Genomic DNA, 910,580 nt, shown 5'->3' on the forward strand with positions numbered 1-910,580 from the left:
TGCGGTCGTACTGCTGGATGACCTTGAACCCGACCGCATGCGGGCCGGGCGGGGCGGAGAAGGTGAAGCCGTCGGCGGCATTGGCGGCGCCGGTGGCGGCGAGGAACAGGCAGGCGATGACGAGTTTTGGAAGGCGCATGGTCGATGGTCTCGGTGGATGACAGGTGTTTGCAAACAGATATTGCAAGACCTGTGCCATGCTCCAAGTCATTGATTCCCAAGGCTTCCTGCCTGGCTCGCACAGTGTCCGCGCTGTCCGCTCGCGGTGACCACGGACAGCGCGGACAGGCCGTTCAGAAGGTCCGTACCACGCCCAGCACCAGCGCCTTGCGGCCCAGGAACTTGCCGTTCGCGGCCGAGGTGTAGGCCGCTTCGGCGGCGTTGGTGCCGGCCGCCGCCAGGGTCACCGTGGTCGGGCCCCAGGCCTTGCTGACGCCGGCCTTCCAGTCGGTGTAGCTGGCGTTCAGGCTGTGCTGCACGTGCTGGCGCCCGGCGTGCAGGATCACGGTGAAGCCGTTGCCGGCATCCAGGTTGGCGCCCAGGTCCACGTAGCTGCTGTAGCGGCTGTCGAGGAAGCCGAACAGGTTGGTCAGCGCATTCGCGTATTTAATATAGTAGGGACCATAGCCCAGCTGGCCATACACCTCGCCGGTATTGCCGTTGACGTAGCCCGGGACGTCGCCCAGGCCGTTGCCCGGATAGACGTAGCCGAGCACGCCGACGTCGTAGCTGACGCCGTTGTCGAGGGTGCCGCGCTTGCCGCCATAGACGTCGACTTCGACGTGGCCGCCGCCGCCGGCATCCCTGGCCCAAGTGATGCTGGACAGCCAGGTTCCCGCATACCAGCCGCTGGCCGGGTCGGTCCAGTCGGCGCCGCCCTGCAGGGCTGGGTGCAGGCGGGTCTGCGAGATGCCGCGGTAGCGGTAATCCGAGATCAGGCCCAGGTTCCAGGCGACCGAGGCAGGGGCCGGGGCGGCTTCGGCGGCCGGCGTGGTGCCGGCACCGGCGCCGGTCGGTGCCGGACTGGCTTCCTGCGCGAAAGCGGGGCAGGCAAGGACGAACAGGGTGGTGGCGATGAGGTGTTTCATGGTGTTTTCTCTTTCTTAGGGATGAGCCGGTCCCGCGCCTCGCGGCGCAACCGGTTTTTGACTGCTTGGGTAAATCTAGACGGGGATCGCCAGCCGGTAACCTACGCCGGTCTCGGTGATCAGGTACTTGGGCTGCGCCGGGTCGTCCTCCAGCTTGCGCCGCAGGTGGCCCATGTAGATGCGCAGGTAGTGCGGGCTGTTGACGGACTGCTGGCCCCACACCTCGCGCAGCAGCTGCGGGTTGCTGACTACGCGTCCGGCGTTGCGCGCCAATGCGGCCAGCAATTTGAATTCGGTCGGTGCCAGGCGTACGCCGTGGCCGTCGCGGGTGACGCCATGGCCCTGCAGGTCGATCGCGACCGTGCCGAAGCGCACCACGCTGCCATTGTCCTCGGGCGCCTGCGCGCGCCGCTGGCGGCGCAGGGCCGAGCGCACGCGCGCCATCAGCTCGGCCACGCCGAAGGGCTTGGTCAGGTAGTCGTCGGCGCCGGCATCGAGCGCGCGCACCTTTTCCGATTCCAGCGTGCGCGCCGACAGCACGATGACGGCGGCGCGCGACCACTGGCGCAGGTCGGCGATGAGGGCGACGCCGTCGCCGTCGGGCAGGCCGAGGTCGAGCACCACCAGGTCGGGCTGGCGGGTGCCGGCGGCCATCAGGCCCTGGCGGCAGTTGGCGGCCTCGAGCACCTGCCAGCCTTCGTCTTCCAGCGCTTCGCGCACGAAGCGGCGGATCTGTGCCTCGTCCTCGACCAGCAGGGCGACCGGCTTCTGTTGTTCATTCATGGTGCGGCTCCGCGCTGGTGTCGATGTCTGTGCCAATGTCTGCGGCATGGTCGGCGTCGAGGTCGGGCAGGGGCGGCGGCTCGCCCCGCGGCAGCGCGATCACGATGCGGGCGCCGCCGCCGGGTGCCTGTTCGGCACGGATGGCGCCGCCGTGCGCATTCACGATCGCGCGGCAGATCGCCAGTCCCAGGCCCACGCCCGGGGTGCTGGATTCGGGCTGGCCGCGCGTGAACTTGTCGAAGATCGCTTCCTCGCGCCCCGGCGGCAGGCCCGGTCCGTTGTCGGTCACGCGCAGCTGCAGCGCATCGCTGCGCAGGCGCGCGTCGACCACGACCCGGCTGCCCGGCGGCGTGTACTTGGCGGCGTTTTCCAGCACGTTGCACAGCACGCGTTCCAGCAGCGGGGCGTCGAAGCGCACCAGCGGCAGGTCGGGCGGAATGTGCGTCTCGATCGTGTGCCCGGCCAGCACGGCGCCGCTGGCGCGCAGCGCGCTGCCGACCACTTCCTCGATCGACTGCCACTCCAGGTGCAGGTGCACGCCGCCGCTCTGGATGCGCGCCATGTCGAGCAGGTTGGTGACCAGCGTGTTCATGCGCAGCGCTTCGCTCTTGAGGGTCGCGGCCAGGCCGGCCTGCTGGCTGGAGAGCGGCGGGCGCGAGGCGGCCAGCGTTTCCGACAGCCCGACCAGCAGCGTCAGCGGCGTACGCAGGTCGTGCCCGAGCGCCGCCAGCAGCGAATTGCGCAGGCGCTCGGATTCCATGTCGACCAGCGCACCCTGGGCCACCTCGATGTAGTGCACGCGCTCGAGGGCGATCGCGGTCAGCGTGGCGAAGGTGTCGAGCTGCTGGCGCTGTTCCGGCACCGCCATCCAGTCGCCCGCGGACGCCGCCGGCGGCAGCAGGGCCAGCACGCCGCGGGTGCGCATCGGGGCCACCAGCGGCAGGTAGAACAGCGGGCTGGCCGGCAGGGTGTCGGTGCCCAGGCCCGCCGGCTGCGCATGGTCGAAGGCCCATTGCGCGGTGCCGGCTTCGGGCAGGGGAGCGTCGGAGACCGCATCCGACGGTGGCTGCAGGCGGCCTTCGGCATCCGGCAGCAGCAGCGTGGCGCGCGCGCGGAAGGCCTGCGCCACGAATTCGCGGGTGGCGTCCAGCACCTGTTCCGGCTGCAGCGCGCCCGACAGCCGGCTGGCGAACTCGTACAGCGCATGCCAGCGCCGCTCGCGCTGGCGCGCCGCCTGGGCCTGGAAGCGCAGCAGCGCGGTCAGGTGGCCGGTGATCAGGCCCACCGCCAGCATCACGCCGAAGGTCACCACGTACTGGAAATCGGACACCGCGAACGAGAAGCGCGGCGCCACGAACACGAAGTCGAGCGTTGCCACGCTGATGCAGGTGGCCAGCACCGAGGGGCCGCGTCCGAAGCGGTAGGCCACGCCCAGCACCACCAGCATGAACAGCATGGCGATGTTGGCCAGGTCGAGCCAGTCGTCGAGCAGCCAGCCGAGCAGGCCGGCGGCCAGGCTGGCGCCGGCGCCGAGCAGGTAGTGCAGGGGCTGTGCCCGATCCGGCGCCGCCTCCAGGCCGGCGGGACGGGCGGCATGCCGCTCGCGCAAGGCGCGCGCCGGCACCGCGGCGGCCGCGATCTCGAGCAGGTCGGCGCCCGGCGCCAATTGCGCCAGGCGCTGCGCCAGCGCGGGACGCCAGGCCTGCCACGGCTTCCAGGCTGCGCCCGCGGCAGGGCGCCCCAGCACCAGGCGCGACAGGTTGCGGCTGCCGGCATAGCGCGCCAGCTCGGCCGCCACGTCGGTGCCGGGCAGGACCGCGGTGGCCGCGCCCAGCTTTTCGGCCAGGCGCAGGTTGTCGAGGATCTGTTGGCGGCGTGCCGCGGGCAGGCGCTGCAGCGGCGGGGTTTCCACGTACACCGCATGCCAGCGCGCCCCCAGCTGGCCGGCCAGGCGCGCGCTGCTGCGCACCACCTGTTCGGCGTCCGCACCCGGGCCGACGCAGGCCAGCAGGGCGGCGCCGGTCTTCCACAGCGTGTCGACCGACTGTTCCACGCGCCAGGCGCGCACGTCGCCCTCGACGCGGTCGGCGGTGCGGCGCAGCGCCAGCTCGCGCAGCGCGATCAGGTTCCCCTTGCGGAAGAAGTTGCCGGCGGCGCGGTCGGCCTGCGGCCCCTGGTAGACCCGGCCCGATTTCAGGCGCGCCAGCAGCTCGTCGGCCGGCAAATCGACCAGCACCACTTCGTCGGCGCGGTCGAACACCGTGTCCGGCACGGTTTCCGCCACCCGGATGCCGGTGATGCCGCCGACCACGTCGTTCAGGCTTTCCAGGTGCTGCACGTTGACCGTGGTCCAGACGTCGATGCCGGCGGCCAGCAGGTCCTCGACGTCCTGCCAGCGCTTGCGGTGGCGCGAACCGGGCACGTTGGAATGCGCCAGTTCGTCCACCAGCACCAGGGGCGCGCCGGCGGCCAGGGCAGCGTCGATGTCGAATTCGGGCAGGGTCTTGCCGCGGTAGCCGACCTGCTTGAGGGGCAGTTGCGGCAAGCCGTCGAGCAGGGCGGCGGTCTCGCGCCGGCCATGGGTCTCAATCACACCCGCCAGCACGGTCTCCGCCGCCAGCGTGCGCGCCGCCGACAGCATCGCCCAGGTCTTGCCGACCCCCGCCGAGGCGCCGAAATAGATGCGCAGGCGCCCGCGCCGCGCGCGCGCTTCCTGTTCGCGCATCCGTGCCAGCAGCTGGTCGGGGTCGGGCCTGTGTGCTTCGTTTGCCATCGTCATGTCCGCAAGTCGTTACCGTGTGCTCAGCGTACCGGGAAATAGCGGTCCAGTGCCAGGTTCAATTCCAGCACATTCACGCGCGCTTCGCCAAGGAAGCCGAGCGGCTGCCGGGTGTGGCGTCCCACCAGTTCCTGCACGGACGCCGGGGCTATGCCGCGGGCGCGCGCCACGCGCCCGAGCTGGTACAGGATGGCCGCCGGGCTGACCTCCGGATCGAGGCCGCTGGCCGACGCGGTCACCAGGTCGACCGGCACCGGGTCCTTGTTGGCCGGGTCGGCCGCATGCAGTGCTTCGATGCGGCCTTTCACTGCCTCCACCAGCGCCGGGTTCAGCGGGCCCTGGTTCGAGCCCGAGGAGCCGGCCGCATTGTAGGGCATCGGCGCGGTGGCCGACGGGCGGCCCCAGAAGTAGCGCGGGGACGAGAACGGCTGGCCGATCAGGCTGGAACCGCGCAGCTTGCCGTTTTCGGCGATCAGGCTGCCGGCCGCCTGTGCAGGGAACAAGGTCTTGCCGACGCCGGTCACCAGCAGCGGATAGACGCCGCCGCACAGCAGGGTCAGTACCAGCAGCAGCACGAGGGGGGGACGAAATGGGGATGTCATGATGCGTTCCTAAATTAAGCCATATTCATGGCGGCCAGCGCCATGTCGATCAGTTTGATGCCGGCGAACGGCAGCAGGATGCCGCCCAGGCCGTACACCAGCATGTTGCGGCGCAGGAGGGCCGCGGCGCCGATCGCGCGGTAGGCGATGCCTTTCAGGGCCAGCGGGATCAGGAACACGATGATCAGCGCATTGAAGATCACCGCCGACATGATCGCCGAGCCCGGGCTGGCGAGGTGCATCACGTCGAGCGCCTTCAGCTGCGGGTAGGTCGCGACAAAGGCGGCCGGGATGATCGCGAAGTACTTGGCGATGTCGTTGGCGATCGAGAAGGTGGTCAGGGCGCCGCGTGTCATCAGCATCTGCTTGCCGATCTCGACGATCTCGAGCAGCTTGGTCGGGTTCGAATCGAGGTCGACCATGTTGCCGGCTTCCTTGGCGGCCTGGGTGCCGCTGTTCATCGCCACCGCGACGTCGGCCTGGGCCAGCGCCGGCGCGTCGTTGGTGCCGTCGCCGGTCATCGCCACCAGGCGGCCGTCCGACTGGTACTGGCGGATCAGCTTCAGCTTGTCCTCGGGCGTGGCCTCGGCCAGGAAGTCGTCGACCCCGGCTTCGGCCGCGATCGCCGCTGCCGTCAGGCGGTTGTCGCCGGTGATCATCACGGTCTTGATGCCCATGCGCCGCAGTTCGGCGAAGCGCTCCTTGATGCCGCCCTTGACGATGTCCTTCAGTTCCACCACGCCCATCACGCGGCCGCCGTCGACCACCACCAGCGGCGTGCTGCCGCGGCGCGACACCTCGTCCACCGCATGGCCGACCGCGGCCGGGTAGTCGTAGCCGAGTCCCAGCACATACTTGCGCATGGTGTCGGCCGCGCCCTTGCGCAGCGGGCGCTCCTCGAGGTCGACGCCGCTCATGCGGGTCTGCGCGGTGAACGGCACGAATTCCGCATTCAGCTCCGCCATCTCGCGCGCACGCAGGTTGAACTTCTGCTTGGCCAGCACCACGATGCTGCGGCCTTCCGGGGTCTCGTCGGCCAGCGAGGCCAGTTGCGCCGCTTCGGCCAGTTCGCGCTCGCTGATGCCCGGCGCCGGCAGGAACGCAGAGGCCTGGCGGTTGCCGAGGGTGATCGTGCCGGTCTTGTCCAGCAGCAGCACGTCGACGTCGCCGGCGGCTTCCACCGCGCGGCCCGAGGTCGCGATCACGTTGGCGCCCATCATGCGGCTCATGCCCGCCACGCCGATGGCGGACAGCAGGCCGCCGATGGTGGTCGGGATCAGGCACACCAGCAGCGCCACCAGCACCGTCACCGTGATCGGCAGGCTGGCGACGCCGGCTGCCCTGGCGGCATCCACGGCAAACAGCGAGAATGGCAGCAGCGTCGCGGTAACCACCAGGAACACGATGGTCAGCGCCACCAGCAGGATGGTCAGCGCGATCTCGTTCGGCGTCTTTTTACGGTTGGCGCCTTCGACCATGGCGATCATGCGGTCGATGAAGGCTTCGCCCGGATTCACGGCGATCTTCAGCACCAGCCAGTCCGACAGCACGCGGGTGCCGCCGGTGACGGCCGAGAAGTCGCCGCCGGATTCGCGGATCACCGGCGCCGATTCGCCGGTGATGGCCGATTCGTCGACCGAGGCCACGCCCTGCACCACGTCGGCGTCGGCGGGGATGATGTCGCCGGCTTCGACCAGCACGAACATGCCCTTGCGCAGGTCGGTGGCCGGGCAGGGCAGCCAAGTGGTGCCGTGCTGGGGTGCGCTCAGCTTCTTGGCCATCACGGTCTGCTTCAGGGCGCGCAGCGCGGCCGCCTGAGCCTTGCTGCGGCCTTCGGCCAGGCTCTCGGCGAAGTTCGCGAACAGCACCGTAAACCACAGCCAGAGGGTAATGGCAAATATAAACCCCGCCGGCGCTTCCCCGTTGCCGCGCAGGGCGTCCAGCCACAGCAGCGTGGTGATGATGGAACCGACATACACCACGAACATGACCGGACTGCGCCACTGCTGGCGCGGGTCGAGTTTGCGGAACGAGTCGATCACGGCCGGGCCGGCCAGTTTCGGATCGAACATGCTTATTTTATTGGAATGCGACATGAGCGCAGGCTCCTGATTATTTTGCGGAGAACAGTTGCAGGTGTTCGGCCACCGGGCCAAGCGCCAGCGCCGGGACGTAGTTCAGGACGCCGACGAGGAGCACCGCACCGATCAGCAGGCCGACGAACAGCGGGCCATGGGTCGGCATGGTGCCGGCGGTGACGGCCAGGCGCGGCTTGGCGGCCAGCGAACCGGCCAGCGCCAGCACCGGCACGATCATCGCGAAGCGGCCGAACCACATGGCGATCGCCAGCATCACGTTGTAGAAGGGCGTGTTGGCCGACAGTCCCGCGAAGGCGCTGCCGTTGTTGTTGGCGGCCGAGGTGAAGGCGTACAGGATCTCCGAGAAGCCGTGCGCGCCCGGATTGGCCACGCCGGCGGTACCGGCGCTGCTGGCGACGGCAACGGCGGTGCCGCCCAGGACCAGGATCGGCGTCACCAGGATCGCGATCGACACCATCTTCATGTCGAAGGACTGGATCTTCTTGCCCAGGTATTCGGGGGTGCGGCCGATCATCAGGCCGGCGATGAACACGCCCAGCACGGCGAACACCAGCATGCCGTACAGGCCGGAGCCGACGCCGCCGAACACGACCTCGCCGAACTGCATCAGCGCCAGCGGGGCCAGGCCGCCGAGCGGCATCAAAGAGTCGTGCATGGCGTTGACGGCGCCGCAGGAGGCGGCGGTGGTGACGGCCACGAACAGGCTCGATGCGGCCATGCCGAAGCGGGTCTCCTTGCCTTCCATGTTGCCGCCGGCCTGCAGCGCGCTTGTGCCCTGGTCGACGCCGAGCGCCTGCAGCGCCGGATGCGCCTGCGGTTCGGCCCACATCACGAGCAGGGTCATGGCCGTGAACAGGATCGCCATGGCCGTGAACACGGCCCAGCCCTGGCGCATGTCGCCGACCATGCGGCCGAAGGCGAAGCACAGCGCGGCCGGGATCAGGAAGATCGCCACCATCTGCGCGAAGTTGGTCAGCGCGTCCGGGTTTTCGTAGGGGTGGGCCGAGTTGGCGTTGAAGAAGCCGCCGCCGTTCGTGCCCAGCATCTTGATCGCTTCCTGGGACGCGACCGGGCCCATGGCGATGGTCTGGGTGGTTGCGGTCAGGTTTTCCATGACGGGATTGCCGGCGCTGTCCTTGAGGGGCTGGCCCCCGGCGTCCAGCTTGGGTTGCGAATAGGCCACCGGCTCCACCAGCGCGACTTGCTGATAAGGTTCGAAGTTCTGGATCACGCCGCGGCCGACCAGGAACACGGCCAGCACCAGCGACAGCGGCAGCAGCACGTACAGCGTGACGCGCACCAGGTCGGCCCAGAAGTTGCCGACCGATGTCGACGAGCGCGCGGCCAGGCCGCGGATCAGGGCGTAGACCACGGCGATGCCGGTGGCGGCCGAGAAGAAGTTCTGGCCGGCCAGCGCCACCATCTGGGTGAGATAGCTCATGGTCTGCTCGCCGCTGTAGCCCTGCCAGTTGGTGTTGGCCACAAAACTCACGGCGGTGTTGAAGGCGGAATCGGGCGATACCGCGCCGAGACCCTGGGGGTTCAGCGGCAGCACGCCCTGCAGGCGCTGCACGGCATAGACCAGCAGGGCGCCGAAGCCGTTGAACAGCATCAGCCCGAACGCATACGATTTCCAGCCCATGCCCTGGGCCGGGTCGACCCCGGCCGCGCGGTAGCACAGGCGTTCGAGCGGCGCCAGCCAGCCGAGGCCGGGCACCTTGCCGGCAGCGCCGACCGCGGCCAGCAGGCGGCCCAGCGGCAGCGCCAGCAGCGTGACCACGGCCAGGAAGACCGCGAGCAATACGATGGCATCGGTGTTCATTTACAGCTCCTCCGCATTCAGCAGGGCCACCACGAGGTACAGCAGCACGCCGGCCGCAGCGATGCCGGCAGCCCAATAAGTCAGGTTCATTGCTTGCCCCCCAGCTTGGCGCAGGCTTGGGCCAGGCCGCACGCGAGGGCGGTCAGCACCACCGTCGCGCAGATGTACAGGACGTCCATTTTGTTATTCCAGGATGTAGTTGACGACGCAAGCAGCTTAGGAGGCGGGGGCGAAACGAGGTGTAAAAGGTGAGCTTGGCGCCGTATATGCCGTGTAAACGTACGCTAGCGAGCACTCATCGTAGTAAATTCAATCTATGTTGTTGTGCGGCAACTGTAAGTTAATAAATAGTCAGCCGTTCGGCCGTACCGATCAATAAAGTAATGTTGCGATGTGGACTTATTGTGGAGTCACAGCTATGCTCCTTTCACACTTCCGTTTCATTGCGCTGACCGATGCCTCCTTCCAAAGACAATGTCGACCATCGCTTGCAGCGCCTCGACCAGATGCGCAAGCCGCTGGTCACGCGTTCGATCGCGCTGCTGGTCGGGTTCTGCCTGTTCCTGGTCGGCCTGCACGCCTGGAGCCTGTGGACGGCGCGCAGTCACCAGCTGGAGCAGACGGCGGTCAACACCGCCAATATGGCGCGCGCGCTGGCCTCCCAGGCGGAAAGCTCGATCAAGCTGGGCGATGCGGCGCTGGTCGAGCTAGTGGAACGCTACCAGCACGACGGGCTGGAAGGGGCCGCCGGGGAACGGCTGCACGCGCGCCTGCGCCAGATCGTTGCTCATACGCCCGAGCTGCAGGAAGCCTTCGTCTACGGCGCGGACGGCGACCGGCTGGCGACCTCGCTGCCCCATCTCGTCAACGGCAATAACGCGGACCGCGAGTATTTTATTTATCACAAGACGCATACCGATCTCGGACTGCGGGTCGGTCAACCGATCCGCAGCCGCTCCAGCGGCGTGCTGGCGATCCCGCTGTCGCGCCGGATCAACCGTCCCGACGGCAGTTTCGGCGGCGTGGCGATGGCATCGCTGCGGCTCCAGTTCTTCGGCCGCTTCTACGACCGCTTCGACGTCGGCCCCACCGGTACCATCATCCTGGCCCTCGACGACGGCACGCTGCTGTACCGCCGGCCGTTCAAGGCGTCGATGGTCGGCACCGACATCGCCAACGGCCCGGTGTTCCAGCTGTACAAGCGCAACGGCCCGGTCGGCACGGCGATGTTGACGTCGAAGATCGACCGCATCGAGCGCCTGTACAGCTACCGTCACCTCGAGGGCTTCCCGCTGCTGGTGGCCAGCGCCCAGACCAAGGACGAAATCCTGGCCGGCTGGTGGACCACGGTGATCAAGACCACCCTGGTGGTGATGTTCGCGGTGGGCGTGCTGGCCTGGGGCGGGCGCCGCATGATCGTCCAGATCCGGGTGCGCGAAGCGCTGGACGGCGAGCTGCGCAACGCGCGCGCGTCGCTCGAACTGCACAACATCTCGCTGCGCGCGCTGGCCGACAGCGACGGCTTGACCGGACTGGGCAACCGCCGCCTGTTCGAGGAAGCGCTGGAACGCGAAGTCGGACGCGCGCGCCGCAGCGGATTGCCGTTCGCGCTGATCCTGACCGACGTCGATTTCTTCAAGAAGTACAACGACCGCTACGGCCACGTGGCCGGCGACGCCTGCCTGCGCCAGGTCGCGCTGGCGATCGCGTCCGGCGCGCGCCGTCCGGCCGACCTGGCTGCGCGCTACGGCGGCGAGGAATTCGCGCTGATCCTGCCGGATACCGACCTCGATGGGGCCATGGCGGTGGCCGAGCTGATCCGCGAGGCCGTGGCCGAGCTGCAGCTCGAGCATGCCGACAGCCCGAACGGCCGGGTCACGCTGAGCCTGGGCGTGGTGGCCGGCTATCCGGCCCGGGAAGCCGAACAGCCCAGCTGCGCCTGGGTGGAGGCGGCCGACACCGCGCTCTACGATGCCAAGGCGGCCGGACGCAACCGGGCCGTGGGGCGCAGCGGCACCGAGCGCGTTGCCGCCTGATTTCATAGCGGCAAGCAATCGCTCTCATATAAATCATTTGCTGCCGCTTGCTTGCAATTGAATAGTGTGCGATCTAACATGGTCGGCATGGATACCTCCGCTGCCCCCGCCGTGCCGCTGCTCGACAACCAGCTCTGCTTCGCGCTGTACTCGACCGGCCTGGCCATGAACAAGGTCTACCGCAAGCTGCTGCGCAAGCTCGATCTCACCTACCCGCAATACCTGGTGATGATGGTGCTGTGGGAGCGCGACGCGGTCACCGTTTCCGACATCGGCGCCCGCCTGTTCCTCGACTCGGCCACGCTGACGCCGCTGCTCAAGCGGCTGGAAGCGGCCGGGCTGGTGACGCGCAAGCGCGCAGCCGCCGACGAGCGCCAGGTGGTGGTGGCCCTCACCGATGGCGGCCGCGCGATGGCACGCGAGGCCGCGGCGATCCAGGAACAGGTGCTGTGCGCGACGGCATGTTCGCCGGATGAACTGGGGGCGATCAAGAAGCAGCTGGAAGGATTGCGGGCGAAGCTGGGGGGCAATGGCTAGACATACTAGCCGGCCGCATCCTTGCCCGCCTGCCTGCACCCCGGATCGGCCTGCTGCCGCGCCGCGCTCTGCGCCAGCAGCAGCTTCCTGAAATCCGCCTCCGCCATCGGCTTGCCGATCAAGAACCCCTGCAGCACGTCGCAGCCGGTCGAGCAGATCGCGCTGCGCTGGCCCTCGGTCTCGATGCCTTCGCAGATCACCGCCAGCTTGAGCGACTTGGCAAACGCGATCACGCCGTTGACGATGTCCAGGCAGCGCCGGTCCTGCTCGATTTCCTGCACGAAGGAGCGGTCGATCTTGATCGCCGTGATCGGGAACTGGCGCAGGTAGGACAGGTTCGAATAGCCGGTGCCGAAATCGTCGAGCGCGATGCGGAAGCCTTCCAGCTTGAGCATGTGCAGCACCTGCGCGGCCTTGTCGATGTCCTGCATCAGCATGCTTTCCGTGACTTCCAGCTTGATGCACTCGGGGTGCAGCCCGTAGCGTTCGACCACCTCCTTCATCATGGCCGGCAGGCTCTCGTCGGTCAGCTGGCGCGGCGACACGTTCATCGCCATCTGCAGCCGGAAGCCCAGGTCTTCCCACTCGCGCGCCTGGCGGCAGGCTTCCTCGCACACCCAGGCGCCGACCAGGTTGATGGCCGGCGAATCCTCGAGCATGGCCAGGAAGGTCTGCGGACCGAGGATGCCCAGGCGCGGATGGTTCCAGCGCAGCAGCGCCTCGGCCCCGACCACGGCGCCGTTGACCGCGTTGATCTGCGGCTGGTAGTACAGCACGAACTGGCCCAGGTCGAGCGCGTTGAAGACTTCCTGGCGCAGCTGCAGGCGCTGCTTGAGCAGGCGCGTGCCGGTTTCCGAGAACACGCTGCAGGTGTGGCGGCCGTTGGCCTTGGCTTCGTACATCGCGGCGTCGGCGTTGTTCAGCAGCTCGTCGGGCGTGACTTCGTCGCCGCTGCCGATCGCCACGCCGATGCTGGCGCCGACCATCACCTGGTGCCCGCCCACCACGATCGGCTTGGCAAGGCGCGGCAGTACGCTTTCCGCCAGCATGCGGGCGGCGCCGGCGTCGGTCGATTCGAGCACGATCACGAATTCGTCGCCGCTGATGCGGGTGACGGTGGTGCCGGCTGCGGAAAACGTCGACAGGCGGCGGCCGATTTCCTGCAAGGCCGTGTCGCCGGCCTGGTGGCCATAGGCGTCGTTGACTTCCTTGAAGCGGTCCAGGTCGATGAACAGCACACCGACCCTGGCGCCGTTGTCCACCGAGCGCGTGAGCGCGGCGTCGAGCGCGCGCATGCAGCTGAAGCGGTTGTGCAGGCCGGTCAGGCTGTCGTGCGTGGCCAGGTGGATCAGCTTGGCCTCGGCTTCCTTGCGCATCGTGATGTCGGCAAAGAACACGCTCAGGCCTTCCTGGGTCGGGTAGGCGCGCGCTTCGAGCCAGATGCCGAGCGGGGCATAGTAGCTTTCGACCGACGTGAATTCGCGCGAGGCCACCGCGCGCCGGTAAGCCAGGTGGAAGTCGCTGCCGATCGCTTCCGGAAACTCGTCCCAGATGCGCTTGCCGATCAGGTCGTGCGCACGGCGCTCCAGCCAGGCCGCGCCGCGCGCGTTGATGTAGGTGAAGCGCCATTCGCGGTCGAGCGAGAAGCAGCCGTCGGCGATGCTCTCCAGGACGGTGCTGAGACGCTGGCGCGCCTGTTCGGCGGCGCGCTGGCCTTCGATGGCGTCGGTCACGTCCTGCAGGAAGCCGGCGAAATTCATCAGCCGCCCGAGCTCGTCGTGCAGCGGGAAGATGTGCATGCGCACCCACATCATGGTGCCGTCCTTGCGGTAGTTGCGCAGGGTGGTGGTGCACGGGCGCTGGTCGGCGATGCAGGCGCGCAGCTGGTCGAGGCCGGGCTGGTTGGTATCGTCGCCCTGCAGGAAGCGGCAGTTGCGGCCGACCACTTCGTCGTAGGCGTAGCCCGAATGCGCTTCGAAGGCGGGGTTCGCGTAGACGATGGGATTGTCCGGCTGGTGCGGATCGGTGACCAGGATGCCGTTGCTGCTGGCGACAATCATTCTCTGGTAAAACCAGGCGGGGTGACTTCCCAGGGGCGCAGGAATGGGCATGATCGACCTAGTCATTGCGGGACGCTTCCAGTGTAATCCGGCACGGCCCGGCGCGTAGCACGACAGGCAGGCTGGTCAAGAGGGTGATAACGCTATCGATGGAGGCCGAGCGCCGCCATCTTCGCGGCCAGGCCGAGGCGGTCGCGATCGATCTGGTCGCCGTTGGTGCGGCTCGAGAGCGCGGCTTTTTCCTTGCGGCCGAGGAAGTAGGCGATACGCTCGGCGTTGGCGCCGGACGGATGCGGGATGCCATGCAGGATGCGCGCCTCATCGAGCACGCCCCGCGCCGCCAGCCACGACAGCGCCTGGCCGACCTTGGGCCCGAGCGGCACGTAGACCGCGTCCGGCAGCAGCGCCGCCTCGTGCGCGAAGTAATCGAGCATCTGGCCCTGCAGCAGGGGCGTGGCGATCATGTTCGGATTGGCGCCGTTGTAGTTCTTGCCGTCCACGAAGACCGCATGGCGCAGCACCGCGGTCACGTGCATCAGCCGCGCGTCTGCGTGCCACAGGGTGGCGCAGCTGGCGATGCCGAGCCAGCGCTGCAGGCCGACGTGGTCGAGCAGCGCGACCAGGTTGGGCCGGATCGCGCCGCTGAAGGCGCCGGTGTACTTGGCCGCGCGCAGCACCTCCGCCAGCGGCGCCCCCGCCATCAGCTGGCGCCGCGCTTCGCGCACCGCGTTTTTCCATTGTGCAAAACCAGGCGTGATGCCGACCACGACCACGCGTGCCTGGGCATTCACGTAATCGAAGGGCGTGTAATGGGCGGACAGCAGGTTCGTGCGCGCTACCTCGAAGGCGGCGGGAATCTGGAGCGGGTCGGCGATCGTGTCGACGTCGGTGCCAAGGATGAGATCGATGAAGTTTGTGATACATGCTGTGGCCATGATGCCTCGACGCTTGCGTGGTGAAAAGAGGAGTAAGGATTGTGTCTTGCACGGAACTATCCTACCGGTATTAGGAGCAGTCTTAAGTTGGTTAGGAATATTCTTAATTACAAGTCTGATCACAAGCGTGACGCGGCCATCGGTGCAGCCCGTGCTAGGATCATCATCAATTCATTTTTGAGGATAAGACAAACGTGCACACCGACATCACGCGGGCGCCGTTCGGGACCTTGCCCGACGGTGCGCAAGTCAGTCAATTTACGCTCACCAACGCTGCGGGCATGATCGTGAAGATCCTGGATTTTGGTGGCATCATCACCCAGATCCACGTGCCGGACCGCGCCGGCCAGTTCGCCGACGTCGCGCTCGGCTTCGACACCCTCGAACCCTACCTGAAGGACAGCCCGTATTTCGGCGCGCTGATCGGCCGCTACGGCAACCGCATCGCCAAGGGCCGCTTCACGCTGGACGGCAAGACCTATCAGCTGCCGGTCAACAACGGGGAAAACCACCTGCACGGCGGCGAACCCGGTTTCGACAAGGTGCTGTGGCAGGCCGCCGTCGAGGATGGTTCGCTGGTGCTGCGCTACCGCAGCGCCGATGGCGAACAGGGCTATCCGGGCAACCTGGAGGCGACGGTGCGCTACAGCCTGAGCGACGACAACGAGATCATCGTGCGTTTCCAGGCCACGACCGACCAGCCGACCCCGGTGAACCTGACCCAGCACAGCTATTTCAACCTGCACGGTGCTGCCGGCGCGGGTGGCGACATCCTCGACCATGTGCTGACCATCGACGCCGACCGCTTCGTGCCGATCGACACCGGCGCCATCCCGCTGGGCGAGCTGTCCCCGGTGACCGGCACCCCGTTCGACTTCCGCAAGCCGCGCGCGATCGGCGAGCGCATCGAACAGCCGGACAAGCAGCTGCGCCACGGCATCGGCTACGACCACTGCTGGGTCCTGAACCGCACCCCGGGCAGCAAGGCGCTGCAACGCGCCGCCCACGTGCTCGAACCGGCGTCGGGGCGGGTGCTGGAGCTGTGGACCCAGGAACCGGGCGTGCAGTTCTACAGCGGCAACTTCCTGGACAGTTCGCTGACGGGCAAGGGCGGCCGCCAGTACGAGTTCCGCAGCGGCCTGTGCCTGGAACCCGAGCATTTTCCCGATTCGCCCAACCAGCCGGACTACCCGAGCACAATCCTGCGGCCGGGCGAAATCTACGCGACCGAGTCGCGCTTCAGGTTCTCGGTAGAGAAGTAAAGGCGGCGTTCATGCCGCGGCGGACGAACGGCTGTCCGCGGCGAAGCGCGCCAGGATGTCCGCGGCGGGCATCGGCTTGCCCAGCAAGAAACCCTGGACGTAGTCGCAGCCGGCCGCACGCAGCCACTCGAGCTGGGCCTGGTCTTCCACGCCTTCGGCCAGCACGGTCAGGCCGAAGCCCCGTCCCAGCGAGATGATGGCCCGGGCGATGGTCTCGCCTTGCTGCGGCAGCAGCTGGACGAAGCTGCGGTCGATCTTCAGCTGGTTGATCGGAAACGATTGCAGGTAGGACAGCGACGAGTAACCGGTGCCGAAGTCGTCGATCGACAGGCGGATGCCGGCCGCACGGATTTGCTGCATGAATTCGATGGCCGCATCAACGTTTTCCATGAGCAGGCTCTCGGTCAATTCCAGTTCCAGGATTTCGGCCGGCAGGGCGCTGTCGGCCAGCGCCCGCGTCACGTCGTCGATGAAGCCCGGCTCGCGCAGCTGGCGCGCCGACACGTTGACCGCCAGGCTCAGTTCGGGCATGCCGGCGCGCAGCCAGCCCGCCACGTCGTGGCAGGCGCGCTGCAGCACCCAGCGGCCGAGCTCGACGATCATGCCGGTTTCTTCGGCAATCGGAATGAATTCGGCCGGCGACACGAAACCATGTTCCGGATGCGGCCAGCGCACCAGCGCCTCGACCCCGATGATCTGGCGGCCGCTGCAATCGAACTGCGGCTGGTAGTACACGCACAAGGCTTGCGCTTCCAGCGCCTTGCGCAGTTCGCGTTCGAGCCGTGCGCGCCGCTGGGTCGCAAACGTCATCTCGGGCCGGAAATCGACGACGCGGTTGCGTCCACCGTTCTTGGCGGCGTACAGCGCCGTGTCCGCACTGCTGAGCAGTTCGGTCGAACCGGCGACATCGTCGGGATACACGCACATGCCGATACTGGCGCTGGCGAAGACTTCGCCCTGCTCGAGCGGGAAGGGCACGCGCAGCGATGCCGCGACCGCCTCGGCCACCTCCAGCGCCGCGCCGCGCCGGGCCAGCGGCGCCAGGATGATCGCGAACTCGTCGCCGCCGATGCGGCCGACCACACCGGCGTCGCCGACCGCGTCGCGCAGCGCCGCCGCCACCTTGCGCAGCAATTCGTCGCCGGCGGAATGGCCGAGGGTGTCGTTCACGACCTTGAAGTTGTCGAGGTCGAGCAGCAGCAGCGCCAGCCGGGCGTCGGGCAGGGCCAGCTCATGCTCGAGCCGCAGATAGGTGGCGCGCCGGTTTGGCAGCGCGGTCACCGGATCGGTGTAGGCCAGGTAGTCGAGTTCGCGCTCCGCGCGCGCCACGCGCGAACGCGTGCGGCGCACGATCGGCATCACGATGGCGAGCGCGCCGGCGATCGTCAGCGCCAGGAACACGGCGTAGCGCAGCAGTCCCACGCGCAGGCTCGTCATTTTCATGGTCAGCTCGACCCTGCCGATCTTCCGGCCGCGGTAATCGACCGGGGCTTCGACCCGGATGGTCCCCGCCAGGTCCTGCACCGGCTGCGCCTGTCCGCCCGGCACATAGCTGACGAAGCGCTGGCCGGCGCTGTCGTAGACCGTGGCCGACATCAGGTCGGTCGCGAAGTGCAGCGGGCGCAGCATGTCGGCCGCGGCCTCGCGGTCGCCGAACATCAGCGATGCCGTGACGTTGTCGGCGATGATGCCGGCCTGCACCCGGGCCTCGTTGGTCGAGGCATTGCGCAGCGAGACGAACTGGTAGGCCAGCAGGACCACGCTGGCGATCACCAGGCCGGCGACGGCGGCCACGATCTGGCCGGCGCCGATGGTCGACGCGATCGATGTGCGGTCGCCCGGCCGGCTGCGCGCCGCGCCGCGGCTTCTCCTGAAGATGCTCATATGACGTTGCGGGCCAGGCGCAGCAGGCGCGAACTGAACTTGATGCCGACCCGGGCCGCCTCGCGCGTGTCGACGTCGAAGCGGATGTGCTGGGATTCCTCGACCAGGGCGACGGCGCCCGCATAGGTGGCGGACGGGGTGCCATCGACCACGTACAAGGCGTTGCCGGCCTCTTTCGGCGCGCTGCGCGGTGCGCGCGCGGCAGTGACGACGACGATGTCGCACGTCTTTGCGCTTGCGGCACCGGCATCGACCGTGGCCCAGGTGCGCCCGTTGACGTTGCGGCCGTCGAGCTGGCGCAGGCTGTCCCACAGCGAATGCTGGGGGCTGGCGCACACCGTCAATGCCCGGGCCGGGGCGGCCGGGGCCGACCAGGTCGTGAACATGGCGATATTCAGGATGTAGGCCGCCTTGAGCTGGTCGTCCTGCCCCTGTGCCAGGCAGGACGGCGCGGCAAGCAGGAGGTGCAGCACCGGCAGCGCGGCGCACAGGCGCAGATACGGAGCCATCATCTCAGAACCGGTATCCGAGCTGGCCGACCACGCTGCGGCCGTCGCGCACGATGGCTTCCTGCACGAAGGCGGGGCCGGCCGGATCGGCATACGCATGGTCGAAGGCATTGTAGAGCGCGACCGACCAGTCCCAGCCGCGGCCGGCGCCGGCCGAGCCGAGGACCAGGCTGGCGCTGCAATAGCCGCCGACCCGCGCATGCTCGGTCAGGCGCTGCGACGCGCATTGCCATTCGCCGGCGAGGCGGGCATCCAGCGCGGCCCAGGGCAGGCTGACGCCGGCCTTGAACAGCCGCTGCGGCGAATTGACCAGTGCCTGGCCCCCGTCGTCGGCGGCCTGCTGCCAGCTGGCGTTGGCACGCACGCGCACGCCGTTGGCGTAGGTATGCTCGGCCGCCAGCTCGGCGCCGTGCGCGGTCGCGCGCTGGGTATTGGTGAACTGCAGCAGCCCGGTCGACGCGTCGAGTGCCTGCGTGATCAGGCCGTGCATCTGGTAGTGGAACAGCGACAGCGACACCTTGCCATAGGCATCCGGCCGGTGCTCCCACACCAGTTCACGGGTGCGGATGTCTTCCGGGCGCAGCTGCGCATTGGCTTCCTGGCCGCCGGGCGTCGGGATCGCGTAATACTGCTCGTAGGCGTTCGGCGTCCGGAATGCGGTGCCGTAGATGAGCTTGAGCGTGTCGGACGGCGTCAGCGTCCGGATCAGCGCGAGACGCGGGCTGAACCTGGCGCCGATGTCGCTGTTGCGGTCGTAGCGCAGGCCGGCGTTGACGATCGTCCTGGGACCGATCCGCCATTCGTCCTCGACGAAGGCGGCATCGCGATTGCCGCGGCGGCGGTCGTCCAGCCACGACATGTCCGGCGCGACGTCGTAGTTGAACTGGTCGCGGCGGCGGTTGTGTTGCAATTCAATGCCGGCCAGCAGCTTGTGGCCGCGCAGCCCGCGGTAAGTCATGTGCACGTTGGTGCCGTACCACGCGCCATGGGCGCCGTCGACGTTCAGGTGCGCGCTGCCGTCGCCGTCCGGATACAGGCCGAGGCCGAGGTAGTCCGCGCGGCCCCAGAACAGGCTGGCCGCGACGCTCAGGTCGGCCGTGACGGCGGACTCGTAGGCCAGGTTGGCGTATGCCCTGGTGTCGCGGGTCGAGCCGGGCGCGTCGAAGACGGCCCCGAACGACGCCGTGGGCACGCCCTTGGTGCGTGCCACGTAGCCGGCACTGAAGGTGAAAGCGCCGCGGTGCAGCTTGGCGAACAGGTTGCGGGCGCGGTCCCAGTCCAGCCCGTGGGCGATGCCGTTGCCGGTGCCGAGCTGGTCGAATTCGGGGAAGTACAGGTCGCCGCCGCGGCGCGCATAGCTGGTGGCGGACAGCACCAGGTCGCTGCCGTCCTGGCCATGGGCACCGACACTGACGCGCGAGCGCCGCTCGCCCAGGCTGCCGAAGGACTGGGCGACACGCACGCCGCCCAGTGCGCTGCCGGACTTGGTGATCACGTTGATCACCCCGAACAGCGCATTCGAGCCATAGACCGCCGCGCCCGGTCCCGGTACGTACTCGATGCGCTCGACCAGGGCCATGTCGAGCAGGGCATCGGTACCGATCGCAGCCTGGTCGTACAGGTTGTCGTTGCTGCGCACGCCATCGATCAGCAGCAGGAAACGGCTGTCGTAGTCGCCCGGACGCAGGAAGCCGCGCGCGCCGAGGTAGGCATAATTGCGGTCGCTCGACACGTACAGGCCGGGAATCGATGCCAGCGCCTCGCCCAGCGTGCGCCAGCCGTATTCGCGGATTTCCTGCGAGGTCAGCACGGTGACCGAAGACGGCGCCTCGCTCAGCGATTGCTCGAAGCGCGAGGCCGAGGTCACGGTCTGCATTTGCATGAGTTGTTCCAGGGGCAAGTCAGCCAGGCCGGGCGCGCCTGCGGTGTCCTCGGCCGCTTGCGCCGGCGGGAACGACAGGGCAGCCGCAGTCAATATCAATGCACTCAGGGGGGAACTGCGAATTACCGGGATCATGGAAGCTGCGTAGGAAACTGGGCGGGTGTATATCAGTCAGACTTACATGTTGCATTGTCACATGTAAATTGTAATTACAGTAGGGAATGTTATTTTAGTGACGCCGGTATGCAACATTTGGTGAGCATCATGGCCATATCCGGTCAACTGGCGGGTTCCACCGTGCCTAAGTGATATAGAAAGCGGTATCGATATAGTTAAAAAATTGATTGGAAAGTTATCCCACAGATAATTAGACTCTCTCCACCGCTGAGATGGAGAAAAAATAATGTCGGAGACAAAGAGGAAGCTGCGGTCCGCAGCATGGTTCGGCACCCAGGACAAGAACGGTTTCATGTACCGCAGCTGGATGAAGAACCAGGGCATTCCCGACCATGAATTCCAGGGCAAGCCGATCATCGGCATCTGCAATACCTGGTCCGAACTCACCCCCTGCAACGCCCATTTCCGCAAGCTGGCCGAACACGTCAAGCGCGGCATCCTGGAAGCCGGCGGCTTCCCGGTCGAATTCCCGGTGTTTTCCAATGGCGAATCCAACCTGCGCCCGACCGCGATGCTGACCCGTAACCTGGCCAGCATGGACGTCGAAGAATCCATCCGCGGCAACCCGATGGATGGCGTGGTGCTGCTGGTCGGCTGCGACAAGACCACGCCCGCGCTCCTGATGGGTGCGGCCAGCGTCGACATTCCCGCCATCGTCGTCACCGGCGGACCGATGCTCAACGGTAAACTGAACGGCAAGGACATCGGCTCCGGCACCGCCGTCTGGCAGTTGCACGAGCAGGCCAAGGCGGGCCAGATCACGATGCACGACTTCCTGGCCGCCGAAGCCGGCCACTCGCGCTCGGCCGGCACCTGCAACACCATGGGCACGGCGTCCACCATGGCCTGCATGGCCGAAGCGCTCGGCACCTCGCTGCCGCACAATGCCGCGATCCCCGCGGTCGACGCGCGCCGCTACGTGCTGGCCCACATGTCCGGCATGCGCATCGTCGAGATGGTCAATGAAGACCTGCGCCTTTCAAAAATCCTGACGCGCGAGAATTTCGAGAACGCGATCCGCGTGAACGCGGCCATCGGCGGCTCGACCAACGCCGTGATCCACCTGAAGGCGATCGCCGGCCGCGTCGGCGTGCCGCTCGAACTGGAAGACTGGACCGCGATCGGCAAGGGTACCCCGACCATCGTCGACCTGCTGCCGTCGGGGCGCTTCCTGATGGAAGAGTTTTATTATGCGGGCGGCCTGCCGGGCGTGATCCGGCGCCTGGGCGAGGGCGGCCTGCTGCCGCACAAGGACGCACTCACCGTCAACGGCAGATCGCTCTGGGAGAACAACCAGGACGCGCCGATCTACAACGACGAGGTGATCCGCAAGCTGGACACGCCGCTGATCGCCGACGGCGGCATCTGCATCCTGCGCGGCAACCTGGCCCCGCGCGGCGCCGTGCTGAAACCGTCGGCCGCCTCGCCCCACCTGATGACCCACCGCGGCAAGGCCGTCGTGTTCGAGGACTTCGACCACTACAAGGCGCGCATCAACGATCCCGACCTCGACGTCGACGAGAACTCGGTGCTGCTGATGAAAAATTGCGGGCCGATGGGCTATCCAGGCATGGCGGAAGTCGGCAATATGGGGCTGCCGCCGAAACTGCTGGCGCGCGGCATCACCGACATGGTGCGCATCTCGGACGCGCGCATGAGCGGCACCGCCTACGGCACCGTGGTGCTGCACGTGGCACCGGAAGCGATGGCGGGCGGACCGCTCGGCATCGTGCGCGACGGCGACTATATCGAGCTGGATTGCGCCAACGGACGCCTGCACCTGGACGTGCCGGACGAGGAGATCCGCACGCGCCTGGCCGCTCGTCTCGAGAACCAGAAACCGGCCCCGCGCACCGGGTATGCGGGCCTGTACCTCGACCACGTGCTGCAGGCGGACGAGGGCTGCGACTTCGATTTCCTGGTCGGGTGCCGCGGGTCGGAGGTGCCGAAGCACTCCCATTGAACCAATAATAAGCAGGAGACACGAAGATGCTGCTCATCCAATATAAAACCGCCACCGGCGACCGCCGCGTCGGCATCCTGGACGGCGACACCGTCACCGCGCTCGCCGGCTACGCCACCACCTACGAGCTGGCGGCGGACGCCATCGCCGGCGGGACCGGCATCGCGCCCCTGGCCAGCGCCGCCGTCACCCGTTCCAGCGAATCCTACGCCAGCATCGCGCAGCAGGGACGCCTACTGGCGCCGCTCGACCACCCCGATCCGGCCCACTGCTACGTCACCGGCACCGGCCTGACCCACCTGGGCAGTGCCGACACCCGCGACGCCATGCACAAGAAGATCGGCGGCGACGTCGAGAACCTGTCGGACAGCATGAAGATGTTCCGCCTCGGCGTCGAAGGCGGCAAGCCGGCAGGCGACGGCCCCGGCGTGCAGCCGGAATGGTTCTATAAAGGCGACGGCTCCGTGGTGCGCGCCGGCGGCCAGGCGCTCGACATGCCCGAATTCGCGCTCGACGGCGGCGAAGAGCCGGAAATCGCCGGCCTGTACGTGATCGGTGCCGACGGCCAGCCGTATCGTCTCGGCTTCGCCCTCGGCAACGAGTTCTCGGATCACGTGACCGAGCGCCAGAACTACCTGTACCTGGCCCACTCCAAGCTGCGCAGCTGCGGCGTCGGCCCGGCACTGCGGGTAGGCGAACTGCCGGCCCACGTCGAAGGCGTGTCGCGCATCCGCGACGCGGCAGGGCAGGTGCGCTGGGAAAAGGCCTTCGTCTCGGGCGAACAGAACATGTCGCACACCATCGCCAACCTCGAACACCACCATTTCAAATATGGCCTGTTCAAGCGTCCGGGCGACGTCCATATCCACTTCTTCGGCACCGCCACGCTGAGCTTCGCCGACAATGTCAGCGTGCAGGCCGGCGAAACCTTCGAGATCGAGTCTCCGCAATTCGGCCCGGCGCTGCGCAACGCGCTGGCCGTGACCCCCGGCGGCCACGCGAAAGTGAAAGCCTTATGAGCCGCCTCGCCAGCTACCCCAGCCTGCAGGGCAGGCGGGTGTTCGTGACCGGCGGCGGCAGCGGCATCGGCGAGTCCATCGTGGCCGCCTTCGTGGCCCAGGGCGCCGCGGTCGCCTTCGTCGACATCCTGGCGGAACCCAGCGAAGCGCTGGTGGCGCGCCTGGCCGGCACCGGCGCGCACGACCCGGTGTTCCGCCACTGCGACATCACCGACATCCCGGCGCTGCAGCGGACCATGGCGGAACTGGCCGGCCTGCTCGGCGACTTCGACGTCATCGTCAACAACGCCGCCAACGACAGCCGCCACCGCATCGGCGAGGTCAGCGTCGAGTACTTCGACGAGCGCATCGCCATCAACCAGCGCCCGCTGTTCTTCACGGTGCAGGCCGCACTCGAGGGCATGAAGCGGCGCGGCGGCGGCTCGGTCATCAACTTCAGCTCGATGTCCTTCCACGCCAAGAACCCGGACTACCCGATCTACGCCGCCACCAAGGCCGCCGCCATCGGCTTCACCCGCTGCCTGGCGCGCGACCTCGGCCCGCACAACATCCGCGTGAACACCGTGACACCGGGCTGGGTGATGACCCAGCGCCAGATCGACTTGTGGCTGGACGAGGCGGGCGAGGCCGAGATCAAGCGGGCGCAATGCCTGCCCGGGAAGCTGATGTCGGAGGATATCGCAGCGATGGTGCTGTTCCTGGCGGCGGATGACAGCAAGATGTGTACGGCGCAGGATTTTGTCGTGGATGCGGGGTGGACTTGATGGGACATTTATCCATGCTTTCACCGTTACCCCCAGAACCGTCGTTCCCGCGCAGGCGGGAACCCAAGTTCGTGGCACATCGAAAAACTTGGATTCCCGCCTGCGCGGGAATGACGGTGTTGCTGGCGGCGTCTCCCGCGCTGGCCGCCCCCATCACCAGTCCCGACCGCCACCTCAGCGTCGACATCCGCATCACCCCCGCCCAGACGCTGGAATACAGCATCCAGCGCGACGGCCGCCCGGTCATCCTGCCTTCGCGCCTCGGCCTGCAGCTCGAAGGCGCCGACCTCGCCAACGGCCTGACCCTGGCCGCCACCTCGCCGGTGACGCAGGTCGCGGACGACTACGAACTGGCCACCGCCAAGAAGCGCCGCATCGGCTACCGCGCCAGCGAGCAGACCGTCACGGTGCGCAATGCCAAGGGCCAGGCGCTGGACGTGGCCTTCCGCGTGTCGGACGACGGCGTCGCCTTCCGCTACCTGGTGCGCGATGCCGGCCTGGCGGATAAAAAATTCGTCGCCGAGTCGACCAGCTTCCGCTTCGACGCCGGTGCGAAAGCCTGGCTGCAGCCGATGGCGGTCGCCCAGACCGGTTTCGCGAATACCAACCCGTCCTACGAAGAGCACTACCAGCGCGAGATCGCCGTCGGCACACCGGCACCAAACAACGCCGGCTGGGTGTTCCCGGCGCTGTTCCGCACCGGCGACACCTGGGTCGCGCTCACCGAGACCAACATGGACGGCAGCTGGCATGCCTCGCGCCTGCAGGCCGAATCGGGTGGCGGCGTGTACAAGATGGGCGTGCCGATGGCGCCGGAAGTCTTCCCCGGCGGCGGCCTGCTGGCCGAAAGCCGCGGCACCCTGACCTCGCCCTGGCGCGTGATCGCGCTCGGCAGCCTGGCGACGCTGGTCGAGTCCACCCTCGGCACCGACCTGGCCCCGCCGGCGATCCGCTTCGATGCGGCGCTGGCGCGTCCCGGCCACGCGTCCTGGAGCTGGGCGCTGCTGAAGGACGAGGCCACCGTGTTCGACGTCCAGAAGAAGTTCATCGACTACGCGGTCGACATGGGGTGGGACTACACCCTGGTCGACGCCGAATGGGACCGCAGGATCGGCTACGAGAAGATGGCGGACCTGGCGCGCTACGCCTCGTCGAAGAACATCGGGCTGCTGGCCTGGTACAACTCGTCCGGGTCCTGGAACAAGACCGAGATGACGCCCAAGAGCAAACTGCTCACCCACGAGCAGCGCGTCGCCGAATTCGCCCGCCTGGCGAAGATGGACGTGAAAGGCGTCAAGATCGACTTCTTCGGCGGCGACGGCCGCTCGATGATCCAGTACTACATCGACATCCTGAACGACGCCGCCGTCGCCGGCCTGCTGGTCAACTTCCACGGTGCGACGCTGCCGCGCGGCTGGTCGCGGATGTATCCAAACCTGATGACGATGGAAGCCGTGCGCGGCTTCGAATTCACGACCTTCGAGCAGAAGGACGAGGACGCGGTGCCGGCGCATGCCGCCATGCTGCCGTTCACGCGCAACCTGTTCGATCCGATGGACTTCACGCCGATGGCCTTCGGCGACATCCCGAAGATCCGCCGCAGCACGCGCAACGGCTTCGAGCTGGCCGAGTCGGTGCTGTTCCTGTCCGGGATCCAGCACTTCGCCGAGACGCCGGAAGGCATGGCCACCGCGCCCGGCTACGTCAAGGACTTCCTGCGCGCACTGCCGCGCAGCTGGGACGACGTGAAATTCGTCGACGGCTACCCGGGCCGCTACGCCGTCATCGCCCGCAAGAGCGGCAACGCCTGGTACCTGGCCGGCTTCAACGCCGGCGAGCAGGCGCTCGCGCTCGAACTCGACCTCGGCTTCCTGCAGGGCAGGGCGGGACAGATGATCGCGGACGGCGACGGCGAGCGCGCGTTCGCGCAGGCTACAATCCGCGGCGGCCGCCAGCGCATCACGATCAAGCCGCACGGCGGCTTCGTCGCCGTATTCAAATAAGTACTGAATAAATCGTATAAAACACAGGAGACCACATGCAGGCTTTCAAATCCACCCTCGTCGCGCTCGGCGTCATGGCCGCTTTTGCCTCGAGCCAGGCCCTGGCCCAGGTCAGCGTACGCGTCGACACGGCAAAACCGGGTGCGGTGATCAACAAGAACGTGTACGGCCAGTTCGCCGAACACCTCGGCACCGGTATCTATGAAGGCCTGTGGGTCGGTCCCGACTCCAGGATCCCGAACACGCGCGGCTGGCGCAACGACGTGGTGGGCGCGCTGAAGGCGCTGCACGTGCCGCTGGTGCGCTGGCCGGGCGGCTGCTTCGCCGACGAATACCACTGGAAGGACGGCATCGGCCCGCGCAACAAGCGCCCGGTGAGCGTCAACACCAACTGGGGCGGCGTCCCCGAAACCAATGCGGTCGGCACCCACGAATTCTTCGACCTGGCCGAGATGCTGGGCGCGGACGCCTACGTCAACGGCAACCTCGGCACCGGTACCCCGCAGGAAATGGCCGAGTGGGTCGAGTACATGACGTCGACGGGCCAGTCGACCCTGGCCCAGCTGCGCGCCAGGAACGGCCACCCACAGCCGTTCAAGGTCGCCTATTTCGCCATCGGCAACGAGGCCTGGGGCTGCGGCGGCAACATGAAGCCCGAGTACTACACCAGCCTGTACAACCACTACACCACCTTCCTGAAGGCGCCCAAGGAGCGCATGCCCAAGCTGATCGCCAGCGGCGGCACCGGCGACGACACCGCCTGGACCGACGTCCTGAGCCGCGACGCCGGCCGCGTCACCGACGGCATCAGCTTCCACTACTACACGCTGCCGACCGGCGAATGGGACAAGAAGGGCGCCGCGGTCGGCTTCCCGGAAAGCGAATGGTTCTCGACCGTGCAGCGTACGCTGCGCATGGAAGACTTCATCCGCAAGAACGTCGCCGTCCTTGACAAGAACGATCCGAAGAAAAAGATCGGCTTCTACGTCGACGAATGGGGCACCTGGTACGACGTCGAACAGGGCACCAACCCCGGCTTCCTGTTCCAGCGCAACACCCTGCGCGACGCCGTGGTCGCCGCCCTCAACTTCAACATCTTCCATGCCCACGCCGAGCGCGTGCGCATGACCAACATCGCGCAGATGGTCAACGTGCTGCAAGCCATGATCATCACCGACAAGAACAGGATGCTGCTGACGCCGACCTACTACGCCTACCAGATGTACATCCCGTTCCAGGATGCGACCTCGCTGCCGGTCACGCTCGCCAACAACACGACCTACGGCGCCAACGGCCAGGGCGTGCCCGGCATCAGCGCCTCGGCCGCGCGCGCCAAGGACGGCAAGGTCTACGTCGCCCTGGTCAACACCAACCCGCGCGAGGCGACCGACGTGACCCTCGACGTCGCCGGCCAGGCGGCAGGGACGGTGCGGGGCCAGGTCCTGACCGCCGATGCGATGGATGCCCACAACACCTTCCAGAACCCGCAGGCGATCAAGCCGGCGCCGTTCAGCGCATCGGCCAGCGGCGGCAAGCTGACCGTCAAGGTGCCGGCCAAGGCGGTGATGGTGCTGGCGGTCGAGGGCTGATCGTGCACGCGGCGATGCGTGCCTTGCGTATCGCCGCGGCCGCGCTGCCGGTCGCGGCGGCGCTGCTGTCGATGCCGGCCGCCCACGCCGCCGACCTGTTCCCGCTGCGCGACGTGCGCCTGGGCCCGAGTCCCTTCCTCGACGCCCAGACCACCGACCTGAACTACCTGATGGTGATGGAGCCGGACCGCCTGCTCGCTCCCTTCCTGCGCGAAGCCGGCCTGCAGCCCAAGCAGCCCAGCTACGGCAACTGGGAATCCTCGGGCCTGGACGGCCACATGGGCGGCCACTACCTGTCGGCACTGGCGCTGATGTTCGCATCGACCGGCGACGCCGAGGTCAAACGCCGACTGGATTACTGCATCGCCGAGCTGAAACGCGCCCAGCAGGCAAATGGCGACGGCTACCTCGGCGGCATCCCCGGCGGCCGCGCCGCCTGGCGCGACGTCGCCGCCGGCCGCTTGCGCGCCGACAGCTTCTCGGTCAACGGCAAATGGGTCCCCTGGTACAACCTGCACAAGGTCTACGCCGGCCTGCGCGACGCCTGGCGCTACGCCGGCAACGAGGATGCGAAGGCGATGCTGGTCGCGCTGTCCGACTGGGCGCTGCGCCTGACCAGCCACCTGAGCGAAGAACAGATGCAGACCATGCTCAAGAGCGAGCATGGCGGCATGAACGAAGTGCTGGCCGACGTCTACCAGATGACGGGCGAGCGCAAATATCTTGAGCTTGCGCTGAAGTTTTCGCACCAGCAGATACTGCAGCCGCTGGAAAAGGGCGAGGACAAGCTCACCGGCCTGCACGCCAACACCCAGATCCCGAAGGTGATCGGTTTCGAGCGCATCGGCGAACTCTCGGGCCGCAAGGATATGCGGGAAGCCGCCGCATTCTTCTGGCAGACTGTGGTCGAGCACCGCACCGTCGCCATCGGCGGCAACAGCGTCAAGGAACACTTCCACGATACCGCCGACTTCAGCCCGATGATTGACGAGGTCGAGGGTCCGGAGACCTGCAACACCTACAACATGCTCAAGCTGACCGAAATGCTGTTCCTCGCGGACCAGCAGGGCCGGTACGCCGACTATTACGAGCGCGCGCTGTACAACCACATCCTGGCCTCGCAGCGGCCCGGGACCGGCGGCTTTGTCTACTTCACGCCGATGCGGCCGAACCACTACCGCGTGTATTCGCAGGTAGATCAGGCGATGTGGTGCTGCGTCGGCTCCGGCATCGAGAGCCATGCCAAGTACGGCGAATTCATCTACGCGCACGAGAGGGACGAGAAAGACCGGGACGCGCTGTTCGTCAACCTGTTCATTCCTTCCACGCTGCAGTGGCGCGAGAAAGGCGTGTCGCTGACCCAGGCGAACAGTTTTCCGGACCAGGCGGGCACGCGCATCACGGTGGACGGCAATGCCCGCTTCACGCTGAAGATCCGCTACCCGGCCTGGGTCGCCGCCGGCAAGCTGGCAGTGCGTATCAATGGCCGCCCGGTCCGGATCGACGCTGCGCCTGGCAGCTACCTGAGCATCGACCGCATGTGGAAGCAGGGCGACCGCGTGGACGTCAGCCTGCCGATGAGCACGCGCCTGGAGCAGATGCCGGACAAGTCGAATTACTACGCCGTGCTGCACGGCCCGATCGTTCTGGCCGCGAAGACCAACCCGTTCCCCACGGAGCACCTGAACTTCCTGGCCGACGATTCGCGCATGGGCCATATCGCCAAGGGCCAGGTCTGCCCGCTGGAGTCGGCACCGACCTTTGTCTCGGACCGCCGCGACTTCATCCGGCGCTTCCAGCCGGTGCCGGGCAAGCCGCTGACCTTCCGCGCGCCGGCCGGGCTGGTGCAGGGCGGCGGCACCGGGGCGTCGACCGAATTCATTCCCTTCTTCCGCCTGCACGACGCGCGCTACACGATGTACTGGCCGCAGTCGACCCCAGGCGAGTATGCGCGCCTGCGTGCCGACAACGCCGCCAAGGAAGCTGAGCGGCTGGCGCTGGATGCCCGCACCATCGACCAGGTGGCGCCGGGCGAGCAGCAGCCGGAGTCGGATCACTTCTTCAAGGGGGAGGGGACGGAGTCAGGGATCACGAAAGGACGCCACTGGCGGCGGGCCAGCAAGTGGTTCAGCTACCAGTTGAACGATCCGAAGGGGGAGGCGAAGACGCTGCAGCTGACCTTTGCGCGTGCGGATGGCGGGCGGCGCTTCGAACTCCTGGTGAATGGGCAGCGGTTGGCCGAGGTCGAGTTGGCGAAGGATGACGCGCAGGAGTTCTACACGCGCGATTTTGCACTGCCGACGGGCCTGTTGCAGGCCGAAGGCAAGCTGGAAATCAAGTTCGTAGCGCAGGAGGGATCGACGGTCGGCAGCTTGTATCACCTGAGGCTGATGCGCGATGGAAACGAGGCTAGCGGGAAACCATTGTGATATCAAATAATATATTACATCCATCAAAAAAATGATTGGATGAGTATCCCACTCTGGTCTAGTATTGTGGAACAAAAATACGGAGACCACGTGATGACCTTCACCCGCAGAACCCTGCTGGGCGCCGCCATGCTCGCCGCAGCATGTGCCGGCAGCGCCCTCCCGGCCTTTGCCGCCAAACCCCTCACCATCGGTTTCTCCCAGGTCGGCGCCGAAAGCGAATGGCGCACCGCCAACACCGCCTCGATCAAGGCCGCCGCCAAGCAGTCCGGCATCAACCTGAAGTTCGCCGACGCCCAGCAGCAGCAGCAGAACCAGGTCAAGGCGATCCGCTCCTTCATCGCCCAGCGCGTCGACGTGATCGCGTTCTCGCCGGTGGTCGAAACCGGCTGGGAGACCGTGCTGCGCGAAGCCAAGAACGCCAAAATCCCGGTGATCCTGACCGACCGCGCGGTCAAGGTCAGCGATCCCTCGCTGTACGTCAGCTTCATCGGTTCCGATTTCGTGGAAGAGGGCCGCCGCGCCGGGCGCTGGCTGCAGGATTACGCCAAGAAGAACCCGAACAAGCAGCTGAACATCGTCGAGCTGCAGGGCACCACCGGCGCCGCGCCGGCCAACGACCGCAAGAAGGGGTTTGCCGAAGTCATCGCCGGCAATCCGAAGATGAAGATCATCCGCTCGCAGACCGCCGACTTCACGCGCACCAAGGGCAAGGAAGTGATGGAAGCCTTCCTGAAGTCGGAGGGCAAGAACATCAACGTGCTGTACGCGCACAACGACGACATGGCGATCGGCGCGATCCAGGCGATCGAGGAAGCCGGCCTGAAGCCGGGCAAGGACATCGTCATCGTCTCGATCGACGGCGTGCGCGGTGCCTTCGAGGCCATGATGCAGGGTAAGCTGAACGCCACCGTGGAATGCAATCCGCTGCTGGGGCCGACCCTGATGCAGACCGCGCAGGCGGTTGCCGCCGGCAAGCCGGTCGCGCAGCGCATCACGGTCACCGAGGGCGTGTTCCCGGCCGAAGTCGCGGCCAAGGAATTCCCGAACCGCAAATATTGAGCCGGCCATGACGGCCCTCAGTAGCGGCATGCAGCCGGTGCTCGACGTCACCGGCATCCACAAGCAGTTTCCCGGCGTGCGGGCGCTGTGCGACGCCGGCCTGCGCCTGTTCCCCGGCGAAGTGCACACGTTGATGGGCCAGAACGGCGCCGGCAAGTCCACGCTGATCAAGGTGCTCACCGGCGTCTACCAGCCCGACAGCGGCAGCATCCTGCTGGACGGCCGCCCGATCCGGCCGCGCTCGACCCAGGATGCGCAGGCGCTCGGCATCAGCACCGTCTACCAGGAAGTGAACCTGTGCCCGAACCTCTCGGTCGCGGAAAACATCTTCATCGGCCGCTATCCGCGCCGCTTCGGCTTCGTGGACTGGCGTTCGATGCGGCGCCAGGCGGCCGAGCTATTGAAACGGCTGCAGATCGAGGTCGACGTCGGCAAGCCCCTGGCGAGCTATCCGCTGGCGATCCAGCAGATGGTGGCGATCGCGCGCGCCCTGCATACCGATGCCAAGGTGCTGATCCTCGACGAGCCGACCTCCAGCCTCGACGAAGCCGAGGTGCAGACCCTGTTCGGCGTGCTGCGCCGCCTGCGCGCGGAAGGGATGGCGATCCTGTTCGTCACCCACTTCCTGGACCAGACCTACGCGATCTCGGACCGCATCACGGTGATGCGCAACGGCGAGCGCGAAGGCGAATACCCGTGCGCCGAGCTGTCGCGCCTGGCCCTGGTGAACAAGATGATCGGGGCGCCGGCCGACGCCGAGCAAGGCGCTGCACAAGGTGAAGAAGCACGGGAGCGCGGCGAGGTGTTCCTGGCCGCCCACGGCATCGCCCGCAAGGGCGTGCTGCAGCCGGTCGATCTCGCACTGCACCGCGGCGAACTGCTCGGCCTGGCCGGTTTGCTGGGGTCCGGCCGCACCGAGACCGCGCGCCTGCTGTTCGGCGCCGACCGCGCGGACGCCGGCAGCATCGACGTCGGCGGCAAGCGGGTCAAGCTGGCCAATCCGCGCGACGCGATCGCGCAGGGCATCGGCTACTGCTCGGAAGACCGGAAGCACGAGGGTGCGATCCTGCCGCTGTCGGTGCGGGAGAACTTAATATTGGCTTTACAGGCGCGCCAGGGCATCTGGCGCGCGATTCCGATGAAGCGCCAGCAGCAGCTGGCATCCGATTACGTCAAATGGCTGGGCATCAAGACCGCCAGCATCGAGACCCCGATCGGCTCGCTCTCCGGCGGCAACCAGCAGAAGGTGCTGCTGGCGCGCTGGCTGGCCACCGAGCCGGGGCTGATGATCCTGGACGAACCGACGCGCGGCATCGACGTGCGCGCCAAGCAGGAAATCATGGATTACGTGAGTACCTTGTGCCGCAAGGGCATGTCGATTCTTTTCATTTCGTCGGAGCTGCCGGAAGTGCTGCGCGTGTCCGACCGCATGCTGGTCATGCGCGACCGCAAGGCGTGCGGCGAGTACCGCCGCGGTGAGCTGGACGAGACCTCGGTGCTGCAGGTGATCGCGGGAGAGGGCGCATGACTACACGCGTCGATCCCGCCCTCGGCAAGCCCGAAGCGCCGGCCGCATCGCTGCGCACGGTCCTGCTCCAGCATCCGCTGCTGCGCCCGGCCGCGGCCCTGATCGTGCTGCTGGTGCTGGACGCGCTGCTGGTGCCCGGCTTCTTCCGCCTCGAGATCAAGGACGGCCACCTGTACGGCGCCCTGGTCGACATCCTGAACCGCGCGGCGCCGCTGATGCTGGCGGCGCTCGGCATGACGCTGGTGATCGCCACGCGCGGCATCGACATCTCGGTCGGCGCGGTGGTGGCGCTGTCCGGCACCGTCGCCGCGACCCTGATCGGCGGCACCATGGTGGTCAACAACGGCGTGCCCGAATACGTGGCGAACACGCCGATGGGCATGGCGCTGGCGGCCGCCGTCGGCGTCGCGCTGCTGTGCGGGCTGTGGAACGGGGTACTCGTGGCCGGCATCCGCCTGCAGCCGATCGTGGCGACGCTGATCCTGATGGTGGCCGGGCGCGGCCTGGCCCAGCTGATCACCGACGGCCAGATCGTCACCGTGTATTACAAGCCGTACTTCTTCCTCGGCAGCGGCTACCTGGCCGGGCTACCGTTCTCGCTGTTCGTGGTGGCGGCGCTGTTCGCGCTGACGCTGCTGCTGGTGAAGAAGACCGCGCTCGGCCTGTTCATCCAGACGGTCGGCATCAATCCGGTGGCGGCGCGCCTGGCGGGCCTGCGCACGGCAACCCTGATCATCTTCGTGTACGTGTTCTGCAGCGCCTGCGCCGGGCTGGCGGGGCTCCTGATCACGTCCAACATCAAGAGCGCGGACGCGAACAACGCCGGCCTGCTGCTGGAGCTGGATGCGATTTTGGCGGTCACGCTGGGTGGCACCTCGCTCGCGGGCGGCAAGTTCAGCCTGGCGGGCAGCATGATCGGCGCGCTGATCATCCAGACGCTCACGTACACGATCTATTCGCTGGGCGTGCCGCCCGAAGTGAACATGGTGGTCAAGGCGATCGTCGTGTTCATCGTCTGCATTTCGCAGTCGGGTGAGTTCCGCCAGCTGCTCAAGAAGAGGACCGCATGAGCGCACTCGCAAGCGGAGCACGCGGACTCTCTTCCGCGCCCTGGTTCACCTCGCTGGTGACGGTGATCCTGCTGGTGGCCATGCTCGGCATCGGCGGCGCCGCCTATCCGGGCTTCCTGTCGCTGCAGGTCGGCTTCAACCTGCTGATCGATAACGCCTTCCTGCTGGTCGTCGCGGTCGGCATGGGCTTCGTGATCCTGTCCGGCGGGATCGACCTGTCGGTGGGCTCGGTGCTGGCCCTGTCGACCATGATCACGGCCTGGCTGCTGCAGACGGCGCACTGGCCGCCCGGCCTGGCCATCCTGGCGGTGCTGGTGCTCGGCGCGCTGTTCGGCGGCGCGATGGGCCTGATCATCCATTTGTTCAAGCTGCAGCCCTTCATCGTCACGCTGGCCGGCATGTTCCTGGCGCGCGGCTTGTGCTACCTGATCAGCACCGAGTCTATCACCATCGACCAGCCCTTCTTCGTCGCGGTGTCGCAGACCCAGGTGCCCTTCCTCGGCGGTTTCCTGTCGCCCGGCGCCGTGATCGCCCTGGTCGTGCTGCTGCTGGCGGTCTGGCTGGCGCATTTCACGGCCTTCGGCCGCGCCGTGTATGCGGTCGGCGGCAACGAGCAGTCGGCCGCGATGATGGGCCTGAACGTCGGCCGGACCAAGGTCGGCGTGTATGCGCTGAGCGGCCTGTGCGCGGCGCTGGGCGGGGTGCTGTTCGCGTTCTACATGCTGTCCGGCTACGGGCTGCACGGACAGGGCCTGGAGCTGGATGCGATCGCGGCGGTGGTGATCGGCGGCACGCTGCTCACGGGCGGCTACGGCTACATCGCCGGCGCGCTGTCGGGCGTGCTGGTGCTGGGCGCGATCCAGACCCTGATCGCCTTCGACGGTACCCTCAGTTCGTGGTGGACCAGGATCGTGATCGGCGGGCTGCTGTTCGTGTTCTGCGTGGTGCAGAGGGTGATGGGCGGGCGCAGCTGATGGACGCGTCGAATCCCAACTGGTTCCTGAAGGCGCGCCTCAAGACGCGCCAGCTGCTGCTCTTGATCGCCCTCGACGATTACCGCAACATCCACCGCGCCGCCGACGAGCTGCACATGACCCAGCCCGCGGCGTCCAAGCAGATCAAGGACCTCGAGGAGATGCTCGAGGTGAAGCTGTTCGAGCGCCTGCCGCGCGGGATGGAGCCGACCATCTACGGCGAGACCATGATCCGCCACGCGCGCATGGCCCTGACCAGCCTGGCGCTGGCGCACGACGACATCGTCACGCTCAAGGCCGGGCTGTCGGGACAGGTCGAGGTCGGGGTGATCATGGCGCCGGCGATGGCGCTGCTGCCGCGCGCGATCGCGCGCGTGAAGGAAGACGCGCCGCTGCTGCGCATCGGCGTGCAGCTCGAGACCAGCAACGTCCTGCTGGATAAACTCCAGCACGGCACCCTCGACTTCATGATCGGCCGCATCTTCGATACCATCGACACCACGGGCCTGATCTACGAAGAGCTGACCGAGGAGCCGGCGTGCGCGGTGGTGCGGCCCGGTCACCCGCTGCTCGACAACGCCCAGCTGCAATTGAAGGACATTGCGCCGCTGCCCTGGATCCTGCCGCCGCACGGCAGCATCCTGCGCTACCGCTTCGACATGATGTTCCGCCGCGCCGGCCTGGAACCGCCGGCCAACGTGGTCGACACCACGGCCATGCTGGTGATCACGGCGCTGCTGCAGCAGACCGATTCGCTCCACGTGATGCCGCTCGAGGTGGCGCAGTACTACGCCTCGCTGAACGTGATGCGCATCCTGCCGATCGAGCTGCCGTGCAAGATGGACGCCTTCGGCATCATCCGCCAGCGCGACCATTTATTGTCGCCGGGGGCCGACCTGTTGCTGCGCGCGGTGCGCTCGGCTGCCGCCGAAATTTATTGAGCAGGCGTTATCAGTCATTTACTTCTTTGCACCAAATTGTTGCATTGCAACCGTAATATCTACAAATAATTGCCATGTGTTAATTCTTAGCCATTGAATCCGCACCATACTGAGCCGTAAATTGCTCGTGCGGTAAATACGGCAGCCACAGCGCCGCCTCGAATCGGATTCAAGCGGAGATAAGAATGAACATCGGAAATCTAAAAATTGGAACGCGGCTCGCCATCGGTTTTGGCGCGATCTGCGCAGCCCTGGTATTCATGGTCGGGCAGGGAACAGTCATGCTGGGCCGGGTCAACGATGGTACCGACGAGATCGTCAATCAGCGCATGCCGCGCATCGACTTGCCGACGCGCATGCAGACTGAAATCAGTGATATCGCCCTTGCGGTACGCAACATGATGCTGAACGACGACCCGGCCGATCGCGCCAGGCAGGTCGAGGAGATCAGTTCCTCGCGCAAGGAAATCGAAGCCATCCTGCAGAAGCTGGACAGTCTCTTGCGCGATCCGAAGGCGCGTGAGGTGCTGGCCAAGCAGCAGGAAGCCGGTACGCGCTACCTGAAAGGCCAGGAAGAGCTGGTCCGCCTGATCAACGCCGGCGACGCGCCGGGAGCGAAGGCTTACCTGATCAAGGAACTGCGTCCGGCGCTGGCCGCGCTGAAGCTGGCAGTCGCCGAGCAGATCGCGGTGCAGAAGGGGCTGGCGCAGAAGAAGGCGCTCGAGGCCGAGCAAACCTATAAACAGACGCGTACCCTGATGATCGTGCTTGGCCTGGTCATCCTGGCCGCCGCTGCCGCGCTGGCGCGCTGGATCACGGTATCGATCACGCGTCCGTTGCGCCATGCGCTCGACGTCGCCAACGCGGTCGCTGCCGGCGACCTGACCAGCAAGGTCGACGCCAAGGGCGATTGCGAAGTGGCCCAGCTGCTGAAGGCGCTGAAGGCCATGAACGAGCAGCTGGTCGCGACCGTGGGCACGGTGCGCAGCAGCACCGATGCCATCGCCACCGCGTCGTCGGAAGTCGCCGCCGGCAACCTCGACCTGTCGGCGCGCACCGAGCAGCAGGCCGGCTCGCTGGAAGAAACCGCGTCGTCGATGGAAGAGCTGACCTCGACCGTGAAGCAGAACGCCGACAATGCGCGCCAGGCCAACACGCTGGCCGACACCGCCAGCGGCGTGGCCGCACGCGGCGGCCAGGTGATCCAGGAAGTGGTGCAGACCATGGAACAGATCCACGCCGCCTCCGGCAAGATCGTCGACATCATTTCGGTCATCGACGGCATCGCTTTCCAGACCAACATCCTGGCGCTGAACGCAGCGGTGGAAGCCGCCCGTGCCGGCGAGCAGGGCCGCGGCTTCGCCGTGGTGGCGGGCGAAGTGCGCAGTCTGGCGCAGCGTTCGGCCGCGGCGGCCAAGGAAATCAAGGGCCTGATCGGCGACTCGAGCGAACGCGTCGAAGCCGGCAGCCGGCTGGTGAAGGACGCCGGCGCCACGATGGAAGAAATCGTGACCAGCGTGCGCCACGTGGCCGACATCCTCAACGAGATCAGCTCGGCCAGTCAGGAACAGAGCGCCGGCATCCAGCAGGTCAACGAGGCGGTGACCCAGATGGACGGCGTGACCCAGCAGAACGCGGCGCTGGTCGAGGAAGCCGCGGCGGCCTCGCAATCGCTGCAGGAGCAGGCGGCGCGCCTGACCGAGGCGGTGGCGGTGTTCCGCCTGGATGCGCATGCGGGTGGCATGGCCGTGCAGCGGGCGCCGGTCGCGGCACCGGCACCGGCTGCGCCGCGCCTGGCGGTTGCGAAGCCGGCGGCTGCCAAGCGTGCGCCTGCGCCTGCGGTTGCCGCGCCGGCGGCAGCCAAGCCGGCTGCAAAACCGGCAGCCAAGGCGGCAAGCAAGCCGACGGCTGCGCGCGATGTGGTGGAGAGCGATTGGGAAGAGTTCTGATCTCCGCCGGCTGAAATCGGTGTAGCCGGTACCATCGCACCATTAATCAACGTCGCCCCCGCGCAGGCGGGGGTCCAAGTTTCCATGAGCAGCCTTTAGCACGCGCTATGGGACCGCAACGAACTTGGACCCCCGCCTTCGCGGGGGCGACGTGCTTGGTGCGGGGACGGCGTGCTTCTCGATCCTCGCAAAGATGGCGATTGTGATACGCTTTCCGATGCGCCTGAGACACAGGCCCCGGACCATCGTCTTTACAAGGATCAGCATGACCGCCTTCGTCATTACCCCGCCCGCCACCCCGGCCCTCGCCGTGGCCGGTTCCGACCAGACCTTCCCCGTGCGCCGCGTGTTCTGCGTCGGCCGTAACTACGCCGCCCACGCGCGCGAAATGGGCAGCGATCCGAGCCGCGAACCGCCGTTCTTCTTCACCAAGCCGGCCGATGCCGTGGTGCCGGCCAGCGGCAGCGTGCCGTATCCGCCGTCGACGCAGGAACTGCACCACGAAGTCGAACTGGTGGTGGCCTTGAAGGGCGGCGGCACCGACATCGCGCCGCAACAGGCGCTCGACCTGGTATGGGGCTATGGCGTTGGCCTCGACCTGACCCGGCGCGATCTGCAGGCGATCGCCAAGAAGGACGGCCGGCCGTGGGACATGGCCAAGGGTTTCGATGCCTCGGCGCCGTGCAGCCCGCTGCAGCCGGTGAGCGCGGTCGGCCACCCGGACGATGCTGCCATCTGGCTCGAGGTCAACGGCCAGCGCAAGCAGGAAGGCAACCTGAACGAGATGATCTGGCCGGTGGCCGACGTCATCGCCTACCTGTCGCGCTTCGTCGCGCTGGCGCCGGGTGACCTGATCTACACCGGCACCCCGTCCGGCGTCGATGCCCTGAATCCGGGCGACCGCGTGCGCGGCGGCGTCGACGGCGTGGCCACCTTCGAACTGGAAATCGGCCAGGCCGCCGCGGGCCGATGAGCGCGCAGCCGCAGGTCGACCTGCTGCAGATCGGCGCGTTCCCGCCCGAGGTGCAGGCGCAGATCGACGCCGAATTCCGCTGCCTGTCCGTGGCCGACCTGGAACGCGACCCGGCGCTGGCGGCGGGCATCCGCGGCGTGGTCACGCGCAGCAACCTGGAGGTGCCGGCGGCGCTGGTCGAGCGCCTTCCCGGGCTGGAAATCATCGCCACCAACGGCGTCGGCTACGACCTGATCCCGCTCGGCCTGGCGGCCGGACGCGGCATCGTGGTGACCAATACGCCCGACGTGCTGAACGCCGCCGTGGCCGAGCTGTGCGTGGGCACGCTGCTGTCGCTGCTGCGCCGCCTGCCGCAGGCCGACCGCTTCGTGCGCGAAGGCCGCTGGGCCGGCGCCGCTTTTCCGCTGTCGACCAGCCTGGCCGGCAAGCACGTCGGCATCGTCGGCCTGGGCCGCATCGGCAAGGACATCGCGCGCCGCCTCGAACCCTTCGGCGTGGCGCTGGCCTACCACGGCCGCAGCGACCAGAACCTGGCCTGGCGCCACGAGCCGGACCTGGCCGCGCTGGCGCGCGACGTCGACATCCTGATCGTGGTGGCGCCGGGCGGCGCCGAGACAGCGCACCTGGTCGATGCGCGCGTGCTGGCGGCACTCGGGCCGCAGGGCTGGCTGGTGAACGTGGCGCGCGGCTCGGTGGTCGACCAGGCCGCGCTGCTGGATGCGCTGGAGCAGGGCACCATCGCCGGCGCGGCGCTGGACGTGTTCGACAACGAACCGGCCATCGACCCGCGCTTCTTCACGCTCGACAACGTGATGCTGACGCCGCACCTGGGCAGCGCCACGCGCGAGACGCGGGCGGCGATGGCGCAGCTGATGCTGGATAATTTGCGGTCGTGGTTCAGGAGTGGGCGGGCGCTGACGCCGGTCGTCCTGAAATAAGCTGGTTTAGAAACCGTCGCCCCTGCGAAGGCAGGGGCCCAAGTTCGTGGTGCAGCCGAAAACTTGGGCCCCTGCCTTCGCAGGGGCGACGTTTTAGGGCTAACGATGTTTCACATCGCAGTGAATCTCAATTCGCCATATTCCGCGCCACAATCGCATCGGTCGCCTGCTGCGCCTGTTGCAATGGCTGGTCCAGCACATTGGTCGCATAAGCCGGGCTTGGTGCCGCCACGGTCCCCAGCGCGCTGCCACCCTGCGCACTGATATCGACGTCGACGGTCGCCGACAGCCCCACACGCAGCGGATTCGCCGCCAGCTCTTTCGGGTCCAGCGAGATGCGCACCGGTACCCGCTGCACCACCTTGATCCAGTTGCCGCTGGCGTTCTGCGCCGGCAGCAGCGAGAAGGCGCTGCCGGTGCCGGCGCCCAGGCCCACCACCTTGCCGTGGTAAGTCACCTTGCTGCCGTAGATGTCGGCTTCGATGGTGGCCGGCTGGCCGACGCGGATGTCGCGCAGTTCCGATTCCTTGAAGTTGGCGTCGACCCACAGCTGGTCCAGCGGCACGATCGAGAGCAGCGGCGCACCCGGGGCGATGCGGCTGCCGACCTGCACGCTGCGCTTGGCGACGTAGCCGCTCACCGGCGCCACGATGGCGTTGCGGCGCGCCGCCAGCCAGGCCCCCAGGTACTCGGCCTTGGCGGCCAGCACGGTCGGATGCTCGGCCGGGGCCACGCCGGCCACCGACACGCGCGCGCCCGCGAGCTGGCGCTGCGCGACTTCCAGCGCCGCCTTGGCATCGTCGACGGCGCGGCGCGCGTGCGCCACGTCTTCGCCCGAGACCACGTTGTCCGCCGCCAGCGGCATGCGTCGCGCCAGGTCTTCCTGCGCCGTCTTCAGGGCCACGCGGCGCTGCTCGATCACGGCCTGGTACTGCTCGACGTTGGTGTAGCGCTCGCGCTGCTGGCGCACGGCCTGGCCCAGCCTGGCCTCGGCCTGCGCCAGGTTGACGGCGGCGTCGGCCGGGTCCAGCTTGACGATCTCGGTGCCGGCTTTCACCATCTGCGTTTCGTCGGCGCGGATCTCGACCACGCTGCCGTTCACCTGCGACGAGACGTTGACCAGGTTGCCGCCGACGTAGGCGTTGTCGGTCTCGACGCGCTTGGAGGCGACCAGCGTGTAATAGGCGCCGTAGCCGATGCCGGCGGCGATGAAGGCGGCGGTGATCGCCAGCAGGACGAGCTTGCGCTTGCCGGGTTTGGGGGGGTTGGTGTCGGTGCTCATGGTTATTCTGCCCTCGGTGGGTTCTGGACGGATGCGGTCTGGATGGCGGGTGCGCGGTAGCCGCCGCCGAGCGCCTTGACCAGCGCGACCTGGGTCTGCAGGCGGGCGTCGAGCAGTTGCAGGTCGGTGTCGCGCTGGCGCAGCAGGGTCTGTCTTGCCTGCAGCACGGCAGCGCGGTCGGCCAGGCCGCGTTGCTGGCGCGCTTCGGCATTCGCGGCCAGGCGCGCGCTGGCGTCCAGCGCCGCGGCGTGCGAGGCCGACTCGCGCTCCAGGCCCTGCAGCGTCGCGCCTTCCATCGCCACGTCACGCACCGCGTTCAGCACTGCCTCGTTGTACTCGGCTACCAGGGTGTCGCGCTCGGCGCGCGCCACACCCAGCTGGGCCTTCAGGCGGCCGCTGTCGAACAGCGGCAGGTCGAGGGTGGCGCCGACCAGCGGCGTGCGGCTCGGATAGCGCAGCAGCTTGCCGACCGAGACCGCGTCCAGGCCGATCGACCCCACCAGGTTGATGTCGGGGCGGAAGGCCAGTTCGCCGGCGGTCACGCGTCCCAGTTGCGCCTCGACGCGCCAGCGCGCGGCCTGCAGGTCGGGACGGCGCGCCAGCAGTTCCAGGCCCAGTGCGTGCGGCAGGGCGTTGGCGGCGGGCGCCGGCTGGAAGTGCGCCAGCGCCGCCAGGGCGTCGGCGTCGCCGCCCAGCAGCGCGCGCAGCGCTTCGCGTTCGCGCGCGGCATCGGTGTCGTAGCGCACCGCCTGCTCCTGCAGGTTGGCCAGGTCGAGTTGCGCGGCCTGCAGCGCGTCCTGGCTCAGCAGGCCGTGGGCCATGCGCGCCTGGCGATCCGCGATCAGGCCGCGCTGCACGGCGATCAGCGCATTCACGTTGTCCTGGCGCGCCCACAGCATCTGCAGGCGGAAGTAGCTCTGCGCCACCGAGGCCGCCAGCGTCTGCGCGGCCTGCGCGCCTTCGGCCAGGCGCGCATTGGCTTCGCCCAATGCGGCGGCGATCAGGGCGCGGTGCTTGCCCCACCAGTCGAAGTCGTAGCTGGCGCGTGCCTGCACCGAAAAGTCGTTGTACCAGGCGCCGCCCAGCGGCGGCGGGAAGAAGCCGTTGGACGAGTAGCGCTGGCGGTTGGCGCCGGTGGCCAGGCCGACCTGGGCGCCTTCATTGGCCTGTTCGGTGCCGACGACCGCGCGGGCGCCGGCCAGGCGCGCCTGCGCCGTGGCCAGGGTCGGGTTGTCGCGCAGGGCGCGGGCGACCAGTTCGTTCAGCTGCGGGTCGCCGTAGGCCTGCCACCATTGCTCGGCCGGCCACGCATCTGCAGGCAGCACGATGTCGCCGGCCAGGCGCACCCTGGCGGCGTCGGGGCCGGTGCTGCGCGTGGTGTCGGGCGGCACGCCGATGCAGCCGGCCAGCAGCGCCAGCGTGGCGGCGGCGGCGATCGGAAGAAGTGTAAGTTGTCGCACTTGGTTTGCTTTCTCGGGTTATTCCATGGCCGCGTGGTCGACCTGCACCGGGCCGCTGCTCGCCTTCGGCGGCCGGATCAGCAGCAGCATCGGGATCACGGCCAGCGTCAGCAGCATCATCAGCCAGTAGTCGTCGACGTAGGCGATCATCGAGGCCTGGCGCGTGACTTCGTTATTGATCATGGCGGCGCCGGCCTGGGTCGCCATGCTGTAGATGCTTGTCGGGTCCTGCAGCGCCGCGTTGGCGCCGTTGATGTGGGCGGCCAGCGACTCGTGCGCGGTATTCGTGTTCTGCACCAGCAGTACCTGCACCAGCGCGATGCCGATCGAGGAGCCGATGTTGCGCACCAGGCTGTACAGGGCCGTGCCTTCGGCGCGCATCTGCGGCGACAGCGTGGCGAAGGTGGCGGCCGACAGCGGCACGAACACCAGGCCCAGGCCCACGCCCTGGATCACGCCGGGCCAGACGATGTCGGATTCCGACAGCACTAGCGTGTAGCCGGTCATCTGCCACAGCGAGAAGGCGGTGATGGCGAAGCCGGCGCCCAGCAGCAGGCGGAAGTCGACCTTGCCGGTCAGGCGCCCCACCACCAGCATGGCCGCCATCGTGCCCAGGCCGGACGGCGCGGTGACCAGGCCGGCCATCATCGCCGGGTAGCCCATCAGGCCCTGCAGCATGGTCGGCATCAGCGCGCGCGTCGCGAACAGCACCATGCCGACGATGAAGATCAGCAGCAGGCCGGTAACGTAGTTCGGGTTCTTCAATAGCCGGAAATCGACGAAGGTGGTGCCGGCCGGGCGCGTCAGCGTGTGGCCGATGAAGTAGGCGAAGGCCATCGTGGTCAGGATCAGCTCGACCCAGGTCTCGATCGACGCGAACCAGTCGTTCTGTTCCCCGCGGTCGAGCAGCATCTGCAGCGCGCCGATGGCGATCGACAGGGTGACGAAGCCGAACATGTCGAAGCGCACGCGGCGTGCGCCCGCTTCGCCGTGGATGTAGCGCCAGATGCCCCAGAAGGCCATGGCGCCGATCGGCACGTTGATGAAGAACACCCAGCGCCAGCTGTAGCTGTCGGTCAGCCAGCCGCCCAGCGACGGGCCCAGGATCGGGCCGATCATCACACCCATGCCCCAGACCGCCATCGCCGAGCCGTGCTTTTCCTTCGGGTTGATGTCGAGCAGGACCGACTGCGACAGCGGCACCAGCGCGGCGCCGAACACGCCCTGCAGCATGCGCGCGACCACGATCTCGGTCAGCGTGGCCGACAGCCCGCACAGTACCGAGGCGATGGTGAAGCCGGCCACCGAGACCAGGAACACCTTCTTCAGGCCGAAGCGGTCGACCAGCCAGCCGTTCAGCGGCGTTGCGATCGCAGCCGCCACGATGAAGGAGGTCAGCACCCAGGTGATCTGGTCGGTCGATGCCGACAGCGAACCCTGCATGTGGGGCAGGGCCACGTTGGCGATGGTGCCGTCGAGCGCCTGGATGATCGTCGCCAGCATGATCGATACCGTGATCATGGTGCGGTTGATCGGCAGCCGCTCGGAGGCCGCGCTGGGGTTGTCGCTCACAGCTCGCTCTCGATGCGCGTGCGCAGGGTTTCCAGCAGGGCGGCGGCGGCGGCCAGCGCCTGCTGGTCCATACCCGCGAACAGGTTCTTGCGGAAGGCTTCCGCCTCCTTGCGCACCTCGTCGTAGACGGTGCGCCCGGCATCGGTCAGGTGCGCCAGCTTGACGCGGCGGTCATTGGGCGAGGGCGCGCGCGTGACGAAACCGTCGCGCTCGAGGCGGTCCAGCATCGACACCATCGACGGTCCTTCGACGCCGACCAGGTCGGCCAGCGCGCGCTGCGACATCGGCTGCGCCGACTTGGCGATCATCGCGATCGTCATCCAGCCGGACTGGCCGATGCCGAGGTGCTTGAGGCGCTTGTCCAGCGCCAGGCGCCACAAACGTGCGCTGCCGTGCAGGGCCGCGGAGAACCGCTCCTCGGGAGATTCAGGTAGACCACTCATCATTAGATACAGAATAGATAGGAATCTATCGATTTTATTTTATGCAATAGAACTTGGCAAGCGCGCCGTGATGGATCTTTCAGAGAGAATATGTAAATTGGGAAGCGTTACTGAAAGGACAGTTATGCCGCAAGCCGCTTTGCTCACCGTCCATGGAATGGGCGAAACCCCGCGCGACTATGCCACCAGCATTTTCGGCAACCTGCACGGCCGCCTCGGCACGCTGGCCGCCGGCGTCGATTTCCGCTCGGTGTATTACCAGGACATCCTGAAGCCGAACCAGGAAACCGTCTGGGCCAGGGTGAACAGCGCCACCAAGCTGCACTACGACGACCTCCGCCGCTTCCTGCTGTTCGGCTTCGGCGACGCTGCCGGGCTGGAAAACCGCAAGGAGATCGATGGCTCGGTCTACGAACTGGCGCAGGCGGCTATTGCCCGCCAGCTGCTGGGCGTGTACCGCAACGCCCCCGGCAGCGCGGTCGTGTTCCTGGCGCAGTCGCTCGGCTGCCAGGTGCTGTCCAGCTATATTTACGATGCGCAGAAAGCGCTGGCGGGCCTGCCGGTACTGGCCGGGATCTGGAAGGACGTCGACGCCTGGTCGATGCGCACGCTGGGCCATCGCCTGACGGCCGACGAGCGCCGCTTCCTGGCCGGCGCCAGCTGCACTGCCTTCGTCACCACCGGCTGCAACATCCCGATCTTCGTCGCTGCCCACCGCACCATGGACATCAAGCCGATCGCGCGGCCGACGCCGGGCTTCGAATGGATCAATATCTACGACCCGGACGACGCGCTCGGCTGGCCGCTGCAGCCGCTGTCGCCGGAGTACGCGGCGCTGGTGGACGACCGCGCGATCAATGCGGGGCAGGGGATGGTGAACTGGATCCTGAAGAGCTGGAATCCGATGTCGCACACGGCGTACTGGAACGATGCGCAGGTGATCGCGGTGGTGGAGCAGATGCTGCAGCGGGCGGCCGGATAAACCGTTTATATAGTTATCGTTCCTTCCGCGCCGCATCCTCCCGCTCCATGCGCGCCCGCACTCCGCCATCGACCCCGGTCCCGGCCGGCATCGGCTGGTACAGCGACCCGCTGGTCGGCGGCAGGGTCGGCGGCGCTTTTTCCATCTGCGACTTGTGCGCGATATTCGCCGAGATGCGTTCGGTCAGGTCCGGTGCCAGGTGGTGCGACCACACCGCCCCGCGCGCCTTCCACCCGGTCGGCACTTCCTCGCTCGGGTGCAGCGAGGCGTAGACGATGTAGTCGACCACCTTGTCCGCCGGGTCCATCGCCGGCATGCGCGCGGTGCGCCCGGTGTAGTTGGCGGCGTGGTCGAAGAAGGGCGTGTCGGTGGCCCAGGGCATCACGGTCGCGACGTCGATCGGGCCGCGCAGGCCGGCCAGGCGCAGCTCTTCGTTGAGGGCCCGGCCGAGCGCCAGGATCGCCGCCTTGGTCGCCGAGTAGGAGGCGTGGTAGGCCAGCGGCACCTCGCTCTCGACCGACCCGAGGTTGACCAGCACGCCGGCGCCCTGCTTGCGGAACTGCTGCAGCGCCACGTGGCTGCCGTAGATCACGCCCTTCAGGTTGACGTCGACCACGCGCGCGTGGTCCTCGACCGGGACGCTGTCGAAGGCGCCGATCGCGCCCACCGCCGCGTTGTTGATCCAGACGTCGATGCGGCCGAAGCGCTGCACGGCAGCATCCGCCAGCCGGCGCACGTCTTCGGCCTTCGACACGTCGGTGGTGACCACCAGCGCGCTGCCGCCGGCGGCCTGGGCCTGGGCCGCGACCTGGTTCAATACCTCGGTGCGGCGCGCGGCCAGCACCACGTTGGCCTTCATGCCCGCCAGCCGCAAGGCGACGCCGCGCCCGAAGCCGCTGGAAGCGCCGGTGATCACATAGGTCTTGCCGGCGACGCTTTGCTGGTCGCCCTGGCTCAGGCTGGCGCAGCCGCCGAGTGCCAGGAAAGACAGCAGGAGCAGGGCGTGCAGCATGGCACGCGCTTGTTGGGCAGTTGTCGTGTCGAACATGCGAAGCTCTCCAAAGGTGGTCGGACATGGACAACCATGCTAGCCGGGTAGCGGATGCGCTCGGTGTTCGATACCGCTCGGAACAACTGCTTTAAAGAACTTTCCAAAAACCGGGCTCTGACCCCGGTTTGATGCAGGTCAGGCCGATTGCAGGGTGAATACCGCGTGGATGTCGCCGGCGACGCTGCCGCGGGCATTCTTGATGGCCGGGTTGCGGTAGCGCTCGAGCAGGCTGCGGCGTTCGGCGTTCAGCAGGCCGAGCTGGTCCAGCACGCTGTAGACGGCCGGATGCAGCGCCCGCACGTTGCCGTCCGCGACCTTGATCGCGATGCCGATGCCGGCCGAGCGGATGCCGATCGCCTGCACGGCGTCGGCGCCGATCTTGGCGACCCAGTCGCCGCCGCCCGCGCCCATCCAGTGCAGGTCGGTGCGCTCGGTGCCCGAGACCAGGTCCGGGCGCGCGGTCATGGCGTCGAACAGGTCGCCCATGGCAGCGCCCAGGCGCGGGTCATTCGCGCCTTGCGCCAGGCGCGCGTACAGGTGCGCCAGGCGCGCCAGCGGCATCGCGAAGTTGGGCGCCGAGCAGCCGTCGAGGCCGGTCGGCAGCTGCGCCTCGTCCATCTGCACGCAGTCGGCCAGGGTGGCGCGCACGGCGCGCTGCAGCGGGTGTTCGGGCGCCACGTAGTTGTCCAGCGGCGCGCCATGCAGGCGGCACCAGGCCAAAAAGCCGCTGTGCTTGCCCGAGCAGTTGTGGTGCACCGGCGTGAAGCGGGCATCCGGCGGTACCGGCTGGCCGGTGAAATCGTAGAACAGCGGCACCGCGCAGCCGCATGCGAGATGGCTTTCGTCGACGCCGATCTTGTCCAGGATGGCGCGCACCCCGGCCACGTGCTTGTCCTCGCCCGAGTGGCTGGCGCACAGCAGGGCCAGCTCGTCGCGCGTCAGGCCGAAGCGCGCCGGACCGTCGTCGAGCACGAAGGGCAGGGCCTGGAAGGGTTTCAGCGCCGAGCGCGTAAACGTCATGAAGTCCGGGTCGCCGCTCGCGTACAGCAGGCGGCCGCCGGCGTCCACCACGGCCACCGAGCCGTAGTGGATGTTCTCGACGGCGTAGCCGGTGGCCGGGTAGCCGCGCGTGGTGGCGGCAAGGGGGGCTGGGTGCATGGCTGTCTATGTCCTTGTTGCGCTCACATGGGCGCGCCGAACTTGCCGGCCTGGTAGTCGCGGATCGCCTGGTTGATTTCCTCGCGCGTGTTCATCACGAACGGGCCGTGCGACACCACCGGTTCGCGGATCGGTTCGGCGTGGCCGAGCAGCAGCACGCTGTCGTGTTCAGCGACGATCTCGAGCTCGTCGCCTTCGGGTTCGAATTCGCACAGGTGGAAGGCGCTGACGGTGTCCGGCTGGACCTGGATCACGCCGCGCACCACGTACAGGAACACGTTGCGCTCCAAAAGATTGTTCAGGTAGAGCCGCGCGCCGGCTTTCATTTCCACGGTGCTCATGAAGACGCCGGTCAGCGATTCGATCGGACCCTTTACGCCCTGGTACTCGCCCGAGACCAGTTGCAGGCGCACCTTGCCGCCGTCGCTGTCGATCACCGGGAGCTGGTCGCGCTGCAGGCCGGTGTAGCGCGGCGCCGTCATCTTGAGGGCGGGCGGCAGGTTGACCCACAGCTGCAGGATTTCGAGCGGGCCGCCGGTCTCGAGGAATTCGCGCGGCGAGATTTCCGCGTGCACCAGTCCGCTCCCGGCCGTCATCCATTGCACGCCGCCGGGGCCGATGATGCTTTCGTGGCCGGCGCTGTCGCGGTGGGCCAGCAGGCCGTCGAGGATGAAGGTGACGGTCTCGAAGCCGCGGTGCGGGTGCGGACCGAAGGGCAGGCCGCGGTTGTGGGCCGGGTAGACCTGCGGGCCGTGGTGGTTGAGGAAGAGGAAGGGATCGATCTGGTCGAGGTGCGGTCCCGGCACCGGCCGCTGCGTGATCAGGTCGCCGATATCGTCGCGCATCGCGGGGTGCACCCGCTGGATGGATTTATAGCTCATTCTTACGTGTTCCTTATCGTTGTAGCCATCGTCATACGATACCCGATTGCGCGACGGGACGCCGCCGTGCTTCCGGCCCGCCATCCTTCCTGCTAGACTCCTTGCGCCTTAGAAATTACGGAGACGCAGGCTTTACATGAAAACATCGAGACCCCTGGCCGGCCTGCTGCTGGCCGCCGCGCTGGGCAGCGCCACGGTGGCGAGCGCCGCCCCGGCCGCGCCCGGCGAGGCCGCCCTGAACGCCGCCAAGCACGCCGCCACCGCCTACCGCACCGACGTGGTCGACCTGCTCGCCAAGCTGGTCAGCTACAACACGGTCGCCGACGACAAGGTCCCTTGCGACAAGAATCCGCGCCACGCCGAATTCAAGGCTTTCCTGAAAGGTGAAGCCGAACGCTTCGGCCTCGATGCCGCCGACCATGGCTGCGTGGTCGTGATCGGCCTCGGCCAGGGCGAAGAACGGGTCGGCCTGGTCGCGCACGGCGACGTGCAGCCGGTCGATCCCTCCAAATGGAAAAAGTCGCCGTTCGAGCTGGACCGCACCAGCGAACCCGGCAAGCTGCTGGCGCGTGGTGCCGAAGACGACAAGGGGCCGATCGCCACCGCGCTGTACGCGATGAAGTCGCTGAAGGACCTGCAGCTGCCGCTGTCCAAGCGCATCGAGCTCTATGTTTACATGGCCGAGGAATCGGACTGGGGGCCGCTCGAGCAGTTCGTCAAGACGCACCCGCTGCCGCAGGTGAACATCACGCTCGACGCCGAATACCCCGCGGTGACCGCCGAGAAGGGCTATGGCACGCTGGCCGTGACCCTGCCCAAGCCGGCGCTGCCGGCCGAGCCGGGCGGCCCCGTCATCAGCCAGTTCGGCGGCGGCTTCTTCGGCAGCCAGATCCCGGAAGATGCCCAGGCCACGATTGCCGATGCGACCCCGGCGCTGGAAGCCCAGATCCGCCAGCGCGGCGCGAAGCAGACCGGCATGCGCTACGGCTTCGAGTGGAAAGGGCAGGACCTGGTGGTGACGGCCAAGGGCGTGTCGGCCCACTCCTCGAAGCCGGAGGACGGCATCAACGCGATCAGCATGCTGGCCGATGCGCTGGCGGTGCACAGCTGGCCCGACGCCGGGGCCGGTGCCGCCGTCAATTTCCTCAACGAGATGGTCGGCACCGGCTACCTGGGCGAGAAGTTCGGCAACATCGCCTACCGCGATGCCTTCATGGGGCCGATGACCTTCGCCCCGACCGTGATCCGCCAGCATGCGGCCGCCACTGCGGCCACCAGCGGCGCGCCAGCCGGCGCCGACGCCGCGGCGGGCGGCATCGAAGTCGCCATCAACATCCGCCGCCCGCAGGGCAAGACCGCGGAACAACTGACCAACGAGATCAACGCCGCGCTGGCCCAGTGGCAGGGCGCGCATGGGGCGCCGGCCAACGTGAGCATGGAGATCGGCGATCCGTGGGTGCAGAAGGATGCGCCGCAGCTGCCGGTATTGATGAGCGTGTTTTCTTACTACACCGGCATCAAGGAGCCGAAACCGGTGGCGGTCGGCGGCGGCACCAATTCGCGCCTGTTCCCGCGCGCGGTCAGCTTCGGCCCGTCGATGCCGCGCACCGTGTACACCGGCCACTCGGAACACGAGTTCATCACGGTCAAGCAATTGCTGCTGAATCTGGAGATGTACACCGCCGTCATGGCCGAGCTGGCGAAGTAGGCGCCAGCCTTTCCAGACAGCCCGGCCCGTGCCGGGCTTTTTTTTGCACTGCAGCAGCGCCATTGGCCGGGAAGGGCGCCGCGACACGCGCTCACGATCTGGAGCACAGTCTGGGGCGTAGGAGAATGTCTCGCCAAAACCAGCGAATTGTTCTCAGAATTCTGTAGGCATCTGCCTACGGCAGGCCTGGTTTCATAGGGAAACCTGACTGCGATCACGTCCTTTCCCTAGGAGAGAAAGCAGGCGCAGCAAACTGCCGTGCGCGACGGCGGCGCACCCCAGTTGACCACCGGAAAATCGAGTGCTTCCTGCAAGAAAATGTGGCGAAAACTGCATGTTAGGATCGGTCCCTGACTTTGATTTCGCTACCGGAAGTCATGCGGAAAAATCCGCGTGACGCTCGACATGAATATGCTATGCATAGCCAAGAACTCGTAAAGCCTGACGGACGACAACTTACGCTGTACAGCAATCGGCCGATCCCGGACGGGATGGCCGCGCCGAGTCCATTTCCGGAGCCGCAACACCCCAATCCGCACCTGCGCTGGCATCCGCTGCGCGGCGAATGGGTCGCCTATGCGGCCTTCCGCCAGAACCGCACTTACCAGCCGCCGCCCCAGTACAACCCGCTGGCACCGACCGTCGACGCGCAGCACCCGACCGAGATCCCGGCCGGCGCATACGAGATCGCCGTGTTCGAGAACCGCTTCCCGTCGCTGGCATTGGATGCGCACGATCCGCCGGCGCTGACGGTGCCGAGCGCACCCGCCAACGGCCAGTGCGAGGTGGTGGTGTTCACGCAGGACCCGAAGACGCCGCTGGCACGGCTGCCGCTGTCGCGCATCGAGCTGCTGCTGAAGGTGTGGGGCGACCGCACCCGCCGGCTGCAGGGCAAGAGCCATATCCAGTACGTGCTGGCGTTCGAGAACCGCGGCGCCGAGGTCGGCGTCACGCTGCACCATCCGCACGGCCAGCTGTATGCCTATCCCTTCGTGCCGCCGGTGCCGGCGCGCATGCTGGCGCAGGAGCGCGAGTATTACCTGCAGCACGGTGCCAGCCTGCTGTGCGACATGGCGCGCGACGAAGCCGCCGACGGCAAGCGCGTGCTGTACCAGGACGACTATGCGATCGCCTTCGTGCCGGCCTGCGCGCGCTATCCGTATGAAGTGTGGGTGATGCCGATTGCGCCGTGCAAGGATTTCGCCGCGCTCACGCCGCCGCAGTCCGAGAGCCTGGCGCGCGCGCTGAAGACCGTGCTGCTGAAGTTCGACAGCCTGTGGGACCGCCCGTTTCCCTACCTGATGTGCTGGTACCAGGCGCCGCTGGATGGCGCCGACCACCCGGAAACCCAGCTGCACGCCCAGTTCTACCCGCCTTACCGCACCCGCGACCGCCTGAAACACCTGGCCGGCACCGAGCTCGGCGCCGGCATGGTCGCGATGGACGTGCTGCCCGAAACCACGGCTTACGAATTGCAGCAGGTCGAGATCAACCTGGAGGATGGCGCATGACGATCGACTCGACACCCGATGTGCGCGCTGGCGAAGTGGCGGCCAAGCTGGCGCTGCTGCGCGAGACGCTGGCCCAGAGCGGCGCGGGCGCGATCCGCCTGCGCGGCCTCGACTGGGTATCCTGGGTCACCGCCGGCGGCGACGCCTCGGTGCAGCTGGCCCTCGACAGCGGCGCCGCCGAGGTGCTGGTCACGCGCGACGACGCCGTGATCCTGACCGACGAGATCGAGGGCGAGCGCCTGCGCCAGGAGCAGGTGCCGCCCGGCTTCACATACCACATCGCGCCCTGGGCCGAGGTCGAGCTGCGCGAGACCTACGTGCTGGGCGCGGCGGCCGGCGGCGCGGTGCTGACCGACCGCCCGAACCACGTCGACCAACCGCTGCCGGCCAGCCTGCGCCTGCGCCGCATGGTGCTGGGCGACGCCGAGCAGGCACGCTATCGCGCGCTCGGGCGGGACGCGGCGGCGGCGGTGGGCGAGGTGCTGCGCGCCGCCCGGCCCGAGTGGACCGAGTTCCAGCTGGCGGGTGCCGCGGCGCAGGCCCTGTGGGCGCGCGGCATCCAGCCGGCCGCGGTGCTGGCGGCGGGCGAACGGCGGCTGCCGCTGTTCTGCCATGCGGCGCCGACGCACGAGCGCCTCGGCGGACGCGCTTCGCTGCAGGTGTGCGCGCGCCGCCACGGCCTGTACGCCAACCTGACGCGCTCGCTCAGCTTTGGGCCGGCGCCGGCCGGGCAAACCGAGCTGCTGCAGGTGGAAGCCACCGGCCTGGACGCGGTCCGCCCCGGCAACTCGCTGGCCGCGGTCTACCACGCCCTCGATGCGGCCTACCGCCACGCCAACCGGCCGGAGGCGATGCGCCTGCACCACCAGGGCGGCATCACCGGCTACGCGGCGCGCGAGATCGTCGCCACCCCCAGCACCGCGACCGGGCTGGAAACCGGCATGGCCCTGGCCTTCAATCCGGGCTTTGCCGGCATCAAGATCGAAGACACCTTCCTGCTGGGCGCAGGCGGCCTGGAAAACCTGACGCTGGATCCGCACTGGCCCAGCGCCACGGTGCAGGGCCGCGTGCGTCCGCTCTGGCTGGAGAACCCATGACATGAACAGTCCCGAGACCTTTTTCGGCGGCGCCCCCGAGGCGCTCGCAGCGGCCCCAGGCCGCGTCAACCTGCTGGGCGAGCACACCGACTACAACGACGGTTTCATGCTGCCGGTGGCGACCCCGCAGCAGACCGAGGTCGCGCTGGCGCGCAGCATCGACGACCAGCACCACCTGTATTCGGACACGCTGGACGGCAACGTCACCTTCGCCGCCAGGGGCGGCAGCGCACCGCAGGGCTTCGGCAGCTATATCGAGGGCTGCATCCGGCTGGTGGAAGCCATGGGCGTCGCCATTCCGCCGCTGCGCTTCTACGTGACCACCAACCTGGCGGTCGGCTCCGGCCTGTCGTCCTCGGCCGCGCTGGAAGTGGCGACGCTGCGCGCGCTGCGCCAGTTGCTCTGCTTCGCACTGGACGACGTCAAGCTGGCCCAGATCGCCCAGCGCGCCGAGATCGACTATGCGCGCGTGAACTGCGGGATCATGGACCAGATGGCGTCCAGCCTGTGCGACGAGCGCAACATGCTGTTCATCGACGCGCGCACGCTCGAACACCGCCTGGTCGGGCTGCCGCCGGATACCGAACTGATCGTGGTCGATTCGGGCGTGCCGCGCACGCTGGCGGCCAGCAAGTACAACGAACGGCGCGCCGAGTGCGAGGAAGCCTCGCGCAAGCTCGGCGTGCGGGCGCTGCGCGACGTCAGCGATCCCGAGGCCGTGGAGACGCTGCCCGATCCGCTGCGCCGCCGCGCGCGCCACGTGGTGCAGGAAAACCTGCGCGTGCTGGAAGCGGCAGAGGGCGTGTCGGCCGAACGTTTCGGCGCACTGATGAACGCGTCGCACGACAGCCTGCGCGACGACTACGAAGTTTCGATTCCCGAGCTCGACCAGCTGGTGGACGCACTGCGCGCCGCCCCGGGCGTGCTCGGCGCACGCCTGACGGGAGCGGGATTCGGCGGGGCCACGGTTGCACTGTGCCGCGCCGGCTCGGCCCGTGAGGCGGCACAGGCAGCACTTTCTACCTACAACAAAGCAGGAGGCCAGGGAAGCATCCTGATCCCGGTCTCGACCCAAAGAAAGGAACAACAATAATGAGTCAGTTCGAGTATCCCCGCCCCCAGCTGGTACGCGACAATTGGATCAACCTGAACGGAAAATGGCGTTTCCGCTTCGATGACGAACTGGTGTCCCGGATGCCGCAGGGCGTCGACGGCTGGACCCACGAGATCAACGTCCCGTTTGCGCCTGAAACCGAACTCAGCGGTATCCAGGACACCGGTTTCCACCGGTTCTGCTGGTACGAGCGCGACTTCGACCTGGCGCCGTCCGAGCAGCGCACGATCCTGCACTTCGGCGCGGTCGACTATTCGGCCAAGGTATGGGTCAACGGCCAGCTGGTGGCCGAGCACGAGGGCGGCCATACGCCGTTCTCGGCCGACATCACCGAAGCCCTGAAAGCCGACGGCAAGCAGACCGTGACCGTGTTCGTCGAAGACGACCCGGCCGACCTGGCCAAGCCGCGCGGCAAGCAGGACTGGCTGCTGGAACCGCACTCGATCTGGTACCCGCGCACCACCGGCATCTGGCAGACCGTGTGGATCGAGCAGGTGTCGCGCACCTTCATCCGCTCGCTGCGCTGGACTCCGATCTTCGAGACCTTCGAGATCGGCTGCGAAGTGTTCGCCGGCGGCGACATCCAGGAAGACATGGTTGTCGAAGTCAAGATCTGGCACGGCGAGACCCTGCTGGCCGACGACCTGTACAAGCTGCTGGGCGGCGAGGCCAACCGCAAGATCGCGCTGTCCGACCCCGGCATCGACGATTCGCGCAATGAACTGCTGTGGAGCCCGGAGCGTCCGACCCTGCTCGACGCCGAAGTGATCCTGCGCTGCGGCGACAAGGTGGTCGACCACATCAAGTCGTACACCGCGCTGCGTTCCTTCCACATCAACCGCGACCGCCTGCTGCTGAATGGAAGGCCGTACCCGTTGCGCCTGGTTCTGGACCAGGGCTACTGGAACGAATCCTTCATGACCGCGCCGTCCGACGAGCACCTCAAGCGCGACGTCGAACTGGCCAAGCTGATGGGCTTCAACGGCGTGCGCAAGCACCAGAAGATCGAAGATCCGCGCTACCTGTACTGGGCCGACAAGCTGGGCCTGCTGGTGTGGGAAGAGATGCCGTCCGCGTACCGCTTCTCGCCGCACGCGATCAAGCGCATCGTCAAGGAATGGACCGAAGCGATCGAGCGCGACTACAGCCACCCCTGCATCATCGTGTGGGTGCCGTTCAACGAATCCTGGGGCGTGCCGAACCTGACGCTGACCCAGGCCCACCGTAACGCGGTCGAGGCGCTGTACCACCTGACCCGTACGCTGGATTCGACCCGTCCGGTGATCGGCAACGACGGCTGGGAAGCCTCGGCCACCGACATCCTGGGTATCCACGACTACGACAGCGACCCGGAAAAGATCAAGGCGCGCTACGAAGTCACCGACCCGGTACGCACCCTGTTCGACCAGCGCCGCCCCGGCGGCCGCATCCTGACGCTGGACGGCTTCCCGCACCGCGGCCAGCCGATCGTGCTGACCGAATTCGGCGGCATCGCCTACGACCCGAACGCGACCCCGGAAGACGGGACCTGGGGCTACACGCGTTCCCAGACAGCCGAGAGTTATCACGCGCTGTACCAACGCCTGCTGAAAGTGGTCAACGAGACCTTCATGTTCAGCGGCTTCTGCTACACACAATTCGCCGATACTTTCCAGGAGGCGAACGGCCTGCTGAACGCCGATCGGACGCCCAAGCTTCCGTTCGAGGTCATCAGTGCCGCCACCCGTAACGTCCCGCTGCAGACGCGCGACGTGGAGGAGGAGGGAGACGGGCCGGCAACCGCCTGAAGCGTTCCACGGAGCTCGCCATGACGTAGTCCTGCGCCACCGGCGGCGGCCCGCCGCCGATGGCGCCTACCTGTCGCGAAGGAGTATCCGCAAGAAACGCCGGTGGTCGGCCGCAGTACTGCAATGTTTTTTCGATCAACCGACCGCCCGTAGTGGGCGAATCAAGGAGTTATCATGACCACGATCGTCGTTTTCAGCCACCTGCGCTGGGATTTCGTCTTCCAGCGGCCGCAGCACCTGCTGTCGCGGCTGGCCCAGCATTATCCGATCCTGTTTGTCGAGGAACCGGAATACGATGACGGCGCTCCGTTCATGCAACGATCCAGTCCGGCTCCCAATGTCACCGTTTGCCGCGCGCACACCCCGATCCATGGCGCCGGCTTCCACGACGAGCAGCTGCGCCTGCTGCAACCGATGGTCGCGCAGCTGGCACCACCAGGAGAGGACGTGATCGCCTGGTTCTATACGCCGATGGCGCTGCCGCTGCTGCAGGCCTTGCAGCCGTCCCTGGTGGTCTACGACTGCATGGACGAGCTGGCATCGTTCAAGAACCCGCCGAAACAGCTGCTGCAGCGCGAAAGCGCGCTGCTCAATACGGCCGACCTGGTGTTCGCCGGCGGCCCCAGCCTGTACGAAGCCAAGAAGAACCGCCACCCGAGCGTACACTGCTTCCCTAGCAGCGTCGACGTGGTCCATTTCCAGCAGGCGCTCGACCGCGAGCGCGTGCACCCGCAACAGGCGGACATTCCGCATCCGCGCCTGGGCTTCTACGGCGTGCTGGACGAACGTTTCGATCCGGAGCTGGTCGGCGAAGTGGCCGATGCCCATCCGGAATGGCAGATCGTGCTGGCCGGTCCGGTGGTCAAGATCGATCCCGAACGCCTGCCGAAGCGCGCCAACATCCATTACCTGGGCCAGCAGCCGTACACGGCGCTGCCCGACCTGCTGGCCGGCTGGGACGTGTGCCTGATGCCGTTCGCCATCAATGAAGCGACCAAGTTCATCAGCCCGACCAAGGTGCTGGAATACATGGCGGCCCAGCTGCCGATCGTGAGCACGCCGATCGCCGACGTCGCCAATCCCTACGGCCACGTGGTCGCCATCGCGTCCTCGGCCCAGGAATTCATCGCCGCCTGCGAAGCCGCGCTGGCGCAGACGCCTGAACAGCGCCGCCACATGGTCGAGGCCATGCTGGCAGTGGTCGCCGCCACATCCTGGGACAACACCGCCAAGCGGATGGCCGAGCTGCTGGAATCGGCGCCCCCACGTGCCAATGCCGCTGCGGATGCCGGCATCAACGCAGGCACGAGCGCCGGCACGGCAGGTGTGGCGCCGGCTGCCGGCGTGGTCCGGGTGGCGATGCCGGGGGCTGCCGGTGCCGCCGCTGCGTCCGGCACGGCCGCGGCCAAGGCGGCGCCGCGGCGCGCTTGAGGTCTGCAGGACCCGGCGCGCGTGCCCACATACCGGCCTGCAGTGGCTTCCACCGCAGGCCGGTATGCCGTCGACTCAGTTTGCTGGGGCTGTTTCCGACCGTTTCCGGCTTGGCCGGGCTGTGTTCGACTTGGTCTGGCGCTGCCGGCACTCAGTGCTGGATGACGCCGCCGCTCAGCGACACGCGGTCGCCGCTGCGGAAGTCCGGCGTGGACGACTGGCTGATCACCTGGGTGCTGCCGTCATCCATGTGCAGGGTCACGCGGTAGGTGCGGTCGCTGCCGGACGAGCTGGCAGTGCTGCCGCCCGAGCTGCTGCCCAGGGCCGACGAGGCGCCGGAAGTGCCTTCGGTGGTGCCGGCGCTGCCCTGGCCGGGCACGACTTCGATTGCCGCGACGGTGGCGTTCGGGCTGGCGCTGGGGGCAATGGCGGCACTGCCGCCGGTGGTGCCGGCGGCGCCCGTCATGCCGCTGCCGGTGGTGGCGCTCTGGTCGGTGCCGGTGCCGGAACCGGAGGTGCCCGAGGTGCCCGAGGTGCCGGAGCTGCCGCTGCCCGAGCTGCCGGAACTGCCGGAACTGCCCGAGGTGCCTGAACCCGACTGGTCGTAGCCGGAGCTGCTGCCGCTGCCGCCGCCGGTGCTGCCCGAACCTGCGCTGCCCGAGCTGCTGGTGCCGCCGCCCCAGCCGGCCGAGCCGCTGGTGCCGGTGCCGGCACCGGTACCGGACATGCCGCCGGCCGAGCCGCCTGCGCCGGTGCTGCCGGCGCTGCTGCTGCTACCGGTGGCGCTGCTGCTTTCGGTGCCGGTGGTGCCACTGTCGCCGCCGCGCATGGAACTGCACGCGGACAGGCCGAATGCCATTGCCAGCAAGCCCGTCAGTAACACACTCTGGTGTTTTCGCTTCATGTTCGACTCCTTTATGGAACGGTATCAGGGTAAGAGCGCGTTGCGCTCTGAGTGCGTGACGATGCCGCGTGCCACTCGGGTAAGAGGCATGTTTGGTATCCGCGTTCCAGCTGACTCGGGTTGAACATGAGCCACGTCAAAGACGCAGCCCGTCCGGGGGAGATTCCGGCAAGGCTGCGCCTAGCGTTTCGCCGCCGTCACGGTTTTCGGCAGCAGCAGGCACAGCAGGCCGGTAATGACGATGGCGGCCGTGCAGTCGACGGCCCAGTCATGGACCTTGGCGCCGCGGTAGGGGAAGAAACTCTGGATGAACTCGTCGCCGGCGCCCATGACGGCCACCGCCAGCACGGCCTTGACGGCGCGCGCAGGCATGCTGCCGCTGCTGCCTAGGAACCACAGGGCGGCGAGCACCGCGTACGCGATCGAATGCAGGACTGCGCCCGACGCATAGTGGCCAATGTCGGCGCGGGCGCCCGGCAGGTTGCCGATGACCACGATGGCCAGGTACATGAGGATGGCGCAAGCCATGAGGAGCAGGCGCAGCCTGGGGTGTTGGAGGAGGGTGGACAGGACAGCGGTCATGGCAAGCCGGAAGATAAAAGGCTTACCTTACCATGAGGCATGGTGACGTGCAGCGCAGCGGCTGCGGCAGCGGGACAGCGCGGTATCCGCCCTGCTGGTCCGGCGTGCCGTTGTGCGGACGTCGGCCGAGGGCGCAACCTGGAGGCAGTGCGGCGTCAGATCGTGAGCGCCGGGGTGCCGTTGGGATAGTGGGCGTCGAAACAGCTGGTGCAGTCCGCGCAGAACAGGTGAGCGATGCGCACCGATGACTGGCGCAGCACGAGCTTGAGGTGGCCGCTCTGGCATTTTGGGCAGAACTCCCGGACGCTGCCGAAAGTCAGTACGTGAAGGGGCTGGCCTTCATCGTCAACATGGTCGACCACCAGGCGCGGGTTGAGCTCGCTGAGGACCAGGGTGTCGTCCGGCTCGTTGCGGCGCTGGCGCAGGGTGGGTGTGACATGCTGCTGGGGTGGCGACATCGTTTCGCGTAAAGTCATTGGACTGGCTCCATGTCTGATTGTCCAAGAGCCCCGGGCTTGCCCTGAAGCCTTGTCAGGTACTCTCATTCCCCACGTGAATTGTTTAGAAAACGCGAGGCGCGAAATTAATCATAGCGGAATCCCAAGATGGTTCAAGCCCATGGAAGCTTAATGCCGCCTTTCCTAGTGGGCGCTGCAACAAGGATACGGAACACGCACGGCACAAAAAAAAGTGCCCGCCAACGGAGAGGCGGGCACAACCCAAGATCGGGCCAAGAGACGCGGAAATCGGTGCGGTGTATCGCATCGGAATGCGTTACACCTTGCTGCGATCACGCATATCGGTTGCGTGTATGCAGGTGAAGCCAGTATAGGATGGGAATGTGACTTGAACGTGACACAGCTCAAGCGAAATGCAATTGGCGGCGAACGATTGCAGTTGTGTCCGGTCGTGCGCTGAATGCAAAAAAAAAGCCCGCTTGCTTGGCGGGCTTCAAACTATTTTCTTGGAGGAGAATAGTGGAGACAGGTGCATTATGTTGCAGCGCCGAATATAAGTCTAATTCTTCTTTCGGATACCAGACATCAGGAATCCTGATAACAATCTGGCAAACCTTTTTTCACTCGGTGACCGGTACCGTGTAATTCAGCGCCATCCTGCCGCCATCCGCATACAGGGTCTGGCCGGTCATGTAAGAGGCATCGTCGCTGGCCAGGAAGGCGGCGATCGCCGCGATCTCCTCGGGTTCGCCGCAGCGGCCCAGCGGGGTGCGCGACAGGATCGTGTGGCGCGCTTCCGGGCTGCCCATCACGGCCTGGCGGGCCAGTTCGGTCAGGATGGTGCCGGGGCCGATCGCATTCACGCGGATGCCATGCTGGGCCAGGCTGATCGCCGCCACCCGCGTCAGCTGGTTGACGCCGCCCTTCGAAATCACGTATGGCACCTGGTTCGGGATCGTCAGCTCGGCGTTCACGCTCGACATGTTGATGATGCAGCCGCGGTTGCCGTCGCCGCCGCGCTTGACCATCGCGCGCGCGACCGCCTGGCTGCACAGGAACATCGATTTCAGGTTGATGCGCAGCACGCGGTCGAAGTCTTCCTCGGCCAGGTCGAGGAAGTCGGCAGCATGGGTGACGCCGGCATTGTTGACCAGGATGTCGACCTGGCCGAAGGCCTGCAGGGTCGCGGCCAGCATGGCGTCAACGTCGGATTTCTGGCTGACGTCGGCACAGAAGAAGCGGGCCGCGTCGCCGAGCGCTTCGGCCGCGGCCGCGCCTTCGGGGCGCACGTCGACCAGCATCACGCGTGCGCCGTCGCGCACCAGGCGCTGGGCGCAGGCAAGGCCGATGCCCTGGCTGGCTCCGGTGACGATGGCGACTTTCTGGGCAAGTTTCATGGCGGGTTGTCCTTGTGGGCTGCTGAAAGCCGCCATTCTATATTCATAACATGAGTGGCTGGTCGGGCAATTCGTTCGGGCGCGCGCCGCTAGAGGGGAAGTGGCGGCGCAGCAGCTCGTTGACTTGCTCGACCGCGGCCAGCGCCGCTCCATGGTAGTCGCCATGGGCGAAGCCCTGGGTCATCGTGTCGCAGACGGCCTGCCAGGTGGCGGCCTCGATCTTGCGGTCGATGCCGCGGTCGGCCACGATGTCGACCTTGCGGTCGGCCAGGTTCACGTAGATCAGCACGCCGCAGTTGTCCTCGGTGTCCCAGATGCCGTAGTCGGCGAACAGGGCGATGGCGCGCTGGCGGTTGCTGACGCCCGACCAGGCCGCCGACAGCGGCAGCGCGCGCTCGATCACCAGCCGCACTTCGCCGCGGTGCGCACGTTCGCCGGTGGCGATGGCGGCGGCGAGCGCGGTCAGGGTCGCTTGCGGAAAAGCGCGTTCGGCGGCGCTGCGGGTGCTGCGCAGGTGGCGCAGGGCGCGTTGGATATCCATTACCAGTCTCCCGAGGCGCCGCCGCCGTCGAAGCTGCCGCCACCGCCGCCCGAGAAGCCGCCGCCACCCGAAAAGCCACCGCCGCCGGAAAAGCCGCCGCCGCGGTAGCGGTCGTTGCCCATGTTGCTGAGGATGCTGCCCAGGATGAAGCCGGTGGCACCGCTGTTCCAGCCGCTGCCCGGCTGTGCCAGGCGCGCGCGGCGCGGGCGGAACATCGAGCGCAGCACCACGATGCCGATGACGATGAAGAAGATGCTGGTCAGGATGCCCGGGCCGCCGACCTCGCCGCCCTGTGCGCTGCCTTGTGCGCCGGCGCCGCGCTGTGCCTGAGGGGCCGGGAACTTCTCCTGGTTCAGCAGGGTCGAGATCGCGCCCACGCCCGCGACCAGGCCGCCGTAGTAATCGTTCTGGCGGAAGTGCGGGGCGATGGTGTCGCGCAGGATGCGGCTGGACTGGGCATCGGTCAGCACGCCCTGCACGCCGCGCCCGGCTTCGATGCGCAGGCGGCGCAGCGCACTCGGATTGTTGCGCGCGACCAGCAGCAGCACGCCGTCGTCGACGCCCTTGCGCCCGAGCTTCCAGGCTTCGACCACGCGGATGCTGTACTGCTCGATGGCTTCGGGTTCGGTGGAGGCGACCAGCAGAACGGCGATCTGGCTGCCGGTCTGGCGTTCGTAATCGGCCAGCACGCTTTCCAGGTGCTGGCGCTGGTCCGGCGTCAGCATGCCGACCTGGTCGGTGACGCGCGCCGCATACGGCGGCACCGGCTTGAACGGCTCGCCCTGCGCCAGTGCCGGCCCTGTGCCCGCGAGCAGCAAGGCCAGCAAACCGGCCCACATCAGGCGCAGCAGGGCAGGCATGGCAACCCGGTCCTTATTTGCCAAAATTCACGGTCGGCGCCGTCGAGATCGCCGCTTCGTTGGCCACCGTGAACGAGGGCTTGGCCTGGTAGCCGAAGGCCATCGCCGTCAGGTTGGTCGGGAAGCTGCGCACCGTGACGTTATAGTCCTGGACTGCCGAAATGTAGCGCTGGCGCGCCACGGTGATGCGGTTCTCGGTGCCTTCCAGCTGGGATTGCAGGTCGCGGAAACCGGCATCGGCCTTCAGCTGCGGATAATTCTCGGACACCGCCATCAGGCGCGACAGCGCGCCCGACAGCTCGCCCTGCACCTGCTGGAACTTCTGGAAGGCTTCCGGATTATTGAGGACTTCGGGCGTGATCTGGAAACTGGTGGCGGCGCTGCGCGCCTTGGTCACGGCTTCCAGCGTATCCCGCTCGTGCGACGCATACCCCTTGACCGTGTTGACCAGGTTCGGGATCAGGTCGGCACGCCGCTGGTACTGGTTGACAACTTCGCCCCAGGCGGCCTTGGTGGCTTCGTCCTTGGACTGGAACTGGTTGTAGCCGCAGCCCGACAGCAGGACGCTGCTGAAAATGGCGGCCATCAGCAGGCCGGACCAACGCGTGAACAGGGAAGGCTTCATGGTAAATCCGTAGCAAGTTGTCGAATAGCTAAAAATATACCCGAAATGGCAAATGTGCGGCGTACTGACGGCCGGCCTCGTCGGCCGCAACCTTCGGGGCCGGTCCGGCGCAGGCTACAATATGGGGTTTGCAACAAGATACGAGGCCTGCCATGAACTTCATCAACAAGCTGAATGCCGCCTGGACCGGCAACGATTCCCTGCTGTGCGTGGGCCTGGACCCCGACCTGGCGCGCCTGCCTGCGCGCCTGCGCGATCGCCCGGACGGCATCGTCGAGTTCTGCAAGGCCATCATTGACGCCACCGCCGACCTGGCCTGCGCCTTCAAGCCGCAGATCGCCTATTTCGCCGCCCTCGGCGCCGAGCGCCAGCTGGAAGCGATCTGCAGCTACCTGCGCGCCAAGTACCCCCACATCCCGCTGATCCTGGATGCCAAGCGCGGCGACATCGGCGCTACCGCCCACCAGTACGCGCGCGAAGCCTTCGACCGCTACGGCGCCGACGCCGTCACCGTCAATCCCTACATGGGCTTCGATTCGGTCGAGCCCTACATGGAATGGGAAGACCGCGGCGTGATCGTGCTGTGCCGCACCTCGAACGCGGGCGGCTCCGACCTGCAATTCCTCGACGCCGGCGGCCAGCCGCTGTACCAGCATGTGGCGCGTCTGGTGGCCGAGAAGTGGAACAAGAATGGCCAGTGCGCGCTGGTGGTGGGCGCCACCTTCCCCGAGGAACTGGCGCAGGTGCGCAAGATCATCGGCGACATGCCGCTGCTGGTGCCGGGCATCGGCGCCCAGGGCGGCGACATTGCCGCGACCGTGAACGCGGGACGCACCGCGGCCGGCACCGGCATGATGATCAATTCGTCGCGTGCGATCCTGTACGCGGCGGCACAGGACGGCGAGGATTTCGCGGCGGCGGCGCGCAGGGTGGCGCTGGAGACGCGCGATGCGATCAACCAGTATCGCCGTTAATCAATCCACTGAGCACGCCGCCAGGCACGCCCTTGGTCAGTTAGGCTCGGGCGCAATCGCTTCCGCGTAATCGTACAGCGCGCCGAGAATCGCCTCGGCGCGCTCGTCCGCCGTCTCCGAGAGCGCATCGATTTCTCCAAACAATTGATCGACCGAGCGCGCGCCGCCGTCGCCTTCGAACAGGCGTGCTGCGCGGTGCGCATCCCAGGTCTGCATTTCCTCGGCATTCAAAGTGTCGGGGAAATTGCGAGCACGATAGCGGAAGAACAGTTCTTCCAGACGCGGATCCTCGAACGAAGGCCGGCTGCCCGCCAACTGCGCCGGCGATTCCGCGCGCAGCGATTCCAGGCGGCGGCGGTCGCCGCTGGAAACAAAGCCGCCATACAGGTCTTCGTCGACGTCGGGCGCTGCCGGCGCGGCATCCTTCTGGAACACCTTGGCCCACACGGCTGCCATGTCGGGGCCGCCGGCGGCGATGCGCGCGTGGGCCAGGCAGCGCTCCAGGTCGATGTCCCATTCCACCGCCTTGGCGGCGTTCAGGGTTTTCAGGTTGCCGACCAGCATCGGCGACTTGTTCAGGTGGACGCTCTTGATCGGCAGGCGCGTCATTCCTTCCGGCATCTCGGCGCTGCGGGTGAACATGCGCTGGCGGATCACGTCCACGCTCAGCGCAAACAGTTCCGACGGGTCGTGGCGGCAATCCCAGACCAGCACCTCGTTCTTGTTGGTCGGGTGCGAGGCGATCGGCCAGACCACGGCCAGGCAGCCGCGTTCGGCCGGGAACATGCCTGACACGTGCAGGAAGGGCTGGCGCTGGGCGCGTTCCAGGTGCAGGCCCATTTCCGCGGCCACCTTGTCCTTGCGCCGCAGTTCCAGGCAAAAATCGAACAGCTTGGGCTGCTTGCCGCGGATCAGGCGCGCCAGCGCGATGGTGGCGCGCACGTCGGACAGCGCGTCGTGCGCGGCTTCATGCTGCAGGCCGTTGGCCTTGCTGAGGTCTTCGAGGCGGAAGCTGGGCTTGCCATCCTCGCGCTTCGGCCAGACGATGCCGTCCGGACGCAGCGCGTAGGTCATGCGCACCACGTCGAGCAAGTCCCAGCGGCCGCAGCCGTTCTGCCACTCGCGCGCATACGGGTCGATCAGGTTGCGCCAGAACAGGAAGCGGGTGACTTCGTCGTCGAAGCGGATCGTGTTGTAGCCGACCCCGACCGTGCCCGGTTCGCTGAAGGCGGCGCAGATGGTGGCGGCGAATTCGTGCTCGGGCACCCCGTGTTCCAGGCAGTGCTGCGGCGTGATGCCGGTGATCAGGCAAGCCTGCGGATCGGGCAGGTAGTCGGGCGCCGGCTGGCAGTACAGCATGATCGGCTCGCCGATCTCGTTGAGTTCGGCATCGGTGCGGATTGCCGCAAACTGCGCAGGGCGGTCGCGGCGCGGTTCGGCGCCGAAGGTTTCGTAGTCGTGCCAGAGGAAGGTATGGGTGCTCATGAATCCGGGAATGCGGCTTGGTTGCGCGGCAAGGAGTTGCGACACGCCATTCTAACGTGCCGCCCGGCCCGGCCCTAGCAGGCAATCAAGCCCATCCCGGGAACCGGGGCAGGCGGCAACGGTCGCGTAAATGCAGGCTCAGCTGCAGATGCGGTTGCGGCCGGCCTGCTTCGCGCGATACAGCGCCGCATCGGCAGCGGCGATCAGCGCCAGTTCGTCCTGCTCCGGACTCAGGGTGGCCAGGCCGAAGGAACCGGTGACGTGCGGCAGCGGCAGGCGCATGTCGGTGAACACGGTGGCGTCGCGCAGGCGGCTGCACAGGCGCTCGGCCACCAGCATGGCGGCCTGGGCGCCGGTGTTCGGCAGGATCGCCATCATTTCTTCGCCACCATAGCGCACGGCAAAGTCGGACGGCCGCAGCGCATCCTTGATCACGCCGGCGGCGGTGACCAGCGCGTGGTCGCCGAGGATGTGACCGTGGGTGTCGTTGAAGCGCTTGAAATGGTCGAGGTCGATCATCACCAGCGACAGCGGAGTAGTGTCCTTGCGCGCGCGCATCACCAGCTTGGGCAGCATGTCGGCCAGCCAGGCGCGGTTGTACAGGCCGGTGAGGCCGTCGTTGAGCGACAGCTGGCGGTAGAACTCGCCCAGCTTCTGGCGCCGGCGCAGCATCGCATTGGCCTTGCGGATGCCGAAGGACAGCAGGCGCAGCAGGTTGCGGGCGATGCCGTTGTGTTCATCGATCAATTGCCACAGCAAATCGGCGTCGATCACCAGCAATTCGGTGTCCTCGAGCGCGGTCATGGTGTCCAGGTTGGCGGCATCGTCCAGCACCGATTGCTCGCCCACGCTCCCGCCCGGGGCGATGCGTTCGATGGTGGCTTCGCCCATTGCGGTCTCGGCGGCCACGCCCAGCGCGCCCGACAGCACGATGTAGAGGTGGGCGCGTACGCTGTCCTGCAATTGTTCGCCTTTCGCCAGCCGCACCACCTTGCAGGGCGCGAGCGCGCGCTTGACGGCCGGGGTCACGGCATCACGGAACAGTTCCAGGTCATGGATGTCGTAGCGCGAAGCGCCGAAGCTGTCGATGAGGTCCATGTGCGTTCTTTGTTTCCCGGGATGAATGCGTGTTGACAATGCCGCATCATACCGCATTGGTTCCAATGACCGTGTCTGACACGCGCGCTAGTCTACATTAAGTGTTTCAATAGCGGCATGAACACATCCAAGGACTTTATCGACGCCATCGGCCGGCGCCACCTGCCCGCCGCCGATGCCCGCATCGTCTGCCTGGTGCCCTCGATCACCGAGCTGCTGTGCGAGCTGGGCCTGGCGGCGCAGCTGGTGGGCCGGACCGGTTTCTGCATCCATCCGCACGAGATCGTTGCCCGCATTCCCAAGGTGGGCGGCACCAAGGACGTCAACGTCGACAAGATCCGCCGGCTGGCGCCGACCCACGTCGTGGTCAACATCGACGAGAACGAAAAGCCGACCGTCGAGCGGCTGGCCGAATTCGTGCCGCACGTGGTGGTCACCCATCCGAACGTCCCGCGCGACAACCTGGCGCTGGCGCGCCTGATGGGCGGCATCTTCGGCGCCGAGGCGGCGGCGCAGCGCTGGTGCGCGGACTTCGAGGCCGAATATGCCACCCTGCGCGCATCCGCAGCCGGACCGCAACGGACTGTCCTCTACTGCATCTGGCAGGATCCGTGGATGAGCGTGTCGCAGGATACCTATATCGCGAGCATGCTGGCCGAGCTGGGCTGGCGCGTGCCGGTGCTGGACGCCGGCGTGCGCTATCCGCGTTTCACCTGGTCGGAGGAACTGGTGCACGGACTGGATGCGGTGCTGCTGTCGACCGAACCCTATCGCTTCACGGAAGCGCATGCGGATGCGCTGGAAAAGCAGATCGGCATCCCCGTGCTGCTGGTGGACGGGGAGATGATGTCGTGGTACGGCAGCCGTGCGCTGGCCGGGCTCAGGTATCTGAGCCGGCTGCGCACTATGTTGGAAGGCAACTAATCAATCGCACTCGGTGGGCAGGTCCGGTTGGCTTGCGTAAGCGAACAGCCGTTCCAGCTGGGGCAGCGTGATGCGCCCCGTGGACAGGTCCAGCCCTGCCAGCTCGCCGCGCGCCACCCAGCGCGCGTCGAGGGTTTCCGCCGTCTCGGCCTGCAGTTGGCCGTCCAGCACGCGGCACAGGATGACCGCCTTGTAGATGCTGAAGGCCTGGGGCGGATGCGGATGGCGGCGCATGTCCCACAAGGCCAGCAGGCGCTGTGCCTGCACCCGCAAACCGGTTTCTTCGCGCACTTCCTTGACCGCCACCTCGAAGGGCGTGCAGCCGACGTCGGCCCAGCCGCCCGGCAGCGACCAGCGCCCGCCGTCGCTTTTTTCGCGCACCATCAGGATCTCGTCCGCGCCGCGGAACATGACGGCGCGCACGTCGACCTTGGGCGTCGGATAGCCGCGTTCGGCGGCGACGGCCTGCTCGAAGAAGGGGATCGGCAGGCCGGTCAGGTGGCCCAGCATGCGCTGGCTGAGCGCCAGGATTTCCTGGTAGCGCTCGGCGTCGTAGACATGCGGATCGTAGGCCAGTCCGGCCTGGGCCAGTGCCTGCAGGCGCTGGGCGATACCGAGCCATTGCGTCGCCGAAGCGTCGGGCGCCGGCGCGGCCAGCCGTGGCCACAGCCAGCTGCGCAGTTCGTCGACCGTCGCCGCCAGCAGATCGGGCGCCAGCGCGCGCAGGGCGGCAAGGTCGGCCGTGCCGGCCCAGGCGGCGGACACGACCGCGACGCCAGCCGCGCGCGCCGCCGCCACGTCGCTCGGGGCATCGCCGATATACACCGCATCGCCCGGCGCCATGTCCCAGGCCGCCAGGATGGCCAGCAGGGCCTCGGTCTTGCGCGGTCCGTGCGGCGAGCCGGTCTCGACGATCTCGAATGCGTCTTCCAGGCCGAACCGGCGCAGCGACAGCACGGTACTGCGCGCGCCCTTGCCGGTGACCATGCCGAGGCGCACGCCCTGGCGGCGCAGGTCGCGCAGCAGCTCGGCGATGCCGGCAAAGGGCGCCGGACAATCCCCGTGCAGCCGTTCGTAATGGTGCAGGTAAGCCGCGAGCGCGGCATCGTAGTGCCCGGGTACCAGTGCCCGGATCGTGCCTTCCTCGGACGGACCGAAGGTGGCGACGATCTCGGCATCGCTCACCGGGCGCCCGGCGGCGGGTTCGATGGCATGGCGGAAGGCACGGATGCACAGGGGCAGGGTATCGGCCAGGGTGCCGTCGAGGTCGAACAGCACGGCGCGGAAGGGGCCGGCGGAGGGTGGGAAAGCAGGCATGAGGATGGTCGCTTATCGGCATTGGATACCGCATAATACCGCAGAAAATCGCATAATATTGCAAATATTCGATCGGTGCCGATGCTGTGATAGCCGGCACCGTTGCGTTTTCGCTGTCAACCCTGCAATATCCGCCCATGCTCAAGCACGAACGTTTCCACCACATCCTCGACCGGTTGCGCCTGGACGGCCAGGTCCAGCTGATCCCTCTCAGCCAGTTCCTGGGCGTGTCCGAGGACACGGTGCGGCGCGACATCGAGGAGCTGGCGCGGCAGGGGCTGCTGACCCGGATACGCGGCGGCGCCGTGGTGCCGTCGCCGATCCCGAATGCCTACCAGGCACGCGAGCAGCACGACGCCGCCGCCAAGCAGGACATTGCGCGCAAGGCCGCCTCCTTGATCCACGACGGCCAGATGGTGATCCTGGATGGCGGCACCACGGTCGGCTGGCTGGCGCGGCAACTGCCCGCAGTGCGCCAGCTGCGCGTGGCCACCAACAGCCTGCCGGCAGCCACCGCCTTGCTCGACCAGCCGGGCGTCGAGGTGCGCATGGCCGGCGGCCGGGTGCATGCGCCGTACCGCGTGAACCTGGGCGTGGAAGCGGTGGATTTTTTCCGGCAGCTGCGGGCGGACTGGTGTTTCCTGGGCGCTTATGGCCTGCATCCGCTGGCTGGGCTGACCGTCGCCGATGCCGACGAGGCCGCCGTCAAGCGCGCCATGGTGCGCGCGTCCAGCCACGTGGTGGCGCTGATCACCCCGGAAAAGCTCGGCACGGCCGAATCGCACGTGGTGTGCGAAGCGGGCGCGCTGCACACCCTGGTCACCGCCGGTTCGGTGCCGGAGCCGGTCCTGGCCGAGTACCGCAAGCTCGGCGTGCGTATTCTGTGACGCAATAAAAAAGCCGGCATGGATGCCGGCTTCGGTACGGATCGGGGTCCCGTTACTGGTTATCGGTCAGGCCCTTGTACGATTCCGGATCCACGTCCGCGCCCATCGGCAGCGGATCGCGCTTGTTCTTGTCGGCCAGGCGGCCCAGTGCGCTGTCCAGTGCGCGCTTGAGCTTGCCGGAGGCGCCGGAAATCGACAGGTGCAGGTTTTCGGCATGGGCATGCACGACCACCGGCTCGTAGCCGGCCACGCGCGCTTCCATCATGCAATAGTTGTCGCCGTCGGCGTGCTTCTGGCCATTCTGGTTGCTCAGGTGGACATCGACGCGGCGGACTTGCTCGAAACGGCCGATGCTGGATTCGACGGCTTCGCGGACGCGTTCGTCCAGGCCCTGGTGGCGGTCGATGGTGTTGTCGGTATTGATATTGATTTCCATAAATCGCTCCACTAATGAATATTGTTGAAACGATCTTACCCGCTTCCATGCGCGTTCTACGTTCGCTAGTGCACCGTGAACGCGCATTCGTGCTGCATATCGGAAACGCGCTTCAGGAATCAATAAAGCCGGCGGCAATATTGATCGACAGCCCGAGGATCAGCAGGTTGAAGAAGAAGGCCAGCACCGATTGCCCCAGCACCACCTTGCGCATGGTACGCGAGGCCACCGCCACGTCCGAGGTCTGGACCGCGACCGCGATCGTGAACGAGAAATACAGGAAATCCCAATAGTCGGGTTCGAAGTTTTCTTGCGGAAACCGCAGCGGCGGCTCGCTGTTGCCGTCGCGGTAGTAAACGTGGGCGTAATGGAAGCAGAACAGCACGCCGACCAGCAGCCAGGTACCGATCACGGTCAGCGCCGTGAACGCATAGCGCATGGCGGCATCGTGTGCCGGCACATGGCCCTTCTGCGTCAGTTCCGCGATGATTGCATACAGGCTTACGCCGGCGCCGGCCAGCAGCGTGGCCAGCACCAGGCCCGCGCTTTCGTCCTGCCTGCGGGCGATCTCGCGCACCCGGCCATGGTCGGCGCGTGCGACCAGCCAGGCCATGCCGAGCAGGTAGCTCCACACGCCGGCGTTCCACCCGACCAGCGCCTGCCGCATCCAGCTGCCTTGCGCCGGCCACAGCGCGGCCACCAGGCCGCCGAATCCGATCGCGAGCGCCAGGTAGGGGCGGTTGAGCACCAGGCGATGCAGCAGGCACATGTCGCCCAGGGTTTCCTTCAGCGAGGCCATGACGGGTTCAACTGTTTACGTGGTGTTCTTGGCGGCGCGGGCGGCTTCCTCGGCTGCGTGGTGCGGGAAGCGGTCCATGCGCGACAGCACCGGGAACAGCTTCATCCAGGTACCGGTGACGACCAGCGTGGCGACGCCGCCGAACAGGATCGCCGGCACCAGCCGGAACCAGCTGGCCGTCACGCCCGATTCGAACTCGCCCAGTTCGTTGGACGCGCCGATGAACACCGCATTCACGGCGCTGACGCGGCCGCGGATCTCGTCCGGCGTCTCGTACTGCACCAGCAGGTGGCGGATGTAGACGCTGATCATGTCGCCGGCGCCCATCAGGAACAGGGCGATCAGCGCGATCGGGAACATGTCGGTCAGGCCCATCACGATGGTGCCGAGGCCGAACAGGCCCACGCCGCCGAACATCCAGGGGCCGACGCGGCGCTGGATCGGCCAGAACGCCAGCGCGATCGAGCACAGCGCGGCGCCGGCGCCGGGCGCGGTGCGCAGGATGCCGAGGGCGGTGGGGCCGGCATGCAGCACGTCGTGGGCATAGGCCGGCAGCAGGGCGGTGGCGCCGCCGAACAGCACCGCGAACAGGTCGAGCGAGATGGCGCCCAGCACGATCGGGCGGCTCCACACGAAGCGCAGGCCTTCGAGCAGCGTGTTCCAGCTGACCGGAGCCTTGTTCATCGCCTGCGGCGCGCTGCGGGTGCAGGCCATCATTGCCAGCGACAGCGCCAGCAGCACGCTCGACACCAGGTAGACCACGTTGGCGCCGTAGACGTACAGCAGGCCGCCGATCACCGGGCCGGCGATCACCGCCACCTGGAAGCTCGACGAGCTGAGCGCCACCGCCTGCGAGAAGGACTCGGTCGGCACCAGGTTACGCAGCACCGCCTGCGAGGCCGGCTGGCTGAAGGCGCGCGCGCTGCCGTACAGCACCAGGATCGCGAACACCGGCCACACGACCGTGCTGCCGGACCAGGTGAACAGCTGCAGCAGCAGGCTGCACAGCAGCTGGGTGCCCATGCACAGCAGGATGATGGTGCGGCGGTTGTGGGTGTCGGCGACGTGGCCGGCCCACAGGATCAGCACCAGGAAAGGCGCGAACTGCGCCAGGCCGATCAGGCCGAGGTCGAACACATTGTGGGTGATCTGGTAGACCTGCCAGCCGACGGCGACGCTCTGCATCTGGATGGCGATGGTGTTCAGGAAGCGGGCCGACAGGTAGAACGACAGATTGCGGTTGCGCAGGACGCCGAGGCGGCCTGTGGGAGCGGTCGAAGACATAAAGTGGAATAGGGCTGGCGGGAATGCGAGCCCTATTGTGCACTATATAAGATGTATATGCAGTCAATACGGGTTACTTCACGAACCGCAGCGCGAACTTGTCGTCCGGCGCCCCTTTCATCTCGAAGAAGGGCTGCTCGCGCGGGTCCGACGGCGCGCGCAGGTAGCCGCTGCTGGTGTCGAGCTTGAAGCCGGCACGCGTGACTTCCTGGACCACGCTGTCCTCGTCGATGCGGTGCAGGGTCCTGGTGGCCGACAGGCCGCTGCCTTTCTTGGCGGCGTTGTCGATGATGACCAGTTTCCCGCCCGGCTTCAGCGCATCGTACAGGCGCTTGTTCATGGCATCGCGGTTGGCCGGGGTGTTGGCGATGTCGTGGTAGGACATGTTGATGGTGATGAGGTCGAGCGCCGGCGCGTGCGGCGGGAGCGGGTTGTCGAAGCCGGCCACGAACGAATGCAGGTTGGGCACCTTGCGCGCGTCCAGCTTGGCGTTCTCCATGGCGTTCTGCGCCCATACCTCGCCCTTGCTGCCGACCGCCGCCGCCAGCAGCGTCGCGGTGGAACCGCCGCCGGCCGAGATGTCGAGCGCCTTCATGCCCGGCTTGACCTGGGCGAACGCGAGGAATTCGGCGGGCTTGCGCTTGTCGTCCGCCTTGCGGTCGTCGTCGGTGCGCAGGGGGCTGGCGATGGCGGCCTGCCACTCCGGCGCGGTCTGGGCCTGGCCGCCGGCGTGGGCGGGCACGCCGCCGGCCAGCAGGGAAATACTCAATGCTGCAAGAAGGGGAACAACACGAAGCGAAGTTGGCATGGCGGAGCTCATTGTCGGGTTGGGATGCAAGGAAACCTTACCCCAAATCGCAATGCAACATGCAAAAAACACTACATCGTGCGCCGCTTCAGGACTGGGCCAGGTCGGCCTCGGTGGTAAACGCGTCGGCGTAGAATTCCTCGGCCGGCAGCCCGCACTGCGCCACGTAGTCCTGGCGCGCCGAATCGACCATCACCGGTGCGCCGCAGGCATATACCTGGTGGTTCGACAGGTCCGGGATGTCCTGCATCACGGCCGCGTGCACATAGCCGGTGCGGCCCGTCCAGCCGTCTTCCGGCAGCGCATCCGAGATCACCGGCACGTACTGGAAGTGCGGCAGTTCGCGCGCCCACCCTTCGCAGAGTTCCGCCATGTACAGGTCCTGCGGCCGCCGTCCGCCCCAGTACAGGCTGACCGGCCGCTCGGACTTCAGGTGGATCATGTGCTCGACCAGCGCCTTGACCGGCGCGAAGCCGGTGCCCGAGGCCAGCAGCACGATCGGCTTGTCCGAGTCTTCGCGCAGGAAGAAGGTGCCCAGCGGCGCCTCGAAGCGCAGGATGTCGCGCTCCTTCATGTTGGAGAACACGTGGTCGGTGAACACGCCGCCCGGCAGGTGGCGGATGTGCAGCTCGAGCGGGCCGCTGAACGAGGGCGCGTTGGCGATGCTGTAGGCGCGGCGCTTGCCGTCCTTGAGCAGGAATTCGATGTACTGGCCGGCGCGGTAGGCCAGCGCCTCGTTGGCCGGCAGCTGCAGCGTGACGACGGCGACGTCGGGCGCCGCGCGGCGGATCGACACCACGCGGGTCGGCATCTTGCGCAGCGGGTACTCGCTGCTGCCGCCGACTTCGCGCGCCTCGATGGTGAGGTCGCCCTCGGCCACGGCGCAGCAGAACAAGGCGTAGCCCTGCAGCTTTTCCTGTTCGGACAGGGCGCGCTGCTGGTGCGGCTTGTGGTGGATCGTGCCTTCGACGACCTTGCCCTTGCACGAACCGCAGGCGCCGTTCTTGCAGCCGTAGGGCAGGCCGATGCCGGCGCGGATCGCGGCGGCGAGCACGGTTTCGTCCTGCTCGCAGGCATATTGGTGGCCACTGGGCTGGACAGTGATCTGGAACGTCATACAATCCTCGGAATGAATACGATTAATTTCAAACGGCCGCGCCTCCTGATCGTGGGCTGCGGCGATGTCGGCATGCGCCTGCTGCCGTGGGTCACCCGGCGTTTTCGGGTGTTTGCCCTGACCAGTCAACCGGAACGCCGGGCCGCGCTGCGCGCGGCCGGGGCGGTGCCCATCGTGGCCGACCTCGACCGGCCGCACACGCTGCGCCGGCTGCGCGGCCTGGCGCAGCACGTGCTGCACCTGGCGCCGCCGCAGCAGCAGGGGGATCTGGATTTGCGCACACGCAATTTGACCGCCATTCTACCCGAGGGCGCGCGTGTGGTTTATGTCAGCACCACCGGTGTCTATGGCGACCGCGGCGGGGCGCTGACCGACGAGAGCGCGCCGCGGCAGCCGCGCAACGCCCGCGCGCGGCGCCGCGTCGACGCCGAGCAGGTGCTGCGGGCCTGGGCGCTGGCGGCCGGCGGGTCGGTGGCGATCCTGCGCGCGCCCGGCATCTATGCGGGAGACAGGCTGCCGCTCGAGCGCCTGCGCCAGGCCACGCCGGCGCTGCGGCCGGAGGACGACGTGTACACCAACCACATCCACGCCGACGACCTGGCGCAGCTGGCCTGCCTGGCGCTGTTCCGGGCCTTGCCGGGGCGCGCCTACAACGCCTCGGACGATACGCGCATGAAGATGGCCGAGTATTTCGACCTGGTCGCCGATGCCCACGGCCTGGCGCGGCCGCCGCGCCTGTCGCGTGCCGAGCTGGAGCGGACGGTGCCGCCGCTGCGGCTGTCCTTCATGTCGGAGTCGCGCCAGCTGGTGAATACGCGCATCAAGCGCGAACTGCGGGTACGCTTGCGTTACCCGCAGGTACAGGATTTTCTGAACTCATCGCGTTAGGATTCGGGTTCGCCGCGTCCTTGCCCGAGACTGTATCGTCAAGCGATATCGGCCCGTGCCGCACGCCTGATGCTGCCGTCATCGGCAGGGGCGCCGATGCGTATGCCCGGCCCCGCGCAAAACGCAGTCTTGATGCCGGGGCCCGCGCAGAAGGCAGTCTTATTGCCCGGACCCGCGCAGAACGCAGTCTCGATGCCTGGCCCCGCGCAGAACGCCGTTCCGGGCCCGGCGCAGAAAGCCTCGGCTTGTACGCTGTCAGCGGACAGCACCGGATAGGTTTCACCGAAGGTGACTTCGTACAGGGTGCGCATGCGTTCGCCGCTGTCGATGCGGAATTGCTCGTCGTCCTCGCCGCGCAGGCCGACATACGGGTAGTGATGCAGGAAGTAACCGAACACCACTTCGCAGTCGCGCGCATACTTCATGGTGTCGAGGATGTGATAGTGCCAGAAGGTGTCTACGTCTTCCAGCGGCGCCGTCGCCTCGTTGGGGTAGGTCTTCATCAGGTACAGGAAACGCCGGTATTCCTTTTCGATGGCATTCGCCTTGTCCAGGCTCCAGCCTTCGCCCGAACGTGCGTGCATCAGCTTGACCTTGATGGGATCGAGATCGAGCGCCATGATTACCTTTAATCCTTCATTTGCGTTCATGTTCATCCTCTTCGATGTGTACATTGGACTTCTCGCCATGCCATCGGAGCCGCGCCGAAACGGCACACGTTTACTCATTGAGTAGGATCAATGTAATTTAGCAAAATTTAATTAAAACCTAGTCGATCAGTGAGTTGCCGTTAGCCTGAGAGTCGGCTTCCAAAGGGCAATTGTCTATGATGGGCGGTCTTCGCGAGGGAGGCTTGAGGATGGCTGATATTAACGAAAAAAAGGTCCTACCCGTTGCAGGAAGGACCCAGTTGGTGCAGCCGAAGGAGGAGACGGCCGGACCAGGAGACACTGTCGTGATCAGGCGGCCAGTTGCGGCCTGCTCGGCGCGGTGCGTTTAGTCCCCGGGCCGGCGCACCAGGCAGTGGCGCTTGTGCCTGCGGTGCGTTTGGCGCCGGGACCGGCGCACCAGGCGATGGCGCTTGCGACTTTGGTGCGTTTGGCGCCCGGACCGGCACACCAGGCAGTGGCGCTTGCGCCTTTGGTGCGTTTGGCGCCAGGACCTGCGCACCAGGCGGTGGCGCTTGCGACTTTGGTGCGTTTGGCGCCCGGACCGGCACACCAGGCGGTCAGGGTGCCGCCGTCCATCTGGACGAAGCCGGTATGGCAATCCATCGTGGCCTGCGGGTCGTCCCATGACGCGCTCGGGTAGATTTCGCCGAAGGTGGTTTCGTACAGGGTACGCATGCGTTCGCCGCTGTCGATGCGGACCTGGGCGTCGTCGTCACCGCGCATACCGACGTAGGGGTAGTGGTGCAGGAAGTAGCCGAATGCCTGGTCGCAGTCGGCCGCGTATTTCATGGTGTCCAGGATATGGTAGTGCCAGAAGGTGTCGACGTCGACCAGTGGTGCGGTCTCTTCTTCCGGGTACAGCCTCATCAGGCAAAGGAAGCGGCGGTATTCCTTTTCCACGGCATTGGCCCGGTCGAGGCTCCAGCCTTCGCCTGATTCGACGTGCATCAGCTTGCACTTGATGGGATCGAGGTCGATTGCCATCACTGCCTTCAACAGGTCGTTCAGGTTCATGCTCATGTTCATGGTTGTCCTCATCGATATAGTAATTTTGTGAACTGCTACCCTAGTTTTGGCGGACATCATGGAATCCATGTGCCAGCATCTGGCGATCCATCTATTTCGATATCGGTCAACTCTACGTCGCAGCGGCTCTCCAACTGGACAGTAAGCCAGGCAGTGCTTGTTGACGTGAATTGCCTGTACTCAATGTAATTGAGGCATAAGCGGCGGTAGTTGCGTTTAGTCAAAAGCCGGATTGCGTTGCCGGGGCGCTACAAAATGTGGGGAAAAGGCGTAACGCGCCGAGGCGCGTCGAAAACGATGCGCCCTGCGTGGCGTGCGTCACAATTCAGATAACGGCGGAACCCGTTTCGTGCTCGCTCAGGAGCAGGGGCTGCGTGTCGGGCAGGCCGAGGACGGGCGCCGAGACCATGATGGTGGTGCCGCCGTCGTTTTCGCTGAAAACGGCGCAGGTGCCGCCAAGGATGAGGATGCGTTCTTCGATGCCGACCAGGCCAAACGAACCGTGCTTGTTGCGTCCGCCCGGCGGCATGCCACAGCCGTTGTCGCGGACGATCAGGGTCAGCCATCCGCCGTTCAGGCGTAGTTGGATGACGACCTTGCTGGCATTGGCATGGCGTACGATATTCGTGAGCGATTCCTGCAGAATGCGAAAGAATGCCGTGGCGCAGTAGTCGGGCATGGCGATTTCGCCATGGTCGTCGTCGATCTGGCACTTGATGCCGGTGCGGCGCTGGAACTGGGCGGCCTGCCACTCCACCGCGGCAGACAGGCCGAGGTCCAGTACGGTCGGACGCAGGTCGTTGATGATCTGGCGTACGCTCTTGATGGTAACGTCGATCTGCTGCAGCGTGGTGGTGGCCCGCTTGTGCAGGTGGCTGTGGGTCCTGGAGCGCGTGGCCAGCATCTCGGCTTCGATGCGCAGGGCCAGCAGATTCTGGCCGAGGTCGTCGTGGATCTCGCGGGCGATCCGCTTGCGTTCGTGTTCCTTCACCTGGTAGGCGTGGTCGGCCAGGCGACGCAGCTTCTGGTGCGACAACTGCAGCTTGCTCTGGCTCTCGCGCAGCTCGCTGGTCATTTCGCGGGCCAGTGCCAGGGCAGCGCGGCGTGAGGACATCAGGATGAACAGCAAGGCGTACAGCAGCATCGAGCCGATGAAACCGAAGGACATCATCATCTTCGGATAGGAGTCGTCGAATTCGGTGTACAGCGCAGCCTTGTTGACGCTGTAGATGATCGTCCATGGACGGCCATTGAAATCCAGCGGCAGCGAGACGCTGAAACGCTCGCGGCCGGTGTCGAGCGGTGGGCTGGGCTGGGCCGGCGTACCGCGACTGTCGAACAGCGTGAGCCGAGTGCCCGAGGTGTCCTTGCCGTTGGCATCCATGCGCCTGCCGGTGTCATAGAGGGTCATGCGCACATTGTCCACCGGAATCTCGTCGAGTACGCCCTTGAGCAGCTTGGGGACGCTGATGGCGATCCCGACCGAGCCGCGGTAGGCGGCACGTCGGCGGGCAACGGTGTCGACCGGCGCCTCTATGTGATAAACGGGCATGCGCATGCCCAGGTAGATGTTGTTCGGTTTCGACAGCAGGGGAATCGCCGTGCCGGCCGAGAACACCGTCCCGCTGTCGCGTTCCTCGGTCAGTTGGGAATAAAAGTAGGGAATGGCCTTCAGGTCCAGGCCGTAAAAGCGGGGGTGGCCCGGATCCGGTTCGATATTCCTGACGATCAGGTAGCTGGGGCGGATACCTGGTGGCGTAATGACGGGTTCGGCTTTCGGACCGAGCAGCTCCTCGACTTCCTTGCGCAGCCCACGCATGAAGTCTTCGCGATCCGCTTCCTCCACGTACGCCGCGTAATTGATGTACTCGACCGCGGGAAAGCTGTGCGGCAGTTGCAGTCCCTGTACGTAGGCGTGGAACTGGCGGTGGGTGAGCGTGTCCGTGCTCTGTATCTGGCTGGCAGCGCCGCGCAACAGGTCCGTGTACGACTTGACACGCACGCCGATGACGTTCTGGGCATAGCGGACATGATTCACGAAGCGTTCGCGGGCATCGCTTTCGATCGAGCGCTGGGTGAAGATGTACAGGCTGGTACCGATCAGCGACGACATCAGTGCGCCAGTCCAGAACGAAAGGCGGGTGACCGAAAATGCTTCTCGCAACAGGGATGCCATCGCGCGCTCCTGGTATTTATGCGTTGCAACTTACGCAAATCGCTTGGAGAGCGGACCTAGCAGGGTGGAGAGTTGTGGCGGAGAGGGGAATGGAATTGGAGGTTTATTTCGTCAGCCTGGCACCGTCCTTCCCGGCAATGCCGGGAAGGACGGGTGACAATGCCGGAAGTCTCGGGCTTGCTTGCTTCCTTACTTGCCCCAGCTATCCTTCAGCGTGGTCACGCGGTTGAACACCGGCTTGCCCGGCTGCGAGTCGACGCGGTCGGCCACGAAATAGCCGTGGCGCTCGAACTGGAAGCGCTGGTCGGGCACGGCATCCTTCAGGCCCGGTTCCAGGTAGGCGGTGACGGTTTCCAGCGCGTTCGGGTTCAGCACGCTCATGAAGTCCTTGCCGCCGCCGTCCGGCTGCGGATCGAGGAACAGGCGGTCGTACAGGCGCACTTCGGCTTCCAGGGCGTGCGAAGCGCTGACCCAGGTGATGTTGCCCTTGACCTTGTAGTTGTCGGCGCCCGGGGTGCCCGATTTCGAATCCTCGAAATAGTTCACGTGGACCGCGATCACGTTGCCGTTCTCGTCCTTGTCGGAGCCGGTGCACTCGGCTACGAAACCGTACTTCAGGCGCACGCGGGCGCCCGGCTTGTCGGCGGTCGGCGGGGTGAAGCGGTGGTAGCCCTTGCTTGGGACTTCCATGAAGTCTTCCTGCTCGATCCACAGTTCCTTCGTGAACGGGAAGGAGCGCTGGCCCATCTCGGGGTGGTGCGGGTGGACCGGCGCGTTGCACTCGACCGTCTGGCCTTCCGGGAAATTGTCGACGATCAGCTTCAGCGGACGCAGCACGGCGATCGCGCGCGGTGCCTTCGGATCCAGGTCGTCGCGCAGCGCGCCTTCCAGCGTGCTCATGTCGATCCAGCTGTCGACCTTGGTGACGCCGATGCGTTCGCAGAACAGCTGGATGGCTTCCGGGGTGTAGCCGCGGCGGCGCAGGCCGACGATGGTCGGCATGCGCGGGTCGTCCCAGCCGTTCACGACGCCGCTGTCCACCAGCTGGCGCAGCTTGCGCTTGGAGGTGACGACATACGTCAGGTTCAGGCGCGAGAATTCATACTGGCGCGGCACCGGACGCGGGAAGAAACCGCCGTCGGCCAGGGTGTCGACCAGCCAGTCGTAGAACGGGCGGTGGTCAGTGAATTCCAGCGTGCACAGCGAGTGCGTGATGTTCTCGATCGCATCCGAAATCGGGTGCGTGTAGTCGTACATCGGGTAGATGCACCAGTCGTCGCCGGTGCGGTGGTGGTGCGCATGGCGGATGCGGTACAGGGCCGGGTCGCGGTTGGTCATGATCGGCGAGGCCATCGCGTCGTCGCTCATCTTGGCGCGCAGGATGTGTTCGCCGTCCTTGTACTTGCCGGCTTTCATGTCGCGGAACAGCTGCAGCGATTCCTCGGCCGGGCGGTCGCGGAACGGCGAGTTGGTGCCCGGCGTACCGAAGTTGCCGCGGTTCTTCGCCATGTCTTCGGCGCTCTGGCTGTCGACGTAAGCCTTGCCGTTCTGGATCAGGTACTCGGCCATCGCGTACAGCTGGTCGAAGTAGTCGCTGGCGTAGTGCAGGTACTCCTGGCCGCCTTGCTCCCAGGTGAAGCCGAGCCACTTGACGCTGTCCATGATGGTGTCGACGTATTCCTGGTCTTCCTTTTCTGGATTGGTGTCGTCGAAGCGCAGGTGGCAGCGGCCCTGGTAGTCGCGCGCCAGGCCGAAGTTCAGGCAGATCGATTTGGCGTGGCCCACGTGCAGGTAGCCGTTCGGCTCCGGCGGGAAGCGGGTGATCACCGACGGCATCCCGGGACGGTCATGGGTGCCGGCGGCGATGTCGGATTCGACGATGGAGCGCACAAAATTGGGCGACGGCGCCGGCGCCGGGGAATTCTTGTCGTTGCTCATGAAAAGGTGTTTTGGATAGGTAATATTCCGGGCATTTTACCGTAGAAGGGTAGCCACTGGCCGCCTTATGTGGTTAAGCGCACGGTTCGCCCAAATCGTGCGCCTGATACTGGGAAGAATCGGGATCCATGGCCAGCCTGTCAAGCCGGCGCTTTCTATAGGATAATCCCGGTTTAACGTTTTTATCTGGGCACTGCCGGAGAGTTTCAAGTGGAAAATTTATACGCGATTCTCGGCGTCGCGCCGAACGCCACCGACGACGAGATCAAGAAGGTATACCGCTCGCTGGCGATGCGCTACCACCCGGACCGCAACCAGGCGCCGGGCGCGGAAGCGCGCTTCAAGGCCGTGACGAAGGCCTACGAAATCCTGTCCGACCGCGCCAAGCGCGACGAATACGACCAGAGCGTCAACCACCGCATCGTGCTCGACGCCGAAGGAGAAGCGTTCGAACTCTGGCGTTCCCTGTTCGCGCTGAATGGCGTGACCCTGCATTAACCAAGATTGCGAATCCAAACATGAAAAAAGTACATCCGGAATTTGCTTTCCAGTCGCGCGAACTGGAAGGCCAGATCGAAGGCACCCTGGGCGATCCGCCCAACCGCAAGAACTACGACATGATGGTCCAGGCGCTGGTGTCCGAGTATGCCGACGGCAATGGCCTGGACGACGTCAACATGATGGCCTTCGCGCTGGTCGACCGCATCCGCTTCACCGACCCCAAGGGCCTGGTGCGCGAAGCCATGGACTATGAAGGCAGCGGCGATCCGGCGCGCGTGTTCGCGATGGCCAATTGCGACGCCGACGAGGGCGAGGGCAAGGCCATGTACGAAGCCATCTGCGCGAACCACCCCGAGCTGGCGCGCCAGGCCATCGTCACCGCCTTCCTGTACAAGAACCAGGCACGCTGGGAAGACGACGACCAGTCGCTCGACCAGCTGGCCCGCGACGACGAAGGCGACGACGACGAGCTCGACGAAACCGCGGTCGGCGACGACTTCACCCAGCTCTTCGACCAGGATGGAGGCGATCGCGAATGAGCGACGACAACAAAGCCAACCTGCCGGCCCTGACCCAGCAGGTCACCGACCTGGTGCTGTCGGGATCGCTCCAGCACGCCGAGGAAGCGTTCTCGCAGGCGGCCGACGAGCACGGCGACTACGCCGTGGCCGAGGTGCTGTCGACGTTGCCGCCGCAGGTCACCGCGCTGCACCTGGCCGGCTTCGACGGCGCCAAGACCTCGCTGGCGACCATGCTGGTGCCGCCCAAGGCCTGGGCCGAGAGCCTGGCCTTCCTGGCGGCCACCTGGCCTGACGACATGATCGAGGACGACCCCGAGCGTCTCGCCGAGGGCCTGTTCAACCACATCCACGGCGTGGTGTATGCCACCGACGACGAGGACCGCCGCAACGAGCTGCTGGAAGCCGCATCGAGCACCGACCACGGCGCCACCGCGTTCGCGATCCTGTGGTCGCTGGCGCCGCGCGAGATCCTGGAAGTGGCGGGCGAGATCAACGTGCGCGGCCCGCACAGCAACATCCACACCACCTCCGACAGCGACATCGTGCCGCTGGCGATCGACCTGGCCCGCGCCAGCGAGGACGGCTGGCAGCGTTCGCTGCTCGAGCTGTTCCCGGAATACCGCAACACCCAGGACCTGGCCGATGTCGAGCTGCCGGACGATCCGGACGAGGAATCGGAATTCCAGCAGCGCGGCACCCGCGAACTGCTGTACCGCCTGCGCAAGCAGGTGCCGTCGGTACGCACCCAGCCGCGCCGCAGCCCGCGCCGCAGCATGGGCACGGACATCTTCTCGTGAGCGGAGCAGACACCTTTATGTTGCCTGCGATCGTCATCGAAAGACTGCCGCGCCTGATCCGCGCCATCAAGCTGCTCCCGAGCCGCGCCGGTAACGAAGAGGCCGCGGCCCTGGCCGACGAGCTGTCCGGCATTACGGCGATGGTGGCGGAAAAGTTCACCAACGACCGCACCGCAGAAGGCATCCAGCGCGCCCAGCTCCTGACCATCGGCGGCGTCTCGCTCGGCCTGGAGCATCTGCTCGAGGACGAGGAAGACGAAGCCGTGGGTGACCAGGCCGGACTCGGCCTGCTGCTCTCGGAAGGCGCCGAAGTCGTGTTCCAGCAGGGTTTCCGGCTGGTGCGCGAACTGTCGGCCCTGCCCGAGGACACCCTGGTCGGCGAGTACGACAAGGACCCGGTGTATTCGCAGCGGCGCCTGAAGGAACTGTTCGTCGACCTGTGCACGGCCGATCCGGGCGAGACCTGGTCCGGCTACGAGCGCTACCTCGGCCAGCTGCAGCAGCGCAAAAGCGTGCAGGCGATCGTGCGCGCCGCCGAATGGCTGCGCCGCCATCACTGGGAAGGCGCGGTCAAGGATCCGGACCTGAATGCCGAAGGCGTGATCGCGCTGGCGGTGATCTTCGGCATCGAGGGCGGCGGCCGCATCGTCGCGCGCACCGGCCAGAAGGAGTTCGAGCGCTTCGTGCAATCGGTCCGCACCGGCAAGCACGACTACGAGGCCGGCTGGGCCAGGATGCTGGAAAACATCCCGGCGCCGCACCAGCGCATCATCGCCGAGCGCATCGACAGCTACCGCAACAGCCTGCTGCTCAAGCACATCGGCGACAACACGCCGCTGAAGCAGCTGTTCGTCGAGCTGGAGAACTACGCCGGTTCGGAACTCGACGCCGAGTATCCGTAACCCTTTGATCCAAATCAATGTCGTAAAAGCTATTCCTTTTAAGGTTGTCGAGTCCGATTGACAGGCCGATAAACAGCGAGGAGGAATCAGCATGCGCAAAATGGCATTGGTGTTGCAAGGCGGCGGCGCCCTCGGCGCCTACGAATACGGGGTCGTGACCAAGCTGGTCGACATGGGCTGGGAACCGGTGGCGGTGACCGGCGTGTCGATCGGCGCGGTGAATGCGGCGGCGATCGCCGGCGCCAGGAAGGGCGACATCAAGGCCAGCCTGGACGCGATCTGGGGCGCCATCACGCTCGACACCGTGCCGTTCTGGCCGGAAAACATGCAGGGCAGTCTCTCGCTGTTCGGCAATCCGAATTTCTGGCGCTCGCGTACCGATTACTTGCAGATGCCGAGCTGGATCAACCTGTGCGACACCACGCCGATGTATGCGACGCTGGCGAAATATCTCGATTTCGACCAGATCAACAATCCTGGCCACATGCGCATCGCGGTCACCGCCACCAGCCTGCAGACCGGCGGGCCGACTACCTTCTCGAACCACCTGGAGCACAGCGCCCACCGCCATTCGCACAGCTTGCGCGCGGTGCAGCAGACCCTGACCCCGGCCCACATCATGGCCAGCGGCGCCTTGCCGCCCGGCTTCGCGCCAGTGAAGATCGACGATTGCGCCTACTGGGACGGCGGCCTGTTCAGCAACACGCCGCTCGACGCGCTGCTCAACCTGCTGCACCCTGACGAAATCGACAGCCTGCCGATCTTCACGATCGACCTGTTCGCCACCCGCAACCTGCCGCTGCCGCAAAACCTGCTCGACGTGCAGACGCGCACGCTGGCGCTGCAATACGAAAACCGCTTCTGGGCCGAGTACGGGGGCGAGGCGGGGCCGGTCGGCTTCGCGGACATGCTCAAGCAGCTCGAGCGCGAGTTGCCGACAGACAGCGGCCTGCGCCAGGACCCTGCGACGCACCCGGACAACAAGGCAGCCTCGGCCTGGCACTGGCTGCAGCGGCTGCGGGCGCTGGCCAATGTGGTCGTGATCGAAGGCGCGCCGGCCGCTGCGGGCGGTGACCACGACTTCTCGGCCTATGCGGTCAAGGCCGCCTACGAGGCCGGGCGCGCCGCGGCCGGGCGCTTCGCGCCGTCGGAAGTGCAGCAGCCGAAGCTGCGCGCCGTGGCCTGAGGCTTCAGGCCTGGCGCCTGTATGGACATGGGGGTCCTGATTGTCAGCTATGATCTGGCTGTAAAGAATCAGGATCCTCCATGTCTTCCACTCGCATCGCCGCCGGCAGCGCGGCGTTCAAACGCATCAACCGCGCCATGGTCTTCGGCGGGTTTTCCACGTTTGCCCTGCTGTATTGCGTGCAGCCGCTGATGCCGCTGCTGGCCCATGATTTCGCCCTCAGCGCGGCCCAGAGCAGCCTGGTGCTGTCGCTCGCCACCGGCGCGCTGGCGGTGTCGCTGCTGGCCTCGAGCGTGCTGTCCGAGCGCTACGGCAGGAAGCCGCTGATGGCGGCCTCGATGTTCGCCGGCGGCATCCTGACCCTCATGGCGGCGTTTACCCACAGCTACGGCCAGCTGCTGGTCCTGCGCGGGCTGCTCGGCCTGCTGCTGGGCGGGATGCCGGCGCTGGCCATGGCTTACCTGAGCGAAGAGATCGACGGGCCGTCGCTCGGCCACTCGATGGGCCTGTACATCGGCGGCAGCGCCTTCGGCGGCATGGCGGGGCGGGTGCTGTCTTCCTTCATCAGCGATTTCTGGGACTGGCGCATCGCGATCGGCACCATGGGCGTGGCCGGGCTGTACGCGGCCTGGGAATTCAACCGCAGCCTGCCGGCCTCGACCAATTGGAAGCCGGGGCAGGGCGGCTGGCGCGCGCTGGTCGGCGGCACCCGCAAGCACCTGGGCGACCAGGGTTTGCCCTGGCTGTTCACGCTGTCCTTCCTGCTGATGGGGACCTTCGTCAGCATGTACAACTACATCGGCTACCGCCTGCTGGGAGCGGACTTCGGCCTGCGCCAGAGTGCGGTCGGGGCATTGTCCGTGCTCTACCTGCTGGGTATCTTCAGTTCGGTCTGGGCCGGCAAGCTGGCCGACCGCCTGGGCCGGCGCAACGTGCTGTGGATGGTGATGCTGGCGATGCTGGCCGGCCTGCTGCTGACGCTGTCGAATGCGCTGGCCGCGATCGTGGCCGGCATGGGTCTGTTCACCTTCGGCTTCTTTGCCTCGCACTCGGTGGCCAGCAGCTGGGTCGGGCGGCGCGCGCGGCCGCCACAGGCGCTGGCTTCGGCCCTGTACCTGTTCTTCTATTACCTGGGATCGAGCGTGGTCGGCTGGCTGGCCGGCGTGGTCTGGGGCCATGCCGGCTGGGGCGGGGTGGTGGCGCTGCTGGGCGCCGTGCTGGCCGGCGCCGTGGCCGTGGCCCTGCGCCTGCGCGGGCTGGCGCCGTTGCCGGCGCCGGCACCGACTACTTGAGCTTCTTCGCCGCTTCCAGGTACTTGGCCGCGTTCGGTACCGCGCTCCAGGCCGGCGCCTTGCCGCTGTTGGCGATGTCCAGCAGGCCGAGCGCTACCATGCGGTCGATGCGCGCCATGTTCTCGTAGTCGATCTTGTCCCAGTCGTCGTCCTTGCCGTGGTAGTCCGGGAACTCGTAGGCGACCGACAGCGTGTGCGCGGGAACGCCGGCGTCGGCCAGTGACTGGTTGTCGCTCTGGGCAAAATAACGGTCGCTGTTCACCGGGTGCTTGACCAGCTTGACGCCCACCTTTTTGCCGGCGCGCTGCAGCGTGGCCGAGATGCTGGTGTAGTCGAAACCGGTCAGGTTGGCGGCATTCACGCGCGCGCCTTCGCTGTCGTCGGTACGGCCGATCTGTTCCAGGTTGATGTCGGCCACCGTGTCCTTGATCGGGAACACCGGGTGCTTGCCGTAATAGCGCGAACCGACCAGGCCCAGCTCTTCGCCGAAGAAGGTCATGAACACGATGCTGCGCCTGGGCCGCGTCTTCTGCGCCGCCAGGCTGGAAGCGATCTCGATGACCGACACGGTGCCGCTGCCGTCGTCGTTGGCGCCGTTGTAGATGTCGCCGTTGCGGATGCCGAGGTGGTCGTAGTGCGAGGTCAGCATCACGTAGGTGTCCTTCAGCTTCGGATCCGAACCGCGCAGCACGCCGACCACGTTGCGCAGCTTGACCGCGCGCTCGACCGGGCCGGGCACGTTCAGCGTCACCGTGGCGTTTCCTGCGCTGAGGGCTGCCGCGGCCGGGGCATCGTACAGTACCACGCTGCGCATGGCGTCGCGCGGACGCGGCGGGCCTTCTTCCACCAGCCAGCCGTTGGCGGCGCTGCCCTGGGTGCGGCTGCCGTCGACCAGCACCAGCAGCGCCGGCTTGCCGGTGAACTTGCGCAGGTCTTCATAGGCCGCGCGGCGGTCGGCCGGCATGCTCAAGACCAGCAGCTTGCCGTCGGCGCGCGCCGCATCCTTCATCGCCTCAAGCCAGGGCATGGTCACCACCGCAGCATCCTTGAGGCTGACCGCTTCGCGCACGCGCAGGTCGACCGCGCTGGCCGGCACGCTCAAGGTCTTGCCGCCGGCCTGCACGGTGAAGGCGAACTGGCTCATGTCGCGCTCGGCGTACTTCCAGTCCGAGACCTGGAAATAGCCGTCGTTGCCGGCCGGTTCCAGGCCGGCGCGGCGGAACTGGGCCGCGATGTACTCGGCCGCCAGGTCCTGGCCGCGCGAGGGCGTGGCGCGGCCTTCGAGCAGGTCGGAGGCGAGGAAGGACAGGTGGCCGCGCAGCGACTGGGCGCTGATGCGCGCGCTCACCGGGTCGGCGGACTGGGCGCCGGCGCCGTTGGAGGCCAGCAAGACGATGGACACTGCGGCGGCAGCGGGAAGGGAAGCGGCGCGAAAACGCATGCGTGACTTTCGTGATCGAAAAAGAAAGGCACTATTGCATGACGGGTATTCCTGGTCAATATGCAGCCTGCAAGGTGCTGATTTTGCTGTCAATTTCGGCAAATTTCGGTCAATTTACTGCAGAGTTAGCGCATCTGGGCGGCCGGAACGTGCGCCACCATCCCGCTGACCGGACTACCATATGCCCTCGCTAACTCGCACCGCACCGATGCGAATGAGTCCAACCCAACGCAAGGAGAACGTCATGTTGCAAGCAAACGAAATCCAGCAGCGATTCACTCATATTCAGCAAACCATCGGCGAAGCCGAACAGGCCTGCCAATCGTCGCAAGACGCGCCGAACGAAATCCGCGACTGCATCAAGAAGCTGTCGCAGGAAGCCCAGCAGGCCAAGAGCGTGATGCAGTCGAACGACCAGCAGCGCGTGATCGAATGCGTCGACCGCCTGGAAGACATGGGCGACGAAGCCAAGCGTATCAGCCGCAGCCTGCCGCAGATGCCGGCCCACCTGGAAGCCGCCGTCAGCCGCGTCCACGCGGAACTGTCGGACCTGAAGCACAAGCTGCACTGATCGACGCCAGCGGGCCCGCCTGCCGGTGGGCCTAATGTCCTGTGGTGAAGGACGTCCTGTAGGGATACATCATCTGGCACGGCTGCCCGCCACACACGGCCGGCTTGTACTTCAGCTTGCCGGCCGCTACCGAAATCGCCTTCCTCGCGTCGGCGTTCTCCAGGCCGATCGCCGTCACGCTGACCGGTTTGCCATCCGTCCCCACCAGCACGTACACTGAAATGACGCCCTGCACCTGCTGGCGCGTCACGCTGATGATGCGCTGTGTCGTCCGCATAAATTCCTCCGGGCCCTCGAGCGGATAAGGCGGTTCGTCGCCCGGCGCCAGCGCCGGGAACCAGCTCTTGACGGTAGCCTGTTGGTCGGCCGACAGCTTGTCGTAGGGCAGGCTGGGCGGCACCGAAATGTTGGTCACGATGTCATCCCGGAACTGGGTATGCAGGGCGTCTGTCTTGAGCGTGTAGCTGGCCTTGGCGATTGGCTCCGCCGGCTGCCCCGGCACCACGCCGTCGGTCACGGCCAGTTCACGTCCCGGGGGACCGGCGAACACCATCTTCCCTTTGCCGCTCGGCTCGTCCTTCTTCCAGCCACCCTCGTAGCGTCCGCCGACGATGTAGTGGAGCACGCCGGTGCCCTCACGTTTGCCGTCCTTCCACTCGCCCTGGTAGCGGTCGCCGTTCGGGTACTTCGCCTCGCCGGTGCCGTTGCGCTCGCCCATGCGCATGCCGCCTTCGTAAGTGGGACCGCCGGCCAGGCGCAGGTAGCCGAAGCCATCCGGCAGGCCATTCCGGAAGGTGCCGATGTAGACGCCGCCATCCGGAAAGTCCAGCTTGGCGTCGCCCGCCACCTGGCCGGCCGCCATCGTGGCTTCCAGCCTGTATGCCTTGCCGATCTCGTCGCGCCAGGCCAGCACGCCGTCGCCGTCGGCGAAGCCGGCCTTGCAGTTGCCCTTCCAGGTGGCGGCCCCCATCGGCGCAGGCTGGACCGGGGCGAAGCGGCAATCGACGGCACCGGCGAGAAGCGGCGCCTCCTGGGCCAGGGCGGGGTGGCAGGCAGCGCTGCCGGCTACAAGGGCGAGCAACAGCTTGGACAGCTTCATCGGCACTCCTCGGATGGGTGGATTTACAGGACGCCCTGCGCGCGCAGGGCAGCGATCTCTTCGCGACTCTTGCCGAGCAACCCGGCCAGCACCTCGTCGGTATGCTGTCCGAGCACGGGCGGAGCGGCGTCGCCCGTAGCCGGCGTGCCCGAGAGCTTCATCGGGCTGCGCACCAGCTTCACGCTGCCGGCCAGCGGGTGGTCCAGTTCGATGGCCATGGCGCGCGCCTGTACCTGCGGGTCGGCGAACACCTCGTCCAGGTTGTTGATCGGCCCGCAAGGCACGCCGGCCGCTTCCAGCAGGGCGATCCATTCGGCGCGCGTCCTGGTCGCCACCATGGCGTCGAGCAGCGGCACCAGCAGGTCGCGGTGCTTCACGCGCAGCGGATTGGTGGCGAAGCGCTCGTCCCGCGCCAGCTCGGGATGGCCGCCGGCCTCGACGAACTTGCGGTACTGGCCGTCGTTGCCGGCGGTGACGATGATGTGGCCGTCGCTGCAGGCAAAGGTCTGGTAGGGCACGATGTTGGCGTGGGCATTGCCCCAGCGTTGCGGACGCTGGCCGCTGTTCAGGTAATTGCTGCCGACGTTGGCCAGCATCGCGACCTGGGTGTCGAGCAGCGCCATGTCGATGTGCTGGCCTTCGCCGGTACGGTCGCGGTGGGTCAGCGCGGCCAGCACGGCGACGGTCGCGTACATACCGGTCATGATGTCGGTGAGGGCCACGCCGGCCTTTTGCGGTCCGCCGCCCGGCAGCCCGTCGCGCTCGCCGGTGATCGACATCAGTCCGCCCATGCCCTGGACCAGGAAGTCGTAGCCGGCACGGTGGGCATAGGGGCCGTCCTGGCCGAAACCGGTGATCGAGCAGTAGACCAGGTCCGGCTTGATCGCTCTCAAGCTGGCGTAATCGAGGCCGTAGCGCACCAGGTGCCCGACCTTGAAGTTTTCCAGCACCACGTCGCAGTGCAGCACCAGTTCGCGCAGCAGCGCCTGGCCGGCCGCGCTGGCGATATCGACGGTCACCGAGCGCTTGCCGCGATTCGCCGACAGATAATAGGCGGCTTCGGAGGTCGGCTTGCCGCCGGCGTCGGGCGCGTAGGGCGGGCCCCAGGCGCGGGTGTCGTCGCCGGTGCCGGGACGCTCGATCTTGATCACGTCGGCGCCGAGGTCGGCCAGGTTCTGCGCGCACCAAGGGCCGGCCAGCACGCGCGACAGGTCGAGCACGCGGATGTGGCCGAGCGCCTTGGGCGCGGCATTGTTCATGGATGGCATGCGGTCCCCGTTATCATTCGGTTATTGTCGAGAGATTATAGCCGGGCCGCCGGGCCGCCGGGCCGCCGGGGCCGCCGGGCCGCCGGGGCCTGCCGCCGCGGGCGCTAGGCGCCTTGCCGGCGGGAGCCCGGCTTGTGCGGCGTCGCCTGCAGCAACGCCGCTTCGAAGGCATCGCGCTCGTCGTCGACGATGCGGTCGACCATGCCCTCGTCGAGCCCCATCGCTTCCAGCACGAAGGCGGACAGCTGCAGGCTGGCTTCGAGCGTCTCCGGCACCACCACGCTGGCGCCGGCCTGCTTCAGGATGCGCGCATGGCGCTCGTCGCGCGAGCGCACGAACAGGCGCGCCTGCGGGAATTCGCGGCGGATCCCGCGCACCGCCTGCAGCGCCGAATTCGGATGGTCCATGGTCAGCACGATCGCCGGCGCTTCGTCCGCATGCACGCGCCGCAGCAGCTCGGGCCGGGCCGCATTGCCGAACCAGACCGGCACGCCGTCGGCATGCAGCTGCGAGACCAGCCGCGCATCGTTTTCGAAGGCGACATACGGGATGCCCTGGGCCGCCAGCAGCTTGGCCAGCTGCTGGCCGACGCGGCCGAAGCCGGCGATGATCACGCGCCCGCGCACCGAATTTTCCAACTGCGCCAGTTCGGCGTCGTCGGCCTGCGCCTGGCGGGCACGCGTGCGCGCCTCCCAGGCGTCGCCGATGCCGCGTCCCAGTTTCGCCAGCAGCGGCGTGACGAACAGCGACAGGCCCACCGCCAGCATCACGCGTGCGCCCAGCGCGCCGTCCAGCAGTCTGGCGCCGATCGCGTAGCCGATCACGATGAAGGCGAATTCGCCGCCCTGGCCGAGCAGCAGGCCGCCTTCCAGCGCGCGGCCCCAGGACAAACCGCCCAGGCGCAGCAGCGGCGCGATCACGCAGGTCTTCAGTAGCACCAGCAGCGCCACCGCGGCGCCCAGCCACAGCGGCGCCTGCACGATCTGCAGCGCATCCATGCCCATCCCGACCGTCATGAAGAACAGGCCCATGAGCAGGCCCTTGAACGGCTCGACCATCAGCTCGACCTCGTGCTTGAATTCGGTCTCGGCCAGCAGCAGGCCGGCGATCAGCGCGCCCAGCGCCATCGACAGGCCGGCCAGGAACGACAGCCCGGCGATGCCGAAGGTGGACAGCAGGATCAGCGCCATGAACACGTCCGGCTGGCGGTGGCGCGCAAAGGCGCGGAACAGCGGGTGCACGACGCGCCCGCCGATCAGGTAGATCACGGCGATGGCGAGCGCCGCCTTGGCCATCGCACCCAGCGCCACCCATAACACGCCATTGCCCGAGCCCGCAGTGCTCCTGTTATCGAGGGCACCGATCAGGATCAGGATCGGCACCACCGCCAGGTCCTGCAGCATCAGCAGCGCGAACGCGGCCTGGCCCAGCGGCGTGCCGGTGGCCTGGCGTTCGGACAGCAGCTGCATCACCACCGCGGTCGAGGACAGCGACAGCACCAGGCCCAGCACCAGCGCCGCATCGGCGTTCTGCCCGAGCAGCAGCCACACCGCGCCGCCGAGCAGGGCGCTGCACAGCACCACCTGGGCGCTGCCGATGCCGAACACCCAGCGCCGCATCGCCCACAGGCGCGCCGCCGACAGCTCGAGCCCGATCATGAACATCAGGAACAGCACGCCCAGCTCGGCCAGCATGGCGACGTTGTCGTTGTTGGGGAAGGTGAGCCAGCCCAGCCAGCCGACCTCGGCCGCCATGCGCCCCAGGCCGAAGGGACCGAACAGGGCGCCGGCAGCGAGGAAGCCGAGGACCTGGTTGATGCGCAGGCGCTGGAGCAGCGGGATCAGGATGCCGGCGAGGGCGAGGAACAGGAGGATTTCCCGCAGAAAGGGAAGGGCGTGTTGCTCTTGCACGGAGAAGCCTTGAAGAAGCGAAGTGGAAGGATGACCCAGGCCGGCGGCGGCAGCATGCCGAAGGCCTAACGTGTCGACATTATTTACAGTGCATACATGGCAATTTTCTGGAAACACTGCTATGTGTTTGTTATCTAACAAAAATTATATTTTGGCATGTTTTTTGCTCTACTTGAACAATTCCATTTTTGGCAATTTTCCGCCGGAACAAAGTCAGTTCCGAACCATAAAATTACTTACCAAAGAATGACAACCGCTTTTGATGCCTCCATCGCCAAACGCATTTCCATGCTACGCACTATCCTCATCATGCTGGTCGTGCTGCTCCACATCGGGACACCGGCACTCGGTCAGCTCGACTATGGGAACACCTATGAGCTCATCCGGTTTTTCTTCCAGGATGAGCTGGGACGGCTTTCCGTTCCGACCCTGACGGCGATTTCCGGCTACCTGCTTTTTTCAAGCAAGCTCGATCTGGCGCCGGCCAAGCTTTACAAAAAGAAACTCAGGACGATCCTGGTTCCTTTCTTCTTCTTTAACATCGTCTATTACGCTGTCCAGTATGCGATCGAATACTGCACGGGCTGGGCACCGCTCTATTTACTGGTCGGCAAGCCCGGCCTGGACAGCTTCAACTATATTTTCAGTTACAGCGGGTTCCCGCTCAACTTCGCGCTGCACTTTTTGCGTGACCTGTTCATCCTGGTATTGATGGCGCCGCTTTTCGGTTACGCCATACGGCGCCGGCCCTGGCTGGGCCTGATGCTGCTCGCGCTTGTATTCATGAGCGATGCGGACGGCCACCTGGTCAACCGCAACACCATGGCCGTGCTGTTTTATATCGGCGGCATGGCGGCGGCCGGCAACTGGAACCTGAAACGCTTCGATCGCCTGGCGATTCCTGCGCTGGGAATGCTGGTCGCCGTGTGCATCGCAACGATCTACTACCGTATCGAAGACTATGTCTACATTTATCTCACTGCGCCGATTGCAGTGTGGCCGGCGTCCTCTCTTTTGCTGAATACGCAGCCGGGCCGCTGGGCCGAGAAGTACAGCAAATACAGTTTCTTCCTGTTCCTCACCCATGTACCGCTCATCCACGTGGTCGACATGTTCTGTGCGCACAATGGGCTCGATGCGGGCGCATACACGATCCCGACCTTCCTGTTCCTGGTCGCTTTCGTGCCGTTTGCCTACCATGCGGCGCTGTACGTCATGCCGGGCACCTTCAGTTTCCTGATCGGTGGCCGTGTCAAGGCAGCCAAGCCCGCGAGTGCGCAAGAAACCGCAGGCGGGATGCTGGCGCGGGCATAAAAAAACCCGGACCAGGTCCGGGTTTTTTAACGAATGCGGGCAGGGCGCCGTTCAGTGGTGATTGGCCTGGAAGGCTTCCGGGGGCGTCTCTTCCATCTGGCGCTGGTCGCCGGCCTGCGGCTGGCGGGTTTCCATCGTGCGGATCAGTTCTTCCATTTCCGGGTCGTGCTGGTTGCGCAGCTCGAGGTAGCGTGCCAGTGCGTTGTCCAGCGCCGGCAGCAGGATGCCGCGCTCGCTGCCCAGGGCCGCGTAGGCCGGGCGCGCCGCCACGTAGCCGCAGCCGGCGGCCGGTTTCGCTTCCAGGCGGCCGGCGTCGATCCCCGCTTTGTCGGCGGCCAGCCTGGCCAGTTCGGCCCAGCTCACCGCGCCGCCGTTGGCCAGGTGCCAGATGCCGGCTTCGCCGTCGATCGCGAGGTCGAGGCAGGCATGCACCAGGTCCGGCACGTAGGTGGCCGAGACCACCAGGTCGCTCGTGGCGGTGAATGCGTCGCCGCGTTCCAGCGCCTGCAGCGCCTGCGTGACGAAGTTGTGCTTGTCCCACGGGCCGAAGAAGGCGCTGGTGCGCACCACCAGTGCGCCCGGGTGGGCGTCCAGCACGCGCCGTTCGGCTTTGGCCTTGCTGCGGCCGTAGACGCCCAGCGGCGCGGTCGGGCTGCTCTCGACGTAGGGCGTGTCCTGCGCGCCGTCGAACACCAGGTCGCTCGAGAAGGTGGTCAGGTGGATGTTGCGTCCGGCGCAGGCGGCGGCCAGGATCGCCGGCCCCTCGGCGTTCTCGCGCATGCAGCGCTCGACGTCGTTCTCGGCGTCGTCCACGCGCACGTAGCCGGCGGTGTTGATGACTGCCCAGGGCTTGTGCAGGTCGAGTGCGCGCGCCACCGAATCGGCGTCGCCGATGTCCATGTCATGGCGCGACAGCAGGCGGTAGGCGATGTTGCGCTTGCGGCAGATATGCGCGAAGGCGCGGCCCAGGGTGCCGCTGGCACCCGTGATGAGCAGCGGCGCGGCGTCGGTGCCGACCAGCGTGTGGCCGTCGGCAGTGATCGAGCCGACCGCATCGGGCGTTGCCACCGGCTGGCACAGCCAGCGGCCCGGACGGCGCCACCAGCCCTGGCCGCGCAGCACCGGATGCGACAGCTGGGCACCCGACGACAGTTCGCGCATCATGCGCGCCACCGCGGTCGGGCGCGGCGGCGTCGAACGCACGTCGAAGGCGCCTGATTCGTAGTAGCCGCGGTTCTCCGTCACCAGGCTGTTCCAGTCGAAGGCGCCGAGTAGCGACCACACGGTGACGGCGCGCAGGTCGACGCCGTTGCCACGCACTTCCTTCGCCGCTTCCCAGATTTCCAGCAGCCAGCGCAACTGGTCTTCGCGGTTGGCGTCGATGTGGGCCTCGGTGATCGCCAGCGGGATGCCATAGCGTTCCCATGCTTCGACCAGCAGCGGGGCAATGCCGGCGCTCGGCGTGGCCAGGACGCGCACGGCTTCGACGTCGGCGCTGGCGATCCCGCCCAGGATGCCGTGCGTATGCGGGGGAAAGCGTTCCGGACGGTGATCCAGCCAGCGCTCGCTGGTGACGTAGTAATTGACGCCGATGATGTCGGGAGGGCAGGGATTGTCGCGGAACCACAGGATCTCGGACTGGTCGATGCCGGTGCCGACGAGGTAGTCCCACAGCGCATGCTCGGGGCCGACCATGCCGCACAGCAGGTCCCAGCCGAGCCAGCGGCGCTCGTTGTAGAACTCGGCGGTCTGCGCCAGCTCGGGCGTGCTGTAGGTCTTGCCCAGGTCGTCGGTCTGCACCAGCTTGGCGTCCGGGTTGACGGCGCGGATCGCGCGCATGCACAGCACGGTGGCGCGGCACTGGTTCAGCAGCGCCTGGATGAAGGTGCGGTCGTCGCGCCCGTGCGGGTACCAGACGCCGTACAGGCCGGCAAAGCGGGCGGTGGTGCAGATTTCGTTGACCGGGGTGTAGTACTCGAGCCAGGGATAGCGCGCCGCCACGGCGCCGGCATACGCGGCCAGCTGTTCGGCAAATGCAGGGTCGACCAGGCTCGTATGGCGCGGGCCGCTGCCGTGGTGGATCAGGCCGGCGATCGGCGTGACGCCCTCGGCACGCAGTCCTGCCAGGCGCTCGTCCGGCCAGGTCCAGTCGGCCTTGTCGATGCCCTCGGGGGCGGTGCGCTCCCACAGCACCGGATAGCGGATCGCGCGGATGCCGGTGGCGGCGAAGCGGGCGATGTCGTCCGCCCGGTCGTCATGGCCATTGCGGCCGAGCTGCTGGTGGTAGGTGTCCTGGACGCGGTTGACCGTGCATTCGAGGCCGCCCCAGAGTTCCAGGGGGCGGTTGTGGCTGTTCGTGCTCTTCGTAGAATTCATAAATCACCAAAAGTATTAATTTTGTTGCAACAAAAAATCCGGAACCGCCCCGATCGGACAATATATCGGCGCGGGCGGGAGAGTGCTTCGTGCGGTGGCGGTTGACAGCGCTGCGTCAACCTGCAACCATGCGGTCCATGAATTTTTCGTATCCACATCCTGTTCTCCGTACCTGGTGGCGCCCTTGAGCGCGCGCGGCCAGAGAGAGATGTGATTTCGTTCAAACGCCGCCTCGATCAGGTGGCGTTCTATTTTGACGCGGCAGGATCGAGGCAAGGACATCGAAAAACCTACTGCGCGTTGCACTGTCGGTCTGCGATGCTCGCTGTACATCCGTACAGCTGCGCTTCTCAACCAACATTGCCGCCGCTCGCTACGGTTTTTCGAGGTCCTTTTTAACCAAGGAACCTCGATGAGTCTGCAAACCGCCAATCCTTCCACGTCCGTCATCCTGACCGGCGATCGTCCCACGGGCCCGCTGCACCTCGGCCACTTCGTGGGCAGCCTGCGCAATCGCGTCACGTATCAGGATCAATACCGCCAATTCATCATGCTCGCGGACGCCCAGGCGCTCACGGACAATATGGATGACATAGGTAAGGTACACCGGAACGTGGTCGAGGTGGCGCTCGATTACCTTGCCGTAGGGATCGATCCGGCCAAGTCGACCATCCTGATCCAGTCGCAGATCCCGGAACTGGCGGAGTTGACCTTTTATTACCTGAACCTGGTCACCGTGGCGCGCCTGGAGCGCAATCCGACGGTCAAGCAGGAAATCATCCTGCGCGGCTTCGAGCGCGACATCCCGGCCGGCTTCCTGACCTACCCGGCCAGCCAGGCCGCCGACATCACCGCCTTCAAGGCCGCCATCGTGCCGGTCGGCGAGGACCAGATCCCGATGATCGAGCAGGCCAACGAGATCGTGCGCAAGTTCAACCGCACCTATGGCCAGGACAAGGACATCCTGGTCGAGTGCAAGGCGATCGTGCCGGAAGTCGGCCGCCTGCCGGGCATCGACGGCAAGGCCAAGATGAGCAAATCGCTCGGCAACACCATCAACCTCGGCGCCTCCGCCGACGAGATCCGCGCCGCCGTGAAAATGGTCTACACCGACCCGCTGCACCTGAAGGTGTCCGACCCCGGCCACATCGAGGGCAACGTTGCCTTCCTGTACCTGGACGCCTTCGATCCGGACAAGGAAGGCCTGGCCGAGATGAAGGCGCACTACCAGCGCGGCGGCCTCGGCGACTCGGTGGTCAAGAAGCGCCTGGAAGGCATCCTGCAAGAGCTGATCGCCCCGATCCGCGAGCGCCGCGAGGAGCTGGCCAAGGACAAGGGCCAGGTACTGCAGATCCTGAAGGAGGGCACGTTCAAGGCGCGCGAAGTCGCGGCGCAGACCATGGACGAAGTGCGCAAGGCGCTGGGCCTGTCCTACTTCTGAGCCGGGACCGCGGGGTGTTCGGCGGGCGCATCAAGTGCATTGCTCCATGAAGTGTTGATTGCACACCACGACTGCTACCAGAAATTAATATTTCTGAGGAGTAATAGTGTAAGATCAATCTTCGTGTTGATTACTTGAGTCCGCCCGCCATGCGCTCCCTGCCGATTTTCCTTGCTCTCACGCTTGCGCTCGCAGGCTGCGCTTCCACCGCGCGGACGCCCGAATCCCAGCTGACCGGTCTCATCGAACTGCCGGTCGGGACGTCCCAGGCGATTCGCCTGCCGGCAGCGCTGCATTACACCGTCCCGGCTACCGGACGCACCGGCAACGGCAGCCAGTTCCATCTGCTTGCCGGCACCTATCGTCCGTACAAATATAACCAGTCGGGCACATTTTACCTGGGCGAGCAGCCGGCCATCGTCGAACGCAAGCCCGCGGCCGCGGGCGTCGCCGGCACGGTCCTGCGTATCGGCGGCATCTGGATCCCGTCCGATCCGGCGCTGGCGCCGAAGCTGTTCATCGTGCCGGACTACTACAAGCGGCTGGCCGACGGCGCGCCCGTTCCCGACAGGATGCGCGTCGCGGATCTGGCCGAATTCCGCCACCAGCCGGTCGTCAACAGCCAACCCGGTCTCATCTATATTCCCGCAACCATTCCGGGCACCTTGAAGGTCATCTCGCCGCTCCATGCCGGGCTCGCCGCCGCCGCGGTCACGGGTGTGCTGGTGCTGTTGAACGAACCCGGGGCGTCGCACGAACTCGCTTTCGCTGCCGGCGAGATCGCCGATCCGGAGTCGGTCAGGCAGGTCCGTACCGCCTTTCCGCTGGCCTGGAGATAAACGGCCGGCAGCGCGCGGCTTGCGTCATGCAACCATGATGCAAGCCGCTGTACTTCACGGCTACAGCGAACGCAGGAACGCCAGCAGCGCATCCCGCTCCGCTTTCGGCAGGTTGGCGAAGCGCTGGCGCGCCGCGCGGCCTTCGCCGTCATGCCACAGGATCGCCTCGGTCAGGCTGCGCGCCCGGCCGTCGTGCAGGTAGCCGGCCTGGCCGCCGTTGCCCATCACTTTCTCGGTATAGCCGATGCCCCACAGCGGCGCGGTACGCCACATGCTGCCCGTGGCCTGGCCTTCGGCGTAGTTGTCGGCCAGGCCGGTGCCCATGTCGTGCAGCAGCAGGTCGGTGTAGGGGCGGATGGTCTGGTTACGCAGTTCGGCGAACAGGTGGCCCGGACCGGTCTTCATCTCCACCGTGTGGCAGGCGGCGCAGCGCATGTCGGTGAACAGCCGTGCGCCGGCCGCGACCTGCTGCGGCTCGACCTTCAGTTCGTCCAGCGGCGCCACGCCTTTCGGAAAGCCGCTCGCCAGGCTGCGCTGGGCCGGCACCGCCAGCAGCGACAGGTAGTGCGAGATCAGCTGGAGGTCGGACTCGAGGATGCCGCGCTGGGTGCCACTCTTGGCGCAGCCGGCCGGATCGAAGTGGCAGCCGCGGTTGGGGTAGACCGGCGAGGTCACGCCCATGTCGGTCAGCAGGGCGGCCGCGGCCTGGTCGCGCAGCGTCGCCTTGGCGGCTTTCCAGCCGAAGCGGCCCAGGCGCACGGCGCCCGATTCCGGATCGAACACGAAGTTGGCCGTGCCCTTGACGCCGTCCGCGTCCGCGGCCGTGCGCACGCGTGCCAGGATGTCGGCTTCCGGCACCGCTTCCAGCAGGCCGACGCCGATCATCGGCTGGGCCGCGCGCAGCGACCAGGCCGCCGGCACCGGTCCGTCGAAGGCGAGCTTCGGCTTGCGCAGCTCGACGCTGCTGCCGTCGGCCAGCGTCACGCTGCGGCTGTCGAAGCCGGCCACGCGCACGGCCATGCCCCAGTCCTGCGGGGTGCCGTTGCTGGACGCCGCATTCATTTGCGCGGTGGTGCCGTAGACCGGGTGCACGAGCTGGCGCCCGTTGGCGTCGAAGGCCGCGGTGCGCACCGACATGCTGTCCAGGCGCTGGCCGATCGCGCCGGGGGCCGGGCTGCGGCCGTTGTTGACGTGGCAGCCGATACAGGCGGACTGGTTGAAGCGCGCGCCCTGCAGGCCGGCAATGGCCGGGTGCGGATCGTTGCCCGGCTCGTTGTGGGCGCCGCTGGTGAAATTGCTGTGCACCAGGCGGCGGCCTTCGACGAAGCGCTGCATGTTGCGCATGCCGGCGTGGGTGTGCGGCTGCTGGAACATGAACAGGGCGTTGTCCGAATAGTTGTACGACACCGAGCCGAGGCCGCCCGACAGCGTCGACTCCGGCAGCGGCTGCGTGTTCAGGCGCGGCTGCACCCCGTACCACGGGCGCAGGCCCTGGCCGACCACGTAGGCCCATTCATACGAGTAGTAGCGGATGCCGCCGCTGTCGCCGGCCGCGTTCATCGCCTCGCGGGTGCTGAACATCGAGGGCGAGACTTCGACCACGTCGCCGGCCACCAGCGCCCGGCCGGGCACGTAGCTGCCGTTCGGCAGGCCGTCGGCGCCGAGGCCGTCGTGCCCCGGGTAGTCCTTGATGCGCAACGTGCAGGCGCCGTTGATGCCGCCCGGGCTGCTCAGGTGCGGGCCGTTCGGATAGACCGCCGGCTTGCAGACGGTGACGTTGCGGTCGACCAGTTCGCCCGGCGACATCCAGCCGTAGCCGGTCACGCCGGGACGGTCGAAGCCGCGGAAGAAGGCGACGCCGCCGGGCAGGAAGTCGACCGTGGTGTACTGGTTCACGACCAGGGTCGGCTTGGTGACGCCGGCGACGCGGCTGTTGTCGATGATTTCGACGCCCCAGGTGCGGTTCTGGAAGTACTGCGGCACGAAGGTGAGGTAGTTGCCCGGTCCCTTGTCGAGGGGCAGGCCGGTGGCAGGATCGATCGTGTCGTTGGGACCGTAGCCGGCCTCGTTCCATTCCTCGCCGCGCTCGCGCCCGTGGCGTGCCAGCCCGCGCGCGCCGAAGCGGGTGACCAGGGTGCCGTCGGCCAGCGTGAACTGCAGGGTTTCGAGCGGCTGGTCGGCACCCGGCAGCGGCTGCATCGCGCTGCCGTTGGCGGGGAAGGGAAGGCTTGACGTCGCGTTGGCCGACAGGGTGTTGTCGCTGCCCGGCGACTTGAATTCGGCCTCGAACAGCGAGTAGCCGTAGGCGGTGGCGCGGGCGACGCCCTGCAGGCGCAGGTAGTGCGCCTGCACGCCGAGGTTGAAGAATTCCTCGGTGCCGCCATGGCCGTTGGTGACGTTGCGCACCTCGGTCCAGTTGCGGCCGTCGTCGGAAGACAGCAGCTTGTAGGCCTTGCCGTAGGCGCCTTCCCAGACCAGCCTGGCGTAGCCGAGCGGCGTGGGCACCCCGAAATCGAACTGGATCCAGGCGCCATCCTCGCGCGCGCTGGACCAGCGCGTGGCCGGGTTGCCGTCGATCGCCATCGGCGCCGCCATGCCCTTGTTTTCCACTGTGGAGGAGGTGGCGCCGGCCGGCTTGACGACGACGCCGGGCTGGCTCAGATCGGCCGGCAGCGGTGCCGGTGCCGGCGCCGCTGCCGGGGTGCCGGTGAAGGCCTGGATCTCGAAGACCGAGTAGCCGTACTGGGTCGAGCGCTTGATGCCCTGCAGGCGCAGGTAGCGGCCTTGCCCTTGCAGGCCGGTCCAGTCTTCGGCGCCGCCCTGGCTATTGGTCACGGACTTGATCGTGGTCCAGTTGCTGTTGTCGTCGGACACCTGCAGCGCGTACTCGGTGGCGTGGGCGCTTTCCCAATCGATATGCACGCGCGTGATCGTCTGCGGGCTGCCGAAATCGAGCACCAGCCATTGGTCGTCGCTGAAACCACTGCCCCAGCGCGTGGCGCCGTCATGGTCGATGGCGGCTTGCGGGCCGAGATCGCCGCGTTCGGATGCGCTGGCGCTGGCGGCGACAGGCGTCAGCGGCATTTCGGTGCCGGTGGTGCTGGCCGCGCTGCCGGCCAGCAGCCGGGTGCCGCTGTCCTGGGCCGGCTGGCCGGCGTCGCCGCTGCCGCAGCCGGCCAGCGCCAGTGTGAGCGCGAGCGCGAACGTCGAGGGCAGCGCTGTCTGCCAAGATGATGAAGTCATGGATGTTCCCCTGTGGAGCGCCTGAATGTGAGAACACCGTCCGTGCCTCGGACGGCGTGCAAGGTCGATCAAGTTGCTGTAAGGCAACTTAATACAAAGATAGTGAACGCTGAGGGGAATGTCAACCGTGCAAGTGAAATACACGTAAAAGACTTGCCAATACTGCATCGAGTATTGGAGAGATGGCCATGCTTGTGGTTGCTTGAACAAGGCACTGCCGGGCAGCAGGTGCCCGGCAGCTTGCCGAACGGGGGGCCGGTCGCGCCGGCCGCTGCGTCAGTCTTTGAGGTCGGCCGGCACCTTGCCGCCATTTGCCGCCAGCTTGTTCATCACCTGGCGATGCAGCCAGATGTTCATGCTGGCCGAGTCACTGGTATCGCCCGAGTAATTCAGTTCGGCTGCCAGTTCCTTGCGCGCCTGCAGGCTGGAATCCAGGCCCAGCAGTTTCAGCAGGTCGACGATCGAGCTGCGCCAGTTCAGTTGCTGGCCCGATTGTGCCTGCATGTTGGTCAGGATTTGTTCCACGTCCACTTGCTGGACGGCGGCTGGCGCGCTGGCGGCCGGGGCCGACTGCGGTGCAGCCTGCGGTGCGGCCGGTGCGGCGGCTGGCGCAGTACCTGCCGGGGCCTGGGTGGCGCCCGCGTTGGCCGGGTGACGCGAAGGGAAGATCTTGTGGAAGATATCGCCGAGAATGCCCATGTTGTTACCTCCTTGATTGGTGTTGGCGTTAGCGTTGGTGTTGGCCGGCGAGGCGGCGTCGGATCGGTTCTGGATGCCTTTTGCCATCGCGCCGAGTGCTACGGCGAGCGCAGCGCCGCCGATGGTCTTGACCAGGGTCGGGTGCTGGGCATAGAAGTCGCCCATGCGCTCGACGATGCCCGGATTCTGTTGTTCGGCCTTGGCGGCCAGCTCCTGCACTTGCTCCGGCGACAGTTGTGCCGCCTGCTCGGGCGATACTTTGGCCTGGTCGCCGCCCGCCAGGTTGCCGAACAGGCCGCCGGCGACCGAGGACAGCACGCCTGGGCTGATGTTCGACAGCAGCTGGTTCAGCATGCCGGCGCGCTGCTCGGGATTGCCGTTGCTGAACATCTGGCCGACCATCTGGCTGAACGGCGGCGTCTGGTCCGAGCGCAGTGCTTGGGTGACGCCCTGCGCTAGCGCGGCGAATGGCGAGTTCTGCGCCACGTGGTCGAAATCGTTCTCGGCCTGCGCCGGGTTGGCGTTGGCGCCACCGCCCAGGTATTGATTCAGCAGGTTGCCCAAATTAAATGACATTGGATTCTCCATTCGTGTAACAGTCGGTGTCGAGAATAAGCTGCCGGGCTGTATCGCTCCGTACGCAGACTAACGCTGCTCGTCGATTCGTCTTGCCGGCCAGACAGCTCATGGACAGCCGGGCGCTGCCCACGTAAGCTGGCGCCCATGACGCCCTATGCACCGCTGCTGCTGTTCCTGATCCTGTATGCCTGGACCACCTGGGCCTGGGGCGTGCCGGCCGTGGTCGGGCTGCTCTACCTGGCCGCCAGCGCGATCTGCTTCGCCGCCTATGCGCTCGACAAGTCGGCCGCGCGCCGCAAGGAGCGGCGCACGCCGGAACGCACGCTGTTGCTGCTGGGGCTGGCCGGCGGCTGGCCGGGCGGCCTGCTGGCCCAGCAATGGCTGCGCCACAAGACCGTCAAGCAGCCGTTCCGCCGCCTGTTCTGGATCACGGTGGCGGTGAATGCCGGCGCCTTCGTCTGGATGGCGCGCAGGCTGCTGGCGCCCATCGACTGAACGGACACGACTGGAGGCATGCGCATGTGGCCATACCCCAAGGTTCTCGCCCACCGCGGCGGCGGCACCCTGGCGCCCGAAAACACGCTGGCCGGCCTGCGCCGCGGCATGGCAGCGGGTTACCGCGCGATCGAATTCGACGTGATGCTGGCGCGCGATGCCGTGCCGGTAGTGCTGCACGATCCTTTCCTCGGCCGCACCGTGCCCGGTTCCGGCCACGTCTACGACTACGACGCGCAGGAACTGGCCGCGATGGATGCCGGCGGCTGGTTCGCGCGCGCCTACGAGGGCGAGCCGGTGCCGCTGTTCGTCGAGTTCGCCCAGTTCTGCAAGGCGCACGGCGTGTGGATGAACATCGAGATCAAGCCGGCGCCGGGCTACGAAATCGAGACCGGCGGCACGGTCGCGCGCATCGCCGCCGCGCTGTTCGCCGACGAGATCGCGGCCGGCGAATCGGCGCGGGTGCCGCTGCTGTCGTCCTTCAGCCAGCTGGCGCTGGAAGCCGCGCGCGAAGTGGCGCCGCAGCTGCCGCGTGCCTGCCTGATGAGCGAACTGGCGCCCGACTGGGAGCGCCGTGCGCGCGAGGTGGCGGCGGCGGCGATCCACACCAACCACCGCCACCTGACGCCGCGGGGGGCTGCTGACGTGAAAACGGCCGGCTTCGGCCTGTTCTGCTATACGGTCAACGAGCCGGCACGGGCGCGCGAGTTGCTGGGCTGGGGCGTGGAGGCGTTCTGCACCGACCGCATCGACCTGATCGGCCCGGATTTCGCCAGTTGATCTTCCTGCAACAGCAGTTGGCGCGGACTGCTATTGAGTGTCAATAGCTACGCTATAATCGTTTTCCTTTATATAGCATGCTGCCTTCATCCGCCCCTACGACATGAAATCCACCGAAATACGCGAAAAGTTTCTCAAGTTCTTTGAGTCCAAAGGCCACACGATCGTCCGCTCCAGCCCGCTCGTGCCGGGCAACGACCCGACGATGTTGTTGACCAACAGCGGCATGGTGCAGTTCAAGGACGTGTTCCTGGGCCTGGATACGCGTCCGTACAAGCGCGCCACCACCGTGCAGCGCTGCGTGCGCGCCGGCGGCAAGCACAACGACCTGGAAAACGTCGGCTACACCGCGCGTCACCACACCTTCTTCGAAATGCTGGGCAACTTCAGCTTCGGCGACTATTTCAAGCGCGACGCGATCCACTTTGCCTGGGAACTGCTGACCAAGGTCTACGCACTGCCGGCCGAGAAGCTGACCGTCACCGTCTACTTCGAAGACGACGAAGCCTACGACATCTGGGCCAACGAAATCGGCGTGCCGAAAGAGCGCATCATCCGCATCGGCGACAACAAGGGTGCGCGCTACGCCTCCGACAACTTCTGGCAGATGGCCGACACCGGCCCCTGCGGTCCGTGCACCGAAGTGTTCTACGACCACGGCGCCGACATCTGGGGCGGTCCTCCGGGTTCGCCGGAAGAAGACGGCGACCGCTTCATCGAGATCTGGAACCTGGTGTTCATGCAGTTCAACCGCGACGAGCAGGGCGTACTGACCCCGCTGCCGAAGCCGTCGATCGACACCGGCATGGGCCTGGAGCGTCTGGCCGCGGTGCTGCAGCACGTGCACTCGAACTATGAAATCGACCTGTTCCAGGCGCTGATCCGCGCCGCCGCCCGCGAAACCGGCACGACCGACCTCGAGTCGAAGTCGCTGCGCGTGATCGCCGACCACATCCGCGCCGCCTCCTTCCTGATCGTCGACGGCATCATCCCGAGCAGCGAAGGCCACGGCTACGTCCTGCGCCGCATCATCCGCCGCGCGCTGCGCCACGGCCACAAGCTGGGCCAGACGAAACCGTTCTTCTTCAAGCTGGTCGAGGACCTCGACATCGAGATGGGCGACGCCTATCCGGAACTGCGCGAAGCGAAACAGCGCGTGATGCAGACCCTGAAGGCCGAGGAAGAGCGTTTCGGCGAGACCCTGGAAAACGGCATGAAGATCCTGGAAGCCCAGCTGGCCAAGGATCCGCAGAACCTGGATGGCGCCACCGCCTTCACCCTGTACGATACCTACGGCTTCCCGCTCGACCTGACCGCGGACATCTGCCGCGAGCGCAACGTCACGCTGGACGAGGCCGGCTTCGCCGCCGCCATGGAGCAGCAGAAGAAGACGGCGCGCGCCGCCGGCAAGTTCAAGATGGCGGCCGGCGTCGAGTACGCGGGCGAGAAGACCAAGTTCGTCGGCTACGAGTCGCTGGTCCACAACACCCACGTACTGGCCCTGTATGCGGGCGGCGTGTCGGTGCAGGAACTGCAGGCCGGCCAGGACGGCATCGTGGTGCTGGACACCACCCCGTTCTATGCCGAGTCGGGCGGCCAGGTCGGCGACAAGGGCGTCATCAAGGCTGCGGGCGGCCTGTTCGAAGTCGAGGACACGCTGAAGATCCAGGCCGAGGTGTTCGGCCACCACGGCGTGCTGCAGTCGGGCTCGCTGAAGGTGGGCGACACGGTCGATGCCCAGGTCGATGAAGTCAAGCGCGCGCGCACCATCCGCAACCACTCGGCGACCCACCTGATGCACAAGGCGCTGCGCGAAGTGCTCGGCTCCCACGTCCAGCAGAAGGGTTCGCTGGTCGATCCGGACAAGACCCGCTTCGACTTCTCGCACAACGCCCCGCTGACCGCGGAAGAAATCGCCAGGGTCGAGCAGATCGTCAACCGCGAGATCCTGGAAAACCACGCGACGCAAGCCCAGCACATGTCGATGGACGACGCCATCAAGCACGGCGCCATGGCGCTGTTCGGCGAGAAGTACGGCGACACCGTGCGCGTGCTCGACATCGGCTCGTCGAAAGAGCTGTGCGGCGGCGTCCACGTGACCCGCACCGGCGACATCGGCCTGTTCAAGATCGTCTCGGAATCGGGCGTGGCTGCCGGCATCCGCCGCGTCGAAGCCGTGACCGGCGAAGGCGCGCTGGCGCTGGTGCAGGCGATCAACCGCAAGCTGACGGAAGCCGCCGGCGCCCTGAAGACCAGCCCGGATGAACTGCCGTCGCGCATCGCCCAGGTGCAGGACCAGGTGAAGTCGCTGGAAAAGGAAATCGCCGCGCTCAAGTCGAAGCTGGCTGCAGGGCAGGGCGACGAGCTGGTGACCCAGGCCATCGACGTCAACGGCATCAAGGTGCTGGCGGCAACGATGGAAGGCGCCGACGTGGCCGGCCTGCGCGAAACCATGGACAAGCTGAAGGACAAGCTGAAGACGGCCGCCATCGTGCTGGCTTCGGTGGCCGACGGCAAGGTCAGCCTGATCGCCGGCGTCACCGCCGACGCCACCGGCAAGGTCAAGGCGGGCGAGCTGGTCAACTTCGTCGCCAAGCAGGTCGGCGGCAAGGGCGGTGGCCGCCCAGACATGGCCCAGGCCGGCGGTACCGATCCTGCTGCGCTGCCGCAAGCGCTCGCGGGCGTGGCCGGCTGGGTGACCGAGCGCGTCGGCGCGTAAGCCGCAGCACGCCCGATGGGTAGTGGGGTAGCGTGGACGGCAGAGCCGCCCACGCTACGCCTACCACAAGCTTTCTATCCAATTCTATCCAGCCGTCAATTCTTCCCCGCTGTCAAGGTCTTGTTGTTGTTGCAACACAACACGGGTATCGTAATTTGATGCGCCGCGTCATAATCCTGCAATTGGAGTAGTATGCACAGTGCAGGGCATATGCCCGTCAACACGCAGGCAATATCGATGACTGAAACCATAATCGACCCCGGTACCATCGAGTATCGGAAGGATCTGGACGCGCGCGGCCTGAGCTGCCCGCTGCCGATCCTCAAGGCCAAGAAGGCGCTCGCCGAACTGGCAAGCGGTGAAGTGCTGCGGATCGTGGCTACCGACACCGGCTCGGTACGCGACTTCCAGGCATTCGCCAAACAGACCGGCAACGCGCTCCTGGCGCATACCAATCTCAACGGCGAATTCACGTTCTGGTTGCGTCGCAAGTAACCGAACGTCAACGCTCCTTCGACGTCCCGCAAGGCGGGGCAAGCGCCCCGTCAAGCTTCTGATCTTTCCCTGAAAAAATGACCCCAGTGTAAATTAGGGGAATTCCTCTAAGTCAAAATCGCACGATCGTGCTTTAATTCTGCTCTGAACGGAATTTGCTTTTATAATTCGGATCATTTTAGTCAGTCACTTATTCATTTTCCAAAGGCCCACTATGAAAGTCCTGGTACCCGTCAAACGCGTGGTCGACTATAACGTCAAGGTCCGCGTCAAGTCCGACGGCAGCGGTGTCGATATCGCCAACGTCAAAATGTCGATGAACCCGTTCGACGAGATCGCGCTGGAAGAAGCGACCCGCCTCAAGGAAGGCGGCAAAGTGACCGAAATCGTGGCAGTGACCTGCGGCGTGACCCAGGCCCAGGAAACCCTGCGCACCGGCATGGCGATCGGCGCCGACCGCGGCATCCTGGTCGAGACCGGCGCCGAGATCGAGCCCCTGGGCGTGGCCAAGGTCCTGAAGGCACTGGCCGACAAGGAACAGCCGCAGCTGATCATCCTCGGCAAGCAGGCGATCGACGACGATTCGAACCAGACCGGCCAGATGCTGGCCGCGCTGCTGGGCTGGCCGCAGGCGACCTTCGCCTCGAAAGTGGTGCTGGAAGACGGCAAGGTCACCGTGACCCGCGAAGTCGACGGCGGCCTGGAAACCGTGGCCCTGACCCTGCCGGCCATCGTCACCACCGACCTGCGCCTGAACGAGCCGCGCTATGTGACGCTGCCGAACATCATGAAGGCCAAGAAAAAGCCGCTCGAGACCATCAAGCCGGAAGATCTGGGCGTCGACGTGACCCCGCGCCTGAAGACCCTGAAAGTGGCCGAGCCGGCCAAGCGCTCGGCAGGCATCAAGGTGCCGGACGTGGCGACCCTGGTGGCCAAGCTGCGCACCGAAGCCAAAGTCATCTAAATAAAGAATACAAGGGAATATCATGGTCGCACTCGTAATTGCAGAACACGACAACGCCGCGCTGAAGGCGGTCACCCTGAACACCGTGACTGCGGCTGCCCAATGCGGCGGCGAGGTCCACATCCTGGTCGCCGGCTCCGGCTGCGGCGCTGTCGCCGAACAGGCCGCCAAGGTGGCCGGCGTGTCGAAAGTGCTGGTCGCCGACGCGCCGCACTTCGCCGATGGCCTGGCCGAGAACGTCGCCGAGCAGATCCTGGCGGTCGCCGGCGCGTATTCGCACATCCTGGCGCCGGCATCGGCCTTCGGCAAGAACGTGCTGCCGCGCGTTGCCGCCAAGCTGGACGTGGCCCAGATCTCGGAAATCACCAAGGTCGATGCGCCCGACACCTTCGAGCGCCCGATCTACGCCGGTAACGCGATCGCCACCGTGCAGTCGCTAGATGCCGTCAAGGTCATCACCGTGCGCGGCACCGGCTTCGACGCCGCAGCAACCGAGGGCGGCTCGGCTGCCGTCGAAACCGTGTCGTCGGTGGTCGATTCCGGCAAGTCGACCTTCGTCGGCCGCGAACTGGCCAAGTCGGACCGTCCGGAACTGACCGGCGCCAAGATCGTCGTCTCCGGCGGCCGCGGCATGGGCTCGGGCGACAACTTCAAGATCCTGGAACCGCTGGCCGACAAGCTGGGCGCCGCCATGGGTGCTTCGCGTGCCGCAGTCGACGCCGGCTACGTGCCGAACGACTGGCAGGTCGGCCAGACCGGCAAGATCGTCGCCCCGACCCTGTACATCGCCGTCGGCATCTCGGGCGCGATCCAGCACCTGGCCGGCATGAAGGATTCGAAGACCATCGTCGCCATCAACAAGGATCCGGAAGCGCCGATCTTCTCGGTGGCCGATTACGGCATCGTCGGTGACCTGTTCGAGGTGGTGCCGGCGCTCGTGAACGAGCTGGGCTGATCATTTGCCGAAGGTGGATGGCATGCATGTCCACCAAGCTATCAACGTCGTTCCTGCCTGCGCGGGAACGACGTTGTCATATGTAACGTCTAAATAGAACATTCAGGAGACCAAGGTGAGCTATAACGCCCCGCTGAAAGACATGCTGTTCGTCGTCAACGAACTGGCCAACCTGGCCGAGATCAACCAGCTGCCCGGCTGCGAGGACGCGACCCCGGATACCGTCGAAGCGGTGCTGGAAGAGAGCGCGAAATTCTGCGGCGGCGTGGTTGCCCCGCTGAACCACTCCGGCGACAAGGAACCGAGCTTCTGGCACGACGGCCAGGTCACCACCTCGAAGGGCTTCAAGGAAGCCTTCCGCGCCTTTGCCGACGCCGGCTGGCAGGGCGTGCAGCACCCGGCCGAGTTCGGCGGCCAGGGCTTGCCGAAGCTGGTCGCGACCCCGTGCATGGAGATGCTGCACGGTGCCAACCTGGCGTTCGCGCTGGTCGCCCTGCTGACCGACGGCGCCATCGAAGCGCTGCTGACCGCCGGCACCGACGAGCAGAAAGCCCGCTACATCGAGCCGCTGATCAGCGGCCGGTGGACCGGCACCATGAACCTGACCGAGCCGCAGGCCGGTTCGGACCTGGCCGCGGTGCGCACCCGCGCCGTGCCGCAGGGCGACGGCACCTACAAGATCTACGGCACCAAGATCTACATCACCTACGGCGAGCACGACATGGCCGAGAACATCATCCACCTGGTGCTGGCGCGCACCCCGGACGCGCCCCCGGGCGTAAAGGGGATCTCGCTGTTCATCGTGCCGAAGTTCCTGGTGAATGACGACGGCTCCCTGGGCGAGCGCAACGATGCGCACTGCGTGTCGATCGAGCACAAGCTCGGCATCAAGGCCAGCCCGACCGCGGTGCTGCAGTTCGGCGACGGGGGCGGCGCCATCGGCACCCTGGTCGGTGAGGAAAACCGCGGACTGGAATACATGTTCATCATGATGAACGCGGCCCGTTTCGGCGTCGGCATGCAGGGCGTCGGCCTGGCCGAGCGCGCCTACCAGCAGGCTGCCGCCTTCGCCAAGGAGCGCGTGCAGTCGCGCGCCGTCGAGGGTTCGAGCGGCCCGGTCGCCATCATCAACCACCCGGACGTGCGCCGCATGCTGATGTCGATGCGCGCCCAGACCGAGGCGGCACGCGCGCTGGCCTACGTCGGCGCCGGCCTGTCGGACCTGGCGCACAGCCATCCGGACGAAGCGACGCGCAAGGCCAACCTGGCGGTCTACGAATACCTGGTGCCGGTCATCAAGGGCTGGTCGACCGAGATGAGCGAAAACGTCGCGCGCGACGGCGTGCAGGTGCATGGCGGCATGGGCTTCATCGAAGAGACCGGCGCGGCCCAGCACTACCGCGATGCCAAGATCCTGACCATCTACGAAGGCACGACCGCGATCCAGGCCAACGACCTGGTCGGCCGCAAGACCGTGCGCGACGGCGGCGCGGTGGCGAAGGCTGTCATCGCCCAGGTACGCGCCACCGAAGCGCAGCTGGGCGAACAGCAGGGTGCCGATTTCGCTGCCATCCGTGGCCAGCTGGCGGCCGGCAGCGCGGCTTTGGCGTCCGTGGTCGACTTCGTGGTCGCGAATACCAAGTCCGATCCGCGCGCCGTGTTCGCCGGCAGCGTGACTTACCTGAAGCTGGCCGGCATCGTGCTGGGCGGCTGGCAGATGGCGCGCGCGGCGCTGGCCGCGCAGCAGAAGCTCGACGGCGGCGACGGCGACGCGGCGTTCTACCGCGCCAAGATCGCCACCGCGCGCTTCTTTGCCGATCACATCCTGTCGCAGGCGGATGGCTTGCGCCATGCGATCGTCGAGGGCAGCGCCGGCGTGCTGGCGCTGGAAGTCGACCAGTTCTGAACCGGGCGGCTTTGCAGGCGTCGAGAAGCGGCCCCATGTGGGCCGCTTTTTATTTCTAGGCCGCCAGCGCCGCCCTTGCCACGTCCGACTCGCCGCTCAACCTGAGGATATCCGTCAGCATCCGCAGCGGAATCGACTGGCCCATCGCGACCATGCCCGCGTCGTTCGGGTGCAGGTGGTCGCCCGAATCGTAGGCGGGCAGCATGCGCGCGGGGTTGGCCGGGTCGCGCACGGCCGCATCGAAGTCGATCACGCCATCCCACTCGCCGCTGCTGCGGATCCAGTTGTTGACCGCCTGCCGGATGGCCTCGCGTGCCGGCGTGAAATAGCCGGCGATCGTGGTGTCACCGAACGGCGTGATGGTGGCGCCGTAGATGTTGAGCGACTTCTCGCGCGCACGCGCGATCAGCTGCCGGTAGCCTTGGAGGAGCGCCGGCTCGCTGACTTCCTCGGACGCCGGCGAGATCGACACCGGCTGGCCGAGGTCGTTCACGCCGAGCAGGACGATGACGGCTTCCACGCCGGGCTGGGCCAGCACGTCGCGGTCGAAGCGGGCGAGGGCGGCCTGGCCGAACAGCGGACCGATCCCCTGGAAGTCGCCGATGGTCGCATTTCCCGGATTCAGCAGGCGGTTGCCGCCGATGCCGGCGTTCACCACGCCGAGGCGGAACAGGCGGTCGTACTGGCGCAGGCGCAGCGACAGGATGTCGGGCCAGCGGCGGTTCGCGTCGACGGTCGTGACCGCGCCGTCGGTGATCGAGTCGCCCAGGGTGACGATGGCCCCGGCGCGGCTCGTCCAGACGCTGACTCCGCTCAGGAAATGCCAGGATGTCGTGGTCGACGCATCGGCGAGGGTGGGGGCGCCGGCCGCATTGCCGGCCACGATGTAGTTGGTCTGGAACGCCGAGCCGTGCAGGGTGGTCGCGGTGGCCGGCTGCGGCAGGTAGATGCTGATGGCCAGGTCGACCAGCGGCGGCAGGTCGAGGTCGACCGGGTCGGAGAGCGCCGGCGCGCCTGGTGGGATCACGATCGAGGGCTGGCCCCCGAAGGTCAGCACGCGGCCGGTAGCGGGATCGATGCTGCTGCCGGCCGTACGGCGCGCGACATGGGCGGCGCCGATGGTCAGCGGCGTGGTGCCGAACTCGTTGGAAAAGCACACGCGCACCCGGTTGCCGCCGATGCTGGTATGGACGATCTGGCGCAGCGTCTGGTTGGTGAGCTCCCTGGGCGCCGGCTGCGGGGAAATCGCCGCGCCGGTAGGGGAGGCGCCCCAGGTGCCGACCCAGCGGTCCGCGGCCCACAGATCGCCGGATCGGTCTTGGGCCACGGCCGGTCCGGCGAACGGGGCTGCCGCCAGCGCCAAGGGCGCCGCCGCGCCCAGCCTGAGGAAGCTGCGTCTGCCGTTCGGCCCGGTCGTGTTGCTGGTGTTCCTGTGCTTGTCCATCTCGGTCTCCTCTGGTCGACAGGTGGTCTGCGGGATCGCTGACACGAAAGATCAGTATAGAGAGGCGGTTTGCGCGGACAGTGGAGCGCGCTAGGACAACTTCTATAGCCGCGTTCAGAAACTACCCAAAAAGGGTTCGGAAACGACCGAAAACAGCAGATGCTTGATGAGTCAGGTTGTCGAAGCAGGCACCTCAGTCGACTGGCCGGGTAAGCGCCGCCGTATAGCCACCGGACAGGCCCGACAAGCGGCCAACGTATTTCATCAAAGAATATTTAATGATGAGACATATTCTGCGTGTGAAATTTGCCTAAAGCCATGTACGGGAAGATTTAGTATGGCTCAAAGCGGACTCATCCAAAGAGGATAACTTGGAATCCAGGCCGTGCATGAGCCAACGCGGCCTACCTTCCAAGTCGGCTCATTGAGGAGAAGCATCATGGGTACCGAACAATACAAGGACGACCGCGACGACGACAAGGATTGCGGCCACGACCACGGCCACGACCACGATGACGACAAGGGCCACGAGCACGACCACCATAAATTGTGCAAGTGCAGGAAGGAGCGCGACGAGTACAAGAAAGAACGCGACGATTACAAGAAGGAGCGCGACGGCTACAAGAAGGAACGCGACGATTACAAGAAGGAGCGCGACGAGTACAAGAAGGAAGGCGACGAGTGGAAGAAGGTGGCCTGGAAGTACAAGAAGGAGCGTGACGAGTACAAGGGCTTTCTGCGGGCTGCCCTGGAGCGCCTGGGCGTCGCGGTGCGCAAGCTGGATCACCTGCTCGATGATCTCGTCGATGACAGCAAGAAGATCGGCAAGGACCACGACAAGGACGATGACAAGGGTGGCGACAAGGAGCACGGCAAGGGCGACGACTGATCGTGCACCGGCGGTCCTTGCGGGCCGCCCCGTGCCGCCGCACCTTCCGGGCGGCACGGTGTCCGATGACCGACGCGCCAGTTCTGTCCTTGTATCCGAATGCGGTCCGGCGAATTGTTGTGCCGTTCCGACCCGGAAAAGGCATTGCTGGCGCACTTGAGTTTCCTTAACCGGAATGCATGAGACGACCTCCTAGAATTCCCGACTACGCACCCCGCATACGCGTCTCCGGGTGCATGGCCAACCAAAGGAGCGTCCATGTTTTCCATGAAGCCCAGTACGCCGTTGCCGCTGTCGATTGCGTTTGCGGCGCTGTCCACGCTGGCCGCCTGTGGCGGCAGCAGCCATTCCAGCCCGGTCGCGGTCGATCCGCAACCCCCGGCCCAGCCCGCGCCGACCCCGCCCACCCAGCCGGCCCCGCCGCCGCCGGTCGATCCGGCGCCCACTCCCGGCTCTCCCGAACTCACGCTCGAACCCGGCTATACCTCGATCTCGTCCACGACCAGTTTCAGCCAGCCCAACTGGCCGGCCTGGAGCCACAGCGGCACGGCCAGCGTCGACGGCGTCGGCTGCGCCCAGAGCGAGACTTACCATACGCACGCCTTGCTGACGGTCTACCGCAACGGCGTGCGCCTGGCGCTGCCGGATTCGATCGGGCGCGGCAGCGGCTGCAACTATGAAATGCACACCCATGACGGCTCGGGCGTGCTGCACATCGAGACCGACGTGCCGCGTACCTTCACGCTGGGCCAGTTCCTGTCGCTGTGGGGGCAGGGCATCGGCGGCGGCGCGGTGCTGGGCATGCCGGGGCCGGCCCGCTACTATCTGATCAGCAACGAGAGGATCGCGCCGGTCACGACGGACCCGGCCGCGATCCCACTGGCGGCGCAGACGGAAATCGTCGTCATCCTCGGCACGCCCCCGGCCGCCTTGCCGCGCTATGACTGGGCCGGCAGCGGCCTGTAGCACACGGCAGCGATTCAGCCGTAGGCGCCGCCCGTGTACAGCAGGTCGAACAGGCGCGCGATGGTGGCGATCAGGGCGGTGGCGCCGACCAGCATGGTCAGCACCAGCAGCAGGGCCAGCGGCCAGTGCGAATGCGAGGTACGGCCGTTGCCCGGGTTGCGGCGCGCATCCCAGCGCTCGTCCGGCGTCAGGCCGATCACCAGTGCTTCGAGGAAGCCGGCGAGCCAGGACAGGATCAGCGGCAGCAGCACATAGAAGGGGTTGGGTGCGTGGCCCATGCCATAGACCAGGCCGGCCACCGGGATGCTGCACAGGTGCAGCAGGCCGATGCGGTCGACGCTGCCGTTCAGGTAGAAGCGGTGCGCGCCCACGCCGCCGAGCAGGAAGGCGAGGGCGGTGGCGAAGGTCTTGTTCTTGTGCGGCTGCATCGGCTGTGGCGACTTGTCGTTGTGGAAAGGAAAGCCGCCAGTATCGTTCAAAATTGTTCTTGAAGCACGTTGTTTCCAGCATGCCTGCAGAGGGCAATCTCGGTGGGCATCTTCAAGGGCAGGTAGCGCTCTAGCACAAAATAAGCGATAATGCTGGATTCGGCCGGGACTGCGCCCCCAGCTAATGTTACTTTTTAGATAAACGCTTGCTGTTGCACGGCGTGGCGGGCTATAATCGTCGGCTTTCTCCGTCCAGTACATTTTTTGGAAATATTATGGTCGTTATTCGTTTGGCTCGTGGTGGTGCAAAAAAGCGCCCGTTCTACAACATCGTTGCAACCGATTCGCGTAATCGTCGCGATGGCCGTTTCATCGAGCGCATCGGTTACTACAACCCGATGGCTTCGGGTCAGGAAGTTGGCCTGAACATCACCGCTGACCGTCTGGCCTACTGGCAAGGCGTTGGCGCACAACTGTCGCCGACCGTTGCTCGCCTGGTCGCTGGCCAGAAGCCGGTTGCCGCTTAATAGCGCGATTCAACTAGCAAGGTAGTACTGGTTTGACCGATTCAGCAGCAAACTCGCCACAGCCGGAAATCACGGCGGTTCCCGACGACCTGATCCAGGTCGGGCACGTGACCGGCGCCTACGGGCTGCGCGGCGCGATCCGTGTGACGCCGTATTCGCTGGATGCGGATGCGCTGCTGAACGTAAAAACCTGGTGGCTGGACAAGCCGTCGCTGCGTGCCGTCAAGGTACGGACTGCAAAGTTCCACAGCGGCGACGTCACCGCCACCTTGGTCGACTTGAGCGACCGCGATCTGGCCGAGGCGCTGAAAGGCGCTACCGTGCAAGTCTCGCGCGCCGATTTTCCGGCACTCACGGAAGACGAATATTACTGGACCGACCTGATCGGCATGGACGTGGTGAACCTGCAGGGCGAAGCCCTCGGCAAGGTCACCGACATGATGCACAACGGTGCACAGTCCATCCTGCGCATCACGCCCGCGCCTGCGGCCGATGCGCCTCTCGATGCCAAGGTGGAAGAGCGCCTGGTGCCGTTCGTGGACCAGTTCGTCAAGACCGTCGACCAGAATGCAAAACTGATTACCCTGGATTGGGGTCTGGATTATTAATCCGCTCCCGATCACGAAGCGAGGTCCCGATGCAGTTTGACGTCGTGAGCTTGTTTCCCGAAATGTTTGCGGCGTTGACGCAGTCGGGTGTGACCCGGCGCGCGCACGAGCAAGGGCTGTGGAACCTGTCGATCTGGAATCCACGCGATTTCACGCAGGACCGTCACCGCACCGTCGACGATCGCCCCTACGGCGGCGGTCCCGGCATGGTGATGCTGGCCCGCCCGCTCGAAGCGACCATCAATGCGGCAAAGCAGCGCCAGATCGACCTCGGCTTGCCCGCGCCGCGTGTGGTGTTCATGTCGCCGCAAGGCAAGCCGTTGACGCACGAACGTGTGATGGCATTGAAGGACGAGCCTGGACTGGTCGTGTTGTGCGGCCGCTACGAAGCGGTCGACCAGCGCTTGCTGGACCGGGTGGTCGATGAGGAAATCTCCCTCGGCGACTTCGTGCTGTCCGGCGGGGAAATCCCGGCGATGGCATTGATGGATGCCGTGGTGCGGCATATTCCCGGTGTGCTGGGCGACGATGCCTCGGCGGTCGAAGACAGTTTCGTCAACGGCCTGCTGGATTCGCCGCATTACACGCGTCCGGAAGTGTACGAGGGCGTGGCCGTGCCGCCGGTGCTGATGGGCGGGAACCATGCCGAGATCACCAAGTGGCGGCGCCAGCGCATGCTGGAGGCGACCGCGAAGAAACGGCCCGATCTGCTGGACAAGGCGCGCCGCGCCGGTCAGCTGAACAAGGCCGACGAGAAATTCCTGGCAGGCCTGGTCGCGGAAACGGACCAGCCTGCCAGATAAGCGATTTGCACAGGCATCAGCTTGTGCGAAAACTGCGGGCAGTTGCCCGTGTGTTCAACCCCATCCTCTACCGGGCTCATAACCTGAGTGCAAGCGCCGGCAAGATGGCTTTTGGAGTGTTAAAAATGGATCTGATCCAGCAACTCGAGCAAGAAGAAATTGCGCGCCTCGGCCGCAACATCCCTGATTTCGCACCGGGCGACACCGTTGTCGTCAGCGTCAACGTCGTCGAAGGCAACCGCAAGCGCGCCCAGGCATACGAAGGCGTCGTCATCTCGCGTCGTAACCGCGGCCTGAACTCGAACTTCATCGTTCGCAAGATCTCGTCGGGCGAAGGCGTCGAGCGTACGTTCCAGCTGTACTCGCCGCTGATCGCTTCGATCGAAGTGAAGCGTCGTGGTGACGTGCGTCGTGCGAAGCTGTACTACCTGCGCGAGCGTTCGGGCAAGTCGGCACGTATCAAAGAAAAACTGCCGAACCGCAAGGTCGCTGCGACTACCGCTCAGTAATCGCTTATGGTGTAAAGAAAAGGCATCCCCATGGATGCCTTTTTTCTTTTGAAAGAATGTTTTGGCAAAACAGCATATCGATCCCCAGCGCTTGCCGGTCGATGCGATCGCCGGCGAAGCCGCCTTGCCGGCCGAGCGCCTGGACGCCGCCTGGCTGCGCCGGCGTCTGGCGCGCCCGCTGGCCTGGGAGCCCGAGCTGCCGGAAGATATCCTCTTCCGCCTCGGCAAACTCAAGCGCGCCTCCGTTCTGATCCCGCTGGTCCAGCGTCCCGAAGGCTTGACCGTGCTGTTGACCCAGCGCACCGCCCACCTGTCCGCCCACCCCGGCCAGGTCAGTTTCCCCGGCGGCAGCGCCGAAGCCGAAGACTCGTCGCCGATCGAAACCGCGTTGCGCGAAAGCGAAGAGGAAATCGGCCTGCAGCGCCGCCACGTCGAGATCATCGGCGTGCTGCCCGACCACGCCACTGCCTCCAAGTTCCTGGTCACGCCGGTGATCGGCCTGGTCACGCCGCCATTCGACCTGCGCGCCGATCCGGGCGAGGTGGCCGAGATCTTCGAAGTGCCGCTGGCCTTCCTGATGGACGGCATGAACCACCAGCGCATGTCCTTCGACCTGCCGGATGGGGGCGGGCGCCGCAGTTTCTATGCGATGCCGTACGAGCGCTTCTTCATCTGGGGTGCGACGGCCGGGATGTTGCGGAATCTGTTTCACCTGCTGCGGGCCTGATGCCGACGGCCGGCCGGCCGTCGATTGCTTCTAACGGTCCTCTGCGCTATCGTAGCGGCAGATGAAGTCTGGCAACAAATACCAAGGACCCGTGCATGACATTTTTTTCCATCCTGTGCGCGCTGCTCATCGAGCAGCTGAAGCCCCTGCGCGCGGATAACCAGATCTACGCCGAGATCAAGCGCTTTGCCATGCGCATCGAAGGCTGGTTCAATGCCGGCCAGGTGAGCCACGGGCGACTGGGCTGGTTCCTGGTGATCGGCGGCCTGATGCTGCCGACCGTGATCGTGTACTGGGTCTTGTTGCACTATAACTGGGTGTTCGCGGCCTTTGCCTGGAACGTGCTGATCGTCTACCTGACGCTCGGCTTCCGTCACTACAGTCATTATTTCACCACGATCCAGTTCGCCCTGAACGCGGGCGACGACGCCACTGCGCGTACTCTGCTGGCCGAATGGGCACGGGTCGATACCACCGCCATGGACAGCACGGAGATCGCGCGCCTGGCCGTCGAAAAATCCCTGATCACGACGCACCGCAACGTGTTCGGCGTGTTCTTCTGGTTCCTGATGCCCCTCGGCCCGGCCTGTGCCGTCATGTACCGGGTGTCCGAATATCTGGCGCGCGCCTGGAACGAGCCCGACCATATGCGCAACGAGGCCTTCGGCGAATTCGCCGCGCGCGCGTTTTACTGGATCGACTGGATCCCGGTGCGCCTGACCGCGATCGCCTTTGCCGTGGTCGGCAACTTCGAGGACGCCATCTATGCCTGGCGCAACTTCGCCCACCGCTGGGCGGACGAGTCGCGCGGCATCATCCTGGCTGCCGGCGGCGGCGCCATGGGCGTACGCCTGGGAACGCCGCTCGAGACGGCGGCGCGCGTGGTGACGCCGGATGCGGCCACCGTCGACCTGTCCGACAGCGAGGCCGACGTGTTGCCTGGCGAAGAGCCGAACGTGCGTTCGCTCCAGAGCACGGTAGGCCTGGTCTGGCGCGCACTGTTATTATGGATGCTGCTCCTGCTGCTGCTGTCGGGTGCCGTCCTGCTGGGTTGACGAGTCAGCCGAACGCGGGCCGCTGCCCGCTTCGGCGGAGGGGACTCGTCGGCAAGTCTTCTATAAGATATAATACCGGCGTTGTTCTTATCCACGCTTCATGTTTCAGTAAGCTGCACTATGGCCGATTTACCGCAAAACGGGAAAGAACGCGCCGACGAGTTCTTCATTCTCGGCGTGACAAGCAAGGGCCGGCAGTTCCGTCCGAGTGATTGGGCCGAACGCCTGTGCGGCGTGATGTCGTGTTTTCGCCCGCCCGGCAGTGGCGGACGCAATGCCCACCTGCAATTCTCGCCTTACGTCTACCCGACCGTCGTCAACGGCGTCAAGGCCGTCGTGGTCAACAATGCCCTCAAGAGCGTCGAGCCGCTGGCTTACCACTTCGTGGTGAACTTTGCCAAGGACAACGACCTGCAGCTCGCCGAAGCCTGCTACGTACCGCCCCCCGAAGAAAAGAAAACCTGATTGTTCCCCGGACAGCTTTGATTGCCATCAAAGCTGGATACCCTTCGCGGGTTAGCCTGATAGCTTGCGCGAGGAGGGGACGGTCATGGAAGTCAGGACATTGTGCACCGCCGATGCGGTCTGTTGCGGCCGCTACGAAAGCGTGCAGGGTGCGGCGCTGCTGATGCGCAAGCACCATGTCGGCGACGTCGTCGTGGTCGACGATCCCGACGGCGAACGCACCCCGGTCGGCATCATTACCGACCGCGATATCGTGGTCTCCGTCATTGCTCTCGGCCTCGATCCGGTCGGGCTCGAAGTCGGCGACATCATGAGCGACGACCTGCTCACCGCCGGCGAACACGACGATCCCTACCTGACCATCGAACACATGCGCCTGCGCGGCATCCGCCGCGTGCCGGTGGTCACCGAGAACGGCAACCTGGCCGGCATCGTCAGCGCCGACGACCTGCTGGCCTTCCTGGCCGAGGAAATGGAAGAGCTGTCGCGCATCAGTCCCTACCAGCAGCAGCACGAGCGTAGAGCACGTCAATAAGCGTCCAGCACGGTAAGCCTGCCCTAAGTCACCGTCTGTTACCATCCTGAACGCCTGCCATGCCCGTGGCGGCGCCGGACAACTTACAGACGGAACAAAATGCGCTCGATGTTTTCTCCACGCGGCCTCGCTGCGTCACTGGCCCTGGTGGGCCTCTCTTTTGTTGCGAACGGCCCGGCCTGGGCACTCGATCTGCCGAAGGGCGTCGTCCAGGGACCCTCGGTCGAAGGCATCACCGAATACCGGCTCCCGAACGGCCTGAAAGTCCTGCTGTTCCCCGATTCCTCGCGCCCGACCGTCACCGTCAACGTGACTTACCTGGTCGGCTCGCGCCACGAGAACTATGGCGAAACCGGCATGGCCCACCTGCTCGAGCACCTGATGTTCAAGGGCAGCCCGAAGCACCCGGACATTACCGCCCAGTTCGCCGACCGCGGCATGCAGTTCAACGGCACCACCTCGCTCGACCGCACCAATTACTACGAGGTATTCCAGGCCTCGAACGACAACCTGCAGTGGGCGCTGCAGATGGAAGCCGACCGCATGACCCACTCGAACATCGCCAAGAAGGATCTCGATTCCGAGATGACGGTGGTGCGCAACGAGTACGAAAACGGCGAGAATTCCCCCGGCGCCGTGCTGATGAAGCGCATGCAGAACATCGCCTACGACTGGCACTCCTACGGCCGCTCGACCATCGGCAACAAGAGCGACATCGAAAACGTCAAGATCGCCAACCTGCAGAATTTCTACCGTACCTATTATCAGCCGGACAATGCCGTGCTGCTGGTGGCGGGCAAGTTCGATCCCGCGCAGACCCTCCTGTCGATCAACCGCCTGTTCGGCGCGATCCCGAAACCCAAGCGCACGCTGCCGGAATTCTGGACTGTCGAGCCGACCCAGGACGGCGAGCGCAGCTTCGAGGTGCGGCGCCAGGGCGACGTGCAGATGGTCGCGGTCGGCTACAAGATCCCGTCCGGCCTGCACGACGACAGCGACGTGCTGAACTTTGCCAGTACCATCCTCGGCGAGGCCCCCAGCGGCCGCCTGCACAAGCTGCTGGTCGAGAGCGGCAAGGCGAGCCAGGTGTTCGCCTTCCCGCAGACCGGCTACGCGCCGGGCCTGCAATACTTCGGCGCGGTGGTCAAGAAGGGCGAGCCGCTCGAGCCGGTGCGCCAGGCGCTGACCCAGGCGATCGAGGACTTCACCAAACATCCGCCGACGCCGGAAGAGATGGAACGCACCCGGCGCGGCTACCTGAACGAGATCGAGCGCAGCCTGAACGATCCGCAGCAGGTCGGCGTGGCGCTGTCGGAAGTGATCGCGCTGGGCGACTGGCGCCTGTTCTTCGTCGGACGCGACCGCGTGCCGACCATCACCGCCGAGCAGGTGGCGGCCGCGGCCGGACGCTACTTCAAGCGCGACAACCGCGTGACCGGCAGCTTCATCCCCGACGACAATCCGCAGCGCGCCGTGATTCCGCCGGCGCCCAGCGTCGCCAGCCTGCTCAAGGATTTCAAGCCGCAGGCGTCGACCCTGACCGCCGAGGACTTCGAGCCGACCCAGGCCAACATCATGAAGCGCACGACCCTGACTACCGCGGGCGGGGTCAAGCTGGCATTGCTGCCGAAGAAGAACCGCGGCCAGACCGTCACCGTCGACCTCAGCCAGCACTTCGGCGACGAGCAGAATTTGTTCGGCAAGGGCGCCATCCCTGGTTTGACCGCCGCCATGCTGACCCGCGGCACCACCCAGTATGACCGCGTGCAGCTGGCCGATGCCTTCGACAAGCTCAAGATCGCCGGCGGCCCGACCCATTTCCAGACCACCCGCGAGAACCTGCCGGAAGCGCTGAAGCTGGTGGCCCACGTGCTGCGCGAGCCGAGCTTCCCGGCGGCCGAGTTCGAGCAATTGCGCCGGCAGTCACTGGTGTCGCTCGACGCCAGCCGCAGCGAACCGCAGAACGTGGCCTCGCGCGCGCTGAACGAGCATTTTGACATTTATCCGAAGGGCGATATCCGCCACGAAACGACGCTCGACGAAGACGTGGCCGACATCAGGGCCGCCAAGCTGGACGACCTGAAGGCCTTCCACCGCGACTTCTACGGCACCGTGCCGGCCGAGATGGCGATCGTCGGCGATTTCGATCCGCAGACCATCACCCCGCTGGTCGATCAATTGTTCGGCGCCTGGAAAGCGCCGATGCACGTGGCGCCGGTGCTGCGCAAGCATGCCGACATCGCACCCATCCACCAGACGCTGAACACCCCGGACAAGGAAAACGGCTTCTATACGGCGCGCATGAACCTGGACCTGAACGTCGAGGATCCGGATTATCCGGCGCTGATGCTGGCCGACTATATCTTCGGCGGTGGCGGCGGGCTCAAGTCGCGCCTGATGGACCGCATCCGCCAGAAAGAGGGCTTGTCCTACGGCGGCGGCACCCAGCTGGTCGCGGGCGACCTCGACCGCGCCGGCATGTTCGCGGTCAGCGCCATCGCCGCTCCGCAGAACCTGGCCAAGGTCGACGTCGCCGTGCGCGAGGAACTGGCGCGCGCCGTCAAGGATGGCTTCACCAATGCGGAGCTGGCAGGCGCCAAGTCGGGGCTGATGCAGCAGCGTATCCAGACCCGGGCCGAAGACGGGGCACTGGCGGCCGGCTGGACCTCGTACCTGTACCGCGGCCGGACCTTCGAATGGTCGGCGGAATTCGAGCGGCGCCTGATGGCGGTCACGCTGCCGCAGCTGAACGCGGCCTTCCGCAAGGCCCTGGATCCATCGAAGCTGTCGGTAGTGATGGCAGGCGATCAATCCAAGGCCGGCGCAAAGCACTGAATAAGCCCGGCTGGGCCGTAGCTGCGCCCTGAGTGAGCCGCGATTGCAACACTCGGCCGTTCGGGAACCGCCGAAACTGACGAGATGCTTGGTCATTGCCCGATCCAGCGCTATGATGTTGCCTGTGGGAAGTATTGCACACGGGAAGCAAACATTGCACTTGGATATTGTAAAGGGAGCATCATGAAGGGCATGACCAAACAACCCCCGAGCGGGATTTCTTACGCCGGCAAGGTTGTGCTGGTAACGGGCGCCGCCAGCGGCATCGGCCGCGCGATGGCGCTGGCATTCGGGCGCGCCGGTGCCTGCGTCGTGATCGCCGATACCGCGGTCGACGGCGGCCACATGACGGCGGCACTCATCGTCGAAGCCGGCGGCAAGGCCTTGTTTGTGAAAACAAATGTAACGGCTGCAACGGAAGTCGACGCCCTGATCGACAAGGCGGTAGCGCACTACGGCCGCGTCGACGTCGCCGTCAACGGCGCCGCCATCGAAGAGGAACATCTGCCGCTGGCCGACGGCGAGGATGCCCAGTTCGACCGCATCATGAACGTCAACGTCAAGGGTGTCTGGCTGTGTATGCGCAGCGAGCTGCGCCAGATGCTGAAGCAGGAAGGCGGCGGCGTGATCCTGAACATCGCCGACGCCGGCGGCCTGGTGGCGGTCCCCAACCACGCCCTGTACGCCGCCTCCAAGCATGCGGTGATCGGCCTGACCAGGACTGCCGCCGTCGAGTACGCCAAGTCGGAGGTGCGCGTCAACAGCCTGTGCCCGGGCGCGGTCAAGACGCCGATGCTGGCGCGCATGCTCGAGCGCGAGCCGGGGCGTGACAAGAAAATCAAGGCGGCGCACCCGATGGGCCGCATCGCCGATCCGGCCGAGGTGGCGAGTGCCGCGCTGTGGCTGTGTTCGGACCAGGCGTCGTTCGTGACCGGGCACCAGCTGGCGGTCGATGGTGGTTTGACGGCGATGTAAGGCGCCTCAGCGCTCGAGTACGCCGGTGCCGCGCAGGCCGTCTAGGATCAGGCCCGCGGACGGCGCGCCCTTGCGCAGGAATACCGCCGGCCGTCCCAGCGGCGCCGCCCAGGTCGCCCATTGCCCCGCCACGCCGGCATCGGCACCGCTCCAGAGCTCGGACCACGCGCTGCCCTGCGGGAAATACACCTCCACCGACGCCGCGCCCTTGTCGAGCACCGGGGCCACCATCAGGTCGGGCCCCAGCAGGTATTGGTAACGCAGCGTCCAGGTCGTCCTGTCTTCGGGATAGTGCAGGAACAGATGGCGTGCCAGCGGGTAGCCGCGCGCCGCCGCCTCGGCCACGTGGCGCTTGCGGTAGGCCGCCAGGCCCCGGTACACCCGGGCAAAGCGCGCCATGTGCGCGAGCAGTGCCGGGCTGCCGTCGAACTGGGCCGAGATGGCGGGCACCAGCCCCTCGTGGGTGCGCAGCACGGCCGTGAACGCTGCCAGTTCGGTCCAGCGCATCTGCAGTTCCGGCGTGCGCGCAATCAGCGGGATCGCGCGGCCGGCCAGGTCCAGCTTGAAGGCGCTGTAGCCGCCGATGTCGCTGTGGACCAGGCTGGCACCGGACACGCCGCCCGACAGCATGCCCACCACCGCCGTCTTGATCCCGTCGAATTCGCTCCAGTCCTGGATCTGGTCGCCCAGCCAGAACAGGGTTGCCACGCCCGGACTGCGGGTAAAGCCGGAACGGTCGAAAAACACGATATCGTCGCCGCGTCCGGCTTCCTCGGTGGCTTCGCGCGCCACGCTCGCCCATTCCTGCGGATAGCGGTTGTGCCAGGCGGCCGGATCGGCCCCGCCATGCAGGCGGCCGTCGAAAGGCAGGGCTTCGCCGAAGTCGTGCATCCAGCCCGATGCCCCGGCCTTGCCGATCAGCTCGGTCTTCATGACGGACTTGATCCACTCGCGCGCCGCCGGGTTGCTGAGGTCGACAAGCGCTGCCGAAAAGCTGGTATTCCTGTTGAGGAAGGGGCTGCCGTCGGCATTGCGCACCAGATAACCGGCGGCCAGCGCCTCCCGGTACAGGCTGTCATGGCCGGGCTCGATCGACAGGAAAGGATTGATATACACCAGCATGCGTGCGCCCTGGCGCTGCAGGTCGGCCACCAGCTGCTGCCAGCCGGGGTAGTAGTTGTCGTCGAGCCGCCAGTTCCACCAGAGCTGGCGCCCGCTCGGGGTCACGCGCACGCCCGACCAATCCTGCAGCCAGAGCGCCGCCACGGGAATCCCGGCGCCGTTGGCCGCCTCCAGCTTGCGCCGGACCGCCTCGGTACCGCCTTGGGTGCCGATGACCAGGCCCTGGTGGATCCAGTCGGGCAGGACACGCATGCGGCCGGCGTAGTCGGTGAAGGCTTCGACCAGGTCGAGCGGCGTGCGGCCGTACAGGATGCGCCCGCGCATGGCGGCAGACCAGGCCTTGATGGCGATGCGATCCGGCTGGCGCAGGTCGAAGGTGCTGTATTCGGTGTTTTCCAGGAACAGCGAACGCAGGCGGCTCGACAGGTAATGCGGCGCCGGCGCCTCGGTCGAGAAGGGCGTGCCGCCGCCCCGGTTGGCCAGTAGGTCGACCAGTTCCGTCAGCCCGGGCTGGCCGCGTCCGACGCCATGCTCCTGCACCAGGATCGGCAGCAGATAGCCTTTCTGGTTGAAGTAGGTCAGTTGCTGGCCGAAGCCGAAGACCGCCTCGTCGGCGGCCGAGCCGACCTCCAGGCGGATCCGGTTCACTGCCGCCGCGTCGACCGTGACATCGAAGCGCAAGTGGGTGGCCGACACGGCTTCGAAGCGCAGCCGGTAGCCGATGGCGCCACCGTCCCCGGCGAGGCGCCCGCTGACCACCACCGCGGTGCCGTCGCCGGCGATGCGGTCGATGGCGGGATGGGCGAACGTGGCCGATACGCTGTCCTCGATGCTGAATGTGCCTTGCGGCGTGCCGACGTCCCGGATGCGGGCCGTGGCGACTTCGGCCGCCAGGAAATTGCCGTCCGCGACAGTCTCCCAGATGACCCGCCCGGGCGCATCGCGGTGGCTTACCTGCAGGCCGTTCGCGGTGCGGGCGAGGACGAAGTCGCCGGCCGGGTAGACGGCGGACGGCGCTTGCGCCGGCAGGCGGGGCGGCAGCGAAGCCGCGGCCAGGCCGCCCGCGCCAAGGGTGAGGAAATGGCGGCGTTGCATTGCACCCCCCTTTTGCCTTCGGACTGACATGCAGCTTGCATGTCAGTCCAAATTAGGGGAGGGTGTCAGCAGGGTGTTGAGATGAATCAGATAGCCTGCTCAGGTACGCTTTTTTCCCTTCACCCGCAGCTGCTGCTTGTGCTGCGTCTGGTTACGGTTCTGCTTGGCCTGGTACAGGGCCACCGCATCCTCCTTCGCCCGCTCCAGCGTCCGCATTTCCTCATGGTCGTCGTGCGGCGAGAAATACTCGGCTTCCTGGGCGTCCATGACCAGCTTGATGGCCGCATCGTCGTCGAGGTCGTAGAGCTCGGTGAGCAGGGTGGTGACTTCGTCGAGGTAGGCTTCGTATGTCAGGTAGTTCATTGCTTCTTCGCGATCAATAGAAAAGGGCTGCATCCTGCGCGGCATCGATGCGCGCGCGGATCCAGGCGTGGCTGCGTGCCGTGACCAGCTGCGCCATCCGCAGCGGGAAATGGATGATCCCGTGCGGCGCTTCGGGCAGCAGGTGCAGTTCGGCGCCATCGTCACCGATGGCCGCACGCCAGCGCGCCGCCATTGTAATCGTATCGTCGTGCAATGGATCGCGCTGGCAGGCAAACAGGATCGCCGGCGGCATGCCTTGCAGCGCGCCGTACAGGGGAGACAGCGGCGCCTGCTGCCTTCCAACCTCATCCAGGCCGGGCGTCAGCGCGTGCAGCGAGGGCAGCAGGCCGGGGCCGTCCAATACCAGCGTGTCGGGGCCGGCCCGGCGCACGCTCGGGGTGCCGCTGAAGTCGTAGACGCCGTAGTACAGCACCGCGCCGACGATCCGCCGCGCCAGCGCCGGCCAGGCCTGCAGGCGCAGCAGCGTCGCCGCCGCCAGGTGCCCGCCGGCCGATTCGCCGACCACGAACAGCGGCAGGCCGGCGTACTCGGGCAGGCCATCCTCGAGCAGCCAGCGGGCGGCGGCCAGGCAATCGTCCATCAGACCCTGCAGCGGCGTATCTAGGGCCAGGCGGTAATTGACCGAGACCACGGCCACGTCGCAGGCCTTGATCATCGCTGCGTTCAGCCTGTCGTTCATGCGCGCGTTGCCGAACACCCAGCCGCCGCCGTGGATGTCGAGCACCAGCGCGCGCACCTTGCCGCCGGCTGGACGCAGGATGCGCACGCGCACCCCTCCGGCCGACACGCGCCGCTCTTCGGCATGGATGCCGGCGCGCGCCAGGCGGCGATCGGCCCCGGCCTGCGACAGGCGCATCAGCAGCTGCAGCGGACGCGCCAGCGGGCGGTACTGCATGCCGAAGCGCGGCATGCGGTCCAGCTTGCGGTTGAAGCCGCGCACTTCCTCCAGGGTAGCGTCGTCGAAGGCGAGGTTGTCCATGCGCACGTTGCGTTCAGCGGATTGCCGGCGGCCTCATTTCGGCCGCGGCTTGCTCAGCTTGCGGTCCGGCTGCACCAGCTTGCCCGAGCGGATCAGCTTGACCGTGGACGCCACCGAGCGCGCCACGTTGCGCACTTCTTCCTGGAAGGCGGTGTCCTTGTCCAGCGTTTCGTGGCTGTCCGCATACGATTCGTAGTAGCCGACGTAGCGGTCGAGCAGGGCGGTCGGGCCGGCATCGATGAAGCCCATCCAGTCCAGCCAGTCCGACAGCGAACGGCGCGTCGATTCGATGCCGGCGACGTCGCCGTGCACCACCAGGCCGTAGGCGCGGCCGGCCAGGTGCTTCGGATAATCCCAGTCCTGTTCCAGCGCCTTGGCTTCCTCGGCTTCCTTGCCGTGGGTCGAACTCGGATCCGGGTTGCCGCCGTCGGCGCACACCAGGCGGTCGATCATCAGCTTCAGCACGGCCGGTGTCTGGTACCAATAGGTCGGGGTGATGATGATGACCGCGTGCGCCGATACCCAGCGCTCGTAGATCTCGTTCATCCAGTCGTTGTCCTGGTCGAGCGAGTGGTTCGGGTAGCAGCTGCATGGCCAGTGGCACAGCGGCATCGCGGTCGACACGCAAGCCTTGCATGGATGGATGCGGCGCTCGTAGTCCGAGGTCAGCAGCGACAGGTCGAGCAGGTCGGTCTCGATGTTTTCGCCGTGCAGTACGTCTTCGCACATCTTGCTCAGGCGCCAGGATTTCGAGATTTCACTCGGGCAGCTGCCGTCGTTGCGGGCGGACGCGTTGATCACCAGCACGCGGCTGCGCGTGGCCGGATCCTTTTGTCTCGCTTCGGCGGCCAGCAGGCGGTCGTGCGCTTCCTTCCATTCGACCGAGAGGTCGTAGTCGGGATCGGCGAAGCCGGGTCCGGCCTTGACCGTGACCGGCGCCTTGTGCGAGTCGATGTAATTCTTCCAGGCGATGTCTTCCACGGATGCCAGTTCCTTGCTGACGGCTTCGAAGGCCGGATCGTAGAACTTGCGCATGAAGCGCAGGTGGAATTCGTCGCGGTTCAGTTTTGCGGGCGCCTGGCCCTTGCGGACGGTGGTCATGGAGGCCTTTCGAGATCGATTCCACAAGATTATGGATTGGGAATCCTGTCCGGCCGGTACGCCACCTAACGAAGAAAGTGACAATTAAACAAAAAAGCGGTACGGGCGCGCAGCCCGTACCGCTTTTTTAGACAAACAGAAGCCTTACTGCGCCGAAGCGGTCGCGGTACCGGTGTTCGGGTGGTTCACCAGCAGGATCCAGTACTTGGCCAGGTCGGCTGCGCCGCCGTTGCCCTTGACGGTCTCGAAGGTCTTGATCGCCTGGTCTTTCTTGCCGGCGCGTGCGTAGGCCATGCCCAGGCGCAGCTTGGCTTCGTCAGGCGACTTCAGGCCGCCCTTGGCGATACCCTGCTCGATGAAGCCAATGCCCTTGTCGAACTGGTCCATGGTGACATAAGCCCAGCCCAGGTTGACCAGGCCGGCGCCGTTCTTCGACTTGGCGGCCGACGCTTCGCCGGTGGCGATGTTCTTGGCGTCGTCGGCGGCACCCTTGGTGGCGCGGTCGCGCAGCTGGCGGTGTTGGGCGGCATTCGCGCCGGTGCCCAGCACGCCGGCAGCGAAGCCGGCATCCACGACCTTCTTGGCTTCGGTCGGGAAGCCGTCCTTCAGGGCCAGTTCGGCCAGGTCGCTGTACTCGGACGCATCCATCTTCTTGACGGCGGCGAACTCGAGGCGCAGTGCGTCGGTGATGTAGCCTTCCTGGTTGAAGCCCGGGCGGCGCAGCACGCCGCGGTTGATCAGGTCGGTCCAGTAATCGTCGCTCGGGTAGTAGGCGGCCAGCTGTTCCAGGCCGTACAGGTAGGCAGCATCATCCTTGACCTTGTTGGCGGCCGAGGCGTACAGGCGCAGGTCTTCGGCCGACGGCGCCTTGCCGGCGCTGATGGCGGCGTCCAGCACCGGGCGCTGCAACTTGACCGAGGTCGCGTAGTCGCCGCTCAGGTAGTAGGAGCGCAGCAGGGCCGAGTTGACGGCGGCCGACTGGGTCGGGCTTTCCTTCTGGAAGCGGGTATACCACTCGATCGCTTTCGGGTAGTTCTTGGCGTTGTAGTAGTAGCCGCCCAGCGCCTGGATGAAGTTGGCCTGTTCGGCGCCCTGCAGCTTGCCCGACGCGATGATGGCTTCCAGCGCCTGCATGGCGGACTGGTCGTCGTTGCTGGCCGAGGCCAGCGACAGCTTCATGCGGTTCAGGACGTAGTTCTCGTACGGCGTGCGGTTCTGCACGGCTTCGGCCTGGGTGATGCGGTTCTTGACTTCGGCGTAATTCTTGGCGTCCATCAACGGCTTGATCTGGGCCGGATCGAGCAGCTTGAACAATTCCGGACGGACCGAATCCGCCGGCGGCTGCGCGGCGGCGGCCGGCGCGTTCTTGTCTTGCGCGGAGGCGCTGTGCATCAGGGCCGGGGCGGCATTCAGGCCGATGGCGGCCAGCATCAGGGCAAGACGGGCAAAACGGAACTGGGACATGAATAATCCTTCTTTAATGAACAATGGTGAATTTGCCAATTCGCACAAAGCGTGCATTGTCCCACAAAGTACAGGTCGGGGGCAGCTTGGGCACAATTGTGCAGCACCCGGGCTGGGCCGGGTGCCGTCGTTACAATGATTTACCGGCCCGCGCGGCGGCTCAGAAGCCCGGCACCGGGCAGCGGCCGGTCGCCTCGATCTCGCCGCGCAGCCAGGCATTCACCGCTTCCAGCGCCGGTGCCGCGAAGCCGTAGGTCATCAGGGCCGGCGCGTCGATGTCGAGCGCCTGGTAGGGATTCCACAGCGCCAGGTGCAGGTCCGGCTTCCAGGTCGCGCACGGGTGCGGGCCGTAGCGCCGGCGCGAGGTCGAGGCCAGCACCGTGAAGCGGCCGTCGCGCGGCAGGCTGTCCCAGTCGAAGGCGTCGGCGTTGGCAAAGGTGACCAGGTCGACGTCGTACAGGGTGGCGAGCGAGGCCGCGATGCGTTCGGCCGGCACGCCGGCTTCGGACACGCCGTCGCTGACCACGTCCTGGCGCGCCACCAGGCGCAGCCGGCTGCCCGGCGCCGGGCGCTGCGGATTGCCGCGCGCCGACAGGCCGCGGCGCCAGGCCTCGGCCATCAGCGCGCGGTCCGCTTCCTCGGTCGGGTAGGGAACGGCGCCGGCCGGGTGCAGCCCGGCCAGCCGGTCCAGGCGCGCCAGCTTGGCCTCGACCTCGGCGCGCGCCAGGCGGCCGTCGGCGATGGCTGCCGCGATCGCGTCCAGCGTCGCTTCCTGCGTCGCGCGGCTGCCGAGCGCCATCACCATGTCGGCGCCGGCCAGCAGCGCGTTCACGGCGGCGTCGCCGGCTTCGTAGCGCAGCGCGATCGCGTGCATGTCCATGCCGTCGGTGATGATCACGCCGCGGTAATCCATGCGTTCGCGCAGCAGGCCGGTGAGGATGGGACGCGACATCGTCGCCGGCAGCACCGGGTCCAGCGCCGGGTAGACGATGTGGGCGGTCATCATCGCCGGCGCGTGCGGCGCGGCACGGCGGAACGGGGCGAACTCGAAGCGCTCCAGTTCCGCCAGCGACTTGTCGACCGTCGGCAGGTCGCGGTGCGAATCGACGTGGGTGTCGCCGTGGCCGGGGAAGTGCTTGACGCAGCAGGCTACGCCCTCGGACTCGCTGCCGGCCATCCAGGCCAGCGCCAGTTCGGTGGCGCGTTCCGGGTCGGCGCCGAAGGAGCGTTCGGCGATGACCGGGTTCAGCGGATTGTTGTTCAGGTCCAGCACCGGCGCGAAGTTCCAGTTGAAACCCATCGACTTCACGGCGCGCGCCACGGCCGCGCCCACCTCGCGTGCGAGTCCGCTGTCGCCGGTGGCGCCGAGTCCCATCGCGGCCGGCGGCGGCGGTACCCACAGCGCGCGCACCACGGCGCCGCCTTCCTGGTCGAGCGCGATCAGCGCCCCGGCGCCGAAGGCCTCGCGCAGCGCGCCGGTGAAGCGCGTCAGCTGGGCACCGTCCGTCATGTTCTGGCGGAACAGGCAGGCCGCGCGGATGCGGTTGGTGCGCAGGAAGGCGCCGGTGTCGTCGTCCAGTTCGGTGCCGGACAGGCGGACCATGATCAGCCGGCCGGCGAGTTGCCTGAGTTCGTCCATTTAGCTGGTCCTGGTGACTTTGCTCAGGTGGCGCGGCCGGTCCGGATCGAGGCCGCGCGCCTTGGCGAGGTGGGCCGCCATCACGTAGAAGGCCTGGATCGCGACGATCGGGTCGAGGTCGGGGTGCGGCGCCGTAGGCAGTTCGAGGTCGCGTCCCGGCACGTCGGCCGGGGCGGCCAGCAGCACGCACGCGCCGCGCCCGCGCATCTCGTCGGCCAGCGCCACCAGCCCGGCCTGGGCCGGGCCGCGGGTGGCGAAGATCAGCAGCGGGTAGCCGTCGTCGATCAGCGCCATCGGACCGTGCTTGATCTCGGCGCCGGAAAAGGCTTCGGCCTGCAGCGCCGAGGTTTCCTTGAATTTCAGCGCGGCTTCCTGGGCGATCGGATAACCGATGCCGCGCCCGACCACCATGATGTTGCGGGCCGGGGCCAGCACCTCGATCGCGGCCGACCAGTCGGCCTGCGCGGCCTGGCGCAGGGCATCCGGCAGCGCCTGCAGGGCGGCCTGGAGTTCGCCATCCTGCTGCCACTCGGCGACCAGGCGCGCGCCCGCGGTAAGGCTGGCGATGAAGCTCTTGGTGGCGGCCACGCTGGTTTCCTTGCCGGCGCCCAGCGGCAGCGCCCATTCGGCGGCCTGGGCCAGCGGCGACTCGATCTCGTTGACCAGCGCGATGGTGGTGGCGCCGCCGGCACGGAAGTAGCGCATCGGCTCGACCACGTCCGGACTCTGGCCCGACTGCGACACCGACAGCGCCACCAGGTCCTGCGCCTGCAGCGGCGCGTTGTACAGCGTCAGCAGCGACATCGGCAGCGAGGTCACCAGCTTGCCTAGGCGCGCCATCACCAGGTAGCCGATATAGGCCGAGGCGTGGTCGGAACTGCCGCGCGCCACGGTCACCGCATTGTGGATGCGGGCTTCGCGCAGGTGGCGGCCGAGCGCGGCGTAGCGTTCGCCGTCGCCGGCCAGTTGCCGGGCCACGCAGTCGGCGGCGGAAAGGGCCTCTTGGAGCATCAGCGACCTTGGATCAGAACTCACACGCTTCTCCTTCGATGTACACGGTTTTCAGGTTGAGGTTGCGGTCGAGGACCACCAGGTCGGCAAAGCAGCCCGGTGCCAGGCGTCCGCGCCGGGTTTCGCCGAGGTAGTCGGCGGCGTTGGTGGACACGCGGCGCGAGGCGTCGGCCAGGTCGAGTCCGATCGAGACCAGGTTGCGCAGCGCCTGGTCCATGGTGAGGGTGCTGCCGGCCAGGGTGCCGTCGGCCAGGCGCACGCCGCCCATGCACTTGTGCACGACCTGGCGTCCCAGCATGTATTCGCCGTCCGGCATGCCGGCGGCGGCGGTGGAATCGGTCACGCAGTACAGGTTCGGGATGCAGCGCAGCGCCACCTGGATCGCGCCCGGGTGCACGTGCAGCAGGTCGGGGATGATCTCGGCGTACTGTGCATGCGCCAGCGCGGCGCCGGTCATGCCGGGTTCGCGGTGGTGCAGGCCCGGCATCGCGTTGAACAGGTGGGTGAAGCCGGCGGCGCCGTGTTCCAGCGCGCGCACGCCGTCCTCGTAGGAGCCGGTGGTGTGGCCGATCTGCACGCGGATGCCGGCGTCGGCGATCTGGCGCACCAGCGCCAGGTGGCCCTCGATCTCGGGCGCCACCGTGATCAGGCGCATGGGGGCCTGCTCGTTGAAGCGGTCGACTTCGGCCATCGACGCTTCGCGCGCGAACGGCGGCTGGGCACCCAGCTTGCCCGAGTTGATGTACGGGCCTTCCAGGTGCACGCCGAGGATGCGCGCCTCGCCCTTGCCGCGCGCCTTGCAGGCGCTGCCGATGGCCTGCAGCGCGCGGTCGATGTCCTCGACCGGCGCGGTCATGGTAGTCGCCAGCAGGCTGGTGGTGCCGTGGCGGGCGTGCAGGCGCGCGATGGTGTGCGGCGCGTCGCCGCCTTCCATCATGTCGCGCCCGGCGCCGCCGTGCACGTGCAGGTCGATGAAGCCGGGCAGGATGTAGTCGTCGCCGTTGGCGCCCGGGTCGGCCGCGCTGCCGCCGATCCGGGTGATGGTGTCGCCGAAGGCGATGTCGCCCTGGATCCAGCCGTCAGGGGTGAGGATGTTGCCTTGGATGGAATGCATTCAGCGCCTGGGTTCGATGGGGTGGATGTCGAGGTGCCGCGCGATCAGGCGCAGCGCGCCGGCCGCGGCATCGCCGTGCGCTACCGTGGCGCGGCTGGACAGGCCTTGCGGCAGGTAGTCGCGCAGCGCTGCGCCGAGGCCGCCGCACAAGGCCAGCGGCAGGGTGCCGTCGGGATCGAGCGCGCGCGCGATGTTGCCGGCTTCCTGGCCGGCGTCGAGCAGGATCGCGCGCGCCACCGGGTCGCCGGCGTGGTCGAGGACAAGCGGCGCCAGCGCGGCGTAGTCGGTCTCGGTGGCCTGGCCGAGCCAGATCTGGAGCGTGTCGCGGTTGCCGCCGCAGTGGGCGATCAGGGCATCGGCGAAGGCGCCGGGTTCGCGCCGTCCGTCCAGCACCTGCTGGATATGGTTGACGGCGCGCAGGCCGATCCAGGCGCCGCCGGCTTCGTCGCCGGCCGGGAAACCCCAGCCGCCGACGATGCGCCGCCTGCCGTCCGGGTACAAGGCCTTGCCGACGCTGCCGGTGGCGATGGCGACGATCGCCCCGGGGGCGCCTTCATGGGCGCCCAGCAGGCAGGCGTAGGCATCGGTTTCCAGCACCAGCGCGGCATAGCCGGGATCGGCGGCGACGAATTCGGCCGCCCAGCGTTTGTTGTGTACCCCGGCCAGGCCGAGGCCGATGGCGATGCGCGCCAGCGGCGGCTGCGCGATGCCGGCTTCGGCGAAGGCCGCGGCGACGGCAGCCTGGATGGCGTTCCAGGCATTGGCGACCCCGAGGGCCAGGCCGGACGGTCCGCCGGTGCCGCGCGCGACTTCGCCGCCGCCGGCACGGGCCGTGCGTGCAACGCGCACGCGCGTGCCGGTACCGCCGCCGTCGACGCCGATGAGATAGTCGATCATGATGAAAGTGGGCTGGAAGGTCAGGGCACTATAGGAGTGGCTGATAAGCTTGTCAACAGGTACTCAACTGGTATTGTCGAGCTCCTGTTGACCTGCCTAAAATGGCCTGATTCTACTGAGAGGGAAGGGGGAAAGCTGGTACTTAAGTGGTATTAGCAGTGGTATTTCTGGATTGTTCGCGCAGGGCGTCGGCGCGCAGCCACACGAACAGCAGCGCCATCATGAACGGCCCGACGAAGAGCCCGATCACGCCCAGCGTGGACACCCCGCCGAGCAGGCCGAACAGCACTGCCAGGAAGGGCAGGTTGACCTTGTGGCCGATCAGCTTGGGCCGGATGAACTTGTCGACCATGAACAGTTCGACCGCACCCCAGCTGAACAGGCCGAGGGCGGCGCCGGAGTGGCCCTGGCCCAGCAGCAGCAGCGACACCATCGTGAACGACAGCGGGGCGCCGCCCGGGATCAGGGCCATGTAGCCGGTGATCACGCCCAGCAGCGCCGGTGCCGGCGCCCCGGCGATGGCGTAGGCGATGCCGAGCACGATCCCTTCCAGGATCGCCACCGAACACAGCCCCAGCGCGGTGCCGCGCACCGACAGGGGAAACACGCGGCGCAGCATCGGGTAGTACTGCGGCACCAGGCGTTCGCCGGCACGGTCCATATAGTGGATGACGCCGTTGCCGTGCAGGTAGAGCATGAACAGCGTGAGCAGGGTCAGGAACAGGTAGAGGGCATTCGCCAGGATGGTCGAGCCCCAGGTGCGGGCGGCACCGCTCAGGTGCGGCAGCAGGTCGCCGACGGTGCTGCGGATCAGGGTATGGACGCCGCCCGGCGCCGCCAGGTGTTCGCGCCACCACTGCTCGGCTTGTTCGGCCACGAACGGCAGGCGCGTCACCCAGGCCGGCACCGGCACGCCGGTGTGGTTCAGGCCGGCGACCAGGCCCTGCACGCCGGCCAGTTCGGTGCCCAGGGTTTCGAACAGCAGCAGCGACGGTCCGGCAAAGCCGGCCACCAGCAGCCCGACCAGGAAGGCCGCGCTGAGGGCACGCGGCCAGCCGCGCCGCACCAGCCGCTGGTGCAGCGGCCAGGTGATCACGGCCAGCAGCCCGGCCCAGGCCAGCGATCCGAGGAAGTGGCGGAGCAGGGCCGCCAGTGCCAGCGCGAACAGAGCGGGCATCAGGTAGGGCAAGGCGCGCTGCATCCCCCCTTGCCCTTACGCGCTGCGCTGGAGGGCAGCGATCCTGTCCTCGCACGACGGGTGGCTGGCGAACAGCGACAGCACGCCGCCGCCGGTGATGCCCGATGCCGCCAGGTTCTTCGGCAGGCTGGTCTGCACGCCGGCCTGCTCGATGCCACCGAGGCGGCGCAGCGCGGCGATCATCGGACGCGGGGTGCCCAGGATCCGGGCCGAGCCGCGGTCGGCGCGGTACTCCCTCTGGCGCGAGAACCAGGCCACGATGATGCTGGCCAGCAGGCCGAACACCAGGTCGCAGATCACCGCGGTGACGGTGAAGGCGATGCCGGGGCCGCTGCTGCTTTCCTCGTCGCGGCGCAGGAACTGGTCCACGAAGTAGGCGACCACGCGCGCCAGGAAGATCACGAAGGTGTTGACCACGCCCTGGATCAGGGTCAGCGTCACCATGTCGCCGTTGGCGATGTGGGCCACTTCGTGGGCCAGCACGGCTTCGATTTCCTCGTGCGTCATCGATTCCAGCAGGCCGGTCGACACCGCCACCAGCGACGCGTTTTTCGTCGCGCCGGTGGCGAAGGCGTTCGGCTCGCCCGGGTAGATGGCCACTTCCGGCATCTTGATGCCGGCTTTCTGCGCCTGGGCGGCGATGGTGTTCATCAGCCACAGTTCGGTCGAGTTGGCCGGCTGCTCGATCACGCGCGCACCGGTCGACCATTTGGCGATCGGCTTCGACAGCCACAGGGAGATAAAGGCGCCGCCGAAGCCCATCAGGGCGGCGAAACCGAGCAGCATGCCGAGGTTGAGGCCATTTGCGGTCAGGTATCGGTTCACGCCGAGCAGGCTGGCCGAAATGCCCAACACGAGCATGATGGCAAGGTTGGTAGCGATAAAGAGAACGATCCGTTTCATGTTCCTAGTCTCGTCAAGTCAATAAAATAAATGGTCGTTTGACCGTGATGCAGGAACGAAGCATAAGACAGGGACGGGATAGGAAAAAGCGAAGTTCTTGGGAGGTTTACTTCGAAAAAACGGAACAATAAAAAACCCGGCAGAGCCTGTGACGCTGCCGGGCGGTTTCAGGCTTGTGTATTTACTTCATTGTATAACTTTGTTGCGCCGTATCGACAGCAAAATTGCGTGCCGTGTCCCAGTAGGTGAAGCTGTAGCGCACCACGTCGCCGATCTTCAGGCCGCCGGCATCGTAGGTGTTGGTGCTGCCGTTCAGGCGCATGCGCACGTTCTGCTGGGCGCCGTTGTTGACGGTGTAGTGGACGTCGGCCCAGCTGCCGGTGTTGGCCGTGAACTGCAGGGTGGTGCTGGAGGTCTGGGTGACGGAGGTGGTGCCGGTCGCCGGCGGCGGCGTGGTGGTGCCGCCGCTGCCGGAATCCCAGACGATGTCGTCGATCGCGAACTGGAAGGCCGAGGCCGGCAAGGCATTGGCGTCGCTCGAGATCATGAAGACGTCGAGCAGCGACTGCAGCGCCACCTTGGTGCCGATCAGGGTCGACACCGGCACCGTGGCCTGGGCCCAGTCGCCGTTGCGCACCAGGCCGTAGGCGGTGGTGTTGGCCGGGAAGCTGACCCAGTTCTGGTTGGTGTAGGTATCGCCGACGCCGATGTTGAACGAGACGTTGGCCGGGATCTTGATCCGGAACTTCATGGTGCCGTTGCGGAAGTTGGTCAGGTCGCGCGCCTGGCGCGACTGGATGCCGCCGCCCCACCACTGGCCGGGCGCGGTGTAGGCCCAGGCGATCACGTTGCTGCCCTCGTAGGGCGGCAGGTTGCCGGCGCCGCTGGACGCGCCGTTCCACAGGAAGATGTCGGACGTGGTGCCGGCCACCAGCTTGTTGTTGACCACGGTGTTATCGGTGAACACGCCGAACTTGCCGGTTTCCGGCAGCGTCTGGTTGCCCAGCTTGACCGTGCCCTTGCCGTCGAGCTGGTAGACGCGCACGTAGTCGACGTACATCGTGGCCGGCAGCGGCGCCGTGACCTGGGCCGCGGTCGCGGCATCGGTGAAGTTGCCGCCCACGGCCAGGTTCAGCAGTAAATAGAAGGGCGACTGCAGGGCGGTGGAGTTGACCGCCAGCGGGGCGTCGTACATGTTGCGCTCGACGCCGTTGTCGACCACGGAAAAGCGCATCTCGCTCTCCGTCCAGTACAGGCGGTAGGTGACGAAGCGGTTGGCCAGCGAGGTCGGTGCCACGTACCAGCTCTTGGTCTGCCAGGCGGTGGAAGCGGCGCAGCTTTCGTTGCCCGGCACGCAGGCGGCCTGCTGCCAGGTGATCACGTTCGAGCCGACGTAGTTGTTGATGCCGGGCGAGCCGGCCGCGGTGCGCGACGAGGCTTTATGGCCCATCTCCATGATGTCGATCTCACCGTTGCGCGGCCAGGTCTGCGGGCTGACGCCCAGCATCCAGGCGGCCGGCCACAGGCCGTTGGCCAGGTTGGGCGTGGCCATGCGGATCTCGATCATGCCGTACTGGACCTGCACCTTGCCCTTGCTGTCGATCTTCCCGGACGTGAACGCGTTGCTGCCCACGGTCTGGCGCTGGGCGCGGATCGCCAGCGCGCGGGTGCCGGGTTCGAAGGGCACGTCGGCGATCGACAGGTTGTTCGGACTGTAGTACTCCAGCTCGGCATTGCCGTAGCCGCACAGGTTGATCTGGCAGCCGTTGCCGTCGGTGGCGGTCCAGCGGCCGGCGTCGAGCGTGGCGCCGTTGAATTCCTCGGACCAGATCAATTGGCCGATGGCCGGGTTGGTGACGCTGGCGGACGCCTGGACGGTGCAGGCCAGCAGCAGGCCGGCGGCCAGGGTGCGCAGCGATTGCGATGTGTCGCGATGCAGATTCACATTGTCTCCTTTGTCGTCTTCTCGAAAGATGTGGACGGCGTGCCGTGCCACGGTAGTCCGGCTGTGTCGCCGGTTGATGAAAGCCCTGACAGGATCACTGGTATGGAAACGTTTCCAATCCAGTATGGGAAAATATATGCCGATTCTTGCGCTTCGTCAAATAGTTGACGTGCGCACGTAACATTCCAAAAGAAAGGTATTGAGCGGGATCAATGGTGCGACGAAAGTTATTGGTCCGCCCATTGGAGCGCGCGCAGATAGCCGGGCGCATCGGCAATCGTATTGTGGCCGGTACCCGGGATCACCCGCATCGACGCCACGCCCGGCGCAAAGCGCGCCAGCAGTTGCGCCGTACTGGCCGCCGGGATGATCTCGTCGGCGCCGGCAGCCACGATCAGCGTCGGCGCCGTCACCTGCGGCGCGTAGCGGCCCGATTCGTACTTGTCGCGCAGTAGCCAGCGCACCGGCATGAAGGGAAACTGCTGCGCGGCCAGCGCCTGCACGCTGTCGAAGGGCGTGACCAGCACCAGCCTGGCAACCCGGCGCCGGCTCGCCACCTGCACCGCCACGCCGCTGCCGAGGCTGCGGCCGATCAGGACGATCTCGGGGTGGCTTGCTGCGACCTTGTCGAACAGGAGCAGGGCATCGGCTACCAGCGCCGCTTCGGTCGGTTTGCCCGAACTGCCGGCATAGCCGCGGTAGTGCGGCAGGTAGAGCGCGTGTCCGGGAAAGGCATGGGCCAGCAGCGGCAGGCTGGCGGAGACGTCTTCGGCGTTGCCGCCCAGGTAGATGACTGCCTTGCGGCCGGGAAGTGGCCGTTCGGACACCAGCACCCGCGCGCCCTGCACCGCGAGGGTCGAAGTGACAGGCGCTTCTACCCGTGCCTGCGGCGGTGGAAAGTAGAGGAAGGAGCGCTGGACCAGGAACAGCCCGAGACACGCAGCCAGGTAGAGGGCGACGCCGGCGACCACGACGAGGATTGCAGCTTTCAGCATGGCCCATCTTGCCACAGGCCGGTCTGGAATGCGGTGCGGGTGTTACCAAAAATTATGCACTGTAATTGCTAGTATGTCGAAGGAATTGAAATTGGCTCAAGGAAACTGACATAACCAATTGTTTCTTTAGGAAATTTATCATAGGCATAAAAGTTGCTGAGAGTAAGCTTCCTCAAACTCAACAGGAATTTTGTGTCATGAAAAAAGCGTTTTATTCTGCAATTGCCGCGATCGCTTTCCTGTCCGCCTCCGCTGCCCAAGCGGTCACGGTTAACTATAATTACGCCGTCCCGCTGGATGGGTCCGGCAAGACCAGCGCATTCGTCGGCATCCCGAATGTATTCGTAGAAACCTTCGACCGTGCCGACGGCAGCGGCGGCATCACCTGGGCATCGAACCTGGTGACGGTTACCACGGTGTCCGGCGGCGGCCTCGGTTTTGCGCAGGGCAGCATGCCGAACGTCTACGCGGCCCCGGCCAACGACACGACCCATTTCGCCTACGGGCCTGCGCAAGGCAGCGGTGTATCGGACGCGGAAGTGAACTTCAACTATGCCGGACTGCTCGGCACCCTTGGGTCGAATGCAAGCCTGAATTATTTCGGCCTGTATTACGGCTCGATCGATACCTTCAACGACGTCACCTTCTACAACGCGCAGGGCGGCGTGATCCAGACGATCACCGGCTCCTTCCTGATCGGTCTGTTCAATGGCCAGTCCGGCGAAACGCAGTCGGACAGTTCGAATATCTACGTCAACCTGTTTTTCTCGCCGCAAGAGCAATTCACGTCCTTCAGTTTCAAGACGAGTTCGCAGGCATTCGAAGTCGACAACCTGGTCGTCGGTTACCAGGTCGTCAATCCCGTGCCCGAGCCGGCTTCCGTGGCCTTGCTGGGGCTCGGCTTCGCAGGCCTTGGTTTTGCACGTCGCCGCAACAGGAAGCAAGCCTGATCGACTTTGCTCTGATGGCGCTGCGTTCCGGTTACCTGGAACGCAGCTTTTTTATTGACTGTCGCCGCCGCTGGCTACAGCCGGCACTGCAAGGCAACGAATATGGCCTCACGACAATTAATAAGAGTCGGAAAGTAATAGTTTGTCGAAAAACTTGACGTTACCATTGAGAAATATACTTAAGGTATTGATTTTGAACGCAATTCATTACGGGTATGGTTTTTGCATTAAATAAAATTCTTTGAATAAATTTGGAGTCCAGTAACATGAAGAACGCTATCTATTCGGCAGTAGCTGCCCTGATGGTCATGTCGGCGTCCGCCGCCCAGGCCGTGACGATCACCTACGATTACGCGACGCCGAGCGATGGCTCGGGCAAGACCAGCCAGCTGGCCGGCGCCGGCAACCAGTCCACCGGCAACGTGTTCGTCGAGACCTTCGACCGTGCCGACGGCACTGGCGGCCAGACCCTGTCGTCGAGCCAGCTGACCATCACCCCGATCTCGGGCGGCGGTTTCGGCTACGCAAAAGGCAGCCTGGACGGCGTGTATGCCGCGCCGGCCGGCGATGTGACCCACTTTGCCTACGGCCCGAACCAGGGCAGCGGCTCGTCGAGCGCCGAAGTCAATTTCAACTACGCCGGCCTGCTGAGCACCCTCGGCACCAACGCCAGCCTGAACTACTTCGGCCTGTACTACGGTTCGATCGACACCTTCAATGACGTCACTTTCTACAACGCCCAGGGCGGCGTGATCCAGACCGTGACCGGCACCGACCTGATCACCCGCTTCAACGGCGTGTCCGGCGACCAGTCGGCTGACAGCTCGAACATCTACGTCAACCTGTTCTTCCGTCCTGAAGAGCAGTTCACCTCGTTCAGCTTCACCACCACCTCGCCGGCATTCGAAGTCGACAACCTGGTGGTCGGCTACCAGGTCGACGTGCCGGAACCGGCTTCGCTGGCACTGCTCGGCCTCGGCTTGGCCGGCCTGGGCCTGGCGCGCCGCCGCAACAAGAAGTAATCGCTCCGGATTCCTGATCCGATCGGGCCGGGTTCCACGTGAGTGGGGCCCGGCCTTTTTACATGTCCGCCCAGGTATCACTGCGCCCATCCAGGCGGCGGACCGGCACCGCCGCCAGTTCCGCGTCCGTCACGTCGTCCAGGCAGGCCACGCTGACCGCCACGTACGCCCCCCAGCGCGGCGAGCTGCCGTAGCCGAAGGGACGCACGCCGCAGGTCGCGCAAAACAAGTGCTGCTCGGTACGCGTATTGCAGCGGTACTCGGTCAGCGCGGTATCGCCGTGCACTAGCCGGAAGGCGGCGCGCGGCACGATCACAGCCCAGTTGCGCTGCTTGGTGCACAGCGTGCAGTTGCACTGGATCGTACCGGCGGCCAGGTCGATATCGGCTTCGAAGCGCACCGTACCGCAATGGCAGCTGCCGTGATGCAGCCGCATCGTCATCAGCGCGCCGCCGAAGCGGCAGAAGCCGCCTCCACCAGCGGCAGCTCGACGAAGCTGCTGTGATAGACGCGCTGCGTTGCCTTCTTGTAGTCCGACGGCTTGGCGTTGAAGATGTTGGGCACGAAGGTCTGCGGGTTGCGGTCGTACAGCGGGAACCAGCTCGACTGCACCTGCACCATGATGCGGTGGCCCGGCAGGAAGACGTGGTTGGCGGTCGGCAGGCCGAAACGGTAGTTCAGGGCCTTGTTCGATGCCAGCGGCTTCGCCACTTCGTAGCCTTCGCGGTAGCGGCCGCGGAAGATGTCGCCCGAGACCATCAGCTGGTAACCGCCCATGGCCGGCTGGCTGCCCACCTGGTCGGGATAGACGTCGATCAGTTTGACCACCCAGTCGGAATCGGTGCCGCTGGTCGAGGCGACCAGGTTGGCGACCGGCTCGCCGGCGATCTTGACCGGCGCGGTCAGCACATCCGAGACGAAGGTGGCGACGTCGGTGCGGCCCGAGGCTTCGCGCTGGTCGTCGGCCAGCCAGCGCGGCCAGCTCTGCCCCTTGGCTTCGTCGTAGCCGTAGGGCGGGATCGGGCGCTGGCGGAAGGGCACCGGCTTGCCCGGATCGGACACGTATTCGTCATACCCCTTGTCCGCGGCGCCGCCCAGCACCGCCTTCTGGCCTTCGACCAGGCGCAGTGCCACCGGTTTGGCGCTGGCCAGCGGCCAGGCCGACAGGTTGCGCCATTTATTCGTGCCGGTCTCGAAGGCCGTCACGGTCGGGATCGCGGGCACCGATTCGTCGCCCTTCAGGTAGCGCGCGAGGAAGGGTTTCAGCACTTCCTGGCGCCAGTGGAGGGCGGTGTCGCCGCCGAATTTCAACGCACCCAGGCTGCTGCCGTCGCCGATTGCGCCGCCGTGCGACCACGGGCCGATCGACAGGAACACTTTGTTCTCCTTGTCGTTCGGCTTGATCGCCTTGTAGACGGCGACCGGGCCGTAGATGTCTTCGGCGTCCCACAGGCTGTGCACCAGCAGGGTCGGCACCGTCACCGGCTGCTTCGCCAGGATCTTGTCCATGGCCTGCTGCTGCCAGAAGGCGTCGTAGCTCGGGTGTTCCAGCACCTTGCGCCAGAAGCCGCTTTGCTGAAGCCCGCGCTGGCGCCCGAGTTCGCCGGCCGACCCGGCGCGCATGTACATGTCGTAGTCGTCGTAGTTCGAGCTGAACCACTTCGCCGTGTTGCCGCGCGTGACCACCTGCTCCTGGATGTACGACATATTGATCTGGCGGAAGGCGCCGTGGTGGAACCAGTCGTCGCCCATCCAGCCGTCGACCATCGGGTTCATCGGTACCGACACCTTCAGTGCCGGGTGCGGGTTGACCAGCGCCATCAGGGGCAGGAAGCCGTCGTAGGAAATGCCGATGATGCCGACCCGGCCATTGGTCTCGGGGACGTTCTTGGTCAGCCACTCGATGGTGTCCCAGGTGTCGGTCGAGTGATCGACCGGGGTCGGGTTCAGCGGGCCGTGCAGGGGGCGGTTCATCACGTAGTCGCCTTCGGAACCGTACTTGCCGCGCACGTCCTGCACCACGCGGATGTAGCCGCCTTCGACGATCACGTCGGCGGCGTTGTCGTAGCCGGTGAGAATGGTTTCCAGGTCCGAGCTGTCGGCGTGGCTGGTCAGCGAAGCCGCGTCGTAGGGCGTGCGCGTCATCAGGATCGGGGCATTCCTGGCACCCTTGGGCACGATGATCACGGTGTTCAACCGGGTGCCGTCGCGCATCGGGATCATGACCGTGCGCTTGACGTAGTTGAAGCCGGACGTCGCGGCCTGGAATTCGGCCGGGGTCTCGGAGGGCAGGGCGGGGTATTGCGGGGCTGGCGGGGCGGTCTGGGCGGTCTGGGCGCTGGCCAGGCCGGCGATGCACAGCGAAACGAAGAGGGGCGCGGCGAGTGCAGGCTTGAGCGGTGACTTCATGGATGTCCTTGTGCTTGGGTGGGGCGGCCGCGCCTTCGGGTGGGCGGGTTGCCGCTTCGATACCTTAGCACAAGGACAAGCCCGTACGCCCGCCCGGGTACGCATGTCGCGGGCACAGGTGTATAGTCGAACATCATGTCCACACTGACTGTCCGCAAACTCAACGTCGACCTGTCGCACGGTTTCGCGCGCCACTGGATGGGCGGCGATATCTACCGCACGGCCTTCATGAACGCGCTGTCGATGAGCTTTCCGCTCGGCGAGCAGATGTTCATCGACAGCGTGCGCGCGGTGCCGCCGGAAACGCTGCCGGATGCCGCGCTGCGCGCCGAGGTCAAGGATTTCGTCGGCCAGGAAGCCAGCCACCGCTTCGTGCACCAGCAATACAACGACCAGCTGGCGCGCCAGGGCTACGACTACACGCTCGAGGAAAATACGCGCAAGCGGGTGGCACTGATCGCGCGGCTGCCGGTGCACGACCGCCTGGCGATCACCTGCGCGCTGGAACACTACACGGCGATGCTGGCCGACTTCGTGCTGCGCCATCCGGCCTGGCTGGCCGGCGCCGAACCGCGGCTGCGCACGCTGTGGTCCTGGCATGCGGCCGAGGAAAGCGAGCACAAGGCGGTGGCCTTCGACGTCTACCGGGCCGCCGGCGGCGGCTACTGGAAGCGCGTGCTGTGGTACCTGCACGTCAGCCTGGTATTCTGGTGGGACACCACGCGCCAGACCGCGTACAACCTGCGGCGCGACCGCGCCATGTGGTCGTGGTCCACCTGGCGCAGCGCCGGGAGCGCATGGTTCGGGCGCAGTGGCCTGGTCTGGCACCTGTTGAAACCCGGCCTGGACTACCTGTCGCCGCGTTTCCATCCATGGCAGCATGACAACCGCGCGCTGCTGCAGATGTGGCTCGAGAGCAACGACGACGCCGTGCGCGCCATCCGCAGCACGCCGGACTGAGCTCACTTGTGCCAGCGCGGATGGCCTGCCGCGGCGGGCGGTGTCATAATCGAGGGCTTAACGAGGAGAACATTGTGATTCGCTATATGGGCACGCGCAAGAATGCGGAGGGTGCCTCTGTCTACATATTCATCGTCAACGGGCTGGAAAAGGAAGTGCGCGAACACGCGCTGAAACAGCATCCCGGCTGCTACGAAGCCCTGCCGGCGTCGGTGAAGTCGAAGATCGCCGCCAACCGCGCCTGGCTGTCCAAGCTGTGACGGCGCGTGCCGGCTCGGCTGCAGCGGCACTGGCACTGGCGCTGGCCGGCGTGCCGGGCGCGTGCGCGGCCCAGGCCGGCGACAAGGCGCCGTCCACCTTCGCGCCGGTGATCGGCGGCGCGCTGCTGTGCCACGACCAGCTCGACAACCGCTATTTCTATTCCTGGCTGAAGACCGCCTTCGGCCCGCCCTACAAGCACGAGGGCGGGGCCTACTGGTTCCGCACCGGCGAAGCCTCGCTGTGGGGCGCACCCGTCACCGAGGTGATGGTCAGCGACGACACCAGCGAACTGGTGTTCCTGGCGGCGGTGGCCGAGGTGCCGCCCGACCAGCTGGAACAATCGATCCGGGCGGCCTCCGGGATCCGCCACCTGGCGGCGGATGGATCGGCCTATCCTTTGCGGGTATCGAACCCCGGCAGTACGATCGCTTACTACAATACCAAAAGCAAAATATACTGCGCGAAGTTCAAACCGCTGCCGCCGCGGCCCTAGGCCCACGTATGTACAACAATTATTTCAACCTGAAGCAAGCGCCGTTCTCGATCGCGCCCGATCCGCGCTACCTGTTCATGAGCGAACGGCACCGCGAGGCGCTGGCCCACCTGCTGTACGGGATCGGCAGCGGCGGCGGCTTCGTGCTGCTCACCGGCGAAATCGGCGCCGGCAAGACCACCGTCTGCCGCTGCTTCATCGAGCAGGTGCCGGAAAACTGCCGCCTGGCCTATATCTTCAACCCCAAGCTGACGGTCGAGGAACTGCTGCTGACGATCTGCGACGAGTTCCGCATCGCGCTGCCGCCGGCGTCCGCCGGGGCGATCGGTGTCAAGGGGTATGTGGATGCGATCAACGCCTACCTGCTGGCCAGCCATGCGCAGGGCAACAACAACGTGCTCGTCATCGACGAGGCCCAGAACCTGTCGGCCCAGGTGCTCGAACAGCTGCGCCTGCTGACCAACCTCGAAACCAGCGAGCGCAAGCTGCTGCAGATCATCCTGATCGGCCAGCCCGAGCTGCGCACGATCCTGGCGCGGCCCGAGCTCGAGCAGCTGGCCCAGCGCGTGATCGCGCGCTACCACCTCGGACCGCTGTCCGAAGCCGAAACCGGCGCCTACGTCGCCCACCGCCTGAGCGTGGCGGGGACGCATGCCGGGTCGCCCCTTATTTTCCCCATTCCGCTGTCGCTGGCGCCGCTGATCCATCGCCTGACCCAGGGCGTCCCGCGCCGCATCAACCTGCTGTGCGACCGGGCGCTGCTCGGTGCCTACGTCGAGAACAGTGCCCAGGTCACGCCCAAGATCCTGCGCCGCGCGGCCCAGGAAGTGTTTGCCGGCGAGCCGGCCGCCGCGCGCGCGCCGCTGCGCTGGCCACTGGTGGCGGGCGGGGTGCTGGCCGGGGCCGCGATCAGCGCCGCGGCCTGGCAGGCGGTGCCGCATGCGGTGGCGCCGGCACCTGTGCCGGCGCGGGCACAGGCCGTGGCAGCGGCCGCGCCGGCTGGCCATCCGGTGAAGCCGGTGGCCGTTGCGGCGCCGGCGTCGGCGCCGCACCAGCCGCTGGCGCTGGCCACCCAGGAAGAAGCGCTGCGCGAACTGGGCGCGCTGTGGGGCCAGCAGCTGCCCGCCGGCGAACCGTGCCAGGGCGCGCCCAAGCTGGGCCTGCGCTGCTACACCGGCCGCGGCGGCGTCTACGAACTGCGCCTGCTCGACCGGCCGGCGATCGTCGCGCTGCACGACGGCCAGAATCTCGGCTACGCGGTACTGAGCGCGATGGATGCCGACAGCGCCACCCTGAGTGTCAACGGTCGCCGCGAGAAGGTCAGCCTTGGCGCGCTGGCGACCCGCTTCGACGGCGAATTCACCACCTTGTGGAAGGCCGCGCGCGGCTTCCGCGACGAAGTGAAACCGGGCGACAGCGGCCCGGACGTCGACTGGATCGCCGGCCGCCTGGCGCAGCTCAACGAGAGCGCGGCACCGCCCGCGGCCCAGCCCTTCGACGCCCCGACCCGGCGCCTGCTGCGCAGCTTCCAGGCCGGACAGAACCTGAAGGCGGACGGCGTCGCCGGTCCGCGCACCTACATGCGCCTGAACCAGTTGAGCGGCGTCGACGAACCGCGCCTGCTCGCCGCCACCGCCGCCGCGCCAGGGAAGCCAAAATAATATGTCATACATTCTCGAAGCATTGAAAAAGGCGCAGGCCGAACGCCAGCTCGGCAATGCCCCGACCATCCACGCGGCGCAGCCGGTGCCGGCGCTGCAGCCGGACGCCGCAGCCAGCCGCAGGCCCCTGTTCATCGGACTCGGCGCCGGGGCGCTGGTGGTAGTGCTGGGGGCTGCTTTCGTGTGGCGTGCCGGGCCGGCGCAGGTGCCGGCGGTGCAGGTGGCGCAGGGGCAGGGCCAGTCGCCCGCGGCTGTGACGGCCGTACCGGTGACGCCTGCGCCGATGGCGGCTGCCGGGTCGCCGGCCGCCGGATCGCCGGCCACCGGATCGCCGGCCGCCGGATCGCCGGCCGTATCGAATTCGCTGGAAGTCCAGGCGCCGCCCGCGCCGCCCCCGCCGGTGCGTCCGGCGCAGCCGCGGGTGGCGGATGCCGCGGCGGCCGCTGCCGTGCCGGCGGCCGCCGCATCGCGCGCTGCCGCCACGCCGTCGGCGCCTGCCGTCCAGGTGCGCATGCCGGCGCCGGCGCCGGCCACGCCGGTCGCCGCCGTGGCGGCACGCGCCGCAGCGCCGGCCGCCGCCGCACCTGCACCCGAAGACAGCCTGCCTTTCCTGCAGCAGCTGCCGGAATCGGTCCAGGGCGGCATCCCGCGCGTCGCCTTCGGCGGCTACATGTATTCGGCCAATCCGGCCGACCGCCTGCTGCTGGTCGACAAGGCCTTGCGCCACGAAGGCGAGGAAGTCGCGCCCGGGCTGGTGCTGGAAAAGCTGCTGCCGCGTGCAGCCGTCATGAATTACCGTGGAGTGCGTTACCGTGTCGCGTATTGATGTGCCCGGAAGGGTGTTGGGGGTGATCGGCTGGTCCGGCAGCGGCAAGACCACGCTGCTGGAATTCCTGGTGGGCCGGCTGGCGGGGGAGGGCGTGCGCGTCAACGTGGTCAAGCACAGCCACCACGACATCGCGCTGGAGCCGCCGCACAAGGACAGCGCGCGCCTGCGCACGGCCGGCGCTGCCGAGGTGATGATCGCCTCGCCCTACCGCATCGCCATCATGCGCGAGCTGCGCGACGAGCAGGAGCCGCCGCTGGCCACGCTGCTGGCGCGCCTGGCGCCGGCCGACCTGACCCTGGTCGAAGGCTACAAGTGGGAACCGCTGCCCAAGCTCGAAGTGTACCGGCCCGAAGTCGGCAAGCCGGCCGTGTATCCGGACGATCCGCACATCGTCGCGGTGGCCTCCAGCATGGCCGCGCCGGCCGGGCTGGCGCCGCACGTCGCCTGGCTCGACCTGAACGATCCGGAGGCGGTCCTGGGCTGGCTGAAGGGGTATGTCGCGCTGGCCGCCTGAGGCGGCCTCATGTTTTGCGCGGCGCTGCCGTTACCGTGGGGATGGCCGGATTCTCCCGGCCCGCCACTCAGGAGATCGCCATGGACGTCACGGGTATTGCCAAGCTTGCCACCAGCATCGCCGACACCGGCACACGCCAGGATGTCGCCATCGCCGTGCTCAAGAAAGCACAGGACATCCAGTCGACCAGTGCCCTGCAGCTGCTGGATGCCGTGCAGGCCACCGCACCGGCGCAGAACCTGCCGGCCCACCTCGGCAAGCACGTCAACACGACGGCATAAAAAAATCGCGCGACGCGTCAACAGGCAGGACCGCTGGCGCGTTGTCGGGCTACGTACCCGGCTCGACGGGCTGGCTGGCATACACCGCTCCAGCCACCACCATATCGCTGCGCGCCGCACCCGCGGCGCGCAAGCACGACAATACAGCCATCCGCACAGCCACGGCGGCCGGCGTACGTATCCGGCCGAGCCGGCGGCCGCCATCGACCGCCCGGCCTGCATCCAGTAGAATTTCTCGCTCATTCATCCGTCGCAGTTCTTCACAAGTCAAGAAATCATGAACAAACGTCAAGCTCTGGTCGCCGCCGCACTGGCCGGCGTCTGCGCCGCCAATGCATCCGCAAGCGGCCAGATGGACCTGCCCAAGGGCGACCAGGAAAAGTGTTATGGCGTGGCCAAGGCCGGCCAGAACGATTGCGGTACGGCCCTGCATGGCTGCGCCGGCCAGGCGGCGGTCGACAACGATCCGGCCGAATGGACCTTCGTGGCCAAGGGCACCTGCGAAAAAGCCGGCGGCAAGGCGACGCCGCCCAAGCTGGACAAGCAAGGCCAATAAGCATGCAGGCGCTCGGCGTCGGCATCGGCCTGCGCGCGCCGCATTACGGTGAATTCCTGGCGCGCCGCCCAAGCGTAGGCTGGATCGAAGTCCACACCGAAAACTACCTGGCCCGTTCCGGACGCGACTGGCAGGTGCTGGAAACGCTGCGTCACGACTATCCGCTGAGCCTGCACGGCGTCGGCCTCGGCCTGGGCTCGGTGCAGGGCTTTTCGGATGATCACCTGGCACGCGTGCGCGACCTGGTGGGGGCGCTGCAGCCGGCGCTGGTGTCCGAGCACCTGAGCTGGAGCGCATTGCTTGGACGCCAGCTCAACGACCTGCTGCCGCTGCAGCTGGACCGCGCCGCACTCGACCTGCTGGCGGCGCGCATCGGCCGCGTGCAGGATGTGCTGGGACGGCCGATTCTGGTCGAAAACGTCTCCAGCTACGTGCGCTTCCGCGGCGACACCATGGGCGAGACCGCCTTCCTGGCCGCGCTGGCGCGCCGCACCGGCTGCGGCGTGCTGCTGGACGTGAACAACCTGTACGTCAACCAGCACAACCACGGCGAGGATGCGCTGGCGGCGCTCGCCGCGCTGGCGCCGGGCAGCGTCGGCGAGATCCACCTCGGCGGCCACCTGGCGACCGAACATGGCCTGGTCGACCACCATGGCGACCGCGTCGCCGCGGGCGTCTGGGCGCTGTACCGCGCGGCGCTGGCCCGCTTCGGCGCGGTGCCGGCGCTGGTCGAATGGGACACCGACCTGCCGGCGCTCGACGTGCTGCTGGACGAGACGCAGACCGCGCGCCGCATCGCGGCCGAGGTGGCGCCGGCACCGCCGGTCCTGATCGTGTCGACAGCAGTGCCCGCTGCCGTGGATGCGGATCCGGCCGCCGAGCTGCCCGCCGGTGTGGACGAACTGCAGCAAGCCTTCGGCGCCGCGCTGTTCGACGCCCGGCTGGATGGCGCGCTGGCGTCCCGCCTGAAAGGCGGCGGCCGTGGCCTCGGCATCTACCGCGGCAACCTGCACGCCGGCTGGCGCCGCGCACTGGCCGCCAGCCATCCGGTGCTGCGCCAGCTGGTCGGCGCCGAGTTCTTCGACGCGCTGGCGCTCGTCTACGGCCGCGCGCAACCGTCAAGCGATCCGGACCTGAACCGCTTCGGCGCCGGGCTTGCCGCTTTCCTCGAGGGCTTCGCGCCGGCGGCCACCTATCCCTGGCTGCCCGACATGGCGCGCCTCGAATGGCTGGTCCACGACAGCTTTTATGCGCCCGATGCGCCGCCGCTGCCGCATCCTGCGGCGACGCTGGCCGGCCTCGATCCGGATGCCTTCGAAGCCTGCCGCGCGCAGCTGCATCCGTCACTGCGGCTGTATCGGTCCGCGTGGGCGACGCCGGCGCTGTGGCAGGCGCACCAGCCGGAAGGGCCGGCCTTTCCCGGGGAGCTGGAACGGCCCGGCCACGCGTTGGTGTGGCGCCCGCGCTTCCAGGTCGAGGTGTGGGACGGCGGCGCCGCCGAAATGGCGGCGCTCGGCCGGCTGGCGGCGGGCGGCAGCTTCGGCGCGGCGCTGGATGCGGCGTTCGAGCTGGATGAAAATTTCGACGTGGCGGCCCACCTGAAGCGCTGGCTGGGGGAGGGCGGCCGGACCGGGATCGTGGTGGCGCTGGCCTGAACGGCTGCTGGAAGTGAACACGGCGCCCGCAGGCGCCGTGTGTTCGTGCTGCCGCCGGGCGGCAAGCACGCCATCAGTGATATTGAAAGGCACGCAGGATACGCGCTTCGCCGGTCATGTCCTGGTGCAGTTCGTTGGCCGCGGCCGTTTCTTCCATCATGCGGGCCAGCTCTTCTTCCTCGAAGCGCGCCAGTTCCTCGTTGGCGGCCGACAGTGCCGACGCCAGTTTGGCCCGCGCATTCTGGTACACGACACCGGTGTAATGGTCGGTATTCTTGAGCAGTTCTTCCGCATTTTCGATAACGAGACGCAGGTCGCCGATGAGCCGTTGCTGCGTCGGGGAGCTCGATTCTGGGGTATCCATCTTCCTCACCTTTAGCCGAATGTTACGTCTTCAATATAGAGAATGGAGATTGCTCAAGTTTGTCAGGGCGCAAACGCAACCTGTACGGCCGGGAGCGCCTCACCAGGCGATCCGGGAAGGTGCATCGGGCAAACCCATGGGGTTCAGCTGACGCTCCCTTTCCTTACTTCACATTGATCCTGACATCGCCCAGCGTCACCGTCTGGCCGGCCCGGATCTTGGCCGTCTTGCGCAATTCCTTCTTGCCGTCGACTGACACCGCGCCGCTGGCGACGACATGCTTGCCTGCACCGCCGCTGTCGACAACGCCGACGAGCTTCAGCAGCTGATTGAGTTCGATGAACTCCGATGTCAATTCGAAAATAGTTGTTTGCATTTTAATCTCGGAAAAAAAATTAGGGCGTACTGTTGAGGCTGATTCAAATATGTCGTCCCGCGAAAGCGAAAAAAGCGCCGCTGGCGCTTTTTTCCCCAAGTTCTGCTCGCGCTGACGATCCGCGTGCAACTTGGGTCCCTGCCTGCGCAGGGACGACGCTCGGAGTGACGTGGCCTTAATCGGCCGGATGCGGCCTGGTCATCTCGATCGGCACGATCCACTGGTCGAACTGCGCCTCGTCGAGGAAGCCCGACTGCAGCGCGGCCTGGCGCAGGGTCAGGCCTTCGTGCTGAGCGGTCTTGGCGATCTGCGCGGCGCGATCATACCCGATATGCGGGGCCAGTGCGGTCACCAGCATCAGCGACTGCTCCATCAGCTCGCCGATGCGCTTGCGGTCCGGCTCGATGCCGACCGCGCAGTGCTCGTCGAACGAGCGCATGCCGTCGGCCAGCAGGCGTGCGCTCTGCAGGAAGTTATGGGCGATCATCGGCTTGAACACGTTCAGCTCGAAGTTGCCCATCGAGCCGCCGACCGTGATCGCGACGTCGTTGCCGAACACCTGGCAGCACAGCATCGTCATCGCTTCGCACTGCGTCGGATTGACCTTGCCCGGCATGATCGAGCTGCCCGGTTCATTTTCCGGGATCGTGATCTCGCCCAGGCCCGAGCGCGGGCCGGACGCCATCCAGCGCACGTCGTTGGCGATCTTCATCAGCGCCGTGGCCAGGGTCTTGAAGGCGCCGTGCGCCTGCACCATGGCGTCGTGGCCGGCCAGCGCCATGAATTTGTTGGGCGCCGACTTGAACTGCAGCCCGGTGCGCGACGAGATCTCGGCCGCGATGCGGTTGGCGAATTCCGGATGCGCATTCAGGCCGGTGCCGACCGCGGTGCCGCCGGCGGCCAGCAGCAGCAGGCCGGGCAGGGCGTTCCTGATCGCGTGCTCGGCGAATTCCAGCTGGGCGACATAGCCCGAGAATTCCTGGCCCAGCGTCAGCGGGGTGGCGTCCTGCAGGTGGGTGCGGCCGATCTTGACGATGCCGGCGAAGTCGCGCGACTTGATCTCCAGCGTGCCGCGCAGCTTGGCCAGCGCCGGCAGCAGGTCCTTGGCCACGGCCAGCGCGGCGGCGACGTGCATCGCGGTCGGGAACATGTCGTTCGAGGACTGGCCCATGTTGACGTGGTCGTTCGGGTGCAGCAGGCGCGCCTCGCCGCGTTCGCCGCCGAGCAGTTCGGAGGCGCGGTTGGCCAGCACCTCGTTCATGTTCATGTTGCTCTGGGTGCCGGACCCGGTCTGCCACACCGACAGCGGGAACTCGGCCGGATGGCGGCCGTCCAGCACTTCGTCGGCGGCCTTGATGATGGCGTCGGCCTTGTCCTGCGGGAGCTTGCCGAGCGAGCGGTTGACCGCGGCCGCGGCGCGCTTGACCTGGGCCAGCGCGGCCACCAGCTCGGGTGCCATCTTCTCGCTCGAGATATGAAAATGGTGCAGCGAGCGCTGGGTCTGCGCACCCCACAACTGGCCGGCCGGGACTTCGATCGGGCCGAAGCTGTCTTTCTCGATCCTGTTTTCCATGTTGGGTCCTGTCCTTGGTGACTGTTCTATTAAAGAGTGTACCGCAACGGCCGATAACGACGCTGAGGCTACGAATTCCACTCCCTATGCTCCGCCGCTCCCGCAGTTTACTTTCCATTCTTGTATTGACTGGCGCCGCCCTGGGCGATGCCGGTGCCGCCGAGCTGGGCGACGCCAGGGTGTCGTCCCACATCGGCCAGCAGCTAGTCGCCGACATCGAACTGGTCATGCTCGACGACCCGGCGGCGCCGGTGGCGGTGCGCCTGGCCAGTCCCGAGGTTTACCGCGGCGCCGGCATTGCGCTGCCGCCGGTGCTGTCGAACCTGAACCTGACGGTGATGCGGCGCGACGGCCGCCAGTTCCTGCACGTGACCTCGCTGCGCCCGCTCGACGCCGAACACCTGCACCTGTACCTGGAACTGACCGACAAGGGCCAGCGCGCGGTGCGCCTGGCAACGCTGTGGCTGACGCCGGACCCGAACCCGGCGCCTCCGCCTTCGCCGGCACCCGTGCCGGCCCCTGCACCAGCGCCTGCAGCCGCACTCGCAGCCGTGCAGGCCGGCGTGGCGCCGACACGTGTACCTGCACCGCTGCCGGCACCAGTATCCACCATGCGGCCGGCCGCACGCCCGGCCGTCGCGTCAAGCGCCGCGCCGGCGGCCGCCGATCCTTCCGCCGCGCCGTCCGCGCCAGTCCCGGCCAAGGCCGCGCTTCAGCCGCCGGTCGAGCGCCGCAAGCCGCTGCCGGCCCTGCCCATCCACAAGCCGGCTGCCCTGCATGCGGCCGGCCAGCCCGCGGCCTGCACACCGGGCGAAGCCCAGGCCTGCAGCGCGCTCGGCGAAAAGAATGCGGCCCTGCGCGAGCAGCTGGCCACACTGGAAGACAAGGTCAAGGGCCTGCAGAAAATACTGGGCGTGACGCCGGCGGCCGCGCCTGCCGCCGCGCCGGTCGCGGAAACGCACAAGGCCGACGCGGCAAAAACCGAAGCGGCCAGGAGCGGCGAACACAAGGTCGACGAGCACAAGGCCGACGAACACAAGGCCGGGACACCGGAGGCCGGCGGCCACAAAGCCGGCGAACCGAAGGCCGAAGAACACCAGGCCGACGGCCACGAGCCGGAAACCGCGCCTGCCGAAGCCAAGCCGGCCGAGCCCAAGCCCGCCCCGCCCGCCGGCCCCAAGCCGATCAGCTCGATCAAGCCGCTGGTGCCGCACAAGCCGAAGACACCGCCGCCGGAAGAGGGCGGCGCCCCCTGGGGCTGGATCGGCGCCGGCATCGCTCTGCTGGCGGCCGGCGGTGCCGCTGCCTTCGTCCTGAAACGCCGGCCGCGTGGAGCCGCCGCCCCAGCCGCGGACGGCCTGCTCGGCAGGCTGAAGGCGCGCCTTGCCAGCCGCGGCAAGGCAGCTTCGCCCGCCGCGGGCAGCCCGGCAAAAGTGGTCGAACCGACAATGGAATAGGCGCGCACAAACTTGTCTACACAAATGTAAATGTTGAGTTATACTGGTTCGCATGTGATCTTTTCGATCACGAAAAACGGCTCAGGTCCGGCGCAGCCACCACCGATAGCGTGGCGCGGGAACCGGATGATCGCTGAAGAAGCGCCTGACCCCGGAAGCGGTTTGCGGGCCAACAGTGCGCACGTAGACGCCGGATGCAACCGGCAAGAGGCGACGCCAGGGGATGCCTGGCGATCGCTCTCCCCATACCGAGGGGTGGCAAGGCCATCCGTCCATGAAAAACCCGCGCGGACGCGAGCCGAGCGGGTTTTTTTACGGCCTCAGCCCAAGCCGTGCACGCCCATCCAGCGTGCCGCCGCGGTACCGGCTTTTGCGCGACAATGGCCCAACAGCCCGGCGCTGCGCGACGCCGGGCGTCAACCAGAAAAGCGAGGAGAAGGGATGAACGAACCGCTGTCCGATCACGTCATGCGTGGCGACGTCATGTCCGAACACTGCCCATCGCGCGAAGTGCTCAAGCACGTGACCAGCCGCTGGGGGGTATTGCTGCTGGTGGCGCTGGGCGACGGCGCCCACCGCTTCGGCGAGCTGCGGCGCAAGGTGGGCGGCATCAGCGAACGGATGCTGATCCAGACCCTGCAGTGGCTCGAGCAGGACGGCTTCGTGCAGCGTGTCGCGTATCCCGGCCAGTCGCAGCGTGTCGAATACCGCCTGACCCCGCTGGGCGAGGAGATCAGCGCCCGGCTGCAGGAAGTGGTGCACTGGGTCGAGCGCAACCTCGACGGCATCATGGCCGGCCGCAGCGTACACGCCCGGGCGCCGGCCTAGGACCGCGCCGGGCATGAAAAAACCCCGGAGCGCAGGCGCTGCGGGGTTCGATGTGCTGCCGCCGGGTGCCGGTGGCGGCCGGCAGGGATGAATCAGTGTGCCGGGCGCATTGCGCGGTCGAGCTGGCCCATCCAGGGTTCGGTGACGTCGCGTACCACGCGGTCGTTGGCCATGATCTGCTTGAGCAGGTCGATCTTGCGCTTGCGCTGGTCGCCTTCCAGCGGCGGCACGCCGGCGCGGGCAGCGCTCGAGTGCAGTGCGCATTGCGTTTCCAGGCGGGCCAGGCCATCCCAGTCTCCCTCGCGGGCGGCAACCGCCATGCGGCCAGTGATGGCAGCGATGTTTTCGTACATTGCGAGGACTTCGTTCGACGTCATGTTGTCACACTGGTAAGAGACTGGCACCGGCCGGATTGCCGGTTGTCTCCCTTTAACGGTCGTGTGTTGGAGAACTTTAGGGTTTTTGAAAGAAATTTTTAAAATAAATTTCGACAAGGGATTGTGACCACAAGTCGTTCGCCTCGGCGCACGTTTCGGTGGCATGGCTGCGGGAGGCCGCCCGGCCGTGACATTGCAGTAAACTACACGCATAATCCGTCACTAGGGGAACCCATGAAGACCAGCTGGACACCGATCCGACACACTGCCATCGTCCTCGCCCTGTGCGGCGCGTTTGCCTCAGCCGCCTTCGCGGGTGGCCAGGCGGCTGCGCCGGCCAAGCCGAATGCGTCCGCCGACAAGGGGGCAGCCACGGACACCGCGCCGGCGAACGCCACCCTGCGTCCCGGCGACGATTTCTTTACGTGGGCGAATGGTGGCTGGCTATCCAAGACCGACATCCCGGCCGACCGCAGCAGCTGGGGCGCGATGGCCAGCCTGGCCGAAGAGACCAACCAGCGCATCGTCAAGCTGATCGAGGATGCCGGCAAGGACAAGGGCGCCAACAGCGAGGCGCGCAAGGTCGGCGATTACTTTGCCGCCTACATGAACGAAGGCGCGATCGAAGCCAGGGGCATGGCGCCGCTCAAGCCGCAGCTGGACCGGATCGCCGCGATCAAGGACAAGCCGGGCCTGGTACGCGCACTCGGCGACAGCCTGCGCGCCGACGTCGACCCGCTGAACAATACCGATTTCTTCACCGAGAACGTGTTCGGCCTGTGGGTCGCGCAAGGCCTGCACGACACCGCGCGCAACATGCCCTACCTGCTGCAGGGCGGCCTGGGCATGCCCGACCGCGCCTACTACCTGGACAGCAGCGAGCGCATGGCCGGCCTGCGCACGCAGTACCAGAAGCACATCGCTACGATGCTGAAACTGGCCGGCTACAGTAAAACTGAGAACGATGCCGACGCGCGCGCCGCCAAGGTGTTCGCGCTCGAGGTCGACATCGCCAACGGCCATGCCAGCCGCGCCGACTCGGCCGACGTGCTCAAGGCCGACAATACCTGGACCCTGAAGGACTTCACGGCCAACGCGCCCGGCCTGGACTGGAATGCCTTCTTCAAGGCGGCCCAGCTGGGCGACCAGGACAAGTTCATCGTCTGGCACCCGTCGGCCATGAAGGGCACCGCTGCGCTGGTCGAGCGCATCGACCTGGCGACCTGGAAGGATTACCTGGCCTTCCACCGCATCAACCAGATGGCGGGCGTGCTGCCCAAGGCTTTTGTGGATGCCCGCTTCGACTTCTACGGCAAGGCCCTGACCGGCACCCCGCAGCAGTCGCTGCGCTGGAAGCGCGCGCTGGGCGCCACCAACGAGGCGATGGACGAGGCGGTCGGCAAGATGTACGTGGCCAAGTACTTCCCGGCCGAGAACAAGGCACGCCTGCAGCAGATGGTGGCGAATATCGTCGACGCCTTCGGCAAGCGCGTCGACAAGCTCGACTGGATGGCCCCGGCCACCCGCGCCCAGGCCAAGGAAAAGCTCAAGACGCTGTACGTCGGCGTCGGCTATCCGGACAAGTGGAAGTCGTATGCCGCCCTGAAGGTGGTGCCCAATGATGCCTTCGGCAATGCCGTGCGCGCCGAACAGTTCCACTACAAGGAAGAAATCGCCAAGCTGCACCACAAGCCTGAGCGCACCGAGTGGGCGATGCCGCCGCAGCTGGTGAATGCCGTCAACCTGCCGCTGCAGAACGCGCTGAACTTCCCGGCCGCGATCCTGCAGCCGCCGTTCTTCGACCCCAAGGCGCCGGATGCCGCCAACTACGGTTCGATCGGCGCCATCATCGGCCACGAGATCAGCCACAGCTTCGACGACCAGGGTTCGCAGTTCGACGCCCAGGGCCGCCTGCGCGACTGGTGGACGAAGGAGGACATGGAGCACTTCAAGGCGGCGTCAAGCAAGCTGGTGGCCCAGTACAACGCCTACAAACCCTTCCCGGACCTGGCCGTGAACGGCCAGCTGACGCTGTCGGAAAACCTGGCCGACCTGGCCGGGCTGGCGGCGGCCTACGACGCCTACCGCGCATCCGGCGGCAAGAACGCGAACGCTCAGGGAGACCAAGCGGGCGACCGTGCCTTCTTCATCGGCTACGCCTCGAGCTGGCGCAACAAGGCACGCGAAGCGGCCGAACGCCGCGGCATCCTGACCGACGGCCACGCGCCGCCGCAATACCGCACCGCCACCGTGCGCAACCTCGATGCCTGGTACAAGGCCTTCGACGTGCAGCCGGGCCAGGCGCTGTACCTGCCGCCGGACCAGCGTGTGCGGGTCTGGTAATTTATTAGGGGTAACGGACACTGGCGCAAGAAATGGCAGGCCTACAATGGCCTGGAGTCTATTTCTTCGCTGGTGGCCTATGCACCCGGATTTTCTCGACATCAAGCGGCCCAGGCTGCACCAGGATCCGCATATGGGACAGCATGACCCGTCCGGCATCGCCGATTACGACGATTTCCGCGACATCTCGCAGCGCACGCTGCATCACTACGACTCGGTGGCGCCGCGCTTCTTCGCCGGCACCATCGACCACGACGTCAGCCAGAACATCGCCGCACTGCTGGAGGCGATCGAGCTTGACGCGCCCTATACCTTGCTCGACCTCGGCTGCGGTCCGGGACGCGACCTGAAGACCTTCCGCGACATGGGCCACCGTGCCATCGGCCTCGACGGCAGCGCCGAGTTCGTGGCGATGGCGGCGGCCTACAGCGGCTGCGAAGTGTGGCAGCAGAACTTCCTCGACCTCGACCTGCCGGATGGCTTGTTCGACGGCATCTATGCGAATGCCTCGCTGTTCCACGTGCCGCGCAGCCTGCTGCCCAAGGTGCTGGGCGAGCTGTATGCGGCCCTGAAGCCCGGCGGCGTGCTGTTCAGCTCGAATCCGCGCGGGAACAACGAGGAGGGCTGGAACGGCCCGCGCTGGGGCAGCTTCCACGATTATGCGAGCTGGGAACGGTATGTGACCGGGGCCGGCTTCGATCCGCTGCACCACTATTACCGCCCGCCAGGGTTGCCGCGCGAACAGCAGCCCTGGCTGGCCAGCGTCTGGCGCAAGCCGCGCTGAAAATTTTAATCATTTGTTAAGTCGCGAACAGTATTGCGACCGCAATCGGCGCACTATACGTTCATGCCGCTTCACTTCGAGAAGCAGTATTTCACTGACGATAGGAGAATGATCATGAACGAAGACCAAATCAAAGGCAAAGCCAAAGACATCGGTGGCAAAATCCAAGAAGGTTTCGGTAAAGCCATCGGCAGCGAAGAGCAGGAAGCCAAGGGCCTGGCAAACCAGGTTGAAGGCAAAGTGCAAGAGAAAGCTGGCGACCTGAAGGACGTGGTCGGCAAGAACTAAGCCGCGCCAGCTTCAATGAAAACAGCCGCTTCGAGCGGCTGTTTTTGTTTTTACGCGTTGAGGAAGCTTGCGGCCAATGTATTACTTGGCGTCGGTCCCGCCCAGGTTCTTCTTGAAGAAGCCCTCGATCATGCCGTACACGTGGCGCTGGCCGGCACGCGACGAGATGCCGTGCTTGGCACCCGGATAGGTCATCAGCTCGAACTTGACGTTGCGGTTCACCAGCGCGTCGATCAGGCGCGTCGAGTTGGTGAACAGCACGTTGTCGTCGGCCATGCCGTGGATCAGCAGCAGCGGCGACTTCAGGCCGTCCAGGTGGGCGAACACGCCGCTTTGCGCATACGCCTGCGGGTTGGCCTTCGGCGTGCTGCCGACGAACTGCTCGGTGTAGTGGGTGTCGTACAGCGACCAGTCGGTCACCGGCGCCACCGACACGCCCATCGCGATCTTGTCGGAACCCGCTTCCAGCAGGCGCAGCGTCATGAAGCCGCCGTAGCTCCAGCCGAACACGCCGACGCGTTTCGGATCGACGAAGCTCTGCTTGGCCAGCCAGTCGATGCCGGTCAACTGGTCTTCGACTTCATGCTTGCCCAGCTCGCCGTAGATGACGTCGGTGAACTTGCGCTCGCGGCGCGAAGAACCGCGGTTGTCCAGCGTGAACACCACGAAGCCCTGCTGCGCCATGTATTGCTTGAACATGTTGCCCCAGCCGCGCGTCACCTGCTGCGAGTGCGGGCCGCCGTAGACCATCAGGAACACCGGATAGCGCTTGGCCGGATCGAAATTCGACGGCTTGATCATCGAGTAGTACAGGTCCTGGCCGTCGTGCGCCTTGATGCTGCCGAATTCGGTCGGCAGGTGGTTGGCCATGTACTTCGCGTACGGATGGTCGCCCTTCACCTCGTTGTGCTCGAGCCATTCGACCAACGAACCGTCGGCGCGGCGGATCGACACTTGCGGCGGGGTGGTCGGATCGGAGAAGGTGTCCACGAAAATCTTGCCGTTCTGGGCGAAGGTATCGTCGTGCATGCCGTCCTGCCTGGTGATGCGCACCGGCTTGTCGGCATTGCCGCCGTCCAGGTTGACGGCGTAGGTCTGCTTGTCGATCACCGCATCCTTGTTGGACGAGATGTAGACCTTGCCGGCGGCTTCGTCCACGGCCAGGATGCTGTCGACACCCCATTCACCCTTGGTGATCGGGTGCAGCAGCTTGCCGTTCATGTCGAACATGTACAGGTGGTTGCGGCCGCTGCGCTCGGACGCCCAGATGAAGGCGTTGCGGCTCTTCAGGAAGCGCAGGTCGGCCGGCACCGCCACCCAGGTCGTCGAGGTTTCGGTGAACAGCGGACGCTGGGCCAGCGTGGCGGCGTCGACCGCCACCAGGTCGAGGCGCTTCTGGTCGCGCGACTGGCGCTGGTAGACCAGGGTCTTGGCGTCGCCGCTCCAGTCGGCGCGCACCAGGTAGATGTCCTTCTCGGCGCCGAGATCCACTTGCTTCTGCGCGCCGGTCGCCGGATTGACGATCATCAGGTCAATCACCACGTTCGGGTCGCCGGCGGCAGGGTAGCGCTGGTCGATGACCTCGGTGCGGTCGGCGTAGATTTCGAAGCGGCGTGCAACCGGCACCTGCGCTTCGTCGAAGCGGCGGTAGGCGATCGCGGAATCGTCCGGCGCCCAGTAGTAGCCGGTTTTCTGGTCCATCTCTTCCTGCGCCACGAACTCGGCTTCGCCGTTGTGGATCGTGCCTTTGCCATCGGTGGTCAGCTGGCGTTCCTGGCCGGTCGTCAAATCGATCACGAACAGGTTCTGGTCGCGCACGAAGGAGACGTAGCGGCCCTTCGGCGAAATCTTCGGATCGCCGACATTGCCCGAGGCGACCTTGCGCGCCGCATCCGGATTCGCGACGTCGACCAGGTACAGGTCGCCGGCGATCGGCACCAGGATCTGCTTGCCGCTAGGTGCCCAGCTGTAGCTGATGATGCCGGACAGGCTGGCGGTACGCGCGCGTTCGCGCCGGGCGCGTTCTTCCAGCGACAGGTTCTCGTTCGGGACCAGCTTCTTGGAGTCGACCAGGCGGTGCGTGGTCTTGTCCTTCATGTTGTATTCCCACAGGTCCAGCTGGAACTGGTTGTCGGCGCGGCCGCGCAGGAAAGTCACGCGTTCGCCGTCGGGCGACACGCGCAAGGCGCGCACGCCAGGACCGGCCAACGCCGGGTCGGCGTGAAGTCGGTCCAGCGTCAGGCGCTCCGCGGATGCGGGAGCGGCCGACAGGGCGGCAAGGAGCAGGATGAGAGGGCGCATGGAATGGTCTCTGGGCAATTGATTAATTGTGTGCAACGGCCGAGACGATACCAGAGTCGGGGGTGAAAAGCTGTAAATATGAGGGGGTATGAGGGGGCGACGCGGGTGGAATGTGCGTAGCGACCCGCTTGACCGATGCGTCAGCGTAAAAACGTCGCCCCTGCGAAGGCAGGGGGCCAAGTTGCATGCGTTTCGACAGCGCTAGCCGAACTTGGGCCCCTGCCTGCGCAGGGGCGACGTTGATGAGCAGGAGCGGCGATATAAAGTTTGCGGCTCCTGCATTGCAGGTTACTGCTTTCCGATCACCTTGACCAGCCCCGGCAAGGACCTGGCCAGCCCGCTATCGCCGCCCGAGGCCGTCAGCTTGCCGCTGCCCTCGCTCCAGCGCAGCCGGGTGGTGGTCGACTTGCCCTTCTCGTAGTCATACGAGACGCCATCGTCGTCATACAGGCTGAACTCGCCATCCTTGCCCGGGTACACCTGGATCTCGGCGATCGCCTGCCTGGTGGCGGTCGACTGGATGTCGGCGCCGATCGGCACGATCGAGCCGGCCTTGACGAATACCGGGATCTGGTCGATCGGCGCCGCCACTTTCATCCAGCGGCCGCCGGCCAGCTTTTCTTTCGTCCAGAAGTTGTACCAGTCGCTGCCGGCCGGCAGGTAGACGTCCTTCTCGGTCTGGCCCTGTTCCGTCACCGGCGCCACCAGGAAGGCCGGGCCGAACATGTACTCGGTGCCGATGTCGGCCACGTTCGGATCTTGCGGGAAATCCATCCACAGCGGCCGCATGAAGGGGGCGCCGGTGTCGTGGGTGAACTTGGCCTGGCTGTAGATGTACGGGATCAATTGATAGCGCAAGCGGTCATAGCGCGCCATGATCGTTTCCGCCGCCTTGCCGAAGGACCAGATGTCGGCCTGCTTGCGGTCGCCGTGCAGGCGCAGCGTCGGCAGGAAGGTGCCGTACTGGAACCAGCGCGTGTGCAGTTCCGGATAGTCGTGGTTCTGGCCGACGACGTCGCGCGCGTCGGACGGGTCCAGCAGCGGCGCCTTGGTGGCGCTGGTGGTCTGCGGCAGGTATTGCCAGCCACCGATGTCGTTGCCCCACAGCGCGATGCCGGACGCGGTCATGTTCAGGCCAGTCGGGATCTGGCGCGCCAGCGCTTCCCAGGTCGGATTGATGTCGGAGGACCAGAACAGGGCGCCGGTGCGCTGCGAGCCGAGGTAGGCGGCGCGCGACAGGATCAATACGCGCTTGTTCGGTTTCCAGGCGCGCATGTTGTCGGCGAAACCTTCGACGTGCAGCAGCGGGAACAGGTTGTGGAAGCGGTCGCCCGAGCCGATCGCATACATGAAGCCGTCCGGCACCAGGTCGGGTTCGGTCTCGTCCAGCCACGGGTAATCGAAGCCGTGAGACAGGATATTGTCGCGCGACTTTTCCCAGAACCACTGGCGTGCCTTGGGATTGGTGGCGTCGATCAGGCCGCCGGTGCGGTCGGAACGGAAGGGCAGGCCGTCGACGGTCTTGCCGTCCTTGTCCTTGAGCAGGTAACCCTTGGCATCGAGCTCGTTGAAGTAGCGGCCCGAGGTCTCGTAGCGCGGCCAGATCGAGATGATCGACTGCATGCCCATGTCGTGCAGCTGCTTGTTCATGCCGTCCGGATCGGGGAATTCGGCCGGGTTGATGTCCATCTGGCCCATGCGTGTCCAGTAGAACCAGTCGACCACCATCACGTCGAGCGGGTACTGTTTCTGGCGGTAGGTATTCGCCACGCGCAGCACTTCCTGCTGGCTGTCGTAGCGAGCCTTGGACTGGATCAGGCCGAAGGCGGCTTTCGGTGGGATTGGGGTCTTGCCGGTCAGGCGGGCGTAGCCGGAATACAGTTCATCCGAAGAATTGCCGGTGATGACGAAGAAGCTGACGCGTTCGCCCACGTTCGACTGGAAGGCGGTCTTGCCGTGCACGCCGGCGACGAAACGGGTGGCGGATGGATTGTCCCAGACGATGCCGTAGCCCTTGGACGACACCATGAAGGGCACGCAAACGGTTTCGCCGGCCGGGGCGTCGTACCAGTGCTTGCAGTCGAGCACGCGGCCGCGCAGGTCGAGGCCGGACAGCGATTCCTGGTTCTGGCCCATGCCGTAGTAATGCTCGTCGCGCGGGGCCGCGAACGAGGCGCCGACCTGGTAAGTCTTTTCGCCGTTGACGGTATGCGGCGCCATTTCCCAGCCGGTCATGCTGAGGATTTGCTCGCCGCGCGCATTTTTCACCTGCAGCCCGACCGACGCCAGCGCCGGCGCGAAGTATTTTTCGCCCTGGCTCGGCACGCGCGGCGCCGGGGCCGGGTTCACGTGCAGGGTCATGCCGGAGGAGGCGAAGGTGTCGCCGTCCGCGGCGCGGCTGTGGCGGAAGGCGCCATTCTCGGCGGCTTTCGCCAGGATGCCGTAGCCCGGACCTTTCAGGACCTGGTCCTTGTCGGCGGCGATCGTCACATGCACGATGTTGGGGCCGTAGGCTTCGACCGAGACCCAGGCGCCGTTCCTGTCCAGGGTGGTCAATGGTGCGGCGAAAGCCGCGGGGGTGAATGCCAGCGCCGATGCCAGCGCGGCCAAAGTGGTGTGGGGTGTCAGCCTCATCCCGTCTCCTGTCGGTATCGAATCGATCGGGCGACCGAGCGCACGGACGGATCGGATGGATGCCGCGCTTGAAGCCTGCTGGCTGTCTCCTGGATATCGCGTTCTGTGACCGCTGGGTTCGCTTATTGTTGTGTGCGGCTATTGTGCATGTTAGCGGTCACATATGCAATTAATAACTGTCAGGCGCTAACATTCGCCGCGCGCACGCGCAGTGCCGACAGCTTGTTGAGCGACCACGCCAGCAGCACGGCCGCCACCGTCAGGCCCAGCACCAAGCCGATCCAGAAACCGGTGGCTTGCATCGGCTGGGCCGGCGACCACGGGAACCAGCTAGGGGCCAGGCCCAGGATCCAGCCGACCGGCAGTGCCACGCCCCAGAACGCGATCATCTGGATCACCATCGGCGAACGCGTGACCTGATAGCCGCGCATCGCGGAGGCGGCCGCCACCTGGGTCGAGTCGGACAACTGGAACAGCGCGGCGAACAGCAGCAGCATGGCGCAGGTGGCCTGCACCGCCGCGTCCGAGGTGTACATCGCTGCAATCTGCCAGCGGAACAGGGCGATGAAGATCGCCGACAGCACGCCGAAAGCGATGCACATGCCGGTGCCGGTCCAGGCCACGAAGCGCGCCCGCACCGCATTGCCTTCGCCCATCGCCTGGCCGACGCGGGTCAGGGCGCCGATGCCGAAGCTGAGCGGTACCATGAACACCAGCGACACGAAATTCAGCGCGATCTGGTGCGCCGACACCTGCACCACGCCGAAACGCGCCACCAGCAGGCTGACGATGCCGAAGGCGCTGACTTCCGCGAAATGGGTCACGCCGATCGGCAGGCCGAGGCGCAGCATGCTGCCGATCTCGCGCCAGTTCGGGCCTTCCCAGCGCGTGAACGGATAGGTCATGCGGTAGGCGCTGGAGACCTTGATCCAGATAACCATCGCCGCCAGCATCAGCCATACGCCGCTGGCGGTCGAGACCGCGCAGCCGAGCGCACCCAGCTTCGGCAAGCCGAACTTGCCGAACACCAGCATCCAGTTGAGCGCGATGTTGTACAGCAGCCCGCAGATGGCGATGACCATGATCGGCTTGGTCTGGTTGATGCTGGTGGTGTAGCCGTACAGCGCGCGGTAGCAGGCAAAGGCCGGCATGCCGAGGCTGATGATGTGCAGGAAGGTCTTGGCGCGCCAGGCCACGGCCGCTTCCAGGCCGATGTGGTCGAACAGCAGCGTGCAGGCATTCGCCGCCAGGCAGCCGACGATGCCGACGATCGCGCCCATCCACAGCGATTCGCGCACCGAATGCGAGATCTTGTCGAAGCGGCCGGCACCCATCTCGTGCGCGACCACGGAATTCACCGCCATCATGACGCCCATCACGGTGACCAGGATGATCGACCACACGGAGGTGCCAAGCGATACCGCCGCCAGCTCGGCCGCGCTGACGTGCCCGGTCATCGCCACGTCCGCCACCCCCATGCCGACCGTGGCCAGCTGGCCGACCAGCATCGGCCACGACAGGCGCCACAGGGTGGCGATCTCGGTGCGGACGGGAGAAGAGGCGGGGGCGGCGGATACGGTGGACGTCATGGTTCGGGGCAGCTGGCGAAACCCCGGATTGTACTGACTAATTGCTAAGGCCGGGTGACGGTACCTCCCTGCAAAAGCGGCCGGGGCAGCCGCCGCATCGACGGTGCTGCCCCGGCCGGGTACGACGCTTCAGGCACAGCGCGGATCAGTGCACCTGCTTGGCGGCGCGGCGGCGGTAGCCCAGCGCGGCCAGGCCGGCGCCGATCAGTAGCGCGCTTGCCGGTTCCGGCACCTCGCCGCCCGGGGTACCCGGATCGACCGGCGGCAGTACGGTGCCGCCTTCCACGTTGAAGGTGATGGTGCCGAAGTTCCAGCGGCCATCCGTGCCGGATAAATCGTCGAAATCTTCGTAGAACTCCAGGCGCAGGATGCCGTCGGCGCCGACGTTGAAGGACAGGCCCAGGGCTGTCAGGTCGGCCGAGTCCGAATACGTTGCCGTGCCCGGAAATTCGTCACCCGCGCCCGGATTGAAGATAACGCCCTCGAAAAAGTCGGAATCGGTGAATGCCAGGCCGATTTCCGACAGCCAGCTCGGCGTGAAAGCCGTCACGTTGACAGAATAGCTAACGGCGGTGATGGTCGCATTGGCACCGACATTGTAGGTCAGCACCGTATTGCCTGGATCGCCGAGTTCGCCATTGCTCTGGACGCCGGCGATATCAACCGTGAGGGGTGCAGCAAACAGCGACGTGCATGCAAAAAACGACAGGCTGGCAAGTGCTTTGGCAACGGAACTCAGCTTCATCAAAACCTCCCTAATTGTTTGAGTCCCTCGTGTATGCAACTACTGTGCCAAGGAAATCATATTAACTAGCTTATTGATTCCATTTGGAAAAGTTAATAAAGATTAATATTAGTTATTGATGAGTGTAAAAAATATCGGCACTTTAATTCCCAGATCGGGTAAGACGGCGATTCTTATCGCGCTTATCCAAGCCGTCTTGTTATTTCCCGATAACCAGTATTATTAAATAGAGGAATTAAATAAATCCTTACATAAACTTTAACCGTTGCCTTGAAGCTTTGTGCCACGGCATTCTTGCAAAATCGTATTTAGTTGAAAAGCAAGCTTACGAACCTCATATGACAGCTCAGTGAACCATCCAACCCGATTGAATTGATCCAGGAGCAAGCTCGTGGAATACAAGGACTACTACAAAATACTCGGCGTGGAACGCACGGCGTCCGCCGACGAGATCAAGAAGGCATACCGCAAGCTGGTGCGGCAATATCATCCCGACGTCAGCAAGCACAAGGATGCCGACGCCAAGACCAAGGAAATCAACGAAGCCTACGACGTGCTGGGCGACGCCGAGAAGCGCGCCGCCTATGACGAACTCGGCCGTGGCTACCGGCCCGGACAGGAATTCCGGCCGCCGCCCGACTGGGGTTCGCAATTCGACTTCAATGGCGCCGAAGGCAACGATTTCTTTGCCGACCTGTTTGCCCACGTCGGCCGGCGCAGCCGCGCTGCCGGTGCCGGACCAGGCGCCGGCATGGGTGGCATGGGCGGCGGCTTCCGCATGGCCGGCGAGGACATCCATGCCGCCATCGCCATCGACCTGCGCGACGCCTACCAGGGCGCCACCCGCACGGTGACCCTGCGCGTGCCCGAACAGGATGCGTCGGGCCGCACCGTCACGCGCGACAAGACCCTCAGCGTCACCATCCCGAAGGGCATCACCCCGGGCCAGCAGCTGCGCATGAAGGGGCAGGGCCACCCCGGCATCGGCGGCGGGCCGGCCGGCGACATCTACCTCGAAGTGCAGCTGAACCCGGATGCGCGTTACCGCCTCGAAGGCACCAACGTCTACGAGAACGTGCCGGTGGCGCCATGGGAAGCCGCGCTCGGCGCCAGCATCTCGGTACCGACGCCGTCCGGCCCGGTCGAGGTGACGGTGCCGCCCGGCTCCCAGAGCGGGCGCAAGCTGCGCCTGAAGGGCCGCGGCATCCCGGCGGCGCAGCCGGGCGACCTGTACCTGATCCTGGACGTGGTGCTGCCGCCCGCCAGCAGCGACCGTGCGCGCGAGCTGTACGAGGCGATGGCGCGCGACCTGGCCTTCAATCCCCGTGAACGCATAGGAGCATGAGATGGTGATTCAGCAAAGCCTGAGTGGCGTGCTGCTGGAGGACGTCGCCCTGACGCTCGAGGAACTGGCACGCGCCTGCGATGTGGAACCGGACTGGGTGGTACGCCACGTGCACGCGGGCGTGCTCGGCAGCCAGCCGGAAGTGCAGGTGACTGCCTTGCGCTTCCGCAGCATCGACCTGATGCGCGCGCGCCGCCTGCTGCGCATCGAACGCGATTTCGACGCCAACGAAGACCTGGCGGCCCTGGTGGTCGACATGGCCGACGAGATCCGCCGCCTGCGCACACGCATGCACGTGCTGGGCAATAAAACGGCTTGAAGGAGCGGGCCTGAACGGACTCATGTACATCAAGGGTTTGCGCTAGAATCGGTCGATCCGATTGCGCAAACCCCATGTTCAAGCTACCCACCACCGCCACCGCCCCGTTCTGCCCCTCCGAAGTCTCCGGTACCGTCACCGTCCCCGAGAGCGACCCGTTCTGGAAGAAAGTCATCCGCTACGCCGGCCCCGGCCTGATGGTGTCGGTCGGGTACATGGACCCGGGCAATTGGGCGACGGCCATCCAGGGCGGCTCCCAGTTCGGCTACCAGTTGCTGTTCGTGGTGGTCCTGTCGAGCCTGGCGGCGATCGTGCTGCAATGCCTGAGCATGCGGCTGGGCATCGTCACCGGCAAGGACCTGGCCGTGCATTGCCGCGAACAGTATTCGCCGCTGTCGGCCAAGGCGCTGTGGCTGTTCGCGGAACTCTCGATCATCGCCTGCGACCTGGCCGAGGTGCTCGGCTGCGCGCTCGCCTTCCATCTGCTGCTCGGGGTGTCGCTGCCGACCGGGGTGGCGCTCACCGCGCTCGACACCCTGCTGATCCTGGCGCTGAAGGGCAAGGGTTTCCGCCAGCTGGAAGCCATCATCCTGGCGCTGATCGCCACCATCGCCGTCTGCCTGTTCGCGGAACTGGCGCTGGTCTCGCCCGACTGGCATGCAGTGGCAGCCGGCCTGCTACCCTCGCTCGAAAAAATCGCCGACCGCGACGCGCTCTACCTCGCCATCGGCATCCTGGGCGCGACCGTGATGCCGCACAACCTGTACCTGCATTCGTCGGTGGTGCAGACCCGCGTCGCTTCGCTCGGCATGCAGGGACGGGAAGGGCGGCTGGCCGAAGCGATCGCGATGTCGCGCATCGACACCATCGTGTCGCTGATCCTGGCGCTGTTCATCAACGGCGCCATCCTGGTGCTGGCCGCGGCTGCTTTTCACAAGCCGGGCGGGGGCAACGTGATGGACATCGACCAGGCCTATTACCTGCTGGCGCCGGTGGCCGGCACCGCCATGGCCGCCATCCTGTTCGGCCTGGCGCTGCTGGCGTCCGGCCAGAGCTCGACCTTTACCGGCACCATCGCCGGCCAGGTGATCATGGAAGGCTTCCTCAAGATGAAGATCCCGTGCTGGCAGCGGCGCCTGATCACGCGCGCGCTGGCGCTGGCGCCGGCCATGGCCGGCGTGCTGACGCTGGGGGACCATGCGGTCGGCAAGATGCTGGTCGGCAGCCAGGTCGTGCTCAGCATGCAGCTGCCGTTTGCCATGTACCCGCTGATCCGCCTGACCGGCCGCAGCGACCTGATGGGCCGCTTCGTGAATGCCTGGTGGACGGCGATCCTGGCCTGGTGCCTGTTCGTGGTGATTTCCGCCGCCAACATGTGGATGGTGTGGCAGGCGCTGTCCGGCTGACCGGCGAACTCGCCCTGCATGCGGGCGCCGCCGCCGCGCCGCCCTCTCTACAATCGATCTCCCGATAGTCACGCTACGCAAGGAGGTCATATGCAACAAGCTTCATCCCAGGCCCTGCAGGGCAAACGCGTCGCCATCCTGATGACGGACGGCGTCGAGCAGGTCGAGTACACCGGGCCGCGCAGCTTCCTGGAAGAGCAGGGCGCGACAGTGACGCTGCTGTCGCCGAAAGCGCCCGGCGAAACCATCCAGGGCTTCGACCAGCTGACCCCGGACCAGACCTTCAAGGTCGAGCAGGACGTGCGCGGCGCCGACCATGCCGATTTCGACGCGCTGGTGTTGCCGGGCGGCGTCGCCAATCCGGATTATTTGCGCCTGTCGACCGAGTCGATCGCCTTCATCCACGCTTTCGGCATGGCCAACAAGCCGATCGCCGCCATCTGCCACGGTCCCTGGACCCTGATCGACGCCGAACTCGTCACCAACCGCCAGATGACCAGCTGGCCGACGCTGCAGGTCGACCTGGAAAACGCGGGTGCGAAATGGAGCGACCAGCAGGTGGTGGTCGACGGCAAGCTGGTCACCAGCCGCAAGCCGGACGACATCCCGGCATTCAACCAGGCGATCCTGGGACAGCTCCAGCAGTAGATGCCTGCAGGACACCGCGCGCCGTGCCGTCCGCCACGTGCCTAGAATGGTTCCATGACTATTTGACGAATCATGGAGGTTCTTATGTTGGAACAAGCTGCCGGCAAGCCGCTGGAAGGCATCCGCGTCGCGATGCTGATGACCGATGGTGTGGAACAGATCGAATACACCAGCCCGCGTTCCTTCCTCGAAGAAAACGGGGCGACCGTGGTGCTGGTATCGCCCAAGCCGGCCGGCGCAGAGGTGCAGGGCTTCAACCAGCTGCAGCCGGCCGACAAATTCAAGGTCGAGCTCAATGTCGCCGACGCCAACCCGGCCGACTTCGACGGGCTGGTGCTGCCGGGCGGCGTCGCCAACCCGGACCAACTGCGCATGAGCAAGGAAGCGATCGACTTCATCCGCGGCTTCCCGGTCGAGGAAAAGCTGGTCGCCGCGATCTGCCACGGTCCCTGGACCCTGATCGACGCCGGCATCGCCACCGCCAAGCACCTGACCAGCTGGCCGAGCCTGAAACGCGACCTGACCAATGCCGGCGCCGAGTGGACCGACGACGAGGTCGTGGTCGATGCGCGCCTGGTCACCAGCCGCAAGCCGGACGACCTGCCGGCCTTTAACGATGCGCTGCTGAAGGAACTGCTGCTGGCGCCGGGGAACGACCCCGGGCCGACGTCCTGAGCGCCGGCCTGACGCTTGACTGATTCAAGGCTCGGCCAGCCATTGGCCGAGGCTGGCCGAGCGCGCATCCGTTGCCGGCGCCTCGGTCACGGCCAAGGTGTCGCAGGCCCGTTCCAGCCAGCGCAGTTCGGCCGCAGGCAGGATCACTTCGCCGGCATAGCCTTCCATCGCGACGGCGAGTGCGGATTGGTCCCGGTTCGCAAAGACCAGCGCCGTGACGGCCGGCTCCCCGATGATGTTGTCGCGGATGTCCAGCACCCCCAGCTGGACCGGAAATTCCCGCTCGCGCTGTTCGGGCGCCAGGCCGCGCCGCGCCTTCCATTCCGCAAGCCGCGCCAGGTGGCCGCCCAGGTCGGCCGGCACGCTGCAGTGCTGCGCCTGACGCTCGTCGGCAAAGGTCGACTGCACCTGGAAGCGGGCGCCGCGGCTCGAGCGCTGGAGGGTCGTCATGCCGGTGCGCGTGGCCCAGGTCAGCGACAGGATCGCGTCCGGCGCGAAGCCGGCCAGCGTATCGCCGCGCACGACCGCTACCGGCGCCGGCGCCAGCACGCGCGGCGCCAGTGCGGCGCCGGCGATCATCCCGGCCGCGAACAGGCCGGCGCCGGCAACCAGCAAGGGTTTGCCGCGCAGGCCGGAGTTCGATGCAAGGGCATCGCGATTGAGGATCAGGCGGGGATCGATGCGTCGCATGGCCAGGCTCGGAAAAAGCGTTGGCTCTACGGTGCATCAAATTGCCGGGATTCGATTGAGGCGGCTCAGCCGCAGGCGTTTGCGTTCTTTTACTGGCGCGGCGCGTAATTCGTCGGGCGGCTGAGGTAAATGTCCAGCTGAACGAGAAGCTTGCCACCGAGGCTCTGGCCGCCGATGCGGATGCTGACGCTCGCTTTATTGTTCAATTCGAGCTGCAGGCCGGTCGCAAACGAACCTTTTTCCAGGAAGGGCATGCGCATATGCACCTGGCCGTCGACCAGCTTGGCTTTGACGTCGGATTCGCTGCTCATGCCGGGGATGTACTGGAAAGTGCTCAGGCGCAGGGTTTCGCCCGAAAACTCGGGGCCGGTGAATACGGCTTCCTCGTCGCGTTCCATGAAAAAGGATTTCGAAAAAGTCAGTTCCTTGCCGTTGATCTTCAACATCGGTTTTTCCTTGTTCTGTGCTTGCGCAGCTTGCTGCATTAACTTAATGCTAACACGGCGGGGTGGGGCGGCTGAGCACGGCTCGGTTGCACGCATCAATAAAAATGGGCAAGGCCATCCGGCCTTGCCCTCATTGCCGTACTCGTAGAATCACGGATTGGCGACGAGGCCGAAATCGTCGAACGTGAGGGTGTAGTCGTCTCCCGTCGCACCACCGGCGCCCAGTATCTGCAATTGGGCCGCAGCATTCGTTACCGGGGAGGTGAACGTGTACGTGTACGTCCCGATTGTCGGCGTCAATGCCGCTGTCACATCCAGGTAGCGCGCGTAGCTTCCGCCGTTCTCGCCTATCACGACCCCGACTGTTTTGGCAACGCTGGCAGCACCCTTGAAGACCAGGGTATAACTCTTGCCTTTCACCAGGGGTACGTTGGGCTGATTGAACTGCACATTCCAGTTATTCGCCGGATCCACATCGGTGACGACCAATTGCGCGCTGCCGTTCACCACGGAGGCGGTCAGCGAACCGGTCCCGGGATTCGACCAGGTGGTCCAGTTCGGGGCCAGGTCGGATGAAAAGTCGCCGTTCTTCAACAGGTTCACCCCAACCTCGGGTCCGGCCGGTGCGTCTGCAGCGCCAATGTCTTCGAAAAGCACGTTATCGATCCAAACCGAATTGGCGCCTGCGTTTGCAAGATTGAACACGATACGCGCGCCGTTGTTCGTGGCAGACAGCATGCTGAAGGTGCGTGTAAAACTCTGCATGTTCGTTGTCAGATCGGCCGACTGGTCGCCGCCGGAGTAGGATTCATAACTCCGGTCCTGGCCGGCGCCCACCGTGTAAGTCATGGTGCGGTTAGTGGACGCCCGTGCGTCAAAGCTGATCCGGTACTTACGCCCTGCGGTGAGCGGAACATTGTTGTGCTGTAACTGCACATTCCATCCCTGGGTGCCGGGATTGGTAACATTGATTCTGATGGCGCCGCCGTCGTTGCTCGCGCTTGCGTCACCATCCGATTTGAACAAGTTCCAGAAATATGTGTTGGTGACGCCCGCGATGGTCTCCACTTCCGGATTCTGAGTAACGACCGTATTGCTCGAGGTCCAATCAAACGACGGGTTATAGACGAAATTGCCATTGACTGCGGGACGCGCGGCCGTATTCACTGGTGTCCATGGATATTTCATTGCCGGGCGTGGGCCAGGATCGCGATTTTCGTCAGGCAAGGACGACCACCGGATGTAGTCGACGACCATCTCGCCCTTGTCGGGCGTCGTGGCCGTTGGGTTACCGTCGAAATTGCCGCCGACTGCGAGGTTGATCAACACGTAGAACGGCTTGTTGAACGGTGCAGGCCAAGGGTTGAGATCGTCATCGCTGTCCGGAGGGTTGACGTTCGAACTCCACCATTTCGTCTGCGTGGATGTGACGACGCCGTCGATCGACCATTTGATTTCGTTTGATCGCCATTCCAGCGTATAGGTGTGCCACTCGCTGACATTGCTGTTGTCCGCAATTGTAACCTCATTGCTAGTATAGATGTTCTTTGGCCACATCCCGCCATAATGAAGCGTCTGGGCGATCTTGGTCGGCTTGCTCCCGAAGCCTTCCATAATGTCGATTTCGCCGTTGGCTGCCCAGGATGCGTATGGATTGCCAACATTATCTTCCGGCAGCATCCAGACGGCCGGCCAGAACCCTTTGCCCACGGGTAGCCTGGCGCGGAATTCGATCTTGCCGTAGGTCCGGCTGAATTTTCCGGCAGAGCGGATGCGCCCGGAAGTCCAGTTGAAAGTCTGGCCCTGGTTACCGCCGGCAGCTGTGCCGACGATCGGTTCTTTTCGGGCAGTAATGATCAGGTTGCCGCCCTCGACACGCACGTTCTCGGTACGGTCCGTATAGTACTCGAGCTCGTTGTTACCCCATCCCGGGTTACCGACATTCGCGCCATTACCCAACTGGTAAGCCCACTTCGTGGCGTCGAGAGAGGTGCCGTTGAACTCGTCACTCCAGACGACCGTCGTGGTGGGCGGCGGCGGTGCCGGCGTCGGTGCAGGTGTCGGCGTCGGTGCGGGTGATGTGTCGCCGCTTCCGCCGCATGCACTTAACATCAAGGCCACGCCAGCGGTGGCGAAAAGATTTTTATACCGTAGCATCTATGTCTCCTAATTATTTGAAACTTTTATTTTTCGCTTAGGAGATTAATTCAAGCAAAAATAATGCCTCAAAAAAGATTTAACATAATCAAAGGTCTACATTACTAGGTGTAAGCTTCTAGCTGGAAGTGTAAATATTGCCGACAATCAGAAAATGTCCATTTCGTTTACTTGAACCACCGCGCCCAATTTGACTCCAACCGATCGGTAGCCCCTCGGCAATTCAAGCTCAGCTGACAAGCGCGGTCGGAAAGTTGAGACATGCAACTGGTTCGCAAAATCCTGCTTTCGATGTTGGCCGTGCTGGCAGCGGCCTGTGCCGGTTGCGGCCGCGAGGCGCCGGCGCAGCCTCCCGGCAGCGCCAAGCCGCCACTGGTCGGGGTGGCGCCGGTGACGCGCCGCATGGTCGAGGAATTCGACGAGTACAGCGCGCGGCTGGCCGCTCCCGACCAGGTCGATGTGCGCTCCCGTGTGGCCGGCACCCTCGAGCGCATTCATTTCCGCGATGGCGACCAGGTACGGCAGGGCGCGCTGCTGTTCACCATCGATCCGCGCCCGTTCGCCGCCGAGGTGGCGCGCACCGAGGCCAACGTCGCGCTGGCGCGCAGCCAGGGTGAACTGGCACGCGTCCTGGCGGCGCGCGGCGAGCGCTTGTTGCCGGCCAACGCCGTTTCCCAGCAAGAGGTGGACCAGTTGCGCGCCTCGGCCCAGAACGCCACCGCCAGCCTGCGCGCGGCCGAAGCCGCGCTCGCCGCGGCGCGCCTGAACCTCGAATTTACCCGCATCGTCGCGCCGATCGCCGGGCGCATGTCGCGCAAGGCGGTCACCGTGGGCAACCTGGTAAGCGTCAACGACCCGGTGCTCACCACCATCGTCTCGACCGACCGCGTGTACGCCTACTTCGAGCCCAGCGAGGGCGCCTACCTCAAGTACGGGCAGGCGGCGGCGAACCGGCAGGCAGCACCGAAGGTACAGATGGGCTTGTTCAACGAAGAGGGGTTCCCGCGTGCGGGGCGGATCGACTTCGTCGACAACCGGCTCAACCCGACCACCGGCAGCATCCAGTTGCGCGGCGTATTCGACAACGCCGATGGCCTGCTCACGCCGGGCCTGACGGCGCGCATCCGGATCGGCGCCGGCAAGCCCTACGAAGCGACCCTGGTGCCGGATCGCGCGATCACGGTCGATCAGACCCGCAGGCTGGTGCTGGTGGTGGGGGCGGGCCGGCGGGTCGAGGCACGCGAAGTCAAGCCTGGCGCGCTGATCGACGGCATGCGCGTGGTCAGCGGCGTCGAGCCCGGCGAGCTCATCGTCGTGGACGGCCTGCAGCGCGCCACACCCGGCGCAGCGGTGACGCCGCAGCAGGTGGCGCTGGACGAGCGCGGCCAGCCGCTCGCCGCGCCCGGCGCGGCCGGGCTTGCGCGCCAGGGGCCGTAGGCGGTCATGGCGTAGCCGACCATGGACATTGCGCGCACCTTCATCGACCGGCCGCGCTTCGCCACGGTGCTGTCGATGTTCATTTTCCTGATCGGTGGCCTGTCGATCTTCCTGCTGCCGATCTCCGAGTATCCCAGCGTGGCGCCGCCGCAGGTGGTGGTGCGCGCCCAGTTCCCCGGCGCGAATCCGCGCGTGATCGCCGAGACGGTGGCCGCCCCGCTGGAAGAACAGATCGGCGGCATCGAGCACCTGCTGTATTACGAAAGCCAGGCCACCGCCGACGGGCAGATGACCCTGACCGTCACCTTTGCCATCGGCACCGATCCCGAGGTGGCCGAGACCTCGGTCCAGAACCGCATCAACCGCGCGCTGCCGCGCTTGCCCGACATCACGCGCCAGATCGGCGTGACCACCGAGAAGCAGGCACCCAACCTGACCATGGTCGTGCATATGACCAGTCCCGACAACAGCCACGACGCGCTCTACCTGCGCAACTATGCCCGGCTGCAGCTGCGCGACGACTTGCTGCGCATCCCGGGCATGGGCAGCGTGCAGCTGTTCGGGGCGGGCGACTACGCGATGCGCATCTGGCTCAACCCCCAACAGCTGGCCGCGCGCTCGATGACCGCCACCGAGGTGGTGGTGGCGGTGCGCGAACAGAATGCGCAGGTTGCCGCCGGCGTGGTTGGCGCGCCGCCGACGCCGCGCGGCAACGACTTCCAGCTGCCGATCAATACCAAGGGCCGGCTCGTGACCGAACAGGAGTTCGCCGACATCATCGTGCGTTCCGATCCTGCCACCGGCGCGCTGGTGCGCATCAAGGACGTCGGCCGGGTCGAGCTGAGCGCCAGCACGTACGCGCTGCGCAGCCTGCTCAACAACAAGGAGGCGGCGGCGATCGCGGTGTTCCAGTCCCCCGGCAGCAACGCGCTGGCGCTGTCGAAGAACGTGCGCGCGCTGATGGCGCGCGCCAGCAAGTCGTTTCCGCCCGGCGTGAGCTACAGCATCGTGTACGACCCGACCCGCTTCGTGCAGACCTCGATCGAAAAGGTCGTGGGGACCCTGGTCGAGGCGGTGCTGCTGGTGGTGCTGGTGGTGATCCTGTTCCTGCAGACCTGGCGCGCGTCGATCATTCCGCTGGTGGCCGTGCCGGTATCGATCATCGGCACCTTCGCGGTGCTGCTCGCGCTCGGCTTCTCGATCAACACCCTGACCCTGTTCGGCATGGTGCTGGCGATCGGGATCGTGGTCGACGACGCCATCGTGGTGGTCGAGAACGTCGAGCGCAATATCGAGAACGGCTTGACGGCGCGCAGCGCCACCATCAAGGCGATGCAGGAAGTGAGCGGACCGATCATCGCGATTGCCCTGGTATTGTGCGCGGTGTTCGTGCCGCTCGCGCTGGTGCCGGGCCTGTCGGGCCAGTTCTACCGGCAGTTCGCGATCACGATCGCCATTTCCACCGTCATCTCGGCATTCAATTCGCTGACCCTGTCGCCGGCGCTGGCTGCCATCCTGCTGCGGCCGCACGATGCGCCCAAGGATCGCCTCACGCGCGTGCTCGACCGGGTACTGGGTCCGCTGTTCCGGCGTTTCAACCACCGCTTCCACCAGGCCACGGAAAAGTACCAGCGCGGCGTCACGCAGCTGTTGGGGCACAAGCTGCCTGCGCTGCTGGTGTACCTGCTGCTGCTGGCGGCCACCGCGCTGCTGTTCACGCGGGTGCCGACCGGCTTCGTGCCGGCGCCGGACAAGCAATACCTGATCGGCATTGCCCAGTTGCCGGCCGGCGCGTCGATCGACCGTACCGATGCGGTGATCCGGCGCATGAGCGACATTGCGCTCAAGGTGCCCGGCATCTCCGACGCGGTGCAGTTCCCCGGCCTGTCGATCGCCGGCTTTTCGGCCGCGCCGAACGAGGGCCTGGTCTTTTTCGGTCTCGCGCCCTTCGAGGAACGCACCAGCGCCGAGCTGAGCAAGGACGCGATCCTGGCCCGGGTCAATGGCGCGCTCCAGCAAATCAAGGAGGCGCGGATGTTCGTGGTGCCGCCGCCGGCGGTCGAAGGCGTGGGCACCTCGGGCGGCTTCAAGCTGCAGCTGGAGGACCGCAGCGGGGTGGGCGAGCAGGCGCTGTACGGCGCGGCGTGGGGCACGCTCGGCCAGATCTATGCCAACCCGGATTCGTCGATCGGCACGCCGTACTCGACCTACGACATCAACGTGCCGCAAATAATGGCCGACATCGACCGCACCAAGGCCAAGCAGATGGGCGTGGCGCTGAACGACATCTACGACGCGATGCAGATCTACCTGGGCTCGCTGTATATCAATGACTTCAGCCGTTTCGGCAAGATCTTCCAGGTGATCGTCCAGGCGGACGCGCCATACCGCGCCAACGCCGAGGCCATCGGCGCGCTCAAGATCCGCAACCAGGCGGGCGAGATGGTGCCGCTGGGCGCGCTGATCAAGGCCGGCGCGACCTTCGGGCCGACCCGCGTGCCGCGCTACAACGGCTTTCCGTCGGCCGACTTGAACGGGGCGCCGAAGCCGGGGTTTTCCAGCGGCCAGGCCGAAGCGGAAGTCGAGCGCCTGCTGGCCGCGCTGCCGCGCGGCATCAGCTACGAATGGACCGAGCTGTCGTACCAGGACCGGCTCACGCGCGACGTGGCGGTGCCCGGCCTTGATGCCAGGATCCCGACCCTGGGGGCGGTCCTGGCGCTGTCGCTGGTGCTGGTGATCCTGGTGCTGGCCGCCCAGTACGAGAGCTGGACGCTGCCGCTGGCCATTGTCGCGATCGTGCCGATGAGCATCCTGGCGGCGCTGGCCGGCGTCTGGCTGTCGCGCCAGCCCCCGTTCCTGCAGCCGGGCGACCTGAATATCTTCACCCAGGTGGCGCTGGTGGTGCTGGTCGGGCTGGCCTGCAAGAACGCGATCCTGATCGTCGAGTTCGCGAAAGACCTGGAAGAGACCGGCAAGCCTTCGCTGGCCGCGACGATCGAGGCGGCCCGCTTGCGCCTGCGCCCGATCCTGATGACCTCGATTGCGTTTTGCGCCGGCGTGGTGCCGCTCATCATCAGCAGCGGCGCCGGCAGCGAAATGCGGCGGGCGATGGGGATTGCGGTGTTCTCGGGGATGCTGGGCGTCACCTTGTTCGGTATTTTCCTGACGCCGGTGTTCTACATGCTGCTGCGCCTGAGCACGGCGCGCCGGCGCAGGCATGCGGCGCAGGTGCGGGCCGAGTGCGATGCTTCGGCGCATCCTTATCATCCTGGTGAGGAGCCTGCTGCTGACAAGGACAGGTCCTGAAGTGCACCGGCTCGGCGGGGTGTGCGGCTGGGGTGCCGCTCACAGGCTGCGCCTGTGAGGCGATCGCTGCGCGATCGTCGATGGGCGAATCGGAGAGTCCTTGCGCCTGCAGGCGCAAGGCCGCTGCGCCGGCGCGCCGCGGTGCGGCGCGAAACCCCGGCTCCGCCCCTCGTCCGTGCCGGACGAGGATCCGATTCCTTCTGTCTACGACGAGGTATTCAAAACAAAAGCCCCACCGGCTTGCGCCGGCAGGGCTTTTATTTTGAATACTGGTGGAGGCGGAGGGAATCGAACCCTCGTCCGCAAGCACTCTACAGACAGTTCTACATACTTAGCACTATCATTTAATTTAACCAGTACAACGGGGATGTGCACCCTGTGTACTAGCGAGTTACCTTAAATTTCGGAAGCAACCAAGTAACCCGGTTGAGTCCTAGCCTCTGTAAATGACTCTACTTGCCTTGCGGCCCACCCCAGAGGCGAGGTAGTGTAGAGCTAGCAGCAATTAAGCTGCGAGTGCGTACGAGTTATCGTTTGCAGTTATTGATTTCTGGATGTATTTACGAGGTAACCAGTCCTCGGTATGCCCTGCGCTGCTTTGCAACCCACGTCGAAACCAGGTCGCCCCCCAACGAAGAACTGCCATTGTACTCCAAACGGAACCGGTGTGCAGCGGGTGTACCAGGCAGAAGTGTCACCAAGTGTAAGTACAGAAGAGGCCGCCTGATTCTGCGGCTTTGAGCGCTTAACGGCTGTTGGCGATCTGGTTGCCCAGCATGCCGCCGCCGATCACGCCGGCGATGGTTGCCAGCTTGCGGCCGTTGCCGCTGCCGACCTGGTTACCGATCAGGCCGCCCACCACGGCGCCGGTACCGATCGCCACGTAGTTCGGTTGCGGTGCCTGACGCGGTGCCGGGGCATAGTAGCCGTCGTCACGCACGTACTTGGTGTGGTGCACCACGCGCGTTTTCGGTGCAGCTTGCTTTACCGGCACTTCCTTGATAACAGTTTCTTTGATCACAACTGGAGCAGGGGCGGGCGCGGCTTGCGCCACCACTGGCGCGCCCTGAACGTACTGGGCTGCAACCGGCTGGGCATAGCCGACCGGCTGGGCATAAGCGGCTTGCGAACCGACCGGGGCAGCAAACTGGGCGGCAGCCGGTGCCGGCATCGCTTGCGATCCAGCCGGTGTCAGCGTGGCTGCATAAGCCGGGTTGACCGAGGCGTTCGCCAGCGGGGTCTGCGGGGCGCTATGCGAGCTCGGCAGGAGGCCGGTGATGGCGGCCGTGCCGGCCAGGCTGACAACGATCACCGATACCGCAGCGGCGGCCATCAGCGGGTGAATACGTTGGATGGTGTTCTTGATCGTGTCCATGTTCGTCTCTCCTGATACGTCGTGTTGTTTGATGGGAGTAGATTACCCAGTTGCACGGTCGAGAAATAGACTGTTGCCTGTATCAAACGTAAAGATATGTAAGCGACATATTGCAACTAACCGACATGCGGCTTCTACACCAACGAAAAGGCGGCCATGGAGGCCGCCACGGTCGAGCAAAATCAGCGGAAAAGTCTGCAGCGGGGCAGGGAAACCCGAAGGCGGAAACCGGATCAGGCAGCCGCAACGGGCATGCCGGCAACGCCAGCCACCTCGCGCAAGCGCTCGAGCAGATCTGCCGGCGTAGCCAGCAGCATGTCCGCCCCCCAGGTCACCGGCTCGGTCGCGCCGCAATACCCCCAGGCACAGGCCACCGTCACCATGCCGGCCGCTTGACCCGCCTGGATATCGCGCAGATCGTCGCCGACATACCAGCACTCGGCCGGGTCCAGCCCGAGCCGGCGTGCGCCTTCCAGCAGCGGTGCCGGATGCGGTTTCGGATGCGGCGTGGTATCGCCGGACACCACGCAGCCCGCATGCGCCAGCCCGATCTGCGGCAGCAGCGGATCGGTAAAGCGCATCGGCTTGTTGGTGACGATGCCCCATTCCATACCGGCCGCGCGGATGCCGTCCAGCAGTTCATTGACACCATCGAACAGCGTGCTGTGGGCCGCCATGTTGGCCTGGTAGCGGTCGAACCACTGCAGTCGCAGCGCTTCGTAGCCCTCGTCGCCCGGGGCCAGGCCGAAGGCGGCACCGATCATGCCGCGGGCGCCGGCCGAGGCGGTCGGACGCAGGATCGCGTAGGGCGTCGGTGCGAGGCCGCGCTCGCTGCGCAGCCAGTTGACGGCCGCCGCGAGGTCGGGGGCGGTGTCGGCCAGGGTGCCGTCGAGATCGAACAAAACGGCGCGCGGCGCACGCGGACGGGAAGGAAAGGTCATAACACTAAATAATTACAGAGGCTTGCTGCAGGCAACCATGTAGTTGACACTGGTGTCCTGATTCAGCGAATAGATCTTGGTCAGCGGGTTGTAGCTCAGCCCTTTGAGGCCGTCGACGACCAGGCCGGCGTCGCGCGCATAGGTCGACAGCTCGGCCGGCGTGATGAACTTGGCGTAGTCGTGGGTGCCGCGCGGCAGCATGCGCAGCACGTACTCGGCGCCGATCACCGCGAACAGGTAGGACTTCGGGTTGCGGTTCAGGGTCGAGAAGAACACCTTGCCGCCCGGTTTGACCAGGGTGGCGGCGGCGCGCACGATGGCGGCCGGGTCCGGCACGTGTTCCAGCATTTCCATGCAGGTGACGACATCGAACTGGCCGGGTTCTTCGGCGGCCATGTCTTCGGCGGCGATCAGTTTATAGCGGACCTCGACGCCCGATTCCAGGCTGTGCAGGTCGGCGACCTTGAGCGCCTTTTTCGACAGGTCGATGCCGGTGACTTTCGCGCCCTTGCGCGCCATCGACTCCGACAGCACACCGCCACCGCAGCCGATGTCGATCACGTTCTTGCCGCTCAGCGGCACGCGCGCGTTGATCCACTCCAGGCGCAGCGGATTGATTTCGTGCAGCGGACGGAATTCGGACGTCGGGTCCCACCAGCGGTGGGCCAGTTCGCTGAATTTCTGGATCTCGAGCGGATCCATGTTGGTCTTGGTGGTGTTGGTCGTAGTCATAGGTCCGAATAATAGCGGAATTGTTCCAGCGCGACGGTTAGAGCGGAGAAAAATGGCATAAAAAAACCCCGCCGCAGCGGGGTCTTTCCATGCAGCGTCAGCAGCGATTACTGCTGGGTACCGCGGGTACCGACGACTTCGATTTCCACGCGACGGTTCTTGGCGCGGCCGGCGGCGGACTTGTTGTCGGCCACAGGCTGCTTCTCGCCCTTGCCTTCGGTGTAGATGCGGGTCGATTCGACGCCCTTGCCCTGCAGGTAGGACTTGACGGCTTCGGCGCGGCGCACCGACAGTTTCTGGTTGTACTCGTCGGTGCCGACCGAGTCGGTGTGGCCGACGGCGATGATGACTTCCAGGTTGATGTCTTTCAGCTTGCCGACCAGGTCATCCAGCGACGCTTTGCCGGCCGGCTTCAGCACGGCCTTGTCGAAGTCGAAGAACGCGTCGGCCGAGTAGCTGACTTTTTCCGAGGTCGGAACCGGCGCCGGTGCGGGTGCCGGGGCAGGTGCCGGAGCCGGTGCTTCAACCGGCGGCGGCGGCGGCGGGGCGACGCACTTGCCGTTTTCCAGACGCTCCGGTGCCACGCACAGCGGCGCGTCGCAACCCGGGACTGCATCCGCCGGGGTCCAGTAGCCGGTACGCCAGCACAGGCCGAAAGGATTGCGGACGATCACGCCGCGGGCATCCTGCGCGTAGGCGCTGTACGGCGTTTTCGCCTGGATGTCGGTGGTCAACGGGGCGTACGGAGGTGCGCTCTGCGCAAAAGCGCTGCCGGCCATCGCTGCCGAAGCTGCGAGCATGAGGGTTGCTATTTTTTTCATATTTTTTCTTCCTTTCGGTAAAATCTTGCCGGTGCGAAACTGCGCAAAAAAATCGCCACATGTGAGCAGAATACTAACATCCTGCACCGCCGCGTTTGTTTCGCATTGTGAAACAAGCAATTAACTTCTCGGCCATTTTGCCACATGGCCTACATCCGCACGACCGCCAGCTGCTCAATTCTGGTGCATGCGATTTGCCACGTTGTTTATGCGCAACAAGAGGTGATGAGCAGTGCGCAAGCTTGACGAACGTTTATGACAAGCATGTGTCAAAACGTCAATTGTGCCTAATTTGCCGTGGTCTGCGACTTGCTTCCAAATTGCACTGCTGATATAGCGCGCGTGGTAAAATCGTACGCTTGTACTCCCGATTATTCGCCTGAAAGCAATCGACCAGCCAATGGATCAATTCGCAAAAGAAACCGTTCCAATTTCATTGGAAGAAGAGATGCGCAAGAGCTACCTCGATTACGCGATGAGCGTGATCGTGGGGCGTGCGCTGCCGGACGTGCGTGACGGCTTGAAGCCGGTGCACCGCCGCGTGCTGTTCTCCATGCACGAAAGTAATACCGTATTCAACCGCCCGTACGTGAAGTGCGCGCGCGTGGTCGGCGATACCATGGGTAAGTATCACCCGCACGGCGACGCCTCGATCTACGATACCCTGGTGCGCATGGCCCAGGACTTCTCGCTGCGCTACACGCTGGTCGACGGGCAGGGCAACTTCGGTTCCATCGACGGCGACAGCGCCGCGGCGATGCGCTACACCGAGTGCCGCCTGGACAAGATCTCGAACGAACTGCTGGCCGACATCGACAAGGACACCGTCGATTTCCAGCCCAACTACGACGGCAAGGAAAAGGAACCGACCGTCCTGCCGACCCGTATCCCGAACCTGCTGATCAACGGTTCCTCGGGCATCGCGGTCGGCATGGCGACCAACATCCCGCCGCACAACCTGTCTGAAGTCATCAACGGCGCGCTGCACGTGCTGAGCAACCCGGACTGCACGATCGACGAGCTGATCGAGCTGATCCCGGCGCCGGACTTCCCGACCGCCGGCATCATCTATGGCGTCTCGGGCGTGCGCGACGGCTATCGCACCGGCCGCGGCCGCGTGGTGATGCGCGCCAAGACCCACTTCGAGGAATACGGCAAGGATGGCGGCCGCGTCGCCATCATCGTCGACGAGCTGCCGTACCAGGTGAACAAGAAGTCGCTGCTCGAACGTATCGCCGAGAACGTGCGCGACAAGAAGCTGGAAGGCATTTCCGACATCCGCGACGAGTCCGACAAGTCGGGCATGCGCGTGGTCATCGAGCTGAAGCGCGGTGAAGTACCGGAAGTGGTGCTGAACAACCTGTACAAGCAGACCCAGCTGCAAGACACCTTCGGCATGAACATGGTGGCGCTGGTCAATGGCCAGCCGAAGCTGCTGAACCTGAAGCAGATGCTGGAGTGCTTCCTGTCGCACCGCCGCGAAGTGGTCACCCGCCGCACCGTATTCGAGCTGCGCAAGGCGCGCGAGCGCGGGCACATGCTGGAAGGCCTGGCCGTGGCGCTGGCCAACATCGACGACTTCATCGCCATCATCAAGGCTGCGCCGACCCCGCCGGTCGCCAAGGTCGAGCTGATGCAGAAGGCATGGGATTCGTCGCTGGTGCGCGAGATGCTGACCCGTACCGAACTGGGCGCTTCCGGCGGCATCGAGGCCTTCCGCCCGGAGCACCTGCCGAAGCACTACGGCATGCAGCCGGATGGCCTGTACAAGCTGTCCGACGAGCAGGCCCAGGAAATCCTGCAGATGCGCCTGCAGCGCCTGACCGGCCTGGAACAGGACAAGATCGTCAACGAGTACAAGGACGTGATGGCGCACATCGCCGACCTGCTCGACATCCTGGCCAAGCCGGCACGCGTCACCCAGATCATCACCGACGAGATGGGCCAGATCAAGGCCGACTACACCGAAAACGGCAAGGATGCGCGCCGTTCGGCCATCGAGCACAACGCCAGCGACCTCGAAACCGAAGACCTGATCACGCCGCAGGACATGGTGGTGACCCTGTCGCACACCGGCTACATGAAGTCGCAGCCGATCTCGGAATACCGCGCCCAGAAGCGCGGCGGCCGCGGCAAGCAGGCGATGGCAACCAAGGACGAGGACTGGATCGACCAGCTGTTCATCGCCAACACCCACGACTACATGCTGTGCTTCTCGAACCGCGGCCGCATGTACTGGCTGAAGGTGTGGGAAGTGCCGCAGGGTTCGCGCAACTCGCGCGGCAAGCCGATCGTCAACATGTTCCCGCTGCAGGATGGCGAGAAGATCACCGTGATCCTGCCGCTGTCGGGCGAGAACTCGACCTTCCCGGAAGATCACTACGTGTTCATGGCGACCAGCCTGGGTACCGTCAAGAAGACACCGCTGCCGGACTTCAGCAACCCGCGCAAGGCCGGCATCATTGCGGTCGACCTCGACGACGGCGACTTCCTGATCGGCGCCGCGCTCACCGACGGCAAGCACGACGTGATGCTGTTCTCGGACGCCGGCAAGGCCGTGCGCTTCGACGAGAACGACGTGCGCCCGATGGGCCGTACCGCGCGCGGCGTGCGCGGCATGAACCTGGACGAGGGCCAGAACGTGATCGCGCTGCTGGTCGCCGAGAACGAGCAGCAGTCGGTGCTCACCGCCACCGAGAACGGCTTCGGCAAGCGCACCCCGATCGGCGAGTACACCCGCCACGGCCGCGGCACCAAGGGCATGATCGCGATCCAGACCTCCGAGCGTAACGGCAAGGTGGTGGCCGCGACCCTGGTCGATGTCACCGACGAGATCATGCTGATCACCACCGGCGGCGTCCTGATCCGCACCCGCGTGTCCGAGATCCGCGAGATGGGCCGCGCGACTCAGGGCGTGACCCTGATCGCGGTGGAGGACGGTACCAAGCTGTCCGGCCTGCAGCGCGTGGTCGAGACCGACCTGGAAGAGGTGGAGCTGGAGCAGCCGCCCGAATAAGGCCTCGCACCGAAGCAGGGAGGGCGCTGTCCCTCCCTTTTTGTTTTTATCCGTCCATCAGTATTTAGGAGTAAGCATGAACAAACGTCTGGCTGCCTTCATCGGCACCCTGGTCCTGGCCGCCGCGCCTGCCGCCGCCTTCGCTTTCGCGCCGCACGCCGCCATCGATCCAGCCGTCAACAAGGCCGTCAGGGAGCTGCTGGAAAGCATGCGCTACCGCGAGCAGACCGCAGCCACCTTCAAGCAGGGCGCGAATGCCTTGCCGCAGATGCTGCTGCGCGCCTATGCCCAGCGCATCGATGCCGATCCCAAGCTGACGCTCGACCAGAAGAAGGCCGAGCTGGCCAAGGTCTCGAAGGACATTCCGAAGCAGGTGGAAGCCGCCGAAAAGGCGCTGGCCAACCCGAAACTGGTGGACGACGCGGTGGACGCCCTGGTCCCGATCTACGCCAGCAAGTTCACGCTGGCCGAGCTGAACGAGCTGAACGCCTTCAACCGCCGTCCGGTGGCCGTCAAGCTGCGCAATACCATGCCGGAAGTGACGAAGGAAGCCAACACCGTGGTGCAGACCCTGCTGCGCGAGCGCGTGCTGTCGCTGATGCCGAAGCTGCCGCCGCCGGCACAGGCCGCGCCAGCGCCGAAGGCAAAGTGAAAACCGCCGGGTAGGGATTTTTTGCAAGATTCATGCGAAAATCGGGAGGCATCACTCCCATTCCCTCCCATGCAAGGACAACCGTGAAAACATCGCTCGCCGCCATCGCTTCCGCCATATTCTTCACCTGCGCGCCGGCTTTCAGCCAGGCAGCGGCGCCGTCGGCCGACCCGGCCGTCGTCAACGCCACCCGGCAGATGCTGGAGGCGATGAAGGTGCGCGAATCGATGCGGACGATGATGGCCACCATGGAGCAGCAGATGCCGGCCCAGATGCGCGCCTCGGCCGCCGCCGCCATCAACGCCAACGCCGGCATGACGCCGGCGCAGAAGGCCGAGCAGCTGAAGAAGCTCGACGACGCCGTGGCCACCAACACTGCGCAGATGCACGCGGTGTTTTCCGATCCGACCCTGGTGGATGAAATGGTCAACGAGACGGTGGCGCTGTATGCCGAGACCTATACGCTGGACGAGATCCGCCAGCTGACGGCCTTCTACGCGTCGCCGGTGGGCCAGAAGATGCAAGCCAACATGCCCCAGCTGATGGCGCGCAGCTTCGCGATCAGCCAGCGCGTGCTGGTGCCGCGCATGCAGAAGATCATGGCCGCCAACGGGCAGGCCGCCGGCAAGTGAGGGCGCAAGGACCGATGACTCAAGTATTCAATTTTTCCGCCGGCCCCGCCGTCCTTCCCAAGGAAGTCCTGCAGCAGGCCGCTGCCGAGATGCTCGACTGGCACGGCAGCGGCATGTCCGTCATGGAGATGAGCCACCGCGGCCCGGAATTCATTTCGATCTACGAGCAGGCCGAAGCCGACCTGCGCGAGCTGCTGGCGGTACCGGCCAACTACCGCATCCTGTTCATGCAGGGTGGGGGACTGGGCCAGAACGCGATCGTGCCGCTCAACCTGCTGGGGCGCAAACAGCAGCCGGCAACGATCGATTTCGTGCAGACCGGTTCCTGGTCGAGCAAGTCGATCAAGGAAGCGAAGCGTTACGCACAGGTGAACGTGGCCGCTTCCGGCGAGGCCGGCGGCTTCACGGGCGTGCCGCCGCAGGGCGAGTGGAAACTCAGCCCGGACGCGGCCTACCTGCACGTCTGCACCAACGAAACCATCGACGGCGTCGAATTCAACTTCGCCCCTGAAGCGGGTGAGGTGCCGGTGGTGGCCGACATGTCCTCGCACATCCTGTCGCGCGCGGTCGACGTGTCGAAGTACGGCGTGATCTTTGCCGGCGCCCAGAAGAACATCGGCCCGGCCGGCCTGACCCTGGTCATCGTGCGCGACGACCTGCTGGACAGCGCGCTGCCGATCTGCCCGGGCGTCTTCAACTGGCGCGCCGTGGCCGACGCCGATTCCATGCTGAACACGCCGCCGACCTATGCGATCTACATCGCCGGCCTGGTGTTCGCGCACCTGAAGCGCCTCGGTGGCGTGGAAGCGATGGAGCGCATCAATATCGAAAAAGCGCGCTTGCTGTATGCGGCGCTGGACGCCGACGATTTTTACCAGAATCGTGTGGCCCCGAGCGCCCGCTCGCGCATGAACGTACCGTTCTACCTGCGCGACGAATCCCTGAACGACAAATTCCTGGCCGGCGCCAAGGCGCGCGGCCTGCTGCAACTGAAGGGCCACAAGTCCGTCGGCGGTATGCGGGCATCGATCTACAACGCGATGCCGATCGAGGGCGTGCAAGCCCTGGTCGATTATTTGAACGAGTTCGCCGGGCGTTGAACTGCAAATACGTCGCCCCTGCGCAGGCAGGGGCCCAAGTTCGGCTTGCATATCGACTGCTCGAGAAACTTGGACCCCTGCCTGCGCAGGGGCGACGGTAGGCCGACGCCAACGTATTCTGCGAACCGAAACTCATGAGCAGACAATGACAGACAAACTCCAACCCCTGCGCGAAAAGATCGATGCGATCGACGCGCAAATCCTCGAACTCCTGAGCCAGCGCGGCAAGGTCGCCCAGGAAGTCGGCCACGTCAAGGCCGAAACCATGGCGCCGGTGTTCCGCCCCGAGCGCGAAGCGCAGGTGCTGCGCGGCGTGGCCGAGCGCAACCCGGGCCCGCTCGACAGCCGCGACGTGCAGACCATCTTCCGCGAGATCATGTCGTCCTGCCGCGCGCTGGAAAAGCGCGTGACGGTCGCCTTCCTCGGCCCCACCGGCACCTTCAGCGAACAGGCCGTGTTCCAGCATTTCGGCAGCGCCGTCGAAGCGCTGCCCTGCATCTCGATCGACGAAGTGTTCCGCGCCACCGAGGCCGGCACCGCCGACTATGGCGTGGTGCCGGTCGAGAATTCGTCGGAAGGGGCGATCAACCGCACCCTCGACCTGATGCTGGCCACCACCTGCATCATCAGCGGCGAAGTCTCGATCCCGGTCCACCACAGCCTGATGACCAGGACCGGCAGCATGGATGGCGTGAAGGTCGTGTGCGCGCATTCGCAGGCGCTGGCCCAGTGCCAGGTCTGGCTCAACCTGCACCACCCGGACATCGAGCGCCGCGCCGTCGCCTCCAACGCCGAGGCGGCCGTGCTGGCCAGCCAGGACCCGAGCATCGCCGCGATCGCCAGCGAGATGGCCGGCGAGCAGTACAAGCTGGGCGTGGTCCAGGCCCACATCCAGGACGACCCGCACAACCGCACCCGCTTCGCCGTGATCGGCCGCCAGGCCACCGGCCGCTCGGGCCAGGACCGCACCTCGCTGGTGCTGGCGGTGCCGAACAAGGCCGGCGCCGTCTACGGCCTGCTGGCGCCGCTGGCCACGCACGGCGTGTCCATGACGCGCTTCGAATCGCGTCCGGCGCGCATCGGCACCTGGGAGTACTACTTCTATGTCGACGTCGAAGGCCACCTGCAGGACGAAGCCGTCGGCCGCGCGCTGGCCGAGCTGAAGGACAATGCCGCCTTCTTCAAGGTTCTGGGCTCGTACCCGGTCGCACTGTAAGCATCCGCATTTTTAGAATCGAATCATCAGGAAGAAATCCATGTCGCAATTTGGTCCAGAGTACATCCGCGCCATCGCCCCTTACCAGGCCGGCAAACCCATCTCCGAAGTCGCGCGCGAGTTCGGTCTCGACGAAGCGAAAATCGTCAAGCTGGCCTCCAACGAGAACCCGTTCGGCGTGCCCGAATCGGCGAAGCAGGCGATGGCTGCCGCCGCCGCGGAACTCGGCCGCTACCCGGATGCCAACGGCTTCGAACTGAAGGCCGCGCTGGCGAAGCGCTATGATGTGCCGGCCGACTGGATCACCCTCGGCAACGGTTCCAACGACATCCTCGAGATCGCCGCCCACGCCTTCGTCAAGGCCGGCGAATCGGTGGTGTACTCGCAGTACTCGTTCGCGATCTACGCGCTGGCCGCCCAGGGCGTCGGCGCGCGCGGCATCGCCGCCCCGGCCAGGAACTACGGCCACGACCTCGATGCCATGCTGGCCGCGATCGAGGCAGACACCCGCCTGCTGTTCATCGCCAACCCGAACAACCCGACCGGCACCTTCATCCCGGCTGCCGAGATCGAAGCCTTCCTGGACAAGGTGCCGGCGCACGTCGCCGTGGTGCTCGACGAAGCCTACAACGAATACCTGGAAGCGAAAGACCAGTTCGAGTCGACCGCATGGGTGCGCAAGTACCCGAACCTGATCGTGTCGCGCACCTTCTCCAAGGCCTACGGCCTGGCCGGCCTGCGCGTCGGCTTCGCGATCGCCCAGCCGGCCGTGACCGACCTGATGAACCGCATCCGCCAGCCTTTCAACGTGAATTCGCTGGCCCAGGCGGCCGCGATCGCGGCGCTGAACGACAAGGCCTTCCTGGAAAAGGGCGCCGAGAACAACCGTGCCGGCTACCGCCAGGTGGTCGCCGCCTTCCAGGAACTCGGCCTGGAATACGTGCCGTCGTACGGCAACTTCGTGCTGCTCAAGGTCGGCAGCGACGACGGCGCCGGCGCCCGCGTCAACCTGGCGCTGCTGAAGCAGGGCGTGATCGTGCGCCCGGTCGGCGCCTACGGCCTGCCGCAGTGGCTGCGCATCTCGATCGGCCTGCCGGAAGAGAATGCGGCCTTCGTCGAAGCCCTCAAGAAGGCACTCGGTTGATGTTCGGCAAGGTCGTCATCGTCGGCGTCGGCCTGATCGGCGGCTCGTTCGCGCTGGGCTTGAAAGCGGCCGGTGCGGCCAGCCACATCGCCGGCCTGGGCCGGTCGAAGGAAGCGCTGGCGCGTGCGCTCGAGCTTGGCCTGATCGACGAAGCCTGCGACAGTCCCGAGGGGGCGCTGCGCGGCGCCGACCTGGTGCTGATCGCGGCGCCGGTGGCGCAGACCGCGCCTATCCTGGCGTCGCTGCTGCCCTGGTTGGAAGCGCACACCATCGTCACCGACGCCGGCAGCACCAAGTCGGACGTGGTGGCGGCGGCGCGCGCGGTCATGGGGGAGCGCATCGGGCAGTTCGTGCCGGGCCACCCGATCGCCGGGCGCGAATCGAACGGCCCGGATGCCGCCATCGCCGGCCTCTACCGCGGCAAGAAGACCGTCCTCACGCCGCTGCCGGAAAACGCGCAGGCCGATATCGATGCCGTCGCAGGGGCATGGAAGCTGTGCGGCGCCATCATCCACATCCTCACGCCGGGCGAGCACGACAAGGTGTTCGCGGCGGTCAGCCATTTGCCGCACCTGCTGGCGTTCGCGCTGGTCGACGACGTCGCGGCCAAGCCGCATGCCGACCTGCTGTTCCAGTACGCGGCCAGCGGCTTCCGCGATTTCACGCGCATCGCCGGCTCGTCGCCGGAAATGTGGCGCGACATCAGCCTGGCCAACCGCGATGCCCTCCTGGGCGAGCTGGATGCCTATCTGGCACAATTGACGCAGATCCGCGGCCGCCTCGTGGCGGGCGATGGCGCCGGGCTCGAAGCCGTGTACGCCAATGCCCAGCGCGCCCGCTGCGCGTGGATCGAAGCGATCGAGGCTGCGGAAAAGCCGCAGCCGGCCGATCAAGAATCAGGAAAATGAACTCATGTCGTCTACAACGCAGTCCAAGAACTACCCCCAGCACATCGACCTCGAACCCGTGATGCACGTCGAGGGCACGGTGCGCCTGCCGGGTTCGAAAAGCATTTCCAACCGCACGCTGCTGCTGGCGGCGCTGAGCGAAGGCACCACCACCATCCACGACCTGCTGGCCTCGGACGACACCCTGGTGATGCTGGGCGCGCTCCAGCAGCTCGGCATCAAATGGGAGCAGGTCGACGAGCGCACCCACATCGTGCACGGTGGCGGTGGCGTGCTGCCGAACCACGAAGCCGACCTGTTCATGGGCAACGCCGGCACCGCGATCCGCCCGCTGACCGCGGCGCTGGCCGTGATCGGCGGCGACTACAAGCTGCACGGCGTGTCGCGCATGCACGAGCGTCCGATCGGCGACCTGGTCGATGCGCTGAACGAAGTCGGCGCCCAGATCGAGTACACCGGCGAGCCGGGCTACCCGCCGCTGCGCATCCGCCGCGGCCGCATCGCCACCAGCCGCATGGCGGTGCGCGGCAACGTGTCGAGCCAGTTCCTGACCGCGCTGCTGATGGCTGCGCCGCTGATGGCCAGGGATCACGCGGTGACCATCGACGTGGTGGGCGAGCTGATTTCGAAGCCCTACATCGAGATCACGCTGAACCTGATGCGCCGCTTCGGCGTGACCGTCGAGCAGGCCGGCTGGGCTTCGTTCACGGTGCAGCCGGGCCAGCGCTACGCAAGCCCGGGCAGCATCCACGTCGAGGGCGACGCCTCGTCGGCGTCCTACTTCCTGGCGGCCGGCGCCATCGCCGGCGGTCCGGTACGCGTGGAAGGCGTGGGCAAGGACAGCATCCAGGGCGACGTGCGCTTTGCCGACGCGCTGGAACGGATGGGCGCGATCATCACGCGCGGCGACAACTGGATCGAGGCGCGCGCCAACGGCCCGCTGCAGGCCATCGACGCCGACTTCAACCACATCCCGGATGCGGCGATGACGATCGCCGTGGCCGCGCTGTACGCCGACGGCCCCAGCACGCTGCGCAACATCGCCAGCTGGCGCGTCAAGGAAACCGACCGCCTGGCGGCGATGGCGACCGAGCTGCGCAAGATCGGCGCGATCGTGGAAGAGGGCGCCGACTACCTGCGCGTGACCCCGCCCGAAGAACTGTCGCCGGCCACCATCGACACCTACGACGACCACCGGATGGCGATGTGCTTCTCGCTGGCCTCGCTCGACGGCAAGGCGCGGCGCGGGAATGCGATGCGCATCAACGATCCGAAGTGCGTGGCCAAGACTTTCCCGGATTACTTCGAGACCTTTGCCTCGATCGCGAAGAACGACTTGTTCTGATCTATAAATACATGCCAAATTCGAACATTCCCGTCATCACCATCGACGGCCCGACCGCCTCGGGTAAAGGCACCGTGGCCCACAAGGTCGCGGACCGCCTCGGCTTCCACCTGCTCGATTCCGGTGCCCTGTACCGCCTGACCGCGCTGTCGGCGCTGCGCCGCGGCATCGACCTGAACAACGAGCACGCGCTGGCCAAGGTCGCCGAACACCTGACGATCCGTTTCAACGGCGGCCACATCTACCTCGGCACGGAAGAGGTGAGCCACGCGATCCGCGCCGAGGAAGTCGGCAATACGGCATCGAAGATCGCGGCCTTGCCGGCGGTGCGCCACGCGCTGTTCGCGCTGCAGCTGGGCTTTCGCGAGACGCCGGGCCTGGTGGCCGACGGGCGCGACATGGGCACCGTGATCTTCCCCGGCGCCCAGTTGAAGGTGTTCTTGACGGCAAGCGTTGAGGCGCGTGCGCAACGCCGCTATAAGCAATTGATTGACAAAGGATTTTCTGCTAATATTGACGATCTGCTGGAAGATTTGCAGTCCCGCGATGCGCGCGATACCCAGCGCGCCGTGGCACCGCTGATGCCGGCAGAGGACGCTCACCTGCTGGATACCTCGCAAATGACCGCTGACGAAGCGGTCGAGCAGGTCCTGGCCTGGTACGCGGGAAAATAAGGAATCAAAGCTTCCTGCTTCAGGGGAGTGGCGCGACGTGCGAACGACGCGTTTCGTGGTGCCCGGGACGTCCCGGGCGTGTTTCAACCTTAACCCAGTTCAGAGGGCATCTCGCCGTTCTGCTGGCTAACCTTTCAAAAACTCATGGCTACTGCAGCAAATCAAGATACCGGCATGGAAAGCTTCGCAGCACTCTTCGAAGAGTCGCTGTCGCGTCAAGACATGCGTTCGGGCGAAGTCATTTCGGCCGAAGTCGTCCGTCTGGATCACAACTTCGTGATCGTCAACGCCGGCCTGAAATCGGAAGCCTTCATCCCGATCGAAGAATTCAAGAATGACCAGGGCGAACTGGAAGTCAACGTGGGTGACTTCGTTTCCGTGGCCATCGAATCGCTGGAAAACGGTTTCGGCGATACCATCCTGTCGCGTGACAAGGCCAAGCGCCTGGCATCGTGGCTGGCTCTGGAAAAAGCAATGGAGTCGGGCGAGATCGTCACCGGCACCGTCAACGGTAAAGTCAAAGGCGGCCTGACCGTCCTGACCAACGGCATCCGTGCCTTCCTGCCGGGTTCGCTGGTCGACACCCGTCCGGTCAAGGACACCACCCCGTTCGAAGGCAAGACCCTGGAATTCAAGGTCATCAAGCTGGACCGCAAGCGTAACAACGTCGTGCTGTCGCGTCGCGCCGTCATCGAAGCATCGATGGGCGAAGAGCGTGCGAAGCTGATGGAAACCCTGAAAGAAGGCACCGTGGTTACCGGCGTCGTCAAGAACATCACCGACTACGGTGCGTTCGTCGACCTGGGCGGCATCGACGGCCTGCTGCACATCACCGACCTGGCATGGCGTCGTGTGCGTCACCCGTCGGAAGTCCTGACCGTCGGCCAGGAAATCACCGCCAAGGTCCTGAAGTACGATCAGGAAAAGAACCGCGTCTCGCTGGGCGTCAAGCAGCTGGGCGACGATCCGTGGACCGGTCTGTCGCGTCGTTACCCGCAAGGCACCCGCCTGTTCGGTAAGGTCACCAACCTGACCGACTACGGCGCATTCGTCGAAGTCGAGCAGGGCATCGAAGGCCTGGTGCACGTGTCGGAGATGGACTGGACCAACAAGAACGTGGCCCCGAACAAAGTCGTGCAGCTGGGCGACGAAGTCGAAGTCATGGTCCTGGAAATCGACGAAGAGCGTCGCCGTATCTCGCTGGGCATGAAGCAGTGCAAGGCGAATCCGTGGGACGACTTCGGCATGACCCACAAGAAGGGCGACAAGGTCAAGGGTTCGATCAAGTCGATCACCGACTTCGGCGTGTTCATCGGCCTGCCGGGCAACATCGATGGCCTGGTGCACCTGTCCGACCTGTCGTGGACCGAGTCCGGCGAAGAAGCCGTGCGTCGCTTCAAGAAGGGCGACGAACTGGAAGCCGTGGTTCTGGCCATCGACGTCGAGCGCGAGCGTGTTTCGCTGGGCGTGAAGCAGCTGGAAGGCGACCCGTTCAACAACTTCGCTTCGCTGAACGACAAGGGCACCCTGGTCACCGGCACCGTGAAGTCGGTTGAGCCGAAAGGCGCCGTGATCGCGCTGAACGACGAAGTCGAAGGCTACCTGCGCGCTTCGGAAATCTCGCGTGACCGCGTGGAAGATGCCGGCACCCACCTGAAAGTGGGCGACAAGGTCGAAGCCCTGGTGATCAACATCGATCGCAAGGCACGCAGCATCCAGCTGTCGATCAAGGCAAAAGACAACGCCGAGACCAACGAAGCGATGCAGCGCCTGCAATCGGACAACAGCGCAGCCACCGGCACCACCAGCCTGGGCGCCCTGCTGAAGGCCAAGTTCGATAACAAGAACTAAGCAAGGGTTGATAACCTGAGAACCGGAGCGAGCAGATGACCAAGTCCGAGCTGATCAACCGCCTGGCTGAGCGTTACTCTCAGCTGGTGGCCAAGGATGCGGAATATGCAGTCAAGACCATTCTCGATGCGATGACCAACGCCCTGGCGACCGGGCAGCGCATCGAGATCCGCGGTTTCGGCAGCTTTGCGCTGAACAGCCGGCCGCCCCGCATCGGACGCAACCCGAAGTCCGGCGACAAGGTGATGGTGCCCGAAAAACGGGTACCCCACTTCAAGCCGGGCAAGCAGTTGCGCGAGCGGGTCGACGCGATGGTCGGGCAACCGATCATCGAAGACTGAAGTCGTCTGCGCGAGCGGACAAGAACGGCGTCTCCTCTGGGGATGCCGTTTTTTTTCGTCATTTTGAAAACTCATTTCAAATATGCGACACTGCGCCTTTAAAGTTATTGCCCACGGGACCTGCCGATGAAATTTGTCTCGACGATTGCCGGATGCCTGCTGTTTGTCCTGTTCTTTTTCTTCGCCCTGAAGAACACCGACCAGGTCGACCTGCATTTCTTCCTGGGCTACGAACTGCGCGGTCCGCTGGTGCTGATGCTGCTCGCGTTTTTCATCGCCGGTGCCTTCCTCGGCATCCTGGCGGTCACGCCGACCGTGTTCCGCCACCGCCGCGAGAGCTCGCAGCACAAGGACACGATCCAGGCCCTGCAGAACGCCGCCGGTACCGCCACGGCGGCCGGCATCCAGGCTCCGCAGCCGGACAGCGTCGCCCCGCGCGGCTGATGCCGGCCGGCTACCCAGTAACACACGAATAAAAACACATGGAATTTGAAATCTGGTGGCTGCTTGGCATCCCCGTCTTTTTCGCCCTCGGCTGGCTGGCCGCACGGGTTGACATCAAACAGCTCGTTTCGGAATCGCGCAGCCTGCCGCGCGGTTACTTCAAGGGCCTGAACTTCCTCCTCAACGAGCAGCCGGACAAGGCGATCGACGCCTTCATCGAGATCGTCCGGCTCGACCCCGAGACCGCCGAGATGCACTTCGCCCTCGGCAACCTGTTCCGCCGCCGCGGCGAGACCGAGCGCGCGATCCGCGTCCACCAGAACCTGCTGTCGCGCCCGGACCTGCCGATCGAACAGCAGATGCACGCCCAGTACGAGCTCGGCATGGACTACCTGAAGGCCGGCCTGCTCGACCGCGCCGAGGAAAGCTTCAATTCGCTGGTCGGCACCCAGTACAGCGTGCAGGCACGGCGTGCCTTGCTGGAAATCTTCCAGCGCGAAAAGGAATGGCGCCGCGCGATCACCGCTGCCGAGGGCCTGCAGGAATCCGGCGCCGGCGCCCACCACAAGGAGATCGCCCAGTTCTACTGCGAACTGGCCCAGGATGCCATGGTGCACCTGCAGCCGGACGACGCCAAGGCGCTGCTCGACAAGGCGCTGCAGGCCGACCGCAAGAACGTACGGGCGACCATGCTGTACGGCGACGCGCTGCTGGCCCAGGGCGACGTCGAAGGCGCGCTGAAGACCTGGCGCCGCGTCGAACAGCAGAGCGTGCCGCACGTGGCGCTGGTCGCCGGCCGCCTGATGGACGGCTACCGCCGCGTCGGCCGGCCGGAAGAGGGCGTCAGCCTGCTGCGCTCCTACCTGGAAGAAGCGTCATCCATTGATCTGATCGAGGTGGTGTTCAAGGCCGTCATCGAACTGAACGGCGTCGACGCTGCCAAACAGCTGGTAGTGGAAGAGCTGCGCCGTAATCCGACCCTGCTCGGCCTGGACAAGCTGCTCGAAGCGCGCCTGATGGATGCGCCGGCTAATGTCTGGGAAGAACTGTCGATGGTCAAGAACCTGGTGCACGGCTACACCCAGAAGCTGGCGCGCTACCAGTGCAGCCATTGCGGTTTCAAGGCGCGCCAGTACTACTGGCAGTGCCCGGGGTGCAGCAAGTGGGAAACTTACCCGCCGCGCCGTACCGAAGAATTGAATGTAATGAACTAAGGTAGTGAACAACAGATGAAAATCACGATTATCGGTACCGGCTACGTCGGCCTGGTCACGGGCGCCTGCCTGGCGGAACTCGGCAATGACGTGTTCTGCCTCGACGTCGATCCACGCAAGATCGACATGCTCAACAGCGGCGGGATCCCGATCCACGAACCGGGCCTGGAAGAAGTCGTCGCGCGCAACCGCGCTAGCGGCCGCCTGCAATTCTCGACCGACGTCGCCGCCAGCGTGGCGCACGGCCAGCTGCAGTTCATCGCCGTCGGCACGCCGCCGGACGAAGACGGTTCGGCCGACCTGCAATACGTGCTGGCCGCGGCCCGCAACATCGGCCGCCACATGGAAGGCTACAAGGTCATCGTCGACAAGTCGACGGTGCCGGTCGGGACCGCCGACCGCGTGGCCGCCGCCATCCGGGAAGAACTGGCTGCGCGCGGCAAGAATGCCGATGCGCAGGACAAGCTCGATTTTGCCGTGGTCTCGAACCCCGAGTTCCTGAAGGAAGGCGCCGCCGTCGAAGACTTCATGCGTCCCGACCGCATCGTGATCGGCACTTCGGATTCGCCCGCCGGCCTGCGCGCGCGCGACCTCATGAAACTGCTGTACGCGCCGTTCAACCGCAACCACGAGCGCGTGCACTGGATGGACGTGCGCTCGGCCGAGTTCACCAAGTACGCGGCCAACGCCATGCTGGCGACCCGCATCTCGTTCATGAACGAACTGGCCAACCTGGCCGACCAGGTCGGCGCCGACATCGAAGCCGTGCGCCACGGCATCGGTTCCGATCCGCGCATCGGCCACAGCTTCCTGTACGCCGGCGCCGGCTACGGCGGCTCCTGCTTCCCGAAGGACGTGCAGGCGCTCGAGCGCACCGCGCGCCAGTACGACCAGGACCTCTTGATCCTGCGCGCCGTGGAAGCCGTCAACGACCGCCAGAAGGGGGTGCTGGGCCGCAAGGTGGTGCAGCGCTTCGGCGAGGACCTGGCCGGCAAGCGCTTCGCGGTCTGGGGCCTGGCCTTCAAGCCGAACACCGACGACATGCGCGAAGCGCCGTCGCGCGTGCTGCTGGCCGAACTGCTGAAGCGTGGCGCCAGCGTCGCCGTGCACGATCCGGTGGCGATGGAAGAAGCCAGGCGGGTGCTGGCGCTCGACCTCGATGAGCAGGCCCTGGCCCGCGTCGAATTCAAGGCGGCGCCGATGGATGCGCTGGACGGCGCCGAGGCGCTGCTGATCGTCACCGAATGGAAGGCCTTCCGCAGCCCGGACTTCGACCAGATCAAGGCGCGCCTGAAGCAGCCGGTGATCATCGACGGCCGCAACCTGTTCGAGCCCTCGCTGATGACCGGTTTCGGGATCGAGTACCACGGCATCGGCCGTTCCGTGCTCACCGGCCATGTGGCCGGCAAGTGAGGCGCACATGAACGACATGATTCCAAGCCGCCAACTCTCGACCGACAGCTACCGCCAGGCCGACGCGCCGCAGCTCGACAGCGTGCGCCTGCTGGTGGTCGGCGACGTCATGCTCGACCGCTACTGGTTCGGCGACGTCTCGCGCATCTCGCCGGAAGCCCCGGTGCCGGTGGTGCGCATCGAAAAGCGTGAAGAGCGCCTCGGCGGCGCCGCCAACGTGGCGCGCAACGCGGCCGCGCTGGGCGCCCACTGCGGCCTGCTGGGCGTGGTCGGCAACGACGAAGCCGGCGACTCGGTCGAGCAGATCCTGCGCGAATCGAGCATCCACAGCTACCTCAAGCGCGACTCGGCCATCTCCACCATCATCAAGCTGCGCGTGATCGGACGCCAGCAGCAGATGGTGCGCATCGACTTCGAGGATACCCCGACCGAGACCGTCCTGCGCGACAAGCTCACGCAATTCAAGGCGCTGCTGCCGGACTACGACGTGATCGTCCTGTCCGACTACAACAAGGGCAGCCTGGTCAACGTGGCCGAGATGATCCAGCTTGCCCGCGCCGCCGGCAAGACGGTGATGGTCGACCCCAAGGGCGACGATTTCACGCCTTACCGCGGCGCCACCATGCTGACCCCGAACAAGTCGGAACTCAAGCGCATCGTCGGCAGCTGGAAGACCGAAGAGCAGCTGACCGAAAAGGCGCAGCGCCTGCGCGAGGATCTGGGCCTGCAGGCCCTGCTGCTGACCCGTTCGGAAGAGGGCATGAGCCTGTACACCGCGGACGAGATCGTGCACGTCCCGGCCGACGCGCGCGAGGTGTTCGACGTCTCCGGCGCGGGCGATACCGTGATCGCCACCATGGCTGCCATGCTGGGCGCCGGCGTGCCGCTGCCGGAAGCGCTGGCCACTGCCAACCGCGCCGGCGGCATCGTGGTCGGCAAGCTGGGTACGGCCACCGTCACCCGCGACGAGCTGTTCGCGCAGCGCCGCCGCAGCGACGGCGCCTGAAGCCTCCCGCCGATTCGACTTGAACGCATTGACCCGTCACAAGCGTGGCGGGTCAACCCGTCCTCAGCCTTGTTCGTTATCTCCCGAGGGCGGCATTTGCCGTCCACATCACTGCCAATTGATAAGAACGGAGAAACCAGATGATCAAGAAACTGATGCTTGCTCTCGCCACCCTGGTGGCATCGACCGGCTTTGCGTTCGCCCAGGTGGACGTCAACAAGGCCGATGCCGCGGCGCTGGACAGTGTCAAGGGCGTCGGCCCGAGCATGTCGAAGGCAATCATCGACGAGCGCAGCAAAGGGGAGTTCAAGGACTGGGCCGATTTCCAGAAGCGCGTGAAAGGCGTCGGCGAGAAGCGCGCGGCCAAGCTGTCGCAGGCCGGGCTGCAGGTGAACGGCAAGGCGATGGACGGCGCGCCGATGGCGGCGCCGGGCGATAAGACGGCCGCCAAGCCGGCCAAGGCGGTGAAGGCCAAGCCCGACGCCGCCAAGGCTGAGCCGGCGAAAGCGGCCAGCTGATCTGCGCTACGCTGAAGCATCAGGCATTCAGCGCACGTAAACGTCGCCCCTGCGCAGGCAAGGGCCCAAGTTTGGCGAATTGCCGCGAAATTGGGCCCCTGCCTTCGCAGGGGCGACGTGCTGATGAACGCAGTCCCTTTCATACGCCTTGGCGCATCTCGGATTAGAATGACGCTTTCGAGTTCGCAAGAAAGCAAAGCAATGGCATACAAGACCATCGAAGACACGATCGGCAATACCCCCCTCGTGCAACTGATGCGCATCCCCGGCGCCGACGCGGCAGCCCGCAACAACATCATCCTCGGCAAGCTCGAAGGCAACAACCCGGCGGGCTCGGTCAAGGACCGCGCCGCCATGTCGATGCTGCGCGGCGCCGAGGCGCGCGGCCAGATCAAGCAGGGCGATACCCTGATCGAAGCAACCAGCGGCAACACCGGCATCGCGCTGGCGATGGCGGCGGCGATCCGCGGCTACAAGATGGTCCTGATCATGCCGGACAACCTGTCGATCGAGCGCCGCCAGAGCATGGCTGCCTACGGCGCCCAGATCATCCTGACCCCGAAGACCGGCGGCATGGAATATGCGCGCGACCTGGCCGAGCAGATGCAGAAGGATGGCCAGGGCATCATCCTCGACCAGTTCGCCAACGAGGACAATCCGCGCGCCCACTACGAGACCACCGGTCCAGAGATCTGGCGCGATACCGACGGCCGCATTACCCACTTCGTGAGCGCGATGGGTACCACCGGCACCATCATGGGCGTGTCGCATTACCTGAAGGAACAGAACGAGGCGATCCGCATCGTCGGCGCCCAGCCGGAAGAGGGATCGTCGATCCCGGGTATCCGCAAATGGCCGGAAGCCTACCTGCCGCGCATCTTCGACAGGAGCCGTGTGGACCAGGTCGAGAGCGTGACGCAGGCGGCTGCGGAACAGATAGCGCGCCGCCTGGCGGCCGAAGAGGGGATTTTCTGCGGTATTTCCGCGGCCGGGGCCTGCGAAATCGCACTGCGCATTTCGCAAACCGTGGAGAACGCGACGATCGTGTTCATCGTCTGCGACCGCGGCGATCGTTATCTGTCGACGGGTGTGTTTCCCGCGTAATCGAATGGATGCCAGTCCTGGCATCGCAAGCCCGGCGCGACGTTCAGGCGCTGGGTGCCTCCCGCTGGGGGAAAACAATCTCCCTGTTCCCGGATAGGGCGACAAGGTCTACCGTACATCTGCTGCATGATGGACGTTGCGGCGGCACGCTATGGCGCCGCCGTCCGGTCCGGCGTTCACGATTACTCGGCGCCGACGCCTGCGTTGTCCTTGTCCTTCGGCTTGAACTGCTTGTCGCTGATACGGAACTTTGCGCGGCGGTCGCCCATGAGGTAGCGCAGGTCACGGATCGACAGGTCGCTGACTTCGTGCATGCGGATCAGCAGCGAAGCGCCGACCGGCAGGCGGTGGTGGCGGATCTTCGAGATCACCGGCGGTGCCACTTCCAGCGCGCGCGACAGCGCAGCGTCGTTTTTCAGGCGCAGGTTCTCGATCAGGGTATCGAGGAGGCGGTTGGGGTTGTACTGCAGCAGCTCATCGGATTCCGAATCGCTGTTCATATCGATGCCGACTTGGTTGGTCATGATGTTCACTATTCCTATGTCCAGGGGTTCACTTGGGGCGTTTCTGCCGAAATTCAAGTTACGTTATATAAAAACGTTTCGAAAATTTCTACTAAATTATACAAGTAATTTCTAATTTAGTACTCAAGAGCAATAAATATCAGTAGGCTCTGTTGTGTTCGTTGTCTCATCGCAACAATAGCCGCAATGCAATTCTCTCACAAAGTCACTGAAATAATAATTGTTTTTTACTTAAACTTAAGTGTAAAGCAATTATCGATGCGTGGCCGCACGCTTACACATTAGGATGGGTGAATGACAACGAAAGCGGGGGTATGCGCGATGCCTACCCTGTTTCTTAGGAGAACTGTTTAGTCTAAAACCAGATACACCCCGGGGGTATATCGTTATCAGGACGACAGCAAGTCTTTAAATAAGCTTCATTTCCGTTACAAACTGATACAAACTTTCCGGCTCAACCAAACTCAAATACCGCGCGACAGCTTGATCGCGCGGCCGAGTTCAATTACCGACATGGCATAGAAATAACTGCGATTGTACTTGGTGATTGCAAAGAAGTTAGCATTCGCCACCCAGTACTCGGTCGGATCGGCCCCATTCTGCAGGTCGACCAGCCCATACAGGCGGTCGTCGGGCAGGGTGGTGCGGGTGGCGACCCCGGCATCCTGCAGTTCGGCCGGGCGATAACGCGCGCTCAAGCCACCCAGCATCGGCTGCCAGGCCAGGCTCGGCGCGACATTGGCCTCGAACACGGACGGTCCGCCGCTGGTGCGGTCCCAGCCATGCTCGACCAGGAAGTTGGCAACGCTGCCGATCGCATCGGCGGGCGAGCCGCGCAGGTCGACAACGCCGTCGCCGTCGTAATCCACGCCATATTTCAGGATGTTGCCCGGCATGAACTGCGGCATGCCGACCGCCCCGGCAAACGAGCCCAGCAGCGAAAACGGATCGATGTTTTCCTTGCGCGCCAACAGCAGGGTGCTGGCCAGCTCGTCGCGGAAGAAGGCCATGCGTTCGCTGCGGTTTGGCGCTTCCGGGTAGGCAAAAGCGAGGGTGGCCAGCACGTCGACCACGCGGAAGCGGCCGGTGTCGCGGCCGTAGATGGTTTCCACGCCGATGATGCCGACGATGATCTCGGCCGGCACGCCGTACTGCGCCTCGGCGCGCGCCAGGGCCTCGGCGTTCTCGTTCCAGAAGCGCACGCCGGCGCCGATCCGGATCGGCTCGATGAAGCGGCCGCTGTAGGTGCGCCAGTTCTTCGGCTTGCCGGGTGGGGCCGGCTTCACCAGCTGCACTGCCGAATCGACGAAGCGGGTCTGGCGGATGGTCTCGTCGAGCGCGGCGCGGTCGAAGCCGTGGCTGGCCACCATCTCGTCCTCGAAGTCGCGTACCGCCTGCCATTCGCTGAAGTTGGCTGCTTCGCCGTCGTAGTCGATGGTCGGGCGCGCCGCGACGGCGGCCACTGCGGCCGCGGCCGCCGCCTTGCCTGCCTTGCCTTTGGACTTGGCCTGCTTGCCGGCTTTGGCGGCCTTGGCGGTCTTTGCAGTCGATTTGGACGCCGCTTTGGCAGGGTGGGTGGACGACGCGGCAAGGGCAGAGGATGCCTGGCCGGCGCCGAAGGCCAGGGCGAGCAACAGCGGAACTAAGGATTTCATCGAACTCGGGACAGCAAATCTTTCAGGATCGGTAGCAGGGCAGGCACGGCGCCGGCGTGCGGCGGCCCGTAGCGGTAGGCGCTGTAGCGGCGCAGGAATTCATCGGCGGCGGCGCTCGGCCCGGGCGCCAGGCCGCTGGCGGCGATGCGCGCCGCGTAGGCAGTCGGGCCTTCGTCCGGCGCACGCGCCAGGCCAAGCTGGCCGAGGCGTCCGCACAGGGCGGAGTATAGCGTATCGACCGGGTCGGCCCGGCGCCGGCGCCATAATATTCTGGCGCCCAGCAACACCAGGCAGCCCAGCGCCAGCAGCGCCACGCTGCGCCAGCCGAACAGGCCGCCCTGCAGGCGCTGTATCAGGTCGGTTTGGCGCTGCGGCGTGTAATTCAGCACCCACTGGTTCCAGCCGTTGTTGGCGGCGCCGAGCGCGTAGCGTACCCGCGCCAGCAGCGAATCCGGGTCCGGCTGGATCAGGCGGCCCAGCATGTCCATGCCGAACGGCGCAGGCGGCGGCAGGGCGTCCGCCATGCCGCGCTGCACGCGCAGCGGCGACACCGCGGCGGTCGGGTCGAGCCGCACCCAGCCGCGTCCTTCCAGCCAGACCTCGGCCCAGGCATGGGCATCCGACTGGCGCACCGTCAGGTAGCCGTCGATCGGATTCAGCTCGCCGCCCTGGTAGCCGGTCACCACCCGCGCCGGCACGCCGGCCGCGCGCATCAGGAACACGAAGGCGCCGGCATAGTGCTCGCAGAAGCCGGCGCGGGTGCGGTACAGGAATTCGTCGATCGAGTTTTCGCCCGGCAGCAGCGGCGGCTGCAGCGTGTACACGTAACCCTTGCCGGCGAAATCGCGCAGCACGGCCGCCGCGCGGCGTGCCGGATCGGCTTCCTGGGCGCGCAGGCGCTGGCCGGCGGCGAGGGCGCGCGGATTGGCGCCGTAGGGCAGCAGCAGCCAGTCGGCCGGATCGTCCAGGGCGGTGTCGCCCTGCAGGCGGAAATTCACGAAGGAGGCCAGGTCGTAGCGCACCCGCTCGGTCAGCGGCGCGTTCGCCTGGATCTCGAGTTCGGGGGTCAGGCTCACGCTGCGGTCGGGCAGCGCCGGCAGCGCCTGCGGCACCTCGAGCGCGAACAGCCAGCGCGCCTGCGACGCCTCCTGGGTCACCTGGTAATGCAGCGCCTTCCCGTTGACCGAGACCGACACCGCTTGCGGACGCCCCTGGCGCCGTTCCGGCGCCAGCCGGGTCCAGGTCTGGCCGTCGTAGCTGGCCAGCACCGGACCGCGCCAGTAGAGCTGGGGCTGGGACGGCACCGGGCCGTCGAAGCGCACGCGGAAGGCGATCTCCGACGATTGCGCCAGGTTCGCCATCTGGCCCGGCGACATCGTGTCGGACAGGCCGGTGCGCGCGCTGCGGCCGTCGTCCGGCATGCCCCACAGCGGCCCCTCGACGCGCGGGAACACGACGAAGGCGACCGCCGCCAGCGGCGCCGCCAGCAGCAGGATGCGCGATCCCATCAGCAGGCGCGTGCGCAGCGGCGGCACGGCGCCGGTCAGCTGGAACGACAGCTGCACCGTCAGCAGCGCCGCCAGCGACGCCAGCATCAGCAGCGCGGTGCCGATGCTCTGCGAATAAAAGAAGTTGGTCAGCACCAGGAACAGGCACAGGAAGATCACCACGAACAGGTCGCGCCGCGCGTGCATCTCCAGCATCTTGAAGGCCACCAGCAGCACCAGCATCGCGACCCCGGCATCCTTGCCGAGCAGCGTGTGATACGAATGCAGCACGCCCGCCATGGCCGCCGCGGCCACGGGCACCAGCACCAGCGTGGGCGGCATGCGCTTGCCGCGCAGCGTGATGGCGGCGCGCCAGGCCAGCGTGGCGCCGCACAGCAGCGAGACCCACGGCGGCAGGTGGGCTGCATGCGGGGCCAGCACCAGCAGGGCGCTGGCGAGCAGCAGCAGGGTGTCCTGCTTGTCGCGCGCCAGGTTCAGGAAACGCGCTTTCATGGCTTGTCCTGGCTTGGCAATCCGTACAGCGCCAGCGCGCGCAGGCAGGCCGCCTGGTGCGCCGGACCGAGCGCGGTGTCATGCTGGATGCGCCCGAGCCGGAAGGCATAGGGCAGGGTGCGCAGCTCGGCTTCCAGCACCCAGCGTGCCATGCGCGACAGCTTCAGCTCGAGGTCGAGCTGGGCCGGCAGGGCATCGAAATCGAGTACCAGCTGGTCCACCGCGCCGCCCTCGAACTGCTTGGTGACCAGGTGGCCGCCGTCGCGCGGGTCGAGGCGCGCGATTTGGCGCCAGGCCAGGTGGCGCAGCGGATCGCCCGGCTGGTAGCTGCGCACCCCGGCGAAATCGTCGCTGCCGGCACTGCCGCTGCCGTCCGGGCTGGGGCGCCCGCTCATCGGCAGCGGCGGCGCATCCTGCTCGGGCGCCGGATAGACCAGCGCGCGGCTGTCCGGCTGCCAGTAGCTCCAGGCGCGGAACAGGCCGAGCGGAAAACGGGTCGTCAGGCGCACCCGCGGCGCGGCGCGCCAGCCGCGGCGGTCGGTCGGCCCCGCCAGCACCAGCGCAACGCTGTTGCCGGCGGCTATGTCGATCGCGTGGCGCGGCTCGGGTGCATCGTCGACGTCGGCCAGCACCGCGTAGCGGTCGATCCGGGTCGGATTCGATACGTGCAGCTCGAATGGCACTTCGGTGCCGGCAAACACGTCCGGCGCGCGGCCGGCGCGCAGGCGCAGGTGGGCCAGGTTGCGGTAGGTATGAAACATGTCGACCACGGCGCAGGCCGCGGCCAGGAAGGTCAGGCCGAAGCCGAGCCCGAGGTTGTAGTTGATCGAACCGATCAGCAGCACCAGCAGCAGCACGCCGTAGCCCATGCCGGCGCCGGTGGGCAGGATGTAGACGCGGCGCTGGCCCAGTTCCACTTCGCCGGCGTCGCTGGCGGTGGCGCGCGTGCGCCAGGCCCCGCGCCGGCGCCGCAGCCAGCCGGACCACGGCGATTCCGCGCCGTCCACCTTGTGCGCCACGGTCGCCGTTTTCATGTCACACCGGGACCGATTTCTGCAACTGCAGCACCAGGTCGCGGCTGGCCATCGCGGTGCCGTGCGCGGCCTTCAGCGGGCGCAGGCGGTGGGCGCAGACCGGCACCAGCAGCGTCTGGATATCTTCCGGGATCACGTGGTCGCGCCCCTCGAGCGCGGCCCAGGCGCGTGCCGCCTGCAGCAGCGCCAGCGTGGCGCGCGGCGACAGGCCTTCGGCGAACAGCTGGCCCGAGCGCGAGGACTGGGCCAGCGCCTGCAGGTAGTCGATCAGCGAGCCGGAAGCGTGGATCGCGCGCAGCGCGCGCTGCGCCTCCATCAGCTCGCCCGGGTGCATGGTCGGGACGATGGTCTTGAGCATGGCGCGCCGGTCCTCGCCCATGAGGAGGGCGCGCTCGGCGGCGGCGTCCGGATAGCCCAGCGACAGGCACATCAGGAAGCGGTCGAGCTGGGATTCCGGCAGCGGGAAGGTGCCGACCTGATGCGCCGGGTTCTGGGTCGCGATCACGAAGAAGGGCTCGGGCAGGGCGCGCGTGACGCCGTCGGCCGTCACCTGGCGTTCTTCCATCGCTTCGAGCAGGCCGGACTGGGTCTTGGGCGTGGCGCGGTTGATCTCGTCGGCCAGCAGCACCTGGGTGAAAATCGGCCCGGGGTGGAAGGCGAAGCCGTTCTTTTCGCGCTCGTAGACCGAGATGCCGGCCACGTCCGCCGGCAGCAGGTCGCTGGTGAACTGGACGCGGTTGAATTTCAGGCCGAGCGACAGGGCCAGCGCATGCGCCAGCGTGGTCTTGCCGACGCCGGGCACGTCGTCGATCAGGAGGTGGCCGCCGGCCAGCAGGCAAGTCATGGCCAGGCGCACCTGCCGGTCCTTGCCGACCACGATCTGGCTGACCTGGCGTGCCGCGGCGTGCAGTTTGTTAAACATGGATTCCTTTCTTGATTCCGCGCGAGCCCCAGACGCATGGTAGATTAACGTCAACGGAAATCTTTTTATTCCTGCGTCAACATGCTTCCGGTTCGATTCTATGCGAGAACCGTAAATCGGGGCGACATGGATGAGCGCAGCATACCGACAACGACCATGAGTACCGCAATCTACAGCCACCCGGACTGCCTCCTGCACGACATGGGCGACTGGCATCCGGAAACGCCGGCCCGCCTGCGCGCGATCGAGGACCAACTGATCCTGGCGCGCCTGGACGGCCTGATCGAGCACTGCAGCGCCCCGCTGGCCGACGAAGCCGCCATCCTGCGCAACCACAGCCGCGGCGCGCTCGACCTGGTGCGCGACAACCTGCCGCCGGCCGGCGAGCACTATCCGCTCGACGGCGACACCCTGCTGTGCAAGGACAGCTACCGCGCCGCCCTGCGCGCCGCCGGGGCCGCCGTGGCCGCCACCGACGCGGTGCTTGCCGGTACCATCGACAACGCCTTTTGCGCGGTGCGCCCGCCGGGCCACCACGCGCGCCCGTCCGAACCGATGGGATTCTGCCTGTTCAACAACGTCGCCATCGCGGCCCGCCACGCGCTCGAGGTGCACGGGCTGGAGCGGGTGGCGATCGTCGACTTCGACGTCCACCACGGCAACGGCACCGACGAATCCTTCCGCGACGACCCGCGCGTGCTGATGGCCAGCTTTTTCCAGCACCCGTTCTATCCGTACACCGAACCCGGCCCGGTGACACCGACCAGCGTCAACATCCCGGTGCCGGCCCGCACCGACGGCAGCGCCATGCGCAAGGTGGTCGAGGAACAGTGGCTGCCGGCCCTGCATGCGCACCGGCCGCAGATGATCTTCGTGTCGGCCGGCTTCGATGCCCATCGCGAGGACGACCTCGGCGGCATGGCGCTGGTCGAAGCGGATTACGCGTGGATCACGCACCGGCTGGTCGAGGTGGCGCGCGAACACGCGCAGGGACGCATCGTCAGCTGCCTGGAGGGGGGCTACAATCTATCGGCGCTGGGACGCAGCGTCGTGGCCCACGTCAAGGCCTTGGCCGAGCTGGACTGAGAACCTATTTGAACGCGGCAGTCTCTAAACTCGACAACAACCAGGTTGGAGAGAATGATGAGACTGCTGCGTTTCTGCATCGCGCTGTGCCTGCTCGTGGTTACGGGGCTGGCGTCGGCGGCCAACTACACGCTGTGGATCAACGGCCGCACCGGCGGCGGCATCGTCGGCAATTACAACAGCTGGACCTACTGGGGCCCGTCCGGCGTCGACGCCGGCATCAACAAGAAATCCGTCAACTGGGATGGACGCAGCAGCATCGCGGCGGCCAGCCCGCGCATCCGCGACGCCCTCGACTGCTTCTGCACCGGCGATAACTGGTGCTACATCGCGACCCACAGCGCCGGCGACCTCCTGATCGGCTACACGCTGGCCAACTACGGCGGCTCGACGCGCACGGTCAGGAATGCGGTGGCCGATGGGGCCGGCGTCTGCGGCGCCGGCGGTGGCACGCAGACCGGCTGGAACATCAAATGGGTGGCTTCGGCGGCCGGCTCCGGCGGCGGTTCGGAACTGGCCACCATCGGTGCCTGGACCACCTCGGAGCCGCTGGTGCAGGACGTCCGGGTCGCCACCGCGCGCGCCATGTACAACCACAATGAAACCCGCGGCGTCGTGTTCTGGATGTATGCCGGCGCGCGCGGCACCCTGTACTCCGGCGTGCTGCCGGGCCAGGACGACGAGGTCGAGGCCTATCACAGCGCGGGCGGCGTGGCCGGCAGCGCGGGCCGGGCGCTGTGCAATCCGGGCGACTGGTTCTGCAACGACCTGACGCTCGGTACGGCGCCGAACCAGGGCGGCAGCACCAAGTGGAACAACCATTCGGTGGCCTTCCGCGACGATGGCGAAGACTACAACCACTACACGAACGGCAGCTGGGGCGGGATCGTGTCGGTGATGCGCAATGCGGTGGCGGCCAACGCGCGCTAGCGGACGCCTGGTGGGACGGCCCTGGCGGGCCATGAGCGCGGCGCGGACCTTGGCGCTGATATTGGTGTTATTGCTGGGTCTACTGGCGGCGTCGCGCCTGTTCCGTCACGATCCGCCGGCACCGCTGCCCAGCGCCGCGGCCGCCATGTCCGGCGCATCGGTCCGGTATGTTGCCGGCAAAGCGGATGGCGCCGGCCTGCCCGCGCCGGACGACCGTGCGCGCCGGCGCCGCGTGCTGATCGAACACCTGCAACTGGTCGACCACACGTATTGCAGCTACCGCGCCGGCAGCCGCTATCCGGCCGGTTCGCGCCCGATGGCCGAGCACATCGACCAGAATGCGCCGAATGCGCCGGTCACCGAGATGCATCCGCTGCGCCTCGAAGGCGGCGGCAGCGATGCCACGGTCCAGGTGCAGACGGCGCAGTCGCGCGTTTACCTGGCGGCCGGCGAAGCGGTGACCTTCTCGCTGCGCGCGGTCGACGCCGCGGGCAGGGTGCTGCCGCTGGTGGTCACGCGGGCGCTGGCGCGCGGCATCACCTACGGCGCCACGCGCGCGGCACCCCAGGTCACGCTGCCCTTCGCCGACGATGGCAACGGCGCCGATCCGGTCGCGGGCGACGGCGCCTTTGCCGGCGTCCTGGCCCCGGCCCAGACCGGCCTGGCCGGCTTCGACGGCACCATCCGCACCGAAGTCGGCTTCAATGCGGGCGGCAAGAGCGGCGCGGTGCTCTTCGACGTCATCCACACGCCCGAGCTGCCGGCCGTGTGGAGCGGCCCCGCGCGCGAGGCGGTCGAGAACGGCGCGCTGGCCTTCATCCTGAAGCTCGATGTGCGCATGCCCGGCCGCTACGTGATCAGCGGCCGCGTCGACGATGCCGCCGGCCGCCCGTTCGCGCTGCTGACCTTCAACGACATCCTCGGCCCCGGTCCGAATGACGTCAGGCTGGCCGTGTTCGGCAAGCTGGTACGCGACCGGGAAGCGGCGCTGCCGCTGACCCTGCGCGACGTCGACGGCTACCTGCTCAAGGAAAACCCCGGATCGGCCACCGACCGCGCCCTGCTGCCGCGCCTGGAAGGCAAGGTCCTCACCAGCGGGGCGCATCCGCTGTCCGGCTTTTCGGACGCCGAATGGCAGAGCGAGGAACGCTCGCGCTACCTGGCGGAGTTCGGAAAGGACGTGGCGCTGGCCCGGCAGCAGCTGGCCGCCTTCGATCCCGGCCAGCCCCTGCCGCCGAGCGAGTGTGCGCAACCAGGGCAAAACGCGCCCCTGAAAATAGGGGAAGGAGGCGCACCCAGCGTAAAATAGCGCTTTGAACGCAGATTTTTGAGAATACAAGATGTCGATACAATGGTTCCCGGGGCACATGGCCGCCGCGCGCAAGGAAGCGGCGGAGCAGATGGAAAACATCGATGTGGTCATCGAGGTCCTGGACGCCCGCCTGCCGCAGGCGAGCAGCAACCCGATGGTCGAGGAATTGCGCAAGTTCCGCCAGCGCCCCTGCCTGAAAGTGCTGAACAAGACCGACCTGGCCGATCCTCAGGCCACCGCCGCCTGGGCCGCCTGGTATGACGCCCAGGACGGCGTCACCGCCTATCCGATGACGACCAAGAAGCCGTCCGACGTCAACCGCATCCCCGAACTGTGCAAGTCGCTGGCGCCGCACCGCGGGGTGCCGACCAAGCCGCTGCGCATCATGATCATGGGCATTCCCAACGTCGGCAAGTCGACCCTGATGAACGCGCTGCTGAAAAAGCGCGTGGCCAAGGTCGGCGACGAACCGGCCGTGACCAAGACCCAGCAGCGCCTCTACCTCGACAAGTTCACGGTGCTGGTCGATACCCCCGGCATGCTGTGGCCGAAGATCGCGATGGAAAGCGATGGCATGATGCTGGCCGCCAGCCACGCGGTCGGCACCAATGCCGTGATCGAGGAGGAAGTCGCGGAATTCCTCGGCACGCTGCTGCTGGAACGCTATCCGCAGCTGCTGGCGGCGCGCTACGGCCTCAAGACCGAGGGCATGGACGGCGTCGGCGTGATCGAAGGCGTGGCGGCGCGGCGCGGTTTCCGCGTGCGCGGCGGCGACTTCGACTACGAAAAGGCAGCCCATGTGCTGCTGCAGGATTACCGCCAGGGCGCGCTGGGGCGCATCAGCCTGGAAACGCCGCAGACCCGCGCCGTGGCGCTGGAGCAGCACCGCATCGAGATGGAAGAGAAGGCGCGCATCGCTGCCGAGAAAGCGGCCCGCAAGGCAGAAGAGGCAGCCCGCGGCAAGCGCGGCACCTGAACCTTACGCCATGTTGCCGGGCGCCTGCCCGAACCGGAAGCTCGACACCGTCAAGGCGCCGAAGAACGCATCCTCGTGATACACGCAGGCGGCCGCCTCCTGCTCGGCCGCCCCCAGCGCCACCCACAGCGGCACCAGGTGATCCTCGCGCGGGTGCGCATGCCGCGCATACGGCGCCTCGCTCCACTGCAGCATCGCCTGTTCGCGGTCCGCCGGCGACAGCTCGAGCAGCACGTGCTGCAGCCAGGTGTCGAAGGCATGCGAGGCCAGCGCGCCGCCCGGCCCGAACTGGCGCAGGTTGTGGAAGGAGAGGCCGCTGCCGAGGATCAGCACGCCCTCGTCGCGCAGCGGCGCCAGCGCGCGCCCGGCGGCCAGGTGGACGGCCGGGTCGTAGCCGCGGCGGATCGACAATTGCACCACCGGCATGTCGGCGTCCGGGTACACCGATTTCAGCATCGAGAAGGTGCCGTGGTCAAAGCCGCGCTCCGCATCCAGCGTGGCCGGCTGGCCGGCGGCGTCCAGCAGCCCGGCCACGCGCTCGGCCAGTTGCGGCTGGCCCGGCGCCGGGTACTGGATCTGGTAGGTGTGCGGCGGGAAGCCGCCATAGTCGTAGATCATGCCCGGCGCCGTGCCCGACGATACCGTGAAGCCGTCGGTTTCCCAGTGGCTGCTCACCACCAGCACCGCCTTGGGACGGGCGCCGGCCTGGCGCCGGATGTCCACCAGCGAGGCTTCCAGCTTGTCGTAGGTCGGGCCGTACTGCTCCTTCATCCACGGCCAGGGACCGCCTCCGTGCGAGACGAAATACGTGGGCAGGCGGGACATGACGGCTCCTTGGAAGATCGAAAATGCCGATGGTATCCCATCCGGGCCGTTCGCGTGGCGGGTGGGCGTCAGCGCGGCGCCTGGTCGCGCGCCAGCGCCATCAGCGCAAACAGCCGCGCGCTGCGCATCCAGCCGAGCACCACCACGATCAGCTGGGCCAGCAGGATCGCGCCGACCGTGCCGCCGCCGCCCAGCGCCGGCACTTGCACGCGCGCCAGTGCCAGCAGGGCGGCGACCGTCAGGCCGATGGCGGTGATGACCACGTAGCTGCCCAGCAGCGCCAGCGGCCGGCGCAGCAGCAGCCTGACGCCGCCGAACCAGGCCGCCACCGCCGACTTGCGCTGCCGTTCGCTGCCGAGCAAGGCGCGGCCGGCGTCGACCGTCGCGTGCACGATCACGAACACCAGCAGCGCCACCAGGGTGGCAACGCGGGAGGCATGCGCGGCGTCGCTTTCCAGGAGCGCGCTGGTTGCCGTGTTGCCGGCCGCACGGAAGGCGGCGCCGGCCAGCAGCCCCGCGATCCCGAGCGGGATCACGGCCCAGATCAGCGTGCGCAGCATGCGCGGGTATTCCTGGGCGCCGCCGCTCAAGAGGGCACCCATGCCCAGGCGCCCAGGCGCGCGCGCAGCGACGATCGTCATCCCCGACAGCAGCGGCGACAGCAGCAGCGTCAGCGCCAGCGCGACCATGGCGCCGGTGCCGACGGCCGCGCTCCAGCGCTCCTGCAGGCTGGCGCCGATGTCGGCGATGGCCAGCATGTCGAGGCGCGCCGCCAGCTGGGGCGCGTGCACCGCGTAGTCGAGATTGGCGGACAGCATGCGCCACACCGGCAGCGCGGCCACGATGGCCGGCAGCACGAGCAGCAGGACCCACCACAGCAGCAGGCGCCATTGCAGCGCGGCACCGGCCGCGCGCAGCGCGCGCCTGAGTCCGAAAGGAGGGCGGCGCACGCCGCGCAGCGCATCGTTCTCGGGGGCCAGCGACGCCGATTCGAGTTGGGAATTCATCATACGGTCGCGATCAGGGTGAGAAGGGTTTGCACGATGGCGGCGATATCCAGGCTCCAGCGGCGCGCGGCGCCGGCGTCGGGGTCGATGGTGCGGCTGTCGTCCAGCTTGCTGACGTCGAGGAAGTGGCTGCGCTGCGGATCGAGTTCGGCCGATACCGCCTTGGCCGGCTTGACCCAGCTGAACTTGCGCCATGGTTCGTCGGCGTCCCAGCGCACGGTCTCGACGCTGCCGTCGGCGAACTTCACGCGCAGCAGCTGGGGTACCGGCGCGCCCTGGCGCCGCACCAGCACTTCGGTGCGCCACGGGTAGGGGCCCTGGCCCTCCCTGGCGTTCGGATGTGCCTTCTTCCAGTCGGCGCGCACGCTGTCGATGCGTTTGTCGATGTCGCCCTGCTTGTCCTCGACCCAGGCGCTGCCGGCCTGGCGCGTGCCCGGCAGCGGCACTTCCTCGTGGCTGCTGAAGGCGGCGATGCGGTCGTCGACGCGCGTGCTCTTGTAGATTTGTTGCGCGAACAGCGCTTCCACTGCGGCGCGTCGGCCGCTTGCTTCGGCCAGGGTCTCGCGCAGGTCGGCTACGCTCGGGTGGCGGAATTTCCAGCGCCGGTAGTATTCTTTGAAGGCACGCTCCGTCGCCTCCTTGCCGATCTGCGCTTCCAGGTCGCGCATCGTGATGGCAGTGCGCGAATAGACCGGACCGATGCCCTGCAGGCGGTCATAGGCGTTCTGGCCGGGCGCGTCGGCCGGGTCGTTGCGCGGCGTGCCCATGCGTTCGGCCTCGAAGGCCTTGAAGCCGGGCCCGAAGCCGAGCTTGCGGCTGAGCGGGGTGGCCAGGTGGATGTCCTGGCCGCGCTCGCGCAGCATGCGCAGCTGCCAGTACTCGTTGAGGCCTTCGTCCAGCATCGGTTCCTCGAATTCGTTCGAGGCCAGCAGGCCGTAGAAGTAGCCGTGGCCGAATTCGTGGATGGTGACGGCGTCGAGCGCGTAGCGGCTCAGCGTGTCCGGATCGGCGTTGACGTAGCCTTCGGCGGTGAAGAAGGTCGGGTATTCCATGCCGCCGGCTTCTTCCGCGTTGTAGGGCGGGATGACGACGGTCAGCGTTTTATACGGGTAGGGGCCGAGCGTGTTCGAGAAATAGGTCAGCGAATCCTTGGCTGCCTTCAGCGCCGGCGCCGCGCTGGCCACGTATTCGGGCGGATACAGCACGGTCACCGTCACCTGCGGGCTGCCGGGACCGGTCCAGGTGTCGACCATCGGCTTGGCGGTGCGGCGGTCGGCGGTCCAGGCGAAGTCGTGGACGTCGCCCTGCACGAAGCGCTGGGTCAGCATGCCGTCCTTCTCGACCGGGGTGCCGACGCGCTCGCCGGTGGCGCCGACCGTGTACTCTTTCGGTACGGTCAGCCGGACGTCGTAGCTGCCGAAGTCGGCGTAGAACTCGGAATTCAGGTGCATCTCGTGCGCATTCCAGCGCGGGGCGGTGGCGCCGCGCTCGCCCGGCAGTTCCAGCACGCCGATCTTGGGGAACCACTGGCCGACCAGGTGGAAAGTGCCGAAATAGCCGGTGCGCGCGATCACGCGCGGCAGCTGGGTATGGAAGTTGATGTCGAAGGTGGTCGAGGCGCCCGGCGCCACCGCGGTGGGCAGGTCGAAGCGCACCACGGTGTGGTCGCTGGCCGGGCCGCCGTCGGGTTGGACGAACGTCCACGGCACCTGGGCGTCGCCCTGGCTGACGCCGCGCAGCGCGATGTGGCCCCATTCGCCGTCCTTGGTATCGACGCCGGAGCGGAAGCCGCTCTCGCGCAGGCGCTTCTCGGTGAAGAAGGTGCTGCCGCTGCCCTCGAAGGCGTTCATGTACAGGTGCAGGTAGACGCTTTTCACCGGCACGGCGCTGCGGTTGCGCCAGGTGAGTTTTTCGCGTCCGGTGACGCTGTGCTTGACCGGGTCCAGCGTGGCGTCGATGTCGTAGTGGACCACGCGGTCGGACAGGGTCGGCTCGCTGCCGCTGCGCGGGCCGCCCCAGGCAGTCGGGCTGCTCGGCGTGGTGACTGCGGCGGCATGCGGGCCTGCCAGCGCGATGCCGTCGGCGCCGGGTGGCGGCGTGGATGCAGCGGCGGCCGATGCCGCAGCCGTTGTGCCGTCCTGGACGCGCAGGCCGGCCGTGACCGCGGCGCCCGCTGCCAGCAGGCTGCCGGCGACGCCCGCGGCGGCGGCGATCTTGAATACCGTGGAACTGAGTCGCATGAAAACGCACCCCATAAAGTGGATCTTGCTTTTATGCACATAACTATATGCGAGAACGCGACGGACGATCCACTCTTTATGATGACCTGTCGGTCCACGGATGGCGGTCGACTTTTATCAAAGGTATAATCGCCCGGTTCTGGTGCTCCGGCGTGCGTTCCGCGCGCCGAGTCAAACGGGAAACACGGCATGCCCGGCCTCCGGCCCGGCGTCAACGTGTGCTGCCCCCGCAACGGTAAGCAAGCGCCGCCTTTCGATAGCGGCAGGCTGCATCGCAAAACGCGATGCAGTCGGTCTTGCCAGCCCGGATACCGGCCAGGACAGGGGGAAGGAGCCCAAGGCTCTTCCATGACAAGCCGGTGTGCGGGGACGCGCGCCGGCCAAAACGAATCAAGAATAAATCCAATGAATCCTGCTGTTGTTTCCAGCGGCGCACCGGCCGTCCGGCCGCTCGCGCTGGCCTGCGCCCTTGCCCTGTCCCTGCTGAGCGGCACCGCCGCCGCCCAGGACGTTCCGTCGACCGTCGTCGTCACCGGCGCCCGCTTCCCGAGCGACACCGCGCTGCAGCCGATCGGTGCCACCGTCATCACCCAGGACGAGATCCGCCGCGCCGGCGTCAACGACGTCAACGCGGCGATCCGCAAGATCGGCGGCGTGTACGGCCGCCAGAGCCTTGATTCCTCGCCCGACTTCACGCTCGACCTGCGCGGCTTCGGCACCAACAGCGCCCAGAACATGGTGGTGCTGGTCGACGGCGTGCGCCTGAGTGAGAACGAACAGACCGCGCCGAGCCTGGCCGCGATTCCGATCGACACCGTCGAGCGCATCGAGATCACGCGCGGCGGCGGCAGCGTGCTGTACGGCGACGGCGCCATTGGCGGCGTGATCCAGATCTTCACCCGCCGCGGCGCCCGTCAGGGCATGCACGGTTCGGTGTTCGCCGAAGGCGGCGAATTCCACCAGCACGACGTGCGCGTGGCGCTGACCCAGGTGACCGGCGACATCACGGCCGACGTCGCCGTGGCGCGCCAGGGCAGCCAGAACTACCGCAAGAACGGCGCCTACGACCTGCGCAATTTCAGCGTCGGCCTGCAGACCCGCATCAACAACGGCCGCATCGGCATGCGCGTCGAAAGCGCCCAGCAGGAAACCCGGTTCCCCGGTCCGCTGACGCTGGAACAGTTCAACGAGGACCCGACCACGGCCAGCACGGCGCAGGACTTCGGCTCGCTCGACACCAACCTGGCGACCGCCTTCGCCGAGTACCGCCTGGGTGCGGTCGACCTGGCGGCCGAGCTGTCGCACCGCGAACGCAACGTGCGCGCGGCCTACCTGTCGAGCGCCTACCCGTCGACCAATGCCTACGACGGCCGCCAGGACCAGTTCTCGCCGCGCGCGCGCTGGCTGGGCAGCGTGGGTGGCATGGTCAACGAAGCCGTGGCCGGCGTCGACCTGGCGCGCTGGAAGCGCAAGACCAGTTCGCCGTACTCGAACGCCGACGCCAGCCAGACCTCGCGCGCCGTCTACCTGCGCGACGAGCTGCGCTTCGACGCCGCCCACGAAGGCCGCCTGGCGCTGGGCGCGCGCCACGAGACCTTCGACAAGGACTTCACCGACGAACTGGCCTTCGCCACCCCGGACCACGGCAAGCAATCGCAGAACGCCTGGGAAGCCCAGGTCAGCTACAAGCCGCTGGCGCCGCTCGGCGTGTACGCCAAGGCAGGGCAAAGCTACCGTGTGCCGAACGTCGACGACAACGCCTTCCGCTTCCCGGTCAACACGATGCTGAAGGTACAGACCTCGCACGACCTGGAACTGGGCGCGACGCTGGCCAACGCCGCCGGCGACAGCAAGCTGACCGCGCGCCTGTTCCGCCACAAGCTGAACAACGAGATCTTCTACGACCCGACCGTGAACGGCTTCGCCGCCAACACCAACCTCGATCCGACCCGCCGCCAGGGCATCGAGATCGACGCCGAGACCCGCATCGCCGCCGACTGGCATGCCAGCGCCCACCTGCAGCACGTGAACGCCGCGTTCACCGAAGGCCCGAACGCCGGCCGCGAACTGGTGCTGGTGCCGAAGAACGTGGTCACCGCGCGCCTGGCCTGGCTGCCGGCGGGCGCCCAGTCGGCCGACGTCGGCGTCCAGTGGGTCGACCGCCAGCGCAACGGCAACGACTTCGACAACAGCTGCGACCTGCGCATGCCCTCGTACGTGAGCCTCGACGCCCGCTACGCGGTCAAGACCGACGGCTGGGAGTTCGCCGTCAGCGGCCTCAACTTGGCAGACCGCCAGTACTACAGCTACGCCTACGGCTGCCGCTCGGGCATCTACCCGAGCAACGGCCGCCAGGTGAAAGTCTCGGCCCGTTACGACTTCTAACATAATCTAAGCCCCGGCTAAGGGCCGGGGCCCCGAAAAAGTGGTAATCTCGCGGTCGTTCGTTCCGTACAGTACCCGTAACCAGACACCAGAAGGATATCTATGCGTTCCCTGCGTTTTGCCCTGCTCGCCGCTGCCCTTGCCGCCGGCACCGCCTTCGCTTCGCCGACCGACCCGAAGAATGGCGTCGAGTACATTACGCTCCCCCAGCCGCAAGCGGTGCAGGCCGTGGGCAAGAAGGTGGAGGTGATCGAATTCTTCATGTATCACTGCCCGCACTGCAACGCGCTGGAACCGCAGTTCGAACAATGGGTCAAAAAGCAGGGTGACAACATCGTCGTGCGCCGCGTGCACATCCCGTCGCAGGGCGCCAGCGATCCGGAAGCCCACCTGTACCTGACGCTCGAAGCGCTGGGCAAGGTCGAGCAGATGCACGCCAAGGTGTTCAAGGCAATGCACGTGGACCGCGTGCGCCTGACCAAGGACGATACGATCATCGACTGGGTATCGAAGAACGGCATCGACCGCGCCACCTTCCTGAATGCGTGGAACTCGTTCGGCGTGATGACCAAGCTGCGCCAGCAGAGCAAGCTGGTCGAGGCCTACAAGGTCGAAGGCGCGCCGACCATCGTCATCGACGGCAAGTACCAGACCTCGCCGTCGATCGTCTACAATTCGGTGAAGACCACTAACGAGCCGCAGCTGTTCCAGGCCACCCTGCAGGTGATGGATGCCCTGGTCGCCAAGGCGGCGAAAACGAAGTAATCAAGAATCAAGATGAGCGACGTCGAAGGCAAGATCCTCAAGATATACGACAAGTCCAAGCCGGAAACGCAGGACTTGTTCGATTCGAGCAACTGGAACCACTTCGCGTGGTGCCTGGCGCTGGCCTTCGCGGCGCTTGCCTTCTGGCTGGGTATCGCGCTGGTGAATGCCGAAAACCAGCGCAATGCCCTGATGACGAACCAGTGCCCGGACCCGGTCTTCAAGGGATCGATCGACCAGCAATGCCTGCGCACGGTGCGCTCGCGCGACCACTGGTGGGAACACCTGTGGTACGGCGTCACCCACGTGAAGCCGGAACCGCCGCCGAAGCCGGGCCGCTGAGCGAGTCGAGTTCGCTCATCTTCAGTTTGGCTTTAAGTTTCCATTAAGTAAATATCTCCTGGAAACAATGCTACCCTTCAGGGTGTGCAATGCACTCGAGCCGGGCTTCGAGAACTGGATCCGCCAGCAAGGCGACCGCATCGTCGTGCGCCGCGTGCACTTCCCGTACACCGGCCCCAACGACCCTGAAGCCCACCTGTACCTGACCCTGGAAGCGCTGGGCAAGGTCGACCAGATGCACGCGAAGATCTTCAAGGCCGTGCACGTCGACCGCATCCGCCTGAACAAGGACGAGGCCATCATCGACTGGGTGGCGAAGAACGGCATCGACCGCGCGACTTTCCTGAATGCCTGGAATTCCTTCGGCGTCAACACCAAGCTGCGCCAGCTGGCCAGGATCACTGCCGCCTACGGCATCGATTCGGCGCCGGCGCTGGTGATCGACGGGCGCTACATGACCTCGCCGGCGGCGGTCGGTGCCAAGCTCGCGCCGCGCGATCGCGCGGCGCTGTTCGATGCGACGCTGCAGGTGGCCACGGTGCTGGTCGACAAGGCAGCCCAGTCGAAATAACTCAGGACAGCGGCAGCTCCACCACGAAACGCGCACCGCCGAGTGCGCTGCGTTCGACGTGCAGGGTGCCGCCATGCAGCAGCACCGCCTTGCGCGCAATCGACAGCCCGAGGCCGAAGCCGCCGGTGGCGCGGTCGCGGCTGCGGTCGAGCCGGTAGAAGGGTTCGAACACGCGCTCGGCTTCGTCGTCGGGAATGCCCGGGCCGTCATCCTCGACCGCGATCTCGACCCGGCCATCGAGGGGGCGCGCACTGAGCAGCACCTGGCGCGCCGCGTACTTCTCGGCATTGCGCAGCAGGTTGCCGACCGCGCGCGCCAGCAGGCGGCGGTCGCCGTCGATGCTGCTCAGGCCGGCGTCGACCTCGCAATCCAGTTGCTGCGGGCGCGGATGCATGCCGTCGGCACATTCCTGCAGCATGGCGGCGAGTTCGAAGGGCAGGCGCTGCGCGGCGCCAGCATTGTCCAGCTTGCTCATCGACAGGAGCTCGTTGACCAGTTCGTTCAGCTCGGCCAGGTCGCCGCCCATGGCGCCGATACGCTTGACCAGGGCCGCGGCATGGGCCGGACCACCGGCGCCAGGGTCCGCAGCCCGTTCCGCCAGCAGCTCCAGCCCGAACTCCAGCCGTGCGATCGGCGTCCGCAATTCGTGCGACACCGAATGCAGCAGGTTCTTCTGCGCTTCCAGCAAGCCCTGGATGCGCTCCGCCATCGCATTGATGCGCTCGGCCAGCGGGTAGACCGCATCGGCCGGCTGCAGCTGCGCCCGCGCCGACAGCCGGCCTGCACCGAACTCGTCGGCCACGTGCGACAGCGACTGCAAGGCCTTCCAGTGCGCGCGCGACCACAGCGCGATCGGCACCAGCAGCGCCAGCGCCACGATCACGTAGCGCAGCACTTCCATCGCCAGCGCCTGTTCCAGGTCGATCGGCAGGTTCCAGGCGCGGATCACCTCGTCCTCGCTGCCGACGTAGCGCTTGCCGGCGGTATCGACGCGCCGGTAGAAGGCGCGCTGGGCCGGATCGAGGACGATCTCGCCGCGCGCCAGCGCCGCATGCTGGCGCGCGGCCAGGGCGGCGCGCGCCTGCGCCAGCGGCACCAGGTCGAAGTGCGCGCTCGACACCTCGCGCACCTTGTTCAGGCGGCCCAGCCATTCGTCGGCCGCGGCCTGGTCGACGTACTGCTCGATCAGGAAGATCTGGGCCGAGGCCTGGCGCCGCGCGATGTCTTCCAGCGGATCGCCGAACAGGCGCGCAAAGACAAAGTAGATGACGAAGGTCGCCGCCGTGATCGACAGCATCACGAGCACGAAGAAGCGGAAGAACAGGCGGTTCACGCCGCGCTGCCGTTGGCGGTTGAAGGGGTCATGCGCATCCGCGAGATTGTATAGGAGTAATTGCAAAAAGTAGGCATTTACAAATTGACGACAATCGCTCGACATTTCGCGGGTGATTGCTGCACTTGCCTTGCGTACGATGCGAATGCATCAGGTTTCCGTTTGCCCACCTGAAGCGCGAGTGAGGGTGGGTTTTTTTATTCCAGCTGGATACAGCATCGAGATATGGGAGGCGGGAAAACAAGCACGTAGAATATTGTCTTTCCGAATCTCTTCATCTCGACATGAACCACCTCCTGCGCCTCGTCCTCGGCATTGCCTGCAGCGCCGCCTGTGTCCCGGGCTGGGCCCAGACGCCGGCGCGCAATCCGATGCCGGACGGCAGCCGCGACATGTACGTCGGCCTCGGCGCGCAATCGGCGCCGCGCTACGACGGCACCGGCAGCCGCAAGGTCAGGGCCTTGCCCGTGCTACAGGTCCAGTGGAGCAATGGCATCTTCGTTTCGGGCATGAGCGCAGGCATGCACCTGTCCGATTCGCCGACTTTCGAGTTCGGTCCGCTACTGGCGGTGTTGCCGGGCCGCGACGAACGCGGCAGCGGCAACGGCATCGGCAGCGTCGTCGAGACCACCAGCTTCGTGCTCGTCAATCCCATCGAAAAGCAGCTGATGCTGCGCGGCCAGCGCCTCGGCGGCATGGACGAGATCGATACCCGCCTGCAGGCCGGCGCCTTCGCCAACTATTACCTGGCGCCCGACTGGCGCCTCACCGGGTCCGCGCTGGCCGGTTCAGGCAGGGACCACGACGGCGTGCGCGTGCAGCTGGGCGTGCAGCGCCTGGCCGCCCCGGTCGCCGAACATCACACCCTGTCGCTGGCGGCCGGCCTGACCCTGGTCAACCGCAAGGACAATGCCACCTGGTTCGGGGTGACGCAGGCAGAAGCGGAGCGCAGCCGTTTTGCTTATTACCGGCCGGGCGGCGGCCTCCAGGACGTCCACGTCGGGGCGCGCTGGACCTGGGCCTGGACGCCGTCGTGGATGCTGACCTCGAACCTGCAGGTCAAGCGCCTGCTGGGCGATGCCGCCAAGAGCCCGCTCGTCGAGCGGCCCACCAATGTGACGGTCTCGGCCGCCATCGCTTACCGCTTCTGACGATGCGCACCGTACGGCTTTCCCTCGCTACCGTCGCTGCCGCCGCGCTGCCGCTGCTGCTGGCGGCCGGCCAGGCGCACGCGCAGCTGCAGGATGGCGAGTGGGCCAGCTACCGCGACGCCTACCGCGCCATGGTCGTGTTCGAGAAATATGGCGGCCCCAAGCACTTCCTGCAGAGCCAGCTGCAAGTGCTGCCGCGCGGCGCGGCCGTCCTCGGCGACGGCCTGCAGCTGACGCTGGCCGGCAAGACCACCCAGCTGCACCTGCCGCTCGATCCGCTCGGGCGCACGCCGCTGCCGCTGCAGAAAGCGGCCTACGACGACAACGCGGCGCTGGTGCTGAACCGCAAGGGGATCCCGTTCGCGCTGCGCCCCCAGGTCAGCATCGCCATCCGCGCCGACGGCGTCTACGACAGCGCCGACCTGCGCAGCGCCTGCGCCCAGGCGCTCGGCTTCGCGCGCTACGTCGACGCTTCGCAGCGCAGCCGCCAGTGCGTCGGCACGCGCTTCGTGTTCGGCAAAAAAGGCGAGGGCGGGGCGCACTGGCGGCCCGAGGGCGGGAGCGAGGACGTGCTGCCGGCGGCGCCGGGCGTGGCCGAGCAGGGCTTGCCGACCGTGATCTACCGCTTCGGGAGCGAGCGCGGGCAGGTGCTGACGGACAGCGTGCCGCTGGCGATCTTGCCGGTGTTCGAGTGAGGTCTCAGTTCCACGCCGAAGGCGAAAACAGATAACCCTCGCCCCACACCGTCTTGATCTTTTCCGACACCGTATCGTCGAACTTGCGGCGCAGCTTGGAGATGCTGTTGTCGATGCTCCGGTCCAGCCCATCGAACTCGATGCCGCGCATTTTCTTCAGCAGCTCGTCGCGCGACAGCACGCGTCCGGCGGCCTCGGCCAGCACCAGCAGCAGCTTGTATTCGGTATTGCTGAGCACACAGGGCTCGCCGCGCCAGCTGACGCTGCGGTCGGTGGTGACGATGCGCAGCGCGCCGAACTCGAGCACGCGGCTGTCGCCGGCCGCCTTGGGCTGGGAGCGGCGCAGCAGCGCGCGCAGGCGTGCCAGCAGGACGCGCGGCTGGACCGGCTTGTTGACGAAGTCGTCCGCGCCCTGTTCGAGGCCCGAGACTTCGTCATAGGTATCTTCGCGCGCGGTCAGGATCAGGATCGGCACTTCGGAGATGTCGCGGATCTGGCGGCACACGACCATCCCGTCCATGCCGGGCAACATCAGGTCGAGCACGACGATGTCGGGCTTGCCGGCCTTGAAGCTGTCGAGCGCGACGTCGCCGCGGGTCGCCAGTTCGACCGTGAATTCATAGCCGGACAAATACTCCGTCACCAGTTCCGCCAGGCGCGGATCGTCTTCCACCAGCAATACGCGATACATGATTGTCACCTCCGGCGGGTATTTTATAAGAGCAGCCAGACTCGGCGAACAATATGTGACCTGTACGACAATTCAATACATTTGGTGACAGCCTACAGCGGGTCCAGTTCGGAGCGGCCTTTGTGTTCGATCCGGATGAATGGACGGGAGCGCACCAGGTACACCAGTTGCCGGAACATCTTTCTGAGGTAATAGCCGTAATTGCTGCCGTCGGTCAGTTTTTTCTCGCGCACGCCCATGGCTTCGATGCTGGACGACTGCGCGGCCTCGGTCAGGCCCACCGGATACGGCACCAAGCATTTCACGTCAATGAAATTCTCCTGGAAATATTCCCATTTGTCGGCAACGACATAAGCCGGATAAAGCTTCTGCGCCAGAATTTCCGCAGCCGCCCGGGTAATGAAGTAACCGTGCGTGTGCACGCCGCGGTAGGCGTCGTACACGTCATGCTTCGCATCCAGCGGCACGCGGGAGTTGGCGTCGACCCGCTTCACATGGATCAGCATGACGGCGACCGGAACGTCGGCCGGGTACAGCTGCGCCAGCTTCGACAGCGTTGCCGCCAGGTCGTCTTCCAGGATCTTGGCATCGTCTTCCAGCACCAGCGCGTGCGGAAGATTCTCGGCGGCCATCTTCCGGTAGATGCTGACGTGGCTGAGCGTGCAGCCGATTTCGCCTTTCGAGAGTTCGCGGTTGAACAGGCGGACTGCCTTTTTCGGATCGTAGGCCAGCGCCAGTTCCTCGGCCGACAGGGCTTTGCCGTTGACTGCTTCCAGCACCGTGTACGGCATGTTCAGTGCATCCAGCTGCCCGCCCAGGTATTCGCGGCGGTGCTTGTCCTTGGGAAGGCTGATGATGAAAGTATGAATATTTTCCGGAGTGGTCACGATGAAAAGCGGGAGGAATGCTGGACTGGAAGACAACGTAGGCAGACGACGTTGTGCGGCGTGCTTACGCCGAAGCGCGCTTATTATAGTCAATACTCTCCCGGAAAGAAAACGGCCCGCATGAGCGGGCCGCAGGCGATCGGCATGCCAGATCAGGCTGGCATTGGCATCCGACGATTACGCCAGGTTCTGGTTCACGAAGTCCCAGTTGACGATGTTCCACCACGATTCGACGAACTTCGGACGAGCGTTGCGGTAGTCGATGTAATAGGCGTGCTCCCAGACGTCGACGGTCAGCAGGGCCTTGTTCTCGGTGGTCAGCGGGGTGGCCGCGTTCGAGGTGTTGACGATGTCGACGGTGCCGTCGGTCTTCTTCACCAGCCAGGTCCAGCCCGAACCGAAGTTGCTCACGGCCGACTTCTGGAACTCTTCCTTGAACTTGTCGAACGAACCCCATTTGGCGTTGATCGCATCGGCGACCGGACCGGTCGGCGCGCCGCCGCCGTTCGGCGACATGCAGTTCCAGAAGAAGGTGTGGTTCCACACCTGGGCCGAGTTGTTGAACACGCCGCCCTGCGATTTCTTGATGATCTCTTCCAGGGGCATGTTTTCGTACTCGGTGCCCTTGATCAGGTTGTTCAGGTTGGTGACGTAAGCCTGGTGGTGCTTGCCGTAGTGGTATTCCAGGGTTTCAGCCGACATGGTCGGCTGGAGGGCGTCCTTGGCATACGGCAGCGGCGGCAGAGTATGTTCCATGTCTTGTTCCTTTGATTAGTTAGAAACGGTAATGTTCCGAATCGGCGCTTATTCTAAACCGGATAACATATCGATGCATGTCGAGCCTGCTATTTAGTCAAGTCTTCAATCGAGCACGTCCTGCACGCCGGACACGCCGATCTCGACGCTGCCCTCGGCCAGCCGTACCCGCAACACGTCGCGCGGCTTGATCTGGCCAGGGGCGTGCAGCACCTTGCCCTTGGCATTGCTGACGATGGCATAGCCGCGTTCCAGCGTGCGCTGCGGGTTCAGCAGTTCGAGCTGGGCCGCCAGCGCCGCCATCGCCTCGCGCCGCGCACGCAGCTGGCCCGTCATGCTGGCGACCAGGTGGCGCTGTTCGGAGGCGAGCTGGGTGCGCATGGCCCGCGAATCCGGACGATGGCGCGCCCAGCGCTGCTGCAGCTGGGCCAGCATCACGCTTTGGCGGTTGAGCGGACCGCGCACCGCATGGGTCAGAGTGCTGGCCATGCCAAGAAGTTTCAGGCGCTGGTGCTCGATCTGGCTCGATGGGCTGAGCAGCCGGCGGCTGAGGTTATCCAGGTTCTGGCCGGCGTCGCCGAGGACGCGCTCCATCGCGCGGCGCAGGTCGCCGGCATCGGCCGAGAGCGAGTTCAGCCAGTCGGCGCGGGGCGTCACCGCCAGCTCGGCGGCAGCGGTCGGCGTCGCCGCGCGCAGGTCGGCGGCGAAGTCGGCGATGGTGAAATCGGTCTCGTGGCCCACGCCCGAGATCACCGGCATGCTGGCGCCGACGATCGCGCGCGCCACCACTTCTTCGTTGAAGCTCCACAAGTCTTCGATCGAGCCGCCGCCGCGGCCGACGATCAGCACGTCGACCTCGGCGCGGCGCGATGCCGTCTGGATGGCGTCGGCAATCTTCTCGGCCGCACCCTGGCCCTGCACCGGCGCCGGGTACAGCACGATGCGCACGTGCGGCGCGCGGCGCTTGAGGGCGGTCAGCACGTCGCGCAAGGCCGCCGCCTGGGGGCTGGTGACGATGCCGACGCTGCGCGCGAACAGCGGCAGCGGACGCTTGCGCTCCTGGTCGAACAGGCCTTGCGCGGTCAGCTTTTCCTTCAGGCGCAGGAAGGCTTCGTAAAGCGCGCCGACGCCGGCCCGGCGGATCGCCTCGACGTTGATCTGGTAATCGCCGCGCGCGCCGTACAGCGTGACCAGGGCGCGCACCTCGACCTTGTCGCCTTCGCGCGGCGTGAAGCCGGCGTACTGGGCACGGCCGCGGAACATCACGGCGCGCACCTGGGCCGCATCGTCCTTCAGCGTGAAGTACCAGTGGCCCGATGCGGCGCGCGTGAAATTCGAGATTTCGCCGCCGATCCAGACCAGCGGAAAGCTGCGCTCGAGCAGGCGCGCGACTTGCTGGTTGAGCGCAGTCACGCTCAGCACGGGTGGGGCGGTATAGGCGGGATCGGCGTCGTCGTTACTGAACATATGGATGAGCTATAGGAACTGTCCACAAAACCCGGCAGAAGTGTTATCGATTTTATATCTGCAGTACTACCGAAGGTAGTTTTTGTAAACGTTTGATTTTTAATGAAAAAGTCTGCTGCCTGATTTCGATGCAGAAACAAAATTTCCTTACGGATCAAAGGCTTCCGCCCACCTGCGTGGACTTGGCCACAATCTTATCCACAGAAATTGTGAGGAAGTGGATAAACCTGGCTGCCTAAAAACAAGGCTTGCAAAAGTTTTCCTTAAGCAATCAAGGACTTAGGTGCCACTTCGCATCCTTGCTCACATTGTTTTCCACAATTTATGTGCACACCTTGGCACCCACGCGGCATTGTCCGGTGTTCGCCAACATATATCCACGGCCAGCGTGGCGTGCTCAAAAAAGGCGCAGTCAGCAATTCCTGTTTAAATTCAAAGACTTTGATATTGATCAAGGTCCTTGCTCACAATCTTTTCCACAAAATTTGTGCAGAACGCGTGATGCATAGATCGTGGGCAGCAAAGGGTGGCACTATACCAGCAAGCTGTGCTCGATAGCCGATCTGCCAGGCTGGACAGGCGCCGGCCACGCGTCTGGCCGGGTTTGCCTAAAAATTGAGCTTGCATAGGTTTTTCGAATGGAATCAGGTACTTGAGCTTTGCCCCCGCCTTTTGCTCACATTGTTTTCCACAGTTTGTGTGCAAAGTCATGGTCAAGGCGCGCGGAAAGGTGCTGATTAAAAATTAGGCTTGATAACTTTTCTATTTAAAATCAATGGCTTGAATGTTGCCGTGTTCGCTTGCGCACAATTTTGTCCACAAAAAATGTGCAGAAACATCGTTTGAAGATGAGTGGTTTGACACAGCGCAAGGCTGCTTCATTTTTAATCTTTTTAATTTTCCTATAGGAATCAATAGCTTAAGCCGAAAAGGCCTTGTTCCGCACAAATTTATCCACAGAAATTGTGAGCAACTCAGCCAGGCTCAGCCGTCTTGGATTTGTCAGAAGGAAACACACTGCGCCCGTGATGACTTTTTGCGCATGAGGAAATATCCTTTAAGAATCAAAGCACTTGCATCCGGGGGGCGCCATTGCGCACACTTTTATCCACAGAAAGTGTGAAGAACTCTACTTGCCGCAAAACGAGCAACACGTTACATTGCGCAATTCCCAACGTATCCCCTGATCTGTTGTATTTTTCTTATCCCAGGAGTTCCATTTGCTCGCCATTCTCCAGGCCGCCGGCTGGCCCATCTGGTTGTTGTTGATTGCCTCGATCATTGCTCTGGCGCTCATCATCGAACGCCTGATCTACCTGCGCCGCGAAAAGATCCTGCCGCGCCAGCTGCTCGATGAAGTCATCCAGGTCTATCGCAGTGGAAAAGTCACTCCGGATATTATCGACAAGCTGCAACAGAATTCGCCGCTCGGCGCCGTGCTGGCCGCCGCCCTGCGCAACGTCGATGCGCCGCGCGACGTGATGAAGGAATCGATCGAAGAAGCGGGCAGGGGGGTGGCGCACGTGCTCGAACGTTTCCTGACCACGCTGGGCACCATCGCCTCGCTGGCGCCGCTGATGGGCCTGTTCGGCACCGTGGTCGGCATGATCGAGATCTTCGGCGCCCAGAACGCCAGCGGTACCAACCCGGCCCAGCTCGCGCACGGCATTTCGGTGGCGCTGTACAACACCGGCTTCGGCCTGGCGATCGCGATGCCGGCACTGGTCTTCTACCGCCACTTCCGCGCGCTGGTCGACAGCTTCATCATCGACATGGAGCTGCAGGCCGTGAAATTCGTCGACGTCGTCCACGGTGCACGCAAATGATGGACTTTCGCCGCGGCCGCAAACGCGAGGATCCGGAGATCAACCTGATCCCGTTCATCGACGTGCTGCTGGTGGTGCTGATCTTCCTGATGGTCACGACTACCTACAGCAAGTTCACCGAGCTGCAGATCACGCTGCCGACCGCCGATGCCGAAAAGGCGATCGAGAAGCCTTTCGAGATCAACGTCACCGTCGATGCCAAGGGCAATTACACGGTGAATAACGTGCCGGTCTCCTTCCACGGCGTGGCCGGCCTGGCCGACGACCTGAAGCGCGCCGCCGCCACCGGTCCGGATGGCCAGCCGCTGGCGACCCCGGCGCGCGATCCGGTGGTCATCGTCAATGCCGACCAGTTTGCGATGCACCAGATGGTGATCAATGTGCTGGAAGCGGCGCGCATGGCGGGGTATGACAAGCTGACGTTTGCGGCGCAGACGGGTGGGCAGAAGTAGCAACAGAAGTCGAAACGTCCGAATACCCGCGTCATTCATTGACGTCGTCCCCGCGCAGGCGGGGATCCAAGTTCTGTTTGCGCTGCCGAGACGCTTGCAAACCTGGATCCCCGCCTTCGCGGGGACGACGTTTTTGGGCAAGCGAACGTCAACAAGCTAACGCGTTTCAAGTTATTGTAATAACACCTCAGATGGCATCCTCCCTCGAATCCACGCTCACCCGCGCCTGGCTCCGGCGCGGCCCGCTGGCCCTGGCCCTGTGGCCGCTGTCCCTGCTGTTCCGCCTGCTCTCCGCCGCGCGTGCGACCCTGTTCCGCGCCGGCCTGCTGGCATCCGAAGGCTTGCCGGTCCCGGTCATCGTGGTCGGCAATATCTTTATCGGCGGAACTGGCAAGACCCCGCTGACGATCTGGCTGGCCGAACAGCTGCAGGCGGCCGGCTTCCGGCCTGGAGTGATTTCACGCGGCCATGGCAGTGCGGAAAGCGAAGCGCGCGAGGTGACGCCGGCCGCGCGCGCGGGCGAGGTCGGCGACGAGCCGCTGCTGATCGCCGCCCGCACCGGCTGCCCGGTGGTGGTCGGCCGGCGCCGCGCCACCGCCGGGAGGCGCCTGCTGGCATTGCACCCCGAGGTCGACGTCCTGATCGCCGACGACGGCCTGCAGCATTACGCGCTGCGGCGCGACGTCGAAGTCGTGCTGTTCGACGGCCGCGGCGTCGGCAACGGCTGGACCCTGCCGGCCGGGCCGCTGCGCGAGCCGCCGTCGCGCCGGCGCGATTTCACGGTGGTGAACACGCCGGACCTGACGCCGGGGCTGGCGGCGGCGGTCGGGGGCAGGGCATTCCAGATGCGCCTCGACGGCGGCGTGGCCGAAGCGCTGCGGGCGCCCGGCCGGCGCCAGCCGCTGGCGGCATTCAGGGGGCAGCGCATCCTGGCCGCGGCCGGCATCGGCAATCCGGGACGTTTCTTCGGCATGCTGCGCGCCCACGGATTGCAGATCGAGGAGATGCCATTGCCCGATCACCATGACTTCCTGGACGATCCCTTCCGCGGGGTTTCCGCCGATGTGATCCTGGTCACCGAGAAGGATGCAGTAAAATGTCGGCAACTTGAAAACATCAACAACGATCCGCGCCTGTGGGTCGTCCCGGTCACGGCGCAGATCGATGCTGCCCTGGCCGCTCAAATTGTGGAGAAATGTCGTGGACGCCCGACTGCTTGATATCCTGGTCTGCCCCCTGTGCAAGGGACCGCTCGAATATGACAAGAAAGCCCAGGAACTGACCTGCCGCCCCGACCGCCTGGCCTATCCGATCCGCGACGGCATCCCGATCATGTGGGCCGACCAGGCGCGCAAGGTCGAGCCGACCCTGTAAGCGGATGGGTTTCGTCGTCATCATCCCGGCACGCCTGGCATCGACCCGGCTGCCGAACAAGCCCCTGGCCGACCTCGGCGGCAAGCCGATGATCGTGCGCGTCGCCGAGCGCGCCCAGGCCTCCGGTGCGCAGCGCATCATCGTCGCCACCGACCATGCCGACATCGCCGCCGCCTGCGCCGCGCATGGCATCGAAGCCTGCATGACGCGCGCCGACCACCCGTCGGGCACGGACCGCATCGCCGAGGTGGCGCGCACGTTGCAGCTGGCGCCGGAGGCCGTGGTGGTCAACCTGCAGGGCGACGAGCCGCTGATCGACCCGGCGCTGCTGGCCGCCTGCGCCGCGCGCATCGGCGCCGGCGTGCCGATGGCCACCTGCGCCCATCCGCTGTCGGCGGCCGAGGACGCTTTCAACCCGAACGTGGTCAAGGTCGTGCTCGACAAGGCCGGACGGGCACTGTATTTCTCGCGGGCCACCATCCCCTGGCACCGCGACGCCTTTGCACAGGACCGCGCGGCTTTGCCGCCCGGCTACGTGCCACTGCGCCATATCGGCCTGTACGCGTACAGCAATGCCTTCCTGCAGCAATACCCGCAGCTGGAAGCGTCGCCACTGGAAGCCATCGAAGCCCTGGAGCAATTGCGCGTGCTATGGCACGGCGTCCCCATTGCGGTGCACGTGACCGCGGAAGCGCCCCATGCCGGTGTCGACACGCCGGAAGACCTGGCGCGGGTACGGTTGCATTACCAGGGCAATCACTGAACTTGATACTGCCGGTTTTGATCCTTTTGGAAACACCAATCTGACCAGTCTGCGCCAGCGCAACTGGTCGATCAATCGCCCCCTGCCAGTGGCTTTCAGTGGTGCTTTTGTGGTAAGTTCCGTGTCAAGCTAGGCAAGTATGCATCAGAATTAGCATCAAACGCGCACTCCGTGCACCATAACGGTGCCCGTTGTCGTTTATAAAACTATTAGGAAAATCCTTCATGCGTCTCATTCTCTTAGGAGCCCCCGGTGCCGGTAAAGGTACCCAGGCCAACTTCATCAAAGAAAAGTACAACATTCCCCAGATCTCCACCGGCGACATGCTGCGCGCGGCGATCAAGGCCGGCACCGAACTCGGCCTGGCGGCGAAAAAAGTGATGGACGCTGGCCAGCTGGTATCGGACGACATCATCATCGGCCTGGTCAAGGAACGCCTGAAGGAAGAAGACTGCAAGAACGGCTACCTGTTCGACGGCTTCCCGCGCACGGTCGCGCAGGCCGACGCCATGAAGGACAGCGGCGTGAACATCGACTACGTGCTGGAAATCGACGTGCCTGACGAAATGATCCTGGAACGCATGACCGGCCGCCGCAGCCACCCGGCGTCGGGCCGCGTCTACCACGTCAAGTTCAACCCGCCGAAGACCGAGGGCGTCGACGACGTCACCGGCGAGCCGCTGGTGCAGCGCGACGACGACAAGGAAGAAACCGTCGCCAAGCGCCTGGCCGTGTATCACAACCAGACCGAAGTGCTGCTGGGCTACTACAACAAGTGGGCGCAATCGGGCCTGCCCGGCGCGCCGAAGTACCGCAAGATCACGGGCGTGGGCCCGGTCGAGCAGGTGCGCGACGCCGCGTTTGCCGCGCTGTCGGAGTAAGCTCGCATAGAAAAATAAGCGCCGGATGACGTTGTGCCATCCGTCCAGGTTTTTGGATCAAAGTTTTGCAGTACGCAGGTAGGCTGGCCGGGCAGGATGCGGCCTTTCGAACGTGTGGTGTTGCTTGATCGAAGACAGGGAGGACGACAATGGCATCCACGCAGCTCATGTTCGCCGTCGCGTGCGGCGTCATCGCGGTATTGTACGGATTGTGGTCGCGCAGCTGGATCCTGCAGCAGGATGCCGGCAGCGGGCGCATGCAGGAAATCTCGCTGGCGATCCAGCAGGGGGCGTCGGCCTACCTGGCGCGCCAGTACCGCACCATCGGCATCGTCGGCATCGTGCTGCTGGTCGCCATCTTCTTCCTTCTCGGCAGTGCCACCGCATTCGGCTTCCTGGCCGGCGCCGTGCTGTCGGCCGCCTGCGGCTTCATCGGCATGAACGTCTCGGTGCGCGCCAACGTCCGCACCGCCCAGGCCGCCTCGAACGGATTGGACAAGGCACTGAACGTCGCCTTCCGCGGCGGCGCCATCACCGGCATGCTGGTGGTGGGACTGGGGTTGCTCGGGGTATCGCTGTTCTACTGGTTCCTGGTGGCGCGCGCCGACGCTGCCTTGTCGACCCATGACGCCATCCAGCCGCTGGTCGGGCTGGCCTTCGGCGCCTCGCTGATCTCGATTTTCGCGCGCCTCGGCGGCGGCATCTTCACCAAGGGTGCCGACGTCGGCGCCGACCTGGTCGGCAAGGTCGAGGCCGGCATTCCCGAGGACGATCCGCGCAATCCCGCCGTCATCGCCGACAACGTGGGCGACAACGTCGGCGACTGCGCCGGCATGGCAGCCGACCTGTTCGAAACCTATGTCGTGACCCTGGTCGCGACCATGCTGCTGGGCGCGCTGATGGTGCCCGCAGCGGGTGACACCAGCGGCGTCACCGTCGGCGGTGCCGCCATGCTGTATCCGCTGCTGCTCGGCGGCATCTCGATCCTGGCCTCCATCGTCGGCTGCTCGCTGGTGAAGAACCGGGCCGGGCACAAGATCATGTCGGCGCTGTACACCGGCCTGTGGTGGTCGGCCGGCCTGTCGCTGCTGGGGTTCGCGGCAGTCACCTGGCTGGTGTGGCCGAGCGACGCCATGCGCTGGCCGATGCTGGGCTGCGCGCTGGTCGGCATCGTGCTGACCGCGTCGATGGTCTACATTACCGAGTACTACACGGCCACCGAATTCAAGCCCGTGCGCCATATCGCCGAAGCCTCGACCACCGGCCACGGCACCAACATCATCGCCGGCCTCGGCCTGTCGATGAAGGCCACCGCCTATCCGGTGCTGGTGGTGTGCGCGGCCATCCTGGTCTCTTACCAGATGGGCGGCCTGTACGGCATCGCGATCGCCGCCACGGCGATGCTGTCGATGGCCGGCATCATCGTCGCGCTGGATGCCTACGGTCCGATCACCGACAACGCCGGCGGCATCGCCGAGATGAGCGGCATGCCGGACGACGTGCGCGCCGTCACCGATCCGCTCGACGCCGTCGGCAACACCACCAAGGCCGTCACCAAGGGCTACGCCATCGGTTCGGCCGGATTGGCGGCGCTGGTGCTGTTCGCCGACTACACGCACGCGCTGGCCTCGCGCGGCACCCACATCAGCTTCGAGCTGTCGAATCCGATGGTGATCGTCGGCCTGTTCATCGGCGGCCTGGTGCCCTATCTGTTCGGGGCGCTGGCGATGGAAGCGGTGGGACGGGCGGCCGGGGCCGTCGTGGTCGAGGTGCGGCGCCAGTTCCGCGACATCGTCGGCATCATGGCCGGCACCGGCAAGCCGGAATACGACAAGGCGGTCGACATGCTGACCGCGTCGGCGATCCGCGAGATGGTGCTGCCCTCGCTGCTGCCGGTGCTGGTGCCGGTTGCGGTCGGGATGCTGCTGGGACCGGCCGCGCTGGGCGGCCTGCTGATGGGGACCATCGTCACCGGCCTGTTCGTGGCGATCTCGATGACCACCGGCGGCGGCGCCTGGGACAACGCCAAGAAGTACATCGAGGACAACCACTACGGCGGCAAGGGGTCGGAGGCGCACAAGGCCGCCGTCACCGGCGACACGGTGGGCGACCCCTACAAGGACACGGCCGGCCCGGCGGTGAATCCGCTGATCAAGATCATCAACATCGTGGCGCTGCTGCTGGTGCCCCTGCTGCCGGCCGGTGGCTGGCTGGCCGTCACCGAACCGGCCGTGGCCCAGATCCGCAGCGTCCCGGCAGCCGCAGCGGCCACGGCACCGCCAGCGCAGCCTGCAGTCGCTGCGCGCAGGGTGGACGGCTCGAGCGCCGCCGGTGAATCGGCAGCAACGCTTGCGCCGCCCACGCGGTGATCCGCGCGTTTACTTCTGCAAGGCCTGGCGCAGGGCCGCTTCCAGCGAATCCCGGTCCGAATCGCCGGGATAGTGCCTGCCGTTGATGAAGAAGGTCGGCGTGCGGTCCGCGCCGTCGTGGCGAGCGCGCGCCAGGTCGGCCTGCACGCGTTGACGGTGGCGCCGTTCCTGCACCTCGCCGGCAAAGCGGTCGACGTCCAGGTCGACGCTCTCGCCCAGCACGGCCAGGTCCTGCGGGTCCGCGACCTGGTTCTGCTGCTCGAACAGCGCATCGTGCATTTCCCAGAACTTTCCCTGGCTGGCCGCGGCCTCGGCCGCTTCCGCCGCCAGCTCGGCCAGCGGGTGCAGGTCCGACAGCGGAAGGTGGCGGTATACCAGGCGGATGCCGCCGGCTTCGTCGCCGAGTTCATCCATCAGCTCCGTCAGCGCGAAGTGGGCCCGCGCGCAGTACGGGCACTGGAAATCGCCGTATTCGATCAGGGTCAGGGCCGCATCCTGCGGGCCGCGTACGTGTTCGTCCTTGCCGATCTCGTCGACTCGTTGCATGGTTTTTCTCCAATCCGATTCTGAATGATGAGGCAGCGCAATGCCGCGCATGCGCCGCCGGATGGGTTCATCATGGCATGCCGGCGTGGATTGCTGGCGCAGCTTTCGACTGGGAAATTACTGTCAAAAAAGCATCAATCTTGCGCCCAGGGTGGCAGAACTGCGGTAGAGTATCCCCATCAGCGGCGGCCTGCGCTCCCGTTCTCATGGTTGCTGAATCGGTCGAGCCTGTAATACGTCTGGCCCCGCGTCCTGTTACCAACCAAATGGAGATTCACCATGTCGCACTACGACGAGAACCATGGCGCCCCCGGCGTCCGCAGCCCCGGGCCCGACGATGAGCGCCTGCCCGAAGCCACCGGGTCCACGGCCGATCCCGACAGCGAACTGACCGCGCTGCGCCGCAACCTGCTGCTGTACGGCACCGCGGGCCAGCCGGCGCGCAGCCGCGTGGAGGCCCACGCGAGCTGAGCTTTAAAACACGCACATCCCGTCGGCCTGCTCGCGCAGCCATGGGCGAAAGTCGGGATGGGCGATCGCGATCAGCGCCTGCGCGCGCTGGCGTGCCGACTTGCCGCGCAACTGGGCCACGCCCCATTCGGTGACGACGTAGTTGACGTCGTTCTTGCTGGTGGTGGCATGGGTGCCGGGCGCCAGTGTCGGCACGATGCGCGAGATCGTGCCGTCCTTGGCCGTCGAGGGCAGCACGATGAAGGACTTGCCACCGCGCGAGCGGTTGGCGGCGCGCACGAAATCGACCTGGCCGCCGGTGCCGGAATAGGGCAGGTGGCCGATGCTTTCGCTGCCGCACTGGCCGAGCAAATCGACCTGCAGGCTGGCGTTGATCGTCACCAGTTTGTCGTTCTGGCCGGCGATGTACGGGTCGTTGGTGAAGTTCGACGGATGCATTTCCAGCATCGGGTTGTTGTGCATGAACTCGTACAGCTTGCGCGAGCCGAGTGCAAAGGTCGCCACCATCTTCCCCGGCAGCAGGGTCTTCCTGCTGTTGTTCACCGCCCCCGATTCCACCAGCTTCAGGATGCCGTCGCCGATCATCTCGGTGTGGATGCCGAGGTCGCGCTTGCCGGTCAGCTGCATCACCACCGCATCCGGGATGCCGCCGTAGCCGATCTGCAGCGTCGACCCATCCTCGATCTGCTCGGCGACCAGGCTCCCGATCGCTTCCTGCACCGGGCCGATCGTGGGCAGGCCGACTTCCAGGATCGCCTCTTCGCTTTCGATCAGCGCAGTCACTTGGGAAATGTGCACGTGGCATTGGCCATGGGTGAAGGGCACGTTCGGATTCACTTCCAGCACCACGGCGCGTGCCTTGGCGATGGCGGCCATCGTGTAGTCGGTGCCGAGGCTGAGCGCAAAGTAGCCATGCGGGCTCATGCTGGACGCCATCGCGAACACCACGTCGGCCGGCATCAGGCCGCGCTCGATCAGCGCCGGGATCTCGGAAAAGTAATTCGGGATGAAGTCGCACCAGCCGCCCTGGCCGCCCGCGCGCGAGGCGCCGCCGAAGAACAGCGCGGCATGGCGCACGTGGGGGCGGCAGCCGGGGTCGAAGTAGCCATACTTGCGCATGGCCAGGATTTGCGCGACCTGGACGTCGTTGAAGCGCCGGCACTGCGCCGACAGTGCGTGCAGCAGGCTTGGCGGTTCGCCGACGCCGGTTGGCACGATGATCATGTCGCCGTCGCGCACGTGGTCCAGGCCATCGTCGGCGCTACCGCGTTTGGCGCGGTACATCTCCTGCAGAGTTTGCATGCTTGTCTCCTGTGGCTTTTATTTTGATGCTGCATGTTTTGCCAGCATAGCAGGATGGCCCGGCGTAACGACACCGATTCGCGACAGCAATCCGACACGCGCGCCGGGTTCCGTGGCCGCGTCCGATAATGGCGGCAAGACATGCAGGCGGAGACGCAGGAGGCGATATGGCAACCCAACGATCGATTACGGCACCCTGGAAGGCGGCCGCCGTGCTGCTCGCGCTGTGCGCCATCTGGCAAGCGGGTCCGGCCCTTGCACGGCCGCCCGAGGCAGGGCAGGGCCAGACCCAGTCCGCCGCTTTAAGCGAGCAGAGCGCTGCCACTGGGCGCCAGGCCCGCAAGACCGAGCAGGCCAACCGCGCCGCCGCCGTCGAGGACGAAACCAGCACCGCCGCACAGGCCGCCCGCACCGCGCAGTCCGAGACGGCCCAGTTCGAGGCGCAGGCCCGCCGCAGTGGCGCCGGCAGCGGCGCAGCCGCCCCTTCGTATGGCCCGACGCTGGCGCCACGCAGCCAGGGGGCGCGCGATCCGGCGCGCAAGGACCCGGCCGAAGTCCACGACGAAACCGACAGCCTGGCCCGCCCGGCGCCGGCCAACCCGGCAGACTCGCAGCGCCGCACGACCAATCCGAACCTGCGCCGCCCCGCCTGGCAGCCGGCCGCCGAACCGATGGCGCCGCGCCCGCTGCGCTCGGCAAACGCGAACGCCAGCCCGGCCGCCGCACCCGCGGTGCCGGTACCGGCCCAGGCGGTGCCGCCAAGCCCGTCCGGACCGACGCGCAGCGTGATCGCCGGTTGCCAGGGCAATTCCTGCACCGACACCAGCGGCCGGCGCTACAACGGCATCGGCACCGGCAATGCCGGCGTCAGCAGCAGCGGACGGCTGTGCACACGGAGCGGCGTCAGCGTGCAATGCTTCTGACGGATGCGTGGTGTTCCAAGCAAAAGCTGGCTACAATCCGAGGGTGACGTTTACGTAAACGTCAAACAAACCCAATAAGAACGACGAGCTTGGAGAAGACAGCATGCAAATCCAGAACAATGTATTCATCGTGACCGGCGGCGCTTCCGGCCTCGGCGCCGCCACCGCGCGCATGATCGTGCAAGCCGGCGGCAAGGTCGTGCTGGCCGACGTGCAGCTTGACGCGGGCACGGCCCTGGCCGCCGAACTGGGTGGAGAAAACGCGCAGTTCGTCCGATGCGACGTCACCTCGGAAGCCGACGGCCAGGCCGTGGTCGCCGCGGCGCGGGCGCTGGGCCCGCTGCGCGGCCTGGTCAACTGCGCCGGTGTGGCGCCGGCCGTCAAGACCGTCGGCAAGGACGGCCCGCACCCGCTGGACGCCTTCCAGCGCGCCATCAACATCAACCTGGTCGGCACCTTCAACATGTGCCGCCTGGCGGCCGACGCGATCGGCAGACAGGATGGCCTGGAGCACGGCGAGCGCGGCGTGATCATCAATACTGCCTCGGTCGCGGCCTTCGACGGCCAGATCGGCCAGACGGCGTATGCCGCCTCCAAGGCCGGCGTGGCCGGCCTGACGCTGCCGATGGCGCGCGACCTGTCGCGCAGCGGCATCCGCGTGATGACGATCGCTCCCGGCATCTTCGAAACCCCGATGCTGATGGGCATGCCGCAGGAAGTGCGCGACTCGCTCGGCCAGATGGTGCCGTTCCCGCCGCGCCTCGGCATGCCGGCCGAGTATGCACACCTGGCGAAAGCCATCATCGAGAACGTGATGCTGAACGGCGAAACCATCCGCCTGGATGGTGCGATCCGCATGCAGCCCAAGTAAGCAGGGCAGCCGCGCAGGGCAAGCCCGCACCGTTGTCGGGCGCGACGCACCCTTATGCAGCGGAAATTGCTTGTCCTGATCGATCTGGCAATTTCGGGTAGGATGGTCTGTGGTATGGCGCGCGGCTCAGGCCGCGCGCGTCGTTTTCATGACCGGAGAATCCTTATGACCCTGAAGTTGCCCGTCCTCGCCTTGTCCCTCGGCGCTGCCTTTGCCACCCTTGCCGGTGGCGCCGCCTTTGCCCAGGACGCCGCCCAGGCCCTGCAAAAGGCCCCCGAAGCCGCCAGCGGCTGGCACGAGAAGGCCGGCTGGGCCGCGCGCAAGAACATGGTGGCGGCGGCCAATCCGCTGGCCGTCGAAGCGGGCTACGAGATGCTGAAGAAAGGCGGGACGGCGATCGACGCTGCCATCGCCACCCAGCTGGTGCTGACCCTGGTCGAGCCGCAATCGTCGGGCATCGGCGGCGGCGCCTTCCTGGTGTACTACGACGGCAAGAAGGTGCAGGCTTTCGACGGCCGCGAGACCGCGCCCTCGAAAGCCGACGAGCACCTGTTCCAGCGCCCCGACGGCACGCCGCTGTCGCGCGCCGAAGGCATCGTCGGCGGCCGCTCGACCGGCGCCCCGGGCGTGCTGCGCATGCTCGAGCTGGCGCACCGCCAGCATGGCAAGCTGGCCTGGAAGACGCTGTTCGAGCCGGCCATCCGCCTGTCCGAGAACGGCTTCAAGGTCAGCCCGCGCCTGAACAGCCTGCTGGCCGGCGACCCCTACATCGGCAAGGACCCGACCGCGCGCGCCTATTTCTTTGCGCCCGACGGCAAGCCGTGGCCGGTCGGCCACGTGCTGAAGAATCCGGAACTGGCGAAGACCCTGCGCGAGATCGCCGCGGGCGGCGCCGACGTGTTCTACAAGGGCCGCATCGCGCGCGACATCGAAGCCAAGGTCAAGGGCCACCCGACCAATCCGGGCCTGCTCACCGCGGCCGACATCGCGGCCTATCAGCCGAAGCTGCGCGAACCGGTCTGCAACGATTACCGCGCCTGGACCGTGTGCGGCATGCCGCCGCCGTCCTCGGGCGGCATCGCGGTGGCGCAGATGCTCGGCATGTTCGAGACGCGCGACATGAAGTCGCTGGCGCCGACCAACGGCATCCCCGGCACCGAAGCCGTGCACGTGTTCTCGGAAGTGGGGCGCCTGGCCTATGCCGACCGCGACCGCTACGCCGCCGATACCGATTTCGTGCCGCTGCCGGGCCGCGGCCTGCCGGCGCTGCTCGACAAGCATTACCTGAGCCGGCGCGCGGCGCTGGTCAAGGAACGCTCGATGGGCAAGGCGCCGGCCGGCAATCCGCCGGGCGTGGAAATGGCCTGGAACTGGGGCCTGGACAATTCGATCGAGGCCCATTCGACCTCGCACGTCGTGGCGGTCGACGAATACGGCGCCGGCCTGTCGATGACCACCAGCGTCGAGGATGCCTTCGGCTCGCGCCAGATGGTCGACGGCTTCATCCTGAACAACCAGCTGACCGACTTTTCCTTCGATTCGCGCGATGCCCAGGGCCCGATCGCCAACCGCGTCGAAGCCGGCAAGCGGCCGCGCAGCGCGATGAGCCCGACCATCGTGTTCGACCGCAAGACCGGGCGCTTCGTCGAAGCGGTCGGCTCGCCGGGCGGCCCGCTGATCATCAACTACGTGGCCAAGGTGCTGGTCGGCACCCTCGACTGGGGCCTGAACATGCAGGAGGCGATCGCGCTGCCGAACTTCGGCAGCCGCAACGGCCCGACCGAGCTGGAGAAGGGACGCTTCCCGGCGGCCGAGATCGCCGAACTGAAGGCGCGCGGGCACGGCATCAGCATCGGCGAGCAGACTTCCGGGCTGCAGGGCGTGCAGCGGATCGAGATCCATGGCGTGCCGCTGTGGTTCGGTGGCGCCGATCCGCGGCGCGAAGGTGTCGCAAAAGGAGACTAATTAATTAGTAAAAGGCTATTTATTCACCGCAAGCACAGCATTGTTTGCTAACCTTGCCGTGTGGATATTGCGCATAAAACCGGGCTGATCCTTAGTGGAGGCGGTGCCCGGGCGGCCTACCAGGCCGGGGTCTTGCAGGCGATTTCCCGCATCCTGGCGGAGGCGGGCTGGCCGGCCACGCGCAATCCGTTCGCGGTCGTGTGCGGCACTTCGGCCGGCGCCATCAATGCCACCGGCCTGGCCTGCCGTGCCGACGATTTCGGCGATGCCGTCGACGGCCTGTGCGCCATCTGGCACGATATCGCCGTGCACCAGGTCTACCGCGCCGATTCGATCGCGGTGCTGCGTTCCGGGGCGCGCTGGCTGTCGCTGCTGTCCTTGGGCTGGCTGCTGCGCAGCTGGCATGCGGCGCCACCCAATTCCCTGCTCGACAACACGCCGCTGGCCGGCCTGCTGCACCGCATGCTCGACCTGCCGCGCCTGGATGCCGCGCTCGAGGCCGGGCACCTGGATGCGCTGGCCGTCACCGCCTCGTCCTACAGCGGCGGCAACCACGTCACCTTTTACCAGAGCGCGCGCCCGGTCGAGCCGTGGCGGCGCCACCAGCGGGTCGCGCTGGCCGACCAGATCGGCGTCGAGCACCTGCTGGCGTCGAGCGCGCTGCCCTTCATCTTTCCGGCGGTGCCGCTGTACCTGGACGGGCGTCTCGAATACTGCGGCGACGGCTCGATGCGCCAGCTGGCGCCGATCTCGCCGGCGATCCACCTCGGCGCGACGCGGGTGCTGGTGGTCGGCGCCGGGCGCATGAGCGAATCGGAAGACCGCACCGTGGACAGCGCACGCGTGCGCTATCCCAGCCTGGCGCAGATCGCCGGGCATGCGCTGTCCTCGATCTTCCTCGACAGCCTGGCGGCCGACATCGAGCGCCTGAACCGTGTCAACCAGACCCTGGCGATGCTGCCGCGCGAGCTGCTGGCGCGCACCCCGCTGCGCCCGGTGGCGCTGCTGGTGATCGCCCCGTCCGAGCGCCTGGACGACATCGCCGCCCGCCATACCCACGACCTGCCGGGGCCGGTGCGCACGCTGCTGGCCGGGATCGGCGCCACCGAGGCGCGCGGCGCCGCGCTTGCCTCCTATCTGCTGTTCGAGCCGGGCTACACGCGCGAACTGATGGCGCTGGGGCGGGAAGACACCCACGCCCGGCGCGACGACGTCCTGGAGTTCTTCGCATGATCCGGCGCTTTCTTTTCGCCACGCTGGCATTGCTGCTGGTGCTGGCCACCCCCGGCATGGCGGCCCCGGCCCCGACCCTGCGTTTCGAGCACCTGTCGGTCGAAAACGGGCTGCTCCAGGAATCGGTGCTGGCGATCGTGCAGGATTCGGAAGGCTTCATGTGGTTCGGCACCCAGTCCGGCCTGTCGCGCTACGACGGCTACCGTTTTACCAGCTACCGCAACGTCATCGGCGACCCCAGGACGCTGATCAACAACTGGGTGCGCGTGCTCTACGTCGACCGCAAGGGCCGGCTGTGGATCGGCACCGACGGCGGCCTCGACCGCTTCGAGCCCAGCACCGGTTCGTTCACCCATTTCCAGCCGAACGAGCCGGCCAAGCGCGGCAACGGCAACCGCCACATCCGCGCCATCCTCGACGACGGCAAGGACGGCCTGTGGCTGGCCACCGCCGACGGTCTGCAGCATTTCGACATCAACAGCGGCCGCTTCACGATCTGGCACCACGTGCCGGGCGTGGCCGACAGCCTGGCATCGGACAAACTGACCTCGCTGGCGCTCGACGCCAGGGGACGCCTGTGGATCGGATCGTCGCTGGGACTGGACAGCCTGGGGCCGGACCACGCCCATTTCCGCCACCACCCGTCGCCGCAGGGCGGCGCCTACGACGTGATCCAGGCGCTGCTGGTCGACCCCGGCCAGCACCTGTGGGTCGGCAGTATGGGCGGCCTGGAGCGCCTGCCGCTGGGCCAGTCGGGCGAACTGCACCGCTTCGGCCTGGGGGAGGGCATGCCGGCCGGCGAGATCAGCGTGCTGTACCAGGACGCCGGGCGCCAGATCTGGGTCGGTTCGCACGACCGCGGCCTGTACCGCTGGCAGCCCGAGGCCGGCACCTTCGCCCACCATCCGCACCGCATCACCGACAGCTACAGCCTGGGCGACAACCAGGTCTCGGCGCTGTACGCCGACCGCGTCGGCACCTTCTGGGTCGGCACCTGGTACGGCGGCGTGTCGCGCGCCGACATGGGCAGCGGCGGCTTCGCGCGCATCGTGCGCGGCGCCGATTCGCCGATCGCGCTGGAAGACAACAAGGTGCGCGGCATCGTCGGCGACGGCGCCGGCAAGCTGTGGCTGGCCACCAACGGCGGGCTGCACCGCTTCGACCCGGCCAGCGGCGAGGACACGGCCTGGCGCCTGGCGCCCGTGACTGCCGGCCTCACCGGCGACGCCATGGCCACCGCGGTCGCGCTCGGGCCGGACGGCGCGGTCTGGGCCGGCGCCCGCAATGGCCTGGCGCGGCTCGATCCTGCCAGCGGGCGCATCGCGCGGCGCAGCCTGTCGAAGGACGTCGACGCCAACAGCGTGCGCAACCTGCTGGTCACGCGCGACGGCGTGCTGTGGATCGCCACCCGCGGCGGCCTGCACCGGCTGGACCCGCGCAGCGGCGGCATCGGGGGCGCGCTCACCACCTGGCAGCACGACCCGGCCTCCAGCACCAGCCTGGCCGACAACGTGGTGCGGCCGATGCTGGAAGACCGCCAGGGCCGGCTGTGGGTCGGCACCTTCGACGGCCTCGACCTGCTCGACCGCGCCAGCGGCAGGTTCCGCCATTTCCGCCACGACCCCAACGACGCGGCCAGCCTCAGCCACGACGAAGTGCACTACCTGCTGGAAGACCGCCACGGCACGCTGTGGGTCGGCACCGCGGTCGGCCTCAACAAGATGGTGATCGCGCCCGACGGCACCCCGCGCTTCCAGCGCTACACGCGGCGCGAGGGCATGGAAGACGACGCCGTCGCCGCGCTGCAGGAAGACCTCGACGGCTTCCTGTGGGTCAGCACCTCGAGCGGGCTGTCGCGGCTGGACCCGGTCAGCGGCATCTGGCGCAACTACAACTCGGCCGACGGCACCATCGAGGGCGCCTACTTCGACGCGTCCAGCCTGCGCGCGCCGGACGGCACCCTGTACTTCGGCGGCAACAACGGCATCACCGCCTTCAACCCGCGCGCTCTGCACGACAACTCGATCGCGCCGCGCGCCGTGATCACCGGGCTGCAGATCTTCGGCCAGCCGGTGCAGCTGGCCCATCCCGGACTGCTGCAGGGACCGATCGAGCGCGTCGGCGGGGTCACGCTGCCGGCCTCGGACTCGGTGTTCTCGCTGGAATTCTCGGCGCTGCACTTCGCCGCGCCCGGCCGCAACCGCTTCGCCTACCGCCTGTCCGGCTTCGACCAGGAATGGATCAGCGCCGACGCCGGCAAGCGCTTCGCCACCTACACCAACCTCGACCCGGGCACCTACAGTTTCGAGGTGCGCGCCGCCAACAAGGACGGCGTGTGGAGCGACGCCGCCGCCAGCATCGACATCACCATCCTGCCGCCGTACTGGAAGACCTGGTGGTTCCGCAGCCTGTGCGCGCTGCTGGTGGGCGGCATCGGCTACGGCGCCTACCGCGTGCGCCTGGATGGCCTGCGCCGCCAGAAGGACCTGCTCGAGCACCAGGTCGGCGTGCGCACCGAAAAGATCGAGCAGCAGAACCGCCTGCTGGAGCGCCAGACCGAGGAGCTGCGCGAGCAGCAGCGCCAGGTCCGGCGCCGCACCGACGAGCTGGCGCGCGCCAACAACGCGCTCAAGGAAAACGAGGAGGGCCTGTACCTGGCCAAGCAGCGCGCCGAGGATGCGACGCGCCAGAAATCCGAATTCCTGGCCAACATGAGCCACGAGATGCGCACCCCGCTGGCGGGCGTGATCGGCATGCTCGGCTTCGCGCTGCGCGACGGGCAATTGAAGGCGTCCACGCGCGAGCAGATCCTGCGCGGCCGGGCGAACGCCGAGTCGCTGCTGGCGATCATCAACGACCTGCTCGACTTTTCCAAGATCGAGGCCGGCAAGCTGACCATCGAGCACATCGACTTCGCGCTCGACGAGACCATCGGCCAGGTGGTCACGCTGTTCGAGGAGCAGGCCGGGGCCCACAGCGTCGGCTTCGCGCTGCACCTCGATCCCGACCTGCCGCGCTTCGTGGAAGGCGATCCGACCCGGCTGCGCCAGATCCTGGTAAACCTGGTCGGCAATGCCTTCAAGTTCACCCACAGCGGCCAGGTCACGGTGCGTGTCGAGCGCCGCCAGGAAGACCAGTGGGATGCGGCCGGCCGCAACATGATCCGCTTCTCGGTGGAAGACACCGGCATCGGCATCGCCGCCGATGCGCTGCCGCGCCTGTTCCAGCAGTTCGAGCAGGCCGACGCCACCACCACCCGCCGCTACGGCGGCACCGGCCTGGGCCTGGCGATCTGCCGCCAGCTGGTCGACCTGATGGGCGGCACCATCGGCGCCGTCAGCACGCCCGGCACCGGTTCCACCTTCAACGTGCTGCTGCCGCTGGCCGACGGCGTGGCGCCGCCGGTGCTGTCCAATGCCCCGCGTGAGCCGCACACGCACCGCCTGCGCGTGCTGTGCGCCGAGGATTACCCGACCAACCAGATCATCGTGCGCATGATGCTGGAAGAGCTGGGCCACCAGGTCGACGTGGTCGACAACGGCCTGCTGGCGGTGCGGGCCTGCGCGCACACGCGCTACGACATGATCCTGATGGACGGCCGCATGCCCGAGATGGACGGCGCCAGCGCCACCCGCCTGATCCGCGAGGGCGGCTCGCGCGACGCGCCGGTGATCGACCAGCACCTGATGATCGTCGCGCTCACCGCCAACGTCAGCGAGGAAGACCGCTCGCGCTACCTGGCCTGCGGCATGGACGCCTTCCTTACCAAGCCGATCGACGACACCCAGCTGCACTATTACCTGACGCGCGCGATCGAACGCCAGCTGCAGCGCGGCATTCCGCTGGCGCCGATGCCGCCGCGCGAGGCGCGTGCGCCTGCGCCTGCGGCAGGCGCCGCGCCGGTGCCCAGCACCGCCGACCTGGATGCGATGTTCGGGGTGTTCACCGGGGCGCTGCCGGAGGCACCCGCACCAGCACCGGCACCTGCGCCGACCGGCCTGCACGAGCGGATGCGCAGCGCCTTCACGGCCGACCTGCCGCGCCGCCGCGCCGAGTTGCAGGCGGCGCTCGGCGCCGGCGACCTGGATGCCGCCGGGCGCCTGCTGCACGGCATGCGCGGCAGCGCCGGCTACCTGGGCGAGGACGGCCTGCATGCACTGTGCGGCGAACTCGAACGCGAAGCCGACGGCGGCCGTCTCCACAGCGTGCGGCGGCGCCTGCCGCAGCTGCTGGCGCTGCTCGCACGCTTCGAGGCCAGCACCGTATGAGCCCGTTATAATTTGCCATGAAACAATATTTTGAAGAAGATGCCAGGCGCGTCCTGATCATCGACGACGACGTGGTGTCGCGCATGGTGCTGATGCACCTGGTCGACGGCGCCGGCGCCTTCGACGTGCTGGAAGCCGAGGATGGGGAGGAGGGCTGGACCCGGCTGCTGGACGGCGCCGCACCCGCGATCGTGTTCTGCGACCTGCGCATGCCGCGCCTGTCGGGCATGGAACTGCTGGCACGGGTCCGGGCCGACGCCCGCTTTGCCGGCTTGCCCTTCGTGCTGGTCTCGGCCGCCGGCGACGCCGCCAGCATGGAGCAGGCGCTCGGCCTCGGCGCCGACGGCTACATCGTCAAGCCCTTCGACCATGCCCGGGTCGGCGAGCACCTGGCACGCCTTGCGCCGTCCGACGCCGCCCCCGCCGCGGAAGACCCGCAGGCGACCGCGCGCCGCCTCGGCATCGACAACGCCCGCCTGCTGCTCTATCTGGGCGGCCTGCAGCGCCAGCTGGCCGGCGCCGCTGCCGACATCCCGCAGCTGCTGGCCGGCGGCCAGGGCGCAGCCCTCGCGCAGGCGCGCGCGCAGCTGGCGCGCCTGCGCGAAGGCTGCGCCACGCTCGGCCTGCATGGCGCGGCGCAAGCCCTGGCGGCACTCGAAGGCGCGGACGCGCCCGGCGTCGACAGGGCAGTACGCGCGCTCGACGCGGCCCTGGCCGCGGTGCTGCGCCAGACCGCGGCGGCCGGCGGCGCCGCGCACTGAGCCGCGCGGACGGCGCAAGACGGCGCCGTCGTCCCTACCATTGGTGCATACTGAGGCTTTACGGTCGGGGCCGTCATCATGCTATCCGTACAGTCAATTCCGCCGAACAACGTACAAGCGTGCGTCGAGTGCCGCAAGGGGCAGAAGCTCGGCTTCGAACTGCGTTTCGCGTTCCAGCCCATCGTCGACGTCGGCGCGCGCAAGGTCATCGCCCATGAAGCCCTGGTGCGCGGTCCGAACGGCGAAGGCGCGGCCGCCGTGCTGCGCCGCGTCACGCGCGACAACCTGTACCTGTTCGACCAGGCCTGCCGCGTGGGCGCGGTGCGCACTGCCGCCCGCCTGGGCATCCGCGACCGCATCTCCATCAACTTCCTGCCGAATGCCGTGTACCACCCGGCCACCTGCATCCGCTCGACACTGGCGGCAGCGCGCGAGTGCGATTTCCCGGTCGAGAACATCATCTTCGAAGTGACCGAGGGCGAACGGGTCCAGAACCGCGACCACCTGGTGCGCATCATCCGCGCCTACGACGAGATGGGCTTCTCGACCGCGATCGACGACTTCGGCGCCGGCTACGCCGGGCTGGAACTGCTGTCCGACTACCAGCCCGACATCCTCAAGCTCGACATGCACCTGGTGCGCGGCATCGATACCAGCAAGCCGCGCCAGGCGATCCTGAAAGGCGTGCAGGCGATGTGCGCCGGCATGGACATCGAGCTGCTGGCCGAAGGCATCGAGACCCCGGCCGAACGCGACTACCTCGCCGCGGCCGGCATCCGCCTGATGCAGGGCTACCTGTTCGGCAAGCCGGCGCTGGAGGCGGTCGCCGCGATCGATGCAAGTGCCTGGGCCTGAATTCGGATCCGACGCCCGGCCAGCGCGCGGGATCATGTTTTCGGCACCGATGGTGGCGGCCCTGCTGGCCGGCACCAAGACCCAGACCCGGCGCGCGCTGCGCCCGCAGCCGGCGGACGGTGCCGACCTGTCGCTGCTGCGCAATCCGTTCGGACAGCCGGGCGACCTGCTGTGGGTGCGCGAACGCTTCGCCGCCTTCGGCCACTGGCAGACCCGCCACAACGCCGCCAAGGGGCGCGCCGAGTGGTTCTTCACCGACCTCACGCGGTCGCGCGGGCTAGCCTGGCGCTATGAAGCGGATGGCGGCGGCGCCGACGCGCACGCGGTGCGAGCCGCCGGCCCGCCCGCCTGGCACAGCCGTCCGGCCCTGTTCATGCCGCGCGCAGCCAGCCGCATCCTGCTCGGGATCGTCGCCGTGCGCGTCGAGCGGCTGCAGGCGGTGAGCTTGGCCGATGCGCTGGGCGAAGGGGTGGAGCCGGGTGGGGACCCGGCGGCCGGCGATCCGGCGGCCGGCGACCCGGTGCAGGCTTACCGGGCGGTGTGGGAAGGGATCAACGGTCCGGGAAGCTGGGATGCCGATCCGCTGGTGTGGGTGGTGGAATTCCGGCGCTTGACGCCGTAGGCGATAACACCTGAACCGTCGTGCCTGGCACCGCCGGGAATCACTTCCACGCAGATGGCACCTAGGTTGAGCTTCCGGAGACAAGCTTAGAACCTGTACTCCGCTAACATGCGATAAATCCTTCCCGGATATCTGCCATGTTGACGATGTAGGAGAAAAAGCATGTGGAAGTTTCCATACATGACTACCAAACTAATAATGACCTGACGCAAGAGAACCCCGGTATCAAAGATATTGCCACTGCGGTTACGTACCATTGGTTTTCACCATTGCCGAAACTACGGTGTCCAATGAACCTCAAGGATTTAATCAAGGGATCGTCTGGCTTGACCGAGGCGAATCGTCCCATCCATTTACGGCTGTGGCAAGAACAACGCGTGCTCGACGATGTTTTGTTGGTCAAACGTGTTACCGGTAGTGAAACTTTGTGCGGTGGGCTGGAATACCGGCTTTTTTGCGTATCAACGAGAGTTGATCTGGCGTTAAAGGAGTTTATCGCATTGCCGGTCGAGCTCCAGTTTGTGACTGACCGTGGCGATCTGCGTGCCGTGTGCGGCATTGTGGCACAAGCTGCTGCAGGCCAGAGCGACGGTGGACTCGCAAGCTATGAATTGGTAGTGCGTGACGTGTTGGCGCTGATCGCGTACCGCACAAATACCCGTGTCTTCCGCAGCCAGAACGAACTGGATATTACGCAAGTCATTCTGGACGAATGGCGTCGGAACAATTCAGTGCTGGCAAAAACTTTCGAAGTGGACTGGTCGTCCGTAACCAGTAACTACCCGGCGCGGGAATTCACCATGCAGCACAACGAGTCCGATGCCGACTTCTTGCGTCGGTTATGGAAGCGGCGTGGCATTGCGTGGTTCATACGGCCCGGTCAAGCCAGCCATACACAAAGCCAGGATCTGCCCGGCCATACCTTGGTACTGTTCGATGACGCATTCACGTTGTTGCAAAATGCGGCTGGCACCATCCGCTATCACCGGGATGACGGTACCGAACACAGCGATACCATTTTCGGGTGGAGTCCTGTGCGCAAACTGGCGCCGGGCCAGATCAGCCGTTTGAGTTGGGATTACATGCAGGGCCGCCCAACGTCGGGTAATACTCCATCCTGCATCGACCAAGGTACGATGGGCAACCGGATGGCAGCTAGTCTCGATGACTACTTGGTGGATGTGCCGCATGCGGGAGCGGATGGTAACGATTATCGGGATCTCGGCGAGTTGCGCATGAAGCGGCTCGAGTACGAGTCCAAGTGCTTTCATGGCGAGGGCAGTGTACGTGCGCTGTGTGTCGGGCAGTGGATCGGTTTGAGCGGCCATCCTGAAATCGATCTACATCCTGAGAAAGAACGCGAATTCGTCGTCACGAGCCTGGAAGTCGATGCGGAAAACAATCTTCCCAAGACGCTCGATGAGCGGATACAGCGACTGTTTGCGCTCAACCGCTGGGATGATGGCGCCCCTGCAAACATATTGCGACAAGCCAGCACGGAACGTGGCATGCGTTATACGAATCGCTTCTCGTGCGTGCGTCGCGGTGTCCCGATCGTACCCGCTTTTGATCCCCGCATCGACCTGCCTCGTCCACAACTGCAGAGTGCCCTCGTGGTGGGCCCGCCTGGCGAAGAAGTGCATTGTGACGAGCATGGCCGGGTCAAGGTGCGCTTTCCCGGCACCAGGGCAGAAGACCATCGCCATGCGCAGGATGCCGGCGCCAGCGATAGCGACCGCGATTCTGCCTGGGTACGCGTGGCCAGCACATGGGCCAGCAATCAATGGGGGACCATTATGTTGCCGCGAGTCGGGGACGAAGTCATGATCGATTTTTTGGGAGGCGACCCTGACAAGCCGATCATCGTGGCCCGGGTCTATGGCGGCACGGCGCCGCCGCCTTCTTTTAGCCATACCGGGACACTCCCGGGTAACAAGTACCTAGCCGGCATCAAGAGCAAAGAAGTGCAGGGTACCCGCTACAACCAGCTGCGCCTGGACGACACACCGGGACAGATCAATGCGCAGCTGTCTTCCCAGCACGGACATAGCGAACTGAATCTCGGGTGGCTTACCCACCCACGTAACGAGGGCAGAGGAGAAGCACGCGGCGAAGGGGCGGAACTGCGCAGCGACCATGCTGTAGCAGTGCGCGGCGCGCAAGGTGTGCTCATCAGCGCTGCTGCGCGTCAGCGTGCCAGCGACAAACAGCTTGACCGCGCGGAGCTGACGGGTTTAGTCGAAGCGCTGCAAGGCGTACAACAGCAACTGGCCGAGCTGGCTTCGACACATTACGCGGGCGACACCGATGACAAGGAACTCAAACAACTGATCGGTTATTTGAAGGATTGGGAGTTCGGCAGCAATACAGAAAAGAAAGCTGCGGGTACTGGCGGCCAACCTGTGGTGGCGCTGTCTGCACCTGCGGGTGTTGCGGTCACGAGCCAGGACAACATTGCGATCGGCGCGCAAACGCATCTCGACATGGTCAGCATCGGCAATACCCAGCTCTCTGTCGGGCGGAAATTGCTGGCGCGTGCATCGGAAAATATCAGCCTGTTCGCCCATCGCCTTGGCATCAAGCTCATCGCTGCCAGCGGCAAACTGGAATTGCAGACCCATACTGACGACATCGAAGTCACTTCCTCCAAACGCATCGTCTTGACCGCCACTGACGAAATCGTGCTGCAGGCACCCAAGCTGCGCTTCGTGGCGCAAGGTGCTCAAGTGGAGATCGGTGGTGGAACCATCACACAGCAGAGCAGCGGTGAACATTCGATCAAATCGTCGAAGTTCGCACATGTCGGCCCAGGTGGTGGCAGCCCAACCGCTGCAAAGTCGCCAGTGAGCAAATTCGACCATGACCAGCAGACCGTTCTGCGTTGGGTGGGCACGGATGAGCCCATGAAGAATCAACGCTACCGTATAACTACCGAAGAAGGACGGATCTTTGAGGGCAGTACTGATGCCAACGGGTTTACCGAACGTTTTACCAGCACCATTCCTTTTGCGCGCTACAGCATCGAAGTACTTGAAGACTAACTTTAAAGGATAAATACGATGACGACCGCTGAGCACCCATTACCCGCACAACATAACAACAGCACAGCGCGAAAAGCGGAAGGGTTTGCGACACCAAAGCAGGACAAGAAACCTCAGTGCGCTAGGTTTCTACCCAAGCGGGTGCTGCCGATAATTTTTCTGCCGGGGATCATGGGATCAAATCTCCGCATTAGTGTGCAGCGGCAACAAGAAACGCGTAGGAATGACAATATCGCTTGGCGGCCCGATACCCTTGGCCCTGGGAACATCAGTAGCGCTGCGAATGAAAAACCGTCCGAACGTCAACTGCGATTAGACCCTTTACAGACCACGGTTGATATTTATGATCCGGCCGGGCCTTCCGAAATCAGCGCTGACGGTCGACACGGCAATGTGAGTCTCGACAAGAATTTTCGTTCTCCGTTACTCACCGATGACCCGCCAACCGCAAAGAATAGGCGTACTGCCGTACAAAAGGCGCGAGAGCGGGGCTGGGGCGAAGTTTTTTTCAAAAGCTACGGGGCGTTGTTGCAACATCTCGAGATGCGCCTCAATAATACTTTTTTCGAAAGCAAGATACGGCAGGAGTGGCGCGATGTCGTTGGGGTAGATCCGGTTGTCTGGGGCCTTGATCCAAAGCTGCCACAGCAGGCATTGACCGAAGATGAGCTAAAGAAGGTTGCTACCGGTTGCTGGTTTGCCGTGTATGCATTTGGCTATAACTGGCTGCAGTCCAACGGTGATAGCGCCAGAATAATAGCCGTCCGAATCAAGAAAGTAATCGATGACTTGAACCAGTCTGGCTATGAATGCAATCAGGTTATCGTCGTGACCCATTCTATGGGAGGATTGGTTGGTCGGGCTCTAATTCACCCAAAATACGGGAACTTGCAGGATAAGGTCTTAGGTATTGTCCATGGCGTAATGCCTGCTATTGGTGCCCCAGCCGCCTATAGCCGCATGAGAGCGGGGTTCGAGGATCCAGGCCTGCTTAGAAGTCCGAAAGATAGCCTTACTGCAAAGGTGGCTGGCAACCATGGCGACGAAGTGACGGCGGTCCTGGCGAATGCGCAGGGTGGAATGGAGTTATTGCCCACGGAGTCCTATGGCAACGGCTGGTTGCGCGTCATGTATAACGGCCGTGATTTGGAGTCTTGGCCAAAGCAGGGTGATCCGTATGGTGAAATCTATAAGGTGCGCGGCGCATGGTATGCACTCTTTCGTGAGGAATGGATCAATCCTTCTGGAATGCAGGCAAGAGATGGGGGCGGAACATTTAAACGAACATGCAATTATCTAAATCGTGCCCAGAGTTTCCATCAAAACATCGCCAACACATTTCATCCAAACAGCTACGCACATTATGGAGCCGACCGAAAAAGGAAAAGTTTCGGTGAGGTTATATGGGAGATTGACAAGAATTGTGCCGACCCTACTGGTTGGCAGAACTGGTCGATCTTAAGCGATACCCGACAAGGAAAACTTGGATTGGTTCGTTGGGATCCCCTCAGCCCTAATAATAAGGCGCTTCGACCGGTTAGAGATAACGATGACATGCCCGCTCCGATCCACGCCACTATTCTGCCAGCCTCATCACCAGGTGACCAAACCGTACCCGCCAGATCCGCCGACTATCAACTGAATAGTGGCATATTCAGGGGAGTGTTCCGCCAGACTGGTTACGAACATCAAGGAAGCTACCAAGATCCGCGGGCAATCGCATCGACCTTGTACAGCATCATACGGATTGCCCAGAGTGCAACGTGGAAATGATTAAGGCAAAGTTATGAATTTGTCCGTCATTAAATGCGTGTGCCTCGCCTCTATGACCTTTCCGCTGCTGCTGTTGGCGGGCTGCAAAGACAATCCAAAAGAATGGACGACGCCAAATATGACTGCACTTACACCTCGCCTGCAAGCAGTGTTCGAGAAAACCAAAACGGTCTGCTTTGGGCGGTTTATGGTCGATGTGCCTGCATCGTCGACTGTCGTGTGGGGTAATGTTGACATACCGCTGAGCGTGAAGGTTTATCCTCTGGGCGAAAATGAAGTGGATAATTTAGCTCAAAAATTCATCGATGATCTGAAAAGCGAAAAGGCCATTAACCACGATGATGTGCCTTTATTGCTATCCGTGAGCATCATGGATCAACCTGAAGGGAAAATTGTAACTGGTTATGAAGATTTTCAATCTATTGATGACCTTAGAATTAACGGATATTTTAGGTTGAAAAATGACGGAGTTGTGATAAGTAGCCGTCCCTTACGAGAAGAAAAAGACCAAACGATCGCAGATATAATCAGCATCGCGCAACGTCTCCGGCAACGTACCGAAAAGGAAGTGCCAAGCGAGCCAGGCAATTGCATTGAATACGCTTTCCTACCAGATAAGCCTGGAAGTGATGGCGAGCGATCTCAGGATCTAATTCGCATCGGCTTTCGGCTTGGCGAGTTCCCTGATACTCATCTCTCGATTTTTGTGGGGCCGTCGAATCCTTATCATACTGAAAGTAACTCGCTGGAATGGCAGCTTGAAAGGTTGGAGACAAATTTGAAGGCCGAGAACCCTAACCACCCGCAGCTAAAAACCAAATATCTGCGAAAGGGAAAACGTCAGATTCATGGCTGGATTGACGGTTTCGAAGCCCTATCACGCTCGGCAGAACAGCGAGATATACATTCGTTTCATGATTTCGGTATGGATTTTCGAGGGGTACCGTCTGATCCAATGAGACCTTATGCAGACGTACGCATGCAGACCGGAGTCGCCGACAACGTCGCCGGTGCGACCAAAGCCAGTCTGACCGACGAAGAAGCGATAGCAGCCTGGGATAAGATCACTAGCACAATTCGCCTGCGACCAACAACTGTTATGACAGTTAAGAGTTCCGGCGCCGATATGAAACCGCGCATTCCTTTAGGGGAGCTTGCTGCAACCGGTCGTGTCTGCCCTCAAACCGGCTGGTGGGAACCTGATCAATCGCATGATCGAGTATCACGCCAGCGTCAACATATCAAGGCCGGTGAACAGATGCCTCATTTGGTTACGCATGGAAAGCCATCGTTATGGCAAAAGTTTAAGGGTGAACAACCTGCTTATAGTACGGCGACAGTCTGGAAACTGGCCAGCTATGATGATTCACCTGTTTCTACCGACGCTGAGGCACGGTCAGCTGCGATTGCACATGTTTCATCGAGTGATCCTTCTACTACTAAAAACGCCCTGGATGAAACGAGTGCAGACGGTCCAAATCCAGACGCTTCTTCGCCTGAGAAAGGGTAGGCATGCCTAACGTGATTCGCCTCGGTGACGCCACGTCACACGGTGGCAAGGTCATGAGCGTAAGCGCAACCCATTTCACTGTGGACGGCATCCCAGTCGCCCGTGTCGGCGACGTATGCAGTTGTCCTATCAAGGGTCACGACAAATGCACCGTTGCCGAGGGTGATCCAACACATCTCATCGACGGCATCGCGGTTGCCTATGACGGCCATAAAACCACTTGTGGCGCCATCCTGACTGCATCCATTGGAAATTTCAGCAGTCAATAGTCCAGTTAACACTAAACCCGGCAGGCCATAGGCACTGCCGGGTTTGCCAAGACACGCCAGGTGTCTTGGTGGATTTCACGACGGATCAGGCCGCCAGATTCGCCGGATCACGGCGATAGCGGTCGAAGTCCGACGACTTGACCAGTTCGCCGAAATGCACGGTACTGGTGGCGATGTCGTGGAATGCGCCGACCAGGCCCATCTCGCCGCGCGTAATTTTCTCGCGCAGGAAGGCACTGCCCTCGATGATGTCGGCCAGCGAATTCTCGACGTTCTGGCGTGCCACCTGGTCCAGTACCTTCTTGGCGTCGGCACCCTGCGGTGCGTGCGCGCCGCAGCCGCAATCGTCGACCGCCCGGCGGATCTTGCCGGTGATGGCGCCGACGCTGTTCGCCGCTTCGTTCGCCAGCGCCAGGCCGACCGCGCCGCAGCTCGAGTGGCCCTTGACCACGATCAGCTTGGCACCCAGCTTGTGGGCGATCTCCAGGCTGCCGATGATCTCGCGGTTGATCACGTTACCGGCGATGCGGATGGTGAGCAGGTCACCCAGACCGGCGTCGAAAATGATTTCCGGCGAGGTGCGCGAGTCGATGCAGTTGACGATCACCGCCATCGGGTTCTGGCCGCCGGCCGTGGCTTCGACCTGGTCCTGATAGTACTTCGTGGTGACGTGGCCGGCGCGGAAGCGTTCGTTACCGGTGCGCAGCAGCTCCAGGATCCCGGCGGGCTGCAGGTTGTCGCGGGTTTCCTTGTCCAGGAACGGCACGAATTCCATGCTGTCGTGGTGCTGGTATTTCTCGCGCAGGCCGACCACGTTCAGGAGCACGTTGCGCTCGGCGGCGGCCACGCGGTAGTCCTGGATGGTTTCCAGCACGTCTTCGTCGATGTAGTCGGCGTTGCTGGCGTCGATCAGGACCTTCGAGTTGGCCGGGATGTCCCACAGCGCGGTCTTGATGGTGGCCTTGTTCAGGAAGGACACCTGGTTCGGCAGTTCCAGCTTGATGACTTCGCCGATGTGCAGGCGGTATTGTTCCATCGAGAACGGGGTACGGAAGTTACTGCGCATCAGGAAGAACAGGCTCGAAGCCAGGCCGATCAGCACGCCGATCAGCAGGTCGGTGAAGATGATGGCGGCGATGGTGATCACGAACGGCAGGAATTGCGACCAGCCCTTCTTGTACATGTCACGGAACAGCGCCACCTTGGCCAGCTTGTAGCCGGTGAAGATCAGGATCGCGGCCAGTGCCGACAGCGGGATCATGTTCAGGGTCGGTGCCAGCAGCACCACGCTCGCCAGCAGCAGCAGGCCATGCAGCACGGCCGAGGCCTTGGTGCGGTTGTCGTTCTGGATGTTGACCGAGCTGCGCACGATGACCGAGGTCAGCGGCAGGCCGCCGAGCAGGCCGGCGAAGATGTTGCCGACGCCCTGGGCCACCAGTTCGCGGTTGGGCGGCGTTTCACGCTTGTGCGGATCGAGCTTGTCGACGGCTTCGATGTTCAGCAGCGTTTCCAGCGAAGCGACGATGGCGATGGTCACGGCGACGGTCCAGACGTCCGGGTTGGACAGGTGGGCGAGATTCGGCAGCTGCAGGTAGGCACCCAGGTTGCCGGTATCGACGGCCGGGATGTCGACCAGGTGCGCCGGCAGGATCTGCAGGGCCGGGAAGAAGCTGTTGAACGCCATGTTCAGCAGCACGCCGAGGACGACCACGAACAGCGGTGCCGGCAGCAGCTTGATCTTCTTCATCGGGGTCTTGTCCCAGTAGATCAGGACCAGCATCGACAGCGCGGTGATGACCATGGCACCCGGCGTGATGGCATTGAACGTATTCAGCATTGCCGAGAACGTATTTTCGCCATTGGCCTGTGCAAACGAGGTGTCGCCGACATAATTGCTGTCATAGCCGAATGCGTGCGGGATCTGTTTGAGAATCAGCAGAATGCCGATTGCCGCCAGCAAGCCCTTGATCACGTTCGATGGAATGTAATTGGCAATAAAACCGGCGCGCATGACGCCCATTACCAATTGCAATACACCGGCGATCAGGACCGACACCAGCAGGATATCGAATGCACCGAGCTTGGTGATGGAAGCCAGCACCACGGCGGCCAGGCCGGCGGCCGGACCGCTGACGCTGGTGTGAGAACCGCTGATCAAGCCGACGACGATACCGCCGATGATGCCGGAAATAATACCGGCAAACATCGGCGCGCCCGAGGCCAGCGCGATACCCAGGCACAGAGGCAGTGCCACAAGGAAAACGACAATGCCTGCTGGCACGTCATGTTTTAAGGTTGTTGCATTCATAAGAATCCTGGAGAAAAAATGCAGATTGCCAAGTAATGGATTGGTGGCGCCACATTACACGGGGCTGCCTGACACTCGCATTACACGAAAATTACAATTGCATTACACTCGGGATAATCTATCGCCAGATGCTTATGGATGCTTGGGAAAACACAAATTAAAGATTAGTGCAGATTATAAATAAAAATCATAGCATATGCGCTTTTTGAATATGTGATTTTTTTGAAATGGCACATGGCGGATTGGACGGCGTGCAGCGTTGCAGCGAATGTCGATTTCAATAAAACAAGAACAGATATTATTCGTTTGAATGACGCGCTGAATAACGCGTATGCCGCGGGACGGCAGCACAAGGGGAGGCGGACGACGGCAAGATTGTGGCCACGGCGTCTGTCAGGTAGAATAGCTGACTGCGTGTGTCGCCATAGTACAATGGATAGTACAAGGTCCTCCTAAGACTTAGATGCAGGTTCGATTCCTGCTGGCGACACCAGCTCCCGTCTTCCTCCCCGCCTGTCCACGGCGCCTTCGCCGACGCTTTCCCGTTCCGGATGCCGCGCCAGTCGGTACAATGCGCGTTTCATTTACTGTTTCCGACCGCGTCCGCTGACGCCGCGGTCCCGCACACGATCATGGCTGTCATCTCTCTTAGTTCTGCACAATTGGCCTTCGGCCACGTCGCGCTGCTCGACCACGCTGACTTTTCCCTGGAGACCGGCGAACGCGTCGGCCTCATCGGCCGCAACGGCACCGGCAAGTCGTCGCTGCTGAAAGTCATTTCCGGCCGCTCCAAACTCGACGATGGCTTGCTGGTGCAGCAGCAAGGCCTCAAGATCGCCTACGTCGAGCAGGAACCGGCGTTCGATCCGGAGTCGACCGTGTTCGACGCGGTGGCCGGCGGCATGGGCGACCAGCAGGCGATGCTGGCCGAGTACGACGCGCTGACCGGCCAGTTCGGCCAGGGCAACGACGACGCGCTGATGGAGCGCATGCACGAGCTGCAGGTCAAGCTCGATGCGACCGACGCCTGGAATCTCAACAACAAGGTGGAGACCACGCTCGGCCGCCTCGGCCTGAACGGCGACGCGCAGATGAAGACGCTGTCGGGCGGGATGCAGAAGCGCGTGGCGCTGGCCGTGGCGCTGGTGTCGGGTCCGGACGTGCTGCTGCTGGACGAACCGACCAACCACCTGGATTTCCAGTCGATCCTGTGGCTCGAGGGCCTGCTGCGCGAATTCCGCGGCTCGGTGCTGTTCATCACCCACGACCGCCGCTTCCTCGACAACGTGACCACCCGCATCGTCGAGCTGGACCGCGGCAAGCTTCTGTCCTTCCCAGGCAATTTCACCAAGTACCAGGAACGCAAGGCCGAACTGCTGGCCAACGAGGAAGTCGAGAACGCCAAGTTCGACAAGGTGCTGGCCCAGGAAGAAGTCTGGATCCGCAAGGGCGTGCAGGCGCGCCGCACGCGCGACGAAGGCCGCGTGCGCCGCCTCGAGGCCTTGCGCCTGGTGCGTGCCGCGCGCCGTGAACAGCAGGGCCAGGTCAGGCTCGACGTCGGTACCGGCGAGCGCTCGGGCAAGATCGTGGCGGAACTGGAAAACGTGTCGAAGCGCTACGGCGACAAGGTCATCATCAGCGGCTTCACCGGCACCGTGCTGCGCGGCGACAAGGTCGGCCTGATCGGCCCGAACGGCGCCGGCAAGACCACCTTGCTGAAGATTATCCTGGGCGAGGAAACCGCGGACGCCGGCACCGTCAAACTCGGCACCAAGCTGAACGTGGCCTACTTCGACCAGATGCGCAGTCAGCTCAACGAAGAGGCCTCGCTGGCCGACACGATCTCGCCCGGCTCCGACTGGGTCGAGGTCAATGGCCAGCGCAAGCACGTGATGAGCTACCTGGGCGACTTCCTGTTCGCGCCGGAGCGCGCCCGTTCGCCGGTGAAATCGCTGTCCGGCGGCGAACGCAACCGCCTGCTGCTGGCGCGCCTGTTCGCCAAGCCGGCCAACTGCCTGGTGCTGGACGAACCGACCAACGACCTCGACATCGAGACCCTGGAACTGCTGGAGGAACTGCTGACCGACTATCCGGGCACCGTGTTCCTGGTCAGCCACGACCGCACCTTCCTCGACAACGTGGTGACCGAGGTGATCGTGTCCGAAGGGCAGGGCATGTGGCGCGAATACGTCGGCGGCTTCAGCGACTGGGAGCGCGTGCGCGCCGCAGCGCCGGCCCAGGGCGCCGCCGTGCAGCCGGCCAAGCCGGCCGCCGCCAAGGCCGCCGCGGCCCCCGAGCCGAGCGCACCTGTTGCAAAAAAGGTAAAGCTGAGTTACAAGGATCAGCGTGAACTGGATGAATTGCCCAAGCTGATCGCGAGCCTGGAAGACGAGCAGTCGGCGATCGCGGCCATGCTGAGCGGCCCCGACTTCTACAAGACCAATCCCGCCGACGCGCGCCGCATCAATGCGCGCAATGCCGAGATCGAGGAATTGCTGCTCGAGGCGCTGGAGCGCTGGGAAATCCTGGAGGCGCGTGCCAAGGGCGAATGATCCGCCAACCTTTCCATCAATGAGGTGAAATGACGCAGCATGACGACCGCTACGCCGCGCCCGCCGCGGCGGCCGGCCCCGCCGAGGCCACAGGCGCTACCGCGCCGGGCGTCGCTACGCCGATGCTCAACCGTGCGGCCTGGGTGCGCATCCTGCCGTTTGCGGCCTACATGCTGTTCCTCGTCATTGCCGACGTGCTCGAGCGGCTGGGCGTGGCGCCCGGGCCGCTGCGCTGGCTGTATCCGGTCAAGATCGGCGTGGTCGTCCTGCTGCTGGCGCTGTTCTGGCGCCAGTACCATGAACTGAAGCCATTGCGCCTGCGCTTGCCCGCGGCGCTCACGGCCATCGTGACCGGCATCGTCGTGCTGGTGCTGTGGGTCAGCCTCAACGCCGACTGGATGACCATCGGCGCAGCGCCCGGTTTCGATCCGCGCGATGGCGGCCGGATCGACTGGCTGCTGGTGGCGATCCGCATCGCCGGGGCGGCGCTGGTCGTGCCCGTGATGGAAGAATTGTTCTGGCGCTCTTTCCTGATGCGCTGGATCGTGCATCCCGACTTTGAGGCCGTTGAGACATCTCAACTTGGCCTCAAAAGCTTCGTCATCACCGTGCTGCTGTTCGGGTTCGAGCATAACCTTTGGCTGGCCGGTATCGTCGCCGGCGCAGCGTACAGCCTGCTGTACATGCGCCATCGCAACCTGTGGTCGCCGATCCTCGCACATGCCGTCACCAACGGCTTGCTGGGGGTCTGGGTCCTCGTGACCGGCAACTGGTCGTACTGGTAGGAACTTTCCCGGCAGCCCAGGCGCTCGGGACAGTTTCCATGGTCCCGCATCTTTCATTGAAGATGAGCCATCATGCCGAACCCACACCGTCGTTCGCTTGCTTTGCTGGCCTGCCTTGCTGCCGCCACCCCGGCCGGGGCCGGGCCCGGCGACGGCCTGCAACTGGTCGCCAGCCTCGCCTACGGCCATGACGACAACCTGCTGCGCGTACCGGACGGCAATCCGGGCTTCGACAACACACGCCCGGATTCCTGGTGGACGCGCGAAGCCGGCCTGGTGTTCGACCAGACTTACGGCCGCCAGCGCATCGCCGCCGTCGCCCGGCTGTCCAAGAGCGACTTCGACCATTTCAGGCAACTGAACTACGACGGCAAGGACTTGCAGGCCGACTGGTACTGGCAGCTCGGCAACCGCATGCAGGGCAAGGCCGGCACGTCGTACCAGCAGGTGCTGGCGCCGTACACCGACTTCCTCAGTTCCGAGCGCAACCTGCGCAAGACCCGCAGCAGCTACGTCGACGGCAGCTGGCGCTTCCACGCGGCCTGGCAGGTGCGCGCCGGCTACCGGCGCGACCGCTACGAGTACGACGCCGCCAGCCAGCGCTTCAACAACCGCACCGAGGAAGCGCCCGAGATCGAACTCGACTACCTCGCACGCAGCGACAGCACGATCGGCCTGGTGGCGCGCCGGGTCAAGGGCCGCTACCCGTTCCTGCGGCCGGTCGGTCCGTTCAACCTGAACAACGACTTCACCCAGGACGAACTGAAGGCGCGCGTGAAATGGAATGCCAGCGGCGTCACGGTCGTCGAAGCGCTGGCCGGCCACACGCGGCGCAAGCAGCCCTCGTTCGGCGAAGGCACGACCAGCGGGCTGACCGGCAAGGTCAAGGCGACCCTCCAGCCGCACGGCAAGATGACGTACACCGCCGCCATCTGGCGCGACTTCGCGCCGCTGGAGAGCACGATCGTCAGCTACACCCTGAACAAGGGCGTCAGCGCCGGCGCGCAATGGGATGCCACGGCCAAGATCCGGGTCAATGCCGACATCGTCGCCGAGCGCCGCAACTACAATGCGCGCGGCAATACCGTGCCGGGGATTCCCGGGGCTCAGTTGCATGATGCGCTGCGCGACTCGCTGCGTACCGCCACCCTGCGCGCCACCTGGGCGCCGCGGCCGACCGTGCAGGTGTCGGCCGGCTACGCGCACCAGGCACGCAGCGGCGCGGCCGCCCTCGGCACCGGCAGCTTCACGTCGAACAGCGTGACGCTGTCGGCCAGCGCCCAGTTCTGAGCGGTGCTGCCGCGCCGCATCGGGATGCATCCATGGCCGTCAACGACATCCCGCTGATTTCATTCTTCCAGCGCGTGCTCGATCCGTTGATCGTGATGGGCACGCTGTACCTGGCGGCGCTGTGGTTCCGCGCGCCGTTCTCGGGCTACCTGCTGGTGCTGATGGTGCTGGCCTTTTTCATTGCGACGGCGGTGTACCGGCACATCGATCCCTACCGCACCTGGCGCGGCGGACGCACGTGGGCGTACGCGCGCGACACCGTATTCGGCTGGTGCGTGACGATCGCCGTACTGTGGTTTCTCGGCTCGGCCAGCGGCCTGCGCTATTACTACGACGAGCGCGTGCTGCTGGCCTGGGCCGTGGCCACGCCCGCTATCCTGCTGGCCGGGCCGGTCGCCGTGCGCATGCTGTACAGCCCGGCGCGCAGCAGGGAGGTGCGCTCGGTGGCGATCGTCGGCGCCAACGACGTCGGCCTGAAGTTCGCCGCGGTCTGCGAGCGCCATCCGAACCTGTTCATGGCGGTGCGTGGCTTCTTCGACGACCGCACCGACGACCGCCACCCGCCGGCACTGCGCCACCCGATGCTGGGCAAGACGCGCGCGCTGGTGCCGTATGTGCGCGAGCACGGCATCAAGATGATCTTCATCAGCCAGCCGCTGTCGGCCCAGCCGCGCATCCGTACGCTGATCGACGAATTGCAGGACACCACGGCCTCGATCTATTTCCTGCCCGACGTGTATATCTTCGACCTGATGCAGGCGCGCTTCGACAACGTCGGCGGCATGCCGGTGATCGCGATCCGCGAAAGCCCCTTCATGGGCTTGAACAGCACGGTCAAGCGCGCCTCCGACATCGTGCTGGCCAGCCTGTTCCTGCTGCTGCTGGCGCCGCTGATGGCGGCCATCGCCGTCGCCGTCCGATTGGAGTCGCCCGGACCGGCGATCTTCCGCCAGCGCCGCTACGGCCTGTATGGAGAAGAGATCATCGTCTACAAGTTCCGCTCGATGACGGTGATGGAAAACGACCAGGCCGTGGTCCAGGCCAGCCGCCAGGATGGACGCGTGACCCGCATCGGCCGCGTGCTGCGCCGTACTTCGCTCGACGAACTGCCGCAGTTCATCAACGTGCTGCAAGGGCGCATGAGCATCGTCGGCCCGCGTCCGCATGCGGTGGCGCACAACGAGCAGTACCGCAAGCTGATCAAGGGCTACATGCTGCGCCACAAGGTGAGGCCGGGCATCACCGGCTGGGCCCAGGTGAATGGCTTGCGTGGCGAAACCGCGACGCTGGACAAGATGGAGGCACGTATCCAGTACGACCTGGATTACCTGCGCAACTGGTCGGTGTGGCTGGACCTGTGGATCATCCTGCGCACGGTGAAAGTGGTGCTGAGTCGTGAAAATGCATATTAGGATTTGTTTGCCATAAATTGATCGAAGTTAGCGTCACTTAAAGCCGACTTAAAGAAGACGCTTCAATCGGATCGACGCTTGCGACGGCGGCTGGGCTGCGTAGAATTTTTGCTGAATTTGCAATTCTTTGGGCGGGGCCTTTGCCCCTACTGTGGAGAGGCAAGCCATGAAGACGGCGTTGATCACGGGGGTGACCGGACAGGATGGCTCGTACCTGGCCGAACTGCTGCTCGCGAAGGGTTACGAAGTGCATGGGATCAAGCGGCGCGCCTCGCTGTTCAACACCGGGCGCATCGACCACATCTACCAGGACCCGCATGCCGACAACCAGAACTTCTTCCTGCACTACGGCGACCTGTCCGACACCTCGAACCTGAACCGCATCCTGTGCCAGGTGGCGCCGGACGAAGTCTACAACCTGGGGGCGATGAGCCACGTGGCGGTCTCCTTCGACACGCCGGAATACACCGCCGACGTCGACGCCCTTGGCACGCTGCGCCTGCTGGAAGCGATCCGCTTCCTCGGCCTCGACGACAAGACCCGCTTCTACCAGGCCTCGACCTCGGAACTGTACGGGCTGGTGCAGGAAACGCCGCAGCGCGAGACCACGCCTTTCTATCCGCGCAGCCCGTACGCGGTGGCCAAGCTGTACGCCTACTGGATCACCGTCAATTACCGCGAAGCCTATGGCATGTATGCCTGCAACGGCATCCTGTTCAACCACGAATCGCCGCGCCGGGGCGAGACCTTTGTCACGCGCAAGATCACGCGCGGCCTGGCCAACATCGCCCAGGGCCTGGAACCGATGCTCTACCTCGGCAACCTGAACGCACTGCGCGACTGGGGCCATGCGCGCGACTACGTCGAAGCGCAGTGGCTGATGCTGCAGCAGGACGCGCCCGAGGATTACGTGATCGCCACCGGGCGCCAGCATGCGGTGCGCGAGTTCGTCGAGCACGCGGCGCGCGCACTCGGGGTCGAGCTCGCCTGGCAGGGCGAGGGCGTGCACGAGCGCGGCATCGCGGCGGCGGTGAGCGGCGTTAATGCACCCGGCATTGTGCCAGGCCAACCGATCGTCGCGGTCGATCCCCAATACTTTCGACCGACGGAGGTCGAAACGCTATTGGGCGATCCGGGCAAGGCGCGCCGCCGCCTGGGCTGGGAACCGCGCACCAGCTTCGAAGCGATGGTGCAGGAGATGGTGGCATGCGACCTCGAGACGGCGCGCCGCCACCGGCTGCTGGCCGCCCATGGCTACAACGTTGCAATTTCTGTGGAGTGAATCTCGATGACGCAAGCTTGCATCTATGTCGCCGGTCACCAGGGCCTGGTCGGCTCGGCCATCGTGCGCGCGCTGCGCGCCGGCGGCCACACCAACATCGTCACGCGCAGCCATCGCGAACTGGAACTGACCGACCAGGCGCAGGTGCGCGAGTTCTTCCGCGGCGAACGCATCGACCAGGTTTACCTGGCCGCGGCCCGGGTCGGCGGCATCCATGCCAACAACACGTATCCGGCTGAATTTATCTACGACAATCTGATGGTGCAGGCCAACGTCGTCCACGAAGCCTGGCGCAACGGCGTGCACAAGCTGCTGTTCCTCGGCTCGTCCTGCATCTACCCGCGCCTGGCGCCGCAGCCGATCCCCGAGGAAGCGCTGATGAGCGGGGCACTAGAACCGACCAACGAAGCCTACGCGATGGCCAAGATCGCCGGCATCAAGCTGTGCGAAAGCTACAACCGCCAGTACGGCACCGATTACCGCAGCGTGATGCCGACCAACCTGTACGGCCCCGGCGACAACTACCACCCCGAGAACAGCCACGTGATCCCGGCCCTGGTGCGGCGCTTCCACGAAGCCCGCGTGAGCGACGCGCCGGAAGTGGCGATCTGGGGCAGCGGCAAGCCGATGCGCGAATTCCTGTACGTCGACGACATGGCCGCGGCCGGCATCTTCGTGATGAACCTCGACCATGCGCTGCATGCCGCCAGTACCGGGCCGCTGCATTCGCACCTGAACGTCGGCACCGGCGAAGACGTCACCATCGCCGAGCTGGCGCGGCTGGTGGCCGGGGTGGTCGGCTACCGCGGCCGCATCCGCTTCGATACCAGCAAGCCCGACGGCACGCCGCGCAAGCTGCTCGACGTGTCGCGCCTGACGCGGCTGGGCTGGCAGGCGGGCACGCCGCTGGACGAAGGCTTGCGCCGCACCTACGGCGCCTTCCTGGCTTCCGGGGCCGGTGCCGACCGCCGCGCCGCGGCCTGAGTGCACTGTATTTCACAGATAACCGAGCGGATGCCAATGATGAAGACATCTTTCATTCCGAAACTGGGCCTGGCCTGCATCGTGGTGGCGGGCCTGGGAGGCTGTAGCGACAAGGCCGCAGAAAAGAAGCCCGGCCAGGCGCTGGCCAGCGTGAACGGCGCAGAAGTCACGGTCCTGCAACTGAACGAAGAGCTGCAGCGCGCCAATGTCGCCGCCAACCAGCAGGACTCGGCCAGCAAGCAATTGCTGCAGGTCCTGATCGACCGCCAGCTGCTGCAGGAAGCCGCGGCCAGGGAAAACCTGGACCGCGATCCCAAGGTCATGCAGGCGGTCGACCGCGCGCGCTCCCTGATCGTCGCCCAGGCCTACCTGCAAAAACGCATCGGCAACGTCGCACGTCCGACGCCGCAGGAGGTCGAAGCCTATTTCAACAGGAACCCGGATTTCTTTGCCAGCCGCAAGCAGTTCAGCATGGACGAGCTGGTGATCGCCGCCGCCGACCTGACGCCCGAGGTGCGCGCCGCCGCCGACGGCGCCAGGTCGCTGGAAGAAGTCGCGGTGTGGCTGGATGCGCACAAGATCAAGTATGGCCGCACCCAGGTCACGCGCACCACTGCCGACGTGCCGCGCCAGTTGGCCGACAAGCTGCTCGGCATGCCGAAGGGGCAGTTGTTCGCGGTCAGGGAGGGGCCGCGCGCGATGTTCGTCGCCGTGACCGAGGTCAGGGAAGCGCCGGTATCGCTGCAGGTGGCGGCGCCGCAGATCGAACAGTTCTTGATGAAGCAAAAAAACCAGGAACTGGCCGCCGAGGAATTGAAGCGCCTGCGCAACGGCGCCAGCATCGTGTACCTGAACAAGACCATGATGCCGGACGCGAAGCCGGCCGGTGTGCAACCCGCGGCGGCACATGCGCCGGCCGCGGCCGCGGCCGCGGCATCGGCTTCGTCCCCGGCCCCGTCCCCGGCACCGGCCGACAGCGCCGGCGGTGCCGACAAGGCTGCGCTCGACCGCGGCGTTGCAGGCCTGAAGTGAATCGCTCGACATCGACGCACAAGAAGGAGGGAACATGAAACGGCTCATCAAGTTCATGCTCGTGTGGCTGGCCGCGGCCAGCCTGGGACTGGCGGCAGGCGGGGCGCAGGCCGCCGACGTGCTGCTCGGCCCGGGCGACGTGGTCAAGGCGACGGTCTATGGCAGCCCCGACCTGGCGGTCGAGACCCGGGTCTCGGAACGCGGCACGCTGACCTTCCCGCTGCTGGGCGAGGTGCAGGTCGGCGGCCTGAGCACGCAGCAGGCCGAGAAGAAGATCGGCGGCTTGCTGGAAAAGGGCGGCTACCTCAAAAAGGCGCAGGTGAACCTCTTGATCACCACGCTGGCCAGCCAGCAGGTGTCGGTGCTGGGTCAGGTCAACAAACCGGGCCGCTACCCGGTCGACGGGCCGCGCAAGGTGCTCGACCTGCTGGCGCTGGCCGGCGGCATCGGGCCGGAAGGCGGCGACATGGTGACCCTGGTACGCAACCGCAGCGGCCAGACCACGCGCGAGACGCTGGACGTGGTCGACATGGTGCGCAAGGGCGAACTCAACCGCGACTACGAAGTCGCCGGCGGCGACATCATCTTCGTCGAACGCGCGCCCAAGGCCTACATCACCGGCGAGGTGCAGCGTCCGGGGCCGTTCCGCATCGAGCGGGCGATGACCGTGCAGCAGGCGGTCTCGGCAGGCGGCGGGCTGACCATCCGCGGCACCCAGCGCGGCCTGCAGATCGCGCGCCGCGACCCGTCCGGCGGCCAGCGCACGATCGAGGCCAAGGCCGACGACCTGGTCCAGATCGACGACGTCATCATCGTCCCCGAGAGCTGGTTTTGATGCATCCGTTTGAAGGTCGATCATGAGTCTCCACCAATTCCTGCTGATCCTGCTTGCGCGGAAAAAAATCATCCTGGCGACCCTGGTGACGACGGTCGCGCTGGCGCTCGGCGTCAGCCTGGTGCTGTCGAAGACCTACAAGGCGACGGCATCGGTGCTGTTGAACTACAAGGGCGTCGATCCGCTGACCGGGCTGACCATGCCGGGGCAGCTGCTGCCGGGCTACATGGCGACCCAGATCGACATCATCAGCAGCAAGAACGTGGCGCTGCGCGTGGTCGATGCGCTGCGCCTGGCCAGCGTCCCGGCCGTCATCCAGCAGTTCCAGGAAGCCAACGAGGGCAGGGGATCGGTGCGCGACTGGCTGGCCGACCTGCTGCTGAGGAAGCTCGACATCGTGCCCTCGCGCGAATCGTCGGTGGTCGAGATCAGCTTCAAGGGCGCCGATCCGGCCTTTGCGGCGGCGGTCGCGAATGCCTTCGCCGACGAGTACCAGAAGATCACGGTCCAGCTCAAGACCGAGCCGGCGAAAAAGGCGTCGAGCTATTTCAACGAGCAGACGCGGCAGCTGCGCGACAACGTCGAAGCGGCCCAGGCGCGGCTCTCGAAGTACCAGCAGGAAAAAGGCATCGTCAGTTTGGATCCCAACCGCATCGACGTCGAACTGGCGCGCCTGAGCGACCTGTCGGCCCAGCTGGTGCAGGCCCAGAGCGCCGCCATGGAAGGCAATTCGCGCCAGGCCGCCGCGAATGCCTCGGCGCTCGGTTCGCCCGACGTCGCCAACAACGTGCTGATCCAGACCATGCGCGCCAACGTCGCCATGGCCGAAGGCAAGTTCGCCGACACCAGCCAGCGCTACGGCAACAACCACCCGCAATACCTGGCTGCCAAGGCCGAGCTCGACAAGGTGCGCGGCGAGCTGGCCGCAGCCATGGGCACGGTGTCGCGCAGCGTCGGCGCCAATGCCCAGGTGCTCCGCCAGCGCGAAGCCGACCTGCGCGCGGCCGTGGCCGAGCAGAAGACCCGGGTGCTGGAACTCAACCGCGCGCGCGACGAGCTCGGCGTGCTGCTGAAAGACCTCGACAGCGCCCAGCGCGCCTTCGACGCCGCCTCCCAGCGCTTTTCCCAGACCCGCATCGAGGCCTTGTCCGAGCAGTCCGACATCTCGCTGCTGAACCCGGCCGTGGCGCCGCTCGAGCCGTCCAGTCCGCGCGTGCTGCTGAATACCCTGGTCGCGGTCCTGCTCGGCACCATCCTCGGCGTCGGCCTGGCCCTGCTGCTGGAACTGCTGAACCGCCCGCTGCGCTCGAGCGGCGACCTCAAGGACATGCTGGGCATCCCGGTGCTCGGCACGGTCGAATGGCAGCCGGTGGCCGCCCGCACCGGCGGCCTGCGCAGCCTGATGCGGCCGCGCCGCCCCCTGCGCCTGAACTGATTGCCCGAGCCTGAGTCTACCGGGAGCGACCATGAATTCACCGATTCTCAACACCGTATCTGCCGGCCTTGCAGCCGACCTCGCCGACGGCGAAGCCTTCGATACCCGCATGGGCGCGCTGCTGCTCGACGCCGGCAAGCTGACGCCGGAAGACTTCGAGCGCGTGCTGCGCATGCAGAACGAAACCGGCATCCGCTTCGGCGAAGCGGCGGTGCGGCTCGGCCTGGTTGGCGAGGACGACATCCAGCAGGTGCTGGCGCGCCAGTTCGGCTATCCGTATCTGCAGAAAGGGCAGGCCGGCCTGTCGCCCAAACTGGTCGCCGCCTACCAGCCGTTTTCGCCCCAGGTCGAAGCGCTGCGCGCGATCCGCAGCCAGCTGATGCTGCGCTGGTTCGCGCGTGGGCGGCGGGCGCTCGCCATCGTCGGCGTCGATCCGGACGACGGCGCCGCGCTGTTCGCGGCCAACCTCGCCATCGTGTTCTCGCAACTGGGTGAGCAGACCCTGCTGGTGGACGCCAACCTGCGCGCGCCGCGCCAGCAGGATGCGTTCGCGCTCAAGCCGCGCCAGGGCCTGTCGGACCTGCTGGCGGGACGCGCCGGCTTCGACGCGATCGCGCGCGTGCCGGCCTTCGCCGACCTGTCCGTGCTGCCGGCCGGGACGCTGCCGCCGAATCCGCAGGAATTGCTGGCGCGCGACGGGTTCCGCAACCTGCATACCCAGCTCGAAAACCACTACGACGTGGTGCTATATGACATGGCGCCGTTCCAGGTCGGGGTCGACGCCGTGGCGGTGGCCAGCCGTGCCGGCGGTGCGCTGCTGGTCACGCGCAAGAACCACACCCGGATCGCGCACATCGGCCGCGCCGCTGACCAGCTGCGCGATGCCGGCTGCGAGGTGCTCGGCTCGGTGGTGATGGAGTTCTGATGGACACCCACGTGCGTCCGGGCGCGCGCTCCGGACCGTCTCTCGAGCCGGTGCGCCAGGCCGGCGCGCCGCCGCTGCGCATCGCCGACCTCGGCCCCATGCTGCGCGCCGCGCTGCCCGACTGGTGGCCGGTGCTGGCTGGCCTGGCGCTGCTGTTCGTGCCGACCTTCATCAGCCTGTTCAGCGGCGCCTGGATCAGCGAAGAGCAGGGCCACGGCCCGATCATCTTCGGCCTGGCGCTGTGGCTGGTCTACCGCAAATGGCCCACGGTGCTGGCCGTATCGGCACCAGCCGCCGCCGGTGCCAGGCGCGGCAGCCGCAGCGGCTGGGCCGTGCTGGCGCTCGGCCTGGCAGCCTACCTGCTGGGGCGCTCGCAGCAGATCCTGATGCTCGAGATCGGTGCCATCATCCTGGTGACGGCGGCGGTGCTGCTGGTCAAGCAGGGCGCGGCGGCGCTGCGCGTGCTGTGGTTCCCGTTCTTCTTCATGCTGTTCATGGTGCCGCTGCCGGCCGAGTTCGTGGCCATGGTCACGATGCCGATGAAGAAGGCGGTGTCCTGGGCCACCGAGCACCTGCTGTTCGCCGCCGGCTACCCGATCAGCCGCGCCGGCGTGATCCTGCAGATCGGCCAGTACCAGCTGCTGGTGGCCGATGCCTGCGCCGGCCTGCAGACCCTGCTGACGCTGGAAGCGCTCGGCCTGTTCTACCTGAACCTGATGCGCCATCCCTCGGCGATCCGCAACATCGGTCTGGCGATCTTCATCGTGCCGATCTCGTTCTCGGCCAACGTGATCCGCGTGATCGTGCTGACCCTGATCACGTATTACTTCGGCGACGCCGCCGGGCAGGGCTTCCTGCACGGCTTCGCCGGCATGGTGCTGTTCGTCACGGCGCTGCTGCTGATCCTGGCGGTCGACAGCCTGCTGCAATGGAGCCTGCGGCGGCGGGCAGGCGCGCCGCCGCCGCGCACGCGGGAGGGCGCATGACGCCCGGCTTTTTCGCCAGCCTGGTGCTGGGCGCATCGATGGCCGCCACCTCGGTGCTGACCCTGGCGCTGACGCCGACCCACAAGGTGGCCGCCAGCCGCGCGCAGTTCACGCTGGAACGGCTGGTGCCGACACGTTTCGGCAACTGGCACATCGACGACAGCGTGCTGCCCTTGAGTCCAGACCCGGGCCAGAAGGCCCAGCTCGACGCGCTGTACGACCAGACCCTGGCGCGCACCTACGTCAACGATGCCGGCCAGCGCGTGATGCTGTCGATCGCCTACGGCGGCGACCAGAGCAAGCAGCTGCAGCTGCACCTGCCCGAAGTGTGCTACGTGGCCCAGGGTTTCGCGATGCTGCAGGAACACGGCGGCCGGCTCGCGACCCGCTTCGGCACGGTGCCGGTGAAACGCCTGGTGGCGCGCCAGAACGCGCGCAACGAACCGATCACGTACTGGGTGACGATCGGCGACCGGGCGGTGATGTCCGGCGTCGACCAGAAACTCCAGCGCCTGGCATACGGCCTGAGCGGCAGGATCCCGGACGGCATGCTGGTGCGCGTCTCGACCATCGACCTTGACGCCGGCGCTGCCTGGAAGGTGCAGGACCGCTTCGTCAACGAGATGCTCGATGCGCTGCCCGCGCGCGACCGTGTCCGCCTGCTGGGCGCGGTCACCGCCGCCGCCGGACCCAACTGAGCCGGCTGAACCGCCATGCAGAACTTCCTGCTCTATTTCTATACCTCGCTGCCCTTCGTCGCCGTGGCGCTGCTGTCGGTACTGGCGGTCATCGGCATCGGCATCGGCATGGTGCGTCCGCGCTACCTGGCTTATTTGTATCTGGCGGTGTTCTTCTGGGCCAATTCGACCAGCTACGGCTCGCTCTCGCTGCTGGTCTCGGCCGGCATCTACAGCCGCGGCTCGGGCCTGCTGTTCTTCCCGCTGCTGCTGTGGTGCATGCTGGGGGCATGGCTGTGCGCGCGCGTCTCGGCCAGCTTCCGCGGCCAGCCGGCGTCGCCCTGCAACCTGCGTCCCTGGTTCATGGCATGGGCGCTGCTGCTGGGCGCCCACGTGGCGGTGGCCACGTTTTCCAGCGTGCCGCTGGCGCGCGCGCTGGCGCCCTCGGGCTTTTCCAACATCGTCTGGATGGCGCCGCTGGTGTCGCTGCTGCTGCTGTCCTTCCGCACGCCCGAGGCGGCGCTGGCGCTGTCGCGCTTCATCCTGCTGGCCGGGCTCGGCCGCGCGCTGTTCGGCCTGGTGCGCTGGGCCGCGTTCGGGGGCGACCCCAACAACGTGTATGCGAACATGAATGCGATCAAGATCAAGCTGACCTTTTTCGACATCAACGACAGCCTGCTGTGCACGCTCGCCTTTGCGATCGCCGCGGTCAACCTGTTCCAGGCCGCGCGGCGCCGGCGCGCTCCGTTCTGGACCGCGCTCGACTGGACCACGCTGGCCGCCACCGCTGCCTGCATCGTGCTGTCCTACCGGCGCAGCGCCTGGATCGGCTTCGTACTCGCCTGCATCGTGGTCATGCTGCGCTGTGCGCCGCGGCGGCGCCTGCACATCGCGCTCGTGGGGCTGCCGCTGCTGGCCCTCGGCGTGCTGGCGGCGGCGTTGCGGCGCCTGGGCCAGACCAAGGGCGCCGGCAGCGGCCTGTCGAGCCTGTTCTACGACATGGAATCGCGCCGCTTCGGCGCCGAGAGCGAACGCGTGCTCGAGCTGAAACTGGCGCTCGGCGATTTCATCTCGCACCTGTTCACCGGCATCGGCAGCTGGGGCCGCTATACGGGCTACCAGCACATTTCCTGGCAGACCGGCCAGGATGCCGGCCTGTTCCTGCACAGCGGCGTACTCCACATCGCGCTCAAGGCCGGGCTGCCGGGCCTGGTCCTGCTGGGCGGCACGATCTGGGCCTTCTGCGCCTTCGTGCGCCCCGCGCTGCGGACCCTGTCGACGCTGGCGCCCGAACTGCTGGGCCTGGCCACGGCAGGTGCCGCCGGCCTCGCCTTCATGCTGCCCGACCTCCTGATCGGCACCCCGTTCCCGCAGACGCGCACGACCCAGATGCTGGCGCTGTGCCTGGCCTTGCCCTACGTGGCGATGGCGGCCCGGCGCGCCGGGCCAGCCGCGCGTCCCGCCGGCATGCCTGCAGCGGCGCATACGCAGGTGCTGCCGCACCGCACCAGCCCGGCAGGCGTGCCGGCCCATGCGCGCAGCCCATGAAACTCGACATCGTCCGCAACGCCGCCGCCAACCTGTGCGGCGCCCTGGTCCCGGCCATCGTGGCGCTGGCCACGGTGCCGCTGGTGGTGCGCCAGCTGGGCGACGCCGGCTATGGCGTGTATTCGCTGGTGACCGCCATCGTCGGCTATTTCGCCGTGATCGACATCAACGTCACCGCGGGCTCCGTCAAATATATCGCCCAGTTCAATGCCAGGCGCGACCAGGCGCGCATCGACGAGACCGTGTTCTTCGGCTTGTCCGTGTATGCGCTGCTGGGCCTGCTCGGCGGCCTGGCGCTGTTCGGCGGCGCCGGCTTCTTCGTGACCCGCCTGTTCGCCGTGCCGGCCGCGCTGGAAGGGGAGGCGGTGGCGACGCTGCGGCTGGCCGCGCTCGGCTTCTTTCTCGGCCAGCTGCAGAGTTACCTGAACAGCATCCCGCAGGCGCTGATGCGCTACGACGTCAGCAGCCGCATCGAGATGCTGTTCGGCACCGGCGTGCCGCTGCTGACGGTGGGCGTGCTGCTGCTCGGCTACGGCCTGTTCGAAGTGATCCTGGTACGGGTGCTGGCCAGCGCCGCCAACTGCCTGATCCTGTGGCGCTGGATCCGGCGCCTGCTGCCGCGGCTGGCCTGGCGCCGTCCCGGCGCCGCGGTCCGGGGTGACCTGCTGCGCTTCTCCAGCTACGCTTTCCTCAGCCGTTTCGCAACGATGTCGTATGCCTATGCCGACAAGCTGATCATCGGGGCGCTGGTCGGCGTCACCGGGCTGGCCTATTTCACGGTGGCGTCGACGCTGGCCAACCGCGTGCTCGGCCTGACGTACCGGCTGTCCGGCGTGTTCTTCCCGGCCGCCAGCGCGCTGGCGGCGCTGGGCGAGATCGACCACCTCAAACGCCTGTACCTGAAGGCCAGCCGCTATGTCGTGTTCGTCAATGCCTCGGTGCTGCTGCTGGTCGCGGTATTCGCTTACCCCATCCTGTACTACTGGATGGAGCCGCGCTTTGCCCGCGCCGGCCACGTGATCCTCGCCGTGATGGCGCTGTCGCAATTCATCGATTCCCTGACCAGCCTGCCGTCGCTGGTGAACGACGGCATGGGCCACCCGCGCTATTCCGGCCTGTTCGCCTTGGGCCGTGCGGCGTTCGGCTTGCTGGTCGTGTATCTTGGCGTGGCGGGCTGGGGTATCGATGGCGCGGCCTGGGGGCATTTGCTTGCTTCCAGCCTGCTGACCTGCGCCTTCCTGCTGGCGGTGCATGGCAGGACGGTGCCGGCGCGCCTGGGCGAGCTGGTGCGCAGCGCCTATCTGCCGGGCATGGCCGGGGTCGCGCTGGTGGCGCTGGGCGCGCACGCCGGCCAGCGCCTGGTCAACGGCCCCCGCGATGCCGCGCTACTGGTACTGCTGACCTGCACTCTGCTGCTGGCCTACGGCGGCCTGTTCGTCATCGACAGGGGCGACCGCGAGCGGGCCTGGGGTCGTGTCAAAGGATTATTGTCGTTGAGGAAGACGGTGTGAAGATCCTGATGGTGTCGGAAGATCTGCCGGGGTCCCAGGTCGGGGGACTGGGCAAGCATGTGGTGACCTTGTCGAATGCCTTGCTGGAAGCCGGGCACGAGGTCGATATCCTGGGGCGCAGCGACCGTTTCCACGAGGACAGTGCGCGTGAGATTGGTTTCAAGGGGCGCCTGCTGCCCGGCTTCGGTTTTTCCCGGCCCGGCTGGAAGGAAACGCAGCTGGGCTTTTTCAACCCGGTCAAGCGTCCCTGGTTCGCGCGCAACATCGCGCGCGCCCTGCTGCAGCGGGCCGACCGCTACGATGTCGTGCATTACCACGGCCACCTGCCGATGGCCGGGCGCTACGTGCCGGCGCACGTGAATTTCGTGCAGACCCGCCACGACCAGGGCAGCGAGTGCGTGATCCACGTGCGCTTCAAGGAAAACCACGTGTGCACGGCGCTCGACGCGCGCGACTGCGCGGCCTGCATCCATCCGTTGCCGAACACGCTGCGGCGTTCGGTGTCCGGAATGGCGGTGCGGCGCTACCGTGCCGAAACGGCGACCTCGTTCGCGCGCCACAAGACCATCTTCGTCTCGGACTTCCTGCGCCGCGCCTTCCTGCGCGCGGTGCCGGACGCCGACCTGTCGCGCGCCAGCGTGATCCACAACTTCATCAGCTATCCCTACCTGAAGGCCAGGGCGGCAGCGGCAGGGGAGGTCCAGGCGGGCAAGGTGCTGCTGGTCGGCCGCCTCGATGCCGGCAAGGGCTTCGGCGAGTTCCTGGCCCAGGTACAGGGCTGGCTGCCGGCGCATGCACGCGTGCGCATCGTCGGCGACGGGCCGCAGCGCGCGCAGCTGGAACAGCGCTTTGCCGGGCCGCAGGTCGAATTCCTCGGGTGGCAGCCCTACGACGAGGTGATCCGCATGTCGGCGCGCAGCCACGTGCTGGTCATTCCGTCGGTGTGGGAAGAGCCTTGCGGTACCACCGTGCTGGAAGCCCTGGCCCTGGGCAAGCAGTGCCTGGCGCTGGCGCGCGGCGGCACGCCGGAACTGGCGGCCTATCAATATTACGCGGGCCAGCTGCAGCTGGCCGAAACCATGCCGCGCCTGGTCGAGCGGCTGGCCGAGGCGCTGCAGCGTCCGCCGGTGACGGTGGCGCTGCCCGCCGCCTTCCCGATGGACGTAGGCAACGCGCTGCCGCGCATCCTCGACGTCTACGAGGCATGACATGAACGCCAGGCCGGCCTTTTCCATCGTCACCTGCACCTGGAACAGCGCCGCCACCCTGGCCGACACGCTGGCGTCGGTGCAGCGCCAGACCTGGCGCGAGATCGAACACATCTTCGTCGATGGCGGCTCGAGCGACGCCACGCTCGACATGATCGCTGCCTACCCCGGCCGCAAGCGCGTGCTGCACGATGTCCGCGGCGGCATCAGCCGCGCCATGAACCGCGGCATCGAAGCCGCCAGCGGCGAGTTCGTCGCTCACCTGCATGCCGACGATTACTACCTGGGCGACGACGTGCTGGCGCTGGTGGCCGAACGCTTCGCCAGCGCGCGCGCGGAATGGGTGTTCGGCACCATCCAGGTGCTGAAGGAGGGCGCCCTGGTGCCGCCCTGGCCGCTGCGGCCGTTCAGCTTCCGTGCCCTGGCCTCGGGCCATGCCTCGGTGCCGCATCCGGCGGTGTTCATCCGCCGCCGCATGTTCGAGCGGGTCGGCATGTTCGACGAAAGCCTGCGGTACGCGATGGACATCGACCTGTGGCTGCGCCTGGGCCGGATCGCGCCGCCGGCCACCGTCGACCGGCCGCTGGCGGTGTTCCGCGAGCACGCCGGCAGCGTCTCGTCCGCCAACAAGGTCAAGGCGCGCCAGGAAGAATTCCGGGTCCGGCGCCGCTACCTGCGCCAGGCGCCGCTGGCGTTCGCCATCTACTGCCTGCGTTACCTCAAGCGCATGCGCAGGCTGCGTGCCGAAGCCGCCGCCCGATCGGCATATTGACATCGGCCGCTGTGCATACACGCATTGCATGATTGACAGCATTGCCAAATTGTCCTGTTAGTTTCCAGACTATCTTTCCAGTCAAGGAAGAGGCTTTAGCTGCCTGCAAATGGTCGCGCTAAAAGTTAACTTCCAGTATCAAAAAATGTTGCTGGGAAACTGAAAAATCGTTGATTCCTAAGGGAATTTTTCCGCAATTCAATTGATATGCGGTACGATTAATGCGTCATGCATAGCGCTTTTCACTCTTCAAAAAAGCGCGGCAACGCAATACGGTCCCGACGACATTGCCGGGCTGTCCCTGGAAGTCCTGTCACTATTTCTCGGAGCATCAACATGAAATTTCATCGGAAAGGCATCGCCTTTGCAGTTGCCATGGCCTCGCTGACCTGCTCGTTCAGCGCGCATGCCGACTGGGCGCGGTCCACCGATCCCCTCGTCGTCCAGCCGAATCCCGAAAATTCCACGGTGCAGGCGCAGAATCCGCCGAGCTTCTTCTGGTCGCGCTATCCGACCGGGCCGGCCAGCTACGATATCGAGATCACCCCGGCCGGTGGCGCACCGCTGAAGGCCACCGTCGACCGCAACTGGTACCTGCCGAGCAAGGCGCTGGCGCTCGGCAACTACAGCTGGCGCGTGCGCCCGAGCGGTTCCAGCGACTGGTCGAGCGTGCGCACCTTCTCGATCACCAGCAAGTCGACCGTGTTCGAAGTCCCGGACAACGCCACCCTGCGTGCGCGCATCCAGGCCAAGGCGCGCCCGCGTTCGCTGCCGCCGTCGTTCACCGCGTATTCGACCTGGAACACGGCCAAGAAGAACGACCTCGAACCCTACCTGAGCCGCCTCTCGAACGAGATCAAGGCGCAGATCACGGTGCTGCCCGACCTGTCGGACGCGCGCTGGCCGGTGGCGATCCTGACCCCGCTGACCGCCGCCATGGCCTCGCAGCAGACCGACGTGCGCACCCGCATCAACGAAGCCACGCGCCAGCTGGAAGCGGCCGCGCTGCTGTGGCGCGCCAGGAAGGATCCGGTATTCCTGAACGAAGCCCTCAAGCGCGGCGACCAGCTGGCGGCGCTGAATCCCGCCGGGCCGACCAGCTACGCCAGCCAGGACCAGGCCACGCGCCAGATCGCGCTGTCGCTGATCAAGGCGGTCGATTTCCTGGCCGGCGACCTCGATGCCGGCCGCAAGGCGCGCTGGCTGGAAAACGTGCGCATCCGTTCCGAAGAAATCTACGGCAACCTGGCCGGCGACAATGGCCGCCTCGACCAGTTCCCCTTCGATTCGCACGGCAACACCGCGATGGTGTTCATGGCGCTGATCTCGACCCTGGCGCTGGGCGACATCCCGGATGCCCAGCGCTGGTTCGACTTCTCGTTCCGTGCCTATGTCAACAACCCGTCCCCATGGTCGGGTCCGGAAGGCGGCTATGCCAACGGCACCGCCTACGGCGAGTACGCCGCCGGCTACATGGTGGCGTTGTGGGACCCGATGGTGCAGGTCACCGGCGTCAACATGTACCTGAAACCCTGGACCCAGGGCTTCCTCGACTTCGCCACCCAGTTCATTCCGCCGGGCGCGAAGGCCCATGCCTTCGGCGACGCTTCCGAAACCAAGCCGGATCCGCGCGTGTTCCGCGCCTTCGCCAACCGCATGCCGACGCCGCGCGCGGCCTGGTACATCGCCAACCTGGGCGGCGGCCTCGAAGATGCGCTGTCGGTGCTGGAAGCGCCGTACCCGATGCCGGTGGCCGCTGCCGCGGCCGCGAAAACCCCGCCGTCGAACTCGGCCTACTACCCGAGCATCGGCTGGGTCGCCATGCACAGCGACATCGGCAATACCGCGCGCACCTCGTTCTATTTCAAGTCCAGCCCCTACGGCTCGTTCAACCACAGCCACGGCGACCAGAACGGTTTGCTGCTGACGGTGGCCGGCCAGCCGCTGCTGGTCAAGGCCGGCTGGTACGACTGGTACGGCTCGCCGCTGTGGAACGACTGGTACCACCAGACCCGTTCGCAGAACGCCATCACCTTCGACGGCGGCAAGGGCCAGCTGGTCGACGGCTACCGCGAGCAGCTGCAGCGCAGCGGCCGCATCACCGGCTTCTCGGCCCAGTCGGGCTACGACTATGCCGAAGGCGATGCGACCCCGTCGTATGGCGGCCAGCTGACGATGGCCAAGCGCCAGATCTGGTACCTGCACAAGCAGGATGCGATGCTGGTGCGCGACAGGCTGGCGGCGGTGGTGGCGCATACCTACGAGTTCAACGTGCATGCGCCGGTGGCGATGAACGTGGAAAGCCCGTCGAGCGTGCAGATCGCGCTCAACGGCCAGTCGGTCTGCCTGCGCGACCTGAACGGCAACGCCTCCTTCGCCAAATGGAGCGGCCCGGCGCCCAAGGCCGGCGTCGTCGAAGACCATGGCGCGTTCTACCTCAAGAACGACGGCAAGTCGACCGCCGAGTTCCTGGTGCTGCTCGACGTCGGCTGCAAGCGGCCGGCGGTCAAGGTCGCCGGCTCGGGCAGCGCGCGCACGGTGACGGTGGGCAACCAGACGGTCAACCTCAACTGATTTCCCCGACGTAGCTGCAAACCGGAATCCTCCACGGGCGCATACCCGTGGAGGATTTTTTTCAAGCCCGCGCATTAAGCGCCGCGCAAGCAATGTGCATAAAGGCCAGGCTAGAATCGACGCGCCTATTGCCGATTCTGCAAGGACGCCATGCCCGGTCAGTCCATCCCGATTGCCTTTGTCGTCGCCTATATCGTGCGCGACGCGCTGCCGCCCAGCCGTGCCGACGTGCTGACCCTGTTCGGCACCGAAATGCCGCGCTACGGCGTCGCCACCGAGCTGGTGGGGCAGGGCGGCGGCCAGGCACCTGGGGCGCCGTGGCCGGCCGGCGGCATGCACGTGGTCGGCACGCTGCGCAGCCGCTTCGCCAGCGTCTGCTCGCCGCTGTGGGACCTGCTCGGCCTGCTGCGGGCGCGGCGCAGCCGGCGCCCGGACTGCATCCAGGTGCGCGACAAGATCGCCAGCGGCCTGCTGGGACGGCTGGCCGCCTGGCTGCTGCGCGTGCCGTTCCTATACTGGATGTCCTTTCCCATCGTCGAAGGCTTCGAGGCGAGGCGCGACGACATCCGGCCTGCGCGCGGCGCCGGTGCCGGGGCCTGGGCCTGGGCGGTCTGGGCTGCGCACGCCCTGCGCGCCCGTGCCTCGCGCATCGTCCTCTATCGCTGGGTGCTGCCCGGCGCCCGCCACATCTTCGTGCAGAGCGAGGCGATGGCCGACTGGCTGGCCGCCCGCGGCTTGCCGCGCGCGCGCATGACGGCGGTGCCGATGGGCGTCGACGCGCGCCTGCTCGAGCGTTCCCGCATCGCGCCGGCGGCGGATACCCGCCTGGAAGGGCGCCGGGTCGTGCTCTACCTCGGCAGCGTGGCGCGGGCGCGCCGTTCGGATTTCCTGCTCGACGTTGTCGAGGTGTTGCGGCGCGACCTGCCGCAGGTCCTGCTGGTGATCGCCGGCGACGCCGCGTCAAGCGATGAAATGGCCTGGATGCGGCAGCTCATCGGCGCGCGCGGTCTGGCACAGCACGTCCTGCTCACCGGCTGGCTACCCCGGGAGCAGGCCCTGGGCTACGCGCTGCGGGCCGAAGTCGGGCTGTCGCCGATCCCGCGCGGCACCCTGTTCGACGTGTCCTCGCCCACCAAGCTGGTGGAATACCTGGCGCTGGGGCTGCCGGGCGTGGCCAACGACATTCCTGACCAGAAACGCGTCATCGAAGAGAGTGGCGCCGGCCTGTGCGTACCGATGGAAGCAGAGGCATTTGCCGCCGCCGTGTTGTATTTACTGGGCGATCGCGGTGCAGCACAACAGTGTAGCGAACGTGGTCCAGCGTACGTAAGAAGCCATCGGACCTATGCTATTCTCGGCAGAAATGTTGCTTTAACGTACAAAAAAATCCTGGCCAGGCAAAGCTGACGATGTCGATATCGCATGCCTGCCGGTGCCGCCGCGCCCCAAACGGAAATCGGTGTTCGTCGCTGCCGCAAAGACAACAGAAACGTGAATTGTGCGCGGGCGGCGAATTTCATGATGTATGATCGAAACATTGTGCCTTTTATAAGAGCGTGTGCTTTGTTACAACGAGCCAAGTCAGAAACGCCGAGGGTACTGATGGTCGGCACCACGCCCGAAGGCAAGGGCGGGGTCGCGACGGTGGTATCGGTGCTGCGCAGCCATGGCTTGTTCGAACGTGAAGCGGTGCGCTATGTATCGACCCACGTCCAGGCCCGGCACGGCGCCAAGGCGGTGCATGCGCTGGCCGGCATGGGACGCATCCTGCTGGCCTGCGTGCGCGAGCACCCGGCCGTGGTGCACGTCCACGTGGCGTCGCGCGCCAGTTTCCTGCGCAAGTCGCTGGTACTGCTGATGGCGCGGATGAGCGGCAGCAAGACGATTTTCCACCTGCACGGCGCCGAGTTCCGCGAATTCGCCACGCAGGAAGCGGGACGGCTGCTGCGGCGCTGGATCCGCCACACGCTGGAACGCAGCTCGGTCGTGATCGCGCTGTCGGAGAGCTGGGCCCAGTTCTTGCGTGCTTTTGCGCCGGGCGCCAGGGTGGCGGTGGTGCCGAATGCGGTGCCGCTGCCGGACCAGGCCGCGCTGGCGCCCGGCGAAGCCGGCCGCGTGCTGTTCCTGGGGCGGATCGAGGCGGGCAAGGGCATCCATGAACTGCTGGCGGCGGGCGCCGCACTGGCACCCGGGTTCCCGGCGCTGCGCCTGGTGTTCGGCGGCGAAGGCGACCGCCAGGGCGTACGCCGCCGCGCGGCCGAGCTGGGCATCGCCGAACGCGTGGAGCTGCCCGGCTGGATCGATGCGCAGGCGCGCGGCGCCGAACTGGCCAGGGCCAGCGTGTTCTGCCTGCCGTCGCATGCCGAGGGCTTGCCGATGGCCCTGCTGGAAGCGATGGCGGCGCGCAAGGCGGTGGTCGCCAGCAGCGTCGGCGGCGTGCCGGAAGCGCTGCGCGACGGCGACAACGGCATGCTGGTGCCGCCGCGCGACAGCGCCGCGCTGGCCGCCGCGCTGGCCAGGGTATTGGGCGATGCCGCCCTGCGTACGCGCCTGGGCAACCGGGCGCGCGCCACCATCGAGCAGCATTACTCAACCGAGGTGATGTGCGGAAAACTGTCCGCCATCTACCGTGAACTGGCAGGGGCATGACAATGCGGGAAGCGACAGGGATGGTCTGGTGGGTCAACCGCTTGCGCTGCATGTCGGTGGCAGAGGTCGGCTACCGCATCCAGCAGGCGGCAGCCAAGGGCGTGGCGAAGCGCATGCCCAGCCGCGCCACGCCGCCGCTGCCGCGCGCGCGCAGCTTCGCCCGCAGCCTGGACATCGAGGGTGCCCCGCCGCTGTCGCAGCACGAACGCGAGGTCCTGCTGGCCGATGCCGACAGCATCTGTGCCGGCCACGTGGTGCTGTTCGCCAACCGCCGCTTCGACGTCGGCATGCCCCCGGTCTGGAACCGCGACCCGGACAGCGGCGTCCTCGGCCCGGCCATCTATGCCGGCGACATCGACATCCGCAACCGCGAACTGGTCGGCGACATCAAGCACGTGTGGGAACTGAACCGCCACCTGCACCTGGTGCGCCTGGCGCAGGCCTGGAGCGTGACCCGCGACGTGGCCTGGCTGCACGCGCTGCACCAGCAGCTGCGCAGCTGGCTCGACCAGTGCCCGGCGCGGACCGGTCCCAACTGGACCAGCTCGCTCGAACTGGGCATCCGCCTGATCAACTGGGGCCTGGTGTGGGAACTGATCGGCGGCGAGGCCAGCGGCCTGTTCGCCGGCGACGACGGCCAGCGCCTGCGCGCCGACTGGCTCGATTCGATCCACGCCCACTGCAGCAGCATCGCGCGCCACCTGTCGCGCCACTCGTCGGCCAACAACCACCTGATCGGCGAACTGGCCGGCCTGTATGTCGGCGCCTCGATCTGGCCCTGCTGGAAATCCTCGAACGACTGGCTGGAACAGGCGCGCAGCGAGCTCGAGCACGAAGCGCAGGCCCAGTTCTCGCGCGACGGCGTCAACCGCGAGCAGGCCTTCGCCTACCACATCTTTTCGTCGGAATTCCTGTTCGTGGCCGGCCTGGTCGGCCAGGCCTGCAACCACCCGTTCTCGCGCGCCTACTGGACCAGCCTGCAGCGCAGCCTGCGTTTCCTGCGCTCGGTGCGCGACGTCGGCGGCCACGTGCCGATGGTCGGCGATGCCGACGACGGCATCGTGTTCCGCCTGGACGAGGCCGGCAGCGACCGCACGGCCCAGCTGCTGGCGCTGGGCGATGCCGTGCTGCGTCCGCCCGAACCGCCCTATTTACAGCAGCAACATGCGCCGCAACAGGCGCCCCGGCATGCCGGCGTGCGCTGGCTGCTGCACGCGCTGCCCGGCAAGCTCCCCGAGTGCGATCCGCACGAATCCGATACCGGCTGGGCCTTCCCGGACGGCGGCTACCTGCTGTTCGGCTCGCATTTCGGCGAAGCCGACGAGATCAAGGGCATGGTCGATTGCGGCCCGCTCGGCTACCTCGGCATCGCCGCCCACGGCCACGCCGATGCGCTGTCCCTGAGCCTGTCAATCGGCGGCGAAGAATGCCTGGTCGACCCCGGCACCTATTCGTATGGGCAGGAGCGCAAGTGGCGCGATTATTTCCGCGGCACCTCGGCCCACAACACGGTACGCATCGACGGCGCCGACCAGTCGCTGTCGGGCGGACCTTTCATGTGGCTCAAGAAAGCGAACGCCCAGATCGAGCGCATGCCGCAGTCGCCGCACGAATTCGACTTCCGCGGTTCGCACGACGGCTACGAGCGCCTGGCCGATCCGGTGCGCCACATGCGCAGCGTGCGTTTCGACGCCGCCAGCGCGACCCTGGTGGTGCGCGACGAAATCGCGGCCAAGAAACATCACCAGGTCGAGCTGTTCTGGCATTTTGCGCCAGGCCTGAACGTGCGCCTGAACAGTTCCGGCCTGCACGTGCGCGGCAAGCGCTTCGCCCTGCAGATGCAGGCGCAGGGCGCCGACCTCAGTCTGGAATTGGTTCACGGCAATGAAAATCCACCGCTCGGCTGGGTCTCGCGCAGCTACGAATCGAAGCAGGCGTGCGACGTGCTCAAGATCAGCACCGTATCGTCCGCCGTTCCAGTCGAGTGCAGGTTTACAATAACGTTTTTTTAACAGTCGGGATCGGGAATCGTTTCAACAGGCGCAAGTGCGCATGGGGCAGGTTTTCGGGAAAGGAGGGTAGTCATGCTGATATATCTTGTCGCGGGTGCGCGCCCCAATTTCATGAAGATCGCCCCCATCGTGCGTGCGCTGCAGGCGCAGCCGCAGCAGCAGGCAGCGCCGCATTCCCCTAAAGCACTGTCGTACAAGATCGTCCATACCGGCCAGCACTACGACCGCGACATGAACGCCGTCTTCTTCGAGGAACTCGGCATCCCGGCGCCGGACGTGTCGCTGGCGGCCGGCAGCGGCAGCCATGCCCAGCAGACCGCCAGGATCATGACCGGCTTCGAGGGGTTGTGCCTGGCCGAGCGTCCCGACGCGGTGCTGGTGGTGGGCGACGTGAATTCCACGCTGGCCTGCTCGATCGTCGCCAAGAAGCTGCAGATCCCGGTGGCCCACGTCGAGGCCGGCCTGCGCTCCGGCGACATGTCGATGCCCGAGGAAATCAACCGCCTGGTCACCGACAGCATCGCCGACTGGTTCTTCGTGACCGAGCCGTCCGCCGTCGGGCACCTGCGCCGCGAAGGCAAGCCGGAGGCTGCCATCCATCACGTCGGCCACGTGATGGTCGACAACCTGCTGTACCAGGCCGACAAGCTGGCGCGCGAGGGCGGCAGCTTCGAGACCAGCGGCTGGAAGGCCGGCTGCCGCGCCGCGGGCCAACGCTACGGCGTGGTGACCCTGCACCGGCCGGGCAATGTCGATGCCGCCGCAACCTTTGCGCGCATCGCCGCTGCCCTGAACGCCATCGCGCAGGAATTGCCGCTGATCTTCCCGGTGCACCCGCGCACCGGCGCGCGCCTGCGCGAGTTCGGCATCGACCTCGGCCCCGGCGTCACCCTGGCCGGGCCGCAGCCCTACATGGCCTTCCTCGACCTGTGGAAGGATGCGGCCGTGGTCCTCACCGACAGCGGCGGCCTGCAGGAAGAAACCACGGCGCTGGGCGTGCCCTGCGTCACGCTGCGCGACAACACCGAGCGCCCGGTGACGGTAGAAGAGGGGTCCAACGTGCTGGCCGGCAGCGACCCGGACGCGATCCTGGCGCACGTGCAGGCGATCCTGCGCGGCGAGGGCAAGCGCGGGCGCCGGCCGCAGCTGTGGGACGGCCATGCGGCCGAGCGCATCGTCGCCGTGTTGGCCGATGAGCTGGCCGATGAACCGGCCGAGGCGGCGCCATGAACCCCGACCGGATCACGCTGATGGGCTGCGGCATCGACAACCTGACGATGGAAGAGACGCTGCACACGATCGAAGGCTTCATCGCCAGCGGCACGCCGCACCAGCACGTGGCGATCAACGTCGACAAGCTTGTCAAGGCCAGCCGCGATCCCGCGCTGCAGCGCATCATCAACGACTGCGCGCTGGTGAATGTCGACGGCATGCCGGTGGTGTGGGCGGCGCGCCTGCTCGGCAAGCCGCTCAAGGAACGCGTGGCCGGCGTCGACCTGTTCGAGGCGTTGATGCGGCGCGCCGCGGCCAGGGGCTGGCGCGTGTTCCTGTTCGGCGCCCGCGACGAGGTGGTGCGCGAGGTGGCAGCGACCTACCAGCACAAGTATCCGCAGCTGGTGCTGGCGGGCTGGCGCAACGGCTACTGGCAGGGCGAGGCGGAAGAAGCGCAGGCGGCGCTGCAGATCCGCGACGCCCACCCCGACCTGCTGTTCGTGGCGATCAGTTCGCCGAAAAAAGAGCAGTTCCTCGGCCGCTGGCAGGCCGAGATGAAGGTGCCGTTCGCGATGGGCGTGGGCGGCACCTTCGACGTGGCGATCGGCCGCGTCAAGCGTGCCCCGCTGTGGATGCAGAAGGCGGGGCTGGAATGGTTTTACCGGTTTTTGCAGGAACCGCGCCGGATGTTCCGCCGTTATTTCATCGATGACATGGCGTTCGTCTGGTTATTGATTAAAGAAGCCGCGCGGCGTTGATGCGCGGTGACCGAAACAGGGTTAATAACAACAATCGCCAGCCCCAAGGCATGGCGACGGCAACTTTTAAAGAAAGAAGCGTATTCATGAAAATTCTCGTTACTGGCGGCATGGGCTATATCGGTTCGCACACGGTGGTGGAACTGCAGAACGCCGGCTACGACGTGGTGGTGTTCGACAATCTCTACAACGCCGATCCGGCGGTGCAGGAACGCGTGCAGCGCATCACGGGCAAGACCTTCGATTTCGTCGAAGGCGACATCCGCGACCGCGCGGCCATGGAAGCGGTGTTCTCGGCGCACAAGATCGACGCCGTGATCCACTTTGCTGGCCTGAAGGCGGTCGGCGAATCGGTGGCGCAGCCGCTGCGCTACTACGACAACAACGTCTACGGCAGCGTGGCGCTGTTCGAGACGATGGCCAAGGCCGGCTGCAAGACGCTGGTGTTCTCCTCGTCCGCCACCGTCTACGGCGACCCGGCCTCGGTGCCGATCAAGGAAGATTTCCCGCTGTCGGCCACCAACCCGTACGGCCGCAGCAAGCTGATGATCGAAGAGATCCTGCGCGACGTCTTCAAGTCCGATCCGACCTGGCGCATCGCGCTGCTGCGCTACTTCAACCCGGTAGGCGCCCATGAAAGCGGCCTGATCGGCGAAGAGCCGAACGGCATCCCGAACAACCTGGTGCCCTACATCGCCCAGGTCGCCAACGGCCAGCGCGAAAAGCTGTCGGTGTTCGGCGGCGACTACCCGACCAAGGACGGCACCGGCGAACGCGACTACATCCACGTGGTCGACCTGGCCATCGGCCACGTCAAGACCCTCGACAAGCTGGCCCAGGGCGACGGCCTGGTCACCTACAACCTCGGCACCGGCAAGGGCAACAGCGTGCTGGAAATGATCCACGCCTTCGAGCAGGCCTGCGGCAAGCCGATCCCGTACCAGATCGTCGACCGCCGCCCCGGCGACATCGCCAAGTGCTACGCTGACCCGACCCATGCGCGCGAAGAGCTGGGCTGGACCGCCGAGCGCAATGTCGACCAGATGTGCGCCGATTCCTGGCGCTACCAGATTACCCAAAAATGAAGAGATAAGGACAGCAACATGAAAGCAATGATTCTCGCAGCAGGCAAAGGCACCCGCGTACGTCCACTGACCTACGACCTTCCGAAACCGATGATCCCGGTGCTGGGCAAGCCGGTCATGGCTTACCTGATCGAGCACCTGGCCAAGAACGGCGTGACCGAGATCATGGTCAACGTGGCCCACCTGCACGAAAAGATCGAGGATTACTTCGGCGAGGGCGAGCAGTTCGGCGTCCAGATCGGCTACTCCTTCGAAGGCTATACCAAGGAAGACGGCGAAGTGGTGGCGGTGCCGATCGGCTCGGCCGGCGGCATGAAGAAGATCCAGGAATTCGGCGGCTTCTTCGACGATACCGCGATCGTGCTGTGCGGCGACGCCCTGATCGACCTCGACCTGAAGGCGGCCCTGCTCGAGCACCGCCGCAAGGGTGCCATGGCCACCGTGATCACCAAGGAAGTGCCTTGGGACAAAGTGTCGAGCTACGGCGTGGTGGTCACCGACAAGGAAGGCCGCATCACCCAGTTCCAGGAAAAGCCGAAGCAGGAAGAGGCGCTGTCGAACTTCATCAGCACCGGCATCTACATCTTCGAGCCGGAAGTCCTGAACCTGATCCCGTCGGGCGTCGAGTTCGACATCGGCTCCCAGCTGTTCCCGCTGCTGGTCGAGAAGGGCCTGCCGTTCTATGCCCAGGGCCGCCCGTTCAACTGGCTCGACATCGGCAGCGTCAGCGATTACTGGGAAGTGCTGCAGAACGTGCTGACCGGCGAAGTCAACCACATGGACGTGCCCGGCATCCAGATCGAACCGGGATTGTGGACCGGCCTGAATACCAGCATCGACTGGGAAGGCACCACCATCAAGGGCCCGGTCTACATCGGTTCCGGCGTCAAGGTCGAAGCCGGCTCGACCATCATCGGCCCGACCTGGATCGGCCACGGCAGCCATATCTGCGAAGGGGCTGAAGTCGTCCGCAGCGTGCTTTTCGAGTACACTCGGGTACTGAATGATGTCACCTTGCATGAAATGATCGTGTTCAAGGATTACAGCATCGACCGTGCCGGCCAGATGAAGCATTCGTCCGAATACAGCTCCGACGAATGGCTGAACGCCCGCGACCGTCGCCGCAGCCGCCGCAAGGAAATCGCCGACGAGACAGACAACAACGTGGAAAAGGCCAGTGCATGAAGATTTACCCAGTCATCCTCTCCGGCGGCGCCGGTACCCGCCTCTGGCCGCTCTCGCGCGCGGTCATGCCGAAGCAGCTGCTGCCGCTGGTCACGGACAAGACCATGCTGCAGGAAACTGCCTTGCGGGTGCGCGGCTGGCCGGAAGTGATGGCGCCGCTGATCGTGTGCGGCAACGAGCACCGCTTCCTGGTGGCCGAGCAGCTGCGTGACATCGGGATCACCCCGCATGGCATCCTGCTCGAGCCGGCCGGCCGCAACACGGCCCCGGCCGTGGCGGCCGCCGCCCAGTACCTGAAGGCCCAGGATCCCGACGCCGTCATGCTGGTGCTGCCGGCCGACCACGTGATCGAGAAGAACGAAGCCTTCCGCGTGGCGGTCGAGCGCGCCTACAGGCTGGTGCAGGACGGGTCGCTGGCGACCTTCGGCATCGTGCCGGGGGCGCCGGAAACCGGCTACGGCTATATCAAGCGCGGCGAGCCGCTGGCGGGCTGCGACGATTGCTACAAGATCGAGCGCTTCGTCGAAAAGCCCGACCGCAGCACGGCCGAAGCCTTCGTCGCCGACGGCGGCTTCTACTGGAACAGCGGCATGTTCATGTTCCGTGCCGACCGCTTCCTGGACGAAATCGCCCAGCACGCGCCGCAGATCGCCGCTGCGGCCGAGGGCGCGGTGCGCGACGCCTACCGCGACCTCGACTTCTGCCGCCTCGACGAAGCCGCCTTCTCGGACAGCCCGTCGGACTCGATCGATTATGCGGTGATGGAACATACGCGCGACGGCGTCGTGGTATCGAGCGACATCGGCTGGAGCGACGTCGGTTCGTGGTCGGCGCTGGCCGACGTGCAGACCAAGGACGCCAACGGCAACGTGCAGCGCGGCGACGTCTACCTCGACAACACCAGCAACACGCTGGTGCGCGCCGAGAGCCGTATCGTCGCCGTGGTCGGCGTGCAGGACCTGGTCGTGGTGGAAACCAACGATGCCGTGCTGGTCGCGCACAAGGACCAGGTACAGCGCGTCAAGAACGTGGTCGACCACCTCAAGGTGCAGGCCCGTACCGAGCACCTGCACCACACGCGCGTCTACCGTCCGTGGGGCTACTACGAAGGCATCGATTCGGGCGACCGCTTCCAGGTCAAGCGCATCACGGTCAAGCCGGGCGAGAAGCTGTCGCTGCAGATGCACCACCACCGTGCCGAGCACTGGATCGTGGTGTCGGGTACGGCGCGCGTGACCTGCGGCGACAAGACCATCCTGCTGGCCGAGAACGAGTCGACCTACATCCCGCTGGGCACCACCCACCGCCTGGAAAACCCGGGCAAGCTGCCGCTGCACCTGATCGAGGTGCAGTCGGGCAGTTACCTGGGTGAAGACGATATCGTCCGCTTCGAGGATATCTACCAGCGCGCCTGATCCTGGCACAGGACGCGCATCCGCATGGGGGCCGGCATTTGCCGGCCTTTTTTTCGCACATTTGCCGCGCTCATTTGCCCCAGCCTACCGTGTGGATGGGCCCATGCATACGGCCTACAATGCCTCGACGAGTCTCCATCCATTCCCAGGAGGACGCCATGAAGACGATCGTTGCGGCACTCGCATTCACGCTGGCGGCCGGCAGCCCGCTGTTGAGCACCGAGGCGTCGGCCCAGACCGCCACCGCGCCGAGGCTGCTTGACGAGGGCAGGTACGGCCAGCTCGAACGCTGGCTCGGCGCCGGCGAACTGAATCTCACCAATGTGTATACCCGGCAGGCCGGCGACACCTCGGCCCAGTTCCATGCCGGCGCCGACGGCGAAGGTCCGACCTTCACCCTGCTCGAAGTCACCAACACCGCCGGCAACACCTACCTGGTGGGCGGCTACAACCCGCAAAGCTGGGCGGCGGACGAGGGCTGGCACGAAACCATCCGCGATGCGCAGCGCACGGCCTTCCTGTTCAATTTCACGGTGCCGGCCGTGTACCGGCAGATCCTGTCCGGCTACATCCTGCCCAGCCAGGGCCAGCGCCAGACCTTCAACGAAATGGAATTCGGCCCGGTGTTCGGCTCCGGCCCCGACCTGTTCGTCAACGACCGCCTCGACACCGCGCTGTCCTGGCAACTCAGCTACGGCAACCCGCTCGACGAACGCCTCAGCATCATCGACCGCAGCATGAACGGCGAGACGGTGCGCGTCGACGCGCTGGAAATCTATGCGATCGCGCCGGTGCCCGAGCCGGCGGCCTGGACGATGCTGCTGGCCGGGATCGGGGCGGCGGGCGCGCTTGTGCGCCTGGCACGCAAACGCGGGGAGGGCATGCCGGCGTAATTGCCCGATGACCATGGCGCGCATCGTCGCCGGTCTTGCCATCGCGCTCGTGGGCGCGCCGGCCGGCGCCCAGCCGGCCACCGCCCTGCAATCCGGCCAGCTGGCCATCGTCATCAACGATGCCGACCCGCACAGCGTTGCCGTCGGCGCCTACTACCGCCAGCGCCGCAACATCCCCACGGCCAACGTGGTGCACGTGCGCATCCCGGGCAAACCGCATGCGCTCGACCCGGCACGTTTCCAGCTGCTGAAGCAGCAGATCGACGCCGGGCTCGGCCCCGATGTGCAGGCGGTGCTGATGATCTGGACCGCACCCTACCGGGTCGCCTGCAACGGCATCACCGCCGCCTACACGCTCGGCTACGACGCCGCCCAGTGCGCCCGCACCTGCGCCCCCGGCCAGCCCAGCGCCTATTTCAATGCCGCGACGCGGCGCCCGTTCAGCGAGCTGAACATGCGGCTGTCGATGCTGCTGCCGACCGAATCGGTGGCGCAGGCCAGGGCGCTGATCGACCGCGGTACCGCAGCCGGGTTCCGGACGCTGCCGGCCACCGCCTATTACCTGGCGACGTCGGACAGCGCACGCAACACGCGCGCTGCCTTCTTTCCGGCGCCGGGCCGGATCGCGGCGCGCCGGCTGAACACGCGCACCCTGCGCACCGATGCGCTCGAGGGCGCGCGCGACATCCTGATCTACCAGACCGGCAAGGCCGCAGTCGACAAGCTCGACACGCTGGACTTCGTGCCCGGCGCACTGGCCGACCACCTGACCTCGTTCGGCGGCGACCTGCTCGACAGCGCAAGCCATGCCGGTCAGATGAGCAGCCTGCGCTGGCTGGAGGCCGGGGCCACCGCCAGCTACGGCACCGTCAGCGAACCCTGCAACTACTGGCAGAAGTTCCCCAATCCATCGGTGTTGTTCAAAAACTACGTCCAGGGCAACAGCGCCATCGAAGCCTACTGGAAGAGCGTGGCCTGGCCGGCCCAGGGACTTTTCATAGGGGAACCGCTGGCCGCACCCTACGCCCGGCGCTGAGCACAATCTGCAGCACATTCGATGTGCATTAGTCCGGATGGGCTAATGCGTGGTCATGATGTTGTCAATTAACGCATTTAATATCCGTACTGTAAGTTCCTTACTGACAACCTCAACAAAACCTGACCCTGACCAGGACCCTTCCATGACTCCTCGTGCATCACATTCCGTTCCCGTACGCATGACCGTACTGGCCGCCCTGCTGGCCGGCCTGTCGGCATCGGCGCTGGCCGCGCCCGGCGACGTCGTCATCAGCCAGGTGTACGGCGGCGGCGGCAATTCCGGCGCGACCCTCAAGAACGATTACATCGAGCTGTTCAACCGCAGCAGTGCCGCGGTCGACCTCAGCACCTGGAGCGTGCAGTACGCATCCAGCACCGGCAACAGCTGGGCGCTCACCCGGCTGACCGGCACGATCCAGCCAGGCCAGTATTACCTGGTGCAGGAAGCTGCCGGCAATGCCGGCAGCCAGAACCTGCCGCAGCCGGATGCGACCGGTACCCTGGCAATGGCGGGTGGCGCCGGCAAGGTGGCCCTGGTCAGCAGCCAGACGGCCCTGAGCGGCACCAACCCGACCTCGGCCACCCTGCAGGATGTGGTGGGTTATGGCAGCGGCACCAATTTCTACGAGGGCAGCGGCCCCACCGGCACCCTGAGCGCCACCCTGGCCGCGCTGCGTGCCGACGGCGGCTGCACCGACAGCAACAACAACGCGGCCGATTTCAGCACCGCAAGCCCGAGCCCGCGCAACAGCGCCAGCCCGTACAAGCTGTGCGCCGGTGGCGGCGGCACGCCGGATCCGGTCGCCCAGCCGATCGCCCTGAACTGCCCGACCAGCATCAGCGGCCGCGCCGGCACCGCCTTCTCGGGCGTGCTGCGTGCCAGCGACCCGGACAGCATCGTCAATGCCGCCAGCATCACCGGCGGCGCCCGTGCCGGCATCAGCCTGACCGGCTTCACGGCGGCCGGCGCCGATGGCGGCAGCGCCTCGGCCTCCCTGTCGGTCGACGCCAGCGTTGCCGGCGGCAACTACCCGGTCGCGGTGACCTTCACCAACGACGACGGCCAGTCGGCCAGCTGCACGGTCAACGTGCTGGTCTCGGGCGAGCAGACGATTTCGCAGCTGCAGGGCAGCGGCGCCACCAGCCCGTTCAACAACACCGTACAGACCACCACCGGCGTGATCACCAAGCTGCTCGGCAGCGGTTACTACATCCAGGATCCGGCCGGCGACAACGACCCGACCACCCCGGACGCGATCTATGTCTACACCGGCAGCGCCGCCGCCCCCGGCAAGGTCGGCGACCTGGTGCGCGTGACCGGTACCGTGACCGAATACACCCCGACCGGCGCCCCGCGTTCCTACACCGAGATCAAGGACATCACAGCCAGCGCCAACCTCGGCACCGGCCAGCCGGTCGGCATTACCAACGTCCGGCTGGGTGCGGAAGACCTGCGCCGCTACGAAGGCATGCTGGTGCGCTTCAGCGGCGCGCTGACCGTGAACGGCAACGGCTTCCTGGGCGACCGCGGCGAGCTGGTGCTGGGCAATGGCCGTCTCGAAACCCCGACCAACCGCTTCCGTCCGGGTCCCGAAGCGAATGCGCTGGCGGCCGCCAACGAACGCAACATGGTGGTGCTGGACGATAACAGCTTCACCACCCCGGCCCACATCCCCTACCTGTTCCAGGACCAGACCGTGCGTGCCGGCGATACCGTCAACGACCTGGTCGGCGTGCTCGACTTCGGCGCGATCGGCGGCGGCGGCGGCTGGTACAAGCTGCAGCCGACCGACACACCGACGTTCAGCCGCACCAACGTGCGTGAAGCGGCCCCGACCGTCGCCGCGGGCAACGTGCGCGTCGCCAGCGCCAACGTGCTGAACTTCTTCACCACCTTCACCAACGGCCGCGACGTCAACGGCGCCAGCGGCCAGGGCTGCAAGATCGGCAACTCGACCTCGGCCGGCAACTGCCGCGGCGCCGACAACATGGACGAGTTCGTGCGCCAGCGCGACAAGATCGTCAACGAACTGAAGGCGATGGACGCCGACGCCGTCGGCCTGATGGAAATCCAGAACAACGGCGACTTCGCGGTGGGCTACCTGGTCAACGCGCTGAACGCGTCGATCGGCAGCACCGTCTACGCCTACGTGCCGCAACCGCCGGCCACCGGCACCGACGCCATCCGCGTGGCGATGATCTACAAGCCGGGCAAGCTGACCCTGGTCGGCGGCGCCATGTCCGACAACGACAGCGTCAACAACCGTCCGCCGATGGCCCAGACCTTCAAGGTCAACAGCAACGGCGCCAAGTTCTCGCTGATCGTCAACCACCTGAAGTCGAAGGGCAGCTGCGGCGGCGGCACCGGCAACACCGACAGCGGCGACGGCCAGGGTTGCTGGAACCTGACCCGCGTGCAGCAGGCCACGCGCCTGGCGCAATACTTCATCCCGGCCGTGGTGGCCGCGAGCGGCGATGCGGACGTGCTGGCAGTGGGCGACTTCAACTCCTACGGCCACGAAGACCCGATCGCCTACCTGACCAGCAATGGCATGGTGAACGAACTGGAACGCTTCGTGCGCCCGAACGGCACCCCGTACTCGTACGTGTTCGACGGCATGAGCGGCTACCTCGACCACGCGCTGGCCAGCACCTCGCTCGACCCGCAGGTGACCGGCGTGACCGAATGGCACAACAACGCGGACGAACCGGAAGCGATCGACTACAACATCGGCGACACCGCCGACGACCCGTACGTCAACAACGCCTTCCGCGCTTCGGACCACGACCCGGTGGTGGTGAGCCTGAACCTGGCCGGTGCCACGACCGATGTGACCTCGAGCGTGAAGATCGTCCAGTCGGGCTTGAAGGGTAACGTCCTGACCGGCAAGGTCAGCGGCACGGTGACCATCACCAATACCACGTCCGCCCCGATCAGCGGCCCGCTGCAACTGCGCCTGGATGGCTTGCCGTCCAGCGTCACGCTCGACAACCGGACCGGCATGCAGAACGGTACGCCGTACATCACGATCAGCACCGGCACGCTCGCGCCGGGCGCCCAGGCCACCGTGACGACGTCGTTCAGCAATCCGACGAAGATCCAGTTCTCGTACACCCCGACCATCATCAGCGGTACCTTTTAAGGAAGTCCATTCATGTTCAAATTCAACTCGATCCTGAGCCGTTCGCTGCTGGCACTGGCGCTGGCTGCCGGCAGCGCAGCTGCCGTCGCCGGACCGACTTACCACGTCGACATCAACACCGCGTCCCAGGCTGGAAACAACGGCGGCCTGCTGCTGTCCTTCCTCGGCCTGGACAACAGCGACGCCGTCGCGACGATCGATCATTGGACCGGCAGCTTCCTGGGCACCGGCATGGCGGTCAACGATGCCTTCGTCAACTACGATGCGGCTTCGCTGACGATCGCCAGCGGCTACAACGCCTACGTGTTCGACGTTGCCTTCGGCGGCCACTTCGGCTTCGACGTCACCTTCGATATCGACGTCGGTCCGGTCGGCAGCAACTTCGGCGTCTCGCTGACGGACGACATGTACGGCTCCATCGCCGACGATATCGTCAGCATTGCATTCCAACAGGACCAGCCAGTGTCGGTTGCGGCCAACGCCAGCTACGCCACCGTGACCCCGGCCGCCGTCGGCGCCGACGTGCCGGAACCGGCCGACTGGGCACTGGTCATGAGCGGCCTGGGCCTGATGGGCTTCGCACTGCGCCGCCGCACTCGCTAAGCCACAGGCTGAGCTTGCTGTAAGGAAACCACCTGTCCGGCGACGGACAGGTGGTTTTTTATCGCTTGTATCCTTTTCACAACTGCCGGTGTTTGCTGCCGCGCATCTCTTGATTCACCTCAAAACCCGCTTCCCTCTAGGCGCTATGCCTATTTGCCATTTATTCGCGGAAGCTCTAAATGCTCCAAACAAATCATATTGTTCAGTTGGTCTTGCATCGTGCATATTAAAATCTGGCAGCTGCAAACATAGATCAATGTTTTAGGATAGCCGTATGTCCGCACACGTCCTCGTGGTCGACCCCGATCCCGCCATCCGCCAGTTGCTGGCGTTGAACCTGACGCGCGCCGGCCACGACGCCGCCAGTTGCCTCGATGCCGAATCGGCGCTGGTCTCGATCGACGAGCATCCGCCCGAAATGCTGCTGCTGGAATGGGACTTGCCAGGCCAGTCCGGCCAGGCGCTGATCCGGCGCCTGCGCGCCGGCGCCGCCACGCGCGAGCTGCCGATCATCATGCTGTCGGCGCGCGCCGGCGAGCACGACAAGATCCTGGCGCTGGAATCCGGCGCCGACGACTATCTCACCAAACCCTTCAATCCGCGCGAATTGTTGGCGAGGATTGGTGCCGTGTTACGGCGGCGGTCTCCGCCGACGCAACACGGCGCCGATGCGCTTCTTCAACCTCATGTGGTGCAGATGGCCGGCCTGCGCCTCGACCCCGGCACCCAGCGCGTGATGGCGGGGGCGCGCCAGGTGGCCCTGGGGCCGGTCGAGTTCCGCCTGCTGAATTTCCTGATGCATCACCCGGAGCGCGTGCATTCGCGTTCGCAGCTGCTCGACCAGGTATGGGGCCGCCATGCGGTGCTCGACGAGCGCACCGTCGACACCCACGTCGGACGGCTGCGCAATGCGCTGCAGCCGAGCGGCCACCAGCAGCGCATCGAAACCGTGCGCGGCAGCGGCTACCGCTTCGTTGCCTGGCGCGCCCAGGATGCCTTCGGCTGGGACAGCGCCGCCTGAGCACCCTGCACCGATCAATGGAACCGGTCGTCATCCTCAGCCGCCTGGAGCAGGAGTACCTGCTGCGCGCGATCGAAGCCGGGGTGCGCGTGGCCAGTCTGCATCAATTATTCCTGTGGACGCAGGGCCAGCTGCAGGCATTGCTGCCGCACGCCGTGCTGGCCTGCATGCAATTCGCGCCGGGCGGCGCGCTGCTGGGCATCGACTGCCTGCATGGCACGGTGCTGGCGCCCGCCGCCCTGGCCGCGCTGGGCGGCCGCCGCGACGGGCTGGCACTGCGCATCGCGCGCCATTGCATGGGGAGCGGCCGCCTGCCGGCACTGTTCGATGGCGGCGACAGGGAGGAAGAGGGCGCGCAGGTGCTGGAAGGCTTCCGCGCCGAACTGGGGGCGCTCGGCTTCGACAGCGTGCTGGCCCACGGCACCGGCCAGACCGCGGCCGGCGCCAGCGTGTTCGTCCTGTTCGGCCTGCCGATGCGGCCGAGCGCGCGCCACGCCTACTTCCTGGAATTGCTGGTGCCGCATTTGCACCTGGCGCTGGCACGGCTGCCGCCCCATGGCGGTTCGGCGGCGGCGCCGGCGCGCAGCCTGAGTGCGCGCGAGACCGAGATCGTCGGCTGGCTGCGCGAAGGAAAGAGCAACGACGAGATGGGACAGATCCTGGGCATCAGCGGGCTGACCGTCAAGAACCACCTGCAGCGCATCTACCGCGCGCTCGGGGTCAGCAACCGCGCCCATGCGCTCGCCCGCTGCATGGAATTGCGACTGCTGGAAGGATAAGGGCTTCCAGCAGGCGGCAGAATCAGGACTGCGAGACGTCGGCAGCGGCGCGCTGCATGGCGGCATAGCGCCAGGCTTCGGCATTGGCGTCGATGATGCGCGGGCCGTTGCAGCCGTCGGCGGCGCAGTCCGGCTGGGGCATGGTGGCCGACGCGGTCGGCACGGCGGTGCTGCCGGCGGCGGCCGAACCGGTGGCGGCGCCGGTGCTGCCGCTGCCTGCTGCAGCGGACACGTGGACGCTGGTGGTGGCAGAGCCGGTCTGGATCGAGGCGGCGCTCTGGGTCGGCAGCTCATCCTGCGGACCGCCGCAGGCAGCGAGGAGGGCGGCGAGGGAGAGGGCGGACAAGGTGCGGAGAGTCAGGAATTTCATGATGGCTGGCAATAGCTGCGATATGGATGAGCTATTGTAGCCACACTCTTTTTCCGTGCGTCAACTTTTTAACTTAACTTTGTGTAAATCGTCTCCTCACGTTTAACAATTCATGCTAGATGCACGAAGTTAAAAGATGATCTGAGGAAATATCCCTATAGAAATAAAACCTTCCGGAACGTCAACGTAGCGTCCATGCGACGTTCGGTTACGCATGCATACAGGCCAACGCACGCTTGACGTTCGTCATGACGGCACGGATGATCTAACCATGAAAAAACTTGTCCTCTTATTACTAGCCGCCTGCGCCGCCAGCGGCTGCGGCGCCCAGTCCGGGAACCAGAAGGTTCCCGTGGCGGTTGCCGCAACCAAGGCCCCACCCGATTCCAACCTGGCCGCGCCGGGCGAGATGCTGACCCGCATCCGCACCCTGGTCGGCTCGCCGACCTGCAGCAGCGACGCCCAATGCCACACGATGCCGCTGGGTGCCAAGTCCTGCGGCGGTCCGGAAGGGTATATCGCCTGGTCGTCGGCCAAGACTCAGGAAGCCGAGCTGCGCGCCCTCGGCGACAGCTACAAGGAACAGCAGCGCGCCGCGAATGCCGCCTCCGGCATGATGTCGACCTGTAACTTCGTGCCCGACCCGGGCGCGATCTGCAAGACCGGCATCTGCCAGCTCGGCAGCGGCGCCGCCGCCCAGGCACGCTGAGCCGGCCGCGTGTTCAGCGCGCCGCCGACTTGATCGCCGTGCTGGTCTGCACCACCGGCAGCAGCACCGCGCTGGCGCCGGCGGTGCCGCGCTGGATCGCCACGGTCGCCTTGCGGTAATCGGCGGGCTTGGCGAAGAAGATGTTGTCGACGTAGCTCTGCGGGTTGCGGTCGTACAGCGGGAACAGGCTCGACTGGATCTGCACCATGATGCGGTGGCCCGGCTTGAACACGTAGTTCATGGTCGGCAGGCGGAACTTGTATTCCTGGACTTCGCCGGCCGGGATCGGCGTCGGGTGCTCGAAGCTCTGGCGGTAGCGGCCGCGGAAGATGTCCATGCTCACCGGCAGCTGGTAGCCGCCCATTTCCGGCTGCTCGGCCACGGTCGCCGGGTAGACGTCGATGATCTTGACCACGAAGTCGCCGTCGGTGCCGCTGGTCTTGGCGAAGATGTCGGCGAAGGGCGCACCCTGCACGGTGACCGGGCTGGTCAGCACCGGGGTCTGCCAGGACAGCACGTCGGTGCGGGTCGACACGAAACGCTGGTCCTGCAGCAGCCAGCTGACCCAGCGGCTGCGCTCGCTGAACGACATCGGCGGCGCCAGGAAGGGCACCGGCTTGGCCGGGTCGGACACGTAGCTGTCCTCGCCCGCGGCCGCCGGCTGGAAGGCCAGGCCGTTGTCGGCCTGCAGGTAGAGCGGCGTCAGCGCCTTGGTAGCCGGCCAGTCGGCGAACTTGTCCCAGCGGTTGTCGGACGCGTTATAGATCATCACCGGCGCCAGCGGCTCGGCCGGAGCGCGGTCTTTCAGGTAGGTGTTGAAGAACGGGATCAGCACGTCGCGGCGGAAGTCGGCCGCGGTGTCGCCCTTCCACTTGAGCGGCCCCAGGGTCTCGGCCTTGCCGTTGACCTGGCTGTGCGCCCACGGCCCCATCACCAGGTGGTTGTTCGACATGCCCTTGGCGCGCAGCGCTTCCCAAGTGACGACGGCGCCGTACATGTCTTCCTGGTCCCACAGGCCCTGCAGCCACATGGTCGGCACGCTCGACGGCTTCGCGGCGACGAATTTATCCAGGGCCTGGCCCTGCCAGAAGGCGTCGTAGGCGGGGTGGCTCGACAGGCGGTTCCAGAAGCCGAGCTGCTTGAAGCCGTTGCGTTCGGCCCAGTTGCCGGCCGAACCGGCATCGAGGAAGGCCTGGTAGTCGTCGGCGCCGGTGCGCGCCACGTTCTCGCCCTTGCCGGTCTTGGTGGTCTGGCCGGTGAAGTAATCGAGGTTGACCTGGCGGAAGGCGCCGTAGTGGAACCAGTCGTCGCCCATCCAGCCGTCGATCATCGGACTCTCCGGCGCCGCCACCTTCAGTGCCGGGTGCGGGCCGAGCAGGGCCATCGTCACGGTCCAGCCGTCGTAGGACGAGCCGATCATGCCGACCTTGCCGTTGCCCTGCTTGACGTTCTTGACCAGCCAGTCGACCGTGTCCCAGGCATCGGTGGTGTCGTCGGTCTTGCTCGGATTGAGCGGGCCGACCGGGGGACGCGTCATCACGTAGTCGCCCTTGGAGCCGTATTTGCCGCGGATGTCCTGGTAGACCAGGATGTAGCCGTCGTCGACCCACTCGCGGTTGGCGGTCCACACCGCGTCGCGCAGGTGCGGCACGCTTTCCTTGCTGAAGCCGCCCGCATCGTAGGGCGTACGCTCGAGCAGCAGCGGCAGGTTGTGGGCGCCTTTCGGGATCAGGATCACGGTGTGCAGCTTGACGCCGTCGCGCATCGGGATCATGACTTCCTGGCGCGTGTAGTCGTAGTCGGCATCGGGGCGCTGCCATTTGGCCGGGATGTCGCTGCCGGTCTGGACCAGCGTGGCGTCGCGGGTGGATTGCGCCTGGGAGGGCGGGGCGGTGAGGGCGTAGGAGGCGGCAAGGACGGAGGTGGCGAAGGCGAGGGCGGTACGGCGTGACATCGACGGTTTCCTTATTCAGAACGAACGGCATGGGCGGGGGCCAGGTCGGCTGAGCAAGTATAACCAGATGGGATAGCGGAAAGCCATGCATAATGGCCGTCATGACGCCCACTTTTTTCGCTGATGCCCAGGCCTTCCGCGCCTGGCTCGACCAGCACGCCGCCAGCGCGACCGAGCTGCTGGTCGGCTTCCACAAGGTCGGCTCGGGCCAGCCATGCATGACCTGGTCCGAATCGGTCGACGAAGCCCTGTGTGTCGGCTGGATCGACGGGCGCCGCAAGCGCATCGACGACGACAGCTACGCGATCCGTTTCACGCCGCGCAAGGCATCCTCGATCTGGAGCGTGGTGAATATCGCCAAGATGGACAGGCTGCGCGCCGAGGGCAGAATGACGGCGGCGGGCGAAGCCGCGTTTGCGCTGCGCCTGGAGGCGAAGTCGGGCATCTATGCGCACGAGCGCAGCGATGTGCCCGAGCTGAGCGACGCGGAGCGCGCGCGCTTCCAGCGCGATGCGGCGGCCTGGGCCTACTTCGAGGCGGCGCCGCCCGGCTACCGGAAGGTCGTGCTGCACTGGATTACGGAGGCAAAGCGGGAAGAGACGCGCAGCAAGCGGCTGGCGCAGCTGATGCAGGCTTGTGCAGAGGGCAAGCGGCTGGCTTGACGGACCGCGAAGCCACCCGAACGAGCCTCAAAGCATCCAGCGCACGGCTTCGCGCCTGACGATGTCCTCGAGCGCGCGGGTCGCCGCGCTCTGGTAGGCGCTTTTGCGCCGCAACAGCATGACCGTGCGCGGCGGCGGTGGCGACGCCAGCGACAGGTTGCGCAGGCCGGGCGCCTGTCCTGCGATTGCCTCCGGCAGTATCGTCAACAGATTGCTGTGCCGGACGATTTCAACCAGGGCACTGATCGTATTCACTTCCACCGCCACCTTCGGTGCCACCTGGGACGCCTGCAGATAATTGTCGATGTGGACGCGGGTGACGAAATTCCTGCTGAGCAGGGCCAGCTCGCCCTCCGCGAGCGAGCGGACGTCGAGCACATCCCGCCCGGCCCACGGATGATGGTCCGCAACGACGACACGCAGGCTTTCCGTGAACAGCGGCAGGCTCTCGATATCCGCGCAACGCGCCAGTTCGAACGCGATACCGAGGTCCACTTCATCGGCTTCGATCGCGGCGGCAATCGTGTCCATCGACATTTCCAGCACATTGACCTTGATGGCCGGGAAGCGGGCGTGGAAAGCGGCCACCAAGGGCCCGATCAGATAAGCGGTAAAGGTCGGCGTCATCGCCAGCCGCACGGCGCCGCGTGACAGGTCGCCCACGTCGTGGATCGCGCGCCGGCCCGATTCCAGTTCGAACAGCGCGCGCCGCGCATGGGCGATATAGGCTTGCCCGGCCTCGGTCACCTTGACCGTGCGTCCGCTGCGGTCGAGCAGGACCGCATCCAGACGGTCTTCCATCTGCAGGATCTGCTGCGAAAGGGCGGGCTGGGACACATGCAGCGCTTCCGCCGCGCGCGTGAAATTGCCGTGCTCGGCGACTGCGATGAGATATTTTAGTGCACGCAGCTCCATAATTTAGTGCACGCAGCTCCAAAAATTGGCATTAGTTTTTCTTATCAACACCATTCTAAGCAGGTATTGGACCGCTCGATAAAAAGCCACGATGATGATTTCCATTGCAGGGTATTAAGCAATTTACTGGCCAGGCAATTCGCCCGGATTGCCGACCCATCGCACCCCGTCGATGCAATCGACCCTCCAGCCCATCCAATAAAGGAAATCATCATGCTGCAATCGGACGTCACCCAAGATGCGCGCACGGCGCTTACCGCACGTGTCATCACCAGCAAGGCGCTGAAAGACCTGAGCTGGGCCGCCCTCGCCGAAGGCACCGGCCTGCATGTCGCCTACGTCACGGCGGCCCTGCTCGGCCAGCATGCCCTGCCGGCCGCCGCCGCCGCCATCGTGGCCGAGCGCCTGGAGCTGAGCGCCGCCGACGCCAAGCAGCTGCAGTCGGTGCCGATGCGCGGCAGCATCCCGGGCGGCGTGCCGACCGACCCGACGATCTACCGCTTCTACGAGATGGTGCAGGTGTATGGCACGACGCTGAAAGCGCTGGTCCACGAGCAGTTCGGCGACGGCATCATCAGTGCGATCAACTTCCGCTGCGACATACAAAAGGTAGCGGATCCCGAGGGCGGCGAGCGTGCCGTCATCACGCTGGACGGCAAATTCCTCCCCTATAAGCCGTTCTGAGCGCGCCGGCCCGGCAGGCATTCTTCTTGCTGAGATTCAAACTACATAACGTCAACAGGCCCGCGGGCCGCGAAAGGTGAAGCTGCATGGCATATCTGGTTCCTTCGGAATTCGTCACCAAGATGGTGGACGCGGGCGAGTCGAAAATCTACATGGCGACGCGCGATGCGCTGATCCGCGCCTACATGGCGGGCGCCATCCTGGCCCTGGCTGCCGTGTTCGCAGTGAGCGTGTCGGTGGCGACGGGCGTGCCGCTGATCGGCGCACTCCTGTTCCCGGTCGGCTTCTGCATGCTGTACCTGATGGGCTTCGACCTGCTGACCGGCGTCTTCGTGCTGACGCCGCTGGCATTGATCGACAGGCGTCCCGGCGTCACCGTCGGCCGCGTGTTGCGGCATTGGGGCGTCGTCTTCATCGGCAACTTCCTCGGCGCGCTGACGGTGGCCTGCCTGATGGCCTACATGTTCACCTTCGGCTTCAACACGGATGGTGGCAAGATCGCCCAGACCGTCGCCCAGATCGGCGAGAAGCGCACCGTCGGCTACGCCGCCTACGGCGCGGCCGGCATGCTGACCCTGTTCATCCGCGGCATGCTGTGCAACTGGATGGTGTCGATGGGCGTGGTCGGCGCGATGATCTCCACCACCGTCGGCGGCAAGGTCGTGGCGATGTGGATGCCGATCATGCTGTTCTTCTTCATGGCCTTCGAGCACTCGGTGGTGAACATGTTCCTGTTCCCGTTCGGCCTGATGATGGGCGGTCACTTCACGATCATGGATTACCTGATCTGGAACGAACTCCCGACCGTGCTGGGCAACCTGGTGGGCGGCCTCGCCTTCACCGGCCTGACGCTGTACTCCACCCACGTTCGGACGGCGGCCAAGCGCTCGTTCTCCTGATCGTTCGCGGATGTCTTCCGGTCCGCATCTCTCGATCGGCCAGCATAGCGAGCGCGGCCGCAAGGCGGTCAACCAGGACTTTCACGGCAGCTGCATGCCGCAGGGCCGGCAGCTGGCCGTGAAGGGCGTCGCGCTGGCCGTTGCCGACGGCATCAGCAGCAGCGACGTCAGCCAGGTCGCCAGCGAAACGGCCGTCGCTTCCTTCCTCGAGGATTACTACTGCACCTCGGATGCGTGGTCGGTGAAGACCTCGGCGGAACGCGTGCTGGCGGCCACTAATGCCTGGCTGTATTCGCAGACCCGGCAAAGCCAGGGCCGCTACGACAAGGACCGCGGCTACGTGTGCACGCTGGCGGCGCTGGTCATCAAGTCGAACACCGCCTACCTGTTCCACGTCGGCGACACCCGCATCTACCGGGTGCAGCGCGACCGCCTGGAACAGCTGACCACCGACCACCGCGTCTCGGTCGCGCCCGGGCAGAGCTACCTGGCGCGTGCGCTCGGCGTGGATGCCCACCTGGAGATCGACCACCGCAGCGAGCCGCTCGAGCCGGGCGACCTGTTCATGCTGGCCAGCGACGGCGTCTACGAGCATGTCGATGCGGCCGACGTGCAGCGTGCGCTGGCGGAAGGCGCCGACCTGGACGACGCGGCGCGCCTGCTGGTGGCGCGCGCGCTGGACAACGGCAGCGGCGACAACCTGACGGTGCAGCTGGTCCGCATCGACCGCCTGCAGGACCATGGCGCCGACGAGCTGCTGCGCAAGATGGCGGCCTTGCCCTTTCCGCCGCAGTTCGCGCCGCGTGCCCAGTTCGACGGCTTGCGCATCCTGCGCACGCTGCACGGCAGCAGCCGCAGCCACATCTACCTGGCGCTGGATATCGACAGCGGACAAAGCGTGGTCGTCAAGGCACCGTCGATCGACCTGCAGGACGATCCGGTCTACGTCGAACGCTTTTTAATGGAAGAGTGGATCGCGCGCCGCATCGACAGCCCGCACGTCGTCAAGCCGCTGCTGCAGGAGCGCCCGCGCAGCAGCATGTACCTGGTCACCGAATACATCGACGGCACCACGCTGGCGCAGCAGCTGCGCGACCGCGGCCGTCCGGGCCTGGATGCGGTGCGCCGCATCGTCGACCAGGTGGCGAAAGGCTTGCGCGCCTTCCACCGGCTAGAGATGCTGCACCAGGACATCCGTCCCGAGAACATCATGGTCGACGCCACCGGCACCGTGAAGCTGATCGACTTCGGCTCGGCCAGCGTGGCCGGCGTGCGCGAGATGGCGACCGCGCCACCCGCCGCCACGCTGGCCGGCGCCGCGCTGTATGCGGCGCCTGAATACTTCCTGGGCGAGCCGGGCACGGTGCAGTCGGATGTGTTCTCGCTGGGCGTGCTGACCTACCATCTGCTGACCGGCCACCTGCCTTACGACGTGCGCATCCCGCAAGCGAAGAGCAGGGCGGCGCAGCGCAAGCTGGCGTACACGCCGGCGCGCGACCACGATCCCGCGATTCCCGCCTGGGTCGACGAAGCCTTGCGCAAGGCCGTGCGCATCGATCCGTACGCGCGCTACCGGGATGCCGCCGAATTCGTGTTCGACCTGCACTACCCGAACCGCGCCTTCCAGCAGCGCAGCCGCCCGCCGCTGATCGAGCGCAGCCCTGTCGCCTTCTGGAAAAGCGTGGCGTTCGTGCTGTTGGTCCTGCTGGTGCTCGACCTCGCGCTGCGGCGTTGACGGCGGCCGGGCTTGTGTCTACGCCAAAGTGCGGTTCTGCGAAATCGACCGGTTGAATTCGAGCCAGTCCCTGCCCAGCTCGGTGACCTTGTAGTCGTTGCCGATGCGCTGCAAGAACAGATTCGACTCCAGCCAGATCCGGATGTCGGCGCTCATCGGAATCGCGTCCAGGCCGCATTGAATGCTGTTGAGCGCGCGTACGCAGGCAAAATGCTTGAGTGCCTGCCGGCCTTTGGCGGTGATGACCGGCTTGCCGTCGTCGTCCAGCCGGATCATGGCAAAGCGCTGCAATTCGGCGGGGCATTCGGCGATCGTCATCCGGTGCATGCCGGTGTCCGCTTCGAAGCGGAGGCGGTGCAGGACGGCCATGCCGGCGGCGTCCAGGGTGACGGCCTCATCGTCGTCGACTGCCGGCGTTTCAGGCCGATCCACGGAGGCGGACGGGCTTTCGTCGCTGCGCCGCCGCTGGGCGCGGCGGTCTTCGGGGATGGCCAGCACGCGCTCGATCAGTTCTTCATCGAGCCCATTGCGCATGAGCAGATTCTTCGCCGCCGCGTTTCCAAAGCCACGCCGCATCGCGAACATGGTGCGCAGGATTTTTGCGGTGACGCCATCAGTACGTCGGTCTCCCAAGCGTCGATCCGGGTGAGTAGCGAGGGTCATAATGGTCGAATGGCATGTCAACCCACGAATCATAACAAAAAATCATCGAACCCGGGCCATCCGCCTTGCGCTTACAATGGGGCGGAGTGAACCCATGGACGCGCGATGCAAACAATCGAAATCGAGCAGCTGACCGGCCTGGCCCAGGCCTCCGCGGCGGTGACCGCAGCCTGCCACTGCAACGGGGAATCCCTCGCGGCCTGGCGCGCAATACCGATGAGTCTCCGCCAGGACCGCCTGGAAGAGGTGGGATTCCTGTTCGACGACCCCTACGACGAGCCGACCTTCGCCGAATACCACCCGGCCGGCACCCATTACGACAGCGACACCGCCCCGATCGCACCGCGTTTCTACCCCTACAACCGCTGCGCCGTGGTGCGCTGCCTGGATTGTGGCCGCTGTTACCTGCGCTATAACGAGGCCGGCGGTTACTTCACGGAGCTGCGCATCCGCGCCTTGCAGCCCGAACTGATCGTGGATGCCGCGCCGAAGTAAGCGCGGCCATAAAAAAAACCGCGACCCCTGAGGGCCGCGGTTCCGGCGAGCGGGGCTTTCGCCCCGCATCCATTACGCTACACCGCCAATCAAATACCGGCGTCGCGCACGGCACCTTTCAGCACCGGCTCGCCCAGCGGGATCGGATTGTTGGTCTCGACCTGCAGGGTGGTGACGGTGGCCGGGGCGCCGTTGGCGTCCAGCAGCTGGATCGCGCCGAGGTAGCGCTTGCCGGCGGCCAGGCCGGACCAGCTGGCGTTGACGGTCGCGGTGCTGCCCGAGTAGACCTTGGCCGGGGCCAGCACCTTGAGGTTGCCGCCCTTGTCGGCGGAGCTCACCACGGCCGACGACAGCGTGAAGTCGGTCGAGCGGCCATCCGCGGCCGAGTAGCCCACCACGCACAGCTGGTAGGTACCGGAGGCCGGCGAATTCACGGCGATGAACTCGTTGGCGCCGCCGTTGCCGGAGTAGGCCACCAGCGTACCGGTCGGGCTCAGCAGGGCCATGTCGAGGTCGTGGCCGCCGCCGCCCGCGGTGTCGCGGTCGAACAGTTCGAACTGGGCACGCAGGGCGCCGCTCGGGACCGTCACCGGCACCACGCGGACGCCGCTGCCGCCGGCCTTGCAGGCCGCCGCCACCATGGTCGAGTTCTCCACAGTGCCGGTCGGGGCCTGGGCCACGTTCAGGGCGGTGCGGGTGATTTCCTTGAGGCCGCCGTTGACGCTCTTCAGTGCGCCGTTGAAGCCGGTGGTCACCGACATCGACTTGCTGGCGCCGGTCTTGTCGCTCTTGATGATGTCAGGCGCGATCAGCGCCACGCCGGAGCGCGCCACGATCGGGCTGCGCACCACGTGGCTGCCGTCGGTCCAGGTCAGCGCGCCGTACTGCCACACGTTGTTGGCGGCGTTGGTGCGGGTCAGCGTCACGGTGAACGACTTGGTCTCGCCCGGCGCGATGCTCAGGGTGGCCGGGCTGACGACGGCGCTGAAGCCGTTCATCGCAGTGGTCGCACGGTAGGTCGCCGCTTCGCTGCCGACGTTGGTCACCGAACGGGTCACCTGCACGGTGCCGAGCACGTTGCCGACGGCGATCGACGGCAGGTTCAGGTTGTAGCCGGCGATCTGGCCGGTGGCGCACTCGGTGGCCACGCCGGCGCCGCACATGTATTTCTTGTAGTCGGCTTCGGTGGCGTTGTAGACCAGGCCCGGGTCGCTGGCGCCGTTCGGGTTGATGTGACCGGCGCCCTGGCCGAACGGCAGGATGCCGCGGGTGTCGCCGCTGGCGATGGCGTCCGGGTAGGTGTCGGTGCCGGTGGTCATCAGCGCCGACTTGATCATGGCCGGGGTCCAGGTCGGGTGCTCCTGGTGCAGCAGGGCGGCGACGCCGGCCACATGCGGGGCGGCCATCGAGGTGCCCTGGTAGGAGGCCCAGGCGTTGGTCGCCGGCAGGGTACCGTTGACGACGTCGGCGCGCTGGGCGGCGGTCAGTTCCGGCGTCACCGCGGCGATCACGTCCACGCCCGGTGCGGCCAGGTCCGGCTTGAGCACGTTGCCGTCGTAGCGGTTCGGGCCGCGCGACGAGAACGAAGCCACCACCGGCGCCTTGACGCTGGAGATGCCGATGACGAACTTGGTCATTTCGGCGCTGGCGTTCTGGGCCTGGGCATAGGCCTTGATGGCGGCGCCATCGGCGGCATTCACGTGCACGGTCGGCACCGAGTGCACCTCGGCCACCAGGCCGGCGCCGTTGTCGATCTCGACCATGCCGACGCCGCCGGCTTCGTACACGGCCAGGCTCTTGTCGACGCGGGCGTTGGTGCCGCGGGTGCAGGTGACGATCTTGCCTTTCACCTTGGCCGGATCCAGCACCGGCACGCCGCCGTTGCTGGCCGCGCTGTAGCACAGCGACACCAGGCTGGCGTTGGCGCCGCTGGCGGCGGCCTGTTCGGCGGTGATCATCGGGGCGCTCGGCAGCGGCGCGGTGTTCATCGAGGCGCCGGTGTATTTCTTGCCGTTGCCGAGGACGACGTCGGCCTGCAGTTCGCGGTTGTGGGTCGATGCCGCCACCGTTGCCTGCCACGGGCTGATGTGGGCCACAGTGTTGGCCGGGCCGTCATTGCCGGCCGAGGCCGAGACGAATACGCCGGCATTCGAGGCGTGCAGGAAGGCCTGCTCGACCGGGTCGGTGATCGAGGTGCCGCCGCTGATCGAGAAGTTGATCACGTTGACGCCGTCGACCACCGCTTTTTCGATCGCCGCCACGCTGTCGCCGGTGAAGCAGCTGTTCTTGCCGCCGGTGGCGTCGGTGGCGTCGTTGAAGGTCCAGCACACCTTGTACATGGCGATGCGCGCGCGCGGGGCCATGCCGGTGACCGGGCCCAGGTCGATGCCGCTGACGATGGCGTTCGGACCGGCGTTGCCGCCGGCGGTGCTCGAGGTGTGGGTGCCGTGGCCGCCGTGGCCGACGTTGCCGCCGATCGAATCGCGTGGCGAGCGGAACTCGGTCCAGTGGGTGGTGTACTGGGACAGGCTGCGGTAGGTGGCGTCGAAGTATTGGGCGCCGATCAGCTTGTTGTTGCAGTTGCCGACGGTGAAGCCTTCGCCGGTCTGGCAGTAACCCTTCCAGTTGGCGGGCGGCGCATCGTAGGCCAGGGTGCCGCTGTTGTCGAAGGTCGGCTTGCCGTTGGCGTCGACGCGGTCGGCATAGGCCGGGTTTTCCGGCCACACGCCGCCGTCGACGATACCGATGATGACGTTTTCGCCGGCCTTGCTCTTGCCGCCGAGCTTGGTCCACAGGCCGTCCGGCTTGTCCAGGCCCAGGAACGACGAGGTGTAGGTGGTGACCATCTGGCGCGGGGTGTCCGGCACCACCTGGGCGACGTCGCTGCGGGCCTGCAGGGCGCGCACTTCGTCGTCGGTCAGCATGGCGGCGAAGCCGTTCAGCACCACGCTGTAGTTGTAGGTGACCGGCGCGTTGGCGACGGTGGCGCGCACCACGGCCTGCTTCTGGCCCAGGTAGTCGCTGTACAGGTGGACTTCGGAGGCGTCGATGTCGAGGCGGTTGCCCGCTTGCGGCTGGGTGGCCGGCAGGCCGTTGATGCTGCCGTCATAGGAGGCGACCGGCTTGTCGGTCAGCTGGACGATGTAGGGGCGGCGGGTGTCGTCGGCGTGGGCGCTCAGGGCCAGGCCGGCCAGGCACAGCGCGACGGCTGCGGAAAGTGGACGCAGTTTCATGTTCGGTGTTCTCTCGTTTGTTCTTGTTGTCGAAGCGTCAGGCTTTGCGGCTGCGGCGGCGTGCGCCTGCCAGGCCCATCAGGCCGAGGCCGAGCATGGCCACGGTGCCCGGTTCCGGCACGTCGGCGGCGGCGCCGGCTTCGACCAGGCTGATGTTGTCGATGCCGAACTGGGCGCGGTCGCTGTTGAAGCCGGAGCAGCTGCCCGAGGTGTTGCAGACCAGGCCGAAGGCGAGCACTTCGACGAAGGCGCTGTCGGCAAAGGTACCGGTGGTGTCGAAGTGGCCGAAGTTGAAGCCGCCCGCAGTGGCGCCGTCCAGCGCGAAGTCCTGCAGCAGGTAGCTGCCGTCGGCCAGGAAGCCTTGCAGGCGCAGCAGGGCGGGCACGCTCGGATAGCTGCCCAGCACCGGGCTGCCGCCGATGAAGGCGGCGTCGAAGGACTTGACCGAGAAGGCGGCGACGCTGTTGGACCAGATGTCGATATAGCTGTCGTTCAGGGCGCCGTAATAGGTGCCGGCGTGGCCGACCGGGCAGGCCATGCTGCCGCTGTCGCAGGTGGAATCGTCGCCGTTGATGAACTGGCCGACCAGGGAGCCTTCGCCGCCGCCGGCGACATTGGCGTAGAAACCGATGTTGTAATTCCCTTCCGTCCAGACCTCGGTCCCGCCGACCGCGCCGGCGTAGCCTTCGAAACCGATCACTTCGGCATGGGCCGGGGCTGCCAGGGCGGCGGCGGCGACGAGTGCCGTGCCGAGGACTTGTTTGAATCCACTGCTGTTCCGAATCATTGTTTGCCTTTTGCTTATGGTTGATTTGCGTGCGGCTTGGGGCACGCTGGCTCCCTCGACTGGTTTTACCCAGTTGCAATGAAATATAGCAACGGAAACAATTTCCGTGACAAAAAAATTACACACAAATCTATGTATTTTGCATATGAATTCAGAATTAAATTTGGTTTCCCCTATGAAAAATTCCATGCGTCTAGGGTAGGAAAGTGTTCAATTTCCACCACGAACCATCACTAAAAGATGCGCAAATGCACAAGCTTGGTCATACTGGACGCCAGGCGGCTTGTGTCCGGATCGCCACTGAGGTTGCATATAAAAAAAGAAATTGTCTCAGTGACACACGGCATGGTAGCCTTGCGAATCAAAGCAGGGTTCTTCTAGGAGTTCGGATGTTTTCAGTGCAGGACCGGGGCGCCCGTCGCCCGCATGGCGCAAATGCGAAGCGTGCAGGCTTCACCCTGCTCGAACTGCTCGTGGTGATCGTGATCATCGGCCTGCTTGCGGCCTATGTCGGTCCCAAGTATTTCTCCCAGCTCGGCAAGTCCGAAGTCACCGTCGCCAAAGCCCAGATCGAAGCCTTCGAGAAGTCGCTCGATACCTACCGCCTCGACGTCGGCCGCTACCCGACCACCGAGGAAGGCCTGAACGCACTGATGGCGGCGCCGCCGACGGCGGCCGCCAAGTGGAACGGTCCTTACCTGAAGAAGGGCGTGCCGCTCGACCCCTGGGGCCACGCCTACCAGTACCGTGCGCCCGGCAGCAAGGGCGAATATGAAATTCTTTCGCTCGGCAAGGATGGCCAGCCGGGCGGCAGCGGCGAGGGCGCCGACATCAGCTCGCAGTAAGCGGCGCTTCATCGGCAGCCCGCATCATCCAGCGTCTTTCCCTCACTGATCTTTACCCGGTCCTTTCGCCATGCAGTTCGCGGTACGCACCCTCGCTCCCGACATGAGCATCGCCAGCCTGACGGTCGATGCGCAGGATGAGGCGGACGCGCGGCGCCAGGTCGAAGCGCGCGGCCTCTACGTCAGCGCGATCGCCCCGGTGCGCGCGGCCGGCTTCCAGCGCGGCCGCGGCGGCAAGCTGTCGCTGGTGCTGTTCAGCCAGGAGCTGCTGGCGCTGCTCACCGCCGGCCTCGGCATCGTCGAAGGCCTGGAAGCGCTGCTCGAGAAGGAAAGCACGCCCGCCACGCGCGGCGTGCTGGAACGGCTGCTGGCCGGCCTGCGCGAGGGCAAGCGCTTTTCCGGCGTGCTGGCCGCCCAGCCGGAGCTGTTTCCGCCGCTGTACATCGGCATCGTGCGCGCCGCCGAAGGCACCAGCGACCTGCCGCGCGCGCTGGAGCGCTACATCGAATACCAGCAGCGCATCGACACGGTACGCGCCAAGATCGTCAGCGCCTCGATCTACCCGGCGATCCTGCTGCTGGTCGGCGGCGGCGTCTCGCTGTTCCTGATGTCGTATGTGGTGCCGCGCTTCGCCGAGGTCTACCAGGGCGCCGGCCGCAACCTGCCGTTCATGTCGCGCCTGATGCTGGACTGGGGCCAGTTCGTGGCCAGCCACACGGCCGGCCTGCTGGCCGGGATCGCCGTGGTCATGGGCACCCTGGTCTGGAGCATCCGGCGCGCCCTGAGGCGCGGCGGCATCGCACGCCTGCTGGCGCGCCTGCCGGGCATCGGCGAACGCGCCCGCATCTATGAACTGTCGCGCCTGTACCTGACGCTCGGCATGCTGAGCGAAGGTGGCATCACCATCGTCGGCGCGCTCGAGACCGTGCAGGGCATGGTGTCGCCGGCGATCGGGGCCGGCCTGCGCGCCGCCCGCACCGCGATCGAATCCGGGCAGCCGCTGTCGGACGCCTTCGAGGCCAACGGCCTGACCACGCCGATCTCGCTGCGCATGCTGCGCGTCGGCGAGCGCACCGGCGAGATGGGGCCGATGCTGACCCGCTCGGCCGCCTTCTACGACGGCGAGATCGGACGCTGGATCGACCGCTTCACGCGCACCTTCGAGCCGCTGCTGATGGCGGCCATCGGGCTGGTGGTCGGCGCCATCGTGGTGCTGTTATATATGCCGATCTTCGATCTGGCGGGAGACATGTCGTGAACGCCCCGAGTTTTGCCTTCGACGCGCCGCTGCTGGCGCGCGCCCGTGCCCAGAGCCGCCAGTCGCAGCGTTCGCTGGTGGATGAACTGCACGCGCTGTCGGGCCTGGAAGCGCGCCAGATCGTGCGCCAGCTGGCCGAGCCCTTCGGCCTGACGGTGATGGAAACGGTCGAGATGTTCGGCCAGCAGCCGGCCTTCGACCTGCTGCCGCTGGCGCAAGCGCTGGCACGCCAGTGCGCGCTGCTGCGCGATGCGGGAGGCGCGCTGACCGGCGTGATCGCCGACCCCTTCGACCTCGATCTGCAGAGCTGGCTGCAGGCGCGCGCCGGCAGCACCGCCGCCAGTCCGCTGCACCTGCGCCTGGCGCTGGCCGGCGACATCCAGGCCTACCTGGGCAAGCAGGAAGAATCGGCACGCGCGGTCGATACGCTGGGCGGGGAGGGGGCCAGCGAAGGCCGCCGCGACGGCAAGAGCGCCACCGTGCTGTCGTTCGCCAGCGTATCGGAAGCGGCCAGCCCGGCGGTCAAGGTGGTCAACTCGACTTTATACGATGCGCTCAAGGCCGGCGCCTCGGACATCCACCTGGAAAGCACCGCCGGCGGCCTGGCCGTGAAATACCGGGTGGACGGCGTGCTCGATCATGCGGCGACGGTCGGCGGCATCGAGCTGGCCGAGCACATCATCTCGCGCCTGAAAGTGCTGGCCGAACTCGACATCGCCGAACGGCGCGTGCCGCAGGACGGCAGCTTCCGCGTCGAGGCGGGCGGGCGCGACATCGACCTGCGCGTCTCGATCATGCCCAGCATCCACGGCGAGGATGCGGTCATCCGTATCCTCGACAAGCGCGCCATGATCGAGGCCTACGGCGCGCTGACGCTGGAAGCGCTCGGCTTCGACGCGCCCTCGCTGGTGACCCTGCGCCAGCTGGCCCAGGAAGCCTACGGCATGCTGCTGGTGACCGGGCCGACCGGCTCGGGCAAGACCACGACCCTGTACGCGGCCCTGACCGAGATCCACAACGGGCGCGAAAAGATCATCACCATCGAAGACCCGGTCGAGTACCAGCTGCCCGGCATCCTGCAGATCCCGGTGAACGAAAAGAAGGGGCTGACCTTCGCCAAGGGCCTGCGCTCGATCCTGCGCCACGACCCGGATAAGATCATGGTCGGCGAGATCCGCGACCGCGAGACCGCGGAAATCGCGGTGCAGTCGGCGCTGACGGGCCACCTGGTGCTGACCACGGTCCACGCCAACAACGTGTTCGACGTGTTCGGCCGCTTCACCCACATGGGCATCGACCCGTATGCCTTCGTCTCGGCCCTGAACGGCATCTGGGCCCAGCGCCTGATCCGCATGAATTGCCCGCACTGCGCGACGCCGTACGAACCCGACGCGGCCGAACTGGCCAGCGCCCACCTGGAAAGGAATGAGGTCATCGATTACCTGTTCATGCGCGGCGTCGGCTGCGGCGATTGCCGCGGCACCGGCTACAAAGGCCGCCGCTCGATCGCCGAGATCCTGACCCTGAACGACGAGATCCGCGAACTGATCGTCGACAAGCAGCCGATCCGCCGCATCAAGGCCGCCGCCGCCGCCAACGGCACGCGCAGCCTGCGCCTGGCGGCGCTCGACCTGGTCAAGCGCGGCGCCACCACGATCGAGGAAATCCGCAGGGTGACGCTGCATGCTTAACAAACTCGTACCGCGGCTGGGGCGCGGCCTGCGCATCGGCGTCGCCCCCGACGGCCTGGCACTGGTGCGTACCAGCCGCTGGCGCCACGAACGCGCGCTGCTGCTCGGCACCGTGCGCGCCGGCGGCGCCGATCCGGCATCGATCGGCGTTGCACTGAGCATGCTGCTGGGCGAGCACGCGACCGCCGGTTGGCCGGTGACGATGGTGCTGTCCGACGACCTGGTGCGCCTGTGGCAGGTGACGCCGCCGCCGGGCGCCGGCCGCATGGCCGACCTCGAAGGTGCGGCCGCGCTGCGCTACCAGGCGCTGTTCGGCACTTTTGTCGGGGGCTGGAAGATCAGCGCCGACTGGAGCGCGTCGCAGCCCTTCCTGGCCGCCGCCGTGCCGCTGCCGCTGCTGGAAGTGCTGCAGGGGGCGGCGCGCAGCCACCGTTTCCACCTGGTCGAAGTGGTGCCGCAGTTCGTGGCCGCCCTCAACCAGTTCCGCAAGCTGCACCGCCCCGGCGCCTGGTTCGGCGTGGTGCACGGCGGCGTGCTGAGCGTGGCCGCCTTCGACGGCAGGCAGCTGGCCGCGGTGCGCACTTCGCCGATCCCGGCCGGGGCCGACCGCGACTGGCTGGAAAGCCACGTGGCGCGCGAGGCGCTGCGCGTCGGCCTGGGGCGGCCGGAACGGCTGCAGGTGTGCGGTCCGGCGCCCAAGGGCTGGGCCAGCAGTGCCGGCCGCCTGAAATTCGCCTGCACCCTGTTCGAGGACGAGACCGATCCGCTGTGGCCGGACAGCGCGCGCCTGGCGCTGAGCGGGAGGGCGCCATGAGGAAGGTGCGCATCGATTTTGCCCCGCCCGGCCTGCGCCGCACCCTGCACCGGGTGCCGCCGAATGCCTGGGCACTGGTGCCGGCGGCGCTGGTGCTGGTCTTCAGCGTGGTGTCGGGCGGGCTGAAATACCGCGACCAGCTGGATGCCATCGCGCGCCTGCGCGCGCAGTCGCAGGTGCAGACGGCGCAGGCGCAGGGACAGCAACGGCAGGCCGCGCCGGTACGCGCCGTGCCGGAAGCGCAGGCGAATGCGGTGAATGCCGCCGTGCAGCAGCTGAACCTGCCATGGCGCGGCCTGCACGATGCGATCCAGGCCGCCACGCCGGCCAGCGTCGCGCTGCTGGCGCTGGAGCCGGACGCGAAGAAGAACAGCGTGCGCATCACCGCCGAAGCCAAAAGCAGCGACGACATGCTCGGCTACGTCGCGCGCCTGCAGGACGTCGACTGGTTCGGCACCGTCGCGCTGGTGCGCCACGAGATCAACGACCAGGATCCGAACCGGCCGATCCGCTTCCAGATCGACGCCCAGTGGAAGGCCGCGCCATGAACGGACTCGCTTTCGCCAACCTGGTCTTGCGGCTGCGCCTGCTGGCGCTGCGCGCCGGTCCGGTCACGCTGGGCGCCATCGCCGTCGTGCTGCTGTCATTGGGCGCGGCGGCCTGGTTCCTGTTCATGCTGCCGCAGCTGGAACATGAGCGCGAGACGCTGACCGAACAGGCGCGCCAGGCCAGGCGCCAGGCATCGGCTGTACCCGCGGCGCTGCCGGCGGTGGTGCCGGTCGCCGCCGCCCCGCTCGACAACCTGGATGCCTTTTATGGCGCGCTGGGCCAGCGCCGCTACGCCGAGCAGCAGCTCAAGACCCTGTTCGGGCTGGCCGCGAAGAGCGGGCTGGTATTGAACCAGGGCGAATACAAGAGCGCCCGCGACCGCAACGCGCGCGTCAACACCTACCAGGTCAATCTGCCGGTAAAGGGCAGCTATGCGGCGATCTGGCAGTTTTCGCTGGCGGCGCTGCGCGCGATCCCGTACGCCTCGCTGGACGACATCAGCTTCCGCCGCGACAACATCGGCGACCCGACGGTCGAGGCGCGCCTGCGCTTCACGCTGTACCTGGCCGACGACGGCGCCCGGAGCGCACCATGACGGCGCTGAAGGCGATGAAGCCGCGCCACATGCTGCTGGGCGCCGCGCTGCTGGGCGCGGCGGCGCTGGTGCTGTTCGGCGACCGCGCCCCGGACGACGGGGTGGCCGAGGCGGTGGTGCGGCCGGCGGCGGCACCGACTGCTGCCGTCTCTGCCACTGCAGCGCCGCCGGCGGCGGTACTGGTGCCCACGGCCGACCCGAAACGCGCGGACACCGGCAAGCGCCAGCCGATCCTGGCGCTGGTGCCGCGCGACGTGCTGATCGCCGATAACGACAGCGGCTTCGGCCAGGTCCCGAACGGCGCCGTGTTCGGCAGCCAGAGCTGGGTGCCGCCGCCACCGCCGCCAACGGCCGCGCAGGCGGCCCCGCCGCCGCCGCCGCCGATGGCGCCGCCGCTGCCGTTCACCTTCATCGGCAAATCGGTCGGCGACGGCGTCTGGGAAGTCTACCTGGCGCGCGGCGACCGCACCTATACGGCGCGCACCAACGAGGTCATCGACGGCACCTACCGCGTGGATGCGATCGCGCCGCCGATCCTGAGACTGACTTACCTGCCGCTGAACCAGGTTCAGCAGCTCAATATTGGAGTGTTCGAGTGATCCGTCCTTTGATCCGATTGTCATCCCGGATGCTGATCCCGGCGGCCGTGGCCATGCTGCTCGCCGGCTGCGCCGCCCAGCAGGCCTACCGCGAGGGCAACGAGCTGGTGGCGCAGGACAAGGTCGAAGCCGGCCTGGTCAAGTACCAGGAAGCGCTGGCGGCCGATCCCGGCAACGTCACCTACAAGGCGGCCTGGCTGCGCGCGCGCGACAACGCCACCAACCGCCTGCTGACCCAGGCCGAGCGCGAACTGGCGGCCGGCCAGCCGGTCGTGGCGCTGCAGGACTTCCAGCGCGTGCTGGCCATCGATCCGGTCAACGACCGCGCGCGCGCCGGCCTGCGCCTGGTCGACGCCGACCGCCGCCAGGCCGCGCTGCTGGAAGAAGCCCAGGCCGCGGTCGAGCGCAAGGATTACGAGACCGCGCGCCAGCGCCTGGGCGCGATCCTGACCGAGCGTCCGACGCATGAAGCGGCGCGCCAGCTGCTGGCCGAGGTCAACGAAAAGGCCTCGCCGGCACCGGGCGAAGCCGCGCTGTCGGCCGCTTTCCGTACCCCGATCAGCCTGGAATTCCGCGACGCCCCGATCAAGCAGATCTTCGAAGTCATCGCCCGCCACTCGGGCCTGAACTTCCTGTTCGACAAGGACGTCCGCACCGACCAGCGCGCCTCGGTCTTCCTCAAGAATTCGACCGTGGAAGCGGCGGTGTACTACCTCCTGATGAGCAACCAGCTCGAGCGCCAGGTCATGGACGGCAACACCATCCTGATCTACCCGAACGTGGCGGCCAAGCAGAAGGAATACCAGGAGATGACGGTCAAGACCTTCTACCTGGCCAACGCCGACGCCAAGGCGGTCTCGAACACTCTGAAGACCATCCTCAAGTCGCGCGACATCGTGATCGACGAAAAGCTGAACCTGGTGATCCTGCGCGACAGCCCGGAAGCGATCAAGCTGGCGACCCAGCTGGTGGCGCTGCAGGACGTGGCCGAGCCCGAGGTGATGCTCGACGTCGAGGTGCTCGAAGTGCAGCGCAGCCGCCTGCTCGACCTCGGCGTCGACTGGCCGACCAGCCTGGCCTTTGCGCCGCTGACCACGTCCACCGGCGGGGCCTTGACGATCGACCAGCTGCGCAACCTCAACGGCAGCAACATCGGCGTCAGTGGCATATCGGGCGTGGTCACGGCCAAGAAGACCGACAGCGATTCCAACACGCTGGCCAACCCGCGCATCCGCGTGCGCAACAAGGAAAAGGCCAAGGTCGTGATCGGCGACAAGCTGCCGACCATCACCACCACGATCTCGTCGGGCGTGGGCGGCTTCGCCTCGGAATCGGTGAACTACGTCGACGTCGGCCTGACCCTGAACGTGGAGCCGACCGTCTACCTGAACAGCGAAGTCGGGATTCGCATCTCGCTCGAGGTCAGCAACCTGGTCGACACCATCAAGACCAGCAGCGGCACCACGGCCTACCGCATCGGCACCCGTTCGGCCTCCACCATGCTGCAGCTGAAGGATGGCGAGAACCAGGTGCTGGCGGGCCTGATCAAGGCCGAAGACCGCAGCAGCGGCAGCCACCTGCCGGGCGTCGGCGACGTGCCGCTGCTGGGCCGCCTGTTCGGCAGCAAGCAGGATTCGCGCGACAAGACCGAGGTGGTGCTGTCGATCACGCCGCACCTGATCCGCAACATCCAGCGTCCGGCGGCATCGACCTCCGAGTTCAGCGCCGGTACCGAGTCGAGCTTCCGGCGCCGCCCGGATACCGCCGTGCGGGCGGTGGCGGTGCTGCCGGGCGCGGCCGGGGCACGGCCGGCGGCCGGCCAGCCGGCAGCCTTGCCGGCGCCGCAGCCGGGCCAGGTACCGTTACAGCAAGCGGTGCAGCAGCCGGGCGCGATGGTGCCGGCGACCAGCGTCAGCGCCGGCGGTCCGCCGCCGGCCGCGGCGCCATCGGTGCCCGCGACCTCGCTGCCGCCGACGCCGGGCGTGCAGGTCAATCCGCTGCCGGCGCCGGCCATTGCGCCGCTGCCGGCTGCGCCGGCATCCGCGCCGGCAAGCGCACCCGCAGCGGCTCCCGCGATGAATCCAGCGGCGGCCGGCGCCAGATGATGTCCCGGCGCGCGCGCGGCTTCACGCTGATCGAGCTGCTGGTCACGCTGGCGATCCTGGCGCTGCTCGGCGCCATGGTGGTGCCGGTCGGCCAGACCGTGGTCCAGCGCCGCAACGAGGCGGCGCTGCGCACGGCGCTGCGCGAGATCCGCAGCGGCATCGATGCCTACAAGCGCGCCGCCGACGAAGGCCGCATCGCCAAGGCGGCCGGCGCCACCGGCTACCCGGCCAAGCTGGAATTGCTGGTGGACGGCGTGGTCGACCTGCGCAGCCCGAAAAAGGCCAAGATCTTTTTTCTGCGGCGCCTGCCGCGCGATCCGTTCAACGGCAACCCGGAATTGTCCGACGCCCAGACCTGGGGCAAGCGCAGCTACGCCAGCGAAGCCAGCGAGCCGCGCGAAGGCGACGACGTCTACGACGTGGTCTCGACCTCGGGCAAGGTCGGCCTGAACGGCATTCCCTACAGCCGGTGGTGAGCATGCATAAGAAGCGTTCTTCTCGCGGATTCACCCTGATCGAACTGCTGGTGGTGCTGGGCATCGTCGCCCTGCTGCTGACGCTGGCCGTGCCGCGCTACTTCCCGAGCGTCGACGCGGCCAAGGAAACCATCCTGGCCGACAACCTGCGCAACACGCGCGCCGTGATCGACCAGTACCACGCCGACACCGGGCGCTATCCGGACTCGCTGGAGCAGCTGGTCGAGAAAAAATACTTGCCGGCGCTGCCGGTCGACCCGATCGCCGACAGCGACAGCAAATGGGTCATCGTGCCGCCCGAGGACACCGATGCCGGCGCGGTGTACAGCATCCGCAGCAGTGCCGAAGGCAAGGGGCGCAACGGCAAGCCGTTCGCGGAGTGGTAGATGCGCCGGCGTGTATTCGCGCAGGGTGAGGGCGGCTTCACCTACGTCGGCCTGATCGTGCTGGTGGCGATCATCGGCCTGGTCGGCGCCGCCACGCTCAAGGTGGACGCGCTGCTGCGCCGTGCCGCCGCCGAGGAAGAACTGCTCGAGATCGGCGCCGCCTTCAGCCAGGCGCTGAAAAGCTATGCCGAGGCGACGCCGCGTGGCCAGCCGACCTATCCGCCGTCGCTGCAGGAATTGCTGAAGGACCCGCGCTCGCCCGCCATCCGGCGCCACCTGCGCAAGATCTTCGTCGACCCGATGACGGGCAAGGCCGAGTGGGGCATCGTCCACGCCGGCAGCGATACCGGGGTGCTGGCGGTGTACAGCCTGTCGAAGGCGAAGCCGCTGAAGGTGGCCAACTTCGATGCGCGCTTTGCCAACCTGGAGAACCGCCAGCACATCTTCGAATGGAAGTTCGCGGCGCTGGGGCAGGGTGTGGGACAGCCGGGACAGCCGGGGCAGCCGGGGCAGAATCCGGCAGGAACGCCGCAGCCGGGGATCGCGCAGGCGCCGGCGCCCGGGCAGGTGTCGCTGTTTCCGCAGAAGGGTGCGCCGCAGCCGGCACCGGTGCCGGCCGCCGCACCTGTCGATGCGCCAGCGAATGTGCCTGTGAATGCGCCTGTCACGGATGAGGCGCCGGCGGCAGAGTCGCCCGGATCGGGCGGCGACAGGGAAGACGAGTCGCGCGACGGCCAGCGCGAGCCGCGCGACGAGAACGAGCCGCCGGCGGGCGGCACCGGCTGAGCGCCCGGCGGACGCCCGGCGCCGGCTTATTTGGCGCGGCGCATGAACTGGCTCGGCCGGAACCCGAGTCCCAGCAGCACCGCGAAATACACGGCGGCGCTGGCGCCGATGATCAGGAGCAGGGCGCCCAGGCGCAGGAACGGGTGGGCGCGCAGCGCGGTCCAGTCGAGCTGGGCCTGGCTGAACCAGGCCACGGCGCCCATCACGGCCACGGCCAGTACGACCTTCAGGAAGAAGCCCAGCCAGCCGGCATGCGGCGCGTAGATGCCGCGGCGGCGCAGGCCGGTGTACAGGAACACCGCGTTGATGCAGGCACCGAGGCCGATCGACAGCGCCAGCCCGGCCACGCCCAGCACCGGCACGAAGATCGCATTCATCAGCTGGGTCGCGACCAGCACGCCGATCGCGATGCGCACCGGCGTGCGGATGTCCTGGCGCGCATAGAAGGCCGGGGCCAGGATCTTGACCAGGATGATGCCGAGCAGGCCGGCGGCGTAGGCCATCAGCGGGGCGGTGGCGGCGATCACGCTGTTGGCGTCGAAGGCGCCGTAGTTGAACAGGGTGGCGATCAATGGTTCGGACAGCGCCGCCAGGCCCACAGCCGCCGGCAGGGCCAGCAGGAAGGTCAGGCGCAGGCCCCAGTCGAGCAGGGCCGAGTATTCGGCCGTATCGCCGTCGGCGTTCGCCTTGGACAGGCTGGGCAGCAGCACGGTGCCGAGCGCCACGCCCAGCATCCCGGTCGGAAATTCCATCAGGCGGTCCGCATACTGCAGCACCGAGACCGCGCCGTGGCCCAGGCGCGAAGCGATGTTGGTGTTGATGAGCAGGCTGATCTGGGCAGCCGACACCGCGAACACGGCCGGTCCCATCTTCTTGAGGATGCGCCGCACGCCCGGATCGCCGAGGCCGGCCAGCGGGTTGAACGACAGGCGCGGCAGCATGCCGTGGCGCTTCAGCGCCGGGATCTGGATCGCCACCTGCAGCACGCCGCCGACCATCACCGCCACCGCCATCGAATAGATCGGCACGTCGAAGTACTGGACCAGGAACAGCGAGAAGAAGATCGAGGACAGATTCCACAGCACCGGCGTGAAGGCCGGGATCTTGAATTCGCGCCAGGTATTCAGCACGGCGCCGGCCAGCACCACGAAGGACATGCACAGGATGTAGGGGAACATCAGGCGCGTCATCACCACGCCGGCATCGAAGGCATCGCCTTTCAGGCCGCCGGCGATTGCCATCAGGATGTAGGGCGCGCCGAGGACGCCGATCACGCTGATCACCAGGGTCGCCCAGACCAGGGTGTTGGCGACGTGGTCGACCAGTTTCTTGGTGGCGGCGTCGCCCTGCCTGGTCTTGTATTCGGCCAGGATCGGCACGAAGGCTTGCGAGAACGCGCCTTCGCCGAACAGGCGGCGCAGCAGGTTGGGCAGGCGAAAGGCGATGTAGAAGGCGTCGGTGTAGGGCGAGGCGCCGAAGGCGCGGGCAAACAGCGAATCGCGCAACAGGCCGGTGACGCGGGACACCATCGTCATGCTCGAGATGGCTGCCAGGGTTCGAAGTAGGTTCATAGCCCGCGATTATAGCTGGGCTATTGCTCCTGGAAATCGAATTTGCGTGCGCGGAACGAACGCGGCGCCGCCGATTATCGAAATGAGAATTGCCCTCCAATGAATCCTTCGCTATAATCGAGGGCTGTATTGAATTCAGTTAGCAGACACACGTTTGGCAGGCACTGGAATGGGCCGGTTCGAGACGTGTTTGCAACGCAACTTGACCCCGAATAGGAAATTCCATGGCAAATACCGCACAAGCGCGCAAGCGCGCTCGTCAAGCAGTTAAGCAAAACGCTCAGAACTCGTCGCAGCGTTCGACCCTGCGTACCGCAATCAAGGCAGTCCGCAAGGCCATCCAGGCTGGCGACAAGGCCGCTGCTACCACCATCTTCCAGCAATCCGTGTCGACCATCGACAGCATCGCTGACAAGAAGATCATCCACAAGAACAAGGCCGCTCGCCACAAGAGCCGCCTGGCTGCCGCCATCAAGGGCCTGTCGGCTTAAATCCGGCACCGCGCGGCCTCAGCCGCGCCCTTGAAGCAGCAAAAAACCCGCCCGACCTTTGGTCCGGCGGGTTTTTGTTTTTTTACGTAAAAAAAGGCAGGCGCGCGGCCTGCCCCGGTTGGCGCGCTGCGTGCGCCGGCTTATTTGCCGGTGGTCGGTGCCGGCGTGGCCGCACTGGCATCGCTCTCTGCAGCTTTCTTGGCTTTCTTGGACTTTTTGGTCTTCTTTGCAGGCGCGGCGGCCGGGTCGGCGCTGGCCGAGGCGGTCGGGGCGGAGCCGGATGCAGGCGCAGCGGCTTGCGGGGCGGCGAACACGGAAACGGCGAACAGGGAAGCAACCAGACCAGCGATGAGTTTGGACATTTCGGGTTCCTTTTCGTGGAGAGTGATTCACGAAGGTGAATCTGGTCCCTTAACGGCGCCTCTTATTTTCCGGTTGACAGTGTTTTTACCGAAAAATTCAAACACTCCTTTTCGGGCCGCCAATGGCCGCGGCCGGTACTTCCATCCATTCACCCGGCATCAAGGGATGCGTTGCCAGCGCAAACGGCCCGATGCTTGCGCGCACCAGGCGCAGCGTCGGCAGCCCGACCGCGGCCGTCATGCGCCGCACCTGGCGGTTCTTGCCTTCTTCCAGCGTGATCGCGAGCCAGCTGGTCGGCTTGTCCTGGCGCATCCGGATCGGCGGGTTGCGCGGCCACAGCCATGCCGGTTCGGCGATCTGCACCGCGCGGCAGGGCTTGGTAACGAAATCGCCCAGGTCGAGCGGCGCCTGCAGGCGCGCCAGCGCGGCTGCGTCCGCAACGCCGTCCACCTGCACCAGGTAGGTCTTGGCTTCCTTGTGGTCCGGATGGGCGATCTGGTGCTGCAGGCGGCCGTCGTCGGTGAGCAGCATCAGGCCTTCGCTGTCGGCGTCGAGGCGGCCGGCCGGATAGATGCCGGGGATGTCCAGATAGTCGGCGAGGCATTCCCTGTCCGGCTCGCGCGAGAACTGGCAAAGCACCTGAAAGGGTTTATTGAATAAGATGAGCGGCATGTTCGGTGCTGGTGCATAATGTAAAACTGCATCTTGTGTCTAAGACAAGATATCGGCGGCAGCCGCTATTGTAATCGGAGGAGGCGATGAGCCAACATATCGAAGTCCCTGGCGACGGCCAGAAAATCACCGTCAACGCCGACGGCACCCTGAACGTGCCCGACCAGCCCATCATTCCGTTCATCGAAGGCGACGGCGTCGGCGTCGACGTGACCCCGGTGATGCGCAAGGTGGTCGATGCCGCGGTGGCCAAGGCGTATGACGGCGAACGCAGGATCCACTGGATGGAAATCTATGCCGGCGACAAGGCGACCCGCCTGTACGGTCCCGAGACCGCGCTGCCGGCGGAAACCCTGGCCGCGGTGAAGGACTACGTGGTCTCGATCAAGGGACCGCTGACCACGCCGGTCGGCGGCGGCATCCGTTCTCTCAACGTGACGCTGCGCCAGCAACTCGACCTGTACGTCTGCGAGCGCCCGGTGCGCTACTACCGTGGCGTGCCGTCGCCGCTGCGCGAGCCGGAAAAGACCGACATGGTCGTGTTCCGCGAGAATTCCGAAGACATCTACGCCGGCATCGAATGGGCGGCGGAGTCGGAAGGCGCACGCAAGATCATCGCCTTCCTGACGGACGAGATGGGCGTCAAGAAGCTGCGTTTTCCGGAGACCTCGGCGATCGGCATCAAGCCGGTGTCGCGCGAAGGGACCGAGCGCCTGGTGCGCAAGGCGATCCAGTATGCGATCGACTTCGACAAGCCCTCGGTCACCATCGTCCACAAGGGCAACATCATGAAGTACACCGAGGGTGGCTTCCGCGACTGGGCGTATGCGCTGGCGCAGAAGGAATTCGGCGCCGAACTGGTCGACGGCGGCCCGTGGTGCAAGGTGCGCAACCCGAAGACGGGGCGCGACATCATGATCAAGGATTCGATCACCGACGCTTTCCTGCAACAAGTGCTGATGCGTCCCGCCGAGTACAGCGTCATCGCTACCATGAACCTGAACGGCGACTACATCTCGGACGCGGTCGCGGCCCAGGTCGGCGGCATCGGCATTGCGCCGGGCGCCAACATGTCGGATTCGGTGGCGATGTTCGAAGCCACCCACGGTACCGCGCCGAAATACGCGGGCAAGGATTATGTGAACCCGGGATCGCTGATCCTGTCGGCCGAGATGATGCTGCGTCACATGGGCTGGAGCGAAGCGGCCGACCTGATCATCAGCTCGATGGAAGCGACGATCCTGTCCAAGCGGGTAACCTACGACTTCGCGCGTTTGATGGAAGGTGCCAAGCAGGTGTCGTGCTCGGGCTTCGGCGATGCGATGATCGACGACATGAACGGCGTGAAGGAACCGTCCTTTATTATATAGAGGGGTCGGCGGCGGGGGAGGCGCGCGGCGGCGAGGATGCCGCGCTGCCATAAAAAAACCCCGCCGCGGCGGGGCTTTTGCTTCCGAGGGGAATGATTACATGCCCTGGATGTTGGAAGCTTGCTTGCCTTTAGGGCCTTGCGTGACTTCGAATTGGACTTTTTGACCTTCTTTGAGAGTCTTAAAACCGTTCATGTTGATTGCGGAGAAGTGTGCAAACAAATCCTCGCCGCCGTCATCTGGGGTGATGAAGCCAAAACCTTTGGAATCATTGAACCACTTAACAGTACCTGTTGCCATAAAATAACTTTCGATTAAAAACAAATCACACGAGCCATAAAAGCAAGAAGCTTCTTGCCCCCTCCTCAGCCTGCTCACTTCTTATCAACAAGTACATAAGTACATGTCAATAACTGCATTGTTGGTGCAATAATCCCGCAAGTCAAGCGCTTTTGAACAGCTGTTGTAAAAATTTCTAGACGGCTCTAAAAACGAACTCTTGATTTCTGCAATCGGGTCGCCATCTGCGCATGGAACCGAAAACGCGTAAGATGGAAAGCAAATGGACACGCTCTGATTGTTAGCGTACGCACGGACACGAAAAGCACTTTAGAATACCCTTATGGCAACCAAGCACGATACAGAACAGCTGCTGGAGCGGCAGACCGTCAAGCCACCGCCCTTGTACCAGGTGGCGCTGCTCAATGACGACTACACCCCGATGGAGTTCGTAGTCGCCATTATCCAGGAGTACTTCAATAAGGATCGCGAAACGGCGACGCAGATCATGCTTTCCGTACACCGGCACGGCAAAGGGGTGTGCGGTGTGTTTTCCAAAGATATAGCGTGTACCAAAGTGGAGTTTGTATTAACGCATGCGCGCAAGGCAGGCCATCCCCTGCAGTGCGTGATGGAGGAAGTATGATTGCGCAGGAATTAGAAGTCTCTTTACACATGGCCTTTGTCGAAGCGCGGCAGGCTCGACACGAATTCATCACGGTCGAACACCTGTTGCTGGCGCTGCTCGACAATCCGTCGGCCGCTGAAGTCCTGCGTGCGTGCGCGGTCAATATCGAAGATCTGCGCAAGACCTTGACGAATTTCATCGGCGACAACACCCCGACGGTGCCCGGCACCGGCGAGGTCGACACCCAACCGACGCTCGGCTTCCAGCGCGTGATCCAGCGTGCGATCATGCACGTGCAGTCGGCGTCGAACGGCAAGAAGGAAGTAACCGGCGCGAACGTGCTGGTGGCGATCTTCGGCGAGAAGGACTCGCACGCCGTTTACTACCTGCACCAGCAGGGTGTGACCCGTCTCGACGTGGTCAATTTCATTTCGCATGGCGTGCGCAAGGACCAGCAGATCGACAGCCAGAAGGCGTCGGAAGGCGTGGAAGAAGCGCAAGTCGAAGGCCAGGCCAAGGAAAGCCCATTGGATCAGTTCACCCAGAACTTGAACAAGGCTGCTGCAGACGGTCGCATCGATCCGCTGATCGGTCGCGAGGAAGAAGTCGACCGCGTGATCCAGATCCTGTGCCGCCGCCGCAAGAACAATCCGCTGCTGGTCGGTGAAGCGGGCGTGGGTAAAACCGCGATCGCCGAAGGCCTGGCATGGCGCATCGTCCAGGAAGACGTGCCCGAGATCCTGCAGAACGCCGTCGTGTTCTCGCTCGACATGGGTGCGCTGCTGGCCGGCACCAAGTACCGCGGCGACTTCGAGCAGCGCCTGAAGGCGGTGCTCAAGCAGCTGAAGGACACGCCGAACGGCATCCTGTTCATCGACGAGATCCACACGATCATCGGCGCCGGTTCGGCATCGGGCGGTACGCTCGACGCATCGAACCTGCTGAAGCCGGCCCTGGCCAACGGCCAGCTCAAGTGCATCGGCGCGACCACGTTCACGGAATTCCGCGGCGTGTTCGAGAAGGACCACGCGCTGAGCCGCCGCTTCCAGAAGGTCGACGTCAACGAACCGTCGGTCGAGCAGACCGTGCAGATCCTGCGTGGCCTGAAGTCGCGCTTCGAAGAGCACCACGGCGTGAAGTACTCGTCGTCGGCACTCTCGACCGCGGCCGAACTGGCAGCCCGCTTCATCAACGACCGTCACCTGCCCGACAAGGCGATCGACGTGATCGACGAAGCCGGTGCGGCACAGCGCATCCTGCCGAAGTCGAAGCAGAAGAAGACCATCGGCAAGACCGAGATCGAGGACATCATCGCGAAGATCGCGCGGATTCCCCCGCAAACGGTCAACCAGGACGACCGCAGCAAGCTGCAGACCATCGACCGCGACCTGCGCAACGTCGTGTTCGGGCAAGACCCGGCGATCGAAGCGCTGTCGGCCGCGATCAAGATGGCCCGTGCAGGCCTGGGCAAGCAGGACAAGCCGATCGGCTCCTTCCTGTTCTCGGGTCCGACCGGCGTCGGCAAGACCGAAGTCGCGAAGCAGCTGGCGTTCATCCTGGGCATCGACCTGGTGCGCTTCGACATGTCGGAGTACATGGAACGCCACGCGGTGTCGCGCCTGATCGGTGCGCCGCCGGGCTACGTCGGCTTCGACCAGGGCGGTCTCCTCACCGAGGCCATCACCAAGAAGCCGCACACCGTGCTGCTGCTGGACGAGATTGAAAAAGCCCACCCGGACATTTTCAACATCCTGCTGCAGGTGATGGACCATGGCACGCTGACCGACAACAACGGCCGCAAGGCGGACTTCCGCAACGTGATCATCATCATGACCACGAACGCGGGCGCCGAAAGCCTGACCAAGCGTTCGGTGGGCTTCGTGGATTCGAAGGCGGCAGGCGACGAGATGGCCGACATCAAGCGCATGTTCACGCCGGAGTTCCGCAACCGCCTGGATGCGATCATCAGCTTCCGCGCGCTGGACGAGGACATCATCCTGCGCGTCGTGGACAAGTTCCTGATGCAGCTGGAAGAGCAGCTGCACGAGAAGAAGGTGGAAGCCGTCTTCACCGAGAAACTGCGCAAGTTCCTCGGCAAGAAAGGTTTCGATCCGCTGATGGGTGCCCGTCCGATGTCGCGCCTGATCCAGGACATGATCCGCAAGGCGCTGGCCGACGAGCTGCTGTTCGGCCGCCTGGTCAACGGCGGACGCGTCACCGTCGACCTGAATGACAAGGACGACGTGATCCTCGAGTTCTCCGAAGGCGACGTCCCGCCGCCGCCGGAACCGGTCGAGACGGTCGAGATCGAGTAATCGCTCCGGCCAAGTCGCAAGACTACGAAAGCCCGCCTCGTGCGGGCTTTTTTTCGTCCTGACGTTTCTTCATCGTTTCATGATGTTGTCATACGGCATTTTTATACTGCCGGCACACCCGGACCCCGTGCAGCGCATCATGACACTCTCCCGTATCCAGACCGGCACCAAGATCCTCGGTGCCTTCGCCGTGGTCTCCCTGGCCATCGTCATCGTTTCCATCGTCGCGCTGTGGCGCATGCAGGCGGCCGACGCCACCACCCGCGACCTGGTCGACAACAAGCTGGCGCGCCAGCAGCTGACCTCCGAACTGCTGGGCGTGGTGCGCCTGAACGGCGTGCGCGCGGTGTCGATTGCGCGCAGCGACAGCCTCGAAGTCGGCGATTATTTCCAGGCGCAATTGAATAGCGGCGAGAAGAGCGCGGCACAGATCGAAGCGCGCCTCGCCAAGCTGCCGGCCCCGGCCGACGAACGCATCCTGCTGGAGCGTGCCGGACAGCATAAGCTGGCTTACCTGAAGGTGCGCCAGCAAGTGTTCCAGGCCAAGGAATTCGGCAAGACCCAGGAAGTGGAGCAACTGACCGGCAACGAGCTGGCCCGCACCTTCGACGCCTGGAGCGGTACTCTTGAGGCACTGCTGGCGCGCCAGACGCGCGAGGCGCATGCGCTGGCCGAGGCCTCGTCCGCGGCCTTTGCCTTCAGCCGCAGCCTGCTGCTGGGGCTCGGCCTGCTGGCGTTGGCGACCGGCTGCGTCACCGGTGCACTGCTGACGCGCAGCATCGTGCGTCCGCTGCAGGCTGCGGTCGACCTGGCCGAGCGCGTGGCGGGCGGCGACCTGAGCGGCGTCATCGCGCACCGCCGCGTCGATGAAATCGGCCGTTTGTTCGATGCCCTGAACCACATGACCGACGGCGTCTCGAGCACGGTGGCGAAAGTGCTGGCCTCGGCGCGCAGCATCGACGATGCATCGGGCGAACTGGCCATCGGCAACCGCGACCTGGCGCGCCGCAGCGAGCAGCAGGCGCACAGCCTGCACCGCACCGTCGGCGCGATGGCCGAGCTGACCGAGGCAGTGCAGCGCAACCACGCCCATGCGCACGACGCCAACGCCCTGGCCCTGACGGCCTCCACCGTGGCGCGCGAAGGCGCCGGTGCGGTGGCCCAGGTGGTCGAACGCATGGACACCATCCGCGCCTCGGCCGCGCGCATCGGCGACATCACGGCCCTGATCGACGGCATCGCCTTCCAGACGAATATCCTGGCCCTGAACGCGGCGGTGGAAGCGGCCCGTGCCGGCGCCGAGGGCCGCGGCTTTGCGGTGGTGGCGGCCGAAGTGCGCAACCTGGCCCAGCACTCGGCTTCGGCAGCGCGCGAGATCAAGGCACTGGTGGGGGAGACCGTCGGCACGATCGAAGCCGGCACCGCCATCGCCGGCGCCGCCGGCAGCACCATGCAGCAGATCCTCGAACGGGTCGAGCGCGTGGCCGGGCTGCTGCAGGCGATCAATGCCGCCAGCGCAGGGCAGGCGTCCGGCATTGCCCAGGTGCGCGCCGTGATCGCCGAACTCGACGAGGCGACCGGGCAGGATGCGGCACTGGTCGGGCGCGCCGCGGCGGCGGCCGACAGCATGCGCGGCCAGGCCGGGCAGTTGACCGGCGTGGTAGCGACCTTCCGCATCCGTGATATGCAAGAAGAATCACAACGTCTTGAATCATATATTGGACAAATCACAGCAGGGACGGCAAGCTAGGCTTTTGTTTCAGTTAAGACCGATCAGGAGTTTGACCATGCCGACATACCGTTCCCGCACCACCACCCAAGGCCGCAATATGGCAGGGGCCCGCGCCCTGTGGCGCGCCACCGGCATGAAGGATGGCGACTTCGAGAAACCGATCATCGCCGTGGTGAATTCCTTCACCCAGTTCGTGCCTGGCCACGTCCACCTGAAGGACCTGGGCCAGCTGGTGGCGCGCGAGATCGAAGCGTCCGGCGGCGTCGCCAAGGAATTCAATACCATTGCCGTCGACGACGGCATCGCGATGGGCCATGGCGGCATGCTGTACTCGCTGCCGTCACGCGACCTGATTGCCGACTCGGTCGAGTACATGGTCAATGCCCACTGCGCCGACGCCATGGTCTGCATCTCGAATTGCGACAAGATCACGCCCGGCATGCTGATGGCTGCGATGCGCCTGAATATCCCGACCGTGTTCGTGTCCGGCGGGCCGATGGAGGCGGGCAAGGTGGTCAAGGTCGTCAACAACGAGCAGAAGATCATCAAGCTCGACCTGATCGACGCCATGATCAAGGCCGGCGACGCCAAGGTGTCCGATGCCGACGTGCTGGAAGCCGAGCGCTCGGCCTGTCCGACCTGCGGCTCGTGCTCGGGCATGTTCACCGCGAATTCGATGAACTGCCTGACCGAAGCGCTCGGCCTGTCGCTGCCGGGCAACGGCACCATCGTCGCCACCCATAGCGACCGCAAGGAACTGTTCCTGAAAGCGGGGCGCCTGATCGTCGACATCGCCAAGCGCCACTACGAACAAGACGACTACTCGGTCCTGCCGCGCTCGATCGCCAGCAAGGCCGCGTTCGAAAATGCGATGGCGCTGGACGTGTCGATGGGCGGCTCGACCAACACCGTGCTGCACCTGCTGGCCGCCGCGCACGAAGCACAGGTGGCGTTCACGATGGCCGACATCGACCGCATCTCGCGCCTGGTGCCCTGCCTGTGCAAGGTGGCGCCGATGACCGACAAATACCACATCGAAGACGTGCACCGCGCCGGCGGCATCATCTCGATCCTGGGCGAACTGGCACGCGCCGGCCTGCTCGACACCTCGCTGCCGACCGTGCACAGCCCGACGCTGGGCGACGCCATCGAGAAATACGATATCCGCCGTAGCGACGACCGCGCCGTGCACCAGCTGTTCCGCGCGGCGCCGGGCGGCGTGCCGACCCAGGTGGCGTTCTCGCAATCGGAACGCTACGCGTCCAACGACCTCGACCGCAGCCTGGGCTGCATCCGCGACCGCGAGCACGCCTATTCGCAGGACGGCGGCCTGGCTGTCTTGTACGGCAACATCGCCGAGAAGGGCTGCATCGTCAAGACTGCCGGCGTCGACGAGAGCATCCTGAAATTCTCCGGCCGCGCGCGCGTGTTCGAAAGCCAGGACGCGGCAGTCGATGCCATCCTGGGTGACCAGGTGGTGGCCGGCGACGTCGTCATCATCCGCTACGAAGGACCGAAGGGCGGACCGGGCATGCAGGAGATGCTGTACCCGACCTCGTACATCAAGTCGAAAGGCCTCGGCAAGGCGTGCGCGCTGTTCACCGACGGACGCTTCTCGGGCGGCTCGTCGGGCCTGGTGATCGGCCACGCGTCGCCGGAAGCGGCCGAAGGCGGCGCGATCGGCCTGGTGGAAGAGGGTGACATGATCGACATCGACATCCCGGCGCGCACCATCGGTCTGCGTGTGTCGGCCGAGGAACTGGGACACCGCCGCATGGCGATGGAAGCGCGCGGCGCGGATGCATGGCAGCCGGTCGGCCGTGAACGTGTGGTATCGCAGGCCTTGCAGGCGTATGCGGCGCTGACCACGTCGGCGGATCGTGGGGCGGTGCGCGATCTTTCGCAGCTGAAGCGTTAATACTATCTACATCCTCCCCGCCTTCGCGGGGGGTCGTTTCCGGCATTGCCGGAAACGACGTATTTTTTCTCACACCGCGGCAAGCGCCCGCACCAGATCCGCCCGCTGATCCTCCACATCCTCGATCCCCACCGACAAGCGGATCAAGCCATCCCCGATCCCCAGCGCCGCCCGCTGTTCCGGCGGTATGGTCGCATGCGTCATGATTGCCGGATGCTCGATCAGGCTCTCGACACCGCCCAGGCTCTCGGCCAGCGTGAACACTTCGCAATGCTCGAGGAAGCGGCGCGCGCCGGCCAAGTCGGTATCGAGGTCGACCGAGATGATGCCGCCGTAGCCATGCATCTGGCGCCGCGCCAGTTCGTGCTGCGGATGCGACGCCAGGCCAGGGTAGTGCACGCGTTTCACCTTCGGCTGCGATGCCAGCCACCCGGCCAGTTCCAGCGCATTGGCATTGCTGCGCTCCACCCGCAGGGCCAGGGTCTTGATGCCGCGTAGTACCAGGAAGCTGTCGAACGGCCCCTGGATCGCACCCACCGCATTCTGGATGAAGCCGAGGCGTTCGCGCAGCGGCTGGTGGCGGGCTTCGGTACCGACCACGGCCACGCCGCCGATCACGTCCGAGTGCCCGTTCATGTACTTGGTGGTCGAGTGCACCACGATGTCGATGCCCAGTTCCAGCGGCCGCTGGTTGACCGGGCTGGCGAAGGTGTTGTCGCAGACCGTGATGATGCCGCGCCCGCGGCATTCCTCGGCAATGGCATGCAGGTCGGCCAGCTTCAGCATCGGGTTGGTCGGCGTCTCGACCCAGACCATCTTCGTTTCCGGGCGCAGCGCGCCGGCCAGGGCCAGCGGGTCGGTCAGGTCGACGTAGCTGAATGCGTGGCCGGCGCTGAGGCGGCGCACCCGCTCGAACAGGCGGAAGGTGCCGCCGTACATGTCGTCGCCGGCGACGATGTGGGAGCCGGCCGGCAGCAGTTCCAGCACGGCGGCGATGGCCGCCAGGCCGGACGCGAAGGCAAAGGCGGCGCCGCCGCTTTCGATGTCGGCCACGCAGCGCTCCAGCGCCCAGCGCGTCGGGTTGTGCGAGCGGCCGTAGTCCAGGCCCTTGTGCACGCCCGGGCTTTCCTGAGCAAAGGTCGAGGTGGCATAAATCGGCGGCATCACGGCGCCGGTGGCCGGGTCGGGCGCCTGGCCGCCGTGGATCACGCGGGTGGCCAGGCGGCGCTTTTGCTTGGTGTCGTCGCTCATATCAAGTAACGCATATCAGGTCAGGGTGCGGCGCAGGTGATTGAGAAGATCGAAACGCGTGATCAGCCCATAGAAATGGTCGCCGTCGGCGATGACGGCAGTCAGGCCACGGTCGAGGATCTCGCGCAGTTCGCGCATGCGCGCCGAGGGCGCCAGCGTCTTCAGCTCGGTGGTCATCGTATCCGAGACCGGTGCGCCGAAGCGCTCGCGTTCGCTGGTGACGTGCAACAACAGGTCGGACTCGTCGATCAGGCCGACCAGCTTGCCATGCTCGACCACCGGCAGCTGGGCCAGGTCGGCGCTGCGCATGCGGTTGAAGGCGGTCAGCAGGGTGTCGGACGGCGCCACCGTCACCACTTCGCCGTCGTCGAAGCGGCGCCCGATCAGGTCGCGCAGGTCGCCCAGTTTCGGACGGTGCAGCAGGCCCTGGTCGACCATCCAGCCGTCGCTGTAGACCTTGGTGAGATAGCGGGTGCCGGTGTCGCACACGAAGGTGACGACCCGCTTCGGCGTGGTCTGGGCGCGGCAGTAGCGCAGGGCGGCGGCGAGCAGGGTGCCGGTGGAGGAACCGGCCAGGATGCCTTCCTGGCGCAGCAGTTCGCGCGCGGTATTGAAGCTGTCCTCGTCGCTGATGGAGTACGCCGTCTTCACGCGCGACAGGTCGGCGATCGCCGGGATGAAGTCTTCGCCGATGCCTTCGACCGCCCACGAGCCGGAGACATCCGACAGTTTGCCGGTCTTGATGTAGTCGGCCAGGATCGAGCCTTGCGGATCGGCCAGCACGAATTCGAGGCCTGGCTGTACCTGCGCGAAATAGCGCGACAGGCCGCTGAGGGTGCCGGACGAGCCGACGCCGACCACGATGGCGTCGATCTCGTGGCGCATCTGTTCCCAGATTTCGGGGCCGGTCGTGGTTTCGTGGGCGCGCGGATTGTCCGGGTTGTTGAACTGGTCGGCGAACCAGGCGCCGGGAATCTCCCTGGCCAGGCGCGCCGCATAATCCTGGTAGTACTCGGGATGGCCCTTGCCGACGTCGGAACGGGTCAGGTGGATCTCGGCGCCGAGCGCCTTCAGGTGCAGCACCTTTTCCGCCGCCATCTTGTCGGGCACGACCAGGACCACCCGGTAGCCCTTGATACGCGCCACCAGCGCCAGGCCGAGGCCGGTATTCCCGGCGGTGGCTTCGACCACGGTGCCGCCGGGCTGCAGGCGGCCATCCAGCTCGGCCGCCTCGATCATGGCGCGGCCGATGCGGTCCTTGATGGAGCCGCCGGGATTCTGGGATTCGAGCTTGAGGAAGAGCTGGCAGGGGCCGGTGTCGATGCGGGTGACTTCGACCAGCGGGGTATTGCCGATCAGCGAAAAAATCGCCGCTGACGAGGTATTGCTACGCGCGTCTTGCATGATGCCTCCGAACTACGCGGCACTTCATGGGCGCCGCCTGGAAAGCTGGCACGATCGGGCGCCAGGCCGTATAAAAAAGGCATCATACGACTAAATTCGGCGTCGTGGTTTGGGGGAGATTAAACCACTTGAGCTCGTATTAGGTTAGAGCGGCTCACTTTCTAAATGCTAATTTCCTTCTTTCAAACGGCGCCATAAGGTGGTGCGGCTGATGCCCAGGTGGCGTGCGGCGGCATCGCGCTGGCCGCCGAAGCGCGCCAGCACCTCGGCCGCGCTTTCCCGGACCGGGGGCGGCGGTACCTGCGCCTCCAGCGCGGCCGGGGAGGGCAGCGCAAGCCGGGCCAGCTCGGGCGCGATCGCCAGCAGGAAGCTCGGCGTCAGCGCCTGCAGGGGCTCGGCCGCCAGGAACAACGCCAGCCGTTCCATCAGGTTGCGCAGCTCGCGCACGTTCCCGGGCCAGCCATACGCCTGCAGCAGCGGCGCGCAGGCCGCGATCTCGGCCGCCAGGTTCGGATGCGGCCGCGCATCCAGCGCCGCCAGCGCATGCTTGAGCGACCACTCGGCCAGCGGCGCGATGTCTTCCGCGCGCGCGCGCAGCGGTGGCAGGGCGAGGCGCAGCACGGCCAGCCGGTAGAACAGGTCGGCACGGAAGCGGCCGTCGCGCACGCGTGCCTCCAGGTCGCAATGGGTGGCGCTGATCACGCGCACGTCGATCGGCACCGGCCGCGTGCCGCCCACCCGCATCACTTCGCGCTCCTCGAGCACGCGCAGCAGGCGCGTCTGCAGCGCGAGCGGCATTTCGCCGATCTCGTCCAGGAACAGGGTGCCGCCGTTCGCCGCTTCGAACAAGCCGGCGTGACCGCCGCGGCGCGCGCCCGTGAACGCGCCTTCCTCGTGGCCGAACAGCTCGGATTCCAGCAGCGACTCGGCGATGGCGCCGCAATTCACGGCGACGAAGGGCCGGTTGGCGCCGCGGCGCGGGCTCTCGCGGTGGATCGCCTGCGCCACCAGCTCCTTGCCGCTGCCGGTTTCGCCCTGGATCAGCACGGTCGCCGGCGAGCGCGCGTACAGCACCACGCTCTGGCGCAGGCGTTCCATCGCCGGCGACTCGCCACGCAGATCGTTGAGGCCACGCCGCGCCCGGCGGCTGTCCACGGCGGCCGGGCGCATCGGGCGGCTTTTTTCCAACTGGGTCAGGCGCGCCAGCTCCAGCGCATCGTCGAAGGCGCGCCGGATCGAGGCCGCCGAATACACGAACACCGCCTTCAGGCCCGCTTCCTCGGCCAGGTCGGTAATCAAGCCGGCGCCGACGATGACCTCGATCCCGCCGGCTTTCAATTCGTCGATGCCGGCGCGCGCATCTTCCTCGGTCACATAGGTGCGCTGCTCGATCACCAGGCCGAAGGTCGCCGCGAACTCGGCCAGTTCCGGCAGCGGCCGCTGGTACTGGATCACGCCGATCCGTGCCGACAGGCGCCGAGCCCGCGCCAGCGCCTGCATGAAGTCGAAGCCGCTGGCCTGGGCCACCACCACCGGCACCGAGATCCGGCTCTTCAGGTAAGCGCCGTTGGAGCCGGCCGCGATCACGACATCGCAATGCTCGCCCGCCATGCGCTCGCGGATATGGCGCGCTGCTTCGTCGAAGCCCAGGTGCAGCGGTTCGATCTGCGCCAGGTGATCGTATTCGAGGGTGATGTCGCGGAACAGGTCGGACAGGCGGGACACGGACACGGTCCAGATGACGGGCTTGCCGGATTCGGGGGCGCTGCGAATGGGATAACTCATGTTTCAAGTGTAGTGCATTTCATTCCACGGGGTTTCATTTGAAACGCCGGTAAATATGGTTTTCGGCTTCTGCCGTAAGAATCGGGTAAGGGGCCGCCCGTAGGATCGAAACCAGCCGGCTGTACTGGCATTAATAAAATGAATGGAGACAAAAAATGGAAGCAGACCTCGTACAACGGGTCAAGAATGACCCGAACTACCAGAAACTCGTCAGGACACGCTCCCGCTACGGCTGGATGCTGGCCCTGTCGGTCATGGTGGTCTACTACGGCTTCACCGCGCTGAACGCCTGGGACAAGGCCTTCATGGCATCGAAGATCGGCAACGGCGTCATGTCCTGGGGCGTGCCCCTGGGCCTGTTTGTGATCCTGTTCACGGTGGCCGTCACCGCCATCTACGTGCGCCGCGCGAACCGCGAGTTCGACGCGCTCACCGACGCCATCCACCAGAACGCCGGCGCGGGCACCGCCCAGCCGGCCGCCACCAACGCCCACGTGACCCAGCCGACCAAGGTACGCGCATGACCAAGACCACCCGCATCTTCTCCTACCTGGCGGCCGCCTTCGCCCTGCTGGCCCTCGCCGGCAGCGCCATGGCGGCGCCGGACCTCGGCCAGGCCACCAAGCAAGCCACCAACTGGACCGCGATCGCGATGTTCGCGGTGTTCGTGCTGCTGACCCTGTTCATCACCAAATGGGCCGCCAAGCGCACCCGCTCGGCGTCCGACTTCTACACCGCCGGCGGCGGCATCACCGGCTTCCAGAACGGCCTCGCGATCGCCGGCGACTTCATGTCGGCCGCCTCCTTCCTCGGCATCTCCGCCGCCGTGTTCCTGGACGGCTTCGACGGCCTGATCTACGCGATCGGCTTCCTGGTCGGCTGGCCGGTGCTGACCTTCCTGATGGCCGAGCGCCTGCGCAACCTGGGCCGCTTCACCTTTGCCGACGTCGCCGCCTACCGCTTCGCCCAGAAGCCGGTGCGCCTGTTCGCCGCCTCGGGGACCCTGGTCGTCGTGCTGTTCTACCTGATCGCGCAGATGGTCGGCGCCGGCCAGCTGATCAAGCTGCTGTTCGGCCTGGACTACTGGATCGCCGTGGTCCTGGTCGGCATCCTGATGATGGTCTACGTGCTGTTCGGCGGCATGACCGCCACCACCTGGGTGCAGATCATCAAGGCCGTGATGCTGCTGGCCGGTACCACCTTCATGGCATTCTCGGTGCTGTCGATGTTCAACTTCAGCCCGGAGCAGCTGTTCGCCAAGGCCGTCGAAGTGCACGCCAAGGGCGACGCCATCATGGGCCCGGGCACCTTCATCAAGGACCCGATCTCCGGCATCTCCTTCGGCATGGCGCTGATGTTCGGTACCGCCGGCCTGCCGCACATCCTGATGCGCTTCTTCACCGTCCCGAGCGCCAAGGAAGCGCGCAAGTCGGTGCTGTGGGCGACCACCTGGATCGGCTACTTCTACGTGCTGGTGTTCATCATCGGCTTCGGCGCGATCGTGCTGGTCGGTACCAACCCGGCCTTCAAGGATGCTGCCGGCAAGCTGCTGGGCGGTAACAACATGGCGGCGGTGCACCTGGCCAAGGCCGTGGGCGGCGATATCTTCCTCGGCTTCATCTCGGCCGTGGCCTTCGCGACCATCCTGGCGGTGGTGGCGGGCCTGACGCTGTCGGGTGCCTCGGCCGTGTCGCACGACCTGTACGCCACCGTCATCAAGAAGGGCCAGACCACCCCGGGCAGCGAACTGCGCGTGTCCAAGATCACCACCATCTGCCTGGGCATCATCGCCGTGCTGCTGGGTATCGTGTTCCAGAGCGTGAACGTCGCCTTCATGGTGTCGCTGGCCTTCGCCATCGCCGCCTCGGCCAACTTCCCGGTGCTGTTCATGTCGGTGCTGTGGAAGGGCTGCACCACCCGCGGCGCCACCGTCGGCGGCTTCCTCGGCCTCATCACGGCGGTCGGCCTGACCGTGGTGTCGAAGTCGGTGTGGGTCGATGTGTTCCACAACAAGGCAGCGATCTTCCCGTACACCTCGCCGGCCCTGTTCTCGATGATCGTCGGCTTCGTCGGCGTGTGGCTGTTCTCGGTCACCGACAGCGGCCCGCGCGCGGCAATCGACAAGGCCGGTTTCGAGGCGCAGGAAGTGCGTTCGGAAACCGGTATCGGTGCAGCCGGCGCTACTGCGCACTGATCGTCGCAATCAGCTGATCCGACAGCCCGGTCGATTCGTCGACCGGGCTGTTTGCTTTCCGGCGTAAGGCGATACGCGCAATTCCGTTGCTTTACGGATACTTTGTCATTGTGATTAGTGATTAGAGATATTGTTGTCAGAGTTGTTCAGTAATCGAAAGACAAGTTCAGCTTGTCGCGTTGTGATCATAAAAACGCATTTTCAGGCGGTTTTGGCGGAAACATATTATAAATAGCAATATTGTTTCTAAAATTATACTAATAGTTTCTTGTTGGAACTTTTGACGAAAATGCGTACCATGTGGCTGGTTCGATGTAACCCCAGCTCAACAATGCACCGCAACCCAACATTTTCGTCTCCCTACCTGCCCAAGCAGCGCAAGACCCAGAGCATGGCTTTGCCCAAGCGCTTCTACCTGCCGCGTTGCCTCGGGCTGAGCATGGGTTTTCTGGCGGTATTCTTCAGCTTGTCGGCGCCGCACCATGGCCGGCTGGTGCTTGGGCTATTGATCAGCTACTGCTTTTTGTGGCCGCATTTGGCTTATTTGCTCGCCAAGTCCAGCGCACGCCCCATCGATACCGAGCGCCGCAGCATGCTGGTCGACGCTTTCATGGCGGGCATGTTTGCCGCGGTCATGGGCTTCAATCCGATTCCTTCGGTGTGCATCCTTAGCATGGTCACCATGAACAACATGGCCATGGGTGGACCGCGTTTCATGGGGCGCGGCGTGATGGCAAGCCTGCTGGGGGCAGGCGTGAGCTATCTGACGCTGGGCACATCCTTTCACGACGTCTTGAGCCGTACGCAAATTGCGGCTTGCCTGCCTTTGCTGGTCTTGTACCCCTTATCGTTGGGATACGTTGCCTACCTCACGGCGGTCCAGCTCATCAAACACAAGAACCAACTGCGCGACATGAGCCGGACGGATTCCCTGACGGGCTTGACCAATCGTGCTGCGTTCAATGAAATACTCGACGACTGGGTGAGGGCGCCGGGTAACGACATCCATCGGAGCGTCGTGGCGCTGGTCGACGTCGACCAGTTCAAGGACATCAACGACAAATTCGGCCATATCGCCGGCGACCGGGCGCTGCAAAAAGTCGCCAGGATCATGTTGTCCTGCGTACAGGAACAGGATACGGTGGCGCGCTATGGCGGTGACGAGTTCTGCGTCATTCTGCGCAATACGAGCCGAGTGGAAGCCACCGGTGTCTTCGAGCGCATGTGCGCGCTTGCGCGGCCGGATGCCGCGGTCCGGGAGGGCGAGCCGATACCGACCTTGAGCATTGGGGTAGCCATGTACAGCTCGCGTGTGCGCACGAGTGCGATGTGGATCCACATGGCCGATGAAGCCATGTACGAAGCCAAGAAGGGCGGGCGTAACCAGGTGTTTTTCTTGCCCGATACCGTGTCCGCATCGACTGGTGTCTTCCAGTCGGCATAGAACGCAAGAGCGCGGATGCTCGGATGATGCGAGCCACCCTGGCAACTGACATCCCTGATGGCACCAGCGACGGTTTGACATCCATGCAAGTCAGGAATGCGGTGAGGCATTTGGCATGCACGGCACTTAGCCGTCGGGATTTACTGGGTCTTGTTCAAAGAAAAATAGCCAAGCTTTTCGCTGTACCCAGGCCCGACTATCTTGTACGCACCTGAGATCATCCGGGGGCGCAATTTGCCAGTCAAAAACCGGTAGCCATCACAGACTTGGGTCCGACCCAAGGTCAATTCCCCCCGCTCCACGTCATAAGCCAGGAGTTCGTTCAATGGAAAGAATTTTTCGTCGGCGTTGATTTTCCTCTCGACCACGACCCTTTTCCATTGACCCCCGATGCAGGATTCGGTGGCCTTTTCCTTTGTAAATCGTACTGTTGCGTCCACTTTGACTTGATGGTTCAAGTCCATGATTCGCAGTTGCCATGGCGTATCCACATCCTGAGCCTGACTTGAGGCCGTGCAGAAGGCGATGGCCATGCAGGCGATGTAATGGAAGTGAAGTTTCATCGATGAACAAGTGTGTTTTTGGAAGCTCGACGCTGTTGTTCGGAAGTTACCATGCTCAGCCCAGAGCACGTCCAGGGAGCCGAGTCGCTATCTCAGCCTCGACGCAACCTCCCAACGCCATCATCGCCGGAAAGGTGATGAGTTCCCGACCCAGCCCACCCAATGCGAGTGCGCACAGGATCGTCGATGGCGATGCCAGCCCCGTCGCGCTGGGCGACAGGAACAGCACGCCAACGATCGCGATTGCATTCAACCACATCAGACGGAACGCGAATTTCCCATCCGGAATGGACATAAACGCTGCACGTACCTGCAATGCAGACTTGGTATGAAGGAAGGCTTCAGGCGATGTCCGGACTGCACGCGCTTGATATACACCGACCGCGAACCCGATCAGCGGGAATGGAAGCAGCATCCAGACCGCCGGCGGTGGGGAAACCGCAAAGCAAGCCGTGATGACGGCGACATACCCGAGCAGGAGAATAATATTGGTGCGGAAGCCAAGGGACCAGTGCATAGAATGATGGGGTAACGATGCTGCATTTCTACCTGGTTGGCATTCGTCAGCCACCAGGCTGGTAACGGGCTTTGCACCGGCCTGCTTTCATCGGCGGATAGCACAGTAGAAAGCAGACCCGCATGCCCACGCATTCAGTCTTTCGCCGGATCCCGATAACGGAAAGGATCCGTCGCCGTAGGCTGCTTCGGCAACACATTCCTCGGCATCGGCGTATCGCTCTCCGCCGCCTGCAGCAGCACGGTCGCCATGATCACCGACGCCTGGCGCAGGTCTTCGGTGCGCAGGTGATCATAGGTATCCAGGTTCGAGTGATGTACCTGGCTGCCGTAATCCAGCGGATCCTGGATGAACTGGAACGCCGGCAAGCCCATCCCCGCCATGATTTCGTGGTCGGTCCCGCCGGTCTTTTTCGCCACCACTTTATCGGCCCCCAGACTGGCAAACGGTGCCAGCCAGTTGCGCAGCACCGGCATTGCAGCGAAATTGCCTTCGGCGTAGATGCCGCGGATCTTGCCCGAGCCGTTGTCGAGGTTGAAGTAGGCCGTCATGTCGTTGAAGCCGGCCAGCGGCGTGATCGGGTAGGTCTCCCACATGAATTCCGGCACCTTGGCTTGTGCCGCACTGGCGGGGCGGGGGCGGGTCGCGATGTGCTGCTTGATGTAGGCGAGCGAACCGAGCAGGCCTTGCTCTTCGCCAGTCCACAGGGCGAAGCGGATGGTGCGCTTCGGTTTCACGCCCAGCTGCGACAGGATACGCGCCGCTTCCATCACCACCACCGAGCCGGCGCCGTTGTCGGCGGCGCCGTCGCCGGCCACCCAGCTGTCGAGGTGGGCGCCGGCCATCACGTAGCCGGCCTGCGGATCGCTGCCCGGGATCTCGGCCAGCACGTTGTAGGCCTTGGTGTCGCGGTCGTCGAAGTGGACGTTGTTGTTCAGCTCGAGCTTGACTTCGCCGACTTTCGCCAGGCGCGCCAGGCGGCGGTAGTCTTCGGCGGCCATTTCGACGGCCGGCAGCGAGACGGTGTCGCTCTTGCCGTGGAAATAGCCTTCGCCTTGCACCAGGCCGCCGTTACGGTAGGACATCTTCACAAGGGCCTGCGCGCCCTCGGCTGCCATGAAGCGGTCGATCTCGCGCGCCAGTTCGAAGTATTTCTTGTACAGGTCGAACGACTGCTCCGGATCGAAGTGCGGCTGGTCGTAGGTCGACAGCTTGCCGAGTTCGGCTTCGTCGTAGCGCTTGAAGGGGGCGCTGGTGCCGTCCTTGGCGTCGTCCGGGTAGCTGATCAGGACGATCTTGCCGCGTACCTTGCCTTTCCATGCTGCCAGGTCGCGCACGTGGCGGATCGGGGCGACGACGATCGAAGCACTGAGCGTGCCGCGGGTCGGCGGGGTCCAGGCGACCGGGATCGCGGTCAAGCCCAGAGGGCGCGGCGTTACCATGCGGGCGCCCGCCGATTCGATCCACCAGCCGCGGCCGAACTCGTAGCCTTCGAGGTGGACGTTCTGCAAGCCCCAGCCGCTGAAGGTCTGCTGGGTCCATTTCTCAGCCTTGCGCATGGCGGGCGAGTTGGTCATGCGGCCGCCGATCTGGTCGCTCAGGTAGGCGGCGAGGGTGGCGACCTGGCCACGGTTGTAGCCTTCGTCGGCGATGCGGTTGATCGTGTTGGCGTCGACCGGCTCGGCCTGGGCGCCGCTGCAGGTGATGAGAACGGCAGCCAGCAGGCTGGCCTTGCGGATGTCGAACATGAATTCCCCTGATTAATATTGTTCAGGAAAGTCTGTTGAATTTATTGAACTATGTCAACGGCTATGCGATGTTCATGATCGGCACAGGTGTTGCGCTGTTTCCAAGCGATGTTTCACACTGAAACATCATGAAACATAAGGAGTGCAGCCGTGCTTGCCTGAATGCTGCCAAGTCTTTGAAAATCCGCTTTGCTGCCATCGAACCGTGACTGGCACGCGCCTTGCATATTGCTCGTCCATATTCATAGACCGCCAACCCGAAAGGATCACGCAATGAGCCAACAGTCCGCAGGCGCCGCATTCCGCCGCGCCGTCCAGGAAGAACATCCGCTGCAGGTGGTGGGGGCGATCAACGCCAACCACGCCCTGCTGGCCAAGCGCGCCGGCTACCGCGCGATCTACCTGTCGGGCGGCGGCGTCGCGGCCGGTTCGCTGGGCTTGCCGGACCTGGGCATCTCGGGCCTGGAAGACGTGCTGATCGACGTGCGCCGCATCAGCGACGTGTGCGACCTGCCGCTGCTGGTCGACGTCGATACCGGCTTCGGCGCGTCCGCCTTCAACGTGGCGCGCACCGTGCGCTCGCTGATCAAGGCCGGCGCCGGCGCCTGCCACATCGAGGACCAGGTCGGTGCCAAGCGCTGCGGCCATCGTCCGAACAAGGAAATTGTCAGCCAGGGCGAGATGGTCGACCGCATCAAGGCGGCCGCCGATGCGCGCACCGACGACGATTTCGTGATCATGGCGCGTACCGATGCGCTGGCCGTCGAGGGCCTCGACAAGGCAGTCGAGCGCGCCGTGGCCTGCGTCGAAGCCGGCGCCGACATGATCTTTCCGGAAGCGATTACCAGCTTGGAGATGTACAAGCAGTTCAAGCAGGCCGTCAAGGTGCCGATCCTGGCCAACATCACGGAGTTCGGCAGCACGCCGCTGTTCACGGTCGAGGAGCTGAAAGGCGCCGACGTCGACATCGTGCTGTACCCCCTGTCGGCCTTCCGCGCGATGAACAAGGCGGCCGAGAACGTCTACACGGCGATCCGCCGCGACGGCACCCAGCAGAACGTGCTCGACACCATGCAGACGCGCGCTGAACTCTACGACCGCATCGACTATCACAGCTTCGAGCAGAAACTCGATGCGCTGTTTGCACAGAACAAAGCCAAATAAATACGGAGATCCGATATGACTGAACAAGCCAAAACCGACGTGCCAACCTTCAAGCCGAAGAAATCGGTGGCCCTGTCCGGCGTCGCCGCCGGCAACACGGCGCTGTGCTCGGTGGGCCGTTCCGGCAACGATTTGCATTACCGCGGCTACGACATCCTGGACGTGGCCGATGCCTGCGAATTCGAGGAAATCGCCTACCTGCTGGTGCACGGCAAGCTGCCCAACGAGGCCGAGCTGCGCGGCTACAAGGCCAAGCTGAAGTCGCTGCGCGGCCTGCCGCAGGCGGTCAAGTCGGCACTGGAAGCGCTGCCGGCCGGCGCCCATCCGATGGACGTGATGCGTACCGGCGTGTCGACCCTCGGCTGCGTGCTGCCCGAAAAGGATGACCACAGCATCGCCGGGGCGCGCGACATCGCCGACCGCCTGATGGCCTCGTTCGGTTCGATGCTGCTGTACTGGTACCACTTCAGCCACAACGGCAAGCGGATCGAGGTTGAGCTAGATGACGATTCGATCGGTGGCCACTTCCTGCACCTGGTGCACGGCTTCAAGCCGCCGGCCGACTGGGTCAGGGCGATGCACACGTCGCTGATCCTGTATGCCGAGCACGAGTTCAACGCCTCGACCTTCACCGCGCGCGTGATCGCCGGCACCGGGTCCGACATCCACTCGGCCATCACCGGCGCCATCGGCGCGCTGCGCGGCCCGAAGCACGGCGGCGCCAACGAAGCCGCGTTCGACATCCAGAAGCGCTACGAGAATGCCGACGAAGCCGAAGCCGACATCCGCAACCGCGTCGCCAACAAGGAAGTCGTGATCGGCTTCGGCCACCCGGTGTACACGATTTCCGATCCGCGCAACAAGGTGATCAAGGAAGTCGCGCGCAACTTGTCGCAGGGCGCCGGTTCGATGAAGATGTTCGATATCGCCGAACGCCTGGAATCGGTGATGTGGGAAGTCAAGAAGATGTTCCCGAACCTGGACTGGTTCTCGGCCGTGTCGTACCACATGATGGGCGTGCCGACGGCGATGTTCACGCCGCTGTTCGTGATCGCGCGGACGTCGGGCTGGTCGGCGCACGTCATCGAGCAGCGCATCGATAACAAGATCATCCGGCCGAGCGCGAATTATGTGGGGCCGGAGGATTTGACGTTCGTGCCGCTGGCGGAGCGGAAGTAAGCTGAGGGATGGAATAGAGACGCATCAGCTTGGGCCCCTGCCTTCGCAGGGGCGACGGTTCGAGCGTTAACAATACGGTCGAGCGTTAACAAGAGAATCAATCATCATGAACAGCAACTACCGCAAACCCCTGCACGGCACCAACCTGCATTACTTCGACGCCCGCGCCGCCGTCGACGAGATCCAGCCCGGCGCCTGGGACAAGCTTCCCTACACGGCGCGCGTCCTGGCCGAAAACCTGGTGCGCCGCTGCGAGCCGCACGCCTTGGTGCCGTCGCTCAAGCAATTAATCGAGCGCAAGCGCGACCTCGACTTCCCCTGGTTCCCGGCGCGCGTGGTGTGCCACGACATCCTCGGCCAGACCGCCCTGGTCGACCTGGCCGGCCTGCGCGATGCCATCGCGCTGCAGGGCGGCGATCCGCGGCTGGTCAATCCGGTGGTGCCGACCCAGCTGGTGGTCGACCATTCGCTGGCGGTCGAGTGCGGCGGCTTCGATCCGGATGCCTTTGCCAAGAACCGCGCCATCGAGGACCGCCGCAACGAAGACCGCTTCGATTTCATCGAGTGGACCAGGAAGGCCTTCCAGAACGTCGACGTGATCCCGCCCGGGAACGGCATCCTGCACCAGATCAACCTGGAGCGCATGAGTCCCGTGGTGCAGGTGCGCGATGGCGTGGCCTTTCCGGACACGCTGGTCGGTACCGATTCGCACACGCCGATGGTCGATGCGCTGGGGGTCATTGCGATCGGCGTCGGCGGCCTGGAAGCCGAGAGTGTCATGCTGGGCCGCGCCTCGTACATGCGCCTGCCGGACATCGTCGGCGTCGAGCTGACCGGCAAGGTCCAGCCGGGCATCAGCGCGACCGACGTCGTGCTGGCCTTGACGGAGTTCCTGCGCACCTCGAAGGTCGTCTCCGCCTACCTGGAGTTCTACGGCGCAGGCGCTGCCAGCCTGACGCTGGGGGACCGTGCCACGATCTCCAACATGGCGCCGGAATACGGCGCCACCGCGGCCATGTTCTCGATCGACGAGCAGACCATCAACTACCTCAAGCTGACCGGCCGCGACGACGAGCTGGTGAAGCTGGTCGAGCTGTATGCGAAGGAGACCGGGCTGTGGTCCGACACGCTGGCGAACGTCGAGTACGAACGCGTGCTGCAGTTCGATCTGTCGACCGTGGTGCGCAACATCGCCGGCCCCTCCAACCCGCACAAGCGCGTGCCGACCTCGGAACTGGCGGCGCGCGGCATCGCCGGCGTCGTGGAAAACGAGCCGGGCCGCATGCCGGACGGCGCCGTGATCATCGCCGCCATCACCAGCTGCACCAACACCAACAACCCGCGCAACATGGTGGCCGCCGGCCTGCTGGCGCGCAACGCCAACAAGGCCGGGCTGCTGCGCAAGCCCTGGGTCAAGTCCTCGCTGGCGCCGGGGTCCAAGGCGGTGGCGCTGTACCTCGAAGAAGCGGGGCTGCTGCCGGAACTGGAACAGCTCGGCTTCGGCATCGTCGCCTTTGCCTGCACCACCTGCAATGGCATGAGCGGGGCTCTCGACCCGGTGATCCAGCAGGAGATCATCGCGCGCGACCTGTACGCGACCGCGGTCCTGTCGGGCAACCGCAACTTCGACGGCCGCATCCACCCGTACGCCAAGCAGGCCTTCCTGGCCTCGCCGGCGCTGGTGGTAGCGTATGCGATCGCCGGCACCATCCGCTTCGACATCGAGAAGGACGTGCTGGGCGTCGACCCGGACGGCACGCCGGTCACGCTGGCCTCGATCTGGCCGAGCGACGAAGAGATCGATGCCGTGGTGGCGCAGTCGGTCAAGCCGCAGCAGTTCCGCAACGTGTACGACGTGATGTTCGCGCGCCAGGAAAGCACCGAGGAAGCGGTGTCGCCGCTGTACGACTGGCGCCCGACGAGTACCTACATCCGCCGTCCGCCGTACTGGGAAGGCGCGCTGGCCGGCGTACGCACCCTGCAGGGCATGCGGCCGCTGGCGGTGCTGGGCGATAACATCACCACCGACCACCTGTCGCCATCGAACGCAATCATGATGGACAGCGCGGCCGGCGAATACCTGCACAAGATGGGCTTGCCGGAAGAAGACTTCAATTCCTACGCGACCCACCGCGGCGACCACCTGACGGCGCAGCGCGCGACCTTCGCCAATCCGACCCTGAAGAACGAGATGGTGCGCGACGACTTCGGCAACGGGCGCGCGGGCGCAGTTCGAGCTGGATCTTTGGCGCGCATCGAGCCGGAAGGCACCGTGACCCGCATGTGGGAAGCGATCGAGACCTACATGGCGCGCAAGCAGCCGCTGATCGTGATCGCCGGCGCCGACTACGGCCAGGGCTCGTCGCGCGACTGGGCGGCCAAGGGCGTGCGCCTGGCGGGGGTGGAAGCGATCGTGGCCGAGGGCTTCGAGCGCATCCACCGGACCAACCTGGTCGGCATGGGCGTGCTGCCGCTCGAATTCCAGCCGGGCGTGACGCGCCTGACGCTGGGGATCGACGGCACCGAGACCTTCGACGTGGTGGGGCAGCGCACGCCGCGCGCGATCCTGAGCCTGGTCATTCACCGCAAGAACGGCGAGACGGTCGAGGTGCCGGTGACCTGCCGCCTGGATACGGCCGAGGAAGTGTCGATCTACGAGGCGGGCGGGGTGCTGCAGCGGTTTGCGCAGGACTTCTTGGCGTCGACCAAGGTGGCTGCTTGATCTTACGTAGCGCCAGTTTGAAGCGATAACATATGAACGTCGCCCCTGCGCAGGCAGGGGTCCAAGTCTTGCGAACCGCCGATATGCGTGCAACTTGGGCCCCTGCCTTCGCAGGGGCGACGTGCGAGGGACAACACTCATGGCACACCCACCCCAAATCAAAATCCCCGCCGTCTACATGCGCGGCGGCACCAGCAAAGGCGTCTTCTTCCGCCTGCAGGACCTTCCGGAACCCGCCCAGGTCCCCGGCGAGGCGCGCGACAGCTTCCTGCTGCGCGTGATCGGCAGCCCCGACCCCTATGCCAAGCAGATCGACGGCATGGGCGGCGCCACCTCCAGCACCAGCAAGACCGTGATCGTCGCGAAGAGCACCCGCCCGGACCACGACGTCGACTACCTGTTCGGCCAGGTCTCGATCGACAAGCCTTTCGTCGACTGGAGCGGCAACTGCGGCAACCTGTCGGCGGCGATCGGTCCCTATGCCATCAGCAACGGCTTCATCGACCCGGCGCGCATCCCGCAGGACGGCATCGTCACGGTGCGCATCTGGCAGGCCAACATCAACAAGACCATCGTCGCCCACGTCCCCGTCACGGGCGGGCAGGTGCAGGAAACCGGCGACTTCGAGCTCGATGGCGTGACCTTCCCGGCGGCCGAGGTCCGCATCGAGTTCATGGACCCGGCGGCAGAGGAAGAGGGCGGCGGCGGCGCCATGTTCCCGACCGGGAACCTGGTCGACGAACTCGAGGTGCCCGGCGTCGGCACCCTGAAAGCCACGATGATCAACGCCGGCATCCCGACCATCTTCGTGAATGCCGCGGACATCGGCTACACCGGCACCGAGCTGCAGGACGCTATCAATAGCGATCCCAAGGCGCTGGCGATGTTCGAGCTGATCCGCGCCTACGGCGCCATGCGCATGGGCCTGATCGAGCATCTGGAGCAGGCCGCGCGGCGCCAGCACACGCCCAAGATCGCCTTCGTCGCGCCCGCGGCCGACTACGTGGCATCGAGCGGCAAGCAGGTCAGGGCGGAAGACGTCGACCTGCTGGTGCGCGCGCTCTCGATGGGCAAGCTGCACCACGCGATGATGGGCACGGCGGCGGTCTCGATCGCTACCGCGGCGGCGATTCCCGGCACCCTGGTCAGCCTGGCCGCGGGCGGGCGTGCGCACGAAGCCGTGCGCTTCGGCCATCCGTCCGGCACTCTGCGCGTGGGCGCCGAGGCGCGCCAGGTCGACGGCGACTGGGCCGTGACCAAGGCCGAGATGAGCCGCAGCGCGCGGGTATTGATGGAAGGCTGGGTACGGGTCCCTGGCGATACGGTTTGATAGCGTCTGCAATGCATCGTTGTCACTTTACATCGCAATGCAACATTTATTTGCTTTTTAGTAAATAATTGCCGCACAGTCGGTTATGATGCATCTCATACAAGAGGGGTTCCGACACTGGGCCTCCAGCATGGAAACCTGGGATGGATCGTGTAACGAGCAAGGCGGCCTTCGTGGCCGAGGCATTGGCGCTGATTGCCGCGCCTGCGTGCGCGTGCGACGCGCAGGGCGTGGTATGGGCCGCCAACCCGGCCATGGCGGAACTCGCCGGCGGACCGCTCGAAGGGCGCTCGCTGGGCGAATTGCTGGACATGGACGCGCTCACGGCGCCGGCCGCGATGGCGATCGCCTCCAGCCAGACCCTGGCGCGTGAAGGGCGCTGGGAAGTCGTGCTGGCCGCCGGCACCGCGCTGCCGGGCCGGGCCCTCGAGGTGCGCGCCAAGCCGCTGCCGGCGGCGTGCGGCGCCGGCGCCACCTTCGTGTTCGGTCCGCCTTCGCGCAGCGGGGCCGACGCCGCCCTGCGCGGCACGGTGCTGCGCCAGGCCACGGTGCTGGAGCATGCGCCGGTCGGCATCGTCGTCACCCTGCCGCACCTGGTCAAGTCCTGCAATCCGCGCATGGCGGCAATGCTCGGCTACAGCGCCGAGGAACTGACCGGCGTCGATCCCGTCAGCGTATTTGCCGCACCCGGCCACTACCAGGCTTTCGTCGACGCGGCGCTGGAGGTGCTGGGTGCCGGCGGCCTGTACGAGGACGAGCTCCAGCTGCGCCACCGCGACGGCGCGCTGCTGTGGTGCCGTATCCGCGCCAAGGCGGTCGACGCGCGCGCGCGCGAGGCCGGCACCGTCTGGATCGTGGAAGACGTCACGGCCGAGCGCCAGGCCCTGACCGAGGTCCAGGCGATCATGACCAATGCCACCGTCGGCATCTTCTTCACGCGCGAACGCGTGATCACCCGCTGCAACGGCTGCTTCGCGGCGATGTTCGGCTACGGCGAGTCGGAAGTGCTGGGCCGGTCGACGCGCCTGATGTACACCGACGAAGACGCCTTCCTGACCCTGGGCCGGCACGCCTACGCGGTGCTGGCGGAAGGCCGCCGGTTCGGCTGCGAGCACACGATGGTGCGCAAGGACGGCACGCCGATGTGGGTCGGCATCATCGGTTATCCGGCCAATGCCGGCGAGCTGGGGCAGGGCACCATGATCTGGATGATCGAGGACCGCAGCGGCCGCAAGCTGGCCGAAGAATCGCTGCGCAACGCGCTGATGGAAAACCAGGCCATCCTCGACAATGCAGTGCTGGGCGTGGCCGTGGTCGAGCACGGCCGTACCCTGCGCTGCAACCCCAAGATGGGCGAGCTGTTCGGCTGCGGCGACGGCGCCATCGCCGGCCAGTGGGTGAGCGAGCTGTATCCCGATGCCCAGGCCTGGGCGGCGGCGCGTGTGCGGGTCGACGCCGACTTCCGCAGCGGGCGCGTGCATACCTCCGAGCACCAGCTGGTGCGGCGCGACGGCAGCCTGTTCTGGGCGCGGCTGTCGGGCCGGCCGTTCGACCTGGCGCAGCCGCAAGGGCGCAGCGTCTGGCTGGTCGACGACGTCACCGCCCAGCACGAAGCGGCGGAGGCGCTGCGCCGCGCGCGCGACGAACTCGAGGTGCGGGTCCAGGAGCGCACCGCCGAGCTGCAGGCCGAGATCGTCGAACGGCGCCAGGCCGAGGCGCGAGTGCACCACATGGCCTACCACGACGCCCTGACCGGGCTGCCCAACCGCGCGCTGCTGGCCGAACGCCTCGACCGCGCACTGCTGGCGGCACGGCGCGACGGACGCCGGCTGGCGCTGATGTTCCTCGACCTCGACCGTTTTAAAACGATCAACGATTCCCTGGGCCACGCCACCGGCGACCATTTGCTGCGCGAAGTCGCGCAGCGCCTGTGCCGCGTGGTGCGCGCCAGCGATACCGTGGCGCGCCTCGGCGGCGACGAGTTCGTGGTGCTGGTGCCGGGCGTGCGCGCGGCCGAGGAATGCACGCTGGTCGGCGACAAGATCATCGACGTGCTGGCCGAGCCGGTGTCCTTCGAGGGCCGCAGCCTGCACATCTCGACCTCGATCGGCATCTGCCTGTATCCGGACGACGGCACCGACGTCGATAGCCTGATGCGCAAGGCCGATGCCGCGATGTACCAGGCCAAGGCGGCCGGCCGCAACAACTACCAGTTCTATTCGGGCTGCATGGATGCCGCCGAGCGCCATTTCGAACTCGAGACCGAGCTGCGCGGCGCCCTCGCGCGCGACGAGTTCGCGCTGCTGTTCCAGCCCATCGTCGCCGTCGCCGACCGTGCGCCGCAGGCGCTGGAAGTGCTGCTGCGCTGGCGCCATCCGCAGCGCGGCCTGGTCGCCCCCGGCGAATTCATCCCGATCCTCGAGGAAAACGGCGCCATCGTGGCGGTCGGCGAGTGGGTGATCCGGCGCGCCTGCGAACAGGCGGTGGCCTGGCAGCGCGCCGGCCGGCGTCCGCTGCCGCTGGCGATCAACCTGTCGGCGCGCCAGTTCATGCACCGCGGCCTGGTCGACTCGATCCGCGCCATCGTCGAGGAGACCGGGATCGACCCCGGCCTGCTCGAATTCGAGATCACCGAAACCGCGCTGATGCAGCATTGCGGCCAGACGCTGGAAACGCTGGGCCAGATCTCCCGCATCGGCATCCGCCTGTCGATCGACGATTTCGGCACCGGCTATTCGAGCCTGGCTTACCTGAAGCGCTTCCCGGTCCGCAAGATCAAGATCGACCGCGCCTTCGTGCGCGAGCTCGAGACCAGCAGCGAAGACCAGGCCATCGTCGCCGCCATCATGGCGCTGGCCGGCAGCCTGCAGATGGCGGTGGTGGCGGAAGGCGTGGAGACCGAAGGCCAGCTGGCGCTGCTGCAGGGCAGCGGCTGCCAGTATGCGCAGGGTTACCTGTTTGCGCGGCCGGCCGGCCATGCCGAGGTGGCCGCGCTGCTGGGGCCGGGAACTAAGCCAGCGTAGCGATCACCGGCGTGTGGTCGGACGGCTGTTCCCACTTGCGCGGCTCGCGGTCGATGACGCATGCCGTGCAGCGCTGCGCCAGCGGCGCCGACAGCAGGATATGGTCGATGCGCAGGCCGCGGTTGCGGCGGAACGCCATCTGGCGGTAATCCCACCAGCTGTACTGCTTGTCCGGCTGGTCGAACAGGCGGAAGGCATCGGTCAGGCCCAGGCCGTTCAGGGCCAGCAGCGCCTCGCGTTCGGCGGGCGAGCAGTGGATCTGGCCGGCCCAGGCTTCGGGGTCGTGCACGTCGCGGTCTTCCGGGGCGATGTTGTAGTCGCCCAGGATCGCGAACTGCGGGTGCGCCGCCATTTCTTCGCGCACCCACTCGCGCAGCGCGGCCAGCCATCCCATCTTGTACTCGTACTTGTCGGAGCCCACCGCCTGGCCGTTCGGCACGTAGGCGCAGATGAAGCGCACGCCCTCGATGGTGGCGGCGATCAGGCGCTGCTGCTCGTCCGCATAATGCGGGTTGTTGCGCACCACGTCGGCGATCGGGTGGCGCGACAGGATGGCGACGCCGTTATAGGTCTTCTGGCCGCTGAACACGACCTGGTAGCCGGCGGCGTTGATCTCGGCGACCGGAAATTTGTCGTCGGTGAGCTTGGTCTCCTGGATGCACAGCACATCGACAGGGGAGGTGGAAAGCCACTGCAGCAGGTGCGGCAGGCGTACCTTCAGCGAATTGACGTTCCAAGTTGCGATCTTCATATTGATAAACCTGTTATTTCACACCAGACTGTCCGGCGTAAGTTTGCGCAGTATCAATGTTTGAATCAAAACCCGCAACGGTTGCTAGCTTTCAACATGTTTCAGCACAATTGGGTTTATTTGCGCTGAGTGCAACACAAATATCGTAAAATCATTGTTCGGTAAATAAAGATTATAGACCGTACTGGCAAGCTCGGCCGAAGTGTGTCAAGATGTAACAATCGCTGTAAGGGGAGAGATGCTTACGTATCGTCTTCCCTTTGAAGAAAAAATTGCAGTACATCAACTAGCAGTGTGGTATTGTTATATTTCTTCGTAGCCAAGTATTCATGAGCGATTCATTGCTTTGAAATTGGTGCCTTGGCCGGGTGCCGAGCGGCCGAGGCAAAGTGTGTAACGATCGCGGATCCAGCAGGCATGGATTTGCACAGAGCTTTAATAAAGGACAGTAATGCGCCAAGCATTTGAAGCATGGGCCCAACGCGATGGCCACATCGTCCGGCGCCGTGAGGATAAGCCGGAAGAGTATCTGGTGTATGAAACCCAGCGCCGCTGGCTGATCTGGCAGGCCGCCCTGGCCCATGGCCAGAAGGCCGCCGAGGCTGCGCAGAAGCCTGCACAGGCCGAAGCCCAGCCGCAGAAGATGCTGGCCGACGAAGCCGCCGTGCGCAATCGCGTGCTCAACGAGGTGCTCGACGCCTTCAGCGAGCTCGACGACAACGCCGGTGTCGAAGGCATCGTCAAGGTCATCCAGAACCTCAAGAAAAAAGCGCGCGCCCAGGCCGAAGAAAAGGTCTGAGGCGGATGACGGGGCCGAACCGCTATCGCCACTACAAGGGTGGCGTGTACGAGCTGGTCAGCGAGGCCACGCTCGAGGCGGACCTCACACCCGTCATTGTCTACCGCGGCGAAGACGGCAGGACCTGGGTGCGCCCAAGTGCTGCCTTCTTCGAACAGGTCGAGGTGGACGGTGTGCGCATGCCGCGTTTTGCCGCCATCCCGCCCTGAATCGCCTTCTGCATTCCCTCATGTTCAGCCCCAACCTGCCGTAAACTGGCAGGTATTCGTCCCGGGTCGAACCATGTCCATTTTCCGTTTCCGCATTGCGTGTGCACTGGCGCTGGCGGCCGCCACGGCCGGCTGCGTGGTGGCAGGCGCCGACGCGCCGTCGCAGCAGCTCGAAGTCCATACCATCCTCGGCCACCGCGAAGTCGTCGGCGTCGGCTGCGTGCTGTCCAACAGCGCGGGGCGCTGGTTCGTGGTGGCGCCGGGCCGCGTCACCGTCGAGCGCACCCGCGATCCCCTGACCATCGATTGCGCGCGCGAGGGCGTCGGCAGCGCGCGCGAGCAGGCGGCATCGCATAACGCGGGATTGTTTGATACCGACAAGTTGATCGGCAATGTCGTGATCACGGCCGGGATGGAGGGTTACATCAACCGCCAGGCGGGGGAGGGGGTGGCGTATCCGTCGACGCTCACCATCCTCCTGCGGGCAGCCGGTGGACGGCCGGGCGATCCGGATGCGGCGCCGGTGCCGGGCGACGTGGTTTTCTAGCCTTCCCATGAACGTCGCCCCTGCAAAGGCAGGGGCCCAAGTTGCACGAGCCGTCGAAGCGCTCATAACTTGGGCCCCTGCCTGCGCAGGGGCGACGGTTTTCAGGCTGGTGGAACCAGCCTTCGCTTACACGCGGTTCAGCAGGAAGGTCGTCAGCAGCGGCACCGGACGGCCGGTCGCGCCTTTTGCCGCGCCGCTCTTCCAGGCGGTGCCCGCGATGTCCAGGTGGGCCCAGGTGTAGTTGCGGGTGAAGTTTTCCAGGAAGGCCGCTGCGGTGCAGGAGGCGCCGCCCGGGCTGCCGATGTTGGCCAGGTCGGCGAAGTTCGACTTCAGCTGCTCGTTGTAGTTCTCGCCGATCGGCAGGCGCCAGGCGGTATCGCCGGTCTGGGCGCCGGCGTCCATCAGCTCGTCTGCCAGCGCGTTGTGGATGTCGTCATGGCGGGTGAACAGGCCCGAGTTGTGGTGGCCCAGGGCGACGATGCAGGCGCCGGTCAGCGTCGCGATGTCGACCACGGCGGCCGGCTTGAAGCGCTCGGCGTAGGTCAGGGCGTCGGCCAGCACCAGGCGGCCTTCGGCGTCGGTATTCAGGATCTCGATGGTGGTGCCGTTCATCGCGGTGACGATGTCGCCCGGCTTGGTGGCGCGGCCCGACGGCATGTTCTCGCAGGCGGCCACGATGCCGATCACGTTCAGCTTGATGTTCATCTCGCCGATCGCGCGGAAGGTGCCCAGTACCGAGCCGGCGCCGCACATGTCGTACTTCATTTCATCCATGCCCGGACCCGGCTTCAGCGAGATGCCGCCGGTGTCGAAGGTGATGCCCTTGCCCACCAGGACGGTCGGCGCGTCCTTCGGCTTGCCGCCCATGTGCTTGAGGACGATGAACTTCGGCGGCTCTTCGCTGCCGCGGGTGACGGACAGGAAGCTGCCCATCTTCAGCGCTTCGAGCTGCTTGCGGTCCAGGATCTCGACGTCGAAGCCGTAGTCCTCGGCCAGCTTGCGTGCGGTGTTGGCCAGGTAGGTCGGGGTGCAGACGTTCGGCGACAGGTTGCCCAGTTCCTTGGTCAGGTTCATGCCGTTGGCGATCGCGATCGACTGCGCCAGTACGGCCTTCAGCTGCGGGGTGGCAGCCGGCACGGCCAGCGCCAGCTTGCGCACGCCGGTAATGGCCGGATCTTTTTTACTCTTTTGCGCGTCGCTGCGGAATTCGGATTCGTTGGCGACGACGACGATGCTGCGCACCGCCCAGTTCAGGTCGCGGCCTTTCACATTCTCGAACGGGAATGCGATAATGGCATCCTGTGCGCCCAGCGAGGCGAAGGCTTTCAGCATCGCGGTGACGGCGCTGCCGAAGCTCTTCTCGCTGATCGCCTCGTCGGCACCGACGCCCACCAGCAGCACGCGGCCTGCCGTCATGCCGGCCACGCCGCGCAGCAGCAGGGTCGAACCGGGCTTGCCGGAGATATCGCCCGACTTGACGGCGGCCGAGATGGCGCCGTTCAGATCGAGGGCCTTCGCTGCCTCCGACAGTTTCTTGTTCTCGAATACCGCCACGGCGATGCAGCCCGACTTGGCCGCGCCCAGCGTGTTTTTGGTGTCGAATGCTTTTATGCTAAAGTCCATTTGATTCTCCGTTTCGTATTTTCGGCCGTGCTTGCGACGGACACTGCACTGCTCAGTGACTGCTCAGTTCCAAATTAACCTGCAATTATAACCATCGAATGATTTTCCGACGCGCCCTACAGCGTGAATTGGCCAGCGTGGCCGGCGCGACCTTCACGGTCCTGTTTTCGATCCTCGTCACCTGGACCTTGATCACCATCCTGGGCCGGGCCGCGGGCGGCAAGGTCGATTCGGGCGACGTGCTGGCCCTGATCGGCCTGGCGGTGGTGAATTATCAGCCAACCATCCTGATTCTCACCAGCTTTATTTCCGTCCTGGTGGTCATCACCCGCAGCTACCGCGATTCCGAAATGGTGGTCTGGTTCGCCTCCGGCCAGTCGCTCGCGCGCTGGATCGTGCCGGTGCTCACCTTCGGCTTGCCGATCGTGGCCGTGGTGGCGGCCCTGTCCTTCGTCGTGATCCCCTGGGCCCAGCTCAAGAGCAGCGAATTCAGCCAGCGCTTTGAAAAGCGCGAAGACCTGCAGCGCGTCGCGCCCGGCCAGTTCCGCGAATCGGCCGGTGCCAACCGCGTGTTCTTCGTCGAGAGCACCGGCGGGCGCGCTTCGCCGGTGGTCCAGAACGTCTTCGTCAACACGGTCGAGAAGGGCCTGACCACCACCGTGGTCGCCAAGGAAGGCGTGATCGAGCCGGACGGCAAGGGCGGACAGTACCTGGTGCTCAAGAACGGCCGCCGCTATTCGGGCACGCCGGGCCGGGCCGACTTCCAGTCGATGGAATTCGAGCGTTACCGCATGCGCGTGGCGACCCAGGTGCCGGTGCTGGGCGACGTGAAGGTCGGCGGCCTGTCCACGCCGGCGCTGCTGGCACTGCCGCCCAACCCCTACACCCGCGCCGAACTCCAGTACCGCATGACCGCACCCATCATGTGCGTGGTGCTGATGCTGCTGGCGATTCCGCTCGGCTTCGTCAACCCGCGTGCCGGCGCCTCGACCAACCTGATCCTGGCGCTGCTGATCTTCTTTACCTACCTGAACCTGACCAAGGCTGCCGAGAAGGCCGTCGAGCAGGGCAGGCTGGCCTTCGCCACCGGCTGGTGGCCGCTGCACCTGCTGGTGGTGCTGGCGGCGGTCGTCCTGTTCGCCTGGCGCATGAACGTCAACCACCGCCTGCATCCGATGGTGGTCCTGAATGCCTTGCGCCGCCGGCGCCTGCTGCAAAGCGCGTCCGTCAAGGGAGGCGCCCAATGAAGATCCTGCAACGCTATTTTCTGGTGAATATCAGCCAGGCGGTGGCCTTCGTGCTGGTCGCCCTGCTGGCGCTGATCGCTTTCATGGACCTGACCCAGGAATTGCCCGACGTCGGCAAGGGCGGCTACATGATGCAGCATGCGCTGCTGTACGTGCTGATGCAGGTACCGGGCAACATGTACCGCGTGATGCCGGTGGCGGCCATCCTCGGCACCATCTACACGATGGCGCAGTTCGCGCAAAGCTCGGAATTCACCATCATGCGCGCATCATCGATGTCGACGCGGATGGCGGCCGCCATGCTGTTCAAGATCGGCCTGGTGTTCGTGGTCATCACCTTCATCTTCGGGGAAGTGATCACGCCGCGTACCGCGCCGCTGGCCGAGCGCATCCGCCTGTCGGCCAAGGGCGCCACCGTGTCGTCCGAATTCCGCTCCGGCATGTGGACCAAGGACACCGTCCACGCCGACGGCGCGCGCGGCCCGGTCACCGGCTCGCGCTTCTTCAACGCGCGCCAGATCCGTCCGGACGGCCAGCTGGTCGACGTGCGCCTGTACGAATTCGACAGCAGCATGCGCATGCGCGCGCTGATCACGGCGGCCAGCGCCACCTTCAGCGGCAACGGCATCTGGCGCCTGCAGGACGTCACCGAAACCCAGTTCACCAACAGCCGCACGCTGCCGGCACCGGGTTCCGCGGCGGCCAGCGGCGAGTCGATCCAGTCGCGCTTCGGCCAGGACACGGCCCGGGTCGAGACGCGCAAGCTGGCCACGCTCGACCTGGCCTCCGAGATCACGCCCAAGATCCTGTCGGTGTCGCGTTCCGACCCCGAGCGCATGTCGGCCAACGAACTGGCCGTGTACACGCGCCACCTGGCCGAAAACCGCCAGGAGACCGAGCGCTTCAAGATCGCGTTCTGGAAGAAGCTGGTCGACCCGCTGTCGATCTTCGTCCTGATGGCGCTGGCGCTGCCCTTCGGCTACCTGCAATCGCGCAGCGGCGGCGTCAGCCTCAAGATTTTCGTCGGCATCATGATCGGCGTAAGCTTCCTGTTGATTAATTCGCTGTTCTCGCACATCGGCATCCTGTCCACGTGGCCGGCATTCCTGACGGCGGTGGCACCGAGCCTGTTGTTCCTGGCGCTGGCGCTCGGCGGCCTGCGCTGGGTGGAGAGACATTGATGACACGTGCACTCGTACTGTTTGCCCACGGCGCCCGCGCCGCTTCCTGGGCTGTCCCGTTCCAGCGCCTGCGCGAACTGACAGCGCAGCAGCGCCCCGACTGCAAGGTCACGCTGGCCTTCCTGGAGCTGATGACCCCCACCTTGCCGGACGAGGTGGCGGCGCTGGTCGCGGATGGCGTGCGCGACATCGCCGTGGTGCCGGTGTTCCTGGGGCAGGGAGGCCATCTTCTGCGCGACCTGCCGCAGCTGATGGACGGCTTGCGCGCCACCTATCCGGAAGTGAGCTTCTCGACCGTGCCTGCGGTGGGCGAAGACCCGGACGTGCTGGCCGCGATGGCCGCGTATTGCGCCGCGGCGCTGCCCTGAACCCGGCGGCCTGATGGTATCCGGTTCATTATCTGTATTGTTTGCGAAGTAATTTTTTTCATTAACTCCGTTGTCGCGGAATTAATCGAACGTTGGTTTTTGGCGTAAGCGCAGGTACGAAAATAATTTCCTCATTGCATTTAGATTTGCCTTGAGGAATTATGTTGCTCATCTATCCTGTGCTTGAGTACCACACGCCATGACTACCCCCGCCACCCTCATCAACGTCCGCCCGGGCTACGCCAGCACCACCTGGAACTATGCCGGGGCCACGCCGGCCGGCGCCTCGCCGGTCGCCGCCGTCGCCTTCGACGCATCCAGCAGCCTCGGCCAGGCTGCCTCGCGCGGCGACCTGCAATTCAGCCTGGATGCCGGCAAGACCTGGAGCAACTACGCGCTGCCGGTCGACGGCAAGGGCGCCTACGTCGCGGCCAGCGGCGCCCTCGGCGCCACCCTGTGGCGCTTCCAGGACCGCCAGCCGGGCGACTCGGTCACGCCGGACAGCTTCAACGTCCATTACCGCCTGGCCGACGGCAGCATCGCCACCTTCGAAAACACGGTGGTGGTCGACAACCAGCCGGTCGGGCTGACCGGCAGCTACGACATCCTGTTCACGACCATGCAGGCCGGCGACGTGGCCGACGTGCTGCTCCCGGTCGACACCGGTGCGCTCACCGGCGGCCGCTGGGTGATCGACAGCCAGTCGCAGCCGGGCCTGTTCGCGGTCGCCTACGACCGCGCGGTCGATACCAGCGGCCGGCTGGTGATCGCCAATGCGGCGCTGCTGCCGGCCAGCGGCGGCGCGGCCTCGGCCACCCTCCATTACTACGACCGCTACCAGGTCGACGCGGGCGGCAACCCGCTGCCCAACACCGGCGTGACGCGCACGCTCACCTACACGGTCGAAGACGGCAGCACGCGCGACCTGGCCGGCTTCGCCAACGAAGCCAGACTCGGTGCCGGCAGCGATGCCCCGGGCGCCAGCCCGTCGGTGGCGACGCTGTCCACCGGCGGCTTCGTCACGGTCTGGCAGGGGCCGGACGCCGCTCTGTGGGCGCAGACGCGCGATGCCGCCGGCAATGCGCTCGGCGCCAACTTCGCTCTGACCCCGAATGGCGGTGCCGCCGAAGGGCAGCCGGCGGTGAGCGCTTTGGCGGGTGGCCGCTTCGTGGTGGCCTATACGCTGCACGATGGCGGCGCCAACAAGATCGCCTACCGCGTGGTGGAGGCGGGCGGCAGCGCCGGCGCCGAGCACGTGGTGGATGGCGGCGCGGCCGGGGATGCCTCGATGCCGGCGGTGGCGACGCTGGCGGACGGCTCGTTCGCGGTCGCCTGGCGCAGCGGCGGCACGGTGCACGTGCAGCAGGCCGCCGCCGACGGCAGCGCCATCGGCGCGGTGCACGACGCCGGCGCGCTGGGGTCGGCATACAGCCCGGACCTCGTGGCCCTGAAGGAGGGCGGCTACGTGCTGGCGTGGGGCGAGATCAACGACGGCAACGTGTACGCGTCGATCAACGGCGGTACGCCCATCGTGGCCAGCGGCGACGGCTACGCGGCCAGCATCATGACCGCGGCCCCGCTGCCGCACGTGACGGCGCTGGCCGGCGGCGGCTTCGTGGTGGCCTGGGACAGCTACATGAACGATCCGCACGGCTTTTCGATCAGCGACATCTATTTCCAGCGCTTCGACGGCGCCGGCCATGCGCTGGGCGAGCTGACCCAGGCCAACGTCGACGCCGGCGGCGGGCGCTACGACGCCGCGGTTGCCGCGCTGTCGGACGGCGGCTTCGTGGTCACCTGGCAGGGCAGCGACGATGCCGGCAACGGCATCTTCGGGCGCCGCTTCGGTGCCGACGGCAGCGCGCTCGACCCGCACGAGTTCGCGGTCAGCCAGCACCGCGCCGGCGACCAGGCAGGGGCCGACGTCAGCGCACTGGCGGGCGGCGGTTTCGTGACCGCCTGGGTCGACACCGCGGCCGGCGGCAGCGTCGGCGTCGAGATGCGCGTGCTGCAGGGGCAGGTTGCGGATGGCAGTGCCGCCCACCTCAGTACCACGCTGTCGTCGGCGGCCTTGGGCACGTCGCCGCTGCCGGCGATCGTCGGTAACACCGGCAACGATGCCATGGGCGTGCCGGCGGGCGCGGTGGTACTGGATGGCGGCGCCGGCCTCGACACCGCCGTCTACAGCGGCGCGCGCGCCAGCTTCACGGTGGCGCACGAGGGCAGCGGCTTCTCGGTCACCGACGCCAAGGGCGACCACGCGACGCTGCAGAACATCGAGCGCGTGCAGTTCGGCGACGGCATGGTCGCGCTCGACATCGACGGCACCGCCGGCCAGGCCTACCGCCTGTACCAGGCTGCCTTCGACCGCACCCCGGACAAGGTCGGCCTCGGCTTCTGGATCGACGTACTGGACCATGGTGCGCCCCTGCAGGACGCGGCGCGCGACTTCGTCGGCAGCCAGGAATTCAAGGACCTGTACGGCGCCAACCTCAGCGACGCCCAATTCGTCGACGCGCTGTACCAGAACGTGCTGCACCGGCCGGCGGAAGGGGCGGGCTTCGATTTCTGGATGTCGTCGCTGCAGATCGTGTCGCGCGCGGAGGTGCTGGTGAATTTCAGCGAGAGCGCGGAAAACCAGGCGCAGGTGGTGGGCAGTATCCAGAACGGGATCGATTACGTTCACTGGGCGGGTTGAGCGCGGTGTCGGCGCACTCTTTGCGCCGCGTCATGGTCCCCATCCCGTTTCCGGCATGGACAGGGTTGGCATCCCCGCCGACACTCCCCGGTGGCCCCTTACGCCCCGAATCTCTGCCCGCAACCCATGCCCAAACCTCTTGCGCAACTGCTTGCCACCTTCCGTAAAGCGCTGCCGCGCCCGCTGGTCGAGATCCTGTGCGCGCGCCGCCTCGACCGCATGGCGCTGCGCCTGCTACGCATGCGCGCGCGCATCGACGCCATGTCGCGCCACATGTGCAGCGGTGCCCTCGATGGACCGCTGCTGCGCATCGCCTCCGATGCCGACGGCAGCCTGCGCCGCATGCTGGCCGGCTTGCGCGACGAGGTCGCCACCATGCGGCGCGACCTGGCGATCTGGCACATGCGGGAATGCGGCGGCCGCACCGGCACGCGGCTGGCGGCGGCATTGGCGCGGCTGAACGGGATCGCGCTGGATACAGGGGCGGCGGCTTTGCGTTTGCAGCAGGAGCTGGACGAGCATGACCGCTTGCGGCGCGAGGGTGTGCGTTAGATTGTTGGCTCAGCCACCCGCCGCATCCGGCGCCTGATGCTCACGCCGCTGCAGCGCCTCGCCGATCATCACCAGCATCGGCCCGTGCGACATCTCGAGACCGTGCGCCAGCGTGGCCAGCGTCAGGCGCAGGATGCGTTCGTCGGCGCGGCTGCAGTTTTCCACCACCACCACCGGCAGGTCGGGGCGGCGGCCTTCCGCCAGCAGGCGTTCCGCCGTGGCGGCGGCTTCGCGTCCGCCCATGTATTGCACCAGGGTGTCGGTCTCGGGGAGGGCCGGGTGGTCCGGCTGGTCGGGCGCGGTGCTGGAGGTGAAGAAGGCGACGCTGCGCGCCACGCCGCGCTTGGTCAGCGGCTGTTTGGTGGCGGCGGCGGCGGCCACCGCGGTGGTGATGCCGGGGACGATCTCGACCTCGATGCCTTCCTGCTCGAGCGCACGCAATTCCTCGTCGGCACGCCCGAACAGCATCGGATCCCCGCCTTTCAGGCGCACCACGGTGCGGTAGCGCTGCGCGGATTCGACCAGTTGGCGATTGATGTCGCCCTGTGCGGCGGAGCGCTGGCCGGAACGCTTGCCGACCGAGACCAGGTCGGCCTGCCGGCACAGGTCCAGCATCTCGGGGGTGACGAGGGCGTCGTACAGCACGACCTCGGCCTGCGCCAGCAGGCGCGCCCCGCGAACGGTGATCAGGTCAGCAGCGCCGGGTCCGGCTCCGATCAAATACACTTTCCCCAGCACTGCGCTATCCGCCTTTCAGATTATTCAGCAATCCGAATCATACCGGCTGCGACAGTCTGGTGGGTAACTTCATCGATCAGGATGAAGGCACCGGTGGCGCGGATGTCGGCATAGGCGTCGGCCGCCAGCGGCTGCTGCACCGCGATCTGGATGCGCGCGATGTCGTTCAGCTTGAGACCGTCTGCAGCGTGGCGCTGCTGGGTGTTCACGTCCAGGATGTCGTCGATCGACTTCACCTTGGCCATGGTCTGGCGCGTGCCATGCTTGATCCAGTACTTGCGGCGCACGTCCAGCGGCTCGTCGGCCATCCAGCACACGTCGGCGGTCACCTGCTTGAGCAGGGTGGCCGGCTGTTCGGCATTGGCCAGCACGTCGCCGCGCGAGATGTCGACGTATTCGTTCAGCAGCAGGGTGACGGACTGGCCGGCCACCGCCTGTTGCAGCGGGCCGTCGAAGGTGATGATTTCCTTGACCGTCGCTTCATGGCCGGACGGCTGTACCACGATCTTGTCGCCGACCGCGATCTTGCCCGACTCCACGCGGCCCATGTAGCCGCGGAAGTCGTTGGCTTCGTGGCCGTTGTGGCGCGCCACCAGCTGCACCGGGAAGCGGAACGGGGCGGCGTGCGCCTCGTCGTACACGCTCAGGCCTTCGAGCAGCTCGATCAGGGTCGGGCCGTCGTACCACGCCATGTTGTCGCTCTTGTCGACCACGTTGTCGCCGGCCAGCGCCGACAGCGGGATCGCGGTGATGTCCTTCAGGCCGAGGCTTTGCGCAAATTCGGTGTAGGCACCGACGATGCGCTCGTACACGGTCTGGTCGTAGTTCACCAGGTCCATCTTGTTGACGGCGACGATCACGTGCTCGATCTGCAGCAGCTTGGCGATGGTCGAGTGGCGCTTGGTCTGGGTCAGCAGCTCCACCGAGCCGTCGTCACCGAGCTTCACCTTCGACACGTCGACCAGGATGATCACGGCGTCGGCGGTCGAGGCGCCGGTCACCATGTTGCGGGTGTACTGCTCGTGGCCGGGCGTGTCGGCGATGATGAACTTGCGCTTCGGCGTCGCGAAGTAGCGGTAGGCCACGTCGATCGTGATGCCTTGCTCGCGTTCGGCTTCCAGGCCGTCGGTCAGCAGCGACAGGTCGATCGTGTCGCCCACGGTGCGCTTGTGCTTCGAGCGCGACACGGCGGCCAGCTGGTCCGCGAAAATGCCTTTGCTGTCGAACAGCAGGCGCCCGATCAGGGTGCTCTTGCCGTCGTCGACGGAGCCGGCGGTGATGAAGCGCAGCAGGCTGGCCTGGCCGCTGGCGTCGGCTTGGTGGTTCAGTTGTTCGGTCGGGGCGTTCATCAGAAATATCCTTGCTTCTTGCGTTTTTCCATCGACGCTTCCGAGGTCTGGTCGTCCATCCGGGTCGCGCCGCGTTCGGTCACCTGGGTGATCGCGGTCTCGGCGATGATGGCGTCGACCGTCGCCGCATCCGAGGACACCGGGCAGGTGCAGGAGATGTCGCCGACGGTGCGGAAGCGGACCGTCTGCGTCTCGACCGTTTCGCCTTCGCGCGCCGGGGTCAGCGGGGTCAGCGGCACCAGCAGGCCGTTGCGCGGGATCACCTGGCGCTCGTGTGCGAAATAGATCGGCGGCAGGGCCAGCTTTTCGCGGGCGATGTACTGCCAGACGTCGAGTTCGGTCCAGTTCGAGATCGGGAACACGCGCATGTTCTCGCCCGGGTGGACGCGGGTGTTGTACAAATCCCACAGTTCGGGGCGCTGGGCCTTCGGGTCCCATTGGCCGAATTCATCGCGGAACGAGAAGATGCGTTCCTTGGCGCGCGCCTTTTCCTCGTCGCGGCGGGCGCCGCCGATGCAGGCGTCGAAGCCGTGCTCGGCGATGGTTTCCAGCAGCGTGACGGCCTGGGCCGCGTTGCGCGAATCGGTTTGCGGGTTGCGCAGGCGCACGGTGCCCTTCTTGATCGAGTCCTCGACCGAGCCCACGATCAAGCGCTCGCCCAGTTCCGCCACGCGGGCGTCGCGGAAGGCGATCACTTCGTCGAAGTTGTGGCCGGTGTCGATGTGGACCAGCGGGAAGGGGAACTTACCCGGGCGGAAGGCTTTTTCCGCCAGGCGCAGCAGCACCACGGAGTCCTTGCCGCCCGAGAACAGCAGGGCGGGGTTCGAGCACTCGGCGGCCACTTCGCGCAGGATGTGGATCGCTTCGGACTCTAATGCGTCGAGGTGGCGCGCGTTGACGTCACCAAGGGCGCCGGGGGTGTCACTGAACGTCGTCATGATATTCCTGTCGTTGCTGTGGCCAAAAATCAGGCGGCCACGGATTTGATACGAATGAGTTTGCCGTCTACCAGGTGCAGGCCGCACTCCTTGGAGTCGGCGCTTTCCCACCACCAGCGGCCGGCGCGCACGTCCTCGCCCGGCTGGATCGCGCGGGTGCAGGGTTCGCAGCCGATCGACGGGTAGTTGCGGTCGTGCAAGACATTGTAGGGCACCGTGTTGGCACGGATGTATTCCCACACGTCCGCCTCGCTCCAGTCCGCCAGCGGATTGAACTTCTGCATGCCGTGCGCCGCGTCGTCTTCCTGCACCGCCAGTTCGGAGCGCGTGGTCGACTGCGAACGGCGCTGGCCGGTCACCCAGGCCTTGTTGCCGGCCAGGGCGCGCCCCAGGGGCTCGACCTTGCGGATGCGGCAGCATTCCTTGCGCATCTCGACGCTGTCATAGAAGGCGTTCAGGCCGTTCTGCGTCACGTAGCGCTCGACCGCTTCGGGCTGCGGCTTGTACAGCTTGATTTCATGGCCATACTGGGCGCGCACCTTCTCGAGCACGTCCAGGGTTTCCTTGTGCAGGCGCCCGGTCTCCAGCGTGAAGATGGTGATCGGAAGCCCGGCGCGCAAGATCAGGTCGGTCAGGACCATGTCTTCGGCCGCCAGGCTGGAAGCGAACACGGCAGGCGAAAAATCGCGCGCAATGCGCTCCAGGATGCCGCGGGTTTCTTCCACCCGCGCGTGCAGGTCACTCATGTTATTTCCTAAATTGATTCAGATGCCGGCGCCGGTATCGACGTGCTCGGGGGGCACGCCGCGCGCCTGGCGGCGGAACAGCGGCACCGGCTGGTCGACCGATGCCTGGTAGGTTTCCGAGAAGACGCTCAGGCCCTTCAGCGCGTCATGGATGTTGCGATCCTGGCGCGTGGCGTAGGCGTCGAAGCCGCAGCGGTACATCTGGAACAGCTGGTCGCGCAGCACGTCGCCGATCGCGCGCAGTTCGCCGGTATAGCCCAGGCGCTTGCGCAGGTTGTAGGCGATCGAATAGCCGCGGCCATCGGTGAATTTCGGGAAGTCGACGGCGACCACGGCGAATTGCGCCAGGTCGTCCTTGACCGCGTCCGCCAGCTCATCCGAGGCGAACCAGATGCCGATCTCGCCACGCCCGCTCAGCTGCTCGCGCTGGGCCAGCCAGACCGGCACCGGCACGATGATCTTGCCTTGCGGGACCTCGACGCTCTCGGGCGTCTGGCCCTCGTCGAGCTTCAGTACGCTCCAGTCGTCGTTGACCACTGCGCGACCCTTGATGATCTGTGGGTGGTGATTAAGCATAGTGGTCTTCTCCAGCCAGTTCGCCCGCCGGGATCGGCGTGGCATACACATATTCCTTGAACGGCGCGATGCCCAGGCGCTGGGCGACGTCGACGAAGCGTTCGCCTTCGACGCGGTTGCGCACATACACGTCCAGCAGGCGGCCGACGACTTCCGGCATCTGCGGCGCCGAGAACGACGGGCCGATGATCTTGCCGATCGCGGCATTGTTGCCCTGGGCGCCGCCGAGCGACACCTGGTACCACTCGGAACCGTCCTTGTCCACGCCCAGGATGCCGATGTGGCCGACGTGGTGGTGGCCGCAGGCGTTGATGCAGCCCGAGATGTTCAGTTCGATGTCGCCGATGTCGTGCTGGAAGTCGAGGTTGTCGAAGCGCTCGGCAATGGCCGCCGCGATCGGGATCGACTTCGCATTCGCCAGCGAGCAGAAATCGCCGCCCGGGCAGGCAATGATGTCGGTCAGCAGGCCGATGTTCGGCGTGGCGAGACCCTTGGACTTGGCCAGCTGCCACACTTCGAACAGTTTCGACTGCTCGACGTCGGCCAGCACCAGGTTCTGCTCGTGGGTCACGCGCAGTTCGCCGAAGCTGTACTTGTCGCCGAGTTCGGCCACGAAGTCCATCTGCTCGGCGGTGGCGTCGCCCGGCGGCACGCCGGTTTTCTTCAGCGACAGCACGACCGAGGCGTAGCCCGGTACCTTGTGCGGCTTGACGTTGCGCTGCAGCCAGTTGGCGAAGGCCTTGTCGTCTGCATGTGCCGCACGGGGATCGATCGCTTCGAGCGTTTTATATGGTTTCGGATTGAACCAGACCGCGACACGCTCGAGTTCCTCGGCGGTCAGCGTTTCCGGGCCGTCCTTCAGGTCGGCGAACTCGGCCTCGACCAGGCGCGTGAATTCCTCGACGCCCAGCGCCTTGACCAGGATCTTGATGCGCGCCTTGTACTTGTTGTCGCGGCGGCCGAACTGGTTGTACACGCGCATGATCGCTTCGGTGTAGGTCAGCAGGTGCGGCCAGGCCACGAATTCGTTGATCACGCTGCCCAGGATCGGGGTGCGGCCCATGCCGCCGCCGGCCATGAACTTGAAGCCGACTTCGCCCGCTTCGTTGCGCACGGCGGTCAGGCCGATGTCGTGGATCGCGATCGCGGCGCGGTCTTCCACGGCGCCGTTGACGGCAATCTTGAACTTGCGCGGCAGGGCGATGAACTCGGGGTGGAAGGTGCTCCACTGGCGCAGGATTTCGGCGAACGGACGCGGATCGACGATCTCGTCGGCTGCGACGCCGGCAAACTGGTCGGTGGTAGTGTTGCGGATGCAATTGCCCGAGGTCTGGATCGCGTGCATCTCGACCGACGCCAGGTCGGCCAGGATGTCCGGCGTCTGCTCCAGTTCGATCCAGTTGAACTGGATGTTCTGGCGCGTCGTGAAGTGGCCGTAGCCGCGATCATATTTGCGCGCGATGTGGGCGAACATGCGCATCTGCGCGGTCGACAGCAGGCCGTAGGGCACAGCGATGCGCAGCATGTAGGCATGGCGCTGCATGTACAGGCCGTTCTGCAGGCGCAGCGGCAGGAATTCTTCTTCGGTCAGCTCATCGTTGAGGCGGCGCTGTACCTGGTCGCGGTACTGCGCGATGCGTTCGCGCACGATGAGGTGGTCGTATTGGTCGTAACGGTACATGGTCAAGATCCTGTGGATGCGGTGGGCCAGTCCTGACCCAAACTAATGGAATATTAATAAAATAGAGCTTTATTCCAAACGACTGAGATTTTATTTGCTTATATGAGCCTGAGGTATAAGCAAGCTTGTAAAATGCACGTAGGGATTGATTTTTAGAAAATGCAATGAACCTCCACCAACTACGCTTCGTACGTGAAGCGGTTCGCCAGAACTTCAACCTGACCGATGCCGCCAAGGCGCTGTTTACGTCGCAGCCGGGCGTCTCCAAGGCCATCATCGAGCTGGAAGAAGAACTCGGGGTCGATATCTTCACCCGCCACGGCAAGCGTATCCGCGGCTTGACCGAACCCGGCCGCCTGGTGCTGCAGTCGGTCGAGCTGATCATGCAGGAGATCGACAGCCTCAAACGCATCGGCAAGGAATACGCGGCCCAGGACAGCGGCAGCTTCACGATCGCCACCACCCATACCCAGGCGCGCTACATGCTGCCGAAGGTGGTGCAGGCCTTCATGCAGCGTTTCCCGAAAGTACGGCTGTCGCTGCTGCAGGGCAATCCGCGCCAGATCGCCGAGATGGTCAAGAACGACCAGGCCGACCTGGCCATCGCGACCGAGTCGATCGCCGCCGTCGACGGCCTGATCACGCTGCCGTGCTACCAGTGGGAACACGTGGTGGTGGTGCCGCACGAGCATCCGCTGACGCGCTCCAAGGCAATTTCGCTGGAAGAGATTGCGGGTTACCCGCTGATTACGTACGATTCCGCCTTTGCCGGCCGCAGCAAGATCGACCACGCCTTCGAGCTGCGCCACCTGAAGCCGGACGTGCTGCTGGAAGCGATCGACGCCGACGTCATCAAGACCTATGTGGAACTGGGCATGGGGATCGGCATCATCGCCGGCATGGCCTTCGACCCGGAACGCGACCGCAACCTGCGGGCGATCCCGGTCGGCCAGCTGTTCGGCATGAACGTGTCGCGGGTGGCGGTGAAGCAGGGCGCCTATCTGCGCAGCTATATCTATACTTTCATCGAGCTGCTGGCGCCGACGCTGAATCGCAAGATGGTGGAGTCGGCCATGCGCGGCACGAGCGACAATTACGAGCTTTAATGCGACGAGCTTTAATGCGACGAGCTTTGAGAACTAGAGAAGAATGATGGAACACAAGAACCAAGTTGCGGCCTTTTACGCGAAAACTGCTGCCGGCTACGATGCCGCCGCCAGCGGGCGCCACGAGCGCGCCAACGACCTCGGCCAGCTGCGCGAGATGGTGGCCCACCTGGTGCGCGGCCATACCATCCTGGAACTGGCCTGCGGCACCGGCTACTGGACCGAAGTCATGGCCGCCAGCGCCGAGCGCATCGTCGCCACCGACACCAGCGCCGAGATGCTGGCACTGGCCACGCGCCGCCGCCTGCCGGCCGACAAGGTGAGCTTCCGCGAAGCCGATGGCCTCGACCTGCCGGCCGACCTGGGCGACTTCACCGCGGTCTTCATCGGCTTCTGGTGGTCGCACCTGCTGCGCGAGGAACAGGAAGCCTTCCTCAAGCAGCTGCGCGCGCGCGTGGGCAAGGACGTGCTGCTGATCGTGCTGGACGACGCCTACGTCGAGGGCAGCAGCACCACCATCGCGCGTACCGATGCGCAGGGAAATACCTTCCAGCTGGTGACCACGCCGGACGGCGAGCGGGTCGAGCTGCCCAAGAGCTACCCGACCGACAGCACGCTGCGCAAGCGCCTGGCCGACGCGGTGCGCGAGATCAAGATCGTGCGCATGGAGTATTACTGGCTGCTGACCTGCCGTTTGAAATAACGCGGCGTCCACGCCATGAAAAAAGCGGCCGGGAGACCCCGGCCGCTTTCATTTTGTATCAGGTGTTCGCTCAGAACGTGTGACGCAGGCCCAGCGAGAACACGTCCGGATCGCGGTTCACGGCGGTCGGGGTCAGGGTGACCGACGACGAGGCAATGCCGAACTGGCCGGTGCTGTTGTTGTCCAGGCTGGCGTAGCTGGCGTACAGGTTGGTGCGCTTCGACAGCGAGTAGGTGTAGGCCAGTGCCCAGGTCTTGCCTTCGGCGCTGGCTTGCTTCTGCTGCTGGTAGTTGACGTAGAAGCGGTGGGCGCCGAACGGGATCGAGCCGCCGATGTTGGCCTGCTTGTAGTCGGCCACGGCCGGGCGCTCGGCCTTCATCCAGTTGGCCTTGATCTCGAAGCCGCCCAGCTGGTCGAAGCGGTAGCTGCCGCCGACTGCCATTTCCTTGTCTTCGTCGGCTGCCACGCGCTTGATCTGGTGGTAGGCGGCGCCCAGGTACAGGCCGCCCAGCGTGTATTCCACGCCGCCGCCCCACAGGTTGCCCTTTTCGAGGGAGGTGTTGACGTTGGTGGTGGTGGTCGGGGTGGTTTCGCCGGCGGCGAAGGCGGCCAGCACCCTGAAGCCTGCGAACGATGCGCTCTTGTAGTTGACCGAGTTGCCCAGGCGGCGGGTCAGGCGGTTGGTGCTGCCGGCCGGGGCTGCGGCGGCGGCGGTGTTCGGGAAGTTGGCGCCGAAGGCGGCCAGGTTCGAGCCGTAGAAGCCCTGGCCGAAAGCGTCGGAGGCGGCGGCGATCGAAGCGATCGGCGAGTATTCGCGGCCCACGGTCACGGCACCGAAGGCGCCGTCCAGGCCGACCACGGCGCGTCGGCCGAACAGGGCCGAGTCACCGGCGCCGGTGTCGATCGCGGTACCGGCTTCCAGGTTGAAGATCGCTTTCAGGCCATTGCCCAGGTCTTCGCTGCCGCGGAAACCGAAGCGGCTGCTCGACTGGTTGCCCGAGTTGACCACGGTCTGACGGCCTTCCGGACCACCGAGGTCCTGCGACGACACGGCGGCATCGAGGATACCGTACAGCTGGACGTTGGACTGGGCAGCAGCGAACAGCGGGGTGGCGGCGATCAGGGCGATGGCCAGGCGTTTGACTTGCATTCGGGTTTCTCCAATAAGGGTAAAGTCGGTCGAGAGAGGAGTTGCTTTTTATAAACTACTCTCTTGAATGACTGGCATCTTATCGAAGACGTATGTCCGTTTAATGACAAAGCGAAATGTTGTTTATTATCCACACTTGCTGGCCGGGTCCGCTGCTCATACCAGGTGCCCGGCAACCGGCAGCACGATGTCGACGCGCGTGCCGGATGGTGTTTCGGAACTGATCGAGATTTCTCCGCGCATGCCCCAGACCCGCTCGCGCATGCCGATCAGGCCCAGCGAGGCCGCCTTTTCCATGTCTTCGGGGCGGATGCCGACGCCGTCGTCGCGGATCGTCACCAGCAGGTCGCCGTTCAGGCGGAACAGGTTCATGGTCACGCTGGTCGCTTCGGCGTGGCGCGCGATGTTGGTCAGCGCTTCCTGCACGATGCGGAAGATGGCGGTGCTGGCGGCGTCGTCCAGGCGCAGTTCGGCTTCGTCGGCGAGCAGGGCGCAGGGAATGCCGTAGCGTTCGACGAAATCGTCGCGCAATCCCTGCAGGGCAAAATACAGGCCGCCTTCGTCCAGCGCGCGCGGCCGCAGGTTGGTGGCGATCCGGCGCAGCGAGGTGATCGCGGTCAGCAGGTTGGCTTCCATGCCGTGCATCAGGCGCAGGCTGTCGGTGGGCGTGCCGTCGGTCTGCTGCAGCAGGTTCAGGTCCATGCGCAGCGAGGCCAGGATCTGGCCGAGGTCGTCGTGCAGCTCGCGGGCGATGTGGGTGCGCTCTTCTTCGCGGATGGTCTGGAGCGCGGCCGACAGCTGGCGCAGCTGGTCGTGCGAACGCGACAGCTTGTCCTGCACCCGCTGGCGGTCCGAGACATCGCGCATGATCACGGTGTAGTAGGGCGTGCCGTTGCTGGCGCGCGAGATCGACCCTTCGAGCGGGAAACGGTGGCCGTCGGCGCGCAGGCCGGTGACGGTGTAGTCGGTGGCACGGCGCCCGGCGCGGCCGTCGCCGGCACCGAAGAATTCGCTGGGACCGTCCTGCGACCCGTGCGGTGCTTCGATGTAGCGTTCGAGCGGACTGCCCAGCATCTGCTCGACGCTGGTGCCGAACAGGCTGGCGGCGGCCGGGTTGGCGGTGACGATGAGGTTGCCGAGGTCGGCCGAGATGATGGCTTCGCTGGCGTGATGCACGATCTGGCGGCTGGCGGGCACGGTGTCTGCTTCCTTGTGGACGCGGCGGCCCAGCGCACGGCCGGCAGCCAGCCCGATCAGGAAACATCCCAATTGCGAGGCTGCGGGCCAGCCGGTGAAACGCAGGCGGCGCGACGGGTTCATGGTAGGCCCTCGAAAAAACGACCCGCTTGCGGGTCCGGGATCTACCTTACGCGCCGCCGGCCATGGCCGGCTTGAGGCTCGACAGTATGATGCTAGTACGGCGAGACGATGCAACGCCGCCATGGAGGTTTTTCAGGCGCTCTTACATCTGCTTGAACAGGTGGAGGAAGCTGCGGCTGACTTCGAGCTTGTCCGGACGGCCCTTGATGAGCACCAGGTGGCGGCCGCGGATGTCGCGCGTGACGCCTTCGATTGCATTGACGTTGACCAGCGTGGCGCGGTGGATCTGCCAGAACAGCGAGGGATCGAGCTCCTCGGCCAGGTCGCGCACCGGCTTGCGGATCAGGGCTTCCAGCTTGTCGGTCTGGACGCAGGTATATTTCTCATCCGAACGGAAGAACAGGATGTCCTCGACCGGGATCATGCGCAGGTCCTGGCCGATGCTGGCCTGGATCCATTGCAGGTATTTCGGCTTGGGCGCGGCGATCTTCTCCGCCAGCTGGGTCAGCATGGCGCTGACGGTGTCGCTCATGTTCACGGCCGCAGGCGCGCCCGCGCGCGGCGCCGCGCCTTCCGCCGTGCCGCTGCGTTCCTTGAGCCGCTCCTTGAGGCGCTCGACCGTGATCCGCAGGCGCTCCGGTTCCGGCGGTTTCAGCACGTAGTCGACGGCGCCGCGCTCGAAGGCTTCCACCGCATACTCGTCGTAGGCGGTCACGAACACGACCTGGCTGGCGTCGCCGATCTCGCGCGCCGCATCCATCCCGGTCTTGCCCGGCATGCGGATGTCGAGGAAGGTGAGGTCGGGCCGCAGTTCGCCGACGAGCTGCACGGCTTCGTCGCCGTTTTTCGCTTCGCCGACGATCTGCAGTTCCGGCCACGCCTGGGACAGGCGGGTGCGCAGCAGGTCGCGCATCAGTCTTTCGTCATCGGCAATGATCGCAGTAGGCATGGTCGCAGTGGCTCGTAATGGGCTGGATGAGGGAATGTCGATTATTCAACGAAACGTCGCCTGGGGCAATAGGCTGGATTCCGATTTCGATGGGGTCTATTTTGGCGCCAGCTGGTAGGGCACTTCGATGGTCGCGATCACGCCGCTGGGACTGTTGGCCGCGATGTGCAGGTGGCCGGCCTTGCCGTGCAACAGTGCCAGGCGGTCGCGGATGTTCGACAGGCCCAGGCCGGTGCCCTTGCTCGGCACGACCCCGAAGCCGACGCCGTCGTCGGCCACGGTCACGCGCAGGCGGCTGTCGAACACCTCGGCAGTCACGTCCAGGTGGCCGCCCTCGGGTTTGCATTCGAGTCCGTGCTTGATTGCATTCTCGACCATCGACTGCAGCATCATCGGCGGGAAGGCCGCGCTGCGCAGCCCGCTCGGCACCTGCACGTTGACGGTCAGGCGCTCTTCCATGCGCATTTTCAGCAGGTCGAGGTAGGCGTTGACCATGTCGACTTCGCGCCCGAGGTTGGTGACCAGGGTGTTGTCGCGCATCTGCGGCAGCACCGCGCGCAGGTATTGGATCAGGGTGCGCTGCATGGCCGAGGCACGCGGCGGGTCGGTCTCGATCAGGTGCTCGACCGAGGCCAGGGTATTGAACAGGAAATGCGGCTCGACCTGTGCCTGCATGGTCTGCATCTTGGCTTCCGACAGCTGGCGCTGCATCGACTCGCGCTCGGCCGCCGCGGTGGCGGTCTGCATCTCGGCCTCGGCGCGCTTCTTGCCGCCGACCAGCGCCTTGGTACCGAACAGGGCCAGCACCAGCAGCCAGACGAAGCTGGTGAACCAGGTCGAGGCCTGCTTGTGGTAGCTGCGCGCCTTGGCTTCGGCGGCATCGTCGACCGCGGCTTCGATCGCATCCGACAGCTCGTCGCTGATCTGCGGCGGCAGGTCGATGTGGACCTCGTCGCCGCCGCGCCCGCTCTTGGCGACGCGCGACGGCGTACCCGGCGGCGCGGGCGGTACGGGCGGCACCGGTACCGCCTGCGCGGCCTTGCCGGCGGCTGCAGTCTGGGCGGCATCCGCCGCCGCCTTGCCGGCCTTGCCGGCGGCCTTTTCGGCCTCGGCCGACGCCGCGGCTGCGGCAGCCTCGGCCTTGGCAGCTTCGGCTTCCGGATCGATGTTGACGGTGGCGCCGCTGCGCGCGCGGCCGCGCGGATTCAGGTGGATGCCGCTGTCGTCGATGGTAATGGTGGGTTCGTCGCGGCGCGCGCTGCGCTCGGTGCGCACGATGTCTTCCTCGCCGCCGGAAAACAATTCCTGTTGCACGATGGTGCCGGCCGTCAGCAGCAGCGCGGCAAACAGCAGGAACTTCCACCATGACAGCTGCGTCACCCAGGTCGCCACCGCGTCGAAGGCGCGGTACAGCGATGACAGGGCGGTCGACAAGGCCTGCTGGGTTGGACGCGATGTTGGCATGGAACTATTATTCTTGATAGAGCGCTAATGGACTGTGCCGGCGAGTGTACTGCCTGGCCGGCCTCCGGCGGCGAAATGCCGGCCGCATCCACGCCTGCTGTTGGGATGTTACAACTGTAATTTGCGGGCCGCCCCAGTGCCAGCGCTTTGCGACAGCCCGCAGGATAAGGTGCCTGGACTGCAATCCTTCACCAAAAACTGTCATTTGGAAATATTGCACGGTATGATGATTCGGTCTCCACTGCCATGAAAGGGTGTGCCGATGTCTGCCGTTCCGCAACGCTACCGCCTTGTAACCCGCAGCGACTTCGACGGCCTGGTCTGCGCCGTCCTGCTCAAGCACCTGGACCTGATCGACGACATCCTGTTCGTCCATCCGAAGGACATGCAGGACGGGAAGATCGCGATCAGTGCGCGCGACATCACGACCAACCTGCCGTACGTGGCGGGCGCGCACCTGGCCTTCGACCACCACCTGTCGGAAACCGTCCGCAACAGCGGCCGCCGCGACAACCACGTGATCGACCCCAGGGCGCCGTCGGCGGCGCGCGTGGTGTACGACCACTACGGCGGCACGCGCGCCTTCCCGGCCGCCTGGCGTGACATGATGGCGGCGGTCGACAAGGGCGACGCCGCCCGGTTTACCCAGGAAGAAGTGCTCGACCCCAAGGGCTGGAACCTGCTGAACTTCCTGATGGATGCGCGCACCGGCCTCGGCCGCTTCCACGAATTCCGCATCTCGAACTACCAGCTGATGATGGACCTGATCGATTACTGCCGCAACCACGGCATCGAGCAGATCATGGCACTGCCGGACGTGCGCGAGCGGGTGACGCTGTATGAACAGCACAACGAACTGTGCAAGCAGCAGATCCGGCGCTGCGCCAAGGTGCATGCCAACCTGGTCGTGCTCGACCTGCGCGAGGAAAAGGTGATCTATGCCGGCAACCGCTTCCTGATCTATGCGCTGTTCCCGGAAACCAATATCTCGATCCACGTGCTGTGGGGCCTGAAGAACCAGAACACCGTGTTCGCCACCGGCAAGTCGATCCTGAACCGCAGCTCCAGGACCAACATCGGCATGCTGATGCTGGAATACGGTGGCGGCGGCCACGAAAATGCGGGCACCTGCCAGGTGTCGAACGACATGGCCGAGGACGTTCTGGGGGCGCTCGTCAAGCGCATCACCAGCGAAGGCTGACAACGGAAGCGACGCCGGCCCTGTCCGTTCCGCCGCCGCTCCGGTATCATGCGGGGATGAATCAACATTCCTTTGTTCCCTTTGTGATCGGGGTCGCCGGCGGCAGCGGCAGCGGCAAGTCGACCGTGACCCAGCAGGTGCTGGCGTCCTTCGGTACCGAGATGGTGTCGGTCGTGATGCAGGACGACTACTACCGCGACCAGACCGACCTCAGCCTTGATGAACGCCGTAAGCAGAACTACGACCATCCGCAAGCCTTCGACTGGCCGCTGCTGGTGCAGCACGTCCACGCCTTGCGCAATGGCGAAGCCATCGAGATGCCGGAGTACGACTTCACGATCAGCAACCGCTCGGGCAAGACCATCCCGGTCAAGCCGGCGCCGGTGATCGTGATCGAGGGCCTGTTCGCCCTGTACGACGCCGACTTGCGCAAGATGATGTCGCTCAAGATTTTCGTCGACACCGCGCCCGACGTCCGCTTCATCCGCCGCTTGCAGCGCGATGTGGCCGAGCGCGGCCGCACGATGGAAAGCATCGTCAACCAGTACATGAACACGGTGCGCCCGATGCACAAGCAGTTCATCGAGCCGACCAAGCGCCACGCCGACGTGATCCTGCCGCACGGCGCCAACGGCCCGGCGGTCGACGTGATCACCACCAAGGTCGCGAGCGTCATCGGGCAGCTCAAACGCTCCTGACCCCGGCGCGCTAGGCCAGCTGGCGTTCCTGCAATAGCCGCTGCGCGGCCTCGGGCGGTAGCGGTTCGCTGAACCAGATCCCCTGCAGCTGGTCGCAGCCGAGCGCGGTCAGGAATTCCATCTGCGGCTGCGTTTCCACCGCTTCGCCGACCACCTGCATGTTGAGGTTGTGCCCGATGTCGACCAGGCTCTTGGCGATCGCGCCACCGGCGTCAAGCGCGGAGTGCGCGGTGCCGCGCGCCAGCTTGACCTGGGTCGCCGCCAGCTGTTCCAGGTAGCCGAGGTCGCACAGCCCGGCGCCGAAGCCATCCACCGACAAGCCGATGCCCAGTTCGCGCAACTGCTCGGCCAGTTCGCGGCCGAGCGTCGGATTGCGGATCAGGCCCTCGATGCGCAGGTCCAGCTGCAGGCTGCCCGGCGCCAGCCGGTGGCGCGCCATGCGCTCGGCCAGGCCGGCCACGAAGCCGGGCTGGCTGTATTCGCGATAGGACACATTGACCGTCACCGGCACGTTGCCGAAGCCGATGGCGGCGAGCTGGCCGGCAAAGGCGCTGGCCTGGTCGAGCACGCGCCGGCCGATCTCGACGATGGCGCCGCTTTCCTCGGCCTCAGCCAGGAAATGTCCGGGCGGCAGCACCCCATGCTCGGGATGGCGCCAGCGCAGCAGCGCCTCGAAGCCCGTCATGCGGCCAGAGTGGGTGGCCACGCGCGGCTGGTACAGCAGGAACAGTTCGTCGCGCTCGATGGCTTCGTGCAGTTCGCTCTCGATCTTGCGCTTGGCCTCGGTACTGGCCTTCATATTGCTGGAGAAGAAATTCACGTCGTTATGCCCATTACCCTTGCCGTGGTACATGGCGACGTCGGCGGCGCGTACCAGTTCCGCCGCGGTATTGCCGTCATGCGGATACAGCGACACGCCGACGCTGGCGCCGACCGGGATTTCGTGGCCGCCGAAGGCGACCGGGATCGCGAAGCTGCGGCGCAGGCGCTCGACCATGCGCAGCGTGAAGCGCAGCGACGGCTGGTTGGTCAGCACCAGCACGAATTCGTCGCCCGACATGCGCGCCACCGTGTCGCTGTCGCGCACCGAGGCCAGCAGGCGGCGCGCGACCACCTTCAGCACCACGTCGCCGGCCTCGTGGCCGAAGGTGTCGTTGATTGCCTTGAAGTCGTTGAGATCGATCAGCACGGTGGCCACCAGCGATTTCTGGCGCCCGGCCAGGTGCAGCGCCTGCTCCAGCCGGTCCCACATCAGGTTGCGGTTGGCTAGGCCGGTCAGCGCGTCGTGGTTGACTTCGTGCTCGAGGCGGGCGGTGCGCTGCTTGAGCGCGGTCACGTCGTTGATGACGCCGATGAAATGGCTGACCGCCCCATGCTCGTCCTGCACCGGCGTGATGTTCAGGTCGTTCCAGAACAGCTCGCCATTCTTGCGCAGGTTGCGCAGCACCACGTTGACGCTGGTGCGGCGGGCGATGGCGTCGCGCAGCATGGCGCGCTCGTTGTCGTCCATGCCCGGCGCCGCCATGAAGCGCGGGTCGAGGCCGATGACCTCGTCGGCCGGGTAGCCGGTGATGCGCTCGAAGGCCGGGTTGACGTAGTCGATCAGGTTGTCGGCCCCCGGCTCGCTGCTGCTGCGGGTGATGAGGATGCCGTTGCTGGCTGCGTGCAGGGCGCGCTCGCGCAGGCGCAGGTGGGTTTCGCGCGCGCGCCGCTCGGTGATGTCGATGCCGAGGCCGAACAGGTAATCCTTGCCGTCGCAGCGGATGCGGCTGCCGCGCAGCAGGAAGGGCGTTTCCTTGCCGCTCTTGGAAACGTACTCGACTTCGAGCTGGAGCTCTTCGCCGTGCTCGAACACGCGCCGCATCCCGTCCGCGAACTGGGCGCGTTGCGGCAGGTCGACCAGGTCGACCGCACGCGTGGCGGCGAGTTCGTCGGGCATGAGCGCCAGCATGCGCTCCATGTTGTGGTTCCACAGCACGAAGCGGCCGTCGCGGTTGATCGCGAAGAAGGTGCCGGGAAACAGGTCGACCACCGAGGATAGCGGCGTGCGCGCGACGCGCTCCGCTTCGGTCGCATCGTCCAGCGTGAATTGCTGTGCAAGGACCGCCACCGTGTGCCCGACCAGGCCGCCGCCGGCATCGAATTGCGGCACCAGCGCCAGGCTGGCCAGCAGGATGCGTCCATGCGCGGCGTACAGGTCGACGGCGAGCTCGCGTTCACAGGCCTGGGCACCGTGGAGGGCATCCTGCCATTCGGCCTGGCCGGCGGCGAGCAGCAGGGTGGCCGGACGGCCGAGGGCGGCACCGGACGCCAGCCCGAACAGCTGGATACAGCCGGTATTCCAGCCGGCGATGGTTCCTCTCGCGTCCACCAGGAAAGTGGCCCTTATCGGGTGCTCGAACTCGGACATGCGGCGTCTCCCGACACAAGGTCAACCACCGTTGGACAGTGGAGCGGGCAATTCGTTCCATCAGGAATGGGACGATGAAAAGAAAACGGCGCGGACATCCGCGCCGTCATCTTGCCCCCCGCTTTCGCGGAGCAAGGCGAAATCAGGCTGCTGCTTCCTGCCGCGGCGGCAGCGCGATCTGGTTGTCGACGCTGAACTGGTAATCCTTGAACACGTGCTCGGCGGACAGGATCTGGTAATTACCGTCGGCCAGCTTGTGGGTGGTGTCCTTCAGGCGGTAGGTGGTCGAACCGCAGGTCCAGCAGTTGAAGTTGCGCATGTGGGTGCACAGGCAGGTCTTGTCGAACACCTGCACGTTCTTCTGGTCCGGATTGGCCTGCACTTCGCGGTTGTATGAATTGATGTAGGCGCAATTGCCGGTCGCATCCAGCAGATAGCCGTAGGATTCGCAGCCCGGACGGATGCCGGAGCCGATCGCCGGGGTCTGCTTCAGCATGCGCATCGGGTAGCCGGTCGGCGACACGCCGTTGACGATGATGTCGTCCTCGGTGGCGCGGATGTATTCCTGCTTGACGCTGTCCGGCAGGCCGCATTCGTGGGTCATGGTGAAGCGGGTCGCCACCTGCACGCCGCCGGCGCCTTTTTCCAGGAAGCTGACGGCATCGGAACCGGTGAAGATGCCGCCGGCCGCGATCAATGGGATGTCCAGGTTTTCCGCCTTCATGTACGCGTGGATCTCGTCCATGATGGTATGCAGGTCGTATTCTTTCCAGTCCTCGATGCCGAAGCCGAGGTGGCCGCCGGCCAGCGGGCCTTCGACGATGATGTAGTCGGGATTGCGGTTCAGGCGCGACACCTTGCGCAGGAACAGCTGCAGCGCGCGCACCGAGGACACGATGATGCCCAGCTTGGCCTCGCGGAAGCGCGGGTGGTCCTTGATCAGCTCGAACGAACCGAGGTGCAGGCCGGCCGACATGGTGATGCCGTCGATGCCCGCGTCCAGCGCCGCCGACAGGCGGGTGCGCAGGGTTTCCTTCGGCGCGTTCATGGTCAGCTTTTCCATGCAGTTCACGAAGATCAGGCCATCGCCTTTTTTCGCGGCCATGGTGGCGCCGACGTGCAGGCGGGTCGCCTCGGCCAGGCGCTCGAGGTCGAACTGGACCACCGATTTGTCGGAATTGTTGATGTTGAACTTGTAGAGCTTGGTCTTTTCCTTGACGAAGCTGGTGTCGAACTTGCGGTCCGAGACATCCTGCACCATCGCATCGGAAATGTGTCCGATACCGCCGAGGCGCGCCGCTTCCAGCGCCAGCTCGGACGTCGAGATGTCCACGCCCATTCCGCCGATCATGATGGGCACATATTCCTTGTTGCCCAGACGCAGGCGGAAATCATCAACTCGTTTCATTGCTATCCTTAGACTACCAATCACTGTTTATCGCAGAGCAACGTCGCTATATGACGTATTTGCGCACCCTCCATTTTACCGCAAGGAGAGGAGGGGGCCGAGCACCATTTACCGAACGGTCGTGCGATCCGGCGTGCAAGCGTGCCACTACATCGCCCCTGCGCTGGAGGGATAGCTGCGCTATCCCTCCAGCGCAGGGGCGATGGTCGGCTTAATCCCGGAAGTTGTTGAAGGCCAGCGGCAAGTCCTTGACGTCCTTGCGCAGCAGGGCGATCGCTTCCTGCAGGATGTCGCGGTCCTTGCCGGTGACGCGCACGGTGTCGCCCTGGATCGAGGCCTGCACCTTCATCTTGCTTTCCTTGATCAGCTTGGTGATCTTTTTGCCGTCCTCGGTCTCGATGCCGTTGCGTACCTTCAGCACCTGCTTGACCTTGTCGCCGCCGATCTTCTCGATCTTGCCTTCGTCCAGGAAGCGGACGTCGACCTTGCGCTTGGTCATCTTGCTCAACAGGACGTCCTTGACCTGGGCGATCTGGAAATCCGAATCGCCGTACAGGGTGATTTCCTTGTCCTTCTGCTCGACCTTGGCCGAGGTGCCCTTGAAGTCGAAGCGGGTTTCGATTTCCTTGCTGGATTGATCGACGGCGTTCTTGACCTCGACCATGTCTGCTTCGCAGACCACGTCAAATGATGGCATTGTGTTTTCCTTTTCTTATGCTTGGGAAGAATGGCGGTATTGTAGCGGACATGACATGCGGCTTCCATCGGGCTGTGCCGCTATATAATCGGCACAAATTACTCGATCCCCGCCATGTCCGACCTGTCCCTGTCCACCGACGTTTCCCTGCAAGCCTTCAATACCTTCCGCATCGACGCGCGTGCGCGGCGCTACCTGCGCATCACCGACCCCGTGCAATTGACCCAGCTCGCCGCCGACCCGGCGCTGGCCGTGCTGCCGCGCCTGGTGCTGGGCGGCGGCAGCAACCTGCTGCTGACGCGCGACGTCGACGCGCTGGTGCTGCACATGGGCCTGCTCGGCAAGGCCATCGTCGGCCAGGACGAGGCGGTGACGCTGGTGCGGGCCCAGGCCGGCGAGAACTGGCACGGCCTGGTCGAATGGACGCTGGCGCAGGGCCTGGGCGGCCTGGAGAACCTGGCGCTGATCCCGGGCACGGTGGGCGCCTCGCCGATCCAGAACATCGGCGCCTACGGGGCCGAGATCAAGGATGTGTTCCACGCCTTGACCGTGTTCGACTTTGCCACCGGCAGCACGCGCACGATGACGGCGGCGGACTGCCGCTTCGGCTACCGCGACAGCGTGTTCAAGCACGCCGAGGGCCGCGACCTGGTGGTGCTGGACGTGACCTTCGCGCTGCCGCGCGCGTGGACCCCGAACCTGCGCTACGCCGAGCTGGCCCAGGCACTGGAAGGCAGCGCCGACCCGACCCCGCGCCAGGTCGGCGATGCCGTGATCGCGATCCGGCGCCGCAAGCTGCCCGACCCGGCGGAGATCGGCAATGCCGGCAGCTTCTTCAAGAATCCGGTGGTGTCGGGCGCACAGTGCGCGCAGCTGCTGCAGGCCTGGCCGAACCTGGTGCACCATCGCCAGCCCGACGGCAGCGAGAAGCTGGCGGCCGGCTGGCTGATCGACCAGTGCGGCTGGAAAGGGAAGAGCCTGGGCCGCGCCGGGGTCTACCCGAAGCAGGCGCTGGTGCTGGTGAATAACGGCGGCGCGAGCGGCGCGGAAGTGATGGCGCTGGCGCGGGCGATCCAGCAGGATGTGCGGGCGCGCTTCGGGGTCGAGCTGGAGCCGGAGCCGGTTACCGTTTGAAATCCACCACTGGCGGGGCCGGCTCAGGCCCCGCGCAGCGCCGCCAGCTCCGCCTTCACCTGCGCCAGTTCGGCCTGGACACCGGCCAGCTTGGTCTGGCAGGCCTCGCACTTCAAGCCCTTGATGTAGCCGCTGGAGTGGTGGCGGATGCGCGCCACCAGTTCCAGCTGGTCGGGCAGCTTGACCAGGTAGTCGTTGGCGCCGACCGCGAAGCCGTGGGCCTTGAGCTTGGGTTCGTCCTTGGTGGTAAGCACGATCACCGGCACTTCGCGCAGCACGGGGTCGGCACGGTATTCCTGGATCAGGTCGAAGCCGTCGACGCCGGGCATCACCAGGTCCTGCAGGATCACGGTCGGGCGCAGCGCCTGGGCGCCGGCCAGCGCCGCATGCGGGTCGGTGACGTAGTGGTATTCGATGTCCGGATGGCTGGCGAGCATGCGCCGGACGGCTTCGACGATGATGAGCTGGTCGTCGACCAGCAGGACACGCACTTTGTACTCGGCGCTCGTTGGTTCGGCGGGGTGCGGGCTGGCTGCGGACATGTGTGGTTCTGAACTGGAAACGGAGTGTTGATTCACGCGAAACCCGACATTCTACCCAACAACATCTGGCTGATGCTGTCGAGCGATAAAATCTTTTCGGCGGCACCCAGTTCGGCGGCAGCCTTGGGCATGCCGTACACGGCACTGCTGGCTTCGTCCTGGGCGATGGTGGTTTTGCCCGACCGGCGCAATGCCAGCAGGCCGTTGGCGCCGTCGCGGCCCATGCCGGTAAGCAGGATGCCGGTGGCGGCGCGCTCCCAGTGCAGTGCGACTGAGCCGAAGAACACGTCGATCGAAGGGCGGTAGATCTCGTCGCGCGGATGGCTATCGTAGCAGAAGCGGCCGCCTGGCGTGATGTACAGGTGGTCATTGGTGCGCGCCAGCTGGACCACGCCGGGCTCGGGCGCCTCGCCGCCGGCGATGGCGCGCACCGGCACGGGGATCTGGTCGCCCAGCCATTTCGCCATCTGGTCGGCAAACGCGGCGTCGATGTGCTGGACCACCACCACCGCGGTATCCGCCGGCGGCTGCCAGCGCGACAGCAGCCTGGCCAGCGCCATCGGGCCGCCGGTCGAGGCGCCGATCGCGACCAGGTGCTTGACGGCGTCGCCGCCGGCCGCGGCCGAAGCCGGACCGTCAGCGCCTCCGCCGATGATGGTCCGGCCGCCTCCAATTAATTTGCCGATGGTGCGGATCTTGGCCAGCAGCGCCGCTTCGCCGCCGGGCTGGCCCAGCAGCACCGGCGTCGCGGTGACGTCGAGGGCGCCGGCGCCGAGCGCACGGAACACCGCGTTGACGTTGTCCTGCGGCGCCGCCGTCACCACCAGGATCGCGCACGGCGCGCGCTGCATGATCTGGCGGGTGGCTTCGATGCCGTCGAGTTCCGGCATGTTCAGGTCCATCAGCACCAGGTCGGGCGGCAGGTCGGTGCACAGGCGCACCGCGTCCAGGCCGTTGCGGGCGATCCAGGCCACCCGGTGCGCGCTGTTCGAGCTGACCACGCGCCGCAGCGCCTCGGCCGCGGTCGGGCTGTCGTTGGCGATGCCGATTCTCATGCTGTCCCCCGATGGTAGGCCGGGCCGATCAGGTCGAGCACCGCTTCCAGCAGGGTGGCGTCGTGGAAGCTGCCCTTGGCCAGGTAATAGTCGGCGCCGGCCTCCATGCCGCGCGCGCGGTCTTCCGGCCGGTCCTTGTACGACACGATCATCACCGGCAGGCGCTGCAGGCGCGGGTCGTGGCGGATGCGCTCGAGCAGGCCGATGCCGTCCAGGCGCGGCATGTCGATGTCGGTGATCACCAGGTCGTACTCGCCGGCGCGCAGGTTGTTCCAGCCGTCGATGCCGTCCAGCGCCACCTCGACCCGGTAGCCGTGGCCGGCCAGCAGCTTGCGCTGCATCTCGCGCACCGTCAGCGAATCGTCGACCACCAGCACCCGGCGCACCGACCCCGCCTCGGCCGCGCGCGCCGGCTGCAGGCTGGCACCCTGGTCGAGCAGGCGCCCGATCGAGACCAGCAGGTCGGGCACGTCGATGATCAGCACCGGCGCGCCGTCTTCCAGCAGGGCGCCGGCGGCGATGTCGCGCAGCTTGCCGAACACCGGTTCGAGCGGCTGCACGGTCAGGCTCTGCTCGCCGACGATGTCGTCCACCACCAGCCCGTAGCGTTCGGCCCCGGCGCCGACCACGACCACCGACAGGGTGTCGTCGCGCGTGCCCGCCGCATCGTCCAGCTCCAGCACCTGGCTGGCCGCCACCAGGCCGAGGTGGACGCCGTCCAGGTCGACGTACTCGCGGCCGGACAGGGTGCGCGCCTCGCTGCGCTGCAGGCGCAGCACGTGTTCGACGCGCGTGATCGGCATCGCATACGCCTCGCCGGCCACCTCCACCACCAGCGCGCGCATCACCGACTGGGTCAGCGGCAGCGTGATCAGGGTGCGGAAACCGGCGCCGGGCGTCGACTCGGCGCGCACGGTGCCGTTCTGGCGCCGTACCGCTTCGTGCACCACGTCCATGCCGACCCCGCGCCCGGAAATGGCGTTGGGCGTCTCCTTCAGCGAAAAGCCGGGCAGGAACAGGAATTCCATCAGCTCGTCGAGGCTGAGTTCGGCCGCGATGGCCGGCGTGGCAGTGCGCCGCGCGGCGGCCTGGCGGATGCGTTCCGGATCGACGCCGCGGCCGTCGTCGCGCACTTCCATCACCAGCATGCCGCCGCGGTGGCGCGCGCTCAGGACGATGGTGCCGGTGGCCGGCTTGCCGGCGGCGCTGCGCTCGGCCGGCGTTTCCAGGCCGTGGTCGATGGCATTCCTCAATAACTGGTTCAGCGGCGCTTCCATGCGCGCCAGCACGGCGCGCTCGACCAGCGTGGCGCTGCCCTCGATCACCAGCTGCGCATCCTTGCCCAGGCTGCGCCCGAGGTCGCGCACCATGCGCGGCAAGCCGTGCACGCCGTCGCCGAAGCGGCACATGCGCAGCGCCAGCACTTCGTCGGCCAGGCGCGCCGACACGTTGGAGGCCTGGCGCTCGTAGTTCTCGGCGTCGCGGATCGAGCGCAGCAGGAACCCGGGCAGCGGCTGCACGCGGTCGCGCAACGCCAGCGCCAGTTCCAGCAGGCGCGGGTCGTTGGCGGCCACGATCGCCTCGTGCAGCTGTTCCAGCGCCCCCAGCACGCTCCTCTGCTGGCGCTTGTAGCGCTGCATGGAATCGAGCCACGGGCGCAGCTGGCCGGCGTGCACGCGGGCCTGGCTGGCCAGCGTCAGCAGTTCGTCGCTGGCAGCCACCAGCGCGGAGGCAGGGACGGGCGCGGCCTCCGCACCCGCGGACGGCTTGTCCGCCGGTGCGGCCGCTGCAGCCGGCGCTTCGGGCTGCGGCAGCGCTGCAGGACCGGGTGCCGCGGCGACAGGCGCAGGAGCGGCGGGCGCAGCGGCTGGCCGGGCCAGCAGCGCCGCCAGCGCATCGATGCGCGCCTGCACCGCCGCATCGGTGCCGGCGTCGTCGTCGGCGCCGGCCAGGCGCTGCATCAGGTCGACGCTGTCGAGCAGGGTATCGGCGGCGCCGGCGTCGACCGTCGTCCGGCCCTGCTGGGCGGCCACGAACACGTCCTCCATCGCATGCGCCAGGCCGACCACCGCCTGGCGGTCGACGATGGCGGCAGCGCCCTTGATCGAGTGGGCGGCGCGCATCATCGCTTCCAGCAGCACCGGATCGGCGGCGCCGCGCTCGAGCTGCAGCAGGCCGTCGGTCAGCACGCGCGCCTGCTCCCCGGCCTCCATGCGGAACAGGTCGAGCATCGAGAAGCTGCTCAGGTCACCGCCCATGTGGTCCAGGCTCATCGCAGCAATCCTTTCAGCGCCGTCATCAGCCGGCCGGCGTCGAGCAGGCCGGCGGCGCCGCTGCCCGCCACGCCATTGTCCCCTGCAGCGCGCACCGCATCCGCCAGCACGCCGCTGACCAGCGGCGGCGGTGCGCGCCCGACCGTGGCCGCCGGCGGCAGCAGGGCGGCGCCGGCGTAGCGCACCACCCCCTGCACCTCGTCCACCGGCAGCGCAAATGCGCCTGCGCTGCGCCCGGTGCCCCGTTGCGGGCCGGATTCGGCCAGCACCAGCAGGCGCGCAAAGGCGTGGCGTCCGGCCGGCACGGCGGCGCCGGCGTCGATCTCGAGCAGGCGCGCCAGCGACACCGCCGGCAACAGCCTGCCGCCGGCGGCGACGATGCCGAGCAGCGGCCCGCCGCCGCCCCGGTGCGGCAGGCGGTGCACCGGGGCGACCGGCGCCACCGAGGCTGCCAGTGCCAGCGGCACCGCCAGCCATTCGGCGCCTACCCGGAACACCATCGCCGCGGCATCGGTGCTGCCCGCGCCGCTGGCCGGACGCGCCAGTTCGCGCGCCCAATCCTCGCCGTAGTCCGCATCGACCGGACGCGACAGGCTGTTGCGGATGGTGCCGCTGCCGGGTTTCAGGGCGCTCATGCGGTTCCACCCCCGCGGCGTGCGTAGATGCGCGCGGCGCGCTGGCGGAAGCCGGCGCCGGTGGCGGCATCGCCCAGGCCTTCGTGCAGCAGCGCCAGGCTGCACAGGGCTTCGTAATGGTCGGGCGCGAGGTAGACGCAGCGGCGCCAGCTGGTGTCGGCCGCGTGCGGGCGCGCGGCGCTGGCCTGCACGGTCCCCAGCAGGAACCAGGCGTCGGCGCTGTCGGGCGCGATGTCGAGCAGGGCGCGGCAGGCGGCTTCGGCCTGCTGCAGGCGGCCGGCGTCGGCCAGGCTGCGCGCCTGGGCCAGCAGGTCGTCGGGCGCCGGCGGCGGCACCGGCGGCCGCGCGGGTGGCGTCAGTGGCGCCGATGGCGCCGGCGTGGCGGCCGCCGGCCGGTGCGGCGGCATGGGCAGCGGCGCGGCACGCGCACGGCGGCGCAGCGGCGGCAGGTCGGCCAGCGCCGCCATGGCGGCCGCCGGCTGGGCCGGTCCGATCCGCTTGCGCAGGACGAAACCCGTATGTGCCGGCACGAATCCGTTGGCGCAGAACGAGGGCGCCTCGGCGTGGCCGGACAGCAGCAGGCCGTCGTCGGCCAGCACATTGGCGACAGCCTGGGCGGCGCGGGTGCGCGTGGGCGCGTCGAAATAAATCAGCAGGTTGCGGCAGAACACCAGGTCGTAGGGTGGCAGGACGCCGGCCGCCGGGACGCCGGCCGCCGGGACGCCGGCCGCCGGGACGCCGGCCGCCGGGACGCCGGCCGGCAAGCCGGTGCGGTCGCCCATCGCCAGCAGGTTGCCCTGGCTGAAGCCGACGTAGGCGCGCAGCGCGTCGTCGACCAGGTAGTCGTCGCCCTGGCGCGTGAACCAGCGCTCGCGGAAGGTCAGGTCGGCGCCGCGGAAGGCATTGCGGGTAAAGCGTCCGCTGCGCGCCCGGGCGATCGCAGCCTGCGACAGGTCGACCGCGTCGATGCGGCAGCGGCTGGCGGGAATCCCGGCCTGCGCCAGCACCAGCGCCATCGAATACGGTTCTTCGCCGCCGGCGCACGGCACCGACAGGATGCGCACGGGGCGCTGCGGCCGGGCCGCCAGGCGCTGCTGCACGAAGCGCAGCGCTTCGGTGAACACGGCCGGATCGCGCAGCATCCAGGATTCCGGCACCACCAGCTGGTCGACCAGTGCCTCGAACTCGGGCGTGCCGGGGAGCGGCGCGTAATCCTCGGGCGCCGGCAGGGCACGCTGGCCGCCGGGGCCGGCGGCATCGCGCAGCGCCCGCTCCAGGTCGGCGTCGGTCGGCATCAGGCCGGTGCTGGCGTGCAGCGTGTCGCGCAGGCGGTTCATGCGGCCGCTCCCTCGCTGCCGAACAGCAGCGCCGCCACCTCGGGCGCCAGCAGCCGCGCCGGCTCGATCAGTTGCAGCATGCCGCCGGCGGCGCTGCGGGCCACGGCGCCGAGCCAGGGCGCCGCCAGCACGCCGGGGTCGAGCGGGGCCTCGAGCAGCGTTTCGACGCCGGTCACGCGCTCGGCCCGCAGCCCGAGGCGCCGGGTGGCGCCGGCGGCCGGCAGGTCGACCAGCAGGATGCGGGTGTCGTAGCGCACGGTCTCGGCCGGGCTGCCGCCCAGGCGCGACAGGTCGATCACCGGCACCGGCTCGCCGTGCAGGTCGAGCAGGCCGGCCACGTAGTCCGGTGCACCGGGCAGCGCCTTCAGGCGCGCGGCCGGCAGCACCCGCAGCACGGCGGCCAGCGGCAGCGCATAGCGTTCGGGACCGATGTGGAAGACCAGCACGTTCATGGGTGGACCGGTGCGTCGCTGCGGCGCTTACAGGTTGACCGCGAAGCTGGCCACCGACTGCTGCAGGTCGCCGGCGGCGTACTGCAGCTGGTGCACGGCTTCGCTGGTCGCCTTGAGCGAATCGACGGTCTGCTGGCTGGCGTCGGACAGCTGCGTCATGGTTTCCGTGATCTGCGACGCGCCCACCGCCTGCGACTGCATCCCCTGCAGCACCAGGTCGAAGCGCGGCGCCAGCTTGCGCACCTGGTCGGTCATGCCGGACAGCTGTTCGGCCACGCGGCGCGCCTCGCCCACGCTGCGGCGGATCTCCTCGGCAAACTTGTCCATGCCCATGACGCTGGCCGAGACCGCCGACTGCATCTCCTTCAGCATCTGCTCGATGTCCCAGGTCGAGACCGAGGTCTGGTCGGCCAGGCGCCGGATCTCGCTGGCCACGACGGCAAAGCCGCGGCCTGCCTCGCCTGCCTTTTCGGCTTCGATCGCGGCATTCAGCGACAGGATGTTGGTCTGGTCCGCCACCTTGGTGATGGTGGTCAGCACGCCATTGATGTTGCTGGCCTTTTCCGACAGGGCCGCCAGCTTGGCGCCGATCGAATCGGTGGCCGCGACCATCTGCTGCATGGTCTGGTCCATGCGCTTCAGGTTGTCCTGGGCATCGACGGTGGCATTGGTGGTGTAGTCGGCGACTTCGGTCGCTTCTTCCATCGTGCGCAGCAGTTGCGCCGTATTGGCCGAGATCTCGCGCGTGGTCGACAGCACTTCGACGCTGGTCTGGGCCTGCTCGACGCCGGTCGCTTCCTGCTGGCGCGCGGAGGCGGCGATCTGGGTGGCCGAGGTGGTGACCTGGATGCCGGCGCGCTGTACGTTGTTGATCAGGCTGCGCAGGTTGCCCAGCATCGTGGCCAGGCCTTCGCCGAGGCGGCCGATGGCGTCGCCGCCGCGGATGGCGATGTCGCCGGTGAGGTCGCCGCGCGCGGCGCGCGACACCACGTCCAGCAGCGCGTCGACCTTGGCGCGCAGCTCCTTGCTGGCCGCGAGTTCCTTGGCCTGGCTGTCCTCGATCGCCTGCGCCATGCGGTTGAATTCGAGCGCCACCTGGCCCAGCTCATCCTTCGACATCACCTCGGCACGCGAACCCTGCACGCCGGCGCCGAGCTGGCGCGCTGCCGTGCTCAGGCTGGCCAGCGGGCTCGATACCGTGCGCACCAGCAGGGTGCCGATCACGATCGCCAGCAGCACGCAGGCGACGCCGCCGCCGCCGAGCACGCGGACCATGGCTTGCTTGAGGGCCTCGGTTTCCTGCTGGCGCTGGGCCAGCAGGCGGTTTTCCTCGGCTTCAACCTGTTCCAGCAGGCGCCGTACCGTGGCCATCGCTGTGCTGCCCGCTATCACCGTGGTGTCGACCTGGCCCGCGACCGCGGTCAGTCCGGCCGCGCCGGTACGCCGCCGCGTGGCGATCTGCGGGTGCACCGAATTCGTCATCCAGTTTTCGAGGATCGGCGTGAGTTGCTGCAGGCGTCCCTGCTGGGCGTTGTTGTCGCGCGTGAGTTCGATTGCGCGCTGCAGGTGCTGGCGCGCGCGCGCGTGTTCGGCCTCGACCGTCGCCAGCAAGCCATCGTTCCCGGTCAGCAGGTAGCCGCGGACCGAGGCCTGGACCTGCAGCATCGAGGTCGCGATCTTGTCGGTTTCCAGCAAGACCTCGAGCGTATGGCGGTCCCAGTCGCGCGCTTCCTGCAAGCGGGAAAAATTGTTATAGGCGAAGCCCAACAGCAACAGAATGATGGCGACGATGGCACCGAAGCCGATGCTCAGTTTGCTCTTGAGGCTCAGGTTGGAAAGCATGCATGCTCCGTGTAGCAAGGAATCTTCGCAAATGTAACATTTTGGCGACGCGCACGGCTGCCTAACCGTTCATTAACGCAATAAAAATCTGTATTGCATGCCTAAACGGGTGTTTTCAAGGCTGCCAGGCCATGGCGGCTGCGCGCCCGGATGCATTTATCGTCGCCCGGCTGCACCTCGCGGCAGGGCTCGGGGCGCTGAAGATAGACACTGCAGGCCACCGGTCCGCCGACCGCGCCGTGCAGGGCGGCGCAGCGTGGCTGCCGGCTGTTGGTGCCGGCCATGCAGGCATGGAAGGGACCGAGCTGCTCGGTCAGCGCGGCCGGCAAGCCCCGCGCTTCCGCCTCGGCCCAGTAAAAGGAGACGCGGAAGCTCATGCAGCAGGCGCCGCAGGCCAGGCAGGGATTGCCGCCATGATCGTCGATGCCGCTCATACCGTCACGCACGCGTCCGCCCGGGAAGACCCTCATGGTAGCGCAGGGCGGGACAAGCCGCCAAGGTTTTGATCATGAACGCAAATGATAATGATTCGCGTTTACATATGGCGAAATCCTTGCTAGAGTCCGTGGCGTTCCAATAACTATTCCAAAACGACATCATCCAGACCACATGAAAACTTCCAGGCACATCACCCATCGCAAACATGCCGTTGCCGGTACCGCGTTCGCCATGCTGCTGCCGCTCGCCGCCCACGCGGACGACGCCGGCACGGCCGCTGCCGCCGCAGCCGACGGCGAGCGCCACCAGAAGGTGCACATCGTCGGCGAGCGCGACAACGCGCTGAAGGCCGACCGCGCGGCCTCGCCCAAGTACACCGAGGCGCTGGTCGACACGCCGCAGACCGTGGTCGTCATCAAGAAAGAGCTGTTCCAGCAGCAGGGCGCCACCACGCTGACCGAAGCGCTGCAGAACACGCCGGGCGTCGGCACCTTCTTCCTGGGAGAAAACGGCAATACCAACACCGGCGACGCCATCTACATGCGCGGCTTCGACAGCTCGGGAAGCATCTTCGTGGACGGCGTGCGCGACATCGGCTCGATCTCGCGCGACATCTTCAACATCGAGCAGATCGACGTGCTCAAGGGCCCGGCCGGCACCGATACCGGGCGCGGTGCGCCGACCGGCTCGGTCAACCTGAGCACCAAGCAGCCGCTGCTGCGCCGCTTCGGCAATGTCAGCGTGAATGCCGGCAGCGCCGACCGCCTGCGCGCCACGGCCGACCTGAACACGGTGCTCGACCACCGGCGCGGCATCGCCTTGCGCCTGAACGTACTCGACCAGGACAACGGCAACCCGGCCCGCGACGAAGTCAAGGCCAGGCGCTGGGGCGTGGCGCCTTCGCTCGCGTTCGGCCTGAACAGCCCGTCCCGGCTCTACCTCGACTACCTGCACGTCAAGCAGGACAACCTGCCGGACGGCGGCGTGCCGACGGTCGGCCTGCCGGGCTACACCAACCCGACCGTTCCGAGCGCCACGGCGGTCAACCCGCCGCCGGTCCGGCACGAACTGGACAAGCCGGCGCCGGTGGATCCGCAAAACTTCTATGGCAACAGGGCCGACTTCGATCGTGTCAAGGCCGACATGTTCACCGCCATCGCCGACCACGAATTCAGTCCGCGCATGCGGGTGCGGAACACCACCCGCTACGGCAAGACGAAGCAGTTCTACCTGCTGAGCGCCTTCATGAGCAGCGGCGCCAACGTCATCACCCGGGAAGCGCCGATTGCGCCGGCGACGGTCCGCTATCCGGGCGTGCGGGCGGACGATCCGTCAACATGGCTGCTGCTGCGCGGTAACCGTACCATCAAGGACCAGGAAAACACGGTGCTGGCCAACCAGACCGTGCTGACCACCGAATTCGACACCGGCCTGCTGCGCCACACGCTGGTCAGCGGTCTCGACCTGAGCAACGAGAAACAGGTCAACTACAGCTACGTCAACAACCTCGCCAATCCCGCCCTCGGCAACCTGGGCGTGCTGCCGCCGGCCAATCTCTACAACCCGGACCCCGGGATCGCGCCTGCCAGCCTGAAGCTGGTGCGCAGCGGCGCCCGCAACCAGGGCGAGGTGAGCACCGAGTCCGCCTATTTGCTGGATACGATCAGGCTGGGCGACAAGTGGCTGTTCGGGGCCTCGCTGCGCATCGACCACTTCGACGTCAGCTACGATGCGCTGCCGGCCACGGGGACCACGACTGCGGCGACCCACCTGGAGCTGAGCGACAGCGTCACCAGCGGCAAGGTCTCGCTGCTGTACAAGCCGACCGATTTCAGCAGCGTGTATGCGCTGTGGGCCAATGCCAAGCAGCCGCCGGGCTCGAACCTGACCCTGAGCGGCAACGCCAACAGCGCGGCCAACCCGATCTACGACCCACAGGTGAGCACCACCACCGAGGTCGGTACCAAGTGGGACCTGCTGCACCGCAGGCTGGGCCTGAACGCGGCACTGTTCCGCACCGTCGTCAGGAACGAGGTCGAGCAGGACCCGGTGAACCCGACCACCTATTACCAGACCGGCCGCAAGCGCGTGCAGGGCGTGGAATTGAGCGCGGTCGGCCAGCTCACGCGCGACTGGTCGCTCAGCGCCGGCTACAGCTGGATGGACACCAGCGTCGAGCAGGGCAGGGTGATCACGGCGGGCGGGGAAAATGCGCTGACCTATACGCCGAAGACGGCCTTCACCAGCTGGACCAATTACACCTTCCCGTTCGGCCTGCGCATCGGCGGCGGCGTGCGCTATTCGGGCCGCCTGCTGCGCGGTAGCGATGGGGCGGTGGGCACGCCGGCGTACACGGACGATTACTGGGTGGTCGATGCGGTGGCCGCATACAAAGTGGCGCGCTGGCTGGACCTGCAGCTGAACGTGTACAACCTGGGGGACAAGCGCTATGTGGCGGCGATCAACAAGAGCGGCTACCGGTATACGCCGGGGGCGCCGCGGTGGGCGAGTTTGACGGCGAACTTCCACTTCTAAGTCAGCCTCAAGACGGACACTAAAAAAGCCGTTGGCCATCGGTCAGCGGTTTTTGCATTCAATACCTTCCAGTCGGGTCCGCCGCGTTCATGGCAGCGAAAGTCTGCTCGTGATAATTGGCGAGTTTCAAACCATTGTTTTAAGGCAAACTACACGCACTCAAAATCTTCACCCGCTGCGGTGTGAAAAGCAGGGGGCGCTACGTCAGCACCGCCTGCTTGAATTCACACGCGCATTTGTACAGCGCGTAATTATTTCTTCGATGGTGCTTGGAGGGTCTCAATGAAGAACGTTCTCGTTTTCCTGATTCTGGCATTGAGCAGCGTGTTTCACATGGCCGCCGCAATAGAACCATCGGTCGTTGTGGTTACGACAGAGGAGGCACTTGTCTATCGGGTGAGCGCCGACCAGGTCGAGCTGAAGGAGCGACTTCCCCGTAAGGACGCTCCCGGCAAGACGCAGCAGGACCAGGCACTTGAGGAATTAGCCGATCGCAGGCGGTTGGCAGCCGCTTATGTGGCCAATTTCCTGGATTGCGGTCAAGATGTCAGCACCACAGCGTCATTGAAGGAATGGGTCCAACAGGAAACCGCGTCGACGGCCAAGGTGGATGGACGGATCCGCAATTTGGTGGCAAAGCGGGTTAGTGAGACCTACATCATGGTCTCACACCGGGGAGGAGAGGGGGCGGTAGTGCTTGACCTTGAAACTGGGCGCAGGTTGCCTGGTTCACCTTGTGGTGCTGCAGTCAAATTCGTCCGGATTTCGCCCGGCGGACACCGTCTCGCAATTGCTGCTGAAGAGTTAAAGAAAATCACATTCTACGGCGGAAAAGAGAACCTCTCTTGGGGATCGCCTGAATCGTCAGGACACTTCATACAACTTCATCAGCTTCGTGCGACAAGCAATCCCATAAGAACTTCAACGATCACGGAAACGCCGCTTGACCTTTTGTTGCCGGATGAGGGGAATTGGTGGGTTCTTGTGGCCAAGTACAGCTTCAAGTGGTGGAATCCGGCGAACTGGCTTTATGCGGCTGGCGGACACGTAACGAGAGGTGCTGAACTATCCATGTTGACTTACGCGTCTTCCGCGCAGTTGTTGGGTAGCCGTCACGTTGTCTCGGGAGTAGAGCTTGGTGCTGGACGTCTCGTTGCGTCGGAATGAGCAGTCGGCCGAGCCGCGCAAATGGCGTGCGGAGCAACGGGGATGCTACTGGCGTTGTGGTTACCATCCGAGCCGTTGGTGCGCCCGCAGTAATGATGGGCGAGTACCAAAAGAAAAGCCGCTGGCCCTTCCGGTCCAGCGGCTTTTACCGTTCAGCGCCCGGGAATTACTGCCCGCGCTTGGCCCGCGCCTTGGCCGCGATCCGCATGCGCAGCGCATTCAGCTTGATGAAGCCGCCCGCATCCGCCTGGTTGTAGGCGCCGCCGTCTTCGTCGAAGGTCGCGATGTTCATGTCGAACAGCGAATCGGTCTTCGAATCGCGCGACACCACGATCACGTTGCCCTTGTACAGCTTGATGCGGACCCAGCCATTGACAGATTTCTGGGTGTGGTCGATCAGCGTCTGCAGCGCGACACGTTCCGGTGCCCACCAGTAGCCGTTATAAATCAAGGAAGCGTAGCGCGGCATCAAATCGTCCTTCAGGTGCGCCACTTCGCGGTCCAGCGTGATCGATTCGATCGCGCGGTGGGCGCGCAGCATGATGGTGCCGCCCGGGGTTTCGTAGCAGCCGCGCGATTTCATGCCGACGTAGCGGTTTTCCACCAGGTCGAGGCGGCCGATGCCGTGCTTGCCGCCCAGGCGGTTCAGCTCGGTCAGCACCTGGGCCGGGGTCATTTTCTGGCCATTGAGGCCGACGATGTCGCCGTGTTCGTATTCGATGTCGAGGTACTCGGCCTGGTCCGGCGCCTGTTCCGGCGACACGGTCCAGCGCCACATCGATTCCTCGGCTTCCGCGCTCGGGTTTTCCAGGTGGCGGCCTTCGAAGGAGATGTGCAGCAGGTTGGCGTCCATCGAGTAGGGTGCGCCGCCATTCTTGTGCTTCATGTCGATCTCGATGCCGGCGTCTTCCGCGTACTTCAGCAGTTTTTCACGCGACAGCAGGTCCCATTCGCGCCACGGAGCGATGATCTTGACGTCGGGCTTCAGGGCGTAGGCGCCGAGTTCGAAGCGCACCTGGTCGTTGCCCTTGCCGGTGGCGCCGTGCGACACCGCGTCGGCGCCGGTTTCGTTGGCGATCTCGATCAGGCGCTTGGCGATCAGCGGACGCGCGATCGAGGTACCCAGCAGGTACTCGCCTTCGTAGACGGTATTCGCGCGGAACATCGGGAACACGAAGTCGCGCACGAATTCTTCGCGCACGTCGTCGATGTAGATGTTTTCCGGCTTGATGCCGAACTTGATCGCCTTGGCACGCGCCGGCTCCAGCTCTTCGCCCTGGCCGAGGTCGGCGGTGAAGGTGACGATTTCGCAGTTGTAGTGATCCTGCAGCCATTTGAGGATGACCGAGGTGTCGAGGCCGCCGGAGTAGGCGAGGACTACTTTTTTAATGTCGCTCATGGGGTTCCAGTGTTTTGGAGGGGGATGTGATGGTCAGCCGGCCCGTGCGGGCCGACGATCAAGCTAAAGCGTGATGATAAAACTTATTTGTCTTCGATGCGACCGAGGAGAAGATATTCGATCAGCGCCTTCTGCACGTGCAGGCGGTTCTCGGCTTCGTCCCAGACCACCGATTGCGGGCCGTCGATGACCTCGGCCGCCACTTCCTCGCCGCGGTGCGCGGGCAGGCAGTGCATGAACAGCGCGTCGGGCGTGGCGCGCGCCATCTTGGCGCCGTCGACGATGAAGCCGTCGAAGGCCTTCAGGCGCTCGGCGTTTTCCTTCTCGTAGCCCATGCTGGTCCAGACGTCGGTGGTGACCAGGTCGGCACCGGCACAGGCATCCGACGGGTTCTCGAAGACCGTGTAGTTGGTCGTCCTGACCATGGCCGGGTCGATGTCGTAGCCCTTCGGCGTCGACACGTTCAGGTGGAAGCCGAAGACTTCGGCCGCCTGCAGCCACGAGTACAGCATGTTGTTGGCGTCGCCGATCCAGGCCACCGTCTTGCCGGCGATCGAGCCGCGGTGTTCGTAATAGGTGAACACGTCGGCCAGCACCTGGCAGGGGTGGTGCTCGTTGGTGAGGCCGTTGATCACCGGGACCCGCGAGTGCGCCGCGAAGCGCTCGATGATGTCCTGGCCGAAGGTGCGCACCATGATGATGTCGCACATGCGGCTCATGACCTGGCCCGCATCCTCGACCGGCTCGCCGCGGCCCAGCTGGCTGTCGCGGGTGTTCAGGTAGATCGCGGCGCCGCCCAGCTGGTGCATGCCGGCTTCAAAACTCAGGCGCGTGCGGGTCGAGCTCTTTTCGAACACCATGACCAGCGTGCGGTCGACCAGCGGGTGGTACACCTCGTAGGCCTTGAACTTGCGCTTGATGACCTTGGCGCGTTCGATCACGTACTCGAATTCGTCGCGGGTGAAATCGGAGAACTGCAGGAAGTGCTTGATGGGAGTCTGGCCAGCCATAGTCTGTCGAAGTTGCGTGTCGGAGATGCGGTGATCTCCTGAATTATAAGCGGTATCGCTTGTGTTTCAGAAAATAAAAGTTCGGCGTGTCAGCACAGGCGCTTTCAATACAGCGTCTGCGCCGACTCATGCAGCAACTGCCCGTACAGCTCATGCCGCATCTTGCTGATCTTGCCCGCGGCCACTGCGTCCAGGATCGCGCACTGCGGCTCGGCCAGGTGGCGGCAATTGTAGTACTTGCAGCCGCCCAGGTAGGGCTTGAAGTCGACGAAGGCGCGTTCCAGCATGCCTTCGCTCAGGTGGTACAGGCCGAATTCCTGGAAGCCGGGCGAATCGATGATGGTGCCGTCGCCGCCCGGCAGCTTGTACAGGCGCGTGAAGGTGGTGGTGTGCTTGCCGGTATCCAGCGCTTCCGAGATTTCGCGCACGGCGATGTCGGCGTCCGGAATCAGGAGGTTGACGATGGTCGACTTGCCCATGCCGGACTGGCCGATCAGGATCGAGGAATGGCCTGCCAAGAGCGGCAGCAGGGTGGCCACCGTGCCTGCCGGGTCGGACTTGGCCGAGACTTCGTGCAGCGGGTAACCCATGCTAGTGTACAGCGCCGCGCGTTCGCGCGCACGTGCCAGGCCTTCCTGCACGTCGACCTTGTTCAGGATCAGGTGGGCCTCGATGCCGGCCGCCTCGCAGGCGACCAGCGCGCGCGACACCAGGTCGTCGGTGAAGCCCGGCTCGGTGGCGATGACGATGAACAGGCGCGAGATATTGGCCGCCAGCAGTTTCGATTTGTACTGGTCCGAGCGGTACAGCAGGGTGGTGCGCTCGGCGATCTTTTCGATCACGGCCTGGTCGGGCGAGGTGCGCTTCAGGTGGACGATGTCGCCGACCGCCACGTTGGTCTTCTTGCCGCGCGTGACGCATTGCAGAAACTGGTGCTGGCCGTCGGCCTTGACGTCGGCCAGGTAATGGCGGCCGTGGGCCGCGACGATGGTGCCTTGCAGGTCGCTCATGCGCTCGCCCGTTCCGTATAGATGGCGTCGGCCTTGGCCGCGCAGATGAAGTCGTTTTCGCTGATGCGGTTGCCGGCCGAGTGCGTGGTGAAGGCGACGCCGCAGTGGCGGTAGCTGACCAGCAATTGCGGATGGTGGTCCTGCCGGTGGATCATCCAGGCCAGCGCGTTCACGAAGGCGATGGTCTCGTGGTAGTCGCGGAAGGCGTAGTCGCGCTGCAGGTGGTCGTCCTCGACATGCCATGCGGGGACCTGCGGCAGCAGGGCCGAGATGGCAGCCTCGTCCAGGGCCGGTGCGCCGTGGCTGCAGTGTCTGGCGAGCAGCTTCATGCGGCCCCCGCCATCTGGTTCTGCAGATGCTGGACCCGCACCCAGGCCGTCGGATGCGAATCGTAGAAGGCCGAGTGCAGCGGGTCCGGCGTCAGCGTCGAGGCGTTGTCTTCGTACATCTTGACCAGGGCCGAGACCAGGTCGCGCGCGTCGCTGTGCTGCGCGGCGAAGGCGTCGGCTTCGAATTCGTGCTTGCGCGACGTAAACGAGCCGAGCGGGGCGAACGGGAACAGGAACACCGGCAGCACCAGCATGAACAGCAGCAGGGCCATGGCGTCGTTGGAACCGTTCAGCAGCGGCATCACGCCCAGGCCGGTATAGAACCATTCCTGGTCCTTCAGGTAGCCGAGCAGCGCGAGGAACACCAGCGACAGCGCGAACATCACGGCGATGCGCTTGACGATGTGCTTGAGCTTGAAGTGGCCCAGTTCGTGCGCCAGCACGGCCTCGACTTCCTGCGGCGCCAGGCGCTCGATCAGGGTGTCGAAGAACACGATGCGCTTGTTGGCGCCGAAGCCGGAGAAATAGGCGTTGCCGTGGCTTGACCTCTTGCTGCCGTCCATCACGAACAGGCCCTTGGAGGCGAAGCCGGTACGCGCCATCAGGCCTTCGATCCGGGCTTTCAGGCTGTCGTCGGCCAGCGGCGAGAATTTATTGAACAGCGGCGCGATGACGGTCGGGTACAGCACCATCATCAGCAGCTGGAAACCGCTCCACACCAGCCAGGCATACAACCACCACAGCGCGCCGGTTTTTTCCATCAGGGTGAGCACGACCCAGACCAGCGGCAGGCCGATGGTGGCGCCGACCAGCGCGCTCTTCACCATGTCGCTCAGCCACAGCTTGACACGCATCTTGTTGAAGCCGAAGCGCTGCTCGAGCACGAACTGGCGGTAGTAATCGAAGGGCAGGTCGAGCACGCCGGACACGACGGCAAAGGCGACGACCAGGCCGATCTGGTGCGCCATGCCGGGTCCGAACAAGTGCAGCGACAGGGTGGACAGCGCCTGCAGGCCGCCCAGCAGCGTGAAGCCGATCAGCACCAGGCCGCTCCACAGCGCGTGGAACAGGCCGAAGCGGGTGCGGGCGACCGTGTAGTCGGCGGCCTTGCGGTGGGCCTCGAGCGGGATCTTGGCGGCGAATTCGGCCGGCACGTGCTCGCGGTGACCGAGCACGTGGCGGGTATGCCGGCTGGCCAGCCAGTAGCGCAGGACCAGGGTCAGCATGAAGAAAAAGACGAACAAAACCGAAAACGCGAATGAAACCATTCTATGCCTGTGAGAAAATCCTGTTTTTAGGATTACCGATTCAAAGAGAGAATTATGTCACAACCCACCACCCCGGCAGCCAATGCCCGCCCCAACGAGTTCAACCTGGTCTGGCTCGACATGGAAATGACCGGCCTCGATCCGGACAACGACCGCATCATCGAAGTGGCCGTCGTGGTCACCGACCCGGACCTGAACGTGATCGCCGAAGGCCCGGTGTTCGCCATCCACCAGAGCGACGAGACGCTGGACAAGATGGACAACTGGAACAAGGGCACGCACGGCAAGTCGGGCCTGATCGACCGCGTCAAGGCCTCGACCGTGACCGAAGCCCAGGCCGAGCAGGAACTGATCGCCTTCCTCAAGCAATACGTGCCGGCCAACAAATCGCCGATGTGCGGCAACTCGATCTGCCAGGACCGCCGCTTCATGGCGCGCGGCATGCCGAAGCTGGAAGCCTTCTTCCACTACCGTAACCTGGACGTGTCGACGCTGAAGGAACTGTGCCGCCGCTGGAAGCCGGAACTGGCGTCGGGCTTCAAGAAGGCGCAGAAGCACACCGCGCTGGCCGACATCGTCGAGTCGATCGAAGAGCTGCGTTACTACCGCGAGCACTTCATTAAGCTGTAATAAGTAAAACTGCAAGAACATGTCGTGAAAAGTGTCAAAAGACAACACTTTTCACGACACGATGTTGCAACTGCGAATCTATGCGGGAGGTATGCGAAAATCACCTCATGGCTGATATTCTGCGTACTACCGCCGGCGTAGGCGGCGACAGCGAAGCAAGGCGCCTCCTGCGCGAACGTGACTGGAGCGCCACCCCGCTCGGGCCGGCGGACAGCTGGCCGCCCGAGCTGGCAACCGCCGTCTCGATGGTGGTCAGCTCTACCTTCCCGATGTTCCTGGCCTGGGGCTCGGGACTCACCTTCCTGTACAACGACGCCTACATCTCGGTCCTCGGCGACAAGCACCCGGCCGCCTTCGGCGCGCCCTTCCACGAAGTGTGGTGGGAAATCTGGCATGACCTCGGTCCGATCGCCGACCGCGCGCTGTCCAACAAGTCGGCCTATTTCGAGGACATGCCGCTGCTGATGGAGCGCAAGGGCTACAGCGAGCAGACCTTCTTCACGTTTTCCTATTCGCCGTTGCAGGATGGCCGCGGCCAGGTGCAGGGCATGTATTGCACCTGCATCGAAACCACCGGCCGCGTGCAGGCCGAACGGCGCGCCGCCTTCGAGCTGGCGCTGGCCGACGCGCTGCGTCCGCTGAAGACCAGCGCCGACGTGATCCGCACCGCCAGCACGCTGCTGGGCGAGACGCTGGGTGTCGACCGCGTCGTCTACGGCGAGGTCGACGCCGTCCGCGGCGCCTTCGTGGTGGAACGCGACTGGCACCAGCCCAGTCTGCCCAGCCTGGCGGGCAGCCGCTACGCGTTCGACGTCTTCGGCCCCGAGGTGGCGCGGGCCGGGCGCAGCGGCGAAGTGGTGGCGGTCGCCAACGTCGCCGTCGACAGCCGCACCGCCGCCTTCCGCGATGCCTATGCCGCGCTGGGCGCGGTCGGCTACCTGCTGGTACCGCTGGTCAAGGCCGGCCAGCTGGTGGCCTTCCTGGCGCTCGCCTGCGGACGTTCGCACCGCTGGAGCGAATGCGAGATCGCGCTGGCGCGCAGCATGGCCGAGCGCCTCTGGACCGCGGTCGACCTGGTGCGCGCCCACGCCGCACTGCGGGCCGAGCGCGACCACAGCCAGACCATCCTGGATTCGATCGCCGAGGGCTTCATCCTGATCGACCACGACTGGACCGTCCTCGAGATCAACGCCGCCGGCTCGCGCCTGGCGCGCCGCACGCCCGCGCAGGCGATCGGCCGCAACCACTGGGATGTCTGGCCCGAGAACCTGGACACCGACGCCGAGCGTCTCTACCACCGCGTGATGCGCGAGCGCGTCGCCGGCACCGCCGAATTCCTGTATGTCGCGCCGGACGGGGTGGCGACCTGGCTCGAGCTGCGCGCCTACCCGGCGCGCGACGGCGGCCTGGTCTGCTTCTTCCTCGACATCACCGAGCGCAAGTGCGCCGAAGAGAAATTGCGCGCCGCCGACCAGCGCAAGGACGAGTTCCTGGCGATGCTGGCGCACGAGCTGCGCAACCCGCTGGCGCCGATCAGCGCCGCCGCCGAGCTGCTGAAGATCGGCCGTCTCGACGAGGCGCGCGTGCGCCACAGCAGCGCCATCATCGGGCGCCAGGTCAAGCACATGACCAGCCTGGTGGACGACCTGCTGGACGTCTCGCGCGTCACGCGCGGGCTGGTCACGCTGGCACGCGCGCCGGTGGCGGCGCGCACCATCGTCGACGAGGCGATCGAGCAGGTGCGTCCGATGTTCGAGGCGCGCCGCCAGCACCTGGCGGTGGACCTGACGGACCCGGACGCCACCGTCATAGGCGACAAGGCGCGCCTGGTGCAGGTGCTGGCCAACCTGCTGAACAACGCCTCCAAATATTCCCCCGAGGGCCGCCGCATCGAGGTCGGCGCGCATGCCACCGCTACCCAGCTGCTGCTGAGCGTGCGCGACGAGGGCATCGGCATGGAGGCGGCGCTGACCGCCCACGTGTTCGACCTGTTCACCCAGGCGCAGCGCTCGTCCGACCGCTCGCAGGGCGGCCTCGGACTGGGCCTGGCGCTGGTCAAGCACCTGGTCGAGCTGCATGGCGGCACGGTCGCCTGTTCCAGCCCCGGCCCGGGGCAGGGCAGCCGCTTCGACGTCGCGCTGCCGCTGGCGGAAATGATGAAAGAGGCCGTCGCCGCCGAGCCAGAAGGCGACCCATCGACGGCCGCCCCGGCGCCGCTGCGCCTGCTGGTGGTGGACGACAACGTCGACGCCGCCGCCACGCTGGGCATGCTGCTGGAAGCCTGCGGTTATGCGGTCGAGGTGGAAAACGATTCGCGCAGCGCGCTGGCACGGGCGCTGGCCACGCCGCCGCAGGCGGCCCTGCTCGACATCGGCCTGCCCGACATGGACGGCAACGAACTGGCCCGGCGCCTGCGCGCCGACCCGGCCACGCGCGATATGGTGCTGGTGGCGGTCACCGGCTATGGACAGGAACAGGACCGCAAGGCGGCGCTGGAGGCGGGCTTCGACCATCATCTGGTGAAGCCGGTGGATATGGAGAAGCTGACGGAAGTGCTGGCGGGGATCGGGCGGTAGCGCCCGGATCGGACAACAGAATAGTTGACTTGTGCCTGTCGTCCGTGCGAAGGCAGGGACCCAAGTTTGCTTGCGCTGCCAGTGGCACATGCCAACGGCCCGCGATGAACTTGGACCCCTCCCTGCGCAGGGGCGACGAGCAAGCGTCGTAGGTACTAAAAAACGCTCGCTCAGTGCATCGGAGCGCTCAACGCATCTGCGTATAGTTCACCGGAATCCAGCGGTACCCCTTGCCCTGGCTGGCGATATGCCCCAGTCCCGGGAACTGCAGGTGCGCGCCGCCGACCAGGTAGCCGTTCCTGGCGGCGTCGTCGAACACCTTCTTGCGCGACGCGTAGGCCGCCTTTTCGTCGCTGTCGAAGCCGATCGTCACCTGAGGATTGTCGAACTGGACCGATGCAACGTGGATCAGGTCGCCGATCAGCACCAGCTTCTGGCCGCGGCTCTCGACCACGTAGGTGGTGTGGCCCGGGGTGTGGCCCGGCTCCGGCAGGGCCGAGACGCCCGGCACCAGCGGGCCGGCGGCGTCGATGGTCTTGAATTTGCCTGCCTGCACATACGGATTGATTGAGGCCATCGCGCCCTGGAAGCCGCCTTTCTTGTCGGCCGGGGCCTTGTCCATGTTGGCCTTGTTCAGCCAGTAGTCGGCGTCGCCCTTGCCGGCGCGCACGACCGCGTTCGGGAAGGTGCGCTGGCCGTTGCTGGCCAGGCCGCCGACGTGGTCGCCGTGCATGTGGGTGATGTAGATCTCGTCGATCTGCTCGGGCTGGTAGCCGGCCGCCTTCAGGTTGTTGACGAACTTGCCGAGCGTCGGGCCGAACAGGGCACCGGCGCCGCTGTCGACCAGCACCAGCTTGGTGCCGGTATTGATCAGGTAGGCGTTGTCCGAGGTTTCGGTCGGCGCCTTCATGAAATTCTTTTCCAGCGTGCCGCGCGTCAGTTCCGGCTTCTGGTGCAGCAGCTGGTCCATCGGCAGGTCGACGGTACCGTCGTTGATCGGGGTGACTTCGATGTCGCCCACCATGATGCGGTAGAAGCCGGGGGCCGGGGTCTTCACCATCGGGGCGGCGGCGTGGGCCGAACCGGCCAGCAGGGCGGCGGCGACCGCTGCGAACAAGGTGGTCTGGAATGTCTTTTTCATGTTCTTGTCCTTCATGTCGAGAGGGGAGGTGTTTACACAACCCGGCTAATCGTACATGAATGCGGCCTCGGCCGTTGGTGGACGTTCAAGAATCGTCAATCCAGCCTGGGAATCGTGAACACGCCCTGCAGGGCGCGCAGTTCGGTGCGGTGGATCTCGGCCAGGCGCACCAGGATCGCTTCGCCGGCCGGCAGCAGATGGACCTCGACCCGACGCCGGTCGCCGGCATGGCTGCGCCGTTCTACCAGGCCGGCGGCTTCACAGCGCGTCACCAGCGCCACCACCCCGTGCTGCTTGGCCTGCAGGCGTTCCGCCAGCTCACCGACCGTGGCCCACTCGCGCCCTGCGAAACCCTTGATGTGGAGCAGCAGCAGGTATTGCAGCGGCGTGATGCCGGCGGCCTGCACCGCCGTTTCCGAAAAATGCTCGTAGCGCCGCATCTGGTAGCGGAACTCGGACAAGGCTGAAAAATCGGCTTTGGACAGGGGGCGGGTCACGGCGGGCAGTGAAGCTGGGATGGCCACGAATATATCACAAAGTGATACACTTACCTTCCCGATAATCTTGCCCCTCCCTATGCTGGACAAAAGTGTGGACTGGCTGCGCACCTTCGTGCCGCAGCCGACGACGATTTCACGCGCCGAACGCGCGCGCGCGGTGGCCGGTGCCATGGTCGGCCTGTTCGTGACCTTCATCCTGAGCGAGATCGTGGGCAGCGCCGCCGGCACCATGCCGGCCGCCCTGGTGGCGCCGATGGGCGCCTCGGCGGTGCTGCTGTTCTGCGTGCCGGCCAGCCCGCTGGCCCAGCCCTGGTCGGTGATCGGTGGGAACACCATCGCGGCCCTGATCGGGGTCGCCTGCTACAAGGCGGTCGGCAACCCGGTGCTGGCGGCGCCGCTGGCCGGCGCACTGGCGATCTTCGTGATGTTCTTCCTGCGCTGCCTGCACCCGCCCAGCGGCGCGGTGGCGCTGACCGCGGTGCTGGGGGGGCCGGCGGTGCAGGCGGCCGGCTTCGGCTTCGCGCTGCTGCCGGTGTGCCTGAACTCGGCGCTGATCGTGCTGGTGGCGCTGGTCTACAACAACCTGACCGGACGCCGCTACCCGCATCCGCAGGGCACGGCGCTGCGCAACGTGCACGCCACGAAGGACCCGGTGCCGACTGCACGCCTCGGCTTCACCAGGGAAGACCTGGACGCGGCGCTGGCGCATTACGGCCAGGTGCTCGACGTCAGCCGCGACGACCTCGAGGAGATCCTGCTGGAGACCGAGATGCGCGCCTTCGAGCGCCGCTTCGGCGTCGTCACCTGCGCCGCCATCATGTCGAAGGATGCGGTGACGGTGGTGCCGGCGCTGCCGCTGGACGCCGCCTGGCACATGCTGCGCCGCCATCATCTGCATGCGCTGCCGGTGCTGGACGGCCAGCGCCATGTGGTCGGCATGATCGGCCAGGACGATTTCCTGCGCCACGTCGGCATCGACGACTACCAGACCCTGCGCGCCCGCCTGCGGGGCCTGCTCGGCCACCTGCTGGGCATCCGCGCCGACCGCCCGGCGACGGTGGCCGAGGTCATGCAGTCGCCGGCCAGGACGGTCCGCTTCGACGCGCCGATCGCGGAACTGGTGCCGGTGATGAGCAACCGCGGGCTGCATCACATCCCGGTGGTCGATGCGGACGAGGTGTTCGTGGGGATCGTCAGCCAGTCCGACCTGCTGGCGGCCGTCTATGAAAGCCGTCTGGGGAACGCTGCGTAGGAGGCGGCGCCCTTCGGTTAAACTTGCAGCCTCAGCAACAAGCAGGCAACCAGTGTGAACCGAAAACCCCTGATCGCAGCGCTCGTATTCGGCGCCGGCCTGGCCGCCGTCGCCGGCCTGTACTTCGTCTTCGACTACTGCCAGCCGCCCACGCCCGGCCGCCCGGTCTGGCTATCCGCCGAAGCCCCGACCCGGACCGCATGGACCGCGCGCGTGGCGACGCTGGCCGGCGACGGCATCGAGGGCAGCGCCGACGGTGCCGCAGCGGCCAGCCGCTTCAGCGACCCCTTCGGCACTGCGGTCGACGCCCACGGCAACGTGTATGTGGCCGACGGCAGCCGCATCCGCCGCATCGGCCCGGACGGCGTGGTGAGCACCTTCGCCGGCGGCCGTGCCGGCTTCGCCGACGGCCCGGCCGCCACGGCCGCATTCGACACGCCGTCGGCGCTGGCCATCGACCGCCTCGGCAACCTGGTCGTGGCCGACACCGGCAACAACGCGATCCGCAAGGTGGCACCCGACGGCAGCGTGAGCACGCTGGCGGGTGGCGGCGAAGCCGGCTACCTCGATGGCGTGGGCCGCGCCGCCCGCTTCGACGGCCCGGTCGGCGTGGCGGTCGGCCGCGACGGCACGGTCTGGGTGGCCGATACGTACAACGACCGCATCCGCCGTATCGGCCGCGACGGCAGCGTGACCACGGTGGCCGGCAGCGGCACACCCGCCGGTCTGGACGGCATCGGCGCCGCGGCCGCCTTCGATACCCCGACCGCGATCGCGGTGAGCAAGGACGGCGTGCTGTTCGTCGCCGATACCGGCAACGACGCCATCCGCCGCATCGACAAGGATGGCAGCGTGAGCACGCTGGCGGTGCCGCTTGAAGACGAGCAGGGCGCCAACGGCCAGCGCGCGCTGCTGCGGCGCCCGGTGGCGCTGGCCCTGACCCATGACGGCTACCTGTACATCGGCGGCGCCGGCGGACGTATCGTCCAGCGTGCCCCCGACGGCCAGTATCGCGCGCTGCCGGATGCCGACCGCCCGCCGCAGGCGAGCTACGCCAGCGACGGCAGCGTGCGCCTGTACGCCCCGCGCGGCATCGCCGTGCGGCGCGACGGTGCGCTGGTGGTGTCCGATGCACAGGCGCTGCAGGTGTTTTCGCTGGCGCCGCCACGCGCCGCGCCGGGTAGCGCCGTGGCGGCCGCGCCACTGCGGCCGGCCATGGCGCCGGCAGCCGCCGCGGCGGCCATGCCGGCCATGCCGTGGCCGGTGGGCCCGCAGGGAGAGCCGCATGAAGTCGTCGGCGTGATGGGCGAGGTGCGCGGCAATTACAGTGGCGAGAGCCGCGACCATTTTCACGCCGGGCTCGACATCCGCGCCGACATCGGCACGCGCGTGCTGGCGATCCTGCCGGCGACGGTCAGCGATCCTTACCCGAACTGGGCGTTTGGCGAGCTGGGAGAGGGCATGAGCCTGGGTCCGCTCAACTATATTCACATGCGCGTCGGACGCGACAGCGGCGGCAAGGCGCTCGACGCGCGCTTCCAGCTGCTGCGTGGCGCCGACGGCAAGCTGGATCGGGTGCGCGTGCGGCGCGGCGCCCGCTTCGCAGTCGGCGACGCCCTCGGCACCATCAATCCGATGGCGCACGTCCACATGGAGTACCACCCGGGCGGGGCGATGGTCAATCCGCTGACGCTGCCTTTTGCCGGCCTGCGCGATACGGTGGCGCCGCGTATCCAGGGCATCGCCCTGTACGACGCCGGCGGCCGCCGCCTGCCGGCGAAGAAGGGCCGCCGGCTGGTGGTGGCGCGCGCGCTCGGCCAGGTCGCGATCGTGGCCGACGTCTACGACCAGATGGACGGCAACCTGGCGCGGCGCCGGCTCGGTCTCTATAAACTGGGTTACCAGCTGCTGCAGGCGGACGGCAGTCCGGTGGCCGGCTTCGAGGCGCCGCGCATCACGCAGGTGTACGACCGCCTGCCGCGCGAGCACGAGGCGGTGAAGCTGGTGTATGCCGACAGCAGCGGCATCACGGTATACGGCAGCAAGGCGACGCGCTTTGCCTATGCCGTCAACAATACCTTGCAGGGCGGGGTGGCGCTGCCCGGCAGCTGGCAGGTGGATGCGCTGGCGCCGGGCGACTATATCCTGCGCATCTATGCCGCGGATTACGGCGGGCAGGTGGCGCTGGAGGGGCGCGACCTGGCCATCACGGTAGAGTAAGTTACCCCTCGGCCCCGCAGCACTTCTTGAACTTCTTGCCGCTGCCGCAAGGGCAGTCGTCGTTGCGGCCGACCTTCGGCTCGTCGCGCTTCACGGTCTCGACCGCGCCCTTGCGGCGCGGCAGCCAGAAGCGGTAGATGCCCGGCAGGTTGGCTTCGATCTCGAGCGCCAGCTTGTGTGCCTTGCGCGGGTTGTCGACCTCGGCCAGTTCTTCTTCCTCGATCTCGTCGGCGCCCAGCAGGTAGATCGGGCGCATCAGCGGACCGGCTTCCGAGTCCCAGACCGGTGCCCAGGCATCGGCGCGCAGTTCCAGGCCTTCCCAGAAGCCCCAGCACCAGCCTTCGGGATCGATCAGGGTCTCGCCTTCATATTCATGCTCGACGTACAGCGGCTCGAATTCCTTGGGTGAGACTTCGAAGGTGATCAGGATCTCGTTCATGAAGCGCATGATCAGGTTGACGATGCGCTGTTCTTCCTTCGGGTTCTTCCATTGCGGCGCGGTCTTGTCTTCGCCCCACACGCGCGGCAGCCATTCGGCCGGCATGATGGTTTCCGGACCCACGGCGATCGCGGTCAGGTAGCCGTGCAGCGTGTCCAGCGTCATGGCGTCGTCGGCGCAACGGTCGGACAGCAGGAAGTTGTCGAGGTCGTCGAATTCTTTTTCGGAAAGGGGTTGTTCGAGGTTCATTATTGCGTGATGTCGGTGCGTTGAATCCGCAAGTGTAACGCCTGCGCCCGCGGATGGGCATAAAAAGCGCATCCCATCCGCGGCGCGGCTGCTGGTTGATGCTGTTTAGTGCTTGGCTGCGAACGCCTTCTTCAGGGCGTCGGCTGCATACTGCTCGGCATCCTTGGCCTTCGGCTCGACCGCGCCCATGCCGAAGAATTCGTGGGTCACGCCGTCGTACAGCTTGTAGTCGACCTTGACGCCGGCCGCCTGCAGCTTGTCGGCGTAGGCCTTGCCTTCGTCACGCAGCGGGTCGATCTCGGCGGCGATGACGGTCGCCGGCGGCAGACCGTTCAGCGACGCGTTCTTCAGCGGCAGCGCGTACGGGCTCTTCGGATCGGCGCCGTAGTGCTTGAAGAACCAGGCCATCATCGGCTTGTTGAGCGGCTTGGCGTTGGCGTTCTGCTGGTACGACGGACGGTTCATGTCGTTGTCGACCACCGGATAGACCAGCAGCTGGTGCACCGGCATCTGCGCCTTCTTGTCGCGTGCCATCAGCGACACCACGGTCGCCAGGTTGCCGCCGGCCGATTCGCCGCCGACCGCCACCCGCATCGGGTCGCCGCCCCATTCCTTGGCGTGCTGCAGCGTGTAGGTGTAGGCGGCGTAGGCGTCTTCCGGCGCGGCCGGGAATTTATGCTCGGGGGCGCGGCGGTAATCCACCGAGACGATGATCGCCTTGGCCATCTTGGCCAGCGCGCGCGGCGAGGCGTCGTACACCTTGGTGTCGGCGATCACGAAGCCGCCGCCGTGGTAGTACATCATCACCGGCAGCGGACCCGCGCCGGCGCCGTCCGGCACGTAGACGTGCAGCGGGATGGTGCCGCCGCCATTGGCCGGGATGTTCAGGTCCTTGACGGTCACGCCCGGCTCCGGCGCGGTGCTTTTCTTCATGTCGGTCAGCACTTTCTTGACGCCGTCGGCCGGGGTCGGCTGCAGGCGCGCCTGCTCGGGCGACAGGGTCTCGATCGGCTTCGGTTTCAGCGATGCCTGGGCATCGAGCACTTTTTGCATTGCAGGTTCCGCCTTCGGCGGCTGGGCGGCATCCTGGGCGGCGGCGAAGTTGCAGGCGAGGGCAGCGGCGAGCGCGGTCAGTGGGAGCGCTTTGTTCATGGTTGTTCTCCTTGTGGGGTGAGTCATGCCATGAAACCGCAGACGGACTGGACAGTTCGGTGCGTCCACGCACGTTATGACTGCAATGATTGACATTTTCGTCATTAATTCCAGTGTGATCGCGCGTTAACGTGGGTAGAAGCCGCATTTTCTGCCAAGTCATTTGATTAAATTCGGCAAATCGTGCATGTCGATGCGCAGCGGCGTCACCCGCCTTACAATGTCAACATGGATATTCAGCTTGATAATCAACCGCCGGACGGCCGCGATGGCAGCCATCCGTTCTCCCGGCTCGACCCGCAGATGGTGCTGGACGCCGTCGACAGCGTCGGCCTGCGCGGCGACGGCCGCCTGCTGGCACTGAACAGTTACGAAAACCGCGTCTACCGCGTCGGCCGTGAAGAGGGCCAGCCGGTGGTGGTCAAGTTCTACCGGCCGGAGCGCTGGAGCGATGCCGCCATCCTCGAAGACCACGCCTTCGTGCAGGAACTGGCCGACGCCGAAGTGCCGGTGGTGCCGGCACGCGTGCTCGAAGGGCGCACCCTGCACCGGTTCGGCGGTTTCCGCTTCGCCGTGTTCCCGAGCCGCGGCGGGCGCGCCCCCGAGCTGTCCGACCCCAGCACGCTGGAATGGATCGGGCGCTTCATCGGACGCATCCACGCGGTCGGCGCGGCGCGCGGCTTCACGCAGCGCCCGGCGCTGAACCTGGACACCTTCGGACGCGAACCGCGCGCCTTCCTGGTCGGCCACGGCTTCATCCCGCCGGAACTGCTGACCGCCTATACCAGCGTGCTCGACCAGGCGCTGGACGGCGTTGCCCGCTGCTTCGAGCGCGCCGGCAGCATCGAGCACATCCGCCTGCACGGCGACTGTCATGCCGGCAACGTGTTGTGGACCGGCGACGGTCCCCACTTCGTCGACTTCGACGACAGCCGCATGGGGCCGGCCGTGCAGGACCTGTGGATGCTGCTGTCGGGCGACCGTGCCGAGATGGTGCGCCAGCTCGGCGACGTGCTGGCCGGCTACGAGGATTTCCGCGAATTCGACCCGCGCCAGCTGTACCTGGTGGAAGCCTTGCGCACCCTGCGCCTGATCCATTACTCGGCATGGCTGGCGATGCGCTGGGACGACCCGGCCTTCCCGGCGGCGTTTCCGTGGTTTAATACTCAACGTTACTGGCAAGACCGTATCCTGGAACTGCGCGAGCAGGTGGCGCTGATGGACGAGCCGCCGCTGTGGCCGGTGTGATCCAAACGCCGAATTGGCCGGGGTTTACAGTTCAGCTCCGCGTGACGGCAGCGGTGCGCATCCTGCATAATCGTAACAAGGCCCAGTCCGGGGCCAGAATCACAACCACGAGCCCGCCATGACCGACCGCCACGATCCACCGCATGACGCTACCGCCCAGGACGACACCGATTTCACCATCGACCTGAGACCGGCTGCACCGGTACCGCCCGCCGCGGCGCCGGCGGCGCCGGTCCAGGCCCCGGTGGTGTCTGCATCCGCGCCGGCAGCGGAGCCGGCGGCGGCCGAACCGCAGCGCGAGCAGCTGGAAAAGCGCGCAATCCAGGAAGGCATCGCGCGCGTGGAGGCCGAGGCCAAGGCGGCGGTGGCGGCCGAGAACCGTGCCCATGCCGAGGCGCGCGCCCGCAGCCTGGCCGAGGAACGGGCCGCGATCGACGCCCAGGCCGCTGCCGCGGCGCTGGCCAATGCCCAGGCATCGGAAGAGGCGATCGAAGCCAACCGCGACCGCATCGAAACCCTGCGCGCCGCTGCCAGGGCCGCGGCCGAGCGCCTCGACGCGATGCGCCAGGAAACCGCCGAGCTGCGCGCGCGCGTGCAGTCCGACACCGAGATCCGCCTGGCGGCCGAAGCGCGCCTGCGCGCCGCCGACGAAGCCCGCAAGCGTGCCGAGGAACAGGCCAGGGCGGACGCCGAGCTGGCCCTGCGTGCCGTGCGCGAAGCCGAGGAACTGGCCCAGCACACCGAACAGGCGCGCCTGCAGGCGGCCGAACGCATGGCCGCCGTGCACGCGGCGCGCGAAGAAGTGTCGTACAGCGCCAGTGCCGATGCCCGGGTGGCGATCCTGGCGCGCGAACGCGAGCGCGCCGAAAAGGCCGCGCGCCAGACCGCCGAGAAACTGGCCGCCGCCGAAGCCGAAGCGCTCGACCTGGCCCTGGCGCGCGAGCGTGCCGACCAGGTGGCGCTGGCCTCGAGTTTTGCGCGTGCCGCCGCCGAGGCGCGCGCGCTGGAAGAAGCGCGCGCGCTGGCCCATATCGAGCAGGAACGCGAGGCGATCGCGCTGGCCCAGGCGGCCTCCGAGCGCACCGCCGCCCAGTCGCTGCGCATGCGCCTGGAAACCGAAAAGGAATTGCGCGACGCCGCCATCCACCGCGAGCGGCTGGAACAGATGGCCGAGGACGGCGCCCAGGCGCGGCGCGATGCCGAAAGCCGCATCCTGGCCGCCACCGAGGCGCGCATCGAGGCCGACCGCAAGCTGCGCGAGGTGGCGCTGGAGCGCGCCCACGCGGAGGAAACCGAAGCCCAGCAGTCGCAGGCGCGCCTGGCGGCCGAACGCGAAGCCGCCGAATCGGCGCGCCTGCGCGCCATCGCCGACGAGCACGCGCGCGAAGCCGCGCTGCGCGAAGCCGAGGAGCACGAACGCGCGCGCCGCCTGGCCGAGCAGACCACGGTGCAGAGCCTGGCGCAGGCGGAAGCCCTGGCCACGGCCAACGCTGCCGGGGAAGCCGCGCTGGCCGCCGCCACTGCGGATGCGGAAGCGGCGCTGGCCGCTGCCCATGCCGGCGCGGAGCAGGCCGTCGCTGCAGCCACCGCGGCCGGGGAACAGGCGCTTGCCGAGGCACAGGCCGCCGCGGATCAGGCGCTGACGCAGGCCACCGCTGCCGCAGACGAAGCCCTGGCCACCGCCACAGCCGCCAACGAAACGGCACTGGCCGCCGCCGGCGCGCTGGCGGAAACACAGCGCCAGGCCGCCGAGGCGGCGCAGGCGCGCGCAGCCAGCGCCCAGGCGCTGCTCGACGCCGAGCGCGAGCGCCTGCGCCTGGAGCAGGAAGCGCACGACGCCCACCAGGACCGCATCGAAGCCGAACGCATGCTGGCGGCTGCGGCCCAGGCGCGCATCGCCGCCGACCAGGAGCAGGCGGCATTGGCCCGTGCCCAGTTCGAGGACGAACAGCGCGCGCTGGACATGCGCCAGGCCGCGCTCGACGCCCAGCGCGCCGCCGCTGCCCACGCTGCCGAGCGCGCCGCGCACGAGGGGGCGCTGGCCGAGGCCGAACGCGCCCAGGCCGAACGCATCGCCGCGGAAGCCCGCGCCGACGCCGAGCGCCTGGCCGAACTGACCCGCAACGAAGAAGCCCAGGCCGCCGCCCGCGTGCGTGCCCAGGCGGCGCGCGCGGCCGAGGTGGCGCGCGCCCAGTCCGAGCGCGCCGCGGCCGAGGAGCGCCAGCAGCGCATGGCCGAGGAGGTCGCCGGCGCCGAACGCGAAGCGGCCGACGCCGCGCGCGAGGCGCTGGCGCTGCTGGAGCAGAAACTGTCGGCGCAGCGCCAGCAGGCCGCGGCCGATGCCCGCGCCAGCGAAGCGGCCGCCGCGCGCATGGCGTCCGAACGCGCTGCGGTCGCCGCCGCCGAGGCGCGCGCCAAGGCGGAAGAGGAGAGGGCGGCGCTGGCCCGCGCGCGCGAACTGGCCGAGCAGGCCGCCGCCCAGGCGGCGGCGGAAAAGCGCGACGCCCAGCGCGCCCTGCTGGAACACGCCCAGCACGCCGCCGACATGCAGCGCAAATCGCTCGAAGCGACACGCGAGATGGCGGAAGCCAAGCGCCGCCTGGTCGAGCTGGAAGCCGGCCGCCAGGAAGAGCAGGTCGCCGAACTGGGCGCGCTGCGCAGCCAGATCGAGGCCCGCCAGGCCGAAGCCAAGCAGCGCGCCGAATCCGAAGACCTGGCGCGCGAGGTGATCGGCCGGTTCTCGACGCAGCCGTCGGCGGCCCAGGCGGCAGCTCGGCTGGCGGATGCGGTGGCTAGGCAGCGGAACAATAGCTGAGCAGTGGCGGGCCAAGCAATCAGCGTATGGCCCGCGCCGCAAGAACGTCGCCCCTGCGCAGGCAGGGGCCCAAGTTATATGCGCTGACGTAACGCTTGCAAACTTGGACCCCTGCCTGCGCAGGGGCGACGTTTCAAGTGACGGGGCCGACGTGAGCGTCGCTGATTATTCTGCGACCCTGCCCCGCAACGCCTTGATCTTCCCCGCCCGCACCTTGCCCTCCACCCGGCGGCGCTGCGACCCCAGGGTCGGCCGCGTCGCCTTGCGCGCCTTCGCCACGGAACTCGCCTGATCGACCAGTTCCTGCAGCCGCCGCAAGGCATCTTCCTTGTTGCGCTCCAGGCTGCGCGACTCCTGCGCCTTGATCACCACCACGCCGTCGCGCGTGATGCGGCCATCGTGCAGGGCCAGCAGCCGTTCCTTGACGGCGTCCGGCAGCGACGAGGCCTTGACGTCGAAGCGCGCATGCACCGCGCAGGAGACCTTGTTGACGTTCTGCCCGCCCGGCCCCTGTGCCCGGATCGCGATGAACTCGACTTCCAGCGGATGGATGGCGGCGCTCATGGTTTCACCGATGCCCGCTTGTCGCGGAAGAAGATCCAGGCTTCTTCGGCCAGGTCGACGTCGCGGTTCATGTTGCCGACCAGCTTGCGCAGCCACCACGGCAGGTCGTCGTTCCTGGAGGCGGGCACGTGGCCGCCGCCGTCGATGCGCAGGAATTCGACCTGTACCCGCGCCGGGTCGTGGCCCCAGACGTAGCGCACGGCGGACGTGGGATCGGCCGACTGCAGGTGCGGGATGCGGAAGGATTGCGCCGCTTCCGGAAAGCCGGCCAGGCGGCGCCAGACCGCCACCGATTCCTCGGCGCCGATGCCGGAGCCGCGTTCGCGCAGCACCCAGTTGCCGACCGTGCCGCCGCCATAGGGCATGACCGGGTCGGCGGTGCCGTGCGACACGAATACCGACACCGGCGTGATCGGTGCCTTGCAGCGGCTCTGGGCCGGCATCAGGGCGCTCTGCACGCCGATCGCGGCCAGCCGCGGCGCCAGTTCGATGGCCAGGCGGTAGGCCATGGCGCCGCCGTTGGAACTGCCGAACACGTAGATGCGCTCCGGGTCGGCGCCGAGACGCGCGATGGCAGTGTCGATCAGCTCGGCAATGAAGCCGACGTCGTCGGTGGTGGCATTGGTGGTGGCGTCGGCCCGGCAATCGTTCCAGGCGCGCTTGCCGTTGCGCGTCTTGCTGCCGTCGGGCGCGATCAGCATCACGCGCTCGCGCTCGGCGAGGCGGATCCAGTCTTCGGAGCGGTAGCCGGCGATCGAATCCATGCCGATCATCATCTCGGCGTTGGAACCGTTGCCATGCAACAGGATGACGAGCGGGCGGTTGCTGCGCGCCAGTTTATCCGGCTGCACCACGAGGTAGTGGCGCACGCCCTCGGGCCGCGTCAGGCTGAACTCGTCGATCGTCGATGCGTGCGCAGCCGGCACTGCGGCCAGCATGCAGGCTGCCAGCGCGGCTGCGCCCGCCATCCGTACGTTCATATGCCACCTTTCTTTTCTACAAGCAGCACATGGTGGCACAATGTTTCCAACTTGTCATGTTGCGCACGCGCGAACGGGCACCGGCGCTGCGGGTTACATGCCGCTCGGCGCCACCGGATTGCTGCCGCCGACAACTGCCTTGTCGACGAAATACGAGGTTTCGCCGAAGCAGCTGGTCGGGATGCCGACGTGCTGCGAATAGCTGAGCTGTACGCGCTGGCCCATGGCCGACTGCAGCTGGCGCACCACGGCGTCGTCACGCACCGTGAACGCGAAGCGCTCGGGGATGGCCCCCGGCATGCTCGACAGCAGGATCTCGCCTTCCCAGGTCTTGCACAGCCAGCCCTTCTTCGACAGCTTCTGCAGGTAGCCGGCACGTTCGCCTTCGGAATACGACCAGTTCAGCACGGTCCAGACATACAGCGCGCACAGCGCAGCTGCGATCACGAGGATGGAAGCGATGATGAGGCCGGGACGGCGCGGGCGGGTGATCGGCATGGTCGTTTTCGAATTCGATGATGGGAATAGCTGTAAGGACAACAAGGGCGCGCCCATCATTACCGATGGGCGCGCCCTTGTCAAAAGAATCAGCCGGTAAAGTGCAGCCGATTTACACGTTGACGCCGAACGAGCGCGCCAGCGGCCCCAGACCGCCGTTGTAGCCCTGGCCGACGGCGCGGAATTTCCACTCGCTGCCATAGCGGTAGAGTTCGCCGAAGATCATCGCAGTCTCGGTCGAGCTGTCCTCGGACAGGTCGTAGCGCGCGATCTCGCGTTCGCCGTCGGCGTTCAGGCAGCGGATGAAGGCGCGGCTGACCTGGCCGAAGCTCTGGCGGCGCTGGTCGGCTTCGTGGATGGTGACTGCGAACACGACTTTCTCGACGTCGGCCGGCACCCGGGTCAGGTCGATCTGCAGGCGCTCGTCGTCGCCTTCGCCCTGGCCGGTGCGGTTGTCGCCGGTGTGCTTGACCGAGCCGTCGGTCGAGGTCAGGTTGTTATAGAAGATGAAGTCGGCGTCGCCGCGCACCTTGCCGTCACCGCGCAGCAAAAAGGCGCTGCCGTCGAGGTCGAAGGTGGCGCCGTCGGTCGCGCGCGGATCCCAGCCCAGGCCGATGATGACCTTTTTCAAGTTCGGATCTTCCTTGGACAGGTTGACGTTGCCGCCTTTTTGCAAACTGATTGCCATCTCGATTCCTTTCAGGTGTTATGGGTTGCGGCTCAGGTGCCCTGCAGTGCCTCGCGCCGTTTCCAGCGCACCGACGACCACAGCGATACCAAAATGAAGGCCACGCCGGACAAGCCGGTGAACCATTCGGGGATATGGTACTCGACACTGGCGAACATGATCAGGGCCAGGATACCGATCGCATAATGGGCGCCGTGCTCGAGGAAGACGAATTGTTCCAGCGTGCCCTTGTGCACCAGGAAGACCGTCAGCGAACGCACGAACATGGCGCCGATGGCCAGGCCGAGCATGATGATGACGACGTCCTTGGTGATCGCGAAGGCGCCGATCACGCCGTCGAAGCTGAACGACGCGTCCAGCACTTCCAGATACAGGAAGCCGCCGATACTGCCCTGGGAGATGATCTTGCCCACCGATGGATCGGATTCCTCCTCTTCGAGCAGTCCGCTGAACCAGTTGACGCCGACATACACGAGCACGCCGATGACGCCGGCCATCAGCACCGCCAGCTTGCGCTCTTCGGGCATCAGGCTCATGCAGCCGAACACGGCCAGCAAGGTCAGCAGGATGGCCAGGCCTTCGCTGCCGTACTTGCCGATCTTTTCTTCGATCCAGCCCAGCCAGTGAAGTTCCTTTTCTTCATCGAACAGGAAGTTGAGGAAGACCAGCAGCAGGAAGGCGCCGCCGAAGGACGCCACTTCGGCATGCTTGGAAGTCAGGTTGCGCGCATACTCGTCGGGGCTGTTGACCGCCATGTGCCAGACGTCGACCAGCCCGAGTCCGGTCGCGATCGAGACGATCAGCAGGGGGAACAGCAGGCGCATGCCGAACACGGCGACCACGATGCCGACCGTCAGGAACAGCTTGCGCCAGAAATCGTTCCAGTTGCGCAGCACGGAGGCATTCACCACGGCGTTGTCGAAGGAGAGCGAGACTTCGAGCACACCGAGCACGGCGGCGATCCACAGCGCCTGCAGCAGCCCGGCGCTGCCCCCGTGGTCGTATCCCCACCATGCCGCCAGCGCCAGCAGGATTGCCGTGACCACGAACGACAGCTTGAAATGTTGCATCCAATAACTCCTTGTCTGAAATACCACACTGGACTGCAGTTTAACCGCAACTCCGGCCACGGCGGCGCATCGGATGTCGCCGTAGGCAAGGGCTTCTGCGATAATTCCGCCCGGAATTGCCTCTGTACTAATTAACTGGATAACACATGGACCTGACATATCTGCTGACCCCCGTGCTGACCTGGCTGGTGGTCGGCCCGATCAAATTCCTGATCAACAGCGCGCGCCAGCGCCGCTGGGCTTTCGACCTGGTCGGCAACGGCGGCTTTCCGAGCAACCACAGCGCCACCGTCACCAGCATGGCGACCCTGATCGCCCTGCGCGAAGGCATGGGCCACCCGGCCTTCGGCGTCGCCGTGACCCTCTGCTTCATCGTGATGATCGACGCCAACAACCTGCGCCGGCACGTGGGGCGCCAGGCCGCGGCGATCAACCGCCTGGCGGCCGGCCAGGCCGAACACAAGACCCTGCGCGAGCGCATGGGGCATACCCTGGTGGAGATCGGCGGCGGCATCGTGACCGGCATCCTGATGGGTAACCTGGTCTACCACCTGTTCGTCAAGTAATCCCGGCGCGGGCGTTTGTCGCGCATTTCAAACGCCCGCAGCCGCAGCTCATCCCCAAAATCCGCAGTTCATCCCACGATTTCCACGGTTTGCCTGACCGTGATTGACGCTCAAGTCGGCCTCGCCGATACTGCCCGCTGGCTTTTTGTATCCAACTATTCCAATAAATAACGAGTCCAATTCTCGGGAGATCCACCAATGCTGCGCAAAACCCTGATCGTCCTTGCCCTTGCCTCGGCGCTGTCTGCCTGCGGCAAACCCGGTGCGGACGCCGCCAAGCCCGATGCCGCCAAGCCGGTCCAGTTGCTGGTGTCCGCGGAAGACGTATTGACGGTGCAGAGCGATGCGCTCGCATCCGGCCCGGTGATCACCGGCTCGATCCAGCCGGAACGCAAGGCCGACCTGCGTGCCGAAGTCTCGGCCGTCGTGCTGCAGGTGCTGAAGGAAAACGGCGACCCGGTCAAGCGCGGCGACGTGCTGGTCAAGCTCGACGAAACCTCGATCCGCGACAGCCTGCTGTCGGCCGAGGAATCGCTGCGCGCCGCCACCCAGGCGCTCGACCAGTCGCAGCGCGCGCTGGAGCGCTCCAAGACGCTGCGGGCGTCCGGCATGACCTCGGCGCAAGCGCTGGACGATGCCGAAGTGCGCCGCAATTCGGCCCAGAGCGAAGTCTCGGCGGCGCGCGCGCGCCTGGCGACGGCACGCCAGCAGGTCGGCCGCACCGTGGTGCGCGCGCCCTTCGACGGCATCGTGTCCGACCGCAAGGTGTCGAACGGCGACACCGCCTCCATCGGCAAGGAACTCCTGAAGGTGATCGACCCGACCAGCATGCGCTTCGAAGGCCAGGTCTCGGCCGACAAGATCGCGTCGGTGAAGGTCGGCCAGCCGGTCCTGTTCCGCGTCAATGGTTACGGCGAGCAGCAGTTCAGCGGCGCCGTGCGCCGCATCGACCCGTCGGCCAACGACGTCACGCGCCAGGTCGAGGTGCTGGTCGGCTTCGCCGGCGGCAACCAGCCGCGCGTGGCCGGCCTGTACGCGGAAGGGCGCATCGATGCCGAGGTGGCGGACGCGCTGACCCTGCCGGAAAGCGCGATGGTGAGGAACGGCGACAAGACCTATGCCTGGAAGGTCAAGGGCAATGCCCTGGTCAAGGCCGACCTCGGCGTGGGCGCGCGCGACCCGCGTACCGGCAATTTCGAGATCCGCAACGGCTTGGCGGCCGGCGACACCGTGCTGCGCCATCCGGGCTCGAACCTGAAGGATGGCCAGAAGGTCGAGATGGCGGCGGCCAAAGTCGCCAGCGCCGGCAACGGCGCTGCCCAGGGTAAATAAAGGATAGCGCCGCCATGTTCCTGTCCAATTTCAGTGTCAAGAAGCCGATCGCCACGCTCGTGCTGATCATCGGCATGATGTGCATGGGCCTGATCGCGCTCAGCCACCTGCGCGTGAACCAAAACCCGGACGTCGAGATCCCGATCATCGTGGTCAACGTGCCGTATCCGGGGGCGTCGCCGGAAACCAACGAACGCGAGATCATCGAGCGTCTCGAAAAGCAGATGCAGGCGATCACCGGCGTTACCGAGGTCAATTCCTACGGTAACGAAGGCAGCACGACCATCGTCCTGCAGTTCGACTTCAAGCGCAACCTGATCGAAGCCTCGGACGACGTGCGCAACGCCATCGCCTCGGTGCGCTACAAGCTGCCGATCGAGATGCGCGAACCGATCCTGCAGCGGGTCGACCCGTCCTCGCAGCCGATCATGAACCTGTCGCTGTCGTCGAGCGGCCAGAGCCTGGCCGAGATTTCGCGCCTGGCCGAGGACCAGCTGGCCGATCGCTTCCGCGCCATCGACGGCGTCGCCAACGTGCAGGTCAACGGTTCGCTGCGGCGCGAGCTGTCGGTGCTGCTGCACGCGGCAAAATTGCGTGAGTACAATGTGTCGGTCAGCGAGGTCACCAATGCCCTGAGCCGCCAGAATACCAATGCGCCGGTGGGCAAGGTACGCAGCGAGCTGGACGAGAAGGGCATCCGCCTGGTCGGCCGCATCGAACATCCGCAGGACTTTTCCCAGATCGTGGTCAAGCGCAACGGCGACACCATCGTGCGCCTGAACCAGGTGGCCGACGTCAAGGATGGCTTCGGCGACATCAACAGCGTGTCCATGCGCAGCGGCAAGCCGAACGTCGGTATCCAGATCATCCGCTCGCGCGAAGCGTCCACGGTTTCGATCGCCAAGAAGACCCGCGAGATGGTCGCTGAGATCCAGAAGGAACTGCCTGCAGGCACCAAGCTGGAAATCACCCGCGACGGCGGCGACGAAGCCCAGCGCAGCCTGAACAACGTGATCGAATCGCTGGTGCTGGGCGCCGGCCTGACCATTTTCGTGGTCTATGCCTTCCTGAATTCCTGGCGCTCGACCCTGATCACGGCGCTGTCGCTGCCGACCTCGGTGATGGCCGCCTTCATCGCGGTCTGGCTGTGCGGCTTCACGCTCAACTTCATGACCCTGCTCGGGCTGTCGCTGGCGATCGGCGTGCTGATCGACGACGCCATCGTGGTGCGCGAAAACATCGTGCGCCACATGGAAAACGGCGCGGACCGCCGCACCGCCGCCCTCGAGGGTACCGCCGAGATCGGCATGGCGGTGGCCTCGACCACCTTCTCGATCATGGCCGTGTTCATTCCGGTGGCCTTCATGCCCGGCATTTCGGGCGAATGGTTCCGTCCGTTCGCGCTGACCGTGGCCTGCTCGGTGATCGTGTCGCTGTTCATCTCGTTCACGCTCGACCCGATGCTGTCGGCCTACTGGGGCGACCCGCCAGGCCACCACAATGCGCCGAAGAAGGGCATCGAGAAAGTGCTGGCGCGCTTCAACACCTGGTTCGACCACCAGGCCGACCGCTACGGCCGCGTGATCGCCTGGGCGCTGCACCACCGCCGCTGGATGGCCGTGATCGCCCTCGGCAGCCTGGTCGCGGCGCTGGCCCTGCACGTGAACTTCGGCGGCTCGGCCTTCCTGCCGAAGATGGACGCCGGCCAGCTGGCGATCGAGGTGCGCACCCCGGCTTCGTCCTCGGTCGGCTATGCCAAGCTGAAGATGGAAGAGGCGGCCGCGCTGGCCCGCACCCTGCCGGAAGCCAAGGAAACCAACAGCAGCATCCAGTCGAGCGGCGGCCGCATCTACGTCGACATCGGCAAGCGCGCCGAACGCAAGCGCAGCGCCGCCGAGATCGCGGTCGAGCTGCGCCAGAAGATTGCGCGCCTGGTGGGTGCCGAGTACGTGGTCATGGATGAACTCAACGGCAACGGCAAGCCGGTGCAGATCGAGTTCACGGGGCCCGACACGCGCAAGCTGATGGAACTCACCAGCGCCTACATGGACAAGCTGCGCCAGGTACCGGGCGCGGTCGACGTCACCCTGTCCCAGCAGGATCCGAAGGACGAGCTGCAGATCGAACTCGACCGCGGCCTGTCGAACATGATGGGCATTTCGGTTGGCGACGCCGCCACCGCGCTGCGCGTGGCCTTTGCCGGCATCGAGGTCGGCGACTGGGTCGACCCGACCGGCGAGACCCGCGACGTGGCGGTGCGCCTGGCGCCGGAAGACCGCGTCGGCACCGAGAACATCGAACGCCTGCCGATCGCCGTCACCGGCACCAACGCCATGGTCCCGCTCGACCAGATCGCGAAGATCACGATGGGCAAGGGGCCGTCGGCGATCGAGCACAAGGACGGCAAGCGCGTGATCACGGTCTCGGCCAACGTGCAGGGCCGCTCGAACGGCGAAGTGACGAAAGACGCCATGGAGCTGGCCAAGTCGATGGACTTCCCGCCGGGCTACGGCCTGTCGCTGGGCGGCGCCGGCAAGGACCAGGCCGAGCTGTTCCAGCAGATGACGATCGCGCTGGTATCGGGCATCGGCCTGATGTACCTGATCCTGGTGATGCAGTTCGGTTCCTTCACCGCGCCGCTGGGCGTGATGATGTCGCTGCCGCTGTCGCTGATCGGCGTGGTGGTGGCCCTGCTGCTGACCCACGGCACCCTCAACCTGATGAGCTTCATCGGCATCATCATGCTGATGGGCCTGGTGGCCAAGAACGCGATCCTGCTGCTGGATGCGGCGCGTTCGCGCGAGGCCGTGACCAAGGCGGAGCTGCTGGCGGACGAAGCCGCGCGCGAGCTCGAGAAGGCCATGGCCGTCACGCCATCGCTGGATCCGGCCGAGTTCATGAAGGAATGGGGCACGCGTGCGTTGACGCTCGAGGAGCGTAACCGGCTGCGCGAGGAAGCGCTGATGGAAGCCGGACGTGCGCGACTGCGCCCGATCCTGATGACCACGTTTGCGCTGATTGCAGGCATGTTCCCGGTGGCGCTGGCGATGGGCGATTCCGGTCAGTTCTACCAGCCGCTGGCGATCGCCATCATCGGCGGGACCATCACCTCGACCCTGCTGACCCTGCTCGTCGTGCCGACCTTCTATGACAGCATCGAGGTTGCGCGCGACCGCATGGGGGCGAAGTTCCAGCGCCGCGCGGCGCGTCTCACGCCCGCGCCGGCCTTCGTGTTGACCTTCGTCGAAGCGATCCTGACCTTGACCTTCGGGCGCCTGTTGTTCCGCCTGGTCATGCGGGCGGGCCGCTTCATTTTCCGCCGTGAGCGTCCGGCGGCCGCATGATGGAAGAGGGCAGGAAGGCGGAGCGCCGGCGCGGCGCATAGCCGGGCACATATAAAAAGGGCCTGCGTGTTGAACGCAGGCCCTTTTCTTTATGAAGCGCCGCCGAGGCGGCATGCACTAGGGCCGCATCTGCCGCGCCCAGTGCATGCAGTAAGGGCGAGGACGCAATCTGTCATGGCGCAGCACGACCGTTGCCAGCTAAACGGCTGGCAAAGCCGCTGCGGCTGGCAAAGCCGCTGCAAAGGGTCGCGATGGACCCTTTGCCGATGCGCCATGGCGATCAGCGACCGGTGCCCGAACCGCTGGTGCTGGTACCGCTGGTGCCGCCGGTCGAACCCGAGTTGGTGGTGTCGGCGCCGGTGCCGCTGCCAGCCGTGCCCGAGGTACCCGAGGTGCCCGAGCTGCCGCCGGTGGTGCCGGTGCCGGTGGTGCCGCCCGTGGTGCCGGTTGCGCCGGTGCCCGTGGTGCCGGTGCCGGTTGCGCCGGTGCCGGTATCGCCGGTGGTGCCGGTCGCGCCGGTGGTGCCGCCGGTGGTGCCGGCTGCGCCGGCGCCGGTGCTGGTGTCACCCGTGGTGCCGGTGCCGCCGGTGCCGCTGGTGCCCGACGTGGTCGACGGTGCGGTTGCCGACGTGTCGCCAGTGCCGGTGGTGCTGGTCGTGTCGTTTTTCTTGCAAGCGGCGAGGCTTGCCATCAGGGCGGCTGCGAACAGAATTTTCGATGCGTTGTTAAGCGTTTTCATTTGTTTTACTCCTCGTTCACGTCTATCTTGTGCCGCCGTCTCCAGGTGAGGCGCTGGAGGGTCGGTGGCGCCAGTTGGGTTCGCTTCCAGGCCAGACGGCATGGCTGCAGAACCTTAGGGAACCGACGCAATACGCGGCCCCGTTCGGTGCACGAATTCGACGGTGTCAATTAGACCAGCACGCTGGTTGCCGGTTCGCCGAACTGCCCACCTCTTGCTTTATCCGCGATACGACATGCGGATTAGATAAGAGCGAACTTTTAATGTTCAACCCTTAACTCCCACCGGCGTGCTGCCGGATAGTCTGTCTGCCGGGGCGGCCTTGCCGCCGGCGGCTTGTTCGAGCAGGGCAGGAATTTCTTCAGGCAATTCCCGCGCCAGATAACCCAATGTTCCCAAACGTTCGGCCAGGCGCACGCCGGCACGGGCATGCAGTGCAACGCCCCAGCTGACCGCCTGCGCCAGGTCGGCGCCGCGTGCCGCCAGACCGGCGATGATCCCGGCCAGCACGTCGCCCGACCCCGAGGTGGCCAGCCCGACGTTGCCGCCTTCGTGCTGCCAGCAGTCGCCGTTTGGCGCCGCGATCACGGTGCGCGCTCCCTTGAGCGCCACCACCGCGTTCCAGCGCTGCGCGGCTTCCAGCGCATGGCGGTCGGGATCGTCCTGGATGGCATCCTTGTCGATGCCGGTCAGGTGCGCCATCTCGCCCGCATGCGGGGTTAGCAACACTGGAACGTTGAAGCGGAAAGGTGCGTTGACAGCGGCGCCGGCTTCCTTGCCGGCAGCGGCCGCCGCGTCCGGCGGCTGCAGGATCGCGCCCATGGCTTCGGCGTCGAGCAGCACGCTGGTATTGCTGCCTTCCAGGCGCGGCAGCAGCGCATGCACCAGGCGCGCGGTGGCTGCCTCGTCCTGCATGCCCGGCCCGACCAGGATGGCGTTGATCTTGTCGGCCAGCGGATCCAGCGCAGCAACGGCCTCGACCGTAAAACCGCCGGCGTCGTTCTCGGCCAGCCCCAGCACGCGCGACTCGGGAATGGCGAGCGCGACCAGCTGGGCCACGCTGCGTCCGGTGGCGATGGTCAGCTTGCCGGCGCCGGCGCGCATGGCGGCGGTGGCGGCCAGGATCACGGCGCCCGGCATTTCGCGCGAGCCGCCGAGGATCAGCACGTGGCCGCGTACTTCCTTGTCGCCTTCCTCGGAAGGCACCGGCAGCGGCCAGCTGCGCAGCAGGTTGTCGTCGATATCGCGCGCTTTGGCGTGGGTGTGCGTCATGGTCGGTTGGCAGTAGATGGGCGGCTCAGGCCTTGGGTGCGGCAGGCATGTCCTTGCTGGCCGTGACCGGGGTGCCGGACGCTTCCAGGGGAGCGACGAAATTGATCAGCCTGACGGCCAGCTTGCCGCGCTTGCCGAGTGAGCGGTCGAATTCGTAGGAGGTGACCGAGCAGTTGGGCACGTCGCCGGCGCGGTCTTCGGCCAGGATGCGGGCCTCGTCCATGCGCTCGAGCAGGTAGCGGAAGCAGTTGACGATGACCTGGTGCGCCACGATCAGCACGCGTTCGCCGGCATACTCGCGGGTGATGGTGTCGAGCACGCTGCGCAGGCGCAGGATGACGTCGCACCAGCTTTCGCCGCCAGGCGGCCGGAAATAGAACTTGCCGACATGGTGGCGCTGTTCGTGCAGGTCGGGAAACTGTTCGGCGATGCCGCGCACGGTCAGGCGGTCGAGGATGCCGAATTCCTTTTCGCGCAGGCGTTCGTCGGCGTGGATGGCGATCATCTCTTCGCGGTCCATGCCGGCCATGACCAGGTCGGCCGTCTGGGCCGCGCGCACGTAGGGCGAATGCAGCACGACGGTCGGCTGGCGCCCGGGACCGAGGGCCGCGAACCAGCCGGACAGCGCCTGCGACTGGCGCACACCGAGCTCGGACAGGGGCACGTCGACGTCGCGCTCGGCGATATCGATGCGCAATCCGGCGGCAGCCTCGGCGGCATCGCGCGCGACGTTACCCGCACTCTGTCCGTGTCGTACCAACCAGATTTCCTGAGGCCACTTCTGTTCCATCACCCGCCCGTTTGTTTTTTTGACATGTGGGCATCATAGACGGATTCTGCGGGAGTTCAGCGCACGATTCCGGCTGAAAACGTGTAACGGATTGTCGTGTAGGAGAGGGCTAATTGTTGTGTAGGAGGGAACTTACGGCGGGCATTCAGGCCATCAAGAATGCTTTCCTGATGGCCATTATAAGAGTGGAATTCAGGCGACCAGCTGGTCGCCGTCGAGGTTGACCTCGGCGTCGCTGTTGAAGACCTGCACGTCGGTCTGGCCGAGCAGGCGGCTGGCGACGGTGCCGGCGGTGATCGAGCCGCTGACGTTGAGCGCGGTGCGGCCCATGTCGATCAGTGGTTCGATCGAGATCAGGAGCCCGGCCAGCGCCACCGGCAGGTTCAGCGCCGACAGCACGATCAGCGCGGCGAAGGTGGCGCCGCCGCCGACGCCGGCCACGCCGACCGAGCCGATGGTGACGATGCCGATCAGCGGCAGCAGGAAGTCGACGGTGAACGGGTCGATGCCGACGGTCGGGGCGATCATCACCGCCAGCATGGCCGGGTAGATGCCGGCGCAGCCGTTCTGGCCCATCATCGAGCCGAACGAGGCGGCGAAGTTGGCGATGCCTTCCGGCGTGCCGAGGCGCCCGGTCTGGGTCTGCACGCTCATCGGGATCGAGCCGGCCGAGGTGCGCGAGGTGAAGGCGAAGGCCAGCACCGGGAAGATCTTCTTCACATAGCGCACCGGATTCAGGCCGATGCCGCTGACGATCAGGAGGTGGACGCCGAACATCAGCAGCAGGGCGCTGTACGAAGCCATCACGAAGCCGATCAGGTGCAGGATGTCCTGCAGGCTGGAGCTGGCCAGCACCTTGGTGATCAGCGCGAACACGCCGAACGGGGTCAGGCGCAGCACCAGGGTCACCATGCGCATCACGATCACGTGGGCAACGTGGACGAAGTGGCTGAAGGATTCGAATACTTCCGGCTTCTTGCCGGCGATGCCGGTGGCGGAGACGCCGATGAAGATCGAGAACACGACGACGGCGATGGTCGAGGTGTTGCGGGTGCCAGTCATGTCGAGGAAGGGGTTCTCCGGAATGAAGGAGAGGATCATGTTCGGGATCGACAGCTGCTGCGCGGTCGACAGCTTGCCTTCGAGGTAGTGGCCGCGCGCGATTTCGGCGGCGCTCGAGGTCAGGCCGACCGCGCTCAGGCCGTACAGCTTGGCCATCAGGATGCCGATCGAGGCGGCGATCGCGGTCGTGACCATCAGCGTGCCGATGGTCAGCGCGCTGATCTTGCCGAGCGAAGAGGCGTCGCGCAGCTTGAGGATGGCCTGGATGATCGAGACCATGATCAGCGGCATGATCACCATTTGCAGCAGCTTCACGTAACCCTCGCCGATCACCTTCAGGTACTCATTGGTGGCGGCGATCACGGGCGCGCCGTTGCCGTAGACCGCCTGGAAGGCGGCGCCCAGCACGATACCCAGGCCGAGGCCGGTGAACACCCGCTTGGTGAAGGAAACGTGGCGCTGCTGCATGACATACAGAAGCACGCACACGGCAAGGGCAAGCGCCAGGTTCAGGATCAGTTGAATGCTCATGGAAGCCTCAAAATTCGTTCCGGACGTCGTATATGCGTCTGAGAAATATAAGAAACGCATTTTATAACCAAACCCGGGTGTTTGCATGGGTTGAGCTTTTATAGCAATAAACGTGAGCAGGACCTTGCCTGGGCGGCGGCCATCGGGGGAACACGAATTGATGGTAGAGGCAGCGGACGCGGCATGGGCACGGTCCGTTTGGAGATGCGCGGCGCCGCCGGCACGGTGCCGGCGGCGCAGCAGGGGGAGGGGATCAGCCGGCGTCGACCTTGTCGAGCAGCAGCGGCGGTTCGCTGCCCATGTCGACCAGCGGCGCCGTTGCCGTGGGCGCATGCAGGTGCGAATACAGCGGCGAGTCGGAGCGGTAGGGCACGCGGCCGGACGGCACGTGCTTGGCGGCCGGGTCGAGGTGCAGGTCCTGGTCGTCGAAGAAGATGTGGGCGCGGAAGGCTTTGACCACCTTGGTCTTCTGCACGCCGCCGAGGAAGAAGATCTCGTTGACGTACACGCCCCAGTGGCGCAGCGTATTGATCACGCGCATCTCGGCCGGGGCGCTGCGTGCGGTGACGATCGCGATGCGCACCGGCGACACGTCGGCCCCGAACGGCAGGCGCTTCTGCAGGCTGGCCAGCTTGCGCAGCAGGATGGCGTAAGGGCCATCGGCCATCGGCTCTTTCTGCTTTTCGTTCTCGGTGGTGTGGAAGCGCTCCAGGCCCTCGGTCTTGTAGACCAGTTCGCTGGCATCGTCGAACAGCACGGCGTCGCCGTCGAAGGCGATGCGCACCTGGTCGTCGGGCGGCGCGTCCCCACCCTGCGGCGGCGCCTTCAGCACTGCCGCGGCCGCCGCCTTGGCGTCGATCACGCGCTGGGCATCTTCGACGTTGGTGGTCAGGAACAGGTCCACCGCGAAGGCGTCCAGATAATCGACCACCGAATGCCCGCCGGTAAAGGCATGGCGCGAGATGGAGAGGCCGCGCGAGCGGATATTGTTGAAGACGCGCACCCCGGTCTCGGGACTGTTGCGCGACATGACGACCACCTCGACCAGCGGCTTCGATTCCGACGGCGCGTAGCGGTTCAGGCCGAGCAGGGCGCGCACCAGCGCCATGCCTGTGCCGTCGCGCAGCGGTTCGTTTTCGCGTTCCAGCATGTAGGCGCGGTATTCGTCGAGCGCATTGTTCGGGTTTTTCGCGTACTTGGCTTTATAGACGGCGTCGGCTTCGGCCAGGTCGAACAGGGCCGTGGCGGAGATGCCGACAACGAGGGTCTCTGATAGGTCGAGGGGCATGGCAGCGATGGGGTCAGGAAATCGGTCGGTGTCGGATGGTAACCGACGAGCGGGTCGGATGAATGCATGACCTCGTAAGAATATTCCTTTAGGAAAGAGACGGGGCAGGAGTTTCTTGAATTATTGAGTTGCGGCAACTATACATAGTCGACTTCACATTTAATGATAATGATTCTCATTTACATAAGAGCGGAACTGGGTTAGAGTAAAACCGTCTCCTTACCGAGGGCTGCCATGACCGCCTCCCATTCTTCCTGCAACTGCATCGTCCTGTCTGCCGGCCCGGCCGGCCAGGTGCTGGCCTGCCCCGAGTGCGGCACCATCCACCTGCACCTGTCCCAGCTCACGCTGCGCCTCGACCCCGACGGCTTCAGCGAGCTGAGCGTCATCGTCGCCAAGGCCCAGCACCTGCTGGACGAAGCCCGTACCCGGCTTGCGGCCAAGGCCGAGCGGCCGGCCCTGCATTGAGGGGCGGCCATGTGCGAACACGCCATCAAGGACAGTTGCACGGGTGAGGTCGAGCCCGTCGGATCGCGCCGCCGGCGCCTGTGGGAGCTGCCGACCAATTGCCATTGCCCGCTGATTGGGGTCTGCCTGCCGCTGGCAATGCTGCGCAGGCTCGTCAACAAGCTGCTGGTGCGGCCGCTGGAGGGAGACGACTACGACGTCCACGTCTGGGCCGTGCACGAATGCGCGAGCCGCAACCGCATGGCCGAGCTGCTGCAGCGCACCCTCGACGAACGCTTCGCCACCGTGCTGCGCCAGTTCCGCGGCCTGCGCGATGCCGCCGCCCTGCACGCGGCCTGGCGCCAGGCGGTCGAACGCGGCGACGTCGCCGGCCCGTTCTGGGCCACGCTGACCCATCCGCGCTGCGACCTGGCCATGATCGAAAACGTGGTGCGCGACATGCACATGATCCAGCACCAGGCCGGCGCCAGCACGCGGGTCGACCTGGGCCGCTTCGCCGAGCTGCAGAAGCAGAACGCGGGCATCTCCCGCGAGCTGGAGCAGACCCGGGACAAGGCTGCACGCACTGCCGACGCCAGGACGCGCGAGCTGGCCCGGCTGACCGCGGAGGGCTGTCAACTGCGCGCCGAACTGGCCCAGCGCGACAGCACGATCGAATCCTTGCGACGCGAGCTGGACACGCTGCAGGCCGCGCTGCCGGACCTGCGCGACCGCGAGCGCCTGGCGCGCCGGGTCGAGGAACTGGAAGCGCGCGAACAGGCGCTGTCGGACAAGATGGCGCAGCTGCGCCAGCGCTTTGCACGCGAACGCCAGGAGGCGGCTACGCCGCCGCCGTTGCCGCCGGTGCAGCCTGCGCCTGCTGCTGTTTCCGCGCCGGCGCTGGACCTGGCCGACAAGACCGTGCTGTGCGTCGGCGGGCGCAGCGGCAACGTGCCGAACTACCGCGACCTGCTCGAAAAGGAAGGCGCGCGCTTCATGCACCACGACGGCGGCCTCGAGCAGGCCAGCGAACTGCTCGACACCAGCCTGGCCGCAGCCGACCTGGTGATCTGCCAGACCGGCTGCATCAGCCACCAGGCTTACTGGCGCGTCAAGGATTTCTGCAAGCGCAACGGCAAGCGCTGCGTATTCGTGGATAACCCGAGCACCTCGAGTTTTTCCGTGTGCCTGCGCAAGGTGGCCATGCCGGTAGCGGACGGCGTGACCTGAGCCCTTGTCCGGTGCGGCGATCCGTGCTGCATCGGACAGATTCTTTCTTCATTTGGAGGTGTCTGCTGGATGCCACGGATTCGCCGGCTTTTTCGTTGCACGGCACGGGAAATGACGTTGCGCAATTGTTCTGCAGAACCATAAGGTAGCTTGGCAAGGTTGTCGACGACTTGCCAGGGAGCTTGCCGGGTCATGAGCACTGCGCTGAGGGATCAGATCGTGACTGCGCTGGGGGCATTTGCCAGTAGCAGCCGCTTGTATGCGCTGACGCTGGGCGATGGCGATGACGATGGCATGCTGCTGGTCGAGGCGTTCTCCTCCGACGACGCGATCGACGCCATCGGCACCCGCGACGTGATTGTGCTGTCGACCAGCGCCCACCTCGACGCCGGCACCTGGCTCGGCCAGCCGGCCGCACTCGACATCAGTCAGGCCGACGGCACCCGCACCCGCTTCGCCGGCGACATCAGCGAGGTCGAGATGCTGGGCAGCGACGGCGGCCTGGCGCGCTACCGCATCCGTATCGCCTCCTGGCTGTGGCGCCTGGCGCACGTGCGCAACAGCCGCGTGTGGCAAGAGCGCAGCGTGGTCGAGATTGTCGACAGCGTGTTCGAAGCCTATCAACCGCTGGCACGCTGGCGCTGGAGCGACGATGTCGGGTCGCGCATGGAGGGCGTCCCGCCACGCAGCTACTGCTGCCAGTACCGAGAGTCCGACCTCGGCTTCGTGCGCCGCCTGCTGGCCGAGGAGGGCCTGTGCTGGCGCATCGAACAGGACCAAGACGGGCCCGGTATCGTACTGTTCGCCGACAGCACCCGGCAAGCCGCGGTACCCGCGGACGCGACGTGCGCGGCCGAAGACGGCATCCGCTATCACGGCGCACGTTCGGTCGAGCGCCAGGACACAATACAGGCGCTGGCTGCCCGGCGCAGCCTGCACGTTTCCCTCACCACTTTACTCAGCAGCGACTACAAGGCCAAGCAGATCGTGGCCGCCAGCTCGCCGTCGCTGGTCCGTCCCGGGCGCAATCTGCCCGTGCTGGAATCCTTCGATATGCCGCGCCCGTATGCGTTCGCGACGCGCGAGCAGGCCCAGCGCCATGCCGACATGCGCATGGAAGCACAGGAAGCGCGCGGCCAGCTGTGGCATGGGCGTTCGACCGTGCGTACGCTGCGTGCCGGTACGCGGATGACGGTCACCGGTACGCCCTTGCGGTCGCTTGGCGAGGCGTCGTCGTTTACGGTAGTGCGCGTCACCAGCTTCGGCGTGAACAACCTGCCGACGGTTGCCCAGCAGGCACTGGCGCAGCTGTTCGGACCGCTCGAGGACGTGCTGCAATCGCTTGTGTCTGTGGAGCGGCCCGACGACCTCGCGCAGGCACTGGCGCAGGCACGCGAGACCGGTTACGCCAACTGCTTCGATGCGCTGCCCGCCGACATCGTCTGGCGTCCCATCGCCGACGACCAGCCGACCGCCCTCGGCAGCCAGAGCGCGATCGTGATCGGCGCCGACGGCAATGACCAGCCCAACGGCGCCGACGAACTGTATTGCGACCGCCTTGGCCGGGTGCGCATTCGTTTCCACTGGCAGGACGACGACTGCAGCTGCTGGGTCCGTGTCGCACAACGTGTGGCCGGCGCCGGCATGGGCAGCCAGTTTTTGCCGCGCATCGGCCAGGAAGTGCTGGTGCAATTTCTCGAGAACGATGTCGACCGGCCGATCATCGTCGGCGCGCTCTACAACGGCCGCGGTGAAGGCGGCATCGCGCCCACGCCCGGCGGGAGATTCGATGCTGACAGCAATCCGGCGGTCTTCGCGCCAGCCCACGATCAGGCGCGCTCGGGGCAGGGCAATCTGACTGGGGGCAATAGCCCGGTATGGCATGGCGCTTCGGCCGACAGCGACGGCCATCGCAATCCGGCAGCGCAGTGGGGTGTGCGCAGCAAGGAATTTGGTGGGGCGGGCTACAACCAGTTGCTGTTCGACGATACCGATGGGCAGGGGCGGGTGCAGCTCAGGTCTACGCATGGGGCGGCGTCGCTCGACCTGGGGCACTTGGTTCATGCGGCTGACAATTATCGCGGCAGCTTTCGCGGGCTGGGCGCTGAACTGCGGACAGATACCTATGGTGCGGCGAGGGCAGGGAAGGGCTTGCTCGTGTCGAGTTATTCGATCAATCACAGTGCCTCAATGCGTGATTCGGCTGGTGAAAATGCCGCAGGGGTTGGGCTGCTGACGCAAATGAGAAAGCTGGTAGACGTTTTTCATTCGACTTCCGTAATGCATCAAACGGGTGGACTGGCTTTCCATTCAGAAGGGGGCAAGGTGGCGGACTCGCGTGATCCGATGATCACACTGGCTTGCAAAGAAGGTCTTGGTGCGAGTGCTGGGCAAAGTTTACAGTTGGCGAACGGCGAAACCGTTGTGTTGGTGAGTGGAGAAAATGTCCAGTTCAATACGGGGAGCCAGATGCGTTTACAGGCGGGTCAAGTCATTGGCGTACTTGGCGGGGCTACCAGTGTCACCGAGGGAAAGGAAGGGTTGCAGCTGATCACTGCGAAGGATATGGTTGATATACAGGCACAGACGGGGGAACTGAAAGTGAAAGCCCGCGATGAGATCAACGTATTAAGTGCAAATGGTCATATTGACTGGGCGGCGGCGACGCGTATCTCATTGTCTACAACCGGCGGCGCAAATATCGTAATCGAAAGCGGAAATATTGAAGTACGGTGTCCAGGAAAGATCACAGTGCATGCGGGGAGGAAGAGCTGAGTGCAGCGGAACAAATCAGCTATAAATTTCCAGTTTTGCCCTTATCGGTTTGCGTCGAGTGCCTCCGAAAACGCGCGGCTCAGCGGTCCGCGTTTGTTAATAAGGGAGCATAAGATGAATATTTCGAGCCGCGATCATCATATATTTGAAGAAGTCGCCAGAGGAAATGGCTTGTTGAGATGGTATGCAATCGCCGACAGCGCTCAGCAAAAGGCCTTGCCTTTTGCGATTCAGCAGCCCGGATTTAAAGCACGTTGCTTATTTGATTCAAGTCAGCGTAGCCCAGTTGCAGCACAAACTCCACACTTGGCTGAAATCGGATCACCACTGAACAAGAACGCCGCCTGGCGCTGGATTTCGAACCATAGGCGTGTAGAAGCTTGTATCACCGTCATCGCGACTGAGCTTGACTTTAAATGTCTTTGGAATCATTTATCCATTTGCACAGAATGTACTTTACCGGACGGCGATGCGATCTTTCTAGCATTCTGGGATCCGGCAGTTCTGGGCAGTCTTATAGGGCAACCGGATGATCATACCCTTCACGTCAAAGGGCCAGTGCTGCGTTCTGCCCAAAAAAACGCGCTCTTCCGAAACCTGAAAAATTGGTGGTATTGGGATCGCCTTGGCACAACGCACTCGATCGATGTGACCGAAAATAAGGCGACGTATGAGGCGTTTCCGATCAGATTATCGCAGGATCAGGTAGACGACCTGGTCGAGGGCAGCGTTCCAGACCACATCTTGTATTATATCGAATCCAATCAGCCAACTCTTATCAGTGATTTCGCGCCCTCTCATCGTTATGAATTCATAGTTCAATCGCTCGCAAAAGCAAGAGAAATTGAATTGTCTTCAATGAAGGATCTCGTAAATTTTGTTTGTTTGAAGTTGATCTACCGGAAGCGGATACATCAGGAAAAAATTGTCATAGATGCTTTTGAAAAGTTATTCCGCCGGGAGCTTGCATTTCACGACTTAATTGATCAACTTCCGTAAAAGGTATAGCAATGGAAGGTTCGGTGACCGTTCTGCCTGAAGCAGGCTGCCAGCGCAGGCGATTTTGTGGACTTTTATTGATTCCTTTCTTCTCTGCTTGTAAGGCTCGCACAATGCGCACTCAAATAAACGTTTCTTTATTCAACTATCTGGATCGGCCTATTTTCGACGTGATGATGAACGGTGAGCATTTCATGAGTGCTGCTGCTCATGGATTTTATGGAGCAAACGCCGTGTTGGCTATGCAAGAAATAACTTTGGGTCGGCAAGTCGTGAACTGGAAGCTTGACGGCCCCGAGCAAATGTCAGGAAATGGCGATCTCATAACGGCGAGAAACGTCCCAGTCATCACCGAAATAGCAGAGCGGATGAAATGGTTGGGTCTTCATATTTATCCCGATTATACAGTCGAGATCAAGCTGAGCACCGGTACGCCTGATGAACTCCAGACCGAGCGGGGAATGATGATCATACGTACCTGGGAGGGCAGGCAGAATGGCAGCTGACCTGGCGCGATCCGCTCTGGCTGCGAATCGTGATGTGCCAGATGGCGCTCCGGGACCCTTCCAGGATTGCCGGACCGAAGTTCATGTCATGTTGTTTTTTGATGGAACAGGAAATAATAAGGACGCCGACATCGCCGAAAAGAAATGGAGTAATGTGGCGCGCCTTTACGAGTCCGCGGCATTAGCAGCGCAGAGCAATAAGAAGAAGTCTGTATTCCCGGTGTATATAAGAGGCGTAGGAACAACGAGCAATAACAAGGCCACTGATTGGCTGGAAAACGCCATCGTCTGGATGGAGGATAACCTTGGTGGAGGGGGTGCGGGTTCTGGTGGAGACAGACGTATGGATCATGGCAGAAATATGGTCAATGATCATTTGCGAGATGTCTTAATTGCGAATGCGAAATCCCTTGGAGGGCGGTTTTCGAAGTATGCGACGGAAAGCAGCAGGGAAAGTTTGGCCGATATCAATGCGGTGTTGTCAAAATTTAATCTTATCAAAGTAATTGACATTTCGATTTTCGGGTTTTCTCGCGGCGCTGCATTGGCGAGGGCATTCTCAAATCGGATACTGGGTATGTGCACAGATAAGGAAGGACAACTATTCTATCAAGGATATCCATTGCGAATAAGTTTCGTGGGGATTTTTGATACAGTTGCATCTTTCGGTGTTCCATCAATGAATGCTCGGACGCCCTTTACTGAGCGTGAGTTGATAGTTTCACCTTTTGTCGAGAGATGTGTGCACTATATTGCAGCCCACGAACTGAGGTTTTCCTTCCCTGTCGACTTGATACGCAAGAATGGGAAGCTTGCAGGGAATTGGGTGGAGCGGGCATTCCCAGGTGTGCACTCGGATGTTGGTGGTGGTTATGGACCTAGAGATCAATCTGTTGATAACAACTATGCTCGAATTCCTCTACGTGAAATGATGAGGGAGGCATTGCTGAGCGGCGTTAGAATCATTAGCTACGAAGATCTCAAGCGTTCACACAACAGTATCTTCAGAGAACGTTTTGAATGTCGTCCAGAAACAGAGGCGGCATACGCCAAGTACATCACCGAGTGTGGGCGGAACAATAGAAGTATAGAAAACCAGATAACGGCTCATATGAAACTCTACTACAGTGCACATGGTACCCTAAGTAGACGACGTGGTATCAGTCCCGGCGAGCGTATTCGGCGTTCGAGCGTGTTGAAGTCCTTGCTGGGTCCAGACAGTATGGCAACTGAAGTTGCGCTTTGGCGGTCAACCAGAGAGTTTCCTGGACTGTTACGATATGGACTACCCACGGCGGCGAGAAATGCGCAATATGTTAAGTTGCTTTCCTGGCAGCTAGCGGCATGGGATACAAACGCTTCTGATGCTGTTGTAAACTTCTTTACGCAATACATACATGATTCTAAGGTTGACTTTCTAATGAACGTCGAGCCTTTCAGTTATTTCATGCAGCGCGGAGTAGATGAGTCAAGTATCAGTATCTGGAAAGAGGGTGGGAACTGGCTGCATTGTAAAGAACAACAGATAGGCAACGCCCTTCATAAAGTCGCGGTGATAGGGGAAGAAAGCGTACGAGTCGCCTCCGATGCAGCGGGAAAGATTGGCAGAGATGCCCTAGATTCCACTGACAAGATTGCTAATAATGTAGCAGATGCTGTTCATAGTGGTTTCAATAAAGCCGCCGACTTTACAACAAGGAAAGTCAGGGAATCGGCAGAAATGGTAAATGACGCTTATGATACCGCCGCTGATACCGGAACACGAGCGGCGAAGGCTGTTGAGCGTAAGGTTAATGAATTGGAAGAGCAGGTAGAAAAAATCTACGATAGTGGAATGAAATGGTCTAGGCTAAAGATTGAGCGGCATTGAAGAGCACGGCAGCTTTCTCTAATAAAAGCACAAGATAATGCAAATGCCAAAAACAAAAAAGGCACCATGATCACTCATGATGCCTTCAATGCTGCTACTGAATTCGTGGTAGGCCGTGCGGGATTCGAACCTGCGACCAACGGATTAAAAGTCCGCTGCTCTACCAGCTGAGCTAACGACCCGAAAGAAGCAAGATTATAGAGCCGATCCGCAGGGCTGTCAAACGTTCATGAACCAGCTCAGCCTCAAAACGGATAAACCCATTACTTCAGCGCCGCCAGCCGGTCCTTGGCCGCCTGGGCCGCATTGGTGTCCGGGTATTTCTTGACCAGTTGCTGCAGGGTCTTCTTGGCGTTTTTCAGGTCCTTCAGTTCGGCGTAATTGCTGGCGATGTTCAGCATCGAATCCGGCGCCTTCGGGCTGGTGCCGTAGTTGCTCAGCACGGCTTCCTGGGCGGCGATCGCGTTCTTGTAGTCGCGCTGCATGTAGTAGGCGTTGCCGAGCCAGTACTGGGCGTTCGGGGCGTAGGCCGAGGTCGGGAAACGGCGTACGAAGTCCTGGAAGGCGCTGATGGCGCCGGCGTAGTCGGCCGAGGTGAAGCGGGCGTAGGCTGCGTCGTAGGCCTGTTTTTCGGTCGGCAGCACTTCGGCGGTCTGGCCGTCGATGGTTTCCTGGCGCGGCTCGAGCTTCTTGATGCGGGCGTCGAGGTCGGCGTACAGGTCTTTCTGGCCTTTCTGGGCCATGGCGATCTGGTTGCCCAGCACTTCGATCTGGCCGCGCAGGGCGGCGATTTCGCGCATCGTCTGTTCGTGCTGGTTCAGCATGTCGACCGTGACGTTCTTGTCGGCCTTGGCATCGATGCGGGCGTTGATGTCGCGGGACATGGCGTCGACCTTGGCGCGCAGGTCGAGGATGGCGCGGCGGGCTTCGTCGTCATCGAGAATGCCGGCGCTCGCCTGCAGCGGCATCCAGGCAGCCAGGGCGAGGGCGACGGCCGCGAGGCGGAACTGGGACAGTGTGATCATCTTCGAGTCTTTCTTGGGGAAACGGGGCGGGAAGCAGTCTGCACCGCTTCCCGCCCCGCTGTCAATCAGCCGGGGGCGCCCCAGCCGCGGAGGATAGGCCGCGAAGGATTGTCCGATTACTGATAGACGATGTCGGCACGACGGTTCTCGGCCCAGGCGGATTCGCCCGAACCGGTTGCCTTCGGCTTTTCTTCGCCCAGCGAGACGGCTTCCATCTGGCTGTCGGCCACGCCCAGGGCAGCCATCGACTTGCGCACGGCTTCGGCACGCTTCTGGCCCAGGGCCAGGTTGTACTCGGTGCCGCCGCGATCGTCGGTGTTACCTTGGATCAGGATGTGGCGCTGCTTGTTCTTGGTCAGGAACGCCGAGTGGTTTTCGACGACAGGCTTGCCGTCGTCACGGACGACGTAGCTGTCGAAGTCGAAGTACACGCTGCGGTTCGCCAGGACGCCTTTCGGGTCGTTCAGCGGATCGACGTTGCCGGTTTCGACCGGACGGATGTCACGGCTGGTGTCGGCCGGCGGGGTCGTGTTGGCGACCGGCGGCTTTTCGACAACCGGGGTTTCCTGCAGTTTCGGGGTCGACGAGCACGCCGACAGCAGGGCTGCTGCCGACGCGATGAAAGCTACACTCTTGAAGTTGCTCATGGGGTTTTTCTCCTGGTCAAAAAATATTTACTTCTTCACTTCATAAACGGGCCCCAGCTGGGTTCCCGGATATTTCCCGCCTGGGTCGTCAAGCGCTGCTTGACGCGTCCATCGACCGATACCACGGCCAATGCGACGCGACCGCCGCCCTTGGTCGCATACATGATGTACTTGCCGTTCGGCGAGAAACTCGGTTCGGAAGCCCCGTCGGCCAGGCGCAGTTCCTGGCCGCTCGCGAGGTCCATCGCATACAGGGAAAAACCCCCTTCGCGTTGTGAAATCCACGCCAGCGTCTTGCCGTCGGAGGATACACGAGGACTGATGTTGTAGCTGCCTTTGAACGTGACGCGGGTGGCCTGGCCACCGCCCACGCTCATCTTGTAGATTTGCGGTCCGCCGCTGCGGTCGCTCGTGAAGTAGATGCTCTGGCCGTCGGCCGAGAACTGCGGTTCGGTGTCGATGCCGTTGCTGTTGGACAGGCGGCGCATGCCGCTGCCGTCCGCGTTCACGATGAAGATCTGGGTATTGCCGGTCTTCGACAGTGCCAGCGCCAGCTTGGTGCCGTCGGGCGACCAGGACGGCGCCGAGTTGCTGCCGCGCTCGTTGGCGACCACGGTACGCTGGCCGGTCACCAGGTTCTGCACGTAGATCACCGGCTTGCGCAGTTCGAAGGACACGTAGGCGACCTTGGTGCCGTCCGGCGACCAGGCCGGCGAGATGATCGGCTCCTTGCCGTGCGCGGCGATCTGTTCGCCTTCGCCGTCGGCATCGGCCACCACCAGCTGGTAGTCGCGGCCGGCGCGGTTTTCCTTCACGTAGGCGATGCGCGTCGAGAAGATGCCGCGGCTGCCGGTCAACTTTTCGTAGACGTCGTCGGCAATGCGGTGCGCTTCGAGCCGGGTGTTGCGCGGGCTGACGGTATCGCCCAGCTGCGACAGCTGGCTCTTCTTGACTGTGTCGTACAGCTTGTAGCGGACTTCGAAGCGGCCGTCGGCGGTGCGCTTGACCGAGCCCACCACCAGCGCGTCGGCGCCGCTGGCCTTGAAGGCGGCCATGTCGACGCTGGCGCCGTCGGAAATGGTCTGGCGCGCGTCGATGACCTTGAATACGCCGCTGCGCTGCAGGTCGGCGCGGATGATGGCGGACACCTGTTCCGGTGCCACCGATTCATCGGCAAAAGCGGCCACCGCGACCGGGATCTGGTTCGCGCCCACGCCGGCGATTTCGACGTTCAGTTGGGCGTGTGCGGCCGCGCCCATCAGCAGGCTGGCCGAGAACAGCAGGGTATGTAGTTTCTTCATGAGTCTCTCGGATAAGTTAAGGTCGAGTCATTTCAGTTCAGGTCCTTCATGTGGAAGTTGACTGAAAGAGAGCGCTCTACCGTACCATCTTTCTTCTTCGGTAGTGGTGACGATTTGTTAATACTGCGTTCCACGGCGTCGTCGAACTCTGGAATGCCGCTGCTCTTGACCTTCCTGACCGACACCACTTCACCGGTCGGCAACTGCTCGACCTTGAAGCTGACGGTCGGATTGCCCGGCACATCGGTGTTGCCCGCGTAGTTCGCATTGCTCTTGATCTTGGCGGCGATCGCGGCCTGGTAGCCGGCGTCGAGACGCGGCGCTGTCGACTTCTCGGCGCTGCCGGTGCTGCCCGGATTGCCGCTGCCGGTGATGCGTTTCGTCTCTGCGTCACGCGACAGCTTGGCGAGCTTGGCCAGCTGGTCGGCTTCGGCTTTCTCTTTCGCAGCCTTGTCCTTGGCAGCTTTTTCCTTGGCCAGTTTCTCGGCCTTTTCCTTGTCCGCTTTTTTCTTTTCCGCTTCTTCTTTCCTGGCCTGTTCCTGTTTCGCCAGCTGTTCCTTCTTCTCGGCGGCTTCGCGTTCCTTCTGTTCGGCCAGCTTGCGCTCTTTTTCCTCGCGCTGGCGCTCCTGCTTGTCGGCCAGGGCCTTGGCTTTCTTTTCGTCGGCGCGCTTCTGTTCGGCGAGCTCGCGTTCGCGTTCCAGACGGTCTTCTTCCTCCTGCGCCTGCTTGCGCTTCAGCTCTTCCTTGCGCTTCTTTTCGCGCTCGAGGGCGATATCCGGCGTCTTCGGCGCCGGCTTGGCGACCGGCTCCGGCTTGGCAACCGGCGGCGGTGGGGGCGGCTCGGCCGCGCGCGGCGTCGGTGCCGGCGGCGTCGGCTCGGGTTCCGGTTCGGGCTCGGGTTCAGGCGCGGGCGGCGGTGGCGGCGGGGCGGCCGACTGGACCTTCATGTCCCAGACTTCGGCTTCGACCTGGATCGGCGCAGTGGTCTGCCAGCTCACGCCGATGTACAGGAAGGCCAGCAGGAGGGCGTGCACGCCCACCGCCAGGCTGATCGACGGCCAGCGTTTCGGTTCGGGCGGCACCCGGTAGGGCGAGCCGGCGGTGTCGTGCTTGGTCGTCATTTTGTCGCAAGGCCGACGCGATTGATCCCCATCTTCTTGGCTTCCGAAATCAGCTGGATCACGTCGTCGTATTTACTGTCGCGGTCGCCCGAGATCAGCACCGGATAGTCGGGATGGTCTTCGTGGGTGGCGCGCAGGCGCTCGATCAGCGCGGTGCGGTCGGCCACGTCTTCCAGGCCTTGCGGGGTCTTCCCGACGATGCCGATCGACAGCACGCCCTTTTCCTTGACGGCGATCTGGATGTAGTCGCTCGGCGGCTGGGTGGTGCGCTCGGCGCTCGGCAGGTTGATTTCGCTCGGATTCTGGGACGGCGGCACCGCCATGAAGATGATGAGCAGCACCAGCATCACGTCGATGTAGGGCACGACGTTGATTTCCGATTTGAGCTTGCGGCGGCTGCTCCGCAAGTTGCTGTTGAAGGCCATGTGAGTCCTCGACGCGGCGATCAGCGCGACTGGCGCTGCAGGATGTTCGAGAATTCCTCGACGAAGCTTTCGAAGCGGATCGCGAGGCGGTCGATGTCGTGGGTGAAGCGGTTGTACGCGACCACGGCCGGGATCGCGGCGAACAGGCCGATGGCGGTGGCGATCAGCGCTTCGGCAATGCCGGGGGCGACCGTTGCCAGCGTCGCCTGCTGCACGCTGGCCAGGCCGCGGAAGGCGTTCATGATGCCCCAGACCGTGCCCAGCAGGCCGATGTAGGGAGAGACCGAACCGACCGAGGCCAGGAAGTTCAGGTGGGTGTCGAGCGAATCGAGTTCGCGGTGGAAGGCGGCGCGCATTGCGCGGCGGGCGCCGTCCAGCACGGCATTGACGTCGAGCGAGTCGCGCGCGGCCTGCTTGCCCTTGATGAATTCGCCCATGCCGGCTTCGAAGATGCGCGCCAGCGGGCCGCTCTGGTCGCGCTGGCTGCTGGCGCTCTGGTGCAGGGTATGCAAATTGCCGCCGGCCCAGAAGCTGCGCTCGAACTGCTCGGTCTGGCGACGCGCGGCGCGCAGTGCGAATACCTTGCGGAAGATGTAGGTCCAGCTGAACAGCGACACGGCAAACAGCAGGGCCATGATCAGCTTGACGAGGATGTGGGCGTGGCTGATCAGGTCAACGAAGGAAAGGTCGGGGACTGCGTTCATCGGTGTGCGGTCTCTTTATGCAAAAGGAATTGTTCAGGCGGCCCGCATTTTATCAGCGGCGATGTCAGGAATGGAACGGGGACGCAGCGTGGCGGCGTCGACGCAGCCGACTTTTACGTTGGCGCTGGCCAGCAGGGTGTCGCCGCGCCAGGCTTGCTGGGCAAACTGGACCGAGGCACGGCCGAGTTTTTCGATGCTCAAGCGCAGGGTCAATTCGTCGTCCAGGCGCGCCGCACCGAGATACTCGACACTGGCGCTGCGCACGACGAAGGCAGCCCCTTCGGTGCTGAGCAGATCTTGCTGGTGAATGCCGAGCGAACGCAGCCATTCGGTGCGCGCCCGTTCGAAGAACTTCAGGTAGTTGGCGTAATAAACGATCCCGCCGGCATCGGTGTCTTCGTAATAGACCCTTACCGTCCAGGTAAAAACTGAAGGCATTTCAGCTGCCATAAATAAAAATGGGAAACATTTTACGCCATGTGGTTATCTATATGTACTCTAGGGTACATAGCTATCAGCGTGAAATGTGCGTAGTAAACTTGACATCTGGATGTCAAGCCAACAACTGTAACACTTTCTCACAACACGCGCCGCCGCAGAAACAAACCCGCAATTCGCGGTCAGAGTACATTCAACATCAATATTCTGACAAAAACATCTCAGGGGCGTCGCCGCGCAGCGCGAGCCTGATGCGCACTGCAGAGGCTGACCATAAAAAGGGTTCTGACCCCGAATTTGTCCGTGAACGTGCTCCGATCCCGAATTCGGGGATCAGCTGCGCTTGACGTTGAACGGCGCGAAGCCCTGGCAGGTCGGCATCATTTCGATGGAATTGATGTTGACGTGCGGCGGCAGGGTGGCGATCCAGTAGGCGGTCGCGGCGATGTCGTCGGCGGTCAGCGGCTGGGTGCCTTCGTAGACCTTGGCGGCGGCCGCATCGTCGCCCTTCAGGCGCACGTTCGAGAATTCGGTGCCGCCGCACAGGCCCGGCGCGATGTTGGTGGCGCGCACGCCGGTGCCGACCAGGTCGGCGCGCAGGTTCAGCGTGAACTGCTCGACGAAGGCCTTGGTGGCGCCATACACGTTGCCGCCCGGGTAAGGGTAGTGGCCGGCGACCGAGCCCAGGTTGATCACCAGGCCGCTGCCGCGCTCGACCATCGACGGCAGCAGCGCGTGGGTCATGGTCACCAGGCCCTTGACGTTGGTGTCGATCATGGTCTCCCAGTCGGCCAGCGGCACTTCGTGCGCCGGCTTGGTGTTCAGGGCCAGGCCGGCATTGTTGATCAGCACGTCGATCTGGCGCCAGGATTGCGGCAGCATCGACAGCGCTTCCTCGATCGACGCCTTGTCGGTCACATCCATCTCGACCGGCAGCGCCGATTCGCCCAGTTCGGCGGCAAGCGCTTCCAGGCGCGCCTTGCGCCGTGCCGCCAATACCACCTGGTGGCCGTTCTTGACGAAGGTGCGCGCCATCGCGGCGCCGAAGCCGGCCGATGCGCCGGTGATGAAAACGATCATGGTTGGAGTCCCGGGTGGGTAAGCGGTGAATGGATAATCATCGGATTGTAGCCGAAATGGCCATGCAAATGAGTCTTGCCAGGCCGTCATGACCGTTCCTTGCTTCCCAACCGTCACATCACTTACAATCGGCAGCTCTGTCACTTCTCACGTAACTGGCGAAAACCGTGCGATCGCGCGGCGAAGGTGGGCGTCCACCGGGGAACGTGAGATGCCGTCTTGCCGTTCGCCTGGGCAGCCATCAATGGTCGCACCGACTGTCCGTCGCGTGTCCGCTGTCCGTTCGCGGCCTCTGCCTCGATCGGGCGCGCCCATTGCCTGGACCTCTTATCGATTGGAGTTTTTTTCATGTTTGCAAAAGATCACACGCTCGCCAAGGTTGACCCGGATCTGTGGAATGCCATCCAGAATGAAAATCGCCGCCAGCAAGACCACATCGAGCTGATCGCTTCCGAGAATTACACTTCCCCGGCCGTGATGCAGGCACAGGGCTCCCAGCTGACCAACAAGTACGCCGAAGGCTACCCGGGCAAGCGCTACTACGGCGGCTGCGAATACGTCGACGTCGTCGAGCAGCTGGCGATCGACCGGCTGAAGGAACTGTTCGGCGCCGAAGCCGCCAACGTCCAGCCGAATTCGGGCTCGCAGGCCAACCAGGGCGTATTCTTCGCCATGCTGAAGCCGGGCGACACCATCATGGGCATGTCGCTGGCCGAAGGCGGCCACCTGACCCACGGCATGGCGCTGAACATGTCGGGCAAATGGTTCAACGTCATCTCCTACGGCCTGACCGAGCAGGAAGACATCGACTACGAAGGCATGGAGCGCCTGGCGCGCGAGCACAAGCCGAAGATGATCATCGCCGGCGCCTCGGCTTTCGCGCTGCGCATCGACTTCGAGCGCTTCGCCCGCATCGCCAAGGAAGTCGGCGCCTACTTCATGGTCGACATGGCCCACTACGCCGGCCTGATCGCCGCCGGCGAGTACCCGAACCCGGTGCCGTACGCCGACTTCGTGACCTCGACCACCCACAAGTCCCTGCGCGGTCCGCGCGGCGGCGTCATCCTGATGAAGGCCGAGCACGAAAAGGCCATCAACTCGGCGATCTTCCCGGGCATCCAGGGCGGTCCGCTGGTGCACGTGATCGCCGGTAAAGCGGTCGCCTTCAAGGAAGCGCTGTCGCCGGAATTCAAGGCCTACCAGCAGCAGGTGGTCAAGAACGCCAAGGTCCTGGCCGACACCCTGACCGAGCGCGGCCTGCGCATCGTCTCGGGCCGTACCGAATCGCACGTGATGCTGGTCGACCTGCGCGCGAAAGGCCTCACCGGCAAGGAAGCGGAAGCCATCCTGGGCCAGGCCCACATGACCTGCAACAAGAACGGCATCCCGAACGACCCGCAGAAGCCGTTCGTCACCTCGGGCATCCGCCTGGGCAGCCCGGCCTTCACCACCCGCGGCTTCAAGGAAGAAGACGCGGCCAAGGTCGGCCACCTGATCGCCGACGTGCTGGACAACCCGCACGACGCCGCGACCATCGAGCGCGTGAAAGCCGAAGTCAAGCAGCTGACCGACAAGTACCCGGTCTACGAAGCCTAAGCTTCGCGTTCCACAGGCGCCTTCGGGCGCCGTTTTTACAGCAGTATCCAGTCAAGTTGCGGCGCCCATGAAATGTCCGTTCTGTCAGCATGAAGACACCCAGGTCCTCGATACCCGCGTATCCGAGGTGGGCGATGCCATCCGGCGCCGGCGCCGCTGCGCCCAATGCGACAAGCGGTTCACGACCTACGAACGCATCGAACTGTCGATGCCGATCATCGTCAAGAAGGACGGCAGCCGCACCGAGTACGAGTCGGACAAGCTGCGCGGCAGCCTGCGCCTGGCCTTGCGCAAGCGCCCGGTCTCGGCCGAGGCGATCGACGCCGCCTGCGCCTCGATCGAAGAAAAACTGCTGACCAGCGGCCGCCGCGAAGTCGATACCGGCCACGTCGGCGAGCTGGTGATGCAGGAACTCAAGCGCCTCGACAAGATCGCCTACATCCGCTTTGCCTCGGTCTACAAGAACTTCGAAGACCTGGCCGAGTTCCAGGAAGCGATCGCCGAAGTCGGCCAGCCCAAGAAGTAGCGCCCGCTCGTCAACGCCCGATGGCGGCGTTGCAGCCTCTCGCCGCTCATTGGCCAACCCGGCGTACTGTCTTCGAGGCTGCGCCTTGCCCTGGGGCGTTTGCGAGCCCCGCTGGCCGCTGGCACGCCCGCTGACCTTTCTCCCTTCTTTTTAGTTCCGTCCGTACGGTTGAGGCGCCCCACCGCCGGCCCGGGCTCGACTGTATATCGTCGCATCTCCTGTTCGTGAACGTGGAGGTGATCGATGCATGCCGCTGTCCGTGCAAGCCGGGCCGAGGCCGGCTTTACGCTGGCCGAAGTGCTGGTGGCCCTGTTCGTCGTCGCGCTCGGCATTGCCGGGGCGGCCGGCGTGCAGGCCATGGCGCTGCGCAGCAGCCGCGCGGCGGCGCGCATGGCAGACGGTGTCCAGCTGGCCGCCGCGCTGGCCGAGCGCATGCGCGCCAACCCGGCGGCGCTGGCGCTGGCGGACGCCGATAATCCCTACCTCCAGCTCGACTACGCCACCGATGCCGGGGCGCCACCGTCCGGCCCTGCCTGCTATGGCGCCAGCGCCTGCGATACCGGCGAGCTGGCCCGCTTCGACCTGGCCGAGGCAGCGCGCGAGCTGGCGGTGCGCTTTGCCGGCGCACGCATCCTGGCTTGCCGCGACGCTTCGGCGCCGGGCGCGTCGGGGGAGCCGTCGTGGTCCTGCAGCGGCGAGGCCGGCGCGCCGCTCGTGATCAAGCTCGGATGGCGCGAGGCGGACGACACGGCGGCATTGCCGCGGGTTGTGCTGGCGGTCGCGGGAGGCGATGCGTGAGCGCGCGGCGCCTGCGGACCATCGCGCCTGTGCGGCGCTCCCGCATCCACGAGTGCGGCCTGACGCTGGCCGAGATGCTGGTCGCGCTGACGGTGAGCCTGGCCGTGGTGCTGGGCGCCGGCCGCCTGCTCGCGCTGGCGGGCGAGGCTTACGCGGCGCAGACCGAAGCGTCCGCCATCGACGACGGCGGACGCTATGCGCTCGAGCTGATTGCGCGGGCGGTGCGCCAAGCGGCCTGGTTTGATCCGGCGCAGGCGGGCGGCGATCCCGCCGTGCTGCCGGCGCACCTGGCCGGGCTCGACGCCTGCTCGCTGGCCAAGACCACGTTCGGCATCGACACGCCCCAGCCCGATGCCGGGAATGGCAGCGACGTGCTGGCGGTGCGCTTTCCCGGCGCCGGGGCCGCCCCCGGCGGCGACGGCAGCGTGCTCGATTGCGCGGGTTTCGCCCATCCGGAAGGCGAGGAGGGCTGGAGCATTTTCTACGTGGCCAGGAATGCCGACGGCGAGGCCGAGCTGCGCTGCAAATACCGCGGCACGTCCAATTGGGGCGCCGATGCGCTCGTCAGCGGCGTCGACGGTTTCCAGGTGCTGTACGGCGTCGATACCGACGAGCCGCGCGACCATGTCGCCAACCGCTACCTGAATGCCGCCGCCATCGCCGGCCTCGACGCCGCGCTCGGCCTGGGTGCCGACGTTGAAGCGCTGCACCGGCAGACTTACTGGAAGCGCGTGGTCAGCGTGCGCATCGGCCTGTTGCTGCACGGCGCGCGGCCGACGCGGCGCGAGGGCGGGGCGCTCGGCTACGCACTGCTGGGCTCGGGGTATGCGCCGTCCGGCGCGGTGGACGCGGATCCCGGCAGTGTGCTGCACGAAGCCGATATGCCGGCCATGCTGCGTGCGCGCGAGCGGCGGCTGTTCACTGCGACCGTGGTAGTGCCGGCGGCGATGCCATGAAGCGCGTTCGTTCCTCCCCTTGTTGTTGCCGGAGGCAGCCCCGGCCACGCCTGCAGGGGCACGCACGGCTTGATGGGGATCGGCGCCGTCATCCGCGAATGTACCCACGCGAGCACGGCCTGGCCCTGGTCTGCGCGCTGGTCCTGATGCTGGGTGCGCTGATCCTCGGCGCCTCCATTGCGCGCACCGCCTTCGGCTCGATGGCGGCGGCGCGGACGGAGCGCGAGCGCATGGTCGCGCGTGCGGCGGCCGGGATGGCGCTGGCCGACGCCGAGGCCGATATCGGCGGCGCCGCCTCGCCGTCCCCGGCCCGCGCCGCCTGGTTCGCTGGCGGCAGCGGCGGGTTCGCCGATGGCTGCGGCACCGGCAGCCAGGATCTCGGCTTGTGCCTGCCGGCGGCATCGCCCTTGCCACCGGCGTGGCAGGCCGTCGACCTCGCCGCTGACGACGGTACGCCGGTGGTGCCGTATGGGCGCTACACCGGTGCCGTGCTGGCGACCGGCGGCGGCGTCCTGCCGGCGCGGCTGCCCGGTTACCTGATCGAAAAGCTCGCACCGGCCGGGCCTGCGCCGCCACCGCTGCATCACCTGTACCGGATTACCGCCATCGGCTTCGGCACCCGCGCCACGACCCAGGTCGTGCTGCAGGCGATCGTGCGCAGGCCGGCGGCCGCTGCGCCACCCGGCAATGGCCAAAGCGGGCAAGGCGGCCAGGCACAGCCAGCCGCCCCCACCGATCCGCCCGCGCCGGGTACGCCGGCTGGCACCGGTCCGCCCACCGGCCGCATCAGCTGGCGCGAGATCCCCAACTGGCCCGAGCTGCACGCGCGGGCCCTGCATTGAATCCAGATCGAGGAGACGGAATGAACAGGCGACACGGCTTTACCCTGGTCGAAATGCTGATCGTGCTGGCGATCATGGCGATCCTCACATCGATCGCGTGGCCCAGCTATGCCGGCTATATCGTGCGCACCCGGCGCACCGAAGGCCAGGTGGCGCTGATCGAGGCGATGCAGCGCCAGGAGCGCTATTTTTTGCGGCACAACACTTATATTCCGTTCTCGGCGGCGTCCGAGGACGATGCCGATGCCGCCGCCTTTCCATGGTGGTCGGGCGACCGGGCGGCGCTCAGCGCCTATGAGCTGGACGCCTATGCCTGTCCCGGCCGCGCGTTGACCGACTGCATCGAGATCCGTGCCCGGCCCGGCACGCCCCGGGTCGACGTGCGCTTCCGCGATCCGGACTGCGGCGCGCTGACGCTGGACAGCCTGGGCAACCACAGTGCGCAGGGCACGGCGGACGGGCAGGGCGCCGGTGCGACCGGGCGCTGCTGGCCATGAGCGCCGCAGCCGTGCGGTCACTTAGGCAGGCCGGCCTGTCGCTGGTGGAAATGACGGTCGTTCTGGCCGTGGCGACGATGCTGCTGGCGCTGGCGCTGCCGGAACTTGCCGTGCTGGTGCGCAACCAGCAGCTGAAGAGCGCCAGCGGCGACCTGTTTGCCGCGCTCGGCCTGGCGCGCAGCCAGGCGCTGGCGCGCGGGCAGACCGTCAAGCTGCTGCCGCGCGATCCGCTCGGTGCCGACTGGCGCCGCGGCTGGCGCGTGTTCGTCGACCGCGACGGCGACGGCCAGCCGGGGCCCGGCGACGACATCATTGCCGAGCACGATCCGCTACCCGACGGCGTGGCGGTCGCCTTTGCCTTCACCAGCCCTGCGCCGCCTTACTATATCGCCTACAATGGCGCCGGACGCAGCTGCAGCGACAGCAACAGCGCGGCAGCGCGCTACGGCACGCTGTCGCTGTTCCACGGCGGCGCGATCCGCCGTATTAAAATCAACATGCTGGGGCGGGCGCGCAGCTGCGATCCGGCGCGCGACGCGTCCTGCGACGGCGCCGGGGCGCCGCCGGGATAGCCGCGGCATAGCCGCGGGGACGCCCACCGTACCCAGACGAAACCGAAAGACACCGTGCAGACACCGAACAAGATCACAAGCGACAGCGAAGGCATGGCGCTCGCCCTGGAATGGGCCGCCAAGGGCATGACGATCACCGCGCCGAACCCGCGTATCGGCTGCGTGATCGTGCGCGATGGCGTGGTCATCGGCGCCGGCCATACCCAGCCGGCAGGGCAGGCGCATGCCGAGATCCAGGCGATGCGCGATGCCGAGCAGCGCGGCCACGATGTGCGCGGCGCCACCGCCTACGTCACGCTCGAGCCCTGCAGCCACTACGGCCGCACGCCGCCGTGCTCGAACGCGCTGGTGCAGGCCGGGCTGGGCCGGGTGGTGGCGGCGATGGTCGACCCGAATCCGCTGGTGGCGGGACGCGGCATGGCGCAGCTGGAAGCGGCCGGCATCGCGGTCCGCCAGGGCGTGCTGGCCGAGCAGGCCTACGAACTGAACATCGGCTTCTTCACGCGCATGCGCCATGGCCGGCCCTGGGTGCGCCTGAAGACGGCGGCCAGCCTGGACGGCATGACGGCGCTGGACAGCGGCGAGAGCCAGTGGATCACCAGCCCGGAAGCGCGCGCCGACGGCCATGCCTGGCGCGCCCGCGCCAGCGCGATCCTGACCGGCATCGGCACCGTCAAGGCCGACGATCCGCAACTGACCGTGCGCGATGTCGCGGCGCCCGAGGGCTTTACCCCGGTGCCGCCGCGCCGCGTGATCGTCGACAGCCGCCTCGATATCGCCCTGGACGCGCGCATCCTGCAGGGCGAACCCTGCTGGATCGTGGCCGCCGTCCCGAACCCGGACAAGGAAGCCGCGCTGCGCGCCGCCGGCCACGAGATCATCATGCTGGCGAACGCCCACGGCAAGGTCGACCTGCCGGCGCTGATGCTGGAACTGGGCCGGCGCGAGATCAACGAGCTGCATGTCGAGGCCGGGTCCAGGCTGAATGCCTCGCTGCTGCGCGAAGGCTGTGTCGACGAGCTGCTGGTCTACCTGGCCCCGAACCTGATCGGGCCGGGGCAGGGCATGTTCGCGCTGCCGCCGCTTGCGCACCTGGCCGACAAAGTCGCGCTGCGCTTCCACGCCGTGAGCCAGGTCGGCCCGGACCTGCGCATCCTGGCGCGCTTTCCAGACAAAACCTGAGCGCGCAAACGGGCAATCCTGAATCATCAATCGAGTCATCCAAGAAAAACTGAAGGAACAAGACGTATGTTTACTGGAATCGTCGCTGCCGTCGGCAGCATCAAGTCGGTCACCCCGCTGGCAAACGGCAACGATGCGGGCGTGCGCCTGGCCATCGACGCCGGCGGCCTGCCGCTGGCGGACGTCGCGCTGGGCGACTCGATCGCCATCAACGGCGCCTGCATGACCGTGGTCGAGAAGGACGAGCGCGCCTTCGTGGTCGACGTCTCGCGCGAAAGCCTGAACCGTACCGCCGGCCTCGACCAGCCGGGCGAGGTCAACCTGGAAAAGGCGCTGACCCTGGCCGAGCGCCTCGGCGGCCACCTGGTGTCGGGCCACGTCGATGGCCTCGGTACCGTGCACAGCTTCGAGCAGGTCGGCGAATCGTACAAGCTGATGGTGGATGCGCCGGCCGAGCTGGGCAAGTTCCTCGCCTATAAAGGTTCGGTGGTCGTCAACGGCGTCTCGCTGACCGTCAACGACGTCGAGGACGTGGCGGCAAGCGGTACCGGCAAGCCGGCCTGCTGCCGCTTCTCGATCAACCTGATCCCGCACACCATCGCGGTCACCACCCTGAAGCACCTGTCCGCCGGCGCCAAGGTCAACCTCGAGATCGACCTGATCGCGCGCTATGTCGAGCGCATGCTGAGCGCCGCCAAGGTCTGATTTCCCGGGCGTAAACGTGCCCGCCTGTCCGCATTTCGCGTAGACTGCCCGATGGCATTTGTTCATCGACAAGGACGTGAAATGAAACAGGTAAATACCAGGGCGTTGGTGCGCGGCGCAACGCTGGCCACGGTGCTGGCAAGCGCGCTGTCCGCCGCCGGCCTCTGCTCGGCCGAGCCGGCCGCCATGCGCAGTTACCGCGCACTGGCAATGACTGCCGCCGGCGACCGCATCGCCGCGATCGAAACGGTGGACGGGGACAAGCGGGCGCCGCACGTCACGGTGCGCGAGACCGCCGGCGGTCGGATCGCCGCTACCTATGAAAGCGTCGCCTGCGGGCAATGCCGTTTCGATGCGCCGGCCTGGTCGCCCGACGGCAGTTCGATGGCCCTGGTCGGGACCGATGCCAAGGCCGGCACCGCCAGCGTGCTCGTGCTGCGCGACGGCAAGCTGGCCACCGTCGCCACGCTCAAGGGCGTCGCCAACACGGTGCGCTGGTCGCCGGACGGGCGTCAGCTTGCCTTCCTGGCCACCGTCAACGCCAGGAAACTGACCGGCGCCGTCGAAGCCGGCGCGCGCCAGGTCGGCGAAATCGGCCTGGCGCAGGAAGAGGACGAGCAGCGCATCGCGCTCGTCGCCGTCGATGGGCCGGCCGGCGCCGGGATGCGCCTGGTATCCCCGGGCGACACCTTCATCTACGAATACGACTGGACCCCGGACGGCAAGGGCTTCGTCGTCACCAGCGCCAAGGGCAACGGCGACAACAACTGGTGGATCGCGACGCTGGGCCATGTCGATGCCGCCAGCGGCAAGCTACGCGTACTGGCAGCGCCGAAGATGCAGATGAACATGCCGCACGTGTCGCCGGACGGCCGTACGGTCGCCTTCATCGGCGGCCTGATGAGCGATTTCGGCTCGGTCGGCGGCGATGTCTTCACGGTGCCGATCGGGGGCGGCGAGCCGGCCGATATCACGCCGGGTTTCAAGGGCAGCTTCAACGGCATCAGCTGGCGCGGCGCGGCCCTGCTGGCCTCGGTACAGGCCGGTGCCGACACCGGCATCGCCAGCATCGATCCGGCGGCGCGCAGCGTCCGCCTGCTGTGGCAGGCGCCGGTCTCGGCGTCCGCGGCGCGCGACGGCCGCTTCGTGTTCAGCGCCGATGGCAAGGTCGCGGCCTCGGTCCAGGAGGACTACGAGCACGGCCCGCGCATCGTCGCCGGACCGCTCGCCTCGCTGGCGCCGATCACCCGCGACAACGACGGTTTCGCGCCGCAGGTGACGGCGCGCAGCATTGCCTGGACCAACGAAGGCTTCAACGTGCAGGGCTGGCTGGTCGGACCGCGTACGGTCGATCCGGGCAGGAAATACCCGATGATCGTGCAGGTGCACGGCGGCCCGGCGGCGGCCGTCACGCCGCGCTACGTGTCGGGCGGCGAGGGCGGCAACAACCTGGTGCGCGCGCTCGTGGACAAGGGCTATTTCGTGTTCTTCCCGAATCCGCGCGGCAGCTATGGCCAGGGCCTGGCCTTTTCCAGCGCCAACAAGCGCGATTTCGGCGGCGGCGACTGGCGCGACATCCTGGCCGGCGTCGATGCCGTCATCCGCCAGGCGCCGGTGGATGGCGCGCGCCTCGGCCTGATGGGCCATTCCTACGGCGGCTTCATGACCATGTGGGGCGTGACCCACAGCCAGCGCTTCAAGGCGGCGGTGGCCAGTGCCGGCATCGCCAACTGGATCAGCTACTACGGCCAGAACGGTATCGACCAGTGGATGGTGCCCTTCTTCGGCGCCACCATGTACGACGACCCGGCGGTCTATCGCGCGGCCTCGCCGATCGAGTCGATCAAGTCGGCGACCACGCCGACGCTGGTCATGGTCGGCGAACGCGACGTCGAGTGTCCGCCGGCGCAGTCGCAGGAGTTCTGGCACGGGCTGAAGGCGCAGGGGGTGCCGACGGCGCTCGTCATCTACGAGGACGAGGGCCACGCGATCCGCAAGCCGGAGCACGCGGCCGACCAGCGGGTGCGGGTGCTGGCCTGGTTCGACAAGTATTTGCAATAATGTGAACAAAGGCACGGCGGGCGTCAGCGCCCGCGACATACCATGACTACCCAGCAAGATAGAAAGCGGATCCATTGGAATCCGCGTCCCCGCAACAGGCCCGGCCTGCACCTGAAAACCGAAAAGCTGCCTTACCAGCGGCCGGTCATCCCGCAACTGCGCTTTAGTGCGAGCGCCCTGATGGTTGCAGAACGCATCGACGTGAAAGCGCTGTCCGGCTTCGAGATCATTGCCAAGTCACCGTTCCTGGTGCGGCTCGGAAAGAGCGGCGTGGCCGCGATTTTTCGCTACGGCGCCGTGGTGCTATTCAATGCTTCGGGCGATGAAAAGACGCGCCTGCTGGCGGCGATCCGCGCGCATGCATCCGGCGCCGGCGACCATGGCGCCGAGGAGGGCGCCGTGGTCGATGTCGATCCGGAAGAAGAAGAAGGACCGTCGGGACAATATATCAAGATTAAGAATGCCGACCGGCTGCGCCTGCAGCTGATTGCCGAGGTGATGGCCAAGGCGACCATGCTGTCGTTCCAGGAACGCCAGGCCGGACGCGATTTCGACCGCAGCGAACCGCTGGCGCGCGACCTGGCCGAAGACGGGCGTTTTTCCGCCAAGCCATCCGAGCTGCTCAAGGCAGTGGGCAGCATGTTGCTTGCCGAAAGCCGCCTGAACGGCAGGGCGGGCGTGCTCGACCGACCGGATCTGCTGTGGGACAACCCCGGGCTATCGGGCCTGTATGCCAGGCTGGAAGGCGATTATGAATTGCATGACCGCGCGCTGACTCTCGATCGCAAGCTGACGACGCTGTCGCACACGTCGGAGACCCTGGTCGAAACGATGCGCTACCACAGCTCGCACCGGCTCGAGCTCGCGATCCTGCTGCTGATCTTTGTCGAGCTTTGCCTGGCGCTGTATGGGCACTTCAGCCACGAAATGCCATGAGCTGCACTAAGGCGAGCTCATGACGATGTCCCGCACCGCATGGACAGCCATTCGGACCACCCGATGCGCCGTTGACGAATACGACAGCGGCTAGGGCGCCGAAGCCGGTACCCTAGCCGCTGCGGGTGCAGCAGTTTCCGGATTCAGCACCACCTGCACGTAATTCTCCGGTGTCAGGTAACGCTGCGCGGTCCGCTTCAGGTCCGCCACGCTCAGTGATTGCACTTCCTTGTCGAAACTGAGGATCGTGCCGGGATCGGTGCCCTCGGTCAGCGACGTCTGCAGCACCGCCAGCCAGTAGCCGTTTTCCTGCAGCGACTTGCGGTAGGTCTGCAGCCAGTTGGCCTTCACCTTGTCGAGGTCGCCCTGGTCCGGTCCCTGGCTGCGCACGCGCTCGATTTCGGCAAAGGTTGCCTGCAGCACCTTGTCGACGTTCTTCGGGCCAGTCGGCAGGGTCACGCCGACCGTGTAGTGGGCATAGGGCACGCGCGTCATCGACCCTTCCATGCCGCCGCCGTAGATCAGGCCCAGCTTTTCGCGCAGCACGTCGATGATGCGGATATTCATCACCTCGGTCAGCGCCGACAGGCGCAGTTCTTCCATTTCAGTGACCTCGGCCGGCCCGGTGAAGGTCAGCGACACCGTGCTCTTGTCCTCGAGGCCGCTCTTCACCTCGCGCTTGACCACGCCCTTGACCGGACGCAGGCCGAGGTCGCGGTAGGCGGTCGGGATGGCAGGGGTCGGCAGGCTGCCGAGGTAGGTCGCCAGCAGCGGCTTGATCGCTTCGACGTCGAAGCTGCCGACCAGGATGAACGTCAAGTCCTTCGCGCTCGAGAAGCGCTGGCGGTAGATGGCGATCGCGCGGTCGAGGTCGATGCGGGCGATGTCTTCCGGACGCAGCGCGCGCGGCGCCCGCGGGTTGTTGCCGTACAGCGTGGCGACCAGGGTGTCGCCGAACAGCGCGCCCGGCTGCGACTGGCGGTTACGCGCCAGTTCCATCTGCTTGCCGATAAAGGATTTGTACAGGTCCTCGTCGCGGCGCACGCCGGCGAACTTCAGCCACGCCATCTGCAGCATGGTCTCGATGTCGGCGGCGCCGGCGGCGCCGGCCACCACGTCGGTGTTGCTGCCGAGGCCGGCATTGACGGCGGCCGCCTTGCCGGCAAGTACCTTGCGCAGGTCGAGCGGCGAGAAATCCTTCAGGCCCATCGCGGCGACGATGGTGTCGGCATAGCGCGCGCTGAACATGTCCTGGTCGTCGAACAGGCTCTGGCCGCCGAAACGCGCGGCGCTCATCAGGACCTGGTCGTTGCGGAAGGTGGTCGGCTTCAGGATCACCTTGACGCCGTTCGACAGGGTCAGGCGGGTCAGGCCGAGGTGGGCGTCCAGCGAGCTCGCCACGATGCGGCCCGGCACCGGCGGCTTGTCCATCAGCGTACCGGCCACCGCCTTTTCGTCGTGGGCGCGCACCTCGCTGCGTTCGGCGGCAGCCACCGCGGCCAGCAGTTCGGGTCCGGTCGGCAGCGCGGCCCCGGCATCGCCTTTGGCCTGTGATGGGCCGGTATAGATCACCAGTTTGCCCGAATCGGCCGGGATGGTGGCGCGTGCATAGGCATTAATTTCGTCGAGGCCGATGCCGGGACCGAGTTCGGTGACGTAGCGGTATTCGGCGTCGATGCCCGGGATCGATTCGCCTTCCAGGAAGTTGCGCATGAGTTCGTCGGCATGGACCGACGAGTCGGTCTTGTCGCGCTCGTTCCAGGCGCGCGCGTAGGTGCGCATCATGGTTTTCTTGACCCGCTCCAGTTCGGCTGCGGTGAAGCCGTAGCGTCGTGCGCGTTCGTTTTCCTGCACCAGCGCATCGATGGCAGCCGTGGCGCCGCCGCCGGCCAGCGAGGCCGCGGCATTGTACGAGCGGTAGCGCGGCGTCAGGCGGCCGAGCGCGCTGCTGGCGCCGAGGAAGGGTGGGTTGGGCAATTGCGCCAGTTCTTGCAGGCGCGCGTTCAGCATGCCGCTGAACAGTGCTTCGACCAGTTGCTCGCGGTAGCCGCCCACGGTTTCCCGTTCCTGGAAGGGCTGCACCGGATAGCGGATCAGGATCCCGGCCGGGCCGGCTTCGCGGTCGGTCACGACCAGCGCTTCGGCATCGGTCCGCGCCGGAATCGTGGCGTAGTTGCGCGGGCGTTCCTGGGGCGGGTTTTTCAAACCATCGAAATGTTTCTTGATCAATTTCTCGGCCTCGGCCGGGGCGATGTCGCCGACCACCACCACCGCCATCAGGTCGGGCCGGTACCAGTCGCGGTAGAAGCGGCGCAGCGCGTCCGGCTTGAAGTTGCGCAGCGTGTCTTCCTGGCCGATCGGTAGGCGCTCGGCGTAGCGCGAGCCGTTGTAGATCTTCGGCATCAGCACTTTCTGCATGCGGTCGCCGGCACCTTTGCCGAGGCGCAGTTCCTCGAGGATGATGTCGCGTTCCTTGTCGATGTCGGCATCGTTCAGGGTCAGGCCCTGGGCCCAGTCCTGCAGCACCAGGAAGGCCTTGTCGACGTCCTGCTTCTTCTCCGACGGGACCGGCAGGATGTAGACGGTTTCGTCGAAGCCGGTGTAGGCGTTCAGGTCGGCGCCGAACTTGACGCCGGTGGACTGCAGGTAAGACACCAGCTCGTGCTTCTTGAAGTTGCGCGAGCCGTTGAAGGCCATGTGCTCGGTGAAGTGGGCCAGGCCGCGCTGGTCCTCGTCTTCGAGGATGGAACCGGCCTTCACCACCAGGCGCAGCTCGAGCTTGTTTTCCGGCTTGCGGTTGGGCTGGACATACCAGGTGAGGCCATTGGCCAGCTTGCCGACCCTGACCTGGGGACCGATCGGCAGCGGATCGTTCAGCTTGAGCGGCGCCAGCTTGGGAGGCGCCGGCTTGCGCGCTGCCGGCGTGGCAGCGGCCGGTGCGCTTGCCTGTGCGATCGCGGGGGCAGTTGCGGACAGCGACAGCAGCGCGGTGGCGGCCAGGCGGATCAGGATACGGCCAAAACGGGGGAGCATGCGACGCTGTCCTTTTGCTTAAAAATCCATTCTACCTTGCATTCAGGACTGGACAGTTGTGTACAAGCAGCTAAATGCAAGCCGGATGCGGCCGAGCCCCGGTAAATCCTTTAAAATAGCGGATTCACCTGGCCAGGTGCACACACCACCGGCCGCTGTCCCCGTACCAAGGAATCCCGCATGTCCATCTCCACTACTCAGGAAATCGTCGACGAACTGCGCGCCGGGCGCATGGTCATTCTGGTCGACGAGGAAGACCGCGAAAACGAAGGCGACCTGGTCCTGGCCGCCGATTTCGTCACGCCGGAAGCGATCAACTTCATGATCCGCCACGCGCGCGGCCTGGTCTGCCTGACCCTGTCGGAAGAGATCTGCGACCGTCTCGAACTGCCGATGATGACCACCCGCAACGGCACCTCGTTCGGCACCAATTTCACGGTGTCGATCGAAGCCGCCGAGGGCGTCACCACCGGCATCTCGGCGGCCGACCGCGCGCGCACCATCCAAGTCGCCGTGGCCAAGGACGCGAAGCCGGAAGACCTGGTGCAGCCGGGCCACATCTTCCCGCTGCGCGCGGTCAAGGGCGGCGTGCTGATGCGTGCCGGCCATACCGAAGCCGGCTGCGACCTGACCGAGATGGCTGGCCTGACCCCGGCCTCGGTGATCTGCGAGATCATCAAGGAAGACGGCACCATGGCGCGCCTGCCCGACCTGCTCGAGTTCGGCAAGGAGCACAACATCAAGATCGGCACCATCGCCGACCTGATCCATTACCGCAGCCAGACCGAGAGCCTGGTCGAGCGCGTGGCCGAGCGTCCGCTCTCGACCGTGCACGGCGAGTTCCGCCTGGTCGCCTTCCGCGACAAGCCGAGCGGCTGCGCCCACCTGGCGCTGGTGCACGGCGAGCCGGCGCAGGACGAGGAAGCCCTGGTGCGGGTGCACCAGCCGGTGTCGATCATCGACCTGCTGGACAACGGCACCACGGCGCACTCGTGGAACCTGGCGGCGTCGATGCAGGCGATCAAGGCCGCGAAGTCGGGCGTCATCGTGCTCCTGAACTGCAGCGAGACGGCGGAGCAGCTGTTCGGCCAGTTCCAGGACAAGACGGCGGCGCGTCCGAACGCCCGCGCCGCCAGCCTCGACCTGCGCACCTACGGCATCGGTGCCCAGGTCCTGAAGCTGCTCGGCGTGCGCAGGATGAAGCTGCTGGCCAATCCGCGCAAGATGCCGTCGATGACTGGCTTCGACCTCGAAGTCACCGGCTACTTGGCCAAGCCGGAAGCGTAACGATCCTGGATGCCGCGCCGCGGGCGCGGTAACATCCATTCATTCACATTTATTGAACCAAACAAGAAGAGGCATAGCCATGACGGTAGGAACTTTTGAAAGCAACATGACGGGCGAAGGTCTGCGCATCGGGATCGTGCAGGCGCGCTTCAACGCGACCGTCGGCCAGGGCCTGCTGTCGGCCTGCCTGAACGAACTGAAAACCCTCGGCGTCGCCGACGAAGACATCCTGCACATCACCGTGCCGGGTGCCCTCGAAGTGCCGCTGGCCCTGCAGAAGATGGCCGAGACCCAGCAGTTCGACGCACTGATCGCACTGGGCGCGGTGATCCGCGGCGAGACCTACCACTTCGAACTGGTGTCGAACGAATCCGGTGCCGGCATCACCCGCGTCGGCCTCGACTACGGCATGCCGATCGCCAATGCCATCCTGACCACCGAGAACGACGAGCAGGCCGAAGTGCGCATGATCGAGAAGGGCACCGATGCGGCGCGCGTCGCGGTCGAGATGGCCAACCTGCTGCTCGCCCTCGAAGAGCTGCAGGCCGAAGAAGAATAAAAGTATTTAGGCAAGAACATGACTGACAAGACCATCCACGCCAACCCGATCAAGAACCGCACGCCGCGTCACCGCGCGCGCGAGTTCGCCCTGCAGGGCCTGTATCAATGGCTGCTGAACAATGAGCCGGCTTCGACCGTGATCACCAACATCCGCAGCGCCCACGGCTTCGAAAAGGCCGACGGCGACTATTTCCGCGAGTTGCTGAACGGCGCGATTGCCCAGTCGGTCGAACTGCGCGAACTGATCGCCCCGACCGTCGACCGCCCGGTGACGGAACTGTCGCCGATCGAGCACGCAGTGCTGCTGCTCGGCGCCTGGGAACTGAAGAACAAGATCGAGATTCCGTACCGTGTCGTGATCAACGAGGCGGTCGAGCTGACCAAGTCCTTCGGCGGTATCGATGGCCACAAGTACGTCAACGGCGTGCTGGACCGCCTGGCAGGCAAGCTGCGGCCGGACGAGGCGGCGGCGGAAGCCAAGCGCTGAGTCTTACCTACGCTATATATATTAGTGAAAAGCCGTTCCGGGAAACCGGGACGGCTTTTTTATTTGTCCAGCGCTGCCGAAATGGGGCGCGCAAAAAAATGAAAGCCACCGCAGCTCCCGCCACGATGGCTTTCGACCAGGAAAAGTGTGCTGACCGGTGCTTACAGACCGGCGACGGTTTCGCCGCCCTGGCTGGCGCCGCGTGCGGTCTCGTCGCTGACGGCCGGGGCATCCGGCTTCGGCGTGGCCGGGGTCGACTTCTGGACCAGGACCGGGGCCGATGGCGGGGTCGTGATCGGGACGTTCTTGCCGGCTGCAACCTGCTTCAGGCGCTTGAACTCGGCCAGGACCTTGGAGCCGTAGCCGGAATCGGTCTCGGCGTCGCCGGCACCCACGTAGCTCTTCAGGCCGCCTTCGACCGAGCCGGTGCGCTTCACGTAATCCTTCAGGATCAGGGCGCCGACACGGATGTTGGCAACCGGATTCAGGGCTGCTTGCGCGCCGCCCATCTGCTGGAACTTGTCGCTGTGGACCTTGGACATCACCTGCATCAGGCCCTGGGCGCCCATCGGGCTTTCCGCGAACGGATTCAGGCCCGATTCGATCGCCATCACGGCCAGGATCAGCAGCGGGTCCAGCTTGATCTCGTGCGCCGTGCTGTAGGCGGTCGAGACCAGCATGTTGGCGGCATCGCCGGCGACGCGGTAGCGGCGCGACAGCCAGTCGGTGACGTACTTCTGCTGGCGCGTCGGACGTGCCGCCTTTTCGTCGGCCGCGACTTCCACGGCGGCATCGGCATGGGCCGAGGCCAGGTGGGCCGCGCTTGGAGCCGCCGATGCCGGATTGGCCGCCGCAACGTTCTGCTGCGGGTTCAGGAAGCTCGATACCCGTTGTGCGAACTCGGGGCGGAAGTACAGCAGCGCCAGCATGGCGACTGCGGATAAACCGAATACGGTCAGCGTATGTTGTGCGGTGGTCAAAATACCGCGTGCCGTCTTGATCACGGATGTCGACCACGTGATCGGCTGGCTGGCCAATTGTTGGGCGAGCCTTGCGCTCGCACCGATGAAGCGATGAAACATCGTCTCTCCTTTGTCGCGGAAAAAGCATCCCCCATGCGGCGTCAAGACGCTGCTTTTTGGAGATCTCATGCCGTGCATCAGAAAACCGTCCGTCGCCGCGCGTTGCGGTCGACTTACGCCGTCATTGCTTGCTACAGCTGGGTCGCGCTGCGATGGAGGCGCCCAGTGGCTAACAACTGTCTCGGGGTTGGTTGGGCAGACGCCCAGTGAAAAACACTCCTTAAAATGTCTTGGGGCCCCGACCCCGTGTAAGAAGGAGACCGGCTAAAATCACGTCCTGGACGTGCCTGTCTCACTTGGTAGGCGGATTGTAGAAGCTCGTTTATATCAAGTCAATACTAGCTCTATCGTGCGTTATTACTTATAAATCTAACTTTTGTTGCGCAGCTCATCAATTCCGTGGCAAATCAACCACTTGCCGCAGATTGCTAGACCCGTTACAAACATGTAAAAAAGAATTAAAACTTGATGAATTATTCAGACTTACGTGATTTTATTGCCAAGTTGCAAGAAATTGGCGAATTAAAGCGTGTCGCGGCGCCTGTTTCCACGAACTTGGAGATGACCGAGGTGTGCGATCGCACCCTGCGCGCCGCCGGTCCGGCCCTGCTGTTCGAGAACCCGACCGGTCTGGCCGGCGCGCCGCACAAGATGCCGGTGCTGGCCAACCTGTTCGGCACGCCGCAGCGCGTGGCACTCGGCATGGGCGCCGACGACGTCAGCGAATTGCGCAAGATCGGCCACGTGCTGGCGCGCCTGAAGGAACCGGAGCCGCCCAAGGGTTTCCGGGACATCATGGACCTCGGTTCGCTCGTCAAGTCGGTTTGGGACATGTCGCCGAAGGAAGTCAAGGGGGCAGCCTGCCAGGAAATCGTGTGGGAAGGGCAGGACGTCGATCTCGGCCGCCTGCCGATCCAGCATTGCTGGCCGGGCGACGTTGCGCCGCTGATCACCTGGGGCCTCGTCATTACCAAGGGTCCGAACAAGAAACGGCAGAACCTGGGCATCTACCGCCAACAGGTGCTGGGACCGAACAAGGTCATCATGCGCTGGCTGGCGCACCGCGGCGGCGCGCTCGACTTCCGCGAGCATTGCATCGCCCACCCGGGCAAGCCGTATCCGATCGCGGTGGCGCTGGGCGCCGACCCGGCGACGATCCTGGGCGCGGTGACGCCGGTGCCGGACACCTTGTCGGAATACCAGTTCGCCGGCCTGCTGCGCGGCCAGCGCACCACGCTCACCAAGGCCATCGGCAGCGAGCTGCGGGTGCCGGCCTCCGCCGAGATCGTGCTGGAAGGCCATATCTATCCGGATGAGTCGCACCCGTCCGGCTACGAGCACGCGCTCGAAGGCCCCTACGGCGACCACACCGGCTATTACAACGAGCAGGACTGGTTCCCGGTGTTCACGGTCGACCGCATCACCATGCGCCGCGACCCGATCTACCACTCGACCTACACCGGCAAACCGCCGGACGAGCCGGCCGTGCTGGGCGTGGCGCTGAACGAAGTCTTCATTCCGTTGCTGCAGAAACAGTTCACCGAGATCACCGACTTTTATCTGCCGCCGGAAGGCTGCAGCTACCGGATGGCGGTGGTGCAGATGAAGAAGCAGTACGCCGGCCATGCCAAGCGCGTGATGATGGGCGTGTGGAGCTTCCTGCGCCAGTTCATGTACACGAAATTCATCGTCGTGGTAGACGAGGACGTCAACGTGCGCGACTGGAAGGAAGTGATCTGGGCCATCACGACCCGTGTCGATCCGACCCGCGACACGGTGCTGGTCGACAATACGCCGATCGATTACCTCGACTTCGCATCGCCGATCAGCGGCCTGGGCAGCAAGATGGGCATCGATGCCACCAACAAGTGGCCGGGCGAGACCAACCGCGAGTGGGGCACGCCGATCGTGATGACGCCGCAGGTCAAGGCGCGCGTGGACGACATCTGGCAACAGCTGGGTATCTGACGGTCCATCCGTGTCGGGTATCTACTATATATATGTAGAGCAGGATATTTAGGGCAACACAGGTGCGGCGGGGACGACCCGCGACACCTGTTTCCGGCCCGCCGGCAGGGATTGATCCATTGGCAATCGATGTGTTTGCCGGGATGCCTGCGGTCGGTTATAATGAGTGCTGGCGGGCCCCTGCGCATTGCGGCATGGTTTACCTGGTCAGGTCGGGAACGAAGCAGCCAAAGCCGTTCACCGCAAGTGCCGCAGATCAGGCTCGCCTTCTTCCTTCTCTTCATCTTCCCCCGTTTTGCAGTTCAGCCAGGCGAGCCAGCCTGATTGCCTTCGCGCGCATATGGCATCGTCGGCGCCGTCGTCACTACCGTCAGTTTGGTATCTTTTTACATTATTTTGTAGAAAGATTTCGCGGTTTTATCGCGGCGCTACAACAGAAATGACTATTCTGACGGTTCTCTGGAGTCGATGTATTTACTCGTAAGTTGCTAGGCGGCACTATTACATCTTGCCGCATCAAAGTAACAATCGAGAAAGACATGCTCAACGCTGAAGTCAGACAGATACTGGACATTAATTATCGGAACGCCGACCGCGTCATGGTCGGGGTCTTGTGGGGACTTTTCCTGTTCGGACTCGGGTTGTCCGGCCTGCATGACAGCTTGCGCTGGGCGCTGCTGGTCGGCTTGCCGGCAGCCGCGGTGCCGACGCTGCTGCTGGGCCTGTGCCGCAACGCACGGCTGGCCCGCCTCTCGGTCGGCGTCGCCTTCATGGTGTTCAGTGCGCTGCATATTCACCAAACCCTGGGACGCACCGAAGCCCACTTCGGGATATTCGCACTGCTGGCTTTCCTGTTGTGCTACCGCGACTGGCTGGTGCTGGTCACCGCCGCCGGCGTCATTGCCGTGCACCACCTGAGCTTCGATTATCTGCAGCAGCTCGGTTTTCCAACCTATTGCCTGACCCATCCCGGCATCGGCACGGTGCTGGTGCACGCCGCCTACGTGGTTGCCGAGACCGGCGTGCTGTGCTACCTGGCCACGGTGCTGCAGCGGGAAGCGGTGCAGGCCGCCGAGTTGCGGATCGCAGTACACGGCATGACCGCCGAGGCCGGCGTGATCGACCTGCGCCCGGATCACCTGCCAGCCACCAGCGAGAGCGCGCGTTCGCTGGGCGGCATCATGCGCATGCTCCAGCGCACCCTGGCCGAGGTCAAGGACAACGTGCAGGTCACCGCCGAGGGTTCCGGCCAGATCGTCGCCAGCAACGCCGAATTGTTGCGCCATGCCGACAGCCAGGGCACGGTCATCCGCTCGACGGCCGACGCCATGGATGGCCTGACCCTGACCGTGCAAAAGAATGCCGAGCATGCGCGCCAGGCCGATGTGCTGGCGGGCAGTGCCGCCGAGGTGGCGGTGCGCGGCGGGACGGTGGTCGGCCAGGTGGTCGACACCATGAACGAGATCGACGCCGCCTCGCGCCGCATCGTCGACATCACCGGCGTCATCGACGGCATCGCTTTCCAGACCAATATCCTGGCGCTGAACGCGGCCGTCGAGGCCGCCCGTGCGGGCGAGCAGGGGCGCGGCTTTGCGGTGGTGGCATCCGAAGTGCGCGGGCTGGCCCAGCGCGCCGCCACCGCTGCGCGCGAGATCAAGCAATTGATCGAGGCATCGGTTGCGCGCGTCGAGGCCGGCAGCGCACTGGCAGGCGAGGCCGGCGCTACCATGGAAGAGGTGGTTGCCAGCGTGCGCCGGGTGTCGGACATCATCGCCGAGATCAGCGCCGCCAGCAGCGCGCAGGCGGGCGAGATCGTGGCGATCAGCCAGTCGATCACGGCGCTGGACGATGCGACCCGTGCCAGCGCGCGCAGCGTCGAGCAGGCTGCCGGTGCAGCTATTGCCCTGAAGGAAAGGGCGGAGCAGCTGGCCGGCGCGGTCGGCGTGTTCCGCGTGGACGCGTCCGCCGCCACGCCGCCGGCTGCCGGGCAGATCGCGCAGCTCTCCTGAAGCCAGGCGTTACCCCTGGCAAGACGGCTGCCGCGGCAGACGTCTTGTGGCCGTGTCATTTTGTCGCCGTGTCAAGAGGATCGGCGGGCGCCTTCCTAATGTTGCCGCGCCCACCCCGGTCTACGGTAAAATTACGGCATGTCCTATCAAGTCCTCGCCCGCAAATACCGTCCCCGGAACTTCGAAACGCTGGTTGGCCAGGAGCACGTCGTCCGTGCCCTGACCCATGCGCTGCGCACCGGGCGGCTGCACCACGCCTATCTGTTCACCGGCACGCGCGGGGTGGGCAAGACCACCCTGTCGCGCATCCTGGCCAAGTCGCTCAACTGCGTCGGGCCGGACGGGCAGGGCGGTATCACGGCCGAACCGTGCGGCCAATGCGAACCCTGCCGCGCGATCGACGCCGGCCGCTTCGTCGACTACGTCGAGATGGACGCGGCCTCGAACCGCGGCGTCGACGAGATGGCCCAGCTGCTGGAACAGGCGGTGTATGCGCCGAGCAATGCGCGCTTCAAGGTCTACATGATCGACGAGGTGCACATGCTGACCAACCACGCCTTCAACGCCATGCTGAAGACGCTGGAAGAGCCGCCCGAGCACGTGAAGTTCATCCTGGCGACCACCGATCCGCAAAAGATCCCGGTCACCGTGCTGTCGCGCTGCCTGCAGTTCAACCTCAAGCAGATGCCGCCGGGCCACATCGTGGGCCACCTGGAAAACATCCTCGGCCAGGAAGGCGTCAGCTTCGAACAGCCGGCGCTGCGCCTGCTGGCCCAGGGCGCCCACGGTTCGATGCGCGATGCGCTGTCGCTGACCGACCAGGCGATCGCCTATGCCGCCGGTGCCGTCACGCTGGATGCGGTACAGGGCATGCTGGGTGCGCTCGACCAGTCCTACCTGATCCGCCTGCTCGATGCGCTGGCCAACCAGGACGGCGCCGACCTGATGGCGGTGGCCGACGAGATGGCCAGCCGCAGCCTGTCGTATAACGGCGCGCTGCAGGACCTCGGCACGCTGCTGCACCGGATCGCGCTGGCGCAGACGGTGCCGGCGGCGCTGCCGGACGACCTGCCCGAACTGGCCGATATCGGGCGCCTGGCCACGCTGTTCGATCCGCAGGAAGTGCAATTGTTCTACCAGATCGCGGTGGTCGGCCGTAACGAGATCGGCCTGGCGCCGGACGAGTACGCGGGCTTCACGATGACGCTGCTGCGCATGCTGGCGTTCCGCCCGGGACAGGGTGGGGCCGAGCAGGTGGCCGCGCCGGCGCCGGCGGCACTGGCGCGCGCCATGCCGGCCGGCGGTGCCGCGAACGGCGGTGCGGGCCGTGCCGCCGCTGCGGCAGCCGCTGCCGCGGCCCAGCCGGCGCCTGGCCGTCCGGCCGCGCCGCCGGCCGCCGCCGCACATGCGCCGGCCGCCCAGCCGGCCCCCACGCCGGCTCCGGCAGGCGCGGCCCCGGCCATGACCTCGGCCCGCGCCGCCATCAATGCCGCGCTGGAAGCGGCGCGCGCCGCCGCGCGGTCGCCGGGCCAGCCCAAGCGTACGCCGGCGGGTCCGCCGGATGCATCGGGGGCGGCTGCCGCAGCAGCGCAGCCGGCCGCGCCACCGCCTGCAGCACCGCCGGCACCCGCCGCTCCGGCCCGCCCGGCTGCCGCGGCGGCCTCGGCGCCCTGGGACAACGCACCCGGCGCCGGCGCCCGTCCGCAGCCGGACAGCCGCGCCGCCGAGAACCGCCCGATGCAGCCGCAGGCCATGGGCCGGGCGCCGCAGCCGCAAAGCCAGCACCAGGGCCAGCCGCAGGCACAGTCTCCGGGCGGTGCCCAGGCGTATGCGCGTGGCGGCGAACAGGCCGTGGCCGACGATGACGTGCCGTCCTGGGTCACCGAATTTTCCGACGACAGCGCCGTGGCTGCCGCCGCGCCGGCCGAGGCGCCCGCCGCCGTCAGTCCGCCGGTGCGCAACCCAGTCCCGGCCAGGGCGCCGCACGCCTACGTGGTGACGCCGGTGCCGGCGATCGGCTGGGACGGCAACTGGCCGGCGCTGGCTGCCGGCCTGCAGCTGCGCGGCGTGTCGCAGCAACTGGCGCTGCAGACCGAACTGATCGAATGCGTGGCCGAAGCCGGGTCCGCCACCTTCCGCCTGCGCGTGCCGGTCGATACCCTGCGCGCCAGCGGCAACAGCGAGAAACTGTGCGCGGCCCTGCAGGAATGCTTCCCGGCGGTGCGCGTGAACCTCGATACCGAGATCGGCCCGGTCTGGTATACCGCCAGCGCCGAAGCCAAGGCAAGGCGCGAACGGCTGCAGCAGGAAGCCGAAGCCGCGGTCGAAGCCGACCCGTTCGTGCAGGACATGGCACGCACCTTCGACGCCTTCGTGGTGCCGGGCTCGGTGCGTCCGATCGCGACCTGAGCGGCCTGGCCGCACAACCTTTTCAACCATCCGTTTTTTGGAGAACACACCATGATGAAGAACCAGCTCGCAGGCATGATGAAGCAGGTCCAGTCCATGCAGGACAACATGAAGAAGGCGCAAGAGCAGCTGGCCCTCATCGAAGTCGAGGGCCAGTCGGGCGCCGGCCTGGTCAAGGTCGTCATGACCTGCAAGAACGACGTCAAGCGCGTCACCATCGACCCGTCGCTGCTGGGCGACGACCGCGACATGCTGGAAGACCTGGTCGCGGCCGCGTTCAATGACGCCATTCGCAAGGCCGAGGCGACCACCCAGGAAAAGATGAGCGGCCTGACCGCCGGCCTGCCGATTCCGCCCGGCTTCAAGATGCCGTTCTGAGTCCGGAGCGCCCGTGTCCAAATCGCTCGACTTCCTGACCGAGGCCCTGCGCCGCCTGCCGGGCGTCGGACCGAAGTCGGCGCAGCGCATGGCCTTCCACCTGCTGCAGCATGACCGCGAAGGCGCGGCCATGCTGTCGCGCGCGCTGTACCAGGCCGTGGAGGCGGTCCACCACTGCGCGATGTGTAATACCTTCTCGGAAACCGAGGTGTGCGAACTGTGTGCGGACGAGAACCGCGACCGCGCGCTGCTGTGCGTGGTCGAGACGCCGGCCGACCAGATCATGATCGAGCAGACCCTGACCTTCAAGGGCCTGTACTTCATCCTGATGGGGCGGCTGTCGCCGCTGGACGGCATCGGTCCCAAGGATTTGCACCTGGAAAAACTGGTGGGCCGCGCCACCGACGGCGCGGTCAAGGAAGTGGTGCTCGCCACCAACTTCACCAACGAGGGCGAGGCCACCGCCCACTACATCAGCGAGATGCTGAAGGCGCGCGGGCTGAAGGTCAGCCGCCTGGCGCGCGGCGTGCCCGTCGGCGGCGAACTCGAGTACGTGGACGCCGGCACCATCGCGCGCGCCATGCTCGATCGTCGCAGTGCATAATGGGTCACCCACATGAGACCGCTTCGAGCATGTTGATGCGGTCTTGCTGAAGTGGCTGTTCCGGTTGATAGTGCGCAAACTGTGGACCAGTTCCACTGCTATCGTGGGTTTTATCGTGACCGGAACCCAGCATGCATCTTGTCGACATCACCATGTTTTACGCGGCTGAAGGCGGGGGCGTCAGCACCTACCTGAACGCCAAGGCACACTGGCTGGCGCGCCGCAGCCGTACCCAGAACACTGCCCTGCGGCACACCATCATGAGTCCCAACGTCGATACCTGCGACGATGGCGACGCCGCCCTGATCCGCATTCCCGCTGCTGGCTTGCCCGGCTTCCATGGCTATCGCATGCCGCTGTCGGTGTCGGCGCCGGCGCGCTTGCTGGCCTCGGCACGGCCGGACCTGGTCGAGGCCGGCGATGCCGGCCATTGCGCCTGGGCCGCATTACGCATGCGCAAGGAGTACGACATCCCGGCCGTGGCCTTCTATCACTCCGACCTGCCCAGCCTGGTACAGCCGCGCCTGGGGCGCTGGATCGCGCGCGGCACCTGCCGCTATCTCGCCAACCTGTACCGCCAGTTCGACCTGGTGCTGGCGCCCAGCCGCGTGATGGTGCAGCAACTGGAATCGATCGGCGTGCATGGCGCCGTGCAGCAGCCGCTTGGTATCGACAGCGTCATCTTTCACCCCGAGCGGCGCGACGCCGCGCTGCGCGCGCAACTGGGTCTCGATCCGGACTGCCGCCTGCTGGTCTATGCCGGCCGCTTCACGCCGGAGAAAAAGCTCGACGTGCTGGTCGAGGCAGTCGGCAAGCTGGGCGCCCCCTACCACCTGCTGCTGGTCGGTGGCGGCGACGCGCTGCCCGAAGCGGTCGCGCCCGCGTCATGGATCACCCACCTCCCGTTCAAGCGCGACCAGCGCGAGCTGGCGCGCCTGCTGGCCAGCGCCGACCTGCTGGTCCATCCGGGCGACGCCGAGACCTTCGGCCTGATCATCCTCGAAGCGATGGCCTGCGGCCTGCCGGTGGTGGCCGTCAACGGCGGTGGCGTGGCCGAGCTGGTTGACGCCGACACCGGCATCCTGGCGCAGCCCAACAGCGCGGACAGCCTGGCCGGCGCCATCGAGGCGATCTATGAAGGCGACATGGCGGCCATGGGCCAGGCGGCGCGGCGCAAGGCGGCCGGGCATTACGACTGGAACGCGATCCTGCCGCAGGTGCTGGGACGCTATGACCTGTTGCTGGCCGGCCATCGGCTGGGGGCATTTTCCGGAGGGCGCGTCTGTGTCACGGATTGAAACCTTGACGACGCCAGTGTCGGCGCAGGCGCAGCAGCCGTCCCTGCTGTGCGTATCGATCCACGACGTGGCGCCGGCCACCTGGCCCGACTGCCTGCGCCTGGTGGAGGCGATCCGCGCGGTGGCCGATATTCCGCTGACCTGGCTGGTGGTGCCGCATTACCACTTCCGGCCCGAACGGTCGGCGCAGATGGAAGCCTGCCTCGATGCCAGCCTGGCGCGCGGCGACGAGCTGTGCCTGCACGGCTACAGCCATCTCGACACCGAAGCGAACGGCGGCGGCCTGCGTGCACGTTTCCTGCGCAATGTGTACACGCAGCGCGAAGGGGAATTTGCGGCGCTCGACGAAGCCGAGGCGCGGCGCCGTCTCGAACTCGGCATGGCGTGGTTTGCCGAGCGCGGCTGGACCCCGCAGGGTTTCGTGCCGCCGGCCTGGCTGCTGGGGGAGGGGTCATGGCAGGCGCTGCGCGCGTCCGGCCTGGTCTACACGACCACCTTCAGCCACTTCCATTGCCTGGAAAGCGGCAAGGCCGTGCTGTCGCCGTCGATGGTGTATGCGGCGCGCAACCGCAGCGGCCGCATCCTGTCGCCGCGTGTGGCCGATGCCACCGCAGCCATGCTGGCGCACAAACCGCTGGTGCGCTTCAGCCTCCATCCGCCGGATGCGCGCTACCCGGAACTGGTGCGCCATATCCAGCAGGTGCTGAAGCGCCTGCTGGCGTCACGCGAGGCGGTGACCAAACTGGACTGCGCGCACCGCCTCGATGGCATACCGGGTGCAGCGGAGGCCGCGGATGCCGGCCTTACCAGCCACCCCAGAAGCCACCCCGCCAGCGGCCCGGATAGTAACCGCCAGGGCCATACGGTCCATAACGCTGCACTTCGTCCTTCGTGCTGAGGTTGACGATGCAGTTGCGCCAGGGATCGGACCCAGTGGCATAACCAAGCCGTGAACAGGCCGGTCCGTAGACGGCCATCATCTGCTCGGCCTCGGCCTGCTTTTGCGCGGCGCGCTCCTGTGGCGTCGCGCAGCCGGTCAGTACCAGGGCAGGCAGCGCTACCAGTAGCGGACTCACGTATCGTATCAATGGACGCATAAAAACCTCCCTGGACAGGAATCGGAACACACATGCGTGTGTATATATGTGTTCAGCGTATGCCAGTGCAGGCGGGTTCGCAAGTCGGCGCCGGCCTCGACGTTGCGCGGGAATTTACCGACACGGCATAGCGGCTGCGCTAATATGGTTCTTCTGGCAATTTTCTGGGAAAATGCTGGTTTTTCCGATCAGGGGACGGGCCGATGCCAAACCAGGGACGCGGACGTGGATGGGCGCGCTGGGGCGGGCGCCTGCTGTTACTCTTGCTGGCACTGCTGGTGCTGGCTTCGCTCGGTGCCTGGTTGACCCTGCGCGCCAGCCTGCCCCAGCTCGAGGGCACGCGCTCTGCGCCGCTGCTGTCGGCGCCGGTCACGGTGGCGCGCGATACCGACGGCGTGCCCATGATCAGCGGCGCCAGTCGCCTCGATCTGGCGTATGCCACCGGCTTCGTCCACGGCCAGGAGCGCTTTTTCCAGATGGACCTGCTGCGCCGCAGCGCCGCCGGCGAACTGGCCGAACTGTTCGGGCCGCGTGCGCTGCCGCTCGACCGCGCGCACCGGCTGCACCGCTTCCGCGCCCGCGCCGCGGCTGCATTGCAGCACATGACGCCGGCGGAACGCGGTTTCATCGAACGCTACGTCGCCGGCGTCAACGACGGCCTCGATGCGCTCGGCGCGCGGCCCTTCGAATACCTGTTGAATGGCGCCGCGCCGCGGCCGTGGACGGCGGCCGATTCGCTGCTGGTGGTGTGGGCGATGTACCTCGATTTGCAGGGCAACCAGCCGTCGCGCGAACTGGCGCGCGGCTGGCTGGCGCGGCATCTCGACCCGGCCCAGCGTGCCTTCCTGCTGCCCGAAGGCAGCCGCTGGGATGCGCCGCTGGACGCGCCGGCACTGGCGCTGGCAACGGTCCCGATCCCGGCGACGGCGCCGGCCTGGTGGGGCCGCAAGGAGGCGGTGCCGGCGCGCCAGGTGGCCGGCATCGGCTTCACCGACGGGGTCGGCAGCAACAATTACGCGCTGGCCGGGTCGCGCACCGCGAGCGGGGCGGCGATCGTGTCCGACGACATGCACCTCGGCCTGCAATTACCCAACATCTGGTACCGGCTGGCGCTGCGCTTTCCTGACGAAGGCGGCGTGCAGCGGCGCCTGGTCGGGGTCAGCCTGCCGGGCGCGCCGCCGCTGGTCATCGTCGGCAGCAACGGCCGGGTGGCCTGGGCCTTCACCAACAGCTATGCCGACACCCTCGACCTGGTGCGGCTTCAGAAAGACCCTGCGCACGCGGGTAGCGTGCGTACGCCTTCGGGCTGGGAGACGCCGGCCGAGCATGTGGAGGCCATCCTGGTCAAGGGCCAGGCCGCCGAGCGCTTGGTGGTGCGCGAGACCAGCCTGGGGCCGATCCGCGATGCCGGCGGCGAACTGTACGCCGTGCACTGGGTGGCGCATTCACCCGACGCGCTGAACCTGAACCACCTGAAGCTGGAGCGCGCGGCCACGCTGGACGAGGCGCTGGACGCGGCGGCGGCGGACGGCATCCCGGCCCAGAACATCGTCGTCGGCGATGCGCGCGGCAACATCGGCTGGACCGTCGCCGGCGCGCTGCCGCGCCGTGCACAGGGCGGCACGAGCGTCTCTTTCCCGCTGGCGGCGGACGGCGCGGTGCCGACCTGGGACGGCTTCCTGGCCCCCCGCGATCACCCACGCGTGGTGAATCCGCCGGGCGGCCAGCTGGTGACCGCCAACAGCCGCCAGCTGGACGGACCCGCGGCCACCATGCTGGGCGACGCCGGCTTCGACCTCGGCGCGCGCACGCGCCAGTTGCGCGACCGCCTGGCGCAGCTCGGGCCGAAGACCGACGTAGCGGCGGCATTCGGCGCCGCCCTCGACGACCGCGCGCTGTACGTGGCCGAGTGGCGCCGGCGCGCGCTGGCCGCCCTCGACGACGCGGCCGTGGCCGGCCAGCCGCAGCGCCTCGAATTCAGGCGCCTGCTGCAGACCAGCTGGGACGGCCGCGCCAGCGTCGGATCGGTCGGCTACCGCCTGGCGCAGCAGTTCCGCTGGTCGCTGCACGACCTGCTGTTCGCCGGCGTCAACGCCGAGATGAAGACGCTCGACCCCAAGGCGACCATGCTGGCAGCGACCACGCGCTGGTCCGACGTGGTGGCGCGTCTGCTGGACGAGCGGCCGGCGGCCTGGCTGCCGGCCGGCTACGCCAGTTGGCGCGACCTGGAGCTGGCCGCAGTCGACCGCACGATCATGGAGGTGACGAGCGGCGGCGTGCCGCTGGCGCAGGCGACCTGGGGCCGCAAGAACACGGCCGCGATCGCGCATCCGTTCACGATGGCGCTGCCTTTCCTGGCGCGCTGGCTGGGTGCGCCGCCGGACCCGCTGCCGGGCGACGCCAACATGCCGCGCGTGGCCGGGCCGCGCTTCGGGCAATCGGAGCGGCTGACGGTGTCGCCGGGCAGGGAGGAGGAGGGCTTGTTCGACATGCCCGGGGGGCAGAGCGGGCATCCGCTGTCGCCGTTCTTCTTGAAGGGACACGCCGATTGGGTGCAGGGGAGGGCGAAGCCTTTGCTGCCGGGGACGGCGGTGTATACGTTGACGTTTTCGCGGTAGTTACCGTCGTCCCTGCGGAGGCAGGGACGACGGGGTAACTGGGGTGACGGCGCTTATTTCGCCCCCAGAGGCACCCACAACTTCTGCAGCATCCCGCTCACCGTCTCCGCCGGCGCCGGCCGCCCGAGATAGAACCCCTGCACCAGGTCGCAGCCATACTCTTCCAGCATGCCGAGCTGCTCCCCGGTCTCGACGCCTTCCGCCACCACCACCATTTTCAGGCCGTGCGCCATCGCGATGATGGCGCGCGTGATCGCCGCGTTCTCGGAATCCTGCGGCAGGCCGCTGATGAAGCTGCGGTCGATCTTCAGCGCGCGCACGTCGAAACGCTTTAAATAGTTCATCGACGAGTAGCCGGTGCCGAAGTCGTCGATCGACAGGTGGACGCCGATGCCGCGCAGCTGCTCGAGCGTGGACAGGGTCGCCTTGGCGTCGTCCATCAGCGTGCCTTCGGTCAGTTCGAGTTCCAGCAGGCGCGGATCGAGGCCGGTGTCCTGCAGGGCCGAGAGCACGATCTGGCTCAGGTTCTCGTCCTTGAACTGCTTGGCCGACAAATTCACCGCCATGCGCACCGGCCGGCGCGCCAGCTTCTGCCAGTGGCGCGCCTGGATGCAGGCGGTGCGCAGCACCCACTCGCCGATCGGCACGATCAGGCCGGTCTCCTCGGCCAGCGGGATGAATTCGGTGGGCGAGACGATGCCGCGCTCGGCGTGGCGCCAGCGCACCAGCGCCTCGACGCCGACGATCTCGTTCGAGCGCACGTCGAGCTGCGGCTGGTACAGCAGGTACAGCTCGTCGTTCTGGAGCGCGCGGCGCAGGCCGACTTCCAGCTTCACGTGGCTCATGATCTGCATCGTCAGCGACGACGAGTACAGCTTGGCGTTGTTCTTGCCGCAGTTCTTGGCGTGGTACATCGCGGTGTCGGCGAACTTCAGCAGCGAGGTGCAATCGTCGCCGTCTTCCGGGAACAGCGAGATGCCGATGCTGGCGGTGACGAAGATCTCGTTGCCCTCGATGAGGAAAGGCCGCCGCATCGCATCTTTTACGCGGTGGGCCACGTTCAGCGCATGCTCGACGCGCTCCAGGTCCGGAATCAGGATCGTGAATTCGTCGCCGCCCAGGCGCGCCAGATTCGTGCCCTCGTTGGTGCCGGTGCCGTTGAGCGGCGCGGCGCGCGTGACCAGTTCGGCGCGCGACAGCAGGTCGCTCGGACGGATGGTCTCGCGCAGGCGCTCGGACACCTGCTGCAGCAACTGGTCGCCGACGTCGTGGCCGAGGGTGTCGTTGATGCGCTTGAAGGCGTCCAGGTCCATGAACAGCACGGCGAATTTCTTGTTGCCGATCTTCGAGCGCTGCAGTTCGCGTTCCAGCATTTCGAGGAAGGCCTGGCGGTTCGGGATGCCGGTCAGGCTGTCGCAATAGGCCAGGCGCCGGATCTGTTCTTCGGCGCGCTTGCGCTCGCTGATGTCGCGCACCAGGCCCAGGACTTCAGAGGAGCCGGTCGCCACCAGGCGCGCCTCGAAGTGCTGGGCTTCGCCGAAGCGGATCAGTTCATACTCGACCGAACGCACCTGCTGCACCCGCAGCGCGAGTTCGACCTGTTCCAGCATGCGCTCGGCGATCTCGGGCGGCAGCACCTCGGCGACGTGCTTGCCGACGCAGTCGTCGACCGGATAGGCGTGCAGGTAGCCATGCGGCTGCTGCTGTCCGCGGCTGGCGCGGCCGGGGTGGTCGCGGCCCGGCTCGTAGTCGAGGTAGATGCCCTCGCGCGACATACGGAAGAAGGTGTCGGGGATCGCCGCCAGCACCGCGCGGTTCTGGGCGTCGGCGATGCGCAGGCGCACGATGGCGTCGCTGGCGCGCAGCACGTACAGCACGCGGTGTCCCAGGATCGGCCAGTTGATCGGCTTCGACACGAAGTCGGTGGCGCCGGCTTCGTAGGCATTGGTGACCGCTTCCAGGTCGTCGCCGCCGGTGACCATCACGATCGGCACGCTGGCGCCGTTGGCCGCGTCGCGGATCGCGCGGCAGGCCGCGAAGCCGTCCATGTGCGGCATTTCGACGTCCATCAGGATCAGGTCGGGCGAGCGCTCGCGCGCCAGCTGGACCGCCTGGGCGCCGTCCTCGGCTTCGATGGCGTCGAGGCCCACGCTGTCGAGCATCTCGACCATCAGCAGGCGCATCACCGGGTCGTCGTCGGCGACCAGCACGACGGCAGGCTTGCTGGCGCGCTGGGTGGCATTATGGGCTGGCATGTCAGGTTTCCTTCTCAAGCATCGCGGTGAGGGAGTTGCGGACGGCCTGGAACTCGTGCTCCATGTCGGTAAGGATGGCGCCGGCGCCTTCGGTGGTGTCGGTGCGGCCCAGTTGTTCCATCGCCTTGCACAGCGCGGCCAGGGCCTCGGCGCCGACATTGGCGCTGGCCGACTTCAGCGTGTGCGCGATGCGGCGCACGTTGCCGGTGTCGAAGCCGTCGATGGCGTGGCGCAGCGTGCTCAGTTGCTGCGGGGTGTCGTCGACGTAGGCCGCGATCACCTTCTGCACCAGGGCGTCGCCGCGCTCGCGCGACAGCATGCGGATCTTGTCGAGCGCGGCGCGGTTGACCACTTCGCGCTGGATCACTTCGACCGAGGCCGAAGGCAGGCGCGGCGGCGCGTCGCCGTGGTGGACCGTGGCTGCCAGCGGCAGCGCGATCCAGCGCCCGATCACCGCGGCCAGCTCCTGCTGGGTGAAGGGCTTGGACAGGTAGTCGTCCATGCCGGCGGCGAGGCAGGCTTCGCGGTCGCCCTGCAGCGCGTTGGCGGTGATGGCGATGATCGGCAGCACGCGTCCGCGTCCGGCCTCGCGTTCTTCGCGCCGGATCGCGGCGGTGGCGGCAAAGCCGTCCATCACCGGCATCTGGCAATCCATCAGGACCGCGTCGTATTCGCCCCCGCTGTTACCTTCGCCGCCGCGGGCGCGCATTGCCTGCAGCGCATGCACCGCCTCGGCGCCGTTGCCGACGCAGTCGACGCGCAGGTCGAGGCTTTCCAGCATCGCCTTCGCGACTTCGATGTTGACCGGGTTGTCCTCGGCCAGCAGTACATGGCGGGCACGCCGCGCGCCGGCGCCGCCGTTACCGTTGTTGCCGTCGCGCGCCAGCGGCTGCGGCGGCGTGAAGCGCAGCGCCGGCGCCACCTGGCCGCGCGGACGGGTCGCCAGGCAGGCGAACAGGTCGGCCGCGCGCGCCGGCTTGATCAGCTGGTAGGCCACGCCGGCCTCGCGCCGCTGCACCGGATCGGCGGCCAGCTTCTCGGGCGAGAGCAGGATCAGGCGCGTGGCCCGGGTGGCCGGGTCGCCCTTGATGCCGGCCGCCAGCAGCAGGCCGCTGCTGTGTTCCAGCTCCATGTCGAGCACCGCGGCATCGTAGGGGCGGCCCGCGCGCGCCGCTTCGTGCAGGCGCGCCAGGGCGTCGTCGCTGCCGGCGGCGCCGTCGCATTCGACGCGCCAGGTCGCGAGGTGGGTCTGCAGCCCGACGCGGCTGGTCTCGCGTTCGTCGACCACCAGCACGCGCAAGCCGTCGATGGTGTGCTGGTGGTCGCCGGGCGCGTCCGGATCGACGCGGCGCTTGTCGAAGGCGACCGTGAACCAGAACACCGAGCCGCGGCTTTCCAGTCCTTGTATCAGCGCATTCTCGACGCCGATGGCGCCGCCCATCAGTTCCACCAGCTGCTTCGAGATCGCCAGGCCCAGCCCGGTGCCGCCGTACTTGCGGGTGGTCGAATCGTCGGCCTGCGAAAAGGCTTCGAAGATGCGCCCGCGCGCCTCGTGCGAAATGCCGATGCCGGTGTCGTGCACTTCGAAGCGCAGCATCACGGCCTGGCTGTCCTCGCTGGCGACGCGGACCTTGGCCAGGATGCGCCCGTCGTTGGTGAACTTGATCGCGTTGCCGAGCAGGTTGGCCATGATCTGGCGCAGCCGGTTCGGATCACCGCAGATCGCCACCGGGATGTCGTTGGCGATCTCGAACAGCAGGCTGATGTTCTTGGCTTCGGCCTGCGGCGTGTAGACGGTGTGGATGTCGTCGAGCAGGTCCCACAGGTTGAAATTGATATACTCGACGGTCAGCTTGCCGGCCTCGATCTTGGAAAAGTCGAGGATGTCGTTGATGATCACCAGCAGGTGCTCGCCCGACTGCTTCACCAGGCGCGTGTAGTTGCGCTGGGTCTCGGTGAGTTCGGTCCCGAGCAGCATTTCCGTCATGCCCAGCACGCCGTTCATCGGGGTGCGGATTTCATGGCTCATGGTGGCCAGGAAGGCGCTCTTGGCGCGGCTGGCCGCTTCGGCCGCGTTCTTGGCGCGTTCCAGTTGCTCGGTGCGCACCGAGACCTGCCGTTCCAGCTCGTCGCGGTGGTGGGTCAGCGCGGCGCCGCGGCCCTCGACCTGGGCCAGCATGGTGTTGAAGCTGTCGATCAGCGTGCCCAGTTCGTCGGTGCGGGCGTGGGCGATCCGCAGCGTGTAGTTCTGGCTGGCCGCGACCTTCTGCGCGGTGTTGATCAGTTTGCCGATCGGGTCGGCGATGCCGCGCCGCACGCGGCGCGCCTGCAGCAGCGCGCTGAGCAGGGCGGCGCCCATCGCCACCGCCATCACGCCGAGCGCGCGCAGCAGGTCGAGCCACATCGGCAGCTGGTCGGCCTCGATCATCACCACGCCGGCCGGTGCGGCATCGGGCGCACTGGAGGCGCCGCCGACCGCGCGGTAGGTGCGCATTGCGCGCAGCCAGGGCAGGCTGCCATCCGCATTCGCCTGTTCCAGCGCGGCCGGGTCGAGGCCGTCCAGCGCCGGCGGCTCCTTGGCCAGATAGTTGAACACCGAGGCCGACGCGCCCTTGCGCTGCGGCGCACGCCACGACGCGAACACCTGGCCCTTGCGGTCGTACAGCACCGCCGCGCCGACGTTGCCCTGCACCTGCAGCCCCGCCAGCACCTGGCCGGCCAGGCGGCGGTCGTTGAAGGAGAGCGCATCGACGCTGTTGGCGGCGACCACGCCGGCCAGCGCCGACAGCTGCATCGTTTCGGCACGGCGGTGCGCCAGCACCGAGGTCACGGCAAAGGCGAGATAAGCGACCAGCAGTGCGCTGGCCGCAGCCAGCAGGCACATGTTCGTCAATTTCTGGTTGAGGCTGGAACGTTCGCGTTTCGGCATGGCTCGCACGGATCGACTTCGGCTGCGCTGTTCGGCTGCAATACGAGTCCGTCGGGCACGGGCTCACCATGCGAGAGGGCAAGTTCCCGCAAGAAATGACTATAGGTGAGGGCTATGCGGGGGCGTTTGCGTTATCGCAAATGCAAAAGGAAAGGGACGCCTGGGCGTCCCTCTGTTGGTGAGGCCGGAGCCGATCTAACAGCAGCCGCCGCTGCGGGCGCTGCCGTATCGCGCTTCCTGCCGCTCGCGGAAGAATTCCTCGTAGCTCATCATCGGTTCACCCGGGTGGGTCTTTTCCATGTGCGCCACGTAGGTGTCGTATTCCGGCAGGCCGACCATCAGGCGCATGCTTTGCCCGAGGTAGCGGCCGGCCTGTGCGAGCGTGCTGAACATCACTGCACCTCGGCCACCGACGCCGCTGCCGGCGCCGGCACGTACGGGGTTTCCTTGACGCTCGGCTTGTTATCCCTGCGCGCCGCTGCGATCGTGCGCAGGCCGTAGAACACCACCGCCAGCACCACCAGCATGAAGAAGGCGCACAGGGTGGCGTCGAGGTAGTCGTTGAAGATGATGCGGCTCATCTGTTCCGGCGACTTGGCCGGGGCCAGCACCTGGCCCCCGTCGAGCGCGGCCTGGAACTTCCTGGCGTGCGAGACGAAGCCGATCTTTACGTTCTCGTGGAAGATCTTCTGCCAGCCGGCGGTCAGGGTGCAGATCAGCAGCCAGATGGTCGGGACGATCGTGACCCAGGCGTACTTGCCGCGCTTCATCTTGAACAGCACGACGGTGCCGAGAGTCAGCGCGATACCGGCCAGCATCTGGTTGGCGATGCCGAACAGCGGCCACAGGGTGTTGATGCCGCCCAGCGGATCGACCACGCCCTGGTACAGGAAATAGCCCCAGGCCGCGACGCACAGGCCGGTGGCGATCAGGTTGGCCGGCAGCGAGTCGGTACGCTTGAACGACGGGGCGAAGGCGCCCAGCAGGTCCTGCAGCATGAAGCGGCCGGCGCGGGTGCCCGCATCCACCGCGGTCAGGATGAACAGTGCCTCGAACAGGATCGCGAAGTGGTACCAGAAGGCCATCATGGCCTTGCCGCCGACCACGTTCGACAGGATGTGCGCCATGCCCACGGCCAGGGTCGGGGCGCCGCCGGCGCGCGAGATGATGGTGTTCTCGCCGACGTCCTTGGCCATCTGGGTCAGCGTTTCAGGCGTGATCACGAAGCCCATGTTGGAGACCGCTGTGGCCGCGCTCTGGGCGGTGGTGCCGAGCAGGGCGGCCGGGCTGTTCATCGCGAAGTAGACGCCCGGATCGATGGTCGAGGCGGCCACCAGCGCCATGATGGCGACGAAGGACTCCATCAGCATGCCGCCGTAGCCGATGAAGCGGGCGTGCTGTTCGTTCTCGATCATCTTCGGCGTGGTGCCCGACGAGATCAGCGCGTGGAAGCCGGATACGGCACCACAGGCGATGGTGATGAACAGGAAGGGGAACAGCGAGCCGGCCCAGGCCGGGCCGGTACCGTCGATGAACTTGGTCACGGACGGCATCTGCAGGTGCGGGGCGACGAACACGATGCCCAGCGCCAGCGCCGCGATGGTGCCGATCTTCAGGAAGGTCGACAGGTAGTCGCGCGGCGCCAGCAGCAGCCACACCGGAATCACGGAAGCGACGAAGCCGTAGCCGATCAGCATCCAGGTCAGCTGGGTGCCGGTGAAGGTGAACATCGGACCCCAGGTCGGCGAATCGTGCACCCACTGGCCGCTGATAATGGCAAGCATCAGCAGCACGAAACCGATCAGCGACACTTCACCGATGCGGCCGACGCGGATGTAGCGCGAGTAGACGCCCATGAACAGCGCGATCGGGATGGTGGCCATCACGGTGAACGAACCCCACGGCGAACCGGTGAGCGCCTTCACGACGATCAGCGCCAGCACGGCCAGGATGATCACCATGATCATGAAGGTGCCGAACAGCGCGATCACGCCGGGGATTTCGCCCATCTCGGACTTGATCAGGTCGCCCAGCGAGCGGCCGTCGCGGCGCATCGACATGAACAGCACGATGAAGTCCTGCACCGCGCCGGCGAACACGACGCCGGCCAGGATCCACAGCATGCCCGGCAGATAGCCCATCTGCGCAGCGAGGACCGGTCCCACGAGCGGTCCTGCCCCGGCGATTGCAGCAAAGTGGTGGCCGAACAGCACGTAGCGGTTGGTCGGCACATAGTCCAGGCCGTCGTTGTATTTGTAGGCAGGGGTCTGGCGCCGCGCATCGAGGCCGAACACCTTGTCGGCGATGTACAGGCTGTAGAAGCGGTAGGCGATCAGGTAGACGCAGACCGCGGCCACCACGATCCAGACCGCGTTGATGGACTCGCCGCGATTCAGCGCGACGAAAGCGAGCGACCCAGCGCCCGCGAGCGAAAGCGCAGCCCAACCGAGCTGGCTCTTGAGACTTTTCATTGTGACTCCTCCGTAGATACTTTCTGCGTTGACCGGCCTGGGCCGGCTGCACGGATATTCGGGATCCGCTTACATTTTTTGCAGCATATCGGCCAGTATCTTGCACCTGCCTGCGAGCGGCAAGCGCATGATTACTGAGTCCCCTACGTAGCATTACGTAGGTCCTGGCCCGCAAACTGCCGGGCGCGCATAACTGATCGGTCGTACAATTTCATGTTACGACGAAAACAGCAGGAACAGCGCGCACGGCATGAAGTTGAGACAGAAGGTGATTTTCCTGGCGATCGCACCGCTGATCGTGGCCCTGTGCGCGATCGCCCTGTTCGTGCGCCAGCAGGCGGTCACGCTCGCGCACGACCAGCGCGCCGCCATCCAGCAGGCCTACATGGACAGCCGCCAGGCCGAACTCAGGCACTACGTGGAACTGGCGTCGCACGCCATCGCGCACCTGAGCGCGTCCGGGCGCAGCGACCCGGCCACGCTGGAACAGGCCAAGCGCACGCTGCAGTCGCTCGGCTTCGGCGACGACGGCTATTTCTTCGTCTACGACATGCAGGGCCGCAACCTGATGCATCCGCGCCAGCCGGAACTGGTCGGGCGCAACCTGTGGGATCTGCGCGACCAGTACGGCACGCCGACGATCCAGAACCTGGTGAAGGTGGCGCGCCAGGGCGGCGGCCTGGTGCGCTACAACTGGATCAAGCCGACCACCGGGAAATCGGTACCCAAGCTCGGCTACGTGGTGCCGATCGCGCACTGGGGCTGGATCGTGGGCAGCGGCCTGTACCTGGACGACGTCCAGGCCGCGCTCGACAAGGTCGATGCGCGCCAGTCGCGCAACATCGAGACCACGCTGTGGTGGATCGCCGGCGTGGCGATCCTGTCGGCGCTGGCGGTCGGCGCGGCCGGGCTGGCGCTGAACGCCAGCGAATCGCGCGTGGCCGACGCCAAGCTCAGGGCGCTGGCCCAGCGCGTGGTCGACGGCCAGGAACAGGAGCGCGCACGCCTGTCGCGCGACCTGCATGACGGCATCAGCCAGTGGCTGGTGTCGATCAAGCTGCAGATCGAGGCCGGCATCATCCGCATGAAAGGCAACGCCGAGCAGCAGCAGAAGGCGCATGCCAGCTTCGAGCGCACCGCCGAGGAATTGAACAAGGTGCTGGGCGAGGTGCGGCGCATCTCGCACGGCCTGCGTCCGGCGCTGCTCGACGACCTTGGGCTGGCGGCGGCGCTGGGCCACCTGGCCGAAGAGTTCGAGGAGCACAGCGGCATGCCGGTCGCGTTCAGCACCGACGGCGCGCTGGACGGCTTGCCGACGGCGGTGTCCACGGTCCTGTTCCGCATCGCCCAGGAAGCCCTGACCAACATCGAACGCCACGCCGGCGCCCATCGCATCGAACTGCGGCTGGAACGCACGCGCAGCCGCGCTTCGACGTGGTATGAGCCCGACCTGGTGCGGCTCACGGTCGCCGACGACGGCGCCGGCTTCGATGCCCAGGACGTGGAAACCCACCCGCAGCGCGGCATTGGCCTGCGCAACATGGCCGAGCGGCTGGATGCGGTCGGCGGCACGCTCGGCATCTCGTCGACGGCAGCGGGCACGACGCTGTGCGCCAGCGTCGAACTGGCGCAGTGAGTGAAAACAGATGGAGAACCCGATGAACACGCTAACCGACCCGGCCCATGCGCTGGTCAACATCATGCTGGTCGACGACCACCCGCTGGTGCGCGACGGCCTGCGCGCGCGCCTGGAAGCGGTGTCGCACTTCCGGGTAGTGGCCGAGGCCGATTCCGGCAGCGAAGCCCTGGCCCTGGCCGACGTGGGCGGCATCGACCTGGTGCTGATGGACATCACCATGCGCGACGGCAGCGGCATCGACGCCACCGCCCGCCTCAGCGCACACCATCCCGGCATCGCGGTGCTGATGTTGTCGATGCACGACAAGCTCGAATACGTGACCCAGGCGATGCAGGCCGGCGCCCGCGGCTACGTGCTGAAGGACGCGCCCGGCAAGGACATCGTGCTGGCGATCGATACCGTGATGGCGGGCGGCATCTACTACAGCGCGGCCCTGGCGCGCCAGCTGGCGCGGCCGGCGGCCCAGTCCAGGGATAACGCCATGGGCCAGGACAGCCAGCTCACCACGCGCGAACAGGAAGTGCTGCAGCACATCGCCAACGGCGAGTCGAACAAGCAGATCGCGCGCGAACTCGACCTGTCGGTGCGCACGGTCGAGACGCACCGCCTGAACATCAAACGCAAGCTGGGCATCGAAGGGCAGGCCGAGCTGATCAAGTTCGCGGTCCAGCACGTCCATTTCGGCAATGGTGGCAGCTGAAAATGCTTATGCCACAGAAATAGCCATAAGGCATCTAATTAGTTGCTTTCCAATAATGACTGCTCTATATTAGATGTATAAATATGCATGCCGCTCGCGCGCTTGACTCATGGTTCCAACCCAAGCCCCGTTGGTAAAAGTAAGCCCGGTCGCCAACGCCCAGAACGAGTGGGTCGCGCTGCTGCTCGGCAGCGCCGATGGCCAGGCCATCGATGCAGCCACCCTGCAGTCGCTGTTCGGCACGCCGGACCTGCTGGCCGCGGTGGCCCCGCTCGACTGCGTCCTGCTGCTGGACGACCCCGGCGCGCTGGCCCCATCCATCCTCGACCTGCTGCCGACCGGCCGCGTGCTGCTGGCGGTGGGCGCCGCCGCGCTGGCGCAGGAGGGCGCGGCGCGCCGGCTGACCGTCCTGCAGGAGGCCGGCTACCGGATCCTGGTCGACGGCGAGCCCGGACCGGCCCCGGCGGCGGCCTTGCGTACCGTCGCGCGCGATTGTGCGGCCGGCATGCCGCCGCCATCGCCGCTGTCCGCCCTGTTCGGCCCGCACCTGGCCAGGAACGTGGACAGCCGCGCATGCTTCCAGGCGTGCGAGAACGCCGGCTTCGGCTGGTTCCAGGGCGACTATCCGCTCGACCCGCCAGGCGCCCGCAGCGAGGAGGGTGGCTCGCGCAAGCGCCTCCTCACCCTGCTGGCCCTGTTGGCGCGCGACGCCGATTCGCGCGAGCTGGAGCGCCAGCTGAAGCAGGACCCGGCACTCTCCTACCACCTGCTGAAACTGGTGAACTCGGCCGCGTTCTCGTGCGGCACCGAGATCACCAGCTTCGGCCAGGCCATCACCCGCATCGGCCGGCGCCAGCTGCAGCGCTGGCTGCAACTGCTGCTGTACGCGCGCACCGGGGCCGATGGCCCGCCCAGCCCGCTGCTGCCGCTGGCGGCCCTGCGCGGCGCGCTGCTCGAGGCGCTCTGCAAGCAGGACGGCGGCGAGTGCGCCGCCCAGGACCAGGCCTTCATGGCCGGCGTGTTTTCGCTGCTGGACCGGCTGTTCCAGATGCCGATGGCCGCGGTCGTGGCCGACCTGCCGCTGCCGGGCGAGGTCGAAGCCCCACTGCTGCGGCAGGAAGGCCGGCTCGGGCAGCGCCTGCAGCTGGCGGCCGCCGGCCGTCCGGACCCGGCGCTGCTGGCCGCGGCCGGCGTCGACGCCGCCGATTGGTGGCAAGCCCAGCTCCATGCCCATCACTGGGCGATCCAGGTGGTGCGCAATGTCTGAGCTGCACCTCACCGAACCGGCACCGCTCGACCTGGCCGCCAGCAGCGCCGCCGTCTGCGACGCCGTGCTCAAGCTGCGCGGCGCGCCACTGCATGCGGCGCTGGGACGCATCGCCGCGGCGCTGCTCGCCAGCCCCGAGGGCAGCTTCGACGCGGGAGCGGACCCGGTGTCCGCTCCGGAAGAGGGCACCTTGGAACAGGACGTGGTGGCCGGCGCAGAGCACTTCGGCCGCTACCGGGTGGCGGGCCGCAGCTACGGCGCGGACGACCGGCGCCAGCTCGACAGCCTGGCCGGCCTCACTGCCACGCTGCTGCAGGTGCACGCACTGGCCCAGCGCACGACCCACGCCTACGCCCAGGTCGAAGCCCAGCTCGCGCACCAGTCGCAGATCCTCGACCAGATCCACGAATCGGTGCTGACCACCGACCTCATGGGCTACATCACCAGCTGGAACCGCGGCGCCGAGCAGCTGTTCGGCTACAGCGCACTGGAAGCGGTCGGCCGCCACATCCTGTTCCTGTACGCCGATGAAGACCCGCATCATCCACCGGAGGACATCCCGGACGCCTTCGCCGCGCAGGGCGGCCGCATGATGGAGGTACGGCGCCAAAAGAAGTCCGGTGAGGTCTTCTGGGCCAGCCTGTCGCTGTCGCCGCTGCGAGACCTCGAAGACCACCCGATCGGCCTGATCGCCTACCTCACCGACATCACCGAGCGCAAGCAGGCCGAAGAACGCCTGCACCACCTGGCCTACTACCAGGAACTCACCGGCCTGCCCAACCGCACCCTGTTCGGGCGCCTGGTCGAGCAGGCACTCACCGTCACCCAGCGCAACGACGCCATCGCCTGCGTGCTGTACATCGACCTGAACCGCTTCAAGCTGATCAACGGCACCCTCGGCCGCCGCGTCGGCGACGAACTGCTGCGCCGGGTGGCCGAGCGTTTCCGCGGCGTGCTGCGCGACGAAGACGTGGTGGCGCACCTGTCCGGCGACGAATTCGCCGTCGGCCTGTTCGACATCCGCCAGCACTTCGAAGCCACCACGGTCGCGCGAAAGCTGCAGGCCTGCCTGGCGGCGCCGTTGAAGGTCGGCGAGCACGAACTGCGCGTCGGCGCCAGCGTCGGCATCGCCGTCTACCCGCAGGACGGCCAGGATGCCGAAACCCTGCTGCGCATGGCCGACATCGCCATGCAGCGGGCCAAGGAAAAGGCCGACAACCCCGACCGCAGCGTCGCTTTCTACCGCATGGACATGAACGAAGGCATGCAGCAGCGCATGCAGATCGAATCCGGCCTGCGCCACGCCCTCGGCCACGGCGAACTGGTGCTGCACTACCAGCCGAAATTCGAGATCGGCAGCAGCCGCCTGGTCGGCGCCGAAGCGCTGGTGCGCTGGCGCCATCCCCAGCGCGGCATGGTGCCGCCCGGCGACTTCATCCCGCTGGCCGAAAGCACCGGCCTGATCGTGCAGCTCGGCGAATGGGTGCTGGAACGCGCCTGCGCCCAGGCCGCGGTCTGGCAGGGCGCCGGCCTGCCGCCGTTCCGCCTGGCCGTCAACGTCTCGGCGCGCGAATTCACGGCATCGCTGCCGGGCCGCGTGGCCGACACGCTGGCGCGCTACCGCCTCGACCCGTCCTGGCTCGAACTCGAGATCACCGAAAGCACGCTGATGCACGACATCGACGACGTGATCGCCATCATGGACCGCATCAACGCCCTCGGCGTGGCGCTGTCGCTGGACGACTTCGGCACCGGCTACTCGTCGCTCAGCTACCTGAAGCGCTTCCCGATCAACACCCTCAAGATCGACCGCTCGTTCACCAACGGCTTGCCGGCGGATACCAGCGACTGCGCGATCGCCAGCACCATCATCAGCATGGGGCGCAGGCTGGGCCACCGGGTGATCGCGGAAGGGGTGGAGACGCTGGAGCAGCTGGCATTCCTGAGCGAGGCAGGGTGCGACGAGGTGCAGGGCTACCTGTATGCGAAGCCGCTGCCGGCCTATGAATTCGAGACCGGATTGCGTGAGAACTGGCTGTTGACGACCGGGTGAGCTTGCCGGTTTGGGCTGCTCAGCCGTGTGGCTGGCCTTGGGGGCGCTTGTTTATGTATAATGCCGGTTCCCCAAGGAAGCGTGGCCGAGTGGTTGAAGGCAGCAGTCTTGAAAACTGCCGACGGGGGAACCCGTTCGTGAGTTCGAATCTCACCGCTTCCGCCAAGATGCAAAAAGAAAGCCGTCGAAAGACGGCTTTCTTTTTCAAGATCGAGCATTTGAAGCCCGTACTCGGTGAGCGTGAACTCAGCACCTCTTAAACTGGACGGCAGAATAATGATGGGGCGAGAACACTAAAAAGGTCAGAAAGTAAGCGAGTAGGCAGCTAGTGGCACAATGCCAGGGCAAGCTGCCAAGGAGTCCACTTTCTTTGTGTACGCTGGTATTACTCAAAAGTAATCAGCCTGGTGCTTAATGTCCGCCCAGCGCGCTTTTGGATCATCAGGCGGTTTCCGCAATATCCGTTTTTCACCAGCAGCCTTCCGACGTGAGTTCTCATCCCAAGCAGCCCAGCCGCCTACGCGAACACCTCCATAAATTGTCGAGAGCGTCGCGACGTCCACTTCAAAATCTTGCATCAAGAACTTAAAGATGTTGTCCGCCGTTTCGCGCGGTAGATGCTGTTCCCAGTAAAGATAGTCGTGAACGACCGCGGCATAGACATATGGGCCGTCAGAGGGAAGAAGTGACCACAAAACGCGCGGAATGCTAGCAAAATCCGTAACAAAACCTATTGGCACTACGACAGGCGCATAACTCCTCATTTGCGCGGCGTTAGATGGCGCCCATCCCATTAAAGCAGTAGTGTAATACATTCGATCAGCGAAGCGCCCAACTATCAATTGCCCTTTCGGTGTTTTCATAACTGGGGACATCGATTTTCCTGGCGTGTCGGAATCCGTCGACCGTACCCCTTCCTTCGTCATCCACTCGCGCATGAATCGGTCTGCTGCTTCTCGGTCAGAATAGACGCCGCCGCCCGCCTCATTGGCAATGGCTTGCCGTTCAAGCGAAAAGGCAGCACTTCCGACGCCAAACGCCTTAATAGCATTTCTCCTATTTACCATTGAATCCTCCCGATGGATTTTTCCCTGCCGGCCAAAATAGCATTTCTCCATCCCCAGTGATTTTTCCAATCATGGGAATTTGCCTTGAATCCGTCTGCTTCGCGACTTCCCATTGAACGTAAACGAATAGTTGTGAAAGCGTCATCAGTCCATTTCTCATCAAATCACCTTCGCCATTAAGACCTTTTGCAAGAAAATGCGCGAAAATGCTCATGCCCAACGTCGGATCGATCTGAGCCTTTTGTGCCGCCATCCCTGCGGTGAGCATGAATGCCCCCTTCGGTACAGCCAGCTGCGAAAGATTAACGTGGGCGTGTGCTCCCGTTTTTTGGACCACGCCTAGACCGGAGAAGCAGCTGTCGACGGCAAAGAGTATTTGTTTCGCGTCTTGGCTATCTAACGCCTTTCTAGCATAGTGCTCAAGGTCTTTTAATTTGAAACATTTCACCTCAGGGGCTACCGTCGAGCAATCGGAAGTAGCGAGATACCCCTCCCTGGGGCTGTTTGGATCGGCGAAACCATGTGTTGAAAAATACACAAAAACCCTGTCATCACGTCTGGCCGATCCCACTAGCATAGCAAGTGCTTGAACAATCTCATCCCGGGTGACACGAGGTTTCGCGAGCACTGCCACTTCAAATCCGCTATCCGAAAGGACTTTCTCTAATGACTGAATATCTGTCTGGATCTGTTTTTCATTAAATTTTGGAAACTGTGCGTCTGAAAATTCCCACATGCCTACCAGCAAGGCACGGCTTTTCTTATAGACTGCATCGTAACTTACAGCGGGCGGTTTAACTTCTAGGCCGATAGGCGCCTTGCTGATAGGTTGCGCAATATGCTCCTTAGGAACGTTAAATCGATATGTTGCACGCTGTGACTCTATCGTGTGCGCGTCACTTACATGCCGGGCCTCTACTTGGAACTCATGAATTCCTTTTTGCAAGAAGGCATAGCTGACCTGAACATCATCTGTCCAAACTCCAAACTGGTCATCGTACGGCTTTAGCTGATAACGATATTGCACTTTACCGTCTTTTCTCTGGAACTCAGGACCGATTTTCCAGCTAAATATAACTGGATTTTTTTGCATGCCCCCGATCTTTTCGGTATACGGTGGCACCTTGTCATTTATCCTCAAATATACTGTCGGAGTTTGGCTTGTAGTTGGTGCAGCGGCAGAGACAGTGAAGTCGACAACATCCTTGATCATCCCGTTGTATTGTATGAGGGTGCTGATGAAACCACTTCTGTCGATCATACTGGGTTCGAACGACTGCCATATTTTGGTATTGTATGTCCGGCGCTGTGCCGTAAACTTAGGGACTCCGCCAAGCAGTAATTTGTAGCGTCCGGGCTTTGTTGGCGCCTTGAAGCTCACTTTGTACTCGGGCTCGTCATAATCACTTGGGCCCAAGTCTGCATGCTTTGGTAAACTTACAAGAATCCCGAGTATCAACCAACTATTCGCCGAGGCGTGCCGAACTACATCGGTTTTCGCACTTTTTGGAGCAATTCCGAGGCTGGCATATCCGTACTCATCTGAACCATAGGTATATTGTGAAACCCTAAAGCGGATTTCAACCATCGTCCCAGGTTTGACGATCGATGATCCATTCGAAAAAACAACAGAATCTAAATGTGGCACAAGCCCACCGGCATTTACCACACTCGGAATAAAAAAATACAAGACAATGCATCCAAGAAAATAGATTCTTGAAAAATATATCTTCACTGGTCTTCTCCAAGTGTTTTTATGCTTCCTGGGGCTTTTCGATACTCGTATTGGATCAACCCACGCTGCTACGGTAGCTTGCATACAAGATCCTCGTTACCGTATAGTCAAGCCGGCAAGTTGAAGATGTCAACGGATAGTTCCAAAAATTTAATGCATGTTGTGGCGGCCGTCTACCGTCAATTAGCCTAGCACAGTCGTGACAGGCTAACGCGCTGATGAGATAGCCGCGCGATTCGCCAGGCACAGTCGATGTGAGTTCTTATGTATAGGAATACGACTGCGCATATAACCAGGGAAAACCCAAACCATCGAAGCAGTGAAGGTGTCGGAGAGCGGCACCTTCGCTGGGCAGTGCAAGAAAAAGGCGGCGCAGGTCAAGGAAACGTGCGAGCCGGCATGACCATGTTGCTGGTCGGTCGCAAGCACGGCATCAAGTGCAAGCCAGTTGTTTAATTGTCGCAGTCTGCCAGTGGGCCCGACGCGGACTGTACCTGTACTATTTGCCGCCCTACAGTCTAGAACTCAACCACATTGAGATCCTGTGGAAGCATGCCAAGTATTTCTGGTGCCGCTTCGTCGCCGAGAACGGCGCAGATCTCGTTGACGAGATTTAGGCCTTGATGAGAGATTTCGGAAGTAAGTTCACAATAAATTTCGCGTGACTACTTAGGGCACGCCCTATCGAGGCTCTTACCTCACGTCGATTCACAAATTTGGCGCGGGGGTAAAAGCGTGGGTAAATCCAAAAAATCCGCTTTCCTCATAGGAAAGGTGGGCGAACATCGCTTCCGCCAAGCATGCACAGATAAGCCCTTGTCTATCAAGGGCTTTTTTATTTATGTGGCTTTGGTCAGCGCAACAGCCCCATGTGAATCAATATGGCGAGCCAGGTTCCGAACCATACGAAATGCAACACGACGATGGACCAGAATATCCAGGCCCACGTGCCGGTGTGGGGTTGATTCCGCGCCGCCAGATACCGACGCCTTCGTATGCCCGTCATGTTTTGGATCTGCCCGAGCAGGCCTGCTCCAATCAGATACACGACATAGGATGGCAGAAACCGATTTTTGATCCAGTCCGATAGATCTTTATAGGACAGCAAGAGAAGTCCAAGAACAAAGATCCCTAGTATCGCAAGAAAATAGCGATCGTTCTTTGATATCGAAGTGAGAAGTGATTCGTTCATCCACGCCTCCTGGGCATGTGCTCGGACGGTGCTTGGAATAGTAACGTTTTGCCACTGACATCGTTGCGATCAACCGGCAGACCTAGTAGAACAGATAGCGCCGGCTTGACCATTGCTGATTGCTGGACTTGACCCTCTGGCACCGGGTTAGACGAGAGGCTGGTGCCGTAGAGCGAGCAACTAAGCAGCCGCCCTCGATGAACGAATCCGGCAACCAAGATGTCGCCGTCGGCGCCCAGTGCCAGGCCGGTCACCCCAAGGCACTCAGCGCAAAGGCACGCTACTGCGGTAGCGGATCGACCCCAGGGTGACGCTGCCGCCGCAGGTATCGTCGAAGTCCAGGGCCAGCCGGTCCAGGTTGCCAGCGGCGTCGAGCGCCAGTTCGAGGACGGTCACGGTGCCGGTGTTACGGACAAAGCAGCCGGACCAGCCGGGAGCGATCGATTCGCTGCCGCTGCCGTTGCCGTACACCAGCGGCGGTCCGCTGCGCCAGGTCTGGCCATCGTTGCGCCCGGCCAGGAAGCGTCGGAACCCGAGGATCACGTCGAGCGTGGTGCCCCCATTCCAGAGCTTGGCGTAGCCACTGAAGTCCGGATCGAAACTGGTGGCGATGCTGAGCGGGCCGCCGTCGGTGCGGTATGCCAGCACCAGGGCCTGTGCGGGATCGGCGGCGACCTTCACGGCGAGGGTCCTGCGGTCGACGTCGCCGGCGGCGTTGGCGACACGCAGTTCGACCACGGCGGTGCCGTTGGCCGCCGCCGCCGGTGCGATGGTGACGCGCGCCGCGCCGGTGTCGCTGAAGCTCAGCGCCGGCCCCGACAGCTGCTGCCAGTGGTAGGAGGCCGGACCGCCGCTGGCGCTGGAGGCGCTGCCGTCGAGGGCCAGCGTGGCGCCGGCGCCGAACAGGATCGGCGCCGCGCCCGCGCTCAGGCTGGCGCTCACGGTCTGCATGACGGTGCCGCTGAACGTGGGCCTGTCGAGGTGGCGGCCGGCCGCATCGGCGATGCCGTTCACGTCCATCTCCAGCTGCAGGCGGTAATCGGTCCCGGGCAGCAGCTGGGTGGACGGCTTGACCGTCAACAGGCCGCCTTCGATCGTGACCGTCGCGGGTACCGGGTTGAACATCTGTTGCGCCGGACTGCCGGGCTGGGCACCGGTCTGCAGGAAGGTGGCGCCCCCGACCGCGACGGGTGCGAGCGGGCGCGAATACAGCCAGGTCAGCGCGCCGTTCGGCTGGAAGGCGGCGGGGTCGGGCTGGAGCAGCAGCCGGAAATTCGAGGACGTCGGCTGCTCGACCGTGTACTGCTCGGCGGCGGCCACCTTCGGCAGCCAGGGCGCGCCGGTCCACAGCACGCCGAGGCCGTTGAAGTCGACATTGTCGATGGCCGCGCCATTGAACACCACGTCGACGGTCTGGGAGGGCAGGGCGCGGGCGCGCACGGCCGCGGCGCTGCCGTTGGCGCCGGTCAGCGCCAGTTCGCCGGCATCCGGATAGGTGTCGAACCAGCCAGCCCAGGGCGTGGGCGTGGCGACGTCCACGCTGCCGGCCAGCAGGTCGCTGGCGAGATGGAAGCGCATGGCGTTGGTGGCGCGCACCGTGTCCACGCGTGTCTCGTGCTGGGCATCGAGCAGCGTCACCGTTTCGGTGGCGGTGGTCTTGCCGTCGCTGAAGCGCAGGCTGAAAGGCTGGGTGTCGGACGTCACGTGCAGCAGCTTCGACAAACGGCTCGTGCTGTAGTCGAAACGCAGGCCACCCTGCATGTCCTGGGCCGGGTTGCCGCCGTGCGTACGGAAGCGCTCGAAGGCGATCGTGCCGGCGCGTTGCTGCGCGCCGGCCGGCGCCGTGAACGCGACCGTCACGCCGCCATCCATGGTGTCGTCCAGGTGTTTCAGGTAGCAGCCGTCGAGGGTGACGCTGAGCTGGTCGCCGGCGCTTGCGCGGCGGTCGCCGTCGCGGTCGATCAGGGTCGCGCCGACCGTCCCGCCGCCCGCGCAGGCCTGGTTGAACGACAGCGTGGCGCTGGCCTCCGCCTGCGCCGTCCAGTCCAGCGCCAATTGGCCGATGGCCAGCGTCAGCGCGCCGTAGCCGAAGGCGAGGGTGGTAGCGCCTTTCGCGTTCGCTGCCGTCAGTGGCAATGGAGCCGTGGCCGGCGGCGCTGTCTGGACCGGGTTTGCCGGCGCTGCGACGCCCGTCCCGATGCCGGTAAGGGCGGCAGAGCTTCCACTGCCGCCACCGCATGCCGACAGCGCCACGGACAGCAGCAGGCAAGGCCACGATCCTGGCAGGCGGCGAACGGGTTGTGGCATGGCGATCCCTCAAGCAATGAATTAATGATTGCAGGAATCTTAACATCTTGATGTTCAGCAAGTCATCAAGTGTTGTCCGAATGTCACGCGTGCATGGCCCCTAGCTGGTGTTCCTGCGCGATCGCGCCCAGGACTATCAACTCGGCCAAATGTTCGCGCTTTACTAGACCCACTGTTGCGTCGCGGATCGCTTCACGCAGGCGCAAGGCCGCGTCTTGCACGGAAATAGTCATGATTTGCCGACTCAACAAGGATTTTGATGATGCACCGGTGCAATATTAGTGCGTCAAGCCAGCCTTGCCAGCGCAAACCGATTTGCTAAACCAGTGTGGTAAATCTGCAAATCGCCGCGAGTGTGTCACTTCGTTACGTAATGATGTAACAAAATGTGTATCCGCTTTCTCTGGTGAACATCGGCTTATGTCGCGCAATTTGCGCCTATCCTGCACGGGTAAGCCGCAAAATATGTGACCGGACGGTCAGCAATGCATGTTCTCGTTACAGTTCCTTACGGATTCAGCCTACGAGTGAACAAAGTCGCAATGTTAAGGTCCTTTCATGCAACGCAGATAGACGTTGCCTGCCTAGTCAACATACGAAGAGGAACAAAACATGAAAAAGCTGATCATCGCAGTCGCCGCCACCGTCGCCGCCGCAGGCGCAGCCCAGGCACAAACCAACCTGATGGATGCCAACGCCTACTCGCCGCGTCCTTATGTCGGCGTCGCCGTCTCCGGCGCCAAGAACCAGGCCGCCGACGAATGGAAAGCCAGCCCGAAGGTCTTCGCCGGCTATGACATCACCCAGAACTGGGGCGTCGAAGCGGGTTACACCCACCACGGCAGCGAAGACTACAACACCACCCGTAACGCGACCCCGGTCCGCGCATCGGTGAAGGGTTCGGATTCCTACGTCGCTGCCAAGTACACCGTGCCGGTCAACGAGCGCGTGTCGGCCTACGGCAAGCTGGGCGCATCGTACAGCGAGCGCAAGAACGACCTGAGCGGCGTGGGCCGCATCAACGACCGTGACACCGGCGTGTACGGCGGCATCGGCGTGCAGTACGCCCTGAACCAGAACGTCTCGGTGGTCGGCGAATACGAGCGCTATGGCAAGGACAAGGCCACCGGCTCGAAGGCTGATGCCGTGAACGTTGGCCTGAAGTACGGCTTCTAAGCCACCGCTTCACCCCTCCGGGCCGGCGCTTCCATCGTGAAGCGCCGGCTTTTTCTTTTGTGCGGCACGGGCTTTTACCAGGGCCGCCACAGGTCCTGGCTGCGCAAGCGCTCGCGCGCATGCGCCAGCGACGCGCGTGCGCGCAGCTGTTCGCTCGCGGCCTTGGCCTGCTCGAACACCGGACCCCACATCGGATGGCCGCCTTCGCCGCGGCCCAGTTCGAAGTCGCGGTCGAGGGCGAGCGCGGTGTCGAAGGCGAGGCGGCAGTCGAGCAGGTCGCGCGTCACGCAATGGCTGAAGGCGATGTACTTCAGGGCCTCGACCCGGATCGGGCCGGGCGCGCTGCGGACTTCGGGTTCGCTCAGCCTGGCGATCGCGTCTTCGAAGTCGCCGTCGTCATACAGCCGGATGCCGTCGACCATGGCGGCGGCGGCCTTGCGCACCTGGTCCTGTTCGGGTTCCTGATCCTGCGGCGCCGCCTGCACGGACCAGCGCTGCGCCCATTCGTCGGCGCCGGGCGCCCCGGCTTCGGTGGCGGGGCGGACGCCACCGCGGGTGGCCGTGATGGAATCCGCCATGCCGGCACAGCCGGCAAGCGACAGCGGGAACAGCAGGCAGGCAAGGAGGGTGCGATGGCGTGTCATGACCAGTGGGTGCGCAACGTGACTCGGTGTGTGCAGATGAGTCCGCTTTATCGTTTTTCAAGATGCGATTGCAACCCGAAGTTACAGCGCAGACTATTGCCGTGGCTGCTGTCGTGATACGATTGGCGCTGTCGATCGATCATTCCGTCCGCATGTATCGGATTCCGCTACCATGTCCGAAGTATCCCAACTGCTCACCACGATCAAGCGCCAGCTCAAACTGCAGGGCAAGACCTACCGCGACGTCGCCGCCGCGCTGCACTTGTCGGAAGCCAGCGTCAAGCGCCTGCTGACCTCGGAAACGCTGGGCGTCGACCGCCTGGTCGAAATCGGCAACATGCTCGGCTTTACCCTGGCCGAGCTGACCCAGGAAGCGGCGCTCAGCGAAAGCCGGCTGCGTACGCTGGCGCCGGCCCAGGAGAAGGAGCTGGTGTCGGATACCAAGCTGTTGCTGGTCGCGGTGTGCGCCCTGAATCACTGGACGCTGCACGACATGCTGGCCGTGTACCGGCTGAGCGAAGCCGAGTGCCTGCAGAAGCTGCTGCACCTGGATCGCCTGCACCTGATCGCCCTGATGCCGGGCAACCGCATCCGCCTGAACGTGGCGCGCGATTTCGACTGGCTGCCGGACGGCCCGATCCGCCAGTTCTTCCGCACCCAGGGCCTCGACGATTTCCTCGGCAGCCGCTTCGACAAGGCCGACGAATCGCTGGCTTTTACCCACGGCATGCTGACCGAGAGCGCGCTCGCGCGCATGCAGGCCGAGCTGCGCCAGCTGCGCACCCGTTTCGCCGAACTGCACGAGGAAAGCCTGGCTTCGCCGCTGCCCAAGCGCCGCGGCAGCGGCCTGCTGCTGGCGCTGCGCGAGTGGGAGCCGGCCGGCTTCACGGCGCTGCGGCGCTAGTCGAGCCGGCGTCCCTTCACAGCGACTGTTCCCACATCAGGCGCCAGGTCGTGTGGGGGCGGTATACGGTGCTGCGGGCGCGGTAGCCGTTTGCGCCATCCGTGTACAGGCTGCGTTCGGTGTAGTCCTGGTGCAGCAGGTCGTTGGCCGACAGCCGCAGCCGGGCATTGCGGCCGCTCTTCCATACCGCATACAGGTCGAGCTGGCGCTTGGGCGAGCCGCTGCCGGCCATGGTGAGGCTCTGGCGCGCCGCGTAGCGGCCGCGGTAGCTGGCGCTGCCGCCGAGGTCGAGCGTGGCAGCGGCCGCCACGTCGAGGCCGAGGTTGCCGGTCCAGGCCGGTTGGCCGTCGATGCGGTTGTCGGGGCCCGGCACCTGTTCCAGGCGCGACCAGTTGCGGGCCAGGTTGGCGCGGCCGGCGAAGGCGCCGCGCGTGGCTTTGGCTTCGAACTCGAGGCCGCGCACGCGGGCGCGCCCGGCATTCACCGGCGTGACGATCCAGACGCCGCCGCTTTGAAACACCCGGTCGAGCGCGACCCGGTCGAGCGCGACCCGGTCGAGGGTGACGTCGCGGATCTGCTTGTCGAAGACGCTGAGACTGAGCATGCTGTCGCTGCTGAAGTAGCGTTCCCAGGCCAGGTCGAGGTTCAGTGCCAGTTCCGGCCGCAGGTTGGGGTTGCCCTGCTGGTCGGGGTTGTTGGCGCTGTTGTTGTTGTCGACCGTGTAGCGGCGCGGCATCAGCTGGGTGATCTCCGGCGCCTTGTAGCTGCGTGCGACAGCCAGGCGCAACTGGTCGCTGCGACCCTGCGCATCGGGCTGCAGCTTGTATAGCGTCTGCACGATCGGACTCCAGACGCCGGCGCCGACGTCCACCGGCGCGGCGGCATTGCCGCCACCACCCGTGTGCAGCGTTTCTCGGCGCAGGCCCAGGTAGGCCGACCATGCCGCGTTGATGTCCCATTCGTCCTGGATGAACAGGGCGGCGCGCCGCACCGTGGCGCGGTAGCTTTCGTCGCTGGCGAGCAGCACGGTGCCGGCAGCGTCGTACTGGTGTTCGCGCCGGTATTCGCTGCGGCGCTTCTGGCTGAGGTCCCAGCCGGCGGCCAGCGCATGGCCGCCACCGAAGGGACGGCGCCAGCTGCCGTTGAAGAGGAGCTGGCGCTCCACCGGGCCGGACGCCACCTCGTGGGTCTCCAGCAGCGCGCCGCCGGCATCCATGCCGCGATACAGGAAATCGGCTTCGCTGCGCGTGTACGATCCGACCAGCTTGCCGGTCAGGCTGGCGTCGCCGTCCAGGCGCCGGGTCCAGGCGCCGTCGACGTAGGCCTTCAGCGGCCGGGTGCGATAGCGCGAAGTGGCGCGCTGGAACTCGGCCGGGGTGCCGATCCCGGTCGTCTGCTGCTGCGCCGCCTCGTTGACGTTGCGGCGGGCGCGGACGAAGGTCTGCGAACTGAAGGTGTCAAAGGGGCTTGCCTTCCAGTTCAGGCGCGGCGCCAGTTCCAGCATGTCTTCCCGCTGGCGGTCGGTCCAGTCGGTACGCCGCAGCAGCGCCGGCGCGCTGCCTTCCTCGAGGTCCATCGCGCTGACCGGATTGACGTTGCGCCTGAGGGTGGCGATCACGGTCCAGGCGAGGGCGCCGGCCTTGCCGTTGTGCTGGGCGACCACGCTCGGCGCCGCGTAGCCGCCGATGACGCTGCTGCCGGCCTTGATCTCGTCGCGCGCGCCGCCGGCCTTGCGCAGGATGATGTTGATGGCGCCGGCGACCGCCTGGCCGCTGGTCTCGGCGGTGGCCGCGCGCTGGATCTCGACCCGTTCGACCAGGTCCGGGCTGATCGATTCCAGCGCGAAGCCGGACGGCGCCGGCACGCCGCCCAGCAAGATCGCCACGTAGCCGCTGCCCATGCCGCGCATGCGGATCGCCGGCGCCCGGCCGGGCACGGCGTCGACGGTGATGCCGGGCTGGCGCTTGAGCACCTCGGACAGGCTGCTGTCGCCCTGGCGCAGCAGTTCCTCGCGCCCGATGACGATGGCGGTGGTGGTCGACCGGCGCCGCAGGTCGGCGGCGCCGGCGCTGACCTTCACCTGTTGCATGACAGGCGCGGCTTGCTGTTCCTGTGGCTGTGATGGCGCCTGCTGTGCCATGCTAGGGGCGTGGGCGCACACGCCCAGCAGCAGCGCAGCGGCGCCGCGGGTTCGAATCGGTCGCATGTCGGGGTCCGGCTTTCCAGGTCAGGGAGACGGGCGCCGGCGGCGCCCGTTCGATCGCTGGATTATGCGAGGGCGTTTTCACGCTTTCCAGCAGGCTGGGATGAATGTCCCCAAGAGCGGGATGAGTGTGCGGGCAGGGCGCCGCCGCTCAGCGCGCCGCTTGCGCCTTGGACTGCTGCACGTCGATGCGGTAATCCCACGGCGCCAGCATTTGCGCGGCGCCGCCCGCCAGGGTGTAGCGCTGCGATTGGCCGGACACGTTCACCGTCACCTGCACCGCATTCCCGGGCAGTGCGCGGCGGAAGGCGAACACCTTGTCGTTGCCGGTTTCCAGCACCTGCGGCTCGGCGCCGTACTGGCCGTTCCACAGCGCCCGGTTGCCGTGCTTGAGCGCGAGCAGGTCGGTGTAGAAAGGTGCATAGGCATAGGTCTTCCACGCGATCGGGTCTTTCTCGAAGAAGGCGATGCGCTTGTCGAGTCCGGCTTCCTGACCGCCGTAGATCAGCGGCATGCCGGGTAGCGTCGCGGCCAGCACCGCCATCGCCTTGAAAGCCGGGCCGTACAGTTCGACGTCGCTGCCGGCCCAGGAATTCTCGTCGTGGTTGCTGGTGAAGCGCATGCGGTAGGCACCCGGCGGGAAGGCTTTCGGCGGTTTCGCCAGGAACGCCTGCAGCGTGCGCGCATCGGCCTTGCCCTTGGCGATGTCCTTGAAGATATCCTTGGTATCCCAGCCGTAGGTCATGTCGAAGGCATGCTCGTGCAGTTCGGGCTTGTCGGCCTCGGCCAGCATGAACACCGGCTTGACGCGGTCGAGCGTGTCGCGCACCTCGTTCCAGAACGGCGTCGGCACCTTGCCGGCCACGTCGCAGCGGAAGCCGTCGATATCGGCCTCGCGCACCCAGAACAGCATGGCGTCGCTCATGCCTTTCCACAGCGCCTTGTTGGTCCAGTCCAGCCCGGTGACGTCGGTCCAGTACTCGGGCTCGGCGCCCTCGGTGTAGGTCACCGGGAAGATCTCGCCCTTGTCGTTCTTCAGGTACCAGTCCTTGTGCTGGACAGTCCACGGATTGTCGAAGGCCGTGTGGTTGGCGACCCAGTCGATGATCACGCGCATGCCGAGGCCATGCGCCTGCTTGACCAGGCTGCGCAAGTCGTCGAGCGTGCCGAATTCCGGATTGACGGCGGTGTAGTCGCGCACCGCATAGTAGCTGCCCAGGCTGCCCTTGCGGTTCTTCTCGCCGATCGGCTGCACCGGCATCAGCCACAGGATGTCGACACCCATTTTCTTGAGACGCGGCAAATGCTTGGCGAAGGCATTGAAGCTGCCTTCCGGCGTGTACTGGCGAATGTTGACTTCGTAGATGTTCGCGTTGCGCGACCATTCCACGTGCTGCATCGGCGCGGGGGCAGGCGCCGCTGCCGTAGCCGGGACAGCCGTGATGCCTGCAATCAAGCTAAGCATCAATGTAGTCAAGGTACGTTTCATTTGTCTCTCCAAACGTGATATTGTGTAGTTTAATTACTTTTTATGCCTTGCGATTGTAGACTGGAATGTGCCTCTTCACCAGTATTGAAAATCGCGTCAGAATCTGCTGACAATACGTCGAGCCGAATTTGCTCTTGGTTTGTGCGATATTGGACAGATAAGCCCGCCCGCAAGCGGATAAGGTAAAGGCGTAGAAAGGGAATACGCCATGAACAAGGCCTGGATCGCGTGCATCGTGCTTGGTGGCAGCACGACATGCGCATACGCACAAGACACCACGCAGGGCGCTACTGCCGCGGACGTTCCCGTCCAGCACGAGGCAGCGGGCGGACACAATATTGCCGTGTTCAGCGGTGTGCCGGAGCGCACCCGTGGAGCGAACCCTGGCGCCGACTGGACCACGCCGGTGCGCCGCAGCTACGGCCGCGGCAGCCAGCCCGGCGCGGCAATGGGCGAGGGCATGGTGCTGGGCCGCCAGTACAACCTGGAATACCTGACCCGGGCCGACGTCGCCGATCCCTTCCATACCGGCACCGCCGGCAAGGCCAGCAACCTGGTGAATCCGAGCGGCACCCCGGTCGAGAGCGGCGTGCGCTACTACAGCACCCAGATCGACCACGTCTCGACCGGTGGCTCGTGGACCGTCGACACCCTCGGCAGCAATGCGACGGCCGACCGCGCCTGGGGCATGACGGTCGGCGTCGACTACGGCCCGCTGTCGCTGAGGGCGGCGCACCAGAACCGCCACGTGGCCCAGGTCCAGCTGTACAACCTGACCGGCAGCAATATGGATGCGAAGAACTCGATCCTCGCGGCCAACCTGCGCACGCGCTGGGGCACAGCCTATGCCGCCTACGCGGCCAACCGCGGCTGGGGCGGCTCGCCGCTGTACAACCCGGACAATCCCTACGGCGCCGGCGTCGCCAGCACCTCGTCGACCAACAGCCGCGACACCATCGCCGGTATCGCGGTGCCGATGACGCGTTCGACGACCTTCCTGGCATCGTACATCCACAAGAACGACCGCGACCTGGCCAACCGCGACGCCAACCAGTTCGCGCTCGGCGCCAGCTACGTAGTCTCGCGCAAGACCGACTTTTATGCGGCGGTCTCGCACACCGTCAACACCAACAGCACCGGCATCCTGATCGGCGGCGCGGCACGGCCCAACGGCAGTTCCGCAGTCAACCTCGGCATGCGCCACGCGTTTTAATAACAGCCTGCGCTGCGCCGCAAAATTGCAAAAGCGGGTAGGCTGTCACCATGTTTTCACAGGATTGAATTGGAGGTTTTATGACTGGCACGAGCACCCTTGATCCGGATAACTTCCCGGAAGCACCAGACCGCAGCCTCGGCAAAGGCCACGGCGTCGATTCGCTCGGCCCCAGCGATATTTCCGACTCGGGCAGCGACGTCGTCGGCGGCCCCGGCTTTGCCGCTGCACTCGACGACGACCAGACCCTGGACCTGGACACCGGCACCACCTCGGACAACGAGGCCAGCTATGCCCACGACAGCGCCGGCGCAGATGTGGGCGATCCCAATATGGAAGCCGACAGCGACTTCGGCGGTACCGGAGAACGCGCCGCCGCCGGCCGCGACATCCTGGCCCGCGACGGTGCCGATATCGGCACCGACCACATCGAATCGATTCCGGACCTGCCGCTGACCGACGAAGACGTCGACTTCCTCGGCAGCGAACCGCCGAAAGGGCCGGCGCCGGGCAAATAAACCTGGGCATACCCAAGGAAAAAGGCTGGTCAGCGTGCGCTGCCCAGCCTTTTTTGTACCCGGAGTACCAGCGTTGTAGGGTGGGCGCATGGTGCCCACCCTACGACAACCGTTTATACCGTTTTCAGGCTTGCCTCAAGCCTGCCACAGGCGCCGCGCCGGCTTGCGCGTCAGCGCCCAGGCCGCCAGCAGCGCACCGCCCACCAGCACGGTCTTGGTCGCCGTCGACTTCATCTGGAAGGCCGTGTACGGGCTGGACTCGGTGATCTTCTTGCCCAGGTCGGCGCGCTGGCGCAGTTCGCGGCGCGCATCCGGCTCGTGCAGGGCATCGCGCCGTGCCGGCGCGCTCGGCTGGTCGGTTTGCTGCTGCTTGAACACCGCGGCGCGCATGAAGCGGTCGATCGTGCGCGGCAGGATCTGGCTCAGCACCGAGGCCAGCTTGGCCTGGCCGCCGACGAACAGGTCGCGCTCCGGCACCTCGGCCGCGTGCAGGATGGTGCGCGCGGCCAGTTCCGGCGAGTACAGCGGGGACGGCAGCGTCGGCTCGTTTTCCATGTAGTTCTTGGCGTGCATCGGGAAGGGCGTCGCGATCGCGGCCGGCTTGATCAGGGTGACGGAAATCGGCGCCTTGTCCTTTTCCAGTTCCATGCGCAGCGATTCGGTGAAGGCCTTCACCGCATGTTTCGAGGCTGCATACGTGCCCTGCAGCGGTATCGAGCGGTCCGAAGCTTCGCTGCCGACGTTGATCAGGGCGCCGCCGCCGTGGGCCTTGAGCAGCTTGACTGCTTCCAGTGAGCCATTGACCACGCCCCAGAGATTGGTCTGCATCAGGCGCTGCATGTCTTCCAGCGATACCTGTTCCAGCGTGCCGAAGGTGCCGACGCCGGCGTTGTTGATCCAGGTATCGACCCGGCCGAAACGCTCGACCGCGGCGCGGCCGATCTTCGCCACCTCGTCCTGCACGCCGACGTCGACCGCGACCGTCGCCACCTCGGCGCCGCGCTGGCGCATCTCGTGCGCCAGGGTGTCCAGCGCATCGCCTTCGCGCGCTACCAGCACCAGTTTGGCGCCGGCCTCGGCCGCCATGCGCGCCGTCGCCAGGCCGATGCCGCTGGTGGCGCCGGTAATCACGATCACTTGTTCATTCAGTTTCTTGAGCTTGGTTGCCATGGTATGTCCTTTCGCTAGTCCGTTGATCCGAAGCGGCCGTTCAGCCAAATGCCTTGCGCAGCGCCGGGCGGCGTGCCAGGGTCCAGGCGGCGAACAGCGCACCCAGGCCCAGCAGGGCAGGGGCGATCTTGTGCGAACGCAGGGTGACGGCGGTGTAGGCGCTGCTCTCGGCGACGTGGTTCGACATGCCCTGGCGCTGGCGCAGCTCGTTGCGCGAATCGGGTTCGTACAGGGCGTCGCGCCGGTTGGGCGAGCTCGGGAGATCGGATTGCTGCTGCTTGAACATCGAGGCGTTCATGAACTTGTCCATCACGCGCGGCGTCGCGAAGCTGCTCGACGAGATGGCCTTGGCGGCGCCGCCGACGAAGACGTCGCGCTTCGGCTGCTGGGCTGCGTACAGGATGGCATTGGCGACGACTTCCGGCGCGTAGATCGGCGCAGGCAGCGCCGGTTCCTTGTCCATGTAGTTGCGGGCGTGGACGGCGAACATGGTGTCGATGGCGGCCGGCTTGATCAGGGTCAGCGACAGTGGCGCCTTTTCCTTTTCGAGCTCCATGCGCAGCGCATCGGTAAAGGCTTTCACGGCATGCTTGGAGGCCGCATACATGCCCTGCAGCGGGACCGAACGCTCGGACAGTTCGCTGCCGAGGTTGATGATGGCGCCGCCGCCGCGCGTCTTCATGTGCTTGACCGCTTCCAGCGAGCCGTGCACGACGCCCCAGTAGTTGGTCTGGAACAGGCGCTGCATGTCTTCCACCGGCACGTCTTCGTTGCGGCCGAAGATCGAGATGCCGGCATTGTTGACCCAGGTATCGATGCGGCCGAAGCGCTCCATCGCAGCCTCGCCGATGCGTTCGACGTCGGCCGGCACGCCGACGTCGGCAGTCACGGTGCAGACTTGCGACCCTTTGCGGCGCAGCTCGCTGGCCAGGGTGTCGAGGGCGTCGCCGTTGCGCGCCGCCAGCACCAGTTTTGCGCCTTGCTCGGCGGCCATGCGGGCGGTGGTGAGCCCGATGCCGCTGGTGGCGCCGGTAATCACCATCACTTGTTCGTCGATCTTGCGTAGTTGCACTGCCATGACTTGCTCCTTCAGAGATGTTGGAGAACAGTTGTCGCAGCGCATGAAGGCGCGCGACAACGCGAGGTTATGAATACGACAATCGTGCTCATCCCCGAGATTTCAAGTCATTTTTTCAAGGTGATTTCAAATCACCTGACATTTCAAATAGTATGGGGCGCCGGCTTTTTCAAGCGGGCGCCCCACAAGGGTGCATCTAAATTATTGGCAGAAACTTATTTGCTGCCTGGCTGGTAGATCTGGTCGAACACGCCGCCATCCGCGAAATGGGTCTTCTGCACCTTGGTCCAGTCGCCACCGACATCCTTGATCGTGAACAGTTTCACGGCCGGGAATTGGGCCGCGTACTGCTTGGCATAGGGCTGCACCACTGGACGATAGTAATGCTTGGCGGCGATCTGCTGGCCTTCGGCGCTGTACAGGTATTGCAGGTAGGCTTCGGCGACCTTGCGCGTGCCGCGCTTGTCGACGACCTTGTCAACCACCGCCACCGGCGGTTCGGCCAGGATACTGACCGAAGGCGCCACGACTTCGAACTTGTCCGGGCCGAGTTCCTTGACGGCCAGCAGGGCTTCGTTTTCCCATGCGATCAGCACGTCGCCGATGCCGCGCTCGACGAAGGTAGTGGTGGCGCCGCGGGCGCCGGAATCCAGCACCGGCACGTTCTTGTACAGCTTGGCCAGGTAATCCTTGGCCTTGGCTTCGTTGCCGCCCGGCTGGCGCAGCGCATAGCCGTACGCGGCCAGGTGGTTCCAGCGGGCGCCGCCGGAAGTCTTGGGATTCGGGGTAATGACAGAGACGCCCGGCTTGATCAGGTCGGCCCAGTCCTTGATGCCTTTCGGATTGCCTTTGCGGACCAGGAACACGATGGTCGAGGCATAGGGCGTGCTGTTCTGCGCCAGGCGGGTTTGCCAGTTGTGCGCGATAAGGCCGCGTTCGCTGATAGCATCGATGTCGTAGGCCAGTGCCAAGGTGACAACATCGGCCGACAGGCCGTCGATCACCGAGCGGGCCTGCTTGCCGGAGCCGCCATGCGATTGCTTGATGGTGACGTTATCGCCGGTCTTCGCCTTGTATTGCTTGGCGAAGGCCTGGTTGAAGTCCTGGTACAGCTCGCGCGTCGGGTCGTAGGAGACGTTAAGCAGGGTGTAGTCGGCGGCGAAGGCGGCCGATTGGGCAAAGAAAAGACCAGTTGCAAGGACGGCTGCGATTTTTTTATGGAACATCGTTTTCTTTCGGACGGATCAGGAACCGCTAGGGTAGGTCGCTGATGAGCGAAAGAAAACGAATTAAAACGATGAACCTTATGCGGATTTCAGTGGGCCTTGGACAGCACGACCAGCCAGCGCGCGAACAGCAGCACTTCGACATGGCCGGGTTCGATGCCGGTGTCGCACTCGATGAGCGGGTTGACCGGGTAGAAACGCTTGCGGAAGTCGCGCGTCACCCGGATTTCGCGGCGGCCGAAGCGGGCCAGGAAAGGCGTTGGGGTGGTTTGCAGTCCGAAGGAGCTATTCAGCGTGGTCATGACGATCCCTTTTTTCGAGTAGTGTTGGTCAAGTGAGTAAAGAATAACACAACCACTGTATAAATCCACAGTTACTGTATAAAAAACCAGTACGCATAAGTCTGCGTTGTTTTTTCGCAAAGGAAAGATTTAGCTTGCCATCAAACAATTTAATCAAGCGTTTCCTGGCCGCGCGCCTGTCGCCGGAAGGCCAGTTCGGCCTGCACCTGACGGTCGGCCTGGTGCTGATCGTGCTGGCCGGTATCGCCTTCGGCGAGATCGCCGAGGACGTGGTCGAGGGCGACACCATCACCGTCATCGATGTCCAGCTGGCGCACTGGTTCCGTGACCGCGCCACCGAAGGCTTCACGCGCGCCATGCTCTTTATCACGCACTGGAACGGCATCACCGGCACGGGCGTCATGACGGCGCTGCTGGCGGGCTGGTTCGCCTGGCGCAAGGCGTATTACTGGCTGATCGTGGTGCTGGCCACCGTGCCCGGCGGCATGCTGCTGAACGTGGTGCTGAAGCACATCTTCCGCCGCCAGCGCCCCAGCCTCGACGATCCGCTGCTGACCCTGAGCACCTACAGCTTCCCCAGCGGCCACACGGTGGCCGCGACCCTGTTCTACGGCGTCCTGGCCTGCTACCTGGTGCGGCGCAACCCGCAATGGCCGCGGCGCGTGCTGATCGTCGGCGCCGCCTGCGCGATGGTGATACTGGTGGCGCTGTCGCGCATGTATCTGGGCGTGCACTACCTGTCCGACGTGATGGCCGCCAGCATGGAAGGCGCGGTCTGGCTGGCGGTGTGCGTGACCGCGGTGTCGACGCTGCACCGGCGCCGCCTGGCACATGGCCGGCCTTCCTGGAGCGAAAGGAGGGATCCGATATGAAGCCCGTACAAGTGATCGTGAACGCCGGCGCCGGTACCGGGCACGACGATGACCGTGCCGGTGAATTGCGGCGCAAGCTGCACGATGCCGGCCTGGATGCCGAGCTGACCCTGGCCGCCGGCGGCGCAGAACTGATCGCGGCCGCGCGCCGTGCGCGCGAGGGCGGGGCGGAGCTGGTGGTGGCCGGCGGCGGCGACGGCAGCATGAACGCGGTGGCCTCGCAGATCGTGGGAACCGGCGCGGCCGGCAACATCCGCTTCGGCGTGCTGCCGATGGGCACGCTGAATCACTTCGCCAAGGACCTCGGCATCCCGCTCGACCTCGACGCCGCCATCGGCAACCTGGTCACCGGTGTGCCGGTCAGCGTCGACGTCGGCGAAGTGAACGGCCGCATCTTCCTCAACAATTCGGGCCTCGGCCTGTACCCGGACATCGTGCGCGACCGCGAGAAGCAGCAGAACCGCCTGGGGCGCGGCAAGTGGCCGGCCGCGCTGTGGGCCAGCCTGGCCGCGCTGCGCCGCTATCCCTTCCTGTCGATCCGGCTCGAGGTGAAGGGCGAGGACGGCGACGCCGAGCGTCTAGCGAGACGCACCCCTTTCGTCTTCATCGGTAATAATGCCTACACGATGCAGGGCCTGTCGATCGGCGCGCGCGAGCGCCTCGACGCCGGGACCCTCAGCCTCTACGTGGCCCAGCACCCCACGCGTTTCGGCCTGCTGCGTTTCGCGTTCGACGCGCTGCGCGGCCGGCTGGGCGAAGAGCGCGATTTCGATGTGCTGCACGCAGCGGCATTCGAGCTCGACACCCACCGCAAGCGCCTGCGCGTGGCGACCGACGGCGAGGTCACGGTGATGGCCGCGCCGCTGCGCTACCGCAGCCTGCCGGGGGCACTCAGGGTGCTGGTGCCGCCGACCAAGAAGCCATAAATAAAACAGACAAGGAAACCCAATGCGAACACTCGTCCACCTGTCCGACCTTCATTTTGGCCGCGTCGATCCGGCCTTGCTCGACCCCCTGCGCAACCTGGTCCGCGAGATCGCGCCCGACGTCGTCGTGATCTCGGGCGACCTGACCCAGCGCGCCAAGAGCGAGGAATTCGAAGCGGCGCGCGCTTACCTGGACACCCTGCCGGGGCCGCAGATCGTGGTGCCGGGCAACCACGACATCTCGCTGTACAACGTCTTCCGCCGTTTCGTGCAGCCGCTCGACCGCTACAAGCGCTACATCACCGACGACCTGGATCCGGTCTACATCGACGACGAGATCGCGGTGCTGGGCGTGAACACGGCACGCTCGCTGACCGTCAAGGACGGGCGCCTGAACAAGGAACAGGTCGAGAAGATCCGCGCCACCCTGGCCGACCTCGACCCCAGGATCACGCGCGTGGTGGTCACCCATCACCCGTTCGACCTGCCGCCGGGCGCGGAGGAAAGCGACCTGGTCGACCGCGCCAACATGGCGATGGAGGCGTTCTCGGAGGTCGGGGTCGACCTGCTGATGGCCGGCCATCTGCACACCAGCCACGCCGCCAACACCTCGGCGCGCTACAAGATCAGCGAGTACGCGGCGCTGGTGGTGCAGGCCGGCACCGCGACGTCCACCCGCGGGCGCGGCGAGGTCAATTCCTTCAACGTGATCCGGATCGATGCCGATCGGATCGAGGTCGACCGCATGGGCTGGGACACGGTGCATTCCCAGTTCCAGCTGCTGCACACCGAAAAATTCCTGCGCAGCGGGAACGTGTGGACCGAAGCCGTCGACGGCATGATGGCCGCCGGGATTTAAGTCAGATCCAATACCCGGCCAGGCTGGCCGCCCACTCGCGGATCCGGTCGCCCCACGGCCGGTGCCGCCACTCCTCCAGCGTCACTTCCTTGCTGTCACGCAGGTCTTCGTTGAACGCGCTCTCCATGGCGCCGCCGAAGGCCGGGTCGATCACTACCACGTTCAGCTCGTAGTTGTGGATGAAGCTGCGGCGGTCGATGTTCGACGAGCCGATGGTCGACCACGCACCGTCGATCACCGCCGTCTTCGCATGCAGCACCGCGATCTGCAGCTCGAAGATCTTGACGCCGCCGGCCAGCAGCTGGTCGTAGAAGGCCTGGCCGGCATAGCGGATCATGCCGTGGTCGGACACGCCCGGCAGCACCAGCTTGACGTCGACCCCGCGTTTGGCGGCCGCCACCAGCGCATCGACGATCTGCTGGTCGGGCACGAAATAGGCCGATGTGATGTGGACCGACTTCTTCGATTCGGCGATCGCCACCATCATCGATTTGTAGATCTCGAAATCGCCGTCCGGGTTGGTGGCCAGCACGCGCAGGATCTTGTCGCCGACCGGGGCCAGGGGCGGGAAGTAGTCGGCCTTGGTCAGTTCGCTGCCGGCCTGCTCGAGCCACAGGTTGACGAACGAATACTGCAGCGCCGCCACCGCCGGTCCCTCGATCTTGATATGGGTGTCGCGCCAGCCGACCTTGTCGCCGTCGACCTTGGCCTTCTTGTATTTGGAACGGAACAGCGAGCTGTTGGCATAGGTGCTGCTGATGTTGATGCCGCCGGTGAAGGCGGTGCGGCCGTCGACGATCATCAGCTTGCGGTGGTCGCGGTTGTTGACTTCCCACTTGCCCTTGGCCTTGGCCGGATTGACCGGATTGAAGATCACCACGCGGATGCCGGCCGCGCGCATGCGGTCGAAGAAGGCGGGTTTGACTGCCAGCACGCCGACCGCGTCGACCATCACGTTCACCTGCACGCCGTCGTGCTGCTTCTGGATCAGGAGGTCGGCGAACTGCGTGCCGATCTCGTCCTGGTCGAAGATATACGATTCGAGGTTGATGCTGCTGGTGGCGTTGCGCGCCGCGTCCATCATTTCGCGCATCGTGGCCGGGCCGTCGAACAGCAGGCTGACCCGGTTGCCGGCAATCAGCGGCACGCCGGTGGCCTGTTCCTCGGCCGCGGCCAGCGCCTTGAGGTCGGTGCCGGCGTTGGCCCAGCGCTTGGACGTCAGCAGGGACGCCTGCTTCAGCGGCAGCGTACCGCGCGCGGTCTCGATGGTCGGCGCCGGCTTGGCCGGCGTGACCGGCTCGACGTCCGGCAGCGACTTGCAGGACGCCAGCGCACACATCAGGGCGAGCACCGCCAGCCAGGGCGGCAGCGCCGCAGCGGAGCGTAGAAGCGGGCGCAGCAAGTCGGTGAGTTTCATTTGAATCCTCGGTGGTGTGCCGGTTCGGCGACGCCGTCGGCGTCGCGCGGACCGATGAAGAAATCCAGCGGCGCCGTACGCAGGCGCCGGCCCAGCGCGCGCAGCAGGCGGAAGCCGTGGTGGAAGCGGACCTTGCGGGCGCGCAGCGCGACCCACAGGGCCAGCCCGAAGCTGACCGTCAGGTTGACCAGGCCGATCAGGGCGATGCCGAGCACGGTGATGGCTGCGTGCTCGGGCGTGATCTGCTGGTCGAGGCCGACGAAGCCGATTGCGAAATTGGCCGACGAGAAGGTCACGTGGCGGATGTCGAGCGGCAGGCCGAGCAGGAAGCCGACCGTGGCCGTCACGCCCATCAGCACGCCGAACACCAGGTTACCCATCAGGCCGCCGAGATTGTCCTCGAGGTAGCGCGAGAAGCGCCGCGAACGGTCCTGGCCGAGCAGGCGCCGCAGCCAGCGCAGCTGCTGCACGCGCTGCGCCATGCGCGTGTACAGCGCCTTGTTGTCGTAGTAGCCGGACACCAGGCCGGACACGAACAGCCAGATCCCGGCGATCGCCGCATGCAGCAGCGCCAGCGATTGCCACGGATGGCTGTCGTCGATCAGGTGGTGCGCCTTTTCCGGCGACACCAGGTGCTGGCCGAACACGTACCACCAGCCGTAGGCCAGGGCGAAGGCGGTCGGGATCGTGGTCACCAGGTTGCCCAGCACCGCCACGATCTGGGTGCGGAACACCTTGGTGACCAGCGACGCCATCGATTCGACGTCGACCTGGCGCCGCGCGCTGCCGTGCTGCGCCGTCTCGTGCAGGGCGGCGGCGATGCGCGCCGCGGTCATGGCCGGCTGCTTGGTGGCGATGGTGAAGTGCAGCACGTGCACCAGCATGAAGCCGAAGGCGTAGTTGAGGCTGTACAGCAGGGCTTCGATCAGCGGCGCCCGGTGCTGGTAGGAGATCAGGATCTTGATGATCGCCATGCAGCCGACGATCAGGCCGGCGCCGGCCGCTTGCCGGAACATGCCGCGCAGCTCGGTACGGCGTTCGGCGACGTAGTGCTCGCCGGTACGGCTGGCATTCTCGGTGACGTTGCGTGCCAGCAGGTCGACGTTGTCGCGCAGCAGGCCGCGCACCCGGTACTTGGTGTTGTGGGCTTCGGCCAGTTCCTCGGCCATGGCGACCGCGGCCGCGCGGCGCTGCGACACCGGCGCCACCGGCCCACCCGCCACCGGGGCCGGCGCCGCTTCGCGCGCCAGCGCTTCGACGTCGACCGTCGGCGCCGGCGGCAGGGCGCCGCTGGTGTCCACCAGGTACAGCAGCTTGCGCATGCGGTCGATGCTTTGCGTGAGCGCCACCAGCAGGTAGGTCAGGGCCACGGTAGTGCCGGACGACATCGCGCTGCGGCGGATCTTGAGCACCACGTCCTCGCACTGGTCGAGCATCACCAGCAAGTGGCGCGCGTCTTCCATCACGGTGGCGTCGCCGGCCATCAGGCGCGCGTAGCCGTCGAGGTAATGGTTGGTCTCGATGTTCTGCATCAGGAAGGGCGAGTCGACTTCCTCGATTTCCATGTGGGCATGGATCAGGCGCGGCTCCAGGCCCAGCGCGCAGATGCGGCAGGACAAGGTGCGCACCGCGTCCAGCAGGCCGCGCAGCGTGACCTGGCGCGCGCGGTCCGGCGCGGCGTCGCCGGGCGGCGGCGCCTCCGAAATGACGTCGAACAGTTCCAGCCAGTCGGCGGTCGGCACCGCGCGGATCCACTTGTAGTCGTCTTCGCGGCACAGCACGCGGTCGAGGGTGTCCGAGAGATACTGTTCATCCAGCGCCGGCGGCAGGATGCGGTAGGCGATGCGTTTTTTCAGCTCGGTGAAGAAGCCGTCGTTGGACAGGATCCCGACGTCGGAATACAGGCTGGTATGGCGGCGCGTTTCGAGCAGCGTGGTGATGTAGCGCCGCAGCGCCCATGCCTGTCCCGCATTGCCCTTGAGCAGCTGGGTAAGGGTGCGCACCTGTGCGCGCGCATAGTCGAAGTTGCGCGGGTTGTGGGGCCGCAGCTTGTCGACCAGGTCGACCAGGAGGTCGATCTGGTCGCTGTGCGGATCGAGGCGTTCGAGAATGGCTAGCATGACTTCCGATATACAACTTGAGGACTCCAGTGTAACCGTGGTCAGGCGCAGGCGCTGTGCGGCACCGAACCCAGCGCTTGGCGGCTGGAGTACACTCATGCATTCAGTCATCACGCGGGAAGCACATGTACCTCACTTACTACAACGGAGAATGGACCGAAGGAAATACGCCACTGGTGGGCGCAATGGACCACAGCGTCTGGCTCGGCTCGTCGGTGTTCGACGGCGCGCGGGCGCTGCACGGCCGCCTGCCGGACCTGCGCCCGCACCTGCAGCGCGTGATCGATTCGGCCGACAAGCTCGGCATGCGCTGCCCGCTGTCGGTGGACCAGATGGAAGCGCTGGTGCGCGAAGGCGTGGCGAAGTTCCCGCCGGATGCCGAGCTGTATATCCGCCCGCTGGTGTTCGCCTCGGAAGGCTTCCTGATCCCGGTGCCGGACAAGGCCGCCTTCGTGCTGACCCTGTTCGATGCGCCGCTGCCGCCGTTCACCGGCTTTTCGAGCTGCCTGTCGACGCTGCGCCGTCCGGACAACTCGATGGCCCCGACCGACGCCAAGGCGTCGGCCCTGTACGCCAATACCTCGCGCGCGCTGCGCGAAGCCAAGGCGCGCGGCTTCGACAACGCCATCCTGCTGGATGCGGCCGGCAAAGTGACCGAATTCGCCTCGTCGAACCTGTTCCTGGTGACGGCGGACGGCGCCGTGGTGACCCCGGCCCTGAACGGCACTTTCCTGGCCGGCATCACGCGTGCGCGCGTGATCGCGTTGCTGGCGGCAGAGGGCGTGCAGGTGCAGGAACGGTCGGTGGAAGTCGAAGAGCTGGCGACGGCGCGCGAGATCTTCAGCACCGGTAACTACGGAAAGGTGACGCCGTGCACGCGTTTCGAGGCGCACGAGATGGCGGCCGGGCCGGTGGCGATGCGGGCGCGCGAGTTGTATCTCGCATTTACAGAAACCACCTGAAGTAGAAAAACTGCAGCACAAAACAACGTCGCCCCCGCGGAGGCGGGGGCCCAAGTTTGTGCGCGCTTCGATAACGCCAGCAACTTGGGCCCCTGCCTGCGCAGGGGCGGCGTGCTCATGTTCGCTCGGTGAAGAGCGCTTGCTGTCTGCTCACTTCGCTTTCGGCGCACCCATCGGCTTCACCCCGCCACAATCCGCCCCCACCCAGCGCCCGGTCACATCCATGTCCACCGTCCCGCTGCGCTCCTCGCTGGTGATCTGCACGCGTCCGCGGTAGCTGGTATCGCTCTCCATGCTGATCTCGCCTTCGCCGCGCGCACGCGGCTTGGTGCAGCTGAACGCGACCTTGAACCGGTTGCCCGCCAGCGGCGTCACGTTCTGGCTGCATTCGCCGCCCTGGACCGGAAAGGTCTTGCGGTCGATCATCTCGCGCGTCATGCACACGGACGAATGGATGTTGCCGCCTTCGCCGAGCTGCAGCTGGACGCCGTTGCGGTTCATCATTTGCTGGAGCGACTGGCGCTGTTCCGGCGACATGTTGGCCAGATGTTTCTGCATTTCGCTCATGGCCGACTGGATCTGCGGGTCGGACGAGCTGACCCGGTTGTTCAATTCCCACAGGCCGGGTTTCATGTTCAGGGTCTGGGCAGCGCCGGCTGCTGAAGGAAGGGCGGCGCCGGCGCAGGCCAGCAGGGCAAACATCGTCAAGGTGCGTTTCATCGGAATCCTGTTGTAACGGTAAGGCAGCCGCCAGCATACACCGGGCTCATGAAAAAAGCCGCCCGGCGTGCGCGGGGCGGCCTGGCGGCAGCGCGCAGCGGGTGTCAGCCTTGCTGCTGCGGTTCGCTGACGTAGATCTCGACCCGGCGGTTGCGGGCACGGCCGGCCGGATCGTCGTTCGACGCGATCGGTTCGCGCGCGGCGCGGCCCTCGACCGTGACGCGGTTGCTGGCGACGCCGCGCTGCGCGAGATAGTTGCGCGCGCTGGCGGCGCGGTCCAGCGACAGCGGCTGGTTGATGGCGTCGCCGCCGGTGCTGTCGGTATGGCCGATGATGGTGACGAGGGCGGCCGGGTTGTCGTTCAGCGTGGTGGCGAAGCGGTCGAGGATGGGACGGAAATTCGACTTGATGTCGGCGCGTCCGGTGTCGAACGAGATGTCGCTCGGGATCTGCAGCTTGAGGCGGTTGTCGGCGGTCTGCGAGACCTCGACGCTGGTGCCGCGCGTGGCCTGTTCCATGGCCTGGCGCTGCTGCTCCATGCGCTTGGACCAGACATTGCCGACCACCGCGCCGGCAGCCGCGCCCAGCAGCGCGCCGCGCGTGGTGCGGCCACCGCCGCCACCGCCGGTGGTGGCGCCGAGCAGGGCACCCAGTCCGGCACCGACGCCGGCGCCGGTCGCGGTGCCACGCTGGGTGGCGTTCATGTCTGCGCAGCCGGAAGCGGCCACGGCGAAAGCGGTCGCGCACAGCGTCGACCGGATGAAAGTGATGTTCATCGTCGTTCTCCCAAAAAAAACATCCGTTTCGTGGTCACACTCTCGTTAGAGAGCCGTGATCGCGAAACGGATCGCAGGTATTGCAGGTCAGGCGGATGCCTGGCGTGATGCGTCGGGCTAGATGCCTCGGCCACTGATCAGGCGCACCAGGATCATGATGACGGCGACGACCAGCAGGATGTGGATGAAACCACCGACGGTGTACGAAGTGACCAGGCCCAGCAGCCACAGGATGATGAGAATGACGGCGATAGTGTAGAGCATTATAGTGTCCTCTTTTGATTGAAACGGCGCTGCGTGTGCCGTGAATTCAGTATCCGATCATTGCTGGCTACGCTCCGTTCGATGCCGTACATTACGCCAGATTTTTTTGTTCTTTTCGCAATCCCGGGATCCAGCCCATGAAGCCCATCAGGCCGACGCAACCGATCAGGCAGGTCAGCAGGCCGCCGCCGATCAGGAAGATGACGTCTTGGGGCGCGACGTCGCCGCCGGCCTGTGGCGCGTTCGCCAGACCGAAACCCGTCAATAAAAGTCCCCAGAGGATGATACCGATCCATGCAAGGCTGTTCATGATGTGCTTCCTTTCCCTTGGTATCCGTCGTTCTTTTTCGACGTGAAAGGATTCTTATATGCAATTAAAAACGGGACCGTGCGCTGGCGCACATTGCGAAAAAGAAAACGACTTGCCACAAGGCAAGTCGTTTTGCTAGGTGCCGGAGGCTGTTTCCCGCAACCCGGGAAAGGCCGATCTGCGCTTGTTCCAGAGTGTGGATGCCGCTCAGGCCGCGCGCAGCGAACCCTTGACGATGCGCACGCGGTCGCCATTGCGCCAGCGCGGGGCGCTCTGCTGGTGGAAGGTACGCAGGGTGCCGTCGTCCAGGCGCACCCGGATCTCGAAGCTCTGGGTCGCCTTCATGTTGCCTTCGACCTGGTTGCCGACCACGGCGCCGCCGACTGCACCGGCGACGGTGGCCAGTTGGCGTCCATGCCCGCCGCCGACCTGGTTGCCGAGCAGGCCGCCCAGGATTGCACCGCCGGCCGCGCCGACGCCGCTGGCGCGCGCGCGCGTGGTGATGGTGCGCACCGACTCGACGTTGCCGCAGGTGCCGCACCAGCGCGTGCCAGTATCGGCCTCGGTCGTGCGGACAGGCGCTACCTCACGCACCGGCTCGGCGGGGGCTGCCGGGTAGGCCGGCGCGGCGCCCGACGCGGTTGCGCCCTGGCTGCCGCTGGCGCCGTACTGGACGCTGGCGCCAGGATAGCTTGGCGCCGCCGGCGCGGCGGCCAGTGCCTGGACCGGCACGCCGGTTGCCGTCACGGCCGGCTGCAGCGGCATCGCTTGCGGCGCCGCCAGCGGCGGTGGCGGGGCGTAGGCCGGCTGTGTCTCCTGCTGCAGGCCGGCCGTCAACGCGGCGCGGTCGGTGTCGCTGAGCTGGTTGCGGCTGCTGCCTTTCGAGGCGGGCAGCCAGCCCATGATGGCGGCGGTACCGACCGCGCAGAACAGGATCACGGCCAGGGCGGCGGCGATCAGGAATGGGTGCTGGCGCGGCGCGGCCGGCCGTGGCTGGTGTGGGTGCATGACAGGTTCCTCAAAATATCGTGTTCAGTCCGGTTCCTCGATTGTCCTTGTCAACAACACCCGGTTCCGTGCGTCACCGTACATACTTCGCGCTGCACAGCCAGTACGCTGGTAACAAGTTGTTAGTTAACACCAGCGCGCGGTGTATGTACTTGATTTTAAAAATGTTCTTGGTCTTGACGCCGCGCCATTGCTGCCCAACCGTGAGGGTCCGATGAATTCTCCTGCTCCACCCGTGGTTGCCGAGCACAACGCCAATCTGCTGCTGGCCGCGCTCCCACCGGAGGAGCTCGCCCGTATGCTGCCGGCGCTCGACCATGTTCAGGTGGAAGTCGGCGCCGTCCTGTGCGAACCGGGTGATCCGATCCGCCACATCTATTTTCCGCACGATTGCCTGATCTCGTTGATGGCCGTGGCCGAAGGGCGTATGACGCTCGAGGTCGGCCAGGTGGGGCGCGAAGGCATGCTCGGCGCTACCGTCGCGCTCGGCCATGACGTGACCCAGGTACGCGCCGTGGTCCAGCGCGCCGGCAGCGCCAGCCGCATCGACGCCGCCCACCTGCGCGAAGAATTCGCGCGCAATCCGTCGCTGCAGCGCGTGCTTTACCGCTACACCGATTCGCTGCTGGCCCAGGCGATCCAGATCGCCGTCTGCAGCCGCTACCACGTACTCGAAGCCCGGCTGGCGCGCTCGCTGCTGGTCACGCGCGACCGCCTGCATTCCGACCGCTTCCACCTGACCCACGAATTCCTGGCGCACGCGCTCGGGGTGCGCCGCGTCGGCGTCACCAAGGCTGCCAGCGCGCTGCAGCAGCACGGGCTGATCAACTACAGCCGCGGCAATATCGAGATCCTCGATCCCGCCGGCCTGGCGGCAGCGGCCTGCACGTGTTACGAGATCGTGCGCGAAGCCGGGGCCGGCATCGGCGCGCCGGCGTTCGCCTGATCCGGCGCATTTCCTTTTCCGGCGCACACTTCCTTTCGATCCCAAAACAAAAAAGCCCCGCGTCGAGCGGGGCTTTTTGTCAATGTGGCTTGCCTGATCAGTGCGTGGTCTTGACCTGGTTGCCGATCACGCCGCCAACGGCTGCGCCACCCACGGTACCGACGGCGCTGCCACCGGTCAGGACGCCACCGATCACGGCGCCGGCGCCAGCGCCGACAGCGGTGTTCTTGTCATTTTGCGACATGCCGGCGCAGCCGGTCAGGCCGAATGCCACGGTGGCGATCGAAGCGGTAGCGATGATGTGTTTGATGGCTTTCATGATGTTCTCCTTTGATAGGGTTTTACTACTTATTTGAGACGCAGGTCGTTCTTGACCGACTTCACGCCCTTCACGGTACGGGCCACCGACGCGGCGGTCGCCACATCGTTGGCCTGGCCGACGAAGCCGCTCAGCTGGACTACGCCCTGATAGGTTTCGACGTTGATCTCGGTCGATTTCAGGCGCGAATCCGCGAGGATGGCGGCCTTGACGTTGGCGGTCAGGGTGGCGTCGTCGAAGTATTGGCCGACGGTTTCATGCTTGCCGCCGTCGCTGGCGCAGCCGGTCACCATGCCCAGCAGGAGGGCGGTGGCGAGAGTTGCGGAAATGCCGAATTGCTTCATGATGGAGTCCTTGATTTATTGTTTGTGTTAATTCTTTGTGTGTCGCTTCTGCGGGGGTGCGGGCAGGCATTCCCGCGGCACCACCATGACTTCAGAATAGTGACAATTCGACCATCGCTCTGTACGTCAAATAACACTGCGGCCTCTTCGCTTGTTCGTAGCGACGAGGCCGCTCAATGTTGCAGTCAGCGCTTGGCCGTCTTGCCCGGCGGCGGCGCTTCCGGCTTGGCGCGCGCCTTGGCCAGCAGCGAGGAACATGGGCTGTCGTGGCCCGGTCCAGTGTTGATCAGCGGCAGCAGGGCGGCGGCCGGTGCCGCGATCACGGCGAGCGCGGCGGCTGCACCGCCCTTGATCGCCAGCACCTTCTTGTCGAGCGACAGGTCCGGCTTCTTGAAGGTGCCCTTGACGTAGAACGGCGTACGCAGCGTGAACAGGCGCAGCGCCTTGGTCTCGGGTTTCACGCGCAGGTTCATCTGCTCGTTGTTCAGGTTGACCCAGCCGTCGATGTCGACGATCGCTTCCTCGGTGTCGAGCACGAAGGTGCGCGTCTGCGCCACGCCGTTGGTCACCGCGAGGTCCGAGGCCAGGCAGTTCAGCTGCACCTGCTTGTCGCCGAACAGCTTGGTGATGATGACGTTGCCGACGTTCAGGCCGGCCTCTTCGAGCAGCAGCTTGCTGACCACGCCCTGGCTCACCAGGCCCTTCACTTCGCCGTTCGACTTGGCCAGCATCTCGGCGACGGAATCGCCGGTCGCGCTCAGCTTGGTCTCGGCATAGATGTCGCCCGCCGTGGCCTGCTGGATCTTCTCGACCGCCGGGAACAGCTGCTTGACCTTGATCTGGCGCGCGGTGGCGTCGAGCGTCGCCTTGATCGCATCGCCCTTGGCGTTGCCGCCGCTACTGCCGTCGAGCTTGATGTGCGAGGTCACGCTGCCGCCGGCGAAATTGAAGTTCAGCGGGTTCAGGGTCAGCACGCCGTTGTTCATCACCAGGTGGGTGTTGAGCTTGCTGAGCGGCAGGTTAGCGGTCTTGATGATGCGGTCGGCCGAGAACTTCACGTCGGCATCCAGCACCTTCCATTTTTCAGTGTGGAATTTCTCGACCGGCAGCGCCTTGCCTTCCGGCTGGACGTCGGCCACGCCGCGCTTCTTCTTGTCGGCGTTGGAATCGGCGCCGACCAGCGGTCCCAGGTCCTCGAAACGCAGCTGGTGCGACACCACGGTGGCGGTCAGCTTGTTGCGCGGCTTCTGGGCCGCGAAGCTGAGCGTGCCGCCGATGTCGGACTGGCCGACCTTGCCCGTGAACTTGTCGTAGGTCCAGCGGCTCTTGCCTTCCTCGCCGATCGAGCCGGTCAGGTGGCCCTCGGTCGAGAACGCCGGGGTTTCCGGCAGCACCACGCCGGTGAGGGCGTACAGGCGCGCCATGCTGGGGCCGGCCAGCTTCAGCTTGAGGTCGAGGCCGGACAGCTTGGCCGGGCGCGTGACCGTGCCTTCCAGGGCAACGCGATAGGGGCCGCCGTGCATGTCGGCCTGGACCGGGAAGGGTGCGTCCTGGTCCTGCAGCGACAGCACCGCGCCGGCCTTGCCGCCACCGCCGACCGGCACCTCGTTATAGGTGCCGCGCAGCTTCCAGGCGATGCCGTAGGTCGGGTCGTTGTTCAGGGTGTCGATGTCGGCCGTGACGTCGGCCTTGGTCACCGCATCCAGCACGTGGACCTGGCCGCGCGACAGCACCAGGCGCTCGAGGTCGAGCTTCCACTTCGATTCCTTCTCTTCATGCTTGTAGACCCAGTTGTAGTGGGTCGCATCGGTGCGCAGCAGTTCGACGCGCGGGCCGTCGAAGCGCAGCACCGGGATGTTGATGGTGTGCTTCAGAAGGGCAAAGGGATTGAGGGAAAACGAAAACTGGCGCACGCTGGCCATGTCGCGCTGCGGCAGGCCGGCCGGGTTGCCGACGTGAACGTCGTTGGCATACAGGTGCGGCCAGGGAATGTAGTCGCGCCAAGTGCGCTGGTTCGGGATGATGCTCTCCGACGGCCGCTCCCAGTGCACGTTCAGGTCGCCGACGATGGCGAAGGGGCGGTCGATGGCTTCGCTGACCTTGGCGTTGAGCCAGGGCTTGGCGCGGTTCCAGTCGAAGGTGAGCAGGATGATGATGGCGATGATCGGCAGGGCGATCAGGATACCGACGATGCTGAGGGTGATCTTCAGCGGGCGCGACATGTGTCCGGCCGGCTTGGGCTGCTGGTCTGTCATGGCTGTCCTCTATACGAGATGTTAGCCGCAGATTAACGTAAAGGTTTGTCCATCAATGTGCGGTGGCACACCGTGAGACGGGGAACTGCTGGGCAAGCGATGGGCAATGTGCGCCAGCGAACCGAAAGCGTCTATTAATAGGGTTATAACGTTACCAACACTGAAAGCTTGAACAGGAGAACATGATGCCAAAACAATCGATGAATCCGCTGCAAGTGCTGCTGCGGGTCGGGGCTGCCGCCGCCGTATTGTCGCTGGCTGCCTGCGCCAGCGAGGAAAGGACCCCGGCGACGGCCGCTGTCGCGGTGTCGCACAACGCCGTCGACAACGCGGTCTCGGCCGGCGCACCGGAACTGGCACCACAGGAAATCAATGCGGCGCGCGACAAGATGATGCGTGCCAACCAGGCGCTGGCCGCCAAGGATTACAAGCTGGCACGCGAGCTGGCGGTGCAGGCCCAGGCCGACGCCAAGCTGGCCCAGAGCAAGGCCGCCTCTGCCAAGGCCACGGCCGCCGCCGACGCCCTCAACCAGGACTTGCGCGTGCTGCGCCAGGAAGTCGACCGCGCCAATTCGCAATAAGAAAAACAGCATCGATAGAAAGGGATAGCACATGAAAGCGCATTTCACGAAGTCGCTGATGCTCGCCGGCAGCGTATTCCTCGCCGCCTGCAGCTCCGTGCCGACCACCACCGCCACACTCGACGAGGCGCGCGCCGACTTCGTCGCCGCCAACAACAATCCGCAGGTGTCGAGCTACGCGCCGAACGAATTCCGCCAGGCCACCGAAGCGCTCGAACGCGCCAACCAGGCCGCCGCCAAGCGCGAGAGCCTGGACACCATCGACCGCCTGGCCTACGTGGCCAAGCAGCGCATCGCCACCGCCCAGGAAGTGGCGAAGGCCAAGACCGCCGAAGCCGAGATCGCCAACGCCAGCCGCGAACGCGACCGCGTGCAGCTGGAAGCCCGCACCGCCGAGGCCGAGCGTGCCAAGCGCGATGCCGCCGCTGCCCAGGCCCAGCTCGCCACCGCCCAGGCCCAGGCCGCCGATGCCCAGGCCCAGGCCCAGGCTGCTCAGCAGCAGGCTGCCCAGCTGGCCGAGCGTTCGGCCCGCCTGGAGGCCATCCTGGTCGAGCTGCACGCGCAGAAGACCGAGCGCGGCATGGTCGTGACCATCGGCGACGTCCTGTTCGACACCGACCGTGCCGAACTGAATGCGAACGGCGTCGCCACCGTCCGCAAATTGGCCGAGGTCATGGCGCAGAACCCGGATCGCACGGTCCTGGTCGAAGGATTTACCGACAGCACCGGCAGCTCGGCCCATAACAAGGACTTGTCCGAGCGCCGCGCGGCGTCCGTGGCGCAGGCCCTGACCGGACTGGGCGTGCCGCGCGAACGCGTGGCCACGCGCGGCTACGGCGAGGCCTTCCCGGTCGCCGCCAACGACACGGCGGGCAACCGCCAGCGCAACCGCCGCGTGGAAATCGTGCTGTCGAACCAGGGCGCGGCGATTCCGCCGCGCGCAGCGCAACGCTGAACCGCGCGCTGAACCGTCTTAACCCAAGCAAAAGAAATAAGGAAGAGTCATCATGAACGAAACGAATTCCAACCTCGGCCACGGCTTCGACGTCGCGGAAATCCGCCGCGCTGCCGCCAACCTCGAAGACGGCGCCGTGACCGACGGCTACGCCGCCGACCGCGAGGCCGTGATCTCGATGCTGAACGCCGCGCTCGCCACCGAACTGCTGTGCGTACTGCGCTACAAGCGCCACTACTTCACCGTCAGCGGCCCGAACACCGGCCACATCAAGGCCGAGTTCCTCGAGCACGCCCAGCAGGAGCAGGACCATGCCGACCGTATCGCCGAGCGCATCGTCCAGCTGAACGGTTCGCCGAACTTCAACCCGGCCACGCTGACCCAGCGCAGCCACGCCGAGTACGACGATTCCGACGACGTGCAGGCAATGATCCGCGCCGACCTCATCGCCGAGCGCGTCGCCATCGAATCCTATCGCCAGATGATCCAGGCGATCGGCGACAAGGACCCGACCACCAAGCTGATGCTGACGGAAATCCTTGCTACCGAAGAAGAGCACGCGGACGACATGAGCGACCTGCTGGCCTGAACAAGAACCGATTACAAACCACCCCACCAACAACAACAGGAGTAGAACATGCTGAACAATATCCGCGCCACTGCCAACGAAGCTGCCGTCAACAGCAAGCTGGACGATGCCAACACCGACGTGAAAGCCCTGGTCAAGGACGCGCAGTCGCTCCTGACCGCCGCCGCTGCCCTGACCGGCACCAAGGCCGACGATCTGCGCGAGCGCGGCATGGCCCTGCTGGATTCCGCGCTGGGCAAGGCCGGCAAGTACCAGGATCAAGCCGTCGTCAAGAGCAAGGAACTGGCGAAGACAGCCGATGTCTATGTCAAGGATAACCCGTGGCGTACCGTCGCCGTGGCGGCCGGTGTCGGCCTGCTGGTCGGTGTTGCATTAGGACGTAAATAATAGCGGACGGGGGCAGCAGCCATGGATAACCAAGAAAACGTCGTGCACAGCCCCGGCCTGCTGGGCGGCATCACCGCGCTGGCCAAGAACGTCGTCGGGCTGTTGGTCTCGCGTGCGGAACTGGCCGCGCTCGAAATGGCCGAGGTCCGCAACCACCTGATCGAACTGGTCGCCATCTTCGCTGTGGCGGTCATGGCGACCTGGTTCGCGCTGGCCTACGGCACCGCGACGATCGTGGCGCTGGCCTGGGATGAAATGGGCTGGAAGATCCTGCTGGTCATGTTCATCGTGTTCGTCGTCCTGACCGCAGTGCTGGTCATGAAGGGGATCTCGATGCTGAAACAGGGCAAGCTGACTTTCCCGGAAACCATGAAGGAACTGCGGAACGACCGCGACATGTTGCTGTAAAGCGCTGATGTAAAAGGAGAGTGTTCCCATGCAAGCAAAAGACTACCACGTCAGCCCCGGCCACAACGGTTCCCCCGAGGAGCGCAAGCGCGCGCTGCTGCGCGACGGCGAGTTCTACCGCGCGGGCGTCGCCCACGCGCGTGCCCAGATCACGCATTCGGCCCGTCCGGAAGTGATGTTCCACTCGGTGCTCGACCACGCGACCTGGGTGCTGCGCACCCGCGCCGATGCGCTGCTGAAGCCGACCGGCACCAGCGTGTCGGTGCTGGCGCCGTACGCGCTGACCGCAATCAGCTTCATCCGCAAGCGCAAGCTCGGCAAGCAGGCACTCGGTGCCGGTGTCGTGCTCGGCGCGATCGGCTGGTATTTGCAGCGTAAACGCGCGCAGCAAGTGTCATACTGAGGTATGCTGATGCCGTAGCGTGCACTTTGCGGTTTGGGTTCAAGCTGCAGGGTGCGCGGAGCCACCGGGCCGATGCGTCGGCCCGGCGCCGCAGTTTATGGCAAGGCATGGCACGCACGACAGTGCCTGGTGTCATGCCGCAATGAATATGGTGGGGCTTGAGCGGCGCCGCAATCTTCGATTGGGCGCCGTCTTTTTGTCTGCCGCTTGCGCGCCCGCGTGCTTACTGCACAGCGGGTTCGGCGCTCGCCGGCGTGGTCGTCACGCTGGTGGTGCTGGTGTCGCCGACCGTGGTGGTCCTGGTCGTCGTCACGCTGCCCATGCCGCCGGCGGCCTGTACCTGGGCCGGCGCCCCCTTCATGTCGTCCTGCCAGGTCTGGCGCGCCTGCTGCAGGCAGGCGCTGCGCCCGTCCGCCGGTCCCCTGGCGCAGGCGCGCTTGGCTTCGTCATAGGCCGCACCGATTTCCTTCTGCAATGTCTTCAGGGCCGCCTGCCGGCCTTCGCCCTGCGCCTTGCCGGCGTCGTTCTGCGCCTGGGCGGCGCTGCACAGCGCGAATACGCAGGCCAGTGCCAGGCCGCCCAAGGTCGGGATCGATGCTCGCATCGTGCCTCCTTCACATTTCCGTTTGCTCACGAAAAAGCCGGCGCAGGCGCCGGCGGATGGAATCGCGTTTCGGTAGCGGCGCAGTAGCGGCTCAGTAGCGATAGACGCGGCCATCGACGATGCGCACGCGGTTGCCTTCGCGCAGGTCATAGACGCTGTCCTGGGTCACGTCGCGGTACTCGCCATTGTCCAGGCGGACCCTCACCATATACATTTGCTGGCCTTCGGCATTGCGGTTGGCTTCGACCCGGTTGCCGATCACGGCCCCGGCCACGCCGCCGGCCACGGTGGCCGCAGTACGGCCGCCGCCGCTGCCGACCTGGTTGCCAGCCAGCGCACCGACCACGCCGCCGAGGAGGGCGCCACCGCCCCCGGTGCGGCCGTCGCCGCTGCTCACCTGGATCGATTCGATCGTGCCGTAGCCTGCCGAGGCCGTGTTGTCGTAGCCGTGGCGGTAGCCGTCGTTGCTGCCGTAATAGGGTTGCGGGTTGCTGCTGGCGCAGCCGCCGAGGATCGCGCTGGCCGCGACCAGCGCGACCAAGGTATGAGGTGCTTTCATGACTTGTTCTCCTGGCAAAAATGTCAGTTCAGGTTAAGCACTCGTCCCACCAGGGTCTGTGCGATGGCTAACCGTGTCTTTATGCGCTGGAGCTATAGACTTTTATCAGCTTACAGGGGATTGCGCTGCATGTGTACGGCACCGAACAGAAAGCTTCCTTACAGCAGAGTAAAACGTCATCAAGGACTGAAAAGAACGAAAACAGGAGTCGTGATGCGAACACCCCATATGATCTTGCTGCTGGCCGCCGCCCTGTTGTGGGCGGCCGGACATGCGCGTGCGGCCACCCCGGAAGCCAAGCTGGCCTACCAGCAGGCACGCGATGCCGCCGGCGCGGCCTACAAGAATGCGCGTGCCCGCTGCGATGCGATCACCGGCAATCCCAAGGACATGTGCGTCGCCGAGGCCAAGGCCCAGCGCGTGCAGGCCGAGGAATCCGCCCGCGCCCGCTATGAAGACACGCTGAAGGCCTTTACCCGCGCCCGCATGCGCATCGCCTCGGCCAATTACCAGCGCGACCAGGCACGCTGCGCCGGCATGACCGGCAACGACAAGGATGTCTGCAAGGCCCAGGCCAAGGCCACGCTGGTCGCGGCCGAAGCCGATGCCCGCGCCGACCAGAAGACCATCGAGGCGCGCAACGATGCGCGCGCGGACAAGCTGAGCGCGGCCTACCGCGTCGAGATGGAGAAATGCGATGCCTTTGCCGGCGCTGCCAAGGACCAGTGCGTCTCGGCAGCCCGGACGGCATTCAACAGGTAACGAGGAATCGTTTCAACGAAGGGCGGATCGCTCCGCCACCCGCTCATCAGAGCTCAACCAGCAGCACATCATCAACAACAAGGAGTCCACCATGAACATGACCAAACGCGTCGCAACCGCCATCTTCACCGCTACCGTTGCCTTCACCATCGTCGGCTGCTCGTCGACCGGCACCCGCGAGTCGACCGGCGAATACGTCGACGATTCCGTCGTCACCGGTAAGGTCAAGGCTGCGATCTTCAACGAGCCGAGCCTGAAGGCAACCGAGATCAACGTCGAGACCTACAAGGGCGACGTCCAGCTGTCGGGCTTCGTGGCTCAGGCACAAGATGCTCAGAAAGCCGCTGAAGTGGCACGTGGCGTCAAGGGCGTGAACTCGGTCAAGAACGACATCCGCGTCAAGTAAGCAGTCTACAATGCCGGTCGATCCGGCATTTTTATCAGGCAGGACATATGCAGCTCGCCAAACCAGGCCCGGCATCCTCCGGGGCAACCGAGCCGGCGGACCCGGCGACGCCCGCCGCGGAACCCGAGCCGGAGGCGGCTGCACGCGCCGCCGGCCTGTTGTCGCCGGCCGGCGCTCCCACCGGCGAAGCGCTGGGCGCCCAGCATGGCGGCCTGCGCCTGCCGATGCACGTCAATGCACGCGGGCTGTCGCTCGGCATCATCGCCACGGTGGCCTTCGTCTACGCCCTGCAATGGGCCAAGAATTTCTTCGTGCCGCTGTTGCTCGGCATTTTCATCGCTTACACGCTCAGTCCGGTCGTGCGGTGGCTCGAGCGCTGGCACATCAAGCGCGCCATCGGCGCCACCCTGGTCACCGGCCTGATCCTGGCCGGCATGGCGCTCACCGTGCAGCGCGTACAGGGCGAAATATTCAATATCGTCGACGAACTGCCGGCCCTGACGCACAAGGTGACCAAGCTGATCACCCAAGCCTCGGACGGCACCCCGTCGACCATCCAGCAGATGCAGGCCGCGGCGGCCGAGATCGAGCAGGCGGCGTCGAACTCCGGCGCCGATGCGCGCCGTGCGGCACAGCAGCGGCGCGCGGTAGCAGCTGCCGCCCAGCAGGCGGCCAGTGCCGGTTCCAGCAATTTCCGCATCATGGACTGGCTGCTGGCCGGTTCGGTCGGCCTTGCCAGCTTCCTTTCGCAGGCGACCATGGTGATCTTCCTGGTGTTCTTCCTTCTGCTGGCCGGTAACACCTTCAAGCGCAAGCTGGTCAAGCTGACCGGCCCCTCGCTGACCAAGAAAAAAGTTACTGTGCACATCCTCGAGGACATCAACACCTCGATCCAGAACTACATGTTCATGCTGCTGGTCACCAACGTGCTGCTGGCGCTGTTCATGTGGGTGGCGCTACGCCTGATCGGTCTGGAGAATGCCGGCGCCTGGGCCATCTTTGCCGGCGTCGCCCACGTGATGCCGTATTTTGGCCCGCTGCTGATCACCACCGCCACCGGGCTGGTTGCCTTCCTGCAGTTCGAGTCGCTGCGCATGGTGATCCTGGTGGCGGGCGCCTCGATGGCGATCGCAACCCTGGTCGGCATGGTGGTTGCCACCTGGATGACCGGCAAGATCGCCAAGATGAACCCGGCGGCCGTCTTTGTCAGCCTGCTGTTCTGGGGCTGGCTATGGGGCATGTGGGGCCTGCTGCTCGGTGTGCCTATGGTCATGGTGATCAAGGTCGTCGCCGAGCGCGTGGAAGGGATGGAAGTGGTGGCGGAGCTGCTCGGCGAATAGCGCCTGCATCCACCGTCAGGTCGGCGTGCCGCCGAATGCACAGGGGAGGGCGCGCCGTCCCAGCAAGCTCATGCCGACCGCGCCCATGGCGATGAACAGCACGGCAATGAATTCGGCCTGGGCGAAATGCACGCCGTAGAACGCGAACCTGACGTTGACCCGGATCTGCTCGATGGACAGGCGCTCGATGCCCGCCAGCAGCAGATAGGCCGAGAACAGCCAGCCAGCCCCGAACGGATGCCGGCGCAGCGCCCACAGCACGCCAAAGCAGGCCAGAGCCATGGCCGATTCGTAGATCGGCGTCGGATACACGCCGGGTGCGGCGATCAGCTCGCCGTAGATGTTGTTGTCGTAGGTTTGCGCCCATAGCCAGGTCGGCAGCCATGACGGCTTCAAGGCCATGTCGGCCGCGGTGCCCCAGTCGCCGTCGCCGGCAATCTGGCAGCCCAGCCGGCCGATCGCGTAGCCGAGCATCAGCGCCGGCGCAATGGCGTCGAGAAACGGCCGTACGGGAATGCGCCAGCGCTTCAGCAAGACCAGTCCCGCCAGCGCACCGACGATCAGGCCGCCGAATACGCTCAGTCCCGAGCGGCTGAAGATCATCGCCAGCGGATCGCGCCAGAACAGGTCGCCGTTTTCCAGGATATGAAACAGGCGCGCGCCGCCGATACCTGCGAACAGCACGACCATCGTGAAGTCGCCGACCAGCGTGTGCGGGGCAAGTTCGACCGCGGTGCGCCGTCCCTGTGCGTCTTTCGCGAAGCGCCTGGCCATACCGACGCGCCCCTCGGCGTGCAGCCGGCGCATTTCGCGGCGCAGGCAGGCCGCGGCAGTCAATGCCGCCAGTGCAACCAGGATGCCGAAGGTGGCGAAGGGCAGCGGCAGGCGCAACCCGGTCAGGAAATAGACGACATCGCTCAGGTAGGGAAATGACATGGTTTTCCTCCGTTGGATAAAAAAAACTCCGCGAAGGTGGCGGTCACCGTTCGCGGAGTGCTTGCCGTCAGGTCTTGCGGTCAGTGCGTGTGGCTGACTGCCACGCCGAGCCGCCGGTCCTGGCCGCTGTTGCTGCGGCGGTCGCGCGAACCCGGGCTGCGGCGTTCGCGGATGCGGCGTTCCGGGCGGCCGTCGGGCAGGGTGGCCATCGCCGCGGACGTGTGCCGTTCTTTCTTGCTCAGGCTGCCCATCTGGATCGCGTACTGGCGTGCGAATTCTGCGCCGAGGAAGAAGATCTGTGCTGAGTAATATACCCACAACAGCAACGCAATCAGCGAGCCGGCCGCGCCGAAGCTGTCGGTCGTGCCGCTGTTACCGATATACAGGCCAATCCCGAATTTTCCCAGCGTAAACATGATGGCGGTGCCAAGCGCGCCGATGGTCACGTCGTGCCACGACAGGTGGATGCGCGGCAGCAGCTTGTAGATGGCGCCGAACATGGTGGCGATGACGAGGAAGCCGAATGCCCATGCCACCCAGCCGAGGATGACGGTGGTGGAGTGCCAGATCCCGCCCAGGTATTTTTCGACCAGGGTCAGTGCGGCGGAAACGACGAGCGAGGTCATCAGGAGCAGGCCAAGCGTCAGGATCAGGCCGAAGGAGAGCAGGCGCGTGCGCACCGTGTCCCACCAGCTGGCGTCCTTGGGCGGCGGCACGCCCCAGATTTCATCCAGGCTGTCCTTCAATTCCGAAAAGGCGCTGGTCGCGCCGACTACCAGCAGGACGGAGGCAATGATGGTCGCGAACAGGCCGCTGTCCTTGTTTTGCGCGCCGGCCAGGATCGCCTGGATGGTGGTGGCCCCTTGCGGGCCGACCAGGCCGCGCAATTCGTTGAGTAACTGCCCTTGAGCAGCTTCACGACCGTAAAAAAAGCCGGCCACGGCGATCACCAGCACCAGGATCGGTGCCAGCGAGAACAGCGAATAGAAGGCCAGGGCTGCCCCCTTGCTGGCCGCGCGATGGTCTATCCACTCCGTGATGGCGCAGCGCATCACATGGATGAGCTTGCGCGTGTACGGTATAAAGTTTTTTACTTCCATAGCGCATCTCCAAAAGACGAACGCGCCCGAAGGCGCGTTCTCGGGCCTACGCCCACTCGACTGGCGCCCGGAGGGCGCCGTCAATTCAAGCCAGCAATTACTGCACGCGGCGTTCGATGGTGATCTGCTCGACTTCCACGCGGCGGTTCGGTGCCAGGCAGGCGATCAGGTCCGACTTCTTCTTCTGCTTGCAATCGGTCACGATCGGGTTGGCTTCGCCTTTGCCCGAAGCGCGCAGACGGTTGCCGTCGATGCCCTTGGCGACCAGGTAGTCACGCACGGCGTTGGCGCGTTTCTCCGACAGCTTCTGGTTGTACTTGGTCGAACCCAGACGGTCGGTGTAGCCGGTGATGTCGACGTTGCTGATCGAGGTGTCGGCCTGCAGGGCAGCGGCGATCTCGTCCAGTTGCGGTGCCGGGGTGATCACGGTGGCGCTGTCAAAACCGAAGGTCTTGTTGGCGTCCAGGGTGACTTTCTCGAAGCGTGCCGGCGGCGGCGGCGGCGGAGCGACCGGTTCCGGTTGCGCGACCGGTGCCGGGGCCTCGACGACCGGGGTCGGAGCAGCGGCAGGGACCGGCTGCGGTGCCGGGCTCAGGGCGTAGTTCAGGCTGACCGAAGCGTACTTGGTCAGGGACTTGTTGAAGCCGTACTTGTCGTCGTCACGCAGGTTCGATTTCACAGCGCGCACGTCGGCTTGCAGCGAGAAGCGGTCGTTGATGCCGACCTGGAAGCCCAGGCCTGCAGTCGCGTATGGCGACCAGCCCGAAGCGCGGCGCAGCGGGGTGCTCATGTGGTCACGCTGACCACCGACGCCCAGCAGCAGGAACGGGCGGAAGTTCTGGCGCGACAGCATCAGCAGGGAGTCGATACCCACCAGGGTCTGGCGGTAGTCGTTGCCGTTATCCTTGGCACGGGCGTGGGTTGCGCCGATCTGGATGTCCCACAGCGGGTGCACAGGCTTACCGAATTTCAACCCGCCGCCCCAGTCCTTGTCATCGACGCCGAAATCCGCGTCCGGCTTGATACCGACGACGGTCGGTGCAATGTACCACGACGGATTGATGACTTCTTGTGCCAGCGTGGAACCGGCCGAGCAGAGGATGGCGGCAGCCAGAGCGATCTTCTTCATGTTATTCACAGGTAACTCCCATAAGTTGTAAAGGTACTGACATCGCATGTCTTGCAGTGATGTTGATGTCAAGCTTACAAGTCGTTCCTCGTTGAGGTCCGTGCGCTAGCGCACCTAGGAACGGCTGGTGTGGAAATTTTACAACGTGAGCGGTTACAAACTGTCGAGTGTGTGTTTCCGAATGTTACGAAATTAAGTGGTTTTGTACATATTTGCAGCCAGATATTGCTCCACATGTAAGCAATCTGCCTATATAGAGACTGCATATGCATGCAAGATGTCATAAAACCGACATGTTTGCGGCTTTCACAATTTTTTTTGAGGACCAACAAAATATGTGGGCCGCATGTTGTTTTCTTGTCGTTTCAATCGTGCGGCACCGTGCGCGTTGCGTGTTCGTGCATAGTGGATGGCGTTAGCTCAGCCATTTCCTACTCGTTCGGAATTTTCCGGCAATGTTGGATGGCGCACAGACCAGACGTGATGACACAGGCAATCTTGTATCCAGTTAAGCGGAACCGCCGTGTTGTCATAAGGTCATAAGACAGACGATGGGCCCGCAGCCTCACCAGAACACTGTCTTTTATACGGAGCAAACCAATATGCATGCAGCGACTCACCACAATGCGGTGCAAGGCGATCTCAACGCAGTGCACACGTCCAGCAACTCTGCACTGATCGAACGTGTCCCGCCTCAACCGACCGAACGCTCCCCGATTTCGCTGGCGCCGATCGAACGTGTGCGGTCGACCTCGGCCACCCAGCGCCGTATCGAGAACATGCAGAAGCTGATTGGCGAGCTGCAAACCCATGAAATGCTGGCCGACGAAATCGCCTGGTTCCTGAAATTCTCGCCGTCGGGCGCCCGCAAATACATCCGCGACCTGCGCGAAGCCGGCGTGATCGAACTGGCGCGCTACATCGAAGGCACCGCCACCTACCTGGGCAAGGCCGTGTACCGCATTTCGCCGGATCCGGACCGCGTCAAGACCTTCCTGGGCGCGATCTGCCAGCCGAAACGCGAAGGCGCTTCGCCACGCAAGGAACGGCCGGGCCTGCGCGAGCAGAGCATGGCCGGCACCGGCCGCCACTTCCACATCCTGGCCGACGACACCCATTACGCGATCCGCGTGAACCGCAGCCCGGTCACCCGTGACCCGCTGGTCGCCGCACTGTTCGGCCCGGCTCCTGGCCAGACCGTCGCCAAATAAGCTTGACCCGCAGGAGCGCCATGCGCTCCTGACTGCAGTTCTCCCATAAGCGCCATCCTGCTTCGTGCAGGGTGGCGTTTTTTTTTCATTGAAAACCTGGCAATGGCGCTCATATGCAGGCGAACGCGGCATCTTGTCCGCCTACCCAGGAGAGAAAATGTTACCGACTGCCGCCTCATTGCAAGGAAAACCTGTTCCACAAGTTACGTTCAAGACGCGCAGCGGCGGCAAGGCGCGCGATATCGGCAGCGACGAGCTGTTCAAGGGCAAGACGGTGGTCGTGTTCGCGCTGCCGGGCGCCTATACGCCGACCTGTTCCTCGGCCCACCTGCCGCGCTATAACGAGCTGGCGCAAGTCATGCGCCGCCACGGCATCGACGATATCATCTGCATCTCGGTCAACGACGCCTTCGTGATGGACGAGTGGCGGCGTGGGCAGGAAGCGGAGCACATCACCATGATCCCCGACGGCAATGGCGAATTCACCGCCGGCATGGGCATGCTGGTCGACAAGCGCGCACTCGGCCTGGGGCAGCGTTCCTGGCGCTATTCGATGCTGGTGCGCGACGGCATCGTCGACACCATGTTCATCGAGGCCCAGGACGAGAACGATCCGGAAGCCGATCCGTTCGAGGTGTCCGACGCCGACACCATGCTGCGCCACATCGCGCCCGACGCCGAGGCGCCGGAACCGGTGGTGATGTTTTCCAAGCCGGGCTGCCCGTTCTGCGCGCGGGCCAAGGCAGTGCTGAAGGCGCGCGGCATCGCCTTCACCGACATCTCCCAGGACAGCAAGATCACCACCAGCGTGCTGCGCGCCGTGTCCGGCGGGACTACCTGGCCCCAGGTGTTCGAGGGCGGACGCCTGATCGGCGGCGCGGACGAGGTGGCGGCCCATTTCGGGCCGGCGCCGGTGGTGCAGCCCGAGGCCGATGCCGCAGCCGGCGCCGCCGGCGGGGCATGATGGAAGACGCACTGGTTCCCGCGCTGCTGGCCCTGGTATTGCTGGGGGCCTGGCTGACGCCGCGCTGGCGCCTGCGGCGGGCGCTGGCGCGTCCGCTCACGCCGGCCCAGCTCGCCATCATCGAGCGCAACGTGGCGCAATACCGCGGCATGCCGGCGGCCCGGCGCAGCGAACTGCAGGATCTGGTCAAGCGCTTCCTGCACCACAAGACCTTCGTCGGCTGCGCCGGACTCGAGGTCACCGAGGAGATGCGGGTGACGATCGCGGCCCAGGCTTGCCTGCTGCTGCTGGGGCGGCCCGGCAAGGTGTATCCCGGCCTGCACTCGGTGCTGGTGTATCCGGGCGCCTTCCTTGTGCCGCGCAACGAAGTCGACGCTGCCGGCGTGGTCACCGAGACGCGCCAGGACCTGCTGGGCGAATCCTGGGGCGACGGCCGCGTGATCCTGTCGTGGGAACACGTGCGCCGCGCCGGCCACGAGGCCGAGGGCACGCACAACGTGGTGCTGCACGAGTTCGCGCACCAGCTCGACAGCGAATCCGGCAGCACCAACGGCGCACCCTTCCTCGGCAGCGCCGAACGCTACCGCAGCTGGTCGGAAACGCTGGGGCGCGACTTCGCGCTGCTGCGGCGCGATACCGCCTGGGGCTACCGCGACGTGCTCGACCCCTACGGCGCGACCAACCCGGCCGAATTCTTTGCCGTGGCCACCGAAACCTTTTTCGAGTTGCCGCATGCGCTCGCAACACGCCATCCCGAGCTGTATGCCGAGTTCCAGGCCTACTTCCGGGTCGATCCGCGCGAGTGGATCGCGGCGCCACCGCGTCCGGAACCGGAGCCCTGGGGCGTGGTCTATGGACAATGGCAATAGCATCGGCGTGACCCGAAGCACGCCGGCCTTGGCGGCACAGGCTGCGTGCGTTCGCGTACAGAACAGTCGAGCTGGTACGCGCATGCTGGGCGTGTCCGCGCGCCGACTGTGGCGTGCACCACCGTCGACGGAGGAACCATGTCCACCATCATCGCAGGTCATTTCCAGCTCCAGGATGAGGTCGAGACCGCGCGCCGTGCGCTGGTCGATGCCGGCTTCGCCAGCGAGCGCATCAGCGGTTTCTACCTGAGTCAGCCGGGCCAGCACGACATGACGCCGATCGGCGGCGACCACCTGCACTCGCCGGGCGCCAAGGAATCGCCCGAAGGCGTGGTGCAGGGCGCCGGCGCCGGCGCTGCCGTGGGAGCGGTGGCCGGTGCCGCCACGTCGCCGATCACCGGTCCGCTCGGCCCCGTGGTCGGCGGCCTGGTCGGCGCCCACGTCGGCTCCCTGTTCAGCTTTTCGAAGATGAAGGATGCCGGCGAAAAAGAAGAGGGCGGCCGCGCGCCGGTCGAGAACCGTCCGGCCGGGATGCTGGTCGCGGTGGCCTTCGACGATGCGGGCCGGGAACAGGATGCGGTCGCACTGCTGCGCCGCCTGGGCGCCCACCACATCGAGCGCGCGCAGGGGAATATCGTGGATGGCGACTGGGCCGATTTCGATCCGTCGAGCATTCCAGATATCATCCGCTGAGCATCGCTGCCGATCTCTTGAAGATTCGCTGAATCAATTTATTTTGCTATCTGCTCACGCCACGCCTGGCAAGCGGGCTTATCCTATTGTCGGTTTGATCCTGATCAAAGTCTGACGCTGATGCCGTCCTAGACTCGTCGTTTCATGCCGCGCATCCAGCGCGGCTGACACGATAAAACAGGAGACGATCATGGACAATCGGGTGGCGTTGGTGACCGGAGGAATGGGCGGGTTGGGCACGGCCATCTGCCGGCGGCTGCATGCGGATGGCTTTCGGGTCGCCACGACTTTTTCGCCCGGCAATACGACGCCGGATGCCTGGCTGTCGGCCCAGCGCGACGAAGGCTACCGTTTTTCCGCCTACAAGGTCGACGTCGGCGACTACGCCGATTGCGAATGGATGGTGCAGAAGCTGCTGGCCGAGCTGGGACGCCTGGACGTGCTGGTGAATAACGCCGGCATCACGCGCGACCGCAGCCTGCGCAAGATGGACCACGAAGACTGGCAGGCCGTGCTGCGCGCCAACCTCGACAGCGTCTTCAACATGAGCAAGCAGGCGATCGAGCCGATGATGGCGCAGCGCTGGGGCCGCATCGTGAATATTTCGTCGGTCAATGGCCAGCAGGGCGCCTTCGGCCAATGCAATTACTCCGCCGCCAAGGCTGCGATGCACGGTTTCACCAAGGCGCTGGCACTCGAGATGGCGCGCCACGGCGTCACCGTCAACACGGTCTCGCCCGGCTACCTGCGCACCAGAATGGTCGAGGCGGTGCCGGCCGAGGTCATGAGCGGCAAGATCCTGCCGCAGATCCCGATGGGGCGGCTGGGCGAACCGGACGAGGTGGCAGCGTTGATTGCTTACCTGGTGTCCGAGGAAGCCGGCTTCATGACCGGGGCCAACCTGGCGATCAATGGTGGGCAGCACATGTACTAATATAAAGAGGGCCTGAGAGAGCTTTCATGGCAAGGAGGGTAGACGCAGCAACGCAGCCATGGAGGCTGTACCAGGCGCTCAGCGCTTTTCGGCGCGCGTCTGGCAGGCGATGCACAGGCGCGCTTCGGGCCGCGCCAGCAGGCGCGACACGCCGATCGGCTGGCCGCATTCCTCGCACATGCCGTAGCTGCCGTCGTCGAATTTGGCCAGCGCATGGCGCAGCACCTGCACCTGGGCGGTGTGCTGGCCGGCCGCCTCCAGCGTCAGGTCGTTGAGCAGGCGCGCGGTGGCGCGGTCGAGCGGCGACGCTTCCACCTCCGACACCGGCAGGCCGCTTTCGCGCGCCGCCGGTTCCTCGACCCGCACCAGCGCATCCAGGCGCTGCGCCAGCATCGAGCGCAGCAGGCCGAGCTGCTCCTCGGTCAACGTGTCCATGATGATGCCTCCCGGCGCTGGTCCCATTGCGCGACCAGTGTAGCGCACCGCGCGACGCGGCCCAAGCGCCATGCGAAGCGCGAGGGCCGGCCGGTTTCAGGCGTCGGAGGTGGGGGCGGCGGCGTCTGCCGCCGGCTTTGCCGATGCGGCAGGATTGTGGAGGGCGATCGTGTCGAGCTGGAGCTTGAGGGCGCCGACCGCGGCCAGGATCGGCATGGCCTGGCCGGTGGCGGCCGCCGCGGCCAGGCCGAGCAGGCGCGCGACCAGCGTGATGCCGTCGCTGATGCGCGTGATCTGCTGGATTTTGGCGGCGGCGTCGATCGTGAGCTGCACCAGCTTCTGCTGCGACTGGCCCAGCGACGACACGATGCAGGCGGCGGCATCGGCATACAGGCGGTTGGCGCGCTGGCGCAGCTCGATCTCGGCGTCGAGCAGGGCGCGCGCCACCGCCTGCTCGCCCTCGGGTACCTCGCCGCCGTTGTGGCGCCGGATGTCGGCCATCACGCGCGCGTGGATGCTGTCGGCGCAGGCGGACAGCCTGTCTGCCAGCTCCTCGACCTGTTTCGCGGTGGCCAGCGCCTCGGCCGGCGCCGGCGGCTTCGGTGCGGGTGAAGCGGCGGGGCTTGCAGCGGCCGCGGTGCCGGGCTGGTGGGGGTTGGATTCGTTTGCCATGCTATCTCCTTGCCTCATGGGTACTCAATCCGACAGCGCATCGCGCAGCGCCACCAGGTCGCGGCCGTAGGCGGCCAGCAGCTTGCGCATCTCATCGCTCGTCAGGTTGTTCAGATTCTCGCGCATGCGCTGGTGGCCCTGGGCGACCTTGGTCAAGCCCTGCAGTGCCAGGTCGTAGCGCTTGTCGACCAGCTTGTATTCGGTGGCCTTGTTCAGGTAGTGCACCTTGGCCAGCGTCACCAGCATGCGGTCCTGGTTCTTGGCCGAGAACGGGATCTCGACGTCGAAGATGCCGAGCACGGTCTTCTTCTCGTTCTCGTTGGTCTTGGCGTACAGCCGGGTGAGGGTGATCATCGCTTCCAGCAGCGCTTGCACATCGGCATCGCCGTCGCGGACCATGGTCGCCACGCTGCGGTTCTGGTAGCCGGACGCGATCACGCGCGTCAGCAGGCGCGTCAGGCCGGTGTAGGCGGCGATATGGCGCCCCTGCAAGCCGGACTCGGCATTGGCCTTGAGGCCGGTGCCGAGGTCGTCGAGTTGGGTCGAGAGGTCGTAGCGCGCTTCGCCGGCGAGCAGGCTCAGCGTCTGCATGTAGAGCACCAGGCTTTTCTGGATGCTGACGAAATCGTCGTAGACGGCACGCCGGCGCGCATCGTTTTCCCTGGCGATGCGGTCGGCGGCCGGCGACAGGTAGGGTTGTTCGCGCTGGTAGGTGTCGCGGTAGCGGCGCGACAGTTCGCCGTAGCCGCCGATGCGGGCCGAGGCATCGGCGAACTGGCGCACCTCGTACAGGCTGACCGGGCCGCTGGTGGGAGTGGCGCAACTGGCCAGCAGCAGGCTGGCGGCCAGGGCGAGGAAAAGGGGAAGCGAGAGGAAGCGGCGCAGGTTCATGGGTCCTTTCTGGACGGCAAAAGGCCGTGCCCGAAACGTCCCATTCTTCCAAAAGTTTTACTTGGAGATATTGCCCGCTATCAAGTCATCGCGCCATGTCGCGCCATGCCAGGCCGGCGAGGGTATCGCCCTGCGGAATGTATTCGCAGCCGACCCAGCCGTCGTAGCCGATCTCGTCGAGCACCCGGAACAGGTAGGGGAAATTGATCTCGCCCGTGCCCGGCTCGTGGCGGCCCGGGACATCGGCCAGCTGGATATGGCGGATCAGCGGCAGGCGTTCGCGCAGGGTGTTGGCGAGTTCGCCTTCCATGCGCTGCATGTGATAGATGTCGTACTGCAGGAACAGGTTGTCGACGCCGGCATCGCGGATCACCTCGGCCGCCTGGGCGGTGCCGGTCAGGAAGTAGCCGGGGATGTCGCGGTTGTTGATCGGCTCGATCAGGACTTCGATGCCGTGCTCTGCCATCTTGGCGGCGGCGAAGCGCAGGTTGTCGACGAAGGTGGCGTGGGCACGTTCCGGCGCCACCGCCGGGTGCAGCCGGCCGGACAGGCAGTGCAGGCGCTTGACGCCGAGGTCGGGCGCATATTCGAGCGCCAGCTCGACGCTGTCCTGGAACTCGTTGATGCGGCGCGGATCGCAGGCGAAGCCGCGCTCGCCCGCGGCCCAGTCGCCGGCCGGAAAGTTGAACAGCGCCAGGTCCAGGCTGTAGCGTTGCAGGCGGCCGGCGATCTGTTCCGGTTCGAAGGCGTAGGGAAACAGGAATTCGACCGCGTCGAAGCCGGCCGCGCGCGCGGCGGCAAAGCGGTCGAGGAAACCGAGCTCGTTGAACATCAGGCTCAGATTGGCGGCGAAGCGTGGCATGACAGGGCTTTCTCGGGTTGGACAGCCCGCCATGCTAAACGATCCGGCGCAACTTAGCCCACGAGATCGGCCTCGTCGTTATTACTGCGACACGCCGGCCAGCTGGGCCATCAGCGACGAGGCCGCCTCGATCTGGTCGCGCCCCGGACCGCCGAGGGCATTGCGGCTGACGTTGTCGACCACGACGGTCGCATTGATCACCAGTTCGCTGCCGGTCGGCGTGATCAGCGCATAGCCGACGCGGGCGTCGCGCGGATCGCTCTGGCGCGTGACCAGGCCGATCTTTTCCAGCGGCAGCAACGAGCGGGTGACACCGGAGGCGGTCAGCCCCAGCTTGTCGGCCAGGTCGACCCGGCGCAGGCGCCCGCCGGGGGCGCGGTGCAGTTGCAGCAGCAGCTGGTAGTCGGAAAAGCTGATGCCGTGGTGGCTGCCGAGCGCGCTGTCGAGGCGGCGCGACAGGGTGGCCCAGGCGCGCGAGAGGCGCAGGCAGAATTCGGTGGTCATGGTGTCGCTGGACATGGCAGGCTCCTTTTGTGGATTGGTACTTGATCTGTCAAGTATAGGTATGGTTTTAATTATATACAAGTACTTGAGTGATCAAATATATTGCTGTGTGGCGGCGGTTGAAATGCACCGGCGGTATAAGCACCGACCAATAAAAAAGTCGTCCCTGCGAAGGCCGGGACCCAAGTTGCACGCATATCGTCAGTGCTTGCAGAACTTGGGTCCCCGCCTGCGCGGGGACGACGTGCTTGGGCTGACTACGATAAACGCTGTCTGTCAGCGCTTATCGCCACGCCAGAAAATCAACGCTCGCCGCTACCCGAACGTGCCGACGCCGGACGCGGACCGCGGTTCTGCGGACGGCCGCCATTGCCGCCGCCGCCATTACCGCCACGGTTGCCAGGCTGGCCGCCACGGCCGCCGCCGCCGTTGCCGGCCGGGCTGCCGCTGCGCCCGCCCGACGGGGTGCCGGCCGCGCTACGCGGCTTGCCGCCGCCGTTGCCCGCACCGTTACCGCCGCCATGTGCACGGCCGCCGCCGTTGCCGCCCGGACGGCCGCCACGGCCGGTGTGGCCGGGCGCGCCGCTGCGCAGCTGGATCGGCTGTGCCTTGGCGGTCGGATCCGGCTCGAAGCCCGGGATCACTTCACGCGGCAGGGTCTGCTTGATCAGCTTTTCGATGTCCTTGAGCATCTGGTGCTCGTCGACGCAGACCAGCGACACGGCTTCGCCGGTGGCGCCGGCGCGGCCGGTACGGCCGATGCGGTGGACGTAGTCTTCCGGCACGTTCGGCAGGTCATAGTTGACCACGTGCGGCAACTGGTCGATGTCGATGCCGCGCGCCGCGATGTCGGTGGCGATCAGCGCCGTCAGGCTGCCGTCCTTGAACTCGGCCAGCGCCTTGGTGCGCGCCGACTGGCTCTTGTTGCCGTGGATCGCCATCGCGCCGATGCCGTCCTTGGCGAGCTGTTCGACCAGCTTGTTGGCGCCGTGCTTGGTGCGGGTGAACACCAGCACCTGCTTCCAGTCGTTGGTCTTGATCAGGTGCGCCAGCATCGGGTGCTTCTTGTCGCGGTCGACCGGGTGGATGGTCTGGGCGATCACTTCCACGGTCGAGTTGCGGCGGGCCACTTCGATCAGTGCCGGGTTGTCCAGCAGCTTGTCGGCCAGGGCCTTGATCTCGTCCGAGAAGGTGGCCGAGAACAGCAGGTTCTGGCGCTTCGGCGGCAGCACCGCCAGCACTTTCTTGATGTCGTGGATGAAGCCCATGTCGAGCATGCGGTCGGCTTCGTCCAGCACCAGGATCTCGACCTTGTCGAGCTTGACGGTGCCCTGGCCGACGTGGTCGAGCAGGCGGCCCGGGGTGGCGACCAGGATGTCGACGCCGTTCGCCAGCAGCTTGATCTGCGGGTGGATGCCGACGCCGCCGAAGATCACGGCCGAGTTCAGGTTGGTGTACTTGGCGTAGGTGCGGATGTTTTCCTCGACCTGGGCCGCCAGTTCGCGGGTCGGGGCCAGTACCAGCGCGCGGATCGCGCGCTTGCTGGTTTTATTGGTCAGGGCCGCGCCCACCTTGTCGGTCGACAGGCGGTGCAGCACGGGCAGCGTGAAGCCGGCGGTCTTGCCGGTGCCGGTCTGTGCGCCGGCGAGCAGGTCGCCGCCCTTGATGACGGCGGGGATGGCCTGGGCCTGGATCGGCGTCGGCGCGGTATAGCCTGCTTCAGTGACGGCACGCACGATGGCGTCGGTAAGACCGAGAGTATTGAATGACATAGTTTTCTGGTAGGGATCGGCGCGTCGCCCGTTGTTGACCTGGACGCCAGTCCAGCCGATCGGATTACACAAGCAGGGCGGCCGGTACTGGTGCCGGGACGCCGAGACGCGGCTCAACGAAGCCACGTAGCATTATATTTTAAAAATGTTTCGCTATGGAAATTTAGCGCAGCCCGTGCCGATCAGGGCAGGGCCGGTGGAAGCGGGAGGCGCGGCACCTCATGGGGGCCGGAAGCGACGGGGCTGGGCAGCGGTCACGCACGCATCAGCGCGTGCAGACCGCCACCGGATAATCCAGACTTACACAGACTCTATTTTACGCGAAAGACCGGATGTGCGTTTTCAGGCGAACGGTTTCAGCAGGGCCACCATGTTGGCGAACACCTTCGGGCCGGCGGCGATGACGTCGCCCTTGTTCAGGTATTCGGATTCGCCGCTGAACTCGCCGACGATGCCGCCCGCCTCGGTCACCAGCAGCGAACCGGCGGCGATGTCCCAGATCTTCAGGCCCTTTTCGTAGAAGCCGTCGAGGCGGCCGGCGGCCACGTTGGCCAGTTCCAGCGCGGCCGAACCGCTCGAGCGCACGCCGTGGCAGCGCGAGGCGACCACTTCGTACATGCGCAGGTACTCGGCTAGCGCGCGCGGGTCGGCGCCGTGGCCGGAACCGATCAGGGCCTTGTTGATGCGGTCCGGATTGCGCACGCGGATGCGCTTTTCGTTGAGGTAGGCGCCGGCGCCCTTGGTGGCGGTGAACAGGTCGTTGCGGACCGGGTCGTAGACCACGGCATTGGTGATCACGCCGCGCTGCTGCAGCGCGATCGAGATGCAGAAGTTCGGGTAGCCGTGGATGAAGTTGGTGGTGCCGTCGATCGGATCGATGATCCAGACGTATTCGCTCTCGTCGTTCAGGTTGCCGGACGCGCCCGATTCTTCGCCGAGGATGGCGTGGTCGGGGTAGGCCTTCAGCAGGGTTTCCACGATCGCCTGTTCCGATGCCTGGTCGATATCGGTGACGAAATCGTTATGGTTTTTTTCGCTGATCGTGATGCGATCGAGGTCAAACGAAGCGCGGTTGATGACGGTGGCGGCGCGGCGGGCGGCCTTGACGGCCGTGTTGAGCATGGGGTGCATAGGGCTTCCGTGAAAAATGCTGACGCCCGCCGCACACAAAGGCGCAGCAAACGTAACGAACGATGAGAATGACAAAGAGCAAAGCGGTGCCGAAACCGTTAAAATCGCGAGCCGGATCGACAAGACCCTGGCCCGATTTCAACTGCTCGTCACCGCGCGATAGCGCTATTTTAAATGAACCCGACCGAAACTGACACATCTCTTTTCCGACGCCTGCGCTTCGTGCTGGTGGAAACCAGCCGCGCGGGCAACGTCGGCTCGGTGGCGCGCGCCATGAAGACCATGGGCTTTTCCGACCTGGTGCTGGTGACGCCGCGCTGCGCCGACCCGTTGCAGGATGCGGAAGCGGTCGCCTTCGCCAGCGGCGCCATCGACGTGCTGGAAGGGGCGCGTATCGTCGGCAGCGTGGCCGAGGCCCTGGAAGGATGCAATTTCGCGGCGGCGGTGTCGGCGCGCCTGCGTGAGTTCTCGCCGCCGGTGTGGTCGCCGCGCGATTTTTCCAGCCATGTCGCCGACGGGACCGAACTGCGCCCGGCGCTGATCCTCGGCAACGAGCGCTTCGGCTTGCCGAACGAGATCGTCGAAGGCTGCAACGTGCTGATCAACATCCCGGCGAATCCGGCGTATTCGTCGCTCAACCTGTCGCAGGCGGCCCAGGTGCTGGCCTACGAATGCCGCCTGGCGGCACAAGGCGAGAATCGCACCCAGACCGGCGTCGGCTTCCACGGCGAAGCGGCCAGCCTGGCCCAGGTCGAAGGCATGTACGCCCACCTCGAAGAAGCGCTGGTGGCGATCGGCTTCCTCGATCCCGCCAACCCGAAAAAGCTGATGCCGCGCCTGAAGCGCCTGTTCGCCCGTACCGGCCTCGAAACCGAAGAAGTCAACATCCTGCGCGGCATCGCCCGCCACATGCAGGGACGGCGCGAACCCTGATCCGGGGTCGGAGCACAACGTCAGGAGATGCCGATGAGCGTGCGCTGGATGACCCGGACCTTGCTGCTGGTGCAGGCTGCAGCGGCGCTGGGAATCGGCTGGAGCCTGCAGCGCTGGGGCGGTTTCCCGACCGGATGGGCCGCCGTCGCCGCGATCGGGGCGGTGGTGGCAGTGCGTCTGCTGATTAACATGAACAATTTCTTGCTGGCGGCCTGGTTTGCCAGTCCGACCCCGGCCGCATTCCGGCTCGGTCCGGTAGCGCGCCTGCGCCTGCTGGCCGAAGAGTTCTGCGCCAGCATGCTGACGACCTCGTGGCGCATGCCGCGCGCCGTGGCCGGCATGCGCATCCATGCGGACAGCGTCAAGGTGCCCGTGCTGCTGGTGCACGGCTACGGCTGCAACAGCGGCTACTGGGCACGCCTGCTGCCGCTGCTGGATGCAGAACGCATCAGCCACGCCACGGTCGACCTGGCGCCGATCGGCGGCGACATCGACGCCTACGCGGGCCAGGTCGAGCGGGCGGTCGAGCAATTGTGCGCTGCCAGCGGCCAACGCCAGCTGGCCATCGTCGGCCACAGCATGGGCGGGCTGGTGGCGCGCGCCTGGATGCGCGCCTGCGGCACGGCGCGGGTGGCGCGCGTCATCACGCTCGGCACGCCGCACCACGGCACCGCGCTGGCCGGCTTCGGTCCCGGCGCCAACGCCAGGCAGATGCGCTGGTCGCGGGCACACGGCGCCTCGGCCTGGCTGCAGCGCCTCGGCGCCGGCGAAGGCCCGGCCACGCGCGCGCTGCTCACTTCGCTCTACAGCCACCACGACAACATCGTCGCCCCGCAGCTGTCCAGCGTGCTGCCGGGGGCGCGCCACGTCGCATTCGGCGGCGTCGGCCATGTGGCGCTGGGCAGCAACCGGCGCGTGCTGGCCGAGGTCATGCGCGAGTTGAGTGCACTGAATGTCGCGGTGGCCCGGTTGCGCGTGCAATGATATGCTTGCGACTGAATCCAACCATGCCGCCTTCCATGCAACAAAAAGCCCCACGCCGAACGCGCGAACGCATCCTCGAGCTGTCGCTGCGGCTGTTCAACGAGTTCGGCGAGCCGAACATCACGACCACCGTGATCGCCGAAGAGATGAACATCTCGCCGGGAAACCTGTATTACCACTTCCGTAACAAGGACGACATCGTCAATTCGATCTTTGCCCAGTTCGAGGCCGAGATCGAGCGCATCCTGACCGTGCCGGCCGGGCGCCGCTCGAACATGCAGGACGTCTGGTTCTACCTGCACCACATGTTCGAGCTGATCTGGCGCTACCGCTTCTTCTACCGCGACCTGAACGACCTGCTGTCGCGCAACCGCAAGCTGGAACTGCAGTTCAAGGCGATCCTGGCCCACAAGATCAAGGTCGCGCGCCAGCTGTGCGAAGACCTGCGCAGCGAAGGTTCGCTGGAAGCCGGCGACGCCGAGATCGGCGCCATGGCCACCAACATGGTGGTGGTGGCGACCTATTGGCTCTCCTACGAATACGTGCGCAACCCGAGAAAATACAGCGAGCAGCAGGCGATCGCCGATGCCCTGGCGCGCGGCTGCTACCAGGTGCTGTCGATGGTCGGCCCCTACCTGCGCGGCGAGACCCGCGCGCTGTTCCAGCGCCTGTCCGACGATTACCTCAAGAAGCTGCCGCCGGAAGCCACCCAGGCCGACGCCGCCACGCCCAACTAGAAAGACTCCATGAAATCCATCGCCGTCTACTGCGGCGCCTCTCCCGGCGCCGATCCTGTCTATGCCGACGCCGCGCGCAGCCTGGCGCGGGTACTGGTCGAACACAATATCGCGCTGGTCTACGGCGGCGGCAAGGTCGGCCTGATGGGCGTGATCGCCGACGAAGTGCTGCGCCTCGGCGGCGAAGCCACCGGCGTCATTCCGAAGGCGCTGGTCGAGCGCGAAGTCGGCCACGCCGGGTTGACGCGCCTGTTCGTGGTCAAGGACATGCACGAGCGCAAGGCCATGATGTCGGATCTGGCCGACGGCTTCATCGCCATGCCAGGCGGGATGGGCACGCTGGAAGAACTGTTCGAAATGGTGACCTGGGCCCAGCTCGGCATCCACGCCAAGCCGATCGGCCTGCTGAACGTCGCCGGCTTCTATGACGGCCTGGCGACCTTCGTCGAGCACATGGTGGGGCAGGGCTTCGTGCGCCCGGCCCACGCCGAGCTGCTGACGCTGGACGCCAGCCCGGATGCGCTGGTGCAGCGCCTGATGCAGCGCCCGGCGCCGGCCAACTGAGCCGGCAATTCAGCCGGTAATTCAGCCCGTAGTTCACCCAACCAGCACGCGGTCGCGCCCCGACGACTTGGCCCGGTACAGCGCCTTGTCCGCGCGGTTGATCGTATCCGTGAACGGCTCGCCGCCGCTGCGCAAGCCGATGCCGCCGGAAAAGGCGATGCGCAGCCCGTCCAGGCCGGGCACGGCCAGCGCCGCGACGCCGGCACGCAGGCGCTCCAGCAGCGCCTGCGCCTGCTCGATGCCGGTGTCGGGCAGCATCAGCAGGAATTCTTCGCCGCCCCAGCGCGCCACCAGGTCGCCGTCGCGCAGGCCGGCGCGCAGCGCGGCCGCGAAGCTGCGCAGCACGGCGTCGCCGGCGGCATGGCCGTGGCGGTCGTTGATCTGCTTGAAGTGGTCGATGTCGAGCAGGGCGATGCAGGTGCTGCCGGCGCCTGCGGCAGACTGGCGGCGTTCCTCGGCCGCCAGCACCTCGTTCATGTGGCGGCGGTTGGCCAGCGCAGTCAGTTCGTCGACGGTGGCCAGCGTGCGGATGGTGTCGAGCGCCGCCGCCAGTTCCTCGCGCTGGCGCGTCAGGCGTGCGCGCAGCTTGGTCATTTCGCCGGTGAGGAAAGTCACCGCCAGCGAGCAGGCCGCCATGATCGCGAAGGTCACGCCTTCCACCGCCGGCGGATAATGCAGCGGGTCGTGGGCCTGGTGCCACCACATGGTGGCGCCCATGCCCGACAGGCCGGCGAAGGCCAGCGCCAGGGTCTGGCGCGGGCGCAGCGCGAAGGTGCAGAACACCACCACCACCATCAGGCCCATCAGCGTGGCGCCGCGCAGCGGGCCGGCGATCGAATACGCCCACATGTTGCAACCGATGCCGAACAGGCCCTGCGCCGCGGCCAGCGTGGTGGGCTTCAGGCCGAGCACGCGGCTGGCGCGCACCAGCAGGTAGAAGGCGGCGATGCCGCAGCCGGTGTACACGGCCAGCGCATCGACCGCCTGCGATGCGGCGGCGATACCCTGGTTGTAGAACAGGAAAAGGAAGAAGCCATACAGCACGGCCGTCGCCGCCCAGTACTGCAGCATCCGGTGCAGCTTGGGATCCGCCCCGAACAGCAGGCGCGCAATCGTGAAGCGGGTCGCTGTCGTGGGGCGCATGCCGTTCATGCTACCAGTTTTGCGGGCGGGGGGCTTGGCCTGGGCAGGGCCTCCGGCTGGTCATGCAGCAGCGCGGCGATGCGCTGTGCCGGCACCGGCGGACTGAACAGGTAACCCTGCATTTCGTCGCACTCGTGGGCGCGCAGGAAGTCGCGCTGTTCCTCGGTCTCGACGCCTTCGGCGATCACCCGCAGGTCGAGGCGGTGGCCGAGCGAGATCACGGCCAGCGCGATCGCCTGGTCGTCCGGACTGTCGGCGAGGTCGCGTACGAAGGACTTGTCGATCTTCAGGGTGCTGATCGGGAAGGACTTCAGCGCCGACAGGCTCGAATAGCCGGTGCCGAAGTCGTCGATCGACAGCGACACGCCCATCGCCTTGAGTTCCTCCATGCGGCCGAGGGCGCCGTTCAGGTCGCGCATCAGCAGGCTCTCGGTGACTTCCAGTTCGAGCGCGCCGGGCGGCAGGCCGGATGCCTGCAGCGCTGCGGCGACGCGTCCGACCAGGTGCTTTTCCTCGAACTGGCGCGCCGAGACGTTGACCGACACGGTGAGGGGTTCAAGCCCGGCCCGGCGCCACTGCTGGGCCTGGCTACAGGCGGTTCGCAGGACCCATTCGCCGATGGCGACGATCAGGCCCGACTCCTCGGCCAGGCCGATGAAGCGCGCCGGCGACACGAGGCCGTGCTCCGGATGGTGCCAGCGGATCAGCGCCTCGACCCCGAACAGGCGGCCGCTGCGCAGGTCGATCTTGGGCTGGTACAGCAGGTGGAAGCCGTTGCCGTCCGGGGTCTCCTGGCCCGCGGCCTCGGCCGCCAGCGTGGCGTCGAGCGCCTGGCGCAGGCCTTCCATCAGCACCAGCTTTTCCTCGAGGCTGGCGTTCATTTCGCGCGTATAGAACTGGAAGTTGTGCTTGCCCAGGTCCTTGGCGCGGTACATCGCGGCATCGGCATTCATCATCAGGGTCTTCGGGTCGTCGCCGTCGCGCGGGTACATCACCACCCCCATGCTGCAGCCGACCTGCACCGCCTGGCCGTCGACCAGCACCGGCGCGCCGACCGCGTCGCGGATACTTTCCAGCAGCGGATTCAGGGCCTGCGCACTGTCGCTCACGTCCGGCAGCAGGATCACGAACTCGTCGCCGCCCAGGCGGCCCAGCGTGTCGCCGCCGCGCAGGCAGCCCTGCATGCGCGCCGCGATCGCCTGCAGCAGCGCATCGCCGGCGTTGTGGCCGAGGCCGTCGTTGACCAGCTTGAAGCCGTCCAGGTCGACGAAGGCCAGTGCCAGGCAGCCGCCTTCCTCGCGCGCCTTGCGCATCGCCCCTTCCAGGCGGTCGCGGATCAGGGTGCGGTTGGGTAGGCCGGTCAGCTCGTCGTGGTGGGCCAGGTGGCGGATCCGGTCTTCGGTCAGCTTGCGCTCGGTGATGTCGCGCACCGTGGCCACCACGCCGTTCTCGACCTGCACCACCTGGCGCTGCAGCCAGCGGCCGGTGGCCGGCGGCGTCACCGCCTGCCATTCGCCCTCGGCCACGCCGCCGTGCACGGCCACGCGCGCCAGCTCGTCGAAGATGCCGTTTTCCATATAGGACGGCATCATCACCGAGAGCGGGCAGCCGTGCATCGCATCCCTGGCGTAGCCCGTGAGCTCCTCGCCCGGGCGGTTGGTTTCCTCGACCGTGAAGTCGCTCACGGCGCCGCCCGCGCCGTAGACGCAGCGCAGCACGAAGATCGCGTCCAGGCTGGCCTCGGATGCGGCCGCATAGGTCTCGTGGGCGCGCCGTTCGCGCCGGCGCGCCTTGGCCAGCTGCCACGACCAGGCGCTGACCAGGCCGGTCAGCGCCACCAGCAGCAGGCTGCCGGCCAGCGCCGCCGCCAGGTAGTTGGCGCGGCGCTGCTCGAATTCGGCCATCTGCTCGGCCCTGGACAGGCCGACCACCGCCGCCAGCGGGAAGCCGTGCAGGCGGCGCACGCCGAGCCAGCGCGCCACGCCGTCGGGCACCGTCACCTCGGCGCCGCTGGCATCTTTCTCCATGGCGTCGACGTCGATCGTCTGCCCCCAGGACAGGCGTTCGCCGACGCGCTGCGCGCGCGTGACGCCGTCGCTGCCGACCAGCGCCAGCAGGCCGTGCTCGCCCTCGCGCGAGCGTTCGTAGGCGCTGGTGAAATAGGCCGGGTCGACGTCGACGACGGCGATGCCGCCGAAGCCGCCGCCGGCAGCCTCGATGCGGCGCGTGAAACGCAGGTGCGGTTCTTCCGGCGTGCCCCCGGTGCGGCTGACGAAGGGCTGGGCGCCGCCGTCGCGGTGCACGGTGAACCAGGGCTCGTGCGCGACGTCGTGCAGCGGCCGGTCCGGATTACTGGCGACGATGCGGCCGTCGCGGTCGGCGATCGCCACCGCGAACACCAGGCCGGGCGGCAGCAGGCCCTGGCGGCGCAGGGCCGGCAGCGCCCCGGCGGGACCGTCCACCTGCACCGCGAACTTGATCACCTTCAGGGTCTGGTCGATCGCGTTCAGGTTGCGCGCCACCTGGGCTTCGTAGGTCTCGACCAGTTCGTGCAAGGCGTCGCGCGCGGTGTTGGCCGCAGTGCTGCGTTCGGCGTCGATGAAGTGGAAGGTCGAGATCCAGATCGCGGCCAGCGGCAACAGGGCGAACAGCGGCAGCACGAAATGGGTCTCGAGCAGGCGCCCGAACCAGGAACGGGCACGCATCATTGGACCACCAGGACGGTGCGTACGCTCGGATCGAGCGCGGTGCGGTCGATGTAGCCGATCGTATCCGGATTGTCGGCCACGCGGCGCCGCACCGCGGCGCTGTCGGCGGCTTCGGCCGGCGGCTGGCCACGCCCGGTGAACACCATCTTCGACCACCAGGCCTTGAGCAGAGCCGGGGTCTTGTTGGTGACGCGCAGGTAGAACTCGTCGCGCAGCGGGGCGCCGAGGCGCTGGTCGAGCGGCGCCGCTTCGGTGCCGTCCGGGAAGCGTGCGCTCTGGCCGAGGAAGATCGCCGCCACCTGGTCGGCGCGCAGCGCCGTCAGCGGACTCTTGGCGGACACGATCACCACCAGTTCGGCGGCCGCGGCGGACGCCGTCGGACCGAACAGCAGGGCCGACAGCAGGAACGCGGCGGCGGTGTGACGGAATAGCTTGACGCGGCCCATGTCAGTACACGAAGTCGAGAGCGACGCTGGCGACATGCGTCGTGCGGCCGGACACGAAGCCGGGCGTCTGGTTGATCAGGGTGCCGCGCGAACCGCGGTGCGGCGTGACGCGGTCGTACTGCAGCTTGAGCGCCATGTTGGTGCCCAGGTCCCAGCGCACGCCGGCGCTGCTCGAGGTCTGCTCGGGGATCGTGGCCAGTATCCCGTTGAGGATCTGGTTCAGGGCCGCGCCGCGGGCGGCCAGCGCCGGCGGCAAACCGGCCAGCGGCAGGCCGGGGTCATTCGTCGCGCTGGTGGCGTGCACGCGCGCCCAGGTGAGGTAGGGCGTGAAGCTGCCCTGGCGCCAGCCGGCGCTGGCATACACGCTGCGGGTCGCGCCCAGCAGCGAATGGGTGATCGAGCGGCTGGCTTCGGCCATCGCGAACCAGCGGCCGGGATCGTAGTTGACGCCGAGGCTGGCGACGCTGTAGCGCTTGTGGTCGATCGCGTAGGCACGCGTGAGGGCGGCGCCGGCCGGGCCGAAGGCGTCGAAGGCGTCGAACAGCGCGATGCCGATGTCGGTCGTGGCTTCGGTGTCGATCACGCTGGCGCGCACGCTGAGCGCGCCCCAGTCGCTGGTATTGGCCAGGCCGGTAATGTGCCGGCCATAGGCGCGCCGCGGCTTGCCCAGGCCGACGTCGGCGTAACCGTAGAACACCTGCGACACGTTGCGCAGCGGCCCCAGGCTCCAGCGATAGTTGACGTCGGCGCCGTCGCCGCTCGTGAACGGCATCGAGCCGTAGGCTTCCACCGGCGGGCGTACCCACGGATAGATGTAGCCGACCTTGCGGTATTCGGCCGCCAGGAACATCGGCAGCGCCATGCGGCCCACGCGCAGCGCCAGTTCCGGGGTCGCCTGGTATTTGATGTTGGCCCATTCCACGCGCGGGCGGTAGCTGTTGTCCAGGTCCTGTTCGCTGACTACCTGCAGCACCGCCGACCAGCGCTTGCTCAGCGCCAGGTCGAGCTGCAGGCCGAGGCGGGTGTCGACGTCCGCGCTCCAGCGCCGGGTGGCGCCGGCGCCGTGCTTCTTCAGCACCGACGACGTGAAGTCGGCGTGGCGTTCGCTGGCATGGACCAGGCCGACCGTGCCGAAGCCGGAGACAGACAAGGACGGGGAGACACTGGAGGCCGCGCCCGCGCCATCCTCGGCATGGGCGCCGCCGCCGGTCATCAGGCCGAGCGCGAGCCCGGTAAAGGTCAGGAAGTGACGACGGAACGGTTGCTGCATGTGCTGGTTTCTACATAGGCCCTGCCTCTTCGCGGCCAGCATGATTCACGGATGGCCGGAACGGAGTGCGCATTGGCGGCCTGCTGGGACAAGGCAGGCCGGGCGCACGAGTGTGCGCGACCGTTGACTGTAAACGTAGCCTCCTGGAAAGTCGATGGATTTCCGCTGACTCTTATGCAATTTGTAAAATATTGTTGCGTATAGGTAACTATGTGGGCGGGGGCGGCGGTGGCCCTGTGCGGCAATGGCGATCGTCGTGTCGGGATGGGGCCGCAGCGGATGAGCGCCACGAAAATGCCCTGCGGCGCCGATTGAAGGTATCATTGCGAAAGCATTCAATCACGTCAGGTCAACCACCAACCATGCCGATGCGCCGCTGGGTCCTCATTCTCCTGCTGCTGGTCTATCCATTCCAGGTCGCCCTGGCGATGGCGGACAAGTGCTGCGTGACGACTGCGGCCGGCGTGACCCACCACGTGGCGCCGACGGTGACGATGCAGGACGACGGCAGGGCTGCCGCGCCCGAACCGGTGTTCCTGGCCGATGACGACGGCCCCTCGATGGCCGATCCGCATTGTCCGGCCTGCATGTTCGGCCACATCCTGACGCTGCCGTCCGAGGCCGGCGTCATCCCGGCCCGGCCGCATCATGGGCCGGCCGTCGCAGTCGTTCCGTCCTTGCGCGACTCGCTGCCCGCAGCGCGTCCCGAACGTCCCAAATGGCCTGCCGCCGCTGAGTAGCGCGCAGGTTTTCCCTTTTTCCGCGAGCCGCGAGGCCCGCGCCCGCCTGCGCGCCTGAACGTCATCGTTATCAGGAGCAGACCATGGACCCACGATCCATGCGGCCGGCGCGCATGCCTGCCGCATTTCTTTTCGCATTTCTTGTTGCAGGCGGCGTCGCCGCACAGCCTGCACCCACTGTAGCCGTTGCTGCGCCGCTGACCCTGGCGGATGCGATCCGGCGCGCCCTCGAGCAGCCTGCCGTGCGCGCCGCCGCCCATGAGGTGGCGGCCAGCGACGCTGCCGCCGGCCAGGCCGGCAACTACCCGAACCCGGCACTTTCCTGGCTGCGCGAAGGCCAGCAGGCCGGCACCCGCAGCACCACCGTGCAGATCAGCCAGCCGATCGAGCTGGGCGGCAAGCGCCAGGCCCGCATCGCGCTGGCGCGCAGCGAGGCCGACCTCGCGCGGGGCGAACTGGCGCTGCGCCGGCGCGCCATCCGCGCCGACGTCATCGCCGCCTGGTACACGGTGCTGGTGGCGCAGGACAGCCATGCGCTGGCCCGGGAGCTGGCCGGACTGGCGCAGCGCAGCGTCGACGTGGCCGCCAGGCGGGTCGCGACCGGCAAGGTGTCGCCGATCGACGAGACCCGGGCCCGCCTCGGCGCGGTCGATGCCGCCACCGAGCTGACCCGCACCCGCGCCGAACTGGACGTCGCCCGCGCCCGGCTGGGCGCACTGGTCGGCGCCGCGCCCCCGTCCATCGCACTGGACGGCGCCGCCGATGCGCTGCCCGAACCGCCGCCGCGGCCGGCTCTGCAGGCACGCGTGGCCGGCAGCGGCGCCGTGGCGCGCGCCCGCAGCCGGCTGGCGGCGCAGGAAGCGCAGGCCGGGGTCGAGCGCGCGGCCCGCATCCCCGACCTGACTATCACGCTGGGCAGCCAACGCGAGGATGCGCCCGAACTGCGCACGCCCGGACGCAGGCAGGCCGTGTTCGGCATATCGGTGCCGCTGCCGCTGTTCGACCGCAACGAAGGCCGCCTGGCCGCGGCGCTGCGCCGCACCGACAAGGCGCGCGACGAGCTGGCCGCCGCCGAGCGCGCGGCCGGCGCCGACCTCGACGCCGCCTGGACCCGCTACGCCGCCGCCCGCGAAGAAGCCACGCTGCTGCAGCGCGACGCCATCCCGCACGCCTACAGCGCCTGGACACTGACCCTGCGCGGCTTTGAAGCCGGCAAGTTCGGCTTTCTCGACGTCCTCGACGCCCAGCGCACCTGGTTTCAGGCGCGCGTGCGCCGCGCCGGCGCGCTGCTGGCGGCCTGGCGCGCCTATGCCGACATCGAGCGCCTGGCCGGCGCCGACGCCCCATCCGAATGAGAACGAACATGACAAGTAAACAGAAATGGACGATCGCGCTGATGTGCGCGGTCGCCGCCGTGCTGGCCGCCCTGATGCTGTGGCGCCAGCCCGCAGTACCCGCCGGCGCCGGCCACGACGCCCACCAGGATTCCCACGGCCACGACGACCGCCACCCGGCGGAGGGCGGCCCGCCGGCCGCCGCCGGCGACAACGTGGTCGCGATGAGCGACGCCCAGGTCAAGGCCAACGGCATCGCCATCGACAGCGCGCGCCCGGCGCTGATCGGCGAACGCCTGCACCTGCCGGCCCGCATCGCGGCGAATGGCGAGCGTACCGTGGCGCTGGCGGCGCCGGCCCAGGGCATCGTGCAATCGGTGGCGGTATCGGTCGGCAGCGCGGTGCGCAAGGGCCAGGCGCTGGCCGTGATCCGCAGCCCGGCGGTGGCGCAGTGGCGCGCCGAACTCGCCGCCGCGCGCCAGCGCCAGGCCTTGGCACGCACGACCTACGAGCGCGAGAAAAGCCTGTGGGAACAGCGCATCTCGGCGCGCCAGGACCTCGACGCCGCCGACGCCGCGCTGAAGGAAGCCGGGATCGCCGTGCAGGCGGCGCGCCAGCGGCTCGATGCGCTCGCCATCGGCGGCGGCGGCGGCCTCAGTGTCGGCATATCGAGTGCGCTGACGGTGCGCGCACCGCTGGACGGCGTGGTGGTCGACAAGCCGGCGGTGGCCGGCCAGGCGGTCGACGACAGCAAGCCGCTGTTGACGATTGCCGATTTGTCGCAGGTGTGGGTCGAAGCGGCGGTTCCGGCGGGCAGCCTGGGCCAGGTCGGCACCGGCATGGCGGCCCAGGTCAGCATCGGCGCCCGGCCGCAGCCGATCGAGGGCAAGGTCGACCTGGTCGGGCCGGTTCTGGGCGAAGCCTCGCGCATGGCCACGGCGCGCATCGTGCTGGCGAACCCCCGGGGTGCGCTGCGGCCCGGCATGCTGGCCAGCGTCGACCTGCTGGGGCCGGCCTCGACCGTGGCGGTGACGGTGGCCAGCGATGCCATCCAGACCGTCCACGAGCGTCCGGTGGTGTTCGTGCGCAGCGCGGGCGGTTTCCGCGCCCAGGCCGTCACCCTGGGGCGCATGGACGGCAAGCGCACCGAGATCGTCAGCGGCCTGGCGGCCGGCACGCCGTATGCCACCGCCGGCAGCTTCCTGCTCAAGGCCGATCTCGGCAAGGGCGAAGCCGAACACGAGGATTGAGCGAGCGACCATGTTCCAGAAACTCATCGAATTTGCCATCGCCCGGCGCTGGCTGGTGCTGTTCGCCGTCGCCTGCCTGGGCGGCCTCGGCGTCTACAGCTACGGACGCCTGCCGATCGACGCCGTGCCCGACATCACCAACGTGCAGGTGCAGATCAACACCGCCGCCCCCGGCTACTCGCCGCTCGAAGCCGAGCAGCGCATCACCTTCCCGATCGAGAGCGTGATGAATGGCCTGCCGCGGCTGGAGAGCACGCGCTCGCTGTCGAAGTACGGGCTGTCCCAGGTGACCGTGGTGTTCAAGGACGGCACCGACATCTATTTCGCGCGCCAGCTGGTGAACGAGCGACTGCAGGAAGCGCGCGCGGGCCTGCCGGAGGGCGTCGAACCCGGGCTGGGACCGACCGCCACCGGCCTGGGCGAGATCTTCTACTGGACCGTGGAAGCGAAGGAGGGCGCGCGCAAGCCGGACGGCAAGCCGTACACGCCGGCCGACCTGCGCGAGATCCAGGACTGGATCGTCGCGCCCCAGCTGCGCGGCGTGCCCGGCGTGACCGAGGTGAACACCATCGGCGGCCACCTCAAGGAATACCAGGTGGCGCCCGACATGGACAAGCTGGCGGCGCACGGCCTGTCGCTGGGCGCGCTGCACGACGCCCTCGAGCGCAACAACACCAACGCCGGCGCCGGCTACATCGAGCGCGGCGGCGAACAGTTCGTGGTGCGCGCGCCGGGCCAGGTGCAGTCGCTCGACCAGATCCGCGACATCGTGCTGGCGCTGGCCGACGGCATGCCGCTGCGGGTGCGCGACGTCGCCGCGGTCGAGCCGGGACGCGCGCTGCGTACCGGGGCCGCCACCGAGAACGGGCGCGAAGTGGTGCTGGGCGCGGTGTTCATGCTGATCGGCGAGAACAGCCGCGCCGTGGCCGAAAGCGCGCGTGTCAAACTGGCGCAGGTGAACCGCTCGCTGCCGGCCGGGGTGCAGGCGCTGCCGGTGTACGACCGCTCGGTGCTGGTCAACAAGGCCATCGCCACCGTGCGCGGCAACCTGCTGGAAGGGGCGGTGCTGGTGATCGCCATCCTGTTCCTTTTTCTGGGCAACCTGCGCGCGGCGCTGGTGACGGCGCTGGTGATCCCGCTGTCGATGCTGATGGTGTTCACGGGCATGGTGCAGGCCGGGGTCAGCGCCAACCTGATGAGCCTGGGCGCGCTCGACTTCGGCATCATCGTCGACGGCGCCGTGGTGATCGTCGAGAACTGTATCCGGCGCCTGGGCGCGGCCCAGGCCCGGCATGGGCGCCTGCTGACGCAGCAAGAACGCTTCGCGGAAGTCGCCGCGGCGGCTGCAGAGGCGCGCCGCCCGCTGCTGTTCGGCCAGCTGATCATCATTACCGTCTACCTGCCGATCTTCGCCCTGTCCGGGGTCGAGGGGCGGATGTTCCACCCGATGGCGATCACGGTGGTGATGGCGCTGGCGGCGGCGATGCTGCTGTCGGTGACCTTCGTGCCGGCGGCGGTGGCGCTGTGCGTGTCCGGGAAAGTGGCCGAGCACGAGAACCGGCTGGTGCACGGCGCGCGCCGCCTCTACCTGCCGCTGCTGGACCGGGTGCTGGGCAACCGCCCGGTGGCGCTGGTTTTCGCCGTGCTGGCCGTGCTGCTGTCCGGGATGCTGGCGACGCGCCTGGGCACCGAGTTCGCCCCCAACCTGGACGAGGGCGATCTCGCCGTGCTGACCATGCGCATTCCGGGCACCGGCCTGCAGCAGTCGGTGGCGATGCAGCAGCACCTGGAAAGCGCGCTGCTGCAGCAGTTCCCGGAAATCGAGCGCATGTTCGCGCGCATCGGCACTGCCGAGGTGGCGACCGACCCGATGCCGCCGAACGCCGCCGACAGCTACATCATCCTGCGTCCCGAGCGCGACTGGCCGGCGCCGCGCAAGACCCATGCCGAGCTGGTCGCCGCCATCACGGAAGCGGCGGGGCGCATCCCGGGCAACAACTACGAGTTCTCGCAGCCGATCCAGCTGCGCTTCAACGAACTGATTTCCGGCGTGCGCAGCGATGTCGCCGTCAAGGTGTTCGGCGACGATCCGGCGGCGATGGCGGCCACCGTGCAGCAGGTGGCGCGGGTATTGAAAGGCGTGCCGGGCGCTGCCGAGGTCAAGGTCGAGCAGGTCGAAGGCTTGCCGGCGCTGACGCTCAGGGTAGACCGCGCCAGGGCCGCGCGCTACGGCCTGAACGTGGCCGACGTCCAGGAGACTTTCGGTGCGCTGGTCGGCGGCCGCGATGCCGGCACCGTGTTCGAGGGCGACCGCCGCTTCGCGCTCACGATCCGGCTCGGCGAAGGGCAGCGCAACGACATCGACGTCCTGCGCCGCATGCCGGTCGCGCTGCCGGCGGTGGAGGGGCGTCCCGCCGCCAGCATCCCGCTGTCCGAGATTGCCACCCTGGATTTCGTGCCGGAGGCAAACCAGATCAGCCGCGAAAACGGCAAGCGCCGCATCGTCGTCAGCGCCAACGTGCGCGGGCGCGACCTCGGTTCCTTCGTCGGCGAGGTGCAGGCGCGGCTGGCGCAGGTGAAGCTGCCGCCGGGCACCTGGCTGGGCCTGGGCGGCCAGTTCGAGAACCTGCAGGCCGCCAGCCGGCGCCTGGCACTGGTGATCCCGGCGGCACTGGCGCTGGTGTTCGCGCTGCTGTATTTGATGTTCAACAGCGTCAAGGACGGCCTGCTGGTCTTCAGCGGCATCCCGTTCGCGATGAGCGGCGGCGTGCTGGCGCTGTGGCTGCGCGGCCTGCCGCTGTCGATCTCGGCGGCGATCGGCTTCATCGCGCTGTCCGGGGTGGCGGTGCTGAACGGCCTGGTGATGATCTCGTTCGTGCGCACGCTGCGCGAGCAGGGCATGGGACCGGAACAGGCGATGCGCGAAGGGGCGCAGGTGCGGCTGCGGGCGGTGCTGATGACGGCGCTGGTGGCCTCGCTCGGCTTCCTGCCGATGGCGCTGGCGACCAGCACCGGGGCCGAGGTGCAGCGGCCGCTGGCGACGGTGGTGATCGGCGGCATCCTGTCGTCGACGGCACTGACGTTGTTGATCCTGCCGGCTTTATATACCTGGGCCCACCGGAAAGAGCGTTAAGCCCACAGCCTGTCCCCGCCCAGCTCGAGCTGGGTGAGGTACAGGCGCACGTCGAATTCGAGCTGGTGGTAGTCCGGCTCCATCCAGCAGCACAGTTTATAGAAGGCCTTGTCGTGTTCCTTTTCCTTCAGGTGCGCCAGCTCGTGTACGGCGATCATGCGCAGGAATGCGGGCGGGGCGTCGCGGAACACGGTGCCGATGCGGATCTCGCGCTTGGCCTTCAATTTACCGCCCTGGACGCGCGAGATCTGCGTGTGCAGGCCGAGCGCCTGCTGCACGATGGCGATCTTGCTGTCGTATTCGACCTTGGTCACCGGATCGGCGTTGCGCAGGTATTCGTCCTTCAGGTCCTGCACGTAGCCGTACAAGGCCTTGTCGGTGCGGATGGCGTGGGCGTCCGGGTAGCGCTGGCGCAGGTGGTCGGCCAGGCGGCCGTCGTCGATAAGGCGGCGGACCTGGACCAGCAGGTGCTCGGGATAGGCGCCGAGGTATTTCAGGTGGGCGGGGGAGGACACGGACGAAGAATGCGGGTAAAAGCGCACTCTAGCACAAGGTGGCGCGGAAGATTGTCGGTAGCCAGGATGCGAGGGGAAGACCGCGCCCGGTGACGAGCGGCGCGGACGATCCCGGTTCAGATGATCAAGATGATGCGGATGATGGATAAGGACAACGGGGTTGCTGGTCGATGCTTGCCTTATTCCTCCTTGCTGCTGCCCTGGCGGTTGCCGGGCTTGGCCGCCGCTGCGGCGCGGTTGGCCGATTGCCGGCTTTCCCCGCCCTTGCGGCCGATGTCGGCCATGTGGGCGCGGTTGCGGCTGACCACTTCCCCGCCTTTCTGGCCGGCGCGGCGCGCTTCTTCCGAGTCGAACTCGTGCGCCGTACCCTTCTGGTGGGCGGCCTGGCCACCCTTGCTGGCGATTTGACGCTGCTGGTTCTGGTCCATCGCTGCGAAACCGCGCTTGGCAGGCTGGCTTTTCTGCTCGCTGCCGCCCGAGCCTGCAGCGCTCTTGCCGCCGTCCTTGCTTGTCGCCATATCGATCTCCTTGTGCCTGTCGGTGAACAATCAAACCCGAGCGTCCTGGATGCGCTCGTGCGTTTAGAGAGGCAGGGGATGCGATAGTTCCGCTGGCTTGGGGCGCGGCGCACCAAAAAACGGCAGGGAGCGCGTCACGATCCGGAAGTGCTTAATATGCAATACGTGCGACAATGTCCAGCCCGACATTTTGCTTGCCCTCACGGGCTCTTCTCATGGCGTATCCTGAATATATCCTGACCCTGTCCTGCCTCGACCAGCGCGGCATCGTGCTGCGGGTCTCGGGCTTTCTGGCCGAGCACGGCTGCAACATCATCGATTCCGACCAGTTCGGCGACGCCGAATCGAAGCTGTTCTTCATGCGCGTGCACTTCGCGCTGGAAGACGCGAACGTGAGCGATGCCGCGCTGCGCGCCGGCTTCGACGCCCTGTGCGCGAACCTGGATGCCAAGGGCGAGCTGCACGACACCGCACGCAAGCCGCGTGTGATGCTGATGGTGTCGAAGATCGGCCACTGCCTGAACGACCTGCTGTTCCGCTACCGCAGCGGCCTGCTGCCGGTGGAGATTCCGGCGATCGTTTCCAACCATATGGAGTTCTACCAGCTCGCGGCCAGTTACAATATCCCTTTCCACCACTTGCCGCTCGAGGCCGGTGCCAGCGAATCGGCCAAGCGCGCACAGGAAGCGCGCGTGATCGAACTGCTCGACACCCACCGCATCGACCTGGTCGTGCTGGCGCGCTACATGCAGATCCTGTCGCCGGAACTGTGTCAGGCACTGAAGGGAAGGGCAATCAACATCCACCATTCCTTCCTGCCCAGCTTCAAGGGAGCGCGTCCGTATGCCCAGGCCCACAAGCGTGGCGTGAAGCTTATCGGCGCCACCGCCCACTTCGTCACCGGCGACCTGGACGAGGGCCCGATCATCGAGCAGGACGTCGAACGGGTCGACCACGCGATGAGCGTGGACGAGCTGACGGCGATCGGACGCGACGTCGAGAGCGTCGTGCTGGCGCGTGCGGTCAAGTGCTTCGTGGAACACCGTATCCTGCTGAACGGCGACAAGACCGTCGTCTTCAACTGATGCGCCTTTGAACCGACAAGAAAGTTAGAACGCCCCGATGGCCCTGAAAGCAACGATCTACAAGGCAGACCTGAACATTGCGGACATGGACCGCAACTATTACCAGGAGCACGCGCTCACCATCGCGCGCCATCCTTCGGAAACCGACGAGCGCGTGATGATCCGCCTGCTCGCCTTTGCCTTGCACGCCGACCCGGCGCTCACCTTCGGCAAGGACCTGTTCGACGTCGAGGAACCGGCCCTGTGGCTGAAGGACCTGACCGGCGCCATCGACACCTGGATCGAAGTCGGCCAGCCCGACGAACGGCGCCTGATGAAGGCCAGCGGCCAGTCGAATCAGGTGATCGTGTACAGCTACAGCGCCACCAGCCACATCTGGTTCAAGCAGCTCGCCAGCAAGATCGAGCGCGCCAGGAAGATCACCATCGTCAACATCCTGCCCGAGACCAGCGCCGCCCTCGAGCGCCTGTGCAGCCGCAACATGCAGCTGCAGTGCACGATCCAGGACGGGCAGGTGTGGATCACCGACGGTACCGAGACCGTGCAGGTGGAGCGCGAGACGCTGACGGCGCCGCGTTGAGCGGCGATATAATCGACGTGCTCCTATTACTCACCAGGTAACGCCATGTTCAAACGCATCGCCCTGCTGGCCGCCGCCGGCCTGCTGTCCACCGCCGCCTTGGCCCAATCCCAGGTCCAGCCGTCTGTGAACGTCGTCGACCCGTGGATCCGCGCCACCGTCCCGGCCCAGAAGGCCACCGGCGCCTTCATGCAGCTGAAAGCCGCCAAGGCGGCGCGCCTGCTGGCGGCCAGCACCCCGGCCGCCGGCCGCGTCGAGATCCACCAGATGGAGATGCAGGGCCAGACCATGCGCATGCATGCGGTCGACGGCATCGACCTGCCGGCCGGCCAGGCCGTCAACCTGGCGTCCGGCGGCTACCACATCATGCTGCTCGACCTGAAGCGCCAGTTGAAGGAAGGCGAACAGGTGCCGATGACCCTGACGGTGCAGGGCGCCGACGGCAAGCGCGACAGCGTCAACCTGACGGTGCCGGTCAAGCCGCTGGCCTATAGCGCACAAGGCGGCCACTGAGCGCGCATTGAGCCGCCACTGGGCCGCTACCGAGCGGCTCAGGCATCAGCGCGGGTCGCCGCCGGCGCGGCGCACGCCGCCCGAGCCCGCGACCGACTTGCGCACGCGCGGGTCGCCGTAGTACTCGACGTCGCCCGAGCCGGCAACCGACACGTTCAGGTCGTTGCGGGTCCACACCTTGGCGTCGCCCGAACCGGCGATATTCACCTTGGCGTCGTCGCTGCGCACGTGCGCCAGGTCGACGTCGCCCGAGCCGGCGATCGACAGCGACAGGCTGCGCACGCTGCCTTCGTCGACCCGCAGGTCGCCGCTGCCGCTGACGTTGGCGCGCAGATCGGCGCCCTCGGCCTTGCGCACCCTGACGTCGCCCGAACCGCCGATGGCGATCTGCATGCGCTCGCCGCGCACGGCGTCGGCATCGATGTCGCCGGAGCCGGACACCGACAAGCGCTCGATCTCGCGCGCCTGGACGATGAACTTCAGGTTGCGCGTCTTCGGCATCATGTGGTCCTTGGCGCGGATTTTCAGCGTGCCGTCTTCGACCACGGTCTCGATCAGCGGCAGCAGGTTGGCGTCGGTCTCGACCGTGATGCCTTCGCGGCCGCCGCTGCGGATCTCGACCTTGCCCGGCAGCGACAGCGCGACGCCGCTGAAGGCGCCCAGCTCGCGCGCCTGGCGCTGCACGTTGCCGTTACCCTGCACCTGTTCGCCCTTGCTCCAGTCCCAGTCGCGGGCCTGGGTGGCGGGGAGGGCGAAGGCGGCACCGAGGGCGAGGACGCAGGCGGCGGCGAGCAGGCGGCTGTTCGGGCGGGTCGTGTTCATCTTGTTATCTCCGTGAAAAGTGGCTGGACGTTTGCATCCTAGGCAAACGGGCCGGTGCATGCGCGGATTTTGCGACGAAGTGCGCAATTGCCACACCAGAGTGCCGCCGGCTGGAGCGAACGGTACGCCGTCCAGTATGATACGAGCCTTCCGATTTACCCTTGATGGATTAGAGAACAGACATGGCAGCCGAAGAAGTGACATTCGACCAGGTGGCAACAGCGGCAAGCGGCCTGCAGGACGCGGGCGAGGCGGTGACGCTCGACGCGGTGCGCGCGGCACTCGATGCCGATGGCGTGCAGGCGACCGCGGGCACCGTCTACAAGCACCTGGCCGACTGGCGCGCGGCGCATGTGCCGGCCCCGGCAGCCCCTGCGGCGGAACTGCCGCCGGCACTACTGGCGGGCCTGGCCGACTGGGCGCGCCAGTTCGCGCACGAGGCCGGCGCCGCCGACCGCGAAGCGCTGGCCCGTGCCGGCGACGACATGCAATCCCTGATCGACGCCGGTGACGAACTGGAAGCCGCGCGCGCCGAACTCAGCGGCCAGGTGGCGGCGGCGTCGGCCGAACGCGACGAGATGCTGGCCCAGCTGGCCGACCGTGACGAAACCATCGAGCGCCTGACGGCCGAGCTGAGCAACGCCAAGCAGGTGGCGATGGATGCGCTGGTCGGCAAGGCCAAGGACCAGCTGGCGATCGAAGGCAAGGACGCCCAGCTGGCCGACCTGCGCGCCCAGATCGAACGCAACGTGACGGCCGCCGCGGCACTGTCCGATGCGCGCCTGGCGGCCGAGATGGAACTGGTCGGCGCAGCGACCGCGCGCGACAGCCTGGCGGCGGAGCTCAGGGATGTGCGGGCACAGCTGGATGTGCTGCGCAACCGGCGTTAAGCCTGTTTTCGCCGGCACCTTCTGAATGTCGTCCCCGCGCAGGCGGGGACCCATGCGGCAACCGCGCCAGGGAGCACTGAAGCGCCGATCGGCGGTTGTTAATTTGCCACGCTGCCGTCGAAAAAATATATTTCCAAGTGGAACTTTGTATTGGCCCTGGTTTTATAATTAATGCATCGCCTGTTTCAGCCCTTGCATGATGGAATATCACCAGTCCTCGCAGATTCCCACCCTGTCGTACATCGAAAACGAAGACCACCCGGTGTTCGGCACCTTGGTCGAGCAGATCCTGCATCTGCTGAATTCGAAGCTGGTGTTTTCCGACGTCATCATCCACCAGAACAGTCCCTTGATGCTACGCCAGCCGAAGGGGCTGGTGGCGGTGACCGATTCGCCGATCACCCGCGAGGAACTGGAAGAATTCTTCGACGTCATCGAGCCGAACTGGGCCGAGCGCATCGCCGACCGCGCGTTCGACCGCTCGATCGACCTGCACACGGCGCGCATCCGCGCCAACTGCTTCAGCTTCCAGGGCAAGAAGCGCCTCGGCTGCGTGATCCGGCGCTTCCCGAAGGAGCCGCTGGGCTTGCATGAGCTCGGCCTGCATGCCGACGAACTCGAATTCGCGCGCCTGACCAGCGGCCTGGTCCTGATCATCGGCGACACCTGCCAGGGCAAGTCGACCACGATCGCGTCGATGCTCGACGAGATCAACAAACGGCGCTCGGGCCACATCATCACCATCGAAGACCCAGTCGAGACCCTGATCCCGCAGCGCAAGTGCATCATTACCCAGCGCGAGGTCGGCCTCGACGGCGACGTCGAGAGCTATTACCTCGGTGCGCTGGACGCCCTGCGCGAACGGCCCGACGTGATCGTGATCGGTGAAATCCGCGACGCCCAGACCGCCCAGGAAGCGCTGGCCCTGGCCGAGTCCGGCCCGCTGGTGCTGGCCACGCTGCACGCGCGCTCGACCGAGCTCGGCCTGCAAAAGATGCTGCGCCTGCTGGGCAATTCCGACGCCCAGGGCCAGGCGCTGGCGCATGCGCTTCGCGGCGTGCTGTGCCAGGCGCTGCTGCCGTCGAAGCAGGGCAACCGGTATCACCTGGCCACCGAGTGCCTGAGCCTGAACCCGACGGTGGCGGCCATGATCGAGCAGGGCGACCTGGGCGCCATCCGCGGCCACATGAATGCCGGCCATGCGCCCGGCTGCCATACGATGAACAGCGTGCTGGAAGCGCTGCTGGCGACGCACAAGGTGGGCGTCGACGATGCGCGCGCGGCCACCACGGATCGGATTGGATTCGCTGAAATGGTGTAAGGGAAATAGCCCATCGGTAGCCCTTAACAGTACTCTTCGCAGTGCTTTCCCGCTTTTTTTGATGCCTTCGCGCTGGCGCAATACCGGCGCCTGTTGCGTGCCTCAACATCTGCCGGGTGTGCGCCAGAACACGGCACCGTTCGCGCATGCCTTCAAGAAAAGGAGATGCGTGCAATGTGCGGAATCAGTGGGATTGTCAACAAGAACGCCTCGGCCGTCAGTCCCGGCGCAATCAAGGGCATCAACGATTTGATCGCCCACCGTGGCCCGGACGACGAAGGTTTTTTCTTTGGCGAGCACTTCGCACTCGGGCACCGGCGCCTGTCGATCCTCGACCTGTCGCCGGACGGGCACCAGCCGATGCACTACCAGGACAGGTACGTCATCACCTTCAACGGCGAGATCTACAATTACCTCGAAATCCGCGAGGAACTGCTGCAGGACGGCTACCGCTTCGTGTCGAAGACCGACACCGAAGTCATCCTCTGCGCCTATGACAAATGGGGACCGGCCTGTGTCGAGCGCTTCAACGGCATGTGGGGTTTCTGCCTGTACGACCGTGAAAGGCAGGTCCTGTTCTGCAGCCGCGACCGCTTCGGCGTGAAGCCCTTCTATTACGCGGACACGCCGCAGAAATTCATCTTCGGCTCCGAAATCAAGCAGGTGCTGGCCGGCCGCGGCGGCCCCGCGGTGGCCAACATGCGCGCGGTACGCGACTTCCTGATCGAAGGCTATTCCGATCACACGCAGGAAACCTTTTTCGAGGGCGTGGTCGCGCTGCCGGCCGGCCACAACCTGGTGTATTCGCTGGCGGACCACAGCGCCGAGCTGTCGCGCTATTACGCGCTGGCCGCGCCGCCCGAGGTCGAGGCGCTCGACGAACCCTCGGCCATCGCACGCTTCCGTGCCGAGCTGAAACGCTCGATCGGCTACCGGCTGCGCTCGGACGTCAAGGTCGGCACCTGCCTCAGCGGCGGGCTGGACAGCTCCAGCATCGCCAGCCTGTCGGCCGCGCTGTACCACGAAGCCAGCCCGGACCGCTTCCAGGCGATCCACGCCAACAGCGGCATCGACGAGATCGACGAAAGCGCTTACGCGCGCGAAGTCGCCAAGGCCGGCGGGATCGACCTGTTCGTCATCGAGCCCAGTGCCGACGAATTCATCCGGGCCATCGACGAAGTCGTGTACTGCCAGGAAGAGCCGTTTGCGGCGCCGTCGATCTTCATGCAGTATTTCGTGTTCAAGAAGGCCAAGGAAATCGGCTGCAAGGTGATGCTGGACGGGCAGGGCGGCGACGAGACCCTGCTCGGCTACGAACGCTACTACGCGGCCTACCTGCATTCGCTGCCCTGGCGCGACGCCATCGGCGAACTGTTCGTGATGCGCAATCACTCCAAGCTGTCGCTGTCCGAACTGCTCGGCAGCTTCATGTATTTTTCGATCTCGCGCCTGCGCATCTGGCGCCTGCGCCGCAAGTTCGCCTACATCAAGCCCGAATACCTGCTGCAGTTCCCGAACATCCGCAAGCTGAGCAAGGGCTACCGCGACATCCGCGCCATGCAGAAACTCGAAATCGAAAGCTTCCAGCTGCCGCACCTGCTGCGCTACGAAGACCGCAATTCGATGCGCCACTCGATCGAGGCGCGCCTGCCTTTCCTCGACTACAAGCTGGTCGAGGCCGCCTTCGGCATGAACAACCATTTCAAGATCAAGGACGGCTGGACCAAGCACGTGCTGCGGGTCGCGATGGACGGCCTGGTGCCGAAGAATATCCTGTGGCGCAAGGTCAAGCTGGGCTTCGAAGCGCCGGCCGACGCCTGGATCAAGGCGGCCAGCGCCAGCATGCGAGCGACCATCGGCGGCTCCGCCATCGTGGCCGGCATGTGCAAGGAAGCACTCAACTTCGACAAGATCGACAATGTGACCTTCTGGAAGCTCTACAGCATCGCCAAATGGGAAGCCGTGTATTCGGTGCAGGCGTCCAGGATCCCGGACGAGGTCCGCGCCGCCAGGCCGGCGCAGAGCGGGGCGTTTGCGCACCGTGCCCCGACCGCGCCCTCGGCGCTGCAGGTGCGCCGCGGCCAGTTCGATTGACGCGGCCATGCCTGGGCTGCAGCCGGCAGTGCGCCTGCGCGCCCGGGCCAGCCGGCGCGCTCAGTCCAGCGGCACCGCGCGATAGCGGTTGACCTGCGCCGCCGTCACTTCCGGCGCCGCATTGCCCCAGCTGGCGCGCACGTAACTGATCACCGCGGCGGCTTCGGCATCGTTCAGCACCGGACTGAAAGGCGGCATGCCGTAGGGCCGCGGATTGCCCGCGGTCGACGGCGGAAAGCCGCCGCTGAGCACGATGCGGATCGCGTTGACGGGTTCCGTCATCGTCAGCGCGCGGTTGCCGGCCAGCGGTGGATACACCTTGCCGTTGCCGCCGCCATTGGCGCCGTGGCAGTCGGCGCAGTGTGTCTCGTACAACTGGCCGCCGAGCTTCATGGCCGCTTCGTTCGGCGGCGCGGCCGGCGCCGCCTCGTCGCGGTCCGCGGGCAGCGATTTCAGGTACAGCGCCATGGCGCGCAGGTCGGGTTCGGACAGGTACTGCAGGCTCTGCTGGACCACTTCCGCCATCGGCCCATAGACAGCACCCTGAGCGGCACCCTGGGGCGAAACCCCGGTGCGCAGCAGCTGCACGATGTGCGGCACTTCCCACTCGCCGAGTCCGGCTTCGCGGCTCGCCGTCAGCGACGGCGCGTACCAGCCGCTGACCGGGATCAGGCCGCCGGACAGGCCACCGCCGCTGCCGCCCAGCAGGTTGCGCTTGCTGTGGCAGGCGCTGCAATGGCCCAGGCCTTCGACCAGGTAGGCGCCGCGGTTCCACGCCGCCGGCCGGGCCTGGTCGACAGGCTGGACGCCGGGACGGAAATACAGCAGGCGCCAGCCGGCCAGGGCCAGCTGGCTATCGTACGGAAAACGTAGCGCGTGCGGCCGGTTCGGCTGGCGCACCGGGGCCAGGCTGCGCAGCCAGGCGAACAGGGCGTCGGCATCGTCGCGCGTGACCCGGGTCGTGTGGTTGTAGGGAAAGGCGGGATACAGCAGGCGTCCGTCGCGGCCGATGCCGTTGTGCAGCGCGTTCCAGAAATCGTCGGCGCTCCAGGCACCGAGGCCGGTGGCCGGGTCCGGCGTCAGGTTGGGGCCGTACAGGCGGCCGAACGGGGTGTCGAGCGCGCGGCCGCCGGCATACGCCGCGCCGCCGCGCGCGGTATGGCAGCCGATGCAGTCGCCGGCGCGCGCCAGGTAGGCGCCGCGGGCGATGTTGTCCGGCGTCGCCGCCCAGGCCTGGGGCGAGCGCGCCGGAATGAATTCGGCGCGCGGCCAGGCGGCCACGGCCCAGGCCAGCGCGGCCAGCAGCAGCGCCAGCAGCACGATGCCCAGCCGTATGAGTGCGCGCCTCATCGCGCCTGCTCGCGCGCCTGGGTGAACGCCGCCTGCTGCGCGCTGCCGCAGGCCAGCGGCAAGGGCTGCGGGCCGGCAGCTTGCGGGGCCGGGTCCGCCGGCTGCGGTTCGCTCGCCAGCCAGGCCGAGACCGCGGCGACGTCGGCCAGCGACAGGCGCGCCGCGATCGTCCCCATGCAGTCGGGCGCGTGGGCGCGGCGGCTGCCGTTGCGCCAGGCGCCGAACTGGGCGTTGATGTAGTCGCGCGGCAGCCCGAGCAGGCCGGGAATGGCGGGCACGGTGCCGGTCAGGCGCTGGCCATGGCAGGCGATGCAGGCCGGCACCTTCAGCGCCGTGTCGCCCTGCGTCACCAGCTGGCGGCCGCGCGCCAGTTCGGCCGCCGGCAGGGCGGCGCGGTCGAGCGGCGTTGCCGCCAGGTGCTGCGCCGCGAAATGATCGGCGATCTCGCGCAGGTACTCGTCCGACAGCGGCGTGACCATCCAGGTCATCAGCGGATACTGGCGCCGGCCTTCGCGGAAATTGAGCAACTGGTGATACAGGTAACCGGCGGGCTTGCCGGCGATGCGCGGGAAATAGCGGCGTTCGTCGCGCGGCGGCGGCTTGCCGGGGTCACCGTGGCACGAGGTGCAGGCCACGAGGCGCCGGGCCAGCGTATCCGGTACCGGAGCTGGCACGGGAGCAGGTGCGTGGGCAGATGCGGGCGCCGGCTGGCCCGCAGCCGTCGCGGCCGGTATCAGGCTCAGGCTCGGGCTCAGGCAATACAGCAGGACGATCGGCGCACATCGAAACGCAGCCCGCATGGCGACTCCCGGAATGGCGGAGTTCGCATCATACTTTGTTTTGTTGCAATGTGGTCAATGCGCGTCCTGGAAGCTGCGCAGGTAGGCCAGCAGCGCCCGCATCTCGTGCTCATTGCCGATGCCCCAGAAGCGCATCTTGGTGCCGGGCATCGCCTTGTCCGGATTGGCGAGGAAGCGGGCCAGGGTCTGCTCGTCCCAGACGATGCCGGATGCCTTCATGGCCGGCGAATAGGCGAAGTCGGCGGTGGCGCCGGCGCGGCGTCCGAACAGCCCGTTCAGCTGCGGGCCGAAGCCGCCGCGGGCATTGGCGCCGACCTGGTGGCAGGAGGCGCACTGGCGGAACACGGTGGCCCCGTCGACCGGTTTATCTGCGCGGGAGCAGCCTTGCAGGACGGCCAGAAAGGCGAACAGGGGAAACAGATGGCGGACGAGGAGGCAATGCGCTTTCATCCTCCGAGTATAAGCGGGCTAGCGGTGTCTGCTGGCTCCTTTGGAACGCCGATAAAGCCCTGTTGTTGTCCTGGAGCTAACAACGGCGTACACTGAGCCGTTCGGCGACGCGTCTGGCATAAGCCGTCTGGAAGGACCAGCTCAGCGAGTACGCGACGCGCAGCGCCGGGTCGCCAGCAGACGTTCAAGTTCCATCCTTTGTTCCATTGATTCCTGGATGAGAATCTCGGCGGACCGGGAATCGCCGATGATAAATTTCCAAAATGCCTGCAGACGTTTCATGATGCCGGTTGTGGTTTGCAACGAAATCGCAATCCTATTTCCTTAGGGTATTACCAGTCGGTGTGCCAACGCACATTACAATGACATCAAGAAATATTTATTCGTTCTCAATGATGAACCTCGGGTTTTTCGGCAGTGGGCTATCGGCCAGAGCGGACTGGCGCGAGCTGGTCTCACTTACCCTCTTCTTGAAGTTCAAACATCACGGATCAGATGAAACTGATGAAGAAAAATGATCTATTCAAATTCGATCTCAATCAGTCCAGGCGCGACAAGTTTATAGGCATAAAGGTCGCTCGTTTTTTACTCGGCTTAGCCGCGATTGGCCTCGCCAGTGACATTTGCGCTCAAACAGTTCCACTGGAGCCATCAGCCTTTACCGAATACGTGGCAACAGCCGTGCGACGCGAGGTTGGCGACACCGTGGTGAGCGCGCGCGCGCCGTTGCATCTCTCCATAGGCGAACTTGATGGGCAGCTCGATCGCATTCTGGCGTATTGCCGCTCCAACAGCGCTGGATGCGATGGCCAGGTTCAGCAGTTTGCGAAAGCTGCAGGCGATATCGTACGAGAGAAAAATGCACCGATCGATCCGACGGCAGTACAACTTGTAGTGCGTTCGGACGCGTATGTCCAACGTATGCAGGCGTCCCTCGGTACGAATGCCCCCCAGTTGCAGGCGAGGCCATTGGTTGCCGGCCTGATGGTGGTTGCAATACTCGATACCCCGCGCGCTATTCGACCGCTCACTGAACGCGATCTGAAGAAACTCGGTAAGTCGCAGGATGACTTATTTGCATTGGCAGCGATAAATTCTGACAAATAGTCTACAACCTTTGTCCGAGTCGGCGAAACCTGTAGCGGCCGGCCAGATTGGATATACCAAACCGAGTTTCGGCGAGGTCGGGCGCGTGGCCCTGCCTGCGCAATGGACGTCGCTTGCGCAAGCCCAGCATGGGGAACTGATCATCGCCTTACCGACGACGGATCAGGTCTTGTATATCTCCGAATCGACGGACGTTGCACGCGACGCATTACGCGCGCTATCGCGCAAGCTTGCATCGCATTCATCAGCAGCATTGGCGCCCGACACGCTTTTGAAGTGGACAGCCGAGGGGTGGGAAACGCTCAAGTAAGACACAACGATACAGGATGGAGAAACCGATGAAATATGATGACGCTAGCTGGCATGCCGGCGGCGACTTTCCCAAAGAGCTGCCACCAGAGGCTGGTGCGACCCACATCGGCATGTTTGCGGCTTGGTGCATGCTGAACGGACTCAATGGGGAACTGCACGAGGTGGAATTCGCAGCCGATTTGCAGCGTCTGCAGCAGCGTGAAGTCACTCCTGGCGCTTGGTTTATTGCTGTCTGTGACGGGAAGCTAGTCGACGAAGACTTGAATGACGAAGGCAATGACTTTGCCAAAAGCTACTACAACGACGCTCAGCCAAACTATCTGAGCGACCTGACCAGGGCAGTCGGTGATCGCCTTCCGAGTCCATATCATCTTCCCGACACTTGGGATGTCTATGATCAACTTGCGCCACTGCTCACGTTCCGGTACCGGGAATGGACACAACAGGCCAGTTAGCGCATTCGTGAGCGGCCGAGTTCGGCATGATTTGGGAAGGTCTGCAATGGGTAGCCGGACCCAGGAGTAAAGCAAACCGAGGTCTATTCAGACCCCTGTTGAGGAAGATCTGCCCCATGAAAAAATTTCGCCATCATGAGTATTTTGCGAAGCCGAAGGTCGTACAGGCCTATCGCTTCCCATTCGTCTGCCTTTCCTGCCGCAAGTCGTTTAAGTTTCCTTCGGCTATACGTGAGCGTCACTGCCCGCAATGTGCAGGGACGATGGTCATGTTGAGTCGGAAGTTCTCGGCGCCAAAATGCAAGGATCTGGCGCAATGGGCAAAGGTCCGATTCCTCATCGAACATGGATTTCGTTTTTATCCTGTTTTCGATCCTTGCGCAGGCGGCATGGTCGCCACCAGGTATCCCGACACGCTGCAACAGGCGAAGTGGTTTGTGCAGCGCTATGCTTCTCAGCGGGCACGCTGATGCGCTGATCTCGCGCCGCCAATCGTCAGTCTTTCGCGGCCTTGGTGTGGGCAGCTGCCGGCGCCGCCGGCTGCGCCCGCCAGTGGCGGTAGATCCGCAGCGCCACGTGGGCATCGTCGGCCGCGTACAGGATCTGCTTGTCGCTCAGGCGCGGCAGCGACCAGTTGGTGGTGGTGATCTTGCGCGATTTCTGCAGGCGCTGGCCGAAGAAGCGCTCGACCGCGGTCTTCGCGCCCCAGGCGTTGCGCTCGCCGCGGCGCAGGGCGGTGGAGAGGTCGAGCACGTTGCGGGTGTCGATGCCGAGCTTGGCGCGCAGGCGGCGCAGGTCGTCGCCCAGGCCGAAGCCGACTTTCAGGATCGTTTCCGATTCCAGTATCGCGCGCAATACCGGCACGATGTGCGCGCCGGACGGCGCCGGCTCGCCATCAGCCGGCGCACGCACGCCGGCAATCTGGAACAGCCAGGCGTGCTCGTCGGTCGCCAGCTGCACCAGGTGCGGGCCGGTCGAGACCTCGCCTTTCTGGAAGGTCGGCTTCGATTCGGTATCGAAGCCGACCGTGTCGGACACCGCCAGCGCCGCCAGGGCGGCGTCGGCATCGGCGCGCGTGCGCACCAGGCGCACGTCGGCCAGCTGCAGGCCCTGGTAGGGCGGCAGCGCGTCGTCCAGGGCTTCGCTCATGGGCTTCGTACGCCGGGCCTGGCTTAACGGCGCGAGAATTTCGACGCCAGCTGTTCCAGCTTTTCCTGGCGCTTGCGGTCGGCTTCTTCCTTCACGGCCAGTTCGCGTTCGGCCTTCTTGCGCTCGGCTTCTTTCTTGAAGCGTTCCTGCAGCAGTTCCTTGGCGTGCTGGCGGTGGGTGTCGGTGACTTCGGCGCCCGGATTGCCGTCGAGGTCGTAACGCACGGTGGCCTTTTCCATCGCGCGCAGGTAGCGCATCGAGCCGGTATGGATGCCGAGCGCGGCGCGCATGGTCTTGCGGTTCAGGCCGGGCATCTTGGCCAGCACCTGCTTGTCGATGCCGATCGCCAGCGGCAGGCAGTCGCGGAAGGCCTTGAACTGCTGCTGCAGCTGCTTCAGCAGTGCGCGCGGGGATTGCGCGTCGGCGCCCGGCGCATCAGCGCCCGGCGCATCGGCGCTGCCGGGTGCTGCGGTGGCCGGCTGCGCGGCGGACCCGGTGTCAGGCTGCGGTGCGGAAGTGCCGGTATCAGGGGCACCGGTATCGGACGTCGGTGCAGGGGACGTACCGGTTGCTGCGTTTTCGGTGGCCTCGTTGGACTCGGCGACAGGACTCATCGTATTCATTGACTTCATGGTAAGAACAAGAAGCGGAAGGATAGCATGGCCGGCGCTCCGTTGTGCCGCTCAGCCGTGTCACGGAAGGTTTTTTAGCGGAAATGACCACCATTTCACATCCAGCGAACGGGCACGGGGCCGGGAAATCGTGTATGATCCGCCCCTTTCCTTGCGTCGGACTTGCGCCGACGCAGACTGGCCGGAGGGCGAAGAGCGGGCCGGGGAAGTATGCGAAATTCTTATATCCCTTATCGGATATGGTAATTGGCAAGTAAACTTTCTCGCATGCATAATGTGCCTGTCTCCTCTATTCTCCTCTGGAAAATAGATTTCAAGCCCGTTGCCTGACGGGCTTTTTTTCGTTCTGACATGCTAGACCGCGATCTCGACATCACCACGTTCCGCCCCAGTCCACCGTCCCCGTCCGGCGCCGCCTCCTTGCGCGCCGCAGGCCGATTGGCGGGCGCGATGCCGCGGGGTGCTTGATTTTCGGCCTAATCGCCCTTAGGTAGGGCCATCCCGTTATCCCTTCCCAAGGCCCGCGTTGCGGGCCCGGTGGATTATTGACTTCGCAGGCGCGCACTTCGCCTCGACTGGAGAAAAGTTTTATGAAAAACACCGCCAAGACCTTGACACTGACAGCGAAGAAAGCGCCGGCGAAGAGCACGGCCCAGCTGTCCGTGCCGAAAACCGCGACCTCCTACTTCCTCGAAACGGAAGTGGCGGCCGGCGCACCGGCGGCCAAGGTGACGGTGGTTAAAACGCGTTCGCGCCTGGCATCGCTGAAGGCGGCCCAGGCCGAGCAGGCGAACGAGGCGGCACAAGTGGGCCAGGCAGCGCAAGCGGCGCAACTCGAGCCGGAACAATTCGACCAGGCTGCGGCGGCAGGTGCCGAAGCGGCCGACGCGGTCGTACCGGTGCTGGCCGCAACCGAATCCAGCCTGCCTGCCGACGAAGTCGAGACCGTGGCCGACCCGATCGCCGCGCCGGCCCCGGCCGCCGCAGCCACCACCCCGGCCGTCCCGGAAGTCACCCAGATCGTGACCCCGCACGCGGCCGTGGCCGCCGACGCTTCCGACCCGATCCCGACGCCGACGGCACCCGCCGCGCAGCCGGTGATCGTGCGCAAGCGCGTGTCGAAGCTGGCCGCTCTGAAGGCGGCCGAACCGGCAGCGGCATCGGCACCTGAGCCGGCCGCACCGGTCGTGGAAGCCGCACCGGCCGCAGCCGAGGCGCCGGCCGCGCGCGTGGTCCGCACCCGCACCGCGCGCCGCGTCGAGCCGGGCACCACTGCCGCATCGAGCGCCCCGACCGGCACCGTCAGCACCACCACCGACGCTGCCACCCTGGCCGCGATCGACACCTCCGGCTACACGCTGCCGGGCGTGAAAGTGCCGGGCCGCCGCGGCCGCAAGCCGAGCGAGTTCACGCCGGAGAACGACGAGATCGCCGCACTGAACGCGGTCGAGCGTGCCGAACTGAAGGCGGCCTCCAAGCTGCGCGAGCGCAAGGCCAAGGGTATCTCGGGCATCCTCGGTGCCGAGCAGGGTTTCTCCGGCGAAGAGCTGGAAAAGCGCCGTACCCAGCTGAAGAACCTGATCAACATGGGCAAGGAGCGTGGCTACCTGACCCATGCGGAGATCAACGACCACCTGCCGGAAAACATCATCGATCCGGAAGCGATCGAAGGCATCATCGCGACCTTCAACGACATGGGCATCGCCGTCTACGAGCGCGCCCCGGAAGCCGAAATGATGCTGCTGTCGGACGCCGTCGTCACGCCGACCAGCGAGGACGAAGTCGAGGCCGCCGCCGCGACCGCGCTGTCGACGGTCGACTCCGACTTCGGCCGCACCACCGACCCGGTCCGCATGTACATGCGTGAAATGGGCGCGGTGTCGCTGCTGACGCGCGAAGGCGAGATCGCGATCGCCAAGCGCATCGAGGAAGGCCTGAAGGACATGGTGCAGGCGATCTCGGCCTGCCCGGTGACGATCTCGGAAATCATCGCGCTGTCGCACAAGATCGCCAGCGACGAGCTGAAGATCGACGACGTGGTGGACGGTTTCGTCGACCTGAACGAAGGTTCGTCGGCGCCGGCGCCGGCCGCTGCAGCGTCGTCCGATGACGACGAGGAAGAAGACGTCGAAGTCGAAGAAGAGGAAGAGGGCGAGTCGGGCGGCAGTGCCGCTGCCGGCTACTCGGCCGAACAGCTGGCAGCACTGCGTAAGAGCGCGCTGGAAAAGTTCTCGACCATCGAAAAGCACTTCGACAAGATGGGCCACGCGTTCAAGACCCACGGCTACGGTTCGCTGCAGTACCTGGCGGCCCAGGACGTGATCACCACCGAGCTGCTCGGTATCCGCTTCACCGCGAAGATCGTGGAAAAGCTGTGCGACACGCTGCGCGGCCAGATGGACGAAGTGCGTTCGATCGAGCGCGCCGTGCTGGATATCTGCGTCAACCGCTGCGGCATGCCGCGCGCCCACTTCATCAAGGTGTTCCCGGGCAACGAGACCGACCTCGAGTGGGTGCAGCGCGAAGTCGACTGCGCGTATCCGTACAGCGCCGTGCTGTCGCGTAACGCGCCGGCGATCATGGAACTGCAGCGCCGCATGATCGACCTGCAGGCACGCGTCGCGCTGCCGCTGGCCGACCTGCGCAAGATCAACAAGCAGATGGCTGCAGGCGAAAAGCGTGCGCGTACCGCGAAGCGCGAAATGACCGTGGCCAACCTGCGCCTGGTGATCTCGATCGCCAAGAAGTACATCAACCGCGGTTTGCAGTTCCTCGACCTGATCCAGGAAGGCAATATCGGCCTGCTGAAGGCCGTGGACAAGTTCGAGTACCGCCGTGGCTACAAGTTCTCGACCTACGCGACGTGGTGGATCCGCCAGGCGATCACGCGTTCGATCGCCGACATGGCCCGCACCATCCGCGTGCCGGTGCACATGATCGAGACGATCAACAAGATGAACCGCATCTCGCGCCAGATCATGCAGGAAACCGGCACCGAGCCGGACATGGCGACGCTGGCGGCCAAGATGGAGATGCCGGAATCGAAGGTGCGCGAGATCATGAAGATCGCGAAAGAGCCGATTTCGATGGAAACCCCGATGGGCGAGGACGGCGATTCGCAGCTGGGCGACTTCATCGAGGACAACGCGACCCTGGCGCCGCTGGAAGCCGCGATGCACGCCTCGATGCGCGGCGTGATCAAGGAAGTGCTGGATTCGCTGACCCCGCGCGAAGCCAAGGTCCTGCGCATGCGCTACGGCGTCGAGATGTCGAACGACCACACGCTGGAAGAGGTCGGCAAGCAGTTCGACGTGACCCGCGAGCGTATCCGCCAGATCGAAGCCAAGGCGATGAGCAAGCTGCGCCAGCCGTCGCGCTCGGACAAGCTGAAGACTTTCCTGCAGAACCAGTAATTCCGGGCGAACCAGCCGTCATGCCGCTTGACCATCGGTCAGGCGGCATTTTTTTTGTCGACAACGGTGCATTTCGGCAGATCTGCAACAATGTCGGGATGTTCAGTAACTTGCCGGACGGCATAAGTTGACGCCGCCATGCGGGGCAGGGAAGATGCTGCATTGCAATAAATGCGTGCTCCCATCTCATTTTCCCGATGCCTGCCTATTTTCTCCGCCGTTCGTCGATCAAGACGAAGCTCATGCTCAGCATGGCCGCCTGCCTGCTGCTGTTTCTCCTGATTTCCTCGGCGCTCAGCGTGATGCTGACCGCGCGCAGCCTGCGTGCGCGCGCTGTCAACCAGGAGCTGCCGGCCGTGGTCGGCGAAATCCGCAACGACGTTTTGCGCCAGATCAGCGTACCGCTCGCGGCAGCGCAGGCGATTGCCGGCAATGTCTACCTGCATGCCTGGGAGCGCGAGGGCTTGCCCGACACCGGACTCGATGCATGGCGCGCCTATGCCGCCCGGGTCAAGGCCGACAACAAGGCGGCCACCGTGTTCTGGGCCTCGGCGTCGACCCTCAAATTCATGGATGAGAGCGGCTTGAGCTACATGCTGGACAAGGCCAATCCGCGCGACGCCTGGATGAGCAGCTTTCTCGGCGGCGGCCGGCCGTACGAGCTGAACATGAATCCGGATCCGAAGACCGGCGAGTTGAAGCTGTTCATCAACACGCGCGCCGATGCCGGCGCCGGCAAGCTTGCGGTGACGGGCATCGGCCTGTCGATCGAGGCGCTGGGCCAGGCCGTGCGCGCCTACAAGGTGGGGGCGTCCGGCCACGTCTACCTGGTGCGCGAGGACGGCACCATCCTGCTGCACCGCGACGCGGCGCGCGCCGACGGCAAGCACAAGCTGCAGGACCAGCCCGGCTTCACGTCCGCGCTGGCAGCGCAGTTGCTTGGCAAGGCACCATTCGCACACGGCGAGCTGGCGTCGGAGCAGGGCAGCCTGATCGTCGCTTCTTCGCCGATTCCGCAGCTCGGCCTGTATGTCGTCGCTGAAGTGCCGGAGCGTGAAGTGCTGGGCGACCTGGCGCGCTCGGCCACCATCGCCGCGCTGGCAGCCGGTGTCGTCGGCGGCGGCATCGGCTTGCTGGTGGTGTTCCTGGTCAGCCGCGCGATCGCCGCCCCGGTGGCGCGTGCCGCCACGATGCTGGGCGAGATCGCCGACGGCAACGGCGACCTGACGCGCCGCATGCCGGTGGAATCGGAAGACGAGGTCGGCAAGCTGGCGCTTGCCTTCAATCGTTTCGTGTCGTCCCTGAACCGGACCATGAACGAGGTGCGCGACAGCACGCACGCCATCGCCGGCGCTTCGGCGGAAATCGCGACCGGGAACCTGAACCTGTCGAGCCGGACCGAGGCCCAGGCATCGAGCCTCGAGGAAACCGCCGCCGCCATGGAAGAGCTGACCTCGACGGTACGCCAGAACGCGGAAAATGCGCGCCAGGCCAACCTGCTGGTGAGCAGCGCCAGCGGCCAGGCCGAGCAGGGCGGCCGGGTGGTGGGGCAGGTGGTGGCGACGATGGGGGAGATCACCGATAGCTCGCGCAAGATCGCCGACATCATCGGTGTGATCGACGGCATCGCTTTCCAGACCAATATCCTGGCCCTGAATGCCGCCGTCGAGGCGGCACGCGCAGGCGAGCAGGGGCGCGGGTTCGCGGTCGTCGCCAGCGAGGTGCGCAACCTGGCCCAGCGCTCGGCCGCGGCGGCCAGGGAAATCAAGGCCCTGATCCAGGATTCCGTCGTCAAGGTCGAGGCCGGCGCGAAACTGGTGGACGATGCCGGCGCCGCCATGACCGGCATCGTGCAGGCGGTGCAACGCGTCGCCGGGCTGATGGGCGAGATCGATGCCGCCAGCAGCGAACAGAGCCAGGGGATCGGCCAGGTCAACCAGTCGATCGCGACCATGGACGACGTCACCCAGCAGAACGCCGCGCTGGTAGAGGAGGCCGCCGCCGCCGCGGCCGCCCTGGAAGACCAGGCCGAGCAGCTTTCCCGGATCGTGGCCGAGTTCAAACTCGAAGACGTGGCGCGTGTCCAAGCCTTGCCGGCACCGATACGGTAAGCCGCGGACACGGCCCGCGTGATTATTGGTGTGATTTGTCAATCGGAAATTACACGAATTTGTTGCATCCATGCCATAGAGATTTGTTGCTGTCATGTATCTCTATGCGTTTAGTAGAAATTTCCTATTAGAATCATGCACTTTTCCGTCCCGCCTGTCCCGGCGTACGGCCCCTCTCATCGCTAGAGAACCCATAATGTCTGACGATCAACAATCCCAGTCGCGTCGCCGGCTGATCAAGAGTCTGGTATTCATGCCGATGGCGGCCGGTGCCGCCGGTGCCATCCATGGCGGCATCAACAGTGCCGGTGCCGCCGCCACGGTCGCCCCGGAAGGCAAGCCCGACGCCTACTCCCCGAAATATTTCACGCCCGACGAGTGGCGCTTCCTTGGTGCCGCCGTCGACCGCCTGATCCCGCACGACGAGCACGGCCCGGGTGCGATCGAACTCGGCGTGCTCGAATTCCTCGACCGCCACATGCAGACGCCGTACGCGGCGGGCAGCATCTGGTACCTGCAGGGTCCGTACTTCGAGGCGGCGCCGGAATTCGGTTACCAGGGCAAGCTGCCGCTGAAGGACATCCTGCGCGTCGGCATCCGTGCCTTCGACAAGCACGCCGTCAACAATTTCGGCGGTAAGAAATTCGCCGACCTCGACCACAAGCAGCAGGAAGCGCTGCTCAAGGACGCCGAAGGCGGCAAGCTGAAGTTCGACGACATCTCGTCCAAGATCTTCTTCGCCAACCTGCTGGCCGAGGTGCGCAACGGCTACTTCGCCGACCCTATCCATGGCGGCAACAAGGGCATGGGCGCGTGGAAGATGATCGGTTACCCGGGCATGCGCGCCGACTACCTCGACTGGGTCGAGGTGCGCGACAAACCGTATCCGATCGGACCGGTGGACCTGAGCGGCCGCCGAGGCTAAAGGCAAGGAATCAGAGAAAATGGCAATCGTAAAATCTAAAGTAGATGCCGTGATCGTCGGCGCCGGCTGGACCGGTGCGATCATGGCCAAGGAACTCACCGACCAGGGCCTGACCGTGGTCTGCCTGGAACGCGGCCCCGACCGCGACACCGTGCCCGACTTCGCCTACCCGCGCGTGGTCGACGAACTCGAAGGCTCGGTGCACCGCAAGTACCTGCAATCGCTGTCCCAGGAAACCCTGACCATCCGCCACGGCGTCAACGACACCGCGGTCCCGTACCGCCAGATGGGCTCGTTCAAGCCGGGCACCGGCGTCGGCGGTGCCGGCAGCCACTGGTCGGGCGCACACTTCCGCCCGCTGCCGGAAGACTTCACCGCCCGCAGCAGCCTGGAACAGCGCTTCGGCAAGAAGTTCATCCCGGCCAACATGACGATCCAGGACTTCCCGGTCACCTACGAGGAACTGGAAGCTTCGCTCGACCACTTCGAATACGTGTGCGGCACCTCGGGCAAGGCCGGCAACATCAAGGGCCAGATCATCGAAGGCGGCAACCCCTTCGAAGGCGCGCGCACGCGCGACTACCCGCTCGGTCCGAACCCGAACTACCTGGGCGCCGAGCTGTTCTACAAGGCCGCCAAGGAGATGGGCTACCACGCCTATCCGATCCCGGCATCGAACGCGTCCGCCCCCTACATCAACCCCTACGGCTGCCAGATGGGCCCGTGCAATGCCTGCGGCTTCTGCTCGGACTACGGCTGCCTGAACTACTCCAAGGCCAGCCCGAACGCCAACATCTGGCCGGTGGTCCGCGGGCGCAAGAACTTCGAGATGCGTACCCACGCCCAGGTCATGAAGGTGAACCTGGACGCCGACAAGAAAAAGGCGACCGGCGTCACCTACCTGGATGCCCAGGGCCGCGAAACCGAGCAGCCGGCGGACATCGTCCTGCTGTGCGCGTTCTCGTACATGAACGTGCACCTGATGCTGCTGTCGGAAATCGGCACCCCGTACGACCCGGTGACCAAGACCGGCACCATCGGCCGCAACTACTCGTACCAGAACCTGAACCGCGTCCAGCTGTTCTTCGACGAGAGCGTGCAGGCCAACCCGTTCATCGGCATCGGCGGCGCCGGCGCCACCTTCGACGACCTGAACGGCAAGCAGAACGACCCGACCAAGTCCGGCTTCATCGGCGGCGGCATCGTGTGGGCGCGCCAGCCGGGTTCCGGTCCGGTGCGCGGCATCTCGACCGCGCCTGGCGTGCCGAACTGGGGCAGCGGCTGGAAGAAGGGCGTCAAGGAAGCCTTCCGCCATTCGTTCTACTACGAAGTGCAGGGTTCCTGCATGTCCTACGACGATGCCTACCTGAGCCTGGACCCGAACTACAAGGACGGTTTCGGCCGCCCGATGCTGCGCATGACCTTCGACTGGCACGACAACGAGATCAAGGCTTCGCAATTCCTGGTGGACAAGGCCCAGGAAATGAGCAAGGTCCTGAACCCGCTGGCGATGAAGGGCGATGCCAAGAAGGACGGCACGCACTACAACATCACCCAGTACCAGTCGACCCACACCTGCGGCGGCGCCATCATGGGCAAGGACCCGAAGACCTCGGCGCTGAACAAGTACCTGCAGTCGTGGGACGTCTCCAACGTGTTCGCGCCGGGCGCCAATGCCTTCCCGCAGAACAACGGCTACAACCCGACCGGACTGGTCGGCGGCCTGGCCTACTGGTGCGCCAAGGCGATCCGTGAGCAGTACCTGAAGAACCCGGGCCCGCTGGTGCAGGCGTAAGCGTACGAGGACACAAAAACAATGACAATGAGCTCCAAGAAGAAAGCCCTGCTCGCCGTGGTCGCGGTGGGCGTGATCGCGGTCGGCGGTGCCTTCGCGTATGCGACGGCGCCGAGCCAGACGCGCGCGATTCCCGAGGCGGCAGCATCGGCCGGCCTGAACGACCCCGCCCTGATCGAGGCCGGCCGCTACGTCGCGGTGGCCTCCGACTGTATCGCCTGCCACACGGCGCCAAACGGCAAGCAGTTCGCCGGCGGCCGCGCGATCGCTTCGCCGATCGGCAACATGTACTCGACCAACATCACGCCGGACAAGACCACCGGTATCGGCGCCTACAGCCTGAACGAGTTCGACCGCGCCGTACGCCACGGCATCCGCCAGGACGGCACTTCGCTGTACCCGGCGATGCCGTACCCGTCGTACGCGAAGATGAGCGACCAGGACGTGCGCGCCCTGTACGCCTACTTCATGCACGGCGTCGAGCCGGTCAAGGCCGACAACCACGCCAACGACATCACCTGGCCGCTGTCGATCCGCTGGCCGATGGCGATCTGGCGCAAGACCTTCGCGCCGGCCGACATGGCCCCGCTGAACCTGACCAAGTACCAGAGCGAGCAGCTGGCGCGCGGCGCCTACCTGGTGCAGGGCGCCGGCCACTGCGGCAGCTGCCACACCCCGCGTTCGGCAACCATGCAGGAGCAGGGCCTGGACGAGTCGAGCAAGGCCTACCTGGCCGGCGGTCCGCTGATCGACGGCTGGCTGGCCGCCAACCTGCGCGGCGACAAGGCCGATGGCCTCGGGTCGTGGTCCGAGCAGGACATCGTCGACACGCTGAAGACCGGCCGCAACAAGACCACCGCGGTGGTCGGCGGTCCGATGAACGACGTGGTCGCGCACAGCATGCAGCACATGAGCGACACCGACCTGCATGCGATCGCGGCCTACCTGAAGTCGCTGCCGGCCAGCGGCACTGCCAAGGCGACCTTCACGGCCAGCGACGACACGGCGAAAGCCTTGCGCGCCGGCCATGACGAAACCCGCGGCGCCCAGCTCTACCTGGACAACTGCGCGGCCTGCCACCGCACCGACGGCAAGTCGAACGCCATCACCTTCCCGGCACTGCCGGGCAACCCGACGGTGCTGGCCGACGACCCGGCTTCGCTGATCCGCCTGGTGCTGGCCGGCAGCCGCCTGCCGTCGACCAAGGAGCGTCCGTCGGACCTGGCGATGCCGGGCTTCGCGTGGCGCCTGTCGGATGACGAGACCGCGCAGCTGGTGACCTTCGTGCGCCAGAGCTGGGGCAACCACGCGCCGGCCGCCACGGCGTCGGAAGTGGCCAAGGTGCGCAAGGAACTGCAGAAGGATGGTGGACTATCGGCCGACAAGGGCAACACCCACTGACAATAACGACCCCGGCCACCGGGCGATATTGAAAAAGGCGAGGCCGAAAGGTCTCGCCTTTTTTCTTGCATGCGAAGCGAATTGGCATCGCGGCGCGGACTGGTGGATACTGGCGCTTTCCAGTCGAATTCCTACCGAGATGCCAGTTTCGCGCTTTTCCCTGTTTTCCCTGGCTGTGCTGTCCAGCCTGAGCCTGTCGGGTGCGGCCCATGCGGCCGATGACGACACCATCGTCACCGACCGCCCCGGCGTCGCCGAATCGAGCAAGGTGGTCGGCAAGGGCCGCGTCCAGCTCGAAACCAGCGTCGCCTGGGAACGCCAGCGCGACGACGCGCTGCACAGCCGTACGCTCACCACGCCGAGCCTGCTGCGCGTCGGCCTCGGCGACACGCTCGAGCTGCGCATCGAGACCGATGGCCGCACGATCGAACACGACGTCGATCCGGCGAGCGGCGCGCATGCGATTTCGGCCGGCTGGGCCGACACCGAACTCGGTCTCAAGTGGCATGTGGCCGACCAGCAGGGCAGCCATCCCTCGCTGGGCTGGCTGCTGCATGCCGCGCTGCCGAGCGGCAGCCACGACTTCAAGGGCCATGGGGTGCGGCCCTCGCTGCGCCTGGCGGCAGAATGGGAACTGCCGGGCGATTATTCGCTGGGCCTGCTGCCTGGCGTCGGCAGCGATTCGGACGACAACGGCAGCCGCTACGGCTACGGCGTGTTCGCCGCCAACCTGGGCAAGGATTTCGGCGACCATGCGCACGGCTTCGTCGAACTGGCGGCGCCGCAGATCGCCCATGCGGCGCACGGCGGCACCCAGCTGCTGTTCGATACCGGCATGAGCTATACAGTGAACCGCGACTGCCAGGTCGACTTTGCCGTCACCCATGGCCTGAACCACCGCACGCCGGACCTCGGCTTCGCCTTCGGCCTGTCGCTGCGCATCTAAGCCTGCCGGGCAGGCAGGGCGCCTGGCGCGCCCTGCCTGTTTCCTACATCAACCCGTATTGCGCAGGCCCGCCGCCACGCCGTTGATCGACAGGTGGATGCCGCGGTGCACCCGCTCGTCGATCTTGTCCGGATCGCCGGCCGCCGCGCGGTGGCGCTGGATCAGTTCCACCTGCAGGTGATTCAGCGGATCGAGGTAGGCGAAGCGGTTCTGGATCGAGCGCGCCAGCAGCGGGTTGCCGACCAGGCGCTCCTCGTTGCCGGTGACGTCTTCCAGGCAGCGCAGGGTCTGGTTGTACTCGTCCGAGATGCGCGCGAAGATGCGCTCGCGCAGTTCGACGTCCGGCACCAGTTCCGCATAGCGCGAGGCGATCGCGAGGTCGGTCTTGGCCAGCACCATGTCCATGTTCGAGAGCAGGGCAGCAAAGAACGGCCACTCTTTCGCCATGGCGCGCAGCAGGGCCAGGCGTTCGTCGCGCGTGCCTTCGCCGCCGCCGTCGCCGAGCCAGCCCGAGACCGCGGCGCCGAAGCCGAACCAGCCCGGCAGCAGCAGGCGGCACTGGCCCCACGAGAAGCCCCACGGGATCGCGCGCAGGTCTTCGATGCGGCGGGTCGACTTGCGCGAGGCCGGGCGCGAACCGAGGTTCAGCTCCGCGATCTCGGCGATCGGGGTGGCGGCGAAGAAGTAGTCGGTGAAGCCCGGGGTCTCGTACACCAGGTTGCGGTAGGCTTTATAGGCGCGCTGCGACAGCTCGGCCATCACGTCTTCGAAGCGCTGGAATTGCTCGACCTGCGCAGCGTCCTCGCCATGCGGCATCAGGCTGGCTTCCAGCGTGGCCGCGACCAGCAGCTCGAGGTTGCGGCGCCCGATTTCCGGGTTCGAGAATTTCGAGGAGATGATCTCGCCCTGTTCGGTCAGGCGGATCTGGCCGTTGACGGTACCCGGCGGCTGCGCCAGGATCGCGTCGTAGGTCGGGCCGCCGCCGCGGCCGACGGTGCCGCCGCGGCCGTGGAACAGGCGCAGCTTGACCTTGGCGTCGGCGAACACCTGCACCAGTTTCAGTTCGGCCTGGTACAGCTCCCAGGTCGAGGTCAGGATGCCGCCGTCCTTGTTCGAATCCGAATAGCCCAGCATGACTTCCTGCAGGCGGCCCTGGCCGTCGATCAGCTTGGTTACCAGCGGCAGCGCCATCCACTCGGCCATGATGCCGGCGGCGCGCTGCAGGTCGGGGATGGTCTCGAACAGCGGGATCACCATCACGTCGTGGCGGCCTTCGCGCGGGTGCAGCAGGCCGGTTTCCTTCTGCAGCAACAGCACTTCGAGCAGGTCGGACACGGTCTCGGTGTGCGAGATGATGTAGTTGCGGATCGCGCGGGCGCCGTAGCGCTGGCGGATCTCGCGCGCGGCGCGCAGCACGCCCAGTTCGGACTCGGCTTCGTCGGAATAGCTCTCGTAGGGGGTGTACAGCAAGCGTGGCTGGGCCAGCTCGTCGAGCAGCAGTTTCACCTTGGCCGCTTCATCGAGCGCCGCGTAATCGGCCTGCACGCCCGCGCGCGCGAACAGCTCGGCCAGCACGCGCTCGTGCACGTCCGAACTCTGGCGCATGTCGAGCGAGGCAAGATGGAAACCGAAGATCAGCGCCGCGCGCATCAGGCCCTGCAGGCGCGGCTTGACCAGGATCGCGCCGAAGTGCGTTTCCAGCGACTCGGCCACGACCTGCAGCTCGGCGTGGAATTCCTGCGGATCGCGGTAGGGCTCGGCGTGGCCGACTTCCTTGCGCAGGATGTTGGAGGCGCCCAGTTCGCGCGCGGTCGAGGCCAGGCGCGCATAAATGCCGATCAGGGCGCGGCGGTAGGGCTCGTCCTTGCGGTGCGGCGAATGGTCGGGCGAGGCGTCGGCCAGCGCCAGCAGGTGCTGGCTGGCCGGCACCAAGAGGGTCGAGGGCGACAGTTCGGCGCCCAGCGCATGCACTTCGTCGAGATAGAAATCGAAGGCGGTGGTGGCCTGGCGCACCAGCGCGCGCTGCATGGTGGCGGCGTTGACGTTCGGGTTGCCGTCGCGGTCGCCGCCGATCCAGCTGCCCATCTGCATGAAGGCAGCATCCTGCAGGGTCGCCGGATCGCTGCCGAAGTGCTCGGCCAGCTCGTCGCCGATGTCGTCGTACAGGGCCGGCAGCTCGCGCAGGAAGGTCATGCGGTAGTAGGACAGGGCGTTCTCGATCTCGTCGGCCACGGTCAGCTTTTCGTAGCGCAGCATGCGCGTCTGCCACAGCGTGGCGATGCGCGCCTGCAGCAGCTGCAGGTTGCGCTTGGCTTCCTTCGGCGTCTGCGGCAGGTCGCGCTCGGCCAGCAGGCGTGCGATGTCGTGCTCGGCGTCGAGGATGCTCTTGCGCTGGACTTCGGTCGGGTGGGCGGTCAGCACCGGCGAGATCAGCGCGTCGCGCATGAAGGTCTCGACGGTCTCGCGGCCGACGCCGGCATCCTTGATGCGCTCCAGCGCAAACGCCACCGTCGACGCATGCGGCTGGGCGCCGCGCAGCATGTGGGCGCGGCGGCGGCGGATGTGGTGCTGGTCTTCGGCGATGTTGGCCAGGTGCGAGAAATAGGAAAACGCGCGCACCACCGAGTTGGCCTGCTCGCGCGACAGCTTGTGCAGCAGCGTGGTGAGTTCGGCGCCGGCCTGCGGGTCGTCCCAGCGGCGGAAGCGCACGGCGGTCTGGCGCACGGTCTCGACCACGTTGAAGACTTCCTCGCCTTCCTGGGCGCGCACGACGTCGCCGAGCAGGCGGCCGAGCAGGCGGATGTCTTCCTTCAGCGGTTCGTCCTTGTCGGCGCCAGCCGGGGCCGCGGTGTGTTGGGTTGCTTCCAGATCAAGTGCAGCAGGTTTGTCCATTATCGAGCACAGTTTTAGATTGTTCGGAACAGCGGATGGGCAACTTAAAGTACAAGGGTCGCATGCTAAAATTTGTGATCTCAAGCAGGCGCCCGCCGGCGCTGGCCGATCCGGCCACAACGACAGTGAAAGAATCCGTTTTGAACTCTACGATGACGCAGCGCGCTTTGGCAAAACTACCAGCGAAACTCATTATCGCATCGCGTGAAAGCCGCCTGGCCATGTGGCAGGCCACGCACGTGCGCGACCGCCTCGCGGCATTATATCCGCAGTGTCAGATCGACATCCTCGGCATGACCACCCGCGGCGACCAGATCCTCGACAAGACCCTGTCCAAGGTCGGCGGCAAGGGCTTGTTCGTCAAGGAACTCGAAGTCGCGCTGGCCGAAGGCCGCGCCGACCTGGCGGTGCACTCGCTCAAGGACGTGCCGATGGATTTGCCGGACGGTTTCTTGCTGTCCACCGTGCTCGAGCGCGAAGACCCGCGCGACGCCTTCGTCTCCAACGACTACGACAGCCTGGCCACGCTGCCGGCCGGCAGCATCGTCGGCACCAGCAGCCTGCGCCGCCAGTCCCTGATCGCGGCGCGCTACCCGCAACTGGTGATCAAGCCGCTGCGCGGCAACCTCGACACCCGCCTGGGCAAGCTCGACCGTGGCGAATACGCCGCCATCATCCTTGCCGCCGCCGGCCTCAAGCGCCTGGGCCTGGAGCGCCGCATCCGCGCCTATCTGTCGCCCGAAGACAGCCTGCCGGCCGCCGGCCAGGGCGCGATGGCGATCGAGATCGTCGCCGGCGAACGCAGCGACGGCGTCGACCTGGCCGCGCTGCTGTCGCCGCTGAACCACGAGGCGACCCTGCATGCGGTCATGGCCGAGCGCAAGGTCTCGAAGATGTTCGGTGCCAGCTGCCAGATCCCATTGGCGGCGCACGCGACTGTCGATGGCACGGAATTGCACCTGCGCGCCATGGTGGCGACGCCGGACGGGCGCCGCAACGCCTTCGCCGAGGCATCCGGCCCGGCGGCGCTGCCGGAAGCGCTGGGCGAACAGGTGGCGCGCCTGCTCGAGCAGCAGGATGCCGCCGGCATCCTGGCCGAGTGCCGTCTCGACGCGGCCGCTGCCGGCGATGCCTGAGGTGGCGACCGGGGCCGGGATCGATGCCGGCGTGCCGGCCGCACCGGCTTTGTCCGCCTTGCCGCCTGCCGACAGCCCGGCCGTGGTGATCACCCGGCCGCGGCGCCAGGCCGAAGGTCTGGCCGCCGCCGTGGCGGCCCTCGGGCGGCGGCCGGTGATCCTGCCGCTGCTCGACATCGAACCGATCGACGACCAGCACGGCCTGGCGCAGCGCCTGGCCTGCCTTGAGGCGTACGCGCTGGTCGCCTTCGTCTCGCCCAACGCGGTCGACGCCGCCTTTGCCCACATCGCGCGCTGGCCCGACGGCGTGGCGATCGCGGTGGTGGGCGAGGGCAGCCGTGCGGCCCTGGTCCGGCATGGCGTCGACGACGGCCGGGTGCCGATCCACTGCCCGCGCGATCCGGCGCGCAGCGATTCCGAACATTTGCTGCAGGCACTCGACCTGGCGCTGCTGGCCGGCCGCCGCGTGCTGGTGGTGCGCGGCGACGGCGGCCGCGAACTGCTGCCCGACGCCTTGCGCGCGGCCGGCTGCACGGTCGAGACCTTGACCGCCTACCGGCGCGCGCTGCCACGCCTGGACGCGGCGCTGACGGCAACGCTGGCGGAGCTGCTGGCCACGCCGAACGACTGGATCGTGACCAGTTCGGAAGCGCTGCGCGGACTGGTCGCCATGGTCTCGGCCTTTGGCGATCCGGCAAGTGTGGCAAGATTGCAACGCCAGCACCTGATCGTGCCCCACGCCAGAATCGCGGAAACCGCAAGGGCACTGGGTTTCGGCGCGGTGACGCTCACCGGCTCGGGCGACGAGCGTTTGCTTGCCGCGTTACAATCATGAGCATGAACGAATTGCCGAATAATCCAGAGAAACCGAACATGGGCGCCCCGCTGGCGCCGGAGACGTATCCTGCGCCGGCCCCCGCTGCCGGCCCGGCCGTGGAACCGCGCGTGCCCGAGGCGCCGTCCGGCCTGGGCGGTCTGCTGAACAAGCCGCAGAACCTGGCCATCGTGGCGCTGGCGGTGCTGCTGGCCCTGCAGACCTGGTCGACCCACACCCGTTTCAACAAGCTGCGCGAAGAAGTTGCGCGCACGCTGCAGAAGGACAACGCCTCGAACGCGGAGACCGCGCAGCTGGTGCGCGACACCCAGGAAACCGCCAAGGAACTGCAGGTCAAGGTGGGCGTGCTGGAAAGCCGCCAGAGCGAATCCCAGAGCCAGCAGGCGGCGCTGCAACAGATGTACCAGGACATCTCGAAGAACCGCGACGAATGGGCGCTGTCCGAGATCGAGCAGGTGCTGTCCACCGCCAGCCAGCAGCTGCAGCTGGCCGGCAATGTGCAGGGCGCGTTGATCGCGCTGCAGAATGCCGACCGCTCGCTGTCGCGCTCGGACAAGCCGCAATTCATCACCATCCGCCGCGCCATCGCACGCGACATCGAGAAGCTGAAGGCGCTGCCCTCGGTCGACCAGGCCGGCATCGCGCTGCGCCTGGATAACGTGATCGGCCAGATCGACAACCTGCCGCTGCTGGCCGACGAAAAGCCGGCCGAGCCGCAGGCACCACGCCGGGTGGCAGCGGCCCATGGCGCCGCCGGCGGTGGCGGTGGCGGTGGCAAGGCTGCCGGCGCGGCGCCGGTGCCGCAGGAACTGGGTCTGGGCCAGCGCGTGACCGAGACCTGGCGCAACTGGAGCCAGGAGATGTGGGACGACATCCGCCAGCTGATCCGGGTGCGCACCGTAGCGACGCCGGAAGCGCTGATGCTGTCGCCGAGCGAATCGTATTTCGTGCGCGAAAACCTCAAGCTGCGCCTGCTGAACGCGCGCCTGGCGCTGCTGTCGCGCAACGAGGGCACTTTCCGCGACGACATCGGCACCGCCCAGGAGATGCTGGTCAAGTACTTCGACGCGCGCGCCCGCTCGACCATCGCCGCGCAGTCGATGCTGCGCCAGGTGCAGGCCAACAACGTGTCGATCGACGTACCGGACCTGTCGGAGAGCCTGAACGCCGTGCGCAATTACAAATCCAAGTCCTGAGTCCCGACGATGCGCTTACTCCTCTGGTTAGTCGCCCTGATGGCCGCGGCGATCGGCATCGCCGTGACCGCGCGCTTCAACCCCGGCAACGTGGTGTTCTTCTACCCGCCGCACCGGATCGATTTGTCGCTCAACCTGTTCGTGGTGCTGGCGGTGCTGCTGTTCCTGCTGGTCTACGGCCTGGTGCGGGCGGTGCGCGCCACCCTCGGGATGCCGAAGCAGGTGGCGGCCTACCGTTTCCGCAAGCGCGAGCGTGAAGCCAACCGTGGCCTGCGCGACGCCCTGAAAGCCCTGTTCGAAGGGCGCTTCGGCCACGCCGAGAAGGCCGCGATGCGGGCAGCCGAGCTGCCCGAGAATGCCGGGCTGGCGGCGCTGATCGGCGCCCGCGCCGCCCACCGCATGCGCGAACCGGCGCGGCGCGACGCCTGGCTGGCCGGCATCGTCCACGACACCAATCTCAAGACCGCGCGCCTGATGACGGTCACCGAGCTGCTGGTCGACGAGCACAAGCCGGAAGCCGCGCTGGAAGCGGTGGCGGAACTCAACGCCAGCGGCCAGCGCCACATCCACGCGCTGCAGTGGGCGATGAAGGCCAACCAGCAGGCGCGCAACTGGCCCGAAGTGCTGCGCCTGGTGCGCACCCTCGACAAGCGCAACGCCCTGCATCCGGCACTGTCCGCACGCCTGCGCGAGATGGCCTACGAGTCGCTGCTGTCCGAAGGCGGCATGGATGCCGAATCGGTCCGCCGCATGTGGGCCGGTGTGCCCGCCACCGACCGCCTGCAGCCGGCGATCGCGGCGCGCGCGGCCACCGCCTTCAATGCGCGCGGCCTGCACGACGAGGCGCGCCTGATCGTCGAGGATGCGCTCAAGGCCGGCTGGGACGAGCGCGTGGTGCGTGCCTACCGCGACGCCGCCGGCCCGGAAGGCTCGCCCACGCTGCTGGCCCAGATCGAGAAATGCGAAGCCTGGCTGCGCGCCCATCCGAACGACGCCGAGCTGGCGCTGACCCTCGGCTCGCTGTGCCTGCGCCAGAAACTGTGGGGCAAGGCCCAGCGCTACCTGGAAGGCGCACTGTCGGATGCGGTCGATAGTGCGCTGGTGCGCGAGACCCATTTGAAGCTGGCCCAGCTGCACGAAGCGCTGGGACAGCAGGAAGAGGCGAACCGCCATTACCGCCTGTGCGCGCTGGCGGACCTGGTGTGAGCTGCTGCGCGGCAAAAGCACCGTCCTGCCGCGGCCGGCGCGGCTGGCGGGCTTGTGCGGCGCACAAGCCTGGTGCGATTCGCTATAATGCCCCCTTTATTGTTTTCCCAGCAACCGACTCCCAGTAAACAAGGACTAGCATGAGCCTGAATAACGTCAACGCCGGCCGCGATGTGCCGAACGATTTCAACGTCGTCATCGAAATCCCGATGAATGCCGATCCGGTCAAGTATGAAGTGGACAAGGAATCGGGCGCGATCTTCGTCGACCGCTTCATGGGCACCGCCATGCACTACCCGTGCAACTATGGCTACATCCCGGACACCGTCGCCGACGACGGCGACCCGTGCGACGTGCTGGTCATCACCCCGTTCGCCCTGATCCCGGGCGTGGTAGTGCGCTGCCGCGTGCTGGGCGTGCTGAAGATGACCGACGAAGCCGGCGGCGACTCCAAGATCCTGGCCGTGCCGGTCGAAAAGCTGCTGCCGCTGTACAGCAACCTGCAAAAGGTCGAGGACGTTCCGGAACTGACCCTGCGCCAGATCCAGCACTTCTTCGAACACTACAAGGACCTGGAAAAAGGCAAGTGGGTCAAGGTCGAAGGCTGGGAAGGCCCGGAAGCCGCCAAGCAGGAAATCCTGAACGGCGTCGCGGCTTTCAACAAGTCGAAGCAGTAATTTGCACTGCGCGCAGCCGTAACGCGCGCCTGGAAGGGCCGGCTCCTTGTGGGGACCGGCCCTTTTGTTTTGTTGGCCTCGTATTACCAGCCGCTCATTACCAGCCAATATCCTGCAGCAGCGGATAGGTCAGGTCGCGCGGCGGCGTCACCTCGTGGGTGAGGTCGTCGTTGATGAAGGGTTCCATCAGCTGGTTCGGCTTGGCTTCGGTGGTGTAGTGCGATACCGACGAACCCGGCGAATAGATGCTCGGCGTGTACAGCAGGATACGGCCGCGGGCATCGGTCCCGGCCAGCCGGGTCGTGTTCAGGCCGAGACTGGCCACCACGCCGGACGCCGTGCGCGAGCGCCGTTGCAGCGCCGCCTTCAGGGTCGCGCCGTCCGCCTGCGTGACCCGCACCGACGGGATCGCGATCGACGGATCGCTGCCGCTCATGCCGGCCACGTCGCCCGGCTGGTTGTCGGCCACCACCATCCCGATCGCACCGGCGGCCTGCACGGTGGCGGCCTTGGTGACGAAGTCGCAGGTGCCGCGGTCGACCAGCGCGACGTTGCCGCGCACCGCCAGCGCATTCGTGGCGTTCAGTGGCGTACATGCCAGGCCGGTGCCGTTGGCCTGGTCCACCACCGGCATCAGCTGGCCGCGCACCGGCGGGTTCGACAGCGGCGGTCCGAACGACGCGTCGCCGACCTGGTAATCGCCGGCCGCATTGCCGGCCGCGCTGCCCGAGACCGCCAGGTTCGAGGACGGATCGAGCACCTGCGGCACGTTGCGGGTCACGACCGGACCGTTCCAGGACAGGCCGCGCCAGGTCACGGCCGAGGCGGCGCGCTGGGCCGCGGTCAACTCGACCCAGGTACGGTTGAGGCGGTTGTCCAGCAGGTAGTAATCCCAGATCGACGGCTGGTTCTCGATCTGCTCGCCGGTTTCCTCGTCGGTGAAGGACTGGAAGCCGAGGCCGTGCGCGAACTCGTGCAGCAGTACCGTCACCAGGTCGATGCCGTCGCCCGCATTGCGGTCCAGCCCGAGGTAGAAGCCGCCGCCGGGCAGGCAATCGGGAAACAGCCCGAGACGCGAGTTGAAGCGCGCCCGGATATGCGGCTGGCCGGGCGTGGCGATGTCGGTGCCGGCCAGTTTGCTGCCCAGTGCGCTCGGATACCAGGTGCTGGCGCGCGGTGCGTTCGGGAAATCGGAAAAGATCTCGGTGGCGCCCGCCGAGCCCAGCACGGCACTGCTGGCGGTGCACGACAGCGGCTCGAAGGAGGCGCCGATGCGGATCGGCACGCTGCTGGTGAGGGTGGCGCCCCACAGGTCGGCCGCGCGCTGGAAGGCGATCAGGCGCTGCTGGCCCAGCGTGGTGCCGGTGTTGCCGCCGACCGGCGTGACCGGGGTGGCGTCGTTGAAGCCGACGCCCGGCTCGTTCAGGTTGACGATCACGATGGTGGCGGCGGCATGCGCGCTCGAGGCGCCGACGGCGAGGGCGCCGCAGGCCAGGGCCAGCGCCACGCCGACGCCGGCGGCGGTGTTGGCGAGGCGCTGCAGGCGCGACGGTGCGCCGGCCGGTGCGGTGCAGGATCGATCAGCGGGTTTCATGGACATGCTCCTCGTGGGCATCGGTGGCAGGGGCGGCGCCGAGGGCGGCTTCGGCAGCGGCGGCGCCGTGCACGCATTCGCTGGACAGCTTGCCGTCGGCACCGCGCGTGACCACGTCGTAGACCATGGTGCGGTCGCCGAGACGTACGCCGCGCGTGCCGTCGCGGCGCGGGGCCAGGGCCTGGTGCGGCGGCGGCGTGCCGGCAGCCAGGGCGGCCGGTGCCGGGTTGCGGGCTCGCAGCGCCTTCAGCTCGTCCGGGGTAGGGGCGCGCATCTTGCCGGTCTGGGCATCGCGCACGACGACCATGCCTTCCTGGCTGTGCGCGCTTGCCGGCTGCGCCTGCTGCTCTGCCTTGGCCTGCAGCGAGAACGCAGCGAGCGCGCACAAGGTGGCCAAGGCGCTGGCGTTCAGGATTCTTTGCTTGGACATGACGGTTCCCCTTCTACGATTGCACCCGGCGGCGCGCCAGGCCCAGCCCGCCGAGGCCCATGGCCAGCAGCATCCAGGTCGCCGGTTCCGGCACCGCCGTCACCACGCTGACCGAATCCAGGCCGACATAGCCCGAGAGATCGGCAGGCCCGGCGTAGCGGAAGGCGAAGCGGCCCGGGCCCTCGAGCGCGAGGCTGGTGTCGAACAATGCCCATTCGGTCGGGTAGCCGCCGGTGTTGCCGACGGCGGTGATCAGGGTGTCGAAGTCCGCCGGATTGCTGCTGTCGCCGTAGGCAAAGCGTACTTCCAGCAGGTCGCTGAAGCCAGGATCCGCGGCGTGGCGCGTATAAAAACTGATGTCGGTGAGGCCGGACAGGGTGAGGGTGGGGGTGATCAACCAGTTGTCGATGTTGCCGTTGCCGCCGGCGGCGCTGAGGAAGTTGGCGCCGGCATAGGAATCGGCCGAACCAGCCTGCGCCGGGAAGATAGCGGCATTGCCCTGGAACCAGGCGTTGCCGGCGGGGACGCTGTTGTTCACCTGCGTCCATCCGGTCAGGCCGCCGATGTTCTCGAAGCCTTCGTTCAGGACCTGTACGCGGGACGTCTGCGCTGCCGCGGAGCCGATTGCCGCCAACGACAGCGCCGCTGCCGCACACAAGGTTTTCGCGTGTTTCATTGGAAAGCCCTTTCAAGGAAGCCAGTAGGATGGTGGACTGCTCGCGCTGGCTCATCGACGAGACCATTGATGGGCTAATCTTATGAGTTGAACGACAACAAACCTTGATCTTTAGCTAATGGCTGGGCTGGACAAACGACGTATCGTCTGGCGGGACTTGCGGGGGCGTGGGACGGATCGTGGCAGCGCCCGCTCGGACGCTGCACGTGAAGGGGAAGGGAAAGTGCCCGGTGGAAGGATCAGCGTTCGGGGGTGAGGAAGCGGCGCAGGCGCAGCTTGCCGACGATCCCGATCGGGAAGAAATAGATCGACAGGATGAACAGCACCCCCAGCCACAGCATCCAGCGGTCCGGATGCAGCGCCGCCGCCAGCAGCGGCGTGCCGGCCAGCGCATCCGAAGCTTGTCCCATCAGCGTCTTGAGGTAGTTCTGCGCCAGGATGAACAGCGTGGCGCCGACCACGGCGCCGTACATGGTGCCCATGCCGCCGATGACGACGATCAGCAGGATGTCGGTCATGACCTCGAAGCCGAGCGAGGTCTTGGGGCCGACGTAGCGCAGCCACAGCGCCATCAGGGCACCGGCCAGCGCCGCCACCAGCGCCGCCAGCACGTTGGCCCAGACCCGGTAGACCACGGTGCGGTAGCCGAGCGCCTCGGCGCGGAATTCGTTTTCGCGGATCGCCTGCAGCACCCGCCCGAACGGCGAATTGACCAGCCGCAGCAGGAACAGGAACAGCAGTACGCAGCCGAAGAACACGATGTAATAGGTGATGACCTTGCCGTCGATGGCGCGCCCCAGCACGTCGCTTTCAAATAGCGTGAAGCCGGGCGTGAGCAGTTCCGGCACGCCGAAGGTGCGGCCATCCTCGCCGCCGGTGAAGTCGGACAGCTGCGAGGCCAGCACCGCGAACGAGGAGGCCACCGCCAGCGTGATCATGGCGTAGAAGATCGCCCGCACGCGCAGCGCGAACAGGCCGATCACCAGCGCCAGCGCCACCGTCAGCAGCAGCGCCAGCGCCAGCCCGCCCAAGGCCACGCCCCAGGTCGGTTCGTCGACGCGCGCCAGCGCAATGCCGATGCCGTAGGCACCGATCCCGTAGAACATGGTGTGGGCAAACGAGACGATGCCGGTATAGCCCAGCAGCAGGTCGTAGGATGCCACCAGCACGATGTAGATGCAGATGGTGGCCGCGGTGTTGAGCGGACGCGCGCCGCTGAACAGGAAGGGCGCCAGCAGCAGCCCGAGCACGATGGCGACCAGCACGGCGGCCAGCAGGCGGCTGCGCGGCAGGTCGTTGGAAAGGAATTTGACCAGCATCTCAGCTCCGCGATTTCGAATACAGGCCGGCCGGGCGCCACAGCAGGATGGCGATCATCAGGATGATGTTCGACACCAGCGCGACCTTGGGCGCCAGGAAGCCGGCGTAGTTGCCGGCCAGCGCCATCAGCAGCGCCCCGATGAAGCAGCCGCCGACGGACCCCAGCCCGCCGATGATGATGACGATGAAGATCATCACCGTGATGTCGGCGCCCATCGAGGCCGACAGGGTTTCCTTGTACAGCCCCCACATCACGCCGCCCAGGCCGGCCAGCGCGGACCCTGCCGCGAACACGGCGACGAACAGGCGGCGGATGCGGTAGCCGAGCGCCTCGACCATGTCGCCGTTCTCGACGCCAGCGCGGATCAGGAGGCCGATGCGGGTCCGGTTGAGCGTGAGGAACATCGCTGCAAACACGACCAGCCCGACCACGACCGCCACCAGCCGGTACTTCTCGATGGCGGCCTCGCCCAGGAACAGCGCGCCGTGCAGGGCTGCCGGCAAGGGCAGCGGCAATTGCTCGGCGCCCCAGATCACGTTGATCAATTGTTCCGAGACGATCATGCCGCCCATCGTGATCAGGATCTGCTTCAGGTGCTGGCCATACACCGGCATGATCAGCACCCGCTCGAAGGCCCAGCCGAGCAGGGCGGTGACGGCCATCGCCAGCAGCACGGCCAGGCCGAGCGCGCCGAGGTTGGCGGCCAGCGAATCGGCTTCCAGCCAGTTGCGCATCGGCAGCAGCACCAGCGTGGCGCTGAAGGCGCCGACCGAGACGAAGGCGCCATGGCCGAAGTTCAGCACGTTCATCAGGCCGAACACCAGGGTCAGGCCGCTGGCCATGATAAAGATCATCATGCCCATCGCCAGCCCGGCCACGGTCAGCGTGATCCAGGTCGGGAAGCTGACGAAGGGCAGGACGGCCAGCATCAACAGCGGCACCAGCAGCAGCGGCGCGATGTCGCGCCGGGCCGCCGGCAGGGGCGTCTCGGCCTGCGTGGCAGGGGCGGCCTGGGGGAGCGGGAGGGGAGGGGTCACGGTAGTCGGTTTCATGTCATTGGTGGGAGTCGAGCGACAGGCCCAGCAGCCGCTGCTGGAGTGCCTCGTCGCCGGCCAGGTCATGCATCAGGCCGGCATGCACGACGCGGCCGTCGTCCATCACGCTGACGCTGTCGCCCAGGCTCCTGACGAAGTTGAAGTTCTGCTCGACCAGCAGGATCGTCGTGCGGGTGTCCTTCAGTTCGCGGAAGGCCGCCATCAGGCTCTGGACGATGGCCGGGGCCAGGCCCTTGGTCGGTTCGTCGACCAGCAGCAGCTGGCGCGGTTCCACGATCGCGCGCGCGATCGCGACCATCTGCTTCTGGCCACCCGACAAATTGCCGGCCGGGTAGTTCCAGAAGCGCTTCAGGGCCGGGAAGAAGCCGCAGATCCAGTCGACCCGGGCCGCGTCCAGCGGACCGGTGCGCGCCGCCAGGTACAGGTTCTCGCGCACCGTCAGTTCCGAGAACACCGCCATGCTTTCCGGGACGTAGGCGATGCCGGCGCGCGCGATGTCGGGCGTCGTCATTTTGCTGATGTCGCGGCCGTCGAACATGATCGATCCGCGGCTGGCCTTCCACAGGCCCATGATGGTGCGCAGGGTCGTGGTCTTGCCGGCGCCGTTGCGGCCCAGTAGCACCGCCAGGCCGCCGCGCGGCACCACCAGGTCCACGCCCTGCAGGATGTGGTACTGGCCGATGTGGGTGTGGACGCCGGACAGGGTCAGTATCGGGTCGGCGGCCGGCGCCGCGTTCACGTCACGCAGGTTCGGGTGTGCCAAGATAGGCCTCCTGTACGATCTGCGACTGCATCACGGTGGCCGGTTCGCCGTCCGCCACCAGGGTGCCGTTGTGCAGCACGACGATGCGGTCCGCCAGCGCGCGCACCACGTCCATCTTGTGCTCGACCAGCAGCACGGTGCGCCGGCGCTCCGCTTTCACCTGGTGGATCAGGTCGAGCACCACCGGCACCTCGTCCACGCTCATGCCGGCGGTCGGTTCGTCGAACATCATGATCTCGGGTTCCAGCGCCAGCAGGATCGCGACTTCGAGCTTGCGCTGGTCGCCGTGCGACAGCGTGCCGACCCAGGCGTTGCGCTTGCCCGCCATCGCCACCCGCTCGAGGTAGTGCTCGGCGCGCGCGATCACGTCGCGGTGTCCGGACCACAGCGACAGCATCGACAGGCCGATGCCGACCCGGCTCTGCACCGCCAGCCGCACGTTTTCCAGCACCGTCAGGTGCGGGAACAGGTTGGTGAGCTGGAACGCCCGGCCGATGCCCAGGCGGGTGCGGCGCGCCGGTCCGAAGCCGGTGATGTCCCGGCCGCGCAGGAACACGCGGCCGGACGTGGCCTGCAGCTGGCCCGACACCAGGTTGAAATAGGTGGTCTTGCCGGCGCCGTTCGGACCCACGATCACGGTCAGCGTGCCGGGATAAAAATCGGCCGACACCGCGTTCACCGCGACGTGGCCGCCGAAGCGGATGCTCAGGTCGCGCGTGGACAGCGAAGGCTGCCCGGGCTTGCTCGACGACGTGTCCATGTCAACGCTTGTTCTTGACCGGCAGCGGCATGTCGGCAACCGGGATCTCGCGCACCAGTTCCAGCAGGTCCCACTCGTTCTTCTGGTCTTTCTTGATGCGGAAGTGGTACATCGGCTGCAGCGCCTGGTGGTCTTCCTTGCGGAAGCTCATGGTGCCTTTCGGTGTCTCGAAGCTCATGCCTTCCATCGCCGCCGCCATCTGGTCGCCGTTGGCGTTCGGGACTTTCTGCAGCGCCGCGACCACGGCGCCGGCGGCCGCCATGCCGCCGGCGGTGAACATGTCCGGCGGCATCTTGAAGCGCTTGATGTGCTCGGCGACCAGCCAGTCGTTCATCTTGTTCTTCGGGAAGCCGTAGTAATAGAAGATGGTGCCTTCGGTGCCGGCATAGGCCTTCCAGGTCTTCATGACGGGGAGGATGTTGCCGCCGGGTGCGACCGCGATGCCGTAGCGCTCCGGCTTCATGTTGGCGACCTTGGTCAGCGGGTTCGGGCCGGCCCACACGATCTGCAGCACGCGCGGCTGCGGCTTGTCCTTCAGGGCATCGAAGATGCGCTGGGTCGGCGCCGTGAAGTCGGTGGCGGCGGCCGGCGCGTATTCCTCGTGCACCACGACGGCCTTGCTGCCGGTGGCCGCCAGCGCTTCCTTGGCGGCCTTGACGGCGTCGCGCCCGAACGCATAGTCCTGGGTCAGGAAGCCGACGCTGCCCTGCTTGAAGGTCGAGGCGGCCGCCAATGCATCCTGCATCGAGCTGCGCGCGGTGCGGAAGATGTACTTGTTCCACTTGCTGCCGGTGATCTCGTCGGCCACCGCCGGTTCGACGATCAGCACTTTCTTGTATTCCTTGGCCACCGGCAGCATCGCCAGCGCCGAGCCGGACGAGGTGGTGCCGACCGCGATGTCGACCTTGTCGTCGCCATAGGCTTCCGCCAGCAGGGTGCGCCCGAGGTCGGGCTTGCTCTGGTCGTCCTTGACGATCACCTTGATCTTGCGGCCGTTGATTTCCATTTTGCCGCCAGTCAGGTACTCCAGGCCCATCATGAAGCCGGTTTCGGTTTCCTTGGCATAGGCTTCGAGGGCGCCGGTCTTGCCGGCGATGAGGGCGACCTTCAGGTCCGGCGCAGCGCAGGCGCTACCGGCGGACAGGGTGGCGGCGAAGGCAGCCAGGAAGGCTGCCGGCATCGGTTTGAAACGGGTCATGCTTGTCTCCTTGTTTCTGATTTTTTTGCTCACGGCACGCTGGCCAGGAAGCGTTCGATCGCCTGCAGCGCCGGTGCCTCGGTCAGCATCGGCGCATGGCCGACGTTCGGCACCTCGACATACTGCATCAATGGCGCCGCATGCCGCATCCAGTCGGCCTGCCGTGCTTCCAGCAGGTCGGACAGGGCGCCGCGCACCAGCAGCACCGGGCGCTCGCGCGCCAGGCGCCGGAACGCCATGCGCGAGGCCAGCGAGGTGGTTCTGAGTCTACCGGTTTGCAGCGCAATGGCAATATTCGGATCGTAGCGCGGTGCCAGCCGGCCGCCTGCATCGGGTTCGAAGGCGCGCCGCGCCCACTTGTCCCATTCCTGTTCCTGGTACTCGGGGAAGGCGCAGGCGTTGATGTCCCGGACGTAGCAGGCCGCATCGCGCCACGAGGCCGGCGCGACCGCCTTGCCGGTGTAGCCGGCGATGCGCGCCAGGCCGCGTTCCGACAGGACCGGGCCGACGTCGTTCAGGACTGCCGCCGCGATCAGGCCGATGTGGCGCGCCGCCAGCGCGATCGTGATCAGGCCGCCCATCGAGGTGCCGACGAAGACGGCGCGCGCGATGCCGAGGTCGGCCATCAGCTTGACCACGTCGTCCGCATACACCTGCGGCGTGTAGTGCGATGGATCGGGGTCGCGCTCGGAGTGGCCGCGGCCGCGCACGTCGAGGGCCAGCACGCGCCGGCCCAGCGCCGCGATCGCCGGGGCGAATTCGTCGAAGTCGGCCGAGTTGCGCGTCAGGCCGTGGATGCAGATGACGGGCAGGCGGGCCGCGACAGGCTGCGCTTGCATCTGCTCCGTCGCCGCCATGCGTGCAGTGTCTCCGCCCGCCGGGTAGTCACGGGCATACAGCGCCAGGCCGTCGGCGCTGGTGTAACGGATCGGTATGAAATTAGGCACGCTCAAACAATCCTTCGATGGCGGCCCTGCGTGCAAGGCCACCGGTTCAAATCCCGGGCATACAGGGTCCCGCCCGGTGCCCGACAGCACCGGTTGGGACACCGCTTCATGGCCGCGGCTTCAGAAGCGGTACTCGACCGTCGCCTGTACCGTGCGCGGGGCGCCGTAGAAGGCGGTCAGCGTGCCTTCGTTGCCCAGCGTCGGGAACAGGTAGCCGGCGGTCTTGTAGCGCTTGTCGTTCAGGTTCTTGCCGTGCAGGCCGGCGCGGATCTTGCCGTCGGTGCGGGTCCAGACCACGCTGGCGTCGTACAGGTAATACGATTCCTGGTCGAGGATCGAGACGGTCTCGAACTGGTTGGTGGCGCCGCGGTAGGAGGCGCTGCCTATCAGCGCCAGCCGGCCGCCCACGCCGCCGACCGGCAGCGGAATGTCGTAGGTGGCGCGCAGGTTGGCCGAGTTGCGCGGGGTGTTCTGGAACACGCGCTGGTTGGCCACGTTGACGCCGGCCACGATGTATTCGTCGTACTTGGCGTCGATGTAGCTGTACATGCCGGCCAGCGAGAAGTTCTGGGTCAGGTGTGCCACCGCCTCGAATTCGAAACCCTTGATCTTGGCCTTGCCGGCGTTGGTGGTCAGGCCGGCGAAGCTGTCGTCGCGGCCGTCGCCGTTGGTGTCGATCGCCACCGAGCCCGGGATCTGCACGTCCTTGTAGTCGCTGTAGAACAGGGCGGTGTTGGTGGTGATGCGACCGCCGTTGAACGAGGACTTCAGCCCCAGCTCCGCGGTGCCGATGGTTTCGGGACGGTAGCCGGCGCGCGCCTGCGCCTGCGTGATGCGGGTGCCGACCACGTTCAGGCGCGGATCGAAGCCGCCGCCCTTGAAGCCTTTCGAATAGGACGCGTAGACGTTCTGGTCCGGCGTCGCCTTGTAGTTCAGGGCGATGCGCGGTGTGAATTTCTTGTCCTCGCGGGAGAGCCCCGGCAGGTCGGTGTCGGTGCGGAACAGGATGGCGCCCGGGTTGCCCATTTGCGGCGTGCCGCCCAGGCCCAGGTAGATCTGGCGGAAGATGTCGGCTTCGCGCTTGTCGACGGTGTAGCGGCCACCCAGCGACAGCTGCAGCGCGTCGGTCAGGTTGTAGCTGCCGTCGGCATACACGGCCCAGGCCCTGGTGTCGATGTCGCCGCTGGTAAAGGTGCTGGTGGGCACGAGGCCGGCCAGGACGGTGTCGAACTTGTTGTAGGCGTTGGCGTCGATGTAGTAGACGCCGGCCACGCCCTGGATCTTCGGACCGGTATAGGTCAGGTTGAATTCCTGGCTGAACTGCTTGTTGGTGTACAGCGCCGGGACTTCCATGTCGACCACGGGCAGCGCGTCGAAATCGATCGGGGCGTAGGACTTGTCCTGGCGCTGGGCGGTGATCGACTTGAAGGTCAGCTCCGGGGTGACGGTCCACTCGACCGTGGCCGACACGCCGTGCTGGCGCACTTCCTGCTCGTGGCCGAGGGCCGTCATCATCTCGGCCTGCGTGTCGTAGACGTTGGACAGGATCGGTGCGCCGCTGGTACGGCCGACGATCAGGCGGTGGCCGTTTTTCGGATGCGAATCGTCCCGGGTCAGGTCGGCGGCCAGGCGCACGAACAGTTCCGGGGTCGGCGTCCATTCGGCCGAGACGCGCGCCGCGCTCAGGTCCTTGTCGTAGTTGGGGGCGCCGTTGAACAGGTTGCGCCCGTAGCCGTCGTGCTTGAACTTGGCGATGGTGCCGCCGACGCGCAGCGTGTCGCTGAGCGGGGTGCTGGCAGTGAGGACGCCGTCGCGTTCCTTGTAGTTGCCGAGCGTGCCTTTCAGGCGCACGTCGGTCTGCGGCGCCAGCTTGCGGGTGACGTACTTGACGGCGCCGCCGATGGTGTTGCGGCCGTACAGCGTGCCCTGCGGGCCGCGCAGCACCTCGATGCGCTCGACGTCGTAGATGTCGGCCACGGCGCCTTGCGGACGGGCCAGGTAGATGTCGTCGAGGTAGATGCCGACGCCGGATTCGAAGCCGGCCAGGGGGTCGGCCTGGCCGACGCCGCGGATGAAGGCGGTGAGCGTGGAATTGGTGGCGCGCGAGGCCTTCAGGGTGGTGTTCGGCAGCGTGGTGGTGAGCGCGACCACGTCCGGGATGCCCTGCTTGGACAGCTGGTCGGCGGTGTACGCCGTGACCGACACCGGGACGTCCTGCAGGGTCTCCTGGCGGCGGCGTGCGGTGACGACCACTTTCTCGACATTGCCCTCGGGGGCGGCAGTGACACCACCTGCGGCGGCGCCGGTGTCCTGGGCATGGACCGTACCGGCGGCAGCGCCGGACAGGGCGAGCAGGGCAGCGGCAGAATGGCTCAGCAGGTGCTGCCGGGTTGCGCGCATGGGCAACCGCGCTTGTTTCTTGCTAACACGCATGGACGTCTCCTGATTTTGTTGTGGTGTCATGCTTTTTTTTCGCACGCACCGCAGTGTGACTCGGATGGGATTGGTTGAATAGACAACAGCGCGCCCACCGGGTGTGCAAATTTGCACATCCATATGCACCGCCTGGGGGCACGCGGGAAAGGGCACTGTCGAGCTCGCTTGTGTGGTTTTTGTGCACGCACAAATGGCAGCACCAAAACCTTGCAGCAGGAATGTGCACTAGTGCACAATGTGTCATCTTGATAAGGAACAACCTGTCATGAACAGCCTGCCCGAGTGGACCGACCTGCGTTTTTTCCTGGAACTGGCACGCGCCGGCACGCTGTCGGGCGCGTCGCGCCGGCTCGAGGTCGAGCACACCACGGTGGCGCGCCGCATCGACCGCCTCGAACACCAGCTCGGCAACACCCTGTTCGACCGCTCGCGCGAGGGTTACGAACTGACCGAAATGGGGCGCGCGCTGCTGCCGCATGCCGAGGCGATGGAAGGCGCGGCGCTGGCGGCGGCCGAGCAGCTCGGCGGGGCCGAGGTCGCGGCCCACGGGGTGGTGCGCCTCGGCGTGCCCGAGGTGTTCGGCGTGCGCGTGGTAGCGCCGCTGCTGGTGCCGCTGTTCGAGGAGCATCCCGATTTGTCGATCGACCTGCTGGCGCTGCCGCGCTTCGCCAACCTGGCCAACCGCGAGGCCGACCTCGGCGTCATGCTCGATCCGCCGTCCACCGGGCGCTACATGGTCACGCGTCTGGCCTCGTTCCGCTTCTACCTGTACGCCGCGCCGGCCTACCTGGCCAAGCACGCGCCGATCGGCACCCAGGCCGACCTCGAGCGCCACGATTTCGTCGATTACGTGCAGGACCGCCTGGCCAGCCGCGAACTGTCCTACCTGAACGAACTCGGCTTCACGCCGCGGCGGCGCCTGTGCTGCTCCGGCATGACTGCCCAGATCGAAGCTGCGGCGCTGGGCATGGGCCTGATGATGGCGCCGCCGTACGCGGTGATGGACGACGAGCGCCTGGTACAGGTGCTGCCGGGCTTTTATGCCGAACGCTCGTTCTGGCTGGCCGCGCCGGCCGACCTGTACCGGCTGCGCCGCGTGAAGGTGGTGTGGGACCTGCTGCGCGAACTGGCCGACAACAATCCGAAACTGTGGTGGCACAGAAGCGATATGGAAAGGGCTGCATGACGCTGCCCGGCTACAATGCGGCATGCCCAGTAAAACGCCCATCTTCCCCGGCCCGCGCACCGCGCGCGGGCTCGTGCTCGCCGTCCTGCTGTCCAACGCCGACCAGGCCGGCGCCGAACCCCTGCGCGGCCGCGTCACGCTGGCTGCCATCGTCCGCGCGCTGAAGCGCAAGTACCACTGGCCGATCGAGACCACCAGCTTTCCGTCGAATGCGCCCGATGGCCGCGCCACCTGGGCCACGGTCTACAGCCTGCCGGAAGCGGTGATCGCCAAGGCGATGGATGCGCGCGGGCGCGACTGGCTGCGCAGCAGCCTGGGCGACAGGCCAATGCCCTGACCCCGGCCCCGGATCGGGAAAAGCTGCATAATCATCCACGTCATCCTCTACCAGCGATCGAACAGGAAAGGAACATCGTGGATCTCAAGCTCACCAACAAACTCGCACTGGTCACCGGCAGTACCGCCGGCATCGGCCGTGCCATCGTCGAAGCGCTGGCACGCGAAGGCGCCCGCGTGATCGTGAACGGGCGTACGCGGGCCGCGGTCGATACGGCGATCGCGGACATCAAAGCCGCCACCGGCGCGGATGTCCTAGGCTTCGCCGGCGATCTCGGCAGCGCCGCTGCCGCCGAGGAACTCGGGCACCAGTATCCGGATGTCGAAATCCTGGTCAACAACCTCGGCATTTTCGAAGCCAAGCCATTCGAGGAGATCCCTGACGAAGACTGGATGCGCTTTTTCGAAGTGAACGTGCTGGGCGGCGTGCGCCTGGCGCGCCTGTACCTGCCATCGATGCGGCAGCGGAACTGGGGCCGCATCATTTTCATTTCGAGCGAAAGCGCGATCCAGATCCCGACCGAGATGATCCACTACGGCACCACCAAGACCGCCCAGCTCGCGGTGGCGCGCGGCCTGGCCGAAGCGGTGGCGGGTACCGGCATCACGGTCAACAGCATCCTGCCAGGGCCCACCAAGTCGCGCGGCGTCAGGGACCTGGTCGAATCGATGGGCAAGGCGCAAGGCTTGTCGTTCGAGCAGACCGAAAAGGAATTCTTCGAGAAGGCACGTCCGACCTCGCTCATCAAGCGCTTTGCCGCGCCGGAGGAAGTCGCTTCGCTGGTGGCCTATGTCGCCAGCCCGCTCGCATCCGCCACCACGGGCGCAGCCCTGCGTGCGGACGGGGGCGTGGTCAAGAGCGTGGTTTGACGATCCATCGATTTGGCAATCACGGTGTTTCGGTTCGGGGTTGATGATCAGGCCGCTTGCGTTCGTATTTGTTGACGTCATGCTGCCTGTAACAACCCTGGCCGTAACAAGTAAACCCGAGTTTCTCCGCGAGTCTGACCGAGGCCGTATTACGCGGTTCGATCATGCACACGCTGCGTGATGACACGGCTTGCCGATCGAACCAGTCCAGCGCTGCCGTCATGGCTTCCAGCGCAAAACCTTTGCCATGTGAACGCCCGGTGAATACCCACGCGGCTTCAGGTTCGCCATCGAAGTCGGTGCCCAGGCCGCGCTGGAAATCTGCCAGGCCCACTTCGCCGATAAATTGATTGGTGGCCCGCTCGACTACCGCGAACATGCCAAAGCCCAGCAAGCTCCAATGACCCGCATAGCGAAGCAGTCGATGCCAGGCGTCTTCGCGCGAGGGAGGAAGGCCACCAATGGACTGAAGCACGGCTGGATCGCTGGCAAGCTGGAAAACCAGGTCGGTATCTGCCACCGTGTGTTTGCGTAAAATTAAGCGTTCAGTGTCGATCATTCCAGATGTCTTATTAAATAAAGCGTTCCGATGCTTTTGTAATCCTGGCCGTCCAATGGGCTGACGCAGCATCGACGCAACCATTGTGTGAATTTCCGTATAAATTTCTTTACAGAAATGCAGCATGTCGCTACAGTCGGCACGTCCAAGTCCATTCGTCCTTCCATGTCTACGCAGCAGTCTCCCGGCGCCATTGTGCGCTGGCGCGGTGAATTCGCATCCGCCGGCATCGAAGCCGCGTTCCTGCGCGCCCACGGCGGCGTCATCCGGCATGAATTGACGCGTTCGCTCTCATTTTGCAGCGTCTTTTACCTGGCCTTCGCGCTTGCCGACGTGGCTCACCTTGGCCTGAACCGCCAGACACTGCTCCTGTTCGTGGTGCGCCTGGTGACCGCCTCAGTGGCCGTGACGAGTATCGTGCTGACCCGCCGCAGCGACAATCCCGGGCAAACCGCCTATCGCTCGGCCACCGTATTCAGCAGCCTGGCGATGCTCACGTTCTTGCTGGTCACGTATTCGCGTGGCGAACTGCTGCTTCATGGCATGTCGATGGCGATCATGCTGATCATCGTCTACCTGTTCATTCCAAACCGCCTGGTCAACGCCTACATCGTGGCGCTGGGCGCGAGCGCCGGCTTCCTGGCCCTGGTGTATGCCATGGGTACGGTCAACCCGCGCCAGCTGGGGACCATGGCGATGCTGCTGCTGCTGGCGAACCTGTTCGGCGCCGCTGCCGCGCGCCGCGACGCCCATGCGTCGCGCCGCCAATACTGGACCGAGCAAACGCTGATCGCCCAGTCGATACGCGATCCGCTCACCGGTGCCTTCAACCGGCGTCACCTCAACGACGGCCTGCTCGAACGCGAAATCGAGCGCGCCCGTCGCCAGCATGCCGCGCTGACCATCGTCGTGTGCGACTTGGACAATTTCAAGACCATCAACGATACCTACGGCCACCAGGCCGGGGACACGCTCCTGCAGGATTTCGCACGCTTGTTGCTGTCGATGGTCCGCGACGACAGGGATACGGTCGTGCGTTACGGCGGCGAAGAATTCCTCCTGATCCTGCCCGACACCAGCCTGGACGAGGGCCTGGCCCTTGCCGAGCGCATGCGCGCACGTCTTGCCGAAACAAGCCGTCCCCATGCCGATGTCCGGATCCATGCGACGGCCAGCTTCGGCGTGGTGAGCGCGCGCCTGTCCTCTTGCCTGCCGGGCATGGCCAGCCAGGCCCTGATCGCGCGCGCGGACGAATTGATGTACTTCGCCAAACGCAGTGGCCGCAACCGGGTCCATGGCGCTCAGTGGGAAGGCGCCGATGGCGTCCCGGCCGAGACCGGGCAAGATCCGTGCGCCAGTGCTGCGCCGCCTGTCCCGGATGCGTGCGCAGCTTGACCGCGCCATGACCGCCCGCAAACCAGCGGCAGCGGGCACGCTGCGGTTTATGGCTTCACGAACTTGAGCGTCATGCGGTCGCTCTCGCCGATCGCCTGGTATTTCTCGCGGTCCTGGTCGCGGTTGGCCAGGGTCGGGGGCAGAGCCCATACGCCCCCCTTGTGGTCGGCCTTGTCCTTCGGATTGGCATTGATGTCGGATTTCGCCGTTAGCTTGAAGCCGGCGCTTTCCGCCATCCTGATCACATAGGATTCGTGCACGTACCCGCTCGAGGTCTTGGGATCCTGCGGCATGGCTTCCGGCAGGCGGTGTTCTTCGATGCCGAGCACGCCGCCCGGCTTCAGGCTGGTGTAGGCCGCCTTGAACACGCCCTTGAGCTCGTCGTCGCCGCCGGCGTCGATCCAGTTGTGCAGGTTGCGGAAGGTGAGCACCATGTCGACGCTGCCGGGGGCGGCGAAGTTGTAGGTCGACGGCGGCGCGAACACGCCCTGCACGACCTTGCCGAAGACCGCCGGATTGGCGTCCAGTTTCTGCTTGAAGGCCACGGTGCCACGCTTGGCCGGATCGAAGGCTGGGCCTGCGGCGATCAGCTTGCCGTTGTCGCGCAGGTAGGGCGCCAGGATCTCGGTGTACCAGCCGCCACCGGGCGACAGCTCCACCACGGTCATGTTCGGCTTGATGCCGAAGAAGGCCAGGGTGTCATACGGATGGCGCCAGTTGTCGCGCGCCGCGTTGGCGCTGCTGCGGTGGCTGCCCGCGATCGCCGCGCGCAACTGGGCATCGTCGGCCTTGTCGGCGGCCTGCGCCAGGCCGGCCACGCCGCCCGCCAGCAGGGCGGCCAGGATGAATCGTTTCATTATGTCTTCTCCAGGGTCGGTGGTAGCGGCCTCATGCCGTACCGCCCGGCAATCATCGGGCAGCGTCCGGCTTGTCGTCAAGTCAATATGCGGGCGGTGCAAATGACCGGCCCGGGTCAGGCCTGGCCCCGGAACGGATTCCGGTCGTTCAGCTCATCGATGTAATCGTCGATCCCGCCCGCCTCCTGTTCGAGGAAGCGCTCGATCGCATCGGCAAAGGCCGGATGCTTGAGCCAGTGGGCCGACCAGGTCCGTGTCGGCAGGAAGCCGCGCGCCATCTTGTGCTCGCCCTGGGCGCCGCCCTCGAACACCCCGATGCCCTGCTCGATGCAGAATTCCAGCGGCTGGTAGTACGCCGTCTCGAAATGCAGGCAGGGCACGTGTTCGAGCGCGCCCCAGTAGCGGCCATACAGGGTGGTCTCGTCGTGCACCACCAGCGATGCAGCGATCGGCGTCCCCTCGCGCTCGGCAATCACCAGCAGCAGATTCTGCGGCATCTCGCGTCCGATGCGCCGGAAGAAGTCGAGGTTCAGGTAAGGCTTCGAGTAATGCTCGGCATAGGTATGCCGGTAGCAGCGCGTGAAGAAGCGCCAGTCTTCGTCGGTGGCGTCGACGCCGCGCACCCGGCGCAAGGTCACGCCGGCTTCCCTGACCTTGCGCCGCTCGGCGCGGATGTTCTTGCGTTTTTTTTGCTCCAGCGTCGCCAGGAAGGCATCGAAGTCCGCATAGCCCTGGTTCACCCAGTGGAACTGCACCCCGCTGCGCAGCAGGAAGCCGGCTTCGCCCAGCTGGCGCGCATGTTCCTCGGGCGGAAACAGGATGTGGGTCGACGAGACCTCGGTCGACTGCTGCACGTGGCGCAGCACCTCGATCAGGGCGGCGCGGGCGGTGTCGTCGCGCGCCAGCAGGCGCGGGCCGGTCACCGGCGTGAACGGGATCGCCGACAGCAGTTTCGGGTAGTACTCGAGGCCATTGCGCCCGTAGGCGTCGGCCCAGGCCCAGTCGAACACGTATTCGCCGTAGGAGTGGTATTTGACGTACAGGGGCAGGGCGGCGGCCAGGTCTTCGCCGTCGTACAGCGTGAGAAATTGCGGCTGCCACCCGGCATCCGGCGCGGCGCTGCCGGACTCGTGCAGGGCATGCAGGAAGGCATACGAGAGGAAGGGATTCGGTTTGTCCTGGCTGGATGCCAGCGCGTCCCACGCGGGCTGGCCGATCTCGGACAGAGAAGAAACGATATGCGTGCGATAATTCAAGATGACTTCCATATCAAAGGAGTAACGGGTACTGCGCGGGCGCCGCGCTTCCCGGCAAACAAATGGTGGTCGAAGCTCACCCAAGGAAAGATGCATGATGGATAAGCCATTCTTCAACCTCTATTCGCACGATTTCGCCCGTGTCGCCGTCGCCAGCCCGCGCTGCAAGGTCGCCGATCCGGCGTTCAACGCGCGCCAGACGATCGAACTGGCGCGCCAGGCGGCCGTACAGGGCGCGGTATTGGTCGCCTTCCCGGAACTGGGCCTTTCCGCCTATACCTGCGACGACCTGTTTCACCAGCGCGCGCTGCTCGATGCCTGCCTGGCCGCGCTTGCCGACGTGGTCGCGGCGTCCACCGAACTGCCGCTGGCCATGATCGTCGGCGTGCCGCTGCGCCTCAACCATACGCTGTTCAATTGCGCGGTGGTCGTGGCCGGCGGTCGCATCCTGGGTGTGGTGCCGAAGAGCTATTTGCCCAATTATGGCGAATTTTACGAAATGCGGCAGTTCAGTCCCGCGGACAACACCGCCGTGACGCAGATCGGCCTGCTCGGACAGGACGTGCCCTTCGGTCCGGAGCAGCTGTTCGAGGTCGCGAATCAGGAAACCGGGCTGCCGTTGTTCCGCTTCCACGTCGAGATCTGCGAAGACGTCTGGGTGCCGGTACCGCCATCCTCGTTCGCGGCGCTGGCCGGGGCCACGGTGCTGGTCAACCTGTCGGCCTCGAACATCGTGGTGGGCAAGAGCGGCTACCGGCACCAGCTGGTCGGCCAGCAGTCGGCGCGCTGCGTGGCGGCTTACCTGTACACCTCGGCCGGCCTGGGCGAGTCGACCACCGACATGGGCTGGGACGGCCAGTCGCTGATCTATGAAAAAGGCGACATGCTGGCCGAGTCGCAGCGCTTCCTGCAGGATTCGCACATCATCTTTGCCGACGTCGACCTGGAACGGCTGGCGCAGGACCGCATGCACGCGACCACCTTCGCGCAATCGGTGCGCCGCCATGCCGACGAAGTCGCCAGGTTCCGCATCCAGCGCTTCCCGCTGGCGCTGCCGCTCGAGCGCGACCTGCCGCTGCAGCGCCTGGTCGAGCGCTTCCCCTACGTGCCGGCGTCGAGCGCGCGGCGCGACGAGCGCTGCACCGAGGTCTACAACATCCAGGTGCAGGCGCTGCTGCAGCGGCTGCAATCCTCGGGCCACGAGAAGGTCGTGATCGGCATTTCCGGCGGCCTCGATTCGACCCACGCGCTGCTGGTCTGCGCCAAGGCGATGGACCGCCTCGGCCTGCCGCGCACCAACATCCTGGCCTACACCATGCCCGGTTTCGCCACCAGCGAACGCACGCTGCGCCAGGCGCGCGACCTGATGGCGGCGGTCGGCTGCAGCGCGCGCGAAATCGACATCCGCCCCAGCTGCATCCAGATGCTGAAGGACCTCGGCCACCCGTACGCCGAGGGGAAGGAAGAGTACGACGTCACCTTCGAGAACGTGCAGGCGGGCGAACGCACCAGCCACCTGTTCCGCCTTGCCAACCACAACCACGCGATCGTGATCGGCACCGGCGACCTGTCCGAGCTGGCGCTGGGCTGGTGCACCTACGGCGTGGGCGACCACATGTCGCACTACAACGTGAATGCCAGCGTGCCCAAGACCCTGATCTCGCACCTGGTGCGCTGGGTGGCGGACACGAAGCAGATCGGCGACACCGGTTCCGACGTGCTGATCCAGGTACTGGAAACCGAGATCAGCCCGGAACTGGTGCCTGCCAAGACCGGCACCGGTAAAGAAGAGGGCAAGCCGGCCCAGGTCACCGAGAACTTCATCGGTCCCTACGAGCTGCAGGACTTCAACCTGTACTACACGCTGCGCTACGGCTTCCGGCCGAGCAAGGTGGCCTTCCTGGCCTGGTCGGCCTGGCGTGACCGCGACCTCGGGCCGTGGCCGGAAGGCGGCAACCCGGCGCGCAACCAGTACGACCTGGCGGCGATCAAGAAGAACCTCGGCATCTTCCTGTGGCGCTTCTTCAAGACCAGCCAGTTCAAGCGTTCCTGCGTGCCGAACGGGCCGAAGGTCGGCAATGGCGGCTCGCTGTCGCCGCGCGGCGACTGGCGCGCCCCGAGCGATTCCGAGGCAACCGTGTGGATGGAGCAGCTGGCCCAGATTCCGGATAATTGAGCCGGACCGAGACCAAAGGCGCCGCCGTGCGCCGCCCAAGAAAACCTGAAAGGAGCTTTAAATGAAACAAATTACCTGCGTGATCAAACCGTTCAAGCTGGACGAGGTGCGTGAGGCGCTGGCCGACGTCAACGTCACCGGCCTGACCGTGACCGAGGTGAAAGGCTTCGGCCGCCAGAAGGGCCATACCGAGCTGTATCGCGGCGCCGAGTACGTGGTCGATTTCCTGCCGAAGGTGAAGATCGAGGTGGTGGTCGACGATGCCATGACCGAGCAGGTGGTCGACGCCATCATCAAGGCGGCGCGCACCGGCAAGATCGGCGACGGCAAGATCTTCGTGCAGGACGTGGAGCAGGTGATCCGCATCCGCACCGGCGAGACCGGGCCGGACGCGGTCTGAGTCTCCCGACGCCGTCGTTCCCGCCCCCGCGGGAACGACGTTCTTGGGGGCTGATCACCGCCCCAGCGTCAAATCGAATTTCCACGCCAGCAGCCGCGACAACACGATGAACAGCGCGCTCGACCACAGCGCGATGTCCTTGTCCACGCCATAGATGCCCATGACCAGGAAGATCCAGTTGCCGAGAAAGGCGCACAGCGCATAGGGTTTGCCGTCGCGGAAGACCATCGGCACTTCGTTGCAGACGATGTCGCGCAGGACGCCGCCGAAGATGCCGGTGATGACGCCCATCATCGATGCGATGAACAGCGGCATGCCGGCATCCAGCGCCGACGACACGCCGGCCACCGAAAACAGGCCCAGGCCGAAGGCGTCGGCGATCACGATCAGGCGTTCCGTCACCATGTGGCGCATGGTGCGGATCAGCGGCGAGGCCACCAGCGCCAGCACGAAGATCAGGATCGCGTATTCCTGGTGGATCACCCAGAACAGGGGCCGCTTGTCGAGCAGGATGTCGCGCAGGGTGCCGCCCCCGAAAGCGGCGATGAAGGCGACCGTGAATACCCCGACCAGGTCCATTCTCTTGCGGCGCGCTTCGATGAAGCCGGAAAAGGCGCCCACCAGGATCGCCATGATTTCAATGAATTTGAGTAGATGCATGCGGCAGCCGGGCTTGTGGCGCTGTTGCTAGACTAGTTGCTAGACTAACATGCCAAGCCCGGCTGTGTAAGTATGCCTGATGCGTAACGATCGAATCAGGGCTGCGCAGCCTGGCGCGGCGCCAGCGGCAGCTTCACCGTGAAGATCACACGGCCGTTCTCGTGGTGGTAGACGATCTCGCCCTGGTGCTCGCGCACGATCTGCTGGGCGATGTACAGGCCCAGGCCCATGCCGGTGCGGTTGCGCGGGTTGTTCAGCGAACTGCGCTTGTACGGATTGAACAGCGTCGCCTCGGCCTCCGGCGGGATCGGGGCGCCGGCATTCGACACGCACACTTCCGCCATGCCGTCATTCACCGTCAGGCGGATCTTGATCGGCTGGTTCGGTTCGCCGTGGTGGCGCGCATTGCTGAGCAGGTTGGACAACACCTGGCCCAGGCGCGCATCGTCAGCCTGCACGAAGGCCGGGCCGATCGTGTGCAGATCGTAGACGATGGTCGGGTAGGCCAGGCGCGCCTCCTCGACCATGTCCTCGACCAGCGGCGCCAGGTCGACCGCATCGAGCGCCACGCCCAGGTTCAGGCCGCGGTCGATGCGGCTCATGTCCAGCACTTGGCCGATCATGCGCTGCATGCGGTTGCTGGACGACTGGATGCGCCGTCCGAGCGTGCCCTTGTTGTTGGTGCCGTCGGTCTTTTCCAGCACCATGCCGGCCATGTTGATCGAGTGCAGCGGGTCGCGCAGGTCGTGGCCCAGCATCGCCAGCAACTGGGCGCGCGTGGTTTCGGTCTGGGCGCGGCGCGCGTTCGACACCCGCATCAGTTCGCCCAGCGTCAGGCGCGCATGGGTCAGGATGCCGTCTTCCCACGGATGGGCGCAGCCGCGCACCGTCTCGTGCCAGGCGTCGAAAGAGCCGCGCGGGGTCAGGCGCGCGCCCATCGGGCCGACCTGTTCGCTCTTTTCGGGCTTGCCGCCCCAGGCGACATGTTCCACCTGTTCGGTGCGCAGCAGCAGGCACCAGCCGCCGCTGGGCGGATCGAAGGGCAGGCCGAGCACGCCGACCCACTTGCCGAGCGTATCCCGGTCCTGTTCGGGCCAGTCGTGCACGCCATGGCGCAGCAGCAGGTCGTTGGCTTCGCCCGGCAGCGAGGCGACGATGCGTTCGCCGGCGTCCTGGTCGATGCCGAGGCAGACCACACGTCCGAACTGGCACACCACCATGGCCTGCGACTGGCTAGAGGCCATCAGTTCCTCGCCGTGCTTGACCAGCGCTTCGAGCGGGTCTTCCTCGAGCAGCAGCGATTCGACCAGGCTGGTACGCACCTTGGCATTGCGCTCGGCCAGGGCGGCCTGGTCGTTCGATTCGATGCTCTGCACGGTCGAGCCGATCACTTGCGCCAGCACGTCGGCCGCCATGCGGATCGAGTAGGGCACGCGCTTCGGGCTCATGTGGTGGCAGGCGATCAGGCCCCACAGGCGGCCGTTGATCACGATCGAGACACTCATCGAGGCCGCCACGCCCATGTTCTGCAGGTATTCGACGTGGATCGGCGACACGCTGCGCAGCACGCTGAAGCTCATGTCGAGCGCCGGCGCGCCGGGTGCGCCCAGCAGGGGCACGGCGTCGTAGGTCATGTCGGCGATCATGCGCAGGGTGTTCAGCACGTACAGGCGGCGCGCCTGCTGCGGGATGTCGCCGGCCGGGTAGCGCTGGCCAACGTAGGGCACCAGTTCGTCGCCGCGGGCTTCGGCCACCACGTCGCCGCTGTCGTCGCTGCGGAAACGGTAAGCCATCACGCGGTCGAAGCCGGTGAATTCGCGCACCTGGCGCACGGCGGTGCGCAGCAGGCCGTCGATGCTCTTCTGGCGGCGCAGGCGCTCGATCGAGCTGTGGGCCTTGATCGCGAACAGCGCCACCGCGTCGGTGGATTCCTCGCGCGCCTCGAACTCGACGATCACCCGGCCCTTGTGCGCATGCACCACGCAATCGTATTCGGACGCGCCGATCACGACCGCGGCAACCAGCGGCGCGGCGCCGCCGTCGTGCATGGTGTCGAAAGTCTCGTGGACCAGTTCGGCCACCGACGCCGGCAAGCCGAGCTGCTCGTAGTTGCGGCCGAGTGCCAGCGCCAGGTCCAGGCGCGTGTCCGCGTTCGCGCTCCAGCCTTCGACGGCGCCGTCGCTGTCGAGGAAGAACAGGGCACCGTGGGGCTGGATCGATCCGGGCAGGTGGATGGGTTCGTCCGCGCAATTGAGCAGGTCGACACGCTGCGGAATCGCCATCGGTTCAGGCGTACTGGACATCACTCTCGACTCATTCCTTTACAGGTTGGCCAACTCGGGTTTTCTGGGAGAGCATCTTACAAGGTTTCATGCTCAATTTGCGCATATTTTGACACAAGGAAATGTCAATGTAGATTGTGGCGAATCCGTATTGAGCGGACTCAAAAACGAAGTCTGCACATAGGCAGTGGCAGGGTTCAGCGTTCGCGCTCGTCCAGCGCCGGCCGCAGCAAGACGATCAGGGCGCCGTTGCCGCCGTCGGCGCGGTTGGCCACGCAGAAGGCGACCGTTTCGCCGGTCTGCACCAGCCAGCTGTGGACCATGCCGCGCAGCACGGGTTCGCCGCCGGCCGAGCCGTAACCGACGCCGTGGATGATGCGCACGCAGCGTACACCATTTTTGTTGCTTCTGCGCAAAAAAGCATCGACGACGCGCCGCGCCAGGTCGCGCGTCAAGCCGTGCAAGTCGATTTCATCCTCGACCGGCCAATGGCGCTTGCGTAGCTTTTTCACCACATCGGGACCGACGCCGGGCGCGGCCCAGCTGAGGGTCGGCTCTTCGTCGAGCAAACCGTCGACATCGAACTGGTCGGACAGCATCGATTCGGCCAGGATCGCCTGCACTTCATCGTCGGTCGGCGGACGCCGCGCCGCGGCCTGGCGCCGCAGCTCGGCTTCGTGGGCCGGACGCCAGACGTAGCGGTCGGACTCCGGCATCGGCTGGACGTCCTTGACCGCCGTGCGGAACTCGACCGCATTCTCGCGTTCGGCCCGCTCGCGCTTTTCGCGCTCGGCTTTTTCGATGGCGCGCAGGCGTTCTTCGACCTTCAGACGGTCGCGGAAGGATTTGAGGTCGCCGAAATCTTTCATGCCTGCCATCGGAAAATGTAAGAGTTACTCGAGTGCTTCCAGGTAGCGCTGGGCATCCAGCGCGGCCATGCAGCCCGAACCCGACGAAGTGATCGCCTGGCGGTACACGTGGTCCTGCACGTCGCCGGCGGCGAACACGCCGGCCACGCTGGTGGCGGTCGCCATGCCTTCGGTGCCGCTGCGGGTCTTGATGTAGCCGTTGTGCATGTCCAGCTGGCCATCGAAGATCGAGGTGTTCGGCTTGTGGCCGATCGCCACGAACAGGCCGTGTACCTTCAGTTCCTTGACGGCGCCGTCGCCGGTGGATTTCAGGCGCAGGCCGGTCACGCCGCTGGCGTCGCCGGTGACTTCGTCAAGGGTCTGGTTCAGCTCCAGCACGATCTTGCCTTCCTCGACCTTGTGCATCAGGCGGTCGATCAGGATCGGTTCGGCGCGGAACTTGTCGCGGCGGTGGATCACGGTTACCTTGGTGGCGATGTTGGCCAGGTACAGCGCTTCCTCGACCGCGGTGTTGCCGCCGCCGATCACCGCGACTTCCTGGTTACGGTAGAAGAAACCGTCGCAGGTGGCGCAGGCGGACACGCCCTTGCCCATGAATTCCTGTTCGCTCGGCAGGCCGAGGTACTGGGCCGAAGCGCCGGTGGCGATGATCAGGGCGTCGCAGGTGAACTCATGCGAATCGCCGACCAGGCGGATCGGTTTTTCGTTCAGGAAAGTCGTGTGGATATGATCGAAAACAATCTCGGTATTGAAACGCTCGGCATGCTGCAGCAGGCGCGCCATCAGTTCCGGGCCCTGGACGCCCAGCGGGTCGCCCGGCCAGTTTTCGACATCGGTAGTGGTCATCAGCTGGCCGCCTTGCTCGACGCCGGTCACGAGCATCGGATTGAGGTTGGCGCGTGCAGCGTAAACGGCGGCGCTGTAGCCGGCGGGGCCAGAACCGAGGATCAGGACTTTGGCGTGTTTGCGAGTGGTCATGTTGAACGTCTTCTCAGGTGATGATGGGCGGCAAGTGGGGGCGCCGGTCATCGGAATCAAGGGGGAATCGGACCGGAGATTATATTCGATGATGCAAACAAGCATGAATCGTGGGGCCTTCCCGGCCATATATGGCTTAGAATGAACATCTTTCGCTGTATCGGCTTCATTCAGTAGCATCTCGTATGAGCAAGAATAGTACTTCGACCGGTTCGACCTATACCCACAAGCCCCGGGCACCCCGGCAGCCGCTGCCGAACCGGCTCGTGCGCCTGCTGTCCGAGGCGCGCTGGCTGGCCACGGCCGTCGCGTTGTTGTATTTCGTCCTCATCCTGCTCAGTTATAACAAAGCCGATCCGGGCTGGTCGCACGAAAACGCGGTGGCCCACGTCGCCAACCTCGGCGGCCGCGCCGGCGCCTGGCTGGCGGACCTGCTGCTGTTCATCTTCGGCTTCTCGGCCTGGTGGCTGTGCGTCTGTTTTACGCGCGCCGTGTATAAAGGCTACCGCCGCCTGCACAGTCGCTTCGTGGTCGAGCAGCCGCTCCCCGAACCCGAGCACCAGGGCGAGACCGTGATCCGCTGGGTCGGCTTCGCCCTGATGTTCGCCGGCAGCGTGGGACTCGAATACCTGCGCATGTGGTCGCTCAAGGTCGAATTGCCGCGCGCGGCCGGCGGGGTGCTGGGCCAGCTGATCGGCCACGCTGCCCATACCGCCTTGGGCTTCACCGGGGCCACCCTGTTGCTGCTGCTGTTGTTCGGCCTCGGCTTTTCCTGGTATTTCCAGGTGTCCTGGCTGGCGACGGCCGAACGCATCGGCGAGTCGGTCGAGCGTGGCTGGGACTGGTTCCGCCTGCGCTACGAAGACCGCGAAGACCGCGCGCTGGGCGAAGTCGCGGCGCACCGGCGCGACGAGGCGGTGGTGCACGAGCGTGCCAAGTTCGTCGAAAAGCACGGCAATGCGCCGGTGCTGAAGCACGAACCCGCTGTCGGTCGCCATGTCGACACCCGTACGGCCGACGACGTGCTCGACGAAGAGCGCTTCGAAGAGCCGGCTGTGCAGCCGGGCTTCCTGGCCAAGGCCATGGCCAAGGTCAAGTCGAAGACGAAAGCCGAGCCGGCCGCCGCCGAGGGCAGGGTGGAGCCGCAGGGCGAGCCGCGCCATGAGCCGCAGATTTCGCTGGCCAAGGCGCCGGCCGAACCGGCGCTCGATGACGAACCCTTCCAGCAGCCGGCGCCGGCGCGGGCAGCCCCGGCCGCGCGTGCCGCTGCTGCTGCGCCGCAGCCAGCCGCCGCGGCGCCGTCCGCGATCAAGATCGAGCCGCAAATGGTCAGCGTGCCGCGTTCGGAACGCGCCGAGAAGGAACGCCAGACCGCGCTGTTCGAAGTCTCGGGCGATTCCACGCTGCCACCGCTGGGCCTGCTGGACGAGGCGCCGCCGGCCCAGGAATCGGTCGCCATCGAGACCCTGGAATTCACCAGCCGCCTGATCGAGAAAAAGCTGTCCGACTTCGGCGTCGAAGCCAAGGTCGTGGCCGCCTATCCGGGCCCGGTCGTGACCCGCTACGAAATCGAGCCGGCCACCGGCGTCAAGGGCAGCCAGATCGTCAACCTGGCGCGCGACCTGGCGCGCTCGCTGTCGCTGACGTCGATCCGCGTGGTCGAGACCATCCCCGGCAAGAACTACATGGCGCTGGAACTGCCGAACCCGAAACGCCAGATCGTGCGCCTGACGGAAATCGTCGGCTCCAAGGTGTACGCCGACAGCACCTCGGCGCTGACCGTGGCGCTGGGCAAGGACATCGCCGGCAAGCCGGTGGTGGCCGACCTGGCCAAGATGCCGCACCTGCTGGTGGCGGGTACCACCGGTTCCGGCAAGTCGGTCGGCATCAACGCTACTATCCTGTCGCTGCTGTACAAGGCCGACCCGGCCGACGTGCGCCTGATCCTGATCGACCCGAAGATGCTGGAAATGTCGGTGTACGAGGGCATTCCGCACCTGCTGGCGCCGGTGGTCACCGACATGCGCCAGGCCGGCCACGCGCTGAACTGGGCCGTCAACGAGATGGAGCGCCGGTACAAGCTGATGTCCAAACTGGGCGTGCGTAACCTGGCCGGCTACAACGGCAAGATCCTGGATGCGGCCAAGCGCGAGGAACACATCCCGAACCCGTTCTCGATCGTGCCGGACAATCCCGAGCCGCTGGAAAAGCTGCCGACGATCGTCATCATCATCGACGAGCTGGCCGACCTGATGATGGTGGTCGGCAAGAAGGTCGAGGAACTGATCGCCCGTATCGCACAGAAGGCGCGTGCCGCCGGCATCCACCTGATCCTGGCGACCCAGCGTCCGTCGGTCGACGTGATCACCGGCCTGATCAAGGCCAACATCCCGACCCGTATCGCGTTCCAGGTGTCGTCCAAGATCGACTCGCGCACGATTCTCGACCAGATGGGCGCCGAGACCCTGCTCGGCATGGGCGACATGCTGTACATGCCGCCGGGTACCGGCCTGCCGGTACGCGTGCACGGTGCCTTCGTGTCGGATGACGAAGTGCATCGAGTTGTAAAACATCTGCAGTCGACCGGCGAACCGAATTACATTGAAGGCATCCTCGAAGGGGGCGTGGCCGAAGAAGGCGGCGCCGGCGAGGGTGCGGCGGCCGGCGAAGGCGGCGGCGAATCCGACGCGATGTACGACCAGGCGGTGCAGGTGGTGCTCAAGAACCGCCGCGCCTCGATCTCGCTGGTGCAGCGCCACCTGCGCATCGGCTACAACCGCGCCGCCCGCCTGCTCGAGCAGATGGAGCAGAGCGGGGTGGTGTCGCCGATGCAGTCGAACGGCAACCGCGACATTCTCGTGCCCGCCGCCAGCGCCGAATAAAAACGGCGACGGCGACGCTGGGCAGGGTGGACGGCTCCGCCGTCCACCGCACATCGCACGCACCCAACCGCGGCCTGCTCTGCCACACCCCTTCGGCCAACAAAAAAAGGAACACGACAATGACGCTGAAAACGACCCTGACCGCCCTGATCGCAACCGCCACCCTGGCTATCGGCACCCACGCCTCTGCCGCCGCGCTGGACCAGTTCAAATCCTTCGTCGCCGGCACCAAATCCGCGCGCGGCGACTTCACCCAGACCCAGCTCCGCAAGACCACCGCCGGCAAGGCCGCACCGCCCTCGACCGGTACCTTCGTGTTCGCCCGCCCCGGCAAGTTCATCTGGACCTACCAGAAGCCCTACGAACAGGTGCTGCAGGCCGACGGCGACACCCTGTACCTGTACGACAAGGACCTCAACCAGGTGACCACCCGCAAGCTGGGCAATGCGCTGGGCAGCTCGCCGGCCGCGATCCTGTTCGGCAGCAACGACCTGGAAAAGAACTTCACGCTGGCCGAAGCCGGCACCCGCGACGGCCTCGAGTGGCTGAGTGCCACCCCGAAGACCAAGGACACCACCTTCGAGCAGATCGGCATCGGCCTGAAGGACGGCGTGCCGCAGGCGATGGAGCTGAAGGACAACTTCGGCCAGACCACGCTGCTGAAGTTCACCAGCTTCCAGCGCAACCCGTCTCTGGGCGCGCAAACCTTCAAGTTCGAGGTGCCGAAGGGGGCTGAAGTCTCCCACCAGTAAGGCTGCACTAACGCGGCATCGTTCTCATCCATTACACTTGCGTTTTCGTTATCCGGCCACACATACGCAAGATGGACAAGCACAACACCGACGACCTGTTCCGGACCGAACCCGCAGCGCCGCTGGCCGAAGCGCTGCGCCCGAAAACCATCGGCGAGGTGATCGGCCAGAGCCACCTGCTGGGCGAGGGCAAGCCGCTCAACCTGGTCTTCAAATCGGGGCGGCCGCACTCGATGATCCTGTGGGGGCCGCCGGGCGTCGGCAAGACCACGCTGGCGCGCCTGACCGCCAACGCCTTCGATTGCGAATTCATCGCGCTGTCGGCGGTGCTGTCCGGGGTCAAGGACATCCGCGCTTCCATCGAGCAGGCCGAGCAGTACCTGGCACGCGGCAAGCACACCATCCTGTTCATCGACGAGATCCACCGCTTCAACAAATCGCAGCAGGATGCATTGCTGCCCTTCGTGGAGAGCGGCCTGGTCACGCTGATCGGCGCCACCACCGAAAACCCCTCGTTCGAAGTCAATTCGGCACTGCTGTCGCGCTCCCAAGTTTATGTGCTCAAGGCGCTGAACGACGACGAGATGCGCCAGCTGCTGGCGCGCGCGCAGGAGCGGGTGCTGGGCCACCTGCAGTTCGACGAGGTGGCGGTGCAGACCCTGGTCGGCTACGCCGACGGCGATGCGCGCCGCTTCCTCAACCTGCTGGAACAGACCAAGACTTCGGCGGAAACGTCCGGCATCACCCGCATCACCGGCGAGTTCGTCGAGAACGCGCTGACCCTGAACGCGCGCCGCTTCGACAAGGGCGGCGACAATTTCTACGACCAGATCTCGGCCCTGCACAAGTCGGTGCGCGGCTCGCATCCGGACGCCGCGCTGTACTGGCTGTGCCGCATGCTGGACGGCGGCGCCGACGCCAAGTACCTGTCGCGCCGCATCGTGCGCATGGCCTGGGAAGACATCGGCCTGGCCGACCCGCGCGCGATCCAGATCGCCAACGACGCTGCCACCACCTATGAACGCCTGGGTTCGCCCGAGGGCGAACTGGCGCTGGGCCAGGCCGTGATCTACCTGGCGATCGCGGCCAAGAGCAATGCCGGCTACAACGCCTTCAATGCCGCGATGGCCTTTGTGCGCAAGGACAAGTCGCGCGAGGTGCCGGTGCACCTGCGCAATGCGCCGACCAAGCTGATGAAGGAACTCGGCTACGGCCATGCCTACCGTTATGCCCACGACGAGCCGCATGCGTACGCGGCCGGCGAAACCTACCTGCCGGACGGGATGCCGGAGCCGCGCTGGTACCAGCCGGTGCCGCGCGGGATCGAGGGCAAGGTAGCCGACAAGCTGGCCTTCCTGCGCCAGCTGGATGCGGATGCCGGCGGCGAAGACTGATCCACGATCCTGAGAAATGAAAAAAGCCCCGCGACGGCCGGACCGTCGCGGGGCTTTTTACTTCCTGTGCTCTAGATATTAGCGTGACTGGATTCAGAAGCTTTCGTAGGCGCCGATGTCGAAGGCACCGCCTTTCGGACGGGCCACGCCGAGGATGTCGACTGCCGGGGCGCCGCTGGCGATACCCTTGTTCACGGCAGGCGAGCCGCTCTGCAGGCGGTAGTCGCCGGTGGCGGTCGGGTTGTAGCTGACGAACTTCGGATCGGCGCTGATGGTGCCGGTCGCGCTGCCCTTGAGCATGCCGACGTTGGTGCTGCTGCCGTAGACCAGGTTGTTCGACACGACGTTGCCGGTACCGATGCAGGTCGCACCCGAGTAGCAGTACTGCTGAATGCCGCCGCGCGGGTTGTTGTAGACGATGTTGTTGAGCACCTTGACGTTGTTCAGCAGGACACCGCCCGGCGAATCGCCCACGCCGATCACGATACCGCCGCCCATGCCGGCCGAGCCGTTGGCGAAGACCGTGTTGTTGGCGATGGTGGTGCCGCTGGCCGCGTGCCACAGGTGGATACCGAAGGACGAAACGCGGTACACCACGTTGTTCATGATCTTGCCGCCGGTGTTCGACGAGTACAGGCCCTGCACGCCGTTGCAGCCGCCCGGCGTACCGATGTCGTGCACCACGTTGCCGATCATGTCGCCGTTGGTGCTGCCGTAGGTCGCATTGACCACGCCCGCGCCGCCGTCGCCGGTGCAGCCGCCCGACAGGGTCAGGTTGTGGATATGGTTGTTCGAGACCAGGGTGTTCGACGCGTAGTTCAGGATGCCGAGGCGGCCCGGACCGCGGATGTCGAAGCCGCTGATGTCGACGTAGTTGCCGTTGTTGGTCCACATGGCTTCGGTGCCGGTGCCGACGATCTTGGCGCCCCACTTGGTGTCCGACACGAAGCTGATGCGGGCAGTCGCGGTGCCGCTGGTCTTGGTGCTGACGTTGCCGTTGTAGGTGCCGGCGGCGACGTGCACGGTGGTGCCGGCCTTGGCAACCGAGGCGGCCTTGGTGATGGTCTTGAACGGCGCAGCCTGGGTACCGGTGTTCGAATCCGAACCGGTGGTGGCCACGTACAGGTGGTAGGTGCTGGTGGTGGTGGCGTTCGGGGTTGCGCTGGTCAGGGTGGCCAGCAGTTTGGTGCCGCCTTCGGCCTGGGCTGCGTCGGCTGCAGCTTGCACTTCTTTCTCGTAACCATCGACATTGAAGCTGGCGGCGCTCAGCGGTGCAGCACCGGCCGCGGTCACAGCGGCGTCGACGAGGGCGGCACCCTTGTCGGCATTGGCGACGGCCAGCTTGGCTGCGGTCTGGGCGGCGGCGCTGCTGCCGGCGTCGGTACCGCCGCAAGCGGCGAGCAGGACGGCTGCACTGCAGGCGACGAGGGTGTTGGCACGGTGGGCGAAGAGCGAAGCGATTGCGTTTTTCATCTAGGGAAGTTCCTTGAATCAAGAAGTCATTGATACTGCTTTTGAGCGCAGGAAACTTCCTAAGTTCAATCTTTTCGTAAAAAAATTTTCCGTATGAATGAAAACGCAACACTTGATTTCGAATATGAAATGGAACGCCGCATATTGTTCAGTTCATCCACGGGCGCCATTGGCATGAGCTGCCTTCGCCGCCAGTCCGATGTGCCTGCCCAGATAAAAAAAGCCCTGCGACGGCATCACCGTCACAGGGCTTGTATCCGGTGTCCGGCACCAGGTGCCGGGCATCGTGCCGAGCTTGCGCTAGCGGGCTATCAGAAGCTTTCGTAGGCGCCGATGTCGAAGGCGCCGCCTTTCGGACGGGCCACGCCGAGGATGTCGACTGCCGGGGCGCCGCTGGCGATGCCCTTGTTCACGGCAGGCGAGCCGCTCTGCAGGCGGTAGTCGCCGGTGGCGGTCGGGTTGTAGCTGACGAACTTCGGATCGGCGCTGATGGTGCCGGTCGCGCTGCCCTTCAGCATGCCGACGTTGGTGCTGCTGCCGTAGACCAGGTTGTTCGACACGACGTTGCCGGTACCGATGCAGGTCGCACCCGAGTAGCAGTACTGCTGGATGCCGCCGCGCGGGTTGTTGTAGACGATGTTGTTGAGCACCTTGACGTTGTTCAGCAGGACACCGCCCGGCGAATCGCCCACGCCGATCACGATGCCGCCGCCCATGCCGGCCGAGCCGTTGGCGAAGACCGTGTTGTTGGCGATGGTGGTGCCGCTGGCCGCGTGCCACAGGTGGATGCCGAAGGACGAGACGCGGTAGACGACGTTGTTGGCGATGGTGCCGCCGGTGTTCGACGAGTACAGGCCCTGCACGCCGTTGCAGCCGCCCGGCTTGCCGATGTCGTGTACGACGTTGCCGATCATGTCGCCGTTGGTGCTGCCGTAGGTCGCATTGACCACGCCCGCGCCGCCGTCGCCGGTACAGCCGCCCGACAGGGTCAGGTTGTGGATGTGGTTATTGGCGACCAGCGTGTTCGACGCATAGTTCAGGATGCCCAGGCGGCCCGGACCGGTGATGTCGAAACCGTTGATCTCGACGTAGTTGCCGTTGTTGGTCCACATGGCTTCGGAACCGGTGCCGACGATCTTGGCGCCCCACTTGGTGTCGGACACGAAGCGGATCTTGCCCGATGCGCTGCCGCTGGTCTTGGTGCTGACGTTGCCGTTGTAGGTGCCGGCGGCGACGTGGACGGTGGTGCTGGCCTTGGCAACCGAGGCGGCCTTGGTGATGGTCTTGAACGGCGCGGCCTTGGTACCGCTGTTCGAATCCGAACCGGTGGTCGCCACGTACAGGTGGTAGGCCGACGGATCGGCGACCGGCGCGGGTGCAGTCGCCTGCAGGTTCTTGTACTCTGCGCTGTTCAGGAATTCGTTCTTGACGCCGTCGATCGACAGGCCGGCGTTTACTTGCTGGACCCAGAACTGCAGGCCGCCGCTGTCCGGCTCGCGGTTGAGCAGGGTGCGGTACAGGTCGGTAACCTGCGCGGTGGCGTTGGTGCCGGTGGTAGCCGACGAGATGGTCGCCAGCAGGCGGGTGGTTTGCGGTGCGGTGGCAGTTGCCGAAGCATGCTCGAAAGCGCCGGTACCTGCGCTTTCTTCCGTCAACGCCGCGGTCTGGCCGGCGGCGGCAACAGTTGCTTCGGATGCGTTCGCGCTCTGGACACCGTGCGACAGGGTCGCGGTGTCGGTCTTGCTGCCGCTGGTATCAGCACCACAAGCGGTCAGGAGGACGGCGGCGCTGCAGCAGAGCAGTGCGCTGGCGTGAACATTCGAAGCAAAAGTGACGATTCGTTTCATTGGGAAAACCCTTCTCAAAAATTGAAATACGGAAGCTTTGAGCGGTGGAAACTTCCTAAGTTCAATCTTTTTGAAAAAAAATTTTCCCTGGGATATAAGTTATTTAATAAGGTTTTCCTTAATGGAATTTATATTAGGGAACATATATCGATGAAACATGACGAATCCGCGGTAATTGAATACGAACGGACAAGCTGTTGATTTGAAAAGATTTTCCTATTGGAAAATCGAATTATCGGAACGATAGGGAGAGGAAGGAAAACAGCAGGCGATAGCAGGTCATTCGCATGGCTTGCCGTCGCGTGGAAAAAGGCAAGTATTCAATGCATCAGCGTTTTGCAGCGGTGCCGATATCGATTGCGGCCCCATGGCCGAATGCAGGTGAATGCCGTTTCAAACGATAATCGCCGCTGCCATCGGGCCGGAAGTCGACGAAATGCGGATCGTCGACAATGGTACCGGTGGCTTTCCCGACACGCATCTGGATGCCCAAGCCGTTGCCATACACCACGTTGTCGGCCACCACATTCCCGGTGCCGATGCAGGCCTCGTCGGGATCGCAGTATTGCTGGATCGAGGCGCGCGGGTTCCAGGCGACGATATTGTTGGCGATGCGGGTTCCGGTCAGCTTCACGCCGCCGGGACTGTCGCCGGTGCCGACCACGATGCCGCCGCCGATTTTGTCCGAACCGTTGGCGAACACGGTGTTGTTAATAATGATCACCTGATCGGCGGCATGCCACAGATGGATGCCCCAGGCCGCCGCACGGTAAACAATATTGTTCTCGATGCGGCCATGCAGGTTCGAGTAATAGATACCGTGCACGCCCTGGCAGGCACCGGGTACGCCGATGTCGTGCACCACGTTGCCGACGATCTCGCCATGCGACCCCTTGTAGTTGGCGTTCACGATGCCGCCGCCGCCATCCCCGGTGCAGCCGCCGGAGACTTGCAGGTCGTGCACGTGGTTGTCGCGCATCCGTACCCACGACCCGTAATTCAGGAGGCCGATGCGCCCGCTGCCGCTGAGATCGAAGCCGGCAATCTCGACGTGGCGGCCGTGGTTGATCCAGACCGCCTCGGTGCCGCTGCCGACGATGCGCGCACCCCATCTCACGGTGGAGAGGTAGCGGACCCGGGCACCGGGACGGCCGCTGGCGCTGGTCCTGACGTTTTCCTGATAGACCCCCGGCGCGACCTGTACCGTGGTGCCGGCTGCGCTGCCGGAGGCGGCCCGTGCTGCCGCCGCACCCAGCGTGCGCAGCGGCGCGCGCCGCGTGCCCGGATTCGCGTCGTCGCCGTCGGGCGCCACCCACAGCGTGCGGCCGCCGCCCGCGGCAGCCGCGGCAGTGCCGCCAGGCACCTGGCAGGCACACGGCAGACACAGCATCAGCAGGCAGGGCAGGGCGCGCACGGCGGTCCTCAGGGCGGTTGTCTCTATTCAGATAGAGCGGCAGCGACCTTGCGACCTTATCCGAACCCACGCTGCATGACCTTGCGCTGGCGCGAGCCGGCGACCGATTTGTCATGCGAGCCGTGCATTGATCGGGCACAGGTCCGGGCCGCAGCAGCACCCGATAATGGCTCACTTATGATGACCCACATGAAAAGCCTGCTGGCCTCGCTTGCCCTCGGCCGCACCCCGGATGCCCGGTTCGACCTGTCGGCCGCCATCGGCTCGACCCTGCTGCGCCAGGTCGTCTCCAGCGGCCTGTACTTCGTGGCGCTGTGGGTCACCACGCGCCAGCTCGGCGCCCACGACAACGGCCTGCTGGTCACGGCCCTGCTGCTGCCGCAGAGCCTGTACGCCTTCCTCAACCTCGGCCTCGGTCCCAGCCATGTGTTCCACATGAGCAGCGGAACCGGCAGCGCGCGCACCATGCGCCGTATGAACTGGGCGCTGGCGCTGGCGCTGTGGGCCGCGGCCGTGCTGGCACTGCTGCTGGCCAGCGACGGCGCCATCGCCCACTACCTGCCCGGCACCGCCAAGCGCACCGCACTGTACGCCAGCCTGCTGTTCCCGATGATGTTGCTGGCGGCCTGGACGTCGGCACTGATCCAGGGCGCGCGCGACTACGCCACCTACAACAAGACTGCGCTGACCCAGCCGCTGGTATTCTGTGCCGGCGTATTGCTGCTGGGCGCACTCGGTGCGGTCAGCGTGCCGGCGGTGCTGGCCTGCCATATCCTCAGCCAGGCGGCGCTGTGGCTGGTCAGCGAATGGCGGGTGCGCCGCTATGCCGCACCGGCCGTAGCCGGACCGGACCACGGCCTGAAGCTGGGGACGGCCATCGCCTTCGGCCTGCGTGCCCACCTGAGCAACGTGATCACCTTCCTGAATTACCGGGTGGCGCTGTACCTGGTGAGCTTCCTGCTCGATCCCGCCGCAGCCGGCCGCTACGCGCTGTCGATCCAGCTGGCCGAAGTGCTGTGGATGATCGCCAGCGCGGCCACGGTGGTGGTGTTCCCGGAATCCGCCGCGCATAACAGCACGCCTGCGGCCCTGCAGAAGATGGTGCGCAAGATCGCGCTTTCGGTATTCAAGATCACGCTGGCCGGAGGCGTCTTGGCCGGCCTGCTGTCGGTGGTCGCGATTCCGTGGGTATTCGGCCGCGACTATGCCGGCTCGGTGCTGCCCTTTGTCATCCTCCTGCCCGGGATCATCACCTGGAGCTACATGAGCGTGGTGTCCAATTCCCTGGCCGGGATGGGCCTGCAGCGGGTCAACATCCAGGGGGCGCTGCTGTCGTTTAGCCTCAACGGCGGCGGCTGCCTGCTGGCGATTCCGGTGTTCGGCACGCCGGGCGCGGCGCTGGCGTCGAGCGTCGCGTTCACGGTCACGGCGGTGTTCACCATCACGATGTACGGGCGCATCATGGCCGAGCGCATCGCGGCCGCCGGCGGGGAGGGCGCCCGATGAAGCCGCAGCGCCTGCTGATGGTGACCTCGCTCTATCCTTACGGCACCGGCGAAGCTTTCGTGGCGGCCGAGCTCGAGCATCTGTCGCAGTGCTTCGGCACCATCGACCTGGTGCCGATCTTCTATGAGCCCGGCACCGCGGCGCGGCCGGTGCGCCAGCGCGTCGACCTGGCCTATGCCGATGCGCGCTGGGGCGCCTTGCGGCTGCCGCGCGTCGCCGGCGCCCTGCTGGCCGCGCTTCTGCGCTACCGCTGGGTTGCCGACCTCGGCAGCATCCTGGCGAAGCCGCGCAAGCTGGACAGTCTCAAGGAACTGGTGCGCGCGCTGTACCGGGCGCGCATGTTCGAACGCTACCTGGCGGACCGCGAACGGGCCGGGGAGGGCGTCGACCTCATTTATTACTACTGGCTGCTGCCGGAAATCCAGGGCGCGCTGGCCTTCCGCAAGGCCGGCGGCAGTCCCGTGCGTATCGTCTGCCGCGCCCACGGCGGCGACCTCTACGAATACCTGAAGCCGGGCGGGTATGCCGGGCTGCGGCGCAGCATCGTGGCCGGCATCGATGCCATCTACACGATTTCCGAGGACGGCCTGCGTTACCTGAACCGCCGCTTTCCGGCCCTCGCGGCCAAGTTCGACACGGCCCGGCTCGGTGTCGCCGATCCGGGTTTCCTGAACGTGCAGCCGTCCGCCGGGCCGCTGTCGCTGGTGTCGTGCTCGTTCGCCGTGCCCGGCAAGCGCCTGCACCTGATCGTCGACGCCATCGCCCACCTGCTGGCGGCGGACCCGACGCTCGAGGTGCGCTGGACCCATGTCGGCGACGGGCCGCTGCTGGACGCCGTGCGCGCCCAGGCCGCCGGCGCCTTCGCCGCATTCGGCGCCCGCGGGCAGGCCGTGTTCAAGGGTTACCTGACGCAGCCGGCACTGATGGCGGTGTACCGCGACGAAGGTTTCGATGCGATCGTCAACGTCAGCGACACCGAGGGCATCCCGGTCAGCCTGATGGAAGCCGGCGCGGCCGGCATCCCGATGATCGCCACCGACGTCGGCGGTACCGCCGAGATCGTCAACGCCGCGAACGGCGTGCTGATCCATGCCGACGCCGACGCCGCCACGATCGCCGCCGCCATGCTGCGCTTCCGCGACCGTAGCGCCGCGCGCGCCTGCCGCACATCGGCACGCCTGCACTGGGAAGCGCACTTCAACGCGGCCGCGAACTACGGACGCTTTGCGCGCACGCTGGCGGCCGGCCATGGCGAAAGCGATCGTGCCACCTCTGATCTGCTATCGATTCCATAATCGGCGAAACGCCGCGCCACCGGCGCCCGGCTTGGTACAATTGTGATTTCGATTACTCCGCCTGGCCCATACCTATAATGATTGACATCCAACTCCTCCGCAAAGACATCGACAACGTCGCGGCGCGCCTGGCCGCACGCAAGTTCCAGCTCGACGTCGCCGCATTCAACGCCCTCGAGGCAGAGCGCAAGGCGATCCAGACCCGCACCGAAGAACTGCAGGGCAAGCGCAACACGCTGTCCAAGCAGATCGGCATGCTCAAGGGCAAAGGCGAAGACACGACCGAAGTCATGAAGCAGGTCGGCGGCCTCGGCGACGAACTGAAGGCCAACGAAGTGGCGCTGGCCGACGTGCAGGCGAAGTTGGCGCGCTTCATGGAGTCGGTGCCGAACCTGCCGCACGAATCGGTGCCGGCCGGTACCGACGAAAGCGGCAACGTCGAAGTGCGCCGCGTCGGCACGCCGCCGCGCTTCGATTTCGACGTCAAGGACCACGTCGACATCGGTGAAAAGCTGGGCCTGGATTTCGACACCGCGACCAAGCTGACCGGCTCGCGCTTCTCGGTGATGAAAGGCGGCATGGCACGCCTGCACCGCGCCCTGGCCCAGTACATGCTGGATACCCACACCGGCCAGCACGGCTATACCGAGTGCTACACCCCGTACATGGTCAACGCCGACTCGCTGCGCGGCACCGGCCAGCTGCCGAAGTTCGAGGAAGACCTGTTCGCGGTCAAGAAGGGCGGCGTGGAAGGCGAGGGCGAGAACTTTTACCTGATCCCGACCTCGGAAGTCTCGCTGACCAATATGGTGCGCGACGAGATCGTTGCGCTCGACCAGCTGCCGATCAAGATCACGGCCCACACCCCGTGCTTCCGCTCGGAGGCCGGCAGCTACGGCCGCGACACCCGCGGCATGATCCGCCAGCACCAGTTCGACAAGGTCGAGCTCGTCCAGGTCGCGCATCCGGAGAAATCCTACGAGGCCTTGGAAGAGATGGTGGGCCAGGCCGAGACCATCCTGAAAAACCTGGGCTTGCCGTACCGCGTGATGTCGCTGTGCACCGGCGATATGGGCTTCGGCGCTGCCAAGACCTACGACCTCGAAGTCTGGCTACCGGCCCAGAACACCTACCGCGAAATCTCGTCGCTGTCGAACTGCGAAGCCTTCCAGGCCCGCCGCATGCAGGCCCGCTTCCGCAATGCCCAGGGCAAGCCGGAACTCGCGCACACCCTGAACGGCTCCGGCCTGGCCGTCGGCCGCACCCTGGTCGCGGTACTGGAAAACTACCAGCAGGCGGATGGCAGTGTCGTGGTCCCGGAAGTCCTGCGCCCCTACATGGGCGGCCTGGAGCGCCTGTCGGCCTGACCGGCACCAGTTGGCAAAATAGCTCTTCCGTTTTCGTGCAGGGCTGCTATAATGCGGCCTCTCGCGATGCAAGCGACCGGTTACCAGGAGAGGTGGCAGAGTGGTCGAATGTACCTGACTCGAAATCAGGCGTACGGGTGACCGTACCGTGGGTTCGAATCCCACCCTCTCCGCCAAATAAGAAAAGGGCTCCCGCAAGGGGGCCCTTTTTGTTTTGCGGCGAGGGAGCGAGGCGCTTGCGCGCCTCGCGTTGGGATTCGAAGGTCTGGCGCATGCTTGCGCCAACCGCCCGAATCGCCACTCTGCCGTCCGCGAAAGCGGACGGCGCGCGAAGCGCATACCGCAGTGGTGCTAAACCAGCCAGTGGCCCATCAACTGCCAGAAGCCCATCAACGCACCAGCACCCAAAACCCACAAAACAATACCCTTGCGACATTCTCAACCACCCTCTATAATACGGCCTCTCGCGACGCAAGCGACCGGTTACCAGGAGAGGTGGCAGAGTGGTCGAATGTACCTGACTCGAAATCAGGCGTACGGGTGACCGTACCGTGGGTTCGAATCCCACCCTCTCCGCCAAATAAGAAAAGGGCCCCCGAAAAGGGGGCCCTTTTTGTTTTGGCGGTGAGGGAGCGAGGCGCCTGCGCGCCTCGCGTTGGGATTCGAAGGTCTGGCGCATGCTTGCGCCAACCGCCCGAATCGCCACTCTGCCGTTCGCGCAAGCGGACGGCGCGCGAAGCGCATACCAAGCGCCAGCAACCCAACAACCCAGCAGCGCAGCATCAGCCAACAGCCAACAACCCCTCGAGCTCCAAAGCCAACTCCCGCGCAACATCTTCAAACACCGGCCGCGCCCCGGGAACCGGCTGCACGCAACGCCCCTGCAGCTCCACCAGACGCGCCAGCACGGAAGCATCCACCTCCACGCAACGTTCGATCAATTCCCCCAGCAGCAAGCCAAAAGCACGCACCTCGAGCCGCTCCAGCGCTTCGCCCTGCGCGCTGTCCCGCGTATACAGCGAAGCCGCACCGAAATCGCCCAGCAAGGCATCGCCGCGGCCGGTATGCAGGATGTTGTGCGCATACAAGTCGCCGTGCATGATGCCGCGTTCGTGCAAATGCCGGGCCGCCGCCGCGATGCCGTAGGCAAGCCGCAGCAGCACCGTCTGCGAAAACGCTTTGCCGGCCGGATAGACATCGCGCGTGCAGCTTGCCAGGCTGGGCGGACCCGCGAGGTTCTGGAAGGCCGGGTCGATCAGTGCCATGACGCAGCCATGCAGGCCGTCGGGATGGCCGGTCACCTCGCCCAGCAGCGGGATCAGGTTGGGGTGGTTGCCTGCACTGAGGCAGGCGGCCAGTTCGCAGCGCGGCAGGCCGTCGCTGGTCATTGCGCCCTTGAACAGCTTGACCGCCACCGGCTGCCCGGCCGCGCCGCCTTGCGGCCCCGTCTGCCGCAAGGCCGCTTCATGGATCACGCCGGACGCGCCTTCGCCCAGGCGCTGCGCCATCTCGAGGCGAGGCCATGCGATCGGGTCAGGCGTCGCGTCCGCCGCGGCCGCCGCCTCGTCCGCGGTGCTGAAGGGATTGCCGGCGCAGGCCAGCCACGCAAGCCGGGGCATGGCGAGCAGCCAGGCCGGCAGCGCCGTCAGGCGGTTGGCGGCAACGCGCAGCAATTCCAGTCGGGTACAGGCTGCCAGTTCCGCAGGCAGCGCGGTCAGCTGATTACCTGCCAACATCAGCTTTTGCAGTTGTGTGCAATGGCCGATGGTTGCCGGCAGGGCGGTGAGACAGTTGTCGGTGAGGATCAGCCAGCGCAGTGCGGGCGGCAGCGCAGCGGCCGGCACCTCGCGGATGCGGTTGCTCTTGAAGCCGATCATGCTCAGCGCCGGGCAGGCGCCGAGGACTGCAGGCAGTACGGTGAACCGGTTGTTCGAGCAGAACAGGACACGCAGCTTGCGCAGGCGCGGCAAGTCCTCGGGCAGGGTAGACAGCGCGTTGCCCGACAGGTCGAGGATTTCCAGGCTGTCGGCGAGATCGAAGATTTCAGGCGGGAATTCCGTGAGGCCGCAGGCAAGTTGAAGGCGGACCGTGCCCGCGAGTGCGCCGCTGCGTAGTTGTTCCAGTGTGTGCATGAAAAGCTGAGGAGCCGAAACGCCGTATTTTACAGTCCGGCACGCCTGCCGGATCGCGCGAGCCAGGCCCTGGCGTTCGTGAAGTTCCACTTGCATAGGCGGAATGTGATAAAAAGTTATAACGATTACATCTTTGCATCAAGACGTTTGCGCACTGTCACTTATCAACGCACCAGGAGCCCGCCCATGATCGCCACCCGCTTCGCTCGCATTTTCACGCTCGTCGCAGCAAGCCTTGCCTGCACGGCCGCCGCCCAGGCCCAGACCGTCGCCGCCCCCGGCAGCGGCACGGCAGCGGCCACGCCGGACAACGCCATCCTGCTCACCATCTTCCTCAAGCACGATCAATCGCGCCCGCTGGCCGAACTGAACGCGCAGCTGGCAAAGCAGGGTTTCTATAAAGCGTTTCCGCCGCAGGGCGTCGAAGTGGTGAGCTGGTACGTCGCGATGGGCATCGGCCAGGTAATCACGGTACGGCTGCCGGCGTCGCGCCTGCGCGAAGTCAACCGCGTGCTGGAAGACACGGCATGGGGTGCCTACCGTACAGAGTTCTATCCGACCTACGACTACAAGGCGGTCGGCCTCGGCGAACACGAGAAAGCCGTCAACGCCACCAGCGGCAAATGAGGACTAGCTGCGTTTGACCGCATGCAGCCAGACGGCCGCGATGCGCTCGACGTTCTCGTACCCCTCGCAGCCGAGCTGGCCGCCGAAGATGTCGGGGTCGAGTTCTTCGTAGGCCCAGGCGCTGCAGGCTTCGTCCAGCATGCCGCGGATGGCGTCCAGGAAGCGGTCTTCGCCTTCCACGATCGCGATGCCGGTATACAAGAGCAGGCTGCCGCCTGGGTTGAGGCGTTCGAGTGCGGTGCGCACGATGTCGATCGACAGCTGGGCGCCATGTTCGCCGCCGCCGTGGCGGTAGGGCAGTTCATCGGGGTCGAGGATGAAGGGCGGGTTCGACATCACCAGGTCGAAGCTGCCGTCGACACCGTCCAGCAGGTTGCTGCGGCAGGTCACCAGCCTGGCGGCGCCGTTGATGCCGGCGTTGACCGCGGCCAGTGCCAGCGCGTCCGGGTTGATGTCGGCGCCGTAGACGGTCGCTTGCGGGCATTGCAGCGCCAGCTCGATCGCGCCCGGACCGGCACCGCAGCCGATGTCGACCGCGCGCCGGATGTCGCTGGGCGGACGGCCGAGCAAGGGCGACGCCAGCGCGCGTTGCATCGCAGCGGCATAGCGGTAGGTGTCGGGGCCGAAGAACACGGCATCGTCGTCGGAAGTCGGCCAGGCCGAGTGGAAATACAGGCGGTCGCCGATGGTCGAGGCCCGCACCAGCGACCGCCGTCCGCGAATTTGTCCATTGCGGCAATCCGCGAGCAGGCCGGCCCCGTCCAGCAAGGCTTCGATATCCGGCGGCAGCACGCCCTCGCGGAACGGCCGGCTCCAGCCGAGCACGCCACGCAGATCGTCCGCCCATTCGTTTTCCGGGCGCCGGTTGACGCGGCGGTGGGTGGCCGGCGTGACCGTGATGAAGCGGTAATCCCGGGCGCGCAGGAGTGCGCCGAGGTCGGCAAGGGCAGCGGTGGATGCGATCTGGATAGCCATGTGCTGGAGCATGGCGTACATACCCGGCCTGCTCCGTGCGCAAGCGCACATAAGCATCGAGGTGATGTCACAAATTTAACATGCTATGTGCAAGTGCGAACAGACCCGCCGGCGTGGTGGTGGCATACTGCGGGCGTGGACTGGCTGGAGGAGGCTGGTCCGGATCGAAAAGGATAGTCATGACGACGAGAATGCCCAGGGTTTCCCAACAGGCGCGCGTGGAGCGCGAGGTCGAACGCGAGCGCAGCGAACGTTCGCGTAACGATGAACAACGAGCCGGACTGGCCGTCGACGAGGACTTCCGCATCAAGGATGCGCGCGAGAACATGAGTGTGGTGAATCTGAAGCGCACGCCAGGGCGCTGACACGAAGGAGACGGTATGCGTTGGGAAGGCGATGAACAGAGCAGCAATGTGGAAGACCGCCGCGGCGACAGCGGCGGCGGCGGGGGCTTCGGTCTCGGTGGCGGTTCCCTCGGGATCGGCGCCGTCGTCGTGGCGCTCCTCGGGTCGTGGTTCTTCGGCGTTTCGCCAGGCACCATCCTGAGCCTGCTGTCGGGCGGCGGCGGGTCGCCCGCCCAGGTGCAGCAACATACGCCTTCGGGACCGCCTGCGACCGACCGCGAAAGCCAGTTCGTCAGGACCGTGCTGCGCTATACGGAAACCACCTGGGGCCAGATCTTCCAGGCCAACGGCGCCAAATACCAGCCGCCGGTACTGGTGCTGTACACCGGCCGCACCGGTACCGGGGGCTGCGGCACCGGCCAGAGCGCGGTCGGGCCTTTCTATTGCCCGGCCGACCGCAAGGTCTACATCGACCTGTCCTTCTTCAAGCTGATGCAGCAGCGCTTCCATGTCTCGGGCGAATTCACCCAGGCCTACGTGATCGCGCACGAAGTCGGCCACCATGTCCAGAATCTGCTGGGTATCTCCGGCAAGGTCGACAACGCACGCCAGCAGCTGTCGGAAAGCCAGGGCAATGCGCTGTCGGTGCGGGTGGAATTGCAGGCCGACTGCTTCGCCGGCGTGTGGGCCAACCACACCGACGAGACCAAGCGCATCATCCAGGACGGCGACGTCGAATCGGCACTGGCTGCCGCCAGCGCGATCGGCGACGACGCCTTGCAGCGCCAGGCGCGCGGCGAAGTCGTGCCGGATTCGTTCACCCACGGCACCTCGGCACAGCGCATGCGCTGGTTCAAGAAAGGCCTGGATTCCGGTTCAGTCGAACAATGCAATACATTTGAAGCACGCCAGTTGTAAGCACTTTTAATGGAAATAAAACGGCCGCGAATGACGCGGCCGTTTTATTTTGGAAAATCTGCTTATCAATAAATTTCCTTTTAAAAACAAACACCTGCAATTGTCAGATATATTGTTCAAAAAGGTGCCATTCATTTCCGTGCGCGTATCGCCTTTGTCATGAATATGTCATAACGTGGCGCACATGGTCTGAAACATTTGAGGCCCGACAATTACTGGAGGACTACATATGCTGGCAATGAATTACCGTGGGCCATATCGCGTCCGCGCCGATCACAAACCCGACCCCGTGATCGAACATCCGGGCGATGCCATCGTGCGCGTGACCCGGTCTTGCATCTGCGGTTCGGACCTTCACCTTTACCACGGCATGGTGCCCGATACCCGGGTCGGCCATACCTTCGGCCATGAATTCATCGGCGAAGTCGTCGATACCGGCCCTGATGTAAAGAACCTGAAGGTGGGTGACCGTGTGCTGGTGCCGTTCAACCTGTTCTGCGGTAACTGCTTCTATTGCAAGCATGAGCTCTACGGCAATTGCCACAACACGAATGCACAGGCGACCGCAGTGGGCGGCATCTACGGCTATTCGCACACCGCCGGCGGCTACGACGGTGGCCAGGCCGAATACGTGCGCGTGCCGATGGCCGACGTCGGCCCCATGGTCATCCCGGACGACATCCACGACGACGACGCCGTGCTGATGACCGACGCGCTGCCGACCGGCTACCAGGCGGCCGAGATGGGCGACATCAAGGAAGGCGATACCGTCGTCGTGTTCGGCGCCGGTCCGGTCGGCATCTTCGCCGCCAAGTCGGCCTGGCTGATGGGCGCCGGCCGCGTGATCGTGGTCGACGAAGTCGAGTACCGCCTCGAATTCGTGAAGCGCTACGCCCAGTGCGAGGTGATCAACTTCCGCGAAGTCAACGACATGGGCGAGCACATCAAGAAGATGACGGACTGGATGGGCGCCGACGTCTGCATCGACGCGGTCGGTGGCGATGCCGCCGGCTCGATCGCGCAGACGCTCACCGGCCGCCTGATGAAGATGCAGGCCGGCGCCTCCACGGTGCTGCACTGGGCGATCAACTCGGCGCGCAAGGGCGGGAACGTGTCGATCGTCGGCGTGTACGGGCCCACCTTCAATGCCGTCCCGATCGGCAATGCGCTGAACAAGGGCCTGACCCTGCGCATGAACCAGGCCAGCGTGAAGCGTCACCTGCCGCGCTTGATCGAGCACATCCGCGCCGGGCGCATCAATCCGAAGGAAATCATCACCCACCGCATCCCGCTGGAAGAGGTGTCGGACGCTTACCACATCTTCTCGAGCAAACTCGACGAGTGCATCAAGACCGTCCTGATTCCGCCGTCGGCCCGCGAGGTCAAGGCCGTCAAGGCCAGCGCACAGAACGCACAGCATTAAGGAGCCAGCATGAAAACGTCGCACGAAGTCGATCCGCATTCGCACCAGCACCACCACAAGGGCCACACCCATCAATTCCAGCAGGATTATCCGGACGAGCAGCAGCGTCCGACGCGCGAGCAGCTGGCCCACATCAACGGCTGGGGCGCCGATCTCGACCGCAAGGACCGTCCGGCCGTGCCGATGGAACGCACGCCGCCGCGCTTCATTCCCGAGCCGGTCGGCAAGCTGCCGCAGCAGCCGCAGCACGTCGAGGTGCTGGTCTCGACCGAGCGTCCCGGGATCACGCCGATCTTCGGCACCGCCCAGCCGCCGAGCGGCCTGTCGGGCGTGATCCGCCGCGCCGCGTTCCGCTGGGCCGAAAACGACCTGCGCCACTGGCTGCTGCTGCTGGCAGCCGACCGCGTCAACGTGGTCGAAGGCGTGGCCGACGACCTCGCGCACGGCAAGGTGCCGAACGTGCTGGCCGAGATGGGCATCAAGTCCGAATGGCAGTACAACAAGGCCGGCCTGGTGAAGAAAGTCGCGATTGCCGGCGCCGTGGTCGGCACCGTCGCTTACCTGATGCGCCGCAAGGAGCGGTAAGCGGCACGATCCCTGTAGCACAGTTTTACGCAACCCCCACCGCGGTGTCACACCGCCGTGGGGGTCTTTGCGCTTGAGCAAGTCCCTTTAAGCGAGCTCGTCCATAGTTTGGTGGTCACCCCTACCGAATGGAGACGAGATGAACAAGCGCACCAATTTGCTGACCTTGCCGAACTTGCTGGCCTCGCTGGGCGCCTGCACCTTGGCTGCGGTCAGCGCCGCAAGCACTGCTGCACCGGCCGCTGCGTCGCCGGCTTCCCCGTTGACGATGAGCGCCCCGGTGACGGTCACGCCGCAAGCGCGCGCCGCGCTGCTGGGCCAGCTGGAGGCGCGCCGCGCCGAACGCGGCCTCGACGCGCGCCACGGCTTCGCCATCGTTGCCCAGCATCCCGGACCACAGGGGACGCAGGTCGCACGCGTGGCCCACACCTTCAAGGGCGTGCGCGTGTTCGGCTCGGAATCGGTGGTGGTACTCGACAGCGGCGGCCGCATCCGGTCGGAATCCGCGTCAGAGCGACGCGTCGGATTGAGCCATGCCAACAGCGCCGGCATGGTCGCGGCGAACGCCGCACCGGGCAGCGACTTCAGCGTGGTCCCCGCCATTTCCTCGAAGGCCGCGATCGACGCCGCGCTGGCCTCGATCGGACCGGAAGCGCATCACGTGGCGCCGCCCAGCGCCGAGCTGATCATCTATCCGGTGATGCGCACCGAGCGCGTGCAGAGCGCCGTCGACAAGCCCGAGCAGGAATTGAATGCGCTCGACGTGCAGGAAGTCGTCGACCACTACGAACTGGCCTACCTGGTGCACACCCGCATGCACGTGGGCGAGAAGCCGCTCTACCACGACACCGTGGTCAGCGCGCGCGACGGCCGCATCCTCGACCAGTGGAACATGCTGCAGACCGTGATCGGCGTCGGCAAGAGCCAGTACAACGGCGAGGTGCCGATCAACACCACGCTGGTCGACGGCAAGTACAAGATGATCGACGACAGCCGCGGCACGGGCGGCACCTTCGGCGCGATGGCGATCACCAACGCCAACCACGGCACCAGTGCCGGCAACGTCTACGTCAGCGAAGGCGCGGACAACGTCTGGGGCGACGGCAAGCAGTATGTCGCCGGCGGTTCCACCACCGACGCCAATGGCCAGACCGCGGCGGTGAACGCGATGTGGGGCCTGATGAACACCTACGACACGCTGAAGAACGTGTTCAACTGGCTCTCGCTGGACGGCCACAACACCTCGACCTACATCGCGGCCCACGTCAACACCGCCTACGACAACGCCTATTACAGCGACACCTGCCGCTGCATGTTCATCGGCGACGGTTCCAGCTTCAACAGCCTCGGATCGATCGACGTGATCGGCCACGAAATGGGCCACGGCGTCACCGCCGCCACCTCGAACCTGACCTACTCTGGCGAATCCGGCGGCCTCAACGAGTCGAGTTCGGACATCAACGGCGAAGCGGTCGAGGCCTATGCGCGCGCCGGCGGCAAGGGCGACCGCATCCCGGCCACCGGCAACGACTGGGTGCTGGGCAAGGAAATCAGCAAGAGCGGCACGCCGCTGCGCTGGATGTACCGCCCCAGCAAGGACGGCAGCAGCCCGGACGCCTGGAGCAACTCGATCAAGCGCCTCGACGTCCACTACAGCAGCGGTCCCAATAACCGGATGTTCTATTTCCTGGCGCAGGGATCGAAAGAGGACAAGACCGGCGACTACTACAGCAAGTACCTGGTCAAGACGCCGGCGGCCATGACCGGCATCGGTCTCGACAAGGCCTACCGGATCTGGTTCAAGGCCAACACGACCAAGTTCACGTCGAGTACCAACTATGCCGATGCGCGCGCCAAGATGATCGAGTCGGCCGAGGAACTGTACGGGAAGGGGAGCAAGGAGGCGGTTGCGGTGCAACGGGCCTACGCCGCGATCAATGTCGGGGCCGATGTCGACGAATGAAATGGGTGGTATCGGACCAGGGCCGCCTGCGGGCGGCTTTTTTATTAGCGGTCCGGCTCGGCAATATCGAGCACGTTCAACTGACATCTTTCATTGTCGGAAAGATTTACAAAAAATATTTGAACATAGCGAATTTTTTTCAAGTATTTGATTAAATTGCACTTTTTTTGATGGCATGCAAGTTGCTGATATAGCCCTGCGTTATCAACCAACCTAGACCATCATGTTCAAAAAAGTCCTGGCACTTGCTTGCACCGCGTTGTTCTCGCTGAACGCCTCCGCAGGCTACATTCAATATAACTTCACCGGACCGATCAGCGGCTATGTCGTCCAGCATGACGACAACCAGTCGATTGCGGATTACCGGTTGACGGTGCCGATCGCCGGCACGCCGACAAACTATACCTTCGGCTTCAACGTTCAGCCTCTGGGAGCGGAAGGCGTGGATACCATCACTTCGGAATGGACGTATTTCCGCGATGGCGGACCGACCAGCTTTACTGTGTTCGATAACTTCGGGAGCGATCGCTATGCGAATTTCAGCTTCGACATCACGCGCGCAGCGGATGGCACATACAGCTACTTTACCGAGTACTCGGCACGCATCCTGTTCCAGACGGGCAATGGCCTGCAGTTCCTGCCGTTCTCGGGTTCGCTGACCGGCACTGTGAGCGCCGGCACCATTGCGCCGAGCTATGCCAGCACCCTGGATTCGCTCGGTGGCTATGCAGAGTTCGTCCCGCGCATTGTGCCGACCTATATCGCCGCCGCCGAAGTGCCTGAACCTGCAAGCCTGGCCCTGCTTGCACTGGGCGGCCTCGGCGCAGCTGCCGCGGCCCGCCGCAAGCGCGCGTGATTCATGTAGTCCGGGTTCGACAAGGCCGCTGCCTGCGGCCGAAGCGAAGTTCCCCCTGCGGAGCCTTGGCCGGCAGGGTGTTTTCATTAAAGGCGCAGGCTGCAGCACTGCAGCCTGCGCTCGGCCACCGTCCAGCCTGTCGCGCGGCTGCTGACCCGCCTTACTGCGCTGCCGGTACGTTCAGGGCGGTCCGGCACAGCCGCGCCGCCTGCAGGCCGATGCAGGTGGCAGTCGTCCAGTGGAACACATAGGGCAGGGCGAGCACAGCCAGGCCGGCCTTGCCCATGCAGAACGACAGCAGGATCGTGAGCGCGCCACAGAAGGAAGCGAGCGCGAAGCTCGTCGCGTGGCGGGCGGCCGTTTCCGAGGTGCCGGCCCCGAAGCCGATCAGCAGGGCGATGGCGGTACAGGTGGCAATGATGTCGACCGAGGGCGTCCCGGAAAAGCTGTGGTACAGGCGGGCGAGGACGAGGACCGTCACCAGGTAGCCACCCAGGAAAACGGCAAGTTGGCGTAATTTCATTGGAAAATCTGGCAAGTTATGGCATCGTGCGATCAACGTGTCACACGGTAAGTATTGCCGCCAGTATACATGCACTTAGGAAATTCTGCCGCAACAAAAATGTTGGGTAGGTAGCTGATGAGGCGCGGTGTTGCGCACATGCCGAGGGAGCGATCTGCCGGACCAGCGTCCCGGCCTCCGGCCGGGAATCGGCTTATTTCGCCGGGATGAGATTCATGTTGCCATGCGGTTAACGAGGTGCCGGCGATCCTTACTCGCCCAGCAGCGGGAACGGGTTCACCGGGGTCCCTTTCCACCACTGCTTCTCGGGCGTCAGTTCGAACACGGCAAAGTGCAGGTGTGGCGCATTCGGATCCGAATTGCCGGTCACGCCGACGTAGCCGAGCGGGTCGCCGCGCTTGACGGTGGCCCCTTCCTGCAGGCCGTCGGCATAGCGGTCGAGGTGCGCATAATAATAGGCGTACTTTTCGGTCGGGTCGAACACATAGACGGTGAGGCCGCCCGGCTTGCTGGTGAACAGCTTGGCGATCTTGCCGTCGGCTGCCGCCACTACCTTCGTGCCTTTCGGCGCCATGATGTCGAGTGCCTCGTGGTGGCGTTCGTTGCCGCGCGGCTGGTCGAAGGTGTCGCGGATCTGGCTCAGCGCCATGCCGTCGACCGGCACCATCAGCTTGCCGGCCGGCAGGGTCGGTGCGGACGACGCGGATGACTGCGCCGGCGCCGCCGACTGGTCGATGGCGCCCGGGCGCAGCGGCAAGTCGAGTTCGGTGAGATCGGGCATGACCTTCGGTGCCGGCGGCAACTGGCCGTCCAGGTTGTGTCCCGCCGCCGGCGCCGGCAGCGAACCGGTGTTCGCGGCCACGGCCGGGGCCGTGTCGTGCGGCATCTGGCGCAGCCAGACGAACAGGCCGCCGGCGCCGACCACGATGCCCAGCAAAAAGGTCATCAGCCATCTCATCGCATTCTCCTTGTTATATGTGAACCGGTCCCGCCATCAATCCTGCAGCACGACCTGGGTACCGGCCTTGACCAGGCCCGCCACCTCGGCCGCGCTCCAGTTGGTCAGGCGGATGCAGCCGTGCGACTCGCTTTTTCCCACCATGCCGGGCACCGGGGTGCCGTGGATGCCGTAGTGCGGCTTGGACAAGTCGATCCAGGCCACGCCGACCGGGTTGTTGGGGCCGGCAGGCACGGTGGCCTTCTTGTCGCTTCCCTTTGCATCCCAGAACAGCTTGGGGTTGTAGTGGTAGGTCGGATTGCGAAACACGCCTTCGATCTTCCACTCGCCGATCGGCAGCGGATCGTGTTCGCTGCCGGTCGAGGCCGGGTACTGGGCCAGCAGGTTGCCGGACGCGTCCTGCAGGGTCAGGATGCGGGCGTCGTTATAGACCACCACGCGCGCGGCCGGCGGCAACGGCGGCGTGCCGACCACGTTCGGGACCACGATCTGGGTGCCGAGCTGGCCCAGGTTCTTGCCCTGGTTCAGCTTTTCCACCAATGCCGGGCTGGCGTGGAATTTCTCGCCCAGGCCTTCGGCCGGGGTCGCATAACCGAGTGCCGGCAGCTTGGCCTTGTCCATCATCTCTTCCGGGATCGGCCGGAACGGGCCGGCGACGTCGGCCTCGGCCAGCGAGTAGCTGACCAGGGTCGGGGCGGTGTCGGCGTTCAGCGCATTCCAGGTGGCCTCGTCCAGCTTGCCGGTGACGGGCAGGTTGCGCGCTTTCTGGAAGCCGGACAGGGCCTGGCGCATGTTGGAGCCGAAGGCGCCGTCGATTTCGCCGGGCGAGAAGTGGGCACGGTCGAGCAGCACCTGGGCACGCAGCAGGCGCTCGAATTCAGCCTGTCTGGCGGCGGGATCCTGTGCGGCCGGTGCCGTAGCCGCCGTCGCCGCTGCGGCTGCGTTGTCCTGGGCTGCGGCGGGCGGCTGCGCCGCTGCCGGGGCGGGTGCGGCCGCAAGCGGCGTGGCTTGCGCGGTGGGCGCCGTGTAGCCCGGCTTGGCCATGGGCGCGGCGGCCGGCGCAGTCATGCCGGTGGGCTGTTTTGTTGCTGCGGGCTGGGCGGCGGTGACCGGCTGGGCGCCAGCGGACAGGGTGGCGCCCAGGAGGGCGGCGAGAAGGGAAAGATGTTGATTCTTCATGGGGCACCTGCTGTTCTTGCTTCGGAAGTTTCAGGCTAAAGCTGCCTTCAGGCATGGTCTGTGCGGGAACGAACCCAAGATTGGGCAGACCGGCGCAGGCCGCCGCGGCATGGATGGGGCTACAATCGCGCCATGCCGACATCGACCATCACCCTCCAGCCGTCCGGCTGGACCTTCCAGGCGGACGCCGATACGCCGCTGCTGCGCGCGGCCGAACAGGCCGGCTTCGAGCTGCCCAGTTCCTGCCGCAACGGCACCTGCCGCACCTGCATCTGTCGCGTGGCCGAGGGCGCGGGCAGGGTGCGCCACCTGGTCGAATGGCCGGGTTTGTCCCTGGAAGAAAAACGCGACGGCACTATCCTGCCATGCATCGCAGTGGCGCTGGAAGACCTGACGCTGGAACAGCGCCTCGCCAGGCAGGTCGGCTGGCCCGACTGAGCGGGCAGGGCGGATTATTTCAGGGACGATTCGATCGCCTGCAGCACCAGCGGCCACGAGGCCGAGCTGGCCGCGACCTCGTCGTAGTGGCTGGCGCCCGGCAGGATGATCGTCTCCGCCGCATCGCCGGCAGCACGGGCGCGCTGCGCGTACGCATGGGCCACGCGCGGCGGCGATACCTTGTCCAGCTCGCCGGTGACGAGGATCGTGCGGCTGCCGTTCGGCATCAGCTCTGCAGCATTGGTGTCGCTGAACACGTCGGGACGGGACGCGCTGGGGCTGCCGGCCAGTTGCGCGGTCGTGCGCTCGCAGCTCGACTCGATCAAAGCCGCTTCGCGGCGCAGGTCGGCCAGGCCGCCGAGGCTGACCACGCGCCGCACCTGCAGGGTGCCGCCAGGGTGCAGCGGGCTGGCCGCGGGGATGCGGGCGCGCCCCGCCATCCACTGCACCAGCTGGCCGCCGGCCGAGTGGCCGACCGCCACCAGGCGCCCGAGGTCGAGCGGGTAGCGTGCGGCCTGGGCCGCGAGGGTGTCGAGCGCCGCATTCATGTCCTGGTAGGTGCCGGGGTAGCCGCCGCCGGCTTCGTCGACGCGGCGGTATTCCACGTTCCACGAAGCGATGCCGCGCGCCGCCAGCGCGCCGGCGATGTTGCGCAGCTGCTCGATGCCGCCGAATTCCTTGGTCCAGCAGCCGCCGTGCACCAGCACCGCTACCGGGAACGGGCCTTTGCCAGGCGGCAGGAACAGTTCGGCATACTGGGACGGTGCGCTGCCGTAGGCGAAGGTGGCGCTCGGGGCGGGGCCGCTCAGGGCCATGTAGCTGGCCAGCTTCATCGGTACGGCCGGGACCGTGGTGTCGGCGGCGATGGCCGGCGCCGTGCCGGCAAGACAAGCGCTCAGGAGCAGGGCGCGGGCAGAAGCGGTCAGGCGCGGCATGGGGGACTCCAGGATGTCAAAACGCAACTATACCAATCGCGGGGCGCCAGCGACAGCAGCCGCGCACGATTGAAAACTGCTCCCGATCTTCCATGCTAGTCTGCGCAAAACGTCAACCGTTTCACACACAGGAGAACGCCATGACCCAGTCGAAATCCAGCGGTACCCAGAACAAGCAGTCGGAACACATGTCCGAGGAAGACCTGGCCAAGCAGCGCGCCGGCAAGGCGGACAAGAGCAGCCACGACAACAAGTCGCGCGTCAAGGCCAGCACCGGTGAAGGCGCCGGCGGTGGTGCCAAGCAGAAGCAGAACCACTGACCCATCGAACGACGATGAACGCGCCGGCAGCATGGTAGCGCGCTGCCATGCTGCCGGCAGTTTTTACGGCTGATCCTTTTATTCAGGAGGGACGAAGATGAGCCTACAAGAACGAGGATGGCCGCAGGGCGCCGGCATCCACGCCCATTCGACGCCGGACCCGGAATCGCCGGATCCGACCAATCCGGATTCGCCGCCGCCGAGCCCGGATCCGGACGACGTGCCGGCACCGTCGCGCGCACCGGTGCAGGAACCCGATGCGCCGACGGCACCCGTCAAGGCCGGCGCAGCAGCCTGACGGGGAGGACAGCCATCAGCTCTTGGCTGGTGCGTCCTTGTCGTCCGGCACCTCGCCGTGCAACGGCGGGATTTCCTTGATCATCTGATCGGTTTCATGCTGGGCCGGCGAGCGTTCGCCGCTGCCGATGTCGGCCTCGTGCAGCATGCCGCTGCCTTTGGCGCCCGGGTCTGGTTTTGGAATCGAGGTATTCATGGCTTGCTCCTTGCGTTGTCATGTTGACCTGATCCTAACAGTCCATCGCAGCAACTGGCGCGCAATAGGTGTCACGGCATGCGCAAGGCGTGCAGCAAAAGTCTTGCTGAAAGGATAAAATATGCAATATTCGTACGTCAGCGCACATAAGCCGGCGGCGGAATTTTTATAATGGCTTATTGGCCATTTACTGGAGGAGAAAGCCGCAATGAGCACCACCTTGCACAACAAGATCTACCTGGGCCGCAACTCGCTGCTCGATTCGCGCCAGGTACAACTGGCCGCGCTGACGCTGGGCGTCCTGGCCGGTGCCGGCCTCGTCTGGTTTGCACGCCGTGCCCTCCGCTGAGCGGCCGCGCAGTTTGCAGGTTGCCGGACCAGCCCGCTGACGTTACCATGGCGGGCTTGTTTCCGTAGAAAGCCGTAATGAAGAACGAAAAACTGACGGGCGACGAATACGACGCCCTCGAATGGATCCGCCGCGGTACGCGCACCAACCCCTGTATCGGGCGCAATGCGAAGCGCCTGTCGGGCCTGAAGATGGCGCAGTACGAGCGCAACGGTACCCTGGTGCTGACGCCCAAGGGGCAGGAAGTGCTGTTCCTGCGCCGCTGCGTGCAGGCGCTCCGCGCGCTCGACGCCGATCCGTCCGCCGCCATCGACGACGACGTGGTCCAGTTCCTGAGCCGCAAGTCGCACATCGCCGCGCGCGAAGAAGGCGGCTACACGCTCACCGCGCGTGGACGCGAATCGCTGGCCGACATCGCTGCCCAGGAGCCGCAGCCGCGCTAGGCGGTAGGTGTGCACGATCGATCCGCCGCGCAGCCAGCAGCGCGGCAGGCGCCGCTCAGGCGTTGCGGCGGCGGTGCGGATAGACCAGCGTGCGCACGGCGATTTCGGCCGGCACATTCATCGCCGCCAGGAATTCCGCGGCGCGCTGCAGGCCCAGGCTCGGGACCGAAGCCACGGCCTGGTTCACCAGGTCGCGGGTGCGCATGTCGGTGCGCGGCTTGCGCTGCTCCAGGGTGACGGTGTCGGCGTTCATCGTCTCTCTCATTTATTCCGTGCGGCTATTGACAATAGATCAAAAACGCCAATTCTAGAAGAACGATGTCGTTTAGGCCACTACTAAATGATGTCTTTGTTCATTTTCAGGCGAGGGCGGGTTCGGTCGCGACGTGCTTGCGCAGCAGCCGTTCGAAGTCTTCCGCGGGCAGCGGGCGCGAGAAATGGTAGCCCTGCATCTCGTCGCAGCCCTGGCGCCGCAGGTGGTCGAGCTGTTCGGCGGTCTCGACGCCCTCGGCGATCACCGACAGGCGCAGGTTGTGGGCCAGCGCGATGATCGAATCGACGATGGCGGCGTCGTTGGCGTCGTGGGTGATGTCGGCCACGAACGAGCGGTCGATCTTCAGCACGTCGATCGGGAAGCGCGACAGGTAGGAAAAACTCGAGTAGCCGGTGCCGAAGTCGTCGATCGACAGCTTCACCCCGAGCGCCTTCATGCGGTGCAGCAGTTCCACCGCCGGCGTGACGTCGCCCATGAACAGGCTTTCCGTCAATTCCAGTTCCAGGCAGCCGGCGTCCAGGCCGGTATCGCGCAGCGCCGCTTCGATGCCCGGCAGCAGGTCGGCGGCGCCGAACTGGCGCGCCGACAGGTTCACGGCCACGCGCAGCCTGCCCAGGCCGGCATCCTGCCAGGCCTTGTTCTGGGCGCAGGCGGTGCGCATGACCCAGGCGCCGATCGGGACGATCAGGCCGGTGTCCTCGGCCACGCACACGAAGCGCGACGGCGGCACCATGCCCAGCTCCGGATGCTGCCAGCGGATCAGCGCTTCCATGCCGACGATGCGGCCGCTCTTCAGGTCGACCTGCGGCTGGTAGTGCAGCACGAATTCGTTGCGCTCCAGCGCGGAGCGCAGCCCGCTCTCGATGCGCACGCGTTCGAGCGACTCCTCGTTCATGGCCGGGGTGTAGAACTGGAAATTGTTGCGGCCCAATTTCTTGGCACGGTACATGGCAATGTCGGCGTGCTCGATCAGGCTGTCGGCCGGGGTGCCGTCGCTCGGGAAGACGGCCACGCCGACGCTGCAGGTGACCAGGAATTCGCGGCTGCCGAGCAGGATCGGCCGCGCCACCGCATCCATCACGCGCTGCACGATGGCCGGCGTGAGCGCTTCGTTGTCCTCGGCCAGGATCGCCACGAACTCGTCGCCCGACAGGCGCGCCACGGTGTCGGTGTCGCGCAGCGCCGCGCGCAGGCGCGCCGCCACCGTCATCAGGAGCACGTCGCCGGCCTTGTGGCCCATGCTGTCGTTGACGTACTTGAAGCGGTCGAGGTCGAGCAGCATCACCCAGACCGGGCGGCCGTTGCGGCTGGACCAGGCCACCGCCTGGCCGAGGCGGTCCTGCAGCAGCGAACGGTTGGGCAGGCCGGTCAGCACGTCGTGCTGGGCCACGTGGTGGACGCGCTGCTCGGTCAGCTTGCGGGCGGTGATGTCGCTGCCGGTGCCGCGGTACCCGCTGAAGCGGCCGTCGGCATCGTAGATCGGTTCGCCACTGATGCAGTACCAGCGCTCGCCGCCGCGGTCGTCGATGATGCTGTATTCAAAGTTCTTGAATGATTCATGCGCCTGCAGTGCCGCCATGTGCTCGCGGAAGCAGGCACTGTCGGCCAGTTGCGGCAGCAGGTCCCAGCGGGTCTTGCCGAGCAGGCGCTCGACGGCAATGCCGGACTTTTCGGTAAAGTCGCCGGTGACCGCCACGAAGCGGAACCGGTCGTCCTGCTCCCAGTACCAGTCCGAGGACAGGGCGGCCAGCCGGCGGAAACGCTGCTCGCTTTCCTGCAACGCCTGCTCGGTGCGCTTGCGCGCCAGCACGTCGTCGATCAGGCGCTGGTTGCTCAGCTTGAGGTCGGCGGTGCGCTCGCGCACCAGTTCCTGGACCTTGCGCGAACGCCGGCCTGCCGCCTGCACCAGCGCCGCCAGCAGCAGGGTGGCGAACAGGCCGCCGCCCAGCAGCAGGGTCGAACTCGGGTGGGCGGCCAGCCACGGCCGCGGCGCCGCGATCGCTTCCACGGTCCACGGCTGGTCGCCGATCGTGAAGCTGTGCAGTACGCGGCCGCTGTAGGCCCCCGCCAGCCAGGGCAGCGGCGCCGGCTGCGGCGGCTTTTCGCTGGCATGCTGCGCATCGTGATTGGTATACACCAGGCTGGCGGGCACGGCGCGGGCGCCGGCATACACGTGCAGCAGGATGCTGCGCTCGTCCAGCAGCCCGGTGCGTGCCAGCGCCGTGTTGACCAGGCTCTGGACGCACACGACGGCAGCGGTGTCGCCGACCAGGCGGCCGGCGGCGTCGTAGACCGGCATCACCACGTCGAAGCTGGGCTTGCCGAGCGGATCCTGGGCCAGGCGGAACAGGCCGGTGGCGCTGGCATGGCCGCTGCGCCGTGCGCGCTCGACGGCATCCGCCACTTCCCGGTTGGCGCCGACGTCCAGGCCGAAGGCCGCTTCGTTGCCACGCATCGGTTCCAGGTAGTCGACCACGTTATAGGCCGGACGCCGCGGTGCCGGTACCAGTGCGGTCGACTTGCCGTCGATGCGCAGCTCGGTCAGCACCGTGCCCGGACGCACCTGCTGCAGGCGGGCCTCGAAGGCAGCGCGCTCGGCGTCGGGCACCACACGGTGGAAATTGAAGGCCAGGATGAAGGGATTGCGCTTCAGCAGCGGGGTCGTGAAGTCGTGGAATTGCGCGCGCGTGACTGGCTGGACGGTGGCGAACAGCTGGTTGGTCACGTTCAGTACCTCGGCTGCCTGGTCCATGCCCTGGCGCAGCGCGGCCACGCGGATACCGACGTCGCGCCCGAAGGCCAGCGCCTGGTTATCGTATTCGAGACGTGCGACCGCCATCGTCAGCGCCAGGGTGGCGGCCAGCCCTCCGCCCAGCGTCAGGGCGGCGGCAAGCGTGAGCGAGCGCGACAAACGGCGATGCGGCATCCAGGACTTCCCGTGATTGGACAAAACGATGGCTTGGACAAAAATGATTGCCCGTAGGTATTAAGCGGGGCCAGTTTGTCACAAAAGCCGTCATTACCGCAAACAATTCGCCACATTCTGCGGCAAAGCGTGTCTTAGTGTGGCTGGGCCAGAACAGATCGCCATGCCAGTTGCATGACCAGCAAGCGCGTCCATAGCCGGTTCAACAAGCCCAGGCCGAGGCCATGCCGGCGTCCCAGGCTACGCAGCCGGCGCACTCCCGGCAACGCGTCGCCGCCGGCGCCATCCGCGGCGTGGATGGCGAACACGATACGGTTGTTGCCGGCGACCTTGTCGAACCAGCAGGTGCGGCGCGCGAACACGGTGTCGAGCGCGTCCAGCACCACCGGGTAGCGCGGATCGTAGGTGAAGACGTTGGCCACCAGGACGCCGCCGTCGCCCAGCACGGCGCGGCAATCGCGGTAGAAGGCGGCGTTGCCCAGCGCCGGCGGCAAGCCCTCGGCGCCGAAGCCGTCGACCAGGATCACGTCGAACGGCCGGGCGCCCTGGGCCGCCTGCGCCTTGACGTATTCGACCGCGTCGGCATGGACCACGCGCAGGCGCGCGTCGTCGGGCGGCACCAGGAACTGCTCGCGCAGCGCGATCACGTCGGCGCGCAGCTCGACCACGGTGATGCGGCAATCCGGGAAGTGGCGGTGGCAGAATTTGGCGAGCGACCCGCCGCCCAGTCCGACCATCAGGATATGGCGCGGGCGCGGCACGAACAGCGCAAAGCACATCATCGCCCGCGTGTATTGCAGCGTCAGCGCATAGGGGCGCGCGAGCAGCATTTCGCTCTGGATGTCGCCGGACTCGAAGGCCAGCGTGCGGCGGCCCTTGTGGGTGCGTACCAGCGGCGGGGCGGTGGCGGCCGGATCGGCGCAGGTGACGAAATTCGGAAGGCGGGACATGCAACAAGTATACGACAGCCGAGCCGGACGCCGGGTCATATAGCCGTCGGGCAAGTGTGGCTTGTTGGCGCGGATGGGTTTCTGATAAGCTGCCCGTTGCACGCAATCTGAGGGGCGCATGGACTCGACCACGATGGTATTGGCACTCGCACTGGGCAACCTGGCCCTGTGCGCGGCCCTGTTTTTCTTCGAGCACGTCGATGGCCGTCCGGCCGCCTTGTCGGCCTGGGGCTGGGGCCGTCAATACCAGGCCGCCGGCTGGCTGTTGCTGGCGATCGGCGCCGCCGGCGTGATGCCCGAGGGGCTGGCCTTCCCGGTGTCGTACGCGCTGGTGTTCGCCGGCGTTGCCTGGGAATGCGGGGCGCAGTGGGAACGCGCCGGCCGCCTGCGCTGGCGTCGCGTGGTGGCGCCGCTGTTGGGACTGGCCATCGCCGCCTTCGTCCTCTGCAACCTGATCGATCCCTTCGGCCTGCGCGCGATTGCCGCTTCGCTGGTCCTGGGCGGCTTTTACCTGGGCGCCGCCGTGGCGCTGGCGATCGGCTGGACCGAAGCGTCGATGCTGCGCCGTTTCCTGGCGCTGGCGACCGGCATCCTGGCCCTGGTGGTGGGCGCGCGCGGCGCCCTGGTGCTCGCCGCGCCTGCCGGCTGGGGCTGGATGAGCAACGACCTGCTGCGCCAGTTGCACACCGGCGCGCTGTACCTGCTGGCCGTGCTGGGCGCCTTCGGCTGGCTGCTGCTGGGGCGCGAGCGCCTGCAGGGCGAACTGGCCCGCATGGAAATCGTGGATCCGCTCACCGACGTGCCCAACCGGCGCGGCTTCTTCCAGACACTGGCGCCGTGGATGGCGCTGGCGCGCCGCCCGGGCCAGCCGACCGCGCTGGTCCTGTTCGACCTCGACCAGTTCAAGCGCATCAACGACGGCTACGGCCACCCGGCCGGCGACGTGGTGCTGGCCACGCTGGCCGCGGCCTGCAAGCGCCAGCTGCGCGACAGCGACGTGCTGGGACGCCTGGTCGGCGTCGAATTCGCGATCCTGCTGCCGCGCACCGGCGAGCAGGACGCCCTGATGGTGGCCGAGCGCATGCGCGCCGCGATCGAGGCCCAGCGCGTGAAGACCGAACGCGCCCTGATCTCGCTGACCGCCAGTTTCGGCGTGACCACGATCCGTCCCGACGACAGCAACGTGACCCTGCTGGCGCGCGCCGACGAAGCGCTGCGCGCGGCCAAGGCGGCCGGGCGCAACCGGGTCGAGCTGGCGGCGCCCCCGGTGCTGGCCGAGTAGCGCCGGACGGCCTTCGATAGCCGGATCAGGCCGCTTCGGAGCGGTCGGCCAGCCATTGGCGGTAGCGCTGCTGGCTGGCCAGCAGGCGCGGGGTGGGCGTGCATTTGCACAGGCACAGGTCGTCCTCGAGAGCGGGGCGGCGGCCGTCTTCGCTGCAGGCCAGGCGCCGGCCGTCGCAGGCGATCTCGCCTTTGCTGCCGCAGTTCGGGCAATCGACCAGGTCGCCTTCCAGTGCGCGCCGGACGCCGTCCAGCGACACGCTGGAACTGGCCGTCACGACTTTGCCGCCGGCATCGGTGGCGGCTCCCAGGGTGATGTAGCAGCGCTTGCGCATCGTTCTTTCCCGTCCTGTCAAAAATTTCCACTCTAGTGTCGTGGCCGGACATGTATTTGCGCGCGCACAAACGTGTCGCTTTTTACGGGAAACTGTTAAATCGTCTATACTGTTTGGCTTGTTTTCAGGAGAACACCGGTATGGTAAAAACGACAGCGGCGGCAGGCAAGGCAGGGCGTGCGGCGAAGGAAGAAAAAGTGGGCAAGGCAGCGGCGGCGGTGAAGCCGGCCAGGACCGCGAAAGCCGAGGCCACACCCGCGGTCAAGGCGGCTGCCAGGACTGCTGCCAAGCCCGCAGTCAAGGCTGTGGCCAAGGCCGCGCCGCCGGCGGCCGCAAAGCCGGCCGCAAAGTCCGCAGCCAAACCCGTAGCTAAACCCGCAGCCAAACCCGCAGCGAAGCCGGCCGCCCGTGGCAGGGCCGCCGCCGCCAGCCCGGCGCAGGCGGTCAAGGAAGCCGCGCGCAAGCTGGCGCCGCCGCCCAGGACCCGCAGCAGCCGCGCTCCTGCCGCGCCTGCGCCCGAGACCCGCGTCGAAGCCGTGCGCCAGCAGCTGGTGCGCGACAGCTTCACCATGCCCGAGCAGGAATACGCGGTCATCAACACCGTCAAGCAGGCCTGCCTGAAGGCCGGCTTCGAAGTCAAGAAAAGCGAGCTGCTGCGGATCGGCGTGGCCCTGCTGGGCCAGCTGGATACGGCCGCGCTGCGTGCCGTGCTGGCCAGCCTGCCGCAGATCAAGACCGGGCGTCCGGCCGCCGAATAAGCCCGGCCTCGTCTCAGTGATGCACGCGCCCTTCCGGCGTCGTGCGTGACTCGGCCGTCAATTCCTTCAGCTCGCGGATCGAGATGTTCGACTTTTCGTGCATCCGCAACAGGATCGTCGCCCCGACGTTCAGCTTGCGGTGACGGATCTTGCTGATGATCGGCGGCTGCACTTCGAGAACGCGGCACAGTTCTGCATCGTTCTTCAACTGCATGCGTTCGATCAAGGTGTCGAGCAACTTGTTGGGCATGAAGCTCGATGGCTCCATCGCGCGTGCCCGGTGCATTGCCTCGAGCAACTCCTGTTTTTTCTGCCGTACGCTCATGAATTCCTCCGTAGTGGATGACATTCAAGACTGATCGACTGTTTTGGAGAAGTGCCCGACCGGATGTTGTTGGCGCCTTGTGCCGGCCCTGCGTCGCCTGCGTCCAGCAGGATGACGTTGAGCCCGCGCAATGCGGGGTGGGTTTTGTTGGAATGCTACTACGACTTTGACAAGATTGACGCACTGTTCATGAAAAACACGCCAGAACGTCGCTCTTTCTGGTAGGAATTCCCGGCAAATTCGCTCATCTGTTTCAGCCAGGCACCAAACCGGCGCGCGTCAGCACCAGTATCCGGTCGGCCATGGCCGCCGCCGCATGCGAGTGGGTTACCATGATCGCGCCGGCGCCGCTGTCCTTGATCTCGGCACGCAGCAGGTGCAGGATGCCGTCGGCGGTATCGGGGTCGAGGTTGCCGGTCGGTTCGTCGGCCAGCAGCAGGGCGGGGCGGTGTACCAGGGCGCGCGCGATCGCCACCCGCTGCAGTTCGCCGCCGGACAGCTGGCGCGGGAAATCGGCGCCGCGTCCACCCAGGCCGACCGCATCCAGCATGCGCGACGCGCGCGCCGGGTCCGGTGCGCCGTTCAACAGCAGCGGCAAGGCCACGTTCTGTGCCAGGCTCAGGTGGGGCAGGACGTGGAAGGCCTGGAAGATGAAGCCCATGCGGGTGCGCCGCAGCCGGGTGGCGGCATCGTCGTCGAGCGCCGACATCGGCATGCCGTCGACCAGGACCTGGCCGCTGTCCGGCACGTCCAGGCCGGCGATCAGGTTCAGCAGGGTGGATTTGCCGACGCCGGATTCGCCCATGATCGCGACGAATTCGCCGGCCTGGAAACGGTGCGAGAGCCGGGCCAGCACGGTGCGGCCGCCGTAGGATTTGCCGAGGTCGACGAGTTCGAGCATGGAGGGCAGGTTGAAAAGACAGCCGCTACTCTAGCACGGCGGCCGGGGTGAGCACGGTTGGGCCGGCGCGCGAACCGTCCGGCACAAATCGCGTATTATGGCTCAAACAACAACACTTCAATCCTGGCCGCATGGTGCGGCAGGTCCACCTGGGGAGCCTCGATGCCGAGCCCGAATCTGGAATCACCTTTGGATTACCTGTCGCCGGATGCGCACCTGGCCGGTGCCGCAGCGCAGGAGCATGCCGAGCTCGACGCCGGCCTGCGCGCACGCCATGCCTGCATTTCGCCCAAGTTCCTGTACGACCCGCTCGGCTCGCGCCTGTTCGAAGCGATCTGCGAGCTGCCCGAGTATTACCCGACGCGCACCGAGGCCGCGATCTTCGCCCGCCACGGCGCCGAGATCGCATCGACCATCGGCACCGGCGCCACCCTGATCGACCTGGGCGCCGGCAACTGTGCCAAGGCGGCCAGCCTGTTTCCGCTGCTGCGGCCGGCCCAGTACGTGCCGGTCGACATCTCGGCCGATTTCCTGCAGGACGCGGTGGCGCGCCTGCGCCTGCGCTTCGGCCACATCGAGATGAACGCGGTCGGGATGGATTTTTCCACGAGTAGCTGGCAGCTGCCCGAGTTCGTGCGCAGCGGCCGCCGCCTGTTCTTCTATCCCGGCTCGTCGATCGGCAATTTTGCCCCGGACGAGGCGCGTGCCTTCCTGCGCCGCGTGCACGCCCAGTGCGGCGAGGATGGCGGCATCCTGATCGGCATCGACCTGGCCAAGCCGGCCGCGGTGCTGGATCCGGCCTACGACGATGCGCTCGGCGTCACCGCCGCCTTCAACCTGAACGTGCTGCGCCACGTCAATCGCCTGCTGGATGCCGATTTCGACATCCGCGCCTGGCGCCACCGCGGCTTCTACAACGAAGCCGAGGGCCGGGTCGAGATGCACCTGGAAGCGGCGCGCACGCAGCAGGTCAGCTGGCGCGGCGGCAGCCGCCGCTTCGAAGCGGGCGAGTGGATCCACACCGAAAACAGTTATAAATACCGCCGCGGCGACGCCATCCGGCTGCTCGAAGAATCGGGCTTCGCCACCAGCGCCGTCTGGACCGACCCGCAGGGCTGGTTCGCCGTGATCCACGCGCGCGCCCGGCCGGCACACTGAGGAGTCCGCCATGGGAACCCCGTTCGAACGCGCCGCTGCCCTTGCCGAATGCGCTACCCGGTTCGGGCAGGTGCGCCAGCGTTCGGTGCACCTGGCCGAGCCGCTGTCGCCCGAGGACTGTTGTGCCCAGTCGATGCCGGACGCCAGCCCGGTCAAATGGCACCTGGCGCACACCACCTGGTTTTTCGAAACCTTCATCCTGGAGCCGCGCGAGGCGGATTTCCGGCCTTTCCACCCGGCTTTCCGGGTCTTGTTCAACTCCTACTACAATGGCGTCGGCGACAAGCATCCGCGCCCCCAGCGCGGCCTGCTGACGCGCCCAGGCATGGCCGACGTGCTGGCCTACCGCGCCGACGTCGACCGCCGCATGGTGCGCCTGCTGGCGCAGCGTCCGGCCGATCCCGAGCTGGCGGCGCTGGTGGAACTCGGCCTGCAGCACGAGCAGCAGCACCAGGAACTGATCCTCACCGACGTCAAGCACATGCTGGCGCAGAGCCCGCTGTTCCCTGCCTACCTCGGTACGCCGCTGGCGGCATCCGGCCCGGTGGCGCCCCCGGCCTGGGTCGACTTCGAAGGCGGCCTGGCCGAGATCGGCCACCGCGGCGCCGGCTTTGCCTTCGACAACGAACTGCCGCGCCACCGTCAGTACGTGGCGCCGTTCGCGCTGGCCTCGCGCCTGGTGACCAACGGCGACTACCTGGAATTCGTCGAGGCCGGCGGCTACCGCGATCCTTCGCTGTGGCTGGCCGAAGGCTGGGACAAGGTGGCGCGCGGCGAGATCGCGCACCCGCTGTACTGGGTACAGCGCGACGAAATGGCCACAGGGCATGGCGCCTGGCAGGAATTCACGCTGCACGGCCTGCAGGCGCTCGACCCGGCACGCCCGGTCACCCATGTCTCGCTGTACGAAGCCGATGCCTATGCGCGCTGGCGCGGCGCCCGCCTGCCGACCGAGGCCGAATGGGAATTCGCCGCGCGCGACGTGGCGATTGCCTGCGGCGACCAGAATTGGCATCCTGAGCCGCGCGCCGCCGGCAGCGCCGGCCTGGCGCAGATGTTCGGCGAATGCTGGCAGTGGACCAGCAGCAGCTACGCGCCGTATCCGGGCTTCGCCCCGGCCGCCGGTGCGCTCGGCGAGTACAACGGCAAGTTCATGATCAACCAGTACGTGCTGCGCGGCTCGTCCTGCGCGACGCCGCACGGCCACGCGCGCGCCAGCTACCGCAACTTCTTCCCGGCGGGCGCGCGCTGGCAGTTCACCGGCATCAGGCTGGCCAGATGAAAACCGTCAGCGGCCCGCGCCTGCGCGTGATCAACCGGCGCGCGAATGCCTGGATCATGGCGCATCCGCTCGAATTCACGCTCACCGCGCTGAAGGGCTTCCGTGCCAACCAGGGCCTGCTGCTGGCCGGCGCCGTCGCCTACTACGCGCTGCTGTCGATCGTGCCTTTCCTGATGCTGGTGGTGGTGGTGCTGTCGCACTTCATCGACCAGGGCGAGTTGCTGGTGACGCTGCGGCGCTACCTCGAACTGATCGTGCCGGGCCAGTCGGCCTCGATGGTGGCCGAGGTCGCGCACTTCCTCGACACGCGCGACCTGATCACCTGGGTGCTGGTCGCCACCATGGTGTTTTTCAGTTCGCTGGCCTTCACGGTGCTGGAAAACGCGATGAGCGTGATCTTCGTGCACCGGGTGGCGGTGCGGCGCCGGCATTACCTCATTTCGGCGCTGCTGCCTTACTGCTACGTGCTGGCGCTCGGCTTCGGCGTGATGATCGTGACCCTGGTCGCCGGCGCGCTGCAGGTGATCGGCAGCGAATACATCCAGCTGTTCGGCTGGCGCTGGTCGCTGCACGGGGTGTCCGGCGTGCTGCTCTACCTGCTCGGCCTGGCCGGCGAGATACTGGTGCTGACCTCGATCTACATGGTGATGCCTGTGGGGCGGCTGTCGCTGTCGCATGCGCTGGTGGGCGGCATCACCGCGGCGCTGCTGTGGGAAATCGCGCGCCACGTGCTGGTGTGGTACTTCACCACGCTGTCGAAGGTCAACTTGGTCTACGGCTCGATGAGCACCGCCATCGTCGTCATGTTCAGCCTGGAGATCGCGGCGACCCTGCTGCTGTTCGGGGCGCAGGTGATCGCCGAATATGAACGGGTGGGCCGGCACGGCGGCGGGCGCGAGCCGGCGCCGCTCAGGACGGCGCCCTGAGCTGCTGCCCGGCCCATACCAGGCAGGCGAACACCAGGCAGCTCAAGCCGGCCACGATCAGGGCGGGCGTGCGGAATTCCGGATGGCTGGAGCTGAACAGCAGCAGGGCGCCGAGGCCGACCGGCACCGCCAGCAGCAGGCTGGCGACCGTGCGGTGCGCGAGCGACGTGCGCATGCGGCTCTCGAAAAAAGGCGCGTACAGGAAGCCCGACGCCAGCAGCGCACCGCAGCCCAGCATGGACAGGATGATCGAGGGTGGCGACGCCGGTGCCTGGCCCTGGGGCGCCCCGGCGGCCAGGATGGCGAACGGGATGCAGCCCACCAGGAGCAGGAGCCCGAACAGCAAGGATACGCCGCGTACGATACCGACCATGACCGATCTCCGGTTGACATCCGGATTCCATCATACTGCAACCGCAGCGTGAAATTCTCACAAAAACTCACACCGGCCGCATTGGAAGGCCGGGTCAGCCCGGCGTCACCCCGCGCAAGGCCAGCGGCAGCGCGCGCGCCCAGCGGTTGGCCGACAGCGAGAAGCTCAGCGCATGCACCTGGTGATACCAGCCGGCCGGCACGTACAGCATGTCGCCGGGCTGCACGATCACTTCGATCAGCGTGGCATGGCGCGCCAGCGGATGGCGATCGAAGTCGGGCGCCTCGGCATCGACCGGCGAACCGAACAGCACCGGATTGGCTTCGCGTACATATAAGTAGGCGTCATGGTGCGGCGGGGCCAGCATGATGCGCTTGGTGCCGCGGATCTGGGCGAAGATGTTGTCGTCGTAGTCGCAATGCAGCGGCGTCACCGTGCCCGCCGGGCCGAGCCAGAAGCGAGGCGGTCCCATCCTGTCGAAATAGGCGGGCCAGTGGCACAGGTGGTTCATGGCGCGCAATTCCAGGTTGCCGACGTAGGGCGGCAGGCCCGGCACCGGCGCGGCCACCAGATCCAGGTAGGCGCGCAGGCTCATGTCCTGCATCGCGCGGTCGGGCGCGAAGGCGGTGTTGATGTAGTCGCCGACGCGCGCCCGCACCGGCACCTCGCCGAATTGCGCGCGCAGCGCATCCGGGTCGAGGGCGCACAGTGGCCAGCGCCCGACCACGCCTTCGATCAGGAAGGGCAGGCCATGCGCGGCGCGGGCGCGGAAGGCGGCAGCATCCGGGCGGCGGATGCGCGGCACGCTATCGATGCGGGGGAGGGTGCGCGCGGCGTCACGGATGGCGTCGCGCATGGCGGCGATGGAGGACACGCCGCGCACGGCGGCGTCGCGCCGAGCGCGCGCCTGGCGCGCTTCTTCGTCGGGCACGGCCGGGCGCGGCGGCAGGCGGCCGGCCGGCTGTGCAGACTGACCGGGCTGAGCGGGTTGATCGGGTTGATCGGGAAGAGCGGCGGGATGGTTCTGGTTGGACGTCATCCCGCCATTTTACCGGCAGACAGGCTTATGCCGCCCGTGCCGCCGGCATCTCGGCATTCAGCGCCAGCTGGCGGTTCACCGCCGACAGCACAGCCTTGAACGAGGCGGTCAGGATGTTGTTGTCGATCGCCGCTCCGAACAGGGTCGGGCCGTTGGCAAGGCGCAGTTCGACGTAGCAGGCCGCGCGCGCATCGGCGCCGGAGCCGATCGCGTGCTCGTGGTAGTCCATCAGGCGCACGTCCAGGCCGAGGGCATTCACGAAGGCGTCGATCGGGCCATTGCCGGTGCCGTGGCGGTTCTGGGTCACACGGTTGTGCTGCAGCGTGACGTCCATCTGCACCCGATGTTCGCCTTCGCCTTCGCTGTCCTCGGTCATGCGGTGCGACGCATACTGGTAGGCCGCGTTTTCCTGCTCGAAGTACTCGCGTGCGAACAGCGTGTGGATGTCGGACGCCGCCACTTCGCGGCCGGTGGCATCGGCATGCTGCTGTACCACGCGCGAAAATTCGATCTGCAGGCGGCGCGGCAGTTCGAGGCCGTATTCCTGCTCGAGCAGGTAAGCCATGCCGCCCTTGCCGGACTGGCTGTTGACGCGGATCACGGCGTCGTAGCTGCGGCCGAGGTCGGCCGGGTCGATCGGCAGGTAGGGCACTTCCCAGATCCCGTCCTTGTCCTGCTTGGCGAAGCCCTTCTTGATCGCATCCTGGTGCGAACCCGAGAACGCCGTGAACACCAGATCGCCCACGTACGGGTGGCGCGGGTGCACCGGGATCTGGTTGCATTCCTCGACCAGCTGGCGCACCGAATCGATGTCCGAGAAGTCCAGGCCCGGGTGCACGCCCTGGGTGTACAGGTTCATCGCGAGCGTGACCAGGTCGACGTTGCCGGTACGTTCGCCGTTACCGAACAGGCAGCCCTCGACGCGGTCGGCGCCGGCCATCACAGCCAGCTCGGCGGCGGCAACGGCGGTGCCGCGGTCGTTGTGCGGGTGCACGCTGATCACCAGGCTGTCGCGGTCGTTCAGGTTGCGGCACATCCACTCGATCTGGTCGGCGTAGATGTTCGGGGTCGCGGCTTCCACGGTCGAAGGCAGGTTGACGATCATCTTGTTCTGCGGGGTCGGCTGCCACACGGCGCTGACGGCGTCGACGATGCGCTTGGAGAAGTCCAGCTCGGTAGTCGAGAACGATTCCGGCGAATATTCGAGGCCCCACTGGGTCTCCGGATGCTGGGCCACCAGTTCCTTGATCAGCTGGGCGCCGTTCACGGCGATCTCCACGATCTGGTCCTGGTCCATGCCGAACACCACGCGGCGGAATACCGGCGCCACCGAGTTATAGACGTGGACGATGGCGCGCTTGGCGCCGACACAGGAGTCGACGGTGCGGCGGATCAGCTCATCGCGCGCCTGGGTCAGCACGATGATGGTGACGTCGTCCGGGATGTGGCCGTCTTCGACCAGCATGCGCACGAAGTCGAAGTCGGTTTGCGATGCCGACGGGAAGCCGACTTCGATTTCCTTGATGCCGATCTGCACCAGCTTCTGGAAGAAACGCAGCTTCTTGTCCACGCTCATCGGCTCGATCAGCGCCTGGTTGCCGTCGCGCAGGTCGGTGCTCATCCAGATCGGCGGCTGGGTGATCGAACGGCTCGGCCACTGGCGGTCGGTGAGGGGAACGGCAGGGAAGGCGCGGTACTTGGCGGCGGGATTGGTCAACATGGCAAGGCTCCTGATCTTTTGTGTGTGCTGGACAACGACGATGTGTGAAATCTGGTGTGGCGCTGGCTGCCGGACGGGCCACGCGACGCTAGGCCCGGCAACCGATCATTAGGTATAGCGCCAGCAGGCCCGCGCGGCGGAAGGAGGCGGCGGTGCTGGTGGCGATGATTGCGGGCGTGGACTCGGTGGTGGCTGACATCGGTACAACTTCCTTGGGGCTGCGGTGTCCGGCAGGGCCGGGCGGGTGCCGGCGGTGCCGGCGCTGCGCTTAGGCGCGTAGCGGCAGGGCCGCTAGCGATAGGGCGCCAGCGAGCGGTAGGAGAGTCGACAGAGGCAGTGGAGAGAACATTTATTCACTCTAAGTGAATTTTGTTTGGCGTGTCAAGCGTTTCATGAGTTGCCGTTTGGTTAACGCGACATCACAGGGCGCCTGTGACCGAAACTTACCGTTGCGTAAGATCAAGTTCTTGAGATTAACGCAGTGGCACAGTGACCCTTGCGCCGCGCCAAGCGGCGTCAAGAAAAACCTGATCGGGAGATGTGATGAGCCATAACCTGTTCCTTGTTTTTCCCCTGCCTGTGACCCTGGCCTTCGCTGCCATGGTCATCCTGCTCCTGATGCTGGCGCGCCTGGTGGCGTTGCTGTGCAAGCCGGTGCCGGTGCGTCCGCCGGCGCCGCGTGGCGTCCAGCCCGACCCGTATGACGGCGTGCGCTCCGCCGACGCCGAGCGGCATCGTGGCTGATCTTCTGCGCACGGCACCGATGGCGGCGCTCAAGGGCCTGGACACGACGCTGGAGTTGACGCGCCACGCGCAGGCGCTCAAGCGGCAGGGCTACGATTTCGCGCTGCGCTACTACAGCCACAACGCGGCCAAGAATCTGTCGCTGGGCGAGGCCAGGGCGCTGGCGCAGGCCGGCATGCGCATCGGGGTGGTGTGGGAAACGGCGGGCACCCGCGCCGGCTTCTTCACCCGCGCCCAGGGCCTGGCCGATGGCGCCGCGGCCTGGCTGATGGCGACCCAGACGATCGGCCAGCCGTTCGGCTCGGCCATCTATTTCGCGGTCGACTACGACCCGACCCAGGCCGACATCGATGGCGCGATCAGCAATTACTTTACCGGCGTGCACGCGGCGCTGTACGTGGCGAACGAGGGGCGGCCCTCGTACCGGGTCGGGGTGTACGGCTCGGGCCTGTGCTGCGGCGCCCTGATGGAACGCGGCATCGCCGCCTGCAGCTGGCTGTCGCAGTCGACCGCCTTCGCCGGCTCGCGCCAGTACGCCGAGCAGAAGCGCTACGACATGATCCAGATGCTGCCGATGCGCATTCCGGGGGAGGACGGCATCATCCTCGACATCGATCCCGACGCGACCCACCCGGACCGCGATCCGGGGCTGTTCGTGGTGTGAGCCGGGGCGTTCAGGCGACCTTGACGCGCGCGGTACCCTCGGCCATGCGGCCGATCACGGCGGCGTGTTCGAAGCCGTCGCGCTTGAACAGCGCCAGCACCTCGTCGACGCTGCCCGGATCGCAGGACACCAGCAGGCCGCCCGAGGTTTGCGGGTCGCTCAGGAGGATGCGCCCGGTCTCCTTCACGCCGGCGCCGAGTTCGACATCGTGGCCGTAGGCATCCCAGTTGCGGCCCGAGGCGCCGGTAAAGAAGCCTTCGTGCGCCAGCTGTTCGACGCCCGGCAGCAGCGGGATGCGGTCCATCTCGAGTTCCGCGCTCAGGCCGGCGCCGCGCGCCAGTTCCAGCAGGTGGCCGAGCAGGCCGAAGCCGGTGACGTCGGTCAGCGCATGCACGCCGTCCAGCTGCGCCAGCGCCTTGCCCGGTTTGTTGAGCTTGGTCGTGTTGGCGATCATGGCGGCATAGCCCTCGGCGTCGAGCTTGTCCTTCTTCAGCGCGGCCGACAGCACGCCCACGCCCAGCGGCTTGCCCAGGATCAGGACGTCGCCGGCGCGGGCGTCGGCATTGCGCTTGACCTTCGACGGATGCACGAGGCCCATCACGACCAGGCCGTAGATCGGCTCGACCGAGTCGATGGTATGGCCGCCGGCGATCGGAATGCCGGCCTCGAGGCACACGGCCGCGCCACCTTCGGTGATCTTGCCGATGGTCTCCAGCGGCAGCTTGTTGATCGGCATGCCAACCAGGGCCAGCGCCATGATCGGCGTGCCGCCCATCGCGTACACGTCGGAGATGGCGTTGGTGGCGGCGATGCGGCCGAAATCGTACGGGTCGTCGACGATCGGCATGAAGAAATCGGTGGTGGCGATCAGCGCCTGCTCGTCGTTGAGCTTGTAGACGGCGGCGTCGTCGGCGGTCTCGATGCCGACCATGAGTTCTTTCGGCACCGGGAAGCCGCTCGACTTCTTGAGGATCTCGGACAGCACGCCGGGCGCGATCTTGCAGCCGCAGCCGCCGCCGTGGGAGAAGGAGGTCAGTTTGATGGGTTGGTCGAGGTCGCTCATGTCGGTTCCGGAAAAAGAAGGAGATTATCCACCAAGTCGAGGACGGCCGCTCGCTCGGCCGCCGGGGCAAACAGGCGAGCGCGCGCGGCGCACTGGCGGCGCAGGCGCGCGTGGAAGCGCGTGTCCTGCACGCTGCGCTCGATCAGGCGCGCCAGCGCCCCTGCATCGCCGGCCGGGAAGTAGCCGGCGTAATCCTCGCCCAGCATGCCGACGTTGCCGCCGACGTGCGAGGCCAGCACCGGCACGCCGCTGGTCACGGCTTCGATGATGACGTTGGCGCCGCCTTCCATGCGCGACGCGATCACCATCGCATGGCAACGCCGCAGGCGCCGCCGCGCCGGCAAGTGGGGCAGGGCGCCGAGCCAGCAGTAATGCGGCGTCGCCGCTGCGGTGGCGCGCGCGGCGTCGGCCAGGCCGGGGTCGAGGGCGGCGCCGATGTGCAGCAGGCGCACGGCGGAGTCTTCGATCCGCGTGGCCGCGCCCATGAAGGTCAGCGGGTCCTTTTCCGGCCGCAGGTGGCCGATCATGGCGATGTCGGCACGCTCGCGCCGTCCGCGGTACGGCCGCAGGCGCGGCGCCGACTGGTAGATCACGTGGGTCCTGGCCTGCTGCTGCGCCGTCAGTTGCGCCAGGCCGTCCGGTTGCAGCACCACCAGCGCATCGGCCAGGCCGAGCGAGGCGCGCGCGCTGTCGTCTTCGTGGATGTCGCGGTACAGGTCGGTGCCGGTGAGGACCAGCAGCGCGGGCTTGTGCGGATGCGCGGCCCGGAACGCGGCCAGCGCCGGCCCCGAGCGGCGCGCGTGCAGGGCGATCAGCAGGTCCGGCACCGGATCGCCGTCCTGCCAGCTCGGGGCGATGCGCACCCGGTAGCCGGCGCGCAGGAAGCGTTGCCAGCGGCTGGCGGTCTGCCAGTTGCCGTTGTTTTCGCGGGCGGAGGCGGGACTGACGATCAGAATCTGCGGGTGTGGCATGGGTCCTTCGGCTTGGGTCTACAATGCAGGGATGACTGAACTGCATGCATCCTTCCGCGCGGCCGGCCCGCGCCAACTGGCGGCCATGCTGCGCGATGCGCGGCATTATACGCTGGCACTGTACGACGCCCTGGACGCCGCCGGCTTCGGCGAACCGGCCCGGGTGCCGCGCCTGCCCATCGTCAATCCGCCGCTGTGGGAGCTCGGCCACCTGGCCTGGTTCGCCGAGTGGTACATCCTGCGCGAGGCGACCGGCAGCAGCCCGGGCGAAGCGCAGGGGAACTCGCTGCTGGCGCGCGGCGACGACTGGTTCGATTCCAGCCTGGTGCCGCACCGCACACGCTGGACGCTCGATCTGCCGCCGCCGGGCGCCCTGAAGACCTATTGCCGCGAAGTGCTGGACCGGATCCTCGACCGCCTCGCGCGCGAACCCGACACCGACGCCGCCCTGTACCCCTACCGGCTGGCGCTGGCGCACGAGGACATGCATGGCGAAGCCTTGCTGTACACGCTGCAGACGCTGGGTGTGGCGCCGCCGGCGCTGCCATCCGCACAGCCGCGCGTGACGCCGCCGGGCGAGATCGCATTCGGCGGCGGCAGCTTCCTGCGCGGCGGCGAGCAGGGGCGGGGCTTCGTGTTCGACAACGAGCGCGACGCGTCGACGGTGCGCGTGGCTCCGTTCGCGCTGGACGCCGGCCTGGTGACGAACGGCGCCTGGCTCGACTTCATGCGCGACGGCGGCTACCAGCGCGCCCAATACTGGAGCGACGCCGGCCGCGCCTGGCTGATGGGGCAGGAGCGCTCGGCGCCGCGCTACTGGACGCGCGATGGCGAGGACTGGCACCTGCTGCGCTTCGGGCGCCGCATCGCGCTCGACCCGGCGGCGCCGCTGCGCCACGTCAGCCTGCATGAAGCCCAGGCCTGGTGCAGCTGGGCCGGGCGGCGCCTGCCGACCGAGGCGGAGTGGGAGTATGCGGCCGTGTCGCGCCAGCCGGGCTTTGCATGGGGCGCGCTGTGGGAGTGGACGGCATCGCCTTTCCTGCCATATGCCGGCTTCGAGGCCGACCGCTACCGCGAGTACTCGGCCCCCTGGTTCGGCAGCAGGCAGGCGATCCGCGGGGCGTCGTTCGCCACGCCGGCGCGCTTGCGGTCGCCGCATTTCCGCAATTTCTTCACACCCGAGCGCGACGATATCTTTGTCGGGTTCCGCAGTTGCGCGCTATAAAAAGCAGAGTGATCTGGGCGCTATAGTTGTTGTTTGGTAACAACTCATTGAATACGCTCTTTCGGCAAATGCTGTGCGTACATTTACACTGGGCAACTTAAATGATTGCCTTGCGTAAATGGTATGAGAGCGAATGATCTGATTGAAGCATTAAGCAAGAAGCTTGGAACCACCTCGCAGTCCGAACTGGCGTCGGTATTGGGAGTTGCGGTTGGAACCTTGATCAACTGGAAAAACAGGAACGAGGATCTCAGCGCGGCACAGGTCGCCTCTGCATTATCGAAATCACGTTCGGCTGCCGTGAAAAGAGCGCAGCTGGAGACCATCCAGCCAATCGTGGAGTTTTATCCGATCGAGCGCTGCCGCAGCGGCCGCGATGCAAGCTGGCTGGTGTTCGATGGCGGCACAAATGCAAACCTGTATGCACAAGGCCTTCGTGACGCCCTTAAAGAGAGTGTCGGCATCTATATCTTTTACGACTCTCGCGGCCAGGCACTGTATGTAGGGAAGGCCAAGGAACAAACGATATGGAAGGAAATGAACCTGGCATTTGTTCGGAAACGTAATATCCAGAGAATCGCGCTCGTCAGTCACCCGGACCGCAATCAGGAATTCAAACCGGGATACGAAAAACTGCGCCAGCCAAAGGATACCCTCCTCGAGTTGTGCGACCTGGCCTCGTATTTCAGCGCCTATCAGGTCAATGAAGGCATGATCGACGATCTCGAGGCATTGATGGTACGAGGCTTTGCCAACAACCTGCTGAATGTGCGTATGGAGACGTTTGCGCACAGCAGGAATGGCGGCAAATAAGCAGGCACGCGTAGCAGGGCAGCTTGCCGGGCCTATCCGCATACGTCCAAGTACTTGGCCGGCAATAAAAAAAGGCTGCCGAAGCAGCCTTTCTCGTTTCAACTCAACTCAGCGATGAACGATCAACGATCGCCGAACGCGCGGCGTGCGCTGTCGGCCGAACGCGGATTGCTGCCGCGGTAGCCGCCTTCGCGGGCCGGACGCTGGCCGCCTTCACTGCGGAAGCCGCCGCCTTCACGCGAGCCGGTTGCGTTCGGCTTCGAGAAGCTGCGCTGGCCCGGCTTGCCGGCGTTGCGGCCGTCGCCCGGTTTCCAGCCCGGACGGTTGCCGCTGCGTGCCGGTGCCGAACGCTTCGGCTCGAAGCCGACGACCACGTCGACCGGGATGGTCTGCTTGGTGAAACGCTCGATACGCTTGACGTTCATGCCTTCTGCGTGGTTCACCAGCGAGACCGCGGTGCCATTGCGGCCGGCACGGCCGGTACGGCCGATACGGTGCACGTAGTCCTCCGGGAACTTCGGCAGGTCGTAGTTCACCACGTGGGTGATGGTCGGCACGTCGATGCCGCGCGCAGCGACGTCGGTGGCCACCAGCACGCGCACCTGGCCGCGGCGCATGCCGTCCAGCGTGCGGTTGCGCGCACCCTGGTGCATGTCGCCGTGCAGGGCGGCAGCCGCGAAACCGGCGATGTTCAGGCGGTCGGCGATCATGTCGGCATCGCGCTTGGTGGCGGTGAACACCACGGCCTGGTCCATCGTTTCGTCACGCAGCAGGTGGTCCAGCAGGCGGTTCTTGTGCGACAGGTCGTCGACGAAGTGCACCTTCTGCGTGATGTTCTCGTGGCGGTTGGTCGCGCTCATGATCTGGATCACTTGCGGATCCTTGGTGATGCGGCGTGCCATGTTGCCGACGACGCCATCCAGCGTGGCCGAGAACAGCATGGTCTGGCGGGTGTCAGGCGTAGCGGCGACGATCTTCTCGATGTCGTCGATGAAGCCCATGTCCAGCATGCGGTCGGCTTCGTCCAGCACCAGGATTTCCAGTTGCGAGAAGTCGATCTTGCCCGATTCCATGTGGTCGATCAGGCGGCCCGGGGTCGCGACCAGGATCTCGGGATTCTTGGCCAGCAGCTGCATCTGCTTCGGGTACGGCATGCCGCCCAGGATCGAGACGGCGCGGATGCGGCGCATGAAGGCAGTGTACTGCTCGGTTGCCTGGGTGACCTGCAAGGCCAGTTCGCGGGTCGGGGTCAGCACCAGCATCTTCGGCTGGGCTGCCTTGAAGCGGACGCGTTCGCCGCGGGCACGGGCTGCCTGTGCTTCCTGGGCCGGCGTACGGCCGGCCGGTGCCGGCTCTTCGCTGGCGAATTTATGCAGGGCCGGCAGCATGAATGCCGCGGTCTTGCCGGAACCGGTCTGCGACGACACCAGCAGGTCGCGGCCTGCGATACCTGCAGGCACGGCCTGCTCCTGCACCGGGGTCGGCTTTTCGTAGCCGGCGACGGAGACTGCTTTGACGATGGACGTGTGTAAGCCTAATGCTTCAAAACTCATTGTTTGATGTACTTTCGGTAGAACTGTGGGCGTTCACGCGATCTGCGGAACGCAAAATAGCAACGCGAGCCAACAATACGAAATGACTCAAAAACGTAAAGAGATTTCGGCACAAAAGCTTTGCGCCGGGACGGTACCTTTTACGGGAATCCTGAAGCGCCAACTGTCTGCGGCATATTCAGGCCCCTTGCGGTACACAGGGCGGGAGGGCTTTTTTGAATGGGCATCCTGGTGGATGCCGGGGCTTGCGAAGCTGCTGATTTTTACTGCTGTCGTTACTCGGTACACTGTCGCGGCGACTTGATCGCTCATGCGTTTTGCAGCGCACAAACGACACTATACATCACTTTCGGTTTTCGTGCACGGGGTATGCAAAAGCGAGACCAGCCCTCACGCCGTAAGGCGAGCGGGCTGGTTGGCAGCCTGATTGACCGGGTTGACCCGGCAGGAGACGGCGCGTGGCGGCTCAGCGGTGCTTGCGGCCGTTGGCGCTGGCGCGGGCCTTGCTGCCGCCCGAGACGCGGTTCTTGATCTCGGCCACGGCATGGGCCGCAGTGGCCTTGATGCGCTGCACGCCGCTCAGTTTGCCACCCTTGCGCTCCCTGCCGCCATGGTCGGCTTCCAGCACGACCTGGGCGTTGTCGAGGATGTTTTCGGCGATGTCGCTGCCGGTGCTGGCGCTGGTCTTCGGCACCAGGATGGTCGAACCGGCCTTCAGGCGCATCTGCGGCGGGATGTTGTTGGCCTGGCGGATCACTTCCGGCGTGGTGTCGAACTTCGATGCCAGCGAGGCGATCGATTCCTTGGCCGAAGTGATCTTGTGCGTGGTCCAGGACGACAGCGCGTGGCCCCACTGCGCCAGGTTGACGTGGAACTTCTCGGCGTTTTCCTTGGGCAGCAGGATCTTGGTCGATTCGCCGGTGATGACCGGCTTCTTGAACTGCGGATTCAGGGCCTTGAATTCATCGACCGACATCTCGGCCAGCTGCGCGGCGACCGCCAGGTCGATGTCCGAGGTCTTGTCGACGGTGGTGAAGTAGGGCGTGTTGTCGATGACCGGCAGGTTGACGCCGAACTGGGCCGGGTTGGCGATGATGTTCTTGACCGCCTGCAGCTTGGGCACGTAGTTGCGGGTTTCCGCCGGCATCAGTTCGGCCAGGCTCTCGAAATCGGTCGGCTTGCCCTGCGCGCGGTTTTTCTGGATCGCTTTCTGCACATTGCCTTCGCCCCAGTTATAGGCGGCCAGCGCGAGCTGCCAGTCGCCGAACATGGTGTACAGGCGCTGCAGGTAGGTCAGGGCGGCATCGGTCGAGGCCAGCACGCCGCGGCGCTCGTCCTTGAACATGTTCTGCTTCAGGTTGAAGTCGCGTCCGGTGCCCGGCACGAACTGCCAGATGCCGGCGGCATCGGCGGTCGACAGCGCCTGCGGATTGAAGGCGGATTCGATCACCGGCAGCAGCGCCAGTTCGGTCGGCATGCCGCGCTTTTCCAGTTCCTGCACCACGTGGTACAGATAGAGCGAGGCGCGGCCCGAGGTGCGCGCCAGGTAGTCCGGGCGGCTGGCGTACCACTGGATATGCTTGGCGACCAGGGTGTTGTCGACGTCGGGGATCGCGTAGCCGCTGCGGATGCGGGCCCACAGGTCGGGGTCCTTGTAGTCGTCGCCCTTCAGCGCCGACAGCGATTGCGGCAGGCCGGCCTTGGCCACTGCGGCGGAAGTCAGGGTGGAGCTGTTGCCGTTGGCGAGCGAACTCGGCGAGCTGTCGGCGGCGTGGCCGAGGACAGGGGCGAGGAGCAGCGCGATGGCCAGGGCTTGCGTAGTGCGGGTCGTTTCGTACATGGCTTTCCAGTGTTGCGTCCAGGAACGTCAGAACTGACGAGAGAAGACGGAGTGTACGGACCAGTCCGTAAGTCAGTCAAGAAATATGTCGGCGCGGTTACAAAAAAATTTGACTACTATTTTTGATAACAAAATGTTTAATTTAATAATGTTAAGCAGGGGTATGTCTTATCCTTCATAGGAGAATTTAACCTATACACCGGGGTGTACACGAAATTTCTCCCGTAAAACTGCATTTGTAGAAATTATTCAAGTTGATATTTTTGTAACCGATTTTCGCTTGCCGGACCGGTTTGTGCGGGCCTGGCTTACCCTTCCTAAATTAGCCGTGCTTGCCAGCGCTTCTATGAGCGCACGCAAAGTCCGCGTACAATGCGCTCTCTGCGCCCCGTATTTTTTTGTATTTTTGGAAAGCAATCCGCATGAGCACTGCCAATCTCGACGCCGCCGCCAATGTTGACGATGAAGCCATCATTTGCGCCACCCGGCGCTGGCTCGAACGCGCCGTCATCGGCCTGAACCTGTGTCCGTTCGCGAAGGCGGTGTATGTGAAGGAGCAGGTGCGCTACGTGGTCTCGCCCGCACGCACCCCGGAAGAGCTGCTCGAAACCCTGATGAACGAGCTGCAGGACCTGGCCGACGCCGACCCCGAAAAGATCGACACGACGCTGCTGATCCACCCGTTCGTGCTGAACGATTTCCTGGATTTCAACGAGTTCCTGGACGTGGCCGATGCCGCGGTGGAAGACATGAGCCTGGACGGTGAGCTGCAGGTGGCCAATTTCCATCCGGACTACCAGTTCGCCGATACCGACCCCAACGACATCTCGAACTACACCAACCGCGCCCCGTATCCGATCCTGCAGCTGCTGCGCGAAGACAGCATCGACCGCGCCGTGGAAGCGATCCCCGATGCCGAGGAGATCTTCGAGAAGAATATCGAGACCATGGAAAAGCTCGGCCACGAAGGATGGGACAAGCTCGATGTCGGCCCCGCACGCTGAACTGCCTCCCTGCGCCCAGCAGCCGGAACGTCCTGTCGGCGCGCCGCCGAGGCGCCCCGACACACCCTGTGTCGCGGTCTGCTCGACCACCTTCGACGAGATCTGCCGCGGCTGCGGCCGTACGGTGATCGAAGTCGCGCACTGGGTCTCGATGACGGCCGACCAGAAGGAAAGCGTCTGGCAGCGCATCCTGGCCCAGGGCTACCCGCGCCGCAACACCTGATCGCTCTCGAACCGGGGTCAGGGCCCGGTTTCTGGCAAGTTCCTCTTCGACATATCTATATAGAAGTGCGTGCTGCTGCGCACCGGGGTCGGAGTCCAGGCAAGCAAAACCGGACTCCGGCCCCGTCCTCCATCAGAAGCTGCCGATGAAGTCGCGCTTGCCGATGTCCAGCCCGTTGTGGCGCAGGATCGCGTAGGCGGTGGTGGCGTGGAAGTAGAACTGGGGCAGGGCGTAGTGCAGCAGGTAAGGCAGGCCCTGGAACTGGCGCTGGTTGGCGCCGGTGCCGACCGTCACCTCGCGCGCGGCGCCGTCGTCGACCGCTTCGCGCGGCACGCTGTCGAGGAAGGCCAGGGTCTTTTCCAGGCGCGCCTGCAGGCCCGCGAAATCGCGTTCGCTGTCCTCGAAGCGCGGCACCTCGACGCCGGCCAGGCGCGCCGCCGCGCCCTTGGCGAAATCGGTGGCCAGCTGTACCTGGCGCACCAGCGGGAACATGTCCGGGAACAGGCGTGCCCCCAACAGCGCGTCGTGATCGATCTTGCGCGCGTCCGCGTGGTTTTCCGCCTTTTCCAGGATCGCCGCGAGGCTGCCCAGCACCTGCCTGAATACGGGCACCGATGCCGTGTACATCGAAATTTCCATCATTCACTCCTCCAAAAGATTTTTCATCATAACAAGCCTGGACGAGGCGTGCGCCACACAGATGTGCGCACGACGGCGACAAAATAGTGACGTATTGCAACATTGTGTGCATAATCTGATTTTGCGTATCGTTCGATCTGCCATCACAGTGCGGCCGCCCAGGTAGCCGGCTTGGAATCCATGTCTGTCACGGCCTTCATCTCCCAAATTGCTCCCATACAGTTGCTGGCCCGCCTGGGCCGCCTGTATGGCCGTTCGCTGTACGGCGCCTTGCTGCTGATGGCGCTCGGTGGCCTGGCGCTGCCCGCTGCGCTCGGCGGCTACGTGCTGCTTGGCGTGCAGGAGCAGCAGGCGGCGCGCCGCGGCCTGCAGGAGGATTTGCAGCGCAATGCCGACATCCTGGCACTGGGCATGCAGGAGCCGCTGTGGAACATGAATGCCGATGCGGCGCGCTCGCTGGTCGATTCGCTGATGCGCGACCCGGCCGTGGTGCACGTGCGCGTGCGCGCCCAGGGCGACACCGATTTCATCGACCGCCACGCGGCCTTCAGGCCGGCCGGCCAGTTGCTGCGCAGCGAGCGCGAAGTCGTGGTGCGCGGCCAGACGATCGGGCGGGTGGCGGTCGACATGGATGACAACCGCAGCCAGCAGGAGTTGCGCGCCAAGCAGTGGCGCTATGCGATGGTGCTGGCCGGCCAGATGGCGGTATCGCTGCTGCTGTTCGTGCTGCTGCTCCAGCGCCGCCTGGTGGCGCCGCTGGGCACGCTGATGGGCTTTTCCGACGACCTGTCGCGCGGCCGCTTCGACACCCCGCTGGCGCTGGCCTCGCGCGACGAACTGGGCCGGCTGGGACGCCAGCTCGAGCGCATGCGCATCGCGATCGGCGAACTGTTCGAGGACATCGGCCGGCGCGAAAAACGCTTCCGCAGCATCGTGACCCAGGTCCCCGGCGCGGTGTTCCGCGCGCGTCCCGACGGCGCCATCGATTTCGTCAGCGACGCCATCGACGACATCTGCGGCTACCCGGCCGCGATGTTCATCGACGCCGCCAGCGAACGCTGGTCCGATATCGTCAGCCCGCAAGACCGGCGGGCGCGGCGGCGCCAGGTCAAGGACGCGCTGGCGGCCGGACGCTCCTACGAAGTCGAGTACCGCATCGTCGACGCCGGCGGCGTCGAGCGCTGGGTGATGGAAAGCGGCCAGCCGGTCGACCTCGACGGCGACCGCACCTACTGGATCGACGGCATCATCTCCGACATCAGCGAGCGCAAATACAACGAGATGCGGATCGAGGCGCTGCTGGCGGAGCAAGGCGCGCTGCTCGACAATGTGGTGTTCGGCGTGGCCCACGTGCGCGATCGCCATTTTGTCTCGGCCAACCGCCGCTTCGACGAACTGTTCGGCTACCCGGAAGGCGGGCTGGTCGGCGAATCGATCGCGGCGCTGTTCCCCAGCGACGAGGCCTACGAGCAGGGGGTGGCGGACAGCGCGCCGCTGCTGGTGGCGGGCAAGGACTACAGCGCCGAGATGCAGTTCCGGCGCCGCGACGGCAGCCTGTTCTGGGGCATGGTCAGCGGCCGCGTGCTCGATCCCGAGCGGCCCCATGCCGGCAGCATCTGGGTGTATGCCGACGCCAGCGAGCGGCGCCAGGCCGAGGAAAAGCTGCGCCTGTCGGCCACGGTGCTGGAGCACATCGCCGACGGCGTGATGGTGATCGACGCCCACGGCATGATCGTCGCCACCAACCCCGCCTACACCCGCATCACCGGCTACAGCGAGGCCGAAGCGGTGGGCCGGCATGCCAGCCTCACGCGCGGCAGCGGCCACGGTGCCGAGTTCTACGAGGCCGTGTGGCGCGAGCTCGCCGACACCGGTTTCTGGCGCGGCGAAGTCCAGCGCATGCGCAAGAACGGCGAAACCTATATCGAGTGGGCGACCGTATCGGCGGTACGCGGCGACAATGCCGGGCGCGACCAGGTGCTGCATTACGTGTGCGTGTTCTCGGACATCACCAAGGCCAAGGAATCGCAGGACCAGCTCGACCACCTGGCCCACCACGATGCGCTGACCGGCCTGCCGAACCGGCTGCTGTTCCACGACCGCCTGCAGCATGCGCTGGCGCGCGCCGCCGTCGGCCGCCAGCGGGCGGGGCGCCAGCTGGCCGTGCTGTTCATCGACCTGGACCGCTTCAAGAACGTCAACGACACCCTCGGCCACCACGTCGGCGACGAACTGCTGAAGCAGGTGGCGGGCACGCTGTCGGCCTGCCTGCGCGAGGGCGATACGCTGGCGCGCCTGGGCGGCGACGAATTCATCGTGCTGCTCGAGGATGCCGACGGCGAACGCGGCGCGCGCGCCGTGGCCGAGAAGCTGATGCGGCTGTTCGAGCGGCCGGTGATGGTGTCCGGCTACGAACTGTTCGTCACCGGCAGCGTCGGCATCAGCCTGTTCCCGCAGGATGCGCTGGATGCCAACATGCTGATCCGGAACGCCGACGTCGCCATGTACCAGGCCAAGGCGCGCGGACGCAACGGCTACCGCTTCTACGAGCCGTCGATGGACGGCGAGGGCGTCGAGCGCCTGCGCATGGAAGCGCTGCTGCGGCGCGCGATCGAGAAGGACGAGATCTGGCTGGCCTACCAGCCGCAGGTGGAGATCGGCAGCGGGCGCCTGATCGGGGTCGAGGCGCTGGTGCGCTGGAACAGTCCGGAGCTGGGCCAGGTGCCCCCTGGCCGCTTCATCCCGCTGGCCGAGGACACCGGCTTCATCGCCCAGCTGGGGGCCTGGGTGCTGGAACAAGCCTGCCGCCAGGTGGTGCGCTGGGAGCAGGCCGGCCTGCGCGTGCCGAAGGTGGCGGTGAACCTGTCGGGGCGCCAGTTCGACCGCGGCAGCGTGGCGCCGCTGGTCCGCCGCGCGCTGGCCGATACCGGCCTGGCCCCGCAGCGCCTGCAGCTCGAGGTGACCGAATCGGTGATCATGAATACCGGCGACGCCTTGCAATACATCAACGACCTGCACGCCATCGGCGTCGAGCTGGCGATCGACGATTTCGGCACCGGCTATTCATCGCTGGCCTACCTGAAGCAGCTGCCGGTGCAGGCGCTGAAGATCGACCGCAGCTTCATCGCCGACATCACCGGCGGCGCCGACAGCGATCCGAACGACGAGGCGATCGCGATCGCCATCATCCAGCTCGGCAAGAGCATGAACCTGGCGGTGGTGGCCGAAGGCGTCGAAATCCCGGCGCAGGCGGAATTCCTGCTGCAGCACGGGTGTAACCGGGCACAGGGGTATTTATATAGCAGACCCCTGGATGCGGGGCAGCTGCTGGCGCAGTGGGGACCGGAGGGCGCGCTGGCCACCCGGCGCCTGGCCACCGGCTGAGGCGTGATCTATTCTTGCGCGTTCGTCAACAGGACGCGCAGATTGCAATCGGCCTGCCACCCGCGCCGCTCGCCGCTGGAGCCGGCCAGGCGCGCCAGCTCGTCGTCGCCGAGCGCGGCCTGCGACACGATCAGGCGCTCGGCCACCTGCGGATCCGGCACCACGGTGCCGAAGAAGGCCACCGTATCGCCGTGCTGCAGCAGCAGGGTCGGGAAGTTTTCGACGTCGAGGTCGCCGACCACGTCGGCCTGGTCTTCGATGTCGATCCAGAGGAAGGTCTTGTCCGGGTGGCGCGCCGCCAGGCCGTCGAAGGCGGCGCGGTAGGACGCGCAGGTGCCGCACCAGGCGGCGCACAGGCAGGCGACGGTCCAGCCGCCGCCGGCGAGGGCGGCGCCGACCTCGGCGTGGTTGTCGGACTCGAGGATGAGGGCTTGCATGGGCGGGATTTTACAACGGACGCGGCGCCGCGGTCAGCCGCGTTCTTTTGCCGGCCCCGCCGGCGGGTTAAAATACGGGATGGCTATCATCCTTGCAATCGAAACCTCGTCCGAACTGGCCTCCTGCGCTTTACTCGTTGGCAACAGCGGCAGCGACGGCACCGTACTGGCACGCGAATCCTCCGGCGTGCGCACCCATTCGCAATCCGTCCTGCCGATGGTGCAGGAACTGCTGCGCGAAGCCGGCGTCAAGCTGGCCGACTGCGACGCGATCGCATTCGGCGCCGGTCCCGGCTCGTTCACCGGCGTGCGCACTGCCTGCGGCGTGGCCCAGGGCCTGGCCTTCGGCGCCGGCCTGCCTGTGCTGCCGCTGGTCACGCTGGAAGCGATGGCCGAAGCCTGCCGCGCCCGCAGCGGCGCCGTCGACGTGCTGGCGGTGCTGGATGCGCGCATGAACGAAGTCTATTGGGCGCAGTACCGCTACCTGGACGGCGCCTGGACCACGGTGTGCGCGCCGGCCCTGTGCGCGCCCCGCGCGGTGGCGCCGCAGCCGGCCGCCGGCCTGGCTGCTTGCGGCAACGGCTTCGCCGCCTATCCGGAAGCGTTCGCCGGCAAGGATTTCGCCGCCGCGGCCCATGCCGACATTCTTCCGCACGCGCGCGAACTGGCGCTGCTGGGCGTACCGGCGCTGGCGCGCGGCGAGGCGGTGGCGGCCGATGCGGCGCAGCCGCTCTACCTGCGCAACAAGGTGGCGTATACCAGTGCCGAGCGCCAGGCGATCAATGCCGCCGCGGCCGGGGCGGGCGCTTGACGATGGCGGCGCAGGACACGATGGTCCGGCCGGAGGGCGACGCCGTCCACCTGGCGCTGCGGCCGATGGTGATGGACGACGTCGATGCGGTGTACGCGCTCGAATGCAGCGTGTTCCCGCATCCGTGGAGCCGCGGCAATTTCGTCGATTCGCTGGCCAGCGGCTACGATGCCTGGGTGCTGCGCGGCCCGGACGATGACGCCGCCGGCGAGCTGGCCGGTTATTTCCTGCTCATGTACGCGCTCGACGAAGCCCACCTGCTGGACGTGGCGGTGGCCGGCCCGCGCCACGGCACCGGCCTTGGACGCTACCTGCTGGACCGCATCGTGGCGCGTGCCCGCGGTATGCGCATGGCCTCGATCCTGCTCGAGGTGCGGCCGTCCAACGCGCGCGCGCTGCAGGTCTACCAGCGCTACGGGTTCGCCGAGATCGGGCGGCGCAAGGGCTATTATCCTGCGCACGAAGGCCGGCGCGAGGATGCGATCGTGATGAGGTATATGTTATGAACGGATTCAGCGAACGCGATACCGTGTTCCTGGCCGAAATGGGGCTGGGGCCGTTGTGGCGCCTGCGTGCCGCGCCGGTGCAGGCTGCGGCGGTGCAGCCCGATGAGGGCGACGTGCTGGTGGAAGAGGCGCCCGCCGTGCATGCAGATGCCGCGGCCGCCGCGCGTCCGCCGGCGCAGGCGCCGGTGGTGACGCCGCCGGCGCCTGCGCCGGCGCCCGAACAGGCCTGGGCCGACGAGGCCCCGGCGGCAGCGCCACCGCCAGCGCGGCCGCCGCTGCCGCCTGCGCGACCGGCGCCGGCCGAGGCAGCCCGTCCACCGGCGCCGCCGGCCGCGCCATCGGCGCCCTCGTACCTGCCGCCGGGCCCGCGTCCGCTGCAGCCGGTCGCACAGACGGTGTCCGCGCTGGCGCCGGACGACAGTGCCTGGGACGATACCGCGCTGCCGCTTGAGGCGACGCCCGAGGAAATCGCGGTCATGGACTGGGACCAGCTCGGCATCGCGATCACCACCTGCCGCCGCTGCAGCGCCTGCCGCGACGGCCGGCCGCCGGTCACCGGCACCGGCGCGCGCCAGGCGCGCTGGCTGGTGGCGGCCGGTGCCAGCACCGCGGCCGACGAAAAGGAACGCCTGCCGCTGGCCGGCGATCCGGGCAAGCTGCTCGACAACATGCTGCTTGCCGTCGGCATGTCGCGCCAGCAGGACGTCTACATCACCAACCTGATCAAGTGCCGGCCGCTGAGCCCGACCGGCGCCGAGCGTGCCCCGAGCGCCGAGGAAGCGGCGGCCTGCCGTCCTTATCTCGAGCGCGAACTGGCCCTGACCGGGGCCGGCACCGTGATGACGCTGGGGCAGATCGCCGCCAACACCCTGCTCGGACGGCCGCTGGCGACGCCGCTGGCCGGGGTACGCGGACAGGTCCATGCGCTGGCTTCGGTGCCGGGCGAGGTCAGGCTGGTCGCCAGCCTCCATCCGGGCGAGCTGCTGCGGCGCGGCACGGACAAGGCCCAGGCCTGGGCCGACCTGTGCCGGGCCAGGGCTGCCGGCGGAGCGTCCGGTGGACGCCCCGGCTGACAATTACCAGGCCTGTTTCGAGCGCCGCTGGGGCCACCTGCGGCGCGCCCGGGTGCGGGCGCTGGCCTGGCTGCTGGATGCGCCCGACCTGCTCGACGTCCACGATCCGCACTGGGAAGGGCGCATCGCCACGCTGGGGCCGGTGACGCCGGAGACGGCATCCTGGCTGGCGGCGCTGGACGCCGATCCGGCGCGGCTCGACGCCGTCCTCGGCACCAAAATGATCACGCGTCTCGGCCTGTATGCCGAAAAGCTGATGGCCTTCTATTTCGCCGAGCAGGGCCGGCTGGTGGCGCACGGCCTGCAGGTACGCGCCAGCCGCAACGACACCGTCGGCGAATTCGACTTCCTGCTCGATGCCGGGCCGGACGGGGTCGAGCATATCGAGTTCGCGACCAAGTTCTACCTGCTGCAGGGCGACCAGGGGGGCGATGCGCATGCCGCCGAACTTGCCGCCTTCGACACCTTCGTCGGCCCCAACCTGGCCGACAGCCTGGGCCGCAAGATGCGCAAGGTGTTCGACCGCCAGCTGACGCTGGGATCGCATCCGGCCGCGCAAGCCATCCTGCCGCGTCCGGTGACGGCGGCGCGCGCTCTGATCAAGGGCTGGCTGTTCTACCCGGCCGGCACCTACATGGAGATGAAAGGGATCGCGGCGCGCCACTGCCGCGGCTTCTGGTGCGCGGCGAGCGAAACCGGCATGCTCGACAGCGAGCGCTTCCTGATCCTGCCGCGCCTGCAATGGCTGGCGCCGTTCGGCGCGCCGTCCGCCACCTGGATACTGGACCGTACCCAGTTGCAGGCCGAACTGGCCGACCATTTCGCGCACTACAACACCCCGGTGCTGGTCGCGCTGGTGCGCGAAGGGCAGGACGGCATCGTCGAAGTCGACCGCGGCTTCATCGTCCCGGACGACTGGCGCGAACGCGCCACCCGCCTGCACCCATGATCAGTGCTTGTGTTCGCCGATTAGGCGCAGCGAGTCGTGTTCGCGCTGATTATGGTGGTGGCGGCGCAGGACCAGCCAGCTGATGCCGGCCAGGAACAGGCCGAACAGGACGATGATGATGTTCAGGTCGAGATTCAGCGTGATCATCACGGCGTACAGCGCCGACATGGTCAGGATCGACAGGTTCTCGTTGAAGTTCTGCACCGCGATCGAATGGCCGGCGCTCATCAGCACGTAGCCGCGGTGCTGCAGCAGCGCGTTCATCGGCACCAGGAAGAAGCCGGACAGCAGGCCGATGATCAGGAGCAGCGGCACCGCGATCGCGGTCGCATGCACCAGCGTCATGATGGTGACCACGAAGCCCATGGCGATGCCGAGCGGGATCACGGTCAGTGCTTTCTTCAGCGGGATCATCTTGGCGGCCATCGCCGCGCCCACCGAGACGCCGATCGCGACCACGCCGATCAGGGTCGTGGCCTTATCGAGCGGCATGTGCAGCGAGCGCTCGGCCCATTTCAGCACGATCAGCTGCAGCGTCGCGCCGGCGCCCCAGAACAGGGTGGTCATTGCCAGCGAGACCTGGCCCAGCTTGTCTTTCCACAGCGTGGCCGAGCAGTTGGCGAAGTCGGCGATCAACTGCACTGGATTGCGTTCCTGGTGCTCGTAGCGGGCGCCGGTATCCGGAATGCGCAGGTTGAAGATGGCGGCCACCGCGTACACGGCGATCAGCACCGACAACTGGGCATTGCCCGGCGTATCCAGCAGCGGCGCGCCGAGGCCCAGCAGCCAGCTGATGCCGGTCGGGCTGACCAGGGCGCCGCCCATCACGGTGCCGAGGATGATCGACAGCACCGTCAAGCCCTCGACCCAGGCGTTCGCGACCACCAGTTTTTCGGGCGGCAGCAGTTCGGTCAGGATGCCGTACTTGGCCGGCGAATACACGGCGGCGCCAAAGCCGACCACGGCGCACACGAGCAGCGGATGCACGCCGAAGAAGATCAGCGAGCAGCCCAGTACCTTGATGAAGTTGGCGATGAACATCACCCGGCCCTTCAGCCAGGCGTCGGCAAAGGCGCCGACGAAGGGCGCCAGCAGCACGTAGAACAGTACGAACGAAAGTTTCAGCAGCGGCGTCAGCGAAGGCGGGGCTTTCATCGCCGTCAGCAGACCGATCGCGACGATGATCAGCGCGGAATCTGCCAGCGACGAGAAAAACTGCGCCGCCATGATGGTGTAAAAACCACGTTTCATTCAAACCGTTCTAAAAACAAAGAGTGGGTTGCTTTATACCATGAAAGACCGCCGCGCCCAAGAAATCGACAAGCCGGGTTGCCAGTGTCAGGAGTAGAATTCGGCCTTATCGTCCTTTTATTTTGCGGTTTCTGACCCCATCTGTAGCCCATGCCACGTCCCCTCCACGCCATCATTCATCTCGACGCCATGCAGCGCAACCTGGCCCGGGCGCGTACCTGTGCGCCCAGCGCCCGCATCTGGGCGGTGGTCAAGGCCAATGCCTACGGGCATGGACTGGAGCGCGGCATGCACGGTTTCGCCCAGGCCGACGGCCTGGCCCTGATCGAGACCGAGAACGCGCTGCGCCTGCGCGAGCTGGGCTGGGTCAAGCCGATCCTGCTGCTGGAGGGGATCTTCGATGCGGCCGACATCCCGCTGCTGGCCGAGCACAACATCAACAGCACGGTGCACTGCATCGAGCAGGTCAAGATGCTGGAGTACACCAGCCTGTACCGCCCGATCGACGTGCACCTGAAAATGAACACCGGCATGAACCGCCTCGGCTTCCGGCCCGACGCGTTCCGCGCCGCCTACGCCCGCCTGCGCGCGATCCGCGGCATCCGCAGCATCACGCTGATGACCCATTTCGCCAATTCGGACGAACTCGAGCATCCGCGCCTGTCGATCGCCGAGCAGGTGCGCCGCTTCCGCGACGGGGCCGACGGCCTGGCGGGCGAGCGCAGCCTGTCGAATTCCGGCGGGGTGCTGCACCAGGCGGCGCTGCTCGGCGCCGGCGGCGAACTGCACAGCGACTGGGTCCGTCCCGGCATCATGCTGTACGGCGGCACCCCGGGCGGGCGCCCGGCCAGCAACTTCGGCCTGCTGCCGACCATGACCCTGAAATCCGAGATCATCGGCATCCAGCAGCTCGACACCGGCGACAGCGTCGGCTACGGCAGCCGCTTCCAGGCGCCCGCACCGATGACGGTGGGCGTGGTCGCCTGCGGCTATGCCGACGGCTACCCGCGCCACGCCGAACACGGTACCCCGGTGCTGGTCGACGGCGTGCGAACTTCGCTGGTCGGCCGCGTGTCGATGGACATGATGACCGTCGACCTGACGCCGATCCGCAATGCCCGGGTCGGCAGCAAGGTCACGCTGTGGGGCGATGGCTTGCCCGTGGACGAGGTGGCGCAGGCCGCCGGCACGATCGGCTACGAATTGATGTGCGCGCTGGCGCCGCGCGTGCGCGTAGCCGAAGGCCGCTTGGGTACCGACTAGGATCGCCCGAAAACGGCCGCATGGCGGCGTTGCATTCGTCTCGCCGTACTAAAGTACTGTCTTCGACGATGCGCCTTGCCCTGCGGCCGTTTTCAGGCACTCCTAACTGACTAATATATATACACACGAACACGAGAGAATGGCAAAACCACGTACCAGTTTCGTCTGCAGCGAATGCGGCGCCGTCGCCACCCGCTGGAGCGGCCAGTGCCCGGAATGCAAGGCCTGGAACACGATGACCGAGCAGGTCGAGACCGCCGGCCTGAACCGCATGTCGCAGACGCCGGGCATGCACAAGAGTCTGGCCCAGACCGCGCCGGTGCTGTCGCTCGCCGACATCGAGGCGATCGACGTGCCGCGCTTCGGCACCGGCATCGAGGAATTCGACCGCGTGCTGGGCGGCGGCCTGGTCGCTGGCGGCGTCGTGCTGATCGGCGGCGACCCCGGCATCGGCAAGTCGACGCTGCTGCTGCAGGCGCTGGCCAACCTGGCCGCGACCCGCAATACCCTGTATGTCTCGGGCGAGGAATCCGGTGCCCAGATCGCGCTGCGCGCGCGCCGCCTGCAGGTCGAAGCCAAGGACCTGAAACTCCAGGCCGAGATCCAGCTGGAGAAGATCCTCGGCACCCTGGCCGACCTGAAACCCGAAGTGGCGGTGATCGACTCGATCCAGACACTGTATTCGGACGCGCTGACCTCGGCGCCCGGCTCGGTCTCGCAGGTGCGCGAATGCGCGGCCCAGCTCACGCGGGTGGCCAAGCAGACCGGCGTCACCATCATCCTGGTCGGCCACGTGACCAAAGAAGGCGCGCTGGCCGGTCCACGCGTGCTCGAGCACATCGTCGACACCGTGCTCTACTTCGAGGGCGACACCCAGAGCAGCTTCCGCCTGGTGCGCGCGATCAAGAACCGTTTCGGCGCCGTCAACGAACTGGGCGTGTTCGCGATGACCGAAAAGGGGCTGAAGGGCGTGTCGAACCCGTCGGCGCTGTTCCTGTCCCAGCACGACAGCCAGGTCCCGGGTTCGTGCGTGATGGTGACCCAGGAAGGCACGCGCCCGCTGCTGGTCGAGGTGCAGGCGCTGGTCGACGCCAGCCACCTGCCGAATGCGCGCCGGCTGTCGGTCGGCCTGGAACAGAACCGCCTGGCGATGCTGCTGGCGGTGCTGCACCGCCACGCCGGCATCGCCGCCTTCGACCAGGACGTGTTCATCAATGCGGTTGGCGGCGTGAAGATCACGGAGCCGGCAGCCGACCTTGCGGTCTTGCTGGCGATTAACTCATCGATGCGCAACAAGCCGCTGCCGCGCGGGCTGGTGGTGTTCGGCGAAGTCGGCCTGGCCGGCGAGATCCGCCCGGCGCCGCGCGGCCAGGAGCGCCTGCGCGAAGCGGCCAAGCTGGGCTTTTCGGTGGCGGTGATCCCGAAATCGAACGCCCCGAAGCAGCCGATCGAGGGCATGACCATCGTCGCGGTCGAGCGTATCGACGAAGCCTTCAGCAAACTCAGGGAACTGGACTGACCGGCCGAGCCGGGCTGCCTTGTAAAGACATGCTTTGTGGCATTTAACTTATAATGCCACGCTTGTATGTCAGCATAGCAAGGTAACTCCGTGACGGATCAAAGACAGTCGGCGCGCAAGATCTTCAAGGTCAAGGCGCTGGTGGTGATGGATGGGCAGCCGCCGCTGCTCGGGCGCACGACCGACCTCGGCGCCCAAGGCATCAGCGTGACGGTGGGGCGGCCGATGCAGGCCGGCCAGCTCGGCCAGGTCGGCTTCGACCTGCTGATCGAAGGCAGGACAGTGCCGATCCGGGTCCGCACCAAGGTCATGTACAGTATCCTCAGCGGCGACGAGTACAAGGTCGGCTTCCAGTTCCTGCACCTCGACCTGAACACGATGACCGAACTGGCGCGCTTCCTGAAGTAGCCGGCAAGGAGCCCACACCATACAAGCAGACGAAAAGCGGCGAGCGCCCTCGGGCCTCGCCGCTTTTTTTCGCTCCTTGCAAAGTCAAGCCTTACTCGTGATAACGGTCATGCAGTTTTGCTGAACTCCCACGTGCCTCTACGATCGCTTCGAAGAGGACGAGGGCTGCGATGCCTCCCAACACCCCAGTGACAATCAAGCTTTCAATCATGGACTCCAAACGCCGTTAAGCGAACCCTCCTTTGTGACGAACTACACCTTCAAGGTAGCAGGCCGCATCGTATTTACAAGGCGCTTTTTCCCACGCTTTCTTGCTCTCATTTTTGTCCCCTGGCCGGGTTCGCCACAGAGGAGAGATAGACGTTTATTGCGGGAATATGACATGTCGCAAGATCTTATGTGACATTCAATTTCACCCTCTCGGGGTATGCAGGAAGGGTGTCATGAAGTGACTTCCAGCATGTCATAAAGGCGTCATATTCGGCCACTACACTGCGCAGCATCAACCGTGTCACCCACTACAACTAAGGACCTGATATGCGCATGAAGCAACTGCTGGCAACCATCATCATCGGCACCTCGGCCACTTTCGCGAGCACCGCGACCCTGGCCGCCGACATTACCGGTGCCGGCGCCACCTTCCCGTACCCGATCTACGCCAAGTGGGCCGAGATGTACAAGAAGGCGAGCGGCAACGGCCTGAACTACCAATCGGTCGGCTCGGGTGCAGGCATCAAGCAGATCAAGGCCAAGACCGTCGATTTCGGCGCATCGGACATGCCGCTGGCCGCCGATGAGCTGAACCAGTCCGGCCTGTTCCAGTTCCCGGCCATCATGGGTGGCGTGGTGACCGTGGTCAACCTGGACGGTGTCGCTCCGGGCCAGCTGAAGCTGACCGGTCCGGTCGTCGCCGACATCTACCTCGGCAAGATCACCAAGTGGAACGACGGGGCGATCGCCGCCCTGAACCCGGGCGTCAAGCTGCCGGCCGAAGACATCACCGTCGTGCACCGTGCCGACAGCTCGGGCACCTCCTTCCTGTTCACCGACTACCTGTCGAAGACCAACCCCGACTTCAAGACCAGGATCGGCGCCGGCACCGCCGTGAAATGGGCAACCGGCGTGGGCGGCAAGGGCAACGACGGCGTCGCCGCCAACGTCCAGCGCATCAAGGGTTCGATCGGCTACGTCGAGTGGGCCTATGCCAAGAAGAACAAGATGTCGCACACCCAGCTGAAGAACCGCGACGGCGTCTTCCTGCAACCGGACGACGACGCCTTCAAGGCCGCCGCCGCCAACGCCGAGTGGACCAAGTCGCCGGGCATGGCCGTGGTGCTGACCGACCAGGCCGGCAAGGCCGCCTGGCCGATCACCGGCGTGTCCTACATCCTGGTGCACAAGCAGCAGGCTGACGCCGCCAAGGGCAAGGAAGTGCTGAAGTTCTTCGACTACGCCTTCAAGAACGGCGACGCCGCCGCGACCGAGCTGGATTACGTGCCAATGCCGGACACCGTCGTCAAGCTGGTGCAGGATGCCTGGAAGGCGAACATGAAGGATGCTTCGGGCAAGGCGGTCTGGTAATAGACGTATAACAGTTCGCACCACCGGGCATTGCCCGGCGCCGCTCCCTGCGCAGGCAGGGACCCAATTTGCACGCAGGACGGCAGCGCGTAAAACTTGGGTCCCTGCCTGCGCAGGGACGACGTGCAGGCGCTGACATGGCGTCACATGCTAACGCTAAGTATCAATTGAGCAAAATAATGAACTCCCAATCCGCGATCACCGCCGACCCGGCCGCCCAGGCCGCGTTGCAGGAAGAAGCCCGCCACGCCGCGCTGCGCAACACCATGCGCGTGCAGCGCATCCAGGATTTCATCTTCCACAAGGTCACGCTGCTGTTCGCGGCTTTCGTGTTGCTGGTGCTGATCGGCATCATCGTCTCGCTGGCGATCGGCGCCGCACCGGCCTTCCGCGAATTCGGCGCCGGCTTCATCACCACCAACGAGTGGGACCCGATCAACGACAAGTTCGGCGCCCTGATCGCCATCACCGGCACCCTGGTGACCTCGCTGATCGCGCTGGCCGTGGCCTTCCCGATCAGCTTCGGCATCGCGCTGTTCCTGACTGAAATCTGCCCGAGCTGGCTGCGCCGTCCGCTCGGCACCGCGGTCGAGCTGTTGGCAGGCATCCCGTCGATCATCTACGGCATGTGGGGCCTGTTCGTGTTCGCCCCGATCTTCGGCGACCACGTGCAGCCGCTGCTGAAAAAGACCCTGGGCGTGCTGCCCGTCATCGGTCCGCTGTTCCAGGGTCCGACCATGGGCCTCGGCATCCTGACCGCCGGCCTGATCCTGGCCGTGATGATCATCCCCTTCATCGCTTCGGTGATGCGCGACGTGTTCGAGATCGTGCCCGCCGTGCTGAAGGAATCCGCGTACGGCCTCGGCTGCACCAAGTGGGAAGTGGTGCGCAAGGTGGTGCTGCCCTATACCCGTACCGGCGTGGTCGGCGGCGTCATGCTGGGCCTGGGCCGCGCGCTGGGCGAGACCATGGCCGTCACCTTCGTGATCGGCAACGCCAATGAACTCTCGTGGTCGCTGTTCGCCGCGGGCAACTCGATTTCCTCGACCCTGGCCAACGAATTCGCCGAAGCCAGCTCGCCGCTGCACGTGTCGTCGCTGATGGCGCTGGGCCTGATCCTGTTCGCGATCACCTTCATCGTGCTGTCGGCCGCCAAGCTGATGCTGCTGGGTATGTCCCGCAAGGAAGGCGCAAAATAATGCAAAACTCATTGTCGAAATCGAATAACCCGGTCTACCGCCGCCGCCTGTTCGGCCACCGCGTCGGCATCGCGCTGTCGGTGCTGGCCATGGCCATCGGCCTCGGCTTCCTGGCCTGGATCCTGTTCACCCTGCTGGTGCACGGCTTCGGCGCGCTGTCGCACACGCTGTTCACGCTGGACACCCCGGCGCCGGGCAGCGAAGGCGGCATCCGCAACGCCATCTTCGGCAGCCTGATCATGGTGGGCCTCTCGACTCTGGTGTCGACCCCGGTCGGCATCCTGGCCGGCATCTACCTGGCCGAGTACGGCCAGAACAGCAAGTTCGCGGCCGTCACCCGCTTCGTCACCGACATCATGCTGTCGGCGCCGTCGATCGTGATCGGCCTGTTCGTGTACGCGCTGTACGTGGCCAACGTCCAGCACTTCTCGGGCTATGCCGGCACCATCGCGCTGTCCCTGATCGCGATCCCGGTGGTCGTGCGCACCACCGACAACATGCTGCACCTGGTGCCGAACAGCCTGCTCGAAGCCGCATTCGCCCTCGGCGCGCCGCGCTGGAAGGTGGCCCTGATGGTGCGCCTGCGCGCCGTGAAGGCCGGCGTCGTGACCGGCGTGCTGCTGGCCGTAGCCCGCATCGCCGGCGAAACCGCGCCGCTGCTGTTCACCGCGCTCAACAACCAGTTCTTCACGGCCGACCTGAACCAGCCGATGGCCAACCTGCCGGTGGTGATCTACCGCTTCGCCATGAGCCCGTACGACGACTGGCAGTCGATCGCCTGGGGCGCGGCGCTGCTGGTGACCCTCAGCGTGCTGCTCCTGAATATCCTGTCGCGGACCGCGTTCCGCCAAAAGACTCCGCAATAATGACCACCATGATGATGACCCAGCCCATGTCGACCACGACGCAGAACGCCGGTGCCGCCAAGCCGAAGACCAAGACCATCGAGATCGCGGGCCTGGACTTTTACTATGGCAAGACCAAGAGCCTGAAGAACGTCAGCCTCGATATCCACGACAAGCAGGTGACGGCCTTCATCGGCCCGTCCGGCTGCGGCAAGTCGACCCTGCTGCGCACGCTGAACCGCATGTACGACCTGTATCCCGGCCAGCGCGCCGAAGGCTCGATCATGTACCGCGGCCGCAACATCCTGGAACCGGGCGTGGACGTGAACATGCTGCGCGCCAAGGTCGGCATGGTGTTCCAGAAGCCGACCCCGTTCCCGATGTCGGTCTACGACAACATCGCCTTCGGGGTGCGCCTGTACGAAAACCTGTCGAAGGGCGAGATGGACGAGCGCGTCGAATGGGCACTGAAGAAGGCGGCGCTGTGGGGCGAGGTCAAGGATAAGCTGAACAAGAGTGGCCTGTCGCTGTCGGGCGGCCAGCAGCAGCGCCTGTGCATCGCGCGCGGCGTCGCGGTCAAGCCGGACGTGCTGCTGCTCGACGAGCCGACCTCGGCGCTGGACCCGATCTCGACCGCCAAGATCGAGGAACTGATCAGCGAGCTGAAGGGCGACTACACGATCGCCATCGTGACCCACAACATGCAGCAGGCGGCGCGCTGCTCGGACTACACCGCCTACATGTACCTGGGCGAACTGGTCGAGTTCGGCGAAACCGACCAGCTCTTCATGAACCCGGCGCGCAAAGAAACCCAGGACTATATCACCGGCCGTTTCGGCTGAGCGGAGGAAGGCTCTGCAACCTACTGCGCGGCCGTGGAAGCGGCCTGCGATGCTCGCCGTACCGGATGTACGGCTGCGCTTCTCGGCCACTTCGACGGCCTGCTCGCTACGGTTGCAGAGCCTCCCGATACGCCAACACAGAGCGTTCAAGAACCAATATAAAGCTCTGATACGGTAAGATAACTATAGAGAACAGGAATTATCAAAATGGTAGGCGATCACTCTTCCAAGCAGTACGACCACGAACTCGAAGGCATCCGCTCCAAGGTGCTGCTGATGGGCGGCATGGTGGAAACCCAGTTCGACGAAGCGCTGAACTGCTTCCGCGTCGAGAACCATGAGTTGGCCGACAAGGTGATTGCCGACGACCATGCGGTGAATCAGCTCGAAGTGCAGCTGGATGATGCCTGCAGCCACCTGATCGTGCGCCGCCAGCCGACCGCCAACGACCTGCGTACCGTGATGGCAACCATCAAGGTGATCACCGACCTGGAGCGCGTCGGCGACGAAGCGACCAAGATCGCGCGCACCGCGAAAAGCCTGCACGAGCGCGGCATGGTCAACTTCAACCACTACGACGTGGTGCGCACCATCTCGCGCGCCACCGCCGACATGCTGCACGACGCGCTCGACGCGTTTGCGCGCCTGGACGGCAAGGCGGCGCTGCAGATCATCGCCCAGGACGACGAGATCGACTTCGAATTCCGCACCATCCTGCGCAACATGATCACCTTCATGATGGAAGACCCGCGCACGATCTCGTCGGCGCTGGATACGCTGTGGGTGGCCAAGGCGATCGAGCGCATCGGCGACCACGCCAAGAACATCGCCGAATACGTGATCTACGTGGTCGAGGGGCGCGATATCCGCCATAGCAAAGTGACTGCCGTCGCAGAACGCGGAGAAGGGTGACCGATGGCGTCCAACACGAGTGTCCTGATCGTAGAGGATGAGCCGGCCATCGTCGAGCTGGTGAGCTATTCGCTGCGCGAGACCGGCTGGGAAGTGCGCACGGCGTCGAGCGTGGCGGCGGCCTGGGAGTCGATCGTGCAGGGCCGGCCCGACCTGCTGCTGCTCGACTGGATGCTGCCCGACCAGAGCGGCCTGCGCCTGCTGGCGCGCCTGCGCGCCGACCGCGACTTCCAGGATATCCCGGTGATCATGCTGACCGCGAAGAGCATGGAAGAGGACAAGATCGCGGGCCTGAACAACGGCGCCGACGACTACGTCACCAAGCCGTTCTCGCCGCGCGAACTGCTGGCGCGTTCGAAGGCGCTGCTGCGCCGCAAGAGCCCGCACCTGGCCGAGGCGCCGCTGTCGGCCGGGCCGGTCACGCTCGACCCGAGCAGCTGCACCGTCAGCCTGGACGGACGCCAGCTCGAGATGGGCAATGCCGAGTACCGCCTGCTGAAATTCCTGATGGCGCACCGCGAGCGCGTGTTCTCCCGGAGCCAGTTGCTGGATAAAGTCTGGGGCGATGCCTCGGCGGTCGAGGAACGCACCGTCGACGTCCACGTCCTGCGCCTGCGCAAGGGCTTGAAGGAGGCGGAGAAGCTGATCAAGACCGTGCGCAGCGTCGGCTACATGCTGACCGAGAAAGAGCTCTGATTTGAACCCGAAACTGCTGTTCTGGGTGCCGGCCGCGCTGCGCCTGGCCCTGCTGCTGGCCGGCGCCGGCGTGGTCTGGTGGATGGCCGGTCCGGTGGCCGGCCTGGCGCTGGCGCTGGCCACCACCATCGTGCTGCTGTTCGTACAGCTGTCCTACCTGTTCAGGCTGGGCGAATGGCTGGACCACCCGCACAGCAGCCGCCTGCCGGACGGCTGGGGCGCCTGGACCGAGGTGTTCGCGCGCTTGTACCGCCTGCGGCGCGACGACGAACGCAACCAGGACCAGCTGACCGAATGGCTGGCGCGCTTCCGCCAGGCCATGCAGCTGCTGCCCGAAGGCGTGGCCATCATGGACGACGTGCTGCTGCTGGAGTGGTGCAACCCGGCCACCGAGCGCCATCTCGGCCTGACCCTGGAGAAGGACAAGGGCCGCCGCGTGACCAACCTGGTGCGCCATCCGGAATTCATCGACTACATCATCCTGGGCCGCTACGAACAGCCGCTGACGCTGTCGCTGCGCGGCCGCAAGCTGGTGGTGCAGATCATCCCGTTCGAAAACCGCAGGCAGATCCTGGTGACCCACGACGCCACCGAGACCGATCGTATCGAGGCGATGCGGCGCGACTTCATCGCCAACGCCTCGCACGAGCTGCGCACGCCGCTGACCGTGATCGTCGGCTTCCTGGAAATCGCCATGGCCGACCCGGGCCTGGACGAGCGCACCCGCACCGCGCACCTGACGCTGATGACCGAACAGGCCGAGCGCATGCAGCGCCTGATCGAGGACATGCTGACGCTGTCGCGCCTGGAATCCGACGAGTATCCGCTCAAGCGCGAGCGGGTCGACGTGGCCTGGCTGGTCGAGGGCATCGCCAACGATGCGCGCGCGCTGTCCGGCGGGCGCCACCTGGTCGAGGTCAAGGTGGACGGGCCGGACATCATGGGCAGCCCGGACGAGTTGCGCAGCGCCTTCGGCAACCTGGCCAGCAATGCGGTGCGCTACACGCCCGCCGGCGGGACCATCCGCCTGACCTGGCAGCGCGGCCCGAACGACCTGCGCTTCGAGGTGTGCGACACCGGCATCGGCATCGACGAGCAGCACATCTCGCGCCTGACCGAGCGCTTCTACCGGGTCGACAAGAGCCGCTCGCGCGAGACCCAGGGGACGGGACTGGGGCTGGCGATCGTCAAGCACGTGCTGCTCAGGCATGGCGGCAAGCTGTCGATCCGGTCGACGCCGGGGAAGGGGAGTGCGTTCACGGTGTCGTTGCCGAATACGACCTTGCCGGGTTAATGGAAGTTCGTGGCATAACGTTAGCCTGAGCCAGAACGGGTACAATCGGCTTTTTACCCGTCCTTCATTCCGCGCATGACCTTCACCCGCCGCTCCACGCTCTCCGCCATGGCTGGTCTTGGCATTACAGCGATCCTGCTGGCCGGCTGCGGCTCCACCCCGCCCGCACCGACTCCCACCGCAGCCGTTCCGCCCCCGCAGCCGGTCATGCGCAAGGTAAAAATCGGCCTCGCCCTGGGCGGCGGCGCCGCACGCGGCTTTGCCCACATCGGCGTGATCAAGGCCCTCGAGGCCCAGGGCATCGTCCCGGACATCGTGGTCGGCACCAGTGCCGGCTCGGTGGTCGGCGCGATGTATGCGGCCGGCTACAACGGCTTCCAGCTGCAGAAGATGGCGCTGGAGATGGACGAGGCCAGCATTTCCGACTGGGCGATCCCGTTCTTCAGCAAGGCCCCGGGCGTGCTGAAAGGCGAGGCGCTGCAGAGCTACGTCAACAAGACCGTCAGGAACCAGCCGATCGAAAAGCTGAAGATCCCGTTCGGCGCCGTCGCCACCGACCTCAAGACCGGCCAGCCGATCCTGTTCAGGCGCGGCAACACCGGCATGGCGGTACGTGCATCGTCGAGCGTGCCGAGCGTGTTCCAGCCGGTCAGCATCGGCGGCCGCACCTACGTCGACGGCGGCCTGGTGGCGCCGGTGCCGGTGCGCTTCGCCAAGGAGATGGGCGCGGAGTTCATTATCGCCGTCAACATCTCGAGCGCGACCGAGGCCCAGGCCACGGCCAGTTCGGTGGACGTGCTGATGCAGACCTTCACCATCATGGGCCAGCGCATCAACCAGCTCGAGCTGAAGGATGCCGACATCGTCATCACGCCCTCGCTGGGCACCATGGGCAGCGCCGACTTCAATGGCCGCAACCTGGCGGTGCTGGCCGGCGAACAGGCCGCGGCGGCGGTGATGCCCCAGATTAAGGCGCGGCTCAAGGCCAGGCAGATGAGCCCCGCACACTGATTCACCCACAATTGTTCATTGATAGAGGAAGACCAAGATGCAAAGCAAACCCGTCCTGACCCTGGAAGACGTCAAGAAGATCGCCGCCGCCGCCGAGCAGGAAGCGCTCAGCAACGGCTGGAAGGTCGTGATCGCGATCTGCGACGACGGCGGCCATCCGCTGTTCCTGCAGCGCCTCGACGGTGCGGCGCCGATCTCGGCCCACATCGCGCCGGAAAAGGCCAAGACCGCGGCGCTGGGCCGCCGCGAATCGAAGATCTACGAAGACATGATCAACAACGGCCGCGTCTCCTTCCTGCGCGCGCCGGAACTGGGCGGCATGCTCGAGGGCGGCGTGCCGATCCTGGTCGATGGCCACACCGTCGGCGCGGTCGGCGTGTCGGGCGTGAAGTCGGCCGAGGATGCGCAGATCGCCAAGGCCGGCGTCGCCGCACTCGGCCTGTAAGCACGCCGCCCTCTCGATTTCCGAGAGGCATTGAGAGGAAGGACGGGTCGGACACGATTGCCGGGTGGGTGGATTTGCGTTATAATTCGGAAGTTTATCCACACATTATTCGCCGTAGCGACGACCCACCCATTCCTTCTTCAAACGTCCTGTAACACGGTGTAATTCCAGTGGTTCCAGGCCAGTCTGACGTGGCGCAGCTACGGCAACTTTAACGGGAGTTGCCCTTGCCGCCATTTTTTTCAGGCCCAGCCGTTCCGGCCATCCTGGCCCTTGCCGACGGTACCATCTTCAAAGGTTATTCGATCGGCGCCGCCGGCCATACCATCGGTGAAGTGGTCTTCAATACCGCCATCACCGGCTATCAGGAAATCCTGACCGACCCCAGCTACTCGCGCCAGATCGTCACGCTGACCTACCCGCACATAGGCAACCAGGGCGTGAACCCGGCCGACGTCGAGGCGTCCAAGGTGCATGCCGCCGGCCTGATCATCCGCGACCTGCCGCTGCTGGCATCGAACTTCCGCTCGAACCAATCGCTGTCGGACTACCTGAAGGCCGAAGGCACCGTCGCCATCGCCGGCATCGACACGCGCAAGCTGACCCGCATCCTGCGTGAAAAGGGCGCCCAGAACGGCGCCATCCTGACCGGGACCCAGGGTAACGAACCGCTCGAGTCGCAGGCGCTCGACCTGGCGCGCTCGTTCCCGGGCCTGAACGGCATGGACCTGGCCAAGGTCGTGTCGGTGAAAGAGGCATATTCCTTCAACGAAACCGAGTGGAAGCTGGGCGAAGGCTTCGGCAAGCAGGACAATCCGCAATTCCACGTGGTCGCCTTCGACTACGGCGTCAAGCGCAACATCCTGCGCATGCTGGCCGAGCGCGGCTGCAAGGTGACGGTGCTGCCGGCCCAGGCCACCGCCAAGGATGCGCTGGCGCTGAACCCGGACGGTATCTTCCTGGCCAACGGCCCCGGCGATCCGGCCGCCTGCGACTACGCGATCGAAGCCACCCGCGACGTCATCGAGACCGGCATCCCGACCTTCGGTATCTGCCTCGGCCACCAGATCATGGCGCTGGCCTCGGGTGCGAAGACCGTCAAGATGAAGTTCGGCCACCACGGCGCCAACCATCCGGTGCAGGACCTGGACAGCAAGAAGGTCCTGATCACCTCGCAGAACCACGGTTTCGCGGTCGACCCGGAAACCCTGCCGGCCAACTGCCGCGTGACCCACGTGTCCCTGTTCGACGGCTCGCTGCAAGGCTTCGAGCGTACCGACAAGCCGGCGTTCTGCTTCCAGGGCCACCCGGAAGCCTCGCCGGGACCGACCGACGTCGCCTACCTGTTCGACCGTTTCATCAGCAACATGAATAAGCACATGAGTGCCGCCCGCGGAGAGAAATAAATGCCAAAACGTAGTGATATCAAAAGCATCCTGATCATCGGCGCGGGTCCGATCGTGATCGGCCAGGCAGTGGAATTCGATTATTCGGGCGCCCAGGCCTGCAAGGCCCTGCGCGAAGAGGGTTACAAGGTCATCCTGGTCAATTCGAACCCGGCGACCATCATGACCGACCCGGAAACGGCCGACGTCACCTATATCGAGCCGATCACCTGGAAGGTGGTCGAGCGCATCATCGCCAAGGAGCGTCCGGACGCGATCCTGCCGACCATGGGCGGCCAGACCGCGCTGAACTGCGCGCTCGACCTGCACCGCCACGGCGTGCTGGACAAGTACAAGGTCGAACTGATCGGCGCTTCGCCGGAAGCCATCGACAAGGCCGAGGACCGCTCCAAGTTCAAGGACGCGATGACCAAGATCGGCCTCGGTTCGGCACGCTCGGGCGTGGCGCACACGATGGACGAATCGCGCGCCGTGCAGCGCGAGCTGGGCTTCCCGGTCATCATCCGTCCGTCGTTCACGATGGGCGGTTCGGGCGGCGGCATCGCCTACAACGAAGAAGAGTTCGAAGCGATCTGCAAGCGCGGCCTGGAAGCCTCGCCGACCTCGGAACTGCTGATCGAGGAATCGCTGCTGGGCTGGAAAGAGTACGAGATGGAAGTGGTGCGCGACAAGGCGGACAACTGCATCATCATCTGCTCGATCGAAAACCTGGACCCGATGGGCGTGCACACCGGCGACTCGATCACCGTCGCGCCGGCGCAGACGCTGACCGACAAGGAATACCAGATCATGCGCAACGCCTCGATCGCGGTGCTGCGCGAGATCGGCGTCGACACCGGCGGTTCGAACGTGCAGTTCGCGATCAATCCGCAGGACGGCCGCATGATCGTCATCGAGATGAATCCGCGCGTGTCGCGTTCGTCGGCGCTGGCCTCGAAAGCCACCGGCTTCCCGATCGCCAAGGTCGCCGCCAAGCTGGCGGTCGGCTTCACGCTGGACGAGTTGCGCAACGAGATCACCGGCGGCGCAACCCCGGCCTCGTTCGAGCCGTCGATCGACTACGTCGTGGTCAAGATCCCGCGCTTCGCCTTCGAAAAATTCCCGGCCGCGGACAAGCACCTGACCACCCAGATGAAGTCCGTCGGTGAAGTCATGGCGATGGGCCGCACCTTCCAAGAATCCTTCCAGAAGGCGCTGCGCGGCCTCGAGGTCGGCGTCGACGGCCTCAACGAAAAGACGCGCGACCGCGAAGTCATCGAAGAAGAGCTGGGCGAGCCGGGTCCGGAACGCATCTGGTACGTGGGCGACGCCTTCGCCCAGGGCTTCACGCTGGAAGAAGTGCACGGCCTGACCAAGATCGATCCGTGGTTCCTCATCCAGATCAAGGAAATCGTCGACATCGAGCTGTGGCTGGATCACCAGCAGCTGGAAAACCTGGACAAGCCGACGCTGTACAAGCTGAAGCAGAAGGGCTTCTCGGACCGCCGCCTCGCCTTCCTGATGCACACCACGCAGGCCGCGGTGCGCGAACGCCGCCACGCGCTGGGCATCCGCCCGGTGTACAAGCGCGTCGACACCTGCGCCGCCGAATTCTCGACCAGCACCGCCTACATGTACTCGACCTATGACGAGGAATGCGAAGCGGCGCCGACCGACAAGAAGAAGATCATGGTGCTGGGCGGCGGTCCGAACCGCATCGGCCAGGGCATCGAGTTCGACTACTGCTGCGTGCACGCGGCCCTCGCCATGCGCGACGACGGCTACGAGACCATCATGGTCAACTGCAATCCGGAGACTGTGTCGACCGACTACGATACCTCGGACCGCCTGTACTTCGAATCGCTGACGCTGGAAGACGTGCTGGAAATCGTCGACCTCGAAAAGCCCGTCGGCGTGATCGTGCAGTACGGCGGCCAGACCCCGCTGAAGCTGGCGCTGGACCTGGAAGCCAACGGCGTGCCGATCGTCGGCACCTCGCCGGACATGATCGACGCCGCCGAAGACCGCGAGCGTTTCCAGAAGCTGCTGCAGGACCTGGGCCTGCGCCAGCCGCCGAACCGCACCGCGCGCACCGAAGCCGAAGCGTTGGCGCTGGCCACCGAGATCGGCTACCCGCTGGTGGTGCGTCCTTCGTACGTGCTGGGCGGCCGCGCGATGGAAATCGTGCACGAGCAGCGCGACCTCGAGCGCTACATGCGCGAAGCGGTGAAGGTGTCGAACGATTCGCCGGTGCTGCTCGACCGCTTCCTGAACGACGCGATCGAAGTCGACGTCGACTGCATCTCGGACGGCGAGACCACCTTCATCGGCGGCGTGATGGAACACATCGAACAGGCAGGCGTGCACTCGGGCGACTCGGCCTGCTCGCTGCCGCCGTACTCGCTGTCGCAGGCGACCATCGATGAACTGAAGCGCCAGACCTCGCTGATGGCGAAAGGCCTGAACGTGGTCGGCCTGATGAACGTGCAGTTCGCGATCCAGCAGCAGGAAGTGCACGGCCAGATGCAGGACACCGTGTACGTGCTGGAGGTGAATCCGCGTGCCTCGCGTACCGTGCCTTTCGTGTCGAAAGCCACCGGCCTGCAGCTGGCCAAGATCGCGGCGCGCTGCATGGTCGGCCAGACCCTGGCCCAGCAGGGCATCACGAAAGAGGTCGTGCCGCCGTTCTACAGCGTCAAGGAAGCCGTGTTCCCGTTCGTGAAATTCCCGGGCGTGGACACCATCCTCGGACCGGAAATGAAGTCGACCGGCGAAGTCATGGGCGTCGGCACCACCTTCGGCGAAGCTTTTGTGAAGTCGCAGCTGGCGGCCAGCATCAACCTGCCGTCCTCGGGCCGCGTGTTCCTGTCGGTGAAGGCGTCGGACAAGCCGCGCACCATCAAGCTGGCGCGCGACCTGGTCGAGCTGGGCTTCTCGCTGGTGGCGACCAAGGGCACTGCCGCGGTGATCGCTGCCGCCGGCATCCCGGTCTCGCCGGTCAACAAGGTGGTCGAGGGCCGTCCGCACATCGTCGACATGATCAAGAACCACGAGATCGCGATGGTGGTGAACACGGTCGAGGAAAAGCGCAACGCGATCGCCGATTCGCGCACGATCCGTACCTCGGCCCTGCAGGCGCGCGTGGTGACCTACACCACGATCGCCGGCGCCGAAGCGGCAGTGCAGGGCATGCGCCATCTGGACGAGTTGAACGTCTATGATTTACAAGGCTTGCATAAGGCACTAAACTAACAGCCAGAGTAGTACAGGGAACCACAGAGTTCGCGCGGCCTGCGCCGTGCGAACTCTGTGGTTTTCACTTTTTTCCAACGTACGTAACAGGGCGCCGCCCACCACAAGAGATACCATGAACACTCCATTGACCAAATTTGGCGCCGAACTCCTGAAGGAAGAACTGCACCAGCTCAAGACCAAGGAGCGCCGCAACGTGATCGACGCGATCGCCGAAGCGCGTTCGCATGGTGACCTGTCCGAAAACGCCGAGTACGATGCCGCCAAGGAGCGCCAGGCCTTCGTCGAAGGCCGTATCGCGGAGCTGGAGCAGAAGCTGTCGACCTGCCAGATCATCGACCCGGCCTCGCTGGATGCCGAAGGCCGCGTGGTGTTCGCTTCCACCGTCGACCTCGAAGACCTGGAAAGCGGCCAGAAGGTCACCTACCAGATCGTCGGCACCGACGAAGCCGACATCAAGATGAACAAGGTTTCGGTGACCTCGCCGATCGCGCGCGCCCTGATCGGCAAGTACGCCGGCGACGTGGTCGAAGTGCAGGCCCCGTCGGGTCCGCGCGAGTACGAGATCCTCGAAGTCCGCTACGTCTGAGCCGATGAACCCGGGCAGTAAGGTCCGCGCCTGGCTTCCCGCCCTGCGCCTGCTGCTGGCGGCCCTGTGGGCGGGCAGCATCTGGGGCGTCAGCTACCTGGCGGCGCCGAGTGCCTTTGCCGTGCTGGACAGCACCCAGGCCGGCAGCGTCGTCGGCACCATGCTGACGCGCGAAGCCTGGCTGGCGATGGTCCTTGCCGTGCTGCTGTGGCTGCTGGTGGCGGGGTCAGGCGACCTGGATGCGAAGCGCAGGCGCTGGCTGAACTGGACCGTGTTCGGCATGCTGGCCTGCAGCCTGGTCGTGTACCTGGGTTTGCAGCCGGTGATGGCCGCGATCCGCGAGTCGGCCGGTCCGGCAGGGGTGAGGGCGTCGCCGCAGTGGGGAACCTTCATGGCCTTGCACGGGGTGTCGCAGCTGCTGTACCTGGTCGAAAGCGTGCTGGGTGCCGTGCTGGTGATCAAGGCGCGTTGATACGGCGCCGGGGGCAGGCATAAAAAACCGGGGCACTGGCCCCGGTTGTTGTTTAATGGTGCACCCCGTTGGGCGCACGGTTGGCGCGCTTTACTTCAGGGCGCCTTTCTTGCTGCTGGTCTGACGCGGCTTGGCGCGCTTGATGTTGCCGCCCTGGGTCACGCGCTCGTTACCTTTCAGCAGGACCTTGGTGACACTCGGCTTCTTGGTGCCGCTCGGGCTCGGCTTGACGATGGTGACTTCGCGCAAGCCCTTGCCGGCACGCGTGGTGCGTTCCTTGACGGTGTCCGCCTTCGGGCGGTACAGCACCAGCAGCTTGCCGATGTGCTGCACCGGCGCGGCCTCGAGCTCTTCGCAGATCTGTTCGTAGATCGCGATGCGCGCTTCGCGGTCGTCGCCGAACACGCGGACCTTGATCAGGCCATGTGCATCCAGGCTGGAGGCGATTTCTTTCATGACGGCTTCGGTCAGGCCGGCTTCGCCGATCATGACGACGGGATTGAGCCCGTGCGCTTCCGCGCGCAGTGCGGAGCGTTCGGCCGGTGTAAGTTTGATCATAGTAATTCTTTTTGACGTACCAATTAAAAGTAGTATTTTACGCGAATGGCCAAGAACAAATTCAATAAAAACTGGATTCACGACCACATTAACGACCCGTATGTCAAATTGGCACAGAAAGAGGGTTATCGGGCGCGTGCGGCCTACAAGCTGAAAGAGATCGACGAGGCCGAAAAGCTGATCAAGCCGGGCCAGGTGATCGTCGACCTCGGCTGCACCCCGGGCAGCTGGGGCCAGTACACGCGGCGCAAGCTCGCCGGCGGCGAGGAGGGCAGCATCAAGGGCACGATGATCGGCCTCGACATCCTGCCGATGGAACCGATCGCCGACATGCATTTCATCCAGGGCGACTTCCGCGAAGAAAGCGTCCTGGACCAGCTCGGCGAGATCCTCGAGGGCCGCATGGCCGACCTGGTGTTGTCCGACATGGCACCGAACCTGTCCGGCATCCCGACTGCCGATGCCGCGCGCATGGAGCATTTGATCGATCTCGCTATTGAGTTTTCGCAAATGCACCTCAAGCCGACCGGCGCATTGTTAGTGAAGTGCTTCAAGGATATGGGCTTTACGCAGAACCTGGAGCGCTTCCGCGAAGAGTTCAAAGTGGTCAAACAGATCAAACCGAAGGCCAGCCGGGACAAATCTTCGGAAATCTTTTTGCTGGGACGTGGTCTGAAGAATCCAGCACAGTAAAAAATGCGATGAAAACCTGTGGAAACACCGGTTTCCGCCCTTGATATTCCGCTGTGACACCACACATCAGCAAAGGGTGGTGGGCCGCGGCGGCCTGCCAAGGGACGCCGGACGTTTTTCGGCGTCATTCGTGCGCCAGGGAATCAAAACCCGTTATAGTGTCGTTCAGGCATCATAAGCGGGTGTGCGTGGCACGGCCCGCTTTTGCGGTAAAATCCGCCTTTGAGAATATGGGAAAAGATGCATCCGCATCAGAGGAGTCTTCGTGAATAATATGTTTTCCAAATCCGCCATCTGGGTGGTGGTCGCACTGCTGTTGTTCATGCTGTTCAAGCAGTTCGATAACCACAGCACCGCGGGCGGCAGCAAGACCATTGCTTATTCCGAGCTGCTCGATGACGTGAAGGCGAAAAAGATCAAGGACGTGGTGATCGAAGGGTCGAGCATCACGGCAACTCGCCAGGATGACAGCAAGGTGCGCACCACTGCCACCATGCTGGACCGCGGCCTGATCGGCGACCTGCGCGACAATGGTGTGCGCTTCGACGTCAAACCGCCTGAGGAACCGTCGTTCCTGCAGCAAGTGTTCATTTCCTGGTTCCCGATGCTGTTGCTGATCGGGGTCTGGGTATTCTTCATGCGCCAGATGCAAGGCGGCGGCAAGGGCGGGGCTTTCTCGTTCGGCAAGTCGAAAGCGCGCATGATGGATGAAACCAACAATACGGTCACCTTCTCGGACGTCGCCGGCTGCGACGAGGCGAAGGAAGAAGTCGGCGAGATCGTCGACTTCCTGAAAGACCCGACCAAGTTCCAGAAACTCGGCGGCCGCATTCCTCGCGGCGTGCTGATGGTCGGTCCTCCGGGTACCGGTAAGACCCTGCTGGCGCGTGCCATCGCCGGCGAAGCGAAAGTGCCGTTCTTCTCGATCTCGGGTTCCGACTTCGTCGAGATGTTCGTCGGCGTGGGCGCATCCCGTGTGCGCGACATGTTCGAGAACGCGAAGAAGCACTCGCCCTGCATCATCTTCATCGACGAGATCGACGCCGTCGGCCGCCATCGCGGCGCCGGCATGGGCGGCGGTAACGACGAGCGCGAACAGACGCTGAACCAGCTGCTGGTCGAGATGGACGGTTTCGAAGCGTCTTCGGGCGTGATCGTGATCGCCGCCACGAACCGCGCCGACGTGCTGGACAAGGCGCTGCTGCGTCCGGGCCGTTTCGACCGCCAGGTGATGGTCGGCCTGCCGGACATCCGCGGCCGTGAGCAGATCCTGAACGTGCACATGCGTAAAGTGCCGATCGGCACCGACGTCAAGGCCGACATCCTGGCCCGCGGTACTCCGGGCTTCTCCGGCGCCGACCTGGCCAACCTGGTCAACGAAGCTGCCCTGTTCGCCGCGCGCCGCAGCAAGCGCCTGGTCGAGATGATCGACTTCGAAGACGCCAAGGACAAGATCTACATGGGTCCGGAGCGCAAGTCGATGGTGATGCGCGAGGAAGAGCGCCGCAACACGGCTTACCACGAGTCGGGCCACGCGGTTATCGCCAAGCTGTTGCCGAAGGCCGATCCGGTGCACAAGGTCACGATCATGCCGCGCGGCTATGCCCTCGGCCTGACCTGGCAGTTGCCGGAACACGACAGCCTGTCCGGTTACAAGGACAAGATGCTGGAAGAGATTTCGATCCTGTTCGGTGGCCGTATTGCCGAGGAAATCTTCGTCGGCCAGATGTCGACCGGCGCCTCGAACGACTTCGCCCGTGCCACCAAGCTGGCCCGTTCGATGGTGACCCGCTTCGGTATGTCGGAAAGCATGGGCGTGATGGTGTATGAAGATGATGCGAACGAAGGCTTCTTCGGCGGTTCGGTGAAAACCATCTCCGAAGCGACCCAGCAAAAGGTCGATGCCGAGATCCGCAACATCCTCGATACGCAGTACGCGCTGTCGCGCCGCCTGCTGGAAGAGAACCGCGACAAGGTCGAAATCATGACCAAGGCGCTGCTGGAATGGGAAACCATCGATGCCGAGCAAATCAACGACATCATGGCCGGCCGTCAGCCGACCCCGCCGAAATCGGTGCAGCTGACCAAGCGTAACCCACCGGGCGACACCGGTTCGGGCGGCGTTCCGACGAACGCCCCGGCACCCGCCTGATTGTTTGAAGATGTAAAAAAGGCACCCCATGCGGGTGCCTTTTTTTATTATTCCGTATTATTCATTTTTGCTTTTCCATCAGCTTCCCTTATGTCACGTCAGTATCTGCAGTGCGGCCGTTTCGACTTCGACCTGGCCAAGCGTCCCCTGGTCATGGGCATCCTGAACATCACGCCCGATTCCTTTTCCGACGGCGGGCGCCACCATGCGCTCGAGTTCGCGGTCGAGGGCGCCGAGCAGATGATCAAGGATGGCGTCGACATCATCGACATTGGCGGCGAATCCACCCGGCCGGGCTCGCCCAGCGTGCCGGTCGAGGAAGAACTGCGCCGCGTGATGCCGGTGATCTACGCCTTGCGCGAACTGGGCGTGCCGCTGTCGATCGATACCTGCAAGCCCGAAGTGATGCGCGAAGCCATCCTCGCCGGTGCCGACATGATCAACGACATCAACGGTTTCCGCGCGCCCGGCGCCCTGGAAGCGGTGTGCCGCAGCGACGTCGGCTTGTGCGTGATGCACATGCAGGGCACGCCCCAGGACATGCAGGCGCAGCCCGTCTATGGCGACGTCGTGGCCGAGGTCATCGGCTTCCTGCGCGCGCGCGTGGATGCCCTGGTGGCCGGCGGTGTGGTGCGCGAGCGCGTCACGATTGATCCGGGATTTGGTTTTGGCAAGACTGTCGAGCATAATGTCGCTTTGCTTAGAGGAATTTCCGATATGCAACGCGAACTCGGGCTGCCAGTGCTGGCCGGGCTGTCGCGCAAGTCGATGGTTGGCGCCCTGACCGGCAAGCCGCTGGAGCAGCGCGTGGCCGGCAGCATTGGCGGCGCGCTGGCTGCGGTAGCGCAGGGTGCGCGCATCGTGCGGGTTCATGATGTGGCAGAGACGGTCGATGCATTGAAGGTATTTCAGGCTGGCACTAAGAACAATTGAAAAGCGAGAACGGAATGGCACGTAAATATTTTGGTACGGACGGCGTCCGCGGTCTGGTCGGCGAAGGCCCCATCACCCCGGAATTCGTGATGCGGCTCGGTTATGCCGCCGGCAAGGTGCTGGCCAAGGGCGGTGGCGGCCAGAGCGGGCGCTCGACGGTGCTCATCGGCAAGGACACGCGGATTTCCGGCTACATGCTGGAAGCCGCGCTGGAAGCCGGCTTTTCGGCTGCCGGCGTCGACGTCATGCTGGCCGGCCCGATGCCGACCCCGGCCATCGCCTACCTGACCCGCGCGCTGCGGCTGCAGGCCGGCGTCGTCATCTCGGCCTCGCACAACCCCTTCCAGGACAACGGCATCAAGTTCTTCTCGGGCCACGGCACCAAGCTGCCGGACGCGGTCGAACTCGAGATCGAAGACGCGATCGACCAGCCGATGGGTTGCGTGCCGTCCGAGAAGCTGGGCCGCGCGAGCCGCCTGCGCGACGCCCAGGGCCGCTACATCGAATTCTGCAAGAGCACCTTCCCGAACGAACTCGACCTGCGCGGCCTGAAGATCGTGGTCGACTGCGCCCACGGCGCCGCCTACAACATCGCGCCGCACGTCTTCCACGAACTCGGCGCCGAAGTCATCGAACTCGGCACCAAGCCTGACGGCTTCAACATCAACGCCGGCGTCGGCGCCACCGCGCCCAAGGCCATGGCCCAGGCAGTGGTCGAGCACAAGGCCGACCTCGGCATTGCGCTCGACGGCGATGCCGACCGCCTGATCATGTGCGACGCCAGCGGCCGCCTGTACAACGGCGACGAGCTGCTGTACGTCATGGTGCGCGCACGCATGGCCACCGGCAAGGTCGAGGGCGCCGTCGGCACCCTGATGACCAACATGGCGCTCGAAGTCGCCTTCAAGGAGATGGGCGTCGGTTTCGCACGCGCCAAGGTCGGCGACCGCTACGTGCTGGAAATGATGCAGGAGAAGGGCTGGCTGTTCGGCGGCGAAGGCTCCGGCCACCTGCTGGCACTGGACCGCCACACCACCGGCGACGGCATCGTCTCGGCACTGCAGGTGCTGGAAGCGCTGCGCCGCAGCAAGACCAGCCTGGCCGACTGCTGCAGCGACCTCAAGCTGTACCCGCAGACCCTGGTCAACGTGCGCGTGCAGCCCGGCTTCGAGTGGACCAAAAACAGCGCCGTCGTCGCCGAAAAGGAAGCTGTCGAACGCGAACTCGGCAACAGCGGCCGCGTGCTCATCCGTGCGTCCGGCACCGAACCGCTGGTGCGCGTGATGGTCGAGGCCAAGGAAGCCGAGCTGGCCGAGCGCATGGCGCGCCGCATTGCCTCGCTGGTCGAGGCCTGAGGCCCGGCTTTACCGGGTTGGCATCGGGCGCGTTGACGCTGGCGGTCCGGCGGGGTATGATCGCCCCAATCGGAGTGTAGCGCAGCCCGGTAGCGCACCTGGTTTGGGACCAGGGGGTCCAAGGTTCGAATCCTTGTACTCCGACCACCGTTCAAAGCGGGCTGTCGTCGACGGCCCGTTTTCGTTTTTCTCCATGTCCCGAAACGCCTCCCGGCGGCTTCAACGATCTGCCCATAGCTCAGTTGGATAGAGCATCAGCCTTCTAAGCTGAGGGTCGCTGGTTCGAACCCAGCTGGGCAGGCCATCCCGTGTTTTACTCAGGCAAGCGAACGACGCATGCTGATTCTTCGTGTTAGTGTCCTTTTCGACAACAACATGCCCGTCGGGCCAGGATACGAGGAAAAATCATGCTGCACCACCATTTGCTGGGGCGTGCCGCCATGTCGGCGGCACTCGTCTGTTCCCTTACCATCTGCGTGGGCGCGCATGCCCAGCAGGCGCCGGCACCGGCAGCCACCGCCGATACCCGGACACTGACGCTGCCGGCCGGCAGCGCCGCTCCGGCCGCCGCCGAAGGCAGCGTCCAGTTCATCGGCACCGCGACCGTGCTGATCCGCTACCAGGGCTTCACCATCCTGACCGATCCCAACTTCCTGCACAAGGGCGACCACGTGCACCTCGGCTATGGCCTCACGTCCGAGCGCATGACCAACCCGGCAATCGAGCTCGACCAGCTGCCGCCGATCGACCTGGTGGTGCTGTCGCACATGCACGAAGACCACTTCGATAAACTGGTACAGGAAAAGCTGGCCAGGGACACGCCGATCGTCTCGACCCCGGAAGCGGCCGAAGCGCTCAGGCAGCTCGGCTTTACGCGTACCATCGGCCTGTCGAAATGGAGCAAGCTCGAGGTCGAAAAAGGCGATGCCCGGCTGCGCATCACCGCCGCGCCGGGCCGCCACGGCAAGCTCGGCATGCAGGCCCTGCTCCCGACGGTGATGGGGTCGGTGCTGGACTTCGGGCCGGACACTGCCGCGCCCAGCTACCGGATGTACATCAGCGGCGATACGCTGGTGTACGACGACTTGCAGAACATCCCGCAGCGTTTCCCGGGCATCGACCTGGCACTGCTGCACCTGGGCGGTACCCGCATCCTGGGCGTGTTCAAGGTCACCATGGACGGCAAGGATGGCGTCCAGTTGATGCAGATCGTGCAGCCGCGCCACGCGATCCCGATCCACTACAACGATTACGACGTGTTCAAGTCGCCGCTGGCCGACTTTGCGCGCGAGGTCAAGGAAGCCGGACTCGAACAGAAGGTGACTTACCTGGCGCATGGCCAGACCTATCGCTTCACGCCGGCCCGGCGCTGATGCCCGGCCGAGTTCTTATTCGCGTTCCTCGGTATTCGGCGCCAGCGTCTGGTTCTCCTCGAAGGGCCAGCCGCTGTAGGGTTCGATGTGGCGCTGGAACTCGTGCGGCATCACGATCGGCACCTGCAGGCAGACGCTCTGGGTCGGCAAGACTTCCATCCAGTCGCGCACCAGTTCCTTGTAGGCCAGGCCGACAGGGCGGATCTTGCGGTCGAGGTCGTACAAACCGAGCGCATTGACGTTGCCGTTGTTCTCGCGCAGCGCCGTGTCCCAGTCGACCTGGTCGGTCAGCGAATACCAGGTGAAGCCGACCAGCGGCACGCCGTTATTGCGCACCCGCAGCACGTTGGCCCATTCCTTGCGCAGCCAGTTGACCGCCTCGTCGCCGCGCGGCCCCTGGCACATATTGGTCTCGGTGTGCATCACCGGCAGGCGGTAGCGGTTGTAGTACTGGTGGGTGATGACGGCGTAGCCGAAGATCTCGCCGGCGGAGCGCGTCAGGCCGTCGGGCGAGACGTAGTGCTCGTTGGTCTCGTAATAATCGTTGCCCATGATGCAGTGGTGCTTCAGATTATTTTGCAGGAAGAAATGGTACTCCTCGCGCGTCATGCCGTTGTCGAGCAGGTACTCGTACATCTCGGAATCGACGCGCCTGCCGTAATTGAGGTCGAGCGACAGGAAGCGCCGCGCATTGAACTTTTCGGCGGGGCCGATGGCGGCGGGACGCTCGGCGTGGAAGTATTCGGTCGACTCGCTCTGCACGAACAGCGCGTCCGGACGGACTTTCAGGATCGCATGCATGGCCAGGACGTTGGCCTTGACGATGTGTTTGAGCGCGGTCACATAGCCCTGGTCGGTCGTCGTCTGTTCGTTCCACCAGCCGTACAATGCGGAAAACAGCGCGCAGATCGACATTTCGTTGATCGGCGTGTACAGCTGGATCCAAGGATAACGGCGCGCAAAGGCACCGGCATAGTCGGCAAACAGGGCGGGAAAATCCGGATTCTGGAAATTGCCCACCCAGTCGGGTACGCCGAAGTGGCACAGGTCGACGATCGACGCGATATTCCGGTGGCGCAGGTCGTTGAAGACGAGATCGGAAAATTCCCAGTCGTAGCGGCCCGGCGCGAGCCAGGTCCGGTGCAGCGGCGGTCCGTAACGCAGCACCTTCAGCCCCAGTTCCTCGATCAGGTCGAAATCGGTTTTCCAGTAACGGTAGTGGCCGCACTTTTCCAGCTCGTCCATTCGCACGCGGCCGTGCTGGATAGTTGGATTACTGTTCTCGATACCGGTCGCAAATATGAAACCTGGAGACATGCAAACCCCTTGCTGCTGATCGTGCCAACCATTGTAGCCGCAATCTCGGCAGCGCTCCGAAGCGTGCGCGCCCGCCAGTACGCCGCGTGTAGGCTATGATTATCCTCTGACAATATTTCACATAAAGCAACCAGCATGTCGAATGCCGCCGTGGCCGTCAGTGCCGCCTCCATGGACCCGTCCCAGCGCCGTCTTGCCTGGGGACTGCTGGTGTCGCTGTTGCTGCATGGTCTGCTGCTGGTACTGCATTTCGGCGTGCCTGGGCTGCACCCCGGGGCTGGTGGGCCGTTGACCGTGCAATTGGCGCCCAGCGCGCCGCTGCCGTTGCCGCTGCCCGTCCAGATGCCGCCGCCTTTGCCGCAGGTGGCGCTGCCGCCGCCTGCCGTAACCCAGCCGGTCCCGCTGCCAGCGCCTTCGACGCCGCCCGCGGCGCCATCGCCCGTGATGCCCGTGCCGGCGCCGGCAACGGCGGCCGGGACGGCCCCGCGTCCGCTGCGCCAGGGTTTCAGTCTGCTCGATCCCGTGCCTGCCCCGGTCCCTGCGCCGCTACCGTCCGCGCCGCCGCCTGCCGCCACCGTGACGCCGCGCCGTTCGCCACGCCGCCGCGTACGCCCCAGGACGCCCGACGACACCTTGTCGGCACGCGTGATCGCTCAGGATACGCCGGCGGACAACGATTTCAAGTTGCCGCCCCCGGCTGCCGAGCCCGAGTCCGAACCCGATACCATGGCCAGCGCGCAGGCAACCGACGCGGCAGTGGAAGCGCCGCCCGAGCTGGCGTCCGAGGCCGATCCGCGCCAGCGCGAGGAAGAACGCGAGCGCCTGGCCGCCCAGCGTGAACGAGAACGCGAGGCGAGGCGCCGGACCGACGACCAGGCCGTGCTCGATGCAGCCGAGACGGCGGCGCGGGCCGAAGCCGGGCGCCGCAGCGCTGCGCTGGCCCGGCAAGGCGCTGCGGTCGAGGACGAACTGGTGCGGCAGCAACAGCGTAAAGAGGCGCGTCAGCGCGCCCTGGCCGAGCAACGGGTGGCCGAGCAGCAGCGCGAACGCGATGCGGCGCTGGCGCGTCAGGAAGCGGAGCGCCGGCTTGCTCGGCAGGTCGAACAGCAGCGTGTGGAGCAGCTGGCCGAGCAGCAGAGGGCGCGTGAACTGGCCGAGCAGCAGCGTACCCAGCAACTCGCCGAGCAGCAGCGTGCTCAGCAACTGGCCGAGCAGCAGCGAGCGCAGCAATTGGCCGAGCAGCAGCGGGCACAACAGCTGGCCGAGCAGCAACGCGCGCAGCAATTGGCCGAGCAGTTGGCCCGGCAGCAGGCCGAACAGCGCGCCGCCGACGAGCGTGCCCGGCAGCAGGCCGAGCAGCTGGCCCGCGAGCAGGCCGAAGAGGGTGCGCGCCGGCTGGCCCGGCAGGCCGCCCAGGAACGTGCGGGCCGCGACGGTGGTCCGGCGTCCGGCGCCGGTGCCGGGGAAGCGCGCGTTGCCGCGGGCGGCGGCCACGGCAGCGGTCCGGGCAGCGGGGCCGCGCCGCGCGCCGACCTGGGCGGCGGCGTGATGGCCCGTGCGCGCGAGGCGCTGCGCGGGATCGACATCGGCAAGCCCTTGCCGCCGGCGCTGCGTCCGGCCGAGGAAGCGCAGCGCGACCTGCGCCGCGCGCGCGCCGACGCCGCCAGCCGTGACGTGCCGCTGCGCATGTACATCGACAGCGTGCGCCAGAAGATCGAGCGCAACGCCATCGTCGGCGAGAACCTGCTGACCGAAGGCCTGGTGCGCACCTTCCCGATCGTCAGCGTGGCGATCCGCAGCGACGGCAGTATCGAGGAGGTGACCATCGTGCGCTCCAGCGGCCGCGCCGACATCGACGACATCGTGCGCCGTACCGTCAGCCTGAATGCCCGCTACGCGGCGTTTCCGCCGAACGTGGCCGCGCATTACGATGTGATCGAGCTGCGCCGCGTCTGGAGTTTCGCCGGCGTCCTCAAGCTGATCGAAGAGATGCGTTGACGGCCGGCCGGCCCCCTTTGACCTGAGCCAGCCGTTTGACTTAAGCCAAAGCCCTGCCTGTTGAGCAGCTTACCCTGACTCTGATCGCCAGAGGCTGGCAGCTCATACAACAGGCGCCACATGAATGCATCTACCAGGAAATTTCCCCTAAACATGGGCAGCGCGGTCCCGGCATGGACCCGTGCTCTGGCCAGGCATCTGGCCCCGCTGCCGGTGCTGTGCCTGGCCTTCGGGCTGGCCCTGGCGGGGTGCAGCGCACCGGGCATCCACTTCCGTTCCGGCACGAATGCCGGCGCCGACGAGCCTGCGCCACCCACCGAACTCATCACCGAAACGCTGCTCGCCAGCGAACGGCAGCAGAACCGCGCAGTAGCCAACCAGAACCTCGACCGCCTGCTGGTGCCGAACCCGCCACCCTATAAAATCGGCAGCGGCGACATCCTCTCGATCGTGGTGTGGGACCATCCCGAACTGGCCGGCGGCCTGACCGCGTCCGGCAATACCGATCCCGCCACCGCCGCGAGCGCGAGCGCGGTGCCGCAGGGCTTCGTGGTCGACCACCAGGGCCGCATCCAGTTTCCGCTGGTCGGGCTGCTGGTCATGGAAGGCCTGACCGAGGAACAGGCGCGCGGGCTGCTGACCACCCGCCTGGCCAAGTACCTGGCCCACCCCAACGTCACGCTGCGCGTGCAGGCCTACCGCAGCAAGCGCGTCTACATCGACGGCGAAGTCAAGTCGCCCGGCCTGCAGGCGATCAACGACATTCCGATGACCCTGGTCGAAGCGCTGAACCGTGCCGGCGGCCTGCTGCCCACCGCCGACCAGAGCCGCATCGCCCTCGAGCGCGGCCAGCAGCGCTACACCGTCAACCTGCGCGAGCTGGTCCAGAAGGGCGTCAATCCCGGCCTGGTGATGCTGGCGCCGGGCGATGTCGTGCGCGTGCATTCGCGCGACGAAAGCAAGGTGTTCGTGTCGGGCGAGGTGATCACGCCCAAGGCGCTGCTGATGCACGACGGCCGCCTGACGCTCAACGAAGCGCTCGGCGAAAGCGGTGGCATCAGCCCGCTGAGCGGTGACGCGCGCCAGGTCTACGTGGTCCGCAAGACGCCGGAGCGTACCCGGGTGTTCCAGCTCGATGCGCGCGTCGCCGGATCGCTGGCCATGGCCGAAGCTTTCGAGCTGCAGCCGAAGGACATCGTCTACGTTGCCGCGACGCCGCTGGCGAACTGGAACCGCCAGCTGAGCTTGCTGATCCCGGGTGCCCTGACGTCTGCCGTCACCGCCACCAACCGGCCCTGATCCGCGCCCATCCGCACCCACGAGTACCGACCCGATTCACGCACGGAGTATACGATGAGCAATGCCAGCGAGCAGCACGCACTGACCCAGGTGGCTTCCAGCCTGCCGATCCCCGGCGTGCCCTTCGATCCGCGCGTGGTCGAGGTCCCGCAGCAGGATCCGGGCTTCGACTTCAGGGGCCACCTGCACACCCTGTACGACAGCCGCTGGCTGATCGGGGGCATCACCGCCCTCATCACGCTGGTGGCGGTGCTGTACGCGCTGGTCGCCAAGCCGGTGTACGAAGCCAACCTGATGATCCACGTCGAGGAGGAAAGCCCGAACGCGTCGAAAAACATCCTGAGCGAAGCCTCGTCGCTGTTCGAGACCAAGAAGGCCGCGATCGCCGAAATGGAGCTGCTGCGCTCGCGCATGGTGGTATCGCGCGCGGTCGACAACCTGCAGCTGACCATCGACGTGCGGCCTAAATATTTTCCGATCGCCGGTTTCTGGTTTGCCAAGCAGAACGGCAGTTCCTTGTCGGAGCCCGGGCTGTTCGGCTACGGCGGCTATGCCTGGGGCGGCGAAAAGGCCGAGGTCTCGCTGTTCGAGGTGCCCGACGCCTGGCTCGGACGCGAGTTCACGCTGACAGCGTTGGGCAGCAAGCGCTTCCGCTTTTCCGGCGGCGGCCAGCGCATCGTGTTCGATGGCGACGTCGGCCTGCGCTACCGTGTGCCGACGCCCGAAGGCGTGATCGAACTGAAGGTCGACCGCATGGCCGCCAATCCCGGCGTGCGCTTCCAGCTGCGCCGGATGTCGAGCCTGGCCATGATCCAGGCGATCCAGAACACGCTGGTGATCGCCGAGCAGGGCAAGCAGTCCGGCATCATCGAAGTCAAGCTGCAGGGCGAGAATGCGCGCCGTACCCATGCCGTGCTGAGCGAGATCGGGCGCGAGTACATGCGCCAGAACCTGGCACGCAAGACCGAGGAAGCCGAGAAATCGCTGGCCTTCCTGAACCAGCAGCTGCCCATCCTCAAGCGCCAGCTGGAACAGGCCGAAGACCGCTACAACCAGTTCCGCAACGCCCACGGCACCGTCGACCTGCAGGAAGAGGCACGCATGACGCTGCAGCAGGCCGCCGCCGCGCGCGCCCGCCGCAACGACCTGATCCAGAAGAAAACCGAACTACTGGCGCGCTTCACCGAAGACCATCCGGTGGTGGCCGCCGTCAATCGCCAGCGCCGCGAAGTCGAGGCCGAGATCGAGTCGGTCAACGCCCGCATCAAGTCCATGCCGGTGCTCGAGCAGGACGAGGCGCGCCTCACGCGCGACATCAAGGTCAACACCGACCTGTACACCGCGCTGTCGAACACCGCCCAGCAGCTGCGCCTGATCTCGGTGGGCAGGGTCAGCAACGTGCGCATGGTCGATGCGCCGATCCCGCCCGAAAAACCGATCAAGCCGAACCGTCCATTGATCGTGGCGCTGGCGGTCGTCAGCGGCCTGTTCCTGGGCGCCCTGATCGCGCTGACGCGCAAGGCCATGATGGGCGGCATCGACGATCCGCAGAAGATCGAGCGTCTGCTGCGTGCGCGTGTCGTGTATGCCACGATCCCGCACAGCAGCAACCAGGACCGGCTGATGCGCAAGGCCAGGGGCGATCACGGTACGCTGCCGCTGCTGGCCAGCATCATCCCGGAAGACCCGGCCGTCGAAAGCCTGCGCAGCTTCCGCGCCGCCCTGCAATTCGCGATGCCGCACTTTCGCAACAACATCGTGATGTTCGCCGGGCCCACGCGCGGAATCGGCAAGTCCTTCGTCAGCGCCAACTTTGCCGCCGTGATGGCGGCCAGCGGCAAGCGCGTGCTGCTGATCGACGCCGACCTGCGCAACGGCCAGCTGCACCATTACTTCGGCGGCGGCCGCGAGCGCGGGCTGTCGCGCGCCATCCTCGGCAAGGCGAATGTGGAAGACGTGATCCACCACGACGTGGTCGAGAACCTGGATTTCATCCCCACCGGCGAACTGCCGCCGAACCGCTCCGAATTCCTGCTGCACCCGAGTTTCGGCAACCTGCTGCGCCAGGTGAGCGCGGCCTACGACCTGGTGCTGCTGGATCCGCCGCCGCTGCTAGCGATCGCGGATGCCCTGATCATCGGCGCGCACGCGGGCGCCGTCTTCATCGTCGCGCGTTCGGGCCAGACCAACGAATCCGAGATCAACGAGTCGATCAAGCGCCTGAACCACGCCGGCATCTCGCCCCAGGGTGTGCTGTTCAACGACATGGCGCCGCGTCTCGGGACTTACGGCGACTACCCGCGCATCGGCACCGCAGGGCGGATCGGTTTCAGCGGGGGCTGAGCGGATTGTCGATGGGAGTCGGGCTGCAGCCGCCGGCCCGGTCATCCCAGCCGATCGAACGGTGCGTCAAGCAGCGCTACCGAGGCCGGTTCCACCGAGGCCGGCTTATTCGTGCGAGAGGCGAACTCTAGCCACATTCATCGTGTCTAAACAGGCATGGAACTCGACGATGAATGCACGGATAGGCCTTCGTTCGGCAGCGCTAGCTATCCCGCTGACAGAGTCGTGGCGGTAGCGTTGCGCATGGGCCGTTCAGTCGAAGCCCTGTCGGGCCGGACCCGGCTCATTACCGAATATCTTGAAGAGATCTACCGGGAAGGTATCCGGCGCGGCATCGGCCGGCGCTGCTGCGCGGTGTGCCGGACCACATGCTTCGCTGCCTGCAGCCGGGCCGATACGCTGGCCCGGCGATACGGGGAATATGGGCGATATGGGCGAAACTGGCGATACCGACTGCGTACCCGGACCGATGCCGGGCACGCAGCCTTATTTGATCGACGCGGATACGATCGCCGGACGCCGCGTCTGCGACCGCAGGGCGTTCTTCAGCAGGCGCCGGATGCGGAAGGTATGCGACTCGAACAGCAGGTAGGAGAGATAGGCGGCAGCCATGATCGCGAGCAGCATGCCGAAGTAGATCGCGAAATCCGCCGGCTGGTTGGCCACCAGGCGGTTGCGGCCGAATTCCTGCATGCCCAGGTGGCGCAGCAGCTTGATCAGCGGTACGTGGATCACGTAGAGCGTGAACGAAAACTCGGACAGCAGATGGGCAGCGGGCGCGAGCGTGCGCATCCAGCCGGGGCTGGCGGCGAGCGGGCGCTGCATCGATGCGAGGAAGGCCAGCAGGGGCAGGCTGTACATCAGGTGTTTCACGAAGAGGCCAGGGTTCAGGTCGTCGTTCCCTTCGGTGGCGCGCAGAAAGACGAGGGCGGCGGCGGCAGCAAGGAGCAGGGCGGCGCGCACGGCCGTCGTGCAATCGATGCGCACGCGCGAGAACAGGGCGCCGAGCAGCCACAGGGCGAAATACACGGTCATCGATGCCGGCAGTCCCACGGCGGTCAGCACCAGCACGGTGGCGGCGACCAGCTGGCGTACCCGGGTGCGTCCGGTGAATACGATCAGCAGCAGGGGAAACTGCAGGTAGTACCAGGTCTCGTTGGACAGGCTCCACAATGCGTAATTGTCGGCGAAGGTCGGTACCAGCACGGTCTGCAGGCCGAGCAGGTTGCCGATGAAGCTGGCGGCCGAGTAATCGTTCGCGGCCGAGAAGTCGGCCTGCGCGAGCGACACGGTACCCGTAACCGCGCCGACGGCGAGCATCAGGCACAGGGCCGGTACCAGCACCGTCCACAACCGGGTGGCGCGGTCGATGGCGTAGGCGGTCATGGCGCCGGGCTGGTCGAGCTTGTTGAGCAGGCTGCCGCCGACCAGCCAGCCGCTGATCAGGAAGAACACGACAACCGCCTGATGCGAAAAGGCGGTGGCGAAGGCCAGTATCTGGTAGTACAGCGGCGGATCGGCGAGTTCGCGCAAGCCGGGAAACATTTCGGATCGCAGGTGCGCCGCCGCGACTTGCAGCGCCGCCAATCCGCGCAGCAGCGAAATCAGGAAGGAATGGGCCGAGTGGGTGTCGACCTGGCTCTGTCGCTGCCAATGCAGACGGAACGATGGGGTACGCATGCTACACATGGGAGTCTCCTGTCGAAAAGCATTCACTGCCGGGTAAAAAAAGCGTTTAAAACGGGGGCGCCTCAGCCGCATTGATCCCAGGGCACCGGTGCGCTATTGCCTGACAGGACCAGGGCGACCTTGATCATCCACCAGTTGAGCGGGGCCGAACGCAGCAGCCAGGCGCTGGCCAGGCAGGCCAGGGCTGCGCAGGCGATCGTGGCCGGTGTCGGCGCAAATGCGGGCGCGGCCGCAGGTGCCAGCGAAGTCACTGCGGTGACGGGCGTGCCGCGGGCAAGCCGCGCAGTGCACAGAAAGGCGCCGGCGCCGATCACCCAGCCGGCCGCGGCTTCGGCCAGCGTATGCTCGCCGGCATGGACGAGTGCCGCCGCGACCACGGCGGCCAGCGCCAGCGCCGCGGCGGCGGCCGGTACCCTGGCGCGTGCCATCCGCGCCGGCATGGCCAGGTAGCACAGGGTTGGGAAAACGGCGGCGAAGCCGGTCGCGTGACCGCTGACGGCCTTGAAGGCCAGGGCCGGCAAGCCGGTCGCCCAGCCCATGAAGGCGATCTTGGTGGCCGCCACCAAACCCAGCGCCAGTCCGAACCCGACGATCCAGCCGAGCGCGGCGCGCCAGGCGCGGGCGGCGAGCAGCCAGGCCGCGATCGCGCTGCCGAGCGGCAGGGTCAGCATCGGGTCACCCAGATGGAACAACTGGTACCAGCTCATGTGCATGCCGGGCCTCTTACCTGAGCACGGCCGCCAGGGTGCGGAAGATGATGCGCAGGTCGAGCCAGAACGAGCGTTCGCGCACGTAGCGCTGGTAGTACTCGAGCTTGACCGGCAGAATGGTCTCGACATAGGCGCGTTCGGGATCGGCGGCGCGTCCCAGGATCTCGCTTTCCTCCTTGTACAGGATCGACGCCAGGTCGGTGATGCCGGGCGCCACCGACAGGACGGCGGCGCGCGCCGCCGGCGGATAGCAGTCGACGTAGCGCGGCACTTCCGGACGCGGACCGACCAGGCTCATCGTGCCCTGCAGCACGTTGATCAGCTGCGGCAGCTCGTCCAGCTTGCTGCTGCGCAGGAAGCGGCCGGCACGCGTGATGCGCGGATCGCAGCCGACGGTGAGCTGGCGGCCGTCGTCGGGGCGGGCCACCATGGTGCGGAACTTGAGTATGTCGAAGCGCACGCCGTGGCGGCCGACCCGCTGCTGGCGGAACAGCACCGGGCCCGGCGAATCGAGCCGGACCCACAGCGCCAGCGCCAGCAGCAGCGGTGCCAGCAGCAGCAGGCCGATGCCGGCGGCGCACACGTCGAACAGGCGCTTGGCTACCTGCGCGCCGGTTCGATCGCGCTGTTGTTGCGGTTGCTTGTCGGCGGGCGTCATGCCAGCAGCTCATGCAGGGCGCGGATGACGCGGTCCTGGTCGGCGTCGGTCATCCTGGTGTAGAGCGGCAGCGTGAGCATGCGCTCGAAGCAGGCTTCGGCGACCGGGAACTGCGCCGGCGCCAGGCTACCGCTATCGCGCCAGTAGGGATGGCGGTGCAGCGGGATGAAGTGCACGCTGGTGCCGATGCCGCGTTCCGACAGCGCCTGGATCAGGGCGTCGCGCCCGAGCGGCGCCTGCGGCGCCAGGCGCACCACATACAGATGCCATGCGTGGGTGCTGGCGGCGCCGGCCCGTGCCGGCAGCTGCAGCGGCAGCCCGGCCAGGCCGGCGTCGTAGCGCTGCGCCAGCTGTTCGCGGCGGCGCGCGAAGCGGTCGATCTTGCGCAGCTGCTGGATGCCGATGGCCGAGGCGATGTCGGTCAGGTTGTACTTGAAGCCGGCGGCGACCACTTCGTAGAACCAGGCCGGCGTGCGCGACACGTAGCGGTTGAAGGCGTCCTGGCTGATGCCGTGGATGCGCATCAAGCGTACACGGCGTGCCAGTTCGGGGTCGCGCGTGACCACCATGCCGCCTTCACCGGTGGTCATGGTCTTGTTGGCGTAGAAGCTGAACACGGTGGCGTCGCTGCCGAGGGTACCGACCATCTGTCCCTTGTAGCGGGTGGGAAAGGCGTGCGCCGCGTCCTCGACCACGCGCAGGCCGTGGCGCCGCGCCAGTGCCAGCAGGGCATCCATGTCGCAGGCCAGGCCGGCGTAGTGCACCGGCATGATGGCGCGGGTGCGCGGCGTGATGGCAGCCTCGACGGCGGCGAGGTCGATGTTCATGTGGCCGGGGTCGACGTCGACCAGCACCGGCTGCGCGCCCAGGTAACGCACCACTTCGGCGGTGGCCGTGAAGGTCATGGTCGGCACGATCACCTCGTCGCCGGGGCCGATGCCGAGGCCTTCCAGGGCCAGATGCAGGCCAGCGGTGGCAGAGTTGACGGAGATCGCCTGCAGGTCGGGCTGGCCGAGGTAAGCGGCGAAATCGTGTTCGAACTGGCGCGTGACCGGCCCGGTCGTGACCCAGCCGGAGCGCAGGCAGGCCACCACGGCGTCGATCTCGGCGTCGTCGATGTCGGGCAGGGCGAAGGGCAGGAAGGGTTCGGCGGCGGATTCGAGACGGTCTTGTTCAGCCATGGCGCGCATCTCCAGCAAGGGCGGTTAAAAAGCGTTGTCCGAGCACCGGGTAGGTGTGGTTGGCGAGGGCATAGGCGCGGCCGCGCAGTCCGAGCGCGGCGCGGGCGTCGGCACCCAGTGCCAGCAGAGCGAGGATGCCGTCGGCCAGCGCTCCCGGGTCTTCCGGTGCCACGGTAAGTCCGCAGCCGGCCTCGGCCACCGGGTCGTTGCCGGCCTCGACCGCGTGGAGTACGGGACGGGCCGCCATCATGTAATCGATTAATTTATTAGGCGAGATGCCGAAGCGGTACAGCGGCTGCCGGCGCCAGCCGATATAGGCGAGGTCGAAGCGGCGTAGCAGCGCCGGCACCATGGCCTTCGGCACCGGATCGAAGAAGTGCACGTTGGCGAGGTCCATGTCGAGTGCGCGCCGTACCAGTGCCGCCTTGTCGGGTCCATTGCCGACCAGTACGAAGGCGACTGGCTTGTCGCGCAGCCGGGCGGCGGCGTCGAGCAGGGTGCCGAGTGCATTCGCCAGGCCATGGGTGCCGGCATAGCCGACCACGAATTTGCCGCGCATGCGCAAGGTGTCGAGCGCAGCATCGAGGGTGGGCGGCAGCGCATGCGTGTCCGCTTTTCCCTCGTCCTGCCATTCGGCCGGGTCGACGCCGTTCGGCACCAGGTGCAGCTTGTGCGGCGCCATGCCATGCGCCTCGAGGTGTTCGCGTACGCGCGGCAGGATCGAGACGATGGCGTCGGCCTGGCGGCAGGCGAAATCCTCGGCCGCCTGCAGCAGCATGATGAACGGATGCCAGCGCGAGTAGCCGCCCAGTTCCATCGGCGACAGCGGCCACAGGTCGTGCAGTTCGAACAGCAGGCGCGCGCCGGCGCGGCGGGCGATGCGCGCGGCCGGCCAGATGTCGAGCGGATAGGTGCTGGATGCAATCACCACGTCCGGCCGCAGGCTGCGCGCCAGCATGTCGGCATCGCGCCGCAGGCGCAGCACGAAGGCCAGCATGTTGCGCACCCGTCCGGCGCCGTTGCCGCGGTAAGGCGGCGTGGCCAGCCAGGTGTAGTGGATGCCGTCGATGGTCTCGTCCAGCCGCCCGGTGCCCTGCAGCTGTGGTGCCTGGCTGCGGATGTGCGATTCGGACGAGGCCACGATGTGCACGCGGTGCCCGAGGCGCACCCACTCGCGCGCCAGGTAATACGGACGGTATTCCATCCCGTGGCGCACCGAACCGGCATAGTGGTTGATGAGGAGGATGTTCATGTGTGCCACACCAGTTCTTCGGCCAGGCGCACCATGTTGCAGCGCGTGTTTTCGACCCAGTTGGTTTCCCACTGGACCGGGTGGGTCAGGAAGCAGATGCGCGCATGGCGGCCCAGCGCCTCGAAGGGCGAAACCGGGTAATAGAACACCGGATATGGACGATCGCTGACGTACAGGTCGAAGTGGCGCAGCAGCTCGTTGTCGTAGGATTCGCATTCGATGCCGCAGCGCCGGCGCAGCTCGGGATCGCGCAGCAGCTCGTGGTTGATCACCTTGAGGCGGCGGTTGGCGAAGTCGCCGTGGCTGGCCACCGTCGCCATCCGCAGGCCGAGTTCGGTGCTGATGCGCATGAAATTGCGCTCGAACTGGACGCGGATCTCGGGGAAGCACGCGCGCACTTCGCAGCCGCGGCGCAGCCGGTGGTGCTTGGCATAGGTGGCGACTTCCTCGTAGTGATAGCTGGCTTCGCTGCCGGCGGCTTCGATCGCGCGCATGAAGCCGATGTCGAGCGTGCTCAGACGGAAGTAGTAGCTGGCTCGCACCCCGTGCCTGACTTCGAGGTCGAACATCTTGCGCGCCGTGCGCAGGTCGCTGTCGATGTCGTGGCGGTGCACCAGTACCCGGGCCGGGCCGCCGTCGCCGCGCTGCACGGCGCGGTAGAAGTCGCGCACCGACAGCTGGGCATAGCCGGCCTGGCCGGCTTGCATCAGCAGCTTTTCGTATTCGGCCAGGCGCGACGGCATCAGGTAGTCGGCGTAGAGGCGCGAATACAGGCGGCGCAACAGCGACCGGCGCGGGGCGCGATGCGGGGCGCCGCGCGGGGGTGTGGGCAGCGGACGGAGCGAGGTGTTCATTGCTTGCTGTACTTCACGCGAAAGGGCTGGAATCCGAGAATCTGCTTGAACTGGCGCAGGCCGGGCTGGGCGCCGAAAAACGTGTCGTACATCAGGTAGCGCACCCGCTTGCTCTCGATCAGGCGCGAAGCGACCTCGACGACCAGCAAATGCATGATGCCGTCGTTGTTGCGCATGCCGATCAGGTGGGAAAAGGCGTCGAAGTTGCCGTAGTGGCCGACGTTGGCGTAGGCCACCAGCCTGCCTTCCGGGTTCAGTACGCCGTAGTAGCTGAAGTGGCCGAGCCGCTCGAACTGCGTGACCTTGTCCAGGTAGTGCTGGTCCATGCGCCGGCCCTGGCGCACGTCGAGCGAGGTGTTGATGGCGTGGATGTCGTCGACGTGGTCGTTGCGCTCGATCTCGCGGCAGACGTAGCCGCGGTTGCGGGCGCGCCGTGCATGCCAGGCGCCGTGGTTCTTGCCCTGGATGGTGTCGAGGTAGGCCGGCGTGTCGGTATAGCGTCCGAGGTCGATCAGGGCCGCGCCGATCGTCTTGTTGCGGATGATCTTGTAGCGCGGGTGCGGCCTCGTGAAATAACGGTAGGTCTTGTCGATGTCGTGCGGATCGATGCGCGTATCGAAGCACAGGCTGGCCACGGGCAGCTTGATGATCTGGCGGACGGTATCGACATGGCGGAAGAGGGCATTCATGGTCGCGGAAGGTCTCGTGGTCGGGAATCAGCTGCAGGCCTGGCGTGCGCCCGATGCGGCCGGGCGCCCGGCCTGCGCCCGCGCCGCCAGCAGGCTGTCGTACAGGCCGGCGAGCTTGGCGGCCTCGCTGTGCCAGTTGTAGCGTGCAAGCACCGCGCGCCGGCCGTTCTCGCCCATGCGCCGGGCCACCTGCGGATGCAGGCAGAAATGGTCGATCGCGGCGGCGATCGCGGCCGGGTTGCCGGGATCGACGCAGACGCCGCACCCGTTGCCTTCGACGATTTCCTGCCACAGCGGAAAGCGCGAGGCGATCACCGGCAGACCGGCCGCCATGTACTCGAACATCTTGACCGGCAGTGCGTCGAGGTAGTTGACCACCGGATGGAGTGTCACCAGGCCGGCCACCGCGCGCCGCATCGCCGCCTGCACGCCGGCGCGGCCGAGATGGCCATGGGCGTCGACCCGCTTCCAGCCGGGAAAATGCGCCACTTCGCGCTCCAGTGCCGGCTCGGCGAAGCTGCCGACCAGCGACAGCCGCGCCGGCGAGCGCAGCAGTTCGCAGGCGCGCACCAGTTCGCGGATGCCGCGGATCGCCGAAATGCTGCCGACATAGCAGACCTCGGCCACCTTGCCGTCCCAGTCCGGTGCGGCATCGAATTCCTGCAGCATCGGGTAGTTGTTGACGTCGACCGTGTTCGGATGCAGGTGTTGGAGGCGCTCGCGGATGAAGGGCGTGGCCGCGACCAGGCCGTCGAAGCGGCGGTAGGCGCGCCGTTCGCAGGCGGCATAGCCGGCCGACAGCAGGCGCCGCGCCAGCGGGCTCAGGTAGGGCTTGGCGAGCAGCTGCGCCGGCACGTCTTCGTGGGAATCGAAGATCACGGTCTTGCCGAGGCGCTTCAGGCGCAGGCCGGCCGGCACCAGTTCCGGGTCGTGCAGCTGGTAGACGTCGGCGTCGAGCCGGCGCGCCGCCTGCAGCACGCGGCGGGTGGTGCGCAGCACCCGGTTGGCGCGCCCCTCGAGGCGGCCGACGTCGATCACCTGTACGCCGTCGATACGCTCGTCGCCCAACGCGTCGGCGACCACCAGCGTCACCGTGTGGCCGAGCGCGGCCAGGCTGCGGCACTGCTTCACGAAGATGCGGGTGTCGTAGCGCGGGTGGGCAGAGGTCAGGTGGACGATGGCGGCCATGACGGGTTCCGGGCGGCGAGTTGAAGGCGGCTTCAGGCCGGCAGCACCAGGGCGTCGGCCGGCGTGTCGCGGCCGACCGCGTCCAGCAGCACCGTGCACACACGGTCGATGTCGGCATCCGTGAGATATGGCCCCATCGGCAGGCTCAGCACCTTGTCGGCGAGCAGGCGCGCGGTCGGGCAGTCGGCGCCGGCCGACAGGGCGGCGTAGGCCGGCTGCAGGTGGACCGGGACCGGATAGTGCACGGCGGTCGGGATACCGGCAGCCTGCAGGGCACGCTGCACGGCCTCGCGCTGCTCCACCACCACGGTGTACTGGGCGTAGACGCTGCTGCGGTCGGTGCGCCGGCCGACCGGGCGCACTTGGCCGCCGAGCCGGGCCGCATAGCTGGCGGCGGCGCGCTGGCGCTGCTGCAGTTCCCAGTCGAACAGCGGCAGCTTGGCCAGCACGATCGCACATTGCAGCGTGTCCATGCGGCCGCCGACGCCGACCCGGGTATGGACGTAGCGCTGGCTCTGGCCATGCACGCGGATCTCGCGCATCGCGCCGGCCAAGTCGTCGTCGCTGGTGAACAGGGCGCCGCCGTCGCCGTAGCAGCCGAGCGGCTTGCTGGGGAAGAAGCTGGTACAGCCGACCGTGGACAGGTTGCCGCTCCTGCGGCCGCGGTAGAAGGCGCCGAAGCTCTGGGCGCCGTCCTCGATCACCGGCAGGCCGTGGCGCGCGGCCACGGCGTTGATCTCGTCCATGTCGGCCGGCTGCCCGAACAGCGACACCGGGATGATGGCGCGCGTACGCGGCGTGACATGGGCCTCGATCTGGGCGGCGTCGAGGTTGCAGGTGGCCGGGTCGACGTCGACGAACACGGGCGTCGCCCCCAGCAGCACGATGACTTCGGCGGTGGCGATGAAGGTGAAGGGCGTGGTGATGACTTCGTCGCCGCGTCCGACGCCGAGCGCCATCAGGGCGATCAGCAGCGCCTCGGTGCCGGATGCCACGGTGATGCAATGGCGTGCGCCGGTGTAGCGCGCCAGCGCCTCCTCGAGTTCCCGCACTTCGGGACCCATGATGTATTGGCCGTGATCGAGCACGGCCTGGATGCGCGCATTGAGCAGGTCGCGCGACGCCTGGTACTGGGACTTGAGATCGATGAATTCCATGATGGTCCTGGATGGCATGAAGGTCGGGTCGCCCGGCGGCTCACTGGGCGGCGGGCACGATGCTGCAGACGCCGTCCAGCAGCAGGTAGACGTCGCCGGTGTGCGGGCAGACCGCTTCGCCTTTGCCCGCGCGCGGCAGCGGCAGGCGTTCGCCGAAGCGGCTGATCCAGCCGAGCTGGCGCGCCGGCACCCCGGCCATCAGCGCGAAGTCGGGCACGTCGTGCTTGACCACGGCCCCGGCGCCGATGAAGGCGTAGCTGCCGACCGTGACGCCGCAGACGATGGTGGCGTTGGCGCCGATGCTGGCGCCGCGCCGCACCAGGGTGCGCCGGTACTGGTCCTTGCGCACAAAGCCGGCGCGCGGGTTGTAGACATTGGTGAAGACCATGCTCGGGCCGCAGAACACCTCGTCCTCGAGGGTCACGGCGTCGTACACCGAGACGTTGTTCTGGATCTTGACGCGGTCGCCGATGACGACGTCGTTGCCCACGAAAACGTTCTGGCCGAGCGAACAGGCGGCGCCGATGCGCGCGCCGGCGCACACGTGCGAGAAGTGCCAGACGCGCGTGCCCGCGCCAAGGACGGCACCGTCGTCGACGATGGCGCTGGGGTGGACGGCTTGTGTGTCGTTCATGTGCATGCTCAGTACTCCAGCGGCAGCGCGACGCGCTTGCCGTCGCGCGCGGACATGTAGGCGGCGACCAGCACCTCGAGCGATTTCAGCCCCTCGCGGCCGTCGGTTTCCGGCTCGGCCTCGCCGCGCAGCACCTTGATCACGTTGTCGTAGTACAGCGGATGGCCGAAGCCGTATACCGAGGTGGTCTGGTAGCTGGCGTCCGCGACCCTGGCATCGTCGGGGTCGGGCGTGGCGAATTCCCACTGCTGGATCTCGTTCACGGCGACGCCGCCGATGCGCACCGTGCCGTGCTCGCCGAGGATGGTGATCGAGCCTTCCAGGTTGCGCGGGTAGGTCAGCATGGTGACGTTCATCGAACCGAGCGCGCCGTTGCGCCAGCGCAGGCTGATGACGCCGGTGTCCTCGACCTCGATGTCGCGTGCCAGCGTGGCCGTATAGGCTTGCAGGCTCTCGACCGGGCCGACGATCCAGTCGATCAGGTCGACGTAGTGGCTGGCCTGGTTCATGAAGGCGCCGCCGTCGAATTCCCAGGTGCCGCGCCATCTGGCGCTGTTGTAGTACTCGGGCGGACGGGTCCAGAACACGTTCAGGTTGACCATGTAGATGCGCCCGAAACGCTTCTTGTCGACCGCGCTCTTGAGCAGCTGCAGGGTGGCGTTGCGGCGGTTCTGCTTGACCACGAACAGGCGCACCCCGGCAGCGTCGGCGGCGGCGACCATGCGCTTGCCGTCTTCCCAGCGCGTGGCCATCGGCTTTTCGGTGATCACGTGGCGCCCGGCCTGGGCGATGCGGATCGCCTGTTCCGGGTGCAGGCCGGACGGGGTGGTGACGATGAAGGCGTCGGCGTCGCATTCCTTCAGCATCTGGTCGAGGCTGGCGTAGCCGCGTGCGCCGGTGGCGCCGGCCGCGCGGTCGAGCGCGCGCGCGTCGACGTCGCACACGCCGGCGAGTTCGGCACGGTCCTGGTGCTGGCGCAGCGCATCGAAATGGTTGTTCGCGATGCGGCCGCAGCCGACCAGCGCGAAGCGGATCTTGCGGTCGAGGATGGGGGCGTGGTAGTTGCGCATGGCCGCTCCTCAGGCTTTCACGACGTTCGGCAGCGGCGTCAGGTAGACCCCGCGGGTATCCACGATCAGCTTGGCGTACTGGCGGATCAGGTCATAGTCGAAGGCGCTGTGCGCGGTGGCCAGCAGCACCACGTCGTAGGACGCGATGGTGGGCGCGTCCAGCTCGACGCTCTTGAGGTCGAAACGGTGCTCGCGCATGCGCGGGAACACCGGCACGTGCGGATCGGCGTAGTCGACCAGCGCGCCCTTGTCGCGCAGGATCTCCATCAGCTCGACCGAGGGCGACTCGCGCATGTCCTCGACGTCCTTTTTATAGGCGATGCCCAGCACCAGCACGCGGCTGCCCATTACCGACCGGCCGCGCAGGTTGAGGGCATCGGTGACCTTGCCGATCACCCAGTGCGGCATGTCGCTGTTGATTTCGCCGGCCAGTTCGATGAAGCGGGTGTGCAGGCCGAATTCGCGTGCTTTCCAGGTGAGGTAGAAGGGGTCGATCGGGATGCAGTGGCCGCCCAGGCCCGGACCCGGGTAGTAGGGCGTGAAGCCGAAGGGCTTGGTCGCGGCGGCGCGGATGACTTCATGGATGTCGATGTCCATGCGGTCGGCGATGACCTTCATTTCGTTGACCAGACCGATGTTGACGGCGCGGTGGATGTTTTCCAGCAGCTTGGTGAGTTCGGCGGCGCGGGTCGAGCTGACCGGCACCACGCGGTCGATCGCCGGGCCGTACAGCGCAAGGCCGGCCTCGAGGCAGGCCGGCGTGACGCCGCCGCATACCTTGGGAATGGTGCGGGTGTGGAAATCGGGATTGCCCGGGTCTTCGCGCTCGGGCGAGAACACCAGGAACACGTCGCGCCCGACCGTGAAGCCGCGCGACTCCAGGCGCGGTTTCAGCTCTTCGTCGGTGGTGCCGGGATAGGTGGTGCTTTCCAGCGACAGCACCTGGCCGGCGCGCATGAAGGGCAGCAGGGCGTCGGCGGTGTCGAGCACGAACGAGAGATCCGGCTCGCGGTAGGCGTTGAGCGGGGTCGGCACGCAGATGACGAGGGCATCCGGCTCGCCGGCGCGGGTGAAGTCGGTGGTGGCTTCGAAGCCGTGCTCGCGGGCCCTGGCGATGGCGGCGCCGTCGATGTGCTTGATGTAGCTTTCGCCGCGGTTCAGGCGGTCGACCTTGGCGCCGTCGATATCGATCCCGAGTACGCGGAAACCGGCTTCTGCATAGCGCAGCGTCAGGGGAAGGCCAACGTAGCCGAGGCCGACGATGCCGATGACGGCGGTGCGGTCACGCAGCCTGCTGGTGAGCTGTTCGAGAGTTGCCGGTTTGCTTTCGTCACGCATGAGTTTCCTCGCGAATCTGTGGATGGTCGGGGCACTGCATTAAATACGGAAAGGCACGAATTTCTTGATCAGGCCCAGCCGCGCCGGCTCGGCGTCGAGCTGGGCGCCCGGCGGCGAGGCTTGCGGCTGCGATCCCGCCAGCGGCGCCGGGACGGCCACCGGGACGGTGGCGGGCGGCTGCGGGTTGTATTCGGTGACGATGGCCTTGACCATCGATTCGATCATGGTGCGCTCGTGGGTCTCGCAGGCCATCATCAGGCAGCTGATGAAGGTGTCGAGCACGGCGGGACGCAGGGCGTTTTCCTTCATGCGCATGATGCGCGGGTGCTCGCTCGGAAACACCACGCCGTCGGTCAGCAGCTCCTCGTGCAGCTTTTCGCCGGGGAACAGGCCGACGTAGCGGATCTCGATGTCGCCGCTCGCATTCTGCGGCGTCTTTTCGGTCAGGCCGGACAGGGCGATCAGGGTGCGCGCCAGGTCGACGATGCGCACCGGCTCGCCCATGTCGAGCACGAACACGTCGCCGCCCTTGGCCATGGCGCCGGCCTGGATCACCAGCTGGGCCGCCTCGGGGATCAGCATGAAATAGCGCGACACGTCGGGATGGGTGATGGTGAGCGGGCCGCCGCGCGCGATCTGGCGCTGGAACAGCGGGATCACCGAGCCGGAAGATCCGAGCACGTTGCCGAAGCGGACCATCGAGAAGTTGGTCGGGCCGTCGTGGCGCGCCGCCGCGGCCTGGAAGATCAGCTCGGCGATGCGCTTGCTGGCGCCCATGACGTTGGTCGGGCGCACCGCCTTGTCGCTGGAGATCAGCACGCAGGTCTCGACGCCGTGCTTGGCGGCCTGGGTGGCGATGACCTGGGCGCCGACCACGTTGTTGCGCAGGCCTTCGACGATGTTGGCTTCGACCAGCGGCACGTGCTTGTAGGCGGCGGCGTGGTAGATGGTGTCGACGGCGCCGTCGCGCAGTATGCGCTCGACCAGTTCGGCATTGCAGACCGAGCCGAGGTGGGCCTCGATCGGGATGTCCGGAAAGCGTGTGGCGAGCTCCTGGCGGATCGTGTACAGCGCGAACTCGGAGTGGTCGAGCAGGTGCAGGCGGGCCGGCACCAGGGTGACGATCTGGCGGCACAGCTCGCTGCCGATGGAGCCGCCGGCGCCCGTGACCAGCACCGTCTTGCCGCGCACGCAGCGGGCGAACAAATCGAGCCGCGGCGGCACCGGCAGGCGCCCGAGCAGGTCTTCGAACTTGAGGTCGCGGATGCTGTCGCGCGGCGTGATCTTGTCGTCGGACAGGTCGACCAGGCGGCTCAGGATGCGGGTGCTGACGCCGGACAGCGACAGGCGCTGCATGATGTCGCGCAGGCGTTCCGGCGACACCGAGGGCAGGGCGATCACGATCGAGCGGATGCGCATGGCGGCGGCGATGTCGGCCAGGCGCCCCGTGTGGAATACGCGCAGGCCGTTGATGTTGCGTTCGATGAGCGCGCGCTTGTCGTCGAAGAAGCACACCGGGCGGTATTCCTCGGTGCCGCGCATGGCCTGGGCCAGGCGCGCACCAGCCTCGCCGGCGCCGTAGATGGCAACCGCTTCGGCGTTGCCGCGGCCGGCCGCGTTATGGTTGCGCAGGAAGTTGCGCATGCCGATGCGCGACGCCACGACGTAGGAAAACACGATGAACCAGTAGATCGCCAGCGCACTGCGTGGAAAGCTTTCCTCGTTGATCGCAAACATGACGATCCAGGCGCACAGGATCGCGACCGCGAGCGATGCGCCGGTGACGCTGAGCAGGCGCTGGTCGATGAAGCGGATCACGGCGCGGTACAGGTCGGACACCGAAAATGCGGCGATCGTCACGACGGCCACCAGCACATACGAGGCCGGGCCGAAATGCGAGGCCAGTTTCAGGTCGCCGCCGCGCAGCAGCATCGCGATCAGGAAACAGAAAGGCAAAGCAATCAGATCTGCGGTGACCATCAGCGCGATTTTCGCCGTGCGCGGCAGCGAAACCATGTGCGAGCAAAACCGATTCATAACGCCGTGCTTAAATTTGGGCATGATTCTGGAGAGACTGCGTAGGAGTTTCGAATTGAGCTCTTTGTGCGAGGGGAATTGCGTAAGTGAATGAATTGAAAGGAGTTTATGTATCTGCTTTAAGAAGACCGGATATCCATGGGATGGAAATCGCCACCGTTTAGATTCTGTATTGCTGAGTAAGTTTATTATCCGGGGCTGTAAGAACGATGGGTTTGACCATGCTCAACCGCCAGAATGGAATTAATTTATTCCTCCATTTAAGTGAAATGGGGAAATTTATTCTTGGAATTAAATTGCTGAAAGATGGTGGAGGTCGGTGTTTTGTAGGACGGGAACCCGTGCCGGTCTCCAGTGTGCGGCAGCTAACGGTGTGCACCCAGCCGTTTCGCATAAGATGGAACCGTTGAGTGAGGCGCCAGCGATGTTTCGTAGGCCCCAACTACCTCAACAGGTCAGCCGGTCGCCTCGAGGATCGGCACCAATACCGCGTGACGCTGCCGCCGAGTGACGGCAGCGGGCACGCCGAGACAGCGGAGGGTTGTCCATGTCCTTGCCAACGACGAGTCATCCACCCAAGCATCTGGTGCGCGAGTATCTCGAACGGCGCGCCCGGGACACCCAGCCGCCGCCGACGCCGGAAGAAATCCGCCGCCAGCTGGGCTGGAGCCTGCTGATGCAGGGGGACGACAAGGCCGGCGCTCCCCGCTCCTGAATCCGACGCCGTCCGCACTGTTGCGACGGCATTTTTAAAGCACCCCATCGAAGGAGAAACCCATGACCGCCAAGATCGGTAACAAGAACATCGCCCAGCACCGCGGCAAGAAGGAACGCCAGGAAATCCGCAAGACCAACATCGCGCGCGAAGCCGTGAAGCTGGCCGAAGCCCGTGCCAAGTACCGTAACCAGGTCAAGGGCCAGGCACCGGCCGTCCAGAACGCAGCCTGATCGCGCCGCTTCACCGTTCCAGAAAGGCCCGCCCGAGCAATCCGGCGGGCTTTTTTGCGTCCGCACATGGCCTGCCGCTGCGCCATTCACCGCCCGCACACCGCCGTTCGCCGAAAAGCGCTTTCCCGCCCGGCCGCGACTCCGGTATCTTGTCGTCATTCCGATCCTCCTGGAGAACACATGAAAAACGAAGCTTCCTACGACTTGCGGCGCCAGGTGCTGTGGGGCCTGTTGCTGGTCGGACTGGGCGTGGCCTTCCTGCTCGACCAGATGAACATCGTCGAGATCGAAAGCCTGTGGCACTACGCGCCGCTGCTGCTGGTCGTCATCGGCATCAACCAGACCATCGGCTATCCGAGCGGGCGCGAATTTGCCAACGGGCTGTGGACCGCCTTCATCGGCCTGTGGCTGTTTGCCGTGCTGGAAGGCGTGTTCGGCCTGACCTTCGCCAACAGCTGGCCGCTGTTCATCATCATCTCGGGCGTGACGATGGCGATCCGTCCGCTCGCGGAACGCAAGTTCGGCAAGTACGACCATCGTATCGAACACAAGGGAGGCAACGACCATGGCCACTGACACCCGCCGCGCCTCGCACCAGGTCGTCCTCGGCCTGCTGGTGATGGGCATGGGCGTGCTGTTCCTGCTGGATAACCTCGACATCCTCGACTTCCGCCACGCGATCGGCTTCTGGCCGCTGGCCTTCATCGCCGCCGGCGTGATCGTGCTGGCCGGCGACGGCCCGCGCAGCGGCAGCTATACCGGGGCAGTGCTGATCGGGGTCGGCGTGCTGATGATCCTGGGGCGCATGGGCGTGCTATATATCAGCTGGTCGATGGTGTGGCCGCTGCTCCTGATCGCGCTCGGCGGACTGATCCTGTTCCGGACCATGGGTCCGGGCCGTACGCCGCGTCCGCTGCGCGCGGCCGGCCTCGATGGCGTCGACAGCGTCGCCCCGGACAACGTGGTCGACGTGGTGGCCATCCTGGGCGGGGTTGAACGGCGCATCAACACTGCGGATTTCCTCGGCGGCGAGATCACGGCGGTACTGGGCGGCTGCGCCCTCGACCTGCGCGAGTCGTCCATCGTCAAGGAAGCCGTGCTGAACGTCTTCACGATCTGGGGCGGCATCAACATCCAGGTGCCGCCGGATTGGACCGTGGTCTGGAGCGGCACCGCGCTGATGGGCGGTTTTTCCGAGAAGACCGCCAGCGCGCGCGACGGCGGCAAGCGCCTGGTGATCCGGGGCTACGCCATCATGGGCGGCATCGAAGTACGCAACTGACGCGCGGCCGCTCACGTGTACGGCGTCTTCGCCAGCTGGCGCTCCACCCGGCTGTACCTGCTGGCCTGGCTGATGCTCGGCCTGCTGCTGGCGGCCATGCTCGCCGCCGGCGGCGCCGACTGGGGCGCCAGCCTGCTGTTCGCGGTGCCGCTGGCCATCGTGTATGCGTATGCCACCGGCTATTCGGCCTATTACGTCTGCCGCGCCTATCCGCTGGGCCAGGCGCCGCTGCCGGCCATCGTCGCCGGCGCCGGCCTGAGCGCAGCCTGCGTCGCGGCCCTGTGGTGCGCAATCGGCCTGGCGTGGCGCAGCCTGCTGGCGTCGCTGCGGCTGACCCTGGGCGCGCAGCCGGCCGCGGAGCTGCACAGTGAGCTGGCGACGGGACTGCTAGCGGGCGCACCGCAGTTGGCGCGATTGCTGGCGCCGATGTTCGGGCTGGGCGTGATCCTGTACGGGCTGGCGGTGGCAGTGAATTATCTGGTGCTGGAATCCGAGCGCGTGCGCCGGCTCGAGACCCAGGAGCTGGAGACGCGCCTGATGGCGCGCGATGCCGAGCTGCGCATGCTGCGCACCCAGGTCGATCCGCACTTCCTGTTCAACAGCCTGAATTCGATCAGCGCCCTGACCGCGCTCGATCCGGCCGGCGCGCGCGCCATGACGCTGCGCCTGGCCGAGTTCTTCCGCCACAGCCTGGGCCTGCAGGCCGACCGCAAGGTCACGCTGGATACAGAACTCGAGCTGGTGCGCCACTTCCTGGCGATCGAACAAGTGCGCTTCGGCGAGCGCCTGCGTGTCGCGATCGACGCCGAAGCCGATGCCTTGTCCTGCCTGCTGCCGCCGCTGCTGCTGCAGCCGCTGGCCGAGAACGCGGTGAAGCACGGGATCGGGCGCATGCTGGAACCGGGGCTGGTGCGGATCGAGGCGGCGCGCGCCGGCTCGCTGCTGCGCATCCGCATCGAGAACGACGTCGATACGGACGAGGCGGACGAGGCGGGCGCGCCCGGCGGGGCCGGCATCGGCGTCGACAACGTGCGCCGGCGCCTGGCCGCGGCCTATGGCCACGAAGCGGGCGCGCGCTGGACCAGGGAAGGAGGACGCTTCCGCGTGGAGCTGGTGCTGCCCGCGGAGACCGGATCGGAGGGCGAATAAATCATGCGGGTCATCATCGTGGACGACGAAATGCTGGCACGCGCCGTGCTGCGCGAGCACCTGGCGGCGCATCCGGACGTCGACATCGTGGGCGAGTGCGCCAACGGTTTCGAGGCGGTGAAAGCGATCGGCGAGCTGGCGCCGGACCTGGTGTTCCTCGACATCCGGATGCCCAAGCTGGACGGCTTCGAGGTGGTCGAACTGGCCGGGACGAAGACCCATTACGTGTTCGTGACCGCCTACGACCAGTTCGCGCTGCGCGCCTTCGAGGTGCATGCGGTCGACTACCTGCTGAAACCCTTTGCGCGCGAGCGGCTGGATGCGGCGCTGGCGCATGCGCGCACGCGCCTGCGCGATCCGGGACCGCAGGCGGCGGGGCTGCAGGCGGTGGTCCAGGAAGCCGCGCAGGAAGCCGTCAAGCAGCGCGGGCCCCTGACCCGCGTGCTGATCCGCGACGGCGCGCGCGTGCACGTGGTGGCGGCCGCCGACATCGACTACATCGAAGCCCAGGACGACTACATCGCGGTGTGCGCCGGCGGCAAACGCTGGCTGAAGAGCCAGCGCCTGTCCGAGCTGGAAGGCCAGCTCGACCCGCAAGCCTTCCTGCGCGTGCACCGCTCGTACATCGTCAACGTCGGTGCGGTTGTCCGCATCGAGCCGCTCGGGCGCGACAGCCATTGCGCGGTGCTGCGCGACGGCACCCGGATCCCGGTCAGCCGCAGCGGCTACGCCCGCGTCAGGGACCTGATCCGGTAGTCACCTCATGTAGTAACGTCGACGTCCCACCACTGCGGCAGCAGCGCCAGCACGTCCTGCCGCGCGAAGCGGTCGTCGATCAGCCACACGGTGCCGCGGTCCTGTTCGGTGCGGATCACGCGTCCGGCGGCCTGCACCACCTTCTGCATGCCGGGATACAGATAGGTGTAGTCGTAGCCCGCGCCGAACATCGCCTGCATGCGCTCGCGCAGCTGCTCGTTGACCGGGTTCACCTGCGGCAGGCCGAGGGTGGCGACGAAGGCGCCGATCAGGCGGTCGCCCGGCAGGTCGACCCCTTCGCCGAAGGAGCCGCCCAGCACGGCGAAGCCGATGCCGCGCCCATCGGGCGTGAAGCGCTCCAGGAAGGCGGCGCGGTCCGGTTCGCTCATGCGGCGCGACTGGCGCCAGGTCGGGATGTCCGGGTGCGCCGCCTCGAACGCGTCGGCGGCCTGCTGCAGGTAATCGAAGCTGCTGAAGAAGGCCAGGTAGTTGCCGGGCTTGGCAGCGTACTGGCGCGCCATCAGGCCGGCGATCGGCGCCAGCGATGCCTTGCGGTGCTGGTAGCGGGTCGAGATGTTGCGCGCCACGTGCACCTGCAGCTGGTGGGCGTGGAAGGGCGAGTCGACGTCGATCCAGGCGGTGTCCGCCGGCATGCCGAGCAGGTCGGCGAAATAATGCCAGGGCCCGAGGGTGGCCGAGAACAGCGTGGTCGAGTGGGCGAAGCCGAAGCGCGGTGCCAGGAAGGGCGCCGGCACCACGTTGCGGATGCACAGGACGGTGTCGCGCTCGTCGACCCGGGTCAGGTCGAAGATCGAGTGCTCGCCGAAGGATTCGGCCAGGCGCTGGAACTGGAGCATGCTGAAGTAGAACTCCTGCAGCGCCGGGTCGAGCGGCACCGGGAAGGCAGCCAGGTGTTCGGTGATGGCGCTGGCGGCGTTCTGCAGCGCATTCAGCATCTTCTCGGAGACGCCATCCAGTACCTGGTAGGGCAGCGGTGCGGCCTTGCTGGCGTCGAGCCAGGCGCGCCCGATCTTTTCCAGCGGCTTGGCCAGGTTCGGCGGCGCCACCGCGCGTGCGGCGCGCAGCGCGGCCCGTTCCAGCGTGGCGGTGTACATCGAGCGCGCGCGCGCGACCAGGTTGTGCGCCTCGTCGGCCAGCACGCTGGTCTTCCAGCCGTTGGCCAGTGCCAGCGCGTACAGCATGGCGCCGCCGTCGAACCAGTAATTGTAGTCGCCGACGATGACGTCGCTCCAGCGCGCCATTTCACTGCCCAGGTAGTAGGGGCAGACGTCGTGGGCCAGGCCGATCTCGCGCAGCGTGGCGCGGTCGAGCACCGGGACATCCGCGGCGACGGCGGCGGCGCGCGCGGCCGGCAGGCGGTCGTAGAAGCCCTTCGCCAGCGGGCAGGCCTCGCCGTGGCAGGCGGCATCGGGATGTTCGCAGGCCTTGTCGCGCGCGGTGAGTTCCATCACGCGCAGCGGGATGCTGCCGCCTGCCTTGAGCGTCGCGGCCGCGTCCAGCGCCAGCTGGCGTCCGGGCGTCTTGGCGGCCAGGAACACGATCTTGTCGAGGCCCTCGCGCGGCGTCGCCTTCAGCACCGGGAAAAGGGTGCCGACGGTCTTGCCGATGCCGGTCGGGGCCTGGGCCAGCAGGCTGCGCTTGCTCGCGTTCGCGCGGAAGATGGCTTCGGCGAGCTGGCGCTGGCCGGGCCGGAAATCGGCATGCGGGAAGCGCAGCGCTTCGAGGGCGGCGTTGCGCGCGGCGCGGTGCGCCAGTTCCAGCTCGGCCCAGGCCAGGAAGCGGCTGCAGTGCTCTTCGAAGTGGGCCGCCAGCTCGCTGGCGCTGCGGCTCTCGCGCAGCACGGTTTCCTGCTGGGTCCCGATGTCGAAGTAGACCAGGGCCAGGTTGACGCTGTCCATGCCGAGCTGCTGGCACATCAGGTGGCCGTAGACGCGCAGCTGGGCCCAGTGCAGGTGGCGGTGGTTGTCGGGGATGCTGTCGAAGCGGCCGCGGAAGGTCTTCACTTCTTCGATCAGGTTCTGGTCGGGATCGTAGCCGTCGGCGCGGCCGCGCACGTGCAGCGGGCCGAAGTCGCCTTCGAGCGTCACCTCGGCCTTGTAGTTATCGTCGCGCCGCGCCGCCACCACGGCGTGGCCCTGGATGCCTTCCTGGGCGGTGGGCGAGGGCGTGAAGCGCAGGTCGAGGTCGCCCTGCTTGGCGGTGAACTCGCACATGGCGCGCACCGCCACCGTGTAGGTGCCTGCGGTGGCGCTGCTCATGCGGCGTCAAGCTGGGTGTCGAGGATGTCCTGCTGCGCCCACTGCAGGTAGCAGACGGTGAGCGGCATGCCGTGCGCGGCGCAGTACTCGATCCAGCGCAGCTGGTTGTCCTGCAGGCGGTCGCCGGGACCCTTCACTTCGATCATGTCGTAGCGCCGGTTCGGGTCGGATTCCGCCGGCCGGAACTGGATCAGGTCGGGGAAGCCGGTGCGGTTGTCGCGCACGTCCTGCAGGATGCGCTCGCACCACAGCTTCAGGTGCGCGGCCGGAATGCAGGCGAGCGCCAGCGCGATGAGGTCCCAGCCCAGGTAGTCCCAGGACACGAAGGGCGACTGCAGCCCGGCCTTTTGCTCCCAGGTCGCACGGATGGCGGCGCGGTAGCTGCCGTCGTCCAGGCGAGCAAGGCAGGCGTCGAACTCCGCCTTGCGGCGGCGCTGGAAGTCGGCACTGTACAGGTCGGCCGGGCCGCGGTGGAAAGGGTGGAAAAAGGCGCCCGGGATGGCGGCGAAGATCGCCGGCCAGCACAGCAGGCCGAACAGGGTATTCGCGAGCGTGTTCTCGACGTAGAACACGGGCGCCTCCTCGGTGTGCAGGTGCGCCAGTACCACGCCCTCGACGCGCCAGTCGCCACCGGGGCGCGGCAGGTTCAGGTCGAGGCGGCTGGGCGGCGGCGCACGGCGCGACCTGGTCGCCGGGTGGCCGAGCTTGCGCGCCAGGCGCGGGCCGATGCGCAGCAGGTGCTGGCGTTCGGCTTCGTTTTCCGGCGCGGCGCTGGCGATCTCGAACAGGGCATACGCCTGGTCGAACTTCTCGTGCTTTTCCAGCACCCGGATCGCGCGGCTGCGGGCGCCGGGGAAGCGGCACTCGGCATACACGCCGTGCGCCTGCTCCCAGTCCTTCTCCTTCTCCAGCTGCTGGCCGAGCTGGAACAGCAGGCGTTCGCGCCGGCTGTCGAGCCAGTCGTTGTCGAAGGCGTGCGGCGGCAGCGCGCGCACCGCCTGCAGCACCTCGAGCGCCGGCTCTTCGGCGTAGTAGCGCTCCTTGCAGGCGTGCAGCAGCAGGTAATGGTCGATGTCGGCGCGGCTGCGGAAACCGCGCGAGGCCGGCGAGAACTCGACCTGTTCATAGCGGAACAGGCCGAGGTCGGACAGCACGAATTCGGTCCAGTCCTGGCTCAGGTTGCCGAAGAAGAGCAGGCGCAAGCGATCGCACAGCGGTTTCAGCAGGATCGCGAACACGGTGTCCTGGCAGCCGGCGAACCAGTTCGAAAAAGCGCGGTCCTCGCCGCAATCGGCGCGCAGCGCTTCCAGCTGTTCGCTCTTGCGGGCCTGGCGCTGCTGCGGCGGCAGCGCGAAGGCCTGGGCGATCTCGGGCTTGGACAGCAGGTCGAACACCTCGTCGAGCGAGACCACCGGATCGAGCGCGATCCAGCCGGTCGGCAGCAGCGCCTGCGCCGCCTCGAGCGGGCAGCCGATTTCGGCGTAACTCAGTTTGCTGGCGCGGAACAGGTGGCCCTTGCGCATCACCATGCGCACGAACAGGGCGCGCGCCGCCTGCGGCAGGGCGGGAAAGCGGGCGATGAAGTCATGCTCGTCGCTGTCGAGCAGGTCGGCGTAGCGCTCGGCGATCCAGTCCAGCACGCGCTGGAAGTTATCCAGGTAATAAAACTCGTTTTCCAGAACCCTGATCATCGCCGTCGCCAACTGTACACTTGTACAGTATAGCGGCGAGACTTCATCTCACCCAGCCTTTTTGCCGCTTTTGCGCCACGTTCGTGGTTTTTATGGCTGGGTTGGCGCTGGGTTATGGCCGGTTTGGCATCTTTGCGGCGCCGTCCTTCACCTCGCCGCGCTGGTTGACGTGCTGGATGATGGCCGAGATCAGGGCAACGTCGGTATCGACCGCAGCCGGTGCCGGCTTGGCTTTCTGCGCTGTGGGCGCGGCGCGGCGGGCATGTGCGGATGCCGGCTGGCGGGCCTCGGCAAGGACGCTGCGTGCGGCCGGCGCGGCCTTCGGCGGCGCCCGGTGCGGCGCGTGGTGCGTCGGCCGCGTGACCGTTGCGCTGACCGGGACCACGACCGGCGCGTCGGGGCGCGCGGGCACGGGTGCTTGCGGCGGGGCCGGCGTGACGGCCGCGAGCGCCTGTGCTCCCGGCTGCGCATCGTCCAGCACACGGGCGCCGGACGGCGCCGGCTGTAGCGCCGATGCCGCATCGGCAGCCACCGGCGCGACGTCGACCACGGCGGCGCCATGCGTGCGCGGTGGATCCACCTGCAATGCCGGGTTCGGCACCCGATCGGACACGATTTCGAGGGGCACGGCCGGCGGCCCGGCCGGCACCCGGCCTTCGAAACCGCTGCCGGTTTGGTCGTGCACCAGCCACGCCACCGCGCCGACCAGGGCGCAGGCCAGCACGCCGCCGCTGCCGTACCAGGCCGCCCGCGGCAGCCGGGCAAGCGGCCCCGGCTTGCGCGCCTGGCCGTCGAGCATGGCCAGGATATTGATCTCGGCGCCAGTGCGGCGCGACGACGACATCAGGTTAGGACGCCTGGAGCCGGTTTGATTTTCATCTGTAGGGCGCACCGTGTTACTCCTAAGATTTGCAGGTTGCTTCTAATTAGAAACAAACCGGAGAAACGGATGCTGATATTCATCGCATTGTTGTACTTTTGCCTTGCATGCAGCCTGATCTGGCTGCTCGTGTTCCCGGCCGGGCGCGCGTCCCTGCTGCAACTGCTGGGGACGCTGCAACGGCGGCTGCTGTGGCGTGCCGGTACGCTCCAGCATGCCGGCACGGCCGCCGCCAGCGCCGGCTGGTCCGGCACCCGTGGCCAGTTGCGCAACTGGCGCAAGCTGCTGCGCCGCCACTGGGCCTTCTGCGCGATCGGCGCGCCGCTGATCCTGATTCCGACGCTGGTGGCGCTGTTGCTGCGCAAGCCCGACATGCTGCCCGACTACGAGCCGGTCGATACCGTGGTCGACGCCCAGGTCGCCGCGCTGCTGAAAGGCGAGCAACTGGTGCCGCCGGCCGCGCTGCCGCCGATCGCGTTCAGCACCCGCGAAGTCGAACTGGTGCGGCCGATGCTGGTCAACGCCAGCCGCAACTGGGGCTTGCTGCATCCGGAATACAGCCAGCGGCTGCTGCTCGCCTTCAAGATCATGAAGGAAAAGTATGGCTACGAGATGGCGCTGCTCGAAGGCTACCGCAGCCCGGCGCGCCAGGATGCGCTGGCACAGATGGGGGCGACGGTGACGAATGCGCGCGCCTTCCAGAGCTGGCACCAGTACGGGCTGGCGGCCGATTGTGCGTTCTGGCACGACGGCAAGCTGGTGATCTCGGAAAAAGACCCGTGGGCCATGCGCGGCTATCAATTGTATGGAGAAGTCGCCGAATCGCTGGGCCTGACCTGGGGCGGGCGCTGGACCATGATGGATTTTGGCCACACCGAACTGCGCCTGCGCGGCGTGATGCGGCGCTGAGCGCGCTCGGTACAGGGGGCATACTTGCCGGTATGCCATTGCTTCATCTCAATAAACGCGCTGGAAATAGTGCCAGTATGGCCTCTGGCCTTCATCAACTTTCCGAGCGAACCCCTATGTCCCGACTCTGGCAGTTCCTCACCCATCGCCGTGTGCTGGCCACCGTTGGCCTGCTCGCTCTTGCGGCTTTCCTGTTCCTGGGGGCGGACACCCTCGAAATCGCTGCCCTGTGGGCCGTGCTGGCCGGACTGGTCCTGCTGGCCGGCTGGGGCGTCTGGTGGCTGCTGCGCGCGCGCCGGCACCGCCGTGCCGCCGCCGCGCTGAGCGAAGCGATCGTGCCCTCGTCGCCGGACAGCGACCAGGCGCAAGCCGTGCGCAACGACGCTGCCGTGCTGCGCAAGGGCATGCTGGAAGCGATCAACACCATCAAGACCTCCAAGCTGGGCCTGACGCGCGGTGCAGCGGCCCTGTACGAACTGCCGTGGTACATGATCATCGGGAACCCGGCGGCCGGCAAGAGCAGCGCCATCAAGCATTCGGGCCTGACCTTTCCGATCCCCGGCAGCAAGGCGGTGCAGGGCGTGGGCGGCACCCGCAACTGCGACTGGTTCTTCACCACCGACGGCATCCTGCTCGACACCGCCGGCCGCTACTCGGTGCACGAAGCCGACCGCGCCGAGTGGTTCAGCTTCCTCGACCTGCTCCGCAAGCATCGCGCGCGGGCGCCGATCAACGGCATCCTGATCGCGGTCAGCGTGGCCGAGCTGGCCGGCGGCGCCCCCGAAGCCTCGATCGAACTGGCCAAGAGCCTGCGCACCCGGGTGCAGGAGCTGACCGAGCGCCTGGGCGTGTATGCGCCGGTGTACGTGATCTTCACCAAGGCCGACCTGATCGCCGGCTTCGCCGATTTCTTCCACGACGCCGAACGCGGCGAGCGCGAACGCGTGTGGGGTGCGACGCTGCGCTACAACCGGCGCAGCACGCCGCAGGACGTACTGGGCTTTTTCGACACCCATTTCGACGAGCTGCACGATGGCCTGAAGGAGATGAGCCTGGCCAACATGGCAGCCAACCGCAGTGCCGCGCTGCGTCCCGGCGTGTTCACCTTTCCGCTGGAATTCGCCTCGCTGCGTCCGCAGCTGCGCGCCTTCCTGGCCACGCTGTTCGAGGAAAACACCTGGCAGTTCAAGCCGGTGTTCCGCGGCTTTTATTTCACCAGCGCGCTGCAGGAAGGCTTTGTCGAAAACCTGGCGTCGCGCCGCGTGGCCAGCCGCTTCGACCTGCAGCTCGGCGCACTCAAGGGGACGCACAAGGACGGGCAGAAGGGCGCTGTCGCAAGCGGACAATCCGGTGATCAGTCCGGGTACTTCCTGCTCGAGCTGTTCCGCAAGGTGATCTTCGCCGACCGCGACCTGGTCAAGCGCTACACCAGCCCGGCGAGCGCGCGCCTGAAATACGGCGCCTTCTTCGCCGCCACCATCGTGCTCGGCTGCGCGCTGGGTGGCTGGAGCTGGTCGTACATGGGCAACAAGCAGCTGGTGGCCAACGTGCAGGCCGACCTCGATAAAGTCAGCAAGCTGCAGGCGCGCCGCAGCGACCTGCAGTCGCGCCTCGAGGGCCTGGAAATCCTGCAGGACCGCATCGAACAGCTGGACAAATACCGCGCCGGGCGGCCGTGGGCGCTGTCATTTGGCCTGTACCAGGGCGAAGCGGTCGAGCGCAAGCTGCGCGACGAATACTTTGCCGGCGTGCGCGAAGTGATGGTGCTGCCAGTCGCCGGTGCGATCGAATCGCTGCTGGCCGAGACCAACGCCAACGCGTCCCAGCTCGATCCGAACGCCAAGGCAGCCCCCGCTGCCCGCCCGGGCCAGCCCTACCAGGACGTCTCGCCGACCAACGTCGGCGACGCCTACAATGCCCTGAAAACCTACCTGATGCTGGCCGATAAAAGCCATGCCGAGCCGGGCCACCTGAACGACCAGCTGACCCGCTACTGGCGCGGCTGGCTGGCCGCCAACCGCGGTTCGATGTCGCACGAGCAGACCATCCGCAGCGCCGAGCGCCTGCTGACCTTCGTGCTGGCCCACGTCGACGACCAGGCCTGGCCGCAGATCACGCCCAAACTGAGCCTGCTCGACACCGCACGCGAAAACCTGCGCCGCGTGGTGCGCGGCACGCCGGCACGCGAGCGCGTGTACGCCGACATCCGTACCCGCGCCGCCACCCGCTTCCCGGCGGTGACGGTGGCGCGCATCGTCGGCGAGCAGGACCAGGGCCTGGTGGTCGGCAGCTATGCGGTGAGCGGCGCCTTTACCCGCGACGCCTGGGACAAGTTCATCCAGGGCGCGATCCGCGACGCTTCCAACCGCGAACTGCAAAGCACCGACTGGGTGCTGAAGACCGTGGCCAAGGACGACCTGACGCTGGAAGGCAGCCCGGAACAGATCCAGAAGACGCTGGTCGACCTGTACAAAGCCGATTATGCGAAGGAGTGGAGCAAGTTCGTGCAGGGCGTGACGGTGGCCGACCTGAATGGCTTCGAGGGCAGCGTGCAGGCGATGAACCGGCTCGGCGATCCGCAGGCCTCGCCGCTGGCCAAGCTGCTCAAGACCGTGTACGAGCAGACCGTGTGGGACGATCCGGCGCAGGCGCGCGTCGTCGACGACAAGGTCAAGCGCGGACTGATGGCCTGGTTCCGCGAAGTCGTGCTGCGCCAGACGCCGAGCGATGCGCGCCAGGTCGTGGACGCTCTCGGCCCGCTGCCTGTCGGCGGTGCCCCGGGGGCCGGACCGATCGGGCGTGAGTTCGCCGGCGTGGCGCGCCTGGTCGGCGTCAAGGAGAAGGATGCGTCGCTGATGACGGGCTATCTCGACGCGCTGTCGAAGCTGCGCTCGCGCCTGAACCAGCTGAAGAACCAGGGCGACCCCGGTCCCGGCGCCAAGCAGCTCATGCAGCAGACGCTGGAAGGCAATGGCTCGGAACTGGCCGACGCCCTGAAATACGTCGACGAACAGATGCTGACCGGGATGAGCGATTCGCAGAAGCAGATGCTGCGTCCGCTGCTGGTGCGGCCGCTGGTGCAGACCTTCGCCATGATCGTGCTGCCGTCCGAGTCCGAGATCAACAAGACCTGGCAGGCGCAAGTGGTCGAACCCTTCCAGAAATCGCTGGCCGCCAAGTACCCGTTCGCACCGGGTGCGCAGGTCCAGGCCACGGCCGGCGAGATCGGCCAGGTGTTCGGTCCCGAAGGCGTGGTCGCGAAATTCGTCGGCACCACCATGGGACCGCTGGTGGTGCGGCGCGGCGACGTGCTGGCCAGCCGCACCTGGGCCGACATCGGCATCACGCTGGCGCCGCAGGTCGTCAGTGGCTTCCCGGGCTGGGTGGCGCCGCTGTCGGCCAACGGCGTGGCTGCCGGCAGCGGGTCGCAGCGGGTGTTCCAGCTGCTGCCGATGGCGGCGCCCGGCGTCACCGAATACACGATCGACATCGACGGCCAGCAGCTGCGTTACCGGAACACGCCGCCAGCCTGGGTCAACATGGTGCATCCGGGGCCGCAGGGCAGCAGCGGCGTGAAGATCAGCGCGGTCACTTTCGACGGCCGCACCGTGGACCTGTTCGGCGAGCCGGGCGAGTTCGGGCTCGAAAAGATGATCGGCGCCGCCGAGAAGAAGCGTCTCGGACCCGGCGTGGCCGAGCTGCGCTGGAGCGCCAACAACGTCACCGTCGGCATCACGCTGAAGGTGGTCAGCAACGCCGGCGCCGGCAGCGGCGATGGCCAGGCCAGCCGCGGCTTCAACGGCCTGCGGCTGCCGGAAGCCATCGTCGGCCGCGCAGGTATTTCCGCGGTTGCGTCGAATGCGGCGGCCGCTGCGGGTCCGTCCCTCGCCGGGGCCGCCCAATGAATCGCGCCGGCGGGGCCAGCCGGATCGGCTACTTCGGCAAGATTCCGGCACACGACGACTTCGTCAAGGCGGCCGACGACCCGCGCGTGGTCGGCATGCTGGACGACTGGCTGGCGCAGGTGATGACGCGCCTGCCGGCCGACGCGCGCTGGAAGCTGAACTACGACGCGATGGCGCCGGTGAGCTTTGCCTTCGTCGGACCGCAGCGGCGCCATGCGCTGGCCGGGCACCTGGTCGCCAGCCATGACCGCTCGGGGCGGCGCTATCCCTTCCTCACGCTGCGCCGGCTGGACGTGCCCGATCCGGCCGACTTCATCGCGCGCTGCCCGCTGGTGTTTGCGCCGCTGTGGCGCTTGCTGGAAGCGGCTGCGCCGCGCGTGCTGGCGGCGGTCGATCCGAGCGCACACCTGCAGGCGATCCTGGATGCGCCGCTGCTGGGCGAGCCGGACGCCGCGATCGAGCCGGCGCTGGGGGAATTCCTGGCGCTGTCCACGGTCGGCTCGCTGTCCGGCCTGCTCGGGATGCCGGCCGACCGCGTGATCCTCGGCCTCGGCCTGCTGCTGCAGCCGGTGATGCACAGCCGGCCGGCGGCGCTGCACAGAAGCCTGGTGCTGCCGCTGCCGGCGGACGAGGTCGGGCGCTTCGCGGCGGCGGCGTTCTGGCTGGCGCTGATTGCACCGTTCGTGCGCCGCACCGGCTACGACCTGGTGCTGTTCGTGACCCGCGTCGAGGGCCGGCCGGCGCTGGTGGTCGGCTTCGGCGGCGACGCCGCCGGCACCTTGCATGCGCTGATCGACCCGCTGGTCGGCCTCGAGCAGCAGGTGCGCATGGAAGACAACGGCTGGATCGACGAGCAGATGGGCATCGACATCGACGTGCGCGCCCTGGCCAGCTACCTCGAGCAGCCGATGCTGCCGCTGCGCATGGCGCGCGACCTGTTCCTGAAAACCTTCATCGGAGCCGCTTCGTGAAAACCGATTATTTGCCGCGCTTGATTGCCGCCTCGATCCTGGTGCTGGCGCCGCTGGCTTCCCACCCGGCACGGGCCGATGCCGCCGCGCCCATCGTGGTCTCCGGCACCGTCGCCGACGAAGCCAGTAAAGCGGCCCTGCTGGCGCGCCTGCGCGCGCTGTACGGCGCCGAGCGCGTGGTCGACCAGCTGGCGGTCGGCCGTGTCGCGGCGCCGCCCAACTGGAACGAGTACGTGGGCAGGCTGGTCGGTCCCAACCTCAAACTGATCAGCCGCGGCCAGCTGCAGGTCGACGGCACCAGCGTCAGCCTGCGCGGCGACGTCGCCAGCGAAGCGCAGCGCCAGCAGATCGCCGGCGACATCTCGGCCGGTCTCGACGCCGGCTACACGGTCAACAACGGCTTGCGCGTGGCGGCCTCGGAGCAGGGCATGCTGGATGCGGCACTGGCCAACCGCATCATCGAATTCGAATCGGGCAAGGCCGAGCTGGCCGAATCCGGCAAGGCCATTCTCGACCAGATGAGCGTGGCGCTGCTGCGCCTGAAGGACAAGAAGGTCGAAGTGATCGGCCACACCGACAACGCCGGCTCGCGCGCCGGCAACCTGTCGCTGAGCCAGGCGCGCGCCGAAGCGGTCAAGGCCTACGTGGTCGGGCGCGGCGTGCATGCCGAGATGGTGGCGGTGTCGGGGGAGGGGCCGGACCGGCCGGTGGCCGACAACCGCACGCCGGAGGGGCGGGCGCGCAACCGGCGCATTGAATTCAAGGTTGTCCAATAAGGCCTTGAGTAGCAGTGGCGTTGATGCTTGCCATTTGCTTATGCACGTCGTACCCGCGAAGGCGGGTACCCAAGTTCTCTTGGTGCTGTCGAAACGCCAGCAAACTTGGATCCCCGCCTTCGCGGGGATGACGTTTTCACGTTCGCAGGGATGATATTTCCAGGCTGTTCAGGGCAGGGTGACTGTCACACTCGCCGACCGCGGTGGCAGCTTCACCAGGTCATTGTAGCTGGCCAGGGCAGTATCGGTCTCGTGCACCAGCGCCGTACGGAAGCCGGCGTAAGCCCCCAGCCCTGCGAGGGCAAACACCGCGCTCAATACCCACAGCGAGACGTCGCTGCCCAGCTTGTGGACGATCTGGTCGGGGCGCTCGGCGTGCGGGGCGAAGCCGCGGCTCTTGCCGCGCATGCGGGCGATTTCGTCGCCCAGGCGCGCGGTCAGGTAGTTCAGTTTGTCCTTGCCGTCGAGGGCGAAGCGGCCCTGGAAGCCGAGCAGCAGGCACATATGGAAGACTTCGAGCGCCTGCAGGTGGGCGCTGCCCTTGGCGCGCAAGTCCTCGAGGCGCTGGAAGAAGTGCTCGCCGGCGAGCTGGTCGCCGAACAGGCGCAGCTGCAGCGGGCGCGTTTCCCAGGCGTCGCGGATGTCGTAGTCGGAGCCGAGGATGATCTCGTCGACCGCCGCGCAGAACGCGTACTTGGCCGCCGTGACGTCGTCGGCGGCGACGCCGAGCGCCTTGGCGTTGCAGTCGATGTCGCCGAGGAAGGCGGTCATGTGGTCGGCAAAAGCGGTCTTGTCCTGCGGGCCGCAGCCGCCCTTCAGCAGGAACAGCGCATAAAAGCCCTCGACCATCAGGTCGACCAGGGATTGCGGCGCGCCGGCGGCGCCGTTGCGGGAGGAAGCCGGCGCGGCGCGCCGTTCGATGTGGGGTTGCATGCTCATGGGGAGGTCACGCGGCGATCGCGATCAGGTCGAGTTTGAGGTCGCGCAGCCCGTTCGGGACGTAGATCGAGATCGACTGCGCCTTCAGCATGCTGTCGTACAGCAGGCCGCGGTTTTCCAGCACGAAGTAATAGGTATCCGGGCGCACCGGCAGTGCGCTCGGCACCTGCGGCGCATGCACCAGCTTCACGCCGGGCATGGCCGACAGCACCAGCTTGTCGACGTCTTCCGGGGCGCCGATCTTGAAGCGCAGCGGCACGATCTCGACCAGCTGCAGGGCCGGCATGTCGGCCTTGACGCCCAGGTAGAGCGTGGTCTGCGGCGTGATCTTGCCCGAGTCCAGCGCACCGAGGTGGTAGGAGGGGCGGTCGTTCGACAGCGCGACCGAGAAGTATTTGGACGAGATCACGGTATCCAGCAGTTCGCGCAGGATGCCGTCCAGGCGCGCGAATGCCGGGCCCGGGTCCTGGTGCGCGTAGGCCGGCAAGTCTTCGAGCTTGACCGCGCGCGAGAACGTCATCAGGCCGCCCGCCAGCATCAGCAGTTCCTGGAACAGGCGCTCCGGATGCAGTTCGCGGTGTGCCAGGTAGTGGCTCAGTGCGGCGTAGCCCGAGCTGGCCGTGTGCAGCAGCCAGAACGACGAGACATCGCCGCCGCGCAGTTCGACCACGTTCTTGCTCGGCTCGCGATGATGGCCGTACAGTGCATTCACCTTGGCCAGCAGCTTTTCCATCAGGCGAGCCAGCCGCGCTTGCAGACCGGGTGCGCCCTCGATCGAGATGCTGGGCGGGATGAAGTCCTGGTCGACCTCGAATCCGCCGGTGGCGACGCGGCGCAGGCGCAGCAGCGGAAAGCTGTCGTAGGCGTCGAGCGGATCGAGGTCGGGCACCAGGCGCAGGTTGCGCGTCAGGTAGGCCACCGGCGCCGGCGCCGCTTCGCTGAACAGGTCCTGGGTATCGTGTTCGCGCTGGCTGAAGCGCGCGTCCGGGCGGACCTCCCCGCGCGCCGCGCAGTTCTCGCCGTGCACCTTGAGCGCGGGCAGGGCGGCATGGAAGGTGAGGCTGCCTTCGAACGGTGGCAGGTCGCCGAGCCGCACCTGGGGCGGCAGCAGGTCGTGCTCGGGCGCCCTGTAGACCTCGCCGTCGGGGAAGATCAGCGCCAGCTCGGTGATGCGCAGCACGTCGGCCTTGAGCGCGTCGGCGTCGATTGCCAGCCGGCGCACGCCCCAGCAGTAGGGGTGCAGGGCGGCGGCGGTTTCGTTCAGGCGCGCCTCGTGGTAGCGGTCCTGCTGCTGGAAATGCTGGGGACGCAGGAACAGGCCCTCGCCCCACAAGATCTTGGCCGCCGTCGTCATGCTTGCCTCCTCGTCACGTCGTTGGCTTTCAGGGTTTCCGCAAAACACTAGCTTGCTAGAAACACCTAGGCGCTCATTGACAGCGCACAAGCGACATGGGCTTGACAGCGGCACCGCTTGCAGCCGCGCCACTGCCGACATTCATCGCACAGGCGTGCAGGCCGACCGTCACGCCGGCCTGTTCGGCTTCGCCCGCGGCGAAGGCCAGGCGCCAGCCCTCGCGCGCGGGCGAGTGGTACAGCGCAACGATGCCGAGCCAGCCGGTGTCGCGGGCCAGCCGGTCGGCCAGCTCCAGCTGCTGGCCCGGCACCAGCGTGACTTCCTTGACCTCGACCAGGTCGGCGCCCAGCGCTTCGCGCTCGGCCTGGGGCGACAGGAAGGCCGCATACGGCGCCGCATCGAAAGCGGCGCGCTGGCGCAGTTTATACACGCGCACCAGCAGCGCCAGCGACTGCCCGCGCGCATCGACGTTCAGGCGCTTGGCCGCGTGCAGGCGCAAGGTCACGTTGCGCGGCGGCTGCTGCGCTTCCGGCAGTGGCGGTGGCGGCGGCTTGCGCAGGCCGACGGCTTCCATGGCGCCGGCCAGCAGGGGTTTGTCAGCGGCGCCACCTGTGTCCAGGCCCGCGCCGGCGCCGGCACAGCCGGACAGCAGGGGCAGCGCAAGGACCAGGGCGAGAGGCAATTGCATTCGAATGAGGTTCATGAGCACCTTGCACTTAGTTAATTAGTGGCGACAGCGAAAGATTTAACGGCAAGGTGCCGCGCACTCCGTGAGCCGGCGCAAGACCCCGGTCGATCCGATGCAACGCCCGGCTATCAACAGTTGACCAGACGCAATTACCGAATGTTGCCTCTCACCAATAATTGGCGCCTGATTCCAACCCGGAGGACCCGATGACTTTTCACCGCTTGTTCCCTCGCATATCGACCCAGCTGGCGATCGTCGCCGGCGCCGCCATCCTGTCGGCCTGCGCCAGCAGCGGCCCGACCGCACCCCCCGCCAAGACCGCGCCGCCGACGATGGCGGCCACCATGGCCGCCGTCGACGCCGCCGTGCTGGCCGGCCAGAACGACAAGGCCTACGCGCTGCTGAAGCAGGCCGGCAGCACTTTCCCGACCGACAAGACGCCATGGGTGCGCATGGCCCAGATGCGCTTCGACAGCACCAACTACGGCGAGGCCATCGTCAACGCGCTCGAGGCGCTGGAACGCGACCCGGACGACACGCTGGCCAACAGCATCGTCGCCGTGAGCGGCCTGCGCGTGACCAGCAAGGCCTTGTCCGACCTGAGCCACAAGAACAACCTGAGCGGCAACGTGCGCACCGAAGCCCAGGAACTGGCCAAGCTGCTGCGCACCAGCCTGAACGAAGAGGTGCTGGTGGCGAACCGCGCCGGCGCACGCAAGGACGCCGGCACCAAGAAAACTGTCAGCGCGCCGCCGACCGCTACGCCACGTCCCGGCAGCAGCGGCGGCGATCCGTTCGGCGCCCTCAAGTAAGCCACCGCATCAATCCCCAGGAGCCGCCATGCCCAAGAATGAAAGCGTGCAGAAACGCCTGCAGAAAGTACGCGCGCCGCGCGTGCAGATGACCTACGACGTCGAGATCGGCGACGCCATCGAGAACAAGGAGCTGCCCTTCGTGGTCGGCGTGCTCGGCGACTTCGGTAGCGATCCCGAGGCTGCCAGGAAGCGCCTCAAGGACCGCAACTTCGTCAACGTCGACGTCGACAACTTCGACGAAGTGCTGGATGGCGTGGCGCCGGTAGCGCAGTTCCGCGTGCCGAATCACCTGTCGCAGGAAGGCGGCGAATTCGCCGTCAAGCTGCAGTTCCGCGAGATGGCCGACTTCCGTCCGGAAGCCGTGGTGCAGCAGGTGGCGCCCCTGAAAGGCTTGCTGGAAGCGCGCAGCAAGCTGGCCGACCTGCGCAACAAGCTGGCGGGCAACGACAAGCTGGAAGACATCCTCAACGACGTGCTGACCAGTACCGAAAAACTGGCCAGCCTGCGCAAAAGCGAAAAAGGGGAATAATCGATGGCGGCCATCCTCGAAAACGCAGCATCGGCCCCGGCCCAGGCGCTCGAACTGGACACCGGCCTGCTCGACCAGATCGTCGAGCAGAGCCGCGTCGCGAAGTCGACCAGCGAGCACGAACGCGCACGCGACATCATCTCCGAACTGGTGACCCAGGTGATGGAAGGGACGATGGTGGTCTCGACCAACCTGTCGGCCACCATCGACGCGCGCCTGGCGGAGCTGGACCGCATGATCTCAAGCCAGCTGTCGGCGGTCATGCACGCGCCCGAATTCCAGAAGCTGGAGCGCAGCTGGACCGGCCTGCATTACCTGGTCAAGAACAGCACCACCAGCGCCGGCCTGCAGATCCGCATGCTCAACGCCACCAAGAAGGAACTGGTGAAGGACTTCCAGTCGGCCCTCGAATTCGACCAGAGCACGCTGTTCAAGAAGGTCTACGAAGAAGAATTCGGCAGCTTCGGCGGCGCGCCCTACGGCACCCTGATCGGCGATTTCGAAGTCTCGCGCCAGCCGGAAGACGTCTACTTCCTCGAGCAGATGTCGCACGTGGCCGCGGCCAGCCATGCTCCTTTCATTACCTCGGCTGCGCCCGACCTGTTCGGCGTCGACAGCTTCGGCGACCTGGGCCGCCCGCGCGACCTGGCCAAGGTATTCGACACCGTGGAATACGCGAAGTGGAAGGCTTTCCGCGAATCCGAGGACTCGCGCTACGTCGGCCTGACGCTGCCGCGCTTCCTCGGGCGCCTGCCGTACAACCCCGTCGACGGCACTGCCACCGAAGGCTTCAACTTCGTCGAGGACGTGGACGGCAGCGACCATCACAAATACCTGTGGTGCAACGCCGCCTACGCCTTTGCCTCCAAGCTGACCAAGGCCTTCGAAGATTACGGCTGGTGCGCGGCGATCCGCGGCGTCGAGGGGGGCGGCCTGGTCGAGAACCTGCCGACCCACACCTTCAAGACCGACGAAGGCGAGGTCGCGCTCAAGTGCCCGACCGAGCTGGCGATCACCGACCGCCGCGAGAAGGAACTGTCGGACCTCGGCTTCATCTCGCTGGTGCACTGCAAGAACACGTCGTACGCGGCCTTCTTCGGCGCCCAGTCGGCGCAGAAGGCACGCAAGTACAACAGCGACGCCGCCAACGCCAACGCACTGCTGTCCTCGCAGCTGCAGTACATCTTCGCGGTCTCGCGCATCGCGCACTACATGAAGGCCATGATGCGCGACAAGATCGGCAGCTTCGCTGCCGCCTCCAACGTCGAGGATTACCTCAACCGCTGGCTGACCCAGTACGTGCTGCTGGACGATAACGCCAGCCAGGAGCAGAAGGCCCAGTTCCCGCTGCGCGAAGCCAGCGTGCAGGTGGCCGAAGTCCCTGGCCGGCCGGGCGTGTACCGCGCGGTCTCCTTCCTGCGTCCGCACTTCCAGCTCGACGAGCTGTCCGTTTCGCTCCGACTGGTCGCGGAGTTACCGCAATCGACCAAATCCTGATTCTTTATTCAACCTGAATGGAGTAGAACATGGCAATAGACGTCTACCTGCAAATCGACGGCATCAAGGGCGAGTCGGCCGACGACAAGCACAAGGACTGGATCGAATGCAAATCGGTGGCCTGGGAAGTGCTGCAGCCGAAATCGGCGACTGCATCGACCGGCGGCGGTCACACCGCCGAGCGCTGCGAGCACAAGGAAATCGAAATCAGCAAGCTGGCCGACCTGTCGTCGCCGGTGTTGCTGCAGACCTGCTCGTCGGGCAAGACCATCCCCAAGGCCAAGTTCGAATTCATGCGTGCCGACGGCCAGGGCGAGCGCGTCAAGTACTTCGAGATCGAACTCGAGAACGTGCTGATCGGCTCGATCATGCCGGAGGTGAAAGAGGGCGATTTCATGCACGAAAAGGTCGGCCTCAAGTTCTCGAAAGTGAAGTGGAAATACACCCAGCAAAAGATCGGCGGCGGCGCCGGCGGCAACACCTCGGGCGGCTGGGACCTGGCCACCAACAAGGTTGCCTGATCCTGCTTTTGCAGCACATCCGCCGCGGCCTCGTGCCGCGGTGTTCATTGTGCGGCCCGATGCCGCACTCTCTCTGGAGCGGCGATGACTGCTGTCGTACCCGGCCTGCTGGACCGCCTGATGGGCGCCGCGCAGAATGCATCCGGCCTGGAACAGCTCAAGGCCTGCGTCGCGCGCGACCTGGAAGCCCTGCTGAATACCCGCGCCGGCTGTCCGCCGCAAGCCTTCGACGATTATCCCGAGGCGCGCGCCTCGATCCTGAATTACGGCCTGCTCGACTTTGCGGCATTCAACCTGGCCAGCAGCGAAGACCGGGCGGCGGTCGAAGCCAGCCTGAAGGACGCCATCGAGCGTCACGAGCCGCGCCTGCGCAATGTCAGCGCCACGCTCCATGAAAACACCAGCGTCAACCGCCTGGACTTCGTGATCCACGCGACGCTCGAACTCGACGGCATGGCGGAAGCGGTCAACTTCGACGCCATGCTGCAGCCGTCGTCGCTGCATTACTCCATCTCACTGAACCAAAGGACCCGTCGATGGACATCAACCTGAAGACCCTGATTGGCAAGTTGAACGACACCAGCCGCGTCGCCGCCACCCGCGCAGCCGGCATCTGCGTCGGTCTCGGCCAGTACGAAGTCGACATCGAACACCTGTTCCTGGCGCTGCTGGAGCAGCCCGGCTGCGACGTGGTGGCCGCCGCGCGCCAGGCCGGCATCAACCTGACGGCGCTGGAAACCGACTTGCGGCGCGAAGTCGAGCGCCTGCCGGGCGGCAGCACGCGCACCCCGGTCTTCTCGCGCCACTTGCCGGCGCTGTTCGAGCACGCCTGGCTGATCGCTTCACTTGGCAACGGCCAGCGCCAGCGCATCCGCAGCGGCCACCTGCTGCTGGCGCTGCTCACCGAACCCGGCCTGGCCCAACTGGCCCAGCGCGCCTCGCGTCAGTTCGCCGGCTTCCCGCTCGACCGCCTGAAGCACGATTTCGACAAGCTCACGCGCGGCTCGGAAGAAGCGGAAGCCGCGGCACCGGCAGCGGAAGCGGAAAGTGCCGACCCGGTCACCGAAATGCAGAACACGGCCCCTGGCAAGACGCCGGCGCTCGACCAGTACACCACCTGCCTGACGGCGCGCGCGCGCGAAGGCAAGGTCGATCCGGTGATCGGGCGCGACGCCGAGATCCGCCAGGTGATCGACATCCTGATGCGGCGGCGTCAGAACAACCCGATCCTGACCGGCGAGGCCGGCGTCGGCAAGACCGCGGTGGTGGAAGGGCTGGCGCTGCGCATCGCCCAGGGCGACGTGCCCGACGTCTTGAAGGGCGTCGAGATCCACAACCTCGACATGGGCCTGCTGCAGGCCGGCGCCAGCGTGAAGGGCGAGTTCGAGAGCCGTCTCAAGAACGTCATCGACGAGGTGAAAAAGAGCCTGCACCCGGTCATCCTGTTCATCGACGAAGCCCACACCATGATCGGCGCCGGCGGCCAGGCCGGCCAGAACGACGCCGCCAACCTGCTCAAGCCGGCGCTGGCGCGCGGCGAGCTGCGCACGGTGGCGGCCACCACCTGGAGCGAATATAAAAAGTACTTCGAGAAGGATGCGGCGCTGGCGCGGCGCTTCCAGGTGGTCAAGGTCGAAGAGCCGGACGAAGATACCGCCAGCGCCATGCTGCGCGCGATGGCGCCGCTGATGGAACAGCACTTCGGCGTGCGCATCTACGACGAAGCGGTCACCGAGGCCGTGCGCCTGTCGCACCGCTACATCAGCGGACGCCAGCTGCCCGACAAGGCGATCAGCGTGCTCGATACCGCCTGCGCCAAGGTCGCGCTGGGCCAGAAGGCGACGCCGGCGGCGCTGGAAGAATGCACGCGCAAGCTGGAGCGCCTCGATGCCCGTATCGGTTCACTGGTGCGCGAGGAAAGCGCCGGCGCCGACCATGCCGCCGCCCTCGGCACGCTGCGTGCCGAACGCGCCGATGCGCTGCAGGAGCAGGCGCGCCTGCGCGAGCGCTGGGAGCGCGAGCAGGCCCTGACCGGCGAGATCCACGCGATGCGCGCGCGGCTGGAGTCGAGCGCCGACAAATCCGGCAGCATGGCATTGCAGGCCAAGGTCGAGGAACTGCGCCAGCTGCAGGGCGAGTCGCCGCTGGTGCCGGTGCAGGTCGACGGCCACACGGTGGCCGCCATCGTCGCCGCCTGGACCGGCATCCCGCTCGGGCGCATGGTGAAGGACGAGATCCGCACCGTGATGAACCTGCGCGGCATGCTCGACGAGCGCATCCTCGGCCAGACCCACGCCAGCGGCATCGTCGCCCAGCGCGTGCGCACCGCGCGCGCCCATCTGGAAGACCCGAACAAGCCGAAGGGCGTGTTCCTGTTCGTCGGAACCTCGGGCGTCGGCAAGACCGAGACCGCGCTGGCGCTGGCCGACCTGCTGTACGGCGGCGAGCGCAAGCTGGTGACGATCAACATGAGCGAGTACCAGGAAGCGCACAGCGTCTCCGGCCTGAAAGGCTCGCCGCCCGGTTATGTCGGCTACGGCGAAGGCGGGGTATTGACCGAGGCGGTGCGGCGCAATCCATACAGCGTGGTGCTGCTCGACGAAGTGGAAAAGGCGCACAGCGACGTGCTCGAACTGTTCTTCCAGGTGTTCGACAAGGGCGTACTGGACGATGCCGAAGGGCGCCAGATCGACTTCCGCAACACCATCATCATCCTGACCTCGAACGCCGCTTCCAGCCAGATCATGCAGGCGTGCTTGAACAAGCCGGCAAGCGAGCGCCCGACGCCGGAGCAACTGGCGGAACTGATCCGCCCGGCCCTGATGAAGCACTTCAAGCCGGCCTTCCTCGGCCGCCTGACGGTGGTGCCGTTCTACCCGATCGACGACGAGGTGCTGTCCAACATCATCCGCCTGAAGCTCGACCGCATCAAGGCGCGCGTGTCGGCCAACCACAACGCCCAGTTCCACTACGACGATGCGCTGGTGGCGGCGGTGCTGGGGCGCTGCACCGAAGTCGATTCCGGCGCGCGCAACGTCGACACCATCCTGAACGGCACGCTGCTGCCGGAAATCGCCGATGCCGTGCTGGCGACGATGGCCGAGGGCGGCGCGATAGGCAAGGTCAAGGTCAGCGCGACCCGCGCCGGCAAGATCAAGTACGCGATCGACGCGGCGTGAAGGAGATTGCCATGCTGGACATCGACAAGCTGCTGGCGCCCGTCAGCGAACAGCAGCCCTGCGGCGAAGACCTCGCGTTTTCCAGCGAGATCGACGCCATCGTGCGCGCGCGCCAGGCCGACGATCCGTCGATCGAGCAGGGCGCCTGGGTCACCGACCTGAAGGAAGCCGACTGGAAGTTCGTGGCCAGGCAGTGCGCGCAACTGATCGAAAAGCGCAGCAAGGACCTGCAGCTGGCGGTATGGCTGGCCGAAGCCGGCGTCAAAACCGGCGGCGTGCGCGGCCTGGCCGGCAGCCTGGAACTGATCGCGGCGCTGTGCGAACGCCACTGGGACGGCATGTATCCGCTGCCGGACGAAGACGGCTTCGAGCGCCGCATCGGCAACCTGGCCTGGGTGGCTGCGCGCATCGCGCCCTGGCTGCGCGCGGTGCCCCTGACCGAGGGCAACCCGCCGGGCGGGTCTGCGTATGCGCTGAGCGACTTCGACGTCGCCCGTGCCCACGGCGGCGAGGAGCTGGCGAAGCTGGAAGCGGCGCGCCAGCGCGGCGCGCGCAGCTTCTACCGCAACCTGCTGCGCGACTGCGGCCAGTGCAAAGCCGCCATCGACCGCCTCGAACAGAGCGTCGATGCGCGCCTGGGCGCCGACGGGCCGAGCTTCAGTGCGGCCAAATCGGGGCTGGAAAGCGTGCTGATGTTCGTGAAGCCGCTCGCGGGCGAGGAGCCCGCCGAGACGGCAGCGCTGCCGGATGCGGCGCCTGCTACGCCGGCGGCACCGGGGCAGGGCGGCAGCGACGCGCCATCGGCCAGGGCCAACGGTCCGCTCCAGAACCGGGTCCAGGCGCTGGCCCAGCTGCGCGCCGTCGCCGAATTCTTCCGCCGCACGGAGCCGCACAGCCCGGTGGCCTATCTGGCGGAAAAGGCCGCCCACTGGGGCGAGCAGCCGCTGCACGTGTGGCTGCGGGCGGTAGTCAAGGACGACGCCTCGTTCGCCCATATCGAAGAACTGCTGGGCGTCGAGACGAAGTCCTAGACTGGCGTTACTGGGACTGGCCGGGCTGGGCCGCTGCCGACGACGAAGCCGATGAAGCCGATGAAGCCGCCGATTGCGCAGCCTGGCCGCCGGCCTGGCCCGCCTGCGCGACCTGGGACGTGGCCCGTGCCACCTGTTCCTCGACCCGGCGCATCGCTTCGCGCGTCGACTGGGTCACCTGCTCGTAGCCCTTGAAGGCATTGTCGATCGCGGCCTTGATGATCTCGACCGCGTTTTCCTGGCCCGGCTTGACGTTCTGGGTGACGTCGTAGATCAGCGCCGACAGCGTGTTCTTGGCTTCGACCAGGTGGGTGTCGGCGGCCTGCTGGAAATCCTTCTGGATGTCGCCGATGATCTGGCGCAGCTGTTCGCCGTAGGCGGTGGCTTCCGAGACGCCTGGCTGGATGCGCGACTGCACGGCATCGATGGCGGCTTTCGGATCGCCGGCCTGGCTGGCGGCGCGGCCGGTCGCCAGGGTGCCTTCCAGCGCATTGCGGGCCGTGCTCAGGTTGAGTGCCACCACCTGCTCGACCCCCTGCACCGCCTTGCTGGCGAGGGCATTGAAGGTCTGGACCTGCAGATCGAACAGGGTCTTGGTGGCGGATGCGAATTGCTCGGGATTGGTGAACATCGTTTTCTCCTCGCGATAGATGAACTGGATACCTGCGAACGACCTGGAACTGCTCCTCTTTCTTGTTATCGAATCTTCATGCCAGCGCAGGCATTATTTAACAGGCATGCGTTTTTCGCAACGGGCGTCACGATACGGCCCACTGGCTTTTTCCCAGCCCGGACCCAGCGGCGTCTGCGTGCAGACCAGGGTGCCGGTGGCCTTGCTGCGCCACTGGAACCAGGGTGCCGGCTCGGCGTGCAGGCACGCGGGGAGGGCGAGTACGAGCCCGGCGGCAATGAGGATGGCGTGTTTCATGATGCGCCGAGCTTAACCGCTTGGCGCCGCAAGTCAAGCGTACGCATTGACCTTGCCATCGTGGGAAGGTGTACCCTTGTCGTATGGAACACGACAATCACGGGCGCAGCCCGCAATGGAATATCGGCGAGGCGGCCAGGGCATCCGGCGTCAGCGCCAAGATGATCCGCCACTACGAAGCGATCGGCCTGCTGCCGCCGGCGCGCCGCACCGGGGCGGGCTACCGCCTGTACGGCGAGCAGGACGTGCGGGTGCTGCAATTCATCCACCGCGGCCGCGCCCTCGGCTTTTCGCTGGAACAGGTCGCCAACCTGCTGGCGCTGTGGCAGGACAAGGGCCGCGCCAGCGCCGACGTGCGGCGCCTGGCCGCAGCCCACATCGATGAACTCGAGCGCAAGATCGCCGAACTGGAAGCGATGAAGCGCACGCTGCAGGCGCTGGCCCATTCCTGCCATGGCGACCAGCGTTCGGACTGTCCGATTCTTGATGATCTGGCATCGCACGAGCCGTGTTCTAATGGCTGACTTCCAGCTCAGCCTGAATCGACCCGATGCGCATACCCCTGCTGTCTACCTTCCTTATCCTGGTCCTGCTCGGCGCCGCCGCACTCTGGGTGCTGGGTTCCGCCCTCATCAAGGTCGAGCCACGGGCGGTGACGCTCGATGTCGCGCTCGGCGCCGAGCCCTTGACGCTGGACGCCGGTCCCGGCCGGCGCGTCGCCGCCTCCTATATCCCGGCGCTGGAAACAGGCAAGGGCGGGGGCAAGGGCGGCATCCTGCTGCTGCACGGCATCCACAGCGACCGGCGCCAGATGGAGGCGCGCGCCGCCTTCCTGCATCGCGAAGGCTATGCCGTGATGCTGATCGATTTGCCGGGCCAGGGTGCCAGCACCGCGCCGGCAGTGACTTTCGGCCTGACCGAGGCCGAAGGGGTGCGCGCCGCGCTCGAGGAATTGCAGCGGCGCCTGCCCGGCCGGCGCATCGGCGTGATCGGCGTCTCGCTCGGCGCCGCGTCGCTGGTGCTGTGCCGCGATTGCCCGAAAGTGGATGCGGCGGTGCTGGAATCGATGTACCCGTCGATCGAAGAAGCGGTCGAAGACCGCCTGCGCATCCGCCTGGGTGCGCTCGGCGCGCCCTTGTCGCGGCTGCTGCTGTGGCAACTGCCGCTGCGCCTGGACATCCATCCGGCGCAGCTGCGTCCGATTGCTCATGTGGGATCGCTGGGGATGCCGCTGCTGATCGCCGCCGGCAGCGCCGACCGCCACACGACGCTGGCCGAAACCGAGCGTCTGTACGCGGCCGCGGCGGCGCCGAAATCGCTGTGGGTGGTCGACGGGGCGGCGCACGTCGACTTGCACGGCTATGCGACGGCGGAGTACGAACGCCGCATCGGTGCCTTCCTGGAGCGCTACGTGGCCGGCCAATAACGCGGCCAATAACGCAAAACGCCGCAATCCTTTTGCAAAGATTGCGGCGTTTTGCGCCAGACAAAATATCTAGTAGGTCTCGACGACCGGGTAGCATTTGGTGCCCACGGAGGGACTCGAACCCCCACACCTCGCGGCACATGGACCTGAACCATGCGCGTCTACCAATTCCGCCACGTGGGCATGCAAACAACTTGTACAACGATACTGCAACAACCAGGTAGCTTTTGGTGCCCACGGAGGGACTCGAACCCCCACACCTCGCGGCACATGGACCTGAACCATGCGCGTCTACCAATTCCGCCACGTGGGCATACAAACAACCGGTACTACAACCATCAACAACACAGCAGCTTTGGTGCCCACGGAGGGACTCGAACCCCCACACCTCGCGGCACATGGACCTGAACCATGCGCGTCTACCAATTCCGCCACGTGGGCGCTGTATTGCTTCTACTTCTTGCTTCTGCTTCTTTACTGCTGCTCGACGTTGCCGTCGAATTCCGCTACGATATCAGGCTTTGCCGTTTTGCGCTAGACCAACTTTCGTTTGTCTCTCACCGGGCTGCGACTGACTCGCATCGCTCCTCGTTTCCGGCTGTGCCGTTTTCGAAGAGAGCGAAAGTATAGCGGATCAATTGCAAATGTCAAAGGGGCACGATGCGATCGCTGCGATGACCCGTCACCGGCGCCGATCCGGCCACGCCACCCGCAGCACGCTTCGGACGCCAAGTTAGGCGAATCCCCGTGTCCTCCGTTACACTACGCGTGAAGACGTGTCAATCCAACCATTGCGCCGATAGTCGGCCAACCTACTGGCTCAACAAGATTAAGAAGACGATTTGAAGCACCCAACCTATACCATCCCCAGCCGAGAGGAAATCCTCGGCATCTTCCGCCAGGCCGGATCGCCACTCGACAGTGGCGCCGTGGCCCGCGCCCTGCAAGTCGATCCAGAAGCCGAGGGCGTGCTGACGCGCCGCCTGAATGCGATGGAACGCGACGGCCAGATCCGCGCCAACGCCTCCGGCGAATATCAATTGACCGACCATTCGAGCTTCGTCTCGGGCCGTGTCAGCGCCCACCGCGACGGCTTCGGCTTCGTGATCCCGGACGAGGGCGGCGACGACCTGTTCCTGCCCGACAAAGAGATGCAGAAAGTCCTGCACGGCGACCGCGTGCTGGCGCGCGTGATCGGCACCGACCGCCGCGGCCGTCCGGAAGGCACGATCGTCGAAGTGGTCGAGCGTGCGAATACCCACATCATCGGCCGCCTGCTGCAGGAAGACGGCGTGTGGAAAGTCGCACCCGAAGACAAGCGCATCGGCCAGGACATCCTGCTGGCCGGCCGGCCGGACAAGGCCAAGGCCGGCCAGGTGGTCAGCGTCGAACTGGTCGAGCAGCCGTCGCGCTTCAAGCAGCCGACCGGCCGCATCGTCGAAGTGCTCGGCGAGCTGGACGACCCGGGCATGGAAATCGAGATCGCCGTGCGCAAGTTCGGCGTGCCGCACGTGTTTTCCGCTGCCGCACTGAAGCAGGCCAACAAGCTGCCGAACGAAGTGCGCGATATCGACCTCGGCGAGCGCGTCGACCTGCGCGACGTGCCGCTGGTGACCATCGACGGCGCCGATGCGCGCGACTTCGACGATGCCGTCTACTGCGAACCGGTCAAGATCGGCCGCACCCGCGGCTATCGCCTGCTGGTGGCGATCGCCGACGTCAGCAACTACGTGAAGCCGGGCGATCCGCTCGACGACGATGCCATCGAGCGCTCGACCTCGGTGTATTTCCCGCGCCGCGTGATCCCGATGCTGCCGGAAAAGCTGTCGAACGGCCTGTGCTCGCTGAACCCGGCGGTGGACCGCCTGACGCTGGTGTGCGACATGGTGGTGTCGCTCGAGGGCGAGGTCGGTGCCTACCAGTTCTACCCGGCCGTGATGCACTCGGCGGCGCGCCTGACCTATGACGAAGTGGCCACCATCCTGGGCAATACCCAGGGTCCGGAAGCGGGCCGCCGTCCCGGCATCGTGCCGCACCTGCTGCACCTGAACGAAGTGTTCCGCGCGCTGCTGAAGGCGCGCCAGGAACGCGGTGCAATCGATTTCGAGACCACCGAGACCTATATCGTCTCGAACGCGATGGGCAAGATCGAAAAGATCCTGCCGCGCACCCGCAACGACGCACACCGCCTGATCGAGGAATGCATGCTGGCCGCCAACGTGTGCGCCGCCGACTTCCTGATCCGCCACGACCAGCCGAGCACCTTCCGCATCCACGCGGTGCCGACCGAGGAAAAGCTGAACCAGCTGCGTACCTTCCTCAAGCAGGCCGGCCTGAACCTGGGCGGCGGCACCACGCCGCAGGCGCGCGACTACGCCGAGCTTATGCAGCGCATCAAGGAGCGCCCGGATGCGACGCTGCTGCAGACCATGCTGCTGCGCTCGATGCAGCAGGCGGTCTACAGCCCGGACAACGTCGGCCACTTCGGCCTGGCCTACGAGCACTACGCCCACTTCACCAGCCCGATCCGCCGTTATCCCGACCTGCTGACCCACCGCGCGATCAAGGCGGTCCTGAAGGGCAAGAAGTACGAGCCGACCGGCATCGACCTGTCCAAGCTGAACACGACGCTGTCGAATTCGGCGCGCAAGCAGGCCGCCAAGGACAAGCTGGAAGGCAGGCAGAAGGATCCGAAGGACCTGACCATCTGGGACGCGCTCGGCGTGCACTGCTCGGCCAACGAGCGCCGCGCCGACGAAGCCTCGCGCGACGTCGAGAACTGGCTCAAGTGCTACTACATGCAGGACAAGCTGGGCGAGGAATTCACCGGCGTGATCTCGGGCGTGACCCCGTTCGGCATCTTCGTGCAGCTGAACGAGCTGTTCGTCGAAGGCCTGGTCCACATCAGCGGCCTGGGCACCGGCGACTACTTCCAGTACGACGAAGCGCGCCATGAGCTGCGCAGCGACCGCACCGGCAAGGCCTTCAAGCTCACCGACCAGGTGACGGTGCAGGTGGCGCGCGTCGACCTCGAGTCGCGCAAGATCGACCTGGTGCTGGCGCAGCCGGCTCAAGAGAAGGCGGCTCTCCCGGCGCCGCTGGAGCGCGCCCGCGCCCTGGCCCAGGAAGCGCTGACCCAGAAGGAACCGAAGGAATCGCGCCGCCGCAAGCGCAACCGCAACAAGAACAAGGGGAACCGCGAGCAGAACCCGGTCGCGGACGAGGCGCTGACCTGGCCGATACCAGTCGACGCGGAGGAGACTTCCGACGAGGAAGTCACTGCCAGCGACGAAAGCCCGGACGACGTCGTGTTCGTGCCGCCGTCGCGCAGCAGCCGCCGCCGCAAGGCGCGGGCGCAGCGTGCCGAAGCGGCACGTGCCGCGGAGGCAGGCAATGCCGGCGCATCGGCGCCGGCGGCTGCCGACGTGCCGCCGCCACCACCGCCAGCAGTCGAGCCGCCGGTAGCCGCGCCTGTCGAAGCCGCGCTTGTGCAGGCCGAGCCTGCGCCGGCACCGAAGAAGAAACGCGCGGCAAAACGCGTTGCCGAGGAAGCCGCAGCGCCGCTGCAGGAACCGGCACTGGCACCGGCACCGGCTCCGGTTCCCGAGCCTGCGGCTGCTCCGGCCGAGCAGGCACCGAAGAAGAAGCGTGCCGCCAAGAAGGCGCCGCAGGATGCTGCGGTCCTGGCGCCGGAACCGGCCCCGGAACCGGTGGCGGCACCGGCCGCACCAGCAGCACCAGCTGAACCGGCACCGAAGAAGAAGCGCGCTGCGAAGCAGGCGCCGCAGGAAGCTGCGGCACCGGCACCAGTGCCCGCGCCGGAACCGGCACCGGCGGAACCGGCACCAAAGAAAAAGCGCGCTGCCAAGCCAGCGGCGCTGGAAGTGCCGGCAGCGGAACCGGCCCCGGCAGAACCGGCGCCGAAAAAGAAGCGGGCAAGCAGCAAGCCGGCCGAGCCAGCGGCGCAAGCCGTTGTAACGGCGCCAGCGAAAAAACCGGCTGCCAAAAAAGCAGTGGCCAAAAAAGCTGCGGCTAAAAAAGCGGCACCCAAGGCGAAGTAAGCGGGCGTCGTCAACACAACAAGAACAGTAGTCAGATGAGGTCGGAGCCCACCCGTGTGAACCGGGCTCCGGCCCCATGGTTTAAAACTAGCAGGAAGAAGACGTAACGAATGAAAAATAAAATGATTTTTGGCTTCCATGCGGTGACCTCGCGCCTGCGGCACGAGGCAGCATCGGTGGAAGAGATCTTTGTCGATGCCGAGCGCCAGGACCGCCGCATGCAGGACCTGATCGCCAACGCCAAGCAGGCCGGCGTGCGCGTCATGCCGGTGGAGTCGGCGCGCCTCGACAAGATCGTCGGCACCCGCCGCCACCAGGGCGTGATCGCGTTCGCCAGCCAGCTGTCGCTGGCGCGCAACCTGGATGAGCTGCTGGACGTGGTGGAAGGTCCGCCGCTGCTGCTGATCCTGGACGGCATCACCGATCCGCACAACCTGGGCGCCTGCCTGCGCGTGGCCGACGGCGTCGGCGCGCACGCGGTCATCGCGCCGAAGGACCGCTCGGTCGGCCTGAACGCCACCGCCGCCAAGGTCGCCAGCGGCGCCGCCGAGAGCGTGCCCTACATCACCGTCACCAACCTGGCGCGCACCATGCGCGACCTGAAGGACCGCGGCATCTGGCTGATCGGCACGTCCGACGACGCCGACAAGGGCCTGTACGAAGGCGACTTCACCGGCCCGACGGCGCTGGTGATGGGCTCGGAAGGCGAGGGCATGCGCCGCCTGACCCGCGAGACTTGCGACGTGCTGGTCAACATCCCGATGTTCGGCTCGGTCGAGAGCCTGAACGTCTCGGTCGCCTCCGGCGTCTGCCTGTACGAGGCGCGCCGCCAGCGTCTGGCCAAAGAGCCGCAGTAAGCCATCCGCCCCGGCACTGAACGCCCGTTGCCCGGCATTGCCGCGCAGCGGGCTTTTTCTTTCCAGGCCAGACCGAAGGCCCGCAAGCAAGACCGGCCCGGATACGCTACCATGCTGTCTGTTTGCCACGGTTTTATCCTATGTTTTCCAATCTGCGTGAAGATATCCAGAGCATCATCGAGCGCGACCCTGCGGCGCGCAACGGATGGGAAGTGCTCACCTGTTATCCCGGCCTGCATGCCGTGGTCATGCATCGCTGGGCGCACGCCTGCTGGTATGCCGGCTTCAAATGGCTGGGCCGCTTCATCTCGTATATCGCGCGCATCGTCACCGGCATCGAGATCCACCCGGGCGCGACCATCGGCCGGCGCGTCTTCATCGACCACGGCTTCGGCGTGGTCATCGGCGAAACGGCCGTGGTCGGCGACGACTGCACCATCTACCAGGGCGTGACCCTGGGCGGCACCACGCTGGTGGCCGGCACCAAGCGCCATCCCACGCTCGAGCGCGGCGTGATCGTCGGCGCCGGCGCCCAGGTGCTGGGCGCGTTCACCGTGGGCGAGTACGCCAAGATCGGCTCCAACGCCGTGGTCGTGAAGCCGGTGCCGGCCGGCGCCACCGCGGTCGGCAACCCGGCTCACCTGGTGCGCAAGGAAGAGCAGGCGCGCAGCGCCCAGATGTTCGCGGCCTACGGCGTCACGCCCAACGGCGACGACCCGCTGTCGAAGGCGCTGCGCAACCTGATCGCGCACGCGGCGGCCCAGGACGAGCAGATCGAACGCCTGTGCGCCACCATGAAGGCAGCCGGCATCGCCTGCCAGAGGATGGACGAGAATGATAAACTCGATCAGGCCCAGCTGAACCGGCTGGTAGATTGAGCGTAAAGAGAGCAATATGGAAGACAATATCCCGGGCAGCTTCGACCCGGCATCCGATCTCGATCCCTTCGAAATCCGCGTCCTCGGCGTGCTCGCCGAAAAAGAGGCGCTCACGCCGGACAACTATCCGCTCACGCTGAACGCGCTGATGAACGGCTGCAACCAGCTGTCCAGCCGCGATCCGGTGATGCAGCTGCCGGAAGACGTGGTGCACGACACCCTGCAGCGCCTCATGCAGCGCAAGCTGGTCAACGGCATCACCCAGGCCGGCGCCCGCGTCGTGAAATACGAGCACCGCATGCGCATCAAGTGGTCGCTCGAGCAGGACAAGGTCGCCATCCTCACCGTGCTGATGCTGCGCGGCCTGCAGACCGCCGGCGAGATCCGCTCGCGCAGCGGGCGCCTGTACGACTTCAAGTCGGTGTCCGACGTCGAGGCCGGCCTGCAATTTCTGATCGACAAATACCCGCCGCTGGTGGCGCGCCTGGAACGCGCGCCGGGCACCAAGGAATCGCGCTACGGCCACCTGCTGGGCGGCGCGATCAACCTGGCGCGCGACGATTCCGCCTTCGGTGCCGCCAGCGCGCCGAGCACACCGTCGTCGGGTTCGCGCGTGGCCCAGCTGGAGCAGGAAGTGGCCAGCCTGCGCGTCGAGGTCGACGAACTCAAGGCGCAGTTCGCGGCGTTTCGCCAGCAGTTCGAGTAATCCGCGCCGGCCCGGCGCCGCGCACAGGACCTGCATCGACAGGCGGCGCGATGCAGGTCGAATGGATCAGCCTTCGTCGCGGAAGCGGCGCAGGCGCATCGCCGCATACAGCATGGCGGCGCCAAGCAGTGCCCACAGCCAGGCGTCGGCATGGGCCAGCGTCGCATACGAACTGCTGACCAGGCCATCCATCGCGGCGCCGTTTGGGTCGGTGCGCACGGCGGGCGGCACGCCGTCGAAGGTGAACCAGATGCCGGGCACGATGCCGCCGAGCAGGCGGGCGACCACGTCCTGCGCATAGGGCATCAGGCCGAGCGGTTCGCCGTTCACGCTGGCGGCGGCCAGGCTGATCCATTTCACCAGGAGCAGGCCGATCAGCGGCACGCCCACCGCCCAGATCAGCGGCTTGGCGCGCGCCCAGCTCGACACCAGCAGCAGCCAGCCGACGGCGGGCAGCGCCCACACCACGTACACCGGCAGCAGGGCAAGCAGGCGTAGCGGCGACAGGTAGAGATCGGGCGAGGTCAGCACATAACCGAATACGTGGACGCCGCCGAGGCCGAGCGTCACGCACGAGATGAGCAGCAGCAGCAGAGACGCGACGGTGCCCAGCACGATCGTGATCAGCGGCGCCACCAGCAGCGCAGTGATGGCCTTGGACAGCACCGTCATCCCGTCCGACACCGGCAGCGACTTCCAGAACAGGATGCTGCGGTCGCGCCGCTCGTCGTGCAGCGCACCGAGGCAGTACGAAAAGATCACCGCGGTCAGCAGCGCGAACAGCGGCAGGGATGCGCCCAGGTAAACGCTGCTGCCCAGTTGCGCGATCCGGCGCGTGGCCTCGAGCGTGACGCCGACCTTGATGCCGTTGACCGTCTGGCCGTTGATGGTGACGTGGGTCGGGAGGTTGTGCATCGCCAGGCCGTAAACCATGGTACCGCCGAGGAACAGCACCAGCAGCGCGGCCACCGCCAGCGGCGCCCAGAACATCGAGCCCTTGTATTCCCAGAATTCGCGGCGCAGCAGCCATTTCATGGTCACGGTGTTCATGCGTAGCTTCCTTTCATGGTGGCGACGAACAAATCGGCCACGCTCGGGTTGCGGGTTTCGCCGAGGGCGGCCAGCTGCTGGCGCGAGACGCCATTGGAGGCTGCGTCGAACAGCATCACGGATTTGCCGAACACGGTGCGGCGGTCGATCGGCTGCAGCGCGTTCGCGGCGCTGAGCTTGTCGTGCGAGACCATCACCTCGATGTAGCGCTCGCCGATTTCTTCCATCGACGCGGCCAGCACGATGCGGCCTTCGCGGATGAACATCAGGTCGGTCAGGATGTGCTCGACCTCCTCGACCTGGTGGGTGGTGATGACGATGGTCTTGTGCTCGTCAAAATAATCTTCCAGCAGGTTCTGGTAGAACTGCTTGCGGTAGAGGATGTCGAGGCCGAGCGTCGGTTCGTCCAGCACCAGCAGCTTGGCGTCGATGGCCATCACCAGCGCCAGGTGCAGCTGGACGATCATCCCCTTCGACATTTCCTTCACCCTCATCGTGAGGCGCAGCGAGGTCGCGGCGATGTAGCGTTCGGCCTTCTCGCGGTTGAAGCGCGGGTGCACGCCGGCGACGAAGTCGATCGCATCTTTTACACGCAGCCAGCGCGGCAGGATGGCGACGTCGGCAATGAAGCAGACGTCCTGCATCAGGTCGTCGCGCTGGGTGCGCGGGTCGAAACCCAGCACCGACAGCGAGCCCTCGAACGGGATCAGCCCCAGCGCCGCCTTCAGCGTGGTGGTCTTGCCGGAACCGTTGGGGCCGATCAGTCCGACGATGCGCCCGGCGGGGATGTCGAAATCGATGCCGTCGACGGCGACCCGCTTGCCGTAGCGCTTGGTGAGGCCTTTGGCCGTGATCACGCTGCTCATGAGCGGTCTCCGTTCGTATCGCGCAGCAGTTGTTCGGTGTCCAGGCCCAGGCGGCGGATGCGTTCCAGCATGGCCGGCCATTCTTCGCGCAGGAAACGTTCGCGCTCGCTCGCCAGCAGCTTTTCGCTGGCTCCTTCCGTGACGTACATACCGATCCCCCTTCGTTTTTCCACCAAGTTATCGTCGACCAGTTCCTGGTAAGCCTTGGACACCGTGATCGGATTCAGCTGGTATTCGGCGGCGATCTGGCGCACCGAGGGCAGGGCGTCGCCGGATTTCAGCGCGCCATCCAGCATCATGCCGATCACACGCTCCTTGAGCTGCCTGTAGATCGGTGTATTGTCATTCCAGCCGATGGTCATTGCCGGCCTCGCTTTCCTGCGGTGCAGCCTGGATACCCATGCCTGCCTCCATGTTGGTGATGTAATGGTGTGGTGTTGTAGTTAAGTATAACACCAGTCTTGTCACTGTCAACACAGGGATGGCGGGTGCCATCCTGTCAGTTCGGATAGGTCGGATCAGAGCTGCGTGCCGTCGAGGGCGTGGCGCGTGATGTTACCGGCGGCATCGATCGCGATCCAGCCGCCGCGCACCGGCTCCTCGTCGAGCTCCCAGTCGGGCAGCACGTAGCGGCGCCGTGGGCCGTCCTGGTGCAGGGCGGGGCGGTGGGTGTGGCCGTGGATGATGGTGTCGGCGCCGGTGCTGTCATGCAGCTCGGCGACCGCCGCCGGCGCCACGTCCATGATCTCGTAGGATTTTTCAGTGTGGGCGGCGCGGCTGCCTTCGCGCAGGCCGGCGATGATCGCCTTGCGCTGGCCCAGGGGCATGGCCAGGAATTGCTGTTGCCAGGCCGCTTCGCGCACCTGGGCGCGGAAGGCCATGTATTTGGTGTCGCCGGTGCACTGGGCGTCGCCGTGGACCAGCGCCACGCGCATGCCGGCGAACTGCGCGACGTGCGGCTCCGCCAGCAGGCTCAAGCCGGCCGCGTCGGCAAAGCCCTGGCCGGCGAGGAAATCGCGGTTGCCGGCCATCCAGTAAAGCTTGACGCCGGCGTCGGCCAGGCGGCGCAGCGCACCGGCCACCTCGGCGTTGAACGGTGTCTCGAGGTCGTCGTCGCCGGCCCAGTACTCGAAGATGTCGCCGAGCAGGTAGAGCGCCTCGGCGTGGTGCGCGCGCCCGGCGAGGAAGCCGAAAAAGGCCTCCGCCGTGCGCGGGTGGGATGCCTGCAGGTGCAGGTCCGAGATGAACAGCGCAAGCATGCGCGCGGGAGTGGTCATGGCGAGGTCCCGCGCGCGGGTTGCATCAAGCTCGAGGGTGGATTACTGGACGACTTCGACTTTCTCGATGATCACCGCATCGGCCGGCACGTCGGCGTGCATGCCGGCGCGGGTGGTCTTGACGGTGTTGATCTGGTCGACCACGTCCTGGCCTTCGACGACCTTGCCGAACACGGCGTAGCCCCAGCCATCCTGGCCCGGGTAGTTCAGGAAGTCGTTGTTCTTGGTGTTGATGAAGAACTGGGCCGATGCCGAGTGCGGGGCCGAGGTACGGGCCATCGCGATCGTGTACTTGTCGTTCTTCAGGCCGTTCTTGCCTTCGTTTTCCACGGTCTGGTCGGTGTCCTTCTGCTTCATGCCGACTTCGAAGCCGCCGCCCTGGATCATGAAGTCCTTGATGACGCGGTGGAAGATGGTGTTGCTGAACTGGCCCTTGTTCACGTAGTACAGGAAGTTTTCAACGGTCTTCGGTGCTTTGGCGTCGTCCAGCTCGACCTTGATGTTGCCCTTGTTGGTGGTCATGAGTACGGTGGTCATGTTGGTATCCTGTGTGTAGTGGTGTTGAGAGTTCGTTATTTTACAGCCTTGTCGCCCTTGAGCACGGTCACGGACTCGATCACGACCGGCGTGACCGGCACGTTCTGGTAGCCGTGGGTGTCGTCGACCAGCACGCCCTTGATCTTGTCGACCACTTCCTTGCCCTTCACGACCTTGCCGAACACGGTATAGCCGCCGTCCACGCGGTTGATGGCGTCGAGGCCGAAATTGTCGACGACGTTGATGAAGAATTGCGAGGTGGCCGAGTCGGGATTGTCTTCGCGCGCCATCGCGACCGTGTAAGCCGCGTTGGACAAGCCATTGTTGGATTCGTTCTTGATCGGCGGACGCGGCTTGCGGTTGACGAACTTGGCGTCCATGCCGCCGCCCTGGATCATGAAGCCGTCGATCACGCGGTGAAAGATCGTGCCCTTGTAGAAGCCGGATTTTACGTATTTCAGGAAATTATCGACCGTGATCGGCGCTTTTTCCTGGTCCAGTTCCAGCACGATCTCGCCCATGCTGGTCTTCAGCGACACCTGCGGGTCGGCGGCAAAGGCGGCGGCCGACAGCAGCAGGGCGCCAGCGGCAACGGCGAAACGGGTCAGCATCCGGGCGCCGGACGGTTTGAATGTGTGCATCGGTGGCTTCCTCTCGATCGACATAAAGCAAACTACTGTCAAGGGTTTTGTAGAAAAATAAACTGTCGGCATCTGCGGCCAGTCGGGATTTTATCAATGCTATACTTCGCGACGGACTGTCGATTTTATCAAACGGAACATACATTCCAAAACAATAAGAACCAGTCCTGACGATCCGACGCCGGCCGCGCCTTGCCGCGTGTGTCCGTCCGAGCGTCATGCTCCAACCTCTAGCCAACCATCCGATGAGCCAACTAAAGATTTACAACACGCTGGCGCGTGACAAGCAGGTATTCGTTCCGATCCAGCCCGGCAAGATCAACATGTACGTGTGCGGGATCACGGTCTACGATTACTGCCACGTCGGCCACGCCCGGATGATGATGGCCTTCGACGTGATCTACCGCTGGTTCAAGGCGTCCGGCTACGAGGTCAAGTACGTCCGCAACATCACCGACATCGAAGACAAGATCATCCGTCGCGCGGTCGAGAACAACGAAACCATCACCCAGCTGACCACGCGCTTCATCGACGCCATGAACGAAGATGCCGACGCCCTCGGCATCCTGGCACCGGACTACGCGCCGCGCGCGACCGAGTACGTGCCGCACATGCTGTCGATCATCGAGAAGCTGGAACAGAAAGAACTCGCCTATCGTGGCGAAGACGGCGACGTCAACTACGCGGTGCGCAACTTCCCCGGCTACGGCAAGCTGTCCGGCAAGTCGCTGGACGACCTGCGTGCCGGCGAACGCGTCGACGTCAACACCGGCAAGCGCGATCCGCTCGACTTCGTGCTGTGGAAAGCCGGCAAGGAATCCGAACCGGCGGAAGCCAAATGGGATTCGAAGTGGGGCATCGGCCGCCCGGGCTGGCACATCGAGTGCTCGGCCATGTCGTGCGCCATGCTGGGCGAGCACTTCGACATCCACGGCGGCGGCGCCGACCTGCAGTTCCCGCACCACGAGAACGAGATCGCCCAGTCCGAGGGCGCCTTCGGGGCGCCGATGGCGAACTACTGGATCCACAACGGCTTCGTGCGCGTCGATAACGAAAAGATGTCCAAATCGCTGGGCAACTTCTTCACGATCCGCGACGTACTGAAGAAATACGATGCCGAAGTGGTGCGCTTCTTCATCCTGCGCGCCCACTACCGCAGCCCGCTGAATTACTCGGATGCCCACATCGACGACGCCAAGGGCGCGCTGACGCGCCTGTACACGGCACTGGCCGGCATCGAACTGGGCGGCGAGCCGCTGAGCGTCGACTGGGACGAGCCACACGCGAAACGCTTCCGCGAGGCGATGGACGACGACTTCAACACGCCGCTGGCGGTGGCCGCGCTGTTCGACCTGGCCAGCGAAGTCAACCGCACCAAATCGGTCGACACCGCGCGCCAGCTGAAGGCGCTGGCCGGCGTGATCGGCCTGCTCGAGCGCAGCCCGCAGCAATTCCTGCAGGCCGGCAGCCCGGATGCCGGCGCCCTGGACGAAGCCGCCATCGTCGACGCCATCGCGCGCCGCAAGGCCGCCAAGGCAGCCCGCAACTTCGCCGAAGCCGACGCCATCCGCGCCGAGCTGACGGCGGCCGGCGTGGTGCTCGAAGACAAGCCGGACGGCACCACCAACTGGCGCCGCGCCTGAGCCGGCGACAAGACCACGCATGGCACTTTCCAAGGACCTCGCGGGCACCGACCCGGTGCTGCCCGACGTTCCGCCTTACTGGGCGGAGGCGAAGGCTGAACTCATGCGGCGGGACCGCATCATGAACAAGCTGATCCCGCAGTTCGGCGACATGCACCTGCGCGGCCATCCGGACCCGTTCACGACGCTGGCCCGTTCCATCGTCGGCCAGCAAGTGACGGTCAAGGCTGCCGAAGCCGCCTGGACCAAGCTGCGCACGCTGTGCCCGAAGATGACGCCGGCGCAGGTGCTGAAGGCCGGCGCCGAGCCGGTGTCGGCGTGCGGCCTGTCGAAGCGCAAGACCGAATACATCCTCGACCTGGCCGGCCACTTCAAGGACAAGCGGGTACATGCCGACCAGTGGTCGGAAATGGCTGACGAAGCCGTGATCGCGGAACTGGTCCAGATTCGCGGCATCACCCGCTGGACAGCCGAGATGTTTTTGATATTTAATCTGCTCAGGCCAAACGTGCTGCCGCTCGACGATGCGGGCTTGATCCAGGGCATCAGCCAGAATTATTTCTCGGGCGAGCCGGTGTCGCGCAGCGATGCGCGCGAAGTGGCGGCCAACTGGGAGCCTTGGCGGACGGTTGCTACCTGGTACTTATGGCGCAGTTTAGACCCGATTCCAGTATAGAATAGCGCCCTTGCTGCCGCGGCCCCTGGTGAGTCGACCCGGGCGCGGCCACCAAAACACCCGGAGGTACAATGAGTAAAACAACTTTCCTCAGCTTCGAGCAGCCGATTGCCGAGCTCGATTCAAAGATCGAAGAACTGCGCTTCGTGCAGGACGATTCGGCCGTCGACATCTCGGAAGAAATCGACCGCCTGGCCAAGAAGAGCCAGCAACTGACGAAAGACATCTATGCCAAGCTGACGCCATGGCAGGTTTCCCAGATCGCGCGCCACCCGCAGCGTCCCTACACGATGGACTACGTGAACGCGATCTTCACCGATTTCCATGAACTGCACGGCGACCGCACCTTCGCCGACGACCAGTCGATCATCGGCGGCCTGGCCCGCTTCAACGGCCAGTCCTGCATGGTCATCGGCCACCAGAAGGGCCGCGACACGAAAGAGCGCGCGATGCGCAACTTCGGCATGCCCAAGCCCGAAGGCTACCGCAAGGCGATGCGCCTGATGAAGCTGGCCGAGAAGTTCAACCTGCCGATCTTCACCTTCGTCGACACCCCGGGCGCCTTCCCCGGCATCGACGCCGAAGAGCGCGGCCAGTCGGAAGCGATCGGCCACAACCTGTACGTCATGGCCGAACTGAAAGTGCCGCTGATCGCCACCATCATCGGCGAAGGCGGTTCCGGCGGCGCGCTGGCGATTGCCGTCGGCGACGCGGTGCTGATGCTGCAGTACGCCACCTATTCGGTGATCTCGCCGGAAGGCTGCGCCTCGATCCTGTGGAAGACCTCGGAACGCGCGGCCGACGCCGCCGACGCGCTGGGCCTGACCGCACACCGCCTGAAAGCCATCGGCCTGATCGACAAGATCATCAGCGAACCGCTGGGCGGCGCCCACCGCGACCCGGCCGCCATGGCCCAGGGCCTGAAGCGCGCGCTGGCCGACACCCTGCGCCAGTTCCAGGGCATGAAGACCAAGGATCTGCTCGAGGCCCGTCACGCCAAGCTGATGGCCTACGGCAAATTCAAGGAAACCACCCCGCGCGAGGAATGATGCAAAGCGGTAAAGCGGCTGGCCGCGGCAGGCCGGCTGCTGCCGGCGTTTCCTCTCTCTTTGCGCAGGCCCTCGGCGGCCTGCGGTCCGAATACTTCCCGAGTACTGCACCCGCGATCGCGGTCGCCCTCAGCGGCGGCCTCGATTCGATGGTCTTGCTGCGTCTCGCGCACGCGTATGCGCGCGAGCACGGGCTGTCCCTGTCCGCCTTCCACGTCCACCACGGACTGAGTCCGAACGCCGATGCCTGGCGCGCGCACTGCGCCGCCGCCTGCGCCACGCTCGGCATCGCTTTCGACGCGCGCGCCGTCAGCGTGGAAAAGGGCAAGAGCGGCATCGAAGCGGCCGCCCGCAAGGCACGCTACGCGGCGCTGGGCACCATGTGCCGCGCGCATGGCGCGGACCTGCTCCTCACCGCCCACCATCTCGACGACCAGGCTGAGACGGTGCTGCTGCAATTGCTGCGCGGGTCCGGCCCGGCCGGCCTGTCCGGCATGGACACCGCCAACCGCGCCCCGACGCTGCTGGGCGACGAGCATCTGCTGATGGCACGGCCGCTGCTGCAGGCGGCACGCGCCGACCTGGAAGTGCTGGCGAAGGAGGAGGGCATCGACTGGGTCGAGGACGAATCGAACAGCGACCCGCGCTACGCCCGCAACGCGCTGCGCCACACGGTGATGCCGGCGCTGGCCGCGGCCTTCCCCGGCTTCCAGGCACGCGTCGCGCGCAGCAGCATGCATGCCCAGTCGGCGCTGCGCGTGCTGCTCGAGGTCGCCGGCCAGGATCTGGAGCGCTGCCTGGACGGCGATGCCATCGACCTGGCGCAACTGCGCGCGCTGAGCCCGGACCGCATCAACAATGTCCTGCGCCACTGGTTCTCGGTACGCCGCCTGGCGATGCCGTCGACGGCGTGGATGGACGAGATGATCGGCCAGCTGTTCTCGGCGCGCGAGGATGCGCAGCTGCTGGTGGTGCATCCGGAGTGCGATGTGCGGCGCCACCGCGAGCGTCTCTATTTAGTACCGAAGCTGCCTGACCTCGCCGGCATGCGCGACCCGGACGACGAAGGCATCATCGACAAGCACGCCCAGGCCTTCCGCTGGGCGGGCGAAAGCGCGCTGGCTTTCCCGGACTACGGCGGCATCCTGCATTTCGATGAGGCAGCACATGGCTTCGATCCCGCCTGGCTGCGCGCCCAGCCGCTGGCGATCGATTTCCGCAAGGGCGGCGAGCGCCTGAAGCTGGCGCCGAACCGGCCCAGCCGCAGCCTGAAGGCGCATTTCCAGGCGGGCGGCGTGCCGGCCTGGGAGCGTACCCGGCTGCCGATCGTCAGCAGCGGCATCGACCTGCTGTACGCGGCCGGGCTCGGCATGGACTGCCATTACCTGCAAGAGGGGGCGGGGCGCATCGCGCTGCGGTGGGAAACCGGCGACTGAATCCGGCCGCACTGTAATTCCATTTCCGCATGACCATATACCAATTCGGTATAGGTTTGACCATGCCAAGGCTTGAGATTCTGCACCGCAGCATGTACAGTAAAAGGCTCTATTGACTTTTTACAAGCGGAAACCCCCACTTCATGGCTTTAATCGTCCACAAATATGGCGGGACGTCGATGGGTTCGACGGACCGTATCAAGAACGTCGCCGCGCGCGTCGCGAAATGGCATGACGCCGGTCACCGCGTCGTCGTCGTGCCGTCGGCAATGTCGGGTGAAACCAACCGCCTGATCGGCCTCGCCAAGGAAATCATGGCCCAGCCGGACCCGCGCGAACTCGACATGATCGCTTCCACCGGCGAGCAGGTCTCGGTCGGCCTGCTGGCGATGGCGCTGCTGGCGCGCGGCAAGGATGCCGTGTCGTACACCGGCTGGCAGGTGGGCATCAAGACCGATTCGGCCTTCACCAAGGCCCGCATCCAGTCGATCGACGACAGCCGCGTGCGCGCCGACCTCGATGCCGGCAAGATCGTGATCATCACCGGCTTCCAGGGCGTCGACGAAGAAGGCAACATCTCGACCCTGGGCCGCGGCGGCTCGGACACCTCGGCAGTCGCCATCGCAGCCGCGCTGAAGGCCGACGAATGCCTGATCTACACCGACGTCGACGGCGTCTACACCACGGACCCGCGCATCGTCGACGAGGCGCGCCGCCTGGAAAAGATCACCTTCGAAGAGATGCTGGAACTGGCGTCGCTCGGCTCCAAGGTCCTGCAGACCCGCTCCGTCGAATTTGCCGGCAACTACCGCGTGCCGACGCGCGTGCTGTCGTCGCTGACCGATCCCCTGATGCCGCTCGAAGAAGAAGCCAAGTCGGGAACCCTGATTTCGTTTGAGGAAGAAAGCAATATGGAACAAGCCGTCATCTCGGGCATCGCCAACCACCGCGATGAAGCCAAAATCACCGTCCTGGGCGTGCCCGACAAGCCGGGCGTCGCCTTCCACATCCTCGGTCCGGTCTCGGAGGCCAACATCGAGGTCGACATGATCATACAGAATGTGTCGGTAGACGGTAAAACGGATTTCACGTTCACGGTCTCGCGCAACGACTACCAGCGCGCCCTGGCCGTGCTGGAAGCGCAGAAGGACGTGCTCGGCTTCGCGCGCTTGGTCGGCGACGCCAAGGTGTCGAAGGTGTCGGCCGTGGGCGTGGGCATGCGCAGCCACGTCGGCGTCGCCTCGCAGATGTTCCGCACGCTGGCGGACGAGGGCATCAACATCATGATGATCTCGACCTCGGAGATCAAGATCTCGGTCCTGATCGACGAAAAGTACATGGAACTGGCCGTACGCGCCCTGCATAAAGCGTTTGGTTTAGAGCAAGCTTAACTTTTTCGCATAAATTGGTCGCGCTTCCTTGACGAAATGAGGTGTGGCCATTAATATGCGTGCACTCAGCGACATCGAGCAACACTGTGAAGCTGATTGGAGACGTGGCCGAGTGGCCGAAGGCACATCCCTGCTAAGGATGCATATGGCTTATACCCGTATCGTGGGTTCGAATCCCACCGTCTCCGCCAGGATGCAAACGAAAAAGCGACCGCAAGGTCGCTTTTTTGTTTTCCGCAGCACCCGTTCACGCCGCTGCCGGCGCGACCGACGCGCCTTCGATGCGATGGCGCGCAAGGGCGTCTGCAACGAAGCCGCTCGCCTTTACCTCCTCGACAAAGCGCGCGAGAAAGGCGGCAGCGTCGGCGCCGCGGCTCTTCGGCGTGCCCGTCGCCTGCTGGATGACCATGAATCGTCCGTCCAGCAGGCGCAAGCCGCCAATGCGTCGGGCATCCGCTTCCAGCTGCTGCCTGACGCCTGCCGCGACCTCGGCACCGGCTTCCAGGAAAGTATCGACCACGGTGGGCGATGTCGGCGAGCGCAGGATCTGCGCGTGTTGCAGTGTGCGCGTCAGGAACAGGTCGTAGGCGCTGCCCTTGCCGACGACGACGCGGTGGGGCGCCCCGTCGACTTCCTCGTTGGCCTGGATCGGCGAATCCTCTTTCACGAGGTAGCTGCCCTCGATCAGCACATACGCCGCGCTGAACGCGATGTTCGCGCCGCGCAGCGGGTCGATGGCGAAGAACCCGATGTCGGCCTGCTCCGACGCGACGGCGTCGACCGACTTGCCTGCTGTATCCACGACCACGAGTTCCAGCGCGACGCCCAGTCGCCGGGCGAATTCGCGGGCAAGGTCGACGGATACGCCACGCGCATTGCCGGCGGCATCGGCGTAAGCGAGGATCGGATTGCCGAGGTTGATGGCAGCGCGCAGTTTCGCGGTTGGCGCGAAGGCGGCGAGGATGGAAGAAGTTGGCGTCATGAGTCGGGACGAGTATAGGCGCCATTCTGTTTCGCGTTCAAAACGATTGCAAGCGCGCACGATTGGGAATTCACAAACCGGTCACATAGTCTTCCTACACTCCCGATGAGTTCAACCACGGGAGACTTCATGAGCACTTCTTTCTCGCGCCGGCGCTTCCTCGTGTCGGGCGGCGCACTGTCCGGTTCCTTTCTGCTGTCGGGCTGTGGCGGTTCGTCCGGCGCAGCGCCGGCCGTCGTTCCGAGCGACGCCGAGCGCCCCAGACTGCCATCGGGGCTGCAGTTCGGCGACGTCAATGCCGATGGGGCGATCGTCTGGAGCCGCAGCGACCGCAACGCGATCATGGTGGTCGAATACGACACCACCGACCGCTTCGCCAATGCCAGCCGCATCGTCGGTCCCACCGCGACCGATGCGACCGACTTCACGTCGCGGGTCGACCTGACCGGCCTGCCGGCGGGCCAGACCGTCTTCGTGCGCGTCAAATACGTCGACCCGAACAACAGCAGCATCCAGAGCGAAACCCTGAACGGCCAGTTCCGTACCGCGCCGCTCGATACCCGCAAGCCGGTGCGCTTCCACTGGAGCGGTGACCAGGCCGGCCAGGGCTGGGGCATCAACACCGAGTTCGGCGGCTACAGGATCTACGAGGCGATGCGCAAGCGCGATCCGGATTTCTTCATCCACAGCGGCGACACCATCTACGCCGACGGCCCGATCGAGGCCAGGCAGACCGCCGAAAACGGTGCCGTCTGGACCAACATCGTGACGCAGGAAGTGAGCAAGGTGGCCGAGACCTTGAAAGAGTACCGTGGCCGCCAGTCGTACAACATGCTCGATGCGAACTTCCGCAAGTTCGCCGCCCAGGTGCCGCAGATCTGGCAGTGGGACGACCATGAGGTGACCAACAACTACAGCGCCTCGAAGGACCTCGCCGGCGACGCCCGCTATAGCGAGAAGAACGTGGCGCTGCTGGCGGCACGCGGCCAGCGCGCCTTCCTGGAGTACGCGCCGATGCGCTACTTCAAGCAACCCGAGGCGCAGCGCGTCTACCGCAAGATCGGGCAGGGGCCGCTGCTCGATGTGTTCGTGCTCGACATGCGCAGCTACCGCGGCCCGAACAGCGCCAACCGCCAGGCCGTGGAAAGCGCCGACACCGCCTTCCTGGGCAATGCCCAGCTCGACTGGCTGGTGGCCGAACTGGCCAGGTCGACCGCCACCTGGAAGGTGATCGCCGCCGACATGCCGGTCGGCCTGCAGGTGGGCGACGGCAAGGATGCCCAGGGCAACGACAAGTGGGAAGCGATCGCCAACGGCGATGACGGCGCGCCCAGCGGGCGCGAACTGGAAATCGCGCGCCTGCTGCGGGCCATCAAGGCCGTTAAGAATGTAGTGTGGGTGACGGCCGACGTGCACTATTGCGCCGCCCATTTCTATGACCCGGCGAATGCGCAGTTCACTGACTTTTCGCCGTTCTGGGAGTTCGTGGCCGGCCCGATGAACGCCGGCGCGTTCGGTCCCAACAAACTGGACAAGACCTTCGGGCCGAGCGTCGTCTTCCAGAAAGCGCCCGTCATTCAGAACTCGTCGCCGTTCTCCGGCTACCAGTTCTTCGGCGAAGTGCTGATCGATCCGGCGACGAAGGCGATGACGGTCGAGCTGATCGACCTGAACGGGGTGTCGCACTTCAGCAAGACGCTGGCACCGCAACCGGGCTGAGCGCCCATCCCGTGCCTGGGCGCCGGCGATGTCACGTTCGCGGCCGGTAATGCACCTCGATCGTCGCGTGCACGATTTCTTCATGGATGCCCAGCTGCTCCCGGACCCTGGCCGGGGTCAGCGCCGGGTCATCCGTCACCAGGCTCAGCGCGCAGGAATAGACCTGCTTGCCGACACGCCAGACGTGCAAATCGACCAGGCGGGTGGTGCCGGCAACCGACGCCGCCGCCACGACGTCGCGGATCTCCTCGACCACCGGCGCATCCATTTCGCGGTCGAGCAGGACTTTTCCGGTCTCGACGATGAGGTTCTTCGCCCACACGGCCACCAGCACCGCGCCCACGATACCCATCACCGGATCGAGCCAGGACCAGCCGAAGGCCCAGCCGCCCGCCAGCGCGGCGATCGCCAGGACCGATGTCGCAGCATCGGCAATGACGTGCACGTAGGCAGACTTCAGGTTGAGGTCGTGATGGCCATGTTCATGCTGATGGCCGTGGCCATGGTGGTGATGTCCATGGCCATGGTCATGGTCGTGGTGGGCATGGCCCAGGATCGTCGCGCAGACGACGTTCACGACCAGGCCGATCACGGCGATGACGATCGCCTCGCGATAATGGATCGGTTGCGGCTCGAAGATCCGTTCGATCGAGCCGAATGCCATCAGGGCCGCAATCCCGAGCAGGAACACGGCGCTGGTGTAGCCTGCCAGGATTTCGATCTTCCAGGTGCCGAACGTAAAGCGCGGATCCTTTGCATACTTGCGTGCGGCGGCATAGGCGAAGGCGCTCAGGCCGATTGCCAGCGCGTGCGAGCTCATGTGCCAGCCGTCGGCCAGCAGCGCCATCGAGTTGAACCACCAGCCGGTGGCGATCTCCACCACCATCATGGCGGCGGTGATCCACATCACCAGGCGCGTCCCGCGCTCGGCGGCGTTGCTGCCCTGGTCGAAGACATGGTCGTGTATCAGGTCCTGCATGGTGTTTCCTCTCTCGGCGGCACTAGCGGCCGGCCAGTTTTTTCTCGCGCCGCGCGCGTTCGTTGATGATCTGGTGCCTGCGGTGATCGGTCATCTTCTTCCACTCGCGTGCTTCGGCGAGGGTGCGCAGGCACCCGGTACAGAAACCGGTCTTGCCGTCGAACTGGCACAGCTCGACACAGGGTGACTTGACTGCCATGGCGCTTACTTCAGATAGGCACGGATCACGTCGAGCAGCTCGCTCGTGCCTTCGGCGCGGGCGGCAGCGCTGAGGTCGTCGGCGGCGACGTGTTCGCGGACGTGATCCTCGATCACTTCCGCCATCAGTCCGTTCATGGCGCCGCGGCTGGCGGCCAGCAGGTGCAGCACGTCGGCGCAGCCGGCTTCGGACTCCAGGGCGCGTTCGATGGCCTCGACCTGGCCGCGGATGCGGCGCACGCGGGCCAGCAGTTTGGCTTTTTCTCGGGCGGTATGGGGCAACGGTAGACCTTGTGATATAGGGTAGGGGGGTATACTAGCAGATGCCGCAGCGTGCCGCTGTTCGCTCGGCGCAAGGCCGGCAGCGGTGGTCGTTGGCGGGTGCCGGATGCGCCCGGCGGGCAGTCAGTGGGCAATCAGCAGCGGCACCGGAGCGCGCGCCAGCAGCTCGCGGGTGACGCCGCCCAGCATCCATTCGCGGTAGCGGCTGTGGCCATAGGCGCCGCAGACCATCAGGCCGGCGCCGCTGGCGCGCGCCAGCGCCGCCAGCGCATGCCCGGCGGTGGTCCTGGTCCGTTCGAGCACCACGTCGACGCGTACGCCATGGCGCGCCAGCCAGAGCGCCAGGTCGGCGCCGGGCTGTTCGCCGTGCTGTGTGGAAAGTTCGTCGGGATTGATCAAGGCCAGCTTGACGGCGTCGGCGCGCACCAGCAGGGGCAGTGCCGCCGTCATGGCCCGCAGCGCCTGCCGGCTGCCGTCCCAGCCGGCCACCACGGTGCCGGGGAGCGGCTCGCCGCGGTATCCGGGCGGCACCACCAGCACCGGCCGGGCGCCGTGCAGGGCGACGTGCTCGGGCAGGCGGCGCACGCGGGCCGGCAAGCCCGGTTCGCCATCGTCCTGGTCCTGGCCGAGGATGACCAGGTCCGCGTAGCGCGACTGCAGCAGCAGGCCGTACTGGGGCACGTCCTCGATCAGGCGGGTTTCAGCCGACTGGATGCCGAGCCGGGCGGCCTGGGCGCTGAACTCGTCCAGGCGCAGTCTGGCCAGCTTGCGCATGCCGTCGAAGTCGGCCGCCGGCGCCGGCACCGCCATCGCACCGGCCAGCAGGGCGAAATCCAGCCAGGCGATGCCGGTGGCGGCGCTGCCGACGACGTGGGCGCCGTAGTCCCTGGCCAGCAACGCCGCGGCGTGCATCCGGGCTTCCTGCTCGGGACTGCCGTCGACATGGACAACGATCGTTTTCAGCATGGCGCTTCCCTGGATGCCTGCACCATCGTTTGACTAGATGCTTCGCCCATGGTTTCACCGGCAATGCAAGCGGCATGCCTTGATCATGCTCATATTGCGCTCGCTTCCCGCTCCTAGGATGAACAACGCACGGGCAGCGACGCCATGATCGGGGCGCCAGTCCGGCCAGCCGGTGTGGCGGTGGCGTCGCCGTGCGCTTTCAATTTCGTTCCCTTCCCAGGAGGACATCATGGCCAGCAATCTGACACGCTTCGATCCGTTCAACGACGTGGCCCGGCTCGATCCCTTCCGCCGGATGGAAGACCTGATGCGCGAATTCGCGATGTCGCCGATGCTGCGCAGCGCCGAGCCGGAGCGCCAGATCCGCGTCGATGTGAGCGAAACCGACCAGGCCTACCTGGTCAAGGCCGACATGCCGGGTATCAAGAAGGACGACATCCGCATCTCGGTCGAGGGCAACATGGTGACCATCAGCGCGACCATGCAGGAGGAAAAGCAGGAGGGCACGGGCGGTACCGTGTACAGCGAGCGCTACAGCGGCGCGCTGTTCCGGAGTTTCAGCCTGCCGCAGGAAATCGACGATGCGACCACCGAGGCCAGATACCAGGACGGCGTACTGAGCCTGACCTTGCCGAAAAAAACCGGCACGACCAGGAAACAGATCACGATCCAGTGACCGCAATGCCAGAGCGGCCGCGGCGGCGAATCAGTCCTGTCCGACCGAACGCGTCTTGTCCCGTCCTGCTGCCCTGTCCGTCGGGATTGCGCTGGAACAGGCTGGCGCCGTCGCCGGCGCCCCCTGGCGATCCGACCGGATCCGTGCCAGAAACGCGTCGAGCGCCATGAAACTGGCGCTCGGGGCGCTCAGGTGCGGACAATGGCCGACGTTGTCGACCACGCACAGGGTGCTGTTCGGCAGGTGCCTCAGCAGGTAGGCGCCGACTTCGTGCGGCACCAGCAGGTCGTCGCTGCAATGCAGCACCAGTGCCGGCACGCTGGAGCGCGCCAGGTCGGCGCGATAATCGGACAGAAAGGCGACGCGCGCGAAATGGCGCATGATCGCCGCATCGTTGCGGCAGAAGCGCCGCGCCAGCTCGTTGGTCAGCGCCGGGTGGTGCTGCCCACCGGTGATCAGCGGCGCCACGTCCCTCGACCAGCCCAGGAAATTGTCTTCCATGGTGGCAAGCAGCGCTTCCAGGTCTTCCTGATTGAAGCCGCCGATATAGTCGCCGTCGTTGATGAAACACGGCGATGGACTGAGCATGACCTGCGCCGCAAAACGCGCTGGCGCCCGAATCGTCGCCAGCATGCCGATCATGGCGCCGACCGAATGGCCGACCAGCACCACCGGGCCGCGTGCGCAGGACTCCAGGATATCGAACAAATCGTCGACGTGGCCTTGCAGCGTGGCGTACTTGTCGCGGTCGTACATCTGCAGGTCCGATTCGCCGCACCCGACCAGGTCGTAGGTCACGACACGGTAGCGCTCCTCGAGTACCGGCGCCAGGTAGCGCCACATGGTCTGGTCACAACCGAAACCGTGGATGAAGACGATGGTGGAGGTGCCGGAACCGGCGACGTGGACATTGTTGCGGAAGCGGACCGACATGCGAGAAACCCCGGCAAAAATAATGTACGGACAAGCGGATGGCGAAATTCTAATATAACTTCCATGCACATGGCGTGCCGTCCGGTTTCAATCGAGCACTTTATCCGCGTCGAACTGGATTACGATGTGCCCCCGATCCCATTAAAAAGCATGACGATGCCGGAACAAGCACTGCCCGATGCGGGGACCAGCCGCGCATTACTGGAAGAACTCGACCGCTACCGCTTCCTCGCCAGGCTCGACGGGGCGCTCGAGGGCCTGGCCGAGCCCGCCCAGATCGCCCAGGCCGCCGCCAGCCTGCTGTGCGCGCACATGCAGGGCGACCATTGCCGCTACCTCGACCGGGCCAGCGCCGACTGGGACCGCATGGCGGAGGGCCTGCAGCAGGTCGCGACCGACGCGGGGGGCGGCCAGGGCGCGCCGCCCGGCCGCACCGTGCCGGCCTGCGTCGTCGACGACTGCAAGGCCGACGCGCGCTTCGCCGGCTGGCTGCCGCCCGGCACGGACGCAGCGCCGGGGGCATTCATGGCAGCGCCGGTGACCGAGGACGGGCAGACCCTGGCCTGGATGCTGGTGGCGCAGGATGCTCCGCGGCACTGGACGGCGCACGACGTCGCGCTCTTGTCCGCTGTCGCCAGGCGCTGCCACGCATGCATCGACAATCACCGGATGGGAACCGAGCTGCGCAGCGCCGAGAAACGCATCCGTGCCAACCACGACTATCTGCGCCTGCTGATCGACAGCGGCGAAGAAGGGTTTTATTCGGTCGACCGGGACGGCGTCACGATCATGTGCAACACGGCGTTCCTGAAGATGCTCGGTTTTGCGCGCGAAGAAGACGCGGTCGGACGCAAGCTGCACGGCGTCATCCACCACCGGCATCCGGACGGCACCGAGTACGACGTGTGCGACTGCCCGATCTACCAGTCGGCGCGCTTCGGCACCTTCGCCCATGTCGAGGACGAGGTGTTCTTTCGCATCGACGGCTCCGCGTTTCCCGTTGAATACCGGGCACGGCCGGTCTGGCAGGACGGCGAACTGCAGGGCGCGGTCTGCACCTTCGTCGACGTCACCGAGCGCAGGCGCACCGAGCTGGCCCTGCGCCAGAGCGAAGCGCACCTGGCGTCGCTGTTTGCCCAGACCGGCGCCGGCATCAGCGAAGCCGACCTGAGCGGCAGGCTGGTGCGCATGAACGAGCGCTTTTGCCGGATCGTCGGGCGTGCGCGCGAAGACTTGCTCGGCATGCGCATGCAGGACATCACCCATCCGGACGATCTGGTGCGCAACCTGCCGCTGTTCGAACGCGCCGTGGCCACCGGCGAGCCTTTCGAGATCGAGAAGCGCTATCTATGGCCTGGCGGCGGCGTCGTATGGGTCAACAATACGGTGAGTCCGGTGCGCGCGCCCGGCGGCGCGATCCAGAGCATGCTGGCGGTGTCGGTCGATATCAGCGAACGCAAGCGCGCCGAAGAGGCCTTGCGCGAGGCCGACCGCAGGAAGGACGAGTTCCTCGCCATGCTGGCGCACGAACTCAGGAACCCGATGGCGCCGATCCGCGCCGCCGCCGACCTGATGGCGGTGGCGCGGCTGGAACCGGAACAGCTCAGGCGCACCAGCCAGATCATTTCGCGCCAGGTCGGCCACATGACGGGCCTGGTCGACGATCTGCTGGATGTGTCGCGGGTGACGCGTGGCCTGATCACGCTGGAAAAAGCCGACCTCGAGGTGAAGCAGATCGTGGCCGATGCGCTGGAACAGGCGCGCCCCCTGATCGAACAGAAAGGCCATCGGCTGACGCTGGAACTGGACCCGGCACCGGCCCATGTGGTGGGCGACCACAAGCGCCTGATCCAGATCCTGACCAACCTGCTGAACAACGCCGCCAAGTACACGCTGCGCGGCGGCAGCATCCACCTGACCATGCAGGCCACGGAGCGCCACGTGCGGCTGCACGTGGCCGACAACGGCGTCGGCATCCCGCTCGAACTGCAGCCGCGCATCTTCGACCTGTTCGCCCAGGCCGAGCGCAGCCCGGACCGCTCCCAGGGCGGCCTCGGCATCGGCCTGGCCCTGGTCAGGAGCCTGGTCGAACTGCACGGCGGGACGGTGGCCTGCGAAAGCGGCGGCAGCGGCTGCGGCAGCGACTTCATCGTGACCCTGCCCAGGGCCCTCCCGCCGCAGGGCGATGCCGCATCGGCAAGCGAGCGGCCGCACGGCAGTCCCGTGTTCCAGGGGCGGCGCGTGCTGATCGTCGACGACAACGTCGACGCCGCGCGCATGCTGGCGATGTATCTCGAAGTGGTCGGCCATGAGGTCATGGTCGAGCATGCGGCCACGGTGGCGCTGGAGCGCGCCGACACGGCCCATCCGGACGTATGCATACTGGATATCGGCCTGCCGGAAATCGACGGCAACACGCTCGCCCGCATGCTGCGCGCCCGCAGCGCGACCGCCGGCGCGCTGCTGATCGCGCTGACCGGCTACGGCCAGGAGCAGGACCGCGAACGCGCCATGGCGGCCGGCTTCGATCATTTCCTGGTCAAGCCGGTCGACGCCGGCGCCATGCTCGACCTGATCGAAATGGACTCGGCCGGCCGCTAGAAAGATTGCGGCCGGATGCTTTCTTCAGGCAAACTCCACGGCGGATTGAACCATTTGCCGCCAGCCGGGTATATACCGGAAACCGTGGAGACCCAGCTTGGACAGAAGAACCGACGACCCCGCGCTCCTGGCCCGCACGGCCGAGGGCGAAGCCTGCTTGGTCGGCCGTATCGCGGCCGGCGACCGGCGCGCCTTCGAGGCGCTGTACCGCGCCTATTTCCCGCGCCTGGGGCGCTTCTTGCAGCGCATGACGCGCAGCAGCGCGCTGATCGAGGAAATCGTCAACGACACGCTGCTGGCGGTGTGGCGCAAGGCGGCCACCTTCGACGGCAGCAGCAAGGTGTCGACCTGGATCTTCGCGATCGCCTACCGGCGCGCCTGCAAGGCCCTGCAGGCGGTCGACGAGCCGGTCGAAGCCGCCGTCGACGAGCGCGAAGGCGCGGATGCCGACCGCCCCGACTGGCAATTCGAGCGCCTGCGCCTGGCGCACGCGGTGGACGCGGCGCTGGCCCAGTTGCCGCTGGCCCAGCGCACCGCATTCCAGCTGACCCTGTACCACGACATGAGCCAGGCCGAAATCGCCGAGATCATGGCGTGCCCGGTCAATACGATCAAGACGCGGCTGTTCCATGCCCGCAAGCGCCTGGCGCTGCTGCTGGACGGCCAACTGGAGGAACGCCCATGAATCCGCACCGCGAAGCACAGGAAGCGCTGCCCTGGCTCGCCAACGGCAGCCTGGCCGGCAGCGAACTGGAACGGGTGCAGGCGCACCTGAAGGGGTGTGCGGCATGCCGCGCCGACCTCGCCGCGCTGCACACGCTGCGCGCCGCCGGAGCGGGCACGGTGCCCGACTGCGACCCGGACGCCGCGCTGGCGCGCCTGCTGCCGCAGCTGGATGCGCTGCCGCCCCAGCAGCCGGCCGCACCCATACCGGTGCCGGCGCAGGCGTCGACCTTGCCCGGCTGGCGCACGCGCCTGGCCGCCAACGACGGGCGCTGGCTGCGCCTCGCCGTCGGCGCGCAATGCTGCGTGATCGCCGTGCTGGCCGGCCTGCTGGTGCGGCCGTCGGGCGGGGCCGAGGCACGGGCCGGCGACTACCGCGTGCTCGGCGCCGCGGCAGGCAGCCAGAGCCGGCTGATCGTCATGTTCAAGCCCGACACGCCGGAACGCGAGCTGCGCCGCATCGTGCTGGAAAACGGCGCCCGCATCGCCGGCGGGCCGACCGCCACCGGCGCCTGGGTGCTGGCCACCGAACAGCCAGCCGATGCGGTGGCCGGGCGCCTGCGCGGCCAGGCCGCCGTCACGCTGGCCGAGCCGCTCGGCGCGGAAGGCTCGCCTTGAAGCGCCTGCGCATGTTCGCTGCGGTCGCCGCGCTCCTGCTCTACGGATTCGCGCAGGCGCAGGCGCCGGCAGAGGCGCCGCCGGCGGACCACCCCGATCCGGTGGCCGAGGCCGCGCAGCACCAGGTGCTGGTGATGCTGCGCCTGCCGGCCGGCCACTTCCGTCCCGATGCCTCGTACGGCGGCGGCTACCTGAAGGACAGCGGCAGCGCCGCGCGCCGGCGCGTGGCCGCCGACATCGCCGCCGCCCACGGCCTGCGCCTGCGCGACAACTGGCCGATGCCGGCCATCGGCGTCGACTGCTTCGTGATGGAAGCGCCCGATGCCGTGCCGTCCGCGCGCGTGCTGGACGAGCTGGCGCACGATGCGCGCGTGGCCTGGGCCCAGCCGCTGGCGGACTACCACGGCCTCGCCGACGCCGACCCGCTGTACCCGGCCCAGCCGGCGGCGCAGGACTGGCACCTGGCCGAACTGCACCGGGTCAGTACCGGCCGCAACGTCACCGTCGCCGTGGTCGACAGCGGCGTCGACGCCGCCCATCCGGACCTGGCCGGCCGGGTCAAGCTGCGCCGCAATTTCGTCGACGCCGCGCCCGATCCCGCCGAGGTCCACGGCACCGCCGTCGCCGGCATCATCGGCGCCCGCAGCGGCAACGGCGTCGGCATCGCCGGCATCGCCCCGGGCGCGTCGCTGATGGCGCTGCGCGCCTGCTGGGAAACCGGCGGACGCGCCGCGCGCTGCAACAGCCTCACGCTGGGCAAGGCGATCAACTACGCGCTCGAGAACGGCGCCGACATCATCAACCTGAGCCTCGCCGGCCCGCCCGACCGCCTGCTGCAAAGCCTGCTGGAGGCGGCGCTGGGACGCGGCGTGACCGTGGTCGGGGCGGCCGATCCGCAGCGCCCCGACGGCGGCTTCCCGGCCTCGCTGCCGGGCGTGATCGGGGTCGCGCGCAGCGGCGACCGCCACGCGGCCCCATCGAACCTGCTGTACGCGCCGGGCACCGACGTGCCGACCTGCGCGCCGGGACCGCGCTGGAACCTGGTGTCCGGCTCGTCGTATGCGGCGGCCCACGTCGCCGGCCTGGCCGCGCTGCTGGCCGAGGTCCGGCCGCGCGGCGGCGTGCGCCTGCTCGCGGCTGGTAACATAGACGCATGTGCTGCCCTGTCGCGGGCGGCGAAAGCCTGCGTCTGCCTATGCACCCCGACCGCCGCCACGACACCGCCACCTTCGCGCTTGCCGCCTCTACGCTCGCCGCCTTCACGCTGATCTGCCTCAGCGGGCCCGCCCACTGCCAGACCAGTGCCGACCTGACCCTGGTCTCCGAATACGCCGGACGCGGCATCGCGCTGGACACCAGTCCGGCGCTGCAGTTGCGCGTCGAGCACGAGACCGCGGCCGGCTGGTATGCCGGCGCCTTCGCCTCGCCGGTCCGGCTCGAGGGACGGGCCCAGGGCCAGCTGATCGCCTACGGCGGCAGGGCGCAGCGGATCACGTCCACGCTGTCCTGGGACGCCGGCATCACCCGCAGCACCTTCCTGCGCGACGGCCGCTGGAATTACCACGAGTTCTACGCCGGCCTGGCCTCGCAGCGCGGCAGCGCGCGCCTGTTCTATTCGCCCGCCTATTACGGGGAAGGACGCAGCCTGTACCTGGACCTGAGCGGCGCCTGGCCCCTGAGCGACAGCGTGCGCCTGACCGCGCATGCCGGCCTGCTGCATCCGATGGGCGGCTACGAGGGCACGGTGGACGGCGTCGGCAACAGCGGCGACGCGCGCATCGCCCTGGTCGCCGACATCGGCGACTGCACCGTGCAGGCCGGCGTACAGACGCGCTGGCGCAGTTACCTGTCCGAATTGCCGCGTGCCCGCGGATTCACGGCGAGCCTCAGTCTTCATTTCTGAAAAAATATTGAACCTTTAGCGTGCCGGCGGGTATTTACGGGCCAGATGTCCCGATCCACCCGACAGGAGCACGCCATGCAGATCCGATTCCAAGCCCCCGCGCGCCGCGGCGCCAGGCTGTTGTCCGTCATGTTGTCCGGCGCGTTCTTCGGCGCTGCCTTGCTGTCCTGCGGCGGCGACGACGACGCGCCCGCCAGTCCGGCACCGCCGCCGGCGCTGTCGGCGTTCACTGCCGCCAACGTGGTCGCCGACAGCGCCGCCGGCGCGGCCGCCCATGTGGATGCGAACCTGGTCAACGGCTGGGGCATCGCCTTCAATCCGACCGGCTTCGTGTGGGTGGCCAACCAGGGCACCTCGACCTCCACGCTGTACGACGGCAGGGGCAATCCGCAGACCCTGGTGGTGAGCGTGCCGGCGGGGGCGGGTGGCGCCGCCGGGCCGGCCGGCATCGTCTACAACGGCACCCAGGACTTCCGCGTGAGCGCGGGCGCCGCCAGCGGCGTCGCCGCCTTCATCTTCGCCGGCACCGGCGGCACCCTGTCCGGCTGGGCACCGGCGGTCGACCGCCTGCACGCCATCACGACGGTCGATACCGCCGCCGGCGGCGCCGCCGGCGCGGCGGCCTACACAGGCCTGACGCTGGCCAGCCATAACGGCATAAACTATTTATATGCGGCCGACTTCCGCAACGGCCGTATCGACGTCTACGACCCGGCGTGGAAGAAGGTGACGCTGCCCGGCGGCGGCTTCACCGACAGCGGACTGCCGGCCGGCTATGCGCCCTACGGCATCCAGGCCGTCGGCAACCGCATCTACGTGACCTATGCGCAGCGCGCGGCCAGCGGGCCGGGCGAGAACCGCGGCCCCGGTCTCGGCATCATCGACGTGTTCGATCCGAGCGGCGCCCTGGTCAAACGCTTTGCCACCGGCGGCGCATTGAACGCACCCTGGGGCATAGCCCAGGCGCCGGCCGGCTTCGGCAGTGCCGCCGGCATGCTGCTGGTCGGGAACTTCGGCGACGGCAAGATCAACGTCTTCGATCCGGCCAGCGGCGCCCTGGTGGGCGTGCTGGCGAAAGCGGACAAGACCCCGATCGCGATCGACGGCCTGTGGGGCATCGCGTTCGGCAACGGCGTCAACGAGCAGCCGGCGACCACGCTGTTCTATGCCGCCGGCCCGGCCAACGGCACGCACGGCGCCTACGGGCGCATCGACCCGCAATGAAGAAACACGGAATTCGCATCAGCGATGGCGACCGGATCACTTCGACCACCGGCGCACTTTAACAGGGATGGAGAACGACATGAAAAACTGGATGGCGGCTTGCTGCATGGGATTGCTACTGTCGGCGCAACAGGCGTACGCGGCGAGTTCCTCGGGCTGCGAGAACGGCGGCTTCACGGTGCTCGGCAAGAGCGGTGCGCAGACGGTGTCGGTAGCGCCGGGCAGCGTGGCATCGACCTTCCGCGTGCAGGGGCGCTACGTGCAGTTCGACGTCGACGCCGCCTCGTTCGGCGTGCTGAATTACGCGATGACCGGCGTCGCCAATAAAAAGGACATCACCGGCGGCCGGTCCACCCCGGTCTTCGACAGCAAGCTGCCGGACCACCGCGGCCTGTTCCTGAACAGCGCCGTGAAAGTCGAGCTGAGCGATTCGGCCGACATCGTGCTGACCCGCACCGGTCCCGGCCTGACGATGAAGATCCAGGCCAAGGATTGCGCCAACGGCGGCATCTTCCAGATGGAAGTGGCGCGCGCCGACGAGACCAAGACCGTGTTCACCCACAAGCTGGCGCAGAGCGCCTTCTACTTCGACAACCGCAACTTCCGCAACCGCGAAGGCGAGGTCGTGCCCTTCAAGGACACCACGCTGACCATCGGACCGCGCATCAATTTCGGCAACGATTACTCGTCGAAGTTCGTCGGCCGCGACAGCCCGCAGTTCGCCGACCGCATCGCCGAGCCGCTGTGCACCAACAATATCGCGACCCGCACCGGCGGCGTTGCCCGCGTCCAGCACTGCGGCGGCGTGTCGCAATGGTCGGTTGCCAGCGGCGGGCGCATGGGGCAGGTGATGGGCGAGGACGCCACCGAAGTCGCGCCGCCGGCCACGGCCTGCACCCACAAGTGCCAGGCGCAGAACCAGACCCAGGGCGCCGCCGTGGTGCTGGGCTTCCCGTTCCCGGTGGCCGACGCCGACCGGCTCAAGCCGCGCTTCGCGCAGTAAGGGCGGGCGGCCGGCCCGCGAGCATCAGACCGGGGCCGCGGGGGCCTGCACGTCGCCCAGTTCCGACTGGCGCGACAGGTGCTGGACGATGAACCAGCTCTGCAGTTCGTTGGTGCGCACGATTTCGCTGACGATCAGGTCGTTGGTGCCGTCGTCGCCGGCATCGTCGGCGGCGCGCGCCAGCGGACGCGCATCCAGCAGGATCGTTTCGTGGCCGCTGGCCAGGCGGTCGAGCTGGGCGCGGGCGGATTCGCGGCCGCGCGGTGCGCGTGCGATTTCCGATTCCGAGGCGACGTCGCCCGGCAGCGCGACGGTGACGCCGCCCAGCGTCTGGATGCGCTCGGCGATCGAATCCATCAGCTCGGCCTGTTCTTCGTAGTGCTTGTCGAACAGCAGGTGCAGTTCGTAGAAGGTGGCGCCGGCGGTCTGCCAGTGCGCCTTCTTGTAGGCGTCGCGCATGGCCATCGTATGCGCCAGCAGGCGGTTGAGCGCACGCACGCTCTTGGAACGGACTTCTTCCGACAGTCCGATGCGGACCGGCGCCAGCGCGCCGAATTCCTGGACGATATGCTTGTTTTCCTTCGATTTTTTCTTGTCAGCCATTATTACTCTCGCAGTAGGTTGGAAAAGCCATGCCGCCGAAGGAGCGGCACGGGCGTTGCGAAAATATACAGAACTGACGAAATTGATGGCGCTTGTTACGATTGGCGGCGCGCTTCAGGCCAGCAGCGCCGGCAGCAGGGCGGCGGCCGGCTTGCGCACCTTGGTGTAGCGGCGTGGCGGCGCCGACCCGATCTTGCGCGCGTCGATGACGTGCAGCCCCGGCTGCAGCTCCCTGGCGGCCACCAGGAAGCGTTCGAACATGGCGTCGTCCGCCATCGCGCCGCCGACCAGCACGTCGAAGCGGACGCCGGCCAGGGCGTTCAGGGCGGTGTCGGGATCGGGCACCGCGACCAGTTTGAGCGGGGATTCACCGATCAGGCGGGTTGCGGTGTCGTATAGCGGTTCGTCGCCGCCGACGAGGAGGACGTAGATCGGCATCGCGTCGCCTTTTTCGGTAAATTAATACCAGATGGTAACGCTGAAATTTCCTTGCAGCATTCAGCTGAGTCCTATTCGTTGCGTAGGAATACACTTACACCAAGGCAGTGTCGGATGCCGCGGATGTCATGGCTGCGGCAGCCCCGCCGGCGGTATCGTCGAGCCAGCCGAGCAGCTGGTCGAGCGGCATCGGGCGGTGATACAGGAAGCCCTGCATGTAGGGGCGGCCGTGTGACTTCAGGTAGCACGCCTGGGCATCGGATTCGATGCCTTCCGCGACCACGCGCAGGCCGAGGTGGCCGGCCATCGACAGGATCGACTGCACGATCGCGGTGCCGCTCTCGTCGTGCGGCGTGTCGTGCATGAAGCTCTTGTCGATCTTCAGTTCGTACAGCGGCATCTTTTTCAGGTAGGCCAGGTTCGAGTAGCCGGTGCCGAAGTCGTCGACCGAGAAGCGGATGCCGAGCGCGCTCAGTTCGTGCATGCGCGCGATGGTCTGGGCGATGTCCTCGACCAGCAGCCCTTCGGTCACTTCGAAGATCAGCTGCTCGGGCGGAGCGCCGGTCTCGAGCAGGATGGCGCGCACCTGCTGCACGAAATCCGGCTGGCGGAACTGCAGCGGGCTGACGTTGATCGACAGCGGCATCGGATGCCCGGCGCGGTCCAGCGCCAGCCAGGCGGCGCAGGCCTGGCGCAGCACCCAGTGTCCGAGGGGGACGATGATGCCGCTCGATTCCGCCGCCGGGATGAAGATGTCGGGGCGGACCATGCTGCCGTCGGCGCGGCGCCAGCGCATCAGGAGCTCGGCGCCGGCCGGCGCGCCGCCATGGTCGACCTGCAGCTGCAGGTGCATCGACAGCTCGCCGTTGACCAGCGCCTGCGCCAGGTCGCGCTCCAGCGTCAGCTTGTGCTGGGCTTCGGCCAGCATCGCGCTTTCGAACAGCACCACGCCGTTGCGGCCGCCGGACTTGGCGCGGTACATCGCGGTATCGGCCTCGCGCAGCAGGTCGTGCGCACTGGCGCAGCCGCGCTGCACCAGCGTCACCCCGATGCTGGAGGCGATACGGTAGGGCTGGCCTTCGAGGTCGAGCGGCGCGGCCAGCGCGCTGCCCACCAGGCCGGCCAGGTCGAGCGCGCGCTGCGCGGCGGCCGCCGGATCCGTGCCCAGCCCGTCGACCAGCACCACGAACTCGTCGCCGCCGATGCGGGCCACGGTGTCGCAGCTGCGCACCGCCTGTGCCAGGCGCGTCGCGGCATGGCCGAGCAGGGCGTCGCCGACCGCATGGCCGCGCGCGTCGTTGATGTCCTTGAAATTGTCGAGGTCGAGATAGAGCACGGCGCCCAGTCCATTGCCGGCGCGGGCCTGCTCGACCACCGCGCCGAGGCGCTCCATCAGCAGGCGCCTGTTCGGCAGCCCGGTGAGCACGTCGTAGAAGGCCAGGCGGTGGATCGCGTCGGCCGCCATGCGGCGCTCGGTGATGTCGCGCCCGACCACGACCCAGTGGCTGGTCGGCTCGCCGGCGCGCGAGAACGGCACCGCCTCGAGCTCGACCCAGAAGGTCTCGCCGGCCCGCGTATAACAGATCAGCTCATCGTTGCAGGGCTGGCCGGCGATCAGCGCCTCGAACAGGCGCTTCAGGACCGCCGGATCGGTCTCCGGTCCCTGCAGCACGTGCAGGCTGTGGCCGACGATCTCCTCGCGGGTGTAGCCGGTGCGGCGCAGGAAGGCGTCGTTGGCGAAGGTGATCGGCTGCGGCGCCTGCTGGGCGTCGGCAGCCTTGGCGATCAGCACCAGGTCGTTCAGGCGCGAGACCGCGGCCGAGGTCAGTTCGAGGTCGGACAGCGAGCGCGACAGGCCCTTGAGCAGGGTGCTGCTGGTCAGCACCAGCATCGCGCCGATGGTGCCGTAGTTCAGGGCGGCGACCAGGGATGCCTTGAGCGGATCGTGTTCCCAGCCCGGCACGTGCAGCACGATATGGCCGTCGGCGCCGAGCGCGACCAGCGAGGCGGCGCCGAGCACGAGCGCCAGCATCGCCGGGCGCATGCCCAGCAGGATGGACGCGATCAGCGGTGGACCCAGCAGGTAGCTCAGGCTGGCCGCGCCGACGGTCAGCATCAGGACCACGGACAGCAGGTAGACCACGGTCAGGAAATGCAGCACGCGCGCCGTATAGGACAGCTTCCTGAGCCGCCAGACGGCGAAAATCCAGACCAGCGCGACCGTGTCGGCGACGGCGACGGTCCACATGCCCTGGGATACCAGCAGGGGAAAGATCGCGACGGTCGACAGACTGCCCACCACGAGTACCACCGACAGCAGGGAGGTGAAGGTCCGTTCCCGCCAGGCGGCGATATCGTTCACGTTGGCCATGATGATGAGGGCGGCACTTCTGCGGCACGCCGATAGAAAAATTGATGAATTTGAAGAATCATAAATTGCCAATAGGTAATTGTCACCAAGTTTTTGACAAATGTGTATCAATTCTGTACCAGCGCAACGCGGGTGTGTGGGCGCGTATGTCCAGACCCGATACCTCATGGCCTCTGGTGTTGTGAACGGCAAAAAGATGGTTTGCGAGACACAAAACCTGGTAGAAATTATTGTCTTTGAGGAATGATGCCGATATGATTGGTGCCTTCTCATACCCACGGCAAATATTTTATTGCCCCCAGGATGTCAAAGCGCCATCAGCAATTGCCAGGGTCCCCCACCGGCTTCCACCCCGGTCCCTCGAACTTCCCAGCCGGGATGCCCGTGTTCAGTGACCTGCCGGCCGCTACCGATGGCAAGCCGCCGCGGCTGCTGGTGGTCGACGACGAAGCGCATGCCTTGCGCTCGCTCGGCCAGTTGCTGCACGGGCGCGGCTACCACCTGACCTGCGTCGCCAGCGGCGGCGAGGCCCTGGCGCGGCTGGCGCGCGAACGCTTCGACCTGGTGCTGCTCGACCTGCGCCTGCCGGACGTCGGCGGCGACCGGGTCATGGACTTCATCAACCAGCAGGGCATCGACGCCGGCGTGATCGTCATCAGCGGGATGGTCGAGATCGACGCGGCGATCGGTGCCCTCAAGCGCGGCGCCCACGACTACTTGCGCAAGCCCTACAGCCGCGAGGAACTGTTGCAGACGGTCGCCAACGCGCTGCAGCAGCGCCGCCTGGAGCAGGGCAACCGCCTGATCGCCCGCCAGCTGGAAAACTCGGAAAAGATGTACCGCTACCTGGTCGACTCGTCGCCGGACATCATCTACACGCTCGACCATGAAGGCCGCTTCACCTTCGTCAACGACCGCGCCTGCCAGCTGCTCGGCTACACCCGGCGCGAACTGATCGGCCAGCACTACGCGGTGCTGGTGCACGAGGACGACCTGGAACGCGCGCGCCACGTGTTCGACGAGCGCCGCGCCGGCGAACGGGCCGCGCGCAACGTCGAGCTGCGCCTCGAATGCCGCGCCGGCACCCGCCATGCGCACGCCTTCAACACCACGGCGATGACGATTTCGCTGAATGCGATGGGCATGCACCGGCCGGACCGGGCGCCGGGCGAACCGTCCTTCATCGGCACCTACGGCATCGCACGCGACGTCAGCGGCCGCAAGCGCGCCGAAGAGGTGATCTACCACCAGGCCTACCACGACATCCTGACCGGCCTGCCGAACCGCACGCTGTTCAAGGACCGCCTCGGCCTGGCGCTGCACCAGGCCCGGCGCAAGCATGCCGAACTGGCGGTGATGTTCGTCGACCTGGACCGCTTCAAGCTGGTCAACGACACCCTCGGCCACGTGCAGGGCGACGAATTGCTGCAGCAGGCCGCAGGGCGCCTGAAGGAATGCCTGCGCAAGGGCGATACGCTGGCGCGCCAGGGCGGCGACGAATTCACCATCGTGCTGCCCGAGCTGCGCGACCGCGAGGATGCGCGCATCGTCGCCTCCAAGTTCCTCGAGCGGCTGCACCAGCCCTTCGACCTGGACGGCCACCAGGTGCACATCTCGGCCTCGATCGGCATCGCGGTCTACCCGGAACACGGCGAGACCATCGACGAGCTGCTGCGCCACGCCGACATCGCCATGTACCAGGTCAAAGGGCGCGGCAAGAACGGCCACGCCTTCTACGACCCGTCGATGCAGGATGCGGCGCACCAGAAGATCGCGCTCGAACAGGGCTTGCGCAAGGCGCTCGAGAACGATGAACTGGAAATGTACTACCAGCCGCAGATCGACGCCGCCAGCGGCCGCATCATCGGTGCCGAGGCGCTGATGCGCTGGAACCACCCGCTGCGCGGCGTGGTCTCGCCCGGTGAATTCTTACCCTTCGCCGAGGAGAGCGGCCTGATGCTGCCGATCTCGGACTGGATGATCGGCGCGCTGTGCCGCGACATGTCCGCCTGGACCCACATCGGCGGCGTCCAGCTGAAGCTGTCGCTGAACGTATCGCCGCAATACCTGGACCGCGGCGATTTCTTCGACAAGATGCACGACGCCATGCTGAGCCATGGCGTCGCGCCCGGCGCCATCGAAGTCGAGATCACCGAAAACATCTGCATCCGCAACCCGCAGCGCGCCATCGAGCAGCTGAACAAGCTGGGGCAGCTCGGCGTGTCGGTGGCGATCGACGACTTCGGCACCGGCTATTCGTCGCTGGCCTACCTGCACCGCTTCCCGGTCCATACCATCAAGATCGACCAGTCCTTCGTGCAGGAGATCCACGACGAGAACGGCCACTACCCGGTGGTGCTGGCGATCATCTCGATCTCGCGCGGATTGCGGCTGCACCTGGTGGCCGAAGGCGTCGAGACCGAGGTGCAGGCGCGCTACCTGCGCGCCCATGGCTGTACCGCGATGCAGGGCTACCTGTTCCACCGGCCGATGCCGCTCGGCCGCTTCGTCGACGTGCTGCACGCGTGACGCAGTAATCGTGGTAGGATGGCGGCCTGGCTGGCCACATCGCCCGCCATCTCACCCCGGCCCAGCAAACGCCGCGTAACCGTCGCGCAGCGACGCCCCTTACCGGACCCTGGCCATGCCTACTTCCTCTCCCCGCGTGCTCGTCGTCGACGATGACTGCGACGTCGCCGATTTCCTGACCGAAGCCCTCGGCCTGCACGGTATCCAGGCATGCTGCGCCTACGGCGGCGCCGAAGCGCTGCAGCTCGTGCGCGAATTCCGGCCCGACGCGCTGCTGCTCGACCTCGCCATGCTGAACATCGACGGCTTCGACGTCGCCAGCGCCGTGCGCGCGACCGGCGAGGTCCCTTACCTGGTGGCGCTGTCGTCCTGTAACGCACCGGCCACGCGGGCGCGCACCCTGGCCGCCGGCTTCAATGCGCACCTGGCGAAGCCGGCGAGCATCGACACCATCGTCTCGACGCTCAGGAGCAGGCCGCTGCCGGCCTGAGGTTCACATGTGATGCTCAGGCCTGTTTGCGCTTGCGGAACACGCCGAGGCCCGCGAGACCCAGGCCCAGCAGCGCGACCGAGTGCGGCTCCGGCACCGGCGTCTCCGGCCCGAACACCTGGTCGCGCACGCTGGCGGCGATGTCCGGGAAATTCGTGAAGACGCCGTCCACGCCGAGGTTGTAGGCGCTGGCGTAGGTCGACGGATTGTTCAGGTAGGTGTACGGGATCACGCTCAGGCCGGCGCCGTGGGCGGCGTTCACGCAGGCGGCGCTGAGCTGGCCGGTCGAGGGGCCGATGCCGTCGGCGATGGCGGCCACCTGGGCCGCCGCTGCCGCGGTGGTCGGGCAGGCGCCGAGGTAGCTGACCGGAATGGCGGAATTGGCGTTCAGGTAGCTCACCTGGGTGGCGTCGAACGACTGCGTCAGGGCGCGGCCGGCGGTCGTGAAGTAACCGTTGTATTTCGTATCGGTCAGGCCGGCCAGGATCGCTTCCGCCACGGCCAGGCCGCCTTGCTTGGCTTCCGGGAAGACGCCGATGGCGATGCCCGTGGCCAGGTAGTTGTTGTAGGCCAGGTCGAGGAAGTCGCTGTAGGACGCGAAGGTGTACGACTGGCCGGCATCGAAATACGTCTTGTCGGTGCAGTAGCCGTTCGCATTGCGGCAGGTCACCGACAGCTGGCGCAGCTGCGCCAGCGTGAATTTCGTGACGTCGTAGCTGCCGTTGGCGGAGCGCAGGGCGGCGATGTCCGGATGCGTCGCCGCGTAGGCCACGACGTTGGTGGTGGCGTTCAGGGTACCGTCGTGCAGCATCACTGCCTTGTTGTCCGCGGTCAGGTAGACGTCGCCCTCGATGTAGTCGGCGCCCATGCGCATCGCCAGCTGGTAGGCCTGGATCGACTCTTCCGGCAGGTAGCCGCTGGCGCCGCGGTGGGAAATCACCAGCGGACGGTCGCCGGTCAGCGTCGGCGTGGCCTGCGCCGTACCGGAAAAGAGGGTCAGGGCGGCGAGCGGCAGCAGGCAGAGATGCATCGGTTGTTTCATGAGAGCGGATCCTTTCGGGGTGGGGGAGGGTTCTCGGTCAGTAAATTTCCGGCACGATGATCTCGGGCGGCACCGGCCGCCGCACGTAGTCCTCGTGGTATTCGCGCTGCGGCAGGTGGATCTCGGGCCGCTCGATCTCGACGTAGGGCATCTGCTGCAGCAGGTGGTGGATGCAGTTCAGGCGCGCTTTTTTCTTGTCGACCGCCTGCACCACCCACCATTTCGCTTCCGGAATGTGGGTCCGCTCCAGCATGATTTCCTTGGCCTTGGTGTATTCCTCCCAGCGCCGGCGCGATTCCAGGTCCATCGGACTCAGCTTCCACTGCTTGAGCGGATCGTGGATGCGGCTCAGGAAGCGCGCGTTCTGCTCTTCGTCGGAAATCGAGAACCAGTACTTGATCAGCTGGATCCCCGAACGCACCAGCATGCGCTCGAACTCCGGCACGGTCTGGAAGAATTCCTCGTACTGGTCGTCGCTGCAGAACCCCATCACGCGCTCGACCCCGGCGCGGTTGTACCAGCTGCGGTCGAACAGGACGATTTCGCCGGCGGCCGGCAGGTGCGGCACGTAGCGCTGGAAATACCATTGCGTGCGTTCGCGGTCGTTCGGTGCCGGCAGCGCCGCCACCCGGCACACGCGCGGGTTCAGGCGCTGCACGATGCGCTTGATGACGCCGCCCTTGCCGGCGGCGTCGCGGCCCTCGAACAGGATGACCACCTTGTGGCCGGTCTGCACGACCCAGTCCTGCAGCTTGACCAGCTCGGCCTGCAGGCGGAACAGTTCGCGGAAATAGCGCTGGCGCGCATCGCGCTCGGCATCGCTGGCCTCCAGCTGCGGCAGCAGCGTGTCCGGATCGAGGGCGCGGTCGTCGAGCTCGAGTTCCAGCTCTTCGTCGTAGCTGTCCAGGGCGTCGCGCTGGACGCGCTGGAGGATGTCGTCGTTGCGGTCGAATTCTTTCATGGCGGGTCCCGGCAGTCAGAACGGTTTCGAAAAAGGGGCAATCCGATTGCGTACTGTGGACAGCCGCGCGCTGGAACGGTTCGCGGCCTGGGCGGTGGCATGCGTATTCATGAAAGTTGACTCGGCGTTAATAATTCCGAGACAACTATAGAGGGGGATTGTGACCGCAACGTGACGCTGCGGCGCAGTACAAGGCCTGCGGCGCCTCAGCGCGGCCGTTGCAGCCGCAGCAGCAGCCAGGCCACCGCCGCGGTGAAGGCGGCGGTAAAGCCGAGCACGATCCAGAAGCCGTGCGCATGCTGCGCCAGCGGCACGCCGCCGACGTTCATGCCGAGCAGGCCGGCGATCAGGTTGATCGGCAGCGCCATCACGGTGACGATGGTCAGCAGGAACAGGCTGCGGTTGTTGTCTTCGTTGACCTGGGCCGCGATCTCTTCCTGCAGCAGCTTGATGCGTTCCTGCAGCGAGGCGAGGTCGCTCAGCACCACCGTGAATTCCTCGGTCGACTGGCGCAGGTCCTGGCGGTCCTCGGGCGCGACCCAGGCGGGCGGCCGCTGCAGCAGCCGGAACAGCGCCGCCGGTTCCGGCGCCAGCAAGCGCTGCAGGCGTACCAGCACCCGTCGCAGCGCGCCCAGGTCTTCGCGCTTGCGCGTCAGGCGCCCGGCGAGCAACTGGTCTTCGGTGGTGTCGACCCGGGCCACGGCGTCGCGCACGATGTTGACCAGCACCTCGGCCTGGTCGCGCAGCAGGTGCACCAGCAGTTCCACCGGCGAGCGCAGCGGCGCGCCATGCAGCACCGCCTGGCGCAGGCGTTCGATCGATTCCAGCGGCTTGCGGCGCGCGCTGATCACGCCGTGCGGGGTCACGTGCACCCACAGCGTGGAAATGTCGGCGCTGTCGAAGGAAAAGTTGTGGAGGACGTCGTTGACCACCGCGACCAGCGCATTGTCGACGACCTCGATGCGGGTCGAGCGTGAGCCCTGGTGCAGGATCTCGTAGAAGCCTTCGTCGAGGCCGGCGTGGGCGCGCAGCCAGCGCTCGCTGGCGGCGTTCGACAGGTTGAAATGGAGCCAGAAGTACTGGTCCGGGACCGCGTCGCTTGCGGCAACGCCGGCCGACCGGCGCAAACGGGCGATGGCGTCCGGCGCGCCGATCGCAGCCGTCCGGCCGTCCGCATCGATCAGGAAACCCCATACCAGGCCGGCATCATCGGAACCATACTGGAAGGCGGACAGGGACATGGCGTTCTCTTGGCAAGCGTTGCGGGGATTGTAGAGCAGGGCGCCTTGTCATGCTGCTGACATGGACGGCGATTATGCTGGCGTTTCTCTCTCCAAAGTGGTTCTTCGCAGGAACCCGGATTTGTCCGCCAGGCGCAAGTTTGGCGGACTTTTTTTTTCCGCTCCGCGGCGTCAACGCAGTACCGGCCCGGCGAAGGTCAGCCCGACCGTGGCATAGCGCTCGCTCTCGCCGCCGCCGATGCGGCGGCCGATTCCGGCATCGAGCGCGAGGCGGTCCGGCACCAGCGTCACGCGCATCCCGGCCTGGGCCAGCGCCCGGCCACGCGCGGTGCCGTAGGCTTCCAGCGTCAGCGTCAGCCGTGGACGCGCCGCCCACGCGGCGCCGCCGGCCCAGAACAGGTCGGAGCGGTGGTCGGCATGGGCGCGCAGCCAGCCCAGGTTGGCGTGGATCAGCAGGCGGTCGTCGAAGCGCGACAGGCTGGCCGGCACCAGCACCGACAGGTCGCCGGCCACGCCCGCGCCCTGGCGGAACTGGTTGGCCACGGTCAGGCCGATGCCCCAGCCGTTCGTTTGCAGCGGGCGGAACACGGTCTTGGCCTGGAGGACGCCGGAGCGATAGGCGCCATCCGGGCCGTCCGGCTTGACGCGCCCCAGGCCCGCACTCAGTTCCCACGATTGCCACGCGCCGCCGAAGTTGCAGGCAGGGACTGCCCAGTACTCGACCTGGGCGGCCGTGCGCTGGGTCCAGCTTTCGAGCTGGCAGTTGCCGGGCGACTCGATGCTGGCGTCGTCGACGACCATCGGCCGCGTGGCCAGGGCCGGTGTGCAGACAGACAGGAAGCTTGCGGTGCACAAGCTGCGACGTAGAAAGAGCGTGTTCATTATGCCAATGATACCGAAAGCATGGGTCGCCGGTTCACGCCCGGCTTGTCTTCGATGCAATCGGACTGCATGGCCGCTACAATGGGAGGCCAACCACCGGAGAAAACCCCATGCAAACCGACATCGACCAGATCCCATTCCGCCTGATGGACGGCAGCGAGACCACGCTGGCGGCCTACCGCGGCAAGGTGCTGCTGCTGGTGAACGTGGCCTCGCAATGCGGCCTGACGCCGCAGTACGACGGCCTGGAGCGGCTGTACGAAGCCAAGCGCGCCGATGGGCTGGAAGTGATCGGCTTTCCGGCCAACGACTTCGGCGCCCAGGAGCCCGGCAGCAACGACGAGATCGCGCAGTTCTGCAGCACGACTTACGGCGTCGACTTCCCGCTGGCCGAGAAGATCTCGGTGAAGGGGCCGGCGCGCCATCCGCTGTACGCGGCCCTCACACAGGCGCAGCCGGCTGCCCAGGACCCGGCGCAGGGCGCGATGCGCGCCAAGCTGGCCGGTTACGGCTTCGCCCAGGACGATGCGGCCGACGTGCTGTGGAACTTCGAGAAGTTCCTGATCGGCCGCGACGGTCGCGTGGTGGCGCGCTTCAATCCGGACGTCACGCCCGAGGATCCGATGGTCCAGCGCGCGATCGACGAGCAGTTGCGCGCCTGATCGCCTTCTAGACGCCAAGCTGCCGCAGCACGGCGTCGGTACTGCGCACCTGCGCATACTCGCCGTGCAGATTGGCCAGCGCCATCAGGTGCACGTCTTCGGCGCTGCGCCAGGTGCCGCCGAAATCCTGCTTGTCGAAGGTGAAGCAGGCATCGGCGACCACGGTCGTCTCGAAGCCGAGGTTGCCGGCCGTGCGCGCGCTGGCCTCGACCGAGTTGTTGGTGCTGACGCCAACGATCACCAGGCGCCGGATCGCGCGCGCATGCAGCCAGCGTTCCAGGCCGGAGTTGATGAAGGCATCCGGCACGTTCTTCTCGACCACGTGTTCGTGCGGCAGCGGCAGGAAGCGTTCCTGGAACGCGGCGCCGGGCTGGCCCGGCGCGAACACCGAGGTCGCGCAGCGGCTGATGTGGCGCACGCAGACCACCGGCTGGCCGGCCGCGCGCCAGGCGTCCAGCAGCTGCGCGATGCGCTCCTCGGCCTGTGGATTGTTGCGTGGCGGCAGACGGTCCAGGCGCATGGCATTCTGCATGTCGATCAGGATCAGGGCGGTCGATGCATTCATGGGCTTCCTCGCGGTGGCATGCGGCGTCATGCCAGCTGTTTGTAATAGAAGGTGGTGGCGCACAGTCCGCCCGCGGGCAGCAGCGCGTAATCCGGCACCACGCCGACGCGCTGCCAGCCGAGCCGTTCGTACAGGCGAGCGGCAGTGGCGCTGGCCGTATCCAGCACCAGCAGGTGGCGGCCCTGGTCGTGCGCGGACTGTTCGACGGCTTCCATCAGGCGCCGCCCGATCCCGCTCCCGCGCGCACGGCGCCGTACCAGCAGCTTGGCGACGTCGGCGCGGTGCGGCTGGTTGTCCGGCATGTCCGTGATCAGCTGCACCGTGCCGGCGATGCCGTGCGCATCCTCGGCGACGATCAGGGTGCGCTCGCCGCGCGCCACGCTGTCGGCCACGCCGCGCCAGAACGCCAGCGCCTCTTCGCGCGCCAGCGGCAGCATGAAGCTGACCGAAGCGCCGCCTTCGACGCAGTCGAGCAGAACGTCCGCCAGCTGTGCGACCTGCGCCGCCGCTTCGTCCGCGCCGAGCGGGCGCACCAGGATCTCGTTCACGGTTTTCTCCTTTATTTAGGCGGTTTGTGCGCCTGGGTCGTCAGCGCCACCAGGTAGCGCGCCGGCGTTGGCCCCGGGTTGTGAAAAGCGATCGGCTGGTCGAGCCGCATCGCCAGGCAGTCGCCGGCCGCCAGCTGCCAGCGGATGGCGCCGACCGTCACTTCCATCGCCCCCTCGACGATCCAGACCTGCTGGTCGACGTCGACCGCGCGCGCCGACGTCTCGTAGGCAACGCGCGCACCCGGTGGAAAGCTGACCTCGACCAGCTGGATCGGCGACCACGCCGCGGGCGACAGGTTGCGCCGCACGTAGCCCGAGCCGGGGTCGGTCCAGACCGGCTGGTCGGCGGCGCGCGCGAGCGGGGAGGGCGCATCGCCGGGCGGCGCCTCGAACAGCGCGGCGACCGTGATCCCGAGCGCGGCGCTCAGCTTGTCCAGCACGGTGGCAGTGGCGCTGCTCTCGCCGCGTTCGATCAGCGAGATGTTCGAGCGGCTGACCCCGCTGCGTTCGGCCAGCGCGGCCAGCGACAGGCCGGCGGCGTCGCGGGCGGCACGGACGCGCCCGGCGATGCGTTGATTGATGTCCATGGGTGTCCACTATACTGGATATTTATTTCCTGTAAAGTGGAATGCATGATCTCGCGCGCGTGAATCTGGGACTGGGAATTTCGCGAGGGTATGGATGCGGGCTTGCCACCCTGAAGGATGCTCCGTGTGCAAAAACGGTGTTGTCACGCAGGATATTGAAACATGGGGTATTTCGCCGTACTAGCGTCCTGTCTTCGATGCGCCTTGCCTGAAGGTTCTGTTAGGTGCTCTTAATGCTTGTCTTGGCTTGCCAGCGAGGTCCTGATGCAGCTTTATGGATGCGTCATCGATAGCATCACGACCCAGAAAAAATGGTATAGATTATTTTTTACCGATGCTTATTTGACATAGAATATGTTCCATTTTCTCCGCTGCCATTGCCGCTTTACTGCCGGCATTCAAAGATTCTGCGGGCGGAATAAATAGGCCTTTACGATATTCGATATTCGAGGGCGCGCATTTGCCGGAAATTTTTTTACAATTGGCATTTATTACGGCGCGCGCCAAGTCATAATTAACTTCTTTTGAATTAACAAAATCGCCAAGTTTTATTGGTACTTCGCGAGAAACGGAACCATTGACAGAGGTTCGATAAACTTCAATCCAGCCGTCACGCATGCCGCGAAATAAAATTTCATAAGCGTTATCTGGCTCAAGAACCAAATCTGGATTTTTTATAAAATCCTTGTGCAAAACCCTGGATGCCACTTCATATTTATTCTTGTGCGTAAGCTGTACCCATCCTCGGCCATAGAAACCTTCTTTGACGTAGCCTTCATTTCTATTTTTACTGCCGATGACTTCGGTTGTGGACGGGGAAAAATTTTTAATTCCAGTTTCGGCATAGATAGTGCCAAACATATACGATATCGTGCCAACATCAGTTATTCGGGTATCTGCCAAAGCCTTTTCAAGAAATAGCTTACCGTTGTTCCATCTATCGTTGCAGGAGCCAGATGTGGGAGTCTTGCAAAACTCTGAGCGAAAGGCTGTTTCAAGTTTATTGATTTCTTGGGATTTGGCTTGATTTAGATTACATAAAGGATGCCTGGGAAATCCTGGCTTTGAGAAGGCAGGCGGCAACAAAGCTATCCCCGCACAAATTATGCCGAAAATACTTGTTTTGCGTAACATTGGCAGTCTCCAATCGATGTTGACCTGGATTTATAGAGCGTAATCTGACTGAGAGAACAGTAGCGCTGCCTGATAAGCCATTTTCCACATTCCCGATTCGAACTGAAGGAACGGATATTCATCACTACTGTGTGAGCTCGTGAGTCATGTCATGTCCGCAGCCTGGGTACGCTTTGGCCGATCTCGGCCTTTAGTGTACAGCAATCGAACAACCGAAGACCAATTCAAGCAGTAGGGATTTTTACTCGATGATCAACTGAGGGACGCAATGGACAAGTTTGTACGCGGCCACCGTGGGTTGTCGAGTGCTACGGGTCCTTCTCCTTCGAGCGCGCCGGATCCAGCGCCCCGGCAATGGTCCCCAGCAATTCCAAGGGCAAGGGAAACACGATCGTCGACGACTTGTCGCCGGCAATCGCGCCCAGCGTCTGCATGTAGCGCAGCTGCATCGCGCCCGGCTGGCGCGCCAGCACGAAGGCGGCCTGCTGCAGCTTTTCCGAAGCTTGCAGCTCGCCCTCCGCATGGATCACCTTGGCGCGCCGTTCGCGCTCGGCCTCGGCCTGGCGCGCGATCGCGCGCACCATCGATTCGTCCAGGTCGACATGCTTGATTTCGACGTTCGCCACCTTGATGCCCCAGGCGTCGGTCTGGGTGTCGAGCACCTGCTGGATGTCGATGTTGAGGCGCTCGCGCTCGGCCAGCATTTCGTCGAGCTCGTGCTTGCCGAGCACCGCGCGCAGCGTGGTCTGGGCCAGCTGGCTGGTGGCTTCCATGAAGTTGGCGACCTGGATGATGGCCTTTTCCGGATCGACCACGCGGAAATAGAGCACGGCATTCACCTTGACCGACACGTTGTCGCGCGAGATCACGTCCTGGGTCGGCACGTCCAGCACCACGGTGCGCAGGTCGACCCGCACCATCTGCTGCAGCAGCGGGATAATGATGACCAGGCCCGGACCCTTGACGCCCCAGAAGCGGCCCAGCTGGAACACGACGCCGCGTTCGTACTCGCGCAGCACGCGCACCGCCGAAGCCACCAGCGGAAACAGCAGGACGATGATGGCGCCCAGGCCGACGCCGATATCGAGGATCATCGGATTTCCCTCATGAAGCGTCCAATGGCACCACGTCCAGCGTCAGCCCCTTGCGGCCGACCACCCGCACGCTGTGCGCGGGCGTGAGCGGCCCGGTGCTGACCGCCTGCCACAATTCGCCTTCGACGCGTACCCAGCCGGCATGCGCATCGCCGGGCGCCACGTTCTCGACCTTGACTACGGCGCCGATCATGCCGGCCGCCCCGCTGGTGACGGGACGGCGGCGCGTGGCCAGCGCCAGGCGCGCGGTGCCGGTGAGCAGCAGGGCGCTGGTCACGGCCAGCGCGCCGATCAGCACCGGCGGGACGCCATAGCCGGGCAGTTCGGTGTCGATCAGCATCAGGGCACCCGCGACGAAGGCGACGATGCCGCCCAGGCCGAGGATGCCGAAGCTCGGCAGGAAGGCTTCGGCACCCATGAACAGCAAGCCGAGCGCGATCAGTGCCAGGCCGGCGTAATTGACTGGCAGCATCTGCAACGCATACAGGCCGAGCAGCAGGCAGATGGCGCCGATCACGCCCGGCGCCACGTAGCCGGGGTTCATGAATTCGAACACCAGTCCGTATACGCCGAGCGTCATCAGCAGCAGCGCCAGGCTGGGATTGGCGATGGCGTCCAGCACCCGGGTGCGCCAGTCGGGCATGAGCTCGACCGCCACGGCGGCGCGCGTGTCGAGGCGGCGCACCTGGCCGAGCACGGTGACGCTGCGGCCGTCGAGCTGGGCCAGCAGGGCCGGCACGTCGGCCGCGACCACCTCGATCACGTGCTGCTTCAGCGCTTCGCCGGCGGTCAGGCTGACCGCTTCGCGCACGGCGCGCTCGGCCCAGTCGGCGTTGCGGCCGCGCAGCTGGGCCAGGCCGCGCAGGTAGGCGGCGGCGTCGTTGACCTGCTTGCGCGTCATGGCGGAGCCGGAGACGGGCTGGTCGGCCGTGCCTTCGGCCCGCTTGCCGTCCGGCCCTGCGCTGCCGTCGCTGCGGCGCTTGTCGTCGCTGTCGCCGGTGCGCGGGCTGCTCCCGGCAGCGTCGCGCGGCGGTGGCTGCGCCTGCGGCTGTCCGGGCTCCCGCGGCGGACCGCCGAGTCCGACCTCGACCGGCGTCGCCGCGCCCAGGTTGGTGCCGGGCGCCATCGCCGCGATGTGGCTGGCGTACAGGAGATAGGTGCCGGCGCTGGCGGCGCGCGCGCCGCCCGGTGCCACATAGGCCACGACCGGCACCGGCGAGGTCAGGATCGCCTTGATCGCGCTGCGCATCGAGGTGTCGAGGCCGCCGGGCGTATCCATTTTGAGGATCAGCAGCTGGTGGCGCCCGGCGGCGGCGCGCTCGATGCCGCGCACGATGTAGTCGGCGCTGGCCGGGCCGATGGCGCCGTCGATGGTGAGGATGCCGACAGGGGCGGCAGCGTGCGTGCGCCCCGGTGCGAGGCCGAGCAGCAGTGCCAGCGCGAGCGGGGGCAGGGCCAGCAACGCTGTCCGCATCCACGCCGGTATCTGCAGCAAGGCCCCCGTTTTCATGCGCCAGTCCCATTCTCCTCGATGAGAATTTGACCGGCGGCAGGGCCTGCGGTTTCCGCCGCACGGGGGCGGTCTGCGTTGCCGCAAACGCCGCCGGCGTCAACCCGGAAGGTCAGGCCTTCATGGTGCGCACGTGGGCCAGCACGTCGTCTGCGCGGCCGGCGCCGACCAGCGCGGCCGGGGTTTGGCCGCCCAGCGCCGCCAGCGGGGCGTTCATCCAGGCATCGGCCGCGGCGTCGCCGCCGAGGACCTTGCCGGCTTCGTGCATGACCGTGTAGTAGGCCTGCGCCTTGCGCGACTGTTGCTGGAAGCGGGCCTGCAGCGCCGCGAATGCATCGGGGGAAAGGGAATCGTCCTGGCTCATGGCGCGTATCATACCCAATCCACGGCATAATGGCTTCCATGGAATTCCAATTTCTCGGCACCGGCGCGGGCACGCCCAGCAAGGCGCGCAACGTCAGCGGGCTGGCGCTGCGCACCCATGGCGCGGGGCACTGGTCGCTGGTCGATTGCGGCGAGGGCACCCAGCACCAGATCCTGCGCAGCGCCTGGTCGCTGCACACGCTGCGTGCCGTGTTCATCACCCACATGCACGGCGACCATTGCTACGGTCTGCCCGGGCTGCTGGCCAGTGCCGGCATGCAGAACCGCAGTGCGCCGCTGTTCGTCGTCGGCCCGGCGCCGCTGCGCGTTTTCCTGCAGGGGGTGATGGCCACCAGCGAGCTGGGCCTGCCATTCCCGGTCGAGTTCGTCGAAGCCGGGCGCTTGCAAGGCGCCGACCCCTTGCCCGACCTGCGCGTGCACGCGATCGCGCTGTCGCACCGGGTGCCGTGCTGGGCCTACGCCTTCACCGAGCGCAGCGTCGAGCGCCGTATCGACACCGACCGGCTGCGCGCCGCCGGGGTGGCGCCGGGACCGGCCTGGGGCCGCCTGCAGCAGGGTGGGGACGTGGCGCTGGACGACGGCCGCATCCTGCAGGCGGACGACTTCCTGCTGGCGCCGCGCAAGGCACGCAAGATCATTGTCGGCGGCGACAACGACAGGCCGCAACTGCTGGTGGAGGAGGCGCGCACGGCCGAGGTGCTGATCCACGAGGCGACCTACACCGAGGACGTGCTGCACAAGGTCGGCCCCGGACCGCAGCACAGCTCGGCCAGAATGACCGCTGCCGCCGCCCAGGCGGCCGGGGTACCGAACCTGGTGCTGACCCATTTCAGCCCGCGCTACCAGGACAGCGGTCCGCTGACGATCGGCGCGGTCGAGGCCGAAGCACGCACGGCCTACGACGGCCGGCTGTTCCTGGCGCGCGACTTCGACCGCTACCTGCTCGACCGCGAAGGCCGGCTGAGCCTGCAATCCTGAATCCGAAACGCTGAAGATCGTCCTGCCGATCGCAGGGCCGGGCAATGCACGTCGGCAATTCCCCTGTCAAATCCGTCAATTTTTTCGGCATTTCTGCAACGCGCCACTCAAAAAATTGCCTGAAGCCATAGATTTGCAAACGGGAATCATCTAACCTGTAGGATCACTCCTACCCAGGTTGCCCGAATGAATCATCGCACTGCCTACATCCGCCGTAGCAGAGAAGGTCTCCGCCTCAAGAAGCGCGTCCTCGCCGTGGCGTTGCTGGGCGTGGCGGCATGCGCGGGCGTGCTATTGGAAGGAAACGCGCCGTTGCTGCACGCCCGCAGCCAGGAGGGGGTGTTTGCCGCCGATGCGTCGGCGCGGCCGGCTGACGCAGTCACGGCCGGGACCGCAGCGGTGGCGGCCGGTCCGCGCCGCATCTATCCGTATTCGATCGTGGCCGGTGGTGTAGCGGGACGCGCCGAGCTGGCACACGTCATCCAGACCGACAAGGTGGTGGCAGCCCACTACGCCTCGTTCGAGGTGGCGAAGGCGCATCCGGTCGCGGTCGCCAAGCCGCGCGCCGTGCACGTGTCCTACCGCAAGGGCGACCAGGTGTTCTGGACCGCAAAGAAGGTGATGCTGGCCGAAGGCGAGACCCTGCTGTCGGACGGCAAGAGCGAAATCCGCGGACGCTGCGGCAACCGCATTTCCGACGTGGCAATGCTGCCGGTGGAAGCAGGCGCGCCCAGCGAGGAGGAACTCGATGCGGCGGTCGACGATGGCGGCGATGGCGGGCCGCTGCAGGTCGCCGCGCCATTCGCCGGCGAGGGTGGCCGCTATGCGCACCAGCTGCTGAGCTTCCCGAACGGCGCCGGCCTGCTGGCGGTGACCGGCGGCGAAGGCTGGCACCCGCCGGGCGGTTTCCCTGGCGGCGTGCCGTCGGGATCGTATCCGGGCCCGTCGTATGGCACGCCGACCGTGGTGACCGGCGGCAGCAGCGCCCTGGTCGGCTCGACCAGCGACCCGGGCAAGCTGCCGACCCAGACCGGCAGCGCCGGCGGCTCGACCAGCGAAACCCCGCGCGGCACCAGCCCGGCCGACACTGCGCCGGCACCGGTCGCAGCGCCGATCGAACTGGCCGACACCGTCCAGCCGGAACCGGAACCCGCCGTGCCGGCGCCCACGCTGCCCGGGACGGTGCTGTCTCCGGTGGCACCGCCGGCCATCCCGGTCGCGACGCTCGAGCCGACGGCCGAGGCGCCGGAACCGGCCTCGCTGTGGCTGGGCGGCGTCGGCATGGCGGCCATGCTGCTGCTGCGCCGCCGCCCGGGCCGGCGCGCCTGACGCCGGACGCCCGGCCCGGCGCCGCCCGGCAGCTTCAGCAGATCCCGGCTTCGCTATCCTTGCGCAGCCGCGCGCGCCAGGCGCCCAGCGCCGACAGGGCCGAGTGGAATTCGCGCTCGATCAGGTCGGCCTCGGCCGCCGTGATCACCCCGTCCATCAGCGCCCCCGACACCGCTTCGGCCACCGCGCCCACTTCGCTCATTACCCGGCACACGGTCTGCGACAGATCGTCCTGGCGTGCCGTTTCCGGCTGCGGCACCACGAAGGCCGCCATCCCGTGCCTGACCAGCAGCGCGTGCAGCGGCAGCAGGACATCCGCCACCCCGGCCTTGTGGCAGCACTCGACGATCAGCGAGACTTCCTCGAACGAGGGGTAGTGCGAGCCAATGCTCGGCGCCAGCTTGTTGCGCAGGACGTTGGCCGACATGCCCAGCTCGCGCGCCAGCGCGTCCAGCCCGCCGGGGTACTTGCGCGCCACAGTGTAGAGCGCGTCGTGTTGATTCATGTCGAGGTAGCGGCGGGTCATATGGTAATCCTTTGATTATTTTACCGGTGCATGTCAACATGCTGTTCGTTATTCTCATTGTAACTTTTGACGGCGACCCTGACCATGTTGAAGACTGCCCCGAGATACGCTCCGAAGTCTGCGCCGAAGTGGTTTCACGCCCTGCTGGTGCTGGCGCTGCTGCTGCCGCTGGCACATGGCATGGCCGGCGCCTCGCCCTCGGGTTCGGGGTCGTTCAGGAGCGGCTTTTCGTCGCAGCGCTCGTCGCCGTCGCCGTCGAAAGGCAGTATCGGCTCGTTCGGCAAGCGCTCGTCCTCGGCGTCGCAGGCAGGCGCGCCGTCGCGGGCAGGCAGCGGCGGTTTCGGTTCCTTCGGCCGGGCGGCGCCGTCGGACGCGCGGCGCTCCGATTCGGCGCTGTCGCGAAAGCTCGACCGCGAGGCCGCCGAGGCCCGCGCCCTGCGCACGCTGGACGAACGGCGCGCCGCCCAGGCCGCGCGCGACGCCGCCCGCAATGCACCTCCGCCGCGGCGCGACGACATCCCGCGCCAGGCGGACAACCTGCCGCCGGGCCGGGGCTACGGCCAAGGCTACGGCAATAACAATGGCTACGCCAGGACGCAGCCCTCCGGCGGCGACCTCGGCCGCGTGATCGCCGGCGCCGTGATCGCGAATGCCGCGGCCAACGCCGCCGCCCATGCCGCCAACAACGCGAATGCGCATGCGCAGCGCGGCGACGCCCAGGCGCCGGCGCAGGCACCGTCCTGGAACGGCGGTGTTGGCAGCGTCGGCGGTCCGGTGGCCCAGCCCGGCGCCGCGCCGGCGCAGCCGCTGCCACAGCCCAAGCAGGGCGGCGGTTCCGTGTTCGGTACCGTGGCCGTGCTGCTGGTGCTGGCCCTGGCCGGGTGGCTTGCCTACAAATGGATCATGCGGGCACGCGCCAGGCGCGCGGCCGACAAACCGAATTATTCGTTCGAGAGGAATTGAGCAGATGGCCTGGAAAGACGTGTTCAGCTACGTGCGCGGTATCGCCGGCAAACAGGGCGTCACCAATGACGCGCGCGCAGACGACAAACTCCCGCTGGGCGCGCGCATCGGCAGCCTGGTGCAACTGCAGCGCTCGCCGCTGATCCGGGCCCAGGCCAGCGGTTCGCTGATCGCGATGCCGGCCGATGGCGACACCCGCGTGCTGGCGATCTCGCAGATCCGCCTGGAGCCGGACGCCGGCCTGTTCCGCCTGTACCTGGCCACCGGCGACGTCGATGCGAAGGAGAAATTCCTGCAGGTGTTCAGCGCCGACGACGGCGCCGTCGCCGAGATCCTGTACTGCACCCAGCTGGCGCGCGTGATCCCGGAAAGCGCCGACGACCAGGATGCCTATACGGGCGTCGCCGGCTACGGCCTGGGCGACCCGAGCTACACGCTGTGGCGCGAGCAGCTGGCCGACATGCTCGACGCGGCCACGCTGGCCACGGTCTTCGGCGACGCCGACCGGCTGGAGTACACCCGCGACGCCGGCCACGGCAACCCGGATTTCGTGGCGCCGTTCACCGGCCGCGAAACCCGCATCGACGATGCCGGCGGCGTGCGCGGGCTGCGCCAGCAACTGTATTTCATGCCCTACGTGCGCACGCTGGCCGACGGCAGCCGGGAATACCTGTTGATCAGCACCGAGATCATCGAAAGCGTCGACGGCGACAGCGGCCGGCGCGGCATCCACGTCGACTTCGTGATCGGCATTCCGCTCGAGCCGGAACGCGTGGTCGTGCAGTAACGCAGTAGTGGCAGAGTAGCACCCGACTTTTTGACCAACGAAAGGAACAAGGACATGAGCAACGCGAGTGGATGGGGCTTGACCGCACGGCTGGTATCGAAGCATTTCGGCGCCCTCGGCAACCGGATTTCGGAAGCCATCGCCAACTTCGATCCGGAGACCGCCACCGAGGCCGACCGCGACCGCCTGGTCGACACCCTGCGCGACACCGCCCAGCTGCTGGCGACCGCGCGCGCGTCCTTCGACAAGGAGCACAAGGACGTGGTGAACCTGCAGAACCTGATCGCGAGCGACGAACGCGCCGCCGAAACGCTGGCCGAGCGCCTGGCCGCCGGTACCATTTCGGAAGCCACGGTCACCATGTTCTGCGACGAGCTGGAAGCGAACAAGGCGCGTCTGCCGCAGGAAATCCAGGAAGAAGCCGATGCCAGGGCCTACATGGACGAGCTGCAGAAGATCGTCGATGCGCTCAGCAAGCAGCTGGCCGAATTCGACGCCCAGGCGCGCAAGGCGATCCAGGCGCTGGCCGCGGCCAAGGCGCAGAAGGAACTGCAGGAACTGCGCATGGAACGCCAGAGCCAGCTGGCCGGCCTGTCCGGCGTCAAGGCCGGATCGACCGCGCTGAACGCGCTGACGCGCCGCGCGCAGAACGTCAGCAACGAAGCGGCCGGCCTGCGCATCGTCGCCGACATCGGCCAGAAGCCGCTCGACCAGCAGGCCGAACTGGATGCGATCCGCAAGTCGGCGAGCCAGCCGGACAACGGCGGCGAGACGGCGCTGGAGCGCTTGAAGCGCTTGTCGGGCAAGAGCGCGGCGTAAGTTGCCGCGGCAGGGGCAAGGGCAGTAGCAGAACTTGGACCCCCGCCTTCGCGGGGGCGACGGTTTTAAGCAGGTGGCATGGTTCCGCGCTACAGGCCTTCCATTACTCCAGCGTCTCGTGGTGATCCGCCACCCCCCGTTTCCAGTACGCCGACACCCTGGTGAGTTCGCGCGGCACCCCCTTCTCATCCAGGATGCGGCGCACCCGCGCCATTGCCTGCGCCTCGCCGCCACCCCAGGCCACGCCCTGGCCGGCCGGCGGCGTCCACGCCTGCAGCGCCGCTACCAGCGCATCGGCATTGTCCACCCAGATGATTTCGGCGTCGGCCTGGGTCGGCAGGTCGCGCCGGTCGGCCGCATCCGCCATCGCCACCACCACGGCGCGCGCGCCGGCGGGCAGTTCTTCCAGGCGGCGCGAGATCGCCGGCAGGGCGGTGGTATCGCCCACCAGCAGGTGCCAGTCGAGTGCCAAAGGCACCACGAAGGAGCCGCGCGGCCCGCCGACCGTCAGCCGCTGGCCGGCCTGCGCGCTGCGTGCCCACTCGGAGGCCGCGCCGTGGCCGTGCAGCGCGAATTCCAGCGTCAGCGTCCGCTGTTCACGGTCGAAGCGGCGTGGCGTATAGTCGCGGCGTACCGGCGTCTCCGCGCTTTCGTCGAACATCAGCTTGACGTGGTCGTCGAAGGAGGCCGAGACGAAGTCGCCCAGCTCGTCGCCGGTGAAGGTGATGGCGACGAAGCCGGGGCCCAGCGGTTCGACGGCGGCAACCGTCAGCTCGCGCCGCTTGAGTTCATGGCGGACCCGCTGGATGACCGGGCCTTGCGCTGCGTCTTTCATGGTATCGTCCTCGGAAATAAATACGATTAGTTGACAATGTCATCCATTATGCGAAAAAAAGTTGACCAAGTCAACCAAAATCCGGCCGACCTCGATGGCCACGCTGCACTGCAGGTCGTGGACGCCATGCACAAGATCATGCACCTGTACCGCACGCAGCAGCACCGCAGCCTGCGCGACGCCCAGCACGATCTTGCTCATATGGAAATCAAGGTGCTCGGCTTCTTTGCCCGCCATCCCGGCGGGTCGCCAAGCGATCTGGTGGCGCACTCCGGCCGCGACAAGGCCCAGGTGGCGCGCCTGATCCGCGGCCTGCGCGAACGCGGCCTGCTGGAGGCCGAAGCCGACGCCACCGACCGCCGCAGCACCCGTGTCACGCTGTCGGCGGCCGGCCTGGAACTGCACACGGCGCTGCACAGCCACGACGGCGAACTGGCCGAGGCGGCGCTGGCCGGGCTGTCGGAGGGAGAGTGCGCCACGCTTGCCGCCCTGCTGGGCCGCGTGCGCACCAACCTGGAGGCAGGGCAGGGCTGATTCAAGCCTGGCGTGCGCAGGGCGTATCGTTCTGGGCCGCCATGGCCCGGTCGTCTTCGCGCACCTGGCCGCCCGACAGCACCCTGCCGATGACGGCGCCGTTGATCCCGTGCGCCTTCAGGTACTCGACCGCGCCGACGGTGCCGAGGCAGGCCTGCAGGCCGATGGCTTCGCGCACGGCCTCAGCGGCCGCGGATTCGTGAGGATGACTGGCCGGCAGATCGACGCGGCGTTCTGTTTGTAAATGTTCCATGGTGTTTCCTTTGCATGACTGTTTGATATCTGTGGCCACTGTAACGCCGGTTACATCGGGTTGAAAACAGCCGGTTTCTCGTGTCCTGCTAGGCGCACTCCTACTTTGCGATTGCCCTGTTGATTCCGGACGGCGTCCCCAACTGCAGCCCATGCCCACCTTTATCCGTCCGCTGGTCCGTAGGCTGCTGGTTGCGATCGTCCTGATCTTGCTGGCCGCGGTGGTACAGCCATGGCTGGAAAACGCCCTGTACCTGATCCGTCTCGGCAGCCTGCCGGCGCCCGCGGTGCTGCCGGTGCCGGTGGCCGGCGTCAAGCCGTCCGGGCTTGCCGATACCTGGGGCGGAGCGCGCAGCGAGGGCCGCCGCCACGAGGGCATCGACATCTTCGCCAAACGCGGCACGCCGGTGCTGTCGAGTACCGAAGGCGTGGTGGTGCGGGTCGGCACCAACCGCCTGGGCGGGCAGGTGGTGTGGGTGCTGGGGCCGGGTGGACAGCGCCATTACTACGCCCACCTGGAGCGCTACGGCGATGTCCACGCCGGCATGCGCGTGGTACCAGGCAAGGTGCTCGGCTACGTCGGCAACACGGGAAATGCGATCCATACGCCGCCGCACCTGCATTACGGCATCTACACCGGCGGCGGCGCCATCAATCCCTATCCCTTCCTGCGGCCGGCGGCAGGCGCTGTCGCAGGGCGTGCGACATCCTGACGTGATCGATTCCTACAAGCGCACGCTAGCGGCCCTACCCATGGCGGGTTGAAGCGGGTGCGCCTACAATCGTCCCATGGAGATGTAAGGACATGGGCAAAGAGCAAGACATGGAAGAGGAGCACGGCAGCAGCGTCGACGCGCCACGCATTGTCGAGGCGCCGCCCGCCGAGCGCCTGACCGAGCGCCTGCAGCGCAACACCGTGCTGTGGCGCTACCTGGATGCGGCCAAGCTGTTTGATTTCTTCGAGAACTCGACGCTGTTCTTTTGCCGCGCCGATCACTTCAGCGACAAGTTCGAGGGCGCCTTCACGCCCACGCTGCGCGACCAGATCAGCGCGTCGTATGCGCGCGGCGAGATCGACTACAACTATGAACAGTTCAAGCGCCGCATGCGCCAGTCGGTCTACATCAATTGCTGGCACCGCAACCAGGACGACAGCGCCGCCATGTGGGCGCTGTACGGCAAGTCCGATTGCGCGGTGGCGCTGACCACCACCGTCGGCCAGCTCAGCGATACGCTGCGCGAAGCCGATACCGAACACGAAGCCTGGATCGCGCGCGTCGAGTACGTCAAGCACTGGAGCGACCCCAAGCTGGACATCTCGCCCGACTACGCCCGCATCTTCGCCTACAAGACCAAGGCCTACGAGTACGAAAAGGAAGTGCGGGTGATCATCGACCACACCGCCGGGCCGCACGCGGCCACCTGCGGCGAACCCGAAGCCGGGCTGCTGGTCCCGGTCGATGCCGCGCGCCTGCTGCGCAGCATCGTGATCGCGCCGGATGCGCCGCCATGGTTCGAGAAACTGGTGCGGCAGTCGGCGCTGCGCTACGGGATCCGGGCGCCGGTGCGGCGCTCGAAGCTGGCGACGGATCCGATTTGAGCAGCTTCAGGCCGCCCGGTGCGTCGACGTCTCGTGCGTCGGATCCTCGACCAGCCGCCCCGCATCCAGCGCCGGTCCCTCATCCTCGCGGTGGTTGAACGGCACGAACCAGGTCGCCAGGAACGACGGGATGGTCGCCACCATCACGAACACGAAATACCCGACATACCCCATCATTTCCTGCAGGTGCCCGCTGACCGCGCCCGTCACCATCATGCACAGTCCCATCAGGCCGGTGCCGAAGGCATAGTGCGTGGTCGCGTACTTGCCGGGGGCCAGCTGCTGCATCAGGTAGATCATGTAGCCGACCGAACCGAAGCCGTAGAAGAATTTTTCGATGGCCACGCCGGCGGTGATGGCGAGAGTGCTCGACGGCAGCGTCAGCGCCATCGCCAGGAAGGTGATGTTCGGGATGTTGACCGCGCAGCACAGGATGAACAGCGTGCGCTTCAGGCCGCGCCGCGCGACGAACCAGCCGCCCAGCAGGGAGCCGAGCAGCACCGCCACCAGGCCGTAGGTGCCGTAGACGATGCCAAGCTTTTCGTTGGACAGCCCGAGTCCGCCCTTGGCGGCGGCATCGACCATGAAGAAGGGACCGATCTTTTCCAGGAGCCCGATGCTGATCCGGAACAGGAAGGCGAAGGCGATCATCTTCCACACGTCGCGCTTCTGGAAGAAGGTGACGAAGGAATCCCACAGGATGGTGCCGGCGCCGGCGAGGCTGGTGGGCGTGTTTTCGGCGCGCGCGCCTTCCGGCATCACGCGCGCGTGCCACAGCGCCATCACCAGCGTCAGCCCGGCGACGATGAAGAAGATGATGCGCCAGGCGTCCAGCCACTCGGGGCCGAACACCTTGGGGTCGTGCCCGAATACCTCGGTGTGCAGGCGGCCGCTCAGGTAGACCAGGAAGCCGGAAGCGACGATCGGTCCGACGTTCCACGACAGGCTCTGCACCCCGCAGTACAGCGACTGGGCGCGGGCGTCGAGCGAGGTCACGTAGACGCCGTCGCTGGCGATGTCCTGGGTGGCGCCGATGAAGGACATCAGCGCCAGCAGGCCCACCAGCACCACGGTCATGTGCGAGGGCAGTTTCATGGCCAGCGCGGCGCCGGCGAAACCGAGCGCGATCAGCACCTGCGCGCACAGCACGAAGAACTTCTTGGTGCGGTACATCTCGACCAGCGGCGCGAACAGCGGCTTGATCGTGTAGGCCAGGATCAGCATGCTCGAATAAAAGGCGGCGCGGCCGTTGTCCATGCCCATGTTCTTGAACATGATCGCGGTGACGCTGGTCAGCATGATGTAGCCGATGGCCATCGTGAAGTAGCCGGTCGGCACCCACAGCAGCGGGTGGCGCATGCGCGCGCTCTTGATATCAGGCGTGCGCATGGCGGGCCTCCGTGCTGTCGCGTTCGCGGTGCTGCTGATGCTGCTGCTGTGCCAGGTGCTGCTGGAGCAGCGCCGCCGCCCCGGCCAGGGCCGGGCAGGGCGCGTGGATCACGAAGCAGGGAATGCGCGCGTTGTAGCGCGAGAAGCGTCCCTTGTTCTCGAAGCGGGCGCGGAAGGGCGAGCGCGCGAACCACTCGCCCAGGCGCGGCACCACGCCGCCGCCGATGTAGATGCCGCCGCGCGCGCACAGCGTCACCGCGACGTTGGCCGCGACCGTGCCCAGCATGCCGCAGAACACGTCCAGCACCTCGGCGCACAGGACGTCGCTGCCGTCCAGCCCGCGCTCGACGATGACGGCCGGGTCCAGTACGGGTGCGTGCAGGCCCTTGTGCGCAGCCAGCGCCTCGTGGATCAGCGACAGCCCCGGCCCCGACACCAGGCGCTCGGCCGACACGTGCTCCCAGCGCTGCCAGCAGAATGCCAGGATCGCCTGTTCGCGGGCGTCGCACGGGGAAAACGCGGCGTGCCCCCCTTCGCTCTGCAGCACGGTCCAGCTCCCGCCCGCCGGCACCAGGCCGGCCACGCCGAGGCCGGTGCCGGCGCCCACCAGGCCGATCACGGCGCCGGCCGCCGGCGCCCCGCCGCCGACCTGCACCAGGTCCTGCGCCGCCAGCTGCGGCACCGACATCGCCAGCGCGGCGAAGTCGTTCACCACCAGCAGGGTGTCGAGTCCGAGTTCGATACGCGCCCGCTCGATCGAGAATTCCCAGCAGTGGTTGGTCATCTTGACCAGGTCGCCGTCGACCGGATTGGCGATCGCGATCGCCGCATGGCGTACCCGCTTGCCGGCATGGCCGCCGAGGTAGGCACGCACTGCGTCGGTGAACTGCGCATGGGCGGCGCAGGGCAGGGTGGCCACGGCCTCGATCTGTCCCGGCCCGGTTTCCAGCGCAAAGCGGGCGTTGGTGCCGCCGATGTCGGCCACCAGGCGCGCGCCGTCCTGCGCACCGTAGGCCTCGTGTTGGTATGGTTCTGCGACCATGGTGTCTCCTCTTGCTCCAGCCTTGTTTTATGTGTGAAGCCCGCGTGCCGCTCAGGCGGCGCGACGCTGCGCGCGCTGGCCCGCGATGAAGTCGCGGTACCACAGGGCGCTCGCCTTCGGGATGCGCTGCTGGGTCGCGTAATCCACGTAGACGATGCCGAAGCGCTTGGCGTAGCCCGAGTTCCACTCGAAATTATCCATCAGGCTCCACAGGAAGTAACCGCGCACGTCGATGCCCTGGTCCATCGCCGCCTTCAGCGCTTCCAGGTGGGTGCGCACGTACTCGATGCGCACCGGATCGTTGACCTGGCCGGCCTCGACGCCGTCGACCGCCGCCATGCCGTTCTCGGTGATATAGACCGGCGGCAGGTCGGGGTATTCCTGCTTCAGCTGGACCAGCAGGTCGGTCAGGCCCTGCGGGTAGATTTCCCAGCCCATGTCGGTGAAGCCCATGCCGCCTTCCGGTTTCCTCGGCGGCACTTCGGCGCTCATCACTTCGCGGCGGTAGTAGTTCACGCCGAGGAAGTCGATCGGCTGGGCGATGATGTCGAAGTCGCCGTCCTGGACGTCCGGGGCGTCGGCGCCGTAGGACTGCAGCGACAGTTCCGGATAGCGGCGCTTGAAGATCGGGTCCATGAACCATTCGATCGAGTTGGCCCACTCCAGCGCCGCCAGCTTGCGGTCGGCCTCGCTGTCGGTGGCCGGCTCGGCGGTCCACTGGTTCAGCACGATGCCCAGTTCCGCTTTCGGATTGGCCGCGCGCATCGACTGCATCGCCAGCCCGTGCGACAGCAGCAGGTGGTGCGACACCTGGATCGCCTGTTTTTTATCGCGCACGCCCGGCGCGAACTGGGCGTTGCCGTAGCCGAGGTTGGCCGTGCACCACGGTTCGTTGTGGGTCGCGATCGACGCCAGGCGGTCGCCGAAGCGGCGCGCCACTTCGTGCGCATAATCGGCGAAGCGGTGCGCGGTGTCGCGCGACATCCAGCCGCCATCGTCCTGCAGGCCTTGCGGCAGGTCCCAGTGGTACAGCGTCAGGTGCGGCGCGATGCCGCGTTCCTGCAGCGCGTCCATCAGGCGCGCATAGAAATCGAAACCCTTTTCGTTCCAGGCACCCTTGCCCGACGGCTGGACGCGCGCCCAGGCCATCGAGAAGCGGTAGGCGTCGACGCCGAACGATGCCATCATCGCCACGTCGTCGCGGTAGCGGTGGTAGTGGTCGCAGGCGATGTCGCCGTTGCTGCCGTCGATGATGTTGGCGGCATTGTGCGAGAAGGTGTCCCAGATCGAGGGACCCTTGCCGTCGGTGTCGAAGGCGCCTTCGATCTGGAATGCGCTCGTGGCAACGCCCCAGGTGAAGTTGGGAGGGAAGTGGATGGAATCGGTCATGGAAGGGTTACCTTGCTTGGAAATGGGCCTGGTCTCGGTGGCAGGCTCTGTTTGTTATCGCAACTAATGGTTGCATGCTCATGCTTTGAAATCGATTTCATCGTACCTGCGCGCTTGCTTCGATGTCAAACATAATTTATCGCGGGGCTGGCCGGCGTAGGCTTCCTGCGACTTCGCCTGCTTTGAAATCGGTTTCCTGATGGTATTTCTGAATGTTATACTAACAAAATGAAAAAAGAGTCCAGCACAGCCATGGTCACCGTCCACGAAGTCGCGCGCGTGGCCGGGGTGTCGGCGGCCACGGTGTCGCGCTACCTGAACGGCACCGCCAAGGTGTCGGAGGACAAGCGCAAGGCCATCGAAAGCGTCATCGGCCAGCTGAACTACAAGCCCAACGTGCTGGCGCAGAACCTCAAGACCGGCAGCTCGCGCACCATCGGCCTGCTGACCCAGTCGCTGATCTCCGGCTACTTCGCCGACGCCATGGCCGGCATCGACGACGCCCTGCAAGGCACCGGCTACGCGCCGCTGATCGTGTCCGGCCACTGGCATGCGGACGAAGAGGCAGAGCGCATCGAACTCCTGATCGCGCGCCGCGTCGACGGCCTGGTCATCCTAAGCGGCAACTTGACCGACGAGCAGATCCTGGATTTGTCGCGGCGGGTGCCGATCGTGGCCTTCGGACGCACGCTGCACGGTGAGCGCGCCTACGGCTTCAGGCTGGACAACTACCGCGGCGCCTGCGAGGCGGTCGAGCACCTGGTGCAGCACGGCCACCGCGACATCGCCTTCATTGCCGGCCCGGCCGACCACCTCGACGCCCAGGCGCGCCTGGCCGGCTACCGCGACACCCTGGCCAGGCACAGCATCGAAGAGCGGGCGGCGCTGGTGCTGGACGGCGACTTCCTGGAATCGAGCGGCCAGGCCGCGGTCGAGCAGCTGCTGGCCTCCGGCCAGCGCTTCACGGCGCTGTTCGCCGCCAACGACCTGATGGCCTACGGCGCCCGCCTGGCCATGTACCGGCGCGGCATCCGGGTGCCGGAAGACGTCTCGGTGATCGGCTTCGACGACCTGCACAGCTCGATGTACACGACGCCGCCGCTGACCACGGTGCGCCAGCCGCTGTTCGACGTCGGCCAGAGCCTGGGGCGTGCTATCCTCAACATGATCGCGCAGGAGCCGCTGGCGGCCGAGGTGCCGGAGTTGAGCCTGGTGGTGCGGGAGTCGGTGCGCCGGCTGGACTGAGGTATTAAAAAATGCGACTTCAAGTCGCAAAGAGTTTGCCTGGAATCACGACGCTGGCCGAGGCTTGAGCTTTTCGCAATCATGGCGCCACCATTCACACGGAGGCCCATCATGCTCGTCACCATCCTCGTCGTCTTTGCCGCCTGCTTCGTCCTCGAACGCTTGACTCCCGGCTGGCGCCTGCCGCACGTCCGCACCTGGCCGCTGCGGGTGCTGCTGGTGAACGCCGTCCAGCTGGGCGTCGTGCTGCTGGCGGGTTTTACCTGGGAGCGCTGGCTGTCCTCGGGCTCGCTGCTGCACCTGTCGCGCCACCTCGGCCCGGTGGCGGGCGGCATGCTGGCCTACTTCATCGCCACCTTCGTGTTCTACTGGTGGCACCGGGTGCGCCACGAGTCCGACTTCCTGTGGCGCGTGTTCCACCAGATCCACCACAGCCCGCGCCGCATCGAAGTCATCACCTCGTTCTACAAGCACCCGGTCGAGATGGTCGTGAACTCGATCATCGGCAGCCTGCTGGTGTATGCCTTCCTCGGCCTGTCGCCGGAAGCCGGCGCGGTGTACACGCTGTGCACGGCGCTCGGCGAATTCTTCTACCACACCAGCGTGCGCACGCCGCGCTGGGTCGGCTGGTTCTTCCAGCGCCCCGAGATGCACCGCATCCACCACCAGTATGGCCGCCACCGCAACAACTACGGCGACATCGTCTGGTGGGACTGGCTGTTCGGCACCTACGAGAATCCGGCCACCTTCGATCACACCTGCGGCTTCGATGCCGACAAGGAGGAACGGCTGCCGGCGATGCTGGCGTGGCGCGACGTGCACCGCGGATGATGTCGACGCCCGCCTGCCTCAGCCCCCGATGAACACCTGCCCGCTGCGGTCCGCCATGCGCGGGGAAAACCCACGCTCGATCAGCGCACAGGCGAGGGCATCGGTGGCATAGCCCTGCGTCGGCAGGCGGGCTTTCGCGTACAGCGACGAAAACCTGGCCTTGAGCTCGCCGTCCGCCAGCGGTGCGAGCAGGGCGCGCGCAGCCGCCAGGTCGGCCTCGGTATATTGGACGCCGACGTTGTCCAGCGCCGCCTGGCGCTGGAAGCGGAACACGTGGTCTGCATGTTGGCGCGCAATCTGCAATGCTTTCTCCGATTCGGCCGGCGCATAGCCGAGGCCATATTCCCGATGGATCGCGCCGAGCAGGAAGTTCGCGGTCGTGCAGACGGGCCGGGGCGCGGCGTTGCCGCTGTCGCCGACCTCGACCAGCACATAGGCGGGCGATGTCGACATATTTGTAATGGCGGCCTCATAGCTCGCCTGCGACTGCACCGGGGCGGCTGCGGCCGTGGCGCCGGCGTGGACGAACAGGCCGAGCATGGCCGGCACGAGAAGTTTTTTCATGAGGGTCCGTGGGTCGAGGGTATGCATGACGTGTGCCACTGCAATTTACCACTTGCAGCCGGTCCCGGTCACCGCATCGTTGGCCAGCGGAATCACCGCCAGCAGGCCCAGGCCGGAATAGGCGGACTTGCAGTCCGGACGGCGGGCGCGTTCGATGGCGCGTTCGAGGCGCTCGTCGCGCTGCAGCGGCGGATCGGGTGTCGGATGGGCGACCAGGCCATCCTTGCGGTGCTTGTCGATCAGGCGCGCGGTGGCGCGGGCGGCTTTCATGTCCAGGTGCGGCGCGGATTCGGCTGTGCCGGCATCCGCGGCAGCAGGGTCGGCGGCGGCAGGGGGCGCATCCACCGCGCCGGGCGTGGCGGCGGGTTCGACAGGCGCGGCGGCGGTCCCCGCATTCGCCGCAGCAGGGGCGGACGCAGACGGCGCCCGACGGCTGCGCGCCGGGCGTGCCGGCGCCGCCGCCGTTTTCGGCGCAGTCGTGCTGGCAGCCGGCACTTCATCAGCCACCGGTGCCTTCGCCTGCGGTGCCGGCGGCACCAGCACGAAGTGCATGGGCGGCGCAACGTCCGGCGCCGGCGCATACGCCTGCCAGGCGTGCACCAGCCAGGCCAGCACGCAGGCGTGGACCAGCAGGCTGATTCCCCAGCCGAACCAGGCGCCGCCCGGACGCGCCGGCAGGAGTGGATAAGTTGACGTTGCCATGCGAACGATTCTATCCCTCGCGCATGCGCCCAAGATGCTCGGAATGTAACGGCGGGCGCCGGATGTCATCAAAATGACATATGCACTTTCTAAGATGATAAATTGGCGAACCTGACCATTTCATCCTGACGACCCGTATGTCCCGACCTTCCTGGCTCCACCCCACGCTGTCCCTGTTCACCTGCGCCGCGCTGCTGGCGCCGGCGGTCCAATCGGCCCACGCGGCCCCGAAAACCGCCCCGGCGCCGATCGAGGCCGCGGCCCCGAAACTGGTGGTCGTGATGGTCATCGACGGCCTGCCCGCCGAGCAGCTGCAGCGCTACCGCGGCCAGTTCGGCCAGGGCGGCCTGCGCCGCCTGATGGAGCAGGGCGCCTCGTTCACCAATGCGCACCAGGCGCACGGCGTGACGGTGACGGCGATCGGCCACACCGCGGTGCTGACCGGCGCCTACCCGTACCGCCACGGCATCATCGGCAACAACTGGATCGATGGAAACGGGAAGCTGGTCTACTGCACCGAGGATGCGCGCCATCATTACATCGGCGAGGAGACCGAGGAACACGACGGCACCTCGCCCGCCAAGCTGCGCGTCGATACCCTGGGCGACCAGCTGCGCTACGCCAGCGGCAACCGCAGCAAGGTGGTGACCGTGTCCGGCAAGGACCGCGGCGCCATTCTGCTCGCGGGCAAGACCGGTACCGCCTACATGTACATGGACAAGACCGGCGACTTCGCCAGCTCCACCTATTACATGCAGCAGCATCCGGCCTGGGTCGAGCGCTTCAAGGCGGCCAAGCCGCAGGACCGTTACTACGCCAAGTCGTGGAAGCCGCTGCTGCCGGACGCCGCGTATGCCGACGACGCCCCCGATCCGGCGCCCAGCCTGAAAAGCCCGAACCGCTTCCCGTTCACCTTCTACAGCGAGAGCGGCCAGCCGGCGGCCGACTACTACGGCCGCCTGAAGACCAGTCCTGCGGTCGACGAGCTGACGCTGGAATTCGCACGCGCCGCCGTCGAAGGCGAGAACCTGGGCAGCAATGCCAGCGGCGCCACCGACCTGCTGGGCATCAGCCTGTCGGGCCACGATTACGTCAACCACGCCTACGGCCCGGAAAGCCGCATGTCGCACGACCACCTGCAGCAGATCGACCGCCGCATCGCCGACTTCTTCAACTACCTCGATAAACGCATCGGCATGGACAACGTGCTGGTGGTGCTGACCGCCGACCACGGCTTCGCCAACACCGCCGAGTTCTCGCAGGGCCGCCACATGGACGCGACACGCATCGATCCCAAGCCGCTGCGGGCCAGGCTGGAAGCGGCGCTGGCCGAGCGTTTCCGCGTCGCCGGCCTGGTGAAAAACGCCTACCTGCCCGAGATCTACCTCGACTACGCCGCGATCGAGCGCAACAAGCTGGCACGGCGCGACGTCGAGGACGCCGCCGCGCGCTTCCTGCTGACCCAGCCCGGCATCGCCGACGTGTTCACGCGTTCCCAGCTCGAGCAGGGCGTGGCCGCCAGGTCGCGCGTCGGCACGCTGATGCAGCGCGCCTGGAACCGCGAACTGTCGGGCGACCTGATGGTGGTGACGGCGCCCTACACGTCCTTCGGCAGCGGCGACAGCGGCGCCACCCACGGCACGCCCTACAACTACGACAGCAACGTGCCGCTCCTGATGATGGGCGGACGCTGGATCCGGCCCGGCGTGCAGGCCCAGTACACCGAAGTGGTCGACATCGCGCCGACCCTGGCCCAGATCCTGCATCTGCGTCCGCCGGCAGCCGCCGAGGGCCGCGTGCTGACCGAAGCGCTGCGCTGAGACGGTGGCGATGGGGAGCGCGGAGCATCCGGCCGGCCTTCAAACGCGCGCCCCCCGCCTCGCGTCTGGCCGCTATACTGGCGGCACCATTTTTTCGGACAGACCCATGTACGCAGCAGTCGACCTCGGCTCCAACAGTTTCCGGCTCCACATCGGCGAGGCCGTCGCCGGCCAGATCCACATCGTGCGCACGGCGCGCGACCCGATCCGCCTCGCCGCCGGCCTCGGGCCGGACAACATGCTGAGCCAGGAGGCGATGGACACCGCGGTGCGCTGCCTGCGCGACTTCAGCGCCATCCTGCGCCAGCACCGGCTGGACGCGGTGCGGGTGGTGGCCACCAACACCCTGCGCGTGGCCAGGAACGCCGACCTGCTGGTGCCGCGCCTGGAGGAAGCGATCGGCTATCCGGTCGAGATCATCTCGGGCGAGGAAGAAGGCCGCCTGATCTACATGGGCGTGGCGCGCGCCCTCGGACGCCCCGACGAGCGGCGCCTCGTCATCGACGTCGGCGGCGGCTCCACCGAAATCATCGCCGGCGCCGGCGACGCCATCGGGCTGGTCGAATCGTTCAGCATGGGCACCCATCCGCACAGCGCCACCTATTTCCCGGGCGGCCACATCAACGCCGACGCCTTCGAGACCGCGGTGAACGCCGCGCGCGCCCGCGTCGAGGACGTGGCCGACCAGTACCGCGCGGCCGGCTGGGAAGGCGTGTACGGTTCCTCCGGCACGATCCGCGCGATTTCCGAAGTCATCACCCGCAACGGCATCGGCGACGGCGCCATGTCGCTGCCCAGCCTGCAGGCGCTGCGCGAGCGGCTGGTCGATCTCGGCCACGTCGACGCCTTCGACCTGCCGGGCGTGAAACGCGAGCGCGTGATCGTGATGGCGGGCGGCCTCGCCATCCTGATCGGCGTGATGCAGGAGCTGGGAGTGAACACGATGAGTGCGATCAATGCGGGTGTGCGCCTGGGCGTGCTGTCCGACCTCGAACTGCGCGCCAACCGCCTCGACCGCCGCGACCAGGCGATCCAGGACTGCATGCGCCGCTTCGGCATCGACGCCGGCCGCGCCGCGCGCACCGCCACGATCGCCGCCAAGCTGTTCGACCGCCTGGCGCCGCAGGACGAGACGGTCAAGCCGCACCTGCTGCGCGCCAGCATGCTGCACGAAGTCGGCCTGTCGGTATCGCACACCGGCGCCCACAAGCACGCCGCCTACATCGTCGAGCATGCCGACCTGCCGGGCTTCACCGCGCGCGAACAGCGCCTGATGAGCGCCATCGTGCTGGGCCAGAAGGGCAACCTGCGCAAGGTGCGCGAGGCGCTTGCGGTGCCCGACCTGGCCAAGGCGGTGCTGGCGCTGCGCCTGGCGGCGGTGTTCATGCACGCGCGCATCGACGCCGAAGCCGACGCCCTGCGCCTGCGCATGAAGGGCCGCATCGAGATCGAGACGCCGCGCGGCTGGCTGCGCCAGCATCCGACCGTCGCCAGCTGGTTCGAAAAGGAAGCCGCGGCCTGGGGCGAGGTCGGGGTCAACCTGCAGGTGGTGCAGGCAGGATAAGGCTCAGCGTCCGCCTGACACGTCGATGAAGCTGCCGGTGGTGTACGAGGCTTCGTCCGACACCAGCCACAGCACCGCGCGCGCCACCTCCAGCGCTTCGCCGCCGCGTCCCAGCGGCACCGACGACTGCAAACGCGCGATGCGTCCCGGCTCGCCGCCGCTGGCATGCATTTCCGTATCGATCAGCCCGGGGCGCACGCCGTTCACGCGGATGCCTTCTTGTGCCACTTCCTTCGACAAGCCGATCGTCAGCGTATCCAGCGCGGCCTTGGAAGCCGCATAGTCGACATACTCGTCCGGCGAGCCGAGGACGGCCGCGCGCGACGACACGTTGACGATCGCGCCGCCGCTGCCGCCATGGCGCGTCGACATGCGGCGCACCGCTTCGCGCGCGCACAGGAAAGGACCGGTGACGTTGGTGGCCAGGATGCGGTTGATGCGCGCCGCATCCATCTGCTCGACCCGTATCTGGTGTTCGAGGATGCCGGCGTTGTTGACCAGCGCCGCCAGGCGGCTGCCGTCGCGCGCGCAGCGGGCGTCGACCTCGGCGAACAGGCGCACGACGTCGGCTTCGACGGCGACGTCGGCCTGCACGGCAAAGGCGCTGCCGCCGCCGGCCTGGATCGCGTCGACAACGCCCCGGGCCGCGGCGCCATCGCTGCGGTAGTTCACGCAGACCCGGTAGCCGCGTTCGGCGGCGAGCAGGGCACAGGCGGCGCCGATGCCGCGTCCGGCGCCGGTGATGATGATCGTGGCGTTCATATTAATAGTCTAGCATCCCGGCTATACTCGGTGCCGACGCACCACCACAATCATAGAGGAGACCCGCCCATGCCGTATGCAGTCCGTACCCGTCCCGCCGCCGCACTGATGTCCCTGTTGCTGCTGTCTTCCGTATTACCCGACGCCCTGGCCGCGCCGGCCTGCACCGGCCAGGCGCCGTCCGGCGAACTCACGGCCCAGCGCATCGCCGCCGTCCAGCCGTCGCGCAAGGACCCCGGCCTGTACGAAGGCGCGGTCTGGGTCAAGGATGCGCTGTACTTCTCGGACTTCAGCTTCGGCCCCGGCTTCCCGTCGCGCATCCGCAAGCTGGGCCCGGACGGCAGCGTGAGCACCGCGTTCGAGGACAGCGGCAGCAACGGCCTGGCGATCGACGCCCAGGGCCGGCTGGTGGTGGCCAGCCACAAGGACAAGGCGCTGATGCGCTACACCCTCGACGGCAAGCGCAGCCCGGTAGCCCAGCGCTACCAGGGCCAGGTCTTCAATTCGCCGAACGACATCGCCATCGCGGCGGACGGCACGATCTATTTCACCGACCCCGACTACCAGAAGACGGCGGCGCCGGGCGGCCAGCCGGTGACCGGCATCTACCGCGTCGCCACGGACGGCAAGGTCACGCTGGTCGACGGCAGCCGCAAGAACCCGAACGGCATCGCGCTGTCCCCCGCCGGCGACGTGCTGTACGTGAACGCCAGCGACGGCCTGCTGAAAGCCTACCCGATCGTGAACGGCGTGCCGGGGCAGGGGCGCGACCTGGTCAAAGGACTGGCGGTGGCTGACGGCATGACGCTGGATTGCCATGGCAACCTGTACGTCACCGAGCACGAGGTCAAGCGCGTGCGCGTGTTTTCGCCGCAGGGCAAGGAACTGGCGACCATCCGCGTCGATGCCAACGTCACCAATGCGGCCTTCGGCGGTCCGGATGGCAAGACCCTGTACCTGACCGGCGCCGGCGCGCTGTGGCAGATCCCGCTGCAGGTGACCGGCGCACCGTACTGACCCATACCAGTGCTGTTGGGCATCGGATTGGTATTGCAGCGGCACGCATGGGCGCCGGCCGTCAAGCTGTCACGCCGATGACCACTGACCCGAACTGGTATTTCAAAAAAACCATTTCTTGAAACCACTTGACCCCGTATTTACGCGGTGGGAGCCTAGGTAACGCCAGTCGGCACCCGGCGCAACCATAGAGTGGATAGAGGAGAGGTGAAAATGAGAAATCCCAGCACGGGCAGTCTTGTCACTGCCTTGGTAATCGGTACATTGGCAGGCTGTGGCGGCGGCGATGGTCAACATCCGGCAGCCGGACAATCGGCCCGGCTGCTGGCCACCACCAGCCAGTCGTGTCCGGCCTGGAGCGCAAGCGCGGTGTACACCGTCGGCATGTGCGTCACCTACCAGAACAAGGTCTACACCGCCAAGTGGTGGACCCAGGGGAACGTGCCCGGTACCGAGGAATGGGGTCCCTGGGCGCTGCAGACCACCACGCCGACGCCCACGCCCGACCCGACCCCGAACCCGACGCCGACCCCGGCACCCACCGGCTTCGTGTTCGGTCCGTACAAGGACGTCACGATCAACCTGAACTGGAATACCAACGTGCTGTCGACCAAGGTCACCGGCACCCTGCAGCCGCTGCTGAGCGTGATGCCGGCCAGGCTGAACACCGTCACCTGGTCGTTCGCCACCGGCGAGTGCGGCAGCGAGAACTGGGGCGGGGTGCAGGGCCAGGCGCTGGCCGGCGCCAACGTCCAGAATTTCGTCAATGCCGGCAAGACCTACATCCTGTCGACCGGCGGCGCGGCCGGTTCCTTCACCTGCGGTTCCGACGCCGGCTTCAGCACCTTCATCCAGCGCTACTACAGCGCCAACCTGCGCGGCGTGGATTTCGACATCGAAGCCGGGCAGTCGCAAACCGTGATCAACAGCCTGATTCAGCGGGTCAAGGTGGCGCAAGCCAATTATCCGAACCTGCGCTTCAGCTTCACGCTGGCGACCCTGGGCGGCAGCGCCGCGCAGAACCTGGGCAGCACCGGCGTCAACGTCATGAACGCGATCAAGGCGGCCGGGCTGACCAACTACTATGTCAACCTGATGGTGATGGATTACGGCACCGCCGGCACATCGGTGTGCACGCTGGGCAGCAACGGCAAGTGCGACATGGGCCAGTCGGCCATCCGCGCCGCGGTCAGCCTGCACGATTACTGGGGCGTGCCGTACAACCGCATCGAGCTGACGCCGATGATCGGCGGTAACGATACCATCGACGAAACCTTTTCCCTGGCCGACGTCGACCGGGTGAGCGCCTGGGCCAAGACGAATGGTTTGGCCGGCATCCATTACTGGTCGCTCGACCGCGATACCGACTGCGCCCCGGGCTATGCATCGCCGACCTGCAACACCTACGGGCAGGCGGGGAACTGGGGCTTCGCCAACCGCTTCATCACCGACCTCGGTTTATAAAAGACGGGCAGCATTGCGCTCCTGCTAGAATTGTCGAGTTGCAAAGTCAATTCAACAATTACATTCCCTCTAGCAGGAGCGCCCTTGAAACCGCTGTTTGCCAAACTCGTCGTGACCGCCCTGGTCGCCGCCTACGTTCCCCAAGCCCTGGCGTTCCAGGACTACACCAAGTATAGCCCCGCCGCCCTCGAATCGGAACTCGCCAAGACCACCGTGTCGCGCCTGGGCGTCATGGTGCCGATGCGCGACGGCGTGGCGCTGTCGACCGACATCTACACGCCGAAGAACGCCAAGGGCAAGCTGCCGACCATCCTGTGGAAGACGCCGTACAACGAACACAAGCTGAAGGGCGGCACCCTGCGCTATGTGCTGGAGTCGGTCAAGCGCGGCTACACCTTCATCGTGCAGAACGAGCGCGGCCGCTATTTCTCGCAAGGGAAGTGGGAAATCCTGGGCAAGCCGCAGACCGACGGCTACGACACCCTGAGCTGGATCGCGGCCCAACCCTGGTCGAACGGCAAGGTCGGCACGCTGGGCTGCTCCTCGTCGGCCGAGTGGCAGCTGGCGCTGGCCGGCATGAACCACCCGGCCCACGCGGCGATGGTGCCGATGGCCTCCGGCGCCGGCATCGGCAAGGTCGGGCGCTTCCAGGAGCAGGGCAACTGGTACACCGGCGGCGTGCCGCGCAACCTGTTCTTCGTGTGGCTGTACGGCGTCGACAACCCGCTGCGCGCCGAACTGCCGTCCGCCGCGCTGACCGACGAAAAGCTGCGCGCCTACGTCGAAGCCTATAACGACCTCGACGCCACCAAGCCGAAAGTCGACTGGAACAAGCAGATCAAGCACCTGCCGGTGGACCGGATGCTGACCGACCTGGGCGAGCCGCCGGCGACCTTCGAACAGTTCATCAAGCGCACCCCGGCCGATCCGGCCTGGCAGCAGGGCGGCCTGTACCACGAAGGCATGGGCTGGGGCGTGCCGGCGCTGTGGTTCAACAGCTGGTACGACGTCTCGATCGGCCCCAACCTCGAGCTGTTCAACGTGGCGCGCGCGGCCAACACCGACAAGCAGGCCAGCGCCAACCAGTACGCGGTGGTGGCGCCGGTGGCGCACTGCCAGTACGCGAAACTGGGACCGGACACCGTGGTCGGCGAGCGCAACATGGGCGACACCAGCTTCGACGTCGACGGCGCCATCTACGGCTGGTTCGACCGCTGGCTGAAGGGCGACAGCAAGGCCTTCGCGGCGTCGACCCCGCACGTGCGCTATTACCTGATGGGCGCCAACCGCTGGGAGACCGCGGCTCAGTGGCCGCCGCAGAACGCCAAGCCGATGCGCCTCTACCTGCGCTCGAACGGCGCCGCCAACACCCTCAACGGCGACGGGCGCCTGGTGGCGGAAGCGGCGCCGGCCAACGAGGCGCCGGACCGCTACCGCTACGATCCGATGAACCCGGTGCAGACGATCGGCGGCGGCGACTGCTGCAACGGCGGCATCGTGGTGCCGGGCGCCTTCGACCAGCGTCCCGTGGAAGCGCGCGGCGACGTGCTGGTCTACACCAGCGAGCCGCTGACCAAACCGGTCGACGTGGTCGGCTTCGTGGATGCGGTGCTGAAGGTCTCGTCCAGCGCCAAGGACACCGACTTCGCGGTGAAACTGGTCGACGTCGCGCCCGACGGCACCGCCTGGATCCTCGGCGACACCATCTTCCGCGCCCGCTACCGCGACGGCTACGACAAGCCGGCCATGATGTCGCCGGGCCAGGTCTATACCATCCACCCGACGCCGATGACGACCGCCAACCGCTTCGACGTCGGCCACCGCATCCGCGTGGAGATCACCTCGTCCAACTTCCCGAAGTTCGTGCGCAACCTGAATACCGGCGGGCCGAACGAGAGCGAGAAGACCGGGGTGGTGGCGGATAACGTGATCCACCATGCGGGGGAGGCGCAGAGCTATATCGAGTTGCCTGTGCTGCGTTAAAAGCGACGTCGTCCCCGCCTGCGCGGGGGCGACGGGATACAGGCCCTCAAGCCCGCAGTGCAACCCGCCGGCGTTCGCGCGCCGACTGGTAGATCGCCTCGATGATGCGGATATCGCGCAAGCCTTCCTCGCCGGGGACGATCGGCTCGCGGTTCTGGCGGATGCATTGCGCCAGGTGGTCCAGCTGGCCGGCCCACATGGTCGTTCCCGCCCTCAGCCCGGTCGTGGGCGGCGGCGTGACCGCCTCGCCCATCCCGCTGCCGACGCGCAGGCGGATGCCTTGGTAGCTGGTCGCCGGCTCCAGTTCGATCCGGCCCTTGTCACCCATCAGCAGGATCTGGTTACGGTTGGCGCTGTACATCGACATGCACGAACCCAGCACGCCGGACGGAAATTCCAGCTCGAACTCGATCATGTCCTCGACTTCGCGGAAGCGCGGATCGCTGCGGTCGGTGCGCTCGGTGGCGTACACGCTCACCGGCTCCTCGCCCGTCATGTAGCGCGACGCGTTAAGCGCATAGATGCCGATGTCCATCAGCGAGCCGCCGCCCGACATCGCCTTTTTCAGACGCCAGGCCGACGGATTGCCGGCCACGAAGCCGTGCTCCGAGCGGAAGTAGCGCAGCTTGCCGATCTCGCCGGCGCGGGCGCGGCGGATCGCTTCCAGGTTGTTCGGCTCGAAGTGGCAGCGGTAGCCGATCATGAGCTTCTTGCCGGCCTGCTTGCAGGCGGCGATCATGGCTTCGCATTCGGCGGAAGACACCGCCATCGGCTTTTCGCACATTACGTGCTTGCCGGCCCGGGCGGCGCGGATCGTGTATTCGGCATGCATCGATACCGGCAGGCAGACGTAGACCACGTCGATGTCCGGGTTGTTGCGGATGCTGTCGTAGTTCTGGTAATTGTAGATGTGGGTCTCGGGGACGCCGTATTCGGCGGCGACGCGCTTCGCTTTCGCCGGGTCGCCGCTGACCAGTGCCACCAGCCGGCTGTGCTGGCAATTCTTGAACTGCGGGATGATGATGCCGAGGCCATAGCCGCCCAGGCCGACGATGGCATAACCGATCTTCCGATCCTGGGCCGCCGCAAGGGCCGGTGCGCCGATCGCCGATGCCGCCAGTGTGCTGCCGGCGGCCAGCACCAGGCCGCGTCGATTCAAATCCACCATCATCACTCCCTTTTCAGCTTACGAAGAGAAATCGATTTCAAGAATGGAATGATTGTAATATAAATACGCTCCAGCACGGCAGCAAATGCGCGTGCGGCGATCGTCGTGACGGCAAGCGACAGGCAGACGATAAAAACAAAGGCGGCATAGCGTGCCGGGGTCGGCTGCTGCAGCAGCGGCTGGTGCAGGGGCCCCGCCGCGACAGCGAATACCAGCATGACGACCGGGAAATGGAAAAAGAAAGCGAATGCGGACAAATGCCCGGTCGTGCCGCTTCCTGTTTCGATGAGCGGGGTGGGCAAGCCGCCATTGTCCGGACTGCGCCGCGGATACAGCGCACCGGCGAGGCAGGCGAAACCCAAGCCGACCAATATGTATTTGTAGTGGACCAGCCATTCGCCAAACGGCTGCGGCAGCAGGCCGGTATGCGATCCGATGAATCTCGAAACGAGCAACGTACCAATTACCCCGGCAATGCCGAGCAAAAGCGGTGGGCGCCATTGCCTCGATTCGCAGAAGACGACGAGACCCACGCCGGTCAGCCAGATTGCAGCCCAATTCAGGAATTGCGCGGGCGCCAGTAGCAGCACGCCGGCCGACAACGCGATCTGCACGAGCCGTCCGCGGGTCTTGCCCAGCGCGGGGGCACGGACCAGCAGGACGAGTATGACGAAACTCCAGAACAGATAGGACAGCAGGTAGAGCATCCCGTTGCTGCCGAAGGTCGGCACGACGAATGGCTGCAGCATGACGGCATTCCCCAGCAGCGAAGAATAAGAGAGTGTAAGCGTGCTGAAATCCGGGAAGCGGGTGTAGACACCGGATTGGTTGAAGAATTGCGTACCGGTGACATCGAACAGCGCCCCGAGCAGCAGGCCGGGTACGAGAATCGCGTACAACGCGCCCAGATGCCGCGGTACGGCAAGGCGATCTCGCCGCTGCCGCAGGATCAGACCGGCCACGATTCCATCGAGGACGAAATAGACGGCAAAGGATTCGTGTCCGAGACCGGTCAGGAAATAAAACCCTTTCGACAGCGCGCTTTTGGCCACGACGGCGTCGTAATCGACAAACTGGAGAAACCGGACGTGGTACATCAGCGCCATGACCGCGCTGGCCCAGCGCCCCGCCCATAGAAATGCCGCAAATCGGTCGTGCATGGCAGACCTCATCGTTGAGTTTCATCGGACGCGTTCGCTGCATTGATGAGCCGCAAGCATTCCAGTTGAGTGCGCTGAAACTTTGTTGATCAAATGCAGTGAATGTCGTTTCAATCGATGTTAGGGAAGGGGACTTGCGCGGGATTGAGGCCGCGCATGCACTCAGCATGGGGCGCTGCGGCGGCGCATGGAGAAGGGGGATTTGTGGCTTATTGACGGCGGCGGGGATGCGTAAGACAGGCCTGTATACAGCCGCCGTCGCTGGACGGCCCGATTCTGGCTGACGGGAAAAGCAGGTCTTCGTCGTTGGGGACGGGTGTGCCGGTCCGGCGCCGCCCGTAGGTGCGGCTGCCGGCCCGGTTTTGTCTCAGGTTGGCGGGCACATTGCCGTCAGGCTCACTCCCCGGCGCTGACCGACCCCAGCCCGGCCGCCGACTTGTTCACCGTACGCGGCTTGCCGAAATAGCGCAGGCTGCCCATGCCCTGGACCACCGCATCGAGCCGGTCCTTGGCATACACCTGCACGTCGCCGACGCCCTGGAAGCGGACGTCGGCATTGTTCGCGATCAGCGACCTGGCATCGACTTCGCCGACGCCCTCCGCGCGCATCGTGAAGTTCTTGACGGTGCCGTTGATGTTCAGGCTGGCCGCGCCGCGGTAATTCACGTCGAAGCGCTCGCCGCGGATTTTATTCAGCTTGATTTCGCCGGCGCCTTCGGCACTGAATGCGCGCAGCACAGGCATCGAAATCAGGATGCGCTGATCGCTGTTGGTGGTGCTGAATTTCTTGTCCTGCATGCGCAGGCGCAGTTCGCCGTTCACGACTTCGCTGACCAGACCATTGACGAACTTGTCGCTGCCGCGCACGGTCAGCGATTGCGGTGCGCCGGCGTCCACGGTCACGCTGATCGGCCCCTGCACGCTGATCGAGCTGAAGGGTGGGGCGGTGCGAACCTGTTCGGCGGCGTGAGCGCCGTGGGCTACCAGGGTGGCAAGGGACAGGCCGATGGCGAGTGCGGAGCGGAGCATGATCGATTCCTTATCGAGTGGAAGTTGAAATCATTATTGGCGCGCCCATCCTCCGGCGCGCCGCCCTTGCGATGAAATGCACGATTCGCTGGATGAGCTGTCAAGAATCCCACATAAATATCCTTTGTGCAACATCAAACAGTGGCCGGATTTATGCAACTAACCGACGAGCGAAAGTGCATCGACCCAGGCGGCGGGCCTCGCGGCCCGCCCCAGTCTTCAACGCAGCTTGCCGACGATATCCGGCCCCACGGCCAGGCGGATGAAGGGCGCCGGATCCTCATCGCTCTTGCGCGCGATCCACAGCAGGCTGCCCTTGCGCATCTTCCACTCGTGGGCCACGCCCGAGAAGATCAGCGCGGCTACCTGGCCGAGCAGGGGATTGTGGCCGACCACCACCACCGGCGTCTTCTGGCGCGGCCAGCCGCAGGCGTCGAGGATCGCTTCCGGCGTCGAGTGGGTGTTCAGTGCGTCCGCGGTGGCGAACTTGCGGCCCAGCGCCTCGGCGGTCTGGACGCAGCGGGTGGCCGGGCTGGTCAGGATACGGGAGCCGGCCGGCAGCTGGCGGTCGAGCCAGGCGCCTACGCGCGAGGCATGGCGTGCGCCCTTCGGCGTCAGTGCCCGCAACTGGTCGGTGACTTCGTCCTCGGTATGCGGTTCAGCTTCGGCGTGTCGCCACAGGATCAGTTCCATGTTCGTTTTCCTTGTTGTGATGGTCCGGTCCCAGGCCGAGCATGTCCATCAGCGCCCCCTGCGCGCTGAACGCCTTCTGGCTGCCGCGCGGCTTGCGCCGGCGATAGCGGCCGTCGCTGCCCAGTTCCCAGGCGTTGACGTTGTCCTTCAGGTAGACCTGCAGGCCTTCGCGCAGCACGCGCTTCTTGAGGGCCGGCGCCTGCACCGGGAATGCCACTTCGACCCGGCGGAACAGGTTGCGGTTCATCCAGTCGGCGCTGGCCAGGTAGATGTCGTGCTTGAGGTTGTTGCGGAAGTAAAAGATCCGGGTGTGTTCCAGGAAGCGGCCGACGATCGAGCGTACCTTGATGTTCTCGGACAGCCCGCGCACGCCGGGGCGCAGGGCGCAGGCGCCGCGCACGATCAGGTCGATGCGCACGCCGTCGGCGGAGGCGTCGTACAGCGCGCGGATCACCGATTCGTCGGTCAGCGAGTTCATCTTGGCGATGATGCGCGCCGGCTTGCCCTCCTTGGCGATCGCAGCCTCGTGGCGGATCGCGCGCACGATCTCCTTTTGCAGCGAGAACGGCGCCAGCCAGATGCTGTTCAATTGCGTGGGCCGGGTCAGGCTGGTCAGGTGGATGAAGACTTCGTTGACGTCGGCGGTCAGGGCCTCGTTCGAGGTCAGCAGGCCGAAGTCGCTGTAGTGCTTGGCCGTGGTCGGGTTGTAGTTGCCGGTGCCGAGGTGGGCGTAGCGGCGCAGGCCGCCCGCTTCGCGGCGCAGGATCAGGGCCATCTTGGCGTGGATCTTGAGGCCGACCACGCCGTACACGACCTGGGCCCCGGCTTCTTCCAGGCGCTCGGCCCAGTTGATGTTGGCTTCCTCGTCGAAGCGCGCCATCAGTTCGACGATGACGGTGACTTCCTTGCCGCGCAGGGCGGCGTTGATCAGCGCTTCCATCAGTTCGGAGTTGGCGCCGGCGCGGTAGATGGTCTGCTTGATCGCGACCACGTTGGGGTCGCTCGCCGCGCAGCGAATGAAGTCGATGACAGGCTGAAAGGACTGGAACGGGTGGTGCAGCAGCACGTCCTGCTTGTCCAGCACGTTGAAGATGTCGTGATGGGTGGCCAGCCGGGGCGGGAAGCCCGGCGCGAACGGCGGGAATTTCAAATCCGCGCGCGTGCTGGTGTTGGCGATCTCGAGCAGGCGCCCCATGTTGACCGGGCCGTCCACCGAGAACAGGCGCGAGCGGTCGATCGAGAACTGCTCGAGCAGGAAGTCGGACAGGTGGCGCGGGCAGCCGCGCGCCACTTCCAGGCGCACGCCGAAGCCGTAGTTACGGCTGTGCAGTTCGCTCTGCAGCGCCTGGCGCAGGTTCTTCACTTCTTCCTCGTCGACCCACAGGTCGCTGTTGCGGGTGACGCGGAACTGCGAGTACGACACCACGTCGCGGCCGGTGAACAGGTCGGCCATATGGGCCTGGATCACCGAGGACAGCAGGCAGTAGGACGCACCCGGCTTGTCGGACAGCTCGTCGGGCAGGCGGATCACGCGCGGCAGCACGCGCGGCGCCTTCATGATCGCGATGCCGGTGCCGCGCCCGAAGGCGTCCTTGCCGGCCAGTTCGACGATGAAATTCAGGCTCTTGTTGATCACACGCGGGAAGGGGTGGGCCGGATCCAGGCCGACCGGGGTCAGCAGCGGCCGCACTTCCTTGTCGAAGTATTGCTTGACCCAGGCTTTCTGGGCCGCGTTGCGGGCCGAGCGGCGCAGCAGGTGGATGCCCTGCTCGGACAGCTTGGGCAGGATCTCGTCGTTCAGCAGCGCGTACTGGCGCGCGATGATCTGGCGGCATTCTTCGCTGGTGCCGTCCAGGTTGAGGCTGGCGACGTCGTCGACGCCGCTGTTGTGCTGGTACTGTGCCAGCAGGCTGGCCACACGCACTTCGAAGAATTCATCGAGGTTGCTGCTGACGATGCACAGGAAGCGCAGCCGTTCCAGCAGCGGCACCGACGGGTCTTCCGCCTGTTCCAGCACGCGGCGGTTGAACTCCAGCAGGGACAGCTCGCGGTTGAGGAACAGATGGCTGTGCGGGTCCGTCGGCACCGCAATGGGCGGTACCGGCGCTTCGTCGGTTTTCAACTTCAAATCCATGTTTGGAATATTTCAATCAAGACAAGAGAGTGTAGAAGCCCTAGATGACAGGATTGTGACAGAGCGGTTCGGCACATGGCGCCGCACACCCGGCGCGCTGGCCTGCGGGCATGAATTCTTGCACGGAATCTACTGAAAAACGCCTTGGCGGACAGCGCCGTAGAATGACCCGCATTGCATAACTGCTGACGTTCAAAGGAATTTTGTATGGCCAAGAAAGATGTACCGGGAATCGGCGAGTACGGCGGCCCGGCCGGCGGCTGGGGCGCATTGCAGGCGGTGGCCAAGGCGATCCGCGGCCAGATGTCGGCAAAGGGGACGCCGATCATGATGAAGGTCAACCAGCCGGAGGGTTTCGATTGCCCCGGCTGCGCCTGGCCCGATCCGCGCGAGCATTCGTCCTTCGAGTTCTGCGAAAACGGCGCCAAGGCCGTGTCCTGGGAAGCGACCAACAAGCGCACCACACCCGAATTCTTTGCCCGCCATACCGTCAGCGAGCTGTGGGACTGGGAAGATTTCGCGCTCGAGTGGGAGGGCCGGCTGACCCATCCGATGGTGTACGACGCCGCCACCGATAAATACCTGCCGGTGTCGTGGGAACAGGCCTTCCGCGACATCGGCGCGATCCTGCGCAGCCTGCCGGACCCGAACATGGCCGAGTTCTATGCCTCCGGCCGCGCCTCCAACGAAGCCGCCTTTTTATACCAGCTGTTCGTGCGCGAGTACGGCACCAACAATTTCCCGGATTGCTCGAACATGTGCCACGAGGCCACCAGCGTCGGCCTGCCGGAATCGATCGGGGTCGGCAAGGGCACCGTGACGCTGGAAGATTTCCATGCCTGCGACGCCATCTTTTCGTTCGGCCACAACCCGGGCACCAACCACCCACGCATGCTGGCCACGCTGCGCGCCGCCTCGCTGAGGAACGCGCCGATCGTGGTGTTCAATCCGCTCAAGGAACGCAGCCTGGAGCGCTTCAAGTCGCCCCAGCATCCGCTCGAAATGACGGTCGGCAAGGCGGTGCCGATCGCATCCTCGTATTACCAGGTCAAGGTCGGCGGCGACTGCGCCGTCATCAAGGGCATGATGAAAGCTCTGTTCGCCAAGGATGCGGCCGACCTGGAAAAGGGTGGCGAAGGCGTGCTCGACCGCGACTTCATCCGCGACCACACCAGCGGCTTCGAGACCCTGGTGGCCGACATCGAGGCCACGGGCTGGGACGAGATCGAATCCGTGTCCGGCCTGCCGCGCTCGGACATCGAAGCGGCGGCCGACGTGTATGCGAAAGCCAAGCGCGTCATCATCTGCTACGGCATGGGCATCACCCAGCACAAGCACGGCACTGCCAACGTGCAGCAGCTGGCCAACTTGCTGATGCTGCGCGGTAACCTCGGACGCGAAGGCGCCGGCATCTGCCCGCTGCGCGGCCACTCCAACGTGCAGGGCGACCGCACGGTCGGCATCACCGAGATCCCGAGCCAGTCCTTCCTCGACAGCCTGGAACGCGTGTTCGGCTTCCAGCCGCCGCGCGAGCACGGCCATGGTGCCGTGGAAGCGCTGAAGGCGATGGGCGATGGCCGCGCCAAGGCCCTGATCTGCCTCGGCGGCAACCTGCCGGTGGCGATGCCCGACCCGCAAGCCTGCTTCGCCGCGATCCGCAAGCTCGACTTGTGCGTCAACATCGCCACCAAGCTCAACCGCTCGCACCTGCTGGTCGGCAAGCATACCTACATCCTGCCTTGCCTCGGCCGCACCGAACTCGACGTGCAGGCCACCGGCCCGCAATCGGTGACGGTCGAGGATTCGATGTCGGTGGTGCACGCCTCGCGCGGCAGCCTGACGCCGGCCTCGCCCGAGCTGAAATCGGAACCGGCGATCGTGGCCGGCATCGCCAAGGCGACGCTGCTTCATTCCAGAATCGACTGGGATGCGATGATCGCCGACTACAGCCGCATCCGCGATTGCATCGAAGCCGTGCTCCCGGACTTCGGCAACTACAACGAGCGCGTCAAGACCCCGCATGGCTTCCGCCTCGACATCCCGGCCGGCCGCCGCGAATGGCGCACGAAGACCGGCCGCGCCAATTTCATCGTGTTCGACAGCAAGAACCAGCGCCCGCTGGCGCGCCCCGGCGTGAAGGATGTGCTGGTGCTGGCCACGGTGCGCAGCCACGACCAGTACAACACCACGATCTACGGCAAGAACGACCGCTACCGCGGCGTGACCGGACGCCGCGACGTCGTCTTCGTCAACGCGGCCGACCTTGCCGAGCGCGGCCTCGAGCATGGCGACATGGTCGACATCGAGTCGGTCGCCGATGGCGAGCAGGGCGGCGAGGCGCGCATCGTGCGCAACTTCGTGGCGGTGGCCTACGATATCGCGCGCGGGGCGGCGGCGGCCTACTACCCGGAAGCCAACAGCCTGGTGGCGCTCAGCAACTTCGACGAGCGCAGCGGGACGCCTTCCTACAAGTCGGTGCCGATCGTGATCCGCAAGGCGGCGCAGCCGGGGCCGTCGACCGAGGCGAACAAGTCGATGCGCGGGGTGTCGCCGGGGAGCCGGGCGGAAGTCTAGCCGCCCGACTGCGTCGTACCCGCCTGCGCGGGCACGGCGTTGGCACTAACTCTGGATAAACGCCAGAATATCCGCATTGATCTGCTCCGCATGCGTGGTCGGCATCCCATGCGGGAATCCCGGGTACGTGATCAGCGTCCCGTTCGGCAACAGCTCGGCCGTGCGCGGTGCGGAGTTGGCGTAGGGTACGACTTGGTCGTCGTCGCCATGCTGCACCAGCACCGGGATCGCGATCCGCTTGAGGTCTTCAGTGAAGTCGGTCTGGGAAAACGCGACCACGCCGTCGTAATGCGCCTTGACCGACCCCTGCATGCCCTGGCGCCACCAGTTGGCGATGATGCCGTCCTTGGGCTGGGCGCCCGGGCGGTTGTAGCCGTAGAACGGCCCCTTGGCGATGTCCAGGTAGAACTGGGCGCGGTCGGTGGCGGTGTTGCGCTGGAAGTCGTCGAAGACTTCCTTCGGCAGGCCGCCGGGATTGGCGTCGGTGCGCACCATCAGCGGCGGCACCGCGGCGATGAGTACGGCTTTCGCCGCGCGGCCCTGGCCGTGGCGCGCCAGGTAGCGCACCACTTCGCCGCCGCCGGTGGAGTGGCCGATGTGGATCGCATCCAGCAGGCCGAGGTGGTCGACCACGGCCGCCAGGTCGTCGGCATAGTGGTCCATGTCGTGGCCGTCGGATACCTGGCTCGACCTGCCGTGGCCGCGCCGGTCGTGGGCGATGACGCGGTAGCCCTGGGCCAGGAAAAACATCATCTGGGCGTCCCAGTCGTCGGCACTGAGCGGCCAGCCGTGCGAAAACACGATGGGGGTGCCGTGGCCCCAGTCCTTGTAGAAAATGCGGACGCCGTCCGCGGTCGTCACGTAGTTGGTCGTCATGGTCGTCATGCGAAGGCTCCCGAAGCTTGAGTAGGTGGGCCTGCACCGGCGCGGTGCGGGCGCGGATCCTGCCGTGCTACCGATCCTGCATATTCCGCTGCCACGATAAGGGTTGCCGCCATCGCCGGTTTGCGCTGGCGCATGCGCGCGCGCTGGCTACAATGGCTTGTCCATGCCATGTCACCTTGCCGAGAACCAATGCCGCCCGAACCGATCGCTACCATGCCCTTCAATCAAGCCTATGCCCGCGTGCTGGGTGCCGGCCACCTGACCCTGGGCCTGATGACGCCACTCGAGCGTATACCCGGGCAGGAAGCCGATGTCGCGCGCGAGACGGCGCTGGCGGCCCGCGCCGGCGCCCTCGGCATCGCCGCCCTGTGGACGCGCGACGTGCCGCTGGCGATTCCGCAAGGCAGCAGCGGCGAGGCAGCGCTGCTCGACGATCCCTTCGTCTGGCTGGCCGCACTGGCGCTGGCCGCGCCGGGCGTTGCCATCGGCACCGCCGCGGCCGTGCTGCCGCTGCGCCATCCGCTGCACCTGGCCAAGGCGGCGCTGTCGCTCGACCGTCTCAGCGGCGGCCGCTTCATCCTGGGGCTGGGTTCGGGGGACCGGCCGGAAGAGCTGGCCGCGTTCGGCGTCGACCGACCGCCGGACGTCCTGTACCGCGAACGCTGGGAACTGCTGCGCAGTGCGCTGGCGCCCCTGGAGGCCGAACGCGCGGCGATGCTGGCGGCCAGCGGCGGTTTCGTGCCCGGCCTGGCGCCGGTGGCACGCATCCCGATGCTGGCGGTCGGCAGCGCGCGCCAGTCGCTGCAGTGGATCGCGGCGCACGCCGACGGCTGGGCCACCTACCACCGCGAGGAAGCGCGCCAGCAGGGCCGCATCGCGCTGTGGCAGCGCGCGCTGGAGGAGCGCGCCGGCGGCCGGCGCAAACCCTTCGTGCAATCGCTGCAGCTGGAATTGCTGGACGATGCGGATGCGCCGGCGGCGCCGCTGGAACTGGGCCTGCGCGCCGGGCGCCATGCGCTGCTGGCCTATTTCGGGCGCATGGCGCGGCTTGGCGTCGACCACATGCTGGTCAACCTGCAGGGACCGCGGCCGGTGGCCGAGCAATTGGAGGAACTCGGTGCCGAGATCGTGCCACACCTTCAAGGGCTGCGCGTTGGCGCGGATGCGCCTTGAAACCCTGACAAACTCGTCCAGTTGCTTTGGGTGTAACAGATGCGTACACTGGGCTTTTGCGACTGTCTGCAATCGGCCCGAAGCGGACGGTCGTTGTGCACCACATTCAGGCATCCCCAGACCAGTCCATATGATCATTGACCATGCCAGTCGCGGCCCATTCGGAAAGGCTGGAGTAAATTGTCGTGATAGGCCAGGGCAAGCGTTCTTTGCTTTTACTCCAAGTCAAATGGACATCGGCTATCCGACCTGTTCCGTCAAGGATCTCGAAAAGAGCGTCATCGCCGTTACCACGAGCGATTAGCTTAACGGGCAACCCGAACATAAAATGTCCGCTCGGAACCTCAACAGCCAATTGCTGCGCGATCCTGTCACCAAACTCACGAGGAAGGCTCTCGGTGGAGCACCAAGGTTCAAGCCATTCCATGTCCTACTCCCATATTTTTCGATGATGTCGAATGGCCGGTTCTTGCCTATTGTGTTGAAAAACTCGGCGACGTTGACGTTTGGACAGAAATGCTAGCGGCCTAAAAAAGTGACGTGATGAATGAAAAACAGCAAAACGACTACCACCGTCGGCATTGGAATGATCTGTGGCAGCATTCCATGCACACTCGCTGGCGTTATGATCATATACCTAATGGGTTCACTTGAAGAAGGCCGGGCTGCCGGTCGGGATGTTGGATTTGACGTCATCGGCGTCCTGATGATGACGCTCTTTACCTACCTGATTGCACTAGGAAGTTGTCTTGCAGGGCTTCTCTACTTCGTTCTTGGAGTACGAAGCGGCAGCGTGACTCTGAAGGCCTGGCACTGGTTTTGCCTCGTATATCCTTTGGGTCAAATTACGGCTGCGACAATTTACATAGCGGCATGATAGGTAATTGCCTGGCCGTCCGCTTCGGGTCGGAAGCAGACGATCGTGAAAGTTCGAGAGTTTGTCGATTCGGCAACCTGCTATCCTGGCTCGACCGTCCGCTACCGGCCAAGAGCGGACGACCGTAGTGGTCTGCTCTTGCGTAGGTTCGGCGTCTTCGGTTAGTGGACAGATCGCATACAGTGCCATTGATAAATAGTCAAGCAATTTTAATTACTCATGTTTCGAACACTCATACTTATCGCTCTTCTCTCAACCCTCGGTGGTTGCATATCTATGCCAATCCAGCAGCAAGCGGGCATGAGAGGAAGGGTAATCGACGCGACTACTTACATACCGATCGCAAACGCACAAATTTGTATTCGTGAGGCCGAGCAGAGATGCGTTTTCTCTAACATAGAAGGCAAGTTCGACCTTAAGCCGGTCTTTAAGGATGTGTGGCAATTTTTCATGATCGAACCATTGGTTTTCCCTAAAGGAGAATTTACTGTTCAAGCCGATGGATATAGAAAACAAATGATTAACGCTAGTCACAGCGAATTGGTCAACGTCGAGTTGACTCCTTCCAGATAGCTATTCTCGGCCAACTCTACCATCTATGCGCAAGCCTAAAGCGGCCAAGGTATCGATCGGCTTTTCCTTGTTTCAACTGCCTTTTATGGCCGACATCAGAAGGTTATGTTAGTCTGCTGTCGGCCACGAGCAGTCGTTTGCTAGCGTACATGATTAATGAGCAAAGGTTCTACGCAGGAAACTCTTTTGGCCAAAGACGCGGCTTTGAAAGAAAGGGTAAAAAGCCCTAATCCGTATTAGGGCACAACGATCACCGGCGAGAAATAAGCAACCGTTCATGAAAAATCGGTCGAAGCATGCCCAATACTACAGGCCACCAATTGGCAAACAGCGTAGCCATTGGGTTGGGATGACATTGAGCATAGTCTCGCTCATCTTTTCTGGAGCGATGATCTATATGGCTGAAATTAGTCCGCCAGACCGGCTGTTGTCCGTCAGGGGAGTGGTCGAGGACCACACGCCAATCTATTCGCGGGGCAAGCGCCTGAATGGATTCCGGTTCTGCATCGGCGAACCTCGCATCACCTTCACCTATTTGCAGCCAGATCCACGCGTGGACGAAACCTTAGCGGCGATCAGTCGTGCGGGTTGGGTAACGGTCTTATATGCGATTCATGCTGATCGAAATCCGACCCTGTGGGGGCTTGCTGCTGACGGACGTACGCTGACCACCACCGATGAGCTACGCGAAGCGCGTAGCTTGAGATTGATAGCTTGGGTGTTCGGATTCGTCTTATCGGGCGCGGTCGCGCTGCACTTCCTCACTCGTGCTATTAGCGAGCGCAGACAAAATCGGCGAAGGTAGACATATGAACTATCAATATGAATTTCATTAGATCTTTGGTGAGTCCGCTTTGGGTCGATAGCGGACGCTACAATACGTCTTCAATCGGCCAGGAGCGGACCTTAACCGGCGTTTAAATTACCGAACCCAATCCTGTAATGTAAGTCTCAAAACTATGTCAGTACCTGTATGTCAATCTCTACCATTTAGCCCTTTGCCGAGTGCTCGAGCTAGCCTAAAGCCAGGTGCACTCTACGCGATCGATGGTAATGACCGGTTCATCTACTACGGTCAAGTGGCGCCAGAGAAAAGCATTGGCTTCTTCCGTATAAGAAGCGAAATCGTCTCAATTCCTGCTGCGCTTTCTGCCGAAGTCATGTCTCGTTTCTTAGTTGGATATCCTTCCATAGGACAGGCTGTTAGATCAGGAAAGTGGTTGAGCCTTGGAACGCATCCTGTTCATACAGCGCTTCGCGACCAGGCAGCCACGGTGCAATGGCCCGTGGGTACTACGGAGGTGACTATCTGGAAGGGTGGAGTAATCATTGGAACAACCCAAGTACACGATGCAAATATCCAAGATTACGAAATTATCGCTGCGTACGACGCTGAGTTCCATGTGCCCGACCGATTGAAAATGGACTACAACGGCAGCGCGGATGCATGGTCAGTCGGCGGAAGCATCAGACGTGAGCGTCTAAAAAAGCAAGCACTGGCTAAAAAATTTCCGGACGCACCATGGCATCAGCTCCCACCAGACTGGGTGCCTATTGAGGAGTGACTTCCGCTTTGGGTCGACAGCGGACGTACACGGCCTTGGTTAGGCACCCAGCAGTTAAGGGACGAGCAGACAGCGATCCACATTCCTTTCGCTCGCCTGCTTCAGACGCTCTTAGCTCACGCCGGCAGCGCGCTCGACCGGACAATTCATCGTCAGCATGCGCGCCAGCGGCGGATGGCTGCGCATCCGCTCGCGCCACCAGCGCAGTGCGGCGCCATCCTCGCCGGTGCGCCAGGCCAGGTACAAAGTCTCGTCCGGCTTGGGTTCCTCGACCGCCTTGGCCACCAGGCGGCCGGCGGCGATATCCGCACGGGCCCAGGCTTCGGGCAGGAAGCCGAACCCGAGGCCGGCCAGCTGGAATTCGTATTTGGTCTGCATGTCGGGCACCGTGATGGTGTCCTGGCCGAACAGCAGGCCGACGGTGCGCGCCTGCAGCGTGCGCACCGAATCGGCGACGGACACGGCGCGGTAGGGCGCCAGGTCGGCCTTGCCGAGGCGGTGCGGCACCCGTGCCAGCGAATGGCTAGGGGCCACCACGAACACGAAGCTCATGTGGGCCAGCGGCTCGGCCGTGTAGCCGCCGCCGGACGGGCCTTCGCCGGCGGCGCCCACCAGCAGGTCGACGCGCCGGTCCAGCAGGCTTTCCCAGGTGCCGGACAGCGCTTCCTTGACGATGCGCAGGCGGGTCTGATCGGCCGCTTCGTAAAAGGCGCGGATGTCGTCCTGCAGCCCGAGCGGCGACAGCGCCGAATCGACCCCGATCGCGAATTCGGTCTCCCAGCCGGACGCGACGCGCCGCACCCGGCTCTCGAGGTCGCTCGCCGCTTTCAACAGGTAGCGTCCTTCCTTCAGCAGCTCCTCGCCGGCCGCGGTGAGCACCACGCGCGGACCGAAACGTTCGAACAATTGCACGCCAAGGTCTTCCTCGAGCTTGGACACGGTGTACGAAATCGTCGATGGCACCCGGAACAATTCTTTCGCAGCACTGGAAAAGCTGCCGCGGCGGGCGATGGTGTCGACGGTGAGGAGGGCATCGAGACTGAGTTTGAGCATGGCGGCAATCTATCGAAAAAATCGATGATAGACAAGAAAATAACTCGTTTTCTTTAGGATGGCGGCTTGTCCATAATGAGGTCCATCACATCGAGAACGGGAGGGCACCATGGAAGTGACGACGCACCGCGGCACCGGGCCGCTGCAGCAGGTGATCGAGATCGGACCGCATCGCATCCTGACCGACGTCGCTCCGCAGTTCGGCGGCGAGGCCAGCGGTCCCGAACCGCATGATATCCTGGCCGCGGCGCTGGCGGCCTGCACCACGCTGACCGTCAACCTGTATGCCAAGCGCAAGGGCTACGCACTGGACGAGGTCCGGGTCGGCATCCGCCACGGCCAGGAAGGCGCGGCCTATGCCCTGCACCGTACGATTCACTACATCGGCCAGTTGTCCGACGACGAAAAAGCGCGCCTGACCGAGGTCGCCAACAAATGCCCGGTCCACAAGACCCTGTCCGGGCAGATCAATATCACCACGGAGGCAAATTAATCATGAGCACCCTCGATCCGCACCATCTCGACGACGACAGCATGCTCGAGACCATCGTTGTCCCGCGCACCCACGACCTCGGCGACGGTTTCGAAGTGCGGCGCGCGCTGCCGCACAAGGACCGCCGCATGGTCGGTCCCTTCGTCTTCCTCGACCAGATGGGACCGCACGTGTTCCAGCCGGGGCGCGGCATCGACGTGCGCCCGCATCCGCACATCGGACTGGCTACCGTCACCTATCTGCTGTCTGGCGAGATCTCGCACCGCGACAGCCTGGGCACCGTGCAGGACATCAAGCCGGGCGAAGTCAACTGGATGACGGCCGGGAAGGGCATCGTCCACTCCGAGCGCACCGGCCCGGGCCCGCGCGCGGCCGGCTCGATCCTGTCGGGGCTGCAGTGCTGGGTGGCGCTGCCCAAGGCGAAGGAAGAGATCGATCCGGGCTTCGTCCACCTCGGCACCGAGGCGCTGCCGACGATCGAGGGCGACGGCGCGCATGCCCGCATCATCGCCGGCGACTATTTCGGGAAGCGCTCGCCGGTGCCGGTGGCATCGCCGATGTTCTACGTCGATCTGGTCCTGCAGCCGGGCGCGCGCCTGGCCATGCCGGCCGAGTATCCGGAGCAGGCGCTGTACGTGGTCGAGGGTTCGCTCGACCTGGGCCGGGACGGGATGTTCGGCGCCGGCCAGCTGGTGGTGCTGAAACCCGGCGCCAGCCTGACGCTGGCGGCGGCCGGCGGTGCGGGCGCGCGCGTGATGCTGCTGGGCGGCGAGCCGATGGACGGTCCGCGCTACCTGACCTGGAACTTCGTGTCGAGTTCGGAAGACCGGATCGAGCAGGCCAAGGAAGACTGGCGCGCGCGCCGTTTTGCGGATGTGCCGGGCGAGACCGAGTTCATTCCGCTGCCGGACCTGCCGGGACGGCCGGTGCGTTATCCCTGACCCCGTCCGATACCGACAGCGCCGCGTTCACGGCCTCCAGGATGCGTTGCGAGGTCGGCTTGTCAATGACGCTGCGTGCCAGCGTCAGCGCCCCGACCATGGCGGCCAGCGCCACCAGGCCCTGATGGGGGCCGGCTTCCAGCGTGCAGGCGTCGAGCCGGCGCGCGTAGCGGGCCACCAGCACGTCGGTATTCGCGTTCGGCGTGCCGCGCAGGCCCAGTTCGGCCGCCAGCGAGGACAGCGGGCAGCCGTGGCCCGGATCGTCGCGGTGCTGCGGCGACAGGTACTCGTCGATGAAGGCGCGCAGCTGGGCCGTGTTCTCCGGCTTGGGCCAGCGCTCGAGCGACTGCTCGACGGCGGTGTCGAGGGCCGCGTCGACCAGCGCCTGCTTGGTAGGGAAATGGGCGTAGAAGGCGCCGTGGGTCAGGCCCACGCCCTGCATCAGGGGCGCCAGCCCGGTGCCGCAGATGCCGTCGCGGCGCATGCGTTGCGCCGCCTCGTCGAGGATGCGCTCGCGTGTTTCTGCCTTGTGTTCTTCGGTGTATCGCATGTGCTACTGCCGTCCGTTGCCGACTGGTAATAATAGAATGCCGGCCGGGAGGGGCTGCGGGGGACGGGCAGCGGGCTGGCGCGGACCGGAAGGTCCGCAGCTTTGTGCGTGGCGGTGCTTCGGACACGCTGGAAACAGTCTAGCAGAGAAGCCGGAATTCGCTTGCACAATTGACAACTGATGCTGCCGGCCTGCCTCAAGCCACCGGCTCGGCTGCCCGCGCCGCGTGGCGGCGCAGGTAGGCGGCGCATTCGGCCGCCGGCAGCGGCTTGCTGAATACATAGCCCTGGATGTGGTCGCACCCCGCGGCGCGCAGCGCATCCAGCTGGGCGATGTTCTCGACGCCTTCGGCGATCACTTCCAGGCGCAGGCTGTGGGCCATGGCGATGATGGCGCGCACCATGGCCAGCGATTCGGCGCTCTGGTGCATGTCGAGCACGAAGGAACGGTCGATCTTGAGCTTGTCGACCGGCAGCCGCTTGAGGTAGCTGAGGCTGGAGTAGCCGGTGCCGAAATCGTCGATGCTGAGCGTGACGCCGAGCTCGCGCAGGCGCGTCATCAGGGCGGCGCTGCGTGCCGGGTCGTCGATCGAGATGCTTTCGGTCAGCTCGAGTTCGAGCATGCCCGGCGGCAGCTGGGCATCGCGCATCGCGGCGTCGACGGTGGCGACGATGTCGGTGGCGAGGAACTGGCGCGCCGACAGGTTGACGGCGAAGTTGACGTCGGGGACGCCTTCTGCATGCCAGGCGCGGCTCTGGGCGATCGCGCTTTTCAGCACCCACTCGCCGATCGAGACGATCAGCCCGGATTCCTCGGCGATCGGGATGAATTCCACCGGCGACACGGTGCCGTGCTCCGGATGGTGCCAGCGCAGCAGCACCTCGATGCCGGCCACGGCGCCGCTGCGCAGGTCGATCTTGGGCTGGTACACCAGGAATAGCTCGTCCTGGTCGAGCGCGCGGCGCAGCTGGCTTTCCAGCGTCAGCTTGCGGTTGACGGCCCGCTTCAGCTCTTCGGAAAAACGCTGGATCTGGCCGCCGCCGAGCGCCTTGGCGCGGCGCATGGCCATCGCCGCATTGTTCAGCAGCAGGTCGCCGTTCTCGCCGTCGTCGGGGCAGATTGCGTAGCCGATGCTGCAGGTGAGGGGGATCGGGCCGCCGGGCGTCATGTATTCGTGGTGCACTGCCTGCATCAGCTGGCGCAGGCGGTCGCGCGCGGCGCTGTCGTCGCCCAGGCCCGGCAGCAGCAGCACGAATTCGTCGTTGCCGGCGCGCGCCAGCATGTCGCCGGGGCGCAGCAGCGCCTGCAGGCTGCGCGTGATCGTCACCAGCGCCTTGTCGCCGCCGTGGTGGCCGAGCAGCTCGTTGAGGCGCTTGAACTTGTCGACGTTGATCGAGGCAACCAGGGTTTTCCCCTGCGCCCCGTTGTCGCCCATGGCCGCCAGGTGCTTTTCCACGGCGCGCACCAGCGACTGGCGGTTGGCCAGGCCGGTCAGTACGTCGTGGTTGAGCAGGAATTCGACCTGGCCGGCCGCCGAGGACAGTTCGGCATTCGACGGGTCGAGTTCCATGTGGGCGTACAGCGAGCGCGCGGCGCTGGCCAGCTGGCGGTGCTGGATCAGGCCCTCGACCATGCGTGCCAGGTCGCGCAGGATGTCGAGTTCGTCCTGGCCGAGCGTGCGCGGGACGCGGTCCAGCACGCACAGGGTGCTGATCGCCATGCGGTCGATCGAGAACAGCTGCACGCCGGCGTAGAAGCGCACGTGCTGCTCGCCGGTGACCAGCGGGTTGTCGGCGAAGCGCGGGTCGAGCAGGGCGTCGGGCACCACCAGCGGTTCGTGTTCGAGGATGGCGTGGCCGCAGAACGAGACCGTGCGCGGCGACTCGGTAGGTGTGAACCCGCAGCGCGACTTGAACCACTGGATATCCTTGTCGACCAGCGACACCAGCGAAATCGGCATCTTCAGCAGGCGCGCCGCCATGCGCGTGATGCGGTCGAAGGCGTCTTCCGGCGCGCTGCCGAGCAGGCGGGTGGCATACAGCGCGGCCAGGCGGCGCGCTTCGTCGAGAGGGATGTCCGGAGCTTGCATGGTGCGCTTTCCAGGTCGAGACGAGTCAGACGGATTCTGCCATGCGACAAGAGTTTGTGCCACACCGTTCAGCTCCCGGACACAATTGCCGGTGCGTATCGAATTCTGCCCCCGAATGGTGCACGCAAAGCTTGCGCTTTGTCGTGCGCGCGTCTTGCTTTAACATGCCGCGAGCCGTGTCGTCGCGCGGCACGGATCTGGAGACCATCATGAAAGCCATCGTAACCGGCCATACCAAGGGCCTCGGCGCCTCGCTGGCGTATAACCTGCTGGCGCGCGGCGTGCCGGTGCTCGGCGTGGCGCGCACGCGCGCGCCCAAGCTGGCGGCCGAATTCCCCGAGCTGTTCGACGAGGTCGAGCTCGACCTGGCCGACGGCACTGCGCTGGCACAGTGGCTGGACGGCCACGCGCTGGCGGATTACCTGGACGGCACCGGCGCCGTCCTGTTGCTGAACAATGCCGGCATGGTCAGCCCGGTCGGACCGCTGGAACAGCAGGACCCGCAGGCGGTGCTGCGCGCGGTGGCGCTGAACGTGGCGGCGCCGCTGGCGCTGTCGGCGGCGGTGGCGCGCGCCAGCAGCGGGGCGCAGCGGCGCATCCTGCATATTTCCAGCGGCGCCGGACGGAATGCCTATCCCGGCTGGAGCGTGTATTGCGGCACCAAGGCGGCGCTCGACCACCACGCGCGCGCGGTGGCCATGGACGAGCAGCACGGCGTCAGGATCTGCAGCCTGGCGCCGGGCGTGATCGACACCGGCATGCAGGCCGAGATCCGCGCGACGCCCACCGCCAGCTTCCCGATGCGCCAGCGCTTCGTCGACCTGAAGGAAACCGGCAGCCTGGCCGATGCCGACGAGTGCGCCGAGCGCCTGGTCGATTACCTGCTGGGCGCCGGCTACGGCGACGAGGTGGTGGCCGACCTGCGTTCGCTGGGCTGATACCCCGTCACTTGGCAGGCACCGCGGGTATCTTGAGGCCCTTGGCCACCGCCGGCCGCGCCAGGAAGGCCTGCAGCACGCGCTGCACGTTCGGCAGCCGGTCGGCCCCGACCAGGTCGCCGGCGCCATAGAAGTTCAGCAGACCGTTTATCCAGGGGAAGGTGCTGATGTCGGCGATCGTGTAGGCGTCGCCCATGATCCAGCTGCGCCCGTCGAGGCGCCGTTCCAGCACGCCGAGCAGGCGCTTGCTTTCGTCGAGGAAGCGCTGCTGCGGGCGCTTGTCTTCCCAGTCCTTGCCGGCGAATTTCAGGAAGAAGCCGAGCTGGCCGAACATCGGGCCGATGCCGCCGTTCTGGAACATCACCCACTGCAGGGTCTCGTAGCGGCCCGCCGCATCGCCCGGGATGCACTGGCCGGTCTTCTCCGCCAGGTACATCAGGATCGCACCCGATTCCCACAGCGCCAGCGGCGCGCCGCCGGGGCCGTTCGGATCGATGATGGCCGGGATCTTGTTGTTCGGGTTCAGCGACAGGTACTCGGGCGAGTTCTGGTCGCCCTTCTCGAACGCGACCCGGTGCACCTCGTAGGGCAGGCCGGTTTCTTCCAGCATGATCGCGGCCTTGACGCCGTTCGGCGTCGGCATCGAATACAGCTGCAGGCGGTCGGGGTGCTGCGCCGGCCACTTGCGCGTGACCTCGAAACGGTTCAGGTCTGTCATGGCATCCTCGTCACGATTGATTGTGGACCCCATGGTAACAAAGGGCGCGTAACCATGGTGCGCGAGCTCGGCATTGATCGGCCGCAAGGTCTGAAAAAGCATTGAATGGGAGCATGGATATTGGTCCCGGACAATCAGCCCTGAGGTCTCAATGGACGAGCTGTTGCGCTATTACGAAGAAGAGCTGGGCCTGTTCGGCCAGTTCGCGCGCGAATTCCGCGCCCGCTACCCGAAGCCGGCCGGCGAATTGCACCTGTCCGGCGAGACCTACGAAGACCCGGCGGTGGCGCGCCTGATCCAGTCGGTGGCCCTGATGAGCGCGCGCATCAAGAAGCGCCTCGACGACGATTACCCGAAATTCACCGAAGCGCTGCTGGAAAGCCTGTATCCGCACTACCTGCGGCCGCTGCCCTCGTACTCGGTGGTCCAGGTCGGCTACCGCGGCGAGGGCGAGACGCCGCAGGCCCAGGCCGTGCTGGCGCGCGGCACCATGCTGCGCACCGGCGCCGGCCACGACACCCCGTGCCAGTTCCGTACCGTGTACGACGTCGCGCTGGCGCCGCTCGCCGTCAGCGGCGTCGCATTTTCGCCGATGATGACGGCCCCGCGCGCCACGCGCCTGCCGCGCGGGGTCGGCGCCGGCATCGCCATCACCCTGTCCGTTAGCGCAGGCCGCGCCGACCTGCGCACCGTGCTGCCGTCCAGCCTGCGCCTGTTCGCCGACGGCGAAGCCTCGCTGCGCGCGGCGCTGCTCGATACCCTGTTCCTGCGCTGCGCCGGCGCCTGGCTGCAGGCCGGCGACGAGCCGGGCTGGCTGCCTTTGGCGCAAGTCCCGCTGCGCCTGGCCGGCTTCGACGAGGCCGACGCCATGCTGCCGTTCCCGGCGCGCACGCACCCCGCGTTGCGCCTGCTGACCGAGTATTTCTGCTACCCGGAGAAATTCAACTTCATCGACCTCGACCTGGACGCACTGCGGACACTGCTGCCGCCGCGCTGCACGCGTTTCACGCTGCACCTGGGCGTGAGCGGCATCGCGCCCGATTCGGACACCGCCCACCTGCTGTCGAACCTGTCGCCGCGCAACCTGCTGGCGGGCTGCACCCCGGTGATCAATCTGTTCCCGAAGGCCGGTGCGCCGCTGCAGCTGTCGTATACCAGCGCCGATTACCCGCTGCTGGCCGACACCGCGCACGCGGCCGACTATGAAATCCACAGCGTCGATGCGGTGCGCCTGGTGCGCGACAGCGCCGGCGCCGCAGCCGTCACCCATTTCACGCCGCTGTACGCCCCGGCCGAGACGGGCACCGGGCCGGATGCGCCGCCGGAGCGCGGCAAGGGGCGCATGCATTACTGGATCTTGCGGCGCGACCATGCCACCGCCGCCGTCAGCCCCGGCCACGAGATGCGCATCGCGCTGGTCGACGCCGACTTCCGCAGCACCGAGACCGCCGGCGCCACCCTGTCGACCGATCTCACCTGCAGCAACCGGGATGCGCCGGCGCGGCTGCGCTACGGCAACCCGCAGGGCGACCTGCGCACCGACGAGCTGTCCGGCGTTGCGCCGATCCGGCTGCTGCGCAAGCCGACCCCGACCTGGCGCTTCGACAGCGCCCGCGGCGCCCACTGGCGCCTGATCGCCCACCTGTCGCCCAACTTGGCCGGGGTGACGATGGCGGGGCTGGCCGATTTCCAGAAGATGCTGTCGCTGTACGACCTGCCGCGCTCGCCGGTGGCCGAGCGCCAGATCGCCGGCATCGTCGGCCTCGAGCACGGCGCGGTGCGGGCCTGGGTCAGGACGGCGCCGGTAGCGACCCTGATGCCCGGCATCGGTATCCGCGTCACGGTCGACGAAGACGCCTTTACGGGTACCGGGCTGGCGGTGTTCGTGCGCGTGCTCGACCATTATTTTGCGCTGAACGCCCAGCTGAATTGTTTTACCCGCCTGCAGGTGGTGGCGCAGGGCAGCGGCCGCGAGATCGTCACCTGCGCGGCGCGCACCAGCGTGCGGGAATGCCCGTGATCGAGCGCCTGCTGGCCGAACCGCAGCGCTTCGAATTCTTCCAGGCCGTGCGCCTGCTGCTGCTGTGGCTGGAAGAGCGCGGGGTACCGCCACAACAGGCGCTTGATGGCCACCTGCGTTTCGCCAACAGCCTGTCGCTGCGCTTTCCAGCCAGCCAGGTCGAGGCGCTGGCGCTGGTCCACGACAAGCCGGCCCACCCGGCCATCGCACGCCCGCAATTCCGCCTGACCCCGAGCTTCATGGGCCTGCTCGGCGCGCACGGCACGCTGCCTGCCCACTACACCGAGCGCATCCAGGCCTGGATCGCGAGCGAACAGGACGAAGCGCCGCGCGCCTTTCTCGACCTGCTGTCGAACCGGATGCTGGCGCTGTTCTACGGTGCCTGGAAGAAATACCGGGTCGAGCACATGGTGGCCGGGCCGAGCGACCGTTTTCTGCCGCTGCTGCTGGCGCTGGCCGGGTTTCCGTCGGGAGCGCTGGCGGGTGCCTTGCCGGGCAGCCTGGCCGGCGCAGCGGCAGGCCCTACTTCGGGTGGGGCGGCCGCTGCCGGCGCGCCGGCCGGCATCGGCAACGAGGTGCTGGCGCTGTACGCCGGGGTGCTGCGCCAGCGGCCGGCGTCGGCGGCGGTGCTGGGACAGGTGCTGTCCGACCTGTTGCGGGTGCCGGTCGCGCTGCAGGAATGGATCGGGCACTGGGACCGGCTCGACATCAGCGAGTGCACCGCGCTGGGCGGCGCCAATGCGGTGCTGGGCCAGGCCGCGCTGCTGGGCGCGCGCTGCTGGCGGCCGGACCTGCGCGTGCGCGTGCGCATCGGTCCGGTGGACAGCGCCCAGTTCGAGCGTTTCTTGCCGCACGGCAGCGGCGCCGCGACGCTGGCCTCGCTGCTGGGCCTGTTTGCCGCACCGACCCTGTCCTATGAAGTCGTGCTGGTGCTGCGCCGCACCGAATTGCGGGCGCTGCGCCTGGGCGAACGCAGCCGCCGCCTGGGACTGGACAGCTACGTCGTGACCGCGCCCGCCACCGCCGACCGCGACGACATGCGCTACACATTGCGGCCGCTGGCGGCACTGGAGCCGGTGCGGCCGTCGACGCCCTGACGCCTTTCCGCACACGCCACCCTTGACCTTCCCACGATGGGAAGCTATATCCTGTCTGGATACGATGGAGGCGGGATGAGTCAGACAGCAAATCAGGTGGGCACGGTATCGCCTGGCGCGGCGCACACAAACACGGCATTGCAATTCGACATCCGCGGGATGACCTGCGCGTCCTGCGTCGCGCGTGTGGAAAAGGCGCTGCGCGGGGTGCCTGGCGTGGACGACGCCAGCGTCAACCTGGCCACCGAGAAGGCCAGGGTGCAGGGCGCCGCCATCGACGTGCAGGCGGTGCTGGCGGCGATCGACCGCGCCGGCTACGAAGCGCTGGTGATCGATCCGGCGCACCAGGCGGAGTCCGCCGGCGCCGGTACCGGGCCGGGCGCACGCGGGCAGGCGGCATCGCGCTGGCCTGCGTGGTGGCCGGTGGCCCTCGCTGCGCTGCTCAGCCTGCCGCTGGTGGCGCCGATGCTGGCTGCGCCGTTCGGCCTGCACCCCATGCTGCCGGGCTGGCTGCAGCTGGCGCTGGCGACGCCGGTGCAGTTCTGGCTGGGCGCGCGTTTCTACCGCGCCGGCTGGAAGGCCGTGCGCGCCGGAGCCGGCAACATGGACCTGCTGGTGGCGCTCGGCACCTCGGCGGCCTATGCGCTGTCGGTCTGGACGCTGCTGCGCGGCGGGGATGGCGCGGCGCACCTGTATTTCGAATCGTCGGCGGTGGTGATCACGCTGGTCCTGCTCGGCAAATGGCTGGAAGGGCGCGCCAAGGGCCAGGCCGTGGCCGCGATCCGCGCGCTGCAATCGCTGCAGGCCACGCACGCGCTGGTGCGCCGCGGCGGGGCCGACGTGCAGGTGGCGCTGGCTGCGCTGCGCGTGGGCGACACGCTCGTAGTGCGCCCGGGCGAACGGGTGCCGGCCGATGGCCGCGTGCTCGACGGCAGCAGCCACGTCGACGCCTCGCTGCTCACCGGCGAGAGCCTGCCGGTGGCGGTGGCGCCGGGCGACCGTGTCGGCGCCGGCGCCGTCAACGGCGAAGGCTCCCTGCTGCTGGAAGCGAGCGCGGTCGGCGCCGACTCCATGCTGAGCCGGATCATCCGCATGGTCGAGGATGCGCAGGCGGCCAAGGCGCCGATCCAGCGCCTGGTCGACCGTGTCAGCGCCGTGTTCGTGCCGGTGGTGCTGCTGATTTCGCTGCTGACCCTGCTCGGCTGGGGCCTGGCCACCGGCGACTGGCAGGGCGCGCTGCTGAACGCGGTGGCGGTGCAGGTGATCGCCTGCCCGTGCGCATTGGGCCTGGCGACGCCGACCGGGATCATGGTCGGCACCGGCAGCGCGGCGCGCCACGGCATCCTGATCAAGGATGCGGCGGCGCTCGAGACCGCGCATGCGCTGCGCGTGGTTGCCTTCGACAAGACCGGCACCCTGACCGAGGGCCGGCCGCAGGTACTGGCGGTGGAAGGCGCCGACCCGCGCCGGGTGCTGGCGCTGGCGTGGGCGGTGCAGCAGTACAGCGAACACCCGCTGGCCCAAGCGGTAGCTGGGGCCGCGCGCGACGCCGGCCTGGCGCTGCCGGCCGCTACCGACGCGCGGGCGCTGCCCGGCCGCGGCGTGCAGGCGCGCGTCGATGGCGAACCGGTGTATCTTGGCAACCTGCGCCTGATGCGCGAGCTGGGCGCCGACGTGGACGCCGGGCAGGGCAGGTCCGCCACAGCTGTCGCATTGCTGCGCGAGGCGGCGGCACGCCACGAAGCCGACGGCCGCACCGTTTCCTGGCTGGCCAGCGGCGCAGAAGGTGCGCTCGCGCTGCGCGGCCTGCTGGTCTTCGGCGACCGTATCAAGCCGACCAGCCGCGCTGCCGTGGCCGGCCTGCAGGCGCTCGGCATCGAGGTAGTGATGCTGACCGGCGACAATGCCGGCAGCGCCGCGGCGGTGGCGCGCGAGCTGGGCCTGTCGCGTTATCTGGCCGAACTGCTGCCGGGCGACAAGGCCGACGCCCTGCGCGCGCTGGGCGCGGACGGGCGCAAGGTGGCGATGGTCGGCGACGGCATCAACGATGCGCCGGCGCTGGCAGCGGCCGACGTCGGTATCGCCATGGCGGGCGGCACCGACGTGGCGATGCATACGGCCGGCATCACCCTCATGCGCGGCGACCCGCTGCTGGTGCAGGATGCGATCGCGATTTCGCGCCGTACCTACCGCAAGATCCGCCAGAACCTGGCCTGGGCCTTTGTCTACAACGTGGTCGGCATTCCGGTCGCGGCCTTCGGACTGCTGAACCCGGTGCTGGCCGGCGCGGCGATGGCGCTCAGTTCGGTGAGCGTGGTGACGAACGCGCTGCTGCTGCGGCGCTGGGTGCCGGTACGCGATCCCGCTGCCGCTGCCGCTGCCGCTTACGTGCAGGCGCTGCCGGCGCTGCAACTGCCGCCCGCGGCAGCGGCAGATCCTGTCGCAGCGCCGGCGCCGGCCGTCGCTGCGCAACAAATCAACCATCAGGCGGCCGGTGTGCCACCAACCCAAGGAGAGCAAGCGATGTATGAATTGACCGTTGAAGACATGACCTGCAAGCACTGCGTAGGCCGCGTGACCAAAGCCGTGCAGGGCATCGACCCGGCCGCCACCGTGGATATCGACCTGCCGACCAAGAAGGTCAGGATCGACAGCAGCGCCGACCTGGACCGCATCGCCGGCGCCATCGACGAGGCCGGCTATCCGGTGAGCGCGCGTGCGCCGGCCTAGCGTTTGTTGGCCGGCATGCATACGAGGCTGATCGGCTCGGCAATGTCGTCGAAGCGGCAGGCATTGGCGGGCGTGACTTTTTCCCCGCCGCGGCCGGCCGCGAACACGGACATCCGGTAGCCCAGCTTTTCCAGCATGGCGACGTAGTCCGGCCCCGTGATGCCGCCGATGGCGCGCAGCGAGCGCGGGAAGAATTCGGTGAGGATGACGGGCGCGTGTTCGGTCAGTGTCCTGGCCGCGCCGCGGATGACGTGCGGCTCGAAGCCTTCGACGTCGATCTTGATGAAGCGGATGCGGTGTGCATGAGCGATCGAGTCGATCGGCCGGATGCGGATGCGCTCGCCGGCAGCCACGGCGCTGGGCTGGCCGGCGCTGTCCATCGCACCGTCCATCGTGATGTAGGAGCTGCCAGGGTTGGTCAGGTGCATGCTCATGTGGAAGGCGCCGTCGCCCTCGGCGGCGCCGAGGCCTTCGTTGTACAGCACGCAGCGCGCGCCGAAATCGTTGGCCTCGACGCTGCGCGCCAGCATGCCGAAAGTGGTCTTCATCGGTTCGAAGGCGTGCACCTTGCCGCTTGGTCCGACCGCGCGCGCCGCCTGCAGCGTGAACACGCCGATGTTGGCACCGGCATCGATGACGCCGTCGCCGGGCTTCAGCCAGGACAGCATGAAATCGGCTTCCGGATTTTCCCAGTTGCCGTACAGGACGCCGAACGAAACGAAGCCGTCGAACAAATTGACCCAGACCTTCAGGCCGCGGAACTCCGTCATCACCCATTTGTTCTCGGGCCAGAGTCCGATCTTGTCGCGGATGTCCCACCGGAAGCGGCGCGAATCCAGCATTTTCAAGCCGACCTGGTGGATGTTGTCGCAGGCGAGATAGTCGTCGATCGGGGTGAGCTGGTCGCAGGGCCAGCCGAACAGGGCGGTGTGAACGATGTTGATCTGGTCGACGAAGGACATCGCAGGTGGCGCCTGGCGCGGCGCCGCCGGTGCTGCCGAAGGGCCGCCGTCCTCGTCGCGCGGTTTCCTGGGCAGTTGCAGGTTCTCGAGTAGGCGCGTGGTCAGGCTCATGGCAGGTCCCCTGGTTGTCATGCGAGGGGAGTTTATGCCTGAGGAATGGGCGGCGCTTAGCCGGAATCAGAAGTGTGCGAGAACTTATTTGCTTGCGTTCGCTCTGCGCTGGCACTGCTTGAACGCGTGGACGGCGGAGCCGTCCACCCTACGCCGGCCTCTAGTGACCGCCGTGCCCGCCGCCGCGCTTGACCGTCCCCACCGTTTCGCCCGGCGCTGCCGCCGTGGCCGGGGCGCGCACCGGTTCCGGCGCGGCGCCGGTCCACTCGCGTGCCACGGTCCCGGCCGGATGCTTGTACCAGCCCGGATCGCGGTAATCGCCGCGCGCCAGGCCCTCGCGCACTTTGATCATGGTGAACATGCCGCCCATCTCGATCGGGCCGAACGGGCCGGTGCCATCCATCATCGGCAGCGTGTTCTCGGGCAACGGCATCTTCATGGTGCCCATCGAACCGCCCTTGTCGCCCATGACCATGTAGCCCGGCACCAGGTCGTTGATCTGCCTGGCCACGCCGCGGTGGTCGACGCCGATCAGGTTCGGCACGTCGTGGCCCATCGCATTCATCGTGTGGTGCGACTTGTGGCAATGGAAGGCCCAGTCGCCGGGGGCGTCGGCCACGAACTCGATGGCGCGCATCTGGCCGACGCCGATGTCGACCGTGACTTCCGGCCAGCGCGCCGCCGGGGGGATCCAGCCGCCGTCGGTGCCGGTGACCTCGAAGCGGTGGCCGTGGATGTGGAAGGGGTGGTTGGTCATCGACAGGTTGCCCATGCGGATGCGCACCCGGTCGTCCTTTCTCACCACCATCGGGTCGGTGCCGGGAAACACGCGGCTGTTGATGGTCCAGATATTAAAGTCGAGCATTTCGTTGACGTTGGGCGTATAGGCGCCGGGGTCGATGTCGTAGGCGTTCAGCAGGAACACGAAGTCGCGGTCGACCGCATGCTGGCGCGGGTCTTTCGGGTGCGTCACCCAGAAGCCCATCATGCCCATGCCGATCTGCGCCATCTCGTCGGCGTGCGGGTGGTACATGAAGGTGCCGGCGTAGCGCGCCACGAATTCGTAGACGTAGGTCTTGCCGGGCGCGATCGCGGGCTGGTTCAGGCCGGCAACGCCATCCATGCCGTTCGGCAGGAACTGGCCGTGCCAGTGGATGCTGGTCACTTCCGGCAGTTTGTTGGTGACGAAGATGCGCACCCGGTCGCCTTCGACCACTTCGATGGTCGGCCCCGGACTCTGGCCGTTGTAGCCCCACAGGTTGGCCTTCATGCCGGGCGCGATCTCGCGCACCACCGGCTCGGCGACCAGGTGGAATTCCTTGACGCCGTCCTTCATGCGCCAGGGCAGGCTCCAGCCGTTCAAGGTGACGACCGGGTTGTAGGGCCGGCCGTTGGGCGGCGGCGGCGGCGGGACGGTGGCCGCCGACGGTGCCGCTGGCGCCTCGGGAATACCGGCGGCGCCGGCCTTGGTGACGGCGGCTGCGCCGACCATGGCCGCCGCGCCGGTGATGAAATGCCTGCGTGATGTCATTCTGCGTGTTCCTTGTGCGTGTCTGTGCTGTGCGTCACTGCGCTTTGCGCGTTCGCGGCGCCGGTGCGGGCGCCGAGCGCGGCCTCGAGATCGGCGTGCGCCAGCCAGAAGTCCTTCAATGCGTCGATATAGCTGGAGACCGCGTTCGCTTGCTCGCGCGAATCGGCCAGCAGGTCCAGCGAACTGGCCAGCATGCCGTTGTAGCGCAGCAGCACTTCCTGCGAGATGCGCTTGCGCAGCGGGATGATGGTGTCGCGGTAGTGCGCCGCCACCTCCCAGGCATTGCGATAGCCGAGATAGCCGGCGCGCGCCTCGCTGCGCGCGGTCACCGCGGCCTGGGCCACGCGGTTGACGGCCTGCATATAGATGGCTTCGGCCTTGGCGCTACGGGCGCCGCCCCAGTCGAACAGCGGCAGTTCGATGCGCAGTTCATAACCGTGTTCATGCGGTTGGCCGCTTTCGCTCTTGCTGGCGGCGCCGATCTCGAGCGCGTTGATGAAGCGGGTGGCGCGGGTCAGGCCGAGGTTGGCCGCGGTGGCCTCGGCATCCAGCCGGGCGGCGCGCACGTCGAGCCGTTGTTCGAGCGCGATGCGTTCGACCGCAGGCAGCTCGGCCGGCGCTGCCGGCAGCTCGGGCAGGTGGGCCGGCAGCGTGTATTGGGCGTCCTGGCCCCACAGGCCCAGCAGCCGGGTCAGGTGTTCGCGCGCGGCGACCGTCTGCTTGCTGCTACGCGCCAGCGTGGCTGCGGTCTCGGCCTGGAACAGCTGCTGGCGCGCCAGCTCCAGCCCGTTCATGTTGCCGGCCCTGGTCATGCGGCCGGCCAGCTCGGCGCTGGCCCGGGCCGCGGCATCGACCCGGCGCGCATAGTCGAGCGCCTGGCTGGCCGCCACCGCCTCGACCCAGGCGCGGCGCGTCTGCGCCGCATGCTGTTCGATGGCGTAGCCGACGTCCAGCTTGACCTGCTCGAAGCGGCGCGCTTCCAGGCGCGACGCCAGCGGCAGGGTCAGGATGCCAGCCAGGTCGACCGTCAGGCTGCGTTCGATCTCGATGTCGCCACCGCCGCCGACGCGCCTGAACCCCAGCCCGGGATTGCGCAGGCGCGATGCCTGCACCAGGTCGGCCTGGGCGATGCCGACCTGCCAGTAGCTGGCCTGCAGGCCCGGGTTGTTCAGCAGGGCGATGCGCACGGCGCCGTCCATGTCGAGCGGGGCGGCGAGCATCGTGCGTACTTCCTGCTGCAGGGCGCGCGCGGCGGGTTCATCGCGGACAATGCGCGGCTCGGCGCCGATGCGTGCGCGGGTGCTGGCGGCCACCGTGCCGAAGCCGCCGTCCGGTGCGACCGTGGCGCAGCCGGCCAGCAGCAGTGCCGCCGCCGTTGCGACTGCGGCGCCGGCGGCGCTGCGTTGCCGACCCGTCCTCATGGCGACTCCGCGGGCGGGGCCGCCGGCCGGGCGGCGGCATCGGCGTGGTGAGCGGGAGCGCCGTGCATGGCGTGACCGGCATGTTCAGCAGGTGCAGTAGTTGCAGCAGGCGCGGCATGCCCGGCATGCGGATCGGCCGGCGCCTGCATGCCTTTCATTTTCATGGTGAGGGACATCGAGTTGTAGGCGGCAACGGTGGCATTGCTCGCGACCCAGTTGCGGTCGGGCGGCGTGCCGGCTCCCGCTTCCGGCCGGTAGCCGATAGAGGGTTGGTAAGTGGTGGCGGGCACCTTGGCCCCGGGATCAGCAGCCCCGGTCAGGACAGGGGCCGCGGATTGGGCCAGCGAGTCGGCTGCCGGCAGCAGCCACGCGCAGGCACAGGCGGCCAGCGCGATACGGTATGCGGTATGCATGAAAACCTCGTTCGACGATGCGGGGAAAAGCCGCCGGCCAAAGGCGGCGGCGCGCGGAGTCAGGCGAGGGCGGTCCGGGGCGGGCGCTCGGGCAGCGCGGGGTCGACGCTCGGCACGTGGCCGGCGCGGAAGGGAATCGAGATGAAATGAGGCGGCGCGAGTACCAGCGCCGGCAGCACTGCCGGCGCCATCGTTGCACCGGCGCAGCAATCGGCACAGGCGCTGGCCTTGCCGACGTGGTGTCCGTCCTGCTGGGGCGGTGCGTCGTGCTGCTGGCCGGCCTGCAGTGCATGGCCGGCGCAATGGCCGCCATGCTCTTCCGTGCCTTTGGCCATCGGCGTGGTCGCGTGCGCATTGGCCAGCTCGTGCATCGGCATCGACATCGATGGCCCACGCGCCAGCATGCCTGCCGCGGCGAAGCCCTGGAAGGGCACCGCCAGCAACAGCAGCCAGACGAGCAATGAGCGATGGATAAAATTCACGCGATTATTCTAACACGGCCCAGTCACCGCTTTCCGCCGCCAGGCACGAGCATGTCTGGTTGGGACGACTGATGAAAAGTCAGCCACAGCCTTGGAGTACGTAAGCTTCAGTAATGTCGGCTTTCGACCCATTGCGGACGAAGCGCGAATTAGCGATGCCACACCAGATCAAGATCGCCGTCGACGAACCCAACAGCAACTCCTTCCCTGGTCTTGAATACTTCGCCTGCGTCATCCTCGTCAATAGCGGCAACCACCAGTTGCTTCACCCTAGCTAAACACAACTCCCATGAGTGAGAGGAGAACGCGACCGGAATCTCGAGCATACGAGGGGCCGCTGCCCAGACTTCGTCGCAGGCCCAGTCGAGGTCCTCGATGTCAAACTCGGAAGAGCCAATCAGCTCAACGCCGAAAGGCGAGCCGTCATCGTCTAGCTCACATAAATTGAATGAGAAGGCGCGAACTGATGCGGGAACTGCTGTGCTGGCGGAACCGATCAACCAGGCCTTGAAGTCGTATTCAAAGGTCATCTTGCTTCTCATTTCTGCCGTTTCTGTGGAAGGTCCGCTCTTGGCCGGTTACAGACGTATTGTAGCGTCTGCTTAAGACCCATTGCGGGCATCTGCCTGACTTTTTTCCCCTGAGCATATCTGTCAACGCTTCGTCAACATCGCAACTACGCTTTGCGGCGCTTCGTCACTGAAGAAGCGTAGCTGATTTTGCGCGCTCTCCATGGCGACGGCCGCGCTTCGTGAGAATAGCGCTAGTTCGTAAGTCGTCAATGCGGCCTCGATGTCATCGGGATAATTGCAAAGCGCGTGCGCGAGTTCTGCACCGTCGAACAGTGCAAGGTTTGCGCCTTCGCCTGCAAATGGCGACATCAAATGTGCAGCATCACCAACCAGCGTGACGCCAGGGATTCGTTTCCACTGATGGTGTACCGGCAACGTATATATGGGCCATACGATTGGCGCAGTATCGCTTGCAGTTACCAGCGCGAGAAGCCGTGCGTCCCACCCAGCAAACTCCATTGCGATACTGTTGAGCGCGTTTGTTCTACGATTGAAATCAATGGCGGCGAACCATGATTCAGGCTTATTCAAAGCAATATAGGTATGCAGCATGCCGTTCGCGTGGTGATGCGCCAGGATCGCTCTGTCTGGCGCCACCGCTATCAACGTACCCGGGCCAATGGCCGCCGTGCTTTCGGGATGATTGACTGGACCATCAAAGAGGCGGTTCTCGACAAAGGACGTGCCGCTATATTGTGGCGTGGCGGATGAGACCAGGGACCGTACTCTCGACCATGCGCCGTCGGCCCCAACGAGCAAGTCCGTCTCAACCGTAGAGCCATCTGCAAACAATAATTGATGCCGCCCGTTAGCAAGTTGAATAGCCTGTGTGAGCTTGCTTCCCCACCGGATGGCACCGGCTGGCAGGGAAGCGATTAAAAGGTTTCGCAAAGCACCTCGCTCAACTTCGGGCCTTGTACTAGAGTCCGAGCCCGGCTTGTCAAGCAACACGGTGCCGTGTTTGTCAACGATACGCTTGGCATCTTCGCCAGGTAATGCAAGCGCAAGAAACGCATCATAAAGGCCCGCTGCTTTCAGCCCTGACTGGCCGTTGTACTCGTGAATATCGAGTAAGCCACCTTGAGCTCGTGCTGTGGACGACGCTTCGCCTTCGTAAATGATGGATGGTATGCCGTTGAGGTGCAAAACACGCGCAAGCGTCAAACCGGCCAGGCCGGCGCCGATAATGGCGATAGGTGAGGGTGTGGAATATAGAGGGCGTGCAGGGTGGGCCATTCGTGTGCGTTCCGATCTGAGCCCACGCGACAAAAGCGCGCGAACTCAAAAAAATTCCGACAAAGTCGGGGGAAACGCTGGCCTGCCTTGCAGAAGTACAAAGCGGCGTATATGCGATTGGCTAGCTGCGTGACGAGGCAGTCACTCGAAGTAAAACCATCGTTTTTCGCGGTGTTCGAGGCTGAAGTTTGTCGTAGGCATGGCACTTCTGTCAAGGACCGCTTTGGGCTGATTTCGGTGGTCCTGCAGAGTCCGTTTGCGACCCGAAGCGGGCGGTCAGCGTATAGCTTTATCGCGCGTACTTGACGCCACCGAGCTTTACCAGAAAATCATGTATTTTCGAAATGCGCCGCCATCGTCAGGGACCCCCAAAATGTCAAAAATGCGTCCAATGTAAGCTAAGCAGCTTTCTCGAAGTTCGGTGTCTTCCAAGTGGAATTCGTCAACGAACGGGTCCATTTGATCCAGTACCCAGTCCCGGCTGGGATGCAGTTCCACCCCATCAATAAGACGGTCCAGAAGGGAATCCAGTAACGGCTCGAAGTGTTTGCGCTCCTGCTCGGCCGGAGTGCCTGGGAGGTCTACAAACTTCGGTTCGTCTCGCAATTTGCGGAGCTGCTCAAGCCTTTCGCTAGTGATGGAAAGAGGCATGTCTGATTCTCTACCTAAGACTGCTGTGGTCACAGCTACGGCTGCTATTGAGAAAATGAAAAATCTACGTCGCATAGCAGCTACCAAAATTCATATCTATACCACTCCGATGAGTGTACTTTTTCATGTGAGCTTTAAAACTCGCAGGTTGCCCAACTCACGACCGTCCGCTTCTGGCCGATTGCAGACGTATTGTAGGGTCTGCTTCCGACCCATCGCGGACGTTTGCATGAAGTCTAAACCTGAACTGTCAGAGCACATCGAAGGGTTAGCTAATCTCAGCTTGGCAATTAGGCTTCCTAACGGGATCGCTGCTTTGATACCAACCTAACCCCACCAGACGCCGCTTCCGCCGAGCAGTGTATCGTCAAGCCATCTTTCGTACAATCCAGAAACCCCACCCCCCGAGGATGAAATCCACCATCAGAAACGCGCGCATCGAGCCAGATGGTTCCTTTCGCTGCTCCGCTTACGATCAGCAGATGTTCGTATCCGCATCCCTCGTCGCATAAAGCAATCGTGCCCGTTGCTTCAAACGCTTCATGCTTTTCGACCTGATCGTTTGGCAATTCGTCCAAATCCGCTTCGCCGATATCTGCCGAATTGTACGCAACCACATGCGGAAAGGGAGTGCTCAGAAATTGATCCGCAATGTACGCGCGTGCAAGAACACTTGCTTTCCGCAGTGAGTGCATGCCATACGCCGGCCCTGCACCGCCATCACCAATGCAGGTGATAAAGGCTCGGTATTCCGCTGGCAACGTCACTTGATGAAGCTCTTCTATTTTCCTCACTTCATGAACACTTAACGGAGCGCGGCAAATCATGCCATGACTTTCACTACCAAATGGCGTACAACGCCGGTCACGGGCTGCCTGGAGCTTGGATGCAATGTGTGCAAGCCGTTCAGTTACGGTAGAAATCGTCATATTACGAATCCAGGGTTTTGCCTATGGATTGAATGGAAATGCCCGGAGAGCGGGCGCACTGCGGTGCGGAGGTATGGCTCAGTGTAAGAGCTTGTTGCTCACAGGACAAGTCGCAGTGCCGGTCGCCCTTGGTTGTTGTGGCAGGCAATATTTTTGTGGCGAATTTTGTTGGCGCGCGACATTCGGGTTGGCGTACTATCGCCAGTCCACGGGATCAAGCGGCATCCACGTATCCGGAAGCTGGTCCGCTTTGCCACGGTTCCAGCTGCCGACCGACACGCCCGCCCCGTTGTTCGTCGTGATCCTGAGCCAGACCTCCCTCGAGCGATCGTACAGGTATACCGCTTCGGGATCGCGCGCACCTTCCGTGAACGTGAAGGCGCTCCTTCCGTGCTGGTACTCGACCCATGCTGCGCCCTCGTTGACGAATTCCGAGACGACACGGGCATACGTTCCGTTTGGCCTGCCGTTGTGTGTGATCAGGTTGAACTGCTCCTTGTTGGATTGCCGCACGCGCGCCGCGCGCTGCCAACCGGCGGTAATGGCCGCGATCCGCTCGTGCCGTGGCGGGTGTCTGGCCGATCCCGCTTCGGAAGCGCTCCGGAATGCCGCGGTGGCGTCGGGCAGCCGGCCGCCGAGCGAGCCGACGACAAACCCGGCGAAATTGTCGGCTTCCAGCTCGCGCGGCGGCCGGGAGCCGATGTTGTCGAGGGTATGGCCGCACAGGTGGTGGCCGACTTCGTGTGCCATCACGGTCAGGCCCGACCAGTTCTTCCCATGCCGGTCGGCTACGGATTCCATAAAAGCCTGGTTGTAGAAGATGTAGCGCTGGTGTTCGATCACCGTTGCGTACGCGTTCACGTGCGATTCGGCCGTGACGGCAATCTCGAAGTTAGCGGGCAGCGCGACACAATTGCAGATGTCCGCCACCACGTTCTTCGCTTCGGAACTTGAGGCAAAGGCCGTGATGGTCCTGGCCTGGACGTCGTCATTCATGGCACAGGCGGGTCCCGAAAGACGAAACGTCCTTGCCTGCGCCGGCGTGGGCGCGAACGATTGTGCCGCCCATAAGAACAGTCCCAGGCGGCGCATGAATTTGCGGCGCTCTGCGCGATGGAAGGTATGCATGGGCTTGCCCTTTTGTTTTGTCGGCACGCATCAACTTAGGCGGATAAACGGGCTTCGCCTTACGCTGCGTCAAACCTCAGGTGTCCGACGCTGCAGGAGAGGCAGCCGGGGTCTAGACTTTTCGTAGCCGCGCATTGGCGTACGGCGTCCAGCATGAGGAGCATCGACATGACGACGAAGCGTCGGGAGTTCCTCCTGGGCGTCGCGGCAGCCGGCCTTGCCGGCCCGTTGCGGGCCGCTTTCCAGGCCGATCCGGCCACGGACGATCTCGACGCCCTGTTTGAAGCGGACGCCGAGGAGACGCCGCCCGGGTTCGAGGAACCGGCGCCCGTGGCGCGCTGGTCGACGCTGGTGTCGCGTCCGCAGCCGGCATGGCCGGAGCGTTCACGCAGTGTCGACTATCGCCACATCGTCGAACAGGCGCCGGTGCAATCGACAGGGTCGTTTCGCATCACCAGCGCGGTGCTGCACAAGCTCGCGGCGCTGAATTCCTTCGACGTGGGCCGGTCGCGCGAGCGCATCCTGTTCGGGCTGCGCGGCTGTTCTCCCGCGGGACGCACGCCCGAGGGCTTCGTGCCGTGGGTGCATCTGGTCGAAACGGCGCCGGACCATCTTCACAGCCGGTGCGTAATCGGCGTGTGGCGCCCCGACCAGGACGATCTGTGGCTTGCCGGTGCTTCGACCGTGCCCAACGTCGAATACATGTACCAGATGGTCCAGGGCGGACTGCCGTGCAACTTGCTGCCGACAGGACTGCACAGGTACGAAGTGGGAACGCACCGCGCCGGCTCCAGGTATCCGCAGAGCGGTGCGTTCCGGCAGCTCGATCCGGTACCGGTCCTGCGCAATCGCAACAATCTGATCTTCGAATTGCCGCCGGTCGACAGGTACGATACCTCCATCAACCTGATCGTCGCCGACAATATCCATGCGGGGATCCTGGAAAACGCGGCGCACCCGCCGTTTTTTTCATCGGCCGGCTGCCAGGTGATCCCGGGTGGCTATCTCCGCAATGCGACGCGCGCGCCTTATGGCCGCTGGGCTGCGTTTCGGGAGCGCGCTGGGCTGGGGCCTGCCGCGCCCCTGGCGCTCGCATCCGGAGCGACGCCGGACGACGGCAGGATTTTCCTGTACATGCTGCTGACGGGTGCGGAAGCAAGGCTAGCGGCCGACGAAACGTCGCCGCCCATGGCACCGACAATACGGTTCGGTTCGTCCGGCGAACACGTCAGGGAGCTGCGCCGCAGTCTTGGCATCGCGGCGCCAGCGAACCGCATGGATCAGCAGACGATGCTGGCTGCGCTGAAGTGGCAATTGGCGCATGTCGGGTATGCGGACGGGATCATCGACGCCGCCACGGCGACGGCGATGCTGTCGCCGTCCACCGCCGCGGATGCCTAGGGTCACTGCGCTATCAAAGGCCAGCTTTCATTAGCGAACACGCGCGCCGACGAAAGCGATGTATCGATCCTGGACGATCCGATGCTTGGATCCAGCGACCCTAGTGCATCGCCGAACGCAACGCCCCCGATTCGAAGTAGATGTGCTGGATCTGCGGATACACGTCCGACACCGCCTTTTCCAGGCGCGCGATCGCCCCCTCGACCTCGTCGATGCGCATGCCGCGCTTGAATTGCACGGCCGCGGTCAGCAGCACCTCGTCGGGGCCGAGCTGCATCGACATCAGCTTGCTGACGGTCTGGATGTCGGGATCGTTGTCGAAGATGGCGCGCACGCGGCGCGTGGCCTCGGGGCCGATGCTTTCGCCGACCAGCAGGCCGCCGGTCTCGCGCGCCAGCGTGAAGGCGGCGCCCACCAGCAGCAGGCCGATCAGCACCGACGCGGCCGGGTCGAAATAGGGGTTGTCGAACAGGTGGCCGAGGAAGATGCCGAGCGCCGCGATGGCAAGGCCGATCAGCGCCGCCGAATCCTCGATGAACACGGTGAACACGGATGCATCCTTGCTGGCGTGGACCGCCTGCCACAGCGAGGTGCCGGGTTTGCGCACCTTGTTCAGTTCGCGCCGCGACACGTTCCAGCTGTAGCCTTCGAACAGCGCCGAGACGCCCAGCACGACGTAGTTCCACATCGGGTCCTGCAGCGGCTCCGGGTGGCGCAGCGCCTCGATGCCGTGGTAGATGGAGAGGCCGCCGCCCAGCGAGAACACGCTCAGCGCCACGATCAGCGCCCAGAAATACAAGGTCTTGCCATAGCCGAAGGGATGCTTGGCGTCGGCCGGCTTGGCGCTGGTGTGCTCGCCGATCAGCAGCAGGAATTCGTTGCCGGTGTCGACCGCCGAGTGGATGCCTTCGGCGGCCATCGCGGCGCTGCCGGTGATGGCGGCCACCACGAACTTGGCGGCGGCGATGCCGAGGTTGGAGGCGATCGCCGCGTAAATCACTGTCTTCGAGCCGCTCTTTTCGCCGGTCTCTTCGTCCTTGCTTTCCGTCATTTTCATGCCTTGTGCTTGATATATGTGGCGGCCAGTGTAGCCAATTTGCTACGATAGCCCCTGCACGGCTGGGTGCGGCCCTAAGGAGTCTCTGGATGAGCGTACGGAACCTGCGACAACTGCTTGCGCCGAAATCGGTGGCCCTGGTCGGCGCCTCCGAGCGTCCCGGCAGCGTCGGCGCCACGGTCTGGCGCAACCTGCTGGAGGGCGGCTTCAAGGGCACGCTGTACCCGGTCAATCCGAAATACGAGACCCTCGGCGGCCACCGCGTCTGGGCCGACGTCGCTGATCTGCCGCAGGCGCCGGAGCTGGCCATTATTTGCACCCCGCCGGCCACGGTGCCCGCCATCGTGCGCGCGCTGGGCGAACTCGGCACCCGCGCCGCGGTCGTGATGACGGCCGGCCTGTCCAGCGCGCGCGACCTGCGCGGCCGCTCGCTCAAGCAGGCGATGCTGGACGCCGCCAATCCTTATCTGTTGCGCATCCTCGGTCCCAACAGCTCCGGCCTGCTGGCGCCCGGCATCGGCCTGAACGCCAGCATCGCGGCCGGCGGCGCGGCCTCCGGGCGGATCGCCTTTGTCTCCGAATCCGGCGCCATGATGACCGGGGTGCTGGACTGGGCGCGCACCCGCGGCATCGGCTTTTCCAGCTTCATGTCGCTGGGCGAGTCGGCCGACGTCGACTTCGGCGACGTGCTCGATTACCTGGCCAGCGATCCCGGCACCGGCGCCATCCTGCTGCACGTGGAGAGCCTGCGCTATGCGCGCAAGTTCATGTCGGCGGCGCGGGCGGCGGCGCGCAGCAAGCCGACGCTGATGCTGAAGGCCGGCCGCTCGATCGAATCCGCGACCGCCGCGGCCTGCCTGTCGGGCGTGCTGGCGCGCCCGGACGATGTCTACGACGCCGCGATCCGCCGCGCCGGCATGCTGCGCGCCTACACCACCGGCCAATTGTTCGCCGCGGTCGAGACGCTGGCGCGCGCCAAGCCGCTGTACGGCGAGCGCCTGGCCATCCTCGGCAATGGCGCCGGCCCGGTGCTGCTGGCCCAGGACGCGCTGCAGTACGGCGGCGGCCTGGCGGCGAGGCTGAGCGAAGACACCGTGCGCCGCCTGCGCGAGCTGGTGCCCGAATGGAGCGGCAGCGGTGAGCTCAACCTGCGCGGCGACGCCCCGCCCGAGCGCTACCGCGACGCGGTCGAGGTGCTGCTGAAGGACCCGGAAGCCAACGCCGTGCTGATCGTGCACGCGCCGAATGCCGTGGTCGATCCGGCCGACGTGGCGCGCGCGCTGGCGCCGCTGGCCAAGTCCTCGTCGCGCAACCTGCTGGCCTGCTGGCTGGGCGGGCAATCGGTGGTGGCGGCGCGCACCATCGCGGCCGAGGCCGGGATGCCGGCCTACCGCACGCCCGAGGAAGCGGTGAACGGCTTCCTGCAGATCGTCGACTACCGGCGCAACCAGACCCTGCTGATGCAAGTGCCGGTATCAAGCGGCGACGGCGAGCCGGACCGCGAACGCGCGCGCGCCCTGGTGCGCACGGCGCTTGCGCGCGGCCACTACTTGCTGTCCGACCCCGAGACCAAGGCGATCCTGGACGCCTACGGCATCCCGACCGTGCCGACGCTGTCCGCCGCCACGCCCGAGGAGGCGGTGCGGGCAGCCTCGGTGCTCGGCTTTCCGGTGGCGGTCAAGATCCTGTCGCCGGACATCGCCCAGAAATCCGACGTCGGCGGCGTCACGCTCGACCTCGACTCGCCGGAAGCGGTGCGCGCCGCTACCGAGCGCATGCGGCGCCGGCTGGCGGAGCTGCGGCCGGATGCGCGCCTGGACGGCTTCATCGTGCAGGAGATGGCCAGGAATCCCGAGGCCCACGAGCTGATCGCCGGCGCCGCCACCGACCCGGTGTTCGGGCCGGTGATCCTGTTCGGCCAGGGTGGCCTGGCGGTCGAGGTCGCGGGCGACCACGCGGTGGCGCTGCCGCCGCTGAACACGGTGCTGGCGCGCGACCTGATCGACCGCACCCGGGTGGCGCGCCAGCTGGCCGGCTACCGGAATCACCCGGCGGCCGACATGGACGCGATTGCCGCGGTGCTGGTGCAGGTGGCGCGGCTGGTGGCCGAAGTGCCGGAAATCGTCGAACTCGACATCAACCCGCTGCTGGCCGACAGCCGCGGGGCCGTGGTGCTGGATGCGCGCATGCGCATCGCCATGGCCGACCGCGCGGGCAACCCGGCCCGCAGCACGCTCGACCGCCTGGCGATCCGCCCCTATCCGGCCGAGCTGGAGGAGACCGTGGACTGGGACGGCGGGCAGATCCTGCTGCGTCCGATCCGTCCCGAGGATGGCCAGGCCCACATCGCTTTTTTCAATGCGCTGACGCCCGACGACGTGCGCTACCGCATGTTCGTGCGCGTGCGCGAGCTGCAGCCGGCCCAGCTGGCGCGCTTCACCCAGATCGACTACGACCGCGAGATGGCCTTCATCGCCACCCGTCCCAACGCCGAGGGCATCGACGAGACCCTGGCCGTGGGCCGGGTGGTGGCGGATCCGGACAACCTCAGCGCCGAATTCGCGGTCACGGTGCGCTCCGACCTGAAGGGCAAGGGGCTGGGCGTGATGCTGATGAACAAGCTGATTGCGTACTGCCGCGCACGCGGTACGCGCGAGATCGTGGGCGAGGCGTTGCCGCAGAATGCGCCGGTGATCGGGCTGGTCAAGAAGCTTGGATTCACGGTCGGGCCGGTAGACGAGGAAGAGGGCGTGCGCAAGTTCTGGCTGCACCTGCGATGATGCCCTGGAGTAACGCGTGGCCGTCGGCGAGATATTGCCAGTAAAATAACAACATTTAACCCAATTGACTTTGACTGGCATGCCCGACGCTTTCAACCCATCGCGACCGCCAGGACCGGCCCCGTCTTGATGTCGACGCTTCCGTTCATCCCCATCCTGGCCTTTTGCGGCGCCTTCCTCGCCGTGTGCATGCCGTCCGGCTCGCGCCTGCGGCCGGCGGCGGTGGCGGGCGCCGCCACGCTGGCGGCGCTGGCGCTGGCCATCGCCGAGTTCGGCCATATCCGCGCCGGCGAGGTCGTGAGCGAGCGCTTCGCCTGGCTGCCCCAATTCGGCCTCGAGATCGTCTGGCGCATGGACGGACTGGCCTGGCTGTTCACGGTCATGGTGCTCGGCATCGGCCTGCTGGTGCTGCTGTACGCGCGCTACTACATGTCGCGGCGCGACCCGGTGGCGCGCTTCTTCGCCTACATGCTGGCCTTCATGGGGGCGATGCTGGGCGTGGTCCTGTCCGGGAACCTGATCCAGCTGGTGGTGTTCTGGGAGCTGACCAGCCTGGCCTCGTTCCTGCTGATCGGTTACTGGCAGGAGCGCAACGATGCGCGCCGCGGCGCCCGCATGGCCTTCACGGTGACCACGGCCGGCGGCCTGTGCCTGCTGGCCGGGATGCTGATCCTCGGTCACATCGCCGGCAGCTACGACCTCGACGTGGTGCTGGCGGCGGCCGGGCGGATCCAGCAGGACCCGCTGTACCTGCCGGCGCTGATCCTGATCGCCCTGGGCGCGCTGACCAAGAGCGCGCAGTTCCCGTTCCACTTCTGGCTGCCGCATGCGATGGCGGCGCCGACCCCGGTCTCGAGCTACCTGCACTCGGCAACCATGGTCAAGGCCGGCATCTTCCTGCTGATGCGCCTGTGGCCGGTGCTGTCCGGGACCCCGGAATGGACCTGGATCATCGGCGGCGCCGGCGTCTGCACCATGCTGATCGGTTCCTTCTTCGCCATCTTCCAGTACGACATGAAGGGCTTGCTGGCGTATTCGACTATCAGCCACCTCGGCCTGATCACGGTGCTGCTCGGCATCGGCACGCCGCTGTCGGTGGTCGCGGCCGTGTTCCACACCATGAACCACGCGGTGTTCAAGGCCTCGCTGTTCATGGCGGTCGGCATCGTCGACCACGAGACCGGCACCCGCGACATGCGCGTCCTGCGCGGCCTGCGCCGGGCGATGCCGCGCACGGCGGCGCTGGCCATCGTCGCCAGCGCCGCCATGGCCGGGGTGCCGCTGCTGAACGGCTTCCTGTCGAAGGAGATGTTCTTTGCCGAGGCGGCGCTGGTGGGCGGCACCGAAGACTGGTCGATGGCGGTGGCGGCGACCCTGATGGGCATCTTCAGCGTGGCCTATTCGCTGCGCTTCATCAGCGTGTTCTTCGGACCGCTGGCGGCGGACATCGACCACCCGGTGCACGAGCCGCCGCGCTGGATGCGCTTCCCGGTCGAATGCCTGGTGGTGCTGTGCATCGCAGTCGGCGTGCTGCCGCAGCGCACGGTGGGCGACGTGCTGGCGGTAGCGGCCCACGCCATCCTCGGCGTGCGCATGCCCGAGTACGACCTGGCGATCTGGCACGGCCTCAACCTGCCGCTGGCGATGAGCGCCGGGGCGCTGGCCGGCGGCCTGGTCTTCTATATCTTCCTGCGCCGCCGTGCCAACCTGCGCGACCGCAGCAAGGTCCCGGTGCTGCACCGCCTGAAGGGTGCGCAAGCCTACGAGACCTGCATGCTGGCGCTGGGCGTGGCGGCCGACACCCTGATGCGCTGGACCGGCACCCGCCGCCTGCAGCCGCAGTTCCGCGCCATCGTCGCCCTGCTGGTGCTGGCGCCGCTGCTGCTGGCGGCGCCGCTGCCCGGCCTGCCGGCCTTCGTCCCGGGCGGCGTCGACCTGCCGTTCGCGGCGCTGTGGCTGATCGGCGCCGGCAGTGCGGTGGCGGCGGCGGTCAAGGCCAAATATCACCGGCTGGCCGCGCTGGCGCTGGTCGGCGGCACCGGCGTCGTTACCAGCATCACCTTCCTGTGGCTGTCGGCGCCGGACCTGGCGCTGACCCAGCTGATGGTAGAAACCGTCACCACGGTACTGATCCTGCTCGGGCTGCGCTGGCTGCCGCCGCGCGCGCGGCCGCGGGCGCTGTCGGGCCCGGCGCCCGCGAGCACCCGGTGGCGCCGCACGCGCGACCTGCTGCTGGCGGCGGCCGGCGGCCTCGGGCTGGCCGCCGTCAGCTATACCGTGCTGACCCGGCCGGCGGTCGACACCATCAGCGATTTCTATAGCCTGCGCGCGCTGCCGGAAGGCGGCGGCGCCAACGTCGTCAACGTGCTGCTGGTCGACTTCCGCGGCTTCGACACGATGGGCGAGATCACCGTGCTGGGCGCGGTCGCGCTGACCGTGTACGCGCTGCTGCGGCGCTTCCGCCCGGCGCGCGAGAGCGTCCCGATTCCTTTGCAGCAGGCCAGCGACGTCGATCCGGCCGTCCGTCAGTCGCCGGCGGGGCAGGCGAACGGAGGCTACCTGCTGGTAGCCGGCGTGTACATGCGCTTCCTGCTGCCGGTGATGGGCGTCATCGCCGTCTATTTCTTCATGCGCGGACATAACATGCCGGGCGGCGGCTTCGTCGCCGGCCTGATCTTCGCCACCGCGCTGATCGTGCAGTACATGGTGGCCGGCACCGACTGGGTCGAAGACCACCTGCGCCTGCGCCCGCACCGCTGGATCGCCTGGGGCCTCGCCACGGCGTGCGGCACCGGCCTCGGTGCCTGGCTGCTCGGCTATCCCTTCCTGACCAGCCACACGGCGCACCTGGCGCTGCCGCTGCTGGGCGAGATCCACGTGCCGAGCGCCTTCGTGTTCGACCTCGGCGTGTTCCTGGTGGTGGTCGGCGCCACCATGCTGATCCTGGTGGCGCTGGCGCACCAGTCGCTGCGCAGCCACCGGATGCCGGTCGCCGCCGCACGCGCGGCGTTGCCGTCGGCGCTGCCGCCGACCAAGGAGATCCTGTAATGGAAGCCGTCCTTTCCCTCGCGATCGGGATCGTGTTCGCCGCCGGCATCTGGCTGGTGCTGCGCCCGCGCAGCTTCCAGGTGCTGGCCGGGCTGATGCTGATGTCTTATGCCGTCAACCTGTTCATCTTCGCCATGGGCCGGCTGTGGGTCGACAAGCCGCCGTTGACACCTGCTGGTACACCGGTCGATCCGGCCGCGCTGGCCGATCCGCTGCCGCAGGCGCTGGTGCTGACCGCCATCGTGATCGGCTTCGCCACCACCGCGCTGTACCTGGTGGTAATGATCGGCGCGCGCGGCCTGACTGGTACCGACCACGTCGACGGCCGGGAGCCCGAAGCATGAGGGCGCTCGACCAGCTGATATTGGTGCCGGTGCTGCTGCCGCTGCTGTGCGGTGCCGCCCTGGCGCCGCTGACCCAGGGCTGGCACCGCCTCAAGCTGGCGCTCGGCTACCTGTCCGTGCTGGGCATGCTGGCCACCGCGCTGGTGCTGGTGGCAATGACCGACGGCGGCTACTGGCAGGGCGGCATCGGCGTCTACCTGGCGGCCAATTGGGCGGCGCCGTTCGGCATCGCGCTGGTGGCCGACCGCCTGGCGGCGATGATGCTGCTCCTGACCGCGCTGCTGGCGCTGGCCGCGCTGCTGTTCGCGCAGCAGCGCTGGGGCCGCATCGGGGTCCACTTCCACACGCTGTTCCAGTTCCTGCTGATGGGCATCAACGGCGCTTTCCTGACGCACGACCTGTTCAACCTGTTCGTGTTCTTCGAGGTGATGCTGGCTTCGTCCTACGGCTTGCTGCTGCACGGGTACAACGCCGAACGCCTGCGCGCCGGCATGCAGTACATCGCCGTCAACCTGGCGGCTTCGCTGCTGTTCCTGCTCGGGGCGGCGTTGATCTACGCCGCCACCGGCACCCTCAACATGGCCGACCTGGCGGCGCGGATCGCCCGGCTGGCCGCGCCCGAACTCGGCCTGGTGCAGATCGGCGCCAGCGTGCTGGCGCTGGCCTTCCTGATCAAGAGCGCGATGTGGCCGCTCGGCTTCTGGCTGCCGACCACCTATGCCGCCGCCTCGCCCCCGGTGGCGGCGATGCTGGTGCTGATGACCAAGGTCGGCACCTACGCCATCCTGCGCCTGTGGCTGCTGTGGTTTCCGGGCGGCTGGAGCTACGATGCGCTGCTGTGGGGTGGGGCGGCCACCATTCTGTTCGGCGCCGCCGGCATGCTCTCCACCGGCAGCGCCGGCCGCATGGCGGGCTACGGCGCGATCGTGTCCTCGGGCACGCTGCTGGCGGTGATCGGCTACGGCCAGGCTTCGCTGGTCACGGCCGGGCTGTACTACCTGGTCGGCTCGACGCTGGCGATCGCCGCCTTCCTGCTGCTGGTCGAACTGATCGAGCGTATCCGCACCCCGGGGGCGGCGATCCTGGCGGTGACGATGGAAGCCTACGCGGTCGAGGACAAGCCGGAAGAGCCGCTCGGGCAGGGTGTGCCGGCGGCGCTGGCCTTCCTGGCGCTGGCCTTCGCCGCCTGTACGCTGATGATTGCCGGCCTGCCGCCGCTGTCCGGCTTCGTCGCCAAGTTCGGCATGTTCCATGCGCTGCTGAATCCCTCCGGGGGCAACATCCCCGGCACCGCCTGGGCGCTGATGGCGCTGGTGCTGGGCTCGGGCCTGGTGGCGGTGATGGCGATGCTGCGCTTCGGCGTGCGCACCTTCTGGGCTACCAGGGCGGCGCCGCCCAGGCTGCACCGTTCCGAGGTGGTGCCGGTGGTGTTCCTGCTGGCGCTGTCCGGCTTCATGACGGTCGAGGCGGGACCGATCTTCGGCTACCTGGGCCGCGCCAGCGAAGGCATCCACCGGCCCGCCGACTACATCGAGCGCGTGCTGGGGCATCCCGCGGTGCCTTCGCCTGTTTCGGCTTCCGCCGCCGTGGAGCTGCCATGATGACACGCTGGCTGCCGTTCCCGCTGGTCTCGCTCGGCCTGTGCATCCTGTGGCTGCTGCTGAACCAGAGCATCGAGCCGGCGCACGTGCTGCTCGGCGCGCTGGTCGGCATTGCGGCGCCGCTGCTGGGCCGCAGGCTGCAACCGCTCGGCTACCCGCGCCTGCGCGCGCCGCTGCAGCTGGCGCGGCTGCTGGCGATGGCATCCGTGGAAGTGGTGCGCTCCTGCTTCAACGTCAGCCGCATCATCCTGTTTGCCGACTACGCGAAGGTGAATTCGCAGTTCATCCGGGTGCCCCTGACCATCCGCGACCCCTACGGCCTGGCGGTGCTGTCCTGCCTGATCAACATGACGCCCGGCACGGTCTGGGTCGAGATCCTGCCCGAGGGGCACGAACTGGTGCTGCACGTGTTCGACCTGCAGGACGCGCAGTGGTGGATCGACACCATCCAGACCCGCTACGAGCGGCCCCTGATCAACATTTTCGAAACGGAGGCCGCGCGTGGCGACCCTGCTTGAGCTCTCGATCAACTATGCGCTGGCCTGCGTGCTGGGTGCCATGCTGCTGTGCACCGTGCGCCTGCTGGTGGGGCCGTCGGCCCACGACCGCGTGCTGGCGCTGGATACCCTGTGGATGTGCGGCATGGTGCTGGCGCTGGTGCTCGGCATCCGCTCCGGCTCGCAGATCTTCTTCGAAGCGGCGATGCTGATCGCGCTGGTCGGCTTCGTCTCGACGGTCGCCATGACCAAGTTCCTGATGCGCGGGGAGATCATCGAATGACGACCGCTGCCGACCTGCCATCGTGGGCGGCGCTGGCCGCCGCATTGCTGCTGGCGCTCGGCGCCACCGTCGTCCTGATCGGCGCCCTCGGCCTGCTGCGCCTGCGCACCTTTTACCAGCGCATCCACGGCCCGGCGATCACGATCACGCTCGGTGCCGGCGGCGTGCTGCTGGCGTCGATGGTGGTGTTCACGGCGGCGCAATCGCGGCCGGTAGTGCACGAGGTGATCATCGGCGCCTTCCTGCTGGCGACGGCGCCGGTGGTGTCGATGCTGATCATGCGGGCGGCGGTGTACCGCGACCTGCGGGCACGCAAGGGGGAGAGCGGGGCGACCGCGGGGGAGGTGTACCGCATCGGTGGCGAGGAGTCATAACGCCTGCCCCGCCTGCATCCTGGCCGTATGCCGGTACGTTAACCGGCCGGGTTTGCGGAACCGGGTCGTGCATCGACCTTCTCGCCAGGCCTTTCTTCAAGGTCGACCCTGGTGATCGTCCCATTGTCGTGCTGCTCGAAGGTCAGGGTAAAACTTTGGTCTGCCGCCTGTAGCGTCGATGCGCCGACGCGCACCATCGCCACTTCGGGACGCCCGTCGAGCTGGGCGCGGATCTTGTACGCGCCTCCCGTTATCGTCAGCAAGCGTCCACCCGCGAATTCATACTGTCCTCGCATATCGGCAAACTGTGCGCTGGGCGTCGCTACGTCTGTTACTGGTCTCGCTTCATCGGCACTCGCCGTGATCAAAGCGCCGTACGAGGCGACAACGGCAATGCAGCACTTATACAAGTGTTCACGGTTCAAGACCTGGAACGTCATGCTCACATCCTCCTGCGTGAATTGTTGGAACGGGTTTCGACGACAATGTATCGTTAACTACTACTATGTAGCAATATAAAATTCCATCTAAGGGAAAAATATTTGCGCTGCATTGGGAGTGCCTTCTTAAGGAGGTTCCGGCAGGCGAGATCGTGCAAATGTGACGCTGCGTGGAGCGTGTCGGCCGAGCAACCGGCAACATATCGTCTTGTTTCACGTTGGTAACATGCTATGCTGAGCAGGATCGCCGGTCTTGGCCACAACAAGGCAAGTTGCCTCGGACCTGCATGTGGTGCACCTTGGAAGGCTGGCGCTGGTGTGGCGCAACGCCGCGCTTGCGTTGAATAGACCAATGGAGGACAGCTGACGATGAACCGGCAACCCTCGAGCACCTCTGCTCGCGAAACGCAATCGGCAACGGGTCCGCGTGTCCGCCGGCGCCGCCTCACGCGCGCCGTGGCCGTGCAGCGCATGCGTGCCCGGCTGCTGCGCGAAGGTTTTCCGCGCGTGCAGATGTTCATCCTGGTGTCGCTGACCGGCCTGGCAGGCTTCGGTGCCTCGGCCGGCATGCTGGCGGCCGGGATCGAAACGATGGCCTTGCGCTACCTGCTGGCGATGGGCCTTGCGTATATCGTCTTCCTGTCGCTGTTATGGCTGTGGTTGCGCACCAGCGCAGCGGACTACGTCGACCGCCTGTCGGCGGATGGATTCGAAAGCGATGGGGTTGGCGCCGGCGGCTCGGGCGGCAACGCGTCCGGCGGTCACGCTGAGCCGGTCGCAGGCGGTGGCGGCACCTTCGACGGCGGCGGCGCCAGCGCCAATGTCGACTTCGGATCGGAAGAGGGCGGCGGTTTCGAGGCGATCGTGGAAAAGCCGCTCGACGCCATCGGCCAGGCCGACGAAGGGGCGATTCCGCTCGCCGTGATCCTGCTGGCCCTGGGCATCGTCCTGTCGTCCCTGTTCGTGGTCTGGTCGGCGCCCGTGCTGTTTGCCGAGATCCTGGTGGATGCGCTGCTGGCGGCCGGCCTGTACCGGCGGCTGCGGGTGCTCGATGTGCGGCACTGGATGCGCTCGGCCGTGAGGCGCACCATCATCCCGTTCGTGCTGACGACGCTGGTTGTGACCGGCGCCGGATGGGCGATGCAGCATCACGCGCCGGAGGCGAAGTCGCTGGGCGAGGTCATCGCCCGGCGCTGAACCGATCCGGAACCGGTTATCTGCGGAAGCGCACGTCTTCCTGCACCACCTTGGCATCGCCCTGCGCCAGCTTGCCCTTTTTGGGTTTCTTCGGCTTCTTGACGATCTGCCCGGCGGCATTCGTCTGCGGCACCCGGTGCTCGGGCTCGAAGCCGTCTTCGTCCTTGCGCTGCAGGGGCTGCTTCGTCAGCATTTCGATGGCCGCCAGCTGCTGCACCTCGTCGGCGCACACCAGCGACACCGCTTCGCCAGAGGCGCCGGCGCGGCCGGTGCGGCCGGTGCGGTGGACGTAGTCCTCGGCCACGATCGGCAGGTCGACGTTGACCACCACCGGCAGCTCTTCGATGTCGAGGCCGCGCGCGGCGACGTCGGTGGCCACCAGCACCCGCACTTCACCGGCCTTGAAGCGCTCCAGCGCGCGCAGGCGTGCCGGCTGCGGCTTGTCGCCGTGGATCGAGTCGGCGTCGATGCCCCTGGCGGCCAGCAGGTCGACCAGCTGATCGACGCCCTTGCGGGTTTTTACGAAGGCCAGCACCTGGCGCCAGCCGTGTTTCTTCAGCAGGTGCAGGAACAGTTCGGGCTTGCGTTTCTTGTCGACCGGGACGATCCACTGCTTGATCGCCTTGACCGTGGTGTTGCGCGGCGACGCTTCGATGCTGACCGGATCGCGCAGCAGTCTGTCGGCGAGCGTGCGGATGGCGTCGGAGAAGGTGGCCGAGAACAGCAGGGTCTGGCGCTGCCTGGGCAGCAGGGCCAGCACCTTGTCGATGTCGCGCGAGAAGCCGAGATCCAGCATGCGGTCGGCTTCGTCCAGCACCAGGGTCTGTACCCCGTTCAGGCGCAGCGCGTTCTGGTTGACCAGGTCGAGCAGGCGGCCGGGCGTGGCCACCAGCACGTCGACGCCTTTGCGCAGGCGCATCATCTGCGGGTTGATGCTGACGCCGCCGTAGGCGACCATCGTACGCAGCGGCAGGCTGGCGCCGTAGGCCTTGAAGCTGTCGTGTACCTGCTCGGCCAGTTCGCGGGTCGGCACCAGCACCAGGCTGCGCGTGCTGTTGCTGGCCGCCTGGCCTTCGAGCACCAGGCGCTGCAGCAGGGGCAGGGCAAAGCCGGCGGTCTTGCCGGTGCCGGTCTGGGCGGCCGCCATCACGTCGCGTCCGGCCAGCACGGCAGGGATCGCCTCTGACTGGACGGCGGTGGGCGCGGTGTAGGACAGCGAGGCGAGGGTGCGGATGATCGGGTCGATCAGGCCGAGCGAGGCAAACGACATGGGCATCGGGTCTTGCGACAGGTGGAAAAGGCGACAGTGTAACCGGTCGCGCCGGGCAACAGGCATCCGGCCCGCTCACCCGGCGGGAAATATGACGGCCTGCGCGCGCCTCAAGCGGATGCGGCGGCAGGGTTGGCGACCGGTGCGGCCGTGGTCGGCTTGACCGGGTCGCGCCGGTCCTGGCAGGCACCGAGCAGCAGGCACGCCATGGCGAGCACACTCCAGCGTAGTGTCTTCATGTTCACCTCCATGGCGCCTATCCTAGCCCTGGCGGTGAAACCCCGGCGCACGGCGGACGGCGGAATAGTTGTTGCTCTGTAGCCAGAACAGTGTGTAAGTATGTGTTGCAAGGTATGGAATGCAATATTTCATTTGCTAAACTTCACACATTCTTGACGAGGTGACCCATGAAATCATTCATCTTCGGCGCGGCGCTGTGCGCCGCCGCTTTCCCGGCCCTGGCCCAGACCAATGTCAGCATCAGCGTCGGCCAGCCCGGTTTCTATGGCCAGGTGGTGATGGGCGACTTTGTGCCGCAGCCGATGCTGTACGCGCCGCAGCCGGTGATCATCGCCCCGCGTCCGCATTACGCCGCAGCGCCGATCTACCTGCGCGTGCCCCCCGGCCACCGCCACAACTGGCGCCGCTTCTGCGGGCGCTACGATGCCTGCGGCCGTCCGGTGCTGTTCGTGCGCGACGAGTGGTATACCAACACCTATGTGCCGCGCTACCGCGACTACCATCACGGCCCTCGTCACGGCTATTACGGCGGCCCGGGTCCGCGCGTGGTCGAGTATCGCGGCCATGGCGGCGGCCATGGCGGCCACTGGGAAGACCGCGGGCGCGGCTGGGACCATGACCGCGGCCACGGCGGCGGACACGGTGGTGGCCGTGGCGGTGATCACGGCGGCGGCCATGGCGGCGGTCATGGTGGTGGGCATGGCGGCGACCATGGTGGTGGCCACGGTGGCGGTCACGGCCGCTGATGCAAGGACAGCGGTGCCAACCGGTTTTCCGCACGGCGTAGTAAACTGACCCTGTCCGGCCCGGCCATCCTCGTTGTGGATGGTGGGCGTTATTTTGGGAGGTTGGTTTGCGAAGTGAAATTGTGATCGTGGGTGGTGGTGCGGGCGGGCTGGAGCTGGCCTGCAAACTGGGACGGAAACTGGGGCCGGAGAAGGTGATTCTGGTGGACAGCCGCCTATACCATGTCTGGAAACCGTCGCTGCACGAAGTGGCGGCGGGCACGCTGGACATCCACCAGGAGGGCCTGTCCTACCAGATGCTGGCCCATGACCGCGGTTTCACCTTCGTGTATGGCGAAATGACCGCGCTCGATGCGGGCGCCAAGCGCCTCACCGTGGCCCCGGTGACCTCGCCCAGCGACGGCGAGGAAGTGCTGCCCGAGCGTTCCATCGAATACGGTTCGCTGGTGATGTCGGTCGGCAGCACCTCGAATTATTTCGGCGTCCCCGGCGCCCGCGAAAACACCATTTCCCTGAATGCCACCGAGGATGCCGAGCGCTTCCGCCTGCGCCTGCTGCGCCTGCTGGCCCAGGCCGAGCGCAGCAAGGAACCGGGAGGCGACGGCCGCAGCGGGCTGGACATCGTCATCATCGGCGGCGGTGCCACCGGCGTCGAGCTGGCGGCCGAGCTGCGCGAAGCGTCCAGCGTCTATGCGGCCTACGGTTTCAAGAACCTGCAGGTTCGGCGCGACGTCCGCATCACGCTGCTGGAAGGGGCGCCGCGCATCCTGGCGCCGCTGCCGGAAAAAGTCTCGGGCGCAGCCCTGCGCCTGCTCGAGCAGCGCGCGATCCGGGTGGTGACCGATTGCCGCGTCACCGCGATCGAGAAATACCAGGTCAGCGACAGCGCCGGCCACGTGTATCCGGCCGACATGTGCGTGTGGGCGGCCGGCATCCGCGCACCCGAATTCCTCTCCGCGCTCGGCCTGCCGACCAACAAGGGCGGGCAGATCGAAGTCGACGGTCACTTGCAGGTGAAGGGTGTGCCCGGCGTGTATGCGCTGGGCGATTGCGCCGCCTGCATCGACGGCAAGGGCAAGCCGGTCCCGCCGCGCGCCCAGGCCGCGCACCAGCAGGCCGATTTCCTGGTCAAGACCTTCATGAACATGGCCAGCGGTTATCCGCCGCAAAAGAACCCCTACGTCTACCGCGACTATGGCTCGCTGGTGTCGATCGGCCACCAGACTACCGTCGGCAGCCTGATGGGTTCGCTGCACGGCTTGAGCTGGTTCGTCGAGGGCTTCATGGCGCGCATGATGTACCTGAGCCTGCACCTGCTGCACCACAAGGCGATCCTGGGCTCGGTACGGACCGGGACGATGGCACTGGCGCGCTTCCTGATTCGCAGGACGACGCCCCTGGTCAAGCTGCACTGACCGTACCCACGCTCACCGGCAGGTGAGCGTCGCCCCTGCCTTCGCAGGGGCGCGTGTTTTACGCTGTATGGGGCAGCACCAGCGTCAACGCCGTCCCACCCTCCGGCCCCGGCCGGATCGTCAGCGTCCCGCCCAGCTGGCGCGCCCGTTCGCGCAGCAGGCGCAGGCCATGGCAGTGCATCGACGCGGCGGCTGCATCGCCCGGCCCGATGCCGTTGTCGCGCACCGTCAGCATCGCCTGGTCGCCATCGTCGTCCAGGATCACGTCGACTTCGCTCGCCTGGGCATGGGCCAGCACGTTGCGCAAGCCTTCCTCGGCGGCGCGCAGCAGGGCCACGCCCTGGGGACGTGAATACTCGGGGTCTTCGTCGGGCAGGCTGGCGCGTGCCTTGATGTTGTGCGCGAGGCCCCATTCCGACACCAGTTCCGCGATCGCCGCCTTCGGCCCCAGGAACTCGAGCTTGTCGTTCCAGAGCGTGAGCTGCATCTTGCGGTTGGTTTCGATGATGTTGTTGAGCAGGGTCTTCATCTGCGTGGCGCGGTCGCGCTGCGTCTCCGGCAGATGCTGGGACAGCAGGGCCAGGTGCATGGTCAGCGCCGTCATCGAGGAACCCAGGCTGTCGTGCAGGCGGCGCGCCAGCAAGCGCCTTTCCTCATCCCAGCAAGTGGTCATGTGGCCGAGCAATTCGGCCAGTTCGGCAGCGCGGCCGGTATCGGCGCCGCCGGCGCTATCCTGGGCCGGAACGTGCGCGACGTCCTGCTCATCCTGTTGTTGTGCTGGAACTTTCATAAATGCAATCAATTTATGTTTCCATGGATGATACAACAGCTTGGCCACCGATGGCGCGCATGAAGTTGACAGTGTGTGTTGCCGTACAGTCTAGCGGGGCGTTTGGGGCGATGCTGGAGGCTCAGGCTGCTCAGCAGCCATCCAACTGAAAGGGAATATCATGACCGCGAAATCGACCCAATCCGTCAGCACCCAGGGCGGCATGCCCGGCGCCCAGGACGCCATCGCCCTGCTGACCGCCGACCACCGCGAAGTGTCGGACATGTTCGAGCAGTTCGAGAACCTGAGCGACCGCGCCAAGGCCACCAAGGCCAAGCTGACCGAAAAAATCTGTAACGCCCTGATCGCCCACACCACGATCGAAGAAGAAATCTTCTACCCGGCCGTGCGCGAAGCGGTCAAGGACGAAGACATGGTCGACGAAGCAGTGGTCGAGCACGCTTCGGCCAAGGACCTGATCCAGCAGCTGCAGGAAATGAATCCGGACGACGACCTGTACGACGCCAAGGTGAAAGTGCTGAGCGAGCAGATCGAGCACCACGTCAAGGAAGAGGAAGAGGAAATGTTCGAGAAGGCCAGGAAATCGGGCCTGGACATGATCCAGCTGGGCCAGGAGATGGCGCAGCGCAAGCAGGAGATTCTGGCTACGCTGTAAGCCTGGAATACGGGCTGAACTTATAGCCACGTCGCCCCTGCCTTCGCAGGGGCGACGTCTTTATGGGGTCGACTAACTGGCCGCGTGACCTGCCGGCTCCGCCAGCTGCTCCAGCAGCGCCTCCAGCTCCACCGGCTTCACCAGATGCAGGTCGAAGCCCGCATCCAGCACCCGCTGCTGGTCTTCGGCCAGTCCGTAGCCGGTGAGGGCGATCAGCCTGATCTCGCGCGTCTGCGGCTCGGCGCGCAGGCGGCGCGCCACTTCATAGCCGTCGATCCCGGGCAGGCCGATGTCGACCAGTGCCACGTCGGGCATCTTGTCGCCGGCGATGCGCACGCCTTCAAGGCCGTCGCGCGCCTGGAATACCGGGTAGCCGAAGGATTCGAGCATGGTTGCCATCATCTCGCGGCCATCGTCATTGTCTTCGATCAGCAGGATGGTTTGCTGGCCGCCGGTAGTGGCGCTGCCTGCAGGTTCCTCATGCATCGCCTCCGCATCCGCGCGTGGCAGGCGGATCTGGAAGGTACTGCCGCTGCTGTTGCCTTCGCTGCTGGCGCTGACCGCGCCGCCGTGCAGCTCGACCAGGCGCCGTACCAGCGATAGGCCGATCCCGAGGCCGCCCTGCGAGCGGTCGATCGAGATCGCGCCCTGGACGAACACGTCGAACACGTGCGGCAGCAGGTCGGGAGCGATGCCGACGCCCGAATCGCGCACCGTCAGCACGATGTCGCCACCCTCGGCGCCGATGCCGATGTCGATCTTGCCGCCGCTCGGCGTGTATTTCAGGGCGTTGTCGATCAGGTTGGTGGCGATCTGTTCCAGGCGCGTGGAGTCGCCATCGACCCAGCCCGGCTGCAGGTCGGTGCTGATGGTGTAGCCGGCGGTGCGCCCGGTGGCGCGGAAGGTGTCCAGGCAGGCCGCGACCAGGGTTGCCAGGTCGAGCCGCTTGCGCGACAGCAGGATCTTGCCGGACATCGCGCGCGACAAATCGAGCAGGTCGTCGACGATGCGCGACAGGTGCTGGGTCTGGCGCTGGATGATCATGCGCGCCCGGCCGCTCGATTCGGCGCCGACGCCGGGCATGCCCAGCAGCGACGAGGCGCTGCTGATGGCCGACAGCGGATTGCGCAGCTCGTGGCCCAGCATTGCCAGGAATTCGTCCTTGGCGCTGCTCTTGGCTTCGGCGGCGCGCCGTTCTTCCATCTCGCGCACCAGGCGTTTATTGGTGGCGGTCAGCTCGGTGGTGCGCTGTGACAGTTTTTCGGCCTGTCGCTTGAGCTGCTCGTTCTTCATGGCCAGCGCCACGAACACCTGCACCTTGGCGCGCAGCACCTGCGGTATGACCGGGGTGAACATGAAGTCGGCGGCGCCGCGCTGGTACGCCTTGAGGCGGTCGATTTCATCGGCCAGGAAGGCGGTGACGAAGATGATCGGAATGTCGGCCGAGCGCGGCCGCTGGTGGATCGCTTCGGCGGTCTCGAAGCCGTCCATGCCGGGCATGTTGACGTCCAGCAGGATCACTGCGAAATCGTTCCGCAGGACCTGGCGCAAGGCGTCCTGGCCCGACCTCGCCGACAACACTTCGTAATTGCTTTCGTCCGCCCATTGTTCGAGCAGGCTGGTCAGTGCCAACAAGCTGGCGGGATCGTCGTTGACGACGAGAATCTTCGGTTTGTCGGAGTGAGACACGGCTTATGTACTGGGCTACAGGACAGGTTTCGCAAACCCCGGAGAATAACAGAGCTTGCAGTCGCGAAAAATTTTTTCACAAGAAGTGTTGCAATTGATCATGATAACACGATGTCAAGACGCAAAAGTTCAATCGTGCGCAGGCTCCCCGGGCCATGGTTCGGTGCCGCACATACGTGCCGCATGCCCTTGTGCGATATTGGCAACGTGTCTGATTCAACCGTGTTTATGGACGGACAGGCGCCAACTTGAAAGGACAGACATGAATATTCAAATCATCGTAAACGACACCCATCACGACAAATGCTTCCGAGAGCTCGTCAGCGAGCCGGTCACCGCGCTGCGCGGCGTCACCCCGCAACAGGCGCAGGCCCTGCGCGATGCCTTCGGCATCACCAGCATCGGCGACCTGGCTGAACTCAAGGTCGTCAAGTGGGCCCGCGCCATCCGCACCATGGCCAGCGCCGAAGCCGAACCGGCTGAATCGGTTGCCAAGGAAACCCTGCTCGACGAGGCAGTCGAAATGACCTTCCCGGCAAGCGATCCCTTGTCCGTGGACTCCGGCATCACCCGCATCGAAGTGGCGCCGGAAAAAGTCGATGCCAGCACCGACCACCAGCATGCCACGGCAATCGAAGCGCACAATGAAGAAACCATTGGCGCCCGCGCCCTTGGACCGGGCGGCGAGCGCAAGGCCGGCGAAGCCTGATTCCGCGCGTTGCATCCCGACGGGCGCAGCCCGCATTGGCTGCGCCCGTTTTGCTTGCCGCTGTCAAGCAGGCTTATCTTAATATAGCCCGTTTCCGGCGCTGCCTGGCAAAACATTTCCTTACATTGCTCCCATAAAAATGCCCACTCAAAGTGGGCATTTTTGCATAGTCGGGCCGAACGCCAACCGGGTCAGCGATGCTGGGCCAGCTCCGCCGGCGCCACCGTCGACGGCGTCGGCAGGGGCGGCTTGACTGCCTGGGCGGCCTGGCGCGCAGCGCTGCCGTTGGCGCAGAAGCGGTTCTTGCCGGCGCGCTTGGCTTCGTACAGTGCGTAATCCGCAATGCTGATCAGCTCGGATACCGTTTCGGCATCGTCCGGGTACATGCTGATGCCGATACTGGTCGACAGCTGCAGCGTCAGGTCGTTGATGAAGTAGGGCTCGGACAAGGCCTCGACCAGCTTGGCGGCCGGTCCCTGCGCATCGGCCAGGCTGTGCACATCGCCGAGCACGACCATGAATTCATCGCCGCCCAGACGCGATACCGTGTCTTCCTTGCGCGAATTGGCCAGCAGGCGCTGCGACACCAGTTTCAGGATCTCGTCGCCATAAGCGTGGCCATAGGTATCGTTGATGGCCTTGAACCCGTCCAGGTCCAGGTACATCACCGCTGCCTTGTGGTGGTTGCGGTTGGCGTGCTGCAGCGCGGTTTCGATGCGGTCTTCCAGCAGGCGGCGGTTCGGCAGGCCGGTGAGGGCGTCATGCAGTGCCAGTTCCTGCTGGGCGCGGCTGTACTGGGCGAGCTCTTTATACAGCAGGCGCACTTCGAGCATGTTATGGATGCGCTTGTGCACTTCCAGCAAGTCAAACGGCTTGCTGATGAAATCGCGCGCACCGGCTTCGAGTGCGGCGATCTTGAAACTGGGCTGGGCGGTCAGGGCCAGAACGGGCAGGTAACCACCCTGTTCAATTTCCTTCAGACCCTTCATGACCTGGAACCCGTTCAGGCCCGGCATCTGCAGGTCCAGCAGGATCAGGTCGTAATTATGCTCCCGGTGCAGCGGACAGACCTGTTCCGGCAGCATCGTGGAACTTACGTCGGCGTAGCCTTCCTCCCGCAATATCTCTTCCATCAATTCGATATTGTCCGGCGAATCGTCCACCACCAGGATTTTGGCGTTTAAAATGTCTTGTCGGCTCGGCATGCGTACTCTCGTGAAATCAAGGTCGGCATCGTTCAATATCTTACATCGATGCCAACTCAGCGCAACATAAGTAGTCTAGCAAATCACCAAGAATTTCTTGTAGGACAGCATCTCGTGCGGGGGTAGGAGCAGCAGGCTAGCTTCAGCGCATGCTGTTCCGTCCCATCGCCGGCGAGGCCGGACGGTTGACCATCGGCGCTGCCGGACCCACGACCGACGCCACCGTCGCAATCAGTTCGCTCGGTTCCACCGGTTTCGAAATATGCGCCGAGAACCCCGACTCCAGCGCGCGCAGCCGGTCTTCCGAACGCGCAAAGGCCGTCAGCGCGATCGCCGGCACCTGGCTGCCCTGGGCGCGCGGCAGCTGCCGCACCCAGTCCAGCAATTCGAAACCGTCGACTTCGGGCATGCCGAGGTCGCTGATCAGCAATTGCGGCGGCGCTTCGGTGAACAGGGCGATGGCATCGCGCGCACTGGCGGCAATGCGCACGGTGGCGCCGCAATCGTTCAGGATCCGCTTGATCAGTTCGCGTGCATCGCGGTCGTCGTCGACCACCAGCGCATCGACGCCGCTCAGGTCGAGCACCGTCATTTCCGGCGTGCTCGGCGTCGGCAGGATCATCGCGGCGCGCGCCGAGCGCGGGGCAGGGGCCTGCTGCTTGGCCAGCGGCAGTTCGATGGTGAAGCTGGCGCCCTGGCCTTCGCCGCCGCTCTCCGCGCGTACGGTGCCGCCATGTTGCTCGATCAATTGCTTGACGATGGCCAGGCCGAGGCCGAGGCCGCCGTGGCGGCGCGTCATCGAGGCATCCGCCTGGCGGAAGCGCTCGAACACGTGGGTGATGAATTCGGGCTTGATGCCGGCACCGTTGTCGCGCACGGTGATCAGGACGCTGGTGTCGCTGCGGCTGAGGTCGATGTCGACCTGGCCGTCGCGCGGCGTGAACTTGATCGCGTTGGACAGCAGGTTCCATACCACCTGCTGCAGGCGCGCCGGGTCGCCGGCCACCATGCCGGGTTCCATGGCGTAGTGCTTCTCGATGCGGATGTTCTTGGCATCGGCAGCCGGGCGCACGGTTTCCACGGCGGCGTCGATGAAGCCGGCCGGTGCCACCGTCTGCATGTCGAGCAGCACCTTGCCGGAGGTAATGCGGCTCATGTCGAGCAGGTCTTCGATCAGCTGGGCCTGGGAACGCGCATTGCGCTCGATGGTCTGGAGGCCGCGCTGCAGGTCGTTCTGGTCGCGGCTGCCACGGCGCAGCACCTGGGCCCAGCCCAGGATCGCCGACAGCGGCGTGCGCAGCTCGTGCGACAGCGTGGCCAGGAATTCATCCTTCATGTTGCTGACGCGTTCGGCCTCGGCGCGTGCCAGGCGTTCGTTTTCCAGCAGTACCTTGCGCTCTTCGGCGGCGCGCTGGGCCGCTTCGTACAGGCGCGCATTGTCGATCGCGACGGCGGCCTGGGCCGCGATGCCGCGCACGATGCGTTCGGTGCGCTCGCTGAACACGCCCGGCTCGGGGTGGCCGAAGAACATGGTGCCGAGCGCTTCGCCGGAATGGGCGACGACCGGCACCGCCAGGTAGCTGCGCAGCGGCGGATGGGCGTTCGGCAACGACTGGAAGCGGGCGTCGAACAGGATGTCGTCGGACCGGACTACACCCTGGCCGGCGATGCCGGGCGTGAACAGGCCGCTGGTGCCGGGTTCGCCGAAGGCCTCGAATTCGGCCGGGCTGGCGCTGGACACCGTGAACAGCGAGAACAGGTTGCCGCTGCTGCCATGTTCCTGGGGGTGGTACAGGAAGGCGCCGTGGCGCGCGCCGGCAATGTGGGTGGCGGCATCGGTGACCGCCTGCAGCAGCGAGCGCAGGTCGCGCGTCGAGGCCAGCGTGGTGCCGGTGCTGTTGAGCAGCTCGAGCACGTGCGATTCGTCGCGCAGCGCCTGCTCGGCGCGCTTGACCTGGTCGACGTCGGTGTTGGTGCCGAACCAGCGCACCACGTGGCCGTCGCGGTCGCGCACCGCGTTGCCGCGGGTCAGGAACCAGCGGTACTTGCCGTCGACGCCGCGGATCGGGAATTCCATCTCGAACGGCTCGCCGGACTTCAGTGAGGCGCTCCAGCGCTCCATCACGGCCGGCAGCACGCTCGGCTCGCAGGTCTCTTGCCAGCCCCAGCCGACTACCTGGTCGGGCGTGGTGCCGGTGTAGTCGAACCAGCGCTCGTTGAACCAGACCATGGCGCCGTCGGCCTGCGCCATCCAGGCCAGCTGCGGAATCGTGTTGGCCAGTGCGCGCAGCACTTCCTCGCTCTGGCGCAGCGTGTCTTCGGCGCCGCGGCGGGCGCTGATGTCCTGCACCACGCCGGTCATGCCGAGCAGGCCCTGGCGCCGGGCCGGGTCGGCATAGTGGGCGCGTCCGACCAGCGCCACCCAGCGCGCCTGGCCGGCGGCATCGAGCAGGCGGCATTCGAGTTCGAGGTCGCCGCCGCTGGCGAAGGCATGCGAGACCGCGCGGCGCACGCCTTCGCGTTCCTGCGGTTCGAGGCGGGCTCGCAGCTCGCTCCACAGCAGCGGCGTGTCCGCCGTCAGGCCGAGGATGGCGGCGGCGCGCTCGCCCAGCAGCACGCGGTCGCTGGCGGCGTCCCAGCGCCAGTCGCCCAGGCCGCCGGCGGCCAGTGCCACCTGCAGGCGGTTATTGCCCAGCTGCAGGGCTTGCTGGTCGGCCTTGCGCCGGTTGATGTCCTGGAAGTACAGGGTCAGGCCGTCGGGCGTCGGATGGGCGCGCACTTCGAACCAGCGCTTCAGCGCCGGGTAGAAGAATTCCTGGATCGCACTCGCGCGCGTGGCCATCGCCTGGCGGTAGACGCCTTCGAGCTGGCTGCCGCGCAATTCGGGGAAGGCATCCCAGAGCGAACTGCCGACCAAACTGGTGCGGGTTCTCTGCAGCGGTGCCAGCATTTCCAGTGCACGCCCGTTGATATAAGTGATGCGCCACTCGTGGTCGACTGCACAGAAGCCGTCGCTCAGGCTCTCGAGCATGTTTTCCATGCGCTCGGTGGCGCGGTGCAGCGCCGCGCGCGTGGCAAGCAATTCCTGCGCCGCGCCGTCGAGGTCCTCGTGCTCCTTGCTCACGGCGCCCCCTTCAGCAAGTGAAAGGTGCGAGCCGGTGCGCCGGGCGGGCAGACGCGGCCGACGGGCTCGGAGGGAAGGGAGGTAATACCGGTAAGCTCAGTCTGGATCATTGTTAGTGGCCCTGCGCACAGGACGGTCCGCCGCGCGGGGTGCGCAGGCAGTCCCGGCCTGTGCACTTGGCAAGCCGTAGGCCGATTCTAGCCCAGCCCGGGCGCTGGGCTGCACACCGTTGCCGCATGGATTCAAGCGCGGCCCGGCAGTGCGCTGGCGACCTGGTCCAGTGCCTGTTGCAACTGGTCGAGTTCGTACGGTTTCTGCAGCGAGAGATACGGGAATTCGACGTGGCGCAGCAGCGTGTCGCCGTAGCCGGAAGCGAAGATCACGCGGATGCCCGGCGCATCGGCGACCGCGCGCCGGGCCAGGTCGACGCCGGACATGCCGGGCAGGCTGACGTCGGTGAACAGCACGTCGTAGCGGTTGGCGGCAAGGCGGTCGAGCGCATCGTTCGGATGGCCGACGCCGTCGGCTTCGTGGCCGAAGGCGCGCAGCATCTCGCACACCAGGTATTGCGAGTCGAGGTTGTCTTCGACTACCAGGATGTTCAGCGGACCGGCCGCGGCGCTGTCCTGCGGCATCGACAGCGCGGGCTCGGCCGCAGCCACGGCGCACAGCACGCCATCGACCGCGCCGCTGGCGCCGCGCACCGGGGTGAAATGCAGATCGTAGACGCCACCGGCATCGGCGCTGCCGAAACCGAGGTTGCGCTCGGCAGCCAGCGCCGCTTCGCCCTGCCAGGCCCGTCCGAGTTCGGCAGATGCGGCGGCCAGCGGCGGCGGCATCACCGGCGGCACGCTGCCGCCAGGCAGTTTGCCGTACGCCGGTCCGGCCAGGTCGGCATAGGCCTGATTGAACAGCACCGTCATGTCGCGGCCCCAGACCAGCAGCATCGGCAGCGGCGTATTGAACAGCAGGTCGGCTGCGAGGCGCAGCGCGGGCGGCCAGGCATCGGGCGTGCCCAGCCGGGACGCGGACCAGTCGAACGAACTCGAGGAAATGGCGGACTTACCGGAAGCTGACATGGCGGGTTATAAATATTGTTATCGTTACAAAAAGAGGATGCATCGTACACTAAAAGCGATGACGAGGGCGGCACGTATGGACTGTGTGGCAGGCAGTCGACACCCATGCGTGGTTGCAAATTTGCAACGAGGTATGTCACAGATTTTGCGGCACAGCATGCGTGTTGCACAGCACACGCGTCAGAAGGGCAAGCAGAACCGCAGCGCAAAAAAAAGCCCGCTACGGGAGCGGGCTGAATCTATCCTTGGAGGAGAATAGAGGAGACAGGTTCATAATGCTGCATCGCAAAAAACAAATCCAATTTAGATTTCCAATGACCGTTATTGGTTTCTTAAATGGCACGACTGCAGCCTAGTATCGTGGAGCACCCTTGGTGCACTGAAGAAAATGTTCTACGATAGCAAAATGTCTAAAAATGTTACGCGCCCCTGCGCGTTCCCTGCCATTGTGTCTGTGCTGCGGCGGCGAGCCGGTGGCCAGGCATGGGCGTGGTGCGCTGCGCTGTACGCCATCCTGGGCGCCGCCGCCATTGCCGCGCCGCCCGCGCATGCGCAACATGCCGCTGTCGGTAATGGCGCGACGATCAATAGCAACACCAATGGCAACGGCAGCGCGCTCGAGCGCCGCGTCAAGGCCGCTTTCCTGTATAAGTTTCTCGGCTATGCCGAGTTTCCGCCCGGCGCCTTCTTCGATGGCAGCAGTCCAGTCGTCATCGGCGTGGTCGGTGCCGACGATCTGGCGGGGGAACTGGTGCGCCTGGTGGCCGGACGCACCGTCAACAGCCGTCCGGTAGTCGTGCGCGTGCTGCGCGACACCGACGTGCAAGTCCCCCTGCACCTGCTGTTTGTCGGTGGCGCCGATCCGCTCCGCGTCGGCCGCATGGTGCGCCAGGCCAGCGCCGCCATGCTGGTCGTCACCGAGTGCGAGGATGGGTTGCGGCAAGGCAGTGTGATTAATTTCCGTATCATTGATGAGCGCGTGCGTTTCGATGTCTCGCTCGATGCTGCGGAGCGCAATGGTATCAAGCTCAGTTCGCGCCTGTTGACGGTCGCGAACCGGGTGCAGAAAGGAGTGCAGTGATGAGGGCGCCCAAGGAAGCGGACAAGGCAGACAGCGTGAACGAGGCAGGCGTGGGCGAAGACGCGATCATGCAGGGCAATGCGCGCGACAGCGGCACCGTCCGCAGCAAGCTGATCCTGATGGCGGTGTCGACCACCTTCGTGGCCCTGCTGGCGGCGGCACTGGCGATGCTGGTGGTCGACCTGCGCGCCTTCCAGCGCTACTGGACCGATGATCTGGTCACCCAGGCCGACATCGTGGCGCGCGTGACCGCGCCGGCACTGGCCTTCAACGACAGCGAAACCGCACGCCAGAACCTGGCCGTGCTGAGAGTCCGTCCGCAGATCCTGGCCGCCGCCATCTATAACAATGCAGGCGTGCGCTTTGCCAGCTACGAAGCGGTCCCCGGCCAGCATTTCCCGGCGCGCGCCGAAAACGCCGGCTACCGCATCGAAGGCGGCGAAGTGGTGGTATTCCGCAATATCGTCGAAAACGGCGAGCTGGTCGGCAGCGTGTACGTGCGTTCGCGCTACGGCCTGGTCGAGCGCCTGCTCAGCTATGGTGCGATTTTGGGCGCGGTGATGCTGGGCGCACTCGTCATTGCCGGGCTGGTGGCGTCGCGCCTGCAGGCCGCGATCACCCGTCCGCTCGAGGCGGTGACCAACGTGGCGCGCCAGGTGATGCAGCGGCGCGACTTCACCCTGCGCGTGCCGGGCAACGAGCGCGGCGAGATCGGCGTGCTGATCGAAGCCTTCAACGACATGCTGGCCGAGATCGGGCGCCGTTCGCACGCGCTGCAGGAATCCAACGCCACGCTGGAACACGAGATGCAGGTGCGCCAGCGCGCCGAAGGGGCCTTGCTGGTGGCCGACCGCCGCAAGGACGAATTCCTGGCCACGCTGGCGCACGAGCTGCGCAACCCGCTGGCGCCGATCCGCACCGGTCTCGACATCCTGCGCTTGCGCAGCGGCGACGCCCAGGCCACCCAGCGCGCCACCGACATCATGGAACGCCAGCTGCGCCAGATGGTGCGCCTGGTCGACGATCTGCTCGACGTATCGCGCATCAATACCGGCAAGTTCACGATCAAGACCGGCCGCGTGGAGCTGAAGGCGGTCGTCAACGACGCCCTGGAAGTGGTGCGGCCCTATATCGAGCTGCACGGCCACGAACTGGTGATCGACCTGCCGGACCGCCCGGTGTTCCTGCACGGTGACGCCACCCGCCTGGCGCAGATCCTGTCGAACCTGTTGAACAACGCCGCCAAGTACACCAACCGCGGCGGCCGTGTCAGCCTGAAGGCGACGGTCGAGGAACGCACCCTGGTGCTGGTCGTGGCCGACACCGGCATCGGCATCGCGCCCGACATGCTGGACACCGTGTTCGACATGTTCGTGCAAGTCGATTCGACGCTGGAGCGCTCGAATGCCGGCCTGGGCGTCGGCCTGTCGCTGGCGCGCAAGCTGGTCGAGCTGCATGGCGGCGCTATCGAAGCCCACAGCGCCGGCCTCGGCCACGGCAGCCAGTTCGTGGTGCGCCTGCCGATCGTGGTCGATCCGGAATTGCCGGCAAAACCGACCCCGGCCGCCTTCATCAGCGCCGAGACCTACCGCATCCTGCTGGCCGACGACAACGTCGACTTCGTCAACAGCATCGGCGCGCTGCTCACGGCGATGGGCCACAGCGTGGTGATCACGCACAATGGTCCGGACGCGCTGGCCGCCGCCAAGCGCTTCTACCCGGACTACGCCTTCCTGGACATCGGCCTGCCGAAGATGTCGGGCTACGACCTGGCGCGCGCGATCCGGGCGCTGCCGACGGGGGCGATGACGGTGATGATCGCCGTGACCGGCTGGGGCCAGGAAAAGGATCGCCAGCTGGCCTTCGAAGCCGGCTTCGACCACCACATGGTGAAACCGGTGCGCTTCGAGCAGATCGAGGAAATCCTCGGCAACCGCAGCATCATCAAGAAGCTGCGCACGTAAAAAAGCGGAAGCGCGCACGCTTCCGCCGGACCTCAGGGCAGGCAGGCTCAGGCCTGTTTGCCCCCCTTGCGGCGCCGCGCCAGGAAGCCCAGCACGCCCAGGCCGCCCAGCATCAAGCCGTAGGTTTCCGGCTCCGGCACCGGTGTCGTCAACGCCACCGCGCCGCCGAAGGCCGCGGACCCGGATGAGTTCAGGTTACCGCTGACCTGCAGGTAATAATTGCCGGCGTCGAGGCCCGTGCTGGTGAGGGTCCAGACGTCGATCGCGCCGGACTGCAGCGCGGTGCCCGTCGTCACCAGGGTATTGCCGGTAGCGCTGTAGAGCGACAGGGCGGTGATGTCGAGGCCGGTCTCGGTTGCGCCGGTGATCGACGAGACGATGGCGTTCACCGTGGTGCCGGGCGAACCTTCCTGCGCGGTCGGCACGGCAAAGGTGAAGCGGTCGGCAAAGCTGGCGCCGCCGTTGTTTTGGGCAAATGCATCGCCAAAGAAGCCGCTGGTGCCGACCAGGTCCAATGCCTGTGAGCCGCTCCCGATGTTCTGGGCCATGGCGGAAGAACCGAACGACGCAACAGCAACTACGGCAGCAGCAATCAGGGATCTCTTCATAGCTTACCTCGCAAAGACACAGCTGCGTCCTGCAGCTTGGGTTTCAGGGAATCGGGGAATTTAATGCTATCAAAGAGGCGGGAAAAGGCACGAAGAATTAAGCCTGGGCCTGCTACTTGGAAGAATATGCCTGTGTGTATGGATTTTTTAGGCAGCGCTGGCGGATCGCCGTCGCCATAGGGGATCGTCGCGGGATTTGTCTCCGCAAGTGCTGCCTTGCTTGAAGGCTCTACTATATGTAGGTTTAGTCCTACGCGCCTGCAAGACCTTGTCCTCTGCTCGGGCTGCCTGACTTTATTGAACAGGCGGCATTTATCTCAAGCATTCGGAATAGGGCAGAGGCAAAGAAAAATGGCCCAGAGCTTTCACTCTGAGCCATTTGTCCTGAAGAAGTTGGTGCGGCTGGCAGGAATCGAACCCACGACCCCTTGGTTCGTAGCCAAGTACTCTATCCAGCTGAGCTACAGCCGCCCGAGGCCAGCATTATACGCAGGTTTTGCCATTTGGCAAAGCCTGAATGCCAGTGGCTTACAAAAACTACTCTGCTTTATATCGCAGCCTGTCTCGTGCCGCCGCCAGCTGGTCCGTATAGTCGCTCTGGAACGGCGACACCAGCTGCTCTTCAAATCGAGCAAGCAAACTCGAAAGCGCGCTCTCTTCAGCTTGGTCAGCAATCGTCAACTCGCCTGCATGTATAAAGCGAAACAAAAGTCGAGGTAAGCGGTGAAATGAGCTGGGCCTTGGTGAGTGCATGTAGTGAGCATGCTGAAAAGAAAAATGGCCCAGAGCTTTCACTCTGAGCCATTCGTCCTGAAGAAGTTGGTGCGGCTGGCAGGAATCGAACCCACGACCCCTTGGTTCGTAGCCAAGTACTCTATCCAGCTGAGCTACAGCCGCCCGAGGCCAGCATTATACGCAGTTTTTGCCATTTGGCAAAGGTTAATTCTTGCGCATCATCCGGGGCCTTCGCAAAAGAAAAATGGCCCAGAAATCACTTTCTGAGCCATTCGTCCTGAAGAAGTTGGTGCGGCTGGCAGGAATCGAACCCACGACCCCTTGGTTCGTAGCCAAGTACTCTATCCAGCTGAGCTACAGCCGCCCGAGGCACGCATTATAGCAGCGGACACCGTGATCGCAAAGTCTATGTTGTGTGGCAATGAGCAGGGTGCCCATGCGGATCGGCTGGCGCTTGCGTTGCCGCAGTGACCATCGCGCGCCCCTATGTCGAAATGAAGCTTGCGCCCTCAGCAGTGTGGGCACATCGAATATTTCCTTTGGACAGGTGATCGCATGATCTGGCTCGATGCCGCACGCGTGGTTTCCATTCTCGCCGTCGTGTTCCTGCATGTCGCGGCCACGGTCGTCACCGGCCGCGACATCGGCAGCCCGGACTGGTGGTACGGTAACGTCTACGATTCGCTGGTGCGCTGGTGCGTGCCCGTATTCATCATGATCAGCGGAGCGCTGCTGCTCGGCAGCGGCAAGCGCGAGAGCGTCGGCGCCTTCTACCGCAAGCGCATGACGCGCATCTTCGTGCCGCTCGTGGTCTGGACCATCGTCTTCCTGTTCTGGCAGGGCGAGCAGGCGACGTTTTCGCTGGCCGATCTCAGCCTGGGGGCGGTGGCGCGCCGCATCGCCAGCGGCAAGCCGCACTACCACATGTGGTTCTTGTTCATGATCGTCAGCCTGTACCTGTTCACGCCCTTCATCCGCATCCTGGTGCGCCATGCCACGCGCGCCGAGTTGTGGCTGCTGGTGGCACTGCTGTTCGGCGTCGCCGCGCTGCACGAGGTGTTCGACATGTTCTTCGGGCGCGGCGTCAGCCTGTTCGTGTTCTGGTTCCTGTCCTACCTGCCGTATTTCCTGTGCGGCCACCTGATCGCCACCAGCGACCGGGCGATGTCGACACGCCTGCTGCTGACGGTGTTCGGCGCGTCGGTACTGCTCACCGCGCTCGGCTGCTACCTGCTGGCCGGCGCGCGCGGCATCGAGGATGGGCTGTATTTCTATGGTTACCTGAGCATCACCGTGATTCCGATGTCGGTCAGCCTGATGTGGATGTTCCGGATGCGCAGTTTCGATGCCGTCCCGGATGCGGTCGGCACCACCTTCCGGCGCCTGTCCGAGCTGACCCTCGGGGTCTACCTGATCCATCCGGTGATCCTGGAATCGTTCCGGCGCTTTGCCTTCCGCCAGGAAGAGGTGTATCCGCTGCTGTCGGTGCCGCTGGTGGCACTGCTGGTATTCGGCGCGTCGCTGCTGTGCGCCTTCGTGCTGTACCGGATCCCGTATCTGAAACGGGCGATCTGAAGAGGGTAGGGCGGAAAAGAAAAATGGCCCAGAGCTTTCGCTCTGAGCCATTCATCCTGAAGAAGTTGGTGCGGCTGGCAGGAATCGAACCCACGACCCCTTGGTTCGTAGCCAAGTACTCTATCCAGCTGAGCTACAGCCGCCCGAGGCACGCATTATAGCAGCGGTTTCCGGATTGGCAAAGTGCACATCGAAGCGCTCCCCAGCGCGCCAAAGAAAAATGGCCCAAAGATTTCTCTTTGAGCCATTCTTCATGAAGAAGTGGTGCGGCTGGCAGGAATCGAACCCACGACCCCTTGGTTCGTAGCCAAGTACTCTATCCAGCTGAGCTACAGCCGCCCGAAAAGAATTATAGCAGTGGCATCCGGAATGCGAAAGTCTTAATTTTACTCAACAATTTCGAGGGTTCTGCTAGATTAGTGCCTGGTCCTCCGCAGCCCTCATTTATGCTCCGCCCGAATCCCCGTATCGTCAGGCGCCTCGTGGCCGCCGTGCTCGCCTTCCACCTGACTGCGCTGGCCTGGGCCGGCGCCGCGCGCAGCCTGGATTTCCAGCACGTCGGCCTGGAAGACGGCTTGCCGCAGGAATCGGTGCTGACCATCGTGCAGGACCATACCGGCTTCATGTGGTTCGGTACCCAGGCCGGGCTGGCGCGCTTCGACGGCTACCGCCACCGCGTGTTCCTCAGCGACCCGGCCGATCCGGCCGGCCTGCCCGACAATTACGTGCACGCATCCTACGAAGACGGCGCCGGGCGGCTGTGGTTCGGTACGCGCGGCGGTCTGGTGCGCTTCGACGCGGCGCGCCAGCGCTTCGTGCGTGAAAACCTGTCCGGCGCCGACGAGCGGGACGGGCGCAACAGTGCGGTTACCGCCATCATCGGCGACGGCAAGGCCGGCCTGTGGGTGGCCACGGTCGACGGCCTGGCGCACCTCGACGGCAGCGGCGGCGTGCGGGTCTACCGCCACGATGCGCGCGACGACGGCAGCCTGCGCGACGACCGCGTGGCCGCGCTGGCGCTGGACGGGCGCGGCGGGCTGTGGGTCGGCACCGGCGTCGGACTGGACTACCTGGCCGCAGGTGCCGGCCGCTTCGTCCATTACGACATCGACGGACTGCGCCGCGGCGGCAGCGCCCAGCCCGCCGACCCGCGCTACAACAGCATCATGGCCCTGTCGATGGGACCGGACAACACGCTCTGGATCGGCACCGCGGCCGGCCTCGAAGCCTGGCGCCTGGGCGACGGCAAGGGTACGGCGGCGATCGGGCGCCACCGCTTCGGCGCGGACGAAGGCATCGGCGACCTGCGCATCAACCTGATCTATCCGGACCGGCGCGGCAACCTGTGGGTCGGTACCGAACTGGAGGGCCTGAAATGGCGCGATCCGTCGAACGGACGCTTCGTCGGCTACGCCAACCACCCGCTCGACCGCCATACGCTGTCGGACAACCAGGTACGCGCGGTCCGGGTCGACCGCACCGGCACCTTGTGGGTCGGGACCCTGGCCGGCGGCGTCAACCGGGCCGACCTGGCCAGCGGCGGCTTCAGGCGCTTCGACTTCGCGCCCGGCCAGTTGCCCGAACCGGGCAGCCGCAAGATCCGCGCGATCGCAGTGGATCCGGATGGCCGCCTGTGGATGGGCACCAGCGGTGCCGGCCTGATGTACGTGGCGCCGTCCGGCGGCCGGGTCGAACGGCTGCGCCACCATCCCGGGCGCCCTGGCAGCCTGCCCGACGACATGGTGGCGGTGCTGCTGCTCGCGCATGGCAGGCTGTGGGTCGGCGGGCCGAACGGCCTGGCCTGGCGCGAGGCCGGCGCCGGCGCCGCCGACCGCTTCACCCGGGTGGCACTGGGCAGCGAGGCCGGGTCCAGCCATGTGCAAGCGCTGATGGAGGACCGTGCGGGCGCGCTCTGGGCCGTGACCCGCGGCGGCCTGTTCATGCTCGATCGCGACGGCCAGGTGCGCCGCGCGTGGCGCCACGATCCGCGCGACCCCGGCAGCCTCGGCGAAAACTACGGCTATGCGGTGCTCGAAGACCGCAGCGGCGCGATCTGGGTCGGCACCGAGAACGGCCTCGACCGCCTCGACCGCGCCAGCGGCACGTTTACCCATTTCCGCAGCGATCCGCGCGACCCGGCCAGCCTGCGCCACAACCGTGTCTACACCCTGTTCGAGAGCCGGCGCGGCGAGGTCTGGGTCGGCACCGCGGGCGGCCTGCACCGCATCGAGCACGGCCCCGGCGGCGCCGTGCGTTTCCGCCTGTTCCCGGTGGCCGGCGCGCGCGGGCAGGTGCCGATCGGCGCGGTGCTGGAAGATGCGCGCGGCCTGCTGTGGGTCAGCAGCACCGCGGGCCTGAGCCGGCTCGATCCGGCCAGCGGCCGCTTCAAGACCTACGGCACGCGCGACGGCCTGATCGATGGCTCGTACTTCATCGGCGCGGCCGCGCGCGGCCCCGACGGCATGCTGCACTTCGGCGGCATGAACGGCATGACCTCGTTCCAGCCGGAACAGATCCGCGACAATCCCTACCCGCCGGCGGTGGCGATCACCGATTTCCAGGTGGCCAGCCAGTCGCGCCCCGTGCAGGCGGCGATGGCGCTCGACTACGGCGACGCGGTATTCACGCTGGAATTCGCGGCGCTGCACTATGCCGACCCGTCGGCCAACCGCTATGCCTACCGCCTGCGCGGCTTCGACCGCGGCTGGACCGAGACCGGCGCCGGCAAGCGCTTTGCCACCTACACCAACCTCGACCCGGGACATTACGTGTTCGAGGTCCGTGCCGCCAACAAGGATGGTGTGTGGAGCGCACAGCCGGCCAGCGTGGCCATCACGATCGCGACGCCGTTCTGGATGAGCTGGTGGTTCCGCCTGGGTGGCGCGCTGCTGGTGCTGGGCAGCGCGTTCGCGCTGTACCGCCTGCGCATCCGCGTGCTGGTGCTGCAGACCGCGCGCCTGGAGCACCAGGTCGGCCTGCGCACCGCCGAACTGGTGCTGCAAAAGGAAAGCGCCGAGCGGCGCAAGCAGGAAGCCGAGATGCAGAAAGAGGCGGCCGAGGATGCCTACCGCCAGTTGAAGGCGACCCAGGCCCAGCTGGCCGCCCGCGAAAAGCTGGCCTCGCTCGGCTCGCTGGTCGCCGGCGTGGCGCACGAACTGAACACCCCGATCGGCAACAGCCTGCTGATGGCCAGCACGCTGCAGGACAAGACCGAGTCGCTGGCCACGCGCTTCGGCCGCAACGACTTGAAGCGCTCCGACCTCGAAGGCTGGATCGCCGCCGCGCGCGAGGCGAGCGCCCTGATCGTGCGCAGTCTGCATGCCGCCGCCGACCTGGTAAACAGCTTCCGGCAGGTCTCGGTCGACCAGGCCAGCACCCAGCGCCGCCGCTTCGACCTGGCCCGGGCCTGCCACGAGATCCTGGCGACGATGATGAACCAGGTGCGGCGCGCCGGCCATACGCTCGAGGTGCAGGTCGACCCCGGGATCGACATGGACAGCTATCCGGGACCGCTGGGGCAGGTGCTGATCAACTTCGTCAACAACGCGCTGCTGCATGCCTTCGACGGGCGCGGCGGACGCATGATCCTGAGTGCGCAGCGCATCGACGAGGAACGCGTGCGCATCGTGTTCCGCGACGACGGCCGCGGCATTCCGCCCGAGCACCTGGCGCGCATCTTCGACCCCTTCTTCACCACGCGCATGGGGCAGGGCGGGACCGGGCTGGGGCTGAATATTGCCTACAACATCGTGACGACGCTGCTGGGCGGGACGATCCGGGTCGACAGCGTGGTGGGAGAAGGGACCGTGTTCACGCTCGATCTGCCGTTACGGGCGGTCGAAATGGTGCCGGAAACGATGTGATTCGTTTGCGCGACTGCGCGACGCGTTCAACCAGCGCCTGAATCAACCGACCACGTTCTTCGGCGTCCCCGCCACCCAGGCCTCGATATTATCGACCAGCATGTCCGCCAGCGTCTGCATCGCGCCGCCCGAGGCCCACGCCACGTGTGGCGTCAGCACGAAGTTCGGCAGGCGCAGCGCCAGCAGCGGATTCTCGGGCACCGGCGGTTCCTTGCTCAGCACGTCGAAGCCGGCGCCGGCAATCACGCCGTCCGTCAGCGCCTCGGCCAGCGCCGCCTCGTCCACCAGCCCGCCGCGTGCGGTGTTGATCAGGATGCTGCTCTTCTTCATCGACGCCAGTTCGCGCGCACCGATCATGTTGCGGGTCTGTTCGTTCAGCGGGAGGTGCAGGCTGACCACGTCGGAGGTCGCCAGCAGCTCGGGCAGCGGCAACGCAAGCACGTCGCCATCCGTGACCGGCGAACGCGAGGCCACCGCGATCTCCATCCCGAACGCGCGTCCGATCTGGGCCACGCGCCGGCCCAGCGCGCCGTAGCCGACGATGCCGAGGCGGCTGCCGGCCAGGTCGCCGATCGGGTGGTCCAGCAGGCAGAAGCGTGTCGAGCGTTCCCATTTGCCGGCTTCGACGTCGGCCGCATAGGCGCGCAGGTTGCGGCGCACCGCCAGCATCAGCGCGAAGCAGTGTTCCGGCACCGAGACCACCGAGTAATCGCGGATGTTCGCCACCACGATGCCGCGCTCGCGGCAGGCAGCCAGGTCGACGTTGTCGGTGCCGGTGGCGGCCACCGCGATCATCTTCAGGTCGGGCAGTTGGGCCAGCTCGGGCGCGCGTAGCGGAACCTTGTTGGTGATGGCGATGGTGGCGCCGCGCAGGCGCTCGACGACGTCGTGCGGCGCGGTGGCGGCGTGGTCCTGCCACTCGTGCTCGAAGGCGGGACGGCGGACATTCGCGAGCAGGCTGTCGCGGTCGAGGAACACAATGCGATGAGCGATACGATGAGCAGTCTGAGGCATGGGCGGATCCCGGAACGTGGAACCCCCATTGTAAAGTGAAACTAAAGTGAAACGGCCGGACGAAAAAAAGACAGGGCGAACCCTGTCTTTTCGAAGATGGAGGGGCTTGAGCCGCTGGGCTTATTTGCTTGCTGCCATGTCGGCTTTCTGGTCTGCGTGCGCTGCGGTCTTGTCGGCCGCAGCGTCGGCTTTGGCCTTTTCGGCCTTCTTGTGGGCTTTGGCCTTGGTCTTGGCGGCGTCGGCTTTTTCAGCGGCGACGTCGGCATTGGCTTCGGCGGCTTTCTTCTCTACCTTGGCATCGGCTTTGGCGGCCTTCTTGGCTTCCTTGGCTTCGGCCTTGGCGACATCCTTGTCGGCCTTGACGTCCGCTTTGGCTGCTTGCGTCGTCGTCGGCGCGGTGGCGGTCGACTGGGCGGCAAAGGCCGAGGTAGCGAACAGGCCTGCGATCAGGGTAGCGACGATCTTGCTCATGGCGATGTATCCTTCAGGTATTGTTGAAGTAATGGGACGATTCCCGTGCTGCTGGTCAAGAAACGCCGCCGCTTCAGGGCCGGTTGACACGATTACATACGCTTACAACTGGCCGCCTGAAAATCATTTCGCCGCCGCGCCCGCCTTTGTCTCTATCTTTGCACCGACCAGCTGCGCCACCGCCGCCAGCGTCGTCTGCGCCGCGTTCAGCCCGAGCAGGAAGTCCTCGTCGGTGTAGTTCGCGAACAGGTCGGTCGGCTGGTGCCAGTGCGGATTCCAGCCGGCGCCGATCTGCATGCCGCGCTCGTTCTCGCGCAGCGAAATCGAGGGCACCAGGTCCATGAACGGCGTCGAATCGGTATTCGTCATGTGCTGACCGACCGCGGCCGGATAGTGCGACGCGTATTTTTCGTTGGCCGCGCGGAAGTGCCAGGCCAGCTTTTGCGCGGCTTCGGCCTGCTTCGCCGTCGCCTGGAACTCGATGTTGACGTCGGCTTCGCGCCGCTGCGCCGCTGCCGGCACCGCCAGCGGCTGGCCCTTGGCGTCGAGTACCGGCTTGCCGGCCGCGTCCAGCTTCGGCAGCGGCATGCCGTGGTCGAACATCATCATGTCGTGCTGGATCATGCCCAGCCAGCGCGGTTCCGGATAGCGCCCCGAACCCTTTGGCGATTCGATGCCCTGCAGGCCCTTGCGCTGCTCGACGTAGGCGGCCGCGCCGTTCAGGCCTGTTTCCTCGTTGTTCCACAGCGCAAAGCGGATCGTGCGTTCGGTACTCACGCCGGGCGCGTTCAGGATGCGCGCCAGCTCCATCACCAGTGCCGTGCCGGAACCGTCGTCGTTGGCGCCTTCGCCGAAGCCGAGGCCATCCATGTGGGCGGCGACGATGTACATCTCGTCGGGACGGCTGGTGCCGACCTTGGTGCAGTAAACCTCTTCGCGCGGCCCGCCCTTGGGGTCCGGCTGCTCGGCGTTGAGCGCCCGCAGGCGGGCGTCGGGCTGCAGCTGGGGATCGGTGTTGACGCCGATCGGGCCGCGCGTGCCGAACAGGGTGCTGCCGCCCTGGCCGGACGGGCCGGCGCGGCCGCCGCCGGTGGGCGCGGGACGGGACCGCGGCAGCGGTTTGTATTCGTAGTGGATGCGCTCGGTGGCGCAGCCGTAGGATTTCAGCTGGGCTTCGATCCAGTCGATCGCCTTGCGGTTGCGCTCGGTGCCTTGCTGGCGGTCGCCGAAGCGGGTCAGTTCCTTGATCGTGGCCTTGTAGCGCTGCAGGTCGAGCTGGCCGACCAGGCTGGCGACCGGGTCGCCGGCGGATGCCGCGTCCTGGGCAAACGCGGGGGCCAGTGTGAAGGCGAGCGTGAGGGGAAGCGCGAAGGCGAGGGCGGGGCGGATGGATTTCACAAAACCTCTTGTCGGAGTGATGGGCAGGCCCTCTCAATATAGAGGAGTTTTCATGCACGTTGACTATTTGACAGCAGAAATATTTTTAACCATACTCAGGTGAAATATTTTTTACCGAAGAGATCGCCGTGAGAAAAACAAAGCTTGCCCTGCTGGTCCTTGCCGCCTTTGCCGGCGCCGCCTCCGTCAGCGCAGCGCCGGTGGGCATCGAAGCCAGCCACCTGTCGCATGACGTCAAGGTACTGTCCTCGGACGAATACGAGGGCCGCGCCCCGAACAGCGCGGGCGAAACCAAGACCGTTGCCTACATTACGGAACAGTTCATCCAGGCCGGCCTGAAACCCGGCGGCGACCTCAAGGACGGCAAGCGCGGCTGGACCCAGGACGTGCCGCTCGGCCGCTTCGAGATCAAGGGGCCGGTAACGCTCAGCTTCAGCGACGGCAAGGGGGTGCAGAACCTGACTCAGGGCGAGGAAATCGCCGTACGCGCCGCCATGAACGGCGCCAAGGGCGTCGAGTTCAAGGATGCGCCGCTGGTGTTCGTCGGCTACGGCGTGTCCGCGCCGGAGCGCAAGTGGGACGACTTCAAGGGCGTCGACCTGAAGGGCAAGCTGGCGGTGGTGCTGATCAACGACCCCGACTTCGAAACCGGCAAGGGCGACTTCGGCGGCAAGGCCATGACTTATTACGGCCGCTGGACCTACAAGTACGAAGAACTGGCCAAGCGCGGTGCGCTCGGCACGCTGATCGTGCACGAGACCGCGCCGGCCTCCTACGGCTGGAACACGGTCAAGAATTCGAACACCAACGTCATGTACGACATCGTGCGCAAGGATCCGACCCAGGCGCACGCGCCCGTGGAGGCCTGGATCCAGCGCGATCTGGCCAGGACGCTGTTCACGCGCGCCGGCCTCGATTTCGACAAGCTGAAAAAGCAGGCCGAGGGCCGCGCCTTCAAGCCGGTCGAGCTGAAGGGCGTCACCCTGTCCGGCAAGTATGGCGTCGACGCCCAGGTGATCACCTCGAAGAATGTGGTGGCGCTGCGCGAGGGCAGCGAGCGCCCGGGCGAGTACGTGATCTACAGTGGCCACTGGGACCACCTCGGCATCGGCCTGCCGGACGCGAAAGGCGACAAGATCTACAACGGCGCGGTCGACAACGCCACCGGCATCGCCGCGCTGCTGGAACTGGCGCGCGTCTACGGCACCGCGCCTGCGCCCAAGCGCAGCGTGGTGTTCCTGGCCGTGACCGCGGAAGAAAAAGGCCTGCTCGGTTCCGAATACTATGCCTCGAACCCGGTCTATCCGCTGGCGAAGACCGTCGGCGTGATCAACATGGACGCACTCAGCCCCTACGGCCCGACGCGCGACTTCACGATCTCGGGCAACGCCAAGGTCGACCTGCTGGATCAGCTGATCGCCAAGGCCAAGACCTATAAAGTGAGCTACGCCCCGGACCCGACACCGGAAGCCGGCCACTTCTTCCGCTCCGACCACTTCCCGTTCGCCAAGCGCGGCGTGCCGGCGATTTCCTTCGGTTCGGGCGAGACCTGGGTCCAGGGCGGGCGCGCAGCCGGCAAGGCGGCGGGAGAGAAATACGTGGCCAACAATTACCACCAGCCGTCCGACGAGTGGCAGGCGGAATGGACCTTCGACGGCATGCAGCGCGACCTCGAGATGCTGTACTCGCTGGGGCGCGACCTGGCGGAATCGAAGGGCTGGCCGAACTGGGGCAAGGCGTCCGAGTTCCGGGCGGCGCGCGATGCGAGTGCGGGGGAGCGCAAGTAACTCCTTTTCCTTGCACCGTTAGCCCGAACCGCCGCCCCTGCCTTCGCAGGGGCGGCGTGCATGCGCAGCCACGGTTAACTGCCGTACAGTCCCGCCCGCGCCCGCGCCGTACACTCGGTCATCATGAGCCTGACCAGGTGATGCCATGCCCGACGCACTCAAGCTGTACAAATCGAAACGCGATTTCACGATCACCTCCGAACCCGCAGAAGGCGGCGAAGCCAGCACCGGCGCGCTGACCTTCGTGATCCAGAAGCACTGGGCCACGCGCCTGCACTACGACTTCCGCCTCGAACTCGACGGCACCATGAAGAGCTGGGCCGTCCCCAAGGGCCCCAGCTACGACACCCACGACAAGCGCATGGCGGTCCATGTCGAGGACCACCCGATCTCGTATTCCGACTTCGAAGGCACGATCCCGCCGCACCAGTACGGCGCCGGCAAGGTGATCATCTGGGACAAGGGCACCTGGGAGCCGATCGGCGACCCGCGCCAGGGCTTCGCCAAGGGCGAGGTCAAGTTCGAGATCCACGGCCACAAGATGCGCGGACGCTGGGTATTGGTCCGCATGAAAGGTCGGGGCGACGACAAGCAGGAACCCTGGCTGCTGATCAAGGAAAACGACGAGTATGCGCGCCCGGCCAGCGAATTCTCGGTGATCGACGAATTCCCGGACAGCGTCAAGGACTTGCCGATGCCGGCCGGTCCCGGCGAACAGGCCGCGGCGCGCGCCAAGGTCGCCGGGCTGAAAGCTGAAGAAGAGGGCGCCCAGCCCGCCAAAGGCGCCAAACCGAAGACCGGTGCGAAGACCGCGGCATCGAAAAAGGGCGCGCTGCCCGACGGCGCCGTGAAAGCCGATCTGCCCGAAACCCTGAGCCCCGAGCTGGCCACCCTGGTCGACGGGCCGCCGACCGAACCCGCGGAGTGGATCTACGAGATCAAGTTCGACGGCTACCGCATGCTGACCCGTATCGAGGGCAAGGACATCCGCCTGATCACCCGCAACGGCAACGACTGGACCGACAAACTCAAGCCGCTGCAGAAGGAAATCGCGCGGATGAAGCTGCCGGACGGCTGGTACGACGGCGAGATCGTGGTCCACGACGAGAACGGCAAGCCGAATTTCAACCTGCTGCAGCTGGCCTTCGACGGCAGCAACAAGGCGCAAATCATTTACTTCGTTTTCGACGCGCCCTACTTCAAGGGCCACGACATCCGCAACGTGCGGCTGGACGAGCGGCGGCCGCTGCTCGAAGAAGCGCTGGCCAGGAAGCCCTCCGAGATGGTGCGCTTTTCCGCCGAATTCGGCGACGACCCGGCCCAGCTGGTGGTCGCCGCTTGCCAGGTCGGACTGGAGGGCGTGATCGGCAAGCGCCGCGATTCGCGCTACGTCACGCGCCGCTCGCCGGAATGGATCAAGCTGAAATGCGGGATGCGCCAGGAATTCGTGATCGGCGGCTACACCGACCCGAAAGGTTCGCGCACCGGCATCGGCTCGCTGCTGCTGGGTTACTACGACGAGAGCGGCACGCTGCGCTACGCCGGCCACGTCGGCAGCGGCTTCAATGGCGCCTCGCTGCGCCACCTGCGCGAAGTGCTGGAAGCGATCGGCACCGACGAGAATCCCTTCCCGCCGCGCGCGGTACCCGGCCGCAAGAGCCACTGGGTCAAGCCGGAACTGGTGGCCGAAGTGAGCTTTTCCGAGTGGACCGCCGCCGATGCGATCCGCCATCCGGTATTCCAGGGGCTGCGCAAGGACAAGCCGGCGCGCAGCGTGGTGCGCGAGCAGGCCAAGCATGTACAGGAGGCAGAATCCATGAGCGCAACGAAGCAGTCGGCGGACCAGGCCGCACCCGAGGCCGCACCCGACGCGGAATCCAAGCCGAAAAAGGCGAGCCGCGCCAAGCCGTCCAATGCGGCGCCGGCGCCGGCACTGCCCGAGGGATTGCCGACGACCTTCAAGGTCACCCACGGCGAGCGCGTGATGGACGCCGACAGCGGCACCACCAAGCTGGACCTGGTGCGCTACTACGCGCTGGTCGGCCGGCTGATGATGGAACATCTGGAAGGGCGCCCGGTCTCGCTGGTGCGCGCGCCGGAAGGCGTGGGCGGCGAGCTGTTCTTCCAGAAGCACGTGACCGACACACGCAAGATGCCGGGCGTGGTCCAGATGGACCAGAAGCTCGACCCCGAACATCCGAGCATGACCCAAATCGCCACGCTCGAAGGCCTGCTCTCGAGCGCGCAGTGGAACGTGGTCGAGATCCACAGCCAGAACGCCACCGCAGACCATTACGACACGCCGGACCGCATCGTCTTCGACCTCGATCCGGGCGAAGGCGTCGAGTGGGCGCAGGTGCAGGAAGGCACCCAGGTGGTGCGCGCCTTCCTGCAGGAGCTGGGCCTGAATCCCTTCCTGAAGACCAGCGGTGGCAAGGGCCTGCACGTGGTGGTGCCGATCAAGCCCAAGCTGGACTGGGACACGGTGAAGGATTTCGCGCACGCGATCGTGAACCACCTGACCAGGACGCTGCCGGACCGCTTTGCCGGCAAGAGCGGCGCCAAGAACCGCGTCGGCCGCATCTTCATCGACTACCTGCGCAACGGCCGCGGTGCGACCACGGTGTCGGCCTGGTCGGCGCGCGTGCGGCCGGGGCTCGGCATTTCGGTGCCGGTGCGCTGGGAAGAGCTGCCCGAGCTGACATCGGGGGCGCACTGGACCGTGAAGACGGTCGAGTCGCGGCTGGCGGTGGGGAATGCGCCGTGGGCGGATTACGAGACGAGTGCGACCACCTTGACCAAGGCGATGAAGACGCTGGGCTTCAAGGCGCCCAACAAGTAAGCGCTCGAACAGGCGCTCGGATAAAACAACGTCGTTCCGGGCATTGCCCGAAACGACGTATCCAGGACGCGTCAGGCACTCAAGCCGCGTTCTCGTTCCTGAAAATCCCGCGCACGTTCATCGCCAGCAGACCGGCCTGCAGCGCAATCAGCGCCCAGGCGCCGTCATGCACGCCCCACACGATCCACAAGGCGTTGCTCAGGATGAAGGTATAGAACCCGAGGATGCGCCGGTTGGCGCGCCGGGCGCCGACCAGGAAGGCGGCGCACAGCGTGATCACCATCGCTGGCCACTGCAGAAAATCGAGCAAGCTGTCCCAATCCACTCAGGCCGCCTTCCTGCGCCGGGCCGGCGCCTTTTCCGCAGCCGGTTTCGCTGCAGCCGACTTGGCGGCGGTGGCACGCTTTGCGGCAGGTTTCGCTGCCGGCTTGGCGGCCGCCTTGGTCGCGCTTTTAGTTGCTGCTGTGCGCTTGGCCGCGGTGGCATGGGCCGTGCTGCGCGCGGGCGCTTTACGTGCCCGCGGCGGCGGGGCATCGCCGGCGTCGTCGTCATCGTCGTCGGACGGCTTGCGCGACTTGCGCGGCGGCGGATCGTCGTCGTCGTCATCCTCGTCGGCCGCGGCCTTGGCCGGCTTCTTGCCGAGGCTGGCCTGCAGCAGCGCGACCAGGTCGATGACGTTGCTCTTGGCCGGCTTGTCTTCTTCCGGTTCCGGCTCGGTGATGGTCTTGGTCTGGTTGGCGGCGATCTTCTTCTTGATCAGCGCCATGATGTCTTCGCGGTAGGTGTCGTGGTACTGCTGCGGCTTCCACTTCTCGCTCATGCCTTCGACGAGCGCCTTGGCCATCTGCAGTTCCTTTTCCGTCACCTGGGCCGCCTTGGAATCCTCGTCGGGGATCTTCAGCTCGTCGGTGGGGCGGATCTCGTCCGGATAGCGCAGCGTGTTCAGGACGATGGTGTCGCCCACGCACACCAGTGCCGCCAGGTGCTGCTTGACACGGATGACGACGTTGGCGATGCCGATCTTGCCGACCTCGCGCAGGGTCTCGCGCAGGAGCGCGTAGACCTTGTCGCCGCCCTTGCCGGGGGCCAGGTAGTAGGGCTGTTCGTAGTACAGCAGCGGCACCTGGTCGGCATTCACGAAGGCGAGGATGTCGATGGTCTGGGTCGCCTCCGGGTTGGCGCGGCGCAGGTCTTCGTCCGACAGCACGACATATTCGCCGTCGCTGTACTCGTAGCCCTTGATGATGTCGTCCCAGGAGACTTCCTTGCCGGTGTTCTTGTTGTAGCGCTTGAAGCCGATCGGCGCGAAGTCGCGCCGGTCGAGCATGTTGAGGTCAAGACCGTTGTCGCTGACCGCCGGGTACATCTCGACCGGGATGTGGACCAGCCCGAAGCTGATCGCACCTTTCCACATACTCCTCGCCATCGTGCTTCTCCTTCCTTATTCGCCCACCGAACCGGTGATCGGCAGCACCACGCCGGTCACGTAGCCCGAACATACGCTCGACGCCAGGTAGACGTAGGCCGGCGACAGCTCTTCCGGCTGGGCCGGACGGCCGAAGGTGGTGGCCTGGCCGAACTTGGCGATGTCTTCCGGCGACTGGTCGGCCGGGTTCAGCGGGGTCCAGACCGGGCCCGGGGCGACGGCGTTGACGCGGATGCCCTGTTCCAGCAGGTTGGCCGCCAGCGACATCGTGAAGGCGTGGATCGCGCCCTTGGTGGTCGAGTAATCCAGCAGTTTCTTCGAGCCTTTCAGGCCGGTGACGGAACCGGTGTTGACGATGGCGGCGCCGCGCTTCATGTAGGGCAGGCAGGCCTTGGCCATGTGGAAGTAACCGTAGATATTGGTCTTCATGGTTTCGTCGAAGCGGTCTTCGGTCAGGTCGAGCAGCGAGTCGGCGTGCTCCTGGAAGGCCGCGTTGTTCACCAGCACGTCGAGGCGGCCGAACCGGGCTACGATCTGGTCGACCGCCTGCTGGCAGAATTCCATGTCCTTGACGTCGCCGGCGACCGTCACGCACTGCTGGCCTTCGGCCTCGATGTAGCGCTGGGTCTCGGCCGCATCTTCGTGCTCGTTCAGGTACAGGATGGCGACGTCGGCGCCTTCGCGCGCGAACAGGATCGCCACGGCGCGGCCGATGCCGGAGTCGCCGCCGGTGACGATCGCCACCTGGCCGGCCAGCTTGCCGCTGCCCTTGTAGCCCTCGGCCATGAATTTCGGTTTCAGTTCCATCTGCGCTTCCAGGCCCGGCTTGGCCAGGTGCTGGGCCGGGAAGTCGCCGGCCGGCTGCTGTACGCCGGTCTGGGCCGCTTTCTGCTCGCTGCCGCCGGATTCGCTCTTCTGCTTGCTGCCGTCCGCCTGATCCTGGCGGTTCTGGATTGCCTTCTGCTTGTTCGCTGCGTCGTCCTGAATGGCCATGTTGCCCTCCTTGTTCGTGATTTATTCAGTATTCACTCGTCTGGCCGGCGCCTACCGTGCGCTTCCACACACATGGGGGGAATTGGCGCCAGCGTGTAATATGGCGGGTGCCTTATGGCAAACTTGTCACCTTCATGGAATCGGAACCGGGAGTAAAGATGTCGACGGCAGAGGGGCGGGATGGGGGAAAGAGCGGGATCTATCTGAGTCCGGTGGCGCAGCGGCGTACGGAGTTCGGCAACGCCTGCGGCGGGCTGTTCGACGACCTGCAGCTGGCCGACGGCGCCGAGCGCGCCATGGAGCGCATCGCCGCCGGCCAGCCCGACCTGCTGGTGATCGACCTCGATCGCTTCGAACCCGCCATCGACCTGGCGGCGCTCGGCGACCTGGTGGCGCGCCGCGGCGGGGCGCCGACGCTGCTGCTGTGTCCTTACGCCACCGCGCGCTGGGTGCCGGCGCTGGCTGCCTTCGGTCCGGTCGCCTATGCCGTCACCCCGGTCGACGCCGCTGCGCTGCAGGCCGCCGTGGCGCAGGCGCTGGCCGCTCCTGCGCCGCAATCCGCCGGCACGGCCGACGCAGAGCGCCTGCGCGCGCTGCTGGCGCTGCACACGCGGGTGCAGGCGGCGCTGCGCGCGGCCGACGACATCCAGGGACTGGCCGAAGGCCTGTGCCGGGCGCTGGCCGGCTGGCCGGGCGTGCGCCACGCGGCGCTGTTCCACCGCAAGCCGGACGGCGACCTGCAGCTCGAAGCCCAGGCCGGCAGCGAGGGCGGTGAGGGCGGCGCCCCGGCGCTGGCGCTGCAGACGCTGCTGGGCCGTCCCGACCGCCTGCTGCAGACGCCGCTGCGCCACGCGTTCCCGGGCCTGCTGGCCGCCGCCACCGGCGAGCTGGTGCTGCTCGACACCCTCGACCAGGCCGGCGAGCCGGACCTGGCTGCGCTGCTGCGCACGCACGGCGTGGCGATGGCGCTCGGCATCGCGATCCCGGCCGATGGCCCGGGGGCGCCGCGCGGCGCATTGTCGCTGCTGTGGGAGCGTTCGCATGCGCTGGCGCCCGAGGAATTCGCGGCGCTGCAGGACGTCGCCGCCCAGGCTGCGCTCGGCCTGCGCCTGGCCGAGATGGCGCTCGAAAACGAACAGTTGCTGGCGCGCGTGACCTATGTCTCGACCATGGATGCGCTGACCGGCGTCGCCAACCGCCGCCACGGCGAAGAACTGCTGGAAAAGGAAATCCGGCGCGCGCGCCGCTACCGCGTGCCGCTGGCGCTGGTCGCTTTCGACATCGACCGCTTCAAGGCCATCAACGAGCGCTACGGCGACCCGGTCGGCGACGTGGTGCTGCGCAGCGTGTGCGAGGCGGCGCAGGCGGTGCTGCGGGGCAGCGACGTGCTGGTGCGCTCGGGCGGCGAGGAGTTCCAGATCCTGGCGCCGCACACCAGCGCCATCGACGCCCTCAAGATGGCCGAGAAGGTGCGGGTGGCAATCGCCCAGGCCGCCATTCCCGGCGCCGACCACGTCACCGTCAGCCTGGGCGTGGCCCAGCTGGGCGAGCAGGAGAGCGCCGACTCCCTGGTGCAGCGCGTGAATGCGGCGCTGGCGCGCGCCAAGCGGGCCGGCAGGAACTGCGTCGAACTCGCGATGCAATAAGCATGCTGGATTGGTTGAAACATTACCGGCGCGCCGACCTGGCCGGCGACATCGGCGCCGGCATCATCGTCGCCATGATGATGATCCCGCAGGGCATGGCCTACGCGCTGGTGGCCGGGCTGCCCCCGGTGGCCGGCCTGTATGCCAGCATCGCGCCGCCGCTGCTGTACGCGCTGTTCGGCACCAGCGGCGCGCAGTCGGTCGGGCCGATGGCGATCATCGCGCTGATGACGGCGTCGGCCCTCGGTCCGCTGGCGGCGCCCGGCAGCGCGCTGTACGGGATGCTGGCCGGCCAGCTGGCCCTGCTGTCCGGCGCGGTGCTGCTGGCCTGCGGCCTGCTGCGCGTCGGCTTCCTGGCGAATTTTTTTTCGCGGCCGGTGATGAGCGGTTTCACGCTCGGCTCCTCGATCGCGATCGCGCTCGGCCAGCTCGATACGCTGCTGGGCGGCGCGCCGCTGGCGCCGCACGGGCCGAGCGTGCTGCTCGGCGCCGGCGCCATCGCCTTCTTGCTGCTGGCGCGCCGTTACGGTGCCGGGCTGCTGCGCCGGCTCGGCCTGACCCCGGGGGCGGCCGACATCGGCGCGCGCCTGGCGCCGATGCTGCTGGTGCTGGCCGCGATCCTGCTGGTGACGCTGCTGCACCTCGACCAGCGCGGAGTGCGCGTGATCGGCGCGGTGCCGTCCGGCCTGCCGCAGCCGGCGCTGCCGCTGGCGGACGGCTACTGGCAGGCGCTGGGCAAGCCGGCGCTCTTGATCGGCTTCATGAACTTCCTGATCGGGATGTCCGGCGCCCAGGCGCTGGCTCTCAAGCGTGTCGATCAACGCCATGAAAAGCTGCACACCAACCGCGAACTGGTCGGCATCGGCCTGGCCAACGTCGGCAGCGCGCTGTCGGGCGGCTTCCCGGTCACCGGCAGCCTGTCGCGTTCGGCCGTGAATTTTGCCGCCGGTGCGCGCACCCAGCTGGCCGGGGTGATCAGCGCGCTGCTGCTGGCCGGCGCGCTGGTGCTGCCGACCGGCTGGCTGGCGCCGCTGCCGCTGCCGGTGCTGGCCGCCACCATCATCGTCGCCGTGCTCGGCATGCTCGACCTGGGCACGCTGCGCACCGCCTGGCACTACGACCGCGCCGACGCGCTGGCACTGGTCGCGACCGGCGCCGGGGTGCTGCTGCTCGGCGTCGAATCGGGCGTGGTGCTGGGCCTGGTGCTGTCGCTGGGGGCGATGATCTGGCGCGAAAGCCGGCCGCACATCGCGGTGCTGGGCCGCATCGCCGGCACCGAGCATTTCCGCAACGTCGAGCGTTATCCGGGCGAGACCGAACCGCGCCTGCTGCTGCTGCGCGTCGACGCCGGCCTGTTCTTCGGCAACCTGGAAGCGGTGAATGCCCGGGTCGAGGACGAGCTGGAAGCCCATCCGCAGGCGCGCCACCTGGTGCTGGTGCTGTCGGCCGTGAACGCGATCGACACCTCGGCCCTGTTCGGCCTGCTGGAATTGAACGGCACGCTGGCGAACCGCGGCGTGATGCTGCACCTGGCCGAGGTCAAGGGACCGGTGCTGGACCGGCTGCGCGGCTCGGCGCTGCTGCAGGCGCTCAGCGGCCGGCTGTTCCTGAGCACCGCGAATGCCTGGGATGCGCTCGCACGGGACGGTAGCTGATTGCAAGGCCGCGCCGGCTGTGGCAGGATGGTTCCAACGACTTCTTCAAAGGTGGAACCATGCCACGCGCAAGCACGCTCTTCTTTATCGTTGCCGCCATCGGCCTGTATATCATCGGCATGACCACGCCGGCGCAGTTCGCGCTGTTCCTCGGCATGGGTTGCGAAATCGTGGCCGGCAAGCGTGCCATGGACAAGCTGCGTGCGATGCGCCAGGCGCGCGTGGCCGCCCGTCCGGTGCGTGGCGTGCGCGGGCGCCGCTGAGCGTCTACAGCCGGACCCGCTGCGGTCCGGTTTCCATATCATTCGATCCGGTTGCCGGCACTTCATAAAGCTGCCGGTGTCCGTGGATTCGCCTCTGAGTCCGTGTCTTTGCCCCGTGCCACCAGGGCAGGCGACGCGGCGCCGCATTCACTGCGCCATCTTGATGTTCAGCCAAGCTTGATCTAAACGCACCAACACGGTGCATATTCCGCGTTGTTGGTGCACAACGCGTGTGCCAACCTCGCCGGCACGTCGATTCCGCACCGATTCCACACTTTATTTGGCTGGCATGCTTCGTGCTGAAGCAGAAGCATGCCTGACTGTACACGTTCCGAACCGTCCACCACCGCGCCACCCTGGCAAGCCAGCCTCAGCCTGCGCTTCGAGGATGATGCCGGCACCACCCGCCTGACCGGGCGCGAGCACCGCGGGCCGCTGCGCGTCCAGAAGGCGCTGTATCCCGAAGGCGCGCGCACCTGCCACGTGATCGTGGTGCATCCGCCCGGCGGCGTGGTCGGCGGCGACCGTCTGGAACTCGACCTGGACCTCGGCGCCGCGACCCGGGTGCTGGCCACCTCGCCCGGCGCCGCCAAGTGGTACCGCGCCAACGGCAAACACCTGGAACAGGCTTCGCGCCAACGTGTGCGCGTGCGCGTCGGCCCTGGCGCCGCGCTCGAGTGGCTGCCCCAGGAAACCATTTTCTACGACGACGCCGACGTGGTGCTCGAGCACGAGGTCGAGCTGGCCGCGGATGCGCACTACATCGGTAGCGAGATCCTGTGCTTCGGCCGCCGCGCCGCCGGCGAAACCTTCCGCAGCGGCCAGGTGCGCCAGCACACCCGCATCCGCCAGGGCGGCCGCCTGGTCTGGTGGGAGCAGGGGTCGGTTGGCCCCGGCCTGGCGGCCGGCGACGTCATGCGCAGCCCGCTCGGCCTGGCCGGCCACAGCGTCTGCGCGACCCTGATCGCGGTCGGCAAGCAGCTGCCGGCGGCGCTGTTGCACGCCTTGCGCGAGGCCGACCCGACGCTCGGCCTGAGCCAGGTGAAGAACGTGTTCGTGGCGCGCCACCTGGGCGACGACAGCGAAGCCGCGCGCGCCTGCCTGCTGCGCGTCTGGCAGACCCTGCGCCCGCATCTGCTGGAGACGCCGGCACGCGTCCCGCGCATCTGGAACACATGAAGAGGAACCCGGCATGGACCTGACCCCACGCGAAAAAGACAAGCTGCTGATCTTCACCGCCGCGCTGCTGGCCGAACGCCGCCGCGCGCGCGGGCTGAAACTGAACTACCCGGAAGCCGTGGCCCTGATCACGGCGGCAATCATGGAAGGCGCGCGCGACGGCCGCAGCGTGGCCGAGCTGATGAGCGACGGCACCCGGGTGCTGGCGCGCGCCGACGTGATGGAAGGGGTGCCCGAGATGATCCCCGACATCCAGGTCGAAGCCACTTTCCCGGACGGCAGCAAGCTGGTGACCGTCCACAACCCGATTCCCTGAACTAACCCGCAACCCAAGCTGCAAGGAGGTGAGACCATGAAAATCGAGCTACTGACCGCCCCGGCCCTGGACGCCGTGCGTCCGCAACTGGTCGACCTGTTGCTGGACGCGCTGGCACACGGCGCCTCGATGGGTTTTCCGACCGGCCTGACGGCGGGCGCCGCCGACCAGTACTGGCGCGGCGTGCAGGCCGGCCTGCAGGACGGCACGCGCATGCTGCTGGCGGCGCTGCACGAAGGCAGGCTGGCGGGCATCGTCCAGCTCGAGCTGTACCGGCGCCCGCACGGCTGCGACGGTGCCGAGCTGCAGACGATGATGGTGCACAGCCGCGCGCGTCGGCGCGGGATCGGCAGCGTGCTGCTGCGCGCCGCCGAAGCCGAGACGCGCGCCCTGGGCCGTACGCTGCTGTTCCTCGACACCGAACCCGGCTCCGCCGCCGAAGTGCTGTACCACGGCCTCGGCTACACCCGCGTCGATGCGCTGGCGGACGACGACGGTCCGACCGCGATCTATTACAAATCGCTGCGCATGCCGGAGCTCGCATGATCCCGGGCGAATACCTTCTGGAAGACGGCGAGATCGAGATCAACGGCGGCCGCCGCACCGTCACCATGGTGGTGGCGAATGCCGGCGACCGCCCTGTGCAGGTCGGCTCGCATTACCATTTTCACGAGGTCAACGATGCGCTGCAGTTCGAGCGCGGCGCTGCCCTCGGCATGCGCCTGAACATCGCCGCCGGCACCGCGGTGCGC

At 66.1% G+C, this 910,580-nt stretch carries 807 protein-coding genes, 16 tRNA genes, 2 other RNA genes, 2 pseudogenes and 2 riboswitches (2 of these 829 only partly in view); of the genes and pseudogenes, 463 read left to right on the forward strand and 364 right to left on the reverse strand.

Annotated features, from left to right (window positions below; genetic code table 11):
• The 8 genes from FBX97_RS01060 to FBX97_RS01095 form a co-directional block, all read right to left on the reverse strand.
• Positions 1-139, reverse strand: the 5' end (the start) of a protein-coding gene (locus tag FBX97_RS01060; RefSeq protein ID WP_185748432.1) for a dienelactone hydrolase family protein. Its footprint begins 1,451 nt before the window's first position; the window shows 139 of its 1,590 coding nt (coding positions 1-139); its start codon is at positions 137-139; its stop codon lies off the left edge, out of view.
• Positions 140-293: 154 nt separating this feature from the next.
• On the reverse strand, positions 294-1,088 hold the full coding sequence (locus tag FBX97_RS01065) for a TorF family putative porin (protein WP_141828415.1): 795 nt from the start codon (positions 1,086-1,088) through the stop codon (positions 294-296).
• A 75-nt stretch (positions 1,089-1,163) separates the two neighbouring features.
• Positions 1,164-1,871, reverse strand: coding sequence for a response regulator (locus FBX97_RS01070; protein WP_141828416.1), 708 nt, complete (start codon positions 1,869-1,871; stop codon positions 1,164-1,166).
• Positions 1,864-4,650, reverse strand: a complete 2,787-nt coding sequence (locus tag FBX97_RS01075; RefSeq protein WP_141828417.1) for a DUF4118 domain-containing protein — start codon at positions 4,648-4,650, stop codon at positions 1,864-1,866. Before FBX97_RS01075 ends, FBX97_RS01070 begins: the two co-directional genes overlap by 8 nt.
• A gap of 23 nt (positions 4,651-4,673) precedes the next feature.
• Positions 4,674-5,252 (reverse strand): potassium-transporting ATPase subunit KdpC, encoded by a 579-nt coding sequence (gene kdpC / locus FBX97_RS01080; RefSeq protein WP_141828418.1) that lies wholly within the window; start codon positions 5,250-5,252, stop codon positions 4,674-4,676.
• A gap of 14 nt (positions 5,253-5,266) precedes the next feature.
• Positions 5,267-7,324 carry a potassium-transporting ATPase subunit KdpB gene (gene kdpB, locus FBX97_RS01085; protein ID WP_370457106.1) on the reverse strand — a complete coding sequence of 686 codons (2,058 nt, stop codon included), beginning with the start codon at positions 7,322-7,324 and terminating at the stop codon, positions 5,267-5,269.
• 40 nt (positions 7,325-7,364) lie between these two features.
• A complete protein-coding gene (gene kdpA, locus FBX97_RS01090) occupies positions 7,365-9,173 on the reverse strand; it encodes a potassium-transporting ATPase subunit KdpA (protein WP_141828420.1) in 1,809 nt (602 codons plus the stop codon).
• Positions 9,174-9,263 carry a potassium-transporting ATPase subunit F gene (locus FBX97_RS01095; protein ID WP_141828421.1) on the reverse strand — a complete coding sequence of 30 codons (90 nt, stop codon included), beginning with the start codon at positions 9,261-9,263 and terminating at the stop codon, positions 9,174-9,176.
• A gap of 365 nt (positions 9,264-9,628) precedes the next feature.
• Here FBX97_RS01095 and FBX97_RS01100 point away from each other — a divergent pair, with 365 nt between their 5' ends.
• Together FBX97_RS01100 and FBX97_RS01105 are read left to right on the forward strand one after the other, a co-directional pair.
• Positions 9,629-11,209, forward strand: a complete 1,581-nt coding sequence (locus tag FBX97_RS01100; RefSeq protein WP_141828422.1) for a sensor domain-containing diguanylate cyclase — start codon at positions 9,629-9,631, stop codon at positions 11,207-11,209.
• Positions 11,210-11,296: 87 nt separating this feature from the next.
• Positions 11,297-11,746, forward strand: a complete 450-nt coding sequence (locus tag FBX97_RS01105; protein ID WP_141828423.1) for a MarR family winged helix-turn-helix transcriptional regulator — start codon at positions 11,297-11,299, stop codon at positions 11,744-11,746.
• A gap of 5 nt (positions 11,747-11,751) precedes the next feature.
• Here FBX97_RS01105 and FBX97_RS01110 read toward each other — a convergent pair whose 3' ends face one another.
• Together FBX97_RS01110 and FBX97_RS01115 are read right to left on the reverse strand one after the other, a co-directional pair.
• Positions 11,752-13,806 carry a bifunctional diguanylate cyclase/phosphodiesterase gene (locus tag FBX97_RS01110; protein WP_185748433.1) on the reverse strand — a complete coding sequence of 685 codons (2,055 nt, stop codon included), beginning with the start codon at positions 13,804-13,806 and terminating at the stop codon, positions 11,752-11,754.
• Between the two features lie 143 nt (positions 13,807-13,949).
• Positions 13,950-14,741 (reverse strand): hypothetical protein, encoded by a 792-nt coding sequence (locus FBX97_RS01115; RefSeq protein ID WP_141828425.1) that lies wholly within the window; start codon positions 14,739-14,741, stop codon positions 13,950-13,952.
• Between the two features lie 194 nt (positions 14,742-14,935).
• Between FBX97_RS01115 and FBX97_RS01120 the strand changes: the two genes are divergently transcribed.
• Complete coding sequence (locus FBX97_RS01120; protein ID WP_141828426.1) at positions 14,936-16,003, forward strand: aldose epimerase family protein; 1,068 nt, start codon at positions 14,936-14,938, stop codon at positions 16,001-16,003.
• 9 nt (positions 16,004-16,012) lie between these two features.
• On the opposite strand, the gene FBX97_RS01125 is transcribed toward FBX97_RS01120, so the two are convergent.
• Genes FBX97_RS01125 through FBX97_RS01135 form a run of 3 tightly spaced genes read right to left on the reverse strand, consistent with a single transcriptional unit; the run spans position 16,013 to position 20,278 of the window.
• Positions 16,013-17,887, reverse strand: a complete 1,875-nt coding sequence (locus FBX97_RS01125; RefSeq protein ID WP_141828427.1) for a bifunctional diguanylate cyclase/phosphodiesterase — start codon at positions 17,885-17,887, stop codon at positions 16,013-16,015.
• Entirely contained in the window at positions 17,884-18,399 is a 516-nt protein-coding gene (locus FBX97_RS01130; protein WP_185748434.1) for a YfiR family protein, read from the reverse strand. The genes FBX97_RS01125 and FBX97_RS01130 overlap by 4 nt, the downstream gene beginning before the upstream one ends.
• Position 18,400: 1 nt before the next feature.
• Positions 18,401-20,278, reverse strand: coding sequence for a TonB-dependent siderophore receptor (locus FBX97_RS01135; RefSeq protein ID WP_255517239.1), 1,878 nt, complete (start codon positions 20,276-20,278; stop codon positions 18,401-18,403).
• A 403-nt stretch (positions 20,279-20,681) separates the two neighbouring features.
• Between FBX97_RS01135 and FBX97_RS01140 the strand changes: the two genes are divergently transcribed.
• The 14 genes from FBX97_RS01140 (at position 20,682) to FBX97_RS01205 (ending at position 39,657) form a co-directional block, all read left to right on the forward strand.
• The gene (locus tag FBX97_RS01140; protein ID WP_141828430.1) at positions 20,682-22,418 is read left to right on the forward strand and encodes an IlvD/Edd family dehydratase; all 1,737 of its coding nucleotides are present in this window, start codon (positions 20,682-20,684) and stop codon (positions 22,416-22,418) included.
• 26 nt (positions 22,419-22,444) lie between these two features.
• Positions 22,445-23,437 carry an AraD1 family protein gene (araD1, locus tag FBX97_RS01145; protein ID WP_141828431.1) on the forward strand — a complete coding sequence of 331 codons (993 nt, stop codon included), beginning with the start codon at positions 22,445-22,447 and terminating at the stop codon, positions 23,435-23,437.
• Positions 23,434-24,201, forward strand: coding sequence for an SDR family NAD(P)-dependent oxidoreductase (locus FBX97_RS01150; RefSeq protein ID WP_141828432.1), 768 nt, complete (start codon positions 23,434-23,436; stop codon positions 24,199-24,201). The genes araD1 and FBX97_RS01150 overlap by 4 nt, the downstream gene beginning before the upstream one ends.
• 110 nt (positions 24,202-24,311) lie before the next feature.
• The gene (locus FBX97_RS01155) at positions 24,312-26,204 is read left to right on the forward strand and encodes a glycoside hydrolase family 97 protein (protein WP_141828433.1); all 1,893 of its coding nucleotides are present in this window, start codon (positions 24,312-24,314) and stop codon (positions 26,202-26,204) included.
• Positions 26,205-26,239: 35 nt separating this feature from the next.
• Positions 26,240-27,793 (forward strand): alpha-N-arabinofuranosidase, encoded by a 1,554-nt coding sequence (locus tag FBX97_RS01160; protein WP_141828434.1) that lies wholly within the window; start codon positions 26,240-26,242, stop codon positions 27,791-27,793.
• 14 nt (positions 27,794-27,807) lie between these two features.
• Positions 27,808-30,222, forward strand: coding sequence for a glycoside hydrolase family 127 protein (locus FBX97_RS01165; RefSeq protein WP_141828435.1), 2,415 nt, complete (start codon positions 27,808-27,810; stop codon positions 30,220-30,222).
• A gap of 93 nt (positions 30,223-30,315) precedes the next feature.
• Complete coding sequence (locus FBX97_RS01170) at positions 30,316-31,284, forward strand: ABC transporter substrate-binding protein (protein WP_141830748.1); 969 nt, start codon at positions 30,316-30,318, stop codon at positions 31,282-31,284.
• 7 nt (positions 31,285-31,291) lie between these two features.
• Positions 31,292-32,812, forward strand: coding sequence for a sugar ABC transporter ATP-binding protein (locus FBX97_RS01175; protein ID WP_141828436.1), 1,521 nt, complete (start codon positions 31,292-31,294; stop codon positions 32,810-32,812).
• On the forward strand, positions 32,809-33,882 hold the full coding sequence (locus tag FBX97_RS01180; protein WP_141828437.1) for an ABC transporter permease: 1,074 nt from the start codon (positions 32,809-32,811) through the stop codon (positions 33,880-33,882). Before FBX97_RS01175 ends, FBX97_RS01180 begins: the two co-directional genes overlap by 4 nt.
• The gene (yjfF, locus tag FBX97_RS01185; RefSeq protein ID WP_141828438.1) at positions 33,879-34,856 is read left to right on the forward strand and encodes a galactofuranose ABC transporter, permease protein YjfF; all 978 of its coding nucleotides are present in this window, start codon (positions 33,879-33,881) and stop codon (positions 34,854-34,856) included. The genes FBX97_RS01180 and yjfF overlap by 4 nt, the downstream gene beginning before the upstream one ends.
• Positions 34,856-35,797 carry a LysR family transcriptional regulator gene (locus FBX97_RS01190; RefSeq protein ID WP_141828439.1) on the forward strand — a complete coding sequence of 314 codons (942 nt, stop codon included), beginning with the start codon at positions 34,856-34,858 and terminating at the stop codon, positions 35,795-35,797. Before yjfF ends, FBX97_RS01190 begins: the two co-directional genes overlap by 1 nt.
• 185 nt (positions 35,798-35,982) lie before the next feature.
• Entirely contained in the window at positions 35,983-37,746 is a 1,764-nt protein-coding gene (locus FBX97_RS01195; protein ID WP_141828440.1) for a methyl-accepting chemotaxis protein, read from the forward strand.
• 265 nt (positions 37,747-38,011) lie between these two features.
• Positions 38,012-38,719: a fumarylacetoacetate hydrolase family protein gene (locus tag FBX97_RS01200; protein ID WP_141828441.1), complete on the forward strand. Its 708-nt coding sequence runs from the start codon at positions 38,012-38,014 to the stop codon at positions 38,717-38,719.
• Entirely contained in the window at positions 38,716-39,657 is a 942-nt protein-coding gene (locus FBX97_RS01205) for a 2-hydroxyacid dehydrogenase (protein WP_141828442.1), read from the forward strand. Before FBX97_RS01200 ends, FBX97_RS01205 begins: the two co-directional genes overlap by 4 nt.
• Before the next feature lie 127 nt (positions 39,658-39,784).
• Here the strand turns inward: FBX97_RS01205 and FBX97_RS01210 are convergent, their stop codons facing one another.
• Genes FBX97_RS01210 through FBX97_RS01225 form a run of 4 tightly spaced genes read right to left on the reverse strand, consistent with a single transcriptional unit; the run spans position 39,785 to position 44,414 of the window.
• Complete coding sequence (locus FBX97_RS01210) at positions 39,785-40,939, reverse strand: HlyD family efflux transporter periplasmic adaptor subunit (protein ID WP_141828443.1); 1,155 nt, start codon at positions 40,937-40,939, stop codon at positions 39,785-39,787.
• Between the two features lie 2 nt (positions 40,940-40,941).
• Entirely contained in the window at positions 40,942-42,399 is a 1,458-nt protein-coding gene (locus FBX97_RS01215) for an efflux transporter outer membrane subunit (RefSeq protein WP_141828444.1), read from the reverse strand.
• An 18-nt stretch (positions 42,400-42,417) separates the two neighbouring features.
• The gene (locus FBX97_RS01220) at positions 42,418-43,920 is read right to left on the reverse strand and encodes an MDR family MFS transporter (RefSeq protein ID WP_141830750.1); all 1,503 of its coding nucleotides are present in this window, start codon (positions 43,918-43,920) and stop codon (positions 42,418-42,420) included.
• 47 nt (positions 43,921-43,967) lie between these two features.
• Entirely contained in the window at positions 43,968-44,414 is a 447-nt protein-coding gene (locus FBX97_RS01225) for a MarR family winged helix-turn-helix transcriptional regulator (RefSeq protein WP_141828445.1), read from the reverse strand.
• A 124-nt stretch (positions 44,415-44,538) separates the two neighbouring features.
• Between FBX97_RS01225 and FBX97_RS01230 the strand changes: the two genes are divergently transcribed.
• Complete coding sequence (locus FBX97_RS01230) at positions 44,539-45,396, forward strand: hypothetical protein (protein ID WP_141828446.1); 858 nt, start codon at positions 44,539-44,541, stop codon at positions 45,394-45,396.
• A gap of 13 nt (positions 45,397-45,409) precedes the next feature.
• On the opposite strand, the gene FBX97_RS01235 is transcribed toward FBX97_RS01230, so the two are convergent.
• The 3 genes from FBX97_RS01235 to FBX97_RS01245 form a co-directional block, all read right to left on the reverse strand.
• Entirely contained in the window at positions 45,410-46,444 is a 1,035-nt protein-coding gene (locus FBX97_RS01235; protein ID WP_141828447.1) for an SDR family oxidoreductase, read from the reverse strand.
• 138 nt (positions 46,445-46,582) lie between these two features.
• Positions 46,583-47,605 (reverse strand): asparaginase, encoded by a 1,023-nt coding sequence (locus tag FBX97_RS01240; RefSeq protein WP_141828448.1) that lies wholly within the window; start codon positions 47,603-47,605, stop codon positions 46,583-46,585.
• A 23-nt stretch (positions 47,606-47,628) separates the two neighbouring features.
• Positions 47,629-48,486, reverse strand: a complete 858-nt coding sequence (locus tag FBX97_RS01245) for a pirin family protein (RefSeq protein WP_141828449.1) — start codon at positions 48,484-48,486, stop codon at positions 47,629-47,631.
• A gap of 136 nt (positions 48,487-48,622) precedes the next feature.
• On the opposite strand from FBX97_RS01245, the gene FBX97_RS01250 reads away from it, so the two are divergent.
• From FBX97_RS01250 to FBX97_RS01275, 6 genes are all read left to right on the forward strand, one after another.
• Positions 48,623-50,194, forward strand: a complete 1,572-nt coding sequence (locus FBX97_RS01250) for a dipeptidase (RefSeq protein ID WP_141828450.1) — start codon at positions 48,623-48,625, stop codon at positions 50,192-50,194.
• A 491-nt stretch (positions 50,195-50,685) separates the two neighbouring features.
• Positions 50,686-51,705, forward strand: a complete 1,020-nt coding sequence (gene galT / locus FBX97_RS01255) for a galactose-1-phosphate uridylyltransferase (protein ID WP_255517240.1) — start codon at positions 50,686-50,688, stop codon at positions 51,703-51,705.
• The gene (locus FBX97_RS01260; protein ID WP_141828452.1) at positions 51,702-52,802 is read left to right on the forward strand and encodes a Xaa-Pro peptidase family protein; all 1,101 of its coding nucleotides are present in this window, start codon (positions 51,702-51,704) and stop codon (positions 52,800-52,802) included. The genes galT and FBX97_RS01260 overlap by 4 nt, the downstream gene beginning before the upstream one ends.
• A 1-nt stretch (position 52,803) precedes the next feature.
• Positions 52,804-53,895: a galactokinase gene (gene galK / locus FBX97_RS01265; protein ID WP_141828453.1), complete on the forward strand. Its 1,092-nt coding sequence runs from the start codon at positions 52,804-52,806 to the stop codon at positions 53,893-53,895.
• On the forward strand, positions 53,895-55,703 hold the full coding sequence (locus tag FBX97_RS01270) for a glycoside hydrolase family 2 protein (RefSeq protein ID WP_141828454.1): 1,809 nt from the start codon (positions 53,895-53,897) through the stop codon (positions 55,701-55,703). The genes galK and FBX97_RS01270 overlap by 1 nt, the downstream gene beginning before the upstream one ends.
• Positions 55,704-55,877: 174 nt before the next feature.
• Entirely contained in the window at positions 55,878-57,134 is a 1,257-nt protein-coding gene (locus FBX97_RS01275) for a glycosyltransferase (protein ID WP_141828455.1), read from the forward strand.
• A gap of 151 nt (positions 57,135-57,285) precedes the next feature.
• Here the strand turns inward: FBX97_RS01275 and FBX97_RS29450 are convergent, their stop codons facing one another.
• The 7 genes from FBX97_RS29450 to FBX97_RS01310 form a co-directional block, all read right to left on the reverse strand.
• Complete coding sequence (locus tag FBX97_RS29450; protein ID WP_185748435.1) at positions 57,286-58,038, reverse strand: hypothetical protein; 753 nt, start codon at positions 58,036-58,038, stop codon at positions 57,286-57,288.
• 180 nt (positions 58,039-58,218) lie between these two features.
• A complete protein-coding gene (locus FBX97_RS01285) occupies positions 58,219-58,620 on the reverse strand; it encodes a VanZ family protein (protein ID WP_255517241.1) in 402 nt (133 codons plus the stop codon).
• Between the two features lie 155 nt (positions 58,621-58,775).
• Positions 58,776-59,096: a hypothetical protein gene (locus FBX97_RS01290; protein ID WP_255517242.1), complete on the reverse strand. Its 321-nt coding sequence runs from the start codon at positions 59,094-59,096 to the stop codon at positions 58,776-58,778.
• Between the two features lie 602 nt (positions 59,097-59,698).
• Complete coding sequence (locus tag FBX97_RS01295) at positions 59,699-60,475, reverse strand: SDR family NAD(P)-dependent oxidoreductase (protein WP_141828456.1); 777 nt, start codon at positions 60,473-60,475, stop codon at positions 59,699-59,701.
• Between the two features lie 43 nt (positions 60,476-60,518).
• Complete coding sequence (locus tag FBX97_RS01300) at positions 60,519-61,016, reverse strand: TPM domain-containing protein (RefSeq protein ID WP_141828457.1); 498 nt, start codon at positions 61,014-61,016, stop codon at positions 60,519-60,521.
• Entirely contained in the window at positions 61,016-61,876 is an 861-nt protein-coding gene (locus tag FBX97_RS01305) for a YgcG family protein (protein ID WP_141828458.1), read from the reverse strand. The genes FBX97_RS01300 and FBX97_RS01305 overlap by 1 nt, the downstream gene beginning before the upstream one ends.
• A gap of 13 nt (positions 61,877-61,889) precedes the next feature.
• Complete coding sequence (locus tag FBX97_RS01310) at positions 61,890-62,501, reverse strand: LemA family protein (RefSeq protein WP_141828459.1); 612 nt, start codon at positions 62,499-62,501, stop codon at positions 61,890-61,892.
• 152 nt (positions 62,502-62,653) lie between these two features.
• Here FBX97_RS01310 and pyrF point away from each other — a divergent pair, with 152 nt between their 5' ends.
• A complete protein-coding gene (gene pyrF / locus FBX97_RS01315; RefSeq protein WP_141828460.1) occupies positions 62,654-63,475 on the forward strand; it encodes an orotidine-5'-phosphate decarboxylase in 822 nt (273 codons plus the stop codon).
• Positions 63,476-63,511: 36 nt separating this feature from the next.
• Here the strand turns inward: pyrF and sbcB are convergent, their stop codons facing one another.
• A complete protein-coding gene (sbcB, locus tag FBX97_RS01320) occupies positions 63,512-64,960 on the reverse strand; it encodes an exodeoxyribonuclease I (protein WP_141828461.1) in 1,449 nt (482 codons plus the stop codon).
• Between the two features lie 138 nt (positions 64,961-65,098).
• On the reverse strand, positions 65,099-66,058 hold the full coding sequence (locus FBX97_RS01325; protein WP_141828462.1) for a GGDEF domain-containing protein: 960 nt from the start codon (positions 66,056-66,058) through the stop codon (positions 65,099-65,101).
• A gap of 117 nt (positions 66,059-66,175) precedes the next feature.
• Here FBX97_RS01325 and FBX97_RS01330 point away from each other — a divergent pair, with 117 nt between their 5' ends.
• Positions 66,176-66,982 carry a helical backbone metal receptor gene (locus FBX97_RS01330; protein WP_141828463.1) on the forward strand — a complete coding sequence of 269 codons (807 nt, stop codon included), beginning with the start codon at positions 66,176-66,178 and terminating at the stop codon, positions 66,980-66,982.
• Here FBX97_RS01330 and FBX97_RS29820 read toward each other — a convergent pair whose 3' ends face one another.
• Positions 66,983-68,299, reverse strand: coding sequence for an NUDIX hydrolase N-terminal domain-containing protein (locus tag FBX97_RS29820; protein WP_221631718.1), 1,317 nt, complete (start codon positions 68,297-68,299; stop codon positions 66,983-66,985).
• 137 nt (positions 68,300-68,436) lie between these two features.
• Between FBX97_RS29820 and FBX97_RS01345 the strand changes: the two genes are divergently transcribed.
• Positions 68,437-69,186 carry a DeoR/GlpR family DNA-binding transcription regulator gene (locus tag FBX97_RS01345; protein ID WP_141828464.1) on the forward strand — a complete coding sequence of 250 codons (750 nt, stop codon included), beginning with the start codon at positions 68,437-68,439 and terminating at the stop codon, positions 69,184-69,186.
• A gap of 52 nt (positions 69,187-69,238) precedes the next feature.
• Here FBX97_RS01345 and FBX97_RS01350 read toward each other — a convergent pair whose 3' ends face one another.
• The 5 genes from FBX97_RS01350 to FBX97_RS01370 all read right to left on the reverse strand — a co-directional run bounded on the left by FBX97_RS01350 (position 69,239) and on the right by FBX97_RS01370 (position 73,630).
• Positions 69,239-69,622 (reverse strand): HPF/RaiA family ribosome-associated protein, encoded by a 384-nt coding sequence (locus FBX97_RS01350; RefSeq protein WP_141828465.1) that lies wholly within the window; start codon positions 69,620-69,622, stop codon positions 69,239-69,241.
• Between the two features lie 112 nt (positions 69,623-69,734).
• Positions 69,735-70,421 carry a DUF1345 domain-containing protein gene (locus tag FBX97_RS01355; RefSeq protein WP_255517243.1) on the reverse strand — a complete coding sequence of 229 codons (687 nt, stop codon included), beginning with the start codon at positions 70,419-70,421 and terminating at the stop codon, positions 69,735-69,737.
• 15 nt (positions 70,422-70,436) lie between these two features.
• Entirely contained in the window at positions 70,437-71,705 is a 1,269-nt protein-coding gene (locus FBX97_RS01360; protein ID WP_141828466.1) for an MFS transporter, read from the reverse strand.
• A gap of 73 nt (positions 71,706-71,778) precedes the next feature.
• On the reverse strand, positions 71,779-72,513 hold the full coding sequence (locus FBX97_RS01365; RefSeq protein ID WP_185748436.1) for a class I SAM-dependent methyltransferase: 735 nt from the start codon (positions 72,511-72,513) through the stop codon (positions 71,779-71,781).
• Positions 72,514-72,601: 88 nt separating this feature from the next.
• The gene (locus tag FBX97_RS01370; RefSeq protein WP_141828468.1) at positions 72,602-73,630 is read right to left on the reverse strand and encodes a CDP-6-deoxy-delta-3,4-glucoseen reductase; all 1,029 of its coding nucleotides are present in this window, start codon (positions 73,628-73,630) and stop codon (positions 72,602-72,604) included.
• A gap of 12 nt (positions 73,631-73,642) precedes the next feature.
• Between FBX97_RS01370 and FBX97_RS01375 the strand changes: the two genes are divergently transcribed.
• Positions 73,643-74,518, forward strand: a complete 876-nt coding sequence (locus FBX97_RS01375) for an NAD-dependent epimerase/dehydratase family protein (RefSeq protein WP_141828469.1) — start codon at positions 73,643-73,645, stop codon at positions 74,516-74,518.
• 38 nt (positions 74,519-74,556) lie between these two features.
• Here the strand turns inward: FBX97_RS01375 and FBX97_RS01380 are convergent, their stop codons facing one another.
• The 4 genes from FBX97_RS01380 to FBX97_RS01395 all read right to left on the reverse strand — a co-directional run bounded on the left by FBX97_RS01380 (position 74,557) and on the right by FBX97_RS01395 (position 80,329).
• Positions 74,557-75,138, reverse strand: a complete 582-nt coding sequence (locus FBX97_RS01380) for a glycine-rich domain-containing protein-like (protein WP_255517244.1) — start codon at positions 75,136-75,138, stop codon at positions 74,557-74,559.
• Positions 75,139-75,477: 339 nt separating this feature from the next.
• Positions 75,478-76,215 carry a hypothetical protein gene (locus FBX97_RS01385; RefSeq protein ID WP_255517245.1) on the reverse strand — a complete coding sequence of 246 codons (738 nt, stop codon included), beginning with the start codon at positions 76,213-76,215 and terminating at the stop codon, positions 75,478-75,480.
• Positions 76,216-76,540: 325 nt separating this feature from the next.
• A complete protein-coding gene (locus FBX97_RS01390; RefSeq protein ID WP_141828471.1) occupies positions 76,541-78,391 on the reverse strand; it encodes a CHASE domain-containing protein in 1,851 nt (616 codons plus the stop codon).
• A gap of 189 nt (positions 78,392-78,580) precedes the next feature.
• The gene (locus tag FBX97_RS01395) at positions 78,581-80,329 is read right to left on the reverse strand and encodes a glutamine--tRNA ligase/YqeY domain fusion protein (RefSeq protein ID WP_141828472.1); all 1,749 of its coding nucleotides are present in this window, start codon (positions 80,327-80,329) and stop codon (positions 78,581-78,583) included.
• 210 nt (positions 80,330-80,539) lie between these two features.
• Here FBX97_RS01395 and FBX97_RS01400 point away from each other — a divergent pair, with 210 nt between their 5' ends.
• The 6 genes from FBX97_RS01400 (at position 80,540) to FBX97_RS01425 (ending at position 85,528) form a co-directional block, all read left to right on the forward strand.
• The gene (locus FBX97_RS01400; RefSeq protein ID WP_141828473.1) at positions 80,540-80,827 is read left to right on the forward strand and encodes a DnaJ domain-containing protein; all 288 of its coding nucleotides are present in this window, start codon (positions 80,540-80,542) and stop codon (positions 80,825-80,827) included.
• 20 nt (positions 80,828-80,847) lie between these two features.
• Positions 80,848-81,369 (forward strand): hypothetical protein, encoded by a 522-nt coding sequence (locus tag FBX97_RS01405; RefSeq protein ID WP_141828474.1) that lies wholly within the window; start codon positions 80,848-80,850, stop codon positions 81,367-81,369.
• Complete coding sequence (locus tag FBX97_RS01410) at positions 81,366-82,148, forward strand: hypothetical protein (RefSeq protein WP_141828475.1); 783 nt, start codon at positions 81,366-81,368, stop codon at positions 82,146-82,148. The genes FBX97_RS01405 and FBX97_RS01410 overlap by 4 nt, the downstream gene beginning before the upstream one ends.
• A gap of 17 nt (positions 82,149-82,165) precedes the next feature.
• On the forward strand, positions 82,166-83,050 hold the full coding sequence (locus tag FBX97_RS01415; RefSeq protein WP_141828476.1) for a hypothetical protein: 885 nt from the start codon (positions 82,166-82,168) through the stop codon (positions 83,048-83,050).
• Between the two features lie 91 nt (positions 83,051-83,141).
• A complete protein-coding gene (locus FBX97_RS01420) occupies positions 83,142-84,236 on the forward strand; it encodes a patatin-like phospholipase family protein (RefSeq protein WP_141828477.1) in 1,095 nt (364 codons plus the stop codon).
• 80 nt (positions 84,237-84,316) lie between these two features.
• Positions 84,317-85,528, forward strand: coding sequence for an MFS transporter (locus FBX97_RS01425; protein WP_141828478.1), 1,212 nt, complete (start codon positions 84,317-84,319; stop codon positions 85,526-85,528).
• Here FBX97_RS01425 and FBX97_RS01430 read toward each other — a convergent pair.
• Positions 85,521-86,969 carry a M28 family peptidase gene (locus FBX97_RS01430; RefSeq protein ID WP_141828479.1) on the reverse strand — a complete coding sequence of 483 codons (1,449 nt, stop codon included), beginning with the start codon at positions 86,967-86,969 and terminating at the stop codon, positions 85,521-85,523. The two genes, FBX97_RS01425 and FBX97_RS01430, sit on opposite strands and share 8 nt — an antisense overlap.
• A 244-nt stretch (positions 86,970-87,213) precedes the next feature.
• On the opposite strand from FBX97_RS01430, the gene FBX97_RS01435 reads away from it, so the two are divergent.
• On the forward strand, positions 87,214-87,540 hold the full coding sequence (locus FBX97_RS01435) for a hypothetical protein (RefSeq protein ID WP_141828480.1): 327 nt from the start codon (positions 87,214-87,216) through the stop codon (positions 87,538-87,540).
• A gap of 31 nt (positions 87,541-87,571) precedes the next feature.
• Here FBX97_RS01435 and FBX97_RS01440 read toward each other — a convergent pair whose 3' ends face one another.
• From FBX97_RS01440 to FBX97_RS01450, 3 genes are all read right to left on the reverse strand, one after another.
• Positions 87,572-88,639 carry a hypothetical protein gene (locus FBX97_RS01440; RefSeq protein WP_141828481.1) on the reverse strand — a complete coding sequence of 356 codons (1,068 nt, stop codon included), beginning with the start codon at positions 88,637-88,639 and terminating at the stop codon, positions 87,572-87,574.
• Positions 88,640-88,662: 23 nt separating this feature from the next.
• Entirely contained in the window at positions 88,663-89,898 is a 1,236-nt protein-coding gene (locus FBX97_RS01445) for a CaiB/BaiF CoA-transferase family protein (RefSeq protein WP_255517385.1), read from the reverse strand.
• Positions 89,899-90,011: 113 nt separating this feature from the next.
• Positions 90,012-91,817 (reverse strand): cation:proton antiporter, encoded by a 1,806-nt coding sequence (locus FBX97_RS01450; RefSeq protein WP_141828483.1) that lies wholly within the window; start codon positions 91,815-91,817, stop codon positions 90,012-90,014.
• 246 nt (positions 91,818-92,063) lie between these two features.
• Here FBX97_RS01450 and FBX97_RS01455 point away from each other — a divergent pair, with 246 nt between their 5' ends.
• Positions 92,064-93,131, forward strand: coding sequence for an acyltransferase (locus FBX97_RS01455; RefSeq protein WP_185748437.1), 1,068 nt, complete (start codon positions 92,064-92,066; stop codon positions 93,129-93,131).
• 51 nt (positions 93,132-93,182) lie between these two features.
• On the opposite strand, the gene FBX97_RS01460 is transcribed toward FBX97_RS01455, so the two are convergent.
• On the reverse strand, positions 93,183-95,507 hold the full coding sequence (locus tag FBX97_RS01460) for a family 1 glycosylhydrolase (RefSeq protein WP_141828485.1): 2,325 nt from the start codon (positions 95,505-95,507) through the stop codon (positions 93,183-93,185).
• Between the two features lie 412 nt (positions 95,508-95,919).
• On the opposite strand from FBX97_RS01460, the gene trpS reads away from it, so the two are divergent.
• Together trpS and FBX97_RS01470 are read left to right on the forward strand one after the other, a co-directional pair.
• On the forward strand, positions 95,920-96,948 hold the full coding sequence (gene trpS / locus FBX97_RS01465) for a tryptophan--tRNA ligase (protein WP_141828486.1): 1,029 nt from the start codon (positions 95,920-95,922) through the stop codon (positions 96,946-96,948).
• A 149-nt stretch (positions 96,949-97,097) separates the two neighbouring features.
• The gene (locus tag FBX97_RS01470) at positions 97,098-97,787 is read left to right on the forward strand and encodes a hypothetical protein (RefSeq protein ID WP_141828487.1); all 690 of its coding nucleotides are present in this window, start codon (positions 97,098-97,100) and stop codon (positions 97,785-97,787) included.
• A gap of 60 nt (positions 97,788-97,847) precedes the next feature.
• On the opposite strand, the gene FBX97_RS01475 is transcribed toward FBX97_RS01470, so the two are convergent.
• Both FBX97_RS01475 and FBX97_RS01480 read right to left on the reverse strand, forming a co-directional pair.
• Positions 97,848-101,030, reverse strand: a complete 3,183-nt coding sequence (locus tag FBX97_RS01475) for a di-heme oxidoredictase family protein (RefSeq protein WP_141828488.1) — start codon at positions 101,028-101,030, stop codon at positions 97,848-97,850.
• A gap of 276 nt (positions 101,031-101,306) precedes the next feature.
• The gene (locus FBX97_RS01480; RefSeq protein ID WP_141830762.1) at positions 101,307-101,729 is read right to left on the reverse strand and encodes a DUF3597 domain-containing protein; all 423 of its coding nucleotides are present in this window, start codon (positions 101,727-101,729) and stop codon (positions 101,307-101,309) included.
• Between the two features lie 723 nt (positions 101,730-102,452).
• Here FBX97_RS01480 and FBX97_RS01490 point away from each other — a divergent pair.
• From FBX97_RS01490 to FBX97_RS01520, 7 genes are all read left to right on the forward strand, one after another.
• A complete protein-coding gene (locus tag FBX97_RS01490; RefSeq protein WP_141828489.1) occupies positions 102,453-102,803 on the forward strand; it encodes a DUF1294 domain-containing protein in 351 nt (116 codons plus the stop codon).
• A 24-nt stretch (positions 102,804-102,827) separates the two neighbouring features.
• On the forward strand, positions 102,828-103,583 hold the full coding sequence (gene ugpQ, locus FBX97_RS01495; protein WP_141828490.1) for a glycerophosphodiester phosphodiesterase: 756 nt from the start codon (positions 102,828-102,830) through the stop codon (positions 103,581-103,583).
• Between the two features lie 103 nt (positions 103,584-103,686).
• Positions 103,687-106,302 (forward strand): alanine--tRNA ligase, encoded by a 2,616-nt coding sequence (alaS, locus tag FBX97_RS01500; protein ID WP_141828491.1) that lies wholly within the window; start codon positions 103,687-103,689, stop codon positions 106,300-106,302.
• Positions 106,303-106,539: 237 nt separating this feature from the next.
• Positions 106,540-106,797 carry a sulfurtransferase TusA family protein gene (locus FBX97_RS01505; RefSeq protein WP_185748527.1) on the forward strand — a complete coding sequence of 86 codons (258 nt, stop codon included), beginning with the start codon at positions 106,540-106,542 and terminating at the stop codon, positions 106,795-106,797.
• 214 nt (positions 106,798-107,011) lie between these two features.
• The gene (locus tag FBX97_RS01510; protein WP_141828492.1) at positions 107,012-107,761 is read left to right on the forward strand and encodes an electron transfer flavoprotein subunit beta/FixA family protein; all 750 of its coding nucleotides are present in this window, start codon (positions 107,012-107,014) and stop codon (positions 107,759-107,761) included.
• Positions 107,762-107,783: 22 nt separating this feature from the next.
• Positions 107,784-108,716: an electron transfer flavoprotein subunit alpha/FixB family protein gene (locus FBX97_RS01515; RefSeq protein WP_141828493.1), complete on the forward strand. Its 933-nt coding sequence runs from the start codon at positions 107,784-107,786 to the stop codon at positions 108,714-108,716.
• A 115-nt stretch (positions 108,717-108,831) separates the two neighbouring features.
• Positions 108,832-110,622: an acyl-CoA dehydrogenase gene (locus FBX97_RS01520; RefSeq protein WP_141828494.1), complete on the forward strand. Its 1,791-nt coding sequence runs from the start codon at positions 108,832-108,834 to the stop codon at positions 110,620-110,622.
• 55 nt (positions 110,623-110,677) lie between these two features.
• On the opposite strand, the gene FBX97_RS01525 is transcribed toward FBX97_RS01520, so the two are convergent.
• Positions 110,678-112,066 (reverse strand): SGNH/GDSL hydrolase family protein, encoded by a 1,389-nt coding sequence (locus FBX97_RS01525; protein ID WP_141828495.1) that lies wholly within the window; start codon positions 112,064-112,066, stop codon positions 110,678-110,680.
• A gap of 439 nt (positions 112,067-112,505) precedes the next feature.
• Between FBX97_RS01525 and FBX97_RS01530 the strand changes: the two genes are divergently transcribed.
• Positions 112,506-112,955 carry a DUF4337 domain-containing protein gene (locus FBX97_RS01530; RefSeq protein WP_141828496.1) on the forward strand — a complete coding sequence of 150 codons (450 nt, stop codon included), beginning with the start codon at positions 112,506-112,508 and terminating at the stop codon, positions 112,953-112,955.
• 258 nt (positions 112,956-113,213) lie between these two features.
• On the forward strand, positions 113,214-113,921 hold the full coding sequence (locus tag FBX97_RS01535) for a hypothetical protein (protein ID WP_141828497.1): 708 nt from the start codon (positions 113,214-113,216) through the stop codon (positions 113,919-113,921).
• A gap of 14 nt (positions 113,922-113,935) precedes the next feature.
• Here the strand turns inward: FBX97_RS01535 and FBX97_RS01540 are convergent, their stop codons facing one another.
• Positions 113,936-114,349, reverse strand: coding sequence for an NINE protein (locus tag FBX97_RS01540; RefSeq protein WP_141830768.1), 414 nt, complete (start codon positions 114,347-114,349; stop codon positions 113,936-113,938).
• A gap of 275 nt (positions 114,350-114,624) precedes the next feature.
• Between FBX97_RS01540 and rpsP the strand changes: the two genes are divergently transcribed.
• The 10 genes from rpsP to FBX97_RS01590 all read left to right on the forward strand — a co-directional run bounded on the left by rpsP (position 114,625) and on the right by FBX97_RS01590 (position 123,388).
• Positions 114,625-114,876 (forward strand): 30S ribosomal protein S16, encoded by a 252-nt coding sequence (gene rpsP, locus FBX97_RS01545; RefSeq protein WP_141830771.1) that lies wholly within the window; start codon positions 114,625-114,627, stop codon positions 114,874-114,876.
• Positions 114,877-114,908: 32 nt separating this feature from the next.
• Positions 114,909-115,484, forward strand: coding sequence for a ribosome maturation factor RimM (gene rimM / locus FBX97_RS01550; RefSeq protein WP_255517246.1), 576 nt, complete (start codon positions 114,909-114,911; stop codon positions 115,482-115,484).
• A 29-nt stretch (positions 115,485-115,513) separates the two neighbouring features.
• Entirely contained in the window at positions 115,514-116,287 is a 774-nt protein-coding gene (trmD, locus tag FBX97_RS01555) for a tRNA (guanosine(37)-N1)-methyltransferase TrmD (protein ID WP_141828498.1), read from the forward strand.
• A gap of 125 nt (positions 116,288-116,412) precedes the next feature.
• Complete coding sequence (gene rplS, locus FBX97_RS01560) at positions 116,413-116,796, forward strand: 50S ribosomal protein L19 (RefSeq protein ID WP_141828499.1); 384 nt, start codon at positions 116,413-116,415, stop codon at positions 116,794-116,796.
• A gap of 61 nt (positions 116,797-116,857) precedes the next feature.
• Positions 116,858-117,523, forward strand: a complete 666-nt coding sequence (locus FBX97_RS01565; protein ID WP_141828500.1) for a CoA pyrophosphatase — start codon at positions 116,858-116,860, stop codon at positions 117,521-117,523.
• Positions 117,524-117,618: 95 nt separating this feature from the next.
• Positions 117,619-118,578, forward strand: coding sequence for a CobD/CbiB family protein (locus FBX97_RS01570; RefSeq protein ID WP_141828501.1), 960 nt, complete (start codon positions 117,619-117,621; stop codon positions 118,576-118,578).
• 120 nt (positions 118,579-118,698) lie between these two features.
• The gene (locus FBX97_RS01575) at positions 118,699-119,043 is read left to right on the forward strand and encodes a DUF3579 domain-containing protein (RefSeq protein ID WP_141828502.1); all 345 of its coding nucleotides are present in this window, start codon (positions 118,699-118,701) and stop codon (positions 119,041-119,043) included.
• An 85-nt stretch (positions 119,044-119,128) separates the two neighbouring features.
• Positions 119,129-119,578, forward strand: a complete 450-nt coding sequence (locus tag FBX97_RS01580; protein WP_141828503.1) for a CBS domain-containing protein — start codon at positions 119,129-119,131, stop codon at positions 119,576-119,578.
• Positions 119,579-119,686: 108 nt separating this feature from the next.
• Positions 119,687-122,413: a pitrilysin family protein gene (locus FBX97_RS01585; protein WP_141828504.1), complete on the forward strand. Its 2,727-nt coding sequence runs from the start codon at positions 119,687-119,689 to the stop codon at positions 122,411-122,413.
• Positions 122,414-122,605: 192 nt separating this feature from the next.
• Complete coding sequence (locus FBX97_RS01590) at positions 122,606-123,388, forward strand: SDR family oxidoreductase (protein WP_255517247.1); 783 nt, start codon at positions 122,606-122,608, stop codon at positions 123,386-123,388.
• 6 nt (positions 123,389-123,394) lie between these two features.
• Here the strand turns inward: FBX97_RS01590 and FBX97_RS01595 are convergent, their stop codons facing one another.
• From FBX97_RS01595 to FBX97_RS01655, 13 genes are all read right to left on the reverse strand, one after another.
• Positions 123,395-125,605: an alpha-glucosidase gene (locus FBX97_RS01595; protein WP_185748438.1), complete on the reverse strand. Its 2,211-nt coding sequence runs from the start codon at positions 125,603-125,605 to the stop codon at positions 123,395-123,397.
• A 99-nt stretch (positions 125,606-125,704) separates the two neighbouring features.
• On the reverse strand, positions 125,705-125,968 hold the full coding sequence (locus FBX97_RS01600; protein WP_185748439.1) for a hypothetical protein: 264 nt from the start codon (positions 125,966-125,968) through the stop codon (positions 125,705-125,707).
• 13 nt (positions 125,969-125,981) lie between these two features.
• A complete protein-coding gene (locus FBX97_RS01605) occupies positions 125,982-126,968 on the reverse strand; it encodes an alpha/beta hydrolase fold domain-containing protein (protein WP_141828507.1) in 987 nt (328 codons plus the stop codon).
• 33 nt (positions 126,969-127,001) lie between these two features.
• Entirely contained in the window at positions 127,002-128,069 is a 1,068-nt protein-coding gene (locus tag FBX97_RS01610; RefSeq protein ID WP_141828508.1) for a flavodoxin family protein, read from the reverse strand.
• A gap of 144 nt (positions 128,070-128,213) precedes the next feature.
• Positions 128,214-129,533: a hypothetical protein gene (locus FBX97_RS01615; protein WP_141828509.1), complete on the reverse strand. Its 1,320-nt coding sequence runs from the start codon at positions 129,531-129,533 to the stop codon at positions 128,214-128,216.
• A gap of 160 nt (positions 129,534-129,693) precedes the next feature.
• Positions 129,694-131,172 (reverse strand): glycoside hydrolase family 3 protein, encoded by a 1,479-nt coding sequence (locus tag FBX97_RS01620; protein WP_141828510.1) that lies wholly within the window; start codon positions 131,170-131,172, stop codon positions 129,694-129,696.
• Entirely contained in the window at positions 131,173-132,183 is a 1,011-nt protein-coding gene (locus FBX97_RS01625) for an SIS domain-containing protein (RefSeq protein ID WP_185748528.1), read from the reverse strand.
• 13 nt (positions 132,184-132,196) lie between these two features.
• Entirely contained in the window at positions 132,197-133,297 is a 1,101-nt protein-coding gene (gene nagA, locus FBX97_RS01630) for an N-acetylglucosamine-6-phosphate deacetylase (RefSeq protein ID WP_141828511.1), read from the reverse strand.
• Positions 133,298-134,194 (reverse strand): BadF/BadG/BcrA/BcrD ATPase family protein, encoded by an 897-nt coding sequence (locus tag FBX97_RS01635; RefSeq protein ID WP_141828512.1) that lies wholly within the window; start codon positions 134,192-134,194, stop codon positions 133,298-133,300.
• 142 nt (positions 134,195-134,336) lie between these two features.
• A complete protein-coding gene (locus FBX97_RS01640; protein ID WP_255517248.1) occupies positions 134,337-135,395 on the reverse strand; it encodes an AI-2E family transporter in 1,059 nt (352 codons plus the stop codon).
• Between the two features lie 12 nt (positions 135,396-135,407).
• Positions 135,408-136,295, reverse strand: coding sequence for a protease HtpX (gene htpX / locus FBX97_RS01645; RefSeq protein WP_141828513.1), 888 nt, complete (start codon positions 136,293-136,295; stop codon positions 135,408-135,410).
• A 181-nt stretch (positions 136,296-136,476) separates the two neighbouring features.
• A complete protein-coding gene (locus tag FBX97_RS01650) occupies positions 136,477-138,240 on the reverse strand; it encodes a glycoside hydrolase family 16 protein (protein WP_255517249.1) in 1,764 nt (587 codons plus the stop codon).
• Positions 138,241-138,467: 227 nt separating this feature from the next.
• Positions 138,468-139,235 carry an alpha/beta hydrolase gene (locus FBX97_RS01655; RefSeq protein ID WP_141828514.1) on the reverse strand — a complete coding sequence of 256 codons (768 nt, stop codon included), beginning with the start codon at positions 139,233-139,235 and terminating at the stop codon, positions 138,468-138,470.
• Positions 139,236-139,432: 197 nt separating this feature from the next.
• Between FBX97_RS01655 and FBX97_RS01660 the strand changes: the two genes are divergently transcribed.
• Both FBX97_RS01660 and FBX97_RS29930 read left to right on the forward strand, forming a co-directional pair.
• Complete coding sequence (locus FBX97_RS01660) at positions 139,433-140,185, forward strand: PEP-CTERM sorting domain-containing protein (protein ID WP_141828515.1); 753 nt, start codon at positions 139,433-139,435, stop codon at positions 140,183-140,185.
• Positions 140,186-140,451: 266 nt separating this feature from the next.
• On the forward strand, positions 140,452-141,207 hold the full coding sequence (locus FBX97_RS29930; RefSeq protein ID WP_141828516.1) for a PEP-CTERM sorting domain-containing protein: 756 nt from the start codon (positions 140,452-140,454) through the stop codon (positions 141,205-141,207).
• Positions 141,208-141,265: 58 nt separating this feature from the next.
• Here FBX97_RS29930 and FBX97_RS01670 read toward each other — a convergent pair whose 3' ends face one another.
• Positions 141,266-141,649, reverse strand: a complete 384-nt coding sequence (locus tag FBX97_RS01670) for a GFA family protein (RefSeq protein ID WP_370457107.1) — start codon at positions 141,647-141,649, stop codon at positions 141,266-141,268.
• On the reverse strand, positions 141,649-143,616 hold the full coding sequence (locus FBX97_RS01675; RefSeq protein WP_141828517.1) for a CocE/NonD family hydrolase: 1,968 nt from the start codon (positions 143,614-143,616) through the stop codon (positions 141,649-141,651). Before FBX97_RS01675 ends, FBX97_RS01670 begins: the two co-directional genes overlap by 1 nt.
• Before the next feature lie 135 nt (positions 143,617-143,751).
• On the opposite strand from FBX97_RS01675, the gene FBX97_RS01680 reads away from it, so the two are divergent.
• The 9 genes from FBX97_RS01680 (at position 143,752) to FBX97_RS01720 (ending at position 150,826) form a co-directional block, all read left to right on the forward strand.
• A complete protein-coding gene (locus FBX97_RS01680) occupies positions 143,752-144,576 on the forward strand; it encodes a metal-dependent hydrolase (RefSeq protein ID WP_141828518.1) in 825 nt (274 codons plus the stop codon).
• Between the two features lie 74 nt (positions 144,577-144,650).
• The gene (locus FBX97_RS01685; RefSeq protein ID WP_141828519.1) at positions 144,651-144,836 is read left to right on the forward strand and encodes a hypothetical protein; all 186 of its coding nucleotides are present in this window, start codon (positions 144,651-144,653) and stop codon (positions 144,834-144,836) included.
• The gene (locus tag FBX97_RS01690; RefSeq protein WP_255517250.1) at positions 144,833-145,330 is read left to right on the forward strand and encodes a hypothetical protein; all 498 of its coding nucleotides are present in this window, start codon (positions 144,833-144,835) and stop codon (positions 145,328-145,330) included. Before FBX97_RS01685 ends, FBX97_RS01690 begins: the two co-directional genes overlap by 4 nt.
• Before the next feature lie 8 nt (positions 145,331-145,338).
• Positions 145,339-146,991: an ExeA family protein gene (locus FBX97_RS01695; protein ID WP_141828521.1), complete on the forward strand. Its 1,653-nt coding sequence runs from the start codon at positions 145,339-145,341 to the stop codon at positions 146,989-146,991.
• Between the two features lies 1 nt (position 146,992).
• Positions 146,993-147,817: a general secretion pathway protein GspB gene (locus tag FBX97_RS01700; protein WP_141828522.1), complete on the forward strand. Its 825-nt coding sequence runs from the start codon at positions 146,993-146,995 to the stop codon at positions 147,815-147,817.
• Complete coding sequence (mobB, locus tag FBX97_RS01705; RefSeq protein WP_255517251.1) at positions 147,804-148,334, forward strand: molybdopterin-guanine dinucleotide biosynthesis protein B; 531 nt, start codon at positions 147,804-147,806, stop codon at positions 148,332-148,334. The genes FBX97_RS01700 and mobB overlap by 14 nt, the downstream gene beginning before the upstream one ends.
• An 80-nt stretch (positions 148,335-148,414) precedes the next feature.
• Positions 148,415-148,615 carry a YjfB family protein gene (locus FBX97_RS01710; protein ID WP_141828523.1) on the forward strand — a complete coding sequence of 67 codons (201 nt, stop codon included), beginning with the start codon at positions 148,415-148,417 and terminating at the stop codon, positions 148,613-148,615.
• Between the two features lie 277 nt (positions 148,616-148,892).
• A complete protein-coding gene (locus tag FBX97_RS01715) occupies positions 148,893-149,171 on the forward strand; it encodes a DUF2282 domain-containing protein (RefSeq protein ID WP_141828524.1) in 279 nt (92 codons plus the stop codon).
• A 2-nt stretch (positions 149,172-149,173) separates the two neighbouring features.
• On the forward strand, positions 149,174-150,826 hold the full coding sequence (locus tag FBX97_RS01720; RefSeq protein ID WP_141828525.1) for a DUF692 family multinuclear iron-containing protein: 1,653 nt from the start codon (positions 149,174-149,176) through the stop codon (positions 150,824-150,826).
• A gap of 73 nt (positions 150,827-150,899) precedes the next feature.
• Here FBX97_RS01720 and FBX97_RS01725 read toward each other — a convergent pair whose 3' ends face one another.
• The 3 genes from FBX97_RS01725 to fumC all read right to left on the reverse strand — a co-directional run bounded on the left by FBX97_RS01725 (position 150,900) and on the right by fumC (position 153,139).
• Entirely contained in the window at positions 150,900-151,190 is a 291-nt protein-coding gene (locus tag FBX97_RS01725; protein WP_141828526.1) for a DUF883 family protein, read from the reverse strand.
• A 163-nt stretch (positions 151,191-151,353) separates the two neighbouring features.
• The gene (locus FBX97_RS01730) at positions 151,354-151,566 is read right to left on the reverse strand and encodes an RNA-binding S4 domain-containing protein (protein ID WP_141828527.1); all 213 of its coding nucleotides are present in this window, start codon (positions 151,564-151,566) and stop codon (positions 151,354-151,356) included.
• 175 nt (positions 151,567-151,741) lie between these two features.
• A complete protein-coding gene (fumC, locus tag FBX97_RS01735; RefSeq protein ID WP_141828528.1) occupies positions 151,742-153,139 on the reverse strand; it encodes a class II fumarate hydratase in 1,398 nt (465 codons plus the stop codon).
• Positions 153,140-153,264: 125 nt separating this feature from the next.
• Here fumC and FBX97_RS01740 point away from each other — a divergent pair, with 125 nt between their 5' ends.
• Together FBX97_RS01740 and FBX97_RS01745 are read left to right on the forward strand one after the other, a co-directional pair.
• Positions 153,265-154,596, forward strand: coding sequence for a hypothetical protein (locus FBX97_RS01740; protein WP_141828529.1), 1,332 nt, complete (start codon positions 153,265-153,267; stop codon positions 154,594-154,596).
• 441 nt (positions 154,597-155,037) lie between these two features.
• A complete protein-coding gene (locus tag FBX97_RS01745; RefSeq protein WP_141828530.1) occupies positions 155,038-155,424 on the forward strand; it encodes a helix-turn-helix domain-containing protein in 387 nt (128 codons plus the stop codon).
• Positions 155,425-155,516: 92 nt separating this feature from the next.
• Here the strand turns inward: FBX97_RS01745 and FBX97_RS01750 are convergent, their stop codons facing one another.
• On the reverse strand, positions 155,517-155,801 hold the full coding sequence (locus tag FBX97_RS01750; protein ID WP_141828531.1) for a flagellar protein FliT: 285 nt from the start codon (positions 155,799-155,801) through the stop codon (positions 155,517-155,519).
• Between the two features lie 234 nt (positions 155,802-156,035).
• Here FBX97_RS01750 and FBX97_RS01755 point away from each other — a divergent pair, with 234 nt between their 5' ends.
• The 3 genes from FBX97_RS01755 to FBX97_RS01765 all read left to right on the forward strand — a co-directional run bounded on the left by FBX97_RS01755 (position 156,036) and on the right by FBX97_RS01765 (position 159,216).
• Positions 156,036-158,144 carry a M13 family metallopeptidase gene (locus tag FBX97_RS01755; protein ID WP_141828532.1) on the forward strand — a complete coding sequence of 703 codons (2,109 nt, stop codon included), beginning with the start codon at positions 156,036-156,038 and terminating at the stop codon, positions 158,142-158,144.
• 133 nt (positions 158,145-158,277) lie between these two features.
• Positions 158,278-158,928 (forward strand): bifunctional 2-polyprenyl-6-hydroxyphenol methylase/3-demethylubiquinol 3-O-methyltransferase UbiG, encoded by a 651-nt coding sequence (locus tag FBX97_RS01760; RefSeq protein WP_141828533.1) that lies wholly within the window; start codon positions 158,278-158,280, stop codon positions 158,926-158,928.
• Positions 158,929-159,042: 114 nt separating this feature from the next.
• Positions 159,043-159,216 carry a CsbD family protein gene (locus FBX97_RS01765; protein ID WP_141828534.1) on the forward strand — a complete coding sequence of 58 codons (174 nt, stop codon included), beginning with the start codon at positions 159,043-159,045 and terminating at the stop codon, positions 159,214-159,216.
• Positions 159,217-159,297: 81 nt separating this feature from the next.
• Here FBX97_RS01765 and FBX97_RS01770 read toward each other — a convergent pair whose 3' ends face one another.
• The 4 genes from FBX97_RS01770 to FBX97_RS01785 form a co-directional block, all read right to left on the reverse strand.
• Positions 159,298-161,517, reverse strand: a complete 2,220-nt coding sequence (locus FBX97_RS01770) for an alpha/beta fold hydrolase (protein ID WP_141828535.1) — start codon at positions 161,515-161,517, stop codon at positions 159,298-159,300.
• 288 nt (positions 161,518-161,805) lie between these two features.
• Complete coding sequence (locus FBX97_RS01775) at positions 161,806-164,151, reverse strand: glycoside hydrolase family 31 protein (protein WP_141828536.1); 2,346 nt, start codon at positions 164,149-164,151, stop codon at positions 161,806-161,808.
• A gap of 179 nt (positions 164,152-164,330) precedes the next feature.
• Positions 164,331-165,740 (reverse strand): MATE family efflux transporter, encoded by a 1,410-nt coding sequence (locus tag FBX97_RS01780; RefSeq protein WP_141828537.1) that lies wholly within the window; start codon positions 165,738-165,740, stop codon positions 164,331-164,333.
• A gap of 145 nt (positions 165,741-165,885) precedes the next feature.
• Positions 165,886-166,485, reverse strand: a complete 600-nt coding sequence (locus FBX97_RS01785; protein ID WP_141828538.1) for a PEP-CTERM sorting domain-containing protein — start codon at positions 166,483-166,485, stop codon at positions 165,886-165,888.
• 391 nt (positions 166,486-166,876) lie between these two features.
• Between FBX97_RS01785 and FBX97_RS01790 the strand changes: the two genes are divergently transcribed.
• From FBX97_RS01790 to FBX97_RS01810, 5 genes are all read left to right on the forward strand, one after another.
• Positions 166,877-167,830 (forward strand): DnaJ C-terminal domain-containing protein, encoded by a 954-nt coding sequence (locus FBX97_RS01790; RefSeq protein ID WP_141828539.1) that lies wholly within the window; start codon positions 166,877-166,879, stop codon positions 167,828-167,830.
• A 1-nt stretch (position 167,831) separates the two neighbouring features.
• Positions 167,832-168,149, forward strand: a complete 318-nt coding sequence (locus FBX97_RS01795; protein WP_141828540.1) for a chaperone modulator CbpM — start codon at positions 167,832-167,834, stop codon at positions 168,147-168,149.
• A 74-nt stretch (positions 168,150-168,223) separates the two neighbouring features.
• The gene (locus FBX97_RS01800) at positions 168,224-169,555 is read left to right on the forward strand and encodes an Nramp family divalent metal transporter (RefSeq protein ID WP_141828541.1); all 1,332 of its coding nucleotides are present in this window, start codon (positions 168,224-168,226) and stop codon (positions 169,553-169,555) included.
• A gap of 90 nt (positions 169,556-169,645) precedes the next feature.
• A complete protein-coding gene (locus FBX97_RS01805; RefSeq protein ID WP_141828542.1) occupies positions 169,646-170,203 on the forward strand; it encodes a type 1 glutamine amidotransferase domain-containing protein in 558 nt (185 codons plus the stop codon).
• Positions 170,204-170,287: 84 nt separating this feature from the next.
• Positions 170,288-170,878, forward strand: coding sequence for a type 1 glutamine amidotransferase domain-containing protein (locus tag FBX97_RS01810; RefSeq protein ID WP_221631719.1), 591 nt, complete (start codon positions 170,288-170,290; stop codon positions 170,876-170,878).
• A 24-nt stretch (positions 170,879-170,902) separates the two neighbouring features.
• Here FBX97_RS01810 and FBX97_RS01815 read toward each other — a convergent pair whose 3' ends face one another.
• The 3 genes from FBX97_RS01815 to FBX97_RS01825 form a co-directional block, all read right to left on the reverse strand.
• Positions 170,903-171,568, reverse strand: coding sequence for a hypothetical protein (locus FBX97_RS01815; protein ID WP_141828544.1), 666 nt, complete (start codon positions 171,566-171,568; stop codon positions 170,903-170,905).
• Between the two features lie 89 nt (positions 171,569-171,657).
• A complete protein-coding gene (locus FBX97_RS01820) occupies positions 171,658-172,014 on the reverse strand; it encodes a hypothetical protein (RefSeq protein ID WP_141828545.1) in 357 nt (118 codons plus the stop codon).
• 150 nt (positions 172,015-172,164) lie between these two features.
• Positions 172,165-174,171: a carbohydrate binding domain-containing protein gene (locus FBX97_RS01825; protein ID WP_141828546.1), complete on the reverse strand. Its 2,007-nt coding sequence runs from the start codon at positions 174,169-174,171 to the stop codon at positions 172,165-172,167.
• A gap of 261 nt (positions 174,172-174,432) precedes the next feature.
• Here FBX97_RS01825 and FBX97_RS01830 point away from each other — a divergent pair, with 261 nt between their 5' ends.
• Both FBX97_RS01830 and FBX97_RS01835 read left to right on the forward strand, forming a co-directional pair.
• Positions 174,433-175,608, forward strand: a complete 1,176-nt coding sequence (locus FBX97_RS01830; protein WP_141828547.1) for an efflux RND transporter periplasmic adaptor subunit — start codon at positions 174,433-174,435, stop codon at positions 175,606-175,608.
• A gap of 21 nt (positions 175,609-175,629) precedes the next feature.
• Positions 175,630-178,914 (forward strand): efflux RND transporter permease subunit, encoded by a 3,285-nt coding sequence (locus tag FBX97_RS01835; RefSeq protein ID WP_141828548.1) that lies wholly within the window; start codon positions 175,630-175,632, stop codon positions 178,912-178,914.
• A gap of 270 nt (positions 178,915-179,184) precedes the next feature.
• Here the strand turns inward: FBX97_RS01835 and ssrA are convergent.
• The 5 genes from ssrA to ompA all read right to left on the reverse strand — a co-directional run bounded on the left by ssrA (position 179,185) and on the right by ompA (position 182,783).
• Positions 179,185-179,543: a transfer-messenger RNA gene (ssrA, locus tag FBX97_RS01840) on the reverse strand.
• A 116-nt stretch (positions 179,544-179,659) separates the two neighbouring features.
• The gene (locus tag FBX97_RS01845) at positions 179,660-180,289 is read right to left on the reverse strand and encodes a glycine zipper 2TM domain-containing protein (protein ID WP_141828549.1); all 630 of its coding nucleotides are present in this window, start codon (positions 180,287-180,289) and stop codon (positions 179,660-179,662) included.
• 233 nt (positions 180,290-180,522) lie between these two features.
• Positions 180,523-181,230, reverse strand: a complete 708-nt coding sequence (locus FBX97_RS01850) for an HAD family hydrolase (RefSeq protein WP_141828550.1) — start codon at positions 181,228-181,230, stop codon at positions 180,523-180,525.
• Between the two features lie 12 nt (positions 181,231-181,242).
• Positions 181,243-181,962 (reverse strand): bifunctional 2-polyprenyl-6-hydroxyphenol methylase/3-demethylubiquinol 3-O-methyltransferase UbiG, encoded by a 720-nt coding sequence (gene ubiG / locus FBX97_RS01855; RefSeq protein ID WP_141828551.1) that lies wholly within the window; start codon positions 181,960-181,962, stop codon positions 181,243-181,245.
• A gap of 107 nt (positions 181,963-182,069) precedes the next feature.
• Positions 182,070-182,783 carry an outer membrane protein OmpA gene (ompA, locus tag FBX97_RS01860; protein ID WP_141828552.1) on the reverse strand — a complete coding sequence of 238 codons (714 nt, stop codon included), beginning with the start codon at positions 182,781-182,783 and terminating at the stop codon, positions 182,070-182,072.
• A 400-nt stretch (positions 182,784-183,183) separates the two neighbouring features.
• Here ompA and gyrA point away from each other — a divergent pair, with 400 nt between their 5' ends.
• The 17 genes from gyrA (at position 183,184) to cysM (ending at position 201,361) form a co-directional block, all read left to right on the forward strand.
• Complete coding sequence (gene gyrA, locus FBX97_RS01865) at positions 183,184-185,799, forward strand: DNA gyrase subunit A (RefSeq protein ID WP_141828553.1); 2,616 nt, start codon at positions 183,184-183,186, stop codon at positions 185,797-185,799.
• A gap of 76 nt (positions 185,800-185,875) precedes the next feature.
• A complete protein-coding gene (locus tag FBX97_RS01870; protein ID WP_141828554.1) occupies positions 185,876-186,451 on the forward strand; it encodes a DUF2059 domain-containing protein in 576 nt (191 codons plus the stop codon).
• 83 nt (positions 186,452-186,534) lie between these two features.
• Entirely contained in the window at positions 186,535-187,083 is a 549-nt protein-coding gene (locus FBX97_RS01875) for a DUF2059 domain-containing protein (RefSeq protein ID WP_185748440.1), read from the forward strand.
• A gap of 14 nt (positions 187,084-187,097) precedes the next feature.
• Positions 187,098-188,183, forward strand: coding sequence for a 3-phosphoserine/phosphohydroxythreonine transaminase (gene serC, locus FBX97_RS01880; protein WP_141828556.1), 1,086 nt, complete (start codon positions 187,098-187,100; stop codon positions 188,181-188,183).
• 145 nt (positions 188,184-188,328) lie between these two features.
• Positions 188,329-189,399 carry a prephenate dehydratase gene (gene pheA, locus FBX97_RS01885; RefSeq protein WP_141828557.1) on the forward strand — a complete coding sequence of 357 codons (1,071 nt, stop codon included), beginning with the start codon at positions 188,329-188,331 and terminating at the stop codon, positions 189,397-189,399.
• Positions 189,400-189,439: 40 nt separating this feature from the next.
• Complete coding sequence (gene hisC / locus FBX97_RS01890; protein ID WP_141828558.1) at positions 189,440-190,543, forward strand: histidinol-phosphate transaminase; 1,104 nt, start codon at positions 189,440-189,442, stop codon at positions 190,541-190,543.
• Positions 190,543-191,451, forward strand: a complete 909-nt coding sequence (locus FBX97_RS01895; RefSeq protein WP_141828559.1) for a prephenate dehydrogenase/arogenate dehydrogenase family protein — start codon at positions 190,543-190,545, stop codon at positions 191,449-191,451. The genes hisC and FBX97_RS01895 overlap by 1 nt, the downstream gene beginning before the upstream one ends.
• 4 nt (positions 191,452-191,455) lie before the next feature.
• On the forward strand, positions 191,456-192,796 hold the full coding sequence (aroA, locus tag FBX97_RS01900; protein WP_141828560.1) for a 3-phosphoshikimate 1-carboxyvinyltransferase: 1,341 nt from the start codon (positions 191,456-191,458) through the stop codon (positions 192,794-192,796).
• 11 nt (positions 192,797-192,807) lie between these two features.
• Positions 192,808-193,470: a (d)CMP kinase gene (gene cmk, locus FBX97_RS01905; protein ID WP_141828561.1), complete on the forward strand. Its 663-nt coding sequence runs from the start codon at positions 192,808-192,810 to the stop codon at positions 193,468-193,470.
• 144 nt (positions 193,471-193,614) lie between these two features.
• The gene (gene rpsA / locus FBX97_RS01910; protein WP_141828562.1) at positions 193,615-195,321 is read left to right on the forward strand and encodes a 30S ribosomal protein S1; all 1,707 of its coding nucleotides are present in this window, start codon (positions 193,615-193,617) and stop codon (positions 195,319-195,321) included.
• 35 nt (positions 195,322-195,356) lie between these two features.
• Positions 195,357-195,662 carry an integration host factor subunit beta gene (locus FBX97_RS01915; protein WP_008446215.1) on the forward strand — a complete coding sequence of 102 codons (306 nt, stop codon included), beginning with the start codon at positions 195,357-195,359 and terminating at the stop codon, positions 195,660-195,662.
• Positions 195,663-195,788: 126 nt separating this feature from the next.
• A complete protein-coding gene (locus FBX97_RS01920; protein WP_141828563.1) occupies positions 195,789-196,106 on the forward strand; it encodes a lipopolysaccharide assembly LapA domain-containing protein in 318 nt (105 codons plus the stop codon).
• Between the two features lie 38 nt (positions 196,107-196,144).
• A complete protein-coding gene (gene lapB, locus FBX97_RS01925) occupies positions 196,145-197,320 on the forward strand; it encodes a lipopolysaccharide assembly protein LapB (protein ID WP_141828564.1) in 1,176 nt (391 codons plus the stop codon).
• Positions 197,321-197,335: 15 nt separating this feature from the next.
• Entirely contained in the window at positions 197,336-198,733 is a 1,398-nt protein-coding gene (locus tag FBX97_RS01930) for a UDP-glucose/GDP-mannose dehydrogenase family protein (protein WP_141828565.1), read from the forward strand.
• A gap of 7 nt (positions 198,734-198,740) precedes the next feature.
• Positions 198,741-199,739 carry a D-glycero-beta-D-manno-heptose-7-phosphate kinase gene (rfaE1, locus tag FBX97_RS01935; protein WP_141828566.1) on the forward strand — a complete coding sequence of 333 codons (999 nt, stop codon included), beginning with the start codon at positions 198,741-198,743 and terminating at the stop codon, positions 199,737-199,739.
• A 140-nt stretch (positions 199,740-199,879) separates the two neighbouring features.
• On the forward strand, positions 199,880-200,257 hold the full coding sequence (locus FBX97_RS01940; RefSeq protein WP_141828567.1) for a helix-hairpin-helix domain-containing protein: 378 nt from the start codon (positions 199,880-199,882) through the stop codon (positions 200,255-200,257).
• Positions 200,258-200,458: 201 nt separating this feature from the next.
• Positions 200,459-201,361: a cysteine synthase CysM gene (gene cysM / locus FBX97_RS01945; protein WP_141828568.1), complete on the forward strand. Its 903-nt coding sequence runs from the start codon at positions 200,459-200,461 to the stop codon at positions 201,359-201,361.
• Between the two features lie 182 nt (positions 201,362-201,543).
• Here cysM and FBX97_RS01950 read toward each other — a convergent pair whose 3' ends face one another.
• The 5 genes from FBX97_RS01950 to FBX97_RS01970 all read right to left on the reverse strand — a co-directional run bounded on the left by FBX97_RS01950 (position 201,544) and on the right by FBX97_RS01970 (position 207,496).
• Positions 201,544-201,885 carry a hypothetical protein gene (locus FBX97_RS01950; RefSeq protein WP_141828569.1) on the reverse strand — a complete coding sequence of 114 codons (342 nt, stop codon included), beginning with the start codon at positions 201,883-201,885 and terminating at the stop codon, positions 201,544-201,546.
• A gap of 464 nt (positions 201,886-202,349) precedes the next feature.
• Complete coding sequence (mltB, locus tag FBX97_RS01955) at positions 202,350-203,540, reverse strand: lytic murein transglycosylase B (RefSeq protein ID WP_141828570.1); 1,191 nt, start codon at positions 203,538-203,540, stop codon at positions 202,350-202,352.
• Positions 203,537-205,540, reverse strand: coding sequence for a DUF3488 and transglutaminase-like domain-containing protein (locus FBX97_RS01960; RefSeq protein WP_141828571.1), 2,004 nt, complete (start codon positions 205,538-205,540; stop codon positions 203,537-203,539). Before FBX97_RS01960 ends, mltB begins: the two co-directional genes overlap by 4 nt.
• A complete protein-coding gene (locus FBX97_RS01965) occupies positions 205,537-206,574 on the reverse strand; it encodes a DUF58 domain-containing protein (protein ID WP_141828572.1) in 1,038 nt (345 codons plus the stop codon). Before FBX97_RS01965 ends, FBX97_RS01960 begins: the two co-directional genes overlap by 4 nt.
• A 1-nt stretch (position 206,575) precedes the next feature.
• Positions 206,576-207,496, reverse strand: a complete 921-nt coding sequence (locus tag FBX97_RS01970; RefSeq protein WP_141828573.1) for a MoxR family ATPase — start codon at positions 207,494-207,496, stop codon at positions 206,576-206,578.
• Positions 207,497-207,652: 156 nt separating this feature from the next.
• On the opposite strand from FBX97_RS01970, the gene FBX97_RS01975 reads away from it, so the two are divergent.
• The 4 genes from FBX97_RS01975 to ylqF are packed head-to-tail and all read left to right on the forward strand — an operon-like array spanning position 207,653 to position 211,800.
• Positions 207,653-208,582 carry a histone deacetylase family protein gene (locus FBX97_RS01975; RefSeq protein ID WP_141828574.1) on the forward strand — a complete coding sequence of 310 codons (930 nt, stop codon included), beginning with the start codon at positions 207,653-207,655 and terminating at the stop codon, positions 208,580-208,582.
• 57 nt (positions 208,583-208,639) lie between these two features.
• A complete protein-coding gene (locus FBX97_RS01980) occupies positions 208,640-209,512 on the forward strand; it encodes a hypothetical protein (protein WP_255517252.1) in 873 nt (290 codons plus the stop codon).
• A gap of 49 nt (positions 209,513-209,561) precedes the next feature.
• Positions 209,562-210,821, forward strand: a complete 1,260-nt coding sequence (locus FBX97_RS01985) for a choice-of-anchor X domain-containing protein (protein WP_141828576.1) — start codon at positions 209,562-209,564, stop codon at positions 210,819-210,821.
• Between the two features lie 31 nt (positions 210,822-210,852).
• Complete coding sequence (gene ylqF, locus FBX97_RS01990; protein ID WP_141828577.1) at positions 210,853-211,800, forward strand: ribosome biogenesis GTPase YlqF; 948 nt, start codon at positions 210,853-210,855, stop codon at positions 211,798-211,800.
• Positions 211,801-211,803: 3 nt separating this feature from the next.
• Here ylqF and FBX97_RS01995 read toward each other — a convergent pair whose 3' ends face one another.
• From FBX97_RS01995 to FBX97_RS02005, 3 genes are all read right to left on the reverse strand, one after another.
• Positions 211,804-212,625, reverse strand: coding sequence for a dioxygenase (locus tag FBX97_RS01995; protein ID WP_141828578.1), 822 nt, complete (start codon positions 212,623-212,625; stop codon positions 211,804-211,806).
• Positions 212,626-212,693: 68 nt separating this feature from the next.
• Positions 212,694-213,635 (reverse strand): hypothetical protein, encoded by a 942-nt coding sequence (locus FBX97_RS02000; RefSeq protein ID WP_141828579.1) that lies wholly within the window; start codon positions 213,633-213,635, stop codon positions 212,694-212,696.
• The gene (locus tag FBX97_RS02005) at positions 213,632-215,872 is read right to left on the reverse strand and encodes a M1 family metallopeptidase (protein ID WP_141828580.1); all 2,241 of its coding nucleotides are present in this window, start codon (positions 215,870-215,872) and stop codon (positions 213,632-213,634) included. The genes FBX97_RS02000 and FBX97_RS02005 overlap by 4 nt, the downstream gene beginning before the upstream one ends.
• Before the next feature lie 123 nt (positions 215,873-215,995).
• Positions 215,996-216,207, forward strand: a riboswitch (cobalamin riboswitch).
• A 70-nt stretch (positions 216,208-216,277) separates the two neighbouring features.
• Between FBX97_RS02005 and FBX97_RS02010 the strand changes: the two genes are divergently transcribed.
• From FBX97_RS02010 to FBX97_RS02025, 4 genes are all read left to right on the forward strand, one after another.
• On the forward strand, positions 216,278-218,257 hold the full coding sequence (locus FBX97_RS02010) for a TonB-dependent receptor (RefSeq protein ID WP_141828581.1): 1,980 nt from the start codon (positions 216,278-216,280) through the stop codon (positions 218,255-218,257).
• Between the two features lie 102 nt (positions 218,258-218,359).
• A complete protein-coding gene (locus FBX97_RS02015) occupies positions 218,360-219,022 on the forward strand; it encodes a thiol:disulfide interchange protein DsbA/DsbL (RefSeq protein ID WP_141828582.1) in 663 nt (220 codons plus the stop codon).
• A gap of 12 nt (positions 219,023-219,034) precedes the next feature.
• Positions 219,035-219,364 (forward strand): hypothetical protein, encoded by a 330-nt coding sequence (locus tag FBX97_RS02020; RefSeq protein WP_141828583.1) that lies wholly within the window; start codon positions 219,035-219,037, stop codon positions 219,362-219,364.
• 67 nt (positions 219,365-219,431) lie between these two features.
• Positions 219,432-219,935 (forward strand): thiol:disulfide interchange protein DsbA/DsbL, encoded by a 504-nt coding sequence (locus tag FBX97_RS02025; RefSeq protein ID WP_141828584.1) that lies wholly within the window; start codon positions 219,432-219,434, stop codon positions 219,933-219,935.
• A gap of 1 nt (position 219,936) precedes the next feature.
• Here the strand turns inward: FBX97_RS02025 and FBX97_RS02030 are convergent, their stop codons facing one another.
• A complete protein-coding gene (locus FBX97_RS02030; protein ID WP_141828585.1) occupies positions 219,937-221,268 on the reverse strand; it encodes an ATP-binding protein in 1,332 nt (443 codons plus the stop codon).
• A gap of 284 nt (positions 221,269-221,552) precedes the next feature.
• On the opposite strand from FBX97_RS02030, the gene FBX97_RS02035 reads away from it, so the two are divergent.
• Together FBX97_RS02035 and FBX97_RS02040 are read left to right on the forward strand one after the other, a co-directional pair.
• Positions 221,553-222,419: a MipA/OmpV family protein gene (locus tag FBX97_RS02035; RefSeq protein ID WP_141828586.1), complete on the forward strand. Its 867-nt coding sequence runs from the start codon at positions 221,553-221,555 to the stop codon at positions 222,417-222,419.
• A 2-nt stretch (positions 222,420-222,421) separates the two neighbouring features.
• Positions 222,422-223,114, forward strand: a complete 693-nt coding sequence (locus tag FBX97_RS02040) for a hypothetical protein (RefSeq protein WP_255517253.1) — start codon at positions 222,422-222,424, stop codon at positions 223,112-223,114.
• A gap of 4 nt (positions 223,115-223,118) precedes the next feature.
• On the opposite strand, the gene FBX97_RS02045 is transcribed toward FBX97_RS02040, so the two are convergent.
• From FBX97_RS02045 to xseA, 4 genes are all read right to left on the reverse strand, one after another.
• Positions 223,119-223,805 (reverse strand): response regulator, encoded by a 687-nt coding sequence (locus FBX97_RS02045; RefSeq protein WP_141828587.1) that lies wholly within the window; start codon positions 223,803-223,805, stop codon positions 223,119-223,121.
• A 92-nt stretch (positions 223,806-223,897) separates the two neighbouring features.
• Positions 223,898-224,785, reverse strand: coding sequence for a glycosyltransferase family 25 protein (locus FBX97_RS02050; protein ID WP_185748441.1), 888 nt, complete (start codon positions 224,783-224,785; stop codon positions 223,898-223,900).
• Positions 224,786-224,869: 84 nt separating this feature from the next.
• A complete protein-coding gene (locus FBX97_RS02055; RefSeq protein WP_141828589.1) occupies positions 224,870-225,448 on the reverse strand; it encodes a superoxide dismutase in 579 nt (192 codons plus the stop codon).
• A 105-nt stretch (positions 225,449-225,553) separates the two neighbouring features.
• A complete protein-coding gene (gene xseA, locus FBX97_RS02060; protein WP_141828590.1) occupies positions 225,554-226,915 on the reverse strand; it encodes an exodeoxyribonuclease VII large subunit in 1,362 nt (453 codons plus the stop codon).
• Positions 226,916-228,135: 1,220 nt separating this feature from the next.
• Here xseA and FBX97_RS02065 point away from each other — a divergent pair.
• The 7 genes from FBX97_RS02065 (at position 228,136) to FBX97_RS02095 (ending at position 234,580) form a co-directional block, all read left to right on the forward strand.
• Entirely contained in the window at positions 228,136-228,741 is a 606-nt protein-coding gene (locus FBX97_RS02065) for a MotA/TolQ/ExbB proton channel family protein (RefSeq protein WP_141828591.1), read from the forward strand.
• Entirely contained in the window at positions 228,741-229,193 is a 453-nt protein-coding gene (locus FBX97_RS02070; RefSeq protein WP_141830789.1) for a biopolymer transporter ExbD, read from the forward strand. Before FBX97_RS02065 ends, FBX97_RS02070 begins: the two co-directional genes overlap by 1 nt.
• Before the next feature lie 191 nt (positions 229,194-229,384).
• Positions 229,385-230,413: a tetraacyldisaccharide 4'-kinase gene (gene lpxK / locus FBX97_RS02075; protein ID WP_141828592.1), complete on the forward strand. Its 1,029-nt coding sequence runs from the start codon at positions 229,385-229,387 to the stop codon at positions 230,411-230,413.
• Positions 230,394-230,567, forward strand: a complete 174-nt coding sequence (locus FBX97_RS02080) for a Trm112 family protein (RefSeq protein WP_141828593.1) — start codon at positions 230,394-230,396, stop codon at positions 230,565-230,567. The genes lpxK and FBX97_RS02080 overlap by 20 nt, the downstream gene beginning before the upstream one ends.
• Positions 230,568-230,571: 4 nt before the next feature.
• Positions 230,572-231,330, forward strand: coding sequence for a 3-deoxy-manno-octulosonate cytidylyltransferase (kdsB, locus tag FBX97_RS02085; RefSeq protein ID WP_141828594.1), 759 nt, complete (start codon positions 230,572-230,574; stop codon positions 231,328-231,330).
• A 224-nt stretch (positions 231,331-231,554) separates the two neighbouring features.
• Positions 231,555-232,211, forward strand: coding sequence for an adenylate kinase (adk, locus tag FBX97_RS02090; RefSeq protein ID WP_141828595.1), 657 nt, complete (start codon positions 231,555-231,557; stop codon positions 232,209-232,211).
• A gap of 149 nt (positions 232,212-232,360) precedes the next feature.
• The gene (locus FBX97_RS02095; protein WP_141828596.1) at positions 232,361-234,580 is read left to right on the forward strand and encodes a sodium-translocating pyrophosphatase; all 2,220 of its coding nucleotides are present in this window, start codon (positions 232,361-232,363) and stop codon (positions 234,578-234,580) included.
• A 9-nt stretch (positions 234,581-234,589) separates the two neighbouring features.
• On the opposite strand, the gene FBX97_RS02100 is transcribed toward FBX97_RS02095, so the two are convergent.
• Positions 234,590-235,126 (reverse strand): thioredoxin domain-containing protein, encoded by a 537-nt coding sequence (locus FBX97_RS02100; protein ID WP_141828597.1) that lies wholly within the window; start codon positions 235,124-235,126, stop codon positions 234,590-234,592.
• A 279-nt stretch (positions 235,127-235,405) separates the two neighbouring features.
• Between FBX97_RS02100 and FBX97_RS02105 the strand changes: the two genes are divergently transcribed.
• On the forward strand, positions 235,406-235,597 hold the full coding sequence (locus FBX97_RS02105; RefSeq protein WP_141828598.1) for a hypothetical protein: 192 nt from the start codon (positions 235,406-235,408) through the stop codon (positions 235,595-235,597).
• A 3-nt stretch (positions 235,598-235,600) separates the two neighbouring features.
• On the opposite strand, the gene FBX97_RS02110 is transcribed toward FBX97_RS02105, so the two are convergent.
• The gene (locus FBX97_RS02110; RefSeq protein ID WP_141828599.1) at positions 235,601-236,899 is read right to left on the reverse strand and encodes an acetyl-CoA hydrolase/transferase family protein; all 1,299 of its coding nucleotides are present in this window, start codon (positions 236,897-236,899) and stop codon (positions 235,601-235,603) included.
• Positions 236,900-237,066: 167 nt separating this feature from the next.
• Here FBX97_RS02110 and FBX97_RS02115 point away from each other — a divergent pair, with 167 nt between their 5' ends.
• From FBX97_RS02115 to FBX97_RS02170, 12 genes are all read left to right on the forward strand, one after another.
• Positions 237,067-237,822: a hypothetical protein gene (locus tag FBX97_RS02115; RefSeq protein ID WP_141828600.1), complete on the forward strand. Its 756-nt coding sequence runs from the start codon at positions 237,067-237,069 to the stop codon at positions 237,820-237,822.
• Positions 237,823-237,925: 103 nt separating this feature from the next.
• On the forward strand, positions 237,926-238,693 hold the full coding sequence (locus tag FBX97_RS02120) for a 3-hydroxyacyl-CoA dehydrogenase (protein ID WP_141828601.1): 768 nt from the start codon (positions 237,926-237,928) through the stop codon (positions 238,691-238,693).
• Between the two features lie 165 nt (positions 238,694-238,858).
• The gene (ggt, locus tag FBX97_RS02125) at positions 238,859-240,658 is read left to right on the forward strand and encodes a gamma-glutamyltransferase (protein WP_141828602.1); all 1,800 of its coding nucleotides are present in this window, start codon (positions 238,859-238,861) and stop codon (positions 240,656-240,658) included.
• A 60-nt stretch (positions 240,659-240,718) separates the two neighbouring features.
• Positions 240,719-241,891, forward strand: coding sequence for a patatin-like phospholipase family protein (locus FBX97_RS02130; RefSeq protein WP_255517254.1), 1,173 nt, complete (start codon positions 240,719-240,721; stop codon positions 241,889-241,891).
• Entirely contained in the window at positions 241,888-246,159 is a 4,272-nt protein-coding gene (locus FBX97_RS02135; RefSeq protein WP_141828603.1) for a two-component regulator propeller domain-containing protein, read from the forward strand. The genes FBX97_RS02130 and FBX97_RS02135 overlap by 4 nt, the downstream gene beginning before the upstream one ends.
• A gap of 17 nt (positions 246,160-246,176) precedes the next feature.
• Positions 246,177-246,920, forward strand: a complete 744-nt coding sequence (locus FBX97_RS02140) for a response regulator (RefSeq protein ID WP_141828604.1) — start codon at positions 246,177-246,179, stop codon at positions 246,918-246,920.
• A 78-nt stretch (positions 246,921-246,998) separates the two neighbouring features.
• Positions 246,999-247,775 carry an EAL domain-containing protein gene (locus FBX97_RS02145; protein WP_141828605.1) on the forward strand — a complete coding sequence of 259 codons (777 nt, stop codon included), beginning with the start codon at positions 246,999-247,001 and terminating at the stop codon, positions 247,773-247,775.
• Positions 247,776-247,809: 34 nt separating this feature from the next.
• Positions 247,810-248,397, forward strand: a complete 588-nt coding sequence (locus FBX97_RS02150; RefSeq protein WP_255517255.1) for a hypothetical protein — start codon at positions 247,810-247,812, stop codon at positions 248,395-248,397.
• Between the two features lie 290 nt (positions 248,398-248,687).
• A complete protein-coding gene (locus FBX97_RS02155) occupies positions 248,688-251,438 on the forward strand; it encodes a type VI secretion system Vgr family protein (RefSeq protein ID WP_141828607.1) in 2,751 nt (916 codons plus the stop codon).
• Between the two features lie 18 nt (positions 251,439-251,456).
• Positions 251,457-253,211 (forward strand): triacylglycerol lipase, encoded by a 1,755-nt coding sequence (locus tag FBX97_RS02160; RefSeq protein WP_141828608.1) that lies wholly within the window; start codon positions 251,457-251,459, stop codon positions 253,209-253,211.
• A gap of 13 nt (positions 253,212-253,224) precedes the next feature.
• Positions 253,225-254,721, forward strand: coding sequence for a T6SS immunity protein Tli4 family protein (locus tag FBX97_RS02165; RefSeq protein ID WP_141828609.1), 1,497 nt, complete (start codon positions 253,225-253,227; stop codon positions 254,719-254,721).
• Positions 254,722-254,723: 2 nt separating this feature from the next.
• The gene (locus tag FBX97_RS02170; RefSeq protein ID WP_141828610.1) at positions 254,724-254,990 is read left to right on the forward strand and encodes a PAAR domain-containing protein; all 267 of its coding nucleotides are present in this window, start codon (positions 254,724-254,726) and stop codon (positions 254,988-254,990) included.
• A gap of 85 nt (positions 254,991-255,075) precedes the next feature.
• Here FBX97_RS02170 and FBX97_RS02175 read toward each other — a convergent pair whose 3' ends face one another.
• On the reverse strand, positions 255,076-257,298 hold the full coding sequence (locus tag FBX97_RS02175; protein ID WP_141828611.1) for a bifunctional SulP family inorganic anion transporter/carbonic anhydrase: 2,223 nt from the start codon (positions 257,296-257,298) through the stop codon (positions 255,076-255,078).
• Between the two features lie 418 nt (positions 257,299-257,716).
• On the opposite strand from FBX97_RS02175, the gene FBX97_RS02180 reads away from it, so the two are divergent.
• The 32 genes from FBX97_RS02180 (at position 257,717) to FBX97_RS02335 (ending at position 296,899) form a co-directional block, all read left to right on the forward strand.
• Positions 257,717-257,791: transfer RNA gene (locus tag FBX97_RS02180), tRNA-Arg, on the forward strand.
• A 139-nt stretch (positions 257,792-257,930) separates the two neighbouring features.
• Positions 257,931-259,850, forward strand: a complete 1,920-nt coding sequence (locus FBX97_RS02185) for an ATP-binding cassette domain-containing protein (RefSeq protein WP_141828612.1) — start codon at positions 257,931-257,933, stop codon at positions 259,848-259,850.
• A gap of 29 nt (positions 259,851-259,879) precedes the next feature.
• Positions 259,880-260,635 carry a CAAX prenyl protease-related protein gene (locus FBX97_RS02190; RefSeq protein WP_141828613.1) on the forward strand — a complete coding sequence of 252 codons (756 nt, stop codon included), beginning with the start codon at positions 259,880-259,882 and terminating at the stop codon, positions 260,633-260,635.
• Positions 260,636-260,707: 72 nt separating this feature from the next.
• A complete protein-coding gene (epsL, locus tag FBX97_RS02195; protein WP_141828614.1) occupies positions 260,708-261,925 on the forward strand; it encodes an XrtB/PEP-CTERM-associated polysaccharide biosynthesis outer membrane protein EpsL in 1,218 nt (405 codons plus the stop codon).
• A gap of 32 nt (positions 261,926-261,957) precedes the next feature.
• Positions 261,958-263,337: an undecaprenyl-phosphate glucose phosphotransferase gene (locus FBX97_RS02200; RefSeq protein WP_141828615.1), complete on the forward strand. Its 1,380-nt coding sequence runs from the start codon at positions 261,958-261,960 to the stop codon at positions 263,335-263,337.
• 166 nt (positions 263,338-263,503) lie between these two features.
• Positions 263,504-264,619 (forward strand): GDP-mannose 4,6-dehydratase, encoded by a 1,116-nt coding sequence (gene gmd, locus FBX97_RS02205; protein WP_141828616.1) that lies wholly within the window; start codon positions 263,504-263,506, stop codon positions 264,617-264,619.
• Positions 264,620-264,625: 6 nt separating this feature from the next.
• Positions 264,626-265,603 carry a GDP-L-fucose synthase gene (locus FBX97_RS02210; RefSeq protein ID WP_141828617.1) on the forward strand — a complete coding sequence of 326 codons (978 nt, stop codon included), beginning with the start codon at positions 264,626-264,628 and terminating at the stop codon, positions 265,601-265,603.
• 36 nt (positions 265,604-265,639) lie between these two features.
• Positions 265,640-266,635 (forward strand): EpsD family peptidyl-prolyl cis-trans isomerase, encoded by a 996-nt coding sequence (locus FBX97_RS02215; protein ID WP_255517256.1) that lies wholly within the window; start codon positions 265,640-265,642, stop codon positions 266,633-266,635.
• A 34-nt stretch (positions 266,636-266,669) separates the two neighbouring features.
• The gene (epsE, locus tag FBX97_RS02220; protein ID WP_141828619.1) at positions 266,670-267,470 is read left to right on the forward strand and encodes a polysaccharide export protein EpsE; all 801 of its coding nucleotides are present in this window, start codon (positions 266,670-266,672) and stop codon (positions 267,468-267,470) included.
• A 22-nt stretch (positions 267,471-267,492) separates the two neighbouring features.
• Entirely contained in the window at positions 267,493-268,905 is a 1,413-nt protein-coding gene (epsF, locus tag FBX97_RS02225; protein ID WP_141828620.1) for a chain length determinant protein EpsF, read from the forward strand.
• Between the two features lie 31 nt (positions 268,906-268,936).
• Entirely contained in the window at positions 268,937-269,830 is an 894-nt protein-coding gene (gene epsG, locus FBX97_RS02230; RefSeq protein WP_141828621.1) for a chain length determinant protein tyrosine kinase EpsG, read from the forward strand.
• Positions 269,830-270,816: an exosortase B gene (gene xrtB / locus FBX97_RS02235; RefSeq protein WP_370457117.1), complete on the forward strand. Its 987-nt coding sequence runs from the start codon at positions 269,830-269,832 to the stop codon at positions 270,814-270,816. The genes epsG and xrtB overlap by 1 nt, the downstream gene beginning before the upstream one ends.
• Positions 270,813-271,514, forward strand: coding sequence for an exosortase-associated protein EpsI, B-type (epsI, locus tag FBX97_RS02240; protein WP_141828622.1), 702 nt, complete (start codon positions 270,813-270,815; stop codon positions 271,512-271,514). Before xrtB ends, epsI begins: the two co-directional genes overlap by 4 nt.
• Before the next feature lie 15 nt (positions 271,515-271,529).
• On the forward strand, positions 271,530-273,041 hold the full coding sequence (locus tag FBX97_RS02245; protein WP_141828623.1) for an O-antigen ligase family protein: 1,512 nt from the start codon (positions 271,530-271,532) through the stop codon (positions 273,039-273,041).
• Positions 273,038-274,552, forward strand: coding sequence for an oligosaccharide flippase family protein (locus tag FBX97_RS02250; RefSeq protein ID WP_141828624.1), 1,515 nt, complete (start codon positions 273,038-273,040; stop codon positions 274,550-274,552). The genes FBX97_RS02245 and FBX97_RS02250 overlap by 4 nt, the downstream gene beginning before the upstream one ends.
• Positions 274,549-275,760, forward strand: coding sequence for a glycosyltransferase family 4 protein (locus FBX97_RS02255; RefSeq protein ID WP_255517257.1), 1,212 nt, complete (start codon positions 274,549-274,551; stop codon positions 275,758-275,760). Before FBX97_RS02250 ends, FBX97_RS02255 begins: the two co-directional genes overlap by 4 nt.
• Before the next feature lies 1 nt (position 275,761).
• The gene (locus FBX97_RS02260; RefSeq protein ID WP_141828625.1) at positions 275,762-276,532 is read left to right on the forward strand and encodes a glycosyltransferase family 2 protein; all 771 of its coding nucleotides are present in this window, start codon (positions 275,762-275,764) and stop codon (positions 276,530-276,532) included.
• Between the two features lie 336 nt (positions 276,533-276,868).
• On the forward strand, positions 276,869-279,106 hold the full coding sequence (locus FBX97_RS02265) for a heparinase II/III family protein (RefSeq protein ID WP_255517258.1): 2,238 nt from the start codon (positions 276,869-276,871) through the stop codon (positions 279,104-279,106).
• Between the two features lie 150 nt (positions 279,107-279,256).
• Complete coding sequence (locus FBX97_RS02270) at positions 279,257-280,513, forward strand: glycosyltransferase (RefSeq protein WP_141828626.1); 1,257 nt, start codon at positions 279,257-279,259, stop codon at positions 280,511-280,513.
• Between the two features lie 195 nt (positions 280,514-280,708).
• Positions 280,709-281,755 (forward strand): glycosyltransferase family 4 protein, encoded by a 1,047-nt coding sequence (locus FBX97_RS02275; RefSeq protein ID WP_141828627.1) that lies wholly within the window; start codon positions 280,709-280,711, stop codon positions 281,753-281,755.
• Positions 281,756-281,757: 2 nt separating this feature from the next.
• Positions 281,758-283,767 (forward strand): alginate lyase family protein, encoded by a 2,010-nt coding sequence (locus tag FBX97_RS02280; protein WP_255517259.1) that lies wholly within the window; start codon positions 281,758-281,760, stop codon positions 283,765-283,767.
• Positions 283,768-283,839: 72 nt separating this feature from the next.
• Positions 283,840-284,997 carry a non-hydrolyzing UDP-N-acetylglucosamine 2-epimerase gene (gene wecB, locus FBX97_RS02285; RefSeq protein ID WP_141828628.1) on the forward strand — a complete coding sequence of 386 codons (1,158 nt, stop codon included), beginning with the start codon at positions 283,840-283,842 and terminating at the stop codon, positions 284,995-284,997.
• Positions 284,994-285,737, forward strand: a complete 744-nt coding sequence (locus tag FBX97_RS02290) for a WecB/TagA/CpsF family glycosyltransferase (protein WP_141828629.1) — start codon at positions 284,994-284,996, stop codon at positions 285,735-285,737. Before wecB ends, FBX97_RS02290 begins: the two co-directional genes overlap by 4 nt.
• An 86-nt stretch (positions 285,738-285,823) precedes the next feature.
• Entirely contained in the window at positions 285,824-286,822 is a 999-nt protein-coding gene (galE, locus tag FBX97_RS02295; protein WP_141828630.1) for a UDP-glucose 4-epimerase GalE, read from the forward strand.
• Positions 286,823-286,840: 18 nt separating this feature from the next.
• Positions 286,841-288,007: a sugar phosphate nucleotidyltransferase gene (locus FBX97_RS02300; protein ID WP_141828631.1), complete on the forward strand. Its 1,167-nt coding sequence runs from the start codon at positions 286,841-286,843 to the stop codon at positions 288,005-288,007.
• Entirely contained in the window at positions 288,004-289,422 is a 1,419-nt protein-coding gene (locus FBX97_RS02305; RefSeq protein ID WP_141828632.1) for a mannose-1-phosphate guanylyltransferase/mannose-6-phosphate isomerase, read from the forward strand. The genes FBX97_RS02300 and FBX97_RS02305 overlap by 4 nt, the downstream gene beginning before the upstream one ends.
• 158 nt (positions 289,423-289,580) lie before the next feature.
• A complete protein-coding gene (locus FBX97_RS02310; protein WP_185748442.1) occupies positions 289,581-290,315 on the forward strand; it encodes a PEP_CTERM-anchored TLD domain-containing protein in 735 nt (244 codons plus the stop codon).
• Positions 290,316-290,328: 13 nt separating this feature from the next.
• Complete coding sequence (locus FBX97_RS02315) at positions 290,329-291,351, forward strand: TIGR03790 family protein (protein ID WP_255517260.1); 1,023 nt, start codon at positions 290,329-290,331, stop codon at positions 291,349-291,351.
• A 145-nt stretch (positions 291,352-291,496) separates the two neighbouring features.
• On the forward strand, positions 291,497-294,496 hold the full coding sequence (locus tag FBX97_RS02320) for an ExeM/NucH family extracellular endonuclease (RefSeq protein WP_141828635.1): 3,000 nt from the start codon (positions 291,497-291,499) through the stop codon (positions 294,494-294,496).
• Between the two features lie 12 nt (positions 294,497-294,508).
• On the forward strand, positions 294,509-295,099 hold the full coding sequence (locus tag FBX97_RS02325; protein ID WP_141828636.1) for an NF038129 family PEP-CTERM protein: 591 nt from the start codon (positions 294,509-294,511) through the stop codon (positions 295,097-295,099).
• 274 nt (positions 295,100-295,373) lie between these two features.
• Positions 295,374-296,120, forward strand: coding sequence for a winged helix-turn-helix domain-containing protein (locus FBX97_RS02330; RefSeq protein WP_141828637.1), 747 nt, complete (start codon positions 295,374-295,376; stop codon positions 296,118-296,120).
• Between the two features lie 17 nt (positions 296,121-296,137).
• Positions 296,138-296,899, forward strand: a complete 762-nt coding sequence (locus FBX97_RS02335) for a LuxR C-terminal-related transcriptional regulator (protein ID WP_141828638.1) — start codon at positions 296,138-296,140, stop codon at positions 296,897-296,899.
• A gap of 22 nt (positions 296,900-296,921) precedes the next feature.
• Here the strand turns inward: FBX97_RS02335 and FBX97_RS02340 are convergent, their stop codons facing one another.
• Positions 296,922-297,269, reverse strand: a complete 348-nt coding sequence (locus FBX97_RS02340) for a hypothetical protein (RefSeq protein WP_141828639.1) — start codon at positions 297,267-297,269, stop codon at positions 296,922-296,924.
• A gap of 271 nt (positions 297,270-297,540) precedes the next feature.
• Here FBX97_RS02340 and FBX97_RS02345 point away from each other — a divergent pair, with 271 nt between their 5' ends.
• Entirely contained in the window at positions 297,541-297,978 is a 438-nt protein-coding gene (locus FBX97_RS02345) for a hypothetical protein (RefSeq protein WP_141828640.1), read from the forward strand.
• Positions 297,979-297,991: 13 nt separating this feature from the next.
• Here the strand turns inward: FBX97_RS02345 and FBX97_RS02350 are convergent, their stop codons facing one another.
• Positions 297,992-299,932 carry a CocE/NonD family hydrolase gene (locus FBX97_RS02350; protein WP_141828641.1) on the reverse strand — a complete coding sequence of 647 codons (1,941 nt, stop codon included), beginning with the start codon at positions 299,930-299,932 and terminating at the stop codon, positions 297,992-297,994.
• A gap of 101 nt (positions 299,933-300,033) precedes the next feature.
• On the opposite strand from FBX97_RS02350, the gene FBX97_RS02355 reads away from it, so the two are divergent.
• Positions 300,034-300,594 carry a YdeI family protein gene (locus tag FBX97_RS02355; protein ID WP_141828642.1) on the forward strand — a complete coding sequence of 187 codons (561 nt, stop codon included), beginning with the start codon at positions 300,034-300,036 and terminating at the stop codon, positions 300,592-300,594.
• A 27-nt stretch (positions 300,595-300,621) separates the two neighbouring features.
• On the opposite strand, the gene cynR is transcribed toward FBX97_RS02355, so the two are convergent.
• Positions 300,622-301,509 carry a transcriptional regulator CynR gene (gene cynR, locus FBX97_RS02360; protein ID WP_141828643.1) on the reverse strand — a complete coding sequence of 296 codons (888 nt, stop codon included), beginning with the start codon at positions 301,507-301,509 and terminating at the stop codon, positions 300,622-300,624.
• Between the two features lie 213 nt (positions 301,510-301,722).
• On the opposite strand from cynR, the gene cynS reads away from it, so the two are divergent.
• The 3 genes from cynS to FBX97_RS02375 all read left to right on the forward strand — a co-directional run bounded on the left by cynS (position 301,723) and on the right by FBX97_RS02375 (position 304,827).
• On the forward strand, positions 301,723-302,193 hold the full coding sequence (gene cynS / locus FBX97_RS02365; RefSeq protein ID WP_141828644.1) for a cyanase: 471 nt from the start codon (positions 301,723-301,725) through the stop codon (positions 302,191-302,193).
• Positions 302,194-302,279: 86 nt separating this feature from the next.
• Positions 302,280-303,092 carry a formate/nitrite transporter family protein gene (locus FBX97_RS02370; RefSeq protein ID WP_141828645.1) on the forward strand — a complete coding sequence of 271 codons (813 nt, stop codon included), beginning with the start codon at positions 302,280-302,282 and terminating at the stop codon, positions 303,090-303,092.
• 10 nt (positions 303,093-303,102) lie between these two features.
• Complete coding sequence (locus FBX97_RS02375; protein ID WP_141828646.1) at positions 303,103-304,827, forward strand: bifunctional protein-serine/threonine kinase/phosphatase; 1,725 nt, start codon at positions 303,103-303,105, stop codon at positions 304,825-304,827.
• An 18-nt stretch (positions 304,828-304,845) separates the two neighbouring features.
• Here the strand turns inward: FBX97_RS02375 and FBX97_RS02380 are convergent, their stop codons facing one another.
• Positions 304,846-305,460, reverse strand: coding sequence for a hypothetical protein (locus FBX97_RS02380; RefSeq protein WP_141828647.1), 615 nt, complete (start codon positions 305,458-305,460; stop codon positions 304,846-304,848).
• Positions 305,461-305,595: 135 nt separating this feature from the next.
• On the opposite strand from FBX97_RS02380, the gene FBX97_RS02385 reads away from it, so the two are divergent.
• Positions 305,596-305,985, forward strand: a complete 390-nt coding sequence (locus FBX97_RS02385) for a hypothetical protein (RefSeq protein ID WP_141828648.1) — start codon at positions 305,596-305,598, stop codon at positions 305,983-305,985.
• 89 nt (positions 305,986-306,074) lie between these two features.
• On the opposite strand, the gene FBX97_RS02390 is transcribed toward FBX97_RS02385, so the two are convergent.
• Complete coding sequence (locus FBX97_RS02390; protein WP_141828649.1) at positions 306,075-309,218, reverse strand: S8 family serine peptidase; 3,144 nt, start codon at positions 309,216-309,218, stop codon at positions 306,075-306,077.
• A 37-nt stretch (positions 309,219-309,255) separates the two neighbouring features.
• On the reverse strand, positions 309,256-310,005 hold the full coding sequence (locus tag FBX97_RS02395; RefSeq protein ID WP_185748443.1) for an NF038120 family PEP-CTERM protein: 750 nt from the start codon (positions 310,003-310,005) through the stop codon (positions 309,256-309,258).
• A 389-nt stretch (positions 310,006-310,394) separates the two neighbouring features.
• Here FBX97_RS02395 and gspG point away from each other — a divergent pair, with 389 nt between their 5' ends.
• The 11 genes from gspG (at position 310,395) to FBX97_RS29455 (ending at position 320,109) form a co-directional block, all read left to right on the forward strand.
• Positions 310,395-310,850 carry a type II secretion system major pseudopilin GspG gene (gene gspG, locus FBX97_RS02400; RefSeq protein WP_141828651.1) on the forward strand — a complete coding sequence of 152 codons (456 nt, stop codon included), beginning with the start codon at positions 310,395-310,397 and terminating at the stop codon, positions 310,848-310,850.
• A 70-nt stretch (positions 310,851-310,920) separates the two neighbouring features.
• The gene (locus FBX97_RS02405; protein ID WP_141828652.1) at positions 310,921-312,108 is read left to right on the forward strand and encodes a type II secretion system F family protein; all 1,188 of its coding nucleotides are present in this window, start codon (positions 310,921-310,923) and stop codon (positions 312,106-312,108) included.
• Positions 312,105-313,799, forward strand: coding sequence for a GspE/PulE family protein (locus tag FBX97_RS02410; protein WP_141828653.1), 1,695 nt, complete (start codon positions 312,105-312,107; stop codon positions 313,797-313,799). Before FBX97_RS02405 ends, FBX97_RS02410 begins: the two co-directional genes overlap by 4 nt.
• Positions 313,792-314,613, forward strand: a complete 822-nt coding sequence (locus FBX97_RS02415) for a hypothetical protein (RefSeq protein ID WP_255517261.1) — start codon at positions 313,792-313,794, stop codon at positions 314,611-314,613. Before FBX97_RS02410 ends, FBX97_RS02415 begins: the two co-directional genes overlap by 8 nt.
• A complete protein-coding gene (locus FBX97_RS02420; RefSeq protein ID WP_141828654.1) occupies positions 314,610-315,161 on the forward strand; it encodes a PilN domain-containing protein in 552 nt (183 codons plus the stop codon). Before FBX97_RS02415 ends, FBX97_RS02420 begins: the two co-directional genes overlap by 4 nt.
• The gene (locus FBX97_RS02425) at positions 315,158-315,757 is read left to right on the forward strand and encodes a hypothetical protein (protein ID WP_141828655.1); all 600 of its coding nucleotides are present in this window, start codon (positions 315,158-315,160) and stop codon (positions 315,755-315,757) included. The genes FBX97_RS02420 and FBX97_RS02425 overlap by 4 nt, the downstream gene beginning before the upstream one ends.
• Positions 315,754-316,356 (forward strand): hypothetical protein, encoded by a 603-nt coding sequence (locus FBX97_RS02430; protein ID WP_141828656.1) that lies wholly within the window; start codon positions 315,754-315,756, stop codon positions 316,354-316,356. The genes FBX97_RS02425 and FBX97_RS02430 overlap by 4 nt, the downstream gene beginning before the upstream one ends.
• The gene (locus FBX97_RS02435; protein ID WP_370457119.1) at positions 316,353-318,461 is read left to right on the forward strand and encodes a secretin N-terminal domain-containing protein; all 2,109 of its coding nucleotides are present in this window, start codon (positions 316,353-316,355) and stop codon (positions 318,459-318,461) included. Before FBX97_RS02430 ends, FBX97_RS02435 begins: the two co-directional genes overlap by 4 nt.
• Positions 318,458-318,937 carry a type II secretion system protein gene (locus FBX97_RS02440; protein ID WP_370457120.1) on the forward strand — a complete coding sequence of 160 codons (480 nt, stop codon included), beginning with the start codon at positions 318,458-318,460 and terminating at the stop codon, positions 318,935-318,937. The genes FBX97_RS02435 and FBX97_RS02440 overlap by 4 nt, the downstream gene beginning before the upstream one ends.
• Positions 318,938-318,939: 2 nt before the next feature.
• On the forward strand, positions 318,940-319,323 hold the full coding sequence (locus FBX97_RS02445; RefSeq protein ID WP_141828657.1) for a type II secretion system protein: 384 nt from the start codon (positions 318,940-318,942) through the stop codon (positions 319,321-319,323).
• A complete protein-coding gene (locus FBX97_RS29455; protein WP_185748444.1) occupies positions 319,324-320,109 on the forward strand; it encodes a type II secretion system protein in 786 nt (261 codons plus the stop codon).
• 26 nt (positions 320,110-320,135) lie between these two features.
• On the opposite strand, the gene murJ is transcribed toward FBX97_RS29455, so the two are convergent.
• Complete coding sequence (murJ, locus tag FBX97_RS02455) at positions 320,136-321,680, reverse strand: murein biosynthesis integral membrane protein MurJ (RefSeq protein ID WP_141828658.1); 1,545 nt, start codon at positions 321,678-321,680, stop codon at positions 320,136-320,138.
• 224 nt (positions 321,681-321,904) lie between these two features.
• On the opposite strand from murJ, the gene rpsT reads away from it, so the two are divergent.
• The gene (rpsT, locus tag FBX97_RS02460; protein WP_141828659.1) at positions 321,905-322,171 is read left to right on the forward strand and encodes a 30S ribosomal protein S20; all 267 of its coding nucleotides are present in this window, start codon (positions 321,905-321,907) and stop codon (positions 322,169-322,171) included.
• Positions 322,172-322,311: 140 nt separating this feature from the next.
• Here the strand turns inward: rpsT and FBX97_RS02465 are convergent, their stop codons facing one another.
• Together FBX97_RS02465 and FBX97_RS02470 are read right to left on the reverse strand one after the other, a co-directional pair.
• Positions 322,312-322,533 (reverse strand): hypothetical protein, encoded by a 222-nt coding sequence (locus FBX97_RS02465; protein ID WP_141828660.1) that lies wholly within the window; start codon positions 322,531-322,533, stop codon positions 322,312-322,314.
• Positions 322,534-322,630: 97 nt separating this feature from the next.
• Positions 322,631-323,206, reverse strand: a complete 576-nt coding sequence (locus tag FBX97_RS02470) for a pseudouridine synthase (protein WP_141828661.1) — start codon at positions 323,204-323,206, stop codon at positions 322,631-322,633.
• Positions 323,207-323,292: 86 nt separating this feature from the next.
• On the opposite strand from FBX97_RS02470, the gene icd reads away from it, so the two are divergent.
• Positions 323,293-324,576, forward strand: coding sequence for an NADP-dependent isocitrate dehydrogenase (gene icd, locus FBX97_RS02475; RefSeq protein ID WP_141828662.1), 1,284 nt, complete (start codon positions 323,293-323,295; stop codon positions 324,574-324,576).
• A 96-nt stretch (positions 324,577-324,672) separates the two neighbouring features.
• Here icd and FBX97_RS02480 read toward each other — a convergent pair whose 3' ends face one another.
• Positions 324,673-324,876: a cold-shock protein gene (locus FBX97_RS02480; protein ID WP_020653506.1), complete on the reverse strand. Its 204-nt coding sequence runs from the start codon at positions 324,874-324,876 to the stop codon at positions 324,673-324,675.
• Positions 324,877-325,198: 322 nt separating this feature from the next.
• On the opposite strand from FBX97_RS02480, the gene clpS reads away from it, so the two are divergent.
• The 4 genes from clpS to ilvD all read left to right on the forward strand — a co-directional run bounded on the left by clpS (position 325,199) and on the right by ilvD (position 331,448).
• Positions 325,199-325,501, forward strand: coding sequence for an ATP-dependent Clp protease adapter ClpS (gene clpS, locus FBX97_RS02485; RefSeq protein WP_027864722.1), 303 nt, complete (start codon positions 325,199-325,201; stop codon positions 325,499-325,501).
• Positions 325,498-327,798 carry an ATP-dependent Clp protease ATP-binding subunit ClpA gene (gene clpA / locus FBX97_RS02490; RefSeq protein ID WP_141828663.1) on the forward strand — a complete coding sequence of 767 codons (2,301 nt, stop codon included), beginning with the start codon at positions 325,498-325,500 and terminating at the stop codon, positions 327,796-327,798. The genes clpS and clpA overlap by 4 nt, the downstream gene beginning before the upstream one ends.
• Positions 327,799-327,937: 139 nt before the next feature.
• The gene (locus FBX97_RS02495) at positions 327,938-329,548 is read left to right on the forward strand and encodes a methyl-accepting chemotaxis protein (RefSeq protein WP_141828664.1); all 1,611 of its coding nucleotides are present in this window, start codon (positions 327,938-327,940) and stop codon (positions 329,546-329,548) included.
• Between the two features lie 37 nt (positions 329,549-329,585).
• Positions 329,586-331,448: a dihydroxy-acid dehydratase gene (gene ilvD / locus FBX97_RS02500; RefSeq protein ID WP_141828665.1), complete on the forward strand. Its 1,863-nt coding sequence runs from the start codon at positions 329,586-329,588 to the stop codon at positions 331,446-331,448.
• A 69-nt stretch (positions 331,449-331,517) separates the two neighbouring features.
• Here the strand turns inward: ilvD and FBX97_RS02505 are convergent, their stop codons facing one another.
• The 3 genes from FBX97_RS02505 to prpR form a co-directional block, all read right to left on the reverse strand.
• Complete coding sequence (locus tag FBX97_RS02505) at positions 331,518-332,699, reverse strand: PLP-dependent aspartate aminotransferase family protein (RefSeq protein WP_141828666.1); 1,182 nt, start codon at positions 332,697-332,699, stop codon at positions 331,518-331,520.
• Between the two features lie 15 nt (positions 332,700-332,714).
• Positions 332,715-334,103: a cystathionine beta-synthase gene (locus FBX97_RS02510; protein ID WP_141828667.1), complete on the reverse strand. Its 1,389-nt coding sequence runs from the start codon at positions 334,101-334,103 to the stop codon at positions 332,715-332,717.
• Between the two features lie 168 nt (positions 334,104-334,271).
• Positions 334,272-335,888: a propionate catabolism operon regulatory protein PrpR gene (gene prpR / locus FBX97_RS02515; protein WP_141828668.1), complete on the reverse strand. Its 1,617-nt coding sequence runs from the start codon at positions 335,886-335,888 to the stop codon at positions 334,272-334,274.
• A gap of 155 nt (positions 335,889-336,043) precedes the next feature.
• Between prpR and FBX97_RS02520 the strand changes: the two are divergent.
• From FBX97_RS02520 to FBX97_RS02530, 3 genes and pseudogenes are all read left to right on the forward strand, one after another.
• Positions 336,044-336,343: pseudogene (locus FBX97_RS02520) on the forward strand (DUF485 domain-containing protein); the annotation flags it as partial.
• A 65-nt stretch (positions 336,344-336,408) separates the two neighbouring features.
• Positions 336,409-338,082: a cation acetate symporter gene (locus FBX97_RS02525; RefSeq protein WP_141828670.1), complete on the forward strand. Its 1,674-nt coding sequence runs from the start codon at positions 336,409-336,411 to the stop codon at positions 338,080-338,082.
• A gap of 331 nt (positions 338,083-338,413) precedes the next feature.
• Entirely contained in the window at positions 338,414-339,526 is a 1,113-nt protein-coding gene (locus tag FBX97_RS02530) for a diguanylate cyclase (RefSeq protein WP_185748445.1), read from the forward strand.
• Positions 339,527-339,666: 140 nt separating this feature from the next.
• Here the strand turns inward: FBX97_RS02530 and FBX97_RS02535 are convergent, their stop codons facing one another.
• From FBX97_RS02535 to FBX97_RS02545, 3 genes are all read right to left on the reverse strand, one after another.
• On the reverse strand, positions 339,667-340,089 hold the full coding sequence (locus tag FBX97_RS02535) for a hypothetical protein (RefSeq protein WP_141828672.1): 423 nt from the start codon (positions 340,087-340,089) through the stop codon (positions 339,667-339,669).
• A 55-nt stretch (positions 340,090-340,144) separates the two neighbouring features.
• A complete protein-coding gene (locus tag FBX97_RS02540) occupies positions 340,145-340,606 on the reverse strand; it encodes a hypothetical protein (protein WP_141828673.1) in 462 nt (153 codons plus the stop codon).
• Positions 340,607-340,740: 134 nt separating this feature from the next.
• Positions 340,741-342,354: a M20/M25/M40 family metallo-hydrolase gene (locus FBX97_RS02545; RefSeq protein WP_221631724.1), complete on the reverse strand. Its 1,614-nt coding sequence runs from the start codon at positions 342,352-342,354 to the stop codon at positions 340,741-340,743.
• A gap of 273 nt (positions 342,355-342,627) precedes the next feature.
• On the opposite strand from FBX97_RS02545, the gene prpB reads away from it, so the two are divergent.
• The 5 genes from prpB (at position 342,628) to FBX97_RS02570 (ending at position 351,772) form a co-directional block, all read left to right on the forward strand.
• On the forward strand, positions 342,628-343,518 hold the full coding sequence (gene prpB, locus FBX97_RS02550; protein WP_141828674.1) for a methylisocitrate lyase: 891 nt from the start codon (positions 342,628-342,630) through the stop codon (positions 343,516-343,518).
• A gap of 15 nt (positions 343,519-343,533) precedes the next feature.
• Complete coding sequence (prpC, locus tag FBX97_RS02555) at positions 343,534-344,697, forward strand: 2-methylcitrate synthase (RefSeq protein WP_141828675.1); 1,164 nt, start codon at positions 343,534-343,536, stop codon at positions 344,695-344,697.
• Between the two features lie 106 nt (positions 344,698-344,803).
• Entirely contained in the window at positions 344,804-347,419 is a 2,616-nt protein-coding gene (acnD, locus tag FBX97_RS02560; RefSeq protein WP_141828676.1) for a Fe/S-dependent 2-methylisocitrate dehydratase AcnD, read from the forward strand.
• 139 nt (positions 347,420-347,558) lie between these two features.
• Complete coding sequence (gene prpF, locus FBX97_RS02565; RefSeq protein WP_141828677.1) at positions 347,559-348,749, forward strand: 2-methylaconitate cis-trans isomerase PrpF; 1,191 nt, start codon at positions 347,559-347,561, stop codon at positions 348,747-348,749.
• 143 nt (positions 348,750-348,892) lie between these two features.
• Complete coding sequence (locus FBX97_RS02570) at positions 348,893-351,772, forward strand: EAL domain-containing protein (protein ID WP_185748446.1); 2,880 nt, start codon at positions 348,893-348,895, stop codon at positions 351,770-351,772.
• Here FBX97_RS02570 and xth read toward each other — a convergent pair.
• Positions 351,759-352,523: an exodeoxyribonuclease III gene (gene xth / locus FBX97_RS02575; protein ID WP_141828678.1), complete on the reverse strand. Its 765-nt coding sequence runs from the start codon at positions 352,521-352,523 to the stop codon at positions 351,759-351,761. The genes FBX97_RS02570 and xth overlap by 14 nt on opposite strands.
• 451 nt (positions 352,524-352,974) lie before the next feature.
• On the opposite strand from xth, the gene FBX97_RS02580 reads away from it, so the two are divergent.
• From FBX97_RS02580 to FBX97_RS02590, 3 genes are all read left to right on the forward strand, one after another.
• Positions 352,975-353,322, forward strand: coding sequence for a hypothetical protein (locus tag FBX97_RS02580; RefSeq protein WP_141828679.1), 348 nt, complete (start codon positions 352,975-352,977; stop codon positions 353,320-353,322).
• A 5-nt stretch (positions 353,323-353,327) separates the two neighbouring features.
• Positions 353,328-353,531, forward strand: coding sequence for a DUF1653 domain-containing protein (locus tag FBX97_RS02585; protein ID WP_141828680.1), 204 nt, complete (start codon positions 353,328-353,330; stop codon positions 353,529-353,531).
• A gap of 73 nt (positions 353,532-353,604) precedes the next feature.
• Positions 353,605-354,078, forward strand: a complete 474-nt coding sequence (locus FBX97_RS02590) for a hypothetical protein (RefSeq protein ID WP_141828681.1) — start codon at positions 353,605-353,607, stop codon at positions 354,076-354,078.
• A gap of 126 nt (positions 354,079-354,204) precedes the next feature.
• On the opposite strand, the gene FBX97_RS02595 is transcribed toward FBX97_RS02590, so the two are convergent.
• Complete coding sequence (locus FBX97_RS02595; protein ID WP_141828682.1) at positions 354,205-355,701, reverse strand: leucyl aminopeptidase; 1,497 nt, start codon at positions 355,699-355,701, stop codon at positions 354,205-354,207.
• A gap of 98 nt (positions 355,702-355,799) precedes the next feature.
• On the opposite strand from FBX97_RS02595, the gene lptF reads away from it, so the two are divergent.
• From lptF to FBX97_RS02620, 5 genes are all read left to right on the forward strand, one after another.
• Entirely contained in the window at positions 355,800-356,948 is a 1,149-nt protein-coding gene (gene lptF, locus FBX97_RS02600; RefSeq protein WP_141828683.1) for an LPS export ABC transporter permease LptF, read from the forward strand.
• The gene (gene lptG, locus FBX97_RS02605; protein WP_141828684.1) at positions 356,945-358,129 is read left to right on the forward strand and encodes an LPS export ABC transporter permease LptG; all 1,185 of its coding nucleotides are present in this window, start codon (positions 356,945-356,947) and stop codon (positions 358,127-358,129) included. Before lptF ends, lptG begins: the two co-directional genes overlap by 4 nt.
• A complete protein-coding gene (locus FBX97_RS02610) occupies positions 358,129-358,497 on the forward strand; it encodes a sirohydrochlorin chelatase (RefSeq protein ID WP_141828685.1) in 369 nt (122 codons plus the stop codon). The genes lptG and FBX97_RS02610 overlap by 1 nt, the downstream gene beginning before the upstream one ends.
• A 199-nt stretch (positions 358,498-358,696) precedes the next feature.
• Entirely contained in the window at positions 358,697-361,195 is a 2,499-nt protein-coding gene (locus FBX97_RS02615) for a DUF4214 domain-containing protein (RefSeq protein ID WP_141828686.1), read from the forward strand.
• 126 nt (positions 361,196-361,321) lie between these two features.
• Positions 361,322-361,747 (forward strand): hypothetical protein, encoded by a 426-nt coding sequence (locus tag FBX97_RS02620; protein ID WP_141828687.1) that lies wholly within the window; start codon positions 361,322-361,324, stop codon positions 361,745-361,747.
• 9 nt (positions 361,748-361,756) lie between these two features.
• On the opposite strand, the gene cobA is transcribed toward FBX97_RS02620, so the two are convergent.
• The 6 genes from cobA to FBX97_RS02650 are packed head-to-tail and all read right to left on the reverse strand — an operon-like array spanning position 361,757 to position 367,775.
• On the reverse strand, positions 361,757-362,485 hold the full coding sequence (gene cobA, locus FBX97_RS02625) for a uroporphyrinogen-III C-methyltransferase (RefSeq protein ID WP_255517263.1): 729 nt from the start codon (positions 362,483-362,485) through the stop codon (positions 361,757-361,759).
• A gap of 20 nt (positions 362,486-362,505) precedes the next feature.
• On the reverse strand, positions 362,506-363,834 hold the full coding sequence (locus FBX97_RS02630) for a sulfate adenylyltransferase subunit 1 (RefSeq protein WP_141828689.1): 1,329 nt from the start codon (positions 363,832-363,834) through the stop codon (positions 362,506-362,508).
• A complete protein-coding gene (gene cysD / locus FBX97_RS02635; RefSeq protein WP_141828690.1) occupies positions 363,834-364,772 on the reverse strand; it encodes a sulfate adenylyltransferase subunit CysD in 939 nt (312 codons plus the stop codon). The genes FBX97_RS02630 and cysD overlap by 1 nt, the downstream gene beginning before the upstream one ends.
• 29 nt (positions 364,773-364,801) lie before the next feature.
• Complete coding sequence (locus tag FBX97_RS02640; RefSeq protein WP_141828691.1) at positions 364,802-365,518, reverse strand: phosphoadenylyl-sulfate reductase; 717 nt, start codon at positions 365,516-365,518, stop codon at positions 364,802-364,804.
• A gap of 18 nt (positions 365,519-365,536) precedes the next feature.
• Complete coding sequence (locus tag FBX97_RS02645; protein ID WP_141828692.1) at positions 365,537-366,094, reverse strand: DUF934 domain-containing protein; 558 nt, start codon at positions 366,092-366,094, stop codon at positions 365,537-365,539.
• Positions 366,087-367,775 carry a nitrite/sulfite reductase gene (locus tag FBX97_RS02650; RefSeq protein WP_141828693.1) on the reverse strand — a complete coding sequence of 563 codons (1,689 nt, stop codon included), beginning with the start codon at positions 367,773-367,775 and terminating at the stop codon, positions 366,087-366,089. The genes FBX97_RS02645 and FBX97_RS02650 overlap by 8 nt, the downstream gene beginning before the upstream one ends.
• Before the next feature lie 164 nt (positions 367,776-367,939).
• Between FBX97_RS02650 and FBX97_RS02655 the strand changes: the two genes are divergently transcribed.
• Both FBX97_RS02655 and FBX97_RS02660 read left to right on the forward strand, forming a co-directional pair.
• Positions 367,940-368,881 (forward strand): CysB family HTH-type transcriptional regulator, encoded by a 942-nt coding sequence (locus FBX97_RS02655; protein ID WP_141828694.1) that lies wholly within the window; start codon positions 367,940-367,942, stop codon positions 368,879-368,881.
• A gap of 43 nt (positions 368,882-368,924) precedes the next feature.
• Positions 368,925-369,584 carry a class I SAM-dependent methyltransferase gene (locus tag FBX97_RS02660; RefSeq protein WP_370457122.1) on the forward strand — a complete coding sequence of 220 codons (660 nt, stop codon included), beginning with the start codon at positions 368,925-368,927 and terminating at the stop codon, positions 369,582-369,584.
• 70 nt (positions 369,585-369,654) lie between these two features.
• On the opposite strand, the gene FBX97_RS02665 is transcribed toward FBX97_RS02660, so the two are convergent.
• The 4 genes from FBX97_RS02665 to FBX97_RS02680 form a co-directional block, all read right to left on the reverse strand.
• Positions 369,655-370,734 (reverse strand): porin, encoded by a 1,080-nt coding sequence (locus FBX97_RS02665; protein ID WP_141828695.1) that lies wholly within the window; start codon positions 370,732-370,734, stop codon positions 369,655-369,657.
• Between the two features lie 156 nt (positions 370,735-370,890).
• Positions 370,891-372,054: a PAS domain-containing sensor histidine kinase gene (locus FBX97_RS02670; protein WP_141828696.1), complete on the reverse strand. Its 1,164-nt coding sequence runs from the start codon at positions 372,052-372,054 to the stop codon at positions 370,891-370,893.
• A gap of 142 nt (positions 372,055-372,196) precedes the next feature.
• Positions 372,197-373,003 carry a LytTR family DNA-binding domain-containing protein gene (locus FBX97_RS02675; protein ID WP_141828697.1) on the reverse strand — a complete coding sequence of 269 codons (807 nt, stop codon included), beginning with the start codon at positions 373,001-373,003 and terminating at the stop codon, positions 372,197-372,199.
• Positions 373,004-373,099: 96 nt separating this feature from the next.
• Positions 373,100-374,467 (reverse strand): sensor histidine kinase, encoded by a 1,368-nt coding sequence (locus FBX97_RS02680; protein WP_141828698.1) that lies wholly within the window; start codon positions 374,465-374,467, stop codon positions 373,100-373,102.
• Between the two features lie 262 nt (positions 374,468-374,729).
• Between FBX97_RS02680 and FBX97_RS02685 the strand changes: the two genes are divergently transcribed.
• Positions 374,730-375,668 carry an exopolyphosphatase gene (locus tag FBX97_RS02685; protein ID WP_141828699.1) on the forward strand — a complete coding sequence of 313 codons (939 nt, stop codon included), beginning with the start codon at positions 374,730-374,732 and terminating at the stop codon, positions 375,666-375,668.
• Positions 375,669-375,724: 56 nt separating this feature from the next.
• The gene (gene udk, locus FBX97_RS02690) at positions 375,725-376,366 is read left to right on the forward strand and encodes a uridine kinase (RefSeq protein WP_141828700.1); all 642 of its coding nucleotides are present in this window, start codon (positions 375,725-375,727) and stop codon (positions 376,364-376,366) included.
• Between the two features lie 10 nt (positions 376,367-376,376).
• Here the strand turns inward: udk and FBX97_RS02695 are convergent, their stop codons facing one another.
• The 3 genes from FBX97_RS02695 to FBX97_RS02705 form a co-directional block, all read right to left on the reverse strand.
• Positions 376,377-378,776, reverse strand: a complete 2,400-nt coding sequence (locus FBX97_RS02695; protein ID WP_141828701.1) for an EAL domain-containing protein — start codon at positions 378,774-378,776, stop codon at positions 376,377-376,379.
• Positions 378,777-378,918: 142 nt separating this feature from the next.
• On the reverse strand, positions 378,919-380,184 hold the full coding sequence (locus FBX97_RS02700; RefSeq protein WP_141828702.1) for a nitronate monooxygenase: 1,266 nt from the start codon (positions 380,182-380,184) through the stop codon (positions 378,919-378,921).
• A 211-nt stretch (positions 380,185-380,395) separates the two neighbouring features.
• Positions 380,396-380,881 (reverse strand): YajQ family cyclic di-GMP-binding protein, encoded by a 486-nt coding sequence (locus tag FBX97_RS02705; RefSeq protein WP_141828703.1) that lies wholly within the window; start codon positions 380,879-380,881, stop codon positions 380,396-380,398.
• A gap of 114 nt (positions 380,882-380,995) precedes the next feature.
• Between FBX97_RS02705 and murB the strand changes: the two genes are divergently transcribed.
• Positions 380,996-382,015: a UDP-N-acetylmuramate dehydrogenase gene (gene murB, locus FBX97_RS02710; RefSeq protein WP_141828704.1), complete on the forward strand. Its 1,020-nt coding sequence runs from the start codon at positions 380,996-380,998 to the stop codon at positions 382,013-382,015.
• A gap of 23 nt (positions 382,016-382,038) precedes the next feature.
• Here murB and FBX97_RS02715 read toward each other — a convergent pair whose 3' ends face one another.
• From FBX97_RS02715 to FBX97_RS02750, 8 genes are all read right to left on the reverse strand, one after another.
• Positions 382,039-382,557: a response regulator gene (locus FBX97_RS02715; RefSeq protein ID WP_141828705.1), complete on the reverse strand. Its 519-nt coding sequence runs from the start codon at positions 382,555-382,557 to the stop codon at positions 382,039-382,041.
• Positions 382,558-382,589: 32 nt separating this feature from the next.
• A complete protein-coding gene (cheB, locus tag FBX97_RS02720; protein ID WP_141828706.1) occupies positions 382,590-383,612 on the reverse strand; it encodes a chemotaxis-specific protein-glutamate methyltransferase CheB in 1,023 nt (340 codons plus the stop codon).
• On the reverse strand, positions 383,609-385,885 hold the full coding sequence (locus FBX97_RS02725; RefSeq protein ID WP_141828707.1) for a hybrid sensor histidine kinase/response regulator: 2,277 nt from the start codon (positions 385,883-385,885) through the stop codon (positions 383,609-383,611). Before FBX97_RS02725 ends, cheB begins: the two co-directional genes overlap by 4 nt.
• The gene (locus FBX97_RS02730; protein ID WP_141828708.1) at positions 385,882-386,520 is read right to left on the reverse strand and encodes a chemotaxis protein CheW; all 639 of its coding nucleotides are present in this window, start codon (positions 386,518-386,520) and stop codon (positions 385,882-385,884) included. Before FBX97_RS02730 ends, FBX97_RS02725 begins: the two co-directional genes overlap by 4 nt.
• Positions 386,517-387,857, reverse strand: coding sequence for a protein-glutamate O-methyltransferase CheR (locus tag FBX97_RS02735; protein WP_141828709.1), 1,341 nt, complete (start codon positions 387,855-387,857; stop codon positions 386,517-386,519). Before FBX97_RS02735 ends, FBX97_RS02730 begins: the two co-directional genes overlap by 4 nt.
• Positions 387,854-388,309, reverse strand: coding sequence for a chemotaxis protein CheW (locus FBX97_RS02740; protein WP_141828710.1), 456 nt, complete (start codon positions 388,307-388,309; stop codon positions 387,854-387,856). Before FBX97_RS02740 ends, FBX97_RS02735 begins: the two co-directional genes overlap by 4 nt.
• A gap of 27 nt (positions 388,310-388,336) precedes the next feature.
• The gene (locus tag FBX97_RS02745) at positions 388,337-390,151 is read right to left on the reverse strand and encodes a methyl-accepting chemotaxis protein (RefSeq protein WP_141828711.1); all 1,815 of its coding nucleotides are present in this window, start codon (positions 390,149-390,151) and stop codon (positions 388,337-388,339) included.
• Positions 390,152-390,252: 101 nt separating this feature from the next.
• Positions 390,253-390,621, reverse strand: coding sequence for a YkgJ family cysteine cluster protein (locus FBX97_RS02750; RefSeq protein ID WP_255517264.1), 369 nt, complete (start codon positions 390,619-390,621; stop codon positions 390,253-390,255).
• A gap of 139 nt (positions 390,622-390,760) precedes the next feature.
• Here FBX97_RS02750 and FBX97_RS02755 point away from each other — a divergent pair, with 139 nt between their 5' ends.
• Both FBX97_RS02755 and FBX97_RS02760 read left to right on the forward strand, forming a co-directional pair.
• Positions 390,761-393,124, forward strand: coding sequence for a catecholate siderophore receptor Fiu (locus tag FBX97_RS02755; RefSeq protein ID WP_141828712.1), 2,364 nt, complete (start codon positions 390,761-390,763; stop codon positions 393,122-393,124).
• Positions 393,125-393,406: 282 nt separating this feature from the next.
• Complete coding sequence (locus FBX97_RS02760; RefSeq protein ID WP_141828713.1) at positions 393,407-394,291, forward strand: hypothetical protein; 885 nt, start codon at positions 393,407-393,409, stop codon at positions 394,289-394,291.
• 166 nt (positions 394,292-394,457) lie between these two features.
• On the opposite strand, the gene FBX97_RS02765 is transcribed toward FBX97_RS02760, so the two are convergent.
• The 5 genes from FBX97_RS02765 to FBX97_RS02785 form a co-directional block, all read right to left on the reverse strand.
• Positions 394,458-395,690, reverse strand: coding sequence for an argininosuccinate synthase (locus FBX97_RS02765; RefSeq protein WP_141828714.1), 1,233 nt, complete (start codon positions 395,688-395,690; stop codon positions 394,458-394,460).
• 83 nt (positions 395,691-395,773) lie between these two features.
• Positions 395,774-396,700, reverse strand: a complete 927-nt coding sequence (gene argF / locus FBX97_RS02770; RefSeq protein WP_141828715.1) for an ornithine carbamoyltransferase — start codon at positions 396,698-396,700, stop codon at positions 395,774-395,776.
• A gap of 104 nt (positions 396,701-396,804) precedes the next feature.
• Complete coding sequence (rsgA, locus tag FBX97_RS02775) at positions 396,805-397,710, reverse strand: ribosome small subunit-dependent GTPase A (RefSeq protein WP_141828716.1); 906 nt, start codon at positions 397,708-397,710, stop codon at positions 396,805-396,807.
• A complete protein-coding gene (locus FBX97_RS02780; RefSeq protein WP_141828717.1) occupies positions 397,707-398,039 on the reverse strand; it encodes a 4a-hydroxytetrahydrobiopterin dehydratase in 333 nt (110 codons plus the stop codon). The genes rsgA and FBX97_RS02780 overlap by 4 nt, the downstream gene beginning before the upstream one ends.
• Positions 398,036-399,307 (reverse strand): M48 family metallopeptidase, encoded by a 1,272-nt coding sequence (locus tag FBX97_RS02785; RefSeq protein WP_141828718.1) that lies wholly within the window; start codon positions 399,305-399,307, stop codon positions 398,036-398,038. Before FBX97_RS02785 ends, FBX97_RS02780 begins: the two co-directional genes overlap by 4 nt.
• 54 nt (positions 399,308-399,361) lie before the next feature.
• On the opposite strand from FBX97_RS02785, the gene orn reads away from it, so the two are divergent.
• Positions 399,362-399,937 (forward strand): oligoribonuclease, encoded by a 576-nt coding sequence (gene orn / locus FBX97_RS02790; protein WP_141828719.1) that lies wholly within the window; start codon positions 399,362-399,364, stop codon positions 399,935-399,937.
• A 107-nt stretch (positions 399,938-400,044) separates the two neighbouring features.
• Positions 400,045-402,513 carry an ATP-binding protein gene (locus FBX97_RS02795; RefSeq protein ID WP_141828720.1) on the forward strand — a complete coding sequence of 823 codons (2,469 nt, stop codon included), beginning with the start codon at positions 400,045-400,047 and terminating at the stop codon, positions 402,511-402,513.
• A gap of 187 nt (positions 402,514-402,700) precedes the next feature.
• Here FBX97_RS02795 and FBX97_RS02800 read toward each other — a convergent pair whose 3' ends face one another.
• Together FBX97_RS02800 and FBX97_RS29935 are read right to left on the reverse strand one after the other, a co-directional pair.
• Positions 402,701-403,654: an MBL fold metallo-hydrolase gene (locus FBX97_RS02800; protein WP_141828721.1), complete on the reverse strand. Its 954-nt coding sequence runs from the start codon at positions 403,652-403,654 to the stop codon at positions 402,701-402,703.
• A 95-nt stretch (positions 403,655-403,749) separates the two neighbouring features.
• On the reverse strand, positions 403,750-404,094 hold the full coding sequence (locus tag FBX97_RS29935) for a MarR family winged helix-turn-helix transcriptional regulator (RefSeq protein ID WP_255517388.1): 345 nt from the start codon (positions 404,092-404,094) through the stop codon (positions 403,750-403,752).
• A gap of 136 nt (positions 404,095-404,230) precedes the next feature.
• Between FBX97_RS29935 and FBX97_RS02810 the strand changes: the two genes are divergently transcribed.
• A complete protein-coding gene (locus tag FBX97_RS02810) occupies positions 404,231-405,406 on the forward strand; it encodes an HPP family protein (protein WP_141828723.1) in 1,176 nt (391 codons plus the stop codon).
• A 54-nt stretch (positions 405,407-405,460) separates the two neighbouring features.
• The gene (locus FBX97_RS02815) at positions 405,461-407,626 is read left to right on the forward strand and encodes a gluconolaconase (protein ID WP_141828724.1); all 2,166 of its coding nucleotides are present in this window, start codon (positions 405,461-405,463) and stop codon (positions 407,624-407,626) included.
• Between the two features lies 1 nt (position 407,627).
• Here the strand turns inward: FBX97_RS02815 and FBX97_RS02820 are convergent, their stop codons facing one another.
• Together FBX97_RS02820 and FBX97_RS02825 are read right to left on the reverse strand one after the other, a co-directional pair.
• A complete protein-coding gene (locus tag FBX97_RS02820; RefSeq protein ID WP_141828725.1) occupies positions 407,628-408,314 on the reverse strand; it encodes a UPF0149 family protein in 687 nt (228 codons plus the stop codon).
• Positions 408,315-408,419: 105 nt separating this feature from the next.
• The gene (locus FBX97_RS02825) at positions 408,420-409,466 is read right to left on the reverse strand and encodes an alpha/beta hydrolase (RefSeq protein ID WP_185748447.1); all 1,047 of its coding nucleotides are present in this window, start codon (positions 409,464-409,466) and stop codon (positions 408,420-408,422) included.
• A gap of 228 nt (positions 409,467-409,694) precedes the next feature.
• Here FBX97_RS02825 and FBX97_RS02830 point away from each other — a divergent pair, with 228 nt between their 5' ends.
• Positions 409,695-410,714: a serine/threonine protein kinase gene (locus FBX97_RS02830; RefSeq protein WP_141828726.1), complete on the forward strand. Its 1,020-nt coding sequence runs from the start codon at positions 409,695-409,697 to the stop codon at positions 410,712-410,714.
• Between the two features lie 118 nt (positions 410,715-410,832).
• Positions 410,833-413,529 carry a hypothetical protein gene (locus FBX97_RS30335; protein WP_141828727.1) on the forward strand — a complete coding sequence of 899 codons (2,697 nt, stop codon included), beginning with the start codon at positions 410,833-410,835 and terminating at the stop codon, positions 413,527-413,529.
• Between the two features lie 165 nt (positions 413,530-413,694).
• On the opposite strand, the gene arfB is transcribed toward FBX97_RS30335, so the two are convergent.
• The 5 genes from arfB to FBX97_RS02860 form a co-directional block, all read right to left on the reverse strand.
• Positions 413,695-414,093: an alternative ribosome rescue aminoacyl-tRNA hydrolase ArfB gene (gene arfB / locus FBX97_RS02840; RefSeq protein WP_141828728.1), complete on the reverse strand. Its 399-nt coding sequence runs from the start codon at positions 414,091-414,093 to the stop codon at positions 413,695-413,697.
• Positions 414,090-415,073 carry a PHB depolymerase family esterase gene (locus FBX97_RS02845; protein WP_255517265.1) on the reverse strand — a complete coding sequence of 328 codons (984 nt, stop codon included), beginning with the start codon at positions 415,071-415,073 and terminating at the stop codon, positions 414,090-414,092. The genes arfB and FBX97_RS02845 overlap by 4 nt, the downstream gene beginning before the upstream one ends.
• A gap of 93 nt (positions 415,074-415,166) precedes the next feature.
• Complete coding sequence (locus FBX97_RS02850) at positions 415,167-415,571, reverse strand: hypothetical protein (RefSeq protein WP_141828729.1); 405 nt, start codon at positions 415,569-415,571, stop codon at positions 415,167-415,169.
• Between the two features lie 112 nt (positions 415,572-415,683).
• On the reverse strand, positions 415,684-416,259 hold the full coding sequence (locus FBX97_RS02855) for a TerD family protein (RefSeq protein ID WP_141828730.1): 576 nt from the start codon (positions 416,257-416,259) through the stop codon (positions 415,684-415,686).
• 32 nt (positions 416,260-416,291) lie between these two features.
• A complete protein-coding gene (locus FBX97_RS02860; RefSeq protein ID WP_141828731.1) occupies positions 416,292-417,329 on the reverse strand; it encodes a DUF475 domain-containing protein in 1,038 nt (345 codons plus the stop codon).
• A 146-nt stretch (positions 417,330-417,475) separates the two neighbouring features.
• Here FBX97_RS02860 and FBX97_RS02865 point away from each other — a divergent pair, with 146 nt between their 5' ends.
• The 3 genes from FBX97_RS02865 to FBX97_RS02875 all read left to right on the forward strand — a co-directional run bounded on the left by FBX97_RS02865 (position 417,476) and on the right by FBX97_RS02875 (position 422,571).
• Positions 417,476-417,895 (forward strand): divergent PAP2 family protein, encoded by a 420-nt coding sequence (locus tag FBX97_RS02865; protein ID WP_141828732.1) that lies wholly within the window; start codon positions 417,476-417,478, stop codon positions 417,893-417,895.
• Between the two features lie 198 nt (positions 417,896-418,093).
• On the forward strand, positions 418,094-419,227 hold the full coding sequence (locus FBX97_RS02870) for an efflux RND transporter periplasmic adaptor subunit (RefSeq protein ID WP_141828733.1): 1,134 nt from the start codon (positions 418,094-418,096) through the stop codon (positions 419,225-419,227).
• Between the two features lie 14 nt (positions 419,228-419,241).
• Entirely contained in the window at positions 419,242-422,571 is a 3,330-nt protein-coding gene (locus FBX97_RS02875) for an efflux RND transporter permease subunit (RefSeq protein ID WP_141828734.1), read from the forward strand.
• Between the two features lie 280 nt (positions 422,572-422,851).
• On the opposite strand, the gene FBX97_RS02880 is transcribed toward FBX97_RS02875, so the two are convergent.
• The 5 genes from FBX97_RS02880 to FBX97_RS02900 all read right to left on the reverse strand — a co-directional run bounded on the left by FBX97_RS02880 (position 422,852) and on the right by FBX97_RS02900 (position 428,253).
• The gene (locus tag FBX97_RS02880) at positions 422,852-423,310 is read right to left on the reverse strand and encodes a hypothetical protein (protein WP_185748448.1); all 459 of its coding nucleotides are present in this window, start codon (positions 423,308-423,310) and stop codon (positions 422,852-422,854) included.
• 267 nt (positions 423,311-423,577) lie between these two features.
• A complete protein-coding gene (locus FBX97_RS02885; RefSeq protein WP_141828735.1) occupies positions 423,578-424,582 on the reverse strand; it encodes an NAD(P)H-hydrate dehydratase in 1,005 nt (334 codons plus the stop codon).
• Positions 424,583-424,607: 25 nt separating this feature from the next.
• A complete protein-coding gene (locus tag FBX97_RS02890) occupies positions 424,608-425,342 on the reverse strand; it encodes a histidine phosphatase family protein (RefSeq protein ID WP_370457125.1) in 735 nt (244 codons plus the stop codon).
• 222 nt (positions 425,343-425,564) lie between these two features.
• Complete coding sequence (locus FBX97_RS02895; RefSeq protein ID WP_141828737.1) at positions 425,565-426,965, reverse strand: L-cystine transporter; 1,401 nt, start codon at positions 426,963-426,965, stop codon at positions 425,565-425,567.
• 253 nt (positions 426,966-427,218) lie between these two features.
• Complete coding sequence (locus FBX97_RS02900) at positions 427,219-428,253, reverse strand: 5'-nucleotidase (protein ID WP_141828738.1); 1,035 nt, start codon at positions 428,251-428,253, stop codon at positions 427,219-427,221.
• 234 nt (positions 428,254-428,487) lie between these two features.
• Here FBX97_RS02900 and FBX97_RS02905 point away from each other — a divergent pair, with 234 nt between their 5' ends.
• From FBX97_RS02905 to FBX97_RS02930, 6 genes are all read left to right on the forward strand, one after another.
• The gene (locus FBX97_RS02905; protein ID WP_141828739.1) at positions 428,488-428,721 is read left to right on the forward strand and encodes a hypothetical protein; all 234 of its coding nucleotides are present in this window, start codon (positions 428,488-428,490) and stop codon (positions 428,719-428,721) included.
• Positions 428,722-428,730: 9 nt separating this feature from the next.
• The gene (locus tag FBX97_RS02910) at positions 428,731-429,930 is read left to right on the forward strand and encodes a DUF2325 domain-containing protein (RefSeq protein ID WP_141828740.1); all 1,200 of its coding nucleotides are present in this window, start codon (positions 428,731-428,733) and stop codon (positions 429,928-429,930) included.
• 192 nt (positions 429,931-430,122) lie between these two features.
• Complete coding sequence (locus tag FBX97_RS02915) at positions 430,123-432,705, forward strand: type VI secretion system Vgr family protein (RefSeq protein ID WP_370457126.1); 2,583 nt, start codon at positions 430,123-430,125, stop codon at positions 432,703-432,705.
• Between the two features lie 114 nt (positions 432,706-432,819).
• Positions 432,820-433,704, forward strand: a complete 885-nt coding sequence (locus tag FBX97_RS02920; protein WP_141828741.1) for a DUF4123 domain-containing protein — start codon at positions 432,820-432,822, stop codon at positions 433,702-433,704.
• 11 nt (positions 433,705-433,715) lie between these two features.
• Positions 433,716-434,210, forward strand: coding sequence for a hypothetical protein (locus FBX97_RS02925; protein ID WP_141828742.1), 495 nt, complete (start codon positions 433,716-433,718; stop codon positions 434,208-434,210).
• Positions 434,200-436,080 (forward strand): DUF2235 domain-containing protein, encoded by a 1,881-nt coding sequence (locus FBX97_RS02930; RefSeq protein WP_141828743.1) that lies wholly within the window; start codon positions 434,200-434,202, stop codon positions 436,078-436,080. The genes FBX97_RS02925 and FBX97_RS02930 overlap by 11 nt, the downstream gene beginning before the upstream one ends.
• Before the next feature lie 106 nt (positions 436,081-436,186).
• On the opposite strand, the gene FBX97_RS02935 is transcribed toward FBX97_RS02930, so the two are convergent.
• The 9 genes from FBX97_RS02935 to FBX97_RS02975 all read right to left on the reverse strand — a co-directional run bounded on the left by FBX97_RS02935 (position 436,187) and on the right by FBX97_RS02975 (position 442,821).
• A tRNA-Lys gene (locus tag FBX97_RS02935) sits at positions 436,187-436,262 on the reverse strand.
• A gap of 81 nt (positions 436,263-436,343) precedes the next feature.
• The gene (ybgF, locus tag FBX97_RS02940) at positions 436,344-437,105 is read right to left on the reverse strand and encodes a tol-pal system protein YbgF (protein ID WP_141828744.1); all 762 of its coding nucleotides are present in this window, start codon (positions 437,103-437,105) and stop codon (positions 436,344-436,346) included.
• Positions 437,106-437,221: 116 nt separating this feature from the next.
• Positions 437,222-437,752 (reverse strand): peptidoglycan-associated lipoprotein Pal, encoded by a 531-nt coding sequence (gene pal / locus FBX97_RS02945; RefSeq protein WP_141828745.1) that lies wholly within the window; start codon positions 437,750-437,752, stop codon positions 437,222-437,224.
• A gap of 35 nt (positions 437,753-437,787) precedes the next feature.
• Positions 437,788-439,053, reverse strand: coding sequence for a Tol-Pal system beta propeller repeat protein TolB (gene tolB, locus FBX97_RS02950; protein ID WP_141828746.1), 1,266 nt, complete (start codon positions 439,051-439,053; stop codon positions 437,788-437,790).
• Positions 439,054-439,085: 32 nt separating this feature from the next.
• On the reverse strand, positions 439,086-440,174 hold the full coding sequence (gene tolA, locus FBX97_RS02955) for a cell envelope integrity protein TolA (RefSeq protein WP_141828747.1): 1,089 nt from the start codon (positions 440,172-440,174) through the stop codon (positions 439,086-439,088).
• Positions 440,171-440,599 carry a biopolymer transporter ExbD gene (locus FBX97_RS02960; RefSeq protein WP_141828748.1) on the reverse strand — a complete coding sequence of 143 codons (429 nt, stop codon included), beginning with the start codon at positions 440,597-440,599 and terminating at the stop codon, positions 440,171-440,173. Before FBX97_RS02960 ends, tolA begins: the two co-directional genes overlap by 4 nt.
• A gap of 20 nt (positions 440,600-440,619) precedes the next feature.
• Entirely contained in the window at positions 440,620-441,303 is a 684-nt protein-coding gene (gene tolQ / locus FBX97_RS02965; RefSeq protein WP_141828749.1) for a protein TolQ, read from the reverse strand.
• A 33-nt stretch (positions 441,304-441,336) separates the two neighbouring features.
• Complete coding sequence (gene ybgC, locus FBX97_RS02970; RefSeq protein ID WP_141828750.1) at positions 441,337-441,741, reverse strand: tol-pal system-associated acyl-CoA thioesterase; 405 nt, start codon at positions 441,739-441,741, stop codon at positions 441,337-441,339.
• Positions 441,742-442,074: 333 nt separating this feature from the next.
• Entirely contained in the window at positions 442,075-442,821 is a 747-nt protein-coding gene (locus tag FBX97_RS02975) for an SDR family oxidoreductase (protein ID WP_141828751.1), read from the reverse strand.
• Positions 442,822-442,962: 141 nt separating this feature from the next.
• Positions 442,963-443,064: riboswitch (ZMP/ZTP riboswitch) on the forward strand.
• 105 nt (positions 443,065-443,169) lie between these two features.
• Between FBX97_RS02975 and glyA the strand changes: the two genes are divergently transcribed.
• From glyA to FBX97_RS03030, 11 genes are all read left to right on the forward strand, one after another.
• A complete protein-coding gene (gene glyA / locus FBX97_RS02980) occupies positions 443,170-444,417 on the forward strand; it encodes a serine hydroxymethyltransferase (RefSeq protein ID WP_141828752.1) in 1,248 nt (415 codons plus the stop codon).
• A gap of 67 nt (positions 444,418-444,484) precedes the next feature.
• Positions 444,485-444,943, forward strand: a complete 459-nt coding sequence (nrdR, locus tag FBX97_RS02985) for a transcriptional regulator NrdR (protein ID WP_141828753.1) — start codon at positions 444,485-444,487, stop codon at positions 444,941-444,943.
• A gap of 243 nt (positions 444,944-445,186) precedes the next feature.
• Complete coding sequence (gene pilV, locus FBX97_RS02990; RefSeq protein WP_141828754.1) at positions 445,187-445,741, forward strand: type IV pilus modification protein PilV; 555 nt, start codon at positions 445,187-445,189, stop codon at positions 445,739-445,741.
• Positions 445,738-446,697: a PilW family protein gene (locus tag FBX97_RS02995; protein WP_255517267.1), complete on the forward strand. Its 960-nt coding sequence runs from the start codon at positions 445,738-445,740 to the stop codon at positions 446,695-446,697. Before pilV ends, FBX97_RS02995 begins: the two co-directional genes overlap by 4 nt.
• A 98-nt stretch (positions 446,698-446,795) precedes the next feature.
• Positions 446,796-447,539, forward strand: a complete 744-nt coding sequence (locus tag FBX97_RS03000; protein WP_141828756.1) for a pilus assembly protein — start codon at positions 446,796-446,798, stop codon at positions 447,537-447,539.
• Positions 447,540-447,559: 20 nt separating this feature from the next.
• Positions 447,560-448,036, forward strand: a complete 477-nt coding sequence (locus FBX97_RS03005) for a type IV pilin protein (RefSeq protein ID WP_141828757.1) — start codon at positions 447,560-447,562, stop codon at positions 448,034-448,036.
• Complete coding sequence (locus tag FBX97_RS03010; protein ID WP_141828758.1) at positions 448,033-448,608, forward strand: GspH/FimT family pseudopilin; 576 nt, start codon at positions 448,033-448,035, stop codon at positions 448,606-448,608. Before FBX97_RS03005 ends, FBX97_RS03010 begins: the two co-directional genes overlap by 4 nt.
• Positions 448,609-448,662: 54 nt before the next feature.
• Positions 448,663-449,790: a bifunctional diaminohydroxyphosphoribosylaminopyrimidine deaminase/5-amino-6-(5-phosphoribosylamino)uracil reductase RibD gene (gene ribD, locus FBX97_RS03015; protein ID WP_255517268.1), complete on the forward strand. Its 1,128-nt coding sequence runs from the start codon at positions 448,663-448,665 to the stop codon at positions 449,788-449,790.
• A gap of 66 nt (positions 449,791-449,856) precedes the next feature.
• Positions 449,857-450,495 (forward strand): riboflavin synthase, encoded by a 639-nt coding sequence (locus FBX97_RS03020; protein WP_141828759.1) that lies wholly within the window; start codon positions 449,857-449,859, stop codon positions 450,493-450,495.
• An 81-nt stretch (positions 450,496-450,576) separates the two neighbouring features.
• Positions 450,577-452,556: a S9 family peptidase gene (locus tag FBX97_RS03025; protein WP_141828760.1), complete on the forward strand. Its 1,980-nt coding sequence runs from the start codon at positions 450,577-450,579 to the stop codon at positions 452,554-452,556.
• A gap of 42 nt (positions 452,557-452,598) precedes the next feature.
• A complete protein-coding gene (locus FBX97_RS03030) occupies positions 452,599-453,492 on the forward strand; it encodes an RMD1 family protein (protein ID WP_141828761.1) in 894 nt (297 codons plus the stop codon).
• Between the two features lie 90 nt (positions 453,493-453,582).
• On the opposite strand, the gene FBX97_RS03035 is transcribed toward FBX97_RS03030, so the two are convergent.
• Positions 453,583-456,525 (reverse strand): pitrilysin family protein, encoded by a 2,943-nt coding sequence (locus tag FBX97_RS03035; protein WP_141828762.1) that lies wholly within the window; start codon positions 456,523-456,525, stop codon positions 453,583-453,585.
• A gap of 180 nt (positions 456,526-456,705) precedes the next feature.
• On the opposite strand from FBX97_RS03035, the gene ribBA reads away from it, so the two are divergent.
• The 3 genes from ribBA (at position 456,706) to nusB (ending at position 458,860) form a co-directional block, all read left to right on the forward strand.
• The gene (gene ribBA / locus FBX97_RS03040) at positions 456,706-457,812 is read left to right on the forward strand and encodes a bifunctional 3,4-dihydroxy-2-butanone-4-phosphate synthase/GTP cyclohydrolase II (protein ID WP_141828763.1); all 1,107 of its coding nucleotides are present in this window, start codon (positions 456,706-456,708) and stop codon (positions 457,810-457,812) included.
• Between the two features lie 79 nt (positions 457,813-457,891).
• Complete coding sequence (ribH, locus tag FBX97_RS03045) at positions 457,892-458,371, forward strand: 6,7-dimethyl-8-ribityllumazine synthase (protein ID WP_141828764.1); 480 nt, start codon at positions 457,892-457,894, stop codon at positions 458,369-458,371.
• A gap of 18 nt (positions 458,372-458,389) precedes the next feature.
• Positions 458,390-458,860 (forward strand): transcription antitermination factor NusB, encoded by a 471-nt coding sequence (gene nusB, locus FBX97_RS03050; protein ID WP_141828765.1) that lies wholly within the window; start codon positions 458,390-458,392, stop codon positions 458,858-458,860.
• A gap of 161 nt (positions 458,861-459,021) precedes the next feature.
• Here nusB and FBX97_RS03055 read toward each other — a convergent pair whose 3' ends face one another.
• Positions 459,022-459,942, reverse strand: a complete 921-nt coding sequence (locus tag FBX97_RS03055) for a transglycosylase SLT domain-containing protein (RefSeq protein WP_141828766.1) — start codon at positions 459,940-459,942, stop codon at positions 459,022-459,024.
• Between the two features lie 468 nt (positions 459,943-460,410).
• On the opposite strand from FBX97_RS03055, the gene ubiD reads away from it, so the two are divergent.
• From ubiD to FBX97_RS03105, 9 genes are all read left to right on the forward strand, one after another.
• A complete protein-coding gene (ubiD, locus tag FBX97_RS03060) occupies positions 460,411-461,910 on the forward strand; it encodes a 4-hydroxy-3-polyprenylbenzoate decarboxylase (RefSeq protein ID WP_141828767.1) in 1,500 nt (499 codons plus the stop codon).
• Positions 461,911-462,081: 171 nt separating this feature from the next.
• Positions 462,082-462,180: signal recognition particle sRNA small type (gene ffs / locus FBX97_RS03065), an RNA gene on the forward strand.
• 269 nt (positions 462,181-462,449) lie between these two features.
• The gene (locus FBX97_RS03070; protein WP_141828768.1) at positions 462,450-463,919 is read left to right on the forward strand and encodes a methyl-accepting chemotaxis protein; all 1,470 of its coding nucleotides are present in this window, start codon (positions 462,450-462,452) and stop codon (positions 463,917-463,919) included.
• A 138-nt stretch (positions 463,920-464,057) separates the two neighbouring features.
• Positions 464,058-466,328, forward strand: a complete 2,271-nt coding sequence (locus FBX97_RS03075) for a DNA polymerase III subunit gamma/tau (RefSeq protein ID WP_141828769.1) — start codon at positions 464,058-464,060, stop codon at positions 466,326-466,328.
• 51 nt (positions 466,329-466,379) lie between these two features.
• Positions 466,380-466,706 (forward strand): YbaB/EbfC family nucleoid-associated protein, encoded by a 327-nt coding sequence (locus FBX97_RS03080; RefSeq protein ID WP_141828770.1) that lies wholly within the window; start codon positions 466,380-466,382, stop codon positions 466,704-466,706.
• A 13-nt stretch (positions 466,707-466,719) separates the two neighbouring features.
• Positions 466,720-467,310, forward strand: a complete 591-nt coding sequence (gene recR / locus FBX97_RS03085) for a recombination mediator RecR (RefSeq protein WP_141828771.1) — start codon at positions 466,720-466,722, stop codon at positions 467,308-467,310.
• A 131-nt stretch (positions 467,311-467,441) separates the two neighbouring features.
• Positions 467,442-468,608 carry a glycosyltransferase gene (locus FBX97_RS03090; RefSeq protein ID WP_141828772.1) on the forward strand — a complete coding sequence of 389 codons (1,167 nt, stop codon included), beginning with the start codon at positions 467,442-467,444 and terminating at the stop codon, positions 468,606-468,608.
• 4 nt (positions 468,609-468,612) lie between these two features.
• Positions 468,613-469,506 carry a DUF2334 domain-containing protein gene (locus FBX97_RS03095; RefSeq protein WP_255517269.1) on the forward strand — a complete coding sequence of 298 codons (894 nt, stop codon included), beginning with the start codon at positions 468,613-468,615 and terminating at the stop codon, positions 469,504-469,506.
• 402 nt (positions 469,507-469,908) lie between these two features.
• The gene (locus FBX97_RS03105; RefSeq protein WP_141828774.1) at positions 469,909-472,323 is read left to right on the forward strand and encodes a penicillin acylase family protein; all 2,415 of its coding nucleotides are present in this window, start codon (positions 469,909-469,911) and stop codon (positions 472,321-472,323) included.
• A 53-nt stretch (positions 472,324-472,376) separates the two neighbouring features.
• Here FBX97_RS03105 and FBX97_RS03110 read toward each other — a convergent pair whose 3' ends face one another.
• The 4 genes from FBX97_RS03110 to FBX97_RS03125 all read right to left on the reverse strand — a co-directional run bounded on the left by FBX97_RS03110 (position 472,377) and on the right by FBX97_RS03125 (position 479,978).
• A complete protein-coding gene (locus tag FBX97_RS03110) occupies positions 472,377-474,578 on the reverse strand; it encodes a bifunctional diguanylate cyclase/phosphodiesterase (RefSeq protein ID WP_141828775.1) in 2,202 nt (733 codons plus the stop codon).
• 1 nt (position 474,579) lies between these two features.
• Entirely contained in the window at positions 474,580-477,507 is a 2,928-nt protein-coding gene (locus tag FBX97_RS03115; protein WP_141828776.1) for a response regulator, read from the reverse strand.
• Positions 477,508-477,702: 195 nt separating this feature from the next.
• The gene (locus FBX97_RS03120) at positions 477,703-477,900 is read right to left on the reverse strand and encodes a YbdD/YjiX family protein (protein ID WP_141828777.1); all 198 of its coding nucleotides are present in this window, start codon (positions 477,898-477,900) and stop codon (positions 477,703-477,705) included.
• Positions 477,900-479,978 (reverse strand): carbon starvation CstA family protein, encoded by a 2,079-nt coding sequence (locus tag FBX97_RS03125; RefSeq protein WP_141828778.1) that lies wholly within the window; start codon positions 479,976-479,978, stop codon positions 477,900-477,902. The genes FBX97_RS03120 and FBX97_RS03125 overlap by 1 nt, the downstream gene beginning before the upstream one ends.
• A gap of 250 nt (positions 479,979-480,228) precedes the next feature.
• Between FBX97_RS03125 and FBX97_RS03130 the strand changes: the two genes are divergently transcribed.
• From FBX97_RS03130 to FBX97_RS03150, 5 genes are all read left to right on the forward strand, one after another.
• Entirely contained in the window at positions 480,229-481,614 is a 1,386-nt protein-coding gene (locus FBX97_RS03130; RefSeq protein WP_141828779.1) for a cache domain-containing protein, read from the forward strand.
• Positions 481,615-481,636: 22 nt separating this feature from the next.
• Entirely contained in the window at positions 481,637-482,317 is a 681-nt protein-coding gene (locus tag FBX97_RS03135) for a response regulator transcription factor (RefSeq protein ID WP_141828780.1), read from the forward strand.
• Positions 482,318-482,447: 130 nt separating this feature from the next.
• Positions 482,448-483,584, forward strand: coding sequence for an HDOD domain-containing protein (locus tag FBX97_RS03140; RefSeq protein WP_255517270.1), 1,137 nt, complete (start codon positions 482,448-482,450; stop codon positions 483,582-483,584).
• Positions 483,577-485,637: a bifunctional diguanylate cyclase/phosphodiesterase gene (locus tag FBX97_RS03145; protein ID WP_141828782.1), complete on the forward strand. Its 2,061-nt coding sequence runs from the start codon at positions 483,577-483,579 to the stop codon at positions 485,635-485,637. Before FBX97_RS03140 ends, FBX97_RS03145 begins: the two co-directional genes overlap by 8 nt.
• Positions 485,638-485,712: 75 nt before the next feature.
• Positions 485,713-485,802: transfer RNA gene (locus tag FBX97_RS03150), tRNA-Ser, on the forward strand.
• A 224-nt stretch (positions 485,803-486,026) separates the two neighbouring features.
• On the opposite strand, the gene FBX97_RS03155 is transcribed toward FBX97_RS03150, so the two are convergent.
• Together FBX97_RS03155 and FBX97_RS03160 are read right to left on the reverse strand one after the other, a co-directional pair.
• Positions 486,027-486,704 (reverse strand): DUF1353 domain-containing protein, encoded by a 678-nt coding sequence (locus FBX97_RS03155; protein ID WP_185748449.1) that lies wholly within the window; start codon positions 486,702-486,704, stop codon positions 486,027-486,029.
• Positions 486,694-488,523, reverse strand: coding sequence for a caspase family protein (locus FBX97_RS03160; RefSeq protein ID WP_141828784.1), 1,830 nt, complete (start codon positions 488,521-488,523; stop codon positions 486,694-486,696). Before FBX97_RS03160 ends, FBX97_RS03155 begins: the two co-directional genes overlap by 11 nt.
• A 353-nt stretch (positions 488,524-488,876) precedes the next feature.
• Between FBX97_RS03160 and FBX97_RS30445 the strand changes: the two genes are divergently transcribed.
• Positions 488,877-489,056, forward strand: a complete 180-nt coding sequence (locus tag FBX97_RS30445; protein ID WP_370457128.1) for a transposase — start codon at positions 488,877-488,879, stop codon at positions 489,054-489,056.
• Positions 489,057-489,292: 236 nt separating this feature from the next.
• Here the strand turns inward: FBX97_RS30445 and FBX97_RS03170 are convergent, their stop codons facing one another.
• From FBX97_RS03170 to FBX97_RS29460, 3 genes are all read right to left on the reverse strand, one after another.
• Positions 489,293-489,631 (reverse strand): hypothetical protein, encoded by a 339-nt coding sequence (locus tag FBX97_RS03170; RefSeq protein ID WP_141828785.1) that lies wholly within the window; start codon positions 489,629-489,631, stop codon positions 489,293-489,295.
• A 264-nt stretch (positions 489,632-489,895) separates the two neighbouring features.
• Positions 489,896-491,938, reverse strand: coding sequence for an Ig-like domain-containing protein (locus FBX97_RS03175; protein WP_141828786.1), 2,043 nt, complete (start codon positions 491,936-491,938; stop codon positions 489,896-489,898).
• Between the two features lie 83 nt (positions 491,939-492,021).
• Positions 492,022-492,171, reverse strand: a complete 150-nt coding sequence (locus FBX97_RS29460) for a hypothetical protein (protein ID WP_185748450.1) — start codon at positions 492,169-492,171, stop codon at positions 492,022-492,024.
• Positions 492,172-492,550: 379 nt separating this feature from the next.
• On the opposite strand from FBX97_RS29460, the gene FBX97_RS03180 reads away from it, so the two are divergent.
• On the forward strand, positions 492,551-493,114 hold the full coding sequence (locus FBX97_RS03180; protein WP_141828787.1) for a porin family protein: 564 nt from the start codon (positions 492,551-492,553) through the stop codon (positions 493,112-493,114).
• A 74-nt stretch (positions 493,115-493,188) separates the two neighbouring features.
• Here FBX97_RS03180 and FBX97_RS03185 read toward each other — a convergent pair whose 3' ends face one another.
• Complete coding sequence (locus FBX97_RS03185) at positions 493,189-493,758, reverse strand: TssQ family T6SS-associated lipoprotein (protein WP_141828788.1); 570 nt, start codon at positions 493,756-493,758, stop codon at positions 493,189-493,191.
• 172 nt (positions 493,759-493,930) lie between these two features.
• Between FBX97_RS03185 and FBX97_RS03190 the strand changes: the two genes are divergently transcribed.
• The gene (locus tag FBX97_RS03190; RefSeq protein WP_141828789.1) at positions 493,931-494,662 is read left to right on the forward strand and encodes a transcriptional regulator; all 732 of its coding nucleotides are present in this window, start codon (positions 493,931-493,933) and stop codon (positions 494,660-494,662) included.
• 16 nt (positions 494,663-494,678) lie between these two features.
• Here the strand turns inward: FBX97_RS03190 and FBX97_RS03195 are convergent, their stop codons facing one another.
• On the reverse strand, positions 494,679-496,868 hold the full coding sequence (locus FBX97_RS03195) for a TonB-dependent siderophore receptor (RefSeq protein WP_141828790.1): 2,190 nt from the start codon (positions 496,866-496,868) through the stop codon (positions 494,679-494,681).
• A gap of 148 nt (positions 496,869-497,016) precedes the next feature.
• Positions 497,017-498,354 carry an alpha-amylase family glycosyl hydrolase gene (locus FBX97_RS03200; protein WP_141828791.1) on the reverse strand — a complete coding sequence of 446 codons (1,338 nt, stop codon included), beginning with the start codon at positions 498,352-498,354 and terminating at the stop codon, positions 497,017-497,019.
• 208 nt (positions 498,355-498,562) lie between these two features.
• On the opposite strand from FBX97_RS03200, the gene FBX97_RS03205 reads away from it, so the two are divergent.
• Positions 498,563-499,567: a porin gene (locus FBX97_RS03205; RefSeq protein WP_141828792.1), complete on the forward strand. Its 1,005-nt coding sequence runs from the start codon at positions 498,563-498,565 to the stop codon at positions 499,565-499,567.
• An 80-nt stretch (positions 499,568-499,647) separates the two neighbouring features.
• On the forward strand, positions 499,648-500,085 hold the full coding sequence (locus tag FBX97_RS03210) for a hypothetical protein (protein WP_141828793.1): 438 nt from the start codon (positions 499,648-499,650) through the stop codon (positions 500,083-500,085).
• A 135-nt stretch (positions 500,086-500,220) separates the two neighbouring features.
• On the opposite strand, the gene FBX97_RS03215 is transcribed toward FBX97_RS03210, so the two are convergent.
• The 4 genes from FBX97_RS03215 to FBX97_RS03230 form a co-directional block, all read right to left on the reverse strand.
• Entirely contained in the window at positions 500,221-501,255 is a 1,035-nt protein-coding gene (locus tag FBX97_RS03215) for an SDR family oxidoreductase (RefSeq protein WP_141828794.1), read from the reverse strand.
• A 40-nt stretch (positions 501,256-501,295) separates the two neighbouring features.
• Positions 501,296-502,333 (reverse strand): SDR family oxidoreductase, encoded by a 1,038-nt coding sequence (locus tag FBX97_RS03220; RefSeq protein ID WP_141828795.1) that lies wholly within the window; start codon positions 502,331-502,333, stop codon positions 501,296-501,298.
• Positions 502,334-502,548: 215 nt separating this feature from the next.
• The gene (locus FBX97_RS03225; RefSeq protein ID WP_141828796.1) at positions 502,549-503,559 is read right to left on the reverse strand and encodes a sulfate ABC transporter substrate-binding protein; all 1,011 of its coding nucleotides are present in this window, start codon (positions 503,557-503,559) and stop codon (positions 502,549-502,551) included.
• An 89-nt stretch (positions 503,560-503,648) separates the two neighbouring features.
• Positions 503,649-503,861: a hypothetical protein gene (locus FBX97_RS03230; protein ID WP_141828797.1), complete on the reverse strand. Its 213-nt coding sequence runs from the start codon at positions 503,859-503,861 to the stop codon at positions 503,649-503,651.
• A 134-nt stretch (positions 503,862-503,995) separates the two neighbouring features.
• Here FBX97_RS03230 and FBX97_RS03235 point away from each other — a divergent pair, with 134 nt between their 5' ends.
• The 3 genes from FBX97_RS03235 to FBX97_RS03245 are packed head-to-tail and all read left to right on the forward strand — an operon-like array spanning position 503,996 to position 506,518.
• Positions 503,996-504,733: a phosphatase PAP2 family protein gene (locus FBX97_RS03235; protein WP_255517271.1), complete on the forward strand. Its 738-nt coding sequence runs from the start codon at positions 503,996-503,998 to the stop codon at positions 504,731-504,733.
• On the forward strand, positions 504,730-505,659 hold the full coding sequence (locus FBX97_RS03240; RefSeq protein WP_141828798.1) for a diacylglycerol kinase family protein: 930 nt from the start codon (positions 504,730-504,732) through the stop codon (positions 505,657-505,659). Before FBX97_RS03235 ends, FBX97_RS03240 begins: the two co-directional genes overlap by 4 nt.
• Before the next feature lie 22 nt (positions 505,660-505,681).
• Positions 505,682-506,518, forward strand: coding sequence for a metallophosphoesterase (locus FBX97_RS03245; RefSeq protein ID WP_141828799.1), 837 nt, complete (start codon positions 505,682-505,684; stop codon positions 506,516-506,518).
• A gap of 1 nt (position 506,519) precedes the next feature.
• On the opposite strand, the gene cls is transcribed toward FBX97_RS03245, so the two are convergent.
• Together cls and FBX97_RS03255 are read right to left on the reverse strand one after the other, a co-directional pair.
• Positions 506,520-507,935 (reverse strand): cardiolipin synthase, encoded by a 1,416-nt coding sequence (gene cls / locus FBX97_RS03250; protein ID WP_370457130.1) that lies wholly within the window; start codon positions 507,933-507,935, stop codon positions 506,520-506,522.
• Positions 507,932-510,055: a site-specific recombinase gene (locus FBX97_RS03255; RefSeq protein WP_141828800.1), complete on the reverse strand. Its 2,124-nt coding sequence runs from the start codon at positions 510,053-510,055 to the stop codon at positions 507,932-507,934. The genes cls and FBX97_RS03255 overlap by 4 nt, the downstream gene beginning before the upstream one ends.
• Positions 510,056-510,180: 125 nt before the next feature.
• Between FBX97_RS03255 and FBX97_RS03260 the strand changes: the two genes are divergently transcribed.
• The gene (locus FBX97_RS03260) at positions 510,181-511,017 is read left to right on the forward strand and encodes a branched-chain amino acid aminotransferase (RefSeq protein ID WP_141828801.1); all 837 of its coding nucleotides are present in this window, start codon (positions 510,181-510,183) and stop codon (positions 511,015-511,017) included.
• A 150-nt stretch (positions 511,018-511,167) separates the two neighbouring features.
• On the opposite strand, the gene FBX97_RS03265 is transcribed toward FBX97_RS03260, so the two are convergent.
• The 5 genes from FBX97_RS03265 to FBX97_RS03285 all read right to left on the reverse strand — a co-directional run bounded on the left by FBX97_RS03265 (position 511,168) and on the right by FBX97_RS03285 (position 514,095).
• Positions 511,168-511,737, reverse strand: a complete 570-nt coding sequence (locus tag FBX97_RS03265) for a DUF3617 domain-containing protein (protein ID WP_141828802.1) — start codon at positions 511,735-511,737, stop codon at positions 511,168-511,170.
• 104 nt (positions 511,738-511,841) lie between these two features.
• Positions 511,842-512,513 carry an OmpA family protein gene (locus FBX97_RS03270; protein WP_141828803.1) on the reverse strand — a complete coding sequence of 224 codons (672 nt, stop codon included), beginning with the start codon at positions 512,511-512,513 and terminating at the stop codon, positions 511,842-511,844.
• A 117-nt stretch (positions 512,514-512,630) separates the two neighbouring features.
• Complete coding sequence (locus FBX97_RS03275) at positions 512,631-512,777, reverse strand: lmo0937 family membrane protein (protein ID WP_105378160.1); 147 nt, start codon at positions 512,775-512,777, stop codon at positions 512,631-512,633.
• A gap of 91 nt (positions 512,778-512,868) precedes the next feature.
• On the reverse strand, positions 512,869-513,087 hold the full coding sequence (locus FBX97_RS03280) for a hypothetical protein (protein ID WP_141828804.1): 219 nt from the start codon (positions 513,085-513,087) through the stop codon (positions 512,869-512,871).
• A 207-nt stretch (positions 513,088-513,294) separates the two neighbouring features.
• Positions 513,295-514,095, reverse strand: a complete 801-nt coding sequence (locus FBX97_RS03285) for a glycine zipper 2TM domain-containing protein (RefSeq protein WP_255517272.1) — start codon at positions 514,093-514,095, stop codon at positions 513,295-513,297.
• A 214-nt stretch (positions 514,096-514,309) separates the two neighbouring features.
• Between FBX97_RS03285 and FBX97_RS03290 the strand changes: the two genes are divergently transcribed.
• The gene (locus FBX97_RS03290; RefSeq protein WP_141828805.1) at positions 514,310-515,041 is read left to right on the forward strand and encodes a Crp/Fnr family transcriptional regulator; all 732 of its coding nucleotides are present in this window, start codon (positions 514,310-514,312) and stop codon (positions 515,039-515,041) included.
• Between the two features lie 97 nt (positions 515,042-515,138).
• Here the strand turns inward: FBX97_RS03290 and FBX97_RS03295 are convergent, their stop codons facing one another.
• The 3 genes from FBX97_RS03295 to FBX97_RS03305 form a co-directional block, all read right to left on the reverse strand.
• Positions 515,139-515,360, reverse strand: coding sequence for a glycine zipper 2TM domain-containing protein (locus FBX97_RS03295; RefSeq protein WP_141828806.1), 222 nt, complete (start codon positions 515,358-515,360; stop codon positions 515,139-515,141).
• A gap of 29 nt (positions 515,361-515,389) precedes the next feature.
• Complete coding sequence (locus FBX97_RS03300) at positions 515,390-515,704, reverse strand: BON domain-containing protein (protein ID WP_141828807.1); 315 nt, start codon at positions 515,702-515,704, stop codon at positions 515,390-515,392.
• Positions 515,705-515,889: 185 nt separating this feature from the next.
• Entirely contained in the window at positions 515,890-517,959 is a 2,070-nt protein-coding gene (locus FBX97_RS03305; RefSeq protein ID WP_255517273.1) for an AsmA family protein, read from the reverse strand.
• Positions 517,960-518,141: 182 nt separating this feature from the next.
• On the opposite strand from FBX97_RS03305, the gene FBX97_RS03310 reads away from it, so the two are divergent.
• From FBX97_RS03310 to FBX97_RS03335, 6 genes are read left to right on the forward strand one after another with little or no spacing between them, the layout of a single operon-like run.
• Complete coding sequence (locus tag FBX97_RS03310) at positions 518,142-518,540, forward strand: DUF4398 domain-containing protein (protein WP_255517274.1); 399 nt, start codon at positions 518,142-518,144, stop codon at positions 518,538-518,540.
• A 31-nt stretch (positions 518,541-518,571) separates the two neighbouring features.
• Positions 518,572-519,495: an OmpA family protein gene (locus FBX97_RS03315; RefSeq protein WP_141828808.1), complete on the forward strand. Its 924-nt coding sequence runs from the start codon at positions 518,572-518,574 to the stop codon at positions 519,493-519,495.
• Positions 519,496-519,547: 52 nt separating this feature from the next.
• On the forward strand, positions 519,548-520,084 hold the full coding sequence (locus FBX97_RS03320) for a bacterioferritin (protein WP_141828809.1): 537 nt from the start codon (positions 519,548-519,550) through the stop codon (positions 520,082-520,084).
• A gap of 48 nt (positions 520,085-520,132) precedes the next feature.
• On the forward strand, positions 520,133-520,471 hold the full coding sequence (locus FBX97_RS03325; protein WP_141828810.1) for a YqjD family protein: 339 nt from the start codon (positions 520,133-520,135) through the stop codon (positions 520,469-520,471).
• A gap of 21 nt (positions 520,472-520,492) precedes the next feature.
• Positions 520,493-520,879: a phage holin family protein gene (locus FBX97_RS03330; protein WP_141828811.1), complete on the forward strand. Its 387-nt coding sequence runs from the start codon at positions 520,493-520,495 to the stop codon at positions 520,877-520,879.
• 28 nt (positions 520,880-520,907) lie between these two features.
• The gene (locus tag FBX97_RS03335; RefSeq protein ID WP_141828812.1) at positions 520,908-521,282 is read left to right on the forward strand and encodes a hypothetical protein; all 375 of its coding nucleotides are present in this window, start codon (positions 520,908-520,910) and stop codon (positions 521,280-521,282) included.
• Positions 521,283-521,505: 223 nt separating this feature from the next.
• Here the strand turns inward: FBX97_RS03335 and FBX97_RS03340 are convergent, their stop codons facing one another.
• Positions 521,506-521,886 (reverse strand): hypothetical protein, encoded by a 381-nt coding sequence (locus FBX97_RS03340; protein WP_185748451.1) that lies wholly within the window; start codon positions 521,884-521,886, stop codon positions 521,506-521,508.
• A gap of 91 nt (positions 521,887-521,977) precedes the next feature.
• Positions 521,978-522,445: a glycine zipper 2TM domain-containing protein gene (locus FBX97_RS03345; protein WP_141828813.1), complete on the reverse strand. Its 468-nt coding sequence runs from the start codon at positions 522,443-522,445 to the stop codon at positions 521,978-521,980.
• Positions 522,446-522,658: 213 nt separating this feature from the next.
• Here FBX97_RS03345 and FBX97_RS03350 point away from each other — a divergent pair, with 213 nt between their 5' ends.
• The 3 genes from FBX97_RS03350 (at position 522,659) to FBX97_RS03360 (ending at position 524,953) form a co-directional block, all read left to right on the forward strand.
• Positions 522,659-523,207 carry a hypothetical protein gene (locus FBX97_RS03350; RefSeq protein ID WP_141828814.1) on the forward strand — a complete coding sequence of 183 codons (549 nt, stop codon included), beginning with the start codon at positions 522,659-522,661 and terminating at the stop codon, positions 523,205-523,207.
• Between the two features lie 91 nt (positions 523,208-523,298).
• The gene (locus tag FBX97_RS03355; RefSeq protein ID WP_141828815.1) at positions 523,299-523,613 is read left to right on the forward strand and encodes a BON domain-containing protein; all 315 of its coding nucleotides are present in this window, start codon (positions 523,299-523,301) and stop codon (positions 523,611-523,613) included.
• A gap of 47 nt (positions 523,614-523,660) precedes the next feature.
• Positions 523,661-524,953: an AI-2E family transporter gene (locus FBX97_RS03360; protein ID WP_141828816.1), complete on the forward strand. Its 1,293-nt coding sequence runs from the start codon at positions 523,661-523,663 to the stop codon at positions 524,951-524,953.
• A gap of 15 nt (positions 524,954-524,968) precedes the next feature.
• On the opposite strand, the gene FBX97_RS03365 is transcribed toward FBX97_RS03360, so the two are convergent.
• The 3 genes from FBX97_RS03365 to FBX97_RS03375 form a co-directional block, all read right to left on the reverse strand.
• Positions 524,969-525,889 carry a prolipoprotein diacylglyceryl transferase gene (locus FBX97_RS03365; RefSeq protein ID WP_141828817.1) on the reverse strand — a complete coding sequence of 307 codons (921 nt, stop codon included), beginning with the start codon at positions 525,887-525,889 and terminating at the stop codon, positions 524,969-524,971.
• Positions 525,890-525,969: 80 nt separating this feature from the next.
• Positions 525,970-526,989 (reverse strand): YihY/virulence factor BrkB family protein, encoded by a 1,020-nt coding sequence (locus FBX97_RS03370; protein ID WP_141828818.1) that lies wholly within the window; start codon positions 526,987-526,989, stop codon positions 525,970-525,972.
• 97 nt (positions 526,990-527,086) lie between these two features.
• Positions 527,087-528,118, reverse strand: coding sequence for an OmpA family protein (locus FBX97_RS03375; RefSeq protein ID WP_370457132.1), 1,032 nt, complete (start codon positions 528,116-528,118; stop codon positions 527,087-527,089).
• A 602-nt stretch (positions 528,119-528,720) separates the two neighbouring features.
• Between FBX97_RS03375 and FBX97_RS03380 the strand changes: the two genes are divergently transcribed.
• From FBX97_RS03380 to phbB, 5 genes are all read left to right on the forward strand, one after another.
• Entirely contained in the window at positions 528,721-529,329 is a 609-nt protein-coding gene (locus tag FBX97_RS03380; protein ID WP_141828820.1) for a winged helix-turn-helix domain-containing protein, read from the forward strand.
• Positions 529,330-529,486: 157 nt separating this feature from the next.
• Positions 529,487-530,293, forward strand: a complete 807-nt coding sequence (locus tag FBX97_RS03385) for a glutathione peroxidase (RefSeq protein ID WP_141828821.1) — start codon at positions 529,487-529,489, stop codon at positions 530,291-530,293.
• Positions 530,290-531,162, forward strand: coding sequence for a zinc-dependent peptidase (locus FBX97_RS03390; RefSeq protein WP_370457133.1), 873 nt, complete (start codon positions 530,290-530,292; stop codon positions 531,160-531,162). Before FBX97_RS03385 ends, FBX97_RS03390 begins: the two co-directional genes overlap by 4 nt.
• 138 nt (positions 531,163-531,300) lie before the next feature.
• A complete protein-coding gene (locus FBX97_RS03395) occupies positions 531,301-531,855 on the forward strand; it encodes a glycine zipper domain-containing protein (protein WP_141828822.1) in 555 nt (184 codons plus the stop codon).
• 190 nt (positions 531,856-532,045) lie between these two features.
• On the forward strand, positions 532,046-532,789 hold the full coding sequence (gene phbB, locus FBX97_RS03400) for an acetoacetyl-CoA reductase (protein ID WP_141828823.1): 744 nt from the start codon (positions 532,046-532,048) through the stop codon (positions 532,787-532,789).
• 78 nt (positions 532,790-532,867) lie between these two features.
• Here phbB and FBX97_RS03405 read toward each other — a convergent pair whose 3' ends face one another.
• The 7 genes from FBX97_RS03405 to FBX97_RS03435 form a co-directional block, all read right to left on the reverse strand.
• Positions 532,868-533,224, reverse strand: coding sequence for a TraR/DksA family transcriptional regulator (locus FBX97_RS03405; RefSeq protein WP_141828824.1), 357 nt, complete (start codon positions 533,222-533,224; stop codon positions 532,868-532,870).
• Positions 533,225-533,320: 96 nt separating this feature from the next.
• On the reverse strand, positions 533,321-533,896 hold the full coding sequence (locus tag FBX97_RS03410; RefSeq protein WP_185748452.1) for a hypothetical protein: 576 nt from the start codon (positions 533,894-533,896) through the stop codon (positions 533,321-533,323).
• A gap of 24 nt (positions 533,897-533,920) precedes the next feature.
• On the reverse strand, positions 533,921-534,787 hold the full coding sequence (locus tag FBX97_RS03415; RefSeq protein WP_141828825.1) for a hypothetical protein: 867 nt from the start codon (positions 534,785-534,787) through the stop codon (positions 533,921-533,923).
• Positions 534,788-534,872: 85 nt separating this feature from the next.
• Positions 534,873-535,649, reverse strand: coding sequence for a 2-oxo-tetronate isomerase (otnI, locus tag FBX97_RS03420; RefSeq protein ID WP_141828826.1), 777 nt, complete (start codon positions 535,647-535,649; stop codon positions 534,873-534,875).
• Between the two features lie 81 nt (positions 535,650-535,730).
• The gene (locus FBX97_RS03425; RefSeq protein WP_185748453.1) at positions 535,731-536,168 is read right to left on the reverse strand and encodes a MarR family winged helix-turn-helix transcriptional regulator; all 438 of its coding nucleotides are present in this window, start codon (positions 536,166-536,168) and stop codon (positions 535,731-535,733) included.
• Positions 536,169-536,455: 287 nt separating this feature from the next.
• Positions 536,456-537,925, reverse strand: coding sequence for a DEAD/DEAH box helicase (locus FBX97_RS03430; protein ID WP_141828827.1), 1,470 nt, complete (start codon positions 537,923-537,925; stop codon positions 536,456-536,458).
• Positions 537,926-538,267: 342 nt separating this feature from the next.
• Positions 538,268-539,047 (reverse strand): inositol monophosphatase family protein, encoded by a 780-nt coding sequence (locus FBX97_RS03435; RefSeq protein WP_141830834.1) that lies wholly within the window; start codon positions 539,045-539,047, stop codon positions 538,268-538,270.
• 25 nt (positions 539,048-539,072) lie between these two features.
• Here FBX97_RS03435 and FBX97_RS29465 point away from each other — a divergent pair, with 25 nt between their 5' ends.
• Genes FBX97_RS29465 through FBX97_RS03455 form a run of 5 tightly spaced genes read left to right on the forward strand, consistent with a single transcriptional unit; the run spans position 539,073 to position 542,274 of the window.
• Entirely contained in the window at positions 539,073-539,219 is a 147-nt protein-coding gene (locus tag FBX97_RS29465) for a hypothetical protein (protein WP_185748454.1), read from the forward strand.
• Between the two features lie 11 nt (positions 539,220-539,230).
• The gene (locus tag FBX97_RS03440) at positions 539,231-539,989 is read left to right on the forward strand and encodes an RNA methyltransferase (RefSeq protein ID WP_141828828.1); all 759 of its coding nucleotides are present in this window, start codon (positions 539,231-539,233) and stop codon (positions 539,987-539,989) included.
• A gap of 33 nt (positions 539,990-540,022) precedes the next feature.
• Positions 540,023-540,973, forward strand: a complete 951-nt coding sequence (locus FBX97_RS03445) for an alpha/beta fold hydrolase (RefSeq protein ID WP_141828829.1) — start codon at positions 540,023-540,025, stop codon at positions 540,971-540,973.
• 35 nt (positions 540,974-541,008) lie between these two features.
• A complete protein-coding gene (locus tag FBX97_RS03450; RefSeq protein WP_141828830.1) occupies positions 541,009-541,710 on the forward strand; it encodes a TetR/AcrR family transcriptional regulator in 702 nt (233 codons plus the stop codon).
• Between the two features lie 9 nt (positions 541,711-541,719).
• Complete coding sequence (locus FBX97_RS03455) at positions 541,720-542,274, forward strand: TIGR00730 family Rossman fold protein (protein WP_141828831.1); 555 nt, start codon at positions 541,720-541,722, stop codon at positions 542,272-542,274.
• 33 nt (positions 542,275-542,307) lie between these two features.
• On the opposite strand, the gene FBX97_RS03460 is transcribed toward FBX97_RS03455, so the two are convergent.
• From FBX97_RS03460 to FBX97_RS03475, 4 genes are read right to left on the reverse strand one after another with little or no spacing between them, the layout of a single operon-like run.
• Positions 542,308-543,417, reverse strand: a complete 1,110-nt coding sequence (locus tag FBX97_RS03460) for a diguanylate cyclase (protein WP_141828832.1) — start codon at positions 543,415-543,417, stop codon at positions 542,308-542,310.
• A gap of 5 nt (positions 543,418-543,422) precedes the next feature.
• Entirely contained in the window at positions 543,423-546,125 is a 2,703-nt protein-coding gene (locus FBX97_RS03465) for an EAL domain-containing protein (RefSeq protein ID WP_141828833.1), read from the reverse strand.
• Entirely contained in the window at positions 546,122-546,571 is a 450-nt protein-coding gene (locus tag FBX97_RS03470) for a phosphate ABC transporter substrate-binding protein (protein WP_255517275.1), read from the reverse strand. Before FBX97_RS03470 ends, FBX97_RS03465 begins: the two co-directional genes overlap by 4 nt.
• Before the next feature lies 1 nt (position 546,572).
• Complete coding sequence (locus FBX97_RS03475; RefSeq protein WP_141828834.1) at positions 546,573-547,841, reverse strand: hypothetical protein; 1,269 nt, start codon at positions 547,839-547,841, stop codon at positions 546,573-546,575.
• A 362-nt stretch (positions 547,842-548,203) separates the two neighbouring features.
• Between FBX97_RS03475 and FBX97_RS03480 the strand changes: the two genes are divergently transcribed.
• The 4 genes from FBX97_RS03480 to FBX97_RS03495 all read left to right on the forward strand — a co-directional run bounded on the left by FBX97_RS03480 (position 548,204) and on the right by FBX97_RS03495 (position 554,298).
• The gene (locus FBX97_RS03480; RefSeq protein WP_141828835.1) at positions 548,204-548,581 is read left to right on the forward strand and encodes a hypothetical protein; all 378 of its coding nucleotides are present in this window, start codon (positions 548,204-548,206) and stop codon (positions 548,579-548,581) included.
• An 83-nt stretch (positions 548,582-548,664) separates the two neighbouring features.
• Positions 548,665-549,936, forward strand: a complete 1,272-nt coding sequence (locus FBX97_RS03485) for a TolC family protein (RefSeq protein WP_141828836.1) — start codon at positions 548,665-548,667, stop codon at positions 549,934-549,936.
• Positions 549,937-549,944: 8 nt separating this feature from the next.
• Positions 549,945-551,165, forward strand: a complete 1,221-nt coding sequence (locus FBX97_RS03490) for an efflux RND transporter periplasmic adaptor subunit (protein ID WP_141828837.1) — start codon at positions 549,945-549,947, stop codon at positions 551,163-551,165.
• A gap of 10 nt (positions 551,166-551,175) precedes the next feature.
• Positions 551,176-554,298, forward strand: a complete 3,123-nt coding sequence (locus FBX97_RS03495; RefSeq protein ID WP_141828838.1) for an efflux RND transporter permease subunit — start codon at positions 551,176-551,178, stop codon at positions 554,296-554,298.
• Here the strand turns inward: FBX97_RS03495 and FBX97_RS03500 are convergent.
• Both FBX97_RS03500 and FBX97_RS03505 read right to left on the reverse strand, forming a co-directional pair.
• Positions 554,295-554,813 carry a YgjP-like metallopeptidase domain-containing protein gene (locus FBX97_RS03500; protein ID WP_141828839.1) on the reverse strand — a complete coding sequence of 173 codons (519 nt, stop codon included), beginning with the start codon at positions 554,811-554,813 and terminating at the stop codon, positions 554,295-554,297. The two genes, FBX97_RS03495 and FBX97_RS03500, sit on opposite strands and share 4 nt — an antisense overlap.
• Positions 554,814-554,992: 179 nt before the next feature.
• The gene (locus tag FBX97_RS03505) at positions 554,993-555,331 is read right to left on the reverse strand and encodes a KGG domain-containing protein (protein ID WP_141828840.1); all 339 of its coding nucleotides are present in this window, start codon (positions 555,329-555,331) and stop codon (positions 554,993-554,995) included.
• Between the two features lie 215 nt (positions 555,332-555,546).
• Here FBX97_RS03505 and purU point away from each other — a divergent pair, with 215 nt between their 5' ends.
• The 3 genes from purU to FBX97_RS03520 are packed head-to-tail and all read left to right on the forward strand — an operon-like array spanning position 555,547 to position 557,509.
• Positions 555,547-556,416, forward strand: coding sequence for a formyltetrahydrofolate deformylase (gene purU / locus FBX97_RS03510; RefSeq protein WP_141828841.1), 870 nt, complete (start codon positions 555,547-555,549; stop codon positions 556,414-556,416).
• Between the two features lie 37 nt (positions 556,417-556,453).
• Positions 556,454-556,996: a YaeQ family protein gene (locus FBX97_RS03515; RefSeq protein WP_141828842.1), complete on the forward strand. Its 543-nt coding sequence runs from the start codon at positions 556,454-556,456 to the stop codon at positions 556,994-556,996.
• Between the two features lie 45 nt (positions 556,997-557,041).
• Positions 557,042-557,509 (forward strand): copper chaperone PCu(A)C, encoded by a 468-nt coding sequence (locus FBX97_RS03520; RefSeq protein WP_141828843.1) that lies wholly within the window; start codon positions 557,042-557,044, stop codon positions 557,507-557,509.
• A 45-nt stretch (positions 557,510-557,554) separates the two neighbouring features.
• Here the strand turns inward: FBX97_RS03520 and FBX97_RS03525 are convergent, their stop codons facing one another.
• Positions 557,555-558,331, reverse strand: coding sequence for a head GIN domain-containing protein (locus FBX97_RS03525; protein WP_185748455.1), 777 nt, complete (start codon positions 558,329-558,331; stop codon positions 557,555-557,557).
• Positions 558,332-558,513: 182 nt separating this feature from the next.
• Between FBX97_RS03525 and FBX97_RS03530 the strand changes: the two genes are divergently transcribed.
• The 3 genes from FBX97_RS03530 (at position 558,514) to asnB (ending at position 562,636) form a co-directional block, all read left to right on the forward strand.
• On the forward strand, positions 558,514-559,221 hold the full coding sequence (locus tag FBX97_RS03530) for a DNA-binding protein (RefSeq protein ID WP_141828845.1): 708 nt from the start codon (positions 558,514-558,516) through the stop codon (positions 559,219-559,221).
• A gap of 199 nt (positions 559,222-559,420) precedes the next feature.
• Entirely contained in the window at positions 559,421-560,542 is a 1,122-nt protein-coding gene (locus FBX97_RS03535) for a type IV pilus twitching motility protein PilT (protein ID WP_141830838.1), read from the forward strand.
• Positions 560,543-560,716: 174 nt separating this feature from the next.
• A complete protein-coding gene (asnB, locus tag FBX97_RS03540; RefSeq protein WP_185748456.1) occupies positions 560,717-562,636 on the forward strand; it encodes an asparagine synthase (glutamine-hydrolyzing) in 1,920 nt (639 codons plus the stop codon).
• 60 nt (positions 562,637-562,696) lie between these two features.
• Here the strand turns inward: asnB and FBX97_RS03545 are convergent, their stop codons facing one another.
• From FBX97_RS03545 to FBX97_RS29470, 4 genes are all read right to left on the reverse strand, one after another.
• Entirely contained in the window at positions 562,697-563,986 is a 1,290-nt protein-coding gene (locus FBX97_RS03545) for a cytochrome c (protein ID WP_141828847.1), read from the reverse strand.
• The gene (locus tag FBX97_RS03550; protein WP_141828848.1) at positions 563,983-564,786 is read right to left on the reverse strand and encodes a c-type cytochrome; all 804 of its coding nucleotides are present in this window, start codon (positions 564,784-564,786) and stop codon (positions 563,983-563,985) included. Before FBX97_RS03550 ends, FBX97_RS03545 begins: the two co-directional genes overlap by 4 nt.
• A 54-nt stretch (positions 564,787-564,840) precedes the next feature.
• A complete protein-coding gene (locus FBX97_RS03555) occupies positions 564,841-565,236 on the reverse strand; it encodes a cytochrome c family protein (RefSeq protein WP_141828849.1) in 396 nt (131 codons plus the stop codon).
• A gap of 141 nt (positions 565,237-565,377) precedes the next feature.
• Complete coding sequence (locus tag FBX97_RS29470; protein ID WP_185748457.1) at positions 565,378-565,518, reverse strand: hypothetical protein; 141 nt, start codon at positions 565,516-565,518, stop codon at positions 565,378-565,380.
• 213 nt (positions 565,519-565,731) lie between these two features.
• On the opposite strand from FBX97_RS29470, the gene FBX97_RS03560 reads away from it, so the two are divergent.
• From FBX97_RS03560 to FBX97_RS03570, 4 genes are all read left to right on the forward strand, one after another.
• On the forward strand, positions 565,732-566,343 hold the full coding sequence (locus tag FBX97_RS03560; protein ID WP_141828850.1) for a hypothetical protein: 612 nt from the start codon (positions 565,732-565,734) through the stop codon (positions 566,341-566,343).
• An 85-nt stretch (positions 566,344-566,428) separates the two neighbouring features.
• Entirely contained in the window at positions 566,429-566,653 is a 225-nt protein-coding gene (locus FBX97_RS29475) for a hypothetical protein (protein ID WP_185748458.1), read from the forward strand.
• A 28-nt stretch (positions 566,654-566,681) separates the two neighbouring features.
• Positions 566,682-567,110 carry a hypothetical protein gene (locus tag FBX97_RS03565; RefSeq protein WP_141828851.1) on the forward strand — a complete coding sequence of 143 codons (429 nt, stop codon included), beginning with the start codon at positions 566,682-566,684 and terminating at the stop codon, positions 567,108-567,110.
• 116 nt (positions 567,111-567,226) lie between these two features.
• Entirely contained in the window at positions 567,227-567,580 is a 354-nt protein-coding gene (locus tag FBX97_RS03570; protein WP_141828852.1) for a hypothetical protein, read from the forward strand.
• Between the two features lie 25 nt (positions 567,581-567,605).
• Here the strand turns inward: FBX97_RS03570 and FBX97_RS03575 are convergent, their stop codons facing one another.
• The gene (locus tag FBX97_RS03575) at positions 567,606-568,259 is read right to left on the reverse strand and encodes a 3'-5' exonuclease (RefSeq protein ID WP_141828853.1); all 654 of its coding nucleotides are present in this window, start codon (positions 568,257-568,259) and stop codon (positions 567,606-567,608) included.
• Positions 568,260-568,282: 23 nt separating this feature from the next.
• A complete protein-coding gene (locus FBX97_RS29480) occupies positions 568,283-568,660 on the reverse strand; it encodes a ProQ/FINO family protein (RefSeq protein ID WP_185748530.1) in 378 nt (125 codons plus the stop codon).
• A gap of 1,178 nt (positions 568,661-569,838) precedes the next feature.
• On the opposite strand from FBX97_RS29480, the gene rpoD reads away from it, so the two are divergent.
• Positions 569,839-572,304, forward strand: a complete 2,466-nt coding sequence (gene rpoD / locus FBX97_RS03585) for an RNA polymerase sigma factor RpoD (RefSeq protein WP_370457195.1) — start codon at positions 569,839-569,841, stop codon at positions 572,302-572,304.
• A 38-nt stretch (positions 572,305-572,342) separates the two neighbouring features.
• On the opposite strand, the gene FBX97_RS29485 is transcribed toward rpoD, so the two are convergent.
• Positions 572,343-572,489 (reverse strand): hypothetical protein, encoded by a 147-nt coding sequence (locus FBX97_RS29485; RefSeq protein WP_185748459.1) that lies wholly within the window; start codon positions 572,487-572,489, stop codon positions 572,343-572,345.
• 57 nt (positions 572,490-572,546) lie between these two features.
• Here FBX97_RS29485 and FBX97_RS03590 point away from each other — a divergent pair, with 57 nt between their 5' ends.
• The 5 genes from FBX97_RS03590 to FBX97_RS03610 all read left to right on the forward strand — a co-directional run bounded on the left by FBX97_RS03590 (position 572,547) and on the right by FBX97_RS03610 (position 579,482).
• Positions 572,547-574,415, forward strand: coding sequence for a methyl-accepting chemotaxis protein (locus FBX97_RS03590; RefSeq protein WP_141828855.1), 1,869 nt, complete (start codon positions 572,547-572,549; stop codon positions 574,413-574,415).
• A 196-nt stretch (positions 574,416-574,611) separates the two neighbouring features.
• Positions 574,612-575,340 (forward strand): gluconate 2-dehydrogenase subunit 3 family protein, encoded by a 729-nt coding sequence (locus FBX97_RS03595; protein ID WP_141828856.1) that lies wholly within the window; start codon positions 574,612-574,614, stop codon positions 575,338-575,340.
• Positions 575,341-575,359: 19 nt separating this feature from the next.
• The gene (locus tag FBX97_RS03600; RefSeq protein ID WP_141828857.1) at positions 575,360-577,135 is read left to right on the forward strand and encodes a GMC family oxidoreductase; all 1,776 of its coding nucleotides are present in this window, start codon (positions 575,360-575,362) and stop codon (positions 577,133-577,135) included.
• A 21-nt stretch (positions 577,136-577,156) separates the two neighbouring features.
• Positions 577,157-578,536: a cytochrome c gene (locus tag FBX97_RS03605; protein ID WP_255517277.1), complete on the forward strand. Its 1,380-nt coding sequence runs from the start codon at positions 577,157-577,159 to the stop codon at positions 578,534-578,536.
• Positions 578,537-578,675: 139 nt separating this feature from the next.
• Positions 578,676-579,482 carry a transporter gene (locus tag FBX97_RS03610; protein ID WP_141828858.1) on the forward strand — a complete coding sequence of 269 codons (807 nt, stop codon included), beginning with the start codon at positions 578,676-578,678 and terminating at the stop codon, positions 579,480-579,482.
• A 48-nt stretch (positions 579,483-579,530) separates the two neighbouring features.
• Here FBX97_RS03610 and ppc read toward each other — a convergent pair whose 3' ends face one another.
• On the reverse strand, positions 579,531-582,374 hold the full coding sequence (gene ppc, locus FBX97_RS03615; protein ID WP_141828859.1) for a phosphoenolpyruvate carboxylase: 2,844 nt from the start codon (positions 582,372-582,374) through the stop codon (positions 579,531-579,533).
• A 152-nt stretch (positions 582,375-582,526) separates the two neighbouring features.
• On the opposite strand from ppc, the gene hemC reads away from it, so the two are divergent.
• The 5 genes from hemC to ppa all read left to right on the forward strand — a co-directional run bounded on the left by hemC (position 582,527) and on the right by ppa (position 587,424).
• Entirely contained in the window at positions 582,527-583,510 is a 984-nt protein-coding gene (gene hemC / locus FBX97_RS03620) for a hydroxymethylbilane synthase (RefSeq protein ID WP_141828860.1), read from the forward strand.
• Positions 583,452-584,345: a uroporphyrinogen-III synthase gene (locus tag FBX97_RS03625; protein WP_255517278.1), complete on the forward strand. Its 894-nt coding sequence runs from the start codon at positions 583,452-583,454 to the stop codon at positions 584,343-584,345. Before hemC ends, FBX97_RS03625 begins: the two co-directional genes overlap by 59 nt.
• 2 nt (positions 584,346-584,347) lie before the next feature.
• Complete coding sequence (locus FBX97_RS03630; RefSeq protein WP_141830846.1) at positions 584,348-585,541, forward strand: uroporphyrinogen-III C-methyltransferase; 1,194 nt, start codon at positions 584,348-584,350, stop codon at positions 585,539-585,541.
• A gap of 9 nt (positions 585,542-585,550) precedes the next feature.
• Positions 585,551-586,747, forward strand: coding sequence for a heme biosynthesis protein HemY (locus FBX97_RS03635; RefSeq protein WP_141828861.1), 1,197 nt, complete (start codon positions 585,551-585,553; stop codon positions 586,745-586,747).
• 140 nt (positions 586,748-586,887) lie between these two features.
• Positions 586,888-587,424, forward strand: coding sequence for an inorganic diphosphatase (ppa, locus tag FBX97_RS03640; protein WP_141828862.1), 537 nt, complete (start codon positions 586,888-586,890; stop codon positions 587,422-587,424).
• A gap of 97 nt (positions 587,425-587,521) precedes the next feature.
• On the opposite strand, the gene FBX97_RS03645 is transcribed toward ppa, so the two are convergent.
• The 10 genes from FBX97_RS03645 to FBX97_RS03690 form a co-directional block, all read right to left on the reverse strand.
• Positions 587,522-589,018, reverse strand: a complete 1,497-nt coding sequence (locus FBX97_RS03645) for a PA domain-containing protein (protein WP_141828863.1) — start codon at positions 589,016-589,018, stop codon at positions 587,522-587,524.
• A complete protein-coding gene (locus FBX97_RS03650) occupies positions 589,005-589,448 on the reverse strand; it encodes a hypothetical protein (protein WP_141828864.1) in 444 nt (147 codons plus the stop codon). Before FBX97_RS03650 ends, FBX97_RS03645 begins: the two co-directional genes overlap by 14 nt.
• Positions 589,449-589,461: 13 nt before the next feature.
• On the reverse strand, positions 589,462-590,124 hold the full coding sequence (locus tag FBX97_RS03655; protein WP_141828865.1) for a choice-of-anchor J family PEP-CTERM protein: 663 nt from the start codon (positions 590,122-590,124) through the stop codon (positions 589,462-589,464).
• A gap of 239 nt (positions 590,125-590,363) precedes the next feature.
• On the reverse strand, positions 590,364-591,443 hold the full coding sequence (locus FBX97_RS03660) for a branched-chain amino acid ABC transporter permease (RefSeq protein WP_185748460.1): 1,080 nt from the start codon (positions 591,441-591,443) through the stop codon (positions 590,364-590,366).
• A 1-nt stretch (position 591,444) separates the two neighbouring features.
• Complete coding sequence (locus FBX97_RS03665; RefSeq protein WP_370457134.1) at positions 591,445-592,482, reverse strand: branched-chain amino acid ABC transporter permease; 1,038 nt, start codon at positions 592,480-592,482, stop codon at positions 591,445-591,447.
• 16 nt (positions 592,483-592,498) lie between these two features.
• Complete coding sequence (locus FBX97_RS03670; RefSeq protein ID WP_141830850.1) at positions 592,499-593,239, reverse strand: ABC transporter ATP-binding protein; 741 nt, start codon at positions 593,237-593,239, stop codon at positions 592,499-592,501.
• A gap of 1 nt (position 593,240) precedes the next feature.
• Complete coding sequence (locus FBX97_RS03675; RefSeq protein ID WP_141828867.1) at positions 593,241-594,023, reverse strand: ABC transporter ATP-binding protein; 783 nt, start codon at positions 594,021-594,023, stop codon at positions 593,241-593,243.
• 1 nt (position 594,024) lies between these two features.
• Positions 594,025-595,221, reverse strand: coding sequence for a substrate-binding domain-containing protein (locus tag FBX97_RS03680; protein ID WP_221631727.1), 1,197 nt, complete (start codon positions 595,219-595,221; stop codon positions 594,025-594,027).
• A 29-nt stretch (positions 595,222-595,250) separates the two neighbouring features.
• Positions 595,251-596,168 carry an alpha/beta fold hydrolase gene (locus FBX97_RS03685; protein WP_141828868.1) on the reverse strand — a complete coding sequence of 306 codons (918 nt, stop codon included), beginning with the start codon at positions 596,166-596,168 and terminating at the stop codon, positions 595,251-595,253.
• Positions 596,169-596,288: 120 nt separating this feature from the next.
• Positions 596,289-598,568 (reverse strand): TonB-dependent receptor, encoded by a 2,280-nt coding sequence (locus FBX97_RS03690; RefSeq protein WP_141828869.1) that lies wholly within the window; start codon positions 598,566-598,568, stop codon positions 596,289-596,291.
• A 301-nt stretch (positions 598,569-598,869) separates the two neighbouring features.
• Between FBX97_RS03690 and FBX97_RS03695 the strand changes: the two genes are divergently transcribed.
• The 3 genes from FBX97_RS03695 to FBX97_RS03705 all read left to right on the forward strand — a co-directional run bounded on the left by FBX97_RS03695 (position 598,870) and on the right by FBX97_RS03705 (position 600,996).
• Positions 598,870-599,790, forward strand: coding sequence for a LysR family transcriptional regulator (locus FBX97_RS03695; protein WP_141828870.1), 921 nt, complete (start codon positions 598,870-598,872; stop codon positions 599,788-599,790).
• Positions 599,791-599,812: 22 nt separating this feature from the next.
• Complete coding sequence (locus FBX97_RS03700) at positions 599,813-600,127, forward strand: hypothetical protein (protein ID WP_141828871.1); 315 nt, start codon at positions 599,813-599,815, stop codon at positions 600,125-600,127.
• 77 nt (positions 600,128-600,204) lie between these two features.
• Positions 600,205-600,996: an SDR family NAD(P)-dependent oxidoreductase gene (locus FBX97_RS03705; RefSeq protein WP_141828872.1), complete on the forward strand. Its 792-nt coding sequence runs from the start codon at positions 600,205-600,207 to the stop codon at positions 600,994-600,996.
• 19 nt (positions 600,997-601,015) lie between these two features.
• Here FBX97_RS03705 and FBX97_RS03710 read toward each other — a convergent pair whose 3' ends face one another.
• Positions 601,016-601,555, reverse strand: a complete 540-nt coding sequence (locus tag FBX97_RS03710) for a GNAT family N-acetyltransferase (RefSeq protein WP_141828873.1) — start codon at positions 601,553-601,555, stop codon at positions 601,016-601,018.
• A 165-nt stretch (positions 601,556-601,720) separates the two neighbouring features.
• Here FBX97_RS03710 and FBX97_RS03715 point away from each other — a divergent pair, with 165 nt between their 5' ends.
• Complete coding sequence (locus FBX97_RS03715) at positions 601,721-602,950, forward strand: diguanylate cyclase (RefSeq protein ID WP_185748461.1); 1,230 nt, start codon at positions 601,721-601,723, stop codon at positions 602,948-602,950.
• A 47-nt stretch (positions 602,951-602,997) separates the two neighbouring features.
• On the opposite strand, the gene FBX97_RS03720 is transcribed toward FBX97_RS03715, so the two are convergent.
• Together FBX97_RS03720 and FBX97_RS03725 are read right to left on the reverse strand one after the other, a co-directional pair.
• Entirely contained in the window at positions 602,998-603,807 is an 810-nt protein-coding gene (locus FBX97_RS03720; RefSeq protein WP_141828875.1) for a class I SAM-dependent methyltransferase, read from the reverse strand.
• A gap of 116 nt (positions 603,808-603,923) precedes the next feature.
• Complete coding sequence (locus FBX97_RS03725; RefSeq protein ID WP_141828876.1) at positions 603,924-605,075, reverse strand: GNAT family N-acetyltransferase; 1,152 nt, start codon at positions 605,073-605,075, stop codon at positions 603,924-603,926.
• Positions 605,076-605,160: 85 nt separating this feature from the next.
• Between FBX97_RS03725 and FBX97_RS03730 the strand changes: the two genes are divergently transcribed.
• Both FBX97_RS03730 and FBX97_RS03735 read left to right on the forward strand, forming a co-directional pair.
• Complete coding sequence (locus FBX97_RS03730) at positions 605,161-607,239, forward strand: NAD(+) synthase (protein ID WP_141830854.1); 2,079 nt, start codon at positions 605,161-605,163, stop codon at positions 607,237-607,239.
• A gap of 61 nt (positions 607,240-607,300) precedes the next feature.
• On the forward strand, positions 607,301-607,639 hold the full coding sequence (locus FBX97_RS03735) for a P-II family nitrogen regulator (RefSeq protein WP_141828877.1): 339 nt from the start codon (positions 607,301-607,303) through the stop codon (positions 607,637-607,639).
• Between the two features lie 54 nt (positions 607,640-607,693).
• Here the strand turns inward: FBX97_RS03735 and FBX97_RS03740 are convergent, their stop codons facing one another.
• The 4 genes from FBX97_RS03740 to trxB all read right to left on the reverse strand — a co-directional run bounded on the left by FBX97_RS03740 (position 607,694) and on the right by trxB (position 612,428).
• Entirely contained in the window at positions 607,694-608,299 is a 606-nt protein-coding gene (locus tag FBX97_RS03740) for a trimeric intracellular cation channel family protein (protein WP_141828878.1), read from the reverse strand.
• Between the two features lie 95 nt (positions 608,300-608,394).
• Positions 608,395-610,602, reverse strand: a complete 2,208-nt coding sequence (locus FBX97_RS03745; protein WP_255517280.1) for an ATP-binding protein — start codon at positions 610,600-610,602, stop codon at positions 608,395-608,397.
• Between the two features lie 176 nt (positions 610,603-610,778).
• The gene (locus tag FBX97_RS03750) at positions 610,779-611,450 is read right to left on the reverse strand and encodes a Smr/MutS family protein (protein ID WP_370457137.1); all 672 of its coding nucleotides are present in this window, start codon (positions 611,448-611,450) and stop codon (positions 610,779-610,781) included.
• 24 nt (positions 611,451-611,474) lie between these two features.
• The gene (gene trxB, locus FBX97_RS03755; protein WP_141828880.1) at positions 611,475-612,428 is read right to left on the reverse strand and encodes a thioredoxin-disulfide reductase; all 954 of its coding nucleotides are present in this window, start codon (positions 612,426-612,428) and stop codon (positions 611,475-611,477) included.
• 185 nt (positions 612,429-612,613) lie between these two features.
• Between trxB and FBX97_RS29945 the strand changes: the two genes are divergently transcribed.
• The 3 genes from FBX97_RS29945 (at position 612,614) to FBX97_RS03770 (ending at position 617,456) form a co-directional block, all read left to right on the forward strand.
• On the forward strand, positions 612,614-615,310 hold the full coding sequence (locus FBX97_RS29945) for a DNA translocase FtsK (RefSeq protein ID WP_141828881.1): 2,697 nt from the start codon (positions 612,614-612,616) through the stop codon (positions 615,308-615,310).
• A gap of 119 nt (positions 615,311-615,429) precedes the next feature.
• The gene (gene lolA, locus FBX97_RS03765; protein ID WP_141828882.1) at positions 615,430-616,062 is read left to right on the forward strand and encodes an outer membrane lipoprotein chaperone LolA; all 633 of its coding nucleotides are present in this window, start codon (positions 615,430-615,432) and stop codon (positions 616,060-616,062) included.
• A 71-nt stretch (positions 616,063-616,133) separates the two neighbouring features.
• Positions 616,134-617,456, forward strand: coding sequence for a replication-associated recombination protein A (locus FBX97_RS03770; RefSeq protein ID WP_141828883.1), 1,323 nt, complete (start codon positions 616,134-616,136; stop codon positions 617,454-617,456).
• 93 nt (positions 617,457-617,549) lie between these two features.
• Here FBX97_RS03770 and FBX97_RS03775 read toward each other — a convergent pair whose 3' ends face one another.
• The 3 genes from FBX97_RS03775 to FBX97_RS03785 all read right to left on the reverse strand — a co-directional run bounded on the left by FBX97_RS03775 (position 617,550) and on the right by FBX97_RS03785 (position 622,190).
• The gene (locus FBX97_RS03775; RefSeq protein ID WP_141828884.1) at positions 617,550-618,929 is read right to left on the reverse strand and encodes a right-handed parallel beta-helix repeat-containing protein; all 1,380 of its coding nucleotides are present in this window, start codon (positions 618,927-618,929) and stop codon (positions 617,550-617,552) included.
• Positions 618,930-619,240: 311 nt separating this feature from the next.
• A complete protein-coding gene (locus FBX97_RS03780; RefSeq protein ID WP_141828885.1) occupies positions 619,241-620,776 on the reverse strand; it encodes a choice-of-anchor Q domain-containing protein in 1,536 nt (511 codons plus the stop codon).
• 328 nt (positions 620,777-621,104) lie between these two features.
• Positions 621,105-622,190 (reverse strand): right-handed parallel beta-helix repeat-containing protein, encoded by a 1,086-nt coding sequence (locus tag FBX97_RS03785; protein ID WP_255517281.1) that lies wholly within the window; start codon positions 622,188-622,190, stop codon positions 621,105-621,107.
• A gap of 189 nt (positions 622,191-622,379) precedes the next feature.
• On the opposite strand from FBX97_RS03785, the gene FBX97_RS03790 reads away from it, so the two are divergent.
• The 5 genes from FBX97_RS03790 to FBX97_RS03810 all read left to right on the forward strand — a co-directional run bounded on the left by FBX97_RS03790 (position 622,380) and on the right by FBX97_RS03810 (position 626,937).
• Positions 622,380-623,696: a lipopolysaccharide biosynthesis protein gene (locus FBX97_RS03790; RefSeq protein ID WP_185748462.1), complete on the forward strand. Its 1,317-nt coding sequence runs from the start codon at positions 622,380-622,382 to the stop codon at positions 623,694-623,696.
• Positions 623,693-624,991, forward strand: coding sequence for a glycosyltransferase (locus FBX97_RS03795; RefSeq protein WP_141828887.1), 1,299 nt, complete (start codon positions 623,693-623,695; stop codon positions 624,989-624,991). Before FBX97_RS03790 ends, FBX97_RS03795 begins: the two co-directional genes overlap by 4 nt.
• A 77-nt stretch (positions 624,992-625,068) precedes the next feature.
• Positions 625,069-626,358, forward strand: a complete 1,290-nt coding sequence (gene serS, locus FBX97_RS03800) for a serine--tRNA ligase (protein ID WP_141828888.1) — start codon at positions 625,069-625,071, stop codon at positions 626,356-626,358.
• An 86-nt stretch (positions 626,359-626,444) separates the two neighbouring features.
• A tRNA-Ser gene (locus FBX97_RS03805) sits at positions 626,445-626,534 on the forward strand.
• A gap of 313 nt (positions 626,535-626,847) precedes the next feature.
• A tRNA-Ser gene (locus FBX97_RS03810) sits at positions 626,848-626,937 on the forward strand.
• 203 nt (positions 626,938-627,140) lie between these two features.
• On the opposite strand, the gene FBX97_RS03815 is transcribed toward FBX97_RS03810, so the two are convergent.
• A complete protein-coding gene (locus FBX97_RS03815) occupies positions 627,141-628,490 on the reverse strand; it encodes a leucine-rich repeat-containing protein kinase family protein (protein WP_141828889.1) in 1,350 nt (449 codons plus the stop codon).
• Between the two features lie 186 nt (positions 628,491-628,676).
• Here FBX97_RS03815 and FBX97_RS03820 point away from each other — a divergent pair, with 186 nt between their 5' ends.
• A complete protein-coding gene (locus FBX97_RS03820; protein ID WP_141828890.1) occupies positions 628,677-629,117 on the forward strand; it encodes a hypothetical protein in 441 nt (146 codons plus the stop codon).
• Between the two features lie 3 nt (positions 629,118-629,120).
• Here the strand turns inward: FBX97_RS03820 and FBX97_RS03825 are convergent, their stop codons facing one another.
• Complete coding sequence (locus tag FBX97_RS03825) at positions 629,121-630,113, reverse strand: class I SAM-dependent methyltransferase (RefSeq protein ID WP_255517282.1); 993 nt, start codon at positions 630,111-630,113, stop codon at positions 629,121-629,123.
• 158 nt (positions 630,114-630,271) lie between these two features.
• Between FBX97_RS03825 and FBX97_RS03830 the strand changes: the two genes are divergently transcribed.
• The 6 genes from FBX97_RS03830 (at position 630,272) to FBX97_RS03855 (ending at position 636,181) form a co-directional block, all read left to right on the forward strand.
• Entirely contained in the window at positions 630,272-630,457 is a 186-nt protein-coding gene (locus FBX97_RS03830) for a hypothetical protein (protein WP_141828891.1), read from the forward strand.
• A gap of 15 nt (positions 630,458-630,472) precedes the next feature.
• Complete coding sequence (locus FBX97_RS03835; RefSeq protein ID WP_141828892.1) at positions 630,473-631,354, forward strand: neutral zinc metallopeptidase; 882 nt, start codon at positions 630,473-630,475, stop codon at positions 631,352-631,354.
• 229 nt (positions 631,355-631,583) lie between these two features.
• The gene (locus tag FBX97_RS03840; RefSeq protein WP_141828893.1) at positions 631,584-632,777 is read left to right on the forward strand and encodes a zinc-dependent alcohol dehydrogenase; all 1,194 of its coding nucleotides are present in this window, start codon (positions 631,584-631,586) and stop codon (positions 632,775-632,777) included.
• 9 nt (positions 632,778-632,786) lie between these two features.
• On the forward strand, positions 632,787-633,362 hold the full coding sequence (locus tag FBX97_RS03845) for a hypothetical protein (protein WP_141828894.1): 576 nt from the start codon (positions 632,787-632,789) through the stop codon (positions 633,360-633,362).
• 139 nt (positions 633,363-633,501) lie between these two features.
• Positions 633,502-635,325 (forward strand): M4 family metallopeptidase, encoded by a 1,824-nt coding sequence (locus FBX97_RS03850; protein ID WP_141828895.1) that lies wholly within the window; start codon positions 633,502-633,504, stop codon positions 635,323-635,325.
• A 223-nt stretch (positions 635,326-635,548) separates the two neighbouring features.
• On the forward strand, positions 635,549-636,181 hold the full coding sequence (locus tag FBX97_RS03855) for a PEP-CTERM sorting domain-containing protein (RefSeq protein ID WP_141828896.1): 633 nt from the start codon (positions 635,549-635,551) through the stop codon (positions 636,179-636,181).
• Between the two features lie 160 nt (positions 636,182-636,341).
• Here FBX97_RS03855 and FBX97_RS03860 read toward each other — a convergent pair whose 3' ends face one another.
• From FBX97_RS03860 to FBX97_RS03870, 3 genes are all read right to left on the reverse strand, one after another.
• Entirely contained in the window at positions 636,342-636,704 is a 363-nt protein-coding gene (locus FBX97_RS03860) for a hypothetical protein (RefSeq protein ID WP_141828897.1), read from the reverse strand.
• Between the two features lie 250 nt (positions 636,705-636,954).
• Positions 636,955-637,662: a M23 family metallopeptidase gene (locus FBX97_RS03865; protein WP_141828898.1), complete on the reverse strand. Its 708-nt coding sequence runs from the start codon at positions 637,660-637,662 to the stop codon at positions 636,955-636,957.
• 36 nt (positions 637,663-637,698) lie between these two features.
• Positions 637,699-638,841, reverse strand: coding sequence for a L,D-transpeptidase (locus tag FBX97_RS03870; RefSeq protein ID WP_141828899.1), 1,143 nt, complete (start codon positions 638,839-638,841; stop codon positions 637,699-637,701).
• Between the two features lie 132 nt (positions 638,842-638,973).
• Here FBX97_RS03870 and FBX97_RS03875 point away from each other — a divergent pair, with 132 nt between their 5' ends.
• A complete protein-coding gene (locus tag FBX97_RS03875) occupies positions 638,974-639,279 on the forward strand; it encodes a 2Fe-2S iron-sulfur cluster-binding protein (RefSeq protein WP_141828900.1) in 306 nt (101 codons plus the stop codon).
• A 14-nt stretch (positions 639,280-639,293) separates the two neighbouring features.
• On the opposite strand, the gene FBX97_RS03880 is transcribed toward FBX97_RS03875, so the two are convergent.
• Positions 639,294-640,214, reverse strand: a complete 921-nt coding sequence (locus FBX97_RS03880) for an alpha/beta hydrolase (RefSeq protein ID WP_370457138.1) — start codon at positions 640,212-640,214, stop codon at positions 639,294-639,296.
• Between the two features lie 140 nt (positions 640,215-640,354).
• On the opposite strand from FBX97_RS03880, the gene FBX97_RS03885 reads away from it, so the two are divergent.
• Both FBX97_RS03885 and FBX97_RS03890 read left to right on the forward strand, forming a co-directional pair.
• The gene (locus FBX97_RS03885) at positions 640,355-640,534 is read left to right on the forward strand and encodes a hypothetical protein (RefSeq protein WP_141828901.1); all 180 of its coding nucleotides are present in this window, start codon (positions 640,355-640,357) and stop codon (positions 640,532-640,534) included.
• A gap of 97 nt (positions 640,535-640,631) precedes the next feature.
• Positions 640,632-640,832, forward strand: coding sequence for a hypothetical protein (locus FBX97_RS03890; protein WP_141828902.1), 201 nt, complete (start codon positions 640,632-640,634; stop codon positions 640,830-640,832).
• Positions 640,833-640,847: 15 nt separating this feature from the next.
• On the opposite strand, the gene FBX97_RS03895 is transcribed toward FBX97_RS03890, so the two are convergent.
• Positions 640,848-641,027, reverse strand: coding sequence for a hypothetical protein (locus FBX97_RS03895; RefSeq protein WP_141828903.1), 180 nt, complete (start codon positions 641,025-641,027; stop codon positions 640,848-640,850).
• Between the two features lie 208 nt (positions 641,028-641,235).
• Here FBX97_RS03895 and FBX97_RS29490 point away from each other — a divergent pair, with 208 nt between their 5' ends.
• Positions 641,236-641,376, forward strand: coding sequence for a hypothetical protein (locus FBX97_RS29490; RefSeq protein WP_185748463.1), 141 nt, complete (start codon positions 641,236-641,238; stop codon positions 641,374-641,376).
• 77 nt (positions 641,377-641,453) lie between these two features.
• Positions 641,454-641,819, forward strand: coding sequence for a hypothetical protein (locus FBX97_RS03900; RefSeq protein ID WP_141828904.1), 366 nt, complete (start codon positions 641,454-641,456; stop codon positions 641,817-641,819).
• Positions 641,820-641,874: 55 nt separating this feature from the next.
• On the opposite strand, the gene FBX97_RS03905 is transcribed toward FBX97_RS03900, so the two are convergent.
• The 3 genes from FBX97_RS03905 to FBX97_RS03915 all read right to left on the reverse strand — a co-directional run bounded on the left by FBX97_RS03905 (position 641,875) and on the right by FBX97_RS03915 (position 645,969).
• Positions 641,875-642,072 (reverse strand): hypothetical protein, encoded by a 198-nt coding sequence (locus FBX97_RS03905; protein ID WP_255517283.1) that lies wholly within the window; start codon positions 642,070-642,072, stop codon positions 641,875-641,877.
• A 106-nt stretch (positions 642,073-642,178) separates the two neighbouring features.
• The gene (locus tag FBX97_RS03910) at positions 642,179-645,019 is read right to left on the reverse strand and encodes an EAL domain-containing protein (protein WP_141828906.1); all 2,841 of its coding nucleotides are present in this window, start codon (positions 645,017-645,019) and stop codon (positions 642,179-642,181) included.
• A 134-nt stretch (positions 645,020-645,153) separates the two neighbouring features.
• Positions 645,154-645,969, reverse strand: a complete 816-nt coding sequence (locus tag FBX97_RS03915; RefSeq protein WP_141828907.1) for a fused MFS/spermidine synthase — start codon at positions 645,967-645,969, stop codon at positions 645,154-645,156.
• 118 nt (positions 645,970-646,087) lie between these two features.
• Here FBX97_RS03915 and FBX97_RS03920 point away from each other — a divergent pair, with 118 nt between their 5' ends.
• Positions 646,088-647,251, forward strand: coding sequence for a diguanylate cyclase (locus FBX97_RS03920; RefSeq protein ID WP_141828908.1), 1,164 nt, complete (start codon positions 646,088-646,090; stop codon positions 647,249-647,251).
• 25 nt (positions 647,252-647,276) lie between these two features.
• Here the strand turns inward: FBX97_RS03920 and FBX97_RS03925 are convergent, their stop codons facing one another.
• Complete coding sequence (locus FBX97_RS03925; RefSeq protein WP_141828909.1) at positions 647,277-647,585, reverse strand: PAAR domain-containing protein; 309 nt, start codon at positions 647,583-647,585, stop codon at positions 647,277-647,279.
• Positions 647,586-647,725: 140 nt separating this feature from the next.
• Here FBX97_RS03925 and FBX97_RS29495 point away from each other — a divergent pair, with 140 nt between their 5' ends.
• Positions 647,726-648,343 carry a hypothetical protein gene (locus tag FBX97_RS29495; RefSeq protein ID WP_370457139.1) on the forward strand — a complete coding sequence of 206 codons (618 nt, stop codon included), beginning with the start codon at positions 647,726-647,728 and terminating at the stop codon, positions 648,341-648,343.
• Positions 648,344-648,356: 13 nt separating this feature from the next.
• On the opposite strand, the gene FBX97_RS03940 is transcribed toward FBX97_RS29495, so the two are convergent.
• Both FBX97_RS03940 and FBX97_RS03945 read right to left on the reverse strand, forming a co-directional pair.
• Entirely contained in the window at positions 648,357-648,668 is a 312-nt protein-coding gene (locus FBX97_RS03940) for a hypothetical protein (RefSeq protein WP_141828912.1), read from the reverse strand.
• Positions 648,669-648,921: 253 nt separating this feature from the next.
• The gene (locus FBX97_RS03945; RefSeq protein ID WP_141828913.1) at positions 648,922-649,569 is read right to left on the reverse strand and encodes an ABC transporter ATP-binding protein; all 648 of its coding nucleotides are present in this window, start codon (positions 649,567-649,569) and stop codon (positions 648,922-648,924) included.
• A 162-nt stretch (positions 649,570-649,731) separates the two neighbouring features.
• Between FBX97_RS03945 and egtD the strand changes: the two genes are divergently transcribed.
• Genes egtD through FBX97_RS03960 form a run of 3 tightly spaced genes read left to right on the forward strand, consistent with a single transcriptional unit; the run spans position 649,732 to position 652,935 of the window.
• Positions 649,732-650,727 carry an L-histidine N(alpha)-methyltransferase gene (gene egtD, locus FBX97_RS03950; RefSeq protein WP_141828914.1) on the forward strand — a complete coding sequence of 332 codons (996 nt, stop codon included), beginning with the start codon at positions 649,732-649,734 and terminating at the stop codon, positions 650,725-650,727.
• A 10-nt stretch (positions 650,728-650,737) separates the two neighbouring features.
• Positions 650,738-652,009: an ergothioneine biosynthesis protein EgtB gene (gene egtB, locus FBX97_RS03955; protein WP_141828915.1), complete on the forward strand. Its 1,272-nt coding sequence runs from the start codon at positions 650,738-650,740 to the stop codon at positions 652,007-652,009.
• Complete coding sequence (locus FBX97_RS03960; protein ID WP_141828916.1) at positions 652,006-652,935, forward strand: YihY/virulence factor BrkB family protein; 930 nt, start codon at positions 652,006-652,008, stop codon at positions 652,933-652,935. The genes egtB and FBX97_RS03960 overlap by 4 nt, the downstream gene beginning before the upstream one ends.
• Here FBX97_RS03960 and FBX97_RS03965 read toward each other — a convergent pair.
• From FBX97_RS03965 to leuA, 3 genes are all read right to left on the reverse strand, one after another.
• Positions 652,919-653,308, reverse strand: a complete 390-nt coding sequence (locus tag FBX97_RS03965) for a hypothetical protein (protein ID WP_141828917.1) — start codon at positions 653,306-653,308, stop codon at positions 652,919-652,921. The two genes, FBX97_RS03960 and FBX97_RS03965, sit on opposite strands and share 17 nt — an antisense overlap.
• A 94-nt stretch (positions 653,309-653,402) precedes the next feature.
• Positions 653,403-654,347, reverse strand: a complete 945-nt coding sequence (locus FBX97_RS03970; RefSeq protein WP_141828918.1) for a cupin-like domain-containing protein — start codon at positions 654,345-654,347, stop codon at positions 653,403-653,405.
• A gap of 25 nt (positions 654,348-654,372) precedes the next feature.
• Positions 654,373-656,067 (reverse strand): 2-isopropylmalate synthase, encoded by a 1,695-nt coding sequence (gene leuA / locus FBX97_RS03975; protein ID WP_141828919.1) that lies wholly within the window; start codon positions 656,065-656,067, stop codon positions 654,373-654,375.
• A gap of 543 nt (positions 656,068-656,610) precedes the next feature.
• On the opposite strand from leuA, the gene FBX97_RS03980 reads away from it, so the two are divergent.
• Together FBX97_RS03980 and FBX97_RS03985 are read left to right on the forward strand one after the other, a co-directional pair.
• On the forward strand, positions 656,611-656,811 hold the full coding sequence (locus tag FBX97_RS03980) for a hypothetical protein (RefSeq protein WP_141828920.1): 201 nt from the start codon (positions 656,611-656,613) through the stop codon (positions 656,809-656,811).
• Positions 656,804-657,475, forward strand: coding sequence for a DUF1906 domain-containing protein (locus FBX97_RS03985; protein ID WP_185748464.1), 672 nt, complete (start codon positions 656,804-656,806; stop codon positions 657,473-657,475). Before FBX97_RS03980 ends, FBX97_RS03985 begins: the two co-directional genes overlap by 8 nt.
• A 10-nt stretch (positions 657,476-657,485) precedes the next feature.
• Here the strand turns inward: FBX97_RS03985 and selD are convergent, their stop codons facing one another.
• Together selD and senB are read right to left on the reverse strand one after the other, a co-directional pair.
• Positions 657,486-658,538, reverse strand: coding sequence for a selenide, water dikinase SelD (selD, locus tag FBX97_RS03990; RefSeq protein WP_141828922.1), 1,053 nt, complete (start codon positions 658,536-658,538; stop codon positions 657,486-657,488).
• Positions 658,535-659,509, reverse strand: coding sequence for a selenoneine biosynthesis selenosugar synthase SenB (senB, locus tag FBX97_RS03995; protein WP_141828923.1), 975 nt, complete (start codon positions 659,507-659,509; stop codon positions 658,535-658,537). Before senB ends, selD begins: the two co-directional genes overlap by 4 nt.
• A gap of 31 nt (positions 659,510-659,540) precedes the next feature.
• On the opposite strand from senB, the gene senA reads away from it, so the two are divergent.
• Together senA and FBX97_RS04005 are read left to right on the forward strand one after the other, a co-directional pair.
• Positions 659,541-660,734, forward strand: a complete 1,194-nt coding sequence (gene senA / locus FBX97_RS04000) for a selenoneine synthase SenA (RefSeq protein WP_185748465.1) — start codon at positions 659,541-659,543, stop codon at positions 660,732-660,734.
• A gap of 123 nt (positions 660,735-660,857) precedes the next feature.
• The gene (locus tag FBX97_RS04005; RefSeq protein WP_141828924.1) at positions 660,858-661,547 is read left to right on the forward strand and encodes a helix-turn-helix domain-containing protein; all 690 of its coding nucleotides are present in this window, start codon (positions 660,858-660,860) and stop codon (positions 661,545-661,547) included.
• A 122-nt stretch (positions 661,548-661,669) separates the two neighbouring features.
• Here the strand turns inward: FBX97_RS04005 and FBX97_RS04010 are convergent, their stop codons facing one another.
• The 3 genes from FBX97_RS04010 to FBX97_RS04020 form a co-directional block, all read right to left on the reverse strand.
• Positions 661,670-663,100, reverse strand: coding sequence for a DEAD/DEAH box helicase (locus tag FBX97_RS04010; protein ID WP_141828925.1), 1,431 nt, complete (start codon positions 663,098-663,100; stop codon positions 661,670-661,672).
• Between the two features lie 87 nt (positions 663,101-663,187).
• The gene (locus FBX97_RS04015) at positions 663,188-663,412 is read right to left on the reverse strand and encodes a hypothetical protein (protein ID WP_141828926.1); all 225 of its coding nucleotides are present in this window, start codon (positions 663,410-663,412) and stop codon (positions 663,188-663,190) included.
• A 154-nt stretch (positions 663,413-663,566) separates the two neighbouring features.
• The gene (locus FBX97_RS04020; protein WP_141828927.1) at positions 663,567-664,940 is read right to left on the reverse strand and encodes a transglycosylase SLT domain-containing protein; all 1,374 of its coding nucleotides are present in this window, start codon (positions 664,938-664,940) and stop codon (positions 663,567-663,569) included.
• 422 nt (positions 664,941-665,362) lie between these two features.
• Between FBX97_RS04020 and FBX97_RS04025 the strand changes: the two genes are divergently transcribed.
• Positions 665,363-665,944 (forward strand): DUF1415 domain-containing protein, encoded by a 582-nt coding sequence (locus FBX97_RS04025; RefSeq protein WP_141828928.1) that lies wholly within the window; start codon positions 665,363-665,365, stop codon positions 665,942-665,944.
• A complete protein-coding gene (locus FBX97_RS04030; RefSeq protein WP_255517284.1) occupies positions 665,925-666,167 on the forward strand; it encodes a DUF1289 domain-containing protein in 243 nt (80 codons plus the stop codon). Before FBX97_RS04025 ends, FBX97_RS04030 begins: the two co-directional genes overlap by 20 nt.
• 132 nt (positions 666,168-666,299) lie before the next feature.
• On the opposite strand, the gene FBX97_RS04035 is transcribed toward FBX97_RS04030, so the two are convergent.
• Positions 666,300-666,806: a DUF1993 family protein gene (locus tag FBX97_RS04035; protein WP_185748533.1), complete on the reverse strand. Its 507-nt coding sequence runs from the start codon at positions 666,804-666,806 to the stop codon at positions 666,300-666,302.
• A 180-nt stretch (positions 666,807-666,986) separates the two neighbouring features.
• Here FBX97_RS04035 and FBX97_RS04040 point away from each other — a divergent pair, with 180 nt between their 5' ends.
• The gene (locus FBX97_RS04040; RefSeq protein WP_141828930.1) at positions 666,987-670,190 is read left to right on the forward strand and encodes an EAL domain-containing protein; all 3,204 of its coding nucleotides are present in this window, start codon (positions 666,987-666,989) and stop codon (positions 670,188-670,190) included.
• 8 nt (positions 670,191-670,198) lie between these two features.
• On the opposite strand, the gene FBX97_RS04045 is transcribed toward FBX97_RS04040, so the two are convergent.
• Positions 670,199-670,627, reverse strand: coding sequence for a thioredoxin family protein (locus FBX97_RS04045; protein ID WP_141828931.1), 429 nt, complete (start codon positions 670,625-670,627; stop codon positions 670,199-670,201).
• A 79-nt stretch (positions 670,628-670,706) separates the two neighbouring features.
• Between FBX97_RS04045 and tsaB the strand changes: the two genes are divergently transcribed.
• From tsaB to FBX97_RS04065, 4 genes are read left to right on the forward strand one after another with little or no spacing between them, the layout of a single operon-like run.
• Positions 670,707-671,438, forward strand: a complete 732-nt coding sequence (gene tsaB, locus FBX97_RS04050; RefSeq protein WP_141828932.1) for a tRNA (adenosine(37)-N6)-threonylcarbamoyltransferase complex dimerization subunit type 1 TsaB — start codon at positions 670,707-670,709, stop codon at positions 671,436-671,438.
• Between the two features lie 2 nt (positions 671,439-671,440).
• A complete protein-coding gene (gene rimI / locus FBX97_RS04055; protein ID WP_370457141.1) occupies positions 671,441-671,944 on the forward strand; it encodes a ribosomal protein S18-alanine N-acetyltransferase in 504 nt (167 codons plus the stop codon).
• Entirely contained in the window at positions 671,941-673,017 is a 1,077-nt protein-coding gene (locus FBX97_RS30340) for a uracil-DNA glycosylase (protein WP_141828933.1), read from the forward strand. The genes rimI and FBX97_RS30340 overlap by 4 nt, the downstream gene beginning before the upstream one ends.
• Positions 673,001-673,966 (forward strand): DUF1853 family protein, encoded by a 966-nt coding sequence (locus tag FBX97_RS04065; protein ID WP_255517285.1) that lies wholly within the window; start codon positions 673,001-673,003, stop codon positions 673,964-673,966. The genes FBX97_RS30340 and FBX97_RS04065 overlap by 17 nt, the downstream gene beginning before the upstream one ends.
• Here FBX97_RS04065 and lplT read toward each other — a convergent pair whose 3' ends face one another.
• Positions 673,967-675,217: a lysophospholipid transporter LplT gene (gene lplT / locus FBX97_RS04070; RefSeq protein WP_141828935.1), complete on the reverse strand. Its 1,251-nt coding sequence runs from the start codon at positions 675,215-675,217 to the stop codon at positions 673,967-673,969.
• A 150-nt stretch (positions 675,218-675,367) separates the two neighbouring features.
• Here lplT and alr point away from each other — a divergent pair, with 150 nt between their 5' ends.
• From alr to FBX97_RS04150, 16 genes are all read left to right on the forward strand, one after another.
• The gene (alr, locus tag FBX97_RS04075; RefSeq protein ID WP_141828936.1) at positions 675,368-676,480 is read left to right on the forward strand and encodes an alanine racemase; all 1,113 of its coding nucleotides are present in this window, start codon (positions 675,368-675,370) and stop codon (positions 676,478-676,480) included.
• Between the two features lie 139 nt (positions 676,481-676,619).
• Positions 676,620-677,999 (forward strand): DNA repair protein RadA, encoded by a 1,380-nt coding sequence (gene radA / locus FBX97_RS04080; protein WP_141828937.1) that lies wholly within the window; start codon positions 676,620-676,622, stop codon positions 677,997-677,999.
• 90 nt (positions 678,000-678,089) lie between these two features.
• Positions 678,090-678,407: a PilZ domain-containing protein gene (locus tag FBX97_RS04085; protein ID WP_141828938.1), complete on the forward strand. Its 318-nt coding sequence runs from the start codon at positions 678,090-678,092 to the stop codon at positions 678,405-678,407.
• Between the two features lie 537 nt (positions 678,408-678,944).
• On the forward strand, positions 678,945-679,988 hold the full coding sequence (pstS, locus tag FBX97_RS04090; RefSeq protein WP_141828939.1) for a phosphate ABC transporter substrate-binding protein PstS: 1,044 nt from the start codon (positions 678,945-678,947) through the stop codon (positions 679,986-679,988).
• 266 nt (positions 679,989-680,254) lie between these two features.
• Positions 680,255-681,187 carry a phosphate ABC transporter permease subunit PstC gene (pstC, locus tag FBX97_RS04095; RefSeq protein ID WP_370457197.1) on the forward strand — a complete coding sequence of 311 codons (933 nt, stop codon included), beginning with the start codon at positions 680,255-680,257 and terminating at the stop codon, positions 681,185-681,187.
• Entirely contained in the window at positions 681,187-682,053 is an 867-nt protein-coding gene (gene pstA, locus FBX97_RS04100; RefSeq protein ID WP_141828941.1) for a phosphate ABC transporter permease PstA, read from the forward strand. The genes pstC and pstA overlap by 1 nt, the downstream gene beginning before the upstream one ends.
• A gap of 14 nt (positions 682,054-682,067) precedes the next feature.
• Complete coding sequence (gene pstB / locus FBX97_RS04105) at positions 682,068-682,874, forward strand: phosphate ABC transporter ATP-binding protein PstB (RefSeq protein WP_370457198.1); 807 nt, start codon at positions 682,068-682,070, stop codon at positions 682,872-682,874.
• Between the two features lie 207 nt (positions 682,875-683,081).
• Complete coding sequence (gene phoU / locus FBX97_RS04110; protein ID WP_141828942.1) at positions 683,082-683,786, forward strand: phosphate signaling complex protein PhoU; 705 nt, start codon at positions 683,082-683,084, stop codon at positions 683,784-683,786.
• Positions 683,787-683,789: 3 nt separating this feature from the next.
• A complete protein-coding gene (locus FBX97_RS04115) occupies positions 683,790-684,482 on the forward strand; it encodes a response regulator (protein ID WP_141828943.1) in 693 nt (230 codons plus the stop codon).
• Position 684,483: 1 nt separating this feature from the next.
• Positions 684,484-685,776 (forward strand): phosphate regulon sensor histidine kinase PhoR, encoded by a 1,293-nt coding sequence (gene phoR, locus FBX97_RS04120; RefSeq protein ID WP_141828944.1) that lies wholly within the window; start codon positions 684,484-684,486, stop codon positions 685,774-685,776.
• A gap of 108 nt (positions 685,777-685,884) precedes the next feature.
• Positions 685,885-686,787: a patatin-like phospholipase family protein gene (locus FBX97_RS04125; RefSeq protein WP_255517393.1), complete on the forward strand. Its 903-nt coding sequence runs from the start codon at positions 685,885-685,887 to the stop codon at positions 686,785-686,787.
• Between the two features lie 37 nt (positions 686,788-686,824).
• Complete coding sequence (locus tag FBX97_RS04130; RefSeq protein WP_141828946.1) at positions 686,825-687,232, forward strand: heme-binding protein; 408 nt, start codon at positions 686,825-686,827, stop codon at positions 687,230-687,232.
• 227 nt (positions 687,233-687,459) lie between these two features.
• Positions 687,460-688,638, forward strand: coding sequence for a glutamine-hydrolyzing carbamoyl-phosphate synthase small subunit (carA, locus tag FBX97_RS04135; RefSeq protein WP_141828947.1), 1,179 nt, complete (start codon positions 687,460-687,462; stop codon positions 688,636-688,638).
• Complete coding sequence (gene carB, locus FBX97_RS04140) at positions 688,639-691,869, forward strand: carbamoyl-phosphate synthase large subunit (protein ID WP_141828948.1); 3,231 nt, start codon at positions 688,639-688,641, stop codon at positions 691,867-691,869.
• Between the two features lie 115 nt (positions 691,870-691,984).
• The gene (gene greA, locus FBX97_RS04145; RefSeq protein WP_141828949.1) at positions 691,985-692,458 is read left to right on the forward strand and encodes a transcription elongation factor GreA; all 474 of its coding nucleotides are present in this window, start codon (positions 691,985-691,987) and stop codon (positions 692,456-692,458) included.
• 4 nt (positions 692,459-692,462) lie between these two features.
• Entirely contained in the window at positions 692,463-692,930 is a 468-nt protein-coding gene (locus tag FBX97_RS04150) for a DUF4149 domain-containing protein (protein WP_141828950.1), read from the forward strand.
• A 90-nt stretch (positions 692,931-693,020) separates the two neighbouring features.
• Here FBX97_RS04150 and yhbY read toward each other — a convergent pair whose 3' ends face one another.
• Positions 693,021-693,488: a ribosome assembly RNA-binding protein YhbY gene (yhbY, locus tag FBX97_RS04155; protein ID WP_141828951.1), complete on the reverse strand. Its 468-nt coding sequence runs from the start codon at positions 693,486-693,488 to the stop codon at positions 693,021-693,023.
• A gap of 45 nt (positions 693,489-693,533) precedes the next feature.
• Between yhbY and FBX97_RS04160 the strand changes: the two genes are divergently transcribed.
• The 7 genes from FBX97_RS04160 (at position 693,534) to FBX97_RS04190 (ending at position 699,994) form a co-directional block, all read left to right on the forward strand.
• Positions 693,534-694,181, forward strand: coding sequence for an RlmE family RNA methyltransferase (locus tag FBX97_RS04160; RefSeq protein ID WP_141828952.1), 648 nt, complete (start codon positions 693,534-693,536; stop codon positions 694,179-694,181).
• Between the two features lie 265 nt (positions 694,182-694,446).
• Entirely contained in the window at positions 694,447-696,333 is a 1,887-nt protein-coding gene (gene ftsH / locus FBX97_RS04165; RefSeq protein WP_141828953.1) for an ATP-dependent zinc metalloprotease FtsH, read from the forward strand.
• A 90-nt stretch (positions 696,334-696,423) separates the two neighbouring features.
• On the forward strand, positions 696,424-697,266 hold the full coding sequence (gene folP, locus FBX97_RS04170; RefSeq protein ID WP_141828954.1) for a dihydropteroate synthase: 843 nt from the start codon (positions 696,424-696,426) through the stop codon (positions 697,264-697,266).
• Between the two features lie 14 nt (positions 697,267-697,280).
• Positions 697,281-698,621 (forward strand): phosphoglucosamine mutase, encoded by a 1,341-nt coding sequence (gene glmM / locus FBX97_RS04175; RefSeq protein ID WP_141828955.1) that lies wholly within the window; start codon positions 697,281-697,283, stop codon positions 698,619-698,621.
• 70 nt (positions 698,622-698,691) lie between these two features.
• Positions 698,692-698,768: transfer RNA gene (locus tag FBX97_RS04180), tRNA-Pro, on the forward strand.
• A gap of 80 nt (positions 698,769-698,848) precedes the next feature.
• Positions 698,849-698,925: transfer RNA gene (locus FBX97_RS04185), tRNA-Arg, on the forward strand.
• A 103-nt stretch (positions 698,926-699,028) separates the two neighbouring features.
• Positions 699,029-699,994, forward strand: a complete 966-nt coding sequence (locus FBX97_RS04190) for an MBL fold metallo-hydrolase (RefSeq protein ID WP_255517286.1) — start codon at positions 699,029-699,031, stop codon at positions 699,992-699,994.
• A 15-nt stretch (positions 699,995-700,009) separates the two neighbouring features.
• On the opposite strand, the gene FBX97_RS04195 is transcribed toward FBX97_RS04190, so the two are convergent.
• Positions 700,010-701,239, reverse strand: a complete 1,230-nt coding sequence (locus FBX97_RS04195) for a family 1 glycosylhydrolase (RefSeq protein WP_255517287.1) — start codon at positions 701,237-701,239, stop codon at positions 700,010-700,012.
• A 207-nt stretch (positions 701,240-701,446) separates the two neighbouring features.
• Between FBX97_RS04195 and FBX97_RS04200 the strand changes: the two genes are divergently transcribed.
• The 3 genes from FBX97_RS04200 to FBX97_RS04210 all read left to right on the forward strand — a co-directional run bounded on the left by FBX97_RS04200 (position 701,447) and on the right by FBX97_RS04210 (position 706,951).
• Positions 701,447-703,309, forward strand: coding sequence for an energy transducer TonB (locus tag FBX97_RS04200; RefSeq protein ID WP_141828957.1), 1,863 nt, complete (start codon positions 701,447-701,449; stop codon positions 703,307-703,309).
• A 153-nt stretch (positions 703,310-703,462) separates the two neighbouring features.
• On the forward strand, positions 703,463-704,608 hold the full coding sequence (locus FBX97_RS04205) for a polysaccharide biosynthesis/export family protein (protein WP_141828958.1): 1,146 nt from the start codon (positions 703,463-703,465) through the stop codon (positions 704,606-704,608).
• A 54-nt stretch (positions 704,609-704,662) separates the two neighbouring features.
• Positions 704,663-706,951 carry a polysaccharide biosynthesis tyrosine autokinase gene (locus FBX97_RS04210; protein WP_141828959.1) on the forward strand — a complete coding sequence of 763 codons (2,289 nt, stop codon included), beginning with the start codon at positions 704,663-704,665 and terminating at the stop codon, positions 706,949-706,951.
• A gap of 486 nt (positions 706,952-707,437) precedes the next feature.
• Here the strand turns inward: FBX97_RS04210 and FBX97_RS04215 are convergent, their stop codons facing one another.
• The 13 genes from FBX97_RS04215 to FBX97_RS04275 form a co-directional block, all read right to left on the reverse strand.
• Entirely contained in the window at positions 707,438-708,631 is a 1,194-nt protein-coding gene (locus tag FBX97_RS04215) for an acyltransferase (RefSeq protein ID WP_185748466.1), read from the reverse strand.
• A gap of 71 nt (positions 708,632-708,702) precedes the next feature.
• Positions 708,703-709,353 (reverse strand): hypothetical protein, encoded by a 651-nt coding sequence (locus FBX97_RS04220; protein ID WP_141828961.1) that lies wholly within the window; start codon positions 709,351-709,353, stop codon positions 708,703-708,705.
• A 10-nt stretch (positions 709,354-709,363) separates the two neighbouring features.
• Positions 709,364-710,008 (reverse strand): sugar transferase, encoded by a 645-nt coding sequence (locus tag FBX97_RS04225; RefSeq protein ID WP_141828962.1) that lies wholly within the window; start codon positions 710,006-710,008, stop codon positions 709,364-709,366.
• The gene (locus FBX97_RS04230; protein ID WP_141828963.1) at positions 710,005-711,189 is read right to left on the reverse strand and encodes a DegT/DnrJ/EryC1/StrS aminotransferase family protein; all 1,185 of its coding nucleotides are present in this window, start codon (positions 711,187-711,189) and stop codon (positions 710,005-710,007) included. Before FBX97_RS04230 ends, FBX97_RS04225 begins: the two co-directional genes overlap by 4 nt.
• Positions 711,182-712,441, reverse strand: coding sequence for a glycosyltransferase family 4 protein (locus tag FBX97_RS04235; RefSeq protein ID WP_141828964.1), 1,260 nt, complete (start codon positions 712,439-712,441; stop codon positions 711,182-711,184). The genes FBX97_RS04230 and FBX97_RS04235 overlap by 8 nt, the downstream gene beginning before the upstream one ends.
• Positions 712,438-713,295, reverse strand: coding sequence for a hypothetical protein (locus FBX97_RS04240; protein ID WP_255517288.1), 858 nt, complete (start codon positions 713,293-713,295; stop codon positions 712,438-712,440). Before FBX97_RS04240 ends, FBX97_RS04235 begins: the two co-directional genes overlap by 4 nt.
• A complete protein-coding gene (locus FBX97_RS04245) occupies positions 713,292-713,984 on the reverse strand; it encodes a hypothetical protein (RefSeq protein ID WP_141828965.1) in 693 nt (230 codons plus the stop codon). The genes FBX97_RS04240 and FBX97_RS04245 overlap by 4 nt, the downstream gene beginning before the upstream one ends.
• 27 nt (positions 713,985-714,011) lie before the next feature.
• Complete coding sequence (locus FBX97_RS04250) at positions 714,012-715,172, reverse strand: glycosyltransferase family 4 protein (RefSeq protein WP_141828966.1); 1,161 nt, start codon at positions 715,170-715,172, stop codon at positions 714,012-714,014.
• A gap of 32 nt (positions 715,173-715,204) precedes the next feature.
• The gene (locus FBX97_RS04255; protein WP_141828967.1) at positions 715,205-716,329 is read right to left on the reverse strand and encodes a DegT/DnrJ/EryC1/StrS aminotransferase family protein; all 1,125 of its coding nucleotides are present in this window, start codon (positions 716,327-716,329) and stop codon (positions 715,205-715,207) included.
• Positions 716,330-716,369: 40 nt separating this feature from the next.
• Positions 716,370-716,963: an acyltransferase gene (locus tag FBX97_RS04260; protein ID WP_141828968.1), complete on the reverse strand. Its 594-nt coding sequence runs from the start codon at positions 716,961-716,963 to the stop codon at positions 716,370-716,372.
• An 8-nt stretch (positions 716,964-716,971) separates the two neighbouring features.
• Entirely contained in the window at positions 716,972-718,033 is a 1,062-nt protein-coding gene (locus FBX97_RS04265) for a Gfo/Idh/MocA family protein (protein ID WP_141828969.1), read from the reverse strand.
• 9 nt (positions 718,034-718,042) lie between these two features.
• Positions 718,043-719,371 carry a nucleotide sugar dehydrogenase gene (locus tag FBX97_RS04270; RefSeq protein WP_141828970.1) on the reverse strand — a complete coding sequence of 443 codons (1,329 nt, stop codon included), beginning with the start codon at positions 719,369-719,371 and terminating at the stop codon, positions 718,043-718,045.
• 39 nt (positions 719,372-719,410) lie between these two features.
• On the reverse strand, positions 719,411-721,351 hold the full coding sequence (locus FBX97_RS04275) for a nucleoside-diphosphate sugar epimerase/dehydratase (protein ID WP_255517289.1): 1,941 nt from the start codon (positions 721,349-721,351) through the stop codon (positions 719,411-719,413).
• A 604-nt stretch (positions 721,352-721,955) separates the two neighbouring features.
• Between FBX97_RS04275 and FBX97_RS29500 the strand changes: the two genes are divergently transcribed.
• The 6 genes from FBX97_RS29500 to FBX97_RS04295 all read left to right on the forward strand — a co-directional run bounded on the left by FBX97_RS29500 (position 721,956) and on the right by FBX97_RS04295 (position 725,543).
• On the forward strand, positions 721,956-722,123 hold the full coding sequence (locus FBX97_RS29500) for a hypothetical protein (RefSeq protein WP_185748468.1): 168 nt from the start codon (positions 721,956-721,958) through the stop codon (positions 722,121-722,123).
• Between the two features lie 62 nt (positions 722,124-722,185).
• A complete protein-coding gene (locus FBX97_RS29505) occupies positions 722,186-722,356 on the forward strand; it encodes a hypothetical protein (protein ID WP_185748469.1) in 171 nt (56 codons plus the stop codon).
• A gap of 180 nt (positions 722,357-722,536) precedes the next feature.
• On the forward strand, positions 722,537-722,932 hold the full coding sequence (locus FBX97_RS04280; RefSeq protein WP_141828971.1) for a LiaI-LiaF-like domain-containing protein: 396 nt from the start codon (positions 722,537-722,539) through the stop codon (positions 722,930-722,932).
• Positions 722,922-723,638, forward strand: a complete 717-nt coding sequence (locus FBX97_RS04285; RefSeq protein WP_141828972.1) for a LiaI-LiaF-like domain-containing protein — start codon at positions 722,922-722,924, stop codon at positions 723,636-723,638. The genes FBX97_RS04280 and FBX97_RS04285 overlap by 11 nt, the downstream gene beginning before the upstream one ends.
• A gap of 15 nt (positions 723,639-723,653) precedes the next feature.
• Positions 723,654-724,787, forward strand: coding sequence for a sensor histidine kinase (locus tag FBX97_RS04290; protein WP_141828973.1), 1,134 nt, complete (start codon positions 723,654-723,656; stop codon positions 724,785-724,787).
• A gap of 3 nt (positions 724,788-724,790) precedes the next feature.
• Positions 724,791-725,543, forward strand: a complete 753-nt coding sequence (locus FBX97_RS04295; protein WP_141828974.1) for a LytTR family DNA-binding domain-containing protein — start codon at positions 724,791-724,793, stop codon at positions 725,541-725,543.
• A 5-nt stretch (positions 725,544-725,548) separates the two neighbouring features.
• On the opposite strand, the gene FBX97_RS04300 is transcribed toward FBX97_RS04295, so the two are convergent.
• The 3 genes from FBX97_RS04300 to FBX97_RS04310 all read right to left on the reverse strand — a co-directional run bounded on the left by FBX97_RS04300 (position 725,549) and on the right by FBX97_RS04310 (position 730,357).
• The gene (locus tag FBX97_RS04300; protein WP_141828975.1) at positions 725,549-727,822 is read right to left on the reverse strand and encodes an ATP-dependent DNA helicase; all 2,274 of its coding nucleotides are present in this window, start codon (positions 727,820-727,822) and stop codon (positions 725,549-725,551) included.
• A complete protein-coding gene (locus FBX97_RS04305; protein ID WP_141828976.1) occupies positions 727,819-729,513 on the reverse strand; it encodes a VRR-NUC domain-containing protein in 1,695 nt (564 codons plus the stop codon). The genes FBX97_RS04300 and FBX97_RS04305 overlap by 4 nt, the downstream gene beginning before the upstream one ends.
• A gap of 112 nt (positions 729,514-729,625) precedes the next feature.
• Positions 729,626-730,357 carry a hypothetical protein gene (locus FBX97_RS04310; protein WP_141828977.1) on the reverse strand — a complete coding sequence of 244 codons (732 nt, stop codon included), beginning with the start codon at positions 730,355-730,357 and terminating at the stop codon, positions 729,626-729,628.
• Positions 730,358-730,462: 105 nt separating this feature from the next.
• Between FBX97_RS04310 and FBX97_RS04315 the strand changes: the two genes are divergently transcribed.
• The 4 genes from FBX97_RS04315 (at position 730,463) to FBX97_RS04330 (ending at position 736,954) form a co-directional block, all read left to right on the forward strand.
• Entirely contained in the window at positions 730,463-731,302 is an 840-nt protein-coding gene (locus tag FBX97_RS04315; protein WP_141828978.1) for a M15 family metallopeptidase, read from the forward strand.
• Between the two features lie 116 nt (positions 731,303-731,418).
• Positions 731,419-735,207, forward strand: coding sequence for a type VI secretion system membrane subunit TssM (tssM, locus tag FBX97_RS04320; protein WP_141828979.1), 3,789 nt, complete (start codon positions 731,419-731,421; stop codon positions 735,205-735,207).
• Positions 735,204-736,178 carry a type VI secretion system-associated protein TagF gene (tagF, locus tag FBX97_RS04325; protein ID WP_141828980.1) on the forward strand — a complete coding sequence of 325 codons (975 nt, stop codon included), beginning with the start codon at positions 735,204-735,206 and terminating at the stop codon, positions 736,176-736,178. The genes tssM and tagF overlap by 4 nt, the downstream gene beginning before the upstream one ends.
• Positions 736,175-736,954 carry an OmpA family protein gene (locus tag FBX97_RS04330; RefSeq protein WP_370457145.1) on the forward strand — a complete coding sequence of 260 codons (780 nt, stop codon included), beginning with the start codon at positions 736,175-736,177 and terminating at the stop codon, positions 736,952-736,954. Before tagF ends, FBX97_RS04330 begins: the two co-directional genes overlap by 4 nt.
• A gap of 168 nt (positions 736,955-737,122) precedes the next feature.
• Here the strand turns inward: FBX97_RS04330 and icmH are convergent, their stop codons facing one another.
• The 3 genes from icmH to tssJ all read right to left on the reverse strand — a co-directional run bounded on the left by icmH (position 737,123) and on the right by tssJ (position 739,950).
• Entirely contained in the window at positions 737,123-737,893 is a 771-nt protein-coding gene (icmH, locus tag FBX97_RS04335) for a type IVB secretion system protein IcmH/DotU (RefSeq protein ID WP_185748470.1), read from the reverse strand.
• A gap of 7 nt (positions 737,894-737,900) precedes the next feature.
• Positions 737,901-739,247: a type VI secretion system baseplate subunit TssK gene (gene tssK, locus FBX97_RS04340; protein WP_141828981.1), complete on the reverse strand. Its 1,347-nt coding sequence runs from the start codon at positions 739,245-739,247 to the stop codon at positions 737,901-737,903.
• 73 nt (positions 739,248-739,320) lie between these two features.
• Positions 739,321-739,950: a type VI secretion system lipoprotein TssJ gene (tssJ, locus tag FBX97_RS04345; protein WP_255517290.1), complete on the reverse strand. Its 630-nt coding sequence runs from the start codon at positions 739,948-739,950 to the stop codon at positions 739,321-739,323.
• A gap of 191 nt (positions 739,951-740,141) precedes the next feature.
• Between tssJ and FBX97_RS04350 the strand changes: the two genes are divergently transcribed.
• From FBX97_RS04350 to tssA, 7 genes are all read left to right on the forward strand, one after another.
• On the forward strand, positions 740,142-740,747 hold the full coding sequence (locus tag FBX97_RS04350; protein ID WP_141828982.1) for a M48 family metallopeptidase: 606 nt from the start codon (positions 740,142-740,144) through the stop codon (positions 740,745-740,747).
• Positions 740,748-740,775: 28 nt separating this feature from the next.
• Positions 740,776-741,279, forward strand: coding sequence for a type VI secretion system contractile sheath small subunit (gene tssB / locus FBX97_RS04355; protein WP_141828983.1), 504 nt, complete (start codon positions 740,776-740,778; stop codon positions 741,277-741,279).
• Between the two features lie 3 nt (positions 741,280-741,282).
• Positions 741,283-742,776, forward strand: coding sequence for a type VI secretion system contractile sheath large subunit (tssC, locus tag FBX97_RS04360; protein ID WP_141828985.1), 1,494 nt, complete (start codon positions 741,283-741,285; stop codon positions 742,774-742,776).
• Between the two features lie 29 nt (positions 742,777-742,805).
• Complete coding sequence (locus tag FBX97_RS04365; protein ID WP_141828987.1) at positions 742,806-743,297, forward strand: type VI secretion system tube protein Hcp; 492 nt, start codon at positions 742,806-742,808, stop codon at positions 743,295-743,297.
• 84 nt (positions 743,298-743,381) lie between these two features.
• Positions 743,382-743,849, forward strand: coding sequence for a type VI secretion system baseplate subunit TssE (gene tssE / locus FBX97_RS04370; protein ID WP_141828989.1), 468 nt, complete (start codon positions 743,382-743,384; stop codon positions 743,847-743,849).
• Positions 743,834-746,476 carry a type VI secretion system ATPase TssH gene (gene tssH / locus FBX97_RS04375; RefSeq protein ID WP_141828990.1) on the forward strand — a complete coding sequence of 881 codons (2,643 nt, stop codon included), beginning with the start codon at positions 743,834-743,836 and terminating at the stop codon, positions 746,474-746,476. Before tssE ends, tssH begins: the two co-directional genes overlap by 16 nt.
• Before the next feature lie 11 nt (positions 746,477-746,487).
• Positions 746,488-747,507: a type VI secretion system protein TssA gene (gene tssA, locus FBX97_RS04380; RefSeq protein ID WP_141828992.1), complete on the forward strand. Its 1,020-nt coding sequence runs from the start codon at positions 746,488-746,490 to the stop codon at positions 747,505-747,507.
• 7 nt (positions 747,508-747,514) lie between these two features.
• On the opposite strand, the gene FBX97_RS04385 is transcribed toward tssA, so the two are convergent.
• Positions 747,515-748,138, reverse strand: coding sequence for a phasin family protein (locus FBX97_RS04385; protein WP_141828994.1), 624 nt, complete (start codon positions 748,136-748,138; stop codon positions 747,515-747,517).
• Between the two features lie 93 nt (positions 748,139-748,231).
• A complete protein-coding gene (locus FBX97_RS04390; RefSeq protein ID WP_141828996.1) occupies positions 748,232-748,435 on the reverse strand; it encodes a hypothetical protein in 204 nt (67 codons plus the stop codon).
• 83 nt (positions 748,436-748,518) lie between these two features.
• Here FBX97_RS04390 and cueR point away from each other — a divergent pair, with 83 nt between their 5' ends.
• Together cueR and FBX97_RS04400 are read left to right on the forward strand one after the other, a co-directional pair.
• On the forward strand, positions 748,519-748,959 hold the full coding sequence (gene cueR, locus FBX97_RS04395; protein WP_141828998.1) for a Cu(I)-responsive transcriptional regulator: 441 nt from the start codon (positions 748,519-748,521) through the stop codon (positions 748,957-748,959).
• Positions 748,960-748,985: 26 nt separating this feature from the next.
• Positions 748,986-749,861 (forward strand): alpha/beta hydrolase, encoded by an 876-nt coding sequence (locus FBX97_RS04400; RefSeq protein ID WP_141829000.1) that lies wholly within the window; start codon positions 748,986-748,988, stop codon positions 749,859-749,861.
• Between the two features lie 98 nt (positions 749,862-749,959).
• Here FBX97_RS04400 and FBX97_RS04405 read toward each other — a convergent pair.
• The 3 genes from FBX97_RS04405 to FBX97_RS04415 form a co-directional block, all read right to left on the reverse strand.
• Positions 749,960-750,044, reverse strand: a tRNA-Leu gene (locus FBX97_RS04405).
• Positions 750,045-750,089: 45 nt separating this feature from the next.
• Positions 750,090-750,174 (reverse strand) — tRNA-Leu (locus FBX97_RS04410).
• A 43-nt stretch (positions 750,175-750,217) separates the two neighbouring features.
• Positions 750,218-750,302: transfer RNA gene (locus FBX97_RS04415), tRNA-Leu, on the reverse strand.
• Positions 750,303-750,703: 401 nt separating this feature from the next.
• Here FBX97_RS04415 and rnr point away from each other — a divergent pair.
• The 4 genes and pseudogenes from rnr to FBX97_RS04435 all read left to right on the forward strand — a co-directional run.
• Positions 750,704-752,921, forward strand: a pseudogene (rnr, locus tag FBX97_RS04420) (ribonuclease R); the annotation flags it as partial.
• A 1,111-nt stretch (positions 752,922-754,032) separates the two neighbouring features.
• On the forward strand, positions 754,033-754,779 hold the full coding sequence (gene rlmB, locus FBX97_RS04425) for a 23S rRNA (guanosine(2251)-2'-O)-methyltransferase RlmB (RefSeq protein WP_141829002.1): 747 nt from the start codon (positions 754,033-754,035) through the stop codon (positions 754,777-754,779).
• 140 nt (positions 754,780-754,919) lie between these two features.
• Positions 754,920-755,657, forward strand: a complete 738-nt coding sequence (gene cysE, locus FBX97_RS04430; RefSeq protein WP_141829004.1) for a serine O-acetyltransferase — start codon at positions 754,920-754,922, stop codon at positions 755,655-755,657.
• Positions 755,658-755,673: 16 nt separating this feature from the next.
• A complete protein-coding gene (locus tag FBX97_RS04435; RefSeq protein WP_141829006.1) occupies positions 755,674-756,363 on the forward strand; it encodes a YceH family protein in 690 nt (229 codons plus the stop codon).
• A gap of 66 nt (positions 756,364-756,429) precedes the next feature.
• On the opposite strand, the gene FBX97_RS04440 is transcribed toward FBX97_RS04435, so the two are convergent.
• From FBX97_RS04440 to FBX97_RS04465, 6 genes are all read right to left on the reverse strand, one after another.
• A complete protein-coding gene (locus tag FBX97_RS04440; protein WP_141829007.1) occupies positions 756,430-757,413 on the reverse strand; it encodes a hypothetical protein in 984 nt (327 codons plus the stop codon).
• Positions 757,410-758,279: an ABC transporter ATP-binding protein gene (locus FBX97_RS04445; protein WP_141829009.1), complete on the reverse strand. Its 870-nt coding sequence runs from the start codon at positions 758,277-758,279 to the stop codon at positions 757,410-757,412. Before FBX97_RS04445 ends, FBX97_RS04440 begins: the two co-directional genes overlap by 4 nt.
• The gene (locus FBX97_RS04450) at positions 758,276-758,641 is read right to left on the reverse strand and encodes a GntR family transcriptional regulator (RefSeq protein WP_141829011.1); all 366 of its coding nucleotides are present in this window, start codon (positions 758,639-758,641) and stop codon (positions 758,276-758,278) included. Before FBX97_RS04450 ends, FBX97_RS04445 begins: the two co-directional genes overlap by 4 nt.
• A gap of 156 nt (positions 758,642-758,797) precedes the next feature.
• Positions 758,798-759,556: a UDP-2,3-diacylglucosamine diphosphatase gene (locus FBX97_RS04455; protein WP_141829013.1), complete on the reverse strand. Its 759-nt coding sequence runs from the start codon at positions 759,554-759,556 to the stop codon at positions 758,798-758,800.
• A 42-nt stretch (positions 759,557-759,598) separates the two neighbouring features.
• Positions 759,599-760,093, reverse strand: a complete 495-nt coding sequence (locus tag FBX97_RS04460; protein WP_141829015.1) for a peptidylprolyl isomerase — start codon at positions 760,091-760,093, stop codon at positions 759,599-759,601.
• A 35-nt stretch (positions 760,094-760,128) separates the two neighbouring features.
• Entirely contained in the window at positions 760,129-760,734 is a 606-nt protein-coding gene (locus FBX97_RS04465) for a peptidylprolyl isomerase (RefSeq protein WP_141829017.1), read from the reverse strand.
• Positions 760,735-760,979: 245 nt separating this feature from the next.
• On the opposite strand from FBX97_RS04465, the gene cysS reads away from it, so the two are divergent.
• The 6 genes from cysS (at position 760,980) to FBX97_RS04495 (ending at position 767,120) form a co-directional block, all read left to right on the forward strand.
• Positions 760,980-762,377, forward strand: a complete 1,398-nt coding sequence (gene cysS, locus FBX97_RS04470; RefSeq protein ID WP_141829019.1) for a cysteine--tRNA ligase — start codon at positions 760,980-760,982, stop codon at positions 762,375-762,377.
• A 19-nt stretch (positions 762,378-762,396) separates the two neighbouring features.
• Positions 762,397-763,053: a DNA-3-methyladenine glycosylase gene (locus FBX97_RS04475; protein ID WP_141829021.1), complete on the forward strand. Its 657-nt coding sequence runs from the start codon at positions 762,397-762,399 to the stop codon at positions 763,051-763,053.
• A gap of 71 nt (positions 763,054-763,124) precedes the next feature.
• A complete protein-coding gene (locus tag FBX97_RS04480) occupies positions 763,125-764,102 on the forward strand; it encodes an acetyl-CoA carboxylase carboxyltransferase subunit alpha (RefSeq protein WP_141829023.1) in 978 nt (325 codons plus the stop codon).
• Positions 764,102-765,538 (forward strand): tRNA lysidine(34) synthetase TilS, encoded by a 1,437-nt coding sequence (tilS, locus tag FBX97_RS04485; RefSeq protein WP_141830882.1) that lies wholly within the window; start codon positions 764,102-764,104, stop codon positions 765,536-765,538. The genes FBX97_RS04480 and tilS overlap by 1 nt, the downstream gene beginning before the upstream one ends.
• 143 nt (positions 765,539-765,681) lie before the next feature.
• Positions 765,682-766,929, forward strand: coding sequence for an aspartate kinase (locus tag FBX97_RS04490; protein ID WP_141829025.1), 1,248 nt, complete (start codon positions 765,682-765,684; stop codon positions 766,927-766,929).
• 98 nt (positions 766,930-767,027) lie between these two features.
• Positions 767,028-767,120: transfer RNA gene (locus FBX97_RS04495), tRNA-Ser, on the forward strand.
• 56 nt (positions 767,121-767,176) lie between these two features.
• Here FBX97_RS04495 and FBX97_RS04500 read toward each other — a convergent pair.
• Entirely contained in the window at positions 767,177-767,911 is a 735-nt protein-coding gene (locus FBX97_RS04500) for an ABC transporter substrate-binding protein (RefSeq protein WP_141829027.1), read from the reverse strand.
• A 129-nt stretch (positions 767,912-768,040) separates the two neighbouring features.
• On the opposite strand from FBX97_RS04500, the gene FBX97_RS04505 reads away from it, so the two are divergent.
• Complete coding sequence (locus tag FBX97_RS04505) at positions 768,041-769,630, forward strand: alkaline phosphatase (protein ID WP_141829029.1); 1,590 nt, start codon at positions 768,041-768,043, stop codon at positions 769,628-769,630.
• Between the two features lie 31 nt (positions 769,631-769,661).
• On the opposite strand, the gene dmeF is transcribed toward FBX97_RS04505, so the two are convergent.
• The 4 genes from dmeF to FBX97_RS04525 all read right to left on the reverse strand — a co-directional run bounded on the left by dmeF (position 769,662) and on the right by FBX97_RS04525 (position 772,055).
• On the reverse strand, positions 769,662-770,609 hold the full coding sequence (gene dmeF / locus FBX97_RS04510) for a CDF family Co(II)/Ni(II) efflux transporter DmeF (protein WP_141829031.1): 948 nt from the start codon (positions 770,607-770,609) through the stop codon (positions 769,662-769,664).
• Positions 770,610-770,631: 22 nt separating this feature from the next.
• Positions 770,632-770,808 carry a DUF1289 domain-containing protein gene (locus tag FBX97_RS04515; protein ID WP_082548005.1) on the reverse strand — a complete coding sequence of 59 codons (177 nt, stop codon included), beginning with the start codon at positions 770,806-770,808 and terminating at the stop codon, positions 770,632-770,634.
• Between the two features lie 5 nt (positions 770,809-770,813).
• On the reverse strand, positions 770,814-771,089 hold the full coding sequence (locus FBX97_RS04520; RefSeq protein WP_141829034.1) for a metal/formaldehyde-sensitive transcriptional repressor: 276 nt from the start codon (positions 771,087-771,089) through the stop codon (positions 770,814-770,816).
• Between the two features lie 123 nt (positions 771,090-771,212).
• Positions 771,213-772,055 carry a universal stress protein gene (locus tag FBX97_RS04525; protein ID WP_141829036.1) on the reverse strand — a complete coding sequence of 281 codons (843 nt, stop codon included), beginning with the start codon at positions 772,053-772,055 and terminating at the stop codon, positions 771,213-771,215.
• 229 nt (positions 772,056-772,284) lie between these two features.
• On the opposite strand from FBX97_RS04525, the gene FBX97_RS04530 reads away from it, so the two are divergent.
• Positions 772,285-772,731, forward strand: coding sequence for an Hsp20/alpha crystallin family protein (locus FBX97_RS04530; protein ID WP_141829038.1), 447 nt, complete (start codon positions 772,285-772,287; stop codon positions 772,729-772,731).
• Between the two features lie 30 nt (positions 772,732-772,761).
• On the opposite strand, the gene FBX97_RS04535 is transcribed toward FBX97_RS04530, so the two are convergent.
• Positions 772,762-773,664, reverse strand: a complete 903-nt coding sequence (locus tag FBX97_RS04535) for an alpha/beta fold hydrolase (protein ID WP_141829040.1) — start codon at positions 773,662-773,664, stop codon at positions 772,762-772,764.
• Positions 773,665-773,820: 156 nt separating this feature from the next.
• On the opposite strand from FBX97_RS04535, the gene FBX97_RS04540 reads away from it, so the two are divergent.
• The 7 genes from FBX97_RS04540 (at position 773,821) to FBX97_RS04570 (ending at position 781,736) form a co-directional block, all read left to right on the forward strand.
• A complete protein-coding gene (locus tag FBX97_RS04540; protein WP_185748471.1) occupies positions 773,821-776,265 on the forward strand; it encodes a PAS domain S-box protein in 2,445 nt (814 codons plus the stop codon).
• A gap of 97 nt (positions 776,266-776,362) precedes the next feature.
• On the forward strand, positions 776,363-776,950 hold the full coding sequence (locus FBX97_RS04545) for an RNA polymerase sigma factor (protein WP_255517291.1): 588 nt from the start codon (positions 776,363-776,365) through the stop codon (positions 776,948-776,950).
• Positions 776,947-777,606, forward strand: a complete 660-nt coding sequence (locus tag FBX97_RS04550) for a zf-HC2 domain-containing protein (protein ID WP_141829043.1) — start codon at positions 776,947-776,949, stop codon at positions 777,604-777,606. The genes FBX97_RS04545 and FBX97_RS04550 overlap by 4 nt, the downstream gene beginning before the upstream one ends.
• Positions 777,603-778,874 (forward strand): S8 family serine peptidase, encoded by a 1,272-nt coding sequence (locus FBX97_RS04555; protein WP_255517292.1) that lies wholly within the window; start codon positions 777,603-777,605, stop codon positions 778,872-778,874. Before FBX97_RS04550 ends, FBX97_RS04555 begins: the two co-directional genes overlap by 4 nt.
• On the forward strand, positions 778,802-779,509 hold the full coding sequence (locus tag FBX97_RS04560) for a TorF family putative porin (RefSeq protein ID WP_185748472.1): 708 nt from the start codon (positions 778,802-778,804) through the stop codon (positions 779,507-779,509). Before FBX97_RS04555 ends, FBX97_RS04560 begins: the two co-directional genes overlap by 73 nt.
• Before the next feature lie 75 nt (positions 779,510-779,584).
• Positions 779,585-780,733 carry a TIGR03118 family protein gene (locus FBX97_RS04565; protein ID WP_141829047.1) on the forward strand — a complete coding sequence of 383 codons (1,149 nt, stop codon included), beginning with the start codon at positions 779,585-779,587 and terminating at the stop codon, positions 780,731-780,733.
• Positions 780,734-780,812: 79 nt separating this feature from the next.
• Positions 780,813-781,736 (forward strand): hypothetical protein, encoded by a 924-nt coding sequence (locus FBX97_RS04570; protein ID WP_221631730.1) that lies wholly within the window; start codon positions 780,813-780,815, stop codon positions 781,734-781,736.
• 24 nt (positions 781,737-781,760) lie between these two features.
• Here FBX97_RS04570 and FBX97_RS04575 read toward each other — a convergent pair whose 3' ends face one another.
• The 3 genes from FBX97_RS04575 to FBX97_RS04585 all read right to left on the reverse strand — a co-directional run bounded on the left by FBX97_RS04575 (position 781,761) and on the right by FBX97_RS04585 (position 785,148).
• The gene (locus FBX97_RS04575; protein ID WP_141829048.1) at positions 781,761-782,339 is read right to left on the reverse strand and encodes a Dps family protein; all 579 of its coding nucleotides are present in this window, start codon (positions 782,337-782,339) and stop codon (positions 781,761-781,763) included.
• 114 nt (positions 782,340-782,453) lie between these two features.
• Complete coding sequence (locus FBX97_RS04580) at positions 782,454-782,777, reverse strand: hypothetical protein (RefSeq protein ID WP_141829050.1); 324 nt, start codon at positions 782,775-782,777, stop codon at positions 782,454-782,456.
• 94 nt (positions 782,778-782,871) lie between these two features.
• Positions 782,872-785,148 carry a bifunctional diguanylate cyclase/phosphodiesterase gene (locus FBX97_RS04585; RefSeq protein ID WP_141829051.1) on the reverse strand — a complete coding sequence of 759 codons (2,277 nt, stop codon included), beginning with the start codon at positions 785,146-785,148 and terminating at the stop codon, positions 782,872-782,874.
• 378 nt (positions 785,149-785,526) lie between these two features.
• Here FBX97_RS04585 and FBX97_RS04590 point away from each other — a divergent pair, with 378 nt between their 5' ends.
• On the forward strand, positions 785,527-787,677 hold the full coding sequence (locus FBX97_RS04590) for a bifunctional diguanylate cyclase/phosphodiesterase (RefSeq protein ID WP_141829053.1): 2,151 nt from the start codon (positions 785,527-785,529) through the stop codon (positions 787,675-787,677).
• A 115-nt stretch (positions 787,678-787,792) separates the two neighbouring features.
• Positions 787,793-788,167: a response regulator gene (locus tag FBX97_RS04595; protein WP_141829055.1), complete on the forward strand. Its 375-nt coding sequence runs from the start codon at positions 787,793-787,795 to the stop codon at positions 788,165-788,167.
• Positions 788,168-788,183: 16 nt separating this feature from the next.
• On the opposite strand, the gene FBX97_RS04600 is transcribed toward FBX97_RS04595, so the two are convergent.
• The 4 genes from FBX97_RS04600 to FBX97_RS04615 all read right to left on the reverse strand — a co-directional run bounded on the left by FBX97_RS04600 (position 788,184) and on the right by FBX97_RS04615 (position 792,266).
• Positions 788,184-789,209, reverse strand: a complete 1,026-nt coding sequence (locus FBX97_RS04600; protein WP_141830893.1) for a glycerophosphodiester phosphodiesterase family protein — start codon at positions 789,207-789,209, stop codon at positions 788,184-788,186.
• A gap of 37 nt (positions 789,210-789,246) precedes the next feature.
• On the reverse strand, positions 789,247-790,170 hold the full coding sequence (gene ppk2, locus FBX97_RS04605; protein ID WP_141829057.1) for a polyphosphate kinase 2: 924 nt from the start codon (positions 790,168-790,170) through the stop codon (positions 789,247-789,249).
• Positions 790,171-790,376: 206 nt separating this feature from the next.
• Entirely contained in the window at positions 790,377-791,411 is a 1,035-nt protein-coding gene (locus FBX97_RS04610) for a transporter (protein WP_141829059.1), read from the reverse strand.
• A gap of 171 nt (positions 791,412-791,582) precedes the next feature.
• On the reverse strand, positions 791,583-792,266 hold the full coding sequence (locus FBX97_RS04615; protein ID WP_185748473.1) for a hypothetical protein: 684 nt from the start codon (positions 792,264-792,266) through the stop codon (positions 791,583-791,585).
• 137 nt (positions 792,267-792,403) lie between these two features.
• Between FBX97_RS04615 and FBX97_RS04620 the strand changes: the two genes are divergently transcribed.
• Positions 792,404-792,955: a glutathione peroxidase gene (locus FBX97_RS04620; protein ID WP_141829062.1), complete on the forward strand. Its 552-nt coding sequence runs from the start codon at positions 792,404-792,406 to the stop codon at positions 792,953-792,955.
• Between the two features lie 7 nt (positions 792,956-792,962).
• On the opposite strand, the gene FBX97_RS04625 is transcribed toward FBX97_RS04620, so the two are convergent.
• The 7 genes from FBX97_RS04625 to FBX97_RS04655 all read right to left on the reverse strand — a co-directional run bounded on the left by FBX97_RS04625 (position 792,963) and on the right by FBX97_RS04655 (position 798,757).
• Positions 792,963-793,520, reverse strand: a complete 558-nt coding sequence (locus tag FBX97_RS04625; protein ID WP_141829065.1) for a cysteine hydrolase family protein — start codon at positions 793,518-793,520, stop codon at positions 792,963-792,965.
• A gap of 26 nt (positions 793,521-793,546) precedes the next feature.
• Positions 793,547-794,068 (reverse strand): GNAT family N-acetyltransferase, encoded by a 522-nt coding sequence (locus FBX97_RS04630; RefSeq protein WP_141829067.1) that lies wholly within the window; start codon positions 794,066-794,068, stop codon positions 793,547-793,549.
• 11 nt (positions 794,069-794,079) lie between these two features.
• A complete protein-coding gene (locus FBX97_RS04635) occupies positions 794,080-794,655 on the reverse strand; it encodes a helix-turn-helix domain-containing protein (RefSeq protein WP_141829068.1) in 576 nt (191 codons plus the stop codon).
• Between the two features lie 321 nt (positions 794,656-794,976).
• Positions 794,977-795,789: a glycoside hydrolase family 19 protein gene (locus tag FBX97_RS04640; RefSeq protein ID WP_141829070.1), complete on the reverse strand. Its 813-nt coding sequence runs from the start codon at positions 795,787-795,789 to the stop codon at positions 794,977-794,979.
• 308 nt (positions 795,790-796,097) lie between these two features.
• Positions 796,098-796,883: a slipin family protein gene (locus tag FBX97_RS04645; protein ID WP_221631733.1), complete on the reverse strand. Its 786-nt coding sequence runs from the start codon at positions 796,881-796,883 to the stop codon at positions 796,098-796,100.
• A 10-nt stretch (positions 796,884-796,893) separates the two neighbouring features.
• Positions 796,894-798,393, reverse strand: a complete 1,500-nt coding sequence (locus FBX97_RS04650) for a nodulation protein NfeD (protein WP_221631735.1) — start codon at positions 798,391-798,393, stop codon at positions 796,894-796,896.
• Between the two features lie 112 nt (positions 798,394-798,505).
• Positions 798,506-798,757 carry an antitoxin Xre/MbcA/ParS toxin-binding domain-containing protein gene (locus tag FBX97_RS04655; protein WP_141829072.1) on the reverse strand — a complete coding sequence of 84 codons (252 nt, stop codon included), beginning with the start codon at positions 798,755-798,757 and terminating at the stop codon, positions 798,506-798,508.
• A 38-nt stretch (positions 798,758-798,795) separates the two neighbouring features.
• Between FBX97_RS04655 and FBX97_RS04660 the strand changes: the two genes are divergently transcribed.
• Both FBX97_RS04660 and FBX97_RS04665 read left to right on the forward strand, forming a co-directional pair.
• Entirely contained in the window at positions 798,796-799,755 is a 960-nt protein-coding gene (locus FBX97_RS04660; RefSeq protein ID WP_141829074.1) for an MBL fold metallo-hydrolase, read from the forward strand.
• A 186-nt stretch (positions 799,756-799,941) separates the two neighbouring features.
• A complete protein-coding gene (locus tag FBX97_RS04665) occupies positions 799,942-801,084 on the forward strand; it encodes a PEP-CTERM sorting domain-containing protein (protein ID WP_141829076.1) in 1,143 nt (380 codons plus the stop codon).
• A gap of 34 nt (positions 801,085-801,118) precedes the next feature.
• Here the strand turns inward: FBX97_RS04665 and FBX97_RS04670 are convergent, their stop codons facing one another.
• A complete protein-coding gene (locus FBX97_RS04670) occupies positions 801,119-801,610 on the reverse strand; it encodes a phage regulatory CII family protein (RefSeq protein ID WP_141829078.1) in 492 nt (163 codons plus the stop codon).
• An 84-nt stretch (positions 801,611-801,694) separates the two neighbouring features.
• Here FBX97_RS04670 and FBX97_RS04675 point away from each other — a divergent pair, with 84 nt between their 5' ends.
• Genes FBX97_RS04675 through FBX97_RS04685 form a run of 3 tightly spaced genes read left to right on the forward strand, consistent with a single transcriptional unit; the run spans position 801,695 to position 804,179 of the window.
• Positions 801,695-802,573: a hypothetical protein gene (locus FBX97_RS04675; protein WP_141829079.1), complete on the forward strand. Its 879-nt coding sequence runs from the start codon at positions 801,695-801,697 to the stop codon at positions 802,571-802,573.
• A 4-nt stretch (positions 802,574-802,577) separates the two neighbouring features.
• Positions 802,578-803,360, forward strand: coding sequence for a DUF2491 family protein (locus FBX97_RS04680; protein ID WP_141829081.1), 783 nt, complete (start codon positions 802,578-802,580; stop codon positions 803,358-803,360).
• A 54-nt stretch (positions 803,361-803,414) separates the two neighbouring features.
• The gene (locus FBX97_RS04685; RefSeq protein ID WP_141829083.1) at positions 803,415-804,179 is read left to right on the forward strand and encodes a hypothetical protein; all 765 of its coding nucleotides are present in this window, start codon (positions 803,415-803,417) and stop codon (positions 804,177-804,179) included.
• Between the two features lie 103 nt (positions 804,180-804,282).
• Here FBX97_RS04685 and FBX97_RS04690 read toward each other — a convergent pair whose 3' ends face one another.
• Positions 804,283-805,014 (reverse strand): siderophore-interacting protein, encoded by a 732-nt coding sequence (locus FBX97_RS04690; protein WP_141829085.1) that lies wholly within the window; start codon positions 805,012-805,014, stop codon positions 804,283-804,285.
• A gap of 48 nt (positions 805,015-805,062) precedes the next feature.
• On the opposite strand from FBX97_RS04690, the gene FBX97_RS04695 reads away from it, so the two are divergent.
• Positions 805,063-805,548: a MarR family winged helix-turn-helix transcriptional regulator gene (locus tag FBX97_RS04695; RefSeq protein WP_141829087.1), complete on the forward strand. Its 486-nt coding sequence runs from the start codon at positions 805,063-805,065 to the stop codon at positions 805,546-805,548.
• A 1-nt stretch (position 805,549) separates the two neighbouring features.
• On the opposite strand, the gene FBX97_RS04700 is transcribed toward FBX97_RS04695, so the two are convergent.
• Positions 805,550-805,801 (reverse strand): hypothetical protein, encoded by a 252-nt coding sequence (locus FBX97_RS04700; RefSeq protein ID WP_141829089.1) that lies wholly within the window; start codon positions 805,799-805,801, stop codon positions 805,550-805,552.
• 151 nt (positions 805,802-805,952) lie between these two features.
• Here FBX97_RS04700 and FBX97_RS04705 point away from each other — a divergent pair, with 151 nt between their 5' ends.
• Together FBX97_RS04705 and FBX97_RS04710 are read left to right on the forward strand one after the other, a co-directional pair.
• Positions 805,953-806,513 carry a M23 family metallopeptidase gene (locus FBX97_RS04705; protein ID WP_141829091.1) on the forward strand — a complete coding sequence of 187 codons (561 nt, stop codon included), beginning with the start codon at positions 805,953-805,955 and terminating at the stop codon, positions 806,511-806,513.
• 92 nt (positions 806,514-806,605) lie between these two features.
• Positions 806,606-807,400: a hypothetical protein gene (locus FBX97_RS04710; RefSeq protein ID WP_141829093.1), complete on the forward strand. Its 795-nt coding sequence runs from the start codon at positions 806,606-806,608 to the stop codon at positions 807,398-807,400.
• Between the two features lie 6 nt (positions 807,401-807,406).
• Here FBX97_RS04710 and FBX97_RS04715 read toward each other — a convergent pair whose 3' ends face one another.
• The 3 genes from FBX97_RS04715 to FBX97_RS04725 are packed head-to-tail and all read right to left on the reverse strand — an operon-like array spanning position 807,407 to position 811,220.
• Positions 807,407-808,789 carry an MFS transporter gene (locus FBX97_RS04715; RefSeq protein ID WP_141829095.1) on the reverse strand — a complete coding sequence of 461 codons (1,383 nt, stop codon included), beginning with the start codon at positions 808,787-808,789 and terminating at the stop codon, positions 807,407-807,409.
• Positions 808,776-809,831, reverse strand: a complete 1,056-nt coding sequence (locus FBX97_RS04720; RefSeq protein ID WP_141829097.1) for a glucokinase — start codon at positions 809,829-809,831, stop codon at positions 808,776-808,778. The genes FBX97_RS04715 and FBX97_RS04720 overlap by 14 nt, the downstream gene beginning before the upstream one ends.
• A gap of 51 nt (positions 809,832-809,882) precedes the next feature.
• Positions 809,883-811,220: a GH1 family beta-glucosidase gene (locus FBX97_RS04725; protein ID WP_141829099.1), complete on the reverse strand. Its 1,338-nt coding sequence runs from the start codon at positions 811,218-811,220 to the stop codon at positions 809,883-809,885.
• A gap of 252 nt (positions 811,221-811,472) precedes the next feature.
• Here FBX97_RS04725 and FBX97_RS04730 point away from each other — a divergent pair, with 252 nt between their 5' ends.
• The gene (locus FBX97_RS04730; RefSeq protein WP_255517293.1) at positions 811,473-812,465 is read left to right on the forward strand and encodes a LacI family DNA-binding transcriptional regulator; all 993 of its coding nucleotides are present in this window, start codon (positions 811,473-811,475) and stop codon (positions 812,463-812,465) included.
• A 111-nt stretch (positions 812,466-812,576) separates the two neighbouring features.
• Positions 812,577-813,296, forward strand: a complete 720-nt coding sequence (locus FBX97_RS04735) for a sterol desaturase family protein (RefSeq protein ID WP_141829103.1) — start codon at positions 812,577-812,579, stop codon at positions 813,294-813,296.
• An 18-nt stretch (positions 813,297-813,314) separates the two neighbouring features.
• Here FBX97_RS04735 and FBX97_RS04740 read toward each other — a convergent pair whose 3' ends face one another.
• Together FBX97_RS04740 and FBX97_RS04745 are read right to left on the reverse strand one after the other, a co-directional pair.
• Positions 813,315-813,860: a hypothetical protein gene (locus FBX97_RS04740; RefSeq protein ID WP_141829105.1), complete on the reverse strand. Its 546-nt coding sequence runs from the start codon at positions 813,858-813,860 to the stop codon at positions 813,315-813,317.
• 45 nt (positions 813,861-813,905) lie between these two features.
• A complete protein-coding gene (locus tag FBX97_RS04745) occupies positions 813,906-814,562 on the reverse strand; it encodes a hypothetical protein (RefSeq protein WP_141829107.1) in 657 nt (218 codons plus the stop codon).
• A gap of 137 nt (positions 814,563-814,699) precedes the next feature.
• Between FBX97_RS04745 and FBX97_RS04750 the strand changes: the two genes are divergently transcribed.
• Together FBX97_RS04750 and FBX97_RS04755 are read left to right on the forward strand one after the other, a co-directional pair.
• Positions 814,700-816,382, forward strand: coding sequence for an alkaline phosphatase family protein (locus FBX97_RS04750; RefSeq protein ID WP_141829109.1), 1,683 nt, complete (start codon positions 814,700-814,702; stop codon positions 816,380-816,382).
• A gap of 106 nt (positions 816,383-816,488) precedes the next feature.
• Entirely contained in the window at positions 816,489-817,946 is a 1,458-nt protein-coding gene (locus FBX97_RS04755) for a Ppx/GppA phosphatase family protein (RefSeq protein ID WP_141829111.1), read from the forward strand.
• Between the two features lie 3 nt (positions 817,947-817,949).
• Here the strand turns inward: FBX97_RS04755 and FBX97_RS04760 are convergent, their stop codons facing one another.
• Positions 817,950-818,708, reverse strand: a complete 759-nt coding sequence (locus FBX97_RS04760; protein WP_141829113.1) for an SDR family oxidoreductase — start codon at positions 818,706-818,708, stop codon at positions 817,950-817,952.
• A 69-nt stretch (positions 818,709-818,777) separates the two neighbouring features.
• On the opposite strand from FBX97_RS04760, the gene FBX97_RS04765 reads away from it, so the two are divergent.
• From FBX97_RS04765 to FBX97_RS04775, 3 genes are all read left to right on the forward strand, one after another.
• Positions 818,778-819,725, forward strand: a complete 948-nt coding sequence (locus FBX97_RS04765; protein WP_141829115.1) for an SMP-30/gluconolactonase/LRE family protein — start codon at positions 818,778-818,780, stop codon at positions 819,723-819,725.
• 213 nt (positions 819,726-819,938) lie between these two features.
• Positions 819,939-821,189: a carbohydrate-binding protein gene (locus tag FBX97_RS04770; RefSeq protein ID WP_141829117.1), complete on the forward strand. Its 1,251-nt coding sequence runs from the start codon at positions 819,939-819,941 to the stop codon at positions 821,187-821,189.
• A gap of 84 nt (positions 821,190-821,273) precedes the next feature.
• Entirely contained in the window at positions 821,274-823,172 is a 1,899-nt protein-coding gene (locus FBX97_RS04775; RefSeq protein WP_185748474.1) for a CocE/NonD family hydrolase, read from the forward strand.
• Positions 823,173-823,218: 46 nt separating this feature from the next.
• Here the strand turns inward: FBX97_RS04775 and FBX97_RS04780 are convergent, their stop codons facing one another.
• The 5 genes from FBX97_RS04780 to ppk1 form a co-directional block, all read right to left on the reverse strand.
• On the reverse strand, positions 823,219-824,340 hold the full coding sequence (locus FBX97_RS04780) for a Gfo/Idh/MocA family protein (RefSeq protein ID WP_141830901.1): 1,122 nt from the start codon (positions 824,338-824,340) through the stop codon (positions 823,219-823,221).
• A 2-nt stretch (positions 824,341-824,342) separates the two neighbouring features.
• On the reverse strand, positions 824,343-825,500 hold the full coding sequence (locus tag FBX97_RS04785; RefSeq protein ID WP_141829119.1) for a hypothetical protein: 1,158 nt from the start codon (positions 825,498-825,500) through the stop codon (positions 824,343-824,345).
• A gap of 396 nt (positions 825,501-825,896) precedes the next feature.
• Positions 825,897-826,529 carry a head GIN domain-containing protein gene (locus FBX97_RS04790; protein WP_141829121.1) on the reverse strand — a complete coding sequence of 211 codons (633 nt, stop codon included), beginning with the start codon at positions 826,527-826,529 and terminating at the stop codon, positions 825,897-825,899.
• Positions 826,530-826,748: 219 nt separating this feature from the next.
• On the reverse strand, positions 826,749-827,222 hold the full coding sequence (locus tag FBX97_RS04795; protein ID WP_141829123.1) for a histidine phosphatase family protein: 474 nt from the start codon (positions 827,220-827,222) through the stop codon (positions 826,749-826,751).
• Positions 827,188-829,356, reverse strand: coding sequence for a polyphosphate kinase 1 (ppk1, locus tag FBX97_RS04800; RefSeq protein ID WP_141829125.1), 2,169 nt, complete (start codon positions 829,354-829,356; stop codon positions 827,188-827,190). The genes FBX97_RS04795 and ppk1 overlap by 35 nt, the downstream gene beginning before the upstream one ends.
• A gap of 207 nt (positions 829,357-829,563) precedes the next feature.
• Here ppk1 and FBX97_RS04805 point away from each other — a divergent pair, with 207 nt between their 5' ends.
• A complete protein-coding gene (locus tag FBX97_RS04805) occupies positions 829,564-831,930 on the forward strand; it encodes an FdhF/YdeP family oxidoreductase (protein ID WP_141829127.1) in 2,367 nt (788 codons plus the stop codon).
• Positions 831,931-831,975: 45 nt separating this feature from the next.
• Here FBX97_RS04805 and FBX97_RS04810 read toward each other — a convergent pair whose 3' ends face one another.
• Positions 831,976-832,806, reverse strand: coding sequence for an alpha/beta fold hydrolase (locus FBX97_RS04810; protein ID WP_141830903.1), 831 nt, complete (start codon positions 832,804-832,806; stop codon positions 831,976-831,978).
• Between the two features lie 222 nt (positions 832,807-833,028).
• Here FBX97_RS04810 and FBX97_RS04815 point away from each other — a divergent pair, with 222 nt between their 5' ends.
• Positions 833,029-833,988 (forward strand): TIGR03571 family LLM class oxidoreductase, encoded by a 960-nt coding sequence (locus FBX97_RS04815; protein ID WP_255517294.1) that lies wholly within the window; start codon positions 833,029-833,031, stop codon positions 833,986-833,988.
• A gap of 106 nt (positions 833,989-834,094) precedes the next feature.
• Here FBX97_RS04815 and FBX97_RS04820 read toward each other — a convergent pair whose 3' ends face one another.
• Positions 834,095-834,415 carry a hypothetical protein gene (locus FBX97_RS04820; RefSeq protein WP_141829130.1) on the reverse strand — a complete coding sequence of 107 codons (321 nt, stop codon included), beginning with the start codon at positions 834,413-834,415 and terminating at the stop codon, positions 834,095-834,097.
• 120 nt (positions 834,416-834,535) lie between these two features.
• Between FBX97_RS04820 and FBX97_RS04825 the strand changes: the two genes are divergently transcribed.
• The 3 genes from FBX97_RS04825 (at position 834,536) to FBX97_RS04835 (ending at position 837,003) form a co-directional block, all read left to right on the forward strand.
• On the forward strand, positions 834,536-834,865 hold the full coding sequence (locus FBX97_RS04825; protein ID WP_141829132.1) for a hypothetical protein: 330 nt from the start codon (positions 834,536-834,538) through the stop codon (positions 834,863-834,865).
• 850 nt (positions 834,866-835,715) lie between these two features.
• The gene (locus FBX97_RS04830) at positions 835,716-836,243 is read left to right on the forward strand and encodes a hypothetical protein (protein ID WP_141829134.1); all 528 of its coding nucleotides are present in this window, start codon (positions 835,716-835,718) and stop codon (positions 836,241-836,243) included.
• Positions 836,244-836,517: 274 nt separating this feature from the next.
• Positions 836,518-837,003 (forward strand): hypothetical protein, encoded by a 486-nt coding sequence (locus FBX97_RS04835; protein ID WP_141829136.1) that lies wholly within the window; start codon positions 836,518-836,520, stop codon positions 837,001-837,003.
• A 111-nt stretch (positions 837,004-837,114) separates the two neighbouring features.
• On the opposite strand, the gene FBX97_RS04840 is transcribed toward FBX97_RS04835, so the two are convergent.
• Positions 837,115-838,056: a LysR substrate-binding domain-containing protein gene (locus tag FBX97_RS04840; RefSeq protein WP_141829138.1), complete on the reverse strand. Its 942-nt coding sequence runs from the start codon at positions 838,054-838,056 to the stop codon at positions 837,115-837,117.
• A 109-nt stretch (positions 838,057-838,165) separates the two neighbouring features.
• On the opposite strand from FBX97_RS04840, the gene FBX97_RS04845 reads away from it, so the two are divergent.
• Together FBX97_RS04845 and FBX97_RS04850 are read left to right on the forward strand one after the other, a co-directional pair.
• Positions 838,166-838,549, forward strand: coding sequence for an OsmC family protein (locus FBX97_RS04845; protein WP_141829140.1), 384 nt, complete (start codon positions 838,166-838,168; stop codon positions 838,547-838,549).
• A gap of 2 nt (positions 838,550-838,551) precedes the next feature.
• Positions 838,552-839,490 (forward strand): pirin family protein, encoded by a 939-nt coding sequence (locus FBX97_RS04850; RefSeq protein WP_141829142.1) that lies wholly within the window; start codon positions 838,552-838,554, stop codon positions 839,488-839,490.
• Here the strand turns inward: FBX97_RS04850 and FBX97_RS04855 are convergent.
• The gene (locus FBX97_RS04855; RefSeq protein WP_141829144.1) at positions 839,444-840,040 is read right to left on the reverse strand and encodes a TetR/AcrR family transcriptional regulator; all 597 of its coding nucleotides are present in this window, start codon (positions 840,038-840,040) and stop codon (positions 839,444-839,446) included. The two genes, FBX97_RS04850 and FBX97_RS04855, sit on opposite strands and share 47 nt — an antisense overlap.
• Positions 840,041-840,236: 196 nt before the next feature.
• Entirely contained in the window at positions 840,237-842,129 is a 1,893-nt protein-coding gene (locus FBX97_RS04860) for a bifunctional diguanylate cyclase/phosphodiesterase (protein ID WP_141829146.1), read from the reverse strand.
• 209 nt (positions 842,130-842,338) lie between these two features.
• On the opposite strand from FBX97_RS04860, the gene FBX97_RS04865 reads away from it, so the two are divergent.
• Positions 842,339-843,067 (forward strand): SDR family oxidoreductase, encoded by a 729-nt coding sequence (locus FBX97_RS04865; protein ID WP_141829148.1) that lies wholly within the window; start codon positions 842,339-842,341, stop codon positions 843,065-843,067.
• Positions 843,068-843,074: 7 nt separating this feature from the next.
• On the opposite strand, the gene FBX97_RS04870 is transcribed toward FBX97_RS04865, so the two are convergent.
• Positions 843,075-843,785 carry a glutathione S-transferase family protein gene (locus FBX97_RS04870; protein WP_141829150.1) on the reverse strand — a complete coding sequence of 237 codons (711 nt, stop codon included), beginning with the start codon at positions 843,783-843,785 and terminating at the stop codon, positions 843,075-843,077.
• A 151-nt stretch (positions 843,786-843,936) separates the two neighbouring features.
• On the opposite strand from FBX97_RS04870, the gene tssF reads away from it, so the two are divergent.
• The 3 genes from tssF to FBX97_RS04885 all read left to right on the forward strand — a co-directional run bounded on the left by tssF (position 843,937) and on the right by FBX97_RS04885 (position 849,632).
• Positions 843,937-845,805 carry a type VI secretion system baseplate subunit TssF gene (tssF, locus tag FBX97_RS04875; protein ID WP_255517295.1) on the forward strand — a complete coding sequence of 623 codons (1,869 nt, stop codon included), beginning with the start codon at positions 843,937-843,939 and terminating at the stop codon, positions 845,803-845,805.
• Positions 845,802-846,902, forward strand: coding sequence for a type VI secretion system baseplate subunit TssG (gene tssG / locus FBX97_RS04880; RefSeq protein WP_255517296.1), 1,101 nt, complete (start codon positions 845,802-845,804; stop codon positions 846,900-846,902). Before tssF ends, tssG begins: the two co-directional genes overlap by 4 nt.
• A gap of 75 nt (positions 846,903-846,977) precedes the next feature.
• The gene (locus tag FBX97_RS04885; RefSeq protein ID WP_141829153.1) at positions 846,978-849,632 is read left to right on the forward strand and encodes a heavy metal translocating P-type ATPase; all 2,655 of its coding nucleotides are present in this window, start codon (positions 846,978-846,980) and stop codon (positions 849,630-849,632) included.
• On the opposite strand, the gene FBX97_RS04890 is transcribed toward FBX97_RS04885, so the two are convergent.
• From FBX97_RS04890 to FBX97_RS04935, 10 genes are all read right to left on the reverse strand, one after another.
• Entirely contained in the window at positions 849,629-850,705 is a 1,077-nt protein-coding gene (locus tag FBX97_RS04890) for an FkbM family methyltransferase (RefSeq protein WP_185748475.1), read from the reverse strand. The two genes, FBX97_RS04885 and FBX97_RS04890, sit on opposite strands and share 4 nt — an antisense overlap.
• A gap of 160 nt (positions 850,706-850,865) precedes the next feature.
• Positions 850,866-852,236, reverse strand: coding sequence for a multicopper oxidase family protein (locus tag FBX97_RS04895; RefSeq protein WP_141829157.1), 1,371 nt, complete (start codon positions 852,234-852,236; stop codon positions 850,866-850,868).
• Positions 852,233-853,657 carry a TolC family protein gene (locus FBX97_RS04900; protein ID WP_141829159.1) on the reverse strand — a complete coding sequence of 475 codons (1,425 nt, stop codon included), beginning with the start codon at positions 853,655-853,657 and terminating at the stop codon, positions 852,233-852,235. Before FBX97_RS04900 ends, FBX97_RS04895 begins: the two co-directional genes overlap by 4 nt.
• Positions 853,654-854,070 (reverse strand): hypothetical protein, encoded by a 417-nt coding sequence (locus tag FBX97_RS04905; RefSeq protein ID WP_141829161.1) that lies wholly within the window; start codon positions 854,068-854,070, stop codon positions 853,654-853,656. The genes FBX97_RS04900 and FBX97_RS04905 overlap by 4 nt, the downstream gene beginning before the upstream one ends.
• A 59-nt stretch (positions 854,071-854,129) precedes the next feature.
• Entirely contained in the window at positions 854,130-854,552 is a 423-nt protein-coding gene (locus tag FBX97_RS04910) for a hypothetical protein (RefSeq protein WP_141829163.1), read from the reverse strand.
• Positions 854,553-854,701: 149 nt separating this feature from the next.
• Positions 854,702-855,082: a hypothetical protein gene (locus tag FBX97_RS04915; RefSeq protein WP_141829165.1), complete on the reverse strand. Its 381-nt coding sequence runs from the start codon at positions 855,080-855,082 to the stop codon at positions 854,702-854,704.
• A 123-nt stretch (positions 855,083-855,205) separates the two neighbouring features.
• Positions 855,206-856,360 carry an NAD(P)/FAD-dependent oxidoreductase gene (locus tag FBX97_RS04920; protein ID WP_141829166.1) on the reverse strand — a complete coding sequence of 385 codons (1,155 nt, stop codon included), beginning with the start codon at positions 856,358-856,360 and terminating at the stop codon, positions 855,206-855,208.
• Between the two features lie 318 nt (positions 856,361-856,678).
• Positions 856,679-857,011, reverse strand: coding sequence for a DUF4844 domain-containing protein (locus tag FBX97_RS04925; RefSeq protein WP_141829168.1), 333 nt, complete (start codon positions 857,009-857,011; stop codon positions 856,679-856,681).
• A gap of 299 nt (positions 857,012-857,310) precedes the next feature.
• On the reverse strand, positions 857,311-857,940 hold the full coding sequence (locus tag FBX97_RS04930; protein WP_141829170.1) for an SMI1/KNR4 family protein: 630 nt from the start codon (positions 857,938-857,940) through the stop codon (positions 857,311-857,313).
• 195 nt (positions 857,941-858,135) lie between these two features.
• Positions 858,136-859,068 carry a M48 family metalloprotease gene (locus FBX97_RS04935; protein ID WP_141829172.1) on the reverse strand — a complete coding sequence of 311 codons (933 nt, stop codon included), beginning with the start codon at positions 859,066-859,068 and terminating at the stop codon, positions 858,136-858,138.
• 168 nt (positions 859,069-859,236) lie between these two features.
• Here FBX97_RS04935 and FBX97_RS04940 point away from each other — a divergent pair, with 168 nt between their 5' ends.
• Positions 859,237-860,469, forward strand: coding sequence for a hypothetical protein (locus tag FBX97_RS04940; protein ID WP_141829174.1), 1,233 nt, complete (start codon positions 859,237-859,239; stop codon positions 860,467-860,469).
• 100 nt (positions 860,470-860,569) lie between these two features.
• Here FBX97_RS04940 and FBX97_RS04945 read toward each other — a convergent pair whose 3' ends face one another.
• Positions 860,570-861,526 (reverse strand): cation diffusion facilitator family transporter, encoded by a 957-nt coding sequence (locus FBX97_RS04945; RefSeq protein ID WP_141829176.1) that lies wholly within the window; start codon positions 861,524-861,526, stop codon positions 860,570-860,572.
• Between the two features lie 89 nt (positions 861,527-861,615).
• Here FBX97_RS04945 and FBX97_RS04950 point away from each other — a divergent pair, with 89 nt between their 5' ends.
• The 7 genes from FBX97_RS04950 to mnhG all read left to right on the forward strand — a co-directional run bounded on the left by FBX97_RS04950 (position 861,616) and on the right by mnhG (position 870,453).
• The gene (locus tag FBX97_RS04950) at positions 861,616-864,306 is read left to right on the forward strand and encodes a GNAT family N-acetyltransferase (protein WP_141829177.1); all 2,691 of its coding nucleotides are present in this window, start codon (positions 861,616-861,618) and stop codon (positions 864,304-864,306) included.
• Between the two features lie 129 nt (positions 864,307-864,435).
• Positions 864,436-867,354, forward strand: coding sequence for a monovalent cation/H+ antiporter subunit A (locus tag FBX97_RS04955; RefSeq protein WP_141829179.1), 2,919 nt, complete (start codon positions 864,436-864,438; stop codon positions 867,352-867,354).
• Positions 867,354-867,698, forward strand: a complete 345-nt coding sequence (locus tag FBX97_RS04960; protein WP_141829181.1) for a Na+/H+ antiporter subunit C — start codon at positions 867,354-867,356, stop codon at positions 867,696-867,698. The genes FBX97_RS04955 and FBX97_RS04960 overlap by 1 nt, the downstream gene beginning before the upstream one ends.
• A complete protein-coding gene (locus FBX97_RS04965) occupies positions 867,695-869,299 on the forward strand; it encodes a monovalent cation/H+ antiporter subunit D (RefSeq protein WP_141829183.1) in 1,605 nt (534 codons plus the stop codon). The genes FBX97_RS04960 and FBX97_RS04965 overlap by 4 nt, the downstream gene beginning before the upstream one ends.
• On the forward strand, positions 869,296-869,817 hold the full coding sequence (locus FBX97_RS04970; protein WP_255517297.1) for a Na+/H+ antiporter subunit E: 522 nt from the start codon (positions 869,296-869,298) through the stop codon (positions 869,815-869,817). Before FBX97_RS04965 ends, FBX97_RS04970 begins: the two co-directional genes overlap by 4 nt.
• Complete coding sequence (locus tag FBX97_RS04975) at positions 869,801-870,079, forward strand: K+/H+ antiporter subunit F (RefSeq protein WP_141829185.1); 279 nt, start codon at positions 869,801-869,803, stop codon at positions 870,077-870,079. The genes FBX97_RS04970 and FBX97_RS04975 overlap by 17 nt, the downstream gene beginning before the upstream one ends.
• Entirely contained in the window at positions 870,076-870,453 is a 378-nt protein-coding gene (gene mnhG / locus FBX97_RS04980) for a monovalent cation/H(+) antiporter subunit G (protein ID WP_141829187.1), read from the forward strand. The genes FBX97_RS04975 and mnhG overlap by 4 nt, the downstream gene beginning before the upstream one ends.
• Before the next feature lie 38 nt (positions 870,454-870,491).
• On the opposite strand, the gene FBX97_RS04985 is transcribed toward mnhG, so the two are convergent.
• A complete protein-coding gene (locus FBX97_RS04985; protein WP_141829189.1) occupies positions 870,492-870,893 on the reverse strand; it encodes a hypothetical protein in 402 nt (133 codons plus the stop codon).
• Between the two features lie 369 nt (positions 870,894-871,262).
• Here FBX97_RS04985 and FBX97_RS04990 point away from each other — a divergent pair, with 369 nt between their 5' ends.
• Positions 871,263-872,090 (forward strand): hypothetical protein, encoded by an 828-nt coding sequence (locus FBX97_RS04990; RefSeq protein ID WP_255517298.1) that lies wholly within the window; start codon positions 871,263-871,265, stop codon positions 872,088-872,090.
• Between the two features lie 16 nt (positions 872,091-872,106).
• Here FBX97_RS04990 and FBX97_RS04995 read toward each other — a convergent pair whose 3' ends face one another.
• Both FBX97_RS04995 and FBX97_RS29955 read right to left on the reverse strand, forming a co-directional pair.
• Positions 872,107-873,360 carry a DEAD/DEAH box helicase gene (locus FBX97_RS04995; RefSeq protein WP_141830911.1) on the reverse strand — a complete coding sequence of 418 codons (1,254 nt, stop codon included), beginning with the start codon at positions 873,358-873,360 and terminating at the stop codon, positions 872,107-872,109.
• A gap of 110 nt (positions 873,361-873,470) precedes the next feature.
• A complete protein-coding gene (locus FBX97_RS29955) occupies positions 873,471-873,599 on the reverse strand; it encodes a hypothetical protein (RefSeq protein WP_255517299.1) in 129 nt (42 codons plus the stop codon).
• Positions 873,600-873,767: 168 nt separating this feature from the next.
• Here FBX97_RS29955 and FBX97_RS05000 point away from each other — a divergent pair, with 168 nt between their 5' ends.
• Positions 873,768-874,346 (forward strand): hypothetical protein, encoded by a 579-nt coding sequence (locus tag FBX97_RS05000; protein WP_141829191.1) that lies wholly within the window; start codon positions 873,768-873,770, stop codon positions 874,344-874,346.
• A 107-nt stretch (positions 874,347-874,453) separates the two neighbouring features.
• On the forward strand, positions 874,454-875,761 hold the full coding sequence (locus FBX97_RS05005) for an NAD(P)/FAD-dependent oxidoreductase (RefSeq protein WP_141829193.1): 1,308 nt from the start codon (positions 874,454-874,456) through the stop codon (positions 875,759-875,761).
• Between the two features lie 58 nt (positions 875,762-875,819).
• Here the strand turns inward: FBX97_RS05005 and FBX97_RS05010 are convergent, their stop codons facing one another.
• The gene (locus FBX97_RS05010) at positions 875,820-876,551 is read right to left on the reverse strand and encodes a sensor histidine kinase (protein WP_141829195.1); all 732 of its coding nucleotides are present in this window, start codon (positions 876,549-876,551) and stop codon (positions 875,820-875,822) included.
• A 160-nt stretch (positions 876,552-876,711) separates the two neighbouring features.
• Between FBX97_RS05010 and FBX97_RS05015 the strand changes: the two genes are divergently transcribed.
• A complete protein-coding gene (locus tag FBX97_RS05015; RefSeq protein ID WP_141829196.1) occupies positions 876,712-877,206 on the forward strand; it encodes a hemerythrin domain-containing protein in 495 nt (164 codons plus the stop codon).
• 72 nt (positions 877,207-877,278) lie between these two features.
• On the opposite strand, the gene FBX97_RS05020 is transcribed toward FBX97_RS05015, so the two are convergent.
• Positions 877,279-878,895, reverse strand: coding sequence for a response regulator (locus FBX97_RS05020; RefSeq protein ID WP_141829198.1), 1,617 nt, complete (start codon positions 878,893-878,895; stop codon positions 877,279-877,281).
• Between the two features lie 262 nt (positions 878,896-879,157).
• On the opposite strand from FBX97_RS05020, the gene FBX97_RS05025 reads away from it, so the two are divergent.
• Entirely contained in the window at positions 879,158-879,604 is a 447-nt protein-coding gene (locus FBX97_RS05025; protein ID WP_255517300.1) for a hypothetical protein, read from the forward strand.
• A gap of 191 nt (positions 879,605-879,795) precedes the next feature.
• On the opposite strand, the gene FBX97_RS05030 is transcribed toward FBX97_RS05025, so the two are convergent.
• From FBX97_RS05030 to FBX97_RS05040, 3 genes are all read right to left on the reverse strand, one after another.
• Positions 879,796-880,809 carry a diguanylate cyclase domain-containing protein gene (locus FBX97_RS05030; RefSeq protein WP_141829200.1) on the reverse strand — a complete coding sequence of 338 codons (1,014 nt, stop codon included), beginning with the start codon at positions 880,807-880,809 and terminating at the stop codon, positions 879,796-879,798.
• Between the two features lie 142 nt (positions 880,810-880,951).
• Positions 880,952-883,933: an ATP-binding protein gene (locus tag FBX97_RS05035; RefSeq protein ID WP_255517301.1), complete on the reverse strand. Its 2,982-nt coding sequence runs from the start codon at positions 883,931-883,933 to the stop codon at positions 880,952-880,954.
• Between the two features lie 242 nt (positions 883,934-884,175).
• Positions 884,176-885,012, reverse strand: coding sequence for a response regulator (locus FBX97_RS05040; RefSeq protein WP_141829202.1), 837 nt, complete (start codon positions 885,010-885,012; stop codon positions 884,176-884,178).
• A 388-nt stretch (positions 885,013-885,400) separates the two neighbouring features.
• Here FBX97_RS05040 and FBX97_RS05045 point away from each other — a divergent pair, with 388 nt between their 5' ends.
• A complete protein-coding gene (locus tag FBX97_RS05045; RefSeq protein WP_141829204.1) occupies positions 885,401-886,093 on the forward strand; it encodes a YfiR family protein in 693 nt (230 codons plus the stop codon).
• A complete protein-coding gene (locus FBX97_RS05050; RefSeq protein WP_141829206.1) occupies positions 886,093-888,057 on the forward strand; it encodes an ATP-binding protein in 1,965 nt (654 codons plus the stop codon). The genes FBX97_RS05045 and FBX97_RS05050 overlap by 1 nt, the downstream gene beginning before the upstream one ends.
• Positions 888,058-888,104: 47 nt before the next feature.
• Here the strand turns inward: FBX97_RS05050 and FBX97_RS05055 are convergent, their stop codons facing one another.
• The 4 genes from FBX97_RS05055 to FBX97_RS05070 form a co-directional block, all read right to left on the reverse strand.
• The gene (locus tag FBX97_RS05055; protein WP_185748476.1) at positions 888,105-888,665 is read right to left on the reverse strand and encodes an FxDxF family PEP-CTERM protein; all 561 of its coding nucleotides are present in this window, start codon (positions 888,663-888,665) and stop codon (positions 888,105-888,107) included.
• Positions 888,666-889,059: 394 nt separating this feature from the next.
• A tRNA-Arg gene (locus FBX97_RS05060) sits at positions 889,060-889,136 on the reverse strand.
• Positions 889,137-889,485: 349 nt separating this feature from the next.
• A tRNA-Arg gene (locus FBX97_RS05065) sits at positions 889,486-889,562 on the reverse strand.
• Between the two features lie 125 nt (positions 889,563-889,687).
• Positions 889,688-889,764 (reverse strand) — tRNA-Arg (locus tag FBX97_RS05070).
• 191 nt (positions 889,765-889,955) lie between these two features.
• Between FBX97_RS05070 and FBX97_RS05075 the strand changes: the two genes are divergently transcribed.
• Positions 889,956-890,975, forward strand: a complete 1,020-nt coding sequence (locus FBX97_RS05075) for an acyltransferase (protein WP_141829210.1) — start codon at positions 889,956-889,958, stop codon at positions 890,973-890,975.
• Between the two features lie 66 nt (positions 890,976-891,041).
• Here the strand turns inward: FBX97_RS05075 and FBX97_RS05080 are convergent.
• Positions 891,042-891,118, reverse strand: a tRNA-Arg gene (locus FBX97_RS05080).
• 119 nt (positions 891,119-891,237) lie between these two features.
• Positions 891,238-891,314: transfer RNA gene (locus tag FBX97_RS05085), tRNA-Arg, on the reverse strand.
• 107 nt (positions 891,315-891,421) lie between these two features.
• On the opposite strand from FBX97_RS05085, the gene FBX97_RS05090 reads away from it, so the two are divergent.
• Positions 891,422-894,838 (forward strand): sensor histidine kinase, encoded by a 3,417-nt coding sequence (locus FBX97_RS05090; RefSeq protein ID WP_141829211.1) that lies wholly within the window; start codon positions 891,422-891,424, stop codon positions 894,836-894,838.
• Positions 894,839-894,880: 42 nt separating this feature from the next.
• Here FBX97_RS05090 and FBX97_RS05095 read toward each other — a convergent pair whose 3' ends face one another.
• From FBX97_RS05095 to FBX97_RS05105, 3 genes are all read right to left on the reverse strand, one after another.
• Positions 894,881-895,852, reverse strand: a complete 972-nt coding sequence (locus tag FBX97_RS05095; RefSeq protein WP_185748477.1) for a D-2-hydroxyacid dehydrogenase — start codon at positions 895,850-895,852, stop codon at positions 894,881-894,883.
• Positions 895,853-895,972: 120 nt separating this feature from the next.
• On the reverse strand, positions 895,973-896,323 hold the full coding sequence (locus tag FBX97_RS05100; protein ID WP_141829213.1) for a hypothetical protein: 351 nt from the start codon (positions 896,321-896,323) through the stop codon (positions 895,973-895,975).
• A gap of 123 nt (positions 896,324-896,446) precedes the next feature.
• A complete protein-coding gene (locus FBX97_RS05105) occupies positions 896,447-897,721 on the reverse strand; it encodes a M28 family metallopeptidase (RefSeq protein ID WP_141829215.1) in 1,275 nt (424 codons plus the stop codon).
• Positions 897,722-897,849: 128 nt separating this feature from the next.
• Between FBX97_RS05105 and FBX97_RS05110 the strand changes: the two genes are divergently transcribed.
• Together FBX97_RS05110 and ligD are read left to right on the forward strand one after the other, a co-directional pair.
• Positions 897,850-899,508 (forward strand): M28 family metallopeptidase, encoded by a 1,659-nt coding sequence (locus tag FBX97_RS05110; protein WP_141829217.1) that lies wholly within the window; start codon positions 897,850-897,852, stop codon positions 899,506-899,508.
• Between the two features lie 145 nt (positions 899,509-899,653).
• Positions 899,654-902,350: a DNA ligase D gene (ligD, locus tag FBX97_RS05115; RefSeq protein WP_141829219.1), complete on the forward strand. Its 2,697-nt coding sequence runs from the start codon at positions 899,654-899,656 to the stop codon at positions 902,348-902,350.
• A gap of 79 nt (positions 902,351-902,429) precedes the next feature.
• Here ligD and FBX97_RS05120 read toward each other — a convergent pair whose 3' ends face one another.
• From FBX97_RS05120 to FBX97_RS05130, 3 genes are read right to left on the reverse strand one after another with little or no spacing between them, the layout of a single operon-like run.
• A complete protein-coding gene (locus FBX97_RS05120; RefSeq protein WP_370457150.1) occupies positions 902,430-902,660 on the reverse strand; it encodes a hypothetical protein in 231 nt (76 codons plus the stop codon).
• A gap of 15 nt (positions 902,661-902,675) precedes the next feature.
• On the reverse strand, positions 902,676-903,776 hold the full coding sequence (locus FBX97_RS05125) for a Ku protein (protein WP_141829221.1): 1,101 nt from the start codon (positions 903,774-903,776) through the stop codon (positions 902,676-902,678).
• 15 nt (positions 903,777-903,791) lie between these two features.
• Complete coding sequence (locus tag FBX97_RS05130) at positions 903,792-904,769, reverse strand: SDR family oxidoreductase (protein ID WP_141829223.1); 978 nt, start codon at positions 904,767-904,769, stop codon at positions 903,792-903,794.
• Between the two features lie 158 nt (positions 904,770-904,927).
• On the opposite strand from FBX97_RS05130, the gene FBX97_RS05135 reads away from it, so the two are divergent.
• The 7 genes from FBX97_RS05135 to FBX97_RS05165 form a co-directional block, all read left to right on the forward strand.
• A complete protein-coding gene (locus tag FBX97_RS05135; protein ID WP_141829225.1) occupies positions 904,928-906,415 on the forward strand; it encodes a GGDEF domain-containing protein in 1,488 nt (495 codons plus the stop codon).
• Positions 906,416-906,417: 2 nt separating this feature from the next.
• Positions 906,418-908,070, forward strand: coding sequence for a SulP family inorganic anion transporter (locus tag FBX97_RS05140; RefSeq protein ID WP_141829227.1), 1,653 nt, complete (start codon positions 906,418-906,420; stop codon positions 908,068-908,070).
• Between the two features lie 59 nt (positions 908,071-908,129).
• Positions 908,130-908,333: a hypothetical protein gene (locus FBX97_RS05145; RefSeq protein WP_141829228.1), complete on the forward strand. Its 204-nt coding sequence runs from the start codon at positions 908,130-908,132 to the stop codon at positions 908,331-908,333.
• A gap of 312 nt (positions 908,334-908,645) precedes the next feature.
• Positions 908,646-909,512 (forward strand): urease accessory protein UreD, encoded by an 867-nt coding sequence (locus tag FBX97_RS05150; protein ID WP_141829230.1) that lies wholly within the window; start codon positions 908,646-908,648, stop codon positions 909,510-909,512.
• Between the two features lie 13 nt (positions 909,513-909,525).
• Complete coding sequence (locus FBX97_RS05155; protein ID WP_141829232.1) at positions 909,526-909,828, forward strand: urease subunit gamma; 303 nt, start codon at positions 909,526-909,528, stop codon at positions 909,826-909,828.
• A gap of 36 nt (positions 909,829-909,864) precedes the next feature.
• Positions 909,865-910,374 (forward strand): GNAT family N-acetyltransferase, encoded by a 510-nt coding sequence (locus FBX97_RS05160; protein WP_141829234.1) that lies wholly within the window; start codon positions 909,865-909,867, stop codon positions 910,372-910,374.
• Positions 910,371-910,580 carry the 5' portion of an urease subunit beta gene (locus FBX97_RS05165; protein WP_141829236.1) on the forward strand. The gene runs 123 nt beyond the window's last position, so the window shows 210 of its 333 coding nt (coding positions 1-210); the start codon lies at positions 910,371-910,373; its stop codon lies off the right edge, out of view. Before FBX97_RS05160 ends, FBX97_RS05165 begins: the two co-directional genes overlap by 4 nt.

Source organism: Herbaspirillum sp. SJZ107, assembly GCF_006715485.1.
GTDB lineage: Bacteria > Pseudomonadota > Gammaproteobacteria > Burkholderiales > Burkholderiaceae_D > Telluria.

What these genes read in the sequence shown, in the direction of transcription:
- FBX97_RS01115 (WP_141828425.1), bottom strand. Translation starts at nt 14,741, where the DNA reads ATGGCCACAGCATGTATCACAAACTTCATCGATCTCATCCTTGGCACC.
- FBX97_RS02850 (WP_141828729.1), bottom strand. Translation starts at nt 415,571, where the DNA reads ATGCCGATCACCCGCCCGCGCCGTCCCGGCCTCATCATCGCTTCCATC.
- FBX97_RS01640 (WP_255517248.1), bottom strand. Translation starts at nt 135,395, where the DNA reads ATGCAGCGCGCCTTGCCCTACCTGATGCCCGCTCTGTTCGCGCTGGCA.
- FBX97_RS01260 (WP_141828452.1), top strand. Translation starts at nt 51,702, where the DNA reads ATGACGATCGACTCGACACCCGATGTGCGCGCTGGCGAAGTGGCGGCC.
- FBX97_RS04750 (WP_141829109.1), top strand. Translation starts at nt 814,700, where the DNA reads ATGTCCCGACCTTCCTGGCTCCACCCCACGCTGTCCCTGTTCACCTGC.
- ubiG (WP_141828551.1), bottom strand. Translation starts at nt 181,962, where the DNA reads ATGACTACGACCAACACCACCAAGACCAACATGGATCCGCTCGAGATC.
- FBX97_RS01440 (WP_141828481.1), bottom strand. Translation starts at nt 88,639, where the DNA reads ATGAAGCTGTCCAAGCTGTTGCTCGCCCTTGTAGCCGGCAGCGCTGCC.
- FBX97_RS03105 (WP_141828774.1), top strand. Translation starts at nt 469,909, where the DNA reads ATGCCAAACCAGGGACGCGGACGTGGATGGGCGCGCTGGGGCGGGCGC.
- galK (WP_141828453.1), top strand. Translation starts at nt 52,804, where the DNA reads ATGAACAGTCCCGAGACCTTTTTCGGCGGCGCCCCCGAGGCGCTCGCA.
- FBX97_RS03090 (WP_141828772.1), top strand. Translation starts at nt 467,442, where the DNA reads ATGCATCTTGTCGACATCACCATGTTTTACGCGGCTGAAGGCGGGGGC.
- FBX97_RS01695 (WP_141828521.1), top strand. Translation starts at nt 145,339, where the DNA reads ATGTACAACAATTATTTCAACCTGAAGCAAGCGCCGTTCTCGATCGCG.
- FBX97_RS04645 (WP_221631733.1), bottom strand. Translation starts at nt 796,883, where the DNA reads ATGATCCTCGATATCGGCGTCGGCCTGGGCGCCATCATCGTCCTGCTG.
- FBX97_RS02905 (WP_141828739.1), top strand. Translation starts at nt 428,488, where the DNA reads ATGACCGCCTCCCATTCTTCCTGCAACTGCATCGTCCTGTCTGCCGGC.
- FBX97_RS03610 (WP_141828858.1), top strand. Translation starts at nt 578,676, where the DNA reads ATGCCAGTTTCGCGCTTTTCCCTGTTTTCCCTGGCTGTGCTGTCCAGC.
- tolQ (WP_141828749.1), bottom strand. Translation starts at nt 441,303, where the DNA reads ATGAACGCAGTCCCCGACCTTTCCTTCGTTGACCTGATCAGCCACGCC.
- tilS (WP_141830882.1), top strand. Translation starts at nt 764,102, where the DNA reads ATGCAAAGCGGTAAAGCGGCTGGCCGCGGCAGGCCGGCTGCTGCCGGC.
- cheB (WP_141828706.1), bottom strand. Translation starts at nt 383,612, where the DNA reads ATGAGAATCGGCATCGCCAACGACAGCCCGACCGCGGCCGAGGCGCTG.
- FBX97_RS02245 (WP_141828623.1), top strand. Translation starts at nt 271,530, where the DNA reads ATGCAGAACTTCCTGCTCTATTTCTATACCTCGCTGCCCTTCGTCGCC.
- FBX97_RS02530 (WP_185748445.1), top strand. Translation starts at nt 338,414, where the DNA reads ATGCACCGCAACCCAACATTTTCGTCTCCCTACCTGCCCAAGCAGCGC.
- udk (WP_141828700.1), top strand. Translation starts at nt 375,725, where the DNA reads ATGAATCAACATTCCTTTGTTCCCTTTGTGATCGGGGTCGCCGGCGGC.
- FBX97_RS03735 (WP_141828877.1), top strand. Translation starts at nt 607,301, where the DNA reads ATGAAACAAATTACCTGCGTGATCAAACCGTTCAAGCTGGACGAGGTG.
- FBX97_RS03180 (WP_141828787.1), top strand. Translation starts at nt 492,551, where the DNA reads ATGAAAAAGCTGATCATCGCAGTCGCCGCCACCGTCGCCGCCGCAGGC.
- FBX97_RS02135 (WP_141828603.1), top strand. Translation starts at nt 241,888, where the DNA reads ATGATCCGGCGCTTTCTTTTCGCCACGCTGGCATTGCTGCTGGTGCTG.
- tssK (WP_141828981.1), bottom strand. Translation starts at nt 739,247, where the DNA reads ATGACGACGGCGGCCAAGATCTTGTGGGGCGAGGGCCTGTTCCTGCGT.
- FBX97_RS02370 (WP_141828645.1), top strand. Translation starts at nt 302,280, where the DNA reads ATGGCATATCTGGTTCCTTCGGAATTCGTCACCAAGATGGTGGACGCG.
- FBX97_RS02685 (WP_141828699.1), top strand. Translation starts at nt 374,730, where the DNA reads ATGTCTGCCGTTCCGCAACGCTACCGCCTTGTAACCCGCAGCGACTTC.
- FBX97_RS01300 (WP_141828457.1), bottom strand. Translation starts at nt 61,016, where the DNA reads ATGGATATCCAACGCGCCCTGCGCCACCTGCGCAGCACCCGCAGCGCC.
- FBX97_RS05140 (WP_141829227.1), top strand. Translation starts at nt 906,418, where the DNA reads ATGCTGGATTGGTTGAAACATTACCGGCGCGCCGACCTGGCCGGCGAC.
- FBX97_RS04785 (WP_141829119.1), bottom strand. Translation starts at nt 825,500, where the DNA reads ATGCACGACCGATTTGCGGCATTTCTATGGGCGGGGCGCTGGGCCAGC.
- FBX97_RS02505 (WP_141828666.1), bottom strand. Translation starts at nt 332,699, where the DNA reads ATGAGCGACGACACCAAGCAAAAGCGCCGCCTGGCCACCCGCGTGATC.
- FBX97_RS29500 (WP_185748468.1), top strand. Translation starts at nt 721,956, where the DNA reads ATGTCCTTGCCAACGACGAGTCATCCACCCAAGCATCTGGTGCGCGAG.
- FBX97_RS03360 (WP_141828816.1), top strand. Translation starts at nt 523,661, where the DNA reads ATGCAGCTCGCCAAACCAGGCCCGGCATCCTCCGGGGCAACCGAGCCG.
- FBX97_RS04480 (WP_141829023.1), top strand. Translation starts at nt 763,125, where the DNA reads ATGAGTAAAACAACTTTCCTCAGCTTCGAGCAGCCGATTGCCGAGCTC.
- FBX97_RS04720 (WP_141829097.1), bottom strand. Translation starts at nt 809,831, where the DNA reads ATGGTCGCAGAACCATACCAACACGAGGCCTACGGTGCGCAGGACGGC.
- FBX97_RS01580 (WP_141828503.1), top strand. Translation starts at nt 119,129, where the DNA reads ATGGAAGTCAGGACATTGTGCACCGCCGATGCGGTCTGTTGCGGCCGC.
- FBX97_RS01475 (WP_141828488.1), bottom strand. Translation starts at nt 101,030, where the DNA reads ATGACTTCATCATCTTGGCAGACAGCGCTGCCCTCGACGTTCGCGCTC.
- FBX97_RS02035 (WP_141828586.1), top strand. Translation starts at nt 221,553, where the DNA reads ATGAACCACCTCCTGCGCCTCGTCCTCGGCATTGCCTGCAGCGCCGCC.
- FBX97_RS04015 (WP_141828926.1), bottom strand. Translation starts at nt 663,412, where the DNA reads ATGAGCGATCAAGTCGCCGCGACAGTGTACCGAGTAACGACAGCAGTA.
- FBX97_RS01250 (WP_141828450.1), top strand. Translation starts at nt 48,623, where the DNA reads ATGAAAACATCGAGACCCCTGGCCGGCCTGCTGCTGGCCGCCGCGCTG.
- FBX97_RS04790 (WP_141829121.1), bottom strand. Translation starts at nt 826,529, where the DNA reads ATGCTCCGCTCCGCACTCGCCATCGGCCTGTCCCTTGCCACCCTGGTA.
- FBX97_RS01240 (WP_141828448.1), bottom strand. Translation starts at nt 47,605, where the DNA reads ATGCACCCAGCCCCCCTTGCCGCCACCACGCGCGGCTACCCGGCCACC.
- FBX97_RS29930 (WP_141828516.1), top strand. Translation starts at nt 140,452, where the DNA reads ATGAAGAACGCTATCTATTCGGCAGTAGCTGCCCTGATGGTCATGTCG.
- FBX97_RS02215 (WP_255517256.1), top strand. Translation starts at nt 265,640, where the DNA reads ATGATGAAGACATCTTTCATTCCGAAACTGGGCCTGGCCTGCATCGTG.
- FBX97_RS01155 (WP_141828433.1), top strand. Translation starts at nt 24,312, where the DNA reads ATGACGGTGTTGCTGGCGGCGTCTCCCGCGCTGGCCGCCCCCATCACC.
- FBX97_RS02465 (WP_141828660.1), bottom strand. Translation starts at nt 322,533, where the DNA reads ATGTCCAAACTCATCGCTGGTCTGGTTGCTTCCCTGTTCGCCGTTTCC.
- FBX97_RS04870 (WP_141829150.1), bottom strand. Translation starts at nt 843,785, where the DNA reads ATGACAGACCTGAACCGTTTCGAGGTCACGCGCAAGTGGCCGGCGCAG.
- FBX97_RS01525 (WP_141828495.1), bottom strand. Translation starts at nt 112,066, where the DNA reads ATGGACAAGCACAGGAACACCAGCAACACGACCGGGCCGAACGGCAGA.
- FBX97_RS03405 (WP_141828824.1), bottom strand. Translation starts at nt 533,224, where the DNA reads ATGGACACGTTGACCGAGGAGCAGCTCGGCCTGCTGCGCTCGATGCTG.
- FBX97_RS01775 (WP_141828536.1), bottom strand. Translation starts at nt 164,151, where the DNA reads ATGAGGCTGACACCCCACACCACTTTGGCCGCGCTGGCATCGGCGCTG.
- FBX97_RS01415 (WP_141828476.1), top strand. Translation starts at nt 82,166, where the DNA reads ATGTTGCCTGCGATCGTCATCGAAAGACTGCCGCGCCTGATCCGCGCC.
- FBX97_RS01795 (WP_141828540.1), top strand. Translation starts at nt 167,832, where the DNA reads ATGGTGATTCAGCAAAGCCTGAGTGGCGTGCTGCTGGAGGACGTCGCC.
- FBX97_RS03135 (WP_141828780.1), top strand. Translation starts at nt 481,637, where the DNA reads ATGAACACGCTAACCGACCCGGCCCATGCGCTGGTCAACATCATGCTG.
- FBX97_RS02745 (WP_141828711.1), bottom strand. Translation starts at nt 390,151, where the DNA reads ATGCTTTCCAACCTGAGCCTCAAGAGCAAACTGAGCATCGGCTTCGGT.
- FBX97_RS03650 (WP_141828864.1), bottom strand. Translation starts at nt 589,448, where the DNA reads ATGTCCAAGCAAAGAATCCTGAACGCCAGCGCCTTGGCCACCTTGTGC.
- FBX97_RS02695 (WP_141828701.1), bottom strand. Translation starts at nt 378,776, where the DNA reads ATGTCCGAGTTCGAGCACCCGATAAGGGCCACTTTCCTGGTGGACGCG.
- acnD (WP_141828676.1), top strand. Translation starts at nt 344,804, where the DNA reads ATGAACAGCAACTACCGCAAACCCCTGCACGGCACCAACCTGCATTAC.
- FBX97_RS03525 (WP_185748455.1), bottom strand. Translation starts at nt 558,331, where the DNA reads ATGAACACGACCCGCCCGAACAGCCGCCTGCTCGCCGCCGCCTGCGTC.
- FBX97_RS02740 (WP_141828710.1), bottom strand. Translation starts at nt 388,309, where the DNA reads ATGAACGTGCTGGTCTTCCACATCGGTCCCGAACGCTATGCGCTGCCG.
- FBX97_RS04885 (WP_141829153.1), top strand. Translation starts at nt 846,978, where the DNA reads ATGAGTCAGACAGCAAATCAGGTGGGCACGGTATCGCCTGGCGCGGCG.
- FBX97_RS03600 (WP_141828857.1), top strand. Translation starts at nt 575,360, where the DNA reads ATGGCAATCGTAAAATCTAAAGTAGATGCCGTGATCGTCGGCGCCGGC.
- FBX97_RS04920 (WP_141829166.1), bottom strand. Translation starts at nt 856,360, where the DNA reads ATGGCCCACCCTGCACGCCCTCTATATTCCACACCCTCACCTATCGCC.
- FBX97_RS01780 (WP_141828537.1), bottom strand. Translation starts at nt 165,740, where the DNA reads ATGACGTCCACCGTATCCGCCGCCCCCGCCTCTTCTCCCGTCCGCACC.
- FBX97_RS02165 (WP_141828609.1), top strand. Translation starts at nt 253,225, where the DNA reads ATGAATTTGTCCGTCATTAAATGCGTGTGCCTCGCCTCTATGACCTTT.
- FBX97_RS01200 (WP_141828441.1), top strand. Translation starts at nt 38,012, where the DNA reads ATGACCGCCTTCGTCATTACCCCGCCCGCCACCCCGGCCCTCGCCGTG.
- FBX97_RS02715 (WP_141828705.1), bottom strand. Translation starts at nt 382,557, where the DNA reads ATGTCCGCAGCCAGCCCGCACCCCGCCGAACCAACGAGCGCCGAGTAC.
- FBX97_RS05090 (WP_141829211.1), top strand. Translation starts at nt 891,422, where the DNA reads ATGCTCCGCCCGAATCCCCGTATCGTCAGGCGCCTCGTGGCCGCCGTG.
- FBX97_RS03485 (WP_141828836.1), top strand. Translation starts at nt 548,665, where the DNA reads ATGGACCCACGATCCATGCGGCCGGCGCGCATGCCTGCCGCATTTCTT.
- FBX97_RS02785 (WP_141828718.1), bottom strand. Translation starts at nt 399,307, where the DNA reads ATGGTTTCATTCGCGTTTTCGGTTTTGTTCGTCTTTTTCTTCATGCTG.
- FBX97_RS03875 (WP_141828900.1), top strand. Translation starts at nt 638,974, where the DNA reads ATGCCGACATCGACCATCACCCTCCAGCCGTCCGGCTGGACCTTCCAG.
- FBX97_RS03055 (WP_141828766.1), bottom strand. Translation starts at nt 459,942, where the DNA reads ATGTTTCATCGCTTCATCGGTGCGAGCGCAAGGCTCGCCCAACAATTG.
- FBX97_RS02780 (WP_141828717.1), bottom strand. Translation starts at nt 398,039, where the DNA reads ATGAAGCTGCTCGCCAGACACTGCAGCCACGGCGCACCGGCCCTGGAC.
- FBX97_RS03740 (WP_141828878.1), bottom strand. Translation starts at nt 608,299, where the DNA reads ATGCATCTACTCAAATTCATTGAAATCATGGCGATCCTGGTGGGCGCC.
- FBX97_RS03960 (WP_141828916.1), top strand. Translation starts at nt 652,006, where the DNA reads ATGAAAACCGTCAGCGGCCCGCGCCTGCGCGTGATCAACCGGCGCGCG.
- FBX97_RS03415 (WP_141828825.1), bottom strand. Translation starts at nt 534,787, where the DNA reads ATGAACCTGCGCCGCTTCCTCTCGCTTCCCCTTTTCCTCGCCCTGGCC.
- FBX97_RS03835 (WP_141828892.1), top strand. Translation starts at nt 630,473, where the DNA reads ATGCGTTGGGAAGGCGATGAACAGAGCAGCAATGTGGAAGACCGCCGC.
- FBX97_RS03880 (WP_370457138.1), bottom strand. Translation starts at nt 640,214, where the DNA reads ATGCCGCGCCTGACCGCTTCTGCCCGCGCCCTGCTCCTGAGCGCTTGT.
- cysM (WP_141828568.1), top strand. Translation starts at nt 200,459, where the DNA reads ATGGCATACAAGACCATCGAAGACACGATCGGCAATACCCCCCTCGTG.
- FBX97_RS03530 (WP_141828845.1), top strand. Translation starts at nt 558,514, where the DNA reads ATGGCAGCCGAAGAAGTGACATTCGACCAGGTGGCAACAGCGGCAAGC.
- trpS (WP_141828486.1), top strand. Translation starts at nt 95,920, where the DNA reads ATGAGTCTGCAAACCGCCAATCCTTCCACGTCCGTCATCCTGACCGGC.
- FBX97_RS01075 (WP_141828417.1), bottom strand. Translation starts at nt 4,650, where the DNA reads ATGACGATGGCAAACGAAGCACACAGGCCCGACCCCGACCAGCTGCTG.
- FBX97_RS01430 (WP_141828479.1), bottom strand. Translation starts at nt 86,969, where the DNA reads ATGCGTTTTCGCGCCGCTTCCCTTCCCGCTGCCGCCGCAGTGTCCATC.
- FBX97_RS03520 (WP_141828843.1), top strand. Translation starts at nt 557,042, where the DNA reads ATGTTCAAACGCATCGCCCTGCTGGCCGCCGCCGGCCTGCTGTCCACC.
- FBX97_RS03775 (WP_141828884.1), bottom strand. Translation starts at nt 618,929, where the DNA reads ATGAAAAACGCAATCGCTTCGCTCTTCGCCCACCGTGCCAACACCCTC.
- FBX97_RS03715 (WP_185748461.1), top strand. Translation starts at nt 601,721, where the DNA reads ATGTCTACGCAGCAGTCTCCCGGCGCCATTGTGCGCTGGCGCGGTGAA.
- rlmB (WP_141829002.1), top strand. Translation starts at nt 754,033, where the DNA reads ATGAAAAATAAAATGATTTTTGGCTTCCATGCGGTGACCTCGCGCCTG.
- FBX97_RS02495 (WP_141828664.1), top strand. Translation starts at nt 327,938, where the DNA reads ATGACACTCTCCCGTATCCAGACCGGCACCAAGATCCTCGGTGCCTTC.
- FBX97_RS05160 (WP_141829234.1), top strand. Translation starts at nt 909,865, where the DNA reads ATGAAAATCGAGCTACTGACCGCCCCGGCCCTGGACGCCGTGCGTCCG.
- FBX97_RS03070 (WP_141828768.1), top strand. Translation starts at nt 462,450, where the DNA reads ATGCTCAACGCTGAAGTCAGACAGATACTGGACATTAATTATCGGAAC.
- asnB (WP_185748456.1), top strand. Translation starts at nt 560,717, where the DNA reads ATGTGCGGAATCAGTGGGATTGTCAACAAGAACGCCTCGGCCGTCAGT.
- phbB (WP_141828823.1), top strand. Translation starts at nt 532,046, where the DNA reads ATGGACAATCGGGTGGCGTTGGTGACCGGAGGAATGGGCGGGTTGGGC.
- FBX97_RS03845 (WP_141828894.1), top strand. Translation starts at nt 632,787, where the DNA reads ATGAAAACGTCGCACGAAGTCGATCCGCATTCGCACCAGCACCACCAC.
- FBX97_RS02595 (WP_141828682.1), bottom strand. Translation starts at nt 355,701, where the DNA reads ATGGACTTTAGCATAAAAGCATTCGACACCAAAAACACGCTGGGCGCG.
- orn (WP_141828719.1), top strand. Translation starts at nt 399,362, where the DNA reads ATGTCACAACCCACCACCCCGGCAGCCAATGCCCGCCCCAACGAGTTC.
- FBX97_RS04780 (WP_141830901.1), bottom strand. Translation starts at nt 824,340, where the DNA reads ATGGTGGATTTGAATCGACGCGGCCTGGTGCTGGCCGCCGGCAGCACA.
- FBX97_RS01070 (WP_141828416.1), bottom strand. Translation starts at nt 1,871, where the DNA reads ATGAATGAACAACAGAAGCCGGTCGCCCTGCTGGTCGAGGACGAGGCA.
- FBX97_RS02540 (WP_141828673.1), bottom strand. Translation starts at nt 340,606, where the DNA reads ATGCACTGGTCCCTTGGCTTCCGCACCAATATTATTCTCCTGCTCGGG.
- FBX97_RS01330 (WP_141828463.1), top strand. Translation starts at nt 66,176, where the DNA reads ATGAACACATCCAAGGACTTTATCGACGCCATCGGCCGGCGCCACCTG.
- glyA (WP_141828752.1), top strand. Translation starts at nt 443,170, where the DNA reads ATGTTTGCAAAAGATCACACGCTCGCCAAGGTTGACCCGGATCTGTGG.
- FBX97_RS04460 (WP_141829015.1), bottom strand. Translation starts at nt 760,093, where the DNA reads ATGACCACCGTACTCATGACCACCAACAAGGGCAACATCAAGGTCGAG.
- dmeF (WP_141829031.1), bottom strand. Translation starts at nt 770,609, where the DNA reads ATGCAGGACCTGATACACGACCATGTCTTCGACCAGGGCAGCAACGCC.
- FBX97_RS04200 (WP_141828957.1), top strand. Translation starts at nt 701,447, where the DNA reads ATGTCGAATGCCGCCGTGGCCGTCAGTGCCGCCTCCATGGACCCGTCC.
- lptG (WP_141828684.1), top strand. Translation starts at nt 356,945, where the DNA reads ATGAAGATCCTGCAACGCTATTTTCTGGTGAATATCAGCCAGGCGGTG.
- FBX97_RS03625 (WP_255517278.1), top strand. Translation starts at nt 583,452, where the DNA reads ATGCCGCCGGCATCCTGGCCGAGTGCCGTCTCGACGCGGCCGCTGCCG.
- tssA (WP_141828992.1), top strand. Translation starts at nt 746,488, where the DNA reads ATGCTGGACATCGACAAGCTGCTGGCGCCCGTCAGCGAACAGCAGCCC.
- galE (WP_141828630.1), top strand. Translation starts at nt 285,824, where the DNA reads ATGAAAATTCTCGTTACTGGCGGCATGGGCTATATCGGTTCGCACACG.
- tssH (WP_141828990.1), top strand. Translation starts at nt 743,834, where the DNA reads ATGGACATCAACCTGAAGACCCTGATTGGCAAGTTGAACGACACCAGC.
- FBX97_RS03445 (WP_141828829.1), top strand. Translation starts at nt 540,023, where the DNA reads ATGAGCGTGCGCTGGATGACCCGGACCTTGCTGCTGGTGCAGGCTGCA.
- xrtB (WP_370457117.1), top strand. Translation starts at nt 269,830, where the DNA reads ATGGACACCCACGTGCGTCCGGGCGCGCGCTCCGGACCGTCTCTCGAG.
- FBX97_RS03780 (WP_141828885.1), bottom strand. Translation starts at nt 620,776, where the DNA reads ATGAAACGAATCGTCACTTTTGCTTCGAATGTTCACGCCAGCGCACTG.
- wecB (WP_141828628.1), top strand. Translation starts at nt 283,840, where the DNA reads ATGCTGATATATCTTGTCGCGGGTGCGCGCCCCAATTTCATGAAGATC.
- FBX97_RS02645 (WP_141828692.1), bottom strand. Translation starts at nt 366,094, where the DNA reads ATGCTTAATCACCACCCACAGATCATCAAGGGTCGCGCAGTGGTCAAC.
- FBX97_RS03280 (WP_141828804.1), bottom strand. Translation starts at nt 513,087, where the DNA reads ATGAACAGCCTTGCATGGATCGGTATCATCCTCTGGGGACTTTTATTG.
- FBX97_RS01195 (WP_141828440.1), top strand. Translation starts at nt 35,983, where the DNA reads ATGAACATCGGAAATCTAAAAATTGGAACGCGGCTCGCCATCGGTTTT.
- glmM (WP_141828955.1), top strand. Translation starts at nt 697,281, where the DNA reads ATGGCACGTAAATATTTTGGTACGGACGGCGTCCGCGGTCTGGTCGGC.
- FBX97_RS04765 (WP_141829115.1), top strand. Translation starts at nt 818,778, where the DNA reads ATGCCGTATGCAGTCCGTACCCGTCCCGCCGCCGCACTGATGTCCCTG.
- FBX97_RS30340 (WP_141828933.1), top strand. Translation starts at nt 671,941, where the DNA reads ATGAACGGATTCAGCGAACGCGATACCGTGTTCCTGGCCGAAATGGGG.
- FBX97_RS01810 (WP_221631719.1), top strand. Translation starts at nt 170,288, where the DNA reads ATGTTGGAACAAGCTGCCGGCAAGCCGCTGGAAGGCATCCGCGTCGCG.
- FBX97_RS02055 (WP_141828589.1), bottom strand. Translation starts at nt 225,448, where the DNA reads ATGGAACATACTCTGCCGCCGCTGCCGTATGCCAAGGACGCCCTCCAG.
- cls (WP_370457130.1), bottom strand. Translation starts at nt 507,935, where the DNA reads ATGAAACTCACCGACTTGCTGCGCCCGCTTCTACGCTCCGCTGCGGCG.
- FBX97_RS04985 (WP_141829189.1), bottom strand. Translation starts at nt 870,893, where the DNA reads ATGACGTTCCAGGTCTTGAACCGTGAACACTTGTATAAGTGCTGCATT.
- FBX97_RS03605 (WP_255517277.1), top strand. Translation starts at nt 577,157, where the DNA reads ATGACAATGAGCTCCAAGAAGAAAGCCCTGCTCGCCGTGGTCGCGGTG.
- FBX97_RS01930 (WP_141828565.1), top strand. Translation starts at nt 197,336, where the DNA reads ATGAAAATCACGATTATCGGTACCGGCTACGTCGGCCTGGTCACGGGC.
- epsI (WP_141828622.1), top strand. Translation starts at nt 270,813, where the DNA reads ATGACGCCCGGCTTTTTCGCCAGCCTGGTGCTGGGCGCATCGATGGCC.
- FBX97_RS02655 (WP_141828694.1), top strand. Translation starts at nt 367,940, where the DNA reads ATGAACCTCCACCAACTACGCTTCGTACGTGAAGCGGTTCGCCAGAAC.
- FBX97_RS04970 (WP_255517297.1), top strand. Translation starts at nt 869,296, where the DNA reads ATGATGACACGCTGGCTGCCGTTCCCGCTGGTCTCGCTCGGCCTGTGC.
- tssB (WP_141828983.1), top strand. Translation starts at nt 740,776, where the DNA reads ATGCCCAAGAATGAAAGCGTGCAGAAACGCCTGCAGAAAGTACGCGCG.
- FBX97_RS03435 (WP_141830834.1), bottom strand. Translation starts at nt 539,047, where the DNA reads ATGCTCAACACGGCCGTCAAGGCCGCCCGCCGCGCCGCCACCGTCATC.
- FBX97_RS02705 (WP_141828703.1), bottom strand. Translation starts at nt 380,881, where the DNA reads ATGCCATCATTTGACGTGGTCTGCGAAGCAGACATGGTCGAGGTCAAG.
- FBX97_RS03245 (WP_141828799.1), top strand. Translation starts at nt 505,682, where the DNA reads ATGCGAACACTCGTCCACCTGTCCGACCTTCATTTTGGCCGCGTCGAT.
- FBX97_RS05045 (WP_141829204.1), top strand. Translation starts at nt 885,401, where the DNA reads ATGTTCTACGATAGCAAAATGTCTAAAAATGTTACGCGCCCCTGCGCG.
- FBX97_RS02430 (WP_141828656.1), top strand. Translation starts at nt 315,754, where the DNA reads ATGACGGCGCTGAAGGCGATGAAGCCGCGCCACATGCTGCTGGGCGCC.
- FBX97_RS04210 (WP_141828959.1), top strand. Translation starts at nt 704,663, where the DNA reads ATGAGCAATGCCAGCGAGCAGCACGCACTGACCCAGGTGGCTTCCAGC.
- FBX97_RS02545 (WP_221631724.1), bottom strand. Translation starts at nt 342,354, where the DNA reads ATGTTCGACATCCGCAAGGCCAGCCTGCTGGCTGCCGTTCTCATCACC.
- FBX97_RS03675 (WP_141828867.1), bottom strand. Translation starts at nt 594,023, where the DNA reads ATGGACACGTCGTCGAGCAAGCCCGGGCAGCCTTCGCTGTCCACGCGC.
- FBX97_RS04465 (WP_141829017.1), bottom strand. Translation starts at nt 760,734, where the DNA reads ATGCACACATTCAAACCGTCCGGCGCCCGGATGCTGACCCGTTTCGCC.
- FBX97_RS03870 (WP_141828899.1), bottom strand. Translation starts at nt 638,841, where the DNA reads ATGAAGAATCAACATCTTTCCCTTCTCGCCGCCCTCCTGGGCGCCACC.
- folP (WP_141828954.1), top strand. Translation starts at nt 696,424, where the DNA reads ATGTCACGTCAGTATCTGCAGTGCGGCCGTTTCGACTTCGACCTGGCC.
- murB (WP_141828704.1), top strand. Translation starts at nt 380,996, where the DNA reads ATGTCCGACCTGTCCCTGTCCACCGACGTTTCCCTGCAAGCCTTCAAT.
- FBX97_RS03380 (WP_141828820.1), top strand. Translation starts at nt 528,721, where the DNA reads ATGCATGCAGCGACTCACCACAATGCGGTGCAAGGCGATCTCAACGCA.
- FBX97_RS03225 (WP_141828796.1), bottom strand. Translation starts at nt 503,559, where the DNA reads ATGTTCCATAAAAAAATCGCAGCCGTCCTTGCAACTGGTCTTTTCTTT.
- FBX97_RS03910 (WP_141828906.1), bottom strand. Translation starts at nt 645,019, where the DNA reads ATGCCGCATCGCCGTTTGTCGCGCTCGCTCACGCTTGCCGCCGCCCTG.
- FBX97_RS04850 (WP_141829142.1), top strand. Translation starts at nt 838,552, where the DNA reads ATGAGCACCCTCGATCCGCACCATCTCGACGACGACAGCATGCTCGAG.
- FBX97_RS02350 (WP_141828641.1), bottom strand. Translation starts at nt 299,932, where the DNA reads ATGTCACGCCGTACCGCCCTCGCCTTCGCCACCTCCGTCCTTGCCGCC.
- FBX97_RS03505 (WP_141828840.1), bottom strand. Translation starts at nt 555,331, where the DNA reads ATGGCGACAAGCAAGGACGGCGGCAAGAGCGCTGCAGGCTCGGGCGGC.
- FBX97_RS04655 (WP_141829072.1), bottom strand. Translation starts at nt 798,757, where the DNA reads ATGAGCCAGGACGATTCCCTTTCCCCCGATGCATTCGCGGCGCTGCAG.
- FBX97_RS02620 (WP_141828687.1), top strand. Translation starts at nt 361,322, where the DNA reads ATGCCCAAACCTCTTGCGCAACTGCTTGCCACCTTCCGTAAAGCGCTG.
- FBX97_RS02765 (WP_141828714.1), bottom strand. Translation starts at nt 395,690, where the DNA reads ATGAGCGACATTAAAAAAGTAGTCCTCGCCTACTCCGGCGGCCTCGAC.
- FBX97_RS04735 (WP_141829103.1), top strand. Translation starts at nt 812,577, where the DNA reads ATGCTCGTCACCATCCTCGTCGTCTTTGCCGCCTGCTTCGTCCTCGAA.
- FBX97_RS02250 (WP_141828624.1), top strand. Translation starts at nt 273,038, where the DNA reads ATGAAACTCGACATCGTCCGCAACGCCGCCGCCAACCTGTGCGGCGCC.
- FBX97_RS01205 (WP_141828442.1), top strand. Translation starts at nt 38,716, where the DNA reads ATGAGCGCGCAGCCGCAGGTCGACCTGCTGCAGATCGGCGCGTTCCCG.
- FBX97_RS02855 (WP_141828730.1), bottom strand. Translation starts at nt 416,259, where the DNA reads ATGGCAATCAGTTTGCAAAAAGGCGGCAACGTCAACCTGTCCAAGGAA.
- tsaB (WP_141828932.1), top strand. Translation starts at nt 670,707, where the DNA reads ATGGCTATCATCCTTGCAATCGAAACCTCGTCCGAACTGGCCTCCTGC.
- FBX97_RS02820 (WP_141828725.1), bottom strand. Translation starts at nt 408,314, where the DNA reads ATGAACCTCGAACAACCCCTTTCCGAAAAAGAATTCGACGACCTCGAC.
- FBX97_RS04965 (WP_141829183.1), top strand. Translation starts at nt 867,695, where the DNA reads ATGAGGGCGCTCGACCAGCTGATATTGGTGCCGGTGCTGCTGCCGCTG.
- FBX97_RS04650 (WP_221631735.1), bottom strand. Translation starts at nt 798,393, where the DNA reads ATGAAAACGGGGGCCTTGCTGCAGATACCGGCGTGGATGCGGACAGCG.
- FBX97_RS03470 (WP_255517275.1), bottom strand. Translation starts at nt 546,571, where the DNA reads ATGGGCCGCGTCAAGCTATTCCGTCACACCGCCGCCGCGTTCCTGCTG.
- FBX97_RS04245 (WP_141828965.1), bottom strand. Translation starts at nt 713,984, where the DNA reads ATGAATGCCCTCTTCCGCCATGTCGATACCGTCCGCCAGATCATCAAG.
- FBX97_RS29485 (WP_185748459.1), bottom strand. Translation starts at nt 572,489, where the DNA reads ATGGGAGCACGCATTTATTGCAATGCAGCATCTTCCCTGCCCCGCATG.
- FBX97_RS30335 (WP_141828727.1), top strand. Translation starts at nt 410,833, where the DNA reads ATGACCGACCGCCACGATCCACCGCATGACGCTACCGCCCAGGACGAC.
- ppc (WP_141828859.1), bottom strand. Translation starts at nt 582,374, where the DNA reads ATGGACAAACCTGCTGCACTTGATCTGGAAGCAACCCAACACACCGCG.
- FBX97_RS04740 (WP_141829105.1), bottom strand. Translation starts at nt 813,860, where the DNA reads ATGAAAAAACTTCTCGTGCCGGCCATGCTCGGCCTGTTCGTCCACGCC.
- xth (WP_141828678.1), bottom strand. Translation starts at nt 352,523, where the DNA reads ATGAAGATCGCAACTTGGAACGTCAATTCGCTGAAGGTACGCCTGCCG.
- FBX97_RS01720 (WP_141828525.1), top strand. Translation starts at nt 149,174, where the DNA reads ATGCAGGCGCTCGGCGTCGGCATCGGCCTGCGCGCGCCGCATTACGGT.
- pstA (WP_141828941.1), top strand. Translation starts at nt 681,187, where the DNA reads ATGCAAAACTCATTGTCGAAATCGAATAACCCGGTCTACCGCCGCCGC.
- FBX97_RS03305 (WP_255517273.1), bottom strand. Translation starts at nt 517,959, where the DNA reads ATGACAGACCAGCAGCCCAAGCCGGCCGGACACATGTCGCGCCCGCTG.
- FBX97_RS04955 (WP_141829179.1), top strand. Translation starts at nt 864,436, where the DNA reads ATGTCGACGCTTCCGTTCATCCCCATCCTGGCCTTTTGCGGCGCCTTC.
- FBX97_RS04685 (WP_141829083.1), top strand. Translation starts at nt 803,415, where the DNA reads ATGAGCAACGCGAGTGGATGGGGCTTGACCGCACGGCTGGTATCGAAG.
- FBX97_RS01760 (WP_141828533.1), top strand. Translation starts at nt 158,278, where the DNA reads ATGGGACAGCATGACCCGTCCGGCATCGCCGATTACGACGATTTCCGC.
- FBX97_RS05015 (WP_141829196.1), top strand. Translation starts at nt 876,712, where the DNA reads ATGACCGCGAAATCGACCCAATCCGTCAGCACCCAGGGCGGCATGCCC.
- FBX97_RS01165 (WP_141828435.1), top strand. Translation starts at nt 27,808, where the DNA reads ATGCGTGCCTTGCGTATCGCCGCGGCCGCGCTGCCGGTCGCGGCGGCG.
- FBX97_RS03385 (WP_141828821.1), top strand. Translation starts at nt 529,487, where the DNA reads ATGTTACCGACTGCCGCCTCATTGCAAGGAAAACCTGTTCCACAAGTT.
- FBX97_RS04635 (WP_141829068.1), bottom strand. Translation starts at nt 794,655, where the DNA reads ATGGACATCAATCAACGCATCGCCGGGCGCGTCCGTGCCGCCCGCGAC.
- FBX97_RS03275 (WP_105378160.1), bottom strand. Translation starts at nt 512,777, where the DNA reads ATGCTCTACACTATCGCCGTCATTCTCATCATCCTGTGGCTGCTGGGC.
- FBX97_RS01575 (WP_141828502.1), top strand. Translation starts at nt 118,699, where the DNA reads ATGGCCGATTTACCGCAAAACGGGAAAGAACGCGCCGACGAGTTCTTC.
- pstC (WP_370457197.1), top strand. Translation starts at nt 680,255, where the DNA reads ATGCGCGTGCAGCGCATCCAGGATTTCATCTTCCACAAGGTCACGCTG.
- FBX97_RS02650 (WP_141828693.1), bottom strand. Translation starts at nt 367,775, where the DNA reads ATGTACCGTTACGACCAATACGACCACCTCATCGTGCGCGAACGCATC.
- FBX97_RS03285 (WP_255517272.1), bottom strand. Translation starts at nt 514,095, where the DNA reads ATGCACCCACACCAGCCACGGCCGGCCGCGCCGCGCCAGCACCCATTC.
- FBX97_RS01675 (WP_141828517.1), bottom strand. Translation starts at nt 143,616, where the DNA reads ATGAAGTCACCGCTCAAGCCTGCACTCGCCGCGCCCCTCTTCGTTTCG.
- leuA (WP_141828919.1), bottom strand. Translation starts at nt 656,067, where the DNA reads ATGTTGACCAATCCCGCCGCCAAGTACCGCGCCTTCCCTGCCGTTCCC.
- FBX97_RS02185 (WP_141828612.1), top strand. Translation starts at nt 257,931, where the DNA reads ATGGCTGTCATCTCTCTTAGTTCTGCACAATTGGCCTTCGGCCACGTC.
- FBX97_RS02115 (WP_141828600.1), top strand. Translation starts at nt 237,067, where the DNA reads ATGGCAACCCAACGATCGATTACGGCACCCTGGAAGGCGGCCGCCGTG.
- FBX97_RS02330 (WP_141828637.1), top strand. Translation starts at nt 295,374, where the DNA reads ATGTCCGCACACGTCCTCGTGGTCGACCCCGATCCCGCCATCCGCCAG.
- FBX97_RS04400 (WP_141829000.1), top strand. Translation starts at nt 748,986, where the DNA reads ATGCGCATACCCCTGCTGTCTACCTTCCTTATCCTGGTCCTGCTCGGC.
- FBX97_RS03815 (WP_141828889.1), bottom strand. Translation starts at nt 628,490, where the DNA reads ATGCACACACTGGAACAACTACGCAGCGGCGCACTCGCGGGCACGGTC.
- FBX97_RS01365 (WP_185748436.1), bottom strand. Translation starts at nt 72,513, where the DNA reads ATGCCAACTTCGCTTCGTGTTGTTCCCCTTCTTGCAGCATTGAGTATT.
- FBX97_RS01390 (WP_141828471.1), bottom strand. Translation starts at nt 78,391, where the DNA reads ATGGCATCCCTGTTGCGAGAAGCATTTTCGGTCACCCGCCTTTCGTTC.
- FBX97_RS01425 (WP_141828478.1), top strand. Translation starts at nt 84,317, where the DNA reads ATGTCTTCCACTCGCATCGCCGCCGGCAGCGCGGCGTTCAAACGCATC.
- FBX97_RS02470 (WP_141828661.1), bottom strand. Translation starts at nt 323,206, where the DNA reads ATGCCGCTCATCTTATTCAATAAACCCTTTCAGGTGCTTTGCCAGTTC.
- FBX97_RS03410 (WP_185748452.1), bottom strand. Translation starts at nt 533,896, where the DNA reads ATGGCAAACGAATCCAACCCCCACCAGCCCGGCACCGCGGCCGCTGCA.
- FBX97_RS01715 (WP_141828524.1), top strand. Translation starts at nt 148,893, where the DNA reads ATGAACAAACGTCAAGCTCTGGTCGCCGCCGCACTGGCCGGCGTCTGC.
- FBX97_RS04350 (WP_141828982.1), top strand. Translation starts at nt 740,142, where the DNA reads ATGACTTTTCACCGCTTGTTCCCTCGCATATCGACCCAGCTGGCGATC.
- FBX97_RS02105 (WP_141828598.1), top strand. Translation starts at nt 235,406, where the DNA reads ATGTCGCACTACGACGAGAACCATGGCGCCCCCGGCGTCCGCAGCCCC.
- FBX97_RS02875 (WP_141828734.1), top strand. Translation starts at nt 419,242, where the DNA reads ATGTTCCTGTCCAATTTCAGTGTCAAGAAGCCGATCGCCACGCTCGTG.
- FBX97_RS02930 (WP_141828743.1), top strand. Translation starts at nt 434,200, where the DNA reads ATGGCAGCTGACCTGGCGCGATCCGCTCTGGCTGCGAATCGTGATGTG.
- FBX97_RS04690 (WP_141829085.1), bottom strand. Translation starts at nt 805,014, where the DNA reads ATGAAAGACGCAGCGCAAGGCCCGGTCATCCAGCGGGTCCGCCATGAA.
- FBX97_RS04890 (WP_185748475.1), bottom strand. Translation starts at nt 850,705, where the DNA reads ATGAGCCTGACCACGCGCCTACTCGAGAACCTGCAACTGCCCAGGAAA.
- FBX97_RS03190 (WP_141828789.1), top strand. Translation starts at nt 493,931, where the DNA reads ATGTCCGAAGTATCCCAACTGCTCACCACGATCAAGCGCCAGCTCAAA.
- FBX97_RS02590 (WP_141828681.1), top strand. Translation starts at nt 353,605, where the DNA reads ATGTCCATTTTCCGTTTCCGCATTGCGTGTGCACTGGCGCTGGCGGCC.
- FBX97_RS01620 (WP_141828510.1), bottom strand. Translation starts at nt 131,172, where the DNA reads ATGGACGAACTCAGGCAACTCGCCGGCCGGCTGATCATGGTCCGCCTG.
- arfB (WP_141828728.1), bottom strand. Translation starts at nt 414,093, where the DNA reads ATGAGCGCCGCCATCCATCCGCTGGAAGTCGAGTTCATCGCGATCCGG.
- FBX97_RS02415 (WP_255517261.1), top strand. Translation starts at nt 313,792, where the DNA reads ATGCTTAACAAACTCGTACCGCGGCTGGGGCGCGGCCTGCGCATCGGC.
- tagF (WP_141828980.1), top strand. Translation starts at nt 735,204, where the DNA reads ATGAATCGCGCCGGCGGGGCCAGCCGGATCGGCTACTTCGGCAAGATT.
- FBX97_RS02070 (WP_141830789.1), top strand. Translation starts at nt 228,741, where the DNA reads ATGGACTTTCGCCGCGGCCGCAAACGCGAGGATCCGGAGATCAACCTG.
- FBX97_RS02020 (WP_141828583.1), top strand. Translation starts at nt 219,035, where the DNA reads ATGAGCGACGTCGAAGGCAAGATCCTCAAGATATACGACAAGTCCAAG.
- FBX97_RS01970 (WP_141828573.1), bottom strand. Translation starts at nt 207,496, where the DNA reads ATGTTTAACAAACTGCACGCCGCGGCACGCCAGGTCAGCCAGATCGTG.
- FBX97_RS03345 (WP_141828813.1), bottom strand. Translation starts at nt 522,445, where the DNA reads ATGAAAGCACCTCATACCTTGGTCGCGCTGGTCGCGGCCAGCGCGATC.
- FBX97_RS04670 (WP_141829078.1), bottom strand. Translation starts at nt 801,610, where the DNA reads ATGACCCGCCGCTACCTCGACATGAATCAACACGACGCGCTCTACACT.
- FBX97_RS01100 (WP_141828422.1), top strand. Translation starts at nt 9,629, where the DNA reads ATGCCTCCTTCCAAAGACAATGTCGACCATCGCTTGCAGCGCCTCGAC.
- FBX97_RS04305 (WP_141828976.1), bottom strand. Translation starts at nt 729,513, where the DNA reads ATGATCAGGGTTCTGGAAAACGAGTTTTATTACCTGGATAACTTCCAG.
- FBX97_RS29460 (WP_185748450.1), bottom strand. Translation starts at nt 492,171, where the DNA reads ATGACTATTTCCGTGCAAGACGCGGCCTTGCGCCTGCGTGAAGCGATC.
- FBX97_RS03430 (WP_141828827.1), bottom strand. Translation starts at nt 537,925, where the DNA reads ATGTCATTCAATACTCTCGGTCTTACCGACGCCATCGTGCGTGCCGTC.
- FBX97_RS29820 (WP_221631718.1), bottom strand. Translation starts at nt 68,299, where the DNA reads ATGCCTGCTTTCCCACCCTCCGCCGGCCCCTTCCGCGCCGTGCTGTTC.
- tolA (WP_141828747.1), bottom strand. Translation starts at nt 440,174, where the DNA reads ATGACGACCAAGCACGACACCGCCGGCTCGCCCTACCGGGTGCCGCCC.
- FBX97_RS04215 (WP_185748466.1), bottom strand. Translation starts at nt 708,631, where the DNA reads ATGCGTACCCCATCGTTCCGTCTGCATTGGCAGCGACAGAGCCAGGTC.
- FBX97_RS03170 (WP_141828785.1), bottom strand. Translation starts at nt 489,631, where the DNA reads ATGAACGAATCACTTCTCACTTCGATATCAAAGAACGATCGCTATTTT.
- FBX97_RS01850 (WP_141828550.1), bottom strand. Translation starts at nt 181,230, where the DNA reads ATGACCTTTCCTTCCCGTCCGCGTGCGCCGCGCGCCGTTTTGTTCGAT.
- FBX97_RS01600 (WP_185748439.1), bottom strand. Translation starts at nt 125,968, where the DNA reads ATGAACTACCTGACATACGAAGCCTACCTCGACGAAGTCACCACCCTG.
- galT (WP_255517240.1), top strand. Translation starts at nt 50,686, where the DNA reads ATGGCCGCGCCGAGTCCATTTCCGGAGCCGCAACACCCCAATCCGCAC.
- FBX97_RS01835 (WP_141828548.1), top strand. Translation starts at nt 175,630, where the DNA reads ATGGACATTGCGCGCACCTTCATCGACCGGCCGCGCTTCGCCACGGTG.
- FBX97_RS04840 (WP_141829138.1), bottom strand. Translation starts at nt 838,056, where the DNA reads ATGCTCAAACTCAGTCTCGATGCCCTCCTCACCGTCGACACCATCGCC.
- FBX97_RS04595 (WP_141829055.1), top strand. Translation starts at nt 787,793, where the DNA reads ATGCCTACTTCCTCTCCCCGCGTGCTCGTCGTCGACGATGACTGCGAC.
- epsG (WP_141828621.1), top strand. Translation starts at nt 268,937, where the DNA reads ATGAATTCACCGATTCTCAACACCGTATCTGCCGGCCTTGCAGCCGAC.
- FBX97_RS03730 (WP_141830854.1), top strand. Translation starts at nt 605,161, where the DNA reads ATGGATAAGCCATTCTTCAACCTCTATTCGCACGATTTCGCCCGTGTC.
- FBX97_RS02290 (WP_141828629.1), top strand. Translation starts at nt 284,994, where the DNA reads ATGAACCCCGACCGGATCACGCTGATGGGCTGCGGCATCGACAACCTG.
- FBX97_RS03490 (WP_141828837.1), top strand. Translation starts at nt 549,945, where the DNA reads ATGACAAGTAAACAGAAATGGACGATCGCGCTGATGTGCGCGGTCGCC.
- FBX97_RS05050 (WP_141829206.1), top strand. Translation starts at nt 886,093, where the DNA reads ATGAGGGCGCCCAAGGAAGCGGACAAGGCAGACAGCGTGAACGAGGCA.
- FBX97_RS03290 (WP_141828805.1), top strand. Translation starts at nt 514,310, where the DNA reads ATGAATTCTCCTGCTCCACCCGTGGTTGCCGAGCACAACGCCAATCTG.
- FBX97_RS04580 (WP_141829050.1), bottom strand. Translation starts at nt 782,777, where the DNA reads ATGCCGATCTACGTCCTCCTCGTCGGCGGCGACGAACCGCTATACGAC.
- FBX97_RS04540 (WP_185748471.1), top strand. Translation starts at nt 773,821, where the DNA reads ATGCCGGAACAAGCACTGCCCGATGCGGGGACCAGCCGCGCATTACTG.
- cmk (WP_141828561.1), top strand. Translation starts at nt 192,808, where the DNA reads ATGCCAAATTCGAACATTCCCGTCATCACCATCGACGGCCCGACCGCC.
- clpA (WP_141828663.1), top strand. Translation starts at nt 325,498, where the DNA reads ATGATTGCGCAGGAATTAGAAGTCTCTTTACACATGGCCTTTGTCGAA.
- prpF (WP_141828677.1), top strand. Translation starts at nt 347,559, where the DNA reads ATGGCACACCCACCCCAAATCAAAATCCCCGCCGTCTACATGCGCGGC.
- FBX97_RS04995 (WP_141830911.1), bottom strand. Translation starts at nt 873,360, where the DNA reads ATGTCGTTTGCCTCGCTCGGCCTGATCGACCCGATCATCCGCACCCTC.
- FBX97_RS01220 (WP_141830750.1), bottom strand. Translation starts at nt 43,920, where the DNA reads ATGATCACGGTATCGATCATGCTGGCGACGATCATCCAGGCGCTCGAC.
- FBX97_RS03885 (WP_141828901.1), top strand. Translation starts at nt 640,355, where the DNA reads ATGACCCAGTCGAAATCCAGCGGTACCCAGAACAAGCAGTCGGAACAC.
- senA (WP_185748465.1), top strand. Translation starts at nt 659,541, where the DNA reads ATGACTGAACTGCATGCATCCTTCCGCGCGGCCGGCCCGCGCCAACTG.
- FBX97_RS01845 (WP_141828549.1), bottom strand. Translation starts at nt 180,289, where the DNA reads ATGGACACGATCAAGAACACCATCCAACGTATTCACCCGCTGATGGCC.
- FBX97_RS03895 (WP_141828903.1), bottom strand. Translation starts at nt 641,027, where the DNA reads ATGAATACCTCGATTCCAAAACCAGACCCGGGCGCCAAAGGCAGCGGC.
- otnI (WP_141828826.1), bottom strand. Translation starts at nt 535,649, where the DNA reads ATGCCACGCTTCGCCGCCAATCTGAGCCTGATGTTCAACGAGCTCGGT.
- FBX97_RS03945 (WP_141828913.1), bottom strand. Translation starts at nt 649,569, where the DNA reads ATGCTCGAACTCGTCGACCTCGGCAAATCCTACGGCGGCCGCACCGTG.
- FBX97_RS03195 (WP_141828790.1), bottom strand. Translation starts at nt 496,868, where the DNA reads ATGCGACCGATTCGAACCCGCGGCGCCGCTGCGCTGCTGCTGGGCGTG.
- FBX97_RS02170 (WP_141828610.1), top strand. Translation starts at nt 254,724, where the DNA reads ATGCCTAACGTGATTCGCCTCGGTGACGCCACGTCACACGGTGGCAAG.
- FBX97_RS03325 (WP_141828810.1), top strand. Translation starts at nt 520,133, where the DNA reads ATGCTGAACAATATCCGCGCCACTGCCAACGAAGCTGCCGTCAACAGC.
- FBX97_RS03145 (WP_141828782.1), top strand. Translation starts at nt 483,577, where the DNA reads ATGTCTGAGCTGCACCTCACCGAACCGGCACCGCTCGACCTGGCCGCC.
- FBX97_RS02010 (WP_141828581.1), top strand. Translation starts at nt 216,278, where the DNA reads ATGAATCCTGCTGTTGTTTCCAGCGGCGCACCGGCCGTCCGGCCGCTC.
- FBX97_RS01635 (WP_141828512.1), bottom strand. Translation starts at nt 134,194, where the DNA reads ATGATCGACTATCTCATCGGCGTCGACGGCGGCGGTACCGGCACGCGC.
- FBX97_RS02665 (WP_141828695.1), bottom strand. Translation starts at nt 370,734, where the DNA reads ATGCAAGTCAAACGCCTGGCCATCGCCCTGATCGCCGCCACCCCGCTG.
- FBX97_RS02310 (WP_185748442.1), top strand. Translation starts at nt 289,581, where the DNA reads ATGAAGACGATCGTTGCGGCACTCGCATTCACGCTGGCGGCCGGCAGC.
- FBX97_RS04530 (WP_141829038.1), top strand. Translation starts at nt 772,285, where the DNA reads ATGGCCAGCAATCTGACACGCTTCGATCCGTTCAACGACGTGGCCCGG.
- prpC (WP_141828675.1), top strand. Translation starts at nt 343,534, where the DNA reads ATGACTGAACAAGCCAAAACCGACGTGCCAACCTTCAAGCCGAAGAAA.
- FBX97_RS29945 (WP_141828881.1), top strand. Translation starts at nt 612,614, where the DNA reads ATGAGCAAGAATAGTACTTCGACCGGTTCGACCTATACCCACAAGCCC.
- FBX97_RS02735 (WP_141828709.1), bottom strand. Translation starts at nt 387,857, where the DNA reads ATGAACCGCCTGCGCGACACGCTGCACGCCAGCACCGGCCTGATGCCG.
- FBX97_RS01230 (WP_141828446.1), top strand. Translation starts at nt 44,539, where the DNA reads ATGCCGCAAGCCGCTTTGCTCACCGTCCATGGAATGGGCGAAACCCCG.
- yjfF (WP_141828438.1), top strand. Translation starts at nt 33,879, where the DNA reads ATGAGCGCACTCGCAAGCGGAGCACGCGGACTCTCTTCCGCGCCCTGG.
- FBX97_RS01405 (WP_141828474.1), top strand. Translation starts at nt 80,848, where the DNA reads ATGAAAAAAGTACATCCGGAATTTGCTTTCCAGTCGCGCGAACTGGAA.
- cysE (WP_141829004.1), top strand. Translation starts at nt 754,920, where the DNA reads ATGTTTTCCAATCTGCGTGAAGATATCCAGAGCATCATCGAGCGCGAC.
- FBX97_RS01470 (WP_141828487.1), top strand. Translation starts at nt 97,098, where the DNA reads ATGCGCTCCCTGCCGATTTTCCTTGCTCTCACGCTTGCGCTCGCAGGC.
- FBX97_RS01995 (WP_141828578.1), bottom strand. Translation starts at nt 212,625, where the DNA reads ATGTCCCGCCTGCCCACGTATTTCGTCTCGCACGGAGGCGGTCCCTGG.
- FBX97_RS01270 (WP_141828454.1), top strand. Translation starts at nt 53,895, where the DNA reads ATGAGTCAGTTCGAGTATCCCCGCCCCCAGCTGGTACGCGACAATTGG.
- FBX97_RS04730 (WP_255517293.1), top strand. Translation starts at nt 811,473, where the DNA reads ATGGTCACCGTCCACGAAGTCGCGCGCGTGGCCGGGGTGTCGGCGGCC.
- FBX97_RS03455 (WP_141828831.1), top strand. Translation starts at nt 541,720, where the DNA reads ATGAAATCCATCGCCGTCTACTGCGGCGCCTCTCCCGGCGCCGATCCT.
- FBX97_RS01710 (WP_141828523.1), top strand. Translation starts at nt 148,415, where the DNA reads ATGGACGTCACGGGTATTGCCAAGCTTGCCACCAGCATCGCCGACACC.
- FBX97_RS02390 (WP_141828649.1), bottom strand. Translation starts at nt 309,218, where the DNA reads ATGAAACTGCGTCCACTTTCCGCAGCCGTCGCGCTGTGCCTGGCCGGC.
- FBX97_RS04865 (WP_141829148.1), top strand. Translation starts at nt 842,339, where the DNA reads ATGAAAGCCATCGTAACCGGCCATACCAAGGGCCTCGGCGCCTCGCTG.
- FBX97_RS03120 (WP_141828777.1), bottom strand. Translation starts at nt 477,900, where the DNA reads ATGTTCAGCACGCTCGCACAGGCCGGCCGCTACCTCGGGCAAAGCATG.
- rpsT (WP_141828659.1), top strand. Translation starts at nt 321,905, where the DNA reads ATGGCAAATACCGCACAAGCGCGCAAGCGCGCTCGTCAAGCAGTTAAG.
- FBX97_RS03260 (WP_141828801.1), top strand. Translation starts at nt 510,181, where the DNA reads ATGTACCTCACTTACTACAACGGAGAATGGACCGAAGGAAATACGCCA.
- pstB (WP_370457198.1), top strand. Translation starts at nt 682,068, where the DNA reads ATGACCCAGCCCATGTCGACCACGACGCAGAACGCCGGTGCCGCCAAG.
- FBX97_RS03865 (WP_141828898.1), bottom strand. Translation starts at nt 637,662, where the DNA reads ATGAGATGGCTGATGACCTTTTTGCTGGGCATCGTGGTCGGCGCCGGC.
- FBX97_RS03370 (WP_141828818.1), bottom strand. Translation starts at nt 526,989, where the DNA reads ATGGAAGTAAAAAACTTTATACCGTACACGCGCAAGCTCATCCATGTG.
- FBX97_RS03465 (WP_141828833.1), bottom strand. Translation starts at nt 546,125, where the DNA reads ATGATGCGTGCCCGTTCCTGGTTCGGGCGCCTGCTCGAGACCCATTTC.
- FBX97_RS02510 (WP_141828667.1), bottom strand. Translation starts at nt 334,103, where the DNA reads ATGCAAGACGCGCGTAGCAATACCTCGTCAGCGGCGATTTTTTCGCTG.
- clpS (WP_027864722.1), top strand. Translation starts at nt 325,199, where the DNA reads ATGGCAACCAAGCACGATACAGAACAGCTGCTGGAGCGGCAGACCGTC.
- FBX97_RS04035 (WP_185748533.1), bottom strand. Translation starts at nt 666,806, where the DNA reads ATGGAAATTTCGATGTACACGGCATCGGTGCCCGTATTCAGGCAGGTG.
- FBX97_RS02150 (WP_255517255.1), top strand. Translation starts at nt 247,810, where the DNA reads ATGTTTTCGGCACCGATGGTGGCGGCCCTGCTGGCCGGCACCAAGACC.
- FBX97_RS04665 (WP_141829076.1), top strand. Translation starts at nt 799,942, where the DNA reads ATGAATCATCGCACTGCCTACATCCGCCGTAGCAGAGAAGGTCTCCGC.
- FBX97_RS02810 (WP_141828723.1), top strand. Translation starts at nt 404,231, where the DNA reads ATGCTGGACAAAAGTGTGGACTGGCTGCGCACCTTCGTGCCGCAGCCG.
- FBX97_RS03210 (WP_141828793.1), top strand. Translation starts at nt 499,648, where the DNA reads ATGACTGGCACGAGCACCCTTGATCCGGATAACTTCCCGGAAGCACCA.
- FBX97_RS04950 (WP_141829177.1), top strand. Translation starts at nt 861,616, where the DNA reads ATGAGCGTACGGAACCTGCGACAACTGCTTGCGCCGAAATCGGTGGCC.
- FBX97_RS04125 (WP_255517393.1), top strand. Translation starts at nt 685,885, where the DNA reads ATGGCTGGTCTTGGCATTACAGCGATCCTGCTGGCCGGCTGCGGCTCC.
- FBX97_RS02670 (WP_141828696.1), bottom strand. Translation starts at nt 372,054, where the DNA reads ATGAACCCGTCGCGCCGCCTGCGTTTCACCGGCTGGCCCGCAGCCTCG.
- epsE (WP_141828619.1), top strand. Translation starts at nt 266,670, where the DNA reads ATGAAACGGCTCATCAAGTTCATGCTCGTGTGGCTGGCCGCGGCCAGC.
- araD1 (WP_141828431.1), top strand. Translation starts at nt 22,445, where the DNA reads ATGCTGCTCATCCAATATAAAACCGCCACCGGCGACCGCCGCGTCGGC.
- FBX97_RS03350 (WP_141828814.1), top strand. Translation starts at nt 522,659, where the DNA reads ATGCGAACACCCCATATGATCTTGCTGCTGGCCGCCGCCCTGTTGTGG.
- FBX97_RS04760 (WP_141829113.1), bottom strand. Translation starts at nt 818,708, where the DNA reads ATGAACGCCACGATCATCATCACCGGCGCCGGACGCGGCATCGGCGCC.
- FBX97_RS05130 (WP_141829223.1), bottom strand. Translation starts at nt 904,769, where the DNA reads ATGGCCATTCAGGACGACGCAGCGAACAAGCAGAAGGCAATCCAGAAC.
- FBX97_RS04940 (WP_141829174.1), top strand. Translation starts at nt 859,237, where the DNA reads ATGACGACGAAGCGTCGGGAGTTCCTCCTGGGCGTCGCGGCAGCCGGC.
- FBX97_RS04390 (WP_141828996.1), bottom strand. Translation starts at nt 748,435, where the DNA reads ATGAAACACGCCATCCTCATTGCCGCCGGGCTCGTACTCGCCCTCCCC.
- FBX97_RS03900 (WP_141828904.1), top strand. Translation starts at nt 641,454, where the DNA reads ATGAAGAACGAAAAACTGACGGGCGACGAATACGACGCCCTCGAATGG.
- FBX97_RS02900 (WP_141828738.1), bottom strand. Translation starts at nt 428,253, where the DNA reads ATGCCCCTCGACCTATCAGAGACCCTCGTTGTCGGCATCTCCGCCACG.
- FBX97_RS01920 (WP_141828563.1), top strand. Translation starts at nt 195,789, where the DNA reads ATGAAATTTGTCTCGACGATTGCCGGATGCCTGCTGTTTGTCCTGTTC.
- FBX97_RS29490 (WP_185748463.1), top strand. Translation starts at nt 641,236, where the DNA reads ATGAGCACCACCTTGCACAACAAGATCTACCTGGGCCGCAACTCGCTG.
- FBX97_RS03010 (WP_141828758.1), top strand. Translation starts at nt 448,033, where the DNA reads ATGAGCGCCGCAGCCGTGCGGTCACTTAGGCAGGCCGGCCTGTCGCTG.
- FBX97_RS02480 (WP_020653506.1), bottom strand. Translation starts at nt 324,876, where the DNA reads ATGGCAACAGGTACTGTTAAGTGGTTCAATGATTCCAAAGGTTTTGGC.
- FBX97_RS05135 (WP_141829225.1), top strand. Translation starts at nt 904,928, where the DNA reads ATGTCGACGGCAGAGGGGCGGGATGGGGGAAAGAGCGGGATCTATCTG.
- FBX97_RS01915 (WP_008446215.1), top strand. Translation starts at nt 195,357, where the DNA reads ATGACCAAGTCCGAGCTGATCAACCGCCTGGCTGAGCGTTACTCTCAG.
- FBX97_RS04130 (WP_141828946.1), top strand. Translation starts at nt 686,825, where the DNA reads ATGCAAAGCAAACCCGTCCTGACCCTGGAAGACGTCAAGAAGATCGCC.
- FBX97_RS02045 (WP_141828587.1), bottom strand. Translation starts at nt 223,805, where the DNA reads ATGTATCGCGTATTGCTGGTGGAAGACGATCCGCGCCTGGCGGAACTG.
- FBX97_RS01170 (WP_141830748.1), top strand. Translation starts at nt 30,316, where the DNA reads ATGACCTTCACCCGCAGAACCCTGCTGGGCGCCGCCATGCTCGCCGCA.
- FBX97_RS01480 (WP_141830762.1), bottom strand. Translation starts at nt 101,729, where the DNA reads ATGGGCATTCTCGGCGATATCTTCCACAAGATCTTCCCTTCGCGTCAC.
- lolA (WP_141828882.1), top strand. Translation starts at nt 615,430, where the DNA reads ATGACGCTGAAAACGACCCTGACCGCCCTGATCGCAACCGCCACCCTG.
- FBX97_RS03295 (WP_141828806.1), bottom strand. Translation starts at nt 515,360, where the DNA reads ATGAAAGCCATCAAACACATCATCGCTACCGCTTCGATCGCCACCGTG.
- carB (WP_141828948.1), top strand. Translation starts at nt 688,639, where the DNA reads ATGCCAAAACGTAGTGATATCAAAAGCATCCTGATCATCGGCGCGGGT.
- FBX97_RS02610 (WP_141828685.1), top strand. Translation starts at nt 358,129, where the DNA reads ATGACACGTGCACTCGTACTGTTTGCCCACGGCGCCCGCGCCGCTTCC.
- FBX97_RS01110 (WP_185748433.1), bottom strand. Translation starts at nt 13,806, where the DNA reads ATGATTGTCGCCAGCAGCAACGGCATCCTGGTCACCGATCCGCACCAG.
- FBX97_RS02445 (WP_141828657.1), top strand. Translation starts at nt 318,940, where the DNA reads ATGCATAAGAAGCGTTCTTCTCGCGGATTCACCCTGATCGAACTGCTG.
- FBX97_RS01980 (WP_255517252.1), top strand. Translation starts at nt 208,640, where the DNA reads ATGAGACTGCTGCGTTTCTGCATCGCGCTGTGCCTGCTCGTGGTTACG.
- hisC (WP_141828558.1), top strand. Translation starts at nt 189,440, where the DNA reads ATGTCGCAATTTGGTCCAGAGTACATCCGCGCCATCGCCCCTTACCAG.
- FBX97_RS03770 (WP_141828883.1), top strand. Translation starts at nt 616,134, where the DNA reads ATGGACAAGCACAACACCGACGACCTGTTCCGGACCGAACCCGCAGCG.
- FBX97_RS03905 (WP_255517283.1), bottom strand. Translation starts at nt 642,072, where the DNA reads ATGAACGCCGACACCGTCACCCTGGAGCAGCGCAAGCCGCGCACCGAC.
- FBX97_RS04855 (WP_141829144.1), bottom strand. Translation starts at nt 840,040, where the DNA reads ATGCGATACACCGAAGAACACAAGGCAGAAACACGCGAGCGCATCCTC.
- gmd (WP_141828616.1), top strand. Translation starts at nt 263,504, where the DNA reads ATGAAGACGGCGTTGATCACGGGGGTGACCGGACAGGATGGCTCGTAC.
- FBX97_RS03890 (WP_141828902.1), top strand. Translation starts at nt 640,632, where the DNA reads ATGAGCCTACAAGAACGAGGATGGCCGCAGGGCGCCGGCATCCACGCC.
- ppk2 (WP_141829057.1), bottom strand. Translation starts at nt 790,170, where the DNA reads ATGAAAGAATTCGACCGCAACGACGACATCCTCCAGCGCGTCCAGCGC.
- FBX97_RS03790 (WP_185748462.1), top strand. Translation starts at nt 622,380, where the DNA reads ATGAAAAGCCTGCTGGCCTCGCTTGCCCTCGGCCGCACCCCGGATGCC.
- FBX97_RS02025 (WP_141828584.1), top strand. Translation starts at nt 219,432, where the DNA reads ATGCTACCCTTCAGGGTGTGCAATGCACTCGAGCCGGGCTTCGAGAAC.
- FBX97_RS01805 (WP_141828542.1), top strand. Translation starts at nt 169,646, where the DNA reads ATGCAACAAGCTTCATCCCAGGCCCTGCAGGGCAAACGCGTCGCCATC.
- FBX97_RS03825 (WP_255517282.1), bottom strand. Translation starts at nt 630,113, where the DNA reads ATGTACGCCATGCTCCAGCACATGGCTATCCAGATCGCATCCACCGCT.
- FBX97_RS01445 (WP_255517385.1), bottom strand. Translation starts at nt 89,898, where the DNA reads ATGAACAATGCCGCGCCCAAGGCGCTCGGCCACATCCGCGTGCTCGAC.
- FBX97_RS04770 (WP_141829117.1), top strand. Translation starts at nt 819,939, where the DNA reads ATGAGAAATCCCAGCACGGGCAGTCTTGTCACTGCCTTGGTAATCGGT.
- FBX97_RS03125 (WP_141828778.1), bottom strand. Translation starts at nt 479,978, where the DNA reads ATGAAAAGTCTCAAGAGCCAGCTCGGTTGGGCTGCGCTTTCGCTCGCG.
- FBX97_RS03205 (WP_141828792.1), top strand. Translation starts at nt 498,563, where the DNA reads ATGAACAAGGCCTGGATCGCGTGCATCGTGCTTGGTGGCAGCACGACA.
- FBX97_RS02615 (WP_141828686.1), top strand. Translation starts at nt 358,697, where the DNA reads ATGACTACCCCCGCCACCCTCATCAACGTCCGCCCGGGCTACGCCAGC.
- rplS (WP_141828499.1), top strand. Translation starts at nt 116,413, where the DNA reads ATGGATCTGATCCAGCAACTCGAGCAAGAAGAAATTGCGCGCCTCGGC.
- FBX97_RS29465 (WP_185748454.1), top strand. Translation starts at nt 539,073, where the DNA reads ATGCTGACGCCCGCCGCACACAAAGGCGCAGCAAACGTAACGAACGAT.
- FBX97_RS04450 (WP_141829011.1), bottom strand. Translation starts at nt 758,641, where the DNA reads ATGACCATCGGCTGGAATGACAATACACCGATCTACAGGCAGCTCAAG.
- cysD (WP_141828690.1), bottom strand. Translation starts at nt 364,772, where the DNA reads ATGACGACGTTCAGTGACACCCCCGGCGCCCTTGGTGACGTCAACGCG.
- FBX97_RS04295 (WP_141828974.1), top strand. Translation starts at nt 724,791, where the DNA reads ATGCGGGTCATCATCGTGGACGACGAAATGCTGGCACGCGCCGTGCTG.
- ribBA (WP_141828763.1), top strand. Translation starts at nt 456,706, where the DNA reads ATGTCCATCTCCACTACTCAGGAAATCGTCGACGAACTGCGCGCCGGG.
- FBX97_RS02660 (WP_370457122.1), top strand. Translation starts at nt 368,925, where the DNA reads ATGATGGAACACAAGAACCAAGTTGCGGCCTTTTACGCGAAAACTGCT.
- mnhG (WP_141829187.1), top strand. Translation starts at nt 870,076, where the DNA reads ATGACGACCGCTGCCGACCTGCCATCGTGGGCGGCGCTGGCCGCCGCA.
- mltB (WP_141828570.1), bottom strand. Translation starts at nt 203,540, where the DNA reads ATGAAATCCTTAGTTCCGCTGTTGCTCGCCCTGGCCTTCGGCGCCGGC.
- FBX97_RS03940 (WP_141828912.1), bottom strand. Translation starts at nt 648,668, where the DNA reads ATGAGCGTACGGCAGAAAAAACAGGAGTTGCTCGAGGCAATGCACCGG.
- FBX97_RS01275 (WP_141828455.1), top strand. Translation starts at nt 55,878, where the DNA reads ATGACCACGATCGTCGTTTTCAGCCACCTGCGCTGGGATTTCGTCTTC.
- pyrF (WP_141828460.1), top strand. Translation starts at nt 62,654, where the DNA reads ATGAACTTCATCAACAAGCTGAATGCCGCCTGGACCGGCAACGATTCC.
- FBX97_RS04830 (WP_141829134.1), top strand. Translation starts at nt 835,716, where the DNA reads ATGAAAAATCGGTCGAAGCATGCCCAATACTACAGGCCACCAATTGGC.
- FBX97_RS01285 (WP_255517241.1), bottom strand. Translation starts at nt 58,620, where the DNA reads ATGACCGCTGTCCTGTCCACCCTCCTCCAACACCCCAGGCTGCGCCTG.
- FBX97_RS04280 (WP_141828971.1), top strand. Translation starts at nt 722,537, where the DNA reads ATGAAAAACGAAGCTTCCTACGACTTGCGGCGCCAGGTGCTGTGGGGC.
- tssE (WP_141828989.1), top strand. Translation starts at nt 743,382, where the DNA reads ATGACTGCTGTCGTACCCGGCCTGCTGGACCGCCTGATGGGCGCCGCG.
- FBX97_RS03535 (WP_141830838.1), top strand. Translation starts at nt 559,421, where the DNA reads ATGGAATATCACCAGTCCTCGCAGATTCCCACCCTGTCGTACATCGAA.
- FBX97_RS04535 (WP_141829040.1), bottom strand. Translation starts at nt 773,664, where the DNA reads ATGTCGGTCCGCTTCCGCAACAATGTCCACGTCGCCGGTTCCGGCACC.
- nrdR (WP_141828753.1), top strand. Translation starts at nt 444,485, where the DNA reads ATGAAATGTCCGTTCTGTCAGCATGAAGACACCCAGGTCCTCGATACC.
- FBX97_RS02015 (WP_141828582.1), top strand. Translation starts at nt 218,360, where the DNA reads ATGCGTTCCCTGCGTTTTGCCCTGCTCGCCGCTGCCCTTGCCGCCGGC.
- rpsA (WP_141828562.1), top strand. Translation starts at nt 193,615, where the DNA reads ATGGCTACTGCAGCAAATCAAGATACCGGCATGGAAAGCTTCGCAGCA.
- FBX97_RS02320 (WP_141828635.1), top strand. Translation starts at nt 291,497, where the DNA reads ATGACTCCTCGTGCATCACATTCCGTTCCCGTACGCATGACCGTACTG.
- FBX97_RS02830 (WP_141828726.1), top strand. Translation starts at nt 409,695, where the DNA reads ATGGATATTCAGCTTGATAATCAACCGCCGGACGGCCGCGATGGCAGC.
- FBX97_RS01870 (WP_141828554.1), top strand. Translation starts at nt 185,876, where the DNA reads ATGAACAAACGTCTGGCTGCCTTCATCGGCACCCTGGTCCTGGCCGCC.
- FBX97_RS01355 (WP_255517243.1), bottom strand. Translation starts at nt 70,421, where the DNA reads ATGGCCTCGCTGAAGGAAACCCTGGGCGACATGTGCCTGCTGCATCGC.
- FBX97_RS02755 (WP_141828712.1), top strand. Translation starts at nt 390,761, where the DNA reads ATGAAAACTTCCAGGCACATCACCCATCGCAAACATGCCGTTGCCGGT.
- FBX97_RS04810 (WP_141830903.1), bottom strand. Translation starts at nt 832,806, where the DNA reads ATGACGACCAACTACGTGACGACCGCGGACGGCGTCCGCATTTTCTAC.
- FBX97_RS02375 (WP_141828646.1), top strand. Translation starts at nt 303,103, where the DNA reads ATGTCTTCCGGTCCGCATCTCTCGATCGGCCAGCATAGCGAGCGCGGC.
- FBX97_RS04755 (WP_141829111.1), top strand. Translation starts at nt 816,489, where the DNA reads ATGTACGCAGCAGTCGACCTCGGCTCCAACAGTTTCCGGCTCCACATC.
- FBX97_RS02300 (WP_141828631.1), top strand. Translation starts at nt 286,841, where the DNA reads ATGAAAGCAATGATTCTCGCAGCAGGCAAAGGCACCCGCGTACGTCCA.
- icmH (WP_185748470.1), bottom strand. Translation starts at nt 737,893, where the DNA reads ATGAGCATGCAACCCCACATCGAACGGCGCGCCGCGCCGGCTTCCTCC.
- FBX97_RS03175 (WP_141828786.1), bottom strand. Translation starts at nt 491,938, where the DNA reads ATGCCACAACCCGTTCGCCGCCTGCCAGGATCGTGGCCTTGCCTGCTG.
- FBX97_RS04310 (WP_141828977.1), bottom strand. Translation starts at nt 730,357, where the DNA reads ATGTCGTCGTCGCGCCGCACTGGCGCCGAGATCAATATCCTGGCCATG.
- FBX97_RS04150 (WP_141828950.1), top strand. Translation starts at nt 692,463, where the DNA reads ATGAACCCGGGCAGTAAGGTCCGCGCCTGGCTTCCCGCCCTGCGCCTG.
- FBX97_RS03570 (WP_141828852.1), top strand. Translation starts at nt 567,227, where the DNA reads ATGAAAAAATTTCGCCATCATGAGTATTTTGCGAAGCCGAAGGTCGTA.
- FBX97_RS01460 (WP_141828485.1), bottom strand. Translation starts at nt 95,507, where the DNA reads ATGAATTCTACGAAGAGCACGAACAGCCACAACCGCCCCCTGGAACTC.
- ggt (WP_141828602.1), top strand. Translation starts at nt 238,859, where the DNA reads ATGACCCTGAAGTTGCCCGTCCTCGCCTTGTCCCTCGGCGCTGCCTTT.
- FBX97_RS04570 (WP_221631730.1), top strand. Translation starts at nt 780,813, where the DNA reads ATGAAAAACTGGATGGCGGCTTGCTGCATGGGATTGCTACTGTCGGCG.
- FBX97_RS04235 (WP_141828964.1), bottom strand. Translation starts at nt 712,441, where the DNA reads ATGAACATCCTCCTCATCAACCACTATGCCGGTTCGGTGCGCCACGGG.
- FBX97_RS03855 (WP_141828896.1), top strand. Translation starts at nt 635,549, where the DNA reads ATGTTCAAAAAAGTCCTGGCACTTGCTTGCACCGCGTTGTTCTCGCTG.
- FBX97_RS04195 (WP_255517287.1), bottom strand. Translation starts at nt 701,239, where the DNA reads ATGGACGAGCTGGAAAAGTGCGGCCACTACCGTTACTGGAAAACCGAT.
- FBX97_RS04825 (WP_141829132.1), top strand. Translation starts at nt 834,536, where the DNA reads ATGAAAAACAGCAAAACGACTACCACCGTCGGCATTGGAATGATCTGT.
- phoU (WP_141828942.1), top strand. Translation starts at nt 683,082, where the DNA reads ATGGTAGGCGATCACTCTTCCAAGCAGTACGACCACGAACTCGAAGGC.
- FBX97_RS03335 (WP_141828812.1), top strand. Translation starts at nt 520,908, where the DNA reads ATGCAAGCAAAAGACTACCACGTCAGCCCCGGCCACAACGGTTCCCCC.
- FBX97_RS01655 (WP_141828514.1), bottom strand. Translation starts at nt 139,235, where the DNA reads ATGCTGAAAGCTGCAATCCTCGTCGTGGTCGCCGGCGTCGCCCTCTAC.
- FBX97_RS02880 (WP_185748448.1), bottom strand. Translation starts at nt 423,310, where the DNA reads ATGAAAACGCTTAACAACGCATCGAAAATTCTGTTCGCAGCCGCCCTG.
- kdpC (WP_141828418.1), bottom strand. Translation starts at nt 5,252, where the DNA reads ATGACATCCCCATTTCGTCCCCCCCTCGTGCTGCTGCTGGTACTGACC.
- FBX97_RS04225 (WP_141828962.1), bottom strand. Translation starts at nt 710,008, where the DNA reads ATGACGCCCGCCGACAAGCAACCGCAACAACAGCGCGATCGAACCGGC.
- FBX97_RS02315 (WP_255517260.1), top strand. Translation starts at nt 290,329, where the DNA reads ATGGCGCGCATCGTCGCCGGTCTTGCCATCGCGCTCGTGGGCGCGCCG.
- FBX97_RS02200 (WP_141828615.1), top strand. Translation starts at nt 261,958, where the DNA reads ATGGCCGTCAACGACATCCCGCTGATTTCATTCTTCCAGCGCGTGCTC.
- FBX97_RS04695 (WP_141829087.1), top strand. Translation starts at nt 805,063, where the DNA reads ATGCGAAAAAAAGTTGACCAAGTCAACCAAAATCCGGCCGACCTCGAT.
- FBX97_RS03495 (WP_141828838.1), top strand. Translation starts at nt 551,176, where the DNA reads ATGTTCCAGAAACTCATCGAATTTGCCATCGCCCGGCGCTGGCTGGTG.
- FBX97_RS01610 (WP_141828508.1), bottom strand. Translation starts at nt 128,069, where the DNA reads ATGACCACCGTCCGCAAGGGCCAGGCGCCCGCAAAACTGAACCGCGAC.
- FBX97_RS02750 (WP_255517264.1), bottom strand. Translation starts at nt 390,621, where the DNA reads ATGAGGGTCTTCCCGGGCGGACGCGTGCGTGACGGTATGAGCGGCATC.
- FBX97_RS01510 (WP_141828492.1), top strand. Translation starts at nt 107,012, where the DNA reads ATGAAAGTCCTGGTACCCGTCAAACGCGTGGTCGACTATAACGTCAAG.
- FBX97_RS02700 (WP_141828702.1), bottom strand. Translation starts at nt 380,184, where the DNA reads ATGAAACGAGTTGATGATTTCCGCCTGCGTCTGGGCAACAAGGAATAT.
- FBX97_RS03725 (WP_141828876.1), bottom strand. Translation starts at nt 605,075, where the DNA reads ATGGAAGTCATCTTGAATTATCGCACGCATATCGTTTCTTCTCTGTCC.
- ligD (WP_141829219.1), top strand. Translation starts at nt 899,654, where the DNA reads ATGCCCGACGCACTCAAGCTGTACAAATCGAAACGCGATTTCACGATC.
- FBX97_RS01095 (WP_141828421.1), bottom strand. Translation starts at nt 9,263, where the DNA reads ATGAACCTGACTTATTGGGCTGCCGGCATCGCTGCGGCCGGCGTGCTG.
- FBX97_RS29505 (WP_185748469.1), top strand. Translation starts at nt 722,186, where the DNA reads ATGACCGCCAAGATCGGTAACAAGAACATCGCCCAGCACCGCGGCAAG.
- FBX97_RS03450 (WP_141828830.1), top strand. Translation starts at nt 541,009, where the DNA reads ATGCAACAAAAAGCCCCACGCCGAACGCGCGAACGCATCCTCGAGCTG.
- FBX97_RS01395 (WP_141828472.1), bottom strand. Translation starts at nt 80,329, where the DNA reads ATGAGCAACGACAAGAATTCCCCGGCGCCGGCGCCGTCGCCCAATTTT.
- FBX97_RS03840 (WP_141828893.1), top strand. Translation starts at nt 631,584, where the DNA reads ATGCTGGCAATGAATTACCGTGGGCCATATCGCGTCCGCGCCGATCAC.
- FBX97_RS05095 (WP_185748477.1), bottom strand. Translation starts at nt 895,852, where the DNA reads ATGCCTCAGACTGCTCATCGTATCGCTCATCGCATTGTGTTCCTCGAC.
- FBX97_RS01750 (WP_141828531.1), bottom strand. Translation starts at nt 155,801, where the DNA reads ATGACGTCGAACGAAGTCCTCGCAATGTACGAAAACATCGCTGCCATC.
- FBX97_RS04490 (WP_141829025.1), top strand. Translation starts at nt 765,682, where the DNA reads ATGGCTTTAATCGTCCACAAATATGGCGGGACGTCGATGGGTTCGACG.
- trmD (WP_141828498.1), top strand. Translation starts at nt 115,514, where the DNA reads ATGCAGTTTGACGTCGTGAGCTTGTTTCCCGAAATGTTTGCGGCGTTG.
- FBX97_RS04030 (WP_255517284.1), top strand. Translation starts at nt 665,925, where the DNA reads ATGTCGGCCCCGCACGCTGAACTGCCTCCCTGCGCCCAGCAGCCGGAA.
- FBX97_RS01490 (WP_141828489.1), top strand. Translation starts at nt 102,453, where the DNA reads ATGACGCCCTATGCACCGCTGCTGCTGTTCCTGATCCTGTATGCCTGG.
- FBX97_RS01505 (WP_185748527.1), top strand. Translation starts at nt 106,540, where the DNA reads ATGACTGAAACCATAATCGACCCCGGTACCATCGAGTATCGGAAGGAT.
- FBX97_RS02585 (WP_141828680.1), top strand. Translation starts at nt 353,328, where the DNA reads ATGACGGGGCCGAACCGCTATCGCCACTACAAGGGTGGCGTGTACGAG.
- FBX97_RS03795 (WP_141828887.1), top strand. Translation starts at nt 623,693, where the DNA reads ATGAAGCCGCAGCGCCTGCTGATGGTGACCTCGCTCTATCCTTACGGC.
- FBX97_RS01290 (WP_255517242.1), bottom strand. Translation starts at nt 59,096, where the DNA reads ATGACTTTACGCGAAACGATGTCGCCACCCCAGCAGCATGTCACACCC.
- FBX97_RS04710 (WP_141829093.1), top strand. Translation starts at nt 806,606, where the DNA reads ATGGGCAAAGAGCAAGACATGGAAGAGGAGCACGGCAGCAGCGTCGAC.
- FBX97_RS03425 (WP_185748453.1), bottom strand. Translation starts at nt 536,168, where the DNA reads ATGTCCAGCGACACCATGACCACCGAATTCTGCCTGCGCCTCTCGCGC.
- htpX (WP_141828513.1), bottom strand. Translation starts at nt 136,295, where the DNA reads ATGAAACGGATCGTTCTCTTTATCGCTACCAACCTTGCCATCATGCTC.
- FBX97_RS03555 (WP_141828849.1), bottom strand. Translation starts at nt 565,236, where the DNA reads ATGAAAGCGCATTGCCTCCTCGTCCGCCATCTGTTTCCCCTGTTCGCC.
- FBX97_RS01680 (WP_141828518.1), top strand. Translation starts at nt 143,752, where the DNA reads ATGTCCACACTGACTGTCCGCAAACTCAACGTCGACCTGTCGCACGGT.
- FBX97_RS02920 (WP_141828741.1), top strand. Translation starts at nt 432,820, where the DNA reads ATGAATATTTCGAGCCGCGATCATCATATATTTGAAGAAGTCGCCAGA.
- FBX97_RS03320 (WP_141828809.1), top strand. Translation starts at nt 519,548, where the DNA reads ATGAACGAAACGAATTCCAACCTCGGCCACGGCTTCGACGTCGCGGAA.
- FBX97_RS04905 (WP_141829161.1), bottom strand. Translation starts at nt 854,070, where the DNA reads ATGCATACCGCATACCGTATCGCGCTGGCCGCCTGTGCCTGCGCGTGG.
- FBX97_RS02175 (WP_141828611.1), bottom strand. Translation starts at nt 257,298, where the DNA reads ATGAATGCAACAACCTTAAAACATGACGTGCCAGCAGGCATTGTCGTT.
- FBX97_RS29470 (WP_185748457.1), bottom strand. Translation starts at nt 565,518, where the DNA reads ATGAAACGTCTGCAGGCATTTTGGAAATTTATCATCGGCGATTCCCGG.
- cynR (WP_141828643.1), bottom strand. Translation starts at nt 301,509, where the DNA reads ATGGAGCTGCGTGCACTAAAATATCTCATCGCAGTCGCCGAGCACGGC.
- FBX97_RS04020 (WP_141828927.1), bottom strand. Translation starts at nt 664,940, where the DNA reads ATGTACGAAACGACCCGCACTACGCAAGCCCTGGCCATCGCGCTGCTC.
- FBX97_RS04005 (WP_141828924.1), top strand. Translation starts at nt 660,858, where the DNA reads ATGAGAGCGAATGATCTGATTGAAGCATTAAGCAAGAAGCTTGGAACC.
- FBX97_RS01065 (WP_141828415.1), bottom strand. Translation starts at nt 1,088, where the DNA reads ATGAAACACCTCATCGCCACCACCCTGTTCGTCCTTGCCTGCCCCGCT.
- FBX97_RS03185 (WP_141828788.1), bottom strand. Translation starts at nt 493,758, where the DNA reads ATGACACGCCATCGCACCCTCCTTGCCTGCCTGCTGTTCCCGCTGTCG.
- FBX97_RS04935 (WP_141829172.1), bottom strand. Translation starts at nt 859,068, where the DNA reads ATGCATACCTTCCATCGCGCAGAGCGCCGCAAATTCATGCGCCGCCTG.
- FBX97_RS01515 (WP_141828493.1), top strand. Translation starts at nt 107,784, where the DNA reads ATGGTCGCACTCGTAATTGCAGAACACGACAACGCCGCGCTGAAGGCG.
- FBX97_RS04915 (WP_141829165.1), bottom strand. Translation starts at nt 855,082, where the DNA reads ATGACCTTTGAATACGACTTCAAGGCCTGGTTGATCGGTTCCGCCAGC.
- FBX97_RS03820 (WP_141828890.1), top strand. Translation starts at nt 628,677, where the DNA reads ATGATCGCCACCCGCTTCGCTCGCATTTTCACGCTCGTCGCAGCAAGC.
- FBX97_RS04660 (WP_141829074.1), top strand. Translation starts at nt 798,796, where the DNA reads ATGGAATTCCAATTTCTCGGCACCGGCGCGGGCACGCCCAGCAAGGCG.
- FBX97_RS03300 (WP_141828807.1), bottom strand. Translation starts at nt 515,704, where the DNA reads ATGAAGCAATTCGGCATTTCCGCAACTCTCGCCACCGCCCTCCTGCTG.
- ubiD (WP_141828767.1), top strand. Translation starts at nt 460,411, where the DNA reads ATGAATTATTCAGACTTACGTGATTTTATTGCCAAGTTGCAAGAAATT.
- FBX97_RS04025 (WP_141828928.1), top strand. Translation starts at nt 665,363, where the DNA reads ATGAGCACTGCCAATCTCGACGCCGCCGCCAATGTTGACGATGAAGCC.
- FBX97_RS01175 (WP_141828436.1), top strand. Translation starts at nt 31,292, where the DNA reads ATGACGGCCCTCAGTAGCGGCATGCAGCCGGTGCTCGACGTCACCGGC.
- FBX97_RS04900 (WP_141829159.1), bottom strand. Translation starts at nt 853,657, where the DNA reads ATGAGGACGGGTCGGCAACGCAGCGCCGCCGGCGCCGCAGTCGCAACG.
- tssJ (WP_255517290.1), bottom strand. Translation starts at nt 739,950, where the DNA reads ATGAACCTCATTCGAATGCAATTGCCTCTCGCCCTGGTCCTTGCGCTG.
- FBX97_RS04610 (WP_141829059.1), bottom strand. Translation starts at nt 791,411, where the DNA reads ATGTCCCTGTCCGCCTTCCAGTATGGTTCCGATGATGCCGGCCTGGTA.
- ybgC (WP_141828750.1), bottom strand. Translation starts at nt 441,741, where the DNA reads ATGCCTTCAGTTTTTACCTGGACGGTAAGGGTCTATTACGAAGACACC.
- FBX97_RS03390 (WP_370457133.1), top strand. Translation starts at nt 530,290, where the DNA reads ATGATGGAAGACGCACTGGTTCCCGCGCTGCTGGCCCTGGTATTGCTG.
- serS (WP_141828888.1), top strand. Translation starts at nt 625,069, where the DNA reads ATGATTGACATCCAACTCCTCCGCAAAGACATCGACAACGTCGCGGCG.
- FBX97_RS01625 (WP_185748528.1), bottom strand. Translation starts at nt 132,183, where the DNA reads ATGCTCCAAGAGGCCCTTTCCGCCGCCGACTGCGTGGCCCGGCAACTG.
- cueR (WP_141828998.1), top strand. Translation starts at nt 748,519, where the DNA reads ATGGAACACGACAATCACGGGCGCAGCCCGCAATGGAATATCGGCGAG.
- FBX97_RS04600 (WP_141830893.1), bottom strand. Translation starts at nt 789,209, where the DNA reads ATGAAACAACCGATGCATCTCTGCCTGCTGCCGCTCGCCGCCCTGACC.
- FBX97_RS01455 (WP_185748437.1), top strand. Translation starts at nt 92,064, where the DNA reads ATGACAACCGCTTTTGATGCCTCCATCGCCAAACGCATTTCCATGCTA.
- rimI (WP_370457141.1), top strand. Translation starts at nt 671,441, where the DNA reads ATGGCGGCGCAGGACACGATGGTCCGGCCGGAGGGCGACGCCGTCCAC.
- FBX97_RS04455 (WP_141829013.1), bottom strand. Translation starts at nt 759,556, where the DNA reads ATGACCACTCCCGCGCGCATGCTTGCGCTGTTCATCTCGGACCTGCAC.
- purU (WP_141828841.1), top strand. Translation starts at nt 555,547, where the DNA reads ATGGCGTATCCTGAATATATCCTGACCCTGTCCTGCCTCGACCAGCGC.
- cynS (WP_141828644.1), top strand. Translation starts at nt 301,723, where the DNA reads ATGCTGCAATCGGACGTCACCCAAGATGCGCGCACGGCGCTTACCGCA.
- FBX97_RS01435 (WP_141828480.1), top strand. Translation starts at nt 87,214, where the DNA reads ATGTTGCAAGCAAACGAAATCCAGCAGCGATTCACTCATATTCAGCAA.
- ugpQ (WP_141828490.1), top strand. Translation starts at nt 102,828, where the DNA reads ATGTGGCCATACCCCAAGGTTCTCGCCCACCGCGGCGGCGGCACCCTG.
- FBX97_RS01190 (WP_141828439.1), top strand. Translation starts at nt 34,856, where the DNA reads ATGGACGCGTCGAATCCCAACTGGTTCCTGAAGGCGCGCCTCAAGACG.
- FBX97_RS03745 (WP_255517280.1), bottom strand. Translation starts at nt 610,602, where the DNA reads ATGTCCAGTACGCCTGAACCGATGGCGATTCCGCAGCGTGTCGACCTG.
- FBX97_RS01825 (WP_141828546.1), bottom strand. Translation starts at nt 174,171, where the DNA reads ATGCTACGGTATAAAAATCTTTTCGCCACCGCTGGCGTGGCCTTGATG.
- FBX97_RS04040 (WP_141828930.1), top strand. Translation starts at nt 666,987, where the DNA reads ATGTCTGTCACGGCCTTCATCTCCCAAATTGCTCCCATACAGTTGCTG.
- FBX97_RS01135 (WP_255517239.1), bottom strand. Translation starts at nt 20,278, where the DNA reads ATGCAAATGCAGACCGTGACCTCGGCCTCGCGCTTCGAGCAATCGCTG.
- FBX97_RS04845 (WP_141829140.1), top strand. Translation starts at nt 838,166, where the DNA reads ATGGAAGTGACGACGCACCGCGGCACCGGGCCGCTGCAGCAGGTGATC.
- FBX97_RS02280 (WP_255517259.1), top strand. Translation starts at nt 281,758, where the DNA reads ATGCGGGAAGCGACAGGGATGGTCTGGTGGGTCAACCGCTTGCGCTGC.
- ilvD (WP_141828665.1), top strand. Translation starts at nt 329,586, where the DNA reads ATGCCGACATACCGTTCCCGCACCACCACCCAAGGCCGCAATATGGCA.
- FBX97_RS04675 (WP_141829079.1), top strand. Translation starts at nt 801,695, where the DNA reads ATGTTGAAGACTGCCCCGAGATACGCTCCGAAGTCTGCGCCGAAGTGG.
- FBX97_RS02190 (WP_141828613.1), top strand. Translation starts at nt 259,880, where the DNA reads ATGACGCAGCATGACGACCGCTACGCCGCGCCCGCCGCGGCGGCCGGC.
- FBX97_RS02795 (WP_141828720.1), top strand. Translation starts at nt 400,045, where the DNA reads ATGGCTGATATTCTGCGTACTACCGCCGGCGTAGGCGGCGACAGCGAA.
- FBX97_RS05055 (WP_185748476.1), bottom strand. Translation starts at nt 888,665, where the DNA reads ATGAAGAGATCCCTGATTGCTGCTGCCGTAGTTGCTGTTGCGTCGTTC.
- aroA (WP_141828560.1), top strand. Translation starts at nt 191,456, where the DNA reads ATGTCGTCTACAACGCAGTCCAAGAACTACCCCCAGCACATCGACCTC.
- ompA (WP_141828552.1), bottom strand. Translation starts at nt 182,783, where the DNA reads ATGAAAAAAATAGCAACCCTCATGCTCGCAGCTTCGGCAGCGATGGCC.
- FBX97_RS03365 (WP_141828817.1), bottom strand. Translation starts at nt 525,889, where the DNA reads ATGTCATTTCCCTACCTGAGCGATGTCGTCTATTTCCTGACCGGGTTG.
- FBX97_RS04275 (WP_255517289.1), bottom strand. Translation starts at nt 721,351, where the DNA reads ATGGTCACCGCAGATCTGATTGCTTTGCCTTTCTGTTTCCTGATCGCG.
- FBX97_RS03750 (WP_370457137.1), bottom strand. Translation starts at nt 611,450, where the DNA reads ATGAAAGATTTCGGCGACCTCAAATCCTTCCGCGACCGTCTGAAGGTC.
- FBX97_RS01615 (WP_141828509.1), bottom strand. Translation starts at nt 129,533, where the DNA reads ATGTCCCAGTTCCGTTTTGCCCGTCTTGCCCTGATGCTGGCCGCCATC.
- rpsP (WP_141830771.1), top strand. Translation starts at nt 114,625, where the DNA reads ATGGTCGTTATTCGTTTGGCTCGTGGTGGTGCAAAAAAGCGCCCGTTC.
- FBX97_RS03970 (WP_141828918.1), bottom strand. Translation starts at nt 654,347, where the DNA reads ATGACGTCCAACCAGAACCATCCCGCCGCTCTTCCCGATCAACCCGAT.
- FBX97_RS02525 (WP_141828670.1), top strand. Translation starts at nt 336,409, where the DNA reads ATGACCAAGACCACCCGCATCTTCTCCTACCTGGCGGCCGCCTTCGCC.
- FBX97_RS01370 (WP_141828468.1), bottom strand. Translation starts at nt 73,630, where the DNA reads ATGACGTTCCAGATCACTGTCCAGCCCAGTGGCCACCAATATGCCTGC.
- lapB (WP_141828564.1), top strand. Translation starts at nt 196,145, where the DNA reads ATGGAATTTGAAATCTGGTGGCTGCTTGGCATCCCCGTCTTTTTCGCC.
- FBX97_RS04190 (WP_255517286.1), top strand. Translation starts at nt 699,029, where the DNA reads ATGCTGCACCACCATTTGCTGGGGCGTGCCGCCATGTCGGCGGCACTC.
- FBX97_RS01570 (WP_141828501.1), top strand. Translation starts at nt 117,619, where the DNA reads ATGACATTTTTTTCCATCCTGTGCGCGCTGCTCATCGAGCAGCTGAAG.
- FBX97_RS01235 (WP_141828447.1), bottom strand. Translation starts at nt 46,444, where the DNA reads ATGTTCGACACGACAACTGCCCAACAAGCGCGTGCCATGCTGCACGCC.
- FBX97_RS03915 (WP_141828907.1), bottom strand. Translation starts at nt 645,969, where the DNA reads ATGTCCCGCCTTCCGAATTTCGTCACCTGCGCCGATCCGGCCGCCACC.
- FBX97_RS04625 (WP_141829065.1), bottom strand. Translation starts at nt 793,520, where the DNA reads ATGAATGCATCGACCGCCCTGATCCTGATCGACATGCAGAATGCCATG.
- FBX97_RS04440 (WP_141829007.1), bottom strand. Translation starts at nt 757,413, where the DNA reads ATGAACACCGTGACCATGAAATGGCTGCTGCGCCGCGAATTCTGGGAA.
- FBX97_RS03375 (WP_370457132.1), bottom strand. Translation starts at nt 528,118, where the DNA reads ATGAAGAAGATCGCTCTGGCTGCCGCCATCCTCTGCTCGGCCGGTTCC.
- prpR (WP_141828668.1), bottom strand. Translation starts at nt 335,888, where the DNA reads ATGAGTTATCCCATTCGCAGCGCCCCCGAATCCGGCAAGCCCGTCATC.
- FBX97_RS01225 (WP_141828445.1), bottom strand. Translation starts at nt 44,414, where the DNA reads ATGAGTGGTCTACCTGAATCTCCCGAGGAGCGGTTCTCCGCGGCCCTG.
- FBX97_RS03920 (WP_141828908.1), top strand. Translation starts at nt 646,088, where the DNA reads ATGGACTCGACCACGATGGTATTGGCACTCGCACTGGGCAACCTGGCC.
- FBX97_RS02910 (WP_141828740.1), top strand. Translation starts at nt 428,731, where the DNA reads ATGTGCGAACACGCCATCAAGGACAGTTGCACGGGTGAGGTCGAGCCC.
- FBX97_RS02270 (WP_141828626.1), top strand. Translation starts at nt 279,257, where the DNA reads ATGCCCGGTCAGTCCATCCCGATTGCCTTTGTCGTCGCCTATATCGTG.
- FBX97_RS03355 (WP_141828815.1), top strand. Translation starts at nt 523,299, where the DNA reads ATGAACATGACCAAACGCGTCGCAACCGCCATCTTCACCGCTACCGTT.
- FBX97_RS02395 (WP_185748443.1), bottom strand. Translation starts at nt 310,005, where the DNA reads ATGATTCGGAACAGCAGTGGATTCAAACAAGTCCTCGGCACGGCACTC.
- FBX97_RS01105 (WP_141828423.1), top strand. Translation starts at nt 11,297, where the DNA reads ATGGATACCTCCGCTGCCCCCGCCGTGCCGCTGCTCGACAACCAGCTC.
- FBX97_RS04255 (WP_141828967.1), bottom strand. Translation starts at nt 716,329, where the DNA reads ATGGAATTCATCGATCTCAAGTCCCAGTACCAGGCGTCGCGCGACCTG.
- FBX97_RS02760 (WP_141828713.1), top strand. Translation starts at nt 393,407, where the DNA reads ATGAAGAACGTTCTCGTTTTCCTGATTCTGGCATTGAGCAGCGTGTTT.
- FBX97_RS01535 (WP_141828497.1), top strand. Translation starts at nt 113,214, where the DNA reads ATGTTTTCCATGAAGCCCAGTACGCCGTTGCCGCTGTCGATTGCGTTT.
- FBX97_RS02580 (WP_141828679.1), top strand. Translation starts at nt 352,975, where the DNA reads ATGCGCCAAGCATTTGAAGCATGGGCCCAACGCGATGGCCACATCGTC.
- fumC (WP_141828528.1), bottom strand. Translation starts at nt 153,139, where the DNA reads ATGGAAAACAGGATCGAGAAAGACAGCTTCGGCCCGATCGAAGTCCCG.
- FBX97_RS05125 (WP_141829221.1), bottom strand. Translation starts at nt 903,776, where the DNA reads ATGGCGAGGAGTATGTGGAAAGGTGCGATCAGCTTCGGGCTGGTCCAC.
- FBX97_RS02825 (WP_185748447.1), bottom strand. Translation starts at nt 409,466, where the DNA reads ATGAACAAAGCGCTCCCACTGACCGCGCTCGCCGCTGCCCTCGCCTGC.
- FBX97_RS01350 (WP_141828465.1), bottom strand. Translation starts at nt 69,622, where the DNA reads ATGGAAATCAATATCAATACCGACAACACCATCGACCGCCACCAGGGC.
- FBX97_RS02155 (WP_141828607.1), top strand. Translation starts at nt 248,688, where the DNA reads ATGAACCTCAAGGATTTAATCAAGGGATCGTCTGGCTTGACCGAGGCG.
- FBX97_RS03645 (WP_141828863.1), bottom strand. Translation starts at nt 589,018, where the DNA reads ATGAAACCCGCTGATCGATCCTGCACCGCACCGGCCGGCGCACCGTCG.
- FBX97_RS02870 (WP_141828733.1), top strand. Translation starts at nt 418,094, where the DNA reads ATGCTGCGCAAAACCCTGATCGTCCTTGCCCTTGCCTCGGCGCTGTCT.
- FBX97_RS01730 (WP_141828527.1), bottom strand. Translation starts at nt 151,566, where the DNA reads ATGCAAACAACTATTTTCGAATTGACATCGGAGTTCATCGAACTCAAT.
- yhbY (WP_141828951.1), bottom strand. Translation starts at nt 693,488, where the DNA reads ATGATCAAACTTACACCGGCCGAACGCTCCGCACTGCGCGCGGAAGCG.
- icd (WP_141828662.1), top strand. Translation starts at nt 323,293, where the DNA reads ATGAGCCAACATATCGAAGTCCCTGGCGACGGCCAGAAAATCACCGTC.
- FBX97_RS01210 (WP_141828443.1), bottom strand. Translation starts at nt 40,939, where the DNA reads ATGAGCACCGACACCAACCCCCCCAAACCCGGCAAGCGCAAGCTCGTC.
- egtB (WP_141828915.1), top strand. Translation starts at nt 650,738, where the DNA reads ATGGGAACCCCGTTCGAACGCGCCGCTGCCCTTGCCGAATGCGCTACC.
- FBX97_RS03590 (WP_141828855.1), top strand. Translation starts at nt 572,547, where the DNA reads ATGCTCAGCATGGCCGCCTGCCTGCTGCTGTTTCTCCTGATTTCCTCG.
- FBX97_RS01160 (WP_141828434.1), top strand. Translation starts at nt 26,240, where the DNA reads ATGCAGGCTTTCAAATCCACCCTCGTCGCGCTCGGCGTCATGGCCGCT.
- FBX97_RS04250 (WP_141828966.1), bottom strand. Translation starts at nt 715,172, where the DNA reads ATGGCCGCCATCGTCCACCTGACCTCTGCCCACCCGCGCTACGACACC.
- FBX97_RS01130 (WP_185748434.1), bottom strand. Translation starts at nt 18,399, where the DNA reads ATGATGGCTCCGTATCTGCGCCTGTGCGCCGCGCTGCCGGTGCTGCAC.
- FBX97_RS03035 (WP_141828762.1), bottom strand. Translation starts at nt 456,525, where the DNA reads ATGCTCCCCCGTTTTGGCCGTATCCTGATCCGCCTGGCCGCCACCGCG.
- FBX97_RS02120 (WP_141828601.1), top strand. Translation starts at nt 237,926, where the DNA reads ATGCAAATCCAGAACAATGTATTCATCGTGACCGGCGGCGCTTCCGGC.
- FBX97_RS29495 (WP_370457139.1), top strand. Translation starts at nt 647,726, where the DNA reads ATGGTAAAAACGACAGCGGCGGCAGGCAAGGCAGGGCGTGCGGCGAAG.
- FBX97_RS02925 (WP_141828742.1), top strand. Translation starts at nt 433,716, where the DNA reads ATGGAAGGTTCGGTGACCGTTCTGCCTGAAGCAGGCTGCCAGCGCAGG.
- FBX97_RS04960 (WP_141829181.1), top strand. Translation starts at nt 867,354, where the DNA reads ATGGAAGCCGTCCTTTCCCTCGCGATCGGGATCGTGTTCGCCGCCGGC.
- FBX97_RS02915 (WP_370457126.1), top strand. Translation starts at nt 430,123, where the DNA reads ATGAGCACTGCGCTGAGGGATCAGATCGTGACTGCGCTGGGGGCATTT.
- FBX97_RS01670 (WP_370457107.1), bottom strand. Translation starts at nt 141,649, where the DNA reads ATGACGATGCGGCTGCATCACGGCAGCTGCCATTGCGGTACGGTGCGC.
- FBX97_RS03980 (WP_141828920.1), top strand. Translation starts at nt 656,611, where the DNA reads ATGAGCCATAACCTGTTCCTTGTTTTTCCCCTGCCTGTGACCCTGGCC.
- FBX97_RS03155 (WP_185748449.1), bottom strand. Translation starts at nt 486,704, where the DNA reads ATGGTAAATAGGAGAAATGCTATTAAGGCGTTTGGCGTCGGAAGTGCT.
- FBX97_RS03005 (WP_141828757.1), top strand. Translation starts at nt 447,560, where the DNA reads ATGAACAGGCGACACGGCTTTACCCTGGTCGAAATGCTGATCGTGCTG.
- FBX97_RS01540 (WP_141830768.1), bottom strand. Translation starts at nt 114,349, where the DNA reads ATGCAGCCGCACAAGAACAAGACCTTCGCCACCGCCCTCGCCTTCCTG.
- FBX97_RS01295 (WP_141828456.1), bottom strand. Translation starts at nt 60,475, where the DNA reads ATGAAACTTGCCCAGAAAGTCGCCATCGTCACCGGAGCCAGCCAGGGC.
- tssC (WP_141828985.1), top strand. Translation starts at nt 741,283, where the DNA reads ATGGCGGCCATCCTCGAAAACGCAGCATCGGCCCCGGCCCAGGCGCTC.
- selD (WP_141828922.1), bottom strand. Translation starts at nt 658,538, where the DNA reads ATGAGCGACCTCGACCAACCCATCAAACTGACCTCCTTCTCCCACGGC.
- FBX97_RS01660 (WP_141828515.1), top strand. Translation starts at nt 139,433, where the DNA reads ATGAAAAAAGCGTTTTATTCTGCAATTGCCGCGATCGCTTTCCTGTCC.
- FBX97_RS05000 (WP_141829191.1), top strand. Translation starts at nt 873,768, where the DNA reads ATGAAATCATTCATCTTCGGCGCGGCGCTGTGCGCCGCCGCTTTCCCG.
- FBX97_RS03020 (WP_141828759.1), top strand. Translation starts at nt 449,857, where the DNA reads ATGTTTACTGGAATCGTCGCTGCCGTCGGCAGCATCAAGTCGGTCACC.
- FBX97_RS04515 (WP_082548005.1), bottom strand. Translation starts at nt 770,808, where the DNA reads ATGGCAGTCAAGTCACCCTGTGTCGAGCTGTGCCAGTTCGACGGCAAG.
- prpB (WP_141828674.1), top strand. Translation starts at nt 342,628, where the DNA reads ATGAGCCAACAGTCCGCAGGCGCCGCATTCCGCCGCGCCGTCCAGGAA.
- FBX97_RS01305 (WP_141828458.1), bottom strand. Translation starts at nt 61,876, where the DNA reads ATGCCTGCCCTGCTGCGCCTGATGTGGGCCGGTTTGCTGGCCTTGCTG.
- FBX97_RS02305 (WP_141828632.1), top strand. Translation starts at nt 288,004, where the DNA reads ATGAAGATTTACCCAGTCATCCTCTCCGGCGGCGCCGGTACCCGCCTC.
- FBX97_RS05145 (WP_141829228.1), top strand. Translation starts at nt 908,130, where the DNA reads ATGCCACGCGCAAGCACGCTCTTCTTTATCGTTGCCGCCATCGGCCTG.
- FBX97_RS01895 (WP_141828559.1), top strand. Translation starts at nt 190,543, where the DNA reads ATGTTCGGCAAGGTCGTCATCGTCGGCGTCGGCCTGATCGGCGGCTCG.
- FBX97_RS04475 (WP_141829021.1), top strand. Translation starts at nt 762,397, where the DNA reads ATGGCACTTTCCAAGGACCTCGCGGGCACCGACCCGGTGCTGCCCGAC.
- FBX97_RS04990 (WP_255517298.1), top strand. Translation starts at nt 871,263, where the DNA reads ATGAACCGGCAACCCTCGAGCACCTCTGCTCGCGAAACGCAATCGGCA.
- FBX97_RS04010 (WP_141828925.1), bottom strand. Translation starts at nt 663,100, where the DNA reads ATGAGTTTTGAAGCATTAGGCTTACACACGTCCATCGTCAAAGCAGTC.
- FBX97_RS03315 (WP_141828808.1), top strand. Translation starts at nt 518,572, where the DNA reads ATGAAAGCGCATTTCACGAAGTCGCTGATGCTCGCCGGCAGCGTATTC.
- FBX97_RS03075 (WP_141828769.1), top strand. Translation starts at nt 464,058, where the DNA reads ATGTCCTATCAAGTCCTCGCCCGCAAATACCGTCCCCGGAACTTCGAA.
- FBX97_RS01605 (WP_141828507.1), bottom strand. Translation starts at nt 126,968, where the DNA reads ATGGACAACCTCGCCTTCGACGACGCTACCCTGGAGGAAGTGCGCGGC.
- FBX97_RS03565 (WP_141828851.1), top strand. Translation starts at nt 566,682, where the DNA reads ATGAAATATGATGACGCTAGCTGGCATGCCGGCGGCGACTTTCCCAAA.
- FBX97_RS03515 (WP_141828842.1), top strand. Translation starts at nt 556,454, where the DNA reads ATGGCCCTGAAAGCAACGATCTACAAGGCAGACCTGAACATTGCGGAC.
- FBX97_RS02100 (WP_141828597.1), bottom strand. Translation starts at nt 235,126, where the DNA reads ATGCAACGAGTCGACGAGATCGGCAAGGACGAACACGTACGCGGCCCG.
- hemC (WP_141828860.1), top strand. Translation starts at nt 582,527, where the DNA reads ATGACGCAGCGCGCTTTGGCAAAACTACCAGCGAAACTCATTATCGCA.
- FBX97_RS03460 (WP_141828832.1), bottom strand. Translation starts at nt 543,417, where the DNA reads ATGCGCCCCACGACAGCGACCCGCTTCACGATTGCGCGCCTGCTGTTC.
- FBX97_RS01590 (WP_255517247.1), top strand. Translation starts at nt 122,606, where the DNA reads ATGACCAAACAACCCCCGAGCGGGATTTCTTACGCCGGCAAGGTTGTG.
- FBX97_RS03475 (WP_141828834.1), bottom strand. Translation starts at nt 547,841, where the DNA reads ATGCAGCAACCGTTCCGTCGTCACTTCCTGACCTTTACCGGGCTCGCG.
- FBX97_RS01725 (WP_141828526.1), bottom strand. Translation starts at nt 151,190, where the DNA reads ATGGATACCCCAGAATCGAGCTCCCCGACGCAGCAACGGCTCATCGGC.
- FBX97_RS02440 (WP_370457120.1), top strand. Translation starts at nt 318,458, where the DNA reads ATGATGTCCCGGCGCGCGCGCGGCTTCACGCTGATCGAGCTGCTGGTC.
- FBX97_RS29450 (WP_185748435.1), bottom strand. Translation starts at nt 58,038, where the DNA reads ATGAAGCGAAAACACCAGAGTGTGTTACTGACGGGCTTGCTGGCAATG.
- adk (WP_141828595.1), top strand. Translation starts at nt 231,555, where the DNA reads ATGCGTCTCATTCTCTTAGGAGCCCCCGGTGCCGGTAAAGGTACCCAG.
- FBX97_RS03680 (WP_221631727.1), bottom strand. Translation starts at nt 595,221, where the DNA reads ATGACCCGTTTCAAACCGATGCCGGCAGCCTTCCTGGCTGCCTTCGCC.
- FBX97_RS04045 (WP_141828931.1), bottom strand. Translation starts at nt 670,627, where the DNA reads ATGCAAGCCCTCATCCTCGAGTCCGACAACCACGCCGAGGTCGGCGCC.
- FBX97_RS04930 (WP_141829170.1), bottom strand. Translation starts at nt 857,940, where the DNA reads ATGACGATTTCTACCGTAACTGAACGGCTTGCACACATTGCATCCAAG.
- FBX97_RS03310 (WP_255517274.1), top strand. Translation starts at nt 518,142, where the DNA reads ATGATGCCAAAACAATCGATGAATCCGCTGCAAGTGCTGCTGCGGGTC.
- FBX97_RS04315 (WP_141828978.1), top strand. Translation starts at nt 730,463, where the DNA reads ATGCTGATATTCATCGCATTGTTGTACTTTTGCCTTGCATGCAGCCTG.
- FBX97_RS01700 (WP_141828522.1), top strand. Translation starts at nt 146,993, where the DNA reads ATGTCATACATTCTCGAAGCATTGAAAAAGGCGCAGGCCGAACGCCAG.
- FBX97_RS02210 (WP_141828617.1), top strand. Translation starts at nt 264,626, where the DNA reads ATGACGCAAGCTTGCATCTATGTCGCCGGTCACCAGGGCCTGGTCGGC.
- FBX97_RS03700 (WP_141828871.1), top strand. Translation starts at nt 599,813, where the DNA reads ATGCCCAGTAAAACGCCCATCTTCCCCGGCCCGCGCACCGCGCGCGGG.
- FBX97_RS02325 (WP_141828636.1), top strand. Translation starts at nt 294,509, where the DNA reads ATGTTCAAATTCAACTCGATCCTGAGCCGTTCGCTGCTGGCACTGGCG.
- xseA (WP_141828590.1), bottom strand. Translation starts at nt 226,915, where the DNA reads ATGTTCAGTAACGACGACGCCGATCCCGCCTATACCGCCCCACCCGTG.
- FBX97_RS03925 (WP_141828909.1), bottom strand. Translation starts at nt 647,585, where the DNA reads ATGCGCAAGCGCTGCTACATCACCCTGGGAGCCGCCACCGATGCCGGC.
- murJ (WP_141828658.1), bottom strand. Translation starts at nt 321,680, where the DNA reads ATGAACCTACTTCGAACCCTGGCAGCCATCTCGAGCATGACGATGGTG.
- alr (WP_141828936.1), top strand. Translation starts at nt 675,368, where the DNA reads ATGCCACGTCCCCTCCACGCCATCATTCATCTCGACGCCATGCAGCGC.
- FBX97_RS01960 (WP_141828571.1), bottom strand. Translation starts at nt 205,540, where the DNA reads ATGAAAGCGCGTTTCCTGAACCTGGCGCGCGACAAGCAGGACACCCTG.
- FBX97_RS03255 (WP_141828800.1), bottom strand. Translation starts at nt 510,055, where the DNA reads ATGCTAGCCATTCTCGAACGCCTCGATCCGCACAGCGACCAGATCGAC.
- FBX97_RS02110 (WP_141828599.1), bottom strand. Translation starts at nt 236,899, where the DNA reads ATGCAAACTCTGCAGGAGATGTACCGCGCCAAACGCGGTAGCGCCGAC.
- FBX97_RS05025 (WP_255517300.1), top strand. Translation starts at nt 879,158, where the DNA reads ATGAATATTCAAATCATCGTAAACGACACCCATCACGACAAATGCTTC.
- FBX97_RS02095 (WP_141828596.1), top strand. Translation starts at nt 232,361, where the DNA reads ATGGCATCCACGCAGCTCATGTTCGCCGTCGCGTGCGGCGTCATCGCG.
- FBX97_RS03595 (WP_141828856.1), top strand. Translation starts at nt 574,612, where the DNA reads ATGTCTGACGATCAACAATCCCAGTCGCGTCGCCGGCTGATCAAGAGT.
- FBX97_RS03710 (WP_141828873.1), bottom strand. Translation starts at nt 601,555, where the DNA reads ATGATCGACACTGAACGCTTAATTTTACGCAAACACACGGTGGCAGAT.
- FBX97_RS04680 (WP_141829081.1), top strand. Translation starts at nt 802,578, where the DNA reads ATGGCCTGGAAAGACGTGTTCAGCTACGTGCGCGGTATCGCCGGCAAA.
- greA (WP_141828949.1), top strand. Translation starts at nt 691,985, where the DNA reads ATGAACACTCCATTGACCAAATTTGGCGCCGAACTCCTGAAGGAAGAA.
- FBX97_RS02975 (WP_141828751.1), bottom strand. Translation starts at nt 442,821, where the DNA reads ATGATCGTTTTCATCACCGGCGCATCGGCCGGCTTCGGCGCCGCGATG.
- FBX97_RS03830 (WP_141828891.1), top strand. Translation starts at nt 630,272, where the DNA reads ATGACGACGAGAATGCCCAGGGTTTCCCAACAGGCGCGCGTGGAGCGC.
- FBX97_RS01800 (WP_141828541.1), top strand. Translation starts at nt 168,224, where the DNA reads ATGTTCAAGCTACCCACCACCGCCACCGCCCCGTTCTGCCCCTCCGAA.
- FBX97_RS03265 (WP_141828802.1), bottom strand. Translation starts at nt 511,737, where the DNA reads ATGAAACGCACCTTGACGATGTTTGCCCTGCTGGCCTGCGCCGGCGCC.
- FBX97_RS02640 (WP_141828691.1), bottom strand. Translation starts at nt 365,518, where the DNA reads ATGAGTGACCTGCACGCGCGGGTGGAAGAAACCCGCGGCATCCTGGAG.
- FBX97_RS01940 (WP_141828567.1), top strand. Translation starts at nt 199,880, where the DNA reads ATGATCAAGAAACTGATGCTTGCTCTCGCCACCCTGGTGGCATCGACC.
- FBX97_RS01245 (WP_141828449.1), bottom strand. Translation starts at nt 48,486, where the DNA reads ATGAGCTATAAATCCATCCAGCGGGTGCACCCCGCGATGCGCGACGAT.
- FBX97_RS03230 (WP_141828797.1), bottom strand. Translation starts at nt 503,861, where the DNA reads ATGACCACGCTGAATAGCTCCTTCGGACTGCAAACCACCCCAACGCCT.
- egtD (WP_141828914.1), top strand. Translation starts at nt 649,732, where the DNA reads ATGCCGAGCCCGAATCTGGAATCACCTTTGGATTACCTGTCGCCGGAT.
- ribH (WP_141828764.1), top strand. Translation starts at nt 457,892, where the DNA reads ATGACGGTAGGAACTTTTGAAAGCAACATGACGGGCGAAGGTCTGCGC.
- FBX97_RS29455 (WP_185748444.1), top strand. Translation starts at nt 319,324, where the DNA reads ATGCGCCGGCGTGTATTCGCGCAGGGTGAGGGCGGCTTCACCTACGTC.
- FBX97_RS02340 (WP_141828639.1), bottom strand. Translation starts at nt 297,269, where the DNA reads ATGAAATTCCTGACTCTCCGCACCTTGTCCGCCCTCTCCCTCGCCGCC.
- FBX97_RS04705 (WP_141829091.1), top strand. Translation starts at nt 805,953, where the DNA reads ATGCCCACCTTTATCCGTCCGCTGGTCCGTAGGCTGCTGGTTGCGATC.
- ylqF (WP_141828577.1), top strand. Translation starts at nt 210,853, where the DNA reads ATGTCGATACAATGGTTCCCGGGGCACATGGCCGCCGCGCGCAAGGAA.
- FBX97_RS01325 (WP_141828462.1), bottom strand. Translation starts at nt 66,058, where the DNA reads ATGGACCTCATCGACAGCTTCGGCGCTTCGCGCTACGACATCCATGAC.
- pal (WP_141828745.1), bottom strand. Translation starts at nt 437,752, where the DNA reads ATGAGCAACTTCAAGAGTGTAGCTTTCATCGCGTCGGCAGCAGCCCTG.
- FBX97_RS03965 (WP_141828917.1), bottom strand. Translation starts at nt 653,308, where the DNA reads ATGGTCGGTATCGTACGCGGCGTATCCTTGCTGTTCGGGCTCCTGCTC.
- FBX97_RS04640 (WP_141829070.1), bottom strand. Translation starts at nt 795,789, where the DNA reads ATGTTACGCAAAACAAGTATTTTCGGCATAATTTGTGCGGGGATAGCT.
- FBX97_RS03630 (WP_141830846.1), top strand. Translation starts at nt 584,348, where the DNA reads ATGAACGAATTGCCGAATAATCCAGAGAAACCGAACATGGGCGCCCCG.
- FBX97_RS04265 (WP_141828969.1), bottom strand. Translation starts at nt 718,033, where the DNA reads ATGCGCAACTACCACGCCCCCATCCTCGACCGCAAGATCCGCTTCGCG.
- FBX97_RS01125 (WP_141828427.1), bottom strand. Translation starts at nt 17,887, where the DNA reads ATGAGCATCTTCAGGAGAAGCCGCGGCGCGGCGCGCAGCCGGCCGGGC.
- nusB (WP_141828765.1), top strand. Translation starts at nt 458,390, where the DNA reads ATGACTGACAAGACCATCCACGCCAACCCGATCAAGAACCGCACGCCG.
- FBX97_RS02000 (WP_141828579.1), bottom strand. Translation starts at nt 213,635, where the DNA reads ATGATGAATTCCCAACTCGAATCGGCGTCGCTGGCCCCCGAGAACGAT.
- FBX97_RS01830 (WP_141828547.1), top strand. Translation starts at nt 174,433, where the DNA reads ATGCAACTGGTTCGCAAAATCCTGCTTTCGATGTTGGCCGTGCTGGCA.
- FBX97_RS01595 (WP_185748438.1), bottom strand. Translation starts at nt 125,605, where the DNA reads ATGCAACGCCGCCATTTCCTCACCCTTGGCGCGGGCGGCCTGGCCGCG.
- FBX97_RS04585 (WP_141829051.1), bottom strand. Translation starts at nt 785,148, where the DNA reads ATGGCCAACGTGAACGATATCGCCGCCTGGCGGGAACGGACCTTCACC.
- FBX97_RS04445 (WP_141829009.1), bottom strand. Translation starts at nt 758,279, where the DNA reads ATGAGCAGCGTGATCACGGCCAAAGGCCTCACCAAGCGCTACGGCAAG.
- FBX97_RS02275 (WP_141828627.1), top strand. Translation starts at nt 280,709, where the DNA reads ATGGTCGGCACCACGCCCGAAGGCAAGGGCGGGGTCGCGACGGTGGTA.
- FBX97_RS04270 (WP_141828970.1), bottom strand. Translation starts at nt 719,371, where the DNA reads ATGCGTGACGAAAGCAAACCGGCAACTCTCGAACAGCTCACCAGCAGG.
- FBX97_RS05040 (WP_141829202.1), bottom strand. Translation starts at nt 885,012, where the DNA reads ATGTCAGCTTCCGGTAAGTCCGCCATTTCCTCGAGTTCGTTCGACTGG.
- trxB (WP_141828880.1), bottom strand. Translation starts at nt 612,428, where the DNA reads ATGACCACTCGCAAACACGCCAAAGTCCTGATCCTCGGTTCTGGCCCC.
- FBX97_RS05155 (WP_141829232.1), top strand. Translation starts at nt 909,526, where the DNA reads ATGGACCTGACCCCACGCGAAAAAGACAAGCTGCTGATCTTCACCGCC.
- FBX97_RS03130 (WP_141828779.1), top strand. Translation starts at nt 480,229, where the DNA reads ATGAAGTTGAGACAGAAGGTGATTTTCCTGGCGATCGCACCGCTGATC.
- FBX97_RS01815 (WP_141828544.1), bottom strand. Translation starts at nt 171,568, where the DNA reads ATGCGACGCATCGATCCCCGCCTGATCCTCAATCGCGATGCCCTTGCA.
- nagA (WP_141828511.1), bottom strand. Translation starts at nt 133,297, where the DNA reads ATGCATTCCATCCAAGGCAACATCCTCACCCCTGACGGCTGGATCCAG.
- FBX97_RS04895 (WP_141829157.1), bottom strand. Translation starts at nt 852,236, where the DNA reads ATGACATCACGCAGGCATTTCATCACCGGCGCGGCGGCCATGGTCGGC.
- FBX97_RS04500 (WP_141829027.1), bottom strand. Translation starts at nt 767,911, where the DNA reads ATGACGCCAACTTCTTCCATCCTCGCCGCCTTCGCGCCAACCGCGAAA.
- FBX97_RS03655 (WP_141828865.1), bottom strand. Translation starts at nt 590,124, where the DNA reads ATGAAACACGCGAAAACCTTGTGTGCGGCAGCGGCGCTGTCGTTGGCG.
- FBX97_RS04115 (WP_141828943.1), top strand. Translation starts at nt 683,790, where the DNA reads ATGGCGTCCAACACGAGTGTCCTGATCGTAGAGGATGAGCCGGCCATC.
- FBX97_RS02385 (WP_141828648.1), top strand. Translation starts at nt 305,596, where the DNA reads ATGCAAACAATCGAAATCGAGCAGCTGACCGGCCTGGCCCAGGCCTCC.
- tolB (WP_141828746.1), bottom strand. Translation starts at nt 439,053, where the DNA reads ATGAAGAAACTACATACCCTGCTGTTCTCGGCCAGCCTGCTGATGGGC.
- FBX97_RS02895 (WP_141828737.1), bottom strand. Translation starts at nt 426,965, where the DNA reads ATGAGCATTCAACTGATCCTGAACCTGGCGCTTGCCCTTGCCGTGTGC.
- FBX97_RS03030 (WP_141828761.1), top strand. Translation starts at nt 452,599, where the DNA reads ATGACTACCCAGCAAGATAGAAAGCGGATCCATTGGAATCCGCGTCCC.
- sbcB (WP_141828461.1), bottom strand. Translation starts at nt 64,960, where the DNA reads ATGAGCACCCATACCTTCCTCTGGCACGACTACGAAACCTTCGGCGCC.
- FBX97_RS02145 (WP_141828605.1), top strand. Translation starts at nt 246,999, where the DNA reads ATGCTATCCGTACAGTCAATTCCGCCGAACAACGTACAAGCGTGCGTC.
- FBX97_RS05010 (WP_141829195.1), bottom strand. Translation starts at nt 876,551, where the DNA reads ATGAAAGTTCCAGCACAACAACAGGATGAGCAGGACGTCGCGCACGTT.
- serC (WP_141828556.1), top strand. Translation starts at nt 187,098, where the DNA reads ATGACTCAAGTATTCAATTTTTCCGCCGGCCCCGCCGTCCTTCCCAAG.
- FBX97_RS02675 (WP_141828697.1), bottom strand. Translation starts at nt 373,003, where the DNA reads ATGCCTACTGCGATCATTGCCGATGACGAAAGACTGATGCGCGACCTG.
- FBX97_RS04815 (WP_255517294.1), top strand. Translation starts at nt 833,029, where the DNA reads ATGCCCTTCAATCAAGCCTATGCCCGCGTGCTGGGTGCCGGCCACCTG.
- FBX97_RS01140 (WP_141828430.1), top strand. Translation starts at nt 20,682, where the DNA reads ATGTCGGAGACAAAGAGGAAGCTGCGGTCCGCAGCATGGTTCGGCACC.
- kdpB (WP_370457106.1), bottom strand. Translation starts at nt 7,324, where the DNA reads ATGTTCGATCCGAAACTGGCCGGCCCGGCCGTGATCGACTCGTTCCGC.
- epsF (WP_141828620.1), top strand. Translation starts at nt 267,493, where the DNA reads ATGAGTCTCCACCAATTCCTGCTGATCCTGCTTGCGCGGAAAAAAATC.
- FBX97_RS03215 (WP_141828794.1), bottom strand. Translation starts at nt 501,255, where the DNA reads ATGGCAACCAAGCTCAAGAAACTGAATGAACAAGTGATCGTGATTACC.
- FBX97_RS04715 (WP_141829095.1), bottom strand. Translation starts at nt 808,789, where the DNA reads ATGCGCACGCCTGATATCAAGAGCGCGCGCATGCGCCACCCGCTGCTG.
- FBX97_RS04565 (WP_141829047.1), top strand. Translation starts at nt 779,585, where the DNA reads ATGCAGATCCGATTCCAAGCCCCCGCGCGCCGCGGCGCCAGGCTGTTG.
- FBX97_RS03545 (WP_141828847.1), bottom strand. Translation starts at nt 563,986, where the DNA reads ATGAGGCGCGCACTCATACGGCTGGGCATCGTGCTGCTGGCGCTGCTG.
- FBX97_RS03440 (WP_141828828.1), top strand. Translation starts at nt 539,231, where the DNA reads ATGAACCCGACCGAAACTGACACATCTCTTTTCCGACGCCTGCGCTTC.
- FBX97_RS02040 (WP_255517253.1), top strand. Translation starts at nt 222,422, where the DNA reads ATGCGCACCGTACGGCTTTCCCTCGCTACCGTCGCTGCCGCCGCGCTG.
- FBX97_RS03635 (WP_141828861.1), top strand. Translation starts at nt 585,551, where the DNA reads ATGCGCTTACTCCTCTGGTTAGTCGCCCTGATGGCCGCGGCGATCGGC.
- senB (WP_141828923.1), bottom strand. Translation starts at nt 659,509, where the DNA reads ATGCCACACCCGCAGATTCTGATCGTCAGTCCCGCCTCCGCCCGCGAA.
- FBX97_RS02680 (WP_141828698.1), bottom strand. Translation starts at nt 374,467, where the DNA reads ATGCCAACATCGCGTCCAACCCAGCAGGCCTTGTCGACCGCCCTGTCA.
- FBX97_RS03860 (WP_141828897.1), bottom strand. Translation starts at nt 636,704, where the DNA reads ATGAAATTACGCCAACTTGCCGTTTTCCTGGGTGGCTACCTGGTGACG.
- FBX97_RS04700 (WP_141829089.1), bottom strand. Translation starts at nt 805,801, where the DNA reads ATGGAACATTTACAAACAGAACGCCGCGTCGATCTGCCGGCCAGTCAT.
- alaS (WP_141828491.1), top strand. Translation starts at nt 103,687, where the DNA reads ATGAAATCCACCGAAATACGCGAAAAGTTTCTCAAGTTCTTTGAGTCC.
- pilV (WP_141828754.1), top strand. Translation starts at nt 445,187, where the DNA reads ATGCATGCCGCTGTCCGTGCAAGCCGGGCCGAGGCCGGCTTTACGCTG.
- rsgA (WP_141828716.1), bottom strand. Translation starts at nt 397,710, where the DNA reads ATGAGCGACCTGCAAGGCACCATCGTCGCGGCCCACGGCCGCCATTAC.
- FBX97_RS04435 (WP_141829006.1), top strand. Translation starts at nt 755,674, where the DNA reads ATGGAAGACAATATCCCGGGCAGCTTCGACCCGGCATCCGATCTCGAT.
- FBX97_RS04230 (WP_141828963.1), bottom strand. Translation starts at nt 711,189, where the DNA reads ATGGCTGAACAAGACCGTCTCGAATCCGCCGCCGAACCCTTCCTGCCC.
- FBX97_RS01380 (WP_255517244.1), bottom strand. Translation starts at nt 75,138, where the DNA reads ATGGCGCTCGATCTCGATCCCATCAAGGTCAAGCTGATGCACGCACGT.
- FBX97_RS02535 (WP_141828672.1), bottom strand. Translation starts at nt 340,089, where the DNA reads ATGAAACTTCACTTCCATTACATCGCCTGCATGGCCATCGCCTTCTGC.
- FBX97_RS01530 (WP_141828496.1), top strand. Translation starts at nt 112,506, where the DNA reads ATGGGTACCGAACAATACAAGGACGACCGCGACGACGACAAGGATTGC.
- argF (WP_141828715.1), bottom strand. Translation starts at nt 396,700, where the DNA reads ATGGCTGGCCAGACTCCCATCAAGCACTTCCTGCAGTTCTCCGATTTC.
- FBX97_RS04240 (WP_255517288.1), bottom strand. Translation starts at nt 713,295, where the DNA reads ATGAACACCTCGCTCCGTCCGCTGCCCACACCCCCGCGCGGCGCCCCG.
- FBX97_RS02345 (WP_141828640.1), top strand. Translation starts at nt 297,541, where the DNA reads ATGAAAAAACTTGTCCTCTTATTACTAGCCGCCTGCGCCGCCAGCGGC.
- FBX97_RS04860 (WP_141829146.1), bottom strand. Translation starts at nt 842,129, where the DNA reads ATGCAAGCTCCGGACATCCCTCTCGACGAAGCGCGCCGCCTGGCCGCG.
- FBX97_RS02860 (WP_141828731.1), bottom strand. Translation starts at nt 417,329, where the DNA reads ATGCAACATTTCAAGCTGTCGTTCGTGGTCACGGCAATCCTGCTGGCG.
- FBX97_RS03000 (WP_141828756.1), top strand. Translation starts at nt 446,796, where the DNA reads ATGTACCCACGCGAGCACGGCCTGGCCCTGGTCTGCGCGCTGGTCCTG.
- FBX97_RS02005 (WP_141828580.1), bottom strand. Translation starts at nt 215,872, where the DNA reads ATGCGACTCAGTTCCACGGTATTCAAGATCGCCGCCGCCGCGGGCGTC.
- FBX97_RS01345 (WP_141828464.1), top strand. Translation starts at nt 68,437, where the DNA reads ATGCTCAAGCACGAACGTTTCCACCACATCCTCGACCGGTTGCGCCTG.
- FBX97_RS04300 (WP_141828975.1), bottom strand. Translation starts at nt 727,822, where the DNA reads ATGAGCAGCGCCACCGCAGGCACCTACACGGTGGCGGTGCGCGCCATG.
- pstS (WP_141828939.1), top strand. Translation starts at nt 678,945, where the DNA reads ATGCGCATGAAGCAACTGCTGGCAACCATCATCATCGGCACCTCGGCC.
- FBX97_RS01745 (WP_141828530.1), top strand. Translation starts at nt 155,038, where the DNA reads ATGAACGAACCGCTGTCCGATCACGTCATGCGTGGCGACGTCATGTCC.
- FBX97_RS01375 (WP_141828469.1), top strand. Translation starts at nt 73,643, where the DNA reads ATGAATACGATTAATTTCAAACGGCCGCGCCTCCTGATCGTGGGCTGC.
- FBX97_RS02140 (WP_141828604.1), top strand. Translation starts at nt 246,177, where the DNA reads ATGAAACAATATTTTGAAGAAGATGCCAGGCGCGTCCTGATCATCGAC.
- FBX97_RS01585 (WP_141828504.1), top strand. Translation starts at nt 119,687, where the DNA reads ATGTTTTCTCCACGCGGCCTCGCTGCGTCACTGGCCCTGGTGGGCCTC.
- lpxK (WP_141828592.1), top strand. Translation starts at nt 229,385, where the DNA reads ATGGCATCCTCCCTCGAATCCACGCTCACCCGCGCCTGGCTCCGGCGC.
- FBX97_RS04160 (WP_141828952.1), top strand. Translation starts at nt 693,534, where the DNA reads ATGGCCAAGAACAAATTCAATAAAAACTGGATTCACGACCACATTAAC.
- FBX97_RS29955 (WP_255517299.1), bottom strand. Translation starts at nt 873,599, where the DNA reads ATGAAGACACTACGCTGGAGTGTGCTCGCCATGGCGTGCCTGCTGCTC.
- FBX97_RS01975 (WP_141828574.1), top strand. Translation starts at nt 207,653, where the DNA reads ATGAGTACCGCAATCTACAGCCACCCGGACTGCCTCCTGCACGACATG.
- FBX97_RS03270 (WP_141828803.1), bottom strand. Translation starts at nt 512,513, where the DNA reads ATGAACATCACTTTCATCCGGTCGACGCTGTGCGCGACCGCTTTCGCC.
- FBX97_RS04820 (WP_141829130.1), bottom strand. Translation starts at nt 834,415, where the DNA reads ATGGAATGGCTTGAACCTTGGTGCTCCACCGAGAGCCTTCCTCGTGAG.
- lplT (WP_141828935.1), bottom strand. Translation starts at nt 675,217, where the DNA reads ATGAAACGTGGTTTTTACACCATCATGGCGGCGCAGTTTTTCTCGTCG.
- FBX97_RS02800 (WP_141828721.1), bottom strand. Translation starts at nt 403,654, where the DNA reads ATGAAAAAGACATTCCAGACCACCTTGTTCGCAGCGGTCGCCGCCGCC.
- FBX97_RS04925 (WP_141829168.1), bottom strand. Translation starts at nt 857,011, where the DNA reads ATGCCTCTTTCCATCACTAGCGAAAGGCTTGAGCAGCTCCGCAAATTG.
- tssF (WP_255517295.1), top strand. Translation starts at nt 843,937, where the DNA reads ATGGACGAGCTGTTGCGCTATTACGAAGAAGAGCTGGGCCTGTTCGGC.
- FBX97_RS03080 (WP_141828770.1), top strand. Translation starts at nt 466,380, where the DNA reads ATGATGAAGAACCAGCTCGCAGGCATGATGAAGCAGGTCCAGTCCATG.
- FBX97_RS01770 (WP_141828535.1), bottom strand. Translation starts at nt 161,517, where the DNA reads ATGCGCCCTCTCATCCTGCTCCTTGCCGCCCTGTCGGCCGCTCCCGCA.
- FBX97_RS04220 (WP_141828961.1), bottom strand. Translation starts at nt 709,353, where the DNA reads ATGCACATGAGCTGGTACCAGTTGTTCCATCTGGGTGACCCGATGCTG.
- FBX97_RS03110 (WP_141828775.1), bottom strand. Translation starts at nt 474,578, where the DNA reads ATGCCAGCCCATAATGCCACCCAGCGCGCCAGCAAGCCTGCCGTCGTG.
- FBX97_RS03560 (WP_141828850.1), top strand. Translation starts at nt 565,732, where the DNA reads ATGAAACTGATGAAGAAAAATGATCTATTCAAATTCGATCTCAATCAG.
- FBX97_RS03240 (WP_141828798.1), top strand. Translation starts at nt 504,730, where the DNA reads ATGAAGCCCGTACAAGTGATCGTGAACGCCGGCGCCGGTACCGGGCAC.
- FBX97_RS04525 (WP_141829036.1), bottom strand. Translation starts at nt 772,055, where the DNA reads ATGCTGAAAACGATCGTTGTCCATGTCGACGGCAGTCCCGAGCAGGAA.
- FBX97_RS04365 (WP_141828987.1), top strand. Translation starts at nt 742,806, where the DNA reads ATGGCAATAGACGTCTACCTGCAAATCGACGGCATCAAGGGCGAGTCG.
- gyrA (WP_141828553.1), top strand. Translation starts at nt 183,184, where the DNA reads ATGGATCAATTCGCAAAAGAAACCGTTCCAATTTCATTGGAAGAAGAG.
- FBX97_RS02335 (WP_141828638.1), top strand. Translation starts at nt 296,138, where the DNA reads ATGGAACCGGTCGTCATCCTCAGCCGCCTGGAGCAGGAGTACCTGCTG.
- FBX97_RS01150 (WP_141828432.1), top strand. Translation starts at nt 23,434, where the DNA reads ATGAGCCGCCTCGCCAGCTACCCCAGCCTGCAGGGCAGGCGGGTGTTC.
- FBX97_RS01785 (WP_141828538.1), bottom strand. Translation starts at nt 166,485, where the DNA reads ATGAAGCTGAGTTCCGTTGCCAAAGCACTTGCCAGCCTGTCGTTTTTT.
- FBX97_RS01310 (WP_141828459.1), bottom strand. Translation starts at nt 62,501, where the DNA reads ATGAAGCCTTCCCTGTTCACGCGTTGGTCCGGCCTGCTGATGGCCGCC.
- FBX97_RS05030 (WP_141829200.1), bottom strand. Translation starts at nt 880,809, where the DNA reads ATGCCGAGCCGACAAGACATTTTAAACGCCAAAATCCTGGTGGTGGAC.
- FBX97_RS02160 (WP_141828608.1), top strand. Translation starts at nt 251,457, where the DNA reads ATGACGACCGCTGAGCACCCATTACCCGCACAACATAACAACAGCACA.
- FBX97_RS05100 (WP_141829213.1), bottom strand. Translation starts at nt 896,323, where the DNA reads ATGAGCAAGATCGTCGCTACCCTGATCGCAGGCCTGTTCGCTACCTCG.
- FBX97_RS02265 (WP_255517258.1), top strand. Translation starts at nt 276,869, where the DNA reads ATGAAATTTCATCGGAAAGGCATCGCCTTTGCAGTTGCCATGGCCTCG.
- FBX97_RS01385 (WP_255517245.1), bottom strand. Translation starts at nt 76,215, where the DNA reads ATGAACATGAGCATGAACCTGAACGACCTGTTGAAGGCAGTGATGGCA.
- cysS (WP_141829019.1), top strand. Translation starts at nt 760,980, where the DNA reads ATGAGCCAACTAAAGATTTACAACACGCTGGCGCGTGACAAGCAGGTA.
- rfaE1 (WP_141828566.1), top strand. Translation starts at nt 198,741, where the DNA reads ATGAACGACATGATTCCAAGCCGCCAACTCTCGACCGACAGCTACCGC.
- kdsB (WP_141828594.1), top strand. Translation starts at nt 230,572, where the DNA reads ATGGGTTTCGTCGTCATCATCCCGGCACGCCTGGCATCGACCCGGCTG.
- FBX97_RS03025 (WP_141828760.1), top strand. Translation starts at nt 450,577, where the DNA reads ATGAAACAGGTAAATACCAGGGCGTTGGTGCGCGGCGCAACGCTGGCC.
- FBX97_RS04505 (WP_141829029.1), top strand. Translation starts at nt 768,041, where the DNA reads ATGAGCACTTCTTTCTCGCGCCGGCGCTTCCTCGTGTCGGGCGGCGCA.
- FBX97_RS03850 (WP_141828895.1), top strand. Translation starts at nt 633,502, where the DNA reads ATGAACAAGCGCACCAATTTGCTGACCTTGCCGAACTTGCTGGCCTCG.
- gspG (WP_141828651.1), top strand. Translation starts at nt 310,395, where the DNA reads ATGTTTTCAGTGCAGGACCGGGGCGCCCGTCGCCCGCATGGCGCAAAT.
- FBX97_RS29935 (WP_255517388.1), bottom strand. Translation starts at nt 404,094, where the DNA reads ATGCGGCGCTACGAGCATTTTTCGGAAACGGCGGTGCAGGCCGCCGGC.
- FBX97_RS01420 (WP_141828477.1), top strand. Translation starts at nt 83,142, where the DNA reads ATGCGCAAAATGGCATTGGTGTTGCAAGGCGGCGGCGCCCTCGGCGCC.
- FBX97_RS04725 (WP_141829099.1), bottom strand. Translation starts at nt 811,220, where the DNA reads ATGACCGATTCCATCCACTTCCCTCCCAACTTCACCTGGGGCGTTGCC.
- FBX97_RS03660 (WP_185748460.1), bottom strand. Translation starts at nt 591,443, where the DNA reads ATGCTGGTCAAATTCCTTTCCAACGACCTGCCGCGCAGCCGCCTGCTG.
- FBX97_RS01410 (WP_141828475.1), top strand. Translation starts at nt 81,366, where the DNA reads ATGAGCGACGACAACAAAGCCAACCTGCCGGCCCTGACCCAGCAGGTC.
- radA (WP_141828937.1), top strand. Translation starts at nt 676,620, where the DNA reads ATGGCAAAACCACGTACCAGTTTCGTCTGCAGCGAATGCGGCGCCGTC.
- FBX97_RS05075 (WP_141829210.1), top strand. Translation starts at nt 889,956, where the DNA reads ATGATCTGGCTCGATGCCGCACGCGTGGTTTCCATTCTCGCCGTCGTG.
- FBX97_RS01820 (WP_141828545.1), bottom strand. Translation starts at nt 172,014, where the DNA reads ATGTTGAAGATCAACGGCAAGGAACTGACTTTTTCGAAATCCTTTTTC.
- FBX97_RS02960 (WP_141828748.1), bottom strand. Translation starts at nt 440,599, where the DNA reads ATGGCCTTCAACAGCAACTTGCGGAGCAGCCGCCGCAAGCTCAAATCG.
- FBX97_RS02845 (WP_255517265.1), bottom strand. Translation starts at nt 415,073, where the DNA reads ATGAACGTACGGATGGCGGGCGCAGCCGCGCTGGCAGCCTGCATGCTG.
- FBX97_RS02260 (WP_141828625.1), top strand. Translation starts at nt 275,762, where the DNA reads ATGAACGCCAGGCCGGCCTTTTCCATCGTCACCTGCACCTGGAACAGC.
- kdpA (WP_141828420.1), bottom strand. Translation starts at nt 9,173, where the DNA reads ATGAACACCGATGCCATCGTATTGCTCGCGGTCTTCCTGGCCGTGGTC.
- FBX97_RS04550 (WP_141829043.1), top strand. Translation starts at nt 776,947, where the DNA reads ATGAATCCGCACCGCGAAGCACAGGAAGCGCTGCCCTGGCTCGCCAAC.
- FBX97_RS01180 (WP_141828437.1), top strand. Translation starts at nt 32,809, where the DNA reads ATGACTACACGCGTCGATCCCGCCCTCGGCAAGCCCGAAGCGCCGGCC.
- FBX97_RS02355 (WP_141828642.1), top strand. Translation starts at nt 300,034, where the DNA reads ATGACGCCCACTTTTTTCGCTGATGCCCAGGCCTTCCGCGCCTGGCTC.
- FBX97_RS04590 (WP_141829053.1), top strand. Translation starts at nt 785,527, where the DNA reads ATGCCCGTGTTCAGTGACCTGCCGGCCGCTACCGATGGCAAGCCGCCG.
- ybgF (WP_141828744.1), bottom strand. Translation starts at nt 437,105, where the DNA reads ATGATCACACTGTCCCAGTTCCGCCTCGCGGCCGTCGCCCTCGCCCTG.
- FBX97_RS03160 (WP_141828784.1), bottom strand. Translation starts at nt 488,523, where the DNA reads ATGCAAGCTACCGTAGCAGCGTGGGTTGATCCAATACGAGTATCGAAA.
- FBX97_RS02425 (WP_141828655.1), top strand. Translation starts at nt 315,158, where the DNA reads ATGAACGGACTCGCTTTCGCCAACCTGGTCTTGCGGCTGCGCCTGCTG.
- FBX97_RS04560 (WP_185748472.1), top strand. Translation starts at nt 778,802, where the DNA reads ATGCACCCCGACCGCCGCCACGACACCGCCACCTTCGCGCTTGCCGCC.
- FBX97_RS04795 (WP_141829123.1), bottom strand. Translation starts at nt 827,222, where the DNA reads ATGGAACTGATCCTGTGGCGACACGCCGAAGCTGAACCGCATACCGAG.
- FBX97_RS01360 (WP_141828466.1), bottom strand. Translation starts at nt 71,705, where the DNA reads ATGTCTTCGACCGCTCCCACAGGCCGCCTCGGCGTCCTGCGCAACCGC.
- pheA (WP_141828557.1), top strand. Translation starts at nt 188,329, where the DNA reads ATGACAGACAAACTCCAACCCCTGCGCGAAAAGATCGATGCGATCGAC.
- FBX97_RS04620 (WP_141829062.1), top strand. Translation starts at nt 792,404, where the DNA reads ATGCAAACCGACATCGACCAGATCCCATTCCGCCTGATGGACGGCAGC.
- FBX97_RS01765 (WP_141828534.1), top strand. Translation starts at nt 159,043, where the DNA reads ATGAACGAAGACCAAATCAAAGGCAAAGCCAAAGACATCGGTGGCAAA.
- FBX97_RS03340 (WP_185748451.1), bottom strand. Translation starts at nt 521,886, where the DNA reads ATGCGAGCATCGATCCCGACCTTGGGCGGCCTGGCACTGGCCTGCGTA.
- FBX97_RS04385 (WP_141828994.1), bottom strand. Translation starts at nt 748,138, where the DNA reads ATGTTCACCAATCCCGAGCAATTCGCATCCGCCACCAAGACCCTGTTC.
- FBX97_RS04205 (WP_141828958.1), top strand. Translation starts at nt 703,463, where the DNA reads ATGGGCAGCGCGGTCCCGGCATGGACCCGTGCTCTGGCCAGGCATCTG.
- FBX97_RS04945 (WP_141829176.1), bottom strand. Translation starts at nt 861,526, where the DNA reads ATGAAAATGACGGAAAGCAAGGACGAAGAGACCGGCGAAAAGAGCGGC.
- FBX97_RS03695 (WP_141828870.1), top strand. Translation starts at nt 598,870, where the DNA reads ATGAACAGCCTGCCCGAGTGGACCGACCTGCGTTTTTTCCTGGAACTG.
- FBX97_RS03720 (WP_141828875.1), bottom strand. Translation starts at nt 603,807, where the DNA reads ATGAAACGATTCATCCTGGCCGCCCTGCTGGCGGGCGGCGTGGCCGGC.
- lptF (WP_141828683.1), top strand. Translation starts at nt 355,800, where the DNA reads ATGATTTTCCGACGCGCCCTACAGCGTGAATTGGCCAGCGTGGCCGGC.
- FBX97_RS04285 (WP_141828972.1), top strand. Translation starts at nt 722,922, where the DNA reads ATGGCCACTGACACCCGCCGCGCCTCGCACCAGGTCGTCCTCGGCCTG.
- FBX97_RS02420 (WP_141828654.1), top strand. Translation starts at nt 314,610, where the DNA reads ATGAGGAAGGTGCGCATCGATTTTGCCCCGCCCGGCCTGCGCCGCACC.
- FBX97_RS01950 (WP_141828569.1), bottom strand. Translation starts at nt 201,885, where the DNA reads ATGACCAACCAAGTCGGCATCGATATGAACAGCGATTCGGAATCCGAT.
- FBX97_RS02725 (WP_141828707.1), bottom strand. Translation starts at nt 385,885, where the DNA reads ATGAGCCTGGACCACATGGGCGGTGACCTGAGCAGCTTCTCGATGCTC.
- FBX97_RS01965 (WP_141828572.1), bottom strand. Translation starts at nt 206,574, where the DNA reads ATGAAAACGGCGACCGTGGCGCACAAGGTGGACGGCGCGGAATCGCCG.
- FBX97_RS01755 (WP_141828532.1), top strand. Translation starts at nt 156,036, where the DNA reads ATGAAGACCAGCTGGACACCGATCCGACACACTGCCATCGTCCTCGCC.
- FBX97_RS02630 (WP_141828689.1), bottom strand. Translation starts at nt 363,834, where the DNA reads ATGAACGCCCCGACCGAACAACTGAACCACCAAGCCGACGCCAGCGGC.
- ppk1 (WP_141829125.1), bottom strand. Translation starts at nt 829,356, where the DNA reads ATGGATTTGAAGTTGAAAACCGACGAAGCGCCGGTACCGCCCATTGCG.
- FBX97_RS03575 (WP_141828853.1), bottom strand. Translation starts at nt 568,259, where the DNA reads ATGAGCGAAGCCCTGGACGACGCGCTGCCGCCCTACCAGGGCCTGCAG.
- FBX97_RS04575 (WP_141829048.1), bottom strand. Translation starts at nt 782,339, where the DNA reads ATGGCTGACAAGAAAAAATCGAAGGAAAACAAGCATATCGTCCAGGAA.
- FBX97_RS02730 (WP_141828708.1), bottom strand. Translation starts at nt 386,520, where the DNA reads ATGAGCGCCCTGAAACCCGGCAGCGGCACCATCCGCAACAGCCTGTCG.
- FBX97_RS02570 (WP_185748446.1), top strand. Translation starts at nt 348,893, where the DNA reads ATGGATCGTGTAACGAGCAAGGCGGCCTTCGTGGCCGAGGCATTGGCG.
- FBX97_RS05150 (WP_141829230.1), top strand. Translation starts at nt 908,646, where the DNA reads ATGCCTGACTGTACACGTTCCGAACCGTCCACCACCGCGCCACCCTGG.
- FBX97_RS03690 (WP_141828869.1), bottom strand. Translation starts at nt 598,568, where the DNA reads ATGCGCGCAACCCGGCAGCACCTGCTGAGCCATTCTGCCGCTGCCCTG.
- epsL (WP_141828614.1), top strand. Translation starts at nt 260,708, where the DNA reads ATGCCGAACCCACACCGTCGTTCGCTTGCTTTGCTGGCCTGCCTTGCT.
- FBX97_RS03220 (WP_141828795.1), bottom strand. Translation starts at nt 502,333, where the DNA reads ATGGCAGTGCAACTACGCAAGATCGACGAACAAGTGATGGTGATTACC.
- FBX97_RS02865 (WP_141828732.1), top strand. Translation starts at nt 417,476, where the DNA reads ATGGACCTGACATATCTGCTGACCCCCGTGCTGACCTGGCTGGTGGTC.
- FBX97_RS02405 (WP_141828652.1), top strand. Translation starts at nt 310,921, where the DNA reads ATGCAGTTCGCGGTACGCACCCTCGCTCCCGACATGAGCATCGCCAGC.
- FBX97_RS03115 (WP_141828776.1), bottom strand. Translation starts at nt 477,507, where the DNA reads ATGCCGAAACGCGAACGTTCCAGCCTCAACCAGAAATTGACGAACATG.
- FBX97_RS03330 (WP_141828811.1), top strand. Translation starts at nt 520,493, where the DNA reads ATGGATAACCAAGAAAACGTCGTGCACAGCCCCGGCCTGCTGGGCGGC.
- FBX97_RS03395 (WP_141828822.1), top strand. Translation starts at nt 531,301, where the DNA reads ATGTCCACCATCATCGCAGGTCATTTCCAGCTCCAGGATGAGGTCGAG.
- FBX97_RS03550 (WP_141828848.1), bottom strand. Translation starts at nt 564,786, where the DNA reads ATGCGGGCTGCGTTTCGATGTGCGCCGATCGTCCTGCTGTATTGCCTG.
- FBX97_RS03200 (WP_141828791.1), bottom strand. Translation starts at nt 498,354, where the DNA reads ATGAAACGTACCTTGACTACATTGATGCTTAGCTTGATTGCAGGCATC.
- FBX97_RS04260 (WP_141828968.1), bottom strand. Translation starts at nt 716,963, where the DNA reads ATGAACGACACACAAGCCGTCCACCCCAGCGCCATCGTCGACGACGGT.
- FBX97_RS02885 (WP_141828735.1), bottom strand. Translation starts at nt 424,582, where the DNA reads ATGACGCACACCCACGCCAAAGCGCGCGATATCGACGACAACCTGCTG.
- tssM (WP_141828979.1), top strand. Translation starts at nt 731,419, where the DNA reads ATGTCCCGACTCTGGCAGTTCCTCACCCATCGCCGTGTGCTGGCCACC.
- FBX97_RS03480 (WP_141828835.1), top strand. Translation starts at nt 548,204, where the DNA reads ATGCCGATGCGCCGCTGGGTCCTCATTCTCCTGCTGCTGGTCTATCCA.
- FBX97_RS04745 (WP_141829107.1), bottom strand. Translation starts at nt 814,562, where the DNA reads ATGGCAACGTCAACTTATCCACTCCTGCCGGCGCGTCCGGGCGGCGCC.
- FBX97_RS04805 (WP_141829127.1), top strand. Translation starts at nt 829,564, where the DNA reads ATGGCCAAGAAAGATGTACCGGGAATCGGCGAGTACGGCGGCCCGGCC.
- ppa (WP_141828862.1), top strand. Translation starts at nt 586,888, where the DNA reads ATGAGCCTGAATAACGTCAACGCCGGCCGCGATGTGCCGAACGATTTC.